This is a genomic window from Geothrix rubra, from assembly GCF_030268065.1.
GTDB classification, from domain to species: Bacteria; Acidobacteriota; Holophagae; order Holophagales; family Holophagaceae; genus Geothrix; species Geothrix rubra.
Map to the genome: position 1 here is coordinate 1 of NZ_BSDD01000001.1, position 898,187 is coordinate 898,187.

Here is an 898,187-nt window from a genome sequence, read left to right on the forward strand (position 1 = left end):
TTTACGGATCCCGCCAACCTGAACTTCACCCTCAAGGCCTCCAGCCCCATGTTCAGCATCCCCGGCTTCCCCGGCATCGATGTCTCCCAGATGGGCATCCAACACTAGCTCCCCTGCTTCACCCGGACGGGCCGGGAGGCTGGTGGTTCCGTCCACCGGTCTCCCGGCCTGGTCCGTGGGGGGCCACCCAGGACGCCCTCGCGGCAGGAAGGGTCCGCCAGGCTGCGGGAAGTCGAGATAGAAACCCTTGGTGATGGCTTGGTTAGGAGCGATGCTGGCGATTCTTTTGCAAGAATTTTCCACCCGGATGACTCAAAGTGCTTACACTTTCTAGCGTCAAGCACCCCAAGCATCCATGGACAGGAAGCCGACTGTGGAAGGAACCGTCAGATCCGCTGGCTTGCCTGGTTTCTTCCAGGTCGAGAATCCCCTGTTTCGACAGGCCGGGAAGCAGGCCATGGACGGCGTGCTCGCCGCCACGGCCTGGCTGATCGCCGAGGGCCTCTGGGAGGGCTCTGAATGGCAGCTCAGGCGGATGGGCATCTGGGCCCTCATCTCCCTGGTCGTCGGCGGCCTGTTCCAGCTCACCCGGCATGTCTACCGCATGACGGATCTGCGGGATGCGATCCGCCTGGGCATGGCGACCCTCACCCTCCTGGGCCTCTCGATCCTCCTCGAGCCGCTGGCGGGGCTCTTCAAGCTGTCCCCACCGATCCCCCACATCGCCTTCGGGGCCAGCGTCCTGACGGGCGTGTTCTGGGGGACCCTCAGGATCGGCTGCCGCTGGTGGCGGGAGAACCATTTCCATCCTGTCGCGACCCTGCCCATGCGGGGCGTGCCGCGCAAGAACCGGACCCTCATCGTGGGGGCGGGCCAGGCCGGGGCGCTGGTCCTGCAGGAGCTGCTGCGCCACTCCGAGTTGGGGATCTTCGTCGTGGGCTTCATCGATGACGATGCGTCCATCCTCGGGGAGCGGGTCCACGGCATCCCCGTCCTGGGCGACACCGCCCACCTCGACGAAGTGGTCCGGAAGTACAAGGTGACCAACGCCATCCTGGCCGTGCCGAGCGCCCCGGGCCTGGTGGTCCGCCGGCTGAACGAGGCCCTCCAGGCCCTCCGCGTGCATGTCAAGACGGTCCCCGGGCTCTACAGCCTCCTGGGGAACGACGTGTGGAGACCCGTCATCCGGGACGTGTCCATCGAGGATGTCCTCCGGCGCGAGACGGTGCGCCTGGACCATTCGGCCCTGCTGGAGGCCATCGAGGGATCGGTGGTCCTGATCACCGGGGCGGGCGGCTCCATCGGCAGCGAGCTGGCGCGCCAGATCGCCAATTTCCGGCCCAAGCACATCGTGCTGCTCGGGCGGGGCGAGAACAGCCTCTGGATGATCCAGCGGGAGTTCCAGCGGCTGTTCCCCGGGCAGCCCTACTCCCTGGAGCTCATGGATATCCGCAACCGGACGGGGCTTCGCGAGGTCTTCCAGGTCTACCGGCCCGACATCGTGATGCACGCCGCGGCCCACAAGCACGTGCCCTTCCTCGAGACTCATCCCGTCGAGGCGGTCCAGAACAACATCTTCGGCACCCTGAATGTGGTCGAGGCCGCCCTGGAGAGCGGCACCCAGGCCCTCGTCAGCATCTCCACGGACAAGGCCGTGAACCCCACGAACGTGCTGGGCGCCTCCAAGCGCATCGCGGAATGCATCGTCCTGGAGGCCTCGAAAAAGGCCCAGCCCGGAACGCGCTTCGTCAGCGTCCGCTTCGGCAACGTGCTGGGGAGCCGGGGCAGCGTCGTACCCGTCTTCAAGGAGCAGATCGAGCGGGGCGGGCCGATCACCGTGACCCATCCCGAGATGACCCGCTACTTCATGACCATTCCCGAGGCCAGCCAGCTCGTCCTCCAGGCGGGCCTCCTGGGGGACACCGGGAAGGTCTACGTGCTGGACATGGGCGAAGCGGTCAAGATCGTGGACCTCGCCTCGGACATGGCCCGGCTCTCCGGGCTCGTCCCCGGGCGGGACATCGAGATCCAGTTCGCGGGGCTCCGGCCGGGGGAGAAGCTCCACGAGGAGCTCTTCCTCGACCAGGAGCGTTCCAGCACGCAGCTGCACGCCAAGGTCTTCGAGACCAACCCCCAGGGGATCAGCGCCGAGAAGCTGCTGGAGGGGCTGGAGGGGTTCCGCAAGGCCGTCGGCCTGCCTTTCAAGCAGCGGCAGCCCGAAATCGTCCGCCTCCTCCAGTGGATGGTGCCGACGTACACGCCCTCGCTGCTCGGGGTGGGCCGCTACGGGGGATTCGCCTGGAACCGCCGACAGGTGAACCTGCCCGTGCCCGCCGACCAGTCCTGCCGGCGCAAGAATCCGCCCCAGAAGGATGCAACGGCGCCCTGGCTGGTCCAGAACAAGGCGAAGATCTGAACCGCCGCAACCGCCCACGCGATGAAGGCTCCTCATGGAAATCCTCTACGTGTCCCGGCTCTGCTCCGAGCGGCGCCTGGCTGATCTGCTGCGGGAGCAGCCGGTCAAGCCTCCCCAGCAGGAGCAGAAATTCCACGGGCTCCTGGCCCGGGGCCTCGCGGGCTTCGCCGGGGGCCTGACCGCCCTGTCGGTCCTGCCCCTCCGGCCCGGGTCGGCCGGACTCCCCTCGACGGACGCTGAGGTCGAAAAGGGCATCACCTACCGGTACCTGTCGCTGCGCACGATCCCCATCCTCTCCCACGGGATCGTCTTCGCCTGGAGCTTCCTCGCCTGCCTCCGCTGGAGCCTGGCCCGGCGGAGCCTTCCCAGGTTCATCCTCTGCGACGTCCTGGACCTGTCCATCTCGGCCGGGGCCCTGCTGGCCTCGAAGGTGACCGGCGCCCCCTCGGTGGCCATCGTGACGGACGTCCCGAACTACCTCCACGACTACATCGGTGGGGAGGGCGGCCTCGCCCGCGCCTACCGGGGCCTTTCCACCTTCTTCATGGGTCGGTACGACGGCTACGTCCTGCTGACGGAGGCGATGAACGCCCTGGTCAACCCGCGGGGGCGCCCCCACCTGGTCATGGAGGGCATCGTGGATCCCGGCATGGGGGAGGTGGCCAACACCCTGGAGGGGAAGCACCCCGAACAGGTTGTCCTCTACGCCGGCGCCCTGTTCCGGAAGTACGGCGTGGGGGACCTCCTCGAGGCCTTCCAGAAGGTCTCCCGGGAGAGCGCCCGGTTGTGGCTCTACGGCGCCGGCGAGCTGGACGGGGAGATCCGGGCCTGCGAGGCCCGCGATCCCCGCGTCAAGTACTGGGGGGTCCGGCCCAACCCGGAGGTGGTCGAGGAGGAGGTCAAGGCGACCCTGCTGGTGAATCCCCGTCCCTCAGGCGAGCCCTTCACGCGGTTCTCGTTCCCCTCCAAGAACATGGAGTACATGGCCTCCGGCACGCCCGTGCTGACCACGCGGCTGCCGGGCATGCCGGACGAGTACCTCGACCATGTCTACACCTTCCCGGACGAATCGGTGGACGGCATGGCCGCCACGCTGAACCGGCTGCTCGACCGGCCACGGGAGGAGCTCCACCACCGCGGACAGGGCGCCAAGACCTTCGTGCTGACCCGGAAGAGCAACCTCATCCAGGCCGGCCGGGTCCATGCCTTCCTCCAGGTGGTGGGAGCCAGGCGAGCCTGAATCCCCGCCTCCGGCCCGGCGAGGCCAGGCCTTCAGGTGCGGGGGGCGGGTCGTGCCAGGCGGGTGAGCAGGCCTGCGGGAATCCGGCGCAGGCAGCCGACCAGGTGGGTCGCCCAGTCCCCGCCGTAGGGGATGTAGCAGCGGACCTGGTACCCGTCGGCGACGAGCTGTTCCTGGAGCTCCGGCTTCACCCCGTAGAGCATCTGGAACTCGAAGGCATCCTTCCCCAGCCCAAGGCGTTCCTGCACGGCCCGGGTCCAGGCCACGGCTTCGGCGTCGTGCGTGGCGATGGCCGGCGAGATCCCCCGCGCGAGGAGCCGCTCGATGTCCCGCCTGAAGGCGGCATCGACCTCGGCCGCGGCCTGGAACGCCACGTCCCGGGGCTCCCGGTAGCCGCCCTTCACGAGCCGGATGCGGGAGCCCCGGTCCAGCAGGCGGTCGAGATCCCCGGAGCGATGGCGGAGGTAGGACTGCAGGACGAGGCCGACGGACCCGGCGCCGTACCGGTCCCGCGCCTCCTCGAACATCTGCAGGGTCGTCTCGAGGTACCTCGACTCCTCCATGTCGATCCGGACGAACCCCCCGGTCTCCGCGGCGCAGTCGAGGATCCGGTGGAGGTGGTCCCGGCACAGCGCCAGGTCCACGTCCAGGCCGATCTTCGTGAGCTTGACGGAGACATGGGCGTCGAGCCCCTCGGCGCGGATCCGGCGGAGGGCGTCGATGGCCTGGCCCGCAGCGCGGGCCGCTTCCTCCGGGTCCTCCACGTGCATGCCATGGAAGTTCAGGGAGCCCTTGATCCCCCGGGCATTGAGGGCCCGGACTGCGGCGAGGCCGGCCGGGAGATCGTCGCCCCCGACGAACCGGCCTGCGAGGTCCCTGAGGACCGGGGTGCCCAGGATGGTCTTTCGGAACCAGGACTGCCGGGCGAGGAGCAGGGCGGTTTTCCGGATCATGTTGCCTCGGGGGATGGCGTCCCGGCGCGGCGGGCGCACCGGGGCTGGAAGGTCCTGCCGGTGGCGTCTATGGAAGCACCACCCGGGGACCCTGTCATGTCCTCCGTTGCGGAACCCGGGGCTCCGGCCTGCGGAGGGTCAATGTCCGGCCGGCTTGGAGATCAGGAACGGGCCGAGGGCCAGGTGGAGCAGCCCCGACCGGCGCATGACGTCGATGGCATCGACCGGCGAGGAGACGATGGGCTCGCCATGGATGTTGAAGGAGGTGTTCATGACGGCACCGCGCCCCGTCCGCTCCTGGAACCGTTCCAGGATGCGGTGGTAGGAGGGGTTCTGGGCTTTCGTCACGACCTGGGGCCGGATGGTGCCGTCCTCGGGGTGGCAGGCGGCCTTGACCTCCGGGGTGTTCCGGGAGTCGAAGGCGAGGATCATGTAGGGCGCCACCAGCCCCTTGGGATTCTGCAGGTAGCGATCCGCGCACTCGGACATCACCGAAGGGGCGAAGGGCATCCAGAAATCCCGGCACTTGATGGCGTTGTTCACGATCCGAACCACGTCGGGCCGGGTGGGATCGGCCAGGATGGATCGGTTCCCCAGGGCCCGGGCGCCGAACTCCTCGCGCCCATGGGTGCGGGCGACCACCTCGCCCCGGCTCAGCAGCGCCGCGATCTCGTCCTCGATGTCCGGAGGCATGGTGACCGTCCAGCCCAGTTCCCGGGCCTGGTCGGCCGCCCGGCGGTAGTCCTCGGGGGCGGGTTCCGGGCCGAGGTAGAGGGTTTCGAGGGGCTGAATCCGATCGGCCGTCCCGTGGTCCGCCATGAAGGCCCAGGCCGCGCCCAGGGCATTCGTCTCGTCGCCGCAGGAGGGGAACACGTAGAGGTCGTCCACTTCGGGAAGCTCCCCGATCGCCTTGTTGAGCTTGACGTTCATGAACACCCCGCCGGAGAGGCGGAGCTTCCGTCGCCCCGTCTTCCTCAGCCAGCCCTGGATCCAGGTGGTGATGAACTCCTCCGTGAAACTCTGGAGGCCGGCGCAGATGTGGTCGAACCGCACGAACTCCAGGCGCTTCCGCCAGAACTCGTAGGCGAAGGTGGGATTCGGAATGCCCGGCGCCCGGTGCCAGGTGCCATCCGAGAGCTCGAAGGCGCTGCTGAAGAGCTGCTTGGCCTTCTCCGCCCGGTCCCCGCTGGCGTACGGGGCGAGGCCCATGAGCTTGTACTCGTGCTCCATGGGCACCATGCCCATGAGTGCGGTGATGACTTCCCAGAGATTCCCGACGGAATGCCGTTCATGGATGGCGGCGATCCGCTCCAGGCGCCCGCCGGGCCGGGGCAGGGACACGGTGGCGCAGAGGCCGTCTCCGGCCCCGTCGACCGTGATGACCAGGGCCTCCTCGTCGATGCCGGGCCCGTAGTGCGCGGTCGCCGCATGGCAGCGATGGTGCTCGATGGTGAAGATCCGCTTCTGGTCCACCCCCTGGGCTTCGAGCAGCTGGAGGTGGCGCTCGCGCCGCCACCGGTGCACGAGGCCGCGGGCCGGAGTCATCTGGAGCAGCTGCCTGGCCTTCCCACCGAGCCCGGCGGCCGCCTTGTAGCTGCGGATCCGGCTGGCCGACTCGTTCACCCCCGGGGGGGTGTCGGCATAGGAGCCGTAGCCTCCGAAGACGAAGGCATCGACCTCCTGCCAGTGCAGACCCTCGGACTCGAGGAGGCGGCTGAGGGCCTGGCCGGGGAAGCCCCGGCGGTTCTTCTGCCGGGTGGGGCGCTCCTCCTGCAGGGCGCCGATCAGCCGCCCATCGCGGAGCAGCGCCGCCGAAGCGGTATGGCTGGAGTTGATCCCGCAGATCAGCATGTCAGGCCTCCGATTCCTGGGTTCGTGTCGGACCTGGAGGATTGAGGATCCTCGTGGTGGCCCTGGGTCGGCTCAGGTGCGCACTTGGCTGGAATGTCGATCAGAAGACCCGGATGTTATCATGAGCAAGATGGTGCAATGCCTGTTTATTCTCATTCGATTGACGTGGTGTTTTGAGTTTGACGGTGCTTAAGTAGGGGTTGAGTCGCAAGATGGGGGAGTCGCGGGACCCGGGTCCCGGCTCCCTGACCAGGGGGGTGGGGGGCCCTCGGGCCCAGGGGGATCCCGATCCTTGAGGCAGGTCCGATCGTTCAATGGGTATGACAATTAAGACCATCACGGGGAAAAAATGGATGATAATGCCCTTGAAACCATGTCTGAACCCATCCCGACAATCAGCTGATCGCCAGCCCTCCCCGGTGCCCAAGGCCCCCCCACGCGGTGCATGACATGCGTCGACCCGTACGCTTCAAGCCTTCGATCAGCCCCGCCTCGAGCCCAGGGTCTGGCGCGACCCATCCGGCGCGTGCGGAGGGCGGCGGGATGGGGGCCGGCCCCCGGTGCCGTCGGCGCGGAACAGGGAGGATCGGGCACCCATGAACGCAGATGTCTTTGCCGAATGGCTGCGCCGCCAGGGATACCGTGTCGTGCGGACCGCGAGCAGCTACTGGTACAACGCCGCGCCGGGGGTGTTCCAGGCTTTCCCCTACCACTGGGTGATCACGCCGAGTGATGCGGAGCTCAGGAGCCTGATGTGGCTGCACGGGGCCCTGGCCGTCCGGTACTCGGCCCCCATGACCTTCTCCCGGGGCGTGGTGAGCTACCACGTCGTCCTGCGCCCGCCCTACTCCCTCGACATGCTGAAGTCCCAGGCCCGCAACGGGGTCAAGACGGGCATGGGCCATTTCAAGATCGAGCAGATCCCCTTCGAGCGGCTGGCCACGGAGGGGTGGCTCCTGCAGCAGGACACGCTGGATCGGCAGGACCGCCTCCGGAGCATGACCCGCGAGGCCTGGGAACGGCTCTGCCGCGCAGCCTGCGGCCTCGAGGGCTTCGAGGCCTGGGCGGCCACCTCGGACGGGGAACTCGCCGCCGCGATCATCGCCGCCCGCCTGGGGCCTGTCTTCTCCGTGCCCTTCGCCCTGAGCCACCGTCGGTTCCTGGGAGAGCACGTGAACAACGCCCTGTTCTACTGTGCCAGCCAGGAGCTGCTGCAGCGGGAGGGCATCGAGGGACTGTTCTTCACGGTGCAGTCGCTGGATGCCCCGGCCAATGTGGACGAGTTCAAGTTCCGCATGGGGCTCCAGCCCACCCTCGTGCGCCAATGCGTGGATTTCCATCCCCTCTCCCGGCCCTTCACGGGGCCCCTGGTCCATGGGTGGACCCGCAGGCTGCTCCAGCGGGATCCTTCCAATCCGCTCATCACGAAGGCGGAGGGGATGCTCCGCTTCCACCTGGAAGGGCGGAAGCCGATGGAGGAACAGGCCTGGCCGGAGCGGCTCCAGGCGGAGCGGGCCCGTCTCGCCGCCCCGCCTGCCGTCCTCTCGAAGGAGAAGGGATTCCAGGTGTGTCCTGCGACGCCTTTCGATGTCCCCGCCCTCGTCGACCTCCACGACGCCTGCTTCTCGAAGGAGGGGAACATTTCCGTCCTGCTGGGGAGGCCCTTCCTCCAGGCCGTCTACCGCTGGTTCGTGCGCTCCCCGGAGACCTTCGTGCTGGTGGCGAGGCAGGGAGACCGGGTCATCGGATTGACGGCGGTGTGCGACCGTTCCTACAACCTCCCGATGGTGAAGGCCTGTCGACGGGAGCTGATGTCCGGTTTCCTGCGGCATCCCTGGGCGGCCCTCGACCGGCGGCTCATCCGGCGCCTGGGGTGGAGCCTCTTCCTGCGGAGGCGCGATCCCGGCCCCGGCAAGGGGGTGGCGCAGATCGCCTATACGGCGGTGGATGCCGCATTCCAGGGCCAGGGGGTCGGGCGGGCCCTGAAGGAGGCCTCCATCCGGATGTGCCGGGAACGGGGGCTGGTGGCCGTCACCACCGGCGTGGTCCGGACGAACCTCCGGGCGCGGCGGTTGAACGAGCTGGCGGGATTCGTCGAAGTGCCCTCCGGCTATTCCCGGAAGCTGGTCCACCTTCGCCTGGACCTCGGAGACCCCCAGGTGCCATCCCCCGAGCCGCCCGCTCCGGTGGAGGCGCTGGCTCCGATCGGAGGGGAACCGGCCTCCCGGGCTGCCCGGAATGAACCTGATCCGGCCGCCCCCGCCGCCCGAAGGAGGCGCGCATGACCCCCGATGCCAAGGGCCGGCGCCCCGGGGACCCCAGCAGTCCCTATCACATCGTGATCATCACGCCGTACTTCTGGCCGATCCTCTGCGCCTCGACCCACCTCATGAAGGCGCTGGCGGAGGGCCTCGTCGAGGAGGGCCATCGGGTGACGGTCCTCACCAACGGGTTCGGCGCGCCGGGTTCCGCCACGCCGGACGAGCCCCCCATGAAGGGGCACATCCACCGGGCCTGGAACCCGTTTCTCCAGCGCCTGGGGGTGCTTGCCAAGTGCTGCGAGTACACCTGGTTCTCGATCTTCTTCCTCCTGCGCGGCCTGGGCGTCCGGAAGATCGACATCATCTTCGTGGCCTCCAACCCCCCGCTCGCGGGCCTGCCTGCCGCCCTGCTGGCCTGGCTGAAGGGGGCGAAGATGGTCTACAACCTCCAGGACATCTTCCCGGACTCGGCCGTGGTGGCCGGGATCCTCCCGGCGGGCGGCCGGGCCTACCGGTGGCTCCGGAAGGCCGAGGAGGCCACCTACCGGGTTTCCGACCTGGTGGTGTCGATCAGTCCCTCCTTCTCCGACTACGTCGAAGCGCTCGTCCCGGGCACGCCGGTGGCCACGATCCCGAACTGGGTGGACACGGACCACATCCGGCCGATGGAGGAAGCGGAGGAGCCTGCCATCGCACCCTTCCGGGGAGGGGGGGGCTTCGTCGTCCAGTACGCCGGGAACATCGGGTTCATGCAGAACCTGGAGACGCTGCTGCTGGCGGCGGAGGAGCTGAAGGGGTTCCCCGACATCCGCTTCGTCTTCATCGGCAACGGGAACGCGAAGGAGGCGATGGAGGAGCTGGCGCGCCAGCGCGGGCTGGCCAACTGCGTCTTCCTGCCGCTCCAGCCCCTGGAGAAGGTGCCCGCGGTCTACAACGCCTGCGATGTGGGCGTCATTCCCCTGAAACCCGGCGCCGCGCGCATCGCCGTTCCCAGCAAGACCTGGAACTACCTGGCCGTGGGCCGTCCCGTCATCGGCTGCGTGGAGGTGGACAGTCCCCTGGCGGACGCGATCCGGGAGAGCCGGTCCGGATCGGTCGTTCCGGCCAGCGATCCCGCCCACCTGGCGCAGGTCATCCTCGACTACCGCAACGCCCCGGAGAGGGCCCGCCTGGAAGGTCGCCAGGGACGGGCCTACGCGGAGGCCAACCTGTCCCGCCGGGTCGCCATCCAGCGGTACATCCGGATGTTCGACCACCTCCTGGAGGCCTCGAGATGAGGAAGGTGTTTCTCTCCTACAACCCCCCGACCATCGGCGACGACGAGCGTGCGGAGGTCCTGGACACCCTCAACTCCCCCTGGGTGACCACGGGGCCGAAGACGAAGGCCTTCGAAGCGGCCCTGCAGGACTACCTCCATGCGCCCGCCGTGGTGGCCCTGAACTCCTGCACCGCAGGGCTTCACGTGGGCCTCGTGGCCCTGGGGGTGGGCCCCGGGGACGAGGTCATCGTCCCGTCCATGACCTTCTGCGCCACCGCCAACGTGGTCGAGCATGTCGGCGCCCGGCCGGTCCTGGTGGACGTGTGTCCCGACACGCTGACCCTCTCCCCCGATGCCGTGCAGGCGGCCATCACGCCCCGCACCAAGGCCCTCCTGCCCGTCCACTACGCGGGCCACCCGGTGCAGATGGACGAACTGGACGTCCTGGCGGAGCGGCATGGCCTCGCGATCCTGGAGGATGCGGCCCATGCGATCTCGAGCCGCTACAAGGGGCGCCTCGTCGGATCCAGGCCCAACCTCGCGGCCTTCAGCTTCTACGCCACCAAGAACCTCACCACCGTCGAAGGGGGCTGCCTCACGGGCGAACCCGCGCTGGTCGAGAAGTCCCGCATCATCGGGCACCATGGCATGAACCGCGACGCCTGGAAGCGTTTCGACCGGTCCGGATCCTGGTACTACGAGGTGGTCCTCCCGGGGTTCAAGTACAACATGACCGACATGCAGGCCTCCATCGGCCTCCAGCAGCTGAAGCGGCTCGGGGCCTTCCAGCGGCGCCGGCGGGAGGTGGTGGCCCGCTACGAGGCGGGCCTGGGCGACCTGGCCGCCCTGGAGCTTCCGGTGGAGCGCCCCTGGGCCGAGTCGAGCTGGCACCTGTACGTGATCCGGCTCCGGGCCGGTGCGCTGCGGATCGACCGCAACACCTTCATCGAGGAGCTGAAGGCCCGGAACATCGGCACCTCCGTCCACTACCTGCCCGTGCACATGCACCCCTTCTACCGGGACAAGTACGGCTACCGCCCGGAGGACCTGCCCGTCTCGGCGGATGCCTACCAGCGGATGCTCAGCCTCCCCCTGCACGCGGGACTGACGGACGGCGATGTCGACGACGTGATCCAGGCCGTCCGGGAGCTCGTCCTCGCCAACCCGGCCTGACGATGGCCAAGCGCACCTTCGATCTGTTCTGGTCGGCCCTGGGGCTGGTGGTCCTCTCGCCGGTGCTGCTCCTGGTGGCCCTCCTGGTGAAGCTGGAGGACGGCGGCCCGGTCTTCTTCCGGCAGGTCCGTGTGGGGCGGGGGGGACGTCCCTTCCGCATCTGGAAGTTCCGGACCATGGTCGTGGATGCCGAGCGCCGGGGAGGGGCCATCACCGTAGGCCAGGACATCCGGATCACCCGGATCGGCCGGTACCTTCGGAGCACCAAGCTGGACGAGTTCCCCCAGCTCCTCAATGTCCTGTCGGGGGAGATGAGCCTCGTCGGGCCCCGTCCGGAGGTGCCGCGGTACGTGGACCACTACACGGAGGCCCAGCGCGGGATCCTCGGACTCCGGCCGGGCATCACGGACCTGGCCTCCATCAAGTACCGGAACGAGAGCGAGCTGCTCGGGCAGGCCGAGGATCCCGAGGCCACCTACATCCAGGAGGTGCTGCCGGACAAGATCCGCATCAACCTCGCCTACGCCTCCAGGGCGGGTGTCTGGTCGGACTTCCTGGTCATTCTTGCCACCCTCGGGCTCTTCCCGCCCGCGCGGATCCGCACCGGGCAGGCCTGAAGTCAGTCCTTCCGCCAGACGAAGCGGTTGACGTAGTCGACGTAGCTGTGGATGGCCCGGACGACGGTCTCGGAGACCTGGGGGGCCTCGTAGTCCTTGACGATCCGCGTCCGCCGCCCGGACCGGAGCCGCGCGCCGTGCAGCACCTGGATGGCCTGGTCCACGCGGTCGATCTCCATCCCGGTGAGGATCACGGCCCCCTCCTCCATGCCTTCGGGCCGCTCATGGGCCTCCCGGATGTTCAGGGCGGGGAAGTCCAGGATGGACGACTCTTCGGTGATGGTGCCGCTGTCGGAGAGGACCACGTGGGCCTGCTGCTGGAGCTTCACGTAGTCGAAGTAGCCGAAGGGCTTCACGAGGTCCACCCGGGGCTCCAGGGTGAAGCCGCCGGCCTCGAGCCGTTTCCGCGTGCGGGGGTGGGTGGACACGACGACGCGCTTCCCGTGGCCGGCCGCGAGGTGGTTCAGCAGGGCCACGAACTTGGGCAGGTTGACGTCCGAATCCACGTTCTCCTCCCGGTGGCAGCTGACGAGGAAGTAGTCCCCGGCGGCCAGGCGCAACCGCCCGAGGATGTCCGAGGCCGCGATGCCTTCCCGGTAGTCCTGGAGCACCTCGTACATGGGACTGCCGGTCTTGATGATCCGGTCCGTGGGAAGGCCCTCGCGCAGGAGGTTCTCACGGGCGTGTCCGCTGTAGGGCAGGTTGATGTCCGCCAGGTGGTCCACCACCTTGCGGTTCGATTCCTCGGGCACGCGCTGGTCGAAGCACCGGTTGCCCGCCTCCATGTGGAAGATGGGGATCTTGCGACGCTTGGCGGGGATCACCGAGAGGCAGCTGTTGGTGTCCCCGAGCACGAGCAGGGCCTCCGGCTGCCGGTCCGCCAGCACCGGGTCCACCCGGATGATGATGTTGCCGAGGGTCTCGGCCAGGGTGCCGCCCGCGGCCTCGAGGAAGTGGTCGGGCCGGCGGATCCCGAGGTCCTTGAAGAAGACCTCGTTCAGCTCGTAGTCGTAGTTCTGGCCGGTGTGCACGAGGATGTGCTCGGTGGTCTCCTCGAGCCGGGCGATGACCCGTGAGAGCCGGATGATCTCCGGGCGGGTCCCCACCACCGTGAGCACGCGCAGCTTGTTCATCTGGCCAGCTCCGGCTTGATGCCCCGCTCGGCGAGGGACTCCCGGACGCAGTCGAGGGTGAGCAGCAGCTCCTTCACCTCGGGCACCGACAGGCGGCGGGCGTTGTGGGAGTGGTACTCCTCCATCTGGGAGAGCTCCGGGTTCCCGACGGAGAAGTACTTGGAGTAGTTGAGGTCCCGGGAATCGGCGGGGACCCGGAAGTAGTCCCCCATGTCCTCGGCGCGCACCCGCTCCTCCCTGGAGAGCAGGCTCTCGTAGCGCTTCTCGCCATGCCGGGTGCCGATGACCTGGATCTCGTTGTCCACCTGGAGCAGTTCCCGGATGGCCTGGGCCAGGTCGTGGATGGTGGAGGCGGGGGCCTTCCTCACGAAGGTGTCGCCGTTCTGGCCATGGGTGAAGGCGAACTCCACCAACTCGACGGCCGTATCCAGGTGCATGAGGAAGCGGGTCATCTCGGGATCCGTCACCGTGAGCGGTTTTCCGGCCCGGATCTGGTCGAGGAAGAGCGGGATCACGGACCCCCGCGAGGCCATGACGTTCCCGTAGCGCGTCACGCAGATCACGGAGCCATCGGGATCCAGGTTGCGGGACTCGGCGAGGGCCACCTTCTCCATCATCGCCTTGGAGATGCCCATGGCGTTGATGGGGTAGACCGCCTTGTCCGTGCTGAGGCAGACCACGCGCTTCACGCGCTGCTGGATGGCCGCCTGGAGCAGGTTGGACGTCCCGAGGACATTGGTCCGGACGGCCTCGAACGGGTAGAACTCGCAGGAGGGCACCTGCTTGAGGGCGGCGGCGTGGAAGACGTAGTCGACCCCCCTCAGGGCGGTGGACACGCTGCGGGGATCGCGGACATCCCCGATGTAGTACTTGATCCGGTCGTCCTTGTACAGGTGGCGCATGTCGTCCTGCTTCTTCTCGTCGCGGCTGAAGATCCGGATCTCCCCGATGCCGCTTCCAAGGTATTTCCGCAGCACGACGTTCCCGAAGGATCCCGTGCCGCCCGTGATCAGGAGCGTGGCGTTCTTCAGATCAAGGTGGCTGGACAAGGTGCCTCCAGATCGGGACGTTTCGGTGGGATGTGCCTGGAGATGATTCCGTACGCCCTGCTGGAAGTAAAATGCGTTTCCAGCTGCCGGCGGCCGGCCGCGCCCATGCGGGCACGCAGCTGCGGATCCGCGGCCAGCCGGTCCAGGTGGCGCTGGAACGACGCCAGGTCGCCGCTGTGGCACCAGAGGCCGGCCTGGGCCTGGTCCAGCATGTCCCCGAAGTCCGTGGCGGGATCCAGCGCGGCCAGGACCGGCATCCGGATCTCGAAGTAGGAGAGGACACGCGAGGGGAAGTTGGGGATGGTGAACCGCGGATCGAGGCAGATCAGCCCGATGTCGCACTCCCGGGCCAGGGCCTCGTAGTCCGGCCGCGGCAGGGGGGCGACCAGGGTGACACGGTCCAGCCGCCGCTCCGCCAGGGCCTCCGCGAGCCGCCTGCGCTCGGTGCCCCTGCCCACCACGAGGAAATGCAGGTCGGCGCGGTGGCGGTTGGCCTCGAACACGTCGAGCAGGAAGTCCAGTCCCTGGGGGATGCCGAGGTTCCCCCCGTAGAGGGCGACGACGGCCTCCTTCGGGATGCCGTACCGCTCGCGGAGGGGGCCCGGCGGGAGGAGGCCCACATCCGGGCCGGGCCGCCGGGTGTTGGGCAGGACCTCCACCCGCTCCGCGGGGATCTCCGGGTTGTGCCGGCGCAGGTACGCCACGTTGGCCGGGGACATGCAGCCGATGGTGTCGGAGGCCGCGTAGAGCCGGCGTTCCTGGCGCCGGAAGTAGGCGAGCAGCAGGGGGTTCCGGATGAGCCCGAGATCCCGGGCATTCTGGGGGAAGATGTCCTTGAGCATGAGGTAGGTCTTCGCCCAGGGCTGACGGCGCTTCAGACCCCTGACGACCCGGGACAGGGTGACGGGCGGGGCCACGTACAGCACCAGGTCGTAGCGGCGTTCGGGAAGGTGCCTGGCCATCGCGCGGCGCAGCAGCCAGGGCAGGACGACGAGGCTGAGCCCCTTCTCGTACAGGCTGACATCGTAGATGTTCCCCGTGCGCACCCTGAGCACCTGGAAGGGCCCCTCCCGGGTGAGCCGCGTCGGCCGGCCGTGCTTCCGTTCGTCGATGGCGACGACATCCACCTGGTGTCCCTGGCGGCAGAACTCCTCCATGAGCTGCATGATGTCGGAGGGCGCTGGGGGCTGGGCGGGCAGGGGGAACCCCAGGGCGAGGTAGAGCACGTTCATGGCCGGCCGCCCGGACACGGAGACGGGCGGGGGATCCGGCCGGAAGGGGGAGGCGGGGGCAGGGCCAGGGTCATGCGGAGGGCCTGTAGCGGTTGACCACGACGCTGAACTTGCCGGAAGCGAGCTGGGGGATCTGCTCGACGTGCCGCACGGTCACCGCGGCCTCGGCCCCCAGGAAGCCCCTGACCGTCTCCAAGAACGGGTCGTCCGTCGCACCGGGCTCGGCGCCGTTCAGGACGAGCGTGTACTGGCCCCGGGCCTCCTGGATGAGCTGGAACTGCTTCAACCCGGTGAAGGGCCAGAAGGCATTGCACACGACGACGGGTGAGAGGCGGCGGTCCTCCGTGTCATAGAGGAAGTCCATCTGGCGGCCCTCGACCTCGCGCAGCGTCTCCGTCTTCCACCCGCAGGCCGCGGCGGGCTGCCGGACCACCACGTCCCCCGTGTCGTACCGGATCATCGGCATCGCCCGGTTGAACAGGTCCGTGACCACGATCCGGGCCCGGTCGCCCGGACGGGCGGAATGGTCCCCGTCCAGGCTGAGGTACTCGAAGACGTAGCTCGCGGTGTTCAGGTGGTATTCGTCCCGGTCGGGGCACTGCTGCGCCAGGACCCCGTTCTCCTGGTTGGAGTACCGCGCGACCACGGTGCATCCGAACCGGGCGCGCAACGCCTCGCGGAGCTGCTGCGGCAGCCGCTCCGAGATGCTGATGATCGTGCGGAGGTGGAAGGCGTCCGGTCCGTCCCCCCGCTGTTCCAGGTACCGGGCCAGGGGGCCCAGGGTGGAGGGGTACCCCAGCATGCACCGGATGCCCGTGTCGCGCCGGAGGAGGGACCGCAGCGACTCCAGGCGCACCTCGTCGAGGAGGGAGATGTCGAACATGATGGCGTTCTCGCGCAGGGCCACGTGCCAGGGTTTCCGGTTGAGGTGATTCCAGACCCGCGTGAAGACATACCGGTCTCCGACCTGGTAGCCCGCCCTCCGTCCGAAGCAGATCATCTCCGCGAGCGCGCGGCGACGCTTGTCCGGATCCTGGAGCACGGCGAAGGGCGTGCCCGTGGATCCGCTCGTGTGCATGACCTGCAGGCGGGCCTCCCGGAAGACGTCCGAACGGAAGGCCTCGTCGTGCGCCTTGATGATCCGCTTGTCGATCACCGGGAAATCCTGGAGGGAGCTGAATCCCCGGCAGGCGGCGTAGAAGGGGGCGTGTTCCACGGCGAAGTGCAGGATCGCCTCCAGGCGGTCCGTGGAGGAGGCTCCCGCGGCCAGGCGCGCCTCGATGTCCTCGCAGTGCCTGCCGATGGGCGAGCCCTGGAGGTGGTCGGCCATCGAGAAGCCCCACTGCCTGATCCGTGCTGCGAGCATCGAGCCATTTCCTTCGGGGAAGGATCCACCGGGCGGTCGAACTTGTTAAGATGGTGGCTAGTATGAACGGGAAAATCCCGCCAAGCTAGCTGAACAAAGGCCGGATTGTTATGGCCCACCCGGCCGAACCCGGGAGAAAGGTCATGGAATCGTTGATGCGGGCTCTGGGGCCATGAACCGGTCGGCGCCGTTCCTCCTTGCCCTGGGGCTTCTGGCGGGTCGGGCCGGCTCGACCGGCGAGCCGCCGCGGATCCTCTATGTCTCTCCGGCCGGCCGGGATGCCTGGTCGGGCCGGATCCCGGCCCCGAACCGGGATCGCACGGACGGCCCCTTCGCCTCCCTCGCCCGCGCCCGGGATGTCATCCGGCAGATCAAGGCGGAAGAATCCCAGCCGGGACCGATCACCGTCCAGATCCGCGGGGGGCAGTACTACCTGGACCGGCCGATCCAGTTCGGTCCCGAGGATTCCGGCACCGCGGCCGGGCCGGTCTCCTACGTGGCCTATCCAGGCGAGACCCCGGAGCTCATCGGGGGGCGCCGGCTGACGGAATACCGGACACCGGCCCCGGGCAGCCCGGTCGTCTTCCACCTGCCCGACAGCGGCGGCGGGCCCTGGCAGTTCCGTTCCCTCTTCGTCGACGGCCGGCGGGAGGTGCGGGCCCGGTACCCCAACGTCGATCCCGCCGACCCCTTCCGGAAGGGGTTCCTCTATGCCGCGGCCGGTCCCGATCGGGTCGCCTTCGGCGTCACCGTGAGCGGCATCCACAACGCCGGCGACTGGCTGGAGTACCGGGTGACCCTCCCCGTGGACGGAAGCTACGTCCTCTGGCTGCATTACGGGGCCCGGAACGAGCCCTACGGCCTCGCCTCGATGGACGGCCGGTGCGCGATCCAGGTGGATGCCCGCGGGCCCGTCCCCCTGGGCGACCTGGCGGACACGGGCGGCTGGAGCCCCGTGCGGTGGTCCCGGGCGGCCACGCTGCGGTTGACCGCCGGGGAGCACCTGCTGCGCTGGCAGAACCAGAAGGGGGGCGGTCTCGCCCTCGATGCCCTGGCCCTCTGCGACGAGCCGGCCTGGTCCCCCGGGGACACGGCGCTCCCCCCACCGGACCGGGGAGGGCATCTCGTCCTCCGGTCCGCCAAGGATTTCGTCCGTTCCCACGGGCGGCAGATCACGGTGAGCGGCGCGGGGGCGGGGCCCAGGGACGCCATCTGGTGCGGCCCCGGTGAGGTCCATCCGGCCTGGCTCTCCACCCCCGGGGCGGAGGTGCACATCTTCCAGTCCGGCGACTGCCGGGCCTACTCGGAGATCCTCTCCATCGAGGGTTACGACCCCAAGGAGCGGAGGCTCCTGCTTGGAGGCCCGGAGGCCCGGTCCGCCTTGAATCCAGGCGACCGGTACTACGTCGAGAACGTGCGGGAGGAGCTGGACGCCCCCGGAGAGTGGTACCTGGACTCCGGGGCGGGGACCCTCGCCTACCTGCCCAGGCCCGGCTTCGGGCCGCGGAGCGAGGTCATCGTCCCGCAGACGAACCGCCTCCTCCAGCTGGAGGGGTGGCCCTCGGCGGGTGCCCCGGTTCGGTACCTGCGGTTCGCGGGCCTGACCTTCCGGGACACGGACTGGGCCCGGGGCGGGGCGAGCGCGGGCTATGGCGTGGGTGACGACGGCGCCGTCTACCTCCGGGACGCCGAGGCCTGCGTGGTGGAGGACTGCCGGTTCCTCGACCTTGGCGCCTACGCCGTCTGCGTGACCCGGGGGCGTGGCAACACCATCCGGTCCTGCGAGGTGGCCCACGCGGGCGGCGGGGGCGTGCTGATCCTCGGCAGCAGCGGGAACCGGGTGACCGACAACCACATCCACGACCTCGGCGAGGCCTACCAGCACGTGGGCGGGATCGTCCTCGCCGGCGGGGGCGCGTCCGGCAACACCCTCGCCCACAACGCGATCCACGATTCCCCCCGGTACGGCATCTCCCTGAAGGAGCCCGGCGGACACAACCTCGTCGAGTTCAATCGCATCCAGAACACCGGCCTGGCGACTTCCGATTCGGGGGGCATCGAGGTGACCCAGCACGACCGCGCCTTCCGGAGCGGAACCATCATCCGGGACAACCTCGTGGCCGACACCGTCGGCTATTCCTCCACCTCCGGCACGCCCACCTACCTGTCCTGGGGCATCTACCTGGATTCCTTCGCCAGCGGGTACGAGGTGGAGGGGAACGTGGTCTGCCGGTCCTGGAACGGCGGGATCATGCTTCAGGGCGGGCGGGACAACCGCGTCGAGGGCAACCTCTTCATGGACGGCCAGGTCTCCCAGGGGACCCTGGCCAATTTCAACCAGCAGTCTGCGGGCCTTCAGGTGATGGGGAACGTCATCGCCTACTCGTCCCCCGGGGCGGTGGCCTTCGACACGGGAACCCTGGGGCCTGGGGTGGTCCGGATCGACCGGAACCTCTACTTCCCTCCGCGGGGCGCCCTCCCCACCTTCGGCGCGGCGGGGGCCACGACGTGGGCCGAATGGCGCCGGCAGGGCCGCGATCTGGGCTCCGCCGTGGCCGATCCCCGCTTCCGGCACCCGGGGGCCGAGGAGGGCGCCCTCCTGCCCGGCTCTCCGGCGTTCCGCCTCGGGTTCAAGCCCATCCCGCTGGAGCAGGTGGGGCCCAGGACCCGACGCTGCACCTGCCGGATCCGGCCCGCCGGGCGGGTGTTCTGGGGGACTGAGAAAAAGACGCGCGATTGACGTTCCCATGCGTGAGGGATCCAATTGAAAACACTGACCCGGATCCGGTCGACAGCTTATGATCACCGCATCCGTTCCAGTTCCGACCCAAGGCCCAGGGGCCCCTTCCGGCTTGACCTCGTGGCTTCTACCCGTTCCAGCAAGGAGATCCAGATGGGGAAAGTCGTCGTGACGGGTTCGCAGGGCTTCATCGGCCGCAACCTGATCGCCACCCTGTCCACCCTTCCGGACCTTGAAGTCCTGACATTCGATGTCGAAGATCCGGTCGATTCCCTGCCGGGTCTGCTGGCCCAGGCCGAGTTCGTGTTCCACCTCGCCGGGATCAACCGGCCGCAGGATCCCGGGGAATTCACGCGGGGCAATGTCGGGCTCACGCAGCAGATTGTGGAGCTCCTGCGTTCGACGGGCCGTCCCGTCCCGCTGCTGATCAGCTCCTCCACCCAGGCGGACCTCGCCAATCCCTACGGCGCGAGCAAGAAGCAGGCGGAGGAGCTTGTCCGGGCCTACGGGCGGGAGACGGGGGCGCCGGTGTTCGTCTTCCGCCTCCCCAACGTCTTCGGCAAGTGGTCCCGCCCCAACTACAACTCCGTGGTCGCCACCTTCTGCCACAACACGGCCCGCGGGCTCCCCCTGGAGGTTCATGACCCGGACCGCGAGGTGCACCTGGTGCACGTCGACGATGTCGTCGCCCAGTTCATCGCCGCCTACCGCGGGACCCCCCACCGGGGACCCGATGGCGAGCCGGCCGTGCCCCGGACCTTCACCCTCACGCTCGGGGACCTGGCGGCCCGGATCGGCCGGTTCCCCCAGACCCGGCTGACGCGGGAGGTCCCCGACGTGGGGGACGACCTGACGCGCCGGCTCTATTCGATGTACCTGAGCTACCTCCCCACGGACCAGTTCGCCTACGCGCTGGAGGCGAAGCACGACCCGCGGGGCTGGCTCGCCGAGATCCTGAGGGGGCCCGGCCTGGGCCAGCTCTTCGTGTCCGTGACCCGGCCCGGCATCGCCCGCGGCCACCACTGGCACCACACCAAGGTGGAGAAGTTCCTGGTGGTGAGCGGCGAGGCGGTGGTCCGGTTCCGGCCGCTCTCCGGGGCCGAGGTGATCGAGTATCCGGTGTCGGGCGGAGAGCCCCGCGTGGTGGACATTCCGCCCGGGTACACCCACAGCATCACGAACACCGGCACCGGGGACCTGATCACGCTCTTCTGGGCCAGCGAGCCCTTCGATCCCGGGAGGCCGGACACCCATGCCCTCCCTGTCTGACTGCCCCGGATCCCGACCGTCTGGCGGGATACCGCCCCAGGAAACACCGTGACCCTCAGCGCCCTCCTGTCCCGCCCCCGGGCGAGGCTCAAGCAGAACCGGCAGATCCTCGGTTCGGTGGCCGCGCTCGTCGGAGGGAACATGAGCGCCTCGGTCCTCGGGGCCGTCGGGGGTCTGCTGGTGGCCCGGTTCCTGGGGCCCGAGGTGACGGGGCGTTTCAGGATCTACACCATCCCGCTCACCTACATCACGTTCCTCCATCTGGGGACCTTCGACGGGCTGTGGCGGCAGATCCCCTTCTTCACGGCGAGGCAGATGCCCGAGAAGGCGGAATCCCTCGCCTCGGCCGCCGGGGCCTGGAATGTCCTGGTCTCAGGCCTGGTATCGGCAGCCTTCCTGTCCCTCGCCCTGGCGGCCCTGGTCCGGGGGGACACCTTCGGCGTGGCGGGCTGGCTTTCCCAGGTGATCTGCTGCTGGGCCGTGTTCTTCGGCGGGTATCTCAGCGCCACCTACCGGACCATCCACCAGTTCGTGGCCCTGGCCAAGATCCAGTTCACCCAGGCGCTCCTCAACTTCAGCCTGGTGTTCCTGGTGCCCTTCCTGGGGTTCTTCGGACTGTGCATCCGGGCCGCCGTGCCGTCCTTTGTCGGCGTCTGGCTCTTCCACGCGAAACGGCCTCTGAAGATCCCCCTCCGGTTCGACCGGAAGGCCCTCGGTGAGGTGGTCCGGGTCGGGCTGCCCTTCAGCCTTTGGGGCAGCCTGTACACCTCCGTCTGGGCCGCCACGGAGAGCGCGCTGATGCTGGCCCTGGGTGGCGTGAAGGGGCTGGGCCTCTTCGCGGTGGCCTCGGTCATCCGCGAGGGCATGAACGTCCTGCCCCAGTCCGTCTACCACGTCATGACCCCGCGAGTGGTGGAGGCCTACGCCCGCGAGGGCAGTGTGCGCAAGGCCAACGCTCGGTCGCTGCTGGTCACTGCGGGCATGGTCGGCATGATGGTGGTCCTGGTGATCATCTGCTCCTACCTGCTGGGGCTCCTGGTCCCCCTGGCGATTCCCAAGTACGTGGAGGGCATCCCCCTCATGCGGGCCTCGCTCTGGTTCTCCGTCCTGCAGGCCGCCGCCCTGCCGTTCAACACCCTCTTCGCCACCGGCCGGTCCTGGCTCTACGGGCGGGGCGTGATCGTCGGGATCATCGTGTTCCCCCTCAGCGCCTACCTGCTCGCGCCCGCCCTGGGCGGGATGCTGGCGGTGGTGTTCGGCTCCCTCTGCGGACGGACGGCCCGGACCCTGGTGGCCTACGCTGAACTCGCTGTCCTGAACCATCGAGAGGTGCCATGAACCAGCTGGACGAGGTGCTCGATCCGCCCCGCGCCCCGGAGGGCCTGTTCTCCGGGGTGATGCTTCCCGTCTTCCTGGGGATGGGCATCAATCTGGCTTCACTCGCCATCGGCGCCCCCTACCAGATGGCGGTGGTCGGCCTGGCGGCCGCCGTGATCGCCACCTTCGCGTGGTCGGAGCGGCCCCTGGCGTGGGTGCTCTTTGTCGCCGTCCTCGCGGCCAATCCGGCCAATCCCACGACGCCGATCGCCCTGAACCTCTACTCCGCCCTCCTGTTCTTCATGCTCGCGAGGAGCGAGGCCTGGAGGGGCGTGCCCCGGCTGGTCCAGTTCGCCCTCGGGTTCGTCCTGCTGTCCATGGCGGTGAGCATCCTGGTCTCCTACTCGGCCCACCGGACGGTTCCCACCATCTCCAGCACGGACGTCGATCTGCCCCGGGTCTATTCCACCACCTGGACCGGCGGCGTCAGCGCGGACATCTTCCCGACCCAGCTCATCGCCATCCTCAACTACCTGCTCGGTCCGTTCCTGCTCATTCCGCTCATCTTCACGCGACTCCGGCGGGACCTGGATCCCGAGCTGCTGGTGAAGGGGCTGGTGTTCGGCCTGCTCCTGCCGACCATCCTGCTGTTCCTGCTCGCCCGGATCGCCGGTCGGCCCACCATTGACGCCAATGTCCAGAGCCAGGATCTCCTGAATGTCTCCACCTTCCGGCTCGGGAAGCTCGACATCCAGATGATCCGCACGCAGTCCGGCATCATCCTGGCCTCCCTCGTCTGCGGGTCCTTCGCCATCGCCATCTCCCCGATCGCCCGGTGGACGCGGATCGCCGCGACCGGCTGCCTCGCCGCCTCGGTCTACCTCATGCTCATCACGGGCAGCGTCGGGAGTTCCCTCGCGTCCCTGGCCGGGATGATCCTGATCCTCGTCATGGGGAAACGCAGGTTCTCCATCCGGCGGTACTTCCTGCTGCTGCTCCTGGGGACGGGCCTCGCCTTCACGGCCTGGTCGGTGATGCCCGCGGCCATCCAGCAGTACGCGGTGAGCCGGTACGAGGTCCGCATGGGTGCGTCGGGCTCGGCGGTGGGCGACCGGGCGTGGCGCTGGAAGAAGGCCTTCAACTACCTGACGGACCACCCCGCCGGCGTCGGCTGGTCCATCTACATCGAGCCCCTGGGCACCTACCCCCACAACGACTACCTCACCTACGCCATTGCGTACGGGGTGCTCTGCGGGCTCATCTACCTGCTGTACCCCTCCGGGCTCCTCTTCAGCTTCGTCTTCCTCAACTCGAAGGTGGCGGACCCCTCTCGGTTCGCCCTGGCCCTCGCCGGAGCGGGGGTCACCACCGTGCTGCTCATCAATTCCATGTCCGACCACATGACCGCCAACCGGTGGTACTTCAACGTGATCTGGTCCCTGATCTGGTACGCCTTCGCGGCCAGCAGGACCCCCAGGACCCACCCGGTGCCCTGAGGGCACCCTCGATCGGGAGGTGCGCGATGCCAATGACGGACCTGGCCATCGTCGTCGTGGGGTACGATCGCCCGCACTCCCTGTCGAGGCTGCTGGACTCCCTGGACCGGGTGGCCTTCGACGGCGAGCGGGTCCCTCTCATCATCAGCCTCGACCGGTCGGGGAACGAGGCGGTCACCCGGGTGGCCGAGGCCTTCACCTGGAACCACGGCGAGAAGACGGTCCGGACCTTCCCCCAGCGGCTCGGGCTGAAGCGGCACCTCCTGACCTGCGGCGATCTGACCGACGACTTCGAGCATCTCATCGTCCTGGAGGACGACCTCTACGCCTCGCCGAACCTCCACCGTTTCGCGGTGCAGGCCATCGATCGGTACCGGGACGACGACCGTGTCGCCGGCATCGCCCTGTACACGCACCTCTGGAACGTGGCCTGCCATCGCCCCTTCCTGCCCCTGGACGACCCCTTCGACACCTTCTTCATGCAATACGCCTGCTCCTGGGGCCAGATCTGGTCGCGGGAGAAATGGCGCCGGTTCATGGCGTGGCATCGTGAGCGCGGCGAGGGCTTCCAGCCGGACCCAGGGGTCCCCGCCTACGTGGCGCAGTGGTCCGACCAGTCCTGGCTGAAGCACCACATCCGCTACTGCATCGAGACCCGCCGGTTCTTCGTCTATCCCAGGGTGGGCCTGACCACGAACTTCAGCGACAGGGGCCAGCACAACCTCGGCCGGGAGAACGGCTACCAGATCCCCCTGCAGGAACCCTACGCCAAGGCCTACCGGTTCCCCACGCTCGATGAATCCCGGGCTGTCTACGACGCCTACTTCGAGTCCCTGGCCCTGGGCGGGGCCCTCGGGATCGATCCGGCCGACCTCTGCGTGGACCTCTACGGCCTCAAGGGGAACCGGGCGAACCGGCGGTTCTGGCTGACCCTGGCACCCGCGGCCTTCGAGGTGCTGAAGTCCTTCGACCTCGCCCTCCGCCCCCAGGAGGCGAACATCCTCCACGAGGTGCCCGGGGAGGCCATCCGGCTGTACGACACCACCCGGAAGACGGACGCCATCCGCCCCTTCCCGGGGAATCTCCAGGACGCCCTGGTGAAGTACGATGTCCGCAACCTCTCGTACAAGGACCTCCTGCGGTACTCCCTCCGCTTCCTGCTGGGGCGGCTGAAAGTCAAGGCGACGGGGAAGGGGTGATCCAGATGCTGGGCAGCCTGAAACAGCTCGTGAAATGGTGGAAATTCGCCCTCCGCGGGCGGTCGCGGGGCATCCGGATCGGTCGGGGCTGCGAGATCGGCTTCCGGAGCGAACTCGAGGGGGGCAATCGCATCCTGGACGACACGACCTTCAGCGGCCGGCTGGGCTACGGCTCCTACCTCGGGGAGCGGTGCCGGATCAGCGGCTCCATCGGACGGTTCTGCTCCATCAGCGCGGAAGTCGCCACCATCCCCGGAAGGCATCCCACCACGGGCTTCGTGTCCACCCATCCGGCCTTCTACTCCCTCAAGGGCCAGGCCGGCTTCACCTATGCGAAGGCCCAGCTGTTCGAGGAGTACGCCTACGCCGATGCGGAGAAGGGCTATGGCGTGGTCATCGGCCACGACGTGCTCATCAGCCACGGCGTGCGGATCCTCGAGGGCATGACCGTCGGCGACGGGGCCATCCTGGCGGCGGGCTCGCTGGTGCGGAGCGATGTCGAACCGTACGCCATCTATGCCGGCGTCCCGGCCAGGAAGATCGGCCAGCGGTTCGACGACGACACCATCCGCGAGCTGCTGGAGCTCCGGTGGTGGGATCGCGACCTCCCCTGGATCGAGGCCCATGCGCCGCTGTTCACCGACATCCAGGCCTTCCTGGCGGCCTGCCGGAAGGAGGCGCCATGACGGGGGGGCGGCGGCTGCTGGTCTTCCCCTGCGCGCCCGGGAAGGGCGACGGCTACAGCATCGCCGTGTCCGCGGACGTGGCCCGCCTCGCCCCGGGCCCCGAGGACGTGGTCCTCCATCGGGTGCCCCGTCCCTCCGCACCGCAGGGCCAGGTCCGGACCCTCGGGACGCCCACCCGGGCGGAACAGGTCTGGAACCTCCTCCGGGGGCGGCCTTCCTCCGAGCTCTCCGAAGGGGCCTTCCGGCGGTGCCTCGAAGGCCTGCCGCAGGCCTTCGAGGAGGTCTTCTCGGGCGAGATCTTCTTCTACCGCGCCCTGCGGCACCTGTTCCCGGAGGCCCGGATCCAGGTCCGCACGCACAACCTCTTCAGCCTGGTCCGGTGCCGGCAGATGCTGGCGCATCTCCCCACCAACGCTCGGCACACCCTGAACATGCACCAGTATTCGAAGCTGGAGATGGAGATCCTGGCCGATCGCAACGTCACGATGATCTTCATCACGGAGGAGGAGCTGGCGTTCGCACGGCTCCTGTCCCCGGGCCTCCGCGGCGAATGCTGGCCGGTGGTCGATCCCCGCCTCGCCGTATCCGGCAGCCTGCATCCCCCGACGGTGCCGAGGCTGGTGCACTTCGGCAGCTCGGCGGCGGCCCATACGGCCATCGGCCTCGAGATCCTCTGCCGGAGGGTGATCCCCCGCCTCCGGATGCGGATGCCCGAGGTCGAGTGCCACCTCTTCGGGCACGGCTCGGAGCGGTTCCACGATCCCGCCCGGGGCGTCATCGGGCACGGGCGCTACCCGGGCGAGGGACTGCCCTTCGGCGGCGACGCCCTGTTCTGCATCCCGGACATCCACGGCATGGGCATCAAGCTCAAGGTCGCGGATCTGCTGCGGGCCGGGGTCCCCTTCGTCTCCACCCCCCTGGGGCTCTCGGGCTACCACCTGGCCCCGGATCCGCACATCCTGGTCCGGGAGCTGGACGACTGGCCGGAAGGCATCCACGCCTACTTCCAGAGCCACGGGCTGTCGGGGCCCTCCTGACCCGTCCGGGCCAGGTTCAGCCCCGCCGGAGGGTGACCTGGACGATCTCCGGTCGGCACCGGAACCGGAAGGGGAGGCCCGTGCAGCCCAGCCCCCGGGTGACGAAGAGGCTGTCCCCGTCCTTGCGGTAGAGGCCGTACACGTAGGGGGTCCGCTCCAGGGCGGCATTGTAGAAGGGGCTGAGGTTCACCTGGCCGCCGTGGGTGTGGGCCGCGAGGGTCAGCTCCGCGCCTTCCTGCCGGAACAGGGGCCACTGCTCCGGGCTGTGGCAGAGGCCGATCCGGAAGCCCTGCGGCCAGGGCCGTCCTTTCCAATGCGGCGGGACGGTCATCCTGTCCTCCGCGGGATAGCGCGTCCCGATCAGCACAAGCCGCTGGCCCTGCCGTTCGATCACCAGGTCCTGGTCGAGGAGCATCACCCAGCCGTGGCGGCGCAGGCGCTCGGCCACCTCGTCGGTCTGGGAGTACTCGTCGTGGTTGCCGAAGATGCCCACCTTTCCATCCTCCGGATGGAGGAATTGGAAGGCGACGCCCGTGCGCTCGGCCTCCTCCGGTGTGTGGGTCACGAAGTCGCCGGCCCCCACCAGCAGGTCCCCCGGCACCTGTCCGACGGCCCGGGCCCAGCGCCCCACGGTCCGCGTGCCCGCATAGGGACCGGCGTGGATGTCCCCGAAGAGCACGATCCGGTAGCCGTCGAAGGCGGGAGGCAGGTCGGGGAAGGCCAGCGCCACCCGGGTGACGACCGGGGGGCCGTAGGCCTCGCCGAGCCCCCAGCCGTAGCCGCCGAGGAGGAACCCGAGCCCGAGGATGCGTACCCAGGCCCGCCAGGGCAGCAGGCGGGCCAGGACCTCGATGCCGATGACCGGGCCGAGGATCAGGTGGATGGTCAGCCAGGTGGCCGCAGGGGAGAGGGCCCAGACGCCGGAGACGCTCAGGCTCCGGTCATCGCGGGCGTACCAGACCATCCACACCGCATCCAGGACGAGGCAGATCAGGACCGCCGCCCGCTTCCACCGGCGCGGCACGAGGGTCCAGCCCAGGGCCTGGACCGCGAGGCCCAGGAGGATGAGGATGAGGTGGCTCGTCCTCATGCCCCCACCAGGTGGGGCCGGGTTCGACAGGAGGGATGGCGCGTCACAGGTGGGGTCCTCGCCGGAGCAGGGGCTCGTGAGGGCCCATCATGCCACAGGCACCGGGCCGCACGGGGCAGGGGAAAGTCCCCGTCCCGTGCGGCCCGGCCCAGGCGGGACGTCCCGCTAGACGGCGGCGAGGATCGCCACCAGCAGCTTCCAGAAGGCGCCGACGGAGGGGATGCTCACGTTCTCGTCGGGCGTGTGGACGTCCCACATGTTCGGCCCGATGGAGACCATCTCCATCTCCGGATACTTCTCGCCGATGAGGCCGCACTCCAGGCCGGCGTGGATGGCCTTGATGGCCATGGGCTTGCCGAAGGTCTTCTCGTGGACGCCGTTGACCAGCTTCACCAGGGAGGCCTTGGGCTCCGGCTTCCAGCCGGGGTAGCCGTCGCCGCGGGTGGTCTCGAAGCCCGCCAGGCGGGAGAGGGCCTCGACGCGGTCGGCGACGACGAACTTGGAGGCCTCCACGGAGGAGCGGTGGCTGAGGCAGATCTCCACCTCGGCGCCCCGGGTGGCGATCATGGCCAGGTTCGTGGACGTCTGGACGAGGTCAGGGATGTCCGGGCTCATGGCCACCACGCCGTGCACCATGCTGAAGAGGTAGTCGACGACGGCCTGGGTGTCCCCGGGGGCGAAGGCCAGCTCAGGGGCCTCGGCGGCGGGTTCGAACTCGAAGTGCAGGCCCGGATCGAAGGCGCCCAGCTCGTCCTGGGCGATCTTCTGCTCCTTCGCCAGGGACGCCTTGAGGGCGCCCTCCTTCGCGGGATCCAGGAACACGGTGGCGGAGGCCTCGCGGGGGATGGCGTTCCGCTTGTTGCCGCCGTGGAACTCCCCCACCTGCAGGCCGAACGCGGGCACAAGACGGAACAGGATCTGCCCCAGGATGCGCAGGGCGTTGCCCCGGCCCTGGTGGATCTCCACGCCGGAGTGGCCGCCCTTGAGTCCCAGCACCTTGAGTCGGTAGGGGCGGGCGCCCGCGGCCACCGGCACCTGCTTCATCTTCCGGGTGGCCACCGTGTCCAGGCCGCCGGCGCAGCCGATGGTGAGATCGCCCTCCTCCTCGCTGTCGAGGTTCAGGAAGTACTTCCCCTTGAGAAGGCCGGGCTGGAGGTTGCCGGCACCGGTCAGGCCGGTCTCCTCGTCGATGGTGATGAGGAATTCGAGGGGCCCGTGCGGGATGTCCTTGGCGGCCATGACCGCCATGGCCGAGGCCACGCCGATGCCGTTGTCGGCGCCGAGGGTGGTGCCCTTCGCCCGGAGCAGGTCGCCGTCCCGCCACACCTGGATGGGATCCTTCGTGAAGTCGTGCTTCGTCGCCTCGTTCTTCTCGCAGACCATGTCCACGTGGGCCTGGAGCACGGTGATGGGGGCCTTCTCGCGGCCGGGGGTGGCGGGCTTGCGGACGATGACGTTGCCGATGGCGTCCTGCTGGGCCTCGAGGCCCATGGCCCTGGCCTGGTCCAGCACCCACTTGGCAGCGGCCTGCTCGTTCTTGGACCCCCGTGGGATCTTCGACAGCTCCAGGAAGTAGGACCAGAGGGTCTTCGGTTCGAGGGATTCGAGCAGCGCGTCCACAGTGCCTCCTGGCGTGCCCCGTCCACGGAGACACGCCCTTCCACTCTATAACGGGCCCCCTGGATCTCCCTGGCCCCGTGATCGGGGTCACGCTACCGCACCAGGAATTCCTTCCAGACGAAGAGCACCACCTCCACCAGGATGAGGACGATGATGATCCACTCCAGCCGCTGGTCCTTCCGATGGGCCATCACATCCAGCACGGTGGCGCCAGCGTCCTGGAGGTAGGCCACCTTCTGGTTCACGGCGGCGATGCGCTCCTCCAGGTCGAACTGGTCGAAGAGGGCGCCATCGAGGTGGGCCAGGGCCTCGCTCTCCCAGGTCTCCGGAGGGTCGTCGAAGAGCGTGAGGGTGTCCAGCACCGCGGCCCGGACGGCCATGGCGAAGCCCACGGTGCGCAGCAGCTCCCGCTGCCCCGACGCCAGCCGGCCCTCCGCGCGCAGGGCCTCCACCACGGGCTGGAAGCGGTCCAGGGCCCGGCTCACCTCGGCCTCCACGGAATCCAGGGCCACGCTCTGGGCCAGGGCCAGGGAGACGATCTTGAGCTTGTCGAGGGTGAGCTCCCGCAGCCAGACCTCGGAGAAGGTCACGCGGTCCGTCTCGGCCCCCAGGTGCACCCGGAGGTCGTCCCGGGCGGCCTCCACCCGGGCGCCGGTGCCCGGCAGGGCCGCCAGGTCGAGCAGCACCGCCTCCACCACCGCGGGCGAGGCGTTCCAGAACACCACGGCCCCGAAGCGGGAGAAGTACACCCAGGTGCCGGCCTCGGGCTCCAGCACCAGGGGATTGGTGGAGAGGACGCGGTAGTGGGGATGGCGGGCGCAGAAGGCCCGGAAGTCGATCTGGCCCTGGACGTTCTCGGCCCGGAGCAGCAGCGGACCGGCGGCGCCCTCCAGGGGCAGGGCGGCGTTCCGGGGGACCAGGGAGGCGTCCATGCCCTCCAAGTGTAGGCTCCCCCTACCTCCGGGGCGGGAGGCCGGGCATGATGGGGAACACCCCTCGCAACAGGAGGCATCCGTGGCCCGTGCCCTGTCCCTTCCCGTCCTGACGCTCCTGCTGGCCGCGCCGGCCCTCGCCGCGCCCCCAGCCCGGGACCAGCCCGCCTCCCCCTGGAAGGCCGCCACTTTCGAGGGGCTGGCCTTCCGGAACATCGGCCCCGCCCTCACTTCCGGCCGGGTCATCGACCTCGCCGTGGACCCCTCGCACCCGGACACCTGGTACGTCGCCGCGGCCTCGGGGGGCCTCTGGAAGACCACCAACGGCGGCACCACCTGGACGCCCATCTTCGACAAGGAAGCCTCCTTCTCCCTCGGCTGCGTGAGCCTCGATCCCAGGGATCCCCTCACCGTGTGGGTGGGTTCGGGCGAGAACAACAGCCAGCGGTCCGTGGCCTACGGCGACGGCGTGTACAAGTCCACGGACGGCGGGAAGAGCTGGGAGAACGTGGGGCTAAAGGCCTCCGAGCACATCGGGAAGATCCTCGTGGACCCCCGCGATTCGAAAGTGGTCTTCGTGGCCGCCCAGGGGCCGCTCTGGAGCGCCGGCGGAGACCGGGGCCTCTACCGGACTGCGGATGGGGGAAAGACCTGGAAGGCCGTGCTGACCGTCTCGGAGAACACCGGCGTCTCGGACGTGGTCATGGACCCGGGCAACCCGGACGTCATGTACGCCGCGGCGTACCAGCGGCGCCGCCACGTGTGGACCGTCATCAACGGCGGCCCCGAGAGCGCCCTCTACAAGTCCACGGATGGCGGCCAGAGCTGGCGGAAGCTCACCACCGGCCTCCCGAAGGAGGACCTCGGCCGCATCGGCCTCGCCGTGGCCCCCGGGCGTCCGGGGCTGGTCTATGCCACCGTGGAGGCGGCCAACGGGGCGGGCGGCTTCTACCGGTCCACCGACGGCGGCGGCAGCTGGGAGAAGCGCAACGGCTACGTCTCGGGCAGCGGCCAGTACTACCAGGAGCTGTTCGTGGATCCCTCCGACGCGGACCGGATCTACGCCATGGACGTGTGGATGCAGGTCTCCGACGACGCCGGCAGGACCTGGCGCCGGGTGGGGGAGCGGCACAAGCACGTGGACAACCACGCCCTGTGGATCGACTCCGCGAATGCCGACCACCTGATCTCCGGCTGCGACGGCGGCGTCTACGAGAGCCGCGACCGGGGCGCCACCTGGGGCTTCAAGGCCAACCTGCCCATCGCGCAGTTCTACCGGGTGACCACGGACAACGCGAAGCCCTTCTACCACGTCTACGGCGGCACCCAGGACAACTACAGCCTCGGCGGCCCCAGCCGCACGGTGAACGCCCAGGGCATCACCAACGCCGACTGGTTCGTGACCCAGGGCGGCGACGGTTTCTACTCCCAGGTGGATCCGGTGGACCCCGATACGGTCTACGCCGAGGCCCAGTACGGCGACCTGGTGCGCTTCAACCGGAAGACCGGCGAGCGCCTGGACATCCAGCCCACGGCCGCCCCCGGCGAGGCCCCCCTGCGCTGGAACTGGGATGCGCCCCTGCTCATCAGCCCTCACGACCACCGCCGGGTGTACTTCGCGGCCCAGAGGCTCTTCCGCAGCGACGACCGCGGGGAGTCCTGGAGGGCCGTGAGCCCCGACCTGACGCGGCAGCTGGACCGGGACAGGCTGCCCGTCATGGGCCGCCTCTGGAGCATCGACGCCGTGGCCAAGAACACCTCCACCAGCGCCTTCGGCAACATCGTGGCCCTGGCGGAATCCCCCCTGAAGGAGGGCCTGCTCTTCGCCGGCACGGATGACGGCCTGCTGCAGGTCAGCGAGGACGGCGGCGGCACCTGGCGCAAGGTGGCGACGTTCCCCGGCGTGCCGGACCTGGCCTACGTCTCCCGCATCGAAGCCTCCCGCCACGATCCCGATGTGGTGTACCTGGCCTTCGACAACCACAAGAACGGCGACTTCAAGCCCTATGTCCTGCGGAGCCGGGACCGCGGCCGCACCTTCGAGGCCATCACGGGCGACCTCCCCGCCCGCGGCACGGTGTACGCCCTGGCGGAGGACCCGGTCCGGAAGGGCCTGCTCTTCGCAGGCACGGAGTTCGGGGCCTTCTTCACCGTGGACAGCGCCCACTGGACACCCCTCAAGGGAGGGATGCCGACCATCGCGGTGAAGGACCTCACCATCCAGGCCCGGGAAGGCGACCTGGTGGCCGCCACCTTCGGCCGGGGCTTCGCCATCCTGGACGACCTCACGCCCCTGCGCCTGGCCACCCCGGAGCTGCTGGCGAAGCCCGGTGTGCTGTTTCCCGTGCGCAGGGCCGACCTCTACATCCCGGCCCAACCCCTCGGCGCCCGCGACACCGGCTTCCAGGGCGACGCCTTCTACGCCGCCCCCAACCCGCCCTTCGGCGCCGTGTTCACCTACTACCTCAAGGACGAGGCGCAGAGCCTGAAGAAGGCCCGGCAGGCTGCGGAGAAGCAGGAGAAGGATCCGGCCCGGCCCAGCTGGGACGCCCTGCGGGCCGAGGCCCTGGACGAGGATCCGGAGGTGATCCTCACCGTCACGGACGCCGCCGGGCAGCCCGTACGTCGCGTCACCGGGCCCGCCAAGGCCGGCATGCACCGCGTGGCCTGGGACCTGCGCTTCCCGGCGCCGGATCCCGTCAGCCTGAAGCAGCGCGAGGCGGGCGCCCCGTGGGACCGGGTCCCCCGTGGCCCCCTCGTGGCGCCCGGGGCCTACACCGTCTCCCTGGCCCTCCGGGCCCAGGGCCGCACCACGCCCCTGGGCGAGCCCCAGTCCTTCCAGGCCGTGCCCCTGGGCGCGAAGGCCCTCTCCGCCGCCGACGCAGCCAGTCTCCAGGCCTTCCACATCCGGGTGGCCACCCTTCAGCGCGCCGTGCTGGGCGCCGCGCGCCTGATGGACGAGGCCAAGGTCCGGCTGGACCTGCTCCAGAAGGCGGCCCTGGACACGCCGAAGGCTACGCCCGCCCTGATTGAGCAGGCCCGGGCACTGGCGGCCCGCTTCCAGGCCCTGCAGTTCGAGCTCACCGGGGATCGCGTGCTGGCCAAGTACCAGGTGCCTACGGTGCCCGCCATCGAGGAGCGGGTGGGCCGGGTGGTGGAGGGCACCTGGACTGTCACCACCGCCCCGACCGCCAGCCAGCGGAAGGACTACGACCTGGCTGCCGACGCCTTCGCCGCCTGGCTGCCGCGGGCCAAGGCCTTCCTCGGGCAGGACGTGAAGGGCCTGGAGGACGCCCTCGACGCCGCCGGCGCCGCCTGGACCCCCGGGCGCCTGCCGAGCTGGCACAAGGACTGATCAGGCCCGTCTGGCAAAGCTGGAACGCAGAGGGCACGGAGGAAAGCTGGAAGCAGCGGCCGGAACCGGCCTTTCAGCTTCCAGCTTTCCTCTGTGTCCCCCGCGGCCCTCTGCGTCCTTTGGGTTCCGCGCTTCGATCCAGGGGGGCCGGTCACTGGCTCGGGGGCGGGATGATGCCGAGCCGGGTGTAGACGGGGCGCAGGGCGCGACGCACCTCGCCCATGCGGGACAGGAACCAGGCGGCGCCCGCCAGGCAGAGGCCCCCGCCGATGGCCAGGGTGGCGGGGGCGCCGATGCGATCGGCGGCCCAGCCGGCGATGAGGCTGCCGAAGGGCATGGTCCCCTGGAAGGCCATGGCGTAGTAGCTCATCACGCGGCCGCGCTTGTCCTCGTCGGTGACGGTCTGGAGGATGGTGTTGCTGGCGGCCATCTGCTGCATCATCCCGAAGCCCGTGAAGAGCAGGAGGGCCAGGGAGAGCGGCAGCCAGCGGGAGAAGCCGAAGGCGATGATGCCCGCGCCGAAGATGGCGGCCACCGTGGGGATCACGCGGAGGAGGCCCCGCACGCTCTTCCGGGAGGCCAGCCAGGCAGCGCTCGCCAGGGCCCCCAGGCCCGAGGCGCCCATGAGGAAGCCGAGGGTGTGGGCGCCGCCCCCCAGGACCCGGGTGGCGAAGATGGGCATGAGCACGGTGTAGGGCATGCCCACGAAGCTGACCAGGGCCAGGAGCAGCAGGATGTTCCGCACCGGCGGGAACCCGGCGACGTAGCGCCAGCCCTCGCGGAGTTCGGTCCCCACGCTCTCCGCGGCCCGGCGCACCTGGGGCACCCGCACCTCCATGAGCAGGAGCGAGGCGATCACGGCCATGTAGCTGGCGCCGTCGATGAGGAAGCACCAGCCTTCGCCGAAGCCCGCGATGACAAGGCCCGCGAGGGAGGGGCCGATGAGCCGCGAGCCGTTCACCATGGACGAATTCAGGGCGATGGCGTTGGGCAGGTCCTCCCGCCGCTCCACCATCTGGTGCAGGAAGGCCTGCCGCGCCGGCATGTCGAAGGCGTTGACGACACCCTGGAACACGCTGAGCCAGAGGATCTCCGCCACGGTGATGTGGTGCGGCAGGGCCAGGGCCGCCAGGGCGAAGGACTGGAGCATGGACAGCACCTGGGTGACCACCAGCACCCGGTGGCGGTCCAGTCGGTCCACCCACACGCCGGCGAAGGGACCCAGCACGAAGGTGGGGATCTGGCTCGCGAAGCCCGTGAGGCCCAGGAGGAAGGCCGAGCCCGTCAGGCGGTACACCAGCCAGGACATGGCGATGCGCGTCATCCAGGTGCCGATGAGCGAGAGGCTCTGGCCCCCGAAGAACAGGCGGTAGTTCCGGAACTTCAAGGCCCGCAGCGCATAGCGCCACCCGACTTCCTCGCCTGACTGGTCCCTCGGGTCCACGAACGCTCCCCTGCCATCCTCCCGTGGCCCGGACGCGCCGGCAAGGGCCCGCGGGGCGGGTACCATGGTTCCTGCGCCGCCCCCCGGCGCCGAGAGGCCCCATGCGATTCTCCGAGTACCTCGACGCTGAATGGAAGCCCGCCCTGGGCTGCACGGAGCCTGCGGCCGTGGCCTATGCGGCCCTCCTGGCCGCCGGACAGGGGGAGGGGCCCGTGCAGGAGGTGCGGCTGGTCGTGGACGCCCGCACCTACAAGAACTGCCATGCCGTGGGCATCCCCAACTCCGGCCGGAAGACCGGCATCCTCTGGGCCCTGGCCCTCGGGACGCAGCTGCGGGACGAAGGCCTCGGCCTCCGCTGCTTCGAGGGCGTGACTCCGGAGGCCCTGGCGGAGGCGGGCCGCCTCCTCGAGGCCGGCCTCCTCCAGGTGGCGGTGGACGCCGCGTGTCCCGACCTGCACATCGACTGCACGGTGGTGCGCGCCCGGGGCACGGGGCGGGCGGTGCTCGACCGGGAGCACACCCATCTGGCCCTGCTGGAGGCCGACGGGCATCGCGTGGGAGGGGAGGCGCCCCTGGCCGAAGCGCCGCCGGCCACCGTGCGGGACACCCTGGCCGGGTGGAGCCTCCGCGACCTCATGGCCTTCGCCCGGGAGCTCACGCCGGAGGACCGTCGCCGGCTGCGGGAGGGCGCGGAGCGCAACCTCGCCATGGCCCTCCACGGCGTGTCCCTCATGCCGGAGGGCTTCGTGCCGCCCGAGGGCTACGATGCCCTCACCCGGTACTCGCGCCTCGTGAGCGCCGGCGTCTACGCCCGCATGTCCGGCGAACCCCTGATGGTCGTCTCCCTGGCGGGGTCCGGGAACAAGGGCATCACCGTGTCGGTGCCCGTGACGCTCTGGGGCCGCGGGAAGGGACACCCGCAGGAGCGCATCGACGAGGCCCTGGCCTTCGCCTGCCTGATGACCTCCACCACCACCCACCGGCTCGGCACCCTGTCCTCCATCTGCGGGGCGGCCAACGCCGCCGGCATCGGCATCGCCTCGGGCCTGGTGCTCCTGGAGGGCGGCAGCGCCGACCAGGTGGACCTGGCCATCCACAACATGGTGGGCAACCTGGCGGGCATGATCTGCGACGGCGCCAAGATCGGCTGCGCCATGAAGACCATGACCGGCGCGGACGCGGCCTTCCGTTCCGCCACCCTGGCCCTGGCGGGCTTCGGCATCCCCGCCACCGACGGCATCGTGGGGGCCGATGGCGAGGCCTCCCTCGCCAACCTCGGCCGCCTCGCCCAGCGCGGGATGGCGGGTGTGGACACGGAGGTGCTGGCCATCATGCAGGGCAAGCTGGGCGCCACGCCGGCCTGATCCATGTCCGACGAGGCCTTCACCTACCGCCCCATCGGCGTGGTCCGGTCACCCTACCGCCGTCGCATCGACGCGCCGCACCAGGCGCCCGTGGTGGCGGGCACCGAGGCCGGGAGGCCGGCCGAGGCCACCCTGGAGCTGGATCCGGCCCTCCCCGAGGAGGTCCTCCGCGACCTGGCGGGTTTCGACCGCATCTGGCTCATCTTCGCCTTCGACCGCAGCGAGGGCTGGGCCCCGCTGGTGCAGCCGCCGAGGGGTCCCCGCGTCCGGCGCGGGGTGCTGGCCACCCGATCGCCCCACCGGCCCAACGCCATCGGCCTCTCCGCCGTGGAACTGGTGGCCGTGGAGGGCCGCACCCTGCGCCTCCGGGGCGTGGACCTGCTGGACGGCACGCCGGTGCTGGACCTCAAGCCCTACGTGCCCTACGCCGACGCCTTCCCGGACGCGCGGGCCGGGTGGATCGACGCCGTGGACGAGGCCACCGGCCGCCACTCCGCGCCGGGGCCCAGGCGGCCGCGGAGGGGAACGGCCTGATCAACGCAGGCCATGGCGCGCCTTGAAGGCGGGCCATTCGGCCTTGAGGGCGATGAAGGCGGCCACGTCCGGGCACTGCAGGAAGGGATTGCCGGTCCGCTCCCAGGCCATCGTCGAGCTGGGGCGGGCGCCGTAGTCGTGGCCCGGCCAGAGGGTCGTCTCCGGGGGCCACTCCCGCAGGAGCCGCTGGAGGCTGTCCCACTCCGTGCGGGCGTCCGCATCCCCCATCGTGCCGCCCACCTTGCCCACGAAGAGCAGGTCGCCCGTGAGGCCCGCGGCCTGGCCCTCCACCAGGAAGGCCAGGTGGTCCGGGCAGTGGCCGGGCACGTGCCAGGTCCTCAGGGTGAAGCCGCCGAAGGGCACGCGGTCGCCGTCGCCCAGCACGCGATCCAGGGGGCCCGGATGGCCTGGGCCGCCCAGCACCGGTGCCTTCGTGAGGGTCCGGGCCTCCGCGTTGCCGTTCGAGTGGTCGGCGTGGCCGTGGGTGTTCAGGATGGCCGTGATCCGCAGCCCCTGGGCCCGGGCCCGGGCCACGGCCGTCGCCGGATCGTAGGAGGGGTCCACCAGCAGCCCCTCGCCGGCCTCCCGGTCCCCCAGCAGGTACCCGAAATTGCGATCGCCGCCGAGACGGAGCTGCTCGAACACGAAGCGCATGGAGCCTCCTGGACAAGCCTGCATTATCCGCCGCTCCGGGCCCCGGAGAGATCCTGGGCCTCCGCCTTGCCGCCGGGGACGGGCGGACCGACACTCGGGGCCGGTTCCTGGAAGGGCCGGACCATGACCGCGCTGTGGATCCATGTCCCGGGGCAGGACCCCGTTCCGGTCCGGGGGGATGTCCGCCTCACCTTCGGGCGGGGCTCCGGCAACGACATCGTGATCCCGGACCGCAGCCTCTCCCGCAACCACGCGGCGCTCGAGTGCCACGACGGGGCGGCGGTGCTCCTGGACCTGGGCTCCCGCAACGGATCCCGGGTGAATGGCGAGCGGGTCCAGGGGCCCCGGCCCGTTCAGGCCGGCGACGAGATCCGCCTGGGCAGGGTGCGCCTCCGGCTCGAGGCGGAGGCGCCGGCCCCCGTGCCGATCGAGGAGGCCGGGCCCTCTCCCCGATCCGCCTATGCCGTGCGGGTGGACCGGCTCCGGAATCTCCGGACCGGTGCCTCGGCGGCTCCCGCCGACGGGCACTGGCTGGAGGCCCTGACCATCGTCCACGAGCTGAGCCTGGACCTGCTGCGGGCCGAGTCCCTGGACCTCATGCTCTGGGGCCTGCTCGACCGGCTGTTCGCCTTTCTCCGGCCCGGCCGCGGCGCCGTGCTCCTGAGGGACGCGGAGGGGCGGCTCTGCCAGGTGGCCGCGCGCTCCTCGAGCCATGGCCGCGAGTTCCAGGTGGCCCTCTCGCGGACCATGGTGGAGGCCGCCCTCGAACGCCACGAAGCCATGCTCGTGAACGACCCCCTGCTGGACCCGAAGCTGGGACGCGCGCCGTCCCTCATCCGCAGCGGGGTGACCACCCTCATGACGGTGCCCCTGGAATACGAGGCCCGGGTCGTCGGGCTCGTCTACCTGGATGCGGACGCCCGGCGGGCGCCCTTCACGGAGGCGGACCTCCAGTTCGTGGCCTCCCTCGGGCACCTGGCGGCCGCGAAGATCCAGGCGGTGCGCCTGGCGGAGGAGGTGGCGGCCAAGCGCGACCTGGAGAAGGAACTGGCCATCGCCCGGCAGATCCAGGAGCGGATCCTGCCGGACCGGATGCCGCAGCCCGGGGGCTTCGAGCTGCTCGGCGCCAACGAGGCCTGCCGGCAGGTCTCGGGAGACCTCTATGGCCACTGGCCGGGCCCGGACGGCCGCCTCTGGCTGGCCCTCGCGGATGTCGCCGGCAAGGGGCTCGGCCCGGGCCTCCTCATGGCCACCTTCCAGGCCTATGTGCAGGCCTGGTCGGAGACCTGTGCGGATCCCGCAGCCCTGGCCCTGAAGCTCTCCCTGGCCCTGAGCCGGAGGACCACGCCCAACCGCTTCATCACGGCCTTCCTGGTCCTCCTGGATCCGGCCTCGGGCCTGATCGCGTTCACCAACGCCGGCCACAACCCGGCCCTGCTCCTCCGGCCCGATGGCGCCTGCGAGGACCTCGGCGCCCAGGGGTTCCCCCTGGCCATGTTCGCCGGGCAGCCCTACGGGAGCGGCCAGCGGGTGCTCCAGCCGGGGGAGCTGCTCTGCCTCTACACCGACGGGATCAGCGAGGCCCTGGATGCCGAGGGTCGGGAGTTCGGTCCCGGGGGCCTCGAGGCGGTGCTGCGCGCCCAGGCGGGGGCCGACCTCGAGACGCTCCACCACGCGGTGTGCGAGGCCCTGGCCCGGCATACCGGCGGGGCCCCGCTCGCGGATGACCGAACCCTGCTGCTGGTGCGACGCAGGGGATGAACGCCCCGGGTCCGGCGGCCCTTCCGGTCCAGGCCCGCCTCCAGGCCTGCAAAGGCATGGCCAGGCCCTGCGCCCAGTGGCCCTTTCACCTGGAGGCCCGACCGGCGCGGGTGGCGAACCGGAACACGCCGCCCTCCTGGGTCCTGGTGAGGCTGCCTTCGTGTTCCAGGTGCGTGAGGTGGGCGATGCACTCGCCCATGGCGAAGAGGGTCTGGAATGGATCCGCGATGTCGCGCTCGAAGAGGACCGGAAGCAGCGAGGCGGCGCTCCGGGGGCCGGTGGCGCACGCCGCCCGCAGCAGCCCGCAGCGGTGGTCGTGGTGGGCCCGGAGCTGGTCGATCCGCTTGCGCAGCCCGCGGAAGGGCAGGCCGTGGGAGGGCAGCACCAGGAGCTCCTCGGGAAGCGCCTCCATGCGATCCAGCGAGGCGAGGTAGAGGCCCAGGGTGTCCGCCTCGGGCGCCACGACATAGGCGCTGATGTTCGTGGTGATGCGCGGCAGGAGCATGTCCCCGGAGATGAGCACGCGCGCCTCCTCGCCGTGGAGGCTGGCGTGGTCCGGGGAGTGCCCGTGTCCGCTGACGACCCGCCAGTGGCCCGCCCCGATGGCCAGGCGCTCGCCATCGAAGATGGGCCGGAAGGTGGCCGGCAGCTCCGGGGCGCCGGTCCGGTAGGTGTTGCCCCGCCGCTCCAGGGTCTCGATGCGCGGGCCCTCCAGGCCGTGGGCGCGGAGGGAGGCGTAGAGCGCCTCGTGGCCGAAGCCGGCCACTTCGTGCAGCCAGAGGTGCGCGGTGGCGTACTCGGCCTGGGTCATCCAGACGGGGACCGCGGTTCGTTGCTGCAGCCAGGCGGCCAGCCCCAGGTGATCCGGATGCAGGTGCGTGACCACCAGGCGGCGCAGGGGGTGCCCGGCCAGGATCGCCTCCCAGGCCGTCCGGGTGGGCTCCCAGGCCAGGCCCGTGTCCACGGCGGTCCAGCCTTCCCCGTCCTCCAGGAGCCAGACGTTCACATGGTCCAGGGCGAAGGGCAGGGGCATGCGGGCCCAACGGACCCCCTTCGCGACCTCCAGGACCTCGCCGGGCGCGGGCGGATGCGGATGCGTCGTCTCCAAGCCGGCCTCCCGGGCGACTCTAGCATCCGGCCCTGTCCGCCTGGTAGGCGCAGCCTGCGAAGGAGGCGGTGGGGCACCTCCTCCTGGATTCCGCCGCCGGCCCCCGGGAACGGACCGCGCCGCTTGTCCCCGGCCTGGCTTCGGTCACGGGGGTGGCGGTGGCGGGCAACGCCATCGCCCTGCCGCTGCGGCCCGGCATGGCGGAGGCATTCCCCTCGCCGACCCTTTCCACGACCCGGACTCAGCCTACATTGTGGTGAGCCGCAAATCGGCGCTTCGCCCACGCCAATCCCGGAACCCTGCCGAGAAGCGCAAGGGATCGACAATGCGTTCCCGGGCGGGGGGTGGTGCCCCGGGGAACCTCTCCTGGCGCCCGTCAAGGAGCCCATGGCCACGAATCCGAAACCTCCGACACCCGCCAGCCCCAGACCGGCCAGGCCCCTGGACCAGGTGCTCGGGCAGAACGAACACGTCGAGGGATTGATGGCGGCCAGCGCCGAGGACCTTGCCGCGGTCAACCAGACCCTGAAGGACGAACTGGCCTCGGGCAACAGCGGCCCCGGGATCGAGCCTGCCCTCGAGAAAAGCGAGGCCGCCGAGGACAAGGTCCAGGAAGCATCCGAGCGATTGTCGGACATGAACCAGGCCTTGAAGGATGAAGTCAGGGAAAGGAGCGACCTGGAAACGGAACTGGCCGCCGTCAAGGAGCAGGGTGAAGCCGATCGCCATGCCTCCTTCCACGACCTGCTCACGGGCCTGCCCAACCGCAGCTTGTTCAACGATCGCCTGGAGCATGGCCTGGCCCAGGCCCACCGGCACGGCTGGACCCTGGCGGTGATGTTCGTGGACCTGGACGACTTCAAGTCCATCAACGACTCGTACGGGCACGAAGCCGGCGATGCGGTGCTGCAGACCATCGCGAATCGCCTGCGGGAGAGCACCCGCACCGATGACACCGTCAGCCGCCATGGCGGCGATGAATTCCTGTACCTGTTGATGGAGGTCAAGGACGAAGCGGATTTGAGGGTCATCGCGGGCAAACTGATCGAGGCGATCCAGGCGCCCTGCGACCTGATGGTGGCTGGCCAACGCATCCGCCGGCGTGTCCATGCCAGCATCGGGATCTCGCTGTTCCCGAACCATGGGGACACGGCCGAGGCCCTGATCAACCGCGCCGATGGCGCGATGTACGAGGCGAAACGGAACAAATTGGGGTATGCCTTCGCGACCTGAGGCCTTGCCCGGCCTGGGCCACCCGTCCCGTCCCGTGAGTGGCCGGGCCGGCGCTGCGGCAGAAACTCCTCACTCGACGAAAAAGCCCGCAAGCCGGGTGGCTGCGGGCATCTGGCGGAGAGAGAGGGATTCGAACCCCCGTTGAGGTCACCCCCAAACCTGATTTCGAGTCAGGCGCCTTCAACCGCTCGGCCATCTCTCCAGGATGGACCAGTCTAGCAAAGCGGCGGCTAGAATCCAGCGGGAGGCGGCCATGGGCGTGCGGCGGGGACTGGCGGCGGTGGTGATGGCGGCGGCGGTGGGGGCGCCCGGGGCGGCGCAGGAGGCGGACCTGGCGCTGTCGGAGCCGGCGGCGGGGCGCTTCGCGGCGCTGGCGCTTAAGTGCGTGGGGCGGGAGTATCCGAACAAGCTGGACCATGTGATGAATGCCGCCGAGGAGGTGAAGGGGCCCCAGGCGCTGCACCCGGCCTTCTACGGCTGCTTCGACTGGCATTCCTCGGTGCACGGCCACTGGATGCTGGTCCGCCTCCTGAAGGAGCACCCGGCCATGCCGCGCGCGGCGGAGGCCCGGGCGGCCCTGGACGCCCACCTGACTCCGGAGCGCATCGCGGGGGAAGTGGCCTACCTGGACCAGCCGGGCCGCCGGAGTTTCGAGCGCACCTATGGGTGGGCCTGGCTGCTGAAGCTCTCCGCCGAGCTGCGCACCTGGGACGATCCCCAGGCCCGGCGCTGGTCCGCGGCCCTGCAGCCCCTGGCGGACCGTCTCGCCGCCCAGTTCATGGCCTTCCTGCCGAAGCAGACCTATCCCATCCGCACCGGCGTCCATCCCAACACCGCCTTCAGCCTGCACCTGGCCCTGGACCAGGCCCGGGCCGCCGGGGATGCGACCCTGGAGGCGCTGATCGGGGAGCGGGCGCGCACCTACTTCGCGAGGGACCGCCGGGGGCCCCTGGCCTGGGAACCCGGCGGCGAGGACTTCCTGTCCCCCTGCCTGGAGGAGGCGGCCCTGATGGCCGAGGTGCTGCCCCGGGCCCGCTTCGCCCGGTGGCTGGACGGCTTCCTGCCGGGGCTGCCGAAGGGCCTCACGCCTGCCGTGGTGACGGATCGCACCGACCCCAAGCTGGTGCACCTGGACGGCCTGAACCTGAGCCGGGCCCGGGCGCTGTACGAGATTGCCGAGGCCCTGGGGCCGAAGGATCCCCGCCGGGGGGCCCTGGTGGCCGCCGGGGACCGCCACGCCCGGGCCAGCCTCCCCCACCTGGCCTCCGGCAGCTACGAGGGCGAGCACTGGCTGGCCACCTTCGCGGTGCAGATGCTGGCGGCTCGGCAGGCCCTGGGGCACTGATCCCGAATCCAAATCCTGGAACCAGGCCTGTTCGAAATGGGTCAAAAAAGCTATTGACTCTCAATATCGACTGGTTGAATATCGGCATGCCCCAATCGATGCCTCGACAATCCGTGCGCACGAACCTGCCCAGTCCTGTCCCTGGGCAGCCAGGGCCATCCAAGGAGGTTCCCGTGAAGATGCGCCGTTATGCCTTTGCCACCGTGGCCCTGGTGAGTCTCTTCCCCCTCGCCGCGCCCCTCCGCGCCTGCTGCGACGACTTCTGGAGCTGCGCGGCGGCCGTCGCCACCGGCGGCCTCTCCTGCGCGGTGGAGGACCTGATCAATTCCGTCAAGACCCTCATCACCAACGTGTCGAGGCTGGCCTCCACCCTCGGCCAGCAGGCCATGGACGTGGTGAACCTCGCCAAGAACGAGCTGAGCGGCGCGGCCAACGACCTGCGGAACCTGGCGGGGCAGGCCGAGTCGGACTTCAACAGCGCGGCCCAGGCGGCCCAGACCATCGTGAACGAGGCCAGCCGTCCGCAGATGATCGCGCCCCAGGCCATCGGGGCCCTGGCGACGACGGCCGGGGCGGGGCAGCGGGCCGGGGGCGGGATGGTCGCCCCGGCGGGAGGCGCGCGCCCGGCCGTTCCGACGCCGGCCCGCACCGCGGCACCGGCCGGCGCGACCGGGGTGATGCATTTCGACCCGCCTGTCAGTCCCCAGGACCTGCTGGACGCCCTGCGGCGGGCCCAGCAGGCGGTGGACGGCCTCCGCCCCGACGTGACCCAGCCCATCAACCAGGTGCGCCAGTTCGCGACCCAGGCGGAGCAGCAGGCGGCCGCCGCCGCCTCCTCCGCCGCGAACATCGCCCAGACGGCCCTCCTGGCGCCCCTCCAGACCCTCGGGAACATGCTCCAGGACCTGGTGAACCACCCCGAGCACATCTTCGACCCCAGCAAGATCGTGGACGACGCCATCACCCAGATCACCAACCAGGCCATCACCACCATGACCCAGGTCCATGACGCGGTGATGCAGCAGGCCAAGGGCACCCTCGACATGGCCCAGAAGCCGCTCCAGGACGCCCTGGACCGGGCCTCCGTAGCGAAGAAGATCGCGGACGCCATGCAGCGGCTCCAGCGCGCGAGATCCAAGTCCGCCCTGGACGCCCTCAACGCCGTGGTCCCCCGGCAGCGGGTGGATGTCCACATGCTGGTCTCCCAGGTGGCCGCGGCGACCCATCCGTCGGGCATCACGGCCCTGAACCTGGGCCAGCACCACGGCATGGTGCTGGCGCCCTTCAACCGGATCACGGCCTCCCGCCTCACCGCCCGGGCCGCCGGGGCCCAGATGGCGGCCCAGCTCAAGGGCCCCTGGATGCAGTTCAAGCGGATCCAGGCCGCGCCGCCGAAGGCCGATCCCGCGGCGAGGAACCGCATGGAGGCGGAACTCACGCAGCGCTTCGCCGGGAAGTCGCCCGCGCAGGCCGCGGCGGAGAAGCAGGCCCTGCTGAACGAGGCCCGCGCCCGGTTCGCCCGTGACCCGAAGACCTTGCAGAAGGTGGAGGCCATGCTCAACGGCGATCCGGTGATCCAGAACCACCTCGGCCCCCACGGCCCCGCCGTGCAGCAGCAGTAGCACCCACGCAGGGTTCGACTTCCTGGAGGCGGGATGGACCGACGGATCGGAAGCCTCGTCGTCATGGCCGGTTGGCTCGCCCTCTCCCCCGTGCTGGTCGCGGGGGAGAGGGTCGAGCTGACGGCTCCCGCCACCCCGGGCGGCCCCGTCACCGGGAAGGCCTCGGCCCCCGCCGGCACGGAATGGGTGGTGATCTTCTACCGGACCCAGGGGGAGCAGGACTTCAACAGCTTCAACCTCGACGCCCAGCCCGACGGAACCTACACGGGGACCATGGACACCGCGCCGCCCGCCGGGGCGAAGGTGGAGTACTACGCCGCCCTCCGCGCCCCCGGCGGCATCAAGTACCTGCCCGAAGGCGCCCCGGCCGCCTTCGCCAGCCTGCAGATGCCGGGCACCCCGGCGGCAGGGTCCGCCCCGACGCCGGCCGCGGGGGAGGCCGCGCCCGCAACCCCGGCCCAGGTTCCCGCCGAGGGCCAGGCGCCGCCGGTCCACGGCCCCTTCTACGTGGATGGGGCCCTGGAGCATGTGGCCCATCACCAGCAGGAGGTTCCCGGAGAGTCGCGGAACCTCGCCTCGGGCCAGGTCCGCTTCACCTACCAGAAGGACGCGGATGGCCGCCAGGTGCTGCTGAACACGCGACTGGTCTACACGAACCAGCCCATGGGGGGCCAGGCGCGCTGGAGCCTCGGCGACCTGCAGGCGGCCTTCGCCCAGGGCGGCCACCGGGTGCAGGTCGGCGACCAGATGGTGCAGGAATCCGAGTTCACCCTGGCGGGGGCGGGCCGCCGCGGGTTCGACTATGCCTACACCGGCGCCTCGCTCGGGGCCCACCTCTTCGCCCTGAACACGGAGGCGCAGGGCGGCACCCGGGGCCTGGCGTGGCCCGTGGCGGGGAGCGAAGCCTACGGCGGTGCCCTGGGCTACGGCTGGCTCAACGGCAACCTGAAGGCGAGGCTCGTGTTCCTCTCGGGGAAGGACGACCCGGCGACGGCCCTCAACGTGGTGACCACCTACGCCGCGCCGGTGCGGGATGGCTCCACGGGCGCCCTCCTGCTGGACGGCCGCTTCCTGGACAGCCGCCTGGCCCTGTCGGGCGAGTACGCACGGAGCCTCTTCACGAAGGACCTCCTGGGCGAAGCGCCCCGGATCGTGGACCAGGCCTGGCGGCTCTCGGGGATGTGGTCCCAGGGGGCCTTCAGCGCCCAGGTGGGCTACCGGGACGTGGGGCGGGATTTCGGCACCGTGGGCGTGGTGTTCTTCGTGGGGGACCGGCGCACCTTCAACGGGAGCCTGGGCCTCAACTACGCCCGGTGGAGCCTGAGTGCCACGGCGACGGACGAGCGGGTGAACCCCTCCGGGCGGCCGGACCAGAACCAGGCCTGGAACCAGTCCCAGCGCCTGGATGCGCGGCTGGGGCTCACCCAGACCCTCTACTGGCGAGTGGGTCTCCAGCAGTCCCGGCAGGATGCCGGCATGGTGGCCAATCCCCTGGTGCCCTTCAGCGACAGTTCGCGATCCGGCGTGAGCACGGGCTTCGACCTGGCCCTGCCGCCCGCCACGAGCCTCACCTTCAATGCCCAGTTCGATCGCATCCGCAGCACCGGGATGAGCGACACCACCGGCAGCAGCACGACCCTGTCCCTGGGCGGCAGCCTCGGGTTCGGGGCCTGGGTGCGCCTGTCGCCCAGCCTGAGCTGGTCGCGCACCCTCAACGATCCCGGGGCCCAGAAGACCACCGTGGAGAACGCCTTCCTCAATGCGGACGTGACCCTCGTGCCGAACCTCCTGGGCTTCCTCCTGAACGGCGGCAGCTCTCGGACCACTCTCGTCACCGGCGAGACGGTGGAGAACTCCGTGGCGGAGGGCACGCTCCGCTGGTACCTGGACGGCTACCTGCACGGCCATGCGCGGGCGAGCCTCGGCCTGAAGGGGCGCTACACCCATGCCCCGTCCATGGCGGCCTACCTCCCGACCGCCGCCTCGGGCACGACGGGGGCGACGGCTGCGGCCATGGCCAACGACAACCAGGTCTCCCTCCTCCTGAACGTCTCGTACTGAGGAGCAGCCCCCATGCGGAACATCCTCCTCGCCCTCGCGTTCCTCGGCACCCTGGTCCTGAGGGCCCAGGGCGCCATCTCCGTCATCCCCGGGGTCCCGGTCAACGGCGTGGCCACGACCTTCGTGCTCTCCCCGACCTACCCGCCCACCGGCGCCGTGGTCTGGGACTTCGGGGACCAGACCCCGCCGCTCAGCGGCGGGACGGTGGCCACCCATGTGTACCCCCGCACGGGGTCGTACCTGGTGCGGGCGGTGTACCCCTACGCCTCGGCCATCGGCCTGCCGGCCACCGTCCAGCTCCCCATCCGGGTGGCGGATCGCCTGGGACCGGCGGCCCCCTTCACGATCGCCATGCTGCGGGTGCGCTGGGACGATGGTCGCACGGACGTCTCGGTGGACCAGGGCTTCTCGCCCCTGGTGGCCTACGCGGACCTGAAGTTCGAAGGGACGGGGCTGCTCCAGGCGCAGTGGCTGGTGGACGGCATCCCCCTCGGCACCTTCACCCAGCAGCTCTCCTTCGCGGACACCGTGACCCTGGATTCGCGGCGGGCGATCCCGCTCCCGACCACCGGCCTGGGGGAGCACTGGGTCACCCTCCGCATCCTGTCGCCCCAGGTGACCTTCCAGCCGCCCCTCATCCGCTATTTCGTGCGGGTGGCCAGCGGCCAGGAGGCCCCGCGGATCGATGCGGTGAGCCCCGAGACCGTGCGTCCGGGCGAGGAGGCTGAACTGCGGGTGCTCGGCCGCAATCTCGATCCCCGCACCACCGTCTCCTTCGGCAGGGACATCGCCCAGGTGGCCCCGCTCCGCCTCACGGGACCCGGGGAGGCGGTGGTCCGCATCTTCGTGGCGCCCACCGCCCGGGCGGGGTCGCGGGAGGCCCAGGCCTCCAGTCGCGCGGGCCGGAGCCGGGGCCCCGCCCGCCTGCGGGTGATCCCGCCGCCACCCGATGTGCGGGCCGGCCTCGCGGAGGGCCAGGCCCTCCCCTGGCAGCCGATGGGACCTCCGCAGCCGGCCCTGCTCCGGACCCTGACGGCCTTCTTCCTCCTGCCCCACGGCGAGGAGGGACGCACCCTCTTCGCGCCGCCCGCGCCCTGATCCGGGACGCTCAGCCCCGCCGCCGCCGGAAGAAGGCCTGGAGCTGCTCGCGGCACTCCGCCTCCAGCAGGCCCCCCTGGAAGTCGACGCGGTGGTTGAGGGCGAGGCCCTCCAGGTTCGCCGCCCAGCGGCTGACGCCCACCTTGGGATCCGGGGCCCCGAAGACCACGCGGCCCACCCGGGCGTGCACCAGGGCGCCGAAACACATCAGGCAGGGTTCCAGCGTCACGTAGAGGGTGGCGTCCGTCAGGCGGTAGTTCCGCGCCCAGGCCCCGGCGGCGCGCAGGGCCTGCACCTCCGCGTGGGCCGTGGGATCGTGCGAGCTGATGGGGCAGTTGTGCCCGCGGCCCAGCAGGGCGCCTTCGGATACGACCACCGCCCCGATGGGGACCTCGTCCTTGCGGTCCGCGCGCTCGGCCTCCTCGAGGGCCAGGCGCATGAAGTAGATGTCGTCGCCGCTCCACATGCCTTCCAGTGTGGCCCAAATCAGGGCCGGGCCTGTGACCCGCGTGATTCCCTCCGTGCCGGGGCCCGACTCCGGACGCGCCCCCGGCGCGTCCTCCGTCACCCGGCGGTCGGGATGTCGTCGCCGCTCCACATGGCATCAGTGTGGCGGAAAAGGGTGCGCCCTTACGTGGGTTCCTGCCTCCGGTCGTCGACCGCGGAACGTCCACCCGGTACGTCGGAAACAAAGGAGCAGTATGGCGGAATTCCCCTAGAAATAAAAGGCTGATTCGCGGTTTTGCACACCGCTACACTCATCCAGGTCCCCCAAGGACCGACTCTTTTCCACGGCCCCGCGACGGCAGCGCCCTCGCGGGGTTTTTGCAGAGCCGGAGGGTACATGCAGGCGCACCTGATCCTGAAGGACGGGACGATCTTCCGGGGACGGGCGCCGCTGGGCTTCGGCGGGGGCGGCGAGGCCGTCTTCACCACCGCCATGGCGGGCTACCAGGAGATCCTCACGGACCCCAGCTTCGCCGGGCAGATGGTCTGCATGACCTTCCCCGAGCAGGGCATCTACGGCATCCACGCGGACCTGAACGAGGCGGCCCATCCCTGGGCCACGGGCCTGCTCTGCCGGCGCCTCACCTTCGCCCCCGACCACGCCCGCTCCGAGGGCGACCTGGCGGGCTGGCTGAAGCGCCACCGCATCCCCGTGATGACCGACCTGGACACCCGGGCCCTCACCCAGCACCTCCGCGACCAGGGCGCCCAGCCGGCCCTCATCTGGACCGAGGCCGACGGCGGCCTGGAGGCGGGCGTGGCCAAGGCGAAGGCGCTGCCGGACATGACCGGCCAGGCCCTCTGCGGCGAGGTGAGCTGCCGGGACCGATACGAACTCAATCCCGGCGGGCAATTCCGGGTGTCGGTGCTGGACGGCGGCATCAAGCGGAGCATCCTGGACCAGCTGGTGGGGGCGGGGCTGCACCTGGAGGTGTTCCCCTGGGACACGCCGGCCACGGAACTCACCGACAAGCGGTTCCACGGCCTGTTCCTCAGCAATGGTCCCGGCGATCCCGGCGCCCTTCCGGGCATGCAGCGGGAAGTCGAGGCCTGCCTCGGCAAGCTCCCCATCTTCGGCATCTGCCTGGGCCACCAGCTGCTGGGCCAGGCCTTCGGCGGCCGCACCTTCAAGCTGAAGTTCGGCCATCGCGGCGCCAACCAGCCCGTGCAGGACCTGGCCACCGGCCGCATCGAGATCACGGCCCAGAACCACGGGTTCGCCGTGGACGAGGCCAGCCTCCCCAAGGAGATCGTGGTCACCCACAAGCACCTCAGCGACGGCACCGTCGAAGGGCTGCGCCACACCCAGCTGCCGATCTTCAGCCTCCAGCACCACCCCGAGGCCTCGCCAGGCCCCCACGACGCGCACCCCGCGTTCCGGCGGTTCGTGGAGCTCATGGAAAGACATCCAAGATGAACCACGAAGACGGGAAGACCACGAAGGAAGACAAGTGGATCGGATCATTGGATCCGAAGCTGGAGGCCATCGGCACGGCAATTGTGGACGCGGCTATCACCGTGCATCGAGAACTGGGACCGGGCCTGTTGGAGAGCACTTACGAGGTCTGCCTTGTCCATGAGTTGACCAATCGAGGCTTATCCGTGGAGCGGCAGAAGTCACTGCCTGTGATGTACCGGGGGACGCAGATTGACGCGGGGTATCGGCTGGACTTGCTTGTCGAGGGATGTGTCGTTCTTGAACTGAAGGCAGTGGATGAACTCAGCAGGATTCATTACGCACAGCTCCTTACTTATTTGAAACTCTCAGGCCATAGGCTCGGGTTCCTGATCAATTTCAATGCGGTCCCCATGAAGCAGGGGATCCGCCGCCTGGTCCATTGATGGTGGCTTTTCTTCGTGGTCTTCCTGTCTTCGTGGTGAATCGACATGCCTAAGCGTACGGATCTGAAGAGCGTGCTGGTGCTGGGGTCGGGGCCGATCCAGATCGGCCAGGCCTGCGAGTTCGACTACTCGGGGACGCAGGCGCTGAAGGCGCTGCGGGAGGAGGGGATCCGCACGATCCTGCTGAACTCCAATCCCGCGTCGATCATGACGGACCCGGGCCGGGCCGACGCCACCTACCTGGAGCCGCTGACGCTGGCCGTGCTGGAGAAGGTCATCGAGGCGGAGAAGCCCGACGCCATCCTGCCCACGGTGGGTGGCCAGACGGCCCTCAACCTGGCCATGGAGGCCCACGAAAGCGGGCTGCTGGCCCGCACGGGGGTGCACCTGATCGGCGCCCAGCCCGAGGCCATCAAGCGCGGCGAAGACCGCCAGCTCTTCAAGGCCCTCATGGACGGCCTGGGCCTGGAGACCTGCCGGGGCGGCTTCGCCCACAGCATGGCCGAGGCCCGCGAACTGCTCACGGTCACGGGCTTCCCCGCCATCATCCGCCCCAGCTTCACCCTGGGCGGCAGCGGCGGGGGCATCGCCTACAACGTGGACGAGTTCGAGACCATCGTCGCGCGGGGCCTGGACCTGAGCCCCACCAAGCAGGTGCTCATCGAAGAGAGCATCCTGGGCTGGAAGGAGTTCGAGCTGGAGGTGGTGCGCGACCTGGACGACAACGTCGAGGTCATCTGCTCCATCGAGAACCTGGATCCCATGGGCGTCCACACCGGCGACAGCATCACCGTGGCGCCGGTGCTCACCCTCACGGACCCCGAGTACCAGCGGATGCGAGACGCGGCCATCGCCGTCATCCGCGCCGTGGGCGTGGAGACGGGCGGCTCCAACATCCAGTTCGCCCTGGATCCCGAGACCAGCCGCATCATCGTCATCGAGATGAACCCCCGGGTGAGCCGCAGCTCCGCGCTGGCCTCCAAGGCCACGGGCTTCCCCATCGCCTGGGTGGCCACGAAGCTGGCCCTGGGCTACCGCCTGTGGGAGCTGCCGAACGCCATCACGCGCATGACGAAGGCCGCCTTCGAACCGGTGCTGGACTACGTGGTGGTGAAGATCCCCCGCTTCACCTTCGAGAAGTTCCCCCAGGCCGAGAAGGTGCTGGGGACGCAGATGAAGAGCGTGGGCGAGGTGATGAGCATCGGCCGCAGCTTCCAGGAGGCCCTGCAGAAGGCCGTGCGCTCCCTGGAGGAGGGCCACCTGGGCCTCTCCGGCGCCCTGGAGGGCAAGCTGGACCTCAACCGGCTGAAGGAGCACCTGCTCATCCCTGGGCCCCAGCGGATCTTCTGGCTCTACCACGCCCTGAAGGCCGGCCACAGCGTGGAGGAGCTGCATCGCCTCACGAAGATCACCGCCTGGTTCCTCCGCGAGATCGAGGAGATCGTGGTGCTGGAGGGCCGCCTGCGGAGCTTCCCCGTGGACCGCCTGCCGGAGGAGCTGCTGGAGAAGGCCAAGCGCGCGGGCTTCGCCGATGCCCAGATCGCCGTCTTCTGCGCGGGCACCGAGGCCGAGGTGGCGAAGCGCCGCGAGGCGCTGGACCTGCGGCCCGCCTACAAGCGGGTGGACACCTGCGCCGGGGAGTTCGCCGCCGAGACGCCGTACCTCTACGGGACGTGGGAGGAAAAGAGCGAAGCCGCACCCACGGACCGGCCCAAGGCCATCGTGCTGGGTTCAGGCCCCAACCGCATCGGCCAGGGCGTGGAGTTCGACTGCTGCTGCGTGCAGGCGGTGGAGGCCATCCGCGCCAGCGGGGTCGAGGCCATCCTGGTGAACTGCAATCCCGAGACCGTCAGCACGGACTTCGACACCAGCGACCGCCTCTATTTCGAGCCCCTCACCTACGAGCACGTGAAGGCGGTGGTGGACCGCGAGGCGGCCGGCGGCAAGCTCCTGGGCGTCTTCGCCCAGTTCGGCGGCCAGACCCCGCTGAAGCTGGCGTCGCCCCTGGATGCCGCGGGGGTGCCCCTGCTGGGGACGCCCCTGAACGCCATCCTCGACGCCGAGGACCGCGAGCGCTTCGGCCAGGCCCTCAAGCGCCTGGGCATCCCCGCCCCGCTCTGGGGCATGGCCACCAGCTTCGAGCAGGCCCTGGACGTGGCCCACGGGCTGGGCTACCCGGTGATGGTGCGCCCCAGCTTCGTCCTCGGTGGCCGGGCCATGGCCGTCGTGTTCGACGACGCGGGTCTCGAGAAGTACATGCGCGAGGCGGTGGCCGTGAGCAACGACCAGCCCGTGCTGCTGGACCGCTTCCTGGACGGCGCCCAGGAGCTGGACGTGGACGTGGTCTGCGACGGCGAGCAGGTGGTCATCGCCGGCCTGCTGGCCCACATCGAGGAGGCGGGCATCCACTCGGGCGACAGCTACGCCGTCATCCCGGCCCTGGGCGTGCCCGAGGCCGTCGTGGAGACGGTGAAGGAATACAGCCGGCGGCTGGCCCTGGACCTGGGCGTGCGGGGCCTCATGAACCTGCAGTTCGCCGTGAAGGACGGCATCGCCTACTGCCTGGAGGCCAACCCCCGGGCCAGCCGGACGGTGCCCTTCGTGAGCAAGGCCACGGGCGTGGACTGGGCGGGCGTCGCCGCCCGGGTGGGCCTGGGCCAGAGCCTGAGGCAGCAGGGCGTCACGGACGGCGTGCCCCGCGCGGTGTCGGTGAAGGGCGTGGTCTTCCCCTTCGCCAAGTTCCCGGGCGTGGATCCGGTGCTGGGCCCCGAGATGAAGAGCACGGGCGAGGTCATGGGCATCGGCGAGACCTTCGGCGAGGCCTACGCCAAGGCCCTGCTGGCCGCGGGCATCCCCCTGCCGCTGTCGGGCACGGTGTTCCTCACGGTGAACGACGCGGACAAGGCGCGGCTGCCGGAGCTCGCCCAGAAGCTGGTGGGCCTGGGCTTCGGCCTCTGCGCCACGGAGGGCACGGCCCGGACGTTGGAATCCGTGGGCCTCAAGGTGCGCCGCATCTTCAAGGTGAACGAGGGTCGCCCCAACGCCGTGGACCTCCTCAAGAACGGCGAGGTGCAGTGGGTCATCAACACGCCCCTGGGCCGCGACGCCTTCTTCGACGAGAGCGCCATCCGCAAGGAGGCCCTGCGCCTGAAGATCCCCTGCCTCACCAACCTCAGCGCCGCCCTCGCCGCCTGCGAAGCCGTCGAGACCCTGCGCGGCGAGATGAAGGTGCGGGCCATCCAGGCGCTGGCCTGATCATTCCGGAGGTTCCCATGTCCGTCAACGACCGCATCCAGTCCTTCCTGGCCTCGGGTCCCTTCGCGGTGGTGGGGGCCAGCACGGACCGCTCGAAGTACGGCAACAAGGTCCTGCGCTGCTACCAGCAGCACGGGAAGGAGGTCTACCCCATCAACCCGAAGGCGCCGGAGGTGGAGGGCCTGAAGGCCTATCCGTCACTCGCTGCGCTGCCGGTGACGGTGCCGGCCATCTCCATCATCACGCCGCCCCCGGCCACCGAGCAGGTGGTGCGCGAGGCCGCCGCGGCGGGTGTGAAGCACGTGTGGATGCAGCCCGGCGCCGAGAGCCCCGAGGCCATCCGCACGGCCGAGGCCCTGGGCCTGAGCGTCATCGCCGGGGGGCCCTGTCTGCTCGTGGTGCTGGGCTACCACGACTGAATTCGCTGCGCGAATTCAGATGGGAAAGCCTTGATACCTGAATCCGCGCTGCGGATTCAGTTCAGGCCAGGCCCAGGTTCTCCCGCACCAGCCGGCGCTGCTCCTCGTGGGCCTGCAGCACCTTCGGCACCTCGCTGTGCCATAGCCTCGACACGTCGGCGAAGGAGATGGTGGGCCTCGAGTCGGCGCCAGGGGTCGAGGGTTCGGTTGAGTCCGGCGAGAACATCCCGCGGATACCAGGCTTCGGGGTCATGGAGTGGGTTCCTTAGAAGGGCAAGGTACGCGGTCTGGAGCTGGTAGGCAACCCCGGATTCGGGCAGCTCGGGCCGGGCCCGCACCTGGGCCACGGCCTCCTGGTCCATGGCCAGGCTGCCGGAGGTGCCCTCGTCCACCCGGATGTAGTAGAGCCGGAGCCCCCGCGCCGCCTCGGGCACCTGGGCCAGGAAGGTGCGGGGGGCCCGGGCGTGGGTGCGGGCCATGCGGTCCAGGGGCACGTAGCGGCCCTCGCGCTCCGAGCGCTCCAGCATGGCCCTCACGGCGCCGGCGGGATCGCGGTCCGCGTAGGCCAGGTGGATCTCGCTGGGGGTGCGGCGGATCCGGGCCAGGAGGAAGGCGAGGCCGTCCGGGTCCGTGTGGGGTGCGTCGAATACGGCCCCGAAGGACCAGCCCAGGGCCGCGGCGCCCGTGGTCTTGCTGGTGGCCTGGCCGCCCATGAGGATGAGCACGGGATGGCCCTGGGCCGTGGCGAGGATGCGGTCCCGCAGGCGCTTGCCCAGGGCGTGGAGGTGGACGGCCGCCCGGCCGCCGGGATCCTCCAGGGCCTCGTAGCCCTGGGTGGGGTTGCGCCGGAGGGTGGGGAGCAGGGTGGCCAGCACGTCCGCGTTCAGCACCTGCCCGTTCAGGCTGTCGGGCAGGGCGGCGTAGTCGTCCAGGGCCGCCTCGGCCCGGCGGGCGCAGTCGGCGGCCTCCGCCTCCAGGGCGCCCCGAACCTCGGCGCGCTCGGTCTCCTCCAGCTCCCAGTAGGAGCGGCGGAGGTGCCAGGGCACCTGCTGCCAGGGCGGGGGGGTGGTCATGGGGACACAGTACGGCATCGGGCCGCCCCGCGCCGCAGGCATCTCCGGTCGTCAAAAAGCCGGAACGCAGAGGGCGCAGAGAACCGCAGAGGACGCAAAGGAAGGCGCAGGCCTCCACCATTTGGCGCGGGGTTCTGCACCTTCGCGAGCTTTTCTCTGTGTCCTCCGCTTTTTCTTCCATGTCCTCTGAGTTCCAGCTTTTGAACCCGGGAGGGGACCCGATCTATGCTCTCCCCATGGACCAGCCCGCCTGCACGCTCCTCTTCCCCGGCCAGGGCACGGAGGCCGTGGGCATGGCGGCGGGCTGGGAGGTCCACGGGCCCTGGCGGGAGGCGCTGGACGAGGCGGAGGCCCGCACGGGGGCGCCCCTGCGTCGGCTCATGGCGGAGGGGCCTCTGGAGGCGCTGCGGGCCCAGCGCTGCGCCCCCTACGCCGTGCTGGCCCACTCCGTGGGGATCTACCGGACCCGCCGCGCCCTGGGGCTGCCCCTCCCCGTGGCGGCCACGGGCCACAGCATGGGCTTCTACTCCGCCCTGGTGGCCGCGGAGGTGGTCCCCCTGGCGGCGGCCCTGGACCTCATCACCGCCGTGGAGGATCTCAGCGAAGCCGCCTTCGGCTCCGGCGCCATGGGCATGGCCTTCCTCATCGGCGTGCCGGAGCTGGACCTGCGCGAGGTCCTGGCCGGCCTGCCGGACCTGGCGCTCTCCAACCGCAACGGAAGGGCCCAGTTCACCGTCTCCGGCCCCGTGGGTGCCCTGGAGACCCTGGTGGCCCATTTCCAGCCCACGGCCCTGAAGGCGGGGCTGCTGCCGGTCCGCCACCCGCTCCACGGCCCCCACATGGCGCCCCTCCTGCCGGCCCTGGCCCGGCGGCTGGCTGGAGTGGTCCCGGCGGCCCCGGCCTTTCCCCTGATCTCGCACTTCGACGGTCGCCTGATCCGGGAGGGCGCCGCCGCCTGGGACGAGGGCCTGGCCTCCGTGGCCCTGCCCGTGGACTGGCTCCAGGTGGTCCGCCGCCTGCGGGCCCTGGGCGCGCCCCTGGCGGAGTGCGGCCACGGCAGCCAGCTCTCGGGCCTCACGCGCTGGGCGGACCGGGATCTCTTCGTGGCCTCGCTGCAGCCGGCGCCATGATCCTCGACGGGCCACCACCCGCCTCTGATGGCCTCTGGCTGCTGGAGGGGGTTCCGCTCTCCGGCAAGACCACGCGCCTGCGGGCCTGGCGGGCGGCATCGGCCCACCCCGTGCTCTGGAGCGCCGAGGACCTGGCCTCCCAGCGCCTCTTCGAGCCCCTGGAAGCGCGCCACGGCCCCGAGTCCGTGGTGCCGTGGCTGGAGGGGCTGCTCGGCGCCTGGGAAGCCCTGTCCGCGGCCCGCGCCGCAGCGCCCTGGGACGGCTGGCTCCCGCCCTTCGCGGCGCACCAGGAGCGGTTCCACCTCAGCGCGGCGCTGGAGGGGGGGCTCGCGCCGGGGGCTTTCGAGCGGATCGAGGGGCGGCTGGCGGCCCTGGGGGCCCGGGGCCTGCTGTGCGTGGCCGAACCCGAGGACCTGGCCTTGCGGCTGGAGCGCAGCCTCCAGGAGCGGCCGCCGGCCTGGTCCCGCTGGCTGGAGCGCCGGTTCGGGGGCGTGGAGGGTGCCCTGGCGCGATTCGCCGAGCAGCAGGGCCATTTCCGGGATCTGGCTGGTAAAAGTCGTCTTTCCTGGTACACCTGCCGATAGAAAGTCCGCCCCACCCTTGCCATGATGGGAACTCTTCTACCACCCAGGCCCCCCATGCAGGCGTCCCCCCTCATCCTCGGCGAAGCGCTCGCGAACCGCTGCTCGCAGGTGCTCTACCGCTGCCTGGAGGAGGTGGGCAGCACCAAGGGCGCCCTCTACCTGCGCGTGCCGGGCCAGGGAGTCTTCGAGGTGGTGAGCTTCTTCGGCTGGCCCCGGGGCACCCGCCCGCCGGTGTCCATCCCGGAGGACCATCCCCTGGTGGTGCGCACCCACCGGGAGCGGCGCTCCTTCGTGGTGAACGACGCCTCGGACGCCCCCGAGCTGTCGGCCTTCGGCCAGGGCGGGGAGTGGCCGCGCTACCTCATCACGCCGCTCTACCTCATGGGCGACTGGGTGGGCCTCCTCATCCAGCGGGACCGCATCAAGGGCGGGACCTTCGACCGGGACCGGGACGAGCCGCCCACCCTGGCCATCTGCGAGGACCTGGTGGAGGCCCTCCGGGAGTTCCATCTGTACGGCTCCGCCCCCCGGCCCGCCCCGAAGGCACCCGGGCCCCTGCAGCCGAACCAGGTGCCCGAGGGGCTGCCCACGGCCTCCGCCATCATCGACGAGGTGGCGCCCGCCCCGGAGCGGCTCCTGCCGCCGCCCCCCGGTCCCGCCGCGGCGCCCCTCCATTCGGTGGATTCCACCCTCCACGGCGCGGGTCCCGGCACCCGCGAGCGCCTGTTCGGTTTCCACGCAGGCCAGGAGGGGTTCACGGCCCTCCCCTGGGAGGCGGACCGCACCCTCAGCGGCTGGGTGATGCCGCCCGTGAGCCCCGAGCGCAAGCGGGGCATGACGCCGCCGGAGCACCGGGCCTACTTCTGGGAGATCGCCGGGCTGCTCACCCAGATCCTCTCCACGGGCGCCGTGGCGCTGTGGATCGAGGATCCCGAGGAGATCCGGCCCATCCTGGCCTACAGCCAGTTCCCGCTGGCCACGGAACTCCAGCAGCAGATCCTGGCCCACGCGACCTTCCACCTGCCCAAGGTGCGGGAGCAGGACCTGCGCCTCATCACGCGGGTGGAGATGACCGACACTCCGGAGATGAAGGGGGTCTTCGCCACCTACATGCCCCTGCTGCTGAACGAGTCCACCGAGGGCCACGACCTGCTCATGGTGTTCCGGCAGGAGGACCAGTCCTTCTCCCTCACGGAGATCGAGGCCATCCAGCAGCTGGGCCGCATGCTCGGGCTCTACCTCCAGGAGGCCCGTCTCCACGAGCGCTACTACCACGCCTTCATCTCGGTCAGCCATCGCATCCTCCAGTCCAGCGAGAGCCGCCTGCCCACCCTGCGGCCCCACAGCCTCGCCACCGCCCGGCTGGCCCGGGACCTGGCGTTGCGACTGGACCTGCCCTCCGAGGAGGTGGAGGCGGTGAGCATCGCCGCCATCCTCCACGACGTGGGCACCCTGCTCCTGGACCCCCAGATGCTGGCGAAGGCCGAGCTGACTTCCGAGGAGATGAAGCGGGTCCGCACGCACCCCGAGCTGGCGGCGGTCTTCCTGAAGGACCTGCGCTTCCCCTTCGACGTGGTGCGCATGATCCGCCACCACCACGAGCGCTGGGACGGCTACGGCTATCCCGATGGGCTGCGGGAGACCGCCATCCCCATGGGCAGCCGCATCATCGCCCTCATCGAAGCCTACGAGGTGATGACGAGCGGGAAGAGCTACCGGCGCCCCCGGGGCTTCCGCCAGGCGCTCGACGAGCTGAGGAACGAATCGGGCACCCAGTTCGACCCCCGGGTGGTGGAAGCCTTTTTCGAACTCATGACACTGAAGGAGGGCAGGGGCTAGTACCCTGGGCCCGGAGCCTTCCATGCCCCGTCGTTCCGCCCAGCCCGTGGCTGCCCTCCCCGCCGGGAGGCGGCGTCAGCGCGGCTTCACCATGGCCCTGGCCCTGGCCATGATCGTGGTCATGGGAGTCATGCTGATGAAGGCGGAACCCTTGATTTCAGCCGAGATCCAGCGGGCCAACGAATCGGAGCTGATCTTCCGGGGCGAGGCCATCGCCGAGGCCATCCGGGTGTACTTCGCCAAGTTCCACAAGTACCCCGTGGACCTGGACGAGGTCATGAAGGTCCGCCCGCGGATCCTCCGGCAGAAGTACGCGGATCCCATGACGCCGGGCGGGGAGTGGGAATACGTCACCCAGGTGCAGGCCGGGGCCTCCGGCAGCACGGAGGGGCTCCCCATCGTAGGGGTGCGCAGCCACTGCACCAAGGACGCCATCCACATCTACCAGCACAAGACCCTGGTCTCGGACTGGGTCTTCACCGCCGATCCGAACCTGCTGGGGCTGGGCGGCGGGGGGCTCAGCGCGGATGACATCGCCAAGGGCAGGAAGGTCCTGGATCCCAACGCCAGCGCCCCGACCTCCAAGAAATAGTGGGCGGATTCTCCTGCGAGGCGGCATGAACCCGAAACGATTCACCGGCGCGGCCATGATCCTGGCGCTGGCCCTCACGGGGCTGCGGGCCGAGGATGTCCAGACCTGGGCCAGGGGCCTGGAGCGGCGGGGGGTGAAGGTCTCCGCCGGGCTCTGGGATGCCGCCACCGGCAAGGCCATCGAGCGGTACCAGGACGGCCTGGCCCTGGTGCCCGCCAGCACCACGAAGGCGGTCACGACCTACGCCCTGCTCAAGAGCTGGAAGCCCGATTTCACCCTGGACACGGAGGTCTGGGGGGACCTCCAGAACGGCACCGTGCAGGGGGACCTCGTCTTCAAGGGCGGGGGTGATCCCTTCCTCACCAGCGAACGGATCTGGCTGCTGGCCCACGCCCTGCGCCGGGCCGGCGTGGACCGCGTGACGGGCGGCATCCGCCTGGACCAGAGCGCCTTCGATGCCCAGACGGAACCGGAGGGCTGGGAGAACACCACCGCCGACACCCTGCCGCGCGTGCAGGCCCTCTCCGTGAACTTCAACCGGGACGACCGGGGCCGCATCGTGGGCGATCCGGACGGCCTCGCGCGGCGCACCCTCCAGGAGGTCCTCCAGGAGGCGGGCATCGTCTTCGAGGGGCGGCCCGCGCCGGCGCGGACCGAGCCCCGAAAACTCCTGGCCTGGCCCTCCCCGCCCCTCCGCGACCTGGTGCTGGACATCAACAAGTGGTCCAACAACTTCATGGTGGAGATGCTGGTCCGCGCCTTCGGCGAGGGCTCCTGGCCCCGTGGCGTCCGGCGCATCCAGGACTTCTACGCCACCACCTTCGGCCTGTCCGCCGAGGACATCCACATCACCGACGGTTCGGGCCTGAGCAAGGAGAACCGCCTCAGCGCCCGGACCCTGGCCATCGTCCTGCGGGCCGGGTACCACGACTTCGAGGTGGGACCCGAATACGTGGCCTCCCTCAAGATCATCGGCGGCGAGCCCTGGAAGCTGCGGATCAAGGATCCCAACCTGGCCCGCCGGCTGCGGGTGAAGAGCGGCCACCTGGACCGGGTGGACAGCCTCTGCGGCTACATCCAGATGCCGGACGGCCGGGTGCGCGTCTTCGCCATCCTCCTGAACGGGCCCGCCACGGACGAGGACATCTGGCCCCAGGTGTCCCGCTGGGCGAACTGAATTCAGGGAGGCCGCAAGGCGGCCGATGAGGTACCGGGGGAAGCCATGGCCCGGATCGCCATCGTGGACGACAGCCGTCTGGCCCGCGTGTTCGCGGCGGGGGCCCTGCGGGCGCAGGGCCACGAGGTCGTGGAGGTCGAGCCAGACTCCCTCTTCTCGGTGCTGAAGGTGTTGCGGGACGATCCGGTGGACCTGCTGGTCATGGACCTCCTCATGCCCGAGTGTCCCGGCGAGAGCCTGGTGCGGGCCTGCCGGGAGGATGCGGCCCTCCAGGGCCTGCCGGTGCTGGTGCTCTCCGCCCACCGGGACGACGAGGCGCTGCAGCGGATGCAGCAGCACGGCATCTCCGGGTTCCTGCTCAAGCCCCTGGAACCCGCCGCCCTGGTGGAGAAGGTGGCGGAGGCGCTTGCCGGTTGAGACCCTCCCGGGGATGCTGGTGGGATGGGCGGAACAGCGGGCGAGGCAGGCGGGGCACGGGGCTTGACGGCTGTGCTGGCCGGGGCCGTCCTCCTGGGCTTCGCGGCCATGCTGGTCCGCTGGTCGGCCCCGGCCAGCCCGCTGATCATCGGGTTCTACCGGATGGCCTTCGCCCTGCCCCTGGTGGCCTGGATGGGCTGGCGCGCCCGTCGGCCCGGGCAGGGCGCGGCCCGGGGCTGGGCCCTCCTGGCGGGCCTCTGCTTCATCGCCGACCTGTGGCTGTGGCACACCTCCCTGGAATTCACCAGCGCGGCCAACTCGACCCTGCTGGTGGGGCTGGCGCCCCTCTGGGTGGCCGCCATCTCCGTGCTGTGGCTGGGGACACGGCTCCGCAGGCGCTTCTGGCTGGGCCTGGCCTTCGCCCTGGCCGGGGGTCTGGTGCTGGGCCTGGCCAAGGGCGCCCGCTGGGGCACGGGCCGGGGCGAGCTGCTGGCGGCGCTGGCCTCCCTGGCCTATGCCTGCTTCACCCTGACCCTGGGCAGGGCCCGCCGTGAGCTCGCCGCGCCGGAGGCCCTGGCCTGGGTGGTCCTCTGCTGCACGGCCGGGTTCGCCCTGCTGGCAGGGGCGCGGGGCGAGGCCTTCCATGGCTTCCCCCCCCAGGCCTGGCTCTCCCTGGCGGCCCTGGGGCTGGTGGTGCAGGTGGCCGCCTGGTGGCTCATCACCTGGGGGCTGGGCCACGTGTCGACCAACCTCGGCGCCGTGACCCTGATGGTGCAGCCCGTGGCCACCGTGGGCCTGGGCTGGGTGCTGCTGGGGGAGGCCGTGCGCCCGCTGCAGGGCGCGGGCATCCTCCTGGTGCTGGCGGGCATCGCCCTCAGCGCCCTGAGCCCCCCGGCGCGGACCTGATCCCGGGAATACAGGGTTGGCAGGTCAGGGCAGGGTTGCTAATCTCGGCGGATTGCCTGAAAGGAGGCTGCGATGGCTGTGCTGACCCCGATCGCCGAGCCTCCGTCGAGTGGCGCCCTCCGGGGCAGGCCCTCCTTCGGCTGACGGGATGCCGGAGGCCGGGACCGGGCTCCGGAGGGTGTCGCACTCGATGATTCCCCCGAACCCGACCGTTCCGGTGCTTCCATGTCCCTCCGCGGAACCCTGCTTTCCCCCCTGCTCCTCCTGGCCCTGGGCCCGGCCCTGCCGGCCCTTGCCCAGGAGGCCGAGACCTGGAGCCTCCACGGCCAGGCCACCACGGTCACCCAGGGCCACGGGGCCTTCCCGTCGCCCTACGCCGGCGGGAACAGCCTCGAATCCCGGAAGGAGATCCGCACCTCGTTCACGGCCACGCTCTTCCTGGGGCGGCGGCTGTGGGAAGGCGGCGAGCTCTACGTGAACCCCGAGGCGGCGGCGGGGCAGGGCATCAGCCATGTCCTGGGGCTCGCGGGCGCCGCGAACGGCGAGATCTACCGCGTGGACAGTCCGGAGCTGAAGGCCTCCCTGGCGCGGGTCTTCCTGCGGCAGACCTGGGCGCTCGGCGGCGCCGCGGAAACGGTGGTTCCCGATGCCAACCAGCTCGGCGGGACCCGGAGCGCCCGCCGCCTCGTGCTGACCCTGGGCCGCTTCTCCGCGGGCGATGTCTTCGACCAGAACGCCTACGCCCACGATCCCCGCAGCCAGTTCCTCAACTGGGCCCTCATGGACACGGCCAGCTGGGACTACCCGGCGGACACCCGCGGCTACACCTGGGGCGCGGCCCTGGAGCTGGTCTGGGACGCCTGGGCCCTGCGGGCGGGCAGCTTCCTGGAGCCGAAAGAAGCCAACGGCCTGCTCTTCGACCACCAGGTCTCCCGCGCCCACGGGGACGTGGTCGAGCTGGAGCACGGGCACGAGCTCGGCGGCCTCGCGGGGCGGGTGCGGCTGATGGGGTACGCCAACCACGCCCGGATGGGCGACTACCGGAAGAGCCTGGAAGGGAATCCCGCCACACCCGATGTCACTGCCACGCGCCGCGCGGGCCGGATCAAGTACGGCTGGGGCCTCAGCGCCGAGCAGGCCCTCACGCCGGACCTGGGTGCGTTCCTCCGGGCCGGGTGGAACGACGGGCGCACCGAGACCTGGGCCTTCACGGAAGTGGACCGCACGGCCGCCGGAGGCCTGAGCCTGGCCGGGCCCCGCTGGGGGCGCCCGGAGGACCGGCTGGGGCTGGCGGCCATCGTCAACGGCCTCTCGCCGGACCACCGGGCCTACCTGGGGGCCGGCGGCTACGGGTTCATCGTCGGGGACGGCCGCCTGAACCCCGGCCAGGAGCGGATCGTGGAGGCCTACTACGCCTTCGAGGCCGCCCATGGCTTCACCGTCTCCCTGGACGCCGAACGGGTCGAGCACCCGGCCTTCAACCGGGACCGGGGACCCGCGTCCATCTTCGCCCTGCGGGTGCATGGGCAGTTCTGAAGGGGACGGCTACTCGGGCGTGAGGACGCCGCGCTCCTCGCGGTAGGCGAAGAGCTCGCCGAAACGGCCCCACGGGGCCCCCTCCGCGATCGCAAGCCGGAGGCGCCGCGGGAGCGGGAGCACGCGACTGACGTCGCGTGCGATCGGGGCGGTAGTCCAGGTGGGGCAGTGGAAAACCCGCCTACTCGGGCGTGAGGACGCCGCGCTCCTCCCGGTAGGCGAAGAGCTCGCCGAACCGACCCCACGCGACGAGGGTCTCGAAGGTCCGTTCGGGGTCCTCCATGGGCAGGCGGTGGTGCAGCTCGGAGATGAGCTCCTCGCGGCTCAGCTGGCCCTCGTGCATGTCGAGCAGGTCCGTCACCACGCGGAAGAGCTTGAGCTTGAGGAGCTGCTCCTTCCAGATCTGCTTGCGCTCCTCCATGCCGGCGCGGACGAAGCGCTGGCCCAGGGCCGTGAAGATGACGGAGCGCTTGGGCGTGTCCACGAACTCCAGCATCTCGGCGGATTTCACGGAGGCCAGCACCAGCTCGAAGGGCACGTGGGTGTGCGAGACCACCTGGAAGAGGTCGCAGGTGCCGCCCTGGGTCTCGAGGAATTCCAGCAGGCCCAGGATGTCGCCGCTCTGGGCGGAGGGCAGGGGCTCGGCCATGTCCGAGAGGAGGCTCGGCTCGGGGGCCGTGATCTCCACGTCCGGCAGCTCGGCGCTGGTGATGATGTCGTGGAGCTGGTCCACCAGCCGGAGGAACTCCGCGGAGCGCGTATCCCGGGGCCGGGGCAGGGGGTTCTCCACGATGGTGCGGACGCGGCCGGGGTTCGCCGAGAGCACCACGATGCGGTCGGCCATGTAGGCCACCTCCTTGATGTCGTGGCTCACCATCAGGATGGAGGAGGGGTTCCGCTCGGCGTCCACCCAGATGTCCAGGATCTCGGCCCGGAGGCCCTCCGCCGTGAGGGCGTCGACCTGGCTGAAGGGCTCGTCCATGAAGAGGATCTCGGGATCCACGCTGAGGGCGCGGGCCATGCCCACCCGCTGCTTCATGCCGCCGGAGAGCTCCCGGGGGTAGGCCTCCTCGAAGCCCTCCAGGCCCACCAGGGTGATGGCCCGGTCAGCCCGGGAGCGGACCTCGTCCTCGGCCAGGCCCTTGGCACGGAGCACGGTGCGGACGTTCTCCTCCACCGTCATCCAGGGATAGAGCGCGAAGCCCTGGAACACGATGGACACCCCGGGGTTCAGGCCCTCCAGGCGGTTGCCGTGGTACCGCACCTCGCCCTTGCTGGCCTCGATGAGGCCCGCGAAGATCCGCAGGATGGTGGACTTGCCGCAGCCCGAGGGGCCGATGAGGCAGAGCACCTCGTTGGGGCGGATGTCGAGGTTGATGTCCTCCAGCACCCGCAGCAGGTTGCCGCCGCCGCGGTCGAAGAACTTCTGGACGCCCTTGAGTTCGCAGATCGGGGCTTCAGACACCATGGGGCACCTATTTCGTCAGGGAGTAGCGGGTGGCGGCGAGCTGGTAGCACGGCTTCCAGACCAGGCGGTTGAAGGTCACCACCAGGCTGGACATGAGGATGACGCCGGCGGCGAGGAGGGGGAGGTCGCGGTGGTAGGCCGCGGCGCTTACGGTGGAGCCCAGGCCCCAGGTGGTGAGGGTGTGGCCCTTGTACTCGGCGTACTCGGCCACGATGCTGGCGTTCCAGGCGCCGCCCGCGGCGGTCACCCAGCCCGTCACCAGGTAGGGGAAGATCGAGGGCAGGTAGAGCGCCTTCATCCGGTGCCAGCGGGACAGGCGGAAGCTGGTGGCCGCCTCCCGCAGGTCGCCGGGGATGGCCATGGCCCCCGCGATGACGTTGAAGAGGATGTACCACTGCGTGCCGAGGAGCATGAGCACGATGCAGCCGTAGTTCAGGCCCACGCCGAAGGTGGCCAGGATGCCGATGACCACCGGGAAGAGCATGGGGGCGGGGAAGGAGGCCGCCACCTGCACCACAGGCTGGAGGACCTTGGAGAGCCGAGGCGAGAGGCCGATGGCCAGGCCCGCGGGCACGGCCCAGAGGGTGCCCAGGAGGGTGGAGATCAGCACCCGGCTGAGGGTGAGGCCCCCGGCCTTGGCCAGGTCCCACCAGCGGGCGCCGGGGATGGGCCGCAGGAAGGCCACCAGGCTGACGGCGGACCAGGCGGCCAGGGCGAGCAGGGCCAGGAGGCCCGCGTTCGCCAGCCAGCGGCCGCCGCGCAGGCGGAGGGACGCGGCCGGCCCGCCCCCCGGCTTGGGGGGCTGCGGGTGGACCGTCGTCTTCCGGTGGACGCGCCGGGCCTCCAGCCAGCGGATGAGGCGGGAGCGGCGGAACAGCTTCAGCAGCCAGCTCCGGGGCGCCTCGCCCTGGGCCGTCTCCTCCACGCGGAAGCGCTGGGCCCAGACCACCACGGGCCGCCAGAGCACCTGGTCGAGGAACACGATCATGGCCACCATCGCGAGGATGGCGTAGGCCATGGCAGGCACGTTCCCCTGCTCCACGGCCACGCTCATGTACGAGCCCAGGCCCGGCAGCCGGAAGTCCTTGTCGCCGAGCTTGAAGGCCTCCGTGATCATCAGGAAGAACCAGCCGCCGGCCATGCTCATCATGCTGTTCCACACCAGGCCCGTGGTGCCGAAGGGCAGTTCCACCCACTTGAAGCGCTGCCACCAGTTGAACCCGTAGACCGTGGCCGACTCCTGCATGTCCAGGGGCACGGACTTCAGGGAGTGGTAGAGGCTGAAGGTCATGTTCCAGGCCTGGCCCGTGAAGATCATGAGCACCGCGGCCAGTTCCAGCCCCAGGTTGCTGTGGGGGAAGATGGCCACCAGCGCCAGCACCAGGCCGGGCATGAAGCCCAGCACGGGGATGCTCTGGAGGATGTCCAGCAGGGGGATGAGCAGCTTCTCCGCCCGGCGGTCCTTGGCGGCCCAGAAGGCGTAGACCAGGGTGAAGCCCAGGCTGATGACGTAGGCCACCAGGCCCCGCATCATGGAGAAGAAGGTGTACTTGGGCAGGGCCCAGGGGGAGAGGTCGATCTCCACGAGGGGGCGATGCACGCCGGTCCACTGGCGGCCCATCATGACGAGGCCGTAGAGGATGGCGGCGCCGGCCACGAGGACCAGGAGGTCCACCCAGCGGCGGCGCTTGAAGGGAAGGAACAGGGCGTTGGCCTGTCCCCACACGGTGTCGAGGAAGCGATGGATCATGGCCGGTCCGGAGGAGGGGATGCGCCGCGCCGATGCAGGCCGCCATCCCGGTCAGGGGGCGGGGGAAAGGGGAGCCGCGGGAGCCGCCTCAGCGGGCGGCGCGACTCGACGGAGGTTCAGCGAGGTCGGTCTGTCGTCCCATCGCAACCTCCTTTCCGGCGCCAGGGCCAGAGGCAGTCTGCCTTCCCCGGCCTGGAGGGGTCAACCCGGTTTCTCGGAGCCTTCCGCTTCATTCCCGCGGGCCTTCGCGTCACCATGGAGCCCCTACCTGGAGGAGAGACCGTGCCGGAGCCCCCCTGTGGCCACCTCTGAGGAGCGGCTGCTGGCCCTGGCCGTGGCCCGGGGCCTGGTGGAGCCGGCGGAGGCCCGGGGGGCCAGCCTGGACGATCTGGTGTCCTCCGGCCGCCTGACGGCCGCGGAGCGCGACCTGCTGGAGGAGGACCTGGAGACCTTCTCGGACACCCACTGGTCCATGGACATGACCGGGCCCGCCCCGGAGGGCTCCGGGGGGGGCGAGGCGCCCACCTGGGCGGGCCTCTCCGAGGCCAACTCCGAGGCGATGGCCGGGATCCGGGCCTCCAAGGCCGAGGGCCTCTTCCGGGCAAAGCGGGTGGCCCACTGGGGGCGCTACGAGTCCCTGGAGCTGGTGGGCGAGGGGGGCATGGGCCGCATCTTCCGGGCGGAGGATCCCAAGCTGCGCCGGGCCGTGGCCCTCAAGCTCCTGCGCCGGGATGACCCCGAGCTGCTCCAGCGCTTCCTCCAGGAGGCCCAGCTCCAGGCCCGGGTGGACCACCCCAACGTGTGCCGGGTGTACGAGGTGGGCGAGTGGCGGGGCCAGCCCTACATCGCCATGCAGTACGTCCGCGGGGAGTCCCTGCGCGAGGCCGGGGCCGGCCTGCCGCGGGAGACCCTGCTGGAGCTGATGGTGCAGGTCTGCGAGGGCGTGCATGCGGCCCATCGCGTGGGGCTGGTCCACCGGGACCTGAAGCCAGCCAACCTCATGGTGGAACGGACGGAGGAGGGCGGCGTCCGGGCCTGCGTGCTGGACTTCGGGCTGGCCCGGGGCCAGGAGGGGGGCGGCGTCACCCAGACCGGCCACGTCATGGGCACCGTGAGCTTCATGTCCCCGGAGCAGGCGCGGGGCGAGTCGGGCCAGCTCGACCGCCGCTCCGATGTCTACGCCCTGGGGGCGACCTTGTACACGCTGCTGGCGGGCCGTCCGCCCTTCGAGGGCGAGGGGCTGGACTGCATGGCCCGCATCGTGAAGGACGATCCCGTGCCGCTCCGGCGGTTCGTGCCCGACCTTCCGGCGGACCTGGAGACCGTGGTCCTCACCTGCCTGGAGAAGGACCCCCGTCGCCGCTATCCCACCGCCCGCGCCCTGGGCGAGGACCTGCACCGGATCCTCGACGGGGAACCCATCCAGGCCCGGCCCCTGACCCTGGCCGAGCGCGTCCTCCGCTGGGCGCGGAAGCGCAAGGCCGCCGTCACGGCCGGCGCCCTGGTCTGCCTGGCGGCCCTGGCCTTCGGCGGCTTCGCCGTCCGCGAGCGCATCCGGTCGCGGGAGCAGACCGCCTACGCCCAGCGCTTCGCCCAGGAGGCGGAGCGCATCGAGGCCCTGGCCCGGTACCTCCGCCTCCAGCCTGCGCGGGACCTCCGCACGGACCAGGCCGATCTCCGGGCGCGGGTGGGGGGCCTCCAGGCCGAGGTGCAGGCCGCGGGTGCCCTGGCCGAGGCCCCCGGCGCCTACGCCCTGGGGCGCGCCCACCTCGCCTTGGATGAGCCCGCCGAGGCGAAGCGGGAACTGGAGCGGGCCTGGTCCCTGGGGTTCCGGACCCCGGAGGCGGCCCACGCCCTTGGGCGCGCCCTGGCAGCCCTCTACCAGGCGGAGGTGGGGAAGGCCTACGCCCTGCCGGACCCGCAGATGCGGCAGCGCCGGATCGCAGAGCTGGACCGCACCCTGCGGGAGCCCGCCGCGACCTGGCTGCGCCAGGGGGCCGCCGCCTCCCTGGAACCCCCGGCCTACCGCGAGGGCCTCCTCGCCCTCATGCAGGGGGATCCCCGCCGGGCCGTGGACCTGGCCCAGCGCGCCCAGGACCAGGCCCCCTGGTTCTACGAGGCCCTGCGACTGGAGGCCGAGGCCGAGATCGCCCAGGCCCACGCCCAGCAGGACCCCCGGCTGGCCGACACCCTGCTGGCCCGGGCCGGTTCCCTGCTGGCCCAGGCCGAGGCCCGCGCCCCCTGCGACGTGGACCTGCTGCGCCTGGAGATGCGCCAGCGGCAGGAGGCCGTGGTCCTGAACTGGCAGACCGAGGCGGACCCGCGTCCCCTCGTCCAGGCGGAACTCGAGGTGGCCGACCGCTGGGCGCGGCTGGAGCCCGCCGCCGCCCAGCCCGTGGCCTGGCGGGCCCGGGCCTGGGCCGAGGAGGCGCGCTACCTGTCCCAGCGGGATCGGGAGCCCGATCCCTGGCTGACCCAGGCAGACCAGGCTTCGGCCGAGGCGCTCCGCCGGGATCCCCGGGACCTGGACGGCCTCACGGCCCGTGCGGCGGTGCTGCGGACCGAGGGTTTCCGCCTGTTGAACGAGGGCGAGGATCCCAGCGGGAAGTTCAAGGAGGCCGTCCAGGTGGCGGATCAGGGCCTCCGGCTGGACCCCTCCCAGATCATCCTCATGAACATCCGGAGCGCGGCCCTGCTCACCTGGATCCGGGTGATGGGCATGCGGGGGACCTATTCCCGCCCGGAGGTCCTGCCCTTCCTGGAGGAATCCCGGCGCCTGGCCCAGGCGCATCTCTCCGAGCCCTACTACCAGGGCAACCTGGGCGGCCTGGCTCAGGCCATGGCCACGGCCGCCCTCTACATCGGCGGCGATCCGCGTGCTGAAGCCCGGGAGGCTGTCCTGGCCTACGGGGAGGGCCTGAAGGCCCAGCCACACCACGTCGGCTTCCACCGGGGCGTCCTCATCGGCCTGGCGGACCTCGCCATGGCCCAGGCCCGGGATGGGGAGGATCCAGGCGAAGCCGTGGCGGACGCCCGCCGGGCCTTCCAGACCGCCCGCGGAGCCGGGGCCCCGCTCCAGTCCCTCGCCCCCTACCTCACCCAGGCCCTCACAGCGGAGGCCACCTGGAAGGCCTCCCATGGGGGCGATCCCCGGTCCGACCTGGATGAGATCGACCGTCTCGCGCCCCTGCTGGCCCACCCCGAGGAGGAACCCGACGTGGTGGCCGGCGTCTGGCTGAAGGCCCTTGCCCTCAGGCTCCAGGTCGGTCCTTCCGCGCCGGCGGCCGGGGCCCGCGAGGAAGGCCGCCGCCTGGCAGCCTTCCTCGCCCGCCAGGGCTCCTCCGATCCCCTCGCCTGGGATGGGCTGGCCGCCTTCGAGCGCGCCTGCGGAAACAGGGAGGCGGGAGCGAAGGCCCTCGCCCGGGTGAAGGCCCTCGATCCCGCCTGGCGTGATTTCTAGCCGTTGATGACGTTGATGGTGTGCTTGCAGAGGAAGGCGGGCGTCGTGCCGTCCTCCTTGGCAAGGTTCCAGAGGCGCTCGACGAGCTCGGGGGTCATGAGGATGTCCTGGCTCTTCCCGATGAGCTTGGCGGCCTGGGGGAAGCGGCGGAGGAAATCCTCCCGCGTCATGCGCTTGCCCTCGGCGGGGCCGCCCTTCTCGTAGAACTTGCCGAGGACCTTCACCCCGCGGTCGCTCCAGGCCAGGGCGTCGCACTCGATGGGATCCAGCGTGTGGATGCGCGAGGTGCCGTCGGGCATGAGGACGTTCAGGGTGATGCCCGTGATCTTGGGGCGCTTCGGGGTCGTGCGGGTCGCCATGGCGTCTCCGGAGGGGGGTGGGGGAATCGGGGGCCGGGCTCAGGGTCGGGGCACGGCTTGGAGGAGCTGGGCGATGGCCTGGTCGGTGGTGGCGCCGTCGGCCTCGCTCTCGAAGGTGAGCAGGAGGCGGTGGCGCAGCACGTCCGGCGCCAGGTCCACCACGTCCTGGGGCAGCACATGGTCGCGGCCCTGGAGGAAGGCCAGGGCGCGGGAGGAGGCCTGGAGCGCGAGGGAGGCCCGGGGGCTGGCGCCGCAGCGGAGCTGCTCCTTGCCCTTCCAGGGCTTGCCGTGGCCGGGGCGGGTGGCCTGCACCAGGCGCACGATGTAGCCGCGGATGGCCTCGTCCAGCCGCACCTGTTCGGCCTCGGCGCCGGCGGCCAGCAGGATGGCGCCATCCACGACGGGATGCACCTGGTCCCCGGTGAGGTGGGCGCGGCGCAGCACCTCGATCTCCTCCTCCTGCTTCGGGTAGTCCACCCGCAGCTTGAAGAGGAAGCGGTCCATCTGGGCCTCGGGCAGGGGGAAGGTGCCCTCCTGCTCCAGGGGATTCTGGGTGGCCAGCACGAGGAAGGGATCCGGCAGGCGGAAGCTCTCCTCGCCCAGGGTGACCTGGCGCTCTTCCATGGCCTCCAGCAGGGCGGCCTGCACCTTGGAAGGGGCGCGGTTGATCTCGTCGGCCAGGAGGAGGTTCGCGAACACCGGTCCCTTCTTCGGCGTGAAGGTGAGGGCCTTGGGATCGAAGACGAGGGTGCCCACCACGTCGCTGGGCAGCAGGTCCGGCGTGAACTGGATGCGCCGGAAGCTGGTGTGGCTGGCCGCCGCCAGCGTCTTGATGGTGCGGGTCTTCGCCAGGCCCGGCAGGCCCTCCAGCAGCACGTGGCCGCGGCAGAGCAGGGCGACGAGCAGGCGGTTCAGCAGCAGGGGCTGGCCGACGATCACCTTGCGGCATTCGGCGAGCAGGGACTCGAGGGCGGCGTTGGATGCGTTGGGCATGGTGCGACCATTCTGCCCCGCGGGCTCGGAACCTGGGAACCCGCAATCCGAGGAACCTGCGTCTGGGCCCCCGGGGGTTTACCATGGGGCACGTCCCCGGGTGAGCCGTGCTCCGACCCGCCATGACACCGGTCCCAGGAGACCACGCGGTGCGATACGTGGGGGACCGGCTGCGGGTGGACCTCGCCCACCCTGCGCCGGGCCAGCCGGGCTGGCGGGCCTACCTGCGCACCAACCTCACCCGCGGCGCCCGGGCCCGGGAGGAGATCCTCGCCCTGGCCGGGACCGTGCCCGAGGCCCAGACCTTCGCCGGGGCCGCCTGGCGGGACCTCCCGCTCCATGCCGAGGAGGGGGGCTGGTCCCTGGACCTGGCCCTCACGGAAACGGGCCACTTCCGCGCCAAGGCCTACGCCGTGGACCTGGCCGGGCGCCAGCACTGGCCGGAGGGGGACGACCTGGGGGTGAGCGTCCTGCCGGACCGGCTGCGTACGGCCAACCTGGTGTACTGCGCCTTCCCCCGCATGTTCGGCGCCGGCCGCGCCCTGCGGGAGGCCCGGGATCCGGCCCGGGAGGCCGCCTGGGCGGAGCTGGACGCCCAGGGGATGACGGTGATCCCGCCCTCCGGCACCCTGCGGGACCTGGCGGCCTGCCTGCCCCACATCTTCGACACCCTGGGCTGTCGCATCCTGCACCTGCTGCCCGTGGGCCCCGTGCCCACCACCTTCGCCCGCCTGGGCCGCTTCGGCAGCCCCTACGCCCAGCTCGACCTCACGGCCATCGATCCGGCCCTCGTGGCATTCGACCGGCGCACCACGGCCGTGGACCAGTTCCGGGAGCTGGCGGACGGCGTGCACCTCCGCGGCGGCACCCTGCTCCTCGACATCGTGGTGAACCACACGGGCTGGGGCTCCCGGCTGATGGAGACCCATCCGGAGTGGTTCCTCCGCGACCCCGACGGCCGCTTCCACAGCCCCGGCGCCTGGGGCGTGACCTGGGGGGACCTGGTGGAACTGTCGGGCGGGCCGCCGGCCTTCTGGGAGACCGTGGCCGAAGCCCTGCTCACCTGGTGCCGCCGCGGGGTGGACGGTTTCCGCTGCGACGCGGGCTACATGGTGCCCCTGGAGGTCTGGCAGTACCTCGGCGCCCGGGTGCGCCGGGAGTTCCCGGACTGCCTGTTCCTCCTGGAGGGCCTGGGCGGGGCCTGGGAGACCACGGAGCGGCTGCTGGGCGAAGGCGGCATGCAGTGGGCCTACTCCGAGCTGTTCCAGAACCACGCCCCCCAGGATGTGTCGGGCTACCTGGACCACTGCCTCCGCCAAGCGCCGCGCCTGGGGCCCCTGGTCCACTACAGCGAGACCCACGACAACGACCGCCTGGCCCTGCGGGGCCCGGTCTGGTCCCTCATGCGCAACCGCCTCAGCGGGCTGGCCAGCCAGTGCGGGGCCTACGGCTTCAGCGCCGGGGTGGAGTGGCTGGCGCCGGAGAAGCTGGATGTCCACGAGGCCCGCGGCCTGGCCTGGGGCGCCGAACCCAACCTGGTGCCCGAGCTGGCGGCCCTGAACCGGCTGCTGGCCGACCATCCCTGCTTCTTCGACGGCGCCCAGGTGGCGCGGCTGAGCCCGGACGACGCGCCGGTGTTGGCCCTGGCCCGCCGGTCCGGCGAGGGCCTGGACCACTGCCTGGTGCTGGTGAACCTCGAGGCGCGGGAGGCCCGGGACCTGGATCTGGCCGCGGCCGACTGGACCGCCCTCGGCGCCCCGGCCCACGACCTCCTGGGCCCCCCGCCCGGGCTGCAGCGGGTGGAGGGCCGCGTGCGGTTCACGCTCCAGCCCGGGGCCGCCCACTGCCTGGCCCCCCAGCCCGTGCCGCAGGGGCTTGCGGGCGAGGCCTACCGCGCCCGGCGGGCCCAGGCCGCCTGGGCCGTCCAGCGTCTGGCGGAGGCCCTGCCCGCCGAGGCCATCGGCCCCTGCGACTGGCGCTGCCTGGCCGAGCGGGTGGATCGGGATCCGGCCGCCTTCCTCGCCGCCCTCACGCGCCTGGATCCCGCCCGGGCCACGGGGGACCTGCTCGCCGCCCTGGACGCCGCCTCGGCTGGGGACCGCTACCCGCCCGTGGTGGCCTGGGGGCCGGCGGACACCGCCCGCAGCGTCCCCGTGCCGCCGGGCCACTGGGTGCTCGTGGCGGACGACCTGCCCTTCTCGGCCACCCTCCGCCAGGCGGGGCTCCTGGACCTGAACCTGCGCTCGATTCCCGCCGCCGGCCGGCACTGGGCCGCCCTGCCGCCGCGCGGCCCGGACGGAGACGGGGAGGCCGAGCTCCACCTGGACCGCTTCGGCGAGGCGGGGCCGCCGGTGTGCGGGACCTTGCGCTTCTGCGCCGGCCTCCCGCGCTTCCTGGGCCACGGGGAACGGGGCCTGGCCCTCCTCACCAACGGGCGCGGGGGCATGGCGCGGCTCCACGCCGACCTCGGCGCCATCGGCTCCAAGTACGACTGCCTGCTGGGCGCGAACCTCCATCCGGACCTGCCCTGCGACCGCCACGTGCTGGCCAAGCGGCTCCGGGCCTGGGTCATCGCCGACGGTTTCCTCACGGCCCTCGGCGCCGACACCCTCGAGCGCTTCGAACCGGGCCCCCCGGCCCGCTGGGTCTTCCGGGCCAACGCGGGAGACGGCCGGAGGGTGCCCATCGGCCTCGACGCGGAGATGCCGTCCGGCCGGAACGCCGTCCTGCTGCGGTTCACCCGGGGAGCGGGGAAGGGCGCCCTGCCGGAGGGCTGCCGGGTGGACCTCACGGTGCGCCTGGACCTGGAGGACCGCGGCTACCACGAGGAGACGACCTGCAGCGGGGTCCTCGACGCCCACTTCCAGGCGAGCACCGGGGTCCTGCCGGACCGGCCCGGGTTCCGGTTCCGGCCGGCGCCTGGCCGGGAACTGCGGGCCTGGTGCGAGGGGGGCATCTACCATCCGGAGCCCGAATGGAGCCTCCGCATCCCCCATCCTGTGGAGGCCGCCCGGGGCATGGCGGCCCAGGGCGATGCCTGGAGCCCCGGCTGGTTCGAGCTGCCCCTGCCGGCGGGCGGGGGGCTGTCCATCGTGGTGGATGCCGAGTCGCGGGAACCCGCGGCCGCCGTGCCGGGGACCGCTGCGCGGCCCGCCCGCGGGCCCGAGGAGGACAGCTTCGGCCGGCAGCTGGAGACGGCCTGCGCCGCGTTCCTCGCGCGCCGGGGAACGGGCACCACCGTCATCGCGGGCTACCCCTGGTTCCTGGACTGGGGCCGGGACACGCTCATCGCCGTCCGCGGGCTCCTGGCGGGGGGCTGGCACCGCGAGGCCCTGGACATCCTCCGCACCTTCGGCGCCCTGGAACGGCGGGGCACCCTGCCCAACCGCCTGGCGGCCGCCGACGACGCGGACCGCGACACCTCGGATGCGCCCCTGTGGTTCGCCCTGGCCCTGGAGGAGGCCTCGATGGCCCTGGGCCCGGATGTCCTCGCCGCGGACGCCGGCGGACGCAGCCTGCTCTCGGTGCTGCGCAGCGTGGCGGAGGGCTACCTGGCGGGCACGCCCAACGGCATCCGGGTGGATCCGGCCTCGGCCCTGGTGTGGAGTCCCGCCCACTTCACCTGGATGGACACGGACCACCCGGCCGGCACGCCGCGGGAGGGCTATCCCGTGGAGCTCCAGGCGCTGTGGATCCGCCTCCTGCGCCAGCTGGCGCACCTGGGCGTTCCCGCGCAGGGCGAGGGCTGGGACACCCTCGCCCTGCGCGCCGAGGCGGCCCTGGACCGGTTCTGGCTGCCCGCCGTCGGCTGGTACGCCGACCTGCTGGCCGCACCGTCCGGGACGCCGGCCGCCCGGGCGGCGCCCCAGGACCACCTCCGCCCCAACCAGCTGTTCCTGGTGAGCCTGGGGCTCCTCCAGGGCCCGCGGGCCCGGCGGATGGTGGCCGCCGCGGGCCGGCACCTGCTGGTGCCCGGCGCCCTGCGCAGCCTGGCGCCCCTGGCGGTGGCCTGTCCGCTTGAGATCCGCGACGGCGCCGGCCGCCCGCTGAACGATCCCCTGCGGCCCTACTGGGGCCGGTACGAGGGCGACGAGGACACCCGGCGCAAGCCCGCCTACCACAACGGCACCGCCTGGGTCTGGCTCCTGCCCACCTACTGCGAGGCCCTGGCCGCGGCCTGGGACCACGCCCCGGAGGCGGTGGCCGCGGCCCGGGCCCTGCTGGGGAGCCTGGAGATCCCCCTCGCCGAGGGCTGTGTGGGGCACCTGCCGGAGCTGCTGGACGGCGACGCGCCCCACGCGCAGCGGGGCTGCGACGCCCAGGCCTGGAGCGTCACGGAAGCGCTGCGGGTGTGGCGCCACCTTTCGGAGGGCCTGTGGGCGGAGACACCGTGACGGACCAGGACCGCTTCCCCCCGTGGCTGGGGCCGCTGGACCACCACCTGCTGTCGGAGGGCACGCACCGGCGCGCCTACGAGAAGCTGGGGGCCCATCCGGCGGTGCTCGACGGCGTGGCGGGCACCGCCTTCGCCGTGTGGGCGCCCAGCGCGCAGCGCGTGAGCGTGGTGGGGCCCTTCAACGACTGGGACGGCCGGCGCCATCCCATGCGGTCCAGCGATTCCGGCGTGTGGGAGCGGTTCGTGCCGGACGTGGGACCCGGCGACCTCTACAAGTTCGAGCTGACGGGGCCGCGGGGCGAGCCGCTGGCCCTGAAGGCCGATCCCTTCGCCTTCCGCTGCGAGGTGCCGCCCCGCACGGCCTCGGTGGTGCACGGCCTGGGCGGGTACGCCTGGGGCGACGCGGCCTGGATGGGGGCCCGGGGCCGCGTGCCCATCCACCGGGCGCCCTTCAGCGCCTACGAGGTGCACCTGGGCTCCTGGCGCCGGCGCCCGGACGGGCGGTACCTGAACTACCGCGAGATCGCCGAACAGCTCATCCCCTACGTGACGTACCTGGGCTTCACCCACGTGGAGCTGCTGCCCGTGAGCGAGCACCCCTTCTACGGTTCCTGGGGCTACCAGCCCCTGGGGCTCTTCGCGCCAACGGGCCGCTACGGGACGCCGGAGGACTTCAAGGCCTTCGTGGACGCCTTCCACCAGGCGGGCCTCGGGGTGGTGCTGGACTGGGTGCCGGCCCACTTTCCGGAGGACGCCCACGGCCTCACCTTCTTCGACGGCACGCACCTCTACGAGCACGCCGATCCCCGCCAGGGCCGCCTCGTGGACTGGGGGACCCTGGCCTACAACTACGGACGGCGGGAGGTGCAGACCTTCCTCATCGCCAACGCCCTCTACTGGCTGGACCAGTTCCACGTGGACGGCCTGCGGGTGGATGCCGTGGCCTCCATGCTCTACCTCGACTACAGCCGGAAGGAGGGCCAGTGGGTGCCCAACCGGCACGGGGGGCGGGAGAACCTGGAGGCCGTGGCCTTCCTGCGCCGGCTCAACGAGGCGGTGTACGCGGAACATCCCGATGCCTTCACCATCGCGGAGGAATCCACCGCCTGGCCCATGGTCTCCCGGCCCACCAGCGCCGGGGGGCTGGGCTTCGGCTTCAAGTGGAACATGGGCTGGATGCACGACACCCTGCTCTACTTCTCCCGCACCATGCTGCACCGGCGCTTCCACCACGACGAGCTGACCTTCAGCATGCTCTACCACGGCACGGAGAACTACGTGCTGCCCCTCTCGCACGACGAGGTGGTGCACGGGAAGCGGAGCCTCCTCGGCCGCATGCCGGGCAGCGACTGGGAGCGTCTCGCCAACCTGCGTCTCCTGCTGGCCTGGACCTTCGCCCACCCGGGCAAGAAGCTGCTCTTCATGGGCACGGAGCTGGGCCAGGAGCGGGAGTGGAACCACGCCACGGCCCTGGACTGGGAGCTGCTGGACCGGCCCGACCACAAGGGCATCCACGATCTGCTCCGCGACCTCAATGCCCTCTACCGGGCGCGGACGTCGCTCCACGAAGGCGACTGCGAGCCAGGGGGCTTCTCCTGGATCGAGGCCGGCGACCGGGCCAACAGCGTGCTCTCGCTGCTGCGTCTCGGTCCGGCGCCCGGCGACCTCACGGTGGTGATCCTCAACTTCACGGCCCTGGTGCATCGCGACTACCGGGTGGGCGTGCCCGTCCCCGGACCCTTCGAGGAATGCCTCAACACCGACGGGCCGTCCTACGGAGGGCAGGGCTTCCTGAACCCCGGGAGCCTGCGCCCTGAACCCATCCCCCTCCACGGATGCCGCCAGTCGATCCGGCTCACCCTTCCGCCCCTCGGCGCAGTCTTCCTCCGGCCCACCGGAGGGGGAGTAGAATAGGCGCCCCACCTTCGGACCATCGAGGCTCAGCCATGGAACCCCTCCGGCAGAAGCTCGAACGACTCACCCAGAACCTCTGGTGGACCTGGCGGCCCGAGGTGCGGTCCATCTTCCGGGACCTGGACCTCGAGCTGTACCAGCGCGCCCACCGCAACCCGATCTCCGTGCTGCGCCAGATCGACACACGGCAGATGGAGAACCGGGCCATGGAGGTGGACGTCCCCGCCCGGATCGACCGGGCCCTCCGGCAGCTGGACGAGTACCTCCACCCCGTCACCACCTGGGGCCTCTTCCACGCCGGACCGCTCAGCACGCGGCCCGTGGCCTACTTCTGCGCGGAGTTCGGGATCCACGAATCCATCCCCATCTATTCCGGCGGCCTCGGCATCCTGGCGGGCGACCACCTCAAGGGCGCCTCGAACCTGGGCGTGCCCCTGGTGGGCGTGGGACTGCTCTACCACCAGGGCTACACCAGCCAGGTGCTGGACGGCACGTTCTGGCAGCAGGACGTGCTGGAGCCCTTCGACCTGAAGGATCTTCCCCTGCGGCCCTCGCTCACGCCCAGGGGCGAGCCCGCCCGGGTGGGGGTGGAGATGCCGGGCCGGACGGTCTGGGCCCAGGTGCTCGAGGCCTGCGTGGGGCGGGTGCGGCTCCTCCTGCTCGACACCCGAGATCCGGCGAACAGCGAGACGGACCAGGCCCTTGCGGCCCGCCTCTACGGGGGCGACCAGCGCATGCGCATCGAACAGGAGCTGATGCTCGGGGTCGGCGGCGCCCGGGCCCTGCGGGCCGTGGGGATCACCCCCAGCGTGTTCCACCTGAACGAGGGGCACACCGCCTTCGCGGTGCTGGAGCGGGCCCGCCACCGGGTGCAGGCCGACGGCCTCGACCCCTGGGCCGCCCTGAAGGAGGCCGCCGCGGCCACGGTCTTCACGACGCACACCTCGGTGGACGCGGGCCACGACCGGTTCCCGGCGGACCTGGCGGAGGAGCACCTGCGTCCCCTGGCCGAGGGATTGCGGCTTCCCGTCCAGGACCTCATGGCCCTCGGCCGGGTGAACCCGGCGGATCATGGCTCGCCCTTCATGCCCACGGTGCTCGCGCTCCGGCAGTCCAGCCGGGCCAATGGCGTCTCGGCCCTCCACGGCGTGGTGTCCCGGGCCATGTGGACCAGCCTCTGGCCCGGGCGGCCCGAAGCCCAGGTCCCCATCGGCCACATCACCAACGGCGTGCACGTGTCCACCTGGCTGGCCACGGAGATGGACCAGCTCTTCGAGGCGCGCATCGGCACCAACTGGCTGGACGGCATGGTCCACCCCGACCTCTGGACGAGGATCGAAGGCGTCGACTCGGCCGAGATCTGGGAGATCAAGCAGGTGCTCAAGGCGAGGCTGGTCCGGTTCATCCGCGGGCGCGTGGCGGCCACCCGGGCCCACCAGGGGTTGCCGCCCGTGGACCCGCCGCCCCTCGATCCCGACGCCCTCACCATCGGCTTCGCCCGCCGCTTCGTCCCCTACAAGCGGCCGGACCTGCTCTTCACGGATCCGGACCGCCTGGCGGCCCTGGTGAACCATCCCACCCGGCCCGTGAACCTCATCTTCGCCGGCCGCGCGCACCCGGCGGACCAGACGGGGAAGGCCCTCATCCAGAAGGTGAACCGCCTCCTGGAGGATCCCCGCTTCCGGAACCGGATCGTCTTCGTCGAGAACTACAACATCCACGTGGGCCGCAACCTCTACCAGGGCGTGGACGCCTGGCTCAACAACCCGGTGCGCCCCCTGGAGGCCTGCGGCACCAGCGGCATGAAGGCGGTCCTGAACGGCGCCCTCCACATCTCGGTGCTGGACGGCTGGTGGGCGGAGGCTTTCGATGGGCAGAACGGGTTCGCGATCGGCAGTGGCGAGTCCCACGCGGACCCCGAGATCCAGGACCGGCGTGACGCGGAGGCCCTCTTCCGGGTGCTGGAGGAGGAGGTGGTGCCCTGCTACTACGACCGCGACCCCGCCGGCGTTCCCAGGGCGTGGGTGAAGCGGGTGAAGCGCTCCATCCGGACCCTGGCCTGGCGCTTCAACTCCGACCGCATGGTGATGGACTACGTGCGGCACTGCTACCTGCCCGCGGCGGTGGCGGCCTCCTGCCAGATGCCGCCGGCTTAAGAGTGCCTAACAAAACCCCCACAAGGCCGCGCGAGGGCCGCCGGGCGAGCGAGGCGAGGAACGCGAGGGAGGCTCCGGCTCCACGAGCCGCGGGCGAGTGGGAGGCACGCAAAGCGTGCCGTCAGACGGAGGGCGTAGCGGCATCGCCCCTCCACCTGACGGGCCCTGCCTCGCAGGGCCCTCCCGCTCGCAAGCTCGCGGAGGTGGAGCCTCCCCGCCGGCCCTCGCCCGGAGGGAGAAAGCCAGGTGGGCGCCCCGCGGCGTCAGGGCCCTTGAACGATGTCCCGCATCGCCCTGCGGGCCCTTCCCTCTCGGTATCGCCTTCGGCGATACGCGAGACATAAAGATATCTGCGGTGCATCGCACCTGGCTTTCTCGCGGCCCCGTCGGGGTTTTGTTAGGCACTCTAAGGCCGCCTCAATCACCGGAGCGCAGCAGCTCCTCGTAGAGGTCGAGGTACTCGCGGGCCGCCCTGGGCCAGCCGAAATCCTGGGCCATGCCGCGCCTCTGGAGCTCCGTCCAGGTCTCCCGGCGGTCCCGGTACATCGCGATCGCCCGGTCCAGGGCCCCGGCCAGGCCGCCCGCCCGGGCCTCCTGGAAGGCGAATCCGGTGGCACGCCCCGCGCCGATGGCCTCGGGGGTGGCGTCCACGACGGTGTCCGCCAGGCCCCCGGTCGCGCGCACCACCGGCAGGGCCCCGTACCGGAGGGCGTACAGCTGGGTGAGGCCGCAGGGTTCCTGCCGGCTGGGCACGAGGATGGCGTCGGCCCCCCCGTAGATCCGGTGGGAGAGGCCTTCGTCGAAGCCGATCCGGGCCACCACACGGCTGGGGTGCAGGCGGGCCGCCGCCAGGAACCGGGCCTCCAGCTCGGGATCGCCCTGGCCCAGCACCGCCAGCTGGGCGTTCTGCGCCGCGAACCAGGCCTGGTCGTCCAGGACGAGGTCGAGCCCCTTCTGGGCGGCGAAGCGGCTGACGATGGCGAAGAGGGGCTGCTCCGCATCCACCCGGAGGCCCAGCTCCCGTTGCAGCTCGAGCTTGCCGGCGGCCCGGGCGGCCAGGCCGGTGGGGCCGAAGGGGTGGGGCAGGTGGGGATCGGTGGCCGGGTTCCACACCTCGTCGTCCACACCGTTGAGGATGCCCCGGAGTTCTCCGTTCCGCTGCTGGAGCAGGCCCGCCAGGCCCAGCCCCTCGGGGCCGAGGATCTCCCGGGCGTAGGTGGGGCTCACGGTGGAGAGGCGGTCGGCGTACACGAGGCCCGCCTTCAGGAAGCCGAGCTTCCCGTAGAATTCCAGGCCGTCGGGGTGGAAGGAGGCGGCGGGGAGGCCGAGCGGCGCCAGGAGGTCGGCGGGAAAGAGCCCCTGGTAGGCCAGGTTGTGGATGGTGAAGACGGTGCGGGGGCGCGGGCCCTCCTCTAGGGCCAGGTAGGCCGGGGCCAGGCCCGTGGGCCAGTCGTGGGCGTGGACGATCTCCGGCTTCCAGCCCTGGCCGTCCCCGTGGCGGCCCAGGTGGGCGGCGGCCCAGGAGAGGGCTCCGAAGCGGAGGGGCAGGTCGCCGGCGGCGCCGTAGGGCGTCCCGCGGCCGAAGAAGGCCGGCTGGTCCAGGAGGTAGAGCGGCTGGCCGGCGGGGCTGCGACCCAGCAGCACCCGGGCCTGTCCACCGCCCATGAGGTCGCCCAGGGCGAGGACGGGTTCCAGGGGCCCCACCTCGCGCATCAGGGACGGGTAGCCGGGCAGCAGCAGGCGGGTGTCCGTCCCCAGGTTCCGGAGGGCCTTGGGCAGGGCCGCCAGCACGTCCGCAAGGCCGCCCACCTTCACGTGGGGGAAGAGCTCCGTGCCCGCGAAGAGGATCCGCATCGTCACTCTTCCATCCGGTCCAGCATGGCCTGGGAGATGAGGGTGACCCCTCCGGGGGTGCGGTGGAACCGGCGGTCGTCCTCCTCCGGATCCTCCCCGACCACCAGCCCCGGCGGGATGCGGCAGCCGCGGTCCACCACCACGCGACGGAGGTGGGCCCGCTCTCCGATGTCGGCCATGGGCAGGATCACGGCCTCCTCCAGCTGGGCGTAGGAGTGGACGCGGGTCCGCGTGAAGAGGAGGGAATCCCGGATGTGGGCCCCCGAGACGATGCACCCGCCCGAGATGAGGCTGCTGATGGCCGAGCCCTGGCGGACATCGTCGCGGTGGACGATCTTCGCCGGCGGGAGCTGTTCCTGATGGGTGTAGATGGGCCAGCTGTAGTCGTAGAGGTTCAGGGCGGGCTGCACGGACACCAGGTCCATGTTGGCCTCCCAGTAGGCATCCACGGTCCCCACGTCCCGCCAATAAGGCTCGGTGTTCAGGGGGTTGGGGATGCAGCTCCGCTCGAAGCGGTGGGCGTACACCCGCGCCCGCTTCACCAGGATGGGGATGAGGTCATGGCCGAAGTCGTGGCCCGATTCCGTCCGGGCGTCCCGCATCAGCTCGTCGAAGAGGAAATCGGCCTTGAAGAGGTAGATGCCCATGCTGACGAGGGCCTTGTCGGGCCGGCCCGGGATGCCCGGAGGATCCTGGGGCTTCTCCACGAAGTCGAGGATGCGGTCCGCCTCGTCCACCTGGGCGATGCCGAAGCCGCGGGCGGTGAGCCGGGGGACCTCCAGGCAGGCGATGGTCATGTCGGCGTCGGTATCGAGGTGGTCCTGGAGGAAGTACTTGTAGTCCATCCGGTAGATGTGGTCCCCGGCCAGCACCAGCACGTGCTGGGGATCGAACTTGCGGATGTTGTCCACGTTCTGGAACACCGCATCGGCGGTGCCGTTGTACCAGCACTCCTTCTCCAGGCTCTGCTGGGCCGGCCACACGTGGACGAACTCCTGGAGGTTCCCGGGGAGGAAGCCCCAGGCGAACTCCAGGTGCTCCAGCAGGCGGTGCGAGTTGTACTGCGTGAGGATGCCGATCTTGCGGAAGCCCGAGTTCACGCAGTTGGACAGGGTGAAGTCGATGATCTTGAACTTCCCGCCGAAATCGAGGCCCGGCTTGGAGGCCCAGTCCGTGAGATCGGCCAGCCGTCGCCCCCGTCCCCCGGCAAGGACCACGGTCATGATGCGACGGGGACTCAGGTAGGGCTCTTTGAGGGGCATGCTCCCCTCCCCTGGCAGGATACCCTTGCACCGCTGATGGCGCGGACCCATAAAAAAAAGATGCCGCCCGCGTGCCCGAGAAGGATCCATTCATCCGTGGGTTCCGTCAAGGTGAGGCGCCCCTGGGTCCGGACCCGGGCCGATCCGACCTACGGTAGGGACTTTCCAGTCGTGGCGCGGATGCTAGGCTCACCGGAACCAAGCTCTTCTGAGAGTCATCACCTGGAGGTCCCATGCGATCCGCAGTCATCGTCGAAGCCAAGCGCACCCCCGTCGGCCGGGGCGTCAAGGGCGCCTATGCCGCCACCCGGCCCGAGCAGCTGGGATCGGTGGTGATCGAGGCCCTCAAGCCCCTGCTCAAGGATTGGTCCATCCTCGAGGATGTCCTGGTGGGCTGCGCCATGCCCGAGGGCGAGCAGGGCATGAACATGGCCCGGCTGGTGAGCTTCCGGGCAGGCCTGCCCATCACCGCCGCCGCGGCCACCATCAACCGCTTCTGCGGCAGCAGCCAGGAGACCATGCTCATGGCCGCCCGGGCCATCCTCGCCAACGCCGGCGATGTCTTCCTCGCCGGGGGCGTGGAGAGCATGTCCAAGGTGCCCATGATGGGCTTCAATCCCAGCGTCGATCCCTTCCTCAGCGAGAACTACCCCCAGGCCTACTGCTCCATGGGCATCACGGCCGAGAACCTGGCGAAGGAATACAAGCTCACCCGGAAGGAGTGCGACGAGTTCGCCTTCCAGAGCCACCAGAAGGCCGCCGCCGCCTGGAAGGCCGGCAAGTTCGAGAAGGAGGTCGTCCGCTTCGAGACCAAGGGTCTGGACGGCAAGGCCGTCACCCTCCAGCAGGACGAGTGCGTCCGCGCCGACACCAGCCTGGAGAAGCTGGGCGAGCTGAAGCCCGCCTTCCTGGCGGAGGGCCTCACGACCGCCGGCAACAGCTCGCCCATCACCGACGGCGCCGCCTTCCTGCTGGTCATGGAGGAGTCCGTGGCGAAGTCCCTGGGCCTCAAGCCCCGCGCGCGCATCCTGAACGGCGCCGTGGCGGGTGTGGAGCCGGACCGCATGGGCATCGGCCCCGTGCCGGCCGTGAAGAAGGTGCTGGGCCGCGTGGGCCTGAAGCTCGACCAGATCGACGCCATCGAGCTGAACGAGGCCTTCGCCGCCCAGAGCCTGGCCGTGATCCGCGAAGGCGAGTATGACCCCGCCAAGGTGAATGCCTGGGGCGGCGCCATCGCCATCGGCCACCCCCTCGGCGCCAGTGGCGCCCGGATCCTCACGACCCTGCTGAACCGGCTCGAGACCGACGGCGGCAAGTACGGCATCGCCACCATGTGCATCGGCGGCGGCCAGGGCGTCGCGTCCGTCATCGAGAAGCTCTGATCCAACCACACGACATCGAGACTGGAGGTTGGACATGAACATCAAGAAGATCGGCGTACTCGGCTCGGGCGTGATGGGCTCGGGCATCGCGGCCCACGTGGCGTCGGCAGGCTGCCAGGTGGAGCTGCTGGACATCGTCATCGACGAGGCGGCGCCGGACAAGCTGGCGGAAGGGGCCCTGGCGGGCCTGGCGAAGGCCAAGCCGGCCCTGGCCATGCACCCCTCGTTCCTGAAGAAGATCCGGCCCGGCAACCTGAGGGACCACCTGGACCGCCTGTCGGACTGCGACTGGGTGGTGGAGGTGGTGAAGGAGGATCTCGCCATCAAGCGGGACCTCTACACCCGCCTGGAACCGAAGCTCAAGGCCGGCGCCTGGATCAGCTCGAACACCTCGGGCATCCCCCTCAAGCTGCTCGTGGAGGGCCGCGGGGACGCCTTCCGCAAGCACTTCGTCATCACCCACTTCTTCAATCCCGTGCGCTACCTGCGCCTGCTGGAGTTCGTGAAGGGTCCCGAGGTGGACGAACAGGAGGCTCAGGCCTTCCGCACCTGGCTGGAGGAGGCCCTCGGCAAGGAGGTGGTGCCGGCCTATGACAGCCCCACCTTCATCGGCAACCGCATCGGCATCCACGGCATCATGGCCACCCTGCACATGGCCCTGGCGGAGAAGATCCCCTTCGAGGTCCTGGACATGGTGCTGGGCGATGCCTCCGCCCGGGCCAAGAGCGCGGCCTTCCGCACCGCGGACCTGGCTGGCGTGGACATCCTGGCGGCGACCGCCAAGAACGTCTACGACCTCTGCCCGAAGGACGAGGTGCGCGACGTCTTCAAGTTCCCGGAATTCCTCCAGTGGATGTTGGACAACAAGCTCTTCGGCAACAAGGTGAAGCAGGGCTTCTTCAAGAAGGGCCCCAAGGACGCCAAAGGCAAGAAGACCTTCCTGGCCCTCGATGCCACGTCGCGCGAGTACGTCCCCCAGGTGCGGAAGGACTGGCCGATCCTCAAGGAGCTGAAGGGGATCGACGACCCGGCGGAGAAGGTAAGGACCCTCCTCACCAGTGATACGGAGGCCGGGCGCCTGGCCTGGCGCTGCATCGCCCCCAACCTCACCTACGCCGTGAACCGGCTGGGCGAGGTCACGGACGGCCCCCTGAACGTGGACCGCGCCATCAAGAACGGCTTCGCCTGGGAGCTGGGCCCCTTCGAGACCTGGGACACGCTGGGCGTGGAACGGGTCGTGGCGCGCATGCGCTTCGACGGGCAGCCCATCGCGCCCCTCGTCGAGCAGATGCTGGCCAAGGGCATCCCCAGCTTCTACCGCTGGGAGCACGGCATCCCCGTGGCCCAGCTGAACCCGAAGACCCTGGCCTATGATCCGATCCTCGAGGACCGGCGCGTCATCATCCTCAAGCGCGAGGAGGGCCGCGGCAAGGTGGTGGCCGAGAACGGCAGCTGCCAGCTCATCGACCTGGGCGACGACGTGGCCTGCCTGGCCTTCCGCAGCAAGATGAACGCCCTGGACGACGGCATCATCGGCCTGATGGAGGACACCCTCCAGAAGCACGTGCCGGGGCGCTTCAAGGGCCTGGTGGTGGGCAACCAGGGCCAGCACTTCAGCGCCGGGGCGAACCTGGTCATGGTGCTGAACGCCGCCAAGGACAAGCAGTTCGACCAGATCCTGGAAGTGGCCCGCCGGCTGCAGTACGCCGGTCGCATGCTGACCTACGCCCCGTTCCCGACGGTGGCGGCGCCCTTCAACCTGGCCCTGGGCGGCGGCTGCGAGATGACCATGGCCTGCCAGCGGGTCGTGGGCCACGCCGAGCTCTACATCGGCCTGGTGGAGGTGGGCGTGGGCGTGATCCCCGCCGGCGGCGGCTGCCTCCAGATGCTCCTCCGCATGGAGGACGCCATGGCCGCCCAGAACCAGCTCGGCCCCATGCCCAAGGTGAAGGCGGCCTTCCAGGGCATCGGCACGGCCAACGTGAACACCAGCTTCGACGAGGCCCAGCGCAACGGCTACCTGCGCCGCACGGATCGCCGCGTGATGAACAAGGCCTTCCTCCTGAACGAGGCGAAGCAGGAGGTCCTCAAGATGGCCGCGGACTTCCAGCCCGTGAAGGAGCGCACCCTGCGCCTGCCGGGCCGGGGGGGCAGCGAGGCACTGAAGATGGCCGTCCGCGACTTCCAGCTCCAGGGGCTGGCCAGCGAGCACGACGCCGTCATCATGGGCGAGCTGGCGAACATCCTCTGCGGCGGGGACGTCAGCCTGGTCCAGGAGATCACGGAGGAACGGATCCTCGAGCTGGAGCGGGAGGCCTTCACGCGCCTCTGCGGCATGGAGAAGACCCAGGCCCGCATGGACGCCATCTTGAAGACGGGCAAGCCCCTGAGGAATTGAATCCGAGGCGGTCTCGGGATCGAAGATCCCGAGAAGACGGGCAAGCCCCTGAGGAACTGAAGCCGGGACGACCTGAAAACCGCTCCGGATCCAGCTTCAAATCCATCCCAGGTTGTGACTTAAGCCGCCTTTTCCCGGGCGGCTTTTTTTTCGTGTTGCCAGGGGTGGGGCAGGTCGGAACACTTGGGGCGATCCCAAATCGGACCCAATCCATAGGAGGCACTGTGAGCGGCAATTCCCAGTCAACTCCACGCGTGGCGGCCATCGTGGGCCCCTACCTCTCTGGTAAGACCTCCTTGATGGAGAGCCTTCTCTTCGTGGCGGGCGCCCTGCCGCGCAAGGGCTCCGTCAAGGAGGGGAACACGGTCGGCGACGCCTCCATGGAGGCCAAGGCCCGGCAGATGAGCGTGGAGGCCAGCCTGGCCGCCTGCACCTACCAGGACCAGGCCTGGACCCTCATCGACTGCCCCGGCTCCGTCGAGTTCAGCCAGGAGGCGGCCCACGCCCTCATGGTGGCCGACATCGCCGTCGTGGTGGTGGACCCCGACCCCAACCGGGCCCTGATGGTGGCCCCCACGCTGAAGTTCCTGGACGACCACAAGGTCCCCCACGTGGTCTTCGTCAACAAGATGGAGGCCCCCGGCAGCGCCTCGAGGCTGAAGGACGTGCTGGGCGCCCTGCAGGGCGTCTCCGAGCGGCCCCTGGTGCTGGTGGAGATCCCCATCCGCGAGGGCGACCAGATCACCGGCTATGTGGATCTCATCAGCGAACACGCCTACAAGTACGATGCCGCCCGGGATGCCGACCTCGTCACCCTGCCCGAGTCCGTGCTGCCCGAGGAGCACGAGGCCCGGCAGCAGATGCTGGAGAAGCTGGCGGACTTCGACGACCACCTCATGGAGGAGCTGCTGGGCGACGTGGTGCCGCCCCTGGAGGAGATCTCCGAGGACATGGCCAAGGACGTCCATGAGGATCTCCTGGTGCCTGTCCTCTTCGGTTCCGCGGACCGGGATGCGGGGATCCGGCGGCTCTTCCAGACCCTCTGCGAGGAGGCCCCCTTCGCCGGCGAGACGGCGGCCCGCCTGGGCATCCCCGAAGGCAACGGCACCCTCGTCCAGGTGTTCAAGACCGTCCACGCCCAGCACGTCGGGAAGCTCAGCATCTCCCGTGTGTGGCGCGGCGAGGTGGCCGACGGCACCTCCCTGGCCGGCAATCGCGTCAGCGGCATCAACCGGCTCTTCGGTTCCCAGCAGATCAAGCTCCAGAAGGCCACGGCGGGCGAAGTGGTGGCCCTCGGCCGCATGGACGAGGTGAAGACCAGCGAGGGCCTGACGGCCTCGGCCAAGGTCCAGCTGACCTGGCCCGAGCCCCTCCAGCCCATGCTGGCCCTCAGCCTGCACACCACCAAGAGTGGGGACGACGTGAAGCTGTCGCTGGCCCTCCAGAAGCTCTGCGAGGAGGACGCCTCCCTCCAGGTAGAGCAGAACGCCGAGACCCAGGAGCGTGTCCTCTGGGGCCAGGGCGAGGTCCACCTCAAGTGCGCCCTGGACAAGCTCAAGAGCCGGTTCGGCCTGGATGTGCAGTCCCACCCGCCCCTGGTGCCCTACCGGGAGACTTTCACGAAGGCCACCAAGATCCACGGCCGCCACAAGCACCAGACCGGCGGCCACGGCCAGTTCGGCGACGTGTGGTTCGAGATCAAGCCCCTGCCGCGGGGCACCGGCTTCCAGTTCGAGGAGCGCATCGTGGGCGGCGTGGTGCCCAAGAACTTCTTCGGCGCCATCGAGCATGGCGTGGTGGACTGGATGAAGCGCGGCCCCCTGGGCTTCCCGGTGGTGGACATCCACGTGGCCCTGGTGGACGGCAGCTACCACACCGTGGACAGCTCCGACATGGCCTTCAAGACCGCCGCCCGCATCGCCATGACCGAGGGGGCGCCCCTGTGCCATCCCGTGCTCCTGGAGCCCATCACCGAAGTGCAGATCTCCGTGCCCAGCGAGTTCACCTCCAAGGCCCAGCGGCTCGTCACCGGCCGGCGCGGCGGGCAGGTGCTCGGCTTCGACGCCAAGCCGGGATGGAACGGGTGGGATGTCGTCTCGGCCTACATCCCCCAGGCCGAGATGGGCGACGTCATCGTGGAGCTCCGCAGCCTCACCATGGGCGTCGGCTCCTTCACCTGGTCCTTCCACCACCTCCAGGAACTGGTCGGCCGCGATGCCGACAAGGTCGTCGAGGCCCGGAAGGCGGCGAAGACCACGGCCTGAGGGCCCGGTCGAGCCCGGCAGGGCAGGAGGCAGTGGCCGCAGGATGCGGCCCCTGCCGGTTCGTGGGGTCGACCCGGCCGAGGGATGGGGGTTGACCAGGGTCACCGGGAAGGGAGGCCTGCCCATGACAAGATGGGGGCATCCCATCCCACGTCCAGGCCATCCGATCCGTGCATCAACCGCTCGCGAAGGTCCGGGCTCCACCCTGGAGTTCCACGATGTCCTCCCGTTCTTGGCTGATGGCCGCGGCGCCACTGATCCTCACGCCCCTGCTGGCGGGCCCGCCGCCCCCCACCTTCGCCGCGAACCAGGCCATGCAGATGCAGATCCAGATGCAGATGCAGATGCAAATGCAGATGCAGATGACGCGCGCCCGGCTGGCGGCCCAGCAGGCCCAGCGCCGGCGTGCCAATGAGCAGGCCGCCCACCAGAAGAACCTCCCCCCCATCGAGGAGGTCGCGAAGCCGGGTGGAGAGGCCTGGCGGGCCACCCTGCCTTCGGCGGGAAACCGTGCCGAGGACGCGGCCCTGGTGGTGGCCGTCGGCGAGAAGTGGCTGTTCGCACGCTCCCGGGACAAGGGGCTCGACCGCTGGACCGCGCCGGTGGAAGGGGGCTTCGAGAGCGGACCGGTGATCACGAACGGGCTGGTCCTCTACACCACGGGGGACTACCGCTTCACGGCCCTGGACCGCGAGACCGGGAAGCCGCGCTACCAGGTGCAGCTGGAGGCCCTGCGCCGCTTCTTCTCAGCCGACAACAACAAGACGAGGGTCCAGTTCCCGATCATCGACGGGAAGCGGGTCTACCTGGCCACCTACGGCAAGGGTCAGGATGGCGAGGCGGGCGGGAAGCTCTATGCCCTGGACCTCGAGACCGGGGCGAAGCTCTGGGAGGCGGCCCTCGCCGCCGGGGCCGACCATCCCCCGATGATCCTGGGGGATCGCGTCCTGGTGGGCGGGGCACCCTGGATCCAGGCCTTCCAGGTCGCCGACGGCAAGCCCCTCTGGAAGACCTACCTGGGACCCAGCAAGTGGGTATCGATGGGGGTCGTGGCCCAGGGCCGCTACTGCCTGACGGCGGACAAGCTGGTCATGGCCCTCGATCCGGTCAAGGGGGAGATCCTCTGGCGGCAGGAGGTGGGATCGGGCGTGACGGGGGATGACACGCGGCTGTTCAGCATCCGGACGGGGATGTTCGGTGGGGTGACCCTCGTGGCCCTCGATCCGGCGACGGGCCATCCGGTCTGGGAGCGGAAGGGGGTCGGCAGCCTGCCCTGGGTCCAGGATGGTCGGGTCTACCTGGCGGTGGACGGGGCCGTCCGCTGCCTGGAGGCGGTGGATGGCAAGCAGGTCTGGGAATCGCCCATGGCCAAGCCCGCACCCTGGCCGCCGACGATGGTCGGCAGTCAGCTCCTGGCGGCCTGTCCCGAGGGGAAGACCACCGTGCTGCGCGCCCTGGACCCCGCCACCGGCAAGGAGAACTGGTCCTTCACCGCCCGGGTGAAGCCCGGCGACGGGCTGTTCGTGGCCGATGGGGCGGGCATCCTGGTTCCCGGCAAGGATGACGAGCTGGTCTGCTTGAAGTGAGAATCCGCTCCGGCCCTGCGGGGCCGGAGTTAGAGGAAGCCATTCTCTCCCTGCGGTGAGACAATCAATCTCCGGATTTCCCCAGGGATCCGGAGCAGGGAGTCGGCTTGGCGCAGAAGGGCGTGCAGATCATCACCGTGGAACCCGGCAGCCTGGCCGAGGCGGCCGGGATCCGCCCGGGGGATACGCTGCTGGCCATCAACGGCGAGGCGGTGCTGGACCAGCTGAACTACCAGTTCCTGGTCACCCAGCGGGACGAGACGGACCTGCTCGTGGGCCGGCCGGACGGCAGCGCCTTCGAGGTCACCGTGGAGAACGGGGGCGAGGGCCTCGGCGTGGACCTGGCCCAGGACGAGGTGAAGGTCTGCCGGCAGAACTGCGTCTTCTGCTTCGTCCACCAGATGCCCAAGGGCTTCCGGAAATCGCTCTACCTGAAGGACGAGGACATCCGCCTCTCCTTCCTCTACGGCCATTTCACCACGCTCTCCAGCAGCGACGATGCGGAGCTGGACCGCATCGTGCGCGAGCGCCTGAGCCCCATCCACGTCTCCGTGCACGCCACGGACCCGGAGGCCCGGGTGCGGGTGGTGGGCAATCCCCGGGAGGGCGACGTCCTCCGCAAGATCGACCGCCTGCTGGCCGGGGGCATCGACGTCCACACCCAGGCCGTGGTGGCGCCCGGGCTCAACGACGGCGCCATCTGGCAGCGCACGCTGGACGACCTGTGGGCCCGTCGCCGGGAAGGGCGAGGCGGCGTCCTGAGCCTCTCCTGCGTGCCCGTGGGCCTCACGGCGCACCGCGACGGCCTGCCCACCGTGCAGGATGTGGACCCCGCCTTCGCCCGGGAGTGGGTGGCCCACTGGACGCCGGAGGTGCGGCGGTACGCGAAGGCCAATGACGGCGAGCCCTGGCTGCTGCTGGCGGACGAGTGGTTCACCCGCGCCGGCATCGAGGTGCCCGGCCGGGCCTTCTATTCCCGGAGCTGGGCCCAGCTGGAGAATGGCGTGGGCCTCGTGCGGCGCTTCCTGGAGCACAGCCGCCGCTTCATCCGCAGCCCGCGGGCGAAGGGCTTCGCGGGCCGCCGGGCCCTGCTCCTGACGGGCGCCAGCTTCGCGCCCACCCTCTCGCGGGTGGTGGCGGAGCTGAACCGCGCCGTCGGGAGCCAGCTCCGCGTGGCCCCCGCCCGCAACTTCACCTTCGGCGAGAGCGTCACCGTGGCGGGCCTGCTCTGCGGCGAGGACCTGAAGTACGCCGCCCACGCGGACCGCGAGGCCCGGGGCGGCCGCCCGGACTGGGTGGACGCGGTGGTGGTGCCGTCCGCCAGCCTCCGCACCCACACCGGGCCCACAGACCAGTACACCCTCCGCGGCCAGGTGGTGCGCGAGGAGGGCACCTTCCTGGACGACCTGACCCTGCCGGAACTGGCCACAGACCTGGGCGTCCCCGCCGTGCCCAGCGGTGCGAACCTCTCCCACCTCCTGGACCACCTGGAGGCGGCGGACCGGGGCGCCTTCCGTGGCGGGGCCCTGCACCGGACCTTCCATCCCGAGGGGCTCAACCTGCCGCAGGGCGCCTACAATCCCTGACGCAGACCGATCTGCGGAAAGCCGGGCGTCTGCGGTTCCCCTTTCGCTGCCTGCATCGGATGATGAGGCAACGACCCGAAGGAAGTCCTGGATGCCCACTGCCGCCGCCCTGTCCCGCAGCCGCGCCCAGGCGCGCATGGAACTGGCCGGCTCGGCGTTCTGCTTCGGCCTCATGGCCATCCTGGCCCGGAAGCTCAGCCAGCCGGGCATGGGCTTCACCGCCGGGCACCTCTCCGTCATCCGCTTCGTCGTGGGAGTCGTCCTGAGTCTGGCGGCCTTCCGGATCTGGCCGGGCCTGTACCGGCCCGGGAACTACCGCCTGCTGGTGCTTCGTGGCCTTTCGGGCGGCCTCGTGGTGGTGCTCTATTTCTACGCCCTGGCCCGCATTCCGGCCGGCGAGGCCGGGATCCTCTACAACCTGTTCCCGGTCTTCGCCACGGCCATGTCTCTCTTCCTGTTCCGGGAGCGGCCCACGATCCACCTCCTGGTGGCCATCCTCGCGGCCTCTCTGGGCGTGGTGCTGGTCCTGGGGCAGGGCGGTGTCGCCCTGGCCGTGCGCCTGGGTGCGGGCGAGGCCGCGGCCCTGGCGGCGGCGGTGTTCGCGGCGGTGAGCGCCAACGCCATCCGGGCGGCCCGGCCCACGGACAATGCCCCGACCATCTTCTTCTTCTTCTGCCTGGCCGGACTGCCGGTGGTCCTGCCCTTCGCCCTGGACCCGTGGCCCGGGGGGCTGGTCCCCTGGCTGGTGGCCCTCCTCATGAGCCTCCTGGCCTTCGCGGGCCAGCTCCTCATGGCGGAGGCCTACGGGGCCCTCTCCGTGGCCGAGGCGGCCATCTGGCTCCAGCTCATGCCCGTGGTGCAGTACCTGCTGGCCGTGCCCCTCCTGGGGGAGCGGGCCACGACCGCGGGGCTCGCGGGCGTGGCACTCACCGTGACCGGCGTGGCCTACGGGACGGCCCTGGGGCACCGGCGCAGGACGGCCTGAACAGGAAAGGCCCCGCCGGAGCGGGGCCTTCCATCACGCGGCTCAGGTTCAGCCGTTGGTCGGGGCAGCCGTGGCTGCCGCGGGACGCTTCAGGATGGAGACGGCCACCTTCACGTCGCCGCCGTCCTGACCCTGGAACTTGTCGGCCTGCTCCAGGGACTTCTTCTTCGCCGTGTCGGAGGCCACGCGGATGGCGTCCAGGGCATCGACGGCGTTCTGGAACTTCACGTCCTCGTCGATCTTCAGGAAGATCTTGCGGTAGCCCAGGGGCTGCAGCATGACGATGTCGGGAAGCTTCTGCTTGATGCCGTCGGCATCGATGGGATCGGCCTGGAGCATGAGCTTGCCGTCCTTGTCGATGCTGATGACGACAGGAGGATTGTTCGGATCGGGCTTGGGCGGGGTCGTGGTCTGGATGACCTGGGGAACCACCACCTTCATGGCCTTGGCGAGGCCGGGCACCATCACGATGAAGACGATCAGGAGCACCAGCACGATGTCGATCAACGGGGTGACGTTGATGTCGGATTTCTGCTTGCCCTTCGGGCCACCGGCATCCATTACTGGCCTCCTTCCTTCTTGTCCTCGGCCGTCACGATGGACGCCTCGTCGGCGCCACCCTTGCGACAGGCCTGGAACAGCTCATTGACGTACTTGAAGGGGAGATCCGCATCGGCCTTGACGAACACCCGCTTGTCCACGTGCTGCGAGACGTTGCGGTTGATGTAGTCGATGAGCTTCTGCTGCTCGGCCTCGTTGCCGATGGAGAACCGCTCGTCCTTGGCATCCTTGTCGTCGATCAGGATGGGGCCGGGGCCGGTCACTTCATAGGTTCGGGGATCGCGCTTGGAGGTGAACATCAGGGTGAGGTACTTGACCCCCTGATCCTCCTGCTGGTCCACCTTCGGGGCATGCTTGGAGAGCGGCAGCTTGACGGCATTGTTCACGGCGGGCGTGATCACGATGAAGATGATCAGCAGCACCAGAACGATGTCCACAAGCGGCGTGACGTTGATGTCGGCCTTCATGCCACCCTTGGAACCACCACCTGCATCCATGGTGTCCTCCTTGAAGAATGGCCCGGGGGTTCGCACCCCCGGGCCGGGGTGGAATGACTAGGCCTGGCTCTCGCGGCGGATGAACTCGTCGATCATCTGGGAGGCCGCGTTGTTGATGTTGGTGACGACCATGTCCTGCTTGTTGGTGAGCAGGTTGTAGAACCACACGGCCGGGATGGCGCAGACGAGGCCGAGGGCGGTGGTGGCCAGGGCCTCACCGATGGAGCCGGCCAGGGCGTTGATGTCGCCGGCGCCCTTGGTCTTCAGGTCGGAGAACACCTTGATGATGCCGACCACGGTGCCGAGCAGGCCGATGAAGGGGGCCAGGGCGCCGATGGTGGCCAGGCTGCTCATGCCCTTCTTCAGGAGCTCGACGACCTCGGCGGTGCCGCGGACGATGGCGCGCTCCACGGGCTGGATGGCGTCATGGTTGGGGTTCATGGTCTTGAGCTGCTTCTCGTACTGGAAGATGTCGAGGCCGTGCTTCAGCACCAGCGCCACGTGGGACTTGTTGTGGGTGGTGGCGGCGCGCTTGGCGGCCTCGAAGTCGCCGCGGCGGAGGGTGTCCATGAAGAGCTTCAGGAACTTCTCGGAGGCGGCGTTGCTCTGCCCGTAGGTCACGAAGCGCTCGATGGCGACGTAGATCTGAAGGGCGATCAGGACGAAGAGCAGGATGATGATGAACTTGTTGAAGATGGAGGCGGCGTGCCAGATCTCCATCGGGGAGAAGCCCTGCCCTTCGGCAAGCGCGATCACCAGGGGGGAAGCAAGCAGGTTCATTGGGGTTTCCTTGTAAGAGAGTGAAGTGGCGTAGGGAGGGTTGCGTTCGGCGGAAGTCCGCCCGTCATGTGGTGCCGGATCAGGCGGGGCGCCCTACCGGAGGCGGAAGGGCATGGTCAGCTTGAAGCGGGCGTACTGCGGCACGCCGTTCAGCATGGCCGGCTCGAACTTCCACTGCATGGCATAGGCCTCGGCCGTGGGCCGCAGCTGGGGAGGACCCTCCTTCGCGGTGGCCGAGGTGGGGACGCCATCGGGACCGACGACGATCTCCACGACCACGACGCCCTGGATCTTGGCGATCTTGGCGAGGGGCGGGTAGGGGGGCGGAGGCGGCTGGTACTTCACCTTGATCTGGCTGAAGTCGAAATCCACGACCCGGCCCGTGCCGCCGACGACCCCGCCGACCACACCACCGACCACGCCGCCGATCACGCCACCCGGGACACCGCCGGGAACGCCGCCGGGAACGCCGCCGAGGGAGTTGTCCTGCTTGGGCAGCTCCTTGGGCACCGTCTCAGGCACCACTTCCTGCCGCGGGTCGATGGGAGTCGTATCCACCTTGGCCGTGCTGGTCGCGGCAGCCGGCGGCGGCGGCGGCGGCGGCGGCGGCGGAGGCGGCGGCGGAGGCGGCGGCGGCGGCGCGTCGACCGTCTCGGCCAGATCGATGCCCACGGTCTTGATGACCTTCTTGCCGGCCTCGGTCTGCTTCGCCAGCTGGAAGGCCACGAAACCAAAGAGGCAGTACATGGCGATCGTCGTCGGGACGGTCACCATAGGGTTTCCCCGCCGAATGGCCTCGTTCCCCGCAGACAAGGAGGTGCGATAGACGGCATCCTCCAGCGTCTCTACGGGAGCGGCCGGCTTTGCGGGGGCAGGTTTTTTGGGATCTTTGCTCATGCGACTCCCTTAAAGATCCGGGGAAAAACAGCGAGCCGAACTGGCGGGATCACCAATCCGGCTTCATGAAAGTGGGATAAAGAACTGGGGCAAGCCCAACGGCTAAGATGGCAAAGGACCGCCCCCGGGTCAAGCGCAGAAAACCCGCGCAATGCCACACGGGCACGGTGTTCCGCGTTTTTTTCATGTCTGTTCCACGGCGGATTCACGGGGCAAAGCGGTGGGGCTGTTAATTTTTGTTAAGAAGGCCGGGTCACACTCATGTCATCGATCACAACTCGTCTGTTCGCAGTCCGGAACGAATCGCCCGGTGCAGGGCCCGCGCGGGCGGGGCGCTTCGCCACCGCCCACGGGGAGGTGCTGACGCCGGCCTTCATGCCCGTGGGCACTCAGGGGACGGTGAAGGGGATTACCCCGGAGCAGCTCCGGGAGATCGGCCCCCAGGTGATCCTCGGGAACACCTACCACCTGGGGCTCCGTCCGGGCGATGGCCTGGTGGCGCGCCTGGGCGGGCTGCACCGCTTCATGGGCTGGGACGGGCCCATCCTCACGGACTCCGGGGGCTTCCAGGTGTTCTCCCTGGCCTCCCTGCGGAAGATGACGGAGGAGGGCGTGACCTTCCAGAGCCACGTGGACGGGAGCCCCCAGTTCCTCTCGCCGGAGCGGAGCCTGGAGATCCAGCGGAACCTGGGCTCCGACATCTGCATGGCCCTGGACGAATGCCCGCCGGGGCGCCTGGAGCGTCCCAAGCTGGAGGAGAGCATGGCCCGGACCACGCGATGGCTGGCCCGGAGCCGCGCGGTGCCGCTCCGGACCCACCAGGGACTCTTCGCCATCAACCAGGGCGGGACCCACCTCGACCTGCGGCGCCGCCACCTGGCCGAGGCCCTGGAGCTGGACGCCAAGACCCCCTTCCAGGGCTTCGCCGTGGGCGGCCTCAGCGTGGGCGAGCCCAAGGAGGCGATGAACGCGGTCCTGGCCGAATTCGTGCGCGAGCTGCCGGCCGAGCGCCCCCGCTACCTCATGGGCGTGGGCACGCCCGAGGACCTGCTCTTCGGCATCGAGCAGGGGGTGGACCTCTTCGACTGCGTCCTGCCCAGCCGGGAGGCCCGCCACGGCAGGATCCTCACCAGCCGGGGCAAGCTCAATCTCAAGAACGCCCGCCACCGGGAGGCGGACCTGCCCCTGGACCCCGATTGCGGCTGCTACACCTGCCGGACCTTCAGCCGGGCCTACCTGCACCACCTCTTCCGCTGCGGCGAGCTGTTGGCCTTCACGCTGAACACGATCCACAACCTGAGCTACACTGTGGGGCTCACCCGAGCCGCGCGACAGGCCCTGCTGGAGGACCGTTTCCCCGCCTTCGCCCAGACCGCGCGCGCCGGATGGATGACCGAGGAGCCCTGAATGACCTTCGCCCTGATCCAGCAGACCCCCGCCGCCGGCCCTCCGGGCTGGACGCAGTTCGTGTTCATCGGCGGCATGGCCCTGATGTTCTACTTCCTCCTCATCCGGCCCCAGAGCAAGGCCCGGAAGGAGATGGAGGCCCGACTCTCGAAGCTGAAGGCCGGCGACGAGGTCATCCTGACCTCCGGCCTCTACGCCACCATCGACCGCGTCGAGGACAAGCACATCTGGCTGAAGCTCGGCGGGAGTGTCGTCAAGGCCCGCCGCACTGCCGTGGCCTCCCTCGCCGCCGAACCCGAGTCCCAGAACTGATCCTCCTTCCCACCGGCCCGGCCATGCCGGGCCGCCTTCTCTAGGAGCGCCCCGTGACCAAACGGAGCCTCTGGCGCCTCATCATCGTCCTCGCCGTGCTCGCCGGATGCGGCTATTTCTTCACGCCCCTCTCCAAGGTGAAGCTGGGCCTCGACCTCCGGGGCGGCGTCCACTTCGAGCTGGAAGTCCAGGGCCAGGAGGCCCTCGCCGCCGACCTGCGCGACACGCGGGACCGGCTGTCCTCCCGCCTGCGGGACAAGGGCCTGACCGCCGCCGTGGAGGTGGACGGTACGACGCTGCGCGTGGACGGGGCTGGCGCCGACCAGAAGGCCACCCTCGAGAAGGTGGTGAAGGACTTCTTCCCCGGCTACCTCCTGGCGGAGGATGGCGCCAGCTACCGCCTCTCCCAGAAGTCGGACTACCAGAAGCAGCTGAAGGATGACGCCAACAAGCGGGCCCTGGAGGTCATCGAGAAGCGCATCCGCGACATCGACCCGGCCAACGTGCTGGAACCCGAGATCACCGCCAGCGGCGCCGAGGGCAACCGCATCGTGGTGGAGATCCCCGGCATCGAGGAGGGCGACCGGGAGCGCATCAAGAAGCTGCTGGCCACGCCGGGCCACCTGGAGCAGCGGCTCCTGGCCAAGACGGATGTGATCAAGTTCCCCACCCGCGAGGCGGCCCTGGCCCACTTCCAGGGGAAGATCCCCGAGCAGTTCGAGCTGCGGCCGGAGATCGAGAGCGACCGTGCGGCCCGCCGTGCCGGCCAGCCCGTCGAGAAGGTCAAGCCCGGCGAGGAGAGGATCAGCGCCTGGGTGCTGCTGGACCGCACCATGAGCGTGGACGGCGCCGACATCATCGACGCCCACCGGGCCTCCAACCCCCAGACCGAAGCGAACGAGGTGAACTTCACCCTCAACAAGAAGGGGGATGACGACTTCGCCCGCCTCACCGGCATCGCCGCGGACGAGAACCGCCTCATCGCCATCGTGCTGGACCACAAGATCATCACGGAGCTGAGCGCCAAGGAGAAGATCATCGGCGGCGCGGTCCGCATCAGCGGCAACTTCACCGCCCAGGACGCGGATGACCTGGCCAGCCAGCTCCGCAGCGGCGCCCTGCGCGCACCCATGAAGTTCCTGGAGGAGCGGGTCGTGGGTCCCGGCCTCGGCCGCGACTCCATCCACGCCGGCGTGAGGGCCGCCCTCATCGGCTTCCTCACGATCATCCTGTTCATGGTGATCTTCTACCACTGGTCCGGCGTCAACGCGATCGTGGCCCTCACCGTGAACGTCGTGGTGATGCTGGGACTGCTCGGCTCCTTCCGGGCGACCCTCACCCTGCCGGGCATCGCCGGCTTCGCCCTGACATTGGGCATGGCCGTGGACGCCAACATCCTCATCTTCGAGCGCATCAAGGAGGAACTGGCCCTCGGCAAGAGTGTGCCGGGAGCCATCGATGCCGGGTTCGACCGGGTGTTCTGGACCATCGTGGACAGCCACGTGACCCAGCTCTTCGCGGCCCTCCTGCTGTTCATCTTCGGCACCGGCCCCGTGAAGGGCTTCGCCGTGACCCTCACCGTGGGCGTGGTGGCCAGCCTCTTCACCAGCATCTACATCAGCCGGTTCATCTACGACTGGGTGCTGGAGCACCACCCCGGCACCAAGACCCTCTCCGTGGGCACCCACACGTTCTTCAAGGGCGCCTCCTTCGACTTCATGAAGTACAAGGGCATGGCCCTGGCCATCAGCTGGGGCATCATCCTCGTCAGCCTCGCCTACGTCCATCCCTGGCACATCACGAACAATCCGCGGATCAAGCTGGGCATGCAGTTTGTCGGCGGCAACGACATGACCGTGCGCTTCCGCGGGCCCATGGAGCCGGAGACCATCCGGGCCGCCCTGGGCAAGGGCGGCTTTGCCGACGCCTCCGTGGTGGCCTACGAAGGCAGCGACAAGTCGTACCAGGACTTCGCCGTGAAGGTGAAGGCCCGGAAGGACGCCGACCAGAAGGACGCCACCCAGCAGGCCAACGCCCTCCGCGCCATCTTCAAGCAGCTGGATCCCGAGGCTGCGGTGAGCACCCTGCCGCCCCTCAACCTGGAAGGCTCGAAGAACCTCTCGGACGACCTGGTCAAGGCCAATCCCATGGGCGTCCAGCAGGACGACCAGGGACAGGCCCTGAATGCGGCCTACGGGCCCATGGCGGACAAGATCATCGCCCTCCGAGACCGGCTGCCCTCGGGGCTCTACCAGAGCTTCGACCAGCTGCCGACGGACATTCCCCAGGCCGTGAAGGACACGGTGAAGAAGGACTACCGCCTCGGCTCCGTGGGCATCCAGAAGGACGAGAGCTTCTCGCCCAGCATCTCCGGCGAGTGGACCCGGAAGACCCTCACGGCCGTGATGTGGGCGAGCATCGCCATCCTGATCTACGTGATGTTCCGCTTCACCCTGAGCTACGCCGTGGGCGGCATCGTGGCCCTCATCCACGACATGCTCATGGCCCTGGCCCTCTTCGCGGCCTTCGGGTACGAGTTCAACGTCCCGGTGGTGGCCAGCTTCCTGACCCTGATGGGCTACTCCATGGCCGACACCATCGTGGTCTTCGACCGCATCCGCGAGAACAGCCACAAGCCGGAGTACCGCCGCGCCTCCATCACGAAGCTGGTGAACGATTCCATCAACCAGACCCTGAGCCGGACCATCCTCACCTCGGTGTCCGTGCTCTTCGTGAGCGTCTGCCTCTGGCTCTTCGGCGGCCCGGCCCTCCATGACCTGGCCTTCCCCCTGGTCATCGGCGTCATCACCGGCACCTACAGCTCGATCTACATCGCCAGCCCGGTGGTCGTGTACTGGGACCAGTGGTTCGGCGGCAAGGACAAGCTGAAGCAGCATTGACGAGTGGTGCCGGGCTGGCAACGGCCAGCTCGATCACCATTCGCCAGGATTGGCGAATGGGACCGTGTGGGCGGAGCCCACAACGGCCCCGCAGGGGCGGGGGCCCAGGACGGGCCCCCGTCAGCATCGCCAGCCCGGTGGTCGTGTACTGGGACCAGTGGTTCGGCGGCAAGGACAAGCTCAAACAGCATTGACGTGCCTGGGCGCGCCGTTCCGGCGCGCACGGCACCTCTGGCGGCCCTCGATCGGACGCGCCATTCAGGCGCGTCCTCCCGCTCGCGCAGGCGCTCGCGGAGAGGGGCCCCCGGTTCGACGGCAAGGACAAGCTCAAGCAGCATTGATCCGGCCGCGGAGCTGCGCTCCGCGGGTACCAAAGAAGAAGCCCGGCAATGCCGGGCTTCTTCTTTGCGGGAAGGGCAAGGGCCTATTTCAAATGCCTCTCCAGGAAGGCGTAGATGTCCTTCCGGGATTCCCGGGCCAGGGTGGTGTCGATGCGGTTGAAGCTGTGGCCGCCGGGGGCGTCGGGGTAGATGCGGTACTCGAAGGTCTTGCCGGCGGCCTGGAGGGCGCGGATGAGGGATTCCACCTCCACCACGTTCACGTCCCGGTCGTTGGTGGTGCTGTGGACGAGCAGGGGGGTGTGGAGCTTCTGGACGTTCCACACGGGGCTGCGGCGGCGGTACTCGTCCACGGCGTCCTTGGGCTCCTTGCCGATGTGGTACTTGGCGGAGAACTCGGCCACGTAGTCCTGGCCCAGGTAGCCCAGGCGCAGGATGAGGTCCGATACGGGCACGCCGGCGTAGGCGGCGGCGAACTTCTCGGGGTGGTCGAAGACGGCCATGAGGGCGATGAGGCCGCCGTGGCTCCAGCCCACGATGGCACAGCGCTTCGGGTCCACGGGCAGGTGCTCCACGGCCCAGTCCCGGCCGGCCACCACGTCGTCGATCTCCAGGCCGCCGTAGTCGATGGCCTCGTAGAAGGACCGGCCGTAGCCCGTGGAGCCCCGGTAGTCCGGGGCGATCACGATGTAGCCCCGGTCGAGCATCTCCCGCACGATGTGGACGTGGTAGGTGCCGAAGTCCCCGTGGACGCCCCCGTGGGGCAGCACGATGAGGGGGAGCTTCCGGTCCTTGGGGGCGTTCCGCGGCATGAAGACGTACTGCTGGATCTTCAGGGGGTGGCGCTCGTTCCGGATGCCGTAGGTCTCCTCGCCCTTGGGATTCGGCGGGCCCGTGTACGTCACCTTGTCCACCACGGCCACGTCGGCGAGGCGCTGGAACCAGAGCTGGTCGTCCGCGGCCTTCCGCAGCGTGTCGAGCTCCCACTGGAGGCCGGAGACCTGGGCTTCCATCCGTTTCAGGCGATCCTCCCCGGCGGGGGCCTGGGCGGACAGGGAAGAGGTCACCGGGAGGGCCAGCACAAGCAGGGCCGCCGCCTGGAGGATCGGTGCGCGCATGGGTGCCTCGCAGGAACGATGTCGGCTACGAGCCTACGCCAAATAGCCTCGCAAGGCGAGGCTCAGCCTTCCCAGCTCACCCAGCCGGCTCGCCCCGGGATGTCCCGGCGCGCGACGGCCTTCGCCGGCGGGTTCGCGGCCTTCAACTCGGGCAGCCACTCCGCGTGGGTGCGGGCCACCACGCCCCGGGCCCGGAGGCCCCCCAGGAAGGCGTCGAAGGTCTCGAAGAGGGCGCCGCCCTCCACCTCGGTGTGCAGGGCGTAGACGTTCAGGGCGTCCTCGCGCACCAGATCCCAGACCTCCTGGTTCACCTGGGCCGGCGTGCGGCCCTCCAGGCCCAACAGTTCGTCCAGGGTGGGCAGGGTGGTGGGCACCTGGAGCGTCTTCAGGGTCCTGCCGTTCACGATGGGGAAGAAGGGCGCGGTGCCGCGGCAGTCCCCGGCGTAGTCGAGGCCGTAGGCCTCCTGCAGCTCCAGGGTGGTGTCGTTGCAGCGCCAGGCGGGGCTCACGGCCCCGCGGGCCTTCTCGCCGAAGACGGTCCCGTAGGCCTCATGGGCCCGGGCGTACCAGTCGGACAGCCACTGCCGGGACTTCCGGTCCAGCAGGTCGTGGTACTGCACGTGGTCCCAGGCATGGATGCCCACCTCGTGGCCGGCCTCCCTCGCCTGGCGCATCTCCGCGGCGGCCCGCTTCCAGATGGTGGGGGCGGGCAGCAGGACGCCGTACATCATCGTCTTGAAGCCGTACAGCTTCGCCGCGTTGGTGCGGCGCATCTTGGCCAGGAAGCCCCTGCGGAAGATGCGGCGGAGGGCCTTGCCGCTGTTGTCCGGACCGAAGCTGAAGTAGAAGCTGGCGCGCATCCCGTGCTTGTCCAGGAGGCGGAGCAGCGTGGGGATGCCCCGGATGGAGCCCTCCAGGGTATCGACGTCCACGCGGAGCGAAATGGCCTTCATTCCCCGTCCTGCCGGAAGCGCTGGCTCCGGTCCATGCGCCGGGCCTGGATGAAGCGGCGCATGGGCTCCAGGTCCCCCTCGGCCCCCGGCTGCAGCACGATGCCCAGGCGGGTGGGATGATCCTGGCCCTCCAGGATCGTGAGGTGCCGCACCTCACCCGTGCAGTGCAGGGGGATGCCGCCGGGCAGGGTGGCGTGGATCTCGATGGGCGTGTGGAGGTCCACCATGAAGACGTCGGGGAAGGCCAGGCCCGCGCCGGTTTCAGTGAGGTTCACCAGGAGGGCTTCCCGGGCCTTCCCGCCCAGGCGCACCTGGACCTGGAGGGGGGCCTGTTCCGGGGCCGCCACGCGGACGTCCGCGCGCCGGTGGAGCCGCGCGTCCTGGGGCCAGCCGAGGCGCAGGCGGGCGGTCCCGCCGTCGCGCTGGGCGATGGACAGGAGCTCGGCATCGAGGGAGAGCAGCTCGCTGCCGATCAGGATGGACAGCGTGGCCGGTCCGCCGGTGGCGGGCACCTGGTCCCTGGGCCGGATGCCCTCGACGTCGAGGGTCTCCCCGGGTTCGAAGGCCACCAGGCGCAGGTCCCCGAGGAGCCGGGGGCTGCCCTCGGGGCGCAGGCTGGCGGGGGCCTGCGTCTCCACGGCCTCCTGCAGGAGCTGGTGGAGGGCGAGATCGGTGAGGGTGGCCCCGCTGGCCATGGAGGTTCCTTTCAAATGCCCTGCGCGAGCCGATCCGCGAGGTTGGCGTGCAGTCCCGCGGCGAGGATGGCCCGCGCGGCGCCCTTCACATCGTACTCCAGACGGTGCAGCCGCACACGGCGGCGCTTGGGATCGTAGGTGAGGAAGGAGACGCGCGGATCCCGGTCCCGGGGCTGCCCCACGGACCCCGGGTTCACCAGGTAGCGGCAGTGGGGCTGCAGGGAGAACCATTCGCCGGGCTGGAGGGAGATCCAGTTGAGCTGGCCGCGCGATTCGTCCAGCTCGAAGCAGCCCGGCAGGTGGGTGTGGCCGAAGAAGCAGAGCTGGCCCTCGAAGGCGTCGAAGGCCTGGCCGATCTCGCGGATGTGGAGGAGGTAGGCGTCCTCGTCCATGGGTGACCCGTGGGAGATCTGGTAGTCCTCGCCCACCCAGAGGGGACCCCGCGGCAGCTCGGACAGGAACCGCCAGTTGTCCTGCCGCAGCCGTTCGCGCGTCCAGTCCGCCGCCTGCCGGGCGGGGAGGCTGAAGGTGCCGTCCTGCTCCAGGCCGGCACAGACCTTGTCATGGTTGCCCCGGACCACGAAGCGCGGCCGCAGCTCCCGCACGCGGTCCAGCAGCTGGTTGGGGTTGGCGCCGTAGCCGACCAGGTCGCCCAGGAGGATGAACCGGTGGATCGCCCGCCGCCGGGCGAAGCGCAGCACGGCGCGGAGGGCATGCAGGTTGGAATGCAGATCGGAGAGGATCAGGTCCACGGAGGCTCGGGGGTTGATCAGGATTCTAGCAAGGTCGAGGCCAATTCCCCCGGTTCCCGTCCGAAGGGCAGGAGCATGGGGACTTCGGACCAGGCCGGTGTCCGGGCGGCCCAGCGGGCCATGAAGGCCGCGCGGTCCTGGGCGAGGGGCCGGGCAGGATCCTGGCCGGCCCGGGCCCAGGCCCGCGCGGGGGTCTCGGCCAGCCAGAGCGGCTGGAAGCCCCGGTCCGCCACGACCTGCCGCGAGGCGGGGTCCTCCCAGGCGCCGCCACCCAGGGCGACGACGGCGGGGCGGTCCAGGAGGCGGGCGAGGGTGGTCCGCTCCAGGTGCCGGAAGGCGGCCTCGCCGGCTTCCGCGAAGAGGGCGGCGATGGGTTTTCCCGCCTCGGCCTCCACGGCGCCGTCCAGGTCGGCGAAGGGCAGGTCGAGCCGGCGGGCGAGGTCCCGCCCGAGGGTGGTCTTGCCCGCGCCGCTGCCGCCCACCAGGACCAGGCCCTGGCCGTGGCGGAAGGGGGGGCGGGCCTTCCAGCGGGCCCGCTGGACCGCCCAGCCGAGGGCGGCGGGGTCCGCGGCCCGGTGGAGGGCGCCCACCATGGCCAGGGACTCCGCCCCGGCCGCGAAGCAGGCCGGGGCGTCCGCCGCTTCCAGGCCGCCGATGGCGATGGGGGTCAGCCCCTGCCGGCGCAGGGCCGCGCAACCCGCCGCCAGGCCCCCGGGGCCGATGGGTGCGGCGTGGTCGCCCTTGGTCGCGGTGCCGCGGAAGGGGCCCACGCCCGCGTGGTCGCAGGCGGGATCCACGGCCTCCCACTCCGCGGGCCCGTGGGTGGAGGCGCCCAGGTGGCAGCCCGCCAGCCCCGGAAGCCGCCGGGCCTCCGCCGCCGGCAGGTCCCCCTGGCCCAGGTGGAGGCCCCAGGGAGCCAGGCCCTCCCGGGCCGCAAGGACGGCAAGATCGGCCCTGTCGTTCACGCAGATCCAGGGCCATCTGCCATTTGCGGCGGATTCCGCCAGGGCCTTGCGGAGCTCCTCCCACTGGGCCGAGGGTCCCAGGGGCTTGCCCCGGAACTGGACCAGGGGGAAGCCCGCCGCCCCGAGGCGCCGGATCTGCTCCGACAGGGGTTCGGGGCGCGTGGCATCGGTGATGGGGTAGAGCGGCGGCAGCTGGAGCATGGGTCCAGTCTAGGCGGCTTCCCCTTCCGCGAACTGCAACCGCACGAGCTTGGCGTAGACGCCGTCCTGGGCCAGGAGGCTGTCGTGGGTGCCGCGCTCCACCAGGGTGCCCTGGTCCATCACCCAGATCTCGTCGGCGTCGCGGATGGTGGAAAGGCGGTGGGCGATGGTGAAGGTGGTGAGGCGGTGGCTGACGCGCTCGATGACCGTCTGGATCTTCGACTCCGTCTCGGAGTCGATGTTGGCCGTGGCCTCGTCCAGCAGGAGGATGGCAGGCTCCTGGTAGAGCATCCGGGCGAAGGCGAGGAGCTGGCGCTCGCCGGCGCTGAGCTTCTGGCCCCGCTCGCCCACCTGGGTCTCCAGGCCCTGGGGCAGGCGGGACACCAGGTCCCGCAGCTGGCTCTGCTCCAGCACGGAGGCCAGCCGGGCCTCGTCGTGGGGGCGGTCCAGCAGGATGTTCTCCCGCAGGCTGCCGGAGAAGACGAAGACATCCTGGAGCACCAGCCCGAAGAGCCCGCGGAGGTCGCGGAGGCGCAGGTTCCGGGCATCCTCGCCGTCCACGGTGATCCGGCCCTGGTGGGGATCGTAGAAGCGCATGAGGAGGTTGATGAGCGTGCTCTTGCCGGCGCCCGTGTGGCCCACCACCGCCACCCGGCGGCCCCTGGGGATCACGCCGCTGAGGCCCCGCACCACCTGCCGTCCACCCGCGTCGTAGGCGAAGGTGACGTCCTCCAGGCGGATCTCCCGCTGGAAGGTCGGGGCCTTGGCCTCCGGCGCCTCGGGGATCTCCTCCCGGTTGTCAAGCAGGCGGAAGATGCGTTCGCTCGAGGCCAGGGCCGTCTGCATCACGTTGTAGCGCTCCGCCAGTTCCCGGATGGGCCGGAAGAACCGCGCGGACTGCTGGATGAAGGCGAAGAGGAGGCCCCAGGTGATGGCGCCGGCCTTGAGCTTGAAGCCCGCGTAGAAGATGAGGGCCGCCAGGGTGCCCGAAGTGATGAACTCCACCACGGGGAAGAACACGGCGTAGGCGAAGATGGTGCGGAGGAAGGCGTCGAGGTAGTCCTGGTTCAGCCGCTTGAATTCCCCCTCGCTGCGGGCCTCCTGGGCGTTCACCTGGACCAGCCCCATGCCGGAGATCTGCTCCTGGAGGTAGGCGTTGATGGCGGCGTAGCGCCGCTGGGTCTCCCGGAAGGCCTCGCCGGCCCGCCGCCGGAAGATCTCCGTGGCCGCCAGCAGGAAGGGCAGGATGCCCAGGGCGACGAGGGCCATGCTGGCGTTCGTCCAGAACATCCATCCGACGATGGCCAGGAGGGACATGGCGTCGCCCACGATGGCCACGAAGCCCGAGGCGAACATCTCGTTCAGGTTCTGCACGTCGCTGGTGACGCGGGTCATCAGCCGGCCCACGGGGTTGCGGTGGAAGAAGTGGGTGCTGCGGCCCATGAGGTGGGTGAAGAGCTGGACCCGCAGGTCCACCATGGCCTTCTGGCCCACCCAGGCCAGCAGGTAGTAGCGCAGGAAGCTGACGATGAAGCCGCCCACCAGCACGCCGACGAAGCCTGCCAGCAGCGGGGCGGCGCCGCGCAGGCTGCCGTGGTCCATGAAGCGGTTGATGAGCCGGAGGGTGAGTTCCGAGGGCATCACCTCCAGGAAGGCGCCGGTGGCCATGAGCAGGAGCAGGGCGGCCAGGGCCGGCCAGTAGGGCCGGATGTAGCCCGCCAGCCGCCAGAGCAGCGCATGGCGCAGGGGGCGCTCGTCCACCTGGTCCGGCTGGAAGAAGGCTTCCTGTTCCGACATGAGGCCATTCTCCCACAGGCCCGGCCCTGGCGGTCCCCTCGGGACGGATCCGCCCCGCGCCGGTAAAGTACAGGCAGGCAAGGAGTGGCCATGCGCCCATGGAAGTCCCTGGTGTTCATCCCCGCGCTGGCGGCGCTCCTGGCGGGCCAGACGCCCGCGGACGCCCCCGCCCGGGTGGAGGCCCGGCTCCGCAGGGACGTCACGTTCCTCGCCTCGCCTGAGTTGAAGGGACGCGGGAACGGCTACCCGGAGCTGGAACAGGCGGCGGCCCGCGTCGCCGGCGAACTCCGGGCCCTGGGCCTCCGGACCACCCTCCAGCGCTTCCCCTTCCTGGCCCGCGTGACGCGGAGGCAGGCCAGCGCCCAGCTCGCCCGGGGCGAGGATGTCTTCAGCCTGGCCTGGGGGAAGGACATCGAGGCCTACGGCTTCAGCGCGGACGGGGCGTTCCGCAACAAGCCGCTTGCCTTCGTGGGCTTCGGCCTCCAGGTGCCGGGCGGCTACGACGACCTGGCCGGCATCGACCTGAAGGACCACGTGGCGGTGATCGCCCGGACCGTGCCCGATCTTCCGGCCTTCGCCCACCTGGGCCGGGGCGACCGCAGCCTCGTCACGCGGATCAAGCGGCTGGAAGCCGCCCATGCGGAGGCGGTGGTGGTGCTGGAGGACGGCCCCCTGCATCCGCCCCAGCGCGAGGAGGGCCCGGCCCGGCTGGACCTGCCCGTGCTGGCGATGACGCCGGCGGCCCTGGCGCCGGCCTGCGAGGATCTCGCCGCCCGCCTCCAGAAGCTCCGGGAGACCGGCCAGCCCCAGAGCCGGGACTACATCTACGCGCCCTGGAGCACGCTCTCCCTGGACCTGAAGCTGCGGCGCATCGAGGCGAAGGTGCCGAACGTGGTGGCCGTCCTCCCGGGCCGGGATCCCAAGCTGCGCGGCGAGTACATCGCCGTCGGCGCCCACCTGGACCACCTCGGGCTCGGGGAGCGCCACAGCCTGGGCGGCGCGGCGGCGCGGGGAGAGGTGCACCCCGGCGCCGACGACAACGCCTCCGGGACCGCCATGGTCCTCGAGCTGGCCCGGGAGCTGAAGCGGGCCCGGCCCCGCCGCTCGATCCTGCTCATGGCCTACGGCGGGGAGGAGGAGGGCCTGCTGGGCTCCCAGTACTGGGTGCAGCACCCGACGCAGCCTCTGGCTTCCGTGAAGTTCATGGTCAACTTCGACATGGTGGGCCGGCTGGATCCCAAGGCCCCGCGCCTGATGATGGGCGGGCTCGGCGCGCCGAAGGCCGCCGTGGAGGCCGCGGAGAAGCTGGCGCCGAAGGCCTTCGCCATCACCGCTGACATCGGCGCCGCCGTGGGCGGCTCCGACCACATGAGCTTCGCCCAGGCGAAGATCCCCACCTTCTTCTTCTTCACCGGTCTCCATGGGGACTACCACCGGCCATCGGACACGGCGGACCGCATCGACTTCGCGGGCATGGCCGAGCTGGCCGCCTACGGACGGGCGGTGGTCCTCCAGCTCGCGGACGGGACGACGGTGCCGGCCTTCGACCCCGAGACGGCGAAGCTCCCCTCGAAGGGGAACGGCGGGCCCATGCGCATCGCCTTCGGATCCATCCCGGACTATGCGGACAACGCGAAGGGCTTCCGGATCAACGGCGTCTCGAAGGGGTCCACGGCGGAAGCCATCGGGCTCCAGGCCGGCGACGTCCTCACGCGGTTCGGGGATCGGCCCATCAAGGACATCTACGATTTCATGGGTGCCCTGGGCGCCTACAAGCCGGGCGACAAGGCTGTCATCCAGTGGCTCCGAGGGGACCGGCCCATGCAGGCCGAGGCCACCCTCCGGGGGAGGGACTGACATGCGGCTGGCCACCCCCTCCGGATTCGCCACCGAGGTCTTCATCCAGGAGGCCCCGGATGCCGCCCTCCTGCCCGAGGGACCCTGGACCCTGGTGGGCGACGAGCAGCTGCGGGACGCCTGGCGCGAGGCCGACATGCCCGAGCCGTCCCATGCCCTGTGGGTGCCGGTGAGCGAGGAGGAGAAGAAGCTCCGCACGGTGATCCCCTGGCTTGAGCACTGGGCCCGCGCGCCCCTCCACCGCGAGGCCACGGTGGTGGCCCTGGGCGGCGGCGTGCTGACGGACCTGGCCGGCCTGGCTGCGGCGATCTACCTTCGGGGCGTCTCCTGGCAGGCCTGGCCCACCACCCTGCTCGCCATGGCGGACGCGGGACTTGGCGGCAAGACCGGCGCCGACCTGGCCGCGGGCAAGAACCTGGTGGGGGCCTTCCACCCCCCCCGCCGCCTGGTGGCCTGCACCGGCTTCCTGTCCGGCCTGCCGCCGCGCCACCTGGAGAACGGGCGCTGGGAGCTGGTGAAGACGGCGCTGATCCAGGGCGAGATGGCCTGGGCCACGGAGATGCTGCAGGAGGGCCCCGTCAAGCAGGCCTGGGTGGAGCGGGCGTTGGCGTTCAAGGCGGGGGTGGTCCATCGCGATCCCCGGGAATCCGGGGAGCGGCGGCTGCTGAACCTGGGCCACACCCTCGGCCACGCGCTGGAGGCGGCCTCGGGCTACCAGCTGCTCCACGGCGAGGCGGTGGGCCTGGGGCTGCTGGCCTCCTGCCTCATGGTGGAGGACCTGGACCTGAAGCCGTTCCCCCCTGAATTCCTGGACCTGCTGGCCCAGCGCCTGGCGCCCCTCGCGCCGAAGGTGGCCCCGTGGTCCGAGTGCCTGCCGCTCCTCCATCGGGACAAGAAGGCCCGGGCGGCGGCCCACAGCACCGAGGAACACCCCGTCACCGAGATCCACTGCATCCTTCCCAGGGCCACGGGACCCGCCATCCAGCGGATCCTGCCCCCCGAGGCATGGGCCGGTCCCCATGCCCGACTGATCCAGCTCCTAGCCCGTGAGGCCACCCGTGCGTGATTCCCGAATCCTGATCCTGGCGGGCCTCCTCCTGCCGCCCCTCCTGGCCGCTCCGCCCCTCCCGACCGCGCCGCCTCAGGTGGACGTCCGCGCCCTCATGCTCGAGGCGCGGGCCCTCCAGCTCCGGGGCGGCGGCACGGATCCCGAAGGCGCCGTGGCCATCTACCGCCGCGTGGTGGCCCTGGTGCCGAAGAGCGCCGAGGCCCACCTGCGCCTCTCCGAGGCCCTGCAGGAGACCCGGGACCTGGACGGGGCCCTGGCCCCGGCGCAGAAGGCGGTGGCACTGGCACCCCAGAACGGGGAGGCCCGCGCCCACCTCGCCCTGCTCCAGGTGCAGCGGGCCCAGAAGGACAATGCCCTGCTGCCGGAGGCCCGGAAGGACCTGGAGGAGGCCGCGGCGCTGCTGCCGCAGGATCCCGAACTCTGGGGGCGGCTGGGAGAGGTCTCCGAGCAGCTCCATGACGATGCCGCTGCCCTGCGGGCCTGGCTCCGCCTCGGCCGACTGCGCCCCTCCTTCACGCCGGCCTGGGAGCGCGCCTACATCCAGGCCGTGGCGACCCAGAACTACCCGGGAAAACGGGAGGCGGTGCTGGCGCTCAATGCCCATCACCCGGACGAACGCCAGCTCCGCATGCTGGAGGACCTGGCCCGGGAGCAGATCCAGGCCGGCTTCCTGGCCCACGCCGAGGAGAGCTTCCTCCTCCTCGCCCGGCACCTTCCCCGGGAACCCGCCCTCTGGGAGAACATCTCGCTCGTGCGGCTGCAGACCTCGCGCTTCACCGAGGCCCTGGACAGCCTGGGGCGCGCGGAGGCGCTGAAACCCAGCCCGCGCATCAGCTTCAACATCGCCATGGCCCTCATGAACCTGGGCCGCTTCCCGGAAGCCGAGACCCGGCTGAAGGCGCTGGTGGAGGATCCCGCAGACCAGGGGGCCGTCTCGGACGGGGCGCAGGCCCTCTACGCCGAGTCCCTCCTGCTGCAGGGAAAGGGCGCCGAGCTGCTGGCCTACGTGAAGCGCCAGCCCCCCCGCGACAAGGTGGCCGGGGAGATGCAGGTGTTCATCTGCCAGGCTCACGTCAGCCGCAACGACTGGAAGGCGGCCCTGGCCGCCCTCCAGGACGGCATCCGCCGGTTCCCCAAGGTGGCCTTCTTCGCCCAGGCGGCCACCTTGCCCTCCAAGTACCTCGAGTATTCCTTCTTCTCCAGGAAGGAGGCGCGCTCGGCCCTGGAGCAGCTCCACCAGGAGGGCATGGCCGCCCTCTGGTCGGAATTCCGGCGCTGGGACAAGTGCCTGCAGGCCCTCCAGCAGGCCCGGGCCCTCGGTCCGGTGCGCAACGTCGACATCCTCCTCATGCAGAGCACCGCCTTCGAGCAGCTGGATCGTCCCCAGGAGGCCCTGAAGGTCCTGCGGGAGGCCCAGGCCATGGAACCCGCCAACCCCATGGTGCAGAACAACCTGGGCTACCTGCTGCTGGAGCAGGACCGGGACCTGCCCGAGGCCGCCTCCCTCATCGAGGCCAGCGCCAAGGCCACCCCCGACAACGGGAACGTGGTGGACAGTCTGGGCTGGGCCCAGTTCAAGCTCGGCCGGGTGGCCGAAGCCGAGGCGACCCTGCGCCGGGCCACCTCCCTGAGCCCCTTCAGCCCCGAGGTCCGCAAGCACCTGGGCGAGGTGCTCCTGAAGCAGGGGAAGCTGGAGGAGGCCGCCGAGCAGTGGGAGCGGGCCCTGGCCTTCGTCTTCCCTGATCGCCCGGCCCTGGAGAAGCGGCTGGGCGACCTCCGGCTGCGCATCGCCAAGGAGCAGGCCCGGAAGGTGGCCGAACCGGCGCCCACGGCCGCTTCCGAGGACGACGAGGAGGCCCCGTGATCCCGCTCTTCCAGACCGTTCCCGCCCAGACCGCCCCCGCGGCCCCGGTGGCGCCCGTGCGGGCCCAGTACGGCTGGGGCTACGAGGGCCCGGAGGGCGAGGGCACCGGCACCCTCAGCGTGCTGGTGGACGCCGCCACCGGGAAGCTGGTCCTCGAGCTGCATGGCCTCGGCGAGCGGCTCCTCCTGCTGGAGGGCGACCGCGCCACGGGCTACCGGGTGCAGGTGCCCCGCCAGAAGCTGGACCAGCGTGCGCCCACCCTGGCGAGCCTCCCGCTGCCCTTCCTGCCCGAGGTGGCCAGTCCCGAGGCCCTGCTGAAGCTCCTCCGCACCGGCGAAGGAGCCGGCGTCACCGTGCAGAAGCGGGACGCCGAGGGCCCCGTGAAGCTCCACTGGCAGGGCGAGGATCCCAAGGGCCGCACCGAACAGGTGTGGCTGGACCGGAAGCGCTGGGAGGGGCCGAAATAGCGCCTACTTCCCGCCCGGGGCGGCGGGACGGCCGGCGGCGATCCAGGCGTTGAGCTCGGCATCCCCCAGGTGCCGGGCCGCCGCTTCCAGCTGGCCCGTCACCACGGGCTTCTCCTCCCCCCAGAAGATGGCCCAGTAGGCGAAGCCCCGCTGCTTTCCACGGGGGCCCTCCGGCGAGGTGCGGTCCGCGGCGCGGTCATCCGCAAGGAGCCTGGGCACCAGGGCGTGGGAGGCCGCGAGCCAGGCCCAGGGACGGTCGAGGAGGTCCGGATCGACCGACGCCGGGGCGGCCTTCAGGTCGGCCTCCTGGACGAAGCGCTCCACCAGGCCCGTCTCCCAGCGGCTGTGGACGCCCCGCTGGCCCGTGGCCTCGCCGTCGTGGTTGTCGGTGGTGTGCAGGGGCACGTGGATGTCGGCCACGTAGTGGGACAGGATCGCCGTGGCGAAGGCCACCTTCTCCGGGTCGCCGGACCTGAAGGCGGCGACGAGGTCGCGCCAGCGGTCCTGGATGATCCAGGGCACCACGCCGTTCCGGTAGAAGTCCCCGCCCAGCTTCGCCTGGGCCGCCGCCTCGTCCCGGGGGATGCCCGCGGGGCCGCCGTAGGCCTCGCAATCGAGGAAGTGCCGGGGCCCCTCCTTGCGGTCCTGCCGCCAGTGGTCGGGATCCGAGGCATGATCCCGCAGGAAGTCCTCCCGGCCCCGGTACCAGGCGCGGACGTCGGGCGGGAGGGTGGTCAGGGAGAGGCTGACCACGGCCCGGTGGCCCTTGTCCCCCCAGGCCAGCAGGGGGAGGGTCACGAGCAGCAGCGGAAGCAGGCGGGTCTTCAAGCGGCTACCGGGGGATGGTCCCGGTCCGCTCCCAGCGGGTGCGGGTGAAGAAGTGGCGGGCGGCGTCCACGAAATCCGAGAGGACATCCATGGGGCCGTTGGGCACGCGCCCGTTGTCGTCGTCGGAATCCCCCTCGCGGAAGCTCCACCACACGATGAAGGGCCGGCCGCGCAGGTGGTCCATGGGCAGGAAGCCCCAGTAGCGGCTGTCGAGGCTGTTGTCCCGGTTGTCGCCCATGGCGAAGAGGTGGCCGGGCGGCACGGTGACGGGGCCCAGGTTGTCCTTGAAGCCCTCCTGGATGAGGCTGTCGATGCCCTGGCGGTCCATGGACAGTTCCTCGGGGTCCGTGTGCCGCCACACCCCCGTGGGCTGTTCGGCCTCCCCGGCGTACCGGGTGAGGGGCCAGGGGCCGGGCGTGGGACCGTCGGGGCTGCGCCCGAACTGGTATTCCCAGGGGCCCGTGACCAGCCTGCCGTTCACGTAGAGCCGCTTGTTGCGCATCTCCACGGTGTCGCCGGGCAGGGCCACGCAGCGCTTCACATAGTCCTGGTCGCGGTCGAGGGGATAGCGGAACACGATGATGTCGCCGCGCTCCACGGAGCGCATGGGGAAGAGCCGCTCCTCCCAGGCCCACTGGGGGCGGGCGAAGATGAACTTGTTGGCCAGCAGGTGGTCCCCGATCATCAGCGTGTTCCGCATGGAGGCGGAGGGGATCTTGAACTGCTGGCCCACGTAGGTCTTGAAGAACAGGATCAGGACCATGGCGAAGCACACCACTTCCAGGTTGTCCCGGAGGGAGCCCTTGGCGGCGCCGGGGGGAAGGGTGGCTTCGGTCGTCTCGTCGGCCATGGAGGCTCCGGTGGGGCGCTAGGGGCGCCCGGAGATGGGGAGGTCGGTGAAGCCGCGGCCCACGAGCCGGTTGACGGGGATCCATTCGCCCCCGCGGAGCTCTGTGGATTCCACCTCGCCGAGATCGGGCAGGTAGAGGGTCCGGCGCAGGGGGCCGCGCGCGGGGCGGGCCTCCACCCACACGCCGACCCGCGAGGAGGTGGCGGGCAGCAGGGCCGCGCCGTCCCAGGTCCCGCGTCCCACCACCTGGTAGGCGGTGCCGTGGTCCTCCCAGGCCTGGGTGCGGGGGAAGCCCTCGGGCAGGAGCTGGGCCAGGGACTTGCCGTCGGGGCCCACCAGGGCGATGCCGCCCGCGTGGTGGTGCAGCACCAGGGTCAGGGAGCCCTGGTAGCTCGTGTAGTCCAGGCGGACCGTGCCGTCGCCGTCCGTCGGGAAGGACGCACGGCCCACGCGCAGCTGCAGGCGCTGCTGGGTCCGCTGCGGCTCGGGCACGGAGGGATCCTCGTAGGCGAGGGTCAGGCCCTCCTCCCAGGGACCGTAGCGCACGGGGCCGCGGGGCTGGGGCTGGCAGGCGGCTAGGAGGACCAGGGCCGCGGCGGGAAGCACCCGGCGCATCACCGGGGACCCTTGCTGAACTTGGCCATCAGGTCCGCGAGGGACGCGCCCGTGGCCGGGGTGGCCGGGGCCTCGCGCCGGGGCTGGGCGGGCCGGGCCTCGCGCTCCGGGCGGGGCGGGCGCTCGGTCTGGGGGCGCGGGGGGCGGGGACCTTCGGGGCGGGGAGGCCGGGGCCCCCCAGCCTGCGGGGGACGCGGGCCCTCGGGCCGCGCGCCCTGGGGTCCGCCGGGTCGCGGCGGGCGGGTTCCTTCGGGCCTCGGCGGACGGGCACCCTCGGGACGGGCCTGGGGACGGCGGTGGTGGGACCCCTGCTGGGGCCGTACGGCGCCCTCGGGAGCCGGAAGGAGGGCCTTGATCGAGAGGGCGATGCGCTTGGCGGCCAGATCCACGCCCAGCACCTTCACCTTCACGGCCTGGCCCACGCTGAGGGCGTCGGCGGGGTTCTTCACGTACCGGTGGGCGATCTCGGAGAGGTGCACCAGGCCGTCCTGGTGCACGCCCACATCCACGAAGGCCCCGAAGTCGGTGACGTTCGTGACGATGCCCTGGAGCTCCATGCCCACTTCCAGGTCGTCGGGCTTGTTGACGCCCTCGCGGAACTGCACGGCCTCGAAGCGCTGGCGGGGGTCGCGGCCCGGCTTCTTCAGCTCGGCCAGGATGTCCCGGACGGTCTCCACGCCGAACCGCTCGTCCACGAAGAGCTTGGGATCCAGGCCGTCCAGGGCGGCATCGTTGCCGATGAGCTCGGGGATGGTCTTGCCCGTGAGCTGGCAGATGCGCTGCACCACGGGGTAGCTCTCGGGGTGCACCGCCGACGCGTCGAGGGGGTCCTCGCCGCCCTGGATCCGGAGGAAGCCCGCGGCCTGCTCGAAGGCCTTGGCGCCGAAGCGGCTCACTTCGAGCAGCTGCTCCCGGCGCCGGAAAGCGCCGTGCTCGAAGCGGTGGGCCACGATGTTCTTGGCCAGCCCCTCGCCGATGCCCGCCACGTAGGCCAGCAGCTTATAGGAGGCGCTGTTCAGGTCCACGCCCACGCGGTTCACGCAGCTCTCCACCACGTCGTCCAGGCCCTTCTTCAGGGCGGTCTGGTTCACGTCGTGCTGGTACTGGCCCACGCCGATGCTCTTGGGGTCCACCTTCACCAGCTCAGCCAGGGGGTCCTGGAAGCGCCGCGCGATGCTCACCGCGCCCCGCACGGTGACGTCGTGCTCGGGGAACTCCTCGCGGGCGATGTCGCTGGCGGAGTACACCGAGGCGCCGGCCTCGCTCACGCTCACGCAGATGATGTGGTTCCGGCCCGTCTCCCGCAGCCACTCGCGGATGAAGGCCTCCACCTCGCGCCCGCCCGTCCCGTTTCCGATGGCGATGGCTTCCACCGGATTCTCCGAGCAGAGCTTCTCCAGCAGGGCGCGGCTGCCCTCCAGATCCCGCTTGGGCTCCAGGGGGTAGATGACCTCGTTCTGGATGAGCTGGCCCAGGCGGTTGATGACCACCAGCTTGCAGCCCGTGCGGATGCCGGGGTCCACGCCCAGGGTGCAGCGCTGGCCCGCGGGGGGCGCCAGGAGGAGATGGTCGAGGTTGGTCTGGAACACCTTGATGGCCTCGGTGTCGGCCTTCTTCTTGGCCTCGTAGCGCACCTCGGATTCGATGGTGGGGGCCAGCAGGCGGTCGAAGGCATCGCCCGCCACCTCGTGCAGGAAGCGCCGGTAGCCGCTGGCGGCCTCGATGGCGATGCGGGCCACCAGGTGGGTGACGAACTTCTCCCGGTCCACCGCCAGCTTGACGGTGAGGATCTCCTCCTTCTCGCCGCGGCGGAGGGCCAGCAGGCGGTGGCTGGGGATCTTGCGGATGGGCTCGGAGAAGTCGAAGTAGGGCTTGAAGCGCAGGGCGGCCTGGTCCGCCTTCCGCTCCTCGCGGATCACGGAATGGAGCACGCCCTGCTCATGGAACTCGTGGCGGAGCCAGGCGCGGATCTCCGCATCCTCCGCCAGGCGCTCGGCGAGGATGTGGCCGGCCCCCTCGACGCACTCCGAGGGCGTCCGCAGGCCCTCCTCGTCCTTCAGGAAGGGCTCGGCCAGCAGCAGCGGGTCGGCGCCGGTGGCGTCGGCGAGCAGGGCCTCGAGCAGGGGCTCCAGGCCACGCTCCCGGGCCACGGTGGCCTTGGTGCGCTTCTTGGGCTTGAAGGGCAGGTAGAGGTCTTCCAGCTCGGCCTTGACCCAGGTGGCCTCGATCTTCGTCTGCAGCTCGGGCGTCAGCTTGCCCTGCTCCTGGATGGACTTGAGCACGGTCTTCCGGCGCTCGAGCAGGTCCTTGTAGTAGGTGTGGCGGTCCTCGACCGCCCGGATGGCCACTTCATCGAGAGAGCCGGTCCGTTCCTTCCGGTAGCGGGCGATGAAGGGGACCGTGTTCCCTTCCTCCAGGAGGGCCACGATGGCGGCGACGCCGGCGCGGGGGAGCTTCAGCTCCTTGGCCATGAGGTCCAGCACTTGATCCACACCTGCTCCTTGCGATCCCCGGGAAGAGGAACTGCGATGATACCAAGGAGCCGCGGATCCGGCTCCCCGCGTGAATCAGGGGTCCAGGACCACCTTCCGCCGCGTGCCGGCTGGCGGCCGTTCGAGGTCCCGCAGCGATTTCTTCCAGAAGGCGCCGTCGAGGCCCGTTCCGATGACCACGCCCACGCAGGCCACCGCCGTGCCGTCCGCCTGGAGGGGCAGGGGGGAGACTTCCAGCCGCCCGTCCGCGAGCTGGAAGGCCCAGCGGTCGCTGCCGTCGTTCCGGGGCGCCCAGCCGGCGAAGGCGCAGACACCCTTCGCGCGCAGGAGCTCGCCCTGGGGAGGCGGCGCGAGGAAGAGGGCCTCCAGCGCCGCGGGATCCAGCGGGTGGTCCCAGTGGACGGTGATGGACCGGGCCTCCGCGAAGCTCGCCCCGGCGCTCGGGGTCCAGCCCTCCGGCACCGGGCGCAGGTCGCCGCGCCAGGGATCCGGGGCGCCTTCCGGCGGGACGCCGTGGCGGCTGTGGACCAGGGGGATCTCCCTGAAGGTGGCGCGCAGCTCGCTTTCCCAGGCCACGGCGGCGGCGGGATCGAGGTCTGCCTTGCTGAGGTAGATGAGGCTCGCCAGGGCCGCCTGACGGTGCAGCAGGGGCCGGGTCCGCAGGTGGTCCACGGGCCCCAGGCAGGAGAGCACGGTCAGGAGGCCCGCGAGGCGCAGGCGGCCCTCCAGTGCGGGTTCCCGCTCCAGGTCCACCAGGTCCGTGGGGTCGGCCAGGCCGGTGGTCTCCAGCACCACCCGGTGGGGCCGTATCTCCTCCGGCTGGTCGCACCAGGCCCGCAGGGTGGCGATCACGTCGTCGCGCAGGCTGCAGCACACGCAACCGTTGACGAGGTTCTCCACCCCCGCCAGCTCCGGGCGCTCGGCGCCCACCAGGCTGCCATCCACGCTCACGGCGCCGAATTCGTTGATGAGCACGGCCACCCGGTGGCCCGCCGCGACTTCGACCTTCAGCAGGCGGTTCACGGCCGTGGTCTTCCCGGCCCCCAGGGGCCCGGTGACGATGAGGACTTCGATCGGGGATGGGTGGGGCGCGGCGGGCGACATCCCTCCATGATGCCGCCGCCGGGCGAATTGTGAGAGCGTGGAGGCGTGGATGTCCTCGACCTGAGCTACCTCGGCGCCGTCTCCCTGGCGGGGGCCCTGGCGCGCGCCTGCGCCCGCGGCGTGCCCGCGGGCTGGCGGGTGCGCCTGGGGGCCGAGGCGCCCGACCTGCCCGCGGGGGCCTGGGTCTGGGTGCATGCCGTGAGCGTGGGGGAGCTGCTGCTGGCGGACGGGCTGGTGGCCCGCCTGCGGGACCGGGGGCATCGGATCCACCTCACCACGGGCACGCCCGCGGGCCTGGAGCTGCTGTCCCGGCGCCTGGGGGCCTGGGATGCGGGCACGGGCCGGGTGAGCGGGGGGGCCTTCCCCCTGGATGATCCCGAGGGCCTGGAGCCCTTCCTGGCCCGGGCGCCCGGCGCCTTCGTGGCCCTGGAGACGGAGCTGTGGCCCAACCTGCTGAGGGCCCTGGAAGCGCGGGGCATCCCGAGGTGCGTGGTGAACGGGCGGCTCACCCCGAAGTCGCTGGGGCGGGGCGGGCCCTGGCTGCGTCGGGCGGCTTCGCGCCTCAGCCTGGTGGCCGCGAGGGACGACGCCAGCGCCGAGGCCTTCCGTCGCCTCGGGGCGCGCAACGTCGCCCTGGGCGGCAACCTCAAGGCGGATCTGCCGCCGCCGACTCCCCTGCACGGGGGTTGGGCCCACCTCCGCGCCGCCTGGGCCGCCTTCCCCGTCCTCGTCGCGGGCAACACGCTCGAGGGCGAGGAGGCGCTCGTGCTCGGGGCCTGGGGGGCGGCCCGAGCGGTGTTCCCCGGGCTCCGGCTCATCCTGGCGCCGCGCCAGCCCCGCCGCTTCGAGCGGGTGGCGGAGTCCTTCGCCGCGCAGGAGGTGCGGTTCCGGCGTGCCTCGGCGCCCTGGCCTTGCACTGCGGCGGATTGGGCCGACGTGGACGTGCTCCTTCTCGACACGCTGGGCGAGCTGCCGGCGGCCTACGCCGAAGGCACGGTGGCCCTGGTGGCGGGAGGGTGGCGCGCGGAGGGCGGGCACAATCCCCTGGAGCCGGTCAGGGCGGGCGTTCCCGTGATCCTCGGTCCGGGCTTCGCCAATTTCGACGACCTGGTGCCGCCCCTGCGGGCCGAGGGCCGGGTGCGGGTGGCGGAGGAGGCGGACCTGTCCGCCGCCCTCTGCGACCTCCTCGCAACCGCAGCCCTGCGCCCTCCGGCCGGGGGCGTGGTGCTGCCCGGATCCCTGACGGGGGCCCTCGAACGCACCCTCGACCTCCTGGAACCCCTGCTGCCCCGTTAGAATCCCGGGACGCCCCCCTGGAGCCGCCATGACCCGCAGAGGCACCCACATCCTGCTGATCGACGACGACGAAGCGGTCCTGGACATGGTCGAGTCGGCCCTCGGCCACTACGGCATGACGGTCCACAGCTGTTCCGAAGGCGAGCAGGCCCTGGCGCGGCTGGTGACGCCCGGGGCGCCCCAGTTCGACCTGGTCGTCACCGACATCAACATGGAGGGGATGGACGGCTTCGAGGTCATCCGGAAGGTGAAGGCCATCGCCCCCCACCTGCCCGTGGTGCTGATGACCGGCCAGGCCTCCGTGGACTACGCCATCCGGGCCATGCGCATGGGGGCGTCGAACCTGTTCATGAAGCCGCTGGCCATGCGCGACCTGGTGCAGAGCGTGTTCCACCTGGTCGACCTCCACCGGGACTTCCGCCTGGCGGAGGATGGCCTGCGGGGCCTGGTGAACGAGCGGCGCCACTTCCTGTTCCGGTCGGACGAACTGGATGTGCCCAGCCTCATCCGGCATCTGACCGACCGGCTGGTGCCCATGGGCTTCGCCTCCCCGGCCAACATCGACGTCATCGCCATGGCCATCCACGAGGCCCTTGCCAACGCCCTGGAGCACGGGAACCTGGAGCTGGACTCCAGCCTGAAGGGGGACCTGTTCGTGGCGGAGGATCCCTACACGAAGCTGCGCGAGGCCCGCATGGCCGATCCCCGCTTCGCGGAGCGTCTCATCGAAGTCCGCCTCGCCCTGGATACGGAGCGTTTCGAACTGGAGATCTCCGACGAGGGCCCGGGATTCGACACCAGCCGCCTCACCCTGCCGCCCCCCGGCTCGGACCTGGCGCCCCACTTCGGCCGGGGTCTGCCCCTCATCCAGCTCGTCATGGACGAGGTGCACTTCAACGAGAAGGGCAACCAGGTCCGGATGGTGCTCAGGCGCAAATAGAAACGGAGGAAGCGCCGGGCGGGCCCGGCGCTTCCTCCGTCTGCGGCCGTTCAGCGCCGGATCAGAGCGCGCTCTCGATGAAGGCCTTGAGCTGCGGCTTGGGCTGGCCGCCGATCATCTTGTTCACGGGCTTGCCATCCTTGAAGACGATCAGGGTGGGGATGCTCATGATGCCGAACTGGCCGGCCACCTGGGGGTTCTCGTCCACATTGATCTTGACGATCTTGGCCTTGCCCTGGAGCTCGCCGGCGAGCTCGTCGAGCACGGGGGCGATCATGCGGCAGGGTCCGCACCAGGGGGCCCAGAAGTCCACGAGGGTGACGCCCTGCGAGACGGTCTGGGGGAAGTCGGCGTCGGTGATGTGGGCGACGAGGTCGGACATGGTGACTCCTTTCGGGTTCAGGGTACGGGGATGGGGCCGTCGGGATTGGCGCCACCCCACTGGGCGATGGTGAAGATGCTCATGTAGCGCTCGTTGGTCTCGCGAAGCCGCTGCGCGAGCACTTCGCAGAGGGCGTAGAGGATCTTGAGGGCCATCTGGTGGTGGACTTCGATGAGGGACCGGAGGTCCTTCAGGGGGATGAAGAACAGCTCGGTGGGCTCGTTGGCGATGGCGTCCGCGGCCCGGGCGGCCATGTCGATGAGGGCCATCTCGCCGAAATAGGCCGGCGGGTCCAGGACGGCCAGGGCCTCCTCGCCCGTGACGCTGCGCTTGGAGATGCGGACGGATCCCCGTACCACGATGAACAGCCCGTCCCCGGCATCGCCCTCCCGGAAGATCACCTGGCCGGCGCCGAAGGTCTGGACCTGCCCGATGATCAGGATCTGGGCACGCTCCGCCTCGTCCAGGTTCCTGAACAGGGGGGACTGGGTCAGGAAAAGGGTGTCGATCAACGTCGTTCCGTGGGGGAGGCCGCGGGCTGTTCCAGGGGAACATGGGCGCAGATGTCGAGGCCGAAGCCCCGGAGGCCAATGTACTTGGTTTCATGACGGCTGAGGAGGCGCATTTTTCCAACCCCCAGCTGCCGGAGGATCTGCGCGCCCACGCCGAAATCGCGGTCGCTCATGGCCTGGGGCTGCGCGGCCTCCTGGGCCTCCCCGAGCACACCCTGGGTCCGGGCGTGCCGGCGCAGGTAGACCAGGACGCCCCGCCCCTCCTGGGCCAGCGCGCCCATGGCCCTCTGGAAGAGGCCCGAATCGAACCCATGGAGGTCCTCCGGCAGGGTCTCCAGGTGGACGCGCACCAGGGGAGGCTCGCCGGCCGCCAGGTCGCCCAGCACGAACGCCAAGTGGGTGCCGCCGTCCAGGAGGCTCTGGAAGCGGTGGACCCGCAGGTCGCCCCAGGAGGTGGCCAGGGGCCGGACCTCCAGCTCCTTCACCAGGGGCTCCTGGCGGAGCCGGTAGGCCACCAGGTCGGCCACGGTCACGAGGAGGAGGCCGTGCTTCCGGCAGAAGGGCACCAGATCGGGGATCCGGGCCATGGTGCCGTCGTCCTTCATGATCTCGCAGATGACGCCGCTGGGATGGAGGCCGGCGAGGCGGGCCAGGTCCACGCTGGCCTCGGTCTGGCCGGTGCGGGCCAGGACGCCGCCGGGGCGCGCCCGGAGGGGGAAGACGTGGCCCGGTTTCACGAAGTGCTGGGGCCGGGACTCGGGATCGATGAGGGCCTGGATGGTGCGGGACCGGTCCTGGGCGCTGATGCCCGTGGTGGTGCCCTCCCGGGCCTCCACGCTCACGCAGAAGGCCGTCTCGAAGGGGCTGGTGTTCTCGCGCACCATGAGGGGGATCTGGAGGCGGTCCAGCAGGGACCCCTCCAGGGCCGCGCAGATGAGGCCCCGCCCGTGGGTGGCCATGAAGGCGATGGCCTCGGGACTGACGTGCTCGGCGGCGAGGGTGAGGTCCCCCTCGTTCTCGCGATCCTCGTCATCCACCACGACCACCATCCGGCCCTGCCGGATGGCCTCGATGGCATCCTCGATGGGGGCGAAGGGGGAATCGGGTCGGCGGTCCATAGGCCCCCCAGGATGGCCGAGGCGCCGCCGCGGGGGAAGGGCGCACTCCGTGGTAGGATACGCAAATCCATATAGGCCGCCCAATTTCCGAGAGGAATTGCCCATGTCCCAGGGTGTGATTCAAGGCTCCATGCGCGAGGCTCCGCTGCCGGACATCATCCAGCTCGTGAGCCAGGGCGGGAAGTCGGGCTGCTTCCATGTCCAGCAGGACGCCTCGAAGGCCAGGATCTACCTGAAGGACGGGCGCATCATCCACGCCATCACCAACAACGGCGAGGGCTTCGACGCCCTCATGGAGGTGGCCCTCTGGCTGGAGGGCAGCTACCGCTTCGAGGAGGGGCCCCAGGAGGTCCCCGCCACCATCACCAAGCCCAATGCCTCCATCCTCATGGAGCTGGGACGGCGGATGGACGAGTGGCGCGTCATCAGCCAGAAGGTGCCCTCCGTGGAGCTCTATCCCCAGTCCACGCTGCTGCCCGGCGAGACGCCGCAGGGCGTGAACCCGCGCGAGGCACGGCTGCTGAACCTGGCCACGGGCTACTACAGCGTGGCGGAGCTGGCCGAGGTCACCCAGAAGCCCGTGCTCACCGTGGCCAAGGACCTCTACGGCCTGGTGATGGCCGGCCACATCCATCTGAAGGGCATCCGGTCCGGCAAGGCTCCCAAGCTGGAAGCCGCGCCCGCGGCGGCTCCGGCCTCGACCCCCGCCCCGGCCCCGGCCTCCGCGATCGACCTGGTGCCCATCTCCGAGCGCCTGGGCCTGGGCCCGGTCGTCCCCGAATCCCGGGAGGAGGAGACGGCCATCGTCAGGCTGCAGGCGCCTCCGCCCCTGCCCACCTTCCCGATCCAGGGCTTCCCCGAGGCCGAGGAGTCCCTCCCGGTGACCGTGGGAGGGGGGGTGGCCTCCGACGCCCCGCCCGTGGCCCCCCCCAAGCCCGCGGCCTCCGCGGACGACCCCGTGCGCATGGCCAAGCTGACGGCCTTCACCCAGCGCATCGCCCAGGCCGCCAAGACGGTGCTGCCCGAGGCGCACCACGAAATGGTGAACCGGCTGCAGGCCCGTTCCACCCAGCAGATCATCGGCGGCGAGGGGCCCGAAGCCGTGAAGGGCCTGGCCCTGGCCATCTCCCGCGGGGCGGTGGACGCCGGCTGTGATGCGGAACTTGTGCGGACCCTCAACGCACAATTGAAAGCCCTGTTCACCAAGTAGGCGGTCCGAATGCATGTCCGAATCCTGCGCGGCCTCGCGGCCTGCGCGCTGCTGCTCCTCCCCATCGCCTGCAAGGATGCCGTCACCTCCGGCAGCACCTCGGGGGTGGCCCTCTACGCCTTCGATTCCACCAGCAGCACCGTGATGGCCTGGAACGACCTGGAGGCGCTGTACTCCGCCACCTCGACGCCGGCCCCCGACCGCACGCTCACCTCCAGCCTCCTCAGCAAGGTGTCGAGCCTGGGGTGGGGCGGGCTCTGCCTCGACAGCCAGCGCGGCCTGCTCTACCTGGTGTCCGATTCAGGCACCATCGTCCGCATCAACCGCCTCCGCAGCCAGACCGGGGCGGTCCCAAGCACCGACATCACCTCCTTCACCCTCTCGACCACCGACCGGCTCACCAACGGGAAGTTCGGGCAGGCGAGCATCGACCCCCAGACCGACACCCTCTACATCACCGAGAACGGCGACAACGGCACCCGCATCTGGGTGGTGGCCAACGCCAGCACCCAGCTGCAGGACAACACCATCGCCCTTCAGGCCCTCCAGACCAGCGGCGACAGCGGCGGCACCGGCGTGGCCGCCGGATCGGGCACCGTGTACGCCTACTTCCAGGACGGCAATCCCGTGGGCCCGGATGTCCTCACGGGGCCTCGCCTGCGCAGCGGCGCCCAGGGCGGCTTCCCGGCCTCCAGCGTGATCGTCGGCAGCCTCACGGGCCTCGGGGAATACGGCAGCCTCGCCCTGGACACCGGGAACAGCTATCTCTACGTGGCCCGCCACAACACCGACAGCGGCAGCACCGCCGCGCCGGTGGAGGTCTTCCGCACCGGGCAGTTCGGCATGGCCTACAACCAGGCCCCCGCCTTCACCCTCGGCAGCGCCACGGCCCAGGCCGACCTCCGCGTCATCGCCCACCCCGGCACCAAGGACTGGCTCGTGGGCCTCCGCGGCCAGGGCACCACGGGCTACGCCACCCTCATCCTCTGGAAGTCGCCCCTCGGGGGCACAGATGCCAAGGTCCAGACCGTGAGCCCCTCGACCACCGTGTTCCGCGGCGTGGCCATGGACGGGAACGCCTCGTGACCCAGCTCCGGCTGCTCGGCCTGCTCCTCCAGGATGTCTGGAAGGACCTGTTCCGGCATCGCGGGCAGTATTTCCTGGCCGTGCTGACCCTGGCCTCGGGCCTGCTCCTGGCCGGGGGCGGCCTGCTCCTGGTGGAGAGCCTGGACCGCTTCGTCCAGCATCTCGAAGGCATGGCCAAGGTGGTCGTCTTCGCCGCGGACGGGCAGAACCTCCAGGAGGCGGAGGCCCGGCTCAAGGCGGATCCCCGCTTCACCGCCGTGCGCCGCGTCAGCGCCGAGGAGAACCGGAAGCGGTTCCAGTCCGCGACCCGCGAGGCCGGGATCCTGCTGGACGGCGCCGGGCCCGATGCCCTGCCGGAGAGCCTGGAGCTGACCCTCCGCCCCGACCTCACCGCCGCCCACCGGGCCACGGAAGTGGGCGAGAGCCTGCGGCAGATGCCCGGGGCGGGCGACGTGCTGGTGGACCAGGCCCGCCTGGAGCACCTCCAGCAGATGGCCCGCATGGCCCGCTCCGCCTTGGCCACGCTGGGATTGCTGCTCCTCCTGGCGGCGGGCTTCGCCACGGGGAACGTGATCCGCATGAGCATCATGGCCCGGGAGGAGGAGATCGCCATCATGCGGCTGGTGGGCGCCTCCGAGGGCTTCATCCGCACCCCCCTGGTCGTGGAGGGTGCCGCCCTCGGCCTGGCGGGGAGCCTCCTGGCCCTGGGCGGCCTCTTCGCCCTCTGGTGGCCCATGGCCCGGGGCCTGGGCGGCCTGTCGCCCCTCCTGGTGGACCTGGCCCGGCTGGGCTTCTTCTCCTTGCGCAGCATGGCGCTGCTGTCCACCGTGGGGGCCGCCACCGGGGCCCTGGGCGCCCTGTGGGCCTTCCTGTCCACCCGCCGGGCCCAGCGCGAGGCCGAGGCCGCCCTGGAGGGCGTGGGCTAGCCTTCAACCCCCGCGTCGCGGGCCAAGGCCTCCAGTTCCGCAGCGGTGAGCAGCCCGTCCGACGTGCCCCGCAGGGTGCAGGCGTGGCGGGCCGCGAGCTGGCCCCGCCGGATGGAGGCCTCCAGCGATCGCCCTTCCAGCACGTGGGCCGTCAGGAAGCCCACGGCCAGGGAATCCCCCGCGCCGTTGGTATCGACGACTGGCCGCTCCAGGATTTCCGGTGGGAACCGGCGGATGCCCGCCCGGGTTCCCAGGGCGCACCCCCTGGGACCGAGGCCGGCCACGACGATGCGGTCGGGGCGCCCCGCGAGGAAGGCCTCCATCAGGGGTTCCGGATCGGCGTGGTTGGCCGAGGAGAAGAACAGGATGTCGGCCTCGCGGATGTAGGGGGCGCGGTAGGGATCGGTCGGATCCACCACGTCCTGGAGGTCGCAGGCCAGGGTGAGCCCCAGGGTCCGGGCGACCGGCAGCAGGTCCCGGGTCCACGCCGCCAGGTTCACGTGGGCCAGGCGGGCCCCGGCCAGGACCGCGCGGCAGGCGGCCGGATCCGGATGGAGGCGGGCGTGGCCCTTCCCGTCGTAGAAGTTCCGCCGGCTGCCGTCCGGGGCCATCAGGTTCACGCTCCGCGCCGTGCCTTCGGGATCCAGGAACAGGGCCCGGAGGTCCACCCCGGCTGCGGCGAGGGTGTCGCGGCAGAGCCGTCCGGGCGCATCGTCGCCCACGTGGCCGATGAAGGCCGTGCGCCGCCCCAGGCGGGCATAGCCGAGGCTGGCGTAGCCGCCGGCCTGGCCGACGCAGTCCAGGTTCTCCGTGAAGGTGGTTTCCGCCGGGCCCGCAGGAACCTGCGGGGGCAGATAGACGTTCGTGTCGACGCCCAGGTTGCCGAGGACGACGACCTCGGCGGGGCTCATCCGCGCCACCGCCGGGCGTCCGGCTCGCTCAGGCCCAGCTGGTCGAGCACGCGGGTGGCGAAGGTGTCGAAGAGGTCATCGAGGGATTTCGGCCCGCTGTAGAAGCCCGGCATGATCGGCATGACCACCGCCCCGGCGTCGTGGACGCGCAGCATGTTCTCCAGGTGGATGCGGTTGAGCGGCGTCTCGCGCAGGCAGAGCACCAGGGGGCGGCGCTCCTTCAGGCAGACGTCCGCCGCGCGGCTGACCAGGGATTCGCTCACCCCGGCGGCGATGCGGCCCAGGGCGCCCGCGCTGCAGGGCACGAGGGCCATGCCGTCCTGGCGGAAGGAGCCCGAGGAGATGTCGGCGCCCAGGTCCCGCTCGTCGCGCAGGCCCACCTTGGGCAGGGTGGCCAGCTCCTTCGGGGTGAGACCGGTCTCATCCAGCAGGCAGCGCTTCCCGGTGGGGGAGAGTAGGAGGGCGACCTGCTCCACCTCCGGGTTCGCGCTGAGCCGCCGGAGCACGGCCACGCCGAAGGCCGAGCCCGAGGCGCCCGTGATGGCGAGGGTGACGCGCCGGCCCACGGTCCTCACTCCGGCCGGTCGAGGTCGAGGAACTGGGGACCGGCGTGGGTGATGGACCCGGCCCCGAAGGTGAGGAGCAGGTCCCCGGGCCGCGTGATCCCCAGCAGGGCCGCCGGCAGATCCTCGACCCGACCGGCCAGGTGGACCTCCTTCTGTCCGTGTGCGCGCAGGGCCTCCACGACTGCGGTGCCGTCCACGCCCTGGAGGGGGGGTTCCCCGGCGGGGTAGATGTCCGTGACCACCACCACGTCCGCCTCGAAGAAGGCCGTGCCGAACTCGTCGAGCAGGGCCCTGGTGCGGCTGTAGCGGTGGGGCTGGAAGGCGGCGACGATGCGGCGCTCCGGGAACCCGGCCCGGGCCGCCGCCAGGGTGGCGGCGATCTCCGTGGGGTGGTGCCCGTAGTCGTCGATGACGAGCACGCCGCCCTTCTCGCCCTTGAGCTGGAAGCGGCGGTCGGCCCCCGTGAAACTCGCGAGGCTGGCGCGCACCACCTCCCGCTCCACGTTCAGTTCCAGGGCCACGCCGATGGCGGCCAGGGCGTTCAGCACCATGTGGTGGCCGGGCACGCCCAGGCTGAAGGCGCCCAGGTCCTCGCCGAAGGCACTGACCTTGAAGTGGGTGCGGAAGCCCTCCTGGCGGATCTCCCGGGCGCGGATGTCCACCTGGGGGTGCGTGCCGTAGGTGTGCACCTGGCGCTTGAGACGGGGCCGCACCGCCGCGGCGTGGGGATCATCCATGCAGAGGAACACGGATCCGTAGAAGGGCACCTTGTTGGCGAAGGTCACGAAGGCCTCCTGGATCTCCTCCAGGTTGCGGTAGTGGTCCAGGTGCTCCCGGTCGATGTTCGTCACCACGGCGAGGGTGGGGTTCAGCATGAGGAAGCTGCCGTCGCTCTCGTCCGCCTCGGCCACGAGGAAGGGGCCCTTGCCCAGCTTGGCGTTGCTGCCGATGGTGCCCAGCTTCCCGCCGATGACGATGGTGGGATCGATGCCGCCCTGGCTCAGCACCTGGGCGATCATGCTGGTGGTGGTGGTCTTGCCGTGGGAGCCGGCCACGGCCACGCCGTACTTCATGCGCATGAGTTCCGCCAGCATCTCGCCGCGGGGGATCACGGGCACCTTGGCGGCATGGGCGGCCACGACCTCCGGGTTGTCGCCCTTCACGGCCGAGGAGATCACCACCACCTGGGCCCCTTCGATGGCGCGGCCGAGGTGGCCCAGGTGCACGGTGATGCCCAGGCTCCGCAGCCGCTGGGTGACGGCGCTCTCCTTCAGGTCGGAGCCAGAGACCTGGTAGCCGAGGTTGGCCAGCACCTCGGCGATGCCCGACATGCCGATGCCCCCGATGCCCACGAAATGAATGTGCTGGATCTTGCCGAACACCGGATCTCCCCCGAAGCTTGATGGGGCCAGCATATCGCCTCATGGCCCCCCCGTGGCACGGACCTCGCTTCAGGGGCATGACGCCACGTGGCGTCCAGCGAACTCGGAGGTAAGACATGACGTCCGCCAGCCTGCAGTTCCGCACCCTCGCCGCCCTGGCGTTGACCTCCCTTCTCTGTGGCGCTTCGCCACAAGACGAGCAGGGGCGTCGCGCCACGCCACAGCCGCGCGCCCCCATGCCCATGCGCTCCATGGACGAACAGCGCTCGGGTACCCCCATGCCCGTCGGGCCCCGCGGTGGCCGCAGCAGCGCTGGTGTGGAGGACGGGCCCATGGGCCGACGGCCCACCGCCCTGCCCCAGGGAGGCCGGGTCTCGATGTATGCCGGCACCCGGATCATCGTGCCGCCCGCCTGGGAGCGCTGCAGGGTCCAGCCGACCCTCACCTACTGGCAGGGCCGGGATCTCATGGCCCAGATCCAGTGGCTGTCCCGGAGGGGCTTCCTCCCGGTGACGCCGGTGGGCGTGGGCGTCAGCGCCCTCTCCGACTACACCCAGCGTCCCGCAGGCTGGCGGGCCTACGGGGTGGCGGTGCCTGCCGGTGGCCGCATCCAGGTGGAGGTCCACCACCCGAAGATCGGCTGGTTCCGGCTCATGGCCGTGAACAAGTGGGGACAGCCCGGGCCCGGCATGCTCCAGGCGGCCATGGCGCCTCAGCCCGTGATGATCACCCTCACGAACCCCGCCAAGGAGGCCACGGCGATGTACATCATCGTGGATGACCCGGCGTGGTGGTCCGACAAGGACAGCCCCTACACCCTCACCATCCGCCGGGATTGGGATCCCCTGAAGGTGGACCTCAGCCAGGTGCCCATGGTCGCCGGCCTCTGGGGTGCCTCGCCCAGCGTCAGTGCCGAGTTCTCCGGGCCCAGCCTGACCGGGCCTGCCGTGTATCCACATTGAGCCTTTCCCACCCGCAGAAACGGCCCGGCGGGGCCGTTTCTGCGCCAGGGCAGGCCTATGCCCAGGGACAGGCCCCCGTCACCTGAAGCCGGAAGGCGCGGGGTTCCACGGTGAGCTCGGCGCGGTCGCGCTCCGGGGCGGGTTCGCCATCCAGGTGCCAGGGCAGGGGGCGGTCCAGGTGGAGGATGGCCCGGAGAAGCCGCCCCTCCTGGCGCAGGGGCGTGTGGCCGCCCTCCCGGAACAGCACGGGGGCCTCGGCCAGCAGGTCGAACCAGGAGGGGCGGTGGAGGCTGGCCCACTGCAACGCGCCGTCCGTGGGATCGGCGTGGGGCGCGATCCAGAGGCCCGACCCGTACTGCGGCAGGTTGGCGAAACACAGGCTCCAGGCCCGCTCGGGAAGGTCCGGGTCGTGGCCCCGCCAGGCCTCCCGGATGCGCTGGAACCCCGACGTGGGCTCGGGATCCGGCCCGCGGAGCGCGTCCCAACGCAGATCCGCCTCGGGCCAGGTCCGCCAGAGCTGCCAGGTGGCCCGGGCGTAGCTGGCGAAGCCGCGGGAGGGCAGGCCGGCGAAGCGGTGGGCCACGGCCGCCTCGAAGCCGGTGCCGCAGAGGTTGAGGAAGGGGACGCCGTCCAGCCGCGGCAGGTCCACCTGCAGCTCCCGCCCCTCCAGCAGGCGCTGGAGCGCTCCCTCCGGCTCCAGGGGCGTGCGGAGGCCCCGCGCCAGCCCATTGCCGCTGCCGCCGGGAATGACGCCCATGGCCACGGGGCAGCCGGCGTCGAGGAGGGCCCGGGCCGCATGGTGCATGGTGCCGTCCCCGCCCCAGACCAGCAGGGGACCTCCCGCCGCCCTGGCCTGGGCGATGGCGGGGGCGTAATCCCAGGGCGGGCCGAAGGGCAGGGGCTCCACCCGGTCCCGGAGCTCCTTCGGCAGGGGCCGGAGCAGGGCGTCCGGATCCTTGGGATGCGTGCCCGACGCGGGGTTGAAGAGGACCGGCAGCCTCATGCCCGGAACCGGGCGGGCGGGGCCTCCAGGCGCAGGTCGTCGCCGGTGACGGGGTGCTTCAGTCCCAGCCGCCAGGCGTGGAGCCAGAGGCGGTCCGAGGGGGCGCCGCCGTAGAGGGTGTCGCCGAGGATGGGGTGCCCCAGGTGGGCCAGGTGGACGCGGATCTGGTGGGTGCGGCCCGTGTGGAGCCGGGCCACGACGTAGTGGCCGGGCACGAGGCCCGCGGTCTCCTCGCCCGTGGCGGGGCGGAAGTCCGTGCGGGCGGACTTGGGTTCCAGCAGGTCGCCGACGCAGCCGAAGCGTCCGGGATCGGCGCCGCGCAACCGCCCGATGGGGGCCTCCACGGTGCAGGCCCCAAGGGGCTCGGACAGCCGCGCCAGGTAGAGCTTCTCCATGTCCCGGGAGGCGAAGGCCGTGGCGAGGCCGGGGTTGGCGGCGGCGTCCTTGGCGAAGAGCAGCAGGCCCGAGGTGCCCTGGTCCAGGCGGTGGTGGAGGAACAGCTTCAGGTCCGGGCGCTGGGCCTTCAGGAGGGCCAGCAGGTCGTGGCGGTCCGAGGCCCAGGTGCCCTGGGTGGCCAGGCCCGCGGGCTTGTCCACGGCCAGCAGCCAGGGGTCCTCGAAGACCACGGGGATGGCCATCTCCGGCACGGGCGGCAGGTCGGGATCGAAGGCCACGCGGACCTCCGTGCCGGCCTTCAGCAGGCGGCCCGCCACCCGCATCCGCTTCCGGTCCACCTGCACGCCGCCGAGCTTCAGCGCCTCCCGGGCGGCCCGGCGGCTGAGCCCGGTGCGCTGGGCGACGAGCTGGTCCAGGCGGAGGGTGCTGTCCTCCGCGGCCACGGTGAAGGTCCATTTCTGCAAGGCCATGGCTTCAGCCTACACGCAGTCCCGGAACGCCCCTTCGGCCCTGGTGCCACCCGGCGGCCGGTCAGATCGAGTAGCCGTGGCTGCCGGACTCCAGGGCCTGCTGGCGGGCGGCGAGGTCGGCCAGGCTGGTGTCCCGGAGGACGGCCCGGGCCGCCTCCGCACTGCGGAGCCAGGCCTCCCGCACGGCCCGCGCCCCGGCGGTGGCGCCGGGCTCCGCCTCCGGGGCCCCCAGGCGGCCCTCCAGGGCCTCGATCACCTCCAGGGCCGTGATGTGGCTGGGGTGCCGCGCCAGCTCGCAGCCCCCGCTGGGACCGCGCTGCACCTTCACGAGACCGGCGGTCTTGAGCGGGCCCAGCAGCACGCGGAGGAACTTGGGCGGCAGGGCCTGGCGGGCCGCCACCGCGTCCACCAGGACGGGGCCCCGGCCCGCCTGCAGGGCCAAACCCACCATGAACTGAAGTCCGTAGCGACCTTTCGCCGTACCTTTCATCAACCGCCTCCGGGAATGAGGATAACCGAATACATAATAAAATCAATTAACAAACTTGACAATTGCGAAATCGGAAGCCATGCTTCTGGATCCGGGCCTCGCCCGTCCCCTTCGGAGAACCCCATGAGCCGCCCCACCGACCGTCCCGACCGCGTGGACCACGCCTACCAGCTCATCGGCCGCACCCCGGTGGTGCGCCTCAACCGGGTGGTGCCCGCCGGCGCCGCCACGATCTACCTCAAGCTCGAGAGCGCCAACCCCGGCGGCTCCGTGAAGGACCGCATCGCCCTGAGCATGATCGAGGACGCGGAGGCCCGGGGCGTCCTGAAGCCCGGCATGCGCATCCTGGAGGCCACCAGCGGCAACACGGGCGTGGGCCTGGCCTTCGTGGCCACGGCCAAGGGCTACCCCTCCACCCTGGTGATGCCCGACACCATGACCCAGGAGCGTCGCTCCCTCCTGAAGGCCTACGGCGCGGAGCTGATCCTCACGCCGGGCAGCCTCGGGATGAAGGGCGCCGTGGAGAAGGCGGAGGAACTGGCCGCCGCCGATCCTTCCTATTTCGTGGTGCGCCAGTTCGACAACCCGGCCAACCCGGAGGTCCATCGCCGGACCACGGCCCTGGAGGTGCTGGCCCAGGTGCCCGAGCTGGACGCCTTCGTGGCGGGCATCGGCACCGGCGGCACCGTCACCGGGGTGGGCGAGGTCCTGGCCCAGAAGAAGCCCGGCACCCTCGTGGTGGCCGTGGAGCCGCTGGATTCGCCCATCCTCACCCAGGGGAAGGCGGGTCCGCACAAGATCCAGGGCCTCGGCGCCAACTTCGTGCCCTCCATCCTCAACCGCAACGCCTTCCAGCGGATCGAGGACGTGGCCTACGACGACGCCCTGGCCATGGCCCGCCGGCTGGCCCGGGAGGAGGCCCTGCTCTCGGGCATCAGCACCGGCGCCATCGTCCACGCCGCCGTGAAGGTCGCGAAGGAACTCGGCCAGGGGAAGACGGTGGTGGCGGTGCTCTGCGACACCGGCGAACGCTACCTGAGCCATCCCCTCTACGCCGAGATGGACCTGGCGGAGGCGGTCCGCTGAGCCGCCCGGCTCCGGCGCCTTCCCAGGGCCCCAGCTGTCCCGTCGTCTCCGGCCTCGTGGACGACGGGGCGGCGCGGATCGCGGCCCTGGCCGTCCTGGTTCTCGCCAGCCTCGCCGCCTGGCGGGGCCTGGGCTGGCTCGCCCTGGCCCTGGCGGCGGACTTCGGCCTCCGTGCCGCCGGGTGGCCGGACCTCAGCCCCGTCGCCCGCGCCGCCGGGCTGGCGCGCCGGCTGGCGGGGCTGGCCCCGCGGCCGGTCAACGCCGGCCCCAAGCGCTTCGCCGCCTCGGTGGGCTGCCTGTTCTCCCTGGGGACAGCGCTGGCGCTGCTGGCCGGGGCCCGCACCCTGGGCCTCGGCCTGGCGGCCGTCCTGGCCGTCTGCGCGGGTCTGGAAGCGGCCTTCGGATTCTGCCTGGCCTGCCGCCTCCATCCCTGGCTGATCCGTGCCTATCCTGGGGGGCACCGCCTGGGGACCCCATGAGACCCGTTGCCCTCCTCCTCGCCGCCTCGCTCCTCCAGGCCGGGGCTCCTGCGGCGGAGAAGGCCACGGCCTTCGAGCGGGCCGTGGTCCAGGAGATGAGCGACGCCCGCGTGTCGCCGCGCGCCTATGCCGAGCACCTCCGCGCCCTCCGGGACGCCTTCGAGGGCACCCTCTGGCGTCGGCCCGGGCGGGTGCCCCTGCGCACGGAGGAGGGCGTGGCGGCCCTGGACGAGGCCATCCGCTTCCTGGAAACGGCCCGTCCCGCGGGTCCCCTGCGCTTCAACGAGGGGCTGGCCCGGGCCGCCAAGGCGCACGCGCAGTACCTGGGCTCACGGGGCCTGCTCAGCCACCAGGGCCGGGACGGCAGCGGGCCCGCGGCCCGGCTGGACCGTCTGGGGCGCTGGCAGTCCCTGGTGGCCGAGAACATCAGCACCGGCGAGGACGATCCCCGGCTGGTGGTGGTCCAGCTGCTGGTGGACGACGGGGTGCCCAGCCGCGGGCACCGGAAGAACCTCTTCAACCCGGACCTCCACCAGGCCGGGGCGGGGGCGGCGGCCCACGCGCAGTACGGCACGGTCTGCGTCATCGACTATGCCGACGGCTTCGTGGCGGACCGCTGAGGATGGGGTTTCCTGCTAGCCTGGGCCATCCCTTCCCGGAGATGGCATGGGCTTCCTGGCGAGTCTGGGCGCGCCGGTGCGCCGGTTCCTGGTGTTCCTGGGCGACCAGGCCCACCTGGTGCTCCAGACCCTCCGCTACGCCCTGACCCTGCGCCTGGACCAGCTCCCGGTGGTGGGCGCCCAGGCCCGGCTCCAGATCCGCTTCACGGGCCTCGACGCCCTGCTGCTGACCTGCGGCACGGCCCTGCTGCTGGGCGGCGTCACGCTCATCCAGGCCTTCAGCCAGCTCTCCGGCCTGGGGGCGGAGAACTACATCGGCCTGCTCATGGTGCTCATCATCTTCCGCGAGCTGGGGCCGCTGCTCACCGCGGTGCTGGTCATCGGCCGCAGCGCCACGGCCATCGCCGCGGAGCTGGGGACCATGCAGCTGAACGGCGAGGTGGACGCCCTGGCGGCCCACGGCGTGAACCCCTACCAGTACCTGCTGCTGCCCCGCTGGCTGGGCGTGCTGGTCTCGGTGTTCGCCCTGGTGGTGTTCTTCGACGCCTCGGCCCTGGTCGGCGGTTTCCTGGTGGCGCGGCTCAAGCACGGCGTGACCCTGGGCTTCTTCATGGATTCCGTCCGCGACGCCCTCATGAACCGCGACCTGGCGGCCACCCTGCTCAAGGTGGCCCTCTTCAGCGGGGCCATCGCCTTCCACGCCTGTCACTACGGCCTCGGCATCCGCCGCAGCCAGACGGAGATCCCCCAGGCCGTCACCAAGACGGTCGTCTCCGCCCTGGTGGCGGTCTTCCTGCTGGACGGTCTCGTGACCGCCTTCTTCTACTTCTGACCATGCTCCTCGCCGACGACCTCGCCCTCGATGCTCCGGACGGACGCCCGCTCTTCTCGGGCCTTCACCTGTCGCTGGAGCCCGGGGCCAACCTGCTGGTGCTCGGGCCGGGCGGATGCGGCAAGAGCCAGCTGCTCCGGGCCCTGGCGGGCACGCTCCCGCCGCGCTCCGGGCGGGTCCGCGTGGGCGGCGTGGACCTCTGGCCCGGGGAGGGCGCCCTGGCCCTGGCGGGCCGCGTCCGGCTCGGCTTCGTCTTCGCCCAGGGCGGGCTGCTCTCCAACCAGACGCTGCGGGACAACGTGACGCTGCCCCTGCGCTTCGGGGGGATGTCCGCGGGCGAGGCGGTGGGCCGCGCGGAACGCGCCCTGTCCCGCTTCGGACTCGGGGCCGTGGCCGGCTTCCGCCCCCACGCCGTGAGCGCCGGGGCCCGCAAGCTGGCCAGCTACGCCCGGGTCGCGGCCCTGGAACCCGACCTCGTCATCCTGGACGATCCCCTGGAGGGCGTGGAGAGCGGCGACCGGGCCGAGGTCCTGGACCTGATCCAGGCCTGGGCGGCCGACCCGGCCCGCACCCTCGTCCTGGCCCTGGAGGACCCCGGCCCCTTCGCCGGCCTTCCCGCGCGGCGCCTGCATCTGGCGCCGGGCGGCCTCTCCCCTTCCGACCCGGAGCAGCCATGAACTTCGACAAGCAGGATGTCCGGCTGGGCGCCTTCGTCCTCGCGGCCCTGGGGCTGTTCCTGGGCCTGCTGGTCTTCAAGAACGCCCGCGCCGTGGTGGAGCGGTCCTACCCGCTGGTGGTGCGCCTGGACAGCATGGAGGGCCTGGCGCCCGGCAGCGATGTGGAGCTCAAGGGCTATCGCGTGGGCGCCGTGGATCGGGTGGACATGCGCCAGGAGGGTGTGGACTACCACTTCCTCGCCACCCTCTCCATCCGCCAGGACATCCGCCTGTGGCGGGGCACCCGGGCCCTGGTGGCCGCCAAGGGCCTGGGCAGCACCTTCCTGGACCTCCAGCTCCCGGACCCGGCGGAGCGGACGGTGGTCCTGGCCCCCGGCGACCAGATCCCGGGCGACCAGGGCGTGTCCCTCGGCAGTGTGCTGGAGAAGGCGGACCGGCTGCTCGACACCCTCACTGGGAGCGTGGAGGCCCTCCGCGACCGCCTGCGCACCCACGGCCTGGGCGACGTGCTGGACCATCCCGCGGTGAAGCAGGCGCTCCAGTCCCTGAACGGCGCCCTGCGGGAATTCCAGGCCCTCGCGCAGGAGGGGCGCGGCCTCGTGGGCCACGCGGACCGCAGCATGGGCGAGGCGGACAAGGCCCTGGCGGACCTGGAGAAGAGCCTGGCCATCACCCGCGGGCTGCTGGAGTCGCGGCGACCGGAACTGGACCGCATCGTGGTGAGCCTGGCCGCCACCCTCCAGCAGGCGGACGCCCTGCTCTCGAGGTTCCGCGCCGAGGACCAGCCTGAGCTGGAAACCAGCCTCAAGACCCTGCGCCGATCCCTCGATTCCGTCGAGGAACTGCTCCAGCTCCTCAAGCAGAAGCCCAGCCGGGCCGTGTGGGGTACGCCCAGCGATGCCGAACGCGAGAAGGCACGGAAGGCGCTGGAGGCCGCGAGACAGGCCCCTGGCCCGGGGAGGTGAAGCCATGCTGCCGATGGATCTGAAGACTACGTTCCTGGTGGTGGATCCTGGGCTGTCGGTCCATCCGGTCCCAGTGGGGCCGACGCTCTACCAGGATCTCGAGGCCCGGTTCCAGGGATTCCGGCAGTGCCTGCTTGTGGCGGTGCACTGGTTCGACCGGGACTGGCCCACCTGGGAGCGGCATCCCATGGGCGATGAGATCCTGGTCCTCCTGTCCGGCCGGGCCGAACTGCGGCTCTGGGAAGGGGGCAGCGCCCGGACCCTCCCCTTCGACAGGCCGGGGACCTCCGTGATCATCCCGAGGGGCACCTGGCACACCGCCAGCATCGAAGGCGAATGCAGGATCCTCTTCATCACGCCGGGGGAGGGAACCGTCAACGCGGCCCACCCCGGGGAGGGGCAGGGCTGATCCCTGCTGGCCCCGCCTGAAGGTCTGCAGGGGCCCTGCCAGGGCGCGAGGGCGTCGCAAGGGTTGGATCCCGGGAGGATCCGCATTGGCCAGGGTGGTCTGGTCTTTGCGACCTTGAATCATCCTCAAACCGCCCCATGCTGGGGGCCTGTTTCCGGGGGACCCTGCGGTGCGCGGGGGCCCCGCGGGTGTCCCATCTTCGCTTCCGTGCCAGGGAGGCCCGGCCTCCCTGTGGCCGGAAGCGCCTGTCCAAAGGAGGACCCATGGGCAGCATCGCAACCATCCACAATGGCGTGAATGTGGAGGACCTGAACGCCATGGTGGCCCAGGTGGAGGCCAAGCCGGACCTCGGGCGCTTCACGTTCCGGTCCCGGGCCAAATGGATCAACCGGGCCCACTCCCAGAGCACGTTCGACTCCCTCTACGGGGCGGGGCAGGAGCACAAGCGGGCCGCCCCCCTCTTCATGGAGGGCGATGAACCCGCCGCCCTCCTCGGTACGGACCTGGCGCCCAGCGCCGGGGAGGCGGCGCTCCACGCCCTGAGCTCCTGCCTCAGCGTGACCTACGCCTACACGGCGGCGGCCATGGGCATCGAGATCACCAGCCTCAGCTTCGACCTGGAGGCCGACACGGACCTCCGGGGGTTCCTCGAACTGGACAAGGACATCCGCCCCGGCCTGTCCCAGATCCGCGTGAAGGTGAACCTCGCCTGCAACGGCACCCCCGAGCAGGTGAAGGCTCTCCATGAGCAGGTCCGGCGGACCTCGCCGATCTACGACACCTTCCGGAACCCGGTCGACATCAAGATGACCACCTGACCGGCGCGGCAGGGGCCCGCGCCACCTTGCGCCTCTGGCCGGCGCGGGGTGGCGCGGGTTCTGTCCGGGATCCTACAGGCGATCCAGGCCTTCCTTCCCGAAGCTCACCTTCCACACAAGGGGCTCGTAGGTGGCCAGACCCTGCTGGAAGAACGGATCGCCATCGCGGATGGCATCCAGGTCCGCCAGGGGGTTGGCGTCCTGCACGCGGAAGAGGATGACGCCGCCGTTGCGGGGATCCATGGGGCCCGAGGCCAGCAGGATGCCCTGGGCCTGCAGGGTGCGGAGGTAGGCCCGGTGGGCCTCCGTGACCGCCTCGATCTCGGCGATGGGGCGGCGGTAGCGGACGATCATCAGGGCGTACATGGGAGACTCCTAGTCCCGCACGATGCGGGTGCCCACCGTTTCGGGATCCTCGACGGCCAGGGCCTCGGCGGTGGTGATGAGCACCTCGTGGCCGCCGCCATCGAGGTAGGCCAGGGCGCTCTCGATCTTGGGGCCCATGCTGCCGGGCGGGAACTGCCCCTCGGCCAGGTGCTTCCGGGCTTCGGTGGCGGTGAGGCGGTCCATCCAGCGCTGGGTGGGCTTGCCGAAGTCGAGGGCCACCTTGGCCACGCCGGTCAGGATGATGAACAGGTCGGCCTCCAGCTGGGCGGCCAGCAGGGCGCTGAGCCGGTCCTTGTCGATGACCGCCTCCACGCCCACCAGGAAGCCGCTGGCGTCGCGGATCACCGGGATGCCGCCGCCGCCCCCGGCGATGACGCAGTGGCCCTTCCCGAGCAGGGTCTTGATGGCGTCGAGCTGGACGATCTCCAGGGGGCGGGGCGAGGGCACCACCTTGCGCCAGCCGCGACCCGAGTCCTCCTTCATCTTCCAGCGCTTCGACCGCATCAGCTCCAGGGCGCGGAACTCCGGGTAGAAGGGGCCCACGGGCTTGGTGGGGTCCTGGAAGCCCTTGTCCTCCTTGTCCACCACCACCTCGGTGAGCACGGAGGTCACGGGGGCCTCGAGCTTCATGAACCGCAGGCGGTTGATGAGCATGCGCTCCAGCATGTAGCCCATGGAGCCCTGGGTCATGGCGCCGCAGATGTCCAGGCTGTAGCCGGGAATCTGGCCCGAACCCGCCTCCTGCTGGATGAGCAGGTTGCCCACCTGGGGCCCGTTGCCGTGGACCACGCAGAGGGCGTAGCCCTCCGACACGACGTGGGCCAGCATCTCCGCCGTCTCCCGGGCGTTCTCCAGCTGCTCCTCCTGGAGCCCGCGCTCTTTCTCTTTCAGGAGCGCGTTGCCGCCGATGGCGAGGAGGGCGATTTTTCGGGCCATGGGGGGCACCTGGAAAAACGAGAAGTCTACCCGAAGGGCCCGGGAATGCCAGTGATCCGGGGCAAAGGTCCCGTTCTGATCCAGGCCGGAAGCGGCTAGAATCGAAGGTTTACGGACGTCCTCCCATGCACATCCAGGAACTGATCCTCCGCCTGCAGCGGTTCTGGGCCGACCGGGGCTGCCTCATCGGCCAGCCGTACGACCTGGAAAAGGGCGCGGGCACCATGAACCCGCTCACCTTCTTCGGCGCCCTGGGCAGCAAGCCCTGGAACGTGGCCTACGTGGAGCCCTCCCGCCGCCCGGCGGACGGCCGCTACGGCGAGAACCCCTTCCGCGTCTACAAGCACCTCCAGTTCCAGGTGATCCTCAAGCCCTCGCCCGCCAAGGTGCAGGACCTCTACATCGAGAGCCTGGAGGCCCTGGGCATCGACCTCTCCAAGCACGACCTCCGCTTCGAGGAGGACAACTGGGAGTCGCCCTCCCTCGGCGCCTGGGGCGTGGGCTGGCAGGTGGTGCTGGACGGCATGGAGATCAGCCAGTTCACCTACTTCCAGCAGGTGGGCGGCCTGGACTGCCGGCCCGTGAGCGCCGAGCTGACCTACGGCATCGAGCGCATCTGTATGTTCCTGGGCGGCTACGACAACATCTTCGACCTCGTCCACGGGAACGTGACCACGGACGACGGCGTGTTCCCCGTGACCTACGGCCAGATGCGCCAGCGCGAGGAGTTCGAGCTCTCCGCCTACAGCTTCGAGCACGCCGACATCGACCTGCACCGTACCCTCTTCGACGCCTTTGAGAAGGAGGGCTGGCGCCTGCTCAACGACCACGGCCACTTCCTCAGCGCCTACGAGCAGGCCCTCAAGATGAGCCACACCTTCAACGTCCTCGACGCCCGCGGCGCGGTGAGCACCACCGAGCGCCCCGGCATCATCAAGCGCGTCCGCGACCTGGCCTGCGCCTGCGCCCGGGCCTACCTGGAGCACGCGGAGGGCGCCGCCGTGCCGGTCGAAGCCGCCGGGAAGGGAGGTGCCCAGTGAGCGCCACGAAGACCTTCCTGCTGGAGCTTCACTGCGAGGAGATCCCGGCGCGGTTTTTGAGACCGCTGCACGTCGAGTTCAATCATTCATATTTCAAGTTTATGGAGAAGGAATCGCTGCTTCCAACTGGAATGGCTGTGACTCCGTATGGAACCGTTTCGGAACCACTGCCCGACTTCATGTCCCCCAGGAAGTTGGCGTGGCGGATCCCGGGCCTTCCGGCCGCTCAGCCCGACCAGACGGAAACCCAGGTCGGTCCGCCCCAGCGCATGTGCGTGGACGAGGCCGGCAAGCCCACCATCCAGGGGCTGAAGTTCGCGGAGAAGTGGGGGGTGGAGTTCTCGGCCGTCCGCTTCGAGCAGCCGGCGGGGAAGAAGGAGCCCTGCGCGGTGGTGACGATTACGAAGCCGGGCCGGCCCACGGTGGAGCTGCTGGCGGAGGCCTTGCCGGGGCTCATCGCGGGCCTGCACGTGCCCAAGGCCATGCGCTGGGGCTCGTCGGAGTTCGAGTTTGTCCGCCCCATTCGCAACATTCTCTGCCTCTTCGGGGAGCAGGTGGTGCCCATCACCGTGGATGGCGTGGCCGCCACGAACACCACCTGGGGCCACCGTCTGTTCCATCGCCAGCATCCCGAACCGGTCAAGATCGCCACGCCGGAGTCCTACGAGGCCGCCCTGGAGGCCGCAGGGGTGGTCGTCAGCGTGGAGGTCCGGCGCCAGCGCATCGCCGCGCAGCTGGAGACCCTGGCCGCCGAGGCGGGGGGCCGCGTGGTGGCGGATCCGGAGCTGCTGGACACCCTGGCGGAGATCGTGGAGTTCCCGAAGGTGGTGCGGGGCGACTTCCCTTCCGATTTCCTGGAACTGCCCAAGGAAGTGCTGGTGGTGAGCCTCCGGGAGCACCAGAAGGCCTTCTGCATCGAGCAGGCCGATGGTGCCCTGCTGCCCTGCTTCCTCACCGCCGCCAACCGCGAGGACGATCCCGAGGGCTTCGTGAAGGCCGGCAACGAGTGGGTGCTGAAGGCGCGGCTCTACGACGCCCGGTTCTTCTTCGCCGAGGACCGCAAGCACCCTCTGGCCGACCGCCTGGAGAAGCTGAAGGCCCTCACCTTCCAGCGGGAGCTGGGCAGCTACCACGAGAAGACTGGCCGCGTCGTGGCCCTCACGAAGGCCCTCGCCACGCGGCTTTCGACCGATGACGCGCACATCGACCGGGCCCTAGAGGCGGCCCGCATGGCGAAGTGCGACCTGCGGACCCTCATGGTGGGCGAGTTCCCCGAGCTGCAGGGCGTCATGGGTGGCGAATACCTCCGCCACGAGGGCGCCCACGAGGAGGTCTGGAAGGCCATCAAGGAGCACTACCGCCCCATCGGCGCCGACGACGCCATCCCGGGCACCCCGATGGGCTGCCTGCTCTCCCTCTGCGACAAGCTGGACACCGTGGCGGGCTGCTTCGCCGTGGGCCTCATCCCCAGCGGCTCGAAGGACCCCCTCGCCCTCCGCCGCGCCGGCCAGGGCATCGTGCGCATCCTGTGGGAGCAGGGCTGGCCCCTGACCCTGGCGGACCTGGTGGAAGCGGCCCTCAAGGTGGTGGCCCCGAAGGCCACGAAGCCCGAGGCCGAAACCCGCGAGGCCCTGCTGACCTTCTTCAAGGACCGCGTGGCCTACCAGCTGGAACTGGCGGGTTATGCCGGATCCGTACGTCGGTCGGCCTCCGCGGTTGGCTGGATGGACCTGGTGGCCCTCAAGGCCCGCTGCGAGGCGCTGTCCGCCTTCGCCGAGGACGCGCGCTTCGCCAGCCTCGCCCAGAGCGCCAAGCGCATCGGCAACATCCTCAAGGACGAAATGCCCATCGAGGCCTTCGAGGCCGCCGTCCTCCAGGACGCCACCGAGAGGGCCCTGGCCGAGCGGTTGAAGGCCCTCGAGGCCACCGGCGACCACGGGACCCTCCTGGCCGCCCTCGCGGACTTGGCGGAACCCCTCGAAGCCTTCTTCACCGCCGTCATGGTGAAGTGCGACGATCCCGCCCTCCGCGCCGCCCGGCTCAGCCTCCTCCATCGCCTCCGCCAGGCCTTCCTGCGCGTGGCGGATTTCAGCCTGTGGCAGTAGGTCCCCGGACCGGAGACACACGTCACAACTGATCCTAGGCCCTTGGAAATCGTGGGCGGATCCCTGTATGTTCGGAGAAACACCCGCACTCCAGGAAGGATTTGGCATGCGCCACTGTTTCGCGTCGGCTTCAATGTTGGTTTGCGCTGCTTTATCGCTTCTGGCGGGTCCAGCCTTCCCTCCGGTCGGTCCAGAGGTGTGGGCCCTCCATGATTCGACCACCGAAGGGAAGGGTGCGCTGGTGCTGGAGGATCACGTCAAGATCCACTCCCGCTATGCCGAGTTCACGCAGCGCATCCGGATCCTTGCACCGGCCGGGAAGGGTGCGGCCGAATTCTCCGGATTCGACAAGGACTGTTATGACATCGCCGGCCGGACGGTATTGCCAGACGGCCAAATCATTCCCTTCTCCAGGAAGGATATGGCCACCAAGACCGTGGCGAAGGTCGGGTATGCGGAGGCGGAGCGCACCGTCGTGGTGGCGCCAGGCGTGACGGACAACTGCCTGGTGGAGATCGCGTGGAAGCAGTCCAAGCCCTACTACGATATCCAGCGGATGGCGTTCGGGCAGATGGAGCGTCTGACGCTCTCCGGCCCCTATCCTGTCCAGAAGGTGGTCGTGGAGATCCCCAAGGCCTTCGAATGGGCCTGGCAAGTGCAGACAGGCGGAGCACGCAAGGCCGACAGGACGGAGGAGGGCAACTTCACCGTCCTGACCCTCGAGGGGTTGCCCGGGATGGACAACCCCCCCTACAGCGTGGCGGGTCCGAGGCCCGCCTGCCGCATCATGCTCTTTCCCGTCCCGGAAAACCTTCGGTACGCGGCCTCCAAGGGGCCTGACGCCTACTGGAACGCAGTGGGACGAACAATCCTCAAAGACTATTTTGAACAGGGAATCGACAAGGGGCGGTCCTACCGGAACCTCCTGGCAACCCTTTCCGCGGGCCTTCCGGAGGCCCCGGGTCCCCGGGCCGTGGAACTGCTGAAGCGCCTGGATGGGGCCATCCAGAACACCACCTATCCCACGTACCAGGAGGAGGCTCTCCGTTCGAAGAAGGATGAGAAGGCGGAGATCGATCCCAAGGACCTGGATGCGGCCGCGGAACGCGGCCGCACGACAGCCACGGGGATGATGTTCCTCTACTGGGAGATGCTGAAGGATCTCGGCCTCAAGCCCCAGGTCGCCATGGTGGTGGATCGGGACCGGGCGGTCTTTGATCGCAAATTGCTATGTTGGCAGCAGTTCAATGATCTTTTGATCGGCGTGGCGAATCCTGGCGGGGACACCCTCTGGTTCGACCCGTCCCTCCGGTATGCCGCGCCAGGGGTCATCAGCCAGGACTACCAGGGCTCCACTGCCCTGGCCTTCGATCCGCAGAACTGGGAAGCCAAGGCCTTCCACGTTCCGGTCCAGGGATCCGCGGTGAATCAGCGCCGTTTCGACTACACGCTCGACCTGGGAGAGGACGAGGATCGCTTCACCCTTCGTGCTTCCCTCACCGGGCTCCCGGAATACGGGGAGCGCCGGACGTTCATGGCCCTCGGGCAGAAGGAGCAGAACCGCGCACTTCAGGACCGGCTTGAGCAGAAGTTCAAGGGCGTCACCTTCACCAAGGCGCAGGTCGAGCATGTTGTCGACCCCACCCAGAATGTGGCCTGGAGCGTCGAGGGGCGGATCGAACGGGATTCGGGCCGCCGACGCACAGTAGATCCGTTTCCGGCGAATGCATGGGCCCTCTGGATTCCCGACCGGCTGGATCCCGTCCGCAAGGAACCCATCGTTTTCCCGTATGCAAGTGCCTTCCAGGAAAAGAGCCGGTTCCGCATCCCCAAGGGGTACCGGCTCGGCGCCGTGCCGCCCTACAGCCAGGCCAATGCCTTTGGGCGGGTCGACTGGTCCATGGATCTCCAGGAGGGGGACCTCTGTGCCGTGACGGTCAAGGTGGAGCTCAGCCGGCCCATCGCAGGGGCGTCGGATTATGAGGCCTTCAAGGCCTTCCTGGGCTGGGTCAGGGAAGCCTGTGGGAGGACCCTCATCCTGGAGCGCCTGTGAATCGAGCGCGGGTGCTCCTTTGTCTGACGTTCTCATTCATCCTGCTGGGGGCGCCGAATGTGGACAAGCTGCCCTCGTGGGCCCGCGAATCCGCCCGGGAGGGCGTTCTGGTTGATCCCCCCGCCGGGGCTGATGCCTGGGTGCTGCTCGACCGCACGGAGTTCGCCTACGCCGGATCCGGGGAGGTGCGGCAGCGGCGCTACCGGTTGGTGCGCATCCTGTCGGAACGGGGCCTGGACGAGTCGATCTACGTCATAAGGGGGCTCGGGGGCAAGGGTAATCGGATCAAGCGGCTGAGGGGCTGGAACTGTCGCCCGGATGGCGAGGTGACCAAGCTGGATCAGGACAAAGTGGTCACGGTGGACAGCGATGACGACGACGAGATCACGACCGGACACGCCACCTTGGCCCGGCTGCCCAGGGTCGTGCAGGGGAGCCTGGTGGCCTTCGAAAGCGAACAGGTGGTCAATCTGGTCGCCGGGCCCGGGGCCACGGTCACCGCGATGCAGTCCAACCCGGTGCGCCGCTGGGAACTCGAACTGGCGACCTCAGATGGCTGGTTCACCGACCTGAAGGGCGTCCAGATGCGGCTGGAGACCCGGGACTTCAAACCGTGGCTCGGCCTGGATGACGTGCGGGATGGCACCCGGGTCCTCCTCAAGGATGTACCGGCCCTGCCCAAGGATGAACTCGCGACGCCGGATCTCATGAACGTCCTGCCACGCGTCCATCTCCGATTCATCGACGCGACACAGTCCGCCGCACCGGTCCTGGATGCCTGGGATTCCATCGCCCGCTGGGAGGAAGCACAGTTCCGGAAGAGCAGCCCCGCGATGCGGCTTCCGGGCGTCGCGCCCCTTCCCTCTCTCGTGGGACTGCGGGCGGTCATGGGCTGGATCTCCCACCAGGTGGCGTACCGCAAGGTCTACCTGACCCCGGAGCGCGGCTGGGTCCCCGAGAATGCCGAGGAGGTGGCCCGGAAACGCTACGGAGACTGCAAGGACATGACGGCGTTGTTCCTCGCCGCGGCGCGGGGGGCCGGGTTCGAGGCCTTCCCGGTGCTTGCCCGGATCATCACTGGCCGGATCCCCGCGGACCAGCCTGTCGGGCCCGACGCCTTCAACCACGTGATCGTCGCAGTCCGCCTCCCGTCGTCCTTCGGGTTGCCGGCGGAGATGGCGACCCCGAAGGGACGGTTCCTGCTGGCGGATCCCACGGATGCGTTCACCCCTCTGGGGCAGCTCGGGGATGCGCATCGGAACCGACGGGTCATGATCTGCCTTCCTGACGGGGCGCAATGGGTCCAGGTTCCGGCCACCGCGGTGCTTCGCCCGGAATTCGAGGCCCAGATCGATGGGCAGGTGGATGCCGGCGGGCGCCTCAAGGGGCGACTGGTTCTCCAAGAGGTCGGGGACGCCATGGGGCTGAGGTCCGCCTTTTCGGAGGGAACTCCGACGGCGAGGAAGGATCGCCTGGGGTCTCTCCTTTCGCTGCCCTTGGATGCCCAGTGGACGCTCCGCGAGGCATCGGACCCCCGGGAGCTGACCCAGCCCCTCCGGGTGGTCCTGGATCTGGATTATCCCGGCGCCCTCCGAAGGGAGGGGCGGGACTGGGTCCTCTCCGACTTCCTATTCCCCTCGGTTCCCACGGCCATCCAGCGGCCCGGCACGCCCCGGTGCTATCCGGTCGCATGGACCGGATGGCTCCGGTGGACCGTGGGGGGACGCCTGAGCCTTCCCGATCCCGCCTATCGGCCGGTCCTGGCGGCTTCCCGGGGAGAGAGCCCATTCAGGACCTGGACCTGGAAGGCGGAGGTCGCCAGAGGGGTGTGGACGTTCGGGTTCACCCAGGAGCGTCAGGACGCCTGGTTCGATTTTGAACATCGAGAGGACGGGGTCCGCGCGGCCAAGAAGGATCGGAGCCGATACCGGGAACTCCTCGACGAGGCGCCCGCCTTGAGGCTGGGGCCATGAAAGGATGCCCCTGCGCGGGTTGATCACTCAGGAAGGGTGCGCTCCGAGGCCGCTGGAGGTGGCCGATCCTACGCGAATGGGTGTCGCCCATTGGGGCCACCCTGGATTCGGACTTCCCGCTTTTCTGGTCCGGTAGGGACTCCCGCGTTCAGGGAGGCGAGAGGGGAGTTGCCTCTGCTTCCCGCCAACGCCAAGAAGGCCTGGAAGAAGGCAGAAGCGAGCGTGATCACCACTTGGCATATACCGACGAGGTCCTGGTCTTGCAGTCCATCCCCGGCGGGAATCCGGAGGCGGGCCTGTACACTAGGACTCCGGTCCCCGGACCCGGCGGGAGTCCCATGCACCACGAACGCATCGCGATCATCGACTACGGCAGCCAGTACACGCGGCTCATCACGCGGCGGCTGCGGGAGCTGGGGGCCTTCGGGCTGGTGTACAACTCCAACGCCACGGCGGCGGAGATCGCGGGAAAGGACCTGAAGGGCGTGATCCTCTCCGGCGGACCGAATTCGGTGCTGGAGCCCGGGGCACCGGGCCTGGATCCGGCCATCCTGGCGCTGGGCGTGCCCATCCTGGGCATCTGCTACGGCCAGCAGCTGCTGGCGCGCGACCTCGGCGGCCAGATCCACCGCAGCACCAGCCGCGAGTACGGCAAGGCGGAGATCACCGCCGTACCCGAGGGTTCGATGCTCTTCGCGGGGCTGCCCCACCAGCAGCAGGTGTGGATGAGCCACGGCGACCATGTGGAGGTGGCGCCGGCCGGCTTCACTGTCACCGCGAAGACCCCCAGCGTGCCCGTGGCGGCCATGGAGGACCCGAAGCGGCGCCTCTACTGCCTCCAGTTCCACCCCGAGGTCACCCACAGCGCCCAGGGCACGCCCCTGCTGCTCAACTTCCTCAAGTCCTGCGGCATGGCCCTGGACTGGAATGCGGGCAACTTCATCGAGGAGAAGGTGCAGGTCATCCGCGAGCAGGTGGGGAAGGGCACCGTGGTGCTGGGCCTCAGTGGCGGCGTGGATTCCAGCGTGGCGGCCCTGCTGCTGCACAAGGCCATCGGCGACCAGCTCACCTGCGTGTTCGTGGACCACGGCCTGCTGCGCAAGGACGAGATGAAGCAGGTCCAGGCCTACTTCGCCCCCTTCGAGCTGAAGGTGAACTGGGTGGACGCCTCCGACGAGTTCCTGGGGGCCCTGGCCGGCGTCACCGACCCCGAGCAGAAGCGGAAGATCATCGGCGGCAAGTTCATCGAGGTCTTCGAGCGCGAGGCGGGGAAGGTGAAGGCCGACTTCCTGGGCCAGGGCACCACCTACCCGGACGTGATCGAAAGCAGCGGCATCGGCGGCGCCATCCTGGTGAAGTCCCACCACAACGTGGGCGGCCTGCCGGAGCGCATGAAGCTGAAGCTGGTGGAGCCCCTCCGCGAGCTGTTCAAGGACGAGGTCCGCGCCACGGGCCTGGCCCTGGGCCTGCCCGAGGAGATGAACCAGCGGCATCCCTTCCCGGGACCGGGCCTGGCCGTGCGCCTGCCCGGCGCCATCACCCGGGAGCGGGTGACCATCCTCCAGAACGCGGACGCGATTTTCATGCAGGAGCTGAAGGACAGCGGCTGGTACCGGAAGACCAGCCAGGCCTTCGCCGTGCTGCTGCCCGTGCAGACCGTGGGCATCATGGGCGACGAGCGCACCTTCGAGTGGATGTGCGCCCTGCGGGCCGTGACCAGCGAGGACTTCATGACCGCCGACTGGGCCCGCCTGCCCCACGAGCTGCTGGACCGCATCGCCCAGCGGATCGTCCGCGAGGTGAAGGGCATCAACCGGGTGGTGTTCGACATCACCTCCAAGCCGCCGGCGACGATCGAGTATGAATAGCCTGGCCGCTCAGATCTCACGGCCGCACATCCTGTGCGGCCGCCCTTCGGGCCATCGCTCCGCGACGGTGGCCCTCCGCTCCTGCTCCGGGCTCATGACCGCCGACTGGGCCCGCCTGCCCCACGAGCTGCTGGACCGCATCGCCCAGCGGATCGTCCGCGAGGTGAAGGGCATCAACCGGGTGGTGTTCGACATCACCTCCAAGCCGCCCGCGACGATCGAGTACGAATAGTGGCCAAGCGACAGGAACCCGTCCGCAAGTCCGTCAAGGACACCCTGGAGGACCTGCTGGCGGGGCACCGCGAGGCGGCCTTCAGCGGGCCCGGGTCTGCCCTGAAGTACCTGCGCCGCACCTTCGAGGGGCAGGCGAGCCTGCCCAATGCGGTGAAGGCCGTGGCCTACGACCTCCAGGCCGAAGCCCAGGCGCAGACGGGCGACTGGGAGGCCTGCGCGGCCTCCGTGGGCCAGGCCCTCGGCTACCTGCCGGACCTGGAGGCGGCCTTCCCGCACGAGTTCCGGCGCATGCTGGAGGGGATGACGTGCTTGGAGCGGGGCATCCAGGCCCACAGCGAGCTGGGGGACTTCCACGCCGCGCTGGAACTCTGCGAGCGGGCCCTGGCGCTGGATCTGGGCGCGCACTACGCGGCGAAGCGGGATTCCCTGGATTGGGCCCGGTAGGACTCAGTCGGCGAGGGGGAAGACCAGGCGGAAGCCCTGGCCGCGTCCCGGAGCCCGGAACAGCTCGATGCGCCCCAGATGCCGTTCCACCACCCGCTTCACGATGGCCAGGCCGAGGCCAGACCCCTGGCCCTCCGCCTTGGTGGTGAAGTACGGCTCGAAGATGCGGTGCTGGTGGGCCTCGGGAATGCCTTCCCCGCCATCCTCCACCTCGAGCCAGGCCTCTGATCCGTGACGGCGCGTCCGCAGCAGGAGCAGCCCACCCTCCGGCATGGCGTCCCGGGCATTGAGCGCGAGGTTCAGGAGGGCCTGGGTGATCTCCACGGCCCGGACCTGCACGGGCAGGGATTCCTCGGTCGGTTCCAGCTCCAGCACGATGTGGTGGCCCAGGGCGGGCCGGACGAGCAGGCCGGCGTCCCTCAGGCAGTCGTTCAGGTCATGCCGGTGGAGGGGCTCCTCGTCCTTGCGCCCGAGGCTCAGGAGTTGCCGGTTCAGGGCCGCGCCCTGGCGGGCCGCGGCAAGCCCCGCGCGCACATCCTCGGCGGCCGGGGTGGAGCCGTCCCGGTCCAGGGCCCGGCCGAGGCGGAGCATGACGATGGAGAGCACATTGTTCACGTCGTGGATCACGCCACCGGCGAGGGCCGACATGATCTCGAAGCGCTGCGTCTGGAGCAGCTGGTCCTCCAGGCCCTGGCGTTCGCGCACGGCGCGGCCCGCCAGCTGGAGGCTCTGCCCCACCTGCCGGAGCTCCCAGATGTCGGAGTCGAAGTCGGGCACCTCCCCGCCCCGGTTCGCCGTCTCGGCCGAGTGCAGGAGCCGCTGCACGGGCTGGCCGTAGCGCCGGCTCATTCCCCGGAGGTAGAAGAGCCAGGCCAGCAGGAGGAGGCTCAGCACGAGGGTCAGCACGAGCCCGCCGTACCGGAGCAGCGGACCCCCGGGGACCATGGGGTAGGCCACCCAGAGGTCGCCGTGGAAGGCCGAACCCAGCTCCAGGGGGGCGCGGCAGGTCAGGAACGGCAGGCCTCCGATGTCGGCGGTGGCCATGGCCGGCCTGCGGTCGCCCCCGGGCCGATCGAGGAGGGCGCTGGCCCAGGGAATCGTCTCCACGGGAAGGACCTGGAAGGCCTCCCCCGGATCGGCCACCGACGGGGGCTGGGGCGGCACCAGCACCTGGTGGGACGGGTCGCTGATCATGGTCCGGCTGAAGGGATGGTCCAGGATCGAGGCCATCACGCGGCTGATCCGGGTCTGGGTGCTGTCGATGCAGACCACGCCCAGGCGCTGCCCGCCCCTGCCGCGCACCGGCACGAGGTACGAGAGGCCTCCCGCCGGCGTGCCGACGAACGGGTAGGGACGGGCCATCCAGCCCGGCTGGAGGCGGCCCATCCCCTCCTTGAACCAGGGCCGGGACTCCGGATACCCGTCGGGCAGGCGGACCCAGTCCACCCCGGGCGCCGGCGCGTCGACCTGCTTGGTCAGGCGGGCGCGGCCCGGTCCGAAGGCCGGCCCGCCTTGGATCAGGTCCCAGCCCCGCGCGGTCCGGACCAGGGTGCTGAAGCTGCCGCCGGGGGCGCAGAGGGTCACGTTCGAGATCAGGTCCTGCTGGCGCAGGAGGGGCAGGGCCGCCTGGAGGATGCGTCCGGGGTCCCCTGTCGGTTCGGGCGTGGCGGTCCAGGAGGCCGCCAACATCTGGCCGAGGCTCTCGAGCCCTTCCCCCTGGGAGGCGAGATCGCGCTGGATGGCCTCCACCCGGTAGCCGAGGACGGTCCGTGCCTGGGCCCGTCGCAGGGCGGCGGTCCCGACCCAGGACAGGACCATCAGGAGCCCGACGCCCGCCAGGGAAGGCAGGGCCAAGTCGAGGAAGAGGCGCCGGGAGAAGCGGGAAGGCGCGGGCGGGAGCGGAGGCTGGAGGTCCGGGGCCGCGGGCGTGGGTGGCATGGTCCGTCTTTCGGTAAAAAACAACGTTACATTAGAATGACATCCAAGGGCATGAATTGCCTGATCCCGGGGTGGGATTACAGAGTTCCCGGGGGCTGGCCGTTGAGGCATTTGAGGTCGCCGATGTCCGATGGAATCCAGGTGGTGCCGGATCAGGCCAGCATCCTGATCGTGGATGACCTGCCCATCGTGCGCTTCTCCCTCCAGCGCATCCTCGGGAAGGCGGGCTACCGCTGCCGGGAGGCGGAGGATGTGCCCCACGCGCTGGCCGCCCTGGCGGAGGAGCCGGCCGACCTGGTGCTCTGCGACATCCAGATGCCCGGGGCCTCGGGGCTGGATTTGGTGAAGCTGCTCCGCCCGCGCATCCCGGACACGTCCGTGCTGATGGTCAGCTCCTCGGAGGATGCCGAGACGGCCATCGAGTGCCTCCAGCAGGGGGCTTTCGGCTACGTCTTGAAGCCCTTCCAGCCCCGGGAGATCCTCGTCCAGGTGAACGGCGCTCTCCGCCGCCGGATGCTGGAGATCGCCTTCCGGGACCGGGAGGCGCAGCTGGCCCAGAAGGTCCGCGAGCAGACCGAGGAGATCCGCAACTCCCGGGAGGAGATCGCCCTGCGGCTCATCGCCGCCAGCGAGCACCGGGACAACGAGACGGGCCAGCACGTGCGGCGCATCGGCCTCTTCGCAGCGGAGCTGGCCCGCCTGCTGGGCTGGGACGAGGACGGGGTCGAGACCATCCGCGCCGCGGCGCCCATGCACGACATCGGGAAGATCGGCGTCCCCGATGCCATCCTGCAGAAGCCCGCGTCCCTCACGGAGGAGGAGTGGGTGGTCATGAAGCGCCACACCCTCATGGGGGCCACCATCCTGAAGGGATCGACCGTCCCCTTCATCCAGATGGGCGCGCGGATCTCCGTGGGCCACCACGAGAAATGGGACGGGACCGGCTATCCCAAGGGGCTGGTGGGCGACCAGATCCCCATGGAGGCGCGGATCACCACCCTGGTGGACGTCTACGACGCCCTCAGCAACCGCCGACACTACAAGGATCCCTGGCCCGAAGACCAGGTGATCCAGCTCATCCGGAAGAACCGCGGCACCCATTTCGATCCGGCCCTGGTGGACCTGTTCCTGGCGAACCTGGACAGCTTCCGGGCCATCCTCCTGGCCCACCCCGACGAACCCCACGACGAGGACCCGGGGATCTGAGCGCCTGCCGGGGGGCCGTGTGGATCGGCCTGTGTTGGCACTCCTGGAGGCCAGGTGTCACACTGGGAGATTCAGGCAACGCCTCGATGACTGGGATCAGGCGCCGCATGATCCCGGTTGCCACCACCGCCTGCCGACCCAGGGTCGGGGTCATGGGATCCCATGGACATCAATCAACTTCTCCAGTCCCGGGCCAAGCGCCGCAACCTGCGCATGCTGGCGCACGGCCGCCGCATCCTCTTCCTGATGCTGCCGCTGGGCGCCTTCACGGGCTGGATCATGGGGCTCGCCGTGGCCGCCTACATTGGCCTGTCCGACCGGATCCAGCGCGACCTGACGCCGAACCACCTGATCGTGTTCCTGCCGCTGATCGGCTTGCCCCTGGCCACGACGATCCTGGCGCTGGGCGGCGTCGGCGAGGTGGGGCTGGCTGAGGACATCGAACTCTCCCACAAGGACCCCTACAAGGCGTTCCCCTTCTGGAAGACCCTCGTCAAGGTGGCCGCCTGCTTCGCCACGATCTTCCTCGGGGGCAGCGCGGGCCTCGAGGGGCCTGGCAAGTGGTTCGGCGCCGCCGTCGGCCTCCAGTGCCACCGCCTGGTCCGCTACCTCTCCCACCGCGTGAAGTTCATCCGCCGGCTGCTCATCGACGCCCACACCATGGTGGCCTGCGGCGCGGCCGGCGCCCTGGCCTCGGTGTTCCGGGCCCCCCTGAGCGCGGCGCTCTTCGCCGCCGAACACGACGGGACGGTCCGCACCCCCAACCTGGTGCCCACCCTGGTGGCCTCCGCCTCGGGGTACCTGGTGTTCGCCGCGATGGTGGGCCACAGCCCGCTGCTCGCCCTGACGCGACCCTACACCCTCAACTGGCACGAGATCTGGATGGCGCTGCCTCTGGGGCTGGCCTGCGGCCTGGGCTCCAGCTTCTTCAGCGCGGCCCAGGCCACCTTCCGCCGGCGCCTGGCCTGGATTCCGCTGCCCCTCCGTGGATTCGCGGGCGGGCTGGGCCTGGTCCTCCTCATGCTCCCCGGCCACCTGCTGCTTCCGGATGTGCCGGTGGTGCGAGGTGGGGGCGTGGAGCTCGTGAACCACCTGCTCACCGTGCCGCCCAGCCTCAGGCTCGCCCTCATCTTCCTGGGCGTGAAGGTTCTGGCCACGGCCCTGACCCTGGGCTGCGGGGGGATCGGCGGTACCTGGCTGCCGGCGGTGGCCATGGGAGCCTGTCTGGGATCGGCCTTCGACGCCTGGCTGCTGCCGTCCTATCCGGGCCTGCTCACCATGCTGGGAGCCACGGCCTTCGCGGGGGCCTTCAACGAGACCATGCTGGTCCCGGTGGTCTTCCTGGCGGAGACCACGGCCCAGGCCTCGCTGGTGGTGCCGGCCCTGGTGGCCACGACCGTGGCCTTCCTGGTCGCCCGGGAGTGGGACTGAACCAGGGCCATTCCCGTCCCTGCTTCCATGGCTGCGGCGCCCCTCCTGCCGGCGAAGCCGACGGGAGGAGCTTCAAGTCGCCTGCTGCGCGTCCCTGGCGCCGGGGGTGGCTCAGGGGGCCGGATCCAGGGGCTCCGCGGGGGCGGGGTGCCCCTTTCCCATGGTGTGCTGCCCCAGCATGATGGGGACCGCGGCCTTGAGCATGAGGGTGAACACCAGGAAGCCGGTGGCGAAGATCCCGGCCGCCACGAAGATCTCCGTGGTGGAGGGGCGGTACTCGTAGATCTCGCCCAGGGCGTCCGGGGTGAGGCCGGGGATGATGAGGCCCATGCCCTTCTCGATGTACACGCTGCTGTAGATCAGCACGCAGCCGAGGTTCAGGGTCACCCAGTTCGTCCGGGTCTTCGGGATGAGGAAGAGCAGGAAGGCCGCGAGGCCGCAGGCCACCGAGGCCCAGGCGTAGGGGACGAGGGTCGTGTGGCCCTTCAGCCCGAAGTAGAGGTACTGGCTGAACACCACGTGCTCGGTGTTGGAGTAGAACTCCTTGAAGGCCTCGGCCGCGGTGAGGAAGAGGTTGAAGCCCATGGTGTAGGCCATCAGCTCGGCCACCTTGAAGATGGCTTCGTCCTTGATGCGCAGGGGCGTGGTCTTCCGGAGGATCTGCAGGAGGATGAGCAGGATGGCCGGACCCGAGCAGAAGGCCGAAGCGAGGAACTTGGGCGCCAGGATGGCGCTGTTCCAGAAGGGGCGGGCGGCCAGGCCGTTGTAGAGGTAGGCCGTCACGGTGTGGATGCTCACGGCCATGGGAATGGAGAGCAGCACCAGGGGCAGGACCAGCTTCTTGATGTAGTGCTTTCCCGTGTAGGCGCAATAGAGCAGGTAGGTGACCACGAACCAGTTCAGGAGCAGGTAGGCGTTCAGCACCAGGACGTCCCAGGCCAGCATGGACTGGGGCCAGTTGAGGCGGCCCACCAGCGGCATGATGTGCCAGAAGCGGTCCGGCCGGCCGATGTCCACCATCACGAAGCCGAGGCACATGACCAGGGCGGCGATGGCCAGCATCTCGCCGAGGATGGTGATCTCCTTGATCGGCTCCCAGTCGTACACGTAGGCGGGGATGACCAGCATGATGGCGGCGGCGGCCACGCCCACCAGGAAGGTGAAGTTGCCGATGTAGAAGCCCCAGGAGACCTGGTCGCGCATGTGGGTGGCGATGAGGCCGTGGCGGAGCTGGTTGGCGTAGGCCAGGCCCCCGGCGGCCATGAGGACGAGGAGCACGGCGACCCAGATCCGGTAGGCCCGGTTGCCGCGGAAGACGAGCCGGACGGAATCCGCCAGGAAGCTTGCGAGGTTGCGCAGGATGTCCATGGCCCTAGACCCCGTAGAAGTAGAAGAAGTTGGGCTGGGTGTTCAGGTCCTCCTTGAGCTTGAACACGCGCTTGTTCTCGAGCACGTAGCGGATCTCGCTCTGGGGATCGAGGAGGTTCCCGAACTTGCGGGATCCGGTGGGACAGATCTCCACGCAGGCTGGATAGCGCCCCTTTCGAGTGCGCTGGATGCAGAAGGTGCACTTCTCCACCACCCCCTTGGGCCGGGGCCGGTTCCCCAGCAGGTGCGTGTCGGGATTCAGGTCCTCCACGGGCAGGTGGGGCTCGCCCCAGTTGAAGTGCCGCGCCCCGTAGGGGCAGGCGGCCATGCAGTAGCGGCAGCCGATGCACCAGTTGTAGTCCACCACCACGATCCCGTCCTTCTCCCGCCAGGTGGCGCCCACGGGGCAGGCCTTCACGCAGGGCGGCTTCTTGCACTGCTGGCACTGCACGGGCATGTAGAAGTGGCCCTCCTCGGGAACCTCCGGCGGATCGTAGTACTGGTCGGCGTGGCGCAGGTCCACGCCCTCCTCCTTGTCCAGCTGGAGCACCCGGATCCACTGGATCTGGGGGTCCCGGGACTGGTTGTTCTCCTGCACGCAGGCGTGGACGCAGCGCCGGCAGCCGATGCAACGGCTCAGGTCCAGGGCATAGCCGAAGATCACGCCGGGGAGCGGAGGCTCATTGCCGACATGCACCTCGCGCCCGAACTGCGCCTTGTACTCCCGCTCCAGGCGGGCGATCATCTCCTCCACTTCGGCCTTCGACAGCTCCCGGAAGTTGTGCTGGAGGAAGTCCTCCACATGGTCGTTGTTGCAGCCGACGAGGGCGCCGGCCACGGCTGCCACGGCCGTGCCGAGGAAGGCCCGGCGGCTGGTGCCGCTCCCGCAGCCTTCGCACCCGGCCGGGGATCCGGCGGACCTGGGGTCCTGGGTTTCGCTCATCGCGCACCTCCCTTCCAGGCCTGGATCCGGTCCGGCTTTACCGGCGGCGGCATCGGCTTCAGGGGCTTGAAGTGGGGAGAGTGGGGGTTGTGGCAGTTGACGCAGAGCAGGTACTGCTTCTGGCCGTTCCAGCTCCCGGTCCGCTTGCCGTGGACGCCCACCCGCCAGTCGCGGTACTTGTCCCCGTGGCACTGGCCGCACAGCCGGTAGGACACGGTGAAATCGATCTTCTCCCCGCTGACCAGATGGAGCTTGTCGCGGTCCTGGGCGTCGTGGCAGTCCAGGCACCAGCGGCTGGCCGGCCCGTGCTTGAGCACGATGTCGTCGTGCATGGCCGTGAGCGGGCGTGGCGTCGGATTCACCTTCATGCTCTTGCCGTCGTGGCAGGAGGTGCAGGGGAAGATCCCCTCGCTGAAGGGCGGCTTGGGCACCTGGATGCCCTCCGGCATGGACCCGTCTCCGCCCCGGGCCGGCGGGGCCTGGGCCCGGAGGGCGGGGGGCAGGAGACCCAGAAGCAGGCCCAGGCCCCAGGCCGGGAATCGGGATCGGGTGGCGAGGGATGGCACGGGGCCTCCTTCAGGATGGGGCCCCGCCTGAGGGGTGGGGCCAGCGGCGGGTCGTTGCGTTTGTTAGATGACGTGAGGGTGCTTTGAGTGGTGATGAGTCCCAATATGGCCGGGCCGGGACTGGAGGCCAGGGGCGGAGGGAGGATCTTCGTCACATGTTCCCTGGGGGCGGCGGATCCGCCTTGGGATGGGCCGCCTTGAGGAACCGCGGCGCGAGGATGAGCGCCGCCCCGTAGACCATGAAGGCCAGGAACCAGGTGAGGGGCCGCCCTCCGGGCAGGTCCTCGAAGAGGAACTTGAGCGCGGCCAGGGCCAGCAACGGGTAGACGAGCCAGCGAAGCTCGCTGGCGGGATGGCGGCGGCCGAGGGCCGCGAGGCCGATGGCGGCGGTCGAGAGGGCGCCCGTGCGGATGGCGGCCAGCAGTCCAGGGTCCGCTCCGCCGCGGGTCAGGCGGAAGAGGGCCCAGACGGCCAGGGCGCCGAGGCCGAGGATCGCCTGCATCCCCAGGAGCAGCGAGGGCACCCGGAACCGCCAGGAGAGGGGGCCGGCAGGACGCCTGGTCACCAGGAGCGCGTGGGCCGCGGCCAGGAAGGCGAGGAGCGCCAGGGCGGGCGCGGAGGGCCGCGCCAGCCCCGCGGCGGGTCCGAGGAAGGCGGCGACAGCCTGGGCCAGCAGCCCTGAGGCGAGGGCCCCGGCGGTGAGGGACACCGTTCCGTGGAGGACCAGCACGGTCCGGCGGAAGCGGAGTCCCAGAGCCGTGGCCGCCAGCCCCAGGAACCCGGCCGCGAGGGCGAAGGCCGCCCGGGGCAGGACGATGGGGCCCCCCAGCAGCAGGAACACGAGGGCGAGGGTGGTGAAGAAGCTGAAGTTCGCGCGGAGATCCTCCTGGTCCGCGAGGAAAGGGTAGGCCGCCGCGCCGCAGCCGATCCCGGCGACCAGCACCCCGCCACCCAGCAGTCCGGCTCCCGAGCCGGAGGCCAGGGCCACGCGGAGGGCACCTCCGAAGCCTGCGAGCAGGACCAGGGCCGTCTGGACCATCTCGAAGGTGTTCAGGGTGCGGCGACGCTGGAGCATCCGGGTCGCGAAGCTGCCGAGGTAGATGACGACGAGCCCCAGGGCCAGGGCCATGCTCCGTTCGGGCGACAGGCCACGATAGCCCTCCGGCGGGCCCCCCGGCCAGGCGGCGAGCACCGTGAGCACCAGGACAGCGAGATCCGCGGCGAGGGCAGCGGGCCACCGGAGGGCATGCCATCGGCGGCCATAGGTGAGCCACAGGGAACCTGCGCCGAGGGCGAGGAACAGGGCCACGAACCATTCGATGGACTGGGTGGCCACCATCAGGCCGAAGGCAGCGGCCAGGACCGAGAGGATGGCGACCCAGGCGATGGTGCGAAGGGACCGGATCCACGCCACGCCGATATGGAGGCAGGCCGCCAGAAGGAGGAGGAGGGCCGCGGCGGGGGCCCGCAGGATCGCGAAGGTGGTGGTGGACTCCCAGAGCAGGGGATAGGTGATCAGGATCGAGGCTAGGCCATAGAAGGCCGCGTGGAGCGTCGAGGTGGTGCGCCAGGCCACCAGTGCCCAGGTGATGGCGTACGCGAGGCCCAGGGCCATGCCGGCCGGACGCGCGACCGTCCCGCCGTCGGTGAGGGTCCGCAGGAGGAAGGCGCCGCCGAGGATGAGGCACACCTGGCCGACCATCCCCAGGACGGACGCCAGCGAACCGTGCTCCTCCCGGCCGGGCGCCGTGGCGTGGATCGCCTCCGGCGGCGCCAGGTCGGCGGGGCGCGGCGCGCCGCCATAGCCCTCCAGGCGCTGGACCCGGGCCTCGAGGCGATCCAGGGCCTGGGTCAGGTCCTCGATCCGCGCCTCCAGAGTCCTTCTCGACGGCGGGAGCATCGGGTTGGCTGATGGATCGCGAAGGGATGGGACCATGGATCTGGTCTCCCGCAGCGGGTTTCTTGATATAGAGGTGGAATGACGGCCTCCATGGCAGACCCACAGGTTTAGAGCGTCAAGTGGAATTATTCATTCCAATGGAGATATATGAGATACAATGATGCATCCAGGAGGGTTCCATGAGTCTTGACGCCTACCGCACCCTGGGACGATCGGGCCTGCGGGTGAGCCCCCTGTGCCTGGGCACCATGACCTTCGGCACCGAGTGGGGCTGGGGGGCCGATGTGGCCGAGAGCGAGGCCATCCTGGACCGCTACCTCGGCGCCGGCGGCAACTTCATCGATACGGCGAACATCTACACCAAGGGCCACAGCGAGGCGATCCTGGGCGACTGGTTCGCCAAGCGGGGCGGGCGCGACCGCGTGGTGCTGGCCACCAAGTTCTGCGGCAGCCTCTTCCCGGGCGACCCCAATGCCGGCGGCGCGGGCCGCAAGGCCATCCACCAGCAGCTGGAACAGAGCCTCCGGCGGCTGCGGACCGACCATGTGGACCTCTACTGGATGCACTTCGACGATCCGCACACCCCTTTTGACGAGACCCTCCGGGCCCTCGATGACCTGGTCCGGGACGGGAAGGTGCGCTACCTCGGCGTCTCCGATACCCCGGCGTGGAAAGTGGCCGCGGGGCAGGTGGAGGCCCGCCTGCGCGGCTGGACGCCCTTGGTGGCGCTGCAGATCGAATACTCCCTCGCGGAGCGCACCGTGGAGCACGACCTCCTGCCCATGGCCCAGGCCATGGGCCTGGGGGTCACGCCCTGGTCGCCGCTGAAAGGGGGCCTGCTGAGCGGCAAGTACGGCCGGCGCCGGCATCCCGAAGGCGAGGGCCGCCATGTGCCCGGCGTCTCGAAGCATCTCACCGAAGCCAACTACGCCATCATCGACGCCCTGGAGGCCGTGGCCGCGGAGGTCGGCACCGGCGTGGCCCAGGTGGCCCTGGCTTGGGTGCTGGCGCGGCCCGGCATCGCCAGCCCCATCCTCGGCGTGCGCACCCAGTCCCAGCTGGAGGCGAACCTGCAGGCCATGGCCGTGCGGCTGGATGCGGACCAGATGGCCCGGCTGGACGCCGCCAGCGCCCCGGCGCCCATCTTCCCCCACGGCTTCCTCCAGAACACCCGCCACGTCCAGCAGAGCGGGGCCACCGTGAACGGCGTGGCCTCCGATCCCTGGCCCCTCGCGCCGAAGTCGGACGACGAGCGGTGGTGAGGCTCCTCCTCGCCCTCTGTCTCGCCGCCTTCCTGGGCGCGGCGGACACCACCGTGGTCCTTGTGCGCCATGCGGAGCGCCAGTCCATCTGGGATGGCGACTCCCCCCTGGCGGCGGCGGGCCTCCGCCGCGCCCAGGCCCTCGTCCCGCAGCTGGCGGCCTTCCACCCGGCGGCCCTCTACACCTCGGACCTCCAGCGGACGCGCCAGACCCTCGCGCCCCTGGCGGCCCGCCTCGGCCTGGTTCCGGCGGCCTTCCCCAAGCACGGCTCCGCCGACCTGGCCGCAGCCATCCTCCGCGACCATCGGGGCGGGACCGTGGTGGTCTGCTGGCACCACGACCTCATGAAGAAGCTCGTCCGGGCCCTGGGGGTGAAGGGCCCCGTGCCCTACTGGTCCCTGGACAGCTACGACCCCCTCTGGATCGTGCGGGTGCCGGAGGCGGGCGAGGCCACCCTGGAGGTGGCACGCCAGGGGGCCCCGGCGGCGGGCGCTACAGCTGCGGGAGTGCCCGTTCCAGCCCATCGCTGAAGATCGCCTCCGGCGTCAGCAGGCTCAGCACCAGGTGCCCATCGCCCGGAAGGTCGAAGAAGGAGCCGGGGTGGGTCAGCACGCCGGTCTCCCGCAGGAGGCGCAGGGCGCAGGCATCATCCGCATCCAGGGCCGGGCGGCGGAGCAGCACGGACCAGCCCCCCTCCACTGGCAGCCGCGAGAGGTGGGGCCGGTCGGCGAGGGCCCGGTCCAGGGCCGCCAGGTTGGCGCGGAGGCGGGTCCGGACCTGGACCTGGATCCCGGGCGCCAGGGCCAGCAGGGCTGGGGCGGCGGCCTGGGCCGAAGCGGAGACGGAGAGATACTGGTCCGCCAGGAAGGCCAGGGCCTCCAGGTGGTCGGCGGCGCCGGGGCCCCGCACGGCGAGCCACCCCAGCTTCACCTGGGGCAGGGCGGCGATCTTGCTCAGGCCCGAGAGGAGGAACAGTGGACAGGGCGGGTCTGTGTCCTCCAGGGCCGTGGGAAGGGCGTCGGGCGGAGCCTCGAGGGAATAGTCCGCGAAGACCTCGTCCACCAGCAGGGCCAGGCCGCGCCGGGCACAGAGCTCCGTCAGGCCCGCCCACTCCGTTCTCGACAGGAAGTGTCCGGTGGGGTTGTTGGGGTTCACCACCACCACGGCCCGGGTGCGCCCGGAGGCCGCGGCGTCCAGGGCACCCAGATCCAGGTGCCAGCGCTCGTGGAAGTAGGAGGGCACGGCCCTGGCTTGCATCCCCTCCAGCCGGGCCAGCCAGTCGAAGAGGGGATAGCTGGGGCTGGGTACCAGCACCTCGTCGCCGGGGTCGCCCAGGAGCTTGAACAGCAGGGCATAGCCCTCGCTGGTGGAGGCCGTGAGGAGGAGGTCGTCCGCCCGCAAGTCCCGGCCGTGGAAGGCGGCCACGGCCTCCCGGGCCCGCCGCGAGCCCAGGGGATCCGGTGCGTAGCCCAGGACGGCGCGGTCCGCCAGCGCGGCGCGGATCTCCGCCTCGGGGTAGGCGAATCCGCAGGCGGTGGGGTTCGAGACGGTGAGATCCACCACCGGCAGGTGCGCGGCCCTGCGCTCCGACAACATGCGGGAAAGCGGATTCGGCTCGAAGCTGGCGGGAAGGCGGGCGGAGCGGTGCATGCCCTCCAGCATAGAGCGGGTGCAGCCCCTCAATGGCTCCGGCGGGGCGGGGGAGGCGGGAGGTGCACCCGCACCACCAGGACGGCGAAGGCGCAGGCGAGGATGCCGGGGACCACCAGGCCTGCCTGGCCCGTGGTCTCGGCGAGGAACACCACGGGCACCAGCAGGGTGCGGTGGCTGGCCCCGGCGAAGGCCACGGCGCCCAGCATGGTCATGAGGCCGGGATAGGCCGGCAGGAGCCAGAACCCGAGCGCGGATCCGAGGGCGGCGCCCATGGCCACGGTGCACAGCCACATGCCCCCCACGCCGCCGGCGGCCAGGGTGAGCGCCGTGGCCAGCAGCTTGAGGACCAGGAACAGGATCGCCTCGCCTGGCGCCGTGGGCGCGCGCAGAAGGGACACCACCAGGTCCAGCCCCCCGCGCTGGGTGATGGCGAGGTCGTGGAAAAGGACATGACCCGGGGTCGCCAGGAGGGCGAGTCCCAGGCCCCCGGCGATCCCCCGGCCCCAGAGGGGGAGCGGGGCGAGGAGCGACCGGAGCCCATCCCGTACCGTGAGGAAGAGCCCGGCGCCCAGCCCGCAGGCCAGGCCGAGCGGAATGGCGGTGAGCAGCTCCCGGACATTCAGGACGTAGGGGCCTTCGAGGGGCAGGAGGGGCCGGGACCCGGCCAGGGCCACGAACACGGCGTAGCCCGCGGCGGCGGCCACCACGGCAGGGAACAGCTCATCCGACCGGAGATCCCCGTCGTGCTCGGCGGCGAAGAGGGCCCCCGAGAGCGGGGCGCGGAAGACGACCGCGACCGCCGCGGCGGCTCCCGCGGTCACCGTGGGCAGGGGCTGTCCCTTCAGGCGGCGGAGGAGGCGGACGCGGCGGGAGAGCGCCCGCAGGCCACGGTGGAACTGGACGCCCAGGGCAGCTCCCAGCCATTTGGCGGGACCCTCCAGGCCCGTGCTGCCGCCCAGTCCGATGGTGAGGCCGCACCCCACGACCTTCCCCAGGGACTTCCAGAAGGGGAAGGCCTCGAAGGGGCTGTGCTTGGCAAGGTCGAGATCCTCGAACAGGGAGACCTCGCCGATGCGGGTCCAGGTGAGCCAGAGGGTGCAGAGGACCAGGGCGGAGAAGGGCAGGATCAGCCGGAGGGGGTTGTGGCCGTACCGGAGGACCAGGTGCGCCACCGCCGCATCCAGGGCGAGCACCACCAGGCTCATGGCGAGTCCCACCGCGGCGCCCAGGGGCAGGATGGAGAGGAGGATCCGCCGGGCATGGGCGAAGAGCCGGAGGTGCCTGGCGCGCGAGGACAGATGGAGGGAAGCCGGTCGGGCGATCGTCATGATGAATATTGGAACACAAATGATTTGAGGTCCTATTAAAATGGCAGGATGGACCGGACCGAGAACATCGAGCGCATCTTCCAGGATCTCCGGCGGGTGGTGCATGCCCTGGAGCTCTACTCCAAGGATGTGAATGCACGGTTCGGCCTGACGGCGCCCCAGCTCTGGGCCCTCTGGGAGCTGGAGCGCGGAGGGGGGATGACGCTCGGGACCCTGGCCCGGGCCCTGCAGCTCCATCCGTCCACCGTGGTGGGCGTGCTCGACCGGCTGGTGGACAAGGACCTCGCCAGCCGGGAGCCGGATCCCCAGGACCGCCGCCGGATCCGCATCCGGATCCTCCCGAAGGGACGGGCCCTGCTCAAGCGTGCGCCCCATCCGGCCCAGGGCCGGCTCGTCCACGGCCTCCAGGCCATGAGCGAGTCGCAGGTGACGAGCCTGCGCCGGGCCCTGGCCACCCTCGTCCGCGTCATGGAGGCCGAGGACCTGGAGGCCCGATTCTTCTTCTCGGAGGACTGACCCCGGTTCCCGGGGCCCTCCGGTGGGATAATGGGCGGAACCCCGGAGGCTCCCATGGCGAAGACACCCAAGGTGGCGGTGCTGCTGGCCGGCTGCGGCCACCTGGACGGCGCGGAGGTGCGCGAGGCCGTCCTCACCCTGCTGGCCCTGGACCAGCACGGGGCCTCCTTCCAGTGCATCGCCCCCAACGCGGACCAGCATCATGTCGTCAACCACGTCACGGGGGAACCTGTGCCCGGGGCGCGGCGCAACATCCTGGAGGAAGCCTGCCGGATCGCGCGGGTGGGGCAGTGCCTCGACCTTGCCCAGGCGAAGGCCGGCGACTACGACGCGCTGGTGATGCCGGGCGGCTACGGGGTGGCGAAGAACCACTGCAGCTTCGCCTTCAAGGGGGCGGAGGCCGAGGTGCGCCCCGACGTGGCGGCCTTCGTCCGGGCCTTCTTCGAGGGCTCGAAGCCCGTCGGCGCCATCTGCATCGCCCCGGCCCTGGTGGCCCTGGCCCTGTCCGGCCGGGAATCGGCGGAGCTCACCCTGGGCAGCGACGCCGGCTGTGCCGCCGCCGTGGAGAAGCTCGGCCAGCACCACCGGAACACGCCCAGCGCCCGCGAAATCGTCGTCGACGAGGCCCACAAGCTGATCACCACGCCTGCCTACATGTTCGACGATGCGCGGCTGTCCGACGTGTGGACCGGGATCGAACGGTGCGTCTCGGAGGTCCTGAAGCGCTGCTAACCCTCCCGCCGCGGATGCACCAGCCGCCGCAGGGCGGGCGTCACGGTGCGACTGGCGGCCAGGATGCGGGCCTCCTCGTCCAGGACCTTGATCCAGGGGACCGCGTGCCCGAGGGCCAGGCCGGAGTCGGGCAGGCCCAGGCTCCGGTCCAGGGCCCGCAGCACCTGTTCGGCCACGGGGCCGGTCTCCCGCCAGCGCGAGGCGGCCAGGGCATCGGCCTGCACCGGGCGGAGGGGCGGCTGGATGAGCGCCACCAACTGGTCCAGCCCCAGCTTCGGGTGCTGGAGGAAGGCCGCGAGGACGCCCTCCGTGGGCGTGCGCCACACCAGTCCCCAGAGCGGTCGGGGGGCGTGCAGGGCGAGGCTGCGGCGCTCTCCCTGGGTCATGCCGGTCCAGAGCTGCAGGAGCTTCTCGGTGGCCTGCTGCCGGGCCTGGGGGTGGGCCGCGGCGTCGCCCGCCACCGCGGCCAGGGCCCGCCAGGGGAGGCGGGCCAGGAGCTGGGACCGGAGGTGGGCCGTGGCCCTCGGATGCTGGGCGATCCAGCGCAGCAGGAGGGGCCGCTTCCTCAGCTCCGGGAGCTCCGCCGCCTGCTCCAGCCAGCCGCGGGGCGGATCGGGGTGCCGGAGCAGGCGGAGGAACCTCGGCCACGGCAGATCGGGCGGCAGGGCCCAGGGAATCGGAGCGGGTCGTGACACCGGAACAGTGTAGGGAGTCCGCGCCCTGGACCGGGAGGTGGGGCCCCAGACCGGTTTTGCGCCACACTAGGGCCATGTCGTCCGAATTCTCCATCCTGGGCCGGGGCCGCGCGGGCCGCGCGCTGGCTTCTGCCTGGGGCCCGCGGGCCCCGCTGCTCCCCCACACCGCCCGCCCGGAGGGCCTGGTGCTGCTGGCGGTGCCGGACCGGGCCGTGGCGGAGCTGGCTGCGGCCTTCCCGGGCCGCTGCGTCCACCTGTCCGGGAGCCTCCACCTGGAAGGCGTGCCCTGTGCGCATCCCCTGACCAGCTTCGACGGGGAGGCCCGCGACTGGTCGGGCACGCCCCTGGCCCTCTCGGGCGATGTGCCGGAGGGGATCCGCCGGGCCTTCGCGGACCTGGGCTTCGCGGCCTTCGAGCTTCCGCCGGACCTCAAGCCCCTCTACCACGCCGCCGCGGTGCTGACGTCGGGCCACGCGGCCACCCTCTGGCTGGGGGCCGAAGCCCTGCTCCGCGAGCGGGGCGTGGTGTTGCCGGGCCGCGGCCTGTGGCCCCTGGCGGAGGCCACCCTGCACAACCTGGAACGCCACGGCGCCGGAGGGCGCACGGGCCCCTTCGTCCGCGGGGATGAGGCCACCATCGCCAGGGACGCCGCGGCCCTGCCCGAGGCCTGGCGGGAGCTCTTCCTGGGCCTTGGCCGCCTCGGCTGAACCTTCCGGAGTCCCGTGATCCAGCTCACCCTCGTCTCCATCCTGTGGGCCCTCTCCTTCGGCCTCACGGCCCAGGTGGCCGACCTGGGCACGCCCTTCGTGACGGCCGTGAGGACGGTGATCGCAGCCCTGGTGTTCCTGCCCTTCCTGGATGCCCGGGGCCTGGGCCGGCGCCGGGTCCTGGCCTTCGCGGGCATCGGGGCCCTCCAGTTCGGGCTGATGTACCTGCTCTACATCGCTGCCTTCCGCTGGCTCCACTCCGCGGAAGTGGCCCTGTTCACCATCTTCACGCCCCTGTTCGTCACCCTGGTGGATGGCGTGCTGGAGCGCCGCCTCCGCTGGCGGTTCCTGGCGGCTGCGATCCTGGCCGTGGCCGGGACGGCCCTCTGCGTCTGGACGCGCCTGGGCCGGCGGGGACTGCTGCTGGGCTTCCTGGTGATGCAGGGGGCGAACCTCTGCTTCGCCCTGGGCCAGGTGCTCTACCGGCGGCTGGCTCCCGCCACGGGCAAGCGGGACCGGGACCTCATGGGCCTCCTCTACCTGGGTGCCTCCGTGGTGGCCGTGGCCCTGGCGGCGCCGTCGGTGCCCTGGGCCAGCGTGGCCGGCCTGCACCTCCGCCAGTGGGCCGTGCTGCTCTACCTGGGCGCGGTGGCCTCCGGACTGGGATTCTTCCTGTTCAATGCGGGGGCCCGAAAGACGGACATCGGCACCCTGGCCGCCTTCAACAACCTCAAGATCCCCCTGGCCATCCTGGCCTCGGCCCTGGTCTTCCACGAAGCCGTGGACTGGATGCGGCTGGTGATCGGGGGGACCGTCCTCGCCCTCGCCCTGGGCCTGAACGGGGCCGGAGGTCCGCCATGAACGCTTTCACGCCGCCCCTCCCCCTTCGCGCGGAGACACCTGCGGCCTGGGCCGAGGCCGCCCTGGCGGACCCCGAGGCCCTGCTGTCCGACCACGCCCACTGCGAGAAGAAGGCGGCCCTCTCCGCCCTCACCCTGGCCCAGGCCTTCGGCGACCAGCCCCGGGCCTCGGTGCTGCTCGCGCGACTGGCAGAGGAGGAGATGGGCCACTTCCGGCGGGTGCTGGAGGCGCTCCAGGGCTTCGGGTGGACCCTGCGGCCCGACGGGGGCAACGCCTACGCCCAGGCCCTGCACCGGCTGGCGGGGAAGGGCCTGCTGGACCGGCTGCTCATCGCGGCCCTCATCGAGGCGCGGAGCTGCGAGCGCCTCTGGCTGCTGGAACAGGCGGCCGCCGGGCACCCCGTGCTGGGGGCGGCCCCCTGGCTGGCCTTCCTGCTCGAGCTGGAGCGCTGCGAGGCCGGCCACGCCCTCAGCTACCGCGGGCTCGCGGAGGAGCGCTTCGGGGACCAGGCCCGGGCCCGGCTGGACTGGTGGCTGGACCGGGAGGCGGAGGTGGTCCGGGCCCTCCCCTGGCGCTCCGTGGTGCACTGACCGCGGAGACCGGAGGTTGGCTCCGGGTAGGTCAGTTCGTGGCATCCTGGGACATTCCACCGAGGCATCCCATGTCCTCCCTCCCCGACCACGGACTCAAGGAAATGACACCGGTCTTCGGCCCGGAGGTCCTGGGCGCCTGCAAGGGCGGCAGCTTCTACGAGGCGCTCGAATGCCTGAGCCAGAACGGGGACCTGAAGGCCCGGCTCCTGCTGGCGGCCCTCTCCCACTTCGCCGCCAAGGGCTATGACGGGGTGCAGGTGCGGGAAGTGGCCGAGGACGCCGGCGTGTCCAAACCCACGCTCTACTATCACTTCGGCAGCAAGGAAGGCCTGTTCCGCCAGCTCTGCCTCGTCTCCCTGGCCAGCACCTCCGCCCGCATCGAGGCCATGGTGGCCCCCTTCCTGGAGGCCCCCATCAAGGGGCAGAAGGCCATCGAGGAGGCCAGCCTGGCCCTTTCCCGCGCCTACCTGGACCTGCTCATGGAGAACCAGGAGTTCACGGGGTTCATCCTCCGCTCCATCGCCGTGCCCTCCCCGGACTCGGGGTTCCGGGACCTGATGCCCCTGGTGGAGAAGGGGCTCAGCCCCCTCGGCCTCTTCGTGAACCATGCCTTCGGCATCGCCCTGGAGCAGGCCCGGAAGGAGGTCCTGCTCTTCACCTCCCTGTTCGGCTCCCTGCTCGAGGAGAAGCTGCGGCACCCCGAGTACCAGATCACGGATGCGGAGATCCGATGGGCGGTGCGGCGCTGGCTGCACGGCATCCAGGGATGAGCGCGAGGATGGGCCGATCGATGACGCCGATCCGGGCCACGCTCCGGCCCCTGGACCTGGCCCAGCACCTGTTCGAGGTGGAGCTGGCGCTGCCGGCGGAAGCCGTGGCGGAAGGGGCGGTGGCCGCCCTGCCGGCCTGGACGCCGGGTTCCTACCTGGTCCGGGACTACGCGCGGTTCGTGGACCGGGTGCGGGGCGAGGATGCCACGGGCCGCGAGGAGCCGCTGGAGAAGCTGGACAAGCAGCGCTGGCGGATCCCACCCGCCAAGCGGGGGCTGACGCTCCGCTACCGGGTGTACGGGAACGACCTCACGGTGCGCACCAACCACCTGGACGCCAGCCACGCGCAGATCATCCCCGCCGCCACCTTCCTCTACCTGGAAGGCCAGCTGGCGCGGCCCATCGAGGTCCGCTTCCAGGGCTTCCCGAAGGCCTGGAAGGTGGCCACGGCGCTGCCGGAGGGCACGGCAGGCTACCTGGCGAAGGACTTCGACACCCTGGTGGATTCCCCCTTCGAGCTGGGAACCTTCCGGGCGCGGAAGTTCACGGCCGGCGGCACGACCTTCGAGCTGGTGTTCACGGGCGAGCACAACGGGGACGAGGACCGCATGGCCGAGGCCACCCGGAAGATCGTGGCGTCCGCCGGCGCCATCTTCGGCGGGTTCCCCTTCAAACGGTACGTGTTCTTCCTCACCTTCACCCCCCGGGTGCGCGGCGGGCTGGAGCACCGGGACTGCACCAGCCTCATCGCCGACAGCCATGGCTTCGACCGGCCGGAGGGCTACTACGGCCTCTACCAGCTCATTGCCCACGAGTTCTTCCACGCCTGGAACGTCAAGCGCCTCCACGATCCCGCCCTGGGCCCCTTCGACTACAGCCGCGAGAACCCCACCCGGATGCTCTGGTTCCACGAGGGGCTCACCTCCTACATGGAGCACGTGATCGTCCTGCGGGCGGGCGTGGTGCCCTGGAGCCACACGGCGAAGGAGCTGGCGAAGTGCTGGAGCGAGCAGGTGCAGCGGCCGGGCCGCCTGGAGCAGAGCCTGGAGGAGGCCAGCTGGGACGCCTGGATCCGCTTCTACAAGCAGCACGAGTTCAGCCCCAACAGTTCCATCAGCTACTATGACAAGGGCGAAATGGTGGCCTGGCTCATGGACGCGGCGATCCGCGAGGGGAGCCGCGGCAAGGCCGGCCTGCCGGACCTCTTCGCCCTGCTCTGGGCGCGCCACGGCGAGCGGGGGCTCACGGACGCCGATGTGCGGCGCGCCTACCGGGAGCTCTCCGGACGCAACCCGGCGCTCTTCTGGAACGCCTACATCTCAGGCCGGGTCGAGCTGGACGGCGCGTCCCTCGTGCGGGCCTTCGGGCTGCGGATGGAGGCCCGGGCGCCCTGGGAGGCCCTCTCTCCCGAAGACCAGAAGGATCCCCAGCTCCTGCGCCGGACCAGGGCCTGGACTGGGCTGGTGCTGGGTCCAGGTCCCTCCGCCACGGTGCAGAACGTCATTCCCGGAAGTCCCGCGGCGACGGCGGGGTTGAGCTTCGGGATGGAGATCCTGGCCGTGGACGGCTGGCGCACGGCCACCCCGGGCGAGGCCCAGCGCCTGCTGTCGGCCCCTGGGCCCGGCGGACGGGTGCGGGTCCTGGCGGCGGACCGGGGCCGCATCCTGGAGGTGGAGGTGCCCGTGGCGGAGAGTCCCGAGCGCACCCATCGTCTCGTGACCGAGACACGGGCCAACGCGGCCCAGCGCGCCACCTTCGCCGCCGCCTACGGGCAGCCCTTCCCGCGAGCCGCCGCCCGGCGCGGCAGGGCGACCGCGTGAGCGGCGGGGACGGTCGTCCGCGAATCGCAGCCATCATCGCCGCCCACGACGAGGGTGGCCACATCGGTGCGGTGCTGCGGGGGCTTCGCCCCTACGGATTGCACCGCATCCTCGTGGTGGACGACGGCTCCTCCGACGGCACGGGGTCCCTCGCCGCGGCGGAAGGCGCCGAGGTGCTGCGGCTCGAGCCGGGGCAGGGCGGAGGCAAGGGCCAGGCCCTGCGGGCCGGCATCGCCCGGCTGAAGGCGGATGATTTCGACTACTACCTGTTCCTGGACGGCGACGGCCAGCACGATCCCGCCGACCTGAAGGGCTTCCTGGATCACCTGGCCGCCCATCCGCGGACGGACTTCCTGATCGGCTCGCGCTTCCTGGACCGGGCCCGGATCCCGGCCCGGCGATGGCGCACCAACGCGCTGGGGACCTGGACCCTCGGCCGCATCGCGGGCGTGACGTGGGAGGACACCCAGAGCGGGTTCCGCATGATCCGGAAGAAGGTCCTCGACCGCCTCGACCTCAAGGCCACCGGGTTCGCCATCGAGATGGAGATCGCCATGAAGGCCGCCGACTGGAACCTGGCCTGGGCGCACATCCCCATCCAGGCGATCTACCACGGCGGCGGGAGCCACTTCAGGGGGGCGCTGGATACCTGGCTCATCGCGAAGTTCTCGCTCCGCTGTTGAGCTGGCTTCAACCCGTGCGGGCCTGGTCACCTGGCGCTGCCCCGCAGCGCCAGGCTCGGTCCCGGAACGGGTTGACCTGGCTCATCGCGAAGTTCTCGCTCCGCTGCTGAGCTGGCTTCACGGCCGGGGCGGTTCGGACAGGAGCCGGGACAGGGTCTGCCGGAGGGTCTCCAGGCTGTAGGGTTTCTCCAGGGTGGCCACCCTGGCGTGCCGGGAGGGGAGGGCGGCGATCTCGGGCTCCCGGTAGCCGCTGGCGAGGAGGACGGGGAGGGTGGGCCACTCGGCCCGGATCCGGTCGAGGGTCTCGAGGCCCGAGAGCTGGGGCATGTTCTGGTCGAGGATCACGAGCTCGACGGTGGGTGGGGCCTTGAGCCGTTCCAGGGCCTGGAGGCCGTCCTCGGCGGTCTCCACGGCGAGCCCCATGTCCTTGAGCAGCGGCGGGAGGGTGAGGCGGATGAGCTCGTCGTCGTCCACGAGGAGCACGCGGAGCGGCGGCAACGCGCCCGCGGAGGCCTGGGACTGGGAGGCTTCCCGGGGGACGATCGCCGGCGGAGGGAACCGGAGGTGGACGGTGGTGCCCTGGCCCACCTCGCTCCGGATCTCCAGCGTGCCACCGTGGGCCTTCATGGTCCCGTAGACCGTCGCGAGGCCCAGGCCGGTGCCCTTGCCCACCGGTTTGGTGGTGAAGAAGGGGTCCAGGGCGCGGGCCAGCACTTCGGGGGGCATGCCGGTGCCGTTGTCCTCCACGCTCAGTTCCACGCCACCGGTGGAAAGGGCGCGGGTCCTCAGGGTGATCCGTCCCCCGCGGGGCATGGCGTCCAGGGCGTTCAGGCTGAGATTGATGATCGCATTGCCGATCTCGGAGGCCTGCCCCATGACCACCGGCAGGGGATCGGCGAGGTCGGTGACCCATTCGGCCTTTCGCAGGGTGGTCCGTTCCAGGAGCTCCCGCTGCTCCCGTACCAGGGCATTGAGATCCAGCGGCTCGGCCTTCTCGATCTGCTTTCGCGCGAACTGCGTGAGCTTCCGGACGAGATCCGCGCCGCGGGTGCAGGCCTTCCGGATGAGGTCGAAGGACTGGGCCGCGGGATCGGAGGGAGTCAGCCGCTCCAGCTGCAGCTCGGACAGGTTCATCATCACCGCCAGGATGTTGTTCATGTCGTGCGCCACACCGCCGGCGAGGCTGCCCAGGCTGTCGAGGCGCCGGAAGTGCTGCACCTCCGCCTCGAGGCGGCGGCGCTCCTCCTCCGCCTGCACCTGGTCGGTGATGTCCTGGACGGTGCCCACGGAACGGAGGGCCCTCCCGTCGGGATCGAAGTGCGTCTCGCACCGCTCGTGCACGTGCTTGACGCGGCCATCCGGCATCAGCAGGCGGTGGACGATGTCGTAGGGCTTCCGGTCGACCAGGGAGCCGCGGTAGGCCCGGTCCACCCGCTCCCGGTCTTCGGGATGGATGGCGTCCAGGAAGGCCTCGTAGGAGGCCCCGAAGGCCGCAGGGTCGAGCTCGAAGATGTGGTAGATCTCCTCCGACCAGGTGAGGGTGCCTTCCACCAGATCCAGGTCCCAGTTCCCCAGGCGGGCGATGCGCTGGGCATCCGCCAGGCTGGACTGGCTGCTCCGGAGGGCGCGCTCGGCCTTCAGGCGCCGGGTGACGTCCGTCAGGGTGGACCGGCTGTAGAGGTAGGTGCCATCCGGGTTCTTGATGGCGGTGGCATTCGCCAGCACCGAGAGCAGGCTGCCGTCCTTGCGCACCATGTCAAATTCGAGGTCGTGGACCCACCCCCGGCGGATGAAGTCCGGGAAGTTCTCCAGGAACACATGGCGGCTGGCCGGGGTCACGAGGTCCAGGAAGGTCATCCTCCCCACGACCTCCTCCCGGGCGTAGCCGAGCCAGTTGAGTTCGGTGTCGTTGATGCGGAGGAAGGTGCCGTCCGGTCCCAGGGAGTGGTAGCCGCAGGGCGCGTTCTGGTAGAGGTCCTCCAGTTCAGCGAGGGTCTGCTTGAGCCTGATCTTCGCCTCCTGCCGCTCCGTGATGTCGACCAAGGCCACGAGGATGCGCCGGATGCCGCCCGTCAGGTCGACCTCCGGGAAGGCGTCCAGCAGGGTCCACCGGGAAGGGGTGCCGTCCCCCTTGCGGAATCCGAGCACCTGGCCCCGGATGGACGTGCGTTCCCGGAGAACCCTTGCCACGGGGAACTCACCGGCTTCGAGGATCTGGCCGTCCTCCTGGAAGAGGGCCACGCCGAGCTCCTGCAGCGTCCTGCCCTCGATCTGTTCCAGGGGCAGGCCGAGGAGGGCCAGGGCGGCGGGATTGGCGTACTCGAGGGCCCCGTCCAGGCGGTGGGACAGCACGGCCACGGTGAGGTGCTCCATGAGGTCGTGGAGGAAGCGCTCGCGGCCCTGCAGGTCGCGCACCCGGTGGTCCAGCTCCCGTGTGAGGCGGTCGAAGGCGCGGCCCAGCTCGCTGAGCTCGTCGCGACGGGAGGGAATGTCGGAGTGGTTGGGGTCCGTCTCCCGGGCGAGGGCCACCAGGCGATCGAGACCGGCCGAAAGGCGCCGGGACACGAGGAGGGAGACCATGGCCCCCAGCACCAGCGCCAGGGCGGTGAACGCGGCCCCGTCGCGCACGAGGGCCCGGAGGCTGGCTGTCGTGGCCTCCTGGCCGAGGCCGACCCGGACCCATCCGACGGCCCGCCCTTCGGCCAGGATGGGCGCCCCCACGTCGATCAGCCGGTCCGTCCGGATGAGGGTGGTCGGCCGGGCGGGGCCTGCCAGGAAGGTCCGGCTGCCCTCATCCGAGAGGTACTGCCCCACGAGGGAGGGATCGGTGTGGGCCAGCACGCGACCCTCCGGCGTGAGGATCATGGCATAGCGGAGATCCGGATAGGCCGCCAGCGGTCGGAGGAGGTCCACCATGCCCTGGATGTCGGATTCCAGGAATTCGGAGAGGTTGCTCGCTGCCAGGGCCTGGGCGAGGACGCTGGCCCGGTCCTCGCTCTGCCTCAGGAGCCCTGACCGCTGCTGGAGGGCGACCCGGGAGATGAACAGCACCATGGCCAGACCCAGGGACAGGGCCGTTCCGGCCAGGAGACGGTGACGGAAGGCACGCGGCCAGAGGTGCCGCGGCCGGGATCTGGAGAGGCCATCTCGGGTCACGTCGGCTCCTAGCCGTCCATGGGGCGGACCTTCGCATTGAAGCGTTTCATGAAGACCTGGACCGGAGCATAGGTCTCGGCGGTGGCGGGTTCGAACCGGGAGAGGGGGATCCGGTCGAGCAGGCGCCGTCCCTCGGGATCCCGGTGGAGGGCGAAGAGGACCCGTTCGACCTGGCCGGCCACGTTCCCGGGCACATCATTCCGGACCACGAGTCCGTTGTTGGGCAGGGTTCCGGTCCGCCACTTGACGACGAGCGCCGCGGCCTCCTGGGGGTGCTCCTCGATGAATTTCAGCCAAGGCACCGGCCAGGTGGCGCCTGCATCCGTGAGGCGGAGGTACACGTTCATGATCACGGATTCCTGGGTCCCGACGTAGACGCTGCGGGTGTCCCGGGCCACGTCCAGGCCGTGGGTCTGGAGGAAGTACTGGGGCATCATCGTGGCCGCGAGGGCGGTCGAGGCCGGGTAGCCGATGGACCTGCCCTTCAGGTCCTGGACCGAGCCGATGCCGCTGTCACGGCGTACCAGGATGATCCCCCGGAAGTGGTGGTCGTCCCCCATCTTCCCGAAGATGCGGTAGCCGGCGGCCTGGCACCGGATCGTCTGATAGGGATTGGGCAGGGCGAAGTGGACCTTGCGGGCGGCCAGCTTCTCCTCGAAGGCGTGATAGTCCTTCGAGGCCTCGAGACGGATCCGGAGGTCCGGGCACTCAACCCGGATGCGATCGAGGATCGGTCCGTAGACGGCGAACAGGCGCGCGGGGTTGTGCAGGGGATGCACGGCGAAGACATACTCCGGCCGCGGGTCCACCGGGTCCCGGCTGTAGCGGGGACCGTCCTCCCCGGAGCCGGAGCGGGCGCAGGCCATCATCATGCCCAGGAGCAGGCCGGCCAGTCGGTGTCGCAAGGGCTGCGGGTGTCCCATGCCTGGCTCCGGATCGGATGGAACCAGCCAAAGGATAGGGCCGGGATTCCGGCCGGACCATGCACCGGATCCGGGATGGTCCGGCTCCCGGGGTTCCTGCTAGCGTCTCCCCATGGTGAATCCGCTGGACTGGGACCTTGGCAACGTGCCCCCGGGCATCGCCTGGGGAGGCGTGGACGAGGCCGGTCGCGGGGCCTGGGCCGGGCCCGTGGTGGCGGCCTGCGCGGTGCTGGACGCGGAGTCGGTCCACAAGTGGGGTCACGTGCTCCGTGCCGTCCGGGACAGCAAGCAGCTGACGCCGGAGCGGCGGGAAGTCCTGGCCCGGGAGCTGAAGTCGGTGCTTCCGGCCTGGGCCGTGGCCGAGGTGGACGCCCTGGCCATCGACCGGGAGAACATCCTCGAGGCCACCCTCATGGCCATGCGCCAGGCGGTGTCCGACCTCCCGACCCGCCCCCGCCTCCTCCTGGTGGACGGGAACCGGGCCCCCCGCACCGGGCTTCCGGAGCGGCTTGTGGTGGACGGCGACGCGGTGAGCTGCGCCATCGGTGCCGCCAGCATCCTGGCCAAGGCCCACCGGGATGCGCTCATGGTGGGCCTGGAGGAACAGCACCCCGGCTACGGCTTCGGCCAGCACAAGGGCTACGGCACCGCCCTCCACCGCGCCCGCATCAGGGAGCTGGGGGTCTCACCCGTCCACCGCATCAGCTACGCGCCGGTGGCGGCCCTCCAGACCGTGGACGAGGACCTGCGGGACACCCTGCGCCGCAGCCTCGAGGCCTGCGCCTCCGTGGCGGAGCTGCAGGGCTGGGTGGCCACGGCCCTGCGTCCGTCCTACGGGCGCCTGAAGCTGGTGTGGGTAGAGACCCTCCGCCGGCGGTATGCGGAACGTCTGGCCCAGGTGGCCGCGGCCGAGGGCCTGGCGTGAAGGGGGTGGACGTGGCCCTCGCGGTGATCTGGCGAGGGGGCCGCCTGTTCCTCCAGCGGCGGGAACCGACGGGAGCCGTGCTGCCCGGCCGGTGGGAACTCCCGGGCGGGAAGGTGGAGGCGGCCGAGACCCCCGAGACGGCCCTGCGGCGGGAACTCCGGGAGGAAGTGGCCCTGGCGGTGGAGGCCCTGCACGGCCTCCCGGTCCTGGAGCACATCTATCCGGACCTGATGGTCCGTCTACATCCCTTCCAGGTGCGGGCCCAGGGTGAGCCCCGCACGCCCCTGGCCTGGGGATGGTTCACCCTGGAGGAGGCGCTCCGGCTGCCGCTCCCCGAGGCGAATGTCCCGCTGCTCAAGGGCCTGCGAGCTCCCGCGGGGGATGGCCCGGAATGATCTGATAGTCTGGTCCGGCCCCAAGGCCCGGAGACGTCATGACGCGAGCCCTGTTTCGGATTCTCTTCAGCGCCCTTGCCGCCCTCGCCGGACTGGGACTTTCCGCCCAGCAGACGGAGGTGGTGCTGAGCGCCACCAGCGGATCCAAGCTGGTGCTGGCGGTGGCGCCACCGAAAGTCACGGGCCTCGACGAGGCCAGCGCAGCCCGGGACTTCACGGACGTCCTCCAGCGCGACCTCGATGAGACCGGCGTGTTCGGGCTCCTCAAGGAGAAGCTGCCGACGGCCACGGATCCCGCCAGCTACAAGGCCTGGAAGGAGGCCGGAGCCCAGTGGCTCCTGACCACCCGGCTCACCAAGGCTCCCGGTGGAGAAGTCCAGCTCGAGGCGTCGGCCATCGACACGAACGCTGAGAAGGTCGTGTTCACGAAGCCCTACAAGGCGGATCGGCTCGTGCCCCTGCGCCGGCTGGCCCACGCGCTCTCCGACGATCTCGTCTTCCAGCTCACTGGCGTCCGGGGCGTCGCCTCCAGCCGGATCGTCTTCGTGCGGCAGCTCTCCCCGGGGGTGAAGGAGATCTTCCAGGTGGATCGGGACGGCGCCAACGTGCTCCAGCTCACCCGGAACGGGAGCCTGTCCCTGTCGCCGAGCGTGGCTTCGGACGGACGGCTGGCCTACGTGACCTACAAGGGCGGCGCACCGGCGATCTGGGGCCAGCGCACGGCGGGCGGCGCCCAGGTGAAGCTCTACGAGGCGGCGGGTGGCGGCATGGTCTCCAGCCCCGACTGGTCGCCGGACGGCAAGCGCCTCGCCTTCGTGCAGGGCGACCGTCGCGGCAACACGGACATCATGGTGCTGGATCTGGCCACCGGGCACGTGCGGCGGCTCACGGACGGATCCGGCATCAACACGGAACCCAGCTGGAACCCCGATGGCACCCAGATCGCCTTCACCTCGGACCGGGAGGGCGGGCCCCAGGTCTTCCTCATGCAGAGCGACGGCTCGAACCTCCGACGCCTGACGAACGAGGGAACCTACAACGCCAGCCCCGCATGGAGTCCCAATGGGGCGATGATCGCCTATGTCTCGCGTTTTGAGGGAAAGTTCGATCTTTTCATCTACAAATTAGGGGAAGGAAAGGCCTATCAGATCACCACCGGCGTCAACACCTCGGAATCGCCTGCTTGGTCGCCTGACGAGCGCCGATTGGTGTTCACCAGCAACCGGTTCGGTTCCATGCAGCTCTTCACCACCGACCTCTCGGGTCGGCAGGTGGTCCGCCTTTCCGACCTCACCAACTGCCAGAGTCCCGCGTGGACCCGGGCTCGCTGAGATTTTTTTCTCCAAATTTCGTTCTCCGTCATTTTTCAAGTTGCTACTCTCATACACCGGAGGAAACACCATGCGCCCTTCCCGTCTCATCCCGATCGCCACGCTGGCCCTGCTGATGGGCACCGTCGCCTGCCAGAAGCCGGCCCCGGCCCCCACCGGCCCCACCCAGGCGGAGCTCGACGCGGCTAAGAAGGCTGCTGACGAGGAAGCCGCCCGCAAGGCCGCCGCCGAAGCCGCTGCCAAGAAGGCCGCCGAGGAGGCCGCCGCCAAGAAGGCCGCCGAGGAGGCTGCCGCCAAGAAGGCCGCCGAGGAGGCCGCCGCCGCCGCCTTCAAGGCCGCCGCCGACAAGGCCCTCGTGAACATCCACTTCGACTTCGACAAGTCCGACATCAAGGAGGCCGACCGGGCCCTCCTGCAGGGCATCGCGGACTTCATGAAGGCCTACCCCCAGGCCAAGGTCGAGATCCAGGGCCACTGCGACGAGCGGGGCACCAACGAGTACAACCTGGCCCTCGGCAACCGCCGTGCCGCCGCCGCGCTGGCCTACCTGAAGACCCTCGGCGTGGACGAGGCCCGCTTCACCACCATCAGCTTCGGCAAGGAGAAGCCCCTCTGCACCGAGGCCAAGGAGGCCTGCTGGAGCCAGAACCGCCGCGACGAGTTCCACCTCAAGTAGGACGCGTTCCATCCGGGCAAAGCGGGGACTTCGGTCCCCGCTTTTTCGTCTAGGATGGAAGCATCACGATCCAGGAGCGCCCATGCCGACCCTCCGCAGGCTGTCCCTTCCGGTCCTGGCCCTCGCGGCTGCCCTCTCCCTGGGGTGCACCTCGGAGGATCAGCTCCGGCGGGTGGAACAGGAAGTGGGTGACCTGAAGCTCGAGGTCTTCAAGCTCCGTCAACAGGTGGAGGACGGCAACAAGCTGGCCGCCACCGAGCACAAGTCGGCCGAGGAGGCCCGGGACCAGGACCGCCGGTTCCAGGCGGACCTCCAGGAGAACCTCCGCCAGCTCAAGGACACCACCCGCGTGCTGAACAACCGCATGGGGGACATGCGGCGCGCCGGCGGACGCCCCATCGTCATCGAGACCCCGGGGGAGACCCCGGCGGCCGCCGTCCAGGCCGCCGAGGACGAACGGGCCTTCAACGCCGCGGTGCTCGACTACAACCGCGGGAACTACTCCCTGGCCGCCGAGGGGCTGAAACTCTTCCTGAAGAACTATCCCCAGAGCGCCAAGCGCCCGGATGCCCTGTTCTTCCTCGGGCTCTGCTTCTACAACCAGAAGATGTTCGACCAGGCCCAGTCCTCCTTCGAGCGCATCATCAAGGACCACGCCGCCTCCCCGCAGTTCCTCCCGGCCAAGCTGAAGCGCGGCCAGTGCCTGCTGAAGCAGGGGCTCAAGCCCGCCGCGGTGAAGGCCTTCAAGGAGCTGGTGGACGGGTTCCCCGACACCCCGGAGGCGCGCACCGCCCAGCAGGAACTGAGCGACCTTGGCCTCTGAACCTGAACGCTGGCGGGTCCCCGTCCGCGTGGATTTCGCGGGTGGGACCCTCGACCTCTGGCCCATCTACGCCCTGCTTGACGGCTGCCTCACCGTCAACGCCGCGGTGGATCTCTGGATCGGGATCGATGTCCGACGCGAGGGGACTGGACACCGGCTGGCGAGCCGGGACCTGGACCTGGATCTCCGATTCGACCGGTGGCCGGCCCAGGCTCCGGAAGGCCTGGCCTGGGTCTGGCGGGTGCTCGACGCGGCGCCGCGGCCTCCGGCCGAGGCCGTCATCCACAGCCCCGTGCCGAAGGGATCGGGCCTGGGCGTCTCCTCCTGCCTGGGCGTCGGCCTGCTGGGCAGTTCTCTCGACCTGGCGGCCGGGGAGGGACTGGCCTCCCGCGTGCCGCTGCTCCGGCACCTGGAATCGGGGGAGCTGCAGACCCCTGCGGGCTGGCAGGACTACTATCCGGCCGCCCTGGGCGGAGCCCTGGCCCTGCACTGGGACGGCCCGGAGCCCCGCTGGGAGCGGCTGGCGCCCCATCCCGACCTGATGGCCCGGCTCGTGGTCTTCTACACCGGCCAGCCGCACCACTCGGGCCTCACCAACTGGGAGGCCTACCGGCGGTTCATCGAGCGCGATGCGCGGACCCGACAGTCGCTGTCCGACATCCGGGACATCGCCCGGGAGATGGCCGTGGCCCTTTCCTCCGACCCCGCCGCCGTGGCGGAGCTCCTGGAACGGGAGGGCCAGGCCCGCACGCGGATGTCCCCGGCCGTGGAGACGGACGCCATGCGGGCGGTGCGGGACCGCGGGCACCGCGAGGGCTGGTACGCGGGCATGAAACCCTGCGGCGCGGGAGGGGGCGGCTGCTGCCTCCTGGTGGCCAGGGATGGGCGCCGCGAGGAAGCCGAGGCCGCCCTGCGGGCCATGGACCTGCCGCCCCTGGACCTGCGGATCACGCCGAAGGGGCTCCATCGGCTCTGAGCCGGGACAGCAGCGCCTGGGGATCGGGCGCCTCCAGGGGGGCCTCGCCGGGGGTCCGGAGCAGGTCCCGCAGGCGCTGGTCCCGCTTGCCCATGGGGAGTGCGGCCAGTCCGGTCCGCGGCATCCAACGCAGCCCGGAGGCCTCCTGGAAGCCTGCCTCCAGCTGGAGGTGCAGGGGGCGCACGGCTTCCCGCCGGTGGGTGTAGACCTGGGTCCAGCCCGGCCAGCCCTGCAGGCCCGGAGGCGGCCCGCCGGGCGCGTCCCCGGCGGTGACCTCCAGGGTGGGCCAGCGCCAGAGGCCCGCCAGGAGCCCTCGGACGGCGGGCGGGTGGAGCAGGAAGCGGTCCTCCGCCTCCACGGCCAGCAGCCAGAGCTCGATCGAACGGACCTGGGCCCGACGGGTCGCCGGGGGGATCTCCGCCACGCGGCCCGCGACGCGGGCGCCGCAGCGATCGGCCAGAGGGCAGCGGCCGCAGGCCGGCTGCGGCGTGCACACCGTGGCGCCCAGCTCCATGAGGGCCTGGGTCAGGCGGGAAGGCCCGAGGGCCGCAAGGGCCGGAGCCACCCAGGTGCGCAGGTCGGCCGCGCGGGTCTTCGGATCGCCGTCGAGTTCCAGCAGCCGTGCCAGCACGCGGAAGGCGTTGCCGTCGAGGGCGGGCGTGGGCCACTGGAAGGCGATGGCCCCCACCGCGGCCGCGGTGTAGGGGCCCAGGCCCGGGAGTGCGGCCAGGCCCTGGAGATCGGTGGGCCAGCCCTCGTCGGCCACGGTGCCCGCGGCGGCCTTCAGGAACCGTGCGCGGCGGTAGTAGCCCAATCCCTCCCAGGCCTTGTGGACGGCGTCCTCGTCCGCAGCGGCGAGGCGGGCCGGGGTGGGGAAGCGCTCCATCCATCGCGTGAAGAAGGGGATCACCGTGGCCACCTGGGTCTGCTGGAGCATGAGCTCGGAGACCAGCACCGCGTAGGGGTCCGGGTGCGGCGCCTCCAGATCCGCCGCCCGCCAGGGAAGTTCGCGCCGCACCCGGTCGAACCAGGGAGCCAGGGGCGCGAGGAACTCGGGAGCGGAAGGCCAGGACATGGTCTGAAGCTATCAGCTATCGGCGCCCGGTCGTCGGCAGCCGGGAGTGGACAGCAAAAGAGCGCCGGTTCCGGCGCTCTCGACTTGGTGCCCGCGAGCAGACTCGAACTGCTACGGCTTGTGGCCACCACCCCCTCAAGATGGCGTGTCTACCAATTTCACCACGCGGGCACGTGGAAGGACCAGTTTACCTGAAGGGCCGGGATGGTCAATGCCCGGAAATCGGCGGGAGGGGCGCCGATCCTACTTCTTGGCGGGAGCGGGCGCCTGGGGCGCCGCCGGCTGCGGGGCCGCGGGTGCGGAGGCGGGGGCCGCGGGCGTCTGGACCGCCGGCTGGTCGGCGGTCTTGTCGAGCACCGACCGGTTCGAGCGCACCACCAGCACCTCGATGATGAGCGTGGTGCCCAGGAAGGCCGCGGCCAGCCAGTAGGTGGCCTTGGAGAGGAAGGGCGTGGCGCCCTGGGCGCCGAAGGCGGAGTTCGCGCCGCCCCCGCCGAACGACGCGCCGAGGCCGCCGCCCTTGGTGCCCGGCTGGAGCAGGATGGTGCCCACCAGCAGCACGCCGAAGATGATCAGGATGGTGAGGGACAGGCCATTCATGGGTGCTCCGAACCACCTAGTCTGCCATGGGAGGGTTCCTACATCCAGAGCCCGGTGGCCGTGGGCATCTGCAGGGCGCGGTGGACCCCCTGGGCCAGTTCCACCAGCCGCACGAAGTCGGAGGGAAGGAGCGCCTGCGGCCCGTCGCTGAGGGCCTTCTCCGGATGGCAGTGGGTCTCCACCAGCAGTCCGTCCGCGCCCGCCGCCACCCCGGCCAGGGCGCAGGGGATGACCAGGTCCCGCCGCCCCGTGGCGTGGCTGGGATCCACCATGACGGGCAGGTGGGTGAGCCCCTTGGCCGCGGGGACCACGCTGACGTCCAGGGTGTTGCGGGCGTGATCGGACCAGGTGCGGATGCCCCGCTCGCAGAGCACGACCTGGCGGTTGCCCTCGCCCAGCACGTATTCCGCGGCGTAGAGCCACTCCTCCAGGGTGGCGGAGGGGCCCCGCTTCAGCAGCACGGGTTTCCCGGCCCGGCCCGCCCGGCGCAGGAGGGCGAAGTTCTGCATGTTCCGCGCGCCGATCTGGATCATGTCCGCGCTGCGTTCCACGTCGTCGAACGTCTCGACCTCCGTGGCCTCGGTGACGATGCCCAGCCCGAATTCCGCGCGGACCTCCTCCAGCAGCCGCAGGCCTTCCAGCCCCAGGCCCTGGAAGGCATAGGGGCTGGTGCGGGGCTTGAAGGCCCCGGCCCGGAGCAGCTTCACGCCCGCCTCGGCCACGTACCGGGCCACGGTGAAGAGCTGGTCGCGGCTCTCCACGCCGCAGGGCCCACCCACCAGCACGAGCTCGGGCCCGCCGATGCGGACGCCCCGCACGTCCACGACGGTGCGGCCGGTGGCCGCGTCGGCGCTGGCGAGCTTGAAGGGACTGGTGATGGGGACCACCCGCCGCACCCCGGCCATGGGCTCGATGCGATCGGGCTTGAGGGCCTGCGAGGCGTGGGGCGCCACGATGCTCAGCGCCTCGGGCGCCTCGTTGACCTGGCAGCGGATGCCCGAGGCCTCCAGCAGGACGAGCACCTCCCGGACCTGGTCGGGGGTGGCGGAGGGTTCCATCAGGATGAGCATTCCGGGTCCTCAGGGAATCGGTGCGGCCGGTGCGGAGGTGGAGGTCGTGCGATCGAATCCGGGATCTGAGCCCGCCAGGGCGAAGAGGATGAGCCTCGGGCCTCGCAGGATCCCCATTCTATCCCCCTCGGCTCCTGCGCCTGGACAGGGCCAGGGGGTCGGCACCACACTGGGGCGCGGAGGTCCGCCATGCGCCGTGCATCCTGGCTGTTCCTTGTCCCTCTCCTGGCCGCCTTCGGCTGCCGCCGGCCCGACGTGGAGGGCTTCCTCCGCAAGCCCCCGCCGGTGACCGTGGCCGTGAGCATGCCGCCGGAAGTGCCGGAACGCGAGGCCTACCGCAAGGAGTTCGCCGCGGCCCTGAGGGCCCGCCTGGCCACCCGCCTGGTGGTGGTGCCCGAGGGGGTGACGCCTCCGGCGGGCGCCGCCCAGCTCCAGGTGGAGATCCGGGACCTGGCCCCCTCCCCCGGCTCGCCCCATCCAGCGGTGGTGGGCGCGACCACGGGCGTGGCGGTGGGGCTGCTCAGCGCGGCCGCGGGAAACCGGGAGGGCGCCTTCTTCGATGGTCTGTTCTGGGGCCTGTGGGCCGGCAGCAACGTCGCCGCGGAGCGGGACCGCACCGATGAACGGCTGGGGTACCGCCCCAGCCGGGTCCGCGCTCAGGTCCGGCTCATGCAGCCCGGCAATCCCGAGCCGCTCTGGGTGACCAGCGTGGATCCCTACGAGGTGGTGGAATCCATGGATCCCCTGCCGCCGGGTTCCAGGGACGACGTGGACCGCATCCGGGAGGAGGAGGCCAAGGGCTTCGCCCGGGTCGTGGTGCGCAGGCTCTCCGAGGACTTCCACATGATGGCGGTGAGCGAGCAGCGCTTCTACCAGCCTCCCGCGCCGCAGCCCGCCACGCCTGAACCTGCCCCCGAGCCGAAGAAGGACTGATGGAAGCACGAGCGATCCGCTGTTCCGCGTGCGGGGCCTCGGTTCCCGCCGAAGCCCCCCAGTGCCCCTACTGCAAGGCCCAGCTTGCCACGGTGGCCTGCCCGGCCTGCTTCGCCCTGGTTCCCCTCACGGCCACCCATTGTCCGGCCTGTGGCGTCGCCATCCGGTCCCGGGAGGCGGGGACGCCCGATGGGGCGCCCTGTCCGGCCTGCGCCAAGCCCCTGGGCCGCGCCCAGGTGGGCGAACTGGCCGTGCAGGAATGCCTGGCCTGCGGGGGGCTCTGGCTGGAGCGGGAGGCCTTCGAGGGGCTGGCCGCCAGCCGCGAGGGGCAGGGGGCGGTGCTCGGGGCGCTTCCGGGGCAGACCCCGAAGGTGGGCCCCGCGGAGGGGCTGGCGGCGGTCCAGTACCGACCCTGCCCCCGCTGCGCACAGCGCATGAATCGCGTGAACTACGCCAAGCGCTCCGGGGTGGTGCTGGACATCTGCAAGGATCACGGCCTCTGGTTCGACCGGGACGAGCTGCGCCGCGTACTGGTGTTCATCCAGGAAGGAGGGCTCGACCGGTCCCGGGAAAGGGACCTGGAGGAGCTGAAGGAGGCCCAGCGGACCGTCGCCCGGCCAGAGTCCTCCGGGGATTCCTTCGGGCTGGGACTGGACACTGCGCCGCCCTCCACCTGGATCACAGGCCCGAGCCTGGCGGGCCTCCTCCTGGGGGCCGCCCGCCACCTGCTGGACCGGGATTAGGGTCTGTTTTCAACACAGACTCTAGCCCGCCTGCTTCGCCAGCTCCGCGAACTTGGCGGGGTCCAGGCTCGCGCCACCCACCAGGCCGCCGGCCACCTCGGGGATGTTCAGCAGCTCGGGGAAGTTCTCCGGCGTGACGCTCCCCCCGTACAGGATGGGGGCCTGGTAGTCGCCCCGGTCCATGAAGAGGTCCAGCTTCGCGCGGATGAAGGCGTGGGCCTCGCGCACCTGGTCGGCCTCGGCCCGGAGCCCCGTCCCGATGGCCCAGACCGGCTCGTAGGCCACCCAGAGGGGGCCAGGCCCGGTCTCGGCGAGGATGGACAGCTGCTGGCCGAGGACCTCCAGCGTGAATCCGGCCTGGCGCTCCGTCAGCGTCTCGCCCACACAAAGCAGGGGCAGCAGGTTCCACTCGCGGGCGGCCTTCACCTTCCTCACCAGGGCGGCGTCCGTCTCGCCGAAGAGCTGGCGCCGCTCGCTGTGGCCCAGGATGACGCCCGCGCAACCCGCATCCTGGAGCTGGGCCATGGAGACCTCGCCCGTGAAGGCCCCTTTGGCCTCCGCGTGGCCGTTCTGGGCGAAGATGCGCACGCCCCTCGACCGGATGGCATCCCCGACCTGCCGCAGGAGCGGGAAGGGCGGGGCGACGCCCACAGCCACCCCGGACGCCGGTGCGTATCGGGCCAGGAAGCCCTCGCTCCAGGCGGCCGCGTCAGCGGCGAGCAGGTTCATCTTCCAGTTGGCGACGACGCAGCGCATGGGATCTCCTGGTTGGGCGGGGCCGCCTTGAGCAGCGGGGGCCTGGCGCGGCCCGTGCGGAGAGGAATGGCGTCCTCGAGGCTATCAGCCTTCCGGGAGCCGGGCATACACCCCCGGCGTCCGGCCGAGGAGGGTCCTGAACGCCTTGATGAAGTGGGCCTGGTCGAAGAAGCCCAGCGCCAGGGCCAGTCCCGGAAGATCCACGGGCTGGCCCGACTCCAGCCGTTCCATGGCGTCGTGGAGGCGGTACCGCTGGATCACCCATTTGGGGCTCACGCCCACGTACTCCTGGAAGAGCCGCTGCAGCGACCTCAGGCTCATGCCGGCCTCCCGGGCCACCGCCTCCACCTGCGTCAGCTCCCGGTCCTCCAGGATCCGCGCCACGATGGTCCGGGCCCGCTGCGCCTTCGCGTCGGATCGGGGAAGGCGCGCGAGCAGGAAAGCCTCGGCGGCGGAGGCCGCCTCCCTGTCTTCTGGGCACGCGAGAACGGCCGCTTCCAGGGCCGCTCCCTCGGCGCCGAAGACGGCGGTGAGCGGAAGCACCCGGTCGGTGAGTTCCCGCACGGACCGGCCCCAGTAGGGGTGGAAACAGCCCGGGCGGAACTTCACCCCCAGCACCCGTCCCCGGCCCTCCAGGGTGCGGATGAACCGCCCGGTGTGCACCCCCGCAAGGCCGGACCGCCCGGCCTCGATGACCAGGTGCACCGAGGGGTGGGGGAGGGTCTCCCGGGTCACGGGAGGCAGGCCGCCCCGGTCCCAGCGCACCGTCCAGAAGTGCTCGACCAGATCGGCGAGCGGACCCTCCGCCAGGAAGCGCCCGGCCGGGGCCTGCCGACGCATGGATTCGCCATCCACCACCCCCCGGGGCCACCACTCGACCGGCTGGACCATTCAGTACTCCGGACGTTTCAATTGACGCGTTTCTACAATACCTGCACGCCGGCTAGGCCGATCCTGGACGCCGATGGGATTCCCCCCAGGGAGCATCCGTGCAGCTTCCGTCCGTCCTCAAGCCCATGCTTGCCCTGGTGGCCTGCCTCGTGCCGACGCCGGCGCCGCCGATCGGGTCGGCCAGTCCAGAAACCACGTTCCCGAGAAAGGAGGCCCGCATGACGGCCCTCGCGAAAGGCTCCTTCGACGTGAAACTGACGCCCCTTCCCGAATCGGGCCCGACCGGCGCCTGGGCGCCGGGCCGGATGGCCATCGAGAAGCGCTTCCAGGGCGACCTCGACGCGACCAGCCGGGGCGAGATGCTGACGGCCATGACCGGGGTGAAGGGATCGGCAGGCTACACGGCCATCGAACGGGTGGAAGGCACCCTCCATGGGCGGAGGGGCACCTTCCTGCTGCAACACAGCGCCGTGATGTCCCGCGGCGTGCCCGGGGACTGGACGGTCCAGGTGGTTCCAGACTCCGGCACCGGTGAGCTGGAGGGACTGGCCGGCAGGATGACCATCACCATCACCGAAGGCCAGCACACGTACTCGCTGGCCTACACCCTGCCGGAGGTCCCGTGAGCGCGGGGGGCGCCGGGCGTCAGCGCTGGAGCGCGGCGACGCCGGGCAGCTCGAGGCCGCTGAGGAACTCGAGGCTGGCCCCGCCGCCCGTGGAGACGTGGGACATGCGGGGGCCCACGCCGGCCTTGTTCACCGCAGCCACGCTGTCGCCGCCGCCCACCAGCACGAAGGCGCCCCTGTCCGACGCCTCGGCCAGCTCCTCGGCCATGCTCAGGGTCCCGCTGGCGAAGGGGGGCATCTCGAAGACGCCCATGGGCCCGTTCCAGAGCAGGGTCTTCGCCGCCCGGATCTCCGCCGCGTAGGTGGCCACGGTCTCGGGGCCGATGTCCAGGGCCAGGCGGTCCGCCGGGACGTTCTGGTCCTGGGTGATGGCGCAGTCCGCGTCCTCCTTGAACTCCGTGGCCACGACATGGTCCAGGGGCAGCATGAGGCGGGTGCCCTTCGCCTCGGCATGCTTCAGCAGGTCGAGGGCCAGGTCCAGCTTGTCCTCCTCGCAGAGGCTCTTCCCGATCTGGAACCCCTGGGCCTTGAGGAAGGTGTAGCTCATGGCGCCGCCGATCAGGATGGCGTCGGCCTTGCCCAGGAAGTTCTGGATGAGCTCGATCTTGTCGCTCACCTTCGCGCCGCCGAAGATCACCACCAGCGGCTTGTCGGGGTGCTCCGTCACCTTCGCCAGGGCCTTCAGCTCCTTCTCCATGAGGAAGCCCGCGGCAATGCGGTCCTTGGGGAAGTGGGGAACCATGCCGCTCACAGAGGCATGGGCGCGGTGGGCCGCGCCGAAGGCGTCGTCGACATAGGTGTCGGCCAGCTTCGCGAGGCTGGCGGCGAAATCCTCCTTGTTCTTGGTCTCGCCCTTCTCGAAGCGCAGGTTCTCGAGGAGGAGCACCTGGCCCGGCTTCAGGGCCGCCGCTTCGGCTTCCACGGCCTCGCCGTTCACGTAGCTGGCCAGGCGGCAGTCGATCCCCTGCTCCTTGAGCCAGGACGCCACCGGCGCGGCACTGTAGGCGGCCTCGAAGCCCTTGCCCTCGGGACGGCCCAGGTGGGAGGCCAGCACCACGGAGGCGCCACCTTCCAGCAGGTGCTTCAGGGTGGGCAGGGTCTCGCGGATGCGGGTGGCATCCGTGATGCGGCCCTCCTTGAGGGGCACATTCAAGTCCGCCCTCAGGAACACGCGGTGACCCTTGACGTCGAGATCCCGAACCGACTGGAAGCCCATGGCCGCTCCTTGCGAATGGTAAAGATCCATTCTGACGGAAGATCCGGTCGTCAGCCATCCGATGCGAAGGTCGACTACCACGCCTTCTCGAAGATCCCGATCCAGCGGGGGCTGCCCTCCGTGAAGGCCTCGCCGGCATAGGTCCCCATGACGTGGCGGAGGCGCAGGCCGGCGCGGACGGCCATCTCCTGGAGTTCCTCCGGGAGGTAGAGGCGCACGCTCTCCATCACGTGGCGTTCCTCGCCGGTCTTGGGCCGGACGAGGATCATCCGCTTGACCAGCCGGTTCCCCTCCATGGCCCGCCGGCTGTGGGCCGTCACGCCGCCGCGGACGACGGTGTCCTCGGGCACCAGCGTGCGCTGCACCAGGTCGCTGTTGAGGTAGTCCATGACCAGGACGCCCTGGTGGCGCAGGGCGGCGCCGATGCGGAGCATGAGGGAACGGTTCTCCTCGTCCGAGAAGTAGCCGAAGGGGGTGAACCAGAGGCAGAGGCCCGACAGGACCCCGTCCTTCACCGGGAGTTCCCGCATGTCGCCCCGCAGGAGCCAGGGGTGCAGGGGGCTGGGGGCCATGCGCAGCAGGGTGGGCGAGAGGTCCAGGCCGAAGGCCAGGGGATTGGCCCGGCGGAGGATCTCCAGGTGGCGGCCGGCCCCGCAGCCCAGGTCCAGGACGGGGCCCTTCGCCAGTTCCGGGGCCACCCGCAGGGCCCGGCCCACGGCCACGCGGGCCTCCTCCTCGTCGCGGTGGGCGTAGAGGAGGGCGTAGTCCTCATCGAACCACTCGGAAAACCACTCGGACAAGGGAATCGCCTCCCGAAACCTCCAGGTTAGCCCCTGAACGCCACTCACGCCGCAGGTCCAGGATGGGAAAGGCGGGTCGGCTAGAATGGAATTTGCAAAGGATCCCCATGCAACGCCCTGAACGCCTCGAAGACCAGATCCACTTCCTCCTGTCGAACCTGATCCAGCGCGAACTGCGCGATCCCGAACTCGGATTCCTCACCGTCACCGCGGTGCGCCTGACGCCGGACCGGAGCATGGCCCGGGTCTACTTCACGGTGCTGCCCCCCAGCGGCGGGGACCAGGAGGCCCAGGACGGTCTCACCCGCAAGGCCCTCGGCCGCGCCGCGGGATTCCTCCGCAGCCAGCTGGCCACGCGGCTCAAGATGCGCCGGGTGCCTGAACTCCGCTTCTTCCCCGACGGCACCCTGGAGGAGGGCAACCACCTGGAGACGCTCCTGGCGGAGATCCAGAAGGAGCGGGAGGCCCGCCCCCAGGACGATCCGGAAGCGCCGGAGGCCTGATGCCGGAGAACCCGCCCGGCATCGCACCAGGCATCCACCTGGTCCACAAGGCCGTGGGCCAGAGCAGCTTCGATGTGATCCGGGGCTTCAAGCGCCGGGCTTTCGAAGCCGGCCAGAAGAAGCTGGCCCTGGGCCACGGCGGGACCCTGGATCCCTTCGCCGAGGGCCTCCTGCTGGTGCTGGCGGGCCAGGCCACGCGGCTGATGGAGCTCATGCACCCCCTGCCCAAGACCTATGTGGCGGAGGTGGCCTGGGGGCTCGAGACGGACACCTGTGACCTCCACGGGAAGCCCGTCTCCGAGGCGGACGCCTCCAGGCTCACGCCGGCGGCCCTGGATGCGGCGCTGGCGCCCTTCCTGGGCTGGACCGACCAGATCCCCCCCGCCACCAGCGCCAAGAAGATCGACGGCGAAGCGGCCTACAAGAGGGCCCATCGCGGCGAAGACGTGGTGATGAAGCCCAGCCGCGTCTTCCTCCTGTCGGCCCGCTGGATCGCCCATGACCTGCCGCGCCGGAGCACCCTGGAGCTCACCTGCCGCGGCGGATTCTACGTCCGCAGCCTGGCCCGGGACCTGGGTCGGGCCCTGGGGTGCGGGGCCCACCTGGCGGCCCTGGACCGGACGGCCATCGGCCCGTGGACCGATCCCGGCGAGGACCGGGAACGCCTGCTGACCGGTGCGGATCTGGTGCCCTGGTGCCCCACGCGGCTGCTCACGGCGGAGGAGGCCGAGCACCTGTCCCATGGCCGGGCCATCCCCGCGGGGGAGATCCAGTCCGGGGTATGGCCGATGCCGGAGGGATTCCCGGATCCGGCGGCCCCCATCCGCGCCCTGCACGAGGGGCGGCTCCTGGCCCTGCTCCGCCCGACCGAGGAAGGGCTCAGGACTTTCGCGAACCTGCGGGGAGGCCTATAGCCGACAACCTCACCTGCGGGAAACCCGGGGATCGCAGCGAACGTCCGCTGCGATCCCCGGGTTCGGATGGCCGGTTGCTTCAGGCCTGGTTCGCGGGCACCCGGGCCGCCAGGTCGTCGAGCACCTGGAGCATCTGCTGGCATTCCTCGCAGCTGGTGTGGGGGGTGCCGCAGGGGAAGCCGTCGCTCTGCATGCCCATGCAGCGGGGCTGCTGGATGAACCTCACCAGCTCGCTGAAGAGCCCGGACACCTTCTCGCGAAGGGGGCTGTCCGGGATCTCCCGCAGGGCCAGGACGATCTTCCATTCCTCGGGGGTGAGGGTGATCTGGATGGGCGCGTCCGACATGGCTGCCTCCGTGGCGTGAAGCGTACGTCTATCCGGCGAGGGATTCCACCGACTTGATGCCCCAGGCGAAGGCCTCCTCGTTCAGGGGGATCAGGGCGCACTTGTCCTTCAGCGCCACGCGGATCGCCGTCAGGAGCGTCTCCTTGGGGAAGATGCCCGTGGCGGCCTGGAGGGCGCCCAGGGCGACGATGTTCTTCACCACGGCCTTGCCGAGGTCCGTGGCGATGCCCGTGAAGGGGACGGGGACCATCTTCACGCTGGGGTCCAGCGAGGGGGCGTCGGCGACCACGGAGCTGTCGTAGATCACCGTGCCACCCTTTTTCACCGTGGGCCCGAACTTCGCAAGGCTGGGGGCGTTGAAGGCGATGAGGATGTCGGGCGTGGGGGAGCCGGGGTTCAGCACCTCCTCCTCGGCCACATGGACGTCGGCGTAGGAGGTGCCGCCGCGGCTCTCGGGGCCGTAGCTGGGGATGTGGGTGGCGTCGAAGCCCTCGTTGATGGCCGCACGGGCAATGAGCATGGCCGCCGTCTGGGCGCCGTCCCCGCCGGAGCCGGCGAGCTTCAGGGAGATGTCATGGGGGGCCAGGTGCTTGGGGAATCCCTTGCAGGACCGCTCAGGGTGCTCCGAGGTGGCGCCGGCGAGGGCGAGGAGCTTCTCGCCGGAGAAGCTCGGCGGGTTGCGCTTGAACCAGGGATCGACGGTGAGGTCCTTCTTCACGCCCAGCGGGAAGATGGGCTCCATGGTCTCCTTGACCCACTTCTCGGTCTCCTCGGGGGTCATCTTCAGGTGGGTGGGGCACTCCGCCAGCACCTCGATGAAGGAGTAGCCGCGGCCCTCCACCTGGTTCTTCAGGCCCTTGAGGATGGCCTTCTTCGCCTTGATGCGGTTCTTGGCGTCGAAGAGGGCCACGCGCTCCACATAGACGGGGCCGTCGAGGCCGGCGATGAGTTCGGCCATCTTCATGGGCTGGCCCATGTACTCGTTGCGGCCGGCGGGGCTGGTGGCCGTGGGCTGGCCCATCAGCGTGGTCGGGGCCATCTGGCCGCCGGTCATGCCGTAGATGGCGTTGTTGATGAAGATGATGGTGATGGGGGCACCCAGCTGGGCCGTGGCCACGGTCTCGGCGAGGCCGATGGAGGCCAGGTCGCCGTCACCCTGGTAGCTCACCACCACGCTGTCCGGGTTGGCGAACTTGTGGCCCAGGGCCACCACGGGCGCGCGGCCGTGGGCCGCCTGGGAGTTGCCCACATCGAAGTAGTAGTAGAGGAACACGCTGCAGCCCACGGGGCTGATGGCCACGGTGCGGTCCTGGATGCCCAGCTCGTCGATGGCCTCGGCCAGGAACTTGTGGGCCAGTCCATGCCCGCAGCCGGGGCAGTAGTGGGTGGCGTGGCCCTTCAGGCCCTCGCCATGGGAGTGGCGCTCGAACTTGTCGTAGAAGACGCTGCTCTTGCTCATACGCGGGCCTCCTTGTGTCCCAGCACCTGGGTCATGACCTCGTCCTGCTGGGGCAGGATGCCGCCCATGCGGCGCACGGATTCGATTTCGGGGTAGTTGCGGATGCCCGCCTTGCTGAGGGCCAGCCGGACCTCGTCCTCGAGCTGGCCGGCGCTGGCCTCGACCACGACGATCCGCTGGGCGGTCGCCATCGCGGATTCCAGCTCGTGGATGGGGAAGGGCCAGAGGGTGATGGGCCGGAAGAGGCCGGCCTTGATGCCCTGGTGGCGCAGTTCCTGGACGCAGCCCTTGGCCATGCGGGCGGGGGTGTTGCAGGCGATGAGGAGCACCTCGGCGTCCTCGCAGAGGAAGCTCTCGGCCCGGGTCTCGACCTCCATGGCCTCGTACTTCTCGTTCAGGTGCACGTTGTGGGCCTCGAGATCCGTCTCGGTGAGGAAGATCGAGGTGATGACGTTCTTGCGGTGCATGGCGTCGCCGTAGACTGCCCACTTGGGGATGCCGGGCTTGATGAGGTTCTTCGGCAGCTGCACCTTGCCGGTCATCTGGCCCAGGTAGCCGTCGCCCAGGATGATGACGGGGTTGCGGTACTTGAAGCTCAGCTCGAAGGCCAGCATGGTCAGGTCGAGCATCTCCTGGGGCGTGGAGGGGGCCAGGGTGATGGCCTGGGTATTGCCGTGGCCCAGCCCGTGGCAGGCCAGCTTGATGTCGGACTGCTCGGGGGCGATGTTGCCCAGGCCCGGACCGCCGCGCATGATGTCCACGAAGACGCCGGGCAGTTCCGCGCCGATCATGTAGGAGACGCCCTCCAGCATGAGGCTGAAGCCCGGCGAGGAGGTGAAGGTCATGGTGGGCAGGCCGGCGCCGGCGGTGCCGTACATCATGTTCACCGTGGCCACTTCGCTGACGGCCTGGATGAAGGTGCCGTCGAGCTTGGGCAGGAACTTGGCCATCAGCTCGGCGCCCTCGGTGGAGGGGGTGATGGGGTAGCCGTAGACGTGGCGGCAGCCCGCGAGGAGGGCACCGAGGGCCGAGGCGTAGGTGCCCTTGATGACGAGGGGCTCGGTGGTGGGCAGGGGCATGACCTCGGAGGGGAGGTCCACTGGCTCCGGCGCGTCGCTGGGCTTGACGCCGAAGAGCTTGGCCGGATCCTCCAGCTCGAAGTCCTCCACGACGCCCTCGGGCGCGGGCCGCAGGCCGTAGGGCTCGGGGCAGGCGTCCATGCACAGGCCGCAGGCGTTGCAGTTGGTCAGATCCATCACCACCGGGATGAGGCCGGTAAGCGGGTTGATCTGATCACTCAGCGTGATGCAGTCCTTGGCGCAGGCGTCGAGGCAACGGCCGCAGCCTTTGCAGTACTCCGGCAGCAGGAAGGGTTTCGGTCGTTCTTTGAGGGCCATGTGGGGCTCCTTGCGGGGACGCGGTCCTGACCTGGGGAAGTCTCCATCCCGGCCCCTGTGCCTGGGGTCACAAGCGGGGGTAGGCGCAGACCTCCACCGACCAATGCCTCCACGCCCGGGCCCGGGGCGACCGGTCTGCGGTGTCGACCGACCGCGCCTGGGGCCGCCGCTCGCGGCCTACCGGTCTCCCCAGTGGAGCTTCTGCTGGAGCAGCCCGAAGAAATCGAGCCCCGGCCGCTGCAGGAGCGTGATGCTGGCCTTCGCCATGTGGAGCCGCACCCGGTCGCCCGGCAGGACGCGGTGCCCCACCTGGCCGTCGAGGGTGAGGTGGGCGTCCTCGGCATCGTCCAGGGAGATGGTGATGGGGATGGTGGCGGGGACCACCGTGGGGCGCAGCGTGAGGGTGTGCGGGCAGATGGGGGCGACGACGAAGGCCTCCAGGCAGGGATGGAGGATGGGCCCGCCGGCCGAGAGCGAGTAGGCGGTGGAGCCCGTGGGCGTGGACACGATGAGGCCGTCGGCCTTGATGGGACCCGCATCCTGCTCGCCCACGGCGAGGCGCAGGTCCATGATCCGGGCCAGGGCCCCCTTGGCCAGCACGGCGTCATTCAGCACGGTGTGGCGGGTCAGCAGGCGGCCGTCCCGCCACAGTTCCGCCTCCAGCATGAACCGCTGGTCTGCCACCAGGCCCCCCGCCAGGAAGGTCTCCACCGCCGTGCGGGCCTCCGAGAGGGGGTGGGCGGTGAGGAAGCCGAGGGAACCCAGGTTGATGCCGAGGATGGGCGTGCCCCGCAGGCCCACGCGCCGGGCGGCGTAGAGGAGCGTTCCGTCCCCTCCCAGGACGAGGCAGAGGTCGGCGGGGGGCTCCTGGGCTCCCAGCTCGGCATCCACCCGCAGGCTTTCTGCCGGGAGGCCGGAGAGCTCCCAGGCGTCCACCAGTCCGGGCTCGCCCGTCACCACCCAGCCACGCTCCAGGAAGGCCGGGATGCACTCCCGTAGGGTCGCCGCCAGATGGGGGGACTTGACCTTGGCCACGAGGATCAATCGCTGGGGCATGCCCACAACTCTACCGCTATCCTGGGGGCATGGTCTCGAAGCCGGCCTCCCCGAACCCCAAACCCCTCCACCGCTGGCTCCGACGCCTCCTCGTCGTCGCGCTGGGCCTCCTGGTGGCCGGGGCCGCCGCCTTCGCGGTGGCCTGGTCCGTGCTCTCGCGGGATGCGGACGGGTTCCTCACGCTGTTCGCCATGCGGGTGCCCAAGACCATCACCAAGGTCCTCGACCAGAACGGCAACGTGCTGGGCGTCTTCGCCGAGGAGCACCGGGTGGTGATCCCCTACGGCGACATCCCGAAGGCCTACATCAACGCCCTGGTGGCCACGGAGGATGCGGACTTCTGGAACCACGGCGGCATCGACTACCGCGGCGTGGCCCGGGCCGGGGCCAACTTCATCCTGAGCCTCGGACGCCGGAAGGAGGGCGCCTCCACCCTCACCATGCAGCTCATCCGCACCGTCACCGCCAAGCGGGAGCGCCGCCTCCTGTCCGGCGGCCTCAAGCGGAAGATCCAGGAGATGATCCTCGCCCGCAAGATCGAGAAGGCCTACACCAAGAAGCAGATCCTCGAGATGTACTCCAACGAGGTGTACCTGGGCGGGGGCCGCTACGGCATCGAGGCCGCGGCAGAATTCTACTTCGGGAAGAGCGCGCCCCAGCTGGCCCCGGAGGAATGCGCGCTGCTGGCCGGCCTGGTCCAGAACCCGAACTGGTACAACCCGTACAACCCCGACCCCAAGGCCCGGGTCGCCGCGAAGGCCCGGCGGGACCACGTGCTGCTCCGCATGGCCAAGGAGGGCTACCTCAAGCCCCAGGAGGCCAGCCTCCTCATGGACAAGCCCATCCGGCTGGCCCGGGAGAACGCCCGGGAGGATTCGGTCGCCCCCTACGTGCTCGAGGAGGTGCGCAAGTACCTCTATGAGAAGTACGGCCGGGACCAGGTGCTGAACGGGGGCCTGGAGGTGACCACCACCATCGACAGCTTCTGGCAGGAGGCGGCGAACAACGCGGTGCGCCAGGGCCTCAAGGCCGTGGACCGCCGCCGGGGCTTCCGGAAGGACGCCCTCCAGTTCGTGGGCGATCCCGAGGGGGCCCAGCTGCCCGGCTGGAAGCGCTACTTCGAGAACGGCGACGAGGTCCGCGGGATCATCCTGGGCTGGAAGAAGGGCGACGCGGAAGTCCGCATCGGGGCGGCGCGCATCGTGGTCCCGGCCGCGGCCTTCGCCTGGGCCGGGAAGGACGTCCAGAAGCTGATGCCCCGGGGGGCCGTGCCCCTCTTCTCGGTGAAGACGGCCGTGGACGGCGCACCCAAGGCCCTGGAGCTGGACCAGGAGCCGGCGGTGGAGGGGGCCCTGATGGCCATCGATCCCCGCACCGGCGAGATCCGCGCCATGGTGGGCGGCTACGACTTCAACCGGTCGAAGTTCGACCGCGCCATCCAGGCCCAGCGCCAGGTGGGCTCCACCATGAAGGCCTTCGTGTACGGCGCGGCCTTCACCGCCGGCATGACCCCGGCCACCGTGGTGCAGGACATCCCGACGCGCTTCCTGGACACGGCGGATTTCGCCACGATCACCCAACCCGATGGCACCGTGGACTACAAGCCCCTGCGGCGCGATTCGAAGGCCTACGAACCCCACAACTACGAGATGGACTACTGGGGGCCGATCCCCATCTGGGAGGCCCTGCGGGATTCCCGGAACGTGCCTGCGGTCCGCACCCTGGAGGACACCGGGGTGCTCAACGTCATCGACTTCGCCCGCAAGTGCGGGCTCACCGGCCCCATCCCGCCCTATCCCAGCATGGCCCTCGGCTCGGCCGACCTGACCCTGCGGGAGATGGTGCGGGCCTACGGCACCATCGCCAACGGCGGCCTCCAGGCGCCGGTGCCCTTCTTCATCAAGAAGGTGGTGGACCGGAACGGCCGGGTGCTGGAGAGCCACAGCGGGGCCGCCACCGAGCAGGTGCTGGATCCCCAGAGCACCTTCCAGCTCATCCAATGCCTCCAGGGCGTGGCGACCCAGGGGACCGGCGCCGCCAGCAATGCCCTGGAGTGGCCCGTGGCCGGCAAGACCGGCACCACGGACCAGTACACGGATGCCTGGTTTCTGGGCTTCTCGACCCGGATCACCTGCGGCGTCTGGGTGGGGCTCGACGAGAAGAAGACCCTCTATCGCGGTGCGGATGGCGGGCACGTGGCCCTGCCCATCTGGGTGGATTTCATGAAGGCGGCCCTCCCCGGCACGGCCAAGGAGGACTTCACGGCGCCGCAGGGCATGGAGTGGGCGGACATCGACCGCTACACGGGACTGCTGGCCACGGGCGCCACCACGGACAAGATCCTGCACCTGGCTTTCAAGCCGGGCACCGTGCCCAAGTCCGGCAGCGATGCCGAGTCCATCCAGAAGATCCGCGATGCCAGGGCCAAGGCCCCCTCCCAGCCCGTGGAGACGAGGATCTGGGGCATGCCCAAGCAGGTGGAGGAAGCCAAGCCCGTGGACCTCAACGGCACCGAACCCAACGGGTGAGTGAGGTCTGCTGCAGAAGGGGCGCCGATCGGCGCCCCTTCTGCAGACGGTCGGGGGAGGGACCTACTTCTTCTTCCAGGGCTTCGCGGGTGCGGCCTTCCAGGGGCGCGGCGCATCCTTGGCCGGACGGTCCTCCCAGGGCTTGCGGGGGCGGCTCGCCGGTTCCGCCTTCGCAGGGCGGGGACGCTCCTCGAGCTCCCGTCGGGGCTTGAAGCTGCCGTCGGCGCGGACCTTCGCCGCAGGCTCGGGACGCGCGGTGACGCGGGGCGCCGGGCGCTCCGCGGCGCGGGCGGCGGGCCGCTCGGGCCCGCGGGCCGCCGCACGCTCCGCATAGCTGCGCTGGGGGCGCACCCCGTCCTCCCGGCGCTCGCGGGGAGCCTCGAACCGGGGCCGGGCCGTCTTGCGCTCGGGCTCGGAGGGGATCTCGAAGCCGGAGGACTGGTCGGCCTGGAGCAGCCCGAGGAGCCCGGCGACGAGGCGCTGGGGGGTCGTCCCCTCCAGCATCCGGGCGGCCTGGGCCAGGGTGGCGGCGCTGGCGGAGGCGCCGATGCGCTGGACGAGGCGGGAGGCCTGGGCCTCGCGGATCTCCGCCGGCGCGGGGATGGCCCGCCAGTCCAGCTTGAGGCCGCCGCGACGGCTCCAGGCCAGCAGGATGCGGCTCTCCTTCCAGTTCACCAGGGCCAGGCTGGTGCCCTTGGCGCCCGCACGGCCGGTGCGGCCGCTGCGGTGGATGTAGCTCTCCAGCTGGGTGGGGATGCCGATGTGCACCACCAGGGGCAGCCCGCCGATGTCCAGGCCGCGGGCGGCCACGTCGGTGGCCACCAGGTAGCGCAGCTTGCCGTCCTTGAACTGGCCCAGGATGCGGGTGCGCGTGGCCTGGGCCAGGTCGCCGTGGAGGAAGGCGGCGGGAAGGCCCGAAACCGTCAGCTCCTCGGCCACCTCCTCGCTCTGGGCCTTGGTCTTGGTGAAGATCAGGGCGGCGCTGGGCTCGTCCATGAGCAGGAGGTTCACCAGGGCGCGCACCTGCTGGTGGTCGGGCACGAGCACCGGCGTGTGGGCGATGTCGGCATGCATGGCTTGCTCGCCGGCTTCCGCCAGCTGGATCTGCACGGGATCCTTCAGGAACCGCTTGGCCAGCTTGGCGATGGGGGCGGGCAGGGTGGCCGAGAAGAGGTAGGTCTGGGGGCCCTGGGGCACCTTGGCCAGGATGGTCTCCACGTCCTCCAGGAAGCCCATGTTCAGCATCTCGTCGCACTCGTCGAGCACGATCATGCTCACGCGGCCCAGGTCGAGCGTGCCGCGCTCCAGGTGATCCATCACCCGGCCGGGGGTGCCCACGATCACCGGAGCGCCCATGGACAGGGCCTTCATCTGCGGCGGGTAGGCGACGCCGCCCACGAGGGACGCGATGGGCAGCTTGGGCACGAGGCTGTGCAGCTCCGCGCCCACCTGCTGGGCCAGCTCGCGCGTGGGAGCCAGGATGAGGGCCTGGGGGTGGCGCGCGTCCGAGAGCCTGTGGAGGAGGGGCAGGCCGAAGGCCAGGGTCTTGCCCGAGCCGGTGCGGCTCTGCACCAGCAGGTCGCGGCCCTCGAGGCCGGGCCGGAAGGTCTGGGCCTGGACGGGCATGGGGGTCTCGAAACCGCGCTTGGCCAAGGCCGCCAGCAGGGCTTCGCTGCAGCCCAAGGCTGCGAAGGTGGTGTCGCTCACGTTGTCTCCCGGGGCGTTCCCTGCTCGAGGATGCCTGGTCGCAGGCATCGATGGCGGATGCGCCAGCCGGGAGGGCCCAAACCGCCAGTATCCCACGGAAAGCCGCGGAAAACCAGGCCTTTTCCGCCATACTGGCCCATGGCCCTCCCCGACGACCGCCTCCTGACCCTGCCCCTCGGTTCGGATCCCGATCTCCGCCGGCGCTACATGCTGCTGCACGAGGACCTGCCGGGCAACGTGCGCTTCGGCCTGCTGCTGGAGATCCTGGACAAGCTGGCGGAGGAGGCGGCCCTCGACTACGTGCGGCGCGCCCATCCCGACGCGCGCGTGGTCACCGCCGCCATCGACAACATCTACATCCGCGCCTCGGCGGACGTGAAGCGCGACATCGCCTTCAGCGCCCGGGTGAACTTCGTGGGCCGCACCAGCCTGGAGGTGGGCATCCGCGTGGAGCATCCGGCGGGTCCGAACGGCGAGCCTCCCGCCCACATCGCCTCGTGCTACTTCACCATGGTGGCCCGCAGCACGGCCGGAGACGGGGCCCAGAGCCTGGTGCTGCCCGCCTTCGAGCCCGCAGGGGAGCTGGGCCGCCGCCGCTGGGATCGCGCCATCGCGCGCCGCGAGGCCACCCGGCAGCAGATGCACCAGGCGCAGGAACCCCCCAGCCGGGGGGAATACGGACTGCTCGCAGCCCTGCACGCGGCCCAGGACAAGCCGGGCTTCGACGGGTTGCTGGCCGCGGACTGTGTGACGAACGGATGGGAGCGCACCTATCCCGAGCACGAGAACGTGCCCGAGAAGATCTTCGGCGGGCACCTGATCCGCCGGGCCTTCGAGCAGTCCGCCATCTGCGCCGAGGAAGTGGCGCCCGACCGGCCCGTCATCGTCGCCGTGAACCGGATCAACTTCGTCCAGCCCGTGCGCATGGGGGACAAGCTGCACTTCGTGAGCCGGGCCGTCTATGCCGGGGCGACGAGTGTCTCCGTGGAGACCGAGATCATCCGCATCAGCCGGGATCGCACCCAGACCCACCTCTCGAACAGCTGCATCTTCACCTTCACGAACGTGGACGCCGATCTCCGGCCGCAACCCGTTCCCGCCATCTACCCCACCACCTACGCCGAGGACGCCCGCTACCTGGCCGCCCACCGCCGGCACGAAGGGCACCTCGCCTGGAAGGCGGCCCGGGGGCGTTAATATCGGGGCATGTCCGCGACCCTGCTCCTCATCCGCCACGGCATCGCCGAGGATCCCGGCCCGGCCCAGCGGGACGCGGATCGGGCCCTCACGCCGGAAGGCTGGTCGAAGACGCGCGCCGCCATGGAAGGGCTCGTGGCCCGCGGCTACCTGCCCACCCGGGGCGCGACCAGCCCCTACCGGCGGGCCGTGGAGACGATGACCTGCCTCCAGGAGGCCGCGGGTCGCGCCTTCCCGGTGGAGACCTGGGAGGGCCTGGCCCCCCATGGGGATCCCGGGGCGGCCGACCTCTGGCTGCGGAGCCTGATGACGGAACTCGGCGGGGACAACGTGCTGGCCCTCGCCAGCCACCAGCCCTTCCTGGGCGACCTCGTCTTCCACCTCACGGGCCGGACCGTTGAGGTGAAGAAGGCCAGTTGCACGGTGGTGCGCTGGCGTGCCGGCGTCTGGACCTTCGATCGGCACTTCACCCCCGCCGAGCTGAGGAGCGGCGCATGAGGCCGCAGCCCGCATTCGTCACCCTGGCCTCCGGAGTCCGCCTCCACCACCGCGTCCAGGGGCCCATGGACGCCCCCTGGATGGTGCTGCTGAACGGGCTGCTGTCGGACACGACCATGTGGGCGGGCGTGCTGCCAGGGCTGACCCAGCGCTTCCGGGTGCTCACCTTCGACAGCCGGGGCCAGGGCAAGTCCGACGCGCCGGAGGCGGGGCCCTACCTGACTGCGGACCTGGCCGAGGACGCCTGGGAGCTCTTCCAGGCCCTCGGGGTGGCGCGACCCTGGCTGGTGGGCCTCTCGAACGGTAGCGCCCTGAGCCTGGAACTCCTCACCCGGCATCCGGGCGCCTTCGCGGGGGCGGTGCTCACCAGCGTCATGCCCCGCATCGACTTCGCCATGGCCCTCAAGGTCGAGCACTGGGCCCGCTGCCTGGAGCTGGGCGGACCTCTCTTCCAGTTCGACGCCGTGGCGCCCTTCCTATGGGGTGACGGCTTCCTCGAAGCCCGCCACGGCGTGCTGCGGGCCTACCACCAGGTGGTCACGGGCGGGGAGAAGCCCCTGCATGGGAACCTCCACCAGATCCGGGGGACCCTCGGCTGGGACATCCGGGATCGCCTGGGGGCCATCCGCGAGCCTGTCCTGCTCCTCAGCGGGGCCGAGGACCTCCTGACGCCGCCCTGGAAATGCCTGGCCACGGCCCAGGGCATTCCCGGGGCCCGCTTCGAGGTGGTGCCGGGAGTGGGTCATGCCTACCCAGTGGAGGACCCCAAGGGATTCGTGGCGAAGGTGCTGGCGTTCGCTTGTAAGGAACCCGCTGGAATTGGCCGATAAGTAAATCCGACCTATCATGTCAGCATTCCCGAGCCAATTCCGACTCGCCCGATCCCGAGGTGTCCCATGGCCACCCAGCCAGCGCCGCCGGTCGTCCTGAGCCTCCAGGAGCTCAAGGAGCTCTCCATCGGGAAGCTCGCGGAGCTCGCCAAGGACCTCCAGATCGAGAACCCCCTCTCCATGCGCAAGCAGGAGCTGGTCTTCCGCGTGCTCCAGGCCCAGGCTGAGCGAGAGGGCCAGTTCTTCGCCGAGGGGGTGCTGGAGGTGCTGCCGGAGGGGTTCGGCTTCCTCCGCAGCCCCGACCAGAACTACCTGGCCGGCGCCGAGGACATCTACATCAGCCCCAGCCAGATCCGGAAGTTCAACCTGCGCACCGGCGACACCCTGTCCGGCATGATCCGCGCCCCCAAGGAGGGCGAGAAGTTCTTCGCCATGCTCCGCGTGGATGCGGTCAACTTCGATCCGCCGACCACGGCCCGGGAGCGCCTGCACTTCGACGACCTCATCCCCCTCTACCCCAAGCACCACCTGCGCATGGAGCGGGACACCCAGGAGCTGAGCACCCGGGTCATGGACCTGATGACGCCCCTCGGCAAGGGCCAGCGCGCCCTCATCGTGGCCCCGCCGCGCACGGGCAAGACCGTGCTGCTGCAGAACATCGCCAACTCCATCACCGCCAACCACCCCGAAGTGTTCCTCATCGTGCTGCTCATCGACGAGCGGCCGGAGGAGGTGACGGACATGGAGCGCAGCGTGAAGGGCGAGGTGGTCTCCAGCACCTTCGACGAGCCGGCCACGCGCCATGTCCAGGTGGCCGAGATGGTCATCGAGAAGGCCAAGCGGCTGGTGGAGCACAAGAAGGATGTGGTGATCCTGCTGGACTCCATCACGCGACTGGCCCGGGCCTACAACACCGTGGTGCCGCCCTCCGGCAAGGTGCTCTCCGGCGGCGTGGACAGCAACGCGCTCCAGCGGCCCAAGCGGTTCTTCGGCGCGGCCCGCAACATCGAGGGCGGCGGCTCCCTCACCATCGTGGCCACGGCCCTCATCGAGACCGGCAGCCGCATGGACGACGTGATCTTCGAGGAGTTCAAGGGCACCGGCAACAGCGAGATCGTGCTGGACCGCAAGCTCTCCGACAAGCGCATCTTCCCAGCCATGGACATCCAGAAGTCCGGCACCCGCAAGGAGGACCTCCTCATCGAGCCCGCCAAGCTCGCCAAGATCTGGGTGCTCCGCAAGGTCCTCAGCGCCAGCGGCCCCAGCGAGAGCATGGAGCTCCTGGTGGATCGCCTCGGCAAGGCCAAGACCAACGATGAGTTCCTGGCCAACCTCCAGGAGCCGCCGGCGAGGCGCTAGCCCCCTTGACACACCCTGGGCGCTGCAATCCAGCCTCTGATGGGTAGCGTCCAGGGGAACGCTGTCCGGTTTGATTTCAAGAGCCTTCTGGTTCTGGCCGATGAATGGCTTAAGCGTTGAGCCCATTCGGAGAAATCCGGTATTCGGGCCCAGCCCCCCTGGTCTGGGATTGAATGGGAGCGCTCCCGGTTTTTCTTGGGCCTTTTGGAATTGGCAGAGGACATGAACCCACCTCCGAGGTTGCGCCACCTGTTGCTGCGATATGGCCTCCCTCTGGTTCTTGTGGTGTTGGCCGCCCTGCTTAGGATTTGGCCGTTGCGGCATGAAGGTACTGACCTCGCGTGGGCCACCTTCTACCCGGCAGTGGTGGTCGCGGCCATCTATGGAGGCCTTACCGCTGGGTTGTTGGCCACGGCGCTGTCCTGTGTGACGGTCCTCTTCTGTTGGCCGCTCCTGGTCGCGCAGCCGTTCATCACAGGTTCCACCGACTACCTTCGCCTGGTCGTTTTCGTTGTTGTTGGAACGATCGTTTCTAAAATGACCGAAGCGACGCGGCGCGCCAGGGCGGAATCGATCAAGTCGACCCAGGCTCTCGCCGAGAGCGAGCACTTCCTCAAAACCATCGCGAACTCCCTGCCCGGGCTTATCGCCTATTGGGACAAGGATCTGCGCTGCCGTTTCGCCAACCATTCGTTCCTGGATTGGTTCGGGAAGGCGCCGGAGGCCATGATCGGAACGTCCATACAGGAATTGATGGGAAAGCGCCTGTTCTCCCTGAATGAGCCCTACATTCGTGGTGCCCTGAAGGGTGAAATGCAGCAATTCGAGCGAACCCTCACCAAGGTCGACGGAAGTATTGCTCATACGTTGGCCAACTATGTCCCGGATATCAAGGCCAACGGTGAAGTCGCAGGATTTTTCGTCCTGGTGAGCGAGGTGACGCTGCTGAAGGAAGCGGAAGCCAAGCTTCAACTGGCCGCCAGTGTCTTTCACAACACCGTCGAAGGGATCCTTGTCACGGATGCCGACCTGGTCATCCTCTCCGTCAATCCGGCCTTCACCCATATCACAGGCTATGGCGCAGAGGAGGCCATCGGGAAGACGCCGCGAATGCTCAAATCCAAGCACCACGACCAGGCCTTCTATGCCGCGATGTGGCGTGATATCGATGCCACAGGCCATTGGCAGGGGGAAATTTGGAACCGTCGCAAGGATGGTGAAGTCTACCTGGAATGGCTGACCATCACCAAAATTCACGGCTCCATGGGCGAGCCGATCCAGTATGTTTCCGTCTTCAACGACATCACGAAATCCCGTTACAACGACGAGAGAATAAAACATTTGGCGTTCCATGATGCTTTGACTGACTTGCCCAACCGCTCCTTGCTGATGGACCGGCTTGACCACCAGATTGCCAAAGCCGAGCGGGAAGGGAGCCGCTTGGCTGTGATGTTCCTCGATCTTGATCGATTCAAAGGTGTGAATGACACCCTCGGACATGAGGTCGGCGATGACTTGCTGAGAATGGTGTCGCAGAAACTCCTGGCCCAGGTGCGGCAGTCGGACACCGTCTCGCGGTTGGGCGGCGACGAGTTCGTCATTCTGCTCGACAACCCTGCAAACGAAGATGAGGTCGCCCATGTCGCCGGTCGGGTCCTCACCGTCATCCAGGAGCCCATGGAGTTTCGCGGCAAGGCGGCCCAGATCGGGACCTCCATCGGCATCGCCATGTTCCCTCGGGACGGGAGTACCCCCGATGAATTGATCGAACGTGCCGACGCGGCCATGTATGCCGCCAAGGATGGCGGCCGGAATACCTATCGTTTCTTCCAGCAGGCCACGGGTTCCGCCTAGCCCTCCCCTCCGGCTCCGGCTGCTGGAAGGGAAAACCTGGGGTTCCCCCGCCATTGTCCTGAGCCTGGAGCCGCCAGCCCCCCATGTTCAGCATTTGGCCTCAGGCCGAATTCAGGGCAGCGGCTAAACTGGAAGGTCGCATGCGAGCGCAACCGTGACCTTTCCCCACAGCCCCTTCCAGATCCGCGATGTCGAGGTGCCCAACCGCCTCGTCATGGCCCCGCTGCACGAGATCACCGACCAGCCCTTCCGGAAATTCATCCGCGAGATCGGCGGCGTGGGGCTGGTGGTGTCGGAGATGATCAGCAGCGAGGCGCTGATCCGGCATGCGGTGAAGGCCGAGAAGATGATGGCCGCCACGGGCGAACGGCCGCTCTCCATGCAGATCTCCGGCGGACGCCCGGAGGCACTGGCCGAGGGCGCGCAGCTCTGCGAGGCCGCGGGTGCGGACCTGGTGGACCTGAACATGGGCTGTCCCGCCAGTAACGTCACCCGGGGCGGCGCGGGCTCGGCGCTGCTGAAGGACATCCGACTGGCGGAGCGCTGCGTCACGGCCATGGTGAAGGCGGTGAAGGTGCCCGTCACCGTGAAGATGCGGGCGGGCTGGGACGCCTCCCAGAAGGAGCGGGGCGAGTTCCTCGATTTCCTGCGCATGTTCGAGGCCGCGGGCGTGCAGGCCCTGGCCATCCATCCGCGCACCCGAGCCCAGCAGTACGAGGGGCATGCGGACTGGAGCATCATCGCCCGGGCGGTGGAGGCGGGCACCTCGTACCCGATCATCGGCAACGGGGATGTCAATGTCGCTGCCGACGCCTTCCGCATGGCCGAGGAGACGGGCTGCGCGGCCGTGATGATCGGGCGCGGCGCCCTCTACAACCCCTTCATCTTCCGGCAGGTCCTTGATCCCGACCTCGTGGTGAGCACGGAGATGCGCATCGACGCCACCCTGCGTCTGTTCCAGATCCTGCTGGACCTCCTGGAGCCCCGGGAGGCCCTGCACAAGATCAAGAAGATCGGCGCCTGGTTCACCAAGGGCGTGCCCGGCGGCCACGGCTTCCGCCAGAACCTGCACGCCGCCAGCGATCCCCAGGCCCTCATGGCCGCCATCGACGCCCTGAGGCACCAGGGCGCGGCCTGATCAGCGGCGCCGGCCGCCGCCGCCGAAGAGGGAGCCCAGGACGCCGCGGATGATCTGCCGGCCGATGGCGCTGCCCGCGGCGCGGGCCACGCTCTTGCCGAAGGATTCGATGAGGGTGTCCGAGCGGCGGGCGGGTTCGCGGGAGGTTTTCGCCTCCGTCGTGGCCTGGGCCTCGGCCGCCTCCTGCTGCATGGCCTGCTCGGCGCGGACCTTGAGGATCTCGAAGGCGCTCTCCCGGTCCACGGCCTGCTCGTAGTGGCCGGAGAGCAGCGAGGCCCGGATGATCTGCTGCCGCTCTTCGGGGGTGATGGGGGTGAGCTGGCTCTGGGGCGGGCACACCAGGGCCCGCTCCACGACGCCCGGGCGGCCCTTCTCGTCCAGGAGGGAGATCAGGGCCTCGCCCACGGCCAGCTCGGTGATGGCCGCAGCCACGTCGAGGTCCGGATTGGCGCGGAAGGTCTCGGCGGCCGCCTTCACGGCCTTCTGGTCGCGGGGCGTGAAGGCGCGGAGGGCGTGCTGGACGCGGTTGCCAAGCTGCCCCAGCACCTTCTCGGGGACGTCGAGGGGATTCTGGGTGACGAAATACACGCCCACGCCCTTGGAGCGCACCAGCCTCACCACCTGTTCGATCTTGTCCAGCAGGGCGTCCGGGGCATCGTTGAAGAGCAGGTGGGCCTCGTCGAAGAAGAAGGCCAGCTTGGGTTTCTCGGGATCGCCCACCTCGGGCAACCGCTCGAACAGCTCCGACAGCAGCCACAGCAGGAAGGTCGCGTAGAGCTTGGGGGCGTTGATGAGCCTGTCCGCCGCCAGGATGTTGATGACGCCGCGGCCCTTCGGGTCGGTCTGCAGCAGGTCGTCGAGGTCGAGGGCCGGCTCGCCGAAGAAGGCCTCCCCGCCCTGGCTCTCCAGCTCCAGCAGCCCGCGCTGGATGGCGCCGATGCTGGCGGCGGAGACGTTGCCGTACTGGGTCTTGTACTCGGCGGCATGGTCCCCGGCGAACTGGAGCATGCTCCGCAGGTCCTTGAGGTCCAGCAGCAGCAGGCCGTTGTCGTCGGCGACCTTGAACACGAGGTTCAGCACGCCTTCCTGGGTGTCATTCAGGTTCAGCAGCCGGGAAAGGAGGAGCGGCCCCATGTCGCTGACGGTGGTGCGGACCGGATGCCCCTGCTGCCCGTAAAGATCCCAGAAGGCCACAGGGCAGCCCGCGTATTCGAAATCCTCGAGCTTCATCTGCGCCACGCGCTCGGCCACCTTCGGGCTGTCGCCGCCGGCCTTGCAGATCCCGGGCAGATCGCCCTTCACGTCGGCCATGAAGACCGGGACCCCGATGGCGGAGAAGCGCTCGGCCATCACGCGGAGGGTCACGGTCTTGCCCGTGCCGGTGGCCCCGGCCACGAGGCCGTGCCGGTTGGCCATGCGGGGCAGCAGCACCAGGTCGGATGAACCTCGGGCGAGCAGCTGGGGCTGGGACATGGGGGCCTCGGAGGTGACGGGGACGAGTGTAGCGGACCTCAGGCGGGTCCCGCGGCCGTGGCCTCCTCCAGGGTGAAGGCATTGGGCGCGGTGCGGGGTGCCCGGCGGATGCCGCAGGGCTCGGCGGGGCAGCGGTCGCAATAGAGGCGCCCACAGGGATCCACGTGCGTATGCACCTCGCCTTCCACGCCGGCCTCCCGGAGGGCCCGGACGCTGAAGCCTTCGCAGAGGTCGTGGGCCTGGCGGATGGAATAGAACTCGGGCACCACCAGGTGGGCATCCACGTGGGTGTAGCGGCCCGAGCGGAAGGTGCGCATCTCGTGGACGGCGATGACATCCCAGGAGCGCACACGGTTCATGGCGGCCAGGATCCGGTCCACCACCTCGGGATCCTCTGAATCCAGCAGGGCCCGGGAGGACTCGGCCACCAGCTTGAAGCCCGTCCGGGCCAGGAGCAGGCCGACCACCATGGCCATGACCGGATCCATCCAGTGGATCCCCGTGAGCTTGACGGCAAACAGGCCGGTGGCGATGCCCACCGTCGTCCAGAAGTCCGACAGGATGTGGTGGCCGTCCGCCTCCAGGGCCTTGGAGCGGGTGGCGCGCCCCTTGTGGAGCAGGTACCAGCCCAGGAGGCCGTTGAGGAACCCCGCGAACAGGTTGATGGCGAGGCCGCGGCCCAGGTTCTTCAGCTGAACGCCGAAGATGAGGGCGTGGGTGGCCTCGATGAGGATGAAGGCCGCCGCCAGGGCGATGAGGCCGCCCTCGAAGGCCGCGCTGAAGTGCTCGATCTTGCCGTGGCCGTAGGGATGCTCCCGGTCCGCGGGCTTGCCGGCGAACATCACCGCGCCCATGGCGAAGAGGGCGGCCACCACGTTCACGATGCTCTCGATGGCGTCCGAACGCAGGGCGACGGAGCCCGAGACGACGTAGGCGACGTACTTCAGTCCCAGCACCACCACGCCCGCGCAGATGGACAGCAGCGCGACCCGTACCCTGGCTTTCTGCTCGGCGTGCTCCGTGGACATGGCGGCTCCTGCAGCCTTCCAGCGTATCAGTCGAGGCCTTCGAAGAGCCCACGCTGCTGACCGTTGCCGGGGTCGGCAGGGAAGGGGAAGGTTGCGGAAGCCGCCCAGGGCCGGTCCGGGTCGAAGGGGCCCGGCGGCGCCAGGTCCGGCGGCAGCCAGCGGACGGCCGGGGCGGGATGGAGGCCGGCCAGCAGGGCCAGGGCCCCAGCCTCCGGGGGCACGGCGGGCACCCGGAGCAGGACCACCGGGGGGTGGTCCAGGGTCCCGGTCCAGTCCGTCGGCTGGAGGGCCCGCCCCTCGAGGGGGACCGGATCCCGGGGATCCGCGGCCAGGCCCGGGCTGAAGCAGCCGGGAGCGGGGGGCAGGGGCAGGCTGGAGCGCCAGGGCAGGCCTTCCCGGAGGGCCTGGCGGCCCAGGAGGGCGGCAGCCTGCATGTCCACGGAGGCCCCGGGATGGATGGGCGTCCGCAGGCGCTCCTGGAGCAGGGCCGCGAGGGCCCTCACCTGGCCGAAGGCCGCCTTCCAGGTGCCGCTGGCCCGCTGGAACTCGGCGCCGCCCGTGAGGGCCAGGCGCCAGCCCACGGATCGGCGGAGGAACGGGAGGTCGGCCCAGGCCCCGGCAGCAAGGCGCTGGGCCAGGCCCCGCTCGGCTGCGCCCTGGGCTTCGGCCATGGCCGTCACGAGCGCTTCGCCCGACCCGATGGATCCCAGGGCGCCAACGGGCAGGACCACCTCGCCCCAGAGCCAGCCGGGGGGAACCTCCTCGCCGCCGGCGACGGGCCCCAGGTCGGGGAGGCTCCAGGGGCCGGAGGGGCGGGGCACCCAGCCGAGGGTGCCCTGGCGCCAGCGTTCTCCCAGGGGACCGGCGGGCGGCTCCGGGCCGTGGAGCCAGGCGCGGAAGGCCCCCCCCGGCACCTGCAGGGCGGCTCCGGCGTCGAGGTGCAGGGTCAGGCCCGGAATGGCGGAGATGGCCTCCCACCAGCCCTGGCGGGCCTCGGGCTGGAGGGCCTCCATCCACGCCGGCGGGTGGTCCCAGACCAGTCCGAAGCCTCCGGGCAGCAGGGCGGCCAGGCGCATGAGGCGGGCCAGGGCCCGGCCAGGGGCCGCATTCACCGAGGCGAGCCCCTCCTCCAGGAACCGGGATCCGCACCAGCCGGCCCAGGGGCTGTCCGGGGCGCTGCGGATCAGGTAGCCAGGGCCTTCGTGGAGGATCACGGGGCCTCCGGGGCGAACACGGGACGTCCCGCCCCACCTGGGACCCAGGCCCGGTCCCAGCGGTCCCGCAGGCGGCGGGCCGATTCCACGGCGGCGGCCTGCGGGCCCAGGCCCTGCAGGCGCAGGCCCAGCCAGGCCGAGGCCAGGGTGCAGCCGGTTCCGCGCCGGGCACCGGGGAGCCGGGGGGAGGGCTCCAGGGCTTCGATGCCCCCGGCTGTGATCCAGAAGTCCTGGACCTGGTCCCCCTCCGCATGGCCCCCCTTGAGCCAGACGGCGGCGGCTCCGGCCTCCAGCCAGGGACGGGCCAGGCCATCGACCTCCGCCGCCTGGATGGCCTCGGGGGGAAGGCCCGCGAAGGCGGCGGCCTCCCCGCGGTTGGGGCTCACCACCCAGCCGCCCATGGGCAGGAGGGCCTCGGCCATCCGTCGCAGGTCCCCCCCGTCGTGGAGGCCCACGCCGGTCGAGGGGGCCAGGATGGGATCCCAGATGCGCACGGGCGGGGCGAGGTGGGCCAGGGCCGCGCTCAGGCGATGGAATTGGGCGGGCTCCAGGGCGCAGAGGCCCAGCTTCACGCCCCAGCGGCCGGCCAGGTGGAGGGCCAGGCACTCCAGGCGCAGGACGGGGTCCATGGACGGCGGTTCGATGCGGCTGCATCCGATGCCGTTCTGCAGCGTTTCCGCCAGGCTCACGGTCATGGGATGGCAGCCGAGCGCCGCCACGGTGAGCGCATCCCGGAGGATCCCCGCGCCGCCGGACGGATCCATGCCCCCCAGGCAGAGGGCGATGGGCGGAACTGCGGGCGCGACCGGATCCATGGCGAATTCCCAGGATGCCACAGGCGGAGCCGGCGCCCTACCTGCAGGTGCCCGGTGGATCAGACCTTCCGGTCGGGGTCCACCACCTCGGTGACGCGGAGGCCCAGGCTGTCCTCGAGGACCGTGACCTCGCCGTGGAGGAGGACGCGGTCCTTGCAGAGGACGTCCATGGGCTCGCCGGCGCTCTTCTTGAGCTCGACCAGCGAGCCGGGTTCCAGGTCCAGCAGCTCGCGGATGGTCATGCGGGTCTGCCCCAGCTGGATCTCCAGCCGGAGGGGCGTGTCGATGAAGGGCATGAGCTCCGCCACCACCTGCTCGAAGCTGAGCACGCGCTCGCCTTCCATCCGATCCACCCGCTTGGCCATGGCTCTCCTGTGGGTCCTGTCAAAGCATGGACTACGGGTGGGGAGGCCGCAACGGGCATGCCATCGCGGCGATCCCCTACTGCTGGATGGCCCAGTCCACGATGAGCACGTCCTTGATGGGGCGCTTGGGCTTCTTGTGCTTCGGCGGGTCCTCGCCGGGCTTCAGGGGCTTGGGGCCGAACTGCTCGTTCAGCTTGTCCTTGATGTCCCGCCGCAGGGACTCCCGGAATTCGGGGTCCGAGGCCTCCTCCACGCTCTTGCCCGTGAGGGCGTCCAGGACGATCGCTTGGATCTCGCTCCGCTCCGGCGACGCCTTGTCGCTGGCGGCCAGTTTGCCCAGTTCGGCGTCGCAGAAGAGGATGTTCAGCTCGCAGTGGAGGAACGCATTCAGGCGCGGGCCGGAGAGGTTCACGTTGCGCGTCAGGACCATGACGGGCGGTCCGCTGGCCCCTTCACCCTCACCTCCGCCGGCGGCCTCGCCGCCGCAGTCCCCGTCGTCATTGGCCGCGGCATCGGCCCCCGGGGCCTGCTGGACGGCTGCCATGGCCTTGGCGGCGGCGCGCTTCTTCAGGAGGAGGCGGACGCCGAAGCCCCCGCCCCCGGCGACGGCGAGGCCCACCAGGACCATGAGGATCAGCTTGAGCGGGAGCTTCTTCTTGGGGGAGGCGTCTTGTTCGTCGGCCATCGGTTCCTCTCGGATGTCCTTCCCATCGGGAGGGGGGCCTCCGGTCCTGAATAGTGGGCACCAGAGGCGGGAAGGGCTCCGGAGGGACAAGGATCCAGGTCCGGCGGGATTTTCGGGAGGCCTTCGTGCCCAAAGCTAGGGATCCTCGTCTTCAGGGAGCCGGTCAGCAGGTGCAGGAATAGAACTCAAAAAAGAATAATTGATAGAAAACGGGGCCCGTTGGAACGGGCCCCGTTGGAACCTGTGCGCGGCGGCCTGCCGCGCAGGATCAGGCTACTTGCGCTTCTTGCCGCCCTTGCCGTTGACTTCGTCAGCGAGCTTCTTGCCGGGCTTGAACTTCGCGACCTTCTTGGCGGCGATCTTGATGGGCTTGTTGTCGCGGGGGTTGCGGCCGGTGCGGGCGCCGCGGCTCACCACGGAGAAGGTGCCGAAGCCGACGAGGGTGACCTTGTCGCCAGCGCGCATGGCCGAGGAGATGCTTCCCAGCACCTGATCCAGGGCGGCAGCCGCCTGGGCCTTGGTGATACCGGCCTTTTCGGCGACGGCGCTGACCAGTTCAGCCTTGTTCATGGAAACCTCCGAATTTGGGGAACTGTGTCCCCGGGTTGAGGAAAAGCGGATCGGCTCGGAAGCGAGACGACCGTATTGACTCGATTTTCAAGACTCGATGGCCCGGAAAGGCCCATGAATCCTTGATGTTGCCTAAACTGCCAAGAAGCTACGCCTGGGATGTAGTGGGGTCAAGGCTTTTCTTCAAAAAAAAATCGCGGATCGGCTGTCTGGGCTGGTTTCACGATTCATGGAACATCCGGATCGCCTCGGATGCTCGGTTGTAAGTCTCACGTATCTCGCAAATGTCCGTAGAACGGGCCTGCGCGGAGCCGACCTGCCCGCGGATCCAGGTTCCCCGGGGATCGGCGCCGCCAGGCTCTGCGCCCCTATGATGGAGGCATGGCGCACCCCTACTTCCTCACCGTGGCCTATGCCGGCGGGGGCTTCCACGGATGGCAGATCCAGTCGGTCCTCCGCAGCGGCCAGGGCGAACTATGGAAGGCCCTGCGGGCCCTGGACCCGGACGCACCGATGCCCCAGGGCACGGGCCGCACGGACGCGGGGGTCCATGCCCGGGCCCAGGGCGTGCTGGTCCAGGTCTCGCGTTCCTGGGAGCCCTATCGGCTGCTGGCGGCCCTGAACGCCCACCTGCCCTGGGACCTGCGCGTGATGGCGGCCCAGGCGGCTCCGGAGGGGTTCTTCCCGCGCCAGCACGCCGTGGCCAAGCGCTACGTCTACCGGCTGGGCACCGGGCCCGCCAGGGATCCCCTCCGGCACGGCCTCCTCTGGCACGTCCGCGGGGCGGAGCCCCTGGATGCCGGGGCCATGGAGGCGGCCGCCCAGGGTCTCCTGGGCACCCATGACTTCTCCAGCTTCCGCTGCGTCGAGTGCGTGGCCCGGACACCCGTGCGGACCCTCCACGCCTTCCGGATCCGGCCCGTGGAGGGGGGCCTCGACCTGGTCTTCGAGGGGGACCGGTTCCTCATGCATCAGGTGCGCATCATGACCGGTACCCTGGTGGACATCGGCCGCGGGCGGCGTACCGCCGGCTCGATTCCGGCCATGCTCGCGGCCCGGGACAGGGCCGCGGCGGGTCCCACCGCGCCGCCCGAGGGCCTCTGCCTGGATCACGTGTGGTTCGAGGCCCGCTGGGGCATCGGCGAGCCGAGCCCCTTCGGGGAGCGGGCGCCGGGGCCTGATCAGTCGAGGTAGAAGCCCACGCCCTGCCAGACCTTGAAGCGGGTGTTCCCGTCCTTCGAGGTGGCGGGATCGAAGACGAGGTTCTTGGCGGACTGCACGCAGGCCTCGTTCGCGGCCTTCGCGTCCGGGGAATCGCCGGGGAGGCCCTGGAGCAGCCGGGCGTCGAGCACCTCCCCCTTCTCGCTGACGAGGACGTTCACCACCACCACGCCGGTGGGTCGGCTGGCGAAGAAGCCGGAGGCCTTGATGTGAGGCGTGGCGCGGTTGAGGTTCAGGGGACGTGCGGGCTGCACATCCCGGGTGAGCATGACGAGGTCCCCCTCCCTGGGCGCGGCGGCGACCTGCTGGCGCAGCTCGGCATTCTCAGCCTTCACCTTGGCCAGTTCCTCCCGGGAAGCCTCGGCCTCCTTGCGGGCCGCCTCCAGGTCCTTGAGCAGGGTGTCCCCGCCGCTCGCGTTGGCCTTGAGGTTGGCCTTGAGCTGCTCCACCTCCTTCCGGGCGGCGTCGGCGTCGGCCTTCGCCTGGTCCCGGGCCTGCTGGGCCGCGACCAGGTCCTGCTGGAGGCTGTCGGTGGCGGCCAGGCGCTGCTTGAGGGAATCCCGCTCCTCGGTGAGCTTCTTCACCTGGATCTGGAGCTGGGCCACGGTCGGGCGCTTGGCGGCCGCGAGGGGCGTGGCGATCATCAGCAGGGCGAGGGGCACGCGCATGACACCTCCGGAAGCCGGGAGGGCCTAGCGCGCGGCGCCGGGCTGGTCGCCTCCCTGGGCTGGTTTGGACACCTTGAGAATCCCACGCTTGATGAGCTTGGTGAAGATGGACAGGCACTCCCCCTGCTCGAAGGGCGCGATGGAGAGGATGTCCTTGATGGACCAGAGGCCGTTCACCCGCGTGGCGAGGAAGGCCTCGTTGGGGCCGAGGCTGGTGGTCATCAGCTCGTCCAGACTCACGGCCAGCTCGGGGATCAGCTCCTGGTCGAGGGCCTTCTCCTCGAGCATGTCCTGGACCATGGTCATCATCTTGCTGGCGTCCTGGTGCCGCGGCTGGTCCTGGAGGATGCGCCGGAGCTCCTCCTGGGCCTCCTGGAGCTTCTGCTTCTCCACGAGGGCGCGGGCCCGCTGCAGCTGGAGGCTGGGATTCTCGCCCAGGTTCCCGCCGGAGGAGATGATGCGCACCAGGCCCTTCTCGTGCAGGTCGAAGAGCAGCTTGTTGACCTTGTACTCGGGCATCCGCATGTCCAGCACGAGCTGGTCCACGCGCTTGGTGCCGTCGAGGCGGGAGAGGACGTCCGCGTCCTCGGGCGCCAGGGGCAGGCGTTCAGCGATGGCCTCGGGGATGGGCGCCAGGACGGCGTCGCCGCCCTTCACGACCTTCCGGATGCGCTTCCAGTCGTCCAGCCGCCGCGCGCCCTCGAGGACGATGCCCGTCACATCGAGGCTCAGGAGCATGGACTTCTGGTGGGAGGGGGCGCCGTCGTGGAACTCGAAGCTGCCGACGTTCCAGAGGAAGGTGTCGTAGATGCTCTCCTCCACCTTCAGCTGGACGATGCGGCGGATCTCGGCCTCGGTCACGAGCTGGCGGTTCACGAGGATGCGGCCCAGCAGCTGCTGCTCGTCCTCCTGGGCGGCCAGCGCGTCGCGCAGCTGCTCCTCGGTGATGCGGTTGAAGGCGAGCAGGTACTGGCCGAGGTACTCCCTCGGATCGGAGGACCAGATGCTGGTGATGCGCCCCTCGTGGAAGGCCACCCGCTTGGTGTGCAGGGGGCCGCGCAGCTCCAGGACGCCGGTCTTCTTGCCGACGGCGAGCCACTGGAAGATGTCCTCCAGCCCCATCGTCGCCAGATCGCCGCTCAGCGCCAAAAGCCGCCCTCCTCAGCCGTCCTAGGGTATCCGCATTGTTGGTGAAAAAAACATAGAACGAAAGATCTACAAGCCCCTGCCTTCCCTGTTCCTATCGGCAGGGACGGGCGCCGCCAACAGGGGGCGGGGCGGAATCAGCCCACGGGGAGCCGGGGGATGACCTCCCGGATCGCCCGGTTGAGGAGATCCGGATGATGCCGGGCCACCCGGGCCTCGGGGTCGAGGAGCGGGTAGGGAAAGATCGGCACGCCCATGATGCGGTCCGCCATGGAGGAAAGAGGCTCGCCGCCCTCCTCCCGGTAGCGCTGGACCAGGTCGCCGGGGGCGGGCGTGGAATTCACGATCGTCCCGGAGATCCGGACCTTCCCGAAGGAGGAGATGGCCACCAGGTGATCCTCCAGGTCCAGTCCGGCGCTCTCCCCGGGCTCGGTCATGAGGTTGGCCACATAGAGCACGGGCGCTCCCGAGAAGCCGATGGCCTCCTGGAGCTCGGGGAGGAGGAGGTTGGCGATCGTGGAGGTGTAGAGGCTGCCCGGGGACAGGATCACCAGGTCGGCCCGGAGGAGCGCCAGGACGGCCTCGGGGAGGGGCTCGGCGCTCCGGGGCTCCAGCCAGAGGCGGGAGATGGGCGGGTGGCAGGCGCCCACCGCCGTCTCACCCACGTGCCGGACGCCCTCCCAGTCCTCGGCGCAGAGGGTCACCGGCACCACGGTCGAGGGGTAGAGGCGGCCGACGGTCACCAGCACGTTCGAGAGCTGGCGGATGGCCCGCACCCAGTCCCCGGTCAGGTCCGCCAGGGCCCAGAGCATGAGGTTGCCCAGCGAGTGGCCCGCGAGGCTCCCGTCCCCCTTGAACCGGTAGCCGAGGAGGTCGGAGAGGGGCGAGGCCTCCTGTGTCAGGGCAGAGAGGCAATTCCGGAGGTCGCCCGGGGGGATGCCGCCCAGCTCCTCCCGGAGGCGCCCGGAAGAGCCGCCGTTGTCGGAGACGGTGACGATGCCCGTCAGCGTCCAGGGGTCGCGACCGCGGCTGGCCTCACGCTTGAGGGCGCCCAGGAGCGCCGCGAGGCCGGTTCCGCCGCCGAGGGCCACCACCCGGAGCGGCTGGTCGGCGTGGGGAGGCTGGCGCGGCTCCTCGGCCATCGTCAGGGGTCAGCGTCCCTCGGTGAAGCCGAAGAGGGGCGACTTGCGCATGGCGGCGAAATCCGGTTCCATGTGCCAGAGGTAGACGAGGTCGGCATCCAGCTCCAGGGCCTTCTTCAGGGCCTCGGCGGCGCCTTCGGCGTTCTCCGCCTGGGCCAGGGCCACCGCCCGGAGGTAGTGGAGCGTCCCGGTGGCGGGGTGGGCCTTGATGAGCTTGTCGAGGAGCTTCAGGGCCGCCTCGCTCTCCCGGCGGTTCAGGTGGGCCTGGGCCTCGGACAGCGGGTCGCCGCCACCGGCCTTGGGGGGATCGAGCTTGGCGTGGGCCAGGGCGATGTAGACCTGGGCCCGCCGCTTGATGGCCCACTCCCCGTCGGCCTGGGCGTCCTGGACGAGGGGCTCGAGCACCTTGAGGGCCTCCGCGGGCTTGCCCGTATCCACCAGCTTCATGCCCTTGGCGAGCGTGGCAGCGTGGGGCGAAGGCGGGGCCGGCGCCGGAGTGGGCTTGGGGGCTGCGGTGGACTTTGCCTTGGTCGCCATGCGGGATCCTCTGGAAGTCTCGGGGAAACTATAGATTGCCAGAGTTTCCGCCGCAAATCCGCATATCTGAGGATCCGTCAGGCGTTGAACAGGGCCTTCTCCCGGTTCAGCAGCCGGGTGGAGATGAAGGTCATGAGGCCGGCCAGGCCCACGGTCATGGCGAAGGCCACCCAGTACTCCAGCCAGTTCGACTGCTGGCTGAAGAGCTTCCGAAGGGCCAGGCAGACATTCACCACCGGCACGTAGGAGAGGAAAGACATCTTCTCCACCCCCGGCATCATGGTGAACACCCCCAGGAAGATCACCAGGAAGATGCCCGGCGTGATGGCGCTGCCGGCCTCGATGGTGTTCTTCGCCTGCACACCCAGGAGCAGGATGAAGTTCGCGAAGAACAGGCCCAGGGGGACCATGATCAGGAAGGTGAGCCCCAGGGTCACGGGGTTGGCGATGGCGGCCACGGCCCCGAGGGCGCCCTGGGAGCCCGAGCCGCCGGCGATGGACGGGATCGAGAGGGCCATGCTCAGCAGGTTCAGCAGGGCCGCGATCACGCCCATGGAGAAGATGTAGAGGAGCTTCCCGAGGATGATCTGGTTCCGGGGCAGGCGGGTGGCCATGAGGCTCAGCAGGGTGTGCCGCTCCTTCTCGCCGGCGGTGGTGTAGATGCCGTGCTGCATGGAGCCCGAATACATCATGATCATGAGCAGGTAGGGCAGCATCCGGCCCATGGCCTTGCCGACCTCCAGGGCGGTGTCGGCGGCGTTCTTCACCTCCAGCTTCACGGGCTCCGCCAGCTGGGGGGAGGCGTTCAGGACCTGGAGGCGGTTCTGGATCCAGGCCTTCTCCTGGGGCCTCAGGGCCTCCCGGAACCGCTTCAGGGCCAGCTCGGAGGTGTGTTCGCTCTCGTCCTGGGTGGCGGTGATGGTGAAGGTCTGCTGCTTCTGGAGGGCCTCGGCGGCATCGGGGGCCACCTCCACCGCCAGCTCCAGCTTCTGGTCGCGGATGGCCTGCTTGACGTCGCCCTCGGGCCTGGGCATCAGCTCGAAGTGCTTCGGATCGGCCTTCAGCAGCCCGGTGAGGGCGCCCGAAGGGTCCACCAGGTAGACCCGGCTGGCCTTGTTGCGGTTCTGGTCGGCATCCCGCTTCCCCATCTTGGCCACCATGCCGAAGATGGCGGGGTAGAGGAGGAAGGGGAGGACGAAGACGAAGAACAGGGTCTTCCGGTCCTTGGAGAGCTCCAGGAACTCCTTCTTGGCGATGAGCAGGGCGCCGCGCATCAGTTGCCTCCCTCGGTCTCGGCCGCGAGCTGGAAGAACACTTCGTCCAGGGATCTTGCATTCCTCGATCTCAGCAGGTCGCGGGGCGGGGCGTCCCCGTGGAGCTTGCCATCGAAGATGATGCCCACGCGGTCGCAGATCTCCTCGACCATGGGCATGACGTGGGTGGAGACGATCACCGTCCGGCCCTCGTCCCGCATGATCCGGAGCAGGTCGAGGACGGTCTTGGCGGTCAGCACGTCGAGGCCCGTCGTGGGCTCGTCGAAGATCACCACCTTGGGGTCGTGCAGGAGGGCCCGGGCGATGCTCACCTTCTGCTTCTGGCCGGAGGAGAAGCCTTCCATCTTCACGTCCGCGAAATCGGCGAGGTCCAGCTTCTCGAGGAGGTGGAGGCCGCGGCGCTCCGCCACCACCGGGTCCACGGACTGGAACTCCCCGAAGATCCGCAGGAGTTCCCGGGGGGTGAAGCGGCCGTAGACGTTCATGTCGGTGCTGAGGTATCCCAGGCAGGCCCGGACGGCTTCGGGCTTCTCCCGGGTGTCCAGGCCGCAGACCTCGATCCGGCCGGCGTCGGGATCCATCAGGCTGGCGATCATGCGCAGGGTGGTGGACTTCCCGGCGCCGTTGGGGCCCAGCAGCCCGTAGATCTCGCCGGGCTTCACCTGGAGGGTGATGCCCCGGACCGCATCGATGCGCTTGGGCTTGCGGGTCTTGCGGTCCTTCACCGTGAAGGACTTGTGGACTTCGTCGAGTCGGATCACCGAGACCTCCGGAGGAGCGGGTCCAGTCTACGGAGGGTCACCGGGAAATCGGGCCAGGATCGGTGAACGGGGCCGGAAAGCCGGTGAACGGGGGCTGGCGCTTCTCGGGCGGTCGGGGGTCAGGCGCCCCGGAGACCGAGCACCACCATGACCAGGCCCGCCACCAGGCAGTAGATGGCGAAGCCGTTCAGCCTGGGCTTCCGGGTGAAGCGGTCCAGGAGGCCGATGGCGCCGTAGCCGGCCACGGCCGCCACGGCCACGCCCACGGCGCAGGCCGTGAGCGGATGGAGTCCGCCCGCGGGGATCATGGCATCCGGCGGCACGGGCTTGTGCAGCAGCAGGGGCTTGAGCAGCTTGCCGCCCTCCACGGTGGAGGCGGCCAGGATGGTGGGGATGCCCAGCAGGAAGCTGAAGCGGGCCGAAGCGGGCAGGTCCAGGCCTGAGAACACCCCCATCGCGATGGTCGAACCGGACCTGGAGAGGCCGAAGCCGCCGCCCAGGCCCTGGATCCCGCCCACCCAGAGGGCGTCCTTCCAGGTGACCTCCCCGACCGGGCGGCCCTGGCGGGTCTTGGCGAGCCGGTTGGCCAGGAACAGGATGGCGGCGGTGAACCAGAGGCAGAGTCCGAAGACCCACAGATGGTCCTTGGCCAGTTCCTTGGTGCCGCGGGTCAGCAGGCCGAACACGCCCGTGGGGATCATGGCCACGAAGAGCATCAGGGCCAGCTTCCGCCCCTCCTCGTCGCGGCCCACGCAGCCCGCCAGCACCCGGCCCAGCTCCTTCCGGAAGTAGATGATGAGCGCCACGAGGGTGCCCGCATGCAGGAGCATGTCGAAGGCGAGGGGCATGCTGTGGCCCAGGAGCAGGTTCTCCGTGAGCGTCAGGTGCGCCGTGGAGGACACCGGCAGGAATTCCGTCAGGCCCTGGACCAGGCCGAGGAGGATGACTTGCAGCAGGTTCATTCGGGCTCCGGCGGAAACGGCCATTCTGCCAGAGCTACGGGTTTCCGAAGGGCGGTCACCTCGTGATTCAATGCTTCCATGCGACCCCTCGACCTCCGCTCCGACACCGTCACCCAGCCCTCCCCCGAGATGCGCGCCGCCATGGCCGCCGCCGAGGTGGGGGACGATGTGCTGGAACACGACCCCACCCTGGCCCGCCTGGAGGGCCGTGTGGCCGAACTGCTGGGCCTGGAGGCCGCGCTATGGGTGCCCAGCGGCTGCATGGGCAACCTCATCGCGTTGATGATGCACCTCGGTCGGGGTGACCGCTTCCTGGCGCCGGCCCAGGCCCACGTGCTGGGCTCGGAGCTGGGCACCGCCGCCTGGCTGGCGGGGGGCATGCCCGAGGCCCTGGCCTGGGACGCGGGTCCGGGTCGGCCCACGCCCGCCCAGGTGACCAAGGCCGCGGGTTCGCCCGGGCCCTACTACACCCTGCAGACGAAGCTGCTCTGCCTGGAGAACACCCACAACTTCGCCGGGGGCGCCGTGATCCCACGGGCCGAGCACCGCGCCTTGGTGGCCGCGGCCAAAGCGGCGAAGCTGGCCGTGCACCTCGACGGCGCCCGCATCTGGCATGCCGCCGCGGCGCAGAACCTTCCTCCGTCGGCCCTCACGGAGGGGGTGGACACGGTGCAGGTCTGCCTCAGCAAGGGGCTCGGCGCGCCCATGGGCTCGCTGGTCTGCGGCACGAAGGCGGCCATGGTCGAGGCCCGGCGCCTCCGAAAGATGCTGGGCGGCGGCGTGCGCCAGGGCGGCGTCATCGGCGCCGCGGGCCTGGTGGCCCTGGACTACCTGCCGCGCATCCCCGAGGACCACGCCAAGGCCCGGGCCCTGGCCGAGGGGCTGCGGGCCTTCGGGGTGGCCGCGCCGACGCCCGAGACGAACATCCTGCTGCTGCCCGTGGCCGACGCGCCCACCGCCGCGGCGGCCCTGGAGGCGGCCGGCGTGCGGGCCTCCATCGTGGGGCCGGCCCTGCGCTTCATCGCGCACCGGGACCTCACGGACGCCGACATCGTGGAGGCCCTGCGCCGCATCGAGCCCCTGGCGAAGTTGCTCGGCGCGGCGTAGAACGGAGGGCATGCGAACCCGCCTCGCGCTCATCACCCTCCTGTCTGCGGTCCTTGGCGTCGGCGGCTGGTTCGCCTACCAGAACGGCCTCGTGCCTGTGCCCCTGGTTCCTGACGCGCCGCTCTATGCGCCGGCGTCGCCGGATTTCGGCGAGGACCAGGCGGTGCTGGAGGCCCTGGTGCCCGCGGGGCCGGGCCTGGACGCCTTCCTGGCCAACCAGTCGGACCTGGCCCTGCTCACCCGGACGCCGGACGGCGCCTGGGCGGGGCAGCTGGTGGACGGCCTCCAGCGGTCCAGGAACGGCCGCCGGTGGCGCCTCACCTTCAAAGCGGGCCTTCGCCTCCAGGACGGGTCGGAGCTCGGCGCGGACCGCGCCGACGCGGTGCTGGCGCCGGCCTTCCGCGGGGCCGGTGCGCGGGATCGGGTGCTGGATGGCCGGACCCTCGAGCTCCGGTTCGCCACCCGCACCGAGGACGTCCCCGAGCGCCTGGCCACCTGGCGGGTGCCCGGCAGTGGACCCTTCGTCCGGAAGGGGACGGTCCTTGCGAGATTCGACGGGTTCGTCCAGGGCCGCGCCGGTCTGGCCAGGCTCCGGGTGGAGACGGATCCGGCCCTGATGGCAAGCGCCGCCTGGGCCCAGGGGCTGGCCAGCGGGCGGTGGGCCTGGGCCGCCTACCCGGGGCGGATCGACCCGGAGGACATGGCCAGGGTCCGTCTGGCGCCCTACGACGAGGTGCGCCTGACGGACGGGAGCGTGTGGTTCATCTCCCAGAAGCTGCGGCGCTTCCAGCCTGACAAGGGCCCCTGGCCGGAGACGCGCCTCTTCGGCGTCTGGCGGGGCTCGATGGACCTTCCGAGGGCGGGCGCCCTCCCGTGACCTATTCCAGGTTCGCGGCCTGCTCGCGGATCTGGTCCAGGGCGCCCTTGGCCTCCATGACGGCCCGGGTCATGTCCAGCCGCTTGCACTTGCTGCCCGTGGTGTTCAGCTCCCGCAGCACCTCCTGGCACCAGATGTCCACGGCCTTGCCCTCCAGGCGGCCCGCGGCCAGCCGCTCCCGGAAATCGTCGAGGTGGGCCGACAGGCGGGTGAGCTCCTCCCGCACGTCCTGCCGTTCGGCCAGGATGCCGGCCTCGGCCAGCAGCCGCTCGGCGGGGACCTGGCCGGCGAGGCGGGCCTCCTCCAGGATCTGGGCGATGCGCTGGCGGTAGAGGTCCGGGAGCTCCGCGGCCTGGGCCTCGGCGCTGGCCTGCAGACGTCCCCGCAGCTCGGCCAGGCGGGACAGGCCCGCCTCGAAGAAGGGGCGCAGCCGTCCGGCCTCCTTCGCGCGTCCCTCGTTCCAGGTCTCAAGAAGGGCCACCAGGCCTTCGCGGACGGGCGCCTCCAGCCGCTCCGCCAGGTCCGTCGCCGGGGCCTGGAAGGCACCCGGCAGGCGGAAGAAGGCCTCGGCCGTGAGGGGCGGCAGGTTCAGCCACTCGGCGTCCTCCTGCCAGCCCTTGGCGACGGCCCGCAGCAGGGCGCGGTTCATCCGCGGCTCCAGGGAGGGATCGTCCTGCACCTCGACGGCGAGGTCGAGCTTGCCGCGCTGGGCGGCCTCGCGCACCTGGGCGCGGAGGCTGGCCTCCAGGGGGAACAGCGCGGGAGGGAGGCGGACGCTGAGGTCCAGGGATTTGTGGTTCACGCTGCGCAGGGCGAGCCGCAACTGCCCTGCGGACAGGGGACGGACGACCTCGGCGTAGGCGGTCATGGATCGCATGGGGACTCCTGATCCGATTGTGGGCCGGCGACACCTCCAGCACAAACGCTGGGCCGAGGGGGCCTGGCGGGGCCGCCGGTCAAACCCGGGAGGCGGTCCTGACCCGGGGTCAAAAGGGGTCTCCGGTCACAAGATGGAAGCCTCACACTGGGAGGGTCCCCGGGTTTCCCAGCCCGGTGCCCCCGGAGTTCCGGATGCCCGATTCCCTCTTTCCCGCCGCGTCACTGCCCGTGCTTCAAGGTTGGCAGGCCCCCGGGGCGCTGGACCTCCACGGCGCCTTCCAGCGGGCCGAGGGCTGGGCCCTGGCCCGCATCGAGGCCTTCCCCGACCCGGCCCGCCTCAAGGCCCGGCTCCACGAGATGTCCGTCTCCCTGCGCGGGGGGACGCGCCTGGGTCTGGACCTGCGGGGACTGCGCGACGGGGCGGACCACGTCATGGCCGCCGCGCGCGAGGCCGGTGTGGCCTTCCTGCTCCACACGGCGGAACTGCCGCCCTCCCTTTCCCTGCTGAAGCAGGCGAACCTGCCCCGGATCGTCGCGGTCCAGGACGCCCTGGAGGCCCAGGCGGCCCAGGCCGGCGGAGCCTCGGCGCTGCTGGCGGACGCGCTCCTGGTGCGTTCCCTCGGCGCGCTCCATCTCCCGGTCCTGGCCACCGCCGAGGACGAGGCCGCCGCCCGCCGGGCCATGGAGGCCGGGGCCCTGGGACTCCAGCCCCGTTCTCCCGCGCTGCTGGAGGCCGAGGCGCTGGCCTCCTTCCGCAGCCGCCTCGACGGCGGCCTGGGTACGGCCGACCAGGAACTCCTCCGCCGCGGGCCGGTGCCCCTGCCGCGCCTGCGCATCCGCAACCTGGACCTCACCTACCCGATCTTCCAGGGGGGCATGGGCATCGGCGTGTCCTGGGACCGCCTCGCCGGGGCCGTGGCCCGCGAGGGCTGCGTGGGGCTCGTTTCCGCCATCGGCACCGGCTACCACGGCTCCGCCACCTCGCCCCAGCGGCTGGGCCGTCCCGACGGCACCGAGGCCCTCAATCCGCCCCGCACCCTCGAGGGCATCGTGCGCCTGGCCCGCGAGCGCGCCGGTGGGCGCGGCGCCGTGGGCGTGAACATCCTCTGCGCCATCGAAGGCTACGAAGCCGCCGTGCGGGCCTCCGTGGCCGGCGGCGCCCAGCTCATCGTCTCCGGGGCCGGCCTGCCGCTGGCGCTGCCCGACTACGTGGGCGACGCCGACGTGGCCCTGGTGCCCATCGTGTCCTCCGCCCGCGCCCTGGGCGTCATCTGCAAGCACTGGCAGCGCCGCCACGGCCGGCTGCCGGACGCGGTGGTGCTCGAGGGCCCCGAGAGCGGCGGCCACCAGGGCTTCAGCGCGGAGGCCTGCGCGGAAGCCGAGCACACCCTCGAGAACCTGCTGCCCGCCGTGCTGGCGGAACGGGACAAATGGGGCGCCTTCCCGGTGATCGTGGCCGGCGGGGTGTGGGACCGCGCCGACATCGAGCGATTCCTCGCCATGGGCGCCGGCGGCGTCCAGATGGGCACGCGCTTCATCGGCACCTTCGAGTGCGATGCGGCCCCCACTTTCAAAGACACCATCCTCAAGGCCCGGGCCGAGGACATCGGCCTCATGAAGTCCCCCGTGGGCATGCCCGCCCGGGGCGTGCGGACGGCCCTGCAGGCCCGCATCGAGGCCGGCACCGCCCCCCAGGTGCGCTGTGTGAGCCACTGCCTCCAGCCCTGCCAGAACGGGAAGGGGGCCCTGGCGGCGGGCTACTGCATCGCCGACCGGCTGGCCGATGCCTACCGGGGCGACCTGGAGAACGGCCTCTTCTTCACGGGCAGCAATGGCGCCCGCCTGAGGGAGCTGCTCAGCGTCCACGACCTCATCGAGGAGCTGACCCAGGATCCGGGCCTCCAGCGCCGCGGGGCCTGAAGGCCGGCGCCTAGGCCCGCTTCTCCGCCACGATCTCCAGGACCATGGGCGTGATCATCAGGGTCCGCGGATCCGCCGCGGCCGCCCGGAGGGCGGTGCGGACGGAGGCCACCCAGGCCTCGTCCACCCGGCCGAGGTCGAGCAGGCGCTGGAGGTTGATCTCCACGAACTCCGAGGGCCACTTCCAGATGAAGTCGGTGGGCGGGATGACGAACACCTTTGGCGCGAGGTGCTTCACGGCGAGGCCCGCCTCCTCGAGGAGCTTGGGGAGCGACAGGGCCACGTCCGGCTCGCCGCCGGAGGCGCGCCAGCTCGCCATGACCTCCGACACGAAGGCCTCCAGGGGCGGGCAGGGGGGCGCCAGGCGCCAGGTCCGGTAGTCCAGGTATTCGTGGAAGATGGCCACGCCGCCCGGGCGCAGCGCCTGGGCCACGGTCGCCACCAGCTTTGCGGGATCGGACACGAAGGAGGCCACCCAGCGGCACCAGGTGGCATCCAGGCCCTGCACCTCCAGGGGCCCCGCCATCAGGTCCTGCTCATGGAAGTGGACGTGCCCAAGGCCGCGGGCGGCGCAGGTCTCGCGGGCGTGCTGCAGGAAGTTGCCGGAGCGTTCGGCGGCGTGGACTTCCCCGGTGGGCCCCACGATCTCCGCCAGGTCCAGGGTGGCGTAGCCGGGACCCGCGCCCACATCCAGGACCTTCGACCCGGTGGAGATGCCGGCCCGGCGCCAGCATTCGAGCATGTGCGGGCGCCAGACCCGGTGCTGGAGGCCCAGCCGCTCGATCTCCTCCCGGTGGGTCCCGAGGACGTAGTCGCGCTCGCCCGATCCAGCCATCCGGCCCCTCCATGTCTGTCGTGACGTCATTCTAGCGGGCCCGGTCAGCTGGCGTTCGGATGGCGCTCCAGCAGCTGCCGCAGGGGGGCGTTCCGCTTCACGGCGTCCTGGCGGCGGAGGTGGGCGATGAGCGGGGGCGGGGCGGCGCTCCATCGGGCGATGTTCTGGATGAGCAGGGTGGAGACATAGGTGCGGCGGCAGAGCAGGGCGGTGGTGTGGCCGTCGAGGGTGAGGCCCACCAGGCTGGCGAGGCAGCGGCCCTCTGTGGTGAGGATGAGCTCGGCCCGCTCCTCGCCCGTGCGCTGGTTGAAGCTGGCGCGGAGCAGGTCCCGGGCCATGGCGCGGACCTGCTCCGGCGCGTCGCGGCTGGTGGCCACGAGGTACTGCTCGAGGAGGCGGCGGGGGGACCAGAGGCGGCGGTAGAGGCCCGCCGGCAGGAGGGGGTTCTGCAGCAGGCCGCGGCGGACGCCGGGATCGTTCGTGAAGGCCGTGCGGCCGCCCAGGGCCTCCAGGCCCGCCGCCGTGCGGTGGTGGGCGGCGATGAGCCGCGCCTGGGCGAGGCCCGTCCGGGGATTCTCCAGCACGGCGCGGATGACCTCCGCCGTGGGGTCGAAGCAGAGGGCGCTCAGGTCGGGTTCCTCCGCCACCCGCGCCTGGGCCACCCGCGTGTCCACCGTCTGGGCATGCAGCTGCTGCTCGAACCGGGCGCGGTGGGTGGCGGCCCGGGCCGCGGCCGCGGGAGGGTCCTCCTCGGCTTCGGGTTCTTCCGGAACCTCGGGCAGGACGGCACCCAGGGCCACCAGCTCCGCCAGCATCCCGGCCACCTCGTTCTCTCCCAGGCCCATGAGGATGGCGAGGCCGGGCAGGTCCAGGGACCCATCCAGCCGCGAAAGCAGGTGACCCTGCTGGACATCGAGGGGCAGGGTGCGGGGATCCACGTCGGGCCGGGGGCGGGGCTTCCAGGTCATGGAACGAGGATAGGGCCGAACGGAGCCGGGCGAACGCTACTCGTCCACGGTCCCCTTCAGCCAGCCCTTGCCGCGGAGCCGCTCGACGCTGGTCTCCGGGAAGAGCTCGAGGGGGCTCTTCCCCTCAAGGCCCAGGCGGGGTACGGCGGCGGCGGCGAAGCCGAGGCGGGCGCCTTCCTGGAGGCGGAGGGGCAGCTGGGCCACGGGGCGCACCTCGCCGGTGAGGCCCACCTCGCCCATGAAGAGGGCCTTCTCCGCCAGCAGGCGGCCCGTGGCGCTGCTGCAGAGGGCCGCGATGACCGCCAGGTCCGCGGCGGGATCCTCGATCTCCAGGCCGCCGGCCACGTTCACGTAGACGTCCCGGTCGTGGAGCTGCACACCACCCCGGCGCTCGATGACGGCGCAGAGCATGGCCAGCCGCTGGCCGTCGAGGCCCAGGGCCGTGCGGCGGGGGATGCCGAGGCCGGCGGGGGCCACGAGGGCCTGGATCTCCACCACCATGGGCCGGGTTCCGCTCAGCACCACGGTGGCGGCGCAGCCGGGCCGGGGCTCGGCATCCAGGAAGAAGGGGTTGCCCTCGGCGGCGACGAGGCCCTTCTCGGTCATGGCGAAGACGCCCAGCTCGAAGGCGGCGCCGAAGCGGTTCTTGAGGGCGCGCAGCAGCCGGTGGTGGTGGTGCCGGTCGCCCTCGAAAGCCAGCACGGTGTCCACCAGGTGCTCCAGCACCTTGGGCCCGGCCAGGCCGCCGTCCTTGGTGACGTGGCCCACCAGCACCAGGGGGGTACCGGTGGTCTTGGCCCAGCGGGTGAGCATGGCCGCGCAGCCGCGGACCTGGCTGACGCTTCCGGCGCTCGACTCGAAATCGGGATCGAAGAGGGTCTGGATGCTGTCCACCAGCAGCAGGCCCGGCTTCATGCGCTCGGCCTCCTCGATGATGCGGCGGACGTCCGTCTCGGCCAGCAGGTGGATGTCCGGGTTCTCCGCCCCCAGCCGCTGGGCCCGCAGCTTGATCTGCCGCTCGCTCTCCTCGCCGCTGGCGTAGAGCACCGAGCCCGGCGCGGCCGCGGCCCACTGGAGCAGCAGGGTGGACTTGCCGATGCCGGGCTCGCCCCCCAGCAGCACCACCATGCCCGGGACCACGCCGCCGCCCAGCACGCGGTCCAGCTCCGCCAGCCCCGTGGCGGCGCGCTGGGCGTCGGCCACTTCCACGTCCGGCAGGGCCACCGGGCCCGTGTAGTGGCTCTGGGCGTAGGCGGAACCGGCCCGCTGGAGGTCGCGTTTCAGGCTGCCGCGCACCTCCTGGACGGTGTCCCAGGCGCCGCAGGCCGTGCACTTGCCCAGGGCCTTGGGATGGCGGGCCCCGCAGGCGGTGCACTCGAACAGGGGCGAGGCCTTGGCCATCAGGCGCCGATCTCGCGCTTGATGAAGGCCACCACGTCGTCGGTGTTGGTGCCGGGCTGGAAGATCTCCCGGATGCCGAGGGCCTTGAGACCGGGCACGTCGCCGTCCGGGATGATGCCGCCGGCGAAGACCAGCACATCGTCCGCGCCCTGCTCCTTCAGGAGGCGCATGACCTCCGGGAAGATCTGGTTGTGCGCGCCGCTGAGGATGCTGAGGCCCAGCACCCGGGCGTCCTCCTGCACCACCGCGGCCACGATCTGCTGGGGCGTCTGGCGGAGGCCCGTGTAGACCACCTCCATGCCTGCGTCGCGGAGGGCCCGCGCCACCACCTTGGCCCCGCGGTCGTGGCCGTCGAGGCCGGGCTTGGCGATCACCACGCGGATGGGGGCTTGGTTCATGGGCGACTCCGGCGCTACCTACCAGCCTTCAGTCTGCCTCAGGGCCTCGTAAAGGCCAATGGCCGCGGCCTGGGCCAGGTTCAGGCTCCGGTGGAACTCGCCCAGCATGGGAATGCGCACCAGCCGCTCGGGGTGGTCGCGGAGGATGTCCTCCGGCAGGCCGCGGGTCTCCCGGCCGAAGACCAGGCCGTCGCCGTACTCCCAGGACACTTGCGTGTGCCGGCGGTCCCCCTTGGTGCTGAAGAACCACAGCCGTTTCGCCGGATTCCGGGCCAGGAAGTCCTCCCAGTCGGCGTAGTGGGTCGGCGCCAGCTTCTCCCAGTAGTCCAGCCCGGCCCGGCGCAGGTAGTAGTCGCTCACCTCGAAGCCCAGGGGGTGGATCAGGTGCAGCTTCGCCCCGTTGTTCACGCAGAGGCGGCCGATGCTTCCGGTATTCTGCGGAATCTCGGGCTGGTGCAGGATGATGTGGAACAAGGGAGGACCCCGATGAGCGAGTGCCTGTTCTGCAAGATCGCGGCGAAGGAGATCCCGGCCGCGGTGGTGTACGAGGACGACGCCATTCTGGCATTCAAGGACATCTTCCCCCAGGCGCCGGTGCATCTGCTGGTCATCCCCAAGGAGCACTGCGCGGGGCTGGGCGACATGACGCCCCGGATCACGGCGGCCGTGGGCCGGATCCCCCAGGTGGCGGTCCGCCTGGCGGAGGAGGCCGGCGTGCTGGAGGCCGGCTGGCGCCTCCTCACCAACTGCGGCCCCGATTCGGGGCAGTCGGTGTTCCACCTCCATTTCCACCTCCTGGGCGGGAAGCCGCTGGGAGGGAAGCTCTGCCAGTGAGCGGGCCCCTGCTCCGCGCGACCGCCCGGGGAAGCTGTGATCACAGGGAGATCCGCACCGGCATTGGATCCGCGGGCTCCTCGTGATCTCCGTCACAGCAGGGCGGGCCTATCTTTCCGGTGGCGATCAACCGTTCCACCCACGGTCCGCGAGGTAAAGGTGGCAGGCCCCGGCCCGCCCGGGACCCGGTCCCCGGACGACCTGGTGGCCCGAGACCGGAAGTCGAAGGTCCCGCTGGAGTTGCCATGCCCTCCTCCACTCCCATCGCACCCCGCTCCGGCTCCAGCCTCGTCCACCGGTTGAGGGATGCCACGGGGGTGTCGCTGGCCTTCTGCGACCAGTGCGGAACCTGCACGTCCGCCTGCCCTTCGGCCGCCGTCATGGACCTGCCGCCCTGCCGGCTGGTGCGCCTGGCCCAGACGGGATTCGAGGGTTTCGACCGGCGGGTCCTCGCCTCCGAGGCGATCTGGCACTGCACGGACTGCGAGATCTGTGCGAAGCGCTGCCCCCAGGACGTGGACTTGCCCAGGGCCATGGCCTTCTTCCGGACCGAGGCCGAGCGGCTGGGTCTCGCCCGCGCCCCGGAGGCGGTCGCCGCCGCGGTCATCCATTTCGAGGGGCGCTGGTCCAAGATGCAGGCGCGGATTCCCGTCAGCTGATCCCGCCGGGACACGCCGGCGCGGGGTCGCGGTCAGCGCGCCGGGCGGGCGCGCGCGGGCCCGAGGGTGGCCCCTTCAAGGACCTGCACCGGGACGATGACATGCCGGATGGCATCCCTCTCGATGGCGTTCAGGGCGAGGTTGACGGCTTCGTGGGCGATGGAGGGGATGTCCTGGGCCACGGAGGCGAGGCCGGGGTAGAGGTCCACCAGGCCATCGAAACCCAGCACTGACACCTGCTCGGGCACGGCCACGCCGAGGTCCGCCAGGGCGCCGAGGGCGCCGACGGCCATCTCGTCCGTGGCGCAGAAGATCCCCGTGGGGCGGTGCCCCTGGAGCCAGGCGTCCCGCATGAGGCGGTAGCCCCCGAGGACGGATCCGCCACCGCGGAGGATCGTCGGGGCCAGGGAGCCGCCCCGGTGTTCCGCGAGGGCCGCGGTGAAGCCCGCCGCGCGGTCCACGGCCCACTGGTGCTCGTCGGCCACCGTGAGGTGGAGGAGGTCCCAGTGGCCCAGGGCCAGGAGGCGCTCTGCGGCCAGGCGACCGCCCCCCATGTCGTCCGGGGCGACGCAGGAGATGTTCGGGTGGTGGCCGATGAGGGCCCCGGGGACCCCTCGCCGCCAGAGCGTGGCCAGGCGCTGGTCGATGTCGGCGCAGTGGAACATCAGCACGGCATCGAGCTTGCGCCGTACCGGCGTCAGATCCACGGGCAGCTCCACGAACTGGGTGGCCCGCACCTGCATCTCCCGCAGCAGCGCCCGCCAGATGACGTTGAAGTAGGGCGACAGGCGGTTCTCGCCGGCGCCCACCCAGATGCCGAGCGTGTGCTTGGTGCGCCGGGACAGTTCCCGGGCCACCGGATCGGGCTCGTAGCCGAGCTTCTTCATCACGGCGAGGACCGTGGCGCGGGTATCTGTCGCCACGGTGGGCTTGCCGTTGATGACGCGGCTCACCGTGCCGGTGGAGACACCGGCCTGCCGTGCGATCTCGCCGATGGTGATCTTCATGGCATGTGGGATTCCAGGGGGTGGGGCCATCCATGAATACCGTCCGGTCCATGGGGCGTCAATCCAAGGCGGCGCGGGAGCTCCAGGTCAGGACACCGACCAGGCGTGGGCCGCGCCATGGAGGCTGAGGTCGTAGTCGCAGGCCAGGAAGACCGGCGTGGTCCGGGCCAGGCGGTCCAGATGGTCCCGGTAGTTGCGCTCGAAGCGGGCCATGAACCGGCGCTCCTTCAGGAAATGGTCCACGTTCTTCGCGGCGATGCCGCCAGCGAGGAAGAGCCCCCCCGAGGGGAGGAACGCGGCGCAGAGGTCGGCGCAGACCCGGGCGTAGAGATCTACGAAGATCACCATGGCGCGGCCGCAGGCGGGATCGCTCTCCGCCAGGGCGGAGATCGCCGCGGGCCGGGTCTCCTCCGAAAGCTCGAGGATCGCCGCACCCTCGGGCGTGCAGGCCACCCGGCGGGTCTCCACCAGGAACCGGAAGATGCGGCCAAGTCCCGGGCCCGAAACGGCCAGCTCCGCGCCCGGTGGGCCCGGCAGGCCCTCTGCCAGATGGCGCCACAGGGCCAGGCTGTCCTCATCGTAGACCGGCAGGCCGATGTGCCCGCCCTCGCTGGGGAAGGCGCGGATCCCCGAAGGGGACGTGACGAGGAAGCCCACGCCGAGTCCCGTTCCGGCGCCGACCACCAGCACCAGCCCTCCGGGGGCCGGCTCGGGCAGGCTGCCGTCCACGTGCGGCAGGGGGATGGCCTGGGCGGGGTCCGCCAGGTCCAGGTGGAGCGTTCCGGCGGAGAGGGCGATGAAGTCGTTGACCACCTTCACGGGGATTCCCAGGGCGCCCTCCAGGTCCGGTCCGTCGATGTCCCAGGGGGCATTGGTGAGGCGGATGCGGCCATCCACCACGGGACCGGCACCGGCGAGGCAGGCCCGGCCGGGACGGAGGAAGGGATCCACGGCCAGGAAGCGCAGGATGGGTTCGGTCAGGGACCGTTCCTCCTGGGTGCGGAATCGCGCCTTCCGGAGGAGGCGGAAGCCCGGGCCCTCGGGGATGAGGAGGGCCAGGTTGAGGTTGGTGCCTCCGACATCGGCCACGAGAATCGGACTGTTAACGGTTGCATCCGACACGTCATCACCTCTGAGCAGGGCGCGATCCCTGGGACCAGCGCGAAGAGGACCGGCGTGGGGCAGGAGGACGCGCCGCAAGGCGCTGCCTCGGAAGGGGGGCGACGGGCCGGACCAGGGAGGGGACCCGGCAGGAGACCATGGATGCCGCCTGGATGCAACGGATCAGCCCGCTCCTGTGCGCTTCGTCAATTGCCGGGAGAGGCTTTCCGGACAGCGCTTGACAGACCCGGAACGGCGAAGGAACATACCTGCGACTTCCTTGTAACCGTTTACATGAGACCTCACGGACCCCAGCCTGCCTGAACCAGTTCCGCCCCCTCATGGCAGGTCCCTCCGTCCCGATCACCCAGTTTGTAACCGCTTACAACTTCCATCAAGCCGCTGCGAAGCCCCTCCGTCCCCGATTCCCCCCAGGCCCTCCATGCCAACCAGTCCGACCACCCGAGGAACCCAGGCCCCTGACGCCCGCCGGCCGTCCGGGGCTCCGGCCGGTTCCGCCGAATGGTGGCGAGGCGCCTCCATCTACCAGATCTATCCCCGGAGCTTCCAGGACACCAACGGCGATGGGGTGGGGGACCTGCCGGGCATCACGGCCCACCTCTCCTACGTGGCGGACCTGGGGGTGGACGCCATCTGGATCTCCCCCTTCTTCACCTCGCCCATGCGGGACTTCGGCTACGACGTGTCGAACTACCGCGACGTGGATCCCACCTTCGGCACCCTGGCGGATTTCGACCGCCTGGTGGCGGAGGCGCACCGGCTGGGCCTGAAGGTGCTCATCGATCAGGTGCTCTCCCATTCCTCCGACCAGCATCCCTGGTTCCGGGAGAGCCGCGCCAGCCGCACGGGCGCGAAGGCCGACTGGTACGTCTGGGCCGAGGCCCGGCCCGACGGCACGCCCCCCAACAACTGGCTGTCCGTCTTCGGCGGGCCCGCCTGGACCTGGGAGCCGCGACGCCGGCAGTACTACCTCCACAACTTCCTGGAATCCCAGCCGGACCTGAACTTCCACCACGAGCCGGTGCAGGCGCAGCTGCTCCAGGAGGTGCGGTTCTGGATGGAGCGCGGCGTCGACGGTTTCCGTTTCGACGCCTGCAACTTCCACTTCCACGATCCGAAGCTGCGGAACAACCCGCCCGCCCGCCCCGGGAAGGTGGAGTTGACCTCCGTCCGCGAGGGCAATCCCTACGGCCGGCAGGTCCACCGCTATGACAAGAGCCGTCCGGAGAACCTGGCCTTCCTGAAGCGCCTCCGGAAGCTGATGAACGAGTATGGCGTGGCCAGCGTGGGGGAGATCGGGGACGAGGGGGCCCTGGCCACCATGGCGGAGTACACCGCCGACGGCGACAAGCTCCACATGGCCTATGGCTTCAGCCTCTTCACGGAGGAGTTCACCGCCCGGCGCATCCGCTCCGTGGTCCAGGAGTTCGAGCGGGGCATCAGCCGGGGCGGGGGCTGGGGCTGCTGGTCCCTCTCCAACCACGACTGCACGCGGGTGGTCACCCGCTGGGGGCAGGGCGTGGATGATCCCGCCTTCCCGAAACTGCTGGTGGCCATGCTGGGTTCCTTGCGGGGGAGCTTCTGCATCTACCAGGGCGAGGAACTCGGCCTGCCGGAGGCGGAGGTGCCCTTCGACCGGCTCATCGACCCCTACGGCATCGCCTTCTGGCCCGACTTCAAGGGCCGCGACGGCTGCCGCACCCCCATGCCCTGGACCAGCGCGGTGCCCCGGGGCGGGTTCTCGGAGGTGGAGCCCTGGCTGCCCATGTTCCAGGACCATCTCCGGCGGTCGGTGGCCGCGCAGACCGCCGATCCCCATTCCGTCCTCCACTTCTACCGGCGCTTCCTCGCCTGGCGGAAGGGCTCGGCGGCCCTCCGCCGGGGCAGCATCCACTTCTACCGGGCCGGAGAGCCGATCCTGGCGCTCCTGAGGCAGGAGGCGGACGAGAAGATCCTGGCCGTCTTCAACCTCGGGGCCCGGCCCGTCCAGCACACCCTCCCGGTTCCGGCGCGCCCCCTCGAAGGCCATGGCCTCGAGGCCTGCCGGCTGGAGGGCCGCATCCTTCACCTCCCCCCCTGGGGCGGGTTCTTCGGCCGCGTGGGCTGATCCCATCAAGGCCCCTTGTTCAACGCAGTACCCACTCAACCAGCCGCCGCGCGGCTATTCACTGGAGGCAAGTCCGATGAAGCGCAACCCTAACCTGCTGGCCGCCCTCGCCGTGGTGCTGGCCGCCGGCCCGCTGTTCGGCCAGGACGTGTTCGAACTCCACGGCTACATGCGCGCCGGCACCGGCCGCTCCTCCAACGGCGGCGAGCAGGCCACCTTCTACCTCCCCGGCACCGCCGACAGCGTCACGGGTGGCCCCGGCTACCGGCTCGGCAACGAGACCGACAACTACCTCGAGCTCGCCATGGACGTCCGCGCCTACGACAAGGACGGCGTGACCTTCAAGCTCCACTTCCGTCCCTCCTTCCGCCAGTACTACTCCGCCCGGGATGCGTCCTCGGATGCGGGCGGCAACGTGGACGGCTCCATGGCCTCGAATCCCAACCAGCAGGTCTGGCTGCGTGAGGGCTGGGGCGAGGCTGCCGGCGTGCTCGGCAACAGCAGCTTCTTCAAGGACGCCACCCTCTGGGCCGGCCGGCGCTTCTACCAGCGCCAGGACCTCCACATCCGCGACTACTGGTACTGGAACAACAGCGGCGACGGCGTGGGCATCGAGAACATCGACCTCGGTTTCGGCAAGCTTCACTACGCCTACATCCAGCATGACACCGGCAATGTCGCGACCTGGTGGAACAACAACGGTACCGGCTCCAGCTGGAACCCCGTGGGCGTGCTCAACACCAACGTCTACACCCTGAACGGCAAGGTCGTGGTGGGCTCCCACGACATCCGCCTGTCCGACGTCTCTCCCTGGGAGAATGCCACCTTCACCTTCGGCATCCAGTACAACGAGCCCCACGTCCGCAAGGACGTCGCCGGCCCCTCCAACAACAACGTGGGCCGCCAGTACAGCATCCTCTACACCCAGTCCGGCATCTGGGGCGGCGACAACAAGGTCTACCTGACCAAGGGCGACGGGTCCACCTTCTGGAACTGGTACAACCCTGAGGTCTCCACCAAGAACAACTGGTGGGAGGTGATGGACGCCCTCTTCGTCCAGCCGAACGCCCACTTCGGAATGCAGGCGGTGGCCATCTACCGCAACCAGAAGTCCCCCAACGAGCCCGGCGGCGGCCTCTTCATGGGCACCTCCAACAGCACCGAGGCCAAGTGGACCTCCCTCGGCGCCCGTCCGACCTGGTTCATCACCAAGCACTTCAGCGTCGCCGCCGAAGTCGGCGTGGACCACCTGAAGTTCGACGGGGAGTCCGACACCCGCAGCCTCACCAAGAAGACGGTGGCCCTCCAGTGGAGCCCCCAGAGCAGCTTCTGGTCCCGTCCGCAGCTCCGCCTCTTCGTCACCAAGGCGAACTGGAACCAGGTCGCCAACAACTGGGGCAGCATCGCCGGTGGCGTCTTCGGAACCTCCCTCGGCGGCACCACCTACGGCGCCCAGATCGAGGCCTGGTGGTAATCCCAAGGACAGTCGGGCGGCCCGTCTCCGGACGGGCCGTCCCCTGGCCGAGCCACCCAAGGATGTGATGTGAGACTCCGCACGCTCCTGACCGCCGCCACCCTGCTCGCCCTGCTCCTCGGAGGCGGGCTGGGCTGCCATGGCCCCAGCGCGGACGCCTCCGGCCGCTACCCGGTGGACACGACCACCATCGCCCCCGGGCAGCAGCTGGAGAACGCCCCGGGCTGGTACCGGGACGCGGTGGTGTACCACATCTGGGTGAAGGCCTTCGCCGATGGCGTCTACCAGGACGGCATCGGCGATCTTCCCGGCATCCAGTCGAAACTGGACTACCTCCAGTCGCTCGGCGTGAACGCGCTCTGGCTCTCGCCGATCTTCGAGTGCGGGTACAAGGGCGACAACATGCACGGGTACGACACGACGGACTACTACGCCGTGAACGACCGCTTCGGGACCCGCGCCGACCTCAAGAGCCTCATCGATGCGGTCCACGCCCGCGGCATGCGGATCCTCTTCGACTTCGTGCCGAACCACACCTCCACCCTGCACCCCTGGTTCACGAACAGCGCCACGCGGGACACCTGGTACCTCTGGCAGCCCGCGCCCCCGGCCGGCTGGGGCTACCCCTGGGGGGGCGGCACTTCGACGGATGTCTGGAAGCCCGGTGCCTCGGGCTGCTTCTACACGGCCTTCGGCGTGACCTCCCTGGCCGATCTCAACTGGTACAACCCCGCCGTGCAGACCGAACTCAGGAAGGTGGAGGTCTACTGGCTGGACCGGGGCTTCGACGGCATGCGGGTGGACGCGGTGCGCTACCTCTGCGAGTCGGGGCCGGGGCAGGGGGCGGACCAGCCGGATACCCATGTCCAGCTCCAGGCCTTCCGCAGCCTCATGGACGAATACGACACGGGCGACCTGCACCCGCATCCCGGGGGGGATCCTGCCAAGCACAGCAGCAAGGCGATGATCGCCGAGGCCTGGACGAACGACGCCTCGGGCGTCGCGCCCTACTACGGCAACGGCGCGAACGAGTTCCACATGTGCCTCGATTTCAGCGCGCCGTGGGCCATCTACAACACCATCAGCAAGGGGGACGCCACCCAGGTGACCTCGCTCTGGGACTACGAGCAGCGGACCTACCCCGCCGGCTACCAGACCGCGACCTTCGATTCGAACCACGACAACCTGATCTCCCGGCCCGGCACCCAGTACGGGGGCGATCGGGCGGAGGTCATCCTGGCCGAGGCCCTGAACCTCCTCTCCCCGGGGACCCCCATCCTCTACTACGGGAACGAGGTGGGCATGGCAGGTCAGTCGGGCTCGGACATCAACCTCCGGCAACCCATGGACTGGTCCCAGGCGGCGCTCCAGGCGACCCAGCCGGATTCCATCCTCAGCTGGTGCAGGTACCTCATCCAGGCCCGGAAGGCCTATCCTTCCCTCCGGGGCGGCTACGCGACGCTGGCCACCGATGCGGGCACCGGCAAGGCCCTGGCCTACCTGCGTTCGGCGGGGACCGAACGGGTGCTGGTGGTGGCGAACCTCACGACCGCGCCCCTGACCTTCACCGTCACCGGGCTCGCGGCCCAGGGTGTCCCCGCGGGTGGGCCTGTCCAGGCCGTCCTGGGCGACCTCCAGGGCGGCTCCACCGTCTCCGGAGACACCTGCACGATCGCCTCCCTGCCGCCCCACGGGCTCCGCGTGCTCTACCTCGCGGGCTCCGGCTTCCAAGGCACCATCCACGGCGATCTCCACTGACTTGCACAGGGGCCCCCAGGGCCTATCCATCAGCTCCAACCGCTCACTTTCCGGAATCCCCATGGCCGACCTCCAGTTCAAAGCCCTGCGCAAGTCCTTCGGGGACGCCGAGATCCTGCACGGGATCGACCTGGACATCCGCGACGGGGAGTTCATCGTCTTCGTGGGCCCCTCCGGCTGCGGGAAATCCACCCTCCTGCGGTGCATCGCCGGCCTGGAGGAGATCACCAGCGGGGAGATCAGCATCGGCGGGCAGCGGGTCAACGAGATCCCCCCGTCCAAGCGCGGCATCGCCATGGTGTTCCAGAGCTACGCGCTCTACCCGCACATGACGGTGGCCGAGAACATGGCCTTCGGGCTCAAGCTCGCCGGGCATTCCAAGACGGAGATCCAGGCGGCCGTCCTCCGGGCCGCCCAGATCCTCCAGATCGAACCCCTGCTGGACCGCAGACCCAAGGCGCTGTCGGGGGGGCAGCGCCAGCGGGTGGCCATCGGGCGGGCGATCGTACGGAAGCCCGGCGTCTTCCTCTTCGACGAGCCCCTCTCCAACCTCGACGCGGGGCTGCGGGTGCAGATGCGGGTGGAGCTGGCCCGGCTCCACGCGGACCTCGGCACCACCATGGTCTATGTCACCCATGACCAGGTGGAGGCCATGACCCTGGCCGATCGCATCGTGGTGATCAACCAGGGGCGCATCGAACAGGTCGGGGCACCCCTCGACCTCTACCGGCGCCCGGCGAACCGGTTCGTGGCGGGCTTCATCGGCTCCCCCAAGATGAACTTCCTGACCTGCAGCCTGGTCTCGGCGAGGGACACCGATGCCACCGTCCGCCTCGGGGACGGCACGCTGGTGACGGCCCAGGTCGACGCCCGGGGCCTGGCCGAAGGCACCCCGCTCACCCTGGGCATCCGCCCCGAACGCCTCCTGCCCGAGGCCACGGGGGGGGAGGACACCGCCAGGGCCACCGTCCTCGTGGCCGAGCACCTGGGGGATACCGTCTTCCTGCACATCCAGGGTCTCGAGGGCCAGGGCCAGATCACGGTGAAGGCCCCGCCCGAGACGCCCTTCCGGACCGACTCCGAGGTCCATCTCCGGTTCCCGGCCAAGCACTGCCACCTCTTCGGCCCGGACGACCGGGCCCTCACCCGCCTCATCTAGCACCTCCAACCCCGGGTCCCCCGGACATCACAAGGAGCGTTTCGTGAGCCACCCCACCACCTTCCGCAGACTCGCGGCCACCGTCGCCACCTTCCTCGTGGCCGGCGCCATGACCGTGGCCCAGGCCGCCCAGAAGGGCCAGCTGCTCGTCTGGATCAACGGCGACAAGGGCTACAAGGGCCTCCAGAAAGTCGGCGACGAGTTCGCCAAGAAGACCGGCATCAAGGTCATCGTCGAGCATCCCGAGGATGCCCCCGGCAAGTTCCAGGAAGCGGCCGAGGAGGGCAAGGGGCCCGACATCTGGATCTGGGCCCATGACCGCGTGGGCGAGTGGGCGGAGAGCGGCGTCATCAATGCCGTGACCCCCGGCAAGAAGATCAAGGACGACATCGACCCGGCCGCCTGGCAGGCCTTCACCATCAAAGGGAAGGTCTGGGCGTATCCCGTCGCCATCGAGGCCGTCTCGCTCATCTACAACAAGGCCCTGATCAAGACGCCCCCCAAGACCTTCGAGGAGATCTTCGCCCTCGACAAGGCCATGATGGCCAAGGGGAAGAAGGCCATTCTCTGGGACTACACCAACACCTACTTCACCATGCCCATGCTGGCGGCCAACGGGGGGTACGCCTTCAAGATGAAGGCCGATGGCACCTATGACCCGAAGGACACGGGCGTGAACAACGCCGGGTCCCTGAAGGGCGCCGAACTGCTCACGAAGATGGTCTCCACCGGCGTGATGCCCAAGGGCGCCACCTACGCGGACATGGAAGCCGGCATGGCGCAGGGCAAGCTCGGCATGATGATCAGCGGGCCCTGGGCCTGGGACAACCTCCGCAAGGCCAAGATCAATTTCGGCATCGCCAAGATCCCCAGCGTGGCCGGCAAGCCCTCCAAGCCCTTCGTGGGCTACATGGGCGCCATGATCACCAAGGCCGCCTCCGGCGCCGGCAACGTGGACGTCGCCCGCGAGTTCATCGAGAACTACATGCTGAGCCCGAACGGCATCGAGACCATCAACGCCGACGTGCCCATCGGTGCTCCCGCCAGCAAGGCGGCCTACGCGAAGATGAAGAACGACCCCTTCATCCAGACTTCCATGGCCAGCGCCCGCGATGGCGTGGTGATGCCCAACAACCCGCAGATGGGCCGCTTCTGGGCCGCCATGGTCTCCGCCCTGAACAACATGACCGAGGGCCGGCAGACCCCCAAGGAAGCCCTGGACGCCGCGGCCAAGCGGATCCTCAAGTAGCCCTCCACCCTTGGCGGGGGCGGACCGTGTGGCCCGCCCCCGCCCGGCTCCCGCCCCGTCCTCCGGAAGATCTGCGCATGCCCAAGGCCCTCAAGCGATTCCTCCTGCCCGCCGTGATCCTCGCGCTGGGACTGGCCGGGCTGTACGTCATCACCCTGGTCTATGCCATGGGCGAGAGCCTGCTCGCCGCCGTGATGCTCGCCACGCTGGCCTGTTTTGTCTGGATCTACACCACGCAGAAGGCCTACGTCTACCGGTACCTCTTCCCCGGCATCGGGGCGGCGCTGATCTTCGTCGTGTTCCCCATGCTCTACACCGTGCGCATCGGGTTCACCAACTACAGCTCGAAGAACCTGCTCAATTTCAAGCGGGCCACCCAATACCTCCTGGAGGAGACCTACCGGGCCGACGGCTCCACCTTCAATTCGGAGGTGGTCCCCGATGGCGGGAAGTGGCGGATCCGCCTCGAGGATGCCGACAGCGGGGCGGCGTTCCTGACCGGTGCGGTCGCGCTGGAGCCGACGGAGCAGACCGTGACCTTGCAGGCGGCTCCGACCTCGACCCCGGTCCCGGACGGGGCGATGTCGCTCCGTGACCTCATCGAGCGGCAGGACGCCCTGAAGAACCTCGTCGTGGTCATGCCCAGCGGCACCCACGTGCGCATGACCGGCCTGCACGAGTTCGCGCCCCAGCGCCTCCAGTACACCCGGAACCCGGACGGCAGCCTCACCAACAACCAGGATCAGAGCGTCCTGCGGCCCAATTTCAAGACCGGCTTCTACGAAACCGCCGACGGGGAACAGGTCCAGCCGGGCTTCCAGGTGGACATCGGCTGGCAGAACTACACCCAGATCTTCACGGACGCGTCCCTGCGCGAGCCCTTCGGCCGCATCTTCCTCTGGACGGTCGTCTTCTCGGCCCTGTCCGTGCTGTTCTGCACCTCGCTCGGCATGGTGCTGGCCGTCCTGCTCAGCTGGGATTCCCTGAGGTTCAAGGGCCTCTACCGCCTGCTGCTCTTCCTGCCCTACGCGATTCCCAGCTTCATCTCGATCCTGGTCTTCAAGGGGCTGTTCAACCAGAACACGGGCGAGATCAACCTGGTGCTCCACGGCCTCTTCGGCCTCAGCCCCACGTGGTTCTCGGACCCGTTCCTCGCCCGCACCATGCTGCTGATCGTGAACACCTGGCTGGGCTTCCCGTACATGATGGTGGTCTGCATGGGGCTCATCAAGGCGATCCCGAACGACCTCTACGAGGCGTCCGCCGTGGCCGGGGCGGGGCCGATCACGAACTTCTTCAGGATCACCATGCCGCTCGTCATCCGTCCCCTGACGCCCCTGCTGATCGCCTCCTTCGCGTTCAACTTCAACAACCTGGTGCTCGTCAACCTGTTGACCGGCGGTCTGCCCGATTTCCTGAACACCTCGGTGCCGGCCGGCACCACCGACCTCCTGGCCACCTACACCTACCGCATCGCTTTCCAGGATTCGGGCCAGAAGTTCGGTCTCGCGGCGGCGATCTCCACGGTGGTCTTCCTGATGGTGGCGGCGATCGCCCTGATCCAGATCCGCGCGACCAGGATCTCCCAGGACGACAAGGGCTGAAGGGAGCACATCATGGCCATCGTCATCGACAAGTCCCAGCGCTGGCGGATCTTCGCCGCCCATGCGTTCCTCATCGTCCTCTGCGCGATCGTGATCTTCCCGCTGCTCATGGTGGTGTCCATCTCCCTCCGGCCCGGCAATTTCGCCGCCGGCAGCCTCATCCCCAAATCCATCAGCCTCGATCACTGGCGCTTCGCCCTGGGACTGCCCGTCACGGGTCCGGACGGCCGGGTGACCCAGCCCGACCTGCCGGTGCTGCTCTGGCTCTGGAATTCGGTCAAGGTCGCGACCCTCTCCGCCACCGTGGCCGTGCTGCTGTCCACCACCGCGGCCTACGCCTTCGCACGCCTGAAGTTCGCCCGGAAGAAGGCGGCGCTGACGGGGCTGATGCTCATGCAGATGTTCCCGACGGTGCTCGCCCTGGTGGCCATCCATTCCATCTTCTCGCGGATCGGGCATGCCTTCCCGGCCATCGGCGTGAACAGCCACTGGTCCCTCGTGCTCGCCTATTCCGGCGGGATCGCGCTGCACATCTGGATCATCAAGGGCTTCTACGAGAGCATCCCGCCCGAGATCGAGGAAGCGGCGACCGTCGACGGCGCCACCCCCTGGCAGGCCTTCTGGCGGGTGCTGCTGCCCATGGCGCTGCCCATCCTCATGGTGGTGTTCCTGCTGGCCTTCATCGGCGCGGTGAACGAGTACCCCGTGGCCTCGATCCTGCTCCACAGCCAGGACCGCCTCACGATGGCCGTGGGCGCCAAGCAGTTCCTCTATGCCCAGCACTACCTCTGGGGGGATTTCGCGGCCGCCGCGATCCTCTCGGGCCTGCCAGTCTCGGTCGTGTTCATCCTCGCCCAGCGGTGGATGATCTCCGGCCTCACCTCCGGCGCCAACAAGGGCTGACGCTTCCCAAACCCGAGGGCGGCTCCGCCCTCCCTTTCCACAAGGAGTCCTGCATGAGCCTCCGCAGCACCTTCCTCAAGGTGATGGCCGTGTTCGCCCTGGCCCTCACCCCAGCTCTCGCCGCGCCCCCCGAGGGCATGATCGGGATCCACTACCACCGGGTGGACGGCAAGTACGAGAAGTGGGGCGTGCATCTCTGGAAGAGCCCCAACATGCCGCTGCCCGACATCGAGTGGCCGAATCCCATGATGCCCACCGGCAAGGACGACTTCGGCGTCTACTGGTACGTCAAGGCCAGCGAGTTCTCCACGGGCTCGAAGATGCAGGTGAACTACATCATCCACAAGGGCGACATCAAGGAACAGGGCGCCAAGGACATGGCCTTCGACGGTCTCCAGCACAAGGAGATCTGGGTCTGGGAGAAGGACCGAACCATCTACTACTCCCTCGAGGACTGCCTCAAGGCGCATCCCGCCGAACCTGCCAAGTAGGTCCACCTCCGCCCCCGGGAGGCGACGCCACCCGGGGGCGGACTCTGTGCTCCAGGCGTCCGCCGCGAGGTCCCATGAACCCGGTCCGTCCCCATTCCCCCGCCGCCCGCGCCCTCGTCCTGGTCGCCGGCCTCGCCGCAGCCTGGCTGCCGGTCCGGGGCCAGGCCCCCGTCCCCGCCTCCGTTCCGGGCACCTTCGCCCAGAATCCCATCGTCTATTTCGTGATGACGGACCGGTTCTACGACGGGGACCCCTCGAACGACCACAGCTATGGCCGCCAGCGCGAGAAGGATCCGAAGGACGACGTGGGCACCTTCCATGGGGGCGACCTCAAGGGCCTGACCCTCAAGCTGAAGGAGGGCTGGTTCCGGAAGCTCGGCGTGAACGCCCTCTGGATCACGGCGCCCTATGAGCAGATCCACGGCTGGGTGGTGGGCGGCCGGGAGGAGTTCCGGCACTACGCGTACCACGGCTACTACGCCCTGGACTACACGGTGCTCGACAAGAACATGGGCACCCCCGAGGATCTGCGGGAGCTGGTGGACACGGCCCACAGCCAGGGCATCCGCATCCTGTTCGACGTGGTGATGAACCACCCCGGCTACCTGGATCTCCAGACGGCCCACGACCTGCACGTGAACGTGCTCTGGCCGGGCTGGGAGAAGGCCACGATCAAGAACTACCACAGCTTCATCGACTACAACAGCGACGCCTGGGCGGACTGGTGGGGCCGCGACTGGGTGCGCGCCGGGCTTCCCGGCTACATCGACGGCGGCCGCAACGATCTCACCATGCAGATCGCCTTCCTGCCGGACTTCCGCACCGAGAGCAGCAAGCTGGTCAAGCTTCCGAAGTTCCTCCACGACAAGCCGGATACGAAGGCCGTGGACCTCCCCGACACCACCGTCCGGGGCTACCTCATCAAGTGGCTCACGGACTGGGTCCGGGAGTACGGCATCGACGGCTTCCGCTGCGACACCGTGAAGCACGTGGAGCCCGAAGCCTGGGCCGCGCTCAAGGACCAGGCCACGAAGGCGCTCGCCGAGTTCAAGGCCAAGAACCCCTCCCGGAAGGTCGACGATGCCCCCTTCTGGATGGTGGGCGAGTACTGGGGGGCGGGCCCCGAGAAACACAAGATGACCCGGTACGGCTTCGACGCCATGATCAACTTCGAGTTCCAGGGGGACGCGGACGAGTTCGCCAAGCCCGAGAAGCTCTTCAGCCAGTACGCCAGGATCCAGGCCGGCAAGCCGGTCCACATGTTGAACTACCTCTCGTCCCATGACACCTCGCTCTTCGACCGCACGAAGCTGATCGAGGGCGGAGCGGCCCTGCTGCTGGCCCCGGGCGGTGTCCAGATCTTCTACGGCGACGAGACCGCCCGGCCGGCAGGCTACAAGCCCCGCACGGATCCCCAGCAGGCCACCCGGTCCGACATGAACTGGGCGAATCCTGATGAGAAGGTGCTCGCCTTCTGGCGGAAGCTGGGGACCTTCCGCGAGCGGCACTGCGCCCTGGCTGTCGGGGAGCACAAGCAGATCTCCGAGAAGCCCTACGCCTTCAGCCGGGTGGATGGGGCCACCGGCGACCGGGTGGTGGTGGCGCTCGACGCCACCGGGCCGGTCACCCTCCCCGTCGCGGGCGTCTTCCTGGAGGGCGAGACGCTCGAGGATGCCTATACGGGCCGGACGACCGTGGTGGCCGGCGGGAAGGTGACCGTCCAGGCCGGGGGCGTGGTGCTGCTGGAGCGGGTGAAGACCGGCGCCCATTGAGCCGGTTGCACCTGTAGACGAATCGAACTGAACGAACGCTAGGAGTGGCCATGTCCGCCAAGAAACTGCCCCGGGTCGCGTACTTCTGCATGGAGTACGCCCTGGAGAGCTCATTCAAGATCTACTCCGGGGGCCTGGGGATCCTGGCCGGAGACTACCTCAAGGGGGTGAAGGACCACGGCTACCCCATGGTGGGCATCGGCATCCGCTGGAAGCAGGGCTACGGCGAGCAGCTGGTGGACGGGGCGACGGGGAAGGTGTACGACGCCTATCGGAACGCCAGCCACGAGTTCCTGGAGGACACGGGCGTCACCGTCGAGGTGGAGATCAAGAGCCGGCCCGTGAAGGTGAAAGTCTGGCGGGTGAACAGTTACGGCGTAGATTCCCTCTACCTCCTGGACACGGACATCGAGGAGAACGATGGCGAGGCCCGTTGGATCACCGGGCAGCTCTACGGCTGGTTCGGTGAGGAGCGGGTGGCGCAGGAGATGGTGCTGGGCATCGGCGGCGTGCGGGCCCTGCAGGCCTTGCGCATCAAGCCCGACGTGTACCACTTCAACGAGGGGCACGCGCTCTTCGCGGGCTTCGAGCTGATGCATCAGCGCATGGCCAAGGGCGCCACCTTCGAGGCCGCCTGGGCCAGGACCCGCGAGGAGGTGGTGTTCACCACCCACACGCCCATCGTCCAGGGCAACGAGTCCCATCCCATCGACCGGTTCATGTACCTGGGCGCCAATCTGGGGATGACGAAGGCCCAGCTCAAGCAGCTCGGCGGCAGCCCCTTCAACATGACGGTGGGTGCCCTGCGCCTCTCCCGCATCTCCAACGCGGTGGCCGACCTGCACCGGGTCACCTCGAACAAGATGTGGAAGCACATCGAGGGTCGCAGCGAGATCATCGGCATCACGAACGCCATCCACCGGCCCACCTGGGTGGATCCGCGCATGCTCGACCTGGCGGAGGCCTGCGACGGGTCGAAGAAGGCCAAGGACGCGCTGTGGAAAGCCCACATGGACAACAAGCGGAAGCTCATCCACTTCGTGGAGAGCCGTACCGGTGTGAAGCTGGACGCGGAGTGCCTGCTCATCGGCTTCTCGCGGCGGGCCGCGCCCTACAAGCGCTCGAACTTCATCTTCACGGACCGTAAATTCATCGAGCCCCTGCTGAAGAGCGGACGGCTCCAGATCGTCTTCTCGGGCAAGGCCCATCCCCTGGACGACAACGGCAAGCGCATCGTCGAGAACATCCTGGAGATGACGAAGCGGTATCCGGGAAGCGTGGTGTTCCTCGAGAACTACGACATGGAGATCGGCCGCATGCTCACCCGTGGCTCGGACGTCTGGCTGAACAACCCGCGCCGGCCCAAGGAGGCCTCCGGGACGTCCGGCATGAAGGCGGCCATGAACGGGGTGCTGAACCTCTCCATCCTGGACGGCTGGTGGCCGGAGGCCTGCCAGCACGGCGTGAACGGCTGGCAGTTCGGGGATGGCTTCGAGAGCGAGGACGAGTCCGTGCTCGACAGGCACGACTTCAAGGCCTTCAAGAAGGTGCTGGCCGATGAGGTGCTCCCGACGTACTACGATCGCCGCGACGCCTGGATGGACATGATGGTGGCCTCCATCCGGTCCACCCGCGACGCCTTCGGCGTCCAGCGCATGCTCGACGAGTACTACGACCGGATGTACAAGCGGTCCGCCCGCTGACCGACCCGTCCCAAGCCCCGGAGGCTCCGATGATCCGCCGCACCCTGCTGCCCCTGGCTTCGAGCCTGATCCTCCTCCTCGGATGTGGCGGCGGCGGGGGGGGCGGATCCGCCTCCACGCCCGTTCGGGACGCCGCGGCCATCGATGCGGACAGCGGGGCCACGCCGGCGGCCGACCCCGCCTACTACAAGATCCCCAGCGAGACCTTGGGGCCCGTGTTCGGCAGCGGGACCGTCACCTTCACCTACTGGAACCCCAACGCCAGCACCGTCTCGCTCTGCCTCTACACGAACTGGAACGACGCCCTGACCAGTCCGGCCGCCACCCGGCCCATGACCCGGGGGGCGGGCGGCATCTGGACCAGCGGGGCCATCGCCCGCCCCGCCCAGTCCTTCTATGTCTTCCAGGTGGGGGGCCAGTACGTGCTGGACCCCTATGCCAAGTCCATGGCCCAGTGGGTCCACACCTCCTCGACCTCCATCTCCGGCGACAGCATCGGCAAGGGGGCCATCGTGGATCCCTCGGCCATCGGACCTGATGGCGGCTGGACGCCCTACGCCGGGACGTCGTACTACTTCGACGGGTCGGCCATGAAGGGGCCCGACGGCACCACGGCCGCTCCCTACGCCTACGCCTCCAACCGCGACGCCATCATCTACGAGGCCGGTGTGCGGGATCTGACGGTGGATCCCAACCTCAGCGGCTTCGCCGCGGGCCACCCCTGGGGCACCTTCAAGGGCCTGGTGGACCTGCTGCCCCACATCCAGAGGCTGGGCGTCACCCATGTCCAGTTGCTCTGCCCCCTGGAGAACTACACCTACGACCAGACGAAGGTCGGCACCCGCGAGCTGAACATCGCCATGACCTCCGGGGCCAACTACAACTGGGGCTACGATCCCCAGAACTACTTCACACCCACCGGCATGTACTCGGCCAACCCCCTGGATCCCGCGGCCCGGGTCAACGAGCTGAAGACCCTCATCAACGAGATCCACAAGCAGGGCATGGGCGTCATCCTCGACGTCGTGTACAACCACACGGCCAACAACGCGGTGCTGGCCGATTCCGGCCTGCAGGGCTATTTCTACCGCAGCACCAGCCGGAATGGCGCCGGCAGCCAGGACGTTCGCTCCGAGGCGAAGATGGTGCGGAAGCTCATCGTGGATTCCATCGTCCACTGGGTGCGCGAGTACCGGGTGGACGGTTTCCGGTTCGACCTCATGGGCGTGCTGGACACCCAGACCGTCAAGGATGCCTACGCCGCGGCGAAGGCGCTCGATCCCCAGGTGATCTTCCTGGGCGAGGGCTGGAACGGCTTCTACAGCGGCCCGGCCACGGACTACAACGGCGACGCCATGACCGGTGCGGATCAGGGGAATTCGGCCCAGTTCCTGGGGCAGAACGTCGCCATGTTCTCCGACAGCTACCGCCAGGTCTTCAAGAACGGGTATCCCAACGACGGCCAGCCGGCCTTCCTGTCGAACCTCGCCCAGCCCCTGGCGACGCTGTTCTCCAATGCGGCAGGTGTCCCCACCAACGCCAACCCGGCCTTCGCGCCGGGCTCCACGGCGAACGTCGTGGACTACCTGACCTGCCACGACAACCTCTGCCTCTATGACACGCTGGCCATGGCCACGAACGCACCGGCCACGGCCGCGGGCGACGCCGTGATCCTCCAGCGGGCCCGGCTGGCCTACGCCGCACTGCTCTCCTCGCAGGGCGTGGCCTTCATCCACGCCGGGGACGAGATGTTCCGGACCAAGGAAACCACGGGCACCTACCCGAACACCAAAACCAATGGCACCCGGTGCTTCGTGGACAACTCCTACAACGCCTCCGATGCCATCAACCTGGTGGCGTGGAACCGGGTGTACACCGGGGGGAATCCCCTGGCCGGCGGATTCATGAACTACGACACCTCGCAGAACGGCTACAAGCTCTACAGCTACGTCCAGGGCCTCATCGCCCTGCGGAAGGCCACGGACGCCTTCCGCCTGCCCGACGCCGTGCGGGCCGCCCGCGTTTCCCCGCTCTTCCCCGACGGGGCGGGCACGAGCGGGCTGGCCTTCGGCACCAAGTCCGTGGGCACGGACGGCGCCTACTACGTCCTCCTCAACGCCGGCAGCACCGCCCAGACCTTCACGGCGGATGCGGATCTCTCCACGGCAACCCTCCTGGCAGACGGCGCCACCGCGGGTACCACGGCCATCGTCTCGCCTACGGGGGTGACGGTCTCGGGCACCACGGTGACGGTCGCCCCCCTGACCGCGGCCATCCTCCGGAAGTGATCACTCCAGTCCGGTGAAGGCCACCTCCAGCTTCCTGCGGCCGGGGAAGCCCGGCAGCGGGAGGCTGGCGCGCCGGAGGATCCGGCCCTCGAACACGTAGGGGCGGACGTCGGCCTTGGCATCCTTCGGGGCGAAATAGAGCACGGCGGGTTGCCCGTGGAGGGCCTGGGCCACCAGGTAGCCCACCAGGGCATGCTCGGCGGAATGGTAGCCGCTCTTCCACTGGTGGATCTTGAGGCCCTCCCAGGGCTCGAAGTCCGGCGGGCCGCCGGCGCCGCCCCAGACCTCGTGGTGCTCGTGGTCCACCATGCGCCGGAACCAGAACTCCGCCGTGCGGGGCAGGGGGGCCGCCTGGGCGGGATCCCGAAGGGCCAAGGTCCCCGCCAGCTGGTCCAGCTCCGCGTAGATCCACCACTCCTTGCCCGGGTCCACGGTGCCGTCCGGCCGGAGGCGGGAGCCCCAGGTGCCCGAATCCGGCAGGTAGGCCTGGGCCAGGACGGCTTTCCCGGCCTCCGTGGCGAAGGTCACCAGGCCGTCGTCGTGGAGGAGCCGGCCGGTGCGTTCCAGCATCCAGCAGGCCTTGGCGGTGTGGCCGAAGTCGGTGTGGCGGGAGCCCAGCTTCTTCTGCGCGGGGTCGTGGAGGGTGCCCCAGAAGAGGTGGTGCCCAGGATCGTAGTAGTCCCGTTCGATGACGTGGGCGAGGCGCTGCAGATCCTCCACCCAGGGTCTCCGCTCCTTCGGGGGCAGGACGGGCGCCAGCAGCAGGAGGTAGGCGTTGATCTGGTCCAGCTGCGAGACCAGCTCCTGGCGCCGCTCGTCGTGGTCGGCATCCGGTGTGACGACCCAGCGCAGGGCCTGCCATTGCGGGTTCCAGTACCGGCTGAAGATGTGGTGCTTCAGGCGAAGGAGGTCCTTCAGCACCGCCTCGTCCCGGGTGAGGTAGTAGTACATGGCCAGCCCGACGCCGGCATAGGCCAGGTCCTGGCTGGTGCGGGCGAGCACCGCCGGATGCGGGATGCCCTTCTCCCAGTAGGTCACGGCGCTGCCGGTGGCGGGATCGAGGGCGTGCGTCCGGATCCAGTCCACCCCGTCCCGGGCCAGGGCCAGCATTTCCGGATCGCCCGTAAGGTGGTAGGCCACACCGTAGAAGTAGGTCTGCCGGGACTTCATGCGGACGTAGTCGCGACCGAACTCCTGGCGGATCCAGCCCGGCGCGTCGGCGACCTCCTGGGGCGGATGGGCCCAGTCGATGGCCTTGCCGTCGATGGCCCGGAAGGTGGGGAAGTCGCCCCGGGGGGTGCCCCAGGCATCCGGCAGGTTCCAGTAGGGCAGGAGGTCCTCGCGGAAGTGCTGGAGCCAGCGGTCTCCTGTGGGGAGGTTGCCCGGGACCTCTGCGACCAGAGGCGCGGGCACGGGGGCCTTGGCCGGCGCCTGCGCGAAGGACGCGCCGGCCAGCGAGAGAAGGATGAACAGGAGGCGGCGCATGCGCATGGGGGGCCCAGTCCTTATCCTCTGCGTTCCCGGCGATGAAGGGGCTTTCCTACTTCGCGGCGACCCGCAGCATCCGCAGCAGGTTGGCGGAGTAGCCCCACTCGTTGTCGTACCAGGCCACCACCTTCACGAAGGTGGAATCCAGCATGATGCCGGCGTCGGCGTCGAAGACGGAGGGGCAGGATTCGCCGCGGAAATCGGTGGAGACGACCTTGTCGGTCGTGTAGCCCAGCACGCCCTTCAGGGGACCCTCGGAGGCCGCCTTCATGGCGGCGCAGATGGCCTCGTAGGTGGTCTCGGTCTTCAGCTCCGCCGTGAGATCGACCACGGAGACGTCCGAAGTGGGCACCCGGAAGGACATGCCCGTGAGTTTCTTGTTCAGCTCGGGGATGACCTTGCCCACGGCCTTGGCCGCGCCGGTGCTGCTGGGGATGATGTTCTCGAGGATGCCCCGGCCGCCGCGCCAGTCCTTGTTGCTGGGGCCGTCCACGGTCTTCTGGGTGGCGGTGGTGGCGTGGACGGTGGTCATGAGGCCGCGCTTGATGCCGAAGGCGTCGTGGAGCACCTTGGCCACCGGCGCCAGGCAGTTGGTGGTGCAGCTGGCCGCGGAGAGGATGGCCTCCCCCGCGTAGGCCGCGTCGTTCACGCCGAAGACGAACATGGGCGTGTCGTCCTTGCTGGGGGCGGACATGATCACCTTCTTCGCCCCGGCCTGCAGGTGCTTGTCGGCGCCCTTGGGCCCGGTCTTCTCCAGGAAGAGGCCCGTGGATTCGATGACGAGGTCGGCGCCGGCCTCGTTCCATTTCAGGGCCGCGGGATCCTTCTCGGCGGTGAGGCGGATCCGCCGCCCGTTCACCACCAGGGTGTTCCCCTCCACGGTGACATCGCCCTTGAAGCGGCCGTGCACCGAATCGTACCGGAGCATGTAGGCCAGGTACTCCGGCTCCAGCAGGTCGTTGATGGCCACGACCTCGATGTCCTGGAAGTCCCGCAGCGCTGCGCGGAACACCACGCGGCCGATGCGGCCGAATCCGTTGATGCCAACCTTGATCGCCATGGAACTGCTCCTTCGGGAAGGGGTTCAGGGGGCGAGCGCGGCGGCCTGGCGGGCCAGATGCGTGATGGCCTTCCAGTCGCCGGCGTCGAGGAGGGATGGAGGGGCAAGCCAGGATCCACCCACGCAGACCACATTGGGAAGGGCCAGATAGGCCCGGGCGGTCTCGGGGCCGATGCCCCCGGTGGGACAGAAGCGGAGGTCCCTGAAGGGTCCGGCCAGGGCCTTGAGCATGCCGAGGCCGCCGGCCTGCTCCGCGGGGAAGAGCTTGAGGTGCGTGAAGCCCGCCGCCGCGGCGGTCATCACCTCCGTGGGGGTCATGACCCCGGGCAGGAAGGGCAGGGGTCCCCGCGCCGCCGCCTCGAGAAGGGGCCTGGGCAGGCCCGGGCTCACCGCGAAGGTGGCGCCGGCCTCCTCGGCCTGGCGCAGCGCCTCCGGGGTGGTCACGGTGCCGGCGCCCACGTGGGCCTGCGGAAAGGCCCGGCGGATGCGCCGGATGGCCTCCAGGGCAGCGGGCGTGCGCAGGGTGATCTCCAGGGTGGGGATCCCGCCCGCCAGCAGCGCCTCGGCCAGGGGCAGGGCCTGGTCGGCGTGCTCCAGGGCGATGACGGGCATCACCGGCGAGGCGCGGAGGATCGCTTCCAGGCCCGGGGTCATGGCCGGCTCCCGTCGAAATCGGGGCCGAAGGCCGTGGCCCCGGCCTCCGCCTCGGTGGCGTGGGCCCGGAAGAGCCCGAACAGCTCCCGGCCCGATCCGTGGGTGCGGCCTCCGCCGGGTGGCGGTGCGGCGGGGCGCAGGGCCCACTCCGCCGGGTCCACCTTCACCTCCAGCCGGCCGCGCTCGGCGTCCAGCTCGATGAGGTCCCCGTCCCGGATCTTGGCGAGGGGGCCGCCGGCCAGGGCCTCGGGCGAGACATGGATGGCGGCGGGCACCCGGCCGGAGGCCCCGGACATGCGGCCGTCCGTGACCAGGGCCACCTTGAAGCCGTGGTCCTGGAGGTTCGCCAGGGGCGGCGTGAGCTGGTGGAGCTCGGGCATGCCGTTGGCCCGGGGGCCCTGGAAGCGCACCACGGCCACCAGGTCGCCCGTGAGCTCCCCGGCGCGGTAGGCCGCCTGGAGGGCCTCCTGGCCCTCGAAGACCCGGGCCGGGGCCACGAGGCGCCGATGCTCGGGCTTCACGGCGGCGACCTTGATGATCGAGCGTCCCAGGTTGCCGGTCAGCAGCCGCAGGCCGCCGTCGGGGGCGAAAGGCCGCGCCGCGGAGCGGAGGATGCCCTCGTCTCCGCTGAGGACGGGGGACTCGCGCCAGCGGAGCTCGCCGGCCCGGAGTTCCGGCGCCTGGGTGTAGGACCGCAGGCCGGGGCCGGCCACGGTCAGCACGTCCTCGTGCAGGAGGCCGAGGTCCAGCAGCTCGCGGATGAGGAAGCCCATGCCACCGGCGGCGTGGAAGGCGTTCACGTCCGCCGAGCCGTTCGGATAGACCCGCGCCAGCAGGGGCACGTGGGCGGACAGCTCATCGAAGTCGCTCCAGTCGATGCGGATGCCGGCGGCCCGGGCGATGGCCACCAGATGAAGGGTGTGGTTGGTGGACCCACCCGTGGCCAGGAGGCCGACCATCCCGTTCACGAGGGCGCGCTCGTCCACCACCAGGCCCAGGGGCGTGTAGTCGGGGCCGCCTGCGACCAGGGCCACGGCCCGGGTCGCGGCCTGGCGCGTGAGGGCCTCGCGCAGGGGGCTGCCCGTGGGCACGAAGGCCGAGCCGGGCAGGTGCAGGCCCATGACCTCCATCAGCATCTGGTTGCTGTTGGCGGTGCCGTAGAAGGTGCAGGTGCCGGGTGCCGAATAGGAGGCCGCCTCCGCCGCCAGCAGCTCTTCCCGGCTGGCCTGGCCTGCGGCGGCCCGCTGCCGGACCTTGGCCTTCTCCTCGTTCGGGATGCCGCTGGGCATGGGGCCGCCGGGCACGAAGACCGCGGGCAGGTGGCCGAACTGCAGGGCCCCGATGAGGAGGCCCGGCACGATCTTGTCGCAGACCCCCAGGCACAGCACGGCGTCGAAGACGTTGTGGGAGAGCGCCACCGCGGTGGCCATGGCGATGACGTCCCGCGAGAAGAGGGAGAGCTCCATGCCCGGCTGGCCCTGGGTGATGCCGTCGCACATGGCGGGGACGCCCCCGGCCACCTGGGCCGTGGCCCCGGCCGCCCGGGCCGCGGCCTTGATCCAGGCCGGGTAGGCTCCCAGGGGCTGGTGGGCCGAGAGCATGTCGTTGTAGGCGGTCACGATGCCGAGGTTGGGCTGGCGGCCCTCCCTCAGGGCGGCCTGGTCGGCCCCGGCCGCGGCGAAGGTGTGGGCCAGGTTGGCGCAGGAGACGTCGCAGCGATGGGGCGTGGCCGAGGCGGCCTCCCGGATCTGGGCCAGGTAGGCCTCCCGGCCGACGCGGCTGCGTTGCCGGATCCGGTCCGTGAGGTCGGCCACGTGGGGGTTCAGGGCCATGGCGGTGTCTCCCTGGGCCCGACGGGGCCCGCGGCGTTTGTAACAATATTACTTTGTGTAACCGGTTGCATTAAAAATTGTCGTAGTATTTCTACATTCGGAGCCTCCATGAAGACCCTGCCCGATTTCGACATGGTCCTGTTCGGCGGGACCGGCGACCTGGCCATGCGGAAGCTGCTGCCGGCCCTCTACCAGCAGGTGCGGGCAGGCACGGTCCCGCAGGGATCGCGCATCCTCGCCGCGGCCCGGAAGCCGCTGTCCCGGGAGGCCTTCCTGGAGCTGGCCGAGACCACCTGCCGGCCCTTCCTGGGCGCCGACTACGACGCGGACACCTGGCGGGCCTTCGCCGCGCGGATCAGCTACTTCCCCATGGATGTGCAGGCCGGCGCCAGCTACGGGGCCCTGGGCGCGGCCCTGGGCCTGCATCCGGACCGTGTGCGGGTCTTCTACTACTCCACCTCGCCGGACTTCTTCGCCACCATCTCGGACCACCTCGGTGCCGCGGGCCTCATCACCGAGGCCTCGCGGGTGGTGGTGGAGAAGCCCCTGGGCCACGACCTCGACTCCTCCCGGGAGATCAACGACGCCGTGGGCCGGCACTTCGCGGAACGCCAGATCTTCCGCATCGACCACTACCTCGGCAAGGAGCCCGTGCAGAACCTCCTGGCCCTGCGGTTCGGCAACGTCCTCTTCGAGCCCATGTGGCGGCGGGAATGGGTGCAGGACGTGCAGATCACCGTGGCGGAGCAGCTGGGTGTGGAGGGCCGCGGCGACTTCTACGAGGGCACGGGCGCCCTGCGCGACATGCTGCAGAACCACCTCCTCCAGCTGCTCTGCATCGTGGCCATGGAGCCTCCCCCCAGCAGCGATCCCGATGCCGTGCGCGACGAGAAGCTGAAGGTGCTGCGGTCCCTCAAGCCCTTCACGCCGGCGGATGTGGCCGCGCGGACGGTGCGGGGCCAGTACAAGGCCGGGGCCGTGGCCGGGGCGCCCGTGGCCGGCTACGTCGAGGAGCCGGGCGTGGCCCCCGGCAGCCGCACGGAGACCTTCGTGGCCGTGAAGGCCGAGATCGAGACCTGGCGCTGGGCTGGCGTGCCCTTCTTCCTGCGCACGGGCAAGCGCATGCCGGAGAAGCTGGCGGAGATCGTCATCAACTTCCGGCAGGTGCCCCACGCCATCTTCGGCGAGGCCACCCAGGGCACCCGCTCCAACCGCCTCATCATCCGCATGCAGCCGGACGAGAGCATGCGGCTCCACCTGGTGGCCAAGCAGCCGGGGGATGCCATGGCCCTGCATCCGGTGCACCTCAACCTGGACTTCTCCGAATCCTTCCGGGCACGCCGGCTGGAGGCCTACGAGCGCCTGCTCATGGACGCCATCCGGGGACGGCTCACCCTCTTCGTCCGCCGGGACGAGCAGGAAGCCGCCTGGCGCTGGGTGGAGCCGATCCTCGAGAGCTGGGCGGCCAGCGAGGACCGGCCCAAGGCCTACACGGCGGGCAGCTGGGGGCCAGCCGCCTCCAGCGCCCTCCTCTCCCGCGACGGCCTGGCCTGGAACGAGGAGGACTGACCATGGCCCGGCTCCTCGAGTATGCCGATGCGGAGACCGCGGCCGCGGCCCTGGCCCTGCACGTCGCCGGGCGCCTGAGGGCGGATCTGGACAGCCAGGAGCGGACCGTCCTGGTGGTCTCCGGCGGGAAGAGCCCGGTCCCGTTCTTCCGTGCCCTGGCGGCCCAGCCCCTGGCCTGGGAGCGCCTGATCGTCACCCTCGCCGATGAGCGCTGGGTGCCGCCGGATCACCCGGACAGCAACGAGGCCCTGGTCCGCCGCCACCTCCTCACGGGCCGCGCCGCCGCCGCGCGGATGGTCCCCCTCTGGTCCGCGTCCGCCACCCCTGAGGCTGCCGCGCAGGCCCTGGTCCCGGTCCTCGCGGCCCTGCCGCGCCCCTTCGGCCAGGTGGTGCTGGGCATGGGCGAAGATGGCCATGTGGCCTCGCTGTTTCCCGATGCGCCCGAGCTCCAGGAGGGCCTCCGGACGGCGGAGCCGGTCCTCGCCGTCCACCCCGGCGCTGCCCCGCATCCGCGCCTGAGCCTGTCGCTTGCGACCCTCCTCCAGAGCCGCGACCTCGCCCTCCTGGTCTCCGGGGAGCCTAAGGCCCGGCTGCTGGAGCGGGCGCTGGGGGACGGACCCGTGGAGGAGCTGCCCGTGCGGGCCGTCCTCCGGCAGGCGGCGGTGCCCGTGTCGGTCTTCTGGGCGCCCTGATGGCGCTCCTCGGCCGGATCCAGGCCCTCCTTCCCGAGCTCCCGCCCTCCGAGCGCCGGGTGGCGGAGGTCGTCCTGCACCGTCCGGTGGAGGTGGTCTCCGCGCCCATCTCGCAGATTGCCGCCTGGGCGGAGGTGAGCCAGCCCACGGTCATCCGCTTCTGCCGCCGCCTGAAGTGCGCGGGGCTGCCGGGCTTCAAGCTCCGGCTCGCCGGGGACCTGGGCGCGGGCATCCCCTTCGTCCACGCCCGCCTCACCCCGGGCGACGATCTGGGCAGCCTCATCGGGAAGGTCTTCGACCACGCCGGGGCGGGCCTGGCCCGGGGCCGCGACGCCCTGCGCCCCGAGGTCCTCGCGAGGGCGGTGGACCTCCTCGATGGCGCCAGCCGCATCGAGTGCTACGGCCTGGGCAACTCCGGGGTCACGGCCCAGGATGCCCAGATGAAGCTCTTCCGGCTGGGCACGCCGACGCTGGCCTGCACCGATGTCCAGATGCAGCGCGTGGCGGCCACGCTCCTCCCGCCCGACGCGGTGGCGCTGTGCATCTCCAATTCCGGCCGCACCCGGCCCCTGCTGGAGGTGGCGCAGCTGGCCCGCGACGCCGGCGCCACCGTCATCGCCCTTACCCGCTCGGGCAGCCCCCTCGCGGAGGTGGCGGACCTGCTCCTGCCCGCCGACGTCCAGGAAGATCCCGAGGTCTATGCGCCCATGGTCGCCCGGCTGGTGCACCTCACCCTCATCGATGTCCTGACCGTGGCCCTCGCCCTGCGGAAGGGTCCCGAGGCCGTCGGCCGCATGGAGGCCGCGAAGGCCTCCCTCAAGCCCACCCGGGAGCCCTGAGGCCGCTCCGATCCCCCGATCGCAGGGGCCCGGCGCCGTTTTCTTCCTCCGTCTCCGCGGCTGGATCGCCTTTTGTTCGCCTGCCCTTTCGGCGCCAGCGCCAGGCAGGCCGGGATTCCGTCGCCCCTCCAGCGGGCTGGCAAGGTCGCGCATGTTCGCTTTTCTTTTGGCTTGTGGCCCTTTGAGAGGTTTCTAGACTTTCAAGTGGTTCCCAGTGGAAGAAAGTGGAATGAAGTGGATCAAGGTGGTCCACCCCTAGCCGCCGAATCCTCCTGGGCAACTGGTTGAAAGGCGTCACCGGTGCTGCGACTTCGCGGAAACTCACCGGCCACGGTGGATGAGAAGGGGCGTCTGAAGCTCCCCTCCTCCTTCAAGGCCGAGCTGGAGACCTTCGCCCAGGGCGAGGGGGGCGGAGCCCTGCGGCACTACCTCACCTCCCTGGATGGCCGCTCGGCCCGCCTCTACCCGCTGCCGGTGTGGGAGGCCATCGAGGCCCGCCTGGCCGCGCTGCCCGCCACGAACCCGGCCAAGCGCCGCTTCCTGGAAGTCACCGCCTACTACGGCAGCGAGGTGGAGCCCGACGCCCAGGGCCGCTTCGTCATCCCGCCCATCCTGCGCGAGGCCGCCCAGCTCACCGGAGAGGTCGCCCTCCTCGGCCAGATGGACCACCTCGCCCTCTGGAACAAGGCCGGCTTCGAGCGCCGCATGGCCGCGGAGCCCCTCAGCGTCGAGGACCTGGCCCAGCTCGCGGACCTGGGGATATGAGCGTGGCGACCCCGACCCCCCTCCACGTCCCGGTCCTCCTCCAGGAGGTCGTGGACAACCTGCCGCTGCCGCCGGCGGCCCGGATCCTCGACCTCACCCTGGGCCTGGGCGGTCATGCGGAGGCCCTCCTGGCCCGCTGCGACGCCGGCAGCCGCTACCTGGGCGTGGACCGTGATCCCCAGGCCAGGGCCCTGGCCCTCCAACGCCTGGGGGGCGACGCCCGGCTCTCGATCCTGGCCTGCGCCCACGAGGACGTCTGGAAGGATCCCGCCTTCCTCGACTGGATGGCCAGCCATGCCCCGGAGGGCTTCGACGCCATCCTGGCGGACCTGGGCGTCTCCACCCTGCAGCTCCGGAGCCCCGAGCGGGGCTTCAGCTTCCGGGACGAGGGACCCCTGGACATGCGCATGGACACGGAGCACGGCCCCACGGCCCTGGCGTGGATCGCCGCCCAGACCGACGAGAGCCTGGCCGATGCCCTCTACCAGTTCGGCGAAGAGCGGGCCTCCCGCCCCATCGCCCGTGCCATCCTCGCGGCGTTGCGGGACGGGCGCCTCGCGACCACCCGGGACCTGGCCGAGGCCGTCTACACCGTGATCCCCCGGGAGCCCGCCAAGCGCAAGGGCCTCAGCGACCCGGCCACCCGCACCTTCCAGGCGGTCCGCATCGCCGTCAACGGCGAACTGGAGTGCCTGGCCGCGACCCTCGAATCCGCGGCGAACGCGCTCAGGCCCGGCGGGCGACTCGCCGTGATCAGCTTCCACAGCCTGGAGGACCGCATCGTCAAGCAGACGCTGCGGCGCCTCGCGGGCATCTACGACGGCCCGGGACGCGTGGCGCCCGTGACCCTGCCGAAACGCCTGCGCCTCCTCCATCCCGGCGGCATCGCCCCCGGCGAGGCCGAGGCCGCCGCCAATCCCCCCTCCCGCTCCGCCCGCCTGCGCCTGGCCGAGCGGCTCCCCTGACCGAGGTTCCGAGATGTCCGTGTCCGTCCAGTCCCGCATGGCGGCTCCCCCCCGCAGGGTGGAGAGCGAAGGCATCCTGCGCATGCTCCTGCTGGTGCTGGCCCTGGCCATGCCCCTCATGACCATCGCCTACCTCAAGATCCAGAGCACCCGCCTGGGCTACGCCATGGGCGACCTGAAGGAGCGCATCCGCAAGGAGGAGGAGGTCCAGCGCAAGCTGCTGCTCGAGCGCAGCCGCTACCAGCGGGACGAGGCCGTCCAGGTCTACGCCGAGAAGGCGGGTCTCCAGCCGCGCAAGCAGGGCCACCTGATCCGCCGTTCCTTCACCGTGGAGGACCAGCGGCTGGCCAAGCTGGGCCCCGTCTCGTCGGACACCTTCTAGCCCGGATCCCGGTCCGGCGCCGGATCGCCTATCCTGGCGGAGGGCGGTCCCCGTCCCCGCGTCCTTCCCTCCGACCGATCCCGGCTCCTCCGTGCCCCTTCCGTTCGCCACCCAGCCCCGCGCCTCCCGTCGTCTGCTCGGCCACCAGGAGGCGGAGGATCTGCTGGCCCGCCGTCTCCCCTGGCTGCTGGGCGGGATGCTGCTCTGGGCCCTGGCCATCCTCCTGCGGCTGGTGTGGCTCCAGGTGGTGGAGCACGCCCGCTACCGGGCCCGGGCCGAGCAGCAGCACACCACCGTGGTGCCCATCCCCCCCATCCGGGGCGAGCTTCGGGACCGGCGGGGCGAGCCCCTGGCCATCTCAATCAAGGTGGAGAGCCTCTTCGCGGATCCCCGCGTGTTCTACCCGGACTACAAGGCCGGCAAGGGGGAGGAGCGGGCCTGGGGCGAACCCGACCGGAAGGCGGCGGCCCGGGTGGCCGCGAAGCTGGCGCCGATCCTCGAGCAGCCCCGGTCCGCCTTGCTGGAGAAGCTGCTCCGGAAGAAGTCCTTCGTCTACCTCGAGCGCCACCTCGCGCCTGCCAAGAGCGATGCCATCCGGGCCATGGCCCTCGACGGCGTCGAGTTCCAGCCCGAGAGCCGGCGCTACTACCCGAGGGGCAGCCTGGCGGCGCAGGTGCTCGGCTTCACCAATATCGACGGCGTGGGCCAGCTGGGCATCGAGCAGACCTACGACAAGCAGCTGGCGGGCCTGAAGGGCGAGCTCATCGCCCCCCGGGATGCCCACGGGAAACTGCTCATCCTCCAGGAGAACTACAGCCAGGTCCCCGTGAACGGGGCCTCGCTGCAGCTCAGCATCGACGCCACCATCCAGCACATCGTCGAGGATGCCCTGGAGGAGGGGGTGCGCATGGCCCACCCCAAGACGGCCTACGCGGTGGTGGTGGATCCCCAGACCGGGGAGATCCTCGCGATCGCCGGCACGCCGACCTTCGACCCGAACCACATCCTGCCCAGGAAGTTCATGAACCGGCCCGAGTCGGACCTCTCGCCCGCCGAGAAGGAGGAGCTCCGCCGGGAACTGGACCGCCAGAAGGAGGCTCGCAAGGTGCATCCGGTGGAGGACGCCTACGAACCCGGGTCCACCATGAAGATTTTCACCCTGGCGGCGGCCCTGGAGGAGCGGAAGGTCCACCTGGGGGAGCGCATCGACTGCATGGGCGGACGCTGGAAATACAATCCCAAGATCCCGCCCATCACCGATACCCACCGCCACGGACTCCTCACCTTCGAGGAGATCCTCTGGCAGAGCTCCAACATCGGTGCCGCCAAGATCGGCACGCGGCTGGATCCCGCCGTCCACTACCAGTTCCTCCGCAAGTTCGGCTTCGGGGATCCCACCGGACTGAACTTCCCCGGGGAGAGCGCCGGGCGGCTCCTGGCGCCGGACCGCTGGACCCTGCCCACCCAGTACACGATGTCCTACGGGTACGGGCTCAGCGTCACGCCGCTCCAGATCCTCATGGCCGGCTGCGCCCTGGCCAACGGCGGCAAGCTCATGCAGCCCATCCTGGTGGAGAAGATCTACAACGACCGCGGCCTGCTCCTGAAGGAGTTCAAGCCCACGGTGCGCGCCCAGGTGATCAGCGAGGAAACCGCCAACATGATGAAGGAGGCCCTCAAGGGGGTCATCACCCAGGGCACCGGCAAGCTGGCCAAGCTGGACAACGGCGTCGAGGCCTTCGGCAAGACCGGCACCAGCCGCAAGCTCATCGACGGGAAGTACGACCTGAGACGGCACTACGCCTCCTTCATGGGCTTCTTCCCGGCGGACAAGCCCCAGTACGGCGTGCTGGTCATGCTGGACGATCCGGCCGGGGACACCACGGGCGGGGATGTGGCGGCGCCCCTCTTCAGGCGCATCGGCAACGAGATCATGCGCTACCGGGAGACGACGCCGGATCCGGACCGCGAGGCCGACCTCAAGCTCTCCCTCCGGGATTGGCCCAGCAGCGAGACGGACGAGGCCTCGGTCCACGTGGAGCGGGGCAAGGTGCCGGACCTCACCGGCCTCAGCCTCAAGGCGGCCATCCAGCGCGTGGTGCTGGTGGGCGGGGTGCCGAAGGTGGATGCCTCGCCGGGCGCGGCGGTCGTGCGGGTGGTGGGCCAGAGCCCCGATCCCGGCACACCGCTCCAGCCGGGTGGCGTGGTGACGATCAAGGCGGGGAACCCATGAAGCTGGACGTGCTCATCGAGGGACTGGCCACGCGTCACGCGGGGCCGGAGGTCGAGGTGGCGGACCTGACTTCCGACAGCCGGGAGGTCCAGCCGGGCTGGGCCTTCCTGGCCCTGAAGGGCGGCAACCTCGACGGTGGGGCCTTCGTGCCCCAGGCCCTCGCCCGGGGCGCGGTGGCCGTGATCTCCGAAGCGGCCGTCCCCCTCCCGGAGGGTGTGGCGGGCTGCACCTTCCAGGGCGACCCCCGGCTGCGGATGGCGGATCTGGCCCGCCGCCTGCACCGGGAACCGGACGAGAAGCTGGCGCTCATCGGCGTGACGGGCACCAACGGCAAGACCACCACCACCACCCTGGTGCGCCAGCTCCTCCGGGGCGCGGGCACCGGCTGCGGGCTCGTGGGCACGGTGCTGAACGCCGCGGGGGACCGCGAGGAGGAGGCCGTCCGGACCACCCCGGAGAGCCCGGCCTTCTACCGCTGGCTGCGGCGCTCCGTGGTCGCGGGCGACCGGGCCTCCGCCGTGGAGGTGAGCAGCCACGGCCTCTGCCTGGGGCGGGTGCATGGCGCCCGGTTCGCGGTGGGGGTCTTCACGAACCTCACCCAGGATCACCTGGACTACCACGGCACCATGGAGGCCTATTTCGAGGCGAAGCGGCGGCTCCAGGCCCAGAGCGAGCGGTTCCTGGTGAACGCCGACGATCCGTGGGGCCGGCGCCTGCTGGAGGCGGGTCCCTTCGCGAGCTATGCCGTGGAGCGGCCGGCGGACTACCGGGCCGAAGCCGTCGAACTGGGCCCCACGGGCACCCGGTTCACGCTGCGGGGTGCCGGGAGTGCCCGGGTCGTCCACAGCCCGCTCCTGGGCCGCTTCAACGTCTACAACCTGCTGGCCGCCCTCGCCGCCTGCGCCGAGGCGGGCTTCGACCTGGACGCCCTCGTGGCTGCCGTGCCGTGCGTGACGGGGGCGCCCGGACGCCTGGAGCGGGTGGACTGCGGCCAGCCCTTCGGCGTGATGGTGGACTACGCCCACACCCCCGACGCCCTGGAGAAGCTGCTGGCCGAGGGCCGGCGCCTCCTGCCGCCCGGCGGGCGCCTGCACGTACTCTTCGGCTGCGGGGGGGACCGAGACCGCACCAAGCGACCCCTCATGGCCGCGGCCGTGGCGGCGGGCGCCGATGTGCTCTGGCACACCAGCGACAACCCGCGCACGGAGGATCCCGAACGCATCCTCGACGATGCCGCGCCGGGCATCCCGGAGGCCCTGCGCCGGGATGCGTCCCGCTACCACCGTCTGGCCGACCGCCGGGAATCCGTGCAGCGGGCGTTGGCCGATTGCCGGCCGGGGGACCTGCTGCTGCTCGCAGGGAAGGGCCACGAGCCCTACCAAGAGATCCATGGCGTGAAGCATCCCTACAGCGACCGCAGCGCCGTCGAGGCGCTCCTGGGGGGCCGGCCGTGAGCGGCCTCTGGTCTCTCTCCGAGGCCTCCGCGCAGGTGGGTGGCGAGATCCTGGGGGACGGTTCCGTCGTCCCCGGCTCCCTCTGCATCGACACCCGCACCCTCCAGCCCGGCGCCTGCTTCGTGGCCCTGCGCGCGGAGCGGGACGGCCATGCCTTCTGCGCCCAGGCGGCCGGGAAGGGCGCCGCGGCCCTGCTGGTGGACGATCCCCAGGACCTCGACCTTCCCCAGCTGGTGGTGCCGGATACGCTGGTGGCCCTGCAGCGCTGGGGCCAGGCGCGCCTGGCGACCGTGCGGCCCCGGGCCGTCTTCGGGGTCACCGGCAGCGTGGGCAAGACCAGCACCAAGGAATTGCTGGCCGCCGCCACGGGCGGGTGGAGGACCCCGGGCAACCGGAACAACACCCTGGGCCTGCCGGAGGCGCTGGCCTCGCTTCCGCAGGGGCTCGGCGCGGCGGTGCTGGAGATGGGGATGAGCACCCCGGGCGAGATCCGGCGGCTGACCGAGATCGCGCCCCTGGATTTCGGGGTGGTCACGGTCATCGGCACCGCCCACCTGGAGAACTTCCCGACCGGACAGCAGGGCATCGCCGAAGCCAAGGGCGAGCTGGTGGCGGGCCTGCGTCCGGGTGGCGCCTGGGCCTACCATGCCTCCGACCCGTGGTGCCGCTGGGTGACCGAGCAGCCCTGGGCCCGGCACGCGGAGGCCCTGCCGGTGGGCGAGGGCGAGGCCTACGGCTGGGAGGACGCCGAGTCCCTGGGCGCCGCCGGCGAGCGCTTCCGGCTCCGCACGCCGCGGGGGACGGTGCCCGTCCACCTGAAGCTGCGGGGCCAGCACCAGGTCCGGAATGCGGCCCTGGCCGGGGCCATCGCCGTGCGGGCCGGCTACCGTCCCGAGGCCGTGGCGCTGGGCCTGGGGGCGGTGGAGCCCGAGGAGGGTCGGGGGCGGCTCCACGGTCTGGCCGGCGGGGGCTGGCTGCTCGACGAGGCCTACAATGCCAGTTCGGACTCCATCCTGGCCTGCGCGGAGGCCCTCCTCGAGCTTCGGGGCGGGGAGGCGGTGGCCGTACTGGGCTCCATGCGCGAACTGGGCCCCGGGGCTGCCCGCATCCACCAGGAGACGGGCCGGGCCCTGCGCCGGCTGGGCCTCTCTGGCCTGTGGGCCTTCGGCGATTTCGCCCGGGACTACGCGGAGGGCTTTGGGGCGGGGGCCCTGGCCTTCCCGGATTTCGAGTCCCTGCGGGACGAGGGGACGGGTCTCTCCGCGATTCCCCCCGGAGCCCGTATCCTGGTGAAGGGCAGCCGCTACTGGCGCGCCGAACGCGCCGTGGCGTGGCTCCTCGAACACCGATCCTCCTGAACCCCGACTCCCGACCCCGGAATCCCCATGCTCCCCTGGCTCCTCTATCCCTTCCGCGACATGGTTCCGGGATTCTCGGTCTTCCGCTACATCACCTTCCGGGTGGCCATGGCGGCCGCCACGGCCATGGTGCTGAGCCTGCTGCTGGGGCCCTTCGTCATCCGCACCCTGACCGCCCTCAAGATGGGGCAGCACATCCGGGACGTGGGACCCGAACATCACCGGAGCAAGGCGGGGACGCCCACCATGGGCGGCATCCTCATCGTGCTGGTCATCACCGTGTCCACCCTGCTCTGGTGCGAGCTCAGCAGCGGCGCCATCTGGGTGGTGCTGCTCTCCCTGATCGGCTTCGGGCTGGTGGGGGCCTTCGACGACGCCCAGAAGCTGCTCAAGAAGCAGAACCTGGGCCTCACGAGCTGGCAGAAGATGCTGCTGCTCACGGCCATCTCGCTCCTCGTGGCCGGCCTGATCCTCCACTTCGGCCTGCGGGGCGCCTCCACCAGCAAACTCTCCGTCCCCTTCTTCAAGAACTTCAAGCCTGACGTGGGGATCTTCCTCATCCCCTGGATCTGGCTCGTGATGGTGGGCACCAGCAACGCGGTGAACCTCACGGACGGACTGGACGGGCTGGCCGCGGGCGGCACCCTCATCGTGGCCTTCACCTTCGCGATCCTCTCCTATGCCGTGGGCCACGCGAAGATCGCCGCCTACCTGGCCGTGCCCCACGTGCCGGGCGGCGCGGAACTCTCCGTGTTCATGGGCGCCATGGCCGGGGCCTGCCTGGGCTTCCTCTGGTTCAACGCCCATCCGGCCGAGGTCTTCATGGGGGACACGGGCTCCCTCGGCCTGGGCGGGGCCCTGGGTACCGTGGCCGTGGTCATCAAGCAGGAGCTCCTGCTGGTGATCGCCGGCGGCCTGTTCGTGCTGGAGGCCGTGAGCGTCATCCTGCAGGTGGGCAGCTACCGGCTCCGGGGCGGCAAGCGCATCTTCCGCATGGCTCCCTTCCACCACCACATGGAGCTGGGCGGCCTGCAGGAGACCAAGGTCGTCATCCGGCTCTGGATCACGGCCATCGTCTGCTCGATCCTCGCCCTCAGCTCCCTGAAGCTGCGGTAGGAGCCCAGGGGACGGCCCCCGGGGAGGCATTGCCCAGCGAGCCTGCGTCCTTCCCGGATCCCGGCGTACAAGGCGGGGGCCCCGGCCGGAGCCGGGGCCCCTGGAACAGCCCCCGCTACTGGTTCGCGGGCGCCACGACCTGGTAGACCGAGTAGGGCGTGGAGACCATGAGATCCCCGTCGGCGTTGGCGCTGAGTCCCTGAGGCACGAAGACCACGGCGCCAAGGAAGCTCTTGCTGGCGTCGGTGCCACCACCATTGTCGGGGTTAAGGTAGCCGGGCTTCTGGCCCATCAGATTCTGGGCGGTGGTGCTCGTCGCATACCCGAGGAGGGTGCTGACGTCGCCAGTGGTTGCGTTGATGGCCCGAATGCCGTTCTGGCCGTTGGACTGGCTGTTCGTGTAGTTGGTCACGTAGACGTAGGTGCCGGCCGTGGTGATCCCGAGCGGCGACACGAACTGCGCGGTGGTCCTCGCACCGTCCGTCCACCCGGCGGTGCCGGTACCCACGGCGAAGAGCAGGGTGCCGGTGGCATCGAACTTCTTGACCTGGCTCGCACCGGTCACGGACACCCACACGGAACCATCCGGGGCGAACGCCACGCCCGTGGGATTGGCGCCCGTGGCGGCCACGAAGTCAGTGCTGGCGCCGGTGACGGCATCAATCTTGAATACCTTCAGGGCGGTGGCATCCGTGGCATAGACAGAGCCGGTGGCGGAATCCACGGCCAGGCCCGCGTGGTTGGGCGCGGCAGGATAGGTTCCGCCGGTCACGGCGAAGGTGGCCTCGGTGAAGGAACCATCGGGATTCGGGGTGAACTTGCGCAGCTTCTTGGTGGTGCCCGTGTCCGCCACGAAGAGGGCCACGAGGGCCTGGGTGGCGGGGTCCACCTGGACCGCGACGCCCTTGGGCGTGGAGAACGCGATGTTGGTGGAACTGGCATCCTTGAGGGTGGTCACGGTGCCGTCTGCAGAGATGATGCGCACCAGGTTGTTGCCCGTATCGGCGGCGAAGGTCCGGCTGCCGTCAGGGAGAGTGGCGAGGTTGGCGCCATAGGCCGTGCCGAAGTTGAACCGGGCCCGGGCACCCGCATCATCGATGGCGGTCCCGACGATCCTTGGGCCGCCGGCATACGCATAGCCCGCGGGCTTGCTGGGGTCATCCAGGGTCCAGGTCAGCTGGCCGGTGGCGGGGGATGTCACCGTGATCTCGCGGATCGACTGGACCGTGTAGGTGCTGCCTGTGGCGTCAGCCACGTAGAGCTTGGTCCCGGCGGTGCCATCGCCCTTGGCGGCCACGTAGTACGGACGCGCCAGGCTGGCGGTCGTGGAGGTCGGGAAGGTGCTGGTGCCGTCCCAGGTGGTGGCGGAGGGGGCGTAGCCCTCCGTGGCGGTGCCGGTCTTTCCGGCGATGGTGATGAGGGCGCCGGCGAGGGGTCCGCCCACCGGCACCATGCGGATGGCCATGTTGAAGGAATCGGCGATGTAGACGTTGCCGGAATCATCAACACTGACGCCGCTGGGGCCGTTCAGCAGGCCGCTGGTGGCCACGGCGTTGTCCGCATAGCCCTGGGCGCCGGTTCCCGCGAAGAGGCTCACCACGGGGCTGGCACCGGAGACGTCGATCTTCATGATCTTGTTGACGCCGGTGGTGCTGCACGCCACGTAGAGGAGCCTGCGCCCCCCGTTGAAGTCCTTGGCCATGGCCGTGGCGGCCACCACGCCGCTGCTCGTAAGGCTGGCGACGAGCACGGGAGCCGGGGTGGCCGAAGTGAGGTCCATGGTGTAGAGACTGCCGGACCCGGTGGCGAAATCCACGAAGTACATCTTGCGGCTGGCGTCGATGACGAAGGCGTTGGTGTTGAGGGTGAATCCGGCCACCAGGCTGGGGGTGTAGGTGCCGTCGGCATTGGGGCTGAGCTTCAGGAGCCGCTTGGTGGTGTAACTCTCGCCACCGACGTAGATGTCTCCGGTAACCGGATCCGTGGCCGTGTTGCGGGGTTGGAGGAGGCTGCTGGTATCGGAGTTGGTGCCCGTCGCGCCGGCCACCCCGGGCTTGCCCGCGAGGGTGGTGACCTTGCGATCGGGGGTGATGCGGCGGATCAGGTTGTTCGTGTAGTCCGCCACGATCATGGTGCCGTCATTGGCCTTCTCCTCCCAGGTGATGGCGTTGGGGCGATAGAAGCGTGCCGTCGAGAACCCGGTGACCGGATCCGCGCCGCCATCCACATTCCCGGTGCCGGAGCTGAAGGAGCCGGCCACGTGATGCAGGCCCTTGGCTGCGACCTTGATCGTGCGGGTGTCCCCGCCGAGGGTGTTGGAGCCGGCCAGCGTGTAGGCCTGGCGGCGGACGGGGCTCACCGTGGCGCTGGTGGTGCCGAGCACGTTGCCGCCGTTCAAGGTGAGGGCATCGGCCATGCCCGTGTAGGCCCAGCTCAGGGTGGAGGTTCCACCGAAGAGGACCGGGCTGGGGGCGGCGGAGAAGGACGTGAGGGTCACGGGGGCCGTGCCGACGGTGAGGCCCACGGTCCGGGTGACAGGTGTTCCGCCGGACGCCGGGGTGGCGGTCAGGGTGTAGGTCGTGGTGACGGCCGGACTGACGTTCTTCGTGCCGGCCAGGGAGAAGGGCCCCGTTCCGAGGCTGGCATCCGCCGGCGAGGCGGAGATGCTCACGGCAGTGAACACCCCGGCCGCCTGGCTGGCATCCCAGGCGAGGCTGGCGCTTCCGCCCAGGTTGATGGCGGCAGGTGCCAGGGTGAAGCTCAGGGGCGTGGCGGCCACGGTGATCTTGAGGTCGCGGGTGGTGTTGCCGACGGTGTTGGTGGCCTTCACCGTGAAGGTGGCCTGGGCCGCCGCGACCTGGGGCGTTCCGCTGACGATGCCGGTGGCGGCATCCAGCGAGAGCCCGGCGGGCAGGGCCGGCGACACGCTGTAGGTGATGCTGGGGCTGCCGGACACGCTCGGGGTGTTGGCGGGGATCGCCACATCCACGTAGTAGGTCGCGTCCTCGTTGGCGTAGGTGAGGCCGGAGGGCGCCGTGAGGACGGTCACGGAGACGGTGGCGCTGGCCTTCTGGCCGTCGCCGCTGGTCACCGTCAGGGTGTAGGTGGTCGAAGCGGTGATGTTCGTGATCTGGAACGGCACGTTGCTGGTGACCGGGATGTTGCCGGGGGTGACCACCGCGCTCCCGTCCTTCATGCCGAAGTTGGCGAGGCACCAGACGCTGCCGCCGGTTCCGACCTCGACGCTCTTCAATCGCTTCGTGGGGTCCGTGGGGAAGCTCTTGGCCAGGGCGACCTGGAAGGAGGAGATGGCCGGGGCGGGATTCTCGTAGCCCTTGGGGTTCGAGGCGCAACCGGTCTGCACGACGGCGAGCCCCGTGACCAGTCCGAGGGTCAGGCAGGCCGTCGCCCAGAGGGCGGTCCGGCGGTTGGAAGGGGTCTGCATGGGATCTCCTGATGGATCGTGTGCGAGGGGATGGGTCATCGAACTAGAACCGGACCTTGAGGGTGAACTGCACCTCGCGGGTGCGGTTGTCCGGACGATCGATGGCGCCGAAGATCGCCGAGTAGTTGTCGGGATAGGTCGAGGGGTTCTTGGACCAGGTGGTCTGGGAGGTGTACTGGTTGGCCCAGTTGAAGACGTTGAAGACGTCCACGATCCCCTGGAGGGAGACCTTCCGGTTCACGTTGAAGTACCGGGACACCCGCAGATCGAAGGTCTTGGAGCCGGGTTGCCGGAAGGTGTTGCGTCCGTTCGCCGTGTCGAGGTACTTGCCGTCGCCGTTGAGGTCGTCGTAGTAGACGCCGTTGAAGGGCCGGCCCGAGGTGTAGGTCGTGATGCCGGAGACCTGGATGCCGTAGACGGCCGGGGCGTACCAGGCCAGGACGGCGCGGAACTTGTGGTCGTTGTCGCTCAGGGCGTAGGAGCCCAGGGGATCCGCCGGGTTCTCCGTCAGCGCGTTCGTGGAGGTGAGGGTCGCCCGGTCGTTGGAGTTGTTGTCCTCGGCCTTGGAGAAGGTCACATTCCCCCGGAAGCCCCAGCCGTTCTTGGTGCGCTTGGCCCCTTCGACCACCAGGCTCTTGTAGCGCCCTTCCCCGTCGTACTTGGAGAGGATGACGTCGCCGAACCCGCTGAGGTCCAGCAGCCGGCCCCGCACGATGGCGCTGTAGGGCCGATTGGCGGAGGCGTTGGAGAAGCGGTTCCAGGTGCTCGCGTAGCCGTCGTTGTAGATGGCGCCGCTCAAGGCGGTGGTGCTCCCATCGGCGTACTGGGCCAGGTTGATGTTCACCGCGTATTGCAGGTTCCGGAACTGCTTGTAGGTGGCCCGGATGGCACCGGTGTAGCCATTGCCGAAGTCGTGCTCCAGGGCCAGGGAGGCGGTCCGGGCCTGGGCCATCTTCGCCTCGGGGTCCATCAGGGTGACGGTGATCGAATCCTTCGGGAGCGTGGCCAGCTGGTCCAGGGGGACGGCCGTGAGGGCCCCGGGGCCCGTGAGCGGGCCGGACCAGCGGGAGCCTGCCGACAGCACGCCGCCGGACTGGAAGAGAGGCAGGTTCGCCGCGGAGGACGAGGAGACGTAGTAGGACACCAGGTTGATGCCGTTGTTCATCATGGCGCCGGAGACGGTCTGGCCGGGGTTGCCCACGCTGAACCAGCCGTACCCGCCGCGCACCACGGTCCTGCCGTTGCCGGAGAGGTCGAAGGAGAAGCCGAACCGGGGATCCAGGGAGCTGTCGTTGGGGGCCTGGTCCAGGCCCTGGAGCTTGGGATTGGGATTCGGGTTCCCGCTCCAGCGTTCCACGGTGTAGCGGGCGCCGAGGCTGAGCAGCAGGCGGTTGCTGAAGAACCCGCCGTACTGGGCCTGGGCATAGCCGGCGAGGAAGCCCAGGTCGAAGTCGCTCACGCCGTCGAGGGGGGAGAATCCCTGGGAGTAGGTCACGCCCGTCCCGTTGGTGTTTCCGGCGAACCACTGGTTGGCGGCGTCGTACGAGGTGAAGGTCCAGCTCCCCTGGCTGTTGGGCAGGTAGCGGTTCTTCATGCTGACCTTCTGCAGGTCGGTCCCGGCCTTCAGGGTCCAGTCCCCGCTGAAGAAGGTGAGGTTGTCCTGGAACTGGGTGGTCCGTTCCTCGGTATTCCTCGGGTCGATGTAGTACTGCCCGGCGTTGATGGCGTAGCTGGTGTCGATGCGGGCAATGCGGACCGGTGCCGAAAGCGTGGTGTTGGGCGTGGTGGGCCGCTTCTCGTTGGCGATCTGGAGGCGGGCCTCGTTGATGAGGTTCGTGCTGAGGATCGAGTTGAGTTCCAGCACGGTGGAGAGGCTGGAGAACTTCATGGTGGAGTTGCCGGATTCCGCGGTGTCGCTTCGGCGGGTCCCCGGGTAGATGTCGTTGAGCCCTTCGTAGGTCTGGGAATTGAGACGGAAGGCCGCGCGGTGGTTGGTGTTGATGGTCCAGTCCAGCCGGCCCATGACCGTCAGGTTGGTCTGCCGGTCGGTCCAGGCCGACTTGTTCTCCTGGGCGAGGGTGCGCCCGGGCATCGTGGTCATCAGGGTGCCCATGCCGGAGGGGCCGAAGAACGCGTTGTAGTCCGCGGTGGTATTGCCGGTGTAGGCGTCGTTGAAGCCGAAGGCGGGGACGCTGTCCTCGCTCGTGCGGGCGGCCTCCACGTTGATGAAGTAGTGGAGGCGGTCCTTGATGATCGGTCCGCCGAAATTGAAGCCGGCCTGGGTGGAGTGGAAGTTCCGGGTGCGGACATCGGGATCGTTGACGGTGCCCTTGGGGTCGTAGGGAACCGGCTTGACCTTGGCGACCAGGCTGTTGGGCCGGAACAGGATGAAGGCCATGCCGCTGGGTTCGTTGGTTCCGGTCTTCGTCACGGCGTTGATCACCGCACCCACGGCATCCCCGTACTGGGCATCGAAGGAATTGGTGATGACCTGGAGTTCCTTGATGGAATCCTGGCCGAAGGTGAAGGGGATGCGGGTTCCGCCGCGCTGCTCGGTGTTGAACTTCGAGTTGAAGCTGGCGCCGTCGATCTGGAGGTTGTTCTGGACGCCGCGGGCTCCTTCCACCGAGGTGTAGTAGCTGGTGCCGCCGACCGCCGCGCCCGGGGTGAGCTGGACGAGATCGGTGAAGTTCCGGCCATTGACCGGAATGGCCTCCACCAGTTCCGGGGTGATGGAGGTCTGGGTGTTGATCTGGGTGGTGTCGAGGCCCTCCGACTGGGCGACCACTTCCACCACCGCCGCGGCCTCCGCCGAATCGAGGGCGAAATTCATGTCGGTGGTCTGCCCGAGGCTCACGCGGAGGCCCGTGGTCCGGCCGGTCCGCAGGCCCGGGGCCGTGACGGTCAGGTCGTAGGTGCCGACGGGAAGGAAGACGAACTGGTACTCGCCCCGGTCATTGGCGACGGCCGTCCGGGAAAACCCCGTTTCCGAATTCCGGACGACCAGGGAGGCCCCCTTCACGGGCGTTCCCTGCCGGGACTTCACCATGCCCCGGATGGCGCCGGAGGTTGTGCTGGTCTGGGCATGTCCGACGACAGCGCAGGCCAGGGCCGTTAGCAGGATGGAGGTGGCACGCGGTTGCATTCAAAAGCTCCTTGCCCGGGGGGGGGCGCAATGGCCTGGGACATCCGGGATCACCGGTTGATGGGGAACCCCTCATCATAAAGGATGAAAAGCTATCTTATGTTCCGGTTTTTGCGTGGAATCTGTAACAATGTTGAGATTCCAGCTGATACGTGTGTTGATAACCGATGTTGAACACTGCAAGTGATCCCGCGCCTCAGCTGTGTTGGTGAACGGATCATCCGCGTGCCGCCATGCATTTTCGGCGACAGATGTGATTGGAACTATTCAAAATAATATTGTTGAAGATTGCATTCGTCATCGGGCCAGCAGGAATAGATGGTATTGAGACTAATTAACATCCATTGCGTGAAATATAACATTAAACAAATAAACAAAAAGATGATTGATATCCTTTTAATTGAAGAATGAATGCCTGAAAGTCAGCCTGATGGCCATCCATGTCAGATGATCCGCACAGAGAGAAAATTATGAGACCTAATATCAACGGCATCCCCCGCCTGCGCACGGGCCTGCTGGCCGGTGTGCTGACCTTGCTTTCGGCCTGCGGGGGCGGCGGAGGATCGGCTTCAAGCCCGGGCCCTTCGCAGGTCCAGGCCTCCACGCCCGTCCTCTCGGTGCAACCGTTCTCCCAGTCCGTCCTCGAGGGGGGGAGGGTCGGCTTCAGCGTCACGGCCACGGGAAATGGGACGCTGACCTACCAGTGGCAGAAGGGCGGCATCGACCTGGCTGGCCAGACGGCGGCCACGATCACCTTTGATCCCGTGGCCCTGGCGGATGCGGGCCGCTACGTGGCCGTCGTGACCAACACCCTGGGCGGGACCCGGGCGACGGCCAGCAGCGCCGCGGCCGACCTCACGGTGAATCCCGTGGCCATGCCGCCGACGATCACCACCCAGCCGGTGTCCCAGATGGTCACGGAAGGCGCCGGGGTCACCTTCATGGTGGCGGCCACCGCGAATGGGGCCCTGAGCCTGCAGTGGCAGAAGGATGGTGCCGATCTTCCGGGCCGGACCGCCAGCACCCTCACCTTCGCCGCCGCCACCCTGACCGATGCCGGCAGCTACAGGGCTGTGGTGACCAATGCGCTGAATGGAACCACGGCCAGCACCACCAGCGCCGCGGCCGTGCTGACGGTGAATAGGGCCGCCGTCAACGGGCCCGTGATCGCCACCCAGCCCGCGAGCCAGACCGTCTGCGCTCCCGATGGGGCCAGCTTCTCCGTGGTGGCCTCGGGAACCGGCACGCTCCACTACCAGTGGCAGAAGAACGGCGTCGACCTCGCGGGGGCCACGGAGGCGACCGTCTCGGTCAGCGCCACGGATCTCCAGGAGACCAGCGCCCAGTACCGTGTGCGGGTCACCGACGACCTCGGCACCGGGACCAGCCAGTCCGCCACCCTGACGGTCATGGCCCCGGAACCCGCCTATGCCGGTGATCCGGCCCCCGTTCCGGCCCGTCCCCTCACGGTCCTGCCCTCCTACCACGTGGGGACCGCGTTCCCCCATGGCGCCTTCCGTGTGGGCTACGACGAAACCGCGAAGAACCCTGCCTGGACGGCCTACGCCAATTTCAGGTTCACCGCCGCCTTCGCCAACGGCACCCGCACGTTCCTGGCGGACGACCGGCTTGCCGCGCCCCAGGTGTCCGATGCGGACTATTCCGGCAGCGGCTGGACCCGGGGCCATCAGGTGATGATGTCCGACCTGGCCTACCGGTATGGATCCGAGGCGGGGACGGACACCTGCCGGCTCTCCAACGTCGCGCCCCAGGATACGGACCACAACAACAACTTCTGGAACAACCTGGAGCAGGCGGTGGGGGGCAGCTTCACCGGCACCGGCGGGGCCTGGGTTCCGGGGCTGGCGGATGCCTTCGGCCGGGTCTGGATCTACACCGGCCCCACCTTCGACGCCGACGCGCCGCTGCTGCCCGGGGCGGCTGCGCCGGTCCGCATCCCCAGCGGATTCTGGAAGGTCGTCGTCCGCGAGACGGCCCCGGGACAGCCCAGGGCCCTGGCCATCCTCACGCCCAACCGTGCCGGTCTGGCCGTGTCGGAGGCGGAGATCCAGAAGTACACGACGTCGGTGGCCCGCATCGAGACCCTCACGGGCCTCGATCTGTTCCCGAATCCGGCGGTCCCCCTGCCGGCCGGGTTCCGCACGGACGTGGACGTCCGTGGCTGGGGCGCCCGGTTCGAGGCCATGGGACGGCCCAATGTGCACATGATCCAACCCAGCTGGGACGGGACCGCCACGGTCGGCGCGACCTACACGTTCCAGGGCCAGGCCACCAGCGCCGACAGCCGTGTGGCCTCGGTGCGCTGGGACTTCGGCGACGGGGCCACGGCCGCCACCCCGGCCACCGAGCACGTGTATGCAGCGAACGGAACCTACTCCGTCGTCTTCACCGCCACGGACGCCCTGGGGGCCAGCAGCGCCATCACCCGCGTGCTCACGGTGACGGGAGGGAATGCGGCCCCGACGGTCCTCGGGCTCCCGGCCTCCAGCGCCACGCCCGTGGACACCGCGGCCGACCTGTCCTTCACGGTCACCGACGACGCCAGTCCCCTGGCCGTCACGCTCGCGGCGACCTCGAGCGACGAGGCCATCATTCCGAACAGCGGCCTCACCTTCGCCGGCACGCTGGCCGGCCCGGTGCTCCACATCGTCCCGGCCGCCGGCGCCGCGGGCACAGTCACGCTCACGGTCAAGGTGACGGATGCCGATCTGGCCAGCACCACGAAGACGCTGACCTTCGTGGTGGGGGGCACGCCGCCGCCTGCCGGTCTCGCCGAGCCCTTCACCTGGGCCGGGACGGGGACCACCTACGCCACGGGGGACTTCACCCTGGCCACGGGGTCCTGGCATTTCGTGACCACGATGAGCGTGAGCACCGATGCCAGCGACGCGAAGAACGGCGGGCAGGGCCTGCGCATGAAGGCCTCGGCGGGCAGCGCCGTCTGGATGAACTTCGACTACGGGGATGCGAGCACCCCTGTCACCTCGGTCAGCGTGGCCCATGGCGTCTACAAGTCCGATGCGAGCAACGGCAAGACGGCCACCTTCACGATCCAGGCCTCGACCGATGCCGGGGCCACCTGGTTCCCGATCGGTTCCCCTGTGACCGCAAGTTCCAACAGCCTCAGCACGGTGACGTTCAAGGGGCTGTCCCTCACCGGGCCCGTGCGCTTCAAGCTCGCGGTGGAGGGCACGCCCGCGGCGAGGCTGAACCTCGACGACTTCATCGTCCAGTAGGGCCCCGCAGCCCCGGAGGACCGGCGGAAGCCGCCGGTCCTCCGGGGCGTGTTCACGGCAGGGGTCCGAAGGACAGCGGGCGGGGGGCCGTCGGCCAGGGCTGGCCGAGGATGAAGCCCTGGCCCCAGGGCACGTCGGCGTCCATGACGGCCTGCAGCTCCTCCATGGTCTCGATGCCCTCGGCGATGAACCCGATGCGCATCCGCTGGGCGAAGTGGGACAGGGCGTTCAGGAGGGCCGCCTGGTAGGGCCTGCGGTGGACCTGCTCCACGAGGCTTCGGTCCGCCTTGATGAAGTCCGGTGCCAGCCGCGCCATGTGGCTGAGGCTGGCCACGCCGGCGCCGAGGTCGTCCACGGCGATGCGCAGGCCGGAGTTGCGGAGCAACGTCGCGTAGGCCCTCAGGGCATCGGGGTCATGGATCTTCTGCCCCTCCGTGAACTCCATCACCACCAGCTCCGTGGAGATGGGCAGCATCTCGATCCAGCGGGGCAGGGCCTCCCAGAAACCCGGGGCCTCCAGGCTCACGGGTTCCAGGTTCACGAAATGCAGGTGGGCAGGCGACCCGGTCCGGGCCAGGGTGTCGAAGGTCTGCTCCAGGAACCGCAGGTCCAGGGTCAGGCGGTCCCCCGGGGAGAGGTCCGGCGCCTGGAGGATGGGGCCGACGGGATGGGCCACCCCCTGTCCATCCACGTGCCGGGCCAGGTATTCCATGGCCACCAGGCGGTTGTCCTGGAGCCGGTACATGGGCTGGACGTGGGAGACGATCTCGCTCTCGCCGTTCAGAAGACGCTGGAGGATGCCCTTCGGCATGGCTGCTCCGAAGTGGGGCCAGGGAGCCAGTGTAGACCCTCCTTGGGGGCCCCGTGGGGCGGCCTTCGCGCGGAGCGTTCCAATTCCGGCGGCAGGCTCCTAGGCTGGAATCGGAGGACGCATGAGGACCGTGGTGATGGGTGCGGGACGTTCGGGTCTGGCGGCGGCCCGCTTCCTGGCCGGGCAGGGGCGCGAGGTGGTGCTGACGGATGCCCGTCCCGACCCCGGGCCCGACCTGGAGACGGCCCTGGCGAAGGCCGGCGTGCCCGGCGTGTGGGGTGGCCATCCGCCCGCACTGCTGGATCGCTGCGGCGAGCTGGTGGTGAGCCCCGGCATCCCGCGCACGGCCCCCTTCGTGGCCGAGGCCCTGCGGCGGGACATACCCGTCATCGGGGAGGTGGAACTGGCCCACCGCGTCCTCCGGGCCCGGCGGGACGGGAGCCGTGTGCTTGCCGTGACCGGCACCAACGGGAAGAGCACCACCACCGATCTGACCGCGCACCTGCTCCGGGCCTCCGGCCTGCCCGCCGTGGCCTGCGGCAACCTGGGCCAGCCCTTCCTCGAGGCGGTGGAGGGCGCCGCGTCCGGCACCGTCTTCGTGGTGGAGCTGAGCAGCTACCAGCTGGAGTCCGTGGCGGGCTTCCGTGCGGAGGCGGCGGCCTTCCTGAACCTCACGCCGGATCACCTGGCGCGGCATGGCGACCTGGAAGGCTACCGCCGCGCCAAGCTGCGGATCTTCGAGCGGCAGGGGGATGGCGATGTGCGCGTGGTGCCCGCCGCCCATCCGGAGTGGTGGCAGGACGCACCTGGCGCCGGCCGGGCCGTGCGGTTCGGCTGGACGCCCTGCGAGGCCTGGTGCGATGCCGCCGGCGTCCTCCGGCTGGGTGAGGAGGTCCTGCTCCCCCGGCGGGAGCTTCGGATTCCGGGCGGGCACAATGTCGAGAACGCCCTGGCCGCTGCGCTGCTGGCCCGGCACGGGGGTGCCCGGGTCGAGGCCATCCGCGAGGGCCTGCGGAGCTATCCCGGCCTGGCCCATCGCATCGCCTTCTGCGGCGAGAAGGACGGGGTTCAGGCCTACAACGATTCCAAGGGCACCAATGTGGATGCCACGCTGACGGCCATCCGCGCCCTCCCTGGACCGCTGGTCCTCCTGCTCGGGGGCACCGACAAGGGCGCCAGCTACGGCCCCCTGCGGGAGGCCCTGGAAGGGAAGCTGAGACGGCTGGTCTTCCTCGGCGCAGCGATCCCCCAGCTGACCCGGGACCTGGGCGACCTGCCGCACGACACCGTCCCCGCCTTCGACGAGGCGGTGGCCCGCGCCCTGGCGGTGGCGCGGACCGGCGACCAGGTGCTCCTCAGCCCGGCCTGTGCGAGCTTCGACCAGTTCAGCAATTTCGAGGAGCGGGGCGAGCGTTTCGAGTCCCTCGTGCGGGACTGGGCCGGAGCCTGAACCCCTTCCTGGAGTCCCCATGCGACGCCTCCTGCTCCCCCTCCTCCTGGCGGCGCCCCTGGTGGCCCAGGCCCCGGCGGCCGACCCCTTCGCGCCGCTGCGTTTCCTGCTCGGGACCTGGACGGGCGAGGGGGGTGGGCGGCCTGGCCAGCTGTCGGGAGAGGCCACGTTCAGCCTCGAGCTGGATGGGCACGCGCTGGTCCGGCGCAGCTGGGCCGAGACGCCGGCGGCGCCGGGGCGGGCCGCATCCCGGCACGAGGACCGCCTCACGGTGTACCCCGAGGGCGGCGGGCTGAGGGCCCTCTACGTGGACAACGAGGGCCACGTGATCCACTACACCGTGACCGGCTCCGCGGAGGGCGCGGTGTTCCTGGGCGACGCCGGCCCCGGCCCCCGGTTCCGCCTCACCTACCGCCGGACCGGAACGGATACGGTGGCTCTGGCCTTCGACATCGCCCAGCCGGGCAGGCCGGACGCCTTCACGACCTACCTCCAGGCCACCATGCGGCGGAGGCCCTGATGCCGGAGGCCACGCTCCTGCCTGGGTTCCAGGCGCGGCGCGTGGAGGTGGGCGGGGTCGGCATCCACCTGGCCTGCGGCGGCAACCCCGCCGGCCGGGCCCTGCTGCTGCTGCACGGCCATCCCCAGACCCACGCGATCTGGCACCGCGTCGCCCCGCGGCTGGCGGAGCGGTTCTTCGTGGTGGCGCCGGATCTGCGGGGCTACGGCGACAGCGACAAGGTGCCCGGTACGCCGGACCATGCGGCCCACTCGAAGCGGGCCATGGCCCAGGACCAGGTGGGCGTCATGCGGGCCCTGGGCCATGAGCGGTTCCTGCTCTGCGGGCATGACCGCGGCGCGCGCGTCGGGCACCGGCTCTGCCTGGACCATCCGGAGGCCGTGGAGAAGGCCGTCTTCCTGGACATCGCCCCCACCCTGGCCATGTACGAGCAGACCAGCATGGCCTTCGCGCGGGCCTACTGGCACTGGTTCTTCCTCATCCAGCCCGAGCCGCTCCCCGAGCGGATGATCGAGGCCGACCCGGCGTTCTACGTCCGCCGGATCATGGGCCGGGGAGCCAAGGGGCTCGGCATCTTCGCGCCGGAGGCCCTGGCGGAGTACATCCGCTGCGCGGAGCAGCCGGGAACCGTCCACGCCTTCTGCGAAGACTACCGGGCCTCCGCCGGCATCGACCTGGACCTGGACCGCGCCGACCGGGCCGCCGGCCGCCGGGTGGCCTGCCCCCTCCGGGTGTTCTGGGGCGAGGACGGGGTCATCGGCCGCTGCTTCGATCCCCTGGCGATCTGGCGGGACTACGCGGAGGCGGTGGAGGGCGGTCCCTTCCCCTGCGGCCACTACATGGCCGAGGAGGCGCCGGAGCGCCTCCTCGGGGAACTCGGATCCTTCTTCTGATCAGGCGGGCCGGTGGCCCCGGCCCCGGAGGGGGGGCAGGAGGCAGAGGCCCATCAGCACGACCTGGGTGGCGATGAAGGTGGACAGGGCCCAGAAGGCCTTGTCCATGAACCCGTAGGAGTGGAGGCCCACGCCAAGCATGTTCACGCCGAACCAGGAGAGGCTGGTCATGACGTTGCCGAAGATGGCCATGGCCATCAGCCCCCGCTCGCGGACGTAGCCGGCCCAGCGGGCGTGCAGGATGATGGCGTTCCACAGCACGATCAGCAGGGCGCCGTTCTCCTTGGGGTCCCAGCCCCAGAACCGGCCCCAGGACTGGTCGGCCCAGATGCCGCCGAGCACGGTGCCCACGAAGCTGAAGAACAGGGCGAAGCAGATGATGCCGTAGGCCATGCTCACCAGGGACCGGGTGGTCTCCGGATCGGGATCGGCCACGAGGTGTTTGCGGATCGTGTAGCCGATGGCGATGGCGCCGGCCAGGAAGGTGCCGCTGTATCCGATGGTGATGGTCACCACGTGCGTGGCGAGCCAGAAGTTCGAGTCCAGCACGGCCCGCATCATCTCCATGGTGTCTCCGTCGGTGCCCAGGTGCTGGGCCACGATGAGGGAGGCGAAGCCCGCGGCGGTGGCCACGGCGGTGCCGAAGCCGTTCTTGTAGAGGCGTTCCAGGATGAGGCCGAGGATCACGGCGCCCCAGCCCACGAAGACGGCGGATGAGTAGAGGTTCGTCACCGGGGGACGGCCCTGGAGCACGATGCGGAAGATCAGTCCGGCGGTGTGGACGAAAGCGCCCACACAGAGCAGGGCGAAGGCCGAGGGCCGGAGGATCTCCGGCTTCCAGGCCCAGGAGACGAACACCACGATCAGCGCCATCACATAGAGCAGCATGCCCAGGTAGAAGGGCTGGGCCCGGTTGAACAGGACTTCATGGTCGGCGTGGCTCACGAACTCGGGCCGCTCCGAGGCGACCCTGGCTTCCAGGGCCTTGACCGCGCTGTTGAACCCCTGGGCGTCGCCCGAGGCATAGGCCAGGCTGGCCTGGGCGTAGAGGCTCAGGGCCGGATGGACCGTCCCGGCATCGGCCGCGCGCAGGCCCTCGCCGGTGCTCTGCCAGGCGTCGGGGCTCTGGCCGGGCAGGGGAGGCAGGGGGCGGAACTGGGCGATCTGGGCCAGGTCCGCGTGACGCTGGGCCGCATCGGGGGCGCCGAGGGTCTGCAGCTCGAAGGCCAGGCCGGGGGTGCCCGCCAGCTGCATGGTGTTGCGCAGCTTGTAGTAGAGGTAGACACGGTCGAACAGGTTGACGACGGCCCCCTGGAAGCGGGTGCGCTTCTGCGCTTCGATGGGCTGGGCCGCCTGGGCCTGCTTCTGGATCTCCTCGAGGTGGGGGCCGAGGGTCTGGAAGCTGAAGTAGCGGTTCGAGGACTGCTTCAGGCCGATGAGGCCGAGGACGTCCGGATCATCGATGCGGAAGACCGGCTGCTGGTCGGCCACCTGGGGCCGGAACATGAGGTCCATCAGCCACTCGTCCGCGCTGAGGGTCTTCCCCCCGTCGCGGAAGCTCTGCTGGCCGCGGATCATCAGCAGCGAGTTCCTCGCCACCGAGTCCATGGGCTTCACCCGGCCGCCCTCGAGCACAGGCAGGCTGCCGAAGCCCGCGACATCGAAGCCGCGGACCTTGCCGCTGGGCAGCAGGGCGAGGAAGACGCAGGCCAGGGCGACGGCGCCGACCAGCCAGGGGAACAGCTTGGAAAGCTTCATGTCAGCCCTCCTTCTGGGTCTGCCGCCGCTTGATGGAGCGACGGAGGGTGATGCCGAAATGCATGAGCAGGCCGATGGTCACGAGCACGCAGGAGATGTAGGGGATGAGCCAGCCGGGATTGCCCACCACCTGCAGGATGGAGAGGGTGTCGCCCTTGCCGAAGCTGGCCTGGTAGAAGGCCTTGCCGTCGTAGCGCATGGGCTGGTTCATGTAGATCAGCACGTCCCGCTCCTCGCCCGTGTTGGGATTGGAGAGGTGGATGAGGCTGGAGAAGTTCTTGGGGATGTCCGTGCCGGGATAGACGTCATGGCTGAACTTCTTCAGCGTGATGGCGTAGGGGAGGTAGATCCGCCGCGGGCGGACGAGCAGGCGGTAGTTCCGCCCCTCGTAGGTGAACCCCTGCGGGGCCCCCAGGTCCGTCGAGACCAGCCAGGTGCCGAAGCTGTGGCCGCCGGCGATGGGCTCGATGAAGGCGGTGGTGTGGTTGATGTCGTCGTCCCGGGTGACGGGGGGCTGCCCCACCACCTTCACCCCGGGCCCCACGCCGGCCGTGGCCATGGAGGGGGCGTCGCCCTGCCCCAGGGCGCTCAGGTTGGCGTTGCGGAAGAACTTCCGGACGCGGATGGCCAGGGGCGTCCCCGGGATGGCCACGGTGCCTTCCCGGGCCAGAGTCGCCTCGGGGATGGAGTAGACGTCGTCATAGGCGGCATCGGTGGTGTCGATCACCGCCAGTTCCATGCTGCGCGGGGCTTCCACGTAGTTGACCGTCTGGCCGACCTCGATGGCCATGTTCGTGTCCACCTGGAAGGCGCCCGTGGCGAATTCCCCGGCGACGAGGAGGATGAGGCCCGTGTGGACGATCCAGAGCCCGGCCTTCTGCCAGGTGAAGCTGAGGCGCTTGATGGTGGCGGCGATGAGGTTCAGCACCAGCACCAGGCCCACCAGGGTGCCCCCGGGGAACACCGGGATGAATAGGTTGGAATCCTTGGGCTGCCACAGGACGAACCACGACCGCATGTAGTGGTTCACGGCGCCGAGGGTGCCGAGCTGGACCTGGGCGAGGGTGCAGAGGAACACCAGGGCCATGAGCAGGGCCAGCGTGACGATGGTCAGCTCGAAGGAGGAGATGAACTTCCAGAGACGGGTGCCGATCTGCTTAATCAAGGCGGATGCTCCCCAACAGGCGCATGAACTCGGGCTTGGCCTGGCCCACCGGACCCGCGTCCCCGGTCATCTTCAGGAACCAGGTGTTGCCGTCGGCGGTCGTGATCAGGCCGGCGACCATGCGGCTCTTGATCTGCCCATCACTGGTGAAATCGAACACGGAGAGATCCCCGGCCTTGGTCTTGAGGACCGTGCGCTCCTTGGCGAGCTGGGCCTCGTCGATGGGCGGGAGGCCGATCTGGCCGCGCCAGCGGTTCACGTTGGCCAGCTCGCCCCCGGCGGTGCCGGGCAGCACCACCACGGAGGCGTCGATCTTGCCGGTGACGGGGACTTTGAGGGTGGCGAAGCGCATGCCGCCAGCCGGCTCGTCGGCCCAGCCCTTGGGGAGGGTCCACTTGAGGGCGGTCTTGCCCGAGGGGGTCGGCGGCGCCTGCATGTCGCCACCCAGGGGCATGCCCATGGGGGGCATCGCCATGCCGGCTGGCGCGGATCCAGCTTCCTTGGGGACCCGGTAGTGGGCGACGTCGTCGCGGTTGCATCCCGAGCCCAGAGCCAGAACCACGGTTCCGAGGGCAGCGGGAAGGACAATGGACCAGGAGGTCCGGCGTGCCTTCGGGCAGCCGGAGACGGGGGGTGGGATGGGCAGGGGGTTCCTCATGCCCTCCAGCCTAGCCTCAGTACGTGTCCGGACACAGAGCTGGATGAGGGACGAAGGTCACAGTCCCGAGGGGCCCAACGTCACAGAAGTGCAACAGATGCGTCGATCACCTTGTCGAAGTCCGCGGCCAGCCGGCGGTCCAGGTCCGTCACGCCGCCGGCGTCGTGGGTGGTGAGGCGGATGCGGACGTAGCCCCATCCAAGTTCCAGATCGGGATGGTGGTTCAACGCCTCGGCAGGGGCCACCAGGGCACCCACCAGCCGGTAGGCCGTCAGGAAATCGGGAGTCTTGATCTCACGGTGCAGGGCACCGTCGCGTTCGATCCAGGTCATGCGATCACCTCCGGGGCCAGTTCCGCCAGTTCCGCCTGCAGCAGCCATTCCCCCGCATGGCGCGAGGCCCGGGCGGCCAGGGCCTCCCGACGGCCCGGATCCGGCCGGCCGTTCTCCCGGAGCGCGCGGACCTCCTCGTAGAGCGCGGCCAGCTCCGGCGACAGCGCCTCGGCCTTCCGGGCGCGGGCCTCCGCCTCGGCCTCGCCCTCGGCGAAGGCGTTCTGGTCCCCGAACCAGTGGTCCCAGGCTTCGGGATCCGCCGGACCGCCGGCCACGGAGGGCAGGTCGCCGCTGAGGAAGAGGAGGGCCCAGCTGGGCAGGTCCAGGGGCCGGCCATCCTGGTGGACGCGCAGGTTGATCACTTCGTGCCCGCCCACCCGGAAGCCGGTGAGGAAGAGGCCTGAGGGCAGGTCCAGGCTGAAGGCGCCGCGCTCCGGGAGGGCGGCCTGTCCGAAGGCCACCAGGGCCTGGCCCGGCCAGGGGCGACCCTCCGCCCGGTTCCCGCGGGACAGCAGCACCGGGCCCTCCAACCGCACCAGGGCCGTGGCGAGGTCCGGCGCGACCGGGCGGGAGGCGGCCACCCGCTCGGCCACCCGGCCCGTCAGCTCCAGGCCGCCCTCCAGCACCAGGTGGTTGACGGTGCGGGCCCGCAGGGCCTCCTCCAGGCCCAGGTCCCCACCCCGCCGCCAGGCGAGGGTGGCCTCGAAGGCCTCCAGCACCTCGAAGAGGTGGTCGAAGTCCCGCGCCACGAAGAGCTGGGGCTGCATCCGCGTGATGTCGTACTCGGTGTCGGCGCAGGCCAGGTCCAGGGGCAGCTTCCGCACGGCGGGCGTGAGGCAGTGGGTGGCCTCGCCCAGGCTGCTGAGGAGGCCCGCTCCGTAGATGCGCGGCGCGTCCAGATCGCCCACCAGGCCGTACTCCGCGGTCCACCAGTAGAGCCGGCTGGCCCGGGTGCTCTCGCTCACGTAGCGGCGGCTGGCGGAGGCCGCGTGCAGGCGCTCCTCCGCGAGCTGCACCTGCTCCGGCGTGGCGGCGGGATCCTCCTTCACCACGCTGAGGTTGCGGATCGCCTCGAATACGGCCTGGTCCTCCACGCTGGCGATGGCCCGGAAGCCTGCCTCGCCGCAGCGCTTCAGGTATTCGGCGTAGCGGCGGTCCGCCAGGATGGGCGCGTGCCCGGCGCTCTCGTGGACGATGTCGGGAGCCGGCGTGTACCCGATGTGCTCGTGGCTGCGGATGTCGGCGGCGATGGCCAACACGCCCAGGGACTGCAGCTCCGTGAACACCGCCGGGGGGATGAAGCCCCGCACCGCCACCGCCGACCAGCCCAGGCCTTCCAGCTTGACGTTCATCTCGTCGAGGCTGGGGATGCGCTCCAGGCCGATGCCCGTGGCGGCGAGTCCCGCCAGGTAGCTCTCGTGGGCCTTCCCGGCCAGGTGGTCCGTGAGCTTGTGGAGGATGTGGCGCCAGACGGCGTGGTCCCTTGGCGTGTACGCCCCGGGATCCTGGTCCACCACGTAGCGCCGCAGGTGGGCGGGAAGCCTGTGGATGGCGCGTTCGGTGGGGGTCAAGGCGGGCTCCGCTGGAGCATCCAGACTAGCTGTCGGAACATCCGGCGGAAATCCAAAAAAATATGAACCGATCGTCGGATTAACGACGTTTCAGCAGGGCCTTCGCCAGGGCCTCCAGGCAGGCCTCCGCCGCGGCGCTGAGTCCTCCGGCGGGCCAGAGGGCCACCACGTCCACGGCCTGGGGCTTCCGCTCCCGAAGGGGCCAGGCGCGCAGGTCGGAGGGGAAGGGGGCCAGGGCACGCAGGTCCGGGGCGATGGCGCAGGCCCGGAAGGCCCGCAGGGCCGGATAGAGCTGCAGGAAGCTCTCCACTTGGGCGGCCTCCTCGACCTGGATGCCGGCTTCGGCGAACCGTGCGGAATTGGCGCCGCCGTACGGATCGTCCCGCAGCCAGTCCACGAAAGGCAGCCCGGCGAGGTCCTTGACCCGCAGCGAAGCCTTCGCCGGATCGAGGGGACAGGCCTTGGCGGCGAGCACGACGAAGGGCAGGCTGGCCAGGACACGGAAGGCCACGTCGCGGTGGGGCGGCAGGGGCGTGAAGCTCAGGGCCAGGTCCAGCTGCCGCGTCTGCACCTGCAGCACCAGGTCGTGGGCGCTGCCGAAGGCGGCCTGCAGCCGCAGCCCGGCCGACGCCGCGGCGGAGGCCACCGGAGCCATGAAGAGGGCGGAGAGGGTGGGATTCAGGCCCAGGCGGAGGCTGGGTTCCGGCGAAGCCAGGTCGCGCAGGCGCTTGAGGTCGAGCTGGTGGAAGGGCGCCTGGGCCGCGGCGAAGAGCCGTTCCCCCCGGGGCGTGAGGCGCAGGCGGCGACCCGGGCCCCGCTCCAGCAGCGGCTGGCCCTCCGCGAGGGCCTCCTCCAGGGCCCGCAGGTGCTCGCTCGCCACGGAGCGTGCCACGCCCAGGTGCTGGGCGGCGGCCTCCAGCGAGCCCGTCTCCACCGCGGCCACGAAGGCCTCGAGCCAGGTGAGGTGACGGGGGAGCTTGCGGGACATGGCTCCATGGAACCGCAATCCGGCCGCCGGGGCTACGCTGGAGCCATGCCGGCCTTCGATCCCTGGACCCCCTACCGCGACCTGCGCTTCGCCGGCACCCGGGAGCATCCGGAGCATGGCCCCTGCTTCATCGCCGAGGGGCGCATCCTCGTGGAGGACCTGCTGGCCTCCGCGGCCCGGGGGGGACCGCGGATCGTCTCCGTGGCCGCCACCACGGCCGCGGCGAAGGCCCTGGCCGGCCGGCTTCCGGAGGGGACGGAACTCCTGACGGCTGAACCGGCGGCCCTGTCGGACCTGGCAGGCTTTCCCTTCCACCGCGGCCTCATGGCCTGCGCGGTCGTGCCCCCGTCCCCGCCCCGGGAAGCCCTGCGCGCGGCCCGGCGCCTGCTGGTGCTCCCGCGCCTGTACGATTCGGAAAACCTGGGCCTCCTGCTGCGCAGCGCCGCGGCCCTCGGCCTCGACGGGGTGCTGGCGGGGCCGGGGCCGGGCCTCTGGAGCCGCCGCACGGTGCGGGTGTCCATGGGTGCCGTGTGGCGCGTCCCCGTCTGGCGGGAGGAGGATCCCTGGCCCGCCTTGTCGGGCTGGCGAGCCGCCGGACCCGATTCGGAGATCGTGGCCGCGGCCCTGGTCCCCGGCGCGGAGGACGCCCGGGCCTGGACGCCGGCGTCCCGGTGCGCCCTGGTGATGGGATCCGAGGACACCGGCCTCGATCCGGCCCAGCTCGCGCATTGCGACCGGGCCGTGGCCATCCCCATGGCCTCCGGCATGGACAGCCTCAACGTCGCCGCCGCCGGCGCCATCCTGATGTTCCGGATGGGAGACCCCGGCACTCCGGGCCGCTGAGGGGGACCGATGCCGCTACCATCCTTCCGGGGCCGGACCGCGGCCCCGGTCGCCGGGAGGGACATGGGACATCGGATCGAGGCGCGGGAGAGCGGCGCGGGGACCTCCACCCCGGCGCGGCTGCTCCACTACCTCTGGCCCGTGGCCCTGGGCTGGACGGTGGCCACGGTGGCCGGCCGGGCCACGGGGCTTCCGGTCTCCCCGGCGGGCCGGGACCTGCTGCTGCTGGGCATCGGGGCCGCCTACAGCTACGACCGGCTCGCTGATCCGGCCGAGGCGGCCTCGCCGGCCCTGCTGGCCCTCCTCCGCCTGGGATTCGTGGCCTGTGCCGCGGGGACCCTGATGCTCCTGCCCCGGATGCCCGTCGGGACACTGGCCCTGCTGCCCGTGCTGTCGACCGCCGTCCTGGCCTACCGCTGGGCCAAGGCCTATCCCTGGGTGAAGGCCCTGCTCGTGCCGCTGGTGTGGACCTGGGCCGGCCTCGCGCTACCCCTGGCCGATGGTTCCTGGCTGGGGTGGCGGTCCCTGGCCCATCCCGTGGCCCTGCCGCTGTTCCTGCTCTTGGCGGCGGGGTGTCTGCTCTGCGACGTGAACGATGCCGCCCGCGACCGGGCCCGGGGCGTGCGCAGCCTCCCGGTGCAGGTGGGGGTGGGGCGGACGCTCCTGGTCGCCGCCCTGGTCGCCATCGTCGGCGCGGCCACGGGCCTCGCCCAGGGAAGGCTGGGCCTCGTCGCGGACGGCCTGCTGCTGGCGGCCCTGGCGGCCTGTCGGCCCCTGCTCATGCTGGAGTCCTGGGGTCCGCTGGCGGTTGATCTGGCGCTCACGCTCCCGGGGATCCTCATCCTCGCCCACCTGGTCTGATCCGGGCCGCGGGATTCCGGCGGGCCGGGCGTCCGTGTGAAAAAGGGTGTCACGCCGGGAACCCTCCACGGGATTACACTCGGAGCCAGCGCGGGGAAACCATGGATCTCCAGGGCTTGATGCAGGCCGGACAGGCGAACCGCAAGGCCCGGGATTTCCGGGCCGCGGCGGACTGCTTCCGCAGGGTCCTGGACGCGGCGCCGGATCATCTCCAGGCGCTCCAGGGGCTGGCCGACGCCTGCCGGGGCCTGAGGGATTACGAGGCCTGCCTGGCCGCCTGGGACCGCTACCTGGCCCTGCGCCCGGAGGACGGATCGGTCCAGGCCCGGGTCGGGGATGCCTGTCGGCGGACGGGGCGCCGGGAGCGGGCCGTGGCGCACTACGAGGCGGCGCTCCGCCACGATCCCCGGAACCGCTATGCGCTGATGGGGCTCGGTGACCTCCACCACAAGGCCCACCGGCCGGACGAGGCCCTGGCGGCCTGGGAACGCCTGCTGGAACTGGACCCCACCCTCCTGAACATCCGCACCATGGCCGGGAATCTCTGCCGCCGGCGCCTGGATTTCGAGCGTGCCGCCCACCACTTCCGCACGGTCCTGAAGGCGGAGCCCGACAATGCCTACGCCCTGTTCGGCCTGGCCGACGCCCTCCGCGGGCTCGGCCGGTTCGAGGAGGCCGCCCCCTTCTGGGACGAAGTGCTAAGGGCGGACCCCGGAAACCGCCAGGTGCTCACCCGGGCGGGGGACTGCTTCTGCCGCCTGGGGCAGCTGGCCAAAGCGGAGGATCTGTTCAACCGGGCCCTGGCCCAGGGCTACGACCGCTGCGCCCAGTTGGGCCTCGCCAGGGTGCAGGTCCGCCGGGGGGAGTACCGCGCGGCCATCGACCGCTACGAGACCATCCTGGCCCGGAACCCCGAGGATCCCCGGGCGGTCCTCCTCAAGGGCCAGGTCCTCGGCGAATGGCGGGGGCGCGAGGAGGCCCTGGCCTACCTCGAGGCGGAACGGGCGCGGCATCCCGGCCTGCGGGAGATCGCCGGCGCCCTCTCCCGGCTTCAGGCGGACGCGCCCGGGACCGGGGGTCAGGCGGGCCAGGCCGCGTTCTGAAGCACCACGCGGTAGCCGTCCGGATCCTCGAAGGTCCGGCCGAGGCGGTCCCAGTAGGGGTTGTACGAGGGCACCGGCGCCTGTCCCGCCGCCGCCATCCGGTCCACGGCCGCCTGCCAGGCGGCATGGTCTGGCAAGTAGAGCACCAGCAGGTGGTCGCGGGTGGGGGCGTCCCCGACCGCATGGCCGCGCTGGTGGGTGAATTCAAGGTGCCACGGAGCCCCGGGCAGCCCGAGCATCACGCCGTCGAACCCTTCGTGATCCTGGAATCCGCCCAGCTCGGACAGGCCCAGCCCGTCGCGGTAGAACCGGACCACCGCGCCCAGCCGGTCCGTGGGCCGGGCGATCCGAACCGTCGTCGCTGCCTTCATGGTGCATCCTCTCCAGGGGAACGGGGAGGGGCGGCCCGCGGGTTAGGGCTCCCGGCTGGCGGCCACGTCCACGAGGCCCAGCAGCTCGCGCAGGACCTCGCGGCGGTTGCCGTCGGCCTCATAGCGGGCGGAGACCTTCTTCCGCGCGGCGGCCACGTCGCCGCAGGCCTTGCCGCGGGCGATCAGCTCCCGGCAGCCCTCGGGCATGGGCCCCCAACTCCCGCACTCCACGAAGCGGTCGCTGAGGAAGATGAACTTGGGGATGGCCTCGCCGCCGTTGGTGAGGAAGCGGACGAAGACATCCGGCCACTGCTGGCGCGTGATGTAGCGGACCTTCAGCATCGGGCCGGCCTCGGCCATGCGTTGCAGCACCGGGACGTGGCGCACCACGTCGCCGCACCAGTCCTCCGCGATGGCGATGACATGCACGGGACGGGGCAGGGCCGCGAGGGTTCCCGCCGTCTGGGGCTCGAGGGCGAGGGCCGCCCGCTGGGCCTCCAGCTTGTCCCGCTGGTCGGGGGACTCGGCGGCGGCCAGCCAGGCGGGGTAGTCCAGGCCGGAATCGAAGACGGCCTTCCAGTCGATCGTGGGCAGGGTGGCGGGGCGGGGCATGGGACCTCCTCGGTCGGAGCTACTCGGCGATGGGCCCATCCCAGGCGCGGCGGTAGACGTCCACCTCGTCCCCGGGCGCGTGGGTCATGGATCCGGTGGGGTGGAACTGCAGCTTGCCGAGGAGCCGGATCGAGGCGGCGTTCCCGGGCGAGACGATGGCGAGCACGGCCGGCAGGCCCAGCGCCGAGCGGCCCCAGGCGAGGCAGGCCCGGGCGGCCTCCTCGGCGAAGCCCAGGCCCCAGAACTCCGGCAGGAAGGCATAGCCCAGGTCCACTTCAGGCAGGCTGTCGCGCCGGATGAGCCCGCACATCCCCATGGGGGAGCCCGTCTCGCGGTGCTGGACCAGCAGGAGCCCATGCCCGTGGAGCGCGTAGCTCCGGAGTGGGCCCTCCTCGAGATAGGCCCTGGCCTGGTCCAGTGTGCGCACCCCCTTGTCCGCGATGTGCTCGATGAAGGAGGGTTCGTTGAGCAGGCGGAGGATGAAGGGGGCGTCCTCCAGGCGGAGGGGGCGGATGAGCAGGCGTCCGGTCTCAAGGGGCTGCATGGTCCCAGGATCGCCGGAGCGGGCGACCCTGCCAACCCCGCGCACCCGGAGGTACCTGCTGTCCGCCCGGGGCCGACCTGCTTAGAGTGGAGGTCCGGTGCTACAAGGAGTCCCCATGTCCCTCGCCAAGGCCTACGCCGCCGCCTCCGCCACCTCTCCGCTGGCGCCCTTCCAGATCGAGCGGCGCGCCGTGGGCCCCCACGACGTGCAGATCGAGATCGCCTACTGCGGCATCTGCCACTCGGACCTCCACCAGGTGCGCAACGAATGGGGCAACTCGATGTATCCCATGGTGCCGGGCCACGAGATCGTGGGCCACGTCACCGCCGTGGGCGCCCACGTGAAGGGCTTCAAGCCGGGCGACCTGGCGGGCGTGGGCTGCATGGTGGACAGCTGCCGCACCTGCCCCAGCTGCCAGCGCCAGCTCGAGCAGTTCTGCGAAAAGGGCTGCGCCTGGAGCTACAACAGCACCGAGATGGACCGCAAGACCCCCACCTTCGGCGGCTACTCCTCCAGCGTCGTGGTGGACGAGGCCTTCACACTGAAGGTCTCCCCGAAGCTGGACCTCGCCGCCGCGGCGCCCCTGCTCTGCGCGGGCATCACCACCTATTCGCCCCTGCGCCAATGGAAGACGAAGAAGGGCGACAAGGTGGGCGTGGTGGGCCTGGGCGGCCTCGGCCACATGGCCGTGAAGCTGGCCGCGGCCATGGGGGCCGAGGTGACCATGCTCAGCACCTCGAAGTCCAAGGAGGCCGACGCCCGCAAGCTGGGCGCCCACCACTTCGCGCTCACCTCCGACGACGCCACCTTCAAGCAGCTGGCGGGCCACTTCGACCTCATCATCGACACCATCTCCGCCCCCCACGACTACAACAAGTACCTGGGGCTGCTCCGCGTCGAGGGCGCCATGGTGCTCCTGGGCGTGCCGCCCGAGCCCACGCCCGTGGCCGCCATCGCCCTCATCGGCGGGCGGAAGATCCTCACCGGCTCGCTCATCGGCGGCATCCAGGAGACCCAGGAGATGCTCGATTTCTGCGCGGAGCACGGCATCGTCTCCGACATCGAGCTCATCCCCGTCCAGCAGGTGAACGAGGCCTACGGGCGGATGCTGAAGAACGATGTCCGCTACCGGTTCGTGCTAGACATGAAGACGCTGTAGGATCCGCCGTCAAGGCCCTACGCAGGGACGCCCCGCTGGTGCGGGGCGTCCCTTCGGGTGGAACTCGGGTTCAGTGGCTTGCGGGGCTCACCAACTGGACCTTCGCCGGTTCGAGCGCCGCGGCCTGGGGAGCCTTGGTGATCTCGATGGGCCCGATGATGCCCTTCAGAGCCGGATCCACCAGGGCCGGATTCAGCAGCAGCTCCCAGCCCGTGGCGGCGCCCAGGGCCATGGCGCAGCCGTTCTTGATGGCGGCCGGGGTGGTGCCGAAGGCGGGGATGTTGTGCTTCACCTGATTCACGATCCCAGTGGCAAAGGGAGAACCGTCCCGCACGATCGGATCGTTGGGCAGGAGGGCCAGGAGCTGGACGCCCTTCTGGAGGACCATGGCGCCGGCGGTCGCCACCTGGGAGTAGTCATGGGCGTCGACCACCGTGAGGGTGGAACCCTCGGGGAGGGCCTGGAGGAGGTCCCCCACCGCCGCGCGGCTGCGACCATAGTTGCAGACGACGCCGAAGTGGGACTTGCCGGGGAAGACCAGCCCGGCCGCCTTGACCACCGGTCCGAAGTCCTCGGCGGCGAGGGTGGCCGTGAGGGCGGCGAGGATGAAGAGGGTGCTTGGACGGAACATGGGACGCCTCCATGAAGAGGGGACCCGATCGGGGTCCGGGCGCCCCACGGGATTGGGGCGGCAAGGGGAAGCTGGGCCAGATACACCTAACCGCGCCATGAACGATGCATGAATGGTGATCTGCTGGATCGGAATGCGTTGCGAGCTCGCCCCGGGCCGGGTTCCGCGGGGCCCTTCCCCGGGTGAGAGGCTGGTTAGGCGCCCAGGACGGAACTTGAACCGGCCCGCCTCGGCCCCATACTTCCCCCCGGACGCACCACCTCCCGGTGCCGCATGGCGAAATGGTCCTTCGGCGGATTCGAGCTGGATCCCAGTTCAGGTGAACTGTGGAAGGGGGGGGAGTGTGTGCGCATCCAGGAACAGCCCCTCAAGCTGCTGCTCTGCCTCCTGGAACGGCCGGGCCAGCTGGTGAGCCGCGATGAACTGCAGAAGCGGGTTTGGGGCGGGGACATCCACGTGGGGTTCGAGGACAGCCTCAATGCGGCGGCCTGGCGGCTGCGCCAGGCCCTGGGCGATTCGGCGGAGAAGCCCCGGTTCATCGAGACCGTCCCCCGGAAGGGCTACCGCTTCGTGGCCAAGGTGCTGCCCCTGCCGGGCAGTCCTCCACCCGAATCCGGCTCCTTCCCCATGCCGGTTCATCGGCCCGATTCCGGCGTCCGCGGGGGGATTGCCGACCGGTCCGGCCCCTTCACCCGGAGCCGCCGGATCTGGCTGGGCGGGGGCCTGGTCCTGGCGATGCTGGGGGGGGCGGTCGGGCTGTGGGCCGTCGTCCGCGACCGTCCGATGGCGGTGGAGATCCTGCCCCTGGAGAACACCACCGGTGATCCCGCGGTGGACTACTTCGCCGCGGCCCTGGCCCAGGAAGTGGGCCGGGACCTCCAGGGGGCGCGGGGGCTGCCCGTGGTCCACCTGGAGCACGCCCTGACCGGTGGCCCCCAGCCGAAGGGGCGGCGCCTCCGCCTGGTCTGGACCCTGCGCCGTGAGGCCGAGGGCTACCGGATCCCCGTCCTCCTCCAGGGCCAGCGTGGGACCCTGGCCAGCGAATCCTTCCTGGCCGGCAGCGGGGACCTCCACGAGGTGCACCGGAGGATCTCCGCCTTCGTGGCTGACCGGGTCGAGGCGGAAGTCGCCGCCGTCCACTGATCCTCCTGGCGCATCCTCGGGAAGGGGCTAGACTGGCGCCGGTCTGACGGAGCTCTCCGATGCGCATCCTCCAGCCGATCCGCGGCTTGATCCTCCTCATGGCGGGGCTGTCCCTGGCGGCCGGAGCTTCCGGGGACATCTCCATCTTCAGGCGCTACCAGGCCCTGGACGCCCGCATTGTCGAGGCCCGCCAGGCCCTGGCCGAGCGCCGGTTCCCGGACGCCCTGCACCTCCTGGAGCCCTGCCTCCAGAAGATCCCCGACCACTTCGAAGCCCACTTCCTCCTCGCCCAGATGGCCTACGAGCACCGGGATTTCGCCGGGGCCCTGGCACACGTGGAAACCTCCGAACGGACCCTGGCCGCCCTCGATCAGCAGTACCACGACCAGCTCGCCGAGCTGAAGGCCCAGGAGGCGGCCGAGGCCCAGGCCCTCAAAGTCAGCCTCGACGAGCTGACAGCCCGGGGTGGGGATCCCTCGGGGTGCAGTCACCATCTCTTCATGACCAAGGAGAGCGCCCTGCGCTACCTGGAGGGGAAGAAGGGGCAGCTCTTCCACCAGGACACCCCCTTCGCCGTGCCCGCGGCCTACCACCTGCTCCACGGGAACTGCCTCTACCGCCTGGGCCGTCCCGCCGAGGCCATCGCCCGGTACCGGCTGGCCATCCAGGCCGATCCCCGCCAGCCGGACGCCTGGAACAACCTTCTGGCCCTGCTCCTGGAGACTGGCGACCGTCCGGGCGCGCGCGCCGAGCTGGCCAGGGCGGAGGCAGCCCGGGTCGCCCTGCGGCCGGCCCTGCAGCGGGCCGTGCTCAGCGGTCCGGTGACGGCCGGTCCACGCTGACCGGACCCCTGACGGCTTCGAGGGCCACGAACTCCCCCTCGAAACGGCCTGTTCTCTGGCCCCCGCACTGGAGTTCGGAGACCACGGCGACCCGGGCCCGGCCCATCCGCCGCAGGGTCCGGAGGAAGGTGGGCCAGGCCTCCGGTCGCGCGAGGGCGGCGGTGGCGTTGAAGGCGCCCTCGGTGGGGCTTTCGTAGGCCATGGTGTTGCGCTGGATCACCAGCCGACTGTCGAGGCCCTCCGCCCGGAGGCGGCTGTGGACCAGGGCCCAGGCCGACAGGATGGCCAGGGAGGAGGCGCTGCCCCCGAAGACCGTTCCGCGGTGGTTGAGGTTCGGGGCCAGGGGCGCTTCGAGGGTGACGCCCTCGGCGGAAACGGATCGGACCGTCACCCCCATGGCCCGGGAGAGGGGGATGTGGTCGTGGAGGTACTGCTGGAGGTCCTGTCCGGAAACCATGGTCACCTGGGGAGTTGGATTTTGGGCATCAGCGCCGGGATTCCCGGGTCGGCGGCAGCGGCAGGCCGTGCTGGCGGAGGAAGCTGAGCTTGTCCCAGTAGCCGCGCTGGAAGGCGATGCGGCCGCCCACCACGTGGAAGAAGCCGCAGCCCCGCAGGCCGAGGGGATCCCGCCACTCGAGGATGGCCCACGCGCCGTCCTCGAAGCAGTTCTCCACGATGCAGACCATCTCCGCCGCCGCGAACCCCGCCGCGAACATGGCGCGGATGGCCTCCCGTCCCTCCACCGGCGCCTCCGCCACCTGGTGGTTCACGGCGTCCTCCGTGTACAGGGCCGCCAGGGCGTCCACGTCCTTCCGGTTGAAGGCCTCGACCCAGGCGGCGACGACGGCTTTGGGCGTGCTGGGCATGGGGGACCTTTCCGGGGCCGCTCGGGGCGGGCCGCTAGACAGTGCCTTCCTTCTCGACCACGAGGATCCGGGCCGGGCCGCGCGGATGGGCCACATGCTCGCAACCCAGTCCGGCGAAGAAGATGTCCCCCGCCTCCAGGGTCGTCACGCGCGCCACCCCGTTTTCCCGGACGTGCATGTCCACGGTGCCGTCGAGCACCGCGAACACCTCCTCGCCGTCGTTCACGTGCCACTCATAGGGCTGGTCCGCCCAGTGCAGGCGGGTCGTGACGCCCCCCATGTTCGCGATGTCGAGGGCGCCCCAGGCGCGGGTCGCCGTGAAGTCGCGGCTGCGGATGAGCGTCATGGCGTGGGGCCTCCGTCGTGGACGGCCAGGGTACCGTCCGGTGGATGGCCGGGACAAGCCGGATGGGACTCAGGAGACTGGAAGGCGCCTTCCCATGAACCGGGCGCCGGGGACCGGGTTCGGCCGGTAGGGGGGAATGTCGCGGAAGCCGAAGGCCAGGTAGAGGCCCTGGGCCTCGGTCATGGTGGGCAGGGTGTCCAGCACCACCTCGGCATAGCCGACGGCCCCGGCCTCCTCGAGGATCCGGGTCACCAGGGCCCGGCCCACGCCATGGCCCCGGCCCGAAGGCCGCACGTAGAGCCGCTTCATCTCGCAGCGGGAGCCCTCGAAGGAGCGCAGGGCGGCGCAGCCCACCGGTTCGCCGTTCCATCGGGCCAGGAGCAGCCGGCCGCCGGGGGGCGCGTAGGGGCCCGGCAGGCCCCGCACCTCCGAAGGGAACCCCTGGAACCCGAGGTCGAGGTCGAGGCTGGCCTGGTACTCCTGGAACAGCTCCCGGACGGTCTCCAGGTCTCCGGGGACCGAGGCCAGGTGGAGGGTCAGCATCCGGAGGCCTCCGGCGATCCATTCGCCGCCTGGATCAGCTCGATGCGGGTGCCGAAGGGGTCCGGGGTGGAGGCCCGGTCGAGGCCGGTGATGGCCATCAGCCGAAGACGATCGCCGCGGCGGGCACCGCCCGGATCACGGGTCCGAAGCTGCCGATGTCGGGCAGGGTGGCGTTGTGGTGCTCCCGGATCCGGGCGGCTGAGGCATGGCTCTTGTCGTGGGTGGTGTGGGCGTCGGCAGCCAGGATCACGCCGTAGCCCAGGGCCGCGGCCCGGCGCGTAGTGGTGTCCACGCAGAATTCGCTGGCGTAGCCGCAGATCACCACGGTCTTCACGCCCTGGCCGTCCAGCAGGCCCTGCAGGTTGGTGCGGAGGAAGGAATCCGGCGTGGTCTTGCGGACGAAGGCATCGGTCGGGGCCGGGCGGAGCCCGCGCGCCAGCTGCCAGCCCTCCGAGCCGTGGAGCAGGATGCCCTTGGGATATTCATGCTGGATGTAGACCACGGGGGCACCCACCCCCCTGGCCCGATCGGCCAGGGCGTTGATGCGCTGGATCACGGCGTCGGCCTCGAAGGGCCGGGGCGTCGGATCGAAGAGGTCGCGCTGGACGTCAATGACGAGGAGGGCGGTGGACATGGCCTAAGGGTAATACGGATGCGGATCCTGGACCGCGGGAGGGGTTGGGGACGACCCCGGTGATGACCGTGACCTGGGCCTGGCCGGCGGAAGGCGGGTACTCCCATCGTTTTGAACAAGGCTTGCCATCGTTTTGAACGGTCCTGGGGTGGGCCCCGGTCCGATTCCAACACCGACGCGCCACCTGGATGCCCTGAACGACTGCGTCGAATGAGGTTGAATCCGCCAGCCGAACTCACGCCACGGGCGGCACGCTCCTTGATGTGGAAGGGAGAGCCGAGGCTGCGGGGCCAGCGGTCAGCGCCCCATCAGGGAATGCCCATCGGGCTTCCGGGGCGGGGCCCCTCTGCAGCCCGGATCGAAGGAGGCAGAACATGTTCACCATCCTGATCATCATCCTGGTGCTGGCGCTCCTGGGCGCCTTGCCCACCTGGCCTCACAGCAAGAACTGGGGCTACTACCCCAGTGGCGGGCTGGGCCTCCTGGTGCTGGTCCTCGTCATCCTGCTCCTCATGGGCCGCATCTAGCCTCGGAGCGGCCCTGTTCCCCGCCAGCGCCGTTCCGGGAGCAGGGTCGAAGCATCGAAAGCGAGGCAGCACCATGATGTCATTCGGGCTCTACGCGGCGGGTTTCGCGATCCTCATCATCGGCTTGATCTACGGGGCCTTCCTGCTGCATGTGCCCGCCCAGTGGATTGCGGTCGGAGCCATCATCCTGCTGGGTTTCGGGATCCTCACCGGCGTCAAATCGACCCGCCAGAAGGATCCGCCGGCCTAGGCGTCCGCTTCCTCGGGGACGGGACATCCTTTCCACGTCCCATTCCAACAACCGCAAGCTGAAGGAGAAAACGATGGATCACAGACAGATCCTCCTGGGGGCGTCCTTCCTCATCCTGACCTCGTGCCTGGTGTCCCCCCGGCGCGGGGGTGGCATGGAAGTCGTGCCCATCCTCCCGGTGGTCGTCGAGCTGGATGCCGACCGGCCCTACTACGAGCAGGACGGCTATCACTACCACTATGCCGATGACCGGTGGCAGTACTCCACCTCCAGGAATGGCCCGTGGATGGAGCTTCCGAGATCCCACTGGCCGAGGGAGACGCGGTGGCGTGGCCGGGACCGGAATCGGAATCGGGATCGGGATCGGGACCGGGACCGGGATCGGGACCGGGATCGCCGTCACTGAGGCGACGTCCCCGCGTCCCCCGGGATCGGCCGCGGGCTGAACGGGCCTCAGGGCCGGTGGCGCTCGAAGAGGATGCCCCGGCCTGGGGCCGCCGGCCGGTAGTAGGCCAGCTGGCCCGGCAGGCATGAGAGGATGGCCCCCGAGCCCTGCAGGCAGATCTGGTCGAGGGCCTCCCGCAGGGGCAGCTCCCGCCCGTCGGCCTTCAGTTCCAGGGCCATCACGTGGCAGGTCGGGCCGGCCCCCTTCGCCCGCAGCAGCTTCTCCAGCTCCGCGGGGAAGTCCTGGGCACTGGGCACCTCGGTGGCGAAGCCGGGCATGTAGGGCAGGTCCTCGTCCAGCTGGGCCAGGGCCTCACCGCGGTGCTTGGGCTGGGCCAGGGCCTGGATGAAGCGGGCGCGCTTGGCGGAGGCGAGGAAGGCCCGGGTGAATTCCGCTTCGTGATCCATGGCTGGGCTCCTCAAGGCTGTGGCCGATCCCCCATCATGGCCGCGTTGTAGGCCCTGCTGCCCCCCCGGGCCACGCTGAGGGTCTGCCAGGGGCCCGGGGCCAGGTGCTTGGCGAGGAGGACGAGCTGGCCCGCGTGGTAGGGGTAGTGGGACAGCTGGCGGTTGATGGCCTCGAGGACGGTGTGGGGTTCGTTCCGGATGGTCACCGTGCGGTCCAGGTCGGCGCCGGTGAGCCCCTCCAGGGCGCCGAGGAGGCAGGCCCACCCGCGCTCCCAGCGGGCGCGCAGGGCCGCGGGATCGAAGGCCCCGGGATCCTCGAACTCGGCGTCGCGATCCCGGTCCGGCTTCTCGCCGTCCGTGGTGAGGAAGTCCGTCCAGCGGGAGAGCATGTTGCCCGACAGGTGCAGCATCAGCGTGGCGAGGCTGTTGGATTCGGGATCGATCCGGTGCGTCCAGCGTTCCACGGGAACCTGCGCGAGGGCACGGTCGCACTGGGATTTCGCTTCGCGGAAGCGCTTGAGGGCATCGGCAAGGTAGAGGTCGCCGTTCATCGGGTCTCCCGGACCAGCCTTCGGTACACCACGAACCCCGACTTCTCGGCGAGGGTGTCGTAGAGCCGCATGGCCGTGGCGTTGGTCTCGTGGGTCTGCCAGTACACGCGGGGGAGGCCGGCCTGCCGGGCCCGGTCGTACACGGCCTCGATGAGGGTCCGGCCCACGCCCTGGCCCCGGGCGGCCTCGGTGGTGAAGAGGTCCTGCAGGTAGCAGTTCGGGGCGAGCTGGATGGTGCTGCGGTGGTACAGGAAGTGCGCCAGTCCCAGCAGCGTCCCGGCGCGTTCCGCCACCAGGGCGTGCACCGGCTCGTACGGATCGAAGAAACGGGCCCAGGTGGTCCGGGTGATCTCCTCCGCCAGTGCCGTGGGGCCCGACCGGCCGTAGAAGGCGTTGTAGCCGTCCCAGAGCGCTCTCCAGGCGTCGAAATCGGCCTGCGCCACGGGGCGGATCAGGAGGGGGTCGGTCATGGCGGGCTCCGCTGAAGGGGACACGATGCCACAGAGGATGCCTGTCGTGGCAGGGATCTCCCGGGCCGTCTGCGGAACCCGCTGTCAGCCCCGGTGGAAGGCCCCGTCCAGCGCGTCGATGACGCCCGCCCAGTCGGCGTCGTTCTGCACCTGGTCCCGCAGGAACTCGGCCTGGGAGGACGTCCAGAACGGGGCATCGGGCAGGGCGAGATGGGCCGCCCGGGGCCGGTTCGTCTCGATGAAGGCCTGGATGGCCTCGGGGTTGGAGGGCAGGCCGAGCTGGGCGAACAGCTCGGTCATGGGGTGCAGGTGGGTGTCCATGGCGGTCCCCTCGGATCCAGGGTAGGCCGAACGGAGGGAAAGGCTCAGCCTTCGTCCTGGATCATCAGGTCGTGGCCGTACGAGTTGTCGATGGCGCACAGCCAGCCGGCCCCGGGATCGCGCCGGAAGACGTAGGTGGCGTTCCGGACCGTGGGGGGCAGGGTGGTCGCCGAGACGACGGTCCGGGCCAGCACCAGGGCCGTGTCCCCGGCCTCCAGCACCACCAGGCCCGCCTGCTCCACCGCCAGGCTGTGGCCGAAGTGGTCGGCGATGGCCACGAAGGCCTTGCGGATCTGGTCCCGGCCCCGGGCCTCCAGGCCGGGCTTGACCACCAGCACCGCATCCTCGGCGTAGATGGCCATCAGGGTGTCGAAGTCCTCCCGGTTGATGGCGGTGTCGGCCTTCTCGATGAGCAGCTCGACGGGGTGGCGGTCCATGGGGCCTCCGGGGGATGGGCGTCAGGCTTCGGCCCTGCGCCGGGCGGCGAACCCCGACCGGAGCCGCCGTACCAGCATGGGCACCAGGAGCATCCCCACCAGGACGATCCACATCGTGGTGTTCGGGTTCCTGATGTAGGTGTTCAGGCGCAGGGTCGTGAGGGCGATGACGGCGTAGTAGAGCATGTCGCCCGCGATGGCGAAGGCCCAGCCCGCCAGGAAGCCGTGGCCTGCGGCCAGGGCCGCGCTCCGGCCGGTCATGGGATCCACGCCGAAGGCGATCATGACGAGGGAGATGGGCCCCGCGCCCGGGCCGCCGAGGTGGGCCGCGCTGCGGGCCGTGGCCTCCTTCATGGCCGCGCCGAACCGCGCCAGGAACGGGACGCGCCGCGCGAGCCGCACGAAGCCCCGGAGCACCGGCTCGAAGGCCAGGGCCAGCAGCACGTCCGAGACGAAGTACAGCCCCGCGGTCAGCGGCCAGTGCAGCCCCTTGGCCTGGGCCAGCAGCACCCCGGCCGGAATGCCGCCTCCAACGGGGAGCAGGAACAGGAGGAGGACGGCGACCATGGGCCATTCTAGCCGGAGTGGGGGCGGGGCCCGGCGCGCCGGATCAGGTCTGCCCCGGGGCCTCGAGGCGGGAGCGGTCCAGCGGGCGCGGGGCTCCGGAGGGAGCGTGCAGCGCGAAGGCCATGCGGAATCCATCCAGGAACCCCCTCTGCCGGGTTCGGAAATGGGACCAGGGGATCGACCCCGACACGGTCAGCATCACCATGTAGAAATAGTTTGCCAGGTTGTAAATGAGGAATTCCGGGAATGGCCGGTTCTTGAAGAGGAAGTAGACCTTGTTTCTCGCTCCGTAATAGAGCGAGAAGTCGGACTGCTTCCCCCCGGTCAGCGAACTGACCTTGTGCCAGAGCCGGAGACCGGGCTCGTAGCGCGTGACCAGTCCCGCCGCGAGGGCCCTGTAGAGGAAATCGATGTCGTCCCAGTAGACGAAATAGGTCTCATCCATCAGGCCGATGGTCTCGAAGACGGACATCCTCACCAGGGAACAGCAGGTCGGGCAGAACTCCACCACCCGGGCGGCATCGTACTGGCCCCGGTCCACCTCGCCCTGCCCGAAGCTGAAGGTGGTGAAGCCGTGGTGCCTCATGAACCCGCCGCCTGCGTACCAGAGGCGGTCCGGGCGGTCGAAGAAGTACATCTTCGGGGCGATGATGTCGCAGTCATGCGTGTCCATGCTTTCCAGCAGGCCGCTCAGGAGGTCCGGCCCGAACTCGGTGTCGTTGTTCAGCAGGAGGACGTGGCTGCACTGGTCCCGGTGGGCGAGCTGGATGCCCTGGTTGTTGCCCGCGGCGATGCCCCGGTTGGTGGGGTTCCTGACCAGGACGATCCGGGGATCCTCGGGAAGCCCGATCCGGTCCAGGGTGTCGTCCTTGGAGGCGTTGTCGATGATGTACAGGGTCCGGTTCCCGTGGCTCTGGGCCTCGACGGAGCGCAGGAACGGCCCGATCACCGAGCCGCTGTTGTAGGTGACCGTGACGATGCCCACATGCGGGATCCTAGACATTCATCAGCCTCCTGCTTCTCAGCTCCTCCAGCGAGCGGGCGTACCCTCCGGTCGCCGGTCGCTCCTCCGCGGCCCAGTCCAGGAATGCCTCCAGGTCCTCCTGGAAGGCGGTGGTGGGCGTGAAGCCGAGCTGCTCGCGCACCCGGGTGAGGTCGGCCGTGTTGTGGCGGATGTCGCCGATCCTGAATTCCCCCGTGACCTGGATCCTGGACCGGCTGCCCAGATGCCGGACGATCCCCTCCGCGACCTCGGCGACGGTCGTGGCGACCCCGCTGCCGACGTTCAGGGCCACGGGTTCGGGGGCCTCCGTGTTCAGCGCCCGCCAGGTGGCCTCGACGACATCCCGGACATGCACGAAATCCCGGGACTCGAGACCGTCCTCGAAGATGCGCAGCGTCTCCCCCGACCGGGCGAGCCCGGAGAAGATGGCGAGGATGCCCGTGTAGGGGTTCTGGAGGGACTGGCCCGGTCCGAACACGTTCTGGTAGCGGAGCGCATGGGTGGAGATGCCGAGGGTGCCTCCGAACAGGAGGCCCATCTTCTCCTGCACCAGCTTGGTGAGCCCGTAGAAGGAGGTGGGGGCCGGAGGCGTATCCTCGGTGGTGGGCAGGCGATCGAGGGGGAGCCCGCAGACGGGACAGGCCGGCTCGAAGCGGCCCAGCGCGAGCGCCACGCGGCTCCGGGCCGGAGGGAAGACGACCCCGTCGAGCGGACAGCGGTACCGCCCCTCCCCGTAGACGGCCCGGGAGGAGGCCACGACGAGGTGACGCACCCTCCGGTCCGGGTCGTTGACCAGCAGGTCCATCAGCTGCGCGGTGCCCTGGAGGTTCACCTCGGAATAGCGGGCCACCTCGTACATGGACTGCCCGGTGCCGGTCTCGGCCGCGAGGTGGACGACCGCCTCGACGCCCGCCAGGGCCCGGCGGAGGGCCGCCTCGTCGCGGATGTCGCCCCGCACCAGGCGGACCGCCCCCCGGAGATCCGGGGCCAGGTCCCGGTTGTCGCCGTGGACCTGCGGAGTGAAGGCGTCCAGGACGGCCACCTCGAGGCCTTCCGCCAGGAGGCGGCGGGAGAGGTGCGTGCCGATGAAGCCTGCTCCGCCTGTGATGAGTGCCCGCATGCCAGCTCCTTGAAGGCTCGGGATTCCTGCCGGGGGATGGCGTCGCCGCTAGGGGTCCGGGCCCAGGGGTTGCAGGGCGCCGCCCTGGGGGGAGGGTTTCCCGGGGCGGGGGAGGCCTGGCCAGCCCCTGGCGGCCAGCTTGGCGCCCAGCCGCCGAAGCAGCATGCGCGTGGCGTAGCGCAGGAGCCCCTTGTAGGAGAGGTTGCGGATGTCGTACTTCACCGTGACGTCCCGGAGGGCGGCTCGGGACCGCGGGGACGGCGGGCTGGAGGTCCTGCTGGTGTCGTACAGCCGGATGGCCCCGCCCGGGATGGCGTGGAGGATGTTCGCCTCGTGGGGGCGCAGGGCGAGGTCGAAGGAGCGCAGGACCGGGAAGGGGGCCGGCTCGAGGGTCAGCCAGTAGCGCGAGCGCTCGGCGTTCCGCTTCACGCCGTAGAGGTCCACGCAGAGGGTGGCGGGGTCGATCCCGAGCGCCTCCCCCAGCGCCCTGGACTCGAAGAAGGCGTCGTAGACGGCCCTCGAGGTGCCGAAGGCGGGGAACCGGTAGGGCTTCGCATACGGCTCCTGCAGGGGGATCTGCCAGGCATTGTCCTGTTCGAGGGTGTGGTGCCGGCCCCGGTCCGCGAAGTTGGTGGACAGGCCGACCCTGGGGTACGCGAAGTACCGGTCGGTGGCGATGCAGTAGCGGATGTGGTGCTTCAGCCAGGACTGCTCGGACCACCGCAGGACCGAGGGGGGGATGGCCGGGTCCGGCCCGGTGTCGTCCGGATGGCGGTCGAACCAGTCGCGGAACTTCCGCCAGGGCTCGCGGGACCAGATCTGGCCCCAGGAGCAGGCGTACTGCATGAAATACGCATCGTAGGCATCGTCCAGGGGCAGGAAGGGGCGGTGGCAGGACAGGTTCCAGAGCTGGCTGTACAGGGCCAGGCCGGCGATCCGGTCCTCGCCTGCGTAGAACCCCAGGGCCTGGGTGGCGTAGCGGTAGAGGTTCCGGGACACATACACGTCGTCCTCGAGCACGATCAGGTGCTCGTGCTCGCGGGTGAGGTCGCCGCAGGCGAGGATGTGCTGCTTCAGGCCGAGGTGCCGGGGGAAGGTCCGGAGGCGCTTCTCCCCGTGCCGCCAGGGGAAGGCCCTGGCCAGGGCCTCGACCTCCCGGTCGCCCCCGTGGTCGAGGCTGAGGATGAGCGGCACGCGCGCGCCCTCGAAATCCACCCGGTCCAACGAGGCGAGGAGCCGGCCCAGCGCCTGCGGGCGGTCATAGGCGGCGACGACGATCGCGAGATCCACCATGGGGGTCGGGCCCTGCCTGGGGGGAGGGGATGGCCGGTCCGGCAGCCGACATGAAAAAGCGACCGAACATGAGTCCAGCTTTCGAAAAATGCCAACTGCGGGGTCGAACCCACCAAGGTTGGGTCATCGAGGCCGGGTTTCAAGGATATTTGATCGATCGGTCGTGTTTCGGGCGCGGCGGGTCCGTTGGCCGCCGCCGGGAGGTCCGACGGTTCGTGCTGCCCGTGGCCGTGAGGGCGGGGCACCGGGCGCCTCCCCGGGATGGGGGGCTCAGGACGACGGGGCGTGCAGGGCGATGCGGTTCCCCTCGCTGTCCAGCACCACGGCGCGGAAGCCGTGGGGGCCGATGGGATGCACGGGCGTGAGCACCCGGCCGCCCTGGGCGGCAGCGGCCTCGACGGCCTGCGCCAGGCGCCCCTCGGCGTTCAGGTACACCAGGGGGCCCGTCTTGGAGGGCGCCTCGTCCGGCCCGGGCTCGACGAGGCAGCCGCCCACCTCGCCCTCCCCGTGCGGCAGCAGCCCGAAGGTGAAGCCCGGCCCGCCCTCCTTCGTCACCGTCAGTCCGAGGACGGCGGAATAGAACCGGATGGCCCGGTCCAGGTCGGTCACGGGGAGGTCCACCCAGACGATGCGAGGGCTCATGGCGCACTCCTTGGCGGGATTCCGGGATGCCAGCCCGTCCCGCTCATTCCTGCCAGTAGGCCCGGGCCTCGGGCGGGAGCGTGGCCAGCATCGCCTCGAAGTCGGCAGCGTCGACGTGGCGCCGCAGGGCCGCGGCCACCTCGCGGATGGCCGAGTCCGTGGAGAAGTTGTGGGCGGCCCGCAGGGCCTTCACCTCCCGGGTCATGGTCGCCACGTCCTCGAAGGGTCGGATCGGCTCGTCCGCGTCCCAGTCGGACACGAATATCGCCCGCACCACGGGGGGCAGCCCGTTGGCGAACCGGAGGGCATCGCGCAGGGACAGCCGCCGCCGGAAGGCGTGCAGCACCCCCACCACCATGTTCCAGGCCTGGTGCGTGGTGCTCAGCCCCGACGCGGCGCAGACATCGGCCATGAAGGCCTCGAAGTGCTGGCTGGCGCGCTGGTACTCGGGGGGGACGGGCATGGGCGGCTCCATCCCCCCAAGGGTACGGCTCAGGCCTTCCCGCGCTTCGCCGGTTTCGCCTTGCCGGTCTGGTTGAGGGCCACGGCGGCGCGGACGAGGGCCTGGAAGGCGGCGGGGTCCACGGTTTCGCCCTCCCGGAGGTCGAGGGCCCGGCGCGTGTTCCCCTCCAGGCTCGCGTTGAAGAGGCGGGCCGGATCCGGCAGCGCGGCGCCCTTGGCGAAGGTGAGCTTCACCTTGTCCTTGTACGTCTCGCCCGTGCAGACGATTCCGCCGCAGGACCAGACCGGCGTGGCCCACTTCCATTCCTCGACGATCCGCGGATCCGCCGCGAGGATGAGCTGCCGCATCCGGCCCAGCGTCGCCCCCCGCCAGCCCCCCAGCTCCGCGATCCGCTGGGAGATGAGGTCCGAGGCTGAGGGTCCTGGGGCTGCGTCCGAAGGGGGCATGGGTCACCTCGAAGGGCAGATGGCTGTCATGGCGGCCATTGGAGGATAGCCGGGGTCGCGCAAGGAGCAAGGGCGTTCGGGGTGCAGTTCAGTGCAGAGAGGGCTCCTGCGTTTCGAGGGGCGTATCTGGCCAGTCGTCCCTGCTTATAAGCGAATCGTAGAGGTAGTAACCATCGCCCTCCTCGCCGGAGGCGTCCGAGTAGATGCGGTGGGTCTTCCCCTCGGACTGCCAGTCGATGAGGAAGGACCCCATGGTCCCCTCGAAATGGAAGTCCCCGTGATGGAGGACGCAAAGGATCCGGGTCGGTGATTTCCCATCCAGGAGGGCCAGCCGGTAATCGTCCCCCTTGAGATCCACGCGGATCAGGTATTTCGGGGTTCGCCATTCGAGGATCGGCTGGTCGAAGTCTCGCAGCGAAGCCGGGAGCCGGTCCTTCTGTTTCTGGATGGCCGCGGCCAACAGCCGCCTTGTGAGCTGGGTCTCGTGGTTGACAGCGAGGATCTTGTAGTCGAAATCCAGCCAAAGGGAACCGTTCCTGAACATGATTCCCCGCCAGCCCATTTCCTCCCAGTCCTGCTTGGGATCGGAGCCGGCCAGTTCTCGAAGGAACGACGCATCAAAAACTTCGTCAAATCGCTTGAGCAGTTCGGCCTTGGATTGGATGGGTTGCAGGGGATAGTCCCTTCCCAGGGGGAAGCTGATCTCATTGGCGATCAAGGCGCGATCCCTGGACGAGATCACCTTGAGGAGGGCGGCGATTCGATCCGTTTGGACGGTGTTGGCCGTTGGCTGGGCCATCAGCACCTGGGCGACGAGAAGGGTGAATGCGAGGAGGCGCATGAGTGGCCGAAGGATCTAGAGTGGTGAGGTTTCGCCTGCACCGGGGTAATGGATGAAGGGGAGGAATCCAGACGCTGAGAACGCGGAAGTCAATGCCGGCGGGTCCGAGTTAAGTGGAGAGTTAGATTTCATCGTATTCTAATGCATAGTCAGATTTACATTTGCGCGTTCGATAAATGCGGGTGTTGGGAAATAATGTCCGTGTTTGTTTGATTATTTCGTTGGAAAAAGTCGAATCTGCTTTGCAGCCAAGATATATTGCAGCAAGCTCTGATGATCTAATCTTCCAATCTTCATATAAAGAGCCTGGGGCCGGTGTTAATGGGTACCAGACTCTCCATTCATGCTCATACCTCCAGTGATCGCTTTTTGTAAGAACGTACCTTTTATAAAAGTTATTTAGACTAAACTCACGTAATGATAGAATGGACTCAATCCATTCCTCTTCTGATAGGAAAGGTATTGGTCGTTTAACATATTCGACTGGGCTTGCTGTTGAGAGCGCATTATCTTCTTCGGGTAATGACAATAGTTCAAAGACCAGTCCTGTATGATCTTTAGCATAGTGTGCCCACATAAGTAAATTGTCTCTGTCTTCAGAGACGCAAAACATGCGAAGCCCCGGCAATACATCTTTCCACCAGTGATCTTGGTACTTTTGCTGTGAATTAAGAATTAAATCTTTAAGATGAGCAAAAGTTTTTTTGGTAACAACTTCCCAACGACTGCGCGGGAACCCATCAATTGGATAACGTTCTCGGGCCGCTAAAATAACCTGACCCCATGGATTAGCCAGATCGATAGAAGGTTCTTCAATTCCTGCGGCCAATTCTTCGATACGATCGAGTATTTTTGCTGGTAAGGCCTCGAGATCAAACTCAAGGTGAATACCTGCCTGAACATCAAAAGGATCATTAAAAATTAAAGGAGAACTGAAGCGGAAAGTCTGGTTCTTCAATATCGCCAATGCAGTATCGGGTGCGACGTATTTAAAGAACGATCGATTTTCGGGTGATTGGCTGTTCACGGGCACCTAGGGAAATCTAACTGTTAACCAGGCAAACCTGCGGGTAACCCACTGGTTCGCCTGAACTGGAAATCGTGATGATGAATGTGGGCCGCCCCAAGCTAAATCCGGTTCGCTCGGGCCGTCAACCTCAATTCTGACGCGACCTCGGGAGCCTCAGCCCCACACCCGCTTCCCGCCGACCCAGGTGCCGAGGACCTTGCCGGGGAGGGACCAGCCCTTGAAGGGGGTGTTGAAGGACCGGGACTGGATGAAGGCGCGGTCCACCTGGACCTTGGCGTCGGGGTCGAAGAGGACGAAGTCGGCGCGGGCGCCGGGCTTGAGACTGCCGAGGCCCTGCTTGTCGAGGTGGAACACGCGGGCGGGGCCGGCGGCCAGCAGGTCGAAGGCGCGGGCGAGGCTGATGACCTTGCGGTTCACCAGCAGCTCCAGGGTGAGGGGCAGGGCGGTCTCCAGGCCGATGACGCCGAAAGCGGCGATGGGCAGCTCCACTTCCTTGTCGTCCCAGCCGTGGGGGGCGTGGTCCGTGGCGATGGCATCCACCGTGCCGTCCGCCAGGGCCTCCAGCACGGCCTGGATGTCGGCCTCGCTGCGCAGGGGCGGGTTCATCTTGTAGTCGCTGTCGAACTTCATCAGCTCCTTGTCCGACAGGGCGAAGTGGTGGGGCGTCACCTCGCAGGTCACATGCAGGCCCCGGGCCTTGGCCTCGCGCACCAGGCGCATGGAGCCCTTGGTGCTGAGGTGGGCCAGGTGCAGGTGGCCGCCCGTGTGCTCGGCCAGGATGATGTCCCGGGCCACCATGGCCTCCTCGGCCGCCGCGGGGATGCCCAGGCAGCCCAGGGACGCGCTCACGGCGCCCTCGTGCATGTAGCCCTTGCCGGCGAGGGTCTGGTCCTCCTCGTGGGCCACCACGGGGACCTCCAGCCAGCGCGTGTATTCCAGCGCCCGGCGCATGAGCGAGGCGTTCATGATGGGCAGGCCGTCGTCGGAGAAGGCCACGCAGCCGGCGGCCTTGAGCGTGCCCATGTCGGAGAGCTCCTCGCCCTTCATCTCGCGGCTGACGGTCCCGATGGGGAAGTAGCGGCAGAGGTCGGCCTTCGCGGCCCGGGTGAGCATCAGCTCCGTGATGGCCACGCTGTCGTTCACGGGCTTGGTGTTGGCCATGGCGCACACGGCCGTGAAGCCCCCCGCCACCGCCGCCCGGCTGCCAGTCTCGATGCTCTCCTTGCGGGTCTGCCCCGGCTCGCGAAAGTGCACGTGGAGATCCACGAAGCCCGGCGCCAGCACGGCCCCGCCGCCGTCCATGACCTCCGCGCCCACGGCCAGTGCGTCGCGCTCCGCGTCCGCCCCGATGGCCGCCACCGCCCCCTCCACCACCAGCAGCGCCCCCGGCCCGTCGAGGCCCTGCGCAGGATCCATCAGGCGGACGTTCTTCACGAGGAGGGACATGGGGGCTCCGGATCATCAGTCGTTCAATGAAAAGCTAACCGCCAAGACGCCAGGACGCCAAGAACTGCCAAGAGAAAGATCATTTGTTGGCTTGGCGTCTTGGCGTCTTGGCGGTGAATCGTTTCTTCCTTATTCCATCCGGTAGTTGGGGGCTTCCTTGGTGATCATGACGTCGTGGGCGTGGCTCTCGCGGAGGCCGGCGCCGCTGATCTCGACGAAGGTGGCCTTCTGGTGGAAGTCGGCGATGCTCTTGCCGCCGCTGAGGCCCATGCCGGCGCGGAGGCCGCCCATGAGCTGGGTCACGAGGTCGGCCATGCGGCCCTTGTAGGGCACCTGGCCCTCGATGCCCTCGGGCACCAGCTTGGTGTCGTCCTTGCCCTCCTGGAAGTAGCGGTCCTTGCTGCCCTGCTTCATGGCGCCCAGGCTGCCCATGCCGCGGTAGGACTTGAAGGTGCGGCCGCCGTAGAAGATGGTCTCGCCGGGGGCCTCGTCCGTGCCCGCGAAGAGGCTGCCGATCATCACCGCGTCCGCCCCGGCGGCCACGGCCTTGGCGATGTCGCCGCTGAACTTGATGCCGCCATCGCTGATGCAGGTGACGCCGGCCTCGCGGCAGGCGCGGCTGGCCTCGGCCACGGCCGTGATCTGGGGCATGCCGGCGCCGGTGACGATGCGGGTGGTGCAGATCGACCCGGGCCCGATGCCCACCTTCACGGCGTCCGCGCCCGCGGCGCAGAGGTCCTTCGCGCCCTGGTAGGTGGCCACGTTGCCCGCGATGACGGGCGTGTGGGGATGGGCCTTCTTGAGCGCCTTCAGGGCCTCGACCACGCCCAGGCTGTGGCCGTGGGAGCTGTCCAGGCAGAGGACGTCCACCTTGGCCTCGATGAGGGCCGCGGCGCGGTCCAGCAGCTCCTTGCCCACGCCCACGGCGGCGCCCACGCGCAGGCGACCGAGGTGGTCCTTGCAGGCGTTGGGGTACTCGATGGACTTCTCGATGTCCTTCACGGTGATGAGGCCCTTGAGCTGGCCCTGGCCGTCCACCACCAGCAGCTTCTCGATGCGGTGCTTCTGCAGGATGGCCCGGGCCTCCTGGAGCGTGGTGCCCACGGGCACGGTGACGAGGTTGTCCTTGGTCATGGCCTCGCGCACGGGGATGTCCCAGCGGGTCTCGAAACGCAGGTCGCGGTTGGTGAGGATGCCCACCAGCTTGTGGCCCTCCACCACGGGCACGCCGCTGATACGGAACTTGGCCATGAGGGCCTCGGCGTCGCGGATGGGCGCGTCGGGCTCGATGGTGATGGGGTCGGTGATCATGCCGGACTCCGACCGCTTCACCTTGTCCACCTCCTCGGCCTGGCGCTCGGGGCTGAGGTTCTTGTGGATGATGCCGATGCCGCCCAGCTGGGCCAGGGCGATGGCCATGCGGCTCTCGGTGACGGTGTCCATGGCCGCGGAAAGCAGGGGGATGCGCAGGGCGATGTCCTTCGTCAACCGGCTCCCCAGGTCCACCTGGTTCGGGTGCACCTCGGAGTACCCGGGCACGAGGAGGACGTCGTCGAACGTCAACGCTTTCAGCAGCGGCAAGGTCAGCATGGGAAGCCCTTTGAACCGGACCCGCCTCCAGCGGGACCTTGCAGCCCATGGTCTCACGCCCGGGCCGCGGCTTCCAGCGGACGCTCGCAGCGCAGCCCGTCCGCCGGGGAGCCCCGCCAGGGGCGCGGCACCGCGCAACGGGCCGTGGGCGCGGGGCACCGGGGCCGGAAGGGGCAGCCGGGTGGCCGGTCCTCCGGGCCCGGCAGGAAACCGGCTTCCGCGGCGGGTTCCTGCCGGGCCGCGGCCAAGAGGCGGGCGGTGTAGGGGTGGCGGGGCTCGGAGAGGAGCCGCGCGGTGGGGCCGGCCTCCACGGCCTGGCCTCCGTAGAGCACCAGCAGGCGCTCGCAGGCCGCCGCCAGGCCCAGGTCGTGGGTGATCCAGAGGACGCCGAGGCCCCGCTCCCGCTGCAGGCCCAGGACGAGGTCCAGGAAGGCCGCCTGCGCCAGGGGATCGAGGGCGGTGGTGGGCTCGTCCAGCACCAGCAGTTCGGGATCGCAGGACAGGGCCATGGCCAGGCAGAGCCGCTGCCGCTGGCCCCCGGAGAGCTGGTGCGGCCGGCGGCGGAGGAAGGCGCGGTCGCCAGGCAGCAGCAGGCGGTCCAGCAGGGGCGCCAGCCGGGGCAGGGCCACGCCGGCGGGCTCCCGCCGATGGGCCTGGGGGAGCAGGGCCAGGTGCTGGGCCACGGTGAGGAGGGGGTGCAGGGCCTGTCCGGGATCCTGGGGCACCCAGGCCAACCGGCGCTCCCGGGACGGGGAGGATCCGAAGGCCCGGACCGTGCCGTCCGCCTGGCGGACCCCCGGGGGCAGGACCCCGAACAGGGCCCTGGCCAGGAGGGTCTTCCCGGAGCCGCTCTCGCCCACCAGTCCGAGCCGTTCCCCGGAGGCCAGATCCAGGTCCAGGGGACCGAGCAGGCGGACCCCGTCGTGGCGTTCCAGCACCAGGTTCCGGATCTCCAGGGACATGGGGGTAGGATTGCATGGAAACCCTTTCCTCCCAAGGTATCGGTCCACACGGGAATTCACCCTTGACGGCCTGGGGACCGGTCCTACCCTTGGGCCACCGATTCACCCCGCGGGACCGCGGACCGGCCCCGCCCCAGAGGTACGGAGGATCCATGGATTTCCTGCGCCCAGACCTTCAGGAGCGCCTGATGAAGGACCATTTCGAGTTCCGGAAGCTGATGGAGGAGCACAAGGCGGCGGATACGCGCCTGGGCGATCTCCAGCGGAAGCCGAGCCTCACCGCCAAGGAGTCCCTGGAGGAAGTGGAGCTGAAGAAGACCAAGCTCCGGGCCAAGGAACGCATCTACCGGATCGTGGAGGAGGCCTCGAAGCACGGCGACCAGTAGGCCCAGTCCACTCGCAGGAGAAGCCCCGGGAATCGGCCCGGGGCTTCGTTTTTCCGGCCGAATTCCATTTGGCGGCCGGCTCCGGGCGTGGTTTCTTGGAGCCATGAAGACCGGCCACTGGATCCTGGGAACCACCTTGCTGGCCCTGCTGGGCGTGGCCGTGGCGGGCTTCGTCTTCACGGCCGGGGCCGATCCCGGCGCGAACTTCCGCCACCCGGTGATCCGCCGTCCCCCCAAGCCGGCCAAGAAAGCCAAGGGCGCCAAGGAGGCCAAGGGGACCAAGGACGCCAAGGCGGCCAAACCCCAGCCCCAGGCTTCCGCCCCGGCGGAGCCCGTGGTGGACGAGGGCCCGCTGCGGACGGCCCATGCCCTGGCCGCCCTCGCGGCCACGCCCGAGGAGCTGGAACTGGCCCGCCAGGCCGAGCGGCTCGCGAACCACGAGGTGGACCTGGCCTTCGCGGATGCCATGCGGGAGGCCGCGGCCCGCACGCCCCAGCCCACGCCCGAGCTGGAGGACCTGCAGGCGGAGAAGGACTACATGGAGGAGGCCGTGGCCGCCGACCAGCGACTGGTGGCGCAGCTGACGCGGCAGGCGGCCGAGGCCACCGGGGACCGCAAGGACGCCCTGGGGGACCAGCTGGAGGTGGCCAAGGCCCAGCTGGAACTGGACCAGGATGAGCTGGCGGACGCCTCCGACAACCTGGAGAAGGCCGGGGGCGATCCCCAGGCCCGGGTCCGGCGCCTGCGGGTGGCCCACGACGCCGTCCAGAACGAATCCCGGGCCGTGGCCCCGGTGGACGACCGCTTCAAGCCGGGCAGCCTGGTGGGCCGCATCCGCGAGTGGACCGCCCAGCGCGCCAAGCTCGCGCGGCTCGAGCAGGCCCAGCAGGACGAGCAGCAGAAGGTCCAGGAGCTCCGCAAGCGGAAGGAGGCCGCGGAAGACGAGGTGCAGAAGCAGTGGGACGCGCGGGAGGACGCCCGGAAGCGGGCCGCCGGGTTCGTGAAGCAGGGGAGGGCCGCCGATCCGGGCTCCAGCCGGGCCGAGGCCAAGGCCGCCATCGTCTCGCTCAAGCGCTTCACCGATGCCCAGCGTTCTGTCGTGAGCCTCGGCAAGCGGCTCCAGGACGAGGAGGACCTGGCGGAGGTCTACGGCAGCTGGGCGGGGCTTGCCTGGGCCTACGAGCAGGTGGCGCTCCACCGCATCCTGGCCTCCCTCCTGTGGATCCTGGGCACGGTCCTCGTCGTGTTCCTCGTGGGCCGGGTGGCGAAGCGCGGCTCCACCGCGGCGGCCGGAGAGGGGCGGAGGCCCGGCACCGCAGGTTCCGTGATCTACCTCGCCGCCGCCGTGGCCGGCGTGCTGCTGATCGGCTTCGTGATCCTCGGCGTGCCGGCCCAGGCCACCACCATCCTCGGCCTGGCGGGCGCCGGTCTCACCGTGGCCCTGAAGGACTTCATCGTGGCCTTCTTCGGCTGGTTCGTCCTCATGGGCCGCAACGGCATCCACGTGGGCGACTGGGTGGAGATCAAGGGCGTGGGCGGCGAGGTGGTGGAGATCGGCCTGCTGCGCACGGTGCTCCTCGAGACCGGCAACTGGTCCGACGCCGGCCACCCCACGGGCCGCCGCGTGGCCTTCGTGAACAGCTTCGCCATCGAGGGCCACTACTTCAACTTCTCCACCTCGGGCCAGTGGATGTGGGATGAGCTGAACGTGCTCATCCCCCAGGGCCAGGATCCCTACCCCGTGATCGACGGCATCCAGAAGCTGGTGGCCCGGGAGACGGAGGCCAGCGCGAGGCAGGCCGAGGAGGAGTGGAAGCACACCACGGGCAAGTACCGCGTGCAGTCCTTCTCCGCCCAGCCCGGCATCAACGTCCGGCCCACCAGCAACGGCATCGAACTGCGGGTGCGCTACATCACCCGCGCCTACCAGCGTCACGCCGACCAGCGCGGCCTCTACCAGGCCGTGGTGGAACTCATGCACGGCAAGCGGCCCGAGGAGCCGACGTCGACGGAGGCCTGAGGAATCAGGCCTGGATGAATCTCGGCCGGTAGGGCTCGCCGACCCAGTACACCATCTCCAGCATCTCCCCCACGTCCCACAGCAGCACGTCGGCCCTGGCGCCGGGGTGCAGGTGGCCGAGGTCGGCGCGGCCCAGGCTGCGGGCGGCGTGCAGGGTCATGGCGGTGAAGGCCTCCTCGAAGGTCATGCGCAGCTGCAGGCAGCCCAGGCGCAGGATGGTGAGGGGATCCAGGCAGGGACAGGAGCCGGGGTTGAAGTCCGTCGCCAGGGCCACGCGGCAGCCGGCCTCGATCATCTTCCGCGCCGGGGCCCAGTCGCGCATGCCGAGGAACAGCGTGGTTCCCGGCAGCAGCACGGGCGTGACGTCCGCGGCGGCCATGGCCTTCATGCCGGCCTCGCTGCAGAACATGAGGTGGTCCGCGCTGGCGGCCCCCAGCTCCGCCGCCAGCTCCGCGCCGCCGGTCCAGCTCAGCTCGTCGGCGTGGACGCGGGGGCGCAGCCCCAGCCGCCTTCCCGCCTCGAAGATGCGGCGGCCCAGGTCCGCGGTGTAGACGCCGGTCTCCACGAAGACATCGCAGAAGGCGGCCACGCCGGGATGGCGGCGGACCAGCTCGGGCAGCCAGTCCTCGGCCACGGCGCGGGCGTTGGCCTCGGCGTCGCCTCCGAACTCGGGCGCGAGGTCGTGGGCGGGCAGCAGGGTCACGTCGAAGCTCCAGCCCCGGCGGCGCAGCTCGGCGTAGGCCGCCGTCAGCCGGGACTCCGCCTCCAGCTCCAGGCCGTAGCCGGTCTTCACCTCGAGGTGCACGACGCCGCGCTCGCGGAAGGCCCTCAGCCGGGCCTCGCCGGCCGCCACCAGCGCCTCGACCGAGGCGGCCCGGGTGGCCCGCACCGTCTCGCGGATGCCCCCGCCTTCCGCGGCGATCTGCTGGTAGGTGGCGCCGTGGAGGCGGCGGTTGAACTCGCCCGAGCGGTCGCCGCCGAAGAGCAGGTGGGTGTGCGGGTCCACGAAGCCGGGGCTGGCCCAGGATCCGCCGCCGTCCACCCGGGGCGCGTCCTTCCAGCCCGCGGGCAGGTCCGCCGCCCGGCCCAGCCAGGCCACGCGGTCCCCCTGGAGGGCCAGGGCCGCGTCCGGGATGCGGTCCACCGCCCAGGTCCGGGCGGGATCGGGGGTCAGGAGGCCCCGGAGGTTCACGAGCACGCGACGGTCCGACATGCCTCCAGTCTGCCAGGGCCGGGGGCTGTCAAAAATCACGCAAGGGTTCCTTGCGCGGTCCCGGGCCCTTGGTAGCATCGCCTCACACCGGAGGTTCCAGTGCGGGGTATGGGGCGTGGCCAGGGGCGACTCGCTTGGCGTGTGGGCGCATGGATCGTGGGCCTGGCCTTCGCATCCGGGACCGCGCGGGCCCAGGCACCGGTGCCCGGGTGGGCCTGGCAGCGGATCCAGCGGTGGAGCTTCTACCGGACGGACGCCCGGGGCCAGCGCATCTGGCAGTCCGTCCCCTTCACGCAGATGAGCCCGGAGGAGCGGAAGGGCCAGCTCCTGGAGCACCTCAAGGACCCGGGCGACCGGCGGGCGGCCCTGGCCGCGCTGACCCAGTGGCCCCTGGACCAGTGGGCCGCGCAGGCCCTCTCGGCGGGCGGGCCGGAGGCGGCGCACTTCCTCTACCTCCGGGGCTACCGCCAGGCCGGCGCCGATCCCTTCGCCTACCTGGGCGCCCCCGACCGGGTGGATCGTCCCTGGACCCAGGGCCTGGGCCTCCACCTGGACCCGGGCGGCTGGCGCTTCCAGTGGATCCCCAGCCCGGCCCTGTTCACCCAGGCCGGGAACGCGGCGCTCCCCAAGGGGCTGGACCAGGCGGCCCAGCCCGGCGTGCTCATCCACCTCCGGCAGCTCCGCCCGGGGCTGGCGCGCCTCCAGGCGCTGGCGGGCGGGTCCGCGGACGGCGCGGGACTCGTGCCGGCCCTGGCCCAGGGCAGCCGGGCCGGTTTCGTGGTGCGCCACCTGGAGCCCTGGCTGCGCCAGGCCTCCCCGGCCCTGGAACCCCTGGCGGGCCGCGAGGCCTGGATCCTGCACTACGGCGTGGAACGCGGCCCGGGGAACGGCCTCCTCGGCACCCTGGTCTTCATCCCCGGCGACCTGCCCCTGCGGAGCCAGCTGCTGCTGGGCCTGCTCAAGCTCAATCCCCTCAGCCAGGGGGCCCGGGCCCGCACCGTCACCTGGCAGGGCCCCGGCGGGCAGGCGCAGGTCCAGCAGCTTCGGGGCTCCGGCGGGGTGTTCCACCTGGTGGCGCGGCCCGAGGGCACCTGGATCAGCGACCGCGAGGCGCCCCTGCGTGCGTTGCTGTTCCCGGGTCCGCAGCCCAGCCTGGGCGAACGCGGCGAGTGGACGCGGGTGGCCCTCTCGGCCATGGCGCCGGACACGGAGCTCTCCTTCTGGGTGGTCCCGCGCCTGGGGGCGGGGGACGCCTTCGAGTGCGAGGCCCTGCGACGCCGGCTTGCCGGAGCCCAGCAGGGCACCTGGCCCAACCCCTTCGTGGCCAAGGCCGCGCCCCGCACGGGGGCCCTGGCCCTGTCCGTGGGCGCGGGCCCGACGGAGAAGCTGGTGGCGGCGATCCTCCGGGTGGACCGGGGTGCGGACATCGCCGAACCCGAGATGCCGGCCTTCGCGGGCGGGGGCAGCCAGCTGAGCCCGGCCCAGCTGCAGGCCTACCAGGCCGCGGTGGCGGGCGCGGCGGAGCGGCGGCGGCAGCTCGAGGGCCTCCGCCGGGACCTGGACACCCTGCTGGGGGCCCTGGACCTGCGGGGCGCGGCCCTCCTCTGGAACGGCTGGGTGCCGGCCCCTCCCGTGACGCAGGCCGAGAAGGCCGCCCTCACGGAACTGGCGCGGCTGCGCCGGGAGGATCCCTGGCGGGCCTCGCGGATGCAGGCGGAGGGCGCCGCGGGGGCCTTCGGCGGCTTCGGCGAGCCCGGCATGAGCCCGAGCCTGGCCCTGGCGCTGCCCGTGCAGCCCGCGAAGCGGGTGCAGGTCGAGAACCTGCTCAAAAAGCTGCTGCCCCGGCTCTTCCAGGGGCAGAACCAGAAGCAGCCCTTCGGGAGCACGGAGCTGCATCGGGTCCGCACCCATCAGGCCTTCACGCCGGCCTGGGCCCTGGTGGGCGACACCCTCGTGCTGGGCAGCGACGACGGTTCGGTGAAGGCGGTGGCGGCGGGCCTGCTCGGCCAGGCGCCCACGCTGGCCGACAGCGACTCCCGGGCCTGGGCCCGCATGGAGGTGGACGGCGCGCGGGCCTCCCAGGAGCTGGAGACCCTGCTGCTGGCCTTCCTCCGCGGGCGCCAGGGCAGCCGCTGGTGGGCCGGCGAGGCCGCGCCGGCGGAGGACGAGGCCGCCGCCGAGCTGGCCGCCAGCCTCGGGCCCTTCCTCGGCGCCCTGAAGTCGCTCGGCACCGTGCGCATCGAGTGGAACTGGACCGCGGGCGGACTGGAAGGGCGGCCCCGATGACACCGCGCCGGCTGGCGGCCCTGGGCGGGGTGGTCCTGGGCGGGGCCGCCCTGGCCCTGGTGCCCGTGCGCCACCGCGTCAGGCTGGAGGCCGATCCCGCCAACCCCCTCCGCCATCTCCGCGTGGAGAGCCGGAGCCTGCTGGGTCTGCGCAGGCCTGGCTGGGGCGTGCGGGTGGCGGGCGTGCCCGCCTGGGGGAACGCGGCCGAGGGGTTCTTCATGGCCCCGGCGGGCGCCGCCCAGGCCACCCTCCTGGCCTGGCCGGGCTTCCGACAGTCGGTGTCCATTCCGGCCGGGGGGACCTTTCCGTCCGGCCTCCGGGACGAGGGCGACCGCGAGGCCTTCCGGGGCTGGTTCGTGGCCCTCCTGGAACAGCAGCTGGAGGGGCCCAGCCCGGCCTGGGAGCCCGCCCAGCGGGACTGCGCGGGACTGATGCGTTTCGCGTTCCGCGAGGCCCTGGCGCCCCACACGGCGGCCTGGCGGGACCGGGTGGGCTTCGCCGACGGCTCCGCAGGCGGCGACCCCTCCCCGGCCTTCGGGGGCGGCTGGCGCCAGGGCTTCCCCACGCCGGAGGGCGTCCAGCCCTTCGCCAAGGGCGCCTTCCTTCGCCGGTTCGCCTGCGTACCTTTGGGCCGGGACCTGGCCCAGGCCCGGCCCGGCGACCTGATCTTCTTCGCCCGGGGCGGGGCCCGCCCCGAGCCCGACCACGTCATGGCCTTCGTCCGCCCCGACACCGACGGCAGCCCGGTGCTGCTCTACGACACGGGCCCCGAGGGCTCGGGGGCCACCCGCCAGGAGGGCGAGGTGCGCCGGGTCCGCCTGGACGACCTGCTCCACCATCCCGATCCCGAGTTCCGCCCCCTCGCCGAGAATCCCGCCTTCCTGGGCCTCTACCGCTGGCAGCTGCTGGCGTCCAGGCCCGCCGACCCCTCCGCCTCCAGGTCCTGACATGCGCTGGCTCCGACCCCTCCTCACCCTGCTCATCCCCGCGGCGCTGCTGCTGCCCACCACGGGCACCGCCCAGAAGCGCGGCGGCGAGGCCCCCTGGCGGGAGGGCGGCTGGACCGGCGCCTTCGCCATGCTCCGGCCCACCCTGCCGGGGAGGACGGCGCAGCTGGAGGCCGCGGGGCCCATCCCTGTGGAGGCGCGCATCCGCCTCTACCGGGTGGAGGATCCCGAAGGCTTCCTCCGGAAGCTCCTCCTGCAGGCCCCCGGAAGCCCCGTGGCCGAGGGCGGGCGGGGCGCCCAGGATCCCCTGGACGTGCTGCGCGAGGCCCTCCTCTGGGGCGGCCGCCGGGCCTTCGTCACGGTCCACCGCACGGCCACCCGCAGCCTGCGGGACGCTGCCAAGCAGTCCGACCGGCTGACCAGTCCGCGCACCCCGGCCACGGCCCCGCGGGAGGGCGGCGCCCTGCCGCTGGAGGGACAACCCGGCCTGACCTACGTGACGGAGCTGGTGCCGAAGGTCACCGAGGAGGTGGCGGGGAAGCAGGGGAACGAGGAGGACGAGTCCGGTGATTCCGGCCACCTCAGCCGCGTGGAGCTGCCGGGCCAGCCGGCGGGCCTGTACCTCGTGGAGATCCTGCGGGGCTCAGACGCGGCCTACGTGCCCTGGGTGGTGTCGGACCTGGCCCTGCTGTCCGAGGAGGACGGCGCCCGGCTGCGGGTGCAGGCCGTGAACGCCACCGACGGGGCCCCCCGGGCCGGGGCCACCGGCCAGGTGTTCGAGGCCGGGAAGGCCCAGGCCCTGGCCTTCGACGGTTCCGGCGTCGCCGAGCTGGCGGCGGGCCCCGGCGTGCGTCGAGTCGTACTGGCCCGCAGCGGCGCGGCCTTCGCCCTCCTGGCCTCCGAGGGCCAGGCCACGGCCGCCGTGCGGCAGCGCCTCTACGCCTACACGGAGCGGCCCCTGTACCGGCCCGGCCAGGAGGTCTTCGCCAAGGCCATCCTGCGGCGGGTGGAGGACGGCGAGAACCGCGTGGCCGCGGGCGCCCCGGAGCTGCCCTTCACGGTGCTGGATGCCGAGGACACCAAGGTCACCGAGGGGAAGGCCCCGCTCCTCAACGCCGAGACGGGCACGTACGGCCTGCATTTCACCCTGCCCGGCGCGGGGCGCCTGGGCCTCTACCGCGTGGTGTTCCAGGGGCCGCAGGGCCCGGGCCAGGCGGAGTTCAAGGTCGAGCACTTCGTGAAGCCCGCCTTCGAGGTGAAGGTGGACACGCCGAAGGCCAAGGTGGGCCTGGGCGATCCGCTCGAATTCCATGTGGCCGCCCGCTACTTCTACGGGGCCGCCGTGCGCGGCGCCAAGGCGGACTGGTTCCTCTACAAGGTGGTGCCGCCCAAGGCCCGCTGGATCTGGGACGAGGAGGACTCGGGCCCGGCGCCGGAGTTGATGGAGAGCGGCCAGGTGGACCTGGACGACGAGGGCCAGGCCCAGCTCCCCGGCTTCAAGGCCGAGCGCGACGGCCTGTGGCGCATGGTCGTGAAGGTGGTGGACGCCTCCGGCCAGCGCAACGGTGGCCAGGCCCAGGTGCGGGCCTCCGCGGGCGACATGATCCTGGGGGTGGCCACGGACCGGCAGGTGGCCCTGCCCGGGCGCCCCTTCCAGGTGACGGCCCGGGCCATGGACCTGGACGGCAGGGAGCTGGCCGGGGTGCCCATCACCCTCCGCGCGGCCCGCATCGTGGCCCGGAAGGACGACGCCTACTGGTGGTCCCGCCCCAGCGCCCTCACGCCCGGCGAGACCGTGGCCTCGGCCCAGGGGCCCCAGGCCATGCTGACCATCCCGGAGGGCGGGCTCTACCTGCTGGTGGCCGAGGCCCGCGATGCCAAGGGCCGGCCCGTGGCCGCCCAGCGCCTCATCACGGTGGCGGCGGAGGGCACGCCCCTGCCGGCGGTGCCGGACCTGCGCGCCGCCGCGGACAAGCCCGAATACCAGCCCGGCGACATGGCCCGCATCCTGGTGCAGCTGCCGCGGCCGAAGCTGACCCTCCACTGGTCCATCGAGAACGAGGCGCTGGGCCGGCGCCAGAGCCGCGCCGTGCCCGGCACCACGGCCCTGGTGGAGATCCCCGTCACCGCCGCCATGCAACCCAACGTGTGGGCGGTCTTCGAGATCGTGGCGGAGGGCCGGCGCCAGATGGTGGAGGTGCCCCTCCGCGTGCCCCGGCTCGACCGGCGCCTGCAGGTGGCCGTCAGTACGGACCGCGAGCGCTACCAGCCCGGCCAGCCCATGCGCGTCTCCGTGGACGTGAAGGACGCCGCCGGCCATCCCGCGCCGGCCGACCTCAGCGTGGGCGTGGTGGACGAGGCCATCTACGCCCTCAGCGCCGAGCTGAACCCCGATCCCGTGCGGTTCTTCAATCCCACGCGGCGCCACGGCGTGCTGCGCTCGGGCTCCACGGACTGGAGCTTCTACGACCTGCTCCGCCGCCAGCGGCCCGTCTGGAGCCTCAAGCAGACGAAGCGCGGCGAGTTCAAGGCCGACGACGCCGACAAGGTGCGCCAGAACTTCAAGGACACGGCCCACTGGACCCCCTTCCTGGCCGCGGGTCGGGACGGGCACGCCAGCGTGGAGCTGACCCTGCCCGACAACCTCACGGCCTGGCGGGCCACGGCCCTGGCCGTCACCGCCGACACGAAGGTGGGCATGGGGCGGGCCTCCAGGCCCTCCTCCAAACCCCTGCAGGTGGCCGTGACACTGCCCCGCACCCTGAGCGTCGGCGAGGAGGCGCGGGCCATCGCCCTGGTGCGGAACCTCTCGGGCCAGCCCCTCAGCGGGCGGATCCGCCTGGAGGTCCAGAACGGCCGGCTGGTGGGGACTCCCGAGGCCACCTTCACGCTGCCGGACCAGGGCGAGTACCGCTTCGCCCTGCCGCTGCGGGCGGACCAGACCGGGCCCCTCGCGGTGACGGCGCGGGTGGAAGGCGGCGGCCTGAAGGACGCCGAGCGCCAGCGGGTGCAGGTGCTGGACCAGCTGGTGCCCGCCACGCTGTCGGGCCATCTCATCCTGGACGGCGGGTCCCAGACGGTGACCGTGCCCGTGCCCCCCGGCGCCAAGGGCAGCGCCGCCCTGGTGCTCACGCCCGTGGGCAGCCTGGAGCACCTGGCGGCCCCCTCGCTGCCCTACCTCATCGGCTACCCCTACGGCTGCGTGGAGCAGACCCTCTCCAGCTTCGTCCCCAACCTGCTGGTGGCGGACCTGGTGAAGCAGGGCGCCATGCCGCCCCTGGACTGGAAGCAGCTCACGGACCTGGACCGCAACATCCGGGACGGCGTCTTCCGGGTGTACGGCTACCAGCAGCCCAACGGCGGTTGGGGCTGGTACGCGCCCAACGACTTCGGCCTGGACGCCAACCCCCACACCACGGGCTACGCCATCCAGAGCTTCGCCACCATGAAGCGCCTGGGCTACCCGGTGGACGAGGCGGTCTTCCGGCGCGGCCGGCTCGCGGCCCTGGCCCTCTTCCAGCAGGTGGCCCGGCAGGCCGACCAGCGGGCCCAGGGCCAGCGGGCGGAGCGGGGCCAGACCGTGGATCCCGCCGGGGACGCGGCCTTCCTCCTGCTGTCCCTGGCCCGCAGCGGCGAGCCGGTGCAGGGCCTGGTGGACAGCAGCGCGGACAAGGTGCTGAAGGGCCAGTGGCCCGGCGCCCACGTGCTGGCCATGGTGGCCCTCGCCGCGGCGGAGAGCCGGCATCCGAAGACGGCGGCGCTGGTGGACCGCCTGGAGCAGGCCGCCATGGTGCGGGGCGGGCTGGCCCGCTGGGAGGGCCGGCGCGACGACTGGTGGAGCTACGTCTCCGGCGATGTGGTGCCCACGGTCATGGCCCTCAAGGCCCTGTGCCTGGCGCGTCCGCAGTCGCCCCTGATCCGCCAGGGCGAGACCTTCCTGGCCTCCGAGTACCGCGGCTACGGCTGGTACTCCACCTGGAGCACGGCGCAGATCGTGGACCTGCTCCCCTACCTGGCCCGCATCCGCAAGCTGGACTGGAGCCCCTCCGGCATCCAGGCGGCGGTGCAGGGCGGGCCGAGCTGGACCTTCCAGGAGCGCGCCGAGGCCCGGCGCTGGGACGCCCGCGCCCCCCGGCCCGGCAGCTTCGCCCTGGCCGAGCCGAAGCCCGTCACCCTCACCGCCAGCGGGAAGGGCGTGCTGGTGTGGACCTACGCCTACCAGGTGCCCGGCAGCGCCGCGGGCGTGCCGCGGGGCGACGCCTCGTCGGCCCTCCGCATGGCCGTGGACCGGAAGGTCTGGCGGCTCCGGACGCCGCAGGAGACCGGAAATGCCCGCCAGGGCTGGGTCCGCCAGCCCTGGACCGGGACGCTGCGCGCGGGGGAGGAGGCCTGGATGGAGCTCACCTTCCGCACGGACCGTGACGCCGACTACGCCATCCTGGAGGTGCCGATCCCGGGCGGCCTCACCCCCACCGTGAAGCTCGAGGGCTTCGTCCTCGAGGGTCACCCGTTCACGGAGGAGGGGAGCACGCCGGACTGGGAGAAGCCGAGGATCGAGGTCCATCCCGACAAGGTGACCTTCCTCTACCCCCGGATCTGGAGCTGGGGCTCGCACCGTGTCCGCATCCTGCTGCGGGCCGGCATGGCGGGGACCTACCGCCTCCGCCCCGCCAAGCTGAGCCTCATGTCCAACGAGGCCCAGTGGGCCACCTGCGACGGCCTGGATCTCCGGGTCGAGGAAGGAGGCCGGTGATGCGAAACCTGCTGAAGGTCTCCCTCCTGTTCGGCGCGGCCTGCACCCTGGGGTTCTCCGCCCAGCCCGCGAAGGCCTATGTCCCCGACCTCAAGCAGTGGCGTCTGGAGGTGGATCCGGCCCTGGGCGGCTGGTCCGGGGAGGCCAAGGTCTCCCTGCGGATCAAGCTGGTGGATCCCCGCGACCCCGAGCCTCCCAGGGCCGACCCGGAGCGGCGCACCGACGACGAGGACACCGACGAGGTCCCGGACCGGGACACGCGGACCGCCGAGCAGCTCCGTCAGGCGCGGCTCGCCCGGGAGGAGGCGGCCCGGCGGAACGCCTGGCGCCAGCGAAACCTGCGGGTGTGGTTCAACGGATCGGCCCAGACCTGGTCCGTCCGCGTGGGCTCGCCCTTCGAGACGGAGCTCACCTCCCAGAACGGCGAGAACCGGCTGGAGATCCTGGAGCCGGATTCGGGCCTGCGGGTGGTTCGCAGCTGGTGGGTCTCCGCGGCCCGCACCCGCCTGCGGATCCTGAGCCTCCAGGCCTCCGGCGAGTGGGCCAGCGGCAGCCTGCAGGTGGTGGAGCCGGACGGCCTGGTGGCCGAATCCGGCCGGCGCACCGCCTCCGGTGGCATGCTGCGCTGGTCCGGCGAGTACACCCACGACACGCCGCCGCCGGGGACCTACACCCTGCGGTGGGTCGGCGGCTGGCGGGGCGGCAAGCCCGCGCGGCTGCGGGTGGAGGCGGTGCTGGATGGCGGCACGGACCGGGAGCGCCGCTGGACCTTCGAGCGCCTCATCCTGCCCGGGGCCGGGCCCGTCACCCTGGGGACGATCGATGTGGAACCCTAGGGCCCTCCTGGTTCTCGTCCTGGGCACCCTGCTGGCGGCCCAGGAGCCCGCGCCGCCCCCCTGGACGCCGGGCGCCCTCCGTCCCGGCGAAGGTCTGGCCGTCAGCCTGGAGGGAGGACCGGTCCAGGGGTTCGGCGAGGCCTCGAAGGAGGCCCCCATGGGCAGTCTGGCCAAGCTGGTCTGGCTGAAGCTGGAGGGCATCGAGTGGTCCAGCCGGGACGTCCGTTTCCGCTGCACCGGCACCCTGGGCCCCTACCATTGCTGGAAGCGGGACGGCCACGGGAAGGTGGACCTGGGCAAGGCCCTGCGGGAGAGCTGCAACCTGGCCTTCCTCTCCTGGGCCGGGGAATCCATGGTCCGGTGGCGGCGGGACTACGGCGAGGCGCCGGCGCGGTTCCGGCTGGAGGAGGCCTTCGGCCCCTTCCTGGGCGACCGCCTCCCCCCCGGGGACACCCTGCCGGCGCTGACACCGGCCTGGGTGGGCGACGGGGACCTGCTGCGAACGAGCCCAGCGGCCATGGCCGGCTGGCTGGCGGACCCGAGTCAGGGTGAGGTGTTGGAGTACGCCCACCGCTACCTCTCCGGCTTCTTCACCGAGATCGGCGACCTGATCGGGAAGGAGGCCTGGTGGTTCAAGACCGGCACCGCCCCGGTCCCCGGCGAGCCCGGTGCCACGTCCGCCTGGGTGGCCGCAGGTCGCGGTGGCACGGTGGCGGTGCTGCACCTCCCGCGGGGACGGGGCAAGGGCGAGGCCATGGCCCGGTTCCGGGAGATCATGGGCATCCGGTGATCCTGCTCGCGGCGCCTCAGCCTGCCTTCACGCCTCCCCGGTTCGAGGGGGATCCGGAGGCCCAGGCCCCCGTGGCGACCGCCCTCGCCACGGCCTTCACCGACACGGCAGCCTACGGTCCCTGGCCCGGCGGCGCCTGGGTGGTGCGGGTCCACGCGGAGGCCCGGGCCTTCGAGCAGGCCACGGGCGCGCCTCCCGGCCGGGCGGCGCAGTGGATCGGGAACACCCTCCACCTCCGCCCCTGGGACCAGCTGCGTCGCCGGGACCTGGGCGCCGTGCTCCGGCACGAGCTGGTCCACCGGCGGCTGGCGGGGGTCCGGCTGCGCCGCTGGGCGGAGGAGGCCCGCTGCCTCCACGCGGAGGCCCATCGCCGTCCTCCAGCGCGCTGGCCGGCTGCGCCGTCCCCGGGCCTGCAGGACCGCCTGGACCGGGCCCTGGCCGGCGGCACCACCAGGGAGCAGGCCTGGGCCTACCGATGGCTCCGGGCCTGGCTGCGGGGGGATCCCACGCCGGTCCCTCCCCGGGCGGGCGCGCGCCAGGATGGCGCCTGGACCAAGGAAAGCCTCTCCCTGGGCGGGGACTCCCCCGCGGAGGTCACCGTGGCCTGGCCACCGGAGCGGCTCCGCGGGCCCATGGTCGTGAATGGACATCGATTGTCCAATATATCCGGCCGCCAGTGGCGCTTCGAGGGCACGGTCCGCTTCGGCGCCGGGTTCCCCGTGGGGACCCTCCGGGGCCAGGTTAGGATTCGCGCGGGACGCCAGGGCTGGTCGCTGAGGTGGACGGCGCCCGTGGCCGCCTGGGTGGCCGCCGCCACGGAAGGCGAACTCGGTGCCGACGCGCCCTTCGAGGCCCGACGGGCGCTGGCCGCGGTGCTCGCCCGCTGGCTCGCGGCCCATCGCCACGCGCATCCCGGGGGCGCCCTGTGCCCCCTCACCCACTGCGCGGTGGTGCGGGGCAGCGCCTCCCCGGAGACGGGGCGCGCCGTGGCCACGGCCCCGGGTCTGGCTCTGGATCCCCGCTGGGCCTTCTTCACGGGCTCCGCGGGAGGGCGGGGCCTGAGCCCCAGGGCAGTCTGGGGCGAGGGTCCCGCCGACGTGGGCACGCCGGCGGAGGTGCCCGGCGACCGCTGGGCCTCCTGGACCCGGACCCTGTCGGCCGCCCAGGTGGCGGCCCTCAAGCGGGACGTGGCCCCGGGGCTGCGCGCGGGCCAGGCCGGGATCCGCCTGGGCGCCTCCGGGCCCTATCCGGTGGAGGCCCTGCGACTGGCGGCGGGGCGCCGCTTCGGCTGGACCGCCTGGCCCAGCAACGCCTGCGTGGCCGAGCCGCTGCCCGATGGGGGCCTGCGTCTACAGGGCCGGGGCTGGGGGCACAACGTGGGCCTCTGCCTCGCCACCGCCCGCTTCCGGGCGGCCCAGGGTGCCACCGCCGAGCAGATCCTGGCCGAGGCCTTCCCGGCCTCGTGGCGGAGCGGGTCATGACCTGGTGGGTGTACCTCCTCCGTTGCGCGGATGACACGCTCTACTGCGGCATCGCCCTGGACGTGGCGGCGCGGCTGGCGCTGCACGAGGCGGGGAAGGGGGCGAAGTACACCCGGGGGCGGGCCCCGCTCGTGCTCGTCTACACCGAGGCCTGCGGCTCGAAGGCGGAGGCGCTGCGGCGGGAGCGGGCCATCAAGCGCCTTCCGCGGGACGCGAAGCTCAGGCTGTGCGCCCCTTCGCCATCTCGCCCAGCAGGCCGCTGACGGCAGTCCTCGGATCCGGGGCCTTGAACACGGCGTTGCCGGCCACCAGGCAGTCGGCGCCGGCGCGGACCAGGTCCGCGGCGTTCTTCAGGCTGACGCCGCCGTCCACCTCGATGAGGAAGGGGATGCCGCGCTCGGTGCGGAGGGCATCCAGCCGTCTCACCTTGTCCAGCACCCGGGGGATGAAGCTCTGGCCGCCGAAGCCGGGGTTCACGCTCATCAGCAGCACGAAGTCGAAGTCGCCGACGAGGTCCACCAGCGTCTCCACGGGGGTGCCGGGGTTCAGCACCACGCCCGCCTTCGCGCCGGCCTGGCGGATGGCGGCCAGGGTGCGGTTCAGGTGGGGATCGGCCTCCTGGTGGACGCTCACCCAGTCGGCACCCGCCTTCACGAACTCCACGGCGTAGCGCAGGGGCTCCACGATCATCAGGTGGCAGTCCAGGGGTAGGGCGGTGGCCTTGCGCAGACCCTCAACCACCGGCAGGCCGATGGTGATGTTCGGCACGAAGCGGCCATCCATGACGTCCACATGGACCACCTGGGCCCCCGTGGACTCGAGCATCTGCAGCTCCTCGCCCAGCCGGGCGAAGTCGGCGGAGAGGAGCGAGGGGGCGAGGAGAGGGGCGTCGGGGCGGAGGCTCATGGGCCTAAGTATTCCAGAGGCGGTCCCAGGGGGCTTCAAAGACATCCACGAAGGACACGGAGGAAGGCCCTGAAGGGTGCGATGGCATGAACGATCTCTTCGAGCTCTTGATAGCCTGCTCTTCGTGCCCTTCGGGGAGATCCTTTTCAGCGGCCCAACTCGACCTCCACCCCGTTCACCCACAGCCGCCCGGGCTTCAGCTTCCGAAGGGCCTCGGGGCTGAGGGTCGACATGGGCGCCTGGACCCACAGCAGGTCGGCCACGGCCCCCTTCTGCAGGATGCCGAGATCCTTCGCATGGCCCAGGGCCCTGGCGTTGCCGGCGGTGTAGGCGCGGAGGGCCTCGGCGCGGGTGAGGCGCTGGTCCGGCAGGAAGCCTCCGGGCGGATCGCCCGCGGGATCCTGGCGGGTCTCCGCGGCGGCCAGTCCCAGGAACGGGTTGGCGTCCTCCACGGGCGCGTCGCTGCCGAAGGCCAGCAGGGCCCCACCGTTCACCAGGTTGCGCCAGGGGAAGGCCTCCTTCACCCGGTCCGGCCCCAGCCGGGCGGGCGTCCAGGCATGGTCCGCCGTGCAGTGGATCGGCTGGACGCTGGCCACGATGCCCAGCTTGCCGAAGCGGGCCGCATCCTCGGGGGTGACGATCTGCGCGTGCTCGATGCGGGGCGGGAGCGTGCGGGGCCGGCCGGCTTTCCGCTCGGCGGCGGCCAGGAGGTCGAGGGCGGCGCGGTTGGCGGCATCGCCGATGGCATGGATGGCGGGCTGGTAGCCGGCCCGCAGGGTGATGGCGGCGTCCGCCTGGACCTTGGCGGGATCCGTCACCCAGAGGCCCTGGGTGGAGGGGTCGTCCGCGTAGGGTGCCAGGAGGCGCGCGCCACGGCTTCCCAGGGCGCCGTCCATGTAGAACTTCACGCCCTGGACCTGGAAGAACGAGAGGCCCTTCGCGCGCTGCTGTTTCAGCTCCCGGATCATCAGCTCGTGGTCGTGGCTGAGGTAGGCGAAGACCCGGATGGGCAGGGCGTGCGCCGCGGCCAGCCGCCGGTAGGACGCGAGCACGGGGGCCCCGATGCCCATGTCCGCCACGGCGGTGAAGCCGTCCTGCTCGAGTGCGCGGAGGCCCGCGAGGAGCTGGGCATCCAGCTCCGCAGGGGTGGGCTGGGGGACGAGCTTCTCCACCAGGGCCATGGCCCCATCCAGCAGGATGCCGCTGGGCCGGCCGTAGGCGTCCTTCAGGATGCGGCCGCCTTCGGGATCGGGCGTGCGGTCGTCGATCCCCGCCAGGGCCAGGGCCGCGGAGTTCACCCAGGCGGCGTGCCCGTCCACCCGCGTGAGCAGGACGGGCCGGGTGCCGGTGAGGGCGTCCAGGTCCAGGGCCTTCGGGAAGGCGCGGGTGGGCCAGAGGTTCTGGTCCCAGCCCCGGCCGATGAGCCATCCGCCGGGGTGGGACGAGGACCAGGCCCGGACCCGGGCCAGGGCCGTGGGCAGGTCCTGGGCGCCGGTGAGATCCACCTCCTGCGCCAGGGCGCCGAGGCCGGCGACGTGGGCATGGCCCTCGATGAGCCCCGGCAGAAGGGTGCCGCCCGGAAGGGCCACGCGCCGTGCCCTGGGGTGGGCTTTGGCCAGTCGGGCCTCGGGCCCCACGGCCACGATCCTTCCGCCGCGGGTCACCACGGCCTGGCCGCGCCGCGGCCCCTGGTCCGTCCAGAGGTCGGCGCCGGAGAGGAGCTGGTATTCGGCGGGCGGCGGAGGCGTCATCGGCATGGCGGGCCCTCGGGGAGGAGGGGCCAAGTGTAGCGCGGCGCCGCGGCCGGACGGTAAGGTGGACTTCTCGGAGGGCTCATGTACCAGAAGGATTTCCTCGCTCAGGTCCGTACCCAGCTGGAGGTCCGCGAGGATCCCGCCAAGCTGCGCCAGCGGGTCTTCGAGACCACCTCCGGCATCCCGTTGAAGAACAGCTACACGCCGGCCGACGTGGCCGACCTGGATGTGCTGCGCGACCTGGGCGCGCCCGGGCGCTACCCCTTCACGCGGCACGTGCAGGCCACGGGCTACCGGGGCCGGCTCTGGACCATGCGCCAGTACGCGGGCTTCGCCACCGCCGAGGAGAGCAACGCGCGCTACCGCTACCTGCTGGAGCAGGGCACCACGGGCCTCTCCGTGGCCTTCGACCTGCCCACGCAGATCGGCATGGACCCCGACCATCCCATGGCCTTCGGCGAGGTGGGGAAGGTGGGCGTATCCATCAGCTCCATCCATGACATGCGGACGCTCTTCCGGGGCATCCCCCTCGACAAGGTCACCACCAGCATGACCATCAACGCGCCGGCTGCGGTGCTGCTGGCCCTCTACCTGGCCGTGGCGGAGGAACAGGGCGTCTCCTGGCAGCAGGTGGGCGGCACCATCCAGAACGACATCCTCAAGGAGTACATGGCCCGGGGCACCTACATCTTCCCGCCCCGCCCGAGCCTGCGCCTCATCACGGACATCTTCGCCTTCTGCGCGGACCAGGTGCCCAACTGGAACACCATCTCCATCAGCGGCTACCACATCCGCGAGGCCGGCTGCACCGCGGCGCAGGAGATCGCCTTCACCCTGGGCGACGGCATCGCCTACGTGCAGGCCGCCCTCGATGCCGGCCTGAAGCTGGAGGCCTTCGCGCCGCGCCTCAGCTTCTTCTTCAACGCCCACAACCAGTTCTTCGAGGAGGTGGCCAAGTTCCGCGCCGCCCGCCGACTCTGGGCCCGGATCATGAAGGAGCGCTTCAAGACCGACGATCCCAAGAGCCAGATGCTGCGCTTCCACACCCAGACCGCCGGCAGCACCCTCACGGCCCAGCAGCCGGACAACAACATCGTCCGCACCACCGTCCAGGCCATGGCCGCCGTCTGCGGGGGCACGCAGAGCCTGCACACCAACAGCCGGGACGAGGCCCTGGCCCTGCCCACGGAGGCCAGCGCCCGCATCGCCCTGCGGACCCAGCAGATCCTGGCCTACGAATCCCGTGTGGCGGACGTGGTGGATCCCTTCGCCGGCAGCTACCTCATCGAGTCCCTCACGGACGAACTGGAGGCCCGCGCCCGGGCGCTGCTGGGGCGCGTGGACGAGCTGGGCGGCATGGTCAGCGCCATCGAGAAGGGCTTCCCCCAGCGGGAGATCCAGAACGCGGCCTACGCCTACCAGAAGGCCGTGGAGAAGGGCGAGCAGGTGGTGGTGGGCGTCAACCGATTCACCCTGGAGAACGAGGCCCAGCCGGAGCTCCTGCGCGTGGACGAGGCCCTGGGCGCCACGCGCCGGCAGCAGGTCGCAGCCGTGCGAGCGAACCGGGACAACGGCATCGTGAAGCAGCGCCTGGCGGAGCTGGAAACGGCCGCGCGGGGCACAGAGAACCTCATGCCCCGCATCCTGGCGGCCGTGAAGGCGGAGGCCACCGTGGGCGAAGTCTGCGACGCCCTCCGCGGGGTCTTCGGCGAGTACCAGGAACAACTCGTATTATGAGGGCTTTTCCTCAAGATCATGAGTCTCAGGAATCGTTCTTTTCCATGTAGAGACACGAAAGAACATGGCTGATAGGCACGGCCATTCGTGATTTAGATCAAGCAGTGGGATGGAACATCCGCGCTAGGGTGATTGATGACTTGCGGGGGTGTTATGCGGTTCCTGCTGGCTGGATTCTTCTCCTGTCTGCTCCTGTCGGCGGCGGCGCCGAAGCCGCAGGACTGTGTCGGCTGCCATGACGTGGATCTGGCGAAATTCGAGAAGACCCCCCACGCGAGCATGGGCTGCACGGGTTGCCACAACGGCATCACGAAGCTGCCCCACGCGGGCAAACCCGCGCCGGTGAAGTGCGGCGACTGCCACGCAGATGAGGTCAAGGAGTACGCCGGCAGCGCCCACGGCGTGGCGAAGAAGAGCGGCATGGCGGATGCCGCCACCTGCTCCTCCTGCCACGGCCCGGCCCACGAGATGCTGCCCGCCAGCGACCCGGGCTCCCGGGTCGCCAAGCGGAACCTGCCGGACACCTGCGGCTCCTGCCATTCCAATCCGGACTTCATGGCGAAGCACAAGATCCCCTTCGCCAAGCCCGTGGAGGCCTACCGTCTCAGCCTGCATGGCCGGGAGGTGGCGAAGGGCAACCTGGCCGCGGCCTCCTGCTCGGACTGTCACGGGAGCCACAACATCCTGCCCGCGACCGATCCCCGGGCGAAGGTGAACCACGCCAATGTGATGGAGACCTGCGGGGCCTGCCACGCCCAGGTCAAGGCGGCCTACGCGCAGAGCGTGCATGGCGTGGCGGTGGCGCGGGGCGCCGCGGACGCGCCCACCTGCACGGACTGCCATGGTGAGCACACCATCCTCGCGCCTTCGGAGGCCGGGTCCCTGGTGAACCCCGCCCGGGTCTCCACGGTGACCTGCGGCCGCTGCCACGCGGATGAGCGGCTGGCCCGGCGCTACGATCTCCCCGCCTCCAACGTGACCTCCTTCGAGGACAGCTTCCACGGCCTCGCCCTGCGGGGCGGGCAGCAGACCGTGGCCAACTGCGCCTCCTGCCACGGCGTGCACGACATCCTGCCCTCCAGCGATCCACGCTCCACCATCAACCCGAAGAACCTGGGGAGGACCTGCGGCCAGTGCCACGCCGGCGTGGGCGACAAGCTCGCCACGGCCCACATCCACCTCCGCAACGAAGGGGCTTCGGAGCATCCCGTCGTGAAGTGGATCCGCCTGGCCTACCTCCTCCTCATCCCGCTGACCATCGGCTTCATGCTCCTGCACAACGGCCTCGACTTCCTCCGGAAGCTCCGCCACCGGAAGCTCCACCACGGCACGGGTGAGGAGGTCATGCGGATGAACATCCGCTTCCGCATCGCCCACTGGATGGTGATCGTGAGCTTCCTCACCCTGGTGTTCACGGGATTCGCCCTGAAGTTCCCCGAATCCGCCTGGGTGAAGATGTGCCAGGCCTGCGGCCTCAGCCCGATCGCGCGGGCCTACCTCCACCGCATCGCCGCCATCCTGATCACCTTCGGGACGGTGTACCACCTGGTCCACATGGCCATGGTCCGGCGCGACCGGGTGATCCTCACCGAGCTGCTCCCCAACTGGCAGGACGCCAAGGACATCTTCAACATGCTCCGGTACAACCTGGGCCTCACGAAGCACCGGCCCACCTTCGGCATGTTCGGCTATCCCGAGAAGATGGAGTACTGGGCCTTCATGTGGGGCACCATCGTCATGGCGGTGACCGGGTTCCTGCTCTGGGCCGAGAACTGGACGCTGAGCCACTTCCCCAAGTGGGTGATCGATGCCGCCACCGCGGCTCACTGGTACGAGGCGATCCTCGCGACGCTCTCCATCCTCGTGTGGCACTGGTACCTGGTGATCTTCGATCCCGATGTCTACCCCATGGACATGGCCTGGCTGAACGGCAAGGTCTCGGCCGACCACCTGCGGGAGACCCGGCCCGAGTACTACCGGAAGATCGTCGAGGCCTCGGAGGTCCAGGACTCGGACCAGGCCACCCCTCCCGACGCGCCCGCCGGCCACTGATCCGAGGGCAGGGCGGGGCTCCGCCCTGCACCCATCCCCATCGATTCCCCCACCCCCCGTTCCCTTCCGTGTCGGAGGCTTCGCCATGATTCCCCTCGCGCCTGCAGGCCGCTCCCTTCTGCAACCTCCTGGACGCCACCGCCACCGCGCCTGGTGGATCGCCGCCGCCGCCCTGTTGGCCTGGAGCTTCGCGGGCTCCCTGCCGGTCCGGGCGGCCGCCGGAAAGCCCGCGCAGGACAACTGCCTCGATTGCCACGGCGACAAGGACTTCAGCAAGGAGGGTCCGGGCGGGGCCAAGGTGTCTCTCTTCGTGGATGCCGACCGCTTCGGCAAGGCCGTGCACGCTTCGCTCAAGTGCAGGGACTGCCACGCGGGCCTCGATGACAGCCACCAGGACGGCAGCCATCCCCCCGCCAAGGTGGCCTGCGGGAACTGCCACGCGGAGGAATCCAAGGTCTACCAGGGCAGCATCCACGGCATGAGCAAGGCCATGGGGGCATCCGCCGCCGCCAGCTGCGTTGACTGCCATGGGAACCACTACATCGTCCCGGTGGGCCAGCCCGATTCGCCGGTCTACAAGATGAACCTTCCCGTCACCTGCGGGCGTTGCCACGCCAACAAGAACATCACTGAAGAATACAAGATGAAGTACCCCGCCGTGGAATACCAGTACCAGGAGAGCATCCACGGCCAGGCCCTCCTGAAGAAGGGGCTCATCGTGGCGCCGAGCTGCAACGACTGCCACGGCGTGCACGACATCAAGCGAAGCGTGGATCGCAGCTCGCCCATCAATCACGCCAATGTCGCCAAGACCTGCGGCAAGTGCCACGTCACGGTCGAAGCGATCTACAACAAGAGCATCCATGGCCAGCTCCTCGCCAAGGGGGATCCCCGCGGGCCCGTGTGCATCCAGTGCCACTCGGCCCACCAGATCGAGACACCGGTGAGCGGCCACTTCAAGGCCAACAGCGACATGATCTGCGGGAAGTGCCACGCCGACCGGCTCGAGCACTACCGGGACACCTACCACGGCAAGGCCATGGCCCTGGGCCGGGCGAACAGCGCGACCGATGTGGCCGCCTGCTACGACTGCCACGGCCACCACGACGTGCTCCCGGTGTCGGACCCCAACTCCCGCCTATCGAAGGCCAACATCGTCAACACCTGCCGGAAGTGCCATGCCGATGCCTCGGCGAGTTTCGCGAAGTACGAGCCCCATGCCGATCCCATGGATCGCAAGCATGACCCGATCCTGCACTACGTCTTCCTGGTGATGACCACCCTCCTGGTGTTCACCTTCACCCTCTTCGGCCTGCACACGCTCCTTTGGCTGTTCCGCTCCATCTGGCTGTATCGCCACGACTCGAAGCAGTTCCGCGAGGCCAAGGCCAACATCGAGAAGGACGAGGAGCAGTTCACCCGGTTCCAGCCCTTCGAGCGCTTCCTCCACATCCTGGTGGTCACCAGCTTCCTGCTGCTGGTGCTGACGGGCATGCCGCTGAAGTTCTACTACACCCACTGGGCCAGGACGCTCTTCGCCTTCATGGGCGGACCGGGCGTGGCCCGCACCCTTCACCATTTCGGCGCGGTCATCACCTTCGTGTACTTCACCCTGCACGTCACGGACACCCTGGCCAACTTCTGGCGTCACCGCGGCTTCCTGCGCGATCCGGAAACCGGGAGGATCCGCCTGTCGCGCATCTGGAAGGCCATGGCCCATCCCGATTCGATGATCCCCTCCAAGCAGGATCTGGACGACCTGGTGGCCCACAACAAGTGGTTCTTCGGCAAGGGCGAGCGGCCGCAGTTCGACCGCTGGACCTACTGGGAGAAGTTCGACTACCTGGCCGTGTTCTGGGGCGTGTTCGCCATCGGCCTCTCGGGGCTGATCATGTGGTTCCCGGAGTTCTTCAGCAGGTTCATGCCGGGCTGGATGATCAATGTCTCGCTCATCGTCCACTCCGATGAGGCGCTGCTGGCCGCCGGCTTCATCTTCACCGTCCACTTCTTCAATACCCATTTCCGGCTGGAGAAGTTCCCCATGGACACCGTGATCTTCTCGGGCCGCATCGCCAAGTCCGAGATGCTCCACGAGCGGAAGCGGTGGTATGACCGGCTGCTGAAGGAGGGCCGCCTGGATGCCTTCCGCGTCAAGGACGAGTGGGACGCCTGGAAGGGCATTGCCCGCACCTTCGGCTACATCTTCTTCGGGTTGGGGATCGTCCTGCTCCTCCTCATCATCTACGCCATGGTCTCCCGCCTGGCGCACTGAGCCCCCTGGGGAGGGAAGGCGCCGGCTCCGGTCGGCGCCTTCTTTTTCCCGGGAATGACAGTCACGTGTAAAAGTTGAGACTCAATCGTAAGTGACGTCCTGGATTGATTTAGCGTCACGCGGATGTCATGATGGGCACTGATCCCCTTCGGGTCGCCTTTTCCGCCTTCCCTTCAGGCATTGGCAAGGAACCTGCTGTCCCTCCCCTGAGCCCCGTATTCCGTCGGGGCACTCCAACCCCCTCAAGGAGACACCATGCGCCGCCTCGTCCTCATCTCCGCCGTCCTGGCCCTCGCCGTGGCCCCTGCCATGGCCAAGCCCACCACCGTGAAGGGTGCGAAGTGCACCGCCTGCCACGTGGGCGCGCCCAAGGACAAGAAGTTCAACGCCGAAGCCACCAAGATGATCGCGAAGTACAAGGAAGCCCAGTGCAAGGACTGCCACGGCTGGGCCGAGGGCAAGCTGACCGTCACCAAGAAGAAGTAGTCGGCTTCTCCACCACGGAAAAGGGCGCCGGAAGGCGCCCTTTTCCGTGGTCAGGACGCGGCTACAGGCCCAGCAGGGACCTGGCCTCGGCCTCGAGCCGGTCCAGGAGGCCGGCATCGGCGCGGCTCTGGAGGTAGACCTTCAGCTTCGGCTCGGTGCCGCTGGGGCGGAAGGCGGCGAAGGCGCCGCTCTCCAAACGGAACTTCAGGACATTGCTGCGCGGGATGGGGAGGGCCCGGTCCCGCTGGTCCGGGCGGTCCAGGATGGGCTCCGTGCGGCCTTCCCCGTGCCACTCGCCGGCCTGGAAATCCTCCCAGGCCACGACCTTTTCGCCGCCGAGCGTGTCGAGCCCGGCTGTGCGGATGCGCTCCATGGCCTCGGCGAAGCGCTTCGCCCCGCCGGGGCGCGGATCTTCGAGGTTCACCAGGCGGTTGTGGAAGGTGCCCACCCGCGCCATGAGGGCTTCCACGGCCTGGAAGAGCGTCTGCCCCTTGGCCTTGAAGTGGCCGGCCATCTCGCCCACCACCAGGGCGGCCGTGACGCCGTCCTTGTCGCGCAGGCTCGGCGGCAGCAGCATGCCGTAGCTCTCCTCGGCCCCGAAGGCGTAGGGTTCGCCCAGGGTCTCCAGCCGGTCCATGCAGACGGCGATGTTCTTGAAGCCGGTGAGGGTCCACATGACCGGAAGGCCGTGGTGGCGGGCCACCTCAGCCATGAAGTCCGAGGTCACCACCGTGCTGACCACCACGCCCTTCCGTCCCTTCTGGGTGCAGAGGTAGTCCAGGGTGAGGGCGGCCAGGTCGTTGCCCGACATGAGTTCCCAGGCTCCGTTGCGCTTCGCCACGACGCCGATGCGATCCGCATCGGGATCGTTGGCCAGGATGACCTCGGCCCCCATGCGCTCCGCTTCCTCCAGGGGCGCCCGGTAGGCGGCCAGCTCCTCCGGGTTGGGCCGGGGGGCGGTGGGGAAGGTGCCGTCCTGGACCCCCTGGCTGGGACTCATGGTCAGCGGGAGGCCGGCCTGCTCGAAGAGGGTGGGCACGAAGGCGCCGCCGGTGCCGTGGAAGGGCGTGAAGAGGATGCGGGCGGCCTCGAAGGGCTGGGGATGCTGGAGCAGGCCGAGACCCATGGCGAGGTAGGCGGCTTCCACCTCGGCGGGAATGGGGAGGATGCGGCCTTCGGGCACCTTGGGCGGCGCGGGCACCAGCGGCAGGCGCGCCATCTCGGCTTCGATCTCCACATCCCAGGGCTCCACCACCTGGCCGCCAAGGTCGTTGTAGGCCTTGAAGCCGTTGTATTCCTTGGGATTGTGGCTGGCGGTGACGATGGCGCCGCAGCCCGCCTGGAGGCGCTTCATGGCGAAGCAGAGGAAGGGCGTGGGCAGCGGGCGGTCGCCGAGGAAGACCTGGTAGCCCGCGGCCGCCAGCACCTCCGCGCAGGCCCGGCCGAAGGCGGCCGAGTTCAGCCGGGTGTCGAAGCCCACCACGGCGATCTTCCGGCTGGGTGCACGTCGGGAGGCGACGGTGGCCAGGGCCATGGACACCCGGCGGATGTTGGGCCGGTTCATGCGGCGCAGACCGGCGGCCATGAAGCCCCGCAGGCCGCCGGTGCCGAAGGCGAGCGGCTCGGAGAAGCGATCGTCCAGTTCGGCCAGGGCCCTGGCATCGCCCGATCCGGCGGCGGTCACGAGCGGCTCCAGCTCAGCCTGGAGCTCCGGCTCCAGGTGGGGGGAGGACAGGTATTCGCGGGCGGACTGGAGGCTCATGGGGATCCCGATGCAGAAGACCCCAGGATCGCAGATCCGCACCCCTGCGGGCTAGGCCGGCTTCCGCGCCACCACCTGGACCACGGCGCCGGGACCATGGTGGTAGGGGCCCTCGTGGATCTCGCGCACGGTCTCCCGGCCGACTTCCAGGTCGAGGCCCGGCAGCAGCCCCCGCAGCTCCGCCAGGGTGCAGAGCAGGTCGGGCTCCTTCGGCCCGCCCGTGCCGTGGGCGAGCTGGTCCGGCGTGTAGGACTCCAGGATGAGGACTCCGCCCGGTGCCAGGACCTCGGCGCAGCGGGGATAGAGGCGCCGCCGGAGGGCCGAGGGCACATGGCAGAAGATGGAGATGATGCCGCTCCAGGGGCCGGGGCCCGGGTCGAAATCGGCGAGGTCGGCCACCACCGGGGCGAGGGTCACGCCGCGCGAGGTCGCCAGCTCCCCGGCCCGGGCCAGGCCCACGGCGGACTGGTCCACGGCGGTGACCGCATGCCCCAGGCCGGCGAGGAACACGGCATTGCGGCCCTGGCCCTCGCCCAGGCCCAGGACGGGGCCGGCGGGGATGCGGGACGCCATCTCCCTCAGGAAATCATTGGGCTCCGCGCCGTAGGTGAGTTCGGGTTCCGCGTAGCGCTCGTCCCAGAATCCCGCGCTCATCAGGCCCCTCCCAGGGCGATGTCCTCCAGCAGGATGCTGAGGCCAGCGCTGCTGCCGTACCAGCGGAGGTCGCTGCCCAGGGCGGCGATGCGGGTGAGGAAGTCCCGGAGGTTGCCCGCGAAGGTGAGCTTGTCCACGGGCTCGGCCAGCACCCCATCGCGGATGCGGATCCCGCTGGCGCCCACGCTGAGGTCGCCGCTCACGGGATCCACGGTGTGCAGGCCCATGATCTCCGTGATGAGCACGCCGTTCCCGGCCATCCGGTAGAGGGCGTCCGGGGCCGTCTGCCCGGCCAGCGGGAAGAGGTTGAAGGTGGTGGCGCCGGGCTGGCTGCCCAGGCCGCGCCCTGCGTTGGCGGTGGGGGCTACGCCCATCTCCGCGGCCGTCTTGAGGGTATGCAGGTAGGTCCTCAGCACGCCGCCCTCGATGAGCACGTTGCGGCGGGTGGGCAGGCCCTCCGCGTCCCAGGGCTCCGTACCCAGGGCGGGCCGGCCCGGGGCCTCGGCGAGCCGCCCGTCGTCCACCAGGGTGAGCAGGGGCGAGGCGATGGCCTCCCCCACCTTGCCGGCGAAGAGGCTGCGCTGCTTGAGCACCGACTCGGCGTCCAGCATGCCGGCCACGATGCCCAGCAGGTCCACGGCGACCTCGGGATGGAGCACCACGGGGTACCTGCCGGCAGGCAGGCGCTGCGGGTTCAGCTTCCGCTCGCCCTTCAGGGCCGCTTCGGCACCGATGGCGGCGAGGTCGAGCGCGGGCCTGCGGGCCACGTCCCAGTGCCAGGCAGCTTGGCGCTCATCGCCCTCGGCGACAGCCAGCTCGATGGCGGCGGAGCAGCTGGAGCCGAGGTCGGCCGCCCGCACGCCCTTCTGGGTGAGGAGCAGGCTGGCGCCGGCCCCGTCGCTCCAGGAGGATTCGCGCACGGCGGCGACCTTGGGGGAGGCCTTCCGCGCCTCGGCTTCGAGCGCCAGGGCCCGCTCAATGCGCTGCTCGGGCGTGAGGGCGTCCCCGGCAGGATCGAACCGGGAGGGCAGGTCGTCGGTGCCGGAGGGCTCCGCCTGCCGCAGCCAGGGGTCCTCGTCGCCCAGGGCGCTCAGCTCCCAGGCCTGGGTGAAGAGCTCCCGGAAATCCGCCGCCGCCAGGTCGCTGGTGGTGGCGAGGCCTGTCCGGAAGCCCTTGGCGCCGGCGCGGATGACCCGCACACCGAGGCCCCCCCGCTTGCTGGCGGTGAGGTCCTCCAGGGCGCCGTTCTGCACCTTGGCCTTGCGGGAGCGGGACACCGAGAGGAAGGCCTCGGCCCCCTCCGCGCCCAGCTTCATGGCGTGGGCGAGGCCCTCCTGGAGCCGGGCCTCGAGGGCTTCGGGGACGAAGGAACGGAAGGGATCGGTCATGTCAGGCATCTCAGGAAAAGGCTTGAACCACGAAGACAGGAAGACCACGAGAGAGACAGGTTTGTTCGTGGTCTTCCCGTCTTCGTGGTGAGTTGCTTCAGTTCTTTCAAATCACGCTCGGCAGAGGCTCCGCGGTGCCGCCCACGACGAGGGCGGGGCAGAGGATGGTGGGCAGGGCGTCGCTCACGGGCACCCCCTGGCCGTCCTTGCCGCAGGTGCCGATGTCGAAGTGGTGGAGGTCGCTGCCGATGCGGGTGAGCTGCTTCAGCACCTCCGGGCCACAGCCGCTGAGCGTGGCGTTCTTCACAGGGTACTTCCGTTCGCCCTGCTCCACCCAGTAGCCCTCGGTCACCTGGAACACGAAGTTCCCCGTGACGGTGTCCACCTGCCCGCCGCCCATGTGGGTGACCAGCAGGCCCCGGTCCAGGTCCTTCAGGATGGCCTCGGGAGACTCGCTCCCGGCGGCCAGGAAGGTGTTCCGCATGCGGGGGATGGGCAGGTGCCGGTAGCTCTCGCGCCGGCCGTTGCCTGTGGGCTCGGTGGCCATCTTCCGCGCGGTCTTCCGCGACTGGAGATAAGCCTTGAGGATGCCGTTCTCGATGAGGACCACGCGGCTGACAGGGTTCCCCTCGTCGTCGATGGCCTGGCTGCCGCGCTTGTGGGGCAGGGTGCCGTCGTCGATGATCGTGACGCCTTCCGCCGCCACCTTCTCCCCCAGCTTGCCGGCGAAGGCCGACATGCCGGCCAGGGCCAGATCGGCTTCCAGCCCGTGCCCGCAGGCCTCGTGGATCATCGTGCCGCCCGCGGTGCTGCTGAGCACCACAGGGAAGGTGCCGGCAGGCGCGGGCTGGGCGTCGAGGGCCTGGACGGCCAGGCGCACGGCCTCCTTCACCGTGCGGGCCACGGCCTCGTCCGTGAACAGCTCGAAGCCGCGGGTCTCACCCAGGGCCTGGTAGCCGGTCTGGAGCTGCTGGCCGTCGCCCGCGGTGACGTTCAGCCGGAGGACGCCCTGCGTGCGGTGGTCCTCGGTGGCGCGGGCCAGCCACCCGCTGCCCTCCGGCTCCGCGGAGGCGATCCACACGCGCTGGGTGCTGTCCCCGTAGCCCACGGAGACCTGCTTGAGCGCGCCCGGTCGGAGGTTCGCGGCGTGGTCGCGGGCCAGGGCCTCCGCACGGCGGACGAGGGCCACCTTGTCGGCCAGGGGCACGGTGTCAGGGTCCACGGCCACGGGGCTCGGCGTGGGGAAGGCCTCGGTCACGAGGCCCGGCAGCTCGGCCGGCAGGCCCTTGCCGGGCGCGGCGAGGGTGCGGGCGGCCTCCAGCAGCTCCTCGAAGGCGGGGGCGATGAGATCGGCGAAGCGGGTGGTCTCCCCCTCCATCAGGCGCAGGCTGGCGCCGAAGGCCTCCGAGGCCAGCACGTCCTCCATGCGGCCGTCGTCCATGCTGAGGGCATGGGCCTTCCGCCGCTCCACGAACACCTCGGCGTAGTCTCCGCCCCGGGCGAGCAGGGCGGCGAGGACCTCACGGAGCTGGTCGGGGGAGAAGGGTGCGGCCATGGGCGTTCTCCAGGTCCGCGCGCGGCGGATCTTCCAGTCTGCCAGAAGGGCGGCTTCGGCCCCGTCGAGGATTCCGGACAGATCGCGGCCGTCGTTGAGGATCACGCGGTCCGCATGGAGGGCCCGCTCGGGGCCGCTGGCCTGGGCGCGGAGGCGCGCGCGGGCCGCCGCCGGGTCCAGGCCGTCCCGGGCCGCCAGTCGCGCGAGCCGCAGGTCTTCCGGGGCGTCCACGGTCCAGAAGGCGTCGAAGTGGTGGGCCCGGCCCCGCTCCACCCAGAGGGCCGCGTCCAGCACGGCCCCGCGCGTGGCCGGCGGGAGGGCCGCCAGCCGGGCCGCCAGCAGGGCCTCGATGCGCGGATGCAGGAGGGCGTTGAGCCGATGGCGGGCCCGGTCGTCGGAGAACACCTCCGCCGCCAGCCGCGCCCGGTCCAGTCCGCCGTCGGGGCCCAGGATCCCGGGCCCGAAGGTGTCCGCGACCGCGGCCAGGCCCTCGCTGCCGGGGGCCACTGCCTCCCGGGCCAGGGCATCCGCGTCGATCACGGTCCAGCCCCGTCTCGCCAGTTCCGAGGCCACGAAGCTCTTGCCGGCGGCGATGCCGCCGCTGAGGCCGAGGAGGGGGAAGGGCGTGGGGTGCATCCGGGGGAACCTCCGCCCCGATTCTGACCGGAGCTCAGTTCCGCGTGATGGTTAGGGTGTATTCCTCGCCCTGCACGGGGGTCATGGTGGTGTCCACCACGATGAAGACGGTGTTCGGCTCGGCCTTGGGGTTCCTGTAGGAGGCCTCGGGATTGCCGGTGGGGATGCGGTTCTGGAGCATGCCCTCCTCGAGGGTGCCCCAGCGGTTGAGCACCTTCACCACGAACCAGGCCTGGTGGTTGCCGTGGAGGCGGACCTTGAACCCGCCGCCCGCGGGGACCTCGATGCGGTAGGCGCGCCACCCGCTGATGTCGGCGATGCGGTCCTTCACGCGCACGGAGCCCGGCGGGAGGGCCGCCGCCGGGATGTTCACGCCCCGGCGGGCGCGGGTTCGGATGGCCGCCTCCATGCCATCGGAACCGGGTCCGCGGCTGGGATCGGGATAGTGGGGCACCAGGGGGCCGGGCACGCCCGGCAGGGTCTTGGCGTCCACCTCGGGAAGATCCTGGGGGGGCGCCGCCACCTGGGTGGGCGCGAGCAGCAGCAGGGAGGCGAAGGGCAGCATGGGAACCTCCTGTCCGGTGTCCAATATGCAAGATCGACCGGCATCAGCAAGATGGGCGCGGCCTGTTCAAGGTTCCCCGGCCCCTCTACACTGGGACCTCGCACCTCATCCCCGCGAGGCCCCATGAAAGACGCGTCCCCCGAACAGGCCATGGATCTTGCCCAGCTCGAGAAGCCGGTCCTCGAGCTGGAGGCCCAGATCCAGGCCATGGCCATGGATCCCTCCCAGGCCCGGGAGCGGGAGAAGCTGGAGAAGAAGCTCGACAAGCTGAAGGCCGAGCTCTTCTCGAACCTCACGAACTGGCAGCGGGCCCAGCTCGCCCGCCATCCCAAGCGCCCCTACACCCTGGACTACCTGGAGCGCATCTGCGAGCGCTTCGAGGAATTGCACGGCGACCGGCGATTCGGCGACGACGCCGCGATCGTCGGGGGCCTCGGCTGGATCGATGACAATGCCGTGATGATCATCGGCCAGCAGAAGGGACGGGACACCAAGCAGAAGATCCTCCGCAACTTCGGCATGCCCAAGCCCGAAGGCTACCGGAAGGCCCTGCGCCTCATGAAACTGGCCGAGAAGTTCAAGCGGCCCATCCTCTGCCTCATCGACACGCCCGGCGCCTACCCGGGCGTGGATGCGGAGGAGCGCGGCCAGGCGGAGGCCATCGCCCGCAACCTGCTGGAGATGGCCAAGCTCGAAGTGCCCGTGGTGGCCGTGGTCATCGGCGAGGGCGGCAGCGGCGGCGCCCTGGCCCTGGGCGTGGCGGACCGCGTGCTCATGCTGGAGAACGCGATCTACTCCGTGATCTCGCCCGAAGGCTGCGCCTCGATCCTCTGGAAGGATGCCTCCCAGGCCCCGAAGGCCGCCGATGCCCTCAAGCTTACGGCCCCGGACCTGCTGGACCTGGGCGTCATCGACGGCATCGTCAAGGAGCCCCTGGGGGGTGCCCACTCCGACTTCGACGCCGCCGCGGCGGCCCTGAAGGAGGCCGTGGTGGAGGCCTTCTCCGAGTTGGCGGAGCTGGATGCCGGACAGCTCGTGGAGGAGCGGTACCAGAAGTTCGCCCGCATGGGCAGCGTGGGCTGATGGGCCCCAAGGCCTGGCGTCTCCGCCGGGAGGCCCCGGCGGGCGCCGCGCCCTGGCGGGTCCTGGTGTCGGCGTGGGACCTGGAGCCGCGGATCGCCCGGCTGGCGTGGTTGCGGGGCGTGGACCACCCCGGGGACCTGGCCTGGCGCCTGGACCCGGCCTGGGAGCGGAGCACCGATCCGCACCTGCTGCCGGGTGTGGACGCCGCCGTGGCGCGGATCCGCAGGGCCATCGAGGCCCGGGAGCGCATCGTGGTCTACGGGGACTACGATGTGGACGGTGTCACCGCCACGGCCCTGCTCTCCCGGGTGCTGGAGAAGCTGGGCGCCGACGCCAGTTTCTTCATTCCCAACCGCTTCTCCGACGGCTACGGCCTCCACCTGGACTGCATCCAGGAGCTGAAGGCCCAACGCGATCCGGGCCTGCTGATTTCCGTGGACTGCGGGGTGCGGAGTGTGGCCGAGGTGGCCGCCAGCACGGAGCTGGGCCTGGACTGGGTGATCACGGACCACCACGCCCTGGGCGCGGAGCTGCCGGCGGCCTATGCCGTGGTCCATCCCCACCTGGAGGACTACGCCAACCGCCACCTGGCGGGCGTGGGTGTGGCCTTCAAGCTGGCCCAGGCCCTCCTGGGCGCCGTGCCCGTGCCCAGGGGCGGGGACGCCGCCTTCCTCGACGGCCTGCTGAAGCTGGTGGCCATCGGCACTGTGGCGGACATGATGCCCCTCTCCGGGGAGAACGCCCTGCTGGTGCGGCGGGGCCTGGCCTCCCTCTCCGACAAGAACGGCCCAGGCCTCGCCGCCCTGCTGCGGGCGGCCCGCAAGGAGGCTCCCCTCTCGGCCCAGGACATCGCCTTCGCCCTGGGGCCCCGGCTCAACGCCGTGGGCCGCATGGGGGGCGCGGAGGATGCCGTCCGCCTGCTGCTCACCCGGGATGCCGCCGAGGCGGAGCGCCTGATGAACCGGGTGGAGGACCTCAACCGCGAGCGACGGCGCATCCAGCAGGAACTGGCTTCCCGCCTGGATCCGCCGGGGCCCGAGGCCTTCGACCTGGCCATGGATCCCACGGCCCACAAGGGGGTCATCGGAATCGTGGCCGGCCAGCGGATGCGCGCCAGCGGCCGGCCCGCGGGGGTCTGCACGGTGGTGGACGGCGTGGCCCACTGCAGCCTCCGTGCGCCGGAAGGCTACGACCTGGGCGAGCTGCTGGCCCTGGCCCAGCCCTTCATCCTGGGCGGGGGCGGCCACAAGGCCGCCGCGGGGCTCAGTTTCGAGGCGGCACGCCTGCCCTTCGTCCGCCAGGCCCTGCAGCGGGGCGCGGGCCTCCAGGCCGCCGGGCGGGCGCTCCCGCCCCTGCTTCTGGACGGGGTGGCTGATGAGCTCCCCGGGGATGCCGACCTGGCCCGCCTGGAACCCTACGGCCAGGGCTTCCCGCCGCCGCTGGGCCGCCTTTCCGGCCCCCTGGCGGCCCGGGACGTCTTCGGCGAGGACCACTGGAAGCTCCGCCTTTCCGGCCACCCGGACCCCCTCACCTGGTTCGCCGGAGCGGAACGGCCCGCCCTGCCGGCGGCGGGGGCCCTGCTCCACCTGGCGGCCACGCCCCAGGCCAGCCAGCGCTGGGGCCGCTCCTGGCTGGTGGAGGCGGAACTGGCCGCGGAGGGCGGGGCGTGAGGGCTCTGGCCCTGCCCCCCGCCCGGCACCCCCTCTGGCGGGGGGCGGGCGCGGCCCTGCTCGCCTCGGTCCTGGGCCTCACCATCCGCTTCATGCTCACGAGCCCCCGGGAACTGCCCGGCCGGACGGCGGCGGGCGACGCCCTCTTCTCGGAGCGCTCCCGCGGCACCCTGGGCACCCTCACGGAGCAGCTCGGGCCCAACCGCATGGTGCTGGACTACAAGACCATCGCCGGCTCGGAGGAGGATCTCCGCCTGGAGGACGTCACGGGGCGGCTGGAGGAGCAGGCGGGCCTCTGGCGCATGACCTCCCCCACGGCGAGCCGGCGGGAGGGCGTGTGGACCCTGTCGGCGCCCATGGATCTCCAGGTGCTGGACCCGGCCACCTCCCAGGTGCTTGGGAAGGGCCGGGTGGAGGGCACGGCACCGGCCCTGCGCTGGACCGGCGGCCTGTGGGAGGGGCTCTCCCCCCTCCACTGGGAGTCGCTCCAGGGTTCCAGCCAGGGCCAGTGGGAGCTGCCCGCGGGCTGGCGGCGGGACGTGGCCGGCCGGTTCCAGGTGGACCGGGGGCCGGTGGTCTGGCACGCCCCGGAAGGGGGGCCCTCCCGGGCCACCCTCCTGGGCATGGAGGCCGAACGCCTGTGGGCCACGCCGGGCTTCCAGACCGGCCACCTGGAGCAGGTCCGGGCCCGCCTCACGGAAGGTTCCCTCCAGGCCATGGCCGCCGATCTGGCTCCGGACACCGTGAGCTGGCCAGCGCCCCTGGCCTTCGAGCGCCAGGACGGCTGGCGGGGCGAGGCCCAGGGCGGTCGGGCGCCCCGGCCTGCGCCGGGATCCAGCTTCCAGCAGGTGGAACTGCGGGACTTCCGGGCCCACCGGGCCCTGCCGGGCGGCCTGGAGAACCTGGCGGCCGAAGGCGTCCGCTGGACCCCGGCGGGCCTTCGCCTGGAGGGGAACGTGGTCTGGGACCAGCCCCTGGACGGCCAGCGGCTCACCCTGAAGGCGCCCCGGGTGTTCATCCGGGAGGCGGCGGGCCCGGATCTGCCGGCCTCGCTCCCGGTGGGCTACGCCGTGGCCGAGGGCCAGCCCGTGCTCCTCTGGGGATCCCGCAGCCTCGCCTCGCCGAGGATGCAGGTCCAGCGCGCCTCCCGCCGCTGGCACCTGCAGGCACCGGTGCTGGGGCGCGGGGAGGACGGCACCTTCAGCAGCGGCGCGGGCAGTGGCGATCCCCGCTCCTGGACCTTCGAGGGGCCCGTCCAGGTGAACCTGGCCTCCGGCGGCAGCCTCCGGGGCAGCCGTCTCGTCTGGGCGGAGTCCCGCTGGACCCTCACCGGCCAGCCCGCGGCCTGGTCCCGGCTGCGGGAGCGCCTCAGCGGCCCCCGCATCCTGCGGCAGGGCGAGGTGGTGGCCTTCCCGGAGGGCCTCAACGGCACCCTGGCGGCGCCCGACGGGGATCTCTTCCTCCGGGCCGAGCGGGGCCAGAGCGAGGCCCAGCGGGTGGTCCTCTCCGGCGGGGTGGAGTGCCGGGGCCAGGGCTGGAACCTGGCCGCCCAGGCCGTCACCGTGACGGTGGGGCCCGACCGGTCCGTCAAGCTCATCCAGGCCCAGGGAGCCGTGTCCCTCCGCGGGCGGCTGGGAGAGGGCCAGGGCGAGGCCCTGGAACTGGAGCCGGGGCCCCGGATCGTGCGCTGGCAGGGCCGGGTCCGCGGCAAGGGTGCGGGGCCTTCGTGGTAAGGATGAAGGCGTGATGGAATCCCAGACCCCCTGCCTCGAGGCCGCGAACCTCCAGAAGCGCTACGGCGACCGCACCGTCGTGCGGGACGTGAGCCTCTGCGTGGGCATGGGCGAGGTGGTGGGCCTTCTGGGCCCCAATGGCGCCGGGAAGACCACCACGTTCTACATGGTGGTGGGCGTGGAGGCGCCGGACCGAGGCCACATCCGGTGGCTGGGCAACGACGTGACCGAAGCCCCCATGCACCGGCGGGCCCGCCTGGGCATCGGCTACCTCGCGCAGGAATCCAGCGTCTTCCGGGGCCTGACCGTGTGGGAGAACCTCATGGCCTTGGCGGAGCTGCAGCCCATTCCCAAGGCCGAGCAGCGGGAACGCTGCGAGCGGCTGCTGGCGGACTTCCACCTGGAGAAGGTCAGGGACACCCTGGGCATGAGCCTGTCCGGCGGCGAACGCAGGCGTTGCGAGCTGGCGCGGGCCCTGGTGACCGAACCCCGCATCATGCTCCTCGACGAACCCTTTGCCGGCGTGGATCCCAAGTCCGTGCTGGAGATCCAGGGACTCATCGATGACCTGAAGGCGCGCGGCATCGGCGTGCTCATCACCGATCACAATGTCCGCGAGACCTTGCAGATCGCCGACCGCGCCTATATCTTGGCGGATGGAATGATCATGAAGCACGGTTTGCCCAGCGAGATCGCCGAGGACCCGGACATCCGCCGGGTCTACCTGGGCGATCGTTTCAGGCTCGATTGATGGCTGCCGGTCCGTTCCTCTCCCAGCGATTGGCCCAGAGCCAGACCCTGGCGTTGACGCCGGCGATGCAGCTGAAGCTCAAGCTGTGGCAGATGAACCTGCAGGAGCTGAGCCAGACCATCGAGCGGGAGCTCGAGGAGAATCCCCTCCTGGAACTCTCCGAAGACGGCGACGAGGTGCCCACCCTCGAGGCCATCGAGGAGGGACGCGACTCCGACGTGGCCGAGGCGCCCTCCGATCAGGCCGCCGAGGGCGTGGAGCTGCCCGAGGGCGTGGACACCATGGACCTGGGGCCCCTCCTGGACGCCGCGGGGGAGATGAATCCCGAAGGCGACCTCGAGAAGTTCACCGAGGAGGGCGTGGCCCAGGTCCAGGAGACCGACTGCGGCGCCGAGAACAGCTGGGACACCGACCTGCCCCGCACCAGCGCCCTGCCCGAGGAGGACCGCCTCTCCTGGGAGGATCGCCTCAGCGCCACCGAATCCCTTCAGGACCACCTCATCGGCCAGCTCTACGAGACGCTCGAGCACGACGATTCCCGCGCACACCTGGTCGAGCGGCTCATCGACCGCCTGGATCCAAAGGGCTTCCTGCGCCTGGACCCCGACCAGCCGGGGCTCGAGACCACGGCCGCGGCCCTGGCGGAGGACATGGGCGTCACGGAAGAGGCCCTCCGCCACGCCCTTGATGTCCTGCAGGAGTTCGATCCTTCCGGCGTGGGCTGCTTCACGGTGCAGGAGAGCCTCCTGCTCCAGCTCCGGCATGCCGGCGCCGAGCCCGACGACCTCGCCGTCCGCATCATCCAGGACCACTCCGAGCTGCTGGGCCAGCGCGACAGCGTCAAGCTGCGCCGTGTGCTCGGCTGCAGCGAGGAGGAGCTGGCCATCGCCATGGACCAGCTCAAGCACCTGAATCCCTCGCCGGGCCGGGCCTTCGACCCCGAAGGCGACCGGGTGGTCAAGCCCGACGTCGTGGTGCTCAAGGGCGAGGACGGCAACTGGAAGGTCTACCTCAACGACGAGGGCCTCCCCCGGCTGCGCGTGAACGGCGACTACCAGCGCTTCCTGGCCTCGACGGACGCCAAGTCCGACAAGGACTTCATCCGCGAACGGTTCCGCAGCGCCCGGGACTTCATCCGGGGGGTGGAGGACCGCAACCGCACGGTGTTGCGCGTGGCCGCGCAGATCGCCGAGCTGCAGAAGGAGTTCCTGGAGCACGGCATCGAGCACCTGCGGCCCATGGTGCTGCGGGACGTGGCTGAGGCCACCGGCTTCCACGAGAGCACCATCAGCCGGGTGGTGAAGTCCAAGACCATCCACACGCCCCAGGGCCTCTACGACCTGAACTACTTCTTCTCGGCCCGCCCGAAGGATTCGGACGTCTCCGCCACGGTGGTCAAACATCGCATCAAGGCCTATATTCAGGCCGAGGACGTGGCCAAGCCCCTCTCGGACGAGGCCATCGCCGGCCTGCTGGAGCGGGACGGCATCAAGGTCGCGCGCCGCACCGTCAACAAGTACCGCGAGGAGTTGAGGATTCCTCCAGCTTCCCAGCGCCGGCGCCGATGAGCCGCCATGGGCCCGGCCCATGGTCCAGCCCCGATCCAGCGCCCCCGCCTTTCCGGGCCGCCCGGCCCACTTTGAGGAGTGTCCCATGAAGGTCAACTACACCGGCCGCCACGTGGAGCTCACCGAGCCCCTCAAGACCCACACGAAGGAGCGGTTGGAAAAGATGGCCAGTTACCTGGACGACATCATCGACGTCCACGTGATCCTGGGTGTCGAGAAGCACCGGCACATGGCCGAGATCACCCTCAAGACCCGCGCCAGCGCCCTCGTGGCCTCCGCGACGACGGACGACATGTATTCCAGCATCACCCAGGCCGTGGAGAAGCTGGAGGCCCAGGCCCACAAGCAGCAGGGCAAGCGGAACACCCGCCCCCATGAGAGCGCCAAGGCCGCGACGGCGGAAGAATAGGGACCTTCCGTCCCCCGGGAAAGGCGGCCTGCGGGCCGCCTTTCCCATTCCAGGGCCCCATCCGCGTTATCCTTGAGGCTCCGGAGTCCGCCATGCCCGATCCCACCCACCTCTACGCCCCCAAGACCGCCACCGAGGCCACCCAGATCTGCGAGAAGTGCCGCAACCCGTACACCCTCGACCACTTCCAGCATGGCGTCGAAGGCCAGGACTGTGTCTGCCGCCGCTGCCTCCAGGTCATGGGCTACGAGGTCTAGGCCCGACATGCCCACGACCACCACGGACACCATCATCGAGGGGGTCCTCCAGGGCCGCCGCGTGAGCGAGGACGAGGCCCTCCAGCTCCTGGAGCAGGCGGATCTGCCGGACCTGGCGGTGGCCGCCACGGCCGTGCGGGACCGGCACAACCACCCCGCCCGCGTCAGCTATGTCATCGACCGCAACGTCAACTACACGGACGTCTGCAACGTCTACTGCACCTTCTGCGCCTTCTACCACAAGCCCGGCGACACCCGCGGCTACGTGCTGACGAAGGAGCAGCTCAGGCAGAAGGCCGAAGAGACGAAGGCCATCGGCGGCACGGGCTTCCTGCTCCAGGGCGGCGTGAACCCGGACCTGCCCTGGGACTACTACCTGGACCTGGTCAGCTACCTGCACCACGACCTGGGCATCTGGGTCCACGGCTTCTCGCCCGTGGAGATCCAGATGATGGCGAAGCTCAGCGGCCAGAGCCTCGGGAAGACCATCGCCGACCTGCGCGACGCGGGCCTGGGCTCCATCCCCGGCGGCGGCGCGGAGATCCTGGTGGACCGCATCCGCAAGAAGATCGCGCCCCTGAAGGGCGGCCGCGAGAAGTGGCTGGAGGTCATGGAGGCCGCCCACGAGGAGGGCGTGAAGACCACCGGCACCATGATGTTCGGCATCACCGAGACCCTGGCCGAGCGCATCGACCACTTCCGCGTCCTTCGGGAGCAGCAGGACCGGGCCCTGGCCCGGAACAACAGCGGCGGCTACACCGCCTTCGCCGCCTGGCCCTTCCAGAGCGGCCATACCGTGTGGGAGGGCAAGGTCCCGAAGCCCACGGACGCGGAGTACCTCCGCACCATCGCCGTCGCCCGCATCTACCTGGACAACTTCGCCCACATCCAGAGCAGCTGGGTCACCATGGGCCGCAAGACCGGCCAGGTGGCCCTGCACTATGGCTGCGACGACATGGGCAGCCTCATGCTCGAGGAGAACGTCGTCAGCGCCGCCGGCACCTGCTACAGCGTCAACAACGACGAGATGAACCGGATGATCCGCGCCGCCGGCTACGAGCCCTGGCAGCGGGACAACGTGTACGGGACCGTCTAGCCCTTCGGTTCCTCGTTCCTCACGCCGCTGACGACGTGCCCGGTGGGGCCCACCCGGGAGGCGGTGTCGCAGTAGCCGGTCTGGTCGTCGAAGAAGAAGTCCGGCTCGAACTCGCGGAGGAAGTCCGCCTTCTCGAGGCCGCCCAGGAACATGGCCTCGTCCACCTGGATGTTCCAGGCCATGAGGGTGCGGATGGCGCGCTCGTGGGCCGGGGCGCTGCGGGCGGTGACGAGGGCGGTGCGCAGGCGCATGGGGGCGTCCGGGGCCAGCGTCTGGAGGCGCTGCAGGGCCTCCAGGAGCGGCTTGAAGGGCCCGGGGGGCAGGGGCACGCCCGCCCGCTCGATCTCATGGGCCTGGAAGGCCGCCAGGCCACCCTGCTCGTAGATGCGCTCCGCCTCGTCGCTGAAGAGCACGGCGTCGCCGTCGAAGGCGATGCGGATCTCCTCGGGATGCCGGTCCGCGGCCACGGCGCTGTCCGGGTACACCCGCGCCGCCGCGAAGCCCGCCGCCAGGGCCGCGCGCACATCCTGCTCCCGGGCCGACAGGAAGAGGTTGGCACCCAGGGAGGTCAGGTACGGATAGGGATCCCGGCCCCGGGTGAAGACGCCGCGTTCCAGGGGGAGATCGGCCGCCTGGGCGCTGCGGAAGACCCGCAGGCCGCTCACGGGATCATTGCGGGAGAGGACCACCACCGCCACCTGGTCGTTCCCCGGCGTATTGAAGGCCTGGAGCTTCTTCACCAGGGGGTAGGCCACGCCGGGCTTCGCGGGCACCTCCAGGCGGGAGAGCTGAAGCTCCATGTAGGCCCGATCGTCCGTCTCCTCGAAGACCCGGTTCTCCTCCTCGAAGTCGAACAGGGCCCGACTTGAGATCGCGACGACGAGTTTGCCTTCGAGGGTCCTGGGCATGGGACCAGGGTACCCTGATCGCCATGCCGCGCCTCTACTTCGACGCCAACGCCAGCGCGCCCCCCCATCCGGAGGCGGTGGAGGCGGTGCGCCGGGCCATGGTGGAGGACTGGGCCAATCCCACGAGCACCCACCGCGAGGGGCAGCGGGCCCGGCACCGGCTGGAGGAGGCCCGCCGGGAGATCGGGACTTCCCTGGGCGTGGCGCCCGGCGAGCTGGTCTTCTGCGCCAGTGCCACGGAGGCGCTGCACCTGCTCGTCCGCGGTTTGCGGCCGGCCCTGGGGGATCGTCCGGCGGCCGTGTTCCCCGGCGAGCACAGCGCCTGCCTGAACCCCTTGCGGGACTGGACCCGCGTGACCTGGCTGCCGGAGGTGCCGGAAGGCTGTGCCACGGTGGTGCAGATGGCGGCGAACAACGAGACGGGCCTCCTGTACGCCATGCCCGCGGTACCGGGGGCCGTGCGGGTGAAGGACTGCGCCCAGGCCTGGGGCAAGGTGCCCGTGGACCTGACGGACTGCGATGCGGCCGTGTTCAGCGGCCACAAGATGGGTGGCCCGCGCGGCGCCGCCCTGCTGTGGCTGCGGCCCGGCCTGCCCTGGGAGGCGGTGATGGAGGGGCCCCAGGAGCGGCGCCGACGCGGCGGCACCGAGGACCTCCCGGCCATCCTGGGCCTGGCGGCGGCGGTGCGACATTTGACGGAGCGTCAATCGCTCCATGCGGCCTTGGTCACATTACGGGACAGCCTGGAGGCCGAGATCCTGGGCTGGAATCGGGACATCGAGGTCATCGGGAGGGGGCTGCCCCGCCTGCCGAACACCAGTGCCCTGCTGCTTCGCGGTCGGAACGGGGAGGCGCTGCAGGTGGCCCTGGACCTGGCCGGTTTCGCCGTGAGTACGGGAAGCGCCTGCCACAGCGGGGCGGTGAAACCGAGCCACGCAATCACGACGCTTGGGTATTCTTCGGACGAAGCGCGGTCGGTGGTGCGGTTGTCGTTCCTTCCGGATGCGCGCCCAGCCGAGGTGGATGCCCTTGCGGCGGCCCTCAAGCGATTGACCTGAACCTGCCCCGGAGTTCCGGGGCCGGGGAGTGAGCATGTTCCAGCACAGCCTCCTGTTCCTGGCCCACAATCCCCTGCTGCTGCTCTTCGCGGTGGTGGCCCTGGGCTATCCCATCAGCAAGCTCCGTGTCGCCGGGGCCTCCTTCGGCATCGCCAGCATCCTCTTCGCGGGCATCGCCCTCGGGGCCCTGGTCATCCGGCCGGACCTGGACCCGGCCCTCAAGAAGGACATCTCCCGGGAGATGAAGCTGATCTACGAGCTGGGCCTGGCGGTCTTCGTCTACGCCATGGGGCTCTCCATCGCCCACAGCTTCTGGGCCGCCTTCAGCCGGGAGGGCATCAAGAAGAACGCCGTGGTGTTCATCGTGATGGTGGTCTCCACCGCCGCCGTGGCGCTGCTGGCGCGGGCCGTGGGGTTCAACGCCCGCTACGCCGCGGGCCTGCTCACGGGCAGCTTCACGAACATGCCGGCCCTGGCGGGGGTGGTGGATCGCGTGAAGTCCATGCCGGGCATGGGCCCGCTGGAGGTCGCGCAGCCCACGGTGGCCTCGGCCATCGCCTACCCCATCGGCGTGCTGGTGCCCATGCTCATCCTGCTCATCAGCCCGCGGCTCTTCCGCACCAGCCTGAAGGAGGAGGCCGATGGCCTGAAGGAGTACCGCACGGGCCACCACCACCTGGAAGCCTGGACGGTGCGGGTCAGCCGCGCCGAGGCCGAATCCCTCCGCAAGCACGACATCTGCACCACCCATGGCTGCCGGGTGGTCTTCGGCCGGGTGTTGCGCAAGGCGGAACTGCTGCTGCCGGGTCCGGACTTCCGCCTGCGATTGGACGACCTGGTGACCGTGGTGGGCGCCCCGGAGGACCTGGAGCAGGTCGCGCGGCTCCTGGGGGAGCGCAGCCACGTGGAGCTGGACCGGGACCAGAGCGCCCTGGATGCCACGCGCATCTTCGTCTCCCGGGCCGAGGTGGTGGGGGTGCCGCTGGGCCGCCTGGACCTCGTCACGAAGCACCAGGCCATCATCACCCGCGTGCGGCGTGGCGACCTGTGGTTCGTGCCCGACGGCGACACCGTGCTGGAACTGGGCGACCGCGTGCGCGTGACCACGCGGCGGGACAACATCGAGGCCATCGAGGCCTTCTTCGGGGACAGCTACCACGCCCTCAGCGACGTGAGCTTCCTCACCTTCGCCATGGGCCTGGCGGGTGGACTGGTGCTGGGCGAGGTGCCCATCCCCCTGGGCGGCGGGATGGTGTTCAAGCTGGGCTTCGCGGGCGGGCCCCTGGCCATCGCGCTGATCCTGGGCCGCTTCCATCGGGTGGGCTCCCTGGTGTGGAACTTCCCCTACGGCGCCAACCACACCATCCGGCAGTTCGGCCTGGTGCTCTTCGCCGCGGGCATCGGCCTCATCTCCGGCGAGGGCTTCCGCACCATCGTCTCCGCCAACCCCGGCGTATTGCCCCTGTTCCTGGGATCGGCCCTCCTCATCTGCCTCCTGGCGGACGGGCTGACCATGTTCCTGGGCCACAAGCTGTTCAGGATCCCGCTCAACGTGATGTTCGGCATCGTGGCCGGCACGCACACCCAGCCCGTGGTGCTGGGCTATGCCACCCACCAGACGGGCAATGAGCTTCCGAACGTGGGTTTCGCCACGGTCTATCCGCTGGCGACCATCCTCAAGATCGTCCTGGCCCAGGTGCTGCTGGGGCTCGTGGCCTGACCCCTCAGGACGGGAAAGCTTCCGGCGGGGCGCCCAGCCTGCGGAGGCTCCGCAGGAGCCGGGCCTCGTAGCGGGCGCGGAGATCCGGAGCCGGCGCGAAGCGCGCCCGGTCCCAGTCGATCAGGAGAATCCCGCCGCCCGGAGGCAGCAGGATGTTGGTGGCGTTGAGGTCCGGTGCCCACAGTCCCCAGTGGCACAGGGCATCGAGGGCATGGCCCAGCGCCGGAAGCACGCGGGGGCTGAGGTCCCAGCGTCGCGGCCAGGGCTCCCCTTCCGCGTACCGCGTGATGAAGACGCCTTCGACGCCCCACCGGTGGGGTCGCCAGGCATAGGCGAGAGGTTCCACGGTCGGGAAGCCCGCCTCCCACAGCGCGCGATGGACGGCATACTCGGCGGCGAAGCGGATGGAGGTGCGGTAGGTGCGCTCATTCACGTGCCGCAGCAGGCCGCCGCGTCGGTACGGACGCAGCACCGCGTCGCCCGCGCGGAGGATGCCGCCGCGACCGAAGGCACCCGGCAGGCCCTCCGCTGAGCCCAGATCCACGTCGCCAGCGGGGGCGCAGACGCGCCAACCCGAACCCAGCCCTGGCAGGTCACGGCCCTCCCGGCAGGCCAGGGGCCGCTGGGCCTGGCGGCGGGGGAAGGGCCAGGGGTCCGGCAGGGTGAGAGGAACGAGGGGATCATGGAGCATGGCGTACCAACAGGGTGGACTGAGACGCGCCGGAAGGCAAAGGTCGGATGGAACGAATCCGGGGACACCTGTCAATGCATCTGTCACCGCGGGCTGCCACCGAAACGCAGCAGACCTGGAAGGGGCTTGCAGAGCAAGGCGTTTGTCCGGGTTTCCGCCGCGCTTCCCACAGGTGTTGTGGAAATCGGGGCGAGGTTCCTGGTTCCTCCTCCGCTGTCTCTCGATTTATTCACTATCCTGGGAGGGTGAGTTCCGCTGCGCGCCCCAACGCCATTCCGCCCGAAGTCCTGGCGCGGGAGGCCCGTCTCGCCGCCGCCGTGGCGGCCATGGAACAGGCGGGCAGCCGGGAGGCTGCGCCACTGCAAGCCCTTCGCGCGGCTGTGGCTGCGGGTGATGTGATCGTTGCCGATGCGCAGGTCGATGATCTCGTCCGCGACGGCTTTGCGGAGGAGGCCCTCGCCGTGCTTCGCGAGGCCCGGCGGGCATCGAGGGGCGCGGATCCGCTGGAGGCGGTGCGGTTTCGCCTCGCATCTCCGGCGGAGAAGGCCCAGGCGCGGCGTGCCGCCGCCTGGCAGCTCGACAGCCGCAGGGCCTCCGTTCGCATCGCGTACGAGAAGGTCCCTCCGGCGACGGACTTCGACACGGGCGACCTCCAGCGGATCCTCCTCGCAGCCTTCCGGCTGGAGGGCCTGCGCCTGGCCCTGGATCTCGGGCACCACCCCCGGCCGCTCCTGCAGATGGGGCCACCGCTGCCGGCGGGTGCCGGCGGCCGCGAGGAGTGGGCCGAGGTGGTTCTCCAGCGCTCGCCGGACCGCCCGCCCGAGGCGCTGCTGGGGGCGCTCAACGCGCGCCTGCCGGAGGGGCTCCGGCTCCACCGCTGGCTCGAACAACCCGGCTATGCCACCCCCGTGGCGGAGCTGGCGGAGGTATCCGAATGGACCTGGCCTTGCCCGCCCGAGAGGCTGGAGGAGGCCCACGCCGCCACCGCGCGGTTCCTGGCCTCGGCCGCCTTCCCTTGGGACCGGGCCGGCAAGGTGGGCGGGCAGAAGCAGGAGAAGCATGTGGACCTGCGGCCCATGGTCTCCGCCATGGCCTGGGAGGGGAGCCGGCTGCGCTTCCGCACGCCCATGGCCGCCTTCGGCGCCACCAATCCGCTGAAGCTGCTGGGCGCGGTGCTGGGCGTGGACCCGGCGGACCTGCAGGGACTGGTCCGCGAGGGCCTCACCCTGCGCGAGGATCCCCGCCTGGGCCAGGGCGAGCGCTTCGAGCCCAAGCTGCGCAACCTCTACGAGGACGCGGTACTGCTCTCCGGAGGGTCGAACATCACCCTCGTGGACGACGAGGACGACGAGCCCCTTCATCTAGGCTGAGCCCGCCTCCTTGCTGATGGAAAGCAGGAGTCCCAGGCAGACCAGGCTGGCGATGAGGCTGTTGGGGCCGTAGGAGATGAAGGGCAGGGGAATGCCCTTGTTCGGGGCCAGAGAGAGCACCACGCTCATGTTCATCAGCGCCTGCACCACCAGGAGCAGCACGAAGCCCATGGCACAGAGCTTGAGGTAGGCGTCCCCCACCCGCCGGGCGATGCGGTAGCCCCGCCAGAGGATGGCGATGAACAGGGCAAGCACGAGGGTGGTGCCGATCAGCCCGGCCTCCTCCGCGATGACGGCGTAGATGAAGTCTGTGTGCGCCTCGGGCAGGAAGAACAGCTTCTGCTTCCCGGCACCCAGCCCCACGCCCAGCAGGCCGCCGTTGCCCACGGCCACGAGGCTCTGGAGGGCCTGGTGCCCCTTGCCCAGCGGATCGGCCTCGGGGTTGAGGAAGCTGGTGATGCGGGCGAGGCGGTAGGGCGAGAGCACCACGAAGGCGGTGCCCAGCGCGCCCAGGACGGGGAGGGCCACGGCGAAGATCCACTTCGGGGCGCCGCCAAGGAAGACCACCATCAGGGTGACGAAGACGATGAGGAAGGTGGTGCCGAAGTCCGGCTCCCGCAGGATGAGCGCGAGGGGTACCACCAGGATGCCGAAGAGCCCCAGCAGCTTGGGCAGCGAGTCCTGGCGGCTGGACCAGGCCTCCCGGTTCCGAACCATCCAGCCCGCGGCGATGAGCACGGAGAGCGGCTTGAAGAGCTCCGAAGGCTGGAGGCTCAGGGGTCCGAGGCGGATCCAGCGGTGGGCCCCGTTGATCCGGGGCCCGAAGGCCAGCACGGCCAGGAGGAGGATCACCAGGATCCCGTAGGCGATCTGGAGGGGGCGCCGGTGGTCCTGCAGGGGGGCCAGGTCCACCTGGGAGAGGACCAGCATGAGGCCGAGCCCGATGCCGCCGCCCACCATCTGCCGGGTCAGGAAGGCCGTGGCCGCCGCGTGGTTCTGGGAGGCCTTGATGGCGGACGCGGAATAGATCCACACCATGCCCACGGCCACCAGCAGCAGCGCGAAGAGCGCCAGCAGCCGGTCCACGGGACGGCGGACGTCGGGCGCCATCAGGCCAGGTCCAGGTCGCGGCGCGCCGCGGCTTCCAGCTCCGCGAGGGCCTGGTCCACCCAGGCCGGCTCCCGGGCCTCCACCATGAGGCGGAGCTTGGGTTCCGTGCCGGACCAGCGGACCACCTGCCGGACACCGTGGCCCCAGCGGGACTCGACGGCCCGCATCGCCTCGCCCAGGGCGGCGCAGATCTTCAGGTCCTTCCGGGACCGTGCCTTCACGTTCACGAGGCGCTGCGGCCAGGGGCGGAAGGTCCAGTCCCAGCGGGTGGTTTCCGGCCGGTGGAGGAGGGCCCGGAGGATGGCCAGGGCCGTGGCCAGGCCGTCGCCGCTGGGTCCCACGCGCTTCTGGATCACATGGCCCGAGGCCTCGGCGGCCAGGTCCCAGCCCCGCTGCCCCATCTCGCGCAGGAGGTACTTGTCGCCCACGGCGGTGCGGACGAAGGGGATGCCGGCCTCGTTCAGCACCTGCTCCAGGCCGCCATTGGTCATGAGGGTGCCCACGACGCCCGGCGGGGGATCCCCGCAGGCCAGGCGGTCCTGCACCATGAGCCAGAGCATCTGGTCACCGTCGATCTCACGGCCCGCGCCGTCCACCAGAAGGCAGCGGTCGCCGTCGCCGTCGAAGGCCACGCCCAGGTGGGCCCGCTCGGCCACCACCGCGGCCTTCAGGGCGTCGAGGTGGGTGGAACCGACACCGACATTGATGCGGGGACCGTCCGCCGGCACGCCGACCCAGGTGATGCGGCCGCCCCGGAACAGCTCACGGGCCGCTTCGGCAGTGGCGCCGTGGGCGCAATCGACGACGAGGCCGAACTCCGCAGGGAGGTCCACGCCGCCCAGGTGGGTCAGGTACGGGGCCAGGTCCAGACGGTCCGGCGGCATGGAGACAGTGGTGGGCTCGGGCGTGGCCTCGAAGGCCGCCTCGATGGCCTGCTCCTCGTGTTCCTCCAGCTTCTCGCCCCGCTCGTTGAAACCCTTGAGGCCGTTGTCCTCGGGCGGGTTGTGGCTGGCGGAGATCATCAGGCCCCAGGTCTTCGGGCCCTCCGCGCTGAGGCGGGCCACGGTCCAGGCCACGGCGGGCGTGGGGGCCAGGCCCAGCAGGGACACCTTGAGGCCCTGGCCCACGCCCAGGACGAAGGCCTCGGCCAGGGGCCCGGAGCTCGTGCGGGGATCCCACCCCACCACCAGCCGGCGGACCCCGTTCTCCCGGGCCACCTGGGCCCAGGCGGCCCCCCAGCGGGTGGCCTCCTCGAGGGTGAGGGGCGGCTGCAGTGCCACGCCCCGGATGCCGTCGGTGCCGAAGTAGCGGAGGGTCATGCCCCCAGATTACCCGATGGCGTGGGTCCTGAAGACCCGGTATCCCCAGGCCGCGGCCTCGGCGTGGGCCTCGGCGGTGAGGCCGTCCCGTTGCGCCGGGGGGAGCTCCGGCCTGCCCGCACGCGCCGCCAGGAAGCGCTTGCGGGAGATCCCGATGCAGAAGCGCCCCGCAGGCCAGTCCAGGCGGGTCGGGAGTGTGGGCAGGGCCTGCCAGAGGGCCAGGTCCTCCGAGAAGGTGGTGCCGAAGCCGAAGCCGGGATCGAGGAGCAGACGGTCAGGCGCGATCCCGGCACCGAGGAGCCGGTCCCGGACGTCCGCCAGTTCCACCAGCGTCCGCTCGGCATCGGTTTCGCCCTCGCCATCGTAGGGCGGCATGAGGAAGCCGCGGCCCTCGGGGCGGCTCCGCATGGCGATGAGCCCGCAGTCCGCCGTCCGGGCCAGGTCCAGCATGCCGGGGTCCGAGAACCCGGCGACGTCGTTGAGCACGGCCACCCCCGCCGCCAGGGCACGGGCCGCCACTTCGGGGTGGCGCGTGTCCGTGCTGAGAGGCAGGTCCGGCCATCCGGCCCGGAGGGGTGCGATCACGGGGGCGAGGCGGGCCCACTCCGTGTCCGGATCCAGGGGCTCGGCGCCGGGGCGGGTGCTCTCCGCCCCGAGATCGAGCATCCGGGCGCCGGCCGCCACCAGCCGCTGCGCCTGGGCCAGGGCGGCGGCAGGCGCGAGAAACCGCCCCCCGTCGCTGAAGGAGTCCGGGGTCAGATTGAGGATGCCGATGAACAACGGTTCGGAGGTGAGCTCAGCCCACATGCCGGCCTCCAGGGTGGGCCGTGGCGGTCTCGCGTATCGCCCCAGGCGATACCGAGAGATTGAGGATGCCGATGAACAACGGTTCGGAGGTGAGCTCAGCCCACATGCCGGCCTCCAGGGTGGGCCGTGGTGGTCTCGCGTATCGCCCCAGGCGATACCGAGAGATTGAGGATGCCGATGAAAAGGGGACCGCCCTGGAAGAGCGGTCCCCATTCGAACGGAGCCATGATCCTAGGCCGGCTTGAGGGCCGGGTTCAGGGGCGCGCCGGTGGCCGCCCCCTCGGTGGTGGCGGGGGCCGTAGGCGTGCCGCCAGCCTTAGGGGGGGGCAGGGTGCCGCCCTTCATGAGGATCTCGATGTCGTTGCCATCGAGGGTCTCCCGAACCAGGAGGGCCTCGGCGATGGCCACCAGCTGGTCGCGGTGGCTCTCGATGGCCTCCTTCGCCCGGCGGTAGTTGCGCATGACGAACTCCTGGACCTCGACATCGATGAGGCGGGCCGTGTCCTCGGAGATCTCCCGGTGCTGGGCGAAGTCGCGGCCGAGGAAGACCTCGTGCTGGCCGCCGCCGAAGTTCAGCGGGCCCAGCTTGTCGCTCATGCCGTACTCCGTGACCATCGACCGGGCCATCTCGGTGGCCTGCTGGATGTCGTTGGCGGCGCCAGTGCTCAGCTGGTTGAAGAAGATCTCCTCGGCGATGCGGCCGCCCATGGCGATGGCGATGCGGCTCTCCATGTAGTCCCGCGTGGTGTTGAAGCGGTCGGTGACGGGGAGCTGCCAGGTGACGCCCAGGGCCCGGCCCCGGGGGATGATGGTCACCTTGTGCATGGGATCGCTGTGGGGCATGACGACGGCGACGACCGTGTGGCCGGCCTCGTGGTAGGCGGTGATGCGCTTGTCCGCCTCGGTCATCACCAGGCTGCGGCGCTCGGCGCCCATGTAGACCTTGTCCTTGGCGCTCTCGAAGTCGGCCATCTCGACCCACTTCTTGCTGCCCCGGGCCGCGGTGAGGGCCGCCTCGTTGCAGAGGTTCGCCAGGTCCGCGCCGGCGAAGCCGGGGGTGCCGCGGGCGATCACTTCCAGGTCCACATCCGGGCTGAGGGGGATCTTGTCGGTGGTGTGCACCTTCAGGATCTCGTGGCGGCCCTTCACGTCGGGGCGGTCCACCACCACGCGGCGGTCGAAGCGGCCGGGGCGGAGGAGGGCGGGATCCAGCACGTCCGGGCGGTTCGTGGCGGCGATGAGGATGACTCCCTCGTTGCCCTCGAAGCCGTCCATCTCGACGAGCAGCTGGTTGAGCGTCTGTTCGCGCTCGTCATGGCCGCCGCCGAGGCCCGCGCCGCGGTGCCTGCCGACGGCATCGATCTCATCGATGAACACGATGCAGGGGGCGCTCTTCTTGGCCTGCTCGAAGAGGTCGCGCACGCGGCTGGCGCCCACGCCCACGAACATCTCCACGAAGTCGGAACCGGAGATGGAGAAGAACTGCACCTTGGCCTCGCCGGCGATGGCGCGGGCCAGCAGCGTCTTGCCCGTGCCCGGAGGGCCCATCAGCAGCACGCCCTTGGGGATCTTGCCGCCCAGCTTCACGAACTTGGCGGGATCCTTCAGGAACTCCACGATCTCCTTCAGCTCCTCCTTGGCCTCGTCACAGCCGGCCACGTCGGCGAAGGTGATGCGCTTGGCGCTGGTGGAGAGGCCCTTGGCCCGGGCCTTCCCGAAGCTGAGGGCCTTGTTGCCGCCCATCTGGGCCTGACGCATGAACACGAACCAGAGCACCACGAAGACCAGGAGGGGCGCCCAGAACATGAGCACGTAGGCGAAGTTGTTCTCGCTGGGCTTGGCGGCCTTGAACTCGTCGAGCTGGCCCTCGGTCTTCCAGCTGAGGATCACCTTGCCGAGGTCCTGCATGGGCGGGGCCACGGTGCGGAAGCGGTCGATGGTCTCGCCGGTCTTCGGGTTCTTGATGGGGTCCTTGTAGGTTCCCTCCAGGTCGAAGCCCGAGAGGGTCACGGTCTTGTACTTGCCGGCGGTGCCCTCGGTGTAGAACGTGGAGAAGGGGATCTCCACCTGGCGGCTGTTCTGGGGGATCTGGCGGAAGGCCAGCACGAGCAGGGCGATGATGCCCAGCCAGACCAGCACGCTCTTCATCATGGAATTCAAATTGTCACTCCTCGGGGCCGCGCCCCATTCCTGGTCCAGTGTACCCCGGCCCGGAAGGCGGGGAACCCTGCCTTAGATGCAGATACCGGCCCCCAGGTTCAGGGTTTAGGAAGAAGTTGCCCCAGGAGGCGCTGCGTACGGCGCCGAGTCGGATGGCCAGCCAGGGCGCGAGGCCGCGCAGGAGCGAGGCTTCCAGGGGATGACCCAGCTCGCGGAAGGCGGTCTCGAGGGTCCAGCGGAGTTCAGATTCTGTCCAGGATCCGGCGGCGAAGACGACCTCGCCATCGCCGATGGACCAGCGCGAACCTCGCCAGGAGGCCACCAGCCGGTGGGCGAGGGCCTGGGCCTCCTCCGCCTGCAGGTGCGTCTCGAAGAGGTGGCGATCCAGGTCCGGGGCCTCCCGGCGGATGTCCTCCAGCAATGTCCGCCACCGGTTCCGCGCCGTGAAGGGCTCGGCGTTGGTGGGGTCCTCCCGCCAGGGCACCCCGCGCTGGCGGAGGTAGTCGCGCAGGTCGCCACGGCGGCATTCCACCAGCGGCGACCAGCGCGGGCCCTGGCGCGGCGCCAGGGGACGGAGGCTGCCCAGCCCGCCGCCCCGGGCGAGGCGGATGAGGACGGTCTCCGTGTGGTCGTCGAGGGTGTGGCCCGTGGCCACGGCCGTGGCGCCGGTGCCCAAAGCCTCCTGGCGGAGCCAGTCCCAGCGCAGCTCCCGCGCGGCCATCTCCACGCCGATGCCCCGGTCCGCGGCGTGGGCCTTCACGCCCAGGCTGGCCTCCGCCAGGTCGAGGTCGAGGGCCCGGCAGAGCTGGCGCACGAACTCCGCGTCGGCCTCCGACTCGGGCCGCAGGCCGTGGTCCACATGGGCCACGGTGAGCTCCAGTCCCAGGCTCCGGCGCAGCGACCACAGCAGGATCAGCAGGGCCACCGAATCCCCGCCCCCCGAGCAGGCCACCAGCACCCGGCCCGACACGCCGTCACCCCGGCGCTGGATCTGCGCGAGAAGGTCCGATTCGAAGCGCTTCATGCGGATTCCAGCACCGCCAGCAGCCGCAGCAGGGCCGGGGGGACCGGCTTCTCGCACCAGAGGGCCTCGGCCCAGTCGCACATGCGGAGAGAGCCCCAGTGCATGGCGCGGCCGAGGACGCCGCGGCGGAAGGCGGGGTGGGCGATGCGGGTGGGCGGCTGGCTGGGATCCTGGTCGAACTGGCTCCCGAAGGCGTCGAAGGCGGCCATGCGGCGCTCCCACACGGCGCTCACATCCACGAGGAGATCGGGGGCGCCCGGCCGCTCGCCGCCCACCCAGGCCACGGCCTCGGGACGCCAGGGCTTCCCCACACGAGGCCCTTCCTGGGCCTCGCCCTTCGGGCGGTCCTCCGGACCGTGGGACGTCGCTCCGGCTGCGTCCTCGCAGGGGTAGTTCTTCAACCCGGCGTAGTAGGCCGCCTCGCGGCCCAGGCGGTGGGCCCGGCGGTGGTCGGGATGCCGGTCTTCGGGGGCGGGCAGGATGAGCACCCGGGGGCGCAGGCTGCGGAATTCGGCCATGAGGCGCACCCGGAAGCGCTCCTCCTCGGTGAACCGTCCGTCGGGGAAGTCCATCACGATGCGCTGCACTCCCAGGAGCTTCGCGGCGGCCTGGGCCTCCGCCCGCCGCGTCTCGGGCGTGCCGCGGGTGCCGAGCTCGCCGGCGGTGAGATCCAGGATGGCGGCCTTGAGGCCCCGGTCCGAGGCCAGGGCGAGCAGGCCGCCCACGTGGACCTCCGCGTCGTCGGGGTGGGCCCCCAGGACCAGCAGGTCGAGTCCGTCATTCATGTGGCCTCCACGAGAAGGAGATCGGTGCGGCCGTCCAGGCGGTCGAGGATCCGGTCCAGCAGCGCCTCGTCCCGCAGCCACTCGAGGCCCGGGACCACGCGCTCCTGGGGCCGCCCGAAGGGGAACAGGGCCTGGCGCAGGCCCTCGGGATCGCCGCCCAGGGCCGCTGCCGCGGACTCGCGGTGCAGCCGGCGGTCGAGGCGGCCGAGGCGGGTGCGGGTGCGGTCCAGCTCCGCGGCGTACCGTTTCCGGATGGCCTCGGGCCAGGCCGGGTCGGGCTCCGGGACGGGCAGGCGGGCCGAGGCCGTGCCACCAGGCCAGGGGGCGAGGCCGGCCCAGTCCCCGTCCCGGAGGTGCGACAGCTGGCCGGCCTCCAGGCCCAGCCCGGGCGGCAGCACGAAGACGCTGGGGCGGGCGACGATGCGGGGAGCCGGTAGTCCGACGCGCTCCCAGAGGGGCTCGCAGAGGCGCCAGTAGGCCCGCTCGGCGGGACCCAGCACCGCGGCTTCCACCGGCAGGAGCAGGGACTGCATGAGGGGGCGCAGCGCGGCACCGGGGCTCAGCCAGCGGCCGGGCGGCAGGGATTCGCGGGGTTCCAGGCGCCGCCGCCGGCCCGTGGCGGGGTCCAGGGCGAACCAGGCGGCCTGGGTACGCGGATCGAGGGGCAGGGGGGCGCCCTCGGCCTCCAGGCGCTCGGCCTGCCGGAGGAGGTCGGCCTCCAGGTCCAGGGCCCGCCAGCCCTCCAGCACCGCCTGGATGGGCGCCCGCACCGCCGGATCCGTGGGGGAGAAGGGCCGCAGGCCCCGTCGCCACAGGGGCTCGCCCAGGGCCAGGGCGTGGCCCCGCAGGGTGGGTTCCGCGGGGGCGGGGCAGGGGCCCCAGAGGGATTCGGCCTCGGCCTGGTGCCGGCCGGTCCAGGGCAGCCAGCCGGTGGCGGTGCCTTCGGGCGCCTCGAACCTGAACCGGTGGCGGATCCGGCGGCCGTCCCGGGTCCCCACCACGGCGGCGACCTCGGTACGGTCGTGGTCCTCGTCCGCCAGCCAGTACACGGCCTCGGCGCCGGTGCGCCGGGCCTCCGCCAGGGCCGCCAGGGCCTTGGCCACGGAGAGGGCCGGGCTCCAGCCCGCGCCGATCTGCTGGCCCGTGGCCACCACGGGCCTGGGGACTCCCCTTCCGCCGGATCCGCTCCCGTCCATCGCCATGGGCCCAGCCTACCCGGACTCGGCGTTCATGCCATCCTCGACCCCATGGCCTTCGACGATCTCCAGCCCTGGGTGCCCCCCGCCGAGCCGGATCTCGCGCGCCTGGCCATGGCGGCGGCGGACGAAGCCGGCGTGGCCGAACTGAGGGCGTGGCCCGTGCTGCGGAAGGGCGGCATCGGCTTCGGCGAGCTGCCACCCTTTCTGGCCTGGCGCGGCACCTGGGCTGGCCGCCACCATCTGGTGCTGCTCCAGGCCCGCGAAGTGGGGGCCCTGGTGCCCGGGGCACGCACGACGCCCCTGCCCGGGGGTTGGCTCGCGGCGCTGGACCTGGAAGCCCTGGCGCGGCCCCTGGCCCGCCATCCGGCCTTCCCGGGCGGGGCCTCGATCCATGTGGTGCATCTGCCCGGCGGAAACGTCGCACGGGTCCGCACCCGGGGCGAAGCCCTCCCGGGCCTCGTGGCCGAGGTGCTGCGGCGCGTCAGTTCCATCCAGGCGTGGCGGTTCGAGTGATCCGGACTTACTTGCCCCGGTTGCTGGAGCGCATGTGGGCGGCTCCGCCGCTCTTGCCCTGGGGCTTGGAGGAGGCGCGCACCGTGGGCTGGGGCTGGGGCTTCGCCTTGGGCTTGGACGACCCGGCGTCGGCCGCCGGCTTGTCCACGGCCTGGAGGGACTTCAGCAGATCGGCGGGGACGAGGGGCTTGGTCATGGTCGGACTCCTGGGTTCATTCTAGCGCTTCGTCCAGGCTGGTCAGAGGACCGACCAGTCCGTCTTGGCCTTGGGCTGCCCGTAGTCGGTCTCGATCTGGGCCAGCTGCAGCCGGCCGGAGGCGTCGTCGTTCACGGCCTGCCAGCGGGTGTACCAGTCGATCACCCACATGCCGCTCTCGCGGGTGCCGTTGCCGCTCCAGCCGTTGCCGCCGAAGGGCATGTGGGCCTCGGCGCCGGTGGTGCTGTTGTTGATGCTGGCCATGCCGGCCTTGATCTCGCGCTTGAAGCGTTCCACCCAGTGCCGGTTCTCGGTGTAGAGGCTGCTGGACAGGCCGTAGGGCGTGCCGTTGGCGCAGGCCATGGCCTCGTCGAAATCTTTCACGGTCGTGAGGTTCACGGTGGGCCCGAAGACCTCGTTCTGGAACAGCCACATGTCGGGCGTGACGCCGTCCCACACGCAGGGCTGCATGTAGAGGCCATGCTCGATGTGCCCCTTCACGCGGCCATCACGGTTGGCCTCGGTCCACTGCTCGCCACCGGAGAGGAGCTTCGCCCCGTCGGCACGGCCCTTCTCCCAGTGCTCGCGGAAGCCCTCGGCGAAGCGGGAGTTGATCATGGGACCGTAGGTCACGTCCGGATCGGTCATGGGATTGCCCATCTCCAGGGCCTCCGCGCCCGCCATGAACTTCTGCTTGAACTCGGCGGCGCAGGCCTCGTGGAGGATGAGGTTCGCCAGGCTGGTGCAGCGCTGGCCGGCGGTGCCGAAGGCGGCCCAGAGGGCGCCCTTCACGGCCAGGTCGATATCGGCGTCGGGCATCACGATCATGGGGTTCTTCCCGCCCAGCTCCAGGCTCGGGATGATCAGGTTCCGGCCGCAGGCCTCGCCGATCATGCGGCCCACGGCGGTGGAGCCCGTGAAGCTGAACTTCTGGTAGAAGCCCTTGTCGATGCCCGCCAGGAAGTGCTTCCCGCAGCCGGCGCGGCCCCGGCCGTTGACGGTGTTCACCACGCCCGGCGGCAGGCCCGCGTCCATCAGGGCCAGCAGGAAGAGGTAGGCGATGGTCGGGGCGTCGTCGCTGGGCTTCCACACCACGGTGTTGCCGCAGAGGATGGCGGGGATGATCTTCCAGCTGGGCACGGCCAGGGGGAAGTTGTTGGCGGCCAGGATGCCGCAGACGCCCACGGGGCGGCGATAGGTGGTGAGGGACTTGTCGGGCAGCTCGGAGGGCACGGTCTGGCCGTAGAGGCGGCGGCCCTCGGAGGCGAAGAAGGTGCAGGTGTCGATGGCCTCCTGGACCTCGCCCAGGGCCTCGCGGGGGGTCTTGCCGATCTCGCGGGTGATGACCCTGGCCAGCTTCTCCTTCTGCTCCGTGAGGATCTGGCCCGCGCGCTGGATCACCGCGCCCCGGACGGGGGCGGGGGTGGCGGACCAGGTCGTGAAGGCCTCGGCCGCGGCCTTGGCGGCCCGGGCCACGTCCTTCTCCCCGCTGTCGGGGAACACGCCCACCAGGTCGCGCTTGTCCACGGCGGAGCGGGACTCGATCATGGAGAGATCCCCCTCCAGCTCGCGCCCGTTGATGATGTTGAAGCCGATCAAGGACTTCCCGGCGCTGGCTGCGGCCGGCGAATTCGGTTTCAGGTACATGGCGGCTCCCGGCTGGAGGTCCCAGGATAGCCCGGCCCCGGGGAAGAAGGCCAACCGAGCGGTTAGCATGGAGGTTCTGCCGGAGCCCGGGTGTTCGACAACCTATCCCTTCCCACCATCCTCGTCAGCTATGTGGCCCTGCTGTTCAGCCTGAGCGTCCACGAGGCCTCCCACGCCACGGCGGCCTACCTGCTGGAGGACGACACCGCCGCGAGCCTGGGCCGGATGACCCTCAATCCCGTCGCCCACATCGACCTGCTGGGCACGGTCATCTTCCCCCTGCTGGGGATGGCCACGGGCTTCCCCTTCATCGGCTGGGCCAAGCCCGTGCCCGTGGATCCCCGCAAGCTCACTCGGAAGTTCACCCAGCGGGTGGGCTACGCCCTGGTGGCCAGCGCCGGGCCGGCCTCGAACCTGATCCAGGCCGGGGTCTTCCTGGGGGTCATGTTCCTGGTGGTGAAGGCCGTCGTGCCCGTGCCCGAGCTGGAGTACCGGGTGTTCGTGCGGGCCCTGCTGGCCGGCAAGGTGGAGAGCCTGCAGGTGCTGCAGCTGGGCACCACGGCCACGCTCTTCCTGGCCCTGCTGGGTCGCCTGGTGCTCATCAACGTCGGCCTGGCCCTCTTCAACCTGCTGCCCATGGGGCCCCTGGACGGCGCGGGCATCCTGCGCGGCTTCCTGCCCTGGCGGTGGCTGCCGAAGTTCGACCGGATCCAGCCCTGGATGGGCGGCATCCTCATCGTGCTGGCCCTCACGGGCCTCCTCGGCTACGTCATCGGCCCGGTGTTCGGCCTGGTGTTCTACGGCATCGAGATCGTGGCCCGCCTCATCCTCCACTTCTGATCCACGCGCGTTTCGGAGTCCCCATGCACCGCATCCTCTCCGGCATCCAGCCCTCCGGCTCCCTGCACATCGGCCACCTGGTGGGGGCCCTGGACAACTTCGCGCTCCTGCAGGGCCGGGGCGAGGCGTTCTACATGATCGCGGACTGGCACGCGCTGACCTCGAAGTACGAGAACGTGGGGGAGATCTGGCCCGCCACCCTGGAGCTCACCGCCACCTACCTGGCCGCGGGGCTGGATCCGGCCCAGAGCACGCTCTTCGTGCAGAGCCTCGTGAAGGAGCACGCCGAGCTGCACCTGCTGTTCTCCATGATGACGCCCCTCTCCTGGCTGGAGCGGGTGCCCACCTACAAGGAGAAGCTGCAGAACGCCGCCGCCGACCTGGGCAGCTACGGCTTCCTGGGCTATCCGCTGCTCCAGACCGCCGACATCGTCCTCTACAAGGCCCACAAGGTCCCCGTGGGCGAGGACCAGCTCTTCCACCTGGAGCTGGCCCGGGAGGTGGTGCGCCGCTTCCACTTCCTCTACCAGTGCGAGGTGTTCCCCGAGCCCGAGGCCGTGCTCACCAAGACGCCCAAGGTGCCTGGCCTTGACGGCAGGAAGATGTCGAAGAGCTACGGCAACTGCATCTACCTGCGGGACACCAACACCGAGATCCTCGAGAAGTGCACCCGCCAGATGGCCTCCGATCCGGCCCGGGTCCGCAAGACCGATCCGGGCAATCCGGACATCTGCCCGGTCATGGATTTCCACAAGCTGTTCAGCGACGAGGCCACCGTGCAGATGGTGGACACGGAATGCCGCCGCGCGGGCATCGGCTGCTTCGACTGCAAGAAGCGCGTGGCCGAGGCCATCACCCGTCGCATCGAACCGGTGCGGGAGAAGATCGAGGCCCACCTCGCCCAGCCGGCCCACCTCGAGGACGTCCTCCGGGACGGCAGCGCCCGGGCCCGGACCGTGGCCGCCGCCACCCTGGCCGAGGTGCGGGAGGCCATGAAGATGCCCGCCCTGTGAGCGGGGCTGCGGATCTGGCCCTTGCGGTCGGTCCGAAATCTGGTAGACTTTGGGTCTTGCAGGTCCCTTAGCTCAGTTGGTTAGAGCATCTGACTCTTAATCAGAGGGTCCCCGGTTCGAGTCCGGGAGGGACCACCAGGACAGAAGCCCCGCAGACACCAGCTCTGCGGGGTTTTTGCTTTCCGGGAAGTAGCGGGCGGCTGGTTCCCGTCGAGCATCCGGCCGAGGTTCGGGTTGGTAGTCGGCTCCAGGTCTTCTGAAGCTCCTATCCTTACCTGGAACACCCTCGGAGGTGCGCATGCGCGCCGATCAGATGATCAGGTTCCGGGATGCCATCCTGACCCGGAAGAAGGCCCTTCGGCTGTGGCTGGATGCCACGCCGGCCTCGCGCCGGTCCCTGGCCCTCGGCCCCTGCGGTCCCGAGGAGGCGGAAGCGGTGATGGCCTCTCACGAGGCGGCCCTGGAGCGGCTCGAGGGCGGGGGCTTCGGGGTCTGCCGCGTCTGCCAGGGGGAAGTGGAGGCCGAGCTCCTGGAACTGGACTTCACCCAGGACGTCTGTCTCGACGACCTGGACGCCCTGAGGAAGCGGGGCCTGGAGCGGGATCTCGAGCTGGCCGCCAAGGTCCAGCGGCACCTCCTCCCCCAGCGGGTTCCGGAGGTCCCTGGCGTGGAGATCGCGGCCCTGACCCGGCCCGCCGAAATCGTCGGGGGCGACTATTTCGATTTCTACACCTGTCCGGGCGGCAGCCTGGGCGTGGCGGTGGCGGACGTCATGGGCAAGGGCCTCTCCTCCAGCCTGCTGATGTCCAGCCTCCAGGCCAGCCTGCGCATCCTGGGGCCCGAGACGATGGCCCTGGACCGTCTGGCCGTGCGCCTCAACGACCTCTTCCGGTACAACCTCCGGGTGGTCCGGTTCATCTCCATGGTGATGGTCCGGTTCGATCCGGCAACCCGGGGCCTGGGGTACTGCAACGCGGGACACAATCCGGCCCTGCTGCGCCGGGCCGACGGGTCCCGGGTCTGGCTCGCCCCCACCGGGCCCGCCCTGGGGCTCACGGCCGCAGGGACCTACCGGGCGGCGGAGGTTCCGGTGTTCCCGGGTGATCTGCTGGTCCTCTACACCGACGGACTGACGGAGGCCGGGACCGGGGATGGGCGGGAGTTCGGGGCGGAAGGCCTGGCCGGCTTCCTCGACGCGCATGCGGGAGAGCCCGTCGAGATCCTCCTCGCCGGGCTCCGGGAGGCCGCCGAGCGCTTCGGAGGCGGCTTCCGGGACGATGTCACCCTGGTGGCCCTGCGGTTCAGCTGACCGACGCTGGATTCAGGACCCGCGAAGCCATTCCCGCTGCGACGGTCTGCCCCGGGCTCGTACACTGGCGGCATGCACATGGCCGATGCACTGGTTTCCGCGGCGGTGGGGGGGAGCTTCTGGGCCCTCTCCGGCGGGGCGCTGGCGGGCTGCTCCCGGCGATTGCGGCGGGACGAGGACGAGCGCCGGGTGCCGCTCATGGGGGTGCTGGGGGCCTTCGTGTTCGCTGTGCAGATGGTGAACTTCGCCATCCCGGGCACGGGCTCAAGCGGCCACCTGGTGGGCACCCTGCTGCTCTCGGCCCTGCTGGGCCCGCCGGCGGCGGTGCTGGTGATGGGCTCGGTGCTGCTGGTGCAGGCCCTCTTCTTCGCGGACGGCGGCCTGCTGGCCTTCGGCTGCAACCTGTTCAACATGGGTATCCTGCCCGCCTTGGTGGCCTACCCGCTGGTGTTCCGGCCCCTGGACCGCCGGGGCCACCCCGCCGCCGGGGCGATCCTGGGCGCGGTCGCCGCGCTGCAGCTGGGCGCCCTTGCGGTGGTGCTGGAGACGGTCCTCTCCGGCCTCACAGGGCTCCCCTTCCGCCCTTTCCTGCTGGCCATGCTGCCCATCCACCTGCCCATCGGCCTGGCGGAGGGACTGGCCACGGCCCTGCTCCTCAGGTTCCTGCGGCGGGCGCGACCGGAGCTGGCGGCGGTCCGGCCCGAGCCTGCGGGGCGGCCCCTCCTGGCCCTGGTGCTGGGAGCGGCGGTGCTGACCGCCGGGATGCTGTCCTGGGCCGCCTCCAGCCGTCCCGATGGCCTCGAGTGGTCCGTGTCCCGGGTGGCGCCTGCCGGGGCGGACGCGCCGGACGGAGCCGTCCACCGCTTCGCGGCGCGCCTGCAGCGGCGCACGTCCGTGCTGCCTGAGTACGCCCTGCCGGGGACCGAGCCGGCCGGGCCCGCGGCGAGCCGGCGAGGCACCAGCCTGTCGGGCCTCCTGGGCGGCGCCGCCACCCTCGGCCTGGTGGCGGGAGCCGGATGGCTGATCACCCGCGGCCGGCGGATCCTCCGCGCCCGGCCGGAGGCCTGAGGTGCCCTCCCTGGCGGCGGCGCTCCTCGACCTCCGGGAGCTCGACCGGCTGGCCCGGCTGGACACGCCGGTCCACCGTCTCGATCCGCGCGCCAAGGTGCTGGCCACGGCGGCCTTCCTGGCGACCCTCGCCTCCTTCGGTCCCCGCGAGGTGTCGGCCCTCCTGCCCCTGGCCCTCTTCCCCGTGGCCCTGGCGGCCCTCGGGGAGGTGCCCTTCGGCCTGTTGGCGCGGAAGACCCTCCTGGGCCTGCCCTTCATCCTGGTGCTCGGGGCCTTCCTGCCCTGGGTGGATCGGGTTCCGGTGCTGCAGCTCGGGCCCCTGGCGGTGAGCGGCGGCTGGCTGGCCTTCGCCTCCCTCCTGGTGCGCGGCCTGCTGGCGATGGTCACGGCCACGGCCCTGGTGGCGGTGACGGGCTTCGGGGACCTCTGCGCGGCGCTGGACCGCCTGGGCGCGCCCAGGGCCTTCTCGCAACAGCTGCTCTTCCTGCACCGCTACCTGTTCCTGGCCGGGGAGGAGACGGGCCGGGCCCTCCAGGCCCGCGAGCTGCGGGCCTTCGGTCGCCCCCTGGCGCCGCGGGAGTACGGCGCCTTCGCCGGCCACCTCCTGACCCGGAGCTGGGAGCGGGCCGAGCGGGTCCACGCCGCCCTCCGGGCCCGGGGCTTCGACGGCGTCCTGCCCGCCCGTGCGCAAACAGCCTTCGGAACGGGGGCCTGGGGCTTCCTCCTCGGCTGGTCGGCCTTCTTCTTCCTCTGCCGCTGGCTGGCCCTGCCGGCCCTTCTGGGCGGCCTCCTGGCGGGAGGTGGGTCGTGAGCCACCACCTGGTCGAGGTCCGCGAGCTGCGCCACGCCTACCCCGATGGCACCCTGGCCCTGGACGGCCCCACCTTCACCCTGCACCACGGCGAGGCCGTGGCCCTCGTGGGCGCCAACGGGGCGGGGAAGTCCACCCTGCTGAAGCACCTAAACGGCACGCTCCGCGCCGCCAGCGGCGAGGTGCGCGTGGGCGAGCTGCCCGTGCAGGCGGAGACCCTGGCCCAGGTGCGGCGCACGGTGGGCATGGTCTTCCAGGATCCCGACGACATGCTGTTCATGCCGACCGTGCTGGAGGACGTGGCCTTCGGGCCCCGGAACCTGGGCTTCCCCCCGCCGGAAGCGGAGGCCCGGGCCCGGGTGGCCCTCGGGCAGGTGGGGGCGGCGCACCTGGCGGCGAAGGCGCCCTACCACCTCTCCGTGGGCGAGAAGCGCCGCTGCGCCCTGGCGGCGGTGCTGGCGATGGGTCCGGACATCCTCGTGCTGGACGAGCCCAGCACCGGCCTCGATCCCCGCGGGCGGCGGCTCCTGGTGGGCCTGCTCCAGGCCTTCACCCACACCCGCATCATCGCCACCCACGACCTCGACCTGGCCTCGAGGCTCTGCCCGCGCACCCTGGTGCTCCACCGGGGGCGCCTCGTGGCCGACGGCCCCACCCGGGCGATCCTCGCGGATCGCGCCCGGATGGAGTCCTGGGACCTGGAGGCCTGGCCGCCGGAGGCCTGAGGGGCTACTTCGCGGCCGGCACGACGATCACCGGCGGGATGCCGGCGGCCTGGACGGCCCGGTCGAAGGCGGCGAGCTCGCCGGCCCAGACCTGGGTGAGCTCGGCCTGGAGGCCGGTCAGCACGGCCTTCTCCTGGTCGTAGTAGGCCAGGGCCGCGGGGCTGGGCGCGCCATCGCCTTCGCCGGCCATGCCGGCGAGGCCGATGAACTGGTGGTCCAGGGCCGGGGTGAAGTTCAGCACGTCCTGGTCGCTCTTGAGCTTGGGGTTCACCAGGCGGGCCTCCAGGGCGTCCAGGCGGTCCGTGAGGGCCTTGGCGGGGGCCTTCAGGTCCCCGGCTTTCCCCAGCTTCTCCGCGCGGTCCAGCAGGCCCTGGACCTGGGCCTTCACGTCGCGGATCTGCAGGACGGACTGGTGGACCTCGGTCACCCGGTCGCGGACGGCCTTGAGGAAGTCCGCCTGGGCCTTCAGCTCGGCCCCGCTGGCCGCGACGCCGGGCCTCGGCAGCACCTGCAGGTCGCGGCTCACGGTGCCGCCGCGGTAGGAGACGCGCAGGGTGTAGGTGCCGGGCGCCACCTCGGGGCCGCGGGTATCTCCCCAGACGATGGCCTTGGGCAGCAGGTGGGGGCGGAACATGCGGAGGTCCCAGGCCACGCGGTTGAAGCCGGCGTGCAGCTTCAGGGGCTTCTCGGCATCAGGCTCGGGCTTCTCGGGCTTGCGGCTGCTGAAGCGGCGGAGCACCTCGGTGCCGCTGAGCACGTCGAGGGTGAGGGGATCCTTGTCGTCCGGCGCCTCCTTCAGCCAGAGGTCCAGGATGGCCCCCGTGGGCGGGTTCTGGCCGAGGGCGCGGGGCTTCGCGTCGTCCTCCATCCACCAGGCCTGGCCGTAGTCGGCGCGCACCGCGGGCCGGGGCTGGAACACGTGCAGCGGCTCGGCGGCGACCTCCGGCTTCCACTGGCGCAGGCTGTCCAGGTCGTCGAGGATCCAGAAGGACCGGCCCTGGGTGGCCACGATGAGATCGCCCTGATGAACGGCGAGGTCGGTGACGGGCACCACGGGGAGGTTGCGCTGGAAGGGCTGCCAGGAGGCGCCGTCGTCGAAGGAGAGGTAGAGGCCGGTCTCCGTGCCCGCGAAGAGCAGGCCGCGCCGGCGTTCGTCGGCCCGGACCACGCGGGTGAAGGCGCCCACGGGGATCCCCGTGTCGATGCGGGTCCAGCTCTTCCCGAAGTCGTTCGTGCGGAAGAGGTAGGGCTTCAGGTCGTCCAGCTTGTAGGCCGTGGCCGCCACGTAGGCCGTTCCGGCCTCGAAGGGCGAGGGGTCGATGCTGTTGATCTGGAGGTTCGCCGGCAGCCCCTTGGGGGTGATGTCGGTCCAGGTCCTGCCGCCGTCCCGGGTGAGGTGGATCAGGCCGTCGTCGCTGCCGGCCCAGAGGATGGCGGGGTCCTGCCGGCTCTCGGCCAGCGCGAAGATGGTGCCGAAGACTTCGACGCCGGTGTTGTCCTTGGTGATGGGGCCGCCGCTGGCGATCTGGGTGGCCTTGTCGTTGCGGGTGAGGTCGGGGCTGATCGCCTCCCAGGTCCGGCCCCGGTCGGCGCTGCGCAGGAGCACCTGGGCCGCGTGATAGAGCACGTGGGGTTCGAAGCGGCTGATGAGGATGGGCGCGTTCCACTGGAAGCGGTACTTCAGGTCCTTCGGGGCCATGCCGATGGCCAGCTGCGGCCAGGCCATGACCATGCGGGTCTCGCCGGTGCGGTGGTCATTCCGCGTGATCTGGCCGCCGTACTCGCCGGCGAAGACCACGTCGGGATCCTTCGGCTCCGGGGCGATCCAGCCGCTCTCGCCGCCGCCCACGGCGTGCCAGTCGGCCTGGGAGACGCCGCCCCGGCCCTCGGCCCGGCTCCTGATGGCCACGGAGGTGTTGTCCTGCTGGCAGCCGTAGATCCAGTAGGGATTCCGCGTGTCCACGGCCACCCGGTAGAACTGGGCGGTGGGCTGGTTCAGGAGGGTGCTCCAGGACTCGCCGCCGTTGACCGTCACCGTGGCGCCGCCGTCGTTGCCCTCGATCATGCGGCGGGGGTCCTCGGGGGCGATCCAGAGGTCGTGGTTGTCGCCGTGGGGCGTGGGGATGGCCGTGAAGGTGCGGCCGCCATCCTGGGAGCGCATGAAGGCCACGTTCAGGGCGTAGACGGTGTCGGCGTTCTTCGGATCGGCGTAGATGCGGGAGTAGTACCAGGCCCGCTGGCGGAGCTTGTTCTCGTCGTTGACGCGGGTCCACGTGGCCCCACCGTCGTCGCTGCGGAAGAGGCCGCCCTTTCCGGCCTCGACGATGGCCCAGACGCGGTCCGGACGGGCCGGGGAGACGGCGAGGCCGATGCGGCCCAGGATGCCCGTGGGCAGGCCACCCTCCAGGCGCTTCCAGGTGTCGCCGCCGTCCGTGGACTTGAAGACGCCGCTGCCCGGGCCGCCGCTCTCCAGGGTCCAGGGCTTTCGGCCCACCTGCCAGAACCCGGCGTAGAGGATGCGGGGGTTCGTGGGGTCCATGCACAAATCAGAAGCACCTGTCTTGTCATCGACATACAAAACTTTCTTCCAGGTCTTTCCGCCATCCAGGGTGCGGAAGATGCCCCGGTCCTCGTTGGGCCCCCAGACGTGGCCCAGGGCCGCCACGTAGGCGATGTCGGGGTTCGTGGGATGCACCCGGACCCGGGTGATCTGCTGGGTGTCGTACAGGCCCAGGTGGGTCCAGGTCCGCCCGGCGTCCGTGGAGCGGTACACGCCGTCCCCCCGGCTGACGTTGCCGCGGATGGTGTCCTCGCCCATGCCCACGTAGATCACGTTGGGATCGCCGTCGCAGAGGCCGATGGCGCCCACGGAGCCGGTCCGGAAATAGCCGTCCGAGAGGTTCCGCCAGCTGGCGCCGCCGTCCTCGGTGCGCCAGAGGCCGCCCCCGGTGGCGCCCATGTAGTAGCGCTGCGGCTGTCCGGGCACACCGGCCACCGCGCCCACGCGCCCGCCGCGGAAGGGGCCCAGGTTGCGGAACTTCAGGCCCGCGAAGGGCTCGGGCCGGGGCGCGGGCGGGGCCGCGGCGGCGGTCAGCGCCAGGCCGACGGCGAAAGGGAGGAGGAATCGGCGCAGGCGACCCATGGTGGCTCCGGGGAGGGGGAGAAAAAGTATCGTAATACGAAGGTGGTTCGGGTGCTCCCCGCCTCGCCGGGATTATCGGCGTATGGCAATATGCTGAAGAATTCATCCTAATCTGGTGTATTCCAATATTTAACCTGTCAAGAGACTTGGCCGTAGGTTGGGGGAGACCCGTGCGGTCCAGCTGCCCCAAGGAGGCTTTTCATGCGTCATCGGTGGTTCCTGCCAGCTGTCCTGGCAGCCCTTTCCCTTCCCGCCGCGGCCCAGACCCGCGACCAGGCGAAGGCCTTCGTGAAACAGGCCGTGGATTTCGCCAAGAAGAATCCCCGCGAGGCCTTCCTCGAGGAAGTGACCTCCGGCAAGGGGCGCTTCCATTTCACGGCCGGGAAGAACAACGACCTGTACATCTTCGTCTACGACCTGGAGGGCAAGGTGCTTGCCCACGGCGTGCGCCGCGAGCTGGTGGGCATCGTCCGGTGGAACGCCAAGGACCCGGACGGCAAGGCCTGGATCCAGGACTGGACCCGGCTGGTGAAGGAGAAGGGGAGCGGCTGGATCGAGTACAAGGAGCTGAACCCCGCCCAGGGCAACAAGGTCATGAAGAAGGCCTCGTGGGTGGAGCTCTACAACGGCATGATCATCGGCGCCGGCGTCTACGAGTAGCCGAGGGTCGTGCCCTGGGTCATGGACCGGGCCTGCCTGCGGGAGGATGCTGAAGCCATCTCTCCCGCAGGAGGCCCCATGAAGACGTTCCGGATCGCGGTCATCCCCGGCGACGGGATCGGCAAGGAGGTGGTGCCGGAGGGCATCCGGGTGCTGGAGGCCGCCGGCCGGAAGTTCGGGCTGACCTTCCAGTGGGACCTGCTCCCGTGGAGCTGCGAGTACTTCCTGGCTGAGGGCCGCATGATGCCCGAGGACGGCCTGGACCGCATCCGGCACCACGACGCCATCTTCCTGGGAGCCGTGGGGTTTCCGGGCGTGCCTGACCACGTCTCGCTCTGGGGCCTGCTGATCCCCATCCGGCGGGGGTTCCAGCAGTATGCCAACGTGCGCCCCGTGCGCCTCATGCCCGGCGTGAAGTGCCCCCTGGCCGACCGGAAGCCCGGCGACATCGACTTCGTGGTGGTGCGGGAGAACAACGAGGGCGAGTACTCCTCCATCGGCGGGCGCCTCTACGAGGGCACGGAATTCGAGATGGCCGTGCAGCAGAGCGTGTTCACCCGGCATGGCGTGGACCGGATCCTGAAGTACGCCTTCGACATGGCCCAGCGCCGTCCGAAGCAGCACCTGACCTCGGCCACCAAGTCCAACGGCATCGCCATCACCATGCCCTACTGGGACGAGCGGTTCAAAGCCATGGGCGCCGCCTACCCGGAAGTGCGCACCGACCAGTACCACATCGACATCCTCACGGCCCATTTCGTGCGCAACCCCCACTGGTTCGACGTCGTGGTGGGCTCCAACCTCTTCGGGGACATCCTCTCGGACCTGGGGCCGGGCTGCACGGGCACCATCGCCATCGCGCCCAGCGCGAACCTGAACCCGGAACGGGAATTCCCCTCCATGTTCGAGCCCGTCCACGGCTCCGCGCCGGACATCTTCGGCAAGGGCATCGCCAACCCCGTGGGCCAGATCTGGGCCGGAGCCATGATGCTGGAGCACCTCGGCTGTCCCGAAGCTGGACAGGCGGTCCTGGCGGCCATCGAGACCGTGCTGGCCTCGGGACCCCGCACGCCGGACATGGGCGGCACGGCCTCGACAGAAGACGTGGGGAAGGCCATCGCCCAGGGGGTGTAACCTGGAGGTTCCCCCGGAGCCTTCATGCCCGTTCCCACTTTCGGTGGCCCGCGCCGTCCCTCGCTGCCCTACCGGAAGCCCCAGCAAGGCCGTGACTACTGGATCGTGGACGACATCCTGCCCAATGCGCAGGAGGTGGTGGCGCGGAGCCTGGCCCGCACGGAGTGGGAATTGGGCCTGCCCTACCGGAACGAGACCTGGCCCGGCATGCGGTCCCCCGGGGCCCTGCTCCCGGAGGAGTTGGCCGCCGTGGAGGCCCGGGTCCGCGCCCTCACGGGGGCCCGGCGGCTGTGGAAGGAGACGGACCCCCAGGGTGCCACCCTCAACCACAACGTGATCCAGCTGGTGTCGGCCTCCGAGTCCGGGCCGCGACCCCACACCGATTCGCGGGCGCTCTGCCGCTTCGCCGCGGTCATCTACCTCTCGCCGAAGGCGCCTGCCAGCGCGGGCACCACCTTCTACCGGCTGCGCTACCCGGACGGGACGCTGAGCGGCAACCTCTGTCCCGCCCCCCACGTCAACCTGCGGGACGCCCTGGGCGTGGGCAAGCTCCCCCTCCAGGCCTGGCAGCCGGAAGTGGCCATCCCCAACGTCTTCAACCGCATGCTGCTCTACCGCGCCGACCTGGTCCACTCCGCCACCGCCTACTTCGGCACCGAGCCCAAGGACCGCCGCATGACCGCGGTGTTCTTCTGGATGGCGGTGTAGCCGCCAGGCGAGTGGCCCGGGTTGGTCTCAGATATCCGCTTCGCCTTCCAGGTAGAAGACGCAGGCGCCCTCCAGTTCCACGCGATCACCGGCCAGGCGGCACGTGATCTCTCCGCCGCGCTGGGAGGCCTGGAAGGCCCGGAGGGTTGCCCGACCCAGCCGCCCGGCCCAATAGGGCGCCAAGGCGCAGTGGGCACCGCCGGTTACGGGATCCTCAGGGATGCCCTTCGCCGGGGCGAAGTAGCGGCTGATGAAGTCGTAGTCGCCTTCCCCCGGCGCGGTCACGATCACCCCGCTGCGGTCCAGGCGGGCGATCGCGGCAAGATCGGGAACAAGGCCGCGCACGATCTGCGCGTTCTCCAGCAGGGCGAGGTAGTTGAAGGTGTCGGCGACAACCTCGAGGGGATCCGCCCCCAGCGCTTCGGCCATGCCCGGGGGCACGGGGACAGGCTCGGGGCGCCGGGCCGGGAAGTCCATCAGGTAGCCGGTGTCGGTGCGATCCACCGCCAGGGGACCGCTGGCGGTGTGGAAGATGACCCGGCGACGCCCGGGCTCCAGACGTTCCATGACCACCGCTGCGCTGGCCAACGTGGCGTGGCCGCAGAGGGGAACCTCGACGGTGGGGGTGAACCAGCGAAGCCGGTAGTCGCGGCCTTCGGGGACCAGGAAGGCCGTCTCGGCGAGATTGTTCTCGGCGGCGATGGCCTGCAGTACCGAGTCCGCGGGGAAGTCGGCCAGCAGCATGACCGCCGCGGGATTCCCCGCGAACCTGCGGGTGGTGAAGGCGTCGACCTGGAACAGGGGCGTGGGCATGGGGGACAGCCTCTTGAAGGCCGCAGCCTGGCGGAGGACCTGGTTACTTCTTCGCCTTCTGGAGGCGGTCCACGAGCTTCTGGTCGATGAAGCCGGTGATCTCGGCCAGCTTCGCCGTGGACTGCTCCAGCAGCCCGGCGCACTGGGCCTGCATGTCGGCCACGTAGGCGGAGTCGGTGATGTCCTTGAGGTTGATGATGACGTTCCAGATGCCGCCGCGTACGCCGGCATGGGCCATCTGGGCGCCCACGGCCGCGTCGGTGATGGAGGCCACCTTGCCCAGACGGGCGGCCTCGCCGGCCAGCTCCAGGGCGGCCAGGCTGGCCTTGGCCGTGGCCAGGGGCACGTCGATGGCGATCTTCAGGCCGGCCTGCATGGCGGCCTGGCGGCGGACCTTCTCGTCGGGCGAGCCGTCCGGCAGGCGGCGGGCGTCCATGAAGGCGTTGAAGGCGTTGGTGTCGTCGTCCACGGCCGCCATCAGCTGGTCCTTGAGGACTTGGGCCCGCTCGGCCAGGGCGATGAGCTTCGCATCCTTCTCCGCATCGGGACCGCCCTGGGCCAGGTTGGCCACCATGCTGGCCAGGGCCGCGCCCAGGCTGCCCGCCAGGGCCGCGATGGAGCCGCCGCCGGGGGCCGGCGTGTCGCGGCTGACCTCGTCGGCGAAGGCGTGGACCTGCATGGAGACGAGGGCTTTCGGATCGTAGGTGGGCAGGCCCAGGACCTTCTTCTCCGCCTCGAAGGGCGCCACGTCCCCGAGGCCCATGGAGAACACGGCGGACTGGATGAGGTCCGCGGCCGGCACGCCCGTGGACTTGCCCATGGCCCGGAGGTAGTGCTTCCCCGAAGCCAGCAGGCACTGGTAGGGCACCAGGCCCACGATCTCGCTGCCGGTGACCACCAGCCCGCGTTCGGCCGCGAGGCGGCGGGCCTCCTCCAGCACCACGTGGGGCGCGGTCTGCTTGTAGTCCGTGAGGTTGATGCTGATCTGGGCGCGGCGGTAGGTGTCCACGTACCAGCCGATGGCTTTGCAGTGGCTGAAGGTGCCTCGGCGCCGGACCTTCTGGCCCACGGGATTCGCGGGATCCACGTCGTTCAGGCGCATGAGGGCCGGCAGGTCGTAGCCGTGGGCGGCGGCGCAGTGGTCCACCGTCTCCTGGAAGGTGGCGCCGGTGAAGTCGCAGTTGCCGCAGGGGAAGGAGCCCTCGGCGTAGAAGATCAGCTCGCCCGCCTGGTAGTAGGGCTTCACGCGGCCCCGCCGGGCCACGCGGCCCTTCTCGCGCAGCTCGAAGGCGATGTCCGTGGCGTGGGCCTTGTCGTTCGAGTTCAAGGTCACGTTGTAGGCCACCAGGAACTCCCGGGCGCCGATGATGGTCGCCCCGGCCTGGGCGTGGAAGGCTGCCGGGCCGAAATCGGGCTTCCACTCGGGGTTCCCGAGCTTCTTCTCCAGGCCCTCGTATTCACCGCGGCGCACCTCGGCCAGGTTGCGGCGCTCGGGGCGGCTGGCGGCGGCTTCGTAGAGGTAGACGGGGATGCCCAGCTCCTCCCCGACCCTCGCGCCCAGGCGGCGGGCCAGTTCCGCGCAGTCCTCCATGGTGACGCCCTCGACGGGCACGAAGGGCACCACGTCCGTGGCGCCCATGCGGGGGTGGGCGCCCTTGTGCAGGCGCATGTCGATGACCTTCGCGGCCTCGGCGATGCAGCGGAAGGCGCCCTCCAGGACGGCCTCGGGCTCGCCCACGAAGGTGATGACCGTGCGGTTCGTGTCGGCACCGGGATCGACGTCAAGCAGCGACACGCCGGGGACAGCGGCGATGGCCTCCGTCACCTGCCTGATCTTCGCGGCATCCCGGCCCTCCGAGATGTTCGGCACGCACTCCACCAGCTTCCGGGCCATGATCCCTCCATGCCCGGAAAGTCTAGCCGATCCGCGGCGGGCCTCCGGTCACACCCGGAAGGTGTCGGGCCGCCAGACCTGGATGCGCTTCTTAATGCCCTCGTCGTTCAGCTGTTCTGCCAGGGCCTCCCGGACCCGGTCGGCCAGTTCGGCATCCGAGGCGAAGCGGAGGCCCACGCATTGACGGACCGTCAACTCCGCGATCCGGGCCTTCAGGTCCGAAGGGAGCAGCCGTTCCATGCGGAGCTGCTCCTCCTGGCGGATGAGCCGGTCCTGCACCTTGAGGGCATAGCCGCGCACGAGGAGGGTCAGCAGCACCAGGGCGACGCCCACCAGCATCACCCAGGCGTTGATCAGGCTGGGCGCTCTGTACAGGTGCCGGATGGCAGCCCCCGCGGTCACCAGGAAGAACGGCAGCAGGACGAAGTGGAAGAGGGGGTCGAAACGGCGGTGGTTCGCGTAGGTCTGGGGCTGGGACATGGACGGCTCCTGGGCGGGGAGGCCGAGTATGGCAGTGGGCGCGGCCTGTTCCAAGCGGAGGGGATCGCCTATCGTCGGGGATGGAGGGCTCCCCGATGGGCGTCGGTTTCCTGATTCGCGAGGCGAGGCACGACGAGTTCGACGAGCTGGGGCGCCTGATGGTGGCGGTGTATGCGGGCCTGGTGGGCTTTCCGGGCCCGGAGGAGCAGCCGAGGTACTACGACCTGCTGACCCACATCGGCCGGATGGCGGAGAAGCCGGGCGCGAAGCTCCTGGTGGCCGTCGCGGAAGGCAGGATCCTGGGCGGCGTGGTCCACTTCTCCGACATGGCCCAGTACGGTTCCGGGGGCAGCGCGACCGGGGAACGGGATGCCTCCGGCTTCCGGCTGCTCGCGGTGGGCCCCGACGCCCGGGGCATGGGCGTCGGCAAGGCCCTGGTCCAGCGGTGCATCGATTTCGCGAAGGAGGAGGGGCACGGCCAGGTCATCCTCCACAGCACCGAGGCCATGAAGGTCGCCTGGGGCATGTACGAAAGGCTGGGCTTCGAGCGCTCGCCGGACCTGGACTTCCTGCAGGGGGAACTGCCGGTCTTCGGGTTCCGCCTGCGGATCTAGCGGGTCAATCCAGCCCGCCCCGGCGGTTCCGCTTGCGCTCGGCATCGCGCTTCTTGCCCTCCAGGCGGCGCTCCTTGGAGGCCCGGGTGGGGCGGGTGGCGGTCCGCTTCCGGGGCCGCACGAGGGCCTGCCGGATGCCCACGGCGGCCTTCTCGCGGGCGTCCTCGAGGTTCTTGAGCTGATCGCGGGTGAGGTCGCTGACGACGATCCAGAGGCCCTCGGCGTCCAGACGGTTCCGCTGGGCCTCCCGCAGGCGGGCGAGGGCGTCCTCCGGCAGGCCCTCGATGCGGTCCAGGTCGATGCGCAGCTCCACTTTCGAAGCCACCTTGTTCACGTTCTGCCCGCCGGGGCCCCCGGCCCGCACCGCCTTGAATCGGATGGCGTCGCCGGGGATGCGGACCTGCTCGTTGACGAGGATGGGATCGGCCATCCCCTGAGGCTAGCGCATGGCCTCCATGGGGGACAGCCGGGAGGCCCGGAGGGCAGGGTAGAGCCCGAAGACCAGGGCCAGGCCGAGGGCCACGATCCAGGCCAGGACGAGGCCGAAGGGATTCACCACCAGCCCGTAGGGGAAGCTGGCGGAGAGGGCCCGGCACAGCAGGGCCCCCGTGACCGTCCCCAGCAGCGAGCCGATGGCGGCCAGCACGAGCGCCTCCAGCAGGAACTGGATGAGGATCTCGTGGTCAGAGGCCCCCAGGGCCTTGCGCAGGCCGATCTCGAAGCGGCGGTCGCTGAAGCTGATGAGCATCACGGAGAGCACGCCCACGCCGCCCACCAGGAGCACGGTGCCGGCGAGGCTCATGAGCACCACGGTCCATCCGTGCATCTGCTGGAGGAAGTTCTGGTAGGCCCGGGCGGCCTCGGCGTCGAGGTCCACGATCTCCACATCCTCGATGCCGTGATGGGCCTGCCGCGTGCGTCCCAGGAGCATGGCGGAGACTTCGCCCATGTCGCCGGTGCGGCGGAGCTTCACGGTCAGCTGGGCCAGCTTGTGGGCGGGATCCATGCGGTCCATGTAGGTCTCCAGGGGGATCAGGAGGCCGTTGGCGTCGTAGTAGTTCTCGTCGTTGAAGATCTGGCCGGGGGCCTGGACGCCCACGATGCGGAAGGGCACGCCCTCCACCACCAGGTCGCGGCCCACGGGGTCGGCTCCGCCGAAGAGCTTGGAACCCAGGGTCGCCCCCACCACCGCCACGGTGGACCGCCGCCGCGCATCGTCCTCCGTGAGGCCGCGGCCCAGGCCAATGGGCCGGTTCATCCAGGCGGCGTAGCCCGGCGTCACCCCGATCACCCAGGTGCGCTCCGTGTCGCCCGTGATGCGCACGCTGACCTGCTTCTGGGCGCGGGGGAGGAAGGCCAGCACCCTGGCGTTGGGGGTGGTGAGTCGGCCCAGGTCCTCGTAGCGCAGGCCGGGGCTCATGGCGAAACGGGCCCGCTCCTCCGAGGTCTCCGGCGACTTCGGGGCGATGCGGACGGTGCCGTCCCAGCTCATGCCCGCGAAGCCGGTGCCGATCTTGTCCATGACGCCGTCCAGCACGGACGTCATCACCACCAGGGCGAAGACCCCCAACATCAGGAGGGTCAGGGTGAGGATGCTCCGGAGCTTGTGGGCCCAGAGCTCCACGAGGCCTGTGCGGACGACTTCCAGGACCATGGCCATGGAGAATCCCCGAGACCTCGGGCGGGGCGCCGGGGATTCCCGGTCGAGGAGCGAAGGGCCCGGGGCCCGGAGGACGGCTTCGTCACTCATAGCGCAGGGCCTCCTCGCGACCATGCGGGTCGCACAGCAGGCGACTTGATGTCGCCTTCGGCGCGGGGCCCCGCAGGGGGCGAATCACGCAGGAAGGGGAGAGGAGGCTATTCATAACGCAGGGCCTCCATCGGAGACAGCCGGCTGGCCTTCCAGGCGGGGTAGAGGGCGAACAGGAAGCCGGAGAGGGAGGCCATGACGTAGGCCCAGATGAAACTCGCGGGCGTCATGGCCAGGGGGACGCCGAGGCTCCGGGTGATGGTCCAGGAGAAGCCCACGCCGAGCACCAGCCCGGCCAGGGCGCCAAGGGCCGTGAGCAGCAGGGCCTCCGTCATGAAGCCCTTGAAGATCTCCCGCCCGGAGGCGCCGAGGGCCATCTTCACCCCCACTTCGCGGACGCGCTCCTTGAGGGAGGCCATCTGGATGTTCACGTTGACGATGCCCCCGCCCACCAGGGCGAGCACCCCGGAAAGCAGGAAGATCAGGTCGTAGACGTCCCCCTGGCTGTTCTGCCGGCGGATCCGGGCCTGGACGTCGTCCAGCCGGAAGTCGTCCTGGAGGCGGTGGTTGGCCGTGACCACATCCTGGAGCTGCTTCGAGAAGGCGGCCATCACCTTCAGGTCGGGGATGCGGAAGGTGATCCGGTCCACCCTGCGGTAGGCGTCGCCGTTCATGCGCCGCTGCACCAGGTTCGCCGGGACCGCGATGATGCGGTTGCGCCAGCGGAAGATGTTGCGCTGGTCCTCCCGGAAGCGGAAGACCCGCTCCTGGAAGGTGCCGATGACGGTCACGGGCACCTCGCCGATGCGCAGGACCTGCCCCAGGGGTGAGCCGGAGGGGAAGAAGGTGGCTGCGGCCTCCGTGCCGAGGATCGCCACCGGCGCGCCAGCCTCCAGCTCCGAGGCGGAGAAGCCCCGGCCGGCCTCCACCGCATAGCCGTTCGCGGGGATGAAGTCCCCACCGATGCCCGTGACGGGCCGGTCCTGGTCCGCGAAGCCGGACACCACCCGGGAGCGGGCGTTCTTCTGGCTGCTCACGCCCTGGATGGCATCGGGCCTGAGGGCGTCCCCGTCCGTCGCATCCTCGTCCCGGAGGCCCAGGTTGGCCTGCTGGAGGGCTGTGGCCTGGCCGTCCCGCACGGTGGCCCGGGGCTGGACGTTCAGCTTGTCCAGGCCGCCCAGGCGCACGTAGAGCTGTTCGGCCCGCTGGCGCTGGCTGTCGGAGATGGAGAAGCCGCCCAGCACGGAAGCCACGCCCAGGAGCACGCCGAGGGCCTGCAGGCTGGCGCGCCCGAGGTTCTCCCGGATCTCCATCCAGGCCTCGAGCAGCCGCTCGCGGAAGGCGCCCGAGGAAGTCATCGACCCACCCCGATGTGATGCGCAGCCGGATGGGCGCCCGGCTGCGCAGAGGACGTCGGGTCCTCTGCTACGCCACCCATCACGACTTTGCCGTCCCTGATCTCCACCCGTCGCTCGGCCTGGGCGGCGATGGAGGGGTCGTGGGTCACCAGCAGCAGCGTGTGGCCCTGGGCGTGGAGCTCCCGGAAGAGGTCCAGCACCTCGGCCCCGGTGCGGGAGTCGAGGGCGCCCGTGGGCTCGTCGGCCAGGAGGAGGGCCGGCTCGTTGGCCAGGGCGCGGGCCACGGCCACGCGCTGCTTCTGGCCTCCGGAGAGGGCGGCGGGCAGCTTGTCGGCCTTGTCGGCGATGCCCACCTTCTCCAGCAGGGCCAGGGCCCGCTCCCGGCGCTCCCTCCGGCCCAGGCCGGCGTAGAGCATGGGCAGCTCGACGTTTCGGAGGATGCTGGCCTTGGGGAGGAGGTTGTAGCTCTGGAACACGAAGCCGATCTTCCCGTTCCGGATCCGCGCCAGTTCGCCCCCGGAGAGGCCGTGGACCGCATGGCCGTCCAGCTCGTAGGTGCCCGCGGTGGGAGCGTCCAGGCAGCCGAGGATGGCCATCAGGGTGGACTTGCCGGAACCCGAGGGCCCGATGAGGGCCACGAACTCGCCTTTCTCCACGGCGAAGTCGATGCCCCGCAGCGCGTGCACGGCGGTCCCGTTCGCGCCGTAGACCTTGGTGAGGCCCTGGGTCCGGATGATGGTGGACATGGTGGCTCCCTCCGCTCGCCAGTCCTCAGTCCTGAGCCTTCAGTCTCCGGTGGAAGCCGGAATGCGGGTGGTTCCACTGAGGACTGAAGACTGAAGACTGAAGCTTGATCAATTGTTCTCGTCGTCCTTCTCGACCTTCTTCCGGCTGGGATCCTCGAGGCAGACCTGCTCGCCGGGCTTGAGGCCGGAGAGGACCTCCACGCGCTCGAGGGTGGCGATGCCGGCCCTCACGGGCACGACGTCGAAGTAGTCCTTCCAGTGGTCGGAGAGCCAGATGAACTTGGCGCGGCCGCTGAGGCCTTCCCTGGCCCGGGCCAGCTCCTGGGGCGTGAGCTTCTCCCGGAGCCGGTAGACCACCGTCTGCCCGTCGCGGCGCTGCAGGGCCTCCAGGGGCACGCTGACGGCCTTGTCGCGCTTCTCGCCCAGGATCTCCACGTTGGCGCTCATGCCCGTGCGGAAGGCGTCCGCCAGCTCATCCAGGGCCACCTCCACCTTGAAGACCTTGATCTTCTCCACGAGGTCCGCCGCCGGGGCCACGAAACGGACCCGGCCGGTGAAGGCCTTCTGGGGATAGGCGTCCAGGCTGATGCGGACGGGCTGGCCCACCTTCACCTTGGCGATGTCCACTTCGTTGAGGTTCACCTTCACGATGAGCGACTTGAGGTCGGCGACGGTGAACACGACGGTGCCGGCGTTGAAGCTGCTCACGCCGGAAGTGATGGTGTCCCCCAGCTCCACGCCCTTCTTGATGACGACGCCATCCATGGGCGCCGTGATGCGGGCCAGCTGGGTGGAGGCATTCCCGCTGATGGGGATCCCCCGGTCCTCCACAATCTGGTATCGGGTCTGGGCCGCCTTGTAGGTCTCCTCGGCCAGGTCGCGGGTGGTCTTCGCGTTGCGGTAGGCCTGGTCCGAGATGAGGCCGGCCTTGAACAGCTCGCTCTGCTGGGTGAAGTCGCGTTCGGCGTTCCTGAAGCTGACGCGGGCCTGGGACACGCTGCCCTGCACGTCGGAGAGCGTCTGGGCCTGGTTCACGTCGGGTTCCACTTCGGCGAGGACCTCGCCCCGGCGGACCACGGCACCCTCGCGGACCTTGAGGCCCACGATGCGCCCCGAGACCGTGGACTTCACGTCCACCTTGGTCAGGGGATCCACCACGCCCACCTCGCGGACGCTCACCTGCAGGTCCTCCGCCTGCACCTTGCCCAGGCGGAAGGGGGTGCTGGCCTCGGATCGCTTCCCGGATCCGTCCCCTCCCCGGAGGACGAAGAACATGCCGGCCGCCAGGGCGACCGCGCCCACGGAGACGAACATCCAACGCTTCTGCATGGGAGACCCCTGAATGGAAAAGAAACCGGATCGGCCGGATGGACTGATGAACCTACGGACGACAACATGGCGCCGTTTAGAGGCATCGCTGGCGGGTTTCCGGCCTGTGGCGGGACTGGACCGGCGAAGGCCGCGCCCGGACCGGGGAATGGGCCCCCGGCTGTGGCTTTCCGCCACCCGGATGTGTCAACTTTCCACGCGCGGCGCCTTCAACCTTTTTCGCGATCCCGAGGGGGCCTGACCCGCGGGAGATTGGCATGGGCCCCGCATGGGGGGCAGCGGGACGATTCCCCTTCCGCGGCAGAGCCGCCCAGGAGACAGACATGCTCACCACCCCGAAGCGCGTGGCCCTACTCGTGGCCGTTGGCCTCATCGGCGCCTCCCTCATGGCCCAGGCCCCCGTGCCTCCCCCGCCCACCGGCCAGCAGGTCGAGCGCCGCGGGGAGCGCCAGGAGGCGAAGGGGGAGCGCCAGGAGCGCCGCGGCGCCCGGAACGACCGCCAGGGCGAGCGCAAGGAGCGCCAGGGCGCCCGCATGGAGAAGCGCGGCGAGGCCCTCGAGGCCCAGGGCAAGACCAAGGCCGGCGAGTCCCTGGAGAAGCGGGGGGAGCGCCGGGAGGCCGTCGGATCGGCCCAGGAGCGCAAGGGCGAGCGGCAGGAGCGCCGGGGCGCCCGCAACGAACGGAAGGGTGAGCGCAAGGAACGCCGTGGCGAGCGCATGGAGAACCACGGGAAGTGACGGCCTGACGATCATCCGGGCAGATGTCAGGGGACGGAATCGTCCCCTGCTTTTTTTGCCGGGAGGCGTCAACCGCGCCCTCCAGGGCCCCTCTCTTGGGGCGGATCCGGAGCGTTCCGGATCCCCACAGGAGGGAGGCCACCATGACACGCCATCGTTGGCCGCTGGGACTCGCCGCTGCGCTGCTGGTGGCAGGGCTGGCCCAGGGCTCCACGCCTTCGCAGGACCGGGACCGCACCCGCGACCTGACGAAGGATCAGCTGCAGGACAAGGACAAGCTCCGCGACCGGGACAAGGACCAGCTCCGCGACAAGGACAAGCTGCAGGACAAGGACAAGCTCCGGGACAAGACGGGGGCTTCGACCCAGGCCAAGGAACAGAGCCAGACGAAGACCCAGGCCAGGGAGCAGGCCCAGACTCAGACGAAGACCCAGGCCCGTGAGCGCACCCAGACCCGGGACAAGCTCCAGGCCCAGACGCAGCAACGACAGGAATCCAGGACCCGGGACCGGGCCCGGGCGGATTCCGGCCGCCGGGGCGGGCGCTGATTCATGCCGGCTCCGTACCCAGAGCGGCCCCCGGGGGTTTCCCCCGGGGGCCGCTCCCTTGTCCGAAGGGTCAGCGCACCGTTTCGCGGGCGATCATCAGCTCCTCGTTGGTGGGCACCACCGTCACGGTCACCCGCGAGTCCGGGGTGCTGATGATGCGCTCTCCGGTGCCGTGCTCGTTCGCCTCGGGATCGAGCTTCACGCCGAGGAAGCCGAGCTTGCTGCAGACCTTGGCGCGGACGTAGGTGCTGTGGGTGCCGATCCCGGCGGTGAAGGTGATGGCGTCCACCCCGTCCAGGACGGTCGCGTAGGACCCGATGAACTTGCGCACGTCGTAGGTCAGGAGGTCCCGGGCCAGCCGGGCGCGGTCATTGCCCTTGTCCGCGGCGAGCTCGATCTCCCGGAAATCCGAGGAGACCCCGGAGATGCCCAGCAGGCCCGACTTCTTGTTGAGCAGGTCGGTGATGGCGGTGTAGTCGAGGTGCTCGTATTCCATCAGCATCTCGACCACGCTGGGATCGATGGTCCCGCAGCGGGTGCCCATGATGACGCCCTGCAGCGGGGTCATGCCCATGCTGGTGTCCACGCTCTTGCCGTTGTTCACGGCGCAGATGCTGGTGCCGTTGCCGATGTGGCAGGTGATGATCTTCAGCGACCGGAGGGGACGGCAGAGCAGGATGGCCGTGCGGGCGGCGACGAAGGCGTGGCTGGTGCCGTGGAAGCCGTAGCGGCGGATGCCGTACTTCTGGCTCAGCTCGTAGGGGATGCCATAGGTCCGGGCGTGGTCGGGGATGTTGTGGTGGAACGCCGTGTCGAACACCGCCACGTGGGGCACGTCCGGGAAGGCGGCCATGGCCGTGCGGATCCCCAGGGCATTCGCGGGATTGTGCAGCGGGGCGTACATCGCGAAGGTCTCGACGTCCCTGACCACTTCCTCGGTGACCAGCACCGAGTCCCCGTACTTGGGGCCGCCGTGCACCACCCGGTGTCCCACGGCATGGATGGGGGTCTCGTGCAGGACGGTGGTCTTCAGGCGCTCCAGGATGGCCTCCAGGGCCTCCCGGTGGGACGGGATGGGCAGGCTCTCCCGGTGACGCTCGCCCTCGATGGTGCAGGCGAGGTTGGCCTCGGGGAGGCCGATGCGCTCGACCATGCCCTCGGCCAGGGAAAGTTCCTTCCCCATGTCGAACAGGTTGAACTTGAGGCTCGATGAGCCGGCATTGAGCACGAGAACAAGCACGGAGTCCCCCACGGTGGAGCCAGTCTAGACAGCTTGGTACGTGACCGGCGTTTCATTGTGGATGGTGCCATCGTGTTCCAGGCCCATCCGGGTCCCGGCGGTCAGGGACGGGCGAAGACGCCGTCCTCGAGGGTCGAGGGATCCGGCCAGGGGGCGGCCAGGGCCCGTTCGCCCGCGGCGGCCAGGTCCGCGACCAGCCGCTCATGGAGACCCGGATCCGGGGACCAGCGGCGCTGGGCCATCCAGGCCTCGAAGCGGGGCAGAGGGTCCTTCTCTCGCCAGGTCTCCAGGAGGGCGGGGTCCACGTAGCGCTGGTCGTCGTGCTCGGCGTGCCCGGAGAGGCGGAAGGTCTCGCACACCAGGAACACGGGACCCTTGCCGTCGAGGCAGACCTGCCGGGCCTGGGCGGCGGCGGCGTAGACCGCGGCGGCATCATTGCCGTCCACCGTGAGGGTGAAGGCACCCTGGGCCCGGGCGGACATCCGGCCGGCCATCTGGCGCTCCGGCGGCGTCGAGAAGGCGAAGCCGTTGGCCTCGCCCACCACGATGAGGGGCAGCCGCTGGACCACGGCAAAGTTCAGCCCCTCATAGAAGGCTCCGGTGGAGCTGCCGCCGTCTCCGATCCAGGTCATGGCCACCCGGCGCTCACCCCGCTGGCGGAAGGACAGGGCCACCCCGGCCATGACGGGGATCAGGGCGCCCAGCATGGAGGTGGTGGCGACGATGCCCCGCTCGATGCCCCCGAAGTGGTTGTTGTGGTCCCGGCCTCCGGTGGGGCTGGTGGCCCGACCCAGGTACTGGAGGAAGACCTCCTCGGGCCGGACGCCCCGCACGAGCATGGAGCCCAGGTTGCGAATGAGGGGGGCGACCATGTCCTCGGGGCCCAGGGCCAGGGCCGTGGCGCAGGCGGTGGCCTCCTGGCCGAGGCTGCGGTACACGCTGCCGAGGGTCTTCCCCTGGCGGAACAGCTTCACCAGCCGCTCCTCCGTCAGCCGCGTCAGCAGCATGGCCTCGTGCAGGCGCAGGGCGGTCGATTGATCCATGGGAAGGATCATTCCCCACGGACGGGGGCGGGGGCAACCGGAAAGGGGGTCGGGGTGCCGGTCAGGCGGTCACGTCGAGGCGGCCGCCCACTTCGGAGCCTTCCGCCGCGGGGTTCCTGGCCTCGCGCTGGGCCTCCCGCGCCGGCTCACGGGTCTCCTCCGCGCGCGGGGCTGGCTTCTGCGCCGTCGCGGCGGGTTTCACCGGTGGAATGTAGGCCGCATTCGACGTCGGCTGGATCGTGGCCACGGGCCCTCCTGCGGCGGGATGCACATCCCCACAGCCATCCTATCGGCCCCCCTGGGCCCCGACATGAGTGGTCCTGAACGGATGCCATTGAGAACCCGGGGGTTGGCTGATAAACCCTCGCGGAACCAGGGTGATCCAGGGTTGAATGGACCCATGCTCACGCTCCGGCCCGCCAGTCCCATCGATGCGCCCCTGATCCTCCAGTACATCCGGGAACTGGCGGAGTACGAGCGGGAGCCGGAAGCGGCCGTGGCCACCCTGGAGGACCTCCACCGGCATGCCTTCTCGGACCATCCCCTCGTGCACGTGGTGATGGCCGAGTGGGACGGCCAGCCCGCCGGCTTCGCCCTCTGGTTCCTGAACTTCAGCACCTGGGAGGGGAAGCCCGGCATCTACCTCGAGGATCTCTTCGTGCGGCCCGCGTTCCGCGGCCGCGGCATCGGCAAGGCCCTGCTGAAGCACCTCGCGGCCCTGGCCCTGAAGGAGGGCTGGACCCGGTTCGTCTGGCAGGTGCTGGACTGGAACACGCCGGCCATCGAGTTCTACGAGGCCCACGGCGCGCAGGTGATGCGACCCTGGCTGACCTGCCGCGTGGAGGGAGAGGCGCTCCGGCGGCTCGCCCAGGACGCATGATCCCGCCCCGGCTCCTCCGCCTGCAGGCCGCCCTGGGGCCGGATGCGCAGCTGGCCCTGGTGGGCGGCGCGGTGCGGGACGAGCTGCTGGGGAGACCCCATGCGGACTGGGATCTCGCCACCGCCCTGCTGCCGGAGGCGGTCATGGCCAGGGCCCGGACGGCGGGACTCCGGGTGATCCCCACCGGCCTTCAGCACGGCACCGTCACCGTGATCCTGGATGACGAGCCTGTGGAGATCACCACCTTCCGGAGCGACGGTGACTACCTGGACGGCCGGCGGCCCGAGTCGGTGCGCCTGGGCGTGAGCCTGGCGGAGGACCTGGCCCGGCGGGATTTCACCATCAATGCCATGGCCCAGCCCCTGGACGGCAGCGGGCTGGTGGACCCCCACGGCGGCCAGGCGGACCTGCGGGAGGGGGTCATCCGCGCCGTGGGGGATCCCCTCCGGCGATTCGCCGAGGATGGACTCCGCCCCCTGCGGGCCTGCCGTTTCGCCGCCCAGCTGGGGTTCCGCATCGAGGCGGCCACCCTGGCAGCCATCCCGGCCCGCCTCGGGGTGGCTCGGAAGGTGGCCGTGGAGCGGGTCCTCGTGGAGCTGACCAAGCTGCTCACCGGGAACCACCCGGGGACCGGCCTGGAGCACCTCTGCGGGAGCGGCCTGCTGGAGCTCTGGCTGCCCGAGCTGGGCCCCATGAAGGGCTGCGGGCAGAACCGCCACCACCGCTTCGAGGTGTGGGACCACACCCTGGAGGTGGTGCGCCTCGCCCCGCCCGATCCGGCGCTGCGTTGGGCGGCCCTGCTCCACGATGCGGGCAAGCCGGGGACGCGGACGGAGGCGGGCGGGGAGGTCCACTTCTACGGGCACGAGGACCGCTCCCTGGAACTTGCGGGCGCCATTCTCGGCCGCCTGAAGGCCGGACACGCGTTGACGAAGGAGGTGCTGGCCCTGGTCCGGCACCATGGGGTGCATCCGGAGCCCGGCTGGGGCGACGCGGCCTGCCGGCGGCTCCTCAAGCGGCTGGCGGAGGACGGGCTGGCCCTCGACCGCTGGGCGGCCTTCCGTCTGGCGGACCAGCAGGCGAAGGGCATCGACGATCCCGAACGCGAACCGCGCCACGCGGCGGTGGTGGCGCGACTGGAGGCCCTGGCGGCGGCCCGCCCCCCCCTTGCGGCCCGGGATCTGGCCCTGGACGGGGCGGCCCTGATGGCGCTGGCGGGCCGGACGGGCGGGCCCTGGCTGGGCGCCCTGCAGGCCCAATTGCTCGAGGCGGTGCTGGAGGATCCGGCGCTGAACACCCCGGATCGGCTGGAGCCCCTCGCCCGCGGATGGCTTGCTAGCCCCGCTGGAGCAGCACCACCGCCTGGGCGGCGAGGCCCTCGCCCCGGCCCGTGAAGCCCAGCTTCTCCGTGGTGGTGGCCTTCACGTTGAGGGCCTCCTCGGGAAGGCCGAGCAGGGGCGCGACGCGCTGGCGCATCCGCTCGCGGTGCGGCCCCACCTTCGGCCGCTCACCGATGAGGCAGACGTCCGCATTGACCACGCGCCAGCCGCGCTCGGCCAGGTCGCCCATGACGCGGGCCAGCAGGACGGCGGAATCGGCGCCCCGGTAGGCCGGATCCGTGTCCGGGAAGTGCTGGCCGATGTCGCCGAGCCCCGCGGCTCCCAGCAGGGCGTCCATGAGGGCGTGGAGCATCACATCCGCGTCGCTGTGTCCGGCCAGGCCCCGGTCGTGGGGGATGTCGCAGCCCATGAGCACCAGCCGGCGGCCCTCCTCGGGGGCGGAAAACCGGTGCACATCGAAGCCCTGGCCGACCCGGAAGGCGATCATGGGGACTCCGGGTCCAGGGCACGGTGCTTGCCGGTGGACTCGTCCACGGCCGTCCGGCCGCCGCCCTCGTGGTCGGGCAGGACGATGAGGATGTCGGTGCCCTTGCCCTCCTCGCTCATGAACTCCAGGGTGCCGCCGTGCTCCTCGATGATCTTCTTCACCGTGGCCATGCCGAGGCCGGTGCCCTTCTTCTTCCCATGGCTGAAGAAGGGCTCGAAGATCCGCTTCTGGAGGCGCTTGGGGATGCCCTTGCCGTTGTCCCGGACGGAGATCTGGACGCCGCTGGTGACCCGGTTCCAGGAGACGAGCACCTCGCCGGACATGTCCGTCATGGCGTCGAGGGCGTTGGTGAGCAGGTTCTCGACGACCCGGGTGAAGCGAGCGGGATCCAGCGCGACCCGGCAGGGGCCGCCCTCGGCCCGGAGGGACACCCCCAGCTCCGCGGCCCGGGGCACCATGGGCTCCAGGATGGCCTCCAGGAAGGGCTTGAGGTCCATGGCGACCCGGTGGGGCTCCCGGACCTTGGCGTAGTCCAGGACATCCTGGCTGAGGTGGGTGAGCCGGTCCACGCACTCCAGGATCTTCTGGCAGTGGTGGCGGATCTTGTGGTCGTTGGTGGACAGCCCCAGCAGGTCGGCATGGCCCCGCAGCACGAACAGGCCGTTCTTGAAGTCGTGGACGATGGAGCTGGACACCTGGCCCACCGTGGCCAGCACCTGGCTGCGGAGGTTCTCCTCCGAGAGCCGGGTGCGCTCGATGGCGATGGCGCAGAGGGCGACGATGGCCTCGAAGGTCTCCCGGTCCGGGGGCTCGATGATGGGCCGGCGGCTGTCGAGGTAGACCACGCCGATGCGGCGCCCCTGCAGGACCAGGGGCAGGCAGAGGATGGTCTTGAGCTCCAGGCGCATGATGGACTGCTGGTTGGAGAGGTGGTGGTCGTCGGCGACATTGAGGATCCAGATGGGATCCCCGGTCTCGAAGACCGACCGGACGCTGGAGAGCGAGAGGTGGATGGCGCCCTCGAGCTCATGGCCCAGGTTGCGCTGGACCCGGGTCTGCAGCTCGCCGTCCTCGAGGAGCATGAGGAAGCCCCGGTCCGTGCCGGAGATGGCCAGCAGGCGATCCAGGGACTGTTCCAGCAGGTCCTCCAGGTCCACCTCCTGGGCCAGGAGCTGGGCGGTCTCCAGGATGGCCTGGAGGTGCAGTTCCGAGCTGGTCTGGGAGGTGCTCAGGAGGGTGAGGGTGTAGGCCCCGTCCGCCAGGCGGAGCGGGGTGTCGGGCTCCCAGGCCACCCGGCCCAGCTGCTTGTCCTTGTAGAAGCTGCCGTGGGTGGTCTGCAGGTCCTCGGCCCACCAGGTGTCGTCCCGCAGCTCCAGCCGCAGGTGGTTGCGGCTGATCATGCTGTCGGAGAGCACCACGTCGCAGAGGCTCTGGCGCCCCAGGGTCACCGAGCGGGTGAGCGGCACCGTCCGCTCGAAGCCGTGGCGGTCTCGGATCAGGAGCTGATAGCGCTGGATCACGGGGCGTGCCGGAGAAGGTGCTGAGGGGAGGATCGGCCTGGACAGGGGATGGTGCTGCCCAAGATTATCCGGCCTCCGGCTGGACACAAGTGGAAGTCCCGTGAGGGAATAGAGTCATGCACCGCCATCCCGACCTCGACCCCACGGCGCCCCAGGAGGATCCTGTCGAATACTCGCTGCGGCCTCAGCGGCTGCAGGAATATATCGGTCAGGCCAAGGTGAAGGCGCGTCTGGAGATCGCGCTGCAGGCGGCCCAGCAGCGGGGCGAGGTGCTGGATCATGTGCTGCTCTTCGGCCCGCCGGGCCTGGGCAAGACCACCCTGGCCCATGTGCTGGCCAATGAAATGGGCGCGTCGTGCAAGGTGATCCAGGCCCCGGCCCTGGAGAAGAAGGGCGACCTGGCGGCCATCCTCACCAACCTGGAGGCCGGCGAGTTCCTCTTCATCGACGAGATCCACCGGCTCTCGGCCCCCATCGAGGAGATGCTCTATTCGGCCATGGAGGACCGCAAGCTGGACATCCTCATCGGCCAGGGACCCAGCGCGCAGACCCTCAAGGTGGACCTCCGGCCCTTCACCCTGGTGGGCGCCACCACGCGGGCGGGACTGCTCTCGAAGCCGCTGCACGACCGGTTCGGCATGGTCCACCGCCTGGAGTTCTACACCCGCGCCGATTTGACGATCATCGCCGAACGATCCGCCCACCTGCTCGCGGTGCCTCTCGCCGACGAGGGCGCCGAGGCCATCGCCCGGCGCAGCCGCGGGACGCCGCGCATCTGCAACCGGCTCCTGCGGCGCTGCCGGGACTACGCCCAGGTGAAGGGCGACGGCACCATCACGGCCGAATCCGCCGAGGCCTGCCTCCACCTGCACGAGGTGGATGACCTGGGCCTGGACGGCCTGGACCGGGCCTACCTCCAGGCCCTCTGCCACAAGCACCGCGGGGGTCCCGTGGGCCTGCGGACCCTGGCCGCGGCCCTCGGGGAGGACGAGGGCGCCCTGGAGGACCTGGTGGAGCCCTACCTCATGCAGGTGGGCTTCCTGGACCGCACCCCCCAGGGCCGCAAGGCCACCGAGGCGGCCTACCTCTACCTGGGCGTGGCGCCCCAGGGGAAACCCAAGAGCCTCTTCTCCTGAGTCGCTACCGGGCGGGGGCGTAGATCCGCTGCTCGAGTTCGCGGGGGGTCAGGGCGATCAGGTTCTTGTCGAAGGTGGCGGCGATCCGGGCCGCGACCTGGCTGTCCAGGGCGTTCCGGAGGAGGCCCAGGAAGTGGGGCGGGGCGGCCAGGACCAGCTCGTCATAGGCGTGGCTGTTCAGCCCCTGCTTGAGCAGGGCGGCCAGGCTGCCGGCGAAATGGCGCGCCTCCACCTCGCGGGGTTCGGCGTCGGGGCTCAGGCCGCCGTGGTGGCCGGGGGCCTCGGAGCGCCGGCCTGGCCGGTCTGACACCAGGTCGTGTCCGTGGACCCGCGAGCCCGGATGCGCATAGGCCGAATGCTCGGTGAGCCGGCCCCGGCCGTCGTTGGTGAAAAGGCGCGCGCGACTCGCCTCGCACAAGAGAATCCAGGTCCGCGTCTCCCGCATCGGCCCCTCCAGGGTGATTCCTTCGCCCCCAATGGTAGGCCGGGCCCCCGGCGCGCCAAGGGCCTGCGAGCGCTAGGACCGGGGCTGGGCGCCGGGCTTGAAGATGGCGGAGGCGCTGCGCCGCCCGTCCATGACGATGTGCAGCGGCTGCTCCACGCGGCTGTGCACCAGGCAGCCCGCGCGGTAAACCTCGGGCTGGGTGCGCAGCCAGTCCCAGTCCAGGAGGGCGGTCCCCCGCGGGTAGGGGACGGTGAAGTAGCCGATGTTCAGGGACGTCACGTTGTGGAAGAAGTGGGAGCCCAGGGAGGCGTCGGCCTGGAAGTGCTCCATGGCGTACTCCACGATCACCTGGGCACAGGAGATCATGGACCAGGCGATGGGGATGCCCAGGTGGCGGTCCGTGCTGCCCCAGCGGCCGGGGCCGATGAGGACGTACTTCCCGGCCTGGCCCCGGAAGGTGTCGTTCAGCTTCTCGAGGGCGGAGGCGAGGGCGGGGGTCTCGAACTTGTCGAACCCATCGGGATCGATCCACACGATGTCCCGGATGCCCTCCACCACGCCGTTGCCCACGCACTTCTCGGAGAAGAGGAAGACCGAGGCGGGGTCGAGGTCGGCGGCGGACAGGTTCACGTCCCCGCTCTCCATGAGCTGGTGCTTGATCTGGAGCAGGCAGAAGGTGGGTTTCCCGTTCTCCGGATCCGGGTCCAGGTTCACGGCGAACTCGATCTCCACGGGGGTCTCCATGGCCTCGCGGATCAGCTGCAGGGAGTAGCTCAGGATGCGGGCCAGGGGGAAGGAGTCGTACTTCAGGATGTTCCGGAAATTCACGATGCGCGGGCCGGGGTGGTCGAGGCCGTCCTGGATCCGGTCGTCGTTGGCGTCCCAGACGGAGGCGCAGTGGTGCAGGGCGCCATCCTTCTCCGCCTCCGGGATATCCAGGTCGAGCAGGGTGGCGTCCTCCCCGTGGTAGAGATCCACCTCCGTGCGGCTCATGTCCAGGGCGTAGAACCGCTTCTGGGTGGTCCGCACCTGCTCCCGGGGCGGCAGCATGTCCATCTCGGGATAGGGCGGGGCGAAGCGGTAGGCCTTCCCGCCCTCCACGACGTACTTGCCGAGCCCCACGGCGACGTTGGCGATGCCGTCCTGGGGCTGGGTGTAGGCCACGGGGTAGTAGTTGAAGGACTGGGCCACACCCGAGAAGTGCGGGTAGAAGCGGTCCCCGAAGCGCCGCCCGGCCACCTCCTGGATGAGGATGGCCATCTGCTCCTCCTCGATCTTGTAGTCGATGGCCTCGAAGTAGGATCGGGAGGCCTTGGAGTAGACCGAGGCGTAGACCAGCTTCACGGCCTCGACCAGCTGGGCCACGCGGACTTCCAGGTCCGGGTGGTTGTTGGGGAGGAAGAAGGTGTTGTAGAGGCCGGCGAAGGGGTGGGAGAGGCTGTCCTCCAGCAGCCCCGAGGAGCGAACCGCCAGCGGCACCTTGGCATGCTTGCCCAGGAAGAGGCGGAGCTTGGCCATCAGCTCCGGGGAGAGCGATCCCATCAGGAACCGCTGCTTGATGGCGTCGTCGTCCACATCCTGCTGGAGCATCTGCCGCAGGTCGTGGCGGTTGATGAAGGCGGTGAACTCCTCGGTGCCGATGATGGCCGAGCGCGGGATGCGGATGTTCGCCTCCGGCAGGAGGCTCTCCAGGTCCAGGCGGGACAGCAGCGAGTGGGTGAAGGCCACGCCGCGGCCCTTGCCGCCCATGGAGCCGGGCGCCAGCCTCAGGATGTTGGGCTCGTCCTTCGGCGTGGTCTCCATCAGGGGGATCACCTTTCCCCGGGACTTCATGCGCTGGACGTAGTCCCCGACGCTGATGAGGAAGGTGCGCATCTCCTCGGGATCGCGGTAGTCCTCGATCCGGAAGGAGGCGAGCACCTTGGCCACCTGGACCTCGCCGCGGGCCATGATCCAGGCGGAGAAGTGGTTCCGCGAGGCGTGGTAGACCAGGGATTCCACCGGGACGGTGCGCAGCTTCTCCTGCAGATCCTCCATGTCCGTGGCGCGGGCGATCTCCCGGCCGGTGTCGTCCCGGAAGATGAAGTCCCCGAAGCCCAGGTGCTCGTAGAAGAAGCTCGACAGTTCGGCGCCGAGGGTGAAGGAGTTCTTGTTCAGGAAGCAGCTGTTGAGGGCCGTGGCCCAGGATTCCTTGAAGGGGTCCGAGGACTGGAGCAGCGTGGGGAGGTGCGGGTTCAGATCCTTCACGGCACGAATCAGCTTGGTGCCGGCCTCGCGGTCCAGGAGGCCGTCCTTCGGGAACTTCCGGTCCGAGATGAGGCAGAGCAGGTAGTCCTGGAACCGCTCGCAGAAGGCCATGGCCTCCTCGTACGAGGTGGCCAGGATCACCTTGGGCCGGACCCGCATGGAGAGCGTGCGCGTCATGCCGTCCACGCTGCGGTCCTTGGCCATGCGCGTGGTCTGCTTGAGGATCTCGCTGTAGAGGATGGGCAGGTACCGCGAGTAGTAGCGGATGCTGTCCTCCACCAGGAGGATCACGCGGGTGAGGCCCACGGCCGTGTCGTTCACCACGTTTGCCCGGTCCTCCATGAACTTGACCATGGCCATGAAGATCTCGGGATTGCCGTTCCACACGAAGATCTGGTCGTAGTGCCGCAACAGCTCCTGGCGGCGCCGGTCCATGACCCCCACCTCCACGTTGTCGTTCAGGAGCAGGTACAGGGGGATGCGGGTGTCCGCCTTCCGGAGGGCGCGCGAGAGCTCGATGTGGCCCACCTGGCCCATGCGGCTCATGACGATGATCATGTCGAAGTGCCGGCTGGCGAGCTTCTCCAGGGCCTCCTCGGCCGTGGACACGTTCGTCACCCGCGGGGGGTTGCTCATGTTGAGCTGGTAATAGCCCTCGAAGAGGATCTCCGTGAGCAGGCCGTCCTGCTCCAGGGTGAAGGCGTCGAAGGCCGGGGCCACCAGGAGGATCTCCCGGGTGCGCAGGGGCATCAGGTCGTGGAAGATCTCCTTGTCGGACTTGTACTTCCCGAAGATCTGATTGAATTCGCGACTGAGCATCCCGGCCCCTTGCTTTCCCGGAGTGTACTTCCCAACACAGAAAAGAGGGCCGCACGCGGCCCTCTTTTCTGTGTGATCGGATGCCTTCCGGGTTAGACGAGACCCTGGTCGATCATGGAGTCGGCCACCTTGAGGAAGCCGGCGATGTTCGCGCCGTTCACGTAGTTGCCGGGGGTGCCGAAGCGGGCGGCGGCGTCCACGCAGGACTTGTGGATGTTGACCATGATCTGGTGCAGGCGGGCGTCCACTTCCTCCGCGGTCCAGCCCAGGCGCATGGAGTTCTGGCTCATCTCGAGACCCGAGGTGGCCACGCCGCCGGCGTTGGAGGCCTTGCCGGGGGAGAAGAGGATCTTGTCGGTGTTGGCCTGGAAGAACTCCACGGCGTCCAGGGTGCTGGGCATGTTGGCGCCCTCGATCACGGCCTTGCAGCCGTTGGCCAGCAGGGTCTTGGCCTCGTCGAGGTTCAGCTCGTTCTGGATGGCGCAGGGCAGGGCCACGTCCACCTTCTGCTCCCAGGGGCGCTTGCCCGCGTGGAACTGGGCGGTCTTGAACTTCTGGGCATAGGGGGCCACGGACATGCGGTCGATGCGGAGCATCTCCTCCATGTAGGCGATCTTCTCGCCGCTGATGCCGTCGGCGTCGTAGATGTAGCCGTCGGGGCCGGAGATGGTGACGACCTTGGCGCCCAGCTGGGTGGCCTTGGTGACGGCGCCCCAGGCGACGTTGCCGAAGCCGGACACGGCCACCCGCTTGCCCTGGATGGACTCGCCCTTGGTCTTCAGCGCCTCCTCGGCGAAGTACACCACGCCGAAGCCGGTGGCCTCGGGACGGATGAGGCTGCCGCCCCAGTACTGGCCCTTGCCGGTCAGCACGCCCGTGAACTCGTTGGCCAGCTTCTTGTACATCCCGAACATGTAGCCGACTTCGCGGCCGCCCACGCCGATGTCACCGGCCGGCACGTCCGTGTCGGCACCGATGTGGCGGAAGAGCTCCATCATGAAGGACTGGCAGAAACGCATGACCTCGGCGTCGGACTTGCCGTTGGGGTCGAAGTTGGAGCCGCCCTTGCCACCGCCCATGGGCAGGCCGGTGAGGCTGTTCTTGAAGATCTGCTCGAAGCCCAGGAACTTCAGGGTGTCGAGGGTGACGTTGGGATGGAAGCGGATGCCGCCCTTGTAGGGCCCGATGGCGCTGCTGAACTGCACGCGCCAGCCGTTGTTGATGCGGATCTGGCCCTTGTCGTCCACCCAGGGCACACGGAAGGAGATGGCGCGCTCGGGCTCCACCATCCGCTCGAGGATGGCGTGCTTCTTGTACTTGGGCTCCTTCTCCAGGACCGGAGCCAGGGAGTGCAGGATTTCGGTGGCCGCCTGGATGAAGAGGGTCTCCCAGGGAGCCTTCTTCTTCAGGCTCTCAAGGACCTCATTGACGTACTGACTCATGGTTCCTCCTGGAAGGAAGGGTGGTGAAAGGGCGGTGCGGGAACCCCGGTCGAGGTGTCCATCCCCGGGGGTGCCGCCGTGCCTGTCCACGGGCGCCAGCGGCCTTGTGCCTACATCCTAACTGGACGTGATGACTCTAGCCGCATGGGCCGGGACCCGGCGAGCTTCCTTCGCAAAGTCGTGACCTGGGGCACTCCGAATGCCGCTGGCGGAGGGTGCTCGCTTCTTTTTTTGACGGAGTGTCAATGTGCTCCCTCTCGGGACCGGGGGAGGCCAGGGCGCCCCATGACGAATTGACTTCCGGCCCGCCGGTGGTTTGCTGGAACCATGCCGCGCGCCATCCCCTTCAAGCTGCACGCCCCCTACCAGCCCGCCGGCGACCAGCCCGAGGCCATCGCCCAGCTGGTGGACGGCCTGGCGCGCGGCGAGCGGTGGCAGACCCTGCTCGGCGTAACAGGCTCGGGGAAGACCTACACCATGGCCTCCACCATCGCCCGCGCGGGCCGTCCGGCCCTCATCTTCGCGCCGAACAAGACCCTGGCCGCGCAGCTCTTCAGCGAGTTCAAGCAGTTTTTCCCCGAGAACGCCGTCGAGTACTTCGTCAGCTACTACGACTACTACCAGCCCGAGGCCTACGTGCCCGAGCGGGACCTGTTCATCGACAAGGACGCCAAGATCAACGAGGAGCTGGAGAAGCTCCGCCTCAGCGCCACCCGCTGCCTGCTGGAGCGCCGAGACACCATCGTGGTGGCCTCGGTGAGCTGCATCTACGGCCTGGGCGATCCCTCCTCGTACCTGAACCTCTCCGTGACGCTGAAACCCGGCCAGACCATCGACCGCGCCATGCTGCTGCGGGACCTGGTGGCCATCCAGTACCAGCGGAACCACCTCAGCTTCGAGCCCGGCGTCTTCCGGGTCCGGGGCGACGTGGTGGAGGTCTACCCGGCCTATGAGGACGTCGCCTACCGCATCGAGCTCTGGGGCGACGAGGTGGAGCGCCTGTCGAAGATCGACCCCCTGCGGGGCGTGGTGATGGAGAAGCTGGAGGAGCTCACCATCTGGCCCAAGACGCACTACGTCACGCCCGAGGACAAGCTCAAGGCCGCCATCCGCGACATCAAGGACGAGCTGGAGGCCCGCGAGGATGCCTTCCGGGCCCAGGGGAAGATCGTGGAGCTGCAGCGCCTCCATCAGCGGGTCATCTACGACGTCGAGATGATGAAGGAGATGGGCTACTGCAGCGGCATCGAGAACTACAGCCGCTTCCTGGACGGCCGCCAGCCGGGCGAGCCGCCCCATACGCTGCTCGACTACTTCCCCGAGGACTTCATCGTCTTCATGGACGAGAGCCACGTGGCCACCGGCCAGCTCCACGGCATGTACAACGGCGACCGGTCCCGGAAGACCACCCTGGTGGACTACGGGTTCCGCCTCCCCTCCGCGCTGGACAACCGCCCGCTCAAGTTCGAGGAGTTCGAGAGCCGGGTCAAACAGGTGATCTATGTCTCGGCGACGCCGGGCGACTACGAACTCCAGCAGTGTGGCGGCGTGGTGGTGGAGCAGGTGGTCCGGCCCACGGGGCTGGTGGATCCCCTCGTGGAGGTCCGTCCCGTGGGCACCCAGGTGGACGACCTGCTGGAGGAGATCCGGAGGACCGTGGCCCGGGACGAGCGGGTGCTGGTGACGGTGCTCACCAAGAAGCTGGCGGAGCAGCTCACGGCCTACTACCAGGAGCTGGGCATCAAGGCCGAGTACCTGCACAGCGAGATCGACACCCTGGAGCGGGTGGAGCTGCTGAAGAACCTGCGCAGGGGGGTGTTCGACGTCCTCATCGGCATCAACCTGCTGCGGGAGGGCCTGGACCTGCCGGAAGTGAGCCTGGTGGCCATCCTGGATGCGGACAAGGAGGGCTTCCTCCGCAACACGCGCAGCCTGATCCAGACCATCGGCCGGGCGGCCCGCCACGTGAACGGCAAGGCCATCCTGTACGCGGACGTGATGACCGGCTCCATGAAGCAGGCCATCGGCGAGACCGACCGGCGCCGGCAGAAGCAGCTGGCCCACAATGCCGAGCACGGCATCACCCCCGAAACCGTGAAGCGGAACCTGGACGACGTCATGGGTGAGGCCCTGGCCCGGGAGTTCATCAACGTCGCCAAGGAGGAACAGGCCGCCGAGGAACCGCTCCTCTACCTGGAAGACAAGGCCTTCGAGCGCGAAGTGGCCAAGCTGGAGAAGCGCATGAAGGAGCTGGCCTCCCACATGAAGTTCGAGGAGGCGGCGGACATCCGTGATCGGATCCTGAAGGCGCGGCGCGAGCGGCTGATGGGGGCAGGCGATTCGCCCCTCGCGCTGGCCTCCGGACCCGTGGAGGACTGACATGGCGATCGACCGCGACCCCATGGCCCGGGCCTTCCTCGGGTGCCTGGGCCTGGCGTTCTTCGCAGCCGGGATCCCCTGGTGGCTGGCACCCTACAACCGGTTCAGCTTCTCCACCCCTCCGGCCATCCTCGGAACCCTGGCTTTCCTGGGCGTCGCGGCCTGGGCCTCGGGGTGGACCCGGCTCGGCCTGTCGAAGGCCACCGTCGCCGCCGGGGCGGCCGTCCCCTTGGCCGTGATGGCCCGCGTGATCGTGGACACGCTCCGGGATCCCACCTCCCACAACCTGTGGCCCCTGGAGGTCGTCATGATGGCGGTTCTCGGATTCGGTGTGGCCTTCGCCGCGGCCCTGGCCGGGCGGCTCCTGCGGCGGGTCCTGGGCGCGCCGTAGGCCGGCCCTTCGGGCCCGTGGGGGGGATCTGGAAGGGTCAGTGGCCCGCTTCGACGGCGCGGGCCTGCTCTGCATGGTGGTCGGCGCCCAGCAGCATGTAGAAGGCCGGCACGACGAACAGGGTGAACAGGGTGCCGAGGGAGAGTCCGGTGAAGATCACCACGCCCATGTTGATGCGCCCGGCCGCACCGGCCCCATCCGCGATCACCAGGGGGAACACGCCCAGCACCATGGCGGCGCTGGTCATGAGGATGGGGCGGAGCCGGATGGAGGCGGCCTCCAGGATGGCGTCCAGCTTGCGGTGCCCCGACCGTTGCAGCTCATTGGCGAACTGCACGATGAGGATGCCGTGCTTGCTGATGAGGCCCATCAGGGTCACCAGGCCCACCTGGGTGTAAATGTTCAGCGAGACCTTGGTGATCCCGAGGCGGGGCAGGAAGGCGCCGAGCATCGGCAGGGAGGAGATGAAGACCATGGCCCCGAACAGGGCCATGGGCACGGAGATGAGGATGATCACCGGGTCCCGGAAGCTGTTGAACTGGGCCGCCAGCGCCAGGAAGACGATGATGATGGCGAACAGCATGGTCACCGCGAACCCGCCGGACTCCTGGACGTACTGCCGGGAGACGCCCGAATAGTCGGCGGTGTAGCCGCTGGGGGCCACCTCGCGGAGGGCGTCGTTCATGAACTGGAGCACCTCCGCCTGGGATTTCGCGGGGTTGTAGACCCCGGAGATGGTGGCGGAGTTCAGCTGCTGGAAGTGGGCGATGGATTCCGGCACGACGGACTGCTTCAGCGAGGCCATGGTCGCGGCGGGAACCACCTGGCCGGAGGGCGTGCGGACGTAGTAGTCCAGGACCTGGGCGGGGTTGAGACGGTCCTTCTGGAGCACCTGGGGGATGACGCGATAGGAGCGGCCGCCGATGGAGAAGTAGTTCACGTAGCCGCCACCCAGAGCCGCGCTGAGCGAGCTGCCCACGTCCTGCTGGGTGAGCCCCAGCTGGGCGGTCATGTCGCGATCCACCCTGACCGTGTACTCCGGCTTGTCGATCTTCAGGTCCGAATCCACGAAGAAGAACATCCCGCTCTTGCGGGCCTTGTCGAGGACGGCCTGGGAGACTTCATAGAGGTTCTGGAAGGGCTGCGTGGTCTTGATCACGAACTGCAAGGGCAGGCCCTGGCTGCCGGGCAGCGGGGGCTTCTGGAAGACGACGGCCTTGGCGCCCGGAATGGATCCGAGCTGCTTCTGGAACGCCTGCTGGATCTCGTCGGCGCTGCGTGTCCGCTCGTCCCAGCCCTTCAGCAGCATGCCGCCGATCCCCTGGTTCGGGGTGGGCACGCCCGTCAGCTGGAACATCTGCTGGTACTCGGGGGTGGTCCGGGCGGTGTCGAAGGCCTGGTGCGCATAGCCCAGCATCTGCTGGGGGGTGGCATTGGGCGGGCCCTGGAGGTTGTAGAGGACCAGGCCCTGGTCCTCGGCCGGCGCCAGCTCCGACTTGGAGAACTTGAACAGGGGAATCATCAGGAGAAGCAGGATGACGCCTCCGGCCACCGGCACCTGCCAGGTGGCGAGGAGGCTCCTCAGCAGGCGATGGTAATGGTCGTGGAGCCACTCGAACTGGCCGTCGATGAACTTGACGAAGCGTCCGCTGTCCTGCTCGGGCCGGAAGAACCGGGAGCACATCATGGGCGACAGCGTGAGGGCCACGATGCCGGAGACGGCCACGGAGCCCGCGAGGGTGAAGGCGAATTCGGTGAACAGGCTGCCCGTCAGGCCCCCCTGGAAGCCGATGGGCACGTACACCGCCACCAGCACCACGGTCATGGCGAGGATCGGTCCCCCGAGCTCACGGGCGGCCATGATGGCCGCCTCGAAGGGCGGCTTGCCCTCCTTCATGTGGCGGTCCGCGTTCTCCACCACGATGATCGCGTCGTCCACCACCAGGCCGATGGCCAGCACCAGGGCCAGCAGGGTCAGGAGGTTGATGGAGTAGCCGAAGGCCAGCATCACGAAGAAGGTGCCGACAAGGGACAGAGGCATGGCGATCACCGGGACCGTCACGGCCCGGAAGGTGCCGAGGAACAGGTAGATCACCAGCGTCACGATCAGGAGCGCTTCGACGAGGGTCTTGATCACCTCATCGATCGAGGTGTTGATGAAGTGGGTCGCGTCGTAGACGACCTTCCCGGTCACGCCGGTGGGAAGCTGCTGCTGGATGCCGGGGAAGGCCGCCTTGACGCGCTTGGCCACGTCGAGGATGTTGGCCTCGGGGGCCACCTTGATGCCGATGAAGACCGACTGCTGCCCGTCGAAGGCCACGTTGAAGTTGTAGTCGTCGGCGCCGAGGACCACCTGGGCCACGTCCTGGAGGCGGACCACGGCGCCCTTGTCCTGGCGGATGATCAGCTGCCTGAACTCGTCCACGGAGTGGAGGTCGGTGTTCGCGGTGAGGTCCACGCTCACCATCTGGCCCTTGGTGGTGCCCACGGCGGACAGGTAGTTGTTGGCGGCCATCGCCGCGTAGACATCCGCGGCAGTGACGCCGTGGGCGGCCATGCGCTGGGGGTCGAGCCAGGCGCGCAGCGCGAAGTTCCGTGCACCCAGGATTTCCGCGGTCTGGACCCCCTCGATGGAGTCGAGCTTGGGCTTGACCACCCTGGACAGGAAGTCCGTGATGTTGTTGGTCGGCAGGACGCCGCTGAAGAAGCCCATGTACATGGCGTCCGTCGTGTCGCCCGCCTGGACGGTGATGACGGGTGCCTGGGCCTGCGGCGGCAGCTGGTTCTTCACCGCGTTCACCCGGGTGGTGATCTCGGTGAGGGCCTTGTTCGCGCTGTAGTTGAGCCGGAGGGTGCAGGTGATGGTGGAGTTGCTGTTCACGCTGCTGGAGGACATGTAGTCGATGCCCTGGGCCTGGGCGATGGACTGCTCGAGGGGCTGGGTGATGAACCCGGCCACCGTCCTGGCGTCGGCACCGTAGTAGGCGGTGCTGATGGTGACGACGGCGCTTTCGGTCTTGGGGAACTGGTTGACCGGGAGGTTGAAGATCGAGCGCAGCCCCAGCACGACGATCAGCAGGCTGATCACCACTGCCAGGACCGGCTTGCGGATGAAGAGGTCGGTGAACTTCATCGTCCCTCCCTCACTGTTCCTGGGGGGCGGGATTGGGATCGTCGCTGGGCGGTCGGCTGTTGTTCACGATGAGCGGAGTCCCGTTCTTCAGCTTCAGCCCCCCGCTGGTGACCACCACCGTCCCGGGTTCCAGGCCCTTGAGGATGGCCACCTGGTCGCCCCGGGACGGTCCCGTGGTGACGAACACCTGCTCGGCCACCAGGCCCTCCCGCGGGTGCCCATCCGGCCCCGTGACCTGGGCCTTCTTCGCCACGAACACCGTGGCGCCGTAGGGGTTGTAGGTGATGGCCGTCTGGGGCAGGGTGAGGTGCTTCTCCCGCGCACCCACCTCCATGTTCACGGACACGAACATGCCGGGCAGGAGGTCGCGCCCGGGGTTGCGAAGCGTGGCCTCCACCTGGATGTTCCGGGTGGCCCCGTCCACCTTGGGATTGATGGCGGTGACCCGTCCCTGGAAGGTCTTTCCGGGGAAGGCATCCAGGGACAGTCGGACCGTCTCGCCGGGCTTCAGGGACGACGCATCCCGCTGGGGCAGGAAGAAGTCCGCGTAGATCGGGTCCATCTGCTGGAGGGTGGCCACCGGAACGCCCGAGTTGACGAAGGCCCCCGGGCTGGTGGAGAGGATGCCCACGCGGCCGGCGAAGGGCGCGGTGATCCGCTTCTTCGCGACCACGGCCGCGGCCTGCTGGACGGCAGCCTCCTTGACCCGGACATCCGCTTCGGTGGCGTCGAAGTCGCCCTGGCTGATGGCATGGATGGCCAGCTGCTCCCTGGCCCGGGACAGGTTGACGCGCGCCAGGGCCAGCCCCGCCTGGAGCTGCCTGAGCTGGGCGGCCTCGACCGAGTCGTTGAGCCGGACCAGGAGCTGTCCCTGCTTCACCTCCCCCCCGGGGTTGGCCGCGACCTGGGTGACGACACCGGATACCTCGAAGGCCAGATCCGCCCCCTTCATGGCACGGAGGCTTCCCACGGCGTTGAGGGCGGGCTGCCAGGTGTCAAAGGCCGCCACGGCGGTCGTGACCGTCTGCGGGAATTCGCCTTTGGGCTGGGCTTTCATCTGCTTGGAAATCGCGGCGAACCAGAAGAAGGCGAGCAGGGCCACCAGGCCGAGGATTCCCAGGACCATCACCACCATCCGCCTGCCGATGCTCGGGGCGGGGCCGGTCGATTCCAGAGTGGTTTCGAGTTCCATGGAGCGCTCCAGGCTGCGGGTCGGAGGTCGGGACGGGGATCAAGGTGCGGGTTGGGGCGTCCGGGAAGGCGGCTCCCGCCAGCCCCCACCGAGGGCGGCATACAGGGCCGCGGTATCGGAGAGGCGGGCGGCCCTGGCGCGGATGTACCCGAGGCGCGCCAGCTGCCACTGCCGGGTGGCGTCGAGCAGCTGGAGGTAGCTGACGGACCCGATGCGGAATTCGGCCTTCACGATCTCCAGGGACTTGGCCGCGGCGGCTTCCGCCTTGGACTGGGCCTCCAGCTCGTCGGCGTCGAACTGGAGGGCGTTCAGGGTGTCGGAGACGTTCTGGAAGGCATTGAGGACCGAGGCACGGTAGGACGCGGACGCGGCATCCAGGCCCGCCTCGGCGGCGCGTTTCCTGGCCCGGAGGCTTCCACCCTGGAAGATCGGCTGGAGCAGGTTCAGCCCGAGGCTCCAGGTCGTGGTGCCGTCCTTGAAGAGGCGCCCGGTCTCTGAGGCGGAGGACCCGTAGGCGCCGCCGAGGGTGATGTGCGGGAAGAGGTCCGCGGTGGCGAGTCCCACCTGGGCCGTCGCAGCCTGGAGCTGGGTCTCGGCGAGGCGGACGTCCGGCCGCCGGCGGACCACGTCCGAGGGCAGGGTGATCGGCACTTCCCCTGGCAGGCGGTAGGCGTCGAGGCTGCCGCCGGCGGGCAGGCCCTCGGAGGGCAATCGGCCCAGCAGGACGGCCAGCTGGTTCCGGACGGAGGCCAGGGCGAGCCGGAGGGGCGCGAGCGCGGCCTGGGCGCTGGCCAGCTGCGCGTGGATGGCCAGCAGGTCGACCTGGCTCTTGATGCCGATGGCGAACTGCTTCTCGGCCAGGTCGGACTGCTCCTGGAGTAGGGTGACCACCTTCTCGGTGGCCTGGATCTGCTCCTGGAGGGAGGCTTCCTGGAAAGTGGCGGTGGCCACGTTGGCGGCGAGGCTCAGGGAGGCCCCCTCGAGGAGCCAATGCTGGGCATCCACCTCCGCCCGCTGGAGCTCCACCTGATGGCGGATGCCTCCGAAGAGATCCAGCGTGTAGGAGACGTTCACCGAGGCGTTGTAGAGGGTGAAGGGCGTGCCTGAACCACCGGCATCCAGGCTCTGCTTGGCGCGGGTCACCCCGGCGCCGGCGGTGGCCGCGGGGAACCAGGCGCCCCGGGCGGCCCTGAGCAGTTCCTCGGACCGCCGGAGCGAGGCCCGCGCGGCGTCCAGGGAGGGGCTGTGGGCCAGGGCCGCCTGGATGCGGCGGTCCAACTCCGGGCTGCCGAAGGCCGTCCACCAGGCTTCCGGGACGGGGCCGGGGAGGAACCGCTGGGTCCCGCCCCCGGGCACCTCGGCGGACCCCACCGAGGCCGGGAGGGCCGAGGGGCCGAACCGGTCCGTCTTCGGGGGGGCAGGGGTCCGGTAGACCGGGCCCACGGCGCAGCCGGCGAGGGCAAGGAGGCAGGCTGCACCGAGCCCGGCCCGGACCGCCGTGTCATTCCGCAATCGTGTCAAAGGCACCTGGTTCATGGTCCGTCCAGGAAAGAAAGGATAGTGGCACTCAGGCGATTGATGCGTATTTTTCTCAATCTCAACCGTGCCGGGCCCGGGGCGCCCAGGGCCGGTGCCCGGCCGGAGCCCCCGGGCCTTTGTCGCCTGTCCGCTACCTGGCGTACATCCGGATCACCCGCTCGATGGCGGCGCGGCAGGCGGCACAGAAGGGCACGCTGTCGCGGGTGAACATGATGCAGTCCTCCTGGCTGCGGAAGTAGCCGGTCGATTCGTAGTTGGCCCCCTCGAAGGCGCCCACCTGGCCGCTGTGCGCGTCGGTGCCGAGGAGGTTCGTCTCGAAGGCCTTCTCCCGGGCGAAGAGGGCGTCCATCTCGGACTCGGGCTTGTTGGCGGCCCGGATGGCACGGCGCTCCTTCTGGATGGCGTGGCTGAAGGTCTCGAACTCGGCCTTCTTCCAGGGGGTGGGGAGCGGGGCGGCGGGACTGAGGAGCCCGGCCCACTTGGGCTGCCTGGGATTCGCGGTGACATTGGGCTCCCAGGGCTCGGGGCGGGCGGGGCTGCTGGTCACGGCCACGTCCGAGGTGTAGTACTCGTCGGCCAGGCCCGCGAAGTGGTGGCCGAACTCGTGGACGAACACGTAGGAGGAGTAGGCATTGTCGGCGGCCACGGTGCTGAAGAGGTTGAAGATGCCGCCGCCCCCGTAGGTCTGGCCGTTCACCAGGATCTCCACGAACTCGTAGGGGGCGTAGGAGGCGGCCTCCCGCCAGGCCTTGTTGTCGAAGGTGAGGATGTAGCGTTCGCTGCCGAAGGCGTCGTAGGTGGCGCCCAGGGGGGAGTGGCGGTGGATTCCGGTGGAGGGCCGGGAGATGCCGCTCTCCTGGGCGGGAGGACAGATGGCCCACACGTTGAAATCGGCGCGGTGCTCCTTGAAGGGGCTCTGGGCGAAGAGCATCTCCATCAGGCGGCGGGCGTCCTTCTCGAACTTGGGCCGCTCGGCGGCGGTGTAGCCGTCGCCCAGGATGAGGAAGTCCGCCTTGCCGGCCGGGTCCCCCTCCTTCTGCAGGGCCAGGACGGCCCCGGGGCTGGGCGGCAGGGACCGGTCGATGGAGGGATCCCTGGGATCCAGGTCGAAGGTCCAGACGTCCTTGAAGGCGTTGGCGGCGTCGCGCACCTTCAGGTGGATGCGGACGGGCCCGTCGGGCTCCGGGAAGCGCAGGGATTCGGAGAAGGTCCGGCGGAGGGTCCGGGCTTCGTCCGTGGTCTCCCACTCGCCGAAGATGCTGGCGAAGCCGCGGGAATAGAGGGCCTTGCCCGTGGCCTTGTCGTCCACCTCGAAGAAGTACTTGCCCAGGTTGCTGGCATCCAGGGCCTTGGCGGGATCCCCGGCCCAGGGCAGGGGCTCCACCACCACGCGGTCGAGGCCGAAGGTCTCGCTGGTGGCATCGCCGGTGTGGCCAAAGTCCACCCGCATCGTCCGGGGCGGGGCGGCCAGGCAGGCCAGGGTCGCGAGGGAGAAGAGCAGCCGACGGAGCATGGGGCACCTCGCCTTCGAGGATAGACTGGATGGATCCGGAGTTCCGATGCTCAGCCCGAAACAGCGCCAGTTCCTCAAGGCCCAGGCCCACCACCTGAAGCCCGTCATGCACGTGGGCAAGGGCGGTGTCACGCCCGCCCAGGCCGCGGAACTCGACACCATGGTGGACAGCCTCGAGCTGGTGAAGGTCAAGATCAATCCCAACAGCTTCGAGGACGAGGCCACGGCCGCCGCCGCCCTCTGCGGTGCCGTGGCGGGGCTGCAGCACGTCTGGACCATCGGCCACACCCTGCTGCTCTTCCGGCCCAGCCGGACGAAGCCCACGCGGTATACCTTGCCGGGCTGACGAAGCTCAGGTTTTACGGCCTCTTCCCGAAACAGCCTGGGTGGAGGTCCGATGCCCTACCTGTCCTGGACGGAGGGAACCCAGCTCATCCGGCATGGCCTGCAGGAGCGCTGTGTCCTGGGCCGGGACCCCCTGACCTGCACGCTGGCGCAGCCGAACCATCCGGAGCTCTCCCGGGAGCATGCGCAGATCAACCGGTACAGCGGGATCTGGTGGGTCCGCGACCTGGATTCATCCAACGGCACCTTCCTCAACGGCCTGCCGATCAACCACCCCCATGGGAACGCCCTCAAGGACGGGGACGAGCTGGTGCTGGGAGGGTGGACGATCCGCTTCACCGAGGGGTTCCCCGGGCTGGACGGCGCCACCTTCATCGAACGGGTGGGCGATCTCTTCCAGGAGGTGAAGCCCGAACCGGCCCAGGCCATGGCCCTGGTGCGCGGCATCGAGCTGCTCCACCGCTCCACGGAGAACCTGCTCCGGGAGATGGACCCCGAGGCCATGGTGAAGGGCCTGCTGGATGAATCGCTGCGGCTGTTGGGGGGGGATCGCGGGTTCCTGGTCATGAAACAGCCCGATGGGACCTGGCGGACCGCCTACCGGGTGGGTGACGTGCAGGAGGGCATCGGCCTCTCCCGTTCCGTGCTCGACTACGTGGGCCGGGAACAGACGGCCGTGCTTTCCAACCAGCCGCTGGCGGACCCGAGGTTCGGCGGATTCAGCCTGGTGGAGCTGCACCGGGGTTCCCTGATGTGCGCGCCCCTCGGCGAGGAGGGGGATCTCCAGGGGGCCCTCTACCTGGACCGGGAATCCGAGGGCCAACCGTTCAGCCGGTTCGATCTGGCGCTCTTCCAGGCATTCGTGCGCCAGGGGTCCCTGGCCCTGCGGCAGGCCATGCTCCACCGGCGGGCCCTGAGCCAGGCGGAGCTCCACGGGGAACTGTTGCGCCTTCGCCATGAACGTCAGCGGGAGCTCGACCAGCACGGGCAGCTCCTGGCCGCCATGGCGACGCCCATCCGCCGGCTCCGCAGCTGGTCCGAGGGGCTTTCGGGCACCTCCGGCCTGGCCATCCAGCAGCAGCTGAGCCAGCTTTGCGAGCTGATGGAGCATGGCCAGCAGGCGGACCAGGCCGAAGCGGGCGCGGCGGCCGGACACCCCTGGCGCCTGGAGCAGATCCAGGAGGAGGTGATCCACCGGTGGGGGCCCCTCGCGCACATCCGGGGTTCCCTCCTGGCCATCGACGACGCGCCCCGGGGTTCGGCCTGGGTCGGGAACGGGCCCGTGCTGACGGCCCTGTCGGGACTGGTGGAACCGGTGCTGATGCAGCTCGGCAGTGGCGGCTCCGTGGACGGCCGGTGGGACACCGAACGCGGCTGCCATGTGCTGCGCCTGGCCTTCCCGGCGGGCCTGCACTCCCCGGTTCCCGACCCCTGGACCCAGCGCGTCCTCCGGGAGGCCGGAGTGAGGTGGACCTGGAACGACCAGATGCTGTCGATCCTCCTTCCCGAGGGGCCCGATGTCCAGCCCGAGGAGCCGAATCGCCCCCTGCTGGGCCTGGTGACGGACGAGCTGACCCTCCTGGGGCTCTTCCAGACCGTGGCCGAGGTGAGCGACGTCTGGCTCTTCCCCCTGGAGGAGGAACCGCCCCTCCCGCCCCTGCCGCGCTTCCGCTTCCTGGTGGTGGACGCGAAGGGCGTGCGGGATCCCGAGGCCTGCATCCTGGCCTACCGGCACCATCCCTCCTTCTCGACGACCCCGATCCTGGTGGTGCGCTGCGCGGAGGAGGATACCCCCCGGCTCATGCAGGCCGGCGCGACGGATTGGCTGGCGGAAGGGTTCCGTTGGGAGGCCCTGCACCACCGGCTCCAGGTGCTGAGGGGCCACACGGAGCTGCAGCAGCGGGCCCTGGCCGCCGAACGCCTGGATTCCTTCCGCAAGATGGCCGGCACCCTCAAGCATGAGATCAACAATCCGCTGGCCATCATCCTCATGCAGGTGGAGATGCTGCAGCGCAAGTACCCGGAGGAGACCAAGCTCGCCAAGATCGGCGAGATGGTGGAGCGCATCCGCGGCCTCGTCCAGGTGCTCCAGAAGATGCGGGAGACCAGTACCGAGGACTACGCGGACGGGTCGAGCATCCTGAAGCTGGGATAGCCGCTACCGGCCATCGGCGGTGAGCCACCGGATCCCGCGCTCGCTCAGGAGGCCCTGGACGGGCCAGTCGTGGGGCTCCACGGGGACGATCTGGCGCATCTGGGCCTCGAATCCCGTGCCCAGGGTGACGACGTCCTCCGGAAGCCTTGCCAGGAGCGCGTCGAAGAAGCCCCGGCCATAGCCGAGCCGGTAGCCATCCTCGTCGAACGCGAGGCCCGGCACCAGGAGGAGCTGCACGGGTGGGAGGAAATGCTGGGCCAGGGCCGGCTCCATCAGGCCCCAGTGCCCCTTCTCCAGCGGCTCGGTGCCCCAGGCCAGACGGGGCGGCTGGGTGGAGGCCACGCGGGGGAAGAACCACAGCCAGTCCGGGTGGGCGGCCACGGCCGGCCGCAGGTCCACTTCCGCGCCGAAGGGCCAGAAGGCCCCGATGCGGGTGAAGCGGCGATCCCGGCAGAAGCGCCCGAGGTGGCCGGCGATGGCCGTGGACGAGGCCTCCCGCTCCGGGGCCGGCAGGGCGCCCCGGAGGGCCATGTAGTGGGCGCGCAGCTCGGCCTTGGTTTCCATGGGTCCAGCTCAGCAGGGCCCTTGCGGAGCGTCAACGGCCGGGGCAGGGTACCTGGGGAGGTCGCCATGATCCTGACCCGTCCCCTCCGGGGCCTGTTCCTTGGTTGCGTCGCGGGAGCGGCCTTCGGGCTGGCCGCCGTCCCGCCCTCCGGCCTGAGCCACCTGGTGCAGTCCGTGCCGGTGGAGACCGGGCTCGGGGATCCCGGCCTGCCCTATGCCAAGGATGAATGGGTGGCCATGATCCGCTCCGCCCGCCAGAGCCTGGACTTCGGGGAGTTCTATGTCACGAACCGCCCCCACAGCGCCCTGGAGCCGGTGCTGGCGGAGCTGGAGAAGGCCGGGGCCCGCGGCGTGAAGATCCGCTTCCTGCTCTCGGCGAAGATGCTCGGCCAGGATCCGGCCTCCGTGGCGCGGCTGAAGGCCATCCCCGGGGCCGAAGTGCGGAGCTTCGACCTCACCGGGGTGTCCGGCGGGATCCTGCACGCCAAGTACTTCCTGGTGGACGGCCGGGAAGCCTACTTCGGCAGCCAGAACCTCGACTGGCGGGCCCTGGAGGAGATCCACGAGCTGGGCGTGCGCACCACGGACCCGCGGCTGGTGACCCCCCTTAAGGAGATCTTCGGGGTGGACTGGCGCTTCGCGGAGACGCACAAGGTGCCGGACCTCCCGAAGCCGGGGATTCCCTCCACGGCCCGTCCCGATGCGGAGCTCGTGGCCAGCCCGCCCTTCCTCACGCCCGGGGACATCCGGCCCTCCCTGGGGACCCTGGTGGAGCTGCTGGGCCAGGCGAGGCAGCGGATCCGCGTCCAGCTGCTGACCTACTCGCCGGTGGCGGGTCAGGACCGCTTCTGGCCGGTGCTGGACAACGCGCTCCGCGCCGCCGCGGTGCGGGGCGTGAAGGTGCAGCTGCTGGTCTCCGACTGGGTGCTGGGGGGCCGGGCCCTGCCGCATCTGAAATCCCTCACCCTGATCCCGAACCTGGAGGTGCGCATCGCCTCCATTCCCGAGGCCTCGGAGGGCCACATCCCCTTCGCCCGGACGGTCCACAGCAAGTACCTCGTGGTGGACGACGCCGTCCTCTGGGTGGGCACCAGCAACTGGGAGGAGGGCTACTTCCTGGACTCCCGGAACGTGGAAGCCCTCTTCCGCGATCCGGTCCTCGCCACGCAGGGCGCGGCCATCTTCGACCGCCTGTGGGGCAGCCGGTTCGCGTTCCCCCTGGATCCCGGGAAGACCTACGAAAAGCGCAAGGTGGATTAGACGGCAGCGGTTTCGTAGGTGTTGTAGAGGTTGTCCCGCTCCAGGGGCTCGTAGCCGGCCTCGCGGATGAGCCGCTCCAGGTCGCCCTGGGTGAGGCCCTGCGGGGTCTTCGCCCCGGCATCGTGGGCGATCTCCTCGGCGATCACGGTGCCATCCACGTCATCGGCGCCGTAGCTGAGGGCGATCTGGGCCAGGCCGGGCGAGATCATCACCCAGTAGGCCTTGATGTGCGGGATGTTGTCGAGCAGCAGCCGGGCCACGGCGATCTCCCGCAGGTCCTGGGTCCCCGTGGTCTCGTGGATGACGTGGGTGCGGCTCAGCTCGTTCTCCTCGTTCTGGTAGGCGAGGGGGATGAAGGCCAGGAAGCCCTCGTAGCCGGCCGCGCGCGAACGGTCCTGCAGGTCCCGCAGCCGCAGGAGGTGATCCACCCGGTGGCGGGCCTCCTCGATGTGGCCGTAGAGCATGGTGCAGTTGGTGGGAATCCCCTTGCGGTGGCAGAGGGCGGCGGTATCCAGCCAGACCTGGGCGTCCTTCTTGCCGATGCAGATCCGCTCGCGCAGCTCCTCGTCGAAGATCTCCGCCCCCCCGCCGGGACAGCTCTCCAGGCCCGCGGCCAGGCAGCGGTCCAGGAAGGCCTCGGTGGACAGTCCCGAGATGCGGGCGTAGTAGTCCATCTCGATCATGGTGAAGACCTTGAGGTGGATGGACGGGAAGCGGGCCTTGATCTTCCGGAACAGGTCCTCGAAGTAGTCGATCTTCAGCTTCGGGTTGTGGCCCGAGGTCATGTGCAGCTCGCGGACCCCCGCGTTGTCCGGCTTCTCCAGCTCGCGGATGATGTCCTCTGCCGACAGGGCATAGGCCCTGGGATCGCCGGGCTTGGCCTGGAAGGCGCAGAACTGGCAGTGGGTGTAGCAGACATTGGTGTAGGACAGCCGCCGGCTCACCACGTAGTAGGACTTGCGCCCGTGGAGCCGCGTCCGGACGTGGTTCGCCATGGCGCCCACACCGGACAGGTCGGGGGTTTCGTAGAGCAGGAGGCCGTCGTCGAAGGTCAGCCGTTCGCCACGCAGCACCTTGTCGACAAGCGGCAGCAGGCGGGGGTCACGGATCCGGGAGGCAAGGGGAAGCATCGGCACCTCAGGACTCCATTGTAGCGACAGGCAGGGCCGGCCTGCAGGGGCAGTCCGGGGCCGGCGCCTCAGGACATGGTCTTCCTGAACCTGCCGGCGGCGAGGAGCAGCATGGCGCTCCCGAGCAGGGTGAGGGCCAGCATCTGGGGCCAGAGGACCTGGAGGCCGAGCCCCTTCAGGAACACGCCCCGGATGATCACGAGGTAGTACCGCAGGGGATTCAGGTAGGTGAGGGCCTGCACGACCAGGGGCATGTTGGCGATGGGATAGACGAAGCCGGAGAGCATGAAGGCGGGGAGCATGAAGAAGAACGCCGTCATCATGGCCTGCTGCTGGGTGGCGCTCACGGTGGAGATGAAGAGGCCCACGCCGAGGGTGCTCAGGAGATACAAGGCCGTGCCGAGGAACAGGATCGGCGGGAAGCCGAGCATGGGCACCCGAAACCAGAAGACGGTGATGAGGGCGATGAGGGCGACGTCGACGAAGCCGATGACCGCGAAGGGGATGGTCTTGCCCAGGATGAATTCCAGCCGTCCGATGGGCGTGACCATGATCTGCTCCATGGTGCCGATCTCCCGCTCCCGCACGATCGACATGCTGGAGAGGATGACCGTGATCACGGCCACGAGCATGGCCAGGACCCCCGGCACGAAGTAGTGGCGGCTGTCGAGGTTGGCGTTGAACCAGGCGCGGGACACGAGCCCGACGGGTTCGGCCTCCAGACGCACACCGGCGGTCCGGGAGAAGCGCTGCGCCAGGATCGAACGGTTGAAGTCGGCGGAGAGGTTGGCGGCGTAGCTCAGCGCGACGCTGGCGGTGTTGGAGTCCGAGCCGTCCAGGAGGAACTGGGCCCTGGCGCTTCCGGCCCCGGCCAGGGTCTCGGCGAAGCCCCGGTTGAGCCGCAGCACGGCCTTGGCCTCTCCCGTATCGAGCACCTCCCGGATCTCCGCCTCCGAGGCGATCCGGCGTACGACGTCGAAGCAGCCCGATCCTTCGAACCAGGAGATCAGGTCCCGGCTGGCGGGGGTGCGGTCGAGGTCGTAGACGGCCATGGGCACGTGGCGCACGTCGGTGCTTACCGCATAGCCGATGATGATGACCTGGGCCACGGGCATCACGAACAGCACGGCCCGCATCCTCGGGTTCCTGAGGACCTGGATGAATTCCTTGACGAGCATGCGGACGAGGCGTTCGAGCATGGGATCCCTTCTCAATCCAGCCGTTTCCGGAAGCTGTGGATGGCGGCCAGGAGCATCAGGGCGCCGAAGAGCACCATCAGCAGGCACTCGGGCCACAACTGGGCGAGGCCGGTGCCCTTGAGGTAGAGGCCCCGGAGGAAGGCCACGAAGTACCGGGCGGGGATGAGGTAGGTCAGCACCTGGAGGGCCTTCGGCATGTTGCGGATGTCGAACATGAAGCCCGACAGCAGGAAGGCCGGGAGGAACGTGGCCACGAAGGCGAACTGGCTGGCCAGGAGCTGCGTCTTGGCCTTGGCGCTGATGAGGATGCCCAGCGAGAGCGCCCCCACCAGGTAGATGGCGGACACCAGGAATAGGAGGACCAGGCTGCCCCGGATGGGAACGCCGAACAGGAAGCGGCCGGCGAGCACCGAAAGCAGCATGTCGAGCATGCCGATGGTGAAGTAGGGCACGAGCTTGCCCAGGATCAGCTCGGTCCCGCGGAGGGGGGTGGAGACGAGCTGCTCCATGGTGCCGGTCTCCCACTCCCGCGCCACGGTGAGGGAGGTGAGCAGGGCGGTGATGAGCATCATGATCACGGCGATGAGCCCCGGGACGATGAAAATCCGGGATTCCATGTCGGTGTTGAACCAGGACCGGAAGCGCAGGTCGAGGGGCAGGGCGGGTGGCCGTCCCGTCAGGCGCCGGATCCGCTCCACCAGGATCTCCTGGGAATAGCCCCGCACCACGGATTCGGCATAGGAGAGGGCGAGGGTGGTGGTGTTGGCATCGCTCCCGTCCGCCAGCACCTGCACGGCGGTCGTCCGGCCCGAGGCCACCCGCCGCCCGAATTCGACGGGAATCACCACCGCCATCATCGTCCGCCCCCCGGCCAGGGATGCCTCCACCTCCCGGTAGGAATCCGGCCTCGCCACCAGGGAGAAGTAGCGCGAGCCCTCGAAGCGGCTCACCAGCTCGCGGCTCTGGGGCGTGCGGCTCTGGTCCCAGACCGCCAGGGGGACCCGGTCCAGGTCCATGGTCAGGGCGTACCCGAAGATCAGGAGCATGATCATGGGGAGCACGATGGCGATGCCCAGGGCGCGGGGATCGCGCAGGACGTGGATGAATTCCTTCCGCGCCACGGCAGCGAGGCGGCGGGGGCGGAAGGCCGTCGTGGATCGTGCGCCGCTCAAACCTTGAACTCCTTCTGGGCGCCTTCGGCCCGGTCCCGGGCCTCGATGAGCGAGACGAAGACGTCCTCCAGGGAGGGGGTGATCCGTGCCACCGTGCCGACCTGGAATCCCGCCTCCTCGAGGGTCCGGCGGAGGCGGGGGGCCAGGGCCTCGGCGTCCCCGGTCATGAGGTGGATGTCCCGTCCGAAGAGGGCCGCATCCCGGACCCCCGCCACGGCTGCGGCCACGCCCAGGGCCTCGTGGGACCGGTCGGTGGTGACGCAGAGCACCTGGTCCGCCATGAGGCTGTCCTTCATCTCGGCCGGGGTCCCCAGGGCGACCAGTTCGCCCCGGTAGATGAGGGCCAGGCGGTCGCAGTACTCGGCCTCCTCCATGTAGTGCGTGGTGACGAAGACCGTGACGCCCTCGCTCGCCATCCGGTAGATGAGGTCCCAGAAGGCGCGCCGGGTCAGGGGATCCACGCCCGAGGTGGGCTCGTCCAGGAAGAGCATCCGGGGCTCGTGGAGCAGGGCGCAACCCAGGGACAGGCGCTGCTTCCAGCCGGCGGGCAGCAGGCCCGTCCGGGTGCGGCGGTGGTCCTGGAGATTGGCCATGTCCAGCACCCAGGCCTTCCGCGCCTCCTTCCGAGCCCTGGGGACGCTGTAGATGCCGCTGAAGAAGTCGATGTTCTCCTCCACCGTGAGGTCGTCGTAGAGGCTGAACTTCTGGCTCATGTACCCGATGTGCCGCTTGATCTCCTCGCGCTGGGTGCGGATGTCGAGACCGGCCACCGTGCCCTGGCCCCCGGTCGGCTCCAGGAGGCCGCAGAGCATGCGGATGGTGGTGGACTTGCCCGCCCCGTTCGGGCCCAGGAAGCCGAAGATCTCCCCCTGGCGCACCTCCAGGCTGATGCGGTTGACGGCCACGAACTCCCCGAACTTCCGCTCGAGATCCCGGAGCGTGACCGCGCTGGTTCCGGCCGAGGGGAGGCTCATGCGTCCCCCCCGGGCAGGGTCGAGGTGAAGACGTCCTCGAGGGTGGGCTCGATCGCCGCCAGGCTGTGGCAGGAGATGCCCTCCGCCCTCAGGGCGCCTTCGATGGCGGTGCGCCCGCGATCCGGATCCCCGGCCAGGACGTGGATCCGGTCCCCGAAGAGGGCCACCCGGCCGAGGTCCGCACTCCGCAGGATCCCCGCCGCCCGGCGGGGGGTGTCGCAGCGGACTTCCAGGAGGGTTCCCTCCAGCAGGCCCTTCACGCCGTCCACGGTGTCGCAGGCCAGGAGCCGGCCCTGGTGGAGCAGCCCGATCCGGTTGCAGCGTTCCGCCTCGTCCAGGTAGGCCGTGGAGACGAAGATGGTCACGCGCTCCTGCTGGAGCTGGTAGAGGATGCGCCAGAAGTCCCGGCGGGAGACGGGGTCGACCCCGTTGGTGGGCTCGTCCAGGAAGAGCACCCGGGGCGTGTGGACGAGGGCGCAGGCCAGGCCGAGCTTCTGCTTCATGCCCCCGCTGAGGTTGCCGGCGAGGCGGCGCTTGAAGGGCGCGAGGTTGCTGAAGGCGAGGAGCCGGTCGACGCGCGCCCCCCGGCCGGAGGTGGGCACCTCGTAGAGATCCGCGTAGAAATCGAGGTTCTCCAGCACGGTGAGGTCCGGATACAGGCCGAAACGCTGGGACATGTACCCGATGCGTTCCTTGATGGGCTCGGCTTCCCTCACGACGTGGAGGCCGTCGACCCAGGCTTCCCCGGAGCTGGGGGCGAGGATGCCCGTGAGCAGGCGCATGGTCGTGGTCTTGCCGGCTCCGTCGGGTCCCACCAGGCCGAAGATCTCCCCCTCCGCCACGGAGAGGGTCAGCTGGTCCAGGGCCACCTGCTCCCCGAACCGGCGCGTCAGCGCGAGGGTCCGGATGGTGTCCATCAGCGCCCGTCCAGCTGGATGTCGGCATCCACAGGCATGCCGGGCTTGAGTTCCATGGCCGGGTTGGGGATGTCGATCTTGATGCGGTAGACGAGCTTGGTGCGCTCCTTCCGGGTCTGCACGACCTTCGGGGTGAATTCGGCCTCGGAGGCGATGAACGCCACGCGGCCCTCGTAGCGTTTCCCGGGGAAGGAATCCGTGGTGACGAAGGCCTTCTGGCCCACCTTCACCCGGCCCAGGTCCGCCTCCTCCACGAAGGCGCGCATCCAGACCTGGCGGAGATCCGCCATCGTCACCACGGGGGTGCCGGGCGAGACGTATTCCATCGGCTCGATGTTCTTCGAGAGGATCACCCCCGCGCTGGGGGCCTTGAGCGTGGCGTAGCCGAGCTGGGTCTCGGCCAGGGCGAGGGCCTGCTGGGACTCCTCGTAGCGGGCCCGGGCCTGATCGATGTCTTCCTTCCGGGGGCCCTTGCGGACGAGGAGGTACTGCTGGTCCGCCTGCTGGACCTTCCCGCGGGCCGCCTCGAGCGCAGCCCGGCTGGCCTCGTAGTCCCGCACCGACAGGATGCCCTGCCGCTGGAGGTCGCGGATGCGCGCCTCGTCGGGCTCCAGCCGCCTCAGGTCCGCCGTGGCCTGGTCCAGGGCGGCCCGGGAGGCTGCGATCTCCTCCTTGCGGGATCCGGCCAGCATCGCGTCGAGGGCGGCCCGGGCCGTGGCGGCCTCCGCCCGGCGCATGGCCGCCTGCTGCTCCAGGTCCCGGGCGTCCAGCCGGGCCAGGAGCTGGCCGGCCTCGACGGTCTGACCCTCGTCCACCGGACGCTCGAGGACCTTCCCCGCCACGCGGAAGCTGGCCTCCACCTGGACCACTTCGATGTTGCCGGAGAGATTGAGGCTGGCGTCCCGGTGATCCCGGCAGGAGAGGGCCAGGACCACCAGCGCGCCGACGGGGAGGACCAGGGCGAGCGGAAGGGGCGATGGGGCTCGTTTCATGGACGGAACTCCTTGGATTCACGCGGGCAGGCCGTGGGGAGGGAACGGATCGCCGGGGAAGGCCCTCAGGCGCCGAAGTCGGGCAGGGGGGGGCAGGGCGCGGCCGGATCGGCAGCGATGCCGCGCCAGTAGAGCTGGAGCCAGACCCGCTCCGCGGTCTGGATGGCGGGCTTCTCGGCAAGCCCGTGGACCTGGGGCACGATGACCGGCAGGAGGTCGAGGATCTCCAGGTGCATGCGCACGAGGAAGAAGGTGGCCAGGAAGGGGGGCAGGTCGGTGCGGACCTCCCCCCGGGCCGTGCCCTGCTCGAGCAGGGCCCTCACCTGCTGGGCGGCCCGGCCCACGAAGGTCTGGATCTGCTCCTGGATGCCTTCCGTGCCCCGGACGATCTCGCCCCGGATGAGGCTGCGGAAGCCGGAATCCCGGCTCAGGATGCGGTGGAAGGCGCCCATGACCTCCCAGAGGCGGAGAGGCGTGGGGCGCTCATCCGCGGGATCCGCGATCCGCTTCAGGGCCTCCACGAGGGGCGGGATCCGACGGTCCAGCAGGGCCGTGAACATGGCCTCCTTGCTGGCGAAGTGGTAGTAGATCAGCGCCGGATCGCAGCCAGCCTGCCGGGCGATGGCCCGCAGGCTGGCGGCCCGGAGGCCCTCCCGGGAGAAGACCTCCTGGGCGGCGTCCAGCAGCTGGTCCGCATCCACCCGGTGGGGCTTCGGACCTCGGGGGCGGGCGGCAGGGGGTTGGGGCATGGGGCACCTAATTCAACGACTGTTGAATCATGGGGAGATTTCCGGCCCGAGACAAGGGGGTATTTCATCATGCGTGGAAATAAGGGATGGACGCGAAAAAGGCCCCCGAAGGGGCCGATCTCGGCGTTCCAGGCGGGTTACTCGCTGGAGATGGGGGCCTCGGTGGTGTAGTCGAGGGTGATGATCTCGGGTTCCTCGAAGGCGATGCGGTTCTCCTCGACTTCGGCCATGGCCACCTGGCCCCAGAAGGAGGCGAGCTTGGGGGCGTCCTGGGCCTGGCCGTGCTTGTTCACGGGAACCACGACCTCCACCTTGGGGAAGGCGCCGCGCTGGAGCTGCTCGCAGCGCTTGCCGGCCACCACGACGAAGCGGTACTTGTTGGCGATCTCTTCCGGGACGCGGACGATGGTGCGCTGGCTCATGGACACTCCGAACCAGGAAGCATAACACCGGAACGGCGTTGGAACAATCGGCTTGGCGTTAGGATGGGGGCTTCCGGGAGGATCCATGGAACGGGGCAAGCTCTGGCGCGGGGCCTTCGCAGGCAACCTCCGGCTCCTGGAACTCAACAGCGCCGGCCTCACGGCCGAGCTGGCGGACCGCCGGCCGGCCTCCGGCGTGAATTCGGCCGCGTGGATCGTGGGCCACGTGACGGGCACCCGGCGGCGGATCGTCCGGATGCTCGGCGGGGCGGTACCCGAGGATCCGGCTTGGGAGCAGCACTACGCCCGCGGCGGGCCGGGCCATCCGGCCCACCTGCCCTGGGCGGACCTGCTGGCTGCCTTCGCGGCCACGGACGCGATGCTGAAGGAGGCCTTGCTGGGCGTGGCGGACTGGGACCGGCCCACGGTGAACCCCGCCATCGGGACGGAACAGGCCCTGGAGCAGGTGCTGGCGTTCCTCTACATGCACGAGTGCTACCACCTGGGGCAGATCGGCGTCGTCCGCAAGCTCCACGGCCTGCCGGGAGCCCTCTGATGCGCATCATCCTCGGGATCACCGGCGGTGTCGCCGCCTACAAGGCCGCGGAGCTGGCGCGGCTCCTGGCCAAGCGGGGCCACCGGGTGCGCTGTATCCTCACGGAGGCCGGCTCGCGCTTCATCACGCCCCTGACGCTCGCGAGCCTCACGGGCGAGCCCTGCTACGGCGCCAATCCCGACCAGGAGGAGTGGCGCGCCAATCCGAGCATCGAGCACATCGAGCTGGCCCGCTGGGCGGACCTGGTGGCCGTGGTGCCCGCCACGGCGAACATCCTCGGCAAGTCCGCCAACGGCCTGGCCACGGACCTGCTCAGCACGGTGCTGCTGGCCACCCGGGCCCCCGTGCTGTGGGCCCCGGCCATGAACACCGGCATGTGGGAGCACCCCGCCGTGCAGGCCAACGTGGCGCGGCTGCGGAGTTTCGGCCACACGATCGTGGATCCCTCGGACGGTGTCCTGGCTTGCGGGGAGGAGGGCGCCGGGAAGCTGGCGGAGGTGGAGGCGATCGCCGAAGCCATCCAGCTGGCGGGGAGCCCCAGGCTGCCGGTCCTGGCGGGCCGCACGGTCCTCATCACCGCCGGCCCGACCCGGGAGGACCTCGATCCGGTCCGCACCCTCACCAACCGCAGCACCGGCGCCATGGGCGTCGAACTGGCGCGGGCCTTCCGGGATGCCGGCGCCCGGGTTCAGCTCGTGCTGGGCGGCGACCTGCCGGCGCCCTGGGGCGTGGAGACGGTGCGCGTCCGCAGCGCCCAGGACATGCTGGCGGCCTGCGAATCCCGCTGGCCCGGGGCCGATGGCCTGGTGGGCGCGGCGGCGGTGGCGGACCAGCGCCCGGAGCGCGCCGCCCCCGAGAAGGTGAAGAAGGGCGAGGGCCCGGAAACCCTGGTGCTCGTCCGCACGCCGGACATCCTGGCCACCCTGTCGGCCTCGAAGCGGGCCGGTCAGTGGATCCTCGGCTTCGCCGCCGAGAGCGAACAGCATCTGACCCATGCCGTCGCCAAGCTGGCGAAGAAGCGACTCGACGCGGTGCTGGTCAACGACGTGCAGGACGGCCGGGCCTTCGGGAACCAGCCCAACACCCTCACGCCCGTCACGTCCGAGGGCCCCCAGCCGGCGTTGGGTCCGCTTCCCAAGGACGAACTCGCCCGGGCCGTCGTGGCCTGGTGGGCGGCGCGGCTGGGCTAGCCCTTCAGCGCCTCACGGGCCGCCACGACCTTGGCCAGGGCGGCCTCGGGGGTGTCGGCCAGGGCGGTGAGGTGGCCCATCTTGCGGCCCGGGCGGGCTTCGGTCTTCCCGTAGAGGTGCAGCTTCACGTCCCGGTGGTCGAGGAGGCGCTCCCAGGCGGGTTCGCCGCCCCTGGGCCAAAGATCCCCCAGGAGGTTGGCCATGGCCGCGGGGCGGAGCAGGGTGGTGTCGCCCAGGGGGAGGCCGCAGACGGCGCGGACCTGCTGCTCGAACTGGCTGGTGGTGCAGGCGTCGATGGTGGCGTGGCCGCTGTTGTGGGGACGCGGGGCCAGTTCGTTCACCAGCAGCTCGCCGCCGGCCTTGAGGAAGAACTCCACGGTGAGCATGCCCACCACGCCCAGGGACTCGGCGATGGCGATGGCCATGGCCTGGGCCCGCTTCGCCACCTCCGCGGGGATGCGGGCCGGGAAGACGGTGGTGTCGAGGATGTGGTTGCGGTGGGCGTTCTCGGCCACCTCCCACACGGCGGTCTCACCCGTGGAGGACCGGGCGCAGACCACGCTGCACTCCAGCTCGAAGGGGACCCAGGCCTCCAGGATGCCCTGCTGGCCGCCCAGGGCGGCGAAGGCCACGGGCACCTGCTCCGGGGCCGTCAGCTTCTGCTGGCCCTTGCCGTCGTAGCCGAAGCTGGCGGTCTTGAGGACGGCGGGCAGGCCCAGGGCCGCCGCGGCCTCGCGGAGGTCCTGCTCGGTGTCGATCTGCCGGAAGGGGGTCACCGGGAAGCCGTGCTCGGCGAGGAACCGCTTCTCCCGCAGCCGGTGCTGGACCGTGTGCAGGACGAAGGCCCCGGGGTGCATGGGCCGGACCTCGGCCACGGCCTCCAGGGTCTCCGCGGGGATGTTCTCGAACTCCACCGTCACCACGTCCACGCCCCGGGCCAGGGCCTGGGCGGCGTAGACATCGTTGTAGGCGGCGCGGATCTCCAGGTCTGCCACCTGGCCCGCCGGGCAGTCCTGGCCCGGATCCAGCGCATGCACCCGGTAGCCCAGGTTGCGGGCCGCCAGGGTGAACATGCGGCCCAGCTGGCCGCCTCCGAGGAGGCCGAGGGCGGAGCCGGGGCGGATGGGCTGGGACATGGAAGCCTCTCGAATCCCCCATTGTGGCATTCTCGTGGCATGGAACGCGTCCATCTCATCACCCTGTCGGACCGGGCCTCCCGGGGCGAGTACCGGGACGAGTCCACGCCGCTGCTGCGGGATTGGCTGCTGGGCCAGGGCGTGCGTCAGGTCACGGCGGACCTGATGCCGGACGATCCCGAGGCCCTGGAGGCCGACCTCCGCAGGGTGGCGGCCGAGGGCGTGCCTCTGGTGCTCACCTGCGGCGGCACGGGCTTCGGCCCCCGGGACACCACGCCCGAGGCCACGCGGCGCGCCATCGAGCGCGAAGCCCCGGGCATCTGCGAGCTCATCCGCGCCAAGGGCGGCCATCCGCTGGCCTTCGCCAGCCGCGCCGTCTGCGGCATCACGGGGCGAACGGTGATCCTGAACCTCTCCGGCCGACCGGCCGCGGCCCTGGAGCAGATCCAGCTGGCCTGGCCGCTGCTTCTCCATGCGGTGTCGGTGCTCCGGAAGGAGGGCGACGCCGGAGGACCCTGCACGTGACCATCTGGGCCCGCATCAACCACGTGGGCTGGGTCCATCTCTGGCGCCGCCGCGAGGACTTCGAGGCCGCCGAGCCCTCGGCCCACTTCTTCAACGGCCGCAGCGATCCGCGGTGGGCGGAAGCGGAGCTGGACCCGGAGCAGCTGCGCCGGCTGGCGACCGGGGAGCTGGTGGAGATCGAGGACCCCGGCTACCTGGACAGCGACTCGGACGAGGCCTGAACGGCGGCCTCCAGGCGATGGAAGAGGGCCAGCAGGCTGGCCGTGAGCCAGAGGTTCAGCAGCCCTCCCGTGAATCCCAGGATCCAGAAGGCGGGATGCTTCAGGCGCAGCCAGGCGTCGGCGCCGGTCTCGGAGGCCAGGGAGGGCACAAAGCGGCCCAGGGCGTAGCCCGAGGCGGCCTGGTAGACCAGCAGCACCAGCACCATGGCGAGCACGGCCTGCACCACGCGGGGCCAGTGGCGGGCCATGGCGGACTGGCTCCAGCGGAAGGCCTCCATGACACGGTCCCCCCGCAGCAAGACCCGCATCGGCGCCCAGCCGAAGAGGGTGAGGAGGAGGATTCCCGGAAGGATGAAGACCACGAGCCCCACCCCGACCACGGCGCTGACCAGCATGCGGACGCCGAAGGTCAGCAGCCAGCGGGCATCGAAGGTCCGGGTCCAGTCCTCCAGCCGGTTCAGGGGGGAATCCAGGCGCTCGGCGTCGAGCCGGGCCTGGAGGCGGGGCAGGAAGTACATCTCCAGGGGGAGGAGGCCCACCGCCCCGAAGAGGGGCTGGAGGAGGGGATCGCGACCCGCCTTGGCCGCCAGCTCGAGGGCCGGTCCCAGCTGGGCCAGCGCCATGGCCAGCACCGCGAGCCCGAGGGTGAGGCCGGGGTGGCGGCGAAGGAGGGCGATCCCTTCGCGGAGGGAGCCAAGGTGGGAAGGCGGTGTCGTGCGCATCCTCCCAGCCTACCCCGGACCACTGAGCTATCATCATCGGCATCATGCGTCCCGATGCCCCCTGCCTCCTGGTGGCCAGCCCCTCGCTCCTGGATCCCAACTTCCTCCACGCCGTGATCCTGCTGGTGGAATACGACGACGAGGGGGCCCTGGGCCTGGTGCTGAACCGGCCGCTGCCGCTCACCCTCGAACAGGTCTGCGAGGAGGGCAGCATGGCCTACCACGGGGCCCCCGAGGCCACGGCCTGGCGGGGCGGGCCCGTGGATCCCCAGCGGGGGATCCTGCTCGTCCAGGGCGGGTTGCCGGAGGACGAGGACACCGTCCTGGATTTCACCCACTTCGTGAGCCACCGCAAGGACCTGCTGGAGGCCCTGCTGGCGGATCCCCGGGCCCGCTACCGGCTCTTCCTGGGCTATGCCGGATGGGGGCCCGGGCAGCTGGACCAGGAGCTGGCCCTGGGTGCCTGGACCACCCGGCCCATCGTCTCCGAATGGCTGCTGCACCCCGACCCCGCCGGCCTGTGGCAGGTGGCCCTGGGCAGCGAAGCCGGGAGCTGAGTCCCAGGCGTCAGGCGAGCTGGGGGAAGGTCGCGTCGAGGGCGCTGCGGTCCTCCGAGAGGATGGTCTCGGCGTAGGCGCCCACCCGCGGCAGCAGGTTGTGGACGAAGAACTGCACGGCGCAGAGCTTGTCGTAGTAGAACCGCTTGGCCGCGTCGGCCTCCGCTGCGAGCTTCCACGCGGCCATGTCCCCGGCCCCGAGCTTCTCCGCCGCCAGGACGGCCTGTTCCAGCAGCAGCGCGGCGCAGGCCACGTCGCCGAAGAGGCGGAGGTAGGGCGTGGAGACGAGGAAGGCGTAGTGCTGGTCGCCCTCCTTCAGGGCCTTGGCCACGCGCAGGGTCGTGGTCACGAGCTGGTCCTTCGCCTGGACGAGCCGCGCCACCCAGGGACCGAGGACCGCATGCCCGGACTGGGCTGCGATCAGGGTCTCCAGATCGGCGAGGTATTCCTTGAACAGCGCGCCGTCCTCCAGCATCAGCTTCCGGCCCACGAGGTCCAGGGCCTGGATGCCGTTGGTGCCCTCGTAGATGGAGGCGATCTTGATGTCGCGGCAGAGCTGCTCGACGGGGTACTCCTGGCAGAAGCCGTAGCCGCCGTGCACCTGGATGGCGTCCTCGGTGACGCGGAAGCCCATGTCGGTGCCGTAGGCCTTGCAGACCGGCGTCAGCAGCTGGCTGCGGCGGTCGTGGCGCCGGCGGGTGGCCTCGTCGGGGTGGTGGTGGGCCAGGTCCACGGACCGGGCGGTGGTGTAGATCAGGGCCCGCATGCCCTCCACCTGGGCCTTCATGCCGAGCAGCATGCGGCGCACGTCGGGATGGCAGATGATGGTCTGGGCCTTGGCGCCGGGTTCGCGGGGGGCGCCCTTCAGGCTCAGCCCCTGCACGCGCTCCTGGGCGTAGGCGAGGGCCTGCAGGTAGGCCTCGCCGGCCACGGCCAGGCCCTGGAGGCCGACCTCCAGCCGCGCCTCGTTCATCATCTGGAACATGTAGACGATGCCCATGTTCTCCTGGCCGATGAGCCAGCCGCGGCAGGCGCCGTTCTCGCCGAAGTTGAGGGTGCAGGTGGGGCTCGCCTTGATCCCCATCTTGTGCTCGATGCCGCCGCAGGTCACGTCGTTGAAGGTGCCGGGCTCACCCTTCTCGTCGGGCACGTACTTGGGCACCAGGAAGAGGGAGATGCCCTTGATGCCCGCCGGCGCGCCCTCGATCCGGGCCAGGACGGGGTGGACGATCTGCTTCGTGAAGTCGTGGTCGCCGGAGGAGATGAAGGTCTTCGTGCCCTCGAGGAGGAAGCTGTCGCCGTCGCGCTTCGCCTTCGTCTTCACGGCCGCCAGGTCCGAGCCGGCCTGGGGCTCCGTGAGACACATGGTCCCGGCCCACTCGCCGGTGTACATCTTCTCGAGGTAGAGCTGCTTCATCCAGTCGGCGCCGTGGCTCTCGATGATGTGGGCCGCGCCGCGGGTGAGCATGGGCGTGAGGGCGAAGGACATGCAGGCGGCCTGGAAGACCTCGGTGCAGGCCGTCCCGAGGAGCTCCGGCACGCCCATGCCGCCCCACTCGGCGCTGTTGGACATGGCCACGAAGCCGTTCTCGACGAAGGTCCGGTAGAACTTGCGCTGGCATTCGGGGACGCTCACCTTGCCCGCCTCGAAGCGGGCGCCCAGGCGGTCGGATTCCGCATTGATCGGCCAGAGCTGCTCCTTGGCCAGGTCGTGGGCGGCGTCGAACATGCTCTGGTAGGTCTCCGCGTCCTGGTCGCGGAAGGCGTCCAGCTCGCAGAGCTCGCCGAGACGCATTTGCTCGAAGAGGACGAAGGCCGCGTCGCGGGTGTCGAATCGGAAATCGACCATGGGTGGCTCCTCCCGGATAGAGATGCGATGACCCGGTCCTTTATGGCGGGGCCTTCCTGAGCCTACGCCAACCGGGGCGGCAGCTGAACGCCTACTGCGGGTCAGGCTCGTCCAGGTTTCCAGCCGACCGCCGGGATCGGGACCGGGCTAGCCTCGGGACATGCGCTCCATCGTCTGGTTCCGGGGCAAGGACCTCCGCGTGGCGGACCACGGGCCGCTGGCGGAGGCCGCGGCGGGCGGGGAGGTCATCCCGCTCTTCGTGCTGGACCCGTACTTCTTCGCCCCAGAGCGGGCCCGGAAGCTGCCCCACCGGATGCAGTTCCTCCTGGACGCCCTCCGCAGCCTGGAGGCGAACCTGGCCCACCTCGGGTCGCGCCTGCTGGTGGTGCCGGGGCGCAGCGTGGACGTCGTGCCGCGCCTGGCCCGCCAGTGGCAGTCGGACCAGGTCCTGGCCCACCGCTGGGTGGAGCCCTTCGGCCGGGAGCGGGACCGGCGCATCGCGGAGGCCCTGGGACGGGAGGGCACCACCTTCCGTCTCTTCGAGGGGGAGACGCTGCTGCCGCCGGGGTCGGTGCGGACGGGCCAGGGTGGCATGTTCCGCGTTTTCACCCCCTTCGGGCGTGCCTGCGCGGCCCGGCTGCCGGCGGACCCGCCGCTGGCCGCGCCCAGGGCCCTGCCACCCCTGCCTGGCGATGTGACGGCGGACACGGTGCCCGTTCCGGATCCCGCCGACCTGGGCCTGGAGGTCAATCCCCAGCTCCAGGCGGGCGGGGAGCGGGCGGGTCGGGCCCGCCTCGCCGCCTTCCTCGACGGACCGCTGGCCTGCTACGGCGGGGACCGGGACCGCATGGACCTGCCCGGCACCTCGCGCCTCAGCGCCGACCTCAAGTTCGGCACCCTCTCGGTCCGGCAGGTCTGGCAGGCCGTCCACGACCAGGGTGGCCCCGGCGCGGGTCCCTACCTGAACGAGCTGTTGTGGCGGGAGTTCAGCCACCACCTGCTCTGGGAGTGGCCGGCCCTGCTGGAGCGCCCCTTCCGCCCGGCCTTCGGAGGGTTCCCCTGGCGGGAGGATGCGGCGGATTTCGAAGCTTGGGCGGAGGGTCGCACCGGCTATCCCGTGGTGGATGCCGCCGCCCGGCAGCTCCGGGCCGAGGGGTTCGTCCACAACCGCGCCCGCATGGTGGCCGCCAGCTTCCTGGCCAAGCACCTGATGCAGGACTGGCGGCTGGGGGAGGCCCACTACCTGCGCTGGCTCACGGACGGCGACTGGGCCCAGAACAACGCCGGCTGGCAGTGGAGCGCAGGCTGCGGCTGCGATGCCCAGCCATGGTTCCGGATCTTCAACCCGGTGGCCCAGGGACAGAGGTTCGATCCGGACGGCGCCTACGTGAAGCGCTGGGTCCCGGAGCTGGCGGAGTGTCCGGCGGCCTTCCTCCATGAACCCTGGAAGGCTCCGCGCGCCCTCCGGGCCCGGCTCGACTACCCCGAACCCATCGTGGACCATGCCCTCGCGCGGGAGCGGTTCCTGGCGACAGCCAAGGCGCATCTCGCCCAGGCATGAAAAGCGCCCGGCCGGGGCCGGGCGCTTTTCGGGGAGCGGAGAACGTCAGCCGGCGCCGCCGGAGGCGATCTCGGGCCGGAAGGTGAGGCTGGACTTGATGAAATCGCGGTTCATGCGCGCGATGTTCTCCATCGTGATGCCCTTGGGGCAGGCGGCCTCGCACTCGCCGTGGTTCGTGCAGGTGCCGAACTCCTCGGAGTCCATCTGCGCCACCATGTCCCGCACGCGGCTGTAGCGCTCGGGCTGGCCCTGGGGGAGCAGGGCGAGGTGGCTGACCTTGGCGGACACGAACAGCATGGCGCTGGCGTTGGGGCAGGCGGCGACGCAGGCCCCGCAGCCGATGCAGGCGGCGGCGTCCATGGCCAGGTCCGCGTTCTGCTTGGGCACGGGAAGGGCGTTCGCATCCTGGCCGCAGCCCGTCGGGGCGCTGATGAAGCCGCCCGCGGCGATGATGCGGTCGAAGGCGCCGCGGTCCACGATGAGGTCCTTCAGCACGGGGAAGGGCTTGGCGCGCCAGGGCTCGATGGTGATGGTGTCCCCGTCGCTGAAGCTGCGCATGTGGAGCTGGCAGGTGGTGGTCCGCTCCTTGGGCCCGTGGGGGCGCCCGTTGATGACCATGCTGCAGGTGCCGCAGATGCCTTCGCGGCAGTCGTGGTCGAAGGCGATGGGGTCCTCGCCCTTGCGGATGAGGTCCTCGTTCACCACGTCCAGCATTTCGAGGAAGGACATCTCGGTGCTGATGTGCTTGGCGGGGTAGTCGACGAAGCTGCCTTCGGACTTCCCGTCCTTCTGCCGCCACACCTGGAGGGTCAGGTTCAGATGCTTTTCCATGGTTCCGTCCTCACTTGTAGCTGCGGGTGGCGAGATGGACGTTCTCGAACTTCAGCGGCTCGATGTGGCGCTTGGGGGCGTTGCCGTCGCCGGTGTACTCCCAGGCGGCCACATGGCAGAAGTTCTCGTCGTCGCGCAGGGCCTCTCCCTCCTCCGTCTGCCACTCCTCGCGGAAGTGGCCGCCGCAGGACTCGCGGCGCTCGAGGGCGTCCCGGCACATGAGCTCGCCGATCTCCAGGAAGTCGGCCACGCGGCCGGCCAGTTCGAGGGACTGGTTCAGCTCGTTGCCGCTGCCGGGCAGGGCGAGGTCCTGCCAGAACTGCTCGCGGATCTGGGGGATGACTTCGAGGGCCTTCTTCAGGCCGGCCTCGTTGCGGCCCATGCCGCAGTTCTCCCACATCACCTTGCCGAGCTCCCGGTGGAAGTGGGTCGGCGTCTGCTTCCCGCCGATGGCGAAGAGGCGGTCCACCTTGTTCTGCACGGCCGCCATGGCGTCCTTCACCGCGGGGTGGTCCTCGGTGATGCGGGTGCCCGGCTTCACCCCGGCCAGGTAGCCGCCGATGGTGTAGGGGATCACGAAGTAGCCGTCGGCCAGGCCCTGCATGAGGGCGGAGGCCCCCAGCCGGTTGGCGCCGTGGTCGGAGAAGTTGGCCTCGCCCAGCACGAAGAGCCCCGGGACGGTGCTCATCAGGTTGTAGTCCACCCACAGGCCGCCCATGGTGTAGTGGGTGGCCGGGAAGATGCGCATGGGGGTCTTGTAGGGATTCTCGTCCGTGATGCGCTCATACATCTCGAAGAGGTTTCCGTACTTCTCCTCGATCTTCTTGGCGCCCAGGCGGTTGATCGCGTCCTCGAAATCGAGGTAGACGCCCAGGCCCGTGGGTCCGACACCGCGGCCCTCGTCGCAGACCTGCTTCGCGGCGCGGCTGGAGACGTCGCGGGGGGCCAGGTTGCCGAAGGAGGGGTACTTGCGCTCAAGGTAGTAATCCCGGTCCTCTTCGGGGATCTGGCTGGGCGGCTTGCCGCAGTCCTCCTTCCTCTTGGGCACCCAGATGCGACCGTCGTTGCGCAGCGACTCGGACATGAGCGTGAGCTTGCTCTGGTGGTCACCGGTGACGGGGATGCAGGTGGGGTGGATCTGCGTGAAGCAGGGATTGGCGAAGGCCGCACCCTTCTTGTAGGCGCGCCAGATGGCGGTGCCGTTGCAGCCCTTGGCGTAGGTGGCGAGGTACATCGTGTTGCCGTAGCCGCCGGTGGCGAGGCAGACCGCGTCGGCCAGGTGGGAGCGGATCTCGCCCGTGACCATGTCGCGGGTGACGATGCCCTTGGCCACGCCATCCACCACGATCAGCTCCTGCATCTCGTGGCGGGAGTGCATCTTCACCTTGCCGAGGCCGATCTGGCGCTCGAGGGCCTGGTAGGCGCCGAGGAGGAGCTGCTGCCCCGTTTGCCCACGGGCGTAGAACGTGCGGCTCACCTGGGCGCCGCCGAAGGAGCGGTTGTCCAGAAGTCCGCCGTATTCGCGGGCGAAGGGCACGCCCTGGGAGACGCACTGGTCGATGATGTTCACGCTGACCTGGGCCAGGCGGTAGACGTTGGCTTCGCGGGCGCGGAAGTCGCCACCCTTCACCGTGTCGTAGAACAGGCGGAAGATGCTGTCGCCGTCATTGTGGTAGTTCTTCGCGGCATTGATGCCGCCCTGCGCGGCGATGGAGTGGGCCCGGCGCGGGCTGTCCTGGTAGGCAAAGCACTCCACCTCGTAGCCCAGCTCGGCCAGGGAGGCCGCTGCGGCGCCGCCGGCGAGGCCGGAGCCCACGACGAGGATCTTGTACTTGCGCTTGTTGGCGGGGTTCACCAGCTTCAGGTCGAAGCGGTGCTTGTCCCAGGATTTCTCGATGGGTCCTTCGGGGGTTCGGGCGTTCAGTTCCATGGTGGCTCTCCGTGAGGATCAGTGGATGAAGCCGGTGAGCACGGCGACGGGGTAGGAGATGTTCACCCCGACGACCAGGATGGTCAGCACGGTGGCGAAGTTGCGGCGCAGGCCGTTGTAGCGGGGATGCACCAGTCCGAGGGTCTGCGTGAAGCTCCACACGCCGTGCCACATGTGCAGGCCCAGGCAGAGCTGGGCGAGGATGTAGAAGGCCGCCACGGCGGGGACCTGGAAGCCGGTCACGAAGTTGTGGTACGCATCACCCTTGATGAAGCTGGGGTGCACGCTGCCAGTTGTGAGGTGCAGGAGGTGGAAGATGATGAAGATGCCCAGGATCACGCCGCTCCAGCGCATGGTCCGGGAGGCCCAGGTGGCCGCCTGCCGCTGCTGGGCGCGGTAGCCGACGGGGCGGGCCGCGCGGTTGGACAGCGTGAGGCTCAGCGCGGCCCAGCTGTGGAGGGCCACCGCGGTCAGCATGACGGCACGGAAGACCCAGATGCCCATGCCATGGATCATGGTGTGGAGGAATTCGGCGTAGTGGTTCATCGCCTCCGCGCCCATGTAGGAGGTGAGGTTCCCCAGCATGTGGACAGTGACGAACCCGAAGAGGACGACGCCCGTGATGGCCATGACGACCTTCCGGCCGACCGAGGAGTCCAGGAACCCGGGGCTCCGGTCCTCCGCACCGACGATGCTCTGTTCCGCGACGGACATAACTGCGCTCCTTCGATAAAGAAAGCGATTGAACATGACCCCCCGGCCGGCCTTGGGAGTGGCGGAGAGGCCCACGGCAATTGCATCCAGCTTTCCAACAGGCGCGGCATCCACGGCCATACCCGACCTAAGTATCTACACGAGGCATGGGAATCCCAAGCCAAAATCCTTCGGCGGTCGTCTAAGCGCGGGATTCCAGGACGCTGGCGGCAGGCGGCTTCCACGGGCGTGATGGCCCGGAGCCCTTCTTCCCCAGACTGACCTTACCCGGCTTTTTGGCCAATTCCACGTCCGAATCCTTGCCCGGGCTTGAAAAGGCGGGCTAGAGTAGCGTCCAACCCTGGGCTGCAACCCCTCGACGACCCCTGCGTCCCCTTCGGACCCCATGGGGCCGTCCCGTGAGCCCTCGGTTCCCCGGAACCGGCTCCCGAATCCACATGGAGGAATGCAAATGACCACGATGAAACGACTGCTCGGCGCGCTCGCCCTGCTGTCCGCCAGCTCCCCGGCCTTCGCCGGGGGCGAGGCGGAGCTGAAGATCCCCGTCCTGGGCGGACAGTTCCTGGGCATGACGGGCCACCACCTGCTGCTGTTCGGGCTGGTGATCTGTCTGCTGGGCATCGGCTTCGGCCTTGTCCAGTACTCGCAGATCCGGAACCTCCCGGTGCACAAGTCCATGCTCGAGATCTCCGAGCTGATCTACGAGACCTGCAAGACCTACCTGCTGACCCAGATCAAGTTCATCGCCATCCTCTGGGCCTTCATCGCGGTCATCATCGTCGCCTACTTCAGGTTCCTGTCCCAGACGCCCATGGGCTGGCCCCAGGTGGTCGTGATCCTGCTCTTCTCGATCATCGGCATCCTCGGGTCCGTCGCCGTGGCGTGGTTCGGCATCCGCATCAACACCTTCGCCAATTCCCGCACGGCCTTCGCCAGCCTGAAGGGCAAGCCCTACCCGACCATGGAGATCCCCCTCAAGGCGGGCATGTCCATCGGCATGCTGCTCATCTCCGTCGAGCTGGTGCTCATGCTGGCGATCCTGCTCTTCATCCCCGGCGACGCCGCGGGCCCCTGCTTCATCGGCTTCGCCATCGGCGAATCCCTGGGCGCTGCCGCCCTCCGCATCGCGGGCGGCATCTTCACCAAGATCGCCGACATCGGCTCCGACCTCATGAAGATCGTCTTCAAGATCAAGGAAGACGACGCCCGCAACCCCGGCGTCATCGCCGACTGCACCGGCGACAACGCGGGCGACTCGGTCGGCCCCACGGCCGACGGTTTCGAGACCTACGGCGTCACCGGCGTCGCGCTCATCACCTTCATCCTGCTGGCCATCAACCCGGTGACGGCCGGTCCGAAGTACCAGGACATCCAGGTGGCCCTGCTGGTCTGGATCTTCGTCATGCGCGTGGGCATGATCGTGACCTCCGCCCTCTCCTACTGGATCAACGGCCTGTGGGCGAAGGCCAAGTTCGGCGACGCCGCGAAGTTCAACTTCGAGCACCCGCTGACGTCGCTCGTGTGGCTGACCTCGATCGTCTCCATCGCCATGACCTACGTCCTGTCGAAGCTGCTCATCGGCAATCTTCCCGATGGCCTCCTCGGGGGCGGCATGTGGTGGAAGCTCTCCACCATCATCACCTGCGGCACCCTGGCCGGCGCCCTGATCCCCGAGCTGGTGAAGGTCTTCACCTCCACCAATTCCGGCCACGTCCGCGAGGTCGTCACCGCCTCCAAGGAGGGCGGCGCGTCCCTCAACATCATCTCCGGCCTCGTGGCTGGCTACTTCTCGGCCTACTGGATGGGCCTCTGCATCGTGGCCCTCATGGGCGCGGCCTATTTCGTCTCCACCTTCGGCCTCGGGACCTTCATGGCCGCCCCGGCCATCTTCGCCTTCGGCCTCGTGGCCTTCGGCTTCCTGGGCATGGGGCCCGTCACCATCGCGGTGGACTCCTACGGCCCCGTGACGGACAACGCCCAGTCGGTCTATGAGCTCTCCACCATCGAGACCATCCCCGGCATCGAGCAGGACGTCCAGAAGTCCTTCGGCTTCAAGCCCGACTTCGAGAACGCGAAGATGTACCTCGAGGAGAACGACGGCGCGGGCAACACCTTCAAGGCCACCGCCAAGCCCGTGCTCATCGGCACCGCGGTCGTGGGCGCCACCACGCTGATCTTCTCGATCATCCAGGTGCTCAACGGCAAGTTCGGGGTCGACAACGTCTTCCGGGGCCTGTCGATCATCAACCCCCTGTTCCTGCTCGGCATCATCACCGGCGGCGCCATCATCTTCTGGTTCTCCGGCGCGGCCTGCCAGGCGGTCGCCACGGGCGCCTACCGGGCCGTGGAGTTCATCAAGCAGAACATCAACCTGGACGAGGGGGCGGAGAAGGCCTCGGTCGAGGACTCCAAGAAGGTCGTGGAGATCTGCACCCAGTACGCCCAGAAGGGCATGTTCAACATCTTCCTGGCGGTCTTCTTCTCGACACTGGCCTTCGCCTGCGTGGACCACTTCTTCTTCATCGGCTACCTGATCTCCATCGCCGTCTTCGGCCTCTACCAGGCCATCTTCATGGCCAATGCCGGCGGCGCTTGGGACAACGCCAAGAAGCTCGTGGAAACCGAGCTGAAGGCCAAGGGGACCGGCCTTCACGATGCCTGCGTCGTGGGCGACACCGTGGGCGATCCCTTCAAGGACACCTCCTCGGTGGCCATGAACCCGGTCATCAAGTTCACGACCCTCTTCGGCCTCCTGGCCGTCGAGCTGGCCATCGAGCTCAACCCGGCCACCGCCCACATCGCGGCCCTGGTCTTCTTCGTCCTCTCGATGGTCTTCGTGTGGCGCTCCTTCTACGGGATGCGCATCCCCGTGATGGAAGCGAAGTAGACGCCTTCTCTTTACAAGCCGTTTGCAGCGCAGGAGGGACCCTTCGGGGTCCCTCCTCGTGTGATACCTTGGCTCGCGAGGCTCCCAATGATCCAGTTCCCTGTCCATCTCCCCCTCCTCCTGCTCGCCTGCGTGAACCTCATGGCCACCGTCCCCGCTCCAAAGCCCCCCGCTGCGCCCCGGAAGGCCCATGTGAGCCTCTGGCACGGTGAGAAGGTGGAGGACCCCTGGTTCTGGCTGCGGGAGAAGACGAATCCGGAGGTGGTGGCCTACCTGGAGGCGGAGAACGCCTACACGGAGGCCATGACCGCCGACCTCAAGCCCTTCTCGGAGGCCCTCTACCAGGAGATGCTGGGGCGCATCAAACAGACGGATCTCAGCGTGCCGGTCCGGCAGGGCGCCTTCTACTACTACTCGCGGACGGAGGAGGGCAAGCAGTACCCCATCCAGTGCCGCCGGAAGGCGGGCCCCGAGGGGAGCTACGACGGGAAGGCCGCCGAGGAGATCCTGCTCGACCAGAACGAGCTGGCCAAGGGGTTGAAGTTCCTCAGCCTCGGAGGCATGGCGGTCAGCGATGACGACCGGACCCTGCTGTTCAGCACCGATGCCACGGGCTTCCGGCAGTACAAGCTCTTCACGAAGGATCTGGCGACTGGCGCGGTGAGCGCGCCCCTGGCCGAGCGGGTGACCTCCTTCGCCTGGGCCTCGGATTCCCGCCATGTCTTCTTCGTGACGGAGGACGCGGTCACCAAGCGTTCGGACCAGCTTTGGCGCCTGGATCTCAAGGGCGGCAAGCCGGGACTGGTCTTCGCGGAGAAGGACGAGCTCTACCGGATCGGAGTCGGGCGGACCAAGGACCGGAAGTACCTCCTGCTCGAAAGCCAGTCCACGGATACCTGGGAGACCCGGTACCTGGACGCCTCCAGGCCCGAGGCCGCCTTCCAGGTGCTGCTGCCCCGGGAGAAGGGCCACAAGTACGATGTGGAGCACCGGGACGGGACCTTCTACATCCGCACCAACCGGGACGCCAAGAACTTCAGGCTGGTCACGGCCCCCGTGGCCACGCCAGATCCGAGCCACTGGACGACCTTCCTCCCCCACCGGGCGGATGTCCTGATCGAAGGGGTCGAGCCCTTCCAGGACTTCGTGGTGGTGGCCGAGAAGCGCGAGGGGCTGGCGCATTTCCGGATCCTCGACGTGAAGGCGGGCACCTGGAAGGAGGTGGCCTTCCCCGAGAGCGTCTATGCGGCCTTCCCGGGGGGGACGCCGGAATACACCTCCAGGGCCTTCCGTTTCGCCTACCAGTCCATGGTCACGCCCCCGAGCGTCTACGACTGCGACATGGCCTCCGGCAAGCAGACCCTGCTGAAGCAGACGGAAGTCCTGGGCGGCTACGACAAGTCCCGGTACGTCACCGAGCGCCTCTGGGCAACGGCCCGGGACGGCGCCAAGGTGCCGCTGTCCGTGGTGTACCGGAGGGGGGTGAAGCGGGATGGTTCCGCGCCGCTCTTCCTCTATGCCTACGGTTCCTACGGGTACGGCATGCCGGCCGCCTTCTCCATTCCCCGCCTCAGCCTGCTGGACCGGGGCATGGTCTACGTCATCGCCCACATCCGCGGCGGCAACGAGCTGGGCGAGGGCTGGCACGACGACGGCATGCTGATGAAGAAGATGAACACCTTCACGGACTTCATCGATTCCGCCGAGTTCCTGGTCAAGGGGAGGTGGACCGCCAAGGACCGCCTCGTGATCGAGGGCGGCAGTGCCGGCGGCCTGCTGATGGGGGCCGTCACCAACCTCCGGCCGGACCTCTTCAAGGCCGTCCACAGCGCCGTGCCCTTCGTGGATGTGATGAACACCATGATGGACGCCAGCCTGCCCCTGACCGTGGGCGAGTACCTCGAGTGGGGCAACCCCAACGAGAAGGCGGCCTTCGACTACATGCGGGCCTACAGCCCCTACGACAACCTGAAGCAGGGGGCCTACCCGGCCATCCTCGTCACCACCAGCTTCAACGACAGCCAGGTGATGTACTGGGAACCCGCCAAGTACGTCGCGAAGCTGCGGACCCTCAAGACCGACGGCAACCCCCTGCTGCTGAAGATCAAGATGGATCCTGCCGGCCACGGCGGCGCCTCGGGCCGCTACGACGCCCTGAGGGACAAGGCTTTCGAGACGGCGTGGATGCTCCGGCAGGTGGGTATCACAAAGTAGCCGTTCCGGCTCCAAAGGGCGCGTTCGCGCCCTTTGGAGGCAGGAAAAGCGTATTAGAATGAGAGGGCGCGGCAATCGCCGCGCCTTTCTATGTCCGGAAGCCCATGTCCCTTTCTGAAGAGATCCAGCGGCGGCGAACCTTCGCCATCATCAGCCACCCCGATGCGGGCAAGACCACGCTCACCGAGAAGCTGCTGCTCTACGGCGGCGCCATCGACCGCGCGGGCTCGGTGAAGGCCCGGGAGGGCGGGGCCGCGGCCCATTCGGACTGGATGAGCATCGAGCAGGAGCGTGGCATCAGCGTCACCAGCGCCGCCATGCAGTTCGAGTACCGGGGCCGGGCCATCAACCTGCTGGACACTCCGGGCCACCAGGACTTCAGCGAGGACACCTACCGGGCCCTCACGGCGGCCGATTCCGTGGTGATGCTGCTGGACTGCGCCAAGGGCGTAGAGGAGCAGACGAAGAAGCTCTTCCGGGTGGCCCGGGAGCGCCGGTTGCCCATCTTCACCTTCGTCAACAAGCTGGACCGTCCCGGCCGGGAACCCGTGGAGCTCATCGACGAGGTGGAGGAGCTGTTCGGCCTCCATGCCGTGCCCATGACCTGGCCCATCGGTTCGGGCCCCGATTTCAAGGGCGTCTATGTGCGGGCCACGGGCCAGATCCAGGTCTTCGAGCGGGCCAAGGCCGGCCAGAAGGCGCGGGTGGCGGGGAAGGGCGGGCTGGATGATCCGGAGATCGCGGCCCTGCTGACGCCGACCGAGCTGCAGCAGCTCAAGGACGACGTGGAGCTGATGGACCACGTCCTGCCCACCTTCGATCGGGAGGCCTTCCTGCGGGGGGAGCAGTCGCCGATGTTCTTCGGCTCCGCCGTGAACAACTTCGGTGTGGCCGAGTTCCTGGACGAGTTCCTGGACCTGGCCCCGGCGCCGGGTCCCCGGCCCCTGGCGGAGGGCGGCGAGGTGCGGGCGGACCAGCCGTTCACGGCCTTCGTGTTCAAGGTGCAGGCCAACATGAACAAGGCCCACCGGGACCGGGTGGCCTTCGCCCGCATCGTCTCCGGCCACTTCGAACGGGGCATGGAGGCCCTCCACGTGCGGGGGAAGAAGGCCATCAAGCTGAACTACCCCCACATGTTCTTCGGCCGGGAGCGGCAGATCGTGGACGAGGCCTACCCCGGGGACATCCTCGGCCTCATCAACCCCGGCCTCTTCCGCATCGGCGACGTGCTCAGCGCCGCAGGTCCGGTGGAGTTCCATGCGGTGCCGCGCTTCTCCCCAGAGCAGTTCGTCTCGGTGCGGCTGGCGGATCCGGGCGCCCGGAAGGGCTTCCTGAAGGGCCTGGACCAGATCGCAGAGGAGGGCGTGGTGCAGGTGTTCTGGCCCAAGGGCGGGGCGCCGATGCCCATCCTGGGCGCGGTGGGCCGCCTGCAGTTCGAGGTGCTCCAGCACCGCCTGAAGGACGAATACGCCTGCCCGGTGCTTCTGGAGCCCCGGGGCTTCCAGATGGCCCGCTGGCTGGAGGGCGGCTGGCCCGAGCCCAGCCGATTCTGGGGTGAGCTGGTGGAGGACGGCGAGGGTCGCCCAGCGATCCTCTTCGAGAACGACTGGCAGCGCCGGACGACGGCGGAGAAGTGCCCGGACCTCCGGTTCCTGGAGCATCCGTCGAAGTAGGAGAACCTGCCTGCTTCGGCCTCGCCGGGCGGATCCGACGTGCCGCCGGTATCATCGCCCGCGGGCCCGAGTGCAGACAAGAGGAGGGGTTGCCATGATGCCAACGGGGGGGTGGGGCCGCATCCGCATCGCGGGACGACGCTTGGGATGGCTTCTGGGGGCGTTGCCCCTGTTCGCTCAGGCCCAGGGCGCGCCCCGCGCGAGGCCGGCTCTCCTGGAGGACGGCTGGCAGCGGGAGGACCCTGCCGCTGCGGGATTCGATGAGGCGAGGCTGCGGGGAATCGTCGCGGAGATGATGAACGGCAGGACCAACTTCCATGGCGTTGTCGTCGAACGGCACGGCAGGCTGGTGGCGGAGGCCTACCGGCAGGGCAGGGACCGGACCGTGAACAGCCTCTTCTCCCACCTGAGGTCCTTCGGGCCGGAGGTGCGTCACGATGCGCGTTCGGTGGGAAAGAGCGTCATCGGCCTGCTGGTGGGGATCGCGCTGGCCCAGGGCCGGCTCAAGCGGGTGGATACACCGGTGCTCGATTTCTACCCGGAGTTCCCGGAGCTGGCCTCCCCGGAGCGGCGGGCCATCACCCTGGAGCACCTGCTCGGCATGAGCAGCGGACTGGCCTGGCACGAAGGGGGCGAGGGGCCCGACGACGAGCACAAGCTCATGTGGAAGTGGACGCCGGTCTACCATCCCCTCAGCCGTCCCATCGCGGCAGTGCCAGGTTCGGTCTTCAACTACAACAGCGGAGGAGCCCTCCTGGCTGCGGATATCCTCACACGGGCCACGGGCAGACCTTGGACGGAGTACGCCCGGACCGAACTGTTCGAGCCCCTTGGGATCACCGATGTGGAGTGGGTGGGGGACTTCCTGGGAAGACCCATGGCCTATACGGGTCTGCGGATGCGGCCCCGGGACATGGCCAAGCTTGGCCGTCTGGTCCTCGATCATGGTCGATGGCAGGGCCGCCAGATCGTGCCCTCAGCCTGGATCGACGCATCCCTGAAACCGAGGCTCCGCACGGGCTTCGATGACACGGGCTACGGGTACTTCTGGTGGACCGGCGCTGCGGCCTGGCACGGCCGCAACCTGCCCTGGGCCGCGGCCTTCGGCAATGGCGGCCAGCGCATTTTCGTCCTGCCTGAGCTGGACCTCTGCGTGGTCATCACGGCCGGCGCCTACGGCGAGCTGCCGGTGGCCCGCCAGGCCAATGTCATCTTCAGGGAAATCGTGACGTCCGTGGAGCGGTGAGGCCATTCCCGGCAACAGGCTGAGAACGGGGAACCAGCAGTCCGTCCGGGTCAGCGCTCCAGCCGCTCGGGAAGCTGGATCATTCCGCCCAACTGGGCCTGGACCTCGTCGGTGTAGCCGGTGTCGATGCAGCCGGTCGGGGTGAACGTCATCTCCCCCAGGTAGGGCTTGCCGCCGACACAGTAGAAGTCCATCCGGACGTAGGGGAACGGCTTCGACAAGGCCTCGGCGGCCTCGATCATGGTGGCGTAGGACTCGGGCTGGACGTGCCAGCGTTCCGGGTGGAGTCCGAACTTGGAGATGGCCAGCTGCTTCTGCCAATCCCGGTCGTAGTGGTCATACTGGGCGCATCCGCCGCGGACATCCCGGCCTGTGCAGACCGTGGTGAAATGCACCTTCCCATGGAAGCAATGCAGCTTGTAGTCCGACGGGAGCCTGTCCGACCCCGAATCGAGGAAGGACTCGCACAGGATGCGGGGCTGGATCCCTTCGTATTGCACCTCCCCATGGACCCTGGCGTAGTTCTGGCCCATCCACCTGTGGAGGCGCCGGAGGGCCTGGTCCGTGTCGAGCTTCCCCTTATCCAGGCAGAAGATGTTGTAGCCGGAACCATGGGTGCACTTGAGCACGAACCGATCGGGCAGGCGGGTGAAGTCGATGTCGGACACCCTCTCGTAGACACCAAGGAGATCCACGAGAAGGTGGCCGTAGCCGAGACCTTCGACGTAGGACCGCATGCCCAGCTTGTCGGCGCACTGGGTCTTCAGGGGGTGATGCCAATAGAGCATCAGCCAGATGAGCTTCTCGTCGAAGGTGACCGGCCGATCGAGCGGCAGCCTCCGTCCCATCATGCGTCGGTACCGGCTCCTGGCCGTCAGTGCCGGCGACACCTGGTAGAGAAGGGCATCGATGACCCTGAATACGGCGATGTACAACCGCTCGACGGCAGGGCTGTCCTTGATCCTCCGGAGGACACCTGGGGCCTGCTGCTCCTGTACCATCACCATGGCTCCTCCCGTTCATGACTCAGGTTGACGGCCTTCTCATCGACCAGGCAGTCGCCCGAGAATTCGAACTGGCGCAATTCCAGGTTCGCCGGGACGAGCGCCAGCGACTCGATGCAGTTCGTCCCGCGCAGCAGCCCGTGGAACAGCTGGAGGAACACCCCATGGGAAATGACGAGGACATTCCGGCCGCTGAATCGCCGGAAGAGGAAGCGGCGGAATTTCCGGGCCCGCTGCCAGAGGTCCTCGAAGGGCTCGCCCTGCTTCGGGTTCACGGTGTGCAGCTCGCCTCCCACCGGGATCATGAGCACCGGCGGATCGAGTCCCTGGACCTCGTCCCACGTGAGCCCCTCCATGATCCCGAAGCAGCGCTCGTTGCAGAGCCGGGTCTGGACAATGGGGATCCCATCGGCGGCGAAGTACTCGGCGGTCTCGCGGGCCCTCCGGAGCCTCGACGCCACGATGGCATCGTAGGGGTGGCCTCGCAGGTGGGCTGCCGCGCGGCAGGCCTCCCGTCTCCCCTGGTCGGACAGCGGCACATCGATGGTACCGGCGTACCGCCGCTCGTCGTTGTATGCCGTCCTGGCATGGCGGAGGGTGCTGATGGTCGTTCTCATCGGGCCGCCACCATGGTGGGGGTGGTCCACCGCAAGATCTCATTGAGCCGGACCACGGACGAATAGTCCGTCTCGAGCGGGCCGATCTTGATGTAGGGCACGTCCTCCATGCAGGTCAGGAGGGAGAGGAAGGTCTCCTCGGTGCTGATGGACCGGTGGGAGGTGATGGGAACCTGGCCCTTCTGCCTGGCCACGTCGATCGCCTGGCGCACGCGCGTCACCGTACCGGCCTGGTTCGGTTTGATCACGACGCCATGGCTGAGCCCCGCCTCGGCGCCCCGGGCGATGCGCTCGGGGTCGGAGGCGTAGAGGTTGTCGCCGATGATGCGGCAGTGCGTCTGGGCGGCCGTCAGCGTGCGCCAGGCGTCCAGGTCGTGCTCGTGGAACGGATCCTCCAGGTGGATCAGGTCGTAGTCCCGGATCAGGCTCTTCCAGTATTCGCAGAAGGACTCGCCCGTGCGGGCCGACCCATCGGTGAGGGGGAACCGGTAGCGCTCGTTGTGCCACAGGTCGGACGCGGAGGCATCGATCATCAGGTCGAACTCTCCAGCCAGTCCCAGGTGCTCGCGGACGGAAAGCAGGAACTCGAGGACGGACCGGTTGTCCGGGATCGGGAAGGTGTGCACGGGGTTCCCCGAGACCACCTGGGTGTCCAGGGATCGGAGCCTTTCCTTCACCACCTGCTGGATCGCCCGATGGGCGTCCAGGACGCGTTCGACATTCTTGCCGACAGCCACGAGCATGAACTCGCTGAAATCGCTGAGCACCGGGTTGGTGTAGGCATGCCACCCGCCGTTCAGGATGTTCAGGCAGAGCCTGGGGGCCTGCAGGAGGCCCGGCTTCCGGCCGAACAGCTCGAAAGGGGAACGCTGGGTCCCGGTTGCCGCGAAGAAGGCCAGGGACAGGCCGAAGGTGTGGTTGCTTCCGAACTGGTCGAGGTGGTCCTGCAGGTAGGCATCGAACCCCATTTGATCGATGGGTCGGCCGAGGCACCCGTCCCTTTCGATCTGGTCGAGGATGGACACAGGGCTGATGAGCCGGTTCTGGTCCTCGAACACGCTGATGGTTTCTCCCCTGGGGGAGGCGCCGCGGCCCCGGAATCCGCCTTCGAGTTCGACCTGGAATTCGGTGGTGAACTCGGCGTGGGAATTCAGGATCCTGAGATGATCAATGGACCGGATGGCGGTTGTAATCACAGGCTTTTTGCCTCGAACACGTGATGAAACATGGTTTGAGCTGTGAAAAAGGTGATCCAATATTGCGCCCGTAGTCCCCTTTGTCCAGAGGATTCCCATCGGGAGGCAGGTCTCGCCGGGACGCGGGCATGGAGGCTCGCGGGCGGGGGCGTAGGCGGGGATCGGAAGAATCCGTGAAGAGAATCTCAGTCTCAAAATAAGCCTGGATCAGCCTCTTAAGACTAGGTAGCATCCACGCCATTCCGCTTCTGTCTGGAGGTTGCGTGATCCGCCGAGTCCCCATCCTTTCCCTGCTGGTCCTGGGCCTGCCGGCCGCCTCCCTCGGGGCCCAGGGAGCCCCGGCCACCGGGGGGCGCCCTGCCATCGAACTGACCCTGGACGCCTCGGACGCCCCCCGGCACCTGCTGCATTCGAGCCTCCGGATTCCCGCGGAACCTGGCCCCCTGACGCTCTTCTACCCCAAGTGGATTCCCGGGGAACATGGGCCCACCGGGCCCATCGCCGACCTGGTGAACCTCCGGTTCTCCGCGGGCGGCCAGCGCCTGCCCTGGCGGCGCGACGATGTGGAGATGTACGCCATCCACCTGCAGGTGCCCGCGGGCGCCCACGCCGTGGACGTGGACCTGGACTTCCTCACCCCCTCGGGCGGCAAGTTCTCGGGCGGCCCCTCGGCCACGGACGCCCTGGCCCTCCTCAGCTGGAACCAGGTGCTCCTCTACCCCCTCGGCCAGTCCTCCGACAGCCTGACCTACGAGGCGCAGGTGAAACTCCCCGAGGGCTGGTCCTTCGGCACGGCCCTCCCCGTGGCCCGCCAGGAGGGCGCCTCGGTCACCTTCCGGCCGGTGACCCTGACCACCCTGGTGGACTCCCCCGTGCTGACGGGCAGCCACTTCAAGCGGGTGGATCTCGGCGAAAGCCTGGGTCGACCCCATCACCTGGACCTGGCTGCGGATGGCCCGTCCGCCCTGGCCATCACGCCCGCCACGGTCCAGCACTATCGCGACCTGGTGGCCCAGTCCGGGGCCCTCTTCGGGGCCCGGCACTACTTCCACTACGACTTCCTGCTGACCCTCAGCGACGATGTGGCCCACTTCGGGCTGGAGCATCACCAGTCCTCGGACGACCGGGTGCCGGAAGGCTCCCTGGTGGATCCGGACCTGCTCAAGACCACTGCGGGCCTCCTGCCGCACGAGATGGTCCACTCCTGGAACGGCAAGTTCCGTCGCCCGGCGGGCCTGGCCACGGGCAACTACGACGCCCCCATGAAGGGGGAGCTCCTCTGGATCTACGAGGGCCTCACGGAGTATCTGGGGTCGATCCTGACGGCCCGCAGTGGCCTGTGGACGCCGGAGGACTACCGGGAACACCTGGCCATGGTCGCCGCCGCGCTGGACGGCGAGCCCGGCCGGGCGTGGCGCCCCCTGGCGGACACGGCGGTGGAGGCCCAGGTCCTCTACGACGCGCCCCCCACCTGGGCCGCCTTCCGCCGCGGCGTGGACTTCTATCCGGAGGGCCTCCTCATCTGGCTGGACGCCGACACCCTCATCCGCGAGCGCAGCGGCGGAAGGAAGTCCCTGGACGACTACTGCCGGGCCTTCGAGGGCGGCGCCAACACCGGCCCCAGAGTGAGGCCCTACGATCTGGACGAGGTCCTCGCCACACTGAACCGTGTCCTGCCCTACGACTGGGCGGGCTTCTTCAGGAGCCGGGTGGAGGACCTGGCGCCACGGGCGCCCCTGGGCGGCCTCGAACGGGGCGGCTGGCGTCTTGTCTACGGCGATACGCCCACGGACCTCTGGAAGGCCACGGAACATGCCGGAAAGCTGGTGGATGTCACCTGTTCCCTCGGCCTCCGGCTCGGCACGGACGGGGGCGTGGTGGATGTCCTGCCGGGCTCGCCGGCGTTCCAGGGCGGCTTCATCCCCGGGATGAAGGTGGTCTCCGTGGACGGCACCCGGTTCTCCCCCACCGTCCTGCACGATGAGATCCGGGCCGGCCAGACGGGCAAGGAACCCCTCTCCTTCGTCGTTTCCAGCGGGACTTTCGTGAAGACCCTGCGGGTGGACTACCATGGCGGCGAGCGCTACCCGCGTCTGGAGCGGATCCCCGGGGCTTCGGACCGCCTCTCGGACATCCTCCGGCCGCTGCCGGTGCCCGCCCAGTAGGGCCGGTGCCGCTGGCATTGGAAAGGGCCGCCCCTGGGCGGCCCTTTCTGCGCTGGAGGGATGCCCTCAGCCCTTCTTGTAGAGGTCCATCACCGCGTGCAGGAGCTCGATGGCTTCCTTCCTGGGGCGCTGGAAGGCATTGCGGCCCATGATGCTGCCGAAGGCGCCGCCGGCGGCGATCTCGGCCACCTCCTTCAGCACCTCCTCCGTGCCCTTCGCCTCGCCGCCGCTGAAGATCACGATGCGGCGTCCGTTGAAGGCGCTCTGCACCACGTGGGCGATGCGGTCCTTCAGGGTGGCGGTGGGGATGGCGTACTTCTCGAACACCTTCTTCGCCTCGGCCTGCTCGATGACGTCCTTGGGCGGCTTCACCTTGATGATGTGGGCGCCCAGCTGGGCCGCGATCTGGGCCGCGTAGCCGCAGACGTCCACGGCGGTCTCGCCCTCCTTGGTGAGCCCGGCGCCGCGGGGGTAGGACCACACCACCGTGGGCAGGCCCACGGACTTGGCCTCGAGGATCAGCTCGCGCAGGGCCTCGTACTGCTCGTTGCGGGCCCCGCTGCCGGGGTAGATGGTGTAGCCGATGGCGGCGCAGCCCAGGCGGAGGGCGTCCTCCACACTGCCGGTGATGGCGCTGCAGGGCTCGTGGCCCTTGCTGAGGGTGTCGCTGTTGTTGAGCTTCAGGATGAGGGGGATCTCGCCGGCGTAGTCGGAGGCCACATGCTCGATGAAGCCCAGGGGCGCGGCGTAGGCGTTGCAGCCGGCCTCGATCGCCAGTTCGACGTGGTAGCGGGGATCGTAGCCGCCGGGATTGGGGGCGAAGCTGCGGGCGGGGCCGTGCTCGAAGCCCTGGTCCACCGGGAGGATCACGAACTTGCCGGTGCCGGCCAGGCGGCCATGGTTCATGATCCGGGCCAAGTTGGCCTTCACCCCCGGGTTCTCCGAGCTGTACCAGGAAAGGATTTCGCGGACGCGGGCGGTGGCCATGGCTGCTCCATGCAGATGAGTCGATCGCCTATTCTACCGGCACCGTCTCAAAAATGTGCCGTCAGGCTGGCGCCCAGGGCCATGTCCGCGGTGTTCCCCCAGTGGGTGACGTTGTTCATGTAGTGGAAGGTGAGGGTGGTGTGGGGCGTCCAGTGCCAGTGGACGCCAAGGTCGTGCTGGAGGCTCGGCTGGTCAAAATGCTGGTAGGGCTGCGGGTGCAGGTAGCCGCTCTGCCAGTAGAGCTGCAGGAAGGGCTGGGTCCGCCGCCACCGCCGGTATTCCCAGGTGGCGTGGAGGCCCACCCCGTCCCGGAAGCCGATCGCGGTGTAGTCGGGGCTGCCGTGGGGGCGCTGGACGAAGGCGCCACCGAGGTAGAAGACATGCCGGGGGGCGGCCCGCCAGAGGGCCGTGACCCCATAGCTCTGGTCCCAGCCGGACCGGTACACATCGTAGGTGTGGGTGAGGGGGGGCTTGAGGCTGAAGGTCGCCGAGAGGGTCCAGGCGGGGGTCTGGAGGAGGCGTTGGGTCAGGCCGAAGACCGGATCCTGGGTCTTCCCGAGGATGCGCTCGTCGTTGAAGAAGCTCACCTTCCCGTACTGGGCCACGGCCAGGGTCACCTGGTTCTGCAGGACGAGGTCGCGGCCGAACTGCTCGAAACCGAGGTGGTGGAAGTCCTCGATGAGGGGATCCAGGAATCCGCCGGTGTGGTTCTGCACCGGGAGGCGGAACCAGAGGTCGGTCCGGTCCGTCAGGCCGTACCGTCCCTCCAGCTCGAAGCGGGCGATCTCCTCGTCGAAGAAATACACCACGGGGAGGCTGGCGTACTCGGGCAGGTGGGCTTCCATGTAGGCCCGCGTGATGGCCACCCGGCCCGAGGTATCCCTGGGCGGGTTGTGCTCGAAGACATCCGAGAATTGGAAGGTGTTCGCCTCGACCCAGTGCAGGGCCCACCGCCAGCGACCCCGGCCCAGGGGCGCGGGGTCCACGGGCTGGTAGGCCATGGTCGGGAGGTAGAGGGGGAACATCTCCCGGGTGGGGAAGGGGCCCATCTCGTGGAGGGGCTCCTCCGCCGCCAGTCCCAGGACGGCAAGAAAGGCCAGCGCCGCCCGACGCATCACATGCTAGGCCTTGCTGTAGTCGTAGAAGCCGCGGCCGCTCTTCTTGCCCAGCCAGCCGGCATCCACGTACTTGATGAGCAGGGGGCAGGGGCGGTACTTGGGATCGCCCAGCCCCTCGTGCAGCACGTTGAGGATGAACAGGCAGGTGTCCAGGCCGATGAAGTCCGCCAGGGTGAGGGGGCCCATGGGGTGGTTCATCCCCAGCTTCATGATCCCGTCGATGCTCTCGACCGAAGCCACGCCTTCGTACAGGGCGTAGATGGCCTCGTTGATCATGGGCAGGAGCACACGGTTGCTGACGAAGCCGGGGAAGTCGTTGCAGGGGATCGGGGTCTTGCCGAGCTGCTTCGAGAGCTCCATCACAGTCCCGAAGGTGGCCTCGCTGGTGGCCAGGCCCCGGATCACCTCGATGAGCTGCATGACCGGGACAGGATTCATGAAGTGCATGCCGATGAAGGCTTCGGGCCGCTTCGTGACCGCCGCCAGCTTGGTGATGGAGATGCTGCTGGTGTTGGAGGCGAGGATGACGCCGGGGCGGCAGACCCGGTCCAGGGTCTCGAAGATCTGCTTCTTGACCTCCCACTTCTCGGTGGCGGCCTCGATCACGATGTCGCAGGCAGCCAGGTCCTCCAGCTTCGTGGTGGTGCGGACCCGGCCCAGGACCGCGGCTTTCTCCTCGGCGGTCATCTTCCCCTTGTCCACGCCCCGCTGCAGGTTCTTGTCGATGGTGGCCACGCCCTTGGCGGCGAAGGCCTCGCTGATGTCCTGCATGAGCACCTGGTAGCCCGACTGGGCGAAGACATGGGCGATGCCGTTGCCCATCTGGCCTGCACCGATGACGCCGATGGTCTTGATCTCACTCATGGGATCCCTCCGGAACGTCCAGCATAGCGTCCGGCGTCCGTGACCCGTAGCATGGAGCTGATCTCCCGGAGGAACCTTGGCTGCATCAAAGACTCGTGTGGACTGGTCGCTTCTGCTGCTCCGGTTGGCGGTGGGCGGCATGGCCCTGCTGCAGGGCCTGGCGGTGCTCCGCCATGCCCATGGCGCCATCTCCTTCGGGAACGTCGCGGGCTGGGGGCTGGCCATCCTGGAGATGGTCTGCGGGATCTTCGTGGTCATCGGTCTCTGGACCTGGCTCATGGCCGCGATCCTGGTGGGGCTGGTGGGCTGGCCCCTGGTGCAGGGATGGCTGCACGGGGCGGGAGTCCTCGCCAGTCCCGCCGGGCTCTTCCGCCTGCTGACGACCCTGGCCTGCGCCATCGGCGGCGGGGGCAAGTGGGCTGTCGACCGCTAGGAGGTGATGATGCTCCGACCCCGCATGCACGATTCGCTGTGGGCCTTCGACGCCGAGTGGGTGCCGGACCCCGCCACCGGCCGCCGGGTGCTGGACCTGCCCCGGGACATGCCAGACGATGAGGTGACGGCCCGGATGTGGGCCTACGGGGGCGCCACGGAGGCGGATCCGCGACCCTACCTGAAGACCATCCTGTGCCGGGTGGTGTCCATCGCGGCGGTGGTCCGGACCGTGAAACACGGCGAGGTCCAGCATCGCCTCTTCGCGCTCCCGGAGGGACCGGACCCGCTGCCCGAGGGCGAACTTCTGCGGCGCTTCCTGGTGGCCCTGGGCGACAAGAAACCCCAGCTCGTGGGCTTCAACAGCCGCGAGGCGGACCTGCCCATCCTCATGCAGCGGGCCATGGTCCACCGGCTCTCGATCCCCGGCCTGGGACGGAGCGCCGACAAGTGGGCGAAGGACGACTTCTTCGACCGGTACGGGAACCAGCACCTCGACCTGCGGGAGATCGTCGGGACCTGGGGCAAGGCCTCCTCCACCCTGCACGAGCTGGCCACCGCCTGCGGGATTCCCGGCAAGCTGGGCACGGACGGGAAGAGCGTCATCGACCTCTGGCGGGCCGGGGACGTGGCGGGCATCGTCCGCTACAACCAGTTCGACGCCCTCACCACCTTCCTGGTCTGGCTGCGGGCCATGACCCTCTCCGGCCACCTCACCCCCGAGGACATGGAGGCCGAGGAGGCCCAGATCCGGGCCCTGGTCCAGCAGAAGGCGGCCCTCGACCCGGGTTTCGGGCTTTTCCTGGAGGGCTGGGCCCACCTTTCCTGACGCCTCCCGCTTGAATCCCCGGCCCGGACGGCTAGACTGGCCCCGATCTTCCGTTCCGGGCCTGTTTCTTCCCAAAGGGGGCATTGTGGACAAGCGGCATGTCGCGGAATTCTTCGGGACCCTCTGGCTGGTGCTGGGTGGTTGCGGCAGTGCGGTGCTGGCCGCGGCCTTTCCCGGGGTGGGCATCGGCCTCCTCGGCGTGAGCCTGGCCTTCGGCCTCACGGTGCTGACCATGGCCTTCGCCATCGGCCCCATCTCGGGCTGCCACCTGAACCCGGCCGTGACCCTGGGGCTGGCCGTGGGCGGTCGCTTCCCCTACAGGGACATCGCCGGCTACTGGATCGCCCAGGTGCTGGGCGCCGTCGCGGCCTCGGCCATCCTCTATGTGATCGCCACCGGCAACGGCTCGGCCATCGGCGGCTTCGCCGCCAACGGATTCGGTGAGCATTCCCCGGGCCGCTACAGCCTCGGGGCCGCCCTGCTCACAGAAGTGGTGATGACCTTCTTCTTCCTGCTGGTGATCCTGGGCAGCACCGCCAGGAAGGCGGCTCCGGGCTTCGCGCCCATCGCCATCGGCCTCTGCCTGACCCTCATCCACCTCATCAGCATCCCGGTCACGAACACCTCGGTGAACCCGGCCCGCAGCACCGGACCGGCCCTTTTCGTGGGGGGGTGGGCCCTGTCCCAGCTCTGGCTCTTCTGGGTGGCGCCCTTGGTCGGGGCCACCCTCGCCGGCTTCCTCTTCCCGAAACTCGAGGAATAGGGACTTTCCCCGGTCCCCCAGCCACCCGGCCACCCGCCGGGCCGGCAGGGCTTGAGCCGCGGGACGGTCGGGCCGATACACTGATGGTCCGAGGAGCCGCCATGACCCAGGAGATCCGCCCAGAGGACCTCATCGTCACCGAGCAGGACGGCACCCGCCGGATCAACCACGACGTGATCGAGAGCTACGGCCTGTTCAACCTGCCGCGGACGACCATGCGGCAGGCCCTGATGGTCTACTACGACAATGCCAGCCGCCAGGGTCGGGGCGCGGCCCAGACCGTGCGCACCTTCATCACCCTGGCCAGCTCGATCACCCGCTTCCCCCGCCAGGTGGCCATCAACTTCACCCGGGGCCAAGCCTACCGGCGGAACATGCGGATGTTGAGGCGGTTCAGCCGCTGAACTCGCGGTGCGAATTCAGGTGGAAGCGTTCAAAGGGTCCGGATGATCCGCTCGATGCCCGTGGCTTTGCGGCCCTCGGTGGTGACGAGAATGGCGTGGAGCTGGAGGTCGCCCTCGGCGACCTCGTACTTGGGGCGCTGCACCTTGAGGAAGCGGCCCAGGCTGGACTCCTTCTTCATCCCGATGACGCCGCCGTAGGGGCCGGTCATGCCGATGTCCGAGACGTAGGCCGTACCGCCGGGCAGGATCTTGGTGTCGAGGGTGGGCACATGGGTGTGGGTGCCGAGGACGGCGGCCGCCCGGCCGTCCAGGTGGTGGCCCATGGCCTGGGCCTCGCTGGTGGCCTCCGCGTGCATGTCCACGATCACGAGATCGGCGCGCTCCTTCTGGAGGATGGCATCGACGCAGCGGAACGGGCACTCGCAGGGGGGCATGTGGACCCGGCCCATGAGGTTGATCACGAGCACCTCCGCCCCCGAGGCCGTGTGCAGCTTCACCCACCCGTTGCCCGGCGTGTCGGGGGGATGGTTGGCGGGGCGGAGCAGGCGGGGTTCCTGGCGGAAGGTGGCCTCGATGCCCTTCACATCGAAGGCGTGGTTGCCGGTCGTGATCACGTCCACCCCCAGGCCGTCGAACCACTCCCGGGCGATGGACTCGCTGATGCCGTGGCCGTGGGCGGCGTTCTCGCCGTTGACCACCACGAAATCCGCCGAGGTCTCCCGGCGGAGCGCGGGCAGGTGGGCCTCCACCAGCCGGCGTCCCGGTTCACCCACCACATCGCCCAGCATCAGGATCCGCATCCCACCAGCCTAGCGAAAAAAAGGGGCGGCGCGAGCGCCGCCCCTTGCAAGCCTGGTCTCCGGATCAGAAGGCGAACCGGGCGCCAACCTGGATCTGCCGGGCGCCGCCCAGCCAGACCTGGGACTGGTCCAGGCTGGGGGCCGCGTCGGTGCTGGACGGGGTGGCCGTGTGGATGGCGGTCGCCAGGTAGGTGTCCTGGCGGTTCAGGAAATTGAAGACGTCCAGGGACAGGGTCATCTTCAGGCGGCGGGCCAGATGGAAGTCCCGGCGCAGGCCGAGGTCCATGGTCATCTGGGAACCGGTCCGGTAACTGTTTCGGCCGGAATCCTGGCCGTTCACGTAGAAGCGGTCATTGGAGGAGTTCCCGTCCCCGTTCATGTCCCGGTTGTAGATCAGGGAGTAGGGAGTGCCCGTCTGGTACCGGATGGACAGGGAGGCCAGGATGCCGGAGAAGGCCCGGTCCAGGTAGCTCATGTAGCCCGTCAGCACCTGGCGCCGGTCGGTGTCCGCATAGCCCCACTGGGCACCGAGATTGCCGGCGTCCTGGATGGTGATGCCAGAGTAGTTGCGTTCGTTGGAGTCGCTGTCCTTGTTGACGGAGTAGGTGTAGAACAGCTGGGCGTCGAAATCGCTGCCGTCCTTGTGGTACTTCAGGCTGAACGTGTAGGCGTGGTAGAGGCTCGTGGCATCCGAGAAATACATGCCCATGGTGCCGTAGGTGGTGTTCGGACGGGCCGGGTAGAGCAGGCGTCCGTAGGCACCCATGGTGGGGGTGCCGATGTTCAGGTCGGCGGTGCGTTCAAGCCGGCTGCCCTTGGCGTAGGTGGCGGAGAGCCCCAGGACCAGGTCCTGGAAGAAGGGGCGTTCGGCGCCGAGATTCACGCGGTCGGTGTAGGGATTCTTGAAGTCGGGGCTGAAGGTCCAGATGTTGAACTTGGGAAGGACGCCACCGGTGGGGAAGGACGGGAACCAGAAGGGGTTGGTGGGGCTGAAGGTCGCACCGCGGGGGATGCCGAAGGTGGCCGCGTCGGCCGCCTTGAAGTCCACCGAGCCCGTGCGGACGCCGTTGGCGGCGTACACCTGGTAGAAGAAGACCGCAGGCGTGGTGCTGACATAGCGGCCGATGCTGCCACGGACCACCGTCTTGCCCTGGTCGAAGGAGGGGTTCCAGGTGAAGGAGAAGCGGGGGGAGAACTCGCTATCGCTGGGGATCTTGGCGGTCACCGGCATGGACGTGGACAGGACATTGCTCATGTCCAGGATCGGGTAGTCCGGGTTCTCCTGGCGGTCCCAGCGCAGGCCCAGTCCGAGCTTCAGGGATTCGGTCACCCGCCAGTCGGCCTGGATGAAGGCGGCCTCCTGCTTGTAGCTCGTGCTGAAGAGGCCGGCCTGGTGGATGTCGGAACCCGGCATCAGGCTGAAGTTCTGGCGATAGGTGGTCCAGTTGCCGGCCTCGAAGGCGGCGAGGTTGTCGAAGAAATAGACCCCCTGCCAGTTGCCGGCGAAGAACTCGGACACGTCGATGGCGTTGTAGTCGATGCCGCCCTTGATCTGGAGGGTGGGGGTGACGTAGCTCAGGTTCTCCTGGATCTGGGTGCGCTTGGTGTTGTAGGTGCGATCGAAGGGATAGGCACCGTAGTAGCCGACACCGCTGATGCTCACTTCAGGCCCGTTGGCGTAGGTCGTCCGGGGCATGTCGTCCTTGGTGTAGCTGATCCGGGCCTCATTCAGCCAGTTGGCATTGAGCACCCAGTTCCACTGGAGGACGTAGGCGTCCGTGGTCACGTCGTCGGAGGCCCGATTCTCGGAGGCGGCCGTCGTGCCGGAGCCGGTGTCGCCGCTGAACTTGGAGTGGTTGATCCGGAACTGCAGGGTCTGGTCCTGGGTGAGGTTCCAGTCGAAGCGGGCGAAGACCACGTCGGAATCGGCCTTGCTGCTGTAGTCGCCGCCCTTGGCGAGCAGGACCGCGTCGGAGGGATTGGCGGGATTCAGGGTCACCGGACGGGTGCCGCCCCACACCTGGTGGATGGGGCTGGTGTACCGCTGCCCGTCGTACGCCACGAAGTAGAAGAGCTTGTCCTTGACGATGGGGCCGCCGGCGCTGAAGCCGAACTGCTCCTGCTTGAACTGGCCCACAGGGTAGGTCGTGGTGGTGCCGTTGGGCTGGCGAAGGGTGGGGCCCGCCTCCACCCAGCTGCGGGGGCGGATGTAGTAGAAGAGGCTGCCGCCGAAGTCATTGGTGCCGTTCTTGGTGATGGCGTTCACATAGCCGCCGCCCATGCGGCCGAACTCCGCCGAGGCACCGTCGGTTATCACCTGGTACTCGCGGATGGCCTCGATGGAGATGGTGAAGGGCGTCTTGCCCTCGGCGGCGCCCAGGGCACCGCCGAAGAAGGGCTCGTTGTTGTCCGCGCCGTCGATGTTGATGGAGGTGTTGACGCCACGCTGGCCGGCGATGGCCAGGTTGCCGCGGCTGCTGTCCACCACCACCTGGGGGGTCAGGGTGGCCAGGTTGGTGAAGGACCGGTTCAGGACCGGCAGGTTGGAGAGGTTGTCGGGGGAGATGTAGGCCGCGGCGCTGGCACGGTCGGCGTCCACCTGGGCGGTGGCGGCCACCACCTCGACCACGGCGCCGGTCTCGGGGGCCAGGCGGATGGTGAGGGGGGCGGCATCGCCGAGGTTCAGGTTCACCTTCACGTTGCTGGCAGTCTGGTAGCCGGCCTTGGTGACGGTCACCTGGTAGGGGCCGACGGGCAGGAGGGAGGCCAGGTAGCGGCCGTTCGCATCGCTCTGCACCGTTCGGAGGAATCCGGTCTCCATGTTCCGGATGGCGACCATGGCGCCACCGATCGGAGCTCCCTGCTTGTCGAGCACCCGCCCGGCCAGCTGGGTGGAGACACCCTGGGCGCAGAGGGGTGCCGCCGCCACCAGCAGGGCAAGAATGGATGAACCGCGTAAATGCCTAGGACGCATGGAAAGTTCCTCCTCCGGCCTAGGCTACCGGAGACCCCCCCCGGGCAAAAGAGACCAATTGGTGAGGGAACGAAAAGTTCACGCAGGGCACCAGATGGTCACGACGGGGCAATCCGGGTTGAGACAGGTTCTCTCGAGTACGGACCCTGATAGGCTTCAAGCTTCCCACGGGATCCGCATGAGACTGGCAGTCCTCGCCCTGGCCATCACCCTCCCCATCGCCGCCCAGGCCCCCGCCACCATGCCCCTCTCGGACATCCGGGCGGGCATGAAGGGCTACGGCCGGACGGTCTTCCAGGGGGGCAAGATCGAACGGTTCGACTTCGAGGTGGTGGGCGTCCAGCGGAACGCCTATCCAGGGCGCGGCCGCATCATGATCAAGGCCAGCGGGGGGCCGCTGGCGGAGACCGGGATCCTGGCGGGCATGAGCGGCAGCCCCTGCTACATCGACGGGAAGCTCATCGGGGCCCTCAGCACGGGCATCCAGTTCGAGAAGGATGCCATCGGCGGCGTGACGCCCATCGGGGAGATGCTGGAACAGCTGCGCGACATCCCGGAGACGCCCTCCAGCCGCACCCCCCTGATCCTGCCCAAGCTCGAGCCCCCCAAGGTGCTCAAGGCGGCCCTGGAGGGGAAGATGATCCCCCTGGACGTCCTGATGGGCGGCGATGAAACCAGTGCCCTCCCCATGGCCGTGGCCGGGACCCCCCTGTCGCCGGAGACCCAGAAGCTGTGGTCGGGCCTGCCCATCCGCTTCGCGGCGGCGCCGGCCCTCTCGCCCACCGCTGGCAAGGAGGAGGCCAGCCCCCTGGAGCCCGGGGGCATGGCGGCCATCTCCCTCATGCAGGGGGACCTGGACATGACGGCGGCGGGGACCATCAGCTATGTCTCCGGGAAGCGGGTGCTCCTCTTCGGGCACCAGCTCTTCAACCTGGGGCCCCTGGACCTGCCGCTGTGGTCCGCCACCGTGGCGACGGTGGTGCCCAGCTACTCCAGCTCCTTCAAGATGGCCATGCCGGTGGCCCAGGTGGGCGCCCTGCGCCTGGATCGCAGCTCCGGCGTGGCCGGCCTCCTGGGGGCCGAGCCCCGGATGGTGCCCCTCCGCGTGGGGCTGAACCTGGGCGGGCGGAAGACCCTGAACTTCCGCTTCGAGCTCATGGACAATCCCATCCTCACGCCCGTGCTGGTGGCCACCGCGGTGGCCCAGGTGCTCGACAGCAACATCCGCGGCGCGGGGTTCCAGAGCCTTTCCCTGCAGGGGAACATCAAGCTGGCCGGGCAGAATCCCATCCAGGTCGAGAACGTCATCGCGGACCTGAATGCCGGGCGCATGGCCCAGTACGTGGGGGCCATGCTCCAGGCCGTGACCCTGAACCCCTTCGAGAAACCCACCATCGACGGGATCTCGCTGAACATCAAGGCCGAGGAGCGCCTGGACCTCGCCGGCATCGCCGACGTCCGGCTGCTCAAGGCCCGGGCCAAGCGGGGCGAGGTGCTGCCCGTCCTGGTGACGCTCCAGAACATCCAGGGGGTCCGGGAGACGGCCACCTTCAACATCCAGGTGCCCCTGTCCGCCACCAAAGGCAAGGCCATCCTCATGGTGGGCGACGGCTTCAGCCTGACGGCCGCCGATCCGGACCAGCGGGCGGTGGAAGTCACCAGCCTGGGCGACGTGGTGCGCCTCCTCAACGGCGCCCTGCGGAACAACCATGCCTACGCCCTGCTGGTGCAGACCCAGCCCGGCGCGGGACTCCGGGGCGCCCGGATCGAGGGCATCCCGCCGACCATCGCCGCCCTGGTGGGCGACAACGGCTCGGCCGCCGGGAACCGGCTGCAGCGCCACGTCATCGGGCGGGCGGTGCTGCCCCTGGACCGGGAAGTCCGGGGGCTCAGCCAGATGGAAGTCGAGATCGAGTAGGATCGCCGTTCAGGATCGGATGACGGGCATTCACGAAAGGGAACCATGCGCTGGATGAAGCTCCTCCTCCCCGCCCTCGTGGGCATGACGCTCGCCGCGGATCAGCCTTCCGCCACCTTTTCTTCCTTCAACGACTGGCTCGGCGCCGAGACGCGGGGTGTCCGCATCGGGGCCGACGGGCGCCTGACCCTGGCCCCGAGCCTCCGGCGGGTGGCCCAGCTCCCCGAGGGTGTCATCTGGTCCGCGGTGCCGGACGGCACGGGCGGCGCGTACCTCTCGGCCGGCACGGAGGGGAAGATCTTCCGCTACAGCGGCGGCCAGGTGCGGCCCGTGGGCCAGGTGAAGGGCGGCATCGTTTTCGCCATGGCGCGGCTCGGGCAGGACCTCATCCTGGCCCCCACCGGGGAGGGCAAGCTGCTGCGGATGACCGCCAACGGGGACGTGAAGCCCTTCGCGGACATCGAGGCCAAGGTGGTCTGGTCCCTTGCCGTCGATGGGGACAATGTCCTTGCCGCGGGCGGCGCCGAGCGGGGCGCGGTGCTGGTGCAGGCCCGCGAAGGCAGCAGCCGCCTCCTGGCCAGCCTCCCGGACGAGACGGCCTTCACGGCACTGGCCCCGGACGGGCAGGGCGGATGGTACCTCGGCAGCCACGGCCGCGGCCTGGTGCTCCGGTACAGCCGCCAGGGGGATCGCCTCGAGACCCTCATGGACACCCCCTTCGAGGAGGTCCGGGCGCTCGCCGTGGTCGACGGGCAGCTCTACATCGGGGCCGACAACGGCCTCACGCCGAAATTCAGCACCGGCCAGCTGGAGCGCCGGGAAGGCTACCTCCAGGCGGCGGAGACCGGTGCGGCCATGCGGTCCGCCGTCCTCCGGATGGACCGGGACCGGGTACCGGAAACGCTCTGGCAGAGCGCCCAGAGCCAGGTGTACGCCCTGATGGCCTGGAAGGGGCAGCTGCTGGTGGGCACGGGCAACCGTTCGCGGATCTTCGGCATCCCCCTGGGGACGGAACGTCGGAATGACCCCTTCGCCTCCCTCCAGGAGCTGGGGACGGCCCAGGCCACGGCCTTCCTGCCCTCGGGCGGGGACATGCTGGTGGTGGGCTCCAATCCCGCCGAGCTGCACCTGCTCTCGGAAGCCCAGGCCACCGAGGGCACGCTGGAATCCCGGATCATCCAGGGCGCACCCCTGGCCGACTGGGGCCGGGCCTACCTCACTTCCGAGCAGCCCCAGGGGACGAATGTGGAGCTGCAGTTCCGCACGGGCAGCACGGAGACGCCTGACGCCACCTGGAGTCCCTGGACGCCGCCCCTCCGCAGCGGAGAGCGTCCCGCCCTGCCGCCTGCGCGCTGTGCCCAGTTCCGCCTCCGCCTGACCAGCACCCGGGGCGGTGCGACCCCCGTGGTGGAGGGCGTGGACCTGCACTGGGCCCCGCGGAACCTGGCCCCCGTCTGGGCCGGCGTGGACATCATGCCCCCGGGTCTCGTGATCACCCGCAACGCGCCGCCGGACGACATCGGCATCGAGCGGGTGCCCCTGAGCACGCAGAAGCTCATCCCCGCCCTGGGCTATGCCGGGGCCGAGAAGCGCAGCTTCCGCCGCGGCGGCCAGAGCTTCGTCTTCCATGTGAACGACCCCAACGGGGATGCCCTGGCCTTCGACATCCGGCTGCTCCCCGAGCACGGCTCGCCCATGGCGCTGGAGAAGGGGTGGAAGGAGCGGTTCTTCACCTTCGACACCCTGCCCGTGCCGGATGGCCGCTACCGGCTGGAGGTCACCGCCTCCGACGCCCCGTCCGCGCCTTTCAACGCGGCCCTCACCAGTCTCTGGGTGACGCCGCCCTTCCTCGTGGACCACACGCCCCCGGCCATCGCCGAGCTCACGGCCGTGCCTGAAGGCGGCGGGCTGCGGGTGAAGTTCACCGCCAGGGACGAGACCTCCCTGCTGAAGGAGGCCGCGGTCAGCGCCGATGGGGAGCACTGGCTCCAGATCGCCCCCGAGGACCGGGTCTTCGACCAGCAGGAGGAGCGGTTCGACGTGCTCGTGCCCCGGGACCAGGTGCGCGGCGACCGCATTCTCGTGAAGGCGGTGGACCAGAACAACAACGAGCAGACGGCTTCCGTGAGCGTGGGAGGGGCCGGCAAGGCCCGCTAGGAGGGGAGCCATGACGCTGGCCGAGTTCTGGCCTTGGTACCTGGGGGAGCATCGCCACCCCCGCACCCGCGCCTGGCACCTGGCGGGCACCCTGGGCTACCTCGGGCTCGGCCTCCTCGGCCTGTTGGCGGGGCACCCCCACTGGCTGTGGTTCATGCCCGTGGTGGCCTATGGCTGCGCGTGGTATGCCCACTTCGCCATCGAACGGAACCGTCCGGCCACCTTCCGCCATCCCCTGATGTCGTTCCTCTGCGACCACCGGATGGCCTGGTGCATGGTCACGGGCCGCATGACGGCGGAGCTGGCCCGGCATGGCCTCAGCGACCCGCCGGGGACGGGCCCTCAGGTCGATTCCAGGGCGCGCTGAAGGGCCGCGAGGAGGTCCTTCATCTGGTAGGGCTTCCGGAGGAAACCTGCCAATTGCGGGTCCGCCGGTGTGCGAACGTCGGAATCGACCGGGAAGCCGCTGGTCAGGATGATCCGGACGCGGGGATCGGCCGCCAGGATCTCCCGCGCGGCCGATCGGCCATCCATCCGGGGCATGGTCAGGTCCATGAGCACCGCGCGGATCCGATCCCCCTCGCGCTGGCAGATCTCGCAGGCTTCCTGGCCATCGGCCGCCTCGAGCACCTCGAAGCCTGCCCCCCGCAGCATGGCGGCCGTGGAGGCCCGTACTTCCGGTTCGTCGTCCGCGAGGAGGATCGTGCCCCGCTCCCGGAGCGGGACTGCAGGACCGGCCTGGTGCTCCGCCCGGGCCGCCCCCGCGGGGCTTGCGGGGAAGAAGAGGCGGAATTCGGTGCCCCGGCCGGGCTCGCTCCGGATGCCGATGCCGGCGTGGTGGGCGCGGAGGATGCCCAGCATGGCCGACAACCCGAGCCCCCGCCCGGTGAACTTGGTGGTGAAGAACGGATCGAAGATGCGGGAGAGGACCTCGGGTGCCATGCCGGCCCCGGAGTCCTCCACCTTCAGGAACACGTACCGGCCGGGGGGGATCGGGGAGCCTGGGTGCAGGGCGGCGACCTGGGCCGCATCCAGCTCTTCCATCCCCGTGGCGAGGAGGATCTCCCCATCGCCTTCGCCGATGGCTTCCGAGGCGTTGGTGACCAGGTTCATGACCACCTGCTGGAGCTGGGCGGGATCGGCCTCGATGGCGGGCAGCCCCTCGGCGAACCGGAACCTGAGGGCGGCCTTCTTGGAGATGGAGACCTTCAGCAGGCTGGCCATCTCGCCGGCGGCCCGGTTGAGGTCCACGGGCCTCACCTCGAAGACGCCCTTGCCTGAATAGGCCAGCATCTGTCGGGTCAGCTCCGCAGCCCGGAGGGCCGTGGCCTCCGCGTTCCGGAGGAAGGGGACGGCAGGATGGCCTTCCGGGGCGTGGAGGCCCGCGAGGCCCAGGTTGCCGAGGATGGCGGTGAGGAGGTTGTTGAAGTCGTGGGCGATGCCGCCGGCCAGGACCCCCAGGCTCTCCAGCTTCTGGGCCTGGCGGAGGGCCTCCTCCATGGCCCGCTGGTCGGTGATGTCCTCGGAGATGCCCAGGATGAGGATGGGCGTGCCCGTCTCATCGAAGAGGGGCACCTTGCGGGTGTGGAGGACGATCTCCCCCAGGGACCGGGAGGTGATCCGCTCCTCGGGGATCTCGAGGATCCGGCCGGCCCGGATCACCTCCTCGTCCTTGGCCCGGAAGCCGTCCGCCTGGGCCCTGGGAAAGAAGTCCTGGTCGGTCCGGCCCATCACCTCGGCCTTGGGGAGACCGAAGATCTGCTCGCTGCGGGCGTTCCACAGGGTGAAGGCGTAGTTCCGGCGGGGATCCTTGCCGAAGACGGCCACGGGCAGGTTCTCCACCACGGTGTCGAGGAAGGCCTCCCGGTCGCGGATCTCCCGGTTGGCCTGGTGGAGCCGGGCGGTGGCCTGGGCCACCTGGCGCCGGAGGGACCGGTTCCAGAGGGCCACGAGGACCAGGGCCGCGGCGACGAGGCCCAGGATCGCGAGCGCCCGCCGGGTCAGCGCCAGCCCCTCGCGCGGGTCGGGCTCGAGGTGGCCGAACCAGCCCTGGTAGAGCTCTGCGTAGCGCCCCGTCTGGTTGAGGATCGCCAGGCCGGTGTTGAGGCGGAAGAGGAGCTCCGCATCCCCCTTCCGGGTGGCGAAGCAGAGCTGCCGGGTGAAGACCGGTCCGCCCACGGACTGGATGCCCAGGTGGTCCTGTTTCGCGAGGACCAGCCCCTCCAGCTGGGGTGCCACGGCGGCGTCCCCCTGGCCCGCGGCGAGGCGGCGGAGGGCCTCGGGTTCCGAGTCCACCGGCACCAGGAAGGGGCCCAGGCCGGTGGCGCGGAGGTGGTCGTCCATCTGGCTCCCGCGCTCCACCAGGGTGTGGAGGCCGGCCAGGTCGGCCTCCCCGCGGACCCTCGCGTCGCCGCGGCGCACGAAGATGCTGTAGTGGACCACCAGATGAGGGGTGGAGAAGTCCGCGAAGGCCTCCCGCGCCTGGGAGTGCAGCATCCCGGCCAGCATGTCGAGGCGGCCGGCCCGGAAGGCCTGGAGGGTGCCGTCCCAGGTGTCCGCCCTGAATTCCAGGTCCAGGCCCTCGACCTCGGCCAGGGCCCGCAGCAGGTCCACGTCGTAACCCGCCGGGTGGCCCCTGGTGTCCAGGTATTCGTAGGGCGGGTAGTCGCGGTTGATCCCCACGAGGACCTTCCGGGGGGTGGTCCCCGCCAGGGCGAGGAGGGTCGGCAGGCAGAGGGCCGCCAGGGTCCGGAGCAGGGCGGGCAGCCGCAGGCGGGCGCCCCCCGTTCCAGGGAGGGCGCCTCGGCTGGTGCCGGCCCGCTTCATGATGTCTCCGGATCCTCCGACCACCTTATCCGCGGGGCTCTGCGGAAGGGAATCACAGCCCCTTGAACTGGGCCGCCCGCTTCTCCAGGAAGGCGCCCATGCCCTCCTGCATGTCCTGGGTGGCGGCCAGCAGGCCGAAGAGGGCGGCTTCGTACTGGAGGCCCTGGTCCTGCGGCATCTCGATGCCCTCGTTCACCGCCGCGAGGGCGCTGCGGAGGGCCAGGGGACCGCGGGAGAGGATGGTCCGGGCCAGCTTCTCGGCCCCGGCCTTCAGGTCGGCCAGGGGGAACACCCGGCTCACAAGGCCGGCGCGGAGCGCATCGGCGGCGGGGAGCATCTCGCCGCTGAGGATGAGGTCCAGGGCCACGCCTTTCCCCACCAGCCGGGGCAGGCGCTGGGTGCCGCCGTAGCCGGGGATGATGCCGAGGCTCACCTCGGGCAGCCCGAACTTCGCGTTCTCGCTGGCGACGCGGATGTGGCAGGCCAGGGCCAGCTCGCAGCCGCCGCCCAGGGCGAAGCCGTTCACGGCCGCGATGACGGGCTTGGGCATGGATTCGATGCGCTGGAACACGGCCTGGCCGCGCAGGGCCTGGACCCGGGCGCTGGCGGTGTCGAGAGACTTCAGCTCCGCGATGTCGGCCCCGGCCACGAAGGCCTTCTCGCCGGCGCCGGTGAGGATGACCGCGCCCACCCGCTCATCCTGCTCCAGATCCGCGAAGGCCTGCTCCAGCTCCTTCAGCACGTCGTTGTTCAGGGCGTTGAGCTTCTCCGGGCGCTGGATGGTGACCCAGGCGAGGCGGTCGGCGATGTCGATGGCGAGGAAGGCCATGGGAGCTCCGGTGGAAAGGGTCAGTGTAGATGATCGCGCAGGAAGGCCAGGGTCACAGCCAGGGCGTGCCGGGCGCTTTCGGGGTGGTGGCTCGCCCGCTCGTCGCAGTTGAAGCCGTGGTCGGCTTCGGAGAAGGTCACGGAGGTGAAGGGCCGGCCTTCGGCCCGGAGGAGATCCTCCACGGTCCTGGCATGGTCGGGGGTGACGTGGGCATCCCGGCCCGCCCAGTGGAAGAGCATGGGTCCGTGGAGCTCGGGGACCCGGCCACCCAGGAGCTGGATGCCGCCCCCGTAGTAGGACACCGACGCGGCGAGCGGCAGGTTCGCGTTGGCCAGGAAGGCCATGCGCCCGCCCATGCAGTAGCCGATGGCGCCCACGGCGGGGCACCCCTGGCCCCGGAGCCAGTCGGAGGCAGCCTGCTGGTCGGCCCGGATGCCGCCGTCGGTCATGGCCTGCATGTGGGGGCGGGCGGAGGCGATGTCGTCATAGCGGGCCTCGAAGCCCGGGGCCGTGCGGTGGTACAGCTCGGGGGCCGCGGCCAGCCACCCCTCCCGGGCGAAGGCCTCGCAGAGGGCCTGGATGTGCCTGTTGACGCCGAAGGCCTCCTGGAAGACCAGCAGCCCGGGGGCGCCGGCCCGCTCCGGCCTGGCCGCGAACAGGGCCATCTCCGAGCCGTCGGGGACCCGCAGGACGTGCCGTTCCGTCTGGATCGCCATGATTCACTCCCATCCTGACTATCCTGTATATCCCGATCCACCCACCGTGCCCATCGAACAGGTATGCCCATGTTCCATCCGCCCCACCCCGAGACCTACCGCGACCAGCTCCGGGCTTTCCTGCGGGAGGACTGGGGCACCCAGGACTGGACGACCGCCGCGGTGCCGGACCACCCGATGACCGCCCGGGTGCTGGCCAAGGCCGACCTGGTGGTGGCGGGCCTGCCCATGGCCCTGGAGGTGCTGAACCTGACCTGCCCAGGGCTCCGCGCCGACCTGCCGGTGGCCGAGGGCCAGAAGGTGGCCCGCGGCACGGAGGCGATGCGCATCCGGGGCTCCAGCCACGGCATCCTCCTGGCGGAGCGGGTGATGCTCAACCTCCTGCAGCGGCTGTCGGGTACGGCCACGCTGACCCGGCGGTTCGTGGATGCGGTGGCCGGTACCGGGGCGCGCATCCTGGACACCCGGAAGACCACACCCGGGCTCAAGCTGCTGGAGAAGTACGCGGTGCGCTGCGGGGGGGGGATGAACCACCGCCTGACGCTGGGGGACGGGGTGCTGCTCAAGGAGAACCACCTGGCCGCCGCCGGGGGGATCCGCGCCGCGGTGGAGGCCGCCCGCCGGGTGGCCCCGAACCTCCTGAAGATCGAGGTGGAGGTGGAAAGCCTGGGCCAGCTCAAGGCCTGCCTGGACCTGCCGGATGTGGACGGGGTCCTGCTGGACCACATGTCCCTGGATCAGATGCGGGAGGCTGTGGCCCTGCGGGACCGGAGCGGCCGGCGCGTGTTCCTGGAGGCCAGCGGCAACATCACCCTCGAGCGGGCCCGGGACGTGGCGGAGACCGGCGTGGACTTCCTCAGCGTGGGGGCCCTGACGCACAGTGCTCCCGCGGCGGACCTGAGCCTTCGGATGGACTGACCCAGAGGCTCCCCCGCTTCGTGGCGGAGCCAGCAGCAGATCGGGCCCCGTCCGGAGCCCGATCTGCTGCTGGGGGAAAAACCCTGGACTACTTCACGTCGAGGTGCCGGGCCTGGAGGAGGCGGCCCATGGCCTGGTCGAGGGCCGTGACGGCCTTGGCGTAGTTGATCTGGGCCTGGAGCTCGGCGCCCCGGGCGGCGTCCAGGGTGTTGAGCTTGGAGAGGACCAGGAAGTTGGTGCTCATGCCGTTCTCGAACTTCTTCCGCTCGGCGTCGAGATCCTGTTCGTCGTAGATCCGGGTCTTCTGGGCCGCGGTGACGCCCTTGGAGGCGGCGTCGAGGTTGCGGAAGGCCTGGCGGACCTGGAGGGTGATGCCCAGCTGCAGGTCGTGGAGCGACAGCTCGCTGCTCCGGCGGTTGGCGCGGGCCAGGGCCAGGTTGCCCTTGGCGGCGCGGTTCTGCAGGGGCAACGCGAACTGGAGGCCCACGGTGTAGCCGGGGCTCTTGGCCTGGGCCAGGTCGGTGTTCACGGGGCTGTAGGTGGCATAGTTCGAGGCGGTGCCGTTGTAGCCCACGGTGAGGTCGAGCTGGGGCAGGGTGTGGTTGTTCGCGGCGCGCTCGAGGACCCGCTTCGCGGCCAGGTCCAGCTCGGCGCCTTTGAGCTCCACGCGGTTCTCGAGGGCCGTCTGCACGGCCTTCGTCTCGTCCATCGGAAGGGGCTTCACGTTCGGCTGGTCGACGGTCTCCAGGCCCTTGGGGCGCTCCGAGGTGGGGTAGAGGATGCGGATGAGGGCATCCTTGGCGTTCAGCAGCTGGGCCTCGGAGGCGATGATGTTCTGCTCGGCCTGGGCCACGGAGGCCTCGGCGGAGGTCACTTCGATGGGCGCCAGGGTGCCCACCTGCACGCGGATCTGGTTCTCCTTCAGCTGCTGCTGGGCCACGGCCAGGGCCTGCTGCTTGTTCTCCAGGTCGCGCTTGGCGTAGACCACGTCCCAGTAGGCGGACTCGGTGCTGGCCACCTGGTTGATCACCGCCAGCTGGAAGGTGTAGTCCGCCGCCTTCGAGCCGTACTGGGCCACGATCAGGCTGCTGGAACTGGCCTCCCGCCCGAAGTTCCGGAGGAGGCTCTGGGTGTAGGAGGCCGAGATGGAGCCGGTGTAGGGGGTCGTGGTCGTCCGGACGGGGTACCCGGTGATTTCGCTCTGGGTGTAGGTGAAGTTGGGGTTGTAGTTCAGCTGGAAGGTGCCGCCCCACACGAAGGGCTTGCTGAGCCCCACCGTCCAGTTGCGATAGTCCGTCGTGGTGTTGCCGCTCACCAGGGGCTGGGTGGGACTGAGCTGCTTGTTCTCGAACACCGACTTGGAGTGGCTGAGCGTCAGGCCGCTGGTGAGCAGCCAGTCGAAGGTGCCCTCGCTGAACTGGAGGTTCGCCTTGGCGGTCTCCCGGGTCTGGGCGGAGATCTGCACCTGGAGGTTGTTCTTCAGGGAGGTCTCGATGGCGTCCTGCAGCGTGAGGTGGGTCGCGTCCGGGTTCGGCGCCTCCTGGGCCACCAGGGAGAAGGCCACCAGCAGGGCCGGGAAGATCTGGGGACGAATCATCACCACTCCTTGGAGATCGAAAAGAGCCGCCACGGGGACAGGCAGCCTACGGCCGGAGCCACGCCCGGGTTTAGACCGGGCCCGGGTAGCAGGATGCCTCCCTCGCAAGTCGAGGGCAAGTGGTATTTCATCAGGTGTTGAATAGTGCCAGATCCCGGCCCGGTCAGGCCATGAGGGCCCGGGCGATGACCATGCGCTGGATCTCGCTGGTGCCCTCGTAGATGGTGGTCACCCGGACATCGCGGTAGAGGCGCTCCACGGTGTACTCGCGGGAGTACCCGTAGCCGCCGTGGATCTGGACGGCCCGATCGCACACCCACATGGCGTTCTCCGTGGTGAAGAGCTTGGCCGTGGCGGCCTCCAGGGTGCAGGGCTGGCCCGCGTCCTTCAGGGAGGCGGCCTTGTAGACCAGCAGGCGCGCGGCCTGGACCCGGGCGGTCATCTCCGCCAGGTAGGTCTGGATGGCCTGGTGCTCGCCCAGGATCTTGCCGAAGGTCTTCCGGGTCTTGGCGTAGGCGACGCTCTCGTCCAGGGCCCGCTGGGCGATGCCCAGGGCCTGGGCGGCGATGCCGATGCGCCCGCCGTCCAGCCCGTGGAAGGCGATCTTCAGGCCGTCGCACCCCTTGCCGAGCATCGCGGCATCGGGCACGAAGGCGTCCTCCAGGGAGACCATGACGGTCTTGCTGGAGCGGAGGCCCATCTTCTCCTCGGGTCTGCCCATGTGGACGCCGGGGGTGTCCGCATCCAGCACGAAGGCGCTGATGCCCTTCTTGCCCTTCTCGGGGTGGCTGATGGCCATGCAGACGAAGTACTTGCCCACCCCGCCGTTGGTGATCCAGGCCTTGGAGCCGCTCAGCTTCCAGCCCCCGTCGACCTTCACGGCCTTCGTCTTCAGGGCCGCGGCATCGGAACCCGCATCGGGCTCGGTGAGCATGAAGCCGCCGAGGACCTCGCCGCTGGCCAGGGGCTTCAGGTAGGCCTGCTTCTGGACCTCGCTGCCGAAGTTGAGGATGGGCGCGCAGGCCACGGAATTGTTCACGCTCATGGTGACGGCCACCGAGGCGTCCACATAGGCGATCTGCTCCAGGGCCAGGATGTAGCTGAGGTAGTCCACGCCCGCGCCGCCGTACTGCTCCGGCACGTTCATGCCCATGAAGCCCATCTCCCCCAGCTGGGCGATGATCGCCTTGGGGAACTCGCCGCTGGCGTCGCGGGCCATGGCGCCCGGCTCGATCTCGGCCTGGGCGAACGCGCGGGCGGCGTCCCGGATGGCGATCTGGTCTTCGGTGAACTGGGGAAACATGGCGGCTCCGGCCCAAAGGCCCAGGGTAGCAAGGGCTACCAGGCCTCCCAAGGATCCGCGGGAAAGTTCAGGCAGGGATCACAGACCGCGGCTCAGGGCGCCATCGAAGGGCAGGTTCACGCCGTTGAGGTAGGCGGCCTCGTCGGAGAGGAGGAAGGCCGCCACCCTGGCCACTTCCTGCACCGTGGCCGGACGGCCCTGGGGGATCGTGGACAGGACCTCCGGGGACACCTCGTAGCTGTCGACGAAGCCAGGCAGGAGGCTGTTCATCCGGAGGTTCTGCGCCGCGTACCGGCGCGCGAACAGCCGGGTGTAGCCGGCCATGGCCGCCCGAAGCGCGCTGGAGATGGGGAAGGCAAGGTTGGGCTCGAGGGCCGCGGCGCTGGTGAGGTTCAGGAAGGCACCACCCCCCTGGCGGGCCATGACCGGGGCCACCTGCCGGGCCAGGCGCACCGTCGGGAGGAGGAGCAGGTCCAGGCCGGCGCGCCAGTCCTCGTCCGTGAGGGCAAGGAGGTCGCCCTTGGCCGGATGGCCGGTGTTCACGACCACGCCGTCGATGCGGCCGAACCGGGCCAATGCGCCCTCCACCAGCCGGTCCAGGTCCGGGGCCTCGGTGACGGAGCCCCGGATGGCGAGGGCCCCGAGCTCGGCGGCCAGGCCTTCCACCGCCTCGGACCGGGCCAGCAGGGCCAGCCTCCAGCCGCGGGCGGCCAGCTCCCGGGCGATGGCGGCGCCCATGCCCTTCGAGGCGGCGGTGACGAGGGCGACTTTGGATTCCATGGCGGCTCCGGTTGGAGACGTCATCTTAAGGCCGGGAACCTCAGGGTGAAGGTGGAGCCCCGCCCCGGCTCGCTGGCGAGGGAGAGGGTGCCATGCAGGTCGGTCACGGTCTGGGCCACCGAGGCGAGCCCGAGCCCCGTGCCGCGCCCCGGCGCCTTGGTGGTGAAGAAGGGCTCGAAGATGCGGGTCTGCATGGCCTCGGGGATGCCCACGCCCGTATCGGAGATGGCCAGTTCCGCCGCGGGACGGTCCCCGTCCGCGGCCAGGGCCACGCGGAGGCGGAGGGTCCCCCCGTCCGGCATCGCGTCCCTGGCGTTCAGGACGAGGTTCACCACCAGCTGGTCCACCCGTCCAGGATGGCTCTCGATGATGGCCGGGCCGGAGGGGACCTCTACCACCAGGCGGATGGCAGGCGGCAGGGCGGCCCGCAGGAGGGTGCCGAGCTGGCCCACCCGCTGGCCGAGATCCATGGGCTCGGGGGTGCTGCCGGAGCCGCGCCCCACCGCCAGCAGGTCCAGGAGCAGGGATTCGGCCTGGGTGGAGGCCCGCACGAGTCCCTCGATCTCCGGGTGGAGTCCCGGCTCGACCGCGTGGAGATGCTCCGACAGGAGGTCGGCCCGCAGGCGCACCACGCCGAGCAGGTTCTTGAGGTCGTGGGCCATGCCCGCCCCGAGGACCGCCACGGTGTTCAGCCGCTCCGTCCGCAGCAGCAGGTCCTGGGCGGCCTCCAGGGAGCGGGTGCGTTCCTTCACCCGGGCCTCAAGGACCGCGGAGAGGCGCTGGAGGTCCCGGAGGGCCAGCAGGGCGCGGAGCAGTCCCAGGCCGGCCAGGAGGATCCCCAGGCCGATGACGGCGGCATCCAGGCGATGGGGGGCCAGGACCAGGGCCCCGAAGGCGAAGGCGAGGGCGGTGGTGGCCGGAAGGATGGGCAGGAAGAGGGCCGGGATGGAGGGATCGCGGGTCTCCGCGCCCGGCGCCGGGCCAGGTTCCAGGGGGCGGGGCGAGAGCGGCGCGATGAGGATGGCGAGCCCGGCCAGGAGGACCAGGAGGTCCAGGGGGTGGCCCAGGTGGTAGCGGCCCTGGAGGCTCAGGGGCACCTGGAGGGTGACCTGGAGCAGCGAGAGCCCGAAGCCGCCGAGGATCCATCCGAGGGGCCCCCGGAACCGCCCGGGCTGCCGGGCGCCCAGGTAGGCCCCGATGCCCAGGATGGTCGCGTTGGCGAGGAAGAACACCACCAGGACCACCCGGCTGGGGAGGGAGCCGGGGGCGGCACTGTGGAAGAGGGGTCCCAGGGCGAAGAACCAGCCGATGAAGAAGGCCGAGAGGGCGATTCCGAGGCCGTCCAGCCCCTTCCGGAGGCGCTCGGAACCCGCGGCGGAGGCCAGGGGCCAGGCCAGCAGGGCGGCGATGGTGAGCCCCAGGGAGAGGAAGCTGAACCCCTCCAGCCAGGAGGGGAAGACCGGATGCCTTCCGCTGCCGATCAGGATGAAGGCTCCCCAGCCCTGGGCGGCGGCCTGGGCGGCCATGCCGAGGCCGAGCAGGCGCCAGCCTGCGCCGGCCTCGGGTTCCCTCCGGGCCCTGGCCCACAGGAGGGCCGCGGCATGGGCGAACACGGCCGTGTTGAGAAGGTCGAGCAGGATCTCCCTGAACCCGGGGTTCAGGGCCAGGGAAACCGCCCCCGACACGGCGTAGGCCAGGACCACCCAGGGGGCGGAACGGGGCCAGGCTCGGGGGGCGGCTGGGCTGGGATGGGGGGCGAGGTCGGACATGGCCGGTCCTCTCCCATCGGCGCCAGAGGACCCGGACCTGAGCCCGAGCCCATCAGGCCCCCAGGCGCGTCCTCAGCAGGGCCAGGGCGGCCTTGCTGCCCTCCCACTTCATCAGGGCCAGGGCCTCGTCGATCCCGCACCACTTGTATTCGCTGTGTTCCGCGGGCTCCAGCCGCACCGTCGCGTCCGCGGCCACCTCCATGGCGAAGCAGGTCTCCGTGTTGAACCTGGGCTCGTCATCCGGGAAATGCACGATGGCGGGATCCACCCAGAAGCTGTGGGAGAGGCCCAGGGGCACCAGCGTGCCCGTGAGGCCGGTCTCCTCCATCAGCTCCCGGTGGGCGGTCTCCTCGGGGGTTTCGCCAGGTTCCATCATGCCGGTGACGCTCTGCCACCACAGGCCGTGGGCGGGCACCCGCAGCATCATGAGGATCTGGGGGCCGCCAGGCCCGCGGCGCCAGGTGAGGGCGGAAACGCTCCGGCTGGGGGCCCGGGTGGGTCGGAGGTCCAGGGCCAGGCAATCCGTGAGGTGCGCCTGGAGCCGGTCCGCGGCCGCCTCCCAGGAGGGGGCCGCCTCGCCCAGGAGGGACTCCAGGCTGCACACGCCCTTGTCGGTGAACCCGCAGGGGGTGATCCACCGGAAGTGGGCGAGGTTCGGACGGACGTTGAAGGCGATCCCGTGGGTGGTGATCCAGCGGCTGAGATGGAGGCCGATGGCGCCCAGCTTCTCCAGGCCCCGGGGCGTCTCCACCCAGATGCCGGGGGCGCCCTTCAGCCGGTCGGCCACCACGCCGAACTCCCCGGCCGTGCGGATCATGGCCTCCTCGAGGCCCCGCACCAGCCGGCCCACGTCCTCGCGGCCACCCCGCAGGTTGCAGATGGGGTAGGCCACGATCTGGCCCGGGCCGTGGTAGGTCACCTCGCCGCCGCGATCCGTCCGGTGCACGTTGACACCCTGGGTGGCCAGGAAGTCGTCGCTCACGTGGATGTCGGCGGGCGTGGCGTTCCGGCCCAGGGTGAAGACGGGGTCGTGCTCCAGGATCACCAGCTGGTCCGGCCGGCTGCCCTCGGCGACATAGGCCGAGAGGGCCTTCTGCAGCCTCAGCCCCGCCGGGTAGAACACGCGGCCGAACCGGCGGAGCTGGGCGGGGCGGGGAGCGCTGAAACCGTGTTCGGCCATGCCCCGAGTGTAGCCCACGGGTGGGCACCCATCCTGGAACGAGTCCTGCCATGATCTGGGAGAGATGAACTTGGATCCTTCCACCATCGGCCGCTACAAGGTCCTCGGCACCCTCGGATCGGGGGCCATGGGCACGGTGTACCTGGCGGAGGACCCCCTCCTGAAGCGGGGCCTGGCCATCAAGGTCGTGCGCGAGGGGATGGGCGACTCGGGCATCCTCCAGCGGTTCAAGCGCGAGGCGGAGATCTCGGCCCGGCTGAACCATCCCAACGCGATCACGGTCTTCGACGTGGGCGAGGAGCGGAACCTGGGCCCTTTTCTGGTGATGGAATACGTGGATGGCGAGTCCTTGGCCGCCCTCCTGAAACGCGGGCCCCTCCCGGCCCCGGATGCGGTGGACCTGCTCCTGCAGGCGGCCGGCGCCCTGGAGGCGGTGCATGACCTCGGCATCATCCACCGGGACATCAAGCCCGAGAACTTCATGGTCTCGAAGGAGGGGCGCCTGAAGCTCATGGATTTCGGGGTCGCCCGGGGGGACGAGGCCGGCATCACCACCACCGCGGCCTTCCTGGGGACCCCGGCCTACGCCGCGCCAGAGGTGCTGGGGGGCGCCAGGGCCACCGAGGCCACGGATCGCTGGGCCTTCTGCCTCACGGCCTACGAGATGCTCACCGCCACGCTCCCGTTCGGCGGGGACAGCGTGGGGGCCGTGCTCTACCGCATCGCCCACGAGGCGCCGGAGTTCCCGGAAACCCTGGACCCCGCCCTGGTGGCGGTGTTCCGCCGGGCCCTGGACAAGGATCCCGGGGCCCGGTATCCCGACCTTCGCAGCTTCCTCACCGACCTCCTGGCAGCCCTGCCCCTGGAGGAGCCCGTCCGGCAGGCCTTCCTGGCGCAGCTGGCCAATCCCTCCCGGGCCACGAGCACCCTGCGCCTGGAGCGGCCGGGAGGGCGCCGGCCCTGGCATCGCTGGGCCTGGCTCGGCGGAGCCGCCGCCGTCCTCCTCCTCGGGTCCGTCTTCCTGCTCCGCACGGAACCGAGCCGGACCCTCTCCATCGAATCCCGTCCCAGCGGCGCCGAGGTCTTCCTGGATGGCACCCCGCTTGGCCGGACGCCGCTGCGCCAGGTGGTGGTGAAGGGGAAGGCGGACCACCTCCGCCTGGAGAAGGCGGACTTCCTGGCCACCGAATACCGTCTCCAGCCCGGGGATCGGGACCTGGCCCTGCGCCTCCAGCCCGCCCCCTTCGAGGCCAAGGTCATCACCGACCCTCCCGGGGCGGAAGTGCTGCTGGATGGCGTCTCGAAAGGCACGAGCCCCCTCACCCTGCAGGTGCCGGGCGAGGGCCTCCACGTGGTGCGGCTCAAGCTGGACGGCTACCAGCCCTGGACCGCCACCCTCGAGCGCCACAAGGCCCTGCCGGACCCGGTTGCCCTCCAGAAGGCCCACAGCCGGAAGGCCCCGGAGGAAGGCAAGTTCAAGAAGTTCATCAAGGGCATCTTCACGAAATAGCCCTCGGCCGGGCGGGACTTCAAGGCAGCCGGTCGTTCAGGAGCACCTTCTGGGTCTGGGCCTCGCGGTAGGCCCGCAGGCGGGCCCGCAGGGCCTCGTCGGTGCCGGCGAGGATGGCTGCGGCGAGCAGCGCGGCATTCACGGCGCCGGCCTTGCCGATGGCGAGGGTGCCCACGGGGATGCCCGCGGGCATCTGGACGATGGAGAGGAGGGAATCCATGCCGTTCAGGGCCTTGCTCTGCACGGGCACGCCCAGGACGGGGAGGGCGGTCTTGGCGGCGGCCATGCCCGGCAGGTGGGCGGCCCCTCCGGCCCCGGCGATGATCACCCGAAGGCCCCGGCCCTCCGCCTTCTCGCAGTACTTGAACAGCTTGTCCGGCGTGCGGTGGGCGCTCACCACCTCGGCCTCGAAGGGGATGCCCAGCTCCTTGAGCGCCTCCGCCGCATGCTCCATCGTCTCCCAGTCAGAGCGGCTGCCCATGATGAGGCCCACCAGCGGTCGATCCAGCATGCGTCATCCCTCCAGAAGAACGGTCGAACGGGACTGCAAGCAGCAGTCTGAGCCAGCGAAGTCGGCGAAGGTGATGAGGCCCACCAGCGGTCGATCCAGCATGCGTCATCCCTCCAGAAGAACGGTCGAACGGGACTGCAAGCAGCCGTCTGAGCCAGCGAAGTCGGCGAAGATGATGAGGCCCACCAGCGGTCGATCCAGCATTCGTCACCTCTCCGGGATGTCGGCCAACGACTCGAGGATACCCGGTCATGATGGACGGATGACGAGCGTGATCGTGGTGGGCGGCGGGGCGGCGGGGCTGGTGGCGGCCTGGCGGGCGGCGTCCATGGGCCACCGGGTGACCCTGCTGGAGGCCAACGGGCGGCTGGGGGTGAAGCTCCGGATCAGCGGCGGCGGGAAGTGCAACATCACCCATGACGGACCCCCGAAGGCCCTGCTCGCGGCCTTCACGAAGGAGCAGGCCCGGTTCCTCCGGCCCTCCCTCCACGCCTTCGGCAACGAGGCCGTGCTGGATCTCCTGCGGCAGGAAGGCGTGGCGACCTACGTCCGCGACAATGGCCGGGTGTTCCCCCTGGACCGCCCGGGCAGTGCCGCTGCCGTGGTGGCGGCCTTCGAAACGAGGGTGCGCCGGGCGGGGGTGGTGGTGCGCAGCGGGGCCCGGGTGACGGGGCTCCTCGGAAGCGCGCCCCGGATCGACGGCGTCCGCCTGGAGCGGGAGGACCTGGCCGCGGAGGAGGTGATCCTGGCCACCGGCGGCGCCAGCTATCCCGAGACCGGCACGCGGGGCGAAGTCCTCGACTGGCTGAAGGCCCTGGGCGTCCCCGTGCGTCCCTGGTTCCCGGCCCTGGCGCCCATCCCGCTGGAGATCCCGAGGCCGGCCTGGGAGGGGGTCGCCCTGAGGGACGGCGAGCTGCGGCTGTCGGCCGGGCCCGGGGGACGGCGTCTCGCGGCCTTCGCCGGGGACCTGCTCTTCACGAAGGCCGGCCTCAGCGGCCCCGCGGCCCTGGAGCTGAGCCAGGCCACGGAGCGGGCCCGACGGAGCGGGGCCGCCTGGCTCACCTACGCCGCGATGGCGGATCCCCCGGAGTCCGTGGACGCGGCGTTGCAGGCGGAAGCCCGCGCGAATCCCAGGCTGCTGGCGGCGACCTGGCTGGATCGCCATCTGCCCGAGCGGCTGGTGGGACCCCTGCTGGCGGAGGCTGGTGTTCCGTCGGACCTCCGGCTGAAGGCTCTCTCCCGGGATGCGCGGAAGGCCCTGGTCTCGCTGGCCACGGCCCTGCCGCTGGGGGGCCCCCGGGCGGTACCCCTGGCGCGGGGGGAGGTGGCGGCGGGCGGCGTGGACCTGGCCGCGGTGGATCCCCGCACCATGCTGCTCCGCGGCTGGGAGAACCTGCGGGCCTGCGGCGAGCTGCTGGACCTCGACGGGCCCGTGGGCGGCTACAACCTGCAGGCGGCCTTCAGCACGGGCTACGCCGCCGGGACGCTCGCCTGACGGACCGTCAGATCCGTCCCGCCAGGTCCATCACCAGGTCGCAGAGGCGGGCGGCATAGCCGGTCTCGTTGTCGTGCCAGCCGAAGACCTTCACGAAGCGGGGGCCCAGGGCCATGGTGAGGTCCAGGTCCATCACCACGCTCTCGGCCCGGCCCGTGAAGTCGCTGCTCACGGCGTGGGGATCGGCGATGCCCACGAGGCCCTTCCAGGCGCCTCCGGCGGCGTCCTGGAAGGCTCGGCGGATCCCCGCCACGTCCGCATCCCGGCGGAGGGTCGCCACCACGTCCACCAGGTTCACGTTGAGGGTGGGCACGCGGAGGGCCACGCCGCCGAAGCCCTCCGGGAGGGTGGGTATGACCCGGTGCAGGGCCCCGAAGGCGCTGGAGGTGGTGGGGATGATGCTCATGAAGGCGGCCCGTGCCCGGCGCAGGTCCTTGTGGGGCAGGTCCATCAGGCGCTGGTCGTTGGTCACGACGTGGACCGTGCTCATCCCCGCGTGATCGAGGCCGAAGGCCTGGTCCAGGATCCGCAGCATGGGGGCAGTGGCGTGGGCCGTGCAGCTGGCGTTCGAGATGACCCGGTGGCGGGCCAGCTCCAGCTCCGCGCCGTTCACCGGGGCGATCACCGTAAGATCCGCGTCCGGACTGGGGGCGCTGATGACGACGTGCGTGACGGCGCCCTTCAGGTGCCGGGCGGCGTCGGCCCGCCGGGTGAAGCGGCCGCTGGCCTCCACAACCAGGCTGGCGCAGTCGGGGAAGGGGATCTCCGATGGCTCCGGGGCATGGAAGAGGGGCACCTTCCGGTCGCCGAGCCGCAGGAAGTCCTGGCCTGCTTCCTGAAGGCCGTCAATGGGCAGGTCGAGGCAGCCATGCACCGAGTCGTGGCGGAGCAGGTGCACCACCTGGTCCAGGGGGGCGGGGTCATTGAGGGCGCAGAGGAGGTCGGGACGCCGTTCGGCGAGGAGGCGGACGGCGAGGCGGCCGATGCGGCCCAGGCCGTTGAGGGCGATGGTCTTCATCGGTTAGATCCGCTCCAGGACGTGCAGACAGAGGTCCTTCAGCCGGGCGGCGTAGCCGAATTCATTGTCGTACCAGGCGAAGACCTTGATCATGCGGGGGCCAAGGAGCTTGGTGAGGAAGGGATCGTAGAGGGCGCTGGCGGGGTTGCCCACCAGGTCCACGCTCACCAGTTCGGCCTCGAGCACCTCCAGGTAGGGCGCCAGGGGGCCCTGGGCGGCGGCCTTCCGGAAGGCCGCGTGGATGCCGTCCAGCGTGGCATCGGATTTCAGGGTGGCCGTGAGATCCACGATGCTGACGTCCGGGGTGGGGACGCGCACGGCGAGGCCGTCCAGGCGGCCCTTGAGGTGGGGAAGCACGAGGCCGATGGCCTTGGGTGCGCCGCTGCTGGTGGGGATCATGCTCAGGGCCGCGGCCCGGGCCCGGCGCAGGTCCTTGTGGGGCAGGTCGAGGATGCGCTGGTCGTTGGTGTAGCTGTGCACCGTGGTCATGAAGCCGTGGTCCAGTCCGAAGGCGTCATCCAGGACCTTCACCACCGGGGCCAGGCAGTTGGTGGTGCAGCTGGCGTTGGAGAGGACACGCTCCTTCGCCAGATCCAGGCTCCCCTCGTTCACGCCCATCACCACGGTGCGATCGGCGTCGGCGGAGGGAGCGCTGATGAGCACGTGGCTCACGCCGTTCTGGAGGTGGGCGGCGGCCTGGGCCCGCCGGGTGAAGCGGCCCGTGCATTCCAGCACCACCTGGGCTCCGAGGCTGCCGAAGGGGATCAGCTGCGGATCCTTCTCGGCGTAGACGCGGATGCGGCGGCCGTCCAGCACCAGGAACCCGCCGTCGGAGGCCACGGGGAAGTCAGCCTGGCCGTGGACGGAGTCGTACTTCATCAGGTGCGCCAGGGTGGCGGCATCCGTGAGGTCGTTCACGGCGACCACCTGGACATGGGGAGCCTTCACCAGGTGCCGCAGCGCCAGACGGCCGATGCGGCCCAGCCCGTTGATGGCCACCTTCTTCATGCCTGCCTCCGGAATCCTGTTGTATCGGTTCGGGGCGGGTCCTGTCGAAGGAAATCGCGGTGTTTCCGACGGAATGGAAAAGCCCGGCAGAGCCGGGCTTCGGGGCGGGTCAGGCGGAGGATGTCGGGGGGCGGCCCTAGCTGGCCAGGCTGACGCGCCGGAGGCGGCTGGGGGGGGCCTCCAGCTTCTTCGACAGGGTGTTGCGGTGGATGCCCAGTTCGCGCGCGGCCGCGCTGTGGTTGCCCTCGTGGGCGGCCAGGACTTCCTGGATGAACAGCCGCTCGAATTCACGGCAGGCCATCTCCAGCGGCACGCCGCCACGCACCATCTCGGCCACGAGACTTCGCAGCTTCTCGCGCATTCGGTTCTCTCCAACAACGAATCGGGAGATCGAAGGTAGCACTCCGGTGTCGCTGTGCAAAGCCCTGTGACATGATGAAAAGGCAGGCCCGCTCTGTGGAAAACTGTGTGGAATGCCTGTGGACGTGAGGTGGCTTGTGACGCGCAAAACCAAACTCGTGATGACCTTGGGTCCCGCGATGCTCCAGGGCGACCGTCTGCGGGAAGCGCTGCGGGAGGCGGATGCGGTCCGCCTGAATGCCAGCCACGGTGACCCCGAGACCCGGGCGGAGAACCTCCGGCGGGTGCGCGAGCTGGCCCTCGAGCTCGGGCGGGCGATCCCCGTCTTCCTCGACCTCCAGGGGCCCAAGTGGCGCATCGGCGAGCTGGCCGAGCCCGTGGAGCTCGTCGAGGGGAGCCAGGGCGTCTTCTACCGGACCGGCTCGCCCGCCCCGACGGGCCTCGCCTGGACTGCGCCCCTGCCGCACCCCGAGCTGTTCGACGGCGCGGAGGTGGGTCAGCACTGGCTGCTGGATGACGCGGCCCTGGAAGTGGAGATCACCGCCGTCACGCCGGAGGCCCTGCGGGCCAAGGTGCTGGTGGGCGGTCCGCTGAAGGGGCGCAAGGGCGTCCATCCCATCGGCATGTCCCTGAACATGGATCCCCTCACGGAGAAGGACCACGCCGACATCCGCTGGGGCGTGGAGCACCAGGTGGACCTCTTCGCCCAGAGCTTCGTCCGCCGGGCCTCGGACGTGCAGCAGCTCCAGGCCATCATCCAGCACCTGGGGGGCACCCAGCCCGTCATCGCCAAGATCGAGCATCCGGCGGCCCTGGCCTTCCTGGAGGAGATCCTCGACGTGTCCTGGGGCGTCATGGTGGCGCGGGGCGACCTGGGCGTGGAACTGGGCGTGGAGCGGGTCCCCGGCCTCCAGAAGCAGATCATCAAGGCTGCGCGCCGGGCCCTCAAGCCCGTGATCACCGCCACGCAGATGCTGGAGAGCATGATCGAACATCCGCAGCCCACCCGGGCGGAGGCCAGTGACGTGGCCAACGCCATCTGGGATGGCACCGATGCGGTGATGCTCAGCGCGGAGAGCGCCACGGGGAAGTACCCGGTGGAGGCCGTCCAGTGGCTGGCCCGCATCGCCACGGAGGCCGATGCCAACGTCAAGCAGCGGGCCAAGACGCTGCCCGAGGAGTTCGCCGAGAAGGTGCTGGCCCGGACGGACATCTCCGTGGCCTTCGCGGCCTGCCGCACGGCGGATGAGATCAATGCCCGCTGGATCGTGGCCTTCACGGAGGGGGGCGGCACCGCCCGCATGGTGAGCCGGCTGGCGGGCCGGACGCCCGTCCTGGGGGCGACCGTGGATGAGACCACCGCCCGGCGCATGGGGCTCCTCCGGGGCGTCACCTCCATGCTCATCCCCCGGGTGAGCAGCACGGACGAGATGGTGGAGGTGGTGCGGGAACTCCTCCAGGCCAAGCACGAACTCATGAGCCTCGATCGGGTGGTGATGACCATGGGTCTCCCCTTGTGGAAGAGCGGCACGACGAACACCATGAAGGTGATGACGTTCTAGCCCGCCCGAGGGCGGCGAGGAGCCAGCCATGATCCCGGATCGTCCCAAGCCCGGCGAGTACGCCCCGTCCTACGCCCCCTACGTGGCCGCCGTTCCCGAGGGCGACGTGCTGGCCCTCCTCCAGGTCCAGGTGGACGAGGTCAGCGCCCTCTTCGGTGGCCTGAGCGAACTCCAGGCCGGATTCCGTTATGCCCCCGGGAAATGGACCCTCAAGGACCTGCTCCAGCACCTGATCGACTCGGAGCGGGTGTTCAGCTACCGCGCCATGCGGGTGGGCAGGGGGGACACCACGCCCCTCCCGGGCTACGAGGAGAATGCCTACGCCGCAGCGGCCCATGCCGACCGGCGCCTGCTGCCGGAACTCCTGGCCGAATGGCAGGCGGTCCGCGCCGGGAGCCTGGGGCTGTTCCGCAGCTTCCCCGAGGCCGCCTGGAGCAACATCGGCAACGCCAACGGGGTACCCGTCTCGGCCCGCTGCTTCCCGTACTTCTGCGCGGGCCACACGGCCCATCATCTGGGGATCATCCAGGAACGCTACCTTCCGGCGATGAAGTAGGCCTCAGTCCCCGGTCAGTCCCCAGTCCCCCAGGGCGGCCAGCAGGCGCTGGAGCTGCTCCGTCTCCGTGGTGTGGAAACGGCTCACCAGCTTCCAGCCCTGGGCCACCTTCTGGTAGCGGTGCAGCCAGAGGAAGGGGCCTTCCCAGGGGGCCTCGGAGTCGCCGCGGGTCTTCACGAGGTAGGCCACGGTGGTCCAGGGGCCCCGGGAGAGGAAGCGGCGGCCCAGTTCCTGGAGACCGCTGTCCTCGTCGGATTCGAGCACCAGGTCGTCGAGGTCGGGAATGAGCATGGGAACACCTTTCCTGTTCGGAACATCCTAGGCCCCGGAGGGCCTCCGTGGAAAAGCTCATGGGATTCGTCGGCGCCACCCTGGGCAGCATGGTGGGCTGGTGGCTGGGCATGTTCGTGGGCATCGGGACGGCGGTGGTGCTGAGCGTGGTGGGGACCGGCGTCGGGATCTGGGCGGGGCGCTGGGCGCTCGAGCGCTGGCTGGAGTGAGAGTGCCTAACCAGACCCCCACGGGGCCGCGCGAGGGCCGCCGGGCGAGCGAGGCGAGGAACGCGAGGAGACGCGTAGCGGGTACTACGCGCGACGAGCGTGACGTGGCACCGCGACGCCCGCCGGCCCTCGCCCGGAGGGAGAAAGCCAGGTGGGCGCCCCGCGGCGTCACGGCCCTTGAACGATGTCCCGCATCGCCCTGCGGGCCCTTCCTTGCGGAGCATCCCACCTGGCTTTCTCGCGGCCCCGTCGGGGTTTGGTTAGGCACTCTTGGCCGGCTGTGGTTCGATGGATCCCATGCGGATCGAATGCATCGCCATCGGGACCGAACTGCTCACCACCCGGCGCCTGGACACCAACTCAGTGTGGCTGGCGGAGCGGCTGGCGGAACTGGGACTTGGCCTGAGCCTGAAGACCGCCGTGGGCGACAGCCGGGAGGACCTGGCGGAGGTCTTCCGGGCGGCCCTGGAACGCTCGGACCTCATCCTCACCACGGGCGGCCTGGGCCCCACCTTCGACGACTTCACCAAGGAACTCTTCGCGGAGATCCTCGGCGTGCCCCTGCGGGAGGACGCCCAGAGCCGGGCGGACATCCTGGCCTTCTACGAAGCGAGGCAGCGGGTGCCCCCCCCGGCCAATTTCAAGCAGGCGCTCATCCCGGAGGGGGCCGTGGCGCTGCGGAACCAGGTGGGCACGGCCCCTGGGGTCCTCTGGGTGGACCCTCCGGGGCACCCGGGCACCCGCATCCTCATGTTCCCGGGCGTTCCCCGGGAGATGAAGCGCATGTGGGAGGAGCACGCCCTGCCGCGCCTCCGGTCCCTGGCGGGCCGGCCGGTCCACACCCTCCGCCTGGTGGTGGGCGGTGTACCGGAAAGTACCCTCGACCAGCGGACCCAGGAACTCCGGGAGCGCCACGGGCAGCTCGATTGGACCATCCTGGCCAGCCTCACCCAGGTGGAGCTGCTGGCCCGCGGGGATGATCCCGTAGCCCTCGAACGGGCCAGGGCGGACTTCGAACCCCTGCTCGATGCGGACCTGGCCTGCGTGGGCGAGGGCAACCTGGAGGATGCGGTGCTGGACCGGCTGAAGGTGCGGGGCGAGACCCTGGCCGTGGCCGAGAGCATGACCGGGGGCCTGCTGGCGTCCCGGCTCACCGCCATCCCCGGCGCCAGCGCCGCCTTCCTGGGCGGCGCGACGGTCTACAGCGCCCAGGCCAAGTCGGCCCTGCTGGGGCTGGACCCTGCCACCCTGGCCACGGAGGGCACCGTATCCGAGGCCACCAGCCGGCGCCTCGCAGAGGCCGTGCGGGCCAAGCTCGGCGCCACCTGGGGCCTGGCCGTCACCGGCAACGCCGGGCCCGGAGCCGAGGGCGACGCGCCCGTGGGTACCGTTCACCTGGCCCTTGCCGGCCAGGATGGAACAGATTCGCGCACCTTCCATGTGCCGGGAGACCGCAGCGAAGTACAGCTCCGAGGCACCGCCCGAGCCCTGGACCTGCTCCGACGCGCGCTGGGGCCCGGGGGCCGCTGATACACTGGGTCCATGCCTTCCACCGATCCGACATTCCTGGTCCTCGGGTGCCTCGCGGCCTTCGGCTGCGGCAGCATCCCCTTCGGCCTCATCCTCGTGAAGCTGGCCGGGAAGGGGGATGTCCGCGCCCACGGCAGCGGCAACATCGGGGCCACCAACGTGAGCCGGGTGGGGGGCAAGGGCCTCGGGATGGTCACCCTGCTGCTGGACATCGCGAAGGGCTTCCTGCCGGTGTTCCTGGCGAGGCAGGCCGCCTTCCCCGTGGACATGCAGGCGGCGCTCGCCCTCTGCGCCACGGCGGGGCATGTCTTCACCCCCTGGCTGAAGTTCAAGGGCGGGAAGGGCGTGGCCACGGCCCTCGGGGCGGCCCTGGCCTACCGGGCCGTGGCCGTGCTGCCCAGCCTCGGGCTCTTCATCCTCCTGGTGGCCCTCACGCGGTACGTGAGCCTGGGGAGCATCGTGGGCGCCCTGGCGCTGCCGGTCTCCATGGGCTGGGTGCGGGAGACGGTGCACAAGGCGAACCTGCTCGGCATCGAGGTCCAGGCCGGGATCCGGGAGCAGGATCCCTGGCAGGCCGTCTTCCTCTGGGTGCTCATCGCCCTGCTGGTGGTGGCCAAGCACCACGAGAACATCGCCCGGCTCCTGAAGGGCACCGAATCGCCGCTCTGGGGCGCGAAGAAGGGGGAGGCCCCCCATGCCTAGCCGCCCGGACATCGGCATCTTCGGCTCGGGCGCCTGGGGCACCGCCCTGGGCATCACCTGGGCCCGGGCCGGCGCGGACGTCATCCTCTGGAGCGGATTCCCGGAGGAGGTGGCCCAGCTCTCCGCCGGCCGCTGCCACCCGCGTCTGAAGGACGCCCCCTTCCCCGATTCGCTGCGGGTGACCGGCGAGGCCACCGAGGCCTTTTCGGCACCGCTCTGGATCTCGGCCATGCCCACCCAGGCCACGCCGGACGCCTGGCGGCGGCTGCGGGCAGAGGCCCCGGCACCCCCGGAACTGGTCATCCACGTGAGCAAGGGCATCCTCCAGAGCACCCACCAGACCCTGACGCAGGCCCTCACGGGGGTGCTGGACGTGCCGGTGGGCGCCCTCTCGGGCCCCACCTTCGCGGACGAGGTGGCCCGGGGTGTGCCCTCGGCCATCGTGCTGGCCCTGCCGCCCTCGGTACCCGATGCGCGGGCCCAGGCCCTGCAGGTCCGGCTGGCCTCGGAGCGCCTCCGCATCTACCTCAGCCGCGACGTGGTGGGCACCGAGCTCTGCGGTGCCCTCAAGAACGTGCTGGCCATCGCCGCCGGCCTGGTGGACGGCCTCAAGCTGGGCTACAACGCCCGGGCCGCCCTCATCACCCGGGGGCTGGCCGAGATGGCCCGCCTCGTGGAGGCCCTCGGCGGCCAATCTTCCACGGTCATGGGCCTCGCCGGCATGGGCGACCTGCTGCTCACTGCCACGGGTCCCCAGAGCCGCAACCGCACCTTCGGCGAGCTGGTGGGGAAGGGGCAGTCCGTCGAGGCGGCCCGGGACGCCCTGGGCGGGCAGATCATCGAGGGCATGTTCACCACCCAGGCGGCCCTGGCCCTGGCGGCGGAAGTCGGCGTGGAGCTGCCTATCGCCAACGAAGTGCAGCGGCTCCTGAACGGGGAATCCCCGAAGGAGGCCGTACAGCGCCTCATGACCCGGGAGCTGAAGTCGGAGTAGCCAGGAGGACCGCATGGCCCAGCCCTTCCGTTTCCGCGTGAACCAGCACGGCCCGGCGGGTTCGCCCGTCCGCGAGACCTTCGAGCCTGCGGCGCCGAAGCCGGGCTGGGTGCGCCTCGAACTCAGGGCCATGGCCCTGAACCACCTGGATCTCTGGACCACGGTGGGCCTTCCGGGCTATCCGCTCCCGCTGCCCGTCACGCCCGGCTGCGATGGGGCCGGGGTCCTGGATGCCGTGGGTGAAGGCACGGCCCTGCCGCCCGGGGTGGAGGCTGGCGGCAGCGTGATGATCGCGCCCGGCCTCAGCTGCGGCCTCTGCCCGGCCTGCCTCCGGGGCGACGACATGCTCTGTCCGACCTACGGGGTGCTGGGCCATGTGGCCGACGGCACCGCAGCCACCCACGTGCTGGTGCCCGCGGCGAACCTGTTGCCCATCCCCGGCAACTGGAGCTTCGAGCAGGCCGCGGCCTTCCCGCTGGTGTTCCTCACCGCCTGGGAGATGCTCGTCCACAAGGCCAGGCTGTGCCCCGGCGAGACGGTGCTGGTCTGGGGCGGCGGCAGCGGGGTGGGGAGCGCCGCCATCCAGCTGGTGAAGGCCCTGGGGGGCTCGGCCATCGCCGTGGTGGGCAACGACGAGAAGGCCATGAAGTGCTGGGACCTGGGCGCCGAGCATGTGATCGTCCGCGGGGACCTCAAGGCCCTGCCCGGGAAGGTCCGGGACCTGACGGGCAAGCGCGGGGTGGATGTGGTGTTCGAGCACACCGGGGCCCTCACCTGGGGTGCCAGCCTGGCCGCCTGCGCCCGGGGCGGGCGCATCGTCACCTGCGGGGCCACCACGGGCCGGGAGACCACCTTCGACCTGCGGGCCCTCTTCGCCAAGCAGCTCCAGGTGCTCGGCTCCTACATGGGGCGCCGCGAGCACCTCTGGACCCTCCTCTCGCTGGTCCAGAAGAACCCCACGAACCCCCCCTTCCGGCCTGTCATCGACCGCGTCTTCGACCTGGGCGACTATCCCGAGGCCCAGCGCCATCTGGAGCGGGGACAGGGGTTCGGCAAGGTGGTGTGCCGGGTCTGAGCGTGGGGTGCCGGCCCAGAGCTGGTAGACTCGATCATTTGCGTTTGCCATCGGAGCTCCCGTGAAAGTCCTCATCCTCGGCGTCAACGGTTTCATCGGTTCCCACCTGGTGGGTCGCATCCTCCGGGATACGGACTGGGAGGTCTTCGGCCTGGACCTGGGGACGAACAAGGTCGAGGAGCACCTTGGGAATCCCCGGTTCCACTTCGTCGAGGGCGACGTCACGATCTCCAAGGAGTGGATCGAGTACCACATCAAGAAGTGCGACGTGGTGCTGCCCCTGGTGGCCATCGCCACGCCCAAGGTCTACGTGACCGATCCCCTGCGCGTCTTCGAACTGGACTTCGAGGAGAACCTCCGGGTGGTCCGCCAATGCGTGAAGTACAAGAAGCGCGTCGTCTTCCCCAGCACCTCCGAGGTCTACGGCATGTGCCCGGACGCGGAGTTCGACGAGCACGAGTCGCCCCTGGTGACCGGCCCCATCCCCATGAACCGCTGGATCTACAGCACCAGCAAGCAGCTGCTGGACCGCGTGATCTGGGCCTACGGCTTCCAGCACGGGCTCAAGTTCACGCTCTTCCGCCCCTTCAACTGGATGGGACCCAAGCTCGACAGCCTGAACACCGCGAAGGAGGGCAGCTCCCGCCTCGTGACCCAGTTCAGCTGGAACCTCTTCAACGGCGAGCCCCTGAACCTGGTGGACGGCGGCACGGCGCGCCGCTGCTTCATCGACGTGGAGGACGCCATGGACGGGCTCATGGCCGTCCTGCGCAACGAGGGCGGCCAGGCCGACGGCCAGATCTTCAACATCGGGAATCCCGCCAACGACTACAGCGTCCGCGAGATCGCCGAGATGATGATCGCCATCTGGAAGGACCACCCCTTCCGCAAGGAACGCGGCATCCCCGAGGGCCGCATGGTCGAGACCGGCAGCGGCGAGTTCTACGGGAAGGGCTACCAGGACGTGGCCCGGCGCACCCCCAGCATCAAGCGCATGCAGCAGACCTTCGGGTTCGCGCCCAAGGTGTCCATGCAGGACTCGCTCCGGAAGGCCATCGACTTCTTCGTCGAGGAACACAAGGCGCTCGAGAAGGTCGTCGAGACCGAGAACTAGGCCAGCGCAGACCTGGGTGATCCATGGCTCCGTACCCCGGGGAGGGGTGCGGGGCCATGTGGGCTTGGGAAGGATCGGGACAGGAGGGAAGCCATGCGGATGAAGGTGGTGATCGGCCTGGTGGGTGACTACGAGCCATCTGTACCAGCGCATCAGGCCATTCCGCTCGCGCTGGGACAGGCAGGCAGGGCGATGGGCTTCGAGGTCCGGTTCGAATGGGTCCCCACGGACGAAATCCGCTCTGTGTCCCGCTTCTCCGGTCTCGACGGGCTGTGGTGTGTACCGGCCAGCCCCTACCGCAGCATGGACGGCGCGCTCCTCGCCATCCGCCATGCCCGCGAGGGGGCTGTCCCCTTCCTCGGGACCTGCGGGGGCTTCCAGCATGCGGTCGTCGAGTACGCGCGGAACGTGCTGGGCTGGGCCGATGCCGACCATGCCGAAACGTCGCCGGACGCCGCGCGTGCCGTCATCGCCCCGCTGGCCTGTGCCCTGGTCGAAACCATGGGCCCCGTCCGGCTGTTCCCGGGAACCCGCATTGCGGCGGCCTATGGCGCGACGGAGACCAGGGAGGGGTACCGGTGCCGCTATGGGCTGAATCCCGAGTTCCAGGCCGCCCTCGTGGCCGGCCCGCTGCGGGCCGCCGCAGATGATGCCACCGGGGAGGTGCGCGCCGTGGAACTGGATGGGCACCCCTTCTTCGTGGCCACCCTGTTCCAGCCCGAACGGGCGGCCTTGATGGGCCGGACACCCCCCCTGGTCGCTGCTTTCGCACGGGCTTGCGCGGGTTAACCGGGCTCGATCCACCCCGTTCCAGATAGCCTAGAAGGCATGACGCGCCGTGAACGCTGGACCCTGATCCTGATCTGGCTGGGGCTGGGCCTCCTGCCCCTGCTGGTCCGCCCCCTCTGGGAGCCCGACGAGGCGCGCTACGCCGAGATCCCCCGGGAGATGCTGGCCACGGGGGACTGGCTCACGCCGCGGCTCAACGGGGTGCTCTACTTCGAGAAACCGCCCTTCCAGTACTGGCTGTCGGCCATCAGCATGAAGCTCTTCGGCGTGAACGGCGCCGCGGCACGCCTGCCCCTGGCGCTGGCCTCCGCCCTGGCGATGTGGGCCGCCTGGCGGCTGGCGAAGCGGCTGGGGGCCCGGCGGCCGCTGTGGGCGCCCTTCCTGGCCGTGACCTGCCTCCTGGGCTTCCTGGTGGGCCAGATCCTCACGCTGGACGCCCTCTTCAGCGCCTTCGTGGTGGCGGCCCTGGTGGCCTCGATGGAGGCCGTGGCCGCGCGGGTGGACAGCCGGCCCGCCACCGCCTGGACCCTCGGCGCCTTCGTCCTCCTCTCCGCGGCTTTCCTGACCAAGGGCGTGGCGGCGCTGGCCCTGATCGGTCCCGCCCTGGTCGCCTCCCTGGGATACGTGAAGGGCCGTCCCGGCCTGAAGAAGGCTGTCCTGGCCACGGCCTTCAACCCCTGGGGCTGGCTGCTGGCGGCGCTCCTGACGGCCCCCTGGTTCATCCTGGTGGATCGCGCGAACCCCGGCCACGCCTGGTTCTTCTTCATCCATGAGCACGTCGCCCGCTTCGCCACCCACGAGGCCAAGCGCCAGGGCTCGGACAACTGGTTCCTGGACAAGCTCTACTTCCTGGGGGTCCTCGGCGTCGGCCTGCTGCCCTGGCTCTCCGCCTGTCTGGTCGGCCTGCGCCGCGGCTGGGACTTCCTGCGCAGCCGCGGGCCCCGGGCGGAAGATGGCGGCTTCTCCCGCTGGGCCGTCGCCCTGGTGCTCCTCTCCATCGCCTGGCCCCTGTTCTTCTTCAGCATCTCGGGATCGAAGCTGCCGCCCTACATCCTTCCGGTGGTGGTCCCCCTGGCGGCCCTGGCCTGCACCTTCGAGCGGGAGGGCGAGGAGGGCAGGGCCCTGGCCCGCGTGGGCAGGGAACTGGGCCTCCTCGCCGTGATCTTCCTGGCGGCTGGCCTGGCCTTCTCGAAGGACCTGAGCGGGGGTCGGGGCTGGATCCTCGCGCTCGCGGCGGCCCTGGCCCTGCTGGCCCTGTGGGCGCACCGCCCGGGCAGCCTGACCGGGCCGGGCTGGAAGGTGCTCACCGGTCCCCGGTTGATGGCGGGACTCGGGGCCTGTCTCTGGCTGCTGATCCTGGCGGCGCAGGCTTCGGCAGGTCCCGGCAAGTCCGTGGCGGGACTGGTGCGGAGCGCGCCCGCCGATGCCCAGTGGATCAGCTACGGCAGCTACGCCCAGGGGATCGCCTTCTACGGTCGCACCCGCTGCGTGGTGGTGGCGGGTACGGGCGAGCTGGCCTACGGCCGGGACCACCTCGGTGCCGAGGCCGGCCGCTGGTTCGACGAGGATCCGGCGGCGCTCGGCACCGTGGCGGACCGGATGAAGGCGGGCGATCCGCACCGTCCCGTGCTGGTGCTGGCCCCGCCGCGGACCTGGGACCGGCTCGATCCGGCGGCCCGGGCGGGCTGGGAGGTGGTGCGACGCAGCCCCGGCGGCGTGGTGGCGCAGCGACGGTAGCGTTCGGGCTCCCCGGTTGGCCTCTACCCCTTGAAGGCCTTTTTAATCCCGTGGCCGGCTTCCTTGGCGCCCTTGGCGACGCCCTTGCCGGCCGTCTTCGCGCCGCGACCCACGGCCTTGCCGCCTTCCTTGGCCACGTGGCCGATGGCCTTGCCGCCCTCCTTCACGCCATGGGCGATCTCGCGACCTGCCTGCTTGAGGTCCTCCTTCACCCGGGAGGTGCCGGGCGTCGCGAGGAGGGCGAGGCTGAGCAGGGTGGGCAGCATGGTTTCATTCTAGGCCCTTTGGGGATTCCCGCCGCCTGGGGGAAGATGGAGGGATGGAAGACTTCCAGGATCAAGCCGTTCCGGGCGGGACCGTGGGCCGATGGGTCCGGCGGAACCTGCCCGTGCTCCTGTTCGCCTTGCTGTTGCTGGCGGTGCTGCCCATGCGGGACCTCTGGGCACCGGACGAGCCGGACTTCGCCCAGTGCGTGAAGGAGATGCGGCACATGGGCAGCTGGCTGCTGCCCTACCTGAACGGCCAGCCCTACAGCGAGAAGCCCATCCTCTACTACTGGGTGATGAAGGTCTCGGCCATCGTCTTCGACCACCTCACGGGCGGCCTCGGCTTCACCGAGGGTGTGGCGGCCTGGGCGCTGCGGCTGCCCTCGGTGGTGGCCTCCGTGGCTTTCATGGCGGCCTTCCGGCGCTGGGTCCGGCGCTTCCTCCCCGGGGAGACGGCAGATCTGGCGGTGATGGTGCTGGCCACCACGCCGATCTGGTTCTGGCAGTCCCAGTTCATCCAGATCGATCTCCTCTTCGCCGCGCTGCTCGCCTGGAGCTGGTTCTGTTGGCTGGCCGGCTACCTGCTGCTGAGGGGCCATGCGGCCCCCCTCGGCCCGGAGGAGCACCGGCGCTGGTTCCTCAAGGCCTATGTCTGGCTGGCCCTGGCCTTCCTGGCCAAGGGGCCCCTGGCGCCGGTGCTCTCCCTTCCGCTGGTGGGGGCCTTCCTCCTCTGGCAGCGGGACCTGAAGGCGCTTCCCCGCACGGGGATCGTGGCGGGCCTCGCGATCGCCCTGGCCCTCGTCGCGCCCTGGTACGTGGCAGCGGGGCTCAAGGGCGGCGCGCACTACGCCTACGAGATGATCGTGTACCAGAACTTCCAGCGGGCCACCCACGCCTGGGACCACATCCAGCCCTGGTGGCAGTACGGCCAGTACATGCTCGGCGACTTCTTCCCCTGGGTGCTGCTCCTGCCGGCCCTGGCCCTCCACCTGCGACGCCACGGGGCCTTCCGGGATCCCCTCCACCGCTTCCTGGTGCTGGCCTTCGCGGTGCCCTTCCTCTTCCTGAGCGCCGTCCAAAGCAAGCAGGGCAAGTACCTGCTCATGAGCTACCCCTTCCTGGCCCTGCTGATGGCCGGGCTCTGGCAGGCCGTGGCGGCGGAGGGTGCCTCCGCCCGCGCCCGCCGGCTGGGGGGACTCCTGGCGGCAGGCCTGGCCCTTCCCGCGGGCGCCCTCCTGGCGGTGGCCCTGGGGGCGGGCGGCGCGAGGCTCCAGGCGCAGGTGGCGCCCTACCTCGGACCGGTCCGCCTCATGGCCCTGGTGATGGTGACGGGGACCGGCGCGGTGGTGCTCCTGGCCATACGCTCCCAGGGCCGGCGGATGGTGCCGGCGGCGGCCCTGGGCCTCGGGCTGCTCTTCCTGGTGGGGGGCACCTGGGGCTTCCGCCGCCTGGACCCGGCCAAGAACTACCGCCGCTGGACCGTGGCCGTGCAGCCCCTGATCGCGGGCCGCCAGGTGTACTACTGGCAGACCCTCCGCAGCGGCGTCATGGTCTACACGGACCACCTGATGCCGGAGCTGCGGACGGCCGGGGCCCTGGAGCGGCTGGACCCGGAGGCCCGGCTCGTGGCCCAGCGCGACGAGTGGGAGCAGGACGCCTGGGGCATGTCCCCGGCCCTGCGGGCCCGGTTCGAGGTCCTGCTGGCCGTCCCCACCGGCGGCGGCGAGATCCTCCTCCTGAAGAAGAAACCCGACTGATGTGCGCTCCGGAGACGACATGAGCCCGAATGTGAAAGCCATCCCCCTCATCGTCGTGGGCGTCCTGCTCAACGCCCTGGCGCAGATCTGCCTCAAGAAGGGCCTCCAGGCCGCCGGGGGCATGCAGCTGGCCGCGGGCCCCCTGTTCCGCCTGATGCTGGAGCCATGGGTGATCGCCGGCCTGGCCTGCTATGCCGTGAGCGTGGTGGTCTGGCTGGGCGCCCTCAGCCTCGTGCAGGTGAACTACGCCTATCCCTTCCTGGCCCTCGGGTTCATCGCGAACGCCCTCATGGCCCGGGCCTTCCTCGGCGAGGCCATGACGCCCATGCGCTGGGTCGCCCTCGCCGTCATCGTGGTGGGCGTCAGCCTCCAGGCCCTGAGCGGACGGGGGCACTGAACCGGCATCACCCCTCCGGAGATCCCGCGGGGCTTGGTATCCTGGACCTTCCGTCCGGCCCTGATCCGCGGGAGCCGAGGGGGTCCGTTTCCGGGAGGCCGAGCGTGTGTGGCATTGCAGGTGTGTTTGAATCCGAGGGCGCCTCGGGGCTCGTGGCCTCCATCCTCTTCGCCATCCAGCACCGGGGGCAGGAGAGCTGCGGGGCCGCCGCGCGCGATGCCGCGGGCCGCATCGTGGCCCACAAGGGCATGGGGCTCGTGAAGCAGGTGCTGGACGAGGAGGTCCAGGCCAGGCTTTCAGGCACGACGGCCATCGGCCACGTCCGCTATCCCACCGCGGGCTGCAGCGACGAGGTGAACGCCCAGCCCCACGCCATCGAGCTGGCCGAGGGGCCGGTCATGGCCATCGCCTCCAACGGCGATCTCATCAACTACGGCGAGCTCCGGGCCCGCCTGGAGCGGGAGGGCGTCGTCTTCAAGAGCGACAACGACGCCGAGCTGATCGGCCGGCTCATCGCCCTCTACCACGTGCGGGACGGATTGACGATCGAGCAGGCCATCGCGCGCGTGCAGGGGGAGCTGAAGGGCGCCTTCTCCACCGTGCTCATGTACAAGGACCGCCTCTATGCCTTCCGGGATCCCCACGGCTTCCGGCCCTTCGTGATGGGCCATCTGGGGCCCGAAGGCGATGGCGAGCCCGCCAGCGAGGGGACCGTCTTCGCCTCGGAGTGCTGCGGCTTCGGCATCATCGGCGCGCGCCGCCTGCGGGAAGTGAAACCCGGCGAGATCCTCCGTCTGGAGAAGGGGAGGCCGGTGGTGTCCGTGTCGCATGCGCCGCTGCAGCCCCGGCACTGCGTGTTCGAGCTCATCTACTTCTCCCGTCCCGACAGCACGATCTTCGGGGAATCGGTCTACCAGACCCGGGAGCGCATCGGCGCCTGCATGGCCGCCAAGGACGGGACCCTGCCCAACGGCGACGACCTGGTGGTGCTGCCCGTGCCGGATTCCTCCAACTTCATCGCCCTGGGCTATGCCCGGGCCAAGAAGGCCGAGTTCGGCATGGGGCTCCTGCGCAACCACTACGTCGGCCGGACCTTCATCAAGCCCACCCAGGCCAGCCGCGACGAGGGCGTGAAGCAGAAGTTCAACCCGCTGCCGGATTTCTTCCCGGGCCGGCGGGTGGTGCTCATCGACGATTCCATCGTGCGGGGCACCAGCCTCCGCAAGCTGGTGCGGATGGTGCGCGCCGCCGGGGCCAGGGAGATCCACGTGCGCATCGGTTCGCCCAAGGTGATCGGCCGCTGTTTCTACGGCATCGACACCCCCACCCGGGAGGAACTCATCGCCAATCGCATGTCGGAGACGGAGATCTGCGACTACCTGGGCGCGGACAGCCTCCGGTGGCTGGAGGTCGACGACTTCGAGGGCCTGCTCCCGGGCCGCCGCCAGGACTTCTGCACCGCCTGCTTCGACATGGACTATATCTATCCACCGGAAGGGTTCGCCGCCAAGACGAATGCCCCGGTGGCGAGGACCTAGAACCGGTACCTGGCCTCGACCGACCAGCTGGGCGGGGCGGCGGGGTAGCCGTCCACGACATAGGCATCGTTCTGGCCCTCCCGCTGGGCGGCCAGCCACTGGTCGGGCGTGGTCCTGGGCTGGAGCAGATTCTCGCCGCGCAAAAGAAACAGCCAATGGGGCCCGGCCTGGACGGTGGTGGTCATGCCGACGGTCCGGTAGGCCACGTGGGTGGCCCGGATGACCGGCGGGAGGCCGTTGGCGGCCGCCCGTCCCCCGCCGTCGCCGAAGGTGGAGTACTGGTGCCCCTGCAGGGTGTAGTGCACCTCGGTCTGCACGCGGCCCCAGCCCACGAACCCCTTCAGGCCGTGGGCGGAGAAGGGGCGCCGCTGGACGGCCAAGGTGCTGAATGCCTGGCCGTCCGGCGCATTGAGGTCGCGGGCCTCCTGGACGCGCGCGAAGCCCTCCAGGCCCAGCTTCTCCGCCGTGCGCCAGCCGAAGGCGGCATCGGTGCCCCGCACCCGCACCCGGTCCTGGTTCGCGTAGGTGGAGCCGCTGAGCCCCACCAGGTCCTTCCCCGTCTGCTGCCGGCCTTCGACCCGTCCGTACCAGTGGCCCCGGCCCCAGCCCAATCCGATCTGCAGGGAGGACGCCTGCTCCATGCGGAGGGGCGGAGCTCCCGGCACCTGGCCGTTGCGGAGCTGGTCGAGGAGGGCCGGAGCCGTCCTTCCGCCGCCGCCCGCGCCGTAGATCCTGAGCCCGGCGGGAAGCTCCTGGTTGAAGCCCAGGCGGAAGCTGTAGCCCGAGGCGCTGAGCACCTCCGTCTGAGCGCCGGCCTGGTCGAGGGACTGGCGATCCCGGGTGCTGCGGGCCTGGCCCAGCAGGCGGAGCCCGGGCGTGGGCTCGAAGGTCCACTCGAGACCCAGGCCCACCTGGGTGCCCTTGGCGGAGCCCAGCAGGACGGGGTCCACGCCCCCGTCCTGGCGCGTGTCCTGGGCGTCGAGCCGGAGGCCCAGGCTGGAGCGGGAGCCCGTCGTCACCTGCAGGATGGACTGGAACCGCGTGTCCCGGCCCTCGAACCGCGTGGGCACGGCGGTCCCGGCGCCGGGCTGGTCGTGGCGGAACCGGGCGAGGCCGAGGCTCGTCGCCAGCCTCCAACCGGGGGCCAGGTCCCAGTCCACGGCGACCTGGCCCGTGTCGCTCCGCTGGTGGCTCTCCCGCGCCGGGTTGTAGGTGCGCATCGACTCGGAGACGTCCTGGAAGGGGTCGGGCACGATGATCGCCGTACCGCGCCAGGAGGCGTGCCAGACGGCCGATCCCCAGACCTGGCCTGCCGACAGGAAGTTGGTGACCTGGCGGTAGGGCCGGTCGGTGTCCGTGGCCTGGTGGGCTTCGGCACTGAGGTTGCCGCCCCGGAAGTAGCCTCCGTCCCAGGCATAGCCGGGGGTGGCCGTGCCCTGGCCCTGGCCGTTGTTGCCCCCCAGGCCGCCCAGGTCGCCGGAGACCCCGGGGCGGGTGGGCCGACCGGTGTAGAGGGCGATGGTGCCTCCCTGGCCGGACGGTCCCGAACCCGGCGAGCCCGTGATGACCTCGACGCGCGTGATGCCGAGGAGAGGGATCTCGTTCAGGTCCTGGCCCACCCGGCCCGGGTCCATGAGGGGCATCCCGTCCACCATCACGAGGGTGTCCTGGGGTCGGCTGCCGCCCAGGTAGATCCGGGAGGGAAGCCCGGGCCCCCCTTCGCTCTGCACCTGCGAAGGCAGTTCGCGGAGGAGGAATTCGCCCAGGGTGCGGGCGCCGGACCGGAGGATGGCCTCCTCGTCGAAGACCGCCACCTGGCCTGGCGTGCGATCCACGGCCACCGGCCGGGATTCCGCCGCCCAGGTTTCGGGCGGCTTCGGGGCCGGTTCCTGGGCCGCCAGGACGCAGGCCAGGACCGGCATAAGGAGGCTGGATCCCATCCGGAGGGTGGGTCTGGGCGGCATAGAAGCTCCAGGGCGCAAATAATCTGGAGCCATTGAACCAGAAAGGGAAAGAACCGGCACTACCTCGCCAGAAGAGCCCCGGCCCTGAGCTGCGCCGCCGTGAAGACGCCACGGTCGAGCACGAGGCTGGTGACGAGGTCCACGGGGGTGACATCGAAGCTGGGGTTCCAGGCGGGCATGCCTTCGGGGGCCCAGCGCCAGGGGCCGTAGCCCCGCACCTCCGCCGCGTCGCGCAGCTCGATGGGGATGGCGGCGCCGTCCGGACAGGCCAGGTCCACGGTGGAGAAGGGGGCCACGGGATGGAAGGGGACGCCGTGATGCCGCGCCTGCACGGCCAGCCCGTAGGTGCCCACCTTGTTGGCGAAGTCGCCGTTGGCGGCTACGCGATCCGATCCCACCAGCACGCGCTGGACCTTCCCGTCGCGGAGCAGCAGGGCCGCCATGCTGTCGGTGATGAGCGTCGACGGAATGCCCAGCTTTCGCAGCTCCCAGGCCGTGAGCCGGCCGCCCTGCAGGAGCGGGCGCGTCTCGTCGGCGTAGACGTGGATGCGCTTGCCCTGCTCGTGGGCCCGGCGGATCACGCCCAGGGCGGTGCCGATGCCGGCGGTGGCCAGGCCCCCGGTGTTGCAGTGGGTGAGCAGGCCCTCGCCATCCTGGATGAGGGCCGCGCCGTGCTCGGCCATGCCCTCGCAGAGCCGGACGTCCTCCGCGAAGATGGCCTCCGCCTCCGCCACCGGATCGGCGGCCCCCTTCATGCGATCCATGGCCCACATGAGGTTCACGGCCGTGGGTCGGGCCGCCCTAAGGGCCGCGCAGGCGGCGCTGTATTCGGTGGCGGAGGCGCCCCGGTGGGCGAAGGTGGCGAGGCTCGCGGCCGCCGCCACGCCGATGAGCGGGGCCCCGCGCACGGCAAGGCGCTGGATCAGGGCGATCATCGCCGCCGGTTCGCTGCCCTCCAGCCAGACTTCCGCATCCGGGAGCTGCGTCTGGTCCAGCACCCAGAGGGCGCGGCCGTCGTGGCGGAGGCCGAGGGATTCGAAGGGCTGCATCAGAGGATCCTCGGTCCGAGCTTCGTGCGCAGGGCCCGAAGTTCTGCCAGATCGGCCTCCGGCAGCGGCTTCGCGCCACCCAGGGTCTCGGCCTTCCAGAGGATCTCGGCGACCTGTTCCAGGCGCTCGAGGCCGCCGGCGGCCTCCTGCATGGATTCGCCCCAGGCGAGGCCGCCGTGACGGGCGAGGATCATGAGGCGGTGGGCGGGCAGAAAGGGCAGGAGGGCCGCGCCCATGGCCTCGGTGCCGGGAATGGCCATGGGCACCACGGGGATGCGGCCGGCGGCGAGGATCACCTCGGGGAGGCTGTCGGAGGGCAGCTCCAGCAGCTCGGGCCGAGCCAGGGTCCAGGCGATGGCCGTGGGGGGATGGGCGTGGACCACCGCCTTCGCCTCCGGCACGGCCCGGTAGACGGCCAGGTGCATGGCCCGCTCGCTGCTCGGATTCCCCGAGAGCACCGTTCCGTCGAGGGAAAGGCAGGCCAGGTCCTCCGCCCGCACCTGCGCCTTGGGCACGCCCCTGGGCGTCATGGCGATGCGGCCGTCATCGAGCCGCACGGACAGGTTGCCGTCCCCGGCGGCCAGGAGGCCCCGGCCATGGAGGCGCTTCGCGGCGTCGAGGAGGGCCTGGAGCGGGGCGTCGGACATGGCACCAGTGTAGGGAGTTCCCCGGCTCCATGGCCATTCCCGACCGGGGTATCCTGGGGCCGTCTCCCGGAGCTCCCATGCGTCCCCGCGCCCTGTGCCTCGGCCTCCTGATGCCCGGCCTGCTCGCCGCCGCCGAGAACCCGAAGGTGATGGCCCTCGCCACGGAGGGCCACTGGCTGGAGAGCGGCTGGTCGGCCCATCGGCCCATGCTGGGCAAGCCCGCGCCCCGGCTGGAGCTGTCCGGCTGGATGAATGGCGACGTGAAGCCGGAATCCATGAAGGGGAAGATCGTGGTGGTGGATTTCTGGGCCACCTGGTGCGGGCCCTGCCGGGCCTCCATCCCCCACAACAACGAGGTGGCGCGGAAGTTCGCGGCGCGCGGTGTGCTGGTGATCGGGGCCTGCGGCAGCGGCCGGGGCGAGGAGCGCATGGAGGACGTGGCCCACGCCGCGGGCCTGGCCTATCCCGCTGCGCGGACCACCGCCGCCACCACCGCGGCGTGGAATGTCCAGTGGTGGCCCACCTACGCCGTCATCGACCGGAACGGCCTGGTGCGGGCCCTGGGGATCCGGCCCGACTACGTGGAGCGGGTGGTGGAGGCCCTGCTGGAGGAGCAGCCGGGACGATAGTCCGGTCTCCCGCCTGGGGGAAGGAGCGGCCGGGTGGCCGCTCCTTCCCGTACCAGCGGGCGTCTACTTCGCAAGATCCCGGCGGAGGGCGGCCTTGAGGGCCTCGGCCTCGGGGTTGGGCTGGGTCGTGGGGGTCACGCCGGCGAGCTGGCCGGCCTTCTCGCTCAACAGGAGCCCCAGGAGGCTTTCGATGAGGCTGCCGCCGCCCTGGCCTCCGGCCATCTGGATCTTGGGGACCACGTCCACCTGGGACTTCTCGATGGCCTCGGCGAAGCGGTTCATGACCTGCTGCACCAGCTGGAACTGCGGCCCGCCGTAGGCCTTCACCTGCTCCTCGATGGCCATGGCCTGGGCGATGCCCACGCGGGCGGCCTGCTCGGCCTGGGCCTCGGCCATCACCTTGATGCGCTTGGCCTCGCCCTCGCCCATGAGGCGCACCTTCTCCGCCTCGGCGCCCGCCAGGGTCTGGATCTGGGCCGCCTGCTGCTGGGCCTTGGCGTACTCGGCCTTGCCCTGGTTGCTCTGCACCTCGATGCCGATGGCGGATTCCGTGAGCAGGGTCTGCTGCTTGGCCCGGGCCTCGGCCTCGCGCAGCTCGCGTTCCTTCACCGCGGCGCTCTGCTGCCGGCCGTAGGTCTCCACCTGCTCGTCGGCGATCTGGCGGCTGCGGAGCTGGACGAGGATCTGCTCGATCTGCCCGCCGGGCGCCCCGCTGGTGGGGGTGCCGATCAGCACCTCCTGGAGCTCCAGGTTGTACTGGGCGAACTTCTCCTTCATCTGGACGCCGCTCTGCTCCTGGATGGCGCTGCGGTCCTGGATGAGCTGGATGAGGGTGCGGGTCTGGCCGATGTTCTTGAAGTAGGCGCTGACCATGGGATCCAGGGTCTGTTCCACCAGCTTCTTGATGTCGCCGAAGCGCTGGATCACCAGGGGGGCCTTGCGGTAGTCGATATGGACCACCACGGAGAGGGGCAGGCTGGGCTCGAAGGCGTCCTTGGTGATGAGGCTCACCTCGGCCAGGTTCTCATCGAACTTGTGGCTGCCCACTTCGCCCTTGGACCACTTCAGGATGAAGTTCGTCGTGGGCACCATGAGCACCTTGCCGGCGTAGGTGTTGAAGGCGTACTTGCCCGGCAGCAGGGGCTCGCTCCACACGCCGCGCTGGCCGCTGGCCACCAGCTCGCCGTGCCGGTACTCCTGGCCGCTGATGTCGGCGCCCTTGGCGCCGGTGTAGCTCACCACCACGCCGACCGTGCCCACCTCCACGATGGTCTTGGGGATCAGCTCCACCGTCGCGAAGAGGCGGTTGATGTAGTAGGTGCCCTCCACCAGCACCTGGTGCTGGCGCCCGCGTTGGCCGCCGGCCGCCAGGAACTTGTCCGCATCCTGGAAGTTGTTGTGGTAGGTCGCAACCTGGTGGGGATCCTCGCCCACGGTGGGCGCGATGATCTCGCCGCTGGCGAGAGAAGGGCCGTCCTGGACCGTGACGATGCCCACCGCATCATCGGCGCCCCGGATGATGACGGGCCGCCAGCCGCCCCGCTCGGCGATGATGGCGCTCATCTTCTGGAAGGTCTCGAGCTCGCTCCGGTCGAGGGGCAGGTAGTAGAGCTGGTCCTCGGTGAGCACCACGAATTCGGCCAGGTTGATGGCATAGATGCCCTCGCGCAGGATCTGCCGCTGGGGGCCCTTCTGGCCTCCGCCCTGCAGGAAGGCGATCACGTCCTGGAAGTCGGCGCCGCGCGCGTTGCTGGCCAGGGCCTGGGTGGGAGGCAGGTCCTTGCCGTCGCGGGCGAAGACATAGCCGATCTTGCCCTGGGGGATGGTCACCAGGGGCATCTTGTGGATGCGGTACTGGAAGGGCGTGAGCAGGTGCCAGCCGCCGCGCAGCAGGCTGGGCTGGAAGCCGGCTTCGCCGTTCAGCGCGATCAGGCCGGTCTTGACCGACCCCTTGCCGCTGATGAGCTTCTCGACGATGCCCACGCGGTTGTTGGGGATGTAGCGGATCCACTTGCTGAGGAGGAGCACCGCGAAGGCGGCCAAAAGCAGGAGGAGGAGGGCGAGGCCGGGGTTGCCGGCGAACCGGGTGAGGTCCATGAAGGCTCCAGGGGACGGGATCCGGGAAGGATACCGGAGTCGGGCGCCGTCCCGCCGCTCCGGCCGATCCAGGGGGGGCCGCCAGGCGCCGGGGCCCCGGCCGGTTCCGGTGGGAACGGGCGGGCGGATCGGCGGGCGGCAAGGATCATCGAAGGCTGTGAACATAGGCTGCCGCCGGGGGCAAGCCGTGACCGGCATCACCATTTCGATCCGGGCCGGGGCGGGAAGGCCCCATCCTGGGGGCATGGGCGTTTGGTCGGACTGGATCAGGGAGCGGACGGGCACGGTGCTTCTCGTCCTGCCGGGTGTCGCGGCGGGAATGTGGTGGTGGAACGGCCGGCCCCTGAGCCAGCCCCCGGGCGTGCTCGCCCCGGCGGACCCGGTCCAGGCACCGCCGGACCGGACCGACCCCTGGCGCTTCCGTGACCACACGCTGACGCCGCTGGCCCGCTTCGAGATCCGGGCCCGCGTGCTCGGCGCCGAGCGCTACCGCTTCGACCGGGCCGCCCAGCTCTCGCCGGTGGACCTGGCCCTGGGCTGGGGGCTGATGTCGGATACCCGGGTGCTGGATGCCCTCACCATCCGGCAGGGGGAGCGCTGGTACTTCTGGCATGCGGACCAAATGCCGGTCTCGCCGGCGGAGATTTCCAGCCACAGCGCCAACATGCACATGATCCCCGCCACCGAGTGGGTGGGCCGCCGCCTCACCCGCGCCCGGCCCGGCCAGATCGTGCATCTGCAGGGACAGCTGGTGCGGGCGGACGGGCCGGACAACTGGCACTGGGTGAGCAGCCTCAGCCGGACGGATACCGGAGACGGGTCCTGCGAAGTGGTCTGGGTGGAGCGGGCCGAGCTCTCGGACCATTGATCAGTCGCAGTTCGCCAGCTCGCACCAGGCCTGCTCCAGCATCTCCCGGTCATCCGGGTGGGCGATCTCGATGAGGGCCCGGGCCCGCTCGTGGAGCGTCTTGCCGTAGAGGTCGGCGATGCCGTACTCGGTGATCACGAAGTGGACGTGCTGCCGGGTGGTGACCACCCCGGCCCCGGGCTTCAGGGTGGGGACGATGCGGGACTCCCCCTTCTTGGTGCGGCTGGGCAGGGCGATGATCGGCTTGCCGCCCACGGAGAGGGAGGCCCCGCGGATGAAGTCCATCTGGCCTCCGACGCCGGAGATGATGCGGTGACCCACTGAGTCCGCGCAGACCTGGCCGGTGAGGTCGATCTCCACGGCGCTGTTGATGGCCGTCACCTTGGGGTTCCGGGCGATGATGGTCGGGTTGTTGATGTAGGCGATGTCGAGCATCGCCACCTGAGGGTTGTCGTCGATGAAGTCGTAGATGCGGCGCGTCCCGGTGACGAAGCCGACCACGATCTTGCCGGGGTGGATCTTCTTCTGGGTGTTGTCGATGGCCCCGCTCTGGAGGAGCCCCAGCACCCCGTCCGACATGAGCTCCGTGTGGATGCCCAGGTGGCGGTGGTTCGACAGAGCCGACAGCACCGCGTCCGGCACGGCCCCGATGCCCATCTGGAGCGTGGCGCCGTCCTCGATGATCTGGGCGGCGTACCGTCCGATGGCGGCCTCCTCCGGCCCGGTGGGCGGCTGCGGGAACTCCGGGATCGGGGCGTCCACCTCCACCCAGTGGTGGATGCGGCTGATGTGGATGAACCCGTCTCCGTGGACCCGTGGCATGCGGGGGTTCACCTGGGCCACGAGGATGGGGGCCGTGTCCGCCGCCGCCTTCGCGACGTCGACGCTGGTGCCCAAGGTGCAGAAGCCGTGCTCGTCCGGAGGCGACACGTGGAGGAAGGCCACGTCGAGGGGGCGGCGGCCGGAGCGGAAGAGGTTGGGGATCTCCGAGAGGAAGCAGGGCAGGTAGTCCACCCGGGCGGTGCCCACGTGGGCGCGCATGTTGTGCCCGACGAAGAGGTTGGCCACCCGGAAACTGCGGGCGTACTCCGGCCGGGCGTAGCGCACCTCGCCGGTCACATGGATGTGGATGAGCTCCACGTCCCGGAGACGGTCCGCCTGGGCGACCAGGGCGTCGACCAGGAAGGTGGGGCTGGCGGCGGCGCCGTGGATGAACACCCGCTGGCCGGACTGGACGCAGGCGACGGCTTCGGCGGGGGAGGCATGCCTTGGCATAGGATACCTCTTGGTTGGAATATTTGAAATGTAATGCCGGCGGGCTTCCCGCGCGACCTTTTGTGATGGCCATCATCCGCCGGAGAGGGGGGGCGCCCTGGTAAACTTCCGCCCTGGCTGGCCCGCAGCTCCGCTCCCGGCCGGAGCCCCCGCCCCCCGGAGTCCCATGTTTGACATCGAAGCCTCCCTCGACAGCCGCCTGCTGGCCGCGCCCCGGAACCGCCCGACGGTGATGTTCCCCGAAGCGCTGGACCCCCGGACCCTGGAGGCCGTGTGCCACCTGGGCCGCTTCATCCGGCCGGTGTTCCTGGCCCCGGAGTCCGAGGTCCGGGCCCTGGCGGCGGGCGAGGCCGACCGGCTGGGCCGGGACCGCGTGGAATACACCCTCTCCGAGAGCGCCTTCGTGGATCCCGCCTCCCGGCCCGACCTGCTGGAGGAGTTCGCCGCGGCATGCCTGGCCTTCGCCGAGGCGAAGGGCCGCCCCATGGACCTGGCGGAATCCCGCCGCCTCGTGGCCGAGCCGGGCCGTTTCGGCATCTGGGCCGTGAAGCAGGGCCATGCGGACATGGTGGTGGGGGGCGCCACCCATGAGCCCAGGGCCTTCTTCCGGCCCATGGTCGAGCTGCTGACCCAGCGCAGCGTGGCCTGCGAGGCCGGGGTCTTCGTGCTGCCGGACAGCCATCCGGATGACGTCTATCCCCACAACATCGTGGTGTTCGGCGACGTGGGCGTGAACGCCACCATGTCGCCCCGCACGCTGGCGGAGGTGGCGGTGGGCACCTGCGCCGTGGCCCGGGATCTCATCCCCGAGGACGTGCTCCCCGAGATTCGCTGCGCCATGGTGTCCTACTCCAACCGCGGCAGCGACGAGGGGCCCTCGCCGGAGCTGGTGCGCCAGGCCGCCGAGCTGGTGCCGGAGATCCTGGCCGAACGGGTCCGCCACGCCGAGCGCTACCGCAGCATCCACATCCGGGGCGAGGTGAAGGTGAGCGTGGCCCTCTCGCGGCGCTCCGCCGACCTCTACCACGCCGACGGGCTGCCCTGGGAGGGCGGCCCCAACGTGATCGTCTGCCCCAACCTGGACATGGGGAACCTGCTCTACCACCTCTACGCCACCCGTTTCCCCGAGGCCCGCAAGTTCCCCGTGATGTTCGGCCTCTGGTTCCAGGGCGTGGACCTGCCCATGGACTGCACGCCCGAGGACATCCGCCTGGCCGTGAAGGCCTCGGTGATGCGCCTCCACGCCTACGGCCAGTGGCAGCGGACGCCGAAGGACACCTTCTTCCGCCGCCACCGGGTGCTGGTGCTGAATCCCGGCTCCACCTCCACCAAGACCTCGGTCTTCGAGGGCGACGAGGAGCGCTTCACGGAGGAGCTGCAGCATCCGGCGGAGGACCTGAGGGCCTTCGAGGGCCAGCCCATCACCGCCCAGTTCGCCTTCCGCAAGGAGGCGGTGCTGCGTTTCCTCGCGCAGAAGGGGCTCGCCCTCGACGACCTCGATGCGGTGTCCGGTCGCGGCGGGCTCCTGCGACCCATCCCCCACGGCACCTGGAACGTCGGAGCGGCCATGCTGGAGGACCTCAAGGCCGGGGCCCGCGGCGAGCACGCCTCCAACCTCGGGGCGCTCATCGCCGCCGAGCTGGTGGCGGGCACCGGCAAGCCCGCCTACATCGTGGATCCGGTCGTGGTGGACGAGGCCGAGCCCAAGGTGAAGATCTCCGGCCTGAAGGAGCTGCCGCGCCGGGTGATCAGCCACGCCCTGAACCAGATCGCCACGGCCCGGCGCTACGCCGAGGAGCACGAGACCTTCTACGAGCGGGTCAACGTGGTGGTGGCCCACATGGGCGGCGGCATCACCGTGGGCGCCCACCGCAAGGGCCGCTACATCGACGTGAACAACGGCCTGGACGGGGAGGGTCCCTTCTCGCCCCAGCGCACGGGGACCCTGCCGGCTGGGCAGCTCATCGACCTCTGCTTCTCGGGCAAGTACGCCAAGGCCGAGCTGAAGACCCTCAACAAGGGAAGGGGGGGGCTCATCGACCTGCTGGGCACCTCGGACATGCGTGAGGTGGAGCGGCGCGTGGCGGAAGGGGATGCCGAGGCCCGGCTGGTCTTCGATGCCATGGCCTACCAGATCGCCAAGGCCATCTCGGCCCTGGTGCCCGCCTTCGACGGCGAACCTGTGGACGCCATCCTCCTCACGGGCGGCCTGGCCCGGTCGGAGAGGCTGGTGGGCGAGCTGCGCCGCCTCACGTCGGCCCTGGGCTGTCCCGTGCGGGTCTACCCCGGCGAGAACGAGATGGCCGCCCTCGCCAAGGGTGCCCTCCGCGTCCTCTCCGGCCGCGAACCCGCCAAGGACTATCCGCCGCAGTAGGCGTCCGGAGACGACCGGTTTTCAGTCCTCGTAGAACCGTGCGAACTCGGCGACCGGCGCCCGCTCGGTGACGAGCTGGTTCTCGAGGGCCTCGGGATCGGCATGGCCGAGGGCCATGCCGCAGACCAGCATCTGGTCGGGGCGGAAGGCCAGCTCATCCGCGATGACCCGATGGAAGGAGGTGAAGGCGGCCTGGGGGCAGGTGTGCAGGCCCCGGGCCCGGGCGGCGATCATGACGTTCTCCAGGAACATGCCGTAGTCCAGCCAGCTGCCCTGCTGCAGGATGCGGTCGATGCTGAAGATCAGGCCCACCGGGGCGTCGAAGAAGCGGTAGTTGCGCCCGTGCTGGGTGTGCATCCGTTCCCGGTCGCCCTTCTCGATCCCCAGAAGCCGGTAGAGATCCCAGCCCACCCTGCGACGCCGCTCGACGTAGGGTGAGGTCCACTCGCGGGGGTAGTACTCGTACTCCCGTTCGTGGCGGGCCAGTTCCTCGGGGTCGTTGTGGATCGCGAGAATGCGGTCGGAGAGCCGCTTCAGGGCCGCGCCTGTCAGGACGTGGACCTGCCAGGGCTGGAGGTTGGTGCCGGAAGGCGCACGCGAGGCCACGGCCAGGATCTCCTCGACGACCGCACGGGGCACCGGGGTCGGCAGGAAGGCCCGCATGGAGTGGCGGGTGGTGATCGCGGTGTCGACGGCGGCGGTCTCGGCGGCGCTGGGCGGATCGAACAGGTCCACAGGGACTCCTTCCGTCCCCATTCTGCCCGACCGGGGCCTCAGGCCATCAGGGCCGCCAGGGCGATGGAGCTGAGCTTGGTCCTGGCGGTGTCGCCTCGGCTGCTGAGGACGCAGGGCACCTTCGCCCCGGCCACGACGGCGGCGATCTCGGCGCCGCCCAGCTTGGTGCCGGCCTTGTAGAAGGTGTTGCCGGCCTCCAGGTTGGGGAAGAGCAGGCAGTCCGCGTCGCCGGCCACGGGCCCGCCCATGCCCTTGATGCGGGCGGATTCGGGATCGATGGCCCCGTCCAGCGCCATGGGGCCATCCACCAGGGCGCCCTTGATCTGGCCCCGGTCCGCCATCTTGGAGAGCAGCGCCGCTTCGGCGCTGGAGCGGAGCTTGGGCTGAACCTGCTCGGAGGCCGACAGCACGGCCACCTTGGGCGTCTCGACGCCGAGGGCCTTCGCCGTGGCCACCAGGTAGCCCAGGATGGCCACCTTCTCCTTGAGCTCGGGTTCCGGGATCACGGCCACGTCGCCGGCGACCAGGAGCTTGGGATGGCCCGGGTGCTCCATGACGGTCACGTGGCTGAGGATGGCGCCGGGATCCAGCAGGCCCTGATCCTTGTTCAGGATGGCCTTCATGTACTTCTCCGTGCTGAGCAGGCCCTTCATCAGCAGGTCGGCCTCGCCGAAGCGGACCATGGCCACGGCCTTGGCGGCGGCCTCCGTGTCCGTGGGGGCGTGGACCATGCGGTACCGTTCCCTGGGCAGGCCCAGGTCCTGGAGCACCTGGTTCATCACCGGCTCGTCCCCCACCAGGATGGCCTCCACCAGGCCCGCCTCCACCGCGGCGTTCACGGCCTCCAGGGTGTGGGCGTCGTTGGCCCAGGCCACCACCAGGCGCTTGCGGGGCCGGTCCTTCACGGCATGGAGGAGCTCGTCGAGGCTGTTGATCCGCATGGCTGGAACCTGTCAAAGGGGGCCGGCGTTCCGGCGGGTCCGCGAGGAAGGTAGCATGGTCCCCATGGCCGTCTCTGTGAGCTTCCGCACGTTCGTCCTGGAGCAGCTGGGCCAGGTCCGCCCCGTCACCTTCCGGCCCATGTTCGGCGGGCTGACCTTCTTCGCTGACGGGCGGGCTTTCGCCTTGGCCGATGACGACGTCCTCTACTTCAAGGTGGACGACACCAACCGCCCGGACTTCGAGGCCGCCGGCATGGGGCCCTTCCTGCCCTTCGGGGATCCAGCGAAGCCCATGCAGTACTACGAGCTGCCCGCCGAGCTGCTGGAGGATCCCGACGAGCTGGCCCCCTGGATGGCCAAGGCCATCGCCGTGGCCGCCAAGGCCAAGACCAGGGCCCGGCGGAAGTAGGGTCATGGCGGCCTTCCGCATCCGCCCCGCGACCCTCGAGGACGCCCCGATCCTGGCGGACCTGGGCGAACGCACCTTCCGCGAGACCTTCGAGCCCCTCTATGACCCTGCGGACTTCGCAGCCTTCCTGGCGGAGGCCTACGCCCCGGCGGTCCAGCGGGCGGAGCTGGCGGATCCCCTGCGGCCCGCCCTGGTGCTGGAGGCGGAGGGCGCCCCGGCCGGCTTCGCCCAGCTCTGGCTGGACCACGGGGAACCCAGCGTGCCGGGCGCCCGGCCTGCAGAGCTGCAGCGCATCTACCTGCTGCGGTCCGCGCAGGGCGGGGGGCGCGGCGCGGCCCTGCTGGCGGACTGCGAGGACCTGGCCCGGAACCGGGGAGCGGATGTCCTCTGGCTCGGCGTCTGGGAGCACAATGCCCGGGCCCTGGCCTTCTATGCCCGCTGCGGCTTCCGCGCGGTGGGCGAGCACAGCTTCCGGATCGGGACGCGGCTGGACCGCGACCTCCTCCTGGCGAAGGCGCTGCCGTGAACCTCGTCCTGCTCCTGCCGGAGGACCTGGTGGCCCCCGACCGCGCCCGCCTCACCGGGCGGCGCTTGGCCCATGTGCGCGAGGTGCACCGGGCGGCCGTGGGCGACGACCTGGCCGTGGGCCTGCTGGGCGGGAGGATGGGCCGGGGTCGGGTGCTGCGGCTCGACGACACGGCCCTGGAGCTCTCCCTGGTCCTCGACCAGGACCCGCCGCCCAAGCTGCCCCTGACCCTGGTGGTGGCCCTGCCGCGGCCCAAGGTGTTGAACCGCGTGGTGGCGGCCAGCGCCAGCCTGGGCGTGGCGCGGCTGGTGCTCGTGAACGCCTGGAAGGTGGAGAAGGCCTACTGGTCCAGCCCCCGCATGGCGCCCGAGAACCTGCGCGAGCAGCTCCTCCTGGGCCTGGAGCAGGCCAAGGACACGGTGCTTCCGGAGCTGCGGCTGGCCCGGCTCTTCCGGCCCTTCGTGGAGGACGAGCTGCCGGCCCTGGTGGGCGGCGGCACGGGCCTGGTGGCCCATCCGGGCTCCGCCCAGCCCTTTCCGGCGGTGCTGGCGGCCCCGCTCACCCTGGCCATCGGCCCGGAGGGCGGCTGGATCGACGCCGAGTTCCAGAGCCTGCTCCGGGCAGGCCTCCGCCCGCTGGACCTGGGGCCCCGCATCCTCCGCACGGAGACCGCCCTGGCGGCCCTGGTGGGGCGGCTGGGGCTCTGATATCGTCTTGCGAGGCACAGCCCTTTCCCAGCCTGGAGGTCCCATGCGGTTCCGTTCCCTCGTCTGTCTGCTGGTGGCCGGCGCCGCCCTCTCGGCCCAGGCCCTCACGCCCCGCTTCATCAGCTTCCCGGACGTCCACGGCGACCGCGTGGTGTTCACCTGGGAGGACGACCTCTGGCTGGGCTCGCTGAAGGGCGGCGAGGCCCGCCGCCTCACCACCCATCCCGGCGTGGAGACCATGGCCCGCTTCAGCCCGGACGGGAAGTGGATCGCCTTCAGCGCCCAGTACGACGGCGGCCTGGAGGTGTATGTGATGCCCGCCGAGGGTGGCGCGCCCAGGCGGCTCACCTTCCACGGACCCGCCCAGGTGGACGGCTGGACCGCGGACAGCACGAAGGTGCTCTTCCACGCCACCTACGAGTACAACGTGCGCCCCATCGACCGGCTCTACGCCGTGGACCTGGCGGGCCACGAGCCGGAGCCGCTGCCCCTGGCGAAGGCGGTGCAGGGGGCCTTCTCGCCCGACGGCTCGAAGCTGGCCTTCAGCACCAAGGGCATTCCCGACTACTACTGGAAGCGCTACAAGGGGGGCCGGCACCAGGATCTCTGGATCGGCGACCTGAAGGCGAAGCGCTTCGAGCCGCTGACGGACTACGTGGGCCGCAACTCCTACCCCATGTGGGCCCAGGGCAAGGTGCTCTTCGTGTCCGACCGGGGCCCCAGCCAGCTGGCGAACCTCTACGAGGTGGACCCCGCCACCAAGGCCGTGACGCCCCTCACCGACGTGAAGACCTTCGACGTGCAGCAGCCCAGCACGGACGGGCACACCGTGGTCTTCGAGCAGGGCGGCTACCTGCAGGCCCTGGACCTGGCCACCCGCACGGTGAAGCAGGTGCCCCTCACCACCGTCAGCGACGCCTGGAAGGTCGCGCCCCGCACCGTGAACCCCCGGGACTGGATCCAGTCCATGAGCCTGGTGGGTCCCACCGCCGTCTTCGAGGCTCGCGGCGACGTGTTCCTCGTGCCCTCGGACGCCGCCAAGCCCACGGTGGACCTCACGAAGACCCCAGGCATCCGCGAGCGCTTCCCCCGCCTCTCGCCGGACGGGAAGCGGGTGGCCTATTTCAGCGACGCGAGCGGCGACTACGACCTCTACGTCCAGCCCGCGGAAGGTGGCGCCGCCGAGCGCATCCCCACGGGCCTGAAGACCGCCCTCTACCACCTGGAGTGGAGCCCCGACGGCACGAAGATCCTCTTCGGCGACAAGAGCTTCGCCCTCTACGTCATGGACGTGGCCACGAAGAAGCTCACGAAGCTCGACGAGTCCCACGAGCTGAAGAACGACCAGTTCACCTGGGAGGCGAGCGACTACGCCTGGTCCCCGGATTCGCAGTGGGTGGCCTACTCCTTCGTGGCGCCCAACCGCAACAGCCGCATCTTCCTGGCCAACGTGGCCACGAAGCAGCGCATCGCCCTCACGGATGGCTTCTTCGACAGCCTGGATCCGCGCTTCGACCTGGATGGCAGCACCCTCTACTTCCTGAGCTACAGCAACTTCCACACCCAGCTCGACGCCAGCCAGGACAACCACATCCAGTCCGCACCCACCCAGGTGATGGCCGTGAAGCTGAAGGCCGGCGACGACAAGGGCGCCTTCCGCATCGACGCCGAGGGGCTCCAGGACCGCATCTCGCCCCTGCCGGTGAAACCCGGGAACTTCTTCCACCTGAAGGCCGGGAAGGGCCTGGTGGGCTGGGATGAGGCCCCCGCCGGCTGGGACGAGGCCGTGGAGGAGGAGGTGTACCAGCCCCGCGGCGCCGACAAGTGGAAGGTGCACGTCTTCGAGACGGGATCGAAGAAGGAGACCGTGCTGACGGACACCGTGAGCGACTGGACCCTGGATCCCGCCGGCCAGCGGGTGCTGATCCGGAAGGGCCCGGCCTTCCACGCCGGGGACGTGGCCGAGTGGCTGAAGACGAAGGCCCTGCCCGCCAAGCTGGACACGGACCGCATGGCCATGACGGTGGATCCCCGCGCCGAGTGGAAGCAGGTCTTCGAGGACACCTGGCGCTGGTACCGGGACTTCTTCTATGACGTGAACATGAACGGCAACGACTGGGCCGCCATCCACGACCAGTTCGCGGCCTGGCTGCCCTCGCTCAATTCCCGGCAGGAGCTGAACTGGCTGCTGAGCCAGATGGTGGGCCAGCTCTGCGTGAGCCACACCTACGTGAGCGGCGGCGACCCCGGCCCCGGGAGGCCGGCGCCCAGCCTCACCTTCGCCGGCCTCCTCGGCGCGGACCTGAAGGCCGAGGGCGGCGTCTACCGGTTCGCCCGGGTCTTCGGCCCCACGCCCTACGCCCCGGACCTGAAGGCGCCCCTCGCGGGCCAGGTGAAGGAGGGCGAGTACCTCCTGGCCGTGGACGGGAAGCCCCTGCGGGCCCCCGAAGCCGTGGAGGCGTTCCTGCAGGTGGTCAAGGGCCAGAAAGTGGCCCTCACCGTGAATGCCAAGCCCACGATGGCCGGCGCCCGCACCGTGGAGGTGGAGCCTGTCGCCAATGACGGCGGCCTCCGCTACGAGCGCTGGGTGGCCGACAACATCGCCAAGGTGGACAGGCTCTCCGGCGGCCAGCTGGGCTACATGCACCTCACCGCCATGGGCGAGCAGAACATCGGCCAGTTCGACAAGTACTGGCGCGCCTTCCGGTACAAGAAGGGCCTCGTGGTGGACGTGAGGGGCAACGGCGGCGGCTGGACCGAGTTCTTCATGATCGACAAGCTGGAGCGGCAGCAGGTGGGCTTCAATGTCCTGCGGGGCATGGGTCCCTTCCGCTACCCCGGCACCGCCTCGGACGGCCGCTACGTCTTCCTCACCAACGAGCAGAACGGCAGCGACGGTGAGGCCTTCCTGGAGCACGTGAAGGCCCGCCACCTCGGCACCATCGTGGGCGTCCCCAGCTGGGGCGGCCTCGTGGGCATCATCAATACCCAGTTCACCGTGGACGGCGGCCGCGTCGAGCAGAGCAACAACGCCTTCTACGGGAAGGAGGGCAAGTGGTGGGTGGAGAACCACGGCGTGGACCCGGACGTCCTCCTGGACAACGATCCCGCCAGCCTCCTCGAGGGCCACGACCGCCAGCTCGAGGTGGGCGTCGAGACCCTGCTGAAGCAGCTGAAGGACCGGCCCACGCCGGCCTTCCCGCCCATCCCCGCCTACCCCAAGCGGTGACGGCCCGGACAAACCCGGACCCACCCCCCAAGACGCGAAGGGCACGAAGGGATTCCCCCTTCGTGCCCTTCGCGCGTGGGGTTCAGTCCAGGTCCACGGCTGTCAGCTGATCGTTCTTCCAGGTGAGACCCAGGCTGCCGCCCCCGGCGAGGGGGCAGGTCATGCGCACCTCCCGGCCGAAGGGGCTCCCATGGATGGACAGCCGTGCGTGGGCCCCGGCGAAGGTGGCGGGCAGGGCGGCGAGGCCGGCCTGCCGGGTCCGGCGCAGGGCCAGGAAGGCCGAGGGGTCCGCGGGGCCGGCGGTCAGACCCGGGCGGGCCAGGAGGGTGCGCGCCCCATCCTCCGTCGCGAGGGGGGCCGCTTCCTCCAGGAAACGCCGCCACTGCCGCTCGGAACCGGCCTCCCGCTCCCGGTCGAGCTGGGCCCGCAGGCCCTCCCGGGTCCCGGCCAGGCGGAGGCTGACGATGCCCTCCCCCTGGGGCACGGGACCGAAGGCGCTGCGCCGGGCCACGACGAGGTCCATCCAGGTTCCGCCCTCCCCCCTCAGGCGGATTCGGAGGCGAGCCGGGCCGGTCTGCGTCTGGAAGCTGCGGGACTCCCGGGTGGGTTCCTGCTCCGGGAGGGCGAGGCCCGCCCGGAGCGACCGCACGGTGCCGAGGAAGGCCTGTTCCGTGGGGTAGGCCTCCTGGAGGGCCGGGTTCTTCCGGTAGAGGTCGAGGGTGCCCTCGTCGGTGGCGAGCCGGGCGGTGACGGCCCGCGCCAGGGGCCAGGCCTGCCGCCGGGCGGCCTGCTGGTAGCTCGCCAGGACCGTGATGAGGACCGCAGCCAGCACGGCCATCACGGCCAGAGCCTTCATCCATCCGGGGAACCGGGAGGGGGCGTCGGGGGTGAAGGTGTTCCAGGAGGCGTCGCGCATGGGGCTCGGGGAAGGATACGGGCAGTCCGGGCGGGGGATGAGGGAACTTCAGGCGAATGGCAGGACGTAGGTCCCGTCGCGCATCAGCGGCTGGACCCTCCCCTCGGGCAGCTGCAGGTCCACCGAGCGCACCTGCACGTCCGGCTGGGTCTCCGGGACATAGACGCGATCGATGTGGATGACGGCCTCGGGGCCGGAGAACTGGGCGGGCCCCACCTGGCCGCCGAAGTGGTCGCTGCGGCCGAAGGCGAGGTGCAGGCCCAGTTTCTCGTCCAGCAGGATCTCCCCCACGGGTTTCACGCCGAAGGCGGCCAGCACGCCCAGGCCCAGCTCCGCGAGGTTCCCGTAGGCCGGCTCCTCCGCCAGATGGGCGGCCTCCCCACGGGACTCCGGACCCTCGGAGATCACCGCGACGGCCCGGTTCGCCTCGAGGCGGTAGCGGACGATCTCGGCGCCGAACTGCACGGGCATGATGCCCGCGGTGCGGCTGGGGTCGCCCGCCCGCTCGCCCTCGTAGGGCACGATGTAGGCCTCGCCGGAGGGGAGATTGCCCGCCACGCCGGGGTCCGGGAGCAGGCCGCCGGAGGCATGGGCCGTGCGGTGGCGGAGGTCCACCTGCAGGTCGCAGGGGCCCTCTGGCGTGTCGAAGCGGAAGGCGGCGCCCTCGGCCCGGTCCAGCAGGTCCTTGAGGATGCCCACGCGCCGGTTCACTTCGGCGTAATCCAGGCGCAGGGCCGGGATCATGTCGGCCCGGAAGCCGCCCATGGTGGCGGCCCGGATGGGATAACGCTTCGCGGCCATCTTGAGGGGCGCGGTGGCGGAGAACTTCGTGAGGGCGATGAGCAGGGGGTGTCCCGCGTAGAGCGCCGCGAAGGGCCGCGCCTCTGCAGGATCCAGGTCCTCGGCCCGGACAGGCAGGGGGCCGCCCTGATGGAGCCAGGCCGTCGCGGGCAGGTCGCCGTTGTTGGTGTGGACGTTCCGGTAGAAGGCGAGGCGGGTGTCGAAGCCGAGGGACTCCCGTTGCGCGGCCAGCGAGGCCGCCCACTCGGCCGCCATCGAACGCCGGGCCTGCCAGGCGGCGTCGTCGGAAACCTTCGCGTCCGGCAGATCCACGAGGATGGCCAGATCCCCCTCGCCGGGCCGGGGCCGGAAGACGCGCCGCACCAGGTTCGCCAGATCGCCTGCGCTGAGGGACTCGGCCATGGGCCACCTCCGCGATGGAGGATGGCGGAAGGGGGCGGGGTCTGTCGAGCCGGGATCAGTCCCCGACGCGGGCCCACTCGCGGAGGACGTTCTGCACCCGGGCCAGGTCCGCAGGCGCCCTGGCGTTCGCGGGCCGCTTCCCGTTCAGGGTCTCCTGCACGAGCCCGGCGAGGATGGCCCGGTCCGCCGACGCCTGGAGATGGAGTCCCTCGAGCGCGAGGATGACCCGAAGGCGCAGCGGCCATGGGTTGCGGTCCTCCCAGGCCCCCATGACCTGGTCGCGCAGTTCCGGGAAGGTCTCCGGTGGCAGGGCCGTGGCAGGCGTCGCGTGGGCCCGGGCCAGGGCCTCCACGGCCACCGCGTGGATCAGCGGCTGCTTCAGCGCGGTGGCCCGGTCACAGAGGCGGAGGGCCACGGCCGGATCCTCCATGTCCCGGAGGGCCTCGGCCAGGGCCGACTGGAGCCGGGGGCTCTGGCCGCTGTGGAGGAGGGAGGCGAGCAGGGGTGCGGCCTGAGTGGCCTTCAGGGCTCCGAGGGCTTGCAGCACCTGGATCCGCCATTCCTCCCGCGGGGCATGCTCCGCCTCTTCCAGAAGCTCCGGGATCAGGTCCCCCAGTCCGTGGAGGACGACGAAACGCAGCCCCAGGTCCCGGTCGGCCGGCATGGGACGGCCCAGCAGCTCCCGGGCCTGGGACACAGGATCGGACAGCCGGCCCAGGTGGAAGAGGGCCCGCTGGGCGTGATCCTGGATGGCGTCCCCGCAGGCCCTGAGCAGGGCGGGCCGGAGGGCCTCTTCGCGTCGTTCTCCCAGGACCTCCAGGGCCGCGACCCGAATGGCGGCATCGGTGTGGGCCAGGAGCAGGTCCAGCCGCGCCTCGTCCCCGGCGGGGGCCAGCCGGGCAAGGGCCCGGGCCACGCCCTCGCGACCCGTCTGCTCGCAAAGGGCCCGCTCGAGCAGCGGGATCACTTCCGCCGGGGGGATGAGGCCCTGGATGGCCAGGCCCGCCAGCCCCTCGGCGGCGGCATCCACGGCGAAGCCCAGGCGTCGGGCCCGCAGGTGGATCTCCTCCCCGGCCTCCGTCAGGCGCGCCGAGATGCGTGCAGCCTTGCCCTCGAGGGCCAGCGACTGCATCTCCACGAGGAACCGGTGCAGGGTCCCGGTCGATGCGGCGTCCTCCTGGGCCTCCAGGTGGGCGTGGACGGCTTCCCGCAGGGCCGTCCCCTGGAGCCCGCGAAGGGTCACGAGTGCGGCCTTGAAGGCGCGATCGTCCAGGGCCGCCAGGTGGGATTCCTCCAGGAAGCCCGCCAGGAAGGCCGCCGACTCCGAGGTGGGGACGGCGGCGATGAGGCGCAGGGCGTGGCGGAAGATCAGCAGGTCGGGATGCCTGAGGGCGGACTGGAGCTGGACGAGGCTGCCGGCGTCCACCAGGCCCGTGAGCCGGTGTGCGGCCTCGTTGGCCGCCGAGGGGTTGCGGCTTCCCTCCAGCAGGCGGCCCAGGTGGAACCGGAAGGCCTCCGCGGGGTCAGCCCGGACCAGCACGTCCACCACCTGGCCCTGGAACTGAGGGGCGGCGCGGATGACCGAGAGCTCCCGCAGCGCCTCCAGGGCCTTCGGCGTCCGGACGCGGCCCAGGGTCTCCGTGCCAGTCCTGAAGATGCCGAAATCCGTCTCGTGCCGCAGCATGCGGGCCAGGATCGGAGTCCAGCCGGGCCAGGGATGGTAGTAGCCCGCTTCCACCGCCAGGAGCCGCAGGCCCTTGGGCGCGGTGGGTCGCAGGATCCGGGGGCCCAGTTCCTCCAGCGCCTCGGGGCCCGCCTCGTGGAAGGCGCGGAAGAAGGCCAGCCGGTGGGCCCGGTCGCCGTCGTCGAACTGGTCGAGGAGGGTCCGGAGCGGGTCGGGGGCGGCGGGCATGCTCCCCTTTTCGTCCGGGGTGGCCCGGGACATGACCGGTCCGTTCAGAGCCCGATGCCCGCCTGCTGGGCCTGCACATGGCCCTGGATGAGCTCCTGCACCACGGGGGTGATGTCGGTGAAATCCACGCCCACCAGCACGTAGCCGGTGGTCTTCCCCGGGACCTTCCCCAGCACCCGCACCACGGTCCCCTCCAGGGGCACCAGGGGCAGGTCCGGGTGCTCCAGGCAGAGGGCCTGGAGGGCCACCCCGGCCTCCAAGTCCGCTGCATCCGCCATCTGCACCTCCAGGCCGCAGCCGCAGGCGCTCAGGTTCGCCAGGCGGGCACCCGTGATCTCCCGGCCATGGAGCTGGAAGCGGACGCCGTAGGGCTTCCCCGCGGTGCTGAGCCGCTCGAATCGGCGGCGGTCGGTTTCGCTGGACACGCGGGTCCTCCTGGATGGCCCATTGTTCCAGAGCCCGGGCCGCCCGGGCAGGGTGTCCCCGTGGACTTCCCGCGGGGCCGATTATGATGGAGGGGCGAGGTGGCTGTGTCCCACCTGGATCTCGGGTGGTGGCATGGCGAAGAAGAAGGGTTGGGGCCGTCGCATCCTCAAGGTGACGCTCTGGGCCGCGGGGGGCTTCGTGGCCTTCACGGCGCTGCTGGTCCTCCTGTTGCGCTTCGTGCCGGTGCCGGTGTCGGCGCTGATGGTCGAGCGGCGCATGGCTGCCTGGGGGGATTCGAAGCCCTACACGCCGCATCACCGGTGGGTTTCCCTGGACGAGATCTCCCCGAACATGGGGGTGGCCGTCATCGCGGCCGAGGACCAGAACTTCCCCGACCACTTCGGATTCGACTGGCAGGCCATCGAGAAGGCCTACGCCCACAACGAGCACAGCCGGCGCAAGCGCGGGGCCTCCACGGTCTCCCAGCAGACGGCCAAGAACCTGTTCCTGTGGGAGTCCCGCTCCTGGGTGCGGAAGGGCTTCGAGGTGTGGTTCACCCTGCTGCTGGAGACGGAGTGGTCGAAGCGGCGGATCCTGGAGGTCTACCTGAACATCGTGGAGTTCGGCGATGGCGTCTACGGCGTGGAGGCGGCCTCGCGCACCTACTTCGGGAAGCCGGCGAGCAGGCTCACCCCCCCGGAGGCGGCCCTCCTGGCGTCCGTGCTGCCCAATCCCCACAAGTACCGGGTGAACGCCCCCAGCGAGTACGTGCGGGGGCGGCAGGCCTGGATCCTGAACCAGATGCGCCAGCTCGGCGGCGGCCAGCTGGTGAAGGAGCTATAGCAGGGCCTTCCACACCAGGTCCTCCTCGGGCAGGGAGGTGCGCAGCTCCACGCCGCCAAGGCGGATCTCCTCGCGCGGATCCTGCTCGAACCTGGCCACCAGTCCCTGGGGGGACCCCGCCCGGCCTGCGACGCCCACCCAGGCATCCCGCCCGGAGTGCTTCGCGGCGTAGAGGCAGCGGTCGGCGATGCGCACCTGCTCCTCCCAGGGCGTGCCGTCCGGGAAATCCGTCTGGAAGGGGAACAGCGAGAAGCCGATGGAGCAGGTCATCCGGTGCGGGGCGCTGGTCTCCAGATCGAAGGCGTGGTCCCGCACGGCCTGGTGGAGGCGGGTGACCACCGAGGCGGCGCCATCCAGGTCGGCCGTGTGGCCCACGAAGAGGATCTCCTCGCCGCCCCAGCGCACCAGGAAATCGGACTCGCGCGCCTCGCGCTGGAGGATGCGGGCGATCTGCTCGAGGGCGCGGTCGCCGGCGGCATGGCCCCAGGTGTCGTTCACCCGCTTGAAGTGGTCGATGTCGAGCAGGGCGAACACGAGGCAGGACTCGGGACCGGATTCCGCGATGCGGCCGGCCAGGCGGGCACGCTGGAGCCGCTGCACCACCGCGAGGACCGGCGGCAGCTCCTGGGCCAGGTAGCGCCGGTTGCGGAGGCCCGTGAGGGCGTCGGTCATGGAGATGGTGGTGAGCGCCAGGTTGCTGAGCTCCAGGGCGCCGGTGCGGTCCCGGACGAGGGACTCCAGCTCCTCCGTGCGGCGGCGGAGACGCCCGGTCCGCCACCGGAAATAGGCCGCAGCACCCACGGCCGCCAGGCCGAGCCAGAGGATCCAGGCCCACCACCGCTGCCACCACGGGGGGAGGATGCGGAACTGGACCGAGGTGATGGGACCGGCCCCTTCGTCGTCCAGCAGGGTGCGGACCTCCAGCCGATAGCTGCCGGGCGCCAGGGCCGGGTAGCGGGCCTCCCGCACGTCCGTGTCCATCCAGTCCTCGCCCAGTCCGATCATCCGGGTCTGGTACCGCAGTCGACCTTCGTATTCGAAGGCCAGGGAGCTGAACCGCACCGCGAGCGTCCGGTCGGAGGAGGGGACATCGTCCAGCACCCAGGCCCCCTGGATGGACCTGTGCCAGTCGAGACGCCCCAGGCGGAGGCTCGTGATCAGCGGGGCCGAGAGCGGGGCGGCGGCGTGGCCCAGGCCGGGGATGTGGTGCAGGAGACCCGTCGTGGTACCGAACCAGATGTCCCCGTTGCGGTCCACCCAGGTGCTGAAGGGGTTGCAGTCCGTGCCGACCAGGCCGTCCGCCCGCTTGAAGAGCCTCAGGCCGCGGGCATCCACCCGCTGGACGCCCCTGGGACCGCCTACCCAGAGGCGGCCCTGGCCATCCGAGGTGAGGCTGTACACGCTGTCGCTGGCCAGCCCTTGGGCTTGGCCGAGATGGCCCAGCACCCGTGGGACCTCGCCGTTGAGATCCAGGTGGGTGAGCCCCATGGGCTCCAGGTAGGCGATCCAGGCGGTGCCGTCGGGCAGGATGGCCATGGCCCAGACGGGGGCGGGATGGAGGCCGATGTCCTGGCCCCAGCTGTGCCAGCGGGTGCCGTCCAGGCGCGCCAGCCCCTGCTCGCCGGTGGCCCACAGGCGGCCGTGCGGATCCACCTGGAGGGTCGTCAGTTGGCCCTGGGCGGGCAGGCCGGGAACCTCCGCCGGTTCGAAGATCCACCGACCACCGCGGCGGCTCATGTGCTGGAGGCCGGCGTTGGAGGTGCCGATCCAGAGCGAGTCGGGCCCATCCCAGCGGAGGGCCACGGGAATCCAGAGGGAGGCCGAGACGGGCAGGGGGATGCGCTCGACCCTCGTGCGCCCTGGATCGACGCGCACGAGGAAGGGATGTTCGCCGCCACCCCAGATGGCCCCGTCCGGAGCCTCCGTCAGGGCATAGCAGACGAGCCCGTGGGCCCCGGGCAGGGGTTCCGGCCCCTTCGTACCCATGCGGGCCAGGCCGTCGCTGGTGTCCACCCAGAGGACGCCGGCGTGGTCGCGGAGGATGCCCCAGGTGCTGTCCGCGGGCAGGCCGTCCAGCTGGGTGAAGTTCTCCCAGCTCGCACTGCCCATCAGGCGGTGGAGGCCCTGGTTGGCCACCCAGAGGTTCCCGTCCCGGTCCACCAGAGCCTGGTTGGCCCAGCCCAACGGCAGGCCCCGGCTGGCGTCGATCAGCCGCCACTGGCCGGAAGCGTCCACCTGGAGCAGTCCCTTGGCGGTGGGCACGAAGAAGCCCGACCCGCCATCCGGCACCAGGGATTCCTCGTAGAAGCTGATGGCGAGGGGGGGGAGGTTCCCCGACAGGGGGCCGAACACCCGGTCGCCGTCGCGGAGTCGGCGGAGCGCGGCGGGGGTGCGGAGCCACAGGGTCCCCGCCCGGTCCAGCAGCAGGGCCTTCACCGGCTCTGCAGGCACGCCCTCCGCGGGGCCCATCGAAGACCAGGTGCCCGCGGTATCGAGATGGCGCACCGTGCCGGTGCCGCCGATCCAGACGCCGCCGGGGCCCTGGGTCAGGGAAAAGGCCGGGCCGCCCGGCCAGCCCGGCACCGGCGCGAAGAGGCCAGCCCCCGTCTCCCAGAAGAGGCCGGATTCGGCAGCCACCCAGAGGCGCCCGCCGCGGTCCTCCAGCAGGGCGTGGATGCGGGCCCTGGCCAGGGCCTGGTCTGCGGCGAGGCGGTGGATGCGGCCATCCCGGTCGAGGAGGCAGAGCCCTGCGCGGGTGCCGATCCAGAGGCGGCCTTCCGGCTCGGGGGCGAAGGCCCGCACCCAGGCTGCCGGGAGCCCCTCTCCCAGCGACCAGAGCCGGAAGGTCGTGCCGTCGAACTGGTAGGCGCCCCCCTCGGTGCCCACCCAGAGGAAGCCGGCCGAGTCCTGGGCCAGCGTCGTGATGCTGGCATGGAGCAGCCCCTCCTGCGATCCGTAGGCCCGGAAGGCCATGCGCCCGGAGCGCGGGATCCCCACGGCGCCCAGCATGGCGCAGGCGAGAAGGACGCTGGACAGGGCTCGCAGGAAGCGCGGGAGGCGGAACATGGACATGGTTTTCGGGGCCTTCATCCTACCCGGGATCCTGCCAGTGCGCCGGAGGCTGCAACCATGCGAGTTTTTGTGACATCCACCCCTGCCGCCCCGGACAAAGGCGATAAGATGATCCTCTCTGATGGAGGAATCTGGTTATGAAGACTCCCGTTCGCGTGGCCGTCACCGGCGCAGCCGGCCAGATCGGATACAGCCTGCTCTTCCGCATCGCCAGCGGCGCGATGCTCGGGGAGGACCAGCCGGTGATCCTCCAGCTCCTCGAGATCACCCCGGCCCTCAAGGCCCTCCAGGGCGTGGTCATGGAGCTCAAGGACTGCGCCTTCCCGCTCCTGGCGGGCATCACCACCTCCGACGATCCCATGGTGGCCTTCAAGGACGCGGACTACGCCCTGCTGGTGGGCGCCCTGCCGCGCAAGGCCGGCATGGAGCGCAGCGACCTCCTCTCCGCGAACGGCGGCATCTTCAAGCCCCAGGGCCACGCCCTGAGCGAAGTGGCCAGCCGCAACGTCAAGGTGCTGGTGGTGGGCAACCCCGCCAACACCAACGCCCTGATCGCGCTCTCCAACGCCCCCAAGCTCAAGCCCGCCCAGTTCCACGCCATGGTGCGCCTGGACCACAACCGCGCCATCTCCCAGCTCGCGGAGAAGACCGGGAAGCCGGTCACCGCCATCAAGAAGATGACCATCTGGGGCAACCACAGCACCACCCAGTTCCCCGACCTCTACCACGCCGAAGTGGAGGGCAAGAACGCCCATGCCCTGGTCAATGACCACGAGTGGTACGAGAAGACCTTCATTCCCACCGTCGCCAAGCGCGGCGCCGCCATCATCGAGGCCCGCGGCCTCAGCAGCGCCGCCAGCGCCGCCAACGCCGCCATCGACCACATGCGCTCCTGGGCCCTGGGCACCCCCGAGGGCGACTGGACGAGCATGGCCTTCCCCTCCGACGGCAGCTACGGCGTGCCCGAGGGCCTGGTCTTCGGCTACCCCGTCACCGTGAGGAACGGTCAGGTCGAGATGGTCAAGGGCCTGGACATCAACGAGTTCAGCCGCGCCAAGATCGACGCCACCGCCAAGGAGCTCGAAGAGGAGCGCCAGGCCGTCCGCCAGCTCGGACTCGTCAAGTAGTCCGTCCAACGCCCGTCCTGACGAGGCAGGGGGATCGCCCCCTGCCTCTTTTTTGGGTTCAGCGGAGGATCGCGGCTTCCCGGGTGAACCGGCGGAGCTGCTCGTCCAGGGTGGCCTGGAAGGCGTCCACGGCATCGTCGGCGAAGGCGCGGAAATCCTTGTGGAGGCTCCGGTAGCGGGCCTGCATCCGGCGGAGGAGGCGGTCACGGTACGCCTGCGCGTCCGCGAGTCCGGTCAAACGCCCCTGCTCCCTGATCCTGCGGAGCCGGGCCTCGAAGGCCTGGGTCCAGGTGTCGAGGGTGGCCTTGAACCGGTCCAGTTCCAGCACCCCCCGGGTCATCTGGAAGAAGTGGTGCCCCTTCACGGCCATGGTCACCGTCTCCGTGACCAGGCGCGGCCGGACGAGGACCCCCCTCACCAGGTACTTCCAGTAGGCCCAGCCGTAGCCGGAGAAGGTCTGCCGGACCAGCGACAGGGTGAAGGCGCGGAGCTCGGTGAGGCGGATCCGCCGGCTCGACATGCGGTGCCGCTTCAGGTTCCTCAGGAGGCGGAGGCAGCGTTCGAAGTAGCGGTCCGGCCGGTAGATCTCCGCGAGGATCCGCTTGTAGCCTTCGATCAGCTTCGTCGCATCCATCCGTGGCAGGAAATTGAGGCGCAGGTCGTGGGTGTTGTTTCCGCCGCCGGTCTCGTCGGTGAGGCGCCCCTCGGCCTGCAGGCGCCGGTGGAGCTGGGTCCTGGGCAGGGCCATGAGGAGCCCCACCATGGCGGTGGGGATGCCGGCCTCCTGGATGAACCGGATCTGGCGATCGAAGATGTCCTCCGCATCGCTGTCGAAACCCACGATGAAGCCGCCCGATACCTCCATGCCCTTCCGCTGGATCTTCTGGACGCTGGCGAGCATGTCTGCCTTGAGGTTCTGCTGCTTGCCCGCCGCCTTGAGCGTGCAGAGGTCGGGCGTCTCGAGCCCCATGAACACCATGTTGAACCCGGCCTGGATCATCAGGTCCATCAGGTCCTCATCCTCGGCCAGGTCGAGGCTCGCCTCGGTGAACAGCGAGAAGGGATGGTGCCGCGCCTGTTGCCAGCGGGCCAGCTCGGGGAGCAGGGCCTTCACCTCGCGGCGGTTGCCGATGAAGTTGTCGTCCACCAGGAAGAGGGAGCCCCGCCAGCCTTCCTCGTAGAGCTGGTCCAGCTCGAGCAGGAGTTGCGCGGGAGACTTGGTGCGCGGCCTCCGTCCGAAGAGCTCGATGATGTCGCAGAATTCGCAGTGGTGGGGGCAGCCCCGCGAGTACTGGACGGCCATCTGGGCGTAGCCCTTCCCGCGCACCAGATCGAACCGGGGCGGCGGCGTGCGGGCGAGGTCGGGATGCTCAGTGCTGGTGTAGCAGGGGCCTGCCTCGCCGCGCGCGAAATCCTCCAGGAAGCGGGGCAGCGTGACTTCCGCCTCGTTGAGCACGAAGTGGTCCACGCCCTGGATCTCCTCGTGGCAGCTGGTGGGGTAGGGGCCGCCGGCCACCACTGGGACGCGGAGGGCGTTGCAGCGTCGCACCACCCGTTCGAAGGACGCCTTCTGGACGATCATGGCGGAAATGAACACGAGGTCGGCGTTGGCCACCTGGGCTTCGGACAGCGGCTCCAGGTTCAAGTCCACGAGGGTGGGCTCGAAGGTCTCCGGCAGCATGGCGGCCACGGTGAGGAGACCCAGGGGCGGGAAGACGGCCTTCTTGCCGATGAAAGGCAGCGCGTACCTCAGGCTCCAGTAGGTGGGCGGCATTTCCGGGTAGACCAACAGGGCCTTCAGGCCCACTCCGACCTCCATTGAGCGCTGGGCAGGTGCCGTTCCAAGCATCCTCCTTCCGGCCCTGCCCACAAGCCCTCCGGGGCCATGGCGTGACAAACCCGTGAGCCTATCCTTCGGGTGAGGCCGGAGGTGGACCATGGCCGAAACCCTCGAACGGCGGCACCACTGGAGCCGCATCGTCGGCGTGGAACGGCGCCAGGCGCCCTTCCACTACCTGAACGGACGGCCGCTGCCCGATCCCACCCGCCTGGAGGACGAGGACTTCCTGCGGGCGGAGCGGGAGCGGGAGAAGGACCGGAAGCTGACCCGGAATCCCTGGGAGGAACCCGATCGGTCCTGACGGCTATCCAAGTCCGCGGCGGAAGTCCTTGTCTTGACAGCCGGAATCAGCAGCGGGCACAGTGGCGGGGCATCCAGGATCCCCATGCCCCGCGTCGCCTTCACGCGAAACCTGCAGCGCCATGTGGCCTGCCCCCCCTGCACGGTGGCCGGTGCGACCGTGCGGGAGAGCCTCGACGAGGCCTTCGCGCGCTATCCGAGGGCCCGGGGGTACGTACTGGATGAGCACGGCGCCCTGCGGCAGCACATGGCGATCTTCGTGGACGGCGAGCCGGTGGCCGACCGGCGCGCCCTGGGTGATCCCGTCTCCGCCTCCGCGGAGATCCTCGTCATGCAGGCCCTTTCCGGAGGCTGACATGTCCGACCAGCTGCTGATCTCGACCCGCAAAGGGCTCTTCTCCGCCCGCCGGACAGCTCGGGGCGTCTGGGATCTCGACGCCGTCTCCTTCCTGGGGGACAACGTCTCCCTGGCCATGGCCGACCGTCGCGACGGCGCCTGGTACGCGGCCCTGGACCACGGCCACTTCGGCGCGAAGCTGCACCGCTCGCGCGACCGCGGCGCCACCTGGACGGAGATCGGCGTGCCCGCCTATCCCACGCCGCCCGAGGGGCATGTGGAGAAGGACTTCCTGGGCCGGGAGATCCCCTGGCGCCTCATCCGGTTCTGGTCCCTGGCGCCCGGCGCCGCCTCCCAGCCGGGCCTCCTCTGGGCGGGCACGATTCCCGGTGGCCTCTTCCGGAGCGAGGATCACGGCGATACCTGGCAGCTGGTGGAACCGCTCTGGCACATGCCGGAGCGGCGCAAGTGGGCCGGCGGCGGCGCCGATGCGCCGGGGATCCACTCCATCTGCGTGGATCCCCGCAACCCGGCCCGGGTGGCCGTGGCCATCAGCAGCGGCGGCGTATGGATCACGGAGGACCTGGGGAAGACCTGGACGCCCTTCACGAAGGGCATGCGCGCCGACTACGCGCCACCCGAGCTGGTGGAGGCCCCGGAATCCCAGGACCCCCACCGCATGGTGCAATGCCCTGGAGCCCCGGATGCCTACTGGATCCAGCACCACAACGGGATCTTCCGCAGCACCGACAACGCCAGGAGCTGGACCGAAATCACGGACGTGAAGCCTTCGGTCTTCGGCTTCCCCGTGGTGGTGCATCCGAAGGATCCCGACACCGCCTGGTTCGTGCCGGCCATCAAGGACGAGCGCCGCATCCCGGCCGAGGGCAAGGTGGTGGTGAACCGCACCCGCGACGGCGGGCGCACGTTCGAAACCCTGCATCGGGGCCTGCCCCAGGCCTGGGCCTACGACCTGGTGTACCGCCACGCCCTGGACCTCGACGCCACCGGCGAGCGGCTGGCCTTCGGCTCGACCACGGGCTCCGTCTGGATCAGCGAGAACGCGGGCGACGACTGGATCACCCTCGCCGAGCACCTGCCGCCGGTCCATGCGGTGCTGTTCGTCTGAGGATGCCCCGCCGGTAGTCTGGAGCCGCGGCATGCGTCCGCGGGGAGGAACCAGGTGGAGGCGGTGCGGATCGTGTTCCAGGGGGACCGCTTGTGGCTCGCCGAGCGGGATCTGCCGGAGCTCCCGGCCCAGGCGCAGGTGCGCCTGCCCGAAGGGCACCTGGCCCTGCGGGTGGCCGAGGATCATCCCGTGCCCGAGGGCGTGGAGGTCCTGGGACTCCGGGAGGCCTTCGCGAGGATGGCGCCGGAGGCCTGGGTCCAGGCCGGCCGCGCCTACCAGTGGCTGGCCTGGGAGGCGGGCCACCGCTTTTGCGGGGCCTGTGCCACGCCCCTGGCGCCGGCGGAGGGCCACGGTCGCCGCTGTCCCGCCTGCGGCCTGACGGTCTTCCCCTCGAACGCCACGGCCGTCATCGTCCTCATCGGGCGAGGGCAGGGCGCGGACCGGGAGCTGGCCCTGGCCCGCTCGCCCCACTTCAAGCCCGGCGTGTACAGCGCCGTGGCGGGCTTCACGGAGCCGGGAGAATCCCTGGAGCAGGCCGTTCACCGGGAAGTGGCGGAGGAGCTGGGCATCCGCATCCAGAACCTCCGCTACTTCGGCAGCCAGCCCTGGCCCTTCCCCAACGGGCTCATGGTGGCCTTCCTGGCGGACCACCTGGAAGGCGAACTGAAGCCCGATCCCGTCGAGATCGAGGATGCCCGCTGGTTCCGGCTCGACGCCCTGCCGGACCTGCCCAGCGCCCTCAGCATCGCGCGGTGGATGCTCGACGCGGCGGTGGAGGGAAGGGGCTAGGACCCATTTCCTGGAGCGCGGTCAGCAGGATGGGTCCATGTATTTTTGGAAGTTGGTGGGATGCCCATTTGCGATGTCATATGTCACCGTCACGGCGCATGACCCGCCACCCATCATCTGGGTCTCACCAGAGCCATTCCCCGCCGAGTCCACACACTCCGTTTTTACGTCGGTGGATCCATCTGCTTTGGTGCAACTTACGGTAGTACATCCGTAGTCGTCATAAGTGGTGTAGCAGTTGGTGTAAGGGCCGATGAACGGGCAGCCCGTGCATGTGTAAGTGCTATATGAACGTCGATGCGCCATGGATGGTTCCTTGGCGGAACAATATGTGATTGCCCCCATGACAGCGAAGCCAATTGCTCGGATCAGCAAGTTGTCAAACATAAAACCCCTTGAGGAGAATTCGGTACGTGGGTGCTACTTGAAGTCTTCGACGTTCATCAGGCCGAGATCCCCTCTGGGAATCCCGTAGGGCACGTCCCATCCCTGGTGATGGGCCTCCCAGGCGGTCCAGGTGTGGGTTCCGAGGTCGAGCCGGTAGGAGAACCACCTGTCACCGTTCGCGCCGAGGAAATAGACCTGGTGGGCCCCGGAAGGAAACCATTGGCCCGTCGCCGGCATGTTCGAGACCTGCTTCCCGCTTGACGTGGCGAGGATGGTGTTCGCGGTCGCTTCCCAGGGCGGGATGATCCGGGAAACCTGGTTGGCGTCGCCATCCCAGAGGAAGACGTCGCCCTTGGGCGTGAAGGGATAGAAGACCAGGACCTTGTTGTCCACCCGCACGCTCATGGGTTCGCGGTAGAGGGCCGGTTCCCCCGGCTGGCCGGACCTGCCGGAGGGATAGTCCCAGGTCTTCACGGCTTTCCAAGTCACCGGATCGACCCGTTCAAATTGATGACTCGATCCGGTGACCATGAGGATCCCGCCGTCGGTGAGCGCTTCGACCGAGCCCCATTTCAAGGTCCAATCAAACTCGGCCGGGACCAGGCTGGTTCGCTTCCAACCGGCCGAGGTCTGGGTGTAGAAGCCGCTGGGATCGAGGAACCGGAGGCCGAGGGCCCTGGACCACAGGAGGAAGGAACGCTCGCCGTCAGAGGGGGGCGCCGGCACCCCCTCCGAATGCGTTGAGGTGTAGTTTCCCCCACCCGAGTCCTGGATCGTGTCGAACCTCCCGTCTGCCAGCAGGTGGTTCGCTCCGGACTCGCTGACCATGTGGAAGCGGGGGTGGAACAGGCGAATGCGCGATGGGCTCACGCGGTCTTTCGCGCGTTCGAGCTCGATGAAGGCGCCCGGGGAAGCCATGGTCCCCTTCGGCTGAGCGATGCCAGCCACACCCTGGCCCATGGCGAAGGTACAAACCGAAAGAAGGGTGATTCCACGGGGAAGCAGATGGGATCTTGACATGGTTCCTCCCTGGATCCGCGGATCAGCGGCATGCCGGACCATCTAACCCCGTCCGGGTGACGGCAGCATCAAATACCCCTGAACGGTGGCGTACCCCCCCGAACGGTCGATCGGTTTCAGATTTTCAGCCCTTCCCCTCCAGCACCCGCAGCACCAGCCCCGGCTGGTTGCGGAGGAAGGCCTCGCGCCGGGCGGAGTCGATGACGGCCAGGAAGCAGGTGTCCTCGGCCACGGCGGTGGCGTCCTGGGGGCGGTCGCGGAGGAAGGCCTCCAGGCCCAGGAAGCCATCGGGCAGGTCCCGGGCCGCCACCACCTCGCTGCCCCGGGGGCCTTCCAGCCGCACGGTGCCCATCACGAGCTGGCAGAGCGGGGCGCGCTCCCCGGCCTTGAAGACCAGCTCGCCCGGCTGGACCATGCGCCGCTCGGCGCCCAGGTCGAAGCGGGCCCGCAGGTCCCGCAGGGCGTCGTTGGCCTCTTGCAGACGGCGGGTGAACTGGCGGCAGAGCAGGCGGGTCAGCTCCGGGAAGCCCTCCATGATGGCGTCCACGTGGGCGGGCTTCAGGCAGAGGGCCTGGCAGGCCCCCACAGCCCGGACTGTGGCCGTACGGCGTTGGGCCCCGAAGTAGGCCATCTCGCCCACGATGGTGGGGTGCTCCGCGCTGCATTCCAGATGGGCCAGGGGTCGCTGGGAGCCGTCCGCCTCGCGGCGCTCCACCACGAGGCTGCCCCGCAGGACGACGAACAGCTCCTGGGAGGTCTCCCCCTCCACCACCAGCCGCTCCCCGTCCCGGAAGCGGAGGGGGGCGATGTCGGGGCAGACGATCAGCAGATCCGGGATCTCCGAGGCCGGATCCAACGCCATCCGGTCGGGTTCGAGGGGTTCGGGCATGGCGGCTCCTGCCTCTCCATCGTCCGGCCGGGGCGGAGGCTGAACAAGGGGCAGCCTGCCGGGCCCTCCGGCATCCCCGCTGGGGCCGCGGGGCGGATCACGGTACCCTGGAGGATTCACCGGGGCGGGCCCTCCGTCCCCCATCCGCGGCAGGCCATGATCTCCTTCGCCAATGTCAGCAAGCAGTACGGCAAGCAGGTGCTCTTCATCGACGCCAGCTTCCAGCTCAACCCCGGCGAGAAGGCCGGCCTGGTCGGTCCCAACGGGGCCGGCAAGTCCACCCTCTTCCGCATGATCCTGGGCGAGGAGTCCGCCGACGACGGCGTGGTGAGCCTGCCGAAGAAGCTCACCCTCGGCTGCTTCCGCCAGGAGGTGGACGAGATGGCGGGCCGCTCCGTGCTGGACGAGGCCATCGCCGGCAGCGGGCGCCTGGGGGACCTGCACCACGAGCTGGCCGACCTGGAGCGCGGGATGTCCGATCCGGAGCGGGCCGACGAGCTGGAGGCCATCCTGGAGCGCTTCGGGCATGTCCAGGAGGAGTACCAGCACCTGGGCGGCTACGAGCTGGAGGCCCGCGCCCGGGCCTGCCTCCAGGGCCTGGGCTTCGAGGACGGGCAGATCGACGGCGACGTGGGCGCCCTCTCTGGCGGCTGGAAGATGCGCGTGTCCATGGCCAAGGTGCTGCTGGGCACCTTCGACGTGCTGCTGCTCGACGAGCCCACCAACCACCTGGACATCGAGAGCATCCTCTGGCTGGAGCAGTACCTGAAGGCCAGCACCGCCACCATCCTGATGACCAGCCACGACCGCGACTTCATGAACCGCATCGTGTCCAAGGTGCTGGAGATCGATGACGGCGACATCGTCACCTACTCCGGGAACTACGACTTCTACGTGAAGGAGCGGGAGATCCGCGAGGCCAACCAGGAGGCCGCCTACGCCCGGCAGCAGGCCAAGCTGGCCAAGGAGCAGCGCTTCATCGAGCGCTTCTCCGCCCACGCCGCCAAGGCCGCCCAGGTGCAGAGCCGCGTGAAGGCCCTGGACAAGATCGAGCGCATCGAGCCCCCCAAGAAGCGGCGCATCGTGAAGTGGGATTTCCGCATCCCCGGCCGTTCCGGCGACGACGTGCTCATGCTCAAGGGCGTCACCAAGCGCTACGGCGCCCGTGCCCTCTATGACGGCTTCGACTTCCACATCCGCCGGGGCGAGCGCTGGTGCGTCATGGGCAAGAACGGCGCCGGCAAGTCCACCCTGCTGAAGATGGTGGCGGGCGCCCTGGCCCCCGATGCCGGCGAGGTGAAGCTGGGCGCGAGCCTCAAGCTGGGCTACTTCGCCCAGCAGAGCCTGGACCTGCTGGATCCGGAGCTGACGGTGCTGGAGCAGCTCCAGAAGGACTTCCCCATGGAGGGCCTGGGCGTGCTGCGGAACCTCCTGGGGGCCTTCCAGTTCAGCGGCGACGAGGTGGACAAGCGCATCCGGGCGCTCTCCGGCGGCGAGAAGTCGCGCCTGGTCATGGCCCGCATGCTCTTCGATCCGCCCAACTTCCTGGTGCTGGACGAGCCCACCAACCACCTGGACCTGGCCACCAAGGAGATGCTGGTGGACGCCCTCCGGGACTTCGAGGGCACCCTCCTCTTCGTGAGCCACGACCGCGCCTTCCTCCGCGGCCTCGCCAACCGCGTCCTCGAGCTGGGCGGCGACGAGCACCCGGGCCCCATGCCCTTCCTCGGCACCTACGCCGAATACGTCGAGAAGACCGGTCGGGAGGCCCCGGGCGTGCACAACTAGGTTCCGGGCCCCCCCGGGCCGTGCCACCACGGGGGGACCGGAGCTTCCGGCGCCCTCAGCCCGCGGCCTGGTCCGCCTGTCCGTATCCGCATTCCAGGAACTCGGGGAAGGTCCGGGCGATCCAGCCCTCCTCCAGTTCCCGCTGCTCGAAGTAGTCGCCGATCTGGTGTTCACAGCTGGCGCAGTCCGCGAAGGAGGGGCCTGAGACGTTCCGCGCCCGATCGAAGAGCAGGTGCTTCTGGGCCCAGGGACACCCGAGGATGAGGAGCCAGCTTCCCCCGGCGGATGGATCCTTGGTGGTGATGTGGTCCATGGAGGTTCCCCATGAAGCAGCGGGCCCGGGCATCCGGATCGCTGCGTCCAAAAGGCGGGGCAGGCGGAAAGGGTCGGTCTTTCCGTTCACCACAATCGCAAAGTCATCCCAGGTGATGCAGGCGTAGGTTAGCTGGATTCGCCCCGGTGTCGAAGGAATTCCTGGGCGCCTCGCGGGGGGACCCCGCATGCGCTTCGATCCACCGGACTTCCCGGAATGGGAAGGATCAGGTCACCACCCCCGGATCGACGAAGGGCACGAAGGAACCGAAAGGGGCGGGAAGATCCCCGCCCCTCTCCTTCAGCCTTCTTTTCCCAGCGCGCGCCGCCCTCTCTTTGGTGAACCTGCAGGGGTCCCTAGCTGCATCCCGTCGTGGCCCCGCAGGTCTGGCACTTCATGCAGGCGCCGTTGCGGACGAGGGTGAGGTGGCCGCACTCGGGGCAGGGATCGCCGGTGTAGCCCTTCTCGCGGGCGGCCTGGGCGGCACTCACGGCCGGGCGGGCGCCGGAGGGCGCGCCGGCGGCCACGGGGACGAGCACGGGCTGCGGGGCCGGGGCGGAGGCGGCAGGCGCGCCGGCCTCGGGGAAGGGCAGGGGCGTGCCGGTGGGCAGGTCGGGCAGGTTCTTCTGGAGGCCGGCGGCCTGGCTGGCGGGCTTCTGGCCGCCCATGAGCTGTTCGGGCTCCACATGGGCCAGGTCGTAGCGCCCCAGGTAGCTGATGGCCAGCTCGCGGAACACGAAATCGATGAGGCTGGTGCTCAGCTTGATGGTGTCGCTGCCCGCCACCATGCCGTTGGGCTCGAAGCGCGTGAACAGGAAGGCGTCACAGAACTCCTCCAGCGGCACCCCGTGCTGCAGGCCCATGCTCACGGCGATGGCGAAGCAGTTGAGCACGGCGCGGAAGGCCGCGCCCTCCTTGTGGATGTCGAGGAAGATCTCGCCCAGGCTGCCGTCCTCGTACTCCCCGGTGCGGAGGTAGAGCTTGGTGCCGCCCACGGTGGCGGACTGGGTGTAGCCGCCACGGCGGTTGGGCATGCGGCGCCGGTAGGTGCGCACCAGCTGGTTGGTCATGGCCTGGGCCAGGACGGGGGTCTTCTCCGTGGCGGTGGCGGACTCGTCCATCAGGGTGTCGGCGCCGTCCAGCAGGTCCAGGCTGGTGGCCATGGCCTGGCTCATCTTGGAGCCGTCGCGGTAGAGGGCCACGGCCTTGAGCATGAGCTGCCAGCTGGCCTCGTAGATCTGGCCGATCTCCTTCACGCCGGTCTCGGCGGGCAGGTTGATGGTCTTGCTGATGGCGCCGCTGAGGAAGGGCTGGGCCGCGCCCATCATGCGCAGGTGGCCCATGGGGGCGATGAAGCGCTGGCCGGTGCGGCCGCAGCGGTTGGCGCAATCGAAGATGGGCAGGTGCTCGTCCTTGAGGTGCGGCGCGCCCTCCACGGTCATGCTGCCGGCCAGGGCCAGGAGGAAGGTCTCCACCTGCTCGGCGCTGAAGTCTCGCTTCAGCCGATCCACGTCCAGGGCGTAGGCGGGATCGAAGGCGGTGGGGAGCTTCTGCTCCACGGCCGCGATCTCCTCCTCGGCCCAGCCGGCGCCCTTGAGCATGGACCTGGTGATGCCGGGGGTCTCGTCGGTGATCTGCAGCCAGCCCACCACGTGGCGCTCGATCTCCTGGATCTGCTTCGGGCTGTAGCCCAGGCGGGCCAGGGCCTCGGGGATGGCGCGGTTGACCAGCTTGAAGTAGCCGCCGCCCGCCAGCTTCTTGAACTTCACCAGGGCGAAGTCGGGCTCGACGCCGGTGGTGTCGCAGTCCATGAGGAGGCCGATGGTGCCCGTGGGCGCCAGCACGGTCACCTGGGCGTTGCGGAAGCCCCACTGCTCGCCGTAGGTCAGGGCCGTGTCCCAGCTCTCGCGGGCGGCCTCGACGATGCGCTTGGGCACGCCGGCGCCATGCAGGCCCTGGGGACGGATGGAGAGCTGCTCGTACTCCGAGGCCGGGGCGTTGTAGGCGGCGCGCCGGTGGTTGCGGATCACGCGCAGCATGTTGCCGGCGTTCCGCTGGTAGCCGGGGAAGGGCCCCAGCTCCCGCGCCATCTCGGCGCTGGCGGCGTAGGCGTCGCCTGTGAGGATGGCGGTCAGCGCGGCGCACCACTGGGTGCCTTCCACGCTGTCGTAGGGGATGCCCATGCGCATGAGCATGGCGCCCAGGTTGGCGTAGCCCAGGCCCAGGGTGCGGAAGTCGTAGCTGAGCTTCGCGATGGACTCGCTGGGGAACTGGGCCATCAGGACGCTGATCTCCAGCACCACGGTCCAGATGCGGATGGCGTGGCGGTAGCCCACCAGGTCGAAGCCGCCGTCCTCGGTGAGGAAGGTGCACAGGTTCAGGGACGCCAGGTTGCAGGCGGTGTCGTCCAGGAACATGTACTCGGAGCAGGGGTTGCTGGCGTTGATGGGACCGTCGGCCGGGCAGGTGTGCCAGTCGTTGATGGTGGTGTCGAACTGGATGCCGGGATCGGCGCAGGCCCAGGCGGCCTTGTTCACCTTCTCCCACAGGTCCTTGGCGCGGAGCTTCTTGCTGGTCTTGCCGTCGATGCGGCGCTTCAGCTCCCAGTCGCCGTCCATCTCCAGGGCCCGCATGAAGGCGTCGGGCACCCGGACGGAGTTGTTGGAGTTCATGCCGCCCACGGTGTAGTAGGCGTCGCCGTCCCAGGAGGTGTCGTAGCCGTGGAGGTCGCGCTCGAGGTCGCCGTCGGCCAGGCGGCCCAGGCACTGGGTGAGGAAGGCGGCCGGCACGCCCTCCCGCTTCGCCTTGGCCAGGGCCTTGCGCAGGGCCTCGTTGGTCCGGGGATCGATGTCCTTCGAAGTGGAGCCTTCCACCGCCTGGCAGATGGCGTCCCAGTGGCGGCGGGTGAGGGCGCTGCCCGCGGCCAGCATGGCCACCTTGCGCTCCTCGGTCACCTTCCAGTCGATGAAGGCCTCGATGTCGGGGTGGTCCAGGTCGAGGCAGACCATCTTGGCGGCGCGGCGGGTGGTGCCGCCGCTCTTGATGGCGCCGGCGGCGCGGTCGCCCACGGCCAGGAAGCTCATCAGGCCCGAGCTGCGCCCGCCGCCGGAGAGGGGCTCCTCTGAGCCGCGCACCTTGGAGAAGTTGGTGCCCGTGCCGGAGCCGTACTTGAAGATGCGGGCCTCGCGGGTCCACAGGTCCATGATGCCGCCCTCGTTCACGAGGTCGTCCGCCACGCTCTGGATGAAGCAGGCATGGGGCTGGGGGCGCTCGTAGGCGGAGGTGGACTTCGTCATCTCGCCGGTCTTCGGGTCCACGTAGCTGTGGCCCTGGGCCGGCCCGGAGATGCCGTAGGCGAAGTGCAGACCCGTGTTGAACCACTGCGGCGAGTTGGGCGCGCACATCTGCTCGGCGAGCATGTAGGTCAGCTCGTCGTAGAAGGCCTGGGCGTCGTCGGCGGAGTCGAAGTAGCCGTGGGTCTCGCCCCAGTGCCGCCAGCAGCCGGCCAGGCGGTGGAACACCTGGCGCGCGTCCTTCTCGCCGCCGTTCTGGGCGTCGATGCCCTTCCGGCGGAAGTACTTCTGGGCGAGGATGTCGACGGCCACCTGGGACCAGGTCTCCGGCACCATCACGTCCTTGGCCTCGAAGACCACCGTGCCGTCGAGCTTGGCGATGCGGCTGGTCCGCGGGACGAAGGGGATCCCCTCGAGGGGATCGTGGCCGGCCTTGGTGAAGTGGCGGGTGATCTTCATGGCGCTGTCCGGTGGTGGGGTGGGGATGGGGGCGGGGATGGGTCGAGGACCCGATGAATGGGGCAAAAAAGAACCCACCCCAACGGGTGGGGGCCGAGTGCCTGAACCTCTAGGGGTTGTGCCGGACGAAAAGAATGGCCCCAAGATGTGGGGGTGTCAAGGGGTGGGGGCCGGGTTTTTCCACGATCTTAAAAAGTGCCTGGAAAATCAGACTTCCCGCGCCGATCCTGCCCCGGCGCCATCCCCTTCCGCTGGCCCCCGGGGGCTCCAGGCAGTAGTCTGATGGGAAGCCGGGCCCCATGCATCGGGGTGCGATGAACCGGGTCAGGTCGGAAGAAGCAGCCCTAAGTCGTTCCCCCGAGTGCCGTGGCAAGCCCGGCCCTTTTGCGCCGGGGCGCAAAAGGGCCGGATCCTGCCATCCGTTCGCCCGGCGCCTGCGGCTTGGGCTCACGGGTCGGCACTGGCATGGGCTTCTCGCCGGGTCCCGATTCCGCAGGCTCCCCCGGAGCCTGCTCCATCACCCGGCGCTTTCCGCTGTGTCAGGTCCAAGGGCCTTCCGGGGTCCGGATAGCCGATGCGGCGGTATCCTGGGATTTCGCACCGAAAGGGGACCCGCCGTGAATCCTGGCTTCCTGAACCACCTGAATTCCGAGATCGAGAAGCTCCGCGCGGCCGGTCTGTACAAGACCGAGCGCGTCATGACGAGCCCCCAGAGCGCCTGGGTGGAGGCCAACGGGAAGAAGGTCATCAACCTCTGCGCCAACAACTACCTGGGCCTGGCCAACCACCCGGAGCTGGTGAAGGCGGCGGAGGCGGCCTTGCCGAAGTACGGGTTCGGGCTGTCCAGCGTGCGCTTCATCTGCGGCACCCAGGACATCCACAAGCAGCTGGAGGCCAAGATCAGCGCCTTCCTGGGCATGGAGGACACGCAGCTCTATTCCAGCTGCTTCGACGCCAACGGCGGCGTCTTCGAGCCCCTCCTGGGCGAGGAGGACGCCATCATCAGCGACGCCCTCAACCACGCCTCCATCATCGACGGCGTGCGGCTCTGCAAGGCCCAGCGCTTCCGCTACGCCAACAGCGACATGGCCGACCTGGACGCCCAGCTGAAGGCCGCGTCGGGCTGCCGCTTCAAGCTGGTGGTCACGGACGGCGTCTTCAGCATGGACGGCTACATCGCCAAGCTGCCGGAGATCTGCGACATCGCGGAGAAGCACGGGGCCATGGTCATGGTGGACGACAGCCACGCCGTGGGCTTCACCGGCGAGCATGGCCGGGGCACGCATGAGCACCATGGCGTCATGGGCCGGGTGGACATCCTCACGGGCACGCTCGGCAAGGCCCTGGGCGGCGCCAGCGGCGGCTACGTGGCCTCCAGCCAGCCGGTCATCGACTGGCTGCGGCAGAAGAGCCGCCCCTACCTCTTCTCCAACACCCTGGCCCCCACGATCGTGGCCACCAGCCTGCACGTGCTGGACATGCTGGCACAGGGCGGCGAGCTGCGCGCGCGCCTGCGGGAGAACAGCCGGCACTTCCGCGCCGGCATGGAGAAGCTGGGCTTCAAGCTCCTGCCCGGCGAGCATCCCATCATTCCCGTCATGCTCTACGACGCGCCCCTGGCCCAGGCCTTCGCCTCGAAGCTTCTGGACGAGGGCGTCTACGTCATCGGCTTCTTCTTCCCCGTGGTGCCCCAGGGCCAGGCCCGCATCCGCACCCAGATGTCCGCCGCCCACACCCGCGAGGACCTGGACCGCGCCATCGCCGCCTTCGCCAAGGTGGGCCGAGAGCTGGGCGTCATCAAGTAGCCGCCCGGGTCAGTGGCCGGGGGTCACAGCCGGATGCGGTACGTGGTCCCCGGCTCCTGCTCCTTCAGCAGCAGCTCGATGGTCCAGCGGCCATCCGGGAAGGCCTCGTAGACCCGGGCGGTGAGCACGGCCTCCTTGAGCCAGGCCTTCAATTCCTCGTAGCTCCCGAAGGCCGGAGGCTGCCAGTCTTCCACCAGGATGGGGGGCCGGCGCGACTCCGGGCGCACGAAGGCCTGGAGCCGGTGGAGGGCCTCCACGGGATCGGGACGGCTCATCCGCAGGCTCCCATGTCCGATCCGAAGGCCGGATCGCCGGGCGTACGCGAGTGGATCAGCGCCTCCAGCAGTGCACGGTTGTCGGCCTCGAGCGCCTTGGTGAACTGGATGGCCGTGCCCAGCGCGTCGCTGCGGACGACCACGCCCCGGGCCACGATGCGCTTTCCCGTCTCCTGGTCCATGAGGAAGATGGCGACACCACAGGGACGCCCCACGGGCAGGGCGGGCGTGGCCTCCAGCAGCAGGCCCCCCTGGCTGACGTTCAGGGCCGAGGCGTAGGCGATCATGTGATCGTCCGTCACGACCTTCACCCGGTATCCGATGGGAACCCGGGGGAAGGCGCGGTGGCCGTTGGAAGGCGTGGGATCGTCAGGCATGGTCGTCCGGTCCGGCCATGATAGCGCGGGGTCAGGCGGGGGCCCGTCCCTCCCGATGCACATCCGCCACGGCCCGGCCGGAAGGGTCGGCCGCGGCCTGGAAGGCGGCGTCCCAGGCCAGGGCCGTGGCGGTGCTGCAGGCCACGCTCCGTTCGAAGGGGACGCAGGCGGCGGCCGTGGGCGAAGGGAAATGGGACTCGAAGACCTGCCGGTAGAGGTAGGCCTCCTTCGTCTCGGGCGTCTTGACGGGGAAGCGCTCCGCCGCGCCCCGGAGCATGCCGTCCGTGACCTGGTGCCCGGCGGTGGCCTTCAGGGCGTCGATCCAGGCATAGCCCACGCCATCGGAGAACTGCTCCTTCTGCCGCCAGAGGACCTCGTCCGGCAGGTAGCCGTCGAAGGCCTGGCGGAGGGGGTACTTCTCGATGGGGCGCGGCCGGGGGGCCATGCGGGGCAGCTTGATGCTGGGATCCATGGACATGGCGACGTCGAGGAAATCGCGATCCAGGAAGGGCACGCGGGCCTCCACCCCCCAGGCGGCGCTGGCCTTGTTGGCCCGGGCGCAGTCGTAGAGGTGGAGCTTCTGGAGCTTTCGCACCGTCTCCCGGTGCAGCTCCGCGCCATCTGGCGCCTTGTGGAAATAGAGGTAGCCGCCGAAGATCTCGTCGGCCCCCTCGCCGGACAGCACCATCTTGATGCCCATGGCCCGGATCTTCCGCATGAGGAGGTACATGGGGGTGGCGGCCCGGATGGTGGTGATGTCGAAGGTCTCCAGGTGGTAGATCACATCGGAGAGGGCATCCAGGCCCTCCTGGACGGTGAAGTGGATCTCGTGGTGGATGGCCCCGATGTGGTCTGCGACTTTCCGGGCCGGTGCCAGGTCGGGCGCGCCTTCGAGCCCGATGGCGAAGGAATGGAGCCGGGGCCACCAGGCCGGGGAACGCTCGTCCTCCTCCACGCGCCCCTCCCGGTGGCGGGCGGCCAGCGCGCCCACGAGCGACGAGTCCACCCCACCCGAGATGAGCACGCCGTAGGGCACGTCACACATGAGCTGGCGCCGCACCGCGGCCTCCAGGGCCTCCCGGAGGGCTGCGGGATCGTAGGGGCGGTCGGGCACGGCATCCGGTTCGGCCCAGGCGGGTGCGTAGTAGCGCTGGAAACCCTTCTCCGCCTCGTGGGCCAGGAAGTAGTGGCCGGGCGGGACCTCGCGGATCCGCTCGCAGACACCCACCAGGGCTTTCATCTCGGAGGCCACGTAGAGGTGCTCCCGGCGGTCCCAGCCGACATAGAGGGGCACCACGCCGATGGGGTCCCGGGCGATCAGGTAGGTGTGCCGCCGGGGGTCGTGCAGGACGAAGGCGAAGATGCCGTTCATCCGGTTGAGGAATTCCCTGGGGTGCTCCTCGTCATAGAGGTAGAGGATCACCTCGCAGTCGGAGCCGGTCTGGAAGGCATGGGGCTTGCGGAGCCCGGCGCGCAGGTCCCGGTGGTTGTAGATCTCGCCGTTGACGGCCAGCACCGTGCCTTCCTGGACATCGGTCAGGGGCTGGGCACCGTGCTCCACATCCACGATGGAGAGCCGTTCGTGGACGAGGATGGCCTGGTCGTCCGCGTGGACCCCGCTCCAGTCGGGGCCTCGGTGGCGGAGCTTCCGGGCCATGGCCAGGGCCTGCTGGCGGAGTTCGATCGGATGGGACCGGCTGGGGTCGAGGTCGAGGATGGCGAGGATGCCGCACATGGGGACTCCTGGGTGGAAAAGGAAAAACCCCCGATCCGCCTCGGCGAATCGGGGGTGGTTCGGAGGGTCTGGTGTGTCTAGGGGACGCCCGCTCCGGCCCACGCGCGATCCGCGCGAGGGGGGCGGTTATTGTTGCGGTTGAACTGCCGCACCAGGGGCATGGTCGACAAGGGGCGATCCGGTCTGACGACCTTATCGGCCGCCTGTGAAAAAGGTCAAGCTCCCGGGAGGGAGGCTTGGTAAGCCGTCTGCTTGGTGGTCCAATGGGGCGGTTGGAGGGATCTATGAAAGCCCTGGTGAAGGCCAAGCGCGAGGAAGGCATCTGGATGGACGATGTGCCGATGCCGGAAGTCGGACCCAACGATGTGCTGATCCGGGTCCACAAGAGCGCCATCTGCGGCACCGACGTCCACATCTACAACTGGGACGAGTGGGCGCAGAAGACCATTCCCGTGCCCATGGTGGTGGGCCACGAGTACTTCGGGGTCATCGAGGCCGTGGGCGCCGAGGTCGAGGGCTACAAGCCCGGCGACCGCGTCAGCGGCGAGGGGCACATCACCTGCGGCCACTGCCGGAACTGCCGGGCGGGCAAGCGCCACCTCTGCCGCAACACCGTGGGCGTGGGCGTGAACCGCACCGGCTCCTTCGCCGAGTACCTGTCCATCCCGGCCTTCAACGTGTTCAAGGTGCCGGACAACGTGCCGGGCGAGGTGGCCTCCATCTTCGACCCCTACGGCAACGCCGCCCACACGGCCCTCAGCTTCGACATGGTGGGGGAGGACGTGCTCATCACCGGCGCCGGCCCCATCGGCATCATGGCCGTGGCCATCGCCAAGCATGTGGGCGCCCGCAATGTCGTGATCACGGACGTGAACGAGTACCGCCTCTCCCTGGCCCGGAAGATGGGCGCCACCCTGGCGGTGAACCCGAAGGAGAAGGACCTGCCCGCCGTCATGAAGGAACTCGGCATGACCGAGGGGTTCGACGTGGGCCTGGAGATGAGCGGCAACCGCAACGCCTTCGAGTCGATGCTCGAGGCCATGCACCACGGGGGCCGGGTGGCCCTGCTGGGCATCCTCCCCGGCGACTGCGCCGTGGACTGGAGTCAGGTGATCTTCAAGGGCCTCCTCCTCAAGGGGATCTATGGCCGGGAGATGTTCGAGACGTGGTACAAGATGGCCGCCATGATCCAGTCCGGGCTGGACATCACCCCCGTCATCACGCACCGCTTCGGCATCGACGACTTCCAGAAGGGCTTCGACGCCATGCGCAGCGGGCAGAGCGGGAAGGTGATCCTGGATTGGGGCGTGAAGTAGTTATTCACACAAAGCCACCGACAAAATGCGGCCCATGGCCGCATTTTGCTAACTGCGCGCGTATGCGCGCAGCCTGAGGCTGGGTGACTGGAACCTCAACGGACGGGCTGCGGCTGGGGGATGGGCGGGAAGGCCCGTTCGTCGATGGGTTCCCCGTCCTGGAGGAGGATGTCGGCGGCGGCCCCGTCGCCCCCGGGCTTGAGGTCCGTGCCGAGGCAGGCCAGGTAGTAGCTCTCGAGCTTGGTATTGAACCGCTGGCGGACGGGGCCCCGCTTCACCTGGACATCCTCGATGGGCTTGGGGACGAAGGCCCGGTAGAAGAAGGGATGCTTCCATGGCGTCTCGGGCACCTGGTCGAGGTATTCGGGCACCAGGTCCTGCAGGCTGCCGGGGTACTCGCCCTTCTTGCCCCGGTACCGGGTGAGGGCGTCGGCGATGCGGCGCATGGCGGCGCGCACCTGCTTCTGGCGGTCCGCCTGGTCACGGGCCACGAAGGCGTCCAGGAGGAACAGGTCGCGGCGGGCCTGCTGGGCGGCATCGCTGTCGGGGTATTGCTGGGTGAGCTGCCGCATCATGGCCCGGGCCTCGAGGCTCCGCCCTTCCAGGTTCAGCCTGCGGGCCTCCTCGTAGATGTTGGCGGGCAGGCGCGGATCCTCCGAACTGCAGCCGGCCAGCAGCGCCAGGAGGGCGAGAACGGGAGCGAATCGGGCCCTGAGCATGGCCGAACCATAGCAGAGGGGCGGCGCCGCTTGAAGTAGGATGGAACGGGGGAGGGGCTCATGTCGGACAGACCCATGCTGGTGGGCATCGTGGGAGGGTCCGGCAGCGGGAAGACCTCCGTGGCCGTGGAACTGGTGAAGCGCCTGAAGCGCCGGGGCGTGGCGCCCCTGCTTCTGGACATGGATGCCTACTATGCGCCGCTGGAGGTGGTGAAGGGGCGCTTCGGCGATCGGCCCATCAACTGGGACCATCCCCATGCCTTCGACCTGGAGCTGATGGCGGCCCACCTGTCCTCGCTGCATCAGGGGAATCCCATCCGGAAGCCCCGGTACGACTTCACGATTTCCGACCGGACCGGCTGGGAGGAGCCCATCCCCCCCGGCAAGGTGGTCATCCTGGAGGGCCTGCTCCTCTTCGCGCTCCCGGAGCTCCGGGACCAGCTCGACGCGCGGATCTTCGTGGACACCGACGCCGACATCCGCATCCTCCGCCGCATCCGCCGGGACACCCGGGAGCGGGGCCGGAGCCTGGAGAGCGTCATGGAGCAGTACGAGCAGAGCGTCCGCCCCATGCACCTCGAGTTCGTGGAGCCGAGCAAGCGGTGGGCGGATCTCATCGTCCCCACCGGGGTGGAGAACCGCACCGCCCTGGACATGATCGTCAACCACGTCTGCGGGCGGGTCCTCGGGAGCGAGGAGGGGGCTCGTGTTTGACGCTGGCGTCAACCTCGCCCCGGAGGCCTTCCGCGACCTCGATCCGGACCAGGTGCAGATCCTGGATGTCCGGGAACCCTGGGAGTTCGCGCTGGTCCGGCTCCCCGGGGCGCGGCTCATCCCCCTGGGGGAGCTGGCCGATCGGGCGGGGGAGCTGGACCCCTCCCGGCCGGTGGCGGCCTACTGCCACCATGGAGTCCGCAGCCGCTACGCCCTGGCCATCCTGCGCGACCTGGGCTTCGCGCAGGTCGCGCACCTGAGCGGCGGGATCGACGCCTTCAGCCGTCTGGACCCCTCGGTGACGAGGTACTGATGCGCCTGCTCCACCGTCATCCCCAGGGCTTCGATCCTTCCCGGCCCTGGATCCAGGAGGAGGAACGCGCCCGCCAGGATTCCCGGATCTTCCGTCAGGTGGTGGCCCGGCGGAGAAGCCCCCATACGGGACGGACCCACGAGTTCTACCGGCTCCAGGGACCGGACTGGGTGAACGTGGTGGCCTTCACGGAGGCCGGAGAACTGCTGGTGGTAGAGCAGTTCCGCCACGGGATCGATGCACCGACGCTGGAGATCCCCGGGGGTGGCTGCGACCCCGGCGAGGACCCCCTGACCGCCGCCCGACGGGAGCTGCGGGAGGAGACGGGGCACGACACGGAACAGTGGATCCCCCTGGGGTCCTGCACGCCGAATCCGGCCACCCAGGACAACCGCTGCCACAGCTTCCTGGCCCTCGGCTGCGCCCCTGAGAGTGAACTCGACCTGGATCCCGCCGAGGAACTGCAGGTCTGGGCCTGCCGCTGGCAGGACTGGCAGGCGCGGATGCGCCGGGGGGAGATCCACCATGCCCTCGTGCTGTCGGCCTTCCAGCTGCTCAGCCTGTGGGAGGGGTGGCCGGAACTGCGCCGGAGCCTGGAAGGCTGATCGGTTAGGCTATAGGACAATCCGGTATGGGAGGGAATGATGGCCAGCGAATGCTCCTTTGACGTGGTGTGCAAAGTGGATCTGGACGAGGTGAAGAACGCCCTGTCCCAGGCCATGAAGGAGATCGGCCAGCGGTACGACTTCAAGGGCTCGGTCTCGAAGATCGAGCTCAAGGACGACAAGGTGCTGGTGCTCACCAGCGACGACGAGGTGAAGCTGAAGGCGGTCATCGACGTGCTTCAGACCAAGCTGCACAAGCGCGGTGTGAGCATCCGGAGCATGGTCTACGGCAAGATCGAGGCGGCGGCCAAGGGCAGCGTCCGCCAGGAGGTCACGATCCAGCAGGGGATTCCCGTGGAGAAGGCCAAGGGGCTCATCAAGGCCGTCAAGGACGCCAAGATCAAGGTCCAGGCCAGCATCCAGGGCGACCAGCTCCGGGTGAGCGGCAAGAGCCGGGACGACCTGCAGGAGGTCATCGCCCTTTTCAAGAAGGATGACCAGGGCCTGGACCTGCAGTTCACCAACTACCGGGGCTGACGTGGCTCGACTCGACCTCTCCCGCTACTTCCTCCCCATCGCGCCGAAGCTGGCGGGCGTGGAGGCCGAGCTGCAGCGGATCCTCCAGAGTGACGTGGAGGTGGTCCAGAAGCTGGCGGACCACGTCCGGGGCGGGCAGGGGAAGCGCCTCCGCCCGGCCCTCGTGATGCTGTCCTCACGGTTCTGCGGTGTCCCCGACGACGAGGATGTGCGGTTCGGAGCCGTCTTCGAGCTGATCCACACCGCCACCCTGGTCCACGATGATGTCATCGACCACGCCCAGCTCCGCCGCGGGATGCCGACCCTCAACCGCCTCTGGGGCAACACGCTCACGGTGCTTTTCGGGGACCTTCTCTACCTGGTCGCCATGAGCGAGGCCATCGCGGGTCGGAGCTGGCGGATGATGGAGATCTTCGCCGAGGTCACCACCCGCATGATCGAGGGCGAGCTCATCCAGAACGATGTGCTCTTCAAGCTGGACACCAGCCGCAAGGACTACTTCGACATCCAGGAACGCAAGACGGCCCTGCTGTTCAGCGGGTGCACCGAGACGGGCGCGGTCCTCACCGGCCGGGACCAGGACGAATGCGCGGCCATGAGGGAATACGGCCTGGAGGTCGGTCGGGCCTTCCAGCTCGTGGACGACCTCCTGGACTACACCGCCACCAGCGAGGAACTGGGCAAGCCGGCCTTCAGCGACCTCCGGGAGGGGAAGCTCACCCTGCCCATGCTCACCCTGCTGGAACGGGCCCCGGACGAGGTCCGATCCCTGATCCGGACCATCTGGGACCGGGGCGAGGAGGTGCCCATCCCCGAGGCCGAGGAGCAGGCCCTCCGCGCCCTCATCGCCCGCCACGATGCCCTGGCCGAGACCCGGGACCTGGCGCTGACGGCCTCGCGGAATGCCGTGGCGCGCCTCGCGGAGGTCCGGGGGCACGCGGAGACGGGGGCCCTCCTCCGTGAGATCCCCGAGGCGCTGTTGTCCCGCAGCAGGTGACGGCCGCCGCCCTCAATCCGCCAGCCCATCCATGAGTCGCTGGAACCGGGGATGGGACCGGATGGCATCGAGATCCCCGTCATGGAGGAACCAGTTCCGCTGGGTGAGTCCGGCCGCGACGGCCCGCTCCAGGCAATCCAGGGCCTCCCCGGGATCGCCGGCCAGGGCGTGGATGCAGCCCAGGTTGTAGAGCAGCATGGGGTCGTCGGGATCCATGCTGCGGGCCATCCGGGCCCAGGCCAGGCCCTTCTCCCGTTCACCCAGGGCCACGAGGGCATTGGCCCCGAGGTAGCGGGCCCGCACGTCGTCGGGTGCGCGTTCCAGCCGCTCCTCCACGAGGGTGAGCCCCTTCCGCCGGGCCGCCTCGGCCTCGTCCTCCACCCCGAGGCTGTGATAGACCTGGGCCACCAGCAGGATGGCCTGGAAATCCTCCGGGCGCAGCGCTGCGGCCCACTCGAAGTACTCGACAGCCCGTTCGGGTTTCCCCGCGGCAAGGCAATGGCGGGCGTAGAAGTAGGCGGCCTCGTAGAGATTCGGATCCAGACGCAGGGCAGTCTCGAAGGCTTCTTCGGCCTCCTCGGTCCGGCCCGCGGCGGAGAGGGCGACGCCCCTGGAGGCGTGGGCCTCGGCCAGGTCCGGATCGAGCTCCAGGGCCTTCCGGCTGCAGGATTCGGCCAGTTCCCGCTGGGGTTCGGTGCGCTCGATGTAGATGTAGGCGTAGGCGGCGGCATTGGCGAGGCCGGCCCAGGCAGGGGCGTAGCCGGGGTCCAGGTCCAGGGCGCGCCGGAACATCTCGGCGGCGAAGCCCATGCCCCGGCGATTGAACCGGTAGTAGTAGTGCCTCCCGCGGAGGTAGTAGCCGTAGGCCTCGAGCGCCACGGGTCGCCTTGGCCGGAAGGAGGCGGACAGGCTCAGTGCGGACGCCGCGCCGCGGGCGGTGTCCTCCAGGGCGGCGAAGAGATCCTTCCGTTCGAAGGCGCGGGTCTCGGACCAGAGTTCCCGTCCCGAGGCCACGTCGACCAGTTCCGTCTTCAGGACCAGGCGGCCCTCGCCCTCCAGGAGGGAACCTCCCAGGACGGCATCCGCGTGGAGTCGGCGCCCCGCTTCGGCGAGGGGAAGGCCCGCCCCCCCGTAGAGGAAGGAGGTGGTCCGGGAGATGGTCCTCAGGCCCTCCACCTGGTTCAGGGCCTGGATCAGCTCCTCGGCGATCCCCTCGGCGAGGGGGGCGTCCCCGTTCTCCCGGCGCAGGTCCAGGAAGGGGAGGACCGCCACCGCGGGCAGGTGCCTGCGGGACTTCGGCGGCAGCGGGGCACGCTCGGTCACCGTGGTTCGGCGGGTTGTGGGATGCCTTCCGGCTTTCGTGGTCATGTCCCACCTCCGGGTGGATCTCAATGGGCACGCCGCCCCGGGGCCAGGGGCTGCTCCCAGGACCCGCCCGCGCCCAGGAACGGGAACGGAACGCGACGGGCAGGTGGGATGACATGCCGGGATCACCCGGAGGTGGTATCCAGGATGGGATGCCCCCGGCCTCGCGCAAGGGCAAGACTGGGCCAGGCGCGGACCGGTCAGCCGTCGACCTCTCCCAGGCGCAGGTCGAAGGGGATGCCGGCCCGCTTGCAGGCGGCGATGAAGCTCTCCTTGTCCGGGCACTTGAGGTAGGCCTCCATGGGCTCCACCTTCTTCGCCTGGATGAGTTCCACCAGGGCGTCGTTCATGAGGCGCTGGCCATAGCTGCGGCCCGTCTGCATGGCGCTGGGGATCTGGAAGTTCTTCCCCTCGCGGATGAGGTTGGCGATGGCCGGGCTGATGAAGAGGGTCTCCAGGGCGGCGATGCGCCCCCCTCCGATCTTCTTGAGCAGGGTCTGGCTCACCACGCACTTCAGGGCGTCCGCCAGCATCACCCGGATCTGCTGCTGCCGGTCGCTGGGGAACTGGTCCACGATGCGGTCGATGGTGCCGATGGCGCTGGAGGTGTGGAGGGTGCCGAAGACCAGGTGGCCCGTGACGGCGGTCTCGAGGGCGATGGCGATGGTCTCGAGGTCGCGCATCTCGCCCACCAGGACGATGTCAGGGTCCTCGCGGAGGGCGGCCCGGAGGCCCGTCTTGAAGCTCTCCGTATGGGTGCCGACCTCGCGCTGATTCACCAGGCACCCCTTGCGGGGATGCACGAACTCGATGGGATCCTCGATGGTGAGGATGTGGTCCTTCCGCTTCTGGTTGGCCAGGTCGAGGATGGCCGCCAGGGTGGTGGACTTGCCGCTGCCCGTGGGCCCGGTGACCAGGACCAGGCCCTTGGCGAGGTTGGCCAGGCGCTTCACGGGTTCGGGGATGCCCAGCTTGTCGGGATCGGGGATCTGGTTGGGGATGACGCGGCAGACGAAGGCTGGACCGACCCGGTCGCGGAAATAGTTCACGCGGAGGCGGCAGCCACCGGCCTCGAAGGCATGGGCGAAGTCGGCATCGAACCGCTCCTGGTAGCGCTCCCACATGGCCCGGGAGGCCAGGGCCTCCATCATCTCCAGCAAGGCCGCGGGGGTCATGGGGCCGAAGCCCTCCAGTTCCTTCATGTCCCCGTGGATGCGGGCCAGGGGGGGCTCATGGGAGGTGCAGTGGAGGTCCGACCCCTGCTGGGCCAGGAGGGCCGTGAAGAGGCGCTCGGCCAGGGGATGGGAGCGGGGGCCCTCCGTGTCCCGGCCATGCCTGGCCTCGGACTTGGGATGGGCATGGCCATGGGTCGCCTTGGGTTCAACATGGGCGGGCGCGGCCTTGGGTTCCGGCTGAGCCTTGGGTTCCGGCGCGGCCTTGGGTGCCGCAGGGGCGGGCGCGGGTGCGGGGGCCGCGGGCCTGGGCCGGGCCGGGCCGAGATGCTCCACGTCGATCTGGGCGTTGTCCTTGTAGCGGCTCAGGTGCATGCGGAAGGCGTAGCCTCCGAATTCATACTCGAACTTGACCTCTCCATCCTTCTGCCAGGTTTCCTTAAGCTCGGGAGGCACCACGTCCGCGGCCAGCACGTCCACCATGACGCCGGGCAGGGGATTGGGCAGCAGGTCCAGGGTGCCTCCGGCCCGGAGCTCCAGCCAGGGCTTGCGATCTGCCTGGAGCCGCAGGCGCACGCCCCCCTTGGGGACGAGGTGGGACAGCAGCTTGTCGAGCTGGGCCATGGGGTCTCCGCGGGCTGCCCAAAGGATGCCACGGGTCACAGCGTTGGGGGTTCGGCGCCTGCGCGGGGCCCGCTAGACTGGGGGGTGGTGCGGACGCCGGTCGGCGGCCCTTTCGGGAGTCAGCATGAACATCCACGAGTACCAAGCCAAGGAACTGCTCCGGCAGTACAAGGTCGCCACGCCGGACGGGAAGGTGGCCCAGGACGCCGAGGAAGCCCGCATGATCACAAAGGAGTTCGGTGGCGCCAGCGTGGTCAAGGCCCAGATCCATGCGGGCGGCCGTGGCAAGGGCGGCGGCGTGAAGTTCGCGACCGATCCCGACAAGGCCGCCGAGCTGTTCAAGGCCATGATCGGCATGCAGCTCGTCACCAAGCAGACCGGTCCCGAAGGTCGCAAGGTCCGCACCGTCTTCATCTCCAGGCCCATCGACATCGAGCGTGAGCTCTACCTGAGCTTCCTCGTGGATCGCGCCAGCAGCCGGGTGACCATCCTGGCCTCCACGGAGGGCGGCGTCGAGATCGAGGAAGTGGCCGAGAAGACCCCCGAGAAGATCGTCAAGGTCGCCATCGACCCGGCCCTGGGGCTCTCCGGCTTCCAGGCCCGCCAGGTGGCCTTCGCCCTGGGGCTCGAGGGCGACGCCTTCAAGAAGGGCGTGGTGTTCCTCCAGAACCTCTACCGCCTCTTCGTGGAGAAGGACTGCTCCATGGTCGAGATCAACCCGCTGGTGGTGACCAAGCAGGGGGACGTGACCGCCCTGGACGCCAAGATCGGCTTCGATGACAACGGCCTGGTCCGCCACCCGGATGTGCTGGCCTACCGTGACCTCAACGAGGAAGCGGAAGAGGAGGTGGAGGCCAGCAAGTACAACCTCAACTTCATCAAGCTGGATGGCAGCATCGGCTGCATGGTGAACGGCGCCGGACTGGCCATGGCCACCATGGACATCATCAAGTACGAGGGCAGCTCGCCGGCCAACTTCCTGGATGTGGGCGGCAGCGCCACCGAGGATGCGGTGAAGAACGCCTTCCGCATCATCCTGCAGGACAAGTCGGTGAAGGCCGTGCTGGTGAACATCTTCGGCGGCATCATGCGCTGCGACATCGTGGCCTCCGGCATCGTGAACGCGGCCAAGGAGATCGGCATCAAGGTGCCCGTGGTCGTGCGCCTCGAAGGCACCAATGTGGAGGAGGGGAAGAAGATCCTCGCCGCGAGCGGCCTGAACCTCATCGTCGCCGCCGATCTGAAGGACGCCGCCGAAAAGGTGGTCGCCTCCGTCAAATAGTCCAACCACGGAACCCAATCGATTCCATTTTCGCGAGGTATGACATGGCAGTTCTCGTGGGCAACCACACCAAGCTCATCGTCCAGGGCATCACGGGCCGCGAGGGCCTCTTCCACGCCAAGGGTTGCCGCGACTACGGCACGAAGGTCGTGGGCGGCGTGACGCCGGGCAAGGGGGGCACCGACATCGAAGGCTTCCCCGTCTTCAACACCGTCAAGGAGGCCGTGGCCAAGACCGGCGCCAACGCCACCATGATCTTCGTGCCCCCCGTGGCCGCCGCGGACGCCATCCTCGAGGCCCTCGACGCGGGCATCGAGCTGGTCGTCTGCATCACCGAGGGGATCCCCGTCCTCGACATGGTGAAGGTCAAGCGCGTCCTCCCCAACTACCCCAAGAGCCGGCTCATCGGCCCCAACTGCCCCGGCATCATCAGCCCCGGCCTGGCCAAGATCGGCATCATGCCGGGCCGCATCCACAAGCAGGGCCACGTGGGCGTCGTCAGCCGCTCCGGCACCCTCACCTATGAGGCCGTGGGCCAGCTCACGGCGCTGGGCATCGGCCAGAGCACCTGCATCGGCATCGGCGGCGATCCCGTGAGCGGCACCAGCCACATCGACGCGCTCGAGATGTTCAACAACGATCCCGATACCCATGCCGTCATCATGATCGGCGAAATCGGCGGCAGCGCCGAGGAGGACGCCGCCGCCTGGGTGAAGGCCAACATGAAGAAGCCCGTGGTGGCGTTCATCGCCGGCCAGACGGCCCCTCCCGGGCGCCGGATGGGCCACGCCGGCGCCATCATCTCCGGGGGCAAGGGCACCGCTGCCGAGAAGATGAAGGCCCTGACCGCCGCGGGCATCACCGTGGTGCAGAGCCCCGCCGACATGGGCAAGGCCCTGGCCGAACGCCTCAAGGGCTGATCCAGACTCGTTCCGCCGAGGACGGCCCCCGCGGGGGCCGTCCTTTTTGCATCTTCCCGGAGGCCGGCGATCGGCCCCATGATGGCTGTCATGACGTCGAACACGGCCTCCCGACCCGACTCCCGCCGCGGGACCTTCCTGCGCAACCTCCGGCGCTTCCACGCCTGGGTGGGGCTCAGCGGGGCCGCCTTCGGCCTCCTCTTCGGCCTGACGGGCTTTCTCCAGAACCACCGGGCCGTGATGAAGATCGAGGCCGGTCAGGTGGAGGAGCACAAGGTCCAGATCCAGCTGGACCAGGCGCCCGCCACCATCGAGGAACTCGCCGGCACCCTGGCCTCGCGCTTCGGCGTGCCCATGAGCCGCGTGCGCTGGCGGGTGCTGCCGCCCAGGCCCGCCCGCTTCGGCGGCCAGGAGGTGAAGGCGGCGGAGCAGTGGCTGGTCATGGTCACCGGGCATGCCCATTTCGCGCGCGCCACCTACCTGCCGGGCAACCGCACCGTCGACCTGGAGCGCGGCGACGCGAACCTGGTGGAGACCCTGGAGCGGCTCCACAAGGCCGAAGGTGGCCAGGCCGGCTGGATCCTCCTCACCGACTGCTTCGCGGGCGGACTGGTGTTCATGACGCTGAGCGGGACCCTGCTCTGGACCCGCCTGGCCGGACCGCGGCTGCTGTCCGCCGCCCTGGCGCTGGGGGGCCTGGTGGCGGCCATCCTCGTCGCCTCCCGGGCCTGGTAGGACCTATGCTGGAGCTGGAGGGCCCATGCTGATCTCCCGAGAGATGGTCCTGGACCAGGACATCGGCCTCAACGGCACCCTGTTCGGCGGCGACATGATGGCGCGCATGGACATGGTGGCGGGCATCACGGCCTCCCTGATGTCCCGCAACCGTCGCTTCGTCACCCTGAAGGTGTCCGAGCTGATCTTCCACAGCCCCGTGCGGCCGGGGGAGATCATCGAGTTCTACGCCACCATCAGCCGCCAGGGGCGCACCAGCCTCACCATCCAGATCGAGGTGCAGGTCTACGCGCCCGTGACCGACTCCCACCGCGACGTGACCAGCGGGGAATTCGTGATGGTGGCGGTGGATGGCGAAGGCCAGTCCGAATCGATCCTCTGGAAGCCGGAGGCGATCCAGGAGGCGAACCGGGCGCATGAGACCCGCAAGGCGCGGCAGGCCGGACGGAAAATTCCGGGCTGATCCGGCGTATGCTGTACGGATGAGTGACTTGATCCAGGCCCATTTGGACCACCGCCGCGTCTGGCGGGACTTCGACTACTGCTATCCCGTGATCTCGCGGCGCAGCCGGGGCGTGAGCCTGGGCGTGAACCTGAATCCAGACAAGGTCTGCAACTTCGATTGCGTGTACTGCGAGGTCGACCGGCTCAGCCCTGCGCGACGGCGGGACCTGGATCTCGACCAGGTGGAGCAGGAACTGGGGCTGCTCCTGGACCTCTCCACCAGCGGCGAGCTCTACGACATCCCGCCCTTCGACTCCGCCCGACCCGAGCAGCGCCGGCTCAATGACATCGCCTTCAGCGGCGACGGCGAGCCCACGACCGCCCGGGAATTCACCGCGGCGGTGGCCCGGGTGGCGGCGCTGAAGCGGGCCCGTGGGCTGGATCTCGTAAAGCTGGTGCTGATCACGGATTCGAGCCGGCTGCAGGCCCCGGAGGTGGTCCAGGGGCTGGAGATCCTCATGGCCCACCAGGGGGAGATCTGGGCGAAGCTGGACGCCGGTTCCGAGGCGTACTACCGGGAGATCTGCCGGAGCCAGGTCCCCTTCCAGCGCATCCTGGACAACCTGCTGGCGACGGCACGGCGCTGGCCCACCGTGATCCAGACCCTCTTCCTGGAATGGCAGGGCCAGGGTCCCGACACCGCGGAGCTGGCGGCCTACTGCGGGCGGCTGGAGCACATCCTCCGCAACGGGGGACGGCTCCAGGCGCTCCAGCTCTACACCGTGGCCCGTCCCACCCCGGAGCCCGAGGCCCGGCCGCTCCGCCGGCTCCAGCTGGACGCCATCGCCGCCGGCGTGCGCTCGCACTTCCCCGGGCTGCCGGTGGAGGTCTACTACGGCCCGGAGGAGTGGGCCTGAGCCGGCGCGTCCTCCTCCTCGCGGTCCTGCTCGCACTGGGTCCGGTCCTGGCGGCCGAGGTGCCGGCGCCACCGCCCGTCACCGTGCGCCTGGTGGCGGTGGGCGACATCATGATGCACCAGGACGTGAAGCTGGCCGAGACGCAGGACCAGGGCGGTTTCCCGGACCTGTGGGCGGACCTCGTGCCCTTGTTCAAGGGTGCGGACCTGGCCTTCGGCAACCTCGAGACGCCCGTGGCGCCCACCACCGGGCGCCCCGGGAAGCCCTTCCAGTTCAATGCCCCGGCCTCCCTGCCGCCGGCCCTTCGCGCCAGCGGTTTCACGGTGCTCTCCACGGCCAACAACCATGCTTTCGACCAGGGGCGGAAGGGCGTGGCGGAGACCCTCGACCGCCTGCGGCAGGCCGACCTCCTCGCCATCGGCAGCGGAGAGGACCGCCCCCGGGCGGAAGCCACGCAGATCCTGGAACGGAACGGCCTGAAGGTGGCCTTCCTGGGCTTCACGGACATCTTCAACCTGGATCTGGACCGTAAGGCCACCGAACCCTGGGTGCGCCCCCTCGATCTCGGACCGGCCCTGGCGGCAGTGAGGGAGGCCCGGTCCAAGGCGGACATCGTGGTGGTGAGCATCCACTGGGGCAACGAGTACCAGCACATGCCCACGAAGCGTCAGCGCGACATCGCCCGCAAGCTGGTGGAGGCGGGCTGCGACCTGCTGCTGGGACACCATCCCCACGTGCTCCAGCCCATGGAGCTGCTGACCGTGGAGGGCCGCCGCGCCCTGGTGGCCTACTCCCTGGGGAACTTCATCAGCAACCAGGACCGCATGTACCGGGCCGACCTCTTCCCCGTGGCGGAGGGCGACAGCCGGGACGGGGCCGCCCTGGAGGTGACCTTCGAGCGTCGCCGGTGGCCGGACGGCACCGAAGCCGTGGTGATCTCCCATGCGGGCTACGAGCCCCTCTGGACCGAGAACAACTGGGGGGCAGGGAAAGGCGCGCCCAGGCGGATCAGGGTGATCCGGGTGGCTGCGGCGGAGGCCCGCCTCCGGGAAGAGTTGGACCGCCTGGAGGATCCGCAGGCGGACGCCGGAACTCCCGTCGCGCCCGCGGTGCGGAAGGCCGCCATCCTGGCCGACCAGGAGCGCCTGCGCACCCTCATCCTGCGGCGGCGGAGGATCGCCGGGATCCTGGGCCAGGCCTTCGAGGATCTCAACGCAGGCGGAACGAGCCCAGCAGGCCGCTGAGGTCCTGGGCCTGGGTCGCCAGCCGGAAACTGGCGCCCTCGGTGTCCCGGGCCTCGTTCAGCGTTCCGGCCGCACCCTCGTGGATCTCCCGCGTCCGGCCCTCCACGGAGGCCACGGTGCGGGCCTGCTCCTCGGCCGCCTCCGCGATCCGGTCCACCATGACACTGACGGCATGGATGCCCGTCAGGATCCCCTCCAGGGAGCGGCCTGCGGCCTCGGCCCTGGAGACACCGCCCTGAACATGCTCGGTGCTGCCCGCCATGGCGCGGACGAGGTGCTGGGTGGTGGCCTGGATGCTGGCGATCATGTCCCGGATCTCCTGGGAGGCCTGGGAGGACTTCTCGGCCAGCCGGCGGACCTCCTCGGCCACCACGGCGAAGCCCCGGCCGTGCGCTCCCGCGTGGGAGGCCTCGATGGCCGCGTTCAGCGCAAGCAGGTTCGTCTGCTCGGCGATGCCGTTGATGACCTGGACGATGGCGCCGATCTGCTCGGCCTTGCCCCCGAGATCCACCACGGCGTCGGCCGCCTCGTCCACCACCCGCCGGACCTGGTGCATGGCCGACTGGACCTCCCGCGTGACGCCGGAACCTTCCTGGGCGAGTTCCTGCGCCTGTCGGCCCGCGGAGGCGGCCTCCATGGCGTTCCGGGCGACGTCCGCGATGGTCCGGCTCAGTTCCTCCATGGCCCGGCTGATCTCCGCTGCGCCCCCCACCTGGACCTCCATCCGCCGGCTGACATTGCCCAGGTTCCCCTGCATGCCCTGGCAGTCCCGGTTTACCTGCTCGCTCAGGCCCGCCACCTTCCCGATGACATCGCGGAGGTTGCCGGCCATGACACTCATGGCGTGGGCGATGGCGCCGATGGTGTCGTGGCTCCGGAGGGTGCAGTCCAGGGTGAGGTCCTTCTCGCTGATGGCCCGGGCCACGCCGGCCATGCGCCGCAGACTCCGGAGAAGCATGAGGTTCATCACGAAGTAGTTGGCGAGGCCCATGATGAGGCCGGCCAGGAGGCAGCCGGCCACGAAGAAGATGCGCAGGCCCGGCTTCCAGTCCACGAAGAAGCCCGCGTAGAGCGGGAACACCGCACCCATGGCCAGGCCGAAGGCCAGGAAGGAGAACAGGGTGTTTCGCAGGATGCTGGGCTTCATGACAGGACTCCGGAGGCCATCCGATGTCCCTCTTTTCGTTTGACGACCACAAGATCTGAGTTCTTACACGCCCTGGTCCGTCCCGGCCGGTGCCAGCCCCAGTTCCTCCCGGTGCCGGTGGAGGACGCCGATGATCCGTTCCAGGTGCTCCTCCTCGGTCCCGCCCACGGCCTCGATGAGCATCCGCAGGCCCTCGGCCACCTCGAAACGGTCCACCCCGGCGGCGAAGGCCTTGTCCTTCAGCTTCTTCTTCACGCTCCTGGGTTCCAGGCCCTCGGTGCGCCCGGGCCGGACCAGGGCGCAGGCCATGACGAATCCGGTGATCTCATCCGAGGCCAGCAGGGCCTTGTCCAGGAGGTTCCCGTAGGGCACTCCCCACCGGGTGTAGTGGGCGCTGATGGCGTGGGCCAGGTCGGCCTCGCCGCGTTCGGTGAGCCAGGCCACGATGCGCTTCGGATGCTCCTCGGGCCAGGAATCATAGTCCGCGTCGTGGAGCAGCCCGGCCAGCCCGAAGCGTTCCACGTCCTCGCCCTGGCGGGCCGCGAAGTCCCGCATCACCAGCTCCACGGCCCGGGCATGGATCCGCAGCCGGTCCGAGGGGGTCCAGTCACAGAGCAGCTGCCAGGCTTCGTCACGGGTGGGCATCGAGGCTCCGGGCTCAGGGAATCAGGAGGGTCGGCTGCGGGGGGCCGGGTTCGGGATCCCCTGCGTAGCGGACCCGCTCCAGGAACAGGCCCGAGGCTGGCGCAGCATGGGCCGCCCAGAGGCGGTTGGCGGCCTCCGTGGGATCCCGGAGGTCCTCCACGATGCGACGGGGTTCCTCCTCGCCCACCCCGCAGGCCACCGCGGCCCCCACCATGCGCCGGACCTGCCGGCGGAAGAAGTGGGTGGCGCGGACGCGCAGCAGGATCAGGGAGCCGGCTTCCGCCACCTCGCACTTGAAGAGGCGGCTCCGGCCGTCTTCCTCAGAATCCAGCTCGGCAAAGGCGGCGAGGTCCTGGTTCCCCTCGAAGGCGGTCCAGGCCCGGGCGAGCCGGTCCAGGTCCAGGCGGTGTTTCACCCACCAGATCCACGGCTTGCCCAGCGCGCTCCGCCGGCGGCTGATCTGGTAGAGGTAGGTGCGGTCCACCGCATCGTGCCGGGCATGGAAGACCGGGGGGCAGGAGCGGACGTCGCGGAGGGCGATGTCCTGGGGCAGGAGGGCATCCAGGGCGCGGCGCAGTTCGCCGGGCCGGGGGGCGCCCCTGGCGTCCAGGTGCAGGTGGGCCACCTGGCCCAGGGCGTGGACCCCGGCGTCCGTGCGGCCGGAGCCGCCGAGGGCCACGAGGTGGAACCCGGCCTGGTGGATCGCGTGCTCGAGGGATCCGGCGACCGTGCGGACACCCTCACGGGTCTGGCCGGGCCCCTGCTTCTGCCAGCCGTGGAAACGACCGCCGTCGTACTCCAGGAGGAGCCGGTAGGCGGCGAGGGAGACGGGTCTCGCGGCCACGGTCAGGCGCGGATGACGGCGCGGACGGCGTCCACGAGGGCAGCCGGATCGTGGATGGGCTTGGCGATGTAGCCTTCGGCCCCCGTCAGCTCCAGGTACTTCTCGCGGTCCCCGAACATGGCGTGGGCCGTGGCGAGGAGCACGGGGATGTGCCGCGTGGCCTCGTCCTGCTTGAGGAGCTGGGTGATGAAGATCCCGTCCACCTTGTTCCCCTGGTAGCTGGAGCGGGAGAGGCTCACGTCCATGATGATGGCGGCGAGATCCGCCTCGTGGGCGAGCCGCAGGATCTCTTCCACATCCTCGGAGACGAGCACCTCGAACCCACCCTTCTTGGCGAGGACGACCTGGATGAACCTGACATTGATCGGGTCATCTTCCACCAGGAGGATGCGATTGGACATGGGGGCCCCTATCTTCAACAGCCTACAGCGCTTCCGCGCCTGGCGACAGGTGCACTCAGGTCCAGGCGCCCCGGTCCCGCTGGGCCTCCAGAGCCTCCAGCAGGCTGTCCGGCACCTTCAGCCCGCCCCGACCTGCGCCGAGCCGGAGTCCAGGCTTGTTGCCGCCGTGGTAGTCGCTGCCCCCGGTGACGACCATGCCGAGGCGTCTGGCCAGTCCCGTGAAATAGCGCTGTTCAGCGGCCCGGTACTCTCCGTAGTAGCCTTCGAGGCCCTCGATGCCCTCCCGCTGCAGGTCGCGCATGGCCTCGTCCCAGTTGAAGGAGCCGCCGGCGAAGCGCCCGGGGTGCGCCACCACGGGCACGCCGCCCGCCTCGCGGATCCAGCGGGCAGCCTCCCCGGGACTCAGTTCCTCCCGGGGCACGAAGGCCGGGCCATCGTCCCCGATAAGGCGCTCGAAGGCCTCCTGAGGTCGCCGGACGTAGCCCTTGGCGGCCAGGGCCCGGGCAAAGTGGACCCGGGAGAGCAGGGGGGTCTCCGCCTCGGCCTGGACCTCCTCCAGGCTCACGGGACAACCCACCTCGGCCAGACGCAGGGCCATGCGGCGGTTCCGGTCCTCCCGGCGTCCGCGCAGCTCGGCCAATCGATCCTGGAACCGGGCGTCCGTGGGGTCCACCAGGAGGCCCAGGACGTGGAGGGACCGCCCCATGAAGCGGCAGCTCAGTTCCGTGCCCACGAGCAGCCGGACCTCCACCTTCGGCTGCTGGGCCAGGAAGTCCGGGATGCCGCCGAGGGTGTCATGGTCGGTGAGGCAGAGGGCCGTCAACCCGGCCGCCTCCGCCAGGAGAGCCAGACGTTCCGGCGTGTCCGTGCCGTCGGAATGGAGGGTGTGGCAATGGAGGTCGATCATGCGGTGGGTTCGCCGGGGATCCGACCGTTGGCCCGGTAGAGGGCGGCCAGGAGCAGGGCCACGGCCTGGAAGAGCTCGGGCGGGATCAACCGGCCGATGTCGAGGGGTTCCAGGGCGGCCAGCAGGTCGGGATCCCGGGTGACGTTGACATGGTGCTGTCGCGCCAGTTCGAGGATGCGGTCGGCCAACAGCCCCTCACCCCTGGCCACCAGCTTGGGTGCCGCATCCCGGAAGGGATCCTCCGGCTGGTACCGCAGGGCGGCGGCGCGGGAGCGCTGGGTGCGGGGCGGGCGGGCCATGGCTCCCCCGATCGGAACGGGGGGCCTACTGCAGGAAGGTGGAGGCGCTCTGGACCTCGTCCACCGGCTCCTCCATGGCCAGGCGCCGGAAGAGCTTCATGTCCGCGAAGGAGAGGAGGCTCATGTAGGCGAAGCCGCTGAAGAAGAGCCAGAGGAAGGGCACCGAGGCCCACTTCCGGATGTAGATGGCCACGCAGAGGGCGGCGAGGTAGTAGACAGCAAAGGCCAGTTCCAGGAAGGTGAGGACGCTCTTGGGCACCTTGTAGGCACGCTTGCTGATGGCCTTGCCATCGGCGTCCACGCCCAGCTTGGGGGTGCGCTTGAACTCCTTGTCGTCCGTGAAGAAGCCCTCGAGCACCGCCTTGGCCTGGTTCAGGGCGAGTCCGATGCCGAGGCCCATCAGCCCGGGGATGTACTTCAGGCGCCGCTTCCAGCCCGTGTTGTCCGTGAGCTCCTTCTGCGAGAGCCCGAAGTAGAGGCCCACGCTGACGGCGTTCAGGAGGAAGAAGGGGCCATCCGTGAGCAGCAGGATGTGCATGGGCGTGCCGGCCCGGATGATCATGCTGGGCACCATGATGATGGAGAGCACCACCATCAGCATGTAGTTGCAGTTGGCCGTGAGGTGGAACCAGCACTCCAGCTTGGTGTGGAGGCTCTCGTCGGACTTCCAGATGGTCTTCATCAGCTTGCGGATGACCTGGGCGTTGCCCTTGGCCCAGCGGTGCTGCTGGCTCTTGAAGGCATTGACCTCCACGGGCAGTTCCGCGGGGACCACGAGGTCCTTGAGGTAGACGCCCTTCCAGCCCTTGAGCTGGGCCCGGTAGGACAGGTCGGCATCCTCGGTGATGGTGTCGTGTTCCCAGCCGCCGGCGTCGGCGATGGCGGAGACGCGCCACATTCCGGCCGTGCCGCTGAAGTTGAAGAAGGCCTTGGAACGGTGGCGGGCGGTGTGCTCGAAGACGAAGTGGCCGTCCAGGAGGATGGCCTGGACCTGGGTGAGGAGCGAGAACTCGCGATTCAGGTGGGCCCAGCAGCCCTGGACGAAGGCCACCTTCTCATCGGCGAAATGCGGAACGGCCTTGCGGAGGAAGTCCTCCGTGGGCAGGAAGTCCGCGTCGAACATGGCCACCAGCTCGCCCTTGGCGCTCTTGAGGCCCTCGGCCAGCGCGCCGGCCTTGAAGCCCGTGCGGTCCGTCCGGTGCAGGTAGTGGATGTCGAATCCGAGGGCCTTGTAGCGGTCCACGACGGCGCTGGCGACCTTCACGGTCTCGTCCGTGGAGTCGTCCAGCACCTGGATCTCGAGCTTGTGCTTGGGCCAGTCCATGCGGACGACGTGGTCCATGAGCCGCTCGATGACGTTCATCTCGTTGAAGACGGCCAGTTGGACAGTCACCACCGGCAGGTAGCTGGCGTCGCCCTTGGGCTGGGGAACGTCCTTCTTGTGGCGGTAGTAGAGCAGCAGCATCCACAGGCGGTGCGCGCCGTAGATGCTCAGGATGGTGAGCAGCGTGAAGTAGGTGACCAGCACGGCCGTCTTGAGGATCTCCATCTCGGAACGCTCTCCTTCGCCCACAGTCCATGAGCTGCTTATATTCTGCCGGGACCGGCAGGAAAATCCATGAAAAACCTCACAATCTTGCAAACCCAGCCGATGCGGTTGGTAGGATGGCTCCGCTACCAGGGACACGCATGGGTGACTCCGAGAACCTCCCCCAGACCATCGGCCGCTACCAGGTCCAGCGCCTGCTGGGCGGTGGGGCCATGGGCAGCGTCGTCCTGGCCGAGGATCCGAGGATCAAGCGGAAGGTGGCCATCAAGCTGGTGAAGCTGGATTCGGTCAGGAACGAGGCCGACCGCCACGAGTTCCTCATGCGTTTCCAGCGGGAGGCGGAGGTCTCGGGCGTGCTCAACCACCCGGGGATCGTCGCCATCTACGATGTGGGCGAGGAGGAGGGGCTCGGCCCCTTCCTGGCCATGGAATACGTGGCCGGGAAGCCCCTGGACAGCCTGATCAAGGGCTCCGTGCCGATGTCCCTGAAGGAGAAGCTGCGGATTGCGGCCGGCATCGCCGAGGCCCTGGACCACGCCCACGCCAAGGGCATCGTCCACCGGGACGTGAAGCCGGGGAACGTCATGGTGGGCGAGGATGGCCGGCCCAAGCTCATGGATTTCGGCATCGCGAAGCGGGAGGATGCCAGCCTGACCCAGACGGGCACCTTCCTGGGGACGCCCAGCTACGCCAGCCCCGAGCAGATCAAGGAAGGCACGGTGGACGGCCGCTCCGACATCTTCAGCTTCGGGGTGCTCGTCTTCGAGCTGATGAGCGGCCAGTCGCCCTTTCCCGGGGCCTCCATCAACACCATCCTCTACCGCATCGTGAACGAGCCGCCCGCCGAGGTCCAGCCCCCCGTGCTGGGCGTGCTGCCCGACGGCTGGCACCGGGTCTTCGACCGCGTGCTGGCCAAGAAGCCCGAGGATCGGCACCCCTCCTGCGCCGCCTTCATCCGCGACCTGATGGAGGCCGTGGTGGAGATCGGCAAGGATGACCGGCGCGAGCTCATGGGCCTCATGCACTTCAACGGGGACACGCCCCTCCCCCGGATCGTCTCCCGCTCCCACGAGGAGACCCTCCTGGTGCAGCGGCCGGCCCCGAAACGCGGTCCCTGGCCCCTCCTCATGGGGACCCTGGCCGCCGCGGTCCTGGCGGTCGGCAGCTGGTTCCTCTTCCGCGGCGCCCGGGGCGCGCGGCTGCAGATCAACACGGATCCACCCGGAGCCCAGGTGTTCGTGAACGACCTGGAGGTGGGCACCACACCCACCAACCAGGCCCTGCGCGAGGGGGACCACCTGCGGATGGTGCTCAAGGGATTCCGTCCCTTCACCTACGCGTACAGGCCCGGAACCGCCCCGCCCACCTTCCCCCTGGAGCCGGTCGTCTCCGACGAGGTGATCGATTCCCAGCCCCAAGGGGCGACCGTGGTGCTCGACGAGAAGCCCCTGGAGGGGGTCACCCCCCTGAAGGTGCGATGGAATCAGGGCGTACCCCACCGCCTGACCCTTACCAGGGACCAGCAGGGTTTCCAGTGGGACTTCGCCCGTGGGGAGGTGCCGGGGGGGAAGGCCTTCGCGCTGAAGGATGCCGGCGCCGTGGCGTCCGTGGAGCCGCCCCTGGATCCCAATGCACCCGGCACCCTCAAGCTGGCCGGCGGGTTCGCGGTCCGAGTGAAAGTGGACGGGAAGGACCTCGGTGAACTCGGACCGGGCGGGAAACTGGCCGTACCCCCAGGGCCCCACAAGGTCGAACTGGCCAACGCAAAGGTCTTCTACCGGGATAGCCGGACCATCACCGTCACAGCCGGCCAACCTTCGGCCCTCGCCCTGCCGGGGCTGGCGACCCTCATCGTCGAGACCTTCCCAGGCACCGGACGCGTCGCCATCGACGGCCAGGACGCCGGGATCGAGAGCGACGGGAGCAGCGTCCAGGTCAGCCTCGGACGCCACACCGTCACCATCCGCAGTGCGGGTGGAACCCGCACCGAGCCCGTGGACGTCAGCGGGGACAAGCACCTGAAGATCCCGCTGTAGGGCTGGCTGCGCACGGGCCTCCGGCTCCGCCGGATCGCCAGGGACAGCCGCCCCCTGTCCCTGGCTGGCCCTACCTGCGCGCCATCCCCGATTTCGAATCCTTCGGGCACCCCCAAGCAGAACGACCGCCTCGCGGCGGCCGTTCTGCTTGGGGAGGAAGGATCCCCTCCACGTCACCCTGCGGGTGACGTTCCGGCCGCAGGGCTGGCTGCGCACGGGCCTCCGGCTCCGCCGGATCGCCAGGGACAGCCGCCCGCTGTCCCTGGCTGGCCCTACCTGCGCGCCATCCCCGATTTCGAATCCTTCCGCCATGCCTAACGCAGAACGACCGCCTTGCGGCGGCCGTTCTGGTTGGGGAGGAAGGATTCGAACCCTCGGTACGCAGGATCAAAACCTGCTGCCTTACCACTTGGCTACTCCCCAGGCGGAACGGCAAGGATAGCGCGGGTCCGCGTCTCCCCCAAGGCCTGGGGCCGAGAGGTCAGGGGTTGGCCTTGGGGGTGAAGCCGAACTCCTCGACGCCCAGGAGGTCCGGACGCACCTGGACTTCTTCCCCGCGCTCGATGCGGCTGAGGGCCCGGGCTCCCGTGGCCGCCTCGTAGGCCAGCAGGACGCGCTCCTCGATCTGCTCCCGCAGGGCGTTGTTCAGGGGGTAGGCGATGTCCTTGAAGCTGCCGTCCCGCTTGCGGCGGCTGGGCATGGCCACGAAGTAGCCGTCCTCGCCCTCGACCACCCGGAGGTCGCCGACCAGGAAGCAGTCGTCGAGGACCAGGGCCGCAAAGGCCCGCAGCTTGTCGTCGCCCTCGATCTTGGTGATGCGCACGTCCGTGATGTTCAGCATGGCTGCCTCGGGATGGATGGTTCGGGGACGGGAAGGATCTCGGCCCACCCCCATTGTCGCCCGGACTTGTCCCCGCGGCGCCAGGACCAGAGCAGGTCCGGCCGGCAGAAGGTGCAGAGGGCCACGGTGCCGTCCTTTCCCGGATCCAGCCCCAGATCCCTGGCCTGGGCCTTCAGGAATCCGTGGAGGTCAAGGTGGGGGCGGCCCTGTCCGCCGGGGTGCCGCAGATCCTCGCGCCACGCCGGGTCCCGGCGCGCGGCGTCGATGACCTCCTCGCCGACCTCGAAGTGGCAGGCCAGGATGGCCGGGCCGAGGGCCCAGGCCAGCTGCGCGGGGTCGCCCCCCAGGCCCTGGTAGACGGCCACGGCCTGGCGGAGGATGCCTCCGCCCGGGGCCGCGGCCACGCCCGTGGCCCCCCGCCAGCCCGCGTGCAGGGCCGCGATCCAGGGATGGCCGCCGGGCAGGGGTCCGGCGAGGAGGATGGGCACGCAGTCCGCCACCCGCACGCCGATCCGCAGGCCGCGTTCCGACGTCCAGATCCCGTCAGCCTCCGGCACGACGCCGGTGGCCTGGACCACACCGCAGCCATGGACCTGCGAGAGCCGGCCCAACGGGGCCTCCTCGGGAACGTCGAGACGGGTGCTGAACCCCCAGCGGAGCGGGAAGGGGGGTGGAACGGAGGGGACCAGCACGGGGGCCTAGCCGTTGTTCCGGAGACGGGCCTCGATCCACTGCTTGATACGGTTCGCGTCGCCCAGTCGGGTGTACTTGCCCCAGGAATCCAGCAGCACGATGAGCACGGGGCGCTCGGCCAGCATGGCCTGCATGACCAGGCACTGGCCGGCCTCATTGATGAAGCCGGTCTTGGAGAGGCCGATCTGCCAGCGGCCGGCCCTCACCAGGGCATTGGTGTTGATGAACTGGAGGGTGCGTCGGCCGGAGTGGATCGTGGCTTCGGCGCGGGTGGTGTATTCCCGGATCTGGGGGTAGCGGTAGGCGGCATCCACCAGCCGGGCCAGATCCTGGGCCGAAGAGACGTTCCCGCTGGAGAGACCGGCGGGGTCCTGGAAGTGGGTTTCGGTCAGCCCCAGGGCCACGGCCTTGGCGTCCATGGCCTTCACGCAGGCTTCGACCCCGCCCGGGTAGGCGCGTCCAAGGGCGTGGGCGGCCCGGTTCTCGGAGGACATGAGGGCCAGCCCCAGGGCCTCGGACCGGGTGAGCCGGGTGCCCACGGGAAGCCGGGACCGGCTGTGGCGGATCATGTCCTTGTCCACGTTCTCGATGACCAGGGGCTCCTGCATGTCCTGGTGGGCGTCGAGCACCACCATGGCCGTCATGAGCTTGGTGATGGAGGCGATGGGCATGATGGCCTCGGCCTGCTTCTCCACCAGGGTCTGGCCGGTCTGCTGATCCAGGACCAGGGCGGCGGCGGACCTCAGCATCAGGCGGGAGGGCCGGGGGGCGCCTCCGCGGAGGGGCAGGAGCCCCTGGAGGGTGAGGAGTCCGAGGATCGCCAGGCCGTGGTTCAGCTTCATGCGTGCTCCGGGACCGGTGGGGTCCGATCGTCTTTCCACTGTATCGGAATAAATCGCCCGCTGTTTAGCTCAAATCCAAAGAAGGGCCAGGAGGCTCAGATCGGTGATGGCCCAGGCCACCAGCCCCCGGTACATGCCGGCTTCGTGCTGGCTGTCCGTCCAGCGGCGCCAGCGGGCCAGCCAGGGCAGGATCACCGCCAGCCAGGCGCCGAGGGAGAGGAGCAGGGGGACGGGGTTGCGCTTCAGGAGAATCACCGCCCAGGCGAACCACAGGTGGGCCAGCACCATGGTGCCGAGGGCCAGCACGAGGCTCTGGCCGACCCCGACCCGGATGACCAGGGTGCGGTCACCCCGGCGCCCGTCCTCGGCCACCTGGTAGATCTGGGTCATGGGATAGAGCGTGGCGAACAGGAAGGCGAAACCCACCGAGGCGGCCACGATGGACGGACTGAAGGGCCGGCCGGTGACCGCCCAGCCGGCCAGGGGCGTGAGCAGTCCGAATCCGATGCAGTTGATGAGGAGGTCCCAGCCCGCCCTGGCCTTCAGGCGGACCGGGGGCGCGGAATAGAGCACGCTCATCGCCACGCAGGCCAGGTTGATCCAGAAGAACGGCCGGGGGAGCAGCCAGCCCAGGACGACCGCGGCCGCCAGGAGCACGGAGGAGAAGGCCAGCAGGTGTCGGGGCGGTTTCGGGGGCGACTTCAGGTAGCCGATGTCGCCCTCGTCCTGGTCGAAGGCGCTGTTGATGGCGAGGGTGCCCCCGTTCAGCAGCGCCACGAAGACGAACCAGCCCAGGAGCGCACTCCGGACCGGCAGGGCGGCCCAGCCCGCCGCCAGGAGGGTGCCCAGGAGGAAGTGGGCCGTCATGATGGGCCATTCCAGGGGGCGGAGATGCAGCAGGTAGGCGAGCGCCTTCGGGCCCAGGAGGCGCTCGAAGGCCCTGCGGAGGACGAACCGGGGCTGGGTCATGGTTCAGGCCTCCCGGACCAGGGGCTGCACCTTCGCCGGGGGGACCGCCGGCTGGACCAGGGCCTCCATGGCCGCCATCAGGTGGGGGACGCTGAAATCCGTGTCCACGCACATGCCGTGGGGCAGGGCGAGCGGGATGACGTAGGAAGGGGTCTCCGGCAGCTTGATGAGGCCCTTGAGGAGGCGGTCCGTGCAGCTCACGGCCACGATGAGATCCGGCCGGTACTCCCGGGCCTCCCGGTAGGCCTTGTGGCTGCGGTTGGTGATCCGCCCTTCCCACCGGCCGGCGATGGCGGCGTTCATGTAGTCGCCCACGGCGCACTTCCCGCAGTCGTAGCAGGCCTGCAGGTCGTCGAGGATCCCGGCCTTGCAGCGGGCCATCTGGATGCAATGGGGCAGCAGGATGAGGGCCCGGCGCGCCTTGCGGTCCCGGAAGGCTTCCCGCACGCGGTGGTTGTGCCAGGCGCAGAAGGAGAGGATCCAGGCGTCCTCCTGCCCCAGCCAACGGGCCAGAGGGCGCAGGGTGAGGGCCCAGAGGCCATCCCAGCGCATGATCGCAGGGCGGCTGCGCAGGTAGGCTCCACCCGAAAGGAAGGTGGGCCAGGCCACGGCGATGCCGGCCACGCAGGCGAGCATCCACCAGCCGCGGCCGTCGAAGTGGAAGGCGGCGGCGAGGAGGGCCACCACCGCTATCGCCAGAGGGGTTCCCCGGCGCACGGCGAGGAACAGGCCGTACCGCTCCCGGGGCAGGGCCCCCGGTGCGGGCAGCACCCTGGGGTCCGTCACTTCGAGGCTCCCGCCAGCCCGATGATCTTCTTTAGGTCCTCATCGCGCCAGCGCAGGCCCCCGCCGACGAAGAAGGTCCGGAGATCCTTGTTGGCGATGTCCTGGACGCCCGTCTGGATGTAGGCGCCCTTCCAGAACTGGTAGCTGGCGGTGAAGCGGTAGCGGGGATTGGGCTTGTCGTCCCGCTTGGAGAAGTCGTAGCCCAGCACGCCGAAGCGCAGCTTGTCGTTGTCCAGCGTCCGGAACTCAACGCCGCCGCCGCCCTTGCCCTCCACGATGCCCGCGGAGAAGACCGCCGGCCCGAGGCGCTTGGCGAACTGGGCGGAAACGGTGAAGGTCTGGTCGGTGGTGACCGACCGGGTCTTCTCCAGCACGCTGGTCGGCAGGCCGGTGACGGGATCGAGGGTGGTGACGGTGCGCACGCTCTCGTTGATCTTGCCGTCCGGGGTGGAGGCGAAGCCCAGCGCGTACCAGTAGTCGGGTCGAGGGGCGATCTCCAGGCCCAGGCCCACGCGGCTGTCGCTGCGCTTGGTCCACTGGGCGGCATTCATGTCCAGGCGGAAGTCCATCTTGGTGAGGCCGCCCAGCAGGTTGTTCACGTTGTCCACGGCCTCGTTGATCTTCTTGATGGTCGTGTCGTCGTTCAGCAGCTTGCCCACGGTGCCTTCGCCGTGGTTGATGCGGTCGGTGAGCACCTTCAGGTTGTCGGCGGTGCCCTGGAAGCTCTGGGCCAGCTTGCGGACATCCCCCACGACGCCCTTCAGCTCCGGCCGGTTCTCCTCCAGGATGGCATTCAGGTTCTTCCCGACCGATTCGAACTGCTGCGCCAGCTTGGGCAGCTTGTCCCGCAGGTCGGCGCTGATGGCCTCCACGTTGGCCATGGTGTTGTTGATGGCGCCGTGGTTCTCCTGCGCCATGGATCGGAATTCCGCCGTGAGGACACGGATGTTGTCCACGATCTCGTCCAGCTTCTGGCGTCCCTGCTCGCCACCGATGGACTCGTTCAGGGCCTGCGTGACGCCCTTCACGTTCTTGCCGATGTCCGCCAGGGTCTCCATCAGGTTGTCGAGGCTCACGCCGGCCTTGCTGGGAATGGGCTTGCCTTCGGGGAACGGACCCTTCTGCTGATGCCCTGGATCCAGGTCGATGAACTTCTCGCCCAGGATGCCGATGGAACCCAGCGACACGGTGGCGTCGCCGTAGACCCCCAGGTCCCGGGAGAGGGCCAGGACGACCTTGGCCCGGCCGCCGTCCAGGGTGATGCCCTGGACCTCGCCCACCTTCACGCCGGCCACCAGCACCTTGCTCTGCGGTGTCAGGCCGGCCACCTGATCGAAATAGGTGAATCGCTCCGTGCGATTGTTCTTGCCGCCGATCTCGAGCTTCTCGGTGCGGAAGATCAAGAACCCCACCACGGCGATGGCCGCGGTGAAGAAGATGCCGACGCGGGTTTCGAGCTTCATGCGTGAGCCTCCTTGGCCTTGCGCTTGGGGGGCGGCGGATCCTGGAGGAAGGGACCGTCCGCGTCGCCCCGGAGGAACTGCTGGACCACGGGATTGGGGTTGACCTTGAATTCTGCCGGCGTCTGGCAGGCGATGCACTCGCCCCGGAAGAGCAGGGCGATCCGGTCGGCGATTTCGAAGGCGGACTTGAGGTCGTGGGTGATGGTGATGGTGGTGACGCCGAGTTCGTGCTTCAGGTCCAGGATCACGCGGCCGATCACGTCCGTCATGACGGGATCGAGCCCGGTGGTGGGCTCGTCGAAGAGGAGGATCTTGGGCTTCAGGGCGATGGCGCGGGCAAACCCCACACGCCGCTTCATGCCCCCGGAGAGCTCGGCGGGCTTGAGCTGCTCGGTGCCCTTCATGCCCACGAGGGACAGGCACTCCTCCACCCGGGCCTGGACTTCCGCTTCGGTGATCTCGAGGTGCCGCCGCAGCCCGAAGGCCACGTTCTCGAAGACCGTCATGGAATCGAAGAGGGCCGCCATTTGGAAGCACATGCCGATGCTCTGGCGGACCTTGAACAGCTCCTCGCGGCGGAGCTGGGCGATGATCTTGCCTTCCACGGCGACATGCCCCGAATCGGGGGTGAGCAGGCCCATGATGTTGCGGAGGAGGACGGTCTTGCCCGTCCCCGACCCGCCCAGCACCACCAGGCTCTCGCCCTCCTCCACCTGCAGGTTCACGTTGGACAGCACGACCTTGGGCCCGAAGGCCTTGGAGAGGTTGACGACGTCGATCAGGGCCACGGCGCACTCAGACCAGGAGCAGCTTGGTGAGGAAGAAGTCCGCGATGAGGATCCACAGGCTGCTCGTCACGACGCTGCTGGTGGGGGCGTTGCCCACGCCCTCGGCACCGCCCCGGGTCCGGTAGCCTTTCCAGCAGCCGACCAGGGCGATGATCATCCCGAACACGAAGGCCTTGGTGAGGGCGATGCGCACGTCCCGGAAGGCAAGCAGCTTGTAGAACTCGCCACCGTAGACGAAGGCGCTCTGGCCCTCGGCGCCCACCAGGATGAGGTAGCCGCCCCAGTAGCCGACGTAGATGGAGATGGCCGTCAGGAGGGGCACCACGAGGGCCGCGGCGATGAGGCGGGGCACGAAGAGGTAGTGGATGGGATCCGTGGCCAGGCATTCGAGTGCGTCGATCTGCTCGGTCACCTGCATGGTGCCCAGCTCCGCCGCCATGGCGCTTCCGATCCGGCCCGAGAGCATGAGGCCCGTGATGACCGGTGCCAGCTCCCGGACGATGGCCAGTCCCTCCACCTGGGAGGCCAGGCCCTCGGCCTGGAACTGGCGGAAGCCGAATGCCAGCTGCACCGCGAAGACCATGCTCACCGCGAGGCTGGTGAGCACCACCACGGGGATGGAATTCACGCCCACGGCCTGGAACTGGCGCATGAGGTTGGCGCCGTCGAAGGGGCGCTTGAAGATGGCGGCGAAGGCCCGGCCGGAGAGCACGGCAAAGTCCCCGGCGGTTTCCATGGCCTGGAGGACGGTGCTGCCGACTTTGTCGAAGAGGGTGAGGACCATGGGCTCCGGGCGTCCAAAAGACTAGCTTAACCGAGTCGCCTTCTTCTGCCGGGCGCGGACCAGGGAGGCTCCTCCCTCGCGGGAGGTCTGGGGCACGCGGCTCAGGGCCAGGGCGTCGGCCGGCACGTCCTTCGTGATGGTGCTCCCGGCGCCGATGAGGGCCCCGTCGCCGATGGCCAGCGGAGCGACCAGCTGGGTGTCGGATCCGACGAACACGTTCCGGCCGATGAGGGTGCGGTGCTTGTTCACGCCATCGTAGTTGCAGGTGATGACGCCGGCGCCGATGTTCGTCCCCTCGCCGATCTCCGTGTCGCCGAGATACGCGAGGTGGTTGGCCTTGGCGCCCCGCTGCAGCCGGGCCTTCTTGGTCTCCACGAAGTTGCCGACGTGCACCTCCGGTCCGAGGTCCGTCCCCTCCCGGAGCCGGGAGAAGGGACCGACCTTGGATCCGGCGCCGACGACGGCCTGCTCCACCACACAGTAGGGCCGGATCTGGACCCCGACCTCGATGCGGGAGTCGAGGATCACGCTTCCCTGTCCCACCCGGCCGCCCTCGCCGATCACCACGTCGCCTTCCAGCCGGACGGAGGGTTCCAGGATCACGTCCCGGCCAAGGGCCACGCGGGGGCCCACCAGCGTGCTGTCGACCTGGAGGAAGGTCACGCCTTCGGCCATCCAGGCGGCGTTGATCCGGCGCTGGGCAGCGGACTGGAGGGCCGACTGGTCCATCCGCGAATTCATGCCGGCCAGTTCCTCGGGATCGCAGACCTGCACAGCCACAGCTAATTCCCTGGCCACGGCGGCGACGGCGTCCGTGAGGTAGAACTCCTTCTGGGCGTTGTCGTTGGTGAGGCCCTGGAGCGCCCTGCGCAGCGGCCCCCACGGGAGGGCGTAGGCCCCGCCGTTCACCCGGCGGACGGCGCGCTGCTCGGCGTTGGCGTCCTTGGCCTCCACCAGGCCGGCCAGGCGGCCATCGGCATGCTGCAGCACCCGCCCGTAGGACCCGGGCTCGTCGAGGTCCATGGCGAGCAGCAGCGCCTCGGAGGCGCAGAGACGGGCCACGGTCGCAGGGGTGGTCAGGGGCACATCGCCGCAGAGGATGGCCACCCGCGTGGCAGCGAGACGATCCAGCTCTGGGATGCAGACCTGCAGCGCATGGCCCGTGCCCAGGGGTTCCCCCTGGTCCACGGCGGTCACGGGGCAGGGGACGAGGCCCTGGGCCTGCCAGGCCTCCAGGGCGGCCAGCACCTCCGCCTTGCCGTGATGCACGACGACGACGGCGGCCTCGAGGCCCGGCGGAAGGGCGCGCAGCACCCACAGCAGGGAGGGATCTCCCAGGATGGGGTGAAGCACCTTCGGAAGACGCGACTTCATGCGCGTGCCAAGCCCCGCTGCCAGGATCACCGCCACTGTGGACATCGCGCCTCCTCGGTTCAAGCCTACAACAGGCCTGGGGCGCTCAAGCCGACCGGGGCCGCATCAGCGCCAGGAGGGCATGGAGCAGTTCCGCCTCGGGCAGGGGCTTCTCCACGAATCCGAGACGCCGCAGGCCGAGGCCGGAGGGATCCAGGGGGAGCACCTGGCCTTCGCCCATCACCAGGGTGGGAATGGGTTCCCGCTGGAATTTCCGCAGGGCTCCATGGAAGCGCTCCAGCTGGGTGGTCCGCTCCACCAGGAGGGCGTCGGGGGCCACAGCCTCGCGGCTCGTGCGGAGCAGGGCCGCCAGGTCCTCGAAGGCGACGGCCTCCCCGCCCCACCGTCGGATGAGGGCGGAGAGGGCCTCGCGGAGGAGGGGATCGCGGTCCACCACCCAGATCCGGCGACCCGTCAGCGCCCCCTCCGGAAGGGCGGAGGCGGCTGCCGCCTGGGGCAGGTAGACCCTGGGGAGCAACCCGCCGTGCGTGTCCTGCTCCAGGTCCAGGAGGCCGCGAACCCCCTGAACCTCCGCCCGCAGCCAACCCAGGCCCTGCAATTCCCGGGGCAGGCGCCCCCCTTCGCCGGCCGGCCGGGCGGAGAGCAGCGCCCAGGGGCGGCCCCCCAGGTCCACGGGCTCCAGGACGAGCCGGATCTCCCCCCGGGTCCGCTCGGCGGCATGGAGCAGCAGCAGCGTCGCAACCCGGCGGAGGGCCTCCCGTCCCAGCGCCAGCTGCACCGGCGCGACCTCGAGTGTGAGCCTGACGCTCGCGGGGAGCATGGTCCTGAAGAGGGGTTCCAGGGCGGCCAGGGCCGCGGCCCCATCCAGGGGCTCCGCCGGATCCTGGGGCCCCCCGGGCCCCAGGCGGCGGGCGGCTTCGCGGACCCGTGCCGCGGCTTCGCGGATCTCCCCGGCCGGTGCCTCAGCCAGCACCAGTTCAGCAGACGGGAGGAGGGCGGCCAGGGCATTGAGCGCCTGGCGGTGCTCCCCCTCGCCTCCCAGGGGCCGCAGGAACCCGCCTTCCGGCCGGAGGCTCAGGGTGCCTTCCCCCGGATCCGCGATCCACAGGAGCGCCATGCCCCGGTCGAAGGCCGTGGCCTCCAGCTGGACTTCGCGGAAAGCCCCGTCATCGCTGACCTGGGTGGCCGAGGCCGTGCCATGCCCCCGCTGGAGGAGCTGGGTCCGAAGGGCATCCCAGACGGGCGATTCCCCACCCTGGAACAGGGCGTCCATGGCGTATCCGCGGAGCCGGTGCCGGGGGAGACCCACCAGGCGGGAGAAGGGGCCATTGGATTCCAGGACGCGCCCCTTCTCGTCCACCAGCCACTGGGCCTGGCGGGGGTCCAGCCCGAAGGCCAGACCCGGGGCCTCCGGCTCCCGGTGCTGGTCCAGGAGGGCCAGGGCCGTGCGGAGCCCCTGGCCCCGGCCCTCCACCCACGCCCCCTGGTCCTCCAGCCAGCGAAGCTGCTGGAGGGCGACGAGTCCCAGGAGCAGGCCGCCGACGAGGGCGGCGGGCCAGGGCAGACGGGGCGTGTCCGGAGGAAGCGCGGCCTGGGCCAGCGCGCCCAGACCCAGGGCGCCCGCCCCCACGAGGGGCATGCGCAGCTGCAGCAGGCGTCCCCGGGTCCAACGGTAGGCCAGGTCGGACAGCAGCAGCCAGAACAGGGCCTCCAGCGCGGCTCCGGCCCAGAACCGGGGGATGGTCCGCCAGGGCAGGCCCAGCCGCAGGAGGAGCAGGAGCTCGAACAGGGTGGCGCCGCCCACCCCCACGGCAAGGCGGCGGATCCCCTGCACCCCCTCCCGCTGGGCCTGGAGGAAGAGGGTGAAGCCGAAGAGGGCGGCCCCCAGGAGGCCCGTGGGGACGGGGTGGCCGGAGAGCCTGGGCCAGGGCAGGGCCAGGACCGCCAGGATGCCCCCGAGGAAGTACCCGTAGCTGAGCCCGACGCGCCCCTTCCACCGGAAGATCCAGAATCCCAGCCAGGGCGGCAGGGACAGCAGCAGGGCAGCGATCAGGTCCTGGAAGCCCATGAGGGATCCTCGGGTGCTGGGGATTCAGAGGAGGATAGCTGGCCAGAAGCCGCGGACGGCATTGAGGCACCAGAGGCGGCCTTCGCCCGCCTGGTCCAGGCGGATCTCCTCCCTCCGCAGGTCCAGGCCCCGGGCTGCGGCCCAGGTCGGCACCTCGAGGGTCTCCGTGAGGCTGGCCACCCGCCCGGCGGGGGGCGGGAGGATCAGCGCCCCCTCCACCTCCAGGCCCAACGCGGCGAGGGTGGTCTCGGCCAGGGTGCCGTCGGGCCAGAGCAGGAGGGCATCCTCGGCCCCTCGGCTCCGGGCCGCGGCCAGGGCCGGTTGGCGCCAGGGTCCCGAGAGCCCCTTGTGGCGGGCCAGGGCACTGCCGCGGAGGTCTCCCATGGGGTGGGGCAATGGGGCGAGGCGATAGGGAAAGGGCGTCGAAGGCAGCGGTTCCAGGCGGGCCGACACGAGCCCTTCGGGTCCGTGGAGGGCGAGCCGGAGCGCCCGGTCCCCCGGGATTCCGGCGCCGGCGATCCAGGCCCTGATCGCCGGCGCCAGGCCACTGATCCAGGGGGCCGGCAGGGCGAGGGCTCCGGCGCCATCCTCCAGGCGGGAGAGGTGGGCCGCCAGGTGCTGGGGAAGGCCTCCCGCCACCCGAAGGGCGGTTCGCGGCCCCTCCCCGACGGGAACGGGGTGGCCTGCGGGCCAGGCAGCGGCTCCGGGACCGAACAGCGCGAACATCCCTCAGGCTCCGGAGCGGTCCAGCTCCGCCTGCCAAGGCTGCCCATGGGCCCGGCCCGCCAGGCGCACCGCCAGGGCGGCGGCTTCCTGGAAGTTCGTGGGGCTGGAGATCCAGCGACCGGCCTTGTCGAAGGCCGTGCCGTGGTCCGGGCTGGTCCGGATGAAGGGCAGCCCCAGGGTCAGGTTGACGGCCCGCTCCGGCTCGAGGACCTTCACGGGAATCAGGCCCTGGTCGTGATAGAGCGCCACCACCACGTCGAATTCGCCCTTGGCGGCCCGGTGGAAGAGGCTGTCGGAGGGCAGGGGTCCGAAGAAGGCGGGCACCTGCCGGCGGGGCGGATGCAGCCCCGGTCCGGGCAAGGTCACCTCCAGCCCTGGGGCGGGCATCTCCAGAGCCGGGAGGGTTTCCCGGTCCCTCGCGTCCGCGCCCCGGAACGGCGAAGGGACGTCCTGGAAGGGGCCGCCCTCGCGGTCCCCGAAGGCCATGAAGGCGGCCTCGGCCAGGGCGATGGCCTCGCGAAGCTGAGCCTCCTCATCGCCAAAGGCCCCGTTCTCGCCCGCATGGGGATTGAGCGCGCAGAGCGCCACCCGCAGGTCCCGCTTGCCCGTGAGCTCGATGAACCGGTCGGCAGTGAAAGCGAGGGTCTCGGCCACCGCCTCGGCATCCAGATTCTCCACCACGGAGCGGAGGCTCTGGTGGACCGTATGCAGCACCACGGAGAGGCTGGGGCTCACGAAGGCCATCCGCGTGAGCGGGGAGCCGGCCAGTTCCTGGAGGAACTCCGTGTGGCCCGGGATGTCGTGGCCGGCGAGGTGGGCCGCGGCCTTGGCCATGGGCAGCGTGACCAGGGCGTCTGCGGCTCCGGAGAGGACCACCTGGGCGCCCGCCCGGATGGCCTCCACCGTGGCGGTGCCGGAGGCCGGGGAGCCTTCGCCCAGCGTCAGATCGGCGGCGGCGATGCCGGGCGTCGGATCCAGCCAGAGGGCGCGGCCGCCCGGTTCCCTTCCTTCGCCCCGGGGCCGCGTCTCCAGGCCAGCCACGGTGCCTTCAAACCCCGCGGGGGGAGGGAAGGGCGGGTCGATCCAGCGCCAGTCCACGGACCGGCCCGGCACCTCCAGGAGCAGGTCCACGCCGGCCCGGGCGCCGAGCACGACGACCTCGGCCCAGGCTTCCAGGGTTCCCAGGGAACGGAGCAGCAGCTCAGGACCGATCCCGCAAGGGTCTCCGAGGGTGATGGCGAGGCGGGGCCGTCGGACCATGGGCGCTCCGGAAAGGGCGGAAGGGCCGCCGATCCTCAGTCGTAGACCGGGATCTCAACCTCCGGAACCGGGGCGTCTTCCTTCTTGGCCGTGCGGGTCCGCCGGATCCGAGGCTCCTCTTCCTGCTTGTAGATGTACTTGATGTTGTGCTTGGGGACGAGGACGTTCGGCTCCTTCACCCGGTTGATCTTGAGGCAGTGTTTGTCGTACCACTCGATGACGCCGCGCACCTTCTCATCGTCCTGGAGGACGATCACCATCGGAGTCTTCGCCTGCATCTGCTTGAGGTAGTAGAAGCTTTCCGCGTTGGTCTGTTCCGGGGGGGCGATCCGGCGCCGGGGGCTGCCGGGCCCCTGGGGGGCCGTGGCCGCGGAAGGATTGGTGATCGGATTGGGTTCGCCGCCCGCGGTGACCGGCGAGGGCGTCGGGGTGATCCCCTCACCGCCGGCAGGCTTGGCGGGGAGGCCGAGCCTGTCCTTGAGCTCGCTGAGATTCGGGCGGATGAGCTTGCGGTTCATGGGAATCCTGCGGGGGTTCGGAGATCCGGAGGTCGTGTCAAAGGTATCGGCCTTGCGAGCCGTTCCCTTCGACCGGACAGGACTCGCTGCTGGGCAGGAAGCCGCACGATGTCGGAGGGGATGACCCACTGTGGCAGGAGCCAAGCGGACCCTGCAAGGGAGATTGCCTCTGTTTGGATGCTTGAAAGCTGACCGAAGTTTAGACCCTTCCCTCCCCCGGCGCCACGGGGATTGATGGAGTAAAAACCGGCAGGGTGAGCTGGACGGTCGTCCCCTTTCCGGGGTGGCTCTGGACCTCCAGCTGCCAACCCATCTCCTGGGTCAGCTTGTAGACCAGGCTCATGCCCAGCCCCGTGCCCTCTTCGAAGGATCCGGCGAAGGGCACGAAGAGGCGCTCCAGCTGCATCCGGTCCATGCCGCAGCCATTGTCCTCCACGAGGATCCTGGCCCGATCCCCTTCGCGCCGGGCCTCCAGGCGGACCTGGGGCGCGGGCGTGTTCCGAACGGCCTTGCGGGCATTGCTCAGCAGGTTCATGAGGACCCGGTGCACCTCCAGGGGATCCGCGTGGAAGGCCACCTCCGGGGCACTGGCGGGCGCCAGGGGGATCCCCCGGGCGCGGGGGTCCATCTCCCAGCTCCCCCGCGCCTCCTCCAGCACCTTCGGGAGCCAGAGCACCTGCGGGGCCGGCTGGCCGGGGCGGGCGAAATCGAGGAAGTCGGAGACGATGCCGTTCACGCGCTGGGTCTCGCGTTCCAGGATCCCGAGCACCCGGTCCTTCACGTCATGGCCCGGCCCGGAGGTCTGAAGCAGCTGCACACACCCGCTGATGGAAGCCAGCGGATTGCGCAGCTCGTGGGCCAGGCCCGCAGCCAGCTGTCCCACGGTGGCCAGCCGCTCGCTGATGCGGGTCCGTTCCGCCAGGGCCTTCAGCTCGGTGAGATCCTGGAAGAGCAGGAGGTGACCGGTGGTCTGGCCGTCGGCCCCCCGCAGGGAGGCCAGGTGGCCGCCCAGCACCCGCACACCCCGGCCGGGGGTCTCGATCGAGAACTCGAACCGATGCTCCCGTCCTCGCTGGATGGGCAGGGGATCTCCGAGGGGCAGGAGCTCCTGGACGGGCCGTCCTGCGGGGATGGCGCGCCCCAGGATGGCCTCCGCCGCGGGGTTGGCCGAGGTGATCCGGTCCTCCAGATCCAGCGTGATGAGCCCCGAGGACATGGACTCCACCACCCGGAGGTGGAGGGCGGAGAGTTCGCCCACGGCGGCTTCGGAGGCACTGAGGTCTGTCTTGAGGCTCTCCAGGTTGCGCCGGATCAGCACCACCACCAGGGTGGCGGCGAAGATCTGGATGGAGGCAAGACCGAGGATGAAGGTGAGGCTTCCGGGATCCAGGTCCGGGCCGGGGCCCGACTCGCCGAAAGCCGGAAAGACGTCGAACAGGAAGCCCAGTACCACCAGGATGTGCGTGAACGAAGACAGGACGCCCACCCACACGATCTCCGTGGTGCCGACATAGAACGCCGAAGCCAGCACCGGGAAGATGTAGAGGGTGGAGAACCGCTCCTGCGTCACCCCCTGGTAGGCGATGATGAGGGACACCAGGACCAGATCCAGCGCCAGGTTCCAGCGGATCCAGGGGAGACTGGGGGTGGGGAACACGCGCCCCAGGTGCGGGAGCCCGCGGCCGGCCTCCCAGGCCGCTTCGACCAGAAGCAGGACCAGGGCCAGGACGTAGACATTCTCCCCTGGCCCCATGGCCCTGCCTTCCTGGGGGAGGGCCAGGTGCAGGACGAGCAGGCCGAAGCTGGCGAAGAGCCGGAAGCTGAGGGGCAGGAAGGGCTGGCTGGCCTGGGAGGCCTCCGGCGAGCCTGAGGTGCGGGGGAGCATAGGGGGCTAGCATGCCCGAATCTGGCATCCTAGGGGTATGTCAGCCCCCGAGGTCCCCCACTCGCCTTCCCTGCGCGCCGCAGGCATGCGACAGACCCCCCAGCGGGAGGGCATCCTGCGGGTCCTGCTCGATTCGGACCGACCCCTCACGGTCGAGGAGATCTGGGAACGCATGCCCGATCGGCGCTCCGGGCTCCCGACCATCTACCGGAACCTCGAACGCTTCGTGCAGGAGGGCTGGGCCGAGAGCATCCTCGGGGCGGATCAGGTCATGCGCTTCGTCCGCTGCAATTCCCGGCACCACCATCACCACCTCCAGTGCGAGCGCTGCGGCCGGATGGCGGAGGTGGACGCCTGTGGGCTCGACGCCTCCCTCGCAGAGATGGAGCGCATCTCGGGGTTCCACATCACACGTCATCAGTTGATGCTCTTCGGCCTCTGCCCGAGCTGCCGCGCCGAAAAAGATCGTTGACCGTCCCAGCGCCCATTGCTAGGATCTAAGTCTCATGCGGGTGTAACTCAGTGGTAGAGTGCAACCTTGCCAAGGTTGAAGTCGTGGGTTCAAATCCCATCACCCGCTCCACCACCCCGGGCCGCACCAGCGGCCCGGGTCGTTTCAGAAGCAGGTCCAGCAAGGCGCCGTAGCCAAGTGGTAAGGCCGCAGACTGCAAATCTGCCATTCATCGGTTCGATTCCGATCGGCGCCTCCAACGAAGCCCCCGCAAGGGGGCTTCTTCGTCCCCGGGGATCGGGGCTCCGCGGGGCGTACAGCCGTACGGCACCCCGCGCGTCAGGGGTGCGTCACCCTCTCCGGGCGGGCTAGGGAACCTGGATGATCTCCGCGCTGGAGACGGCAGGCCCTGTGGTGACGAGCCGTCCGACCGCCAGCACCTTCCCGCTGGGGAGCAGCGTGGCCGTGTGGTAGATCCGCGGGAGGTTGAGACTGCCCGTGGTCGTCCAGGTTCCCGCGCCCGGATCGTAGATCTCCGCGTTGGCGAGGACCCCCGTGGCATTCCCGCCCCCCGTCACCAGCACCTTCCCGTTCGCGAGCAACGTCGCGGTCTGGACGCTGCGCGCCACGCTCAAGTTCCCGGTAGGGGTCCAGGTCCCCGCGGCCGGGTCGTAGAGCTCGGCCGTCGCGAGATGGGTGGTCGAGAACCCGCCGACGACCAGCACCTTGCCGTTGGGGAGGAGGGTCGCCGAGTGGTCGTCCCGGGGCGCGCCGATGCTCGTGGTCGGGCTCCAGAGGCCCGTGGACGGGTCGTAGATCTCTGTGCTGGCCCCCACCACGAGCACCGTTCCGTTGGGCAGCAGGGTCGCGGTGTGGCAGACCTGAGCCGTCCCCAGGCTTCCAGTGGTAGTCCAGAGACCGGTCGCAGGATCGTAGACCTCGGCGCTTGCAAGGTACCCGGAGGCCCCACTGCCACCGGCCACGAGCACCCGTCCATCGGAGAGGAGGGTGGCCGTGTGGAACATGCGCGCCGTGGCCAGACTGCCCGTGGCGGCCCAGGTTCCCTTCGAGGGATCGTAGATTTCGGCGCTCGCCTGGCCCGCAGGTTCGGTGCCCCCTCCCACCACGAGCACGGTTCCGTTCTTGAGCAGGGTGGCCGTGTGGTACCCGCGGCCCGTTCCCATGCTTCCCGTGGCCGTCCAGGTGCCCGCGGCGGGGTCGTAGATCTCGGCACTGGTGAGGTTCAGGGTGGCCCCGTAGCCACCGGCCACGAGCACCTTCCCGTTCGGCAGCAGGGTCGCGGTGTGGCAGCCCCGTCCGGCGACCAGGCTTCCCGTGTAGGCCCAGGTTCCGGGTGGGGGAGGGGGTGTCCCCGCGGCCTCCGTGGATTTGCTCCCGCCCCCGCATCCCAGGATCAGGACCAGCGAAGCGGCCAGGGAGACAAGGCAGGCGCGGACCCCATTCACAACGACCTCCGTGAGGATCTGAAGACGATCAGGTGGAAAAATAAGGCACGGGCTTATCCATCTAATCTAAGTCCCTTACCAAATCCGCACCAGACTCCCGATTCAAATTGTATCTTTATTTTACAATCGCAGAAATAAGGAATGACATGCAAGTTGATTTCATACAAATGTTTACATGTTGTCTTGAAAAGGATGTCGAAATGAATGAACCAGGGACCGCCCCCTTCCAGCCCTGGCGTCCGTTGCCACGGGCGGTTGGCAGGGGGGACCTGGCTGGGTTCCCGGAGGACTCCCGAGGGTCAGGACCCCTGGCTGAAATGGTCTGGCATCTGCACGGCCACCACCTCGCCGCGGGCCGTGGTGAGCCCGGCGGCCGACACCGTGGCCTCCACGACCACACGGCGGCCCTTGATCTCCTTCACCCGCCCCCGGATCTCCAGCTCGCCGCCAAGCGGAGTGGGCCGGAGGTAGTCCACGTGCAGGGAGGCCGTCACGAACCGGTAGGCCGGCAGGCTGTCCATGGCCCGTCCTTCCTGGCGGTACATGGCTGCGGCCGCGGTGCCGGTGCCATGGCAGTCCACCAGGGAGGCGATGAGCCCACCGTAGACAAAGCCGGGAATGGCCATGTGTTCAGGGCGTGGCTGGAACCGGGTGACGGACTCCTCTCCCTCCCACCGGGTCTGGATCCGGTGCCCGGACGCGTTCAGGCGGCCGCAGCCGTAGCAGTGGGCGACGTTCTCAGGGTAGAAGTCCTGGAAGGCGGGCTCGGACATGGTTCCTCCGCGGCTGCGGGTTCAGGCGCTCCGGCGACGCGCGGCCGTCCCCAGGATGACGCCGAGGACCACGGACCAGAGTGCCGCGAGGCCCACCTGGAAATCCACGGGCAGGCTGAAGGTGAGGGTGTGGGCGGGCACCCAGAACCAGAGGAGCGTCCAGAGCGCCGGTGCCATGCCCTCGAACCCGCGGCGCCGGAGGATGAGGTTGTCCTCCAGCCGGTGGAACAGCATCATCTGCGGCCCGAAGAACAGGTTCGTGAGGGCCGACAGCGCGAAGGCCAGCCCCACCCCGGAACCCAGGAAGGCGGGCAGCATGCGGTGCTCCAGGAGGGCGAGGGTGAAGCCGCGCATGCCCACGAAGCCCGCCTTGATGACGAGGCCCAGCAGGGCCCAGGCGCCGACCTTGGCGAGGAGCTCCAGGGAGGTGCAGGGCAGGGCCGGGCGGCGGGCCCGGAGCCCGGCGGCGATCAGCTCGCCCAGGGTGCCCAGCAGCCCGAACTGGCAGGCGGCGGAGAGGAGGGGATGGGACTGGACCCAGAGGCGGTAGGCGAGCATTCCGGAAGCCTAGCCGGGAAGGCGCGCGGCACGGATCACAGCGTTCAGGGACGCGCGTCGATCCACCCGCCGCCGAGCACCTCGTCGTCCCGGTAGAAGACCACCGCCTGGCCGGGCGCCAGGGCCCGCTGCGGCTCGGCGAAGGCCACCTTCACCCGGCCGTCCGCCAGGGGGATGACCAGGGCCTCCGCCTCGGGACTGCGGCTGCGGACCTTGGCGCCGCAGGCCAGCGGACCTCGCGGCGCTGCTCCGACCCAGCTCAGCTCCCGGGCCACCAGCTCCCGCCCCGCCAGGTCCGCCTCTCCCCCGACCCAGACCGTGTTCGTGTCCCGGGCCACCCGGACCACATAGAGGGGCTCCGCGAATGCCACGCCCAGTCCCCGGCGCTGGCCCACGGTGTACCGCCAGTAGCCCTGGTGGCGCCCCAGGAGCCGCCCGTCCACATGGCGGATGTCCCCCGCTCCCGCGCCCGGATCCCGACCCTCGGCCTCCAGGAAGGCGTCGTAGCGGTCCTGGGTGACGAAGCAGATCTCCTGGCTCTCCGCCTTGTCGGCCAGGTGCAGCCCCAGCTCGGCCCCCAGGGCACGGACTTCCGGCTTGGTGAGGCCCGCCAGGGGGAAGAGCGTGCGGGCCAGGGTGCGCTGGGTGTGGTGGAAGAGGAAGTAGCTCTGGTCCTTCGCCGGGTCGCCGGCCTTCCACAGGTGCCAGCCCGCCTCGTCCCGGGTGATGCCTGCGTAGTGCCCCGTGGCGATGAAGGGGGCGCCGAGCTCGTCCGCCCGCTCGACCAGGGCCGCAAACTTGAGGTGCTGATTGCAGCGAATGCAAGGGCTTGGTGTTTCCCCATCCAGGTACCCCTGGATGAACCCCTCGATGACCGTCTCCCGGAAGCGGGTCTCGAAGTCCATCACGTAGTGGGGGAACCCCAGCTCGAAGGCGACCCGCCTGGCATCCTGGAAATCATCCAAGGTGCAACATTTCCCATCGGATGCTCCAGCGGTCTTCTTGTCGAAGAGCTGCATGGAGAGGCCGATGACCTCATGGCCTGTCCGGTGCAGGAGCGCCGCCATCACGGAGCTGTCCACGCCGCCGGACATGGCTGCCAGGACCCGGTCTCCGGGGCGCAGGGTGGGGTGGGCCTGGAGGCTGGCCAGGGCCTTTTCCATCAAGGGACTACGCATGGGTCCATCTTCCCATGGCGCGGGCGGGTTCCTTGGTCCTGGCGACCGGGGAGGAGGCCGCCATCAAGTCCTCAGCTGGCGCAGGCGGAGAAGGGACACGCTGAGCAGGAGCAGCAGCGGTGCCAGGACCCCCCAGGTGGCCGGGATCTCCGAGGCCCGGGCGGCTCCGCCGAACAGGGCCTGCAGCCCCAGGAACAGCAGGCCGGCCACGAGACCCGCCCCCAGGGCCTGACCCCGGCCCTGTCGGGGCCCAGGAAAGGCGAACGAGAGCATGGCCAGCACCAGGCAGGGCCCCGCCAGCCACCCCAGGAGCCGGCTCCAGAGCATGTAGGCCCGCTCCGGATCCGGGGCCCAGCGCTGCCAGTGGAAAAGATCGAAGGTGGAAGCCTCCTCGGCCGACGGGGTGTTGCGCAGGGAACGTTCGGGGAAGAGCTGGTCGGCGGGGGGACCCTGGACCATGTGCAGTCCACCCCATGCCAGGGCCTCCGAGTTCACCTCCCCCAGACGCCAGCCCAGGAGGAGGGGCGCCTCTCCCGGCGCCTTCAGGGGGAACCCCCAGCGCTGCTCGCCCTCCAGTTTCCACAGGACCCCCGTGGACCCCAGGTACAGCCAGGGCCGGGTGGTCGAGACGTTTTCAGACCGTTTCAGGATTTCCCTGTAAAGGCGGTTGGCACGGCTGGTTGCCATTGGTGCAATCCAGGCCTGGAGCAGGAGGGTGAAGGCCGTGACCCCAGCCCAGGCGACCCGGCTGCTCCAGAGCCACCGGACCAGGCTGACGCCTCCGGCCCTCAAGGCCAGCCACTCCCGGCTGAGGGCCCCCTCTGACAGCGCCAGGAGGGAGCCCAGGAGGAAGGCCATGGGCAGGGCGATGGCGAGGAAGGGGGGGAGATTCCAGATCCAATAGTCCATGAATACATAGAAATGGACATTATTCTTCGACAGATCTCCCGCCAGGCTCGCATATTCCACCAGGAAGTTGAGCAGCAGGAGGGTGCCCAGGGCCGAGGCCCAGTTGCGGTACCAGCCAAGGGTCGACCAGTGCCGGAGGATGCCGTGCCGGGTCCCCTTGCCATGGATCCACCGCTTCATCCGGGTCTCGTTGGCCCGCCACCATTCCAGGGCGGGCGTCACCCGGGAGCGCAGCGGCGCCAGCCAGGGTCCCAGACGCAGGCCCACCCGGCTCGGATGATGGGGTCGCAGGCGCTGCTGGAGGAGGAACCAACCCCAGACCAGGAAGGGGAACGGGATGAGCAGAAGGGGTACAGGTGTTTTGAATTTTTCACCTATCCACATGTTTTCAATGTACTTCATCCCAATGTAGTAGAGCATGATCATGCCCATGCTCCGGAGGATGGCCCCGCCTTTGTAGAACCGGGGGTGGCCGAAGCCGAGCCCGATGCCCAGCAGGAGCAGCGCCGCGGAGGCGATGGGCAGGGTGATCCGACGGCAGAGTTCCATGTCCGCCTGGAGCCGGGTGCTCTTCCAGGCGAGGGGGTCCTGGCCGGGACCCAGGGGGGCCCGGCTCAGGCGAAGCAGGTTCGGGGTCCTCTCCTGGCGCAACGGGGTCGGGGACAGGAGGCGGGTGCCGGAGGGCAGGGCGAAGCGGAAGACCTGCTGGGCCTGGTGGAGGTTGATGACGCTCCCCTGGGAGGCCGCTCCCGGGCCGGGCGGCTGGTAGAGCGCCCCGTTGAGGCCATCCAGGCGCAGCTGCAGCTCGGAGGAGCCATCGGCTCCGGTCTCGACCGCATAGGTCATGGACGCCGCGGTCAGGTGCTGCACGCCCTGGGGGGTCGATTCCATGATGTGGACCTGGCCTTCGGGCGAAACCCAGAAGGCGGAATCCGGGGACCCCGGCGGGAACCAGGGGGGGCCGCCGGGGCGGAGGAACCTGGACTTGGCCTCCTCGGCCATGCGCGTCTTGAGGTGCTGCTGGTACTGGCTGGCCGCGGGCACCAGCAGGTGGGCATTCAGGGTGGCAAGGACCAGGAGGAAGGTGGCCAGGATCGTCCAGGGCTGCAGCCAGGTCCGGCGACCGGCCCCGAGCCCCTGGGCCGCCACCAGTTCGGAGCCCTCCATCATCTGCTGGGTTCCCAGCAGGCCTCCGAGGACCGCCGCCATCGGCAGCACCATGCCCAGGATCTCGGGCAGCGCCGTGAGCAGCAGCGGGATCAGCCAGCGCATGGCGGCGCCCTGGGTGAAGATCTCCTTGGAGATCGCCACCACCTCGTTGGCCAGGAGCAGGGCCCCGTAGAAGACCAGGGCCCCGAGGAGGGGCACGGTCCACCGGCGCAGGATGTAGCGGGTCAGGATCGTGGGCATCAAGGGGCCTGATTTGACTTTCGATAATGTATATTATGTAACCTCAAACGCCAGCCACGAGGGCCCACCATCCTGCTACAAGACCTTCGCTGCCAGCAGATCGTGGATGTGCACGAGCCCACAGGGACGACCCTCCCGCTCCACCATCAGGAAGGTGATCTTCCGGGATTCCATCTTGGCGGCGGCCTCCACAGCCAAGGCTTCCCCATCGATCCGCACCGGGGTGCGGGACATCAGCTGGTCGGCCTTCAACAGGAGCGGGTTCCAGCCCTCCCGTTCGGCGGACTCCAGGCCGCGCCGGAGGTCCCCGTCCGTGATGACGCCTAGGAGGTGGTCGCCCTCCATGACGCTGGTCATGCCGAAGTGCCCATTGGTCATGGCGGCCAGGATCGCCGTCAGCGGGGCGTCCGCCGCGACGCGGGGCCAGTCGGTATGCATCAATGCTTTTGTCTTCAGAAGTTTGGCGCCAAGACTTCCAGCGGGATGATAGAGCGCGAAATGGTCCCGGGTGAAGCCCCGGCGGTCCATGAGCGTGGCCGCCAGCAGGTCGCCCCAGACGAGCTGGAGGGTGGTGCTGGCCATGGGCGCCAGGTCCAGGGGGCAACCCTCGCCCTGGGGCAGTCGATAGAGGAACCGCCACGTGGCCGCCTGGCAGAGGCTGCTCTCGGCCTTGGCCGTGATGGCCGCCAGGGGGACGCCCATCCGGACAAGACTCGGTAACAGCCGAACCACCTCCTCGGATTCCCCGCTGTTGGACAGGGCCAGCACCGAATCGGCACCGGTGACCATGCCCAGGTCGCCATGGAGGGCCTCGGCGGGGTGCAGGTAGAGGCTGGGGCACCCCGTGGAAGCCAGGGTGGCGGCCACCTTCTGCGCCACCAACCCGGACTTGCCCATGCCGGTCAGCACCACCCGGCCACCGCGGTCCAGGACCATGGCGCACCAGGCATCCACGGCCGCCCGGTCCCAGGTGGACTGGAGATCCGTCAGGGCATTGAGGGCAGCGTCCAGAACGGCATCGGCGGCTCCTGAGGGCTGGTTCTCATCCTTCACGGTGGCGGCTCCGATGGGGTTGCAATCAGGGAACCATGCTACCAGCCATCCTTCCGCTCTTCCCCCTGCCCCAGGTCGTGCTCTTCCCGCACACCTTCGTGCCGCTGCACATTTTCGAGCCCCGCTACCAGGACATGACGGTCCAGGTGCTCAACTCCCACCACCACCTGGTCCTGGTGCTGATGCGCGAGCCCTCGGCCGACGATCCGCTCGGTGAGCGTGCCCCCACCTTCGACGTGGGCTGCGTGGCCGAGGTGGTGCGGGCCGAGCCACTCACGGGCGGAAGGTGGAACCTCCTGGTCCAGGGCAAGGAGGCCACGCGGATCCTCGAGGAGGTACCCGGCCAGCCCTTCCGCCAGGCCCGCACCGAGGCGCTGCCCTTCGATGGTTCCATCCTCTGGCCAGGCCCCCACCGGCGTCGGCTCATGGAGGCCCTCCACGGCTATGCGAAGGACCAGGACATCGAGGCCCAGCTCAAGGAACTGCTCGACCTCCCCCTGGAAGACGAGGCCCGCCTCAACACCCTGGCCATGGCCCTCGACTTCGAACCCACCGAGCGGCAGTTCCTCCTGGAAGCCCGGGATCTCCCGACCCTGGCCGACCGCATGCTCCAGCTCCTGGAATTCGCCGGGAACGGCCGCGACCTCCAGGGCCTGTAGGCCTGCGTCCGGAGCCGGCTTTGCTACACTGCCCCTGGCCCTGTAGCTCAGCGGTCAGAGCTGGCGGCTCATAACCGCTTGGTCGTGGGTTCGAACCCCACCGGGGCCACCATTCGCCAGGATAGGCGAATAGGACGGCATCGCCGAAGGCGATGGCCGCCCGAAGGGCGAGGGCACAAGACGTGTCCGAGTCACCATTTCGCAGGACAGCGAAATAGGACGGCATCGCTGAAGGCGATGGCCGCCCGGAGGGCGAGGGCACAAGACGTGCCCGAGTTACGAGGAGGTTGCCGGAGCCCTTGTTTCGGCGGAGCCGGGAGCCCTCGCCGGACGCCCCGCGCCTACAGCCCCCGGGCCCACTCCGGCCGAAGGGGGCGGCGCCCGGCCAGGGCCTCGTCGAGAACGGCCAGGATGGCCTCCCGATCCCGGGGGAGGCGGCCGCCGAGGGGCAGGTAATTGGAGGCATGGTTGGACCGGAAGATGGCCGAGGTGGGGCGGGCCTCCCCGACGAACCACCGCAGCTCCGCAAGCAGGCCGGGGACCTCGGGAAGCTCGAACCGGCCCTGGCCTTCCAGCCGTGCGAGCGGTGTGCCCGGAACCACCGTCAGGGTGAGGGTCGAGAGGTACTTCGGATCCATGGCCGTGGCGAGTTGCCCCGAGGCGCGGGCGTGGGCCTCGCTCCGCTCGCGGCCTCCGGCTCCCAGCAGGAAGATGAGGGACTGGTCCATGCCCGCCTCCCGGGCCTTCCGCGCGGCCTCCACGTGGTCCGCCGCGGTGGCGCCCTTCGCGAGCCGGTGCAGGGTCACGTCATCCCCCGATTCGGGACCGAGGTAGAGGAGCGAGAGGCCCAGGTCGCGGAGACGCTTCAGCTCTTCGGGTGTCTTCGCCAGGAGGTTCCGCGCCGTGGCGTACGTGCCCACCCGGCGCAGCCGGGGGAAGGCGTGGGCCAGGGCCCGCAGGATGGGCTCCCAGTGGCCCAGGTCCATGATGAGCGGGTCCCCGTCCGCCACGAAGACATGCCGCACCTCGGCTCCGAACCGGGCCCCGGCCTCGGCGATGTCCGCGAGGATGGCGTCCAGGGCCCGCACCTCGAACCGCTTGGACCGGTACATGGCGCAGTAGGTGCAGGCATTCCAGGAACAGCCGAGGGTGGCCTGGAGGATGAAGGATTCGGCCTCGCTGGGCGGTCGGAAGAGGGGCTCGTCGTAGCGCACGGAGCCATTGTCGCCCAGGGCGGTGCCGTCCTAGACGATCCACTTCCGCAGCTCGTCCTCCGCGAAGACGAGGTGGGCGTGCATGGCGCTGGCGGCGGCCTCCGGGGAGTGCGCGCGGATGGCTTCGAGGATCTCCGTATGCTGGTCGATGATCCGCTGGGCGTTCTCCTCGCCGCTCTGGTAGAGCTGGCGCCGGGCCACGGAGTTGGCCTTGGCGAACTCTTCCGAGACGGTCTTGAAGAGTTTGGTCAGCAGGCTGTTGTGGGTGGCCTCGGCCACGGCGTAGTGGAAGGCCGCGTCGAACTCCTCGCCCCGGGCGGGATCCTGCACGTTCAGCCGCTCCCGCATATTCTCCAGCATGGCCTCGATCTGGTCCACCTCCTCCTGGGTGGCCCGCTGCGCCGCCAACCGCGCCGTGGCGGTCTCGAAGATCCGCCGCATCTCGAACATGTCGAGGAGGGAGCTGCGCTCCACGGCCAGGAACATGGCCAGGGGGCGGATGATGGCGTCCGTCTCGGTGTCGCGGATGAAGGTGCCCTCCCCGGGCCGGATGTCGATGATCCCCAGCATCTCCAGGGTGCGGATGGCCTCGCGCACGGAGGCCCGGCTGACCTTGAACTGCTCGGCCATGTCCCGTTCCGGCAGCAGCCGGTCCCCGGGTTTCAGCGTGCCATCGGTGAGGAGCCGCTTGATCTGCTCCACGATCTCCTCGTAGAGGCGTCTGGTCTTGATGGGGCTGAATTCCATGGTCCGTCCGCATCCACGTTTGAGGCTGATCCTACCAGCCGCCCCGGCAGATAACCGGTCTGGGGCGCCTGATCTCTCCGGAATCCTCTGATTTAAGGGCTTGATTTCCAGATGGATGGAAAGCTGTGACGAAATACCCTGGGCGGCCGGTGGTCAGACCACCAGACCTTCGATTAGGCTTCCTGAAGTTCTTTTCAAAAAACCACCCCCTCATCCCCTGATTCCCGTCCGGAGGTTTCATGACCCCCTGGTCCCAGATCTATACCCCCGTCCTGGGGAACGTCTTCCTGTCCGCCCTGGTGGCGGCCCTGCCCGTCATCGTGCTGCTGAGTCTGCTGGCTTTCTTCCACGTGAAGGCCCACCTCTCGGCGTTCCTGGGTCTGCTGGCCGCCCTGTTCGTGGCGGTCCTGGTCTACCACATGCCGCCTTCGCTGGCGGGCATGGCCGCGGTGAACGGCGCCCTCTACGGCCTGCTGCCCATCGGCTGGATCGTGCTCAACGCGATCTTCGTCTACGACATCTCGGTGAAGTCGGGGGATTTCGAGGTGGTGAAGCACACCATCGCGGGCCTGGCCTCGGACCGCCGGATCCAGGCGCTCTTCATCGCCTTCGGCTTCGGCGCCTTCCTCGAAGGCGCGGCGGGCTTCGGCACCCCGGTGGCCATCTCCGCGGCCATGCTCATCGGCCTTGGCTTCGAGCCCCTCCAGGCCGCCGGGCTGGCGCTCATCGGGAACACGGCGCCCGTGGCCTTCGGCGCCCTGGGCACGCCCATCGTCGTGCTGGCCGCGGTCACCGGCCTTCCCGTCACCGACCTCAGCGCCGCCGCGGGCCGGATCCTCATTCCCTTCTCGCTCATGATCCCCTTCTGGATCATCTGGGTCATGGCCGGCCGCAAGGCCATGCTGGAGATCTGGCCCGCCTGCCTCACCGCCGGCGCAAGCTTCTCCCTCGTCCAGTTCCTGGTGAGCAACTACCACGGACCCTGGGTGGTGAGCATCGCCAGTTCCATCGCCTCCATGCTCTCCCTCGTGGTCCTGCTCCGGTTCTGGCAGCCGAAGACCACCTGGCGCTTCGCCCACGAGGACGCGAGCGCGACGGCTGCCCCGAAGCAGGGCCGCAAGGCCGCCCTTCGGGCCTGGATGCCCTGGGTGCTGCTCTCCATCTTCGTGTTCGCCTGGGGCATGCCCTCCGTGAAGACCGCCCTCAACGGCGGGACCAAGGCCCGCCCGAACCTCCTTTACGGCAAATCCAACCTGGTGTTCGCGGTACCGAAGCTGAACAACGCCGTCGTCCGCACCCCCCCGGTGGTACCCGCCCCCACGGTGGAGAAGGCCGAGTACACCCTGAACTGGCTCTCCGCCACGGGCACCAGCCTGCTGCTGGCCGGGCTGCTGGGCGGCCTCTTCCTGGGCTTCGGCCTCGTCGACCTCCTCAAGATCTACTGGAACACCCTGAAGCGGGTGAAGATCTCCCTGCTCACGATCATGGCCATGCTCGCCCTCGGGTTCACCACCAAGTCCGCAGGTCTGGATGCCACCGTCGGCCTCGCCTTCGCCAGCACCGGCGCCATCTTCCCGTTCTTCTCGGCCATGCTGGGCTGGCTGGGCGTGGCCCTCACCGGCAGCGACACCTCCGCCAACGTGCTCTTCGGGGGCCTGCAGAAGATCACCGCCCAGCAGCTGGGCCTGAACCCGGTGCTCACCGCCGCGGCCAACTCCGCCGGCGGCGTCATGGGCAAGATGATCGACGCCCAGAGCATCGTCGTGGCCTCCGTGGCCACTGAGCAGCAGGGCGAGGAGGGCCGCATCCTGCGCTACGTCTTCCTCCACAGCGTCACCCTGGCGGCCCTGGTGGGCCTGGTCATCTTCCTCTACGCCAAGGTGCTGCCCGGGCGCATGATGCCGGGGGCCCCGGCCCCGGTCGTGGCCGTCGCGCCGGTGAAGTGAAGGCCTCGTCCGTTTGATGGATCCTGCCGGTTCCGCCACCCACGGGCGCGGAGCCGGCGCTGGAATGAATCCCGAGGAACGCCCATGCCCGCCACCCCTGACCACCTTTCCCTCCGGGATGCCCTGGCCGCCATCGTTGGTCCCGATCGCGTCCTCGACCGCCCCGTGGACCTCATCGCCTTCGCCTCCGACGCCAGCTTCTACCGCCTGATCCCCAAGGCCATCGTCTTTGCGGGCAGCGTCGAGGAGGTCCGGGCCCTCTTCGTCCTGAGCCGGGAGCGGCGGATCCCCATGACCTTCCGGGCCGCCGGCACCAGCCTGTCGGGCCAGGCCGTCACGGACGGCATCCTGGTGGAGGTGGCCCGGAACTGGCGCGGCATCCAGGTGCTCGACCGCGGCGCCCGGGTGAAGGTCCAGCCCGGCGTCATCGGGGCCCACGTGAACCACGCCCTGCGCCCCTTCCGGGCGAAAATGGGGCCCGATCCCGCCTCCATCGCCACCTGCACCGTGGGCGGCATCCTCTCCAACAACTCCAGCGGCATGTGCTGCGGCGTGGTCCAGAACGCCTACCACACCCTGGAATCGCTCACCTTCGTCCTGCCCTCCGGGACGGTGATCGACACGGCGGCCCCCGACGCGGACGAGGCCTTCCGGCGGGCGGAGCCGGCCCTGGCCGAGGGCCTGCTGCGGCTCAAGGCCGAGATCGAGGCCAACCGTCCGCTGGCGGAGCGCATCCGGGCCAAGTATCGGATGAAGAACACCACCGGGTACTCCCTCAACGCCTTCATCGACTTCGACCGGCCCGTCGACATCTTCCGCAACCTGCTGGTGGGTTCCGAGGGCACCCTGGCCTTCATCGCCGAGGCCGTGCTGACATCCGTGCCAGACCTGCCGGTGAAGGTGACGGGCTTCCTGATCTTCCCCGACCTCCACGCGGCCTGCGCCGCCATCGTGCCCCTGCGGGATGCGGGCGCCGCGGCCCTGGAGCTGCTGGACCGGGCCTCGCTCCGCTCCGTGGAGACCCAGGCCGGCGTCCCTCCCGGCATCAAGGCCCTGCCGGAGGGCGCCGCCGCCCTGCTGGTGGAGTTCCAGGGCGCCGACGAGGGCGCCCGGGCCGACCTGGAGCGCGCCGCCCTGGCCGCAGCGTCGGGCCTCAAACTCCTGGAGCCGGCCCGCTTCACCCACGATCCGGCGGAGCAGGCCCTCCTGTGGAAGATCCGGTCCGGCACCTTCCCCTCCGTGGGGGCGGTGCGGAAGCGCGGCACCACCGTGCTCATCGAGGATGTGGCCTTCCCCGTGGAGCATCTCGCGGACGCCGCCGTGGACCTCACCCGCCTTTTCGCCAGGCACCGCTACGACGAGGCCATCCTCTTCGGCCACGCCAAGGACGGCAACCTGCACTTCGTCATCACCCAGTCCTTCAGTGATTCCAGGGAGGTGGAGCGCTACGCGGCCCTCATCGACGACGTGGTGGAGCTGGTCGTGAAGAAGTACGACGGGGCCCTCAAGGCGGAGCATGGCACCGGCCGCAACATGGCGCCCTTCGTGGAGGCCGAGTGGGGCCCCGAGGCCAAGGCGGTCATGGAGCGGTTGAAGGCGCTCGTCGATCCCGCCCGCCTGCTGAACCCCGGAGTGATCCTCAACGCCGATCCCCACTGCCACCTGGCGGACCTGAAGCCCATGCCCGGCGTGGAGGAGGAGGTCGACAAGTGCATCGAGTGCGGGTACTGCGAGCCCCGGTGCCCCAGCCGCGAGCTCACCCTCACGCCCCGGCAGCGCATCGTCGTGCGCAGGGAGATGGCCCGCCTGGAGGCGAGTCGCGAGAATCCCCTGCTGCTGGAATCGCTCCGGGGCGCCTTCCCCTACATGGGCGTGGAGACCTGCGCCGTGGACGGTCTCTGCGCCACCGCCTGTCCCGTGGGCATTGACACCGGCCAGCTCACCAAGCGCTTCCGCCGGGCCAGCCACAGCCGCCGCGCCCAGAAGCTCGCCCTCTCCGTGGCCCGGCACTTCGCCACCGTGGAGCCGGCCATGCGCCTGGCCCTTCGCACCGGCCACGCCGTGCAGAGCCTCTTCGGGCCCCGGGCCATGCCCTTCGTCACCCGCGTGATGAAGGCCTTCGGCGCCTCCCACCAGTGGAGCCCCGAGATGCCGAAGCCCGCCAAGGCCCCCCTGCCCCGCACCGCCCCGGAAGGGGCCCAGGCCATCTACTTCCCCGCCTGCATCTCGCGGATGATGGGCCACCTGCCGGGCGAGCCCGACGAACTCAGCCTCGTGGAGGCCCTGGTGCGGGTGGCTGAGCGGGCCGGCGTCCCCGTCCACATCCCCCTGGATGTCGAGGGCACCTGCTGCGGCGTCCCCTTCAGCTCCAAGGGCTACGACGAGGCCCACCGGTTCACGGTGAACCGCGCCATCGAGAAGTTCTGGGCCTGGAGCCGGGAGGGCGCCCTCCCCGTCGTCATGGACACCAGCCCCTGCACCCACGGCATGCTCACCAGCCGGGCCTACCTCACGCCCGAGAACCAGGCGAAGTTCGACCGGCTGAAGATCCTGGACAGCACCGCCTTCGCCCACGACGTGCTGCTGCCCCGGCTCCAGGTTACGCGGAAGCTGGGATCGGTGGTCCTCCACCCGGTGTGTTCCGTCACCAAGATGAACCTCCTGCCCAGGCTGGAGGGCGTCGCCCGGGCCTGCGCCGAGCAGGTGACCGTGCCCCGGGATGCCGGCTGCTGCGGCTTCGCGGGCGACCGGGGCTTCACCCACCCCGAGCTGACGGCCTCGGCCACGAAGCACGAGGCCCGGGAGGTGAAGGCCGGCCACTTCGACGGCGCCTTCGCCAGCAGCCGCACCTGCGAGGTGGGCCTCACCCGCTCGACGGGGGAGGTCTATCGTAGCTTCCTGTATCTGCTCGAGTCCGCCACCCGACCGGAGGCCGCCCAGTGAACGCCCCCAAGCCCACGAAGGCCTACTTCTACGGCACCTGCCTGGTGGACCTCTTCTTCCCGGACGCGGGGATGGCTGGCATCCAGCTGCTGCAGCGGGCCGGCGTGGAGGTGGTCTTCCCCGAGGGCCAGACCTGCTGCGGCCAGCCCGCCTACAACTGCGGCTTCTTCGAGGAGGCCCGGGCCGTGGCCCGCACCCAGATCGCCCTCTTCCCGGAGGACCTGCCCGTCATCCTGCCCTCCGGCAGCTGCGCCGGGATGATGAAGCACCACTACCCGGACCTCTTCCGGGGCCAGCCCGAGGAGGCCGCGGCCCTGGCCTTTAGCGCCCGGGTGTACGAGCTCACCCAGTTCCTCGTGGACGTGCTGGAGGTGCGGCTCGAGGACCTGGGCCAGCCCGTGAAGGTGACGTGGCACAGCTCCTGCCACGCCCTGCGGGACCTGGGCCTGAAGGGGCAGCCCCAGGCGCTGATCGGCCAACTGGCCCACGTCGAGCTGGCGCCCCTGGCCCGGGAGCGGGAGTGCTGCGGCTTCGGGGGCACCTTCTCCGTCCGCCACCCGGAAATTTCCGGCGCCATGTCCTGCGACAAGGCCGCGGATGCCCTGGCCACGGGCGCCGAGGTGGTGCTCTCCACGGACGGCGGCTGCCTCCTCAACGTGAAGGGCGTGCTGGAGGCCCAGGCCGCGCCCATGCGGGTCCAGCACATCGCCGAGTTCCTGTGGGAGCGCACCCATGCACGGTGAGACCGACATGAACGAGGGGGGACCGTCCGGCCGCTTCGCGCCCTCTGCGTCCCCCCTCGTGCACCCCCACGTGGTGACCGAGCGAAGCCCGGCCACCACGTCTGACCTGAGCTTCCGCGCCTCCGCCGCGAAGGCCCTGGGCGACGTCCAGCTCCGGGCCAACTTCCGCCGCGCCATGGACGGGCTCATGGCCAAACGGGCTGCGCAATTCCCGGATCCCGGGGACCTCCAGGAGCTCCGTGACCTGGGCACCGCGGTCCGCGCCCGCAGCCTCCTGCGCCTGCCGGAGCTGCTGGAGCAGCTGGAGGCCAGCTGCTCCCGGAACGGCATCCAGGTCCACTGGGCGGAGACCTGCGACCAGGCCAATGCCCTCATCCTCGGCCTGCTCCAGGCGAAGGGCGCCACCCGGCTGGTGAAGGGCAAGAGCATGGTCTCCGAGGAGATGCACCTCAACGCCTTCCTGGAGTCGCACGGCATCGAGTCCCTGGAATCGGACCTGGGCGAGTACATCATCCAGCTCGACCACGAGACGCCCAGCCACATCATCATGCCGGCCATCCACAAGAACAAAGGCCAGATCGCCCGGCAGTTCAGCCAGAAGATCAAGGACGCGAAGTACACCGAGGACGTGGACGAGCTCACGGCCCTGGCCCGCAAGGTGCTGCGCCAGAAGTTCCTGGAGGCCGATGCCGGGCTCTCCGGCGTGAACTTCGCCGTGGCCGAGACCGGGACCCTCTGCCTCGTGGAGAACGAGGGCAACGGGCGCATGAGCACCCACGTGCCGCCCCTGCACATCGCCGTCATGGGCCTGGAGAAGGTGGTGGCACGGCTCGAGGATGTGGCGCCCCTCTACGCCCTGCTCACCCGCTCGGCCACGGGCCAGCCCGTCAGCACCTACTTCAACCTCATCAGCGGCCCCCGGGCGGAAGGAGAGAAGGACGGCCCCCGGGAGGTCCACCTGGTCATCCTGGACAACGGCCGGTCGCGGATCTACGGCGATCCCCAGCTCCAGGCCACGCTCCGCTGCATCCGCTGCGGGGCCTGCATGAACCACTGCCCGGTCTACACCCGCGTGGGCGGCCACGCCTACGAGGCGGTCTATCCCGGCCCCATCGGCAAGATCCTCACCCCCCAGATGGAGGGCGTGGGCCTGCGCCACGACCTCATCCACGGCTCCAGCCTCTGCGGCGCCTGCAGCGAGGTGTGCCCCGTGGAGATCCCCATCCCCGACATCCTCGTGCGCCTGCGCCGGGAGGCCACCCATGCCGACGCCGGATCGAAGGTGGCCGGCAAGGGGACCGGCCGCACGGCCGCCGAGGACCTGGCCTGGCGGGCCTGGGCCGCCGTCCTGAAACGGCCCGGCCTCTACCGCTTCTCCGTCTGGTTCGCCACCCGCTTCCGGCGCTTCATCCCGGGCGGACTGCCCCTGCTGAAGGCCTGGACGATGTCCCGCACCAAGCCCCTGCCCGCCCCGCGCTCCCTGCAGGAGCGCCTCCGCTCGGAGGGCCTCCCCCGTGTCTGACGCCCGACCCGATTCCCGTTCCGCCATCCTCGCCCGCCTCCGCGCGGCCGGTTCCGGCGGCCCCCTCCCGGACCTGGATACCGCGGTCCTGGAACGTCGCCGCTGGACGCCCGCCGAACGGGTCCGGCGCCTGCGCCAGGGCATGGAGGCCATCCACGCCGAGTTCCTGGAGGCCCGGCCGGACGATTGGCCCGCGGTCATCCGCGCCTTCTGCGAACGGGAGGGCCTCCGGACCCTCCTCTTCGGGCCCACCACCGAGGCCGGCCGCCGCCTGGCCGAGGCCATGGCCGGATCGGCCACCACCCTGCGCCCCTACGACGCCCCCGTGGAGACCTTCAAGGCCGAGCTGTTCCAATCCGTGGACGCCGGGTTCACCACCACCCTGGGTGGCGTGGCCGAGACCGGCGGCCTCCTGCTGGCGCCCGGACCCCGGGAACCGCGCCTGCTCTCCCTGGTGCCGCCCCTCCACCTCGCCCTGCTGCGGGCCTCCACGATCCACGACACCCTCTGGTCCGCCATCCGGGCCCTGGGCTGGGGCCAGGCAGCGCCGCAGAACGCCCTGATGATCTCCGGCCCCAGCAAGACCGCCGACATCGAGCAGACCCTCGCCTACGGCGTCCATGGCCCCAAACGCCTCGTGGTGGCCCTCGTGGACGACCTCCCCGGAAGTCCGAAGTAGACGGAGACCCGCGCCCCCGCTACACTGACCCTTCCCGGCTGGGTAGCTCAGGTGGTTAGAGCGAGGGTCTCATAATCCCTAGGTCGGCAGTTCGAGTCTGCCTCCAGCCACCACCATCCACACCGGAGCCGAGCGCTCCGGTGTTTTTGTACGCCCACCCCAGCTCACAGACTCGGACTGCCGAGAAGCAGTGGCGGCCCGGTAGCCCGCAGCGAGCAAGGCCCCAGTGGGGCCTGCGCAGCGGCCGCGGGCGGGGCCAGCCACGCGCCAGTTCGAGTCTGCCTCCTTCGGGTCGCGCGGCCGCGGCCCGAAGTCTTACGTCAGCCACCATTTCAATCACCGGAGCTCGCGCTCCGGTGTTTTGCGTACGCCCGGCCGGAGCCGCAGACTCGGACTGCCGAGAAGCAGTGGCGGCCCGGTAGGGGCCAGGTGGGGACGCCCCTGTGGGGCGTCGGAGCCGTCGGCCCCGGGGCCAGCCACGCGCCAGTTCGAGTCTGCCCCCCTATTCCCCAGGACTTGAAAATCCAAAGCCTCTCCTGATTTCGGGGCATGGCCGAGGTTACTCAGGTCCGATCGGGAAGGATCAATTCCGGCCCGTCGTTCCGGACATCCCCGACGGCCAGGCTCACCGGATGGGCCGCCATCCGTTCCGCAGGGTAGGGCACCAGGAGCGGGGCCAGTTCCCGGGTCTGGGCCGCGGAATCCAGCCAGAGCGGCCAGGCCTCCCGGGGGAGGATGACGGGCATCCGGTGGTGGATCCCGGCCATCAGCCCGTTCGGCTCCGTGGTGATGATGCAGGCGCTCACCATGACCTCGCCGTTCGGTCCGTGCCAGTCCTCCATCAGGCCGGCGAAGGCGAAGGGCGCTCCCGGTTCGGCGGGGTGGATGTAGAAGGGCTGCTTCGCCTTCCCCTCTGCCTTCCACTCGTAGAACCCAGAAGCCGGCACCAGGCACCGCTTGCGCTTGAAGGCCCCCCGGAAGGTCGGCTTCTCCTCCAGGGTCTCGGCCCGGGCGTTGATGGGCTTGGAGAAGGCGTTCGGATCCTTCACCCAACCCGGGATCAGGCCCCAGAAGGCCACGTCCGCCACCCGCTGGTCCCGCTCGGGCCGAACGATGACGATGTACTGCCCCGGGGCGATGTTGTAGCCGCTCCGGATGGCGAAGCCGGGGGGCACCATCCCGAAAGCTGCGGCCAAGGACCTGGCGGTGAACTCGAAGGTGTAGCGGCCGCACATGCGCCCAGGGTAGCGCGGAGCGGCCGGCTGGGATTCCCCCTGGCCTGCCCCGGAGGCTGCCCCACCGGCCCGGAGCCATACTGGGAGACGAGGAACCCCCATGGCCGCCAGTCCAGCCCCATCCCCCCAGCCCGGCCCCGGCGACGGCGTCCGGCCTGCCGGGTCTCCACCCGGAGGGGAACGGGAATCGGACCCTCCCCGTCGCATCGCCCACCTGGACATGGACGCCTTCTTCGCCTCGGTGGAGCTGCTGGAGCATCCGGAACTGAGGGGCCTGCCGGTGGTGGTGGGCGGTCGCCGTGCCCTGGTGGCATCCCGTGGGGACGGCCTTCCCAGGCTCAAGGACTACGCCGGCCGCGGCGTGGTCACCACCGCCACCTACGAGGCCCGTGCCTTCGGCGTGCACAGCGGCATGGGGTTGATGAAGGCGGCGGCGCTGGCCCCCGAGGCGATCCTGCTGCCCGCCCACTTCGAGGCCTACAGCCGTGTCTCCCGGGCCTTCAAGGCCGCCGCGACGGCGGTGGCGCCGCGGATGGAGGACCGCGGCATCGACGAGATCTACCTGGACCTGACGGACCTGGCCGACGACTCGCTGGCGTTGGCCCGCCAACTGAAGGCCGCCGTGAGGGAGGCGACGGGACTCACCTGCTCCATCGGCATCACGCCGAACAAGCTGCTGTCCAAGCTCGCCTCGGAGCTGCAGAAGCCGGACGGCATCACGATCCTGGGCTTGGAGGACATCCCCGCCCGCATCTGGCCCCTGCCCTGCGCCGCGGTCAACGGCATCGGCCCGAAGGCCACGGAGAGACTGAAGACCTCGGGGATCTTGACCATCGGGGACCTGGCCAGGGCCGACCCCGCCTGGCTGGTGGCGCAGTTCGGCCCCAGCTACGGGGCCTGGCTCCACGCGGCGGCCCTCGGACGGGACGACCGGCCCGTGGTGACGGTGCGGGAGCCCAAGTCCATCAGCCGGGAGACCACCTTCGAGCGGGATCTCCATCCCAGGCTGGACCGGGAGGAGCTGTCGCGCATCCTGCTGGACCTCTGCGAGCGGCTCGCCGCGGACCTCGCGCGGAAGGGCTACCGGACCGGGGGGGTCGGCATCAAGCTGCGGTACGACGACTTCACGACCGTCACCCGGGACCAGGTGCTCCCCGAACCCGTGGCCGACGCCGGCTCCCTGCGCCAGACCGCCCGGGCCTGCCTCAGGCGCGTGCCCCTGGATCGCCGGCTGCGCCTGCTGGGCATCCGCGCGGGGCACCTGCTGACCGAGGCCGGGTACCAGGCGCATCGGGCGCAGGCCGGGGCCCGCCGGGAACCGGGCCTGTTTCCGGAGCTCGAGGGGTAGCACACCCGGTTGAAGGTGCCCCTGGCCCCGCGGCCATGGGCGCATACATTCTCCATGCCGGACTGGAGCGCCACGCTCCCCCGGGGGCCTCATGGGGACCGCCGACTACTGCGCACTCGTCGTCCTCCTGCTCGCGGGGCTCATCGCCCTGTCCATCCGGAAGGAGGAGAAGCGCGAGGCCGACCGCCGGCAGCAGGGCGGCCCTCCGCCCGCCGGCCTGGAGCAGCGGTCCGGCCAGGACCGGCGGGATCGCTCGCTGTCCGCGTACCTCGCGTGGGCCACCCGTTCCCAGTGGCTGAAGCTCAGGGCCCTGTTCCACGGGTGAGGGCGCCGGGGCGGTTCAGTTCCAGTGCGTGATCCGGGGCCAGATCGTGTGCAACGGTGTCCGGAGGCCCCGGCCGAGGTAGATGGGCCGGTTCTCCTCGGCCATGCCCCAGGGCGAGTGGTGCACGGCGACCTCCGTGACGGAATCGAAGTGGCCTTCGAGCCCCTCCCGGCTGCAGCCCAGGCAGATCAGGTTGGCCGGCTCCACGGCGGGCAGGCCCCAGTAGGAATCGGCCTGATGGGCACAGATGGCCGTCGGCAGCCCCAGGGCCGGTCCGAACTGGTTGATGGCGCCGGCCTCGCCGTAGTTCCCCGCATAGATGCCGGTCTTGGCGCGCTCCTCCGGCGGGAGCGAGGCGTAGATGCGGGCGACCTCCTGGGCCATCTCCGGCCATCCGAACTGATCGCCGAGGACCTGGTCCAGAGGCCCGGCGTGGCTCACCTCGGCCCGCTCGGGCTTCAGGCCCAGGCGGACCTGGTAGGCATGCAGCTTCTGAGGGGGGAGCAGGGGCACGAAGACGGGCACGAAGAGGAGGAAGGTGGCGGCCACGCCCGCGGCCGGAACGGCCCTGGGCCAGGCCTTCGCCCGGCTCCAGCGCCAGCGGTCGAGGGCCGCCTCCAGGGCCACGGCGCCCGCCGCGAAGAGCATGGGGTAGATGGCCGCGAGGTAGTAGTTCTTGCCGTGGAGCAGGATCATGGCCCCCAGCAGCAGCAGGTAGAACCAGCCCAGGACGCGCGCCTCCCGCCGCCGGAACAGTGCAACGAGGCCGGCCAGCCAGACCGGCAGGAGCAGGGGATCCAGGAACTCGATCTGCTGCTTCACGAAGGCCAGAGGCCCCAGCACCACGTTCTTGCCTTCGCGCCGGATGTTCTCCATGTCCGTGAGGAGGGGGAAGTGGTTCCGCACCTGCCAGAGCAGGGCCGGCAGGAAGAGAAGCAGGGCGAGGCCCACCCCGGCCCAGAAGGCCGGCTTCCGGAATTCCCGCCGGAGGGGCGTGAGGGCCATGGCGACCAGGAAACAGAGCAGCACCAGACCCATCGTGTACTTCAGGAGCAGGCCCAGACCCGCCACCAGGCCGAACCAGAGCCAGAGCCGGGAGTCTCCGGTCCGGGCGATGCGCAGGGCGAGGAGGACGCAGCCCATCCAGAACAGGGGCTCCCAGGCCCCCACACAGAGGACGCCGTCCATGGCCAGGAAGATGGGAGCTGCCAGCACGCAGAGCCCGGCAAAGGCCTGTGCGAAGCCCTTCCCCCCCAGCTCCCGGGCCAGCAGGGAGGCGCTGAGGACCGTGACCGCGCCGCCGAGGGCCGCCAGGGCACGGACGACCGGCAGAGAGCCGCCCGCCAGGAGCGCGGCTTTGAAGAGCCACACGATCCCCGGAGCGTCGTCCACGTAGCCCCACTGGAGGTGCCGGGCGCAGTCCAGGAAGTAGAGTTCGTCCCGGAAGTAGCCGTAGGAGCCGCTCGCCGCCAGGTGCAGGAGGAGCTTTACCGCCACGACGAATCCCACGAGCCGCCAGGCCACCGGGGGGAGTTCCCTCGACGTTGCCATGCACAACCTCCTGGATCAGGCTTGCCAGGCCGGCTACGGAAGGGGAGGCCGCCGGGTTAGGACCGCCTGGCGAGGTGTCCGACGACCTTGATGGCGCAGCAGGCGGCACCGAAGCCGTTGTCGATGTTCACGACGGCGATGCCGGGACTGCAGGAGGCCAGCATGCCATGGAGGGCCGTGGTGCCGCCGATGGCCACGCCGGTGCCGATGCTGGTGGGCACGGCGATGACGAGGCTGTCCACCAGGCCCGCGAGCACGCTGGGGAGCGCCCCCTCCATGCCCGCGCAGACGATGATCGCCGGGCAGACCCGCAGCTCGGGCAGCACGGACTGGAGCCGGTGGAGCCCCGCCACGCCCACATCGAAGAAGGTCTTCACCGGATGGCCAAGGGCCTCCAGCACGGCCTTCGCCTCCATGGCCACGGGGATGTCGCCGGTGCCCGCCGTGAGCAGGCCCACGGGCGGCTGGTCCCGCAGGGGCCGGGGCGCGCGCACGGCGGTCCGGGCCACGGGATCCACCTGGGCCAGGCCCTCGACCGCGGCCATCTGGGCGTCAGAGAGCCGGGTGGCCAGCCGCAGGCCTTCACCCTCGGAGAAGAGCCGTACCACCTGCTCCACGGTTTTGCCGGGGGCGAAGACGACCTCGGGGATGCCCGTGCGGGACTCGCGGTCATGATCCCAGCGGATGTCAGCGTTCACGGCGCCACCTCCAGGGCCTTGGCCAGGCTGCCGCTCTGGATTCCGCCCAGGTCCAGGGCCGGGAACCGGAAGCCGGCCCGCCAGCAGGCGCGTTCCAGGTCGGAGCGCAGGGGCTCGGCCAGGGCCAGCCGGGCCAGGTCCGGGTCCAGTTCGATGCGGACGATGCTCTCGTGCCAGCGGGCCCGGGCGGGCCAGAGCCCGCGGCTGCGGAGGAAGGCCTCCACCTGCTCCACCTGGGCCAGGCGTTCGGGGGTCACCTCGACACCCACGGGGAACCGGCTGGCCAGGCAGGGCGAGGCGGCCTTGTCGGCGTTGGGCAGGCCCCAGTGCCGGGCCAGCGTCCGCACGGCCTCCTTGCCGAAGCCCGCGGCCACCAGGGGCTGGAACACCCCGTGCTCGGCCGCCGCCTTCAGGCCCGGTCGGATGTCGCCGAGATCCTCGATCTGGGTGCCGTTCAGCAGCAGACCGTCCGCGGCCGCCGACGCGAAGGCCTCCGCGGTGTCGTAGAGGGCGCTCTTGCAGTGGTAGCAGCGGTCCCCGGCGTTGGCCCGGTAGCCGGGGCGGTCCGACTCCCCGGCCTCGAGCTCCCGCAGGTCGGCCCCCAGCAGTCCGGCCAGGGCATGGGCCTCGGCGCGCTCGTCCGAGGCCAGGGCCGGCCCCACCGCCAGCAGGGCCGTGGTGGGTGCGCCCAGGCGCAGGCAGGCGGCCAGGACGACGGTGGAGTCGATCCCCGCGGAAAAGCACACGTACGCGGGACGACCGTCCAGACGGGTCCGGAGGACATCCAGGAGGCGGGTCTCGAGGGCGGCTGCGTCCATCCCTCCAGTGTGTCACCATCGGGACCCGAACCAAGCCCGCAGAAGGAAACCCATGCGCCGACCCCTCCTGACCGCCCTCCTGATCCCGGCCGCCCTGCTCTCCCTGGCCTGCAGTTCCAAGCTCGAAAAGGACAAGGCCGAAGCGCTCCTCGCCAAGGCCTATCCGGTGGTGGTGCCTGTCCCCGTGCCCGAACGGGCCTCCGCCGAGAAGGGGAGCCCCGAGGCCCTGCGCCTCCAGGCCCTCAAGGAGAACCTGGACCGCAGCGGCTGGTTCGACATCGCCAGGACGGAGGAGGGGAATCGCGAGACCTACACCTTCCGGCTGAAGGCGGACGCACCGAAGACCATCACCGCCGCCCCGAAGGGCTTTCGCATCCCGGCCGCCGAGGCGGTCTTCGTGCGGGCCCTGCGCCTGGAACCGACCCGCGAGGGCGCCAGGGTGGCCTACCAGATCCGGCTGGCGAACCCCACGGCGCAGTTCCCGCTGTTCCAGGCCCTGCACCCGGACGTCGCCCTGGGCGCCATGAAGGAGCGCCACGCCACCTTCGAGCGGCACGGCGGGCGGTGGGAGCTGACCGGCACGGACGAGTCCTTCCACAAGGCGGATTGAGACGGCCGTTACAGGTTCGTCACTTGGGGCATCCGGGCGGGTCCGGTAGCCTGGAGACCTCGAGGTCACATTGGAACAGCACAGTCGCGCCTTCCGCTTCCGCCGGTTCCTGAACTGGTTCCCCCTCGGCCTCACCTACGCGGCCATGTACATGGGCCGCTACAACTTCAACATCGTGAAGGCCGACATCGGGCGCATGTACCACCTGGACATCGCGCAGATGGGCCTCATCGCCACCCTGGGCTTCTGGACCTACGGGCTGTCCGTCGCCCTCACCGGGCCCCTGGCGGACCGCATCGGCGGGCGGAAGGCCATCCTCTACGGCGCCCTGGGCGCGGCGGTGCTGAACCTCGCCGTGGGCCTCATGTTCCTGGGTGGCTTCACCGCCAAGCTCATGGTCAGCATGAGCCTGCTCTGGAGCGCGAACATGTTCTTCCAGAGCCTCGGCGCGCTGTCCGTGGTGAAGGTCAACAGCACCTGGTTCCATGTGGAGGAGCGCGGCGTCTTCGGCGGGATCTTCGGGATCATGATCTCCTCCGGCTACTTCTTCGCGGTGTCCGCCGGCTCCTTCATCCTCAGCCACCTGGCCTGGTACTGGGTCTTCCTCGTCCCCAGCCTGGCCATGGGCGTGATGTTCCTGGTGGATCTCACCCTCGTGCGCAACCGCCCCAGCCATGCGGGCTTCGGGGACTTCGACACCGGCGACGGCTCCCGCGCCCAGGATGCCGAGGACGCCCCCCTGCCCCTCCGGGAGCTGATGCGCAAGGTCTTCCACAACCCGATCATCGTGTCCTTGATCTTCGCGGAGTTCTGCACGGGCTTCGTCCGCCAGGGCGTGATGCTCTACTTCACGGAATACCTCAGCGCCGTGTACGGCCTGTCGAACCGGGCCGGGCTGTACTGGTGGACCGGCGTGGCCTTCATGTTCGGCGGCATCTTCGGGGGCCTGCTCTGCGGCTGGATGAGCGACAAGCTCTTCCAGTCCCGCCGCCCCCCGGTGGCCTTCCTCTTCTACCTGGTGCAGGTGGTCATGCTGGGCCTGCTGGGCGCCGCGCTCGGCCATGGCACCCACGGCGGAGAGATCTGGGCCATCGTCCTGCTGGGCCTCACCGCCATGTTCATCTTCGGCGTCCACGGCATGCTGACGGGCACCGCCTCCATGGACTTCGGCGGGCGCAAGGCCGCCGCCACCGTCGCCGGCGCCCTGGATGGCATCCAGTACATCGGATCGGGCCTCACGGGCTTCGGCCTGGGCTACCTCCTCAAGACCCATGGCTGGGACGGCGTGGCCACCGCCGGCCACACGCCCACGAGCGCCTGGGTCTGGGTGGGGAGCATCATCCCCTTCAGCCTGGTGGGGGCCTTCATCATGACCCGCCTCTGGCACGCCAAGCCCAGCGCCGGGGCGCACTGAGGCCCATCCGACCCGCAGACGGCACAGATTCGAAGGCCAAAGGAATCTGTGTGAACCTGGGGATGAAGGCCTTTACTTCGCCAGCTGGTCGAAGGCGGCCTTGAGCCCGCCATGGATGGCCTTCACGTCCTCGACCTTCCACAGGCTCCGCTCCTCGCGGACGAAGGTGGTGAGGTCCCTCCGGTTGTCGAAACGGGCCACCGGCAGGTGGTACACCTTCGCGGCGTAGCGGTCGCCTTCGGGGACGATGCGTTCCACGCGGATGGTGCCGGGGCGGTCGCTCTGCTCCAGGAGCCAGGCCATGTCGTCGCAACCGTACTGGCCGAGCATCACCTCCATGGGCACGCTGTGGTGGAGGATGCTGCCCTGGCCATCCGGCCGGCCGCGCTCGATGTTCTTGCGCCGGCTCTCGGCCGGATCCACCCACACGTAGAGCACTGCGGCCCTCTCCAGGATGGCGGGCGCCAGCGTCTGGAAGGCGGTCTCGTAGCCGTGGGGCGGGGTCAGGGGGAAGGCCGACCCGTTGGCGCCGCCCCGGGCCGCCTCGATGACCAGGGTCTTCCCGGCCTTGTCCTGGGCGTTCTGGCGGTTGAGGGCGTCGAGCTCGGCCCGGCACTCGGCCTCCAGGGCGGCGGCCACCTTCAGCCGGAGACGGTGGGGCAGTTCTCCCATCGGCTGCGCCAGGCCCACCTTGGCGTGGGCCGCATCCAGACGGTCCATGAGGTGCTGCGCCGCGCTGGGGACCACCACCTGGCGCCCGGCCATGAGATCGGCGTAGTCCTCGTTCAGCAGCTCGATGAGGACGGCCCAGGTCCAGTTGTCCCGGAAGGGGCGGTTCGGGCCGTGGTAGTAGGCGTAGTCGAGGCCGTTCGCCTTCAGCTCGTCGTCGATCCGGTGCATGAGGTGGACGTAGGGATAGTCGTCCAGCTGGAGGGTGGGCCCCATGTGGAAGTCGTTCCGGCACTGGTCGGGTGTGAGGCTGGCCAGGTACCGCCGGACCTCGGACTTGCCGGAGGCCGGAAGGCTGAAGAGCAGGATCGTGTCGAGGAGCTGGCTCATGGTCCACCGTGGCGCGAATCCTCAAGCATGCCATGACCGATCGCCGGGCGCCCCAGTCCGTGCTACTCCTTGAGCATGCGGGATCGCGAGATCGTCGAGCGCGTCCGGGACGCGACGGACCTGCTGGCCCTGGTGGGCCAGGCGGTGAAGCTCCGGAAGCAGGGTTCCGCCTTCGTGGGCCTCTGCCCCTTCCACGCGGAGCGCAGTCCCAGCTTCCAGGTGGTACCCGCCCGGGGCTTCTACCACTGCTTCGGTTGCGGCAAGCACGGCGACGCCTTCGCCTGGCTCATGGACCGGGAGGGGCTCAGCTTTCCCGAGGCCCTGGACCAGCTGGCCCGGGCCGCGGGCATCGACCTCCCCCAGCGCCGGGAGCGGCCCGCCAGCGAGGTGGATCTGGAAGACCGCCTGCGATCCGCCCTGGACGCGGCCCAGGCCTTCTACGAGCGCGAGCTCGCCCGCCATGAGGGGGCCCGCGCCTACCTTCGGGAGCGGGGCTACGGCGACGGCTTCATCGCCGAGGCCGGGTTCGGCGTGGCGCCCGACGCCTGGGATGCCCTCGTGACCCACCTGCGCGGCCTGGGCTTCTCCGGGGATCTCCTGGAACAGGCGGGGCTGGCCGGTCGGAGCGAGCGGGGCACACCCATCGATTTCCTCCGCAACCGCCTCACCATCCCCATCCACGACGCCCGGGGCCGCCTGGTGGCCTTCGGCGGCCGGATCATGGGCCAGGGCCAGCCCAAGTACCTGAACACGCGGGACACCCCCCTGTTCCACAAGGGGGAGAGCCTTTTCGGCTTCCACCGGGCCAAGGGCACACTGAAGGAAGGCGCTCTGGTGGTGGAGGGCTACTTCGATGTCCTGCAGCTCCACCAGAACGGCATCCACCAGGCCGTGGCCCCGCTGGGCACGGCCCTCACGGAGGACCACCTCAAGCAGATGGGGCGCTTCACCCGCCGCGTCATCCTCTGCTTCGACGGGGATGCTGCGGGCCGACGGGCCATGGAGAAGGGCCTGCGGATGGCCCTGCCCCTGGGCTTCGAGGTGCGATTGCTGGAGCTGCCGCAGGGCGAGGATCCGGACACCTGGTGCCTCAAGCTGGGCGGCGATGCCTTCCGGGACCTCCTGCGGACCGCGCCGGACTGGACAGCCTTCATGATCGACCGGGCCCTGGAGGGCAAGGACCTGCGGCGGATCACGGATCGCATGGGCGCCTTCAAGGACCTGCTGGACTTCCTGCCCTTCCTGCCCCGCACCCCGGAGACCCGGGAGCTGTTCGCCAGCCTGGCCCACCAGCTCCAGCTCCCCCTCCAGGAACTCGATCGCGCCGTGGGCGCCCGGAGGCAGGCACCCGCCCCCTCGCCCGCCGCGGCCGCTCCCCCCCTGCTCCAGCTGGACGAGCTGATCCGTGCGCTGGTCCTGCTCTGCAGAGAGGGACAGTGGCGCCGGATCCAGGAGATCCCGCCGGCCTGGTGGGAGGCCCTGCCCGGCGCGCCGGTCCTGCAGGCCCTCCTCGATGCGGAGGGGGACCCCGCCCAGCTGCCGGCGGAGGCCCTGGCGGCCGTGCGCCGGGCCGAAGCCCAGTCCAGCCGCCAGGAGGACGGGGAGGGCCGGGATCCGGAGGCCCTGATGACGCGCCTGGAGGCGGACTACGTGGACCGGGAGATCCAGGCCAACAACCGGCTGCTCCAGGATCCCCGCACCCTGTCCGACCGGGGAGTGACCGACCGCCTCATGGGCCGGCAGAAGGATCTTCTCATCCGCAAGAAGGAGCTCGCCCAGCGGCGTCGGCTGCGGCGCTGAGCGGCCGGCGGCGCGGTCCTCCAGGCCTCACGCAAACCCAGCCCTTGCCGGAATTCCCGGACCCCCTATACTGGAAAGTTCCGGGTCGGTCCGTACATTGGCCGGACTCTGCTCTCTCCTCGGCCACCGGTCCCTTCCGGTCCGCCCGCCTGCCGCGCTCTTTGAGGTCCGAATGGTTCTGACGCCACTCCGCGAAGACTACTACGATCTGACCAAAGCTCTCATCTCCCTCGGAAGGAAACACGGATACCTGCTGGTCGACCAGCTCAACGATTTCCTCCCACCCTCCGCCTCCAGCCCCAACGACCTCGAGCAGGTCATCGGGTTGTTCGCCCGCCTGGGCGTCGGCGTGGGCGCCACCGAGGAGGAGGCCATCCTGGCCCGGGAGGCCATCGAGCCGGAATTCGTGGCGGTGGAGCCGAACGCGAAGCTGGACAAGGATCTCGAGGTCGAGATCGACAGCCCGGACAGCGACAAGTTCAATGATCCCGTCCGCATGTATCTCAAGGAGATGGGCACCGTCCCCCTCCTCAAGCGCGAGGACGAGGTCGAGATCGCCAAGCGCATCGAGGTCGGCGTCCGCAGCGTGATGCGGGCCCTCTCCCGCTCCCGCCTGGCCGCCAGCCTCCTCATCGACATCGGCCGGATGCTCAAGGAGAACCCCGGCAAGATCCGCGAGGTCGTGGGCCTCTCCGACGAGGTGGACGAGGACGAGGATGCCGAGAGCACCTCGGCCACCCAGCACGTGCACCACCAGTTCGAGAAGCTGCTGGTGTACGACCAGGCCCTCCAGGAGCTCCTGGACGTCAAGCGCCAGGTGGACGCCGGCACCAAGACCCTGCCCAAGAAGCGGAAGCTGGACCGGGAGATCCTCCAGGCCCGGGCCCGGCTCTCCCGGCAGATCCGCAAGCTGGGCCTCAACAGCCTGGCCGTCACCCGCCTCATCGACCGGATCACCCACCAGCACAGCCAGGTCATGGCCGGCGAGCGGAAGTGCCGCGAGCTGCGGGACCGCCTGAAGAACCCCGCCTTCGCCAAGCTGAAGGACCGCTACAAGCAGGAACTCGAGCACATCGAGAAGACCCTCGAGGAGTTCTTCATCAAGTACGAGACCACCAGCGAGGTCTTCCACAAGGACTTCAACGGGCTCAAGGGCGCCGAGAGCATCAGCCGCGCCGCCAAGGCTGAGCTGATCGAGGCCAACCTGCGCCTCGTGGTGTCCATCGCCAAGCGCTACACCAACCGCGGCCTGCAGTTCCTGGACCTGATCCAGGAGGGCAACATCGGGCTGATGAAGGCCGTGGACAAGTTCGAGTACAGCCGCGGCTTCAAGTTCTCCACCTACGCCACCTGGTGGATCCGGCAGGCCATCACCCGCGCCATCGCGGACCAGGCCCGCACCATCCGCATCCCGGTGCACATGATCGAGACCATCAACAAGCTCATCCGCACCCAGCGCGAGCTGGTCCAGAAGCTGGGCCGCGAGCCCTCCTCCGAGGAGATCGCCCATGCCATGGACATGCCCGTGGGCAAGGTCCGGAAGGTGATGAAGATCGCCCAGGAGCCCATCTCCCTCGAAACGCCCATTGGCGAGGAGGAGGACTCCCACCTGGGGGATTTCATCGAGGACAAGACCGTCGTCTCCCCCGTGGAGCAGGTGGTCCAGCAGCGCCTCAAGGAGACCGTCCGCAACGTCCTCAACACCCTCAGCGAGCGGGAGGAGAAGGTGCTCCGCATGCGGTTCGGCGTGGGCGACGACGGTTCCGAGCACACGCTGGAGGAGGTCGGCAGCGAGTTCGCCGTCACCCGCGAGCGCATCCGCCAGATCGAGTCCAAGGCGCTGAGAAAAATTCGCCACCCGCGCTACTCCAAGACGCTCAAAGCCTTCCTCGGCTGAGCACGGTTCCTCCTGTTTCCAAAGGGCCCTCCGGGGCCCTTTGGCTTCCATCCCCGCCCACCCGCGGTAGCCTGGATCTCCCGTGACCGACGCCAAGGATCCCTACGCCCCCCTGCGGAACCGCCTCTTCCTGGCGATCTGGATCGCGGCCATGGCCTCGAACGTGGGCACCTGGATCCAGAGCGTGGGCGAGAAGTGGCTCATGGGCGAGCTCACGCGCTCACCGCTGCTGATGAGCCTCATCGAGACGGGCTCCACCCTGCCCATGCTGGCCCTCTCGATGCCCGGGGGCGCCATCGCGGACATCGTGGACCGGCGGAGGCTCCTGCTGGGGACCCAGGCCTGGATGCTGATCGTGGCGGCGGCCATGGCCGTCCTCTCGGCCCTGCACCTGGTCACCCCGGGCCTCCTCATCGGCATGTCCCTGCTGCTGGGCGTGGGCGGCGCCCTGAACGCCCCGGCCTGGCAGGCCTCGGTGCCGGACCTGGTGCCCCGCGACCAGATCCCGGCCGGCGTGGCCCTGAACAGTGCCGGCTTCAATGTGAGCCGCGCCGTGGGCCCTGCCCTGGGCGGGCTCATCGTGGGCGCCTTCGGCGCCACCTGGGCCTTCGCCCTCAACGCCGTGTCCTTCATCGGCGTGGTGGTGGTCCTCAAGGCCTGGAAGCGGCAGCCGGTCACCACGGACCTGCCGGCGGAGCGCTTCAGCGCGGCCATGAAGGTGGGCCTGCGCTACACCCGCCACCGCCGGGTGCTGCAGGTGATCCTGCTCCGCAGCGGCGGCTTCGTCTTCTTCGGGGGGACCATCTTCGCCCTGCTGCCCACCCTGGCCATCCACCGGCTGAACCTGGGCTCCGTGGCCTTCGGCCTTCTCCTGGGCTGCATCGGGGCCGGCGCCGTGGGGGCCACCTTCAGCCTGCCCCGCATCCGGGATCGCTTCGGGGCCAATACCCTCCTGGCCGCCTTCACCACCCTGTTCGCCGGAGGCCTGCTGGTGCTGGCCTTCGTGCAGCACACCCTGCCCGTGGCCCTGGCCCTGCTGGTCTGCGGCATGGGCTGGCTCTCCGTCCTCAGCACCTACAACACCGGCGTGCAGCTCTCCGTGCCCTCCTGGGTGCGGGCCCGGGCCCTGGGGGTCTACATCACCGTCTGGGGCGGCGCCATGGCCAGCGGTGCGGCCTTCTGGGGCTGGGTGGGCGAGCGCTGGGGCCTCCATGTGGCCTTCGCCGGCGCGGCCTCCGGGATGCTGGCGGTCCTGGCCGCCACGGCCCATCTGCGGATCCAGGCCCTCCACGAGCCCCTGGACCTGACTCCCCATCGGCTCCAGCCCCACTCGCCGGAATCCATCCACCCGGACGAGGGACCCATCATGACGGTGCTGGAATACATCGTCCCCCAGGAGCGCAAGGCCGACTTCCAGGCGGCCATGCGGGAGGTCCGCCGCATCCGCATCCGGGACGGGGCTGTCCGCTGGTCCCTCTTCCAGGATCTCGCCCGGCCGGAGCCCGCCTCCTGCCGCTTCGTGGAGAGCTTCCTCAGCTCCAGCTGGGGCGAGCACCTTCGCCAGCACCACCGCGCCACCGTGGAGGACCGGGTGGCCATCCGGCAGGCCTACGCCCTGACTGCGGACGGCAAGCCGCGGATCCGCCACCTGATCGCCGCCTGGGACGAACCCGTCTCGATCCTGGACCGCATCCTGGATTAGGGCCTGTCTTCAAATTGGATGTGAGCCGCGACGCCGGCCAGCCGCGGCCATGGCAGATATCTGTACGTCTCGCGTATCGCCGGAGGCGATACCGAGAGGGCGCCGACCGCAGGGCGATGCGGGACATCGTTCAAGGTCGGCAACGCCGCCAGGGGTACGGCTGGCCACGTCCCGAAGGGCAAGGGGCGGCGCCCGGCGCGATGCTGCGTCAAGCTCCTTGCCGATAGTGCCGCTATCGCCTTCGTCGCTTTCCTGGCCTCGCTTGGGCGGCGCCCCTTGCGCGGCCGCACCCCAATTTGAAGACAGGCCCTAGCTGGGATCTCTGGAGCCCGGGCCGGATTCCGGTCATGCTGGGTGCATCGCTGCGGAGTCATTCCCCGTGCTGTCGAAGGACCAGACGCTGGGCAAGTACCAGATCCTGGACCGCCTCGGATCGGGCGGTTTCGGGGCCGTGTACCTCGCCATGGACACCTGGGTGAACCGCAAGGTCGCCCTGAAGGTGCCCCACCAGCAGCAGGACGAGATCGTGGACCTGCTGAAGGAGCCCCGCATCATGGCGGGCCTCAAGCACCCGAACATCGTCGAGCTCATCACCGTCGAGCGGAAGAACGGCATCTTCTTCATGGTCCTCGAATACGTCGAGGGCGAGAGCCTGGACCGGATGATCCGCCGGGAGCGCAGCCTCGCGCCCACGCGGGCCCTGGAGATCGGGATCGACGTCTGCAGCGCCATCGCCTTCGCGCACGGCCACCAGATCCTGCACCGCGACCTGCGGCCCGCCAACATCCTCGTGAACCGCGAGGGCGTGGCGAAGGTCACGGACTTCGGCACCTCGCGGGTGCTGGAAATGCAGCACGTGCCCTACGCGCCCACCCGCATCGGCTCGCCCCCCTACATGGCGCCCGAGCACTTCAGGGGCCGGGCGGTCTTCCAGTCCGATCTGTGGTCCCTGGGCATCACCCTCTACGAGATGCTCACCGGCACCGTGCCCTTCTATGACGCCGACCCCCTGAAGATCGCCCAGGCCCTCACCAGCCAGGAGATCACGCCGCCCCACCAGCGCAATCCCATCGTGCCCAAGGCCTTCTCCGAGGTGGTGATGAAGGCCCTCGCCGTGAACCTGGGCGAACGCTACCTATCGGCCCAGGCCTTCCTGGAGGCCCTGCGGCGGCTCAAGGACAACGTGGCGCGGGAGACCCGGCCCCTCGGCACGGCCATCCTCTCCACGTCCACCTCCGGCCCGCACCCCACCCTCCGTTCGGCCTCCACCCAGGGCCGGCTCTGCCCCTTCTGCTACTGCCCCCTGCCCCGCATGGCCACGAGGTGCCCCCGGTGCAGTGAGAAGATTCCCGACCGATGACCTGGTCCTCAGCCAAGGAAGCGGTCAAGCGCACCTGGGGCCGCCGCTGGGTCCGCCGGATCACCTACACCCTCGTGGGCGGCACCGCGGTGGTGACCACGAGCACCTGGGTGCTGGATCGCCCCTTCGTCTACCAGTGGCTCGTCGGCCGGGCGGATGTGGCCCTGCGGAAGGAGACGGGACTCTCGCTGTCCGTCGGCCAGGTCGAGTTCCACCCCCTGCTGGGCACCCTGACCCTCCGGGACATCGCCGTGGGCGGCGACCTCCTCCACGTGAGCCGCCTGGACCTGCAGGCGGATCCCGGGTCCCTGTTCGGCAGCCGGCCGCGGATCTTCTCCCTGCGCCTGGACCACCCCCACCTCCGCCTCACCGAGGCGAACCTCGCCCAGATCCACCTCCGCGAGCGCGCCCCCCGGAAGGGGCCGCTGCCCCAGGTCACCCTGGACCTCCTCGCCCTCACGAGCGGGGAGGTGGAGATCCCGGAACCCTTGCGCGGCCTTCCGGCCACCCGCTTCCGCTTCGAGGTGAAGGGCACGGGCATCGGCCCCAACCGCCTGCACCTCGCCTTCACCGCCCCCCAGCTGATCGTGAAGGGGCCCGAGGGCTGGGAGAAGGGGCGCATCGACTTCAAGGGCGAGGTCTCCGAACCCGTGCTGCTGCTCCACGAGGGCTACCTCCGCCTGGGGGACAGCCAGTTGCGGCTCACCGGCCGCTTCGACCCGCGCAATCCGCAGAAGCCCGAACGCCTGGAGGCGCGGATCTCCGGCGTGGTGGGTCTGGTCCAGGCCCTTCGTTGGGCCGGGGCCGGCCCCCGTCCGCCCCTCGAAGGCAGCCTCGACCTGACGGCCGCGGTCCGTGGCACGTTGGCCCACCCCCACTGGACCTTCTCGGCCGACGGCCAGGACCTCCGTCCGGCCGAGACGGCCATCGAGCCCGGGAACCTGGAGGTCCGCGCCCAGGGCACCCTCGACCAGGCCCGACTGGACCGGTTCCGATGGTTCTCGCCCCAGGGATCGGTCACGGCGGAAGGCACCTGGGCTGCCCATCGCCAGGCCCGCCTTCGCGTCCAGGGCGAGGCGATCAGCCTGGATGCCCTCGGCCGTGCGGCCCGGGTGCCCGAGCTTCAGGGCGTCCGGACCACCCTTGAAGCCGAGATCCAGGGCCCGGCCGATCCCGCGGCCCTCGCCCACCTGGACCGCTGGGAAGGCTCGGCGCACCTCGCCCTGAGCCAGAACGGGCGGGACGCCGGCGGACTCAGCGCCAACCTGGGGCAGGGTCTGGCCCAGGTCCAGGACCTGAACCTCGACCTGGAGACCCTGAAGATCCAGGGCTCGGCCCGCGCCCAGTTCGGCCCGAAGAACCTCCTGGATCTCCAGGGCCAGGGCGCAGTCCAGGTGGATGCGGCCCAGGTGGCCCGCGCCCTCACGGCCTGGAAGGTGGTGGACCTGGACATGGGCGGCCGCACCCAGGCGCGGGCCCAGGTCCGGTGGAGCGCGGCCAAGGGGCTGGAGCTGGACGGCGATGTGGATGTGGGCGCCCCCCGATGGCACGGCGCCACGGCGGATCAGCTCAAGGCCCAGGTGGAGATCCGTCGCAGCGACCTCCGGGTGCATGACATCCAGGTGGAAAAGGGCGGAGGCCGAGGCGACGGGGACCTCTGGCTCACCTGGGGACGGGTGCCCAAGGGGCAGCCGCAGCTGGACATGTGCTACACCGCCTCCCGCCTGCCCGTGGCCGAAGGGCTGCGGGCCGCCGACGTGAAGGACGAAGACGGCAAGGACCTTCCCCTCACCGGCATCGGCAGCGGGTGGGTGCGCCTCCACGGCTCCTTCGACCACATCCTCATGGAGGGCCAGGCGCAGGTCGAATCCGGCGAGGCCTACGGCATCCGCATTCCGGCGGCCTCCTCGGACTTCGACATGGACCTGGACACCCTCCGGCTCCGGCTGGGGGATGTGCGCGTGGCGGAGCGGCCGGACCTCCTCGGTGAACCGGGATCAGATCCCGAAGGGGCCCTGGCCCTCACCGGCAAGGCGGACATGGACATTCCGGGCTGGACCTGGCGCGTGGACCTCTCCGGCCGCATGGATTCCCAGCTGCTGGGCCTTCCGGGACCCCACCTGCAGTCCCAGGTGAAGGCCCGGCTGCTGGGGCCCATCACCAGTCCCTTCGGTCCCCTGGACCTGCCCGAAGGGGACCTCGCCTTCAGCCGCGGGCGCATCTTCCTCTTCGGCCGCAGCGTGGAGGGCCTGGAAGGGGACCTGCGTCTCGAGCGGGGCCGGTTCCAGTCCCGGCTGGGCACGGAGGGCATGGCCCGGCCGCTGCTGACCCTGCAGGCGCAGACCCGTGGCACCGGCCTGACCGGCGCCCTCGGACTGCGGGTGGCCCAGGACACCGCCCACACCGCCTCCATCGCCAGCAGCCTGACGGAGGACCTGCTGGAGGACCTCCAGGCGGAACTGGACGCCACCGGGACCTGGAGCCCTGCACTCGGCCTCCGCTGGTCCGGGCATGTGACGCGCCTGGAAGGACTCTTCAATGCCTTCGAGCTCCACCAGAGCGGCCCTTCGGACCTCCGGGGGGATGCCACCGGGGCCAACCTGGACCTGACCCTCCAGGGCGGGGAGCGCGGTGCGACCGGGCCCCGGGGACCGGCTGCGGACATCCACCTCTCCGGCCGGGCCCCCTTCACCACCACCGCCCCCCTGGCCCTGCAGGCGAAGGGGTCTGCCGACCTCGCCCACCTCAAGGCCATCCTGGATCGGGTCATGGAGGTGGACGAATACAGCCTGCTGTCCGACCTCAAGGTGAACGGCGGGAGCCGGTTCGACCTCCTCCTCCACGGCACCTACGAGGACCCCCTCCTGGACGGCTACCTCCGCCTGGAGCAGGGCCAGATGCGCCTCCAGGGCTACCAGGGCATGGAGGATCTCAATGCGGAATTCATCCTGAAGGACCGGACCCTCTCCATCCCGGAGGACCACCCCCTGACCGGTACCCTGGCCCACGGCCAGCTCCGTGCCACGGGTGGGCTCTCCTGGAAGCCCGGGGGGGTGGATCGGTACGGGTTCCAGGCCTCCCTGGCCACTTTCCAGCTGCGGGACCTCCCGGATGGCCTGGACCTCCAGGGCACCCTGAACGCCACCCTCAACGGGGACGAGGATGGGGGCATGCTCCAGGGACGCCTGCGGGCAGACCATTTGAGCTACCAGACGGAAGTGAAGCTATCAGACCTGATCCTTCGCAGTGCCCTGAGCGACAGCGGCGGCCTCACCGGCCTGGACCCCGACGATCCCCTCGACCGCATCGGCCTGGACCTGGACCTGGACCTGCGCAACCCCTGGAGCTTCGACACCAACCTCCTGAAGCTGGAGGGCAAGACCGAGGGCCGCTTCCGGGTGCAGGGCACCCTGGCCCACCCGATCCCCAACGGCACCCTGGTGTTCATACCCGGTGGGCGCGTCACCAACATCTTCCCGGCCGGGGACATGGTGGTGGACCGGGGCTCCCTGGTCTTCAAGGGGGAGTCCGACCGCATCGACCCCATCATCAGCCTGCGGGGCAGCGTCACCTCCATCCCCGGCTACACGGTGAACCTGGACGTCCACGGCACCCTCAGCAACCTGAGCATCGTGCCCAGTTCGACCCCCACCCTGCGGCAGGACGAGATCGTGGCCATCCTCATCAACCCGGGAAACGTGGCCAACGTGGGCACCGGGGCCAGCACCAGCGCCCAGGGGGCCCTCTCCTCCGGACTCGCCAGCGCCAGCGCGGGCCTGCTGTCCACCCTGGCCTTCGCCCCCTTCCAGGACCAGCTGCGCCGCACCCTGGGCCTGGACCGGGTGAATGTGGCCGTCCGCTCCAGCTCTCTGGGCACCACCGAGACGGATGTCACGCTGGGCAAGAGCATCAACCTCTTCGGTCAGCGGAGCGCCTTCGTGGTCTCCCATCAGAAGAGCGCCGAGCAGACCCAGACTTCCGGCCAGATCGAGTGGCGGTTCGGCGGCGTCATCCTCCAGCTGGGTGTCAGCCAGACCGGCCAGTCCGGCCTGAACCCCTCCGGAGAGATCCGTCACACCTGGAGCCCCCGGTAGGCGGCCAAGGCCGCCGGGGACGGTAGGCTGGAGGTCGGAGGCGGAATCGCATGATCACCGTGAAGTGCTTCGCCCGGTACCGAGCCCTGCTGGGCTTCAGCGACCTGGAACTGCCCACGCCGGCCACCCTCGGGGAGCTGCTGGCGGATCCCCGGTTCGCCACCCTGCCCAAGGATGCCCTGCTGGCCGTGAACCAGAGCTTCGCGGACCGTACCACCCCGCTGAAGGATGGCGACGAGGTGGCCCTCATGCCGCCGGTTTCGGGCGGGTGATCAGCCTTCCCGCCGGATCTCCAGCACCTCGCCGCCGCTCATCCGGAGCAGCTCCTGGAAGGCGGGTTCCTGGCGGAGGCGGTCCTCCGGACGCTCGGCGGCCGCTGCGGCGGCGGGTCCGGGTGCCCCATCGAACTGGATGTCCACCTCCCTGAGGCCGGGCAGCACGGCGGCCAGGGCGGAGAGCAGGTGGGGGTTGGCCCGCTCCCGCTCCAGGTCCTGGAGGGTCTGGCGGACGTTGCCGGGAAAGCGGAACCGCAGCACCGGGGGCTCCCAGCGGAGGTCCGCGGCCATCTGGGGCGCGCTGCCCAGGGTCCTGGGCAGGCCCGGGGCCTGGCGCAGGGCCTCGCTGCAGGCGTGGCGGAGGCCCTCGGGGGTGGCCGGATCGGGCGCGGGCGTCTTTGGCCTCGAGGCCGGTTGCGGGACCGGCCTGGCTGGCCCCTCAGGCGCCCGCGCGGCCTGGGGGGCCCTGGAAGGGACCGGAGGCGACGCGGGCGGTGGCGCGGCGGACCGCGGGGGCGCCGCGGGGGCGCCGGACACCAGGGCGTCCAGGGGTGCGAGATGGGGCAGCTGGGCGGCCGTCACGAGGGCGAGCTCCACCACCACCCGGGGCAGGCTGCTGTCCCGCAGGTCCCGTTCGCGGCCCAGCAGCAGGTTCAGCATGCGGGCCCAGCGGAGGAGCTCCTGCGGACCCCGGCCCGAGCGGGCCTCCTGCTCCAGGCGGTCCCGGAAGGCCAGCACCAGCTCGCGCCAGAAGGTGGCCCAGTCGGCCCCCTGCTCCGCCAGCTCCCGGCAGGCCTCCACCAGGGCCGCCGTGTCCCCGATGGCCAGGGCCGACATCACGCCCTGCACCAGGTGGGCGCTCACGATGCCGAGCTGCTCCCGGACGGCCTCCTCCTGCACCCGTCCGTCGCCGGCGGCGATGACGCGGTCGAGGATGGTGAGGGCATCGCGCATGGAGCCCTGCCCGGCCTCGGCCACCAGCCGGAGGCTCTCGCCTTCGAAGGCGACGCCCTCCTGCTCGCAGACGTGCTTGAGGCGGCCTTCGATGAGGCCCACCGGGATGAGGCGGAAGGGGAAGATCTGGACGCGGCTCTTGATGGTGTCCGGGACATCCTGCAGTTCGGTCGTGGCCAGCACGAAGATGGCGTGGGGCGGCGGCTCCTCGATGACCTTCAGCAGCGCGTTGAAGGCCTCGGTGCTGAGCATGTGCACTTCGTCGATGATGTAGACGCGGTAGCGGCAGAAGGCGGGCCGGGTCTGGACCTGCTCCCGCAGCGCCCGCGCATCGGCCACGGAGGCCCGGCTGGCCGCATCGATCTCGACGATGTCGAGGCTGCTGTCCGGCTGTTCGGCGGCGCGGCAGGGATCGCAGACCCCGCACGGGGTGGCCGTGGGCCCCTCGGCGCAGTTCAGGGCCCGGGCCAGGATGCGGGCCGTGCTGGTCTTGCCCGTGCCCCGCACGCCGGCGAAGAGGTAGGCCTGGTGGATGCGGCCGCTCTCCTTGGCCCGCCTCAGCGCGTTGGCCAGGGCCTTCACGCTGCCCTCCTGCCCCACGAGGTCCGAGAGCAGGCGGGGCCGGTACTTGAGCGCGAGGGTGGTCATGGGGATCCAGTCTCCCACAAGGCCGAGGAGGCCGTCAGGCCCCAACTCGGCCTCCCGGGGATCCCTGGATTGGGATAGTCTGCCCCCATCCCGAAGGACATCCGATGGGTGGGGCGTCCCAGACCGAGCACAGCGCGTGCGGGGTCGGCTTCATCGCCAGCCGGACGGGCCAGGCCTGCCACGGGATCCTGGCGGACGCCCTCCAGGCCCTGCGTTGCGTGGAGCACCGCGGGGGCTGCGCGGCCGACCAGGTCTCCAGCGATGGCGCGGGCGTGATGACCGACATCCCCTTCGGGCTGCTGGGCCGCCAGGCGGGCGAAGTGGCCGTGGGCAGCCTCTTCGGTCCGCGCGATCCCGCCCGGTTCGCCCGGGCCATGGAGGTCTTCGCCACCACCTTCGGGTTCTTCGACCTGGCGCTCCTGGGCGAGCGCGAGGTCCCCTGCGAACCCACCGTGCTCGGGGAGGAGGCCCGGGCCTCCCTGCCCACCCTGCGGCAGGTCCTCCTGCGCCGGCCCGCCCATTGCCGCACGGACGCCTCCTTCGACAAGCTGCTCTACAACGCCAAGCAGGTCCTCCGCACGAAGCTCCGGGAGCAGGGCCTCGGCGGGGAATTCTTCTTCGCCTCCCTGTCGCCGCGGACGATCGTCTACAAGGCCCTGACCAGGGCCGCCGACCTCGACCGCTTCTACCCGGACCTCCGGGATCCGCGCTACACCACCCGCTTCGCCCTCATCCACCGCCGCTTCAGCACCAACACCCGCACCACCTGGGACCGGGCCCAGCCTTTCCGGCTCATCGCCCACAACGGCGAGATCAACACGATCGCCGCCAACCGCTCCCGGGCCGTCTCCCGGGAGATGTCCATCGGCCTCAAGGCCGACCAGCTCGTGACGCACGGCCCCATCAGCGATTCCGGCAGCCTGAACGAGATGGCCGAGGCCCTGCTCCACCGCAGCAGCATCCCCCACATGGAGGACATCCTCGCCATCATGATGCCGCCGGCGGAGGGCCAGACGGACTTCTACACCTTCTGGAGCCGGGCCATGGAGCCCTGGGACGGCCCGGCCATCGTGATGTACTCCGACGGGAACACCGTGGGGGCGAGGCTCGACCGAAACGGGTTCCGGCCGGCCCGGTGGGTCCTCACGGACGACCGGTTCGTCCTCGCGTCGGAGGCGGGGGCCTTTCCCGTGGACGAGGCCGCCGTCCGCCGCAAGGGCATCATCCCTGCGGGCACCGGCGTGAACCTGGACCTGGCCACGGGCCGGATGCACTTCCGCGACGCCAGCCAGTCCCGGGAGAACCGGGACGCGGCCTTCGACGCCCGGACCACGCCGATCGGCAGCCTGCCGGAGGACGGGGCGCCGGAGGGACCGGTCAGCGCCTTCCGCAAGACCCTCTTCACCTGCTCCCGGGAGGAGCTGGAGAAGGTGCTCTACCCCATGATCGCCACCGGCAGAGAGGCCATCGGGTCCATGGGCGACACGGCCCGGCCCAACGTCTTCTCCTCGGAACCGCGCCCCTTCTTCGACTACTTCTACCAGCACTTCGCCCAGGTCACGAACCCGCCCCTCGACTACCTCCGCGAGGGCAACATCACCGACCTGCGCGTGTTCCTGGGCCGCGCGCCGAACATCTTCTTCCCCAAGGACCTGGTGCCCCTGAACGAGGCCATCGAGTTGCCGCGGCCCATCCTCGACCTGGGGCAGATGCGCTTCCTCCGGCGGATGCAGGGGCTGCATCGCTCCGAGTCCCACATCGTCCCCCGGACCTTTCCCATGGTCTTCCGGCGGGCGGAGGGCCTGGCGGGCTTCCACGCGGCGGTGGAACGGCTGGCCGCCGAGGTCCGCGCCGCCGTGGAGGGCGGCACCAGCATCGTCATCCTCAGCGACGGGGACGCCAGCGTGGAGCGGCCGCCCATCCCGGGCCTCATCGCCCTGCGGGCCGTGGTCCATGCCCTGAACGAGTCGGGGCTCCGCCTGAACGCCAGCCTCGTGATGCACACCGCCGAGGCCCGGACCTCCCATCACCTCGCCGCCCTCATCAGCTTCGGGGCCGCGGCGGTCTGCCCCTACCTGGCCCTGGAGATCGCCCGCCGGGATGATCCGCCCGCCTTCGCCGGCCTGCCACCAGATCAGCGCGAGCGGAACCTCGTGGCGGCCCTGGAATCCGGGCTCCTGAAGATCATGGCCAAGTGCGGCATCTCCGTGGTGCAGAGCTACGTGAGCTCCAAGCTCTTCACGGCCATCGGCCTGGGCCCCGAGCTGATGGAGACCTTCTTCCCGGGCCATGCCAGCCCCCTCGGCGGCATCGGCTACGAGGAACTGGCGGGCGACATCCTCCTCAAGACCGGATTGGCCGCCCAGTCCGGGTTCCGGGACCGCCTCCTCCACACCCACCAGTTCCGCGAATCCGGGAAGCCCGATGAGGGCGAGCGCCACAGCATGACCTCCGCCCGGGCCCGGCGGGTGCACCGCCTGGTGGCCCTGGATCCCGACACGGCAGAGGCCTCTGCGGCCTACGCCGACTATCTCGCATCCCTGGAGGCCGACGAGCCCATCCACGCCCGCCACCTCCTGGCCCTGCGGGAGGCCCCGGTGCCCCTGCCCCTGGACCAGGTGGAGCCCCGGGAGGGCATCCTGGCCCGATTCGGTGCGGGCGCCATGTCCTTCGGGGCCGTGAGCGCCGAGAGCCAGCGGGACCTCATCCTGGCCATGGAGGCCGTGGGCGGGCGCAGCAACAGCGGCGAGGGGGGCGAGAATCCCTTCTACTGGACCGACGGCATCACGGCCAGCACCAAGCAGGTGGCCTCCGCCCGCTTCGGCGTCACGGCGGAGTACCTGATCTCGGGCCAGGAGATCCAGATCAAGGTGGCCCAGGGCGCCAAGCCCGGGGAAGGCGGCCAGCTCATGCGGGTGAAGGTGGACGCCTCCATCGCCCGGGCCCGCTGCTCGCTCCCCGGCGTGGATCTCATCTCGCCACCGCCCCTCCATGACATCTACAGCATCGAGGACCTGAAGGAGCTCATCTACGAGCTGAAGCAGGTCCATCCCGCCGCCAAGGTCAGCGTCAAGCTGGTCTCGGGCACGGGCATCGGCACCATCGCCGTGGGCGTGGCCAAGGCCGGCGCCGACATCCTCTACATCGCCGGCGGCGACGGGGGCACCGGGGCGGCCACGCTGGGCTCCATGAAGCACGCGGGCCTGCCCTGGGAGTTCGGGCTCCTGGAAGCCCACCGGGCCCTGCGCGAGAACCGCCTCCGGAGCCAGGTGGAATTGAGGGTGGACGGGGGCCTGCTCACGGGCCGGGATCTCGTCACCGCCGCCATCCTGGGAGCCGAGGGCTTCGAGTTCGGCAAGCTCCTGCTGGTGGCGGAGGGCTGCGTCATGGCCCGGATCTGCGAGAAGAACACCTGCCCTGCGGGCATCGCCACCCACGACCCCAAGTTCAAGGCCAGGTACACGGGCACCCCGGAGGCCGTGGCTCGCATGCTCATCCACCTGGCGGAGGATGTGCGGCGCCACCTCGCCCGCCTGGGCCTCGCCTCCGTCACCGACCTCATGGACCGCACCGACCTCCTGGAAGTGGCCCCGCGGCAGGCCGCCTTCGTGCGGGACCGGAAACTGGACCTGTCCGCCTTCCTGGCGGCGCCGGCCGGCCCGGGGACCGGTGAGCCTCCCGCCCCTCCTCCGGACGGCGTGGGAGACCTGAACCGCCGCGTGGTGGAAGCGGCACAGCCCTTCCTGGAGGCCGGCGGGGAGGAGACCCTGGCCTTCCCCATCACCACCCAGGACCGGGGGGTACTGGCCACCCTCTCAGGCGAGCTGGCCAGGGGGGTCCGTGAACGGCGCCGGACCGGGGCCGATCCATCGGTGCCGGGCCTCCTCCACCTCGTCTTCACCGGGAGCGCCGGACAGGGCTTCGGGGCCTTCCTCACCGAGGGGTTGCACGTGCACCTGCTGGGGGAGGCCAACGATTCGGTGGGCAAGTCCATGTCCGGCGGGACCCTCGCCCTCCGCCCGCATCCCGCCGCCACCTTCATCCCGGAGGAGAACGCGCTCCTGGGCAATGGCGCCCTCTACGGAGCCACCGGAGGACGCTTCTTCGCCCGGGGCCGCGCCGGCGACCGGTTCGCCGTGCGGAACAGCGGCGCGGAGGCGGTGGTGGAAGGCGCCGGCAACCACGCCTGCGAGTACATGACCCGGGGGGCCGTGGCCATCCTCGGTCCGGTGCTGGCCAACGCCGGGGCGGGCATGACGGGCGGCTGCCTCTTCCTGCGCCCCCTTCACGGGGCCCGGGTGAACCGGGACTACCTGGCGCCGGTCCCCTGGCGCCCGGAGGATGAGGCCCTGTTCCGCCGCCTCCTCGAAGGACACGCCGCCGAGACCGGCAGTGCCACCGCCATCGCCCTGCTGGCAGACTGGGCCGAGACCCTGGCATCCTTCACCCCCTACCTGCCGGTGGCGGTGGCCCAGGCGCGGGAAACGGCCTAACCCACGCGATCGAACAGCCCCGGCTGGCTGGGCATGGCCACCGCCGGGGGGAGGACGGGCGCGGCTTTCGCCTCCCGGATCCTCCGGCGGGCGGGAAAGGCCGCCTGGAAGGCCGTGCGGATCTCCTCCGCATAGTCGGGATCCAGCACCTTCAGCCAACCGTAATCCGCCAGCAGCTTGTAGAAGGGATCCTGGTTCAGGAGGCGCAGCCGGCCCACCCAGGCCCCGGTGGCGCCGCTGGCACGGGCCCGGCGGGCGAAGGCCTGCGGGTCGTGGACGGCCAGCAGGGGTGCCACCCCGATGGTGACGGGAATCCCGGCGGAGGCCAGCCGCTCGGCGGCGGCCCAGCGGCTGGGGATGGCCGGGGCGCGGGGCTCCACGGTCTGACGCACGGTGTCGTCATCCGTGGGGATGGACAGCCCCACCGTGAGCCGGTCCCCGAAGGCCTTCAGCAGGTCCAGGTCCTGCAGCACCAGCGGCGACCTTGTGTGGACGATGACCTCCGTGGTGGGGCACAGCAGCAGGACCTCGAGGCAGCGGCGACTGAGGCGGTACTGCCGCTCGAGGGGCTGGTAGGGGTCCGTGGCCGAGGCCATGAAGACCCGCTGCTCATGCAGCCGGTGGCGCTGGGACCACAGCAACTCCGGGGCGTTCAGCTTGGGGGCCACCCAGCCTCCCCAGTCCTCGGGCCGGTGGAGGGCGTTCGGGTACTCCCGGACGTAGCAGTAGCGGCAGCCATGGCTGCACCCGCGATAGGGGCTCAGGGCGAATCCGAAGCCATAGCGCTCATCCCGCTGGGGCCGCAGGATGGAGCGGGACTCCTCCGGCTCCACCAGAAGGTCCTTGAAGAGGGTCGGCGGGGGTTCGACGGAGGGGAGCAGCGGCGTCATGCCCCAAGTTTTCGCTTTTTGTTCGCCAAGTCAAGGGGCGGAAGGGGCCGGGCCGGTCTTCGCGATGACATTGATGCGGCCGTTCGTCTCGAGGATGGCCACCCGCACATCCGCCAGGTCGGTGAGCCCGGCCTGGCGCACGGCCGCCATGAGCTCGTGGCGGGTCATGCGCTCGGCGGCCAGCTTCCGCTCGTCCACCACGCCGTTGTGGACCAGGATCTGGGGGCTGCCCTCGAAGAAGGTCTCCAGGCGCTTGTTGCGCCAGGTGAGCCAGCCCACGAAACCGTTCACCGCCAGGAGGGTCAGGACCAGGACGAAGCCTCCTCCCACCGTGTTGTCGCCGGCATTCATGCTGTTCTGCACGGCGTTGCTCAGCACCAGCAGCAGCACCAGGTCGAAGGGGGCCAGCTGGCCCACCTGACGCTTCCCCGTGAGGCGGAGGGTGACGAGGAGGAACCCGTATACCAGCAGGGCCCGCAGCACGAACTCCCACCAGGGCTGGGCCAGCTTCCACATGGAAACCCCGACGGGCAGCCCGTCGAGGAGGGCGAGGGTCGGCATGGAGCCTCCGTCTGGCAGAGAAGGATCCCGCCTCGGGAGGCCCCGCGGCGGGAAGGCGGTCGCGAATCGGATCCGACTACTGGATCTCGACGGTGAAGGCCGCGGAGCCAAGCTCCGTGCCGTCGGCCGCCAGCACCTTCACGGTCCAGCTGCCGCCATCGCCCTGGCGGAAGGTGCGGTAGGCGTTCGTGCGGTAGGGGGAGTGCGGGACCTTCAGCTCCTGCTTGGAGCTGGTCTCGCCCTTGGAGAACACCACCGTGACGCTGTCACCGGGGTTCCACACCTTGGTCCAGGCGTAGAGCTTCGTCCCGGCGGCCACCTTGAAGTCGGTGGCCTCGCCCACGACCTCCATCTTCTCCACGGCCGTGCCCACCTTCACTTCGGCGTGGGGCCTGATCGAGGTGGCTTCGGGCGCGGGCGCGGCCTCGGCCTTGGGCTTGGGGGCGGGCGCCTGGGCGAGCAGGGCGACCGGGAGAACGAGCGGGATCAGGGAGGCGATGCGCATGGTTGGCTCCGGAAGGTTCGCGCCCATTCTCCCCCCGTCCCGCGCCGATGTCACGGGGCGAGACCGGTCAAAAAACGTGAACGTCCTCAGGCGCTCCAGGTCTCCAGCCCCTCCAGGATGTCCCGGACGCCGGGGCCGAACCGGGCATTGCTGAGCCAGTCGAGGCCCCTGGGCAGTCCCTCGAGCGCCGCCTGCACCCGGGCGCGGTGGCCCAGTTCGGGGCGCGGGATGGCCTTCTCGGCCCGTTCGTGGCGGACGGCGGAAGGGTCGCTGAGCTGGGGGATCCAGCCCTTCAGGCGGGCGAAGAGGCCCTCCCAGCGATCCAGGTCCGGTCCCTTGGGGAAGGCGCCCCCCACGAAGCTGCGGAGCTGCATGAGGCCATCCGGGGCGCTCTGGGGATCCATCCAGGAGGGCACCAGGGAACCCAGGTAGCCGCGGCCCTCGGGCGGGTGGATGAGGAAGCCGAAGCCGTCCTTGAGCTCGGGCAGCGGCGTGTGGCGGCTATGCCAGAGGTCCACCGAGGTGTAGGGGATGGCCGCCAGGGCGACGGCGCTGGCCGGTGCCAGGGAGCCCAGCAGGGCCGCGGCCTCGTAGGCCGGGAGGGCCAGCACCACCCGCTCGACCTCGCGGATCTCGCCGCCGCCGGTGACCCGCCAGCGCCCGTCCGGAAGGCGTTCGAGGGAGGAGGCGCGGATGCCCGTGCGGACCGCAGGGAGCCGGGCCGCCAGCCGGATGGGGAGCTGACCCATGCCACCCTCCGGCACCACCATGTGGCTCACACCGCCCTTGCGGACGCCGTTCACCAGGCTGCCGGTGGCCTCCCACTGCCGCAGCTTGGGGATGGCGTCCACGGAGAGCACCTCCGGCGGGGCGGCCAGGATGCCCGCCACCATGGCCGGCAGCAGCTCACTGGCCACGCCCGGGCCCAGGCGCCGGGCGATGAAGGCCGTCAGGCCCTCCTCGGGCTCGGCTGGACGGACGGAAATGAACGGCTCCAGCATCATCCGGAGCTTGGCGGAAAGGGGCATCAGGGGCGACGCGAGCAGGCCGAAGGGCGAGGCCGGGACCGGCACCAGGCGCCCGCCCTTCCCCACCCAGCGGGCGCCCTTGCCGGGGGCGTTGAAGGGCAGGTCGATGGCCTTGAAGAGCCGGTCCACGGCGGTGCCGGGCTGCCACAGCACGCCCTGGGGACCGGTCTCCAGGTGGCCGCCCTCCCAGGGCAGCGTCTTCATCCAGCCGCCCACCGTCTCCTGGGCCTCCCAGACCTCCGGCGTCTCGCCGCGACGCTGCAGGTGCCAGGCCGCCGCCAGGCCGGTGACGCCGCCGCCGAGGATCAGGGTGCTCATGGGAGGATCTCCAGGACACGCCGCGTGAGGCAGCGGATGTAGGCGGGGTGGGTGCCGGGGGTGCGCACGCGCCGGTAGGTCCGGATGCCCGCCCGGTCGGCCACGTGGCGGTACTCGATGTCCAGCTCGTGCAGGGTCTCGATGTGCTCGCTCACGAAGCTGAGGGGGACCACGATGACGTCCTTCCCCCCCATGCGCTCCAGCACGTCCTTGAGGGGCGGTTCCAGCCACTTCACGGGGCCCGTGCGGCTCTGGTAGGCCAGCAGGTAGCCGCCGGGGATGGCCCCGATCCGGGCCATCAGGGCATCGCGGGTGGCGTGGATCTCCCGCTCGTAGGGATCGCCCGCGGCGATCTGGCGCACGGGCAGGCTGTGGGCGCTGAAGATCACCGTGGCCCCGGGCAGCTCGGCCAGGGCTTCGCGCAGCGGCGCCTCCATGGCGTCCAGGTAGTCGGGGTCCGTGGCGTAGTGGTCCACGCCGGGCAGCAGCTCCAGGCCCGCCGCCGCGGCCAGCCGGGCCAGTTCCCGCAGGCTGGAGCCGGTGGTGGCCCGGCAGTCGTGGGGATAGAGGGTCACCGGCACGAGCCGGCGGATCCCGTCCCGCTTCAGGGCCCGGAGCAGGCCTTCCGTCCGGGGGGCGGCGTAGCGGAAGCAGAGCTTCACGGCCTCGTTTCGTCCCGCCGCGCGCAGGGCCGCGCGCAGGGCCGCGGCCTGGGCCGCGCTCTCCCGCAGGAGGGGGGAGCCGCCGCCGATCTGGGCGTAGCGCCCCCTGGCGCCGGGAGCCCGGAGGCGCGCGATGAGGCGGGCGAAGGGGCCCTGCAGCCATGCGGGCCCGGGCAGCCGGATCAGGTCCCGGTCCCCGAACAGCTGAGCCAGGAAGGGTTCCACCTGGTCCAGGTTCACCGGACCACCGAGGTTCAGGAGCAGGATCGCCGTGTCAGTCGTCATCGCCCTCCACCTTACGCGAGGAGGTTCCGGTTCGACGTCACAGATGACTGTCCGCTCTTCCGGAAAACCTGAACAACGTTACGACAGGGACTCCGGCCGGATGGCCTAGAATGGGGGAACCGGAGCGCCCCATGTCCCATCCTGCCGATGCCCTCGCCCCCTTCAACGGCCTGCCCGACGGCGCCCGTCTCTGGCTGATGGCCCTGGAACAGCCGACGGAGGCAGCCGCCCTCGCCCCCGAGCTGGACGCCACGCTGGCGAAGTGGCGCCACAAGGGCATGCAGTACCACGCCGCCTGGACCCTCCTCCACGGCCGGATCCTGGCCATCGCGGAACCCACCCTCGCCGAGCAGCCCTCCGGCTGCGCCATCGACGGCATGCTCCGCAGCGTCCATCGGATCGCCGAGACGGCGGGCCTGGCCCTGGCGGATCCCCAGGACGTGGTGGTGCGCCTGGACGCAGGCATCCGCATCTTCCCCCGGACCGAGCTGGAGGCCCGGCTCGGCGACGGCACCCTGGACGGGGGCACGCCGGTGCTGGACCTGGCCCTGTACACCCTGGGCGACCTGCGCCAGGGCCGCCTGGAGAAGCCTCTGGCCGCCACCTGGATCGGGCGGAAGTACAAGGTTCAGGCCCCGGCCGGAACCGGGGCCTGAAGCACGCGCAGGCAAGCTAGAAGATCGATTCGCCGGGCTTGCGGCGCCAGGCTTCCGTGCGCTTCTGGCCATCCGCCTTCGGCTTGGCCTCCTTGGCCGCAGCCAGGGTCTGGAGCAGGGAGCCGCCCAGCTGGGAGGCCACGGTCTTGGCCAGGACCGGGGCGGGCGTGCTCACCGGGCCGCTTGCGGGCACCTGCAGCGGCGAGGCGTCCTCGCTCTTGGCGGTGACCTCCCTGAGGCGCTTCTCGTACCAGGCCTTCCGCTTGGGATCCATCACGCGGGTCTTGGTGGAGGTCTTCTCCCCCTTCTTCAGGACCTTGGGACGGGCTTTCTCGCGGTCTTCCCGCAGCGTCGAGTCAGGCTTGGCGGCTTCCTCGAGGATCTTCGCCAGATTTCCAAGGCCACGCAGGTTCATCATATGAAAGGACTGCTCCAGAAAGGGGCCACGGGCCACCACTCACGAGGTTACCGGCAAAGCCTTCATTTCCGTAGTGATTTTCGGCACGAGATGCGTTTTTTTCGGTCCCCTTCCACCCAATCCCACCCCCCGCGCCGGCACCCATGCCCCGTTCCGCCCCCCTGAAGACCCGCCTGGACGACCTCTGTTCCAGGTATGACACCGCAGGAGCCCTGGACCTGGATCCCCTGTCCGTGGCGCTGGCCTACCCCGATCCCCTGGACCGGGAGGTGGCCGCCTTCGTGGCCGCGCACCTGGCCTACGGCCGGGTGGCACCCATGCTGCGGGCCGTGCGGGCGGCCCTGGCCCCCCTCGGCCCCCGGCCCGCCGCCTGGCTGCGGAAGACCCGCGAAGGCGATGCGCGGCAGTCGCTCCACCGGAACCTGGAAGATTGGACCTGGCGCTTCCACACCGGCAGGGATGTCGTGGCCTGGCTCCTCGCCTGGAAGCGCCTGGACCAGGAGAGCGGTTCGGGCCTGGAGTCCCATCTGCTGCCCGGCCCGGGCGAAGACGGGGATGCGGCCCTCTCGAGGCTCGTGCAGCGGCTGCGGCGCGAGCTTCCCGCCACCTACGGCCTCCGCTTCAGCCTGCCCGATCCCCTCGAAGGCGCCGCCTGCAAGCGCTGGCGCATGTTCCTTCGCTGGATGGCGCGGAGCGGCTGGCCCGACCTGGGGCTCTGGACCCGCTACCCCCAGGACCAGCTCGTGATCCCGCTGGACACCCACGTGGCACGGGTCTCCCGCTTCATCGGCCTGAGCGCCCGGGCCACGCCCGACGGCCGCATGGCCCGCGAGATCACCGAGGCCCTTCGCCGCCTCGATCCGGTCGATCCCCTGCGCTACGACTTCGCCCTCAGCCACCTCGGCATCCTGGGGGACTGCCCCGGCGTGCGCCGGAAGACCACCTGCGCCGCCTGCCCCCTCTATGCGATCTGCCGCGCGCGCTGATCGGAGGCGCTCAGAAATCCGGACCGCCCTGCCGCCGTCGCAGCACTGCCGGCGGCGCGCAGAGGAGGGTCAGGGGCCGGCCCGTGCGGGGATGGACGAGCTCGAGGCACAAGGCATGGAGCCGGTAGCCGAGGTCACCGGGCAGGGCCACGGTTCCCGGCAGGGGAATCCCCCCCGGGCCGTAGAGCGGGTCGCCCAGCAGGGGATGGCCCGCGAAGGCCAGGTGGATGCGGATCTGGTGCGGGCGGCCCGTCTCGATCTCCACTTCCACCAGGGCGCCCTCCTCCCGCCGCTCCAGCACCCGGACCCGGCTGAGGGAGGCCCTTCCGCCGGGGTTCGCCCCATGGACCGTCCCAAGCAGCGGATGGGGCACCTCGCCGATGGGCGTCGTGATGTCGAAGGCGTCCAGCTCCGGCTGTCCCGCGCAGAGGGTCCGGTAGGTCTTGCGGAGGCGGTGTTCCCGGAAGGCCGCCTGCACCAGGCGACTGGCCTCGGTGGAGCGCGCGAAGAGGACCACGCCGGAGGTCCCGCGGCCCAGGCGGTGCATGGGACTCGCCTCCGGCCAGCGCCGCCGGACCAGGGCCAGCAGCGTGTGGTCCTGGAATTCGCCCCCGCCGGGGAGGGTGGGCAGGCCGCTGGGCTTGGCCACCGCCAGCAGGTCCTCGTCCTCGTGGAGCAGGGCCATGGCCAGGGGGGCCTCCGGCTCGATCCAGGGTGGCCGGGTCCAGACGACCTCCTGCCCCGCACCCAGACGCTGGCCGGGCGCCGCAGGGCGGCCGTCGATCCGCACCTCCCCCCCCGCGATGCGCCGGGCCCATTCGAGCTCCGTCGCCCTCGGGTGGCGGGCGGCCAGATGGGCCAGCACCGTCGCCCCGGCGTCCGCGCGGGTGATCCGCTCCCGATGGAGGCAGCCTCCGTTCGGCGCCGCGGGCTCCGTCACGACCGCCCCAGCACCTGCCGGTAGAGGGCCTCGTACTGGTCCACGATGGGACCCTCGGCGAAGGTGCCCAGGGCCCGTTCGCGGGCCGCATCGCCCATGGTGAGGCGGAGATCCTCGTCGCGCAGCAGCGTCAGGGCATCCGCGGCCATCGCGTCCACGTCGCCCATGGGCTCCAGGAAACCGTCCACGCCGTGGCGCACCACCTCGGGCAGCCCCCCCACCCGGCTGGCGATGACGGGCACCCGGTGCCCCATGGCCTCCAGGGCGGCCAGGCCGAAGCTCTCCGTGGCGCTGGGCAGCAGGAAGAGGTCCGAGCAGGCCAGCACCGTGCCGATGTCCAGCTGCTTGCCGGTGAACCGCACCTCGGCGGCGAACCCGTGGTCGCGGCAGTAGGCCTCGGCCTCGAGCCGGTCGGGGCCGTCGCCCACCATCACCAGCCGGGCGGGCACCTCGGTCCGCACCCGCTCGAAGACCTTCAGCACGTCCATCACCCGCTTCACGGGCCGGAAGTTGGAGATGTGGGTGAGGACGAAGGCCGCCTTGGGCGCAAGCCAGGCCCGGCAGTCCGGCCGCTCGTCCCGGGGCGGTTCCACGAAGTTCCCGATCACCTCGATGGGCCGGTCCACCTGGAAGATCCGCAGGGTCTCCTGGCGCAGGTACTCCGATACCGCCGTCACGCCGTCGCTCTCGCGGATGGCCATCTTCACCATGGGCAGGTAGCTGGGATCGCTGCCCACCACCGTAATGTCCGTCCCGTGGAGGGTGGTCACCACCTTCAGGTTGCCGCCGAGGGCCATGCGGGCCAGCAGGGCCGCCATGGCATGGGGGATGGCGTAGTGGGCGTGGATGATCTCCAGGCCGTAATGGTCCGCCACGTCCGCCATCTTGGATCCCAGCGCGATGGAATAGGGGGAGTCCTCGAAGAGCGGGTAGGGGCTGGCGCGCACCTCGTGGAAGTTGATGCGGTCCTCGAAGCCCACCAGCCTCGGCGGCACGCTGGGACTGAGGATGTGGATCTCGTGGCCCCGGGCGGCCAGGGCCTTCCCGACCTCCGTGGCCACCACGCCGGAGCCGCCGAAGGTGCTGTAGCAGGAAATTCCGATGCGCATGGGGGCCCCTCGCTCCTCGCTATGATGAACGAGTCGAACGGATCCTGCCCATGCCCCTTCTCTTCCTCATCGCCTACCGAGCCATCGATGTGCTGATCTGGCTCCTCATCGCGACGGCCCTCCTCTCCTGGTTCCCCATCGACCCCCGGAACCGCTGGGTGCGCCTGCTCCATGCCATCACGGAGCCGGTCCTCCACCCCATCCGACTGCTGGTGCCTCCCATCGGGGGGTTCAGCCTCGACATCATCATCGCCGTGCTGCTCCTGAGCCTCATCCAGCGGGTCTTCCTGCAGGCCCTCATGTCCTGAAGGGAATCGCCATGAAGTACACCCCCCTCGACATCCAGCGCCGGGAATTCGAGAAGGTCTTCCGGGGCCTGGAGGAATCCGAAGTCCGCACCTTCCTCCACGAGATCGCCTCGGAATGGGAGGAGGTCCTGGCGGAGAACCAGAAGCTCAAGGAGGAGATCCTCGACAGCCGGGAACGGCTGCGCCAGTACCAGGAGCAGGACCGCATCTTCCGGGAGACCCTGCTCCAGGCCCAGCGCACCCGCGAGGACGTGCTGGACGGGGCGAACCGCGAGAAGGACCTCCTCATCCGCGAGGCCCAGTTCAAGGGCGAGGAGCTGGTGCGGGAAGCCCAGCAGCACGTGGTCGAGCTGGAAGTCCAGCTCCGCAACCTGAAGATGGAGCGCACCCGGTTCCTGCGGGAGATGGAATCCCTCATGGAGCGCACCCGCCGCCACATGCAGGAGGAGGCCCCGGACATGTACATGCCCGCGGCGCCCACCCTCAACCTCGAGAGCCTGGACCTCAGCGCCCTCGACGAGCCCCCCACGCCCTCCCGCCGTCCCCTTCAGAACGACTGAATTTCCAAGGAACCGCCATGTCCGAGCCCCAGGCCCCCCACGCCGTCATCCTCAAATCCCTCCGCAGCCCCATCGGCAAGTTCCAGGGCGCCTTCGCACCGCTGGCCGCGCCGGATCTCGCCGCCCAGGTGGTGAAAGCCCTGCTGGCGGCCGTGCCTGGCGCCACGCCCACGGAAGCCATCTTCGGCAATGTGGTGAGCGCCGGCGTGGGCCAGGCGCCGGCGCGCCAGGCGGCCCTCCGCGGCGGCCTGCCCTCCAGCGTGTCGGCCCTCACGGTGAACAAGGTCTGCGGCAGCGGACTCAAGGCCATCCAGCTCGCGGCGAACGCCGTGCGCCTGGGCGACCACGAGGTGGTGATCGCCGGTGGCATGGAATCCATGTCCAACGCGCCCTACCTCATGCCCAAGCTCCGGACCGGGGCCCGCATGGGTCACACGGAGGCCAAGGACGCCATGATCCTGGACGGCCTCTGGTGCGCCATGACGGACCAGCACATGGGTCATACCGGCGAGCTGGTGGCCGAGAAGTACCACGTGGGCCGCGAGCTGCAGGACGCCTGGGCCGTGGAGAGCCACCGGAAGGCCCTGGCCGCCATGCAGTCCGGCGCCTTCAAGGCCGAGATCGTGCCCATCGCCGTGCCCGGGAAGAAGGGCGACCTGATGATCAGCGAAGACGAGGGCCCCCGCGCGGACACCACCCTCGAATCCCTGGCGAAGCTCCGCCCCGCCTTCAAGAAGGACGGCACCGTCACCGCCGGCAATGCCCCCAGCGTGAACGACGGCGCGGCGGCGGCCCTGGTGACCACGGAGGACTTCGCGAAGGCCCACGGCCTGCCCATCCAGGCGCGGATCCTCGGCACCGCCACGGCTGGCCTCGATCCGGAATGGGTGCTCATGGCCCCCGTGGAGGCCATCCGCAAGCTCCTGGCCAAGGTGGGTTGGGCCAGCCAGGATGTGGACCTCTGGGAGATCAACGAGGCCTTCGCCGTCCAGCTGGTGGCCACGCTCAACGAGCTGAAGCTGCCGGCGGACCGCGTGAACGTCCACGGCGGCGCCGTGGCCCTGGGCCATCCCATCGGTGCCAGCGGCGCCCGCGTCATGGCGACCCTCCTCCACGCCCTCGAACGCCAGGGTAAACAGCGCGGCATCGCCGCCCTCTGCCTTGGCGGCGGCAACGCCATCGCCATGGCGGTGGAGCGGGTGTAGGTGGACGCCCTCCCCCGCTCCTCCCTGGCCGAACGCCGCTCGGCGGGGAAGGCGCTGCGGGACCGGCTGCCCCGCACGGACCAGGGGGCCTTCGCGCCCCCTGGGGACCGTCCGGACCTGGTGGCCCGCCTGAAGGCCCACAATGCCCTGCGCATCCAGGATCTGCTCCCGATCAAGTGGGGGCGCATGGCCGCCTCGCCCTTCTCCTTCTTCCGGGGTTCGGCCGGGCTCTTCGCGGCCGACCTCGGCCCCGGACCCGTCACCGGGATCGAGGTACAGCTCTGCGGGGACGCGCACCTGCTCAATCTGGGCGCCTACGCGGCACCGGATGGGCACCTGGTCTTCGACCTCAACGACTTCGACGAGTCCCTGGCCGGCCCCTGGGAATGGGACCTGAAGCGGCTGTGCGCCAGCGTGGTGCTGGCCGGTCGCGAAGCCGGCCAATCGGACCGTTCCGCCCAGGATGCCGTGGCGGCCCTGGTGTGGGCCTACCGCGAGGGAATGGCCCGGTTCGCGGAGATGAAGCCCCTCGAGCTCGTCCGCTTCGACGTGCTGCCTGGCGACCATGGCCCCGTCCTGAAGGACGTACTGGCCAAGGCGACCCGGGATACCCCGGCCCGTCTGCTGGATAAGGTCACCGAGGAAGCCGCCGGCGGCGGACGCCGCTTCCAGGCCCATCCGCCCCTGCTGGCACCCGTGCCGGAAGCCACGAGCCAGGCGGTCATGTCGGCCTGGCCCGCCTACCGGGAGACGGTGGTCCCCGGCCGCCAGCGGGTCCTGGAGGCCTACGAGCCCGTGGACATCGCATTCCGGGTGGTGGGCACCGGCAGCGTGGGAACCACCTGCCTGGTGGCCCTCTGCTTCGGCCGGGGGCCCGACGATCCGCTCTTCCTCCAGTTCAAGTCCGAGGAACCCTCGGTCTGGACGCCCTACCTGCCACCGGGCGACGGAACCGTCCACCAGGGTCGCCGGGTGGCCCTCGGTCAGCACCGGATGCAGACCTGGGTGGATCCCTTCCTGGGGTGGACCCGGTTCGAGGACCGGGACTTCCTGGTCCGCCAGTGGTCCGATCACAAGGCCTCGATCTCCGTGGAGGTGCTGAAGGGGCCGCTTCTCAAGGACTATGCGGGCCTCTGTGGTGGCATCCTCGCGAAGGCCCACGCCCGCACCGGCGATGCGGCGATGCTGGCGGGCTACCTCGGCGACGGGGACAAGCTCGACCAGGCCCTCGCGGGCTTCGCCCAGGCCTGTGCCGACCAGGTGGAACGGGACCACCAGCGGTTCCTGTCGGCGGTTCGCGAGGGGGCCCTGTCAGCCCTGACGGGGCTCTGATGGCCCTGAACGGCCAGGGCCCGGCGAACCGGGCCCTGGGGTTGGAGAACCGGGGGTCAGAAGGTGAAACGGGCCCCGATGGCGAAGATGTCGCCGCTCAGCTTGTAGGTGGCGTTGAGGTTGCCCCGGGTGAAGTTGGGGTCGCTCTGGGAGGCCGTGGTCTGGAGCTCGACCTTGGAATCCTTCACGAAGAGGTGGGTGTAGCCCGCATCCACGGCGAAGGACTTGGAGAAGGCGTAGCTGGCGCCCAGGGAGGCCCAGGTGCGGTCGCCGTCAGGGATGCGCGGGGTGCGGTAGCCGTCCGTCACGGCACCCTTGTCGTGCGCGATGCCCCCGCGGAGGGCCCAGCCGTTGCCCAGCTTCCAGTTCCCGCCCAGGGAGAAGAAATAGGTGTCCCGCCAGTTCTCGTCAGTGATGGTCTCGGTGGGCTGCGGGGCGACGTTGTCCGAGAGCTTTACCCGCAGCTGCTTGAACCGGGACCAGCCCGTCCAGGCGGCCTCGCCCTGGAAGGAGAAGGTGTCGTTCACCTGGTAGTTGAACCCGACGGAGGCATTGGCGGGCAGGTCGAGGTCCGCCTTGCCCCCGCCGTTCTTGAAGCCCGCGGCCTGGAGGGTGGCCACCAGGGGGGCCGGCGCGGTGGCGGGATACTGGAAGGCGATGTCGCCCTTCAGCGTCATGGTCATCTGCCCGGAATAGGCGAAGCCGAGGCGCAGCTTCTCCGTGGGCTGGTAGGTGGCGCCCACCTTGTAGCCGTAGGCCCAGGTGTTGCCCGTGAGCTTCGCCGTGCCGTCGAGGGTCCCGGGGATGGTGGCGGGGAAGCCGATGAGTCCGAAATCCACGGCGTTCGTCAGGGTGGCGTCGGCATAGCGGGCCACGAAGGCCACGCCCACGGACCACTGCTGGTTGATGCGGTAGGCGAGGCTGGGGGCCACGTCCACGATCTTCAGGTCGGTCTTCAAGGCGTGGTAGCGGCCCACGAAGTTGCTGTCGTATTCCGTGACGAAGCCATAGGGGGCGTTGACCGAGATGCCGAGCTTCAGGTCGTCGCTCAGGCTCCACATGCCGTAGAGGTTCGGAGCCACCTTGGCCGCGACCGCGTTCTTGTGGCTGGTCGGGCCGCTGATGGGCTCATAGGCCGGGAAGGCGGCCAGGGCGCTGGTTCGGGTGCCGGAGATGTCGTTGGCCTTGGCATCGGCGGCGATGAGGGTGGCGCCCAGGGCGAACTGGTTCCCGGAGTACAGCGTCATGGTCGCCGGGTTGAAGAACATGGCGGAGATGTCGAAGCCGCCGGCCGAAACGCCCGCGAAGGCATTGCCCTGGGAGGAGGCACTCTGTTCGCGGAGCTGGAAGCCCGAGGCCTGGGCCACCGGCGCGAAGGCGCCCGCGGCGACGAGCGTCAGGGCGGTGAGGGTGAGGCGCGAACGGTTCGTCATGGGGGCACTGCTCCTGTCCCGGAAAGCCGGGGATATGGGCCGTTTCCAGCCGATTCCGAAGTGGAAGATGGACCACGATACCAAATCGCGATGCCCTTGCAACCGTCCACAGGGATGGGCGGAGTATGTAACCGTTCACGACACAGCGGTCATCAAGCGATGCGGCTCTCGAGACAAGCCTTGATGGGCCTACCCAGAGTCAAGTCCGCCACGAGGGCGCTGCCGATGACAGGGGTGGCACCCAGCGTGCGCACCGCGCGCAGGCTGGCGGGATCCGAGAGCCCGAAGCCCACAGCGAGGGGGCGGGCGGTGATCCCCTGCAGGTCCCGGACGCGGGCGGCCACGGGACCCAGATCGGTCCCCTGCCCGGTCCCGGTGACGCCGAGCCGTGCAACCACGTAGGCGAAGCGCTGCGCGAAGGGCGCGCCGGGTCCCGGATCAGGCCGCTGGTCCAGCAGCGCCTTCGCGCGCTCAGGCGTGGTCGTGGGCGCCAGCAGGGGCACCAAGGGATACCCCGCCGCGCGCAGGCCAGCCTCGAAGTCCGGCTCCTCCCCGAACGGAAGGTCGACCACCAGCAGCGACCGCACCGGCGTGGGCTCCAGGAGCCGGAGCAGGGGATCCAGGCCCAGCTGCAGCAGCGGGTTCAGATAGGTGAACAGGATCAGGTCGGGACTGTCGGTGAGGCCGGCCAGGGATTCGAGGACGCGCCGGGGCGTGGCGCCACGGCCGATGGCGCGATGGGCCGCCGCCTGGAGCACGGGGCCGTCGGCGATGGGATCGGAGTGGGGCAGTCCCACCTCCGCCGCCTCGAGGCCGAGGGCGCGGGCCCCAGCAAGCAGGCCCGGCAGGGCTTCCAGCGAAGGATCGCCGGCCATGAGGAAGGGGAGCAGCGGGTTCAGCGTCATCTCAGAGCTCCAGGCGGGACTGGTAGGTGGACAGGTCCTTGTCGCCCCGGCCGCTGAGCCCCAGCAGGACCGAAGCCACGCCCTCGGCGGCCAGGGCCGGGAGGAGGGCCAGCGCGTGGCTGCTCTCCAGGGCGGGCAGGATGCCTTCCGTCTCGCAGAGCAGCCGGGCAGCGGCGAGGGCCTCCTCGTCGGAGGCCCGGCGCGCGTCCACCGTCCCATCCAGCACCAGGGCGGCCAGCTCCGGGCCCAGGGCCGGATAGTCCAGGCCGGCGCTCACGCTGGCGGTTTCGGCGGTGTGGCCATGCGCATCCTGGAGCAGGAGGGTCCGGCACCCGTGCAGCACGCCCATGCGCCCCCCATCCAGCCGCGCGGCGTGCTCGCCCAGGGCCCGGCCGTGGCCGCCCGCCTCCACGGCCATGCGCCGGAGCCCATCCCCTGCGAAGGGGACGAGGAGACCGAGCCCGTTGCTGCCGCCGCCCGCGCAGGCCACGACGGCCTCGGGCAGCGCCCCGGTCTGCTCGAGCACCTGGGCCCGGGCCTCCTCGCCGATGACGGTCTGGAAGCTGCGGACCAGCGTGGGGAACGGGTGCGGCCCCAGGGCCGAACCCAGGATGTAGTGGGCCTCCGTGCAGCGGCCGGCCCAGGCCCGCAGGGCCTCGTTCACGGCCTCCTTCAAGGTGCCCTGCCCCGCTTCCACCGGCTGCACCGTGGCCCCGAAGAGGCGCATCCGCGCCACGTTGGGGGCCTGCCGGGCCATGTCGGTGACGCCCATGTAGACCGTGCAGCGCAGGCCCAGCCGGGCGCAGGCCGCGGCGGTGGCCACGCCGTGCTGGCCGGCGCCGGTCTCGGCGATGATCTCGGTCCTGCCCATGCGCCGGGCCAGGAGGGCCTGGGCCAGGGCGTTGTTGATCTTGTGAGCGCCGGTGTGGGCGAGGTCCTCCCGCTTGAGGTAGAGGGCCTTCAGCCCCAGCTTGGCGGCCAGGCGCGGCGCGGGAGTCAACGGCGTGGGACGGCCCACGAAGTGCCGCAGCTCCGCCTTCAGCTCCGCCTGGAAGCCCGAGTCCTCCATGGCCGCGCGGAAGGCGGCCTCCAGGTCAAGGAGCGGCTGCATGAGCGTCTCCGGGGCGTAGCAGCCCCCCAGGCCCCGGGCGCCGAAGCGGGTTGGCAGGACGAAGGCGTCGTTCATGGCAGCTCCAGGGCATGGGCGGTGTGGACGAAGGCCGTCACCTTGCGCGGGTCCTTCCGGCCAGGTGCCGCCTCCAGTCGGCTGGCGGCGTCGAAGCCCCGCAGCCGGGGCCGGATCTCGGGGGCCACCCGGGCGGCGCGTTCCCGCAGCGTGTCGCCGTCGAGTCCCCCGGCGAGGAGGAAGGGGCCCGGCGGCGGGAAGGCCATGGCATGGCCCTGCCCCGAGCCTCCGGCCACGCCGGTGCGGGCCGGACTCGGCTCCCAGAGGTAGAGGTCGGCCGGGGCCGGCCCCTGGCCCGGCTCGTCGGCCCAGGGGAGGATCACGAAGAGGCCGGCCTCCTTCAGGAGGGCCACCCCCCGGACTCGCTCCGCCCGGGGGAGATGCGGCTGCACGCGCCGGAACCCGAAGGCCCTGACCCGATCCAGGATGCCCGCGGCCTCATCCGCCACCATCACCAGCACGGCCCGGTCACGGTGCTCCGCGGCGATCGCAAGGTCAGGACAGTGGCGCGGGCTGGGCGCGTGGGACACGAAGCCCAGGAGGTCCGCACCGGCCCGGGCGGCCTGGGTTGCGTCCTCGGCGCGGGTGAGCCCGCACACCTTGGCGAGGGGGATCATGAAGCCGCCCGCGCCAGGCCGGCGAGGATCCGCGCCAGGAAGTCCTCCGGATCGGGACTGCGCATGAGGGCCTCGCCCATCAGCACGGCGTCGAAACCGGCCCGGAGGGAGGCCACCGCATCGCCGGGCGTGGCCAGCCCCGATTCCCGGATGAGCACCGCATCTGGGAAGGCCCGGCGCAGGGGGGCGGCCGAGGGCTCGCCCAGGGTGAAGGTGGAGAGGTCCCGGGCGTTGATGCCCACCAGCCGGGCTTCCGCGGCCAGGGCGAAGGGCACTTCCGTCAGGTCGTGAAGCTCGACCAGGGGCTCCAGGCCCCGGGCCCGGGCCGCCGCGGCAAAGGCGGCCGTGTGCCCCTTCAGCACCCGGGCGATGAGGAGCACGGCCTGGGCGCCGCAGGCGGCGGCTTCCGCCAGCTGGGCCTCTGCGATGACGAAGCCCTTATAGAGCTTCGGCAGCCCGAGGCCTGCGGCCTGCCGGAGGTGCTCGGGGTTCCCGCGGAAGAAGGCGGGCTCCGCCAGGATGGAGAAGGCCGCGGCGCCCCCGTCCCGGTAGGCCTGGAGCTGCGGCAGGAGCGGCGTGCCGGCCGCGAAGGGTCCGAGGGTGGGGGAAGCCTGCTTGTACTCGGCGATGACCGCGCCGCCGCGGACCCGGACCGCTTCCCGGAGGGCGCTCTCGAAGGGCCGGTCGTCGCCGGGGGGCGGGAGCTCCGGTCCGGTCTGCATCTGGAGTACCCGGTCGAGCTCGGCCACCAGCACCCGCTGGAGGGGCGAGCTGGGCGGGAGCCCGGTCTCCCGGACAAGGACTCGGGGATCGGGAAAGCCGCTCACGACCGCACCTCCCCGGGCCCCGGGAAGGGCAGGGAGAAGCCCCGCTCCAGGGCCTGCCTCGCCTCGCCCCAGGCGGCCGGAAGCTGGGCCAGCCCCTCGCCCCGGTGCAGCAGGAGCCCCAGGCCCGCCTGCAGGGCCACCGCATCGGCCACGGCTGGACGGAAGTCGGCATGGCCGGCCCCGGCGTGAAGGCCCCGGGCCACCGCCAGGGCCTCGGCGCGATCCTTGATGCGGAGCGCGTGCCGGGGCGGCTGGGCCAGCCCCAGGTCCCGGGGGACGAGCACCGCCGGGGCGGCGACGCTGCCGTCCCTGACCTCCAGCACCGTCGTCGGCCCCTCGATGGAGGCCTCGTCGAGCCCCTTCCCCTCCGCATCCTTCCCGTGGACCACGAAGGCCCGCCGGAGGGTGCCGCGCCGGGCCAGGGCGCCCGCCATGGGCGCCGCCAGCTCCTCCCGCGCCACGCCCAGGAGCTGCAACGGGGGCGCCGCCGGGTTCAGCAGGGGGCCCAGCAGGTTGAAGATCGTGGGGATGCCCAGGCGCCGCCGGATCTCCCGGAGCCGGCCCAGCAGCGGGTGGTAGGCCGGCGCGAAGAGGAACGCGAAGCGGTGCCGGTCGAGGTCCCCGGCCAGCTCAGCGCTGCCGCGGGCCAGGTCGTAGCCCAGGGCCTCCAGCAGGTCCGCGCTGCCGCAGACGCTGGTGGCCGCGCGGTTCCCGTGCTTGACCACCGGCACACCCAGGTGGGCGAGGAGGAGGGCGGCCAGGGTGCTGAGGTTGGCGGTGGCCGCGCCGTCGCCGCCGGTCCCGCAGGTGTCCAGGGCGGTCCCGGGCACCGGCGGGAAGGGCACGGCCACCTCGCCCAGGGCCTCGGCGAAGGCCGCCAGCTCGTGGGCCTCGGGCACCCGCTGGGCCAGGAGGGCCAGGCAGGCCCCCACCAGCAGGGCATCCGTGTCCTGGTCGATGAAGGTGCGCATGAGTTCGGCGGCGGTGGCCTCGGGCAGCGGCCGGATGGGGTTGTGGGTGGTCAGGAGCGTCATCGGGTGGATTCCTTGGCGAGCTGCAGGAAGTTGGCGAGCATGGCGGGGCCGTCGGGCGTGAGGATGCTCTCGGGGTGGAATTGCACGCCCCAGCGCGGCAGGCTCAGGTGCGCCATGGCCATGATTTCGCCGCCGGGGCTGCGGCCCGTCACCCGCCAGCAGGCGGGCAGGGTCTCCGGATCGGCGATGAGGCTGTGGTAGCGGCCGATGGGAAGCCCCGCAGGGAGTCCCCGGAAGAGGCCAGTCCCGTCGTGTTCCAGCGGCGTGGCCTCCCCGTGGCGCGGCTCGCGGGCTCGTACCACCCGGCCGCCGGTGGCGGCGGCGAGGGCCTGGTGGCCCAGGCAGACGCCGAGCAGGGGCACGGCCCAGTCGGAGCCGGCCAGGGCCATGTGGGCCGGGCTCTCCGTGGGATGGCCCGGCCCCGGCGAGAGGACCACGGCGTCGGGCCTCAGGGCCCGGGCCTCCTGGAGGCCGATGGCGTCATGGCGCACCACGCGGACCTCCGCCCCCAGGGTCTCGAAAGCCTGGACCAGGTTGTAGGTGAAGGAATCCAGGGCGTCGATGAGCAGGATCACCGGGCACCTCCCTCGAGCCGGACACCCATGGCCTGGGCCACCGCCCCCAGCTTGTGCAGCGTCTCGAAATACTCCGAGGCGGGATCGGAGGCCCGCACCACGCCGGCCCCAGCCTGCAGGTACGCCTTTCCACCCACGTAGACGGCCGTGCGGAGGATGAGGGCCGTATCCAGGGCCCCATCGTCCCCCAGGCGCAGCAGCACGCCACCGTAAGGTCCGCGCACCTCCCCTTCCATCTCGGCGATGCGCTGGCAGGCCCGCAGCTTGGGGGCGCCGCTGACCGTGCCCGCCGGGAAGGCGGCCTCGAGGACATCCAGGGCGTCCACACCCGGTTTCAACTTCGCCTTCACCGTGGTCGTCAGGTGCAGCACGTGGCTGGTGCGCTGGAGGGCCAGGGGCCGCTCCACCCGCACGCCGCCGGGGATGGCCACCCGGCCCAGGTCGTTGCGGGCGAGATCCACCAGCATCTGGTGCTCGGCCAGTTCCTTGGGGTGGCGGCGGAGGGCCTCGAAGCGTTCGGCGTCCTCCTCGGCCGTGGCGCCCCGGGGCACGGTCCCCGCGATGGGCAGGGTCTCGGCCTCGCCCGCCTGGACCCGCACGAGCATCTCCGGCGAGGCCCCCACCAGGGCAAAGCCGTCCCACTCGAGGAGGAAGGCGTAGGGGCTCGGATTCAGCCGCCGGAGACGACGGTAGGCCGCCAGCGGCGACGGCGGATCCGACACCTCGAAGCGCTGGCTGGGCACCAGCTGGTACACGTCGCCGTCGAGGATCCGCGCCTGGGCCCGGGTCACCATGCCCTCGTAGGCCTCCCGCGCACAGAGGGGCCGGGCCGAGGGTGCGGCCCCGTCGGCACCGGGGTCACGGGCCCCGGCCCGCAGGGCCTCGCGGAGCTCCCGCAGACGCCGGAAGCCCGCCTCGGCGTCGATGTCACGGGTCTGCAGCTCCGCCACCTGGTGGAGGTGGTCGAACACCAGGGCCGTGCCGAAGCGCCGCACCCAGAGCCCCGGCAGGCCGAGGCTGTCCCGGGCCGGCAGGGGCAGCGTGGGTTCCTGGGCGCCCATGGCCTCGAAGCCGAGGTAGCCGGCGCAGCCCACGCCGAGGGGCAGCGGCTCCCGCGAGGGGGCCAGCTCGGCCTCCGGATCGAAGGCCGTCGACGCTGCGGCCTGGCCGGCGAAGGTCCGGAGGGCGCCGACCCAGCCCCGGGCGGGAGGCGGCAGCATCAGGGACTCGCCGTCCTCCAGGAGGACGAAGCTGTAGCGGCCCACCCGCTCGCCCTGGTCGGCGGATTCTAAGAGGAGGCTGGCGCCGCGGGGGCGCAGGGCCAGGTAGGCCGCGAGCGGCGTGACGAGGTCGGCGGGAAGGGGATGGCGCAGCAGGAACATCGGGGTGTCCGGAAACGAAAAAGCCCGACCACGGGGGTCGGGCTCGGAAGGGTCCAGGAGGTGCGCGCCGTCAGGCTGCGCCGATGGAGCCGTCCGAGCCCATGCGCCAGTACCAGGCCTCGAAGACGAGGCTCCGGACGGGGAGCGGGAAGGACGACACCATGGCAAGGATGAAACCCTGGCCCCGGGGGGCCTGTCAAGCCTCGCCCCCCTGGACCGCGGCGGATGTGGTTTGATGGGAGGTTCCCTGCCGGATGCCCATGGACCTCGACGCCCCGCCCACCACCATCCATGCCCAGGAGGGGCTGCTGCCCCGGGGCCCCTGGTCCTTCCTGAAGGCCGCCCTCCCTGGCGGCTTCGGCCGCTGGGGCTGGGGCCTCCTGGCCGGCTGGGCGCTCATGGTCGCGGGTCCCGCCTTCAGCTGGGCCATGCTGCTCCGGCGGACCGCGGGCTGGAGCGCCCTGCCCGGCCACTGGGGCGAGGGGATCACCGCCCGGGACATCTGGGAACTCTGGGAGAACGGGGGCCTGAAGCACAATCCCGTGAACTCGCCGGCCGTGCACACCCTCGGCCTCGGGCTCGTGATCGTCCTCTGGTGCGGCTGGCGGATGCAGGCAGAGACGGTGGACCTGCCCGGCCGGCTGGGCCCCTGGCTGCTGGGGGCCCTGGACACGCTGCTCGTGGGCCTGGTGCCCCTGGCCCTGGTCGCCTGGGCCATCCTCCGCGGCCTCGCCTGGCTGGGCGAGACCGGCATCCAGGGCCTGGGCTGGACCGCCTTCGTGGGACGCCCGCTCGTGGTGATGGCTACCCTCTCGGCCCTGGGGCTCCAGTGGTGGTTCCTGCGCCTGGGCCGGACGGAGCGCGCCGCCAGCGCACGCCGCCGGGGCTACGGCCGGCACCTGGGCTGGAGCTTCCAGTCGCTCTGGGCCCATCCCGTCCAGTGGACCGTGGTGGTCCTCGGCGGCACCGCCGTGCGGGCCCTGCTCGCCTTCCTCGTCCTGTTCCTGGCCTGGCGGATCGGCGGCGCCACCGTGGGCCGGGTGTGGCTCTTCTTCCTCCTCCAGGTGACGGCCACGGTGATCAACGCCTGGCTCCTGGGCTGGTTCCTGAGGGCCTCGGCCCTCTACTGGCAGCATGACCTGAAGGTGCGGGAGGCCCGCGCCGATTTCGTGAAAGCCCACCGTGATGCCGAATCCCTTGAAACGTAGCCTGCTCATCCCGGCCCTGCTGTCGTTCCTGGGGGCCCACCAGCCTCCCGCCGTGAAACCGGGCCAGGCCGAGAGCATCCCCGTCACGTCGGCGATCGCGGACGATCCGGCCCTCGCCGCCACCATCGCCCCCTACGCCGCCAAGATCAAGGCCAGCTTCGGCCAGCCGCTGGTGAAGGCCCCCCAGGGCCTCTTCCGCGGCAGGCGGGGCGAGGAGAACCTGCTGGGCTACTGGGTGGCCGACACCATGCGCGAGGCCGCCCGGCAGGCCATCGACGCCCCGGTGCGCTTCGCCATCACCAATTCCGGGGGCCTCCGCGCCAACCTGCGCCCCGGCCAGCTGAAGGTGGAGGACATCTACGAGCTGATGCCCTTCGAGAACGAGCTGGTGGTCGTCGAGCTCACCGGCGCCGAGGTCATCCAGGTGGTCCGCGAAGGGCTGCTCCGCCGGGGGGGAGAACCCTGCTCGGGCGTCCGGGTGAAGGTGGAGGGGACCCCCGCCAAGGCCCTTCTGACCATCACCTGGGCCGACGGGAGTCCCATCGATCCGGCGGAGGTGGTGAAGGTCGCCACCACGGACTACCTCTACGGCGGCGGGGATGCCATCCCCACGCTGCGGAAGGGGCGCAAGCCCTTCACCACCGGGCTGACCCTCCGGCAGATCCTGCTGGACCGCTGCGCCGCCCTCGGGAGGGCCGGTCGCGACCTCCTGCCGCCGGCCCCCGGCCGGTACCAGGTCCCGGCCGAGCTGCAGGAAGCCCTGCGCGAAAAGAAGCTGAACCTCCAGGAGCCCGGAGTCCGCCCATGAAGCGCCGCGATTTCCTTGCCGCCCTGGGCGCCACCGCCGCCGCGGCGGGCCTGCCCCTGAAGGCCGCACCTGCCGAGGCCCCCTCCGGCCGGATCACCCTCCTGCACACCAACGACACCCACTCCCACATCGAACCCTTCGGGCCGGGGAACGGATCCCTCAGCGGCCGGGGCGGCGTGGCCCGGCGGGCCACCCTCGTCAAGCGCCTGCGCGCGGAGGTGGGCGCCAGCCTTCTCCTCGATGCGGGGGACGTCTTCCAGGGCACCCCCTACTTCAACGAATACAAGGGGCGCCTGGACTACCGGCTCATGCGCATGGTGGGCTACGACGCCGGCACCCTGGGCAACCACGACTTCGACAACGGTGTGGACCTGCTGGTGCAGGCCATGGAATCCATGGAGCGCATGGACCACCCGAACCCGCCCTTCCCCTTCGTGAACTGCAACTTCGACTTCGCGGGGGCCCCGGAGCTCGGGAAGCGGGTCCGGCCCTACCTCGTGCGGGACTTCCCCGGGATCCGCGTGGGCATCACCGGGGTGGGCGTGGCGTTCGCGGGCCTCGTGGCCCCCAAGAACCACGAGGGCGTCGGCTGGCGAAATCCCTTCGAGAGCCTGAAACCCGTGGTGAAGCACCTCCGGGAGGTCGAGAAGGCCGACCTGGTGGTGGTGCTCTCCCACCTGGGCTACCAGATGCTCGACGGAGAATTCGACGACCTGCGCCTGCCGGCCCACGTACCCGGAGTGGATGCCATCATCGGCGGCCACAGCCATACCTTCCTGGACACCCCCACCCGGGTGCCCCAGGCCCTGGGCGAGACCCTCATCTTCCAGGTGGGCTTCGGGGGGGTGAACCTCGGGCGCATGGACTTTGCGATGGTTCGTGGCCAGGCGAAGGCCGCCTCCGGATCTTCCATGCCGGTGGAGGGCTGAACCCGGCTGCGTGACTGAAGTCCCAATCCGCCGCCACGACAGGTAAAGCCGCTTGATGCGAGGCTTCCGACGTGGGAGTCTGCTTTGCCTGCCTTTGCGGAGAGAGACATGACGACGCAGAAGATCATCTGGACCGAGATCGACGAGGCGCCCGCCCTGGCGACCTACTCGCTGCTTCCCATCATCCAGGCCTTCACCAAGGGCACCGGCATCGAAGTCGAGACCTCCGACATCTCGCTGGCAGGCCGCATCCTCGCCACCTTCCCCGACCGTCTCACCGAAACGCAGAAGGTGCCGGACAACCTGGCCCTGCTGGGCGAGCTGGCCCTGAAGCCCGAGGCCAACATCATCAAGCTCCCCAACATCAGCGCCTCCATCCCCCAGCTCAAGGCCGCCATCGCGGAGCTGCAGAGCCAGGGCTACCAGGTGCCGGACTACCCCGAGCAGCCGAAGGACGAGGCCGAGAAGGCCATCCAGACCCGCTACGCCAAGGTGCTGGGCAGCGCCGTGAACCCGGTGCTCCGCGAAGGCAACTCCGACCGCCGCGCCCCCCTCTCCGTCAAGAACTACGCCAAGCAGCACCCCCACAAGATGGCCGCCTGGGCCCCGGATTCGAAGGCCCGCGTGGCCCACATGACGGCCGGCGACTTCTACGGCAGCGAGACCTCCACCACCCTTCCGAAGGCCACCACGGCCCGGATCGAATTCGTCGCCACCGACGGCAGCGTCAAGGTCCTCAAGGAGAAGCTGCCCCTGCTCGAAGGGGAGGTCCTCGACAGCTCCGCCATGAGCGCCAAGGCCCTCCGCGCCTTCTACGCGGAGCAGATCGAGGCCGCGAAGAAGGAGGGCCTGCTGCTCTCCCTGCACCTCAAGGCCACCATGATGAAGATCTCGGATCCCGTCATGTTCGGCCACGCCGTCTCCGTCTTCTACAAGGACGTGTTCGACAAGCACGCCGCCGTCATCAAGGAGCTCGGCGTCAACACCGCCAACGGCCTGGGTGACCTCTACGCCAAGATCCAGGCCCTGCCCGAGGCCAAGCGTGCCGAGATCGAGGCCGACCTCAAGGCCGTCTACGCCGACCGCCCCGCCCTGGCGATGGTGGATTCCGACAAGGGCATCACCAACCTGCATGTGCCCAACGACATCATCGTGGATGCCTCCATGCCCGTGGTGGTCCGCGACGCCGGCAAGATGTGGGGGGCCGACGGCAAGCTCCACGACACCCTGGCCATGATCCCCGACCGCTGCTACGCCACGATGTACAAGACCATCATCGAGGACTGCCAGCAGCACGGGGCCTTCAATCCGGCCACCATTGGCAGCGTGCCCAACGTGGGCCTCATGGCGCAGAAGGCCGAGGAGTACGGCTCCCACGACAAGACCTTCTTCGCGCCCGCCGCCGGCACCATCCGCATCGTGGATGCGGATGGCGCCACCCTGCTCTCCCAGAAGGTCGAGGAGGGCGACATCTTCCGTGCCTGCCAGGCCAAGGACGCCCCCATCCAGGACTGGGTGAAGCTGGCCGTCACCCGCGCCCGCCTCACCGGCGCCCCGGCCGTGTTCTGGCTGGACAAGCACCGGGCCCACGACGCCCAGATCATCGCCAAGGTGGAGAAGTACCTGGAGAACCACGACACCCAGGGCCTGGACATCCGCATCCTCTCCCCCGTGGACGCCATGAAGTTCTCCGTGGCCCGGATCCGCGAGGGCAAGGACACCATCTCCGTCACCGGCAATGTGCTGCGCGACTACCTCACGGATCTCTTCCCCATCATCGAGCTGGGCACCAGCGCGAAGATGCTCTCCATCGTGCCGCTCCTGGGTGGCGGCGGCCTCTTCGAGACGGGCGCCGGCGGCTCGGCCCCCAAGCACGTGCAGCAGTTCCAGAAGGAGGGCTACCTGCGCTGGGATTCCCTCGGCGAGTTCTCCGCCTTCACCGCCTCCCTGGAGCACGTGGCCAACGCCTACCAGAATGCCAAGGCCGGCGTGCTGGCCGAGACGCTGGACCAGGCCGTCGCCAAGTTCCTCGACAACGACAAGTCCCCCGCCCGCAAGGTGGGCCAGATCGACAACCGCGGCAGCCACTTCTACCTGGCCCTCTACTGGGCCCAGGCCCTGGCCGCCCAGGGCAAGGACGCCGAGCTGAAGGCCCGCTTCGCCAAGGTGGCCCAGCAGCTGGAAGCCAGCGAGGCGAAGATCAACGAGGAGCTGATCGGGGCCCAGGGCAAGCCCGTGGACATGGGCGGCTACTACCACCCCGACCACGCCAAGACCGCCAGGGCCATGCGCCCCAGCGCGACCCTCAACGCCATCATCGACGGGATGTAGGCGCCCGAATACCTTAAGGCCGGGGCCCAGGCCCCGGCCTTCCGCCTGTACGGATCAGTGGGGTTCCGGCGGGCCGCCCTTGGCGGGTGCCGGCGCGGCGGGCACCCGGGGGGCCTCGACGGTGGGCGCCTTCGGAGCCTCCGGCCCTTTCACGGGCGCGACCCGGGGCACGGCGGGAAGGGCCACGGTGCCGGGCACCGGCGAAGGCGCAGCCGCCTTTGGAGGAGGCGGCCCCTGGAGCCTGACCACCAGGTCCGGCCAGCCGTAGAGCCGCAGGAAGAGCGCCCCATCGGTGGCCGGCGCCGGGGTGCCCCCCGTTTCCAGGCCTTCGGTGAAGCCGAAGGAGAAGGGCATCCATGGGCCCGCCGGCGAGGCCGCGACCGCTTCGATGGTCTCGAGGGCCGGACCTTCCAGGCGCGCCCCGGCACCCTCCAGGCGGAGATCCTTCACCTCGGGAAGCTCCAGGAACAGGGGCTGGAGCGGCACCCAGGCGCTGGCGCCGGCCTTCGCGTCGGACACCTGGATCTCCAGGTGCCCGGCGCCGGAGGCCCCGAAGAGGTCCGAGAGCTTGAGGTTCGCCAGGAGCCGTTGGCCCCGTCCCACCATGCGCAGGTGCCTGGCGGGCAGCGGAAGGATGGTGGCGGGGTCCTCACTGCTCCGGAACAGCAGCTGCGGCTTCCGACCGAAGGGATAGGCCCCCTTCCGTCCCGGCAGGACGGAGACCAGCACCGGCTCGTCGGGGGGGATCAGGGGCCGGTCGGCGCTGAGGGCCAGGCCCCGGGCGGGATGCTCGGGGATCACCTGGACGATCCCGATCTGGGGGCGCGGCGGCAGGAGCGGCACGTCCTGGAGCGGCAGGGTGCGGTCATCGCCCAGGCGCAGCTCCCCCTGCAGGAGGTCGCCGGCCTCGCCGGGGATGGCCTTCTGCGCATTGAGGAAGGTCCAGCCCTCGGGGGTCCGCTGGCCGGGGGCGAAGGTGACCCCGCCGAGCACGCAGGCACGGGCCTCCCGCAGGTGACTGCCCACGACCCGCAGGGTGGCCTCGCCCTGGTGGACCTCCACATGATCGACCACCGGCAGCGGCGGCAGGAGGGCCAGGGGCACCCGGAGGGCGGGCTGGCTGGCGCCGCTCAGGAGGAGGTCCAGGGTGCCGGGTCCGGCGGTGCCCGCCAGGGCCTTGAAGGTGGCCAGCCGGGAGCCGTCGGCCTGGGCCTTCAGCTCCGCCTCCAGCGAGGAGCCTGCGCCACCGGCGGGATGGAAGATCACCCGGCCGACACAGGCGGCCCAGGGCGCGGGCAGCCGGAAGGCGCAGCCCTGGCCCAGCATGAAGTGGGAGCGCTCCTCCGCCGTGGGAACCCAGGCGGGATCGAGGCCCGCAGGCAGGTCCACCGGCGGGGTGGTCACCGGATCGAAGCCCCAGGCCCCCTCGATCCGGGCTTTCACCGCCAGGAGGTCCGCGCGGCGCAGGGCCTCCTGGGCCGGACCGGGCATGATCACGAAGGCCTGGCGGTCGGGGCTGGGGGCCAGGGGCAGCGGGGCGAGGGGGGTGCCCTTCGGCCCCTCGAGGACCAGCTGCCAGCCGTGGCCGTAGAGGGCGAAGGGCAGGTTGCCCTGGGTCCGGGCATGGATCTGGAGGCGGCCGAAGGGCTGGAGCAGGCTGCCCTCCGGCGGGAGGTCGAAGGTGAAGGCGGGCGGATCCGCGTCCGTCCAGCGGCAGGGGCTGAAGACCAGGGCCCCGCGAACCTCGCCTGTCGTGTGGATCCAGTCCCCGTACCAGAGCTGGGCGTGGGCCCCGTCAAAGTCCCGCGCCAGGGCCGGCACGTACTGGAACTGGTGGCCCGGCCACAGGTTCTGGAAGATCTGCACCAGGTCGAAGGCGATGGCGACGTAGGCCGAGGCCGGGCGCAGGGGACCGGACACCGACTGCCCCTGGAGGCTGACGCTCCCGTCGCCCGCGTTGGGCGAGAGGAGGTTGGTCCGCGTGAACTCCCGGGTCAGGAACTGGAACTTCTCCAGGTTCGAGGCGCTGTTGCGGGCCAGGAAGACCTGGAAGTCCTGGGACACCTGCCCGCCATAGGCCTTGAGGAAGTTGAACACCGCCGCATCGTACGAGGCCGGCGACTGGTCCTTGCGGATGGTGTCCAGGCCCGCGAGGAAGCGGTCCGCATGGGCCCGCTGCTCGGTGAGGTCGGAGAGCTTCAGGCAGATGGCGCGGAAGGCCTCCAGGTGGGCCGAGAGGTCCGTGAGGATCTTCCGGCGTCCCCCCGTGTCGGGCACCAGGAAGAACATGGGGATGGCGTCGTAGGGCGCCGTGAAGGGAGCGGCCACCATCGCCTCGCCCTTCCGCTTGAGGCGCAGCTCCACCACGCCGCGCTCCGTGGGGGCCACGGTCCGGGGGAGGAAGACGACGATGAGGGTCCAGTCCGCCTGGGTGACCCTGGGATCGAAGGCCTCGCCCGAGAGGCTGACCTCCACCCGGTCCTGGTACCGCAGCACCGGAACCTGGAAGAGGGGCAGCCGCGCCCCCTTCCGGATGACCTCCGCCTGCAGGCCGATGGGGCCCTTCTGGAAGGCGTCGCCCAGGTCCCGGGCCACGGCCGGCTTGGCCGGAGGATCGTCCGCCCGGAGCGGCGGGGCCGCGAGCAGGGCCACGCCCAGGAGAAGGGATGCGAACGGGCCGCGCAGGCACCCGCGGAGGAAGGAACGGCCGATCGGCATCACAGAACCCATCTTCATGAGGGCTTGATGCTACCAGCCCGCCGTTTCGTTCCCCGGAGGGTCAGAACAGGCCCACCACCCGCCCGGTCTCCGGGTCGATGTCCACGTCGTAGAAGCCGGGCCGCGTGGGCAGGCCGGGCATGGTGGCCATCTTCCCCAGCAGCGGGTAGAGGAATCCGGCCCCCACGGAGGCCCGGATGTCCCGCACGGGGATGCGGAAGCCCCTCGGGGCCCCCTTCAGCGCGGGATCGTGGCTCAGGCTGAGGTGGGTCTTGGCCATGCAGATGGGGAGCCGGCCATACCCCAGGCGGGTGTACTCCTCGATCTTCCGCTCCGCCTCCGGGCTGTAGTCCACGCCGTCGGCTCCGTACACTTCCCGGGCGATGGTCTCGATCTTCTGCTGGATGGTGGCCTCCAGGGGATAGAGGAACTGGAAGGCCGAGGGCTTCTCCGCCGCGCGCATGACGGCCTCGGCCAGGTCGAGGGCCCCTTCCCCGCCCAGGGCCCAGTTGCGGCAGACCACCGCCGCCTCCGCCCCCGATTCCTCCGAGGCGGCGCGGACCAGCTCCAGCTCGGCCTCGGTGTCCGTGGCGAAGCCGTTCACGGCCACCACGACGGGCACGCCGAACTTCCGGGCGATGCCGATGTGGGCCTGGAGATTCGGCAGCCCCTTCCGGAGCAGGTCCAGGTTCTCCTCGACATAGACCGGATCCAGCGGCTTGCCCGCCACCACCTTGGGGCCGCCGCCATGCATCTTGAGGGCCCGCACCGTGGCCACCAGCACCACCACATCGGGAACCAGGCCCGACACACGGCACTTGATGTCGAAGAACTTCTCCATGCCCATGTCCGCGCCGAAGCCGGATTCGGTGACGACGTAGTCCGCCAGGCGGAGGGCGATCTGGTCCGCCAGGATGGAGCTGTTGCCGTGGGCGATGTTCGCAAAGGGTCCCGCATGGACGAAGACCGGCGTGCCTTCGAGGGTCTGCATCAGGGTCGGTTTGAGGGCATCCCGCATGAGCACGGTCATGGCGCCCGCCACCCCCAGGTCCTCGGTGGTGACGGGCCGGCCCTGGCGATCCAGGCCGATGACGATGTCCCCGAGACGCCGCCGCATGTCCTGCAGGCCACTGGCCAGGGCCAGCACGGCCATGATCTCGCTGGCCACGGCGATGTCGAAGCCCGTCTCCCGGGCGAAGCCCTTCTCCTCCTCGCCCTGCCCCACGGTGATGCCGCGGAGGAACCGGTCGCTGGTGTCCACCACGCGCCGCCAGGTCACGGCGGCGGGGTCGATGTCCAGACGGCAGACGCGCCGCCGCTCCTCGGGCGAGAGGTGTTCGGGATCCCGGGCAGGCAGGCCCAGCCGCTCGCAGCGGGTGCGCAGGGTGCGGGGGAAGCGGCGTTTCCCCTTGCGATCCTTCGGGAAGATCCGGTCGAAGAGCTGCTCGTCCCTGGCCCCGGCCTCGTGGAGGATGCGGGCGTCGATGGCCGCGGCCACCAGGTTGTGGGCGGCCGTGATGGCGTGGATGTCCCCCGTGAGGTGGAGGTTGAAGTCCTCCATGGGGATCACCTGGCTGTAGCCGCCGCCGGCGGCACCGCCCTTGATGCCGAAGGTGGGTCCCTGGCTGGGCTGGCGGATGCAGGTCACCACCCGCTTCCCGAGGTGGGCGCCCAGGGCCTGGCTCAGGCCCACGGTGGTGGTGGTCTTGCCTTCGCCCAGGGGCGTGGGGGTGATGGCCGTGACGTCGATGTACTTGCCGAGGGGCGCCTGGCGGAGGCGGTCCAGCACCTCCAGCCGGACCTTGGCCTTGTGGGGGCCGTAGAGCTCCAGCTCGTCCGGCAGGATTCCCAGTTCCTCCCCCACCTGCAGGATGGGCTTCAGGTCCGCCGCCTGGGCGATCTCCAGGTCCGAAGGGACCGGCTCGACGCGCCGGAGGGCGATGGGGGTGAAGGGAATCGCGGCGGGACGCATGCGTCCTCCATGGCAAAGAGCCACCCCAAGATAGAGACGGGGCGGGAATCCAGCTTCCCATGGCCCCGATTCTTGATCCAGGTCACAGGGCCTCCCATGCTGGACCCATGAGGCGTCTGACAGGCATCGCCACGCACCGGTTCCGCGAGAAGGCCTCGGTCTTCCTCACCGAGCTGCATCCGGCCGGGGACGCCGAGGCCCGCACCGCCGTGCTGGCGGCCCTCCGCAAGCGCGACTTCGACGCCACCCACCACTGCAGCGCCTGGCGGGAGGGTGCCCCGGTGGTCTCCTTCGGGGCGGACGATGACGGCGAGCCCTCGGGGACCGCCGGGCGGCCCATGCTCGCCGTGCTGGAGGGCGCCGGGGCCACGGATCTCATCGCCGTCTGCATCCGCTGGTACGGGGGCACCAAGCTGGGGACCGGCGGGCTCGTCCGGGCCTACACGCAGGGGGTCCAGGGCGCCCTGGCCGAGGCCGGGGCCCTGGGCCTCTGGGAGGAGGTCCGCATCGTCCGGACGGGCGCCATCCGGGTGGACCTGGCCCGGGCGCACCTGCCCTTCGCCCTGCTGGGGGGGGTGCCGGGCGTCCGGATCCTCGAGCAGCGCTACGAGGGACCGGCCGCTGTCGTCCGCTTCGAGTGCCCCCCGGAGGCCTCGGAGGCCCTGGAGACCGCCTGGCGCGAACGCAGCCGGGGCGGCAGCATCGACTGGACCTGACCGCTCACCGATGCCGGCCCCCCGTTCGCCGATCCCCGCTCGTCCGGAGGCCCCCGCCTCCGTAGCTTGGTCACAGCGGGGAGGAATCCATGGTCCATGCCGGTTGGTTTCTCGACAGCCCCTGGTGGTGGCTCGCGCTCTGGCTGCCCGCCTTCGGATTCGCCCTGCCCTTCGGTTCCACGAGGAAGGATCGCAAGCCATGAACACCCAGACCCGCCCCCACGTCTTCACGCCCAAGCTGGTCTTCGGACTCGCCCTGATCGCCCTGGGCCTGCTCCTCACCCTCGACCAGCTCGGCTGGCCCGGCGCCTGGGGCCTCTTCCGGTTCTGGCCGGTGGTCCCGGCGGTATTCGGTCTGGCCCGGCTCCGCCAGCGCGGGTGGACGCACCTCGGAGGCCATGCCTGGCTGGCCTTCGCCCTGGCGGGGCTGGCCGCCCAGTGGGACCGCGAGGATCTCATCGCGCGCTGGTGGCCCGTCCTGGTGGTCTGGGGCGGCGCCGTCCTCACCCTCCGGGCCCTGGTGCCCCCCGCCCCGAAGCCGCCCGATTCCTGTGATGCTGGAACCGGCCCCGCCGAGAGGAAGCCATGATCCCCGACACTGAACCCAAGGCCCCGAGCCCCTTCAGCCCCAAGCTGGTGCTGGGCGTGGCCATCATCGTGGCGGGCCTCGTCCTCACCCTGGACAACCTCGGCCTGGTGGAAGCCCACCTCATCTTCAAGCTGTGGCCGCTCGTGCTCGTGGCCCTCGGCGTGGCGAAACTCCGGCAGGAGGGCTCCGGCGGCTCGGGCGGCACCGGCGCCTGGGTGCTCATCTTCGTGGGCGCCTTCATCCTCCTGGCCAACTTCGGCCGGGTCCATCTGACCGATGCCCTGGGCCCCCTGCTCATCGTGGCGCTGGGCATCTTCCTCGTGGTGAAGGCCCTGAAGCAGTCCCGGGGCGTTCCGCCCGAACTCGAGAAGTCGGAGGATTTCCTGCAGGGCACGGCCATCTTCGGGGCCTTCAAGCGGCGCGTGCTCACCCAGAGCCTCCGGGGCGGCGAGCTGACGGCCATCTTCGGCGGCTTCGAGGTGGACCTCCGCCATGCGGCGATCGCCGATAGCCAGGCCCGGGTGGATGTCTTCGTGCTCTTCGGCGGCGGCGAGATCCGCGTGCCCGAGGGCTGGGAGGTCGCCAACCGCGCCACCTCCATCATGGGCAGCGTGGGGGACAGCACCTACCACGGCGGCGAAGCCCAGGCCGGGCGCCCGCGCCTGGTACTGACCGGCCTCACCCTCTTCGGCGGGGTCGAGGTCAAGTCCTGATGCACCCTCTCCTGGCCAACCGCGCGCGCCTGGGGGCCTACCTGCTGGGGTGGGCCCCCCTCGTGGCGCTCATGGCCGTGCTGGGCGCGAGCCAGGGCTGGTCCTGGCTGGAAGCCGCCAGCCTGTCGCTGGCCCTGGGCCTCTTCGGGGCCTTCCTCTTCCTCACGGCCTGGTACCTCTGCCGCGCCCTGCCCCTCGATCCGAAGGGCGGGCTCCGCGCCCACGCGCCGGCCTGGATCATCGCCGCCATGGTGATGGGCGGCCTGTGGACCGGCTTCGCGCGGTTCCTGGCCTGGGCCCTGGGCCTCCTGCCGGGCCTGCATCAGCTGCCCACGCGCATCGGACCCGCCACGCCCGTCCTGGCCGTCATGGGCATGCTGCTCTACCTGGCGGTGCTCACCCTGCACTACCTGCTGGCGGCAGTGGAGCGCTCCCGCGAATCGGAGCGGGTGGAGCAGGAGCTGCGGGTGCTGGCCCGGGACGCCGAGCTGAAGGCCCTCCGCGCCCAGCTGAACCCCCACTTCCTGTTCAACAGCCTGAACTCCATCAGCGCCCTCACCACGCAGGATCCGGCCCGGGCCCGGGAGATGTGCGTGCTGCTCTCGGACTTCCTCCGCAAGAGCCTGCGGCTCGGGGAGCGCCCCTCCGTGCGGCTCTCCGAGGAGCTGGACCTGCTCCGGAACTACCTGGCCATCGAGCAGATCCGGTTCGGCGCCCGGCTCGCCGTGGCCTGGGAGGTGGCCCCCGAGGCCGAGCAGGCCGAGGTGCCGACCCTGCTCCTGCAGCCCCTGGTGGAGAACGCCATCAAGCACGGCATCGCCCAGCTGCCCGAGGGCGGGACCATCCGCCTGCGGGCCGCCCTGGCCGAGGGCCGCGTCGAACTTCGGGTGGAGAACCCGGTGGACCCGGACGCGCCGGAGCCCCAGGGGCTCGGCATGGGCCTGCGCCAGGTGAAGCAGCGCCTCCAGGGCCGCTTCGGAACCCAGGCCTGGGTCGAGGCCGGCATCCGGGATGGCCAGCATCGCGTGGACCTTCGCTTTCCCGTGGAGACCCCATGAAAGCTCTGATCGTGGACGACGAGGACCTGGCCCGCGCCGTGGTGCGGGAGCATCTGGCGGCCCACCCGGACGTGGAGGTGGTGGCGGAATGTGCCAACGGCTTCGAGGCCGTGAAGGCCGCCGCCCAGCACCAGCCGGACCTGGTGTTCCTGGACATCCAGATGCCCAAGCTGGACGGCTTCGAGGTGCTGGAGCTGCTGGAGGCGGACGGGCGACGGCCCGCCGTGGTCTTCGTCACCGCCTACGACCAGCACGCCCTCCGCGCCTTCGAGGCGCAGGCCGTGGACTACCTCCTGAAGCCCTTCTCGAGGGAGCGCTTCGACGCCGCCCTGGCCAAGGCCCGGGCTGTCCGCGAGAGCCGCCCCCCGGCGGCCCAGCTCGCGGCGGCCAGCCGCCAGGGCCGTCCCCTGGAGCGGATCGTGGTCAAGGACGGCCCCAAGGTCACCGTGATCCCCCTGGACCGCCTGGGCTGGGTGCAGGCCCAGGACGACTACGTCCTCCTCCGCACCGAGGGCAGGAACCTCCTCAAGCAGCAGACCATGGCGAGCCTGGAGGCCCAGCTGGACCCGGCGCGGTTCATCCGCATCCACCGGAGCTTCCTCCTGAACCTCGACCGGCTTGTTCGGATCGAGCAGGACGCCAAGGAGCATCGGGAGGCCGTGCTCCGCGACGGGGCCCGCCTCCCGGTCAGCCGCGCCGGCTACAAGCGCCTGCGGGAGCTCTGGGAAGGGGCCTGAGCCCAGTCGAGATGGTCTATCTGGATTATCAATAATGGATCTTTTCTAGGATCCACCTGGGGCGGATCCTGGGACTCCGGCCGAGCGGCCGATCCCGAGGAGCTCCCATGCCAGGCATCCCCACTGTCCGCCCCCTCGACACCTCCCGGCTGGGCTGGATCCCCCTGGCCCCGGGGCTGTCCTTCAAGCCCCTGGCCTACTTCCCCGATCTCAGCGGATGGCAGCTGCTGCTGAAGCTGGAGCCCGGCACGAAGATCCCCCGCCATCGCCACACCGGCGAGGTGCATGCGTTCAACCTCTCCGGCTCCCGGCGGCTCGACACGGGCGAGGTGGTGGGGCCCGGGACGTACGTCCACGAGCCGGCCGGGAACGTGGATAGCTGGGAGGCCTTCGGAGATGAGCCCTGCGTCATCCACATCGAGGTGAACGGCCGGAACGAGTACCTCGACGGGGAGGACCGGGTGATCCGCATCGCCGATGCCCGGGGGTCGCGGCAGGACTACCTCGACTGGTGCGCGGCCGAAGGCGTCGAACCTCATCCGGGCCTGGTCGGGGGGCTTTGAGATGGCCGGCTCCGCCCTGGACCTCTGGAGCGCCCGGTGGGCCCGCGTGGCCCTGGGCACCGCCTTCCTCTCCGCCGTGGCCTCTCGCTTCGGGCTGTGGCAGGGCCACCCGGGCCTGGGCCGGTTCGGCGGGTTCATCGAGTACACCGCGGAGGTGAACGCATTCCTCCCGCGGGCCTTCGCGCCGTTCCTGGCCTGGGCCGCGACCGCGGCGGAGACCACGCTCGGCCTGGCCCTGGTCACCGGCTTCCGCATCCGGGAAGCCGCCCTGGGCAGCGCCCTCCTCCTGATCCTGTTCGGGACGGCCATGGCCCTTTCCCAGGGGGTCAAGTCCCCCCTGGACTACTCGGTGTTCTCCGCCGCGGGCGCGGCCCTGCTGCTCTGGCGCCACCAGGTCCGCACGGCCCGGGCCGTGCAGGCTCCCGAACGGGACTGAGGTGCCGCTGTGCCGGTCTTCCGTCAGGGCAATCCAGCACCGAGCAGAACCTCCTCCTCGAGGTGGGCGTCATGGACCGCCAGAAGGTGCAGGGTCCAGCCCAGGGCGGCCAGCAGGGCGTACCGGCTCCGGGCCCCGGTGGTCCCCCGCAGGATCACCCGGCCCATGACCAGCCCGGCCTCGGGCGGGTGGACCACCAGCTCCGGGAGGGTCTGGAGCTGGACCACCGTGCGGTCCGAGACATCGATGAAGGCCGTGCCCTGCTCGTGGGGAAGGTGGGTCCAGTGGAATTCCGCCCCGTCCTTGAAGGCCAGTTTCCCCCGCCCGAAGGCATGGGGTCGGAACTCTGCGAGGTCGACCTCCGCCCCCGCCTCCCGCAGCGTGACGTGCTGGGCGAAGGTGCCCACCCGCTTGAGGGTCCACCGCCCTTCGGCCGTCTCCACCCTGGCCAGGGTCTCCGGATCCGACCAGGCGAGGGTGGCATAGACCTCCCCTCCTGCGGTCAGGTCAAAGCCCCCGGGGGTCCCCGATGCCCGCCACTCGAGGACATCGCCCTGGAATTCCGTCAGCGCCCGCATGGCCCGATCCCCCTTCCCGCGGGGTCAGCCCCGCGCCCCCCAATGTAGGTCCGCGGGGTTCCCGGGGTCAGGGGTTCAGAGCTGGCCCTTGAGCCGGCAGGGATGGGACTCGCAGCGCCCGCAGCTGTGGATGCAGGCCGCCGTGGCCCGCACGACGATGGGCGAGGCGGCCGGCGGGAACCTCCGCGCCGAACCGGAACCAGGATCGGGGCCGCGCCCCTCCTGGGCACGGCCCGCGGCCTTCGGCCCCTTCCGCCGGGCCGGGGCTGGACTCCGGACCATCAGGCTTCGGGGCGCTTGAAGCTCTTGGCCACCTTCTGCATGAGCAGGGGATCGCCTTCGATCTGGATCTTGCCGGACATGAAGGCCTCCTGCGCGTTGAGCTTGCCGGTGCTCATGGCGACGAAGTCCTCGGCCTTGGCCTTGAGGGTGGTGTCGCAGGGCTTCATCAGCCGCGGGAACACCAGGCAGGCCCCGTTGCGGATGAACAGGGTGTAGCCCAGGTCCTCCAGCTGGTAGCCCACGGCGGCCTCCAGGTCCCCGGCCTTCTCGGGGAGGAACCGCTCGGGCATGGATTCCAGCAGGGCCTCGGCGGGGTTGAGGGCCGTCTGGAAGTGGGCCGTGTACGCCGCCACGCGGCTCACATCGCCCTTCACGGTGATCTGGCCGCCCAGCAGGGCCGCCACCAGGTTCAGCTTGCCGGCGTTGAGGGCCGCGAAATCGGCATCGGAGATGCCCAGGGCATCGCCCTCGGCCTCCCCCGGGCGGATCGAGAGCCCCTCCGGGCTGAAGTCCAGCCGGTAGGGCGCCCCGTCCACCTTCACCTCGAGGGTGCCCTTGGCGCCGCCGGTGTAGCGCTTGGAGAGCGTGGCCAGGGCCTTGCCGCCGGGCGTGTCCGGGAAGGTGATCTCGGGTTCCGCCGCCCAGGCCTTCCAGGCCTTGCGAAGGAGGGCCATGTCGCCCCCGAAGCGGATCTGGCCGCCGAGCAGCGCCGGTCCGGGATCGGAGAGGCCGCACACCATGGCGCGGACGGCGGCCTCGTCGCCAGCCACCTCGGCGCCCTCGCCGTAGCTCTCGGAGCCCACGGTCACCCGGATCCCGCCGCCGGCCAGGGCCAGTCGCGCCGGAACGAGGTCCTTCAGCGCCTTCACGGGTCCCGCCTGGACCTGGGGCTTCTTGAAGAACTTGGGGAACTTCTGGAGGAGCCCCAGGTCGCCGGTGCCCTTCAGCTTGCCGGTCATGAAGGCCTGCATGGGATCGAGCTTGCCCTCGTTCAGGGCGATCCAGTCCTCGGCGGCGATGACCACGGTGGAGGTGGCGTCGGCCTTCGGCTCGCGCTTCAGCGTGAAGGCACCGTTCTCGATGGCGCAGGTGTAGTCGCCGCCGCCCTCGCCGGTCACCTGGTAGTAGACCGAGACCGAGAGCCCCTGGGCCTTCTCGGGCAGGAAGAGCTCGGGCATGAGCGAGAAGATGCCGTCCACCGTCAGGGCCATGATCCACCTCGGAATGTTGGAATCGAGAATGGCCGGGGCTCCGGTTTCGATGCAACGGCTACCAGGAGTCAGGGGCTACAATCGCCCCATGCGCATCGCAGCCGTGGACGTCGGGTCCAATTCCATCCACATGGTGGTGGTCGAGGCGGATCCCATGGGCGGCCAGCAGGTGCTCGCGCGGGAGAAGGCGATGGTGCGCCTGGCCCGCGGCGAGGCGAAGTCGGGCGAGATCGGGCCGGAGGCCTTCCAGGCCGGCCTGGAGGCGCTCGGCCAGATGGCCAAGGTCATCCGGGGCTTCGAGTGCGGGACGGTGATGGCCTGCGGCACCGCGGCCCTGCGCGACGCCAAGAACGCCCAGGCCTTCGTCCTGCAGGCGGAACAGCTGGGCATCCCCATCCAGGTGATCTCCGGCGAGGAGGAGGCCCGCCTCATCCACCAGGCCGTGTCCCATGCCATCCCCTTTCCCCAGGAGCCCGTGGCCCTGGTGGACATCGGGGGGGGCAGCACGGAGCTCACCTGGGTGCAGGGCGGCCGGGTGGAGGCCAGCATCTCCCTGCCCTGGGGCCTCCAGCGTCTGGCGGATGCCGCCGCCACGTCCGACCCGCCCAGCGCCCACGACCTGAAGCGGCTCCGGAAGGCCATCCGGAAGATCCTGAAGAAGGCCCGGAAGGGATTGCCGGAGAACCTGCCGGAGACCACCCTCGCCCTGGGAACCTCCGGCACCCTGGAGGATCTGGCCCGGGGCGCCGGCGGCGGCTACCTCTGCGACCAGGCCCAGCTCCGGGCCTTCGCCCTCCGCCTCTGGCGCAGCGATGCCCAGGGCCGGGTGGACCGCCTTGGGGTCGATCCGAAGAGGGCCGAGGTGCTCCACGTGGGGGCCATCTGGGCGCTCTCCCTCCTGGAGTGGCTGGGGGCCCCGCGCCTCCGCCACCTGCCCGTGGGCCTGCGGGAGGGCATGGTCTGGGAGGCCCTGAAGCACGGCGGGGCGGCCATCCCGCCCCTGGCCGACCGGCGGAGGGCCTCCATCGAGCACCTGGCCGCCCGGCTGGATCCGGATCCCGGCCACAGCCGACAGGTCATGCGCCTGGCCGACCAGCTCTTCCTCGCCCTCCAGCCCCACTTCGAACTGGGGGATACGGAACGCCACTGGCTCGCCTTCGCCGCCCGCCTGCACGACATCGGATTCTCGATCTCCGAGAAGAGCCACCACAAGCACAGCGAGTACCTGGTCCGGAACGCCGCCCTGCCCGGGTTCTGGCCCGAGGAGGTGGACCTGCTGGCCCAGGTCGTGCGCTACCACCGGGGCAAGACTCCGGATCCCGCCAGGCACGAGGCCTTCCGGGCCCTGGCGCCCTGGCACCGCGAGGTGGTCCGGAAGCTGGCCGCCATCCTGCGGGCCGCGGACGCCCTGGACCGGCGCCGCCGCCAGGCGGTCCAGGGGCTCTCCGCGGACGTGGATGACGGGACCTTGAGGCTGCGCCTCGAGGCCACCGGGGACGTGGAACCCGAGATCGAGGCCTTCCGGGAGAAGGGACTCCTGCTTGGCGCCCTCCTGGACCGCCGGGTCGAAGTCACCTTAGCCTGAGGATTCCCATGACGCTGGAAGACCTCATCAACGACTGGAACGGCCCCGCCCCTTCGGGTTCGCGGGTGCCCCGGCTCAACGACGAGACCCTGCGGGACGGCCTCCAGAGCCCCTCGGTGCGCGATCCCGACATTCCGGCGAAACGCGACCTGGTCCACCGGCTGGCCCGCATGGGCGTGGACGCGGTGGATCTCGGCATGCCCGGCGCCGGCCCCAAGGCCCTCGCCGCCGTGAAGGCCCTCATGGTCGAGATCCGCGACCACCGCCTGCCCATCTCCCCCAATGCCGCTGTCCGCACCCTGGAGGCGGACCTGACCCAGGTGGCCGAGATCCAGCAGCGGGTGGGCCTCCCCCTGGAGGCCGGGGCCTTCCTCGGCTCCAGCCCCATCCGCATGGACGTGGAGGGCTGGGACCTGGGCTTCCTCGTCACCACCGCCCGCCGGGCCGTGGCCTTCTGCAGGCGCCACCAGGTGCCCGTGATGATGGTGACGGAGGACAGCACCCGGGCCCGACCCGACGTGCTGAAGGCCATCTACCAGGCGGCCCTGGACGAAGGCGCCCAGTCCATCTGCCTCTCCGACACCTGCGGCTACGCCACGCCGGACGGGGTGCGGAAGCTGGTCCGGTTCATCCAGGAGGAGGTCATCCAGGGCCGCCCCGTGCGACTCGACTGGCACGGCCACAACGATCGCGGCCTGGGCGTGGCCAACGCCATCGCCGCCTTCGAGGCGGGCGTGGACCGGCTCCACGGCACCCTCCTGGGCATCGGGGAGCGCTGCGGCAACGTGGCCCTGGACCAGCTCATGATCAACCTGCACCTCATGGGGTACCCCAAGGGCGACCTTTCGGACCTCCCCGCCCTGGCCGAGCGCGTGGCCGAACTCTGCGGGGTGGAGATCCCCGCCAACTATCCCGTGCTCGGCCGGGACGCCTTCCGCACCGGAACCGGCGTCCACGCCGCCGCCATCGTCAAGGCCCTCCACCGGGGCGACGTGGAACTGGCCGATGCGGTCTACTCCGGCGTGCCCGCTGCCCTCGTGGGCCGCCGCCAGGAGATCGAGATCGGCCCGATGGCGGGCCACAGCAACGTCGTCTACTGGCTGGAGCTGAATGGCTACGACGCCATTCCCGAGCGCGTGGACCGCATCCTCAAGCTCGCCAAGCAGAGCGCCCGGATCCTCACCGAGGAGGAGATCCGGAGCGCCCTGTAGGATCCTGCGCACCGGGCTCCACCGGCTGGGCCCTTTCATGGCCCCCCACGATGAGCCGGGCCCGGGGCTGGGTCGTCAGGTACGCCCAGAGCCATTCGAAGAAGACGAACACGCGGCTCCGGAAATCCACGAGCAGCATCAGGTGGATGAAGAGCCAGGCGAGCCAGGCGGGATAGCCGGTGAGGCTCAGGCCGCCGACGTGGGCCACGGCCTTCCCCCGGCCGAGGGTCGCCATGCTGCCCTTGTCCCGATAGCGGAAGGCCTGCCGCGGGCGGTCGTCCAGGGTCGCCTGGATGTTGGCCGCGGCGCAGGTCCCCTGCTGGATGGCCACGGGCGCGACGCCCGGAAGGGGGCCCCCGGGACCGTGCGGGAAGGCGGCCAGGTCGCCCACGACGAAGGCCTCCGGATGGCCCGGAAGGCTGAGGTCGGGTTCCACGATCACCCGTCCGATCCGATCGACCGGCACCCCGAGCCCCGCTCCCAGCGGGACGGCGGCCACGCCCGCCGCCCAGAGCACCGTCCGGGTCGGGATGCGCTCCTCGCCGAGTTGGACCGCCCGTTCCTCGATGGCCGTGATCGGCAGCCCAAGCCGCACCTCGACGCCGATCCGCTCCAGCCCCTGGACCGCCTTCTCGGACAATCCCGACCCGAAGTTCGCCAGGATGGCCGGCCCGGCCTCGACGAGGACGACCCGGGCCCGGTCCGTGCGGATGCGCCGGAACTCGCGCGGCAGGGAGAGCCGGGCCATCTCCTTCAGGGTCCCGGCCAGCTCCACGCCCGTCGGACCGCCCCCGACGATGACGAAGGTCAGCCACTCCCGGCGGCGTTCGGGATCCTCCTCCTGCTCGGCCTGCTCGAAGGCGGACAGGAAGCGCCGGCGGATCTCCAGCGCGTCCTCCAGGTTCTTGAGGCCGGGGGCCAGCCGGGCCCAGCCATCCCGGCCGAAATAGGAACTGCGGGAGCCCGCGGCCAGGATCAGGAAGTCGTACGGCAGGCTCCGGCCGTCCGCCAGGCCGACGTGCCGGGCCCCCAGGTCGACCGCGGCGACCTCCGCCAGGATGACCTGGGCGTTGCGCTGGGAGCGGAGGATGTGGCGGATGGGCGCCGCGATGTCCGCCGGGGACAGCGTGGCCGAGGCCACCTGGTAGAGGAGGGGCTGGAACAGGTGGTGGTTCTGCCGGTCCACCAGCAGGATCTTGACCCGGGCGCGCCGGAGCGCCCGGGCGGCCTTGAGCCCACCGAAGCCGCCGCCCACGATGACGACCGTGGGTTCCGCCACCCTCGCCGAAGCCGTCTCCGTCATCGTCGTCTAGCTCCTCATGGGCGTCACGAGGAGGCCGGACGGCTCGGGGACCTTCAGCGCGCGGCGCTGCTCCTGGCCGGAGACCACGCACGCCCCTCGGAGCATGGGGCGCGCTGCCTGGAGGTTGCCGAGGGGCATGCCGGTCTCCTTCAGGAGTGGATCAGGCCGCGTCCACCGGCTCGGAGCCGAAGACGAGCCTCAGGGTCGCGAAGGCGATGGGCATGGCGCCGACGAGGAGGAAGATCATGTCGGCGACGATGCGGATCCACTCCAGCGTGTGGAAGGTGCCCCCCATGAGGAAGGTCAGGCGACGGGCGTGCCAGTAGCCATGGGAGAGCACGTCCCAGAGCTGGATGACCCCCCCGGGAAAGAGGTCGAGCACCACCATCAGCCCCAGGCCGAGGTTGAGGCCCCAGAAGCCCAAGCGGATGAAGCCCTCCGCCCGGCCCCAGGCCGCATCGCCCTTGAGCTCCCGCAGGCAGAAGACCAGGACGGCCAGGGCCAGCATCCCGAAGACGCCGAACATGGCCGCATGCCCGTGGTTGGCGGTGAGGGTGGTGCCGATCTCGAAGTAGGACACGATGGGCAGGTTGATGAGGAAGCCGAAGACGCCCGCCCCGACGAAGTTCCACACCCCCACCGCGATGAGGAACCGGATGGCCCACCGCTGCTTCGCGGCCAGGGGGCGCCCGCAGTCCTCGCAGTTCTTGTCCTGCAGGCGGATGAAGTCCCAGGCATCGAGGGTCAGGAGGGTGAGGGGCACCACCTCCAGGGCGGAGAAGCTGGCCGCCAGCCCCATGTTCAGGGTCCCCTGGCCGGTGAAGTACCAGTGGTGCCCGATGCCCAGGATGCCCCCCGTCAGGTAGAGGATGGCGTCAAGGTAGATGAGCCGCGTCGCGGACTTCGCACTGACGAGGCCCAGCTGGAAGAACATCACCGCCACCAGCACCGTGGCGAAGAGCTCGAAGAACCCCTCCACCCAGAGGTGGATGATCCAGAAGCGCCAGTTGTCGATGACGGCGAAGTTGGTGCGGGGCCCGTAGAACAGGGCCGGGAGGTAGAACAGCGGGATGGCGAAGGCCGCGTAGAAGAAGAGGGAGGGCAGCTCCCCTTGCTCCGTGCCCTTCATGGCCGGGCGGAGGGCCCGGAACATGAGGAAGAGCCAGAAGACGAGCCCGGCCGCCAGGAGCAGCTGCCAGAACCGGCCCAGGTCGAGGTACTCGCTGCCCTGGTGGCCCAGCCAGAACCACAGGCTGCCGAGCTTGTCGTTGATTCCGGCCATCTCCCCGAACAGGCTGCCGAAGACCACGACGGCCAGGGCCCCGAGCAGCAGGAGCGCGCCGGCCCGCTGGCCCCTGGGCTCGGCGCCGCCCACGAGGGGTGCCAGGAAGAGGCCGCCCCCCACCCAGGCGGTGGCGATCCAGAAGATGGCCAGTTGCAGGTGCCAGGTCCGCGCGAGGTTGTAGGGCAGCAGGCGGGCCAGGTCGAACCCGTAGAAGCCCCCGGGCTCGACGCGGTAGTGCGCGAGCACCCCGCCCAGGGCGGCCTGCCCCAGGAAGAGCAGGGCCACCACGGCGAAGAAGAGGCCCACGGCCCGCTGGCTGGGGGTGAGGGTCCAGGCATGGAGCCGGCCCTCCTCGGGATGGTTCCAACCGGCCGAACCACCCCACCCGAGGTAGTCGAACTTGCCGAAGACGAAGAGGATCAGGCCCAGGCCCCCCAGCAGGGTGATGAGGCTCAAGGCGCTCCACAGGTAGGTCGAGGCCGTCGGCGTATTGCCCACCAGGGGCTCGTAGGGCCAGTTGTTCGTGTAGGAGTAGTCCTTGCCCGGGCGCGGCGCCACCGTGGCCCAGGTGGCCCAGGCGAAGTAGTCCGCGAGGTGCTCGAGCTCCCGGTCGTCCCGGATGAACTTCGTGGGCAGGCCGACGGCAGCCGTGTCCCCCGAAAAGTAGTTCCGCCATTCCCCGCGCTGGAGGCGGTAGGACGCCTCCTCGGCCGCCGAGAACCGGAGCGTGTCCGTGCCCGGGTCGTAGCGGTTCTGCTTGAGCTGGGATTGCAGCAGGGCGCCGATCTCCAGGGCCTGGCCCTCCCCCAGATCCCGGAACGGACGGCCGTACCGGGCCATCGCCAGGGTGTCCCGTCCGATCTCGGCGAGGCGGTGGAGGTACTCGGCGGTGTAGTCCGGCCCGAGGTAGGCGCCGTGGCCCCACAGGGTCCCGTGTTCCATGAGGCCGTACTTCAGGAAGACCTCCTGGCCATCCTGGATGTCCCCGCCGGTGAAGAGCACCTGGCCCGAGGCCCCGAGGACCTGCGCCGGGATGGGGGGCGCGCCGCTGTAGGTCTTCGCCGTGACCCAGATCAGCAGGCTGAAGCCGAAGATCATCACGAGGATGGCGGCCTGGCGCCAGCGCGGAGAGAGGGGAGCAGAGTCGGGCAGCGAACTGCTCATGGCGCATTCTCCTGTTTGGACTGCTTTCAAAAAACAATCAAACAGTGCTCGCGAATGGATCAATGATCAATCCGAAAGGGCGAGAGGGTCCCCGGGACGCCCGGATCCGGCTCAGACCTGGCCCCCCACCCCCGTGACCTCGCCCGCACTCAGCCGCCGGACGCCCGTGGCGGTGGCCACTTTCAAGCGGCCGTCCGGTTCCCAGCCCAGGCAGGTGCCCTGGCCGTCCTCCCAGCGGAGGGGGTCCCCTTCCCCAGGCCATCGGAAGACAGGTTGAAGGTCCTCCTCCAAATTTTTCCAAAATTTGGAGATATGAAGAGCAAGATCAGGCACCGGAGGGATATCCAGGCCCAGGTCTCCCAGGCACCCGGGGGGGATGGCCCGGCCGGGGATCTCCGGGGCCGCGGTCAGGTTCACGCCCAGCCCCAGGATCAGCCGCCCCCCCACCTGCTCGCCCAGGATGCCCCCCAGTTTCCGGAGCCGGCCGTCCTTCCAGGCCACGAGGTCGTTGGGCCACTTCAGCCCCAGGACCCGGCCTTCCGGGTCCAGCACCCGGGCGGCGGCGGTCATGGCCCGCTGCATGACCACGCCGGGAGCCACGCCCGGAAGGGGCGGCAGCGCGGCCGAGAGCCAGAGCCCGGCCCCGGCGGCGCTCTCCCAGCGGTTGCCCTGGCGGCCCCGGCCCTCGGTCTGGCGGTCCGCCAGGACGGCGCAGAATCCCAGCTCCGGGTGCCGCCTCAGGAAGGCCTGGGTGGAATCCACCGAGGCCAGCCGGATCATGGGCAGGTCCGTCATGCGGGGCGGCGGCCGCCCTGGTTCCTCAGCCAGAGGATGCGGAGTCCGTCGAGGGTGAGGTCCGGCGAGACATGCTGGATGCGCGGGATGTGCGGGGCCATGACCCGGCCCAGGCCCCCCGTGGCCACCACCTGGGCCTCGGGGCACTCCTCCAGCAGGCGCTGGAGGATGCCGTCCACCATCCCGATATAGCCGTAGAAGATGCCGGCCTGCATGGCCTGGACGGTGTTGCGCCCCACCAGGCGCTCCGGCTCGGCGATCTCCACGCGCGGCAGGCGGCTGGCCCGCTGGAAGAGGGCCTCGGCGCTGATCTTCACGCCGGGCGTGATGAGGCCCCCGAGGTACTCCTTCTTCGCGTTCACCACATCGAAGGTGGTGGCCGTGCCGAAATCCACCACGATGAGGGGCGCGCCGTACTTCTCGATGCCCGCCACGGCGTTCACCAGGCGGTCGGCCCCCAGCTCGGCGGGGTTGTCGATGAGCACCTTCACGCCCGTCTTCACGCCCGGCTCCACGTAGAAGGCCTCCACCCCGAAGTAGGTCTTCGAGAGGGCCATGAGGATCGGGTGCAGGGGCGGCACCACGCAGGAGATGGCCACGTGCTTGATCTGGGAGGCCTCGATGCCGCGGTGGCGCATGAGGGCCAGGGCCGACAGGCCGTATTCGTCCACGGTGCGCTCGCGGCTGGTGGCCAGGCGCCAGGAGCAGATCAGGGGCGCGTCCGGCCCCTGGGTGAGGTCGAAGATCCCCAGCACCACGTTGGTGTTTCCGACATCCACGGCCAGCAGCAGACTCATGGCGACTCCGAGCACTCCAGGATGGCCGGAGGGCGCCCCGGCCGCCAGTCCCCCGATGTGATGCCCGTTCCGGGGCCTCTCGCTAAGCTGGAGGGTCCTCAGGAGCCGCCATGCCCCGTACCATCATCGAGCCCTTCCGCATCAAGTCCGTGGAGCCCATCCGCATGACCACGCCGCAGGAGCGGGTGGCCCTGCTGGAGGAGGCCAAGCTGAACGTGTTCAAGCTGAGGGCGGATGACGTGCTGCTGGACTTCCTCACGGACAGCGGCACCGGCGCCATGTCCGCGAAGCAGTGGGGTGCCATCATGGAGGGCGACGAGAGCTACGCCGGCGCCAACTCCTTCTTCCGGCTCGAGGCGGTGCTCAAGGAGCTGACCGGGTACAAGCACATCATCCCCACCCACCAGGGCCGGGCCGCCGAGCGCATCCTCTTCTCCGTGGCCACGAAGAAGGGGGATCTCGTCCCCAACAACACGCACTTCGACACCACCCGCGCGAACCTGGAATACGCCGGCGGCGAGGCCGCGGACCTGGTGATCCCCGAGGGCCTCCAGCCCAGGACCCGCCACCCCTTCAAGGGCAACATCGACCTGGAGAAGGTGGAGGACCTGCTCAAGCGCGAGGGCCACCGCATCCCCTTCGGCATGATGACCCTCACCAACAACAGCGGCGGCGGCCAGCCCGTGAGCCTGGCCAACCTGCGGGCCTACAGCGCCCTCCTGAAGAAGCACGGCAAGCCCCTCATCCTGGATGTCTGCCGCTTCGCCGAGAACGCCATGTTCATCAAGCTCCGGGAGGAGGGCCAGCAGCACCGCAGCGTGAAGGAGATCGCCCAGGAGATCTTCAGCCTGGCCGACGGCTGCACCATGAGCGCGAAGAAGGACGGGCTCGTGAACATCGGCGGCTTCCTGGCCCTGAACCAGGACACCTGGGTGGAAGCCGCCAAGAACATGCTGATCCTCACCGAGGGCTTCCCCACGTACGGCGGCCTGGCCGGCCGCGACCTGGCCGCGCTGGCCGTGGGCCTGGAGGAGGGCCTGCACGAGGACTACCTCCGCTACCGCCTGCGCACCGCGGAATACATGGGCGAGAAGCTGCTGGCCGGCGGCGTCTCCATCGTGGAACCCACGGGCGGCCACGCCGTCTACATCGACGCCAAGGAGTTCCTGCCCCACCTGAAGTCCGAGGACTACCCGGCCTGGAGCCTCTGCAACGCCCTCTACCTGGAGGCCGGCATCCGGGGCGTGGAGATCGGCTCCGTCATGTTCGGCCGGCACCTGGAGGACGGCAGCGAGGCCTACCACCCCATGGAGCTCGTCCGCCTGGCCTTCCCCCGGCGCATGTACACCCAGAGCCACTTCGACTACGCCGCCGAGGCCATCTGCGAGCTGAAGGCCAAGGCCCACACGGTCCGCGGCGTCCGCATCGTGAAGCAGAGCAAGTACCTGCGCCACTTCACCGCCGAGATGCGCTGGGCCTGAGCAGGTCGGATGGGCGGTAGGATGGGCGGATCCTCCCGAGGGACCGCCCATGACCGCCCTGTCGATCGATGATCTCTTCGCCCGCCAGCAGGCCGCCCGCTGGCGGGTGGCCGCCACCTCCGCCCAGCAGCGGCGCGCCAAGCTCAGGGCCCTCCTGGACGCCCTCATGGCCCACCGGGCCGAGGCCCAGGCGGCCCTGGCCGCGGACTTCCGGAAGGCCCCGGAGGAGGTGGACCTCACGGAACTCTACCCGGTCATCGGAGAGATCAAGGACGCCCTGCGCCACCTGCCCCGCTGGATGAAGCCGCGGAAGGTCCCCACGCCCATCGGCCTCCTCGGCAGTGCGGGCACCCTCCGGTACGAGCCCCGGGGCGTGGTGCTCATCATCAGTCCCTGGAACTACCCCATCTACCTCACCCTGGGCCCGCTCGTCTCCGCGATCGCCGCGGGGAACTGCGCCATCCTGAAACCCTCCGAGTTCACGCCGCACACCACGGCCTTCCTCCGGAAGCTGCTGACAGGCTTGTTCCCCGAGGAGGAGGTGGCCCTGGTGGAGGGCGCGGCCGAGGCCGCCCAGGCCCTCCTCGCCCTGCCCTTCGACCACATCTTCTTCACCGGCAGTCCCGCCGTGGGCAAGGTGGTGATGAAGGCCGCCTCGGAGCACCTGGCCTCCGTGACCCTGGAACTGGGCGGCAAGTCGCCGGTGCTGGTGGATGCTGACGCGGACCTCCGCGTGGCGGCCCGGAAGATCGCGTGGGGCAAGGGCCTCAACGGAGGGCAGACCTGCGTGGCGCCCGACTACGTGCTGGTGCACGGCCAGGTGCATGACGCCCTGGTGGCGGAGCTGAAGCGGGCCTTCGAGGCCTTCTACGGGGCCGATCCCGAGGCCCGGAAGGCCAGCCCGGACTTCGCCCGCATCATCAATCCCCGCCACCACGCCCGGCTGGCCGGCCTCCTCCGCGATTCCAGGGGCCTGGTGGTGTTCGGTGGGGAGCAGGACGCCGAAACGCTCTATCTCTCCCCCACGCTGCTGACGGAAGCGGACCCCGCCTCGCCCGTGATGCAGGAGGAGATCTTCGGGCCCATCCTGCCCATCCTGAAGGTGCCCGACATGGACGCGGCCGTGGCCTTCGTGAACGCCCGCCCCAAGCCCCTGGCGCTCTATGTCTTCAGCGGCAGCCGGCGGAACGCCGAATCGCTCGTGGCGAGGACCACGGCCGGGGGCGGGTGCATCAACGACACCGTCCTGCACTTCGTGCACACGGGCCTGCCCACGGGGGGCGTGAACACCTCCGGCTTCGGCAAGGCCCACGGCTTCTACGGCTTCGAGACCTTTTCCAACGCCCGCGGCACGCTGCGCCAGCGTAGCCGCTGGTCCGCCATCCAGCTCATGTACCCGCCCTACACCGGCTTCGTGCGGCGATTGATCGACCTGACCCTGAAGTATTTCTAGAGGAAGAAGGTCCCCTCCAGCACCTTCACGGCCCGGCCGGCGATGGCCACGCGCTCGCCCCTCGCCTCGCAGAAGAGCTCGCCGCCCCGGGGGGAGACCTGGAGGGCCCGGAGCTTCGTCTTGCCCAGGCGCTGGGCCCAGAAGGGCACCAGGGTGGTGTGGGCGCTGCCGGTGACGGGATCCTCGGGCACGCCCTTCCGGGGGGCGAAGAACCGGGAGACGAAGTCGGCCTCCTGGCCGCGGGCCGTGACGATGACCGCGAACTCGTCGAAGCGGGCCAGGGCCGTGAGATCGGGCTGGAGGGCACGCACGGTGGCCTCGGAATCCAGCACCGCAACCAGGTCCCGTGCCCGCCAGCACGCCACGGGAGTCGCGCCCAGGGCCTCCGCAAGGCCCTGCGGGGGCTCGGCCGCCACCGGGGGCCGGCTGGGGAAGTCCAGCACCAGCAGCTCCCCTTCCCGAGCCACGGAGAGTGGGCCGCTGCGGGACTGGAAGGTCACGGAGGTCCGGCGCGGCTCCAGCACCGTGAAATACACGAAGGCCGAGGCGAGGGTGGCGTGGCCGCAGAGGTCCACTTCGCAGGCGGGCGTGAACCAGCGGATGCGGTGGCCATCGCCCTCCGGGGCGAAGAAGGCGGTCTCCGAGAGGGCGTTCTCGGCCGCGATGGCCTGCATGAGATCGTCCGGAAGCCACGCCGCCAGGGGCACCACGGCCGCCGGATTCCCGGCGAATGGGCGCGAGGCGAAGGCGTCGATCTGGTACAGGGGCAGTCGCATGGCTCAGGGTAACCGTGTTGGCCCGCCCGTCTAGCCCTGCGAGGCCTCCAGGGCCCCCTGGGCCGCCTCCCAGTCCGTCATGGCATAGGCCAGTTCGGATTCCAGGGCCTTCTGGGCATCCAGCTTCACGTTGAAGGCCTGCCAGTCGGAGGGATCCATGGCGGCCAGCTCCGAGCCCAGCACCGCCAGCCGGCCCTCCAACTCTGTGACCCTGGCCTCCGCGTCGGCCACCTGGCGCTCCAGCCGCTTCTGCTGCTTCTGCTTCTCCTTGTCCACGGGCCGGGGCTTCGCGGGGGAGGGTTCGGCCTTCTTCGCGGGTTCAGGCGGCCGCGCCGGTTCGACGCGCCGTTCAGACTTCTTCGCGAGCTCGGACTCGGGGCTTCCGGCCCCTTCGTCCGCGGCCAGATCCAGATCCACCCAGGCCTGGTGGTCCTCGTAGCCGCCCTCGCGGAGTTCGGCCTTGCCCTCATGGATGCGCAGGAGCGAATCCGCCACGCGGCCCAGCAGGTAGCGGTCGTGGGTCACCACCACCACGGCGCCGGTGAAGCTGAGGACCGTGTCCTCCATGGCCTCCATGCTGGCGATGTCCATGTGGTTGGTGGGCTCGTCCAGCAGCAGCAGGTTCACGCCCTGGCGGATGAGCGTGGCCACGCTGAGCCGCGCCCGCTCGCCGCCGGAAAGGGCCGTCACGGGCTTGTCCACGTCGTCGCCGCGGAACTGGAACTTGGCCAGGAAGCCCAGCACGTCCTGCTTCACTGCCTGTGGATTCACCGCGTGGATCTGCTGGAAGACCGTGTTGCGGGGATCCAGGTTCCGGTGATGCTGGTCGAAGTAGCCCAGCTTCACCTGGCTGCCGAGACGCGCCCGGCCGGTGATGAAGGGGATCTCGCCCGCGATGGCCTTCAGCAGGGTCGACTTGCCCGTGCCGTTCAGGCCGACGATGCCCAGCTTCTGCCCCCGCTTGACCTGGAGCTGCTCCAGGGGTGCGTACAGGGCCTTCCCGTCCCAGCCCACGCTGGCGTTCTCCAGCACCAGCGCCACATCGCCGCTGCGCTGGGTCTCGGGGAAGCTGAACTTCACCTTGCGCCGGTCCCGCAGGGGCCGCTGGATGCGGTCGAGCTTGGCCAGGTGGGTGCGCCGACCGCGGGCCTGCTTGGTGTTCTGGCCGGCGATGTTCCGGCGGATGTACTCCTCCTGCTTCTTGATGTAGGCCTGCTGCTGCTCGAAGTGGCGCTCCAGCAGCTCCAGCTCCTGCTCCTTCTTGTCCATGAACTCGCTGTAGTTGCCCTCGTAGGCCCGCGAGTTCCCGAACTCCAGCTCGAGGATGGAGGTGGCGATCTTGTCCAGGAAGTAGCGGTCATGGCTGATGACGGCCACGGTGGCATCCGTGTCCTGGATGAAGTCCTCCAGCCAGCGCAGGCTCGGGAGATCCAGGTGGTTCGTGGGCTCGTCCAGGAGGAGCAGGTCCTGGCCCTTGAGGATCGCCTTGGCCAGCATCACCCGGCTCTTCTGGCCACCGGAGAGGGTTTCCACGGAGCGCTCGAAGTCCGCCGGTCCGAACCCCAGGGCCTGCAGGATGCTTTCGGCGCGGGCCCGGATCGTGAACCCATCGAGGTGCTCGAAGGCCTCGGTGACCTTCTGGTACCTCGCCATCACCGCCTCGAGGTCACCACCGGCTTCGCCCATCCGGTGCTCCAGCTCGCGCATCTCGTGCTGCAGCTTCTCCACGTCGCCGAAGGCCGCCAGGGCCTCCTCCAGCACGCTGCCGCCGGTCTCGGGGGTGAGGTCCTGGGCGTAGTGGCCCATGCGGATGCCGCGCTCCTTGGTGGGCCGCACCACGGTGCCGTGGTCCGCCTCGAGCTGGCCGAGCAGCAGCTTGAAGACGGTGCTCTTCCCCGCGCCGTTGCGGCCGATGACGCCCCAGCACTCGCCCTCCTGGATGGCCCAGGTGACATCCTTCAGCACCTCCTGGGGGCCGAAGCGGAGATCCACGTGGTTGAGCGAGGCGAGCATGGGCGGAAGCCTTCAGCGTTCAGCAAGAAGGCCACCTTGCGGTGGCCTTCTGTTTGGTGGAGCCAATCGGGATCGAACCGACGACCTCTTGCATGCCATGCAAGCGCTCTCCCAGCTGAGCTATGGCCCCAATCGGGAAGTCAAAGTATCCCACGACCCCGCGGTCCGTGCAAGCGCGGATTCACCGCGGTGCGAGGCGCAGGCGCTGGCCGACCCGGATGCGGTCCCCCTTCAACCCGTTCCAGAGGCGGAGTTCCCGGATCTCCAGATGGTGCTCCCGGGCGATGGCCGCCAGGGTCTCGCCGCGCTTCACCACATGGAGGGCGGGACGGCTTTCCTGCCGCTCGGGCACGCGGGTACCGGGTTCCTCCCCCGCGCCGGGCAGGCGCACCGTATCCCCCGGATGGAGACGCCGCGCGGCCTCGGGGTTGAGGCGGATCAGCTCTCCCAGCGGAACGCCGTGGGCCCGGGCGATCCGGGCCAGGGTGTCCCCCTGCCGGGCGCGGATCTCACGGGGCTCAGGGGCAGGAAGGGGTCGGCTCTCGGGCGTGGATGCAGGGGGGGCCGGCGCGGGAGCCGGCGTCGCGACGGGCGCGGCGGTCACCGGCGCGGGAGCCGGTACCGGCCCGGCGGGAACGGACGGGACCGGTTCAGCCTGGGGCGTGGGTCCCGCCGGGAGCGGGGCCTGCCCCGCCCCGCGGTCGCCGGCGCCGGCCACGGGACCAGGCAGGGTGGCCACGTCGGCGCTGGGCAGGTAGGGCAGCGCCTCCAGGGCCCGGTCTCCCTCCAGCTCCCGCCGCGTCCGGGCGTCCAGCCCGCCGGTTCCGGCCAGGGGCACCCGGAGGCGGCGGCCCGGGCGGAACTGGCGGGCGGTGATGCCGTTCTCCGCCAGCAGATCCTCAGGGTCGACGCCCAGCCGCCGAGCCACCTTCGCAAGGGTATCCCCCCGGCGGACGGTGTAGAGATGCTCCCGCTCGACCTTGCCGCCCAGCCCTTTCGCGAGGGCCCGGGCGCAGATCAGCGCCTTGCCCGGGGGCACGCGCAGCGTGTAGCTGCCCGGCGGGGTGGACGGGCGCAGCAGCTCGGGATTCAGGTGCTTCAGGGTGGCCACGTCGGTCTCCGCCAGGCGGGCGAGCACGGCCAGGCCCATGCTGGCGGGGACGGGCACGGTCTCGTAGGCGAAGGGCGGCAGGGCGTCCAGCTGGATGCCGTAGCGGTCCGGATGACGGCCCACCAGGATGGCCGCGCAGAGTTCCGGCACGTAGTTCTTCGTCTCGTTGCGGAGCCACCGCGAGCGGGCCATGTCCCAGAAGTTCCGGGTACCCAGGTTCTGCGCCGCGCGCTCCAGGCTAAGGGGACCGGCGTTGTAGCTGCTCACGGCCAGGTACCAGTCGCCGGTCTCCTCGTAGAGCCGCTTGAGGTAGCGGGCGGCGGCCCGGGTGGCCTTCACCGGATCCCGCCGCTCCTCGATCCAGCGGTTGTAGCTCAGGCCGTAGAGACGCCCCGTGGAGCGGATGAACTGCCACATGCCCACGGCGCGGGCCCGGCTCTTGGCCTCGTTGCGGAAGCCCGACTCGATCACGGCGAGGTAGGCCAGGTCCTGCGGGATGCCCTCCTCCGCGAAGACCTGCCGGATCATGGGCAGGTACATCGAGGCCCGCCCGAGGGCGTTCTCCATGAACCCCTTCTTGGTGGTCGTGAAGAGGTTCACCCAGGTCAGGACCTTGTCGTTCAGGTCGATGGGGAAGTCATAGGAGGTGTCCCGCTCGGCCAGTCGGACGCGCTCCAGCTCGGCCCGCAGATCCTCTCCCGTGAGCGAGACCACCTCCTCCTGGGCCTTGATGCCGGGCTCGGGCTCGAGACCGGCCGGGGCGGGAATCTGCGTGGACAGGTCCTGGACCCGCTGCAGGAGCACCTGGACCTCCGGCTTCCGCAGGAGGGTGGTGGACCAGTCCGAGGTCAGCACATCCACCGCGTCCAGCCGGTCGGACGCGGTGCGGAAATCCTCCGATTCGATGGCCTGCGCGGCCTCCTCCACCAGGGCCTTCAGCCGGGCGACCCGGGCCTCGTCCGTCTGGGGGACGTCCGATGGCACCGGGGGCTGGGCCTTGGCCGTCGGCCGCTGGACCCCGGGCGGGGCCACGGGCGGGGTCGGGGGCGTCTGCGCGGGGACGGCCCCCCAGGCGAGGAGGACCGTCAGGAGGGGCCAGGCCATGGGCCTAGTGGCTCTCGGCGCTCACCAGGGCCTCGTAGGCCTTGGCGTCCATCAGGTCGGCGGCCAGGGCGCCCTTCAGGCGCACCTTCACCATCCAGCCCTTGCCGTAGGGATCCTCATTCACGGCCTCGGGGTGATCCGCCAGCGCCGCGTTCACTTCCAGGATCTCGGCCTCGGAGGGCATGTTCAGCTCGGAGACGGTCTTCACCGACTCCACCGTGCCGAACTCCTCGCCGGTGCCGAAGGCCTCGCCGGCCTCGGGCAGATCGACGAAGACCACGTCGCCCAGGGCATCCTGCGCATAGTGGGTGATGCCCACCAGGGCGGTGCCGTCACCCATGGGCTTCAGCCACTCGTGGTCCTTGGTGTACTTGAGGTCGGCAGGGAACATGGAGCCTCCGGAAGGGAACGGGTGATCGTTGGCGGTGGTGGTGGCGGTTGGCGGGCGGCTACTTCTGCCGCTTGTAGAAGGGGGTGGGGATGATCTCGGCATCCACAGCCCGGCCGCGGATCTCGATCTGGATGCGGCCTCCGACCTTCGCCTGTTCGGTGGGGACGTAGGCCAGGCCCAGGTTGATGCCGCAGGTGGGGGACGGGGCGGCGCTGGTGACGAAGCCGACCTGCTTCCCGTCCTGCACCACGGGCATGTGGTCGCGGGCGATGTCGCGCTTCTCGAGGGTTTTGAAGCCCACCAGCTTCCGGGGCGCGGGCGCCGCCTTGGCGGCCAGCAGGGCGTCGCGGCCGATGAAGTCGCCCTTGTCGAGCTTCACGATCCAGGCAAGCCCGGCCTCGAGGGCATGGATGGTGTCGTCGATCTCATGGCCGTAGAGGGCCATCTTGCATTCCAGGCGCAGGGTGTTGCGGCACCCCAGGCCCGCGGGCAGCAGCCCCTTGGGGGTCCCGGCGGCCATCACGGCGTTCCAGAGCTTCTCGGTGTCGTCCGCGGCGCAGTAGAGTTCGAACCCGTCCTCGCCCGTGTAGCCGGTACGGCTGATGAGGCACTTGATCCCGGCCACCTCGCCGTGGGTGAAGAAGTAGTAGCCGATGGGCTCCAGCGGCGTCTTCGTGAGGGGCTGGAGGATGCCCACGGACAGCGGCCCCTGCAGGGCGATCTGGCCCGTGGCGGGGCTCTCGTTGACCACCGTGCAGTCGAAGCCCTTGGCGTGCTGCTGCACCCAGGCGAAGTCCTTGTCTGAGTTGCCGGCGTTCACCACCAGCAGGAACTCCTGCTCGCCCTCGCGGTAGACCAGCAGGTCATCCACGAAGGTGCCGTTCTCGTAGAGGAAGGCCGTGTAGTGGACCTGCCCGATGGCCAGCTTCGACACGGCGTTGGGCGTCAGGTGCTCCACCAGGGCCAGGGCGCCGGGGCCCTTCACACGGATCTCACCCATGTGGCTCACGTCGAAGAGGCCGGCCTTGGTGCGGACCGCCTCGTGCTCCGCGAGGATGCCGGCGGGATACTGCACGGGCATGTCCCAGCCCCCGAAATCCACCATCTTCGCGTTGAGGGCCCGATGGGCCGCATTGAGGGGCGTCTTCTTCAGCTCGGCCGCGACGGTGGACATGGGAACTCCCGGGAGAAGCCCCAGTCTAGCGCTCCGGTCGCCAGGGCAGAAGACCCGGGAGTTCCCAGTGCAGACGCCAGAGACCGCCGGATTCCATGGTTGTGACCAGCCGCACAGCCAGGGGCAGCACAGCCACACCGGCCTCGGCGGCGCGATCCAGCTCCGCCGCGTAGGCCGGATCGATGGCCCGGGCCGCATCGAAGGCCGTCACGTCCGTCCGGTGGACGAAGAAGGCGATGGCGGCCCGGTGGCCCTCCCGGACCATGGCCTGCAGCTCGCGCAGGTGCTTGGTCCCCCGCTCGGTGACGGCATCCGGGAACCGGACCCAGTCTCCAGCCTTCAGGGTCGCGTTCTTCACTTCGATGAAGACCTCGCGGCCCTCCGCATCCTGGGCCAGCACATCGATGCGGCTGTTCTCGGCGCCGTACTTCACCTCGGTGCGGACCCCCCGGAGGCCGGGAAGCCCCGGAAGCGCATCCCTCCGGGCGGCCTCCGCCACCACGCGGTTCGGCAGGCCCGTATCCACGCCGATCCAGGCTCCCGGGCCCCGCTCGCAGGCCAGCCACGTGAACTTCAGCTTCCGGTCGGGGTTCGCCGCAGGCTCCAGGAGCACCCGGTCCCCGGGCTCCCAGCAGGTCTTCATGGAGCCCGTATTGGTGCAGTGGGCCGTGACGACGGTGCCGTCCTCCAGCCGCACATCTGCCAGAAAGCGCTTGTAGCGCTGGAGGAGGGTGCCGGCGACCAGTCCGGCCTTCTCGACGAGGGGAACGGTCACGGCCAGGATTCCAGGATGCGATCCACGGCCTCGGCAAGGTCCGCCGCCACCAGGTCCGCACCCGATCCGTCCACGGTGGCCCCGTAGCCCGTGCGGACCAGGGCCACCCGGCAGCCGGCCCGGCGCCCCGCCTCCAGGTCCACCGCCTTGTCGCCCACCATCCAGGAGCGCGACAGGTTGAGAGCATGGTCCTCCGCCGCCCGCAGCAGCATCCCCGGATTCGGCTTCCGGTCCGGGTGGTCCGCCACGGCGTACTCCCCATGCCCCAGCTCGTGGTGGGGGGAGGCGTAGACCGCGTCGATGCGGGCGTTCTCCAGGGCCAGCAGGGTGCTCATCCGGCTCATGACCGCCGCGAAGTCCTGCCATCCGTACCTGCCCCGGCCGATGCCGCTCTGGTTCGTCACCACCACGATCGGGATCCCCTTGGCATTAAGGCGGGCCACGGCGGCCGCAGCGCCCGGTATGAGCACCAGCTGATCCGGATCGGAGAGGTAGTCCACCTCCTCGTTGAGGGTGCCATCGCGATCGAGGAATACCGCCGGTCTCACGGGTGCGCTCCGGGTTGCCAGTCCGCCCACCAGTCTGACACGGCCCCCGGGCGCGTGAACCCGTCACGACAGGCAACTCGCCTGCGGCAGCCCGCCGGTGGCACACTGGACACGAATCATCCGAGGATTCCGCATGATCGACAAGCGCGTGCCCACCGCCCTCGAAGCCGTGAACGACATCCCCGACGGAGCCCACTTGGCCGTGGGCGGGTTCGGCCTGTGCGGCATCCCGGAGCACCTCATCGCGGCCCTGGCCGACCGGGGCGTGAAGGATCTCACCTGCTATTCCAACAACGCCGGCGTGGACGACTTCGGCCTGGGCATCCTGCTCCGGAACCGCCAGGTCCGGAAGATGGTCAGCAGCTATGTGGGCGAGAATGCCGAGTTCGAGCGCCAGTTCCTCCACGGCGAGCTCGAGGTGGAGCTGGTGCCCCAGGGCACCCTGGCTGAGCGCATGCGGGCCGGGGGGGCGGGCATTCCGGCCTTCTTCACCCCCACCGGTGCCGGCACGAAGGTGGCCGAAGGCAAGGAGACGCGGCTCTTCCGGGGCCGGGAGTGCGTCCTCGAGCAGGGGATCTTCGCCGATTTTGCGCTGGTGAAGGCGTGGAAGGCCGATCGGCTGGGCAACCTCGTCTACCGGAAGACGGCGCGGAACTTCAACCCCATGGCCGCCACCTGCGGACGGATCTGCATCGCCGAGGTGGAGGAGATCGTCGAGGTGGGCGCCCTCGATCCCGACGAGATCCACACCCCCGGCATCTTCGTGCATCGGCTGGTACTGGGGACGGCCTACGAGAAGCGGATCGAGAAGGTCGTCACCCGCTAGGCCCTAGTCCATCGGCAGGCTGAACCTGACGCGGGTGCCCCTGGCCGTGTTCTCGATCTCGATGGTGCCCCGGTAGGCCCCGATCAGCTGGGCGCAGGCCGGCAGGCCGGCTCCGGGCTGACGCCCCGGGGAGGCGGCCTGGGGCCTCAGTTCCGAGAAGGGTTCGAAGGCTCTGGCCAGCGCCTCAGAGGAAACCGGACCGCCTTCGTCCTCGAGTTCCAACCGGAAATGGCTCTGGCCGCCCCAGGTGCGGAGCTGGAAGCCCGCTGCGGTGCCTCCCAGGGCGTGGGCCGCCAGATACCCCAGGATGTCGGCGAAATCCTGGTAGACCCCGAAGAGGAGGTCCCGGCTGGCCTGGAAGTTCAGCGCCATGCCCGCCTCCAGGGGAAGGCTGCCCTCGGCCTTCATCAGGTCGAGTTCCTGCCGGATGAGGCCATGCAGGTGGATCCATTCGGGGGTGGCGGCCCGGCCCTGCCCGGCCCGCCGGAGCAGGGCCCCGACAAAGCCTTCCACCTCCTCGATGGCGGCCTGGATCCGCCCCATGGAGAGGTGGCATTCCACCCGCTCCTCCTGTGGGGGGACATCCGGCCGGTCCATGTAGTCCTTCAGGACGACCGTCTCCAGCTGGAGGACCTTCACCGGGGCCTGGAGCCGCTGGGCCATGTTGGTGAAGAGGGAGCCGAGGGCGGCGTCCCGTTCCTGGGCCCCAAGGGCCTTCTGGGCCTTCTGCAGGTCCACGTAGGCCACCTCCAGGCGCTCATAGCTGGTACCCAGGGCCCGGCTGGTCTCGTCGAGGTTGTGGATCAGCTCCGCGTTCTCCAGGCAGACCTGCACCAGGCCCGCATGGAGGGCCGCATGCTCGGACTCGAAGGGAAGGAAGGCCTTCTCCCGGGACGCCGCCAGGAAGCCCCAGAGCCCCTCCCGGCCGGATTCCCCATGGAGCGGGAGGAGCAGCCCTTCGGACCGGTGGTCCCAGTACCCGGCCTCGGCCCCTGGCTCCCAGAGCGGGGACTGGCGCAGGTCGCGGCCCGAGAGGGAGGTCCCCCGGGGAAGGCCGGCCATCCTCAGGACCAAGGGATGGTCCGCGGCAAGGACCGGGGCCTCGCGGCACCCCTCGGAATCGCGGGAGGTGCCCTGGAAATAGCCCCCGCTCGGGTGGATGCGGTAGGCCGAGAGGCGGTCCAGGCCAAGGTCCTCGCCCAGCTGGTCGAGGATCCGGACGAGGATGCCCGAAGCCTCCCGCATGGGGATGATGTCCCGGCTCAGGGCCAGGAGCCGCGAGAGCAGCCGATTCCGGTGCTCCAGGGCGGCCTGGGCCTCCAGGAGCTTCTGGTTCGCTTCCTGGGCCTGCCGCAGCTGGGTTTCGAGATGCTCCACCACCTGCTGGCTGAACTGCCGGAGGGCCGCGCCCTCCCGTCCCTGCTCGAGCCGGTCGCGGTGGCCGCCGAAGTAGGCCTCCACCTGGCCCACGAACAGGAAGGGGTCGATGGGCTTGGAGATGAACCCGTCGCACCCCGTCACCAGGGCCGTCTCCCGGTCGCTCCGCATGGTCTTGGCGGTGAGGGCCACGATCAGGAGGCCCTCCAGGCCCGGATCCTGCCGCAGTTTCGTGGCCACCTCGAAGCCCGAGAGCCCGGGCAGGTTGATGTCGAGCAGGACCAGATCCGGCTTGAGCGTGGAAGCCATCTCGCAGCCCTTCAGCCCATCCTCGGCCCAGTGCATCTCGTAGCCCGCCTGGGACAGCAGCCGCTGGACCAGGCGCCAGTTCATGGCGTTGTCCTCGATGCAGAGGATCCGGTTTCCGGAATTCATTCCGCGCCCTCCTCAAGCACGGGCATTTCCACCATGAAGGTACTCCCGCTGCCCTTCCGGCTGGTGGCCGAGATCCGCCCGTGCATGAGCCCCATGAACCGCTGGGAGATGGCCAGCCCCAGCCCCGTGCCGCCGAACCGGCGGGTGATGCTGCCGTCCACCTGCTGGAAGGGCTTGAACAGCCGGCCCAGCTCCTCCTCCGTCATGCCGATCCCCGAATCCTCGATCCGCACCTGGAACGCACCCCCGGAACACCCTGCGAGGATGCGGACCACACCCTCCTCGGTGAACTTGATGGCGTTCCCCACCAGGTTCGTGAAGACCTGCCGGAGCCGGTCCCGGTCGCCCATCACCCGCACGCCCGCCTCGGGCCGCACGAATTCCAGCCGGATCGGGCGCTCCTGGATCAGTCCAGCGGCCATGGCCTTGACTTCGTCCAGCAGCTGGACAGGGTCCACCGCCTCCAGTTCCAGTTCCATCTTCCCCGCCTCGATCTTCGAGAGGTCCAGGATGGAGTCGATGAGCCCCAGCAGGGCCCTCCCGTTCTGGTAGATGATTTGGAGATCCTCCCTGGCCTCCTGGGGCAGGCGCCCGGAGGGATCCTGCATGAGCATCCCCGAGAAGCCGATGATGGCGTTCAGGGGAGTGCGGAGCTCGTGGCTCATGTTCGCCAGGAACTCGTCCTTCAGATGGTCCACCTCCTTCAGCTTCTGGTAGCTGACCAGCAGGTTCTCGTTCAGCTCCTGCAGTTCCCGGGTCTTCTCGCGGACCTTCTCCTCAAGGGTGCTGGCCCAGGCCCGCAGCTCCGTGCGGCTCTGCTCCAGTCCGCGGGTGCGTTCCTGCACCAGCTGCTCGAGGTTGGCCCGGATCTCCTCCAGTTCCCAGATGGTCTCCATCAGCTGCCGGGTCCGCTCCTGGACGCGGTATTCCAGCAGACGGTTCTGCCGCTCGATCTCGTCCCGGGACAACCGCAGCTTGTCCGTCATCACCGCGAAGGAATGGCTGAGGTCCTCGATCTCGTCCCGGGTCGTCACATGGAGGGACACGGCCTCGAGGTTCCCCTGGGCCACCTTCTGGGCGGCCTCCGTCAGCTGGATCACCGGCCGGAGGTACCGGTTCGAGAGCAGGATGGCCACCGCGATGCCCAGGACGAGGGTGACCAGACCCACCGCGAGGCTGGAGCGGATGTTGTCCCGCACCGCCCTCTGGGTGCCCTCCGTGGTGAAACCGAGCACCAGCGTTCCCACCTTGTCGGCCCGCGGCTCCTCGTAGAAGACCGGCGCCACGGCCACCAGCATCCCCTCGGACCGCCGGTTGAAGGTGCGGGAGACGCCATCCTTCAGCACATAGGACGAGGCCCACTCGGGAGTGGTGGGGGTGCTGTCCAACGATTCGCCGCCCGCCCCGAAGACGGCGCTGAACCGGAAGGCCGGGATGTTCTGCACGCCCTGGAGCACCTTGGCGATGTCCCTGGGGTTGTTCGCGCTCACGGCCGGGCTCAGCGCGTAGCTGGCGGTTTCGGCCACCTGCCGGGCGCTCAGCTCCGCCTGAGCCATGATCTGCTGCTCCACCCAGCGGGGGTAGTAGAGCAGGTTGAACGAGATGAACGACAGGACCAGCACGCTGATGACAGCGCTCAGCTTGGTCTTGATGGAGAGGCGGTACATGCGGGGCCCGGGAAGCTGGCACTAGGCTAGCATCCCGCCCGGCTAGAGCTTGAAGAGGTTTACCTCGCGGTTGAGCATGTGGACCTGCACGCTCAGCTGCTCCACGTAGCCGCTGGAGGCCTCGATGGCCCCTTCGCTCTCCACGGCCTTCCCGAGGACGCGGTTCATGGTCTCCTTCAGGGACAGCACATGCTCCTCCTGGCGGGCCAGGATCTCGTGGAGGTTCGAGGCCAGGGTCCTCACCTGCTCGGTGGCCTTCGCGATCTCGTCACTGCCGGCGCTCTGCTCCTTGGTGGAGTCCCGGACCACGCTGGTGGCCTCCTGGACGTTCATGGCCAGGGAGAGGATGTAGTTGCTGGTCTGCTGCTGCTCATCGATGACCGATCGGATGGTCTCCACCTGAGTGTGGATGTTCCGGTTGGCCTCATGGATGAGCGCCGCCTGGCCGGCTTGCTGGAGGGTCTCGGTGAGGATGCTCTCCACCACGCTGTTCGTCTCGCTCACGGATTCGAGGATGGCCTGGAGGGCCTCTTCGCTCTGGCCCACGGAATCCGAGCCGTCCCGGACGGCGTCCAGGCCCAGCTCCACCTGCTGGTAGGCCTTCCGGATCTCGGCCTGGAGGGTCCCGATGATCTGCTGGATGTCGCGCGTGGAGCGGCCCGTCTGCTCGGAGAGCAGCTTGATCTCGTCGGCCACCACCGAGAATCCCTTGGCCTGTCCCTCCCCTCCCGCTCCGCCCTGGGCGGCGATGATGGCTGCGTTGAGGGCGAGCATGTTGGTCTGCTGCGTGTGTTCGCCGATGTAGTCGAGGATCTTGGCGATGTCGGCGCCGAGCTGGAGGAGGGTCTTCGTGGTGCTGTGGAAGTCCTGCACCACCCGTTCGATGACCTGCATCTTCTCGCGGTTCCTGGCCACGAGTTCCATCCCGCGGGCGGCGTTGTGGATCACCTTCTTGGCGTAGCGCTGGGCGATCTTCACGCTGTCGTCGATGGCGGAGGTGCTCTGCTCCAGGTTCTCGGCGAATTCCTTGGTGTGCTCGGCATGGGCCGCCAGGTGGTCCACGTTCTTGCCCACGTTCTTGATGGCCGTATCGAAGTCGCGGATGGCCGAGGTGATGCCCTCCACCACCATCAGGAGCTCGTCCATGCTCTGGTTGATCTGCTGCACGGTGGCCGCCATCTCGACGATGGTGGTGTTGGTGCTCTCGGAGGCCAGACTCAGCTCCATGGAACTGGCGCTGATCCCGATGGAGGTCTCGGAGAGGTCGTTGATCTCCTCGTGGAAGGTCTCAATGAGTTCGCGCTGCCCCTGGCTGGACTGGCGGACCCCATCCGCGGACTCCCGGATGGCCGTGGCCGCCTTGGCCAGGTCGCGGCTGGCGGAGCGGATCTGCACCACCATGCCCCGGAGACTGGCCGCCATGCGGCCGAAGCCATGGGCGAGGACCTCCACCTCGTCGTCGCTGTAGACCGCCTCCAGCGTATCGATGCGCCCCTCGCCCACCCGCTGGGCGTTGCGGCTGAGGAGGAGGATGGGTTGCTGGACGTCCCGGAGGATCAGGCGGATGAGGTAGGTGAAGAAGAGGGCGCCGCCGATCAGCAGGACGATGTTGGGCCGGAGGGCCTTCCAGACGGCATCCGCGTACTCCCGTTCGGGAATGACGGCCCGCAGTTCGGATCCGTCCGGAAGCGGCTGCACCACGAGGATGTCCGCGGCCCCGGCGACCTTGAGGCCCGAACCGAGCAGCGCTCCGCCCTTGGATTCGGGAAGTTTCAGGGAGACGCCCCCGCCGGCCCCCAGCTTGAGGGTGCCCAGGAAGGCCGTCATGTCATCGGGCGTGGTGTTCATCTCCTGCACGAAGGCCACCGAATCCGCCAGATTCGCCAGCTCCTTGCTCGCGTAGCTGGTCACCTTCGCCCGGATGGAGGTCTGCAGGGTGAGCCCCGAGACAAGGATGGACAGCACCAGCACGCCCACCATGATCCCCAGCACCCCGAAGCCGAACTTGGACCGGAGGCCGGCCCGGAACCGGGAATAGGATTCGTTGAAGCCCTCCTGCCCGGCCAGGATCCGGAACACCCGCATGAGGTTCTGCTTGGCCAGGAAGTAGTGCGCGATGGATCCCATCATCGCCAGATCCAGGAAGATGCCCATGGTGGCGAAGCTGATCCAGATGCTCTGGCGGAGGTAGAGCTTCAGCCAGAGGTAGGTGAGGGCCGACAGGCAGATCCCCACGTAGAGGGTGAGCATGGAGGTCGACTGGGGGAACCGCGTCAGGGGTCGGTAGAGATCGGGGCCCAGGGTCCGCTCCTCCAGGGTGCGGCGAAGCCCCTGCAGGTGGAGCAGGGACGCGCCTGCGCAGATGGCCAGGATCAGCAGGGTCCAGGTCGCCCCCCCAAGGGTGTACCGGAATCCCGGCGGGGCCGAGAAGTAGAACAGGAGGGCGGCCACCAGGAACACCCCGCACCAGACCAGCACAGCCGCCTTCCGCGACCGCCCCAGGACGAGGCGGAGCGTCTCCGGCGCCAGCAGGGTCGGCGCCGCGGCCTTGAACTCAGGCCGGGGTCCAGAAATGGAATCGGGCTGCACCATACTCGCGTGTTTCGGCCAGTTCCCAGCCCGGCTGAAATTCCAGCGCGGTTTTCCGATCCGTCTCGAAGACCAGGACACCCGCCGGGGCGACCCAGGACCGCAGCCGGGCCGCCAGGGCGGTCCACATCCCGGGCGCCAGTTCGTAGGGGGGATCCAGGAAAAGGACCGCCTGGCCCTGGAAATCCCCGGATTCCGTGCGCAGGACGTCCCTCCGGAGGAGGACCAGGTCCGTGCCCTCCGCGTTCCGGCGGAGGCAGGACCAGCCCGGCTCGGCCACCTCCAGGCAGGTCACCGGGGCGTACCCCCGCGACAGGGCCTCCAGCCCCGCGGCCCCGGTCCCCGCACAGAGGTCCAGGAAGGGCCCCATGGGCCAGCGCTGGAGGATGGAGAACAGGGCCTCCCGGGCCCGGTCCGAGGTCGGGCGGACCCGCAGGTCCTGCGGGGGGGGAGCCGCGAGCCTCCGCCCCCTCAAGGTTCCCGCGATGATGCGCATGGCGTTCCTCTGGCTCAGTAGGCCCAGCGCAGGAGGGTGGAACCCCAGGTGAAGCCTGCTCCGAAGGCGGACAGGATCACGTGGTCGCCCTTGGCCAGCCGCTTCTCCTCCACCGCCTGGTGGAGGGCCGTGGGAATGGTGGCGGTGGTGGTGTTGGCATAGCGGTCGATGTTCACCATCATGCGGGCGGGATCCAGTTCCAGGCGCTTGGCTGCGGCATCCATGATGCGGATGTTGGCCTGGTGGGGCACGAACAGCTTCAGGTCCTCGCCCTTCAGGCCGTTCCGGTCCAGAAGCAGACGGCTGTTGTCCGCCATCTCCCGCACCGCGTTCTTGAAGACCTCGCTGCCGGCCTGGTGGATGGTGTGTTCCTTGTTCGCCACGGTCTCGGCGGTGGCGGGCTTGAGGGAACCGCCGGCGGGCATGTAGAGGAAGCAGCCGCCCGAACCGTCCACCTTGTGCTCGAAGTCCAGGATGCCGAGGCCCTCCTCGACCCGTTCGACGATCACGGCGCCCGCGCCGTCGCCGAAGAGGACGGCCGTGGTCCGGTCCTCCTTGTTGATGATGGTGGACATGATGTCCACGCCCACCACCGCGGCCCGCTTGATGCCGCCGGCGGCCACCAGGCTCGAGGCCGTGGTGAGGGCGTAGAGGAAGCCGGAGCAGGCGGCGTTCAGGTCGAACCCGAAGGCGTTGGTGGCGCCGACCATGTCCTGGATCCGGCAGGCGGTGGCCGGGAAGAGGGTGTCGGGGGTGACGGTGGTGACGAGGATGAGGTCCAGGTCGGAAGCCTTGATCCCGCGGTTCTCGAGGGCCATCTTCAGGGCCGGGGCCCCCAGGTGGGACGCGCCCGTGCCGGGTTCGACCCAGCGGCGCTCCCGGATGCCGGTGCGGGTGCGGATCCATTCGTCGTTGGTGTCCAGGATCTTGGACAGGTCGTCGTTGGTGACCACCTTCGGCGGGAAGCACTGCCCAGTGGCGGTGATGCCCACAGGGGCGAGAAGGCGACGATTCAAGGGAGCCTCCGGCAAAGAACTCCCATCATCGCATGATTGGCCCTTCCGGTCAGTCCTGGAGCGCGCTCAGCGCCCCGCGCGACGCTGATGCAGCCAGTCGATCAGCTTGTCGGAATCCAGGAGCGGCAGCGGCGGGCCCTCGACGACACAGGCGCAGACCATGAAGGGCGCCCAGGGATCGGCGCCGGGAGGTTCCACCTTCAGGTTCTCGCGTCCGCCCTCCAGGGCGCCGGAGAGGAACTCCAGCGGCAGGGCGAGGCGTCGCTTGAGGATGGCCATGGCCACGGTCGGCCGGGCGGGAGCGGTCTCGCCCGGGAGCGCGGCCCAGTCCAGCACCGGGAGGAATTCACCCTGGTGGAGGATCACCCCGGCAATGCCGGGCAGCGGCCCCGGCAGCGGCGCGATGGGGCCCGCAGGCAGGACCTCGACCAGGTCGGAGGCCGCCAGCAGGAGATCCCGGCTGACAGCTCGGGCCAGGAGGAGGATGCCCTGGTCAGGCATGGGCCACCCGCCGCATGAGGCTGTCCATGGCCAGGCCCAGCACCGCCTCGGGATCAAGCACCCAGAGGATGCCCTCCTCCTGGAGGCTGCCGCCCATGATCCCGGGAACCTGGGCCAGCTCCGGGAGGCTGCGGAGGAGGATCTCCGCCCGGCCGTAGACCTCGTCCACCCCCAGGGCGATCTCGAGGCTGGCCCCGGCCGACCCGCCCGGCTGGCTGAGCACCACGAAGGCCCTCTGCCCCTCCGGGGGATCCCCCTGCCCCAGGCACACCTGGAGGGATTCGAACGGGAGTTCCATGCCCAGGACCCGGATCCGGTCGCCGCCGCGATGCAGGTCGTGCCCCACCTGGACCCGCAGGACATTGGCGAGCGGGATCCCGAAGGTCTGGCCCCCGCTCCGGACCTTCAGGCAGCCCACCACCACCCGGGACAGCGGCAGGCTCAGGCGCACCAGGCTGCCGCGCTTCCATTCGCTGGACAGGAGGATCTCGCCCCCCATGGCCTCGATCTCCTCGCGCACGACATCCATGCCCACGCCCCGGCCGGAGATGTGGGAGGCCCGGTCCAGGGTCGAGAACCCGGGTTCCAGGGCCAGCCGGTGCAGACGCTCCTGGGACACCGATATCCCGGGCTGGAGCAGGCCCATGGCGAGGCCCTTCTCCTCGATCCGCGCCAGGTCGAAGCCCCGGCCGTCGTCCCGGATGTCGAAGCGGATGATGCGCCCCCGCCGCGAGGCGGTGATCCGGAGGGTGCCCGCCTCGCTCTTCCCCATGGCCCGCCGTTCCTCGGGTGGCTCCAGGCCGTGGTCCATGGCGTTGCGCACGAGGTGGAGGAAGGGTTCCCCCAGGCGGCCCACGATGCCCCGCTCGATCTCCAGGTCCCCGCCCTGGAGGGTCAGGCGCACGGGCTTGCCCATGTCCCGGCTGAGCGTCCGGACCATGGGTTCGAGGCGCGAGAAGAGGGTGTCGACCTTCACCATCCGCATCTGGAGGAGGGCCTTCTGGACATCCAGGAGCCCTTCCTCCATCCGCCCCAGAATGCCGAGGGGATCCTCGGCCTGGGCCTGGGTCGCCTTCCGCAGCAACCCGCTCACGGCATCCCGCATCTGGGCAACCGACATGAGCCGGGCCTCCAGGGCCTCCACCCGCTGGGCCGGGAGCCGGAGGATCTCCGTCTCCTGGACCGGGACCGCAGGGGACGGCTCGGGCTGCGGTTCAGCTGCGGGGGCCGTTCCAGGCTCCGGCTCCGCCAGGATCTCCGCCCGCAGGCTCTTCGGGACCCACTCCGGAGCGGCCAGGACCCGGGACTCGAGGATCTCCCCGGGTTCAACGCTGATGCCGTCAAGGGCCAGGGAGGGCCCGGCGAGGAGGATCATGAAGGCCAGCCCCTCCCGCTCCTCGGGCACCTCCCAAGGCAGCGTCGAGATGATCTCCCCCTGGCGCGCCAACCCCTCGCTGAATCGCCTCAGGCGGTCGTCGAAGGTGGCGAAATCCAGGCAGATGGCCAGGCCGTGGATGGGGACGCCGTCCATCAGGGCGCTGGTCACCCGGGTCCGCTCGTAGTCCGAGAGCGCCTTCAGGGGCTCGGCCGGGAGGTCCAGCAGGGCGCTCAGGTCCTGGCTCTCCCCTGCGGCGGGGCGGGCCAGGGCCTCCAGTTCCCCGAGTTCCCGCCGGAGGCCCTGGAGGTAGTCCTCGGGCTCGGGACGGCCCCGCTTCAGGCCGTCGAACCCCGATTCCAGGGCCTGCATGCCCGCCTCGAGGGTCTCCACCAGGGAATCCGTGGAGCGGAGCCGGCCCTTCCGCATCAGGTCGAAGATGTCCTCCATGCGGTGGGCGGCCCGGCTGAAGCTCGGGAAGCCCAGCATGCCCGCCATGCCCTTCAGGGTGTGGGTCGTTCGGAAGAGGGCGTTCACGCCCGCCTGGACCACATGGGCCGGCTGGCTCTCCTTCAGGGAGGCGAGGGTCTGGCGGGCCTGCCCGAACAGGTCCTCCCATTCCGCCCACACATCCTCGAAGGGTTGGTCCAAGCGCGCTCCCGATGCCGACCCTTCGGCAGGCGGGCGCCCGGGCCTGAGTTCGTGCGGCGGACAAACGGCTAGACTGGGCCCATGCGCACCCTCGCCGTCCTGCCCTCCCGCTTCCAGGCCACCCGGTTCCCCGGCAAGCCCCTGGCTCCCATCGCCGGGAGGCCCATGATCCAGTGGGTCTTCGAGGCCGCCCGCCGGGCCCCCGGGGTGGACCGGGTGGTGGTGGCCACGGACGACGACCGGATCGCCCTGGCCGTCCGGGGCTTCGGGGGCGAGGCCGTCATGACCGATCCGGCCCTGCCCTCCGGCACCGACCGCACCGCCGCCGCCCTGGAGGCCCTCGGGGAATCCTTCGACTGCGTGCTCAACATCCAGGGCGACGAACCGGCCATGCACCCGGAGACCGTGGCGGCCGTGGTGGCCCTCATGCGGGACCAGCCGGACCTGCCCATGGGCACCGCCGCCTGCCCCTTCGCCAGCCCCGACGAGCTGTTCAACCCCAACGCCGTGAAGGTGGTGGTGGATGACCGGAAACGCGCCCTCTACTTCAGCCGCAGCCCCATCCCCTACCTGCGGAACAGCTCCGTGTTCGAGCCGGACTTCCGGCCCTGGATGAAACCGGAGCAGCTGGCCCATTTCAAGCGCCACCTGGGCCTCTACGCCTACCGGCCAGACACCCTGAAGGCCTTCACGCGGCTGGCCCCCCACCCCCTGGAGCAGCTGGAGATGCTGGAGCAGCTGCGCGCCCTGGCGGCAGGCATCCCCATCGGCGTGGCGGAGACGCCCTACCTGAGCCTGGGCGTGGACGTGCCCGGGGACGTGGCCGCGGCCGAGGCCCTGCTGCGGGAGCGGGGACTGGCGCGCTAGACTGGTCCACTGGGCCCCCCGCCCCGTTCCTTGCCAGGAGACCTCTGTGAGCCACCACAAAGTCGTCGTGATCGGTACCGGTCCCGCGGGCTACACCGCAGCCCTGTACGCCTCCCGGGCCAACCTGGCCCCCCTCGTCTTCGAGGGTGTCCAGCCCGGCGGCCAGCTCACCATCACGACCGAGGTGGAGAACTTCCCCGGTTTCAGGCAGGGCATCCAGGGCCCCGCCCTCATGGACGAGATGCGGGAGCAGGTGCTCCGGTTCGGCACCACGATCAAGTCCGAGACGGTGCTCAAGGCGGATCTGCAATCGAGGCCCTTCCGCCTGACCACGGACAAGGATGAGTACACCGCCGACGCGGTGGTCATCGCCACCGGCGCCTCCGCCAAGTGGATGGGCATCGGCAAGGACGAGGTCCTCTCCCGCTCCGGCGGCGGCGTCAGCGCCTGCGCCACCTGCGACGGGTTCTTCTTCCGCGGCAAGGAGATCGCCGTGGTGGGCGGGGGCGACACCGCGGTGGAGGAAGCGGTGTTCCTCACCAAGTTCGCCACGAAGGTCCACCTCATCCACCGGCGGGACAAGCTCCGCGCCTCCAAGGCCATGCAGGAGCGGGCCTTCAAGAACGAGAAGATCCACCCCGTGTGGAACAAGGTCGTGCTGGACGTGCTGACGTCCACCCATGAGACCCCCATGGGCGAGAAGGTGGAGAAGATCCGCGCCCTGCAGCTGAAGGACACCGTCGACGGCTCCGTGTCCGAGCTGCCCGTGGAGGGACTCTTCGTGGCCATCGGCCACCAGCCCAACACGGCCCTCTTCGAGGGGCAGCTGCCCATGGACGAGACCGGCTACCTCCAGGTGGAGAAGGGCTCCAGCCGCACGTCCATTCCGGGCGTCTTCGCCTGCGGCGACGTGCAGGACCACACCTACCGCCAGGCCATCACCGCGGCCGGCAGCGGCTGCATGGCCGCCATCGACGCGGAGCGCTGGCTGGCCGAGCAGGGCCTTGCGGAGTGAATGAGCAGCACCTGGAACCCCTGAAGCGGCACCCCGAGGGCCGGGCCCTCAGGGCCGAAGTGGACCTCCGGCGGGTGGCGCGGAACTTCGCCCGCGTGCGGGAGGCCGCCGGGGGCCGGGGGATCTGGGGCGTGGTGAAGGCCAACGCCTACGGTCACGGTGCCGTGCCCGTGGGGCGGGCCCTGTCGGAGGCCGGGGCCGCTGGCCTGGCCGTCTCGAGCCTGGAAGAGGGCCTCGAGCTGCGCCAGGGCGGGGTTGCCTGCCCGATCCTGGTGCTGGGGGGCCTCCGACCGGAGGCCGTCCCCGCCGCCAGCGCCGAAGGGCTCACCATCGCCCTGGTGGGTCCGGAGCACCTGGCGGACTATGCCCGTCTCCTGCCCGACCATCCCCTGAAGCTGCACCTCAAGCTGGATACGGGCATGGGCCGCTTCGGCTTCCTGCCCTCCGAGCTGGGCGAATGCCTGCCGGCCCTGGGGGCGCTGGCCCCCTGGATCGACGGGGCCATGGGCCACTTCGCCACGGCGGACGATCCCGACCAGGGCTTCGCCCTCCGCCAGCGTCGGGTGTTCGAGGCCTGCCTGGCCCAGCTGCGGGACGCCGGCATCCATCCCGCCCAGCGCCACCACGGCAACAGCGACGCCTGCCTGCGGGGCCTCCTGGGGGACGACACCCATGTGCGGCCGGGGCTGGCGCTGTACGGCCTCACCCTGGTGCCGGAAGGCCGGGCCCTGGGCCTTGAACCTGCCCTGGAGTTGGTGGCCGAGGTGGCCCGCGTGAAGGCGGTCCCCGCCGGCACGACCGTGGGCTATGGGCGCACCTTCGTGGCGCCCCACCCCCTCCAGATCGCCACCCTGGCCTGCGGCTACGCCGACGGCTACCGCCGCGACCTGGGCAACCGGGCCGTGGTGGGGTACCGGGGCCGCACCTATCCCGTGGTGGGGCGCGTCTCCATGGACTACCTCACCGTGGCCCTGCCGGTGGACGTGCCCGTCGCCCCCGGGGATCCCATGGTCCTGTTCGGCTCGGATCCGGCGGCGCCGCACTGCCTCGAACGGCTGGCCTCGGCCCTCGGCACCATCCCCTACGAGCTGACCTGCGGACTCCATCGCCGCATCACGCGCCGCTTTTTCTCCTGATATCTGACAGCTAAGGTCCTACCATGGGGTGGCGAAGCCGCGCCCCACCATGAACCTACTGGTCATTTCCCGCCATGACGACCTCGTCGAACGCCTCCGGATGGCCTTCGAGGGGGCCGGGCACCGGGTGCTGCACGCCCCCGACCCCCTGGCGGCCCTGGCGGACGACAGCTGGGACGAAGCCCATGTCCTCCTCGTGGACGCCCTGGGCGACCCCATGGATGGCTACCGGCTCTGCCGGCTCCTCCGTGGCGAATCGCGTGTCCTGTTCAGCAACCTCCCCATCTTCCTCGTGCTCGACCGCCCGGCCGAGGAGGCGGACACGCTGGCCCTCCAGGAGGCCGAAGGCGATGGCTTCATCGGGGCGGGCTACAGCATCCAGCAGCTGCTGAACCACCTGGGTCCCGTGATGGCCGGGGCCGCCTCGCGGGAGCAGGCGCCGAAGGTCCCCGTCCTGGCCCTGGGCCTCCACCCCGCCCTGGCCCAGCGTGCCCGGGACCTGCTGCAGCACTTCCACATGGAGGTGCATACCCCACCGCTCCGCAATGCCGCCCAGGCCCAGGAGGCCCTCCGGGCGCCGGTCCTGCTCCTGGGGCTCTCCGGTGGCGGCGTGCCGCGGGCCATGAAGCTGCTGGCCGGGCTCCGCGAATCCGGCGGGCTGCCCTACACCATCCTCCTGGGGCAGGTGCGGGACGAGGCCGTGCAACGGAAGCTGCTGCTGGCGGGGGTGTCGGACTGGCTGGGCCTGCCCCTCTCGGCCCCGCGGCTGCTCCACGCCTGCAAGCGGGCCATCGAGTGGGCCCACGCCAAGCGGATCCAGGCCGAGTTCGAGTCGGCCGTCCATGACCTCCGGGAGCGGCGGAGCATGCTGGAGATCGAGGCCGCGGCCCTCCGCAACGAGGTGCTGACGGACCCCCTCACCGAGCTCCTGAACCGGCGCGCCTTCGACCAGAACCTGGAGCATGCCCTCCTCCAGTGGGAGCGTCACCGCCGGTCGTTCGTGCTCCTGCTGGGCGACGTGGACCATTTCAAGCTCATCAACGACCGCTTCGGCCACCCCGTGGGTGACGAAGTGCTCCGGGAGATGGCCGCCCGCCTGCGCGCCTCGCTCCGCAAGTCCGACCTCGCCTTCCGCATCGGCGGCGAGGAATTCGCGGTCCTGCTGCCCGAGACCTCCCTGAAGGCCGGGACCGAAGTGGCTGACAAGCTCCGGCGCCGCATCGACGAGGAGGCCTTCCTCCTGGCCGGCGGGCAGACCATCTTCCCCACCATGAGCTTCGGCGTGGGGGGCCCCATGGACCTTGGACCCACCGGTCTGCTGTCCGCCGTGGACCGGGCGCTGTACCAGGCCAAGTCCCTGGGGCGCAACCGGGTGGTGGTCGCGGCGGGGGGCGAGGTCCCGCGCGGAAGCCTCAGCGGCGATAGCTGAAGAGATCCCCGATCCCGCGCAGCGAGAGCGTGAGGTCCACCCGGTTCTCGCGGCCGCCGGACACGAGGTTCGTGTTCAAGGCCACGTGGGTGAGCTTCAGGATGTAGGCCACGCAGGGCTCCACATAGGCCAGGGCCACCTGGCCCGAGGCGAACCTGTGCATCTCGAAGTCGTAGTTCCCGGAGAATTCGAGCCGCAACCGGTCGTCCCAGACCCGGTGGATCCCGCCCAGCTGGACGCCCCGCTGCCGGACCAGGAACCGGTTGATGCCCGTGGAGAAGTAGGCGAGGCTCAGCCGGCTGGCGGCGCTCGACTTCAGGTCCAGGCTCAGGGCGTTGTCGGACCCGCCTGGCCCCAGGTCCGAGGAGCGCCGGAAGTTGATCCGGAACCGCTCGTCCGGCTCCACGCTCAGGTCCGTGTCCAGGGAGGCCCAGCCCTTCTTGTAGCGGCCGTCGTTGAGGATGATCGGCGTCGCGTAGTACCGGGTGGAGATGCTCAGCCGGGCCAGGTCCGTGAAGGCCCCGCCGCCGGAGGGCCGCCCGAGGAAGTGCTGCTTCAGGCCCAGCTCCACGCTGCGCTCCCCGGAGGCGCTGTCGTTCACGCCGGGGGCGGAGTCCACGGCATCGAAGCGGGGGATGGCACCGGCCTCCCGGTAGCCACTGGTGTTGGTGAACCCGAAATAGGGCTCCAGGATGTGCTTCAGTTCGCCCGAGTAGCCCAGCAGGGTGAAGTGTTCGAAGGTCCGCCCCACCTGGGGCCCCGAGAGCCTGAGATGTTCCGAACCCACCAGCCGGGTGGCGGAAGGCCCGTCCACCTGGAAGGGGCTGATGGTCGACAGCGCCGCGGGAGCGACGGCGCTGCCATTGGCGCCGGCCGTCGGATCGAAGATCGGATTCCGGAGCGTGTTCGAGTAGTGGGTCACACGCCCCATCACCTCCAGGTCCGCGCGGAAGGGACCCCACTGGCCCAGGCGGCCGTGCAGGCGGGTGTTGGCGTCCTCCCGGCCCCACCCGTAGTCCTGGGGCGGGACCGTGACCATGATGGTTTTCGCGGGATCGGTGGGGTCCGGGATGTCGTAGCTGTAGCTGTCGATGAGGTAGGCGAACCGCCCCACCCGGAGACCGCCATCCAGGTAGAAGGGACCGAACACCGGCACGGGGAAAAAGCGGAACTCCCCCTGGGGCAGGGTTCGCCGTCGCAGGGAGGGGATGAAGCCCTGTGTGATCGAGGGGGTTCCCAGCTCATTGTTGTAGAAGAACGAGCGCTGCTCCGCCATGGAGAGGCTGAGGCTGCCGAAGGTGGTGTTCCGCCCCAGGTACAGGGCGGAATCGAAGCTCGGAGCGCCCAGCTGTCCCAGCCCTTTCCCGAAGTCCGCATCCACCATGTTGTCCGAGGCCTGGTTCACGTCGGCCGTGAGCTGCCAGCCGTCCTCCCGCTGCCAGACTTCCTTCAGGGCGTACCGGTAGCGCTGGATGCCGAGGGTCCGCTGGTGGATGGTCCGGCCCGAGAAGGTGCCGTAGTGAGTCGGATCGGGATTCCAGCGCAGCTCGCCGCCCCAGAGGGTGCCCTCCTTGCTGAAGTACTCCGGCGAGAAGGTGGCGTCCGCCGTGTCTCCCAGTACCTGGTAGTACGAGAGCCCCACCTGCGTACCGAATGAGCTCGAGGCGCCGAGGGTGGGCGGCAGGAGCCCCGAGGTCCGCTTGGCCTGGGCGGGATAGAGGGCGTAGGGCAGGTAGAAGATGGGAATGGGCCCGAGCCCCCGGAGCTGGATGCGGGGGTTCCACAGGGTCGCGAAGCCGTCCAGGTTCACCTTGAGGCTGGTGAGCCGGGCCTTCCAGCCCGGCTCCTCCTCGGGGCAGGGGCTCAGCTCCACGCCTTCGAATGCCCAGAGCTTCAGGGTGGTGAACGCCACATGGTTGGAACGCAAGGTCCAGCTTGGAGGCAGGTCCATCTGCAGGGCCCAGGCCTCGCCGGAGCGCCGCTTCCAGTCCATGCGGAGCCGTTCGCTCCGCAGGCGGAGCCCGGGAGCCTCGAGGCGGATGTGGCCCTCGGCTTCCAGGAGGCCGTCCTGGAGGTGGTACTCGATGCGGTCGGCCAGCAGGAGGATGCCCTCGGCCTGGATGGCGCCCTGCTCCAGGATCCAGGTGTCGCCCACCTCGCTGACCTTGTCGCCGCGCCAGTCGAAGGGAACCCGGCCGCCGCCGGGGCCCTGGTCCAGCCGGAAGGGGCGCAGGGGCATCAGCTCGGCGGGCGTGGGCGCCTGGAACGGGGGTGGATCCGGGATGGGTGGCAGGCCCTGGGCAGTCAGGGCCGCAGCCACCGCCCCCAGCGCCAGGCCCCTGCTCCGCCCCCGTCCCATGGCCGCCTCAGTGGACGTGCGGCAGGAAGCGCGCACTCAGGAGGAAGATGGCGACGCCGCCCAGGAGGGCCAGTGCCCCGCGGGGACCGGGTTCCTTCTGGACTTCCGGCAGCAGGTCCGAGCTGGCGACGTAGAGGGCCAATCCGCCTGTGAGCCCGAGCGTGGGGCCCGGGGGGAGGTGCAGCAGGGCCTGGCCCGTGGCCCCGAGCAGCGCCGCCAGGGCGAGGGTGCCCGCGGCCAGCAGCGCGCCCCGTTTCCCGAATCCGCGCACCAGGAAGATGGAGGCGATGGTGCCCCCCTCCGGAATCCGGTGGAGCAGGATGCCGAGGACCACCAGGGGCCCGAGGTTGCTGCCCATGGCCAGGGCCGCGCCGATGGAGACGCCGTCCATGAGGCTGTGGAGCGACAGCCCCACCAGGGCCATCACGCCGCTGATGGGCGAGCCGCGATGGGTCTCCTCCCCGTAGTGGAAGTGCAGCGTGATGCCGTGCTCCATCACATGCACCAGCAGGTACCCCGCGAGGACCCAGAAGGCGTTCCGCTCTCCGCCGATGGCGGGCTCGATGCATTCGGGGATCACGCGCACCAGGGTCACGGACAGCAGGTAGCCCGCGGCGACGCCGGAGAGCAGCCGCATGTAGTGGGCCCGCCCCTGCAGGAACCGCACGACCCCCCAGCCGCCCAGGAGGGTGGCCAGGGAGGCGAGGGGAGCCAGCCAGTAGAGGGCCACGGCCTACTCGGCCTTGGGCTTCTTGGCGGGAGCCTTCCTGGTGCTGGGGGCCTTGGCTTTCGGGACTTCGGGAACGGCCGCTTCGGCGTGGGCCTCGACGGCGGGCTCGGCCTTCCGGGCACGCCCCTTCGCCTTGGCGGGTTTCTCAACGGCGGGGGCGGCCGGTTCCGGGACCGGTTCAGCCTTGGCCGGGGCGGGTTCCGCCACGGCCACCTTGGCCCGGGGGGTGCGCTTGGGCTTTCCGGGGACGGCTTCCGCGGCCGGAGCGGGCGCGGCGCCCAGGCGGGGCCGGGGACTGGGGGTCAGCAGGCTGGCCACCAGGTCCGGTGTCGCCTTCGGCGGCTCGGGCAGGGGTTCGGAGGCGTCCGGGGAGGGCGTGGCGTCCTGGGCGCCGTTCCCGTTGCCCGGGGCCTCGGCCCGGTCGGACCCGCCCTTCCGGCGCCGACGGCGGCGCTTGCGCTTGCCCCCCTCGCCCTTGGCTTCGGCATCGTCGCCGTTCTCCTCCTCGCCCTCCTCCTCGTCCTCGGGCTTGGCACTCTCGAACAGGGCCCGCAGGCGCTCCCGCTCATCCAGGGCGGCCCGCTGGACATCGCGGCGGTCGTACTTGAAGGCCTCCTTCCGGGCCTCCTTCGCGCCATCGCCCAGGGCCTTGTCGAAGGAGATGGGGCTGTCGCCGCCGAGGACCACCGTCTCCTCCTCGGGAGGCGCCCCCTTCTCGCGATGGGGCTTCGTCGCGGGCTTCTCCGCGGGGATCTCCTCGGCGCGTTCCACCTCGGCGGTCATTTCGCCGTAGGACATGGACCAGTCGGCCTGGATGAGGATCCGGGCCTCGCTCTGCTCCTCCATCTGGGCCAGGTCGTGGCGCTTCTGGTTCAGGACGGCGGTGGCGATGGCGGGGGCCAGCTTCACGCGGATCTCCCCGATGCCGCCCTTGGCCAGGATGCCGTGGAGGCGCCGCACCACGGACAGGGCGAGGGCCTCGATGGTCTTCACTTTGCCGGTGCCCGCGCAGGTGGGGCAGGTCTCGTGGTTGACATGCTGGAGGCTGGGCCGGATGCGCTGGCGCGTCATCACCAGCACGCCGAACCGGTTGATCTTCCCCACCTCCATGCGGGCCTTGTCGGCCTTCAGGCAGTCCACCAGGCGGTCCTGCACCGCGCGGATGTGGGAATCGCGCTTCATGTCGATGAAGTCGATGGCGATGAGGCCGGCCAGGTCGCGCAGCCGCAGCTGGCGGGCCACCTCCTCGGCGGCCTCCATGTTGGTCTTGAACGCCATGTCCTCGACACCGTCGCCCGAGGTCTTGCCGCTGTTCACATCGATGGCCACGAGGGCCTCGGTCTGGTCCAGCACCAGGGCACCGCCGCTGGCGAGGGGCACCTTGCGGCCGTAGACGCGGTCGATCTGCTCCTCCAGCTGGAAGCGCGAGAAGAGGGGCTTCTTCCCCGTGTAGTGCTTCAGCACCTCCAGGTGCTGGGGCATGGTCCGCTTGAAGAAGGACTGCGCCGCGTGGAAGGTGTCCAGGTCGTCGATCTGGACCTCCTCGATGTCCGCCGTGAAGGCGTCCCGCAGGGTGCGGGTGACCACGTCGTCCTCCTGCCAGACGAGGCCGGGCCCGTGGCGGTGCTTGTATCGGTTCAGCACCTCCTTGTGCATGTCCAGGAGGTACTCCAGGTCGCGCTGGAAGTCCTCCTTGGTGACCCCCAGGCTGGCGGTGCGGACGATCACGCCGATGTCGGCGGGGATGTCCAGGCTGTCGATGAGCTGCTTGAAGTGCCGGCGCTCCTCGTTGCCCTCGATCTTGCGGCTGATCCCGTTCACCGGATTCCCGGGTGTGATGACCAGGTAGCGGCCCGCCAGGCTGATCTGGCCGGTCATCATGGCGCCCTTGGAGCCCAGTTCCTCGCGCACGGCCTGGACGAGGATCTCCTGGTCCCGCTGGAGGATGTCCTGGATGCGCCCGCGCCGGCCCTCGCCGCCCAGGTCCCGGGGCAGCTCGCCCAGGGGCAGGAAGCCGTTCTTCTGGCCGCCGAAATGGACGAAGGCGGCCTGGAGGCTGGTGTCCACGCGGACGACCCTGGCCTTGTAGAGATTGCCCTTGATCTTCTCGTTGTGGAGGAACTCCACGTCGTAGTCGAACAGGACGCCGTCGATCAGCGTCGCCACGCGGATCTCTTCGGGATCGGTGGCGTTGATCATCATGATCTTCTTGGGGTTCAAGGATGCTCCTCTGGGGCCGGAGGCCGCGTACCGCGGCTGGCGCAAGGCGGGCCCGGGGGCCCTGGGATGGGGATGGGTGGGATGGAAGGTCGGGATGCCGAAGGGGGCCCTGCCCTGACTTCGGCCGCCCGGATGGAAGCTGGGGACCAATCCCCGGGGTCAGGAGGCGGATGCCTCGATCTACCCGCAGGATCTCCAGACATTAAAGCAACTAGTTTCCCCGGGGGCAAGCACGATCGGTTTTGAAGTTACAGCGATGTCACAGGGGTGGCCTGGGTGGTTCACACCCGGCCTTCAGGCTTGGTCCCATGAAGGAGGTTTCCATGAAGACCCGTTCCCTGATCCTCGCGGCCCTTGCCGTGTTCGCGCTGGCCCCGGCCGCGTCCGCCCAGACGGTGACCGTCATGGGTTCCACCGCCCTGGGTCCCCTGGTGAAGCAGGCCGCCGAGGACTACATGAAGTCCCACCCCGGCGTCCAGATCGCCGTGAGCGGCGGCGGCTCCATGACCGGCCTCAACCAGGTCGTCAGCGGCGGCTGCACCATCGGCATCTCCGATGTGTTCGCCACCCCCCAGCAGGAGAAGACCGGCATCCGCAACTACAACCTCGTCATCGAGCCCTTCACGCTGATCGCCCACCCCGGCGTCGGGGTCACCAGCCTCAATGCCCAGCAGGCCGAGGACGTCTTCACCGGCAAGGTGAACAACTGGAAGGAAGTCGGCGGCAAGGACCAGAAGATCGTCCGCGTGAACCGCCCCACCTCTTCCGGCACCCGCGCCGTCCAGCAGCAGACGGTGCTCCACGGCAAGGAGTTCAGCAACAACCAGCTGGTGCAGGATTCCTCGGGCGCCGTGGCCAACACCGTGGCCACCACCCAGGGTGCCGTCTCCTTCATCGAGCTGGACTTCCTCAACCGCGCCAATGGCCGCTTCGTCGGCATCGCCTACAACGGCGCCTCCTGCACCAAGCAGGACGTCAGCTCCGGGAAGTATCCCCTCTTCTCCTTCGGCCACGCCTACACCAACCCCGCCAAGACCAATCCCCAGGTCCTGAAGGTGGCCGAGGACTTCCTGGCCTACATGCTGGGCCAGCACTTCCAGGACACCACGGTCCTCAAGGCCGGCTACATGCCCGTCGCCTACGTCAAGTCGCTGAAGGCGAAGCTCTGATCCACGCCCCAACACCTGCCCCACGTCACCCGGCGACCCCGCCGGGTGACGGCATGTAAAGGCGGCCCCATGCCAGACGCCTCCGACACCCTGCTCGATGCCCCCCCCTGCGCCTCGGACCCGACGCGGGAGAGCCCCGTCGTCGAATCCCTCCCGAAGGAACCGGCCTTCCGCCACAGCCGGCTCCAGCGGCTGGCCGACCGCTGGTCGCACCTCCTCTTCCTGACCTGCGGCCTCCTCGTCGTCGCCCTGATCGGCGGGATCCTCTACTTCCTGGCGGCCCGTGGCGCCGGCGCCTTCCTGCCCCTGGCCGGCAACACGGACAAGGTCCTCACCCTGAAGGAGGTCTTCCTCTCGGCCGACTGGGACCCCAATTCCGGGAAATTCGGAATCCTCCCCTTCATCGCCGGATCCCTGTCCGTGACCGGCCTCGCCCTCCTGCTCGCGGCCCCCACCGGCATCCTCACCGGGGTCTTCATCGCCAAGCTCGCCCCGGGGTGGATGAAGACGCTCATGCGCCAGGTCATGGACCTCCTCGTGGGCATCCCCTCCGTGGTCTACGGCATCTTCGGCCTCATGGTGGTGCTGCCCTGGGTGAGCGGGAAGTGGCTCTCGGACTCCCCCGCCGCCGGCTTTGCCGTGTCGGCCGCCATCCTCGCCGTCATGATCGTCCCCACCATCGTGAGCCTCTCCACGGACGCCTTCGAGTCCCTGCCCCTGGCCCTTGAGGAGGGTTCCCAGGCCCTCGGCTCCACCCGGTGGCAGGCCATCTGGCACGTGCTCATCCCGGCGGCGCGGCCGAGGCTGCTGACGGCGACGGTCCTCGGCCTGGGCCGGGCCATCGGCGAGGCCATGGCGATCCAAATGGTCATCGGGAACAACCCGCAGTGGATCGCCCTCATGCGCGGGGCCACGGACCAGACCCCGGTCCTCCGTTTCCTCTTCACGCCCGCCGCCACCCTGACCACGGAGCTGGTCCAGGAGCTCCCGAACACCGCCGCCGGCTCCACCTGGAACAACCTCCTGTTCGCCATGGGCCTGCTGCTCTACCTCATGACCATGGGGATCATCCTGGCCACGCGCCGGCTGGGCCGGCAGAGGAACGCCTGATGCCTGCCGCGATCTCCTACCGCCCCCGCCGCCTGTCCAGGGTGACCGACCGGGTCATGCGCCTGGCCCTCTGGGGCCTCGCCTTGGCCTTCATCGCCGTCCTCGCCGTGTTCGTGGGAGCCATCCTGAAACAGGGCTGGCCGGTCCTCAACCTGGGCTTCCTCACCCGCATGCCCGAGACCCTGGATGCGGGCGGCGGCATCAAGCCCGAGATCTTCAACTCCCTCTACCTCGTGGCCCTCTCCCTGGCCATCTCGCTGCCCATCGGCCTCGGGGCGGGCATCTACATGGCCGAGTACGCCGGCCAGGGCCGCATCCTCCGGTTCCTGCGCCTCTGCATCGAGACCCTGGCCGCCACGCCGTCCATCGTGCTGGCCCTGTTCGGCATGATCGTGTTCGTCCAGATGATGGGCTGGAGCTTCTCCATCCGCTCCGGCGCCGTCACCCTGGCCCTGCTGAACATCCCGGTCATCACCCGCGTCACCGAGGTGAGCCTGCTCGCCGTCCCGCGCGAGCTGAAGGAGGCCAGCTACGGCCTGGGCGCCACCCGGCTCCAGACCATCCTGAAGGTGGCGCTCCCCTATGCCGCCACGGGCATCCTCACCGGCCTGGTCCTCACCGCCGGCCGTGCCTTCGGCGAGAGCGCCATCCTCGTCTTCACGGCCGGGACCAACACCAGCCAGACCTTCCCCGACTTCCGCCTCACGGTCCCGGGAGAGACCCTGTCGGTCCACCTCTGGTACGTGACGTCCGACGGCACCCTGCCCGATGCCCGGGAGATCGCCGCGGGAACCGCCGCGGTCATGATCGTGGTGCTGCTTGTCCTGAACCTCTCGGTCCGGTTCCTGGATCGATTCATCCGCCGACGGACCCGCTGATGCTCAGCCCCCAGACCCCCGAAACCAAGCCCGTCAAGCTCTCGGTCCGCAACATGGACTTCCGCTATGGCGAGAAGAAGGTCCTGGATGGCCTCTCCCTGGACATCCACGCGGAGCGCGTCACCGCCATCATCGGCCCCAGCGGCTGCGGCAAGAGCACGTTCCTGAAGTGCTTCAACCGCATCCACGAGGTCTCCAGCGCCGTCAAGGTGAGCGGCGACATGCAGATCGATGGCGTGGACATCTACCGCGGCGGCATCGACGAGGTGGACCTCCGGCGCCGGGTGGGGATGGTGTTCCAGAAGCCCAACCCCTTCCCCAAGTCCATCTACGAGAACGTGGCCTTCGGTCCCCGCCTCTTCGGCGTGAAGGACAGGGCCACCCTGGACGGCATCGTCGAGGACGCCCTCCGCAAGTCCGCCCTCTGGGACGAGGTGAAGGACCGCCTCAAGGAGAGCGCCACCGGCATGAGCGGCGGCCAGCAGCAGCGCCTCTGCATCGCCCGGGCCCTCGCGGTCAATCCGGAGGTCCTCCTCATGGACGAGCCCTGCTCGGCCCTGGATCCCATCGCCACAGCCAAGATCGAGGAGCTCATCGGCGAGCTGAAGGAGAACCTCACCATCGTCATCGTCACCCACAACATGCAGCAGGCCGCCCGGGTGAGCGACTACACGGCCTTCTTCTGGCTGGGCAAACTGATCGAGATGGACCTGACCGAGCGGATCTTCACCACCCCTCGGGAACGGATGACGGAAGACTACCTGACCGGGAGATTCGGCTGATGCGGCACTTCGACACGGAACTCAAGAACCTTCGCGACGGCATCATGGCCATGGCCGGCATCGCGGAGGACATGATCGAGCTGACCATCCAGACCCTTGCCGAACGGTCCTCCGCCAAGGCGGATCGGGTGAACGAGCTGGACCGCCAGCTGGACGAGTGGGAGCTGAAGCTGGACCAGCTCTGCGTGGACCTCCTCGCCCTCCACTCCCCGGCGGCGACTGACCTGCGCCTCATCGCCTCGAGCCTGAAGATCATCCCCGAGCTGGAACGCATCGGCGACCACTGCTGCAACATCGCCCGGCGGGCCCCCATCGTCAATCCGCCGGTCCTGCCCGAGGGCCGCCTCGAGCGGCTGGGGCAGGAGACCCGGGGCATGGTTCGCCGGGCCGTGGATGCCTTCGTGGGCCACGACGCCGCCCTCGCCCGGGCGGTCATCCAGAGCGACGACTCGGTGGACGAGCTGTACGGCCAGATCTACCGGGAGCTGCTCCGCGTCATGCTCGCCGACCCCCTGGCCATCGAGCGCGCCAGCCACCTCATCCTGGTCATCAAGAACTGGGAGCGCATCGCGGACCAGGCCACCAACATCGCCGAGGAGGTGCTCTACATCCTCGAGGGACGGAGCGCCAAGCACCCCTACCTCCGCGGCAACGCGGCAGAGCAGTAGAGTTAGGTCATGCCCCAGATCCTCCTCCTTGAAGACGACACCGAGATCCGCCTCGGCCTCGAGCAGCACCTCCGGCGGGAGGGCTTCGGCGTCTCCTCCGTGGGAACCGGGAAGGAAGCCCTGCAGGCCCTCGCCGGGGCCGCCCAGGGACCCCGCCTGGAGGCGGCCCTCCTGGACCTGAGCCTCCCGGACATGGACGGCCTGGACGTGCTCCGCGCCATCCGCGCCGATCCCGCCCACCGGGGGCTCCCCGTCCTGCTGGTGACGGCCCGGAGCGAGGAGATCGACCGGGTGCTGGGCCTGGAGCTGGGGGCCGACGACTACATCTCCAAGCCCTTCTCCGCCCGGGAGCTGGCGGCCCGCCTGCGCGCCATCCTCCGCCGCTCCACCCCCGCCGAGACCCCCGAACGCACCCCCCAGCTCACCTTCGGCCCCATCAGCGTGGACCTGGACATGCACACGGCCCGCGTGGACGGACAGCTGGTGGACCTCACCCGCCGCGAGTTCGAGCTGCTGGCCTATTTCCTGAAGAACCCCCGCCGCGTCCTCACGCGGGAGAAGATCCTCCAGCAGGTCTGGGGCCTGGACTACCTGGGCGAGAGCCGGACCATCGACGCCCATGTGCGCCGGGTCCGCGCCAAGCTGGGCGAGGCCGCGGCGAACCACATCGAGACCGTGGTCGGCGTGGGCTACCGGCTGGGCGGGCCCGCCGGGGCCTGATCCGGCAGCAGGGGCAGCATGACGCGGAAGCAGGCCCCCTCGCCGGGCCGGCTCTCCACCGTCACCTCCCCGCCCATCAGGCGGCAGAGGTGCTTCACGATGGCCAGGCCCAGGCCGGTTCCCGGCTTGGCCTTGGCGGCCTGGGCCCGGTAGAACCGCTCGAAGATCCGCCCCTGCTCCGCCTCCGGGATGCCGGGGCCCTGGTCCGAGACCTCCCAGCGCAGGCCCTGGGAGGAGAGGGCCACCCGGAGGTCCACGGTGCCCCCCGGCGGACTGAACTTCACGGCGTTGGAGATCAGGTTCTCCAGGATCTGGCTGAGCCGGAGGGGATCGGCCACGAGCCGCGCCCCCTCGGGCGCCTCCTTGACCAGTCGGAGCCCCACGCCGGTGGCGCCGTGCCGGGACGCGAAATCCTCCCGGAGGTCGGCCAGGAAGGCGTCGAGGTCCAGGGTGACGGGCTCCAGCCGCATGGCCCCGCTCTCGATGCGGCTCAGCTCCGAGAGGTCCCCCAGGAGCAGGGCAAGCCGGTCCACGGAGCGCAGGATGGACTGGGCGTTGGCCTGGGCCGCCTCCGGCAGCCGCTCCTCCTGGAGGTTCTCCGCGGCGATGCGGATGGCGGTCACCGGCGTCTTCAGCTCATGGCTCACGTTGGAGATGAACTTCTGCCGGGTGGTCTCCAGGGCCTCCTGCCGGGTGATGTCGTCGAGGGTCAGCAGCACCCCGGCCACGGCCCCCGAGGGCGCGAAGGGGATGGCCCGCACCCGCAGGCTCCGGGCCGCCCGGTTGAGCCGCCATTCCGAGGGGATGCCCAGGTAGGCCCGCTGGATGGCCACGGGGCTTTCCGGGTCCCCGAACACCGCGCCGGTCACCATGCCCGCCGCCAGGGGCGCGCCCAGGCCCATCAGGCGCTGGGCCGCGGGGTTGTAGATCTCCAGGGTCTGGGCGGCTCCGAACAGCAGGACCCCCTCTTCCAGTCGCGTCATCATGCTCCGGAGCAGCTCGTCCTCCCGGGCGGCGCGCTCCCGCAGGTCCAGGTTCTCCTGCTCCAGGGCGGACCAGGCGCCGGGGAGATCCTCGATGGCCATGGGCCGGGTCTCCCGCAGGAGCTGGTTGAGCGGTTCGGCCACGAGCCGGACCTGCCAGCGGGCCATGAGCACCAGCACCAGGGCCAGGCTGGCCAGGAGGCCGAGGGTCCAGCCCGGGGAGACCCCCTTCTGCACGCTCATGCCCAGGCCGAGGCCCAGGAAGAGCATGGCGCCCAGGGAGAGCAGGGCCCGGCCCATGAAGGCCGAGAGCGCGGTGCCGGGGCTTCCGGCCGGTTCCTGAGGGTCCATGACCTCTGACCTTACACCGCCGGCATCCAGGCAGGACAGGCCTTCTCGGGCAATTTACACGCCGGTCACAGCCCCGATCCAGATACAGTTGAGATGGTGTCCTATGGAGCGGCCATGTCTCTGAATTCGCTGATGCGCTGGTTGAAACCCCGGGAGATGGTCTTCTTCGACCTGCTGGAATCCGCCACGAGCAACACCTACCAGGCGGCCCAGCTCTTCGACCGCGAGATCCGCACCGGGGATCCGGTCCGCTTCGCCGAGCTGCGCCGGCAGATGAAGGACCTGGAGCACACCGGGGACGACATCACCCACGAGATCATCGACCGCCTGAATTCCACCTTCGTGACGCCGATCGAGCGGGAGGACATCCTCCACCTGGCCCACGCCATCGATGACGTGGTGGACCGCATCCACGCGGTCTGCGAGCGCCTCATCCTCTACCGGATCGCCTCCGTGAAGCCCGCCGTGACCGAGATCAGCTCCCTGCTCGTCGAGGGCGCGGGGGAGCTGCTGCACCTGGTCCGCTCCCTGCGGAACATGTCCAACGGCAAGGAGATCCGCGACCGCATCCGGCGCGTCCATACCCTCGAGAACAAGGCCGATTCCATCTACCACGCCGCCCTGGCGGAGATCTTCGAGGATCCGAAGGATCCCATCGAGCTCATCAAGTGGAAGGAGATCCTCGAGCAGGTGGAGGACGCCACCGACAAGGTCGAACTGGTGGCCAAGGTCGTGGGCTCCACCGTCATGAAGAACGCCTGAGGATTCCATGCTCCTCGCGCTGGTCATCATCGTCTTCCTGGCCCTGACCTTCGACTACATCAACGGGTTCCACGACACCGCGAACGCCATCGCCACGGTGGTCTCCACGGGGGTCCTGTCGGCCCGCAAAGCCGTCCTGATGGCCGGCATCCTGAACTTCGGCGGGGCCCTCATGGGCGTCGAGGTGGCCACGACCATCGCCAAGGGCATCGCCGACAGCAGCCTCGTGGTCCCGGCGGTGGTCGTCGCCGCCCTGCTGGCCGCCATCGCCTGGAACCTCATCACCTGGTGGTTCGGCATCCCGTCCAGCTCCAGCCATGCCCTGGTGGGCGGCCTTGCGGGCGCCGTGGTGGCCCACGCGGGACGGAGCGCGCTCCACACCGCCAAGCTGGAGGAGGTGGCCACCTTCCTGGTGGTGTCCCCCATCCTCGGCTTCTTCCTGGCCATGCTCCTCATCCTGGCCCTCCTCTGGATCTGCCGCCGCATGCTCGGTCAGCGCGTGAACGTGGCCTTCCGCAAGCTCCAGCTCCTCTCCGCCGGTGCCATGGCCTTCGCCCACGGCACCAACGATGCCCAGAAATCCATGGGCATCATCGCCCTCGCGCTCATCACCTACGGGAAGATCGCCTCCCACGGCACCAGCGTGGCCGTGCCCCTCTGGGTGAAGCTCGCCTGCGCCCTGGCCATGGGCCTCGGGACGCTCTCCGGAGGCTGGAAGATCATCCGGACCATGGGCACCAAGATCGTCAAGCTGCGCCCCATCCACGGCTTCGCCGCGGAGACGGCCTCGGCCATCGTCATCCTGGGCGCCGCCCGCGCGGGCATCCCCGTGAGCACCACCCACGTCATCGCCGGCTCCATCATGGGCGTGGGCGCCAGCACGAACGTCTCCGCCGTGCGCTGGGGCATCGCCGGCAACATGGTGGTGGCCTGGGTCCTCACGATCCCGGTGAGCGCCCTGCTGGCGGGCGGCTTCCTGAAGCTGGTGGCGCCCTTCTTCTGACGGCCTGAATTCACGAGGATTCCCCGGGTCCGTCGAACGTCCGTCATCCCGCGGACCGATCTTTTCAGACCCGGGTTTCCCGGGGCTTGATGCCCCGGAAACCCCGTCACCGCGCCGTTCCGGCTTGTTGCCGACAATTTGCCCGGCGCGCCACGGGTGTGTCATGCCCCCGTCCGACCCTGGTACCACACCAGGGAGGAAGGCCATGACCATCGAGACCCTACCCGCTCATCCCGAGGGTTCGCGCTACGTGGTGCGCGCCCTCACCAGCGAGGACTTCGGGCACCTCCGCCGACTGGAGTCCGAGATCTGGCGCGAGGACGGCAGCGGCGAGCTGTGCCCCCACTACCTGCGCCTCTGCACGGAGCTCTACCGGGACTGGTGCTTCCTGGCCATGGACGGCGACCGGCCCGCGGGCTACGTCCTCAACTTCGCCAAGGGACGCACAGCCTACTGCGCCACCCTCGCCGTGCACCCGGACTACCAGAAGACACGGGTCAACTACCTGCTCATCCGCGCCATGGTGACCAAGCTGGTGCAGGAGGAGGTGGAGGAAGTCCGCTTCCTGGTGGAGCCGGGCAACACCGACGCCCGCAGCATCCACAACGCCCTGGGCGCCCGGGTGGTGGAGGAGGTGCGCGACTTCTACGGCCCCGGCGACGTGCGCCTCTGGTCGGTCATCACGAAGGAGGACCTCGAGCGCGTCCGGGCCCGCTATACCCGCCTGAAGCTGGTGTCCTAGATGTCCTGGACCGGCGTCCTCTGGCCCACCTTCGCCCTTCTCCCCCGCCTGGCGGCGGGCGCGGAACCCCAGTCCGGCCTGCATCGCTGGGCCCGGCGTCTGCTGCCCGCCCTGGGGGTGGATCTCGAGGTCCAGGGGCACCTGAGAACGGACCTGCCCCTCTGGGTGGCCAACCACCTGAGCTGGGTGGACCCGGTGGTGCTCATGAGCCTGCGCCCCATGGGCACGGTGGCCAAGGGCGAGGTCACGGGCTATCCCCTGATCGGGAACTGGGCCCGAAGATCCGGGCTCCACTTCGTGGACCGCGAGGATCCCGCCAGCCGCGCCGCGGCCCTGGCGGCCTTCACGGGCTCCCTCCGCGAAGGGCGGCCCATGCTCCTCTTCCCCGAGGGCACCACCACGCGCGGGGAAGGCCTGGCCCCCTTCTACGAGGGCGGCCTGCGCTCGGCCCACGCCTTGGGCCTGCCGGCCCAGCCGACCCGCATCAGCACCCCCGCCCCGCACTATCCCTGGACCGGCGACGAGACCCTGCTCCCCCACCTCCGCACCCTCCTGGCCACACGCACCCCCGTGGTCGTGGAAGCCCTGGAGCCCTTGCATCCGGCCGACTTCCCAGACCCCGCCGACTGGGTCGCCGCCTTCCGCGCCGCCCTCACCCCCCGGAGCCCCGATGTCCGCTGACGCGATCTTCCAGGGCCTCCGAACGGGATTGACCCCCTTCCTGGGCCTGCCCCTGACGCTGGAACCCCGGGCGGTGGCAGGCGTCGTCCTGGGGGCGCCCTGCGACGCCGGCGTCCTGCACCGTCCCGGCGCCCGCCTGGGCCCCTGGGCCCTCCGGGCTGCCGCCATGGGCCTGGGCACCCGGCCCATGCCCGAGCGCCTGCGGGAAGGCCGCGAGCCCCTCGCCCCGGCCGCGGCCGAAGGCTGGGTGGATGGCGGCAACATCCCGACCCTGCCCTTCTCCCTGGGCGAGGCCCTGGCGGCCGTCCAGGCCACGGTGGGGGACTGGGTCCGCTTCGGTTGCCGAACCCTGATGCTGGGCGGCGACCATGCGATGACGCTGGGGGCCCTGCGGGCCCTGGCCCGGCAGCATGGTCCCCTGGGCCTCCTCCACCTGGATGCCCATCCGGATGCCGCCGATGGCGCCGCCTGGGGCACGGAGATCCACCACGGCACCTGGGTCCGCCAGGCCCTCCTGGAGGGGCTCCTCGATCCGGAGCGCGTGCTCCAGGCCGGCCTGCGGGCGCCCCGCTTCGACGACGGGGAGCTGGCCTTCCTGGCCGCGGCCGGGGTGCGGATGTGGAGCCCCGCGGACCTCCGGGATCCCCTGTTGTCCCTGCAGTTGAAGGAGGACCTGGCCCGCGTGGGCGAGGGACCCGCCTACGTGAGCGTGGACCTGGACGCCCTCGATCCGGTCCTGGCGCCGGCGGTGGCCGAACCCGTTCCGGGCGGCCTCGCCCTGGCGGAGGCCCTCCGTCTCGTCCACGCCGCGCGCGCCTGGCCGCGCCCTTGGGTGGGCGCCGACCTGATGGAACTGGCCCCGGACCTGGAGGGCGGCGAGGCCACCGCCCGTGTAGCCGCCCACCTGGCCCTTCACCTGCTCGCCTGAGGTGCCCCATGAACCGCGACGCCCTCGAGACCTTCCGCACCTGCCTCGGTGAGCCCGGCTGGGACGACATCGTGGTGGGTCACGATTTCGGCTTCCTCGACCCCACGCAGATCCAGGCCTGGGCGACCTCCCGAGGCGGGGGCCCGGGTCTGGCCGCCCTGCGGGGACTGGCCGGATCGGATCTCCGGGACTTCGAGTCCACCCTCTGGGCCGCCTGCACCGAGGCCACCGGCAAGACGCCGCGGCCCGGGAGCGCCCGCTGGGCCCATGCCCAGGACCGCTGGCGCCTGGCCGTCCTCCGCGACGCCCTGGCCACGGAATCCACCCTGCCCCAGCTGGCCCTTCGCGTCGAACGGCTCTACGAGCAGGTGGGCTGCCCCGAGGACATGCTCTCCATGCTGCGCCCTGCGCAGCCCTGGAGCGGCCTCCCCGCCACCGTGGACGCCGGTGCCATCCTCCGCTTCCTGGACCGCTTCCGGCTCCGGCCCGAGCCGGCCTGACATGAACGAGGGGGGACCGCCTGCGCCCCTTCGGGTCGCCATGTCCCCCCTCGTGCTCCCCCACGCGATGTCCCGGCCAAGCCGGGACATCGCGTCTGATTCAGCGCAGTGGCACGAAGGCCACGGGCAGCAGGCGCTCGGGATGGGCGGGGCCGCCGCGGTAGCGGGTCAGCCACTGGGTCTCCCAGGGGGTTCCGATCGGCGAGAGGAGGATGCCGCCGGGCGTGAGCTGGTCCCACAGGGCCTCCGGTACCGCCGGGGCCGTGCAGCTGAGGACGATCGCATCGAACGGGGCCGCGTCGGGCCAGCCGCGGGCTCCGTCGGCCAGGTGCACCACGGCATTCCCGACGCCCAATTCCCCCAGCAGGGCGGAGGACTGGGCCACCAGGTCCGGTTCCAGCTCCAGGGCCACCACCTCCCGGGCCAGCCGCGCCAGGACGGCGGCGAAATAGCCGCTGCCGGAACCCACCTCCAGCACCCGCTCCGTACCCGCCAGCTCCAGGGCTTCGGCCATGAAGGCCACGATGTAGGGCTGGGAGATGGTCTGGCCCCGGCCGATGGGCAGGGGGTGATCGCCGTGGGCCTCGGCCCGCCCGGAGGCCGGCACGAACCGGTGGCGGGGAACCTCGACCAGGGCCGACAGCACCCGTGGATCCCGGACGCCCCGCGCCGCGATCTGGGTCATCACCATGGCCTCCCGGGCCTCCCGAAGATCCACCGTCCAAGCCTCCGGCACCTCAAGGATCGGTCCTTCCCGCCCCTGTGGCACCCTGGTAGTCCGCCCTGGAGCCGCCCATGACCGTGCCCGACCCGAGGCTGGATGCCCTGCTGGAATCCGGGACCGGTCCGCGCCTGGAGGCCCTGCTCCGCTGGCTCCTGGAGGCCTCCCCGGCCCGGACCGCCGACGGGGAGCCCCGGCGTACCTCCCGCCTCCGAAGGCTCCAGGCGGCCCTGGCCGGCCGCAGCCTGGAGGCCCCCCTGCGGGAAGCCTGGACCCACGCCTCCGCGGTGCGGCTGCTGGCCGAGACGGGCCTGCCGGACCGCACCACCCTGCTGGGGGAGGGCCTCCAGCGGGTGGTGGACCGCCTCATCCCCCGTCTCGATCCGGAGGGCGATCTCTACGCCCTGCTGGACCGGCTGGGGCTGGACGAGGCGGACGCCCGCTGGCTGGAAACCCTGCCCGAGGAGGTCCTGACCCCCTGGGCCGACCTCCTGGCCCCGCCCCCGGAGACCTGGTTCCACGCGGCCCGGCTGCTGGCCCACCGCGCCGCGGCCGTGGGCCTGTCCCGGGACCTCCTGGCCCTCGACCCGGAGGGCAGCGACGCCGACTCCCCCTTCTTCGGGCTGGACCACATCGTCCGCAGCCTGGCCGAGGCGCCGGGGGATCCCGCGGCCCGGAACGCCTGGGAGGAAGGCCTGGCGGCCTGCCGGGCCACCCTGGACCGGGCCCACGCGCGCCTGGACGAGCGCGGCGTGTCCACGGACCTGATCTTCCGCATGGAACTGGCGGAGGCCCAGCTGGCCCGCATGGACCAGCTGCTGGGCTTCGCCCTGGGGCAGGGCGATGGCCGCGCCTTTGCCGCGGAGCTGGTGCAGAGCTGCGCCCGGCAGCACGACCTGGGCGTCCTCCTGCGGACCACCGTCAAGCGCCTGGCGCGCAAGGTCGTGGAGCACACCGGCGAGACGGGAGAGCACTACATCGCCCGGACCCGCTCGGAATGGTGGGCCATGGGCCGCTCCGCCGCCGGCGGCGGCCTGCTCACCGCGGGCACCGCCCTGGTCAAGTTCGGCCTCTTCGCCCTCCCGCTGGCCCCGCTGATGCTGGGGCTGGGCGTGTCCGGGAACTACGCGTTCAGCTTCATCGCCATGCAGCTGCTCGGTTTCAGCCTGGCTTCCAAGCAGCCGGCCATGACCGCCGCCGCCCTGGCCCGGGCCCTGGAGGAGGACAACGGCCGGGAGGCGGAGATCGACGTGGTGGCCGCCATCACCCGCACCCAGGTCATGGCCACCCTGGGCAACGTGCTGGTCGCGATCCCGGCGGCCGTGGGCCTCTGCCTGCTCTGGCACGGGGCCACCGGCCACGCGCCCCTCGGGCCGGAGACGGCCCTCCACGGCCTGGAGATGAACGACCCCCGGCATGTGGGCACCTGGACCTTCGCGGCCGTCACCGGCGTCATCCTCTGGCTGTCCAGCCTCGCCGCGGGCTGGACCGCCAACTGGAGTGCCTACCGGGGCCTGCCGGAGGCCCTGGCCCGGAACCACCGGCTGAGGGCCTGGTTCGGTCCCGCCGCCACCGCCGCCCTGGCCCGCTTCATCCGCCGTCACCTGCCCGGCATGGCGGGCTACACCGCCCTGGGCCTCCTCCTGGGTTTCGTGCCCCTGGCGGCCGCCTTCGCGGGGATCCACCTGGAGGTGCGCCATGTCACCCTCCAGGCCGCGTCCCTGGGCCTTGCCGCCGCCAGCCTCCTCCTCCACCAGGGCGTCCACCCCTGGGGGGAGCTGGCCTGGGGCCTGCTGGGCATCGGCCTCATCGGCGTCCTCAATTTCACCGTCTCCTTCGCCTTGGCCCTCTGGACCGCCATCCGCGCCCGGGACCTCGACGGGCGCGCAGCCCGCAGCCTCTGGATCCAGATCCTCAAGGCCTTCAACCGGCAGCCGGGACGCTTCCTGGGGGCGCCCCCGAAGGCGTAGGCTGGAGACCCCTTCCCCGGAGAACCCCATGCGAATCCCGCTGGTCCCTTCGCTCCTCTGCGCCGCCCTCGGCCTGCCCCTGGCCGCCCAGGCCCCGGCGCCCGCCAAGCCCGCCCCCGTGCGCCTGAAGCCCCTGCGGGTCAGCCCGGCCTGCACCATCACCCAGGACGTGGGCATCGACCAGATCAAGCTCAGCTTCTGCCGACCGGCGGTGAAGGGGCGGAAGATCTGGGGCGGGCTGGTGCCCTACGGCGAAGTCTGGCGGGCCGGCGCCAACGCCGCCACGGTCTTCACCTTCAGCCACGCGGCCAAGGTGGCCGGCAAGGACGTGCCCGCGGGCAGCTACAGCTTCTTCGCCATTCCGGGCGAGAAACAGTGGACCCTCATCCTGAACAAGAAGGCCGACCAGTGGGGGGCCTACGACTACAAGGCCGCCGATGACCTGATGCGGTGGGAGGTCACGCCCACCCAGGGCGCCTACCAGGAGTGGCTGGACTACCGCCTGCGCCCCACGGCCCCGGGCATCGTGGAGGTGGAACTGGCCTGGGAGCACCTGCGCGTGGCCTTCCCGGTGGCCATGGACGTGAAGGCCGCCTACTGGGCCCACCTGGAGGACACCCTGAAGCGGGCTCCGGAAACGGACTGGGTGCCCTGGTACCAGGCCGCGGCCTATTGCCAGTCCCAGGGGATCGAGCCCCAGAAGGCCCAGGCCTGGATCCAGACCAGCCTCAAGGCCGGCGAGAGCTTCTGGAACCACGAGACCGCGGCACGGATCGACCGGGACGCCAAGCGGATGCCCGAGGCCCTCGCCCACCTCCAGAAGGCCATCGACCTCGCCCGCGGCAAGGCCCCGAAGGAGTACGTGGAGAACCTGGAGAAGGAACTGGCGGACTGGAAGGCAGGGAAGTAGCGGCCCCGGGAACGCGGGATATGCCTCAGCCAGAGGTTCCAGGCCCGGACCCTTGGCGGGCCTTTGCTGAGGCGAAGAACTTCCGGACCTTCTCCACCAGATCCTCGGGACGGATGGGCTTCAGCACATAGGCGGCGAGGTTCCACCGGCTGAGCCGCGCCACCAGCTCCGCCTCGCGGTGGGCGCTGAGCACGATGACGGGGAGATCCCGGAGGGCGGGGTCCTCGCGGAGGGCGCGGAGGAGGCTCTCCCCATTGCAGGCTGGCATCTCGTAGTCGGTGATGACCAGGGCGGGCCGGCTGGCATGGATGGCCGCCAGCACGTCGTAGAGGGATTCCGGCGCGACCTCGCCCACCTCGTATCCGGCCTCCTGGAGGTGGATGCGGACGAAGGCACGGATGTAGCTGCTGTCATCGACGATGAGGATGTCCAGGGGAACTCCTGCGTGGCATTAGACGACCGATTCATCGGCTTCCCTGGACGATCCCTCAAGGAATGCAGGACTCCCCGGGATCAGACCCCCGTCCGCGCCGCGCCCCAGATGACCTTGTGGAGCTGGAGCTGGACGCGGACCGGCAGGCCGTCGGCGACGACCCGTTCAGCCAGCCAGGCGGGGTCCAGGCGGCCCCAGGCCGGGCTGAAGAGGACCTCCACCCGGTCCCAGATCCGCCGCTCGGCGCACCAGGCCCGGGCCCACTCGTAGTCGGCGGCGTCGCAGAGCACGAACTTCAGCTCGTCCTGGCCGGACACCAGGTGGTCCAGGTTGGTGTCCAGCCAGCGGTGGGACTCCCCGCTGCCGGGGGTCTTGCGGTCCACGATCTTGACGACTTCACGGGGCACGGGGGCCAGGTCGTGGCTGCCGGCGGTCTCCAGGGCCACCTCGTAGCCCAGGCCCAGCAGGGCCCGCAGCAGGTCCGGGGCCTGGGGATGGGCGAGGGGCTCGCCGCCGGTGAGTTCGACGAAGGGGACCGCCGGTCCCGTCCGCGGCGGCCCGAGGCGCTGGCGCACCTCGGCCAGCAGATCCTCCATCTCCCGCAGGCTGCCCTCGAAGAAGGCATATTCGGTGTCGCAGTACGAACAGCGCAGCGGGCAGCCCGTGAGCCGGATGAAGAGGCAGGGGCGGCCCGCCCGGGCGCCTTCGCCCTGGATGCTGTGGAAGACCTCGTTGACTTTGAACTTCATCAGCGCTCCGCCGTGACCTGCGTCCACCGCTCCCGCCCTTCGGGCGATCGCGCGCCGCGCTCGCGGACGGGGCCCCGTCCTTCGCCCTGGATGCTGTGGAAGACCTCGTTGACCTTGAACTTCATGCGAGCCGGCCCCTTCCCCCTGATTCTCCCACGAGGCTTCCCCGGGCTGCGGTTCCTGTGGGAGCATCGTCTCTTTTCCGGGAGATCCATGCCCCTCCGCCGCTTCCTGTGCCTTCCGGTCCTCGCCGCCTTCCTCGGCCCCCTGGCCGCCCAGGCGCCGGAGCCGCCGAACCCGGTCATGGCCCGCTACACCAAGCGCGAGGTCCTCATCCCCATGCGGGACGGGGTGAGGCTGTTTACGTCCATCTACCTGCCGAAGGACACGAGCCGCCCCCATCCCATCCTCCTGCAGCGCACGCCCTACGGCGTGGGGCCCTACGGTGAGGACGCCTACCGGCGGGGCGTGGGCCCCTCCGCCACCTTCGCGGACCAGGACTACATCGTGGCCTACCAGGACGTGCGGGGCCGGTTCATGAGCGAGGGCACCTTCGTGGACGCGCGGCCCGTGAACCCCACCAAGGGACCGAAGGACACGGACGAGACCACGGACACCTACGACACCATCGACTGGCTGGTGAAGCACCTCCCGGACAACAACGGGAAGGTAGGCATGTGGGGCATCAGCTATCCCGGCCACTACACGGCCCAGGGCATGCTCTGCGGCCATCCGGCCCTGAAGGCCGTGTCGCCGCAGGCGCCCATGATCGACCTCTGGGAGGGCGACGACAGCTACCACCGGGGCGCCTTCCAGCTCACCGCCAACTTCGGATTCTTCCTCTTCTTCCACAGCCGCCACGACGCCCCCTCGCCCGACCGCCCCGAGGTCACGGAGGTGGGCACGCCCGACGGCTACCGCTGGTACCTCGACGCGGGCCCCGTGGCCGGCCTGGAAGGCAAGGTGAAGCAGGCCCCCGAGGGCATCTGGGAGGAGTACATCCGGCACACCGCGTACGACGCCTACTGGCAGGCCCGGGACCTGCGCCCCCACCTGCGCGGCGTGAAGCCCGCCGTCCTCACCGTGGGCGGCTGGTTCGACGCGGAGGACCTCTTCGGCGCCCTGGCCTGCGCCCGCACCCTGACGGAGAAGAGCCCCGCGACGGACAGCCACCTGGTGATGGGCCCCTGGACCCACGGCCAGTGGGCCGGCGGCGATGGCAGCCGCATCGGCACCGCCGAATTCGGATCGAGGACCGCCGCCTGGTTCGAGCAGGACGTGGAGCTGCCCTTCTTCAACCACTACCTGAAGGACGTTCCCGGCCCCGCCCTGCCCAAGGCCACGGTCTTCGAGACCGGGAGCAACCGGTGGCGCACCTTCGACGCCTGGCCGCCGAAGCAGGCGAAGCCCCGGAGCTTCTACCTGGAGTCCCAGGGCCGCATCAGCTTCGCCCGGCCCGGAGCCACGGACGGCTTCGACGCCTTCGTGAGCGACCCCGCCAAGCCGGTGCCCTACACCCAGGACATCAGCTTCGACTATTCGGCCCCGTACATGGTCGAGGACCAGCGGTTCGCGGCCCGGCGTCCGGACGTGCTGGTCTACGAGACGGCCCCCCTGACGGAGGATCTGACCCTGGCGGGCCCCGTCCGGCCCGTGCTGCACGTCAGCACCACCGGCACCGACAGCGACTGGATCGTGAAGGTCATCGACGTCTTCCCCGACGATGCCCCGGATCCCGCCCACTGCCCCCCCGGCTGGCATGCGGCCGGCCAGCAGATGCTCATCCGCGGGGACGCGCTCCGCGGGAAGTTCCGGAACAGCTTCACCACGCCCGAACCCTTCGTTCCCGGCCAGCCCACGGAGGTGGCCTTCACCCTGCCGGACGTCTTCCACACCTTCAAGAAGGGCCACCGGCTCATGGTCCAGGTCCAGTGTTCCTGGTTCCCCCTGGTGGACCGCAATCCCCAGGTCTTCTGCGACATCCCCCACGCCAGGCCCGGCGACTTCCGCAAGGCCGAGCAGCGCGTCTACCACAGCGCCGACCTGTCTTCGCGGATCGAGGTGCTGGCGCTGCAGTAGGCCTCAGATCCAGCGCCTTCCGCCATCCAGGGTGAGGATCTCGCCGGTGAGGAAGGGGCTGTCCGCCGCGTAGCGCACAGCGCGGCAGAGGTCGGCGGGCTCGCCCAGCCGCTTGAGGAGGGTGCGCTCTGCCAGGAAGGCCTCGTCGCTGCCCTCGACGGGGAGGATGGCCCCCAGGGCGTGGCCCACCACCCGCACCCGTGGGGCCAGGGATTGCGCCAGTCCCGGGATCACCGAGGCCAGCCCGCCCTTGGCCGCGCTGTAGGGCAGCCGCTTCAGCCAGGGCTGGTGGATGGAGGTGTCCAGCAGGAACTGGAGGCAGGCGCCTTCCGCCAGGCGCGGCGCCAGCGCCTGGGCGCAGAGGAGGGGGAAGGCAAGGTTGATCCGCCAGGTGGCCTCGAGGCCCTCGGCGGTCCAGCTTCCCAGGGGGGCCTCGGGAAAGGTCCCTGCCACGATGACCGCGCCGGAAATCACCACCCCGGCCGTGTCCAGGGCCTCCAGATCTGCCATCATGCGGGACACCAGCTCCGGACGCTCCGCATCCCAGTGAAGGGTCCGGATCTGTGCTTTCCTGGACAACCCGGCCAGCCAGTCCTCGCCCTCCCAGGGGCGGGAACTCGTCAGCACCAGGTCATGGTCCCCGGCGAGATCCTCCGCCAGGGCCCGCCCGAGCCTCCTGCGGCCTCCCACCAACACCCAGCAGGGCCTGTCGTTTCCCGGCATCCGATCCATGCCGGCATTCATATCACAAAGGTTCCATGAGCCCCACCCTCAAACGCATCCGCTGGCGCCTGCTCTGGATCAGCCTCGTGGCGCTGGGGTTCGCCCTGGGCTCCTTCTACCTGAACCAGTGGGTCTACGCACGGTCGGACGACCAATGCTCCTGGGTGGTCGAGAACGTCAAGGACGGGAAGAAGATCGTCATCCGGGAGATCCTGCCCGAAGGCGTGGCCGAGGAGGCGGGCCTCCTGGAGGGGGACGAGCTGGTGGCCATCCAGGGCCACCACTGGGACGCCACCCGGGCCGGCACCATGGAGGCCCAGCGCTACATCAACTCACGGCGCGAGGGCACGATCCTCATCTACACCGTGAAGCGCCAGGGCCGCCTGCTCCAGCTCCCCCTCCGGCTGGTGAAGCCCCTGAGCCTCTTCCAGCTGGCCCTGCTGCTCAACGGCCTCATCGCCTGGGCCATCGCCGTCCTGGTGGTGGTGTCGGCGGCCGAGCGCAAGAGCGCCCGGCACTTCTTCTACCTGGCCAGCACCGGGCTCATGCTCTCCGGCGCCACCATCTCGGGGAACGTCCCCGACCGTGCCGTGGCGGCCATCATCCTCGTGAACGGGCTGGTGAGCGCGCTGCTCCCGCCCCTGTGGGTGCACTTCTTCCTCCGCTTCCCCCATCCCTTCGAAGCGCGGAAGAACCGGCGCCTGCTCAGGGCCCTCTACGCCACCTTCGCCGCGATGGCCCTGGTGCTCACGACCCTGACCCTGATCCGGCTCTTCGGGGACGGGGCGGCCAAGGCCCTGGGTCTCGACGGCGAGCCGGCCCCCTCGGCACTGGTGGGCTTCCTCACCCTCCTCAGCCGCTGGCTGCCCCAGTCCCTCTACCTCGCCGCCGGCCTCCTGGGCCTCGGCTTCTTCGTCGCGGGCATGCTGCGGGTGGAGCCGAGGTTCCGCCGGACGCTCATCCCCAGCCTCCTCGTGACCACCGCCATCTGCCTGGACCTGGTGGCCATGGTCCTGCTCCAGGCGAAGTTCGGAGCCAGCCAGATCTTCAGCCGCCAGAGCTGGATCTTCATGGTGCCCCTGCCCCTCCTCCCGCTGAGCTTCGCCTACGCCATCTTCCGTCGCGGCCTGTTCGACGTCCGCAAGGCCCTGCTCCGCTGGGTCATCTACTTCGCCGTGCTGGGCCTCACCCTGGCCCTCTACCTCGGCGGCCTCGCCTGGGCCTTCTCCCAGGCCCTCTCCTCCATTCCCCCGGGCTGGGCCGGAGCCCTGGTGGGCCTCCTGGCCCTGCCGCTGGGGTGGAGCCTGCGGTGGCTCCTGCGGGGCATCCGCCGGCGCTTCCGCCGGGACATCGCCAGTGCGCGGGACACCGCCCTGGGCGCCCTCCGCGAGCCGAAGAAGCGGTTCAGCGAGGAGGCCCTGCTCAAGACCGTGGCCAGCTCCCTGCGGGAGGCCTTCCAGCCGCAGCTGCTGGAGGTCCTGCCCGTGGAGGACCGCCGCATCCTCCTGCCCGGTGCGGAGACCCTCGACCGCGACGACCGCAAAGTGACCTTCCCGCCCCAGTACCTGATCCTGCCTGCGGGCCTGCTGCGCCTGGCCCGGGAGAACCGCGAGCTGGTGCTGGGCCTGGGGAGCGAGGAGGCCGACTGGATCCGCGAGCAGGGAGAGCGTCTGCGGGCCCATGTGGATGCCCTGGAGGCCCAGCTCCTGGTGCTGCTGATGGGCGGCGACGAGCCCCATGCCGCCGTGCTGCTGGGCGGGAAATACGCCGAGCTGAACTATGGCCGGGATGACCGGGAGCTGCTCCGGGAGGTGGCCCTGGCCGCCAGCCTGGTGCTGGAGACCGCGATCCTCCACCGCCGCACCCTGGCCCAGGAGCGGCTGAGCCAGGAGCTGGAGACCGCCCGGCGCATCCAGGAGGGGCTCATCACCTCCGAGCCGCCCTCGATCCCGGGCTTCCACGTGGCCCTGCGTCTGGAACCGGCCCTGGAGACCGGCGGGGACCTGCTCTTCGTCAAGCGGCGGCCCAGCGGCACCTGGCTGGCGGCCGTGGGCGACGTCTGCGGCAAGGGGCTGGCCGCGGCGCTGTACATGGCGCAGGCGACGGCCCTGCTGGAGCACGCCACCCAGCGGGAGGACCAGCCCCTGGAGACCATCCTCCAGGCCATGGACCACACCCTGCGCCAGCTCCTGGGCCAGCGAGGCTTCCTCACCCTGGCGCTGCTGGAGTGGGATGCCCAGGGCCGCTACCGGCTGGCCCGCGCCGGCCACCCCGGCGCCCTGCTGCTGGAGGGGCTCACGGAGGACTGCTCCCGCGAGCTGGCCCCCCACGGGCGGGGCCTGGGCCTCCGTCCCGCCGGGCCCGGGGACTGGGAAGTGCTCGAGGGCGTCCTCCCGCCCAAGGGTTGGCTGGTGCTCTACAGCGACGGCCTCTCCGAGGCCATGAGCAAGCAGGGGGAGCTCTACGGGGTCCCGCGGCTCTGCGCCCAGCTCCGCCGCCTCTGGGGCACCGGCAGCCCGCGCGCCGCCTGCGAGGCCGTCTTCCGCGACGTGGCCGCCTTCGATGCGCAGAACCTGGACGACCGAACCCTGTTTATCCTGGGGAGGGAGGTCTGATGCCGCGCCGTTCCGCCCTGAGATGGCTCGTTCCCCTGCTGCTCTCGCTCCAGCTCTGCCTGCTCTGGATCCAGGGGGCCCAGCTCCACCAGCAGAACCAGCAGCTGAGCGACCTCCGGGCCGACATCCAGGACCTGGCCGACAGCCTGGACTCCGGGCAGGACGAGGCCACTCCCCAGGACGACTCCGGGGCCGTGCCCCTGCGCCACCGGGTCCATCCGCGCCTCCGCCTCCAGCGCGTGGCCGTGCTCGGCCTCCAGGACGAGAAGGACGCCGCCGCCGAGGAGATCCGCGCCACCCGTGACTCCGAGCGGAAGGCCGTGAAGGACGCCCGCGAGGCCCAGTCCAAGATCTCCATCGAGGAGAACGCCCACAAGGCCGAGGAGGCCCGGAAGATCAGGGGCGCCACGGACCGCTGGCAGCGCTGGTCCCTGGCTGCCGTGGGGCTGCTCTGCCTGGCCTGGCTCCTCCGCGGCTGGTTCCGGCGGCGCTGATGTCCCTGCTGGAGTTCCTCCGCGCGGACCCGGACTGCCGGAACCTCGCGGAGGGCGCCGTCCACGCCGCCTCTCCGGCCCTGGCGGATCCGGACCCGGCGCCAGTACTCCGGCAGCTGGACGAATGGGCCTTCCTGCTGGCCGGGCGGATGCCGCTGCCCTGGAACCTCCACCAGGCCATCGATGCCCTCAACCACCTGCTGTTCCACGATCTGGGATTCCAGGGGGACCGGGATACCTACGATGCCCCGGAGAACGCGCTGCTGCCGCAGGTGATCGGGCGCCGCCGGGGCCTGCCCATCGCCCTCTCCATCCTGTGGGTGGACCTGGCCCGGCGCCTCGGGTTCGATGCCGTGGGCGTGGGCCTGCCGGGCCACTTCATCGCGGGCCTCCGCACGGACCTGGGCCTGCTCTGCTTCGATCCCTTCCACGGCGGGCGCCCCGTGGGAACGGAACGCGGCTCCGAGATCGTCGCCGCCGCCACTGGCGGCAAGGTGGCCTTCCACCCCGCCATGCTGCGCCCCACGCCGGACAGGCAGATCCTGGCGAGGCTGGTGCGCAACCTCCACCTGCGGTACCTCCACGCCGAGCTCTGGGAGGAGGCCCTGTGGACCGGCACCCACCTCATCCTCCTGGAGCCGTCCAACCCCCGCCCGCGGAAGGAGCGGGCCTTCGTCCACCTGCAGCGCGGCGAGCCAGGCCCGGCCCTCGAGGATCTCCAGGAGGCCCTCCGGCTCAGCCCCGAACCCGATCCCGAGATCCAGGCCTGGATGCAGCAGCTGCGCCAGGGCTAGGGCCCCCCTTCAGCGGGCGGCCTCCACCATGCCGACGAGCGCCGCCTCCACCTCGGCGGCCACGGGCTTCAGGGCCTCGTCCTGGGTGAGCCCTCCGAGCATCTCCGCCGGCAGGATCAGCCCGATCCGCGTGCGGCCCTGCTCCGTGTAGACCGAGATGCGGCAGGGGAGCGCCATGTTCAGGCGCAGGTCCCGGGCGAGCACCTTGGCGGCCTGGGCCGGGTTGCAGACCTCGAAGACGCGGCACTGCTCGGCGAAGGGGAACCCCTTGCCCCTCAGGGTGTCCCCGAGATCGTGGACATGCAGGACCCCGAAACCGCCGGCCTTGACCGCCGCCTCGAGATCCGTGGCCGCCTGCTCAAAGGGTTTGCCCGAATCGACAATGTGGTACATGACCGGCCTCCAGGGCCCCCATGATACCTGCGGCGCCCAGCCCCCTCACCCCAGCCTGCGGACGACCACCACGCACCCGACCGCCTTGTGCAGGAAGAGGATCTGGACCTTCACCGGACCCGCAGGGAAGCGGAAGGTGAACTGGAAGGTCCGCGAGGGTTCCGGACCTTGGCAGAAGGCCGTGAACTGCCCCTGGAACGCCTGCACGGAGGTGCAGGGGGCCACCTCGGTGAAGAAATTCCGGCCGATCACGTCCTGGGATCGGCGGCCCGCCAGTTCCTCCTCCGCCCGGTTGTAGGCGAGCACCAACCCATCGCCGGCGAGGACGATGACCCCGAAGGGGAGCTCGTCCAGTTCGGCTTCCGAGAGGTCCGGGATGCCCCGGAGGCGGCGATAGCAGGCCGGACAGATGCCATGGGAGTGGTCGATCTCCCCCTCCCGGATCCAGCTCCCGCACCAGGCACAGAGCACCTCCGCCATCAGGACTCCCTCGGCATGGTCCGGCCCAGCATAGCAGGGGGGCCCGGAGGCCCCCCCTTCTATGCTGGCGCTCGGCTGCGGCTAGGACTTCTTCTGGGCCTCCACAACCGTGAGGGCCGTGAGGTGGACGATGTCGTTCAGGTCGCTGTGCCGCTGCAGCACGTGCACCGGGGCGGCCATGCCGCAGGTGATGGGCCCGATGACCTCCGCGCCTGCCAGCCGGTGCACCAGCTTGTAGCCGATGTTGCCGCTGGTGAGGTCGGGGAAGATCAGCACGTTCGGCCCGCCCGGCATGTCCACCCAGGGGTAGTCCTCGGCCAGGATGTCGGCGCCGAGGGCGGTATCGGCCTGCATCTCGCCGTCGCACTTCAGGTCCGGGCGCTGGGCCTTCACGATCTGGACGGCCTTCTGCACCTTGCGGACCAGGGGATGGTCGACGCTCCCGAAATCCGAGAAGGAGAGCATGGCGACCCGGGGGTCCATGTTGAAGGTGTCCTTGGCCAGATCGGCCGTGAGGAGGGCGATCTCGGCCAGCTCCTCGCTGTTGGGCTCGATGTTCATGGTGGTGTCGGAGAAGAACAGGACGCGGTTCTTCAGCACCATGGTGTAGACGCCGCAGACGCGCTTGACGCCCTTGCGGGTGCCGATCACCTCGAGGCAGGGACGGATGGTCTCGGGGTAGTACATCGTCAGGCCGGCGATGAGGCCGTCGGCCTTGCCCAGGCGGCACATCATGGCGCCGAAGTAGATCCGCCGGCGGATCAGGCGCTTGGCCTCGGAGTGGGTGACCCCCCGACGCTTCCGGATGTCGAAGAAGGCGTCCTCCGCCTCCTGGCGCCAGGGCACGGATCCCGGATCCAGGATCTCCATGCCGCTGACATCGATGCCGCGCTCCATGGCCACGGACTTGATCCGGTCCGGATCGCCCAGGAGGATGGGGATGCAGATGCCCTCGTCCACCATCTGGGCCACGGCCTGCAGGATCAGCGGGTGGTCGCCCTCGGGGAAGACCACCCGCTTGGGGTTCGACTTCGCCCGGTTCACGACGCTGCGGATGACATCCTTGCTGCGGCCCTGGAGGCCCTCGAGGCGCTCCTTGTACTGCTGCATGTCCGCGATGGGCTGCTTGGCCACGCCGGTGTCCATGGCCGCCTTGGCCACGGCCGGGGCGACCCACAGGAGCACGCGGGGATCGAAGGGCTTCGGGATGATGTACTCGGGACCGAAGCTGAACTTCTGGCCGGCGTAGGCCTTCACCACCGACTCGGGCACCTCCTCCTTCGCCAGGGCGGCCAGGGCCTTGGCCGCGGCCAGCTTCATGGGCTCGTTGATCTCGGTGGCGCGCACATCCAGGGCGCCGCGGAAGATGAAGGGGAAGCCCAGGACGTTGTTCACCTGGTTCGGATAGTCGCTGCGGCCCGTGGCCATGATGATGTCGGACCGGGTCGCCTTGGCCAGGGGGTAGTCGATCTCGGGATCGGGATTCGCCAGGGCGAAGACGATGGGATCCTTCGCCATGCTCTTCACCATCTCGGGCGTCAGCGCGCCCTTGCTGGAGCAGCCGACGAACACGTCGGCGTCCACGATGGTGTCGGCCAGGGTGCGCCAGTCGCTCGGCTTGGCGAAGCGCTCCTTGTAGACGTTCATGCCCTCCTTGCGGCCGGTGTAGACCAGGCCCTTGGTGTCGCACAGCCAGAGGTTCTCCAGCTTGACCCCCGCGCTCACCATCATGTTCGCGCAGGCGATGGCCGAGGCGCCGGCCCCGCTGAACACCACCTTCATGTCCTGCATCTTCTTGCCGACGATCTCGGACGCGTTCATCAGCGCCGCCGTGCTGATGATGGCCGTGCCGTGCTGGTCGTCATGGAAGACGGGGATGTTCATCTCCTTCTTCAGGCGGGTCTCGATCTCGAAGCACTCGGGGGCCTTGATGTCCTCCAGGTTCACGCCCCCGAACGTGGGCTCCAGGGCCTTCACCACCTGGCAGAACCGGTCGATGTCCAGCTCGTCGACCTCGATGTCGAACACATCGATGTCGGCAAAGCGCTTGAAGAGTACCCCCTTGCCCTCCATCACCGGCTTGCCGGCCAGGGCACCGATGTTGCCGAGGCCCAGTACCGCCGTGCCGTTGGAGATCACGGCCACCAGGTTGCCCTTGGCCGTGTACTTGTAGGCGTCTTCGGGGTTCTTCTCGATCTCGAGGCAGGGCTCGGCCACCCCCGGGGAGTAGGCCAGGGAGAGGTCCCGGGCGGTGGAACAGGGCTTGGTGGCCACCACCTCGATCTTTCCCTTCCGTCCCTGGGAATGGTAGTCGAGGGCTTCCTGCTTGCGTTTCATCGCCATTCTCCTCGCTGTTTGGGGAGCCCTTCCGGGCTGGACCTCCAAGCTTACACCGCGGCTTGAGGGATCCTGCCTGCAAGGTCATCAATCCCTGGATTTGTTACTGTGGTCACAACGGCATATTCCCATGCGCCGCCAGGGCAGTGTAGGCTCCTGGCACCCCTTCCCCGGAGAATCCGTGCGCGCCGCTGGCCCCCTCCTCCTGCCCTTCCTGCTCGTCCTCCCGCTCACCGCCCAGAAGTCCAAGCCTGCGCCGTCGAAGGAGGCGTCGACCGTACGCAAGGTGGACTGGGACGGCGAGTGGTCGCTGCTCGCCGCCAAGAGCGACAACCCGGAGGAGCAGATCGATGCCTTCGTGAAGGACATGAACTTCGCGCTGCGCTTGTTCTGGAAGAAGAAACTCCAGAATGCCTGCAGGACCTTCGACAAGCTGGACATCCTGGCCGGGGACAACTTCACCGTGACCATGGGCCGGGAGCGCCCCGTCGACACACCTGCGGACGGCACCGTGGCCGACTGGAAGCGCAGCGACGACGAGGCCTTCAAGGCCACCCTCACCCAGGATGGCCCCACCATGATCCAGACCCTCCAGGGCGACGGCTATACCTTGAAGTACGTCTACTCCATGCGGAAGGACGGCGAGAGCATGGCCATCCAGGTGACCTACACCCATCCGAAGCTCGACAACCCCTTCAGCTACAAGCTCGTGTTCAAGCGCAACGACTGACGTCAGCATGGAGCGATGCTGATCCTCGCTCCTCCCCCCCTGCCCTGCCTTCCGCCGCGCTGGGCGCGGGGTGGGCACCTGCAGACGATCCTGGGCAACTACCTGCCGGACGAGGCCCCCGCCCACCCCTTCCATCCGTTCCGCATCCCCCTGCCGGATGGCGATCAGCTCGCGGCCCGCCACTATCCGGGCGAAACGGACGTGCTCGTGCTGATCTTCCATGGGCTTGGGGGCGATGACCAGGCCCACTACGTCCGGCGCGCCACGGCTACCGCCCGCCGGCAGGGCCACCACGTCTGGACGGTGAACCACCGCGGCTGCGGCGACGGTCGCGGGCTGGCGGCGGGTCCCTACCACAGCGGCTCGGGCGACGACCTGGGGGCGGCCTTCGCCGCGGCACGGGAGCGCCACCCCGGGCTGCGGCAGCTGGCCCTGGGCTTCTCCCTCTCGGCCAATGCGCTGCTCCTGAACCTCGGCGGCGGCCTGGCCGTGCCCGCCGCCCGGCCGGACCTGGCCATCGCGGTGAACCCGCCGGTGGACCTGGCGGCCTGTTCCCGGACCATCCACGCCGGGATGAGCCGCCTCTACGAACTGCGGTTCATCCGGCGCTGCCGGCGGGCCATCCGCGAGCGCGTGGCCGACGGCCTCATTCCGGACGCCTATCCGACCCATGCCCTGATGAGCCTCAGGGACTTCGACGATGCCTACACCTCGAAGGCCGGGGGCTTCCGGGATGCCGACGACTACTATGCCCGCTGCTCCGCCCGCGGCCACCTGGCTGGAGTCCGGGTGCCCACGGTGATCCTCCAGTCCAAGGACGATCCCTTCATCCCCTGGCGGCCCCATGTCGAGGCCCTGAAGTCCCCCCTGGTGCACCTGCACCTTGAGGCTCACGGCGGCCACATGGGCTACCTGAGCCGCAACCTGCCCGGCCACCGCTGGCTGCCCTATGCGCTGGAGCACTACATGGCCGAGCTGCTCCGCCTCCGCGGCGCGGGAAAGGAGCTCCACGAAGGGCACGAAGGGTGAAGCGAGCGCACGAAGGAAGGTCGCCTGCCCTGGAAAACACGCCGGACGTCAGGCCAAATACGCCCTCATTCGTGGCCTTGTCTTTGAATTCGTGCCCTTCGTGGAAGTCATTTGACGATGGACAGGCCGGATGCCCGTAGCGCCGCCACGATCCCCGGCAGCAGCTCCAGCACCCGGTCGATCTGGGCGTCAGAGGTGCCCCGCCCCAGGCTGAAGCGCACGGTGCCCTGGGCGTAGGCGTCAGGAACCTGCATGGCCCGCAGCACGTGGCTGGGTTCGCGCATGCCGGTGCTGCAGGCGCTCCCCGTGGAGACGCAGACACCCTGCTCCGCCAGTTTCAGCTGCACCGCCTCGCCCTCGACGCCCGCGAAGCCCACCAGGCTGGTGTTCGGCAGGCGCTCGGTGCCGGCGCCATGCACGCGGAGATCGGGAATCCGGGCGGCCAGCTCCGCCTCGAAGCGGTCACGGAGCGCGCGCATCCGCTCCGTCTCGGGCAGCCGCGCCAGGGCCAGTTCTGCGGCCTTCCCCAGGCCCACGAGTCCCGGCACGTTCTCCGTGCCCCCGCGGCGACCCCGCTCCTGGGAGCCGCCCAGCATGAAGGGCTTCAGGCGCACGCCCCGGCGGATCATGAGCAGGCCCGTGCCCTTGGGGCCGTGGAACTTGTGGCCGCTGAGGCTGAGCAGGTCCGCGCCCCACGCGGCGGCGTCCACAGGGACCTTGCCCATGGCCTGGGTGGCGTCCACCAGGAACAGCGCGCCCTTCGCCCGGGCGATCCGGCCGGCCTCGGCCACCGGGAAGATCACGCCGGATTCGTTGTTGGCCGCCATCACGGCCACCAGGGCCGTGTCAGGGCGTACCGCGCCTTCCAGGGCCGCGAGGTCGAGGCGCCCCTCGCCGTCCACGCCCACGTCCGTGGCCTCGCCCCCCATGGCGCGCCACCACGCGACCAGCGCGCGCACGGCCGGGTGCTCCACCGCGGTGGCGACCAGGTGCCGCTTCGCGGGGAAGGCCTCCCAGGCACCCCGGACCGCGTGGTTCAGGCTTTCGGTTCCGCCTGACGTGAAGACGATCTCCGCGGGCGTGCAGCCCACCAGGGAGGCAACCTGCTCCCGCGCCGCCACCACCGCGCCGTCCGAGAGGTGCCCCAGGGCATAGGCCGAGCTGGCGTTGCCGAAGCGCTCCGTGAACCAGGGCCGCATGGCCTCGAAGGCCTCGGGATCGAGGGCCGTGGTGGCGTTGTGGTCGAGGTAGATCAGGTCCATGGCCTCATTGTCCCATCCCCTCGGGGCGGCGGAGGAAACCCAGCAGTTCCGGCCAGGGCGCCTGCCCCGGTTCCAGGGGGAGGCCGTTGTGGTCCGCCCAGGACACCTCCCGCACGAAGACGGGTCCGGGCGCGGCCGCGGCCAGGCGGCGGCCCTGGGCGGCCCCCACCACCTCGTCCCGTCCGGCCACGAGGAGGGCCACGGGCCCCGCATAGCCGCCGATGGCGCCCAGGCTGTCCCAGCGATCCCGCAGGAGCAGTCCCAGGGGGAAGAAGGGATAGTGCCGGGCCGCCACCTCGGTCATCCGGGCGAAGGGGGTCACCAGGAGCAGGCCGGCGACGGCGCCGGGTTCCCGTGCGGCCACCTGCACCGCCACGCCGGAGCCCAGGCTCTCGCCCAGCAGGAACACCGGACCCGGCCCCTCCGCCTTCAGCTGCCGCAGGGCAGCCCGTGCGTCCGCCACGAAGCGGCCTTCCGAGGGCCGCCCCGGCCGGGGTCCGTAGCCCGGGTATTCCAGCAGCACGCCCTCGAACCCCGCCGCTTCCAGCACGGGCAGGTAGTCCAGCCGGCCCAGGGCATCGCCCGCGTTGCCGTGGATCACCAGCATCTGCGGGCGGTCGCCGCCGGTTCCGGGGCGGCGCCAGCCCAGCAGGTGCCCGGTGCCATCCCGCCAGGGCGCGAGCCCCATCCGGGCCCCCTGGCGGAGGGATTCCGCCTCGGTGCTCCGATCGGGGAAGTACATCATCCGCCGCTGGAGGAGGAAGGCGGCCAGGCAGAGTGCCGCGTAGGCCCCGAGCCCCCAGGCCAGCAGCTTCAAGGGGCCCGCGATCCAGGGAGGCAGGGGCCCGGCCACGGCTCAGCCCTCCGGTTCCCGCAGGCGGGCCAGGGCCCCGGCACGGGCCGCCAGACCGGGCGCCTTGCCCTGGAAGCTCCTCCCCGAGCCGCCGCCCTTGGCGCCGAGGAGGTCCGCCACCGCCTTGCCGAGGGCGGGTACATCCAGTGCCGAGGCCTCTCCGCCACTGAGCAGGAACAGCCCCTGGCCCCCCAGGTCCGACGTCAGGAACACGGCCTTGGCCGGATCCGCCGCGAGGACCTGGCGGGCCAGCTTCTGGAGGAAGGCCATGTCGCGCCCCTCGAAGTGCGCCTCCACCAGGGCCCCGGATCGCACGGCGAGGGCCGTCCCCTGGAGCTCCGCCAGCTCCTCCTCCAGCTTCCGCCCCCGTCGTTCAGCGGCCTGGAGCTGGTCCAGCTTCGTCTGGAGCGTCTGGACCAGGTCCTCGTCCGGGGCCCCGAGCAGGGTGCGGAGGGTGGCATTGCGGCGTTCGTGGGCGCCAAGCCGGGCCCGGGTCCGCCCGCCCGCCACGTAGAAGAGCCGCGTGCCGCCCCGGATCGATTCGGTCCCCAGGAGCTTCAGGGCCTCGATCTCCCCCGTGTGGCGCAGGTGGGTGCCGCCGCAGGTGTTCAGGTCCACCCCCGCGATGGCCACCAGCCGGATGTCCCCGGTGTGGCCCTCGGGCAGGCCCCGGGACCGCACCACCGCTTCCGCATAGGCCTCGGGACTCACCCGACGCGCCGTGATCTCCCGGCCGGCCCGGATCTCGGCGGCCACGGCCTCCTCCAGCTGCTCCATTTCGCGCGGCGAAATGGAGGTAGCGGTCAATTCGATGTCACAGGTGGCCACGCCCAGGTGGAACGCCGTGGTCTCCCACTGGAAGCGGTCCTGGGCCACGGCCGTGAGCAGGTGCTGGCCCGTGTGCTGCTGCATGTGGTCGAAGCGGCGCACCCAGTCCAGCCGCAGGGAAGCGGGTCCCTCGGCCACGGGGGCCCCCAGGTAGTGCCGGCTCTCCCCGTCGCGCTTCTGGACGTCGAGCACGGCCACGCCGTTGATCGTCCCCAGGTCGCAGGGCTGGCCCCCGCCCTCGGGGTAGAAGAGGGAGTCCTCCAGGATCGCGAAGGGGCGGCCCTGCTCCTCGCCGCAGCGCAGGACGCGGGACTCCAGGGTGGTGGCGTAAGGATCGCGCTCGTAGGCCGGCAGCATGCCCGGAGCCTAGCACAGCGGGTAGGCTGGAGGTTCGGTCCGCCATGTCCCACATCCCCCTCCCCGAGCGCCTCCGCCCCAAGACCCTCGACGACGTGGTGGGCCAGGCCCACCTGCTCGGGCCGAAGGGGGCGCTGATGCGGCTCACGGCGGGCGGGCGCCTGCCCTCCATGGTGCTGTGGGGCCCGCCGGGGACCGGCAAGACGACCCTGGCCCGCATCCTCGCGGAGGCCACCGGCCACGGCTTCCGGGAGTTCTCCGGCGTCAGCGGCAGCGCCGCCGAACTGAAGAAGTTCCTCCAGGAGAGCCGCGAGATGCCCCTGTTCCGGGGCGTACCGCCGGTGGTGTTCCTGGACGAGATCCACCGCTTCAACCGGTCCCAGCAGGACATCCTCCTGCCCTTCCTGGAGCGCGGCGAGGCCATCCTCATCGGCGCCACCACGGAGAACCCGGCCTTCTACCTGAACCCCGCGCTGCGGAGCCGCTGCCAGCTCATCGCCCTCAAGGGGCTGGAGCCCGTCCACATCCAGCAGGTGCTGAAACGGGCCTGGGCGAAGGAGCGACCCGGCACGCCGGAACCCGCCGAGGTCCTCGAGTGGCTCTCCCACTGGGCCGGGGGCGACCTGCGGTCCGCGCTGTCGGGCCTCGAGACCTGGCTGGAGATGCCGGACCCCGACCTGGAATCCCTCCAGGGGGCCCTGGGCGGCCGGATGATGTTCGACCGGGCCGACGGCCACTACGATCTGGCCAGCGCCTTCCAGAAGAGCCTGCGGGGTTCCGACGTCGACGCGGCGCTGTACTACCTCAGCCGCATGATCCGGGGCGGCGAGGATCCCCGCTTCATCGCCCGCCGCCTCATGGTCTGCGCCGCGGAGGACGTGGGCAACGCCGATCCCCAGGCCTTCATCCTGGCCGAGGCCGCCAGCCGCGCCGTGGAGCAGATCGGCTGGCCCGAGGCCCGCATCCCCCTGGCCCAGGCCGTGATCTACGTGGCGAACGCCGCCAAGAGCAACGCCACCGTCCTGGCCATCGACAGCGCCCTGGCCGCCGACGACGCGCCCATCCCCGAATCCATCCGGGACGCCCACACCGCCACGGCCCGCAAGGCGGGCATGGGCCAGGGCTACCACTATTCCCACGACGACTACGACCGCCCCCAGGCCTTCCTGCCCGTGAAGCTCCAGGGCACGGCCTTCCACGCCCCGCGGCGGCCCCAGGAGCGCAGCTGGCGGGACCGCCAGGAACCCGAGGCGGCGGCCCTGGGCGCCCTGTGGGAGGCGTGGGCGGAAGGCCATCCCGAGGGCGGCGAGGTCCCGGTGGACGCCTGGTGCGAGGCCCTGGCCTGCAGCCGCGAGGCCCTGGCCCGCGCCCTCCCGCGGCTGGCCCAGGGCCGGTTCACGCTGGCGCGGAAGCTGGAGGCGAGGCCCCTCTGATCAGTCCTCGGTCCAGCCCAGGAGGCTCGCCCCGTAGCGCTGGCCCATCACGTAGAGCGGCACCGTCAGCACCGTCACCAGGGCCCCGGTGTCCCGGGCGTAGGTCTGCACCAGGAAGTCCCGGCACCCGCCCTCGGGTTCCGCGAGCTTCGCACCGGCCCGGCGGAAGGCCTCCCGGGTGGCGCGCTCCGGCAGGGCCTCCCCGGCCTCGCCGACCCCGTGCCGGCCGCCCCGCACCAGCACCCGGTTGTCCGTGAAGAACCGCTTCACGCGGTTGCCGACCAGGTCCTTCTCGGGAATCCCGGTCCAGTCCTGGGCGAAGCGCGTGTTGTGGGTGGGCGCGTAGCTGTTGAGGTCGATGATGAGGGCGAAGAGGAGGTGGGGTTCCCGCCCCAGGATCTCGTCGAAGATCGCCTGGAGGGGAGGGTCCACCTGCATGTCGTAGGCGGTGTGGAATTTCGGGGGCGTGAACCCCTCCAGTGGCACCCGGTCCACGTTGAAGCGGGAGGCCAGGCCCCGGATGGCGTTCCCCCGGATCTCGGTGTAGCGGAGGTCCAGCACGTCCTCCAGCTTGAGGGTCCCCGCCTTCACGGGGGCCGCCAGCACCTCGGCCGAGCGCCGGGCCAGCTCACGCCCCAGGGCGAGGGACCGGTGGAAGACGGAGCCCGTGTCGTAGGGCGCCAGGTGCCGGTAGCCGGCCTCGGTCAGGGTGGTGAGATGGAAGGTGTCCTGGGCCAGGGCCGCCGTCTCGCCCTTCAGGTGGTCCGTGGAGTCCACCAGGCTCCGGGAGGCTTCCAGGAGGGTCCCGGCGGCACTCGTCTGCTCCACCGAGGACCGGGCGATGAGGTTCACGTGCCCGGCTGCCTCGTCCGCGAGTTCCGCCAACCCGGAAAGGCGGTGCCCCACGGCCTCCACCTGATCGCTGGTGCGGGCGGCGAGGTCGAGGCTCCGGTCCATCGCCTCCCGCGCCGGCTGCAGGTCCCCCTGGATGGCGGACAGCAGCGCGCCGATCTCATGGGTCTGCTGGGAGGTCCGGTCCGCGAGCTTGCGGACCTCGTCGGCCACCACGGCGAATCCCCGTCCCGCCGCGCCCGCGTGCGCCGCCTCGATGGCCGCGTTGAGGCTGAGCAGGCCGGTCCGGTTCGCGATCTCCTCGATGACCTTGGACACTTCGGTCACCTGGAGGACCTTCTCCATGAGGGCCTGGAGCTTCTCATCGGTGAGCCCCGTCTGCCGGCGGAGCTCATGGACCGTCGCCACGGACTGCTCGCTGGCCCTGAGTCCCTCCCGGGTCAGCTCCGCCATGCGGCGGGAGCTCTCCGCCCCGCCTTCTGCGGCCTGGGCCGCCCCCTGGATGTTCTCCCCCAGGCTGGACAGGGCCCCCTGGATCTCACTGGAACTGGAGAGGATCTGCTCGTAGGCCCGGGCCAGTCCCTGCAGCCGGAGCGACGTCCGCGCCGCGCCGACCGCGGCCCGGCTCAGGACCGTGCCGATCCCCTGGAGATCCGAGGTCAGCTCGGCCGGAAGGCCGCCCCCGGCCTTGCTGGGCTCCGGATCGGGGCCGGCACCTGGGCGGTTGCGGAGGAAGGACAAGGGAATACCTCGGGTTTCCAGGCCCATCGGCCACCCCCGCGATATCTTGAGTCGGGCGAGGTTGTCAGTCCAGCCTCCCCATCCGTCCGCGCTGGTAATCCTGCAGGGCCTGTTCGATCTCCTCCCGGGTGTTCATCACGAACGGTCCGTAGTGGGCGATGGGCTCACGGAGGGGTTCCCCCGCCAGCAGCATGAGGCTGACCTGGCTGGCCGCCTCCAGGGCCAGGGTGTCCCCGTCGCCCAGCAGGGCCACCGTGTCCGCCGGCACCTCGGTCCCCTCGATGCGGATGGTCCCGTGCAGGGGCACCACGGCGGCCAGCCAGCCCCCGGGGATGGCTTGCTGGAACCGGGCCCCGGCGTCCAGTTCCAGGTGGGCATAGGCGATGCGTGCCGGGGTGACCGCGGGGCCGGTGGTGCCCGCCCAGGTGCCCGCCAGCACGCGGAGGCGGCCCCCGGGAAGGGCCTGCCAGGGCAGGGCCTCGGGCTGAAGGTCGGTGTAGCCGGGTGCGGAGCCCTTGGCGGCCTTCGGCAGGTTGATCCAGAGCTGCACGCCCTCGATGGGACCGCCCGTCTCCAGGTGTTCCGGCACGGGCATCTCCTCGTGGACGATGCCTGCCCCGGCGTTCATGAGCTGGGCGCCGCCAGGCTCGAGCAGGCCCGAGCCCCCGGTGCTGTCCCGGTGGCGGAAGGCGCCCTGGATCAGGTAGGTGAGCGTCTGGAACCCGCGATGGGGATGGGGCGGGAAGCCCGCATCCGTCCCCGGCGGCAGCACCATGGGCCCGAAGTGGTCCATGAGCAGGAAGGGGTCCATGGCGCGGAAGGCCTCCCCGCCCTGCTGGCCCTGCCCCGGGACGAGGCGCGTGAGGGGGACGCGGTTGCCGTCCTGCGTGGGCAGGCCGGGCACGAGGGAGCGGACGGGCTTGGTGGCCATGGGCACCTCAGGCGAGATCGAAGAAGAGGACTTCCGAAGGAACGGTGGCGGCGACGGTGAGGCCCGCCTCCCCTTCGATGCGTGCACCGTCACCGGCGTGAAGGGACATGCCGTCCAGGGTCACCGAGCCGTTGGCCACCTGGAGGTACCCGGCGCGCCCCGGCGACAGGGTGAGGGGAACCTCGCGGCCCGGGTCCAGCCGCGCCACGGATAGGCGCACATCCTGGAACACCTTCACCGAACCCTCGGCCCCGTCAGGGCTGGCGATCAGCCGCAGGCGGTTCCGCAGGTCGCCGTCGGGGAAGGCCACCTGGTCATAGCGGGGCGCGAGGCCCGCCCGTTCCGGGAGGATCCAGACCTGGAGGAAGTGGACAGGCTCTGAATCCGAGGCATTGAACTCGCTGTGGCGGATGCCCGTGCCCGCACTCATGACCTGCGCCTCGCCGGGCCGGATGACCCCGTGGGTGCCCAGGCTGTCGCGGTGCTCCAGGGCCCCCGAGAGCACCCAGGTGAGGATCTCCATGTCCCGGTGGCCGTGGGTCCCGAACCCCTTGGCGGGCTGGACCCGGTCCTCGTTGATCACCCGGAGGCTGCGGAAGCCCATGTGCTCCGGGTCCAGGTAGTCCCCGAAGGAGAAGGTATGGCGGGTGTCGAGCCAACCGAAATCGAATCGGCCTCGTTCCTCGGACCGGCGCAGCGTGATCATGGCGTCCTCCCTGGATCATTATACATGTTGCAACTCTTATTTCAACGACCCGCCATTTTCTTGAAGCCTGCTGAGTAAACGGGACTTATCTTGGGGTTGTCCCTTCAGGAGGTCGTCATGATCAAGCGGGTGCTGGTGGGTGTGGATTTCTCGGGGGCTTCGCACCAGGCCCTGGAGCGGGGCGGCGCCTGGTCCACCCGCCTGGGCGTGCCCCTGGTGGCCATGCACGTCCTCCAGCCCCCGGCGCCCATGCTCCCGGAGGCCCAGATCGCCCTTCCGGATCCTGCCTGGCTGAAGAGCATGGAAGACCATGCCCGAGAGCAGCTCAAGAACTGGCTCCAGCCCTTCCCCGGGGCGCAGGCCCTCGTGAAGTGGGGCGGGCCCGCGGAGGAGCTCGTCTCCGAGGCGGATTCCGACACCCTGCTGGTGGTGGCCCAGGTGGGCCACTCCACCCTGGAGCGGCTCCTGTTCGGCAGCACCGCCTCCCGGGTGGTGCGCCTGGCCCCCTGTGACGTGCTGGTGGTCCGGACCGCCAAGGCCAGCTAGGGCATGCTCCCCGGCCGCTGCCGGCCCGCATCTGCCTGGAAAGCGCGTTCGCGGGAGCGTCAGCGCTCCGGAGCCTCGCTCAGGTGCCGGGCCAGGGCCTCCATCTCCGCGGCCTGGGCCGTGAGGATGCGTTCGGCCATGCGGTGGAGCCCTTCCAGGTGCGCGGGGGAGGTGTCGTCCATCTCGCTCAGGTCCGGGTCCAGGGTGGTCTGGAAACGGTGGTAGCCACGCGTTCCGCTGGCCCCCTGGGGCAGGATCTGGCGGAGCTGGTAGTCCACGGTGTCGCCCACCCCGTCGAAGATGACGTCGAGCAGGGGCCGCGCCCAGCCCGCCGCGCCCCAGGTCCGCGCCTCCTCGTACCGGTAGGCCCGGGTGTAGCAGCCGGTGCCGAGGGAGACCAGCAGGATGCCCCCGTCGGGGTCGCCGGCCTCCCGCAGCCGCTGGCAGCCTTCGGCGTAGGCACACATGGCGGGATTGATCGCAAAGACGCCGCCATCGACCAGGACGTCCCTCTCTCCGGGCCACTGGACCTGCACCGGCTCGAAGTAGGTGGGCGCGGCGCTCGTGGCCCGCGCCGCCACGCGCATGGGCACGTCGTACCGCGGATCCATGGCCGCACGGCGGCTGCGGTAGAAGAACGGGTCCCGCTTCTCCAGGTCGTAGGCCGGGATGAGGAGCTCCACGAGGGCCTCCTTCAGCCGGGTCTCGCCGAAGCAGTCCCGGAGCACCCCTTCGAGCCCCGTGGCGGGGTACCTGGCCGCCCGGATCCCCATGGGATTGGTCAGGTGCCGGAAGGCTCCCTCGTGGAAGATCCGCCCCCCCTCAAGGAGGTAGAGGTCGGCGAGATCCTGGGCCCGATGCTGGGGGCGGCCGTCCGGCCCAGGTTTGGCCAGGCCCAGGGCGAGGATGCCTCCCGTGCTGGTGCCCGCGATGAGGTCGAAGCAGTCGGCGATGGCCCTCCCCGTCTGGCGCTCCAGCTCCGCCAACACCAGGGCCGGGATCAGGCCGCGGATGCCGCCGCCATCGATGGAGAGGATTCGCATGACAGGATTCTAGGCGGAAAAAAACGGGCCCGAAGACCCGTTTTCAAAAATCCATCCGGGGCTCAGCGGTAGGCCGGGATGCCCGTCACTTCCTGCCCGATGATGAGGGTGTGCATGAGGCCCCGCTCCGTTGAGGACGATCGGAGATCGGCCGAAACGGGAGGGCCCGCCAGGTGGCGGGCCCGTTCGCGGGTCGACGACTGCCACCCGAATCAGCGGTAGGCCGGGATGCCCGTCACTTCCTGCCCGATGATGAGGGTGTGCATGTCGTGCGTCCCCTCGTAGGTGTAGACGCTCTCGAGGTTGGCCATGTGGCGCATGACGGGGTACTCGTCCAGGATCCCGTTGGCGCCCAGGATCGTGCGGGCCTTCCGGCAGACCTCCAGGGCGATGTTCACGTTGTTCATCTTGGCCATGGACACCTGGGCGGGGGTGAAGGTCTTGGCATCCTTCAGACGGCCGAGCTGGAGGACCAGGAGCTGGGCCTTGGTGATCTCGGTGACCATCCAGGCCAGCTTCTCCTGCTGGAGCTGGTAGCTGGCGATGGGCTTGTCGAACTGGATCCGGGAGAGCGCGTAGTCCAGGGCGCACTGGTAGCAGGCGTCCGCGGCGCCGATGGCGCCCCAGGCGATGCCGTAGCGGGCCTGGGTGAGGCAGCCCAGGGGGCCCTTCAGTCCCTTCACGTGGGGCAGCAGGCTGACCTTCTCCTCCACGATGACGTCCTCCAGCACCAGTTCGGAGGTGACGGAGGCCCGGAGGCTCCACTTGCCCTTCATCTCGGGGGCGCTGAAGCCGGGGGTGCCCTTCTCGACCAGGAAGCCGCGGATGCCCTCCTCGGTCTGGGCCCAGACCACGGCCACGTCGGCCACGGTGCCGTTGGTGATCCACATCTTGGTGCCGTTGAGGCGCCACTTGCCACCCGGCTCGCGCACGGCCTTGGTCAGCATGCCGCCGGGGTTGGAGCCGAAATCAGGCTCGGTGAGACCGAAGCAGCCCACCTTCTCGCCGGCCGCCAGCTTCGGCAGCCAGTACCGCTTCTGCTCCTCGCTGCCGTAGGCGTAGATGGGCCACATGACCAGGCTGCCCTGCACGGAGGCGAAGGAACGGAGACCGGAATCCCCGCGCTCCAGCTCGTACATCAGGAGCCCGTAGGCCACGTTGCTCAGGCCCGCGCAGCCGTATTCCTCGGGCAGCGACGGACCGTAGAAGCCCAGCTCCCCCATCTTGGCGATCAGGTGCTTCGGGAAGGTCTGCTCCTGGGCGTGCTTGTCGATGATGGGCAGCACCTCGGCGTTCACGAACTTCCGCGCGGTCTCGCGGATCATCCGTTCTTCGTCCGTGAGCAGGCCCTCGAAGCCCATGTAGTCGGTGATGTGGGTGAAGGTGGCGTAGGCGCCAGCCATGGGAACCTCCTGGAATGCCCTGAAGCCTCGGGCGGGTGGGGAATGCGGCGCTGCAGCAGCGCGCCGCCTTCCAGTCTACCGCTGGCTTCCAGGTGGGCCCCGACCGGATCCAGCGGGGATGGGGCTCGCGCCGGGCTGCGGCCTCCGGGTTTGACAATCTGCAAAGCCACTCGGGTCACTCCCCGCGGGCGGGCTCCTCGAGCAACCGCTGCCCCGTGCCGTCCGGAATCTCGTGGCAATGGCGGCATCTCGCCTCGTAGGCCTCGGCGGCCCCCACGAGCACCTGGCCGCCGGTGTGCACGAGCCGCTGGGTGCGCCCCGCAGCCGCGCCGCAGACCATGCAGATGGCCTGGAGCTTGGTGATGTACTCCGCCTTGGCTAGGAGAATGGGCATGATGCCGAAGGGCTCCCCATTGGAATCCTGGTCCAGCCCCGCGGCGATCACGCGGACGCCCCGGGCCGCGAGGCCGTCGATCACCGCGAGCAGCCCCTCGTCCAGGAACTGGACCTCGTCGAGGGCCACCACCTCCGCCTCCGGATCCAGGTGGCGCCGCAGTTCCTCGCTGTCCTTCACCGGGATGGCGTCATGCTTGCGCTGACTGTGGCTGGCGATGGCCGAGACGTCATAGCGGTCGTCCAGGGCCGGCTTGAAGACCTGCACCCGCTGGCGCGCGATGATGGCGCGCTTGATGCGCCGGATGAGCTCCTCGGACTTGCCCGAGAACATGGGGCCGCAGATCACCTCCAGCGAGCCCTGGCGCTGGTGAACGTACATCGTGTTTCCTTATCGAGCGTGGGCCCCGGTTTTCGCCGGAGCCGGGGCCGGAGCCGGGACCTGGGGGGGAGCCGGAGCCATGGGATCCGGGAGCAGGGACAAGTCTTCGACCGGGTTCCGGCCTTCGAGGGGACGACCGAGGCGCTGCGCGAGTTCCAGGCCCCCGTCCCTGGGTGAAGCCATACGGAAGGCCCAGGCCTGCCGGACCCGGGTGGCCCCGTCCGGGACCACATGGACATCCGCGGGCTGGAGGCTTGCCAGCCCCAGGTTCACGGACCCGCGCCGGTGCGGCACGTAGAGGAGCAGGGGAACGGCGAGGAAGAGGGCGACCAGGGGCCAGAGGAGGAGGCTGGGTTCCCAGGCCTCGGGGGCATACTCGGGATGGCCATCGGTCACCCAGGGACGCACCACCTTCGGGGCCTCCCCGGAGAGGGGCTCCAGGAGGCCGTTTTCGAGCAGGTCCGCGATGGCCTTGCAGGTGTCCAGCTCTTCGTAGCGGCTCACCTGGGTGACATCCTTGATGCTCTGGGGATGGTCGAAGTAGGAGAGCACCACTTCCTGCTCGTGGGTGAGCCCGGAGGAGCCGTGCTGGACCGTGGTCTTGCCATCCAGCACCGACGAGACGTCCCGGTCGATGTCCAGATGCAACGCCTGCGCCCGGGGCGACTTGGCGAGGGCCTGGTCCATGGACGGCAGCCTGCGTTCGACCTCCGGCCACTCGTCCTGAATGCGGGCCGCCTCCATCAGCACCGTGTCCACGGGGATGGGGACGAAGTGCTCCCGATCCAGGTCGGGAGGGAGCATGGAGTCGAACCGGTAGTCCCCCTCCACCCAGCGGAAGGTCCGGTGGAGGATGGCCGTGGCCTGGTTGAAGAGCGCGTCCTGCAGGTCGGTGGCCGTCACCTTCCCGCTCTCCAGAAGGAGGGTCCCCATGCGCTTCAGCGTCTGGCGCTGCACCTGCACCATGGAGAGCAGTTCCTCCCCGGTGAGGCGCCCCAGGCGCACCAGCATGGTGCCGAGGCGGTCCTCCATGCGGACCTGGTTGGAGTCGCAGCCCACGATCTCCCCGTTCTCGAAGAAGACCTTCACGAACTCCTGGCCCTGGGACAGCACCAGGGTGCCGTTCTTCCCCTGGATCTTGATCATGTTGAACAGGGAGAAGAGGTCGAAATCCCGGAGGGACCCTTCCAGCGCCATTTCAGCCCCTCCTCGGAATCAGCTTGAACCAGGACCGCACGAAGAGCAGGGCGGAGAACGCGGCACCCAGGGCCAGCCAGGTGGAGGTGGGGTCCGCGAGGATCTCCCCGGGATACCTGACGGAGCGGCCCGTGGCGAGCACCATCCCCAGCGCCAGGCAGAGGAGCAGGAACTCCTCCAGCCCTTCGGCCGTGTCGCCCAGGAAGATCAGGTCGCAGCCCGGCAGGAGCACCACCAGGGTCTTGTGGATCCAGCGGGTGGCGTTCTGGTGCGCCGCCACCTCGTCCAGCTTCCGGCGGCGGTTCTCCGCGTGGAGTCCGTCCCGCAGCACGAACAGGTGGTGGCACTTCGGGCACACTTCCGTATCGGGGCTGTCCGTGGTGTGGAAGGGCTCGCCGCACCGGATGCACTGGGTGGGATGGGCCATGCGGATGCTCCCTCGCACCCGGGCCAGGAAGAGGGCCAGGCCCAGCAGCGGCAGGATCAGGCCCAGCAGGAAGGCGGGATCGTCCAACCGCAGCCGGTCGGCCCCGAGATGCATGCCCAGTCCCCGCGCGAGCGCCTCCACCCGGGCCGGCGTGTCCGGCAGGGGAATGGGATAGGTGCGGACATCCTTCTGGGCGTCATTCAGCTCGATGAGGCGGGCGTACGCGCCGGGCGCTGCGGCCTGGGCGGCCTCCCGCTTGGCGGCTCCGGCATCGGTATCCAGGCGCGAGAAGGCGAGGATGCTCTGGTTGAGGAAGACCTCCATCCGAGGCGCCACCTTGGCTGCGGCTTCGAAATCACGCTCCGCCCCGGCCACATCTCCCATCTGGAAATGGGCGACGCCGAGATTGTTCAGCACCTCGGGCTGTTCCTCCGTCCGCCCCACCAGGCCCTGGAAGGTCGCCTCGGCCCCCTTCCAGTCCCGCCGCTGGAGCTGGTCCCATCCTGCGAGGAAGGTCCTGTCGTCCTGCGGAAGGAAGCGCAGGGCGGCCGGTGCCACCGGTTGCACCTGGGGCTGCAGCTGGAGGGTCACGAGGCTGGGTTCCGGCTCCCGCCGGGACCAGGGTTCCATCATGCCGAGGGCCGGATGCACGAGCTGCAGGAGAAGGATGAAGACGGTGGCCTTCACCTCAGACGTGGTGAGGAAGGGGGCCAGCAGGAAGAGCCAGAGCATGGCGACGACCATGGGATCCAGTCCCGCCAGCACCGGAAAGGTCAGGATCAGCGCGCCGACGATGGCGGACGGGACCGGGCCGATGCCCTTCCGTTCGAGCCCCTCCTCCCAGAGGTGGCGGAGGACATTCCGGTAGCGCAGCCCCACGGCGAGGGCCCATCCCCAGAGCAGCAGGGTCGCCGCAAGGCGGAGCATGCCGAGGTGCTGGACCAGCCAGAGCCAGCGGTGACCGGGATGGTCCAGCCGAAGGCGGGTCAGCCGGAGCAGGTCCGGGAAGCTCCAGAACCAGCCCGACAGCCCCTGCTCGCGCAGCAGGGTGATCCGGGTGCCGAGGAGCGAGGGGTGTTCCGGCGCCCAGCGGTCCACGGCCTGGAGGGCGGCCAGTCCCACCTCAGGGTGGCCCGCCATGCCCTGGGCGCGGGCCCACACCGCCATGGCCTCGACGAGCGGTGTCACGTCGAGGGAGATGTAGGCCCGTCGCAAGGCCTCCACTTCAAGCTGCGCGGCCTGGATGGCTTCCGGATCCCCTTTCAGGATCGCCGTCTTGAGATCCTCCGCCCGGTGCGCGAGGGCGACGGCCGGAGCCAGCTCCGGAGCGGGGGTCGGCGCGGTGGCCAGGACCGGCGCGGGGGCTGGCGGCGCCTTCGGTGCGGCAACGGCCAGGAGTGCAGCCCCGAGGGCCAGGGCGCTCGAACGGACAACCTTCCAGAGACCCATGCCCTCCCCCCTCACGGCTTCGGCCCCGCGGGCATGTCGGCAGCAGCCTCCAGATTCATGGCCCGCATCCTGAGTTCGTAGAGGAGGTCCTCGAGCTGCCGGCTCTCCGCATCCGTCCGATGACCCGCAGTCTTTTCCTGTAGGAGGGCGATGAGGTCCACATAGAACCGCGCCACCGCTGGGTTTGCGGGGGGCGCCTCCTTCATCATGGGATGCGGCACCCCCATGGCCATCAGGGCCTGCTCCGTCAGGAGGTGCATCAAGGCGGTCAGGGATGCTTCCGGCACCGCAGGATTCATTGGGATACCCCGAACACTTTCAGGACTTGTCTGCGAGGAAGCCTAACATGGCCCGGATTTTCCCGCACGGGGGCCGGAGGGCTGCGGTCCCCCGGCAGGGCGACCCGGGGGGTGGGGCCTCCTTTTGACGAAAAGCACTCGGCGGAACGCCAGGGCTGTGGAACGATGGATGGGTTTGGAGGAACCCCATGCGACGCCTGATCCCCGCACTCCTGCTGCCTGCCGTATGCCTCTCCCTGTCCGCCGAGTCCACGGGCCGCATCTCCGGCAAGGTGACGACCCAGGACAAGAAGCCCATCCCCGGCGCCAAGATCCTGCTCAAGCGGTCGGACCGGAACTGGTCCAAGGAACTCATCGCGGACAAGCACGGCGCGTTCCTCCAGGTGGGCCTGGATCCCGTGCTCTACGACATCACCGTGAGCGCCGACGGTTTCGTGCCCCGCATCTACCCCCAGCAGAAGATCCCGCTCGCGGATGTCCTCCTGGAGGAGTTCGTCCTGCTGACCCCCGACCAGGCCCGGGCCGAGGCCGTCGCCGGCGGGACCGCCCAGGTGGCTCCTGAAGACCCCGCCGCCGCCGCGGACTCCGCCGGCCGGGATGCATTCAACAAGATCATCCCCCTCTACAATGAGCAGAAATACGGCGAGGCGCTGCCCGGCGTGGAGGACTCCTACAAGAAGCTCAACGATGCCCAGGCCAGCCTGAAGGACGAGGCGGCCAAGACCGAAGTCGCCCAGCTCCTGCCCAAGGTGGCCCGCGTCTACGGCATCTGCCTGGCCCTCGGCAGCGACCGGAAGGCCGAGGCCGAGCCCTTCCTCAGCAAGGCCCTCGCCGAGAATCCCAAGGACGAGCGGGCCCTGGCCGGCATGATCGAAGTGGCCAAGGCCAAGGGGGACAAGGCCGCCGAGCAGCAGTACCAGGCCTCGCTGGACGCCATCCACGGCCCCAACCCCGACGTGATCTACAACAAGGCCGTGGAGGCCTTCAACGCCGGCAAGACCAAGGAGGCCAAGGCCGAGCTCCAGAAGGTCCAGCAGCTCGATCCGAAGTACCCGGAGGCCTACTACCTGTTGGCCATGGTCGAGTTCGGCGAGATGAACCTGAAGGGCACCAAGCAGAACCTCGAGAAGTACCTGGAGCTCGCGCCCAACGGGAAGAACGCCGCCACGGCCCGGGAGATGCTGAAGGACCCCTCCCTCAAGAAGATCAAGTAGCCTCCGGCGCCGACCACGGAAAGGGCCCTCGCGGGCCCTTTCCAAAGAGCGCCTAACACCCCCCCCTGCGGAGCCGCGCGAGGGGTTTGTGAGGCACGCTACGCCAGTTCGAGGCTGATGGGGCAGTGATCGGAACCCAGCACGTCCGCGTGGATGCGGGCGTCCTTCACCCGATCCATGAGGCTCCGGCTCGCCAGGAAGAGGTCGATCCTCCAGCCCACGTTCCGTTCCCGGGCGCCGCCCCGGGCGGTCCACCAGGTGTAGAGGCCAGCCACGTCGGGATTCCGATCCCGGAGGACATCCACGAGCCCCGCCTCCAGGTAGAGCTTGAAGTCCTCCCGCTCCTCCGGGGTGAAGCCGGGGTTCTTCACGTTGTCCTTGGGCCGGGCCAGGTCGATCTCCTCGGGCGCCACATTCATGTCGCCGGTGAGGATCACCTTCTGCCCAGCCCGGTGCCGGGCCCCCACGAAGGCAGCCAGGTCCCGGGCGAACTGGCGCTTGAAGGGAAGCCGCACCAGGCCCTGGGAGGCATTCGGGAAATAGCCGGCGATGAAGGCCAGGTCCCCCTTGGTGGAGACGATCATGCGGCCCTCGGCATCGTAGGCCTCGATGCCCATTCCCTTCGCGTGGGTGAACCCGAGCTCCTTCCTCGAGAGTGTGGCGGAACCCGCATAACCCTTCTTGCTCGTCGCCGGAAACCAGCACACGTCATAGGCGCTCTCGATCTGGCGGCGGACGCCCAGGTCCGCCTCCTCCCACTCGCAGCGGATCTCCTGGAGGGAGAGCACGTCCGGCTCGGCCGCCTCCAGCCAGTCCATGAAGCCCTTCTTCAGGACCGACCGGAAGCCGTTCACGTTCCAGCTGTAGAGCTTCATCTCACTTCCCTCCGGCAAGGCGCGCATAGGCTTCGGGATCGTAACCGATGACCGTGCCCCTGGGATGCACGAGGATGGGCCGCTTGAGCAGGTTGTTGTCCTCCACCATCAGGGCGATGGCCTCGGCCTTGGAAAGCCGCCGGTCCTTCAGGCCCAGTTCCCTGTACTTCGGACTCTTCGTCCCCAGCATCGGCGCAGGATCCGCAGGCAGGAGCGCCTCCAGTTCGGCCGCCTCCAGAGGCCTCCGGGCGTAGTCGCGGATCTCGGCCTCGAGGCCCAGTTCCGCCAGCTTCGCCTTGGCGTTCCGGCAGGTGGTGCAGCTCGACTTCATCCAGAGCACGGCGTTCACAGCTCCTCCACGAAGCGGTCCAGGAGACCGTCGGTCTTCCATCGCAGCAGACCCAGGAGGACGAATCCAGTCCAGCCCTTCAACCGGCCCTCCAGGCGCAGGTGAGCGCCCTTCGGATCAGGGGAGATGCTCAAGGCTCCCGATTCCTCGGAACCGCCCCAGGTGCGGCGCCAGCGGAGGACCAGGCGATCCTCGTGTCGCTCCATGGGCTGCCACCCCTGGAGGGGATGCAGCGCGCGCAGTTCCGAGGGCGAGCCCAACGCCGCCAGGCGAGCCCCGATGGCCTCGAAGGGCGCGTCCGTGAGGACTTCGGCCTCGAAACGGAAGACCGGGGTCCTCACTTCACCAGGAAGCCGGGGTGGGCCTCCTCGGGAACGGCCACCAGGTAGGGCAGGCCCGCATTGTCGCTGGCGGCCAGCAGCATGCCGTGGCTCTCGATGCCCATGAGCTTGCGGGGGGCCAGGTTCGCCACCACCACCACCCGCCGGCCCACCAGGTCCTCCGGCGCGTAGGCCTTGCCGATGCCGCCCACGATGGTGCGCAGCTCGAAGCCCAGGTCCACCCGCATCTTGATGAGCTTGTCGCTCTTGGGCACCCGCTCCGCCTCCAGCACCTTCCCCACGCGGAGGTCCGTCTTCGCGAAGGTGTCGTAGTCGATGGTCTCCCGCAGCTCCGGGACGTCCAGGGCGGGCTTGGCTTCGGCGGCGGGGGTGGCCTCGGGCGGCATGAGTTCGCTCATTTCCTTCTCCTTGTCGATGCGCTGGAAGAGGGGCTGCACGGTGCCGATGCGCTCGGGCACCACGGCATCCCAGGTCGTCTGGTCGATACGCTGGCCCGCAACCTGCCCGGCCATTCCCAGCTGGGACCAGAGGTCCTGGGCCATGCCGGGCATGACCGGGGCCACCAGGATGGCGGTCATGCGGAGCGCCTGCCAGAGCAGGTGCAGGACGGCGTCCAGGTCCTCCGCCTTGGCCGGGTCCTTCGCGAGGACCCAGGGCTGCTTTTCGACGATGTAGCCATCCAGGCCCCGGAGGTAGTCCCAGAGGCTGGCCAAGGCAACATCGAACCGGTTGCGTCGAGCATTCTCCATGAACTGCTCGTACGTGGCTTCCAATCCCTGGAGCTGTTCCCGATGGGAATGATGGATATGCGCGGGCAGGGCCGGGATGCGTCCGTCCCGGTAGCGCTGGATCATGCTCAGCGTCCGCGACGCCAGGTTCCCCAGGCCGTTGGCCAGGTCGGCGTTGAGGCGGTCCATGAAGCCCTCGAAGCTGAAGCCGCGGTCGTGGCCCACCTGCATGTCGCGCAGGAAGAAGAAGCGGAGGGCGTCGTTGCCGAAGCGCAGCAGGGTGTCGGGGCGCACGACGTTGCCCTTGCTCTTGGACATCTTGTCCTCGCCCATGAGCCACCAGCCGTGGGCCAGGATGGTCTTCGGCAGCTCCAGGCCCATGGCCATGAGGAAGGCGGGCCAGTACACCGCGTGGAAGCGGAGGATGTCCTTGCCCACCAGCTGGAGGTCCGGGGGCCAGGCTGAGCCCTGCCCCGTGAGGTAGTTCAGCAGGGCGTCGAACCACACGTACACCACGTGCTTGGCGTCGCCGGGCACGGGGATGCCCCAGGTGATGCTGGTGCGGCTGATGGAGAGATCCTGCAGCCCGCCCTCCACGAAGCGCTTCACCTCGTTGAACCGGAAGTCGGGCTGGACGAACTCCGGATGGTCCGCGTAGAGCTTCAGCAGGCGGTCCTGGTAGGCGCTCAGACGGAAGAAGTAGGTCTCCTCCTCCAGCTCGATGAGCTGGTGCGCGAGGCCCTGGGCTTGGAGCTCCTTGGCCTGGGTCTCGGTGACGTAGGCCTCGTCGCTGACGGAATAGAGGCCCTTGTAGGTGGCCTTGTAGATGTCGCCGGTGGCCAGCAGCTTCTCGAACCAGCCCTGCACCATGGCGTGGTGGTCGGCGTCCGTGGTGCGGATGAAGCGGTCGTGGGTCATGCCCATGCGCTGCCAAAGGTCGGTGTAGTTGGCCACCACCTCGTCGGCCAGGGCCTTGGGCGCGATGCCCCGGGCCGCGGCGGCCTTCTCCACCTTCTGGCCATGCTCGTCCGTGCCGGTGAGGAAGCGCACGGGCTCGCCCAACATCCGGTGGAACCGCGCGATCACGTCCGCCAGCACCGTCGTGTAGGTGTGGCCGATGTGGGGCCGGTCGTTGACGTAGTAGATGGGGGTTGTCAGGTAGAAGGGCTTGGACACGGGCGCTCCGGACCGTCCAGTCTACCGGCCCGGCCCCTTCCCCGCGACTCCGGCCCGTTTCCAGCAGGTGGCCACATGGTCGTCCACCAGGCCCAGGGACTGCATGTAGGCGTACATGATCGTCGGCCCCACGAACGTGAAGCCCCGCTTCTTCAGGGCCCGGCTCAAGGCCTCGGCCTCGGGCGTCACGGCCGGGACGTCCGCCAGGGTCCTTGGGTGGTTCACCTTCGGCCTGCCGTCCACGAAGGACCAGAGGAAGGCATCGAAACTGCCGAATTCCCGCTGCACGGCCAGGAAGGCGTGGGCGTTCCGCCGGGCCGAGAAGACCTTCAACCGGTTGCGGACGATGCCCGGGTTCTGGAGGACCGTCTCCAGGTCCCCGTCGGTCATCGCCGCGACCTTCGCGGGATCGAAGCCCAGGAAGGCCTCCCGGTAGGCCTCGCGCTTGCGCAGGATGGTGATCCAGCTGAGGCCCGCCTGGGCGCCCTCCAGGACCAGCTTCTCGAAGAGGCGGCGGTCGTCGTGCTGGGGGACGCCCCACTCCTCGTCGTGGTAGGCGACGTAGAGGGGATCCTCCCCACACCAACCGCAGCGTTCAGGCATCGGTTCCTCCAACATCCTGCCTGACGCAGAATCGGGCGGCAGGGCCGCCCGATTCTGCGCAGGTGACAAGCCCAGATCAGGCCTCCACCACCGTCGCCTTCACGATGCGGTCGTTGGCGCGGATGGCCTGGACCACCTTGATGTCGGCATCCGAGACGCACTGGCCGAAGACCGTGTGGACGCCATCCAGGTGCTGGACGTTGCGGCGATCCCCGTTCACCACGAAGAACTGGCTGCCGCCGGTGTCCTTGCCCGCGTGGGCCATGGAGAGCGCGCCCAGCTTGTGCTGGTGGGGGTTGCCGGCGGTCTCGCACTTGATCTTCCAGCCGGGGCCACCGGTGCCGGGCATGCCCGAGGCGCCGGCCCGGGTGTTGGGGCAGCCGCCCTGGATGACGAAATCCGGGATCACGCGGTGGAACGCCAGGCCGTCGTAGAAGCCGGACTCGATGAGCTTCACGAAGTTCGCCACGGTCCCCGGGGCCTCCTTCGGGAAGAGTTCCAGGTTGATGTCGCCCTTGTCGGTCTGGAAGAGCACGCGGGTCATGGTTCACCTCTCGGGGTCGAAACATCCAGAATAGGATCCACCTTCCCGGGAGTCAGCATGAACTTCCCCCGCCCCCTGCCCTGGCTGATCCTGCCCGTGGCCCTGACCGCCGGCCAGGCCCCCCTCCAGGGCGGCGGAAGCCTCACCCTCGGCCACGCCGCCTACCGATTCGTGCCGAACGACCTTTCCCTGGCCGAACCCAAAGGGGGGCTGCCTGGCGCTGTGCGGATCCGGGGCGAGCTCGTCCCCGAGGCCGGAGGGGCGGCCTACGCCCTTGAACTGGTGGTCCTCCGGAACGGGAGGCTGTACCTGTTGAGCATCCGTCGCGGGCAGGGGAGCCAGTACCCCGACACCTGGGCCGCCACCCTGGACACCCGGGTGAAGCTGCTGGCCCTGGAGGATCACCCGGGCGGACGGATCGAGCTCGAATGCGAGGGACGCCTCACGGGCGTCGTGGACCGCAGGCCGGTCTCGGGCTCCTGGCAGGGGCGGCTCTGGGCCATCTTCCCCGAACCGGAGGGAGAGGACTGAGGGCAGCCGGAATGAACCGCCGGACCGTTCCTGGCATATCATCAGGGTTCCGGAGGTTGCATGAGGTTCCGTTTCGCCGTCCCCGCCCTGGTGCTGCTGGGGGTGGTCTCGTTCCTGGGCTGCCGCAAGGTGCCCCTGACGCCCAAGTCGCCCGTTCCGTCGGGCACCGCCGTCCTCCGGTTCACGCGGAAGGTCCACGGCCCCTTCGAGCTCAGCATCGACGGCACCCGCATCCCGGTCGCCCAGTACCCGAAGGGCGCCGAGAGCCTCGTGATCAAGGGACTCGCACCCGGCAAGCACCGGTTCTTCCTCTCCAGCGCACGGGAGATCTTCAGCCCCGATCTGGCCGACCTCGACATGCCCGCCGACAAGGGGCTCTACCAGATCGTCCTCACCCAGAAGTTCGAGGCTGTCCTCTATGGCCAGCCGGATCCCCTGCCCCCGGCGGAAGGCCTGCCCGGGGTGAGCGCGGCCCTGATCAAGTAGCCATGCCCCTCGTGGCCCGCACCCGGGGACGGGACCGGGCCCTGGGGAGCCGTGGCACCCTCATGGCCCTGTGCCAGGCCGCCGGCCTGCCCGTGGCCTCCGCCTGCTCGGGGCGGGGGGCTTGCGCGCGGTGCATCATGACCGTGCTGTCCGGCATGGCCGCCCTCAGCCATCCCGGGGCCCGGGAACGTCGCCTGCTGACCCGCGTGGGCGCTGGGCCGGACCAGCGCATCGGCTGCCAATGCCGGATCGCCGATCCTTCCGGGGATGTGGAGATCACCACGGGGTACTGGTGAGGCGGGCCGCCGTGGCCGCCCTGGCCCTCGCCCCCCTCCTGGGCGTGGGGGGCTTCATGGTCTGGAAGGCCCGGGCCGTGGCCCGGGAACTGGTGGATCCCCCCTTCTACCATCCCCAGCCCCTGGCCCGCGTCGCGGCGACCTACGCCGAGCTGGCCGCCGGTTCCCCCGGGGATCCGGGCGGAACCTGGTCCAGCGAGGAGGTGGAGGGCCTGCAGCTCTGGCGCCTGCGCCGCCGCACCCCTGCCCCGGGCGTGGTCCTGCTCCTCCACGGCTTCGGGGATGACCGCTGGGGTACCAGCCCTGCGCTGCGCTGGTTCCCGGGACTGGACGCCGCGATCTTCACCTACCTCCGCCGGGATGATGCCCTGAGAGCCGGGGGGGCGGCCCCACCCATCACCTTCGGCGTCCGGGAGGCCGAGAACGTGGTCCGCATCGTCCATCGGCTGGAGGCCGAGGGAACCCCCCGGAGCCGGATCCTCCTCATGGGCCGGAGCCTGGGGGCTTCCGTGGGCCTGATGGCCCTGGCCGACCTCGAGCGGGAGGGGCGCGGCCCCCTCGGCGGCTTCATCTGGGAAGGCGCTCCTGCCAGCAGTCGCGACTTCGCGGAACGCCTGGTCCGGGGCCCCCAGGACCGCTGGTGGCATGTGCTCGCGCCGCCCATCGGGGCCCTGGCCGCCGCCTGGGCCGGCCGGATGGGCGGCTACCGGCCTTCCGACACAGACCTGCTGCAGAAGGTCGGAACCCTCCGGTTCAGGACGCCCGGCCTCTGCTTCCTGGCCACCCAGGACCGCCTCGCCCCGCCCCCCGTCCAGCGGGCCCTGGCCGCGCATTTCCAGACCCTCCGGCTGGTGGCGGTGCCGACCTGGCACCTCCACTGCGCCGACGTCCTCGGGCCAGCCTACGCCACGGACATCGCCGAAGCCGTCCAGGCCTGGATCCCAGCCCCATGAGAAGGGGGGCCCCTCGGCCCCCCTTCCGCCCGGACACCGGACCGTTACCTATTCGTCCGAATCGGCGTTGGCGATGCCCGTGGCGCGAATCAGCTTCGGCGTGATGCGCTGCACGATGGGCTCGAACACCTTGTTCACCAGCTCCTCGTCGTACTGCACCTCGGTGCCGGTGCCTGCGACCTTCACGCTGGTGTCGGAGAGCTTGTCCTCGTCCTTCCAGGCGCCCAGGATCTCCCCGGTCTCGACCTCGATGAGGCGGATGTCCAGGCGCCCGGTGAATGAGGCCTTCTTCAGGTGCATGTCGCCCGCGACCGCGCCTGCCAGGCCGTTCCCCGTCACCTTCCCCACCAGGGCGCCGAGGCCCCAGCCGCCGCTGATGCCGCTCTCCTTGTAGGCGAAACGGGTGACCTTGCCGGTCATGACGTACTTCACCCCCAGGAGCTTGCCGATCTTCTGCACGGTGGAGGTGTCCACTTCGCCGCTCTGCTGGAAGTTCAGCTCATCCCGGATCTCCTGGAGCCGTTCGCGCTCGATGACGCGGATCTTGCCGTGGCCCTTTTCCATGATCTCGGTGGTGAAGAGATCCCGGAGCTGGTTGGAGATGGTGCCCATCTGGTTGCCCCAGCCCCCGAAGCGCCAGCCGTGCCAGGCGTCGGGCGCCGCCTTGAACTCGAGGATGGCGATGCGGGGCAGTTTGGCCTTCTCCTCCTTGCTGAGCCGCTTCTGGGCGAAGGCGGGCATGGCCAGGACGAGCAAGGAGGCTGTGACGGCGAGCAGCTTGCTGAGGCGCATGGAGACTCCTGATGAGAGGTGGGGGGACTAGTCGTCGATCAGCTTGCTGCGCAGCTCCTTGCCCAGCTTGAAATACACCACCCGCTTGGGGGGCACCTGGATGCTCTCGCCGCTCCTGGGATTGCGGCCCTGGCGGGCCCGCCGGTCCCGCAGCCGGAAGCTGCCGAACCCGCGCAGCTCCACGCCCTCACCGTCCTTCAGGGAGACGATGATGCTGTCCAGGAAGGTGTTCACCAGGAGGTCCGCGTCCTTCTTCCCCAGTTCCAGTCGTTCCATCAGGTGTCGGGACAGGTCGGCCTTGGTGAGGGTTTCCATCGGATCCATGGGAACTCCAGGATGTAAGGGCGGAGGGTGGCTGGAAGGCAACCCCCAATAAATCCCCATCCCACCCTTCGGTCAAGGGGCCATCTCCATCCATTCGAGAAAAAGGGGGGCCCGAGGCCCCCCTTTTCGAACCCCGCGATGCGACCGGGGGTCAATCCATGAGCCATTCCAGGAGGAACCGGGGCCCCTCCCCGCTGGCGCCATGGGTCCGGTAGTCCCGTTCCTTGGCGGACCAGCTGCCGGAGAGGTCCACATGGGCCCAGGAGGCCTCCCCCACGAATTCGCGAAGGAAGAGGCCGGCGGTGATGGTGCCGCCCCAGCGGCTGCCGGTGATGTTCTTCAGGTCGGCCAGGGGGCTCTTGAGGAGCTCGGCATACTCCTCGACCAGGGGCAGCTGCCAGAGGTGCTCCCCGGCGGTGCCGCCCGCATCCAGCATCCGGTCCACCAGCTTCTGGTCCGTCCCCATCACCGCGGACACGGCGTCCCCCATGGCGACCAGGGCCGCCCCGGTGAGGGTGGCCAGGTCCACGATGTGGTCGGCCCCCAGTTCCGTGGCGTGGTGCAGGAGGTCCGCCAGCACCAGCCGGCCTTCGGCATCCGTGTTCAGGACCTCGACGGTCTTCCCGCTGCGGGTGCGGAGCACGTCGCCGGGCTTGTAGCTGGTCCCGGAGGGCATGTTCTCCACCAGGCCCATCAGCCCCGTCACCTGCACCGGGGCCTCCAGCTGCGCGCAGGCCACCAGGGTGGCCAGGACGATGGCCGCGCCGGTCATGTCGTCCTTCATGGTCTCCATGCCGGAGGCGTCCTTCAGGGAGAGGCCCCCCGAGTCGAAGCAGACCCCCTTGCCCACCAGGACGATGTGCTTCTTGGGCTTCTCCTTGGGCTTGTACTCCAGCTTCACCACGCGGGGGGTCCGGGCGCTGCCCTGCCCCACCGCCAGCACGGAACGGAATCCGCCCTTCTCCAGCGCAGGGACATCCATCACTTCGCAGTGGAGCTTGTGCTGTTTCGCGAGTTTGGCCGCCATATCGGCGAAAACCTCTGGATAGAGATCACCCGCGGGGGTGTTCGCCAGATCGCGCACGCGATGGCACGCGGCCACGCCGGCCTCGATCATGGGCAGCTTGCGGCGGGCCTTCCGGGTGTCATCGCCGTTGGTGAAAATCTCCACGGACGCGAACTGTTTCGCTTCCGCTTTTTCACCCTTGAAGGTGACGAGATCGTAATTCGAGAGCAGCGCGCCCTCGGCCACGGCCACCTGCACCGCGTCGTGATCGAGCGTGGAGGTGGACGGCGAGAGGATGCCGATGGCCTTCCACTTCTTCTTCAGGCAGAACCGCGCGGCGGTGCCGACGGCCTTGCGGATCTTGTTGAGCGTGACCTTCTCCTCGTCGCCGAGGCCCACCAGCACCATCCAGCGGCTTCCCTTCACACCATTGGGGTGATGAAGGGGCACAACTTCAAGATAGTCGGCTTTGAAATCCTCCTCGTCCATCACCTGCCGGGCCACCTTGCTGATGGCCAGAGGCAGTCGGTGACGCTCACGGCCGGAAAAGACCGGAACCACCAGCGCGTCACCCGCGAAGTCCTTTCCCGGCTGGGAACTGATATCCACTGTAGGCATGGAGCTTCCTCCCTGGCATGAAGGCTAGTGTGCGGAACGGAAAAACGGAACCCAATTTTTTTGTTCCTTATTGGTCGCAAATGTCACAACCATTAGCACACTTTTTTTCATGGTAGTACGCCAGACCTGATTACCTTGCCCTGGTTTAAGATGATCATCCCATGGATTTGAAGCCAAGGCATACTTTGCCTATTTCCGGTCGGTACCCGACCTGGCCGCCCTCCGGCTGGAGGGCCCCCGGAGGTGCCTGGTTGCACACCGGGGGCGGCGGAGACCTGGTGGGCCTCCCGGGAGGACCGGTCCTGGAGACCCGCTGGTCCGGCACCGGCTGGCGCACGACCCTGGAGGGCCTTCCCCTGGCCGGCAGCCCCTGGGAAGCCCTCGAAGCGGCGATCCGGGACAGCCGAATCCCCTGGGTGGGCGCGGCGAGCTTCGAGCTGGCCTGCGCGGAGGCGGGCCTGCCGCACCGCCCCCCCGCCCCCGGCACCCTCGGCCAGCGCTGGACGGGTCTGCGGACGGCCCTGCACCGGCGTCCGGACGGGGCCCTCGAAGGGTGGTCCTGGGCCTCCGAGCCACCCATCGCCGGAACCTGGGGGGTCCTGGCCGCTCCCCCCCCGGACCCGGCCCCACCCGCCCTGGTGCTGACGCCCCGCTGGCGGCCGGCCACGCACCGGGCCGCCGTGGAAACCCTCCGGGAGAGGATCCTGGCAGGCCGGTTCTACGTGGCCAACCTCTGTGTCCCCTTCGAAGGCAGCCTCCAGGCGGAGGCCGGAGATCTGGCCCTGGCCGCCTTCCGGCGCGCCCGCCCCCCCTTCGGCGCCTTCCTGGACCTGGGGGAGCTGCGCCTGCTCTGCCTCAGCATGGAGCGCCTCCTGATGCGCCAGGGGGACCTCCTCCGGTCCGAACCCATCAAGGGCACCGTCCCCCGCCATGGGACGGAGGCGGAGGACCGGGCCGCGGCGGACCGGCTGGCTTCGGACCCCAAGGAGCTCGCGGAGCACACCATGATCGTGGACCTGGTCCGCAATGACCTGGGGCGCGTCGCCCGCCCCGGTTCCGTGTCGGTCCCCCGGCTCAGGGTCGTCGAGCCCTTCTCCACCGTCCAGCAGATGGTGAGCACCGTGGAGGCCCAGGCCCGACCCGGCCTGGGCCTCGCCGACCTGCTGCGGTCCGTGCTCCCCGGAGGGAGCGTCACCGGAGCGCCCAAGCACGCCGTCTGCGCCCATCTGGCCGAAGCGGAGGCGGGCCCCCGGGGGTTCTATTGCGGCGCCCTGGGCTGGATCGCACCGGACGGGGACCTGGACCTCGCCCTGCCCATCCGGACCGCGCAGATCCGCGGGGACCGGGTCACCTACTGGGCGGGCGGCGGCATCACCCACCGCAGCGATCCCGCCCGGGAGTGGACGGAACTCCTCCTGAAGACCCGGGCCCTGACCGGCTAGGCGGCGCTGGCCCGCTTCAGCAGTTCCTCGAACCGCTCGAACAGGTGCGCCCGCGGTCCCTTGGGATGGGCCTTCAGGACCATGCCCGCCTGCTCGGGGGTGCGGCCGCCCTTGGCCTGGTTGCAGGCCAGGCAGCAGGCCACGAGGTTCTGCCAGGTGGTGGATCCCCCCTGGCAGACGGGGACCACATGGTCCACGGTGGTGGCCTTCCGCTGGCATCCCTCGTACTGGCAGGTGAAGTGGTCCCGCTTGAGCACCCGACGTTCCAGGCGGCCGATGAGGAGCTTGGAATCGCTGCAGGCCTGGGCGTGGGGGAAGATGATCAGCTCCAGGCAGCCCTCCAGGTTCCCGTGCCGCTCGAAGGTGGCCGGGTTCAGGACATGGGCCCGGCCCGCCACCACGGCGCAGAGCGCGCGCCGTCGGCTGACCTCCTGCATGGGGACGTAGTTCCGGTCGACTGCGATCACCTCGCCGATGCCGTGACGCTCGCGACCCTTGTGCATTCCGCCCTCGGAGTTGCCACGCATCCTAAGGCAAACTCGGGAATTGGGAAGGGAATTATTCGCCTTCCTCCGGCACAGCCAGCGCCGCCGGGGACTCCAGGCCCACCGGCAGGGCCTCCACGCCCGACAGGCGCCGCTCCATCTGGTCCTTCCGCCGGCTGACATCCTCCAGCTTGCCGCTGGCCTCCTCCAGCTTCCTCTGGACGGAGGCGAGGGCCTCCCCGAACCGCCCGAACTCGGTCTTCACCTGGCCGAGCACCTTCCAGACCTCGCCGCTCCGCCGGCTGATGGCCAGCGTCTTGAAGCCCACCTGGAGGCTGTTGAGGAAGGCGGTGAGCGTGGTCGGTCCCACGAGGGTGACCCGGCACTCCCGCTGGACCCGTTCCAGGAGTCCCGGGCGCCGCAGGGCCTCCGCGTAGAGTCCCTCGAAGGGCAGGAACAGGAGGGCGAAGTCCGTGCTGTGGGGGACGGCGATGTACTTGTCCCGGATGTCCCTGGCCTGGGACAGGAGGCGGGCCTCCAGGGCCTTCCCCGCGGCCTCCACGGCGGCGAAGTCCCCCGCCTCGTAGGCCTCCGTGAGCCGTTGGTAGTCCTCGATGGGGAACTTGGCGTCGATGGGAAGCCAGACCGTGCCCCCCTCCTCCGCCCCGGGAAGCTTCACGGCGTACTCCACGACCTCGCTGGCGCGGGGCTTCACCCGCACGTTGGCGGCGTACTGGCCCGGGGCCAGGTACTGCTCCAGGAGGGCCCCCAGCTGGGCCTCGCCCAGCACCCCGCGGGTCTTCACATTGGTCAGGGCCCGCTTGAGGCCGCCCACATCCTGGGCCAGGTTCTGCATCTCGCCCAGGCCCTTCTGGACCTGTTCCAGGCGCTGCGCCACGAGGCTGAAGCTCTCGCCTAGCCGCTTCTCCAGCGCCGCGTGGAGCTGCTCGTCCACGGTCCGGCGGATCTGCTCCAGCCGGGCTTCGTTGGACTGCTGGAGCGCCTCGAGGCGCTGCCGGACCTGTTCCTGGACCTGGCGCAGCTGCTCCCCCTGCTCCGCGCGGGCCAGCCGCAGGGCCTCCTGGAGGGCCGCCCCCTGCGCCTGGAAGCCGCTGGCGAGCTTCTCGGCCTGGACGCGCAGGAGCTGCTCCTGGCCCTGGGCCTGGGCCGTCCTCGCCTGGGCCAGCTCCTCCCGGAGGGGCTGGACCTGGAGGCTGAGCCCCTGGAGGGTCTCGGTCCGGTTCCGGGAAGCCAGCTCCTCCTGCTGGCGACGAAGGACCTCCAGCAGCGCGGGGTCCGTCCCCGGCCGACGCAGGGCCGCCCAGGCGGCCAAGAGGGCGGCCAGGGCCGCGACGAGCGAACAGAGGAGGATGAGGTTCATGCGTCCATCATGGGGAGGCGGATGCGTCAGGCAGTGTCCACTCCGCCCGGCGGCCCTCACCCGCCTCCACCAGGGACAGCTCCGCAACCCAGTCCGTGGGCCAGGGTCCGTCCGGCCCGGCCCACTCGACCACCAGCCGGTCCTCCGGTCCCACCTGCTCCTCGAGGCCCAGGGTCCAGGCGCCCGAGGGCCCCGGCCGGTAGAGGTCCAGGTGGAAGAGGCGGCCGCTGGGCGTGGCGTAGCGGTGGAGGACGGCGTAGGTGGGCGAGGCCGCCTCGTCCGGATCGCCGCCCAGGCCGCGGAGGAAGCCCCGGGTCCAGGTGGTCTTGCCGGCCCCGAGCTCCCCGTGGAGGAGCCAGGTCCCGCCGGGCGGCGTCAGGCGGGCCAGGGCCTCCCCCAGGGCCTCGGTGGCGGCATCATCGGGCAGGTACCGTTCAGTCACGCAGCAGCTCCGGCAGCACGTCGGCCAGGTCCGACGGCAGCAGCCCCGGGCCCGGCAGTCGATCGGCAGCGGCGCCGTGGAACCAGGTGGCGGCGGCCACGGCCTCGCGCATGGGCAGCCCCTGGGCCCGGAAGCCGGCCACCATGCCCGCCAGCAGGTCGCCGCTCCCGCCGGTGGCCAGACCGGGATTGCCGGTGGGGTTGATCCAGAGCTCCTCGCGGGCGCCGCCGGCCACCACGCTCTGGGCCCCTTTCAGGAGCAGCACGCCCGGCTTCCCCGTGCCCACCTGGCGGGCCTGGGCCAGCCGCTCCTCCATGAGCAGGGGCCGGGGCAGGCGGAAGAGACGCGCGAACTCCCCGGGATGGGGGGTGATCGCTGTGCCCGGCCGCTCCATCCACCGCCGGCCCTCGCCCTCCTTCAGGGCCGAGGCGTCCACCACCAGGGGGCCGTCCCATTCGGGCACCTGGGCGATCCCGCCGGGCCCGGCCAGCAGCACGTCGATCTCCTCCGGCACCGCGCCCTTCCAGGCCCGCACCATGGCCTCGGGCACCTGGGCGGCGATCTCAGCCCGGACCTCCGGCTCGCAGAGCACCGTCACGAGGCCCGCCCCCACCCGCAGGGCCCCTTTGGCCGCCAGCACGGCCGCGCCGCTCATGCCCAGACTGCCGGCCCGGATGCCCACGTGGCCGAAGCTGCCCTTGTGGGCGTCCCAGTTCCGGGGCGCCAGGCGGGGCCGGTCCAGCAGCTTCAGGTTCCCGGCCGGCTCACGGTCAAGCGGAAGCGGCACCACCGTGATCTCCCCGCACCAGCCCCGGGCCGGCAGCAGGCCGTGGCAGACCTTGAGGGCCCCGAAGCAGGCGGTCCGGGAGGCCCGGAGGACGACGTCCGGCACCTCGGCCCGGTCAGGGTCCAGCCCCGAGGGCAGGTCCAGCGCCAGGACCGGCAGGCCGGAGCCGTTTAGGGCGGCGGCCCAGGCCGCGGCGGCCCCTTCCAGGCCGGGGCGGCCCCCCAGCCCGAAGAGGCCGTCCACCACCCAGCCCCGCCAGGTCCGCACCGCGGCGGCGGGATCCGACGTGTGCTCGATCCCGCCGCCGAGTCCCTGCCAGAGCCGGGCCTGGTGGAGCGCATCGCCCTTCCAGGCCGAGGGATCGGCCAGGGCGAACAGGCGGACCGGACGGCCCTCCAGCCGGGCAAGACGGGCCAGGGCCAGGGCGTCGCCCCCGTTGTTCCCGGGACCGGCAAGCACGGTGAGGGGCTCGCCCGGGGGCAGCAGGCGCAGGGCCCCCAGGGCGGCGTGCTCCTGCAGCACCAGCGAGGGGATGCCCCAGGTCTCGATGGCCTGGCGCTCCGTGGCCCTCATCTCGTCGGCGGTCAGCAGGGGGATCATGGCTAGCAGTGTAGGACCGGGATCAACCGCCGGCGCCACTCCGGAGAAATTCCGCCAGGGCCCGCGGGTAGAGGGCCATCTCGGCCGCATAGACCCGCTTCTGCAGATCCTCCGGCGCGTCCCCCGGAAGCACGGGCACCCGGGCCTGGGCCAGGATGCGGCCATGGTCGTACTCGGCATCCACCAGATGTACGGTGGCGCCGGATTCGGACTCGCCCGCGGCCAGCACCGCCCGGTGCACATGCATCCCGTACATCCCGGGCCCGCCGAAACGGGGCAGCAGGCCCGGGTGGATGTTGAGGATCCGGCCCTCCCAGCGGGCCGGCACGGCGAGCCGCTTCAACCAGCCGCAGAGGCAGATCAGGTCCGCGCCCGCCGCTTCCGCGGCCCGGTAGCAGGCCTCGGAGAAGGCCTCGTCGGTCTCGAAGTCCTTCCGGACCACCACGGCCACCGGCAGGCCCTCGGCCTCCAGGCGGGCAATGCCCCCGGCCTTCGGGGAGGAGGCCAGGCCCAGCACCGGCCTTGCGGGCACGCGGCCCTCCCGGCAGGCGGCGAGCAGGTTCACCGCGTTCCCCCCGGTCCCCGAGATGAACAGGGCCAGGGTCTTCACTGGAGGGCCGTCAGCACGGCCACGTCGGCGATGTCCTGGGCGCTGCAGCCCCGGCTCAGGTCGTTGGCGGGCCGGGCCATCCCCTGGAGGAGCGGGCCCAGCGCCGTGGCACCGCCCAGGCGCTCCGTGAGCTTGTAGGCGATGTTGCCGGCGTCGAGATCGGGGAAGACCAGGACGTTCGCGCGGCCGGCCACCGTGGAATCGGGCGCCTTGCGCGAGCCCACGGAGGGAACGAGGGCGGCGTCCGCCTGCAGCTCGCCGTCCACGGCCAGGTCCGGAGCCTTCTGCCGGAGGATGGCCAGGGCCTGCCGCACCTTGTCCACCCGTGGATGCTCGGCGGATCCGCGGGTGGAGAAGCTGAGCATGGCCACCCGGGGCTCCACGTCCAGCAGCCGGCGGGCATTTCCCGCGGCGGCCAGGGCGATGTCCGCCAGCTGCTCCGGGTCGGGATCCGGCACCACCCCGCAGTCCGCGAAGATCATGGCGCCCTGCTCGCCGAAGCCCCCGTGGGGATGGATCATCAGGAAGAAGCTGGAGACGGTCTTGATCCCCGGGGCGGCGCCGATGCACTGGAGGCAGGCCCTCACCGTCTCGGCGGTGGTGTTCAGGGCCCCGGCCACCATCCCGTGGGCCTGACCGGACTGCACCATCAGGGCGCCGAACCAGAGCGGATTCCCGGCGGCCTCCAGGGCCTGGGCCTCGCTGACGCCCTTGGCCTTCCGACGCTCGAAGAAGAGCCCCGCGAACTCCTCGCGGTGGGGGTTCGTGGCGGGGTCCACGAGGTCCATGCCGTCCAGGGTGAAGCCCAGGGTCTGCGCCCGGCGGGCCATGTCGGCCGGATCGCCCAGCACCGTCAGGCGGCAGAGCCCCTGGTCGATGAGCAGGCGCGCGGCCTGGAGGGTGCGGTCGTCCCGGCCCTCGGGCAGCACGATCGGGTGCTTCAGCGCCCGGGCGCGGTCGCGGAACCGCTCCATCCATCGGGTGTGGTTGGCGTGGGACATGGGAGCTCCATCAGCGGGGATCGGGGGCGGGTCCGAGGAAGGCGGCGGGGTCGAGGCCCGTGCGGTCGAGGAAGATCTGGCCGAGGCTGGGCACGCCCGAGCTGGGTTCGTCGAGGTAGAGGGCCTCGACCCGGTGCATGGGGAGGAACCGGGTGCCGAGGGCCACCTGGTCCGCGTCTCCGGTGCGCACCAGGGTCAGCACCTCCTCCCAGGGCGTCAGGTCCAGCCCGCGGAGGGCGATGCCCGCGGCCTCCAGCCCCAGCAGACGGCCCCACAGGCGCTCCCGGGGAGCGTTCAGCACCACCACGACGAGATCGCCGGGCGTGAAGGGCAGGTGCAGCGGCATGGGCCTCCTCGGACAGGGCCTTCCATCTTACAGGGCGGGTCCTTCGACGATGAGGCGACCCTCCGTGAAGGCCTCCAGGGCCCAGCGCGGGCCCTCGAAGCCGTTGCCGCTGGCGGCCACGCCGCCGAAGGGCGCCGCGTCCAGGCGGAAGGTGGGCGGCAGGTTCAGCAGCACCCCACCGGCGCGGAGCCGCTGCTCCGCAAGACGAAGGTTCCCGAGGTCCCGGCTGTAGGCACTGGCGCGGAGGCCGAAGCGCGTGGCGGCGGCCCGGTCCAGCCCCTCCCCGAAGGAATCCACCGGGGTGAGCACGCTGATGGGCGAGAAGGCCTCCTCGCACACGAACGGATCCTCCTCCGGCACGTCCGTGAGGATGGCCGGCGGCAGCAGGGCCCCCTGGCGCCGCCCCCGCAGCAGCACCGTGGCCCCGGCGGCGACGGCGCGGTCCAGGCCCTCGTCCACCCGCACCGCAGTGGCCTCGTCGATGAGGGGGCCCACCACCGTGGCCGGATCCATGGGGTCGCCCACCGGCAGCGCCTTCACGGCGGCCACGAAGGCCGGCACGAAGGCCTCCCACAGGCCGCGGTGGATGTAGAACCGCTGGGCCTTGGAGCAGCTCTGGCCCGCGCCGGCCACGGCCGCGGGGGCCAGGGCCCGGGCCACTGTCCCGGCGTCGACGCCTTCGTCCACCACCACGGCCGCGTTGCCTCCCAGTTCCAGGAGGACCCGCTTGCCCGCCAGCAGCCGTTCGAGATGGTGGCCCACCCGCTCCGAACCCGTGAAGCTCACGGCGGCGATGCGGGGATCCTGGGCAAGGAGCTGGGCCTCGGCCGGATCCGCGGGCGCCAGCTGGAGCAGGCGGAGCGGGGCCTGCTCCTGGATCCTCGCCGCCTCGAAGCTCTCCCAGAGCAGCCGGGAGGTGCGGGGTGCCTGGGGGCAGGGCTTCCAGAGGACGCTGCAGCCGGCGCCCAGGGCCGGCCCCAGCTTGTGCAGCGCGAGATTCACCGGGAAGTTGAAGGGGGTGATCGCCAGGACGGGGCCCAGCGGGAATCGGCGGAGCACCGCGCGGCAACCCTCGGCGCCCGCCATGAGGTCGTAGGGCACCGCCTCCTCGCCGAAGGCACCCAGGGCCTCCACGGTCACCAGGAGGGTGCTCTCGCCCCGGGCGATCTCCCCCTTGGCCAGCGTGATGGGCTTCCCCGTCTCTTCGGTGAGGAGGCGGGCCAGGTCCTCCTTCACCAGGCCGACCTGCTCGAGCCAGGCCTGGAGCAGCCGGCGCCGCGCCAGCCGGGAAGCCCCCTTCCAGGCCAGGAAGGCCTTCAGGGCCTCTTCCACCATCCCATCCAGCGCCTTGGAAGCCATGCCGCCATCCCCTAAGACAACATCCAGATCATTAAAGCAGGGGCTGCACCGCCGCCAGCAGATCCTGCTCGCTGAGGGGCTTGTGCAGGACGCGGTTGACCTCCTGCTTCTGCAGCGCCTCCAGCACCGCCGGATCCCGCAGGGCCGTGACGACGATGATCGGGAGGTCCGGCCTGGCCCGGCGGGCCAGCCGGGCCAGGGTCAGCCCGTTGCAGCCCGGCATCTGGTAGTCGGTGATGAGGAGGTCCGGGGCGTCCGCAGCCAGCCGGCCGGCCACCTCCGTGGCGCTCACCTCGGCCCACTCGGTCACCTCATGTCCGCCGCCCTCCAGGAACTGGCGCAGGATGTGGCGCATCAGCTTGCTGTCGTCCACCACCAGGACTCGGGCCATGGGCCACTCCTTCAGGTCAGTTCCCGCTTGAGGATGCCATGCAACCCCTGGCAGCTCCGATCCTTCCCCTGGGCGCTCACCGTCCGGCCCCATCCTGGGTCCGCAGGCGAAGTTCCTTCAGCTTGTTGCCGAGCTCCTTCATGCTGAAGGGCTTCTGGATGCTGGACACGTTCGGGCGGCCCGCGAGGAGCGGGGCGATGTCCTCATCGGTGTACCCGGTGGCCATGAGCACGGGCAATCCCTCCCGGAGGGACAGGATGCGCGGCAGGGCCTCGGCCCCGTTCATCCCGGGCATGTTCATGTCCAGGATCACCAGATCCACAGCCTGGCCGGCGTCGAGGAGGTCGATCGCCGGCTGCCCGCCCGTGGCCGTCACCACGGAATGCCCGAGGATCTCGAGCACCGAGGCCACGGACTCACGGATGAGCTCGTCATCGTCAACCAGCAGGACCCTGAGACCGACCGGGTCCGCAGGCGCGGACGGCGGGGCCGATTCCGTGCTGGCCTCGGGCGGCTCCACCCGGGAGGCGGGGAACCGGAGGATGGCCTCGGTTCCCTTCCCAGGCTCGCTGTGCAGCTCGAAACGACCGTCGTGGGCCTTGATGGTCCCGTAGACCATGGGCAACCCCAGTCCAGTGCCCTTGCCCTGGGGTTTCGTGGTGAAGAAGGGTTCCATGGCCCGTTCGAGCACCTCCAGCGTCATCCCCTGCCCCGTGTCCGACACCCGGACGACGAGCCCGCCGTCCGGCCCGGGCTCGGTCTGGATGCGGAGGATCCCGCTTCCGGGCATGGCGTCGAGGGCGTTCACGCACAGGTTCATGAGGGCATGGCTGAGGGCCCCCGCGTCGCCACGGAGGCGCCCCAGGGGTTCCCGGAGCTCCATCTCCAGCCGGATCCGCTTCAGGGTCGTGTAGCTCAGGAGCTGGGCCATCTCCTTCACGAGGGCATTGAGGTCGATGCAGGCCTCCTCCTGGAGGTCCTTGCGGGCGAAATAGAGAAGGCTCTTCACCACGCCTCGGCCTCGCAGGCAGGCGGTCTGGATGGTCTCCAGGGAGCGGAAGGCCGGGCTCTGGGGATCGGCCTTCTCCCGCAGGGTGGAGGCCAGGCTCAGGATGGCCCCAAGCACGTTGTTCATGTCGTGGGCCACCCCCCCGGCCAGGCTGCCCAGGCTCTCCAGCTTCTGGGACTGGTGCAGCTGGGCTTCCAGGATCCGGCGTTCCGCCTCGGCCTGTTTCTGGACGGTGATGTCCTCCTTGAGGGCCACGTAGTGGGTCACGGTCCCGGCCGGATCCTTCACCGGGGCGATGGTGGCCCGCTCGTGGAAGGGCTCGCCATTCTTCCTGCGGTTCTCGAACTCCCCCACCCACACCTCGCCCCGGCCCAGGATCTCCCACATCTGCCGGTGGACCTCGGGCGGGGTGGCGGGCGACTTCAGGATCCGGGGATTCTGCCCGAGCGCCTCCTCGAGGCTGTACCCCGTCACCTGGGAGAACCGGGGGTTCACGTACTCGATGGTCCCACCTGGGTCAGTGATGACGACACACAGCGGGCTCTGCTCCACGGCCACGGAGACCTTGCGGAGGGTGCTCTCGGCCTGGATGCGCCGGCCCTCTCCAGCCAGGTGATCCAGGGCGAAGGAGACATCCCCCGCGGCCTCCTCCAGCAGGGCCACCTCATGGTCACCGAAGAAATCGCGCTCGGCCGCATAGACCATCAGGGCCCCGCAGACCTGCCCCTCCAGCCGGATGGGGAAGGCGGCGGAGGCGGCGAAGCCCGCCCGCCTCGCGCCCTCATGCCAGGGCTCGGCCTGGCTGGTGGCGAGGAAGTCGTTCACCACGCACGGCCGCGCCTCCCGGATGGCGATGCCCGTGGGCCCCCGGCCCATGAGCGAGTCGTCGCTGCGCACCCTGAGGCCATCCAGGTAGCCCAGCGCGTCCCCGTATCTGGCGGCCACCCGGACCTCGTGGGTGACGGGGTCGTTCCAGCCGATCCAGGCCATGCTGAACCTGCCGAACTCGACCATCACCTCGCAGATCTTGGCCAACAGGGTTTCCCGGTCGGGCGACCAGACAATGGCCTGGTTCACCTGGCTCAGGGCCGCGTACATCCGGGTCAGCCGTTCCAGCTGGCGGGCCTGGGCGCGAAGTTCCGTGATGTCCCGGGTGATGGAGAGCACACAGGGTTCTCCATCGATCTCGATGACACTGGCGGACATCAGCCCCGTGAGCACCGTCCCGTCCTTCCGCCGGAAGGAGGCCTCCAGGCCCTCCACCCGACCCTCGCGCCGCAGGCCCGCCTGCAGGCGGTCCCGGTCCTCTGCCCGCACCCACAGCCCCAGGTCGCCCGGGAGGGAGGAGCGCCCGAGGACGTCCGATTCGGAATAGCCCGTGATCCGCGTGAACCCCTCGTTCACGGCGACATAGACCCCATCGGACAGGCGATTGAGGTTCACGCTGTCAGGACTGGCGTGGAAGGTCCTGGAGAACTTCTCCTCGGAGACCCGCAGAGACTCCTCCGCCCGCTTCCGGTCCGTGATGTCCTGGATGACGCCCGTGAGCGCCAGAGGCCGGCCCTGCCCGTCCCACTGGATCTCGCCGCTCCCATGAAGCCAGCGATGGACCCCGTCGGCGACCCGGATGATGGGATAGTCCAGGTCGAACCGATCCCCGCGCGCGATGATGCCGGCGACGTAGGCCCCCATCTGCTGGCGGAAGGCGGGGTCGATGAGGTTGGTCCAGCCTTCCAGGTTGCGGGGATACGTCTCGTCGATGCCGAAGATCCGATCCAGGTAGGGGCTGCTCTTCCACCCGTCCCCCTGGATGTTCCAGGCATAGGTCCCGATGCCCCCCGCCTCCTGGGCAGCCTTCAGGAACCGCTCGCTCTCCTGCAGCGCGGCCTCCGCCCGCCGCCGCTGGTCCTCCCCGGCCAGGTGGTCCAGGGCGAAGGAGATGTCCATGGCGGCCTCCTCGAGGAGTGCCGCTTCATGGGTACCGAAGAAGTCCTGCTCAGAGGCGTAGACCGCCAGGGCGCCCCGGACCTCGCCCGCCTGGCGGATGGGGAAGGCGGCGATGGCGGCGAACCCCGAGGCCGCAAGTTCCTCACGCCAGGGGGTGGATTCCGGCCCGTCCAGGAAATCATTGATCACGCAGGGGCACGCCTCGCGGATGGCCGTGCCCACGGCGCCGTGGCCCTCGGCCGAATTGTCGCTGCGCACCAGGATGCGATCCAGCATGCCCTGCGTGTCACCATGGCGCGCAGCCACACCCACAAGATGGGTGGCGGGATCGTCCCAGCCGATCCAGGCCATGGAGAACTTCCCGAACACCACCATCACTTCGCAGATCTTGTCGAGCAGGGCTTGGCGATCCGGCGACCAGACGATGGCCTGGTTCACCTGACTGAGGGCGGCATAGAGCCGGGTCATGCGCTGCAATTCCAGCTGCTGACTCCGGCGTTCGGTGATGTCACGGATGAAGCTGAGGATGGCCGCCTTGCCACCGACCTGGACCTTCCGGGTGCTCACCTCCACCGGGAAGGTGGCGCCATCGGCCCGCAGGTGCTCGGTCTCGAAGCGAAGGGACGCGCCAGTCATGACCTGGCCGTACGCTTCAGCGATATCCTTCCGCGTCTCCGGGGCCCGGAGGTCCCATACGGTCATCGCCCGTAGTGCCTCATGGGAATAGCCATACTGGGCCACGGCCTGGGCGTTGGCCTCCAGGATCCGTCCCTCCAGGTCGAGCACCAGGATGCTGTCGCTGGCCTGATCCATCAGGTGGGCATAGCGATCGGAAAGGATCCGCTTCTCGCGCTCGAGGCCGAGACGGGCCTGGATCTCGCCGGCATCAAGGTGGCGCACGACCAGCCCCGCGAGGAGGGCCGCAAAGACCAGCAGGCCCAGGAGGACGCCCTCCACGGCCCACATCCTGTGACGGGCCGGCCCGTAGACCTCCGCCTCGTCCACCTTGGCGACCAGGAACCACGGGGTCCCCTCCACCCGGCGGAGGGCCGCCAGCACCGGCATCCCGCGGTAGTCCCGACCCTCGAATGGCCCCTCCTTCCCCTCCACGGCCAGGGCCGCAGGCAGGTCCGGATGCGCATCCAGGGCCGCCTTCAGTTCCAGTGCCGGGTGGTTCTGGTGTCGCAGATCATTCAGGAAGACGACCCCGTCCCCTTCCCGCCTCACCAGGAGCGTTTCGGCGCTGGGACTCGGACCCGGCCAGGCCTGAATCATGGGAAACAGGAAGCGACTCGGGTCCACCATGAGCAGCAACAGACCTTCGGCCGTTCCGCCTTCCGTGGACCGGGGTCCGACCGGCACCCAGAGGCTCATGTGGATGGGCGAGCCCTCGGGATCGCGGTGCAGGTCCTGGACCAGCACGTCTCGAGCCTGGAGGGCCTCCTGGATCCGGGCCGCGTCGAAGCGGCCCGGGCGGAGGTCCACCCGGGACCCGACCGGTGGATCCGGTGGTACGGCCAGACGGGTGCGCCCCTGGGCGTCGAACAGGACGATCCGCTGGTAGCTCCTGCTCCGCAGATTCTCCATCCAGCCCCGGATCTCGGACTCCGGCGGGGCCTGGGGTCCGCCGGCGAGGAACTTCCCCACCTGTGCCTGGATCAATCCGCTGTGGAGGATCTGCGCCCCGTCCGCGCGCCGCTCCTGGTACCAGTCCTCGATCTGCCGGGTCTTCAGATCCGCGATGGCGGCCAGTTCCCGCTGGGCTCCATCCTGCGCCGAACGGATCTGGCCCCGGAGGTAGAGGGAACCGGCCCCAAGGATCCCGATGCCCACCAGCAGGAAGAGCCCCAGAGGGCCGTGGGCGAACCAGCGGGCCTCGACTCGCTCGTCCTCCGGGTGGGTCATCCGGAACAGGGCGAGGGGCCAGGTATCCGCGCCGGCCGTCAGGAGGAGGCCCAGCCCGAGCAGCAGCGAGCCCAGGCCTGCAGGCAGGGACAACGGCATCCGCTGGACCCCGTACAGGAGCGGCATGCCGCTCCAGAAACCCAGAAGGCCGAGAAGGCCCGCGCCCAGGGGTGCGAGCGCCAGCAGGGCCGAGGCCTGCCGGACTTCCCAGGGGGGTGAGGCCCCGTACCATCGGAACAATAAGGACAGGGCGGCCCCCAGGAGGGCCACCGCCGCAGGGACCGAGACCACCTCCGCCAGCCTCCCCAGGACGGAACCGGCACCCGCAGGTCCCGGCGACCCCGCGAGGGCCACCAGCGTGGCCAGGGCCACCAGGGAGGCGAGCCCCCCCAGGAATGCCGCAGCCCACCGGAGGGGGGGCCGTCCATGGCTGGACAGGGCTGTCAGGATTGCGGCACTGAGCAGGAGGATGAGGGCCGCCGAGGGGAGTGAGACCGGCGCCCCTCCCAGGAACGACCGCCCCCCCCGCATCACCGCCGTTAGGGCCATCACCCCCGCCGCCGCGGTCAGCACAAGGGCCGTGCGCCGCATCGGGATCTGCGGTAGGGCCGAGCCAGGGGGCATCCGGATCTCCAGGGGACGGACAGGGGACCACCCCGGGGGGTGAACGGGTCCTGCCTGAGGGTAGATTCGTTACCCTACCCTCGCATCATGAATTTCGGACATGACGTCGACCATGGCGTAATTGCCTTTCATGACAATCGCTTAATGCCTATGACGAAGATCACATGGGGATCATCAATCATTCAGAATGCCGGAGCGACTCCCGATGGGTTTCCGTCACCCCATCGGGGAGGGACCGCCTTTATCCCAGCCCACACGGCGCCATCGCGCCCGAATCCATCATGCCGCCGCCCCACTGCCCCACTGGAGGATGCCATGCTCACGAACCTCAAGATCGGAACCCGGCTCGCCCTGGGCTTCGGGATCATCCTGGCCCTGCTGCTCGCTGTCGCCGGGATCGGCCTGAGCCGGATGGGGGCCATCGAGACCAACACCGAGCGGATCGTCACCCACTACAACACCCAGGCCACGCTGGCCCGGGACATGTCTGACCAGGTCCAGACAGTCTCGCGGATGCTCCGGACGATCCTCCTCCTGGAGAACCAGGCAGAGAAGCGCTCCAATGCCGAAGGGATCACCAAGGCGCGCGAGGCCTACGACGAGGCGTCCAAGAAGCTGGAGGCCACCCTCGCCTCCCAGGATTCGAGGGCCCTCTACGCCGAGATCGAGGCCAACAGACAGAAGGCCCGCGGCGTGAACAACCAGGTGATCGAGCTGGCCCTGGCGGGCAAGAACCAGGAGGCCGTGAAGCTGATGATGGGCGAGGCCCGGGGCGCCGTGCAGGCCTGGCAGGGCGACCTTGCCAAGGCGGTGAAGTATTTCAACCAGCGCACGGCGGAGAAGTACGCCGAGGCCCAGGCAGCCTACCATTCCGCCGTGATGCTCATGGTCACGGGAACCGTCCTGGCCCTGATCCTGGGCGCCTTGATGGCCGTCCTCACCACCCGGAGCATCACCCATCCCCTGGCCGCGGTGGGTGAGGTCATCCAGACCGTGGCCCAGGGGGACCTCACCCAGCGGGTGGAGATCCACTCCAAGGACGAGCTGGGCGAGCTGGGCCGCATCCTCAACGAGACCAACGAGGGGCTGCGGGAGATGGTGCTCCAGATCCAGGAAAGCGCCCAGGCGATCTCCACGGCTTCCGGCGAGATCTCGACCGGCAACCAGGACCTGAGCCGGCGCACGGAGGAGCAGGCCGCCAGCCTGGAGGAGACGGCCAGCAGCATGGAGCAGATCACCTCCAACGTGAACCAGACCGCCGACAATGCGCGGTCGGCCAACCAGGAGGCCGGCAAGGCCCGCAAGGTGGCCCAGGAGGGCGGCGAGGCGGTCACCCAGGTCATCTCCGCCATGGAGGCCATCAACCAGTCCTCGGCGAAGATCAACGAGATCATCGGCGTGGTGGACGAGATCGCCTTCCAGACCAACCTGCTTGCCCTGAACGCCGCGGTGGAGGCTGCCCGGGCGGGCGAGCAGGGGCGGGGCTTCGCCGTGGTGGCCGCCGAGGTGCGCAACCTGGCCAAGCGCAGCGCCGACGCCGCCAAGGAGATCAAGATCCTCATCCGCGAGAGCGTGGGCAAGTCCCAGGACGGCACCAGGGTCGCCGCCCACGCCGGCGAGACCATCCAGGAGGTGGTATCCAACGTGCAGCGGGTGACCAGCCTGGTGGGCGAGATCGCCGGAGCCACCCAGGAGCAGAGCACCGGTCTGAACGAGATCAACAAGGCCGTGGTCCAGATGGACGAGGTCACCCAGCAGAACGCCGCCCTGGTCGAGGAGGCGGCCGCCGCCGCCGAGTCCCTGGATGCGCAGGCCCACGCCCTGACGGAGATCGTGGCCCGCTTCAAGACCGGGGTGGAAGTCCGCCGCACCCAGTCGAGGGCGGCGCGACCCGCGCCCCAGAGCACGGTCCATGCTTCCCCCGCCCCGAGGAAGGCCGCCCACGCCCCGGCCCTGAAGCGCCCCGCCACCCGCCCTGAACTGGCCGCGGCCAAGCAGCCCGTCCCCACCCCGAAGGACGACGACGACGGCCAGTGGGAAGCCTTCTAGATCCCACCCCGAGCCCCGACGATCCCAGGAGGAGGATGAGATGGCCAGTCCCCAAGCCAGCACCCAGAGCATGCATCAGGTCCTCTGTTTCGCCCTCGCAGGCGAGGCCTACGGCATCCCCATCCTGAAGGTGCGGGAGATCCAGGCCGAGGCGGTCATCACCCGCATTCCCAAGGCTCCGCCCTACATGCCCGGGGTCATCAACCTCCGGGGGGCCATCGTGCCGATCCTGGAGCTGCGGCAGCGGTTCTCCCTGGGGTCCGCGCCCGAGGACACCCGGCCGGTCATCGTCATCGTGGAAGTCCAGGGGCGGACCATCGGCATCCGCGTGGACGCCGTCTCCGACGTGCTCGATCTCGACCCGGCGGCCATCAAGCCGCCGCCGGAACTGGGCGCCCAGACCCAGCTGGGCCGGGAGTTCATCGCCGGACTGGCTTCCCAGCCCGGCGCACCCGGAGCCGCGGACCAGGGGGACGGCGCCATGCTGATCCTGCTGGATCTGGACCGGCTCCTGTCGGATGGGGAACTGCTCTCCCTCGACTCGGCCACGGCCTGACCGCCATGGCCAGGAAAACCCACCCATCCCCGGGCACCTTCGCCCTGCAGGGCGACCTGGATGTGTTCAGCATCCAGGCCCAATGGGAGCGCCTCCAGGCCCGCGCCATCCCGCCCGGTGACCCCTTCGTCCTGGACCTCTCCGCGGTGGGCGATCTCGACCTGTCGGGCCTGCAGCTCCTGCTGGTCCTGGATCGCCACCTCGCCGCGCGCGGGATCCCCCTGACCGTGGCCGGGGCGAAACCCGAATGGCAGGATCGCTTCCGGCCCCTCGGCCTGGCCGGGATCCTGGGGGATCGCCCGTGAGCCGCTGGTTCGGGCGGGGCCCCGTCCTCGAATCCGCTCCGCCGGCCCTGGATGCCCTGGAGGCGCTGCGTCCCCTCCTGGCCCGGGCCGCCGCCAGGGAATCCACCATGCTCGATGGCCAGGTGGCCTTCCTGCGCACGGAACTGGTCCAGGTGGACGGGCTGGTCCAAGAGGCCTCGGCCACCCTCCAGCAGGCCCTGAAGACCCTCGACGAACGGGTGAAGGCCCAGCACCGCCTGGCCCTTTCCGTCCAGCAGGCCATGCAGATCACCGGCCTGGGCATCGACTCCACAGAGGCGACCGCGACCCTCTCCGCCACCATCGTGGGCACCCTCGACGTGTTCGTGAACAACATGCTGGAGATCTCGAAGTCCTCCATGAAGCTCGTGGAGGAGGTCGAGGACATCCGGATCCGATCCGACCGCATGGAATCCATGCTGGGGGAGCTGGGCGAGATTGCCGGCCAGACCCACCTGCTGGCCCTCAACGCCAGCATCGAGGCGGCCCACGCCCGGAAGTTCGGGGCGGGCTTCGCGATCGTAGCCGCGGAGGTCTCGAAACTCGCGGACCGGAGCACGGCCTTGAGCACCAACATCCAGCAGCAGATCGAGGGGACCCGGCAGGCCCTCCTCCGCACGGATACTCAGGTCCAAGCCATCGCCAGCAAGGACCTCAACCTCGCGATCCAGTCCCGGGGCGAATCCGAATCCCTGATCGGCGCGCTGGACGAGAGCACTCGCAAGGTGAAGGAGCTCGTCGCCGAGATGGAGGCCAACGCCCGGCTGATCAGCGAACAGGTCGGGCACGTGGTCCGCAGCCTCCAGTTCGAGGATCTGGTCCACCAGACCCTGCAGGCCTGCATGCAGGAACTGGACAACCTCCAGGAGCAGGCAGGCGTCTGGCGCGCCCTGCGGGCCGGCCTGGAAGGCGGGGGGGAGGCCACGCAGCTCCTCCGGGAGCTCTGCGGGGCCCTCGACGGGGTGGCGTCCGCCCAGGTCCAGTTCAAGGCCGTCAAGCGCGAATCCCTGACTGCCGGGGATGTGGAACTCTTCTAGCTGGAGCAGCTCATGGGCAATTGCATCCTCACCGTCGACGACTCCAGCACCATGCGGCAGATGATCGCCTTCACGCTGAAGGAGGCCGGCTTCGAGATCCTGGAAGCGGGCGACGGGGCGGAGGCCCTCGACCGGGCCAAGGGGCGGAAGCTGTCCCTCGTCATCACCGACGTGAACATGCCCCGCATGGACGGGATCACCCTCGTCAAGGAGCTGCGGGCCCTCCCGGAGTTCCGGTTCACGCCCATCCTCGTGCTCACGACCGAATCCGGCCTGGACATGAAGCAGAAGGGCAAGGAGGCCGGCGCCACCGGCTGGATCGTCAAGCCCTTCAGTCCGGAGAAGCTCCTGGAAGTCGTGAACAAGGTCCTCTGAGGTCGCCGCCATGTCCGATCCCATGGAGCAGTTCCGCAACGCCTTCTTCGAGGAAGCCACCGAGCTGGCCGATGGCATGGAAGCCACCCTGCTCGCCCTGGACATCGGGGCCGTGGAGACCGAGGACCTGCACACCATCTTCCGGGCGGCCCATTCCATCAAGGGCAATGCGGGCACCTTCGGCTTCCCCGCCATCGCCGCGTTCACCCACCAGCTGGAGAGCGTGATGGACCCCGTCCGCCAGGGGATCCGGCCCATGACCTCCGAGCTTCGGGAGCAGCTGCTCCAGGGGGTGGACCTGATCCGGAGCCATCTCCACCACGCCCGCCAGGGCGAGCCCCTCCCGTCCAGGGACCAGCAGGCCCAGGACCTGCTGGTGGAACGGATCCGGGGGCAGGAGACCGCACCGGCGCTCCCGCCACCCGCGGCCCCCCTGCCGCCCGCCCCGTCCCCTTCCGCGGCCACCGGGTTCACGGTGCGCTTCGAGGCCCCGCGCGAAGCCTTCCGCAGGGGCGTGAACCTGGAGCGCATCTTCCGCGACCTCGGCCGGCTGGGGACCCTCCAGGCCTGGCCGGACGCCTCCCGCCTGCCGGGCCTGGACGGCCTGGATCCCGAGGACTGCCATCTGGCCTGGGACCTCCGCCTCGAGACGAGCGCCTCCAGGGCCGAGGTCGAGGAGGTGTTCGAATTCGTGGCCGAGGGTGACAACCTCCAGATCACGCCCCTCACGCCGGCCGGACAGGTGCCGCCGCTCGGCGAGATCCTGGAGGCCGAGGCGGGGGTCAGCCCGGCCGACGTCCGGGAGGCCCTGGCCCGGCAGAAGCCCCTGGGCGAGCTGCTGGTGGAGGCCGGGAAGGTCAAGCCCGAGGCGGTCAGCCGGGCGCTGGACCAGCAGCAGAAGAAGCGCTCCCAGACGGACGCCGCCACCCTCCGTGTCTCCACCGAGAAGATCGACCGGCTCGTGAACCTGGTCGGCGAGCTCGTCATCACCCAGGCCATGCTCGCCCAGGCGGCCCAGCAGGCCGTCCACAGCACCGGCGAGGAACGGATGGCCAGTGCCCTGCTGCAGCTCGACCGGCAGACGCGGGAGCTCCAGGAGCGGGTGATGGGCATCCGGATGGTGCCCGTGGAGATGGTCTTCTCGCGCTTCCCGCGCATGGTCCATGAACTCGGCAAGCAGCTGGGGAAGGATCTCGACCTCACTCTGGAAGGACAGGCCACGGAGCTCGACAAGACGTTCATCGAGATGCTGGTGGACCCCATGACCCACCTCGTCCGGAACGCGGTGGACCACGGCATCGAGACCCGGGAGGAGCGCGCCCGGACCGGGAAGCCCGCCACCGGGACCATTGCGCTTCGCGCCTACAGCCGGGGGGGGCACATCCACATCGAGGTGAAGGACGACGGGCGGGGCCTCGATCCGGAACGGATCCTCCGGAAGGCCGTCGAGCGGGGCCTGCTTCCCGCCGGCGCCCGACCCGGTGACGAGGAGCTCTACCTCCTCATCTTCGAGCCGGGCTTCTCCACGGCCGAGCAGGTCTCGGACGTCTCCGGCCGGGGCGTGGGCATGGACGTGGTCCGCCAGAACATCCGGGCCCTCGGGGGGCGCATCGAGGTGGACAGCCGCCCGGGCCAGGGATCCACGTTCCGCCTGGTCCTGCCGCTCACCTTGGCCATCCTCGACGGCCTCACCGTGCGGGTGGCGGAGGAGACCTTCGTCTTCCCCCTTGCCTCGGTCCTCGAGAGCTTCCAATGCCGCCCCGAGGACATCCGGACCGTGAAGGGCGACCGGGAGGTGATCAACCTCAGGGGCGAGTTCATCCCGGTCATCCGCCTGCAGAGGCTCCTGGACCTGCATGCCGGCCCGGACCAGGAATCCGGCGGACGCCCCCTCCTGGTGCTGGTGGAGGCGGAGGGCCGCCGGGCCGCCATGTCCGTGGACGAGCTGCTCGGCCAGCAGCAGGTGGTCATCAAGAGCCTGGAGACCCACTACCGCCGCGTGGAGGGGATCTCCGGCGCGACCATCCTGGGGGATGGCCGCGTGGCGCTGATCCTCGATGTCCCGGGAATCCTGCGCCTCGAGGCCGGGGCCGCCCTGGCCCAGGCATGAAGGGACCGCCCCGGAACCCGGGCCTCAGGGCCGATCTGCTCCTGGACCGGGAGCCCCTCACCCCTGCCACGTTCCAGGCGCTCCGTTCGCTCCTCCACGCGCACTCGGGCATCGCGCTCTCCGCCCACAAGCTCGCGATGGTCCAGTCCCGCCTCGCCAAGCGGCTCCGCGCCCTCGGCCTGGAGACGTACGAGGCCTACCTGGAGGTGCTCCAGGACCCCGCCTCCGACGAGTGGGTGCACTTCATCAACGCCCTCACCACCAACCTCACCAGTTTCTTCCGGGAATCGCACCACTTCTCGCGCCTGGTGGACCTGCTGGGCGCGGAGGGCCCCCCGCCCCGCCCCCTCCGCCTGTGGAGCGCCGGCTGCTCCACCGGCGAGGAACCGTACACCCTGGCCATGGCCCTGCTCCGGGCCTTCGGCCCTTCCCATCCGCTGGAGATCCTGGCCACTGACCTTGACACCTCCGTGCTGGAGACAGCCGCCCGGGGGGTCTACCCCATGGCCCGGATCGAGGGGTTGGACGAAGCCTGGCGGCGGTTCGCCTTCCTTCGCGGGACCGGGGCCCACGAGGGGCTGGTCCGCCTGCGCCCGGAGATCCGCCGTCCCATCCGCTTCGCCCGGCTCAACCTGCTGGACCAGGCCTGGCCGCTGGAGGGCGCGCCCTTCCACGCCATCTTCTGCCGCAACGTGATGATCTACTTCGACAAGCCCACCCAGCGCCAGCTGCTGCTGCGGTTCCAGCAGGCCATGGTCCCCCGCGGCCTGCTCTTCGTGGGCCACTCGGAATCCCTCCTGGATTCCAGCCTGGGCTTCGAGTCCCTGGGCCAGACCATCTACCGCAAGCGGGAGGCCCGGTCATGACCCCGACCCGGGGCCCCCGCGCCGACCCAGGCCAGGAGCGATGGTCTCCGGCCCTGGCCAAGGGGAAGGCCTCCCGGTACTTCGACCGGCACTTCCAGCGCCAGGCCATGAAGATCCTCCCCGGCGAGTTCTACGCCACGGCCAAGGACGAGGTCATCGTCACCGTGCTGGGCAGCTGCGTGTCCGCCTGCATCCTGGATCCCGTGGCCATGGTGGGGGGCATGAACCACTTCATGCTGCCCCTCAGCCGCATGGACCGGGGCCAGGATGTCTTCTTCGCGGCCCGCTACGGGGCGGCGGCCATGGAATACCTCATCAACGACCTGCTGCACCTTGGCGCCGACCGGGAACGGCTGGTGGCCAAGGTCTTCGGCGGCGGCAAGGTGATGGAGGGCCTCACGGACGTGGGCAGCCAGAACATCCACTTCGTCCGCACCTTCCTGCAGCAGGAGGGCCTTCCGGTCTGGAGCGAGGACCTGGGCGGCAGCTGCGCCCGGAAAGTCTACTTCTTCCCCCATACGGGTCAAGTTCTCGTGAAGCGCCTGACCCGGATCCACAACAGCACGGTGCTCGAGCGCGAATCCGCCTACCTGCAGGAGGTCGCGCAGGGACGACCCGGCGGTGACGTGGAGCTGTTCACATGACCCCGGCCGACCGGAAACGCGTCCTCGTGGTGGACGACAGCGCCCTCATCCGGCGGGTGCTGACCCTCATCCTGGCCCGCCACCCGGGCCTCGAGGTGGTGGGCACGGCCACGGATCCCTACGATGCCCGGGAGAAGATCAAGGCCCTGGCCCCCGACGTCCTCACCCTGGATGTGGAGATGCCCCGCATGGACGGCCTCACCTTTCTCGGCAAGCTGAGGAAGGCCCATCCGATGCCCGTGGTGATGGTCTCCAGCCTGACGGCCAGGGGCACGGCCACCGCCATGGAGGCCCTCGCCATGGGCGCGGTGGATGTCATCGGGAAGCCGGAGCTGGATCCGGTCCAGGGCCTGGAGGCCATGGGGGCGGAGATTGCGGAGACCGTCTACGCCGCGGCCCTGGCCCAGATCGGGGCTCCCGCCGATGCCCCGGCCCCGTCCGGATCCGCCCCGGTGCCGCCGGCACCCCGGGCCGCGCCGGGCCGCCAGCTCGTGGCCATCGGGTCGAGCACCGGCGGCACGGAAGCCCTCCGGGAGATCTTCCAGGCCCTGCCCCCGGGCCTGCCCCCCATCACCGTGGTCCAGCACATGCTTCCCGGGTTCACGGAGGCCTTCGCCGCCCGGCTGGACCGCATCTGCCAGCCCACCGTGAAGGTGGTGGACCAGGGCGAGCCCCTCGCACGCGGGACCATCTACCTCGCCCCCAGCAACCGCCATCTCCAGGTGGAACGCCGCGCCACCGGCCTCGTGGCCCGCCTCCAGGACAGTGAACCCGTGTCCAGGCACCGCCCCTCCGCCACGGTGCTCTTCGATTCCGTGGCCACCGCCTGCGGCACGAAGGCCCTCGGCATCATCCTCACCGGCATGGGGGACGATGGGGCCGAGGGCCTCCTCCACCTGCGCCGGACTGGAGCCCGCACGCTCGGCCAGGACGAGGCCACCTCCGTGGTCTACGGCATGCCGAGGGTGGCATGGAGCCTGGGCGCGGTGGCCCGCCAGTCTCCGCTGGGGGCCCTGCCCCGCCACATCCTCGACTGGTGCTCAGAAACCTGATCCCGGGAGCCACCGTGACCTTCGCCATCCGCAACGACACCCAGCCCGGTCACCTCCATCTGGAGGGGACCTTCAACTTCGACGGCCATGCGGCCTTCCGGGAGGCCACCACGACCCTGCTCGAAACCCGGGGCCTCCCCGCCATCGTCCTGGACCTTTCCGGCGTGGTCTACATGGATTCCGCAGCCCTCGGCATGCTGCTGCTGCTCCGGGAGCGGGCGGAGGCGAAGGGCCTGAAGGTGGTGCTGAGCCGGCCCTCGCCCATGGTCTCGGGCATCCTTCAGATTGTGCAGTTCGGCAAGCTGTTCGACATCCGGGAAACCTGATCCATGACCCGAGCGGCACGCCCCTGGCGTCTTCCCGGAACGACGCGGTTCGCCCCCATCCAGCTCCGGATCTTCCTGGCCTTCGGCACGACCCTGGCCCTCGCCCTGGCTGTGGGTGGCTGGGCCGTGGCGCGGTACTTCGGCCGCGTGGCCAACCGCCAGATCGGCTCCCAGCAGGCGGGCCTCGCCAGGCTGGTGGCCTCCTCCATGGATGACAAGATCACCACCTACCTGGGCAGCCTCGAGGCCGACGCCCGCAACTGTCCCGGCGACGTGGAACACGACCGGACCGCCGCCCGGCGATGGCTGGAGGACCGGCGTGGACTCCGCGCGGTCTTCGAGAACGGCACCTTCCTCGTCCTACCCGAGGGCCAGCTCCTCGCGGCGACTCCCGGGAGCCGGTTTCCGGAGGGCCAGTCCGCCTTCATCCAGGGGCAGGCCGCGACCGGGAAGCCAGGCATCTCGGAGGCCCACCGCTCCGCCGACAGTGGAAACGCCGAAGTCCTGATGGTCGCGCCGATCCGGGACAGGAACGGGCGCACCCGCCTCCTTCTCGCCGGGGCCATCGACCTCGTGCATGACGATTTCCTAGGGACCATCTCCAGCCAGCACCTGCCCGACGCCAGCCGCCTCACCCTGTTCGACGCCCAGGGCCGCATCCTCGTCCACGCCGACGGGAGCCGGGTCTTCTCCCGGATCGACCTGCGCCGGTGGTCCGAATTCCTCGGCGGGCAGGGCGAACGCACCGGGGAGCGCATGAATGCCGCCGGGATCCAGACCCTGACCACCGCCAGCCGCCTCCGGTCCGTGCCCTGGGTGCTCGCCGCCACGCTGCCTGATGCGGAGGCCACCCTGTCCGCCCACCAGTTCAGGCGGTACCTCCAGGGGGCCGTGGCCGCCGCCGTGGCCCTCGCCCTGCTCCTGACCTGGGCCCTCTCCCACCGGCTGACGGAGAACCTGGAGGACCTCACGCGCCAGATCGAGGGCGCCGCGGACCTCCCTCCGGGTCACCGGGTCCTCCTCCGGAAGGGGAACGACGAGACCGGCGTGCTCGTGAACGCCTTCAATGGCCTGCTCGCCAGACTGGAGGAGAAGGCCGCCCGCCTGCAGAAGGCCGGGGCCCGGAGCGAAGAGGAGATGGCCCTGGCCAGGCATGTCCTCCATCGGCTGGTGGAGCCCGGCCTGGCCGCCCTCCCGGCCAGCCTCCACATGGAGACCCTGCAGATGGCGTGGATCAACGGGGACGCCTGCACCTACCGCGAGGGTCCGCCCGGGCTCCACTTCGGCCTCCTCTGCGACGCCACGGGGCATGGGCTCACCGCCGGCATCTCCACCCTCCCCGCCATCCAGGCCTTCCTGAGCATGGTGCCCAGGGATGTGCCCCTGGAGACCATGTACCTGGAGATCAACCAGCGCATCCACCAGCTGATGCCCGTGGACCGGTTCCTCTGCCTCCTGCTCGTCCGCCTGGACCTGAGAAACGGATCGCTGTCCGTGCTCAACGCCGGCCTCCCGGATGCGATCCTGTGCACACCGGATGGCCGGCGACGGCCCTTCCGCAGCCGGAACCTCCCGGCGGGCATCCTCGAGGGCGGGGATCCCCCCGTGGCCGAGACCGTGGCGGTGACGACCGGCGACCGCCTGCTGGCCTTCACCGACGGAGTGCTCGACCTGCTGCCGGGAGGCGAGGTGGCGCCCAGCCTCCTGGACGGGCTGGTGGCCTGCCCCCTCCAGGTCCACCGGCGGGTGATCCAGGAGACCCTGGCCCTCGCCATCGGTGACCAGAAGCGGCTTGACGATGCGAGCTGGGCCCTCTGGGAGGTCCCGCCCCTGCTCTGCACCCGGGTCTCCCCAGCTTCGGGGTACCTGGCGCCTTCCACCGCGGAGCTCGAAGAGGGATTCCGGCTCGAACTGGCCTTCCCGCCCCAGCGGCATGCGGTGCGGGACCTGCTGCCCGACATGATGCGGCTCCTCTCGGGCCGCGGTCTCGGGGTGCAGGACGAGCAGAAGCTGGCCCTGGCGCTGACGGAAGCCCTCGCCAACGCGGTGGACCACGGCCTCCTCCGGCTCGATTCCCGCCTGAAGGAGCAGGGGTTCGAGGCCTACGAGGCCCAACGGCAGCGACGGCTCGCGGCCCTCCAGGGGGGATCCGTCCGCCTCTCGGTCAGGCTCCGGACCCAGGGGGCCGGTCCCCTCCAGGAGCTGGTCGTGGAGGTGGAGGACACCGGCACCGGCTTCGACTGGCGGGCCTGGGACCCGAAGGCGGCAGGCGCCTCTCCCGACCCCAGTGGCCGGGGCCTCCTGCTCCTCCGGGCCCTTTCCCGGGACCTGTCCTTCAATGAGCAGGGCAACCGGATCCGGTTCACCCTTCCGTGCGGCTGATCACCCGAAGGCCAGGCAGCGCAGGCTGAGGCTGCCGAGCTGCCAGCCTTCGAACACCGTGCGGATCCGGCCGCCGGTCCCGGCACCCAGGGCCAGCCAGAGGGGATCCAGGTGCTCGGTGGTGGGGACGGACTGCGCCGCCCCCGGCGCCCCGGCCCAGTCCATGGCCGATTCCGGATGATCCGAGACGAGCCGCTCCACGAGCCAGCCTTCGAAGGCCTCCGCCCAGGGCTGGGGACCGCTGCCGCCATCCCAGTCCAGTCGGCCCAGGTTGTGGACCAGACCGCCGCTGCCGAGGATCAGGATGCCGTCCTCGCGCAGGGGGGCCAGGGCCCGTCCGGCGGCCCAGAGCTGCCGGGGCTCCCTCGGCCTGGGGAGCGACAGCTGCACCACCGGCACCCGGGCCTCCGGGAAGAGGTGGCGCAGGGGGACCCAGGCGCCGTGGTCGAGCCCCCGTTCCGGATCGGGTCTGACCGCCTCTCCGGCCTGCGCCAGGAGGTCCGCCACCCGTGCCGCCAGGGCCGGATCTCCTGGAGCCGGGTACTGCAGCCCGTAGAGCGCCTCGGGGAAGCCGCCGAAGTCGTGGATGGTCCGCGGGCGCGCACCGGTGGTGACCCGGAAGCCGCCGGAGGTCTCCCAGTGGGCGGAGAAGACCACCACGCCCCGGACCGGCGGGAGGCTTCCTGGCAGCGAAGTCAGCCACCCGCCCCAGGCGCCGCCCTCGATGGCGAGCATGGGGGAACCATGGGCCAGGAAGAGAGGAGGCAGGGACCGGAGGTCATCCATGCTCCCAATCTGGCATTCCACAAAAGATGTTTCAACTCTTATTTTCAAGCTGCGCGCGGGAACCGCCGAAGCGATTGGAGAGGAAAGGTCTGAGTAGGCTAAGCTTTCTGGAACCCCGGAGCACGTGTGGACCTCAGGCTCGGCGTCAACATCGATCATGTGGCCACCCTCCGTCAGGCCCGCGGCGGCCACGAGCCGGAGCCTGTGGCGGCGGCCCTCCTGGCCCAGAGCGCCGGCGCGGACGGCATCACCGTCCACCTGCGGGGCGACCGCCGGCACATCCAGGAACGGGACCTCCGGGTGCTGAAGGAAGTGCTGGCGGTTCCGCTGAACGTGGAATGCGCGGCCACGCCGGAGGCCATGACGGCCGTCATCCCCATGAAGCCCGCCTGGGTGACCCTCGTGCCGGAAAGCCGGGAGGAACTCACCACCCAGGGCGGCCTGGACGCCATCTTCCTCCAGGGCATGCTCCGCACGGTCCTCCGCGAACTCCGTGGTGCCGGCATCCGCACCAGCCTCTTCCTGGACCCGGTGCTGGACCAGGTGAAGATGGCCGCCAAGCTGGAAGCCGATGCCGTCGAGCTCAACACGGGCCTCTACAGCGACCTGCCCATGGGATCCGACCCCGCCTTGGAACTCGGGCGTCTCCGTGACGCGGCCCGGATGGCCAGCCGCCTGGGCCTCCGGGTGCTGGCGGGGCACGGCCTCAGCCTCCAGAACGTGGAGCCGGTGGCCGCCATCCCGGAGGTGGAGGAGCTCAACATCGGCCACAGCATCATCGGCCGCGCCGTACTGGTCGGCCTGGGCCCCGCCGTGGCCGAGATGCGTGCCGCCATCGCCCAGGCCCGCCCTAGATGACCAACCTGAAGGGCACCCTGGAGAGCATCTCCCTCACGGACGTCGCGCAGCTGCTCCACGTCAACCGGAAGACCGGCATGCTCCAGGTCAGCTCCGGCAAGGTGAGCGGCGTGCTCTACTTCTCCCGGGGCGAGGTCATCCACGCGGAGACGCTGGCCCAGCGGGGGGAGTTGGCCGCCTTCGAGATCCTGGAGTGGGTCACGGGCCAGTTCGAGTTCCTCTCCACCCAGGTGCAGGTGCCAGCCACCATCCGGCGCACCGTTCCCGACCTGCTCATGGACTCCGCGCGGCTCAGCGACAGCCGGAAGCGCCTCCACACCCTCTTCCCCCGCCTCACGGCCGTCCCCTGGCCCACCCTGCCCCTTCCCCGGCTCACCGAGGGACTCAAGATCTTCGCCGAGGAGCGGCGCATCCTCCCCTTCTTCGACGGCTACCGGGATTTCCAGGACGTCATGAAGGCCACCGGCCAGAACGACGTGGCGGTGCTCCAGGCCGCCGGCATCCTGAAGGACGCCGGGCGGCTGGACGTGCTCGAACCCGACGCCCATGTCACCGTGATGCCCCTGAAGACCAGCCTCTTCAAGAAGGGGGACCGCCTCGAGCTCCCCAAGGCCATGGAGGGCTGGTGGACGGCCCTGGGCCCCTACGCCCACGGCGTGAGGAACCTGCGGGTGATCTGGCCCGAGGGTCCCGCCGTGGAACGGGTCGATTTCGTGCCGGGCCTGTCGGAGCACCTGCTGTCGGTTCCGCGGGAACTCATGCAGTCCTGGAACCTGGCCGAAGGAAGCCATGTCAAGGTGCGGCCCGCGCCCTGAGACGATTCTGGGAGGTCCCATGTCCGAAGTTCCTGAAGAAGGCACCCCGCAGGAAGGCATGGTGCGGGAATTCCGGGAGCGGCGGGATCAGCTGGATCGCCGACTGGACAGCATCCAGGACCTGATCCGGCAGGTCCGCGAAGAGCTCCAGGGGGACGCGGAGGCCAGCATCCACCGGCTGGCGCAGGCGGCCCAGGACATGGCCAACGGGCGGGTGTACCAGAAGATCGACATCGAGGCCAAGGGCGAACTCGGCGCGCTGGTCACGAGTCTGAACCAGACCCTCCTGAACCTCCAGCAGCTCGACGCCTCGGTGAAGCACCAGAGCACCCAGGTGCCCGAGCTGGCCGCCCAGCTGGACGCCATCACCAGCGACACGGAGGAAGCCACCCAGAACGTCATGAACCGACTGGACACCCTCATGGCGGCCGGAGAGGACGCCTCCAAGGCGTTCGCCGCCTGCGACAGCCAGATGAAGAAGCACCTCCAGGGCCGAGAGGCGCTGAACACGGCCATCACCGCCTTCCTCGACCGGGCCTCGGCCGGAGAGGACAGCACGGCCCTCGCCCAGGAAGTGCTCGAGTTCCTCTTCGCGCACCAGATGGAGGCGGCCGTGCCCCTTCCGGACCTCTCCCCGGTCCAGGACAAGCTCCGCCTGGTGGGTGACGAGGCCTTCGAGATCCTGAACATCCTCCAGTTCCAGGACATCACCCGGCAGAAGATCGAGAAGGTCGTCCTGCTCCTGAAGCAGTTCCAGGCCGGCCTCACCCGGCTGCTCGTCATCTTCAACATCCACAGTGGCGTGCTGGCCGAACAGGGCTTCAGCGACCGCCATGTGGCCACCCAGGACCGCATCTTCGACACCAGCCTCGAAGCCGACAGCCGGAAGGACAGCGTGGAGGACATCATCGCCCAGTTCAAGCAGGGCGGAAGCTGACTGCGGATTCAGGCCAGCGCGATCTCCAGCTCCCCCAGCCCGTCGATGCCGCAGCGCACCCGGTCGCCTTTCACCAGTGCGCCCACCCCCGCCGGCGTGCCCGTGAAGATGAGGTCCCCCGGCGCGAGGGTCACGAAGGTGGAAAGGTGGGCGATGATCTCCGCCACGGACCAGGTCATCTGGGAAAGATCCCCCTTCTGCCGCGACTCGCCGTTCACGCTGAGCCAGATGGCGCCTGAGCGCGGATGGCCGCACCGGCTGGCGGGCACGATGGGGGACACCGGCGCGGACCGGTCGAAGCCCTTGGCCATCTCCCAGGGCTGGCCCTTCTCCTTGGCGCGGGCCTGGAGATCCCGTCGGGTCAGGTCGATCCCCACGGCATAGCCGAACACGCAGTCGAGGGCCGATTCCACCGGGATGGCGCTGCCGCCCCGCCCCAGGGCCACTACCAGCTCCACCTCATGGTGGAGGTTCGAGGTGGCCGGCGGATAGTCCAGCGTGCCTCCGCCCGGCACCGCGGTGTCCCGCGGCTTGCCGAAGAAGAAGGGCGGATCGCGGCGCGGGTCCCCGCCCATCTCCAGGGCATGATCCGCGTAGTTGCGCCCGACGCAGTAGATCCGCCGCACCGGGAAGGGGTCGCCGCCCTCCTTCACCGGGACGAGGACCGGGGCCGGGATCGGGGGGACGGTATCCATGGCTGCTCCCATGACGAACGGACCCCCCTACTCTAACCCTTGGCGCGGGGGTGGGCCTTCTCGTAGGTCCGGGCCAGCTCGTCCAGCCCCAGGTGCGTGTAGCGCTGGGTGGTGCTGAGGCTGGCGTGGCCAAGCAGCTCCTGGATGGCGCGGAGGTCCATCCCGTGGTTGAGGAGGTGGGTGGCGAAGCTGTGCCTCAGGGCGTGGGGGCTCACCCGCGCCCGCACGGCCGCCGCCTCCAGCGCCTGGCGCAGGAGGGCCCGCACGCTGGTGGGCGTGAGGCGCCCGCCCCGCTGGTTGAGGAAGAGCGCCGGACTGGGGGGCAGCGCCTTGGCGGCGAGGTGGACGCCCCGGTGGTCGAGGTAGGCCGACAGCACCTCCGCGGCCCGTTCGTGGTAGGGGACCAGGCGTTCCTTCCGTCCCTTCCCCAGCACCCGGAGGGTGCGCTGGTCCGTCAGCAGGTCCTGGAGGTCGAGGCCCACGAGCTCGGAGACCCGGAGTCCCGATGCGTAGAGCAGCTCCAGCAGGCAGGCTAGGCGGGCGGAGGTGAAGTCCACGATCGGGGGGAGGTCGAGGAGCGCCTGGCTTTCACCTTCGGTGAGGAAGGCCGGAAGCCGCTTGGGCTGCTTCGGATTCCTCAGGCCCGACGCGGGATTGTGTGTGATGCGGCGGGTCTCCCACAGCCACTTGAAGAAGGCCCGCACCGTGGAGAGGATGCGTGCCTGGCTGGCCGGATCGAGCCCCCGCTCGCCGAGCTCGAGGGCGAAACCCCTGAGCGTGCGCGGGCTCACCTCCCAGGTGGCCCATCCCCAGCGCACTGCGTGGTTCAGGAGTTTTTCCAGGTCTCCCTTCTGCGCGCGTGCCGTGTGGGGCGACACGCCGCGGGCGCGCTGCTCCAGATGGAAAGCTCCGATGCCCTCGCCCAGCGGTCCTGCGCCCTTCCCTGCTACCATGCCGTCACATCCCCCGCATGCCCGGAGTCATTGTGGCCCAGCCCGTCGAGACCATTGCGCAGCTTTTCTATCAGGCGGTCGAACGGGACCTCCCTGACGCCCTGGCCTCGAAGCAGAACGGCGCGTTCGTGCCCATCCCGCATCGGGAGCTGCGGGCCCGGGTGGAACACCTGGCCCTGGCGCTGGAGCGGCGGGGCCTCCGGATGGGGGACCGGGTCGCCTTCATGTCCGAGAACCGGCCGGAGTGGGCCATCGCAGACTTCGCCTGCGCCATCCTGGGCCTGCCCGATGTCACGATCTACGCCACCCTCAATGCCGGCCAGGCCGCCTTCATTCTCCGGGACAGCGAATCCCGCTGGGTGCTCTGTTCCAACCGGGAGCAGCTGGACAAGGTGCTGGCCCACTGGGGATCCCTGCCCGCCCTCGAAGCGGCCGTGCTCATGGATGGCGAACTGCCCGAAGGCACGGGCCGCACCCTCCTCCGCTGGTCGGATCTGATCGCGGAGGGGGAAGCCCAGGTCGACCGCCGTCCCCTGGTGCGCCAGTGGGGCATGGAACGGAAGCCCGACGACCTGCTGACCCTGATCTACACCTCGGGAACGACGGCGGATCCCAAGGGCGCCATGCTCACCCACGGGAACCTCGTCTCGAACGTGCTGGCCGCCGCGGGCGTCGTGAAGATCGAACCCGGCGAGCGAGCCATGAGCTTCCTGCCGCTCACCCACATCTTCGAGCGCATGGCCGGCCACTTCCTCATGTTCCACGTCGGCGCCGCCATCTACTACGCCGAGAGCGTCCAGACGGTCGCCGAGGACCTCCTGCTCGTCCGCCCGACCCTCCTGGCCTCGGTCCCCCGAATCTACGAGAAGATCTTCGCCCGGATCTACGACACGGTCTCGGCAGGCGGCATCCTGAAGCGCCTGATCTTCCACTGGGCCATGCTGGCGGGCCGGCAGGCGGCCCCCTACCTCATGAAGGGCCAGGAGCCGCCCTCCTGGAAGGGCATGTGGTACCGCACGGCCCAGAAGGTCGTCTTCGAGAAGATCCGCCAGCGGACCGGGGGCCGCATCAAGTTCGCGATCAGCGGGGGCGCCCCCCTGGGTCCCAAGGTCATGTCGTTCTTCTGGATCATCGGCCTCCCCATCCTCGAAGGCTACGGCCTGACCGAGACCAGCCCCGTCATCACCGTCAACCGGCCCGGGGAAGTGGTGCCTGGCTGCGTGGGACGCCCCCTCTACGAGACCTGGAACGGCCGCCCCTTCCTCAGGATCGCCGAGGATGGCGAGATCCTCTGCCAGGGTCCCAACGTCATGACCGGCTACTGGAAGAACGAGGCCGCCACCCGCGAAGCCATCGACGCCGATGGCTACTTCCATACCGGCGACATCGGCCACCTGGATGACCAGGGCCGGCTCTACATCACGGACCGGAAGAAGGAGCTCATCGTCACCAGCGGCGGCAAGAAGGTGGCCCCCCAGCCCATCGAGAACCAGCTGAAGGGCGACAAGTACATCAGCCAGGCCGTGCTCATCGGGGACAAGCGGAACTACATCACCGCCCTCGTGGTGCCAAACTTCGATTCCCTCGTCCGCTGGGCGGGCTACAAGAAGCTCCAGTTCCGCTCCCACGCCGATCTGGTGCAGAACCCCCTCGTCATGGCCAAGCTGATGAGCCGCATCGAGCGCGTGAACGCCGAGCTCTCGAACTACGAGCGCATCAAGAAGATCGCCATCCTCGACCACGAGATGACGCTCGAGGGCGGCCAGCTCACGCCCTCCCTGAAGGTGAAGCGCCGGGTGGTAAACGAGATGTATGGTGGTCTCATCGAGAGCCTCTACCTCGAACCCAAGGGCGACAGCGAAGCCCACTGAGGAGCCCATGACCCAGAACGCCCGTCACCACAACATTCCCATCCTGACCACCTTCGACCCGCCGCCCGGCCTGGAGATCGAGGCCATCCTGGGCCCCTGCTGGGGCGTGACCGTGCGGAGCCGCAGCGTCGTGGGCACCACCTGCGCGGGCTGCCAGCAGCTCTTCGGCGGCGAGATCACCATGCTCACGGAGCTCGCCAGCGATTCCCGCAATGAGGCCATGGACCGGCTGGAGCAGCACGCCCTCGCCATGGGCGCCAACGGCGTCCTGGCCATGCGCTTCGACAGCGGCGAGCTCATGCAGAACACCAACGAGATCATCGCCTACGGCACGGCGGTCCGCCTCCGGGCCATCCGGACGGCCTGAGCGCCGGGGATTCCATGCCGGCCACCCCAGCCCGTCCGAGGATCCGCCGGGACCTGGCCCGTCGGCTGGATCGGTTGGCGTTCCGCGCCCATGCCTTCCACCGCTGGGCCCACCACCCCCTCTGCCGGGAATACGAAGGCGAGGTGTTCCGCCTGGGGCGGCGGTTCCGGCTCTGCCGCGGCTGCACCCTCGCCGCCACCGGGGGCCTTGCGGGCCTGGCCGGCGGGCTGGTCGTCCCCGTCCTGCGGGACCCGGCGATCCTGGCCCTGGCAGGGCTGGGGCTGTTTGCCGGCCTGCTGGCCCTGGGCCGTCCCCGTCGCCCCAAGGGGCTCACCCGGGGGCTCCCCGCCGCCCTGCTGGCCTTCCTGCTGGTCCAGGCCCTCCGCACCGGGGGGATCGTCCCCTGGGGCGCGGCGGCCCTGGCCGTGGCGGCCGGGACCGCGGTGACCCTCGCCTACCGCCGCCGTGGCCCGGACCGGACGCCCTGCGCCACCTGCCCGGAGGCCCCTGCCGGTGGCTCCTGCCGTGGCTTCCGGGAGATCCGCACCCGGGAGCGGGCCTTCACCCGCCTGGCCGGCCGCTGGCTCCGCCCGGCGGATCCGGTACGATGATCGAATGACGAAGGCCCTGAACCAGACCCGCGAGCTGCTCGACATGATCAAGTTCGAGCACACCGTCTTCGCCCTGCCCTTCGCGCTCCTGGGCGCCCTGGCCGGGGCCCAGGGGATCCCCCCGCTCCGCGTCTCGCTGTGGATCCTCGCGGCCATGGTGGGCGCGAGGACCGCCGCCATGACCTTCAACCGCCTGGTGGATGCCGATATCGACGCGGAGAATCCCCGCACGGCCACCCGGGCCCTGCCCGCGGGCCGGGTCTCCCGGTCCGGCGCCCTGCTGATGCTGGGCGCGGGCATCGTGCTGTTCGGCCTGGCCGCCGGGGCCCTGGGCCCCCTGACCTGGGCCCTGTCCCCCCTGGCCCTCGTGATCATCCTGGGGTACTCCCTCTGCAAGCGCTTCACGACCTGGGCCCACGTGGTGCTCGGCCTCTCCCTTTCGGGCGCCCCGCTGGGGGCCTGGATCGCCGTGACTGGCCGCATCGAGGCCCCCGCCCTGTGGCTCTCGGGAGGCGTCCTGGCTTGGACGGCCGGGTTCGACATCCTCTACGCGCTGCAGGACGAGTGCTTCGACCGGGAACGCGGCCTCCATTCGATTCCCGCGCGCCTCGGCACCGCGCGCGCCCTGCTCCTCTCCCGCGCGCTCCACCTGCTGGCCCTCGCCTGCTGGGCCCAGTTCAACCTGCTCCTGGGCTCGCACGTGGTCGGCTGGGCTGGCTGGGCCGTGGTCATGGCCATGCTCGCCCGTGAGCAGTGGCTCGTGCGTGGCGGCGACCTGTCGCGGATCGACCATGCCTTCTTCACCCTCAACAGCCTCGTCGGTCTTGTTTTTTTTACAGGCCATGCCCTTGAGTGGTGGCTTTCGCACGCGTTCCTGGCCACCACCTAGATCCTTGGTTGTAAGAAGGCGACTCGCGCGCCCGGCTCTGCCCAGGTATGCTGGGGGGCCATGTCCACCCAACCGGAACGACGCCGCGCCGTGCGCTCCAGCCGCCCCGATTCAGGCCGGTGGCTCACGGTCATGGTGGTCTTCAGCCACCGCACCTTCCGCTGGTCCCTCACCCGGAGGCTCATGGTGTGGATGCTCGGGATCGTGGCGGGTTTCTCGGCCCTGGCCATGATCGGCTCCGGCTACGGGCTGTGGGCCACCAAGAAGATCATGAGCTTCAGTCGCCTCCAGCAGGAGACCCGCCGGCAGCAGGACCAGCTGCGCTCCTCGCTGGACCAGGCCCAGGAGCTGGAGGCGGAAATGGAGACCCTCCGCAAGCAGCACACGGAACTCCTGAAGCTGCTGGACCCCAAAGGGCCCGCCCCCGCCATCCCGCCGCCCGGCAGCCCGGCTGGGCGTGGGACTCCGGCGGAACCCAAGGCCGCCGCCAAGCTGCCCCCGGGCACTCAGCAGCGCATTTCCAAGCTCCAGGACGAACTGGACCAGACCAGCCGGCAGATCGAGCTCGTGAAGACCCGGATGGAGCCCGTGCTGTGGGCCTGGTCCCACACCCCCTCGATCCCGCCGACCGCCGGCTTTCTGAGCTCCGGATTCGGCGTGCGGATCTCCCCCTTCTCCAAGGGGAACGAGGTCGGGGACGGCCTGCTCGGCTACCACACCGGCCTGGACATCAGCAACGCCCTCGACACGCCCATCCAGGCCACGGCGGACGGCACGGTGGAGGAGGCCGGGTGGATGGACCGCTACGGCAACGGGGTCGTCCTCCGCCATACGCCGGAACTCGAGACGCTGTACGCCCACATGGATCGTGTGGCGGTGAAAGTGGGCCAGCAGGTCAGCCGGGGGGACATCCTCGGCTACATGGGGCGCACGGGCAACGCCACCGGCGTCCACCTCCACTACGAAGTCCGCATCGCGGGCCATCCCGTGAACCCCACCCCCTACCTCAAGCTCCAGCGCCAGTGGCTGCACGCCATCGGCAGGCAGTCCTAAGGTCCCAGGAGAGTTCCATGGCCGTATTCCGCAACAACACCAAGCGCCCCGACGCCGCCCCGGCGATCCACTCCCTGCTCGGCAAGGACGTCACGCTCACCGGCGAGATCCACACCGGAGACCGGAGCCTCCGCGTCGAGGGCACCGTGGATGGCACCATCCACTCCACGGGCGAGGTCTCCATCGCCCCCGGCGGGCTGGTGAAGGGCACGGTCTTCGCGAAGCACCTGATCGTCACCGGACGGGCCGAGGGCATCATGAAGATCTCGGAATGCCTCGAGATCCACGGCACCGGCTACGTGGAGGGCGATGTGGAAGTGGGGTCCCTCGTGGTGGACGAGGGCGGCACGCTCCAGGGCGTCTGCGTCCGGAAGGACCAGCAGGCCAAGGGCCACGACGCCAGTGCCAACGGGGTCGCCAAGGGCGGTCCCCTGCCCATCTCCAAGCCGGACCCCAAGGACCTGAAGAAGCTTCCCGAACCGCCCCGGCACTGAACCTCCGTCGGGGCGGTCCGGGGTCACCCGGCCTCTCAGACCTTCCTGAGGATCAGGCAGGCATTGGTCCCGCCGAAGCCGAAGCCGTTGTTCATGGCGTATTCGGCGTCGAAGGTGCCGGCCTTGTTGGGCGTGACATCCACGTCGCACTCGGGATCCTGGTTGTCCACGTTGATGGTCGGGGGGATCTTCCCCGTCTTGACGGCCAGGGCAGTCACGATGGTCTCCAGGCCGCCGGCGGCCCCCAGCAGGTGACCGTGCATGGACTTGGTGCTGCTCACCTTGATGCGCTTGGCGTGGTCTCCGAAGACCCGGTGGATGGCCATGCACTCCAGCTTGTCGCCCACAGGGGTGCTGGTGCCGTGCATGTTGATGTAGCCCACCTGCTCAGGGGCGATCCCGGCATCCTTCATGGCCGCCCGCATGACGCGCTGGCCCCCCTCGCCCTCGGGGGCCGGGCTGGTGATGTGGTTGGCGTCCCCGCTCATGCCATACCCGGCCACCTCGGCATAGATCTTGGCGCCGCGGGCCTTCGCCAGTTCGTACTCCTCGAGGATGACGATGCCGGCGCCCTCGCTCATCACGAAGCCGTCGCGGTCCACGTCGAAGGGGCGCGAGGCCCGCTGGGGTTCGTCGTTCCGGGTGCTCAGGGCCCGCATGGCGGCGAATCCGCCCACCCCGAGCTGGTTGATGACCGAATCGCTCCCGCCGGCCATCATGCGGTCCGCATAGCCGAAGGCGATGAGGCGGGCGGCATCGCCGATGGCGTGGGCCCCGGTGGCGCAGGCGGTGGCCACGGCGCTGTTGGGTCCCTGCAGGCCGTACTTGATGCTGGCCTGGCCGCTGGCGAGGTTCACGATGAGGCTGGGGATGAAGAAGGGGCTGGTGCGGCGGGGACCGCGGTAGCCGTTGGCCTCGTCCCAGATGGTGCTGAGGCCGCCGATGCCGCTGCCGATGTAGGTCCCGAACACCTCGCGCTCCGCCTTGGTGAGCTCCACCCGGTCGAAGCCCGCATCCACCCAGGCCTCGTGGGCCGCGCCCAGGGCGTAGTGGATGAAGATGTCCATCTTCTTCTGTTCCTTCTTGTCGATGCACACGTCGGGGTTGAACCCCTTCACCTGCCCGGCGATCTTGCAGGCGAAGTCGGAGACGTCGAACCGGTCGATGGGACCGATGCCGCTCCGCCCCGCGAGCAGGTTGTCCCAGGTCTCGGTGGCATCGAGTCCGCAGGGATTCACGGTCCCCACGCCGGTGATGACCACGCGACGGCGATGGATGGGGGTGCTCATGCTTCACCTCTCGATCGGGCGGCAGGTCCCTGCTGTCTAAAGCCTACCTGCTCCGCTGAAAAAACGAACGTGCCGCAGGCCGGGGGGCGCTGCGGCACGTGACATGGGTGGAAGATCAGGCCTTCGCGTGCTTCTCGATGTAGGCGATGGCGTCCCCGACGGTGCGGATCTTCTCCTGCTCGCTCTCGGGGATCTCCAGGCTGAAGGCCTCCTCGATGGCCATGATGATCTCGACGGTGTCGAGGCTGTCGGCGCCGAGGTCGTCCACGAAATGGCTGGACTCGGAAATGGAATCTTCGGGCTTGGCCAGCTGCTCAGCAATGATCGCAATGACCTTCTTACGCACATCAGCCATCGTGGGCTCCTCCAGACGAACCCGAAAACCGTAACACATCCCCCCTGGATTGCCAAACCCCGGGTCAAGGTGTCCCTGGGAAGGCCGGTTGCGCCCCGGCGCGGGTTGTGCGGGAATGGCCCATGCCCCGCGCCAAGCAGATCGAGGAACCCGAGCACGGCTGGCCCCTGGGATGGGCCGCCAGCCTGCGGGAGTTCCGCACCTTTCTCGCTGTCGAGCGGGGACTGTCGGGCCATACGGCTTCCGGCTACCTGTCCGACCTCACCCATCTGGCCGCCTGGGCCTGCGGGGAGGAGATCGCCGCCACGGATCTGGAACGAGACCACCTCACCCGCTTCCTGGTGAGCCAGCAAGCCCAGGGCAAGGCTCCGCGCAGCCTGGCGCGGATGAGTTCCAGCCTGCGGGCCTTCCTGACCTTCCTGCGCATGGAGGGTGGCGGCGGGGCCGGCCCCGAGGCGGTCGTGAAGCCGCCCCGGCCGCCCCGCATCCTGCCGCGCACCCTCGGGGAGAGCCAGGTGGAGGCCCTGCTGGCCGCACCCGACACCACCGTGCCCCTGGGGGTGCGGGACCGGGCCTGGCTGGAGCTGCTCTACGCCTCCGGCCTGCGGGTGTCCGAGCTGACGGGCCTCCCCGCCCTGTCGGTCTTCCTGGATGAGGGGTTCCTGAAGGTGACGGGCAAGGGACGGAAGGAGCGGCTGATCCCCTTCGGCGCCGGGGCGGAGCGCTGGATCAGGGCCTGGCTGGGCCTGCGACCCGGCTTCCGTCCGAGGGGCGGGGAGCTCTTCGTGGGCCAGCGGGGCGAGGCCCTGACGCGCCAGCACCTCTGGCGGCTCCTGAAGGGCTACGCGCGCCAGGCGGGCCTGCGCCCGGAGGCCGTCAGCCCCCATGTCCTGCGCCATGCGTTCGCCACCCATCTGCTGGACCACGGCGCGGACCTCCGGGCCGTCCAGGCGATGCTCGGCCATGCCGACATCAGCACGACCCAGATCTACACCCACGTCCACCAGGCCCGGCTCCGGGCCCTCTACGACCGGATGCACCCGCGATCCGCCCAGTGATCGAGGCCACCTCGGCCTGGCGGGGGTTCAGGACTGGGCCAGGAGCACCCCGGCGGCCACCAGCGCCGCTCCGGCCACGAAGGGCAGCGTGATGGGCTGGCTGAAGAAGATCCAACCCAGGAGCGCCGTGACCACGGGCTGGGCGTTGCTGGCGATGGCCACCCGGCTGGGCTCCTTCAGGGAGAGCGCGTGGAACCAGAGCAGATAGGAGACGACGCTCGTCATCAGGCCGAGGTAGGCCAGCCCGAGCCAGGCCATGGGCGGCACTGAGGCAGGATGCAGCCGCGGCAGGCCCAGGGCCCCCAGCGGCGAGAAGACCGCCAAGCCGAAGAGGATGGACAGGGTGGTCGCCCGCTGGGCGCCGTGCTTCAACACCATGGGCCGGCTGGCCACGGTGTACCCGGCCCAGGCCACCACGGCCACCAGGATCATCAGGTCACCCAGGATCCACCGCGGCGGCAGGGCCGCCGTGCCGCGCCGACCCGCCAGGAGGACCACCACGCCCGCGAAGGCCAGGACCAGCCCCATCAGCTTGCGGGGACCGGGACGTTCCTGGCCCCTGGCCCAGGCCATGAGCAGCACCACCGTGGGGGTGAGGGCGTAGAGCAGGGCCGCGTGGGAGGGCAGGGTGAAGGCCAGACCGCCCAGGAAGGCCACCTGGTTGAGGGCCACCCCCAGGAAGCCCAGCCAGAGGTAGGTCCGCCAATCGGCCCGGGCCAGGGGCCACAGGTCGAGGCCGCGGATCCGGGCCAGGACGAGGAACCCCGCCCCGGCGATGAGGAAGCGCAGGAGGCCCAGGACCAGGGTGGGCAGCGCGTCCGCCGCGATCTTCCCGAGCAGGTAGGTGCCCGCGGAGATGCAGGTGTGGAGCGTCATGACGACGGCGAAGCGGAGGTTCGTTCGACCCATTCCATCAGCATGGCCGCCCCGGGCTCGCCCCGCTCCGCTGAATTGGGCGTGGACCCGCCGCGCGAGGTTGGGCGATCATGGGCCCAGGAGCACCCACTCATGGCCGTGACGAGGACCCCCCGCAAGAAGACCGGAACCGCCGAGACCGCCAAGGCCTCCAAGGCGGCGCCGAAGAAGCCCGCGGCGAAGGCCGCTCCGGCCAAGGCCGCCGCCGAGAAGCCGGCACCGAAGAAGGCCGCGGCGAAGAAGCCCGCGGCCAAGGCCGTCGAGGCCGAGGCGAAGCCCGTCCGGAAGGCCAAGACCGCCGTCGCCCCCGAGGCCGCCCCTGCCCCGGTGGCCCCCGCGGAACCCAAGCCCAAGGCCGCCCCCAGGCCCGCGGCGAAGCAGACCCCCGGCAGCGAGCCGGCCTTCTCCCCCCTCGCCGGGATCGTGCTGGCGGCGATCCGCGAGGGCCGGGCCCTGGAGTTCATCTTCGCGGATGCCGAAGCCAACGCGCCCCGCACCTTCGAGCCCCGCCAGCTCACCTTCGATGCCCTCAGCCAGGCCTGGTATGTGTGGGGCTGGGACCGCCGCTACAACGCGGAACGCTTCCACCGCCTCGACCTGCTGGCCGAAGTGAACCCCGTGGAGGGCGTGGGCCGCTCGGCCCAGGGCCCCTACGCCGAGGACACCCCCGCCAACCAGATCGGCGGGTGGCTGGGCGGCGAGCCCATCGCCGTGAAGGCCCTCCTCATGAAGCAGTGGGTGTTCGCCGTGAAGCAGGCCCCCCCGGCCTTCCCCCACTTCCGCATGGAGGACCAGGGCGACGGCCAGGCCCTGGTGTCCTTTACCGCCACAGACCTGCGGGCCATCGCCCGCTGGGTGCTCCAGTTCGGGGACGGCATCCAGGTGCTGGAACCGGCCCGCCTCCAGGACCGCATCAAGCAGGTGGCCGCCGTCTGGATGGGCCGGGACCGCCAGGCCGCCCCGCCGGCCCGCGCCGAGAGCCCGCGGCACGAGCCCCGGCCGGAACCCAAGGCCGAAGCCCGTCCGGAGCCCCGTTCCGAACACCGCCCGTCCCGTTCCGAACCGGCCCAGGAACCCCGCAGGCACGAGGGCCGCCCCGCCCGGGAGCCCCGCCGCGAGCAGGATGAGGACGCGCCCAAGGGCAAGCCCGGGAAGCTGGAGATCATCCGCTTCGACCGGCTCTGATCCGGATCAGTTCGCGAGGGTCCAACCCCGCCGTCCCGGCACGTAGCCGTAGGACTGTCCCAGGGGATCGAAGGCCACGCCCCGGAGCCGCCGGTCCGCGGCCAGGTAGGCCACGCCGTAGGTGAGCTGGACCACGGGGAAGTCGCTCTGCACCAGCAGGTTGATCCGCCGGTACATGGCGCGGCGGCGCCCGGCGTCCATTTCGTGCCGGGCCGCCGCGAAGAGCCGGTCCACCTCGGGATTGTGGTAGCGGGTGACGTTCGTGCCGCCCTGGATGCCCTCGCTGGTGAAGAGCGGCGCCTCGGCGTCCGGATCCAGGCTTGTGTTCCAGCCGTAGGCCCAGAGGTCGCCCTCCCCCTTGGCGGCCCGGGCCAGCACCTCGTCGATGCCCACCCGCCGCAGGTCCAGGTCGATGCTCGCCTTCTTCGCAAGGGCGGCGAAGGCCTCGGCGGCATCCAGCCGGGAGTAGCCCCGGGTGGCGTACATCACGAGCCGAAGCGGCCGCCCGTTCGCGTTCCGGCGCACCCCGTCAGGCCCGGGATGCCAGCCGGCCGCGTCCAGGAGGGCCCGGGCCCGATCCAGCTTCGGGAGCGTCTGGGGAACGGCCTCGTAGGCCCAGCTGAGGGGGGACCAGAGGCTGGTGGCCAGGCGGGCGGGGTGCAGCTGGCGCTGGGCCAGGAGGAAGTCCAGGGGCTGGAGTTCCGCCAGGGCCCGGCGGAGCCGTTTGTCCCCCAGCAGGCTGCGGGCGGGGTCGCAGTCCAGCCAGAAGGTGTCGTACGAGGCGGTGGGGGCCGACAGGGCCTGGAGCCCCGGCGTGCCCAGGGCCCCCTGGCGGAGGAGGTAATGGTGGAACCAGTCCAGGTCGGCGAAGTGGTACTCCCCTGCGCGGATCTGGCGCAGGTAGTCGGCCGCGTCGGGCGGTTGCACCCGGAAATGGAAACGGTCCCAACGGCCCGGATGGGGGCCCCGGTACCCCGGCCAGCGTTCGATCTGGATGTCGCGGGAGGTGGCGCCGGGCAGCACCCGGTAGGGGCCGGACCCCACCGGGGCGTAGTTCAGCGGGTTCTGGAAGGGGTCCGCCCCCAGGTGGTAGAGCTTCCGTGGGACGGGCTGGAAGTTGTAGAGGTCGGCGAGAAGCGTGGCCCGGGGCTGGCGCAGGCGGATGCGGATCCTGAGGGGCCCCTCGGCCACCACGCTGTCCAGGGTCCGCACGCCCACCAGGTCGAAGACCTTGCGCACGGCCGGCAGGGAGAGCATGCGCCAGGTGGCCACCACGTCCTCCGCCTCGACCGGGCTGCCGTCCTGCCAGGTGAGGCCGGGCCGCAGCTTCAGCAGCACATTCCGGCCGTCTTTCGAGATCTCCCAGGATTCCAGCATCTCCGGCAGGTAGTTGCCGTGCTCGTCGATGGCCACGAGCCGGTCGAAGACCAGATCCACCACCTGCACCTCCACCTCCCGGGCCAGGAGGAGGGGATCCAGGCTGAGCACCGGCTTGTCCAGGGCGATGGAGATGGGATCCGTGGCCCGCAGGATGGCGGCGAGGCAGAGGGCGGACAGGATCCCGGGACGCATAGAGGACCTATCGGCCTGAGGACGGCCCAGGTTTGAAACGGACCGCCTTCACGGCGCCAGCGTCCAGCCCCGCATGCCCGGCCAGTAGCCGAAGGGCTGGCCCAGGGGATTGAACGCCACCCCGCGAAGGCCTGGGCTCGCGATGTACCGGGTGACGTTGTAGGTCAGGGGGATCACCGGGCGGTCCCGCCACAGGATGTCGGCGATGCGGCGGTAGATCCGCTTCCGCGCCTCCGGATCCACGGTGTGCTGGCCCGCATCGAACAGGCGGTCCACTTCCGGGTTCAGGTAGGCGCTGACGTTGGCCCCGCTGTGGAGGCCATCCTTCGTGAAGAGCGGGCTGTCGTCGTTCGGGTCCAGACCCGTGGTCCACCCGTAGCTCCAGAAATCCCCGACGTGGGCCGCCGACTTCCGGCCCAGCTCGTCGAAGGACACCGGCCGGATCTCGATCCGCATCCCGACTTTCGCGGCGCGGGCCACCAGGAGGTGGGTCACGCTGTGCAGGCCGGCCTCCTGCTGCTCGTAGGCCACGAGGTCCAGGGTACGACCCGCGGCGTCATGGCGGAGTCCATCGGCCCCCATCCGCCAGCCGGCAGCGTCCAGGAGGGCCCGGGCGCGGCTGAGGCGCGGCAGGGGACGCGGGGTGGGGTCGTAGGCCCAGCCTTCCGGGGGCCAGAAGGAGGTGGCCAGACGGGTCCCGAAGAATTGCCGGCCGCGGGACAGCTGTTCCCAGGGCACCAGCTCCGCCAGGGCCTGCCGGAGGCGCACGTCCCCCAGCAGGCTCCGCTTCGGATCGCAATTGAGGAAGAAGGCGTTGAACGCCGCCTGGGGGGCCGCGTAGGCCCGCAGCACCCCGCCCAGGATGGCCCCGTGGCGCACCAGGTAATGGCTCAGGGAGCCCACGGGACACAGCTGGAGGTCGCCGGCCACCAGGGCCTCGCGGACCTGCTTGAGGGCGGTGATGCTCTTGAGCTCGAAGGCCGGCCAGGCGCCCGGGTGGGGCCCATGGTACCCGCCCCACCGCTCCAGCCGGACCTCCGTCTTCGTGGCCTGTCCCACCACGCGGTAGGGACCCGAACCCACGGGGGCGAAGTTGACGGGGGCCGACTCGGGACTGGACCCCATGAGGTAGTGGCGTCGCGGGACGGGAATGAAGTTGTAGAGATCCGACATCAGCGTGCCCCTCGGTTCGGCCAGGTCGATCCTGACCGTGAGCGGGCCCACCGCTTCCAGGCGATCCAGGCTGCGCACCCCGGGGACCGTGTCCGCGATCGCCCGCACCTGGGGCAGCCTGAGCATCCGCCAGGTGAAGACCAGATCCTCGGCCTCGATGGGGCTGCCATCCTGCCAGGTCAGCCCGGGTCGCAGGTGGAGCAGGACCTCCCGCCCTCCCCGGCGGATCTCCCAGCCCTGGAGCAGCTCCGGGATGAACTGTCCGTGGTCATCCAGCGTCACCAGGCGATCGAAGAGCAGGTCGAGCACCTGCACATCCGTGTCCCGGGCCACCAGCAGCGGATTCAGGGTGGTCCAATCGTCCAGACCGACGCGGATGGGCTCCGCAGCCCGGAGCGTGAGCACCGCGCAGAGGATGAGCAGCATGGACCGGAGACGCGCCATGCCCTTTCCATCGGCAGATCCCCGCCCGTGGTGAGTTCAGAAGGCCAGGGAACCCTTCTCCACCAGGTCCACCAGGGCCTCGGCCATCCGCTGGCCCGCCTTGGGAGGGGTCTCCACGATGGTGCCCACCAGCTTCTGGCCCCCGCCCGGCTGGAGGGCGAAAAGGTAGAAGGTGGGCACCCGGTTCACCGGCTGGGGCGGGCAGCCCTTGGGCCAGGCCGAGGCCTCCAGCTTCTTGTCCCGGTACACGCCCAGGTAGTGCACCTCGATGAAGGGATTGGGATCCGATTCGAGCGCCAGCAGGTCCGGCAGTTCCCGCTGGCTGTCGCCGCACCAGGAGCCGAACACGGCCACCAGGGTGAGCGGCTGTTTCACGGCCTTCCAGCGGGCGCGGAGGGCGTCCGGAACCTGCGCCGCCGCGGTGGCATCCCGGAAGACCGCCCGGTGGGCCAGGATGGCCGGGCGGGTGGTGGCCCCCAGCAGGAGGGGCTGGTGGTCCTTCGCGTCGCAGGGGAGCTCTCCGGCCTTGGCCGGGGGAACCATGGGTGGGGGCGTGGCGGGCTGGGCCCCGAGCAGGGTGGCCGTGAGCAGGGTTGCCGTGAGCGGGAAGGCGGATGTCATGGGCGGCTCCTGGGGCCCATGCTACTCCCGCGATAAACTTGACTCAATCACTCAGGAATACTAGGCTGAGCCTGGAGTTGTCCCGTGAAGATCTCGGCCCGAGGCAGGTACAGCATGCAGGCCCTGTTCGACCTGGCCCACCACAGCCACGGCCAGCCGGTCCCCCTCCACGTCATCGCCGAACGCCAGAAGCTCTCCCTGCCCTTCCTGGAGCAGATCTTCAACAAGCTCAAGAAGGCCGGCATCGTGGCCAGCGTGCGCGGCCCCAAGGGTGGCTACATCCTCACGCGCCCCTGCAACCAGGTCAGCGTGGGCGAGGTGCTGCGCCTCACGGACAGCAGCTTCTATGCCGCCGCCAAGGAGGATCCCCAGAGCGCGAATCGGGTCCTGATGGCCGACGAGAAGATGAGCCGCATGCTCTGGAACCGGCTGTCCGACCACATCTCCGCCTTCATGGAGAAGGTCACCTTCGCGGACCTCTGCTCCGAGACGGACAGCAACACCTGCCCGGACTGCACCTGCCCGGAGTACGTGAAGGACGTCCAGGGCCAGATCACGCGGGGCGAGCGCCGAGCCTGCGGCGTCATGTGAGTTAATGCTGTCCAAGGGGGACCGCCCGGCCCTGCGGGCCTCTGCGTCCCCCCTTGGAACCCCCGCCTCGAAGTCGGGCGAAGCCCTCCTTCGATGCCCTTTCCTAGATGGTTACGCGTGAGCAACCCCTGCGCCCTTCCCAGCCTGGCCCTGCCCCCGACCGAGGCTGACCTCCAGGCGCTGCCCCGGCTGGAGCGGAAGCTCGCCCGTCGCGTGGGCGAGACCAATGCCGCCTACAGGCTGATCGAGGATGGCGACCGCATTCTCGTGGCCGTGAGCGGCGGCAAAGATTCATGGGCCCTGCTGGACATCCTGGAGCGCCTGCGCAAGCGGGCCCCGGTGACCTTCGCCGTGGAGGCCGTCACGGTGGATCCCGGCTTCCCCCAGTTCAACCCCGATCCCATCGCCGAGACCTGCGAGCGCCTGGGCGTGCCGCACCACATCATCCCGGCGCCCATCGACAAGATGGTGCGCACCAAGCCGGAAGAGCTGCCCTGCATCATCTGCTCGCGGTTGCGGCGGGGCGTGCTCTACTCCTTCGCCAAGCAGCACGGCCACTCGAAGATCGCCCTGGGCCACCACCTGGACGACCTGCTGGAGACGCTGCTCATCAACCTTTTCTTCGAGGGGCGCCTCAGCACCATGCCCCTGCGCCTGGTGAGCGACGACGGCGCCAACACCGTCATCCGGCCCCTGGGCACCTGCGAGGAGAAGGACCTGCAGCGCTACGCCTGGCTGCGCGGTTTCCCCATCGTGCCCTGCGGCTGTCCCCTCTGCGGCTGCTCAAGCCTGGAGAGCCGCCGCAAGCAGGTGAAGGAGCTCATCGCCGCCATGGAGCCCAGCATCCCCCGTCTCAAGGCCTCCATGCTCGGCGCCATGGGCAACGTGAAGCTGAGCCACCTGCTGGACCTGAACCTCGGCGCCCTCAGCGCCAGGGGCGTGGACGAAGCCGTGGAGCGGCTGGGCTAACCGGAACGCTGCCCGGCGCACAGCCCGTCCATCATCAGCTGCCACACGTCGTTGTACGCCGTGTCGATGGCCGGATCGGCCCACTCGGCCGCGTGGGCCGGGTGGTGGAACCGTGACGTGGCGGACAGCACTGCCCGGCCGGCGGCCACGGGGTCGACCTTGCGGAACGTGCCTTCCTCCACGCCGGCGCGGATGACCATCGCGGTCAGCCCAACCAACTCGTCCACGTGGGTGGCGACCGCGGACTTGGCGCCGCCCACCAGCGTCCGGTAGGCGGCGAGCAGTTCCGGGTCGTCGGCGGCCCGGCGGCGCTTGACGGAGATCAGCGCGTCGAAGAGCTGCCGCAACCGCTGTGGGGCCGGGCCTGGCCGAGCGGCGATGGCTCGTAACGGGGCCATGATTCCTTCCAACCACCGGCCGATGATCAGATCCCTCAGTTCGGCCTTGTTCGCCACGTGCCGGTAGACGGCCGCATGGCTCACGCCCAGGGCTCGGGCCACGTCCACCACGGTCGCCTTGGCCGGGCCGAAGCGGCGGAGGACGTCCTCGGCCGCGACCAGGATCTGCTCGCGGGTGAGCGGGGCATCAGCGGGGGGCATGGGAGCCTCTCGACACGTGGGCTCCCACTCCCGGAAATCCTGGAGCGGGGAGCAGAGAACCTGCCTCCATCAGTGCCCCCCCGCCACTGGCGGAGAGTCGATGCCATCCAACTCCGCCAGGGTTGCCGGCGACAGCTTCAACTGCCCGGCGGCCAAGTTCTCGCGGAGGTGGACAACCGACGAGGTGCCAGGGATCAACAGGATGTTGGGAGACCGGTGCAGCAGCCACGCAAGCGCCACCTGCATCGGCGTGGCCCCGAGCCGGGTCGCGACATCCGACAGTGTGGACGACTGCAGCGGCGTGAACCCGCCGAGCGGGAAGAATGGCACGTACGGGATCCCCTGCCGGGCCAGGTCGTCGATCAGGGCGTCGTCGTGGCGGCAGGCCAGGTTGTAGTTGTTCTGCACGCATACGATGTCGGTGATCGCCTGTGCCTCGGCGATCTGGGCGGCCGTGACGTTGCTCAGGCCGATGTGGCGGATCAGTCCCTTGCGCCGGAGGTCGGCCAGCACCTCCACCTGTTTGGCGATCGATCCCTCCTTGGGGCCGTGGACCGATCCCATCGCGCGGTAGTTGACGATGTCGAGCGCGTCCAGGCCCAGGTTGCGGAGGTTGTCATGGACGGCGGCGGTCAGGTCTTCGGGGGAGATGGCTGGCTGCCACGACTTGTCAGACGGCCGGCGGGCTCCAAGCTTGGTGACGATCACCAGTCCCTCTGGGTACGGATGAAGGGCCTTCCGGATGATCCTATTGGTAACGTGCGGGCCGTAGAAGTCGGCCGTGTCGATATGGTTCACGCCAGCCGCGACGGCCTCGCGGAGGACGGAGATGGCGCCGTCCGGGTTCTTGGGCGGCCCCCACACGCCGGGGCCGGCCAATTGCATCGCGCCGTAGCCTATCCGTTGGACCGTCAATGACGTCGCGGGGAAGACGAACCGGCCGCCGAGCTTGGCTTCACTCATGGGAATTGCTCCTTTCCTGTGCTGACACGAACACACAGGAGAGGATAGGCAACAAGTTACAAAAGTCAAATATTGAAACCTGTAACCCGGAAAAGCCACAAACCATAGCTAATCCAGTCCCAGCCACAGCCCCTTGAGGTAGAACCCCTCGGGGTGGTTGAGCGCATAGGGATGGTCCGCGGGCTGGCCCAGGTGGGCGAGGACGCGGGCTTCCCGGCCGGCCTCGAGGAGGGCGGTCCAGACGGCCTCCTGGAAGCGGGCGCGGTCCAGGTGCTGGCTGCAGGAGAAGACCCACAGCAGGCCGCCGGGGGCGGTGGCGCGGGCGCCGAGGCGGAAGACATCCTTGTAGGCCTTGAAAGCCTTGTCCACGTCCTTGCGCTGCTTGGCGAAGGCCGGCGGGTCCACGATGACGCGGTCCCAGGCACCCGGTTCCAGCTGCCGCATCAGCTCGAAGGCATCGCCCTCCAGGCGCAGGTGGGCGGCGGGATCCAGGCCGTTGGCGGCCCAGTCGCGCTCGGCCTGGTCCAGGGCCGGGGCGCTGATGTCGAGCGTGGCCACTTCGGTCGCGCCGCCCAGGCCGGCGTGGATGCTGAAGCCGCCGGTGTAGCCGAAGGCGTTGAGCACCCGGCAGCCCTCGGCGTGGGACCCCACCTGCAGCCGGTGGGCCCGCTGGTCCAGGAAGAAGCCCGTCTTCTGGCCGCGCAGCAGGTCCACGCTGAGCTTCGCCGCGCCCTCATGCACCGTCACGGGTCCCGCCAGGCTGCCCTTCAGCAGGCGGTTCACGGGGTCCAGCCCCTCCTCGCGGCGGCCGGACTGGCTGCGCTCCACGAAGGCCGTGAGGCCCTCGCGCTTCGCGATCTCCCACAGCACGGGCCACCAGGCATCCCGCAGGGCCTCCAGGCCCGCCGTCCCCACCTGGATCACCAGGGCGTGGGCGTAGCGGTCCACCACCAGGCCCGGCAGGCCATCGCCCTCGCCGAAGACCCAGCGGCAGCCGCCCTGGGGATCCCAGAGGTCCAGGGTCTTCCGCAGGGCCAGGGCCGATTCGAAGCGGGCGCGGAAGAAGGCCTGGTCCAGGGGGCCGTCGTCGAAGCGGAAGATCCGCGCCGCCAGGGGGTTCGTGGCGCTGGCGGTGCCCACGCCCAGCACGCTCCCTGAATCGTCCGCCACGCGCACCACGGGCGCCTGGGCCGGGGCCGCCTGGGCCCCACTGTAGATCCAGGGGTGCCGCTTGGAGAGCAGGGCCTCCTTGCCGGGCTTGAGGCGGAGCAGCGGGTAGGGCCAGCGCGGGGTGTCCATGGATCCAGGGTACCCTGGGGCGATGCGCACCGTCGTCCTTCTCGCCTCCCTCCTGCTGGCCCAGGTCCGGATCCCCGCGGCCCAGCCTCCCGTGGCGGAACCCGGGCCGGTGCTCGTCATCAGCGAGGATGGCCTGGGCGCCGACGAGTTCCGGCCGGACACCATGCCGCGGATGTGGGCCCTCGCGGAAGCGGGCCGCCGCGGCGCCGTGCTGCCCCCCTTCCCCGCCACGACCTTCAACGGCCACGTGACCCTGGCCACGGGCTGCTGGCCCGAGCACCACGGCGTGGTGGCCAATGCCTACGTCGAGCCCTCGGACCACCACCTGGTCCGGGCCGCCTCCCGCGTGGAGGACATTCAGCGGGAGCCCCTCTGGGTGGCCGCCACCCGCAGCGGCGTGCGCACGGCGGTGTACCACTGGGTGGGAGCCACCGGCCCCTGGCAGGGCGTCTCCCCCTGGCGCATGCAGGCCTTCCGCCTGGGCCACCCCGACACCGAGGGCATGGCCTGGTGCGAGTCGGCCCTGGCGGACGGCGCGAAGTTGGTGATGGCCTACCTCTCCGGCACCGATGAGGAGGGCCACCTGCACGGTCCCGGCAGCGCGGAGGTGAAGGCCAAGCTGAAGCAGCTGGATGATGAGCTGGCCCCCTGGCTCACGCGGCTGAGGGCCGAACATCCCGGTCTGCGCGTCCTCCTCACCGCGGACCACGGCATGGCGCCCATGCGCCACCGCATCTCCCTGCCGGAGGTGCTGGAGGGCCTCCCGGTGGAGCTGATCACCCACGGCGGCAGCGCCTACGTCTACCTCCAGCGGCCGGCGGATGCGCCGCGCGCCGCGGCCCGTCTGCGGAAGGCCGGCCTCACGGTGTGGCCCCGCGCCGAGGTGCCCGCCCGCTACCACCTGGGGGGGAGCGCCCGCGTGGGCGACCTCGTGGTGCTGGCGCCCGAGGGCACCTGGCTCTCCCAGGCCCGTACCGCCCGCGAGGCCGCGACCGAACGCCACGGCCGAGCCGGAGCCCACGCCTACGTGCCGGAGGTCGCCGCCATGCGGGCCTGGCTCGTGGTGCTGGGCGACGGCCGGGGCCCCCTGGCCGACGTCCCCGCCTGGGACGTGGCCCCGACGGTGGCGCAGTGGCTGGGCATCCGCTGGGGCCAGGCCCCGGACGGACACGCCGTCGGCACGCTGCTGGAACCCTCCAGGTAGGACCCTACTGGATCGTGGCGTCCTGGATCAGCACCGGCTTCGCGGGCAGGGCCGGGAAATCGCTCCGGGCGTGGCTGATCTTCACGTGGGCGATGCGGTCCACCACGTCCATGCCCTGCACCACCTTGCCGAAGACGCAGTAGCCCCAGGTGTTGCCATCCTTCCTGCTCTTGAAGTCGAGGGAGGGGTTGTTCACCAGGTTGATGTAGAACTCGGCGGTGGCGCTGTCGGGATCCCCCGTGCGGGCCATGGCCAGGGTGCCGCGGTGGTTCAGGAGTCCCGCGGCCTTGGAACGGTCCGCCTCGTTGGGGATGGGCGCCTCGGTCCGCTTCTTCCCCAGGTAGTCCACGTAGCCGCCACCCTGGATCATGAAGCCCGGGATCACGCGGTGGAAGATCGTGCCCTTGTACTGGCCCTTCCGGACGTACTTCAGGAAGTTCTCCACGGTCTTCGGCGCCGCCTGGGGTTCCAGCTCGAGCACGATCACGCCCATGGAGGTGGTGAGCTTCACCCGTGGTTTCGGGGCCGCGAACAGGGCCACGGCGGCGAGGGACAGGAGGCAGACGAGGGCGCGGCGCATGCGGAACTCCCGGAGGACCGCCCCAGCTTAGCGCGGAGGCTCAGTAGGCGTGGAGCGCCTTGGCCAGTGCATCCCGCTGTCCCTTGAACCCCGACTCGTCGCGGGCCTGGAGGATCTGCGCCCGGGCCGCCTCGGTCTGGCCCAGTCGGAGCAGCGCCTGGGCCCGCATGAGGGCCACCCAGCCCCGCTGGGCCGTGGCGGGCTTCAGGGGATAGAGGGCCAGGGCCCCACGGGTGTCTCCAGACTGGAAGCGGAGGTCGGCCACCAGGATCGACAGGGGTTCCCGGGCCGCCTCCTTCTCGGGCGCATGGGCCAGCCAGCCCTCGGCCTCCTTCAGGCGCTGGGCCTGGGTCTCCCCCGGGGCCAGGGGCCGCTGGAGGAGCTGCGTCACGAGGCCCACCCGCTCGGCTCCGGGCCGCACTCGGGTCAGGGAAGCGCGGAGCCGCGCCCAGTCCCCCCGTGCCGCCTCGGCCTGGGCCCGCTGCAGCGCTTCGTCCGGGGTCCCTCCCGAGGCCGGGAGGAGGCGCAGGACCGCCAGGGACTGGGCCTCGGGATCGGCCTTCGCCAGCGCCGCCTTGCGGAGGGCGGCTCGCTCCTTCGCCGGGGCCTCCGGCAGCAGGTCCGGCAATGTGGCCAGCAGCCCCTGGGCGGCCAGCAGTTCCACCACGCCCCGCCGCTGCTTCGGGTCCAGGGCCCCGAAGGCGCCGGGCTTGAGCCGCGCCAGCAGCTCGCCGGCATAGCCCTTCTCGAGACGCTGGTCCACCCAGGCACCCCAGGCCCGCTTCCACAGGGTCTGCACCTCAGGCTGCCCCCGGCGCCAGACCGGCTCCATCCGATCCACCAGATCGAGGGCATCCTCCCACATGGCTTTCGAGGCCAGCAGCCGGAGCTCCACCAGCTGGGCCCGCCCCTTGGGCAGGCCCTTCCCGCCCTTGCGGATCTCGGCCAGCAGGGACTCGGCGGTGGGCAGATCCTTGCCATTGGGCAGGCTGCCGTCGGTGAGGAGGTTCGCCAGGGCCAGCCGCGCGTCATCCGCCTCGGGGGCCCTCGGGTGGTCCCGGATGAGCCTTTGCAGGACCTCGGCCGAGTCCTTGGCGGCCCCGGACCGCCCGAGGAGCTGGCCGTACGCCAGCTCCACCCTCGGGAGGAGGGGGCTGGCGGGATAGGCATCGGTCAGCGACTTCCGCACCCCCTCGGCCTGCTCCCGCTCGCCGGCGGCGCACAGCACCTCGGCCATGGCAGCCAGCCCCCGCTCGGAGGGCTTCTCCTGGGCCGCCATGGGCTGGAGGGCCTGCACGATGGGCAGTCCCTCCAGGGGCCGGCCCTGCTGGACCAGGGTCCAGAGCATCAGCTCCTGGGCCCTCCGCTTCTGTTCGGCGGGGATCTCCGCGGCCAGGGCGCGGTGGAGGCGGGTCTCGGCTTCGGGATACCGGTTCTGGGCGACGGCATCCTGGGCCAGGATGACCTGGGCTTCGGCCGTATAGGGGGACCGCGGCCACTGCTTCTCGAGCTTCCGGAGCGATACGGCGGCCCCGCCCAGGTTGCCGAGCCGGGCCTCCAGCACCCCCTGGGCGTAGAGGACCCCTTCCCGCTCGGGCGCCTTGCTGGACCGGAAGGCGTGGCTCCGCAATCGCGCGAGCACCGCCCGGATGGAGGCCGGATCCTGGGCCGAGAGCGCGCCCCTGGCCAGTTCCGCGGCCTGGGCATCGGTCATGCGCCCCTGGGGCAGGCCCGCCCGCGGGGGTTCCGCGGGCCGGGCCGGCGCGGCTGCCAGCGCCAGGAGGACCGCCAGTGCCCCCGGATGTCCGGGCCAGCTCATGTCAGCCACCGCGAGAGGAGGCTCTTCTTCGCCTGCTCGAACTCCTCGTCCGAGAGCAGGCCCTTGGCCTTGAGGGTGGCCATGCGCTCCAGGTCCGCCAGGGGGTCCGCCGCCGGGGCCTGCGCGGGGCTCGCCGGCGTGATCTGGTTCGCCAGGATCTCCATCCGTCCCAGGGTGGTCTCCAGGCGCTCCGCCCGTTCCGTGAGCTCCTTCACCCGGGCCCGCAGCTCGTCCCGCTCGTGGGCCAGGGTCCGGCGCTCCATCAGGCGCCGCAGGGTGTTCCGGAACTGATCGATCTGCATGGGCTTGGTGACGAAGTCGAAGGCCCCGATCTCCATGGCCTCCGTGGCCTCGCGCACGCTCCCGAAGCCGGTGAGCACCAGCACCGTGCAGCTCGGATTCATCTTGAGGGCCATCTTGAGGACATCCATCCCCGACTTGCCCGGCATCACCAGGTCGGTGATGACGAGGTCGAAGGGGGGGTGCGCCTCCTTGAGGATCTTCTCGGCGGCCTCGCCCGTGGCGGCCGTGGTCACCTGGAACCCCTCGCCCTGGAGCAGCGTGGAGAGCGTCTCCCGGGGCATGGGGTCATCGTCCACCAGCAGGAGGCTCGGGGAAGGCATCTGGGGAGGGACGATGGGTCGGGTCAAGGAAGGGGCCCCACGGGAAGGTTGTCACCACTCTTTCGGATCATTGTGCCCGGCCCTGGAGCCCTGGGGGGGTTCAGGCGGCCCCCCGCAGCCGGTACACGAAGGCGAGCACCTGGGCCACGGCCTGGTAGAGGTCCCGGGGGATGGCCTTGTCCACCTGGACCGTACGGTAGAGGGCCCGGGCCAGCTCAGGGCGTTCCAGGGTGGGGACGCCGGCCTCGCGGGCCCTCTCGCGGATCTTCAGGGCGAGGTGGTCCAGGCCCTTGGCCACGCAGACAGGGGCGGCAGTCTTGTCGTCGTACCGGAGGGCCACGGCCACGTGGGTCGGGTTGGTCACCACCACCGTGGCCTTGGGCACCTCGGCCAGCATGCGCTTCCGGGCCGCGGCCATCATGATGGACTTCTGCTGCCGCTTCACCTCGGGGTTGCCCTCCGCATCCTTGAACTCGTCCTTCACCTCCTGCTTGGTCATGCGGATGCTCTTCTCCCAGCTGTGGCGCTGCCAGGCGAAGTCCGCCAGGGCCAGCAGGAACATGGCGATCAGGACATCGCGGTAGAGGGCGAAGAGGGTGGCCTGGAAGATGTCCAGCGCCTGGCCCAGGGGCAGTTTGAGGGTGCCCAGCAGATCCGGCACGCGGGGCGCCAGCACGGCGTAGGCCACCCAGGCGAGAAGGGTGAATTTCAGCAAGCTCTTGAGCAGGTCCATGGCCGCCCGGGCGGAGAAGATCCGCTTGAACCCCTGGGCCGGATTGAGCCGATCGAACTTCGGCCCCAGGGGCTTGGCGCTGAAGCTGAAGCCCCGCTGGGCGAAGCCGGCGGCGAGGGCCACCCCGAGGTTCAGGGCCAGGAACGGCAGCACGACCCGCGCGAGGATCTGGAGGACGTCCCGGAGCAGCGTGAGGCGGTTCCCCTCCGCCAGCGCGCCGGGCAGCGCCTTCCCCAGGAAGTAGGCCACCTGCTGGCCGAGCAGGGCCACGGTGGCACTGCCGAGGCCCAGGAAGAGGAACAGGTTGCCCCAGAGGAGGATGGCCGCATCGAAATCGGGGCTGCGGGGAACCGAGCCCTCCTCCCGGGCCTTCTGCCTGCGTTTGGGGGTCGCCTTCTCCGTGCGATCGGGTTCGTTGGCCATGGCCCAGCCGCCCCTAGCCCAGCAGCCGGAGGGCGATGCGGGGGGCCCGTTCGAACAGCGGTACCAGCCACGGTGCCAGCTCCCGGAGCAGGAGCCCGAGGATGATCATCCCGAGGGCGATCTTGAGCGGGAAGCTCAGCTGCAGCAGCTGGAGCTGGGGCATGAACTTCCCGGAAATGCCGAGGATCAGGTCCACGAGGAAGAGCACCGCCAGCACGGGGAAGGCCAGCTGGAAGCCCTTGGCCAGGAGCTGCCCCAGCAGGAGGACCAGGCCCATGGCCTGGAGCGGCACGCCCTGGCCCATGGGCGCCACCCGGTAGCTGTCCACCAGGGCCAGGATCATCTGGTGGTGGAGGCCCATCACGAAGATCAGCACCGAGGCCATCTGCACCAGGAAGGAGCCCGACACCGAGGTGGTCTGGGCCGTGGCGGGATCCAGGAACTGCACGAAGGAGAAGCCCATCTGCGTGTCCATCAGGGCGCCGGCGAAGGCCACGGCCTCGATGATCCAGGCCACCACCGTGCCCAGCAGGAGGCCCACGGCCAGTTCCGAGGCCATGAGGGCGATCAGGGCCGGGACGCCTGAGGGCAGCGTCGCGGGGACAGGCACCACCGGCACGAGGATGGTGGCCAGCACCGCCGCCAGGGCCGCACGCAGCTGGAGCGGAAGCTGGTCGGCCCCCAGCACGGGGAAGGCCGCCAGCAGGCCCGTGACCCGCGTGAGCACCAGCATCCAGAGCACGACCCGGTCGGCCGTGAAGGCCCATACCGCCAGGTTCGACAGGGTGGGCGTCATGCCGGACCTACGGCATCTGCCGGATGACGGAATTGAAGTCCGTGAACATGTGGGTGGTGAAGGCCACCAGGACGTGGACCATCCACGGGAAGGCCAGGGCCACCACGACCATCACCGCCACGATCTTCGGCACGAAGGCGATGGTCTGGTCCTGCAGGCTCGTCACCACCTGGAAGATGGAGATCAGCAACCCCACCACCAGCGACACCAGCAGCGCGGGGCCAGCCACAAGGAGGGCGGTCTTGAGGGCCTCTTTCCCGATCTGAGCGATGATCAGCTCGTTCATGGGCGCACTCCGTTCTTCCGGCTCATCCCGTGTACCCCCGCACCAGGGAGCCCACGATGAGATACCAGCCGTCCACGAGCACGAAGAGCAGGATCTTGAAGGGGAGGCTGATGACCACGGGCGGCAGCATCATCATGCCCATGCTGAGCAGGATGCTGGCGACCACCATGTCCACCACCAGGAAGGGCAGGAAGATCATGAAGCCGATCTCGAAGGCGGTCTTCAGCTCGCTGATGAGGAAGGCCGGCAGCAGGCACTCCATGGGCACGTCGGCCTTCGTCTTGGGCGCCGGGGCCTTGGCGATGCCCAGGAAGAGGGACAGATCCTTCTTCCGGGTGTAGCGCAGCATGAACACTTTCAGCGGCGCCGCCGTGCGGTCCATCGCCTGGTCCACCGTCAGCTCGTTGCGCTGGAGCGGCTGGAGCACCGTCGTGTTGATCTCCCGGGCCGTGGGCGCCATGACGAAGAAGGTGAGCACCAGCGAGAGGCTGATGAGCACCTGGTTGGAAGGCGTCTGCTGGGTGCCCAGGCCCTGCCGGAGGAAGTGCATCACCACGACGATGCGGGTGAAGCTGGTGGCCGTCATGAGAATGGTGGGCGCCAGGGTGAGCACCGTCAGCAGCAGCACGGCCTGCAGGCTGTTGCTCAGGGCCGGGCCCGAGGGGGTCTTCCCGAAATCCACGGTCACGGACGGCAGGGGGGCCGCCGGCTGGGCACAGAGATGGGCCCCCGCCAGCAGCAGCAGGACCACGGGCAGCCACCGCAGGACGCGCGTCACTGGCCACCCCCGGACTGCTTGAGGAGGGCCTCCATCTCCTTCACGGGGACCGGCCGCCCCAGGTCCACCTGCTGGGCGACCAGGGTTCGCTCGAAGGCGGCGCCCTCCTGGGCCCGCTCCAGCCCATCCAGGCGGGCCAGGAGGCTGATCCCCTGGGGGGCCAGGGCGATGAGGAACCGCTCACCCTCCACATCCAGGATGGAGACGTAGCGCCGGTCGCCCAGGGCCAAGGTCTCATCCACCTTGAGCTTGCCGCCGCCGCTGCCCGGGAGCCGGCCACGGCCGTACTTCTTGAGAGCCCACAGGCTGGCGCCCGCGAGCCCCAGGACCAGCACCAGGGATCCGAAGGTCCGCAGCCCCGAAGGCCCGGCGTCCGACCGCTGACCCTGCGTCGGTTTTCCGTCCTCCAGGTTCAGGGGGGCCTGCAGCTCCTTCTCCGCCGGACTCGGCGGGGGACCGGGCCGGGGGGCGTCCTGGGCGAAGAGTCCCAGCCCCGCCATCATTGCCAAGCACAACCACCCGCGTCGCATCACGACAAACTCCCGACACATCCCCTGGGAAGGGCGAGAGGGATGCCAAGGACAGCCGTTGCGACCGGACCCACCTGGGCGTAGGGTGGAGGCCCCCCACGCTGTCTTTGAAGGAGTCGTCATGCCTGCCTTCCAGATCACCGTGAACGGTCGGCGCCGGTCCGTGGACGTGGACGCCGACACCCCCCTGCTCTGGGTCCTCCGGGACACCCTCGGCCTCACCGGCACCAAGTTCGGGTGCGGCCAGGGCATCTGCGGATCCTGCACGGTCCACCTGGACGGCAAGGCCGTCCGGTCCTGCCAGGTGCCCGCCAAGGAGGCGGCCGGAGCTTCCATCGTCACCATCGAGGGCCTGTCGAAGGACGGCTCCCATCCCGTCCAGCGGGCCTGGATCGAGGAGGACGTGGCCCAGTGCGGCTACTGCCAGCCCGGCATGCTCATGAGCGCCACGGCGCTCCTCTCGGCCCACCCCCACCCCACGGACGGACAGATCGACGAGGTCATCGGCGACCACATCTGCCGCTGCGGCACCTACCCGAGGATCCGCAAGGCCATCCACCGGGCCGCGGAAGGAGGTGCGAAATGACCAGCCGCCGCGATTTCATCAAGGTCACCGGCGCGACCGGAGCCGGCCTCGTCCTCGGCCTGCACCTCGAGGCCAAGCCCCGTCCCGGCGAGGCCGCCACGCGGACCTTCCAGCCCAACGCCTACCTCGCCATCCGCCCCGACGGCATGGCCGTCCTCACCGTCCCGAAATCCGAGATGGGCCAGGGGGTGCGCACCAGCCTGCCCCTGGTGATCGCCGAGGAACTGGACCTGGACTGGTCCCGCGTGGAACTGGTCCAGGCCATGCCGGGCCCCGATTTCCGGCACCTGGGCACCGGCGGCAGCACCAGCGTCAGCACCACCTGGATCACCCTCCGCACCGCCGGCGCCGCGGCCCGGGAGATGCTCGTGGCCGCCGCCGCCCAGGCCTGGGGGATCTCCCCCGGCCAGTGCCGGACGGAGAACGGCTTCGTGAATGGGCCCGGGGGGAAGAAGGCAAGCTACGGGCAGCTGGCCGAGGCCGCCGCGAAGCTGCCGGTGCCGAAGGCCCCGAAGCTGAAGGCCCCGGGGGAATTCCGCCTGCTGGGCCGTCCCACCCGCCGGGTGGACGGGCCGAAGATCGTCGTCGGGAAGGCCCTGTTCGGCCTGGATACGCGCCGTCCCGGCCAGCGCTTCGCCGCCGTGCTCCGGTGCCCCGTGGTCGGGGGCACGCCGAAGGCCTGGGATGCCTCGAAGGCCCTGGCCGTGCGCGGCGTGAAGGCCGTGGTGCCGGTGCCCACAGGCCTGGCCGTGGTGGCCGACGGCACCTGGCCCGCCTTCAAGGGGCGTGACGCCCTTGCCGCCACGGTGACCTGGGACGAGGGACCGAACAAGGACTTCAACTCGAAGGACCTGGAGACCCGGATGCGGGCCGCCCTCGACGGCCCCGCCGACACCGCCCGGAGCACGGGGGCCATCGTGCCGGCCCTCGCCGCCGCCGCCCGGGTGGTCGAAGCCGAATACGCCTTCCCCTTCCAGGCCCACACGACCATGGAGCCCATGAATGCCACGGCCCTGGTCCGTCCGGATGGGGCGGAACTCTGGATGGGCACCCAGAACCCCAACACCGCCCAGGAGCGGGCCGCCGCGGCCGTGGGGCTGAAGCCGGACCAGGTGAAGGTGAACGTGGCCCTGCTCGGCGGCGGCTTCGGCCGGCGATCGGGCACGGACTTCAGCACGGAGGCCGCGCAGGTGGCCAAGGCCGCAGGCGGGGGCCCGGTCCAGGTGGTCTGGGACCGCACGGACGACATCCGCCACGACCAGTTCCACCCCGCCACCCTCCATCGCCTGAAGGCCGGCCTGGATGGTCGGGGGAGCCTCGCCGCCTGGTCCCACCGCATCGCCGGTGGCGCCGTGCTGCGCTCCTGGCTGGGGGGCAAGAAGTCGCCAGGCCAGGCGGAGACGGAGGCCAACGGCGCCTGGGATCTCCCCTACGACCTGCCGGCCCTCGACATCTCCTACGCCGAGGTGGAAGTCCCCGTCCCCCTCGGGTGGTGGCGGGCCATCGAGATCGTCCCCAATGTCTTCGCCCGGGAGTGTTTCCTCGACGAAGTGGCCCACGCCGCCGGCAGAGATCCCCTGGCCTTCCGGCTCGACCTGCTCGGGAAGCGGGGCAAGGTGAAACTGGGCGAGGAGGAGCTGGACATCGCCCGCCTCCGGAAGGTCCTGGAGTTGGCGGCCGAGAAGGCCGGCTGGGGACGGGCGCTGCCGAAGGGCCACGGCCTGGGGCTCGCCTGCCACGCCTACGACCGCCGCACCTACCTCGCCGCGGTGGCCGAGGTCTCCGTCGAGAAGGGCAGCCTCCGGGTGCACCGGGTGGTGACGGCCGTGGACTGCGGCCTCGTCCTCAACCCCGAGGGCCTCGCGGGTCAGGTGGAGGGGGGCGTCGCCTGGGCCGTCTCGGCCCTCTTCTCCCAGATCACCTTCGAGAAGGGCCGCGCCATCCAGGAGAACTTCGACACGTTCCCCGTGCTGCGCCTCCCCGAGATGCCCCAGGTGGAGGTCCACACCGTCGCCAGCGGCGAGGCGCCCTCGGGCATGGGCGAGCCGCCCGTGCCCGTCACCATCCCCGCCATCCTGAACGCGGCCTTCGCCGCCACCGGCAAGCGCCTGCGGCGGCTGCCCATCACGCCCGCCGACCTGGCCTAGCCCATGACGAAAGAACTCCAGGACATCCTCCGGATCGTCCGCCGGGGGCCGGGGCCCTTCGCCCTGGCCACCCTGGTGGGCGTGGACGGCGCCAGCTACCGGCGGCCCGGGGCGCGCCTGCTGACTGACGGGAGGAGCCTCCTGCGGGGTTCCCTGAGCGGCGGCTGCCTGGAGGGCGAGATCCTGGCCCGGGGGCAGGACGTCCTGGCCTCCGGGAGACCCCGGCTGGTGCGGTACGACCTCCGCGGCGATGCCGACCTGGTCTGGGGCAGCGGCAGCGGCTGCGAAGGGATGCTCGACATCCTGGTGGAGCCGGTCACCGGCTTCCCCGCCTGGATGGCCTGGATCGAGGAAGCCTGGTCCAATCGGAAGGGCCTGCGGATCCGCACGGACCTGTCGCAGGAAAAGCTCGGAATGCGCAGCATTCCGGGTTACCCAGGCGCATCCGCGCCTGGCCGGCGCGAGGAATGCTTCGAAGATTTCGTGGCTCCCATCGCCCTGTGGATCCTCGGGGCCGGGGACGACAGCCGCCCCCTGGTCCGCCTGGCGAAGGAGCTGGGCTGGACCGTGGGCCTGGTGGATCACCGCCCGGCCTTCGCCCGGCCGGAGCGGTTCCCGGAGGCCGATGCGGTGCTCGCGGGGCACCCGACCGCCACGATTCCGGGCCTGCCCCTGGATGACCGCAGCGCCGTGGTGCTCATGACCCACCACTACCTCAAGGACCTGGAGGCCCTCCGCCACTTGCTGCCCTCCGGCGCCGGGTACCTGGGGCTGATGGGGAGCCGGTCCCGGGGCGCGAAGCTACTGGCGGAGCTGGCGTCGGAAGGAATCCGCCCGGATTCCCGGTTCCACACCCCCGTGGGCCTGGACCTGGGGGCCCAGGATCCGGAGACCATCGCCCTGGCCATCCTTGCGGAGGTCCAGGCGGCCCTGGCGGGACGGAGCGCCGCGTCCCTCCGCGGCCAGCTCACCCCCGTGGCGACCCCGTGAGCGTCGCCGCCGTCGTCCTCGCCGCCGGGTCCGGCCGTCGCATGGGCGGCCCCAAGGCCCTCCTGGTGGTGGACGGCGAGACGCTGCTGCGCCGGGCGGCCCGCACGGCCCTGGCCGCCGGCTGCACGCCGGTGGTGGCCGTGGTGGGCCCCTGGGCTCCGGACCTGGAGGATCTGGAGGTCCTCGTGGTCCCGAATCCGCAGGCCGACGAGGGCATGGCGAGCTCCATCCGCGCGGGACTGGCGGCGTTGCCGGAGGGCGTCGAGGCCGTGCTGCTCCTCGCGGTGGACCAGCCCGCCGTGGACCCGGGCCTCCTGCGCGACCTCCTGGCGCTGTTCCGGGCCTCCGGCGGCCGCCCCGCCGCCTGTGCCTATGGGGAATCCCTCGGCATCCCCGCGATCTTTCCCGCCCACCTTCTGCCCGACCTCATGGACCTGCGCGGAGACCGGGGCGCCAAGGCCATCCTGCTGCGGGAAGGCGCCATCGGCCTGCCCTTCCCGGAGGGTGCGCGGGACCTGGACCGACCGGAGGACCTCGCCCGGTTCAGGCGCTGAGGCTGGCCTTCTTCTGGAGGTGGTCGTAGCGCCTGCGGGCCTGCTCCAGCTCCGCGAGGTGCCCCTCCGCCCAGGTGCAGAGGGCACCCATGGGCTCGATGAGCGTATGGCCCAGGACCGTCAGCTCGTACTCGGTGCGGGGCGGCACCTCGGGGTACACATGGCGCGCCACGAGTCCGTCCCGCTCCAGCTTGCGGAGGGTCTGGGTGAGCATCTTCTGGCTGATGCCGCCGATCTGGCGGTGCAGGTCCCCGTAGCGCTGCCGCCCCCGGGCCAGCAGGTAGATCACCAGGGTCGTCCACTTGTCGGCGATGAGATCCAGCACCTGGCGGGTCGGGCACTGGGCGCTGAGGACGTTGGGGTGCAGAGAACACGCCTTGCTAACCATGGGGTGCCTACCTTCCAAGAAGGTGCCTACTTTCTTTTCGTTCGTAAGCACCCAACCATTGTGCCACAGGCTGCCAGAGCGCAAGCCCCCGGAGGAAAGCCCAGATGTCCAGGATCGCCATCGTCTTCCACAGCGGATACGGCCACACGAAGGTGCTGGCCGAGCGGGTCAAGGCCGGGGCCGAACAGGTCGCCGACACGCAGGCGCAGCTCATCCCGGTCGAGGAGGCCGAGGGCCGCTGGGCCGACCTGGAGGCCGCCGACGCCATCGTCTTCGGCAGCCCCACCTACATGGGCAATGTCAGCGGTCCCTTCAAGGTGTTCATGGATGCCAGCTCGAAGGCCTGGTACGAGCGGAAATGGAAGGACAAGCTCGCCGCCGGCTTCACCATCAGCGGCAGCCCCAGCGGCGACAAGCTGAACACGCTCCAATCCCTGATGATCTTCGCCATGCAGCACGGCATGGTGTGGATCGGCATGGTCGATCTGCCCCAGAACGACCAGGGCACCAACCGCCTGGGCAGCTTCAGCGGCGTCATGGCCCAGGCCGGGCAGGTCCCCCCCGAAGTGGAGCCGAACGAGCAGGATAGGCTCGGTGCCGAGGCCCTGGGCCACCGGGTGGCCCGATCCGCCCAGCGATGGGCCAAGGGCGCCTGAAAGCATCATCCATGACAGGAATGGGACGTCCGGCGGCTACCCTGGAATCCTGGTCATCTCCGGAGGAACCGTCCATGTCCGAACTCGTCAAGCCCCTCAACGACGCCGATTTCGCCGGCTCCGTGGCCAAGGGGATCTCGCTCGTCGACTTCTGGGCCGCCTGGTGCGCCCCCTGCCGCGAGGTCTCACCGCTGGTGGACCAGCTGGCCGAACAGTTCAAGGGTCGTGTGGCCTTCTTCCGCGTCAATGTGGACGACAATCCGAAGACCTCGGAGGCCTACGACATCCTCAGCATGCCCACCCTCCTGCTCATGAAGGACGGCCAGCCCGTGGACAAGGTCATCGGCGCCCTCCCCAAGGCCCAGCTCGAGACCTTCATCCAGCAGGCCCTCTGATCCACCCCGACTCCCTTCTCTGAGGAATCCGTGACCACCACCACCCCGACCTCCCTCCTGGACGCCCTGCAGTGGCGCTACGCCACCAAGCGCTTCGACCCGGCGAAGAAGATCCCCGCCGCCGACTGGGCCACCCTCGAGCAGGCCCTGATCCTGACCCCTTCCAGCTACGGCCTGCAGCCCTGGAAGTTCCTGGTGATCACCGACCCCGTCCTCAAGGCGAAGCTCCGGCCCGCCTCCTGGAACCAGTCCCAGATCGAGGACTGCAGCCACCTGGTGGTGTTTCTCGGCAAGGAGGACATCACCGAGGCCGACCTCGACCGGTTCGTGGCCCGCACCGCCGAAGTCCGCGGCGTCGCCCCCGAGAGCCTCGCCGGCTACAAGGGCTACATGATGGGCGACCTCGTGAACGGGCCGCGCCACGCCGTCATCGGCGAGTGGGCGGCCCGGCAGGTCTACCTCGCCTTCGGCAACTTCATGACCGCCGCGGCCCTCCTGGGCATCGACACCTGCCCCATCGAGGGCCTGGAGCCCGCCAAGTACGACGAGATCCTGGGCCTCAAGGGCACCGGCTACCGCACCCTGGCCGCCTGCCCCGCGGGCTACCGCGCGGCGGACGACAAGTACGCCAGCCTCGCCAAGGTCCGCTACGCGGCGCAGGACGTCATCGAGCACCGCTGATTCAAGCCCAGGCCACCAAGACGTGAAGACCACGAAGACGCTCCATCCGCTTCGTGGTCGTCGCGTCTTCGTGGTGGATTTTCCGGGATGGGACCATACTCAACGCCCGGGAGGCTTCCATGCAGATGCGCCAGCTCGGAACCCAGGGATTGACGGTCTCGGCCCTCGGCCTCGGGTGCATGGGCATGTCCGATTTCTACGGGGGCCGGGACGAGGCGGAATCCGCCGCCACGATCCGCCGGGCCGTGGAACGCGGCGTCACCTTCTTCGACACCGCCGACATGTACGGCCCCCACACCAATGAGCGGCTGGTGGGCCAGTGCCTGGCCGACGTGCGGGACCAGGTGGTCATCGCCACCAAGTTCGGCATCGTCCGCGATCCCAACGACCCCACCGTCCGCGGCGTCTGCGGGCGTCCCGAGTACGTGCGCAGCGCCTGCGAGGGCAGCCTCCGCCGCCTGGGCGTGGAGGTCATCGACCTCTACTACCAGCATCGCAAGGATCCCCAGGTGCCCATCGAGGAGACCGTGGGCGCCATGGCCGACCTCGTGAAGGCCGGCAAGGTGCGGTTCCTCGGCCTCTCCGAGGTGAGCGCCGACACCCTGCGCCGGGCCCACGCCGTCCATCCCATCAGCGCCGTGCAGTCCGAGTATTCGCTCTGGACGCGGGATCCGGAGGAGACCCTCCTGCCCGCCTGCGCGGACCTAGGCGTGGGCTTCGTGCCCTACAGTCCGCTGGGCCGCGGCTTCCTGACGGGACAGATCAAGCGCTTCGAGGACTTCGAGCCCGACGACTACCGCCGGAACTCCCCGCGGTTCCAGGGCGACAATTTCCAGAAGAACCTCGACCTCGTGGCCCACATCGAGGCCCTGGCAGGGGCCCGGGGCTGCACCCCCGCCCAGCTGGCCCTGGCCTGGGTGCTGGCCCAGGGGAGCCACCTCGCCCCCATCCCCGGCACCAAGCGGCGCAACCGGCTGGAGGAGAACCTCGGGGCCCTGGACCTCGCCCTCGCCCCCGCCGACCTCGCGGAGATCGACCGCCTGTTCCCGCCCGGGGCCGCGGCCGGGCCCCGCTATCCCGCGGCCATGATGGGACTGGTCAACCAGTAGGTCCATGGCCCGCCGCGCCGACGCCCACCCCGACAACGCCCCCGGCCCCTTCTTCGTCGACCGCACCTGCATCGACTGCGGCACCTGCTACCAGTTCGCCCCGGAAACCTTCGCCGACGGCGGGGACCACGCCCGGGTGCACCGCCAGCCCGGGACGCCCGAGGCCCGGCTCCGCGCCGCCATGGCCCTGGTGGCCTGCCCGGTCGGCTCCATCGGCACCTCGGACAAAGGACGCCTGGCCGAGGCCTCCCGGGCCTTCCCGCATCCCCTGGCCGACGATCTCCTCTTCTGCGGCTACACCAGCGAGAAGAGCTTCGGGGCCTGGAGCTACCTGATCCTCCGCCCCGAGGGCAACGTCCTGGTGGACTGCCCCCGGGCCGCCGGTCCGCTGATGGAGCGGATCGAGGCCCTGGGCGGCGTGCGTTACCTGGTGCTCAGCCACCGGGACGACGTGGCGGACCACCAGGCCTACCGCGACCGCTTCGGCTGCGAGCGGGTCATGCACCGGGCCGATGGCCTGCCCGGGCTCGAACACTATGTGGACGGCGACGAACCGGTGCCCCTGGCCGCGGATCTCCTGCTCATCCCCACGCCGGGCCACACGGCGGGGAGCCAATGCCTGCTCCACCGGGACCGGCTGTTCACGGGCGACCACCTCTGGTGGAACCCGGAGAAGGGCCGGCTCTCCGCCTCCCGTGCCTACGCCTGGCACTCCTGGCCGCAGCAGCTCGACAGCCTGGAACGGCTGTTGGCCTTCGCGTTCAGCTGGGTGCTCCCGGGCCACGGCAGCCTCCACCGGGCCGCCAGCCCGGCCGCCATGCGGGCCGACCTGGCGCGGGCCCTGGACGCCCTCCGCCGGTCTTGATCGCCGTCGCCAGGAAGCCGTGGGAAACTGGGGGGCTTCACGGGAGTCCCCCATGACCATCGCCACCGATTCCCCCGTCCTGTCCGCCCCCCGCGGCACGCACCTGCACTGCAAGGGCTGGGTGCAGGAGGCCGCCCTGCGGATGCTCATGAACAACCTCGATCCCGAGGTGGCGGAGCGGCCCGAGGACCTGGTGGTCTACGGCGGCCTGGGCAAGGCCGCCCGGAACTGGGACTGCTTCCACGCCATCGTGAAGGAGCTGAAGCATCTCAACGATGACGAGACGCTGCTGGTGCAGAGCGGGAAGCCCGTGGGCGTGGTGAAGACCCATCCCGAAGCCCCCCGCGTCCTCATCGCCAACTCCAACCTGGTGCCGAAGTGGGCCACCTGGGAGCACTTCCGGGAGCTCGACCAGAAGGGCCTGATGATGTACGGCCAGATGACCGCCGGCAGCTGGATCTACATCGGCAGCCAGGGCATCGTCCAGGGCACCTACGAGACCTTCGCCGAGGCCGCCCGCCAGCACTTCCACGGCACCCTCGCCGGCACATGGACCCTTACCGCCGGCCTGGGCGGCATGGGCGGCGCCCAGCCCCTGTCCGTCACCATGAACGGCGGGGTGGCCCTCTGCGTCGAGGTCGACCGCACCCGCATCGAGAAGCGCCTGCAGACCCGCTACCTGGACGAGTGGACCGACAGCCTGGACACGGCCCTCGCCCTGGTGCGCCAGTACGTGGACGCCAAGGAGGCCCGCAGCATCGGCCTGCTGGGGAACGCCGCCGAGGTGCTGCCGGAGATCCTGAAGCGGGGCTTCCAGCCCGACCTCGTCACCGACCAGACCAGCGCCCACGACGAGTACAACGGCTACATCCCCGCCGGCCTGTCCCTGGAACAGGCCGCGGCGATGCGTGAGGCCCAGCCCCACGCCTACGTGGAGCGGGCCCTCGCCTCCATGCGCACCCACGTGGAGGCCATGATCGAGTTCCAGCGCCGCGGCGCCGTCACCTTCGACTACGGCAACAACATCCGCGCCCAGGCCCAGCGCGCGGGCCTGGAGAACGCCTTCGCCTTCCCGGGCTTCGTGCCGGCCTTCATCCGGCCCCTGTTCTGCAAGGGCATCGGCCCCTTCCGCTGGGCCGCCCTCAGCGGCGACCCCGAGGACATCGCCGTCACCGACGCCGCCATGATGGAGCTCTTCCCCGAGAACGAGGGCATGATCCGCTGGCTCAAGGCCGCCCGGGAGAAGATCGCCTTCCAGGGCCTGCCGGCCCGCATCTGCTGGATCGGCGCGGGCGAGCGCCACCTGGCGGGGCTGAAATTCAACGAGCTGGTCCGCACCGGGAAGGTCAAGGCCCCCATCGTCATCGGCCGCGACCACCTGGACAGCGGCTCCGTGGCCAGCCCCAACCGCGAGACGGAGGGCATGAAGGACGGCTCCGACGCCGTCTCCGACTGGGCCTTCCTCAACGCCCTCACCAGCGCCGCCGGAGGCGCCTCCTGGGTGAGCATCCACCACGGCGGCGGCGTGGGCATGGGCTACAGCCAGCATGCCGGCGTGGTCATCGTGGCGGACGGCACGGAACGCGCGGATCGCTGCCTGGCCCGGGTGCTCTGGAACGACCCCGCCATGGGCGTGTTCCGCCACGCGGACGCCGGCTACGACACGGCCCGCGAGCACGCGGAGCAGATCGGCCTGCACATCCCCATGAAGGGCTGACCATCCTCCTCATCGGGGGGGTAGATACCTCATCACCTGCGGTAAGCTGGCGGCTCCCCCTCACGAGGTGTCCATGCCCGCCCGCATCCCGCGACTGCTGTCCGCCCTGTTCATCTGCGCCTCCCTCCTGGCCGGCCAGAAGGCCAAGGCGCCCGTGCCCGCGCCGAAGCCCCAGGGGCCGGCCGTGGACGCCGCCCGCCTCGCGGCCCTGAAGGCCCGCAGCATCGGCCCGGCCGTCATGGGCGGCCGGGTGTCGGACCTCGCCGCCGATCCCGTCCACCCCGACACCTTCTACGTGGGCCTGGCCACCGGCGGCGTGTGGAAGACCGTGAACGCGGGCGCCACCTTCGCGCCCATCTTCGACAAGCAATCCGTCGCCTCCATCGGCGCCGTGGCGGTGGCGCCCTCCGATCCCAAGGTGGTCTGGGTGGGCACGGGCGAGGCCAACGACCGCAACAGCTCCGGCTGGGGCGACGGCGTCTACCGCTCCACCGATGCCGGCGCCACCTGGACCCACGTGGGTCTCGCCCACAGCAAGGCCATCCCCCGCGTCGTGGTGTCCCCGAAGGATCCCGCCACGGCCTACGTGGCGGTCATGGGCGATCTCTGGACCCCTGGCGGCGAGCGGGGCCTCTTCAAGACCACCGATGGCGGGAAGACCTGGAAGGCCGTCCTGAAGGCCCCCGGCGCGCTGGACACCCGCGTGGGCTGCGGCGACGTGGCGATGGATCCCGCGAATCCCGACACCCTCTACGCCGCCCTCTACGCCCGGCAGCGCACGCCCTGGTCCTTCACCTACGGCGCGGCCGCCTCGGACGGCCAGGACGTGGGCGGGATCTACCGGAGCACCGACGGCGGCGCCACCTGGCACAAGCTCACGAAGGGCCTGCCCACGCTCACCGGGCGCATCGGCCTGGATGTGTCCCGCAGCAACCCGAAGGTCGTGATGGCCGTGGTCCAGAGCGACCAGGGCGGCACGGCGGGCATCGATGACGTCCTGAGCAAGGCGGGCGGCGTCTTCCGCTCCGAGGACGGCGGCGAAAGCTGGACCCGCATGAACGCCCTGAACCCCCGTCCCTTCTACTTCAGCCAGATCCGCATCGATCCCGTGAACCCCCAGCGGGTCTACGTGGCCGGCTACATGCTGCATGTCTCCGATGACGGCGGCCGCACCTTCCGGGAGGACCTCTTCAAGCACGTGCACCCCGACTGCCACGCCCTGGCCTTCCCCAAGGCCGATCCGCCGAAGGCCGAGGTGCCCAAGGCCGGTGAGCCCGCCCATCCGCCGGTCACCTCCCGGCTGCTCCTCGGCACGGATGGCGGGGTGTACCAGAGCTACGAGGCCGGCCAGAACTGGATCCACCTGGACCACCTCCCGGCCGGCGAGTTCTACCGCATCACCCTCGACGACAGCACGCCCTACCGCATCGCCGGGGGCCTCCAGGACAACGAGAACTGGGTGGGCCCCAGCCGGACCCTCTCCAAGGAGGGCATCCGCAACACCGACTGGACCCCCATCGGCGGCGGCGACGGCTTCTCCTGCGTGTTCGACCCGCAGGACCCCAACCTCCTCTATGCCGAGAGCCAGGGCGGCTCGCTGCACCGGTTCAACCTCCGCACGGGCGAATTCAAGCCCCTCCAGCCCAGCCCCGCTGAGGGCCAGCCCGCCTTCCGCTTCAACTGGAACGCGCCCCTCTTCGGCAGCCGGCACGACAAGGGCGTGCTGTACCTGGGCGGCAACCGGGTCTTCCGGTTGACCGACCACGGCGAGAAGTGGACCCTCATCAGCCCCGACCTCTCCACCCAAGATCCGGGGAAGACCACCGCCACCGGCAGCGGCGCCGAGACCTTCGGCGTGGTCTTCGCCCTGGCGGAATCCCCGGCGAGGGCCGGCCTCCTCTGGGCCGGCACCGACGACGGCAAGCTCTGGATCACCGAGGATGATGGCGCCCACTGGACGGACCTCACCGCCCACGTGCCCGCCCCTGCCCGGGGGCAGTGGATCAGCCGCATCGAGCCCGGCGCCCGCGACGCGAAGGTCGCCTACCTGGCCGTGGATGCCCACCGGGCGGGCCTCTATGCGCCCCTGGTCTACCGCACCGCCGACGGGGGCCTCACCTGGCAGAGCCTCGCGGCGAACCTGCCCCCGGACGTGCCGGTGAAGGTGGTCCGCGAGGATCCGGCAAACCCCGACCTGCTGTTCGCGGGCACCGAGGCCGGGCTCTACGCCAGCCTGGACCGCGGGGCCTCCTGGTCGAAGTTCGGCGGCCTGCCCCCCGTGGCCGTGGACGACATCCAGATCCAGCCCCGGGAGCACGACCTGGTCCTCGCCACCCACGGCCGCAGCCTCTACGTGCTGGACGACATCGCCCCCCTGGAGGCCCTCACCCCGGAGACCGCCGCCAAGCCCCTGGACCTCTTCCCGGTGCGGCCGGCGGAGGGTTCGTACCTGCTGAACGGGTGGGTGGAGTCCGCCGGCGCGGGCCACTACCGTGGCGCGAACCCGCCGGAGGGCGCGCTGCTCACCTACTGGCTCCGCGACCTGGGCGACGAGACCCCGAGCCTCTCCATCGCCAACGCCGAGGGACAGCCCGTGGCCACCTTCACCCTGCCCCGCACCCCAGGCCTGGGCCGCGTGGCCTGGAACCTCCGGCCCACCGGGAACCTGCTCACCCCCTACGGCGGCCTGGGGGCCCACAAGTTCATCCCCTCCGGGACCTACACCGCCACCCTGACCCTGGGCGCCGCCAAGGCCCAGCAGAAGTTCCAAGTCACCATCGCCCCCGGCATCGAGACCCGCTGATCCCCAGGCCCCCGTTCAAAGACCTCCACGAAGAACACGAATACGAAAGGACAAGATCACGAAGGAAGGCTTCTACCAAGGGCGACTCGCTTGATCGCTTTCGGCAGGCTTCGTGATCTTTCGTCGCCCGCAGGGCGTCTTCGTGCCCTTCGTGGAGCGCCTTAGAATGCTGAGTGTGAAATCTATCGGAAGGACCCATGTCCAGACCCTGCCCCTGCGCCTCCAGCAAGACCTATGACCGCTGCTGCGGCCCCTTCATCGAGGGGGCCCAGGCCCCCGCCACCGCCGAGCAGCTCATGCGTTCCCGGTTCAGCGCCTACGCCCTGGGGAAGGTGGACTACCTCATCGCGACCCGCAGCGCCGACAAGCGGAGCAGCGAGAACCGGGAGGAACTGGTCCAGTACTGCAAGTCCGTCCAGTGCGTGGGCCTCAAGATCGTCGCCCGGCAGAAGGGGGGCCCGGAGGACACGGAAGGCATCGTCACCTTCCACGCCAGCCTCCAGGCCAACGGCCGCCGCTCCCTCCACATCGAGACCAGCACCTTCGCCCGGGAGGACGGGCGCTGGGTGTACGTGGATGGGGTGGTGAAGGGATAGGGGCACCCCCGCAAGGATGCTGCCGGGTCCGCTGAACCGCGGGCCCGGCGCGAGTTTGCGCCCGGCGCCTACCGTTCGGCCCTCGATCCTGCACGTCCGCCCTTTCTCCTTGACTTATATTTTTTTCCCCATCTGATGGACCCAACACAAGGCCTTTCCAAACGTTTCCAAACCGCCTTCTGGGGTCAGTGATGGATGGTGAACCCATAGTCTTCCGCCGCGCGGACCATGGCGCCCGGATCCTGGTGGTGGATGATGACGCCCTGTCCCGCCGGAGCGTCCGCGCCATGCTTGAGCGCGGCTACTACACGGTGGAGACGGCGGAGGGCGGAGAGGAGGCGCTGGCGCTGCTCCCCTCCTTCCAGCCGGAACTGGTGCTCCTGGACATCCAGATGCCGGGCATGGATGGACTGGAGGTCTGCCGCCGGATCCGCGAGCTGCCCAACGGGGAACTGCTGCCCATCATCTTCCTGACGGGGGACGAACGCCCGGAAATGCATGCGCAGGCGCTGCGGGTCAAGGGCGACGACTTCCTCCGGAAACCCGTCATGCCGGCGGAACTGATCACCCGCATCCGCAGCCTCATGCGCCTCAAGCGGCTCCAGGCGGAGATCCGGGCCGAGCGGGACAGCCTGCTCGACCTCCAGAAGCAGCGCGAGCAGCTCTTCCATTTCATCGTGCACGACCTGAAGAATCCCCTCTCGGCCATCCAGGTGGGTCTGGAGCTCCTGGACGATGGGGACCAGGCCCCCGACTCCTCCAGGCCCCACCTGCACCGGCTCCGGGAAACGGCCCAGGCCATGGGCCGCATGATCCAGGACATCCTGGACATCGGCCGGGCCGAGCAGGTCGGCCTGGAACTGCGCAGGATGCAGGTCCCCCTGGACATCTGGATCCCCCGGCTGATCCGGGAAGTGGAGGCCCAGGCCCAGAGCCGGGGCCATGGCCTGGCCTGGGAGTGTCCGACCGGGCTCGCGGTCGATGCGGATCCGGAATTCCTCCGGCGGGTGCTCATGAACCTCGTCGACAACGCGCTGAAATACTCGCCCTCCGGCAGCCAGACCCGGATCGAAGCCCGGCCCGTGGAAGGCGGCGTGCGCCTGGCGGTGCGGGATCAGGGGGAAGGGATCCCCGAGCCCATGCGCGAACAGATCTTCGGGAAGTTCGTCCGCCTCGAGGAGGGGGGCCCGAGCACCCGCTCCGGGTCGGGCCTCGGCCTGGCCTTCTGCCAGCTGGTGGCCGAGGCCCACGGAGGGCGGATCTGGGTCGAGGACAACCCGCCCCGGGGAAGCGTGTTCGTGATGGAGATCCCGACGGCCGGCGCCGTTCCGTCCGCCTGAACCGGCCCCGGACCGGTGCCACGGAATGGAGCGACGTGCTTCGCCGCCGTCGGCAGCGCCATGGGAGGCCGCGGGGGGTAGGATGGGGGTCCCTCCCCTCCCGCCCGGAGCCCCCATGCGCCTCCTCGCCCTCGCCCTCCTGCCGTTGGTGCTTCCCGCCCAGGCGGGTGAAGTCCCCCGCCGCCCCGTCCACACCTATTCCATCGTGGCCCGCGACGCGGCCACGGGGGAGCTGGGCGTGGCGGTGCAGAGCCACTGGTTCTCCGTGGGCTCGTCGGTGCCCTGGGCCGAGGCCGGTGTGGGGGCCGTGGCCACGCAGAGCTTCACCGATCCGACCTACGGCGCCATGGGCCTGGCCCTCATGCGGGCGGGCAAGTCGGCACCGGAGGCCCTGAAGGCCCTGCTGGCCGGGGATCCCGACCGGGAGGTGCGCCAGGTGGCCATGGTGGACGCCCAGGGCCGGTCCGCGGCCCACACGGGCGCGAAGTGCATCCAGGCCGCGGGGGACGAGGTGGGCGACGGGTTCACCGTGGAGGCCAACCTCATGGACAAGCCGACGGTCTGGCCGGCCATGGCCAGGGCCTTCCGCGAGGCCAAGGGCGACCTGGCGGACCGGATGCTGGCGGCGCTCCGGGCCGCCCAGGCCCAGGGCGGCGACATCCGTGGCCAGCAGAGCGCGGCCATCCTCATCGTGAAGGGCAAGGCCTCGGGCCAGCCCTGGAACGACCGGCTCTTCGACCTCCGGGTGGAGGACAGCCCCGATCCCCTGAGGGAGCTGGGCCGCCTCATCCAGCTGCGCCGGGCCTACATCCTCATGGACCAGGGGGACGGCTTCGTGACCGCCGGCAAGTGGGCCGAGGCCAAGGCCGCCTACGAGGCCGCGTCCAAGCTGGCCCCCGGCGTCTGGGAGATGCCCTTCTGGCAGGCCGTGGCCCTGGCCTCCAGCGGCAAGCTGGACGAGGCCCTGCCCCTCTTCAAGCGGGTCTTCGCCGCCGAGCCCTTCTGGAAGCGCCTGGTTCCCCGCCTGGCCGACGTGGGCCAGCTGCCCAAGGACGCCGCCCTGCTCAAGGCCATCGAGGCCCAGTAGGTCCGTACAGCCGACAGGCCAGGCTCCGGTGGGCCTGGCCTGTCGGGGAGGGCGGATCCTAGAGCTGGACGGCGCCCTGGGGGATGGCGGCGCCGGTGGCGCTGGCGGCCTTGGCGTTGGCCAGGAGCTTGCCGCCGGTGCCGGGGCCCACGCCCATGACGGCGCCCTGCTTCACGCCCTGCTCCGTGGTGGCGGCGGTGGGCACCTTGGCGGCGGCCATGCGCTGGATGAGGAAGGACGCGGCGCTGCTGCCGTCGCCGGCCACATGATCACCGGCCAGCAGTACCACGGCGTCGGGTCGGCGGGAACCCAGGGTGGCCACGGCCTTGCCGACCTCCTGGGGCCCCTTGACGTCCACGACCATCAGCTTCACGCCGGGCAGGGCGTCGGCCAGAGATTCCACCGCGCCGTGGCTGGCGGAGGCATCGCAGACCACGGCGATCGTGCCGCACTTGGGCCAGGTGTGCTTGATGGCCTTGCCGAGGGCGTCGTAGTCGCCCGCCGTCAGGGGGGCGGCGAGCAGGGCGGCAGCGGACAGAAGGGTGACCAGCTTCATCGATTCGTCTCCTCAGGGCTGTCCTGAAACCGCTTCAGGGCAGTCACTGGAAGCTGTATCGGCCGACGGGACCCCGGTCTAAAGCAAAAACAAACGTTACACATAAAGAACTTGCGTCAAATCCCCAAAATTGTGACCAGCGTCCCACCCCGGAGAACCGGGGTGGGCACAGTCGGGGAGAGGGCCTCAGCGGACCGTCATGTGCAGGTTCTTCACCAGGAAGGCGTACTCGTCGGCGATCTCGGCCAGGATCTTGTCCGTGGGCTTCCCGGCGCCATGGCCGGCGCGGGTCTCGATGCGGATGAGGATGGGCGCCGGGCCGGCCTGGTCCGCCTGCATCGTGGCGGCGAACTTGAAGCTGTGGGCCGGCACCACCCGGTCGTCGTGGTCGCTGGTGGTGATGAGGGTGGGGGGGTACTTCACGCCCGGCTTGATGTTCTGGAGCGGGCTGTACTTGATGAGGGTGTCGAAGCCCTCCTTTGTCTCGCTGCTGCCGTAGTCGCTCTTCCAGCCCCAGCCCAGGGTGAACAGGTGGAAGCGCAGCATGTCCATGACGCCCACGGCAGGCAGGCAGGCGCCGAAGAGGTCCGGCCGCTGGGTCTCGCAGGCCCCGACGAGCAGGCCGCCGTTGCTGCCGCCCTGGATGGCCAGCTTCGGCGTGCTCGTGTACTTCTCGCGGATCAGCCACTCGGCCGCGGCGATGAAGTCGTCGAAGACGTTCTGCTTGTTCTGCAGCCGGCCCGCATGGTACCAGTCCATGCCGTACTCCCCCCCGCCGCGGAGGTTGGCCATGGCGTAGACGCCCCCCATCTCCAGCCAGGCCACGCGGGTGGACGAGAAGGACGGGGTGAGCGAGATGTTGAAGCCGCCGTAGCCGTAGAGCAGCGTCGGGTTCGTCCCGTCGAGCTTCAGCCCCTTCTTGTAGGTGAGGAACATGGGGATCTTCGTGCCGTCCTTGCTGGGGTAGAAGACCTGCTTGGTCTCATAGGCGGCGGGGTCGAAGTCCACCTTCGGGGCCCGGAACACCTCGCTCTTCCGGGTCCGGAAATCGTAGCGGTAGATGGCGGAGGGATAGGTGAAGCTGGTGAAGGCGTAGAAGGTCTCCTTGTCCCCGCGCTCGCCGCCGAAGCCGCTGGCGGTGCCGAGGGCGGGAAGCTTCAGCTCGCCGGCCTCCCGGCCCTTCAGGTCATGGAAGGTGATGCGGGTGTGCGCGTCATGCATCCAGTTCGCCACGAACTGGTGGCCCACGAAGGAGACGCCGTCGAGGACGTCCCGCCCCTTGGCTTCCGCGATCAGCGTCTTCCACTGGGCGGGCTGGGCATGGCCCGGCCGGATGGCCACCAGGCGGTAGCGGGGGGCGTCCTTGTCGGTCAGGACGAAGAACGTGTCCTTGTCGTTGCCGATGACCGCATAGCTCGCATCCATGGCCTCCAGCAGCGGCACGACCTTCGTGCCGGGCTTCGAGAGGTCCTGGATGAAGAGGCTGGTCTTCGGGTCGGTGCCCTTGCCGGCGCTGATGACGAGCCAGCGGCCGTCGTCGGTCACATTGGCGCCCAGGTACCAGTCGGGATGGTCGGCCCGCTTGTAGACGAGGACATCCTCGGCCTGGGAGGTGCCCAGCTTGTGGAAGAACACCTGGTGGTTCTGGTTGATGCCCTTGAGGGCGTCGCCGGGCTTGGGTGCGTCGTAGCGGCTGTAGTAGAAGCCGCTGCCGTCCCGCCGCCAGCTGGCGCCGCTGGCCTTGGACCAGCGGATCAGGTCGGGGAGATCCTTGCCGCTGGCCACGTCGCGGACGTGCCAGGTGATCCAGTCCGAGCCCGCCTCGGCCAGGGCGTAGGCGATGCGCGTGCCGTCATGGGTGACGCTCAGGCCCGCCAGGGCCACCGTCCCGTCCTTGGAGAGGGTGTTGGGATCCAGGAGGACCTTGGGCTCCCCCTTGAGGCCCTGGGTCCAGTACAGCTTGGCCTGGGGTTCCAGGCCCTTGTTGTAGGTGAAGAAGTAGCGCCCCCCCTGCTGGAAGGGTGCGGAGTACTTCTCGTAGTCGTACAGCTTCGTCAGCCGGGCCAGGATGGCCTGCCGCTCCGGGATCTGCTCCAGGTAGCCGAAGGTGACCTTGTTCTGGGCCTCCACCCAGGCCTTCGTCTCCGCGCTGTTGTCGTCCTCGAGCCAGCGGTAGGGATCGGGCACCTTGGTGCCGAAGTAGTCGTCCACCACCGCATCCTTCCGGGTCTGGGGATAGGCGGGTGGCGTCTGGGCGGAAAGGGCCGTGCTGAGTGCCAGGACCATGGGTGCGAACCTCATCGGACATGCCTCCGGGGGATGGGTCATCTTCCCACCGGCAACCGGGCAAAGCCTAGCCGTGCACCCCCGGGCGCTTGGTGGTAGGCTCCGGCCAAACCAGGAGGTCACTTGGTCCCACCATCCAGCAAGAAGGTGTTCGTCCTGGATACGAACGTCCTCCTGCACGATCCGAACTCCATCCTGCATTTCCAGGAACACGATGTGGTCATCCCCATCGTGGTCATCGAGGAGGTGGACCACTTCAAGAAGGACCAGACCGAGGTGGGCCGCAACGCCCGGACCGTCTCCCGCATGCTGGACCGCCTCCGGGCCAATGGCAGCCTCAGCCGGGGCGTGCCCCTGGAGGGCGGCGGATCGCTCAAGGTGGACGTCGCCGCCCACAGCCTGGACCTCGGCATCCTCTCCGCTGACAAGCACAAGGCCGACAACCAGATCCTGGCCTGCGCCCGGGAACTGCTGCACACGCTCAAGGAGCGGGTGGTCCTCATCAGCAAGGACACGAACCTGCGCATAAAGGCGGACGCCATCGGCGTGCAGGCCGAGGACTACACCACGGACCGGGTGGAGATGGACGAGCTCTACACGGGCCACCGCACCTGGGAGGTGGATCCGCCCCAGGTGGACCTCCTCTACGACGGCGGCCTCCAGCCCGACCCCGAACTGCACCTGGAGCCCAACCAGTTCGTCACCCTCGTGGACCGCACCAATCCCAGTCACACAGCCCTGGGCCGGCTCATGGCCGCCGACGGCCTGCTCCATCCGCTGCGACGGCTGGAGGCCCCGCCCTGGGGCATCAAGGCCCGGAACCGGGAGCAGCAGTTCGCCATGGACCTCCTGCTGGATGATGCAGTCCAGGTGGTCACCCTCCTCGGCAAGGCCGGCACCGGCAAGACCCTGCTCGCCATCGCCGCCGGGCTCCAGCAGGTGGTGGACGACGAGCGCTACCACAAGCTGCTGGTGAGCCGGCCGGTCATGCCCATGGGCCGGGACCTGGGCTACCTGCCCGGGGACATCGGCGAGAAGCTGCGCCCCTACATGCAGCCCATCTACGACAACCTGGAGTTCATCGTGGCGGCCAACATGGACGCCCGCCGGCGGACCACCATGACCGCGGCCCAGCTGGAGGAGGCCGGGTACCTCAGCGTGGAGCCCCTCACCTACATCCGCGGGCGGAGCATCCCCAGCCAGTTCCTCATCGTGGACGAGGCCCAGAACCTCACGCCCCACGAGGTGAAGACCATCCTCACCCGGGCCGGCGAGGGCACCAAGGTGGTCTTCACCGGCGACCCCCACCAGATCGACAACCCCTACGTGGACGCTAGCACCAACGGCCTGAGCTTCCTGGCGGACCACTTCAAGCACCTGGACATCTCCGGCCACGTCACCCTGATGAAGGGCGAGCGCAGCAAGCTCGCCGAGCTGGCCAGCAACCTCCTCTAGGAGCCCCCCATGGCTGATTCCTCCTGGGACAACGACGGATACGGGAAGCCCACCAAGGTGGGAATGCCCACCTGGGCCAAGGTGCTCCTGGGCTGCGGCGTGGTGGCCGTCCTGGCCATGGCCACCTGCGTGGGGGGCGGCATGTACCTGGCCCATCGGCTCAAGAAGGACCCGAACGGGTTCAAGAAGCAGGTGCTGGGCTTCGCCATCGACCGCATCCGGCCCGAATGGGAGGACTTCCGCGCCGTGGTGGAGCAGCTCCGGACCGCCGAAGGATGTCGCGCGCTCTACGCCGCCAATCCCGACCTGGCCGCCACCTGGCCGAAGGAGGCCGATTTCCTGGCCGCGGCCAAGGCCTGGCAGCCGGGCCTTCCTTCCGCCCCGGAGCTCACGCCCGAGCTCCTCCAGGGCCACGAGGGCATCCAGATCAATTCGCAATTCGGCGGCAAGGTGCGCGTGAGCTGGCGCCCCAAGGACGGACCCGACGTGGCCGTGACCTTCGACCGCTCCCGGAAACCCGGGGATACCGCTCCCCGCCGCGTGCTCGAAGTGGAGGTCCATCCAGCCTCCAATTGAGCCTGCGGCCGTTTTCCGCCAAGATGCAGGCATGGCCGCCGCTTCTGATCCAGTAAACGATGCCCTCGCCCTGCTCCTGAAGGGCACCGTGACCTGCCACAAGGCGGAACAGCTCGAAACGAAGCTCAAGGAGGGCCGGCCCCTCCGCATCAAGGCCGGCTTCGATCCCACCGCCCCGGATCTGCACCTGGGCCACGGTGTGCTGATCCGCAAGATGGCCCAGTTCCAGAAGCTCGGCCACGAGGTCACCTTCCTCATCGGCGATTTCACCGGCCTCATCGGCGACCCCACCGGCAAGAAGGCCACCCGCCCGCCCCTCACCCGGGAGGAGGTCCTGGCCAACGCCGAGACCTACAAGGCCCAGGTCTTCAAGATCCTCGATCCCGAACGGACGAAGGTCCGCTTCAACAGCGAGTGGCTGGGGGAGCTGAAGGGCGAGGACTGGATCCGCCTCACCTCGCGGTTCACCGTGGCCCAGATGCTGGAGCGCAACGATTTCGCCAAGCGCATGGACGCCCGGGAGCCCATCGCCCTGCACGAGCTGCTCTACCCCCTGACCCAGGCGTACGATTCCGTGGCCCTCCGGGCCGACGTGGAGCTGGGCGGCAACGACCAGCTGTTCAACCTCATGCAGGGCCGCATCCTCCAGGAGGCCTCGGGCCAGAAGCCCCAGGTCGTGCTCACGGTCCCCCTGCTCCTGGGCCTGGACGGCGTGGAGAAGATGTCCAAGTCCCTGGGCAACTACATCGGCTTCATGGAGGATCCGGACACCCAGTTCGGCAAGGCCATGAGCGTGAGCGACACCCTGATGTGGGACTGGTACCTGCTCCTGACGGACAAGCTCCCCGCCGAGATCGAAGCCCTCAAGCAGGGCCACCCCATGGACGCCAAGAAGGCCCTGGCCCGCCAGATCGTCTCGGACTTCCATGGCGCCACCGCCGGGCGGGAAGCCGAGGAGCGCTGGATCCGGCGGTTCTCGGAGCGGAGCCTGGAGGAGGCCCCCGACATCGCCCTCCCGCCCACGGACGGCGAGGTCCCCCTGGCCCGCCTCCTGGTGGACCGGGGGCTGGCCGGCAGCCGCAAGGAGGCCGAGCGGCTCATCGCCCAGGGCGCCGTGAGCCTGGATGGGGAGAAGGCCGGGGACCCCTCGGTCCGGCTGGTCCTCCGGCCCGGCCAGTCGCTGCTGGTGAAGGTCGGCAAACTGAAGCTCGAGCGATGGACGGTCTCATGAGCCTCCCCGCCCTCAAGGATCTGTTCGCCCGCCACCGCCAGAAGGCCACGGGCCTCTGGCGCCTGGGCCAGGACCCCCAGCGGACGGTCTACCTGGAGCACGGCGATGTGGTCTTCGCCGGGAGCACCCACCCCCTGGACCGGCTCACCCACCTGCTGGTGGAGCGGGGCCGGATCACCCAGGCCCAGCTGGACTACGCCCTGGCCAACCTCAACCCCGGCATGTCCATCGGCAAGAACCTCATCGAGATGGGCTTCATCACCCAGCGGGACCTGCTGGACGTGGCCCGGGCCCAGGTGGAACGGGTGGTGTGGGCCACCCTGGCCGACGACGAGAACCAGCCCGCCTTCGAGGCCCGGGAACTGGACGCGACGACCGTCCGCCTCCCCTTCGACACCCCCCTGATGCTGCTGTCGGGCGTCCTGAACCTCCGGAACCGCGAGGCGGTCCTGGAGGAGCTGGGCCCCCTGAACCAGGTGGTGGTCCTGGAGGGCCGCCGACTCCAGGAGCTCACCCTGCCCCCCGACCTGTCCCGCCTCCCGGCCCTCCTGGACGGCAGCCGGACCCTGCTGGAGCTGAGCCGGGAATCCGGGGTTGAGCCCTTCCGCCTCGGGGCCTTCGCCCTCTTCCTGCGGGAGATCGGCTGGGCCCGCCTGCACGAGCTCCCGCCCCTGGACCGCCGGGCCCTGGAAATGGCCCTGGAGCCGGCCCAGCCGCCCCTGACCCCGGCCCTGCCGGAGCCCCCGTCGGAACCCCAGCCTTCGCTCTTCTCCGAGATCCACGCCAGCCAGCTCCCCACCACCAACCTGGAGCACCTGTCCGAGGCCCTCGACCAGCTGGGCCCCGACGACGAGCTCCCCGACCTCCCGGAGCTGGACGACCTCCCGGAATTTCCCGAGCCGCCCGACCTGCCGGAGCCCCTCTCCGTGCCGGTGGCCAGCCCGGAGCAGCCCCTCCGCATCCACCACGAGGCCTCGGGGACCACCGAGCTGCCCGAACCCCCCGCGCCGCCGCCCGCGCCCCCCTCCCGGCGGGCCCTGGCCCTGGGCGCCGTGCTGGCCCTCATCCTCGGGGCCTGGGGTGGCTTCCGGTACGTCCACCGCCCGGGGCGGAAATCCACTCCTGCTCCCAAGACCGAGGGCGCTCCGGCCCCGGCTGCTCCCACCCCGGCCGGCACACCTGCCCCTGTGACACCAGCTCCCCAACCCGAGCCCCCCGCCCCATCCCCCTCCGAGGCCAAGCCCGAACCGCCCAAGCCCGAGGCCAAGCCTGAGCCGAAGACCCAGGCCCGCGAGGTGGCCCCCGCCTCTCGGGAGGAGCGGTTCAAGGCCATCACGGCGGGCTCCTGGAAGCTGGCCCTGGCCCAGGGCGAGGCCCACCGGAAGCGTCTCCGCGGGAAATGGACCCTCCGTCTGGAGATCGCCTGCCAGGGCGCCACGGTCCAGCACGCCGCCGAGCTCCTCCGGAAGCAGGAGCCGGATCTCTTCCTCCTGCCCATGACCATGCGCGACGGACGCACCTGCTACCAGGTGCTCCTGGGAGAATACCGGTCGGAGGCGGCCGCGCTGCGCGCCGCCCGGCGCCTCCCGGCCCCCTTCCTGGCCGAAGGCAACCGCCCGAAGCCCTTCCGGGTGGCCGAGATCCCCTCCCGGCAATAGATCCCGTCGAAAGATAAGCTCTGCGATCGCTGAATATATCGCTATTGCATTTTCAAGCTCTTTACAATCGGACGAGAAAAGATCATACTTTCTATGTATATGGGGGTGCCCTTAAACCAGGCCCCCCAGATCTTTTGGAGTCCATTTGCTGTCCCCCTTCCACCCCACCAACTGGAGCAAGGCCGCTGCGTACTGGATCCACGAGATCCACGTGGCCTTCGACCCTCCGGTTCCCGTGGCGCCTGGATCGGGCGGCTTCCTCCGGCGCACGCGCCTGGGCGCGCCCCAGGTGGCGGTGCTGGTGTCCCTGGCCTTCACCCTCCACTGCACCCGGCCCCCCGAGACCTTCACCGCCCGCCGGACCGGCCTCAGCGGTCCGCCCCAGCAGCCCGGCGACCGGGCCTTCGTCGAGGAGGGCATGGCCAGCTGGTACGGCGGCGATGACGATGGATTCTCCGGCAGGCCGACGGCCAGCGGGGAGATTTTCGATCCCGACAAGTACACCTGCGCCCACCGGACCCTGCCCCTCGGGAGCCTGGTGGAGGTGCGCAACCTGGAGAACGGCAAGCGCGGCATCTTCCGGGTGAACGACCGGGGTCCCTTCATCAAGGGGCGCATCCTGGATCTCTCCCGCAAGGGCGCGGAGGAACTCGGGTTCTCGGACCAGGGGACGGCCCGGGTCCGCATCCGCAGCGTGGACGCCCTGGGCGCCCCCGCTGCCCTGGACCCCGCCCTCGACCGGATGGATCCCTATGTGGTACAGGTGGCCGCCCTGTCGAATCCCGAGAATGTGAAGGCTCTCCAGGACCAGCTTGAGGATGCCTTCGGCCCCGTCACCACCCAGGATGCCCTCACCCGGGGGGGGATCTCCGTCAAGCGCGTCCGCGTGGGCAGCTACACCAACCGGCAGGATGCCGAGAAGGCCGCCGAGCAGCTCGCCAAACTCCTGAAGGACCGTGGTGTCGAACCCTTCATCACCCGCCGCCGCTGATCCCCAGCGCCCCTTCCTGGTCATCCCGGCCGGGGGGCGGGGCCTGCGCATGGGGGGCGGCCTGCCCAAGCAGTTCCGGGACTGGGGGGGACGCCCCCTCCTCCGGGCCACCGTCGAGGCCTTCCTGGCCCCGGGCATGCCGCACCTGGCCGGCATCGCCCTCGCCGTCCCACCCGCCCATCTCGCGGAGGCCAAGTCCTGGGATTTTCCGGTCCCCTGCTGGGTGATGCAGGGCGGGGACACCCGCCAGTCCTCCGTGTGGGCGGCCCTCCAGAGCCTTCCCGACCTGCCCATGGCGCCGGTGATGATCCATGACGCCGTCCGGCCCTTTCCGCCTGCCACCCCGCTCTGGGAGGCCCTCGAGGCCCTCAACCAGTACGACGGCGTCCTGCTCGGGGAGCCCTCCACCGACACCCTGAAGCGGGTGGATGCCGAGGGCCGGGTGCTGCGCACGGAGCCCCGCGAGGAATTCTTCCGGGCCCAGACCCCCCAGATCGCGCGGCTGGGTACCTGGCGCCAGGCCTTCCGGTCCGCCGAGGAGGCCGGCTTCACCGGCACGGACGATGTCGCCCTCCTGGAGCGGCTGGGCCTCGCCGTGAAGATCATCCCCAGCCCCAGCTCCAACCTGAAGCTCACCACCCCCGAGGACTGGGAGCGGGCCCTGCCCCGCTGACCGCCAACCACGGTGTGTGGTGGCTGGACCCACAATCCGGCCTTCTTCATCTCTATCCAAACCATGAAATGATTTGGATAGCAAAACGGCATGAAACTGGCTTGGGGATTTGCGAGGACCTTCCATGCCCCGCAGCGTACAGCCCCAGACCCTCGGCCGTGAGATCACGATCTCGGGCCACGGCCTGCACGGCAATCGGCCCTGCACGGTGCGACTCGTGCCCGTGGAGGCCCCCACCGGCCTGCGCTTCGTCCACCTGCCCACTGGCACCGAGCTCCCCGTGAAGGCGGCCCTGGCCGGCGACCTCGTCCTCTCCACCACCCTGGTGAAAGACGGCGTGCGGCTGCAGACCATCGAGCACCTCCTCTCCGCCCTGATGGGCCTGGAGATCGAACACCTCCGCATCGAAGTGGACGCCGAGGAGCTGCCCATCCTGGACGGCAGCGCCGGTCCCTGGGTGGAGGCCATCCTGGAGGCCGGCGTGGCAACCCTGGAGGGCCGCCGCCGGTTCCTCAGGATCACCCGGCCCGTGGAAGTCCGGCAGGGGAACCGCTGGATCCGCGTCTCGCCCTTCGACGGCCTGCGCCTGCGCTACACCATCGACTTCCCGGTGCCCGCCCTCGGCCGCCAGAGCCGTGAGCTGAGCCTCACCCCGGAGAAGTACCGCCGGGAACTGGGGGGCGCCCGCACCTTCTGCCTGGCCCAGGAGATCGAGGCCATGCGCGCCCGGGGCCTGGCCCTGGGGGGCAGCCTCGACAATGCCGTGGTCTTCGGCAACGAAGGCCCCCTGAACGAGTCCCTCCGCTTCGAGGACGAGGCCGTCCGCCACAAGATGCTCGACCTGGTGGGCGACCTCGCCCTGCTCGGCGCCCCGATGCTCGGCCTCGTGGAGGCCCACGCCGCCGGCCATGCCCTGCACGTGGGGCTGACCCAGGCCATCCTCGCCGACCCCAGCTGCTGGGAGTGGACCGAGGAAGCCGTGCCTGCCAACGTCCGATTCTTCTTCCAGTCCTCCCAGTCCCCGGTCGCCCAGCCGGCCTGATTCCCGGTTGCGGGGTACGGTTCCCGCTGGCAAGCTGTTCCCTTCACCCGAGAGGTGTACAGGTGTTACTTCATCCCCATTGCTGACCTGACGGACCGGGCGGAGCTGCCCCGGTGGGTGGCCTCCCTGACCAGGAGCAGCGAGACGGAAGAAGACACCCGGCGGACGGTCGCGGCCATCCTGGGCGATGTGCGCAGCCGCGGCCTCGACGCGGCCCTGGACTGGACCGAACGGCTCGATGGCGTGCGACTGGATCCCGCCGCGCTCCGCGTCTCCGCCACCGCCTTTGCGGAGGCCCGGACCCGCCTCGACCGGGAGCGGCCGGAGCTCATGGCGGCCCTGCGGGTGATGATCGGGAACGTCCGCCGCTTCGCCGAGGGCCAGCGGGCCTGCCTCCACGACCTGGAACTCCCCCTTCCCGGCGGCGGCACGGTGGGCGAGCGCTGGTGCCCCCTGGGCACCGTGGGCGTCTACATCCCCGGCGGCCGGGCCTTCTATCCCTCCACCCTGGCCATGACCGTCATCCCCGCCCAGGTGGCCGGCGTCGGCCGGATCGTGGGCGTGACCCCGCCCCGGCCCCAGCCCACCCTGCCCGGCGCGTGGGGCGTGGATCCCCTCGTGCTCGCCTGCGCCGCGGAGCTGGGCCTGGAGGAACTGATCCCGATGGGCGGCGCCCAGGCCCTGGGCTGGCTGGCCTACGGTGAGCCCGCCGTGGACCTGGTGGCGGGCCCAGGCAACCGCTTCGTGGCCGAGGCCAAGCGCCAGCTCCTGGGCGTCTGCGGCATCGACGCCCTGGCGGGTCCCACGGAACTCCTGGTGCTGGCCGACGGCAGCGCCGATCCCGCCTGGGTGGCCGAGGACCTGCTGGCCCAGGCGGAGCACGATCCCGATGCCGCCGCCGTCCTCGTCAGCGGGGACCGCACGCTGCTGGAGGCCGTGGCCACCGAGCTCGCCACCCGGGCGGAGGCCTCCCCGCGCCGCGAGATCCTGGCCCAGAGCCTCGCCCGCCACGGCCGCCTCGTGCACGCCGGAAAGGAGCTGGCCATCGCCCTGGCTCAGGCCTGGGCCCCGGAGCACCTGGAGCTCTGCGTGGGAGATCCGGAAGCCTGGCTCCCCGCCCTCACGGCGGCTGGCGCAGTCTTCATCGGCAGCGCCAGCGCCGAGGCCTTCGGGGACTACGGCGCCGGTCCCAACCACGTGTTGCCCACCAGCCGCACCGCCCGCTACACCAGCCCCCTGGGCGTGGCCACCTACCTCAAGCGCCAGAGCCTCCTGGCCCTGGCCCCGGCGGACGCCCGGGCCATGGCCCCCTGGGTGAACCGGCTGGCCGAGGCCGAGGGCCTGCCCCACCACGGCCGCAGCGCCGACCTCCGCCACCATCACCCCTAGGGCGCGGTTTTTCCCACCGTGCCCGACGCCGCTCCGTGATCCCCGGAAGCCTCGCCTTCGCCTACCCTGATTTCGAGCCCCCCATGACCTTCCTCCGACCCGACCTGAACGATCTGCCCGCCTACCGGCGTCCCCCGGAACCGGAGGGCGGCGTCCGCCTCCACATGAACGAGGCCCCCACGGACTGGCCCCCGGCTGCCCGGGCGGCCCTCCTGGAGCGGCTGGCCCGGCTCCCCTTCCACCAGTACCCCGAGCGCCAGGGGGAACTCACCGAACGGTTGCGGCGGCGGATGGGCGCGCCCGAAGGCGGCCTGCTGCTGGGCCCCTCCTCCGGCGCCCTGCTGGACCTGGTGGCCATGGCGGGCTTGGAGCCCGGCGACACCGTGGGCATCCCCGATCCCGGCTTCAGCCTCTATCCGCTGCTCGTCCGCCGCCACGGCGGCCGCGTGCGGACCGTGCCCGTGGGCGAAGGCCTGCCCCTGGCCCCCTGGTTCGCGGCCCTGGACTGCCGGCAGCTCTGGCTCACCCTCCCCAACAACCCCACCGGCGCCTGGATCCCGCCGGCGGAGCTCGAGCCCCTGCTGGCGGCCGCCGCCGCCCGGCCCCGGCCGCCCCTCGTGGTGCTTGACGAGGCCTACGCCGAGTTCGCTCCCGCCACCCACCGGCTGGCGGTGGACCGCTACCCGAACCTCCTGCTGCTCCGCACCTTCAGCAAGGCCCTGGCCTCCGCCGCCTGGCGGCTCGGCTACCTGATCGGCGATCCGATCCTGGTGGGGAAGCTGGCCGCCCTGCAGCTCCCCTATTCCCTGCCCGCCGCCAGCCTGGAGGCCCTGGACGTGGCCCTGGACTTCGCCGCCGCGTTCGAGGCCACGGTGCGCGCCCTGCCGGAACGCCGGGAGCGCCTCGCCGCCGCCTTGCCCGCCCACCGGGCCGCCCCCAGCGAAGCCAACTTCCTCCTGGTGTCCCCGGACCCCGCCGATTCCCTGGAGGCCGCCGGCCTGAAGGTGCGGCGCCTGGCGTCCGCCGACGCGGCGCGCATGACCGTGGGCGACGAGCCCGCCACCGCCCGCGTGGCCCGGGCCCTGGGCGGGACGCTGCCGCCGCCCGCGCCCCGGCCGCGGCGGCGGCTCCTGGCCCTGGACATCGACGGCGTGCTCATCGACGCGGACCGCAGCTTCATGGAAGCCGTGGCCCGCGCCCTGGCGGACCTGCGCCCGGCCCTGCCCTGGTCCGACGGGGCGTACCGCGCCTTCAAGCGCCTGGGCGGCTTCAACAACGACTTCCGCCTCGCCGCCGGAGCCCTGGCCCTGGCCGAAATCCACGGGGACCGCGACCTTGCGCCGCTGCTCACCGCCGCCGATGGCCGCGGCCTCCCCGAACTGGAGGCGCGGATGGCCGCCCTGGAGCCGGAGGCCCAGATCGCCGTCCAGCGCCACTACGCGGACACCATCCAGCTGGAGAAGCCCCTGGTGGCCCTGGCGGACCTGGAGGCCACCGGCTGGGACCTGGCGGTGCTCACGGGCCGTCCGCCGGAGGAGCTGGATCTCGCCTGGCGGGTGCTGGGCTTCCGCCTGCCCGCCGTCTGCGATGCCGCGCCGCACCTGCGGAAGCCGGAGCCCGCGGGCCTGCTCCAGCTGGCCGACGCCTTCCGGTCCGAGGAGGTGGTCTTCGCCGGGGACACGGTGGACGACGCCCGCTGCCTCCGGGCCGCGGCGGCCCTGCGGCCCGAGATCGCCTGGCGCTTCGCGGCGCTGGGGGAGGACCGGGACCGCTTCGCGGCGCCCGGGGATGTCCAGTTCGCGAGCCTCCGCGAGCTGCTGCCGATGCTGACGAGGGAGCCCGCATGAGAACCGCCGCCATCGAACGCCGCACCGCCGAGACCCGAGTGAGCCTCCAGCTGGCCCTGGATGGGGGCGAGACCCGCATCCGCACGGGCCTGGGCTTCTTCGACCACATGCTGATGCAGCTGGCGCGCCACGGCGGGCTGGGCCTCGTGATCGAGGCGGAGGGCGACCTGCCCGTGGACAGCCACCACCTCGTCGAGGACGTGGGCCTCTGCCTGGGCGATGCCCTGAAGGAGGCCCTGGGCGACCGCGCGGGCCTCGCCCGGTTCGCCCACGCCTACGTGCCCCTGGACGAGGCCCTGGCTCGGGTGGTGGTGGACCTCTCCGGCCGGCCCTGGTGCGAATTCCATGCGGACCTGCCGCCGGTGGTGCTGGGCGACGGCTTCCAGACGGAGATGGTGCGGGAGTTCTTCATCGCCCTGGCCATGCGGGGCGGGCTGGCCCTCCACGCGGACCTGCTGCGGGGCGTGAACACCCATCACAAGGTCGAGGCCCTCTTCAAGGCCCTCGCCCGGGCCCTGCGCGGGGCCGTCCGCCTCGAGGGGAGCGGGATCCCCTCCACGAAGGGGACCCTGTCGGCATGATCACGCTCATCGACTACGGCGCCGGCAACCTGGCCTCCCTGGAGGGGGCCCTCGACCGGCTGGGCCTCGAGTACGTGCGGGCCGAGCGCCCCGACCAGGGCGCGGAAACCGGTCCCCTCGTGCTTCCGGGCGTGGGCCACTTCGAAGCCGCCCAGAAGGCCTTGCGCGACCGGGGCTGGTGGCGGGAGATCCCCGGCCTCGTGGCCGACGGCCGCCCCCTCCTGGGCATCTGCCTGGGCCTCCAGCTCCTGGCGGAGGGCAGCGAGGAGGCGCCCCGCGCCACGGGACTGTCCCTGCTGCCCGGCATCGTGCGCCGCCTGGGACCGGGGGTGAAGGTGCCCCACATGGGCTGGAGCCAGATCCAGCCGAACATCCCCCACCCCGGGCTGCCCGACGCCAAGGGCGCCTGGCTCTACTTCGTCCACAGCTACGCCCTGGACCCGGGCCGGGAGACCGTCTACACCGCCCGCCACGGGCGCCCGTTCTCCGCCGTGGAGGCCCGGGGCACGGTCATGGGCTTCCAGCCCCACCCCGAGAAGTCCGGCCCCGCCGGGCTGCTCCTGCTCCAGTCGGCCCTGGCCTGGATGGGCGCCGCCGCGCCGACCCCGGAGGCCCCATGCAACTGATCCCCAGCCTGGACCTCCTGGATGGCCGGCTGGTGCGCCTGCGCCACGGCGATCCCGCCCAGGCCACCTTCTACGACCTGGCGCCGGAGGCCTGGGTGGCGCGCCTCGCGGCGGCAGGCGCCCGCCGCATCCACCTCGTGGACCTGGACGGCGCCTTCGGGCGGCCCCGCCAGGGTGCGTTCCTCCGCTTCCCGGCGACGTTCCCCGGCCTGCACTTCCAGCTCGGCGGGGGCCTCCGCGATCGCGCCGCCATCCAGGAGGTGCTGGACCTGGGCTTCGACGCGGTGGTGGGCACCCTCGCCGTGGAGCAGCCCCTGGCGCTGAAGGGGCTGCCGGGCGATCGCCTCATCGCGGCCCTGGACCTCAAGGACGGCCGCATCGTCACCCGCGGCTGGCAGACGGCCAGCGCCTGCGCCTCGACGGATGTCTTCGAGTCCCTGCTGGTGCTGGGCTTCGATCGGGCCCTCGTCACCGACGTGGGCCGCGACGGCACCCTGGAGGGACCGGGCCTCGACGCCGTCGCCCAGGTGGCGAAGGAGGGCTTCCGGGTGCAGGCCTCCGGCGGCCTCCGCGCCCTCGGCGACCTCGCGCCCCTGGCCCGCATCCCGGGGGTGGTCGGCGCCATCAGCGGCAAGGCCCTCCTGGAGGGCGTGCTCCCCCTGGACGATCCCGCCACCCGGGCGGCCCTGGAAGGAGCGGCCTGATGCCCGCCAAGCGCGTGATCCCCTGCCTCGACGTGAAGCTCGGCCGCGTGGTGAAGGGCGTCCAGTTCAAGGACCTCCGGGACCTGGGCCACCCCGTGGACCTGGCCAGGCGCTACGACCTGGAGGGCGCGGACGAGCTGGTCTTCCTCGACATCTCGGCCAGCCTGGAGAACCGGGGCACCCGCGAGGCCTGGGTCCGCGAGGTGGCCCGGGAACTGAGCATCCCCTTCACCGTCGGCGGCGGCGTCTCCTGCGTGGATGACGCGAAGCGCCTCCTCCGGGCCGGGGCGGACAAGGTGGCCGTGAACACGGCGGCGGCACAGCGGCCGGCGCTGGTGACGGAACTGGCGGACGCCTTCGGCCGCCAGTGCGTGGTGGCCGCGGTGGACGTCAAGCGGGATGCCGACCTGGGCTGGCGCGTCTACCTCAAGGGGGGCACCGAGCCCACCGAGCGGGCGGCCCTGGACTGGCTCTGGGAGCTGAACGAGCTGGGCGCCGGCGAGATCCTGCTCACCTCCATGGACCGCGACGGCACCGGCGCGGGCTTCGACATCCAGCTGCTGGAGCGGGCCTCGGAGCTGCCGATCCCCCTCATCGCCTCCGGCGGCGCGGGCCTGGAGATCCACTTCCTGGAGGCCCTCGAACACGGCGCCGACGCCGTGCTCGCCGCCACCCTCTTCCACGAGGGCATCCTCCCCATCCCCCGGCTCAAGGCCTACCTCGCCCACAACGGCATCCTCGTGCGGACCTGACATGAACCCCGACGCGCTCCGATTCGGCCCCGACGGCCTCCTCCCCGGCATCGTGCAGAGCCCCGCCGGCGAGGTCCGCATGATGGCCTGGCTCAACCGCGAGGCCCTGCGCCTCACCCTCGAGACCGGCTTCGTCACCTTCTGGAGCCGCTCCCGCCAGGAACTCTGGACCAAGGGCGCCACCAGCGGGAACCGCCTGAAGCTCCTCCAGGTCCGTCCGGACTGCGATGGCGACGCCCTGCTCATCCTCGCGGAGCCGGAAGGCCCCAGCTGCCATCGCGGCACCGACAGCTGCTTCGACGGCGACGAGCCCTGGCCCGCCACCCTGCCCTGGCTGGGGCGCCTGGAGGCCCTGCTGGCATCGCGCCGGGCCGCGGCGGATCCGGCCGGAAGCTACACCCAGCGCCTCTTCGCCCAGGGCGTGGACCGCATCGGCAAGAAGGTGGTGGAGGAGGCCGGTGAGGTGGTCATCGCTGCGAAAAACGAGGACCGGGAGGCCTTCCTGGGCGAGGCCGCGGACCTGATCTTCCACCTCGACCTGCTGCTCCTTGCGAAGGGCGCCTCCCTGCGTGACGTGGTGGATGTGCTGCAGCGGCGCCACGCGGACGCCACCGGAGGGAAGGCCTGATGCCCGTCCGCACACCCCACTTCCCCGATCTCCTCTTCGACGCCGCCGCCCGGCTGCGCCGCTGGGAGGACGCCCTCATGGCGCTGCTGGCCGCCCAGGGCTACCGGGAGCTGCACCCCTCGCTGGTGCTCCGGGAGCCCGTGCCCGAGGGGGCCCTCCGCTTCTTTGACGGGGACGACCTGGTGGCCCTGCGCTGGGACTTCACCGTGGCCCTGGCGGGACTGCTGGCCCGGCGCTTCCCCGACCCCCCGGACCGCGTGGCCTACGCCGGCGCCGTGTTCCGCCGCCCCGTGCAGCCCTGGGAGGCGGTGGAGCGCTTCGAGGTGGGCTGCGAGCGCATCCAGCCCGCGGACGAACCCTCCGCCGAGGCCGACGTGGAGCTGGCCCGCCTGCTCATGGCCGTCCCGGCGGTCCTGGGCCTGAAGCGCGCCATCCTGCACCTGGGCAACGCCGCCCTCGTCCGCCGCCCCCTGGAAGCCGAGAACCTGCCGCCGGGCCTGGCGAAGGCCGTGGTGGCCGCCCTCTCCCGCCGGGCCGCCCACCGCGTCCACGAGGCCCTGGGCGACCACCCGGCGGCAGGCCGCCTCACGGCCCACGCCGAGGCCCTGCTCTCCGACCTCGATGGCCCCGAGTCGCTGAAGGCCCTGGATGCGAGTCCCTATGCGGACCTCCTGGCGGAAGAGCGCGATCACATGGGCCGGGCCCTGAAGGCCATCCTCCCCATCCTGCCGGACCGCCTGGACCTGCGCGTGGACCTGGCGGACGTGGCCGGGCTGGACTTCTACACCGGACCCACCCTGCGCCTCTGGGCCCCGGGCGCCCAGCAGGAGCTGGCGGCGGGGGGCCGCTACGACCGGCTGTTCCCCGAGCTGGGCCGTCCCTGGCGGGCCGCGGGGTTCTGCGTGCGCCTCTCGCGCCTCCTGGACCTGGCCGGCACCCGGCCCGACCTGTTCGAGCTCCCATGACCCGTCCTCTCCTCATCGCCTTCCCCAAGGGCCGGCTCGGCGACGAGCTGGTGCCTCGGCTGGCGGGTACGCCCCTGGCCCTCGACGCCGCGGCCCTGAAGTCCCGCGTGCTCCGCATCCCCACCGCCACGCCGGGCGTGGCGGCCCTGCTGCTCAAGGGCAGCGATCTGCCCCGCTACGTGGCGGCCGGCGTGGCGAGCCTGGGCATCGTGGGCTCCGACACCCTGGACGAGCTGGACATGGACCTGCTGGAGCTGGCGGACCTCGGCTTCGGCGCCTGCCGCCTGTCCCTCTGCACCCCCGCAGGCGTGACCCTGGAGCACCTGCAGGCCCGGCCCCATCTCCGCCTGGCCACCAAGTTCCCCCGGGCCACCGAGGCCTGGCTGGCCCGCGAGGGCCTCACCGCCGAGCTGGTGCCCCTCAGCAGCAGCGTGGAACTGGCCCCCCTCCTGGGCCTGGCGGACGCCATCGTGGACCTGGTCCAGACCGGGAGCACCCTGAAGGCCCACGGCCTGGTGGAGGCCGCCGTCCTGGGCCGCTCCTCCGCCCGACTCGTGGCCGCCCGGGGCGCCACCCTCAGCGAGCCCGGCCGGATCAAGCCCCTGGCGGAGATCCTCATCGGAGCCCTGAAGTAGAAAAAGTACGAACCGATTCGTTGACAAATCCGAATCGGTTCGTACATTGGAGGTCATCCACCCGGGAGACCCATGACCACCGACCCCGTCCGTCCGTCCGATGGCGAGCTCGCCATCCTTCGGGTGCTCTGGGACCGGGGCCCCTCCACGGTCCGCGACGTACACGCGGACCTGGCGAAGGGCCGGGACATCGGGTACACCACCGTGCTGAAGCTCCTGCAGATCATGGTGGACAAGGGCCTGGTCACCCGTGACGAGTCCGCGCGGAGCCACGTGTACCAGGCCGCCCAGGGGGAGGCGCCCACGCAGGCCTGCCTGCTGCGGGAGCTGATGGACAAGGCCTTCGAGGGCAGCGCCAAGTCGCTGGTCCTGAGGGCCCTCACCGAAGCCCCCACCGGAGCGGCGGAACTGGAGGAGATCCAGGCCTTCCTGGACCGCCTCCGGAAGGGGCGGCCATGAGCCCGATCCTCCTGGCCCCCATGCTCCACCGGCTGGGGCTCACCGTCCTCCACGCCCTGTGGGAGGACGCCCTGGTCGGCCTCGCCGCCTGGGCCGGACTCGTCCTGCTCCGGCGGGCGGAGGCCCGGCTCCGCTACCGCTGGGCCTGCCTGGGCCTGGCCGCCATGGTGCTGGCTCCGGCCCTCACCTACGCGGCCCTGGGCTCCGGGGAGCCTGTGTCCGGTCGCATGCTTTCCGGCCTCGGGTTGTGGGCCGCCCCCGTCACCGGCGGGGCCGATCCCACCCGGTTCCGGTTCGAGACGCTCCTCCCCTGGCTCGCCCTGGGATGGCTGCTCGGGGCGGCGCTCATGCTCCTCCGCCTCGGCGGGGGACTGTGGTGGCTGGATCGGCGCTACCTGGCCCAGGCCCGGCCGGCGCCGGCCGGCTGGGAGGCCCGGTTCCAGGTCCTGGCCCGGCGCATGGGGCTTTCCCGCCGGGTGCGCCTGCTGGCCTCGGACCGCGCGGATTCCCCGCTGGCCCTGGGCTGGCTGAAGCCGGTGGTCCTGGTCCCGGCCTCGGCCTTCCTCGCGCTCCCGCCCGAGGCCCTGGAGGCGGTGCTGGCCCACGAACTGGCCCACCTCCGGCGCGGGGACTACCTCGCCAACCTCCTGCAGACCCTGGCGGAGGCCTTCCTGTTCTTCCACCCCGCCGCCTGGTGGCTCTCGCGCCAGATCCGGGAGACCCGGGAGCACTGCTGCGACGATGCCGCCGCAGCGCTCCTGGGGGATCCCCTGCCCCTGGCCCAGGGCCTCGCGACCCTGGCCGCCCTGCGACGGTCCACCCCTTCCGATCCCGATCCGGCCCTCGCGGCCGCCCGAGGCCCTCTCATGCAGCGCATCAACCGCCTCTTCAAACCCCAGCCCGCGCCCATCCCCTCCCTGCGCGGGCTCGCCCTCCTCCTCGCCGGGGCCACCCTGCTCGGCGCCACGGCCCTGGCGAGCCGCCAGCCCCCGGTCCCCCTGTCGTCCACCCCGCTGAAGCTGCGCTTCCAGCCCGAGCCTCCCCCCTATCCGCCGGAGGCCAAGAAGCAACGCATCCAGGGCACGGTGGTCGTGGACCTGGTGGTGGATGACCTCGGCATCCCCGTCCGGGCCCATGCGGTGAAGGGCCCCCAGGCCCTGCGGAGCACGGCGGTGGCCTACGCCCTGGGCTGGCGCTTCGAGCCCGGCCTGCGGGACGGGAAGCCCTCGACCACCCGCTTCCGCCTCACCATGCCCTTCCGGCTGGGCCCGGCCCCCGGGCCCGTCCAGGATTTCGACTTCAGGCAGATCCGCGTCGCCCACCAGCCCGAGCCGCCGGCCTACCCCGCCGAGGCCAAGGCCCGGCGGATCCAGGGCACCGTGGTCGTCTCCCTGGTCGTGGGGACCGATGGCGTACCGGAATCCGCCGAGGCCCTGGAGGGTCCGGACGAGCTGCGGCCCACCGCCGTGGCCTATGCGAAGGGCTGGCGCTTCGAACCCGCGCAGGTGGACGGCAAGCCCGTGAAGGCCCGGTTCAAGCTGACCATGCCCTTCCGCCTCAGGTAGCACGTGCGGCCACGGGGCATCCTGCTCGCTCCCCTCCTCCTCCTGGGAGCCTGCCGGCCACCGGCCCAGCCGGCTCCGGACCGGGAGGCCTCCCTGGAGGCGGCCGCACGGGCGGCGGCGGCATCGACCCCCGCCGCCCTGCGGGGCGACTTCCTCGAAGGCTTCCGGATGGGCGCCCGCATGGTGTGGGAGGCCACGACCCAGCGCCGCGTCCCCTGGCTGCCCCGGATGGGGGAACCCGGTCCGGCGCCCCTGCCCGAAGCGGCCCGGGCCATGGGCGTGGTGGCCGTGGACCCCGGCCCCAGGATCGAACAGGATGCCGCCACGGGCTTCCCCATCCGCTTCCTGGATCCCGCGGCCGGCGGCTTCGGCCCGGGCGAGGTGGCGGGATTCGCCTGGGCCCTGGCCCCGGTCCGGGAGCGTCTCTGCCACCCCGCACCCCTTCCGGCCCTCCCGGGAGGAGAGGCCTGGAAGGCCTGGCACCCCCAGGGCGTCCTCCTGTCCACCCCGGGCCTCCAGGTCCAGGTGCACCTCGTCGGGAACGCCCTCCTCTGGTCCTGGATGGGGAACGGCTTCCCCCCGCAGCATGCCTGGCGGCGGGCCCCGGACTGGCTCGTCCCGAGGGCCCTGGCCCTCCGCGACCAGGCCCTCTGGGTCGCCACCGAGACGCACGGTGCCGTGGCCCTGGACCTGCGGACCGGCCTGGTCGTCGCCCTCCAGGCCGGGGGCGTCCCCGCGCCGGAATCCGAGGCGCGGGCCCGGGAAGACCAGCGGAAGCAGGAGGCGGCGGAGGACCTCCGCGAGCGTCCCCAGCGGCTCGCCCGGGCCGGCCGGGGCGAGCCGGCCGCGATGCTCGAGCTGGCCTGGGCCGCAGAGGAGCCGGCTGAACAGGCCGCCTGGTTCCGTAAGGCCGCCGAGGCCGGGGATGCCGAGGGCATGTACGAACTGGGCGTCCGCCTCTACCAGGGGCGGGGCGTGGCGGAGGACCGGAGGGAGGCCCGGGAGTGGTTCCAGCGGGCCGCCCGGGCCGGGAACCCCAAGGCCCGGGAAGTCCTGGCGGGGCTCTTCAAGGAGCCGTGAACCGCTCCCGCCTGCCGCAGCCGGGCGGGAGGTTCTCTAGGTCCGTCCCTTCGAGCTGAGGTACCTCCGCAGGGCGGCCTCGGTCTCGGGAAGCTTCAGTCCAGCCTGCCTGGAGAGGGCGATCGCCTCGTCCACGGACATCCCCCTGTCCAGCACCAGCCAGGGGCAGACCGCCGCGGCGGCCCGGTTGCCGTTGCTGCAGTGGACGAGGACTTTCGAGCCCTTGGGGAGGTCCCGGATGATCGCCCGCAGGAACTCGAAGTCGCCGTTGGGGGGCGCGGCGCTGATGGCGTAGCGGAGGTACGACACACCCAGATCCGACATCCTCGAGGCCTCGGACTCGCAGTCCAGGTTCGGCTCCGTGTCGCGGCGCAGGTCGATCACATGGGTGATGTGCTGCTTCTTGATGGCGGCGCAGATGGTGTCGTTGGGCAGGCCCTTCAGCACGAACACGCCGGGGCGCACCTCCACGGCGCCGGGGATGGCCGACTGCGGGGCCTGGACGATCAGGGCGGGAAGGAGAAGGAAGGGCAGCATGGGGCCTCCGCGGTGGGTCCGCGGCAGGCCGCCGGCCGGGCACATCGGGTCCACCGGCTCCGGAAACACCCGGAATCTGCCGGACTGCAGGGCCGCCACCCGGCGCGGCGAACCTCCGCACTCCCCAGTGTAGGCCCTGTGCCTCGCTATTCAATACTTCCGGGTCGCGATTGGTTGAAAACCGGGATCAGACGGTCCGCGAGAACGGGGTCTTCGCGCTCAGCTTCGCCAGGTAGGCATCGAAGGGCTGCACGAGGTTGCGCACGAAGCGGCGGCCCAGGGGCGTGATGAACACCCCTTCCGGCTTCAGCTCCACCGTGCCCTGGGGCACCTCATCCTGGAGCTGGGCGACGGCATCCGCGAAGTGGGCCGGGCCGTCCACGCCGAAGCGGGCGCGCAGGTCCTCCCAGCGCAGCTCGAAGTGGCCCATGAGGCGGTGGATGACCCAGCGGCGCAGCTCGTCGTCCTCGGAGAGCCGGTGGCCCTTGTGGACGGCCAGCTTCCCGTCGGTGATGGAGCGCTCCCACTTCGCGAGGATCTTCTCGTTCTGGGCGTACACCCCGGCCACGTTGGAGATGGCGCTGGGGCCGAAGCCCAGCAGGTCCGTGCCGGCGGCCACGGCGTAGCCCATGAAGTTGCGGATGAGGCGGCCCTCCTTCACGGCCTTGGCCATGGGATCGTTGGGGTGGGCGAAATGGTCCATGCCGATGGCCACGTAGCCGGCCTTCTCCAGGATGTCCGAGGCCAGGAGCAGGAGCTCCAGCCGCAGGTCCGGCGAGGGCAGCGTCTCCGCGGGGATGCTGCGCTGGAAGGGCATGATGCTCGGCAGGTAGGCGAATCCGTAGATCGCCATGCGGTCCGGCGACAGCTCCAGGGTGGATTCCAGGGTGCGGCGGAAGGTGTCCATGGTCTGGCCCGGCAGGCCGTACACCAGGTCCAGGTTCACGCCGTCGAAGCCCAGCTCGCGGCACTGCTTCATGGCGGTGAGGGTGTGGTCCCAGGTCTGGCCGCGGGTGATGAGCGCCTGCACGTTCTCGTCCAGGTCCTGCACGCCGAAGGAGACACGGTTGAAGCCCATCTCCCGGAGGGCCGGCAGCTGGTCGGGCTCCAGGAAGGTGGGATCCACCTCGATGGCGATCTCCGCCCCCGGCTGGAACTCGAAGCGCTCCTTGAAGAGGTTGAAGGTGCGCCGCAGGTCGGCGGCGTTCAGGTAGGTGGGCGTGCCGCCGCCCCAGTGGAGCTGCAGGGCCTTGCGCCGGTCCGGCATGCGCGAGACCACCAGGTCCAGCTCCTTCGTCACCGCGGCCAGGTAGGCCTCGACGGGATCGTACTGGGGGCTCACCACCACGTTGCAGCCGCAGTAGGCGCAGCGACGCGGGCAGAAGGGGATGTGCAGGTAGAGCGACAGGGCCTCGTCCTTGCGGGCATTGGCCCGCTCCAGGGCGGAGAGCACCTCCGCCTCGGGGAAGTCGTCCGACCAGGCCGGCGGCATGGGGTAGCCCGTGTACCGGGGGCCCGGACGGTCATAACGGCGGATCAAATCAGCGAGCTGGTTCATGGGAGAGATCCAATCTGGTGTCGAAACAACCTAGAACAATGGATTATCACCGCCGGGGCGCCAGGATCGCCAGGAAGAGTGGAAATTCCCTCCTTGGCGCCCTTGGCGGTGTGCCATTCAGGCCTTCACTTCATCGAGGACGGCCGCCACCACGGCGGGATCGGTCTCGGGCACCAGCCCGTGGCCGAGGTTGAAGATGTGGGGATGGCCCTTCATGGCGTCCACGATGGCCCGGGCCTTCTTCCGCGCCACCTCCGGACCGGCCAGGAGGGCGATGGGATCCAGGTTGCCCTGGAGCACCATCTTCGGGAAGCGGCGGCGGGCCTCGGCGATGGGCACCTGCCAGGGCACGGCCAGGCCCTTGCAGGGCAGCTGGTTGAGGCTGTCGGGCAGGTAGCCGGTGCGGGCGAAGAAGAGCGTCGGCGCGGCGGTCACCTGGGCCAGGGTGCGCTGCACGGAGGGCAGGGCGAAGGTGGCGTAGTCGTCCGCATCCAGCTCGCCGGCCCAGGTGTCGAAGAGCTGCACCCCCTGGGCGCCGGCCTCGATGTGGAGGTTCAGCAGCCGCGCGGCGGCGTCCGCCAGCTTGTCCAGCCACTTGCGGGCCAGCACGGGCTCCTGGTGCAGGAAGGCCTTGGCCTTCGCCCAGCTCTTGCTGCCCTTCCCCTCGATGCCATAGGCCAGCAGGGTCCAGGGGGCCCCGGCAAAGCCCAGCATGGTGACCTTGGCGGGCAGTTCGGCCTTCACCTTGCGGATGGCGGCACAGACGGGTTCGAACACCTTCTCGTCCAGGGGGCGGTCGATGTCGATCTGGTCCAGCGTCTTCCCGATGCGGGGCCCGCCCTCGGGGATGGTCACCTCGCAGCCCAGCGCGTCGAGGATCACGAGGATGTCGCTGAAGATGATGGCGCCGTCGATCTGCGGGAAGCGGCGGATGGGCTGGAGGGTCACTTCCGCGGCCAGGTCCGAGTCGTTGAGGAGCTGCTCGAAGGTGGCCTTGGCCCGGACGGCGCGGTACTCGGGCAGGAAGCGTCCGGCCTGGCGCATGAACCAGACGGGGGGCTTGTCGAGGGCCTCGCCGTTGAGAACGCGGAGGAGGGGCTGGGTCATTGCATCACCAAGAAATCCATTCACCGCAGAGGACGCAGAGAACGCAGAGGAAAGAGGATCAGGCGAAAGCCTTAGCCACGGCGGCCACGGCCTGTTTGAAGTGGTCCAGCTCGGCGTCGCCGTGGGCGCCGCTGAGGAAGGCCACCTCGTAGCCGCTGGGGGGCAGGTACACGTCCTGGCCGAGCAACGCCCGGTGCAGGCGGTTGAAGCTGCTGATGGCCTCCCCCTTCACGGCATCGCTGCGGCGGACGCCGTCCTGGAACAGGGGCCAGAGCAGGCTGCCGTAGCGGGGGCAGTGCAGGCCTGGGAGGGTCTCGAAGGCCGCGGCCCACTTGGCCGCGTTGGCCTCCAGGCCGGCGTAGAAGGCGGGGGTCAGCCGCTCCATGGTGGCCAGGCCCGCAGCCATGGCCACGGGGTTGCCGGAGAGCGTGCCCGCCTGGTAGACGGGGCCGTCGGGTGCAACCACGCCCATGATGTCCTTCCGGCCGCCGTAGAGGCCCACGGGCATGCCGCCGCCGATGATCTTGCCGTAGGTGGCCAGGTCGGGCGTGATGCCCAGCCGTTCCGCCGCGCCGCCGGGGGCGACGCGGAAGCCGCTGATGACCTCGTCGAAGATGAGGATCACGCCGTGCTTCGTGCAGAGCTCGCGCAGGCGCTGGAGGAACTCGGGGCGCTGGAGCAGGAGGCCGTTGTTGGCGGGGATGGGTTCGATGATGGCCGCAGCCAGCTCGCTTCCGAGCTCCGCGAAGGTCCGCTCCAGGGTCTCCAGGTCGTCCAGGGACACCACGGAGGTCAGCTCCGCGATGCCCTTGGGCACGCCGGCGCTGGTGGGGGCCCCGAAGGTGACGAGGCCGGAGCCGGCCTTCACCAGCAGGCCGTCGCTGTGGCCGTGGTAGCAGCCGTCGAACTTCAGGATGCGATCCCGGCCCGTGAAGCCGCGGGCGGCCCGCAGGGCGGACATGACGGCCTCGGTGCCCGAGGACACGAAGCGCATCTTCTCGATGAAGGGCACCATCGCCTTGATCTTCCGGGCCAGGGCCAGCTCCCTCCGGCTGGGAGCGCCGAAGGTGAGGCCCTCGTGCATGGCCTCGTTCACCGCAGCCAGGATGTCGGGCTGGGCATGGCCCAGGATCAGCGGGCCCCAGGACATGCAGAGGTCCAGGAACCGCTGGCCGTCCTCGTCCTCGAACCAGGCGCCCGAGGCCTTGCGGAAGAACTTCGGCGTCCCGCCCACCGCGCGGAAGGCCCGCACGGGGCTGGAGACGCCGCCGGGAAAGTGGGTGAGGGCTTCGGCAAACAGGGTGTCATTCGACATTGCGGTTCCTTTTCTTCGCGGTCTTCGGGTCCTCGTGGTGGGTCCTTGCTACGAGATCCACCCCTTCTCCACGGCCTCGCGGCCGGCGTAGGTCACGATCATGTCGGCGCCCGCGCGGCGGATGGCCGTCAGGTGCTCGAGCATGAGCTGGTCGCCATTCACCCACCCCAGGCGGTCGGCGGCCTTCACGCTGCTGAACTCGCTGGAGACGTGGTACGCGCAGATGGGGGCCAGCTGCGCCTCGCGGAGGCGCCAGATGAGGTCGAGGTTCGGCAGGGCCGGCTTGACCATCAGCATGTCGGCGCCCTCCTGCACGTCGAGCAGGGCGTCCCGCAGGCCCTCGCGGGCGTTCCGGGGATCCATCTGGTAGGTCTTCCGGTCGCCGAACTTGGGGCTGCTGTCGGCGGCTTCGCGGAAGGGACCGTAGTAGGCCCCGGCGTGCTTGATGGCGTAGCTGAGGATGGCGGTCTGGGTGAAGCCCGCCCCGTCCAGACGGGTCCGGATGGCGGCCACCCGGCCATCCATCATGTCGCTGGGGGCCGCCACATCCGCCCCGGCCTCGGCATGGCGCAGGGCCATCTCCGCCAGCAGGGGAAGGGTCTCGTCGTTCAGCACCGTGCCCTCCTCGTCCACCAGCCCGCAGTGGCCGTGGCTGGTGTAGCCGCAGAGGCAGACATCCGTCATGACGATCACGTCCGACCCGAAGGCCTTCTTGAGGGCCGTCACCGCCTTGGGCACCACGCCCGCATGGTCATGGCAGGCCTTGGCGTCGGGGCTCTTCTCGTGGGCATCGGGCACCCCGAAGAGCAGCACGCTGCGCAGGCCGCGCTTGAGGTCCTGCTCCACCTGCCGGACGGTGTCCTCCACGCCGGCGCGGACGATGCCCGGCAGGGCGGAGATCTCGCTGCTGCCCTTGTGGGGCTGCACGAAGTGGGGCTGGATCAGGTGGCGGGGCCGGAGATCGGTCTCGGCCACGAGGTCGCGCAGGGCGGCAGTGGTACGGAGGCGGCGGGAGCGGGTCATCATGGCGTGTTCTCCTCCTTCAGGTGCTGGGCGAGCAGGGCCCACAGCAGGCTGGGCTTGGGTTCGCAGTGGCCGTGGACCGGTGCGCCGGCCTTCGCGAACGCCCGGGCGGTGCCCTCGCCCCAGGCGAAGCGCAGCAGGTTGCGGGACAGGGGGGCCAGGATCTCCGCCTGCAGGGGACTCAGGGCCAGCACGCCCTCCACCTCCGGAAGGGGCGGAAACGGCACGCGCATGGCCTCGCGATGGGTGATCCAGGGATGGATGCGCCAGGCGCTGCCCCGGGCGGCCTCCTCCAGGTACTCGCGGCTGCGTTCGCCCCGGGCGAGCACGAAGCCGCCGCCATCCGGGAACCGCTCCCGGAGCAGGTCCCAGAGGGCCTCGGCCCGGGCCTCGCTGGGCAGCAGGATCTCCAGATCCTCGCGGTCGAGCGCTTCGGCGGTCCCGCCGCCCTGAACCAGGCACAGGGTCCCCGGGGGCAGCTTGGGGCCGGCCACCCGCGCCCCGGAGGGGCTCAGCAGGAGCACGGCGGCGGCGGTGGCGAGCGGAATGGGCGGCGGCAGGATCGAGGGCTGGAGCCGCGTGAAGGGATAGGGCACCGGTTCCCAGCCCGCCTTGCGGACCGTGTCCGAGAGCGGATGGTGGGCCGGCCGGGCGAGGGCCAGCCTGGGCTTGGCGGGGCTCACACGCATGCCAGTCCCAGGCCCTTCAGCACGGCAGCCAGGAGCTGCTGGTCGTCGGTGCCCCGGGCTTCGGCCCGGAGGAGGCCGTCCTCGCCCGCATAGGCGGCCCTGAGGAGCAGGCTGCCGTCGGCCTGGGGTTCGGCCAGGGCGCCCAGGGGCTGCTGGCAGCCGCCGCCGATGCCGGCGAGGACCTGGCGCTCCAGGGTCACGCACCGGGCGGTCATGGGATCGTGCATCTCCGCCAGAACCTCCACGAGGTCCGGCCGGTCGGCGCGGGCCTCCGCCAGCAGGGCCCCCTGCCCCGGCGCCGAGGGCAGCTCGGCGGGGGTCAGCGGGCGCACCACGAGCCCCTGGAGGTCCAGCTTGAGGCGCTTGAGGCCGGCGGCAGCGAGCATGGTGGCGTGCAGGGGTTCCTCCCGGAGCACGCCGTCGCGCACGCGCTGGAGGCGGGTGGGGACGTTGCCGCGGATCCACGTGAATCGGGCCTTCGGGAACAGGTCCCTCAGCATCCGCTCGCGTCGCACCGCGCTGGTGCCGATGACCAGGTCCTCCGGCGCGTCCGGGCGCATCACCAGCCAGTCGGCGGGATCCTCCCGGTGGGGGATGCAGGCGGGGACGATGCCCTCGGGGCGGTCCAGGGACACGTCCTTCAGGCTGTGGATGAGCAGGTCCGCGGCCCCTGCGGCCATGGCGTCCTCCAGCTCCTTGGTGAAGAAGCCGCCGCCCACCTGCTTGTCGAGGGGGCCCTGGAGCCACTGGTCGCCGGAGGTGGAGAACTTGCGCCAGGAGACCTCATAGCCCTTCGACTCGAGGAAGCGCACGAGGGGCTCGGCCTGGCCCACGGCCAAGAGGGACCCACGGGTGGCCACGGTCACATGCTTCACGGATTCACCGCCTCTCCGCCCTCGACGGGCTTCACGTCCGTCTGGGCCAGGGCCCGGAACGCAAGGGTGCGCCCGCGGGACAGGATGGATTGCAGGGCCAGGTGCTGGCTCTCGTCCAGGTGGGAGAGATGCCCGTGGAGCCCCTTCACTTCCGCCTCCAGCGCACCCCAGGCGGCGTCCAGTCGCTCCTGGGCCGAGGCGAGGTGCCGCTTGCGGGCCCGCACCTCGGCGCGGTGGCGCAGGCGGCCCGCCGTGCCGGCCAGGAAGGGTTCGGCCTTCTGGGCCGCCTCGGTGCGCCGGGCGCGGACGGTGGCCGTCTGGGCCAGGAAGGCGTTGAGGTCCACCCGGTGCACCCAGGGCAGCTGCTCGAGCCCGGGCTCGGAATCCGGCGGCAGCGCCAGATCGAGGATGCGCAGGGTGGGCCGCTTCAGGGTCTGCCAGGCATCCAGGGTGAAGAGCGGTTCCGGCGCCGCCGTGGCGGTCACCAGGGCGTCGAACGGCCCGGGATCGCGCTGCAGGTCCCCCAGGTCCACCACCTCCAGGCCCAGGGGCTCCGCCAGCTGGTGGGCGTGGCCGCGGGTGCGGTTGGCGATCGCCACCCGGAACCCCAGCTCCGGGAGGCGCTCGGCCAGGTACTGGGTCATGGGTCCCACGCCCACGAGCACCACCGAGGCCCCCGTCGGGAGCCCGTCCGAGAGGTGCCGGAGTGCGGCGGTGGCCACGCTGACGGAACCGTCGGCGAGGCCCAGGCGGGCCCGCAGGCGCTGACCTTCGCGGATCACGTCCTCGATGGCGGTCTGGGCCTCCTCGCCGGCCACGCCCACCTGGCGGGCCTGCTGGAGGGCGTCCTTCACCTGCCCGGGGATCTCGCGGTCCCCCAGGTTCGCGGACTCCAGGCCGGCGGTCATGGCCAGCAGGTGGGTCCAGGCCTCCTCGCCCTCATAGCGGCGGACGCCGGGCCCGGGATCCAGGGCACTGGGATCCCCGCCCCACACCATCCAGAGCACCCGCTGGCAGGTCGCCAGGTAGACCAGCTCCCGGGCGCCCGTCTGCCGATGCCATTCCCGGAGCCGGGCCGAGACCCCCTCCTTGACGACGTGCTGGGCCACCACGTCGAGGTCGTGGACGGGGGCGTGGAAGCTGAGCAGGACGGGTTCCATGTCGATGTCATGATCGGGCGCGGCCAGGGATACCAGCGTCACCTCTTCGTCATGTTCCTCTAAAAGTGGCGGTCATCACAGCTTCGCACGGAGGAGCGCTTCCACCGCTTCCCAATCCCATTCCGGGGCCTCGGCGAGGCTGCCCTCCCGGAGGGCCTGCTGGGTCAGCCAGGCGTCGTAGACGACGAGGGCGCACATGGCCTCGGCCACGGGCACGATGCGGGGCGCGATGCACGGATCGTGGCGCCCCCGGGTGGAGATCTCGGCGGTGCGGCCGTCGCGGTCGATGGTCTGCTGGACCCGGGCGATGGAGCTGGTGGGCTTCACGGCCAGGCGGACCACCACCGGCGCCCCCGTGCTGATCCCCCCCAGGGTGCCGCCGGCGTCGTTCTTCAGGGGGCCCCCGGGGCCGAGGGGATCGTTGTTTTCGCTGCCACGGCGGCGGGCGCTCCCGAAGCCCGCGCCCAGCTCGACGCCCTTCACCGCCCCGATGGACATGCAGGCCGCGGCCAGCAGCGCGTCCAGCTTCCCGAAAGCCGGGTCACCGAGTCCCACGGGCAGCCCCTCGAGCCACACCTCGCAGACGCCGCCCACGCTGTCGCCCTCGGCCCGGGCCGCCTCCACGGCGGCGCGCTGGGCGTCGAAGGCCGCAGGATCGGCCACCCGCAGCGGATTCGCCTCCACGAAGGCCCAGTCCACCTTCGAGCAGGGGATGCCCGCGATCTCCCGGTTGAAGCCCCTCACCGTGACCCCCAAGGCCGCCAGCTGCTGCTTGGCCCAGGCGCCTGCCGCCACCCGGGCGAGGGTCTCCCGGCCGCTGCTGCGTCCGCCGCCGCGGGGGTCGCGCAGGCCGTACTTGCGCTGGTAGGTCAGGTCCGCGTGGCCCGGCCGGAAGAGATCCGCGATGGCCTGGTAGTCCGTGCTCCGCTGGTTCTCGTTGAACACCACCAGGGCGATGGGATGGCCCGTGGTGCGCCCCTCGAAGACCCCGCTCAGCACCTGCACCCGGTCCGCCTCGCGGCGCGGGGTCACCAGGTCCGACTGGCCAGGCCGGCGCCGGTCCAGTTCCTGCTGGATCGCCGCCAGGTCGAAGGGCAGGCCCGGCTTCACCCCGTCGATCACCACTCCGACCGCAGGTCCATGGCTCTCCCCGAAGGAGAGGATCCGGAAGGCGCGGCCGAAGGTGGATGGGGAATCGAAGAGCATGGCTCCAGTCTACCTGCGATGCCGGCCCCTCCCCCGTCGCCCTGCCCCGCCGGGCCGCGGCTCGAAGCCCCTCCGGCGAAGGGGTCCCCTGTGTCAGGATGCTGCTCAGCTGCTCCCGGAATCCGACTGACCATGACTCCCCTCGACTCCCCCCGGCCACGCGTGGGCATCCTCGTGCTGAACTACCACCAGCCGGAGGTGACCGCTTCGTGCGTGCGCCGCCTCCTCGAACGGGAACCGGCCAGCAGCCGGATCCTCTGGATCGAGAACGATGCCGCCCGCAGCCGGGAGTCCTGCCAGCGGATCCTTCAGGAGGCCGGCCTGCCCTGGATGGAGCTCACCCCGGAATCCCCCGCCTTGCCGCCCCCGGGCACGATCGGCGTCCTGTTCAATCCCGAGAACCTGGGCTACGCCGCCGGGAACAACGTGGGTCTCCGCCTCCTGCACCGGCTGGAAGTGCCCTACGCGTGGGTCCTCAACAACGACACCGAGCTCCTCGAGGGGACCAGTGGGAGCCTCGTGGAGGCTGCCGAGGCGCGTCCCGGGATCGGCGCCTGGGGCATGACCATCGAGGAGGGGGACCGCCGTTTCAGCGGGGGAATCCTGTCCAGGGAGGGCTTCGCCTCGACGCCCATCCTGGGCGCGGCCCCCCTCGAATCCGATCCCATGGCCTACGTCAGCGGTTGCGCCCTGTTCCTCCCCCTGCCCTGGGCTGCCCAGGTCGGGTTCCTGCCCGAGGACTACTTCCTCTACTACGAGGACATCGCCTTCAGCCTGGAGCTGAGGCGCCGGGGGCATCCCCCGAGTGCCGTGGACTCCGTCAAGGTCCGCCACCAGGGCAGCCTCGCCTCCGGGTCCCGCAGCCCCCGGGTGGAGTACTACACCCAGCGGAACCGGTGGCTGCTCATCCAGCGCTACTTCCCGGAGGCCTTGGCATTCCAGCGCCGGCGGCGCCTCTACACCTTCCAGAAGCTGCTCTTCCGCGGTCGGCTGGACCGGATCCGGATCGAGCGGGCCGCCTTTGCGGATTACCGGGCGGGCAGGTTCGGCCCGACAAGTCGGGCCTTCTGATCATCCGCCGAGTCCCCAGGTCCACCCCAGCTCCAGGAACCACCGGAACCCCGTCCCGCCCCTCCCGTACTCGTTGAGGACCGCCGACTGCCGCTGGGCGCTGGCCCCTGAGCGCGCCAGGAACCCGTCGCGCCCGTGGTGCTCCACGACCATCTGGACCTGGGTGAACCGGTTCCGCACGGGGTGCTTGCCGGGGTGGTCCAGCAGCCAGTCCCCCAGATCATCCCGGAAGGGCCTGTCCCCGCTCTGGATCCAGCCGAGGAACCGCCAGGCCCGCGAGGGATCCCACTGGACATGGAAGGTCCCGTACCGCGCCTCCCCCCCCAGCGCCGAGCCCAGGGGATCGCCCTGGTCGTAGAAGCCGACCTGGTAGAACGAATGCGTGAAGGAGCGATGGCCGTAGAGCGGGTCGACTCCCGGGACGGTTCCACCCGAAAAATCCCGCACATTGACGGTATCCAGGTACTCCAGTCCGGCCTTCCAGACCCCCCAGTCGATCATCACGCCCACCCCATCGTTGGGAACGATCGGGCTTGGGGCGGAATAGCGGTAGGTGCGGCCCCAGATGGAGCCTGGAGCGAAACTGGTGACCGCCCGCCAGTCCGCATCCATGTCCTTGCCGAGGTAGTAGAGGGGTTTCTTCAGCAAAGGGCCGTAGCTGATGTGGACCCCCTTGGATCCCCGGCTGACGTAGAACCGGACATCACGGGCCCTCAACAGGCTTTCGAGGACCTGGAACCGGATCCGCATCCCCACGTCCGAGTTGGAGGCGCTGATGACATCCAGGGGCCGGTACTGACTCGGCCCACCGGTCACCAGGTCCGTGCCCCCCTCGATCCGGGCATCCTTGGCGCCGAGGAAGGCCGTGAGGTAGTCCGTGAACGTGTACCCCGAATCGATCTGCCGACCGTTGAGCGTTCCCCCGAACAGGCTGATCCAGTTCAGGTAGAACTCGACGCTGTCCCCGAAGGCCGCTTCGGCGCGGACACCGGAGAGGAAGGGGCGGACCGGCGTCCCCTGGGAGGCGATGGACCGGGTCTTCAGGGAGGGGGACTGGATGTTCTCGGGAAGGGTCGTGGCCGCGTCGACCTGCCCGAGAAAGACCTGGGCCTTCCAGGCCCCGAGGGGGACTCCCCAGGCGCTGAGGGGGGCCATCGGCGTCGCGACCCTCAGCTTCGGGATGGGGCGGGAGGCCTCCCCGAGGAGGTATCCGCCATTCAACCCGTATCCCCAGACGAGGGGCTCCCGTTCGAGCGAGGTGGTCCACCCCCCGGCGCTGCGGTAGGTCAGGTGCCCCCGGGACACCAGCGCATGATCTCCGCCTGACGCATCCCGGTAGCCGGTGAGGCGCATGGCCACGTCCCAATGAATCCCCTTCCAACCCATCTCGGCGTTCACGCCATTTCCGACCGTCCCATTCCCCAGCCCAAGGGATTCGATGAAGGGAGCCGCCGGCCCGTGGCGATCCGCGCTCCAGACCCCTCCCCCGAACCAGACGCCCGGCTGCATGCCCGTCCCGAGGGGAAGCCTGGCGGCCCAGCCGTCCGGAACCTGCCCGTACAGCGAAGAGGCCAACAGCACCGCACTCCCGAGGCGAATGCCCTTCCCCAATCGGGCTGAATGCAAACGTACCAATGGACAACTCCTTGCTTGAATCGGGAGGGAACGGAAATCGACCATTCCTGAATGATTACCTGAACCAGGTCCTGTACCGCTCCGCGAGTACGGCCAATGGCCCGCGGATTCCCAGGCTCATCCACCGCTTCAGCTTCGGATGGAAGCGTGGATCATGACCCAGCCCGGCCAGGAGGGCATCCAGGTGTTCCTCCTGCGGCCGGAGATTCGCTCCATCCCATCGAGGACGGCCGAATGTCCGGGCCAGGTGGGCGGCCAGCGCCTCCCGCCAGGCGGTCCCGAGATGGATGGCCATCCCGTCCCGCTGTTCCTGGCTTCTCCTTTCACGGAGGCCCGGATCCGACAGGAGATCACCGAGCATCCGCTGATAGGCCTCCTCGTCCTGGGCCGCATAGGCCTCCCGCGGCAGTCCGGGGCACTCGGAGTAGAGGACCTCGAGCGCCTCGCGATCAGGCTGCAGCGAAACCACCGGGGTACCCAGGGCCGCGCTCTCAAGCATGGACGTGGGAGAGCAGAAGGGGTAGCTGTCCAGGTAGATGTCCGCTGCAGCCCGGTGGATCGAGGGGTCAGGCAGCACCCCCAGCGCCTGGACCCTTCCGGGGAAACGGGCTGCGAGGCGCCCGAACAGGGGGTGCTCCGGGCCGGGTCCAACGGCCATGACCCGGACCTCGGATCGTTCCAGCGCCTTGGATAGTGATGCTTCGAGGGAGCGGCCCTCGATCGGCAGGTACTTGTACCCGGTGGCCACCGTGAGGAGCAGGACCTCCCGCCCACCCACTCCGAGTCGGGCCCGGGCTTCCCCCCGATCGATCTGCGGCGGGTCTGGAATCGGGATGGGGACAACATCGCAGCTGGAAGGGGGAATCCCTCGACGGGCGGCACCGAGACGGATCCCCGCCTGCCGGAGGTTCAGGAACACGGCCGGGAGGGCCGCGCCGAGCCACGCGACATGATCGGCATGGTTGAGAAACCGGAGATCCGTTCCGGCAACCTGGTGGGCAGCGGCCACAGCGACGGCGTCGTCAGGATGGATGTGGAGAATCACCCTGCGGGCCTCGCCCATCAGCCCGGCCAGGCGCTCGGCCCTGGCCTGGTGGGGCAGGATGCCCTCGGCCAGGAGATCGACGATCGGCACGTGGCGGCCCTCGGGAACCAGCCAGGCTGGATCCAGGGGTTGCCGCTGCCTGACCAGCACCACCGCATGGCCATCGTCCCCCATCAGCTCGATCCACCGGCGCACGAGCCGGGTATGCCCACCCACCGGGTAGGCCTCCGTCAGGACATGGAGGGTCCGCCCCTTGATCGCCCCTGCCTGGCTGGCCCCCGGAGTGCACGGGGCGAGCCTGAGCTCCCGCAGGGCCTCCTCGACCGTCGGAAGGACAAAGGCGCCGCCGTGGCATTCCCATGCGAACGCCCCGACGTACTCCGCCGTCCGCAGGAGGGCCTCGGGATCGTCTCGACGTTGATCAAGGACCGACTGGGCCATGGCCTGCAGCCGCGCTGAGGCCTGGAGGCGCCGTCGCATCATCGCCAGGTCAGGCATCCGGCCTCCTCGCCATGGGGTTTTCTGGCGCCGCGATCAGCGCCCACCGCCGAAGAACGCCAGCACAGAGGCCATGACCCGGTCCTGCTCTTCCGGGGTGAGGTCGTGGTAGAGGGGCAGCCGGACCAGGCAATCGCTGTAGCGGTCGGAATTCGGCAGGACCCGGCCATCGTGCTTGTCCTCGAAGAACCGGCTCCGGTGCAGCGACTGGTAGTGGAACACCGCCAGGATGTCCCTGGATTTGAGGTGGGCGATCAGCCGCGAGCGGGTCGCCTCGTCGGGAAGCACGAGGTAGAAGGCGTGGCCGTTGTGCCTGGCGAAATCCGGCACCAAGGGAAGCCTGGCATGTCCTGACCGCTCCAGGGGGGCCAGCCCTTCCCGGTAGCGCTCCCAGATCCCGAGCCGATGGCGGCAGATGGTCTCGAGGTTCTCCAGCTGGGCCCACAGGATGGCCGCCAGGATGTCCGAAGGGAGAAAGGATGACCCGATGTCCACCCAGCCGTACTTGTCGACCTCGCCCCGGAAGAACGCACTCCGGTTCGTGCCCTTCTCCCTGAGCACTTCGGCCCTGGCCGCGAAGGCCTGGTCGCGGATGGCGATGAGGCCCCCCTCGCCGCAATGGATGTTCTTGGTCTCGTGGAAGGAGAAGGCCCCAAGCTGTCCCAGCAGCCCCAGCTGGCGCCCCTTGTAGGTGGATTCGATCGCCTGGGCGGCATCCTCCACCACCAGGATCCCCCGGGCCTCCGCGAGGGCGAGGATCGGATCCATGTCCACCGCCACGCCCGCATAGTGCACCGGCACGATGACCCGGGTCCGCGGGGTGACCAGGGCCTCGACCTGGGCGGGATCGAGGTTCGGATGCTCGGGGAGGCTGTCGGCGAAGATCAGGGTGGCGCCCCGCAGGGCGAAGGCGTTCGCCGTGGAGACGAAGGTGTAGCTGGGAAGGATGACCTCGTCCCCAGGCCCCACCCCGGACAGGATCGCGGCCAGTTCCAGCGCATCGGTGCAGGAGGTGGTGAGAAGGCACCGCGGGGCCCGGTACCGGGCCTGGAAGTACCCTTCGCAGCGCCGGGAGAAGGTGCCGTCACCGGACACCTTGCCCGAACGGAAGGCCTCGATCATGTAGTCTGCGGCCCGCTCGGGAAGGATGGGGCGATTGAAGGGAATCATCCGACGGGCTCCATCCAGACATGGTAGATGGCCTGTTCCTGCACCACCAGACATCCTGCGGAACGGTAGAGTGCACAAGCGGCGGCATTCTCGCCCTGGGTCACGACTTCAAGCCGGCCCGCCTTCCGTGCGTCGGACCAGGCTTCGGCGGCGGCCATCAGCCTTCGGCCGATCCCCTGCCCGCGACAGCCGTCGGCCACGGCCACCAGCCCGATCTCGCTGACCGGCCCGTGCTGGGCCAGGGTGACCAGGCCCGCCAGCTTTCCAGCTTCCCTCGCCACCAGGACCGCATCCGCGATTTCCCCGAGCACGCTGCGCCGGATCCAGGCCTTGTAGAGCGTCGGAAACACATGGGACGGAACCTGGGCATCGGTCCTGAACCGGGAGAGGTGCCCACTCGCAAGGGCCAGGGCCTCCAGTTCCGCACTGACCTCGCCTTCCTGCCAGGCCTCCACGCCCGCAGGGGGGATCGAGCCGCCCGTCAGGGCCTTCCCGAACGTGACCTTCCGATCCACCATCGGCGCGCCGATGCCGTCCAGGAGGGCTCGGGTGGCCTGGTCCGACCAGGGGACCTGGGCGTAGGCGAGCCGCACGCCCTGGCCTCTGAGCTGCTCCAGGGTCGCGGGAAACAGCTCAGGACGGAGCCCCTCCGGCGCAAGCCTGGCTACCGGGTACCCGAAGAGCTCGGAATCCCAGGGCAGAAGGCTGAACGCGGCCGGAGGTTCGATGGGCATGGGTCATCCTGATCAGAAGGAGTGCGACATCAGCAGGTTCGAGGATTCCCCAGGACCCAGGCCTGCAGCAAGGGCAGGACGGTGGCAGATCTGTACCGCGCCCGGCAGGCGGAGTCCGCGGCTTCCCTTCGCCGGTCCGCCTCCGCGTCCGTGAGGCCCCCGATCGCCTGCAGGGCCTCGGCCAGGGCCGCCGGCTCGAAGACCGGCAGGCAGGCCCCGAAGCGACCGCCCTCCAGTATCTCCACGGGACCGCCATGGTCGGGCCCGATCAGCAGGAGCCCCCGGGCGGCGGCCTCGGGAAACACCATCCCGAAGGACTCGTCCAGCGGGAGCAGGGCGAAGACGTCGCAGGCCGCGTAGAGGTCCTCCAGTCGCTGTGCGTCCCGCACCGGATCCAGGGTCCCGTGGAACCGCACGGATTCGGTAAGGCCCAGTTCGCGGGCGAGGGCCTCCAGGCGCGGCCGTTCGCCGCCCTCGCCCACCACGTGCAGCCGCGCGTCGGCGTCAGCGTGGCCCGCATACCGTGCGAAGCCCCGGATCACCGCCTCGACGTTCTTCAGGGTCCCGAGCCGGGCCAGGGTGAGCACCTGGAGCCCGCCGCGCCGGAGCCCCTGCCGGTGGGGAACCGCCTCCGGAAAGGCGATGACCGGCGGGATCACGGCCACGTCGCGCCGGTGGTAGATGGCCTCGAGGGTCCGCCGGGCGAAGTCGCTGTTGGCGGCGAGGCCATCCAGGGCCGCGGTCCCCTTCAGGTCCCGCGCCCTGAGGGCAGCGGCACCGGCGGCCTTCCGGCGCACCTCCGCGGCCATGGTCCGGAAGGGACCGATCCACGGCACCTCCGCCAGGGGCTTCAGCAGGGTGTAGTCCACCCGGTCCGGATGGAGCCGCCACGGGGGTTCATGGCAGTACCAGAGGCGCCGGGCCGGCAACCCACTCTCCCCCAGGAGGGCGGCCAGGGGCTGGCTGTGGGCCACCACCGCCTCGAAGTCCCGCAGGTGGGGCCAGGCGCGCCGCGCCCGGGGGGCCCACTTGCTCGAGCGGTCGAGGGCAAGGAGATCCCGCCAGCTCCGCCGGGGGACCACCTCCACCTCGACCGCGCCGAAGAGGTCCCGCCAGGGGGACTCGGCCCAGCCGAAGGTGACGAGGCCCATCTCGTGGCCCAGCCCCGCCAGCAGCCGGCTCTGGGCCGCCGCCAGCAGCTCGGCCCCGCCGAGGGCCCCGAAGGCCGTGTGCAGGAGGCCGATCCTCATGGCGCCCCAGCAAGTGACAGGGAGGCCGCCACCGCCCGCCTCAGGAGGGCTGGATCGAGCGCCTCCATGCAGGGATGGCCCGGGACCGGGCACTGCAGCAGGAGGCAGCCCAGGCACGCCAGGGACTCGTTCCGGAGGAGGGTGACCTGGGGTCCCCGCGGAGCCGTCAGTTCCGGCCGGGTGGGCCCGAAGACGGCCACCAGCGGCGTGTGGCAGGCCGCGGTCAGGTGGGCGAGGGCGGAATCGTTGCCCACGACCACGGCCGCCCGGGACACCAGGGCCGCGGAGACCGGCAGGGGGACTTTGCCGCAGAGGTCGGGGATGCCGGGGAACGCCGCGCGCAGGGCCTCGGCCTGGGCCAGGTCCTCGAAGAAGGTGCCCCCCAGCAGGACGTGGGCGATCCGCTGCGCCCGCAGCCAGGTGATGAGGTCGATCCAGAGCGGGGTGCCCAGGCGCTTCACCCCGGCCGCCGAGCCGAGGCCCAGGACCACGAAGGGGCCCTCCAGGCCGAGCTCTCGCTGGAGGGCCGCGGCCTGGACGAAGGCCTCCTCGCGGGGCCGGAAGGGGGCGGAATCGGCTGCGGGCAGATCGGGGAAGGCCCGTCCCAGCAGGTCGCGGTAGCGGTCGGCCTGGTGATCCCCGCGCCCCTTGAAAGGCAGGGCCTGGGTGGCCAGGAGGCGCCCCCCGGCCTCGGACCAGCCCACCCGGAGGGGCGTGCGGGCCAGGAAGCCCGCCAGCAGCCCCCGGGTGCTGCGGGGCAGGTTGATCACGCCCGCGGCCCGGTGGCGGCCCAGCAGGCCCGCCATGGCCCAGGTGCCCGCCCTGCCGGCGTCAGCGACGGTCGCCGCGTAGGTCCCGCTGCCCTCGAAGAGGTCCACCACCGGCGCGGGCCCCCAGGCCACCAGCGGCCGCCCGGCGGCCCGCAGGGGCGCCAGGGCCTGGTGGATCATGAGGGCATCGCCGATGAAGCGCGGCATCCGCACCCACAGCGCGCGCTCCGGAATCACGCGCCGGCCTCGGCCAGGAGGGCCTTGAGCAGGCCCACCACGCGCTCCGGATGCACCCGGTGCGCCACGGAACCATGGGTCTCGAAGCCCTCGCTCTCGCCGGGATAGGAGTCGACCGCGGAGCCGCGGATGGCGATGGCCTTCGGTCCCACGGGGGCGATCAGGGGCTCGGGGGAGTGGCCCATCAGGGTGAGCGTGGGACGGCCGGTGGCCGCGGCGGTGTGGGCCAGGCCCGTGTCGATGGCCACGGTGCCCGCGGCTGCCTCCTGCAGCGCGCAGGCCTCCGGCAGGCTGGTGCGGCCCGTGAGGTCGATGGAACCCGGCGCCAGGGCGGCGAGCTCCTTCCCCAGGGGCACTTCGTCCGGCCCCCCCAGCCACACGCTGCGGAAGCCTTCGGCGGCGAGACGCCGGGCGAGCTCAGGCCAGGTCCGGTGCTCGGGGAACCACCGCTTCCCGTAGCCCCGGGTCCCGAAGGCGAGGGTGACATAGGGCTCGCCGGTCCAGCCGGCGGCGCGCAGGAGCTCGGGCCCCCGGTGCCCACCGAGGTTGTGGGCGCCGAGGCGCACCCACTGGAGGTGCCGGTTCCCCGTGAGCTGCGCGAGCAGCGGCTCGTACCGCCGGGCGAGGTGGACGGGCAGGTCGCGGTACTTGAAGGGGTGGGTGTAGAGCAGGCTCAGGTGGTTGTCGGCGATGCCCCCGCGAACGGGAACCCGGGCCATCCAGGCGCCCAGGGCCAGGCGGACGCTCTGGCTGAGGTTGATGACGCACACCGGCGGGGCCTTCCGCCACCGCCGCACCAGGTGCCAGGGGTCGGGCTTGCCCACCCCGCCCTTCTCGATGAGGGACTCGGCGATGAAGTCCGGCGCGGCCTCGGCGAAGAGGGCCGCGCCGATGGCGTGGCCCACGGCCACCCAGCGCAGCTCGAGGCCCAGGGCCGCGGCCTCGGCGTTCCAGGACGCCTGCAGGGATCCGAAGAAGGGCAGCGCGAACACCACGTCTCCCAGCTGCCGGGGCCACCGGATCCACACCTCGTGGGGGCCCGCGTGCCCCTCGGCCACGCGCCGGCGCAGCTCTTCCCGTAGAATGTCCGTTCCCAAGCGAGCCAACATGAACCTCTTGCCTCCATCTTTCCAGAAATGGCTCCTCTGTGCGCTGGCGGCGCCCCTTGCCTCCGCCCAACCACCGCATTTCACGGTCCGCGACGCCATCCAGGCCGAGTGGAACCGCCAGCCGCCGGCCTTCTCGGACGTCCAGCGCGCCGCCCTGCCCGCGGCAGATCGCGCCCGTCTCGACCTCACCCTGGCCCGCATCGGGGCGCCCGGCGCCCCCGCCCTCCAGCCACCGGAGCTGGAGAAGCCCACCGTGGCGGCGTGGGAGGCCAAGGCGAAGGCCGCACGTTCTCCCCGCGAGCGGTTCGACGCCCTCTTCCTCCTCAACCGGCTCAAGAGTCCCAGAGCCTTGACGGCCCTGGACGGCCTCGGTCCCGCCGATGCGAAGGCCTGGCCCGCCCACCTGCACCTGGAGGCCCAGATCGCCACCGCGCGCCTCCAGGGTGGCGAAGTGTCCCCCAGCCTCCAGGGCTTTCTCGACGCCCTCGCCGTGGCCGGCAAGGTGGACCCTGTCCGCGCCCAGGCCGCCCGCCTGCGGCTGGTGATGGCCGGGAAGGAGAAGGCGCTGCTGCCGCCGGTGCCGGCGACCCCGGGCAGCGTGCTGGCGCTGATGGACGCCTGGAACCGGGGGCCGTGGGACCGGCGCCGGGACCTCGCGCTGTCCGGCTTCAGGCGCCTGGATCCGGGCTCGCCGGCCTGGCCTGCCCTGGGCCTTTCGAAGCCTTCGGAGACGGTCCTGACCCGGGCCTGTGCCGGCATCCTCTCCCGCCTGGCCGAGGGGATCCCCGATCCCGCCCCTGCGGGGGCCTTCCCGGGGAGCGGCACCCCCTGGCCCTGCGCAACCCTGCCCCTGGCCCGCTGGTACGGCTATCAGGGGCTCGCCAAGCTGCGTGAGCCCCTGCCCTCCCTCCAGGCCGCCCTCGCCCAGGACCCGCCCATGGGCGAGGGGGACCCGCTCCTGCAGGGGGCCCTCCTGCCGGCCCTGCGCCACCTGGCGCCGGCGCGGGCCGACGTGCTGCGGGATCGCCTCCTCCACGGCCCCGATGCCGTGGCCCGCGCCGCCGCCCTCGAGGACCTGCCCTCGGCGCCCGCCGATCTCCAGGCCCTGACGACGCGCTGCTGGAGCGACACGCAGTTCGAGGCGCAGCAGACCCTGATCCAGAGCTACGCGCGCTGGAACCTGGATCCGGAGGCGCAGAAGGCGCAGCTCACGCCATGGCTGCAGCACCCGAACTGGAGCTGCCGCTACGAGGCCTGGCAGGCGCTGCGGAAACTCGATCCCGCCACGCCCTGGCCGGCGGCCCCGAAGCCCACGGCCACGGACGAGGCCATCCTGGCGGAAGCCACGCGGCTGGCCGAGCGCGGCAAGCCCGTGCGGATGCGCATCACCTTCAGCGGGAGGCGGTTCGTCACGCTGCGGCTGGATCCCACCGTGGCCCCCATGAACGTCGCGAACCTGGTGCTGCTGGCCCGCAGGCACTTCTTCGACGGCCACCGGGTGCCCCGGGTGGTGCCGGACTTCGTGGTGCAGATGGGCAGCCCCTTCGACACCATGGACGGCGGCCCGGGCTACACCGTGCGCTGTGAGGACAGCCTGGCCTGGTACGGTCCCGGCACCGTCGGCATGGCCCTCGCGGGCAAGGACACCGGCGGCAGCCAGTTCTTCATCACCACCAACGCCACCCCCCACCTCACCGGCCGGTACACCCGGATGGGCGAGGTGGAGCAGCCCGACCACGACCTGAAGATCCTCGACAGCCTGGAGCTGGGCGCGAGGATCGTCTCGGTGCGGGTGCTGGAGCAGGCGGGTGGGGGCGGTAGGCAGTCTGAAGTAGGCAGTTGGCAGTAGGCAGTTGGCAGTAGGCAGTTGGCAGTGCGCGGTTGGTTGGAGGGGGTGTGCAGCCATTTCGGAAGTTGGTGGTCTGGGAGAAATCGCATCGGTTGGTCCTGGCGATCTACAAGGCCACGGAGGTATTCCCGATCGACGAGCGATTCGGGTTGACCCAGCAGCTCCGCCGGGCATCGGTTTCGATCCCATCGAATATCGCCGAAGGGTGCGGGTTGTTCACACAAGCCGAGAAGGCCCGACATTTCCAGATCGCATCGGGGTCGGCCCACGAAGTGGACTACCAGTTACTGCTTGCCAGAGACCTGCATTACCTGGATGAGGATTCATTCAAACCCCTGTCAAGGGCGGTGGACGAGGTCAACCGGATGCTCGCCAGCCTCCTCCAGCAAGTCCGGAACTGATCCTCCCAGCATTCCCGTTGCCCACTGCCCACTGCCCACTGCCAACTGCCAACTTACCTAGCTCCCTCCCGACAACCCCGGCCCGGCTATCCTGAAGTTGTCCCGAGGTATCCATGGCTCTAACGCGAGACCAGCTCGTCCGCCGTGCGGCGCAGGAACTGCGCGACGGGTTCTACGTGAACCTGGGCATCGGCATCCCCACCCTCATCGCGAACGCGATCCCGGCGGGCATGGAGGTGATCCTCCAGAGCGAGAACGGGCTGCTGGGCATCGGCCCGTTCCCCACGCCCGAGGAGGTGGATCCGGACCTCATCAACGCGGGCAAGCAGACCGTGACGGCCGCCCCGGGCGCCAGCTTCTTCAGCAGCGCGGACAGCTTCGCCATGATCCGCGGCGGCAAGATCGACCTCAGCATCCTGGGCGCCATGCAGGTGGACATGGAAGGCAACCTCGCCAACTGGATGATCCCCGGCAAGATGGTCAAGGGCATGGGCGGCGCCATGGATCTCGTCGCCGCCGCCAAGCGCGTGGTGGTGGTCATGGAGCACACCAACAAGGATGGCGAGCCGAAGATTCTCCGCCGGTGCACCCTGCCCCTCACCGGCCAGCGCTGCGTCCACCGCATCATCACCGACCTGGCCGTCATCGACGTGGTGCCGGGCCGCGAGGGACTGCGCCTGGTGGAGGTGGCCCCGGGCGTCACGCGGGAGGAGGTCCAGGCCAGGACCGAGCCGCCCCTGGTGATGGATCGGGTCACCGAGATGATCGGCGTCTAGGGAGTTGCCCGTGTCCAGAGCCCCCTTCCCCCTCTCCATCCTCCTGCTCGGCCTCGCCTGCGGGGCCCCGAAAGCCCCCGTGCCCGCCACCGCCCCCGAGCCCTTCAAACCCCTCCTGGTCCTTCGGCCCACGGCCGTGGCCCTGATTCCCGGCGCCTCCCAGGCCTTCCAGGCGGAGATCAACTACCCCGAGGGCGTACGGCCCCTGCGCCAGCCCGTGGCCTGGAGCGTGATCGAACCGGACGGCGGCACCATCACGCCCGCCGGCCTCTACACGGCTCCGGCCCGCTACGGCACCTTCCATGTGGAGGCCCGCCGCGAGGACTTCCCGGAGGTCCGGGTCGCGGCCACGGTCGTGGTCCGCTGATGGACCTGTACGGCCTCGCGCGTCCCCTGCTCTTCCGCCTGGATCCGGAGACCGCCCACGACCTCGCCTTCTGGCTGGGTGCCCGGGCCTGCGCCTGGCCCACCCTGCGCGCCCCCGAGATGCCGGAAGGGCTGCACCGCACCGTGTTCGGCCTCGACTTCCCCTCGCCCCTGGGCCTGGCGGCGGGCCTGGACAAGGGCGCGACGCTGCTGCCCCTGTGGCAGGCGCTGGGCTTCGGCCACGTGGAGATCGGCACGGTCACGCCGCGGCCCCAACCCGGCAATCCGAAGCCCCGGCTCTTCCGCTTCCCCCAGGCCGGCCTGATCCTCAACCGGATGGGCTTCAACAGCGAAGGGGCGGAGGTCGTCGCCGCGCGGCTGCGGGACCGCCCCCAGGGCCTGATCGTGGGCGGCAACCTGGGCAAGAACAAGGAGACGCCGGAGGCGCAGGCCCTGGACGACTACCGGGACGCCTACCGCCTCCTCGCGCCTCACGTGGACTACGTGGCCCTGAATGTCAGCAGCCCGAACACCCCGGGCCTGCGCAACCTGCAGGCCCCCGAGGCCCTCAAGCCCCTGCTGGCGGGCATGCTGGACCTGCGGAAGGAGATGGGCCTGGAGCGCCAGCCCCTGCTGCTGAAGCTGGCGCCGGACCTGGCCCCGGAGGACCTCGATGCCATCGTGGAGGTGGCTGCGGCCTCGGGCATCTCCGGCCTCATCGCCACCAACACCACCCTGGATCGCGGCGTGGTGGCGGAGCCCCTGCGGGCCCAGGTGGAAGCGAAGGGCGCCGGTGGCCTCAGCGGCGTGCCGCTCAAGGCCAAGGCCCGCGAGGTGCGGCGGCGGCTCCTCGCCGCCCTGCGCGGCCGCCTGCCCCTGGTGGCCTGCGGCGGCCTGGGCAGCGCCGAGGACGTGCAGGGCGCCCTGGACGACGGCGCCGCCCTGGCCCAGGTCTACAGCGCCCTCATCTTCGAAGGGCCCGGGCTTGTCGGACGCATCCACCGCGGGTTGAGCCGCGGCTGAATCAGGGCTTCGGCGCGGCCTCGGCCCCGGTGGGGCTGGGGTGGCGGAGCAGGCCGATGCCGTAGAGCACGGCACCCACGAGGATGAAGCTGTCGGCCACGTTGAAGGTCCAGTAGTGCCAGGTGCCGAAGACGAAATCCAGGAAGTCCACCACGTGTCCGTGGAACCAGCGGTCCAGGCCGTTCCCCAGGGCGCCGCCCAGGATCATGCCCAGGCCCATGCGGTCGAAGGGACGGGTGTCCCGGGCCAGGAAGATCCGGCCGAAGTAGACCAGGGCCGCCAGGCCCGCCAGAGTGAAAAGGCCGAAGCGGATCCCCTCCGGCAGCCAGGTGAGGCTGCCGAAGATGGCCCCGCGGTTGAACCCCACGCTCAGGTTGAAGAAGCCGTCGATGACCCGGTGGGTCTCCCCCTCCCGCAGGAAGGAGAGGACCCAGGCCTTGGAACCGAGGTCGAGGGCGAGCACACCCGCCGGCAGGAGCAGCCAAGGCAGCCGGCGCATCAGGCCCCCACCACAGACGCGCAGCGCGCACAGAGATCCGCATCCTCGCCCTTGCCGTGGCCACCTTTGTGGTTCCAGCAGCGGGGGCACTTGGGGCCGGCATGGGCCATCACGTTGACGATGGGAGCCGCGGAACCGCTCGAATCTGCGATTCGAGCGGTAGAAGAGACCACAAGAAGGTCATCCAGCGGCTCGCCGAGCGAATCGATCAGGTCCCAGTCTGCCTGGGTCCCCAGCGTGATCTCCACGGCAGCGTCCAGGCTCGTGCCGACTGCCTTCGCGGCCCGCAGGGGTTCCATCGCCGCCTGGACAGCCTCGCGGACTTCCCACAACTTTTCCCATCCTGACTCAGCGGCGGAGCCGCTGAGCAGAGGGAAGCGCTGCTCATGCACGCTCCCCTCGACGCCGGGGATGGCCTCCCAGGCCTCGTCGGCGGTGAAGCTCATGACGGGGGCCAGGAGCTGGCAGAGGCCCATGGCCAGCTCACGGCAGGTGTGGCGGCAGCTGCGGCGGCGGGGGGAATCCAACGCATCGCAGTAGAGGCGGTCCTTCACGATCTCGAAGTAGCGGCCGGAGAGCTCCAGCTGGCAGAAGCCGTGGAGGGCCTGGGTGGCGCGGTGGAACTCGAAGGTGCGGTAGGCCTCGCGCACCTCCTTCGCCACGCGGCCGAAGGCGCCCAGCACCCACCGGTCCAGGGGCACCAGGTCCTTCTCCGCCACGGCGTCCTTCGCGGGGTCGAACCCGTCCAGCGCGCCTAGGAGGAAGCGCAGGGTGTTGCGGATCTTCCGGTAGGCGTCCGCGTTGCGGTCGAGGATCTCCTTGGAGATGCGCATGTCCTCGCTGTAGTCGCAGCTGGCGGCCCACCAGCGGAGGATGTCGGCGCCCAGGGTCTTGAGGATCTCCTCTGGGGTGATGACGTTCCCCAGGCTCTTGGACATCTTCTGGCCCTTGCCGTCCAGCACGAAGCCGTGGGTGACCACCTGCTTGTAGGGCTTGTCGCCGCTGGCGGCCAGGTTGAAGAGCAGGGAGCTGTGGAACCAGCCCCGGTGCTGGTCCGAGCCCTCGAGGTAGATGAACTGGCCGTAGTCCTCGGCCCTCAGTTCGGGATGGGAGGCGCAGACCACGGAGGCGCTGACGCCGGAATCGATCCAGACGTCCAGGATGTCCGTCTCCTTCTGGAAGTCCGTGGACCCGCAGGCGCAGCAGGCCCCGGGGGGCACCAGGCCCGCCACGGGCAGGTCGGCCCAGGCCTCGATCCCGCCCCGCTCGATGGCGGCGGCCGCCTGCTCGAAGATGGAGGGGTGCACCAGGGGCTCGCCGCAGGCCTCGCAGCGGAGCACGGTGATGGGCGTGCCCCAGGCGCGCTGGCGGCTGATGCACCAGTCGGGCCGGCCGTCGATCATGGCGTAGATGCGGTTCTGCCCCTGGGCGGGCACCCACTGGGTGGCCTGCACGCCCTCGAGGCCCAGCTCCCGCAGGCTGCGGCCCCGGCCATTGAGCTCGGAGTCCATGGTGATGAACCACTGCTCCGTGGCCCGGAACAGGATGGGCGTCTTGGTGCGCCAGCAGTGGGGATAGCTGTGGGTCAGGCTCTCCTCGTGGAGGAGCCGCCCCTCGCGCCGCAGGCGCTCCACCACCAGCGGATTGCACTCGAAGATGTTCTTCCCCTCCAGCTCGGGATCCGCCACGGCCGGGAGGAACTTGCCATCCGGGCCCACGAGCTGGAACAGCCCGAGGTGGTGGGCCAGGTTGAAGTCGTCCACGCCGTGGTCCGGCGCGGTGTGGACCAGGCCCGTGCCCGTGTCGGCGGTGACGTGGTCGCCCAGCAGCACCGGGCTCTCGCGGTCGATCCAGGGATGCCGGGGCACGAGGGTCTGGAATTCCTTCCCCTTGCGGATCTCGACGGTGTGCAGCGCATGGCCCAGCTTCTTTGCGAAGTCCTCGCGGAGGGTCACGGCCACGATGTAGTGCCGGCCGTCGGCGCGCACCACGGCGTACTCCAGGTCGGGGTGCATGGCCACGGCCTTGTTGCTGGGGAGCGTCCAGGGCGTGGTGGTCCAGATGGGCGCGAAGAGGGGCGTGGGCAGTTCCAGGCGCTTCGCCTCTGCGTCGGGCACGGGGAAGGCCACGGTGATGGCGGGGCTGGTCCGGTCGGCGTACTCCACCTCGGCCTCGGCGAGGGCCGTGCGGGCGCCGTAGCTCCAGTGCACCACCTTCAGCTTGCGGGTGACGGCTCCGCGCGCGAAGAGCTTCGCCAGCTGGCGCACCACCTCGGCCTCGTAGCGGGGTTCCATGGTGAGGTACGGCGTCTCCCAGGCGCCCAGCACCCCCAGGCGCTGGAAGGCGGTGCGCTGGGTGTCGATCCACTTCTGGGCGTAGGCCCGGCACTTCTGCAGGAAGTCGGCCCGGCTGAGCTCCCGCCGCTTGGGGCCCAGATCCTTCTCCACGGCATGCTCGATGGGCAGGCCATGGCAGTCCCAGCCGGGCACGTAGGGCGACTCGAAGCCCTCCATGGACCGGGACTTCACCACCACGTCCTTGAGGATCTTGTTCAGGGCGTGGCCCATGTGGATGGCGCCGTTGGCGTAGGGCGGGCCGTCGTGGAGGATCTCGCGGCCCTTCCCCTCCCGGGCGCGCCGGGCCTGGATGCGCTCGTACAGCCGGTCGGCCTTCCAGCGCTCCAGGCGCTTGGGCTCCCGCTGGGGCAGGTCCGCCTTCATGGGGAAATCGGTCTTCGGAAGGAAGACCGCGTACTTCTTGACCGGAGCCTGCTCGCTCATCGGCGCCCTCGTGCGTCGGAGGGGCGCACCCGAGCGCCCCTGAGGTTGAACGACCACTTCAGCACGGAAAGGGCTGATCCCACAAGGGAAAGGGCCCGCGAACGGGCCCTTTCAACCGGTGGACTCGGGGTGGACGCGCCGACCAGGCGGTCCCCCTCCGTTCAGACCAGCTGGCTCGTGCAGTGCTTGCAGCGGGTGGCCTTGAGGGGCACCTGCTCCAGGCAGGCGGGGCACTCCTTGGTGGTCGGGGCGGCCGGGGCCTCCTCCTTCTTCCGGGAGACCTTCTGGAGCAGCTTCACCAGCACCAGGAAGATGACCAGCGAGATGATGAGGAAGTTCACCGTGGCGCCGAGCACGGCCCCGATGCGGAACTTCCCGAGGACCCATTCCTCCCACTTGATGTTGGCGGGAAGCACGATGGTCACCAGGGGCATTACGACCCCATCCACGAAGGCGGTGACGATCTTGCCGAAGGCGCCGCCCACGACCACGGCCACGGCCAGGTCGATCACGTTGCCCTTCATGATGAAGGCCTTGAATTCGTCTTTCAGGGTCACGGGCCCCTCCTGGAAAAGAGGCAGGAGGCCGGGAGGCCCCCTGCCTGATCATGGTCCGGCTTTCCTACTTCTTCTCGGGGGCCTTCGTATCCACCACATCCGTCATGTTCTTGCGGACCTCGGTGTTGGCGTCCTTCACCTTCACGTCGATCTCCACGCGGCGGTTCCTGGCCTGGCCTTCCCGGGTCTTGTTGTCGGCCACGGGGTTCTCGGGACCGGCGCCCACGGTGGAGACGCGGTCTTTGGGAATGCCCGCCTCCTCCAGCACCTTGGCCACGGCATCGGCCCGGCGCTTGCTCAGGGCCTTGTTGAAGGCCTTGCCGCCCACGGAAGAGGTGTAGCCCGTGACCACCAGGTTGTACTCGCCCTGGTAGGCCTTCAGGCTCTCGGCCACCTTCTGGATGGCGGCGGTGCCGGCGGCATCCAGGTCGGCCTTGCCGTTGGCGAAGTGCAGCATGGCCTCATCGAGGACGATCTTCGCGGGCGGCGGGGGCGCAGGCTTGGCCTCTTCCTTGGGCGGTTCGGGGGCCGGCGGCGGGGGCGGAGGCGGCGGCGGCGCCACGGGCTCGGCCTTGGGCTCGGGAGCCGGCGGCGGAGGCGGGGGCGGCGGGGCGGGCGCGGCCTTCTGTCCGCCGCCCCAGGTGTAGCCCAGGCCCACGGTGAACAGGTACTCCATGCGGGATTTGGGCAGTTCCACGCTCACGGCCCTGGCATTCAGGTCCAGCAGGAAGTTCTCGGCGAGCCGGCCCATGAGCCCCACCCCGCCGTGGTAGTTGAAGCGGGTGGTGGAATCGCCACTGGGGGAGTACTTCTTGTCGATGTTCGTCCCGCCCACGCCGGCGGCCAGGTACGGGTACCAGTTGTCGGCCCCCGGGCGGAAGTTGAACAAGCCCGAGAGCAGCAGATGGGTCTCGCTCCCCGTGGGAGCGCCCGGGATCTTGTCGGCTTTCAAGTCGCTGTGCAGCGCCCGCAGGTCGAGGCCCCAGCGGTCGGTGTACCAGTGCCCGACGCCGATGCCGTAGTGGAGTTCGTCCTTGAGATCGATCCCGAAGTTCTTGTCCTTGTCGAACATTGTCTGGCCCACGTGGCCAGCCACCCAGGCCTGGCCCTGCTGGGCCTGCAGGGCCAATGCCGACCCGGCAAGCAGGATGAAGAAGGTGCGTTTCATAACGCCTCCGTGGGGGTGGTGATGAGAACCCTAGCTTCCCACCCATCCGGATCGGTTTTCAACCATCGCGATGCGATATTTAGCGCCAATCCCACGGCGCTTGACTCCGGTTCTGCCCACCGGGACTGGATTCCAGGCCGATGGAAACCTTCAGGAAATTCCTTTCAGACGGCCTCCGGGGCCGCGAGTTCCACCATGGGCGAGGCGGTCTCCACCGTGCTGCCCTCCTGGACGTACAGCTTGGCCACGGTCCCCGCGGAAGGGCTCTTGTACTCGTTCTGCATCCTCTCGGTATCCGCTGCGCGGATACGCGAGACCTCAAATCTGCAGGTCCCGCATCACCCTGGCCTCGTTCTCTCGGTATCCGCTTCGCGGATACGCAAGTCCTCCCGCTAGTTGGCCTCCGGGGCCGCGAGCTCTACCATGGGCGAGGCGGTCTCCACCGTGCTGCCCTCCTGGACGTACAGCTTGGCCACAGTCCCCGCGGAAGGGCTCTTGTACTCGTTCTGCATCTTCATGGCCTCGAGGATGAGGAGGGTCTGGCCCTCCTGCACGGCCTCGCCGGCGGCCACGAGGACCTTGACCACCTTGCCGGGCATGGGGGAGGCCAGGGTGCCGCCGGCCCCCGAACCGGCACCGCCGCCGGCCAGGAGGGCCCGGCGGGGATCGGCCAGGGCGAACTCGTAGACGCCGTCGTAGACCATCACCCGGAAGGCGTGGGCGTCGGGATCCGGGGACTTGGCGGGATCCAGCAGCACCTCCACGGACCGGCCGTCCATGAGGATGGAATAGCAGCCCGGTTCCACCTCCCGGATGTCGATGGGATGGGCCTCGCCCTCCCAGACCAGGGTGAGGGCCCCGTCCTGGCGGAGCAGTTCCACCTCGTGCTGTTCCTTGCCGAAGGTCAGGGTTCGCTTCATTCGGGGCCTCGTTCCTGCATCGCGATCATCGGAGGGGTTCAGAGCCGGTTGAACCGGCCCCAGTGCTTCCACGCGTCCGGCTTGCCCTCGCCGCTGCCCGCGGGCTGGGCGGCCCGGCGTTCCTCAGCCTCCAGTTCGTGGAGCAGGGCGGCCGCCACGGCGAACTGGAGGTCCGGCCCCGGCCCCTTCTTCTTCCAGAAGGGCTTGTCCAGCATGCCGGTGTGCAGCTCGCCCTTGCGGAAGGGCTCGTGCTCCATGAGCACCTCGTGGAAGGCGATGTTGTGCCGGATGCCGCCGATGCGGTACTCGCCCAGGGCCGCCCGCATGCGGTCGATGGCCTCGATCCGCGTCGGCCCCCAGGTGCTCAGCTTGCTGATCATGGGGTCGTAGAACATGGGCACCTCGGCGCCCTCGTACACGCCACTGTCGTCCCGCACGTTCCGCCCCCCGGGGGCCTTCAGGAAGGTGATGCGGCCCGGGCTGGGCATGAAGTTCTTGTCCGGATCCTCGGCATAGACCCGGCACTCCATGGCCCAGCCGTGGAGAGGGATCTCCTCCTGGGCGAGCGGGAGCTTCTCGCCGCGGGCCACGAGGATCTGCCACTTCACCAGGTCCAGGCCCGTGATCCATTCGGTGACGGGGTGCTCCACCTGCAGGCGGGTGTTCATCTCCAGGAAGTAGAAGTTCCGGTCCGCGTCCGCCAGGAACTCGATGGTGCCGGCGCCCCGGTAGTTCACGGCCCGGGCCACCTTGAGGGCGGCCTCGCCCATGGCCTTGCGCATCTCGGGCGTGACATGGGGACTCGGCGCCTCCTCGATGACCTTCTGGTGCCGGCGCTGCACGGAGCACTCGCGCTCGTGCAGGTAGACGTGGTTGCCATGGGCATCAGAGAAGATCTGGATCTCGATGTGCCGGGGCTGGACGATGGCCTTCTCGACGTACACGCTGTCATCGCCGAAGGAGGACAGGGCCTCGCCCCGGGCCCGGGCCAGGGAGGAGGCGAAGTCCTCGGGCTTGGTGACCAGGCGCATCCCCTTGCCGCCCCCGCCCATGGCGGCCTTGAGCATCACGGGGAAGCCGATCTTCGTGGCCGCCACCAGCAGGTCCTCGTCGCTCATCGTCTCCTGGATGCCCGGCACCACGGGGCAGCCCGCGGCGATGGCCACCTCGCGGGCCGCCGTCTTGGAGCCCATGCTCACGATGGCCTCCGGCGGGGGCCCGATGAACGTGACACCCGCGGCCTCGAAGGCCCTGGCGGCCTCGGCGTTCTCGGAGAGGAAGCCGTAGCCCGGATGCACGGCGTCCGCCCCGCTGCGGCGGCAGACGTCCAGCAGCTTCTCCACCACCAGGTAGCTCTCCCGGGCCGGGGCGGGGCCGATGAAATAGGCCTCGTCCGCCATGCGCACGTGGAGGGCGGCCCGGTCGGCCTCGGAGAACACCGCCACCGTTCTTATCCCCATTTCCCGGCAGGTCCGGATGACGCGGCATGCGATCTCGCCCCGGTTCGCAATCAGCACTTTGGTCACGGGCATGGCAGGTTCCTTCGCGGGATCGGGCATGATGGAGGCACGATGCGTCCCTCCAGCCTAGCAAAGCCCCTGGCCGCCTTCACCCTCGCCATCCTGGCAGCCCACTGCGGGCGGAAGGGCGATCCCATCCCCCGCCCCCGGGCCGCGGCCCAGGCGGCGGAGGTCCGGATGGACGCGCTCCGGGTCCTGGCCGTGACCCTGCCCACGCTGGACGTGCGGGGCGAGCCCCTGGTCGGCGTGGAGCAGGTGCGGGTGCTCTATCTGCCCCTGGGCCTCGCCCGCCCCACACCGGAGGAGGTCTTCAGCCGGGGGGAGGTGGTGCTGGAGCGCAGCCGGCCGGACCTGCCGGGGCCCGGCGAGACGCTCACCCTGAGCCTGCGCTCCCTCCAGCGGCCCGCGGGCTGGATCGTGGTGGTGGCGGTGCGGGTGGGCAATGTCCCGGGCCGGCCCAGCGCCGTCCTGCCCTGGCTGGACCCCCAGATCTGAAACCGGTCAGCCCAGCCCCAGGGCCCGCAGTTCCTGCCCCAGGTCGCCCGCCACGCCACCGAGGGCCAGCCGCAGCAGGAACTCGGTATTGCCCTCCCCCCCCTTGATGGGGCTCTCGGCCAGGGCCAGGGGCTTGAGCGACGTGGCCGCGAAGAAGGCCCAGACCTCCTCCAGGACGCGCCGGTGGACCGCCGGATCGCGCACGATGCCGCCGGCCCCCACGTCCTCCCGGCCCGCCTCGAACTGGGGCTTCACCAGCAGCACGGCCTGGGCCCCCTCCGCCAGGCTGGGCAGCACGGGGGGGATGGCCAGCCGCAGGGAGATGAAGCTCAGGTCCGCCACCAGGAGGGCGCAGCGTTCGGGGATGGCGGAGGGATCCCAGGTGCGGAGGTTCACCTGCTCCATCGACACCACCCGGGGATCGGAGCGCAGTTTCCAGTGGAGCTGGTTGGTGCCCACGTCCACCGCATAGACCCGTGCCGCGCCGCGCTGGAGCAGGCAGTCCGTGAAGCCGCCGGTGCTGGCGCCCGCATCGAAGCAGACCAGCCCCTCCGGCCGGAGGGTCCAGCGGTCGAGCGCCCCCGCCAGCTTCAGGCCGCCCCGGCTGACGAAGGGCGGCGCGCCGCCCCGGAGCCGGAGGTCCGCGCCCTCGTCCACGGCCGTGCCGGCCTTGGTGACGGGGTGGCCGTCCACCAGGGCGTCTCCGGCCAGGATGCGGGCCTGGGCCTGGGCCCGGCTCTCGCAGAGGCCCCGCTGCACCAGCAGCAGGTCGAGGCGCGACCTAGCCATGGGCCATCCGCCGCTGCCGGGCCAGTTCCTTCCGGTAGGCGTTCACATTCCGGTTGTGCAGGGAGAGGGTCGGGGCGAAGGCATGGCCCCCCAGGCCCGTGGCCACGAAGTAGAGGTTCTTCCCCACCTCCGGGGCCCTGGCCGCCTCGAGGGCCGAGGGCCCCGGGATGGCGATGGGGGTGGGCGGCAGGCCCGCCACCGTGTAGGTGTTGAAGCGGCTGGGGCGGCGGATGTCTTCGGGGGTGGGGGCCGTGAACCGGAGGTCGCCGGAGGCCCAGCGGGCGTACAGGCTGGTGGGATCGCACTGGAGGCGCATGCCCATCCGCAGGCGCTTGAGGTACACCCCGGCCACCTTCGGCTGCTCCTCGGGGAGCCGTGTCTCCTTCTCCACCAGGCTGGCGAGGATGAGGGTCTGGTAGGGCGGCAGCGGCCCCCCCTCCAGCCTCGGCTTCACCTGGTTCCGGAAGGCCTCCACCAGCATGAGCATGACCTCCTCGGGCTCCATGGCGTGGTGCAGGCGGTAGGTGGCGGGAGCCACCAGGCCTTCCAGGTCCTCCGCGTCCGGGAACCCGGCCGTCCGGGCCAGGCGGGGGCTGCGCCACAGCTTCCAGAACACCTCCTCGGGCACGAAGTCCCTGAGGCGCTTCTGGAGGGACCAGGCCTGGATGCCGTCGGGGATGACGACGTTCGTATAGTGGATCTCCCCGCGGCGGAGCTTGCCCGCCACATCCGAGAGGCTGGCCCGGGGATTGATGGTGTACTCGCCCCGGATGAGCTGGAGCTTGCGGGCCCGGGCCCAGAGCTTGAACAACGAGGCGGAGCGGATGACGCCGTCCCGCTCCATCTGGTCGGCCACCTGGTTGAGGGTCATGCCCTTGCGGACGAGCACCGTGCCCGGCTGCTGGAGGGGGCCCTGCCCCTTCCAGGCCCACCAGCCCCCGGCCAGGGGGGCCAGGGCCAGGATGGCCGTGACCACCAGGAACCGGAGGGAGACGTGGGACCGCGCCATCCCTTCAGCATGCCGTGATAGCGTTGTCCGATCCACTCCGAGGAACCATGAGCGCACCCGGCTACCGCCGCCACCTGGGCGTCTTCTCCAGCACCATGCTGATCGCCGGCTCCATGATCGGCTCCGGCGTCTTCATCGTCGCGGCGGACATGGTGCGCACGGGGCACTCGGGCAGCTTCCTCCTGATCGCCTGGGGGCTCACGGCCATCCTGACCCTGTTCGCCGCCCTCAGCTACGGCGAGCTGGCCGGCCTGTTCCCCCAGGCCGGGGGCCAGTACACCTACCTGCGGGAGATCTACGGCCCGGGCACGGGCTTCCTCTATGGGTGGACCTTCTTCGTGGTCATCGAGTGCGGCACCATCGCGGCCGTGGCCGTGGGTTTCGGCAAGTACCTCGGCAGCTTCTTCCCCGCCGTCAGCGACGCGGTGTGGATCGGCCCGCACCTGGACCTGCCCATGGTCCACCTCACCCGGGCCATCGCCGTGGGTCCGTACCACCTGGGCCTCACGCCGGCCCGGCTCTCGGCCATCGCGGTGGTGGCCCTCCTCAGCGCCGTGAACCTCTACGGGGTGAAGCTGGGCACCCGCATCCAGGACCTCTTCACCGTCGCCAAGATCGGCGGCCTGGCCGCCCTCGTGATCCTGGGCCTGTGGCTGCACCCCGCCGTCGCACCGGCGGCCGGTGCCTATCACCCGGCGACCCACGATCCCGTCCTGCCCTTCCTGACGGCCCTGCTCGTGGTGCAGACGGGCAGCATGTTCTCGGCGGACGCCTGGAACTCCGTCACCTTCATCGCCGGCGAGGTGAAGCGTCCGGAGCGGACCATCCCCCTCTCCCTGCTCATCGGCACCACGATGGTCTGCGGCCTCTACATCCTCGCCAACGGCGCCTACCTGCGGGTGCTCGGCCCCGCGGGCATCGCCAACGCCCCGCAGGATCGCGTGGGCAGCGCGGCCCTGGAGGCCCTGCTGGGCTCCGGCGGGGGCCTCATCATGGCCGGCTCCATCCTCGTGTCCATGTTCGGCTGCCTGAACGGGCTGATCCTCTCCGGGGCCCGGGTCTACCAGCGCATGGCCGAGGATGGCCTGTTCTACCCCAGCGCGGCGAAACTGAACGTCCATGGCGTGCCGGGATTCGGGCTCTGGATCCAGGCCCTGTGGACCTGCGCCCTGACCCTCACGGGCACCTACGGCCAGCTCCTCGACTTCGTCATGCTGCCGACGATCCTCTTCTACATCTTCACCGTGGGCGGCGTGTTCATCCTCCGCTGGCGGCAGCCCGACCTCCCCCGGCCGGTGCGCGTGTGGGGCTATCCCTTCGTGCCGGCCCTCTACCTCCTGGGCGCCGCCGCCATCGTGGGGGCCCTGTTCCTCTACCGTCCCAGCTTCTCGTGGCCCGGCCTCGCGCTGGTGGCCGCGGGCTGGCCCGTCTACCTCGCCGTGCGGCCCCGCGCCGTTCCCGCCTGATCCCCTGGAGTCTCCCATGAAGCACATCGTCGTCCTGGGCGCCGGCCGCGTCGGCAGCGCCATGGCCAGGGACCTGGCCCCGGATTTCAAGGTGACGGTCGCCGACCGCTCCGAGGCGGCCCTGGCCCGCATGGCCGCTTCCGGAATCGCCGTCCGGAAGGCGGATCTCGCCACGCCGGCGGGGGTGCAGGCCGCCGTGGCGGACGCGGACCTGGTGGTGGGCGCCGTGCCCGGCTTCATGGGCTTCGCCACGGCCAGGGCGGTACTCGAGGCCGGGCGGACCCTGGTGGACATCTCCTTCTTCGACGAGGACTGCTTCGAGCTGGAGGAGCTGGCAAGGTTCCGCAACCTCACGGCCGTGGTGGACTGCGGCATCGCCCCGGGCTGCGGGAACATCATCCTGGGCGATGCGGCGCGGCGCTGGGACCGCGTGACCCGCTTCGAGTGCCTGGTGGGCGGCCTGCCCGTGGTGCGCACCTGGCCCTACGAGTACAAGGCCGGCTTCAGCCCCATCGACGTCATCGAGGAGTACACCCGGCCCGCCCGCTACGTGAAGGAGGGGCGCACGGTCACCCTGCCCGCCCTCTCCGAGCCCGAGCTGCTGGACTTCGCGGGCCTCGGCACGCTGGAGTCCTTCAACACGGACGGCCTGCGCAGCCTGATCCAGTCCTTCCCCGAGGTGCCGGACATGAAGGAGAAGACCCTCCGCTACCCCGGCCACATCGAGAAGATGCGCATGCTCCGCGAGAGCGGCTTCTTCCGCAAGGACCGGATTAAGGTGGGCGACGTGGACGTCAGCCCCCTGGAGCTCTCCACCGCCCTGCTCTTCCCCATGTGGTTCATGGAGGAGGGGGACGAGGACTTCACCGTCATGCGCGTCGTCGTGGAGGGTGAGCAGGCGGGACGTCCCGTCCGCGCGGAGCTGAACCTCCTGGACCGCTACGACCCCGCCACGAAGACCACCTCCATGGCCCGCACCACGGGCTACACCGCCACCGCCGCCGTGCGGCTCGTGGCCTCCGGCGGGTTCACCCGCAAGGGCATCAGCCCGCCGGAGTTCATCGGCCGCACCCCCGGCGGCTGGGCCTTCATCCGGGCCGAGCTGGCGAAGCGGAACGTGGTGTTCCGGGAGGCCTGATTCCGGCTTTTCAGCCCTTCAGCTCCCGGTGGCGGACCACCAGGGCCGCCACATCGGCCTTGAGGCGCTGGGCCAGCAGTTCCACCAGGGCCACGGAGCGGTGCTGCCCGCCGGTACAGCCGATCGCCAGGGTGTGGTAGGCCCGGCCCTCCTGGCGCACCAGGGGGAGGGACCAGCGCAGCCAGGACTCGGTGCGTTCCAGGAATTCCCGGAACTCGGGGTATTCGAGCAGGTACTCCTTCACCGCGGCGTCCTTCCCCGTGAGGGGCTTCAGGGCCTCCACGTAGAAGGGATTCGGCAGGAAGCGGGCATCCAGCACCACGTCGGCGTCCGGGGGCACCCCCCGCTTGAACCCGAAGCTGAGGAGGCGGATGGCCGTCTCCCGGGCGGGGAGATCCGGCAGGAGAGAGGCCAGCCGCTGACGCAGCTCCGAGAGGCTCAGCTGGCTGGTGTCGAGGATGATGCTGGCCTGGGCCCGGATCGGGGCCAGCATCTCGCGCTCGCGCCGGATCCCCTCCTCGGCGGTGCCGAGCAGGGCCAGGTGGTGCGGGCGCCGGGTCTCCGAGTAGCGCCGCAGCAGCACGCTGTCCTCGGCCTCCACGAAGACCACCTGGACCGGGATGCTCCCCTCCTGCAGCCGCACCATGAGCGGCTCGAAGTCGTGGACGAAGTCCTCCTGGCGGCTGTCCATGCCCACCGCCAGCCGATCCCGGCCCGGACGCAGCCGGGCCTCCAGTTCCAGCAGCGGTTCCAGGAGGCGCGCAGGCACGTTGTCGAGTGCCGTGCAGCCGCTGTCCTCCAGGGCCCCCAGGACCGAGTGGCGGCCAGCCCCCGAAAGGCCCGTGACAATGATGAGTTCCATAACCAGAGAACCTACCAGGGCCGGAGGCCGGGCTCTAGCAAAACGCGAGGGCGTTCCGGCCCTCGCGTTTTGCCAGAGGGGGGCCCTGGTCAGTCCTCCAGCCCACCCGCCGTGAATCGCATGACGCGCTGGATGCCGTCGGGGGGATTGCCCTGCTCGTCGGGGCCCAGCTCGAAGACCTCGGAGGGACCGCGGAAGAAGTCCTCGTCCGGCACATAGGCGGGCTGGGGCTCCACCCGGAACAGGTACGAGATGATCTCGTCCTCGTAGCCGAAACGCATCTGCTCGAAGTATTCGTAGGATTCGCGCTTGTACTCGACCAGCGGGTCCTTCTGGCCGTAGCCCCGGAAGCCGATGGCCTCCTTCAGGTGGTCCATGACGAGCAGGTGGCGTTTCCAGGCCGCATCGATGATCTGGAGGATGGACCAGCGCTCGTAGCTGCGCATGCCCTCGCCGCCGAGGCGGTCGTCCTTCTCGGTGTAAATCCGCTGGACCAGGGACCCGAGGGCCGCCGCGGCCTGGGCCTGGGGCATCTGGCCGACGGCCTCCACCTCCTCCCCGGTGATGGCGAAGAGCTGCTCCACCCGCTCGCGGAAGCCGGCCAGGTCGCGCTCGCCCTTGTCCTGGAGGAAGTCGTTGCAGATGCCCTCGGCGATCTCCCCGGCGACCTGCAGCACGTAGTCCTTCGTGTTGCCCTTGAGGATCTCCGTGCGCAGCCCATAGAAGAAGATGCGCTGCTTGTTCATCACGTCGTCGTACTCGAGCAGATGCTTGCGGATCTCGAAGTTGTGGGTCTCCACCCGCTTCTGGCTGCGCTCGATGGCCCGGGTGACCATGCCGGCCTCGATGGGCTCGTCATCGTTCATGCCCATGGCGCCCATGAGGTTCTTGATGCGGTCGCCGCCGAAGATGCGCATCAGGTCATCCTCCAGCGACAGGTAGAACCGGCTGGATCCCGGGTCGCCCTGGCGGCCGGCGCGGCCGCGGAGCTGGTTGTCGATGCGGCGGCTCTCGTGGCGTTCCGTGCCGAGGATGTGCAGGCCGCCGATCTGGACGACCTCCTCGTGCTCGGCCGAGGTCTGCTTGGCCATCTCCGCCACGAGGGAGCTGAAGGCCGGGGTCTCGATCCCGTCCTCGTCGTAGAGCTCGATCTTCCGCTTCTTCGCCTCCAGGCGGGCGAGGCCCTCCGGGTTGCCGCCCAGGATGATGTCCGTGCCGCGACCGGCCATGTTGGTGGCGATGGTGACGGCGCCCTTGCGGCCGGCCTGGGCCACGATCTCGGCTTCCCGCTCATGGTGCTTCGCGTTCAGCACCACGTGGGGGACCTTGGCCTGCTTCAGGGCCTCGGACAGCATCTCGCTGCTCTCGATGCTGGCGGTGCCCACCAGGATCGGCTGGCCCTTGGCGTGCAGCTCCTGGATCTCCTGGACGATGGCCTTCTTCTTGCCCTCCCGCGTGGCGTAGACGATGTCCGCGTAGTCCTTGCGGACCATGGGCATGTTGGTGGGCACGATGATCACGTCCAGCTTGTAGATGGAGTGCAGCTCCGTGGCCTCCGTCTCGGCCGTGCCGGTCATGCCCGCGAGCTTCTTGTACATGCGGAAGAAGTTCTGGAAGGTCACGGTGGCGAGGGTCTGGTTCTCGGCGTTGACCTCCACGCCCTCCTTGGCCTCGATGGCCTGGTGCAGCCCGTTGGACCAGCGCCGGCCAGGCATGAGGCGCCCGGTGAACTCGTCCACGATCACCACCTCCATGCCCTTCCCGTCCTCCTTGGGGCGGATCATGTAGTCCACGTCCCGCTTGTAGAGGTTGTGGGCCAGCAGGGCCTGGTTCAGGCCGTGGAGGGTCTCGATGGCGGTGGGATCGTACAGGTTCGGCACGCCCAGGAGCTGCTCCGCGTGGCGGATGCCCTCGTCCGTCAGGGTCACCTGGCGGTCCTTCTCGTCGACCTTGTAGTCCTTCTCGGCCACCAGCTTCGGGATGACGGCGTCGATGCGGAAGTACTTGGAGGTGTCCTCCTCGCTGCTGCCGGCGATGATCAGCGGCGTGCGGGCCTCGTCGATGAGGATGCTGTCCACCTCGTCCACGATGGCGTAGTGGAACTCGCGCTGGGTGAAATCGGCCAGGTCCCACTTCATGTTGTCGCGGAGGTAGTCGAAGCCCAGCTCGTTGTTGGTGGCGTAGGTGATGTCGCAGGCGTACGCCTCACGCCGCTGGTGGTCCTCGAGCCCATGCTGGATGATGCCCACGGTGAGGCCCAGCCAAGTGTAGAGGCGACCCATCCACTCGGCATCGCGCCGGGCCAGGTAGTCGTTCACCGTCACCAGGTGGGCGCCCTTGCCGGCCAGGGCGTTGAGGTAGAGGGCCAGCGTGGCCGTGAGGGTCTTGCCCTCACCGGTGCGCATCTCGGCAACCTTGCCCTCGTGGAGCACCATGCCGCCCACGAGCTGCACGTCGAAATGCCGCATCTTGAGCACCCGCTTGCTGGCCTCGCGGGCCACGGCGAAGGCCTCGGGCAGGATGTCCTCCAGGGTGGCGCCGTTGGCGAGCTTCTCGCGCAGGTAGGGCGTCTTGGCCTTGAGGGCCTCGTCGCTCAGGGCGGAGATCTCCGGCTCCAGCGCGTTGATCAGCTGGACCTTGGCCCACAGGCGCTTCAGCTCCCGGTCGTTCTTGGAGCCGATGATTTTCTTGAGGAGGTTGTCCAGCATGGATCCGTCCGATCACGTAAACCGTTGATTGTAGCGCGGCGGATCCCGGATGCCCACCTCCGGAGCCCGGAGCCAAGGGTCCTTGGTTGCGGGTTTTACGAGCCCAGGGCACACTGATCGTTTGGATTCCGGAGGAACCATGGCCCTCGAGCGCACCTTTGCCATCGTCAAGCCCGACGCCGTCAAGGACGGCCACATCGGCGAGATCCTCTCCGCCATCGAGCAGGGCGGCCTGAAGATCGTGGGCCTTAAGCTGACGCGCCTGACGGCCGACATCTGCAAGGGCTTCTACCACGAGCACGTGGGCAAGGGCTTCTATCCCGAGCTGGAGGCCTTCATGACCGAGGGTCCCGTGGCCCTGATGGTCCTCGAGGGCGAGAACGCCATCCTCCGCTGGCGCGACCTCATGGGCGCCACCGACCCCGCCAAGGCCGCCGAGGGCACGCTTCGCAAGCGCTTCGGCGCCAGCATCGGCCGCAACGCCACCCACGGCTCCGACAAGCCGGAGAGCGCCGCGTTCGAAGTGAGCTACTTCTTCAACGCCTTCGAGCAGGTCTAGGGTTCAATCTTCAGCCTTCAGGGGAACGGCGCCGCAGGCGCCGTTCTGCTTTTGCTGAGGACTGAAGACTACCCTTCCATCACTGCCTGGATGGCGGACTGGCAGAGCCGCCGCACCCCTGGAAGCAGGTCCACCGTCTGCAGGGCCCGCTCGCTGATCCACTGCCCGCCGGGGGGCGGCGGGGGAAGCAGGTCTTCGGGAGCCTTGGTGCGGAGGAGGTGGCTCAGGTAGAGCCGCTGCTGCCCTTCGAGCCCCTCGAGGCGCAGGAGCCAGGGGGTGGGGAGGCGGCTGGTGCGCTCGTCGAAGACCACCGGCAGCGTGGAGTAGTCCACGAACCGGAAGGGGATGCCCCAGGCCGCCTCGACCTGGGCGTTCAGCAGGGCGGTGGGAAGGAAGCCCGGCGACCAGGGCACCTGGGCCGGCATGAGGAGGCCCCGGTGGGGGCTGTGGGGCGAGGGGACCAGCAGCACGAAGGGGGTCTGCTTCCCGTGGACCAGGACGCCTTCGATGAACGTGGTGAGGTGGACCCGTCCTTCGGCCATGGCGCGCTCCTACCGCCCTCCGGCGGTCTCCAGTTCCTGCATGATGCGGTCGCGGGCCGCGGAGACCTCGGCCACGACGGCCTCGGGCTTGAGCTTCAGCACGGCCTTGGTCCGGCGGTCGCGCAGCTCCACCACGCCCTCCTTGAGGCCCTTGGTGCCCACCATGAGGCGCAGGGGGAAGCCCAGCAGGTCGGCATCCTTGAACTTCGCGCCGGGGCTCATGCCCTCCCGGTCGTCGTGCAGGACCTCGAAGCCCGCGGCTTCGAGGTCCTTCTCCACCTGCTCCGCCACGGCCGCCACCTCGGCGTTGCCGGGGTCCAGGCTGAGGAGGTGCACCTGGTAGGGCGCGATGGGCCAGGGCCAGAGGATGCCGTCGGCATCGTAATTCTGCTCGATGGCGGCAGCCACCGTGCGGGTGATGCCGATGCCGTAGCAGCCCATCACCATCGGGTTCTCCCGGCCCTGCTCGTCCAGGAAGGTGCAGCCCATGCTCTTGGAATACTTCAGGCCCAGCTTGAAGACCTGGCCCACCTCGATGCCCCGGAAGGCCTGGTAGTGGCCCTTCCCGCAGCGGGGGCAGACATCGCCCTCCTGGGCCATGCGCAGGTCGGCGAAGGTGCAGCCCGGCAGGTCGCGCTTCGGATCCAGGCCGAAGTGGTGGTAGTCGGTCCGGTTCGCGCCGCAGGTGAGGTTGACGGCGCCCTCCAGGCTGCGGTCCACGAGCATCTGGACGTCCTTCAGCCCCACCGGGCCCATGAAGCCGGTCTTCGTACCGGTGAAGGCCTCGGCCTCCTCGAGGGGCATCAGCTCCAGCTCCGCCGCACCCGTGAAGTTCTTCACCTTCACGGGATTGACCTCGTGGTCGCCCCGGAGCACCGCGCCCACCAGCTTCGTGCCGCCCTCGGCGAAGGTGGCCCGGTAGAGGAAGAACTTGCTGGTCTGGGTGAGCGGCATGCCCTGGGGATGATCGGCGTCGATCATGCCCGCGGCCTGCTCCACCTGGCCGACGACACCAGGAGTACGGAAGTGGTCCTTGCGAAGCTCCATGGGAGCTTCGTTAACGCCAGCGGGGAGCGCTGGCGCCTCGGTTTTCTCAATGTTCGACGTGTACTCGCACCCGTCGCAGCTGAGGATGGCGTCCTCCCCGCTGCCGGCCAGCACGTGGAACTCGTGGGTGAAGCTGCCGCCGATGGCGCCGCTGTCGGCCTCCACGGGGCGGAACTTCACGCCCAGGCGGGCGAAGATCCGCTTGTAGGCGTTGAACATGGCCCAGTACTCACGGTCCGCGTCGGCATCATCCACGTGGAAGGAGTAGCCGTCCTTCATGGTGAACTCGCGGCCCCGCATGAGTCCGAAGCGGGGGCGCCGCTCGTCGCGGAACTTGGTCTGGATCTGGAAGAGGTTCATGGGCAGCTGCTTGTAGCTGCGCACGTTCTTGCGCACGATGTCGGTGATGACCTCCTCGTGCGTGGGGCCCAGGCAGAAGTTGTAGAACTCGCGCTCGTCCGGCGTCTCGCCCCGCTGGCGCCGTTCCGCGAGCTCGGCCTTGGCCTTCCGGTCGCAGAAGCGCAGCAGCTCGTCGCCATAGAACTTCCAGCGCCCGCTCTCCTGCCACAGCTCCGCCGGGAGGACGGCGGGCATGAGCAGCTCCTGGCAGCCGTCCTTGGCCAGCTCCTCGCGGACGATCTCCTCGAACTTGCGGATGCTGCGGTAGGCCAGGGGCAGGTAGCTGTAGATGCCGGCGGCCGCCTTCTGGATCATGCCGGCCCGCATCATGAGCTGCTGGCTCACCACGTCGGCATCCCGGGGGGTCTCCCGGAGGGTCTGGATCAGGAGCTTCGACTGCTTCATCAGGGGCCTCGAACCTTCGAGTCTACCCCAGGCCCAGACCCATTCCCCCCGGAGAACAACGAACCGCGAATGGCGCGAATCGCCCTTCGGGCGCACGAAGGGATGGCAGGAAGGCACGAGCGGGGAACGCCTGGCACCCGCACCCCGCGCTTCCCATCCCTACCTTCGCGCCCATTCGCGTCATTCGCGGTTCAATGAAGCAGGCCCTGCACCAGGGCGCTGGCGGCCTTCCCGTCGAAGGCGCCGCCGTGGGCGGCCTGGAGGGCCTTCATCACGGCCCCCATGTCCTTCTTCGAGGCCGCGCCGGTCTGGGCGATGGCGGCCCTCACGGCGGCCTCGAGGTCCGCGCCCTCCAGCATGGCCGGCAGGTAGGCCTTCAGGAGGGCGATCTCGGCCTGCTCCTGGGCGGCCCGGTCGGCCTGGCCCACCTTCTGGAATTGGGCCACGCTGTCCTCCCGGGACTTCACCAGGCGCTTCAGCACAGCCAGGGCATCCGCCTCCTCCAGGATCCCCTGGGGGCCCAGTCCCTTGGCCACGGCCTCGTTCTTGTAGGCGGCCAGGGCCATTCGGAGGACCTGGGTCCGGGGGGCGTCCCTGGCGAGCATGGCGGTCTTCAGGTCGGCCTGCAGGCGATCGAGCATGGCTTCCTCCGGGCTGGGCTTCCATCCTGACCGCCCGGGGCCCGGCCCTCAACGCCCATTAGTCATGCCCGGGGGGTCTCCGACCGAAAACGGGGTCATCCAACGGGAAAGGCCCCCATGAACGTCGCCTTCATCAACCCCTTCATCGAATCCACCCTCCGCAGCCTCGAGATGATGGCCAACATCACCGCCGAGAAGACCGGCCTGGCCGTGAAGGAGGACCTCATCACCACCTATGACATCTCCGCCATCATCGGCCTGACCGGCGACACCTCGGGTTCGATCATCCTGAGCTTCCCCAAGACCCTCGCCTGCCGGATCGCCAGCAACATGCTCATGGAGGAGATGCGGGAGCTGAACCAGAGCGTGGAGGACGCCGTCGGCGAGATCGGCAACATCGTGGTGGGGGATGCCCGCCGCATCCTCATCCAGGACGGCTTCAGCCTCTCCATCTCCGTGCCCACCGTCGTCGTCGGCACCGGCCACAAGATCAGCCGCACCGGCGATGTCCCCTGCATCGCCATCCCCTTCTACACGAAGTTCGGCGAGTTCGAGGTGAACGTGGGCCTGAAGGAATAGGCCTCAGGCTTCAGTCCTCGGAAAATGCAGAACGGGCGCCTTTCGGCGCCCGTTCCACTGAAGCCTGGGGACTGAAGCCTGATGTCTGGTTCTCAGGCCTTCTCGTACTTGATGACTTCCACGGGGCAGCCGGCGGCGGCGGCCTCGATGCTGGCCTCCTGGTCGGTGCCGATGCTGCCCGAGAGGGCGCTCATCTCGTCGCGGTTCTCGGAATCCACGCCATCCTCGCGCACGGAGCCGTTGATGTTGCAGCTGGTGTCCGTGACGTGGAAGACGTCGGGGCACTCGGCTTCGCAGGCATTGCACACGATGCAGCCTTCTTCGATCCAAACTTTGGTGATGGCCATGGGGGGTATCCTCCGGATCCGTGGAGCCCTGGGACGGGCGAACCCATCCAAGCTAGCACCCCCCCCGCCCCGGGACCAAGGCCCCCCGGGCCCCGCAGGCCGTGGGAGACTGGAATTGTGACGGAGGTCCACCCATGAGCCTGCAGGAGACTGGGATCCTGGCCCGGATCCGCGCCCTGCTGCCGGGCGGCTGGGACCTGACGGACGACTGCGGGGCCCTGCCGCCGACCCTCCCGGGCCGGCAGCTGCTCGTGACCACCGACCTCATGGAAGCGGGCCAGCACTTCCGCCTGGATTGGCACCCGCCCGACCTGCTGGCGGACAAGCTCTTGCGGGTGAACCTTTCCGACCTGGATGCCTCCGGCGCCGAGCCCTTCGGCTACACCCTCACCCTGGCCCTCGGGCCCGAGGTGGCGGAGGGCTGGCTGGAGGCGTTCCTCCAGGGCCTGGCCGCCGCCTCCGTCGAGACGGGCGTGCGGGTGCTGGGCGGCGACACGGTGGGCCGCCCCTCGGGCCTGGGCCTGGGCCTCACGGCCTTCGGCTTCGCGTCCCGCTGGCTTCGCCGGGATGGCCTCCAGCCCGGCGACCGGCTCTACGTGGACCAGGCGCCCGGCGCCAGCCTCCGGGGCCTGCGCAAGCTCGAGGCGGGCCAGCGCTGGGATCGCGCCCACCCGGACCCGGACCTCGCCGCGCACCTGGCCCCGAGACCCCAGCTCGGCCTCGGCGTGCGGCTCGCGGCCCTCCCCGAGGTCCACGCCTGTCTGGATCTGTCCGATGGCCTCAGCCGCGATCTCCGGAACCTCGCGGAGGCCTCCGGCTGCAGCATCGCCGTGGACCCGGCCCTGGACGGGGATGCGCTGCGGGGCGGCGAGGACTACGCCCGCTGCTTCGGAAGTGCCCTGTCCCGGTCGGAGCTCGAATCGAAGCTGGGGATTCCCCTCCTCGAGGTGGGCCAGGCCCTGGAACGGCGGGAAGCGCCCCTGCTGGCCTATGATGGAGGATTGCTCCGGCCCCTGCCGGACTTCAGTTTCGACCACTTCGGACGTTCATGAAGCACCAGGACAAGTCGCACCTCTGGGCCCGCACCAAGCGGTACATGGCGGATCCCGACCTGGAGCCCCACCACCTGGGCTGGAGCTTCGCCCTGGGCCTGTCCATCGCCATGAACCCCCTGCTGGGGCTCCACACCGGCCTCGTCGTCGTCTTCTGCGCCCTCTTCCACAAGCTGCACCGCCCCCTGGCCTTCCTGGGCGCCTTCGTGAACAACCCCTGGACCATGGTCCCCATCGCCACGGGCTCGGCCCTGCTGGGGAACATCCTGCTGGGACGGGGCTTCACCCTCGACCTGAGCGACGTGGACTGGACCACCCTCGGCTGGCAGAGCTTCACCACCCGCGAGGGCTTCCGGGCCGCCGCCGACATGCTCCGCCCCATCCTCCTGCCCTACCTGCTGGGCGGCCTCGTGCTGAGCCTCGTGGCCGTCCCCGTGGGCTATTTCCTCATGCTGCGGCTCGCGCACCGGCTGCGCGCCGCCCGGCCGATCCCCCAACCCCGTTCCGGAGGCTGATCCCCATGGACATGCGATTCCTCATGAAGCAGGCGCAGCAGATGCAGGCCAAGCTGCAGGAGACCCAGGCCAACCTGCGGGCCGAGGGCACCGCCGGCGGCCAGCTGGTGAAGGTGACCCTCAACGGCTCGAAGGAGCTGATGGCCGTGTCCATCGCCAAGGAGGCCATGGACCCGGAGGATCCGTCCATGCTCGAGGACCTGCTGATGGCGGCCTTCCGCGATGCCGCCCAGAAGGCGGACGAGGCCATGAAGCAGCAGATGGGCGGCATGGGCGCAGGCCTGAACCTCCCCGGCCTGGGTCTGTAGAACCGCCGGGAGAGCCGCGATGAAGCTGCCGGCGCCCCTCGAGGCCGTGGTGGAGAGCCTCCAGAAGCTGCCCGGGGTGGGCGCGAAGTCCGCCCAGCGCATGGCCCTGCACCTGCTCAAGGAGGGGCCCGACGCCATGGCCCACCTGGCCCAGCAGCTCCAGCAGGCCGCTGACAAGGTGGGGTTCTGCCAGGTGTGCGGCGCCTTCACGGACCAGCCCACCTGCCCCATCTGCCTTGATCCCCGGCGGGATGCCCACAGCCTCGTGGTGGTGGCCGAGGCCTCGAACGTCCTCAGCTTCGAGCGCAGCGGCCACTTCCGGGGCCGCTACCACGTGCTGGGCGGGCTCATCTCCCCGCTGCGCGGCGTGGGGCCCGACCAGCTCCGCGTCCGCGAGCTGCTGAAGCGGCTGGAGGACGGCGCCATCCAGGAGATCATCCTGGCCACCAACCCCACGGTGGACGGCGAGGCCACCGCCAGCTGGCTGGCCCGCATCCTGGACCCCATCGGCATCCGCACCACCCGCATCGGCCTCGGGCTTCCGATCGGCAGCGACCTGGAGTACGCCGACGAGCTCACCCTGGACCGGGCCCTGGAGGGCCGGCGGCCCGTCTGAGTCAGTACTTGCAGGCCACCTCGCCCCGGGCCCAGGCCTGGCAGGCCAGCCGCTGGTCGGGCTGCGCCTTCAGGGCCTTGAGCACGCGGGTCTCGGCGGCGCCCATCTCGGTGAGGTGCTCGGCGCCCTCGGCAATGGTGACGAGGCAGGTGCCGCAGCGGGCATGGCCGCCGCAGCGGTGGTTCAGGGGCACGCCGGCCTTGGCGCTGGCGGCCAGGAGGGAGATCTCCTGCTCGCAGTCCGCGGAGCCGGGTTGCTTGCCATCGAATCGGATCGTGTGCATGGACGCCTGTCGGGAGGTGCCGCCCGGCACGGGCGGCAGGACCGGCTCCCACTCTATCAGAGGGCCCCGGACGCCCGTTTTCACGAGAGCTGCATCGCCTATCATGGGGCCGGGAGCCCGCCATGAAGCCGACCTCCGCGTCCCCTGCCCCCTCCGCCGCCCGGCAGGCCGGTCTCTGGGCCCTGGCCGCCCTCATCATGCTGGGGTCCATCGTCTTCCAGCGCCTGACCGGGCCGACCCATCCCCTGCGGGGCGCCTTCACGGTCCAGGGGGAGACCTTCCGCTACCGCCTCTCCCGCAGCGGGGACAGCGGCCGCGACGAGCGCCTCGCCCTGCCGGATCCCGGCCCCGGGGTGCGGGGGACCCTCGCCTATCGCCGCTTCCGCACGGCGGATCCGCTCACCACCGTCCCCCTCGTGCCCGAGCAGCGCGAGGGCAAGGCCGAACTGGCCGCCCGCCTGCCCCGCCAGCCCGCCGCCGGCAAGCTGGAGTACCGCCTGCGCCTGGACACGCCCGGCGGGCCCCTGCGGATCCCCTCGGACGGAAGCGCCGTCGTCATCCGGTTCAAGGATCCCGTCCCCGGCCCCCTGCTGGCCGCCCACGTCCTCCTCATGTTCCTCGGCGTGCTGATCGGCGTCCGGGCCGGACTCGCCGCCCTGGTCCACGGCCCGGACATGCGGGGCCTGGCCTGGACCACCCTGGCCGCCCTCACCCTGGGCGGGCTGGTCCTCGGCCCCTTCGTCCAGAAGCATGCCTTCGGCGCCTACTGGACGGGCTTCCCCTTCGGCGGCGACCTCACGGACAACAAGACCCTCCTCATGTGGGGCGCCTGGGCCCTGGCCTGCGGCCTCCTTCTCGTCACGAAGCGGCACGGGCCGCGGCGCCTGGCCCTGGGCCTCGCCGCCCTGGTGATGCTGGGGGTCTACCTCGTGCCCCACAGTGCCCGCGGCAGCGAGCTGGACTACGGCAAGCTGGATCGCGGCCTGGATCCGTCCAGGGCCGTGGTGACGGGCCGCTGAGGCGCGCCGTTCAGGGGCCCAGGCGCAGGGACGAAGTCGCCACCTGGTAGGCGACCACCAGGGCGAACAGGCCGAAGGCCAGGAGCGCGGCCAGCACCAGGCGGCGCTGCAGGGCGGGCAGGGCCGCGGCGAGGCTGGCCCGGCGGCGGAAGGGCATGAGGGCCCCGGTGCCCAGGCCCGCGATGCCGCCGCCGAGCAGGGTTCCGTAGAGCAGGTAGCCCACGTGGCCGTACTCCGCCTGGAGGCAGCAGAAGGGGCAGTGGTGGGTGGGCAGCTCGTAGAGGTAGACGGAGACGAAGGAGACGAGGGAGGCGGTCCCCGCCAGGAAGGCCAGGCCGCTGAGGAGGCCGAAGGCGTAGCCCCCCCGGCCCGTCCGGAGTAACACGCCGCCCGCGACGAAGAGGGCCCCCAGCACCGCGGCGAGGACGGCCATGGCAGTCCGCTCCGGCCAGGCGGCGAGGTCCCCGGCCAGGCCGCCCTGCCCCTGGCTGAAGAGGCTCCCGCAGCAGGAGGTGATGACCTCGGCCCGGAGCCCGGTGAAGTACCGGAAGGCGAGGAAGGCCTCGACCCACACCAGGGGGGCCAGCACCAGGAGGAAGGCGTACTTCGCACGGATCAGGGGGTAGTCGTAGCCGCGGGTGTCGGCGTGGTTCAGGATGAGCCACACGCCGGCCAGCAGGCAGTTGGCGACCTTCAGCAGGAGCGTGGCGTACCCGCCGGGGGCGGCGTTCAGCGTCCCGGCCGCGCACATGGCTCCGGCGAAGCGGCCGTGGAGGCCGTCGGCGGTGAAGACGAAGAGGAAGAGGGAGACCACCTCCGCGGCCAGGGCGAAGGCCACGAGGGTGGACACCAGGTAGGTCTCCCGCTCCAGGGCCAGCTGCAGGTCGCTGCCGCTCCGGAGGTCCCAGCGCCGCAGGATGCGCAGCCCGAAGCCCGCGGCCAGGGCCAGGAAGGCCGCCACGAGGGCCGAGGCCGCCAGGAGCGCCAGGACGCCGGGCTGCTGGATCACGCCGATGCCTTCCCGCAGAGGCGACCGTCCCGCAGCTCGTGGGTGGCATCCACCAGCGGGGAGTCGTAGACCAGAGGATCGTGGCTGGCGATGAGCAGGGTCCGGCCGCCCTCCTTGAAGGTGCCCATGAGGGCCATGAAGGCCTCCGACAGGTGGCTGTCCAGGTGGGCGGTGGGCTCGTCGGCGATGAGCACGGCCGGATCGTTGACGAGGGCGCGGGCGATGGCGACCCGCTGCAGCTCGCCCCCGGAGAGCCGGTCGATGGGCTCCCGGGCGTGGCGGGAGAGGCCGAAGCGCTCCAGCAGCTCCCCGGCCCGGCGGCGCAGGGCGGCGGGGTCGCCCCCCAGGGGATAGGCCGGCAGCATGACGTTCTCCAGGGTGGAGACCCCCTTGATGAGGTTGAAGTGCTGGAAGATGAACCCGAAGGTGGCGCGGCGGATCTCCGTGAGGAAGCGCTCCGGCAGGCTGGTGATCTCCAGGGCCCCGCCCGCCGCCGGCAGGCCCGCAGCCTTGACGCCGCGGAGGTGGATGCGCCCGGAGCTGGGCCGGGCCATGCACCCGACCAACGAGAGCAGCGTGGTCTTGCCCGAGCCGCTGGGCCCCTTCAGGACCGTGAGCCTGCCCCGCTCGATGGCCAGGCTGACGCCGTCCACGGCGGTGTAGGCGTTGGGCCGTCCCGCGTGGTAGGTCTTGGTGACGTTCGCGACCTCGATCATGGTCAGGACCTCATGGCCGCGTCGGGATCCACGGTGGCAGCCCGCCAGCCGGGGATGAGGGTGGCGGCCGTGTAGGGCACCACCGCCAGGAGGAAGAGGAGCGAGAGCTGGTAGCCGTCCACGACGGGCACCAGGCGGTACCGCGGGTAGAGCACCGACCAGCCCTTCAGGGCCCCCTCGAAGAGCGGCGCGGAGAAGAGGAACACATGGCCGTAGGCCAGCACGCAGCCCGAGAGGAAGGCCGTCAGCGAGACGGCGAGGCCCTCCAGGAGCTTCAGCAGGAGGACGTCCGAGGTCTCCCAGCCGATGGACTTCAGGATGCCGATCTCCCGCCGCTCTTCCGCGGAGAGGCCGGCCGCCCGGTCCCAGGCGAAGATGGCGAAGCACAGCACCGCGATCATCAGCACCGCCACCAGGAGCCCGCCCCGCCAGTCGAAGATGGCGTCGTAGGTCCGCAGGATCTCGCTGTGCAGGATGGGACGCGCCTCGGGGTAGCGCTCGGCGATCTTGGCGGCGAGGGTGGGCAGTTCCCGGGGATTGGCCACGTCCACCGCCAGATCGGTGGCCTGGTCCGGGGGCAGGCCGAAGAGGGTCTGGAAGTCCTCCCGGGGCAGCAGCAGCAGGTCCGAGGCCACCAGCTCGGAGTCCGAAGACAGGATCCCCTGCACGGTGAGGAGCAGGGGGAGGTTGTCGTGGCCGCGGAGGGTGATGAGGTCGCCCTCCTTCACCCGGAGGATCCGCGCGGCCCCGGCGCCGATCCGCGCGGAGCCCGCCGGCAGGGCCGCATCCTCGGAGGCCTGCACCGTGAAGTTGGCCCCGAAGGCCCCGTCGTAGTAGTAGCCCCACCAGCGGGGACGCACGGATCGCACGCCCCGGAGGCCCCGCACCCAGTCCGCCCAGGCCAGGGGCACCAGGTCCTGGCGCCCGGCGAGGGTCCGCTGGACCACGAGGCCCGGCGCGTCCGCCAGCACCTGGTGGGCCTCCCGCTTCACCGCCTGGGTGAAGAAGACCAGCGAGGCCGCCACGAACACCACCAGGGTGTAGACCCCCAGCAGCGCGGCGTTCCGTCCCTTCCGCCGCAGGAGCGAGGCCAGGGCGAAATCAAGGATGCTTCGGGTTCGGCGCAGGGTGCCAGGCATGGGGACTCGTCAGGTGCGGGGGTGGGGCGACCAGGGTGCCGGAGGGGAAGTGCTCGAGGGCCGTGGGATGGTCCTGGAAGGGCGTGTGGAGGTCAGCCAGGGCGGGATTCCGGGTGTAGCGCGCCTCGGTGAACAGGCAGAGGTCCGTGAGCCGCAGTTCGGCGACCCAGCGCCGGCACTCCGCCACCCCCGGATCAACCCCACGGCCCGCCCGCCGGGCGTAGACGAGCATCGCCAGGAAGAGGCCGAGCTGCAGGGCCAGGAGCCCCAGGAAGAGGTCGGAACGCCTCACGGCAGCGACCGCAGCACGGCCGCGGTGACCTCGCCGAACCGGAGGCTCCGCCGGCCCCGGTGGTCCTTCAGGAAGGCGGCGGCATCGCCGGCCTCCGCGAAGGGCACCAGCTCCCGGCCCATGGGGCCCGCCACGTCGCTGCCGATGACGAAGACGGCCCTGAATCCGTCCACGACCCGGAGGCTGTAGTAGTCCTTCACTTCGATGGCCGCCACGTCCGCGGGGGAACGGCCGGGCGCGTACCGCTTGAGGTCCAGGTAGGCCGTGAACAGGTCCTTGGGACCGTCGAAGGCGAGGGCGCTCCCGTCCTTGAAGCGCAGGACCGCCATCCAGTCGGGATACTTGGCCACGAACATGCCGCAGACCGGGCATTTCTCCCGGGCGGAGGGCGCCTGCCCCGCCGCCAGGGGCAGCGCCAGGATCGCCGCCGCCAGCCCGCCGTGCCACCTTCCCCTGCGCCCCATGAGGCACCTCCGTCCGGTCAATGGATCACCCAGTCGCTCCGCTTCACCAGGACCGGCTGGGGCCCGGGGGTGAGCTGCATGACATAGCACCCCTTGGCGGCGTACCGCTGGCCGGGCCCGAAGCTGAGGCGCTCGTAGTCGGGCAGCACCCGGTCCTTCTGCATGCCGAGGGCATCCAGGAAGGCATCCCGGTAGTAGGAGCGGTCCATGTCCATGAGGGCCTGCTTGAGCACCTCCACCAGGGAGTACATCCGCGTGTAGATCCGCTCGGTGTTGTCCAGGGCCGTGAGCCCCGCCAGCAGGGAGTTGGCGTAGCGGGCGAACTTCGGTTCGTCGGCCGGGGCACGGAACGGATAGGTGACGTAGGTCGAGGCCCGGGCGGCCTCGGGCAGCTCGCCCAGGCGCGGGCCCAGGAGGCCCGAGGCCATGAAGACCACCGGCAGCTGCGGCCCCGCCAGGGCGGCCAGGGCCGGATAGGCTCCAGGACCGTCCCAGAGGACCACGGCCACGCTCCCCTTCGCGGCCCATTCCCGGAGGGCCGCCTCCTGGAGGCCGCCGGCCGGAAGGCGGACCGTCTTCACGGGAGCCTTCCCGGCCTCCTGCCAGGCGAGGTCGAATCCCATCGCCGCGGCCCGGGCCCGGGGCGAATCGGCCACGGCCTGGACGATGCGCCCGGGGTCCGCGCCCTCCGGGCGGCCAGCCAGAAAGCGGGCCGCGGCCTCCCCCTCCTGCCAGAGGCCCTTGGAGAAGTAGACGGTGTACCAGTCCGTGTCCGAGACAACCGGCAGGTCGGTGAGGGGGAAGAGGCAGGGGATCCCGCGGGTCTCGCAGAAGGTGTGGATGGGCTTCCAGTCGCCGTGGCTCATGCCCCCCAGCAGCGCGAAGACCGGCTCCCGGCGCTGGTGGGCCTCCAGCTGAGCGCCCCAGGTGGCGGGCGGCCCCGTGAGGCGCCAGCGGGCCAGCGTGATCTGCCGGTGGCTGAGGCTCATGTCCCGGCCCGAGGCGGACCGGTACATGCGGTTGCCGAAGCCCTGGGGCAGCCGGTTGTGGCTGGCGATGAAGTTGTCCAGGGGCACCCGCAGGGCCTCCTCCTCCGCGGCGGTCACGTCCGGCGTGAGGACCGTGGCGAAGCGGATCGTGGTGGCGGTGACGCCCGGGGAGACCTCGGCCGACAGGGTCCTGAGGTAGGCCACCAGGATCGCCATGTCCGCGGGGCTCAAGTCGTACCGGGGCATGACGTCGTTCAGGGTCCGCCCCAGGGGATCCACGCCCGTGCGGATGGCATCGGCCAGGGTCCCGTCGGTGTAGGCGGGTCGCCGCAGCTTGGACTGGGCCACGCCGGCCTCGATCCGCTCGGCCTCCGTGAGGCTGGGGAACTGCCAGAACTGGCGCTGGAAGAGCTTGGCCGCGGTGATGGGCGGGGTGGCCACGCCGCCCTCGTAGGACCCCATGCCGCTCCGCAGGTGGCAGTTGCGGCAGGTGAAGGCCGCCCCGGACACGGGCACGTCGCCCTTCACCACGCCCTGCAGGGGCTCGCCGGAGGGGAGGATCCCCTCCCGGTACATCCGCTCCCCCAGGGCGAGGATCTGGGCGCGGGACCGCTGCGGCGCCTGCCGCCTGGCGCCGGCGGACAGGGTGAGGCCCGCGGCCAGGGCCAGGGCGGCGGCCAGCGCCCTCACTGGATCCCCGCGTTGCGACATTCCTCGAGGAACTCGGAGGTGCTCATCAGGCCGAAGATGCGGGTCCAGGCGCCGCTGCGGGGCGTGCGGATGAGGGTCAAGGGGTAGTGGGACATCTTGTTGGGGATGTACGCATTGAACGCATGCATGGCCCGGTCGATGTCCTCGCGCTTGCCGGTGAGGAAGGTCCAGCCCGGCCGGGCCCGGTAGCGCTTCAGGTACCCGCGCATGACCTTCGGCGTGTCATTCTCCGGGTCGATGGAGATGGACACCAGGCGGATGTCGGCACTCCGGGGCCCGAGGCGCTGCTGGAGGTTGGCGTAGCCCGCGGACAGCACCGGGCAGATGGTGGTGCAGGTGCCGAAGATGAAATCCAGGACCACCACCTTGTCCGAGGCGAGGAGGCTCCGGAGGGGCACCTTGGCCCCATCCTGATCCACCAGGGTCACGTCGGGCACGGCGTAGGCCTCCACGGTCCGCTTGTAGGGAGGCTCGGCCCCCAGGAGGGCCAGGCCCGCCAGCAGGGCCAGGGCCCCCGCCCGCACGCCCCAGGTTCCGCCACGCACCGCCGCCATCACTCCGCTCCTTCCTGCCGCAGGGCCTCGCGGGCCGCCTCGAATCCAGCCACCCGGCCGCCGTGCCGGCGCGCGAAGGCGCGGGCCTCCCCGGCGTCCGCGAAAGCCCAGGTGGCCGTCCGGGCCATGACGCCCGGGAGGTCGCCCCCGATCACCCAGGTGCAGGCCCGCGCCTCCACCAGGGTCCCCGGGTGGGCCCGGTCCGCCACGCGGAGGGCCCGCACGGGGCTCCCCTCGGGATGCTCCAGGGCCTCGAGGGCGCAGTGGAGGCTGCAGACGCCCGTATTGGAGCCGTCCTCCCGTTCCAGCAGCATCCGGCTGCGGGCGAAGCGGGTCCGATCCATGCCGCAAAGGCCACAGGCCTGGGGCGCCTCCACGGACAGCCCCCCCTTCGCGGCCCCGCGGCCCGTGGGACCGCCAGGGAGCAGGAGGCAGGCAAGGAACAGTCCGGCGGGGAACATGCGAGGGGACTCCTAGTGGTACAGCTCGGCCGAGGCGAGATACCCGGCTCCGCCCACGCCCCCCACCACGAGGACGGCGCCGCCGGGCAGCAGCGTGGCGGTGTGGGTCTCCCGCTGGGTGGTCAGGCTCCCCGTGGAGGTGAAGACCCCCGTCCCGGGATCGAAGGTCTCGGCGCTCCCCAGCAGCGGCGCGGGATTGCCGACGCCGACGCCACCCGCCACCAGCACCTTGCCGCTGGGCAGCAGGGTGGCCGTGTGCCAGTAGGCGCGCACATCGAGGAGACTGCCCGTGGTGCTGAATCCCGTGGCGCTGGCGTAGATCTCCGCCGTGGCGCTGGTGGTGCCGCCCACCAGGAGCACCCGGCCATCGGGCAGGAGGGTGGCCGTGTGGTAGGCCCGGGGCGACGCCATGGATCCGGCCGTGGCGAAGGTGCCCGTGGCCGGGTCGTACAGCTCGGCGCTGGCGAGGTTGCTGGAGCGGTAGCCCCCCGCGATGAGGACCTTGCCGTTGGGCAGCAGCGTGGCCGTGTGGGTGGCCCGCGCCTCCAGGAGGCTGCCGGTGGGCGTGAAGGTGCCTGCGGCCGGATCGTAGAGCTCCGCCGTCAGGAAGAAGGAACCCAGATCCCGGCCCCCGGCGATGAGGACCTTGCCGCTGGGCAGCAGGGTGGCCGTGTGGGAGGCCCGGGCCGTGGTGAGGCTGCCCGTGGCCGTGAAGGTCCCGGTGGCCGGGTCGTAGAGCTCGGCGCTGCCCTGCACCACGCCGTAGGCGCTGCCGCCCGCGATGAGCACCCGGCCATCCTGGAGGAGGGTCGCGGTGTGGTACTGGCGGGGCGTGGTCATGCTCCCGGTGGCGGCGAAGGTGCCGCTGGCCGGGTCGTAGAGCTCCGCCGTGGCCAGGGCCGTGCCGTTGAAGCCGCCCGCGATGAGCACCTTCCCGTTGGCCAGCACGGTTGCCGTATGGAAGGATCGGCCGGTGGTCATGCTGCCGGTGGCGGCCGTGAAGGTGCCGGGCGCCGTGGCGGTCACGGTCAGCGTGGCCGCGGCGCTGGTGACGCTGCCCCCGTAGGTGTCCGTGACGGTGACCGTGAACGTGGCGCCGTTGTCGGTGGCGGTGGTGGCTGGCGTGGTGTAGGTGGTGGCGGTGGCTCCGGAGATGGCCACCCCGTTCCTCGACCACTGGTAGCCCAGGGTGCCCGTCCCCGACGCCGCCACCGTGAAGGAGGCCGTCTGCCCCGCCAGGACCGCCTGGCTGGCGGGCTGGGCGATGATGGCGGGAGCGACGGCAGCCACCGTGAGGTTCACGAGGGCCGAGGTGCTGCCCGCCGCGTTCGAGGCGGTCACGGTGTAGTCCTGGGCGGCGGCGACGGCGGTGGGGGTGCCCGAGATCACGCCGGTGACCGGGTCGAGGGCGAGGCCCGCGGGCAGCGCGGGCGCCACGGCATAGCCCGTGGGCGCCCCGCCCTTGCTGGTGGGCTGGTTCGGGGTGATGGCGGTGCCCACGGTGTAGGCCGCCGGGTTCTCCGAATAGGCGAGGCCCGCGGGCGCCGGGTCGGACACCGTGATCGTGAGGGACACGGTGGTCGAGCCGGCGGTGTTGGTGCCCGTCACCGTGAAGGTGGCCGCCGCGGAGGCGGTGGTGGGCGTCCCGGTGATGATCCCCGTGGCGCCATCCATGGACAGCCCCGCCGGCAGCGCGGGGCTCACGGCGTACGAGGCGATCTTCCCCCCGGTGTTGGCGGGGGTGTTGGCGGGGATGGCCACACCCACGGTGTAGGTCGCCGGATTGCTGCTGTAGGCGAGCCCGCTCGGCGCCGATACGGCATCGACGCAGCCGATCGCCAGCGCGAGGACAGCGCATGCGAGCCATTGGATCCGGCGCCAAGGCATGGGGGACTCTCCGGGTTGGGGTGTCTTCATCCTACAGGGTAGGGGCGGAGATGCGGTATGGCTTCACTGGAGCACCCCCACCACCGTGGCGGAGACCGGGAAGAGCTCCACCCCGGCGTAGGCCTTGAAGGCGAGGGCCCCGGTCACGGGATCCACCCTGCCCACGGCGAGCTGCTGCCCGTTGTAGTCCAGGAGGAGCGCCCACTTGCCGTTGCGGCTGAGGACCACCTGGTCGGAACCGTTCCCCCCGAACCAGGCGTAGGGGCTCCCGGCGACGGGGGTCATGGCGCCGGCCGAAGGGCTGAAGGACCAGGCCGCGGCATCGTAGGCCGCCGTCTCGAAGGCGCCGTAGAGCACGCTCTGGGCCGGGTTGAAGGTGAGCCCATGGTAGGCGTCGGCGCCCTCCAGACCGGTGATGAGGGCGCCCAGGGGCGTCAGCCCGCCGGTGGTGATGTCCACGTGGTAGCCGAAGACCGAGCCGATCACGGCCGGCCCGCCGGAGGCGCCCTCCCCCTTGGTGAAGAGATACTCGCCCGTCTGGCTGAGGGCGAGGCCCAGGGGCCCCGTGCCGGAAGGCAGGACGTAGGGACTGCCCTCGGGAGTCAGGGCACCGGTGGCGGGATCGAGGTCGAAGACTTCGAGCCGATCCGAGGTCCGGCCCACCGTGAAGAGGTACTTCCCCGAAGGGTGGAGGACCAGGTCCCCCGAGCCGCCCGCCGTCGGCACCGTGGCCAGGGGCGTGAGGAGCCCGTTCGCCGGATTGAGCCGGTAGGAGGAGATGGCCCCGTCGCACCGGACATAGACGAACTGGCCGGTGGGATCCACCGCGGCGCACCAGGGATCCGTCCCCGTGGCCACCGTGGGGTTCGAGGCCACCGGGGTGAGGTCCCCGGTGGTGCCGTCGATTTGGTAGATGGACAGGGTGTTCACGTTCGTGACGCCGTCGCCGTTCACCGCGAGGAGGAACCGGCCCTGGGGATCGCTGGCGACATGCAGGACCGGGGCGGAGGGATCGTAGGGCGAACCCGCCAGGGTCGTCAGGTCCCCGGTGGCGTCGTCCAGGGTGAAGCCGGAGATGCCGCCGCCCCCGTTGGCCACGTAGACGAACTTCGAGACGAAGGACTTGACGGTGACCGTCACGGAGGCCGTGGTGGCCACGCCGATCGCGTTCGTCACCGTCAGGGTGTAGGTGGTGTCCGCCGAGGGGGAAACCGCCACGGTGCCCCCGGAGGCCACGGGACCGATGCCCTGGTCGAGGACCCCCGTCCCGTCGCTGAAGGTGAAGGTGAGGAGGGTGCCCTGCCCCTGCGTGAGGGTGGCCGGCAGGGCCTTGAACCCCTCGATGACCGGGGCGGGCGGGACCGTGACGGTCAGGGAGGTGGTGGCGGCCACCCGGGTGCCGGCCGCATTGGTGACCGTCAGGATGTAGGCGGTGCTGGCACTGGGGCTGATGTTGGTCGTGCCCCCGCTGGTCACCCCTCCGATGCCCTGGTCGAGGGTGCCAGTCCCCCCGCTGAAGGCGTAGGAGAGCACCGAGCCGCTGCCCACCACCACGCTGGAGGGGCTGGCCGCGAAGGCGGTGATGGCGGGGGGCGGCACGATGGCGGGGGCGGCGGTGCCCGGCGCGGAAGCCGTCCCGGCCGCGTTCGTCACCACGCAGCCCAGCTGCACGGTCCCGGTGGCCCCGGGCGTGAAGGCCACCGTGGGGGTCTGCTGGCCCGCGATGAGGGTGCCCCCGGTGATGGACCAGGCGTAGGTGCACCCGGCCTGGGCGGGGATGGAGGCCGTGTAGCCGGCCTGGTCGGCGGTCACGTAGGCGGGCGCCGTGACGACGGGCGTCGCCGGGGGGGCCACGATCCCCAGGGTGGCGCCCCCTGCCTGCGAGGCCGTGCCGGCCGCATTGGTCACCACGCAGGAGAGGGTCACCGAACCGGAGGTTCCGGGGGTGAACGTCAGGGTATCCGTGGCCGCGCCGGCCTGGACGGTGGCCCCGGTCACGGTCCAGGCATAGGTGGATCCCGCCTGCACGGGCACTGAGGCCAGGTAGCCTCCCTGGCCGGCCGTGACCAGGGCCGGGGCGGACACCACCGGCAGGACCGGGGGCGCCACGATGGCCGAGGTGGCCGTTCCGGCCGTGGAGGCGGTCCCTGCGGCGTTGGTGACCACGCAGCTGAGGTTCACCTGCCCCGCAGCCACCGGCGTGAAGG

General features: G+C 70.2%; 805 protein-coding genes, 9 tRNA genes, 1 other RNA gene and 3 pseudogenes (1 of these 818 running past the window's edge). 402 read left to right on the forward strand and 416 right to left on the reverse strand.

Annotation, left to right across the window (positions count from 1 at the left end; genetic code table 11):
* The first annotated feature begins 457 nt into the window (after positions 1-457).
* Positions 458-2,416 (forward strand): polysaccharide biosynthesis protein, encoded by a 1,959-nt coding sequence (locus QSJ33_RS00005; RefSeq protein ID WP_285721915.1) that lies wholly within the window; start codon positions 458-460, stop codon positions 2,414-2,416.
* Positions 2,417-2,450: 34 nt separating this feature from the next.
* The gene (locus QSJ33_RS00010; RefSeq protein WP_285721917.1) at positions 2,451-3,656 is read left to right on the forward strand and encodes a glycosyltransferase; all 1,206 of its coding nucleotides are present in this window, start codon (positions 2,451-2,453) and stop codon (positions 3,654-3,656) included.
* 32 nt (positions 3,657-3,688) lie between these two features.
* Here the strand turns inward: QSJ33_RS00010 and QSJ33_RS00015 are convergent, their stop codons facing one another.
* The gene (locus QSJ33_RS00015; RefSeq protein WP_285721918.1) at positions 3,689-4,609 is read right to left on the reverse strand and encodes a proline dehydrogenase family protein; all 921 of its coding nucleotides are present in this window, start codon (positions 4,607-4,609) and stop codon (positions 3,689-3,691) included.
* A 138-nt stretch (positions 4,610-4,747) separates the two neighbouring features.
* Positions 4,748-6,460, reverse strand: coding sequence for a carbamoyltransferase C-terminal domain-containing protein (locus tag QSJ33_RS00020; RefSeq protein ID WP_285721919.1), 1,713 nt, complete (start codon positions 6,458-6,460; stop codon positions 4,748-4,750).
* 596 nt (positions 6,461-7,056) lie between these two features.
* Here QSJ33_RS00020 and QSJ33_RS00025 point away from each other — a divergent pair.
* Genes QSJ33_RS00025 through QSJ33_RS00040 form a run of 4 tightly spaced genes read left to right on the forward strand, consistent with a single transcriptional unit; the run spans position 7,057 to position 11,769 of the window.
* Positions 7,057-8,745, forward strand: a complete 1,689-nt coding sequence (locus QSJ33_RS00025) for a GNAT family N-acetyltransferase (RefSeq protein WP_285721921.1) — start codon at positions 7,057-7,059, stop codon at positions 8,743-8,745.
* Positions 8,742-9,998, forward strand: coding sequence for a glycosyltransferase family 4 protein (locus tag QSJ33_RS00030; RefSeq protein ID WP_285721923.1), 1,257 nt, complete (start codon positions 8,742-8,744; stop codon positions 9,996-9,998). The genes QSJ33_RS00025 and QSJ33_RS00030 overlap by 4 nt, the downstream gene beginning before the upstream one ends.
* Positions 9,995-11,152 (forward strand): DegT/DnrJ/EryC1/StrS family aminotransferase, encoded by a 1,158-nt coding sequence (locus QSJ33_RS00035; protein WP_285721925.1) that lies wholly within the window; start codon positions 9,995-9,997, stop codon positions 11,150-11,152. Before QSJ33_RS00030 ends, QSJ33_RS00035 begins: the two co-directional genes overlap by 4 nt.
* A gap of 2 nt (positions 11,153-11,154) precedes the next feature.
* Positions 11,155-11,769: a sugar transferase gene (locus QSJ33_RS00040; protein ID WP_285721927.1), complete on the forward strand. Its 615-nt coding sequence runs from the start codon at positions 11,155-11,157 to the stop codon at positions 11,767-11,769.
* A 2-nt stretch (positions 11,770-11,771) separates the two neighbouring features.
* Here QSJ33_RS00040 and wecB read toward each other — a convergent pair whose 3' ends face one another.
* The 4 genes from wecB to QSJ33_RS00060 form a co-directional block, all read right to left on the reverse strand.
* A complete protein-coding gene (wecB, locus tag QSJ33_RS00045; protein WP_285721929.1) occupies positions 11,772-12,902 on the reverse strand; it encodes a non-hydrolyzing UDP-N-acetylglucosamine 2-epimerase in 1,131 nt (376 codons plus the stop codon).
* Entirely contained in the window at positions 12,899-13,951 is a 1,053-nt protein-coding gene (locus QSJ33_RS00050) for a polysaccharide biosynthesis protein (RefSeq protein WP_285721931.1), read from the reverse strand. The genes wecB and QSJ33_RS00050 overlap by 4 nt, the downstream gene beginning before the upstream one ends.
* Positions 13,930-15,183, reverse strand: coding sequence for a glycosyltransferase family 4 protein (locus tag QSJ33_RS00055; protein ID WP_285721933.1), 1,254 nt, complete (start codon positions 15,181-15,183; stop codon positions 13,930-13,932). Before QSJ33_RS00055 ends, QSJ33_RS00050 begins: the two co-directional genes overlap by 22 nt.
* 70 nt (positions 15,184-15,253) lie before the next feature.
* The gene (locus QSJ33_RS00060; protein ID WP_285721935.1) at positions 15,254-16,513 is read right to left on the reverse strand and encodes a phenylacetate--CoA ligase family protein; all 1,260 of its coding nucleotides are present in this window, start codon (positions 16,511-16,513) and stop codon (positions 15,254-15,256) included.
* 208 nt (positions 16,514-16,721) lie between these two features.
* Here QSJ33_RS00060 and QSJ33_RS00065 point away from each other — a divergent pair, with 208 nt between their 5' ends.
* The 7 genes from QSJ33_RS00065 (at position 16,722) to QSJ33_RS00095 (ending at position 26,293) form a co-directional block, all read left to right on the forward strand.
* Positions 16,722-19,289 carry a right-handed parallel beta-helix repeat-containing protein gene (locus QSJ33_RS00065; protein ID WP_285721937.1) on the forward strand — a complete coding sequence of 856 codons (2,568 nt, stop codon included), beginning with the start codon at positions 16,722-16,724 and terminating at the stop codon, positions 19,287-19,289.
* A 153-nt stretch (positions 19,290-19,442) separates the two neighbouring features.
* Positions 19,443-20,558, forward strand: coding sequence for a polysaccharide biosynthesis C-terminal domain-containing protein (locus QSJ33_RS00070; protein WP_285721939.1), 1,116 nt, complete (start codon positions 19,443-19,445; stop codon positions 20,556-20,558).
* Positions 20,559-20,606: 48 nt separating this feature from the next.
* Positions 20,607-21,896, forward strand: coding sequence for a lipopolysaccharide biosynthesis protein (locus tag QSJ33_RS00075; RefSeq protein ID WP_285721941.1), 1,290 nt, complete (start codon positions 20,607-20,609; stop codon positions 21,894-21,896).
* On the forward strand, positions 21,893-23,371 hold the full coding sequence (locus QSJ33_RS00080) for an O-antigen ligase family protein (protein WP_285721943.1): 1,479 nt from the start codon (positions 21,893-21,895) through the stop codon (positions 23,369-23,371). The genes QSJ33_RS00075 and QSJ33_RS00080 overlap by 4 nt, the downstream gene beginning before the upstream one ends.
* Before the next feature lie 26 nt (positions 23,372-23,397).
* Positions 23,398-24,570, forward strand: a complete 1,173-nt coding sequence (locus tag QSJ33_RS00085) for a glycosyltransferase family protein (protein ID WP_285721945.1) — start codon at positions 23,398-23,400, stop codon at positions 24,568-24,570.
* A complete protein-coding gene (locus QSJ33_RS00090) occupies positions 24,567-25,256 on the forward strand; it encodes a CatB-related O-acetyltransferase (protein ID WP_309564085.1) in 690 nt (229 codons plus the stop codon). The genes QSJ33_RS00085 and QSJ33_RS00090 overlap by 4 nt, the downstream gene beginning before the upstream one ends.
* Positions 25,253-26,293 carry a hypothetical protein gene (locus QSJ33_RS00095; protein WP_285721947.1) on the forward strand — a complete coding sequence of 347 codons (1,041 nt, stop codon included), beginning with the start codon at positions 25,253-25,255 and terminating at the stop codon, positions 26,291-26,293. The genes QSJ33_RS00090 and QSJ33_RS00095 overlap by 4 nt, the downstream gene beginning before the upstream one ends.
* Before the next feature lie 16 nt (positions 26,294-26,309).
* Here the strand turns inward: QSJ33_RS00095 and QSJ33_RS00100 are convergent, their stop codons facing one another.
* The 3 genes from QSJ33_RS00100 to QSJ33_RS00110 form a co-directional block, all read right to left on the reverse strand.
* Positions 26,310-27,383 (reverse strand): metallophosphoesterase, encoded by a 1,074-nt coding sequence (locus tag QSJ33_RS00100; RefSeq protein WP_285721949.1) that lies wholly within the window; start codon positions 27,381-27,383, stop codon positions 26,310-26,312.
* Positions 27,384-27,548: 165 nt separating this feature from the next.
* Positions 27,549-29,003 (reverse strand): aminoacyl-histidine dipeptidase, encoded by a 1,455-nt coding sequence (locus tag QSJ33_RS00105; protein ID WP_285721951.1) that lies wholly within the window; start codon positions 29,001-29,003, stop codon positions 27,549-27,551.
* 92 nt (positions 29,004-29,095) lie between these two features.
* Entirely contained in the window at positions 29,096-29,935 is an 840-nt protein-coding gene (locus QSJ33_RS00110; RefSeq protein ID WP_285721953.1) for an RMD1 family protein, read from the reverse strand.
* A gap of 82 nt (positions 29,936-30,017) precedes the next feature.
* Between QSJ33_RS00110 and QSJ33_RS00115 the strand changes: the two genes are divergently transcribed.
* Positions 30,018-33,290: a VPS10 domain-containing protein gene (locus QSJ33_RS00115; protein ID WP_285721955.1), complete on the forward strand. Its 3,273-nt coding sequence runs from the start codon at positions 30,018-30,020 to the stop codon at positions 33,288-33,290.
* A 151-nt stretch (positions 33,291-33,441) separates the two neighbouring features.
* Here the strand turns inward: QSJ33_RS00115 and QSJ33_RS00120 are convergent, their stop codons facing one another.
* Entirely contained in the window at positions 33,442-34,734 is a 1,293-nt protein-coding gene (locus tag QSJ33_RS00120) for an MFS transporter (RefSeq protein ID WP_285721957.1), read from the reverse strand.
* 101 nt (positions 34,735-34,835) lie between these two features.
* On the opposite strand from QSJ33_RS00120, the gene QSJ33_RS00125 reads away from it, so the two are divergent.
* Both QSJ33_RS00125 and tsaA read left to right on the forward strand, forming a co-directional pair.
* The gene (locus tag QSJ33_RS00125) at positions 34,836-36,098 is read left to right on the forward strand and encodes an L-serine ammonia-lyase, iron-sulfur-dependent, subunit alpha (RefSeq protein WP_285721960.1); all 1,263 of its coding nucleotides are present in this window, start codon (positions 34,836-34,838) and stop codon (positions 36,096-36,098) included.
* Between the two features lie 3 nt (positions 36,099-36,101).
* The gene (tsaA, locus tag QSJ33_RS00130; protein ID WP_285721961.1) at positions 36,102-36,632 is read left to right on the forward strand and encodes a tRNA (N6-threonylcarbamoyladenosine(37)-N6)-methyltransferase TrmO; all 531 of its coding nucleotides are present in this window, start codon (positions 36,102-36,104) and stop codon (positions 36,630-36,632) included.
* Here the strand turns inward: tsaA and QSJ33_RS00135 are convergent, their stop codons facing one another.
* The gene (locus QSJ33_RS00135) at positions 36,633-37,286 is read right to left on the reverse strand and encodes a hydroxyacylglutathione hydrolase family protein (RefSeq protein ID WP_285721963.1); all 654 of its coding nucleotides are present in this window, start codon (positions 37,284-37,286) and stop codon (positions 36,633-36,635) included.
* A gap of 123 nt (positions 37,287-37,409) precedes the next feature.
* Here QSJ33_RS00135 and QSJ33_RS00140 point away from each other — a divergent pair, with 123 nt between their 5' ends.
* Positions 37,410-39,047, forward strand: coding sequence for a SpoIIE family protein phosphatase (locus QSJ33_RS00140; RefSeq protein ID WP_285721965.1), 1,638 nt, complete (start codon positions 37,410-37,412; stop codon positions 39,045-39,047).
* Positions 39,048-39,132: 85 nt separating this feature from the next.
* On the opposite strand, the gene QSJ33_RS00145 is transcribed toward QSJ33_RS00140, so the two are convergent.
* Complete coding sequence (locus QSJ33_RS00145) at positions 39,133-40,155, reverse strand: MBL fold metallo-hydrolase (protein ID WP_285721967.1); 1,023 nt, start codon at positions 40,153-40,155, stop codon at positions 39,133-39,135.
* Positions 40,156-40,542: 387 nt separating this feature from the next.
* On the opposite strand from QSJ33_RS00145, the gene QSJ33_RS00150 reads away from it, so the two are divergent.
* The gene (locus QSJ33_RS00150; protein WP_285721969.1) at positions 40,543-41,388 is read left to right on the forward strand and encodes a GGDEF domain-containing protein; all 846 of its coding nucleotides are present in this window, start codon (positions 40,543-40,545) and stop codon (positions 41,386-41,388) included.
* Between the two features lie 112 nt (positions 41,389-41,500).
* Here QSJ33_RS00150 and QSJ33_RS00155 read toward each other — a convergent pair.
* Positions 41,501-41,590 (reverse strand) — tRNA-Ser (locus tag QSJ33_RS00155).
* A gap of 84 nt (positions 41,591-41,674) precedes the next feature.
* Here QSJ33_RS00155 and QSJ33_RS00160 point away from each other — a divergent pair.
* The 4 genes from QSJ33_RS00160 to QSJ33_RS00175 all read left to right on the forward strand — a co-directional run bounded on the left by QSJ33_RS00160 (position 41,675) and on the right by QSJ33_RS00175 (position 47,514).
* The gene (locus QSJ33_RS00160) at positions 41,675-42,733 is read left to right on the forward strand and encodes a DUF2891 domain-containing protein (RefSeq protein WP_420801370.1); all 1,059 of its coding nucleotides are present in this window, start codon (positions 41,675-41,677) and stop codon (positions 42,731-42,733) included.
* A 173-nt stretch (positions 42,734-42,906) separates the two neighbouring features.
* The gene (locus QSJ33_RS00165) at positions 42,907-44,355 is read left to right on the forward strand and encodes a hypothetical protein (protein WP_285721974.1); all 1,449 of its coding nucleotides are present in this window, start codon (positions 42,907-42,909) and stop codon (positions 44,353-44,355) included.
* Positions 44,356-44,388: 33 nt separating this feature from the next.
* Positions 44,389-46,416, forward strand: a complete 2,028-nt coding sequence (locus QSJ33_RS00170) for a BamA/TamA family outer membrane protein (RefSeq protein WP_285721976.1) — start codon at positions 44,389-44,391, stop codon at positions 46,414-46,416.
* A gap of 12 nt (positions 46,417-46,428) precedes the next feature.
* Complete coding sequence (locus QSJ33_RS00175; RefSeq protein ID WP_285721977.1) at positions 46,429-47,514, forward strand: PKD domain-containing protein; 1,086 nt, start codon at positions 46,429-46,431, stop codon at positions 47,512-47,514.
* Between the two features lie 10 nt (positions 47,515-47,524).
* Here QSJ33_RS00175 and tadA read toward each other — a convergent pair whose 3' ends face one another.
* Complete coding sequence (gene tadA, locus QSJ33_RS00180; protein ID WP_285721979.1) at positions 47,525-47,980, reverse strand: tRNA adenosine(34) deaminase TadA; 456 nt, start codon at positions 47,978-47,980, stop codon at positions 47,525-47,527.
* Between the two features lie 378 nt (positions 47,981-48,358).
* On the opposite strand from tadA, the gene carA reads away from it, so the two are divergent.
* Genes carA through QSJ33_RS00200 form a run of 4 tightly spaced genes read left to right on the forward strand, consistent with a single transcriptional unit; the run spans position 48,359 to position 53,537 of the window.
* Positions 48,359-49,438: a glutamine-hydrolyzing carbamoyl-phosphate synthase small subunit gene (gene carA, locus QSJ33_RS00185; protein WP_285721982.1), complete on the forward strand. Its 1,080-nt coding sequence runs from the start codon at positions 48,359-48,361 to the stop codon at positions 49,436-49,438.
* Positions 49,435-49,863: a GxxExxY protein gene (locus QSJ33_RS00190; protein WP_285721984.1), complete on the forward strand. Its 429-nt coding sequence runs from the start codon at positions 49,435-49,437 to the stop codon at positions 49,861-49,863. Before carA ends, QSJ33_RS00190 begins: the two co-directional genes overlap by 4 nt.
* Before the next feature lie 45 nt (positions 49,864-49,908).
* The gene (gene carB / locus QSJ33_RS00195; RefSeq protein ID WP_285721985.1) at positions 49,909-53,118 is read left to right on the forward strand and encodes a carbamoyl-phosphate synthase large subunit; all 3,210 of its coding nucleotides are present in this window, start codon (positions 49,909-49,911) and stop codon (positions 53,116-53,118) included.
* 17 nt (positions 53,119-53,135) lie between these two features.
* A complete protein-coding gene (locus tag QSJ33_RS00200; protein WP_285721986.1) occupies positions 53,136-53,537 on the forward strand; it encodes a CoA-binding protein in 402 nt (133 codons plus the stop codon).
* Positions 53,538-53,593: 56 nt separating this feature from the next.
* On the opposite strand, the gene QSJ33_RS00205 is transcribed toward QSJ33_RS00200, so the two are convergent.
* Complete coding sequence (locus tag QSJ33_RS00205) at positions 53,594-54,610, reverse strand: hypothetical protein (RefSeq protein WP_285721988.1); 1,017 nt, start codon at positions 54,608-54,610, stop codon at positions 53,594-53,596.
* Positions 54,611-54,846: 236 nt separating this feature from the next.
* Here QSJ33_RS00205 and QSJ33_RS00210 point away from each other — a divergent pair, with 236 nt between their 5' ends.
* The 8 genes from QSJ33_RS00210 (at position 54,847) to QSJ33_RS00245 (ending at position 62,791) form a co-directional block, all read left to right on the forward strand.
* Positions 54,847-55,740: an ACP S-malonyltransferase gene (locus tag QSJ33_RS00210; protein WP_285721990.1), complete on the forward strand. Its 894-nt coding sequence runs from the start codon at positions 54,847-54,849 to the stop codon at positions 55,738-55,740.
* Complete coding sequence (locus QSJ33_RS00215; protein ID WP_285721992.1) at positions 55,737-56,324, forward strand: hypothetical protein; 588 nt, start codon at positions 55,737-55,739, stop codon at positions 56,322-56,324. The genes QSJ33_RS00210 and QSJ33_RS00215 overlap by 4 nt, the downstream gene beginning before the upstream one ends.
* Positions 56,325-56,378: 54 nt before the next feature.
* Entirely contained in the window at positions 56,379-58,163 is a 1,785-nt protein-coding gene (locus QSJ33_RS00220; RefSeq protein WP_285721994.1) for an HD-GYP domain-containing protein, read from the forward strand.
* A 22-nt stretch (positions 58,164-58,185) separates the two neighbouring features.
* Positions 58,186-58,755 (forward strand): type II secretion system protein, encoded by a 570-nt coding sequence (locus QSJ33_RS00225; protein ID WP_285721995.1) that lies wholly within the window; start codon positions 58,186-58,188, stop codon positions 58,753-58,755.
* 25 nt (positions 58,756-58,780) lie between these two features.
* On the forward strand, positions 58,781-59,932 hold the full coding sequence (locus QSJ33_RS00230) for a D-alanyl-D-alanine carboxypeptidase/D-alanyl-D-alanine-endopeptidase (RefSeq protein ID WP_285721997.1): 1,152 nt from the start codon (positions 58,781-58,783) through the stop codon (positions 59,930-59,932).
* 45 nt (positions 59,933-59,977) lie between these two features.
* Positions 59,978-60,349 carry a response regulator gene (locus QSJ33_RS00235; RefSeq protein ID WP_285721999.1) on the forward strand — a complete coding sequence of 124 codons (372 nt, stop codon included), beginning with the start codon at positions 59,978-59,980 and terminating at the stop codon, positions 60,347-60,349.
* A gap of 63 nt (positions 60,350-60,412) precedes the next feature.
* Positions 60,413-61,255 carry a DMT family transporter gene (locus tag QSJ33_RS00240; RefSeq protein WP_338001138.1) on the forward strand — a complete coding sequence of 281 codons (843 nt, stop codon included), beginning with the start codon at positions 60,413-60,415 and terminating at the stop codon, positions 61,253-61,255.
* A 225-nt stretch (positions 61,256-61,480) separates the two neighbouring features.
* Positions 61,481-62,791, forward strand: a complete 1,311-nt coding sequence (locus QSJ33_RS00245) for a carbohydrate porin (protein ID WP_285722000.1) — start codon at positions 61,481-61,483, stop codon at positions 62,789-62,791.
* A 181-nt stretch (positions 62,792-62,972) separates the two neighbouring features.
* Here QSJ33_RS00245 and QSJ33_RS00250 read toward each other — a convergent pair whose 3' ends face one another.
* Together QSJ33_RS00250 and QSJ33_RS00255 are read right to left on the reverse strand one after the other, a co-directional pair.
* On the reverse strand, positions 62,973-64,259 hold the full coding sequence (locus tag QSJ33_RS00250) for an ABC transporter ATP-binding protein (protein ID WP_285722001.1): 1,287 nt from the start codon (positions 64,257-64,259) through the stop codon (positions 62,973-62,975).
* Positions 64,260-64,266: 7 nt separating this feature from the next.
* On the reverse strand, positions 64,267-66,009 hold the full coding sequence (locus QSJ33_RS00255; protein ID WP_285722003.1) for an ABC transporter permease: 1,743 nt from the start codon (positions 66,007-66,009) through the stop codon (positions 64,267-64,269).
* Between the two features lie 298 nt (positions 66,010-66,307).
* Here QSJ33_RS00255 and QSJ33_RS00260 point away from each other — a divergent pair, with 298 nt between their 5' ends.
* Positions 66,308-69,469, forward strand: a complete 3,162-nt coding sequence (locus QSJ33_RS00260; RefSeq protein ID WP_285722004.1) for a serine/threonine-protein kinase — start codon at positions 66,308-66,310, stop codon at positions 69,467-69,469.
* Here QSJ33_RS00260 and QSJ33_RS00265 read toward each other — a convergent pair.
* The gene (locus QSJ33_RS00265; protein ID WP_285722005.1) at positions 69,466-69,828 is read right to left on the reverse strand and encodes a hypothetical protein; all 363 of its coding nucleotides are present in this window, start codon (positions 69,826-69,828) and stop codon (positions 69,466-69,468) included. The genes QSJ33_RS00260 and QSJ33_RS00265 overlap by 4 nt on opposite strands.
* Before the next feature lie 39 nt (positions 69,829-69,867).
* On the reverse strand, positions 69,868-70,821 hold the full coding sequence (locus tag QSJ33_RS00270) for an AAA family ATPase (RefSeq protein WP_285722006.1): 954 nt from the start codon (positions 70,819-70,821) through the stop codon (positions 69,868-69,870).
* Between the two features lie 1,403 nt (positions 70,822-72,224).
* Between QSJ33_RS00270 and QSJ33_RS00275 the strand changes: the two are divergent.
* From QSJ33_RS00275 to glgP (QSJ33_RS00285), 3 genes and pseudogenes are all read left to right on the forward strand, one after another.
* Positions 72,225-75,110, forward strand: a pseudogene (locus QSJ33_RS00275) (amylo-alpha-1,6-glucosidase); the annotation flags it as partial.
* Positions 74,999-77,131 carry a 1,4-alpha-glucan branching protein GlgB gene (gene glgB / locus QSJ33_RS00280; protein ID WP_420801371.1) on the forward strand — a complete coding sequence of 711 codons (2,133 nt, stop codon included), beginning with the start codon at positions 74,999-75,001 and terminating at the stop codon, positions 77,129-77,131. The pseudogene QSJ33_RS00275 and the gene glgB, both read left to right, overlap by 112 nt.
* A gap of 32 nt (positions 77,132-77,163) precedes the next feature.
* Positions 77,164-79,287, forward strand: coding sequence for an alpha-glucan family phosphorylase (gene glgP / locus QSJ33_RS00285; RefSeq protein WP_285722011.1), 2,124 nt, complete (start codon positions 77,164-77,166; stop codon positions 79,285-79,287).
* 417 nt (positions 79,288-79,704) lie between these two features.
* On the opposite strand, the gene glgA is transcribed toward glgP (QSJ33_RS00285), so the two are convergent.
* Complete coding sequence (gene glgA / locus QSJ33_RS00290; protein WP_285723407.1) at positions 79,705-81,141, reverse strand: glycogen synthase GlgA; 1,437 nt, start codon at positions 81,139-81,141, stop codon at positions 79,705-79,707.
* Between the two features lie 2 nt (positions 81,142-81,143).
* The gene (gene glgC, locus QSJ33_RS00295; protein ID WP_285722013.1) at positions 81,144-82,403 is read right to left on the reverse strand and encodes a glucose-1-phosphate adenylyltransferase; all 1,260 of its coding nucleotides are present in this window, start codon (positions 82,401-82,403) and stop codon (positions 81,144-81,146) included.
* A gap of 233 nt (positions 82,404-82,636) precedes the next feature.
* Between glgC and QSJ33_RS00300 the strand changes: the two genes are divergently transcribed.
* From QSJ33_RS00300 to QSJ33_RS00325, 6 genes are all read left to right on the forward strand, one after another.
* Positions 82,637-83,785, forward strand: a complete 1,149-nt coding sequence (locus tag QSJ33_RS00300; RefSeq protein WP_285722014.1) for a thiolase family protein — start codon at positions 82,637-82,639, stop codon at positions 83,783-83,785.
* A gap of 34 nt (positions 83,786-83,819) precedes the next feature.
* The gene (locus tag QSJ33_RS00305) at positions 83,820-86,183 is read left to right on the forward strand and encodes a 3-hydroxyacyl-CoA dehydrogenase/enoyl-CoA hydratase family protein (RefSeq protein WP_285722015.1); all 2,364 of its coding nucleotides are present in this window, start codon (positions 83,820-83,822) and stop codon (positions 86,181-86,183) included.
* Positions 86,184-86,407: 224 nt separating this feature from the next.
* Complete coding sequence (locus QSJ33_RS00310) at positions 86,408-88,447, forward strand: elongation factor G (RefSeq protein WP_285722016.1); 2,040 nt, start codon at positions 86,408-86,410, stop codon at positions 88,445-88,447.
* A gap of 218 nt (positions 88,448-88,665) precedes the next feature.
* Positions 88,666-90,033, forward strand: a complete 1,368-nt coding sequence (locus QSJ33_RS00315) for an outer membrane protein assembly factor BamB family protein (protein ID WP_285722017.1) — start codon at positions 88,666-88,668, stop codon at positions 90,031-90,033.
* A 107-nt stretch (positions 90,034-90,140) separates the two neighbouring features.
* On the forward strand, positions 90,141-91,619 hold the full coding sequence (locus QSJ33_RS00320; RefSeq protein ID WP_285722018.1) for a DUF512 domain-containing protein: 1,479 nt from the start codon (positions 90,141-90,143) through the stop codon (positions 91,617-91,619).
* Between the two features lie 91 nt (positions 91,620-91,710).
* Positions 91,711-92,604, forward strand: a complete 894-nt coding sequence (locus QSJ33_RS00325; protein ID WP_285722019.1) for a DMT family transporter — start codon at positions 91,711-91,713, stop codon at positions 92,602-92,604.
* Between the two features lie 48 nt (positions 92,605-92,652).
* Here the strand turns inward: QSJ33_RS00325 and QSJ33_RS00330 are convergent, their stop codons facing one another.
* From QSJ33_RS00330 to QSJ33_RS00345, 4 genes are all read right to left on the reverse strand, one after another.
* Positions 92,653-93,165 carry an ExbD/TolR family protein gene (locus tag QSJ33_RS00330; protein WP_285722020.1) on the reverse strand — a complete coding sequence of 171 codons (513 nt, stop codon included), beginning with the start codon at positions 93,163-93,165 and terminating at the stop codon, positions 92,653-92,655.
* Entirely contained in the window at positions 93,165-93,662 is a 498-nt protein-coding gene (locus QSJ33_RS00335) for an ExbD/TolR family protein (RefSeq protein WP_285722021.1), read from the reverse strand. Before QSJ33_RS00335 ends, QSJ33_RS00330 begins: the two co-directional genes overlap by 1 nt.
* A 57-nt stretch (positions 93,663-93,719) precedes the next feature.
* Positions 93,720-94,442 carry a MotA/TolQ/ExbB proton channel family protein gene (locus QSJ33_RS00340; protein ID WP_285722022.1) on the reverse strand — a complete coding sequence of 241 codons (723 nt, stop codon included), beginning with the start codon at positions 94,440-94,442 and terminating at the stop codon, positions 93,720-93,722.
* Between the two features lie 93 nt (positions 94,443-94,535).
* Positions 94,536-95,216, reverse strand: a complete 681-nt coding sequence (locus tag QSJ33_RS00345) for a TonB family protein (RefSeq protein ID WP_285722023.1) — start codon at positions 95,214-95,216, stop codon at positions 94,536-94,538.
* Between the two features lie 384 nt (positions 95,217-95,600).
* Between QSJ33_RS00345 and tgt the strand changes: the two genes are divergently transcribed.
* Genes tgt through secD form a run of 3 tightly spaced genes read left to right on the forward strand, consistent with a single transcriptional unit; the run spans position 95,601 to position 99,958 of the window.
* Positions 95,601-96,746 carry a tRNA guanosine(34) transglycosylase Tgt gene (gene tgt, locus QSJ33_RS00350; RefSeq protein WP_285722024.1) on the forward strand — a complete coding sequence of 382 codons (1,146 nt, stop codon included), beginning with the start codon at positions 95,601-95,603 and terminating at the stop codon, positions 96,744-96,746.
* Positions 96,747-97,058 (forward strand): preprotein translocase subunit YajC, encoded by a 312-nt coding sequence (yajC, locus tag QSJ33_RS00355; protein WP_285722026.1) that lies wholly within the window; start codon positions 96,747-96,749, stop codon positions 97,056-97,058. It begins immediately after the preceding gene.
* Positions 97,059-97,111: 53 nt separating this feature from the next.
* Complete coding sequence (secD, locus tag QSJ33_RS00360) at positions 97,112-99,958, forward strand: protein translocase subunit SecD (RefSeq protein ID WP_285722027.1); 2,847 nt, start codon at positions 97,112-97,114, stop codon at positions 99,956-99,958.
* A gap of 424 nt (positions 99,959-100,382) precedes the next feature.
* Here the strand turns inward: secD and QSJ33_RS00365 are convergent, their stop codons facing one another.
* The 6 genes from QSJ33_RS00365 to QSJ33_RS00390 form a co-directional block, all read right to left on the reverse strand.
* Positions 100,383-101,414, reverse strand: a complete 1,032-nt coding sequence (locus QSJ33_RS00365) for an alpha/beta hydrolase family protein (RefSeq protein ID WP_285722029.1) — start codon at positions 101,412-101,414, stop codon at positions 100,383-100,385.
* A gap of 62 nt (positions 101,415-101,476) precedes the next feature.
* On the reverse strand, positions 101,477-102,367 hold the full coding sequence (locus tag QSJ33_RS00370; protein ID WP_285722030.1) for a polysaccharide deacetylase family protein: 891 nt from the start codon (positions 102,365-102,367) through the stop codon (positions 101,477-101,479).
* Complete coding sequence (locus tag QSJ33_RS00375; RefSeq protein ID WP_285722031.1) at positions 102,364-103,062, reverse strand: PilZ domain-containing protein; 699 nt, start codon at positions 103,060-103,062, stop codon at positions 102,364-102,366. The genes QSJ33_RS00370 and QSJ33_RS00375 overlap by 4 nt, the downstream gene beginning before the upstream one ends.
* An 11-nt stretch (positions 103,063-103,073) precedes the next feature.
* A complete protein-coding gene (locus QSJ33_RS00380; protein WP_285722032.1) occupies positions 103,074-103,814 on the reverse strand; it encodes a metallophosphoesterase family protein in 741 nt (246 codons plus the stop codon).
* 17 nt (positions 103,815-103,831) lie between these two features.
* Positions 103,832-104,980, reverse strand: a complete 1,149-nt coding sequence (locus QSJ33_RS00385; protein ID WP_285722033.1) for a shikimate kinase — start codon at positions 104,978-104,980, stop codon at positions 103,832-103,834.
* A 9-nt stretch (positions 104,981-104,989) separates the two neighbouring features.
* Positions 104,990-106,777: an ABC transporter ATP-binding protein gene (locus QSJ33_RS00390; RefSeq protein ID WP_285722034.1), complete on the reverse strand. Its 1,788-nt coding sequence runs from the start codon at positions 106,775-106,777 to the stop codon at positions 104,990-104,992.
* Positions 106,778-106,867: 90 nt separating this feature from the next.
* Between QSJ33_RS00390 and QSJ33_RS00395 the strand changes: the two genes are divergently transcribed.
* Genes QSJ33_RS00395 through QSJ33_RS00410 form a run of 4 tightly spaced genes read left to right on the forward strand, consistent with a single transcriptional unit; the run spans position 106,868 to position 112,034 of the window.
* Complete coding sequence (locus QSJ33_RS00395) at positions 106,868-108,634, forward strand: M20/M25/M40 family metallo-hydrolase (RefSeq protein WP_285722035.1); 1,767 nt, start codon at positions 106,868-106,870, stop codon at positions 108,632-108,634.
* A 1-nt stretch (position 108,635) separates the two neighbouring features.
* On the forward strand, positions 108,636-109,700 hold the full coding sequence (locus QSJ33_RS00400) for a 3-dehydroquinate synthase (protein WP_285722036.1): 1,065 nt from the start codon (positions 108,636-108,638) through the stop codon (positions 109,698-109,700).
* Positions 109,693-111,567: a tetratricopeptide repeat protein gene (locus QSJ33_RS00405; protein WP_285722037.1), complete on the forward strand. Its 1,875-nt coding sequence runs from the start codon at positions 109,693-109,695 to the stop codon at positions 111,565-111,567. Before QSJ33_RS00400 ends, QSJ33_RS00405 begins: the two co-directional genes overlap by 8 nt.
* Positions 111,564-112,034: a hypothetical protein gene (locus tag QSJ33_RS00410; RefSeq protein WP_285722038.1), complete on the forward strand. Its 471-nt coding sequence runs from the start codon at positions 111,564-111,566 to the stop codon at positions 112,032-112,034. Before QSJ33_RS00405 ends, QSJ33_RS00410 begins: the two co-directional genes overlap by 4 nt.
* 3 nt (positions 112,035-112,037) lie before the next feature.
* Here the strand turns inward: QSJ33_RS00410 and QSJ33_RS00415 are convergent, their stop codons facing one another.
* The 5 genes from QSJ33_RS00415 to QSJ33_RS00435 all read right to left on the reverse strand — a co-directional run bounded on the left by QSJ33_RS00415 (position 112,038) and on the right by QSJ33_RS00435 (position 117,923).
* Positions 112,038-112,862: a S1/P1 nuclease gene (locus tag QSJ33_RS00415; protein WP_285722039.1), complete on the reverse strand. Its 825-nt coding sequence runs from the start codon at positions 112,860-112,862 to the stop codon at positions 112,038-112,040.
* Between the two features lie 4 nt (positions 112,863-112,866).
* Positions 112,867-113,712, reverse strand: coding sequence for a signal peptidase I (gene lepB, locus QSJ33_RS00420; protein ID WP_285722041.1), 846 nt, complete (start codon positions 113,710-113,712; stop codon positions 112,867-112,869).
* A gap of 18 nt (positions 113,713-113,730) precedes the next feature.
* Complete coding sequence (locus QSJ33_RS00425) at positions 113,731-114,327, reverse strand: hypothetical protein (RefSeq protein ID WP_285722042.1); 597 nt, start codon at positions 114,325-114,327, stop codon at positions 113,731-113,733.
* On the reverse strand, positions 114,327-116,819 hold the full coding sequence (locus QSJ33_RS00430; RefSeq protein WP_285722044.1) for a Tex-like N-terminal domain-containing protein: 2,493 nt from the start codon (positions 116,817-116,819) through the stop codon (positions 114,327-114,329). Before QSJ33_RS00430 ends, QSJ33_RS00425 begins: the two co-directional genes overlap by 1 nt.
* 75 nt (positions 116,820-116,894) lie before the next feature.
* Positions 116,895-117,923: a CobW family GTP-binding protein gene (locus QSJ33_RS00435; RefSeq protein WP_285722046.1), complete on the reverse strand. Its 1,029-nt coding sequence runs from the start codon at positions 117,921-117,923 to the stop codon at positions 116,895-116,897.
* Between the two features lie 45 nt (positions 117,924-117,968).
* Here QSJ33_RS00435 and QSJ33_RS00440 point away from each other — a divergent pair, with 45 nt between their 5' ends.
* Positions 117,969-119,219: a 3-deoxy-D-manno-octulosonic acid transferase gene (locus QSJ33_RS00440; RefSeq protein WP_285722048.1), complete on the forward strand. Its 1,251-nt coding sequence runs from the start codon at positions 117,969-117,971 to the stop codon at positions 119,217-119,219.
* Positions 119,220-119,247: 28 nt separating this feature from the next.
* On the forward strand, positions 119,248-120,159 hold the full coding sequence (locus QSJ33_RS00445) for an ATP-binding response regulator (RefSeq protein ID WP_285722050.1): 912 nt from the start codon (positions 119,248-119,250) through the stop codon (positions 120,157-120,159).
* 61 nt (positions 120,160-120,220) lie between these two features.
* Here the strand turns inward: QSJ33_RS00445 and trxA (QSJ33_RS00450) are convergent, their stop codons facing one another.
* The 3 genes from trxA (QSJ33_RS00450) to ribB are packed head-to-tail and all read right to left on the reverse strand — an operon-like array spanning position 120,221 to position 122,171.
* On the reverse strand, positions 120,221-120,541 hold the full coding sequence (trxA, locus tag QSJ33_RS00450) for a thioredoxin (RefSeq protein WP_285722051.1): 321 nt from the start codon (positions 120,539-120,541) through the stop codon (positions 120,221-120,223).
* A gap of 17 nt (positions 120,542-120,558) precedes the next feature.
* The gene (locus tag QSJ33_RS00455; RefSeq protein WP_285722053.1) at positions 120,559-121,053 is read right to left on the reverse strand and encodes a Crp/Fnr family transcriptional regulator; all 495 of its coding nucleotides are present in this window, start codon (positions 121,051-121,053) and stop codon (positions 120,559-120,561) included.
* Positions 121,050-122,171, reverse strand: a complete 1,122-nt coding sequence (gene ribB / locus QSJ33_RS00460; RefSeq protein WP_285722055.1) for a 3,4-dihydroxy-2-butanone-4-phosphate synthase — start codon at positions 122,169-122,171, stop codon at positions 121,050-121,052. Before ribB ends, QSJ33_RS00455 begins: the two co-directional genes overlap by 4 nt.
* A gap of 103 nt (positions 122,172-122,274) precedes the next feature.
* Here ribB and QSJ33_RS00465 point away from each other — a divergent pair, with 103 nt between their 5' ends.
* From QSJ33_RS00465 to QSJ33_RS00475, 3 genes are read left to right on the forward strand one after another with little or no spacing between them, the layout of a single operon-like run.
* Positions 122,275-123,381 carry a DUF4388 domain-containing protein gene (locus QSJ33_RS00465; protein WP_285722058.1) on the forward strand — a complete coding sequence of 369 codons (1,107 nt, stop codon included), beginning with the start codon at positions 122,275-122,277 and terminating at the stop codon, positions 123,379-123,381.
* Positions 123,382-123,390: 9 nt separating this feature from the next.
* Positions 123,391-124,467 carry a hypothetical protein gene (locus QSJ33_RS00470; RefSeq protein WP_285722059.1) on the forward strand — a complete coding sequence of 359 codons (1,077 nt, stop codon included), beginning with the start codon at positions 123,391-123,393 and terminating at the stop codon, positions 124,465-124,467.
* Positions 124,464-125,393, forward strand: coding sequence for a cell division protein FtsX (locus QSJ33_RS00475; RefSeq protein ID WP_285722060.1), 930 nt, complete (start codon positions 124,464-124,466; stop codon positions 125,391-125,393). The genes QSJ33_RS00470 and QSJ33_RS00475 overlap by 4 nt, the downstream gene beginning before the upstream one ends.
* Here QSJ33_RS00475 and QSJ33_RS00480 read toward each other — a convergent pair.
* The 3 genes from QSJ33_RS00480 to murC are packed head-to-tail and all read right to left on the reverse strand — an operon-like array spanning position 125,390 to position 128,252.
* The gene (locus QSJ33_RS00480) at positions 125,390-126,304 is read right to left on the reverse strand and encodes a carbohydrate kinase family protein (protein ID WP_285722062.1); all 915 of its coding nucleotides are present in this window, start codon (positions 126,302-126,304) and stop codon (positions 125,390-125,392) included. The genes QSJ33_RS00475 and QSJ33_RS00480 overlap by 4 nt on opposite strands.
* The gene (locus QSJ33_RS00485; protein WP_285722063.1) at positions 126,301-126,870 is read right to left on the reverse strand and encodes a UbiX family flavin prenyltransferase; all 570 of its coding nucleotides are present in this window, start codon (positions 126,868-126,870) and stop codon (positions 126,301-126,303) included. Before QSJ33_RS00485 ends, QSJ33_RS00480 begins: the two co-directional genes overlap by 4 nt.
* 5 nt (positions 126,871-126,875) lie before the next feature.
* Complete coding sequence (gene murC, locus QSJ33_RS00490; RefSeq protein WP_285722064.1) at positions 126,876-128,252, reverse strand: UDP-N-acetylmuramate--L-alanine ligase; 1,377 nt, start codon at positions 128,250-128,252, stop codon at positions 126,876-126,878.
* 116 nt (positions 128,253-128,368) lie between these two features.
* Between murC and QSJ33_RS00495 the strand changes: the two genes are divergently transcribed.
* Complete coding sequence (locus QSJ33_RS00495; RefSeq protein ID WP_285722065.1) at positions 128,369-129,214, forward strand: hypothetical protein; 846 nt, start codon at positions 128,369-128,371, stop codon at positions 129,212-129,214.
* A 55-nt stretch (positions 129,215-129,269) separates the two neighbouring features.
* Here the strand turns inward: QSJ33_RS00495 and QSJ33_RS00500 are convergent, their stop codons facing one another.
* From QSJ33_RS00500 to QSJ33_RS00510, 3 genes are all read right to left on the reverse strand, one after another.
* Positions 129,270-130,217 (reverse strand): diacylglycerol/lipid kinase family protein, encoded by a 948-nt coding sequence (locus QSJ33_RS00500; protein ID WP_285722066.1) that lies wholly within the window; start codon positions 130,215-130,217, stop codon positions 129,270-129,272.
* Positions 130,214-131,083, reverse strand: coding sequence for an RluA family pseudouridine synthase (locus QSJ33_RS00505; RefSeq protein WP_285722069.1), 870 nt, complete (start codon positions 131,081-131,083; stop codon positions 130,214-130,216). Before QSJ33_RS00505 ends, QSJ33_RS00500 begins: the two co-directional genes overlap by 4 nt.
* A gap of 61 nt (positions 131,084-131,144) precedes the next feature.
* Positions 131,145-131,573, reverse strand: a complete 429-nt coding sequence (locus QSJ33_RS00510) for an RrF2 family transcriptional regulator (protein ID WP_285722071.1) — start codon at positions 131,571-131,573, stop codon at positions 131,145-131,147.
* 123 nt (positions 131,574-131,696) lie between these two features.
* On the opposite strand from QSJ33_RS00510, the gene cysK reads away from it, so the two are divergent.
* The 8 genes from cysK to QSJ33_RS00550 all read left to right on the forward strand — a co-directional run bounded on the left by cysK (position 131,697) and on the right by QSJ33_RS00550 (position 137,459).
* Positions 131,697-132,659 carry a cysteine synthase A gene (gene cysK, locus QSJ33_RS00515; RefSeq protein ID WP_285722072.1) on the forward strand — a complete coding sequence of 321 codons (963 nt, stop codon included), beginning with the start codon at positions 131,697-131,699 and terminating at the stop codon, positions 132,657-132,659.
* A 56-nt stretch (positions 132,660-132,715) separates the two neighbouring features.
* On the forward strand, positions 132,716-133,138 hold the full coding sequence (locus QSJ33_RS00520) for a DUF4395 domain-containing protein (RefSeq protein ID WP_285722074.1): 423 nt from the start codon (positions 132,716-132,718) through the stop codon (positions 133,136-133,138).
* A complete protein-coding gene (locus tag QSJ33_RS00525; RefSeq protein WP_285722077.1) occupies positions 133,135-133,758 on the forward strand; it encodes a CAP domain-containing protein in 624 nt (207 codons plus the stop codon). Before QSJ33_RS00520 ends, QSJ33_RS00525 begins: the two co-directional genes overlap by 4 nt.
* A 46-nt stretch (positions 133,759-133,804) precedes the next feature.
* Positions 133,805-134,590, forward strand: a complete 786-nt coding sequence (locus QSJ33_RS00530; protein ID WP_285722079.1) for an MlaE family ABC transporter permease — start codon at positions 133,805-133,807, stop codon at positions 134,588-134,590.
* A gap of 2 nt (positions 134,591-134,592) precedes the next feature.
* On the forward strand, positions 134,593-135,267 hold the full coding sequence (locus tag QSJ33_RS00535) for an ATP-binding cassette domain-containing protein (protein ID WP_285722082.1): 675 nt from the start codon (positions 134,593-134,595) through the stop codon (positions 135,265-135,267).
* The gene (locus tag QSJ33_RS00540; protein WP_285722083.1) at positions 135,264-136,232 is read left to right on the forward strand and encodes an MlaD family protein; all 969 of its coding nucleotides are present in this window, start codon (positions 135,264-135,266) and stop codon (positions 136,230-136,232) included. Before QSJ33_RS00535 ends, QSJ33_RS00540 begins: the two co-directional genes overlap by 4 nt.
* Positions 136,233-136,236: 4 nt before the next feature.
* Positions 136,237-136,641, forward strand: coding sequence for a cupin domain-containing protein (locus QSJ33_RS00545; protein ID WP_285722085.1), 405 nt, complete (start codon positions 136,237-136,239; stop codon positions 136,639-136,641).
* A gap of 263 nt (positions 136,642-136,904) precedes the next feature.
* Positions 136,905-137,459 (forward strand): OsmC family protein, encoded by a 555-nt coding sequence (locus tag QSJ33_RS00550; protein ID WP_285722087.1) that lies wholly within the window; start codon positions 136,905-136,907, stop codon positions 137,457-137,459.
* A gap of 72 nt (positions 137,460-137,531) precedes the next feature.
* Here the strand turns inward: QSJ33_RS00550 and QSJ33_RS00555 are convergent, their stop codons facing one another.
* Both QSJ33_RS00555 and QSJ33_RS00560 read right to left on the reverse strand, forming a co-directional pair.
* Positions 137,532-137,825, reverse strand: a complete 294-nt coding sequence (locus QSJ33_RS00555) for a YciI family protein (protein WP_285722089.1) — start codon at positions 137,823-137,825, stop codon at positions 137,532-137,534.
* Positions 137,826-137,834: 9 nt separating this feature from the next.
* On the reverse strand, positions 137,835-138,782 hold the full coding sequence (locus QSJ33_RS00560) for a carbamate kinase (protein ID WP_285722091.1): 948 nt from the start codon (positions 138,780-138,782) through the stop codon (positions 137,835-137,837).
* A gap of 125 nt (positions 138,783-138,907) precedes the next feature.
* Between QSJ33_RS00560 and QSJ33_RS00565 the strand changes: the two genes are divergently transcribed.
* The 7 genes and pseudogenes from QSJ33_RS00565 (at position 138,908) to QSJ33_RS00595 (ending at position 148,499) form a co-directional block, all read left to right on the forward strand.
* Positions 138,908-139,822 carry a glycine--tRNA ligase subunit alpha gene (locus QSJ33_RS00565; protein ID WP_285722092.1) on the forward strand — a complete coding sequence of 305 codons (915 nt, stop codon included), beginning with the start codon at positions 138,908-138,910 and terminating at the stop codon, positions 139,820-139,822.
* Complete coding sequence (gene glyS / locus QSJ33_RS00570) at positions 139,819-141,927, forward strand: glycine--tRNA ligase subunit beta (protein ID WP_285722093.1); 2,109 nt, start codon at positions 139,819-139,821, stop codon at positions 141,925-141,927. The genes QSJ33_RS00565 and glyS overlap by 4 nt, the downstream gene beginning before the upstream one ends.
* A gap of 421 nt (positions 141,928-142,348) precedes the next feature.
* Positions 142,349-143,980 (forward strand): hypothetical protein, encoded by a 1,632-nt coding sequence (locus QSJ33_RS00575; RefSeq protein ID WP_285722094.1) that lies wholly within the window; start codon positions 142,349-142,351, stop codon positions 143,978-143,980.
* 11 nt (positions 143,981-143,991) lie between these two features.
* Positions 143,992-145,953 carry a transglutaminase-like domain-containing protein gene (locus tag QSJ33_RS00580; RefSeq protein WP_285722095.1) on the forward strand — a complete coding sequence of 654 codons (1,962 nt, stop codon included), beginning with the start codon at positions 143,992-143,994 and terminating at the stop codon, positions 145,951-145,953.
* Between the two features lie 338 nt (positions 145,954-146,291).
* The gene (gene guaA / locus QSJ33_RS00585; RefSeq protein ID WP_285722096.1) at positions 146,292-147,821 is read left to right on the forward strand and encodes a glutamine-hydrolyzing GMP synthase; all 1,530 of its coding nucleotides are present in this window, start codon (positions 146,292-146,294) and stop codon (positions 147,819-147,821) included.
* 64 nt (positions 147,822-147,885) lie between these two features.
* Positions 147,886-148,053, forward strand: a pseudogene (locus QSJ33_RS00590) (GMP synthase (glutamine-hydrolyzing)); the annotation flags it as partial.
* Positions 148,053-148,499 (forward strand): hypothetical protein, encoded by a 447-nt coding sequence (locus QSJ33_RS00595; protein WP_285722099.1) that lies wholly within the window; start codon positions 148,053-148,055, stop codon positions 148,497-148,499. The pseudogene QSJ33_RS00590 and the gene QSJ33_RS00595, both read left to right, overlap by 1 nt.
* A gap of 3 nt (positions 148,500-148,502) precedes the next feature.
* Here the strand turns inward: QSJ33_RS00595 and QSJ33_RS00600 are convergent, their stop codons facing one another.
* Positions 148,503-150,437, reverse strand: a complete 1,935-nt coding sequence (locus tag QSJ33_RS00600) for a sensor histidine kinase (protein ID WP_285722100.1) — start codon at positions 150,435-150,437, stop codon at positions 148,503-148,505.
* 123 nt (positions 150,438-150,560) lie between these two features.
* Here QSJ33_RS00600 and QSJ33_RS00605 point away from each other — a divergent pair, with 123 nt between their 5' ends.
* The gene (locus QSJ33_RS00605) at positions 150,561-151,643 is read left to right on the forward strand and encodes an HD domain-containing phosphohydrolase (RefSeq protein ID WP_285722101.1); all 1,083 of its coding nucleotides are present in this window, start codon (positions 150,561-150,563) and stop codon (positions 151,641-151,643) included.
* A 162-nt stretch (positions 151,644-151,805) separates the two neighbouring features.
* A complete protein-coding gene (locus QSJ33_RS00610) occupies positions 151,806-153,074 on the forward strand; it encodes a chloride channel protein (protein ID WP_285722102.1) in 1,269 nt (422 codons plus the stop codon).
* Positions 153,075-153,185: 111 nt separating this feature from the next.
* Here the strand turns inward: QSJ33_RS00610 and dsrP are convergent, their stop codons facing one another.
* The 4 genes from dsrP to QSJ33_RS00630 form a co-directional block, all read right to left on the reverse strand.
* Positions 153,186-154,442 carry a sulfate reduction electron transfer complex DsrMKJOP subunit DsrP gene (gene dsrP / locus QSJ33_RS00615; RefSeq protein ID WP_285722104.1) on the reverse strand — a complete coding sequence of 419 codons (1,257 nt, stop codon included), beginning with the start codon at positions 154,440-154,442 and terminating at the stop codon, positions 153,186-153,188.
* Positions 154,443-154,446: 4 nt separating this feature from the next.
* Positions 154,447-155,385: a 4Fe-4S dicluster domain-containing protein gene (locus QSJ33_RS00620; protein WP_285722106.1), complete on the reverse strand. Its 939-nt coding sequence runs from the start codon at positions 155,383-155,385 to the stop codon at positions 154,447-154,449.
* Positions 155,382-155,951 carry a cytochrome c3 family protein gene (locus QSJ33_RS00625; protein WP_285722108.1) on the reverse strand — a complete coding sequence of 190 codons (570 nt, stop codon included), beginning with the start codon at positions 155,949-155,951 and terminating at the stop codon, positions 155,382-155,384. Before QSJ33_RS00625 ends, QSJ33_RS00620 begins: the two co-directional genes overlap by 4 nt.
* Positions 155,952-156,102: 151 nt before the next feature.
* Positions 156,103-157,887 (reverse strand): hypothetical protein, encoded by a 1,785-nt coding sequence (locus QSJ33_RS00630; RefSeq protein ID WP_285722109.1) that lies wholly within the window; start codon positions 157,885-157,887, stop codon positions 156,103-156,105.
* A 143-nt stretch (positions 157,888-158,030) separates the two neighbouring features.
* Between QSJ33_RS00630 and QSJ33_RS00635 the strand changes: the two genes are divergently transcribed.
* Together QSJ33_RS00635 and QSJ33_RS00640 are read left to right on the forward strand one after the other, a co-directional pair.
* Entirely contained in the window at positions 158,031-159,113 is a 1,083-nt protein-coding gene (locus tag QSJ33_RS00635; protein WP_285722110.1) for an aldo/keto reductase, read from the forward strand.
* Positions 159,110-159,643 (forward strand): histidine phosphatase family protein, encoded by a 534-nt coding sequence (locus QSJ33_RS00640; RefSeq protein WP_285722111.1) that lies wholly within the window; start codon positions 159,110-159,112, stop codon positions 159,641-159,643. The genes QSJ33_RS00635 and QSJ33_RS00640 overlap by 4 nt, the downstream gene beginning before the upstream one ends.
* Here QSJ33_RS00640 and QSJ33_RS00645 read toward each other — a convergent pair.
* On the reverse strand, positions 159,606-160,763 hold the full coding sequence (locus QSJ33_RS00645) for a pyridoxal phosphate-dependent aminotransferase (protein WP_285722112.1): 1,158 nt from the start codon (positions 160,761-160,763) through the stop codon (positions 159,606-159,608). The genes QSJ33_RS00640 and QSJ33_RS00645 overlap by 38 nt on opposite strands.
* Before the next feature lie 29 nt (positions 160,764-160,792).
* A complete protein-coding gene (locus QSJ33_RS00650; protein ID WP_285722115.1) occupies positions 160,793-162,094 on the reverse strand; it encodes a chloride channel protein in 1,302 nt (433 codons plus the stop codon).
* A gap of 48 nt (positions 162,095-162,142) precedes the next feature.
* Here QSJ33_RS00650 and QSJ33_RS00655 point away from each other — a divergent pair, with 48 nt between their 5' ends.
* Both QSJ33_RS00655 and elbB read left to right on the forward strand, forming a co-directional pair.
* The gene (locus QSJ33_RS00655) at positions 162,143-162,610 is read left to right on the forward strand and encodes a MarR family winged helix-turn-helix transcriptional regulator (protein ID WP_285722116.1); all 468 of its coding nucleotides are present in this window, start codon (positions 162,143-162,145) and stop codon (positions 162,608-162,610) included.
* A 54-nt stretch (positions 162,611-162,664) separates the two neighbouring features.
* Positions 162,665-163,342 (forward strand): isoprenoid biosynthesis glyoxalase ElbB, encoded by a 678-nt coding sequence (elbB, locus tag QSJ33_RS00660; RefSeq protein WP_285722117.1) that lies wholly within the window; start codon positions 162,665-162,667, stop codon positions 163,340-163,342.
* On the opposite strand, the gene QSJ33_RS00665 is transcribed toward elbB, so the two are convergent.
* Positions 163,339-164,037, reverse strand: a complete 699-nt coding sequence (locus QSJ33_RS00665) for a hypothetical protein (RefSeq protein WP_285722118.1) — start codon at positions 164,035-164,037, stop codon at positions 163,339-163,341. The two genes, elbB and QSJ33_RS00665, sit on opposite strands and share 4 nt — an antisense overlap.
* A 74-nt stretch (positions 164,038-164,111) precedes the next feature.
* Between QSJ33_RS00665 and QSJ33_RS00670 the strand changes: the two genes are divergently transcribed.
* From QSJ33_RS00670 to QSJ33_RS00695, 6 genes are all read left to right on the forward strand, one after another.
* Complete coding sequence (locus QSJ33_RS00670; RefSeq protein ID WP_285722120.1) at positions 164,112-164,744, forward strand: DUF2520 domain-containing protein; 633 nt, start codon at positions 164,112-164,114, stop codon at positions 164,742-164,744.
* Between the two features lie 15 nt (positions 164,745-164,759).
* The gene (locus tag QSJ33_RS00675) at positions 164,760-165,605 is read left to right on the forward strand and encodes an EamA family transporter (protein WP_285722121.1); all 846 of its coding nucleotides are present in this window, start codon (positions 164,760-164,762) and stop codon (positions 165,603-165,605) included.
* Complete coding sequence (gene miaE, locus QSJ33_RS00680) at positions 165,602-166,195, forward strand: tRNA isopentenyl-2-thiomethyl-A-37 hydroxylase MiaE (protein WP_285722123.1); 594 nt, start codon at positions 165,602-165,604, stop codon at positions 166,193-166,195. The genes QSJ33_RS00675 and miaE overlap by 4 nt, the downstream gene beginning before the upstream one ends.
* Positions 166,196-166,266: 71 nt before the next feature.
* Entirely contained in the window at positions 166,267-166,968 is a 702-nt protein-coding gene (locus QSJ33_RS00685) for a TetR/AcrR family transcriptional regulator (protein WP_285722125.1), read from the forward strand.
* A 20-nt stretch (positions 166,969-166,988) separates the two neighbouring features.
* Positions 166,989-168,788 (forward strand): M61 family metallopeptidase, encoded by a 1,800-nt coding sequence (locus QSJ33_RS00690; RefSeq protein WP_285722126.1) that lies wholly within the window; start codon positions 166,989-166,991, stop codon positions 168,786-168,788.
* Positions 168,785-169,471 (forward strand): glycosyltransferase family 2 protein, encoded by a 687-nt coding sequence (locus QSJ33_RS00695; protein WP_285722127.1) that lies wholly within the window; start codon positions 168,785-168,787, stop codon positions 169,469-169,471. The genes QSJ33_RS00690 and QSJ33_RS00695 overlap by 4 nt, the downstream gene beginning before the upstream one ends.
* A 117-nt stretch (positions 169,472-169,588) precedes the next feature.
* Here the strand turns inward: QSJ33_RS00695 and QSJ33_RS00700 are convergent, their stop codons facing one another.
* The gene (locus QSJ33_RS00700) at positions 169,589-172,627 is read right to left on the reverse strand and encodes a PAS domain S-box protein (RefSeq protein WP_285722128.1); all 3,039 of its coding nucleotides are present in this window, start codon (positions 172,625-172,627) and stop codon (positions 169,589-169,591) included.
* An 8-nt stretch (positions 172,628-172,635) separates the two neighbouring features.
* Entirely contained in the window at positions 172,636-173,550 is a 915-nt protein-coding gene (locus QSJ33_RS00705; protein WP_285722130.1) for a phosphate/phosphite/phosphonate ABC transporter substrate-binding protein, read from the reverse strand.
* Between the two features lie 112 nt (positions 173,551-173,662).
* Between QSJ33_RS00705 and QSJ33_RS00710 the strand changes: the two genes are divergently transcribed.
* The 6 genes from QSJ33_RS00710 to QSJ33_RS00735 all read left to right on the forward strand — a co-directional run bounded on the left by QSJ33_RS00710 (position 173,663) and on the right by QSJ33_RS00735 (position 178,676).
* Positions 173,663-174,475 (forward strand): ribonuclease HII, encoded by an 813-nt coding sequence (locus tag QSJ33_RS00710; RefSeq protein ID WP_285722132.1) that lies wholly within the window; start codon positions 173,663-173,665, stop codon positions 174,473-174,475.
* On the forward strand, positions 174,472-174,870 hold the full coding sequence (locus QSJ33_RS00715) for a (deoxy)nucleoside triphosphate pyrophosphohydrolase (RefSeq protein ID WP_285722134.1): 399 nt from the start codon (positions 174,472-174,474) through the stop codon (positions 174,868-174,870). Before QSJ33_RS00710 ends, QSJ33_RS00715 begins: the two co-directional genes overlap by 4 nt.
* A gap of 38 nt (positions 174,871-174,908) precedes the next feature.
* Positions 174,909-176,201: a hypothetical protein gene (locus QSJ33_RS00720; protein WP_285722135.1), complete on the forward strand. Its 1,293-nt coding sequence runs from the start codon at positions 174,909-174,911 to the stop codon at positions 176,199-176,201.
* A 70-nt stretch (positions 176,202-176,271) separates the two neighbouring features.
* Positions 176,272-176,877 (forward strand): peptidoglycan-associated lipoprotein Pal, encoded by a 606-nt coding sequence (pal, locus tag QSJ33_RS00725; RefSeq protein WP_285722137.1) that lies wholly within the window; start codon positions 176,272-176,274, stop codon positions 176,875-176,877.
* Between the two features lie 82 nt (positions 176,878-176,959).
* A complete protein-coding gene (locus QSJ33_RS00730; RefSeq protein ID WP_285722140.1) occupies positions 176,960-177,700 on the forward strand; it encodes a tetratricopeptide repeat protein in 741 nt (246 codons plus the stop codon).
* Positions 177,690-178,676, forward strand: a complete 987-nt coding sequence (locus QSJ33_RS00735) for a GHMP family kinase ATP-binding protein (protein WP_285722141.1) — start codon at positions 177,690-177,692, stop codon at positions 178,674-178,676. Before QSJ33_RS00730 ends, QSJ33_RS00735 begins: the two co-directional genes overlap by 11 nt.
* Here QSJ33_RS00735 and QSJ33_RS00740 read toward each other — a convergent pair.
* The 4 genes from QSJ33_RS00740 to aroF form a co-directional block, all read right to left on the reverse strand.
* Positions 178,648-179,751: an A/G-specific adenine glycosylase gene (locus tag QSJ33_RS00740; RefSeq protein ID WP_285722143.1), complete on the reverse strand. Its 1,104-nt coding sequence runs from the start codon at positions 179,749-179,751 to the stop codon at positions 178,648-178,650. The genes QSJ33_RS00735 and QSJ33_RS00740 overlap by 29 nt on opposite strands.
* Positions 179,752-179,836: 85 nt before the next feature.
* Positions 179,837-179,922: transfer RNA gene (locus QSJ33_RS00745), tRNA-Leu, on the reverse strand.
* A 72-nt stretch (positions 179,923-179,994) separates the two neighbouring features.
* Positions 179,995-180,351, reverse strand: coding sequence for a preprotein translocase subunit SecG (gene secG, locus QSJ33_RS00750; RefSeq protein WP_285722145.1), 357 nt, complete (start codon positions 180,349-180,351; stop codon positions 179,995-179,997).
* Between the two features lie 38 nt (positions 180,352-180,389).
* The gene (gene aroF / locus QSJ33_RS00755) at positions 180,390-181,421 is read right to left on the reverse strand and encodes a 3-deoxy-7-phosphoheptulonate synthase (protein ID WP_285722146.1); all 1,032 of its coding nucleotides are present in this window, start codon (positions 181,419-181,421) and stop codon (positions 180,390-180,392) included.
* Positions 181,422-181,610: 189 nt separating this feature from the next.
* Between aroF and QSJ33_RS00760 the strand changes: the two genes are divergently transcribed.
* The gene (locus tag QSJ33_RS00760) at positions 181,611-182,354 is read left to right on the forward strand and encodes a hypothetical protein (RefSeq protein ID WP_285722147.1); all 744 of its coding nucleotides are present in this window, start codon (positions 181,611-181,613) and stop codon (positions 182,352-182,354) included.
* Positions 182,354-183,097: a zf-TFIIB domain-containing protein gene (locus QSJ33_RS00765; protein ID WP_285722148.1), complete on the forward strand. Its 744-nt coding sequence runs from the start codon at positions 182,354-182,356 to the stop codon at positions 183,095-183,097. The genes QSJ33_RS00760 and QSJ33_RS00765 overlap by 1 nt, the downstream gene beginning before the upstream one ends.
* A gap of 21 nt (positions 183,098-183,118) precedes the next feature.
* Here QSJ33_RS00765 and tpiA read toward each other — a convergent pair whose 3' ends face one another.
* Positions 183,119-183,853 (reverse strand): triose-phosphate isomerase, encoded by a 735-nt coding sequence (gene tpiA, locus QSJ33_RS00770; RefSeq protein WP_285722150.1) that lies wholly within the window; start codon positions 183,851-183,853, stop codon positions 183,119-183,121.
* An 84-nt stretch (positions 183,854-183,937) separates the two neighbouring features.
* Complete coding sequence (locus QSJ33_RS00775) at positions 183,938-184,744, reverse strand: helix-turn-helix domain-containing protein (protein WP_285722152.1); 807 nt, start codon at positions 184,742-184,744, stop codon at positions 183,938-183,940.
* Between the two features lie 98 nt (positions 184,745-184,842).
* Between QSJ33_RS00775 and QSJ33_RS00780 the strand changes: the two genes are divergently transcribed.
* Complete coding sequence (locus QSJ33_RS00780) at positions 184,843-185,370, forward strand: DUF3224 domain-containing protein (RefSeq protein WP_285722153.1); 528 nt, start codon at positions 184,843-184,845, stop codon at positions 185,368-185,370.
* A gap of 19 nt (positions 185,371-185,389) precedes the next feature.
* Here QSJ33_RS00780 and QSJ33_RS00785 read toward each other — a convergent pair whose 3' ends face one another.
* Both QSJ33_RS00785 and QSJ33_RS00790 read right to left on the reverse strand, forming a co-directional pair.
* Positions 185,390-186,586 carry a phosphoglycerate kinase gene (locus QSJ33_RS00785; protein ID WP_285722155.1) on the reverse strand — a complete coding sequence of 399 codons (1,197 nt, stop codon included), beginning with the start codon at positions 186,584-186,586 and terminating at the stop codon, positions 185,390-185,392.
* 74 nt (positions 186,587-186,660) lie between these two features.
* On the reverse strand, positions 186,661-187,386 hold the full coding sequence (locus QSJ33_RS00790; protein ID WP_285722156.1) for a class I SAM-dependent methyltransferase: 726 nt from the start codon (positions 187,384-187,386) through the stop codon (positions 186,661-186,663).
* Between the two features lie 107 nt (positions 187,387-187,493).
* Between QSJ33_RS00790 and rbfA the strand changes: the two genes are divergently transcribed.
* Both rbfA and truB read left to right on the forward strand, forming a co-directional pair.
* Positions 187,494-187,889: a 30S ribosome-binding factor RbfA gene (gene rbfA / locus QSJ33_RS00795; protein WP_285722158.1), complete on the forward strand. Its 396-nt coding sequence runs from the start codon at positions 187,494-187,496 to the stop codon at positions 187,887-187,889.
* Positions 187,889-188,803: a tRNA pseudouridine(55) synthase TruB gene (truB, locus tag QSJ33_RS00800; protein WP_285722159.1), complete on the forward strand. Its 915-nt coding sequence runs from the start codon at positions 187,889-187,891 to the stop codon at positions 188,801-188,803. The genes rbfA and truB overlap by 1 nt, the downstream gene beginning before the upstream one ends.
* Positions 188,804-188,882: 79 nt before the next feature.
* On the opposite strand, the gene QSJ33_RS00805 is transcribed toward truB, so the two are convergent.
* The 4 genes from QSJ33_RS00805 to QSJ33_RS00820 form a co-directional block, all read right to left on the reverse strand.
* Positions 188,883-189,149, reverse strand: coding sequence for a hypothetical protein (locus QSJ33_RS00805; RefSeq protein ID WP_285722160.1), 267 nt, complete (start codon positions 189,147-189,149; stop codon positions 188,883-188,885).
* A 28-nt stretch (positions 189,150-189,177) separates the two neighbouring features.
* Entirely contained in the window at positions 189,178-190,608 is a 1,431-nt protein-coding gene (locus tag QSJ33_RS00810; protein ID WP_285722162.1) for a 2-oxoacid:acceptor oxidoreductase family protein, read from the reverse strand.
* On the reverse strand, positions 190,605-192,005 hold the full coding sequence (gene vorB / locus QSJ33_RS00815) for a 3-methyl-2-oxobutanoate dehydrogenase subunit VorB (RefSeq protein WP_285722163.1): 1,401 nt from the start codon (positions 192,003-192,005) through the stop codon (positions 190,605-190,607). Before vorB ends, QSJ33_RS00810 begins: the two co-directional genes overlap by 4 nt.
* A 177-nt stretch (positions 192,006-192,182) precedes the next feature.
* Positions 192,183-193,061, reverse strand: a complete 879-nt coding sequence (locus QSJ33_RS00820) for an NAD(+)/NADH kinase (RefSeq protein ID WP_285722164.1) — start codon at positions 193,059-193,061, stop codon at positions 192,183-192,185.
* Between the two features lie 29 nt (positions 193,062-193,090).
* On the opposite strand from QSJ33_RS00820, the gene QSJ33_RS00825 reads away from it, so the two are divergent.
* Positions 193,091-195,589 carry a penicillin-binding protein 1A gene (locus QSJ33_RS00825; RefSeq protein WP_285722166.1) on the forward strand — a complete coding sequence of 833 codons (2,499 nt, stop codon included), beginning with the start codon at positions 193,091-193,093 and terminating at the stop codon, positions 195,587-195,589.
* 63 nt (positions 195,590-195,652) lie between these two features.
* Here the strand turns inward: QSJ33_RS00825 and QSJ33_RS00830 are convergent, their stop codons facing one another.
* Positions 195,653-197,296, reverse strand: coding sequence for a DEAD/DEAH box helicase (locus QSJ33_RS00830; protein ID WP_285722168.1), 1,644 nt, complete (start codon positions 197,294-197,296; stop codon positions 195,653-195,655).
* 138 nt (positions 197,297-197,434) lie between these two features.
* Between QSJ33_RS00830 and QSJ33_RS00835 the strand changes: the two genes are divergently transcribed.
* The 6 genes from QSJ33_RS00835 (at position 197,435) to dusB (ending at position 204,172) form a co-directional block, all read left to right on the forward strand.
* Positions 197,435-198,493 carry an acyl-CoA thioesterase gene (locus tag QSJ33_RS00835; protein ID WP_285722171.1) on the forward strand — a complete coding sequence of 353 codons (1,059 nt, stop codon included), beginning with the start codon at positions 197,435-197,437 and terminating at the stop codon, positions 198,491-198,493.
* Between the two features lie 9 nt (positions 198,494-198,502).
* Positions 198,503-198,991 carry a SixA phosphatase family protein gene (locus QSJ33_RS00840; RefSeq protein ID WP_285722172.1) on the forward strand — a complete coding sequence of 163 codons (489 nt, stop codon included), beginning with the start codon at positions 198,503-198,505 and terminating at the stop codon, positions 198,989-198,991.
* Entirely contained in the window at positions 198,988-199,821 is an 834-nt protein-coding gene (locus QSJ33_RS00845; RefSeq protein ID WP_285722174.1) for an alpha/beta fold hydrolase, read from the forward strand. The genes QSJ33_RS00840 and QSJ33_RS00845 overlap by 4 nt, the downstream gene beginning before the upstream one ends.
* A gap of 96 nt (positions 199,822-199,917) precedes the next feature.
* A complete protein-coding gene (gene rho, locus QSJ33_RS00850; protein ID WP_285723408.1) occupies positions 199,918-201,180 on the forward strand; it encodes a transcription termination factor Rho in 1,263 nt (420 codons plus the stop codon).
* A gap of 222 nt (positions 201,181-201,402) precedes the next feature.
* Complete coding sequence (locus QSJ33_RS00855) at positions 201,403-203,034, forward strand: diguanylate cyclase domain-containing protein (RefSeq protein ID WP_285722176.1); 1,632 nt, start codon at positions 201,403-201,405, stop codon at positions 203,032-203,034.
* 154 nt (positions 203,035-203,188) lie between these two features.
* A complete protein-coding gene (gene dusB, locus QSJ33_RS00860; RefSeq protein WP_285722177.1) occupies positions 203,189-204,172 on the forward strand; it encodes a tRNA dihydrouridine synthase DusB in 984 nt (327 codons plus the stop codon).
* Here dusB and QSJ33_RS00865 read toward each other — a convergent pair whose 3' ends face one another.
* The 7 genes from QSJ33_RS00865 to QSJ33_RS00895 all read right to left on the reverse strand — a co-directional run bounded on the left by QSJ33_RS00865 (position 204,173) and on the right by QSJ33_RS00895 (position 210,373).
* A complete protein-coding gene (locus QSJ33_RS00865) occupies positions 204,173-205,645 on the reverse strand; it encodes a helicase HerA-like domain-containing protein (RefSeq protein WP_285722179.1) in 1,473 nt (490 codons plus the stop codon).
* A gap of 38 nt (positions 205,646-205,683) precedes the next feature.
* Entirely contained in the window at positions 205,684-206,673 is a 990-nt protein-coding gene (locus tag QSJ33_RS00870; protein WP_285722180.1) for a cation diffusion facilitator family transporter, read from the reverse strand.
* A 26-nt stretch (positions 206,674-206,699) separates the two neighbouring features.
* On the reverse strand, positions 206,700-207,887 hold the full coding sequence (locus QSJ33_RS00875; RefSeq protein ID WP_285722181.1) for a hypothetical protein: 1,188 nt from the start codon (positions 207,885-207,887) through the stop codon (positions 206,700-206,702).
* Positions 207,884-208,702, reverse strand: a complete 819-nt coding sequence (locus tag QSJ33_RS00880; RefSeq protein WP_285722183.1) for a bifunctional hydroxymethylpyrimidine kinase/phosphomethylpyrimidine kinase — start codon at positions 208,700-208,702, stop codon at positions 207,884-207,886. The genes QSJ33_RS00875 and QSJ33_RS00880 overlap by 4 nt, the downstream gene beginning before the upstream one ends.
* 59 nt (positions 208,703-208,761) lie before the next feature.
* Positions 208,762-209,067: a FliM/FliN family flagellar motor switch protein gene (locus tag QSJ33_RS00885; RefSeq protein ID WP_285722185.1), complete on the reverse strand. Its 306-nt coding sequence runs from the start codon at positions 209,065-209,067 to the stop codon at positions 208,762-208,764.
* A 76-nt stretch (positions 209,068-209,143) separates the two neighbouring features.
* Positions 209,144-209,752: a flagellar basal body-associated FliL family protein gene (locus tag QSJ33_RS00890; RefSeq protein ID WP_285722186.1), complete on the reverse strand. Its 609-nt coding sequence runs from the start codon at positions 209,750-209,752 to the stop codon at positions 209,144-209,146.
* Positions 209,753-210,025: 273 nt separating this feature from the next.
* Positions 210,026-210,373 carry an HU family DNA-binding protein gene (locus QSJ33_RS00895; protein WP_285723409.1) on the reverse strand — a complete coding sequence of 116 codons (348 nt, stop codon included), beginning with the start codon at positions 210,371-210,373 and terminating at the stop codon, positions 210,026-210,028.
* A gap of 330 nt (positions 210,374-210,703) precedes the next feature.
* Between QSJ33_RS00895 and truA the strand changes: the two genes are divergently transcribed.
* Positions 210,704-211,516, forward strand: a complete 813-nt coding sequence (gene truA / locus QSJ33_RS00900; RefSeq protein ID WP_285722188.1) for a tRNA pseudouridine(38-40) synthase TruA — start codon at positions 210,704-210,706, stop codon at positions 211,514-211,516.
* On the opposite strand, the gene QSJ33_RS00905 is transcribed toward truA, so the two are convergent.
* The 7 genes from QSJ33_RS00905 to QSJ33_RS00935 form a co-directional block, all read right to left on the reverse strand.
* Positions 211,504-212,211: a hypothetical protein gene (locus tag QSJ33_RS00905; RefSeq protein WP_285722190.1), complete on the reverse strand. Its 708-nt coding sequence runs from the start codon at positions 212,209-212,211 to the stop codon at positions 211,504-211,506. The two genes, truA and QSJ33_RS00905, sit on opposite strands and share 13 nt — an antisense overlap.
* A 24-nt stretch (positions 212,212-212,235) precedes the next feature.
* Positions 212,236-213,360 (reverse strand): DUF4388 domain-containing protein, encoded by a 1,125-nt coding sequence (locus QSJ33_RS00910; protein WP_285722191.1) that lies wholly within the window; start codon positions 213,358-213,360, stop codon positions 212,236-212,238.
* A 134-nt stretch (positions 213,361-213,494) separates the two neighbouring features.
* Complete coding sequence (locus tag QSJ33_RS00915) at positions 213,495-214,499, reverse strand: gluconeogenesis factor YvcK family protein (protein ID WP_285722193.1); 1,005 nt, start codon at positions 214,497-214,499, stop codon at positions 213,495-213,497.
* A 9-nt stretch (positions 214,500-214,508) separates the two neighbouring features.
* Positions 214,509-215,036, reverse strand: a complete 528-nt coding sequence (locus QSJ33_RS00920) for a tetratricopeptide repeat protein (RefSeq protein ID WP_285722195.1) — start codon at positions 215,034-215,036, stop codon at positions 214,509-214,511.
* 77 nt (positions 215,037-215,113) lie between these two features.
* Complete coding sequence (locus tag QSJ33_RS00925; RefSeq protein WP_285722197.1) at positions 215,114-216,310, reverse strand: ABC transporter permease; 1,197 nt, start codon at positions 216,308-216,310, stop codon at positions 215,114-215,116.
* On the reverse strand, positions 216,310-217,071 hold the full coding sequence (locus QSJ33_RS00930; RefSeq protein WP_285722198.1) for an ABC transporter ATP-binding protein: 762 nt from the start codon (positions 217,069-217,071) through the stop codon (positions 216,310-216,312). Before QSJ33_RS00930 ends, QSJ33_RS00925 begins: the two co-directional genes overlap by 1 nt.
* A 119-nt stretch (positions 217,072-217,190) precedes the next feature.
* The gene (locus QSJ33_RS00935; RefSeq protein ID WP_285722199.1) at positions 217,191-218,033 is read right to left on the reverse strand and encodes an undecaprenyl-diphosphate phosphatase; all 843 of its coding nucleotides are present in this window, start codon (positions 218,031-218,033) and stop codon (positions 217,191-217,193) included.
* Positions 218,034-218,111: 78 nt separating this feature from the next.
* Between QSJ33_RS00935 and QSJ33_RS00940 the strand changes: the two genes are divergently transcribed.
* Positions 218,112-219,140: a GntG family PLP-dependent aldolase gene (locus tag QSJ33_RS00940; protein WP_285722201.1), complete on the forward strand. Its 1,029-nt coding sequence runs from the start codon at positions 218,112-218,114 to the stop codon at positions 219,138-219,140.
* A gap of 10 nt (positions 219,141-219,150) precedes the next feature.
* Positions 219,151-220,017, forward strand: a complete 867-nt coding sequence (locus QSJ33_RS00945) for a periplasmic substrate-binding domain-containing protein (protein WP_285722203.1) — start codon at positions 219,151-219,153, stop codon at positions 220,015-220,017.
* A gap of 1 nt (position 220,018) precedes the next feature.
* On the opposite strand, the gene QSJ33_RS00950 is transcribed toward QSJ33_RS00945, so the two are convergent.
* On the reverse strand, positions 220,019-220,894 hold the full coding sequence (locus QSJ33_RS00950) for a YicC family protein (protein ID WP_285722204.1): 876 nt from the start codon (positions 220,892-220,894) through the stop codon (positions 220,019-220,021).
* A gap of 194 nt (positions 220,895-221,088) precedes the next feature.
* Here QSJ33_RS00950 and QSJ33_RS00955 point away from each other — a divergent pair, with 194 nt between their 5' ends.
* Positions 221,089-222,816, forward strand: a complete 1,728-nt coding sequence (locus QSJ33_RS00955) for an NAD(P)H-dependent flavin oxidoreductase (RefSeq protein ID WP_285722206.1) — start codon at positions 221,089-221,091, stop codon at positions 222,814-222,816.
* A 10-nt stretch (positions 222,817-222,826) separates the two neighbouring features.
* Here QSJ33_RS00955 and QSJ33_RS00960 read toward each other — a convergent pair whose 3' ends face one another.
* Genes QSJ33_RS00960 through QSJ33_RS00980 form a run of 5 tightly spaced genes read right to left on the reverse strand, consistent with a single transcriptional unit; the run spans position 222,827 to position 226,892 of the window.
* Positions 222,827-223,651 carry a class I SAM-dependent methyltransferase gene (locus tag QSJ33_RS00960; RefSeq protein WP_285722208.1) on the reverse strand — a complete coding sequence of 275 codons (825 nt, stop codon included), beginning with the start codon at positions 223,649-223,651 and terminating at the stop codon, positions 222,827-222,829.
* 44 nt (positions 223,652-223,695) lie between these two features.
* A complete protein-coding gene (locus QSJ33_RS00965) occupies positions 223,696-224,619 on the reverse strand; it encodes a hypothetical protein (RefSeq protein WP_285722210.1) in 924 nt (307 codons plus the stop codon).
* 36 nt (positions 224,620-224,655) lie between these two features.
* Complete coding sequence (gene radA / locus QSJ33_RS00970) at positions 224,656-226,020, reverse strand: DNA repair protein RadA (RefSeq protein ID WP_285722212.1); 1,365 nt, start codon at positions 226,018-226,020, stop codon at positions 224,656-224,658.
* On the reverse strand, positions 226,020-226,418 hold the full coding sequence (locus QSJ33_RS00975; RefSeq protein WP_285722214.1) for a cobalamin B12-binding domain-containing protein: 399 nt from the start codon (positions 226,416-226,418) through the stop codon (positions 226,020-226,022). The genes radA and QSJ33_RS00975 overlap by 1 nt, the downstream gene beginning before the upstream one ends.
* An 18-nt stretch (positions 226,419-226,436) precedes the next feature.
* Positions 226,437-226,892 carry a tRNA (cytidine(34)-2'-O)-methyltransferase gene (locus QSJ33_RS00980; protein WP_285722216.1) on the reverse strand — a complete coding sequence of 152 codons (456 nt, stop codon included), beginning with the start codon at positions 226,890-226,892 and terminating at the stop codon, positions 226,437-226,439.
* 12 nt (positions 226,893-226,904) lie between these two features.
* Between QSJ33_RS00980 and QSJ33_RS00985 the strand changes: the two genes are divergently transcribed.
* Entirely contained in the window at positions 226,905-227,252 is a 348-nt protein-coding gene (locus tag QSJ33_RS00985) for a histidine triad nucleotide-binding protein (protein WP_285722218.1), read from the forward strand.
* Between the two features lie 245 nt (positions 227,253-227,497).
* Positions 227,498-227,911 (forward strand): 4Fe-4S dicluster domain-containing protein, encoded by a 414-nt coding sequence (locus QSJ33_RS00990; protein WP_285722220.1) that lies wholly within the window; start codon positions 227,498-227,500, stop codon positions 227,909-227,911.
* A 32-nt stretch (positions 227,912-227,943) separates the two neighbouring features.
* Here the strand turns inward: QSJ33_RS00990 and QSJ33_RS00995 are convergent, their stop codons facing one another.
* Together QSJ33_RS00995 and QSJ33_RS01000 are read right to left on the reverse strand one after the other, a co-directional pair.
* The gene (locus QSJ33_RS00995; RefSeq protein ID WP_285722221.1) at positions 227,944-228,918 is read right to left on the reverse strand and encodes a LacI family DNA-binding transcriptional regulator; all 975 of its coding nucleotides are present in this window, start codon (positions 228,916-228,918) and stop codon (positions 227,944-227,946) included.
* A gap of 87 nt (positions 228,919-229,005) precedes the next feature.
* Positions 229,006-230,007: a glucokinase gene (locus QSJ33_RS01000; RefSeq protein WP_285722223.1), complete on the reverse strand. Its 1,002-nt coding sequence runs from the start codon at positions 230,005-230,007 to the stop codon at positions 229,006-229,008.
* A 454-nt stretch (positions 230,008-230,461) separates the two neighbouring features.
* Between QSJ33_RS01000 and QSJ33_RS01005 the strand changes: the two genes are divergently transcribed.
* From QSJ33_RS01005 to QSJ33_RS01055, 11 genes are all read left to right on the forward strand, one after another.
* A complete protein-coding gene (locus tag QSJ33_RS01005; RefSeq protein ID WP_285722225.1) occupies positions 230,462-232,147 on the forward strand; it encodes an alpha-amylase family glycosyl hydrolase in 1,686 nt (561 codons plus the stop codon).
* 76 nt (positions 232,148-232,223) lie between these two features.
* Complete coding sequence (locus tag QSJ33_RS01010; RefSeq protein WP_285722226.1) at positions 232,224-233,621, forward strand: maltoporin; 1,398 nt, start codon at positions 232,224-232,226, stop codon at positions 233,619-233,621.
* 69 nt (positions 233,622-233,690) lie between these two features.
* Entirely contained in the window at positions 233,691-235,379 is a 1,689-nt protein-coding gene (locus QSJ33_RS01015; RefSeq protein ID WP_285722227.1) for an alpha-amylase family glycosyl hydrolase, read from the forward strand.
* A gap of 61 nt (positions 235,380-235,440) precedes the next feature.
* The gene (locus QSJ33_RS01020; RefSeq protein ID WP_285722229.1) at positions 235,441-236,538 is read left to right on the forward strand and encodes an ABC transporter ATP-binding protein; all 1,098 of its coding nucleotides are present in this window, start codon (positions 235,441-235,443) and stop codon (positions 236,536-236,538) included.
* Positions 236,539-236,581: 43 nt separating this feature from the next.
* On the forward strand, positions 236,582-237,787 hold the full coding sequence (gene malE / locus QSJ33_RS01025; RefSeq protein ID WP_285722231.1) for a maltose/maltodextrin ABC transporter substrate-binding protein MalE: 1,206 nt from the start codon (positions 236,582-236,584) through the stop codon (positions 237,785-237,787).
* Positions 237,788-237,864: 77 nt separating this feature from the next.
* Entirely contained in the window at positions 237,865-239,391 is a 1,527-nt protein-coding gene (gene malF, locus QSJ33_RS01030; protein ID WP_285722232.1) for a maltose ABC transporter permease MalF, read from the forward strand.
* 12 nt (positions 239,392-239,403) lie between these two features.
* Entirely contained in the window at positions 239,404-240,294 is an 891-nt protein-coding gene (gene malG, locus QSJ33_RS01035; protein ID WP_285722233.1) for a maltose ABC transporter permease MalG, read from the forward strand.
* 53 nt (positions 240,295-240,347) lie between these two features.
* On the forward strand, positions 240,348-240,785 hold the full coding sequence (locus QSJ33_RS01040) for a pullulanase-associated domain-containing protein (RefSeq protein WP_285722234.1): 438 nt from the start codon (positions 240,348-240,350) through the stop codon (positions 240,783-240,785).
* A gap of 74 nt (positions 240,786-240,859) precedes the next feature.
* The gene (locus QSJ33_RS01045; RefSeq protein WP_285722236.1) at positions 240,860-242,557 is read left to right on the forward strand and encodes an alpha-amylase family glycosyl hydrolase; all 1,698 of its coding nucleotides are present in this window, start codon (positions 240,860-240,862) and stop codon (positions 242,555-242,557) included.
* A gap of 50 nt (positions 242,558-242,607) precedes the next feature.
* Positions 242,608-244,260 carry an alpha-glucan family phosphorylase gene (gene glgP / locus QSJ33_RS01050; protein WP_285722237.1) on the forward strand — a complete coding sequence of 551 codons (1,653 nt, stop codon included), beginning with the start codon at positions 242,608-242,610 and terminating at the stop codon, positions 244,258-244,260.
* A 29-nt stretch (positions 244,261-244,289) separates the two neighbouring features.
* On the forward strand, positions 244,290-246,548 hold the full coding sequence (locus QSJ33_RS01055) for an alpha-amylase family glycosyl hydrolase (RefSeq protein ID WP_285722238.1): 2,259 nt from the start codon (positions 244,290-244,292) through the stop codon (positions 246,546-246,548).
* Here the strand turns inward: QSJ33_RS01055 and QSJ33_RS01060 are convergent, their stop codons facing one another.
* The 4 genes from QSJ33_RS01060 to edd are packed head-to-tail and all read right to left on the reverse strand — an operon-like array spanning position 246,549 to position 251,582.
* Positions 246,549-248,039 carry an AGE family epimerase/isomerase gene (locus tag QSJ33_RS01060; RefSeq protein ID WP_285722240.1) on the reverse strand — a complete coding sequence of 497 codons (1,491 nt, stop codon included), beginning with the start codon at positions 248,037-248,039 and terminating at the stop codon, positions 246,549-246,551.
* A 49-nt stretch (positions 248,040-248,088) separates the two neighbouring features.
* Positions 248,089-249,096 carry a type I glyceraldehyde-3-phosphate dehydrogenase gene (gene gap / locus QSJ33_RS01065; RefSeq protein WP_285722242.1) on the reverse strand — a complete coding sequence of 336 codons (1,008 nt, stop codon included), beginning with the start codon at positions 249,094-249,096 and terminating at the stop codon, positions 248,089-248,091.
* Positions 249,097-249,120: 24 nt separating this feature from the next.
* Positions 249,121-249,750 (reverse strand): bifunctional 4-hydroxy-2-oxoglutarate aldolase/2-dehydro-3-deoxy-phosphogluconate aldolase, encoded by a 630-nt coding sequence (locus QSJ33_RS01070; RefSeq protein ID WP_285722243.1) that lies wholly within the window; start codon positions 249,748-249,750, stop codon positions 249,121-249,123.
* Positions 249,747-251,582 (reverse strand): phosphogluconate dehydratase, encoded by a 1,836-nt coding sequence (edd, locus tag QSJ33_RS01075; protein ID WP_285722245.1) that lies wholly within the window; start codon positions 251,580-251,582, stop codon positions 249,747-249,749. The genes QSJ33_RS01070 and edd overlap by 4 nt, the downstream gene beginning before the upstream one ends.
* Positions 251,583-251,690: 108 nt before the next feature.
* Between edd and zwf the strand changes: the two genes are divergently transcribed.
* From zwf to mraY, 10 genes are all read left to right on the forward strand, one after another.
* A complete protein-coding gene (zwf, locus tag QSJ33_RS01080) occupies positions 251,691-253,151 on the forward strand; it encodes a glucose-6-phosphate dehydrogenase (RefSeq protein WP_285722246.1) in 1,461 nt (486 codons plus the stop codon).
* A 2-nt stretch (positions 253,152-253,153) separates the two neighbouring features.
* A complete protein-coding gene (gene pgl, locus QSJ33_RS01085) occupies positions 253,154-253,843 on the forward strand; it encodes a 6-phosphogluconolactonase (protein WP_285722248.1) in 690 nt (229 codons plus the stop codon).
* Positions 253,843-254,682, forward strand: a complete 840-nt coding sequence (locus QSJ33_RS01090) for an SIS domain-containing protein (RefSeq protein ID WP_285722250.1) — start codon at positions 253,843-253,845, stop codon at positions 254,680-254,682. The genes pgl and QSJ33_RS01090 overlap by 1 nt, the downstream gene beginning before the upstream one ends.
* A gap of 300 nt (positions 254,683-254,982) precedes the next feature.
* On the forward strand, positions 254,983-255,447 hold the full coding sequence (locus QSJ33_RS01095; RefSeq protein WP_285722251.1) for a division/cell wall cluster transcriptional repressor MraZ: 465 nt from the start codon (positions 254,983-254,985) through the stop codon (positions 255,445-255,447).
* Between the two features lie 2 nt (positions 255,448-255,449).
* Positions 255,450-256,412: a 16S rRNA (cytosine(1402)-N(4))-methyltransferase RsmH gene (gene rsmH / locus QSJ33_RS01100; RefSeq protein ID WP_285722253.1), complete on the forward strand. Its 963-nt coding sequence runs from the start codon at positions 255,450-255,452 to the stop codon at positions 256,410-256,412.
* A gap of 13 nt (positions 256,413-256,425) precedes the next feature.
* A complete protein-coding gene (locus QSJ33_RS01105) occupies positions 256,426-256,794 on the forward strand; it encodes a hypothetical protein (RefSeq protein ID WP_285722255.1) in 369 nt (122 codons plus the stop codon).
* Positions 256,795-256,885: 91 nt separating this feature from the next.
* Positions 256,886-259,027 (forward strand): penicillin-binding transpeptidase domain-containing protein, encoded by a 2,142-nt coding sequence (locus QSJ33_RS01110; protein WP_285722256.1) that lies wholly within the window; start codon positions 256,886-256,888, stop codon positions 259,025-259,027.
* A complete protein-coding gene (locus QSJ33_RS01115) occupies positions 259,024-260,481 on the forward strand; it encodes a UDP-N-acetylmuramoyl-L-alanyl-D-glutamate--2,6-diaminopimelate ligase (protein WP_285722257.1) in 1,458 nt (485 codons plus the stop codon). The genes QSJ33_RS01110 and QSJ33_RS01115 overlap by 4 nt, the downstream gene beginning before the upstream one ends.
* Complete coding sequence (locus QSJ33_RS01120) at positions 260,478-261,839, forward strand: UDP-N-acetylmuramoyl-tripeptide--D-alanyl-D-alanine ligase (RefSeq protein ID WP_285722258.1); 1,362 nt, start codon at positions 260,478-260,480, stop codon at positions 261,837-261,839. The genes QSJ33_RS01115 and QSJ33_RS01120 overlap by 4 nt, the downstream gene beginning before the upstream one ends.
* Positions 261,840-261,866: 27 nt before the next feature.
* A complete protein-coding gene (gene mraY, locus QSJ33_RS01125; RefSeq protein WP_285722259.1) occupies positions 261,867-262,955 on the forward strand; it encodes a phospho-N-acetylmuramoyl-pentapeptide-transferase in 1,089 nt (362 codons plus the stop codon).
* A 115-nt stretch (positions 262,956-263,070) separates the two neighbouring features.
* On the opposite strand, the gene QSJ33_RS01130 is transcribed toward mraY, so the two are convergent.
* Entirely contained in the window at positions 263,071-266,400 is a 3,330-nt protein-coding gene (locus tag QSJ33_RS01130) for a putative Ig domain-containing protein (RefSeq protein ID WP_285722261.1), read from the reverse strand.
* Between the two features lie 43 nt (positions 266,401-266,443).
* A complete protein-coding gene (locus QSJ33_RS01135) occupies positions 266,444-269,545 on the reverse strand; it encodes a TonB-dependent receptor (RefSeq protein WP_285722263.1) in 3,102 nt (1,033 codons plus the stop codon).
* A gap of 470 nt (positions 269,546-270,015) precedes the next feature.
* On the opposite strand from QSJ33_RS01135, the gene QSJ33_RS01140 reads away from it, so the two are divergent.
* Positions 270,016-272,802 (forward strand): DNA/RNA non-specific endonuclease, encoded by a 2,787-nt coding sequence (locus QSJ33_RS01140; protein WP_285722265.1) that lies wholly within the window; start codon positions 270,016-270,018, stop codon positions 272,800-272,802.
* A 52-nt stretch (positions 272,803-272,854) separates the two neighbouring features.
* On the opposite strand, the gene QSJ33_RS01145 is transcribed toward QSJ33_RS01140, so the two are convergent.
* Positions 272,855-273,613 carry an EAL domain-containing protein gene (locus tag QSJ33_RS01145; protein ID WP_285722267.1) on the reverse strand — a complete coding sequence of 253 codons (759 nt, stop codon included), beginning with the start codon at positions 273,611-273,613 and terminating at the stop codon, positions 272,855-272,857.
* Between the two features lie 121 nt (positions 273,614-273,734).
* Here QSJ33_RS01145 and murD point away from each other — a divergent pair, with 121 nt between their 5' ends.
* The 3 genes from murD to QSJ33_RS01160 are packed head-to-tail and all read left to right on the forward strand — an operon-like array spanning position 273,735 to position 276,476.
* Positions 273,735-275,063 (forward strand): UDP-N-acetylmuramoyl-L-alanine--D-glutamate ligase, encoded by a 1,329-nt coding sequence (gene murD, locus QSJ33_RS01150; RefSeq protein WP_285722268.1) that lies wholly within the window; start codon positions 273,735-273,737, stop codon positions 275,061-275,063.
* Between the two features lie 19 nt (positions 275,064-275,082).
* Entirely contained in the window at positions 275,083-275,583 is a 501-nt protein-coding gene (locus QSJ33_RS01155; protein WP_285722270.1) for a hypothetical protein, read from the forward strand.
* Positions 275,583-276,476, forward strand: coding sequence for an alpha/beta fold hydrolase (locus QSJ33_RS01160; RefSeq protein WP_285722272.1), 894 nt, complete (start codon positions 275,583-275,585; stop codon positions 276,474-276,476). The genes QSJ33_RS01155 and QSJ33_RS01160 overlap by 1 nt, the downstream gene beginning before the upstream one ends.
* Here the strand turns inward: QSJ33_RS01160 and QSJ33_RS01165 are convergent, their stop codons facing one another.
* The 6 genes from QSJ33_RS01165 to QSJ33_RS01190 form a co-directional block, all read right to left on the reverse strand.
* Entirely contained in the window at positions 276,477-278,234 is a 1,758-nt protein-coding gene (locus QSJ33_RS01165) for a cytochrome c biogenesis protein (protein ID WP_285722274.1), read from the reverse strand.
* Position 278,235: 1 nt separating this feature from the next.
* Complete coding sequence (locus tag QSJ33_RS01170; protein WP_285722276.1) at positions 278,236-279,399, reverse strand: cytochrome c biogenesis ResB family protein; 1,164 nt, start codon at positions 279,397-279,399, stop codon at positions 278,236-278,238.
* Positions 279,392-279,874 (reverse strand): hypothetical protein, encoded by a 483-nt coding sequence (locus tag QSJ33_RS01175; protein ID WP_285722278.1) that lies wholly within the window; start codon positions 279,872-279,874, stop codon positions 279,392-279,394. The genes QSJ33_RS01170 and QSJ33_RS01175 overlap by 8 nt, the downstream gene beginning before the upstream one ends.
* A 263-nt stretch (positions 279,875-280,137) precedes the next feature.
* A complete protein-coding gene (locus QSJ33_RS01180) occupies positions 280,138-280,389 on the reverse strand; it encodes a 4a-hydroxytetrahydrobiopterin dehydratase (RefSeq protein ID WP_285722279.1) in 252 nt (83 codons plus the stop codon).
* Positions 280,386-281,960: an aromatic amino acid hydroxylase gene (locus QSJ33_RS01185; protein WP_285722280.1), complete on the reverse strand. Its 1,575-nt coding sequence runs from the start codon at positions 281,958-281,960 to the stop codon at positions 280,386-280,388. Before QSJ33_RS01185 ends, QSJ33_RS01180 begins: the two co-directional genes overlap by 4 nt.
* Positions 281,961-282,039: 79 nt before the next feature.
* Entirely contained in the window at positions 282,040-282,948 is a 909-nt protein-coding gene (locus QSJ33_RS01190) for a LysR family transcriptional regulator (protein ID WP_285722281.1), read from the reverse strand.
* A gap of 45 nt (positions 282,949-282,993) precedes the next feature.
* On the opposite strand from QSJ33_RS01190, the gene QSJ33_RS01195 reads away from it, so the two are divergent.
* The 3 genes from QSJ33_RS01195 (at position 282,994) to QSJ33_RS01205 (ending at position 285,755) form a co-directional block, all read left to right on the forward strand.
* The gene (locus QSJ33_RS01195) at positions 282,994-283,791 is read left to right on the forward strand and encodes a TrmH family RNA methyltransferase (RefSeq protein WP_285722282.1); all 798 of its coding nucleotides are present in this window, start codon (positions 282,994-282,996) and stop codon (positions 283,789-283,791) included.
* Positions 283,792-283,854: 63 nt separating this feature from the next.
* The gene (locus QSJ33_RS01200; protein WP_285722283.1) at positions 283,855-284,652 is read left to right on the forward strand and encodes a hypothetical protein; all 798 of its coding nucleotides are present in this window, start codon (positions 283,855-283,857) and stop codon (positions 284,650-284,652) included.
* A 101-nt stretch (positions 284,653-284,753) separates the two neighbouring features.
* A complete protein-coding gene (locus QSJ33_RS01205; RefSeq protein ID WP_285722284.1) occupies positions 284,754-285,755 on the forward strand; it encodes a tetratricopeptide repeat protein in 1,002 nt (333 codons plus the stop codon).
* Here QSJ33_RS01205 and QSJ33_RS01210 read toward each other — a convergent pair.
* From QSJ33_RS01210 to QSJ33_RS01220, 3 genes are read right to left on the reverse strand one after another with little or no spacing between them, the layout of a single operon-like run.
* Positions 285,731-286,126, reverse strand: a complete 396-nt coding sequence (locus QSJ33_RS01210; RefSeq protein WP_285722286.1) for a VOC family protein — start codon at positions 286,124-286,126, stop codon at positions 285,731-285,733. The genes QSJ33_RS01205 and QSJ33_RS01210 overlap by 25 nt on opposite strands.
* A gap of 42 nt (positions 286,127-286,168) precedes the next feature.
* Complete coding sequence (locus QSJ33_RS01215) at positions 286,169-286,738, reverse strand: thioredoxin family protein (RefSeq protein WP_285722288.1); 570 nt, start codon at positions 286,736-286,738, stop codon at positions 286,169-286,171.
* A gap of 19 nt (positions 286,739-286,757) precedes the next feature.
* Complete coding sequence (locus QSJ33_RS01220; RefSeq protein WP_285722290.1) at positions 286,758-287,282, reverse strand: GNAT family N-acetyltransferase; 525 nt, start codon at positions 287,280-287,282, stop codon at positions 286,758-286,760.
* A 115-nt stretch (positions 287,283-287,397) separates the two neighbouring features.
* Here QSJ33_RS01220 and QSJ33_RS01225 point away from each other — a divergent pair, with 115 nt between their 5' ends.
* A complete protein-coding gene (locus QSJ33_RS01225) occupies positions 287,398-288,441 on the forward strand; it encodes an NAD(P)-dependent alcohol dehydrogenase (RefSeq protein ID WP_285722292.1) in 1,044 nt (347 codons plus the stop codon).
* Positions 288,442-288,511: 70 nt separating this feature from the next.
* Here QSJ33_RS01225 and QSJ33_RS01230 read toward each other — a convergent pair whose 3' ends face one another.
* Entirely contained in the window at positions 288,512-289,072 is a 561-nt protein-coding gene (locus QSJ33_RS01230) for a type 1 periplasmic-binding domain-containing protein (RefSeq protein ID WP_285722293.1), read from the reverse strand.
* Positions 289,073-289,345: 273 nt separating this feature from the next.
* Here QSJ33_RS01230 and QSJ33_RS01235 point away from each other — a divergent pair, with 273 nt between their 5' ends.
* Positions 289,346-290,215, forward strand: a complete 870-nt coding sequence (locus QSJ33_RS01235) for a winged helix-turn-helix domain-containing protein (protein ID WP_285722294.1) — start codon at positions 289,346-289,348, stop codon at positions 290,213-290,215.
* Between the two features lie 59 nt (positions 290,216-290,274).
* Positions 290,275-291,057, forward strand: coding sequence for a tetratricopeptide repeat protein (locus tag QSJ33_RS01240; protein WP_285722295.1), 783 nt, complete (start codon positions 290,275-290,277; stop codon positions 291,055-291,057).
* Here the strand turns inward: QSJ33_RS01240 and QSJ33_RS01245 are convergent.
* From QSJ33_RS01245 to QSJ33_RS01265, 5 genes are all read right to left on the reverse strand, one after another.
* Positions 291,026-291,514 carry a thioesterase domain-containing protein gene (locus QSJ33_RS01245; RefSeq protein WP_285722296.1) on the reverse strand — a complete coding sequence of 163 codons (489 nt, stop codon included), beginning with the start codon at positions 291,512-291,514 and terminating at the stop codon, positions 291,026-291,028. The genes QSJ33_RS01240 and QSJ33_RS01245 overlap by 32 nt on opposite strands.
* Before the next feature lie 28 nt (positions 291,515-291,542).
* A complete protein-coding gene (locus QSJ33_RS01250) occupies positions 291,543-291,923 on the reverse strand; it encodes a nuclear transport factor 2 family protein (RefSeq protein ID WP_285722297.1) in 381 nt (126 codons plus the stop codon).
* Between the two features lie 34 nt (positions 291,924-291,957).
* Positions 291,958-292,269, reverse strand: coding sequence for a cupin domain-containing protein (locus QSJ33_RS01255; protein WP_285722298.1), 312 nt, complete (start codon positions 292,267-292,269; stop codon positions 291,958-291,960).
* Positions 292,270-292,338: 69 nt separating this feature from the next.
* Complete coding sequence (locus QSJ33_RS01260; RefSeq protein WP_285722300.1) at positions 292,339-292,812, reverse strand: GNAT family N-acetyltransferase; 474 nt, start codon at positions 292,810-292,812, stop codon at positions 292,339-292,341.
* Between the two features lie 97 nt (positions 292,813-292,909).
* Positions 292,910-293,446 (reverse strand): cysteine hydrolase family protein, encoded by a 537-nt coding sequence (locus QSJ33_RS01265; protein ID WP_285722301.1) that lies wholly within the window; start codon positions 293,444-293,446, stop codon positions 292,910-292,912.
* A gap of 374 nt (positions 293,447-293,820) precedes the next feature.
* Here QSJ33_RS01265 and QSJ33_RS01270 point away from each other — a divergent pair, with 374 nt between their 5' ends.
* From QSJ33_RS01270 to QSJ33_RS01280, 3 genes are all read left to right on the forward strand, one after another.
* On the forward strand, positions 293,821-293,973 hold the full coding sequence (locus QSJ33_RS01270; RefSeq protein WP_285722302.1) for a DUF3309 family protein: 153 nt from the start codon (positions 293,821-293,823) through the stop codon (positions 293,971-293,973).
* A 73-nt stretch (positions 293,974-294,046) separates the two neighbouring features.
* Positions 294,047-294,223, forward strand: a complete 177-nt coding sequence (locus QSJ33_RS01275; protein ID WP_285722303.1) for a hypothetical protein — start codon at positions 294,047-294,049, stop codon at positions 294,221-294,223.
* Positions 294,224-294,296: 73 nt separating this feature from the next.
* Positions 294,297-294,629, forward strand: a complete 333-nt coding sequence (locus tag QSJ33_RS01280; RefSeq protein ID WP_285722304.1) for a hypothetical protein — start codon at positions 294,297-294,299, stop codon at positions 294,627-294,629.
* A 47-nt stretch (positions 294,630-294,676) separates the two neighbouring features.
* Here QSJ33_RS01280 and QSJ33_RS01285 read toward each other — a convergent pair whose 3' ends face one another.
* The 17 genes from QSJ33_RS01285 to QSJ33_RS01365 form a co-directional block, all read right to left on the reverse strand.
* Positions 294,677-295,075, reverse strand: a complete 399-nt coding sequence (locus tag QSJ33_RS01285; RefSeq protein ID WP_285722305.1) for a hypothetical protein — start codon at positions 295,073-295,075, stop codon at positions 294,677-294,679.
* Between the two features lie 11 nt (positions 295,076-295,086).
* A complete protein-coding gene (locus tag QSJ33_RS01290) occupies positions 295,087-295,626 on the reverse strand; it encodes a DUF1572 family protein (RefSeq protein WP_285722306.1) in 540 nt (179 codons plus the stop codon).
* Positions 295,623-296,096, reverse strand: coding sequence for a GNAT family N-acetyltransferase (locus tag QSJ33_RS01295; RefSeq protein WP_285722307.1), 474 nt, complete (start codon positions 296,094-296,096; stop codon positions 295,623-295,625). Before QSJ33_RS01295 ends, QSJ33_RS01290 begins: the two co-directional genes overlap by 4 nt.
* 84 nt (positions 296,097-296,180) lie before the next feature.
* Positions 296,181-296,417 carry a DUF2789 family protein gene (locus tag QSJ33_RS01300; RefSeq protein WP_285722308.1) on the reverse strand — a complete coding sequence of 79 codons (237 nt, stop codon included), beginning with the start codon at positions 296,415-296,417 and terminating at the stop codon, positions 296,181-296,183.
* A gap of 44 nt (positions 296,418-296,461) precedes the next feature.
* Positions 296,462-296,854: a YybH family protein gene (locus QSJ33_RS01305; protein ID WP_285722309.1), complete on the reverse strand. Its 393-nt coding sequence runs from the start codon at positions 296,852-296,854 to the stop codon at positions 296,462-296,464.
* A 21-nt stretch (positions 296,855-296,875) separates the two neighbouring features.
* Positions 296,876-297,421 (reverse strand): hypothetical protein, encoded by a 546-nt coding sequence (locus QSJ33_RS01310; RefSeq protein WP_285722311.1) that lies wholly within the window; start codon positions 297,419-297,421, stop codon positions 296,876-296,878.
* A gap of 43 nt (positions 297,422-297,464) precedes the next feature.
* The gene (locus tag QSJ33_RS01315; RefSeq protein ID WP_285722313.1) at positions 297,465-298,424 is read right to left on the reverse strand and encodes a glycosyltransferase family 2 protein; all 960 of its coding nucleotides are present in this window, start codon (positions 298,422-298,424) and stop codon (positions 297,465-297,467) included.
* Positions 298,417-299,544, reverse strand: a complete 1,128-nt coding sequence (locus tag QSJ33_RS01320) for an NAD-dependent epimerase/dehydratase family protein (protein ID WP_285722314.1) — start codon at positions 299,542-299,544, stop codon at positions 298,417-298,419. The genes QSJ33_RS01315 and QSJ33_RS01320 overlap by 8 nt, the downstream gene beginning before the upstream one ends.
* A gap of 48 nt (positions 299,545-299,592) precedes the next feature.
* Entirely contained in the window at positions 299,593-300,837 is a 1,245-nt protein-coding gene (locus QSJ33_RS01325) for a hypothetical protein (RefSeq protein WP_285722315.1), read from the reverse strand.
* 270 nt (positions 300,838-301,107) lie between these two features.
* Positions 301,108-301,479, reverse strand: a complete 372-nt coding sequence (locus tag QSJ33_RS01330; RefSeq protein ID WP_285722316.1) for a VOC family protein — start codon at positions 301,477-301,479, stop codon at positions 301,108-301,110.
* Between the two features lie 43 nt (positions 301,480-301,522).
* A complete protein-coding gene (locus QSJ33_RS01335) occupies positions 301,523-301,942 on the reverse strand; it encodes a DUF2267 domain-containing protein (RefSeq protein ID WP_285722317.1) in 420 nt (139 codons plus the stop codon).
* Positions 301,943-301,971: 29 nt separating this feature from the next.
* Positions 301,972-302,388, reverse strand: a complete 417-nt coding sequence (locus QSJ33_RS01340; RefSeq protein ID WP_285722318.1) for a DUF1801 domain-containing protein — start codon at positions 302,386-302,388, stop codon at positions 301,972-301,974.
* An 88-nt stretch (positions 302,389-302,476) separates the two neighbouring features.
* Positions 302,477-303,229 (reverse strand): hypothetical protein, encoded by a 753-nt coding sequence (locus tag QSJ33_RS01345; protein ID WP_285722319.1) that lies wholly within the window; start codon positions 303,227-303,229, stop codon positions 302,477-302,479.
* Between the two features lie 121 nt (positions 303,230-303,350).
* A complete protein-coding gene (locus QSJ33_RS01350) occupies positions 303,351-304,262 on the reverse strand; it encodes a DUF2971 domain-containing protein (protein ID WP_285722320.1) in 912 nt (303 codons plus the stop codon).
* Positions 304,263-304,412: 150 nt separating this feature from the next.
* Complete coding sequence (locus QSJ33_RS01355; protein WP_285722321.1) at positions 304,413-305,705, reverse strand: dihydroorotase; 1,293 nt, start codon at positions 305,703-305,705, stop codon at positions 304,413-304,415.
* Between the two features lie 129 nt (positions 305,706-305,834).
* Positions 305,835-307,295 (reverse strand): IMP dehydrogenase, encoded by a 1,461-nt coding sequence (gene guaB, locus QSJ33_RS01360; protein ID WP_285722322.1) that lies wholly within the window; start codon positions 307,293-307,295, stop codon positions 305,835-305,837.
* 53 nt (positions 307,296-307,348) lie between these two features.
* Positions 307,349-308,257 (reverse strand): oligopeptide/dipeptide ABC transporter ATP-binding protein, encoded by a 909-nt coding sequence (locus QSJ33_RS01365; RefSeq protein WP_285722324.1) that lies wholly within the window; start codon positions 308,255-308,257, stop codon positions 307,349-307,351.
* 152 nt (positions 308,258-308,409) lie between these two features.
* On the opposite strand from QSJ33_RS01365, the gene QSJ33_RS01370 reads away from it, so the two are divergent.
* Together QSJ33_RS01370 and QSJ33_RS01375 are read left to right on the forward strand one after the other, a co-directional pair.
* Positions 308,410-308,643, forward strand: a complete 234-nt coding sequence (locus QSJ33_RS01370; RefSeq protein ID WP_285722325.1) for a YdcH family protein — start codon at positions 308,410-308,412, stop codon at positions 308,641-308,643.
* 103 nt (positions 308,644-308,746) lie between these two features.
* Positions 308,747-310,663, forward strand: coding sequence for a mechanosensitive ion channel domain-containing protein (locus tag QSJ33_RS01375; protein ID WP_285722326.1), 1,917 nt, complete (start codon positions 308,747-308,749; stop codon positions 310,661-310,663).
* A gap of 4 nt (positions 310,664-310,667) precedes the next feature.
* Here QSJ33_RS01375 and hutI read toward each other — a convergent pair whose 3' ends face one another.
* Positions 310,668-311,876, reverse strand: coding sequence for an imidazolonepropionase (hutI, locus tag QSJ33_RS01380; RefSeq protein ID WP_285722327.1), 1,209 nt, complete (start codon positions 311,874-311,876; stop codon positions 310,668-310,670).
* A 141-nt stretch (positions 311,877-312,017) separates the two neighbouring features.
* On the opposite strand from hutI, the gene QSJ33_RS01385 reads away from it, so the two are divergent.
* The 7 genes from QSJ33_RS01385 to QSJ33_RS01415 are packed head-to-tail and all read left to right on the forward strand — an operon-like array spanning position 312,018 to position 323,232.
* A complete protein-coding gene (locus QSJ33_RS01385; protein ID WP_285722328.1) occupies positions 312,018-314,162 on the forward strand; it encodes a hypothetical protein in 2,145 nt (714 codons plus the stop codon).
* Positions 314,159-315,109, forward strand: coding sequence for a DUF1175 family protein (locus QSJ33_RS01390; protein ID WP_285722329.1), 951 nt, complete (start codon positions 314,159-314,161; stop codon positions 315,107-315,109). Before QSJ33_RS01385 ends, QSJ33_RS01390 begins: the two co-directional genes overlap by 4 nt.
* A 1-nt stretch (position 315,110) precedes the next feature.
* The gene (locus QSJ33_RS01395) at positions 315,111-319,862 is read left to right on the forward strand and encodes an alpha-2-macroglobulin family protein (RefSeq protein ID WP_285722330.1); all 4,752 of its coding nucleotides are present in this window, start codon (positions 315,111-315,113) and stop codon (positions 319,860-319,862) included.
* Positions 319,862-320,698, forward strand: a complete 837-nt coding sequence (locus QSJ33_RS01400; protein WP_285722331.1) for a hypothetical protein — start codon at positions 319,862-319,864, stop codon at positions 320,696-320,698. Before QSJ33_RS01395 ends, QSJ33_RS01400 begins: the two co-directional genes overlap by 1 nt.
* Positions 320,685-321,488 carry a hypothetical protein gene (locus tag QSJ33_RS01405; RefSeq protein ID WP_285722332.1) on the forward strand — a complete coding sequence of 268 codons (804 nt, stop codon included), beginning with the start codon at positions 320,685-320,687 and terminating at the stop codon, positions 321,486-321,488. The genes QSJ33_RS01400 and QSJ33_RS01405 overlap by 14 nt, the downstream gene beginning before the upstream one ends.
* Entirely contained in the window at positions 321,485-322,969 is a 1,485-nt protein-coding gene (locus QSJ33_RS01410) for a hypothetical protein (protein WP_285722333.1), read from the forward strand. Before QSJ33_RS01405 ends, QSJ33_RS01410 begins: the two co-directional genes overlap by 4 nt.
* The gene (locus tag QSJ33_RS01415) at positions 322,966-323,232 is read left to right on the forward strand and encodes a GIY-YIG nuclease family protein (protein ID WP_285722334.1); all 267 of its coding nucleotides are present in this window, start codon (positions 322,966-322,968) and stop codon (positions 323,230-323,232) included. The genes QSJ33_RS01410 and QSJ33_RS01415 overlap by 4 nt, the downstream gene beginning before the upstream one ends.
* On the opposite strand, the gene rpe is transcribed toward QSJ33_RS01415, so the two are convergent.
* Complete coding sequence (gene rpe, locus QSJ33_RS01420; RefSeq protein WP_285722335.1) at positions 323,189-323,875, reverse strand: ribulose-phosphate 3-epimerase; 687 nt, start codon at positions 323,873-323,875, stop codon at positions 323,189-323,191. The genes QSJ33_RS01415 and rpe overlap by 44 nt on opposite strands.
* A gap of 146 nt (positions 323,876-324,021) precedes the next feature.
* A complete protein-coding gene (locus tag QSJ33_RS01425; RefSeq protein ID WP_285722336.1) occupies positions 324,022-325,632 on the reverse strand; it encodes an amidohydrolase in 1,611 nt (536 codons plus the stop codon).
* Between the two features lie 78 nt (positions 325,633-325,710).
* On the opposite strand from QSJ33_RS01425, the gene QSJ33_RS01430 reads away from it, so the two are divergent.
* From QSJ33_RS01430 to QSJ33_RS01445, 4 genes are all read left to right on the forward strand, one after another.
* The gene (locus tag QSJ33_RS01430; RefSeq protein WP_285722337.1) at positions 325,711-327,366 is read left to right on the forward strand and encodes an acyl-CoA mutase large subunit family protein; all 1,656 of its coding nucleotides are present in this window, start codon (positions 325,711-325,713) and stop codon (positions 327,364-327,366) included.
* A gap of 153 nt (positions 327,367-327,519) precedes the next feature.
* Positions 327,520-329,418 (forward strand): cytochrome c3 family protein, encoded by a 1,899-nt coding sequence (locus tag QSJ33_RS01435; protein WP_285722338.1) that lies wholly within the window; start codon positions 327,520-327,522, stop codon positions 329,416-329,418.
* Positions 329,419-329,503: 85 nt separating this feature from the next.
* The gene (locus QSJ33_RS01440) at positions 329,504-331,690 is read left to right on the forward strand and encodes a hypothetical protein (RefSeq protein WP_285722339.1); all 2,187 of its coding nucleotides are present in this window, start codon (positions 329,504-329,506) and stop codon (positions 331,688-331,690) included.
* A gap of 255 nt (positions 331,691-331,945) precedes the next feature.
* Positions 331,946-332,176 carry a cytochrome c3 family protein gene (locus QSJ33_RS01445; RefSeq protein ID WP_285722340.1) on the forward strand — a complete coding sequence of 77 codons (231 nt, stop codon included), beginning with the start codon at positions 331,946-331,948 and terminating at the stop codon, positions 332,174-332,176.
* 61 nt (positions 332,177-332,237) lie between these two features.
* On the opposite strand, the gene QSJ33_RS01450 is transcribed toward QSJ33_RS01445, so the two are convergent.
* The 5 genes from QSJ33_RS01450 to QSJ33_RS01470 all read right to left on the reverse strand — a co-directional run bounded on the left by QSJ33_RS01450 (position 332,238) and on the right by QSJ33_RS01470 (position 338,736).
* Positions 332,238-333,938, reverse strand: a complete 1,701-nt coding sequence (locus tag QSJ33_RS01450) for a phospho-sugar mutase (protein ID WP_285722342.1) — start codon at positions 333,936-333,938, stop codon at positions 332,238-332,240.
* 51 nt (positions 333,939-333,989) lie between these two features.
* A complete protein-coding gene (locus QSJ33_RS01455) occupies positions 333,990-334,592 on the reverse strand; it encodes an SAM-dependent methyltransferase (RefSeq protein ID WP_285722344.1) in 603 nt (200 codons plus the stop codon).
* The gene (locus QSJ33_RS01460; RefSeq protein ID WP_285722346.1) at positions 334,592-335,980 is read right to left on the reverse strand and encodes a TldD/PmbA family protein; all 1,389 of its coding nucleotides are present in this window, start codon (positions 335,978-335,980) and stop codon (positions 334,592-334,594) included. Before QSJ33_RS01460 ends, QSJ33_RS01455 begins: the two co-directional genes overlap by 1 nt.
* Positions 335,981-336,086: 106 nt before the next feature.
* Positions 336,087-338,171 (reverse strand): dephospho-CoA kinase, encoded by a 2,085-nt coding sequence (coaE, locus tag QSJ33_RS01465; protein WP_285722348.1) that lies wholly within the window; start codon positions 338,169-338,171, stop codon positions 336,087-336,089.
* Between the two features lie 34 nt (positions 338,172-338,205).
* Positions 338,206-338,736 carry a hypothetical protein gene (locus QSJ33_RS01470; protein WP_285722349.1) on the reverse strand — a complete coding sequence of 177 codons (531 nt, stop codon included), beginning with the start codon at positions 338,734-338,736 and terminating at the stop codon, positions 338,206-338,208.
* Positions 338,737-338,859: 123 nt separating this feature from the next.
* Between QSJ33_RS01470 and QSJ33_RS01475 the strand changes: the two genes are divergently transcribed.
* The 8 genes from QSJ33_RS01475 (at position 338,860) to QSJ33_RS01510 (ending at position 347,303) form a co-directional block, all read left to right on the forward strand.
* The gene (locus tag QSJ33_RS01475; RefSeq protein ID WP_285722350.1) at positions 338,860-339,819 is read left to right on the forward strand and encodes an acetyl-CoA carboxylase carboxyltransferase subunit alpha; all 960 of its coding nucleotides are present in this window, start codon (positions 338,860-338,862) and stop codon (positions 339,817-339,819) included.
* A complete protein-coding gene (locus tag QSJ33_RS01480; protein ID WP_285722352.1) occupies positions 339,819-341,489 on the forward strand; it encodes a single-stranded-DNA-specific exonuclease RecJ in 1,671 nt (556 codons plus the stop codon). Before QSJ33_RS01475 ends, QSJ33_RS01480 begins: the two co-directional genes overlap by 1 nt.
* Positions 341,486-343,222, forward strand: a complete 1,737-nt coding sequence (locus QSJ33_RS01485; protein WP_285722354.1) for a hypothetical protein — start codon at positions 341,486-341,488, stop codon at positions 343,220-343,222. Before QSJ33_RS01480 ends, QSJ33_RS01485 begins: the two co-directional genes overlap by 4 nt.
* A gap of 13 nt (positions 343,223-343,235) precedes the next feature.
* Complete coding sequence (gene lptB / locus QSJ33_RS01490; protein WP_285722355.1) at positions 343,236-343,973, forward strand: LPS export ABC transporter ATP-binding protein; 738 nt, start codon at positions 343,236-343,238, stop codon at positions 343,971-343,973.
* Entirely contained in the window at positions 343,973-345,541 is a 1,569-nt protein-coding gene (gene rpoN, locus QSJ33_RS01495) for an RNA polymerase factor sigma-54 (protein ID WP_285722357.1), read from the forward strand. Before lptB ends, rpoN begins: the two co-directional genes overlap by 1 nt.
* An 85-nt stretch (positions 345,542-345,626) precedes the next feature.
* Positions 345,627-345,950, forward strand: a complete 324-nt coding sequence (gene hpf / locus QSJ33_RS01500; protein WP_285722358.1) for a ribosome hibernation-promoting factor, HPF/YfiA family — start codon at positions 345,627-345,629, stop codon at positions 345,948-345,950.
* A 92-nt stretch (positions 345,951-346,042) separates the two neighbouring features.
* Complete coding sequence (locus QSJ33_RS01505) at positions 346,043-346,207, forward strand: hypothetical protein (RefSeq protein WP_285722360.1); 165 nt, start codon at positions 346,043-346,045, stop codon at positions 346,205-346,207.
* Between the two features lie 7 nt (positions 346,208-346,214).
* Positions 346,215-347,303, forward strand: a complete 1,089-nt coding sequence (locus tag QSJ33_RS01510; RefSeq protein WP_285722361.1) for a CofH family radical SAM protein — start codon at positions 346,215-346,217, stop codon at positions 347,301-347,303.
* Here the strand turns inward: QSJ33_RS01510 and QSJ33_RS01515 are convergent.
* Complete coding sequence (locus QSJ33_RS01515) at positions 347,300-348,211, reverse strand: 5'-nucleotidase (RefSeq protein WP_285722362.1); 912 nt, start codon at positions 348,209-348,211, stop codon at positions 347,300-347,302. The two genes, QSJ33_RS01510 and QSJ33_RS01515, sit on opposite strands and share 4 nt — an antisense overlap.
* Positions 348,212-348,234: 23 nt before the next feature.
* Between QSJ33_RS01515 and QSJ33_RS01520 the strand changes: the two genes are divergently transcribed.
* A complete protein-coding gene (locus tag QSJ33_RS01520; protein WP_285722363.1) occupies positions 348,235-349,269 on the forward strand; it encodes a cysteine desulfurase family protein in 1,035 nt (344 codons plus the stop codon).
* A 34-nt stretch (positions 349,270-349,303) separates the two neighbouring features.
* Positions 349,304-350,989 (forward strand): aspartate:alanine exchanger family transporter, encoded by a 1,686-nt coding sequence (locus QSJ33_RS01525; protein ID WP_285722365.1) that lies wholly within the window; start codon positions 349,304-349,306, stop codon positions 350,987-350,989.
* Positions 350,990-350,993: 4 nt separating this feature from the next.
* Here the strand turns inward: QSJ33_RS01525 and QSJ33_RS01530 are convergent, their stop codons facing one another.
* The gene (locus QSJ33_RS01530) at positions 350,994-351,680 is read right to left on the reverse strand and encodes a lipopolysaccharide kinase InaA family protein (RefSeq protein ID WP_285722367.1); all 687 of its coding nucleotides are present in this window, start codon (positions 351,678-351,680) and stop codon (positions 350,994-350,996) included.
* Positions 351,681-351,925: 245 nt separating this feature from the next.
* On the opposite strand from QSJ33_RS01530, the gene QSJ33_RS01535 reads away from it, so the two are divergent.
* Positions 351,926-353,050, forward strand: a complete 1,125-nt coding sequence (locus QSJ33_RS01535; RefSeq protein ID WP_285722369.1) for a TIGR03936 family radical SAM-associated protein — start codon at positions 351,926-351,928, stop codon at positions 353,048-353,050.
* Here QSJ33_RS01535 and ftsW read toward each other — a convergent pair.
* The 7 genes from ftsW to bshC form a co-directional block, all read right to left on the reverse strand.
* On the reverse strand, positions 353,042-354,160 hold the full coding sequence (gene ftsW / locus QSJ33_RS01540; protein WP_285722371.1) for a putative lipid II flippase FtsW: 1,119 nt from the start codon (positions 354,158-354,160) through the stop codon (positions 353,042-353,044). The genes QSJ33_RS01535 and ftsW overlap by 9 nt on opposite strands.
* The gene (locus QSJ33_RS01545) at positions 354,160-355,479 is read right to left on the reverse strand and encodes a phosphohexomutase domain-containing protein (protein WP_285722372.1); all 1,320 of its coding nucleotides are present in this window, start codon (positions 355,477-355,479) and stop codon (positions 354,160-354,162) included. Before QSJ33_RS01545 ends, ftsW begins: the two co-directional genes overlap by 1 nt.
* 9 nt (positions 355,480-355,488) lie before the next feature.
* A complete protein-coding gene (folP, locus tag QSJ33_RS01550) occupies positions 355,489-356,286 on the reverse strand; it encodes a dihydropteroate synthase (protein WP_285722373.1) in 798 nt (265 codons plus the stop codon).
* A gap of 231 nt (positions 356,287-356,517) precedes the next feature.
* On the reverse strand, positions 356,518-358,446 hold the full coding sequence (ftsH, locus tag QSJ33_RS01555) for an ATP-dependent zinc metalloprotease FtsH (RefSeq protein ID WP_420801366.1): 1,929 nt from the start codon (positions 358,444-358,446) through the stop codon (positions 356,518-356,520).
* Between the two features lie 4 nt (positions 358,447-358,450).
* On the reverse strand, positions 358,451-359,470 hold the full coding sequence (gene tilS / locus QSJ33_RS01560) for a tRNA lysidine(34) synthetase TilS (protein ID WP_285722375.1): 1,020 nt from the start codon (positions 359,468-359,470) through the stop codon (positions 358,451-358,453).
* Positions 359,467-360,255 carry a bacillithiol biosynthesis deacetylase BshB1 gene (gene bshB1, locus QSJ33_RS01565; RefSeq protein WP_285722377.1) on the reverse strand — a complete coding sequence of 263 codons (789 nt, stop codon included), beginning with the start codon at positions 360,253-360,255 and terminating at the stop codon, positions 359,467-359,469. Before bshB1 ends, tilS begins: the two co-directional genes overlap by 4 nt.
* Complete coding sequence (bshC, locus tag QSJ33_RS01570) at positions 360,252-361,457, reverse strand: bacillithiol biosynthesis protein BshC (RefSeq protein ID WP_285722379.1); 1,206 nt, start codon at positions 361,455-361,457, stop codon at positions 360,252-360,254. The genes bshB1 and bshC overlap by 4 nt, the downstream gene beginning before the upstream one ends.
* Positions 361,458-361,502: 45 nt before the next feature.
* On the opposite strand from bshC, the gene QSJ33_RS01575 reads away from it, so the two are divergent.
* Positions 361,503-361,967, forward strand: a complete 465-nt coding sequence (locus QSJ33_RS01575; protein ID WP_285722380.1) for a hypothetical protein — start codon at positions 361,503-361,505, stop codon at positions 361,965-361,967.
* A gap of 7 nt (positions 361,968-361,974) precedes the next feature.
* On the opposite strand, the gene QSJ33_RS01580 is transcribed toward QSJ33_RS01575, so the two are convergent.
* On the reverse strand, positions 361,975-362,163 hold the full coding sequence (locus QSJ33_RS01580) for a hypothetical protein (protein WP_285722381.1): 189 nt from the start codon (positions 362,161-362,163) through the stop codon (positions 361,975-361,977).
* A 42-nt stretch (positions 362,164-362,205) separates the two neighbouring features.
* Positions 362,206-363,810 (reverse strand): aldehyde dehydrogenase family protein, encoded by a 1,605-nt coding sequence (locus QSJ33_RS01585; protein WP_285722382.1) that lies wholly within the window; start codon positions 363,808-363,810, stop codon positions 362,206-362,208.
* Between the two features lie 90 nt (positions 363,811-363,900).
* Between QSJ33_RS01585 and QSJ33_RS01590 the strand changes: the two genes are divergently transcribed.
* From QSJ33_RS01590 to QSJ33_RS01620, 7 genes are all read left to right on the forward strand, one after another.
* The gene (locus tag QSJ33_RS01590; protein WP_285722384.1) at positions 363,901-364,650 is read left to right on the forward strand and encodes a site-2 protease family protein; all 750 of its coding nucleotides are present in this window, start codon (positions 363,901-363,903) and stop codon (positions 364,648-364,650) included.
* A gap of 23 nt (positions 364,651-364,673) precedes the next feature.
* Positions 364,674-365,663 carry a tryptophan--tRNA ligase gene (gene trpS, locus QSJ33_RS01595; RefSeq protein WP_285722385.1) on the forward strand — a complete coding sequence of 330 codons (990 nt, stop codon included), beginning with the start codon at positions 364,674-364,676 and terminating at the stop codon, positions 365,661-365,663.
* Positions 365,664-365,724: 61 nt separating this feature from the next.
* Positions 365,725-365,801, forward strand: a tRNA-Lys gene (locus tag QSJ33_RS01600).
* Positions 365,802-365,961: 160 nt separating this feature from the next.
* Positions 365,962-366,972, forward strand: a complete 1,011-nt coding sequence (locus tag QSJ33_RS01605) for a PP2C family protein-serine/threonine phosphatase (RefSeq protein ID WP_285722386.1) — start codon at positions 365,962-365,964, stop codon at positions 366,970-366,972.
* 72 nt (positions 366,973-367,044) lie between these two features.
* Positions 367,045-368,040, forward strand: coding sequence for an energy-coupling factor ABC transporter permease (locus QSJ33_RS01610; RefSeq protein ID WP_420801367.1), 996 nt, complete (start codon positions 367,045-367,047; stop codon positions 368,038-368,040).
* Position 368,041: 1 nt separating this feature from the next.
* Positions 368,042-368,851, forward strand: coding sequence for a cobalt ECF transporter T component CbiQ (gene cbiQ / locus QSJ33_RS01615; RefSeq protein WP_285722388.1), 810 nt, complete (start codon positions 368,042-368,044; stop codon positions 368,849-368,851).
* Positions 368,848-369,576, forward strand: a complete 729-nt coding sequence (locus tag QSJ33_RS01620; protein WP_285722389.1) for an energy-coupling factor ABC transporter ATP-binding protein — start codon at positions 368,848-368,850, stop codon at positions 369,574-369,576. Before cbiQ ends, QSJ33_RS01620 begins: the two co-directional genes overlap by 4 nt.
* 4 nt (positions 369,577-369,580) lie before the next feature.
* Here QSJ33_RS01620 and QSJ33_RS01625 read toward each other — a convergent pair whose 3' ends face one another.
* Positions 369,581-372,718, reverse strand: coding sequence for a WD40/YVTN/BNR-like repeat-containing protein (locus QSJ33_RS01625; protein WP_285722390.1), 3,138 nt, complete (start codon positions 372,716-372,718; stop codon positions 369,581-369,583).
* A 201-nt stretch (positions 372,719-372,919) separates the two neighbouring features.
* Here QSJ33_RS01625 and QSJ33_RS01630 point away from each other — a divergent pair, with 201 nt between their 5' ends.
* From QSJ33_RS01630 to QSJ33_RS01640, 3 genes are all read left to right on the forward strand, one after another.
* Positions 372,920-373,378, forward strand: a complete 459-nt coding sequence (locus QSJ33_RS01630) for a cache domain-containing protein (protein WP_285722391.1) — start codon at positions 372,920-372,922, stop codon at positions 373,376-373,378.
* A 78-nt stretch (positions 373,379-373,456) separates the two neighbouring features.
* Complete coding sequence (locus tag QSJ33_RS01635; protein ID WP_285722392.1) at positions 373,457-374,512, forward strand: tartrate dehydrogenase; 1,056 nt, start codon at positions 373,457-373,459, stop codon at positions 374,510-374,512.
* A 24-nt stretch (positions 374,513-374,536) separates the two neighbouring features.
* Entirely contained in the window at positions 374,537-375,220 is a 684-nt protein-coding gene (locus QSJ33_RS01640; RefSeq protein WP_285722394.1) for a DUF6445 family protein, read from the forward strand.
* A gap of 27 nt (positions 375,221-375,247) precedes the next feature.
* On the opposite strand, the gene QSJ33_RS01645 is transcribed toward QSJ33_RS01640, so the two are convergent.
* The 3 genes from QSJ33_RS01645 to QSJ33_RS01655 are packed head-to-tail and all read right to left on the reverse strand — an operon-like array spanning position 375,248 to position 378,407.
* On the reverse strand, positions 375,248-376,033 hold the full coding sequence (locus QSJ33_RS01645) for a PhzF family phenazine biosynthesis protein (protein ID WP_285722396.1): 786 nt from the start codon (positions 376,031-376,033) through the stop codon (positions 375,248-375,250).
* Positions 376,034-376,076: 43 nt separating this feature from the next.
* Entirely contained in the window at positions 376,077-377,927 is a 1,851-nt protein-coding gene (gene ftcD, locus QSJ33_RS01650; protein WP_285722398.1) for a glutamate formimidoyltransferase, read from the reverse strand.
* Between the two features lie 48 nt (positions 377,928-377,975).
* Positions 377,976-378,407: a DUF6526 family protein gene (locus tag QSJ33_RS01655; protein WP_285722399.1), complete on the reverse strand. Its 432-nt coding sequence runs from the start codon at positions 378,405-378,407 to the stop codon at positions 377,976-377,978.
* Positions 378,408-378,502: 95 nt separating this feature from the next.
* On the opposite strand from QSJ33_RS01655, the gene QSJ33_RS01660 reads away from it, so the two are divergent.
* Positions 378,503-379,021 (forward strand): GNAT family N-acetyltransferase, encoded by a 519-nt coding sequence (locus QSJ33_RS01660; protein WP_285722400.1) that lies wholly within the window; start codon positions 378,503-378,505, stop codon positions 379,019-379,021.
* Between the two features lie 4 nt (positions 379,022-379,025).
* On the opposite strand, the gene arfB is transcribed toward QSJ33_RS01660, so the two are convergent.
* From arfB to QSJ33_RS01685, 5 genes are all read right to left on the reverse strand, one after another.
* Complete coding sequence (gene arfB, locus QSJ33_RS01665) at positions 379,026-379,451, reverse strand: alternative ribosome rescue aminoacyl-tRNA hydrolase ArfB (protein WP_285722401.1); 426 nt, start codon at positions 379,449-379,451, stop codon at positions 379,026-379,028.
* A gap of 9 nt (positions 379,452-379,460) precedes the next feature.
* Positions 379,461-380,681 (reverse strand): ABC transporter permease, encoded by a 1,221-nt coding sequence (locus QSJ33_RS01670; RefSeq protein ID WP_285722402.1) that lies wholly within the window; start codon positions 380,679-380,681, stop codon positions 379,461-379,463.
* Between the two features lie 197 nt (positions 380,682-380,878).
* Positions 380,879-382,129, reverse strand: coding sequence for an ABC transporter permease (locus QSJ33_RS01675; RefSeq protein WP_285722403.1), 1,251 nt, complete (start codon positions 382,127-382,129; stop codon positions 380,879-380,881).
* Positions 382,126-382,875 (reverse strand): ABC transporter ATP-binding protein, encoded by a 750-nt coding sequence (locus QSJ33_RS01680; protein ID WP_285722404.1) that lies wholly within the window; start codon positions 382,873-382,875, stop codon positions 382,126-382,128. The genes QSJ33_RS01675 and QSJ33_RS01680 overlap by 4 nt, the downstream gene beginning before the upstream one ends.
* 108 nt (positions 382,876-382,983) lie before the next feature.
* Positions 382,984-384,204 carry an efflux RND transporter periplasmic adaptor subunit gene (locus tag QSJ33_RS01685; RefSeq protein WP_285722406.1) on the reverse strand — a complete coding sequence of 407 codons (1,221 nt, stop codon included), beginning with the start codon at positions 384,202-384,204 and terminating at the stop codon, positions 382,984-382,986.
* Positions 384,205-384,527: 323 nt separating this feature from the next.
* On the opposite strand from QSJ33_RS01685, the gene QSJ33_RS01690 reads away from it, so the two are divergent.
* Together QSJ33_RS01690 and QSJ33_RS01695 are read left to right on the forward strand one after the other, a co-directional pair.
* Positions 384,528-384,941, forward strand: coding sequence for a hypothetical protein (locus tag QSJ33_RS01690; RefSeq protein ID WP_285722407.1), 414 nt, complete (start codon positions 384,528-384,530; stop codon positions 384,939-384,941).
* Positions 384,942-385,084: 143 nt separating this feature from the next.
* Positions 385,085-385,489, forward strand: coding sequence for a hypothetical protein (locus tag QSJ33_RS01695; RefSeq protein WP_285722408.1), 405 nt, complete (start codon positions 385,085-385,087; stop codon positions 385,487-385,489).
* Positions 385,490-385,559: 70 nt separating this feature from the next.
* Here the strand turns inward: QSJ33_RS01695 and QSJ33_RS01700 are convergent, their stop codons facing one another.
* The 3 genes from QSJ33_RS01700 to QSJ33_RS01710 form a co-directional block, all read right to left on the reverse strand.
* On the reverse strand, positions 385,560-386,729 hold the full coding sequence (locus QSJ33_RS01700; RefSeq protein ID WP_285722410.1) for an acetate/propionate family kinase: 1,170 nt from the start codon (positions 386,727-386,729) through the stop codon (positions 385,560-385,562).
* A gap of 101 nt (positions 386,730-386,830) precedes the next feature.
* Positions 386,831-387,772 (reverse strand): thiamine pyrophosphate-dependent dehydrogenase E1 component subunit alpha, encoded by a 942-nt coding sequence (locus tag QSJ33_RS01705; RefSeq protein ID WP_285722411.1) that lies wholly within the window; start codon positions 387,770-387,772, stop codon positions 386,831-386,833.
* Positions 387,773-387,833: 61 nt separating this feature from the next.
* Positions 387,834-388,019, reverse strand: coding sequence for a hypothetical protein (locus QSJ33_RS01710; protein WP_285722413.1), 186 nt, complete (start codon positions 388,017-388,019; stop codon positions 387,834-387,836).
* Between the two features lie 153 nt (positions 388,020-388,172).
* Here QSJ33_RS01710 and QSJ33_RS01715 point away from each other — a divergent pair, with 153 nt between their 5' ends.
* On the forward strand, positions 388,173-388,652 hold the full coding sequence (locus QSJ33_RS01715) for a GNAT family N-acetyltransferase (RefSeq protein ID WP_285722414.1): 480 nt from the start codon (positions 388,173-388,175) through the stop codon (positions 388,650-388,652).
* On the forward strand, positions 388,649-390,046 hold the full coding sequence (locus tag QSJ33_RS01720; protein WP_285722416.1) for a CCA tRNA nucleotidyltransferase: 1,398 nt from the start codon (positions 388,649-388,651) through the stop codon (positions 390,044-390,046). Before QSJ33_RS01715 ends, QSJ33_RS01720 begins: the two co-directional genes overlap by 4 nt.
* On the opposite strand, the gene ispF is transcribed toward QSJ33_RS01720, so the two are convergent.
* Together ispF and QSJ33_RS01730 are read right to left on the reverse strand one after the other, a co-directional pair.
* Positions 389,988-390,479 (reverse strand): 2-C-methyl-D-erythritol 2,4-cyclodiphosphate synthase, encoded by a 492-nt coding sequence (gene ispF / locus QSJ33_RS01725; protein WP_285722418.1) that lies wholly within the window; start codon positions 390,477-390,479, stop codon positions 389,988-389,990. The genes QSJ33_RS01720 and ispF overlap by 59 nt on opposite strands.
* Positions 390,476-391,999 carry an ATP-binding protein gene (locus tag QSJ33_RS01730; RefSeq protein ID WP_285722419.1) on the reverse strand — a complete coding sequence of 508 codons (1,524 nt, stop codon included), beginning with the start codon at positions 391,997-391,999 and terminating at the stop codon, positions 390,476-390,478. Before QSJ33_RS01730 ends, ispF begins: the two co-directional genes overlap by 4 nt.
* 116 nt (positions 392,000-392,115) lie before the next feature.
* On the opposite strand from QSJ33_RS01730, the gene ruvB reads away from it, so the two are divergent.
* Positions 392,116-393,135 carry a Holliday junction branch migration DNA helicase RuvB gene (gene ruvB, locus QSJ33_RS01735; RefSeq protein WP_285722421.1) on the forward strand — a complete coding sequence of 340 codons (1,020 nt, stop codon included), beginning with the start codon at positions 392,116-392,118 and terminating at the stop codon, positions 393,133-393,135.
* 4 nt (positions 393,136-393,139) lie between these two features.
* On the opposite strand, the gene QSJ33_RS01740 is transcribed toward ruvB, so the two are convergent.
* The 3 genes from QSJ33_RS01740 to gdhA form a co-directional block, all read right to left on the reverse strand.
* Positions 393,140-393,580 (reverse strand): host attachment protein, encoded by a 441-nt coding sequence (locus QSJ33_RS01740; RefSeq protein ID WP_285722422.1) that lies wholly within the window; start codon positions 393,578-393,580, stop codon positions 393,140-393,142.
* A gap of 72 nt (positions 393,581-393,652) precedes the next feature.
* On the reverse strand, positions 393,653-396,646 hold the full coding sequence (locus QSJ33_RS01745) for a PEP/pyruvate-binding domain-containing protein (protein WP_285722423.1): 2,994 nt from the start codon (positions 396,644-396,646) through the stop codon (positions 393,653-393,655).
* A gap of 92 nt (positions 396,647-396,738) precedes the next feature.
* Positions 396,739-398,088, reverse strand: a complete 1,350-nt coding sequence (gene gdhA / locus QSJ33_RS01750; RefSeq protein WP_285722424.1) for an NADP-specific glutamate dehydrogenase — start codon at positions 398,086-398,088, stop codon at positions 396,739-396,741.
* A gap of 327 nt (positions 398,089-398,415) precedes the next feature.
* Here gdhA and uvrB point away from each other — a divergent pair, with 327 nt between their 5' ends.
* On the forward strand, positions 398,416-400,467 hold the full coding sequence (gene uvrB / locus QSJ33_RS01755; RefSeq protein WP_285722425.1) for an excinuclease ABC subunit UvrB: 2,052 nt from the start codon (positions 398,416-398,418) through the stop codon (positions 400,465-400,467).
* 1 nt (position 400,468) lies between these two features.
* Complete coding sequence (locus tag QSJ33_RS01760; protein WP_285722427.1) at positions 400,469-400,858, forward strand: hypothetical protein; 390 nt, start codon at positions 400,469-400,471, stop codon at positions 400,856-400,858.
* A gap of 37 nt (positions 400,859-400,895) precedes the next feature.
* Here QSJ33_RS01760 and QSJ33_RS01765 read toward each other — a convergent pair whose 3' ends face one another.
* From QSJ33_RS01765 to QSJ33_RS01780, 4 genes are all read right to left on the reverse strand, one after another.
* Positions 400,896-403,991 carry an efflux RND transporter permease subunit gene (locus QSJ33_RS01765; RefSeq protein ID WP_285722429.1) on the reverse strand — a complete coding sequence of 1,032 codons (3,096 nt, stop codon included), beginning with the start codon at positions 403,989-403,991 and terminating at the stop codon, positions 400,896-400,898.
* Positions 403,992-404,001: 10 nt separating this feature from the next.
* Complete coding sequence (locus QSJ33_RS01770; RefSeq protein ID WP_285722431.1) at positions 404,002-405,183, reverse strand: efflux RND transporter periplasmic adaptor subunit; 1,182 nt, start codon at positions 405,181-405,183, stop codon at positions 404,002-404,004.
* A 39-nt stretch (positions 405,184-405,222) separates the two neighbouring features.
* Complete coding sequence (locus tag QSJ33_RS01775; protein ID WP_285722433.1) at positions 405,223-406,719, reverse strand: efflux transporter outer membrane subunit; 1,497 nt, start codon at positions 406,717-406,719, stop codon at positions 405,223-405,225.
* A gap of 133 nt (positions 406,720-406,852) precedes the next feature.
* Complete coding sequence (locus QSJ33_RS01780) at positions 406,853-408,235, reverse strand: IgA Peptidase M64 (RefSeq protein ID WP_285722435.1); 1,383 nt, start codon at positions 408,233-408,235, stop codon at positions 406,853-406,855.
* Positions 408,236-408,281: 46 nt separating this feature from the next.
* Here QSJ33_RS01780 and QSJ33_RS01785 point away from each other — a divergent pair, with 46 nt between their 5' ends.
* Together QSJ33_RS01785 and QSJ33_RS01790 are read left to right on the forward strand one after the other, a co-directional pair.
* Positions 408,282-408,581, forward strand: coding sequence for a YhbY family RNA-binding protein (locus QSJ33_RS01785; RefSeq protein WP_285722437.1), 300 nt, complete (start codon positions 408,282-408,284; stop codon positions 408,579-408,581).
* Positions 408,582-408,632: 51 nt separating this feature from the next.
* On the forward strand, positions 408,633-410,735 hold the full coding sequence (locus tag QSJ33_RS01790) for an FHA domain-containing protein (protein ID WP_285722439.1): 2,103 nt from the start codon (positions 408,633-408,635) through the stop codon (positions 410,733-410,735).
* 3 nt (positions 410,736-410,738) lie between these two features.
* Here QSJ33_RS01790 and QSJ33_RS01795 read toward each other — a convergent pair whose 3' ends face one another.
* Positions 410,739-411,299, reverse strand: a complete 561-nt coding sequence (locus QSJ33_RS01795) for a 5-formyltetrahydrofolate cyclo-ligase (RefSeq protein WP_285722440.1) — start codon at positions 411,297-411,299, stop codon at positions 410,739-410,741.
* 66 nt (positions 411,300-411,365) lie between these two features.
* On the opposite strand from QSJ33_RS01795, the gene QSJ33_RS01800 reads away from it, so the two are divergent.
* Complete coding sequence (locus QSJ33_RS01800) at positions 411,366-412,559, forward strand: phospholipase D-like domain-containing protein (RefSeq protein WP_285722441.1); 1,194 nt, start codon at positions 411,366-411,368, stop codon at positions 412,557-412,559.
* Here the strand turns inward: QSJ33_RS01800 and mqnE are convergent.
* From mqnE to QSJ33_RS01840, 8 genes are all read right to left on the reverse strand, one after another.
* Positions 412,556-413,689, reverse strand: coding sequence for an aminofutalosine synthase MqnE (gene mqnE / locus QSJ33_RS01805; protein ID WP_285723411.1), 1,134 nt, complete (start codon positions 413,687-413,689; stop codon positions 412,556-412,558). The genes QSJ33_RS01800 and mqnE overlap by 4 nt on opposite strands.
* Before the next feature lie 68 nt (positions 413,690-413,757).
* A complete protein-coding gene (locus QSJ33_RS01810; protein WP_285722442.1) occupies positions 413,758-414,888 on the reverse strand; it encodes an ABC transporter permease in 1,131 nt (376 codons plus the stop codon).
* 11 nt (positions 414,889-414,899) lie between these two features.
* Positions 414,900-416,060 carry an ABC transporter permease gene (locus QSJ33_RS01815; RefSeq protein ID WP_285722443.1) on the reverse strand — a complete coding sequence of 387 codons (1,161 nt, stop codon included), beginning with the start codon at positions 416,058-416,060 and terminating at the stop codon, positions 414,900-414,902.
* A complete protein-coding gene (locus QSJ33_RS01820) occupies positions 416,057-417,034 on the reverse strand; it encodes an ABC transporter ATP-binding protein (protein ID WP_285722444.1) in 978 nt (325 codons plus the stop codon). Before QSJ33_RS01820 ends, QSJ33_RS01815 begins: the two co-directional genes overlap by 4 nt.
* Positions 417,031-417,951 (reverse strand): ABC transporter ATP-binding protein, encoded by a 921-nt coding sequence (locus QSJ33_RS01825; protein ID WP_285722445.1) that lies wholly within the window; start codon positions 417,949-417,951, stop codon positions 417,031-417,033. The genes QSJ33_RS01820 and QSJ33_RS01825 overlap by 4 nt, the downstream gene beginning before the upstream one ends.
* Positions 417,951-418,943 (reverse strand): HlyD family secretion protein, encoded by a 993-nt coding sequence (locus QSJ33_RS01830; RefSeq protein WP_285722446.1) that lies wholly within the window; start codon positions 418,941-418,943, stop codon positions 417,951-417,953. The genes QSJ33_RS01825 and QSJ33_RS01830 overlap by 1 nt, the downstream gene beginning before the upstream one ends.
* 65 nt (positions 418,944-419,008) lie before the next feature.
* Positions 419,009-419,692, reverse strand: a complete 684-nt coding sequence (locus tag QSJ33_RS01835) for a TetR/AcrR family transcriptional regulator (protein ID WP_285722448.1) — start codon at positions 419,690-419,692, stop codon at positions 419,009-419,011.
* A gap of 137 nt (positions 419,693-419,829) precedes the next feature.
* Positions 419,830-420,114 (reverse strand): DNA-directed RNA polymerase subunit omega, encoded by a 285-nt coding sequence (locus QSJ33_RS01840; protein ID WP_285722449.1) that lies wholly within the window; start codon positions 420,112-420,114, stop codon positions 419,830-419,832.
* An 85-nt stretch (positions 420,115-420,199) separates the two neighbouring features.
* On the opposite strand from QSJ33_RS01840, the gene QSJ33_RS01845 reads away from it, so the two are divergent.
* Complete coding sequence (locus QSJ33_RS01845; protein ID WP_285722450.1) at positions 420,200-420,670, forward strand: DinB family protein; 471 nt, start codon at positions 420,200-420,202, stop codon at positions 420,668-420,670.
* Positions 420,670-421,860 (forward strand): bifunctional phosphopantothenoylcysteine decarboxylase/phosphopantothenate--cysteine ligase CoaBC, encoded by a 1,191-nt coding sequence (coaBC, locus tag QSJ33_RS01850; protein WP_285722452.1) that lies wholly within the window; start codon positions 420,670-420,672, stop codon positions 421,858-421,860. Before QSJ33_RS01845 ends, coaBC begins: the two co-directional genes overlap by 1 nt.
* Here coaBC and QSJ33_RS01855 read toward each other — a convergent pair.
* Positions 421,857-422,996, reverse strand: coding sequence for a 5-(carboxyamino)imidazole ribonucleotide synthase (locus QSJ33_RS01855; RefSeq protein WP_285722454.1), 1,140 nt, complete (start codon positions 422,994-422,996; stop codon positions 421,857-421,859). The two genes, coaBC and QSJ33_RS01855, sit on opposite strands and share 4 nt — an antisense overlap.
* Positions 422,997-423,035: 39 nt before the next feature.
* On the opposite strand from QSJ33_RS01855, the gene QSJ33_RS01860 reads away from it, so the two are divergent.
* Both QSJ33_RS01860 and QSJ33_RS01865 read left to right on the forward strand, forming a co-directional pair.
* Positions 423,036-423,521, forward strand: coding sequence for a MogA/MoaB family molybdenum cofactor biosynthesis protein (locus QSJ33_RS01860; protein ID WP_285722456.1), 486 nt, complete (start codon positions 423,036-423,038; stop codon positions 423,519-423,521).
* On the forward strand, positions 423,518-423,742 hold the full coding sequence (locus tag QSJ33_RS01865) for a hypothetical protein (RefSeq protein ID WP_285722458.1): 225 nt from the start codon (positions 423,518-423,520) through the stop codon (positions 423,740-423,742). The genes QSJ33_RS01860 and QSJ33_RS01865 overlap by 4 nt, the downstream gene beginning before the upstream one ends.
* On the opposite strand, the gene QSJ33_RS01870 is transcribed toward QSJ33_RS01865, so the two are convergent.
* The gene (locus QSJ33_RS01870; RefSeq protein WP_285722460.1) at positions 423,712-424,464 is read right to left on the reverse strand and encodes a hypothetical protein; all 753 of its coding nucleotides are present in this window, start codon (positions 424,462-424,464) and stop codon (positions 423,712-423,714) included. The genes QSJ33_RS01865 and QSJ33_RS01870 overlap by 31 nt on opposite strands.
* A gap of 44 nt (positions 424,465-424,508) precedes the next feature.
* Here QSJ33_RS01870 and QSJ33_RS01875 point away from each other — a divergent pair, with 44 nt between their 5' ends.
* Positions 424,509-425,021 (forward strand): YqgE/AlgH family protein, encoded by a 513-nt coding sequence (locus QSJ33_RS01875; RefSeq protein ID WP_285722462.1) that lies wholly within the window; start codon positions 424,509-424,511, stop codon positions 425,019-425,021.
* Between the two features lie 10 nt (positions 425,022-425,031).
* On the opposite strand, the gene QSJ33_RS01880 is transcribed toward QSJ33_RS01875, so the two are convergent.
* Complete coding sequence (locus tag QSJ33_RS01880; protein ID WP_285722463.1) at positions 425,032-426,870, reverse strand: acyl-CoA dehydrogenase family protein; 1,839 nt, start codon at positions 426,868-426,870, stop codon at positions 425,032-425,034.
* 160 nt (positions 426,871-427,030) lie between these two features.
* Between QSJ33_RS01880 and QSJ33_RS01885 the strand changes: the two genes are divergently transcribed.
* Positions 427,031-428,431: a cryptochrome/photolyase family protein gene (locus QSJ33_RS01885; RefSeq protein ID WP_285722465.1), complete on the forward strand. Its 1,401-nt coding sequence runs from the start codon at positions 427,031-427,033 to the stop codon at positions 428,429-428,431.
* A 45-nt stretch (positions 428,432-428,476) separates the two neighbouring features.
* Here QSJ33_RS01885 and QSJ33_RS01890 read toward each other — a convergent pair whose 3' ends face one another.
* The 3 genes from QSJ33_RS01890 to QSJ33_RS01900 are packed head-to-tail and all read right to left on the reverse strand — an operon-like array spanning position 428,477 to position 431,906.
* A complete protein-coding gene (locus tag QSJ33_RS01890; RefSeq protein ID WP_285722467.1) occupies positions 428,477-429,262 on the reverse strand; it encodes a succinate dehydrogenase/fumarate reductase iron-sulfur subunit in 786 nt (261 codons plus the stop codon).
* A 10-nt stretch (positions 429,263-429,272) separates the two neighbouring features.
* On the reverse strand, positions 429,273-431,192 hold the full coding sequence (locus QSJ33_RS01895; RefSeq protein ID WP_285722468.1) for a fumarate reductase/succinate dehydrogenase flavoprotein subunit: 1,920 nt from the start codon (positions 431,190-431,192) through the stop codon (positions 429,273-429,275).
* 18 nt (positions 431,193-431,210) lie between these two features.
* Entirely contained in the window at positions 431,211-431,906 is a 696-nt protein-coding gene (locus QSJ33_RS01900) for a succinate dehydrogenase cytochrome b subunit (protein ID WP_285722470.1), read from the reverse strand.
* 451 nt (positions 431,907-432,357) lie between these two features.
* On the opposite strand from QSJ33_RS01900, the gene QSJ33_RS01905 reads away from it, so the two are divergent.
* From QSJ33_RS01905 to QSJ33_RS01920, 4 genes are all read left to right on the forward strand, one after another.
* A complete protein-coding gene (locus tag QSJ33_RS01905) occupies positions 432,358-434,793 on the forward strand; it encodes a sodium-translocating pyrophosphatase (RefSeq protein WP_285722472.1) in 2,436 nt (811 codons plus the stop codon).
* A gap of 87 nt (positions 434,794-434,880) precedes the next feature.
* A complete protein-coding gene (locus QSJ33_RS01910) occupies positions 434,881-437,007 on the forward strand; it encodes a S9 family peptidase (RefSeq protein ID WP_285722474.1) in 2,127 nt (708 codons plus the stop codon).
* Positions 437,008-437,111: 104 nt separating this feature from the next.
* Complete coding sequence (locus tag QSJ33_RS01915) at positions 437,112-438,680, forward strand: peptide chain release factor 3 (protein WP_285722476.1); 1,569 nt, start codon at positions 437,112-437,114, stop codon at positions 438,678-438,680.
* A 163-nt stretch (positions 438,681-438,843) separates the two neighbouring features.
* Positions 438,844-439,926: a serine hydrolase domain-containing protein gene (locus QSJ33_RS01920; protein WP_285722478.1), complete on the forward strand. Its 1,083-nt coding sequence runs from the start codon at positions 438,844-438,846 to the stop codon at positions 439,924-439,926.
* A gap of 50 nt (positions 439,927-439,976) precedes the next feature.
* Here QSJ33_RS01920 and QSJ33_RS01925 read toward each other — a convergent pair whose 3' ends face one another.
* Genes QSJ33_RS01925 through QSJ33_RS01935 form a run of 3 tightly spaced genes read right to left on the reverse strand, consistent with a single transcriptional unit; the run spans position 439,977 to position 442,605 of the window.
* Positions 439,977-440,933, reverse strand: a complete 957-nt coding sequence (locus tag QSJ33_RS01925; protein ID WP_285722480.1) for an ATP-grasp fold amidoligase family protein — start codon at positions 440,931-440,933, stop codon at positions 439,977-439,979.
* On the reverse strand, positions 440,927-441,547 hold the full coding sequence (locus QSJ33_RS01930; protein ID WP_285722482.1) for a histidine phosphatase family protein: 621 nt from the start codon (positions 441,545-441,547) through the stop codon (positions 440,927-440,929). Before QSJ33_RS01930 ends, QSJ33_RS01925 begins: the two co-directional genes overlap by 7 nt.
* Positions 441,544-442,605, reverse strand: coding sequence for an enolase C-terminal domain-like protein (locus QSJ33_RS01935; RefSeq protein ID WP_285722484.1), 1,062 nt, complete (start codon positions 442,603-442,605; stop codon positions 441,544-441,546). Before QSJ33_RS01935 ends, QSJ33_RS01930 begins: the two co-directional genes overlap by 4 nt.
* Positions 442,606-443,006: 401 nt before the next feature.
* Here QSJ33_RS01935 and QSJ33_RS01940 point away from each other — a divergent pair, with 401 nt between their 5' ends.
* The gene (locus QSJ33_RS01940) at positions 443,007-444,908 is read left to right on the forward strand and encodes a M61 family metallopeptidase (protein ID WP_285722485.1); all 1,902 of its coding nucleotides are present in this window, start codon (positions 443,007-443,009) and stop codon (positions 444,906-444,908) included.
* Positions 444,909-444,974: 66 nt separating this feature from the next.
* Here the strand turns inward: QSJ33_RS01940 and QSJ33_RS01945 are convergent, their stop codons facing one another.
* From QSJ33_RS01945 to QSJ33_RS01955, 3 genes are read right to left on the reverse strand one after another with little or no spacing between them, the layout of a single operon-like run.
* A complete protein-coding gene (locus QSJ33_RS01945; protein WP_285722487.1) occupies positions 444,975-445,895 on the reverse strand; it encodes a class I fructose-bisphosphate aldolase in 921 nt (306 codons plus the stop codon).
* Between the two features lie 47 nt (positions 445,896-445,942).
* Positions 445,943-447,010, reverse strand: a complete 1,068-nt coding sequence (locus tag QSJ33_RS01950; RefSeq protein ID WP_285722488.1) for a DUF3187 family protein — start codon at positions 447,008-447,010, stop codon at positions 445,943-445,945.
* Between the two features lie 6 nt (positions 447,011-447,016).
* Positions 447,017-447,877, reverse strand: a complete 861-nt coding sequence (locus tag QSJ33_RS01955) for a 3-hydroxybutyryl-CoA dehydrogenase (protein ID WP_285722489.1) — start codon at positions 447,875-447,877, stop codon at positions 447,017-447,019.
* A 76-nt stretch (positions 447,878-447,953) separates the two neighbouring features.
* On the opposite strand from QSJ33_RS01955, the gene QSJ33_RS01960 reads away from it, so the two are divergent.
* From QSJ33_RS01960 to QSJ33_RS01975, 4 genes are all read left to right on the forward strand, one after another.
* Positions 447,954-448,310, forward strand: coding sequence for a hypothetical protein (locus QSJ33_RS01960; protein WP_285722491.1), 357 nt, complete (start codon positions 447,954-447,956; stop codon positions 448,308-448,310).
* Positions 448,311-448,319: 9 nt separating this feature from the next.
* Entirely contained in the window at positions 448,320-449,138 is an 819-nt protein-coding gene (locus QSJ33_RS01965; protein ID WP_285722493.1) for a hypothetical protein, read from the forward strand.
* A gap of 85 nt (positions 449,139-449,223) precedes the next feature.
* The gene (gene aqpZ, locus QSJ33_RS01970) at positions 449,224-449,901 is read left to right on the forward strand and encodes an aquaporin Z (RefSeq protein WP_285722494.1); all 678 of its coding nucleotides are present in this window, start codon (positions 449,224-449,226) and stop codon (positions 449,899-449,901) included.
* Positions 449,902-450,002: 101 nt separating this feature from the next.
* The gene (locus QSJ33_RS01975; protein ID WP_285722496.1) at positions 450,003-450,305 is read left to right on the forward strand and encodes a hypothetical protein; all 303 of its coding nucleotides are present in this window, start codon (positions 450,003-450,005) and stop codon (positions 450,303-450,305) included.
* A gap of 29 nt (positions 450,306-450,334) precedes the next feature.
* On the opposite strand, the gene QSJ33_RS01980 is transcribed toward QSJ33_RS01975, so the two are convergent.
* Positions 450,335-451,105, reverse strand: coding sequence for a TIGR00282 family metallophosphoesterase (locus tag QSJ33_RS01980; RefSeq protein WP_285722497.1), 771 nt, complete (start codon positions 451,103-451,105; stop codon positions 450,335-450,337).
* 64 nt (positions 451,106-451,169) lie between these two features.
* The gene (locus QSJ33_RS01985; protein WP_285722499.1) at positions 451,170-454,079 is read right to left on the reverse strand and encodes a TonB-dependent receptor; all 2,910 of its coding nucleotides are present in this window, start codon (positions 454,077-454,079) and stop codon (positions 451,170-451,172) included.
* Between the two features lie 178 nt (positions 454,080-454,257).
* Here QSJ33_RS01985 and QSJ33_RS01990 point away from each other — a divergent pair, with 178 nt between their 5' ends.
* The 3 genes from QSJ33_RS01990 to QSJ33_RS02000 are packed head-to-tail and all read left to right on the forward strand — an operon-like array spanning position 454,258 to position 458,521.
* Positions 454,258-455,997, forward strand: a complete 1,740-nt coding sequence (locus QSJ33_RS01990) for a SpoIVB peptidase S55 domain-containing protein (protein WP_285722501.1) — start codon at positions 454,258-454,260, stop codon at positions 455,995-455,997.
* 45 nt (positions 455,998-456,042) lie between these two features.
* Complete coding sequence (locus QSJ33_RS01995; RefSeq protein WP_285722502.1) at positions 456,043-458,154, forward strand: ligand-binding sensor domain-containing protein; 2,112 nt, start codon at positions 456,043-456,045, stop codon at positions 458,152-458,154.
* A 10-nt stretch (positions 458,155-458,164) separates the two neighbouring features.
* Positions 458,165-458,521 (forward strand): Mpo1-like protein, encoded by a 357-nt coding sequence (locus QSJ33_RS02000; RefSeq protein WP_285722503.1) that lies wholly within the window; start codon positions 458,165-458,167, stop codon positions 458,519-458,521.
* Here QSJ33_RS02000 and QSJ33_RS02005 read toward each other — a convergent pair.
* From QSJ33_RS02005 to QSJ33_RS02015, 3 genes are read right to left on the reverse strand one after another with little or no spacing between them, the layout of a single operon-like run.
* Positions 458,497-460,980 (reverse strand): transporter substrate-binding domain-containing protein, encoded by a 2,484-nt coding sequence (locus QSJ33_RS02005; RefSeq protein ID WP_285722505.1) that lies wholly within the window; start codon positions 460,978-460,980, stop codon positions 458,497-458,499. The two genes, QSJ33_RS02000 and QSJ33_RS02005, sit on opposite strands and share 25 nt — an antisense overlap.
* A 52-nt stretch (positions 460,981-461,032) precedes the next feature.
* The gene (locus tag QSJ33_RS02010; RefSeq protein ID WP_285722507.1) at positions 461,033-461,809 is read right to left on the reverse strand and encodes an enoyl-CoA hydratase-related protein; all 777 of its coding nucleotides are present in this window, start codon (positions 461,807-461,809) and stop codon (positions 461,033-461,035) included.
* A gap of 20 nt (positions 461,810-461,829) precedes the next feature.
* Positions 461,830-462,525, reverse strand: coding sequence for a dienelactone hydrolase family protein (locus tag QSJ33_RS02015; protein WP_285722508.1), 696 nt, complete (start codon positions 462,523-462,525; stop codon positions 461,830-461,832).
* 69 nt (positions 462,526-462,594) lie between these two features.
* On the opposite strand from QSJ33_RS02015, the gene nadC reads away from it, so the two are divergent.
* A complete protein-coding gene (gene nadC / locus QSJ33_RS02020; RefSeq protein ID WP_285722510.1) occupies positions 462,595-463,443 on the forward strand; it encodes a carboxylating nicotinate-nucleotide diphosphorylase in 849 nt (282 codons plus the stop codon).
* Positions 463,444-463,531: 88 nt separating this feature from the next.
* On the opposite strand, the gene QSJ33_RS02025 is transcribed toward nadC, so the two are convergent.
* From QSJ33_RS02025 to lipB, 5 genes are all read right to left on the reverse strand, one after another.
* A complete protein-coding gene (locus tag QSJ33_RS02025) occupies positions 463,532-465,040 on the reverse strand; it encodes a TolC family protein (RefSeq protein ID WP_285722512.1) in 1,509 nt (502 codons plus the stop codon).
* A gap of 163 nt (positions 465,041-465,203) precedes the next feature.
* Complete coding sequence (locus QSJ33_RS02030; protein ID WP_285722514.1) at positions 465,204-466,343, reverse strand: acyl-CoA dehydrogenase family protein; 1,140 nt, start codon at positions 466,341-466,343, stop codon at positions 465,204-465,206.
* Positions 466,344-466,421: 78 nt separating this feature from the next.
* Positions 466,422-467,123 (reverse strand): SDR family oxidoreductase, encoded by a 702-nt coding sequence (locus tag QSJ33_RS02035; protein WP_285722516.1) that lies wholly within the window; start codon positions 467,121-467,123, stop codon positions 466,422-466,424.
* Positions 467,124-467,143: 20 nt separating this feature from the next.
* Positions 467,144-468,892, reverse strand: a complete 1,749-nt coding sequence (locus QSJ33_RS02040) for a sensor histidine kinase (protein ID WP_285722518.1) — start codon at positions 468,890-468,892, stop codon at positions 467,144-467,146.
* A 52-nt stretch (positions 468,893-468,944) separates the two neighbouring features.
* Entirely contained in the window at positions 468,945-470,072 is a 1,128-nt protein-coding gene (gene lipB / locus QSJ33_RS02045; protein WP_285722519.1) for a lipoyl(octanoyl) transferase LipB, read from the reverse strand.
* A gap of 64 nt (positions 470,073-470,136) precedes the next feature.
* Between lipB and QSJ33_RS02050 the strand changes: the two genes are divergently transcribed.
* Positions 470,137-471,582, forward strand: a complete 1,446-nt coding sequence (locus QSJ33_RS02050) for a serine/threonine-protein kinase (protein WP_285722520.1) — start codon at positions 470,137-470,139, stop codon at positions 471,580-471,582.
* Positions 471,583-471,601: 19 nt separating this feature from the next.
* On the opposite strand, the gene purE is transcribed toward QSJ33_RS02050, so the two are convergent.
* On the reverse strand, positions 471,602-472,093 hold the full coding sequence (purE, locus tag QSJ33_RS02055; protein ID WP_285722522.1) for a 5-(carboxyamino)imidazole ribonucleotide mutase: 492 nt from the start codon (positions 472,091-472,093) through the stop codon (positions 471,602-471,604).
* A 262-nt stretch (positions 472,094-472,355) separates the two neighbouring features.
* On the opposite strand from purE, the gene QSJ33_RS02060 reads away from it, so the two are divergent.
* Positions 472,356-473,588 carry an aminoacetone oxidase family FAD-binding enzyme gene (locus tag QSJ33_RS02060; protein WP_285722523.1) on the forward strand — a complete coding sequence of 411 codons (1,233 nt, stop codon included), beginning with the start codon at positions 472,356-472,358 and terminating at the stop codon, positions 473,586-473,588.
* Positions 473,589-473,595: 7 nt separating this feature from the next.
* Here QSJ33_RS02060 and QSJ33_RS02065 read toward each other — a convergent pair whose 3' ends face one another.
* The 3 genes from QSJ33_RS02065 to QSJ33_RS02075 all read right to left on the reverse strand — a co-directional run bounded on the left by QSJ33_RS02065 (position 473,596) and on the right by QSJ33_RS02075 (position 475,975).
* Positions 473,596-474,606, reverse strand: a complete 1,011-nt coding sequence (locus QSJ33_RS02065) for a type I glyceraldehyde-3-phosphate dehydrogenase (RefSeq protein ID WP_285722525.1) — start codon at positions 474,604-474,606, stop codon at positions 473,596-473,598.
* A 3-nt stretch (positions 474,607-474,609) separates the two neighbouring features.
* On the reverse strand, positions 474,610-475,614 hold the full coding sequence (gene gap, locus QSJ33_RS02070; RefSeq protein ID WP_285722526.1) for a type I glyceraldehyde-3-phosphate dehydrogenase: 1,005 nt from the start codon (positions 475,612-475,614) through the stop codon (positions 474,610-474,612).
* 136 nt (positions 475,615-475,750) lie between these two features.
* Positions 475,751-475,975, reverse strand: coding sequence for a helix-turn-helix domain-containing protein (locus tag QSJ33_RS02075; RefSeq protein WP_285722528.1), 225 nt, complete (start codon positions 475,973-475,975; stop codon positions 475,751-475,753).
* A gap of 112 nt (positions 475,976-476,087) precedes the next feature.
* Between QSJ33_RS02075 and pyk the strand changes: the two genes are divergently transcribed.
* Together pyk and QSJ33_RS02085 are read left to right on the forward strand one after the other, a co-directional pair.
* Positions 476,088-477,536: a pyruvate kinase gene (gene pyk / locus QSJ33_RS02080; protein ID WP_285722529.1), complete on the forward strand. Its 1,449-nt coding sequence runs from the start codon at positions 476,088-476,090 to the stop codon at positions 477,534-477,536.
* Positions 477,537-477,564: 28 nt separating this feature from the next.
* Positions 477,565-478,092 (forward strand): DinB family protein, encoded by a 528-nt coding sequence (locus QSJ33_RS02085; RefSeq protein ID WP_285722530.1) that lies wholly within the window; start codon positions 477,565-477,567, stop codon positions 478,090-478,092.
* 3 nt (positions 478,093-478,095) lie between these two features.
* On the opposite strand, the gene QSJ33_RS02090 is transcribed toward QSJ33_RS02085, so the two are convergent.
* Positions 478,096-478,383 carry a hypothetical protein gene (locus QSJ33_RS02090; RefSeq protein WP_285722531.1) on the reverse strand — a complete coding sequence of 96 codons (288 nt, stop codon included), beginning with the start codon at positions 478,381-478,383 and terminating at the stop codon, positions 478,096-478,098.
* Positions 478,384-478,430: 47 nt separating this feature from the next.
* On the opposite strand from QSJ33_RS02090, the gene QSJ33_RS02095 reads away from it, so the two are divergent.
* From QSJ33_RS02095 to QSJ33_RS02130, 8 genes are all read left to right on the forward strand, one after another.
* A complete protein-coding gene (locus QSJ33_RS02095) occupies positions 478,431-478,592 on the forward strand; it encodes a hypothetical protein (protein ID WP_285722532.1) in 162 nt (53 codons plus the stop codon).
* Positions 478,593-478,889: 297 nt separating this feature from the next.
* Positions 478,890-480,122 carry a CinA family nicotinamide mononucleotide deamidase-related protein gene (locus tag QSJ33_RS02100; RefSeq protein WP_285722533.1) on the forward strand — a complete coding sequence of 411 codons (1,233 nt, stop codon included), beginning with the start codon at positions 478,890-478,892 and terminating at the stop codon, positions 480,120-480,122.
* A 12-nt stretch (positions 480,123-480,134) separates the two neighbouring features.
* Positions 480,135-480,824, forward strand: a complete 690-nt coding sequence (gene plsY, locus QSJ33_RS02105) for a glycerol-3-phosphate 1-O-acyltransferase PlsY (protein WP_285722534.1) — start codon at positions 480,135-480,137, stop codon at positions 480,822-480,824.
* Positions 480,817-481,818, forward strand: a complete 1,002-nt coding sequence (locus tag QSJ33_RS02110) for an NAD(P)H-dependent glycerol-3-phosphate dehydrogenase (protein WP_285722535.1) — start codon at positions 480,817-480,819, stop codon at positions 481,816-481,818. Before plsY ends, QSJ33_RS02110 begins: the two co-directional genes overlap by 8 nt.
* Positions 481,819-481,831: 13 nt before the next feature.
* Entirely contained in the window at positions 481,832-482,893 is a 1,062-nt protein-coding gene (locus QSJ33_RS02115) for a zinc-binding dehydrogenase (RefSeq protein ID WP_285722536.1), read from the forward strand.
* A 61-nt stretch (positions 482,894-482,954) separates the two neighbouring features.
* Positions 482,955-484,007 (forward strand): bifunctional UDP-4-keto-pentose/UDP-xylose synthase, encoded by a 1,053-nt coding sequence (locus QSJ33_RS02120; protein ID WP_285722537.1) that lies wholly within the window; start codon positions 482,955-482,957, stop codon positions 484,005-484,007.
* A gap of 93 nt (positions 484,008-484,100) precedes the next feature.
* Complete coding sequence (locus QSJ33_RS02125; RefSeq protein ID WP_285722538.1) at positions 484,101-484,796, forward strand: CTP synthase C-terminal region-related (seleno)protein; 696 nt, start codon at positions 484,101-484,103, stop codon at positions 484,794-484,796.
* 39 nt (positions 484,797-484,835) lie between these two features.
* Complete coding sequence (locus QSJ33_RS02130) at positions 484,836-486,533, forward strand: phospholipid carrier-dependent glycosyltransferase (protein WP_285722539.1); 1,698 nt, start codon at positions 484,836-484,838, stop codon at positions 486,531-486,533.
* A gap of 23 nt (positions 486,534-486,556) precedes the next feature.
* On the opposite strand, the gene QSJ33_RS02135 is transcribed toward QSJ33_RS02130, so the two are convergent.
* Positions 486,557-486,799: a hypothetical protein gene (locus QSJ33_RS02135; protein WP_285722540.1), complete on the reverse strand. Its 243-nt coding sequence runs from the start codon at positions 486,797-486,799 to the stop codon at positions 486,557-486,559.
* Between the two features lie 92 nt (positions 486,800-486,891).
* Here QSJ33_RS02135 and QSJ33_RS02140 point away from each other — a divergent pair, with 92 nt between their 5' ends.
* The 3 genes from QSJ33_RS02140 to purF all read left to right on the forward strand — a co-directional run bounded on the left by QSJ33_RS02140 (position 486,892) and on the right by purF (position 490,491).
* Positions 486,892-488,556, forward strand: coding sequence for an ArnT family glycosyltransferase (locus tag QSJ33_RS02140; RefSeq protein ID WP_285722541.1), 1,665 nt, complete (start codon positions 486,892-486,894; stop codon positions 488,554-488,556).
* Between the two features lie 19 nt (positions 488,557-488,575).
* On the forward strand, positions 488,576-488,953 hold the full coding sequence (locus QSJ33_RS02145; protein WP_285722542.1) for a DMT family transporter: 378 nt from the start codon (positions 488,576-488,578) through the stop codon (positions 488,951-488,953).
* A gap of 104 nt (positions 488,954-489,057) precedes the next feature.
* The gene (gene purF / locus QSJ33_RS02150; protein WP_285722543.1) at positions 489,058-490,491 is read left to right on the forward strand and encodes an amidophosphoribosyltransferase; all 1,434 of its coding nucleotides are present in this window, start codon (positions 489,058-489,060) and stop codon (positions 490,489-490,491) included.
* Here purF and QSJ33_RS02155 read toward each other — a convergent pair.
* Genes QSJ33_RS02155 through QSJ33_RS02165 form a run of 3 tightly spaced genes read right to left on the reverse strand, consistent with a single transcriptional unit; the run spans position 490,488 to position 494,151 of the window.
* Positions 490,488-492,455, reverse strand: coding sequence for a TonB-dependent receptor plug domain-containing protein (locus QSJ33_RS02155; RefSeq protein WP_285722544.1), 1,968 nt, complete (start codon positions 492,453-492,455; stop codon positions 490,488-490,490). The two genes, purF and QSJ33_RS02155, sit on opposite strands and share 4 nt — an antisense overlap.
* A gap of 59 nt (positions 492,456-492,514) precedes the next feature.
* On the reverse strand, positions 492,515-493,504 hold the full coding sequence (gene mtnA / locus QSJ33_RS02160; RefSeq protein ID WP_285722545.1) for an S-methyl-5-thioribose-1-phosphate isomerase: 990 nt from the start codon (positions 493,502-493,504) through the stop codon (positions 492,515-492,517).
* Positions 493,504-494,151 (reverse strand): class II aldolase/adducin family protein, encoded by a 648-nt coding sequence (locus QSJ33_RS02165; protein WP_285722546.1) that lies wholly within the window; start codon positions 494,149-494,151, stop codon positions 493,504-493,506. Before QSJ33_RS02165 ends, mtnA begins: the two co-directional genes overlap by 1 nt.
* Before the next feature lie 77 nt (positions 494,152-494,228).
* On the opposite strand from QSJ33_RS02165, the gene QSJ33_RS02170 reads away from it, so the two are divergent.
* On the forward strand, positions 494,229-494,780 hold the full coding sequence (locus QSJ33_RS02170) for a TlpA family protein disulfide reductase (protein WP_285722547.1): 552 nt from the start codon (positions 494,229-494,231) through the stop codon (positions 494,778-494,780).
* 63 nt (positions 494,781-494,843) lie between these two features.
* On the opposite strand, the gene QSJ33_RS02175 is transcribed toward QSJ33_RS02170, so the two are convergent.
* Positions 494,844-496,877, reverse strand: a complete 2,034-nt coding sequence (locus tag QSJ33_RS02175) for an SPFH domain-containing protein (RefSeq protein WP_285722548.1) — start codon at positions 496,875-496,877, stop codon at positions 494,844-494,846.
* A 244-nt stretch (positions 496,878-497,121) separates the two neighbouring features.
* Here QSJ33_RS02175 and QSJ33_RS02180 point away from each other — a divergent pair, with 244 nt between their 5' ends.
* On the forward strand, positions 497,122-497,745 hold the full coding sequence (locus QSJ33_RS02180) for a hypothetical protein (protein ID WP_285722549.1): 624 nt from the start codon (positions 497,122-497,124) through the stop codon (positions 497,743-497,745).
* On the opposite strand, the gene QSJ33_RS02185 is transcribed toward QSJ33_RS02180, so the two are convergent.
* A complete protein-coding gene (locus QSJ33_RS02185; RefSeq protein WP_285722550.1) occupies positions 497,746-499,020 on the reverse strand; it encodes an acetyl-CoA hydrolase/transferase family protein in 1,275 nt (424 codons plus the stop codon).
* Positions 499,021-499,186: 166 nt separating this feature from the next.
* Between QSJ33_RS02185 and QSJ33_RS15580 the strand changes: the two are divergent.
* A pseudogene (locus QSJ33_RS15580) lies at positions 499,187-500,215 on the forward strand (phosphate acyltransferase); the annotation flags it as partial.
* 36 nt (positions 500,216-500,251) lie between these two features.
* Entirely contained in the window at positions 500,252-501,394 is a 1,143-nt protein-coding gene (gene buk / locus QSJ33_RS15585; RefSeq protein WP_420801372.1) for a butyrate kinase, read from the forward strand.
* Positions 501,395-501,415: 21 nt separating this feature from the next.
* Here the strand turns inward: buk and QSJ33_RS02195 are convergent, their stop codons facing one another.
* Positions 501,416-502,150 carry a nitroreductase gene (locus tag QSJ33_RS02195; protein WP_420801368.1) on the reverse strand — a complete coding sequence of 245 codons (735 nt, stop codon included), beginning with the start codon at positions 502,148-502,150 and terminating at the stop codon, positions 501,416-501,418.
* A 17-nt stretch (positions 502,151-502,167) separates the two neighbouring features.
* Positions 502,168-503,070, reverse strand: a complete 903-nt coding sequence (locus QSJ33_RS02200; RefSeq protein ID WP_285722553.1) for a bifunctional enoyl-CoA hydratase/phosphate acetyltransferase — start codon at positions 503,068-503,070, stop codon at positions 502,168-502,170.
* A gap of 55 nt (positions 503,071-503,125) precedes the next feature.
* Here QSJ33_RS02200 and QSJ33_RS02205 point away from each other — a divergent pair, with 55 nt between their 5' ends.
* Genes QSJ33_RS02205 through QSJ33_RS02220 form a run of 4 tightly spaced genes read left to right on the forward strand, consistent with a single transcriptional unit; the run spans position 503,126 to position 507,941 of the window.
* Positions 503,126-503,479, forward strand: a complete 354-nt coding sequence (locus tag QSJ33_RS02205) for a TfoX/Sxy family protein (protein ID WP_285722554.1) — start codon at positions 503,126-503,128, stop codon at positions 503,477-503,479.
* 4 nt (positions 503,480-503,483) lie between these two features.
* Positions 503,484-504,005: a GNAT family N-acetyltransferase gene (locus tag QSJ33_RS02210; protein WP_285722555.1), complete on the forward strand. Its 522-nt coding sequence runs from the start codon at positions 503,484-503,486 to the stop codon at positions 504,003-504,005.
* The gene (locus tag QSJ33_RS02215) at positions 504,002-504,712 is read left to right on the forward strand and encodes a 16S rRNA (uracil(1498)-N(3))-methyltransferase (RefSeq protein ID WP_285722556.1); all 711 of its coding nucleotides are present in this window, start codon (positions 504,002-504,004) and stop codon (positions 504,710-504,712) included. The genes QSJ33_RS02210 and QSJ33_RS02215 overlap by 4 nt, the downstream gene beginning before the upstream one ends.
* A gap of 43 nt (positions 504,713-504,755) precedes the next feature.
* Positions 504,756-507,941 carry a S41 family peptidase gene (locus QSJ33_RS02220; protein WP_285722557.1) on the forward strand — a complete coding sequence of 1,062 codons (3,186 nt, stop codon included), beginning with the start codon at positions 504,756-504,758 and terminating at the stop codon, positions 507,939-507,941.
* Positions 507,942-508,023: 82 nt separating this feature from the next.
* Here the strand turns inward: QSJ33_RS02220 and QSJ33_RS02225 are convergent, their stop codons facing one another.
* Genes QSJ33_RS02225 through QSJ33_RS02240 form a run of 4 tightly spaced genes read right to left on the reverse strand, consistent with a single transcriptional unit; the run spans position 508,024 to position 512,397 of the window.
* Positions 508,024-508,857, reverse strand: coding sequence for a hypothetical protein (locus QSJ33_RS02225; RefSeq protein WP_285722558.1), 834 nt, complete (start codon positions 508,855-508,857; stop codon positions 508,024-508,026).
* A gap of 48 nt (positions 508,858-508,905) precedes the next feature.
* Entirely contained in the window at positions 508,906-510,060 is a 1,155-nt protein-coding gene (locus QSJ33_RS02230) for a M29 family metallopeptidase (protein ID WP_285722560.1), read from the reverse strand.
* Between the two features lie 55 nt (positions 510,061-510,115).
* The gene (locus QSJ33_RS02235; RefSeq protein WP_285722562.1) at positions 510,116-511,972 is read right to left on the reverse strand and encodes a HEAT repeat domain-containing protein; all 1,857 of its coding nucleotides are present in this window, start codon (positions 511,970-511,972) and stop codon (positions 510,116-510,118) included.
* Positions 511,973-512,016: 44 nt separating this feature from the next.
* On the reverse strand, positions 512,017-512,397 hold the full coding sequence (locus tag QSJ33_RS02240; RefSeq protein ID WP_285722563.1) for a PilZ domain-containing protein: 381 nt from the start codon (positions 512,395-512,397) through the stop codon (positions 512,017-512,019).
* Positions 512,398-512,530: 133 nt separating this feature from the next.
* Here QSJ33_RS02240 and mtgA point away from each other — a divergent pair, with 133 nt between their 5' ends.
* Positions 512,531-513,241 carry a monofunctional biosynthetic peptidoglycan transglycosylase gene (gene mtgA, locus QSJ33_RS02245; RefSeq protein WP_285722565.1) on the forward strand — a complete coding sequence of 237 codons (711 nt, stop codon included), beginning with the start codon at positions 512,531-512,533 and terminating at the stop codon, positions 513,239-513,241.
* On the opposite strand, the gene QSJ33_RS02250 is transcribed toward mtgA, so the two are convergent.
* Positions 513,236-516,313 carry a diguanylate cyclase gene (locus QSJ33_RS02250; RefSeq protein ID WP_285722567.1) on the reverse strand — a complete coding sequence of 1,026 codons (3,078 nt, stop codon included), beginning with the start codon at positions 516,311-516,313 and terminating at the stop codon, positions 513,236-513,238. The genes mtgA and QSJ33_RS02250 overlap by 6 nt on opposite strands.
* A gap of 137 nt (positions 516,314-516,450) precedes the next feature.
* On the opposite strand from QSJ33_RS02250, the gene QSJ33_RS02255 reads away from it, so the two are divergent.
* Complete coding sequence (locus QSJ33_RS02255; protein WP_285722568.1) at positions 516,451-517,440, forward strand: malate dehydrogenase; 990 nt, start codon at positions 516,451-516,453, stop codon at positions 517,438-517,440.
* A 58-nt stretch (positions 517,441-517,498) separates the two neighbouring features.
* On the opposite strand, the gene QSJ33_RS02260 is transcribed toward QSJ33_RS02255, so the two are convergent.
* Positions 517,499-519,247, reverse strand: a complete 1,749-nt coding sequence (locus QSJ33_RS02260; protein ID WP_285722570.1) for a B12-binding domain-containing radical SAM protein — start codon at positions 519,245-519,247, stop codon at positions 517,499-517,501.
* Between the two features lie 130 nt (positions 519,248-519,377).
* On the opposite strand from QSJ33_RS02260, the gene QSJ33_RS02265 reads away from it, so the two are divergent.
* The 4 genes from QSJ33_RS02265 (at position 519,378) to nudC (ending at position 521,835) form a co-directional block, all read left to right on the forward strand.
* The gene (locus QSJ33_RS02265; RefSeq protein ID WP_285722572.1) at positions 519,378-519,581 is read left to right on the forward strand and encodes a hypothetical protein; all 204 of its coding nucleotides are present in this window, start codon (positions 519,378-519,380) and stop codon (positions 519,579-519,581) included.
* A gap of 84 nt (positions 519,582-519,665) precedes the next feature.
* The gene (locus tag QSJ33_RS02270; RefSeq protein ID WP_285722574.1) at positions 519,666-519,935 is read left to right on the forward strand and encodes a MoaD/ThiS family protein; all 270 of its coding nucleotides are present in this window, start codon (positions 519,666-519,668) and stop codon (positions 519,933-519,935) included.
* A 1-nt stretch (position 519,936) separates the two neighbouring features.
* Positions 519,937-521,046, forward strand: coding sequence for a WD40/YVTN/BNR-like repeat-containing protein (locus QSJ33_RS02275; protein ID WP_285722576.1), 1,110 nt, complete (start codon positions 519,937-519,939; stop codon positions 521,044-521,046).
* A gap of 63 nt (positions 521,047-521,109) precedes the next feature.
* On the forward strand, positions 521,110-521,835 hold the full coding sequence (nudC, locus tag QSJ33_RS02280) for an NAD(+) diphosphatase (RefSeq protein ID WP_285722578.1): 726 nt from the start codon (positions 521,110-521,112) through the stop codon (positions 521,833-521,835).
* A 420-nt stretch (positions 521,836-522,255) separates the two neighbouring features.
* Here the strand turns inward: nudC and QSJ33_RS02285 are convergent, their stop codons facing one another.
* Positions 522,256-523,284, reverse strand: coding sequence for a hypothetical protein (locus QSJ33_RS02285; protein WP_285722590.1), 1,029 nt, complete (start codon positions 523,282-523,284; stop codon positions 522,256-522,258).
* Positions 523,285-523,366: 82 nt separating this feature from the next.
* The gene (locus QSJ33_RS02290) at positions 523,367-524,131 is read right to left on the reverse strand and encodes a cyclic nucleotide-binding domain-containing protein (RefSeq protein WP_285722591.1); all 765 of its coding nucleotides are present in this window, start codon (positions 524,129-524,131) and stop codon (positions 523,367-523,369) included.
* A gap of 156 nt (positions 524,132-524,287) precedes the next feature.
* Here QSJ33_RS02290 and QSJ33_RS02295 point away from each other — a divergent pair, with 156 nt between their 5' ends.
* Positions 524,288-525,919 carry an ABC-F family ATP-binding cassette domain-containing protein gene (locus QSJ33_RS02295; protein WP_285722592.1) on the forward strand — a complete coding sequence of 544 codons (1,632 nt, stop codon included), beginning with the start codon at positions 524,288-524,290 and terminating at the stop codon, positions 525,917-525,919.
* 55 nt (positions 525,920-525,974) lie between these two features.
* Here the strand turns inward: QSJ33_RS02295 and QSJ33_RS02300 are convergent, their stop codons facing one another.
* Together QSJ33_RS02300 and QSJ33_RS02305 are read right to left on the reverse strand one after the other, a co-directional pair.
* Positions 525,975-526,232 (reverse strand): hypothetical protein, encoded by a 258-nt coding sequence (locus QSJ33_RS02300; RefSeq protein WP_285722594.1) that lies wholly within the window; start codon positions 526,230-526,232, stop codon positions 525,975-525,977.
* A gap of 356 nt (positions 526,233-526,588) precedes the next feature.
* Positions 526,589-529,984 carry an adenosylcobalamin-dependent ribonucleoside-diphosphate reductase gene (locus QSJ33_RS02305; protein WP_285722595.1) on the reverse strand — a complete coding sequence of 1,132 codons (3,396 nt, stop codon included), beginning with the start codon at positions 529,982-529,984 and terminating at the stop codon, positions 526,589-526,591.
* A 288-nt stretch (positions 529,985-530,272) separates the two neighbouring features.
* Here QSJ33_RS02305 and ffs point away from each other — a divergent pair.
* Together ffs and QSJ33_RS02315 are read left to right on the forward strand one after the other, a co-directional pair.
* Positions 530,273-530,368, forward strand: an RNA gene (ffs, locus tag QSJ33_RS02310) — signal recognition particle sRNA small type.
* 233 nt (positions 530,369-530,601) lie between these two features.
* Entirely contained in the window at positions 530,602-531,789 is a 1,188-nt protein-coding gene (locus QSJ33_RS02315; RefSeq protein WP_285722597.1) for a glycine C-acetyltransferase, read from the forward strand.
* 23 nt (positions 531,790-531,812) lie between these two features.
* Here QSJ33_RS02315 and QSJ33_RS02320 read toward each other — a convergent pair whose 3' ends face one another.
* Genes QSJ33_RS02320 through asnB form a run of 3 tightly spaced genes read right to left on the reverse strand, consistent with a single transcriptional unit; the run spans position 531,813 to position 534,176 of the window.
* Entirely contained in the window at positions 531,813-532,064 is a 252-nt protein-coding gene (locus QSJ33_RS02320) for a hypothetical protein (protein WP_285722599.1), read from the reverse strand.
* Positions 532,061-532,441 carry a PilZ domain-containing protein gene (locus QSJ33_RS02325; protein ID WP_285722601.1) on the reverse strand — a complete coding sequence of 127 codons (381 nt, stop codon included), beginning with the start codon at positions 532,439-532,441 and terminating at the stop codon, positions 532,061-532,063. Before QSJ33_RS02325 ends, QSJ33_RS02320 begins: the two co-directional genes overlap by 4 nt.
* Before the next feature lie 31 nt (positions 532,442-532,472).
* Positions 532,473-534,176 carry an asparagine synthase B gene (gene asnB / locus QSJ33_RS02330; protein ID WP_285722603.1) on the reverse strand — a complete coding sequence of 568 codons (1,704 nt, stop codon included), beginning with the start codon at positions 534,174-534,176 and terminating at the stop codon, positions 532,473-532,475.
* A 284-nt stretch (positions 534,177-534,460) separates the two neighbouring features.
* Here asnB and tdh point away from each other — a divergent pair, with 284 nt between their 5' ends.
* Complete coding sequence (gene tdh / locus QSJ33_RS02335) at positions 534,461-535,492, forward strand: L-threonine 3-dehydrogenase (RefSeq protein WP_285722605.1); 1,032 nt, start codon at positions 534,461-534,463, stop codon at positions 535,490-535,492.
* A 95-nt stretch (positions 535,493-535,587) separates the two neighbouring features.
* On the opposite strand, the gene QSJ33_RS02340 is transcribed toward tdh, so the two are convergent.
* On the reverse strand, positions 535,588-536,211 hold the full coding sequence (locus QSJ33_RS02340; RefSeq protein ID WP_285722607.1) for a hypothetical protein: 624 nt from the start codon (positions 536,209-536,211) through the stop codon (positions 535,588-535,590).
* A 60-nt stretch (positions 536,212-536,271) separates the two neighbouring features.
* On the opposite strand from QSJ33_RS02340, the gene udk reads away from it, so the two are divergent.
* From udk to QSJ33_RS02365, 5 genes are read left to right on the forward strand one after another with little or no spacing between them, the layout of a single operon-like run.
* Positions 536,272-536,925: a uridine kinase gene (gene udk, locus QSJ33_RS02345; protein ID WP_285722609.1), complete on the forward strand. Its 654-nt coding sequence runs from the start codon at positions 536,272-536,274 to the stop codon at positions 536,923-536,925.
* Positions 536,918-537,238 carry a rhodanese-like domain-containing protein gene (locus tag QSJ33_RS02350; RefSeq protein WP_285722611.1) on the forward strand — a complete coding sequence of 107 codons (321 nt, stop codon included), beginning with the start codon at positions 536,918-536,920 and terminating at the stop codon, positions 537,236-537,238. Before udk ends, QSJ33_RS02350 begins: the two co-directional genes overlap by 8 nt.
* Complete coding sequence (locus QSJ33_RS02355; protein ID WP_285722612.1) at positions 537,238-537,843, forward strand: NUDIX hydrolase; 606 nt, start codon at positions 537,238-537,240, stop codon at positions 537,841-537,843. Before QSJ33_RS02350 ends, QSJ33_RS02355 begins: the two co-directional genes overlap by 1 nt.
* A gap of 39 nt (positions 537,844-537,882) precedes the next feature.
* Positions 537,883-538,380 carry a YajQ family cyclic di-GMP-binding protein gene (locus tag QSJ33_RS02360; protein WP_285722614.1) on the forward strand — a complete coding sequence of 166 codons (498 nt, stop codon included), beginning with the start codon at positions 537,883-537,885 and terminating at the stop codon, positions 538,378-538,380.
* A 1-nt stretch (position 538,381) separates the two neighbouring features.
* Positions 538,382-539,377 (forward strand): polyprenyl synthetase family protein, encoded by a 996-nt coding sequence (locus QSJ33_RS02365; protein ID WP_285722616.1) that lies wholly within the window; start codon positions 538,382-538,384, stop codon positions 539,375-539,377.
* Between the two features lie 12 nt (positions 539,378-539,389).
* Here QSJ33_RS02365 and QSJ33_RS02370 read toward each other — a convergent pair whose 3' ends face one another.
* Together QSJ33_RS02370 and QSJ33_RS02375 are read right to left on the reverse strand one after the other, a co-directional pair.
* Positions 539,390-540,745, reverse strand: coding sequence for a tetratricopeptide repeat protein (locus tag QSJ33_RS02370; RefSeq protein WP_285722618.1), 1,356 nt, complete (start codon positions 540,743-540,745; stop codon positions 539,390-539,392).
* A gap of 197 nt (positions 540,746-540,942) precedes the next feature.
* Positions 540,943-542,538, reverse strand: a complete 1,596-nt coding sequence (locus QSJ33_RS02375) for a type IV pilus twitching motility protein PilT (protein ID WP_285722620.1) — start codon at positions 542,536-542,538, stop codon at positions 540,943-540,945.
* 124 nt (positions 542,539-542,662) lie between these two features.
* On the opposite strand from QSJ33_RS02375, the gene sucC reads away from it, so the two are divergent.
* From sucC to QSJ33_RS02405, 6 genes are all read left to right on the forward strand, one after another.
* On the forward strand, positions 542,663-543,820 hold the full coding sequence (sucC, locus tag QSJ33_RS02380; RefSeq protein ID WP_285722622.1) for an ADP-forming succinate--CoA ligase subunit beta: 1,158 nt from the start codon (positions 542,663-542,665) through the stop codon (positions 543,818-543,820).
* 44 nt (positions 543,821-543,864) lie between these two features.
* A complete protein-coding gene (sucD, locus tag QSJ33_RS02385) occupies positions 543,865-544,740 on the forward strand; it encodes a succinate--CoA ligase subunit alpha (RefSeq protein WP_285722623.1) in 876 nt (291 codons plus the stop codon).
* Positions 544,741-544,830: 90 nt separating this feature from the next.
* Complete coding sequence (locus QSJ33_RS02390; RefSeq protein WP_285722624.1) at positions 544,831-545,475, forward strand: PepSY-associated TM helix domain-containing protein; 645 nt, start codon at positions 544,831-544,833, stop codon at positions 545,473-545,475.
* A 25-nt stretch (positions 545,476-545,500) separates the two neighbouring features.
* On the forward strand, positions 545,501-545,938 hold the full coding sequence (locus tag QSJ33_RS02395) for an acyl-CoA thioesterase (RefSeq protein ID WP_285722625.1): 438 nt from the start codon (positions 545,501-545,503) through the stop codon (positions 545,936-545,938).
* A 28-nt stretch (positions 545,939-545,966) separates the two neighbouring features.
* Complete coding sequence (locus tag QSJ33_RS02400; RefSeq protein ID WP_285722626.1) at positions 545,967-546,836, forward strand: radical SAM protein; 870 nt, start codon at positions 545,967-545,969, stop codon at positions 546,834-546,836.
* The gene (locus tag QSJ33_RS02405) at positions 546,827-548,080 is read left to right on the forward strand and encodes a CapA family protein (protein WP_285722628.1); all 1,254 of its coding nucleotides are present in this window, start codon (positions 546,827-546,829) and stop codon (positions 548,078-548,080) included. The genes QSJ33_RS02400 and QSJ33_RS02405 overlap by 10 nt, the downstream gene beginning before the upstream one ends.
* Here the strand turns inward: QSJ33_RS02405 and QSJ33_RS02410 are convergent.
* The 7 genes from QSJ33_RS02410 to QSJ33_RS02440 all read right to left on the reverse strand — a co-directional run bounded on the left by QSJ33_RS02410 (position 548,046) and on the right by QSJ33_RS02440 (position 553,872).
* Complete coding sequence (locus tag QSJ33_RS02410) at positions 548,046-549,227, reverse strand: methyl-accepting chemotaxis protein (protein WP_285722629.1); 1,182 nt, start codon at positions 549,225-549,227, stop codon at positions 548,046-548,048. The genes QSJ33_RS02405 and QSJ33_RS02410 overlap by 35 nt on opposite strands.
* Before the next feature lie 63 nt (positions 549,228-549,290).
* A complete protein-coding gene (locus QSJ33_RS02415; RefSeq protein ID WP_285722631.1) occupies positions 549,291-549,872 on the reverse strand; it encodes an HD domain-containing protein in 582 nt (193 codons plus the stop codon).
* A gap of 13 nt (positions 549,873-549,885) precedes the next feature.
* Positions 549,886-550,716 carry a tRNA pseudouridine synthase A gene (locus QSJ33_RS02420; RefSeq protein ID WP_285722633.1) on the reverse strand — a complete coding sequence of 277 codons (831 nt, stop codon included), beginning with the start codon at positions 550,714-550,716 and terminating at the stop codon, positions 549,886-549,888.
* Between the two features lie 2 nt (positions 550,717-550,718).
* On the reverse strand, positions 550,719-551,117 hold the full coding sequence (locus QSJ33_RS02425) for a response regulator (RefSeq protein WP_285722634.1): 399 nt from the start codon (positions 551,115-551,117) through the stop codon (positions 550,719-550,721).
* Between the two features lie 55 nt (positions 551,118-551,172).
* Positions 551,173-552,024 carry a PHP domain-containing protein gene (locus QSJ33_RS02430; protein WP_285722636.1) on the reverse strand — a complete coding sequence of 284 codons (852 nt, stop codon included), beginning with the start codon at positions 552,022-552,024 and terminating at the stop codon, positions 551,173-551,175.
* Positions 552,021-552,323, reverse strand: a complete 303-nt coding sequence (locus QSJ33_RS02435; protein ID WP_285722638.1) for an EscU/YscU/HrcU family type III secretion system export apparatus switch protein — start codon at positions 552,321-552,323, stop codon at positions 552,021-552,023. The genes QSJ33_RS02430 and QSJ33_RS02435 overlap by 4 nt, the downstream gene beginning before the upstream one ends.
* A gap of 25 nt (positions 552,324-552,348) precedes the next feature.
* Positions 552,349-553,872, reverse strand: coding sequence for a cellulose synthase family protein (locus tag QSJ33_RS02440; protein ID WP_285722639.1), 1,524 nt, complete (start codon positions 553,870-553,872; stop codon positions 552,349-552,351).
* Between the two features lie 140 nt (positions 553,873-554,012).
* On the opposite strand from QSJ33_RS02440, the gene QSJ33_RS02445 reads away from it, so the two are divergent.
* Positions 554,013-555,908, forward strand: coding sequence for a serine/threonine-protein kinase (locus tag QSJ33_RS02445; protein ID WP_285722640.1), 1,896 nt, complete (start codon positions 554,013-554,015; stop codon positions 555,906-555,908).
* Between the two features lie 348 nt (positions 555,909-556,256).
* On the opposite strand, the gene QSJ33_RS02450 is transcribed toward QSJ33_RS02445, so the two are convergent.
* The 15 genes from QSJ33_RS02450 to QSJ33_RS02520 all read right to left on the reverse strand — a co-directional run bounded on the left by QSJ33_RS02450 (position 556,257) and on the right by QSJ33_RS02520 (position 570,905).
* Positions 556,257-556,331 (reverse strand) — tRNA-Gln (locus QSJ33_RS02450).
* 58 nt (positions 556,332-556,389) lie between these two features.
* Positions 556,390-556,749: a septation regulator SpoVG gene (gene spoVG / locus QSJ33_RS02455; RefSeq protein ID WP_285722641.1), complete on the reverse strand. Its 360-nt coding sequence runs from the start codon at positions 556,747-556,749 to the stop codon at positions 556,390-556,392.
* Positions 556,743-557,360: a purine nucleoside phosphorylase YfiH/LACC1 family protein gene (locus tag QSJ33_RS02460; protein ID WP_285722642.1), complete on the reverse strand. Its 618-nt coding sequence runs from the start codon at positions 557,358-557,360 to the stop codon at positions 556,743-556,745. The genes spoVG and QSJ33_RS02460 overlap by 7 nt, the downstream gene beginning before the upstream one ends.
* An 87-nt stretch (positions 557,361-557,447) precedes the next feature.
* On the reverse strand, positions 557,448-558,284 hold the full coding sequence (gene pbpG / locus QSJ33_RS02465) for a D-alanyl-D-alanine endopeptidase (protein ID WP_285722643.1): 837 nt from the start codon (positions 558,282-558,284) through the stop codon (positions 557,448-557,450).
* Positions 558,285-558,353: 69 nt separating this feature from the next.
* Positions 558,354-559,253, reverse strand: coding sequence for a prenyltransferase (locus QSJ33_RS02470; protein ID WP_285722644.1), 900 nt, complete (start codon positions 559,251-559,253; stop codon positions 558,354-558,356).
* Positions 559,254-559,256: 3 nt separating this feature from the next.
* Positions 559,257-560,039: a DUF116 domain-containing protein gene (locus tag QSJ33_RS02475; protein ID WP_285722645.1), complete on the reverse strand. Its 783-nt coding sequence runs from the start codon at positions 560,037-560,039 to the stop codon at positions 559,257-559,259.
* Positions 560,036-561,502: an MlaD family protein gene (locus QSJ33_RS02480; RefSeq protein WP_285722646.1), complete on the reverse strand. Its 1,467-nt coding sequence runs from the start codon at positions 561,500-561,502 to the stop codon at positions 560,036-560,038. The genes QSJ33_RS02475 and QSJ33_RS02480 overlap by 4 nt, the downstream gene beginning before the upstream one ends.
* Positions 561,499-562,290 (reverse strand): ABC transporter ATP-binding protein, encoded by a 792-nt coding sequence (locus QSJ33_RS02485; protein WP_285722647.1) that lies wholly within the window; start codon positions 562,288-562,290, stop codon positions 561,499-561,501. Before QSJ33_RS02485 ends, QSJ33_RS02480 begins: the two co-directional genes overlap by 4 nt.
* Before the next feature lie 7 nt (positions 562,291-562,297).
* On the reverse strand, positions 562,298-563,074 hold the full coding sequence (locus QSJ33_RS02490) for an MlaE family ABC transporter permease (protein ID WP_285722649.1): 777 nt from the start codon (positions 563,072-563,074) through the stop codon (positions 562,298-562,300).
* Positions 563,075-563,095: 21 nt separating this feature from the next.
* Positions 563,096-564,493, reverse strand: a complete 1,398-nt coding sequence (glmU, locus tag QSJ33_RS02495) for a bifunctional UDP-N-acetylglucosamine diphosphorylase/glucosamine-1-phosphate N-acetyltransferase GlmU (protein ID WP_285722650.1) — start codon at positions 564,491-564,493, stop codon at positions 563,096-563,098.
* A gap of 40 nt (positions 564,494-564,533) precedes the next feature.
* Positions 564,534-566,516, reverse strand: coding sequence for a hypothetical protein (locus tag QSJ33_RS02500; protein ID WP_285722652.1), 1,983 nt, complete (start codon positions 566,514-566,516; stop codon positions 564,534-564,536).
* Positions 566,517-566,540: 24 nt separating this feature from the next.
* Positions 566,541-567,242: an aminotransferase class IV gene (locus QSJ33_RS02505; RefSeq protein WP_285722654.1), complete on the reverse strand. Its 702-nt coding sequence runs from the start codon at positions 567,240-567,242 to the stop codon at positions 566,541-566,543.
* 3 nt (positions 567,243-567,245) lie between these two features.
* The gene (locus QSJ33_RS02510; protein WP_285722656.1) at positions 567,246-568,502 is read right to left on the reverse strand and encodes a PdxA family dehydrogenase; all 1,257 of its coding nucleotides are present in this window, start codon (positions 568,500-568,502) and stop codon (positions 567,246-567,248) included.
* 35 nt (positions 568,503-568,537) lie between these two features.
* A complete protein-coding gene (locus tag QSJ33_RS02515; protein ID WP_285722658.1) occupies positions 568,538-569,020 on the reverse strand; it encodes an LSm family protein in 483 nt (160 codons plus the stop codon).
* Between the two features lie 199 nt (positions 569,021-569,219).
* The gene (locus QSJ33_RS02520) at positions 569,220-570,905 is read right to left on the reverse strand and encodes a two-component system sensor histidine kinase NtrB (RefSeq protein WP_285722660.1); all 1,686 of its coding nucleotides are present in this window, start codon (positions 570,903-570,905) and stop codon (positions 569,220-569,222) included.
* 85 nt (positions 570,906-570,990) lie between these two features.
* Between QSJ33_RS02520 and QSJ33_RS02525 the strand changes: the two genes are divergently transcribed.
* The 3 genes from QSJ33_RS02525 to QSJ33_RS02535 all read left to right on the forward strand — a co-directional run bounded on the left by QSJ33_RS02525 (position 570,991) and on the right by QSJ33_RS02535 (position 571,615).
* On the forward strand, positions 570,991-571,377 hold the full coding sequence (locus QSJ33_RS02525) for a Fur family transcriptional regulator (protein ID WP_285722661.1): 387 nt from the start codon (positions 570,991-570,993) through the stop codon (positions 571,375-571,377).
* A gap of 36 nt (positions 571,378-571,413) precedes the next feature.
* Positions 571,414-571,488: transfer RNA gene (locus tag QSJ33_RS02530), tRNA-Gly, on the forward strand.
* A 52-nt stretch (positions 571,489-571,540) separates the two neighbouring features.
* Positions 571,541-571,615: transfer RNA gene (locus tag QSJ33_RS02535), tRNA-Cys, on the forward strand.
* Between the two features lie 109 nt (positions 571,616-571,724).
* Here QSJ33_RS02535 and QSJ33_RS02540 read toward each other — a convergent pair.
* From QSJ33_RS02540 to QSJ33_RS02565, 6 genes are all read right to left on the reverse strand, one after another.
* Positions 571,725-572,822, reverse strand: a complete 1,098-nt coding sequence (locus QSJ33_RS02540; protein WP_285722663.1) for a Kelch repeat-containing protein — start codon at positions 572,820-572,822, stop codon at positions 571,725-571,727.
* Positions 572,823-573,121: 299 nt separating this feature from the next.
* Positions 573,122-573,595 (reverse strand): PaaI family thioesterase, encoded by a 474-nt coding sequence (locus QSJ33_RS02545; protein WP_285722665.1) that lies wholly within the window; start codon positions 573,593-573,595, stop codon positions 573,122-573,124.
* A gap of 21 nt (positions 573,596-573,616) precedes the next feature.
* On the reverse strand, positions 573,617-574,153 hold the full coding sequence (locus QSJ33_RS02550) for a hypothetical protein (RefSeq protein WP_285722667.1): 537 nt from the start codon (positions 574,151-574,153) through the stop codon (positions 573,617-573,619).
* 44 nt (positions 574,154-574,197) lie between these two features.
* The gene (gene mnmA / locus QSJ33_RS02555; protein ID WP_420801373.1) at positions 574,198-575,316 is read right to left on the reverse strand and encodes a tRNA 2-thiouridine(34) synthase MnmA; all 1,119 of its coding nucleotides are present in this window, start codon (positions 575,314-575,316) and stop codon (positions 574,198-574,200) included.
* Between the two features lie 78 nt (positions 575,317-575,394).
* Positions 575,395-577,650 (reverse strand): LptF/LptG family permease, encoded by a 2,256-nt coding sequence (locus QSJ33_RS02560; protein WP_285722671.1) that lies wholly within the window; start codon positions 577,648-577,650, stop codon positions 575,395-575,397.
* A 75-nt stretch (positions 577,651-577,725) separates the two neighbouring features.
* Positions 577,726-578,703, reverse strand: coding sequence for a KpsF/GutQ family sugar-phosphate isomerase (locus QSJ33_RS02565; protein WP_285722673.1), 978 nt, complete (start codon positions 578,701-578,703; stop codon positions 577,726-577,728).
* A gap of 35 nt (positions 578,704-578,738) precedes the next feature.
* Here QSJ33_RS02565 and QSJ33_RS02570 point away from each other — a divergent pair, with 35 nt between their 5' ends.
* Both QSJ33_RS02570 and QSJ33_RS02575 read left to right on the forward strand, forming a co-directional pair.
* The gene (locus QSJ33_RS02570) at positions 578,739-579,362 is read left to right on the forward strand and encodes an LON peptidase substrate-binding domain-containing protein (protein ID WP_285722675.1); all 624 of its coding nucleotides are present in this window, start codon (positions 578,739-578,741) and stop codon (positions 579,360-579,362) included.
* Positions 579,363-579,398: 36 nt separating this feature from the next.
* Positions 579,399-579,474: transfer RNA gene (locus QSJ33_RS02575), tRNA-Ile, on the forward strand.
* A gap of 229 nt (positions 579,475-579,703) precedes the next feature.
* Here the strand turns inward: QSJ33_RS02575 and QSJ33_RS02580 are convergent.
* On the reverse strand, positions 579,704-580,576 hold the full coding sequence (locus QSJ33_RS02580; RefSeq protein ID WP_285722677.1) for a radical SAM protein: 873 nt from the start codon (positions 580,574-580,576) through the stop codon (positions 579,704-579,706).
* Positions 580,577-580,606: 30 nt separating this feature from the next.
* Positions 580,607-581,323 (reverse strand): FadR/GntR family transcriptional regulator, encoded by a 717-nt coding sequence (locus QSJ33_RS02585; protein ID WP_285722679.1) that lies wholly within the window; start codon positions 581,321-581,323, stop codon positions 580,607-580,609.
* Between the two features lie 239 nt (positions 581,324-581,562).
* Here QSJ33_RS02585 and QSJ33_RS02590 point away from each other — a divergent pair, with 239 nt between their 5' ends.
* The 6 genes from QSJ33_RS02590 (at position 581,563) to QSJ33_RS02615 (ending at position 589,269) form a co-directional block, all read left to right on the forward strand.
* Positions 581,563-583,269, forward strand: a complete 1,707-nt coding sequence (locus QSJ33_RS02590) for an L-lactate permease (RefSeq protein ID WP_285722681.1) — start codon at positions 581,563-581,565, stop codon at positions 583,267-583,269.
* Between the two features lie 84 nt (positions 583,270-583,353).
* A complete protein-coding gene (locus QSJ33_RS02595) occupies positions 583,354-586,212 on the forward strand; it encodes an FAD-binding and (Fe-S)-binding domain-containing protein (RefSeq protein WP_285722683.1) in 2,859 nt (952 codons plus the stop codon).
* Complete coding sequence (locus QSJ33_RS02600) at positions 586,209-586,955, forward strand: (Fe-S)-binding protein (RefSeq protein WP_285722685.1); 747 nt, start codon at positions 586,209-586,211, stop codon at positions 586,953-586,955. Before QSJ33_RS02595 ends, QSJ33_RS02600 begins: the two co-directional genes overlap by 4 nt.
* Positions 586,945-588,477: a LutB/LldF family L-lactate oxidation iron-sulfur protein gene (locus QSJ33_RS02605; RefSeq protein WP_285722687.1), complete on the forward strand. Its 1,533-nt coding sequence runs from the start codon at positions 586,945-586,947 to the stop codon at positions 588,475-588,477. The genes QSJ33_RS02600 and QSJ33_RS02605 overlap by 11 nt, the downstream gene beginning before the upstream one ends.
* Positions 588,470-589,156: a LutC/YkgG family protein gene (locus tag QSJ33_RS02610; RefSeq protein WP_285722689.1), complete on the forward strand. Its 687-nt coding sequence runs from the start codon at positions 588,470-588,472 to the stop codon at positions 589,154-589,156. The genes QSJ33_RS02605 and QSJ33_RS02610 overlap by 8 nt, the downstream gene beginning before the upstream one ends.
* A 36-nt stretch (positions 589,157-589,192) precedes the next feature.
* Positions 589,193-589,269: transfer RNA gene (locus QSJ33_RS02615), tRNA-Met, on the forward strand.
* Between the two features lie 450 nt (positions 589,270-589,719).
* On the opposite strand, the gene QSJ33_RS02620 is transcribed toward QSJ33_RS02615, so the two are convergent.
* On the reverse strand, positions 589,720-590,391 hold the full coding sequence (locus QSJ33_RS02620; protein ID WP_285722690.1) for an SOS response-associated peptidase: 672 nt from the start codon (positions 590,389-590,391) through the stop codon (positions 589,720-589,722).
* Positions 590,392-590,491: 100 nt separating this feature from the next.
* Between QSJ33_RS02620 and dinB the strand changes: the two genes are divergently transcribed.
* Positions 590,492-591,739 (forward strand): DNA polymerase IV, encoded by a 1,248-nt coding sequence (gene dinB, locus QSJ33_RS02625; RefSeq protein ID WP_285722692.1) that lies wholly within the window; start codon positions 590,492-590,494, stop codon positions 591,737-591,739.
* 91 nt (positions 591,740-591,830) lie between these two features.
* Positions 591,831-592,064 (forward strand): hypothetical protein, encoded by a 234-nt coding sequence (locus QSJ33_RS02630; RefSeq protein WP_285722694.1) that lies wholly within the window; start codon positions 591,831-591,833, stop codon positions 592,062-592,064.
* Between the two features lie 15 nt (positions 592,065-592,079).
* On the opposite strand, the gene QSJ33_RS02635 is transcribed toward QSJ33_RS02630, so the two are convergent.
* The 3 genes from QSJ33_RS02635 to larE are packed head-to-tail and all read right to left on the reverse strand — an operon-like array spanning position 592,080 to position 595,131.
* Positions 592,080-593,615 (reverse strand): ArnT family glycosyltransferase, encoded by a 1,536-nt coding sequence (locus QSJ33_RS02635; RefSeq protein ID WP_285722696.1) that lies wholly within the window; start codon positions 593,613-593,615, stop codon positions 592,080-592,082.
* A gap of 56 nt (positions 593,616-593,671) precedes the next feature.
* Entirely contained in the window at positions 593,672-594,313 is a 642-nt protein-coding gene (larB, locus tag QSJ33_RS02640; RefSeq protein WP_285722697.1) for a nickel pincer cofactor biosynthesis protein LarB, read from the reverse strand.
* Positions 594,310-595,131, reverse strand: a complete 822-nt coding sequence (gene larE, locus QSJ33_RS02645; RefSeq protein ID WP_285722698.1) for an ATP-dependent sacrificial sulfur transferase LarE — start codon at positions 595,129-595,131, stop codon at positions 594,310-594,312. Before larE ends, larB begins: the two co-directional genes overlap by 4 nt.
* Positions 595,132-595,183: 52 nt before the next feature.
* Between larE and QSJ33_RS02650 the strand changes: the two genes are divergently transcribed.
* Positions 595,184-595,741, forward strand: coding sequence for a hypothetical protein (locus QSJ33_RS02650; protein WP_285722700.1), 558 nt, complete (start codon positions 595,184-595,186; stop codon positions 595,739-595,741).
* Between the two features lie 70 nt (positions 595,742-595,811).
* Positions 595,812-597,155 (forward strand): MFS transporter, encoded by a 1,344-nt coding sequence (locus QSJ33_RS02655; RefSeq protein WP_285722702.1) that lies wholly within the window; start codon positions 595,812-595,814, stop codon positions 597,153-597,155.
* Between the two features lie 72 nt (positions 597,156-597,227).
* Here QSJ33_RS02655 and QSJ33_RS02660 read toward each other — a convergent pair whose 3' ends face one another.
* Positions 597,228-598,214, reverse strand: a complete 987-nt coding sequence (locus QSJ33_RS02660) for a hypothetical protein (protein WP_285722704.1) — start codon at positions 598,212-598,214, stop codon at positions 597,228-597,230.
* Positions 598,215-598,289: 75 nt separating this feature from the next.
* Here QSJ33_RS02660 and dnaG point away from each other — a divergent pair, with 75 nt between their 5' ends.
* The 6 genes from dnaG to QSJ33_RS02690 all read left to right on the forward strand — a co-directional run bounded on the left by dnaG (position 598,290) and on the right by QSJ33_RS02690 (position 609,339).
* Positions 598,290-600,014 carry a DNA primase gene (gene dnaG, locus QSJ33_RS02665; RefSeq protein WP_285722706.1) on the forward strand — a complete coding sequence of 575 codons (1,725 nt, stop codon included), beginning with the start codon at positions 598,290-598,292 and terminating at the stop codon, positions 600,012-600,014.
* Positions 600,015-600,186: 172 nt separating this feature from the next.
* Positions 600,187-601,911 carry an RNA polymerase sigma factor RpoD gene (rpoD, locus tag QSJ33_RS02670; RefSeq protein WP_285722709.1) on the forward strand — a complete coding sequence of 575 codons (1,725 nt, stop codon included), beginning with the start codon at positions 600,187-600,189 and terminating at the stop codon, positions 601,909-601,911.
* An 82-nt stretch (positions 601,912-601,993) separates the two neighbouring features.
* Complete coding sequence (locus QSJ33_RS02675; RefSeq protein WP_285722710.1) at positions 601,994-603,613, forward strand: MFS transporter; 1,620 nt, start codon at positions 601,994-601,996, stop codon at positions 603,611-603,613.
* 379 nt (positions 603,614-603,992) lie between these two features.
* Positions 603,993-604,973: a serine/threonine protein kinase gene (locus QSJ33_RS02680; protein ID WP_285722713.1), complete on the forward strand. Its 981-nt coding sequence runs from the start codon at positions 603,993-603,995 to the stop codon at positions 604,971-604,973.
* Entirely contained in the window at positions 604,970-609,067 is a 4,098-nt protein-coding gene (locus QSJ33_RS02685; protein ID WP_285722715.1) for a translocation/assembly module TamB domain-containing protein, read from the forward strand. The genes QSJ33_RS02680 and QSJ33_RS02685 overlap by 4 nt, the downstream gene beginning before the upstream one ends.
* Before the next feature lie 50 nt (positions 609,068-609,117).
* On the forward strand, positions 609,118-609,339 hold the full coding sequence (locus QSJ33_RS02690; RefSeq protein ID WP_285722717.1) for a MoaD/ThiS family protein: 222 nt from the start codon (positions 609,118-609,120) through the stop codon (positions 609,337-609,339).
* Here the strand turns inward: QSJ33_RS02690 and dnaX are convergent, their stop codons facing one another.
* Positions 609,340-610,944, reverse strand: coding sequence for a DNA polymerase III subunit gamma/tau (gene dnaX, locus QSJ33_RS02695; protein WP_285722718.1), 1,605 nt, complete (start codon positions 610,942-610,944; stop codon positions 609,340-609,342).
* A 104-nt stretch (positions 610,945-611,048) separates the two neighbouring features.
* Between dnaX and gltB the strand changes: the two genes are divergently transcribed.
* Complete coding sequence (gene gltB, locus QSJ33_RS02700; RefSeq protein ID WP_285722721.1) at positions 611,049-615,437, forward strand: glutamate synthase large subunit; 4,389 nt, start codon at positions 611,049-611,051, stop codon at positions 615,435-615,437.
* On the opposite strand, the gene QSJ33_RS02705 is transcribed toward gltB, so the two are convergent.
* From QSJ33_RS02705 to hemH, 5 genes are all read right to left on the reverse strand, one after another.
* On the reverse strand, positions 615,434-616,327 hold the full coding sequence (locus QSJ33_RS02705; RefSeq protein WP_285722722.1) for an SPL family radical SAM protein: 894 nt from the start codon (positions 616,325-616,327) through the stop codon (positions 615,434-615,436). The two genes, gltB and QSJ33_RS02705, sit on opposite strands and share 4 nt — an antisense overlap.
* A 30-nt stretch (positions 616,328-616,357) precedes the next feature.
* Entirely contained in the window at positions 616,358-616,843 is a 486-nt protein-coding gene (locus tag QSJ33_RS02710; RefSeq protein ID WP_420801374.1) for a DUF421 domain-containing protein, read from the reverse strand.
* A gap of 121 nt (positions 616,844-616,964) precedes the next feature.
* A complete protein-coding gene (locus tag QSJ33_RS02715) occupies positions 616,965-617,393 on the reverse strand; it encodes a DUF2914 domain-containing protein (RefSeq protein ID WP_285722726.1) in 429 nt (142 codons plus the stop codon).
* An 86-nt stretch (positions 617,394-617,479) separates the two neighbouring features.
* Complete coding sequence (locus tag QSJ33_RS02720; protein ID WP_285722728.1) at positions 617,480-618,739, reverse strand: protoporphyrinogen/coproporphyrinogen oxidase; 1,260 nt, start codon at positions 618,737-618,739, stop codon at positions 617,480-617,482.
* Positions 618,736-619,686: a ferrochelatase gene (gene hemH / locus QSJ33_RS02725; RefSeq protein WP_285722729.1), complete on the reverse strand. Its 951-nt coding sequence runs from the start codon at positions 619,684-619,686 to the stop codon at positions 618,736-618,738. Before hemH ends, QSJ33_RS02720 begins: the two co-directional genes overlap by 4 nt.
* 131 nt (positions 619,687-619,817) lie before the next feature.
* Between hemH and QSJ33_RS02730 the strand changes: the two genes are divergently transcribed.
* Positions 619,818-620,342 (forward strand): hypothetical protein, encoded by a 525-nt coding sequence (locus tag QSJ33_RS02730; protein WP_285722730.1) that lies wholly within the window; start codon positions 619,818-619,820, stop codon positions 620,340-620,342.
* 16 nt (positions 620,343-620,358) lie between these two features.
* Here QSJ33_RS02730 and QSJ33_RS02735 read toward each other — a convergent pair whose 3' ends face one another.
* Positions 620,359-620,757: a hypothetical protein gene (locus tag QSJ33_RS02735; RefSeq protein WP_285722732.1), complete on the reverse strand. Its 399-nt coding sequence runs from the start codon at positions 620,755-620,757 to the stop codon at positions 620,359-620,361.
* A gap of 146 nt (positions 620,758-620,903) precedes the next feature.
* On the opposite strand from QSJ33_RS02735, the gene QSJ33_RS02740 reads away from it, so the two are divergent.
* Entirely contained in the window at positions 620,904-621,746 is an 843-nt protein-coding gene (locus QSJ33_RS02740; RefSeq protein WP_285722734.1) for a TIGR02757 family protein, read from the forward strand.
* A 10-nt stretch (positions 621,747-621,756) separates the two neighbouring features.
* On the opposite strand, the gene QSJ33_RS02745 is transcribed toward QSJ33_RS02740, so the two are convergent.
* Both QSJ33_RS02745 and bshA read right to left on the reverse strand, forming a co-directional pair.
* Complete coding sequence (locus tag QSJ33_RS02745; protein ID WP_285722735.1) at positions 621,757-622,686, reverse strand: pseudouridine synthase; 930 nt, start codon at positions 622,684-622,686, stop codon at positions 621,757-621,759.
* On the reverse strand, positions 622,683-623,795 hold the full coding sequence (gene bshA / locus QSJ33_RS02750) for an N-acetyl-alpha-D-glucosaminyl L-malate synthase BshA (RefSeq protein ID WP_285722737.1): 1,113 nt from the start codon (positions 623,793-623,795) through the stop codon (positions 622,683-622,685). The genes QSJ33_RS02745 and bshA overlap by 4 nt, the downstream gene beginning before the upstream one ends.
* A gap of 50 nt (positions 623,796-623,845) precedes the next feature.
* On the opposite strand from bshA, the gene QSJ33_RS02755 reads away from it, so the two are divergent.
* Genes QSJ33_RS02755 through QSJ33_RS02770 form a run of 4 tightly spaced genes read left to right on the forward strand, consistent with a single transcriptional unit; the run spans position 623,846 to position 627,200 of the window.
* Complete coding sequence (locus tag QSJ33_RS02755; RefSeq protein ID WP_285722739.1) at positions 623,846-624,103, forward strand: YggT family protein; 258 nt, start codon at positions 623,846-623,848, stop codon at positions 624,101-624,103.
* An 11-nt stretch (positions 624,104-624,114) separates the two neighbouring features.
* Positions 624,115-624,663: a DivIVA domain-containing protein gene (locus QSJ33_RS02760; protein ID WP_285722741.1), complete on the forward strand. Its 549-nt coding sequence runs from the start codon at positions 624,115-624,117 to the stop codon at positions 624,661-624,663.
* 17 nt (positions 624,664-624,680) lie between these two features.
* Entirely contained in the window at positions 624,681-625,868 is a 1,188-nt protein-coding gene (locus tag QSJ33_RS02765; protein WP_285722743.1) for a thiolase family protein, read from the forward strand.
* Positions 625,869-627,200: a DUF2252 domain-containing protein gene (locus QSJ33_RS02770; protein ID WP_285722745.1), complete on the forward strand. Its 1,332-nt coding sequence runs from the start codon at positions 625,869-625,871 to the stop codon at positions 627,198-627,200. It abuts the gene before it with no gap.
* 56 nt (positions 627,201-627,256) lie between these two features.
* Here QSJ33_RS02770 and QSJ33_RS02775 read toward each other — a convergent pair whose 3' ends face one another.
* The 8 genes from QSJ33_RS02775 to QSJ33_RS02810 form a co-directional block, all read right to left on the reverse strand.
* Positions 627,257-628,633, reverse strand: coding sequence for an OmpP1/FadL family transporter (locus tag QSJ33_RS02775; protein ID WP_285722746.1), 1,377 nt, complete (start codon positions 628,631-628,633; stop codon positions 627,257-627,259).
* Between the two features lie 152 nt (positions 628,634-628,785).
* Positions 628,786-629,538: a tryptophan synthase subunit alpha gene (gene trpA, locus QSJ33_RS02780; protein ID WP_285722748.1), complete on the reverse strand. Its 753-nt coding sequence runs from the start codon at positions 629,536-629,538 to the stop codon at positions 628,786-628,788.
* Between the two features lies 1 nt (position 629,539).
* Positions 629,540-630,724: a tryptophan synthase subunit beta gene (gene trpB / locus QSJ33_RS02785; RefSeq protein ID WP_285722749.1), complete on the reverse strand. Its 1,185-nt coding sequence runs from the start codon at positions 630,722-630,724 to the stop codon at positions 629,540-629,542.
* Positions 630,721-631,341 (reverse strand): phosphoribosylanthranilate isomerase, encoded by a 621-nt coding sequence (locus QSJ33_RS02790; RefSeq protein WP_285722750.1) that lies wholly within the window; start codon positions 631,339-631,341, stop codon positions 630,721-630,723. Before QSJ33_RS02790 ends, trpB begins: the two co-directional genes overlap by 4 nt.
* Positions 631,338-632,168: a beta/alpha barrel domain-containing protein gene (locus QSJ33_RS02795; RefSeq protein ID WP_285722751.1), complete on the reverse strand. Its 831-nt coding sequence runs from the start codon at positions 632,166-632,168 to the stop codon at positions 631,338-631,340. The genes QSJ33_RS02790 and QSJ33_RS02795 overlap by 4 nt, the downstream gene beginning before the upstream one ends.
* The gene (gene trpD / locus QSJ33_RS02800; protein WP_285722753.1) at positions 632,165-633,202 is read right to left on the reverse strand and encodes an anthranilate phosphoribosyltransferase; all 1,038 of its coding nucleotides are present in this window, start codon (positions 633,200-633,202) and stop codon (positions 632,165-632,167) included. Before trpD ends, QSJ33_RS02795 begins: the two co-directional genes overlap by 4 nt.
* Positions 633,199-633,777, reverse strand: coding sequence for an anthranilate synthase component II (locus QSJ33_RS02805; protein ID WP_285722754.1), 579 nt, complete (start codon positions 633,775-633,777; stop codon positions 633,199-633,201). Before QSJ33_RS02805 ends, trpD begins: the two co-directional genes overlap by 4 nt.
* Positions 633,774-635,159, reverse strand: coding sequence for an anthranilate synthase component I family protein (locus QSJ33_RS02810; RefSeq protein ID WP_285722756.1), 1,386 nt, complete (start codon positions 635,157-635,159; stop codon positions 633,774-633,776). Before QSJ33_RS02810 ends, QSJ33_RS02805 begins: the two co-directional genes overlap by 4 nt.
* 260 nt (positions 635,160-635,419) lie before the next feature.
* Between QSJ33_RS02810 and QSJ33_RS02815 the strand changes: the two genes are divergently transcribed.
* From QSJ33_RS02815 to QSJ33_RS02830, 4 genes are all read left to right on the forward strand, one after another.
* On the forward strand, positions 635,420-636,367 hold the full coding sequence (locus QSJ33_RS02815; RefSeq protein ID WP_285722757.1) for a hypothetical protein: 948 nt from the start codon (positions 635,420-635,422) through the stop codon (positions 636,365-636,367).
* Positions 636,357-637,175 carry a 5'-nucleotidase C-terminal domain-containing protein gene (locus QSJ33_RS02820; RefSeq protein ID WP_285722759.1) on the forward strand — a complete coding sequence of 273 codons (819 nt, stop codon included), beginning with the start codon at positions 636,357-636,359 and terminating at the stop codon, positions 637,173-637,175. The genes QSJ33_RS02815 and QSJ33_RS02820 overlap by 11 nt, the downstream gene beginning before the upstream one ends.
* Entirely contained in the window at positions 637,172-638,104 is a 933-nt protein-coding gene (locus tag QSJ33_RS02825; RefSeq protein WP_285722761.1) for a bifunctional metallophosphatase/5'-nucleotidase, read from the forward strand. The genes QSJ33_RS02820 and QSJ33_RS02825 overlap by 4 nt, the downstream gene beginning before the upstream one ends.
* A 108-nt stretch (positions 638,105-638,212) precedes the next feature.
* The gene (locus tag QSJ33_RS02830) at positions 638,213-640,435 is read left to right on the forward strand and encodes an NADP-dependent isocitrate dehydrogenase (protein ID WP_285722762.1); all 2,223 of its coding nucleotides are present in this window, start codon (positions 638,213-638,215) and stop codon (positions 640,433-640,435) included.
* A gap of 54 nt (positions 640,436-640,489) precedes the next feature.
* Here QSJ33_RS02830 and QSJ33_RS02835 read toward each other — a convergent pair whose 3' ends face one another.
* Positions 640,490-643,153, reverse strand: coding sequence for a hypothetical protein (locus QSJ33_RS02835; protein ID WP_285722764.1), 2,664 nt, complete (start codon positions 643,151-643,153; stop codon positions 640,490-640,492).
* 61 nt (positions 643,154-643,214) lie between these two features.
* Positions 643,215-645,125 (reverse strand): formate--tetrahydrofolate ligase, encoded by a 1,911-nt coding sequence (locus QSJ33_RS02840; RefSeq protein WP_285722766.1) that lies wholly within the window; start codon positions 645,123-645,125, stop codon positions 643,215-643,217.
* 107 nt (positions 645,126-645,232) lie between these two features.
* Here QSJ33_RS02840 and QSJ33_RS02845 point away from each other — a divergent pair, with 107 nt between their 5' ends.
* From QSJ33_RS02845 to QSJ33_RS02875, 7 genes are all read left to right on the forward strand, one after another.
* Positions 645,233-645,841, forward strand: coding sequence for an IMPACT family protein (locus QSJ33_RS02845; RefSeq protein ID WP_285722768.1), 609 nt, complete (start codon positions 645,233-645,235; stop codon positions 645,839-645,841).
* A 199-nt stretch (positions 645,842-646,040) separates the two neighbouring features.
* Positions 646,041-646,430, forward strand: coding sequence for a LiaI-LiaF-like domain-containing protein (locus QSJ33_RS02850; protein ID WP_285722769.1), 390 nt, complete (start codon positions 646,041-646,043; stop codon positions 646,428-646,430).
* A complete protein-coding gene (locus QSJ33_RS02855) occupies positions 646,427-647,143 on the forward strand; it encodes a LiaF transmembrane domain-containing protein (protein WP_285722772.1) in 717 nt (238 codons plus the stop codon). The genes QSJ33_RS02850 and QSJ33_RS02855 overlap by 4 nt, the downstream gene beginning before the upstream one ends.
* A complete protein-coding gene (locus QSJ33_RS02860; RefSeq protein ID WP_285722774.1) occupies positions 647,143-648,201 on the forward strand; it encodes a sensor histidine kinase in 1,059 nt (352 codons plus the stop codon). The genes QSJ33_RS02855 and QSJ33_RS02860 overlap by 1 nt, the downstream gene beginning before the upstream one ends.
* Entirely contained in the window at positions 648,198-648,938 is a 741-nt protein-coding gene (locus QSJ33_RS02865; RefSeq protein WP_285722776.1) for a LytR/AlgR family response regulator transcription factor, read from the forward strand. The genes QSJ33_RS02860 and QSJ33_RS02865 overlap by 4 nt, the downstream gene beginning before the upstream one ends.
* Before the next feature lie 107 nt (positions 648,939-649,045).
* On the forward strand, positions 649,046-649,501 hold the full coding sequence (locus QSJ33_RS02870; RefSeq protein ID WP_285722777.1) for a cupin domain-containing protein: 456 nt from the start codon (positions 649,046-649,048) through the stop codon (positions 649,499-649,501).
* 1 nt (position 649,502) lies between these two features.
* Entirely contained in the window at positions 649,503-649,937 is a 435-nt protein-coding gene (locus tag QSJ33_RS02875) for a MauE/DoxX family redox-associated membrane protein (protein WP_285722780.1), read from the forward strand.
* 23 nt (positions 649,938-649,960) lie between these two features.
* Here the strand turns inward: QSJ33_RS02875 and QSJ33_RS02880 are convergent, their stop codons facing one another.
* The 3 genes from QSJ33_RS02880 to QSJ33_RS02890 all read right to left on the reverse strand — a co-directional run bounded on the left by QSJ33_RS02880 (position 649,961) and on the right by QSJ33_RS02890 (position 652,008).
* Positions 649,961-650,515, reverse strand: a complete 555-nt coding sequence (locus QSJ33_RS02880) for a hypothetical protein (RefSeq protein ID WP_285722782.1) — start codon at positions 650,513-650,515, stop codon at positions 649,961-649,963.
* Between the two features lie 75 nt (positions 650,516-650,590).
* Entirely contained in the window at positions 650,591-650,797 is a 207-nt protein-coding gene (locus tag QSJ33_RS02885; RefSeq protein WP_285722783.1) for a hypothetical protein, read from the reverse strand.
* Positions 650,797-652,008 carry an SCP2 sterol-binding domain-containing protein gene (locus QSJ33_RS02890; protein WP_285722785.1) on the reverse strand — a complete coding sequence of 404 codons (1,212 nt, stop codon included), beginning with the start codon at positions 652,006-652,008 and terminating at the stop codon, positions 650,797-650,799. Before QSJ33_RS02890 ends, QSJ33_RS02885 begins: the two co-directional genes overlap by 1 nt.
* An 88-nt stretch (positions 652,009-652,096) precedes the next feature.
* Here QSJ33_RS02890 and QSJ33_RS02895 point away from each other — a divergent pair, with 88 nt between their 5' ends.
* Entirely contained in the window at positions 652,097-653,593 is a 1,497-nt protein-coding gene (locus QSJ33_RS02895) for a Ppx/GppA phosphatase family protein (RefSeq protein ID WP_285722786.1), read from the forward strand.
* Positions 653,594-653,601: 8 nt separating this feature from the next.
* Positions 653,602-654,804, forward strand: coding sequence for a LeuA family protein (locus QSJ33_RS02900; RefSeq protein ID WP_285722787.1), 1,203 nt, complete (start codon positions 653,602-653,604; stop codon positions 654,802-654,804).
* On the opposite strand, the gene QSJ33_RS02905 is transcribed toward QSJ33_RS02900, so the two are convergent.
* The 5 genes from QSJ33_RS02905 to QSJ33_RS02925 form a co-directional block, all read right to left on the reverse strand.
* Complete coding sequence (locus tag QSJ33_RS02905; RefSeq protein WP_285722788.1) at positions 654,773-656,107, reverse strand: NAD(P)/FAD-dependent oxidoreductase; 1,335 nt, start codon at positions 656,105-656,107, stop codon at positions 654,773-654,775. The two genes, QSJ33_RS02900 and QSJ33_RS02905, sit on opposite strands and share 32 nt — an antisense overlap.
* Positions 656,108-656,113: 6 nt before the next feature.
* Positions 656,114-656,245, reverse strand: a complete 132-nt coding sequence (locus tag QSJ33_RS02910; protein WP_285722790.1) for a hypothetical protein — start codon at positions 656,243-656,245, stop codon at positions 656,114-656,116.
* 22 nt (positions 656,246-656,267) lie between these two features.
* On the reverse strand, positions 656,268-658,556 hold the full coding sequence (locus QSJ33_RS02915; RefSeq protein WP_285722792.1) for a nitric-oxide reductase large subunit: 2,289 nt from the start codon (positions 658,554-658,556) through the stop codon (positions 656,268-656,270).
* Positions 658,557-658,667: 111 nt separating this feature from the next.
* The gene (locus tag QSJ33_RS02920; RefSeq protein WP_285722794.1) at positions 658,668-659,351 is read right to left on the reverse strand and encodes a biotin--[acetyl-CoA-carboxylase] ligase; all 684 of its coding nucleotides are present in this window, start codon (positions 659,349-659,351) and stop codon (positions 658,668-658,670) included.
* On the reverse strand, positions 659,348-660,142 hold the full coding sequence (locus QSJ33_RS02925) for a type III pantothenate kinase (RefSeq protein WP_420801375.1): 795 nt from the start codon (positions 660,140-660,142) through the stop codon (positions 659,348-659,350). The genes QSJ33_RS02920 and QSJ33_RS02925 overlap by 4 nt, the downstream gene beginning before the upstream one ends.
* 116 nt (positions 660,143-660,258) lie before the next feature.
* Here QSJ33_RS02925 and QSJ33_RS02930 point away from each other — a divergent pair, with 116 nt between their 5' ends.
* Complete coding sequence (locus QSJ33_RS02930) at positions 660,259-661,629, forward strand: tryptophanase (protein WP_285722797.1); 1,371 nt, start codon at positions 660,259-660,261, stop codon at positions 661,627-661,629.
* 49 nt (positions 661,630-661,678) lie between these two features.
* Positions 661,679-663,082 carry an aldehyde dehydrogenase family protein gene (locus QSJ33_RS02935; RefSeq protein ID WP_285722799.1) on the forward strand — a complete coding sequence of 468 codons (1,404 nt, stop codon included), beginning with the start codon at positions 661,679-661,681 and terminating at the stop codon, positions 663,080-663,082.
* On the opposite strand, the gene QSJ33_RS02940 is transcribed toward QSJ33_RS02935, so the two are convergent.
* The 8 genes from QSJ33_RS02940 to QSJ33_RS02975 form a co-directional block, all read right to left on the reverse strand.
* Positions 663,079-663,858: a PhzF family phenazine biosynthesis protein gene (locus QSJ33_RS02940; protein WP_285722801.1), complete on the reverse strand. Its 780-nt coding sequence runs from the start codon at positions 663,856-663,858 to the stop codon at positions 663,079-663,081. The genes QSJ33_RS02935 and QSJ33_RS02940 overlap by 4 nt on opposite strands.
* A 30-nt stretch (positions 663,859-663,888) precedes the next feature.
* Positions 663,889-665,871 carry an ABC-F family ATP-binding cassette domain-containing protein gene (locus tag QSJ33_RS02945; protein ID WP_285722803.1) on the reverse strand — a complete coding sequence of 661 codons (1,983 nt, stop codon included), beginning with the start codon at positions 665,869-665,871 and terminating at the stop codon, positions 663,889-663,891.
* Between the two features lie 54 nt (positions 665,872-665,925).
* Positions 665,926-666,001, reverse strand: a tRNA-Ala gene (locus QSJ33_RS02950).
* 51 nt (positions 666,002-666,052) lie between these two features.
* Positions 666,053-668,086, reverse strand: coding sequence for a LysM peptidoglycan-binding domain-containing protein (locus QSJ33_RS02955; RefSeq protein WP_285722805.1), 2,034 nt, complete (start codon positions 668,084-668,086; stop codon positions 666,053-666,055).
* 4 nt (positions 668,087-668,090) lie between these two features.
* Entirely contained in the window at positions 668,091-668,477 is a 387-nt protein-coding gene (gcvH, locus tag QSJ33_RS02960) for a glycine cleavage system protein GcvH (RefSeq protein ID WP_285722807.1), read from the reverse strand.
* Positions 668,478-668,535: 58 nt separating this feature from the next.
* Positions 668,536-669,651 carry a glycine cleavage system aminomethyltransferase GcvT gene (gene gcvT / locus QSJ33_RS02965; protein WP_285722809.1) on the reverse strand — a complete coding sequence of 372 codons (1,116 nt, stop codon included), beginning with the start codon at positions 669,649-669,651 and terminating at the stop codon, positions 668,536-668,538.
* A gap of 25 nt (positions 669,652-669,676) precedes the next feature.
* Positions 669,677-670,426, reverse strand: coding sequence for a DNA/RNA nuclease SfsA (sfsA, locus tag QSJ33_RS02970; RefSeq protein WP_285722811.1), 750 nt, complete (start codon positions 670,424-670,426; stop codon positions 669,677-669,679).
* A complete protein-coding gene (locus QSJ33_RS02975; protein ID WP_285722813.1) occupies positions 670,423-670,974 on the reverse strand; it encodes a D-glycero-alpha-D-manno-heptose-1,7-bisphosphate 7-phosphatase in 552 nt (183 codons plus the stop codon). The genes sfsA and QSJ33_RS02975 overlap by 4 nt, the downstream gene beginning before the upstream one ends.
* 133 nt (positions 670,975-671,107) lie before the next feature.
* Here QSJ33_RS02975 and QSJ33_RS02980 point away from each other — a divergent pair, with 133 nt between their 5' ends.
* Positions 671,108-671,800 (forward strand): CoA transferase subunit A, encoded by a 693-nt coding sequence (locus QSJ33_RS02980; protein ID WP_285722815.1) that lies wholly within the window; start codon positions 671,108-671,110, stop codon positions 671,798-671,800.
* A 3-nt stretch (positions 671,801-671,803) separates the two neighbouring features.
* Here QSJ33_RS02980 and QSJ33_RS02985 read toward each other — a convergent pair whose 3' ends face one another.
* The 7 genes from QSJ33_RS02985 to QSJ33_RS03015 all read right to left on the reverse strand — a co-directional run bounded on the left by QSJ33_RS02985 (position 671,804) and on the right by QSJ33_RS03015 (position 681,907).
* Positions 671,804-673,612 carry a response regulator gene (locus QSJ33_RS02985; protein ID WP_285722817.1) on the reverse strand — a complete coding sequence of 603 codons (1,809 nt, stop codon included), beginning with the start codon at positions 673,610-673,612 and terminating at the stop codon, positions 671,804-671,806.
* Positions 673,609-675,279 carry a sensor histidine kinase gene (locus QSJ33_RS02990; protein ID WP_285722819.1) on the reverse strand — a complete coding sequence of 557 codons (1,671 nt, stop codon included), beginning with the start codon at positions 675,277-675,279 and terminating at the stop codon, positions 673,609-673,611. Before QSJ33_RS02990 ends, QSJ33_RS02985 begins: the two co-directional genes overlap by 4 nt.
* Before the next feature lie 42 nt (positions 675,280-675,321).
* Entirely contained in the window at positions 675,322-677,868 is a 2,547-nt protein-coding gene (locus QSJ33_RS02995; protein WP_285722820.1) for a HAMP domain-containing methyl-accepting chemotaxis protein, read from the reverse strand.
* Positions 677,834-678,364: an RsmD family RNA methyltransferase gene (locus QSJ33_RS03000; protein WP_285722821.1), complete on the reverse strand. Its 531-nt coding sequence runs from the start codon at positions 678,362-678,364 to the stop codon at positions 677,834-677,836. The genes QSJ33_RS02995 and QSJ33_RS03000 overlap by 35 nt, the downstream gene beginning before the upstream one ends.
* A gap of 14 nt (positions 678,365-678,378) precedes the next feature.
* Positions 678,379-679,380: a beta-ketoacyl-ACP synthase III gene (locus QSJ33_RS03005; RefSeq protein ID WP_285722823.1), complete on the reverse strand. Its 1,002-nt coding sequence runs from the start codon at positions 679,378-679,380 to the stop codon at positions 678,379-678,381.
* 66 nt (positions 679,381-679,446) lie between these two features.
* Positions 679,447-679,881 (reverse strand): chemotaxis protein CheW, encoded by a 435-nt coding sequence (locus QSJ33_RS03010; RefSeq protein ID WP_285722825.1) that lies wholly within the window; start codon positions 679,879-679,881, stop codon positions 679,447-679,449.
* Positions 679,874-681,907, reverse strand: a complete 2,034-nt coding sequence (locus QSJ33_RS03015) for a chemotaxis protein CheA (RefSeq protein ID WP_285722827.1) — start codon at positions 681,905-681,907, stop codon at positions 679,874-679,876. Before QSJ33_RS03015 ends, QSJ33_RS03010 begins: the two co-directional genes overlap by 8 nt.
* Before the next feature lie 81 nt (positions 681,908-681,988).
* On the opposite strand from QSJ33_RS03015, the gene kdsB reads away from it, so the two are divergent.
* The 4 genes from kdsB to QSJ33_RS03035 are packed head-to-tail and all read left to right on the forward strand — an operon-like array spanning position 681,989 to position 686,354.
* Positions 681,989-682,774, forward strand: a complete 786-nt coding sequence (gene kdsB / locus QSJ33_RS03020) for a 3-deoxy-manno-octulosonate cytidylyltransferase (protein ID WP_285722828.1) — start codon at positions 681,989-681,991, stop codon at positions 682,772-682,774.
* Positions 682,775-682,820: 46 nt separating this feature from the next.
* Positions 682,821-683,789 carry a thioredoxin-disulfide reductase gene (gene trxB / locus QSJ33_RS03025; RefSeq protein ID WP_285722830.1) on the forward strand — a complete coding sequence of 323 codons (969 nt, stop codon included), beginning with the start codon at positions 682,821-682,823 and terminating at the stop codon, positions 683,787-683,789.
* The gene (gene alr, locus QSJ33_RS03030; protein WP_285722831.1) at positions 683,786-684,925 is read left to right on the forward strand and encodes an alanine racemase; all 1,140 of its coding nucleotides are present in this window, start codon (positions 683,786-683,788) and stop codon (positions 684,923-684,925) included. The genes trxB and alr overlap by 4 nt, the downstream gene beginning before the upstream one ends.
* A gap of 49 nt (positions 684,926-684,974) precedes the next feature.
* Positions 684,975-686,354, forward strand: a complete 1,380-nt coding sequence (locus tag QSJ33_RS03035) for a GGDEF domain-containing protein (protein WP_285722832.1) — start codon at positions 684,975-684,977, stop codon at positions 686,352-686,354.
* Here the strand turns inward: QSJ33_RS03035 and QSJ33_RS03040 are convergent.
* From QSJ33_RS03040 to QSJ33_RS03050, 3 genes are read right to left on the reverse strand one after another with little or no spacing between them, the layout of a single operon-like run.
* On the reverse strand, positions 686,338-688,713 hold the full coding sequence (locus QSJ33_RS03040; protein ID WP_285722834.1) for an LPS-assembly protein LptD: 2,376 nt from the start codon (positions 688,711-688,713) through the stop codon (positions 686,338-686,340). The two genes, QSJ33_RS03035 and QSJ33_RS03040, sit on opposite strands and share 17 nt — an antisense overlap.
* Before the next feature lie 7 nt (positions 688,714-688,720).
* The gene (locus tag QSJ33_RS03045; RefSeq protein WP_285722835.1) at positions 688,721-689,443 is read right to left on the reverse strand and encodes a ZIP family metal transporter; all 723 of its coding nucleotides are present in this window, start codon (positions 689,441-689,443) and stop codon (positions 688,721-688,723) included.
* Positions 689,444-689,446: 3 nt separating this feature from the next.
* Positions 689,447-691,663, reverse strand: a complete 2,217-nt coding sequence (locus QSJ33_RS03050) for an Rne/Rng family ribonuclease (RefSeq protein WP_285722836.1) — start codon at positions 691,661-691,663, stop codon at positions 689,447-689,449.
* A gap of 323 nt (positions 691,664-691,986) precedes the next feature.
* Between QSJ33_RS03050 and QSJ33_RS03055 the strand changes: the two genes are divergently transcribed.
* The 6 genes from QSJ33_RS03055 to QSJ33_RS03080 all read left to right on the forward strand — a co-directional run bounded on the left by QSJ33_RS03055 (position 691,987) and on the right by QSJ33_RS03080 (position 696,990).
* A complete protein-coding gene (locus QSJ33_RS03055) occupies positions 691,987-692,832 on the forward strand; it encodes a substrate-binding domain-containing protein (RefSeq protein ID WP_285722838.1) in 846 nt (281 codons plus the stop codon).
* Between the two features lie 69 nt (positions 692,833-692,901).
* The gene (pstC, locus tag QSJ33_RS03060) at positions 692,902-693,942 is read left to right on the forward strand and encodes a phosphate ABC transporter permease subunit PstC (protein WP_285722839.1); all 1,041 of its coding nucleotides are present in this window, start codon (positions 692,902-692,904) and stop codon (positions 693,940-693,942) included.
* Positions 693,942-694,820: a phosphate ABC transporter permease PstA gene (gene pstA / locus QSJ33_RS03065; protein ID WP_285722840.1), complete on the forward strand. Its 879-nt coding sequence runs from the start codon at positions 693,942-693,944 to the stop codon at positions 694,818-694,820. The genes pstC and pstA overlap by 1 nt, the downstream gene beginning before the upstream one ends.
* On the forward strand, positions 694,820-695,602 hold the full coding sequence (gene pstB / locus QSJ33_RS03070) for a phosphate ABC transporter ATP-binding protein PstB (RefSeq protein WP_285722842.1): 783 nt from the start codon (positions 694,820-694,822) through the stop codon (positions 695,600-695,602). Before pstA ends, pstB begins: the two co-directional genes overlap by 1 nt.
* Entirely contained in the window at positions 695,602-696,270 is a 669-nt protein-coding gene (phoU, locus tag QSJ33_RS03075; RefSeq protein ID WP_285722844.1) for a phosphate signaling complex protein PhoU, read from the forward strand. Before pstB ends, phoU begins: the two co-directional genes overlap by 1 nt.
* A gap of 9 nt (positions 696,271-696,279) precedes the next feature.
* The gene (locus QSJ33_RS03080; protein WP_285722845.1) at positions 696,280-696,990 is read left to right on the forward strand and encodes a response regulator transcription factor; all 711 of its coding nucleotides are present in this window, start codon (positions 696,280-696,282) and stop codon (positions 696,988-696,990) included.
* On the opposite strand, the gene QSJ33_RS03085 is transcribed toward QSJ33_RS03080, so the two are convergent.
* Positions 696,960-698,324, reverse strand: a complete 1,365-nt coding sequence (locus QSJ33_RS03085; protein WP_285722847.1) for a sensor histidine kinase — start codon at positions 698,322-698,324, stop codon at positions 696,960-696,962. The two genes, QSJ33_RS03080 and QSJ33_RS03085, sit on opposite strands and share 31 nt — an antisense overlap.
* A gap of 114 nt (positions 698,325-698,438) precedes the next feature.
* On the opposite strand from QSJ33_RS03085, the gene QSJ33_RS03090 reads away from it, so the two are divergent.
* The 6 genes from QSJ33_RS03090 (at position 698,439) to QSJ33_RS03115 (ending at position 702,940) form a co-directional block, all read left to right on the forward strand.
* Positions 698,439-699,086, forward strand: a complete 648-nt coding sequence (locus QSJ33_RS03090) for a DUF47 domain-containing protein (RefSeq protein WP_285722848.1) — start codon at positions 698,439-698,441, stop codon at positions 699,084-699,086.
* Positions 699,087-699,093: 7 nt separating this feature from the next.
* A complete protein-coding gene (locus QSJ33_RS03095; protein WP_285722850.1) occupies positions 699,094-700,089 on the forward strand; it encodes an inorganic phosphate transporter in 996 nt (331 codons plus the stop codon).
* A gap of 205 nt (positions 700,090-700,294) precedes the next feature.
* Positions 700,295-700,831, forward strand: coding sequence for a GNAT family N-acetyltransferase (locus QSJ33_RS03100; protein ID WP_285722851.1), 537 nt, complete (start codon positions 700,295-700,297; stop codon positions 700,829-700,831).
* Entirely contained in the window at positions 700,832-701,512 is a 681-nt protein-coding gene (locus QSJ33_RS03105; RefSeq protein ID WP_285722852.1) for a lysophospholipid acyltransferase family protein, read from the forward strand.
* Complete coding sequence (locus QSJ33_RS03110; protein ID WP_285722854.1) at positions 701,502-702,440, forward strand: arginase family protein; 939 nt, start codon at positions 701,502-701,504, stop codon at positions 702,438-702,440. The genes QSJ33_RS03105 and QSJ33_RS03110 overlap by 11 nt, the downstream gene beginning before the upstream one ends.
* An 8-nt stretch (positions 702,441-702,448) precedes the next feature.
* Complete coding sequence (locus QSJ33_RS03115) at positions 702,449-702,940, forward strand: hypothetical protein (RefSeq protein ID WP_285722855.1); 492 nt, start codon at positions 702,449-702,451, stop codon at positions 702,938-702,940.
* A 100-nt stretch (positions 702,941-703,040) separates the two neighbouring features.
* On the opposite strand, the gene QSJ33_RS03120 is transcribed toward QSJ33_RS03115, so the two are convergent.
* A complete protein-coding gene (locus QSJ33_RS03120; RefSeq protein ID WP_285722856.1) occupies positions 703,041-703,658 on the reverse strand; it encodes a protein-L-isoaspartate(D-aspartate) O-methyltransferase in 618 nt (205 codons plus the stop codon).
* A 77-nt stretch (positions 703,659-703,735) separates the two neighbouring features.
* On the opposite strand from QSJ33_RS03120, the gene QSJ33_RS03125 reads away from it, so the two are divergent.
* Complete coding sequence (locus QSJ33_RS03125) at positions 703,736-705,631, forward strand: hypothetical protein (protein ID WP_285722858.1); 1,896 nt, start codon at positions 703,736-703,738, stop codon at positions 705,629-705,631.
* A 28-nt stretch (positions 705,632-705,659) separates the two neighbouring features.
* On the forward strand, positions 705,660-706,541 hold the full coding sequence (locus tag QSJ33_RS03130; RefSeq protein ID WP_285722859.1) for a DUF2911 domain-containing protein: 882 nt from the start codon (positions 705,660-705,662) through the stop codon (positions 706,539-706,541).
* Between the two features lie 25 nt (positions 706,542-706,566).
* Here the strand turns inward: QSJ33_RS03130 and QSJ33_RS03135 are convergent, their stop codons facing one another.
* The 3 genes from QSJ33_RS03135 to QSJ33_RS03145 all read right to left on the reverse strand — a co-directional run bounded on the left by QSJ33_RS03135 (position 706,567) and on the right by QSJ33_RS03145 (position 707,848).
* Entirely contained in the window at positions 706,567-706,974 is a 408-nt protein-coding gene (locus QSJ33_RS03135) for a response regulator (RefSeq protein ID WP_309564087.1), read from the reverse strand.
* A gap of 80 nt (positions 706,975-707,054) precedes the next feature.
* Positions 707,055-707,723 carry a radical SAM protein gene (locus QSJ33_RS03140; protein WP_285722861.1) on the reverse strand — a complete coding sequence of 223 codons (669 nt, stop codon included), beginning with the start codon at positions 707,721-707,723 and terminating at the stop codon, positions 707,055-707,057.
* A complete protein-coding gene (locus tag QSJ33_RS03145; protein WP_285722862.1) occupies positions 707,723-707,848 on the reverse strand; it encodes a hypothetical protein in 126 nt (41 codons plus the stop codon). Before QSJ33_RS03145 ends, QSJ33_RS03140 begins: the two co-directional genes overlap by 1 nt.
* A gap of 88 nt (positions 707,849-707,936) precedes the next feature.
* Between QSJ33_RS03145 and QSJ33_RS03150 the strand changes: the two genes are divergently transcribed.
* Complete coding sequence (locus QSJ33_RS03150) at positions 707,937-709,802, forward strand: CocE/NonD family hydrolase (protein WP_285722864.1); 1,866 nt, start codon at positions 707,937-707,939, stop codon at positions 709,800-709,802.
* Positions 709,803-709,805: 3 nt separating this feature from the next.
* Here the strand turns inward: QSJ33_RS03150 and QSJ33_RS03155 are convergent, their stop codons facing one another.
* On the reverse strand, positions 709,806-710,534 hold the full coding sequence (locus QSJ33_RS03155; RefSeq protein WP_285722865.1) for an SDR family oxidoreductase: 729 nt from the start codon (positions 710,532-710,534) through the stop codon (positions 709,806-709,808).
* Between the two features lie 26 nt (positions 710,535-710,560).
* Between QSJ33_RS03155 and QSJ33_RS03160 the strand changes: the two genes are divergently transcribed.
* The 3 genes from QSJ33_RS03160 to QSJ33_RS03170 are packed head-to-tail and all read left to right on the forward strand — an operon-like array spanning position 710,561 to position 714,428.
* Complete coding sequence (locus QSJ33_RS03160; protein WP_285722867.1) at positions 710,561-713,140, forward strand: SpoIIE family protein phosphatase; 2,580 nt, start codon at positions 710,561-710,563, stop codon at positions 713,138-713,140.
* The gene (locus tag QSJ33_RS03165; RefSeq protein ID WP_285722868.1) at positions 713,140-713,634 is read left to right on the forward strand and encodes a hypothetical protein; all 495 of its coding nucleotides are present in this window, start codon (positions 713,140-713,142) and stop codon (positions 713,632-713,634) included. The genes QSJ33_RS03160 and QSJ33_RS03165 overlap by 1 nt, the downstream gene beginning before the upstream one ends.
* Entirely contained in the window at positions 713,634-714,428 is a 795-nt protein-coding gene (locus QSJ33_RS03170) for a SirB1 family protein (protein ID WP_285722871.1), read from the forward strand. Before QSJ33_RS03165 ends, QSJ33_RS03170 begins: the two co-directional genes overlap by 1 nt.
* Positions 714,429-714,437: 9 nt before the next feature.
* On the opposite strand, the gene QSJ33_RS03175 is transcribed toward QSJ33_RS03170, so the two are convergent.
* The 3 genes from QSJ33_RS03175 to QSJ33_RS03185 form a co-directional block, all read right to left on the reverse strand.
* Positions 714,438-714,821: a DUF302 domain-containing protein gene (locus QSJ33_RS03175; protein ID WP_285722872.1), complete on the reverse strand. Its 384-nt coding sequence runs from the start codon at positions 714,819-714,821 to the stop codon at positions 714,438-714,440.
* Positions 714,822-714,866: 45 nt separating this feature from the next.
* Entirely contained in the window at positions 714,867-715,301 is a 435-nt protein-coding gene (locus QSJ33_RS03180) for a PAS domain-containing protein (RefSeq protein ID WP_285722873.1), read from the reverse strand.
* Positions 715,302-715,382: 81 nt separating this feature from the next.
* Positions 715,383-717,638: an NADP-dependent malic enzyme gene (locus tag QSJ33_RS03185; protein ID WP_285722874.1), complete on the reverse strand. Its 2,256-nt coding sequence runs from the start codon at positions 717,636-717,638 to the stop codon at positions 715,383-715,385.
* Between the two features lie 181 nt (positions 717,639-717,819).
* Between QSJ33_RS03185 and QSJ33_RS03190 the strand changes: the two genes are divergently transcribed.
* Both QSJ33_RS03190 and QSJ33_RS03195 read left to right on the forward strand, forming a co-directional pair.
* The gene (locus QSJ33_RS03190) at positions 717,820-718,368 is read left to right on the forward strand and encodes a hypothetical protein (RefSeq protein ID WP_285722875.1); all 549 of its coding nucleotides are present in this window, start codon (positions 717,820-717,822) and stop codon (positions 718,366-718,368) included.
* Between the two features lie 15 nt (positions 718,369-718,383).
* Entirely contained in the window at positions 718,384-719,397 is a 1,014-nt protein-coding gene (locus tag QSJ33_RS03195) for a YheT family hydrolase (RefSeq protein WP_285722876.1), read from the forward strand.
* Between the two features lie 107 nt (positions 719,398-719,504).
* Here QSJ33_RS03195 and QSJ33_RS03200 read toward each other — a convergent pair whose 3' ends face one another.
* Genes QSJ33_RS03200 through QSJ33_RS03210 form a run of 3 tightly spaced genes read right to left on the reverse strand, consistent with a single transcriptional unit; the run spans position 719,505 to position 722,697 of the window.
* Positions 719,505-720,659, reverse strand: coding sequence for a cysteine desulfurase family protein (locus QSJ33_RS03200; RefSeq protein WP_285722877.1), 1,155 nt, complete (start codon positions 720,657-720,659; stop codon positions 719,505-719,507).
* A 4-nt stretch (positions 720,660-720,663) separates the two neighbouring features.
* The gene (locus QSJ33_RS03205) at positions 720,664-721,512 is read right to left on the reverse strand and encodes an alpha/beta hydrolase (protein ID WP_285722878.1); all 849 of its coding nucleotides are present in this window, start codon (positions 721,510-721,512) and stop codon (positions 720,664-720,666) included.
* A 3-nt stretch (positions 721,513-721,515) separates the two neighbouring features.
* On the reverse strand, positions 721,516-722,697 hold the full coding sequence (locus QSJ33_RS03210; protein WP_285722879.1) for an alanyl-tRNA editing protein: 1,182 nt from the start codon (positions 722,695-722,697) through the stop codon (positions 721,516-721,518).
* 44 nt (positions 722,698-722,741) lie between these two features.
* Between QSJ33_RS03210 and QSJ33_RS03215 the strand changes: the two genes are divergently transcribed.
* Positions 722,742-724,130 carry a replication-associated recombination protein A gene (locus tag QSJ33_RS03215; RefSeq protein ID WP_285722881.1) on the forward strand — a complete coding sequence of 463 codons (1,389 nt, stop codon included), beginning with the start codon at positions 722,742-722,744 and terminating at the stop codon, positions 724,128-724,130.
* Here QSJ33_RS03215 and QSJ33_RS03220 read toward each other — a convergent pair whose 3' ends face one another.
* The 3 genes from QSJ33_RS03220 to QSJ33_RS03230 all read right to left on the reverse strand — a co-directional run bounded on the left by QSJ33_RS03220 (position 724,131) and on the right by QSJ33_RS03230 (position 727,360).
* Entirely contained in the window at positions 724,131-725,723 is a 1,593-nt protein-coding gene (locus tag QSJ33_RS03220; RefSeq protein ID WP_285722883.1) for a methyl-accepting chemotaxis protein, read from the reverse strand. It abuts the gene before it with no gap.
* A 64-nt stretch (positions 725,724-725,787) separates the two neighbouring features.
* Entirely contained in the window at positions 725,788-726,654 is an 867-nt protein-coding gene (locus QSJ33_RS03225) for a pirin family protein (RefSeq protein WP_285722884.1), read from the reverse strand.
* Between the two features lie 7 nt (positions 726,655-726,661).
* Entirely contained in the window at positions 726,662-727,360 is a 699-nt protein-coding gene (locus tag QSJ33_RS03230) for a pirin family protein (RefSeq protein WP_285722885.1), read from the reverse strand.
* A 117-nt stretch (positions 727,361-727,477) separates the two neighbouring features.
* Here QSJ33_RS03230 and QSJ33_RS03235 point away from each other — a divergent pair, with 117 nt between their 5' ends.
* Positions 727,478-727,906 (forward strand): universal stress protein, encoded by a 429-nt coding sequence (locus QSJ33_RS03235; protein WP_285722887.1) that lies wholly within the window; start codon positions 727,478-727,480, stop codon positions 727,904-727,906.
* A 59-nt stretch (positions 727,907-727,965) separates the two neighbouring features.
* Here QSJ33_RS03235 and QSJ33_RS03240 read toward each other — a convergent pair whose 3' ends face one another.
* From QSJ33_RS03240 to QSJ33_RS03265, 6 genes are all read right to left on the reverse strand, one after another.
* The gene (locus tag QSJ33_RS03240) at positions 727,966-728,949 is read right to left on the reverse strand and encodes a patatin-like phospholipase family protein (RefSeq protein WP_285722888.1); all 984 of its coding nucleotides are present in this window, start codon (positions 728,947-728,949) and stop codon (positions 727,966-727,968) included.
* A 212-nt stretch (positions 728,950-729,161) separates the two neighbouring features.
* Positions 729,162-730,352 (reverse strand): acyl-CoA dehydrogenase family protein, encoded by a 1,191-nt coding sequence (locus QSJ33_RS03245; protein ID WP_285722889.1) that lies wholly within the window; start codon positions 730,350-730,352, stop codon positions 729,162-729,164.
* A 175-nt stretch (positions 730,353-730,527) separates the two neighbouring features.
* Positions 730,528-731,127, reverse strand: coding sequence for a thymidine kinase (locus QSJ33_RS03250; protein ID WP_285722891.1), 600 nt, complete (start codon positions 731,125-731,127; stop codon positions 730,528-730,530).
* Positions 731,128-731,136: 9 nt separating this feature from the next.
* Complete coding sequence (locus QSJ33_RS03255; RefSeq protein ID WP_285722893.1) at positions 731,137-732,324, reverse strand: DUF4388 domain-containing protein; 1,188 nt, start codon at positions 732,322-732,324, stop codon at positions 731,137-731,139.
* A gap of 1 nt (position 732,325) precedes the next feature.
* Positions 732,326-734,200 (reverse strand): tetratricopeptide repeat protein, encoded by a 1,875-nt coding sequence (locus QSJ33_RS03260; RefSeq protein WP_285722895.1) that lies wholly within the window; start codon positions 734,198-734,200, stop codon positions 732,326-732,328.
* Positions 734,201-734,211: 11 nt separating this feature from the next.
* A complete protein-coding gene (locus tag QSJ33_RS03265; protein WP_285722896.1) occupies positions 734,212-734,499 on the reverse strand; it encodes a DUF1844 domain-containing protein in 288 nt (95 codons plus the stop codon).
* Between the two features lie 188 nt (positions 734,500-734,687).
* On the opposite strand from QSJ33_RS03265, the gene QSJ33_RS03270 reads away from it, so the two are divergent.
* A complete protein-coding gene (locus tag QSJ33_RS03270; RefSeq protein WP_285722897.1) occupies positions 734,688-735,713 on the forward strand; it encodes a carboxypeptidase regulatory-like domain-containing protein in 1,026 nt (341 codons plus the stop codon).
* 98 nt (positions 735,714-735,811) lie between these two features.
* On the opposite strand, the gene QSJ33_RS03275 is transcribed toward QSJ33_RS03270, so the two are convergent.
* The 6 genes from QSJ33_RS03275 to QSJ33_RS03300 all read right to left on the reverse strand — a co-directional run bounded on the left by QSJ33_RS03275 (position 735,812) and on the right by QSJ33_RS03300 (position 740,329).
* Positions 735,812-736,588, reverse strand: a complete 777-nt coding sequence (locus tag QSJ33_RS03275; RefSeq protein ID WP_285722898.1) for an exodeoxyribonuclease III — start codon at positions 736,586-736,588, stop codon at positions 735,812-735,814.
* Between the two features lies 1 nt (position 736,589).
* On the reverse strand, positions 736,590-736,937 hold the full coding sequence (locus QSJ33_RS03280) for an arsenate reductase family protein (RefSeq protein WP_285722900.1): 348 nt from the start codon (positions 736,935-736,937) through the stop codon (positions 736,590-736,592).
* Positions 736,934-737,278, reverse strand: coding sequence for a hypothetical protein (locus QSJ33_RS03285; protein ID WP_285722901.1), 345 nt, complete (start codon positions 737,276-737,278; stop codon positions 736,934-736,936). Before QSJ33_RS03285 ends, QSJ33_RS03280 begins: the two co-directional genes overlap by 4 nt.
* Positions 737,275-739,182, reverse strand: a complete 1,908-nt coding sequence (gene metG, locus QSJ33_RS03290; RefSeq protein ID WP_285722903.1) for a methionine--tRNA ligase — start codon at positions 739,180-739,182, stop codon at positions 737,275-737,277. The genes QSJ33_RS03285 and metG overlap by 4 nt, the downstream gene beginning before the upstream one ends.
* Positions 739,183-739,203: 21 nt before the next feature.
* Positions 739,204-739,785: a DNA-3-methyladenine glycosylase I gene (locus tag QSJ33_RS03295; protein WP_285722904.1), complete on the reverse strand. Its 582-nt coding sequence runs from the start codon at positions 739,783-739,785 to the stop codon at positions 739,204-739,206.
* A gap of 76 nt (positions 739,786-739,861) precedes the next feature.
* Complete coding sequence (locus QSJ33_RS03300; RefSeq protein WP_285722906.1) at positions 739,862-740,329, reverse strand: peptidylprolyl isomerase; 468 nt, start codon at positions 740,327-740,329, stop codon at positions 739,862-739,864.
* A gap of 57 nt (positions 740,330-740,386) precedes the next feature.
* Here QSJ33_RS03300 and QSJ33_RS03305 point away from each other — a divergent pair, with 57 nt between their 5' ends.
* The 4 genes from QSJ33_RS03305 to QSJ33_RS03320 are packed head-to-tail and all read left to right on the forward strand — an operon-like array spanning position 740,387 to position 742,595.
* Complete coding sequence (locus QSJ33_RS03305) at positions 740,387-740,860, forward strand: hypothetical protein (protein ID WP_285722907.1); 474 nt, start codon at positions 740,387-740,389, stop codon at positions 740,858-740,860.
* 60 nt (positions 740,861-740,920) lie between these two features.
* Entirely contained in the window at positions 740,921-741,346 is a 426-nt protein-coding gene (locus QSJ33_RS03310) for a hypothetical protein (RefSeq protein ID WP_285722908.1), read from the forward strand.
* Positions 741,347-741,348: 2 nt separating this feature from the next.
* Positions 741,349-741,642, forward strand: coding sequence for a 2Fe-2S iron-sulfur cluster-binding protein (locus QSJ33_RS03315; RefSeq protein WP_285722909.1), 294 nt, complete (start codon positions 741,349-741,351; stop codon positions 741,640-741,642).
* Complete coding sequence (locus tag QSJ33_RS03320) at positions 741,639-742,595, forward strand: alpha/beta hydrolase family protein (protein WP_285722911.1); 957 nt, start codon at positions 741,639-741,641, stop codon at positions 742,593-742,595. Before QSJ33_RS03315 ends, QSJ33_RS03320 begins: the two co-directional genes overlap by 4 nt.
* A gap of 48 nt (positions 742,596-742,643) precedes the next feature.
* Here QSJ33_RS03320 and QSJ33_RS03325 read toward each other — a convergent pair whose 3' ends face one another.
* The 3 genes from QSJ33_RS03325 to QSJ33_RS03335 all read right to left on the reverse strand — a co-directional run bounded on the left by QSJ33_RS03325 (position 742,644) and on the right by QSJ33_RS03335 (position 745,335).
* Positions 742,644-743,387, reverse strand: a complete 744-nt coding sequence (locus QSJ33_RS03325) for a CsgG/HfaB family protein (RefSeq protein WP_285722913.1) — start codon at positions 743,385-743,387, stop codon at positions 742,644-742,646.
* Positions 743,388-743,414: 27 nt separating this feature from the next.
* Positions 743,415-743,711: an HU family DNA-binding protein gene (locus QSJ33_RS03330; RefSeq protein ID WP_338001140.1), complete on the reverse strand. Its 297-nt coding sequence runs from the start codon at positions 743,709-743,711 to the stop codon at positions 743,415-743,417.
* A 151-nt stretch (positions 743,712-743,862) separates the two neighbouring features.
* Complete coding sequence (locus QSJ33_RS03335; RefSeq protein WP_285722914.1) at positions 743,863-745,335, reverse strand: leucyl aminopeptidase; 1,473 nt, start codon at positions 745,333-745,335, stop codon at positions 743,863-743,865.
* Positions 745,336-745,613: 278 nt separating this feature from the next.
* Between QSJ33_RS03335 and QSJ33_RS03340 the strand changes: the two genes are divergently transcribed.
* Positions 745,614-746,777, forward strand: a complete 1,164-nt coding sequence (locus QSJ33_RS03340) for an anthranilate synthase component I family protein (RefSeq protein WP_285722916.1) — start codon at positions 745,614-745,616, stop codon at positions 746,775-746,777.
* Here QSJ33_RS03340 and QSJ33_RS03345 read toward each other — a convergent pair.
* The 10 genes from QSJ33_RS03345 to QSJ33_RS03390 all read right to left on the reverse strand — a co-directional run bounded on the left by QSJ33_RS03345 (position 746,774) and on the right by QSJ33_RS03390 (position 759,412).
* A complete protein-coding gene (locus QSJ33_RS03345; protein WP_285722918.1) occupies positions 746,774-747,280 on the reverse strand; it encodes an HNH endonuclease in 507 nt (168 codons plus the stop codon). The genes QSJ33_RS03340 and QSJ33_RS03345 overlap by 4 nt on opposite strands.
* A 55-nt stretch (positions 747,281-747,335) precedes the next feature.
* Positions 747,336-748,643: a DNA recombination protein RmuC gene (locus QSJ33_RS03350; RefSeq protein ID WP_285722919.1), complete on the reverse strand. Its 1,308-nt coding sequence runs from the start codon at positions 748,641-748,643 to the stop codon at positions 747,336-747,338.
* Between the two features lie 7 nt (positions 748,644-748,650).
* Positions 748,651-749,085, reverse strand: a complete 435-nt coding sequence (gene tsaE, locus QSJ33_RS03355) for a tRNA (adenosine(37)-N6)-threonylcarbamoyltransferase complex ATPase subunit type 1 TsaE (RefSeq protein ID WP_285722920.1) — start codon at positions 749,083-749,085, stop codon at positions 748,651-748,653.
* Positions 749,078-750,472 carry an NAD(P)H-hydrate dehydratase gene (locus QSJ33_RS03360; RefSeq protein ID WP_285722921.1) on the reverse strand — a complete coding sequence of 465 codons (1,395 nt, stop codon included), beginning with the start codon at positions 750,470-750,472 and terminating at the stop codon, positions 749,078-749,080. The genes tsaE and QSJ33_RS03360 overlap by 8 nt, the downstream gene beginning before the upstream one ends.
* 22 nt (positions 750,473-750,494) lie before the next feature.
* The gene (gene purN / locus QSJ33_RS03365; RefSeq protein WP_285722923.1) at positions 750,495-751,082 is read right to left on the reverse strand and encodes a phosphoribosylglycinamide formyltransferase; all 588 of its coding nucleotides are present in this window, start codon (positions 751,080-751,082) and stop codon (positions 750,495-750,497) included.
* Positions 751,079-752,083, reverse strand: coding sequence for a phosphate acetyltransferase (gene pta / locus QSJ33_RS03370; RefSeq protein ID WP_285722925.1), 1,005 nt, complete (start codon positions 752,081-752,083; stop codon positions 751,079-751,081). The genes purN and pta overlap by 4 nt, the downstream gene beginning before the upstream one ends.
* Positions 752,084-752,093: 10 nt before the next feature.
* Entirely contained in the window at positions 752,094-752,429 is a 336-nt protein-coding gene (locus QSJ33_RS03375; RefSeq protein WP_285722926.1) for a hypothetical protein, read from the reverse strand.
* A gap of 27 nt (positions 752,430-752,456) precedes the next feature.
* Complete coding sequence (locus tag QSJ33_RS03380; RefSeq protein WP_285722927.1) at positions 752,457-753,788, reverse strand: aldehyde dehydrogenase family protein; 1,332 nt, start codon at positions 753,786-753,788, stop codon at positions 752,457-752,459.
* A gap of 31 nt (positions 753,789-753,819) precedes the next feature.
* Positions 753,820-754,179, reverse strand: a complete 360-nt coding sequence (locus QSJ33_RS03385) for a response regulator (RefSeq protein ID WP_285722929.1) — start codon at positions 754,177-754,179, stop codon at positions 753,820-753,822.
* Positions 754,180-754,255: 76 nt separating this feature from the next.
* Positions 754,256-759,412: a PAS domain S-box protein gene (locus QSJ33_RS03390; protein ID WP_285722931.1), complete on the reverse strand. Its 5,157-nt coding sequence runs from the start codon at positions 759,410-759,412 to the stop codon at positions 754,256-754,258.
* Positions 759,413-759,979: 567 nt separating this feature from the next.
* Here QSJ33_RS03390 and QSJ33_RS03395 point away from each other — a divergent pair.
* From QSJ33_RS03395 to QSJ33_RS03445, 11 genes are read left to right on the forward strand one after another with little or no spacing between them, the layout of a single operon-like run.
* Positions 759,980-761,713, forward strand: coding sequence for a methyl-accepting chemotaxis protein (locus tag QSJ33_RS03395; protein WP_285722933.1), 1,734 nt, complete (start codon positions 759,980-759,982; stop codon positions 761,711-761,713).
* Between the two features lie 40 nt (positions 761,714-761,753).
* Positions 761,754-762,269 carry a chemotaxis protein CheW gene (locus QSJ33_RS03400; protein ID WP_285722935.1) on the forward strand — a complete coding sequence of 172 codons (516 nt, stop codon included), beginning with the start codon at positions 761,754-761,756 and terminating at the stop codon, positions 762,267-762,269.
* 5 nt (positions 762,270-762,274) lie between these two features.
* Complete coding sequence (locus tag QSJ33_RS03405) at positions 762,275-762,574, forward strand: STAS domain-containing protein (RefSeq protein WP_285722937.1); 300 nt, start codon at positions 762,275-762,277, stop codon at positions 762,572-762,574.
* Complete coding sequence (locus tag QSJ33_RS03410; RefSeq protein ID WP_285722938.1) at positions 762,571-763,629, forward strand: methyl-accepting chemotaxis protein; 1,059 nt, start codon at positions 762,571-762,573, stop codon at positions 763,627-763,629. Before QSJ33_RS03405 ends, QSJ33_RS03410 begins: the two co-directional genes overlap by 4 nt.
* A gap of 12 nt (positions 763,630-763,641) precedes the next feature.
* Positions 763,642-764,004 (forward strand): response regulator, encoded by a 363-nt coding sequence (locus QSJ33_RS03415; protein WP_285722940.1) that lies wholly within the window; start codon positions 763,642-763,644, stop codon positions 764,002-764,004.
* A gap of 10 nt (positions 764,005-764,014) precedes the next feature.
* Positions 764,015-766,114 (forward strand): chemotaxis protein CheA, encoded by a 2,100-nt coding sequence (locus tag QSJ33_RS03420; RefSeq protein ID WP_285722941.1) that lies wholly within the window; start codon positions 764,015-764,017, stop codon positions 766,112-766,114.
* Positions 766,111-766,980 (forward strand): CheR family methyltransferase, encoded by an 870-nt coding sequence (locus tag QSJ33_RS03425; protein ID WP_285722943.1) that lies wholly within the window; start codon positions 766,111-766,113, stop codon positions 766,978-766,980. Before QSJ33_RS03420 ends, QSJ33_RS03425 begins: the two co-directional genes overlap by 4 nt.
* Positions 766,977-767,624 (forward strand): chemoreceptor glutamine deamidase CheD, encoded by a 648-nt coding sequence (gene cheD, locus QSJ33_RS03430; protein WP_285722944.1) that lies wholly within the window; start codon positions 766,977-766,979, stop codon positions 767,622-767,624. The genes QSJ33_RS03425 and cheD overlap by 4 nt, the downstream gene beginning before the upstream one ends.
* Positions 767,621-768,676, forward strand: coding sequence for a protein-glutamate methylesterase/protein-glutamine glutaminase (locus QSJ33_RS03435; RefSeq protein ID WP_285722946.1), 1,056 nt, complete (start codon positions 767,621-767,623; stop codon positions 768,674-768,676). Before cheD ends, QSJ33_RS03435 begins: the two co-directional genes overlap by 4 nt.
* 14 nt (positions 768,677-768,690) lie before the next feature.
* Positions 768,691-769,002: an STAS domain-containing protein gene (locus QSJ33_RS03440; protein WP_285722948.1), complete on the forward strand. Its 312-nt coding sequence runs from the start codon at positions 768,691-768,693 to the stop codon at positions 769,000-769,002.
* 3 nt (positions 769,003-769,005) lie between these two features.
* Entirely contained in the window at positions 769,006-771,384 is a 2,379-nt protein-coding gene (locus QSJ33_RS03445; protein ID WP_285722950.1) for a SpoIIE family protein phosphatase, read from the forward strand.
* On the opposite strand, the gene QSJ33_RS03450 is transcribed toward QSJ33_RS03445, so the two are convergent.
* Positions 771,385-772,170, reverse strand: coding sequence for a DODA-type extradiol aromatic ring-opening family dioxygenase (locus QSJ33_RS03450; RefSeq protein ID WP_285722952.1), 786 nt, complete (start codon positions 772,168-772,170; stop codon positions 771,385-771,387).
* Positions 772,171-772,296: 126 nt separating this feature from the next.
* Here QSJ33_RS03450 and QSJ33_RS03455 point away from each other — a divergent pair, with 126 nt between their 5' ends.
* Genes QSJ33_RS03455 through QSJ33_RS03465 form a run of 3 tightly spaced genes read left to right on the forward strand, consistent with a single transcriptional unit; the run spans position 772,297 to position 774,780 of the window.
* Entirely contained in the window at positions 772,297-773,028 is a 732-nt protein-coding gene (locus tag QSJ33_RS03455) for a pyridoxine 5'-phosphate synthase (protein ID WP_285722953.1), read from the forward strand.
* Positions 773,025-773,843, forward strand: coding sequence for a DUF4388 domain-containing protein (locus QSJ33_RS03460; protein ID WP_285722955.1), 819 nt, complete (start codon positions 773,025-773,027; stop codon positions 773,841-773,843). The genes QSJ33_RS03455 and QSJ33_RS03460 overlap by 4 nt, the downstream gene beginning before the upstream one ends.
* Before the next feature lie 19 nt (positions 773,844-773,862).
* Positions 773,863-774,780: a methyl-accepting chemotaxis protein gene (locus QSJ33_RS03465; RefSeq protein ID WP_285722957.1), complete on the forward strand. Its 918-nt coding sequence runs from the start codon at positions 773,863-773,865 to the stop codon at positions 774,778-774,780.
* Positions 774,781-774,788: 8 nt separating this feature from the next.
* Here the strand turns inward: QSJ33_RS03465 and QSJ33_RS03470 are convergent, their stop codons facing one another.
* Both QSJ33_RS03470 and QSJ33_RS03475 read right to left on the reverse strand, forming a co-directional pair.
* Positions 774,789-775,475: a fumarylacetoacetate hydrolase family protein gene (locus tag QSJ33_RS03470; RefSeq protein WP_285722959.1), complete on the reverse strand. Its 687-nt coding sequence runs from the start codon at positions 775,473-775,475 to the stop codon at positions 774,789-774,791.
* Positions 775,476-775,507: 32 nt separating this feature from the next.
* A complete protein-coding gene (locus QSJ33_RS03475; protein WP_285722960.1) occupies positions 775,508-776,428 on the reverse strand; it encodes a tyrosine-type recombinase/integrase in 921 nt (306 codons plus the stop codon).
* A 32-nt stretch (positions 776,429-776,460) separates the two neighbouring features.
* Between QSJ33_RS03475 and QSJ33_RS03480 the strand changes: the two genes are divergently transcribed.
* The 6 genes from QSJ33_RS03480 to QSJ33_RS03505 all read left to right on the forward strand — a co-directional run bounded on the left by QSJ33_RS03480 (position 776,461) and on the right by QSJ33_RS03505 (position 781,713).
* Positions 776,461-778,299 carry an AMP-dependent synthetase/ligase gene (locus tag QSJ33_RS03480; protein ID WP_285722962.1) on the forward strand — a complete coding sequence of 613 codons (1,839 nt, stop codon included), beginning with the start codon at positions 776,461-776,463 and terminating at the stop codon, positions 778,297-778,299.
* A gap of 7 nt (positions 778,300-778,306) precedes the next feature.
* A complete protein-coding gene (locus QSJ33_RS03485; protein ID WP_285722964.1) occupies positions 778,307-778,666 on the forward strand; it encodes a YbjQ family protein in 360 nt (119 codons plus the stop codon).
* 14 nt (positions 778,667-778,680) lie between these two features.
* Positions 778,681-779,277: a hypothetical protein gene (locus tag QSJ33_RS03490; RefSeq protein WP_285722965.1), complete on the forward strand. Its 597-nt coding sequence runs from the start codon at positions 778,681-778,683 to the stop codon at positions 779,275-779,277.
* A gap of 4 nt (positions 779,278-779,281) precedes the next feature.
* Positions 779,282-780,166, forward strand: coding sequence for a UbiA-like polyprenyltransferase (locus tag QSJ33_RS03495; protein ID WP_285722966.1), 885 nt, complete (start codon positions 779,282-779,284; stop codon positions 780,164-780,166).
* Positions 780,167-780,745: 579 nt separating this feature from the next.
* The gene (locus QSJ33_RS15590) at positions 780,746-781,219 is read left to right on the forward strand and encodes a M23 family metallopeptidase (protein ID WP_420801376.1); all 474 of its coding nucleotides are present in this window, start codon (positions 780,746-780,748) and stop codon (positions 781,217-781,219) included.
* 17 nt (positions 781,220-781,236) lie between these two features.
* Entirely contained in the window at positions 781,237-781,713 is a 477-nt protein-coding gene (locus QSJ33_RS03505) for a bactofilin family protein (RefSeq protein WP_285722969.1), read from the forward strand.
* A 35-nt stretch (positions 781,714-781,748) separates the two neighbouring features.
* Here QSJ33_RS03505 and fabF read toward each other — a convergent pair whose 3' ends face one another.
* Together fabF and acpP are read right to left on the reverse strand one after the other, a co-directional pair.
* Positions 781,749-783,002 carry a beta-ketoacyl-ACP synthase II gene (gene fabF / locus QSJ33_RS03510; protein ID WP_285722972.1) on the reverse strand — a complete coding sequence of 418 codons (1,254 nt, stop codon included), beginning with the start codon at positions 783,000-783,002 and terminating at the stop codon, positions 781,749-781,751.
* A 115-nt stretch (positions 783,003-783,117) separates the two neighbouring features.
* Positions 783,118-783,357 carry an acyl carrier protein gene (gene acpP, locus QSJ33_RS03515; protein WP_243288255.1) on the reverse strand — a complete coding sequence of 80 codons (240 nt, stop codon included), beginning with the start codon at positions 783,355-783,357 and terminating at the stop codon, positions 783,118-783,120.
* A gap of 122 nt (positions 783,358-783,479) precedes the next feature.
* On the opposite strand from acpP, the gene QSJ33_RS03520 reads away from it, so the two are divergent.
* Positions 783,480-784,415 (forward strand): tyrosine recombinase, encoded by a 936-nt coding sequence (locus tag QSJ33_RS03520; protein WP_285722974.1) that lies wholly within the window; start codon positions 783,480-783,482, stop codon positions 784,413-784,415.
* A 27-nt stretch (positions 784,416-784,442) separates the two neighbouring features.
* Here the strand turns inward: QSJ33_RS03520 and QSJ33_RS03525 are convergent, their stop codons facing one another.
* On the reverse strand, positions 784,443-785,324 hold the full coding sequence (locus tag QSJ33_RS03525; RefSeq protein ID WP_285722976.1) for a DMT family transporter: 882 nt from the start codon (positions 785,322-785,324) through the stop codon (positions 784,443-784,445).
* A gap of 99 nt (positions 785,325-785,423) precedes the next feature.
* On the opposite strand from QSJ33_RS03525, the gene QSJ33_RS03530 reads away from it, so the two are divergent.
* Positions 785,424-786,515 carry a helix-turn-helix transcriptional regulator gene (locus tag QSJ33_RS03530; RefSeq protein ID WP_285722978.1) on the forward strand — a complete coding sequence of 364 codons (1,092 nt, stop codon included), beginning with the start codon at positions 785,424-785,426 and terminating at the stop codon, positions 786,513-786,515.
* 6 nt (positions 786,516-786,521) lie between these two features.
* Here the strand turns inward: QSJ33_RS03530 and QSJ33_RS03535 are convergent, their stop codons facing one another.
* The 3 genes from QSJ33_RS03535 to QSJ33_RS03545 are packed head-to-tail and all read right to left on the reverse strand — an operon-like array spanning position 786,522 to position 790,325.
* Positions 786,522-788,087, reverse strand: a complete 1,566-nt coding sequence (locus QSJ33_RS03535) for an ABC transporter substrate-binding protein (protein WP_285722980.1) — start codon at positions 788,085-788,087, stop codon at positions 786,522-786,524.
* A gap of 48 nt (positions 788,088-788,135) precedes the next feature.
* Entirely contained in the window at positions 788,136-789,704 is a 1,569-nt protein-coding gene (locus tag QSJ33_RS03540; RefSeq protein WP_285722982.1) for an ABC transporter substrate-binding protein, read from the reverse strand.
* Positions 789,705-789,740: 36 nt separating this feature from the next.
* Positions 789,741-790,325, reverse strand: a complete 585-nt coding sequence (locus QSJ33_RS03545; protein ID WP_285722984.1) for a thioredoxin domain-containing protein — start codon at positions 790,323-790,325, stop codon at positions 789,741-789,743.
* Positions 790,326-790,409: 84 nt separating this feature from the next.
* On the opposite strand from QSJ33_RS03545, the gene QSJ33_RS03550 reads away from it, so the two are divergent.
* On the forward strand, positions 790,410-790,916 hold the full coding sequence (locus tag QSJ33_RS03550; protein WP_285722985.1) for an Rrf2 family transcriptional regulator: 507 nt from the start codon (positions 790,410-790,412) through the stop codon (positions 790,914-790,916).
* 117 nt (positions 790,917-791,033) lie between these two features.
* On the forward strand, positions 791,034-791,885 hold the full coding sequence (gene ttcA, locus QSJ33_RS03555) for a tRNA 2-thiocytidine(32) synthetase TtcA (protein ID WP_285722987.1): 852 nt from the start codon (positions 791,034-791,036) through the stop codon (positions 791,883-791,885).
* Here ttcA and QSJ33_RS03560 read toward each other — a convergent pair.
* The 3 genes from QSJ33_RS03560 to QSJ33_RS03570 all read right to left on the reverse strand — a co-directional run bounded on the left by QSJ33_RS03560 (position 791,882) and on the right by QSJ33_RS03570 (position 794,746).
* Complete coding sequence (locus QSJ33_RS03560; protein ID WP_285722990.1) at positions 791,882-792,484, reverse strand: TetR family transcriptional regulator; 603 nt, start codon at positions 792,482-792,484, stop codon at positions 791,882-791,884. The two genes, ttcA and QSJ33_RS03560, sit on opposite strands and share 4 nt — an antisense overlap.
* Before the next feature lie 69 nt (positions 792,485-792,553).
* Entirely contained in the window at positions 792,554-793,447 is an 894-nt protein-coding gene (locus QSJ33_RS03565; protein ID WP_285722992.1) for an aldo/keto reductase family oxidoreductase, read from the reverse strand.
* 108 nt (positions 793,448-793,555) lie between these two features.
* Complete coding sequence (locus QSJ33_RS03570) at positions 793,556-794,746, reverse strand: class I SAM-dependent rRNA methyltransferase (RefSeq protein ID WP_285722994.1); 1,191 nt, start codon at positions 794,744-794,746, stop codon at positions 793,556-793,558.
* A gap of 22 nt (positions 794,747-794,768) precedes the next feature.
* Between QSJ33_RS03570 and QSJ33_RS03575 the strand changes: the two genes are divergently transcribed.
* Positions 794,769-795,950, forward strand: a complete 1,182-nt coding sequence (locus QSJ33_RS03575) for an alkaline phosphatase family protein (RefSeq protein ID WP_285722995.1) — start codon at positions 794,769-794,771, stop codon at positions 795,948-795,950.
* A gap of 4 nt (positions 795,951-795,954) precedes the next feature.
* Here the strand turns inward: QSJ33_RS03575 and QSJ33_RS03580 are convergent, their stop codons facing one another.
* The 8 genes from QSJ33_RS03580 to QSJ33_RS03615 form a co-directional block, all read right to left on the reverse strand.
* A complete protein-coding gene (locus QSJ33_RS03580) occupies positions 795,955-796,530 on the reverse strand; it encodes a peptidylprolyl isomerase (protein WP_285722997.1) in 576 nt (191 codons plus the stop codon).
* A gap of 40 nt (positions 796,531-796,570) precedes the next feature.
* A complete protein-coding gene (locus tag QSJ33_RS03585) occupies positions 796,571-798,349 on the reverse strand; it encodes a tetratricopeptide repeat protein (protein ID WP_285723000.1) in 1,779 nt (592 codons plus the stop codon).
* Complete coding sequence (locus tag QSJ33_RS03590) at positions 798,346-798,999, reverse strand: response regulator (protein ID WP_285723001.1); 654 nt, start codon at positions 798,997-798,999, stop codon at positions 798,346-798,348. The genes QSJ33_RS03585 and QSJ33_RS03590 overlap by 4 nt, the downstream gene beginning before the upstream one ends.
* A 73-nt stretch (positions 799,000-799,072) precedes the next feature.
* Positions 799,073-800,128 carry a flagellar biosynthesis protein FlhB gene (gene flhB / locus QSJ33_RS03595; RefSeq protein WP_285723003.1) on the reverse strand — a complete coding sequence of 352 codons (1,056 nt, stop codon included), beginning with the start codon at positions 800,126-800,128 and terminating at the stop codon, positions 799,073-799,075.
* Positions 800,129-800,141: 13 nt separating this feature from the next.
* Positions 800,142-800,924, reverse strand: coding sequence for a flagellar biosynthetic protein FliR (locus tag QSJ33_RS03600; protein ID WP_285723004.1), 783 nt, complete (start codon positions 800,922-800,924; stop codon positions 800,142-800,144).
* Between the two features lie 7 nt (positions 800,925-800,931).
* Positions 800,932-801,210, reverse strand: coding sequence for a flagellar biosynthesis protein FliQ (fliQ, locus tag QSJ33_RS03605; RefSeq protein WP_285723005.1), 279 nt, complete (start codon positions 801,208-801,210; stop codon positions 800,932-800,934).
* Between the two features lie 22 nt (positions 801,211-801,232).
* The gene (fliP, locus tag QSJ33_RS03610; RefSeq protein ID WP_285723006.1) at positions 801,233-801,988 is read right to left on the reverse strand and encodes a flagellar type III secretion system pore protein FliP; all 756 of its coding nucleotides are present in this window, start codon (positions 801,986-801,988) and stop codon (positions 801,233-801,235) included.
* Entirely contained in the window at positions 801,985-802,491 is a 507-nt protein-coding gene (locus QSJ33_RS03615; RefSeq protein ID WP_285723414.1) for a FliO/MopB family protein, read from the reverse strand. The genes fliP and QSJ33_RS03615 overlap by 4 nt, the downstream gene beginning before the upstream one ends.
* A 148-nt stretch (positions 802,492-802,639) precedes the next feature.
* Between QSJ33_RS03615 and QSJ33_RS03620 the strand changes: the two genes are divergently transcribed.
* The 4 genes from QSJ33_RS03620 to QSJ33_RS03635 are packed head-to-tail and all read left to right on the forward strand — an operon-like array spanning position 802,640 to position 806,795.
* Positions 802,640-803,104: a (2Fe-2S)-binding protein gene (locus QSJ33_RS03620; protein WP_285723008.1), complete on the forward strand. Its 465-nt coding sequence runs from the start codon at positions 802,640-802,642 to the stop codon at positions 803,102-803,104.
* Positions 803,101-805,251 (forward strand): xanthine dehydrogenase family protein molybdopterin-binding subunit, encoded by a 2,151-nt coding sequence (locus QSJ33_RS03625; RefSeq protein ID WP_285723010.1) that lies wholly within the window; start codon positions 803,101-803,103, stop codon positions 805,249-805,251. Before QSJ33_RS03620 ends, QSJ33_RS03625 begins: the two co-directional genes overlap by 4 nt.
* A 3-nt stretch (positions 805,252-805,254) precedes the next feature.
* Positions 805,255-806,241 carry an XdhC family protein gene (locus tag QSJ33_RS03630; protein WP_285723012.1) on the forward strand — a complete coding sequence of 329 codons (987 nt, stop codon included), beginning with the start codon at positions 805,255-805,257 and terminating at the stop codon, positions 806,239-806,241.
* Entirely contained in the window at positions 806,238-806,795 is a 558-nt protein-coding gene (locus QSJ33_RS03635) for a nucleotidyltransferase family protein (protein WP_285723014.1), read from the forward strand. The genes QSJ33_RS03630 and QSJ33_RS03635 overlap by 4 nt, the downstream gene beginning before the upstream one ends.
* Here QSJ33_RS03635 and QSJ33_RS03640 read toward each other — a convergent pair.
* Positions 806,785-807,183 (reverse strand): winged helix-turn-helix transcriptional regulator, encoded by a 399-nt coding sequence (locus QSJ33_RS03640; RefSeq protein WP_285723017.1) that lies wholly within the window; start codon positions 807,181-807,183, stop codon positions 806,785-806,787. The two genes, QSJ33_RS03635 and QSJ33_RS03640, sit on opposite strands and share 11 nt — an antisense overlap.
* 104 nt (positions 807,184-807,287) lie before the next feature.
* Here QSJ33_RS03640 and QSJ33_RS03645 point away from each other — a divergent pair, with 104 nt between their 5' ends.
* The 10 genes from QSJ33_RS03645 (at position 807,288) to QSJ33_RS03690 (ending at position 818,432) form a co-directional block, all read left to right on the forward strand.
* Positions 807,288-807,839, forward strand: a complete 552-nt coding sequence (locus QSJ33_RS03645) for a flavodoxin family protein (protein WP_285723018.1) — start codon at positions 807,288-807,290, stop codon at positions 807,837-807,839.
* Positions 807,840-807,913: 74 nt separating this feature from the next.
* Complete coding sequence (trxA, locus tag QSJ33_RS03650; RefSeq protein WP_285723020.1) at positions 807,914-808,234, forward strand: thioredoxin; 321 nt, start codon at positions 807,914-807,916, stop codon at positions 808,232-808,234.
* 30 nt (positions 808,235-808,264) lie between these two features.
* On the forward strand, positions 808,265-808,915 hold the full coding sequence (locus tag QSJ33_RS03655) for an NAD(P)H-dependent oxidoreductase (RefSeq protein ID WP_285723022.1): 651 nt from the start codon (positions 808,265-808,267) through the stop codon (positions 808,913-808,915).
* Between the two features lie 119 nt (positions 808,916-809,034).
* Entirely contained in the window at positions 809,035-810,024 is a 990-nt protein-coding gene (locus tag QSJ33_RS03660) for an aldo/keto reductase (RefSeq protein WP_285723024.1), read from the forward strand.
* 4 nt (positions 810,025-810,028) lie between these two features.
* Positions 810,029-810,889: an MBL fold metallo-hydrolase gene (locus tag QSJ33_RS03665; RefSeq protein WP_285723026.1), complete on the forward strand. Its 861-nt coding sequence runs from the start codon at positions 810,029-810,031 to the stop codon at positions 810,887-810,889.
* A 52-nt stretch (positions 810,890-810,941) separates the two neighbouring features.
* Entirely contained in the window at positions 810,942-812,606 is a 1,665-nt protein-coding gene (gene hutU, locus QSJ33_RS03670) for a urocanate hydratase (RefSeq protein WP_285723028.1), read from the forward strand.
* Between the two features lie 73 nt (positions 812,607-812,679).
* The gene (locus QSJ33_RS03675) at positions 812,680-815,409 is read left to right on the forward strand and encodes a WD40/YVTN/BNR-like repeat-containing protein (RefSeq protein WP_285723030.1); all 2,730 of its coding nucleotides are present in this window, start codon (positions 812,680-812,682) and stop codon (positions 815,407-815,409) included.
* A gap of 197 nt (positions 815,410-815,606) precedes the next feature.
* The gene (locus QSJ33_RS03680) at positions 815,607-816,005 is read left to right on the forward strand and encodes a YchJ family protein (RefSeq protein ID WP_285723033.1); all 399 of its coding nucleotides are present in this window, start codon (positions 815,607-815,609) and stop codon (positions 816,003-816,005) included.
* A 191-nt stretch (positions 816,006-816,196) separates the two neighbouring features.
* Positions 816,197-817,345: a hybrid sensor histidine kinase/response regulator gene (locus tag QSJ33_RS03685; protein ID WP_285723034.1), complete on the forward strand. Its 1,149-nt coding sequence runs from the start codon at positions 816,197-816,199 to the stop codon at positions 817,343-817,345.
* Between the two features lie 115 nt (positions 817,346-817,460).
* Positions 817,461-818,432 carry a DUF1028 domain-containing protein gene (locus tag QSJ33_RS03690; protein ID WP_285723036.1) on the forward strand — a complete coding sequence of 324 codons (972 nt, stop codon included), beginning with the start codon at positions 817,461-817,463 and terminating at the stop codon, positions 818,430-818,432.
* Between the two features lie 58 nt (positions 818,433-818,490).
* Here the strand turns inward: QSJ33_RS03690 and QSJ33_RS03695 are convergent, their stop codons facing one another.
* Together QSJ33_RS03695 and QSJ33_RS03700 are read right to left on the reverse strand one after the other, a co-directional pair.
* A complete protein-coding gene (locus QSJ33_RS03695; protein WP_285723038.1) occupies positions 818,491-818,988 on the reverse strand; it encodes a type 1 periplasmic-binding domain-containing protein in 498 nt (165 codons plus the stop codon).
* Between the two features lie 186 nt (positions 818,989-819,174).
* Positions 819,175-821,289 carry a prolyl oligopeptidase family serine peptidase gene (locus QSJ33_RS03700; protein ID WP_285723039.1) on the reverse strand — a complete coding sequence of 705 codons (2,115 nt, stop codon included), beginning with the start codon at positions 821,287-821,289 and terminating at the stop codon, positions 819,175-819,177.
* A 108-nt stretch (positions 821,290-821,397) separates the two neighbouring features.
* On the opposite strand from QSJ33_RS03700, the gene QSJ33_RS03705 reads away from it, so the two are divergent.
* The 19 genes from QSJ33_RS03705 to QSJ33_RS03795 all read left to right on the forward strand — a co-directional run bounded on the left by QSJ33_RS03705 (position 821,398) and on the right by QSJ33_RS03795 (position 840,131).
* The gene (locus tag QSJ33_RS03705; protein WP_285723041.1) at positions 821,398-822,729 is read left to right on the forward strand and encodes a PhoH family protein; all 1,332 of its coding nucleotides are present in this window, start codon (positions 821,398-821,400) and stop codon (positions 822,727-822,729) included.
* A gap of 9 nt (positions 822,730-822,738) precedes the next feature.
* Positions 822,739-823,305, forward strand: a complete 567-nt coding sequence (locus tag QSJ33_RS03710; protein ID WP_285723043.1) for a hypothetical protein — start codon at positions 822,739-822,741, stop codon at positions 823,303-823,305.
* A gap of 31 nt (positions 823,306-823,336) precedes the next feature.
* Positions 823,337-824,536 carry a tyrosine--tRNA ligase gene (gene tyrS, locus QSJ33_RS03715; RefSeq protein ID WP_285723045.1) on the forward strand — a complete coding sequence of 400 codons (1,200 nt, stop codon included), beginning with the start codon at positions 823,337-823,339 and terminating at the stop codon, positions 824,534-824,536.
* The gene (locus QSJ33_RS03720; RefSeq protein ID WP_285723047.1) at positions 824,533-826,194 is read left to right on the forward strand and encodes a cyclic di-GMP-binding domain-containing protein, MshE-related; all 1,662 of its coding nucleotides are present in this window, start codon (positions 824,533-824,535) and stop codon (positions 826,192-826,194) included. Before tyrS ends, QSJ33_RS03720 begins: the two co-directional genes overlap by 4 nt.
* Before the next feature lie 145 nt (positions 826,195-826,339).
* On the forward strand, positions 826,340-827,185 hold the full coding sequence (locus QSJ33_RS03725; RefSeq protein WP_285723049.1) for an SPOR domain-containing protein: 846 nt from the start codon (positions 826,340-826,342) through the stop codon (positions 827,183-827,185).
* Entirely contained in the window at positions 827,154-827,858 is a 705-nt protein-coding gene (locus QSJ33_RS03730) for an IspD/TarI family cytidylyltransferase (RefSeq protein ID WP_285723051.1), read from the forward strand. The genes QSJ33_RS03725 and QSJ33_RS03730 overlap by 32 nt, the downstream gene beginning before the upstream one ends.
* Before the next feature lie 124 nt (positions 827,859-827,982).
* Positions 827,983-828,900 (forward strand): UDP-3-O-acyl-N-acetylglucosamine deacetylase, encoded by a 918-nt coding sequence (gene lpxC, locus QSJ33_RS03735; protein WP_285723053.1) that lies wholly within the window; start codon positions 827,983-827,985, stop codon positions 828,898-828,900.
* Positions 828,901-828,954: 54 nt separating this feature from the next.
* Complete coding sequence (gene hisD, locus QSJ33_RS03740) at positions 828,955-830,289, forward strand: histidinol dehydrogenase (RefSeq protein ID WP_285723055.1); 1,335 nt, start codon at positions 828,955-828,957, stop codon at positions 830,287-830,289.
* An 83-nt stretch (positions 830,290-830,372) separates the two neighbouring features.
* Positions 830,373-832,136 (forward strand): aminotransferase class I/II-fold pyridoxal phosphate-dependent enzyme, encoded by a 1,764-nt coding sequence (locus QSJ33_RS03745; RefSeq protein WP_285723057.1) that lies wholly within the window; start codon positions 830,373-830,375, stop codon positions 832,134-832,136.
* Entirely contained in the window at positions 832,133-832,717 is a 585-nt protein-coding gene (hisB, locus tag QSJ33_RS03750) for an imidazoleglycerol-phosphate dehydratase HisB (protein ID WP_285723059.1), read from the forward strand. Before QSJ33_RS03745 ends, hisB begins: the two co-directional genes overlap by 4 nt.
* Positions 832,714-833,343, forward strand: a complete 630-nt coding sequence (hisH, locus tag QSJ33_RS03755) for an imidazole glycerol phosphate synthase subunit HisH (RefSeq protein ID WP_285723061.1) — start codon at positions 832,714-832,716, stop codon at positions 833,341-833,343. The genes hisB and hisH overlap by 4 nt, the downstream gene beginning before the upstream one ends.
* Positions 833,334-834,047: a 1-(5-phosphoribosyl)-5-[(5-phosphoribosylamino)methylideneamino]imidazole-4-carboxamide isomerase gene (locus QSJ33_RS03760; protein WP_285723063.1), complete on the forward strand. Its 714-nt coding sequence runs from the start codon at positions 833,334-833,336 to the stop codon at positions 834,045-834,047. Before hisH ends, QSJ33_RS03760 begins: the two co-directional genes overlap by 10 nt.
* Positions 834,047-834,799, forward strand: coding sequence for an imidazole glycerol phosphate synthase subunit HisF (hisF, locus tag QSJ33_RS03765; protein WP_285723065.1), 753 nt, complete (start codon positions 834,047-834,049; stop codon positions 834,797-834,799). Before QSJ33_RS03760 ends, hisF begins: the two co-directional genes overlap by 1 nt.
* Before the next feature lies 1 nt (position 834,800).
* Entirely contained in the window at positions 834,801-835,427 is a 627-nt protein-coding gene (gene hisIE, locus QSJ33_RS03770; RefSeq protein ID WP_285723067.1) for a bifunctional phosphoribosyl-AMP cyclohydrolase/phosphoribosyl-ATP diphosphatase HisIE, read from the forward strand.
* The gene (locus tag QSJ33_RS03775; protein WP_285723069.1) at positions 835,427-836,392 is read left to right on the forward strand and encodes an ATP phosphoribosyltransferase regulatory subunit; all 966 of its coding nucleotides are present in this window, start codon (positions 835,427-835,429) and stop codon (positions 836,390-836,392) included. Before hisIE ends, QSJ33_RS03775 begins: the two co-directional genes overlap by 1 nt.
* Complete coding sequence (gene hisG / locus QSJ33_RS03780; protein ID WP_285723070.1) at positions 836,389-837,027, forward strand: ATP phosphoribosyltransferase; 639 nt, start codon at positions 836,389-836,391, stop codon at positions 837,025-837,027. The genes QSJ33_RS03775 and hisG overlap by 4 nt, the downstream gene beginning before the upstream one ends.
* Before the next feature lie 72 nt (positions 837,028-837,099).
* Positions 837,100-837,486: a BlaI/MecI/CopY family transcriptional regulator gene (locus tag QSJ33_RS03785; RefSeq protein ID WP_285723072.1), complete on the forward strand. Its 387-nt coding sequence runs from the start codon at positions 837,100-837,102 to the stop codon at positions 837,484-837,486.
* Positions 837,483-839,051 (forward strand): M56 family metallopeptidase, encoded by a 1,569-nt coding sequence (locus QSJ33_RS03790; RefSeq protein WP_285723074.1) that lies wholly within the window; start codon positions 837,483-837,485, stop codon positions 839,049-839,051. Before QSJ33_RS03785 ends, QSJ33_RS03790 begins: the two co-directional genes overlap by 4 nt.
* A 3-nt stretch (positions 839,052-839,054) precedes the next feature.
* Positions 839,055-840,131 carry a tetratricopeptide repeat protein gene (locus tag QSJ33_RS03795; RefSeq protein WP_285723076.1) on the forward strand — a complete coding sequence of 359 codons (1,077 nt, stop codon included), beginning with the start codon at positions 839,055-839,057 and terminating at the stop codon, positions 840,129-840,131.
* 36 nt (positions 840,132-840,167) lie between these two features.
* On the opposite strand, the gene QSJ33_RS03800 is transcribed toward QSJ33_RS03795, so the two are convergent.
* From QSJ33_RS03800 to aroC, 9 genes are all read right to left on the reverse strand, one after another.
* On the reverse strand, positions 840,168-840,668 hold the full coding sequence (locus QSJ33_RS03800; RefSeq protein ID WP_285723079.1) for a dual specificity protein phosphatase family protein: 501 nt from the start codon (positions 840,666-840,668) through the stop codon (positions 840,168-840,170).
* Between the two features lie 187 nt (positions 840,669-840,855).
* Entirely contained in the window at positions 840,856-842,226 is a 1,371-nt protein-coding gene (gene hemN / locus QSJ33_RS03805) for an oxygen-independent coproporphyrinogen III oxidase (RefSeq protein ID WP_285723081.1), read from the reverse strand.
* A 117-nt stretch (positions 842,227-842,343) separates the two neighbouring features.
* Positions 842,344-843,333, reverse strand: a complete 990-nt coding sequence (hemE, locus tag QSJ33_RS03810; RefSeq protein WP_285723083.1) for a uroporphyrinogen decarboxylase — start codon at positions 843,331-843,333, stop codon at positions 842,344-842,346.
* Positions 843,334-843,391: 58 nt separating this feature from the next.
* Positions 843,392-844,648: a glutamate-1-semialdehyde 2,1-aminomutase gene (locus tag QSJ33_RS03815; protein WP_285723085.1), complete on the reverse strand. Its 1,257-nt coding sequence runs from the start codon at positions 844,646-844,648 to the stop codon at positions 843,392-843,394.
* A 48-nt stretch (positions 844,649-844,696) separates the two neighbouring features.
* A complete protein-coding gene (hemB, locus tag QSJ33_RS03820; RefSeq protein ID WP_285723086.1) occupies positions 844,697-845,674 on the reverse strand; it encodes a porphobilinogen synthase in 978 nt (325 codons plus the stop codon).
* On the reverse strand, positions 845,671-846,360 hold the full coding sequence (locus QSJ33_RS03825) for a uroporphyrinogen-III synthase (protein ID WP_285723088.1): 690 nt from the start codon (positions 846,358-846,360) through the stop codon (positions 845,671-845,673). The genes hemB and QSJ33_RS03825 overlap by 4 nt, the downstream gene beginning before the upstream one ends.
* Complete coding sequence (hemC, locus tag QSJ33_RS03830; RefSeq protein WP_285723090.1) at positions 846,351-847,235, reverse strand: hydroxymethylbilane synthase; 885 nt, start codon at positions 847,233-847,235, stop codon at positions 846,351-846,353. Before hemC ends, QSJ33_RS03825 begins: the two co-directional genes overlap by 10 nt.
* Positions 847,232-848,437: a glutamyl-tRNA reductase gene (locus QSJ33_RS03835; RefSeq protein WP_285723092.1), complete on the reverse strand. Its 1,206-nt coding sequence runs from the start codon at positions 848,435-848,437 to the stop codon at positions 847,232-847,234. The genes hemC and QSJ33_RS03835 overlap by 4 nt, the downstream gene beginning before the upstream one ends.
* 33 nt (positions 848,438-848,470) lie before the next feature.
* Positions 848,471-849,601: a chorismate synthase gene (aroC, locus tag QSJ33_RS03840; RefSeq protein WP_285723095.1), complete on the reverse strand. Its 1,131-nt coding sequence runs from the start codon at positions 849,599-849,601 to the stop codon at positions 848,471-848,473.
* 132 nt (positions 849,602-849,733) lie between these two features.
* Here aroC and QSJ33_RS03845 point away from each other — a divergent pair, with 132 nt between their 5' ends.
* Positions 849,734-850,672 carry a glycosyltransferase family protein gene (locus tag QSJ33_RS03845; RefSeq protein ID WP_285723097.1) on the forward strand — a complete coding sequence of 313 codons (939 nt, stop codon included), beginning with the start codon at positions 849,734-849,736 and terminating at the stop codon, positions 850,670-850,672.
* On the opposite strand, the gene QSJ33_RS03850 is transcribed toward QSJ33_RS03845, so the two are convergent.
* The 7 genes from QSJ33_RS03850 to QSJ33_RS03880 form a co-directional block, all read right to left on the reverse strand.
* The gene (locus QSJ33_RS03850; RefSeq protein ID WP_285723099.1) at positions 850,673-852,070 is read right to left on the reverse strand and encodes a capsule assembly Wzi family protein; all 1,398 of its coding nucleotides are present in this window, start codon (positions 852,068-852,070) and stop codon (positions 850,673-850,675) included. It lies immediately after the preceding gene.
* Between the two features lie 292 nt (positions 852,071-852,362).
* A complete protein-coding gene (locus QSJ33_RS03855; protein ID WP_285723100.1) occupies positions 852,363-853,850 on the reverse strand; it encodes a glycosyltransferase family protein in 1,488 nt (495 codons plus the stop codon).
* Between the two features lie 36 nt (positions 853,851-853,886).
* Positions 853,887-855,020 (reverse strand): dTDP-4-amino-4,6-dideoxygalactose transaminase, encoded by a 1,134-nt coding sequence (rffA, locus tag QSJ33_RS03860; protein ID WP_285723102.1) that lies wholly within the window; start codon positions 855,018-855,020, stop codon positions 853,887-853,889.
* Positions 855,017-855,754, reverse strand: coding sequence for a GNAT family N-acetyltransferase (locus QSJ33_RS03865; protein ID WP_285723104.1), 738 nt, complete (start codon positions 855,752-855,754; stop codon positions 855,017-855,019). The genes rffA and QSJ33_RS03865 overlap by 4 nt, the downstream gene beginning before the upstream one ends.
* 29 nt (positions 855,755-855,783) lie before the next feature.
* Positions 855,784-857,004: a glycosyltransferase family 4 protein gene (locus QSJ33_RS03870; protein ID WP_285723106.1), complete on the reverse strand. Its 1,221-nt coding sequence runs from the start codon at positions 857,002-857,004 to the stop codon at positions 855,784-855,786.
* The gene (locus tag QSJ33_RS03875; protein WP_285723109.1) at positions 857,001-858,011 is read right to left on the reverse strand and encodes a glycosyltransferase family 9 protein; all 1,011 of its coding nucleotides are present in this window, start codon (positions 858,009-858,011) and stop codon (positions 857,001-857,003) included. Before QSJ33_RS03875 ends, QSJ33_RS03870 begins: the two co-directional genes overlap by 4 nt.
* Positions 858,008-859,120 (reverse strand): glycosyltransferase family 9 protein, encoded by a 1,113-nt coding sequence (locus QSJ33_RS03880; RefSeq protein WP_285723111.1) that lies wholly within the window; start codon positions 859,118-859,120, stop codon positions 858,008-858,010. Before QSJ33_RS03880 ends, QSJ33_RS03875 begins: the two co-directional genes overlap by 4 nt.
* Between QSJ33_RS03880 and QSJ33_RS03885 the strand changes: the two genes are divergently transcribed.
* The 5 genes from QSJ33_RS03885 to QSJ33_RS03905 all read left to right on the forward strand — a co-directional run bounded on the left by QSJ33_RS03885 (position 859,119) and on the right by QSJ33_RS03905 (position 863,535).
* Entirely contained in the window at positions 859,119-860,969 is a 1,851-nt protein-coding gene (locus tag QSJ33_RS03885; protein ID WP_285723113.1) for a peptidylprolyl isomerase, read from the forward strand. The two genes, QSJ33_RS03880 and QSJ33_RS03885, sit on opposite strands and share 2 nt — an antisense overlap.
* 47 nt (positions 860,970-861,016) lie before the next feature.
* A complete protein-coding gene (locus tag QSJ33_RS03890; RefSeq protein WP_285723115.1) occupies positions 861,017-861,370 on the forward strand; it encodes a four helix bundle protein in 354 nt (117 codons plus the stop codon).
* A gap of 113 nt (positions 861,371-861,483) precedes the next feature.
* A complete protein-coding gene (locus QSJ33_RS03895; RefSeq protein WP_285723116.1) occupies positions 861,484-862,146 on the forward strand; it encodes a 3-oxoacid CoA-transferase subunit B in 663 nt (220 codons plus the stop codon).
* Positions 862,147-862,156: 10 nt separating this feature from the next.
* A complete protein-coding gene (locus QSJ33_RS03900; protein WP_285723118.1) occupies positions 862,157-862,513 on the forward strand; it encodes a hypothetical protein in 357 nt (118 codons plus the stop codon).
* Positions 862,513-863,535 (forward strand): quinone-dependent dihydroorotate dehydrogenase, encoded by a 1,023-nt coding sequence (locus QSJ33_RS03905; RefSeq protein ID WP_285723120.1) that lies wholly within the window; start codon positions 862,513-862,515, stop codon positions 863,533-863,535. Before QSJ33_RS03900 ends, QSJ33_RS03905 begins: the two co-directional genes overlap by 1 nt.
* 1 nt (position 863,536) lies before the next feature.
* Here the strand turns inward: QSJ33_RS03905 and lspA are convergent, their stop codons facing one another.
* The 7 genes from lspA to QSJ33_RS03940 form a co-directional block, all read right to left on the reverse strand.
* Complete coding sequence (lspA, locus tag QSJ33_RS03910) at positions 863,537-864,034, reverse strand: signal peptidase II (protein ID WP_285723122.1); 498 nt, start codon at positions 864,032-864,034, stop codon at positions 863,537-863,539.
* Entirely contained in the window at positions 864,034-866,814 is a 2,781-nt protein-coding gene (gene ileS / locus QSJ33_RS03915; protein ID WP_285723125.1) for an isoleucine--tRNA ligase, read from the reverse strand. Before ileS ends, lspA begins: the two co-directional genes overlap by 1 nt.
* 161 nt (positions 866,815-866,975) lie before the next feature.
* The gene (gene mscL / locus QSJ33_RS03920; protein ID WP_285723127.1) at positions 866,976-867,371 is read right to left on the reverse strand and encodes a large conductance mechanosensitive channel protein MscL; all 396 of its coding nucleotides are present in this window, start codon (positions 867,369-867,371) and stop codon (positions 866,976-866,978) included.
* A gap of 64 nt (positions 867,372-867,435) precedes the next feature.
* Positions 867,436-868,539, reverse strand: a complete 1,104-nt coding sequence (locus QSJ33_RS03925; protein ID WP_285723129.1) for an OmpA family protein — start codon at positions 868,537-868,539, stop codon at positions 867,436-867,438.
* Between the two features lie 164 nt (positions 868,540-868,703).
* Positions 868,704-868,823 (reverse strand): biotin/lipoyl-containing protein, encoded by a 120-nt coding sequence (locus QSJ33_RS03930; RefSeq protein ID WP_285723131.1) that lies wholly within the window; start codon positions 868,821-868,823, stop codon positions 868,704-868,706.
* A 108-nt stretch (positions 868,824-868,931) separates the two neighbouring features.
* Positions 868,932-869,459, reverse strand: a complete 528-nt coding sequence (locus tag QSJ33_RS03935; RefSeq protein WP_285723133.1) for an acyl-CoA carboxylase biotin carboxyl carrier protein subunit — start codon at positions 869,457-869,459, stop codon at positions 868,932-868,934.
* Between the two features lie 38 nt (positions 869,460-869,497).
* On the reverse strand, positions 869,498-870,991 hold the full coding sequence (locus tag QSJ33_RS03940) for an acetyl-CoA carboxylase biotin carboxylase subunit (protein ID WP_285723135.1): 1,494 nt from the start codon (positions 870,989-870,991) through the stop codon (positions 869,498-869,500).
* 39 nt (positions 870,992-871,030) lie between these two features.
* Between QSJ33_RS03940 and QSJ33_RS03945 the strand changes: the two genes are divergently transcribed.
* Positions 871,031-871,474, forward strand: a complete 444-nt coding sequence (locus QSJ33_RS03945) for a hypothetical protein (RefSeq protein ID WP_285723137.1) — start codon at positions 871,031-871,033, stop codon at positions 871,472-871,474.
* 6 nt (positions 871,475-871,480) lie between these two features.
* On the opposite strand, the gene QSJ33_RS03950 is transcribed toward QSJ33_RS03945, so the two are convergent.
* Together QSJ33_RS03950 and mltG are read right to left on the reverse strand one after the other, a co-directional pair.
* Complete coding sequence (locus tag QSJ33_RS03950) at positions 871,481-872,263, reverse strand: TlyA family RNA methyltransferase (protein WP_285723138.1); 783 nt, start codon at positions 872,261-872,263, stop codon at positions 871,481-871,483.
* Positions 872,256-873,272, reverse strand: coding sequence for an endolytic transglycosylase MltG (gene mltG, locus QSJ33_RS03955; protein WP_285723140.1), 1,017 nt, complete (start codon positions 873,270-873,272; stop codon positions 872,256-872,258). Before mltG ends, QSJ33_RS03950 begins: the two co-directional genes overlap by 8 nt.
* A gap of 47 nt (positions 873,273-873,319) precedes the next feature.
* Here mltG and QSJ33_RS03960 point away from each other — a divergent pair, with 47 nt between their 5' ends.
* Both QSJ33_RS03960 and QSJ33_RS03965 read left to right on the forward strand, forming a co-directional pair.
* Positions 873,320-874,738: an APC family permease gene (locus tag QSJ33_RS03960; RefSeq protein WP_285723142.1), complete on the forward strand. Its 1,419-nt coding sequence runs from the start codon at positions 873,320-873,322 to the stop codon at positions 874,736-874,738.
* Between the two features lie 16 nt (positions 874,739-874,754).
* Positions 874,755-875,876 (forward strand): saccharopine dehydrogenase family protein, encoded by a 1,122-nt coding sequence (locus QSJ33_RS03965; RefSeq protein WP_285723144.1) that lies wholly within the window; start codon positions 874,755-874,757, stop codon positions 875,874-875,876.
* Positions 875,877-875,886: 10 nt separating this feature from the next.
* Here the strand turns inward: QSJ33_RS03965 and rapZ are convergent, their stop codons facing one another.
* On the reverse strand, positions 875,887-876,738 hold the full coding sequence (gene rapZ, locus QSJ33_RS03970; protein ID WP_285723146.1) for an RNase adapter RapZ: 852 nt from the start codon (positions 876,736-876,738) through the stop codon (positions 875,887-875,889).
* A gap of 89 nt (positions 876,739-876,827) precedes the next feature.
* Complete coding sequence (secA, locus tag QSJ33_RS03975; protein ID WP_285723152.1) at positions 876,828-879,446, reverse strand: preprotein translocase subunit SecA; 2,619 nt, start codon at positions 879,444-879,446, stop codon at positions 876,828-876,830.
* Positions 879,447-879,585: 139 nt separating this feature from the next.
* Here secA and ndk point away from each other — a divergent pair, with 139 nt between their 5' ends.
* Positions 879,586-880,005 carry a nucleoside-diphosphate kinase gene (ndk, locus tag QSJ33_RS03980; protein ID WP_285723158.1) on the forward strand — a complete coding sequence of 140 codons (420 nt, stop codon included), beginning with the start codon at positions 879,586-879,588 and terminating at the stop codon, positions 880,003-880,005.
* 68 nt (positions 880,006-880,073) lie between these two features.
* On the opposite strand, the gene QSJ33_RS03985 is transcribed toward ndk, so the two are convergent.
* The 3 genes from QSJ33_RS03985 to QSJ33_RS03995 form a co-directional block, all read right to left on the reverse strand.
* Positions 880,074-880,547 carry a hypothetical protein gene (locus QSJ33_RS03985; protein ID WP_285723160.1) on the reverse strand — a complete coding sequence of 158 codons (474 nt, stop codon included), beginning with the start codon at positions 880,545-880,547 and terminating at the stop codon, positions 880,074-880,076.
* A gap of 9 nt (positions 880,548-880,556) precedes the next feature.
* On the reverse strand, positions 880,557-882,398 hold the full coding sequence (gene proS, locus QSJ33_RS03990; protein WP_285723161.1) for a proline--tRNA ligase: 1,842 nt from the start codon (positions 882,396-882,398) through the stop codon (positions 880,557-880,559).
* Positions 882,399-882,589: 191 nt separating this feature from the next.
* The gene (locus QSJ33_RS03995) at positions 882,590-883,039 is read right to left on the reverse strand and encodes a GatB/YqeY domain-containing protein (RefSeq protein ID WP_285723162.1); all 450 of its coding nucleotides are present in this window, start codon (positions 883,037-883,039) and stop codon (positions 882,590-882,592) included.
* 117 nt (positions 883,040-883,156) lie between these two features.
* Between QSJ33_RS03995 and QSJ33_RS04000 the strand changes: the two genes are divergently transcribed.
* Positions 883,157-883,618, forward strand: coding sequence for a chemotaxis protein CheX (locus QSJ33_RS04000; RefSeq protein WP_285723163.1), 462 nt, complete (start codon positions 883,157-883,159; stop codon positions 883,616-883,618).
* A 92-nt stretch (positions 883,619-883,710) separates the two neighbouring features.
* Here QSJ33_RS04000 and QSJ33_RS04005 read toward each other — a convergent pair whose 3' ends face one another.
* On the reverse strand, positions 883,711-883,965 hold the full coding sequence (locus tag QSJ33_RS04005) for a ferredoxin (protein WP_285723164.1): 255 nt from the start codon (positions 883,963-883,965) through the stop codon (positions 883,711-883,713).
* A 134-nt stretch (positions 883,966-884,099) separates the two neighbouring features.
* Here QSJ33_RS04005 and QSJ33_RS04010 point away from each other — a divergent pair, with 134 nt between their 5' ends.
* Genes QSJ33_RS04010 through recR form a run of 4 tightly spaced genes read left to right on the forward strand, consistent with a single transcriptional unit; the run spans position 884,100 to position 886,456 of the window.
* Positions 884,100-885,017 (forward strand): thiamine-phosphate kinase, encoded by a 918-nt coding sequence (locus QSJ33_RS04010; protein WP_285723165.1) that lies wholly within the window; start codon positions 884,100-884,102, stop codon positions 885,015-885,017.
* A complete protein-coding gene (locus QSJ33_RS04015) occupies positions 885,014-885,532 on the forward strand; it encodes a DUF2062 domain-containing protein (protein WP_285723166.1) in 519 nt (172 codons plus the stop codon). The genes QSJ33_RS04010 and QSJ33_RS04015 overlap by 4 nt, the downstream gene beginning before the upstream one ends.
* Positions 885,533-885,537: 5 nt before the next feature.
* Positions 885,538-885,840 (forward strand): YbaB/EbfC family nucleoid-associated protein, encoded by a 303-nt coding sequence (locus tag QSJ33_RS04020; RefSeq protein ID WP_285723167.1) that lies wholly within the window; start codon positions 885,538-885,540, stop codon positions 885,838-885,840.
* A gap of 19 nt (positions 885,841-885,859) precedes the next feature.
* Positions 885,860-886,456, forward strand: coding sequence for a recombination mediator RecR (gene recR, locus QSJ33_RS04025; protein ID WP_285723168.1), 597 nt, complete (start codon positions 885,860-885,862; stop codon positions 886,454-886,456).
* 1 nt (position 886,457) lies between these two features.
* On the opposite strand, the gene QSJ33_RS04030 is transcribed toward recR, so the two are convergent.
* Positions 886,458-886,739, reverse strand: coding sequence for a 2Fe-2S iron-sulfur cluster-binding protein (locus QSJ33_RS04030; RefSeq protein WP_285723170.1), 282 nt, complete (start codon positions 886,737-886,739; stop codon positions 886,458-886,460).
* A gap of 122 nt (positions 886,740-886,861) precedes the next feature.
* On the opposite strand from QSJ33_RS04030, the gene QSJ33_RS04035 reads away from it, so the two are divergent.
* Entirely contained in the window at positions 886,862-887,758 is an 897-nt protein-coding gene (locus QSJ33_RS04035) for a hypothetical protein (protein WP_285723172.1), read from the forward strand.
* Positions 887,759-887,768: 10 nt separating this feature from the next.
* Here the strand turns inward: QSJ33_RS04035 and QSJ33_RS04040 are convergent, their stop codons facing one another.
* From QSJ33_RS04040 to QSJ33_RS04085, 10 genes are all read right to left on the reverse strand, one after another.
* On the reverse strand, positions 887,769-888,767 hold the full coding sequence (locus tag QSJ33_RS04040) for a hypothetical protein (protein WP_285723174.1): 999 nt from the start codon (positions 888,765-888,767) through the stop codon (positions 887,769-887,771).
* Positions 888,764-889,483: an ABC transporter ATP-binding protein gene (locus QSJ33_RS04045; protein WP_285723176.1), complete on the reverse strand. Its 720-nt coding sequence runs from the start codon at positions 889,481-889,483 to the stop codon at positions 888,764-888,766. Before QSJ33_RS04045 ends, QSJ33_RS04040 begins: the two co-directional genes overlap by 4 nt.
* Positions 889,484-889,485: 2 nt before the next feature.
* A complete protein-coding gene (locus QSJ33_RS04050) occupies positions 889,486-890,622 on the reverse strand; it encodes an ABC transporter permease (protein ID WP_285723177.1) in 1,137 nt (378 codons plus the stop codon).
* Positions 890,585-890,914 carry a hypothetical protein gene (locus QSJ33_RS04055; RefSeq protein WP_285723178.1) on the reverse strand — a complete coding sequence of 110 codons (330 nt, stop codon included), beginning with the start codon at positions 890,912-890,914 and terminating at the stop codon, positions 890,585-890,587. The genes QSJ33_RS04050 and QSJ33_RS04055 overlap by 38 nt, the downstream gene beginning before the upstream one ends.
* Positions 890,911-891,378 (reverse strand): nitrous oxide reductase accessory protein NosL, encoded by a 468-nt coding sequence (locus QSJ33_RS04060; protein WP_285723180.1) that lies wholly within the window; start codon positions 891,376-891,378, stop codon positions 890,911-890,913. The genes QSJ33_RS04055 and QSJ33_RS04060 overlap by 4 nt, the downstream gene beginning before the upstream one ends.
* Positions 891,379-891,395: 17 nt before the next feature.
* On the reverse strand, positions 891,396-893,057 hold the full coding sequence (locus QSJ33_RS04065) for an ABC transporter substrate-binding protein (protein ID WP_285723182.1): 1,662 nt from the start codon (positions 893,055-893,057) through the stop codon (positions 891,396-891,398).
* Complete coding sequence (locus QSJ33_RS04070) at positions 893,054-893,632, reverse strand: SCO family protein (protein WP_285723184.1); 579 nt, start codon at positions 893,630-893,632, stop codon at positions 893,054-893,056. Before QSJ33_RS04070 ends, QSJ33_RS04065 begins: the two co-directional genes overlap by 4 nt.
* On the reverse strand, positions 893,632-894,093 hold the full coding sequence (locus QSJ33_RS04075) for a nitrous oxide reductase accessory protein NosL (protein ID WP_285723186.1): 462 nt from the start codon (positions 894,091-894,093) through the stop codon (positions 893,632-893,634). Before QSJ33_RS04075 ends, QSJ33_RS04070 begins: the two co-directional genes overlap by 1 nt.
* Positions 894,094-894,105: 12 nt before the next feature.
* Entirely contained in the window at positions 894,106-895,980 is a 1,875-nt protein-coding gene (locus tag QSJ33_RS04080) for a putative Ig domain-containing protein (protein WP_285723188.1), read from the reverse strand.
* A gap of 63 nt (positions 895,981-896,043) precedes the next feature.
* Positions 896,044-898,187, reverse strand: the 3' portion of a protein-coding gene (locus QSJ33_RS04085; protein WP_285723190.1) for a lactonase family protein. It continues 508 nt past the right edge of the window; the window shows 2,144 of its 2,652 coding nt (coding positions 509-2,652); its start codon lies beyond the right edge, outside the window; it ends in the stop codon at positions 896,044-896,046.

Excerpts from the sequence above, each read along its gene's own strand:
- secG (WP_285722145.1), bottom strand. The coding sequence starts at position 180,351 with ATGAATGGCCTGTCCCTCACCATCCTGATCATCTTCGGCGTGCTGCTG.
- QSJ33_RS01660 (WP_285722400.1), top strand. The coding sequence starts at position 378,503 with ATGGGCGTCGGTTTCCTGATTCGCGAGGCGAGGCACGACGAGTTCGAC.
- QSJ33_RS02305 (WP_285722595.1), bottom strand. The coding sequence starts at position 529,984 with ATGAAGATCACCCGCCACTTCACCAAGGCCGGCCACGATCCCCTCGAG.
- QSJ33_RS03995 (WP_285723162.1), bottom strand. The coding sequence starts at position 883,039 with ATGCTCGATCGCCTGCAGGCCGACCTGAAGACCGCCATGCTCGCCAGG.
- glgC (WP_285722013.1), bottom strand. The coding sequence starts at position 82,403 with ATGCCCCTCAAAGAGCCCTACCTGAGTCCCCGTCGCATCATGACCGTG.
- QSJ33_RS02545 (WP_285722665.1), bottom strand. The coding sequence starts at position 573,595 with ATGTCCGAGCCCGCCTTCCAGGACTTCTACCCTGAGAACGTCGCCCAC.
- QSJ33_RS03785 (WP_285723072.1), top strand. The coding sequence starts at position 837,100 with ATGACCACCGACCCCGTCCGTCCGTCCGATGGCGAGCTCGCCATCCTT.
- hemN (WP_285723081.1), bottom strand. The coding sequence starts at position 842,226 with ATGAACCAGCTCGCTGATTTGATCCGCCGTTATGACCGTCCGGGCCCC.
- QSJ33_RS03470 (WP_285722959.1), bottom strand. The coding sequence starts at position 775,475 with ATGGATACCGTCCCCCCGATCCCGGCCCCGGTCCTCGTCCCGGTGAAG.
- QSJ33_RS01675 (WP_285722403.1), bottom strand. The coding sequence starts at position 382,129 with ATGACTTCCTCGGGCGCCTTCCGCGAGCGGCTGCTCGAGGCCTGGATG.
- QSJ33_RS02635 (WP_285722696.1), bottom strand. The coding sequence starts at position 593,615 with ATGGCAACGTCGAGGGAACTCCCCCCGGTGGCCTGGCGGCTCGTGGGA.
- QSJ33_RS03325 (WP_285722913.1), bottom strand. The coding sequence starts at position 743,387 with ATGCGCCTCAGCAAGCTGCTCGCCGTCACAGCCTCCTTGCTCGTCCTG.
- QSJ33_RS00365 (WP_285722029.1), bottom strand. The coding sequence starts at position 101,414 with ATGCGCGCACCGATCCTCCAGGCGGCGGCCCTGCTTGTGCTGGCCCTC.
- QSJ33_RS01530 (WP_285722367.1), bottom strand. The coding sequence starts at position 351,680 with ATGCTCCATGATCCCCTCGTTCCTCTCACCCTGCCGGACCCCTGGCCC.
- hemH (WP_285722729.1), bottom strand. The coding sequence starts at position 619,686 with ATGACGACTGACACGGCGATCCTGCTCCTGAACCTCGGTGGTCCGGTG.
- QSJ33_RS00710 (WP_285722132.1), top strand. The coding sequence starts at position 173,663 with ATGGTGAATCCGCTGGACTGGGACCTTGGCAACGTGCCCCCGGGCATC.
- QSJ33_RS03375 (WP_285722926.1), bottom strand. The coding sequence starts at position 752,429 with ATGCCGCTGCACCTGCCCTTCACGCCCGGCGATCTCGTCGTGGTGGTG.
- QSJ33_RS02000 (WP_285722503.1), top strand. The coding sequence starts at position 458,165 with ATGACGCTGGCCGAGTTCTGGCCTTGGTACCTGGGGGAGCATCGCCAC.
- recR (WP_285723168.1), top strand. The coding sequence starts at position 885,860 with ATGAAGCTGCCGGCGCCCCTCGAGGCCGTGGTGGAGAGCCTCCAGAAG.
- QSJ33_RS00070 (WP_285721939.1), top strand. The coding sequence starts at position 19,443 with ATGGGGAAAGTCGTCGTGACGGGTTCGCAGGGCTTCATCGGCCGCAAC.
- QSJ33_RS00170 (WP_285721976.1), top strand. The coding sequence starts at position 44,389 with ATGGACCGACGGATCGGAAGCCTCGTCGTCATGGCCGGTTGGCTCGCC.
- aroC (WP_285723095.1), bottom strand. The coding sequence starts at position 849,601 with ATGCTCTTCGATTCCCCATCCACCTTCGGCCGCGCCTTCCGGATCCTC.
- QSJ33_RS02890 (WP_285722785.1), bottom strand. The coding sequence starts at position 652,008 with ATGGCCCTGACGGTGGACGGCATCTTCTCGCTCATGCCCGAGCTCTTC.
- QSJ33_RS00200 (WP_285721986.1), top strand. The coding sequence starts at position 53,136 with ATGTCCGTCAACGACCGCATCCAGTCCTTCCTGGCCTCGGGTCCCTTC.
- folP (WP_285722373.1), bottom strand. The coding sequence starts at position 356,286 with ATGTGGGCTGAGCTCACCTCCGAACCGTTGTTCATCGGCATCCTCAAT.
- QSJ33_RS01055 (WP_285722238.1), top strand. The coding sequence starts at position 244,290 with ATGATCCGCCGCACCCTGCTGCCCCTGGCTTCGAGCCTGATCCTCCTC.
- QSJ33_RS00510 (WP_285722071.1), bottom strand. The coding sequence starts at position 131,573 with ATGAAAGGTACGGCGAAAGGTCGCTACGGACTTCAGTTCATGGTGGGT.
- QSJ33_RS03950 (WP_285723138.1), bottom strand. The coding sequence starts at position 872,263 with ATGGCTAGGTCGCGCCTCGACCTGCTGCTGGTGCAGCGGGGCCTCTGC.
- QSJ33_RS03405 (WP_285722937.1), top strand. The coding sequence starts at position 762,275 with ATGGCCAGGAAAACCCACCCATCCCCGGGCACCTTCGCCCTGCAGGGC.
- QSJ33_RS00435 (WP_285722046.1), bottom strand. The coding sequence starts at position 117,923 with ATGTCGCCCGCCGCGCCCCACCCATCCCCGATCGAAGTCCTCATCGTC.
- QSJ33_RS03395 (WP_285722933.1), top strand. The coding sequence starts at position 759,980 with ATGCTCACGAACCTCAAGATCGGAACCCGGCTCGCCCTGGGCTTCGGG.
- QSJ33_RS02035 (WP_285722516.1), bottom strand. The coding sequence starts at position 467,123 with ATGGAATCCAAAGTCGCCCTCGTCACCGCCGCCTCGAAGGGCATGGGC.
- QSJ33_RS01395 (WP_285722330.1), top strand. The coding sequence starts at position 315,111 with ATGCGCTGGCTCCGACCCCTCCTCACCCTGCTCATCCCCGCGGCGCTG.
- tadA (WP_285721979.1), bottom strand. The coding sequence starts at position 47,980 with ATGTGGAGCGGCGACGACATCTACTTCATGCGCCTGGCCCTCGAGGAG.
- QSJ33_RS03295 (WP_285722904.1), bottom strand. The coding sequence starts at position 739,785 with ATGCCTGAACGCTGCGGTTGGTGTGGGGAGGATCCCCTCTACGTCGCC.
- QSJ33_RS03000 (WP_285722821.1), bottom strand. The coding sequence starts at position 678,364 with ATGCGCATCATCGCGGGAACCTTGAGGGGGCGGAGGCTCGCGGCTCCC.
- kdsB (WP_285722828.1), top strand. The coding sequence starts at position 681,989 with ATGCGCACCCTCGCCGTCCTGCCCTCCCGCTTCCAGGCCACCCGGTTC.
- QSJ33_RS00845 (WP_285722174.1), top strand. The coding sequence starts at position 198,988 with ATGAGGCCGCAGCCCGCATTCGTCACCCTGGCCTCCGGAGTCCGCCTC.
- QSJ33_RS03095 (WP_285722850.1), top strand. The coding sequence starts at position 699,094 with ATGCTCCTCGCGCTGGTCATCATCGTCTTCCTGGCCCTGACCTTCGAC.
- QSJ33_RS02175 (WP_285722548.1), bottom strand. The coding sequence starts at position 496,877 with ATGGACCTCACCCGGTTCGCCGGCAACCCCGGCCTCGCCCTCCTCCTC.
- lspA (WP_285723122.1), bottom strand. The coding sequence starts at position 864,034 with ATGCGCCGGCTGCCTTGGCTGCTCCTGCCGGCGGGTGTGCTCGCCCTC.
- QSJ33_RS01510 (WP_285722361.1), top strand. The coding sequence starts at position 346,215 with ATGCCCACGACCACCACGGACACCATCATCGAGGGGGTCCTCCAGGGC.
- QSJ33_RS01450 (WP_285722342.1), bottom strand. The coding sequence starts at position 333,938 with ATGAGCCTCCAGTCCGCCCGCGAATACCTGTCCTCCCCCCACCTGGAG.
- hutU (WP_285723028.1), top strand. The coding sequence starts at position 810,942 with ATGACCATCGCCACCGATTCCCCCGTCCTGTCCGCCCCCCGCGGCACG.
- QSJ33_RS00495 (WP_285722065.1), top strand. The coding sequence starts at position 128,369 with ATGACGTCCGCCAGCCTGCAGTTCCGCACCCTCGCCGCCCTGGCGTTG.
- QSJ33_RS01610 (WP_420801367.1), top strand. The coding sequence starts at position 367,045 with ATGCACATGGCCGATGCACTGGTTTCCGCGGCGGTGGGGGGGAGCTTC.
- QSJ33_RS00035 (WP_285721925.1), top strand. The coding sequence starts at position 9,995 with ATGAGGAAGGTGTTTCTCTCCTACAACCCCCCGACCATCGGCGACGAC.
- QSJ33_RS01260 (WP_285722300.1), bottom strand. The coding sequence starts at position 292,812 with ATGCTGACCCTCCACCTGGCCTCGGTCCCCGGAGACCTGGAGACCGTC.
- pta (WP_285722925.1), bottom strand. The coding sequence starts at position 752,083 with ATGTCCCACGCCAACCACACCCGATGGATGGAGCGGTTCCGCGACCGC.
- QSJ33_RS01455 (WP_285722344.1), bottom strand. The coding sequence starts at position 334,592 with ATGAGCGCGGGATTCTGGGACGAGCGCTACGCGGAACCCGAACTCACC.
- QSJ33_RS01775 (WP_285722433.1), bottom strand. The coding sequence starts at position 406,719 with ATGAACCAGGTGCCTTTGACACGATTGCGGAATGACACGGCGGTCCGG.
- QSJ33_RS01765 (WP_285722429.1), bottom strand. The coding sequence starts at position 403,991 with ATGAAGTTCACCGACCTCTTCATCCGCAAGCCGGTCCTGGCAGTGGTG.
- QSJ33_RS03645 (WP_285723018.1), top strand. The coding sequence starts at position 807,288 with ATGTCCAGGATCGCCATCGTCTTCCACAGCGGATACGGCCACACGAAG.
- QSJ33_RS02880 (WP_285722782.1), bottom strand. The coding sequence starts at position 650,515 with ATGCGGGCGCTGACGGAATTCCAGGGCGATGTCCTCGAGTGGCGGGCA.
- QSJ33_RS02090 (WP_285722531.1), bottom strand. The coding sequence starts at position 478,383 with ATGCTCATTCCCGACCTCGACGACCTGGTGCTCGAATCCGACGAGGAC.
- QSJ33_RS04020 (WP_285723167.1), top strand. The coding sequence starts at position 885,538 with ATGGACATGCGATTCCTCATGAAGCAGGCGCAGCAGATGCAGGCCAAG.
- QSJ33_RS03925 (WP_285723129.1), bottom strand. The coding sequence starts at position 868,539 with ATGAAACGCACCTTCTTCATCCTGCTTGCCGGGTCGGCATTGGCCCTG.
- QSJ33_RS00670 (WP_285722120.1), top strand. The coding sequence starts at position 164,112 with ATGTCGTCCGAATTCTCCATCCTGGGCCGGGGCCGCGCGGGCCGCGCG.
- trpA (WP_285722748.1), bottom strand. The coding sequence starts at position 629,538 with ATGACGCTGAACCCGCTGCTCCCCTTCCTCATGGCCGGCGATCCTTCG.
- QSJ33_RS03240 (WP_285722888.1), bottom strand. The coding sequence starts at position 728,949 with ATGCGAATCCTCTCCATCGATGGCGGCGGCATCCGCGGCCTGATCCCG.
- cheD (WP_285722944.1), top strand. The coding sequence starts at position 766,977 with ATGACCCCGACCCGGGGCCCCCGCGCCGACCCAGGCCAGGAGCGATGG.
- QSJ33_RS03485 (WP_285722964.1), top strand. The coding sequence starts at position 778,307 with ATGACCCAGAACGCCCGTCACCACAACATTCCCATCCTGACCACCTTC.
- QSJ33_RS02100 (WP_285722533.1), top strand. The coding sequence starts at position 478,890 with ATGCGGATCGAATGCATCGCCATCGGGACCGAACTGCTCACCACCCGG.
- QSJ33_RS02430 (WP_285722636.1), bottom strand. The coding sequence starts at position 552,024 with ATGATCGACCTCCATTGCCACACCCTCCATTCCGACGGCACGGACACG.
- QSJ33_RS01965 (WP_285722493.1), top strand. The coding sequence starts at position 448,320 with ATGCTCCGACCCCGCATGCACGATTCGCTGTGGGCCTTCGACGCCGAG.
- QSJ33_RS00125 (WP_285721960.1), top strand. The coding sequence starts at position 34,836 with ATGCGATTCTCCGAGTACCTCGACGCTGAATGGAAGCCCGCCCTGGGC.
- lpxC (WP_285723053.1), top strand. The coding sequence starts at position 827,983 with ATGCCCCGCAGCGTACAGCCCCAGACCCTCGGCCGTGAGATCACGATC.
- QSJ33_RS00500 (WP_285722066.1), bottom strand. The coding sequence starts at position 130,217 with ATGAGGCTGCCGGTCCTCTTCAACCCCGCGTCGGGCACGCATCCCAAG.
- QSJ33_RS00905 (WP_285722190.1), bottom strand. The coding sequence starts at position 212,211 with ATGCGCGTGCCCCTCGCCCTGCTGATGATCGCCACGCCCCTCGCGGCC.
- QSJ33_RS15590 (WP_420801376.1), top strand. The coding sequence starts at position 780,746 with ATGGAGCCCGTGCTGTGGGCCTGGTCCCACACCCCCTCGATCCCGCCG.
- QSJ33_RS00990 (WP_285722220.1), top strand. The coding sequence starts at position 227,498 with ATGCCCTCCTCCACTCCCATCGCACCCCGCTCCGGCTCCAGCCTCGTC.
- larE (WP_285722698.1), bottom strand. The coding sequence starts at position 595,131 with ATGGACGCAGCCGCCCTCGAGACCCGCCTCCTGGATGTCCTCCGGACC.
- QSJ33_RS02705 (WP_285722722.1), bottom strand. The coding sequence starts at position 616,327 with ATGACGCCGCTGCTCCCCTCCGTCGAACCCCCGCCGACCCTCTTCAAG.
- QSJ33_RS01105 (WP_285722255.1), top strand. The coding sequence starts at position 256,426 with ATGTCCGTGTCCGTCCAGTCCCGCATGGCGGCTCCCCCCCGCAGGGTG.
- QSJ33_RS03185 (WP_285722874.1), bottom strand. The coding sequence starts at position 717,638 with ATGAAACGCAAGCAGGAAGCCCTCGACTACCATTCCCAGGGACGGAAG.
- ribB (WP_285722055.1), bottom strand. The coding sequence starts at position 122,171 with ATGGACCGCCGACCCGATTCCCCCTTCGCCCCCATCGAGGATGCCATC.
- QSJ33_RS01280 (WP_285722304.1), top strand. The coding sequence starts at position 294,297 with ATGGATCACAGACAGATCCTCCTGGGGGCGTCCTTCCTCATCCTGACC.
- QSJ33_RS00470 (WP_285722059.1), top strand. The coding sequence starts at position 123,391 with ATGCATGTCCGAATCCTGCGCGGCCTCGCGGCCTGCGCGCTGCTGCTC.
- QSJ33_RS00545 (WP_285722085.1), top strand. The coding sequence starts at position 136,237 with ATGCTGCCGATGGATCTGAAGACTACGTTCCTGGTGGTGGATCCTGGG.
- QSJ33_RS03400 (WP_285722935.1), top strand. The coding sequence starts at position 761,754 with ATGGCCAGTCCCCAAGCCAGCACCCAGAGCATGCATCAGGTCCTCTGT.
- bshC (WP_285722379.1), bottom strand. The coding sequence starts at position 361,457 with ATGGCGATGGACGGGAGCGGATCCGGCGGAAGGGGAGTCCCCAGGCCC.
- malF (WP_285722232.1), top strand. The coding sequence starts at position 237,865 with ATGCCCAAGGCCCTCAAGCGATTCCTCCTGCCCGCCGTGATCCTCGCG.
- QSJ33_RS02760 (WP_285722741.1), top strand. The coding sequence starts at position 624,115 with ATGAAGTACACCCCCCTCGACATCCAGCGCCGGGAATTCGAGAAGGTC.
- QSJ33_RS02985 (WP_285722817.1), bottom strand. The coding sequence starts at position 673,612 with ATGAATTCCGGAAACCGGATCCTCTGCATCGAGGACAACGCCATGAAC.
- QSJ33_RS00225 (WP_285721995.1), top strand. The coding sequence starts at position 58,186 with ATGCCCCGTCGTTCCGCCCAGCCCGTGGCTGCCCTCCCCGCCGGGAGG.
- QSJ33_RS03385 (WP_285722929.1), bottom strand. The coding sequence starts at position 754,179 with ATGGCCCGAGTCCTGGTGGTGGACGACAGCAAGCTGATGCGCCACATC.
- QSJ33_RS00210 (WP_285721990.1), top strand. The coding sequence starts at position 54,847 with ATGGACCAGCCCGCCTGCACGCTCCTCTTCCCCGGCCAGGGCACGGAG.
- QSJ33_RS01300 (WP_285722308.1), bottom strand. The coding sequence starts at position 296,417 with ATGGACACCCACCTGCACCCCATGACCGAGCTGTTCGCCCAGCTCGGC.
- QSJ33_RS02570 (WP_285722675.1), top strand. The coding sequence starts at position 578,739 with ATGCTACCAGCCATCCTTCCGCTCTTCCCCCTGCCCCAGGTCGTGCTC.
- QSJ33_RS03090 (WP_285722848.1), top strand. The coding sequence starts at position 698,439 with ATGTCTCTGAATTCGCTGATGCGCTGGTTGAAACCCCGGGAGATGGTC.
- QSJ33_RS02225 (WP_285722558.1), bottom strand. The coding sequence starts at position 508,857 with ATGCGCGACGCCTCCTGGAACACCTTCACCCCCGACGCCCCCTCCCGG.
- QSJ33_RS03690 (WP_285723036.1), top strand. The coding sequence starts at position 817,461 with ATGCGCCTCCTCGCCCTCGCCCTCCTGCCGTTGGTGCTTCCCGCCCAG.
- QSJ33_RS04000 (WP_285723163.1), top strand. The coding sequence starts at position 883,157 with ATGAACGTCGCCTTCATCAACCCCTTCATCGAATCCACCCTCCGCAGC.
- QSJ33_RS00600 (WP_285722100.1), bottom strand. The coding sequence starts at position 150,437 with ATGCCACCCACGCCCGCGGCCCCGGACCTCCAGCCTCCGCTCCCGCCC.
- QSJ33_RS02835 (WP_285722764.1), bottom strand. The coding sequence starts at position 643,153 with ATGCCGATCGGCCGTTCCTTCCTCCGCGGGTGCCTGCGCGGCCCGTTC.
- QSJ33_RS01645 (WP_285722396.1), bottom strand. The coding sequence starts at position 376,033 with ATGCCCACGCCCCTGTTCCAGGTCGACGCCTTCACCACCCGCAGGTTC.
- guaA (WP_285722096.1), top strand. The coding sequence starts at position 146,292 with ATGCACCACGAACGCATCGCGATCATCGACTACGGCAGCCAGTACACG.
- QSJ33_RS01135 (WP_285722263.1), bottom strand. The coding sequence starts at position 269,545 with ATGCAACCGCGTGCCACCTCCATCCTGCTAACGGCCCTGGCCTGCGCT.
- QSJ33_RS01820 (WP_285722444.1), bottom strand. The coding sequence starts at position 417,034 with ATGAGCCTCCCCTCGGCCGGAACCAGCGCGGTCACGCTCCGGGATCTC.
- QSJ33_RS02940 (WP_285722801.1), bottom strand. The coding sequence starts at position 663,858 with ATGCGACTGCCCCTGTACCAGATCGACGCCTTCGCCTCGCGCCCATTC.
- hutI (WP_285722327.1), bottom strand. The coding sequence starts at position 311,876 with ATGTCGGACCGTCGCGTGCTCGTGAACCTCCGGGGCCTCCTGACCCCC.
- QSJ33_RS01345 (WP_285722319.1), bottom strand. The coding sequence starts at position 303,229 with ATGCGCCTCCTCGCATTCACCCTTCTCGTCGCCCAGGTGCTGATGGCC.
- guaB (WP_285722322.1), bottom strand. The coding sequence starts at position 307,295 with ATGCTGACCTTGCCGCTGCTGAAAGCGTTGACGTTCGACGACGTCCTC.
- QSJ33_RS03435 (WP_285722946.1), top strand. The coding sequence starts at position 767,621 with ATGACCCCGGCCGACCGGAAACGCGTCCTCGTGGTGGACGACAGCGCC.
- carA (WP_285721982.1), top strand. The coding sequence starts at position 48,359 with ATGCAGGCGCACCTGATCCTGAAGGACGGGACGATCTTCCGGGGACGG.
- pyk (WP_285722529.1), top strand. The coding sequence starts at position 476,088 with ATGCCTGTGGACGTGAGGTGGCTTGTGACGCGCAAAACCAAACTCGTG.
- QSJ33_RS01680 (WP_285722404.1), bottom strand. The coding sequence starts at position 382,875 with ATGTCCACCATCATCCGGACCCAGGGCCTCACCAAGGTCTACGGCGCG.
- QSJ33_RS01240 (WP_285722295.1), top strand. The coding sequence starts at position 290,275 with ATGCGCATCCTCCAGCCGATCCGCGGCTTGATCCTCCTCATGGCGGGG.
- QSJ33_RS02085 (WP_285722530.1), top strand. The coding sequence starts at position 477,565 with ATGATCCCGGATCGTCCCAAGCCCGGCGAGTACGCCCCGTCCTACGCC.
- truA (WP_285722188.1), top strand. The coding sequence starts at position 210,704 with ATGGCGCACCCCTACTTCCTCACCGTGGCCTATGCCGGCGGGGGCTTC.
- QSJ33_RS03420 (WP_285722941.1), top strand. The coding sequence starts at position 764,015 with ATGTCCGATCCCATGGAGCAGTTCCGCAACGCCTTCTTCGAGGAAGCC.
- yajC (WP_285722026.1), top strand. The coding sequence starts at position 96,747 with ATGACCTTCGCCCTGATCCAGCAGACCCCCGCCGCCGGCCCTCCGGGC.
- QSJ33_RS02370 (WP_285722618.1), bottom strand. The coding sequence starts at position 540,745 with ATGACCACGAAAGCCGGAAGGCATCCCACAACCCGCCGAACCACGGTG.
- QSJ33_RS01140 (WP_285722265.1), top strand. The coding sequence starts at position 270,016 with ATGAGACCTAATATCAACGGCATCCCCCGCCTGCGCACGGGCCTGCTG.
- pbpG (WP_285722643.1), bottom strand. The coding sequence starts at position 558,284 with ATGAAGCTGAACCACGGCCTGGCGATCCTCGGACTCCTCACCCTCCAG.
- trxA (WP_285722051.1), bottom strand. The coding sequence starts at position 120,541 with ATGTCCGACCTCGTCGCCCACATCACCGACGCCGACTTCCCCCAGACC.
- QSJ33_RS02075 (WP_285722528.1), bottom strand. The coding sequence starts at position 475,975 with ATGCGCGAGAAGCTGCGAAGTCTCGTGGCCGAGATGGTGCGTGGCGGC.
- QSJ33_RS00030 (WP_285721923.1), top strand. The coding sequence starts at position 8,742 with ATGACCCCCGATGCCAAGGGCCGGCGCCCCGGGGACCCCAGCAGTCCC.
- QSJ33_RS03985 (WP_285723160.1), bottom strand. The coding sequence starts at position 880,547 with ATGGCCGAAGGACGGGTCCACCTCACCACGTTCATCGAAGGCGTCCTG.
- rpoD (WP_285722709.1), top strand. The coding sequence starts at position 600,187 with ATGGTTCTGACGCCACTCCGCGAAGACTACTACGATCTGACCAAAGCT.
- QSJ33_RS00575 (WP_285722094.1), top strand. The coding sequence starts at position 142,349 with ATGGCCACCAAGACCGTGGCGAAGGTCGGGTATGCGGAGGCGGAGCGC.
- QSJ33_RS00235 (WP_285721999.1), top strand. The coding sequence starts at position 59,978 with ATGGCCCGGATCGCCATCGTGGACGACAGCCGTCTGGCCCGCGTGTTC.
- sucD (WP_285722623.1), top strand. The coding sequence starts at position 543,865 with ATGGCAGTTCTCGTGGGCAACCACACCAAGCTCATCGTCCAGGGCATC.
- QSJ33_RS02620 (WP_285722690.1), bottom strand. The coding sequence starts at position 590,391 with ATGTGCGGCCGCTACACCTTCGAGTTCACCGCCAGGTCCTTGGCCGCA.
- QSJ33_RS03940 (WP_285723135.1), bottom strand. The coding sequence starts at position 870,991 with ATGCCCGTGACCAAAGTGCTGATTGCGAACCGGGGCGAGATCGCATGC.
- QSJ33_RS02200 (WP_285722553.1), bottom strand. The coding sequence starts at position 503,070 with ATGCGGATCAACAGCCTCGACGAGCTCCTCCATGCCGTGAAGGACCGG.
- QSJ33_RS00370 (WP_285722030.1), bottom strand. The coding sequence starts at position 102,367 with ATGAAGGCCATTTCGCTCCGCGTGGACGTCGATACCCTGGAGGGCTCC.
- QSJ33_RS02410 (WP_285722629.1), bottom strand. The coding sequence starts at position 549,227 with ATGAAGCCCAGCATCCTGCGAAACACCCTGTTCTCCTTCCTGGCCTTC.
- trpB (WP_285722749.1), bottom strand. The coding sequence starts at position 630,724 with ATGAACGACGCCTTCGTCCTGCCAACCCGCTTCGGCGCCCGGGGCCTG.
- QSJ33_RS02435 (WP_285722638.1), bottom strand. The coding sequence starts at position 552,323 with ATGGCCCGCCCGCCCCGCACCCAGCGCTCCCGCGCCGCCGCCCTGCGG.
- QSJ33_RS01795 (WP_285722440.1), bottom strand. The coding sequence starts at position 411,299 with ATGGAAACCAAGGCCGAGCTGCGCGCCCACTACATGGCCCTCCGGGGC.
- QSJ33_RS02065 (WP_285722525.1), bottom strand. The coding sequence starts at position 474,606 with ATGAAGACCATCGCCCTCAACGGCCTGGGCCGCATCGGCCGCCTCGCC.
- malG (WP_285722233.1), top strand. The coding sequence starts at position 239,404 with ATGGCCATCGTCATCGACAAGTCCCAGCGCTGGCGGATCTTCGCCGCC.
- QSJ33_RS01335 (WP_285722317.1), bottom strand. The coding sequence starts at position 301,942 with ATGCCCGTCCCCCCCGAGTACCAGCGCGCCAGCCAGCACTTCGAGGCC.
- truB (WP_285722159.1), top strand. The coding sequence starts at position 187,889 with ATGCCGGAGAACCCGCCCGGCATCGCACCAGGCATCCACCTGGTCCAC.
- hemB (WP_285723086.1), bottom strand. The coding sequence starts at position 845,674 with ATGATGACCCGCTCCCGCCGCCTCCGTACCACTGCCGCCCTGCGCGAC.
- QSJ33_RS00005 (WP_285721915.1), top strand. The coding sequence starts at position 458 with ATGGACGGCGTGCTCGCCGCCACGGCCTGGCTGATCGCCGAGGGCCTC.
- QSJ33_RS00300 (WP_285722014.1), top strand. The coding sequence starts at position 82,637 with ATGCGATCCGCAGTCATCGTCGAAGCCAAGCGCACCCCCGTCGGCCGG.
- QSJ33_RS02195 (WP_420801368.1), bottom strand. The coding sequence starts at position 502,150 with ATGGGGACGGAAGGAGTCCCTGTGGACCTGTTCGATCCGCCCAGCGCC.
- QSJ33_RS01980 (WP_285722497.1), bottom strand. The coding sequence starts at position 451,105 with ATGCGGATCCTGATGCTGGGCGATGTGGTGGGTGAACCGGGACGCCGG.
- rbfA (WP_285722158.1), top strand. The coding sequence starts at position 187,494 with ATGCAACGCCCTGAACGCCTCGAAGACCAGATCCACTTCCTCCTGTCG.
- QSJ33_RS00835 (WP_285722171.1), top strand. The coding sequence starts at position 197,435 with ATGGCCCTCCCCGACGACCGCCTCCTGACCCTGCCCCTCGGTTCGGAT.
- QSJ33_RS01825 (WP_285722445.1), bottom strand. The coding sequence starts at position 417,951 with ATGGACACCATCCGGACCCTCGCGCTGACGCGCCGGTTCGGGGAGCAG.
- QSJ33_RS03545 (WP_285722984.1), bottom strand. The coding sequence starts at position 790,325 with ATGACATCCGCCTTCCCGCTCACGGCAACCCTGCTCACGGCCACCCTG.
- carB (WP_285721985.1), top strand. The coding sequence starts at position 49,909 with ATGCCTAAGCGTACGGATCTGAAGAGCGTGCTGGTGCTGGGGTCGGGG.
- QSJ33_RS00020 (WP_285721919.1), bottom strand. The coding sequence starts at position 6,460 with ATGCTGATCTGCGGGATCAACTCCAGCCATACCGCTTCGGCGGCGCTG.
- QSJ33_RS02125 (WP_285722538.1), top strand. The coding sequence starts at position 484,101 with ATGCGGATGAAGGTGGTGATCGGCCTGGTGGGTGACTACGAGCCATCT.
- QSJ33_RS01250 (WP_285722297.1), bottom strand. The coding sequence starts at position 291,923 with ATGCCCAGCACGCCCAAAGCCGTCGTCGCCGCCTGGGTCGAGGCCTTC.
- QSJ33_RS02360 (WP_285722614.1), top strand. The coding sequence starts at position 537,883 with ATGGCCAGCGAATGCTCCTTTGACGTGGTGTGCAAAGTGGATCTGGAC.
- rpe (WP_285722335.1), bottom strand. The coding sequence starts at position 323,875 with ATGAGCCTCCGCCCCGACGCCCCTCTCCTCGCCCCCTCGCTCCTCTCC.
- QSJ33_RS01290 (WP_285722306.1), bottom strand. The coding sequence starts at position 295,626 with ATGAACGGCGACCTCTACCTTGCCGATGCCCTCAAGCGCTTCCGCGAA.
- QSJ33_RS01915 (WP_285722476.1), top strand. The coding sequence starts at position 437,112 with ATGTCCCTTTCTGAAGAGATCCAGCGGCGGCGAACCTTCGCCATCATC.
- sucC (WP_285722622.1), top strand. The coding sequence starts at position 542,663 with ATGAACATCCACGAGTACCAAGCCAAGGAACTGCTCCGGCAGTACAAG.
- QSJ33_RS03800 (WP_285723079.1), bottom strand. The coding sequence starts at position 840,668 with ATGCTGCCCTTCCTTCTCCTTCCCGCCCTGATCGTCCAGGCCCCGCAG.
- QSJ33_RS01930 (WP_285722482.1), bottom strand. The coding sequence starts at position 441,547 with ATGAGAACGACCATCAGCACCCTCCGCCATGCCAGGACGGCATACAAC.
- QSJ33_RS01525 (WP_285722365.1), top strand. The coding sequence starts at position 349,304 with ATGTTCCAGCACAGCCTCCTGTTCCTGGCCCACAATCCCCTGCTGCTG.
- ispF (WP_285722418.1), bottom strand. The coding sequence starts at position 390,479 with ATGATCGCCTTCCGGGTCGGCCAGGGCTTCGATGTGCACCGGTTTTCC.
- QSJ33_RS03570 (WP_285722994.1), bottom strand. The coding sequence starts at position 794,746 with ATGGACACCCCGCGCTGGCCCTACCCGCTGCTCCGCCTCAAGCCCGGC.
- QSJ33_RS01060 (WP_285722240.1), bottom strand. The coding sequence starts at position 248,039 with ATGCGCATGCGCCGCCTCCTGTTCATCCTTCTCTCGCTGGCCGGCGCG.
- QSJ33_RS00775 (WP_285722152.1), bottom strand. The coding sequence starts at position 184,744 with ATGGTCCAGCCGGTCGAGTGGTGGCCCCGGGGGGTGGTGGATGGCGAA.
- mltG (WP_285723140.1), bottom strand. The coding sequence starts at position 873,272 with ATGGCGCGGTCCCACGTCTCCCTCCGGTTCCTGGTGGTCACGGCCATC.
- QSJ33_RS00960 (WP_285722208.1), bottom strand. The coding sequence starts at position 223,651 with ATGGCTGGATCGGGCGAGCGCGACTACGTCCTCGGGACCCACCGGGAG.
- QSJ33_RS01340 (WP_285722318.1), bottom strand. The coding sequence starts at position 302,388 with ATGCCCCCTTCGGACGCAGCCCCAGGACCCTCAGCCTCGGACCTCATC.
- QSJ33_RS03155 (WP_285722865.1), bottom strand. The coding sequence starts at position 710,534 with ATGGATCGGATGCCGGGAAACGACAGGCCCTGCTGGGTGTTGGTGGGA.
- QSJ33_RS03235 (WP_285722887.1), top strand. The coding sequence starts at position 727,478 with ATGATCAAGCGGGTGCTGGTGGGTGTGGATTTCTCGGGGGCTTCGCAC.
- QSJ33_RS03080 (WP_285722845.1), top strand. The coding sequence starts at position 696,280 with ATGCCCCAGATCCTCCTCCTTGAAGACGACACCGAGATCCGCCTCGGC.
- QSJ33_RS01390 (WP_285722329.1), top strand. The coding sequence starts at position 314,159 with ATGACACCGCGCCGGCTGGCGGCCCTGGGCGGGGTGGTCCTGGGCGGG.
- ftcD (WP_285722398.1), bottom strand. The coding sequence starts at position 377,927 with ATGGCCCGGAAGCTGGTGGAGTGCGTGCCGAACATCTCGGAGGGCCGG.
- phoU (WP_285722844.1), top strand. The coding sequence starts at position 695,602 with ATGCGGCACTTCGACACGGAACTCAAGAACCTTCGCGACGGCATCATG.
- QSJ33_RS02290 (WP_285722591.1), bottom strand. The coding sequence starts at position 524,131 with ATGCCCGAACCCCTCGAACCCGACCGGATGGCGTTGGATCCGGCCTCG.
- QSJ33_RS02775 (WP_285722746.1), bottom strand. The coding sequence starts at position 628,633 with ATGACGAACCGTTCGCGCCTCACCCTCACCGCCCTGACGCTCGTCGCC.
- QSJ33_RS01310 (WP_285722311.1), bottom strand. The coding sequence starts at position 297,421 with ATGGTCGCCGTCCTCCTCCTGTTCCTGCTCCCCGTTGGAGGCGGCATT.
- QSJ33_RS03625 (WP_285723010.1), top strand. The coding sequence starts at position 803,101 with ATGACCAGCCGCCGCGATTTCATCAAGGTCACCGGCGCGACCGGAGCC.
- QSJ33_RS03790 (WP_285723074.1), top strand. The coding sequence starts at position 837,483 with ATGAGCCCGATCCTCCTGGCCCCCATGCTCCACCGGCTGGGGCTCACC.
- QSJ33_RS03150 (WP_285722864.1), top strand. The coding sequence starts at position 707,937 with ATGCCCCTCCGCCGCTTCCTGTGCCTTCCGGTCCTCGCCGCCTTCCTC.
- QSJ33_RS02040 (WP_285722518.1), bottom strand. The coding sequence starts at position 468,892 with ATGTCCGACCTCGCCCCCCATCCCAGCCCAGCCGCCCCCCGAGCCTGG.
- QSJ33_RS03540 (WP_285722982.1), bottom strand. The coding sequence starts at position 789,704 with ATGGCGCGTCTCCGGTCCATGCTGCTCATCCTCTGCGCGGTGCTCACG.
- QSJ33_RS02630 (WP_285722694.1), top strand. The coding sequence starts at position 591,831 with ATGGGGACCGCCGACTACTGCGCACTCGTCGTCCTCCTGCTCGCGGGG.
- QSJ33_RS00890 (WP_285722186.1), bottom strand. The coding sequence starts at position 209,752 with ATGGCCGACGAACAAGACGCCTCCCCCAAGAAGAAGCTCCCGCTCAAG.
- QSJ33_RS02900 (WP_285722787.1), top strand. The coding sequence starts at position 653,602 with ATGACGCTGGAAGACCTCATCAACGACTGGAACGGCCCCGCCCCTTCG.
- QSJ33_RS03225 (WP_285722884.1), bottom strand. The coding sequence starts at position 726,654 with ATGGCCACCAAGCCCGTCCGCTCCCTCGTGCCCGGCCTGCCCACGCAG.
- fliQ (WP_285723005.1), bottom strand. The coding sequence starts at position 801,210 with ATGAACGAGCTGATCATCGCTCAGATCGGGAAAGAGGCCCTCAAGACC.
- QSJ33_RS01790 (WP_285722439.1), top strand. The coding sequence starts at position 408,633 with ATGCCCTACCTGTCCTGGACGGAGGGAACCCAGCTCATCCGGCATGGC.
- QSJ33_RS03140 (WP_285722861.1), bottom strand. The coding sequence starts at position 707,723 with ATGAAGTTCAAAGTCAACGAGGTCTTCCACAGCATCCAGGGCGAAGGC.
- QSJ33_RS03360 (WP_285722921.1), bottom strand. The coding sequence starts at position 750,472 with ATGATCCCCCTGCTGACCGCCGACGAGATGAGGGCCACGGAGCGCCAG.
- QSJ33_RS01955 (WP_285722489.1), bottom strand. The coding sequence starts at position 447,877 with ATGAGTGAGATCAAGACCATCGGCGTCATCGGTGCAGGCCAGATGGGC.
- QSJ33_RS00535 (WP_285722082.1), top strand. The coding sequence starts at position 134,593 with ATGCTCCTCGCCGACGACCTCGCCCTCGATGCTCCGGACGGACGCCCG.
- QSJ33_RS04015 (WP_285723166.1), top strand. The coding sequence starts at position 885,014 with ATGAAGCACCAGGACAAGTCGCACCTCTGGGCCCGCACCAAGCGGTAC.
- QSJ33_RS03335 (WP_285722914.1), bottom strand. The coding sequence starts at position 745,335 with ATGCCTACAGTGGATATCAGTTCCCAGCCGGGAAAGGACTTCGCGGGT.
- mqnE (WP_285723411.1), bottom strand. The coding sequence starts at position 413,689 with ATGCTTCCCCTTGCCTCCCGGATCCGTGACCCCCGCCTGCTGCCGCTT.
- QSJ33_RS01190 (WP_285722281.1), bottom strand. The coding sequence starts at position 282,948 with ATGTCCCGCAAGCTCCCCCGTCACCTCACCTGGCTCGAGGCCTTCGTG.
- gdhA (WP_285722424.1), bottom strand. The coding sequence starts at position 398,088 with ATGAGTCAGTACGTCAATGAGGTCCTTGAGAGCCTGAAGAAGAAGGCT.
- QSJ33_RS00065 (WP_285721937.1), top strand. The coding sequence starts at position 16,722 with ATGAACCGGTCGGCGCCGTTCCTCCTTGCCCTGGGGCTTCTGGCGGGT.
- QSJ33_RS02115 (WP_285722536.1), top strand. The coding sequence starts at position 481,832 with ATGGCCCAGCCCTTCCGTTTCCGCGTGAACCAGCACGGCCCGGCGGGT.
- QSJ33_RS00215 (WP_285721992.1), top strand. The coding sequence starts at position 55,737 with ATGATCCTCGACGGGCCACCACCCGCCTCTGATGGCCTCTGGCTGCTG.
- QSJ33_RS03460 (WP_285722955.1), top strand. The coding sequence starts at position 773,025 with ATGACCAACCTGAAGGGCACCCTGGAGAGCATCTCCCTCACGGACGTC.
- QSJ33_RS01845 (WP_285722450.1), top strand. The coding sequence starts at position 420,200 with ATGGAACGGGGCAAGCTCTGGCGCGGGGCCTTCGCAGGCAACCTCCGG.
- flhB (WP_285723003.1), bottom strand. The coding sequence starts at position 800,128 with ATGGCCAACGAACCCGATCGCACGGAGAAGGCGACCCCCAAACGCAGG.
- hisF (WP_285723065.1), top strand. The coding sequence starts at position 834,047 with ATGCCCGCCAAGCGCGTGATCCCCTGCCTCGACGTGAAGCTCGGCCGC.
- ruvB (WP_285722421.1), top strand. The coding sequence starts at position 392,116 with ATGCACCGCCATCCCGACCTCGACCCCACGGCGCCCCAGGAGGATCCT.
- QSJ33_RS02525 (WP_285722661.1), top strand. The coding sequence starts at position 570,991 with ATGCGACAGACCCCCCAGCGGGAGGGCATCCTGCGGGTCCTGCTCGAT.
- QSJ33_RS04070 (WP_285723184.1), bottom strand. The coding sequence starts at position 893,632 with ATGGCGGCGGTGCGTGGCGGAACCTGGGGCGTGCGGGCGGGGGCCCTG.
- QSJ33_RS00325 (WP_285722019.1), top strand. The coding sequence starts at position 91,711 with ATGCCCACTGCCGCCGCCCTGTCCCGCAGCCGCGCCCAGGCGCGCATG.
- QSJ33_RS00340 (WP_285722022.1), bottom strand. The coding sequence starts at position 94,442 with ATGAACCTGCTTGCTTCCCCCCTGGTGATCGCGCTTGCCGAAGGGCAG.
- QSJ33_RS02715 (WP_285722726.1), bottom strand. The coding sequence starts at position 617,393 with ATGCGCATCGCCTCCCTGATCCCGCTCGTTCTCCCGGTCGCCCTGCTC.
- QSJ33_RS03885 (WP_285723113.1), top strand. The coding sequence starts at position 859,119 with ATGAACCTCTTGCCTCCATCTTTCCAGAAATGGCTCCTCTGTGCGCTG.
- QSJ33_RS00965 (WP_285722210.1), bottom strand. The coding sequence starts at position 224,619 with ATGACCTGGAAGCCCCGCCCCCGGCCCGACGTGGATCCCCGCACCCTG.
- QSJ33_RS04005 (WP_285723164.1), bottom strand. The coding sequence starts at position 883,965 with ATGGCCATCACCAAAGTTTGGATCGAAGAAGGCTGCATCGTGTGCAAT.
- QSJ33_RS01895 (WP_285722468.1), bottom strand. The coding sequence starts at position 431,192 with ATGGAACTGAACGCCCGAACCCCCGAAGGACCCATCGAGAAATCCTGG.
- QSJ33_RS01585 (WP_285722382.1), bottom strand. The coding sequence starts at position 363,810 with ATGTACCTGAAACCGAATTCGCCGGCCGCAGCCAGCGCCGGGAAGTCC.
- QSJ33_RS01780 (WP_285722435.1), bottom strand. The coding sequence starts at position 408,235 with ATGCTCCGTCGGCTGCTCTTCTCCCTCGCGACCCTGGCCTGCCTGGCC.
- QSJ33_RS03870 (WP_285723106.1), bottom strand. The coding sequence starts at position 857,004 with ATGAGGATCGGCCTCCTGCACACGGCCTTCGGGGCCCTCGGCGGGGCC.
- QSJ33_RS02755 (WP_285722739.1), top strand. The coding sequence starts at position 623,846 with ATGCCCCTTCTCTTCCTCATCGCCTACCGAGCCATCGATGTGCTGATC.
- lipB (WP_285722519.1), bottom strand. The coding sequence starts at position 470,072 with ATGGCCGAACACGGTTTCAGCGCTCCCCGCCCCGCCCAGCTCCGCCGG.
- QSJ33_RS02130 (WP_285722539.1), top strand. The coding sequence starts at position 484,836 with ATGACGCGCCGTGAACGCTGGACCCTGATCCTGATCTGGCTGGGGCTG.
- QSJ33_RS01515 (WP_285722362.1), bottom strand. The coding sequence starts at position 348,211 with ATGCCCAGGACCCTCGAAGGCAAACTCGTCGTCGCGATCTCAAGTCGG.
- QSJ33_RS01685 (WP_285722406.1), bottom strand. The coding sequence starts at position 384,204 with ATGCAGAAGCGTTGGATGTTCGTCTCCGTGGGCGCGGTCGCCCTGGCG.
- QSJ33_RS00385 (WP_285722033.1), bottom strand. The coding sequence starts at position 104,980 with ATGCTCCAGCTGCCGCCGCTCTACCCCATCACCGATGCCACGCGCCCC.
- asnB (WP_285722603.1), bottom strand. The coding sequence starts at position 534,176 with ATGTGCGGCATCCTCGCCATCCTCGACCTCGACCCCAGCCGGTCCCAT.
- QSJ33_RS03130 (WP_285722859.1), top strand. The coding sequence starts at position 705,660 with ATGCGAATCCCGCTGGTCCCTTCGCTCCTCTGCGCCGCCCTCGGCCTG.
- QSJ33_RS00445 (WP_285722050.1), top strand. The coding sequence starts at position 119,248 with ATGACCCGCAGAGGCACCCACATCCTGCTGATCGACGACGACGAAGCG.
- QSJ33_RS03105 (WP_285722852.1), top strand. The coding sequence starts at position 700,832 with ATGTCCTGGACCGGCGTCCTCTGGCCCACCTTCGCCCTTCTCCCCCGC.
- gap (WP_285722526.1), bottom strand. The coding sequence starts at position 475,614 with ATGAAGAAGGTGGCCATCAACGGGCTGGGCCGCATCGGCCGTCTGGCG.
- QSJ33_RS02650 (WP_285722700.1), top strand. The coding sequence starts at position 595,184 with ATGCGCCGACCCCTCCTGACCGCCCTCCTGATCCCGGCCGCCCTGCTC.
- QSJ33_RS00230 (WP_285721997.1), top strand. The coding sequence starts at position 58,781 with ATGAACCCGAAACGATTCACCGGCGCGGCCATGATCCTGGCGCTGGCC.
- QSJ33_RS02870 (WP_285722777.1), top strand. The coding sequence starts at position 649,046 with ATGCCAGGCATCCCCACTGTCCGCCCCCTCGACACCTCCCGGCTGGGC.
- QSJ33_RS03585 (WP_285723000.1), bottom strand. The coding sequence starts at position 798,349 with ATGAGCTGGCCCGGACATCCGGGGGCACTGGCGGTCCTCCTGGCGCTG.
- plsY (WP_285722534.1), top strand. The coding sequence starts at position 480,135 with ATGCCTTCCACCGATCCGACATTCCTGGTCCTCGGGTGCCTCGCGGCC.
- QSJ33_RS03965 (WP_285723144.1), top strand. The coding sequence starts at position 874,755 with ATGAAGCACATCGTCGTCCTGGGCGCCGGCCGCGTCGGCAGCGCCATG.
- QSJ33_RS01160 (WP_285722272.1), top strand. The coding sequence starts at position 275,583 with ATGCCGGAGGCCACGCTCCTGCCTGGGTTCCAGGCGCGGCGCGTGGAG.
- glgP (WP_285722237.1), top strand. The coding sequence starts at position 242,608 with ATGTCCGCCAAGAAACTGCCCCGGGTCGCGTACTTCTGCATGGAGTAC.
- fabF (WP_285722972.1), bottom strand. The coding sequence starts at position 783,002 with ATGAGCACCCCCATCCATCGCCGTCGCGTGGTCATCACCGGCGTGGGG.
- QSJ33_RS01305 (WP_285722309.1), bottom strand. The coding sequence starts at position 296,854 with ATGGACCGCCACCCCGTCGAGCTGCTCATCGAGAAGGCCGACACCGCC.
- vorB (WP_285722163.1), bottom strand. The coding sequence starts at position 192,005 with ATGGCCCTCAAAGAACGACCGAAACCCTTCCTGCTGCCGGAGTACTGC.
- QSJ33_RS01475 (WP_285722350.1), top strand. The coding sequence starts at position 338,860 with ATGAAAGACGCGTCCCCCGAACAGGCCATGGATCTTGCCCAGCTCGAG.
- QSJ33_RS00330 (WP_285722020.1), bottom strand. The coding sequence starts at position 93,165 with ATGGATGCCGGTGGCCCGAAGGGCAAGCAGAAATCCGACATCAACGTC.
- QSJ33_RS03315 (WP_285722909.1), top strand. The coding sequence starts at position 741,349 with ATGCCCCTCGTGGCCCGCACCCGGGGACGGGACCGGGCCCTGGGGAGC.
- gltB (WP_285722721.1), top strand. The coding sequence starts at position 611,049 with ATGGGTGGGGCGTCCCAGACCGAGCACAGCGCGTGCGGGGTCGGCTTC.
- QSJ33_RS02355 (WP_285722612.1), top strand. The coding sequence starts at position 537,238 with ATGCGCCTGCTCCACCGTCATCCCCAGGGCTTCGATCCTTCCCGGCCC.
- purE (WP_285722522.1), bottom strand. The coding sequence starts at position 472,093 with ATGCTGGATCGACCGCTGGTGGGCCTCATCATGGGCAGCCGCTCTGAC.
- QSJ33_RS00635 (WP_285722110.1), top strand. The coding sequence starts at position 158,031 with ATGAGTCTTGACGCCTACCGCACCCTGGGACGATCGGGCCTGCGGGTG.
- QSJ33_RS03230 (WP_285722885.1), bottom strand. The coding sequence starts at position 727,360 with ATGATCACGCTGCGCCGGTCCGAGGAACGAGGCCGATTCGATTTCGGT.
- QSJ33_RS01575 (WP_285722380.1), top strand. The coding sequence starts at position 361,503 with ATGGCCTTCGACGATCTCCAGCCCTGGGTGCCCCCCGCCGAGCCGGAT.
- rapZ (WP_285723146.1), bottom strand. The coding sequence starts at position 876,738 with ATGGAACTCATCATTGTCACGGGCCTTTCGGGGGCTGGCCGCCACTCG.
- QSJ33_RS02910 (WP_285722790.1), bottom strand. The coding sequence starts at position 656,245 with ATGCCCCTCGGCAACCTCCAGGCAGCGCGCCCCATGCTCCGAGGGGCG.
- QSJ33_RS01480 (WP_285722352.1), top strand. The coding sequence starts at position 339,819 with ATGGGCCCCAAGGCCTGGCGTCTCCGCCGGGAGGCCCCGGCGGGCGCC.
- ndk (WP_285723158.1), top strand. The coding sequence starts at position 879,586 with ATGGCCCTCGAGCGCACCTTTGCCATCGTCAAGCCCGACGCCGTCAAG.
- QSJ33_RS02550 (WP_285722667.1), bottom strand. The coding sequence starts at position 574,153 with ATGCTCGCCTACCGCCTCTGGGTCCAGTCCCATCCCCTCCTCTCCGCC.
- QSJ33_RS01225 (WP_285722292.1), top strand. The coding sequence starts at position 287,398 with ATGTCCCTCGCCAAGGCCTACGCCGCCGCCTCCGCCACCTCTCCGCTG.
- hpf (WP_285722358.1), top strand. The coding sequence starts at position 345,627 with ATGAAGGTCAACTACACCGGCCGCCACGTGGAGCTCACCGAGCCCCTC.
- wecB (WP_285721929.1), bottom strand. The coding sequence starts at position 12,902 with ATGAACAAGCTGCGCGTGCTCACGGTGGTGGGGACCCGCCCGGAGATC.
- QSJ33_RS00805 (WP_285722160.1), bottom strand. The coding sequence starts at position 189,149 with ATGTCGGACGCGCCCATCCAGATCACCCTCACCCCCGAGGAATGGAAG.
- QSJ33_RS01020 (WP_285722229.1), top strand. The coding sequence starts at position 235,441 with ATGGCCGACCTCCAGTTCAAAGCCCTGCGCAAGTCCTTCGGGGACGCC.
- QSJ33_RS01945 (WP_285722487.1), bottom strand. The coding sequence starts at position 445,895 with ATGGCCACCGCCCGCGTCCGCGAAATCCTTTCCTGGTACAGCTCGGAG.
- QSJ33_RS03775 (WP_285723069.1), top strand. The coding sequence starts at position 835,427 with ATGCCCGTCCGCACACCCCACTTCCCCGATCTCCTCTTCGACGCCGCC.
- QSJ33_RS03035 (WP_285722832.1), top strand. The coding sequence starts at position 684,975 with ATGAACCTACTGGTCATTTCCCGCCATGACGACCTCGTCGAACGCCTC.
- QSJ33_RS02145 (WP_285722542.1), top strand. The coding sequence starts at position 488,576 with ATGAGCCCGAATGTGAAAGCCATCCCCCTCATCGTCGTGGGCGTCCTG.
- QSJ33_RS03680 (WP_285723033.1), top strand. The coding sequence starts at position 815,607 with ATGTCCAGACCCTGCCCCTGCGCCTCCAGCAAGACCTATGACCGCTGC.
- QSJ33_RS02740 (WP_285722734.1), top strand. The coding sequence starts at position 620,904 with ATGCCCCGTTCCGCCCCCCTGAAGACCCGCCTGGACGACCTCTGTTCC.
- tyrS (WP_285723045.1), top strand. The coding sequence starts at position 823,337 with ATGGCCGCCGCTTCTGATCCAGTAAACGATGCCCTCGCCCTGCTCCTG.
- mnmA (WP_420801373.1), bottom strand. The coding sequence starts at position 575,316 with ATGGAAAAGGCCCTGGCCAGCCTCCAGGCCCACCCCACCCTGCGCCCC.
- pstC (WP_285722839.1), top strand. The coding sequence starts at position 692,902 with ATGCCAGACGCCTCCGACACCCTGCTCGATGCCCCCCCCTGCGCCTCG.
- uvrB (WP_285722425.1), top strand. The coding sequence starts at position 398,416 with ATGCCGCGCGCCATCCCCTTCAAGCTGCACGCCCCCTACCAGCCCGCC.
- QSJ33_RS00560 (WP_285722091.1), bottom strand. The coding sequence starts at position 138,782 with ATGGCCCGAAAAATCGCCCTCCTCGCCATCGGCGGCAACGCGCTCCTG.
- QSJ33_RS01875 (WP_285722462.1), top strand. The coding sequence starts at position 424,509 with ATGCGTCCCGATGCCCCCTGCCTCCTGGTGGCCAGCCCCTCGCTCCTG.
- QSJ33_RS03200 (WP_285722877.1), bottom strand. The coding sequence starts at position 720,659 with ATGGACCTGATCTACCTCGACCACAACGCCACCACGGCCCTCGATCCC.
- QSJ33_RS01195 (WP_285722282.1), top strand. The coding sequence starts at position 282,994 with ATGCCGGCCTTCGATCCCTGGACCCCCTACCGCGACCTGCGCTTCGCC.
- QSJ33_RS00940 (WP_285722201.1), top strand. The coding sequence starts at position 218,112 with ATGCGACCCCTCGACCTCCGCTCCGACACCGTCACCCAGCCCTCCCCC.
- QSJ33_RS04050 (WP_285723177.1), bottom strand. The coding sequence starts at position 890,622 with ATGCCTGGCACCCTGCGCCGAACCCGAAGCATCCTTGATTTCGCCCTG.
- QSJ33_RS03710 (WP_285723043.1), top strand. The coding sequence starts at position 822,739 with ATGGCTGATTCCTCCTGGGACAACGACGGATACGGGAAGCCCACCAAG.
- QSJ33_RS02500 (WP_285722652.1), bottom strand. The coding sequence starts at position 566,516 with ATGGGCTTCCAGGACCTGATCGCTGCCCTGCTGCTGTCCCTGCCGCCC.
- QSJ33_RS03180 (WP_285722873.1), bottom strand. The coding sequence starts at position 715,301 with ATGGCGGAGGTGCTCTGTGCCTGGTGCGGGAGCTGGATCCGGGAGGGG.
- QSJ33_RS02180 (WP_285722549.1), top strand. The coding sequence starts at position 497,122 with ATGGGCGTTTGGTCGGACTGGATCAGGGAGCGGACGGGCACGGTGCTT.
- coaBC (WP_285722452.1), top strand. The coding sequence starts at position 420,670 with ATGCGCATCATCCTCGGGATCACCGGCGGTGTCGCCGCCTACAAGGCC.
- QSJ33_RS03720 (WP_285723047.1), top strand. The coding sequence starts at position 824,533 with ATGAGCCTCCCCGCCCTCAAGGATCTGTTCGCCCGCCACCGCCAGAAG.
- lepB (WP_285722041.1), bottom strand. The coding sequence starts at position 113,712 with ATGGCCGACGAGACGACCGAAGCCACCCTTCCCCCCGGCGCCGCCAAG.
- QSJ33_RS01625 (WP_285722390.1), bottom strand. The coding sequence starts at position 372,718 with ATGGGTCGCCTGCGCCGATTCCTCCTCCCTTTCGCCGTCGGCCTGGCG.
- QSJ33_RS02605 (WP_285722687.1), top strand. The coding sequence starts at position 586,945 with ATGCACGGTGAGACCGACATGAACGAGGGGGGACCGTCCGGCCGCTTC.
- QSJ33_RS03825 (WP_285723088.1), bottom strand. The coding sequence starts at position 846,360 with ATGCGTGTGAGCCCCGCCAAGCCCAGGCTGGCCCTCGCCCGGCCGGCC.
- ileS (WP_285723125.1), bottom strand. The coding sequence starts at position 866,814 with ATGAGCGAGCAGGCTCCGGTCAAGAAGTACGCGGTCTTCCTTCCGAAG.
- QSJ33_RS00955 (WP_285722206.1), top strand. The coding sequence starts at position 221,089 with ATGCCCGATTCCCTCTTTCCCGCCGCGTCACTGCCCGTGCTTCAAGGT.
- miaE (WP_285722123.1), top strand. The coding sequence starts at position 165,602 with ATGAACGCTTTCACGCCGCCCCTCCCCCTTCGCGCGGAGACACCTGCG.
- QSJ33_RS00110 (WP_285721953.1), bottom strand. The coding sequence starts at position 29,935 with ATGGACGCCTCCCTGGTCCCCCGGAACGCCGCCCTGCCCCTGGAGGGC.
- QSJ33_RS03475 (WP_285722960.1), bottom strand. The coding sequence starts at position 776,428 with ATGGTAGCAGGGAAGGGCGCAGGACCGCTGGGCGAGGGCATCGGAGCT.
- QSJ33_RS02395 (WP_285722625.1), top strand. The coding sequence starts at position 545,501 with ATGCTGATCTCCCGAGAGATGGTCCTGGACCAGGACATCGGCCTCAAC.
- edd (WP_285722245.1), bottom strand. The coding sequence starts at position 251,582 with ATGGCCCTGAACCCCCACGTGGCCGACCTCACGGACCGGATCCGGCAA.
- QSJ33_RS03530 (WP_285722978.1), top strand. The coding sequence starts at position 785,424 with ATGGCCGTGACGAGGACCCCCCGCAAGAAGACCGGAACCGCCGAGACC.
- QSJ33_RS03495 (WP_285722966.1), top strand. The coding sequence starts at position 779,282 with ATGACGAAGGCCCTGAACCAGACCCGCGAGCTGCTCGACATGATCAAG.
- QSJ33_RS02015 (WP_285722508.1), bottom strand. The coding sequence starts at position 462,525 with ATGGCGATCCAGACGGAACGGCACGTCCTGCGGGTCCCCGACGGCTCG.
- QSJ33_RS02205 (WP_285722554.1), top strand. The coding sequence starts at position 503,126 with ATGGTCCCCATGGCCGTCTCTGTGAGCTTCCGCACGTTCGTCCTGGAG.
- rffA (WP_285723102.1), bottom strand. The coding sequence starts at position 855,020 with ATGATTCCCTTCAATCGCCCCATCCTTCCCGAGCGGGCCGCAGACTAC.
- QSJ33_RS01670 (WP_285722402.1), bottom strand. The coding sequence starts at position 380,681 with ATGGCCATGGTCCTGGAAGTCGTCCGCACAGGCCTCGTGGAGCTCTGG.
- QSJ33_RS00265 (WP_285722005.1), bottom strand. The coding sequence starts at position 69,828 with ATGGCGACCCGCACGACCCCGAAGCGCCCCAAGATCACGGGCATCACC.
- QSJ33_RS01155 (WP_285722270.1), top strand. The coding sequence starts at position 275,083 with ATGCGACGCCTCCTGCTCCCCCTCCTCCTGGCGGCGCCCCTGGTGGCC.
- QSJ33_RS01010 (WP_285722226.1), top strand. The coding sequence starts at position 232,224 with ATGAAGCGCAACCCTAACCTGCTGGCCGCCCTCGCCGTGGTGCTGGCC.
- QSJ33_RS00270 (WP_285722006.1), bottom strand. The coding sequence starts at position 70,821 with ATGCCCAACGCATCCAACGCCGCCCTCGAGTCCCTGCTCGCCGAATGC.
- QSJ33_RS01265 (WP_285722301.1), bottom strand. The coding sequence starts at position 293,446 with ATGTCCACCGCCCTCCTCGTCATTGACGTCCAGCGCGACCTCTTCGAT.
- QSJ33_RS01415 (WP_285722334.1), top strand. The coding sequence starts at position 322,966 with ATGACCTGGTGGGTGTACCTCCTCCGTTGCGCGGATGACACGCTCTAC.
- QSJ33_RS03630 (WP_285723012.1), top strand. The coding sequence starts at position 805,255 with ATGACGAAAGAACTCCAGGACATCCTCCGGATCGTCCGCCGGGGGCCG.
- QSJ33_RS00540 (WP_285722083.1), top strand. The coding sequence starts at position 135,264 with ATGAACTTCGACAAGCAGGATGTCCGGCTGGGCGCCTTCGTCCTCGCG.
- nadC (WP_285722510.1), top strand. The coding sequence starts at position 462,595 with ATGTTCCATCCGCCCCACCCCGAGACCTACCGCGACCAGCTCCGGGCT.
- QSJ33_RS02585 (WP_285722679.1), bottom strand. The coding sequence starts at position 581,323 with ATGGAATTCAGCCCCATCAAGACCAGACGCCTCTACGAGGAGATCGTG.
- QSJ33_RS02110 (WP_285722535.1), top strand. The coding sequence starts at position 480,817 with ATGCCTAGCCGCCCGGACATCGGCATCTTCGGCTCGGGCGCCTGGGGC.
- QSJ33_RS00525 (WP_285722077.1), top strand. The coding sequence starts at position 133,135 with ATGAGACCCGTTGCCCTCCTCCTCGCCGCCTCGCTCCTCCAGGCCGGG.
- trpS (WP_285722385.1), top strand. The coding sequence starts at position 364,674 with ATGCACCGCATCCTCTCCGGCATCCAGCCCTCCGGCTCCCTGCACATC.
- QSJ33_RS01440 (WP_285722339.1), top strand. The coding sequence starts at position 329,504 with ATGATTCCCCTCGCGCCTGCAGGCCGCTCCCTTCTGCAACCTCCTGGA.
- QSJ33_RS03085 (WP_285722847.1), bottom strand. The coding sequence starts at position 698,324 with ATGGACCCTCAGGAACCGGCCGGAAGCCCCGGCACCGCGCTCTCGGCC.
- QSJ33_RS01810 (WP_285722442.1), bottom strand. The coding sequence starts at position 414,888 with ATGCTCGAACGCCTCGTCCGCATGCTCGTCAAGGAATTCATCCAGGTC.
- QSJ33_RS03330 (WP_338001140.1), bottom strand. The coding sequence starts at position 743,711 with ATGGATCCGATGGAAACCCTCACCAAGGCCGACCTGTCCCGACACCTG.
- QSJ33_RS01210 (WP_285722286.1), bottom strand. The coding sequence starts at position 286,126 with ATGAAGGCAGCGACGACGGTTCGGATCGCCCGGCCCACGGACCGGCTG.
- pgl (WP_285722248.1), top strand. The coding sequence starts at position 253,154 with ATGGCCCGGCTCCTCGAGTATGCCGATGCGGAGACCGCGGCCGCGGCC.
- QSJ33_RS00150 (WP_285721969.1), top strand. The coding sequence starts at position 40,543 with ATGGCCACGAATCCGAAACCTCCGACACCCGCCAGCCCCAGACCGGCC.
- QSJ33_RS02990 (WP_285722819.1), bottom strand. The coding sequence starts at position 675,279 with ATGTACCGCCTCTCCATCAAGACCAAGCTGAGCGCTGTCATCAGCGTG.
- ftsW (WP_285722371.1), bottom strand. The coding sequence starts at position 354,160 with ATGGCGCCCGACGTCCGCCGTCCCGTGGACCGGCTGCTGGCGCTCTTC.
- QSJ33_RS02050 (WP_285722520.1), top strand. The coding sequence starts at position 470,137 with ATGAACTTGGATCCTTCCACCATCGGCCGCTACAAGGTCCTCGGCACC.
- QSJ33_RS02825 (WP_285722761.1), top strand. The coding sequence starts at position 637,172 with ATGAAGCGCCGCGATTTCCTTGCCGCCCTGGGCGCCACCGCCGCCGCG.
- QSJ33_RS03865 (WP_285723104.1), bottom strand. The coding sequence starts at position 855,754 with ATGCCCATCGAACCTCCGGCCGCGTTCAGCCTTCTGCCCTGGGATTCC.
- QSJ33_RS03600 (WP_285723004.1), bottom strand. The coding sequence starts at position 800,924 with ATGACGCCCACCCTGTCGAACCTGGCGGTATGGGCCTTCACGGCCGAC.
- QSJ33_RS01405 (WP_285722332.1), top strand. The coding sequence starts at position 320,685 with ATGTGGAACCCTAGGGCCCTCCTGGTTCTCGTCCTGGGCACCCTGCTG.
- QSJ33_RS00425 (WP_285722042.1), bottom strand. The coding sequence starts at position 114,327 with ATGCGCCGGGTGCTTCCCGCCGCGGCCCTGGTCCTCCTAGCCGCCTGC.
- acpP (WP_243288255.1), bottom strand. The coding sequence starts at position 783,357 with ATGGCTGATGTGCGTAAGAAGGTCATTGCGATCATTGCTGAGCAGCTG.
- QSJ33_RS02275 (WP_285722576.1), top strand. The coding sequence starts at position 519,937 with ATGTCCGACCAGCTGCTGATCTCGACCCGCAAAGGGCTCTTCTCCGCC.
- QSJ33_RS00760 (WP_285722147.1), top strand. The coding sequence starts at position 181,611 with ATGCGCCGTGCATCCTGGCTGTTCCTTGTCCCTCTCCTGGCCGCCTTC.
- pstA (WP_285722840.1), top strand. The coding sequence starts at position 693,942 with ATGCCTGCCGCGATCTCCTACCGCCCCCGCCGCCTGTCCAGGGTGACC.
- QSJ33_RS00550 (WP_285722087.1), top strand. The coding sequence starts at position 136,905 with ATGGGCAGCATCGCAACCATCCACAATGGCGTGAATGTGGAGGACCTG.
- QSJ33_RS01690 (WP_285722407.1), top strand. The coding sequence starts at position 384,528 with ATGCTCACCACCCCGAAGCGCGTGGCCCTACTCGTGGCCGTTGGCCTC.
- QSJ33_RS01270 (WP_285722302.1), top strand. The coding sequence starts at position 293,821 with ATGTTCACCATCCTGATCATCATCCTGGTGCTGGCGCTCCTGGGCGCC.
- QSJ33_RS02480 (WP_285722646.1), bottom strand. The coding sequence starts at position 561,502 with ATGAAGCTCGAAACCCGCGTCGGCATCTTCTTCACCGCGGCCATCGCC.
- QSJ33_RS01205 (WP_285722284.1), top strand. The coding sequence starts at position 284,754 with ATGGATCTCCAGGGCTTGATGCAGGCCGGACAGGCGAACCGCAAGGCC.
- QSJ33_RS01220 (WP_285722290.1), bottom strand. The coding sequence starts at position 287,282 with ATGCAGCCCCTTGAGACCGGACGCCTGCTCATCCGCCCCCTCCGCCTG.
- QSJ33_RS00915 (WP_285722193.1), bottom strand. The coding sequence starts at position 214,499 with ATGGCCGAGGAGCCGCGCCAGCCTCCCCACGCCGACCAGCCGCTCCGG.
- QSJ33_RS01705 (WP_285722411.1), bottom strand. The coding sequence starts at position 387,772 with ATGGATCAATCGACCGCCCTGCGCCTGCACGAGGCCATGCTGCTGACG.
- QSJ33_RS00975 (WP_285722214.1), bottom strand. The coding sequence starts at position 226,418 with ATGAACCAAGCCCCCATCCGCGTGGTGATCGCCAAGCCCGGCCTCGAC.
- QSJ33_RS00205 (WP_285721988.1), bottom strand. The coding sequence starts at position 54,610 with ATGACCACCCCCCCGCCCTGGCAGCAGGTGCCCTGGCACCTCCGCCGC.
- QSJ33_RS00390 (WP_285722034.1), bottom strand. The coding sequence starts at position 106,777 with ATGTCGGAACAGGAAGCCTTCTTCCAGCCGGACCAGGTGGACGAGCGC.
- QSJ33_RS02425 (WP_285722634.1), bottom strand. The coding sequence starts at position 551,117 with ATGTCCAATCGCATCCTCCTGGTGGAAGATGACCCGATCAATGTCAGG.
- QSJ33_RS03195 (WP_285722876.1), top strand. The coding sequence starts at position 718,384 with ATGCTGATCCTCGCTCCTCCCCCCCTGCCCTGCCTTCCGCCGCGCTGG.
- QSJ33_RS01115 (WP_285722257.1), top strand. The coding sequence starts at position 259,024 with ATGAAGCTGGACGTGCTCATCGAGGGACTGGCCACGCGTCACGCGGGG.
- QSJ33_RS01545 (WP_285722372.1), bottom strand. The coding sequence starts at position 355,479 with ATGACCCTCCGCTACTTCGGCACCGACGGCATCCGGGGCGTGGCACTG.
- QSJ33_RS00010 (WP_285721917.1), top strand. The coding sequence starts at position 2,451 with ATGGAAATCCTCTACGTGTCCCGGCTCTGCTCCGAGCGGCGCCTGGCT.
- QSJ33_RS00655 (WP_285722116.1), top strand. The coding sequence starts at position 162,143 with ATGGACCGGACCGAGAACATCGAGCGCATCTTCCAGGATCTCCGGCGG.
- QSJ33_RS00080 (WP_285721943.1), top strand. The coding sequence starts at position 21,893 with ATGAACCAGCTGGACGAGGTGCTCGATCCGCCCCGCGCCCCGGAGGGC.
- bshB1 (WP_285722377.1), bottom strand. The coding sequence starts at position 360,255 with ATGAATGACGGACTCGACCTGCTGGTCCTGGGGGCCCACCCCGACGAC.
- QSJ33_RS01695 (WP_285722408.1), top strand. The coding sequence starts at position 385,085 with ATGACACGCCATCGTTGGCCGCTGGGACTCGCCGCTGCGCTGCTGGTG.
- QSJ33_RS01855 (WP_285722454.1), bottom strand. The coding sequence starts at position 422,996 with ATGTCCCAGCCCATCCGCCCCGGCTCCGCCCTCGGCCTCCTCGGAGGC.
- QSJ33_RS01235 (WP_285722294.1), top strand. The coding sequence starts at position 289,346 with ATGGCGAAATGGTCCTTCGGCGGATTCGAGCTGGATCCCAGTTCAGGT.
- QSJ33_RS02170 (WP_285722547.1), top strand. The coding sequence starts at position 494,229 with ATGCGTCCCCGCGCCCTGTGCCTCGGCCTCCTGATGCCCGGCCTGCTC.
- QSJ33_RS01885 (WP_285722465.1), top strand. The coding sequence starts at position 427,031 with ATGCGCTCCATCGTCTGGTTCCGGGGCAAGGACCTCCGCGTGGCGGAC.
- QSJ33_RS02250 (WP_285722567.1), bottom strand. The coding sequence starts at position 516,313 with ATGTCCATGTTCCGCCTCCCGCGCTTCCTGCGAGCCCTGTCCAGCGTC.
- QSJ33_RS00255 (WP_285722003.1), bottom strand. The coding sequence starts at position 66,009 with ATGATCCATCGCTTCCTCGACACCGTGTGGGGACAGGCCAACGCCCTG.
- QSJ33_RS03040 (WP_285722834.1), bottom strand. The coding sequence starts at position 688,713 with ATGGGACGGGGGCGGAGCAGGGGCCTGGCGCTGGGGGCGGTGGCTGCG.
- QSJ33_RS01520 (WP_285722363.1), top strand. The coding sequence starts at position 348,235 with ATGCCGCGCCTCTACTTCGACGCCAACGCCAGCGCGCCCCCCCATCCG.
- QSJ33_RS03010 (WP_285722825.1), bottom strand. The coding sequence starts at position 679,881 with ATGCCTGACCAGGGCATCCTCCTCCTGGCCCGAGCTGTCAGCCGGGAT.
- QSJ33_RS01355 (WP_285722321.1), bottom strand. The coding sequence starts at position 305,705 with ATGTCCCTCCTCGTGAAGAACGTCCGCCTGATGGATCCTGCGCAGGGC.
- QSJ33_RS03815 (WP_285723085.1), bottom strand. The coding sequence starts at position 844,648 with ATGTCGAATGACACCCTGTTTGCCGAAGCCCTCACCCACTTTCCCGGC.
- QSJ33_RS01470 (WP_285722349.1), bottom strand. The coding sequence starts at position 338,736 with ATGCTGCCCTTCGCCTCCCTGCTGCTGCTCGCGCCCACCCAGGTGGCG.
- QSJ33_RS00100 (WP_285721949.1), bottom strand. The coding sequence starts at position 27,383 with ATGAGGACGAGCCACCTCATCCTCATCCTCCTGGGCCTCGCGGTCCAG.
- QSJ33_RS00015 (WP_285721918.1), bottom strand. The coding sequence starts at position 4,609 with ATGATCCGGAAAACCGCCCTGCTCCTCGCCCGGCAGTCCTGGTTCCGA.
- QSJ33_RS01045 (WP_285722236.1), top strand. The coding sequence starts at position 240,860 with ATGAACCCGGTCCGTCCCCATTCCCCCGCCGCCCGCGCCCTCGTCCTG.
- QSJ33_RS02865 (WP_285722776.1), top strand. The coding sequence starts at position 648,198 with ATGAAAGCTCTGATCGTGGACGACGAGGACCTGGCCCGCGCCGTGGTG.
- QSJ33_RS00335 (WP_285722021.1), bottom strand. The coding sequence starts at position 93,662 with ATGGATGCAGGTGGTGGTTCCAAGGGTGGCATGAAGGCCGACATCAAC.
- mraY (WP_285722259.1), top strand. The coding sequence starts at position 261,867 with ATGCTCCCCTGGCTCCTCTATCCCTTCCGCGACATGGTTCCGGGATTC.
- QSJ33_RS00375 (WP_285722031.1), bottom strand. The coding sequence starts at position 103,062 with ATGGCCAGCGGGGCCACCCTCACCGATCTCGCCCTCCACCAGCTCCTG.
- cysK (WP_285722072.1), top strand. The coding sequence starts at position 131,697 with ATGAGCCGCCCCACCGACCGTCCCGACCGCGTGGACCACGCCTACCAG.
- QSJ33_RS01375 (WP_285722326.1), top strand. The coding sequence starts at position 308,747 with ATGAAGACCGGCCACTGGATCCTGGGAACCACCTTGCTGGCCCTGCTG.
- murD (WP_285722268.1), top strand. The coding sequence starts at position 273,735 with ATGAGGACCGTGGTGATGGGTGCGGGACGTTCGGGTCTGGCGGCGGCC.
- QSJ33_RS00650 (WP_285722115.1), bottom strand. The coding sequence starts at position 162,094 with ATGACGATCGCCCGACCGGCTTCCCTCCATCTGTCCTCGCGCGCCAGG.
- QSJ33_RS00740 (WP_285722143.1), bottom strand. The coding sequence starts at position 179,751 with ATGTCCTGGCCTTCCGCTCCCGAGTTCCTCGCGCCCCTGGCTCCCTGG.
- QSJ33_RS02815 (WP_285722757.1), top strand. The coding sequence starts at position 635,420 with ATGGACCTCGACGCCCCGCCCACCACCATCCATGCCCAGGAGGGGCTG.
- QSJ33_RS00985 (WP_285722218.1), top strand. The coding sequence starts at position 226,905 with ATGAGCGAGTGCCTGTTCTGCAAGATCGCGGCGAAGGAGATCCCGGCC.
- buk (WP_420801372.1), top strand. The coding sequence starts at position 500,252 with ATGCGCCTCCACGCCTACGGCCAGTGGCAGCGGACGCCGAAGGACACC.
- radA (WP_285722212.1), bottom strand. The coding sequence starts at position 226,020 with ATGGCCAAGGCCTCGCCCCTGTTCGAGTGCACCGCCTGCGGGGCCCGC.
- QSJ33_RS01995 (WP_285722502.1), top strand. The coding sequence starts at position 456,043 with ATGCGCTGGATGAAGCTCCTCCTCCCCGCCCTCGTGGGCATGACGCTC.
- QSJ33_RS00055 (WP_285721933.1), bottom strand. The coding sequence starts at position 15,183 with ATGAACGTGCTCTACCTCGCCCTGGGGTTCCCCCTGCCCGCCCAGCCC.
- QSJ33_RS02005 (WP_285722505.1), bottom strand. The coding sequence starts at position 460,980 with ATGAAGCGGGCCGGCACCAGCCGAGGCGCCCTCCCTGGAACGGGGGGC.
- QSJ33_RS01605 (WP_285722386.1), top strand. The coding sequence starts at position 365,962 with ATGCGCGCCGATCAGATGATCAGGTTCCGGGATGCCATCCTGACCCGG.
- QSJ33_RS00645 (WP_285722112.1), bottom strand. The coding sequence starts at position 160,763 with ATGCACCGCTCCGCCCGCCTTCCCGCCAGCTTCGAGCCGAATCCGCTT.
- QSJ33_RS00765 (WP_285722148.1), top strand. The coding sequence starts at position 182,354 with ATGGAAGCACGAGCGATCCGCTGTTCCGCGTGCGGGGCCTCGGTTCCC.
- QSJ33_RS01200 (WP_285722283.1), top strand. The coding sequence starts at position 283,855 with ATGGGACATCGGATCGAGGCGCGGGAGAGCGGCGCGGGGACCTCCACC.
- QSJ33_RS02885 (WP_285722783.1), bottom strand. The coding sequence starts at position 650,797 with ATGGTCCGGAGTCCAGCCCCGGCCCGGCGGAAGGGGCCGAAGGCCGCG.
- QSJ33_RS01770 (WP_285722431.1), bottom strand. The coding sequence starts at position 405,183 with ATGGAACTCGAAACCACTCTGGAATCGACCGGCCCCGCCCCGAGCATC.
- zwf (WP_285722246.1), top strand. The coding sequence starts at position 251,691 with ATGAAGACCCTGCCCGATTTCGACATGGTCCTGTTCGGCGGGACCGGC.
- QSJ33_RS03380 (WP_285722927.1), bottom strand. The coding sequence starts at position 753,788 with ATGGCTTCCAAGGCGCTGGATGGGATGGTGGAAGAGGCCCTGAAGGCC.
- QSJ33_RS01320 (WP_285722314.1), bottom strand. The coding sequence starts at position 299,544 with ATGCGGGCACTCATCACAGGCGGAGCAGGCTTCATCGGCACGCACCTC.
- QSJ33_RS02325 (WP_285722601.1), bottom strand. The coding sequence starts at position 532,441 with ATGCCTGACGATCCCACGCCTTCCAACGGCCACCGCGCCTTCCCCCGG.
- QSJ33_RS01330 (WP_285722316.1), bottom strand. The coding sequence starts at position 301,479 with ATGAGCCCTCGCATCGTCTGGGTGGACCTCCCCGTGACCGACCTGGAC.
- QSJ33_RS02340 (WP_285722607.1), bottom strand. The coding sequence starts at position 536,211 with ATGCTCAGGGCCCGATTCGCTCCCGTTCTCGCCCTCCTGGCGCTGCTG.
- QSJ33_RS02030 (WP_285722514.1), bottom strand. The coding sequence starts at position 466,343 with ATGTTTCCCCAGTTCACCGAAGACCAGATCGCCATCCGGGACGCCGCC.
- QSJ33_RS03300 (WP_285722906.1), bottom strand. The coding sequence starts at position 740,329 with ATGACCCGCGTGCTCTTCCAGACCGACAAGGGCGACATCAACCTGGAA.
- QSJ33_RS03465 (WP_285722957.1), top strand. The coding sequence starts at position 773,863 with ATGTCCGAAGTTCCTGAAGAAGGCACCCCGCAGGAAGGCATGGTGCGG.
- QSJ33_RS02445 (WP_285722640.1), top strand. The coding sequence starts at position 554,013 with ATGGGTGACTCCGAGAACCTCCCCCAGACCATCGGCCGCTACCAGGTC.
- QSJ33_RS01295 (WP_285722307.1), bottom strand. The coding sequence starts at position 296,096 with ATGACCGACCCCCTCCTGATCCGCCCCGTGGCGCAGGCCGATTTCGAC.
- QSJ33_RS00855 (WP_285722176.1), top strand. The coding sequence starts at position 201,403 with ATGAACCCACCTCCGAGGTTGCGCCACCTGTTGCTGCGATATGGCCTC.
- QSJ33_RS00720 (WP_285722135.1), top strand. The coding sequence starts at position 174,909 with ATGACGCGAGCCCTGTTTCGGATTCTCTTCAGCGCCCTTGCCGCCCTC.
- QSJ33_RS00220 (WP_285721994.1), top strand. The coding sequence starts at position 56,379 with ATGCAGGCGTCCCCCCTCATCCTCGGCGAAGCGCTCGCGAACCGCTGC.
- QSJ33_RS00885 (WP_285722185.1), bottom strand. The coding sequence starts at position 209,067 with ATGGCCAAGCGGGTGGATCGGATGGAAGGCGAGCGCGTGCTCAGCTTC.
- QSJ33_RS03270 (WP_285722897.1), top strand. The coding sequence starts at position 734,688 with ATGCGACGCCTGATCCCCGCACTCCTGCTGCCTGCCGTATGCCTCTCC.
- QSJ33_RS00630 (WP_285722109.1), bottom strand. The coding sequence starts at position 157,887 with ATGGTCCCATCCCTTCGCGATCCATCAGCCAACCCGATGCTCCCGCCG.
- QSJ33_RS01760 (WP_285722427.1), top strand. The coding sequence starts at position 400,469 with ATGGCGATCGACCGCGACCCCATGGCCCGGGCCTTCCTCGGGTGCCTG.
- QSJ33_RS01425 (WP_285722336.1), bottom strand. The coding sequence starts at position 325,632 with ATGCCGATGACGCCTCCGCCGCCCGCCGAATACCAGCTCCTCTCCGGC.
- QSJ33_RS02850 (WP_285722769.1), top strand. The coding sequence starts at position 646,041 with ATGAACACCCAGACCCGCCCCCACGTCTTCACGCCCAAGCTGGTCTTC.
- aroF (WP_285722146.1), bottom strand. The coding sequence starts at position 181,421 with ATGCTCATCCTGATGGAACCCTCCGCCACCCCCGACCAGGTCCGGGAG.
- QSJ33_RS03565 (WP_285722992.1), bottom strand. The coding sequence starts at position 793,447 with ATGAGTGAAGCCAAGCTCGGCGGCCGGTTCGTCTTCCCCGCGACGTCA.
- QSJ33_RS02230 (WP_285722560.1), bottom strand. The coding sequence starts at position 510,060 with ATGGCCGAGTCCCTCAGCGCAGGCGATCTGGCGAACCTGGTGCGGCGC.
- QSJ33_RS04035 (WP_285723172.1), top strand. The coding sequence starts at position 886,862 with ATGAAGCCGACCTCCGCGTCCCCTGCCCCCTCCGCCGCCCGGCAGGCC.
- QSJ33_RS00825 (WP_285722166.1), top strand. The coding sequence starts at position 193,091 with ATGGTCTCGAAGCCGGCCTCCCCGAACCCCAAACCCCTCCACCGCTGG.
- QSJ33_RS00465 (WP_285722058.1), top strand. The coding sequence starts at position 122,275 with ATGTCCCAGGGTGTGATTCAAGGCTCCATGCGCGAGGCTCCGCTGCCG.
- QSJ33_RS02710 (WP_420801374.1), bottom strand. The coding sequence starts at position 616,843 with ATGTGGAAGCTGGCCCAGCCCTGGTGGGAGTTCGTGCTGCGGGCCCTG.
- QSJ33_RS00705 (WP_285722130.1), bottom strand. The coding sequence starts at position 173,550 with ATGGGACACCCGCAGCCCTTGCGACACCGACTGGCCGGCCTGCTCCTG.
- pstB (WP_285722842.1), top strand. The coding sequence starts at position 694,820 with ATGCTCAGCCCCCAGACCCCCGAAACCAAGCCCGTCAAGCTCTCGGTC.
- QSJ33_RS03165 (WP_285722868.1), top strand. The coding sequence starts at position 713,140 with ATGCCGCGCCGTTCCGCCCTGAGATGGCTCGTTCCCCTGCTGCTCTCG.
- QSJ33_RS03115 (WP_285722855.1), top strand. The coding sequence starts at position 702,449 with ATGAACCGCGACGCCCTCGAGACCTTCCGCACCTGCCTCGGTGAGCCC.
- QSJ33_RS01315 (WP_285722313.1), bottom strand. The coding sequence starts at position 298,424 with ATGTCTAGGATCCCGCATGTGGGCATCGTCACGGTCACCTACAACAGC.
- QSJ33_RS03935 (WP_285723133.1), bottom strand. The coding sequence starts at position 869,459 with ATGAAGCGAACCCTGACCTTCGGCAAGGAACAGCACGAGGTGGAACTG.
- QSJ33_RS03855 (WP_285723100.1), bottom strand. The coding sequence starts at position 853,850 with ATGCCTGACCTGGCGATGATGCGACGGCGCCTCCAGGCCTCAGCGCGG.
- QSJ33_RS02265 (WP_285722572.1), top strand. The coding sequence starts at position 519,378 with ATGGCCGAAACCCTCGAACGGCGGCACCACTGGAGCCGCATCGTCGGC.
- QSJ33_RS02855 (WP_285722772.1), top strand. The coding sequence starts at position 646,427 with ATGATCCCCGACACTGAACCCAAGGCCCCGAGCCCCTTCAGCCCCAAG.
- QSJ33_RS03620 (WP_285723008.1), top strand. The coding sequence starts at position 802,640 with ATGCCTGCCTTCCAGATCACCGTGAACGGTCGGCGCCGGTCCGTGGAC.
- QSJ33_RS01275 (WP_285722303.1), top strand. The coding sequence starts at position 294,047 with ATGATGTCATTCGGGCTCTACGCGGCGGGTTTCGCGATCCTCATCATC.
- QSJ33_RS01800 (WP_285722441.1), top strand. The coding sequence starts at position 411,366 with ATGATCCTGACCCGTCCCCTCCGGGGCCTGTTCCTTGGTTGCGTCGCG.
- QSJ33_RS02490 (WP_285722649.1), bottom strand. The coding sequence starts at position 563,074 with ATGGTCCTCACCCTCTTCGACAAAGTCGGCAGCACCGTCCTCCAGGCC.
- hisH (WP_285723061.1), top strand. The coding sequence starts at position 832,714 with ATGATCACGCTCATCGACTACGGCGCCGGCAACCTGGCCTCCCTGGAG.
- QSJ33_RS01070 (WP_285722243.1), bottom strand. The coding sequence starts at position 249,750 with ATGACCCCGGGCCTGGAAGCGATCCTCCGCGCCTCGCCGGTGATGCCC.
- QSJ33_RS00095 (WP_285721947.1), top strand. The coding sequence starts at position 25,253 with ATGACGGGGGGGCGGCGGCTGCTGGTCTTCCCCTGCGCGCCCGGGAAG.
- tilS (WP_285722375.1), bottom strand. The coding sequence starts at position 359,470 with ATGAAGCGCTTCGAATCGGACCTTCTCGCGCAGATCCAGCGCCGGGGT.
- QSJ33_RS03845 (WP_285723097.1), top strand. The coding sequence starts at position 849,734 with ATGACTCCCCTCGACTCCCCCCGGCCACGCGTGGGCATCCTCGTGCTG.
- QSJ33_RS00175 (WP_285721977.1), top strand. The coding sequence starts at position 46,429 with ATGCGGAACATCCTCCTCGCCCTCGCGTTCCTCGGCACCCTGGTCCTG.
- QSJ33_RS00555 (WP_285722089.1), bottom strand. The coding sequence starts at position 137,825 with ATGTACGCCCTGATGATCGTCCGCTACCGCCGCCCCATCGCCGAGATC.
- QSJ33_RS03210 (WP_285722879.1), bottom strand. The coding sequence starts at position 722,697 with ATGCTGCCGGCCTACGAGCGCGATCCTTACGCCACCACCCTGGAGTCC.
- QSJ33_RS00565 (WP_285722092.1), top strand. The coding sequence starts at position 138,908 with ATGCACATCCAGGAACTGATCCTCCGCCTGCAGCGGTTCTGGGCCGAC.
- QSJ33_RS01040 (WP_285722234.1), top strand. The coding sequence starts at position 240,348 with ATGAGCCTCCGCAGCACCTTCCTCAAGGTGATGGCCGTGTTCGCCCTG.
- QSJ33_RS01165 (WP_285722274.1), bottom strand. The coding sequence starts at position 278,234 with ATGAAGCTTTCCAAGCTGTTCCCCTGGCTGGTCGGCGCCGTCGCCCTG.
- tsaA (WP_285721961.1), top strand. The coding sequence starts at position 36,102 with ATGTCCGACGAGGCCTTCACCTACCGCCCCATCGGCGTGGTCCGGTCA.
- QSJ33_RS01230 (WP_285722293.1), bottom strand. The coding sequence starts at position 289,072 with ATGTTCCGTCCAAGCACCCTCTTCATCCTCGCCGCCCTCACGGCCACC.
- QSJ33_RS03905 (WP_285723120.1), top strand. The coding sequence starts at position 862,513 with ATGGACCTGTACGGCCTCGCGCGTCCCCTGCTCTTCCGCCTGGATCCG.
- QSJ33_RS04030 (WP_285723170.1), bottom strand. The coding sequence starts at position 886,739 with ATGCACACGATCCGATTCGATGGCAAGCAACCCGGCTCCGCGGACTGC.
- QSJ33_RS02010 (WP_285722507.1), bottom strand. The coding sequence starts at position 461,809 with ATGGCCTTCCTCGCCATCGACATCGCCGACCGCCTCGCCTGGGTCACC.
- QSJ33_RS00925 (WP_285722197.1), bottom strand. The coding sequence starts at position 216,310 with ATGCGCGGCGCCCTGCTCATCGCCAAGAAGGAGTTCCTGGAGCTCTCC.
- QSJ33_RS03945 (WP_285723137.1), top strand. The coding sequence starts at position 871,031 with ATGCGTCCCTCCAGCCTAGCAAAGCCCCTGGCCGCCTTCACCCTCGCC.
- QSJ33_RS00505 (WP_285722069.1), bottom strand. The coding sequence starts at position 131,083 with ATGGCCTTGCAGAAATGGACCTTCACCGTGGCCGCGGAGGACAGCACC.
- QSJ33_RS02210 (WP_285722555.1), top strand. The coding sequence starts at position 503,484 with ATGGCGGCCTTCCGCATCCGCCCCGCGACCCTCGAGGACGCCCCGATC.
- proS (WP_285723161.1), bottom strand. The coding sequence starts at position 882,398 with ATGAAGCAGTCGAAGCTCCTGATCCAGACCCTCCGGGAGACCCCCCGG.
- QSJ33_RS00530 (WP_285722079.1), top strand. The coding sequence starts at position 133,805 with ATGGGCTTCCTGGCGAGTCTGGGCGCGCCGGTGCGCCGGTTCCTGGTG.
- QSJ33_RS03445 (WP_285722950.1), top strand. The coding sequence starts at position 769,006 with ATGACCCGAGCGGCACGCCCCTGGCGTCTTCCCGGAACGACGCGGTTC.
- QSJ33_RS03160 (WP_285722867.1), top strand. The coding sequence starts at position 710,561 with ATGAGCCCCACCCTCAAACGCATCCGCTGGCGCCTGCTCTGGATCAGC.
- QSJ33_RS01910 (WP_285722474.1), top strand. The coding sequence starts at position 434,881 with ATGATCCAGTTCCCTGTCCATCTCCCCCTCCTCCTGCTCGCCTGCGTG.
- QSJ33_RS02390 (WP_285722624.1), top strand. The coding sequence starts at position 544,831 with ATGACGTCGAACACGGCCTCCCGACCCGACTCCCGCCGCGGGACCTTC.
- elbB (WP_285722117.1), top strand. The coding sequence starts at position 162,665 with ATGGCGAAGACACCCAAGGTGGCGGTGCTGCTGGCCGGCTGCGGCCAC.
- QSJ33_RS00880 (WP_285722183.1), bottom strand. The coding sequence starts at position 208,702 with ATGGATCCGGTCGCGCCCGCAGTTCCGCCCATCGCCCTCTGCCTGGGG.
- QSJ33_RS02285 (WP_285722590.1), bottom strand. The coding sequence starts at position 523,284 with ATGGTCCGGCATGCCGCTGATCCGCGGATCCAGGGAGGAACCATGTCA.
- QSJ33_RS02920 (WP_285722794.1), bottom strand. The coding sequence starts at position 659,351 with ATGACGGACCTGCCCATGATCCGGCTGGCCTCGGTGGATTCCACCCAG.
- QSJ33_RS02790 (WP_285722750.1), bottom strand. The coding sequence starts at position 631,341 with ATGATCCCCCTCGCCAAGGTGTGCGGGCTCACCCGCGCCGAGGACGCA.
- QSJ33_RS00685 (WP_285722125.1), top strand. The coding sequence starts at position 166,267 with ATGTCCTCCCTCCCCGACCACGGACTCAAGGAAATGACACCGGTCTTC.
- QSJ33_RS01145 (WP_285722267.1), bottom strand. The coding sequence starts at position 273,613 with ATGCCGAAGGGCATCCTCCAGCGTCTTCTGAACGGCGAGAGCGAGATC.
- QSJ33_RS02765 (WP_285722743.1), top strand. The coding sequence starts at position 624,681 with ATGTCCGAGCCCCAGGCCCCCCACGCCGTCATCCTCAAATCCCTCCGC.
- QSJ33_RS02595 (WP_285722683.1), top strand. The coding sequence starts at position 583,354 with ATGCCCGCCACCCCTGACCACCTTTCCCTCCGGGATGCCCTGGCCGCC.
- QSJ33_RS00315 (WP_285722017.1), top strand. The coding sequence starts at position 88,666 with ATGTCCTCCCGTTCTTGGCTGATGGCCGCGGCGCCACTGATCCTCACG.
- QSJ33_RS03640 (WP_285723017.1), bottom strand. The coding sequence starts at position 807,183 with ATGGTTAGCAAGGCGTGTTCTCTGCACCCCAACGTCCTCAGCGCCCAG.
- QSJ33_RS03880 (WP_285723111.1), bottom strand. The coding sequence starts at position 859,120 with ATGTTGGCTCGCTTGGGAACGGACATTCTACGGGAAGAGCTGCGCCGG.
- QSJ33_RS01005 (WP_285722225.1), top strand. The coding sequence starts at position 230,462 with ATGCCAACCAGTCCGACCACCCGAGGAACCCAGGCCCCTGACGCCCGC.
- QSJ33_RS01630 (WP_285722391.1), top strand. The coding sequence starts at position 372,920 with ATGCGTCATCGGTGGTTCCTGCCAGCTGTCCTGGCAGCCCTTTCCCTT.
- gcvH (WP_285722807.1), bottom strand. The coding sequence starts at position 668,477 with ATGTTCCCTGCCGACCTCAAGTACACCAAGGACCACGAGTGGCTGAAG.
- QSJ33_RS00920 (WP_285722195.1), bottom strand. The coding sequence starts at position 215,036 with ATGGCGACCAAGGCAAAGTCCACCGCAGCCCCCAAGCCCACTCCGGCG.
- QSJ33_RS03685 (WP_285723034.1), top strand. The coding sequence starts at position 816,197 with ATGGATGGTGAACCCATAGTCTTCCGCCGCGCGGACCATGGCGCCCGG.
- dnaG (WP_285722706.1), top strand. The coding sequence starts at position 598,290 with ATGCGGGATCGCGAGATCGTCGAGCGCGTCCGGGACGCGACGGACCTG.
- QSJ33_RS00870 (WP_285722180.1), bottom strand. The coding sequence starts at position 206,673 with ATGTCCACGGAGCACGCCGAGCAGAAAGCCAGGGTACGGGTCGCGCTG.
- QSJ33_RS00620 (WP_285722106.1), bottom strand. The coding sequence starts at position 155,385 with ATGAGCGAAACCCAGGACCCCAGGTCCGCCGGATCCCCGGCCGGGTGC.
- QSJ33_RS01975 (WP_285722496.1), top strand. The coding sequence starts at position 450,003 with ATGACCCAGGAGATCCGCCCAGAGGACCTCATCGTCACCGAGCAGGAC.
- QSJ33_RS04060 (WP_285723180.1), bottom strand. The coding sequence starts at position 891,378 with ATGGGGCGCAGGGGAAGGTGGCACGGCGGGCTGGCGGCGGCGATCCTG.
- QSJ33_RS02235 (WP_285722562.1), bottom strand. The coding sequence starts at position 511,972 with ATGCCCGCCGCCCCCGACCCGCTCCGGACCCTCCTCGACCAGTTCGAC.
- QSJ33_RS00945 (WP_285722203.1), top strand. The coding sequence starts at position 219,151 with ATGCGAACCCGCCTCGCGCTCATCACCCTCCTGTCTGCGGTCCTTGGC.
- QSJ33_RS02875 (WP_285722780.1), top strand. The coding sequence starts at position 649,503 with ATGGCCGGCTCCGCCCTGGACCTCTGGAGCGCCCGGTGGGCCCGCGTG.
- QSJ33_RS03245 (WP_285722889.1), bottom strand. The coding sequence starts at position 730,352 with ATGGCTGGCGCCTACGCCACCTTCACCCACATCACCGACTACATGGGC.
- QSJ33_RS01285 (WP_285722305.1), bottom strand. The coding sequence starts at position 295,075 with ATGGATCACGAAGCGGAATTCACCCGGGCCTTCCTCGCCTCCGCCAAG.
- QSJ33_RS01430 (WP_285722337.1), top strand. The coding sequence starts at position 325,711 with ATGTACCAGAAGGATTTCCTCGCTCAGGTCCGTACCCAGCTGGAGGTC.
- QSJ33_RS01925 (WP_285722480.1), bottom strand. The coding sequence starts at position 440,933 with ATGGTGATGGTACAGGAGCAGCAGGCCCCAGGTGTCCTCCGGAGGATC.
- QSJ33_RS01785 (WP_285722437.1), top strand. The coding sequence starts at position 408,282 with ATGCTCAGCCCGAAACAGCGCCAGTTCCTCAAGGCCCAGGCCCACCAC.
- QSJ33_RS02185 (WP_285722550.1), bottom strand. The coding sequence starts at position 499,020 with ATGCCAAGGCATGCCTCCCCCGCCGAAGCCGTCGCCTGCGTCCAGTCC.
- QSJ33_RS02155 (WP_285722544.1), bottom strand. The coding sequence starts at position 492,455 with ATGCCGCCCAGACCCACCCTCCGGATGGGATCCAGCCTCCTTATGCCG.
- QSJ33_RS00190 (WP_285721984.1), top strand. The coding sequence starts at position 49,435 with ATGAACCACGAAGACGGGAAGACCACGAAGGAAGACAAGTGGATCGGA.
- QSJ33_RS02945 (WP_285722803.1), bottom strand. The coding sequence starts at position 665,871 with ATGCTCGCCTCGCTCAACCACGTGGATCTCCGCTTCGGCCCCCAGGAG.
- QSJ33_RS03055 (WP_285722838.1), top strand. The coding sequence starts at position 691,987 with ATGAAGACCCGTTCCCTGATCCTCGCGGCCCTTGCCGTGTTCGCGCTG.
- hemE (WP_285723083.1), bottom strand. The coding sequence starts at position 843,333 with ATGACCCAGCCCCTCCTCCGCGTTCTCAACGGCGAGGCCCTCGACAAG.
- QSJ33_RS01745 (WP_285722423.1), bottom strand. The coding sequence starts at position 396,646 with ATGCTCAGTCGCGAATTCAATCAGATCTTCGGGAAGTACAAGTCCGAC.
- QSJ33_RS01400 (WP_285722331.1), top strand. The coding sequence starts at position 319,862 with ATGCGAAACCTGCTGAAGGTCTCCCTCCTGTTCGGCGCGGCCTGCACC.
- QSJ33_RS02660 (WP_285722704.1), bottom strand. The coding sequence starts at position 598,214 with ATGAGCCAGCTCCTCGACACGATCCTGCTCTTCAGCCTTCCGGCCTCC.
- QSJ33_RS00345 (WP_285722023.1), bottom strand. The coding sequence starts at position 95,216 with ATGGTGACCGTCCCGACGACGATCGCCATGTACTGCCTCTTTGGTTTC.
- QSJ33_RS00840 (WP_285722172.1), top strand. The coding sequence starts at position 198,503 with ATGTCCGCGACCCTGCTCCTCATCCGCCACGGCATCGCCGAGGATCCC.
- QSJ33_RS00935 (WP_285722199.1), bottom strand. The coding sequence starts at position 218,033 with ATGAACCTGCTGCAAGTCATCCTCCTCGGCCTGGTCCAGGGCCTGACG.
- tgt (WP_285722024.1), top strand. The coding sequence starts at position 95,601 with ATGTCATCGATCACAACTCGTCTGTTCGCAGTCCGGAACGAATCGCCC.
- QSJ33_RS02135 (WP_285722540.1), bottom strand. The coding sequence starts at position 486,799 with ATGCTGCCCACCCTGCTCAGCCTCGCCCTCCTCGCGACGCCCGGCACC.
- QSJ33_RS01325 (WP_285722315.1), bottom strand. The coding sequence starts at position 300,837 with ATGGTGGATCTCGCGATCGTCGTCGCCGCCTATGACCGCCCGCAGGCG.
- QSJ33_RS00610 (WP_285722102.1), top strand. The coding sequence starts at position 151,806 with ATGGACATCAATCAACTTCTCCAGTCCCGGGCCAAGCGCCGCAACCTG.
- QSJ33_RS04010 (WP_285723165.1), top strand. The coding sequence starts at position 884,100 with ATGAGCCTGCAGGAGACTGGGATCCTGGCCCGGATCCGCGCCCTGCTG.
- QSJ33_RS01435 (WP_285722338.1), top strand. The coding sequence starts at position 327,520 with ATGCGGTTCCTGCTGGCTGGATTCTTCTCCTGTCTGCTCCTGTCGGCG.
- trpD (WP_285722753.1), bottom strand. The coding sequence starts at position 633,202 with ATGACGCTCCTGACCACCCACAACCCCATCCGGCCGCTGCCCGAGGCC.
- QSJ33_RS01215 (WP_285722288.1), bottom strand. The coding sequence starts at position 286,738 with ATGCCCCGCCCCGCCACCCTGCCCACGATCGACTGGAAGGCCGTCTTC.
- QSJ33_RS00950 (WP_285722204.1), bottom strand. The coding sequence starts at position 220,894 with ATGCGATCCATGACCGCCTACGCCGAGGTCGTCCGTCCCCTGTCCGCA.
- QSJ33_RS01720 (WP_285722416.1), top strand. The coding sequence starts at position 388,649 with ATGATCCCGCCCCGGCTCCTCCGCCTGCAGGCCGCCCTGGGGCCGGAT.
- tdh (WP_285722605.1), top strand. The coding sequence starts at position 534,461 with ATGAAAGCCCTGGTGAAGGCCAAGCGCGAGGAAGGCATCTGGATGGAC.
- QSJ33_RS00730 (WP_285722140.1), top strand. The coding sequence starts at position 176,960 with ATGCCGACCCTCCGCAGGCTGTCCCTTCCGGTCCTGGCCCTCGCGGCT.
- QSJ33_RS01715 (WP_285722414.1), top strand. The coding sequence starts at position 388,173 with ATGCTCACGCTCCGGCCCGCCAGTCCCATCGATGCGCCCCTGATCCTC.
- QSJ33_RS01370 (WP_285722325.1), top strand. The coding sequence starts at position 308,410 with ATGGATTTCCTGCGCCCAGACCTTCAGGAGCGCCTGATGAAGGACCAT.
- QSJ33_RS02510 (WP_285722656.1), bottom strand. The coding sequence starts at position 568,502 with ATGGTCCGACGGCCCCGCCTCGCCATCACCCTCGGAGACCCTTGCGGG.
- QSJ33_RS02845 (WP_285722768.1), top strand. The coding sequence starts at position 645,233 with ATGAGGCGTCTGACAGGCATCGCCACGCACCGGTTCCGCGAGAAGGCC.
- QSJ33_RS03310 (WP_285722908.1), top strand. The coding sequence starts at position 740,921 with ATGAGGTTCCGTTTCGCCGTCCCCGCCCTGGTGCTGCTGGGGGTGGTC.
- QSJ33_RS02255 (WP_285722568.1), top strand. The coding sequence starts at position 516,451 with ATGAAGACTCCCGTTCGCGTGGCCGTCACCGGCGCAGCCGGCCAGATC.
- QSJ33_RS03170 (WP_285722871.1), top strand. The coding sequence starts at position 713,634 with ATGTCCCTGCTGGAGTTCCTCCGCGCGGACCCGGACTGCCGGAACCTC.
- QSJ33_RS02685 (WP_285722715.1), top strand. The coding sequence starts at position 604,970 with ATGACCTGGTCCTCAGCCAAGGAAGCGGTCAAGCGCACCTGGGGCCGC.
- QSJ33_RS03520 (WP_285722974.1), top strand. The coding sequence starts at position 783,480 with ATGCCCCGCGCCAAGCAGATCGAGGAACCCGAGCACGGCTGGCCCCTG.
- QSJ33_RS01835 (WP_285722448.1), bottom strand. The coding sequence starts at position 419,692 with ATGCCCCAACCCCCTGCCGCCCGCCCCCGAGGTCCGAAGCCCCACCGG.
- QSJ33_RS03345 (WP_285722918.1), bottom strand. The coding sequence starts at position 747,280 with ATGCACAAGGGTCGCGAGCGTCACGGCATCGGCGAGGTGATCGCAGTC.
- QSJ33_RS02690 (WP_285722717.1), top strand. The coding sequence starts at position 609,118 with ATGATCACCGTGAAGTGCTTCGCCCGGTACCGAGCCCTGCTGGGCTTC.
- QSJ33_RS04045 (WP_285723176.1), bottom strand. The coding sequence starts at position 889,483 with ATGATCGAGGTCGCGAACGTCACCAAGACCTACCACGCGGGACGGCCC.
- QSJ33_RS03695 (WP_285723038.1), bottom strand. The coding sequence starts at position 818,988 with ATGAAGCTGGTCACCCTTCTGTCCGCTGCCGCCCTGCTCGCCGCCCCC.
- QSJ33_RS00820 (WP_285722164.1), bottom strand. The coding sequence starts at position 193,061 with ATGCCCCAGCGATTGATCCTCGTGGCCAAGGTCAAGTCCCCCCATCTG.
- QSJ33_RS02730 (WP_285722730.1), top strand. The coding sequence starts at position 619,818 with ATGTCCCATCCTGCCGATGCCCTCGCCCCCTTCAACGGCCTGCCCGAC.
- QSJ33_RS00785 (WP_285722155.1), bottom strand. The coding sequence starts at position 186,586 with ATGGGCTTCCAGTCGGTTCGGGATCTCGACGTCAAGGGTCACCGCGTG.
- QSJ33_RS00995 (WP_285722221.1), bottom strand. The coding sequence starts at position 228,918 with ATGAAGATCACCATCGGCGAGATCGCACGGCAGGCCGGTGTCTCCACC.
- QSJ33_RS03675 (WP_285723030.1), top strand. The coding sequence starts at position 812,680 with ATGCCCGCCCGCATCCCGCGACTGCTGTCCGCCCTGTTCATCTGCGCC.
- QSJ33_RS01900 (WP_285722470.1), bottom strand. The coding sequence starts at position 431,906 with ATGTCCGTCGCGGAACAGAGCATCGTCGGTGCGGAGGACCGGAGCCCC.
- QSJ33_RS01860 (WP_285722456.1), top strand. The coding sequence starts at position 423,036 with ATGGAACGCGTCCATCTCATCACCCTGTCGGACCGGGCCTCCCGGGGC.
- QSJ33_RS02935 (WP_285722799.1), top strand. The coding sequence starts at position 661,679 with ATGACCGCCCTGTCGATCGATGATCTCTTCGCCCGCCAGCAGGCCGCC.
- QSJ33_RS02590 (WP_285722681.1), top strand. The coding sequence starts at position 581,563 with ATGACCCCCTGGTCCCAGATCTATACCCCCGTCCTGGGGAACGTCTTC.
- QSJ33_RS03700 (WP_285723039.1), bottom strand. The coding sequence starts at position 821,289 with ATGAGGTTCGCACCCATGGTCCTGGCACTCAGCACGGCCCTTTCCGCC.
- QSJ33_RS02520 (WP_285722660.1), bottom strand. The coding sequence starts at position 570,905 with ATGCTCCCCCGCACCTCAGGCTCGCCGGAGGCCTCCCAGGCCAGCCAG.
- hisG (WP_285723070.1), top strand. The coding sequence starts at position 836,389 with ATGACCCGTCCTCTCCTCATCGCCTTCCCCAAGGGCCGGCTCGGCGAC.
- QSJ33_RS00305 (WP_285722015.1), top strand. The coding sequence starts at position 83,820 with ATGAACATCAAGAAGATCGGCGTACTCGGCTCGGGCGTGATGGGCTCG.
- QSJ33_RS01175 (WP_285722278.1), bottom strand. The coding sequence starts at position 279,874 with ATGGCGATGCCCCCCATGGGCATGCCCCTGGGTGGCGACATGCAGGCG.
- QSJ33_RS02860 (WP_285722774.1), top strand. The coding sequence starts at position 647,143 with ATGCACCCTCTCCTGGCCAACCGCGCGCGCCTGGGGGCCTACCTGCTG.
- QSJ33_RS01890 (WP_285722467.1), bottom strand. The coding sequence starts at position 429,262 with ATGGAAAAGCATCTGAACCTGACCCTCCAGGTGTGGCGGCAGAAGGAC.
- QSJ33_RS02840 (WP_285722766.1), bottom strand. The coding sequence starts at position 645,125 with ATGCGTCCCGCCGCGATTCCCTTCACCCCCATCGCCCTCCGGCGCGTC.
- QSJ33_RS03960 (WP_285723142.1), top strand. The coding sequence starts at position 873,320 with ATGAGCGCACCCGGCTACCGCCGCCACCTGGGCGTCTTCTCCAGCACC.
- QSJ33_RS02810 (WP_285722756.1), bottom strand. The coding sequence starts at position 635,159 with ATGTTCCTGCTGCGCCATCCCCTTCCCGCCGACCTCGTCACGCCGCTC.
- QSJ33_RS02415 (WP_285722631.1), bottom strand. The coding sequence starts at position 549,872 with ATGCCCACCCGTGACGAAGCCTGGCAGCTGCTCTGTGACTGGACCCCC.
- QSJ33_RS02735 (WP_285722732.1), bottom strand. The coding sequence starts at position 620,757 with ATGAACCTGCGTGGCCTTGGAAATCTGGCGAAGATCCTCGAGGAAGCC.
- QSJ33_RS00060 (WP_285721935.1), bottom strand. The coding sequence starts at position 16,513 with ATGGCCGACCACCTCCAGGGCTCGCCCATCGGCAGGCACTGCGAGGAC.
- QSJ33_RS01445 (WP_285722340.1), top strand. The coding sequence starts at position 331,946 with ATGCGCCGCCTCGTCCTCATCTCCGCCGTCCTGGCCCTCGCCGTGGCC.
- QSJ33_RS03125 (WP_285722858.1), top strand. The coding sequence starts at position 703,736 with ATGACCGTGCCCGACCCGAGGCTGGATGCCCTGCTGGAATCCGGGACC.
- coaE (WP_285722348.1), bottom strand. The coding sequence starts at position 338,171 with ATGCACCCCACGCCCTTCCCCCTCCTCGGCCTCAGCGGCGGCATCGCC.
- QSJ33_RS02470 (WP_285722644.1), bottom strand. The coding sequence starts at position 559,253 with ATGACCCAGCCCCGGTTCGTCCTCCGCAGGGCCTTCGAGCGCCTCCTG.
- QSJ33_RS03145 (WP_285722862.1), bottom strand. The coding sequence starts at position 707,848 with ATGAAGTTCAAGGTCAACGAGGTCTTCCACAGCATCCAGGGCGAAGGA.
- QSJ33_RS00085 (WP_285721945.1), top strand. The coding sequence starts at position 23,398 with ATGCCAATGACGGACCTGGCCATCGTCGTCGTGGGGTACGATCGCCCG.
- dinB (WP_285722692.1), top strand. The coding sequence starts at position 590,492 with ATGGCCGCCAGTCCAGCCCCATCCCCCCAGCCCGGCCCCGGCGACGGC.
- QSJ33_RS01990 (WP_285722501.1), top strand. The coding sequence starts at position 454,258 with ATGAGACTGGCAGTCCTCGCCCTGGCCATCACCCTCCCCATCGCCGCC.
- QSJ33_RS01880 (WP_285722463.1), bottom strand. The coding sequence starts at position 426,870 with ATGGTCGATTTCCGATTCGACACCCGCGACGCGGCCTTCGTCCTCTTC.
- QSJ33_RS03665 (WP_285723026.1), top strand. The coding sequence starts at position 810,029 with ATGGCCCGCCGCGCCGACGCCCACCCCGACAACGCCCCCGGCCCCTTC.
- QSJ33_RS03255 (WP_285722893.1), bottom strand. The coding sequence starts at position 732,324 with ATGGCGCTGGAAGGGTCCCTCCGGGATTTCGACCTCTTCTCCCTGTTC.
- QSJ33_RS01255 (WP_285722298.1), bottom strand. The coding sequence starts at position 292,269 with ATGACGCTCATCCGCAGCCGCGACTTCACGGCGACCCGCGCCTGGGGC.
- QSJ33_RS03615 (WP_285723414.1), bottom strand. The coding sequence starts at position 802,491 with ATGATGGCGGGGCTGGGACTCTTCGCCCAGGACGCCCCCCGGCCCGGT.
- QSJ33_RS03215 (WP_285722881.1), top strand. The coding sequence starts at position 722,742 with ATGTCCCACATCCCCCTCCCCGAGCGCCTCCGCCCCAAGACCCTCGAC.
- QSJ33_RS00135 (WP_285721963.1), bottom strand. The coding sequence starts at position 37,286 with ATGCGCTTCGTGTTCGAGCAGCTCCGTCTCGGCGGCGATCGCAATTTC.
- spoVG (WP_285722641.1), bottom strand. The coding sequence starts at position 556,749 with ATGCTGAACATCACGGACGTGCGCATCACCAAGATCGAGGGCGACGAC.
- QSJ33_RS02915 (WP_285722792.1), bottom strand. The coding sequence starts at position 658,556 with ATGAGCAGTTCGCTGCCCGACTCTGCTCCCCTCTCTCCGCGCTGGCGC.
- mtnA (WP_285722545.1), bottom strand. The coding sequence starts at position 493,504 with ATGCAGCCCTTCGAATCCCTCGGCCTCCGCCACGACGGCCGCGCCCTC.
- QSJ33_RS00605 (WP_285722101.1), top strand. The coding sequence starts at position 150,561 with ATGTCCGATGGAATCCAGGTGGTGCCGGATCAGGCCAGCATCCTGATC.
- QSJ33_RS03930 (WP_285723131.1), bottom strand. The coding sequence starts at position 868,823 with ATGCAGAACGAGTACAAGAGCCCTTCCGCGGGGACCGTGGCCAAGCTG.
- QSJ33_RS03260 (WP_285722895.1), bottom strand. The coding sequence starts at position 734,200 with ATGGGTCTCTGGAAGGTTGTCCGTTCGAGCGCCCTGGCCCTCGGGGCT.
- QSJ33_RS03425 (WP_285722943.1), top strand. The coding sequence starts at position 766,111 with ATGAAGGGACCGCCCCGGAACCCGGGCCTCAGGGCCGATCTGCTCCTG.
- QSJ33_RS03535 (WP_285722980.1), bottom strand. The coding sequence starts at position 788,087 with ATGCGTCCCGGGATCCTGTCCGCCCTCTGCCTCGCCGCCATCCTGCGG.
- QSJ33_RS02505 (WP_285722654.1), bottom strand. The coding sequence starts at position 567,242 with ATGTTCGCGCTGTTCGGTCCCGGAGCCGCTGCCTGGCCCGCAGGCCAC.
- QSJ33_RS02930 (WP_285722797.1), top strand. The coding sequence starts at position 660,259 with ATGCCCCGTACCATCATCGAGCCCTTCCGCATCAAGTCCGTGGAGCCC.
- glmU (WP_285722650.1), bottom strand. The coding sequence starts at position 564,493 with ATGTCCACAGTGGCGGTGATCCTGGCAGCGGGGCTTGGCACGCGCATG.
- QSJ33_RS02515 (WP_285722658.1), bottom strand. The coding sequence starts at position 569,020 with ATGAACCGCAAGCTCATCCGCCCGAATCTCAGCGAGCTCAAGGACAGG.
- QSJ33_RS01635 (WP_285722392.1), top strand. The coding sequence starts at position 373,457 with ATGAAGACGTTCCGGATCGCGGTCATCCCCGGCGACGGGATCGGCAAG.
- gap (WP_285722242.1), bottom strand. The coding sequence starts at position 249,096 with ATGGCGATCAAGGTTGGCATCAACGGATTCGGCCGCATCGGCCGCGTG.
- QSJ33_RS01740 (WP_285722422.1), bottom strand. The coding sequence starts at position 393,580 with ATGCGGGAGACGCGGACCTGGATTCTCTTGTGCGAGGCGAGTCGCGCG.
- QSJ33_RS03100 (WP_285722851.1), top strand. The coding sequence starts at position 700,295 with ATGACCATCGAGACCCTACCCGCTCATCCCGAGGGTTCGCGCTACGTG.
- hisB (WP_285723059.1), top strand. The coding sequence starts at position 832,133 with ATGAGAACCGCCGCCATCGAACGCCGCACCGCCGAGACCCGAGTGAGC.
- QSJ33_RS00025 (WP_285721921.1), top strand. The coding sequence starts at position 7,057 with ATGAACGCAGATGTCTTTGCCGAATGGCTGCGCCGCCAGGGATACCGT.
- QSJ33_RS03580 (WP_285722997.1), bottom strand. The coding sequence starts at position 796,530 with ATGCGCCGCGCCCTCGTCTGCCTCCTGTCCCTCGCCGCCGTGGCCCTG.
- QSJ33_RS02320 (WP_285722599.1), bottom strand. The coding sequence starts at position 532,064 with ATGAGCCGTCCCGATCCCGTGGAGGCCCTCCACCGGCTCCAGGCCTTC.
- QSJ33_RS02270 (WP_285722574.1), top strand. The coding sequence starts at position 519,666 with ATGCCCCGCGTCGCCTTCACGCGAAACCTGCAGCGCCATGTGGCCTGC.
- QSJ33_RS03350 (WP_285722919.1), bottom strand. The coding sequence starts at position 748,643 with ATGAACCTCATCCTCCTCTGTTCGCTCGTCGCGGCCCTGGCCGCCCTC.
- hisIE (WP_285723067.1), top strand. The coding sequence starts at position 834,801 with ATGAACCCCGACGCGCTCCGATTCGGCCCCGACGGCCTCCTCCCCGGC.
- QSJ33_RS03305 (WP_285722907.1), top strand. The coding sequence starts at position 740,387 with ATGAACTTCCCCCGCCCCCTGCCCTGGCTGATCCTGCCCGTGGCCCTG.
- lptB (WP_285722355.1), top strand. The coding sequence starts at position 343,236 with ATGGAATCCCAGACCCCCTGCCTCGAGGCCGCGAACCTCCAGAAGCGC.
- QSJ33_RS03175 (WP_285722872.1), bottom strand. The coding sequence starts at position 714,821 with ATGTACCACATTGTCGATTCGGGCAAACCCTTTGAGCAGGCGGCCACG.
- QSJ33_RS01180 (WP_285722279.1), bottom strand. The coding sequence starts at position 280,389 with ATGACCTGGATCGAACGCGACGGTGCCCTGCACCGTGAGATCAAGACT.
- QSJ33_RS02905 (WP_285722788.1), bottom strand. The coding sequence starts at position 656,107 with ATGACGGAGACGGCTTCGGCGAGGGTGGCGGAACCCACGGTCGTCATC.
- QSJ33_RS01460 (WP_285722346.1), bottom strand. The coding sequence starts at position 335,980 with ATGACCGATCCCTTCCGTTCCTTCGTCCCCGAAGCCCTCGAGGCCCGG.
- QSJ33_RS00690 (WP_285722126.1), top strand. The coding sequence starts at position 166,989 with ATGACGCCGATCCGGGCCACGCTCCGGCCCCTGGACCTGGCCCAGCAC.
- arfB (WP_285722401.1), bottom strand. The coding sequence starts at position 379,451 with ATGGCCGATCCCATCCTCGTCAACGAGCAGGTCCGCATCCCCGGCGAC.
- QSJ33_RS02955 (WP_285722805.1), bottom strand. The coding sequence starts at position 668,086 with ATGGCCTGGCCCCTCCTGACGGTCCTCCTCGCCTGGGGGGCCGTCCCC.
- QSJ33_RS02220 (WP_285722557.1), top strand. The coding sequence starts at position 504,756 with ATGCGGTTCCGTTCCCTCGTCTGTCTGCTGGTGGCCGGCGCCGCCCTC.
- secA (WP_285723152.1), bottom strand. The coding sequence starts at position 879,446 with ATGCTGGACAACCTCCTCAAGAAAATCATCGGCTCCAAGAACGACCGG.
- bshA (WP_285722737.1), bottom strand. The coding sequence starts at position 623,795 with ATGCGCATCGGAATTTCCTGCTACAGCACCTTCGGCGGCTCCGGCGTG.
- QSJ33_RS03450 (WP_285722952.1), bottom strand. The coding sequence starts at position 772,170 with ATGGATGACCTCCGGTCCCTGCCTCCTCTCTTCCTGGCCCATGGTTCC.
- QSJ33_RS01130 (WP_285722261.1), bottom strand. The coding sequence starts at position 266,400 with ATGCAGACCCCTTCCAACCGCCGGACCGCCCTCTGGGCGACGGCCTGC.
- QSJ33_RS01655 (WP_285722399.1), bottom strand. The coding sequence starts at position 378,407 with ATGTCCCAGCCCCAGACCTACGCGAACCACCGCCGTTTCGACCCCCTC.
- QSJ33_RS00480 (WP_285722062.1), bottom strand. The coding sequence starts at position 126,304 with ATGAGCCCCGCCGAGGTCGTCGTCCTCGGCAACCTGGGCGTCGACACG.
- QSJ33_RS03490 (WP_285722965.1), top strand. The coding sequence starts at position 778,681 with ATGCCGGCCACCCCAGCCCGTCCGAGGATCCGCCGGGACCTGGCCCGT.
- trxA (WP_285723020.1), top strand. The coding sequence starts at position 807,914 with ATGTCCGAACTCGTCAAGCCCCTCAACGACGCCGATTTCGCCGGCTCC.
- QSJ33_RS03660 (WP_285723024.1), top strand. The coding sequence starts at position 809,035 with ATGCAGATGCGCCAGCTCGGAACCCAGGGATTGACGGTCTCGGCCCTC.
- dsrP (WP_285722104.1), bottom strand. The coding sequence starts at position 154,442 with ATGGACATCCTGCGCAACCTCGCAAGCTTCCTGGCGGATTCCGTCCGG.
- QSJ33_RS02830 (WP_285722762.1), top strand. The coding sequence starts at position 638,213 with ATGACGACGCAGAAGATCATCTGGACCGAGATCGACGAGGCGCCCGCC.
- glgA (WP_285723407.1), bottom strand. The coding sequence starts at position 81,141 with ATGCGGATCCTCTTCGCGGGCACGGAGCTCTTCCCCCACGTGAAGGTG.
- QSJ33_RS01985 (WP_285722499.1), bottom strand. The coding sequence starts at position 454,079 with ATGCGTCCTAGGCATTTACGCGGTTCATCCATTCTTGCCCTGCTGGTG.
- QSJ33_RS01830 (WP_285722446.1), bottom strand. The coding sequence starts at position 418,943 with ATGAAACGAGCCCCATCGCCCCTTCCGCTCGCCCTGGTCCTCCCCGTC.
- QSJ33_RS02560 (WP_285722671.1), bottom strand. The coding sequence starts at position 577,650 with ATGCCCACGATCCTGACCCGCTACATCCTGCGCCGGTGGACCGTGCCC.
- mtgA (WP_285722565.1), top strand. The coding sequence starts at position 512,531 with ATGGCGAAGAAGAAGGGTTGGGGCCGTCGCATCCTCAAGGTGACGCTC.
- QSJ33_RS01840 (WP_285722449.1), bottom strand. The coding sequence starts at position 420,114 with ATGAGCCAGCGCACCATCGTCCGCGTCCCGGAAGAGATCGCCAACAAG.
- glgP (WP_285722011.1), top strand. The coding sequence starts at position 77,164 with ATGGAACCCCTCCGGCAGAAGCTCGAACGACTCACCCAGAACCTCTGG.
- QSJ33_RS02025 (WP_285722512.1), bottom strand. The coding sequence starts at position 465,040 with ATGATTCGTCCCCAGATCTTCCCGGCCCTGCTGGTGGCCTTCTCCCTG.
- QSJ33_RS01365 (WP_285722324.1), bottom strand. The coding sequence starts at position 308,257 with ATGTCCCTGGAGATCCGGAACCTGGTGCTGGAACGCCACGACGGGGTC.
- QSJ33_RS01950 (WP_285722488.1), bottom strand. The coding sequence starts at position 447,010 with ATGCGTCGGGCGGCGCTGGCCTTTCTTGCCGTCCTGGGACTGGCGGCG.
- QSJ33_RS02720 (WP_285722728.1), bottom strand. The coding sequence starts at position 618,739 with ATGAGCACCCTGATCCTCGGCGGCGGCGTCACCGGCCTGGCGGCGGCC.
- QSJ33_RS03575 (WP_285722995.1), top strand. The coding sequence starts at position 794,769 with ATGCGCACCGTCGTCCTTCTCGCCTCCCTCCTGCTGGCCCAGGTCCGG.
- udk (WP_285722609.1), top strand. The coding sequence starts at position 536,272 with ATGTCGGACAGACCCATGCTGGTGGGCATCGTGGGAGGGTCCGGCAGC.
- QSJ33_RS01505 (WP_285722360.1), top strand. The coding sequence starts at position 346,043 with ATGCCCGATCCCACCCACCTCTACGCCCCCAAGACCGCCACCGAGGCC.
- QSJ33_RS00250 (WP_285722001.1), bottom strand. The coding sequence starts at position 64,259 with ATGGTGTCTGAAGCCCCGATCTGCGAACTCAAGGGCGTCCAGAAGTTC.
- QSJ33_RS00245 (WP_285722000.1), top strand. The coding sequence starts at position 61,481 with ATGTCCCTCCGCGGAACCCTGCTTTCCCCCCTGCTCCTCCTGGCCCTG.
- QSJ33_RS00865 (WP_285722179.1), bottom strand. The coding sequence starts at position 205,645 with ATGTCCCAGCCCCAGCTGCTCGCCCGAGGTTCATCCGACCTGGTGCTG.
- QSJ33_RS03560 (WP_285722990.1), bottom strand. The coding sequence starts at position 792,484 with ATGCCCCCCGCTGATGCCCCGCTCACCCGCGAGCAGATCCTGGTCGCG.
- QSJ33_RS03745 (WP_285723057.1), top strand. The coding sequence starts at position 830,373 with ATGACCTTCCTCCGACCCGACCTGAACGATCTGCCCGCCTACCGGCGT.
- rpoN (WP_285722357.1), top strand. The coding sequence starts at position 343,973 with ATGGCTGCCGGTCCGTTCCTCTCCCAGCGATTGGCCCAGAGCCAGACC.
- QSJ33_RS01090 (WP_285722250.1), top strand. The coding sequence starts at position 253,843 with ATGGCGCTCCTCGGCCGGATCCAGGCCCTCCTTCCCGAGCTCCCGCCC.
- QSJ33_RS00040 (WP_285721927.1), top strand. The coding sequence starts at position 11,155 with ATGGCCAAGCGCACCTTCGATCTGTTCTGGTCGGCCCTGGGGCTGGTG.
- QSJ33_RS02300 (WP_285722594.1), bottom strand. The coding sequence starts at position 526,232 with ATGGACCACATCACCACCAAGGATCCATCCGCCGGGGGAAGCTGGCTC.
- QSJ33_RS02295 (WP_285722592.1), top strand. The coding sequence starts at position 524,288 with ATGATCTCCTTCGCCAATGTCAGCAAGCAGTACGGCAAGCAGGTGCTC.
- QSJ33_RS02165 (WP_285722546.1), bottom strand. The coding sequence starts at position 494,151 with ATGTCCGACGCCCCGCTCCAGGCCCTCCTCGACGCCGCGAAGCGCCTC.
- pal (WP_285722137.1), top strand. The coding sequence starts at position 176,272 with ATGCGCCCTTCCCGTCTCATCCCGATCGCCACGCTGGCCCTGCTGATG.
- QSJ33_RS03895 (WP_285723116.1), top strand. The coding sequence starts at position 861,484 with ATGGCTCTAACGCGAGACCAGCTCGTCCGCCGTGCGGCGCAGGAACTG.
- QSJ33_RS00140 (WP_285721965.1), top strand. The coding sequence starts at position 37,410 with ATGACCGCGCTGTGGATCCATGTCCCGGGGCAGGACCCCGTTCCGGTC.
- QSJ33_RS02440 (WP_285722639.1), bottom strand. The coding sequence starts at position 553,872 with ATGGAGATCCTCAAGACGGCCGTGCTGGTCACCTACTTCACGCTGCTC.
- QSJ33_RS03265 (WP_285722896.1), bottom strand. The coding sequence starts at position 734,499 with ATGAATCCTGCGGTGCCGGAAGCATCCCTGACCGCCTTGATGCACCTC.
- QSJ33_RS03525 (WP_285722976.1), bottom strand. The coding sequence starts at position 785,324 with ATGGGTCGAACGAACCTCCGCTTCGCCGTCGTCATGACGCTCCACACC.
- QSJ33_RS00810 (WP_285722162.1), bottom strand. The coding sequence starts at position 190,608 with ATGAGCAAGAGCAGCGTCTTCTACGACAAGTTCGAGCGCCACTCCCAT.
- QSJ33_RS04075 (WP_285723186.1), bottom strand. The coding sequence starts at position 894,093 with ATGTTCCCCGCCGGACTGTTCCTTGCCTGCCTCCTGCTCCCTGGCGGT.
- QSJ33_RS00400 (WP_285722036.1), top strand. The coding sequence starts at position 108,636 with ATGCGGCTGGCCACCCCCTCCGGATTCGCCACCGAGGTCTTCATCCAG.
- QSJ33_RS02895 (WP_285722786.1), top strand. The coding sequence starts at position 652,097 with ATGCGCATCGCAGCCGTGGACGTCGGGTCCAATTCCATCCACATGGTG.
- dnaX (WP_285722718.1), bottom strand. The coding sequence starts at position 610,944 with ATGACCACCCTCGCGCTCAAGTACCGGCCCCGCCTGCTCTCGGACCTC.
- QSJ33_RS01245 (WP_285722296.1), bottom strand. The coding sequence starts at position 291,514 with ATGGTTTCCGGACAGGACCTCCAGCAGTACCTCCACGACCACATCCCC.
- QSJ33_RS02060 (WP_285722523.1), top strand. The coding sequence starts at position 472,356 with ATGACGAGCGTGATCGTGGTGGGCGGCGGGGCGGCGGGGCTGGTGGCG.
- gcvT (WP_285722809.1), bottom strand. The coding sequence starts at position 669,651 with ATGTCCACCGTCGCGGCCGAGCTGAAGAAGACGCCCCTCAATGCGGCC.
- QSJ33_RS02375 (WP_285722620.1), bottom strand. The coding sequence starts at position 542,538 with ATGGCCCAGCTCGACAAGCTGCTGTCCCACCTCGTCCCCAAGGGGGGC.
- QSJ33_RS00395 (WP_285722035.1), top strand. The coding sequence starts at position 106,868 with ATGCGCCCATGGAAGTCCCTGGTGTTCATCCCCGCGCTGGCGGCGCTC.
- QSJ33_RS03250 (WP_285722891.1), bottom strand. The coding sequence starts at position 731,127 with ATGTACGTTCACCAGCGCCAGGGCTCGCTGGAGGTGATCTGCGGCCCC.
- QSJ33_RS01580 (WP_285722381.1), bottom strand. The coding sequence starts at position 362,163 with ATGACCAAGCCCCTCGTCCCCGCCGATCTGCTGAAGTCCCTCCAGGCC.
- QSJ33_RS00160 (WP_420801370.1), top strand. The coding sequence starts at position 41,675 with ATGGCGGCGGCGGTGGGGGCGCCCGGGGCGGCGCAGGAGGCGGACCTG.
- QSJ33_RS03415 (WP_285722940.1), top strand. The coding sequence starts at position 763,642 with ATGGGCAATTGCATCCTCACCGTCGACGACTCCAGCACCATGCGGCAG.
- QSJ33_RS03760 (WP_285723063.1), top strand. The coding sequence starts at position 833,334 with ATGCAACTGATCCCCAGCCTGGACCTCCTGGATGGCCGGCTGGTGCGC.
- tpiA (WP_285722150.1), bottom strand. The coding sequence starts at position 183,853 with ATGCGCTGCGTCGTCGCCAACTGGAAGATGAACCTGCTCGCCGCTGAC.
- QSJ33_RS01640 (WP_285722394.1), top strand. The coding sequence starts at position 374,537 with ATGCCCGTTCCCACTTTCGGTGGCCCGCGCCGTCCCTCGCTGCCCTAC.
- QSJ33_RS03505 (WP_285722969.1), top strand. The coding sequence starts at position 781,237 with ATGGCCGTATTCCGCAACAACACCAAGCGCCCCGACGCCGCCCCGGCG.
- QSJ33_RS02980 (WP_285722815.1), top strand. The coding sequence starts at position 671,108 with ATGATCGACAAGCGCGTGCCCACCGCCCTCGAAGCCGTGAACGACATC.
- QSJ33_RS03275 (WP_285722898.1), bottom strand. The coding sequence starts at position 736,588 with ATGAAGCTCTACAGCTGGAACGTGAACGGCTTCCGGTCGGTCCTGAAG.
- QSJ33_RS03110 (WP_285722854.1), top strand. The coding sequence starts at position 701,502 with ATGTCCGCTGACGCGATCTTCCAGGGCCTCCGAACGGGATTGACCCCC.
- QSJ33_RS01870 (WP_285722460.1), bottom strand. The coding sequence starts at position 424,464 with ATGCGCACGACACCGCCTTCCCACCTTGGCTCCCTCCGCGAAGGGATC.
- QSJ33_RS04080 (WP_285723188.1), bottom strand. The coding sequence starts at position 895,980 with ATGCCTTGGCGCCGGATCCAATGGCTCGCATGCGCTGTCCTCGCGCTG.
- QSJ33_RS01905 (WP_285722472.1), top strand. The coding sequence starts at position 432,358 with ATGACCACGATGAAACGACTGCTCGGCGCGCTCGCCCTGCTGTCCGCC.